Raw genomic sequence first — 922746 nt, 5'->3', positions numbered from 1 at the left:
AGTTGGAGAAAAATATAGCACGTCTTCAAGCTAAAAAGAAGCTAAAGGGCCATTACAAAGATTATTTTCCTGAAAGGACATTTATTTTACAAGAATTTACAGGGGAAAATCCTTTATATCTCGATTTTACTGAGATGACAAATAGAGTTTATGAGAAGGTACGAGCTGAAAAATTTATTACGATGTTCAACAGAGGTGTTTTAAAAGTAAAAACAGTATCTGGAGAAAAAAGATTTGTATTTTTAGAAATTTTACCCAAAGATTTATCTGAAGAACAACAAAAGCAAGTAGTAAAAATCCCTAGAGGTAATTATGACTGTATTATCTATCCTTTTCATAAATTTTACCAAGATTTTAAATCTTTTTGGGGTAAAGAACTAGAAGAAAATCAGCTTATTATTTATTCGAGTCTCTATGATAAGAATTATCAAAAATCTGCTTCCCATATAGAAATACAAAGCCTGTCCTATGATGCAAATATATATGATTTTTAATGTATAAAAAAACTTTCCAGCTAATTTGGAAAGTTTTTTTAGAAAGATAACCGTTGACTTTCGATATTGCTAGCGGTGGATTGATGTACAATATCGTATAAACCATTAAAAATAAGTAAAGTATTTGGAGCTAATTTTTCATTCCAAAGAATATTAATATTAGAATAAAACGTATCGAATTTGTATAGAGTACAGTTATATTTTCCCTCAGGAAAAGAATGAACAAACTGCTTTTGTTTTTCAGTAAATGAAGTTGTTTCAACCTCCAAAAAGCCAAAACGTTTTTCCTCACCGTTAATATTTATCTTAAAAATCCCTCTATTGAAGAGAGAAGTTAGTTCATTTTCAATTGCAATATCATAAAGATTAACAGTCATCTCCGTAAAATCAAAATAAGAAGGATTTTCTAAAGTGAATTCTTTAATAACAACATGTCGCAATAAAAAAAAATCTTGATAACTATGTTTATTGTTAACTGATTTTAGATAATTTAGTCGTTTGATATTTTCTTTTAATGCATCAATTCTCATTTGTTGTGTTTGGTAGTAGGCTAATTTTTCTTGAATTTGTTGTTCAATTTTTTTTATTAGTTCTTCAATGTTGTAATAATTGTCTTTTATCTCTAATTGTTCAATTTCACTTAAAGGTATGTCAAATTCAGAAAACATTTGGAGTATATTAAGTGTACTAAATTGATCACTTGAATAATATCGGTAGTTAGTTTCGGGGTTGATATAGTCAGGTTTTAAGTATCCTTTTTTATCATAATATCTGAGTGCTCTGATAGAAATACCAGAAGCTTTAGCAAGTTCTCCAATACTCATCAAATTCATTATAAAATCCTCCTTGTAAAAAAATATAAATTTTTTTATTGACTCTACACCCGTGTGAGACTATATAGTTTTTTTCGGGGGATGAAAAAACTTTTTTTACTAAAAAGTTGCTATATAAATATTTTATCTTAAGAGAGTGCAATTTGGTAGAAAATAGGACTAATTAACTATCTTAGTTTTTAAAATTTTAAGGGATGTCACTTTAATGTCACTGATGTGTCACATCAATTTTTTAGAATGTGTTGTGTAAGGGATTAAATTTTAAACAAAGGAGGTTATTCTTATTAAAAGAATTTAACAAACGTGACTTAGAAAACTAAGATAGTTAAATTTGAAATAAAAGGGTAGAGGTAGAAAAATCTATCTAAATGAAAGGAGGTTATGCCATGAGAAAAAAAATTGGTCATATTGTAATAGCAATATTAGCTTCAATAAGTTTTTCTACTATTTGTTTTTCTGAGACAGTTGAAGACAATCATAACGTAAAAACCTCATTGGTAGACGAAGATATCGAACAATATCAAGATTTCGATCCTGATAATGAGTGGATTGAAATATCAACAATTGAAAGAGGAGCAGTTGACCTAGGTAATAATCAAAAATTAGCTTATTTATTTGGACCAGAGATGTATTTAAGTCAAAATAAGGACATTCCAGTTAACCTCGGTCTGCCCAATATTTATTTCGAAAATGATGGAGCTAATGTTTTTGCTTACTATCAAGCTCAATATACATTACAAACTTCTAGAGCTTCAATTGTTGGTGATAGACCAGGAAATTTTCGAGCAATTATGCCTAGTATGAGTGGGGAAAATACGCATTATTATAAAAAGACAATGTTAAATGGATTACCTGCGTACTTAGTAATAATTGATGATGATGTAGTAAATATGAGAAGTTCAACAATTGTTTATGGAATGCAAAGTGGTTTTGTTCGTGTTAATACAAGATACACGAATATAGGTGGAAAAACACAAGAAAACATTGTTGTTGGGGCTGCTTATGACACAATGCTTAATGGAAATGATGATGTTCCGATTAAATTTTTGGGAAAAAATAAAGGACTTTATATTGAAGTCGGCGAATATAAATTAGAATATCGATTCAATGTACCAGATGGACCAACTAACTGGATGGGTGGAGAATTTTTAACACCAGCTACTTTCATTAAACAACAAGGAAGTATGGATAAGGGGTTCAATTCAATGGATTCTATCGGAATGGAGAATTCAAACAAAAACTACGGAGAAATTGCAGCTGATAATATCGATACTGGTATTTCAATGAAAAGCCAACCACTAAACTTAAAAGTCGGTCAAAATTTTGATATGGGGTATATCGTCGGTATCCAAAAAGATGATGGAGACCCTGTTATTACGTTAAATGAAAATGATCAAACTTTTGAAGGTGGAGATTTTGAGATATCAGGTGAGTGGTTTGATAATAAGTCTGATCTTGTTAATTTGTACTATTCGGTGGATGATGGTAAACCTATAAGATTTGCAGAGAACCTGTCGAATATAAATCCAGGTGAAGCTTATGAATGGAAAACAACTATTCCAAATCTTTCAAAAAATAACCATAAGGTAAAGGTTTATTTAATTAGTTCCAATCAAGAAAAATCTAAAGAGAGAACAGTTAATCTCTCCTATGTGATTAAGCCGAAATTAAAAGAAACAGTTTTCCGAGAAGATAGTGAGTTAGCTAATCAAGCTTATCCAGGTGAAAAATTAAAATTTAAAATAGAGCTAGCTTCTATTAATGATGTTTCAGCAACTTATAATAGTTTAAAATTTATTTCTCCAATAGATAAATACTTGGAGAATCTATCTGAGTTTAAATTAACTACTGAGGATGGTAGAGAATTAAAAATTAATTCTTCAGAAATAAAAGATAAAAAATTATCTCTAACAACTGATGAAAGGGTTCCATTATCTCAAAAAATAATATTAGAATTCTTTGCAAATATTAAACAAGAAACACCAGTAGGTACTAAAATTAATTCTTTAACCCAATTAGAAGGAACGACAGATGACGGACTCTCTATTTCTAAAGCAAGTTCTAATTCATTTGAGACTGAAATTATTCCTGTAAAAAGTAAGGTTGAAGCGAAAGTTCATCATGAAGATGGGACACTTGCGGAGAGTGGAATTCTTGGAGAAAAGTTAATTTTTTCAGGAGAACTAAAACCTAATGAAATGTTGAGAGAAAAAGAGTATGAAAAAATGTCTGTTGAGACCATTTTAGATGAGAATCTGGAGAAGGTAACAGATGTAAAGTTAACTACTAAAGAGGGGATAGAAGTAGGAACCGGAGTTTATGATAAGGAAACTAAACGAGTAAAAGCAGAATTAACTCAACCAGTCTCTCCTCAAGAAACATTGCATTTTTCATTCAAAGCTAACATAAAAATAGAAGCTAATATAGGAAGTCAATTAAAGTTTACTGTTGTATTCAAAGATGGTGTTGCTGGTGGAATATCCTTAGAGAAATCTAATTCGAATGAAGTGACAGTTAAGATAAAAGAAGGTCATTTGGAATTTGTTACGTCACCAACACATCTTTCTTTTGGAAACAACTTATCAATTAGCAGTCAAAAAGAAACGTATTCTGTCTTTTCAAAAGATGAAGATTTACAAGTTCAAGATAATCGAGCAGGTAAAAAGAATTGGCGAATGACGGCTCGTTTAATAAGTGACTTTAAGACAACTGAAAATGAAAAATTAAAAGAAACATTTCTATTTAAAACAAAAGAAGTAGAAAATCCTATAACAACCTCTGCTGAAACAGTTATCGTTGAAAGAAATAGTGAAATGAGTGAGTTAGTAAACCTTAGTCAGGGATGGAATGCTGAGGAAGGATTAATGATTTCTGTTCCACCAGGTGTGGCTAAAAGTAAAGAATATCAAGCTAAAATGCAGTGGAATTTACAAGATGTTCCAGAAAATAAAAATTAGGAGAAACATATGAAACGAATAAATGTAGTAACAACTTTCTTTCTTTTCGCTTTCTTTCTTCTATTTGGAATAGGGAACACGACCCATGCAGATAATTTAGAAGGTAAAGACATGGTAGAAACAACAGGGCAGGTGGGATTTTATGGTGAGTATGTTAAACCAGTTAAACCAGGCCCAAGTAAACCAGATGGTAGTAAACCAATTGAAATAAAAGAAAGCAGTCGAATAGGTGAGAAGAAACAATTACCTCAAACAAATGAAGTAATAAAGAATACTCAACTCTCTTTAATTGGATTTATGATTATTTTTATCAGTATTTTATATGTAAAAAAAATAAAAAAGAATGGATGATTTATGATGAAAAAAACAATTTTAGGAACAATATTATTAAGTAGTTTATTTGTAATTGGAGTAAATGTATCAGTTTCAGCAGCAGATGTGAAAACTAAAGACACAGATGGCGTTGTAAAATTTCAACCATCAACTGATCCAGAGGGACCATTAAGTTTAAATCATGTGCCAACGTTAGATTTTGGGAATAATGAAATTAGTACAGAAGATCAAGTGTATCATGCATCTGCTCAAAAAGTAGGAGACAAAAATAGTTCACTTTATACACAAGTAACAGATAATCGTGGTTCATTAGAAGGCTGGAGATTATCCGTAAAACAAGATGGTCAATTTAAATCAAGTCAGAAAGCTCATGAATTAAAAGGAGCTTCTATTGAGTTTAAAGAAGGTCAATTGGTGACAGAATCTCTGAGTCAACTAGGAGTAGCAACAGAAACATTCAAATTAGATCCAACTGGCGCGTCTCAAGTAGTTATGTCATTTAAAAAAGATCAAGGAGCTGGAGCTTGGTCTACAGTTTATGGTGATGACAGTAGCTTATTAGAAGAAAATGGACGTACTGTAACTAAAAACGTTCAATTATCAGTACCTGGAATTTCAGAAAAAGTTAATGATGTTTATAAAACAAGCTTAACTTGGGTTCTATCAGATGTACCAGGAAACTAGAAGTACGGATTAAGTATAGATGTGGAGAATAAATGATATTCTCCGCATTTTTTAAAAGAAGGGATACTGAAATGAGTAAAAGATATTTAACTACGATAGGAATTATTTTACTTTTTTTAATAGGGATTAGAACAGAGGCATCAGAACTTAACTTTAGTGTGGCATCTGTTATTCCGGAAAATCAAGTAGACAAAAGTAAAACGTATTTTGATTTAATGGTGAAGCCAAACGAAGAGCAAAAGATAGCCATAGAGATTAATAATACATCAAATAAAGAGATAACAGTTATACCTACTATAAGTAATGCAACAACGAATTTAAATGGTGTGGTTGAATACACACTATCTAAAGATAAATTGAATAAAGGAACTCCTGTTGAAATAGAGGAAATTCTTACTTTACCAGAGAATCAGAAGGAAGTAAAAGTGCCTAAAAATGTTCAAAGTCAGTTAATACTAAATCTGAAGATGCCTAAAGAAAAGTTTGACGGAATTGTAGCAGGAGGTATAACTCTTCAAGAGAAAAAAGAAGAAAAAACAGATGAAGATGAAAATAAAGGAATGACGATAAAAAATTATCATGCTTATACGATAGCAGTTTTAGTTAGGGAAGAAAAAAAAGATTACACACCTGAGTTAGAACTAGAAAATGTAAAAGTCGGGCAGCAGAATTACCGAAATGTAATTTTAACCAAATTAAAAAATCCAGTACCGGATTTCTTAAATGAATTAGAAACTAATTCGACTGTAACTAAAAAAGGAGAGAGCCAAGTATTATATACATCTGAGAAAAAGAATATGCAGATGGCTCCAAATTCTTCTTTTCAATTACCAATTCCGATTGAAGACAAAATGAAACCAGGAACTTATACGTTAAAAATGACTGCTAAAAGTTCTGACAAAAAATGGGAATTTGTAAAAGATTTTTCTATTGGAGAAAAAGAGGCTAGAAAATTTAATGAAGCAGATGTTACATTGCCAAAAGATAATAATAAACTAATCATTATTGGTTTATCTATCGCAATTTTAGTGTTAATTTTAATTATTTTACTATTAACTAAAAATAAGAAGAAACAGAAGAAAATGACAAAGAAGAAAAAAAGAAAGAAAAAATAAAAACATAAAAACATAGGAATAATATTTAAGGAGTGGGGCCCTATGAGAATATTATTAGTAGAAGATAAAGAAGAAATAGAAGGAATTATTAGAAATTATTTGGGTGATGGTACAGAAGCTAAATTAATAGCTTCAAAAAGGGATGAAGCATTACAATGTGTTACTACTCAAAACTTTGATTTAATTATTTTTAATTGGTTAAAATGTCAAAAAGATAGTATGGTACTTTGTCAGGAAATAAAAAAATTAAATTTACCACTCAAAATGCTACTACTAGCACCTAAAAATACAACCGTAAATGAATTAGGAGATTTAGTGGAAACTTTTATAGATACAAAAGAAATGTCAGTAGGAACAGCTTCCTTAGTCATTCAGTTTAATAAACCATTAAAGTCAGACACATATTTGTTTTATCAAGATATCACGCTAAATTCAGAAACGTGTGAAGTGAAAAAAAACGAAGAAATTCTTTCTCTTACAAAAAAAGAATATGATTTACTACATTGTTTTATGAAAAATATTAATATTGTTTTGAGTCGAGACCAATTACTTAATCAAGTTTGGGGAATGAACTACGATGGAGATGTTAGAACAGTTGATACCCACGTCAAGCGTTTAAGAAGGAAAATAGGAAGCCAATATATTGTAACTAAAATTGGAATGGGATATCTAATGGAACAACCCAAAGTCAGTAGTAGTTAAATGAAACCAACATCATCTCATGATAGTTGGTTTTTTTGTTGTATAATGAGGGTGATGAGAAAGGAAAGGGATAGGCATGAATAAGAAGAATCAAGGGAAATCTAGAATAAGTATTGGTATTTTTAGTTCTATTTTTACTATTTTTATCATAGGAATGGGAATGTTTTTCTATAGTGTGTATCAGACTAATCATGTAACTGATGAACAAGTTAAACCTCACCTAAAGAATAATACACTTCGTCTTAATGAAAGCAATCAGTCATTATTATTTGATTCTCAAGAAATAATTGATTTTAAGGTAAAAGCTAACCAAGTCACTGTGACAATGGCTCATTATAAACGAGATAAGTTAGAAGAAGAAAAAGAAATGCTGTCTGTATCGGCTAAAACAGGTACAACTAATCAAATGGACGGAACTATTCAGTGGGGAATTATGGATTATGGTTTACTTGAAAATCAATTAAGAGTGGCTATAGAAAGCGAAGGTATTATAAGTACCAGTGACTACACAATCAAAATTAAAAGTGATGATCCAGATAATCTATTAAGTGGTGTTGGAGTTGGTTTATCAGAAGAAGAGTATCAATTAGAAAAGAACACTGATTATCAATTGGCAATATGGGCTTATGGTGAAGATGGGGTTTCGGTCAAAACAATAAAGAATGGGGAATTTAGTCCTAAAGATTTCAAAAAGAATACCGAAACTTTTGTTTTATATGCTACTTTTAAGTAAAGAGTTTTATAGACGTTAAAACCTTTTAATGAGATTTAAAACGTTATATTTAAAACTTTTAATAAAAAACAGCTTCTATTTTTAAATAAGTGAGGTATAATGAAGAATAATAGGTCATTATAATGCTTAATAAAGGAAGGTGTAATGGATTGATTGAAAATTTTCAAAATATTGAAGTCTTGAACCTTGAAAAACGTTCAAAAATTATTGATAAACCCAATCGTAATGAAGTTATCCTTCTACAGGTTAAAGCAATGAAATTTGAATGGAAACAGTATGCTGATTTTGAAAAAAATCATCGGGCTGAGGGTAGAGAAATTATTGTACTACTACCAGAAGAAATGTTAGGTGACTTAATTCAATTAAAGAAAACTTGTGATGCGTTAGCTAAGCGAGGAATAGGTGAAAGCCGAGATTATGAATACGTCATACGGTGGAACAACAAGCTTGCAACACTTCATTTGTTATTTAGTGAGCGAAAAAAAAATGTTGGTAGAACGCCAAAAATCTATACAAGAGATTTTTGGTATGATAAAAAGACGAATAGACAAACTAAACCTCATGCTAAAAACGCGGAACTTAGATATGAAGAGGGAACTTTCCAAAAAGACCGCAATGGCTCGATCAAATATGAAGGACCTCCTTTTTTAGATAAAGATCCTTATTTTTCTTCTGAAAACTGGCATAGACATTTCGAAAAAACTATTTTATCAGTTTTTAAAGAGTTTGGTTATTATCTGAATGAAGAACAGGAAAGATATTTAAATGATGAAAAAGTATTAGAAATTCCTGAAGAAACCAAAAAAGAAAAAATCGAAGAACCTACTTTAGATATAGTTGTTTATCCAACTAAAAATGAGATAGCACCTACTAATGACCAGCTTGGATTATCAAGCAGTAGACAAGTTCATGGCTCAGACAAAAGAGATAAGCTAGATAAATGGCAAGAAAGCTTATTAACAGGATTAAAAAAAATAGGATGTTTCTTTGTAAAAGCAAAAGACTCAATCATAAAAAAAATCTCGCCTGTTGCAGAATCTATCAAAAAGAGATGCGTCAATGCGACTATTTTTAAAAAATTTATGGAATTTATCAATTGAAAATAAATTAGAAATTAGAACTTATCAGACTTGTTAGTTCTAATTTTTTTGTTTTAACTAAAAAATTTTATGAATTTAATAAGAAACATGGTAAAGTAAAGCTAATCATAAAAAAATTAGAAAAGAGTTATCATTCATGAAGAACAAAAGACCTAATGCAACTAATAAAAATAAGACATTTCGCGAAACAGAATATATTGTCAAAGAAGATATTGAGTTACTCCCTTTTCTTTTACAAACATTGAACAACCAAAGTAGAAATTCAGTTAAATCCATCTTAACAAGAGGACAAGTAAGTGTTGATGGGAAAGTAATAACAAAACATAACCATCCTCTTACATCAGGAACTAAAATAAGTATTCAAGGCAATCAATCTGCTATGAAAGAAAGAGCCTTGATTGGTTTAGAAATTATACACGAAGACGAAGATATCTTAGTTGTTGAAAAAGAAGCAGGGATGCTATCGATGGCGACAGACAACGGTCAAGAAGTGACAGTTTATTCTCAACTAAGACATTACGTTAGACAATCAAATCCTCAAGATCGTGTTTTTATCGTTCATCGATTAGACCGAGATACATCTGGGGTTATGTTGTTTGCTAAAAATGAAAAAACGAAACAGTATTTACAAGAAAATTGGAAGAATGTTGTTATTGAAAGAATGTATACGGCTTTAGTGGAAGGAGAAGTGAAGAAAGAAAAAGGAACGATTACGTCTTGGTTAACAGAAAGTAAAACCTTTAAAATTCATTCTTGTCCATTTGATAATGGTGGAAAAAAAGCCGTTACGCATTATAAAAAAATTCGTTCAAACAGAAACTATAGCTTGTTAGAAGTTAACTTAGAAACAGGAAGAAAAAACCAAATTCGTGTTCATATGGAAGAGATAGGACATCCAATTGTGGGAGATAAAAAATATGGAGCAAGCTCAAATCCCTTGAAACGACTTGGACTTCATGCAACTAGTTTAATTTTTGTTCATCCAACAACTAAGAAAAGAATGAAATTTACTTCTAAAGTACCTAAAAAATTTATTAAAGCAACTAAAGCTCAATAAAGAAGAATTTAATATAAATAGCTAGTAAGAGAAGATAGAATTTCTTTTATTGGCTATTTTTTTGATGTAAAAACTCTAAAAAGTATAATATGTCTCTTTTGTTTGTGTTATGCTAATTAAGAGAAAAAGGAGGTGCCTCTGTTGAAAAGAAAAGGAATCTTTTTAGCAATGATTGTAGGTTTAGTCCTACTGGTTGGTTGTCAAAATAGAAACAATCAATATGAACAATCTATGCATAAAGCCAAAGAAGCAATTATAGAAAAGAAATTTGATCAGGCTGAGGATTTTGTTGCTTTAGCAATTGAAAGTAAAGAAGCTGATACACTAGCTAAGAATTATCAAGTTCAATTGAAAGCTTACCAAGAGGGATTGAAGTTAAAAAAAGCAAAAAAATTAGATGAAGCTAAGGCCAAATTTACAGAAGTGACAAAAGTTAAAGTGGGTTCTGAAAAATTAGTTGAGTATGCAAAAAAAGAACTGGCAGATTTAACGAAGGAAACAGAAAAGGACTCAAAAAATAAGAAAGAAAACAAGAAAAAAGAAGAAACAAAACTATGGACCAAAGAGCAATCAGCTAAATTAGCAGATTTTATGGCTTCATGGGGCCAAACAATGGATCAAGAATATCAAGCTTATAACCCTCAAAAAAATGTTGATTTATATGGGATTCAACTACCACAAGGAGTTCTTGATGGACAAATGGGAATGGGGGTTGACGGAGAAAAAGTTACCATTGAATGGTCAGAGGATGGTTCTGGAAGTGCAGATTATCAGTTAGTTGAGGTCTACTCAGATGCGGACACTCAGCCGTACCTTAAAAAACATGTCTATTTCTTTGCTTTTAAAAATGGAGAAGGCCGTGTCTACGTGACGCAACAAAATCAAGGAAACCCAGAGAATGTTCTTTACTTTAAAGAAACTGAAAATCAAGCATTAAAAACAGGTTTTGCTAATCTTCTTAGCCAGCAAAAAAAGAATAATTCAGAAGCAACAAAAGAATCTTCAACAACCAAAACGTCTCTAAGAGAACGTTTAAACGGAACTTACTACAACGAATCAACAAATGAAGCTGTTTTTTCAATAGATGATTCATTTTATAGAGATATTCAATCAGAAAAAGATTACCCAATCGATCAAGTGACGATTAATGACCAAGTAACTATTACTTGGGATATTGAAAAATTTGAGGAAAAATATGGACCAAGAAGTGCTGGACCTGGTCCACAACCATTCATTTATAAGGTGAAATCTACCTCAGATGAGATTGTTTTAGAAGATATGATGGGTCAAACGTTAATAAAAAAATAAAAAAAAGGAAAATAGGGTGACAGAGATGAAATATTGTCCAAATTGTGGTAATGAGTTAAGTCCAAATTCAAAATTTTGTGGAAAGTGTGGAACACCTGTTAATCAGGAACATGAAGAGGCAACCTTCTCAGAAAAAATGAAAACCTCATTTGATAAATTACAAACAGATGAAGTATTTGAGTTAAAACTAGAATCAGCAGAAGGGCTTGATGCGTCAAGAACTGAATTAAAAAATGAAGCACAAAAGAAATTATCTGGTCGATACGGTGAGTGGTTAAAGAGTATTGTTTGGTATTTTGTAGGCATTTTTATTGTAGCTATTCTGATGGGAATTGCTTCAGGTAAAATGACAGAAATTGATTATTATTACTCATATAATGCAGTATCTGGTTTTTCAAGATTCTTTTGGTTTATTATTTGGTTAATCACGTTTGTAGCGATGTTTGTGATTGCAGTGTTGTTTAATGCGGTTCTTCAATGGATGGCGATTTATTCTTTAAGAGGAAAAGAAGCTAACGGTGTGAAAATTTTTGAGTACTTAGTAAAAGCTCAGAAAAATCGAGTATTAAAAGCTAATATATTGATGAATTTATATGTTTTCTTTTGGAGTTTATTATTCATCATTCCTGGTATCATTAAGCAAGCGTCATATATTATGACGAATATTTTATTGGAAAAAGATCCGGAATTATCTGCTAGTGAAGCTATTAATTTAAGTCGTGTCATTATGAAAGGCTACAAATTAGAGTTTTTAATTTTAAGATTCTCTTTCTTCTTTTGGAATATGTTGAGTGCTTTTACTTTTGGTCTTTCAGGTCTTTATACACTCCCTTACCAAAACACGACAGAAGTGTTATTCTTAGAGCAGTTATATAATAAATATATGGAAAAACAAGAAGTAGTAGAAGAAATCTAAAGGAGAATGAGAGATGAAAATTGGCATTATCTTAGAAACCAAAGAACATGAAAAAGCATGGAATGCTATTCGATTTGGTGTAACAGCTTTAAAATTAAAACATGAAGTAAAATTATTTTTAATGGGTGAAGCAGTTGAGATTGAGAGCATTGTTGATGAAACCTATGATGTCATGGATCAACTGAATCAGTTTAGAGATGCTAATGGCGAATTATTAGCTTGTGGTACTTGTCTGATTTCAAGAAAACTAGATGATACAACCTCATGTCCTATCTCAACAATGGTTGATTGTGTCGAATTAGTTACATGGGCAGATAAAACAGTTACGTTTTAAAAATGAAAAACATCAAACCGAGATTAGAACTGGTTTGATGTTTTTTTTACTCTACTTTTGTATTACTAAGTAAAATATTCTTAATGGATGTAATATTGTTTTTACTTGGAAAATCTTGAATTAAGATATACTTAGTTGATTCAAGTGGAAGTGCTAAATTTGAAATAATTAACTGAAAGTTATCTAAATCATAATGTTTTAAATCACTTTCATGAATACAAATGACACTTTCAAAGTAGGTAGATTCAATATTTAATTGACCTTCAATCATTTTGAGTAAAAAGTAACCATGATCAACAGAATAACTGCTCACAATTAGAATAGGTTGATTCAATTGTGCTTGAATAATCTGAGGAAGTGTCACGACTAAAAGATAAATCAAGTGATCCACATAAATAGAAAAATCCAATTCAGTCTTAAGACTAAGTTCTTTAATCAAATGAGTCATCAGATTAAAGGCTGCTGTGTTATTAAGTTCTACCTGTTTTGAAAAAGATTCGAATCGGTCATAGAAAAAATGATAAGGAATTTTGAAGTATTTAACATTGATACAGAGATCTACGACAAAATCTAAAAGTCGTTTCTTTTCAACGTCCATCTTTTTTATTTGAAAAGTCTGGAAGAGCTTATCTAAAAAAAGTGATACTTCTTTGATAAATTCAGTATCTGTTAAAGAAAATTGAGTATGACGATGAATATAAATAGCGGATTCAATTTTAGTAAAACAACCTAATGAGAGATCAGGTTCATTACAAAATAAGAAATGTTCTTCTTCTTTTGTAAAAGGTGTATCTTGTCCAACAAATGTTTGTATATACGCTAATCGATGATTTTGTTTTTCTCTTTCGATGGAAAGTTGATAAAAAATGGAATAGTAAGAAATTTGTAAATCCGATATTTCTTCTTGGTTAAAAGAGTACATTCGAGTTAAGCGTTCTTTAAAAAAGGACTGCCATTGTTCAGAAATAATAGGTTTTACATTATATCCATGTATTTCAAATAAAAAGGTTGAAAAAAAGCGCCGATAAAGATATTCATTTTTACTAGTGATTGAGTAAAGAGAGCCACTCTTTTTTACTTCTAAATCATATTGTTTAAAGTAATCACTAATTTTAGGCAGATAACGATAAAGAGTTGAACGGCTAATATGTAATATTTCAGCATAGTCATTTAATGTTTGATTGGGATTTTTGGCTAAGGCTAAAATAAACTGAATGGGGATAGAGTTTAATAAAATTTGTGATTGAATATTTAGGAAAACGTTGACTGAAAGTTTTGACGCTCGAATCCCATATGGGGATAGAAACTCAAGGCCCACTTTGTCATTTAAATTATCTTGAATATAGTTTAAATCCTCGTGAATTGTTTTTTCAGAAACATTAAGTAAATCAGCAATTTGTCGAACTGTTAACCAATTTTCGGATTTAAGTAAAAGTTCAAGAGTATCGACTAATCGTTTGGATGTCGTATCTAGAATAGAAAGCATTTTAACCACCATCTTTTCATTAGATTTGGTTAGCTAATAATTGATTTATACTAACTAATGTATAGTATAATGCATGAAAAGTAATGAATAAAGATTCTCTATCAATCAAATTTTAAAAATGTACTTTAATTAAGTGAACTTAGAAAGAGAATTGATTAAAAAATGTTAATTTTTACAAAGATTTATATATATAAGGCTTCTATTTGTTGTTAAAATCATTAATTGCTCATCTATATGAAAAATATGAAGAAACTGATTAATAGATGCTTTACTGTTATTTATTAGGTAAGCATTCAACTAGCCAAAAAAATGAAAGCGTGTTAGACTTCAATTACAACTTAATAGATAGAAACATTTGGGGTGCGTAAAAGCTGAGATAATACCCATTGAATCTGCTCCAGTTAGTACTGGCGAAGAGAAATGTATTCAATGACTGTCAAATAGAAAATTTGACCTATTTAATGAACAACTCGTAATTTATGCCCAACCATTTATTTGGTCGGGCTTTTTTTATGAAAAAAATTAAATAGGGAGAGTCTCGGCGTTTGCCCTTCTTTTGTTTCTTAACTTTAAGGAAATAAGAGGAGGGCTTTTTTTGGAGACAAAATGGACAGTACAAGACATTATATTACTTGCTTTTTTAGCATTTTTATTTGGTGGTGTTTTTATGGGGGCGGGATTTCTCTACGCCATTCTTTCAGCAGCATTAACACCACTAGGATTAGCGCCGTTTGCTAACGAGATTTTATTTGGTATGTGGACAATGGCAGCACCTGTTGCAGGTGTGCTAATTCCCAAAAAGGGAAGTTCTCTACTAGGAGAGTTATTAGCAGCATTAGCAGAAATGCTTTATGGTTCTTACTTTGGACCAGGGGTTTTAGTCTCAGGATTTTTCCAAGGATTTGGGACAGAGCTAGGTTTTATAGCAACCCAATATAAACGATTTGATACGCTACCCCTTATTTATGGAGCAATTGGTACAACGGTTCTGAGTTTTGGGTATGAGTTTTTCAAATTTGGTTATGGCACATTTGGAATTGGAATGATTTTAAGTTTGTTCGTTGTTCGCTTATTGTCAGTTCTATTCTTTGGAGTTGTGATGGTTTCACTCATTATGAAAAGCTATAACCGAGTTCAGCAATTAGCTGGAGCGAAATCATGAGACCAATCGTTTTAGACCAAGTTTCTTTTAAGCGAAATGAAACCATTATTTTTAAACATCTCGATTATGAATTTAGCGAAGGAACGTTTACCTTACTTCGTGGCGATAGTGGTAGTGGCAAATCGACTTTATTAAAACTAATAGCAGGTTTTGCAGAGTTGCCTTATGAAGGTGATGCTTTAGTATTAGGAAAAAATCAAAAAGACCTCCCTGTTTTAGAACGTGCCTCAAAAGTAGGCATGGTTTTTCAAAATCCCAATCAGCAATTTACGATGGGGACCTTAAGAAGAGAAATAACATTTGCTTTAGAGAACCTATTGATAGGGTTTGATGGTATTCAAGAAAGAATACAAGAAGCTGCTCAACTAACTCAAACCAATCATTTACTGGACCGAGAACTTTCTAGCCTTTCAGGTGGAGAAAAGCAACGAGCTTCTTTAGCTGTTTTACTGGCAATGGATACCCCTATTTTGTTACTAGATGAACCTTTCGCAAGTGTTGATCCTAAGTCACGAGATGAGTTAATCCAACTACTAGTAAAACTTAAGAATAAAGGAAAGACCATTTTACTATGTGACCATGACTTGGCAAATTATCAAAACAGAGTAGATAAAGTGGTTACTTTGACACAGGTAGGCTTAGTAGAAGAACCTCTGAGCATCTTAAACAAACTACCAGATCCGATACTCTCTAAACACGTGACAAGTAAGACCAGTTTACTGACCTTAAAAGATGTAGGATATTCTCAAGGTCAAAGAGAATTATTAAGACCAACAGACTTCTCTTTTTTTGAAGGTATTACAACTTTAACTGGAGATAACGGGACAGGTAAATCAACTTTATTAAAAGCGATGGCTCAACAAAAGAAATATCGAGGAAAGATGTATTATCAAAATGAGCGGATACGAAGTCGAAGAAAATGGTATCAAAAAATGACAATGGCCGTTCAAGATGCTTCACAACAGTTTGTTTGTTTGACGCCAGAAGAGGAACTGACATTTAATGTGAAGTTGAATGAGGAGCAACAATTAAAACAAAGAGAAGTACTCGAATCTTTAGGTTTAATAGATAAGTTAAAGGGAAGCTTATTTCATTTAAGTGAAGGTCAGAAAAAAATGATTCAATTAACTGCTATGTTGAGCTTAGAAAAAGAACTTTTACTATTAGACGAACCTTTTACAGGCCTTGATGAAAAAGCTTGTCAGATTTTTATGGATTGGATGAAGGAAAAAGAACAACATTTTGTAATTGTTTCCCACCGATTAGCACCACTTTCTGGAAATAGTGATCATCATGTGATTTTAGCTAATCAAGAACTCCATGATACACAAGAGAGTTTGGAGTGGAAAGGAGCTTTCCGTGAATCTTATCAAAACCAATACGCTTAATTTAACAGCTCTTATTTTTTTATTTACTTTAGAAATTTCATTTACGAAATCTCTTTTGTTAAATGCTTTTATAGTTCTTTTAACGTTGTTTTATTTAATAAAAAGAAAAAAATGGATAGGGCTAATTGGGTTGTTTTTACTACCTTTAATACCTGCTGTCTCCACCTATTGGTCTGTTATGGTACATGGCTCAGGGAGTGCTGATGCGTGGCTTTTGTTTAGTCGAACCTTTGCTTTTGCAGCATTAGGGATGATGTTTGCCTTTGGAATTGAATTAGAAGAACTGCTTTTAATCCTTGAGCAAAAAAAAGTGCCAACTAGTTTTATTTACGGTATTTTAGTTGTTTTAAATGCTGTACCAGAAATCAAAAATGAAATACAGGATTTAAAAAATGCCAGCCTCTTAAGAGGAAAACGTCTCACAGTCTTTTCACCTTTACTTTATTTAAAGACTATTTTTGTTGCTTTTAATTGGCGTAATCACTATACAGAGGCAATCAAATCAAGAGGATACGAGGATAATGTTAAAAGAAAACCTTCAAAAGAATACGTTACACCAAAACGTTACATACTGGCCTCAGCTATGATTTTTATCATTGGAAATACATTAATGTTTATTACTATTTAGGAGGAAATGACATGTTTACAAAACAAGCAAGAGCTTTAACAATACCACATTGGGAAGGAAGTTTTACTCATCCTTTTGTCAAAGGATTACAAGAAGGAACGTTAGGAGAAAAAGAATTTCGTTATTATTTACTTCAAGACCGTTATTACTTAGAACATTTTAGCCAAATCCATCTATTGATTGCTGAAAAAATAGAAGATGAAGAAGTAAAAGAGATGTTGATGCTAGGAGCGAAGCATTTAGCAGAAGGAGAAATCGCTATTCGAGATGGTTTCTTTAAAGAGTTAAATATCACAGAAGAAGAAATCAAGACGACCCCAATTGCCCCAACTGCTTATAACTATGTTTCTCATATGTATCGCCAGCTATCAGATGGTACTTTAAACAGTGCTGTGGCGGGCTTATTACCTTGTGCTTGGTTATATCAAGAAATAGGAACAGAACTGATTAAAACAGGTTCTCCAGATTCTTTATATCAACGTTGGATTGAAACTTATTCAGGAGAAGAGTCAGCTAGCGAAGTTGCTCATCAATGTGATGTATTGAACCGTTTATTTGAAAAAGCTGATGAAATAGAGCAAAAGCAAATGATTCAAGCTTTTGTGATTAGTTCTCGGATGGAATATTTATTCTGGGAGATGGCGTATACTTTACAAACTTGGCCTGAAGGTGATCTAGATGCCACAAGCAAATACTAAATTACAAAAACTAATTATTTTGTCTCTCATGGTTGCGCTTGATGTGGTCTTGTCACCTTTATTTCGAATCGAAGGAATGGCACCAATGTCTAGTGTCATGAATATCATAGGCGTGACGTTGATGGGTCCCTTTTACGGAACCATAATGGCACTGACCTGCGGACTACTAAGAATGCTGTTATTAGGTGTTCCCCCACTTGCGTTAACAGGGGCTGTTTTTGGAGCGTTTTTGGCAGGAATAGGCTATAAGTATTCTAAAAATATTTATGTGGCAATGCTTGGTGAGATTATTGGAACAGGTCTGATAGGCTCTCTCCTTTCTTACCCGGTGATGGTTTGGTTTACGGGAAGTGCTACAAATATGTACTGGTTTATTTATACGCCGCGTTTTTTTGGAGGTGCCATTTCAGGTTCATTGATTGGCTACTTGGGTTTCATGAAATTAGAAAAAATAACAAAATTTAAAAGAATTCAAACTCTTTTTAAAGGAGAGGAACTAGATGGTTACGAGTCAAAAAGACCTATTAATGAATAAACAAGCAAATAATTTTTTTAAAAAGTCACCATTGGTTCACTGCATCACCAATGAGGTAACGTGTGAGAGCATGGCAAATGCTTTACTTTATGTTAATAGTAAGCCGATTATGGCAGTTGACGAAAGAGAATTTAAAGAATTATTCGAACAAACAGATGGCTTACTTTTGAACTTAGGTCACTTATCTATTAATAGACAAGAGCAATTACTGGCTGCTAGCCAAGAGGCACTCCATACAAATAAACCGACTGTGATTGATGTAGTGGGTGTATCTGCTTCAAGTCTTAGAAAAAAACTAGCTTTAACCCTTTTAGAGAATAAGCCAACGGTGGTTAAAGGAAACACGTCAGAGATGAGAAACCTTTGTGGCTTGAAAAGTTCAGGTAGAGGAGTAGATGGAGACTCTTCTGATCAAGAAAAAGCCTCATTACAAGAGTTAAGTGAAACATTAAAAAAATGGACGCAGCAATATCCGGCAACGTCATTTTTAGCAACAGGAGAAACTGATATTATCGTTACACCTCATACCAGTTATTATTTGAAAAATGGTGTAGCTGAATTAGATCAAATGACAGGAACAGGAGATATAGTTGGCGCTTTAATAGCTTCACTATTAGGTCAAGGAATAGAGAGTGAAATGAGTTTGGTTGGGGCTGTTAGCTATTTTAATCTCTGCGGAGAATCAGCTTTAACTCATTGCAAAAAACCATTAGGCATGGCTGATTTTAGACATGAATTATTTAATGAACTATCACGTCTTTATAAAAAAGATGACTGGTGGCAACAAGTAAAAGGAGAAAGGATATGATTGAAGAGGCATTAGCTTTATATTTAGTAACCAATAGAGACAATTTGTCTGATGATAGATTTTTAGACATTGTTTTAGAAGCCTGTGAAGGTGGTATCACGATGCTTCAACTAAGAGAAAAAGAAGCATCGACTAATGAGTTCTATGAATTAGCTTTAAAAGTTAAAAAAATAACGGATTCTTATAGCGTTCCTTTAATCATTAATGATCGTGTGGATATTTGTCTAGCGATTGATGCTGATGGTGTTCATATTGGAGATGACGAGCTTCCTGTTTGGAAAACAAGGGAACTAATTGGCCCTGATAAAATTCTTGGAGTCTCTGCTAAGACCGTAATAAGAGGTATTGAGGCTAAATTTGAAGGAGCTGATTATTTAGGTGTAGGCGCTATTTATCCGACAACTACTAAAGTTCAAACAAAACTAACTTCTATGGAAGAGTTAAAACAAATAGTAGATGAAGTGAAGTCACCAGTAGTAGCCATTGGTGGTATTAAAGAAGAGAACATTTTATCTTTTAGTGGTAGTGGTGTTTCTGGTGTATCGATTGTTAGTGAGATTATGCAAGCAAAAGAAGTACCGACTAAAGTTCTTAAATTAAAAGAATTAGTTGAAAAAATGAAAATGAAGGATGTAGTAAGTTATGACAATTAATCAAACACCCCAAGTTGTGACTATTGCTGGAACTGATTCTGGAGGTGGAGCAGGCGTTCAAGCTGATTTAAAAACCTTTCAAGCAAGAAAAGCCTTTGGAATGAGCATCGTGGTAGCACTAACTGCTCAAAATACACTAGGCGTTCAAAATAGCTTCCCAGTTCCTTGTGATTTTATCAATGACCAGTTTAACTCACTTGCTGAAGATTTTAAGATTAAAGCTGCTAAAACAGGCATGCTAGCAGATAGAGAACATGTTGAATGCGTTGTTGAAAATCTAAAAAAAGTTGATTTCGGACCCTTGGTGGTTGATCCGGTGATGATTGCTAAAGGTGGGCATGCGTTACTAAAAGAAGACGCAATAGAGACCATCAAAACTAAGTTATTACCATTCGCTTTTTTAGTGACTCCTAATCTGCCAGAAGCAGAAGTCTTAGTTGGTTATCCAGTGACAACAGAAGAAGAGATGAAACAAGCAGCAGTTGACTTGCAAAAACTAGGTGTTAATCATGTGATTATTAAAGGAGGACATTTAGAAACAAAAGAAGCTAAAGATTATGTCTTACTTGAGACAGGAGAAGACTATTGGTTAAAAACTAAGCGAATAAAAACCATTAAAACTCATGGAACAGGGGATACCTTCTCGTCTTGTATTGCAGCAGAACTAGCTAAAGGAACATCCATAAAAGAAGCTATCTATATAGGGAAACAGTTCATCCAAGGTGCAATCGAAGAAGGATTGTTTGTTGGGCACGGACATGGACCAACCAATCATTGGGCTGAGTTGTCTGAGAGCGTTGAGGAGATAATAGAATAAGTTACCCATAAAAAAACTAACCACGACTAATCATGAAGAAGATTTGTCGTGGTTAGTTTTTTTAGTAAAGACAATCAATACCATGTTTGTTAAAGAGTTTTGTATATTCTTTTTCTGGTTTCTTATTACTAATGATAGCAGAATAGGTTTTTAAGTTTGATACTTTAAAAAAATGGGGTGAATCAAATTTTGATTCATCTGCTAAGAGAATGGAGTTTTTTGATTTATCAATAACTTGTTGCTTAATTCTAGCCTGACTAAGGCTAGATTCATAAACTCCGTTGATATCTAAACCTCTGCAAGAAAAGACAGCCAAGTCGATATTAAATTGATTGATAAAAGAGGTAGTGAAGTCAGTTCCAACAATCGAACTTGAATTTTTTTTAATTTCTCCCCCAAACATGAACGCTTTAATTGATTCGTCATTCATATCACTAATGTTCAATGCTAATTTAATTCCATTTGTTAAGACAACTAAATTTGAAACAGTTTTTAATAATGGTACGAGTTGTTGAACAGTACTACTTGAATCTAGGAAAACGCACATACCATCTCCAATAAAGTCTTGAGCAATTTCACAGATTTCTTTTTTCTCTTTTATAAAATTAGTTTCTCGATAGTAAAGAGAGGGTTCGTTAGTGGTCGCTAGATTTAAAACAACACCGCCATGAACCCGGCGAATTAATTGCTGAGATTCAAGCTTTATTAAGTCTCGTCTTAATGTAGAAATACTACAGAACAGCATAGCAGCAAGTTCTTCGTTAGATATCTTTTTACGTCTTTTTAGAATAGTTAAAATTTGTGTCAGCCGTTCTTCTTGCATCATATTAAATTTCCCCTTATGAATTATTTTGAATAGTTGTGAACGAATTTGCTATTAAAAATAGTAAAAAATTCATCATATCATTCAAATAAATTTATTCCCTTTTTTTATATTAGAATGAAAGCGGATTTAAATCAATGAGAAAAGAGGATTTTAAAATGGATTTAGAAATAATCAAAAATCAAATATGTGATGTCTGTAATAAAATGTGGCAAAAAGGATGGGTAGCAGCAAATGATGGGAATGTCTCAGTACGCTTAGAAGATGGTACTTTTTTATGTACACCGACAGGAATTAGTAAAAGTTTTATCACGCCTGATAAGTTGGTCAGAATCAATTCTGATTATGAGATTTTAGAAGCAGGTGAAGGTTATCGTCCTTCAAGTGAAGTTAAAATGCATTTACGCGTTTACCAAGATAGGAAAGATGTCAATGGGGTTGTTCATGCACATCCACCAGTAGCAACAGCATTTGCTTTAGCTAAAATACCCTTAGATAGTTATTCTTTAATTGAAAATGCAATTGCTGTCGGCTCAATACCAATTGCTCCATTTGGTATTCCATCAACAGAAGAAGTTCCTGAAAGTATCGCTCCTTTTTTACCAGAGCATGATGTTTTATTATTAGAAAATCACGGAGCGTTATCTGTTGGTTCAGATTTAATAACAGCTTATTATCGTATGGAAACGTTGGAATTAGTAGCTAACACAGTGTTTCACGCTAGAATGTTGCTTGGTGGAAAAGAAGAAGATGAGATTGACCGTGATACATTAGATAAATTATTTGCGATGCGCGAAAATTATAAAGTAACAGGAAAACATCCTGGTTATAAGAAGTATCACTAAAATAAAGGGGTTTTTAAGATGAATTTAAATGTTTTGGCATTTGATTTTGGGGCTTCGTCAGGAAGAGCTATTGTTGGGAAATATAAAAATGGCAACTTAAATCTTGAGGAAGTTCATCGATTTGATAATCAAATCTTAGAAAAAGAAAATACTTTATTTTGGAACATTGACTATTTATTAGAAAATATTTTAATTGGAATAAAAAAAGCGACAGATAAATATCCAATCGAAAGCTTGGGAATTGATACATGGGGAGTTGATTTTGGTTTACTAGATAAATCTGGTGAGTTGTTAGAAAATTCAGTTCACTATCGTGATAGTCGAACTAAAGGAAGTCTCACGTATTTGAAAAAGATAATATCAAAAGAAGAATTGTATCAACAAACAGGGAACCAGTTAATGGAAATTAATACATTATTTCAATTGCTCACTGTAAAAAATGAAAGACCTGATTTGTTTGAGAGAATCGATAAAGTACTTTTAATGCCTGATTTACTAAATTACTTATTAACTGGAAATATGAAAACAGAGCAGAGTATTGCGTCAACAACTCAATTAACGAACCCTTATACAAAAGATTGGAATAAAGAATTGATGGATTTATTTCAATTACCCGCTAGTCTTTTTCCTGACATTGTGACAGAAGGGAATCAACTAGGTAAGTTAAAAAGTAGTTTTGGACTACCAGCAATTGAGGTAATTAATGTTTGTGAACATGATACAGCAAGTGCTGTTTTAAGTGTTCCATCTAATCAAAATTTTCTATTTATTTCTTGTGGTACTTGGTCACTTGTTGGAACTGAGTTAGAAGAGCCAATAGTCACTCAAAAAGCTCAAAACTATAATTTAACGAATGAAAGTGGAAATAATAAAACAACTCGATTTCTAAAAAATTGTACTGGACTTTGGATTATTCAAGAACTAAAACGCAATTTTAGAGAGCAGGGAATGGATTATTCTTATGATGAAATAACGGATATGACTGAAAAGAAAAAAGCATTTCGCTGTCTAATAGATACAGATGATCCTAGATTTACGTCACCTGGAAAGATGAAAGAGAAAATTCAGGCATACGCAAAAGAAACAAATCAAGAGTTACCAGAAGAACCTGGAGAATTATTTAGATGTGTTTACGAAAGTTTAGCCTTTAAGTATAAATACACGACACTAGAAATTATTGATGCTGTAGGAAACGAATTTGATACTTTAAATATTGTTGGTGGAGGCTCTCAATCAGCCTTACTTTGTCAAATGGTTGCTGATGCAACAGGGATGAGAGTTTGTGCAGGACCGGTAGAGGCAACTGCGATAGGAAATATTATACAGCAATTAATGGCACACCAAGTGATTGATAGTGTTTATGAAGCAAGAGAGTGGATAAAAAAAATATCAAATGTGACCTATTATTTTCCAGAAAGAAAAGAAGCATGGGAAAATCAATTTCCAAAATATCAAAAGCTATTAGATAAAGAATAGAGGTGAGTAAATATGTTAAAAAATATTCCGAAAAATTTATCGCCTGAATTAGTGAAGGTTTTAATGGAAATGGGACATGGAGATGAAATAGTTATTGCTGATGGTAATTATCCAGCTGCTTCTAATGCTAAGAAACTTGTTAGATGTGACGGTTTGGGTGTTCCAGAGTTATTAGATAGTATATTGAAACTATTTCCAATGGATACTTATCAGGAGTATTCAATCGGATTGATGCAGGTGGCTGAGGGAGACCCGACGATTCCAGTGATTTGGGATGACTACAAAAAAATAATAAAAGAAGCTGTGGTTGAAAATGACAAAATAGAACTTCTAACACGTCAAGAATTCTATAATCGAGGAAAAGAAGCATATGCAATTGTTGCCACAGGAGAGGAAGCGATCTACGCCAATATCCTTTTGAAAAAAGGTGTTGTTCACTAAAAAGGAGGTATTAACACATGAGTGAAGTTATTTTAGAAATGAATCAAATTTCTAAGAGTTTTGGTGCTGTACAAGCTTTAGATAATGTAAACCTTACGTTAAAAAAAGGTGAAGTTCATGCTCTAATGGGTGAGAATGGCGCTGGAAAATCGACATTGATGAAAATTTTAACAGGAATCTATGAAAAAGATGCTGGAACAATTAACTATAATGGTCGTGAAATTAATTATAAAAATCCCAAAGAAGCAATGGATGATGGAATTGTTATTGTTCATCAAGAATTAAATATGATTAATCATTTATCAGTTGCTCAAAATATTTTTATTGGTAGAGAATCTATGAAAGGCATTTTTACAGATGACTCTGATATTAATCGTAAAACCGAAGAGTTATTTAATCGCTTAAATATGACAGTCAATCCGAAAGAACAAGTAGGACATCTGACAGTTGGTAAGATGCAGATGGTTGAAATTGCTAAGGCTATCTCAATGAATGCTAAAATTATCGTTTTTGATGAACCAACAGCAGCTTTAACAGAATCTGAGATAAATGAATTGTTTAATATTATCGAGGATTTAAAGCAAAAGGATATAGGAATTGTTTATATTTCACATCGAATGGATGAGATTAAAAGAATCACTGATCGTGTCACGGTAATGCGGGATGGTGAATATGTAGGAACTATTGATACAGCTAGTTCAACTAAAGATGAAATCATAGATATGATGGTTGGTCGAGTCATTTACGAGGAACCAAAACAACATTCTGAAGTTTCAGATGATGCAAAAGTTGTGTTATCGGTTAAAAATTTATCTTTGGGAAATAAAGTGAAAAATCTTAGCTTTGATTTGAAACAGGGTGAGATATTAGGTGTTTCTGGATTAATGGGGGCAGGTAGAACAGAGATGGCCCGTTTGATTTTTGGAGCTGACCAGAAAGACTCTGGAGAAATTTATGTTCATGATAAAAAAGTTGAAATCAACCAACCAAAAGATGCTGTTGAGAATGGAATCGGCTATTTGTCTGAAGATAGAAAACAATATGGTGTCGTTGTAGGCATGTCTGTAGAAAATAACATTGTTATGACAAACGTTGGAAATTACGTTAGTGGTGGACTAATTAATGATAAAAAAATCAACGAAACAAGTAATAAATTTATCAAGATGTTAGGTATAAAAACACCATCTGCACACCAATTGATTCGTAATCTTTCAGGTGGTAATCAGCAAAAGGTAGTTATTGCTAAATGGTTGGAACAAGATAGTGACATTTTAATTTTTGATGAGCCGACTAGAGGAATTGATGTTGGTGCAAAAAGTGAAATTTATGAACTAATGACTGAGTTAACTAAGATGGGGAAATCTATCATTATGATTTCATCAGAGTTAACTGAAATTTTAAGAATGAGTGATCGGGTCATGGTAATGTGTGAAGGTAAAAAAACAGGTGAAGTTGATATTTCAGAGGCAACTCAGGAGAAAATATTACACTTTGCAACAATGAGAGAGGCGGTAGTGTAATGGAGAATACTTTGGAGAAAAATAGTTTAGAGCATCAAAATAAAAGTGGCTTAAAAAAGCTAGTTGATAAAATCGGGTTACAACAACTTATCATTTTAATTGTTTTATTTTTAATTTATGGCTTCTTTTCTATGATGAGTCCAGCTTTTAGGAGTACTTCTACTCTGACTAGTATTTTGGATGCCTCTTACTATGTAGGATTTTTAGCATTAGGAGTAACATTTGTCATTATAACAGGAGGCATTGATTTATCTATCGGAACCAATATGATGTGTGCTGCAATTACTGGTGGAGTGATTTATAACCAATTAAGAGCACCACTTTGGGTAGCACTGCTAGCTATATTAGCTGTGGCAACGTTTTTCGGTTTAGTAAATGGTATTTTAGTTGCTAAATTAAGACTTCCCGCATTTATTGCAACACTCGGCACCATGATGATTACAAGGGGACTAAGTTCAATAGTCTCTAATGTTCAAACTGAAACCTTTCCTTTAAGAGGTGGTCCAGATGGTTGGTACAAATCAATTTTTAGAACAGCTGGTAATTTTCCAACAGGAGTTATCTTGTTAATTGTTATGGCAATTCTTGCAACTGTTATCTTAATGAAAACTAAATTAGGTCGTTATATCTTTGCAATCGGTAGTAATAGAGAAGCAACGAGGTTATCAGGAATCAATATTGTTAAGGTAGAGGCTTCAACCTATGTTATAGCAGGTTTCTTTGCAGGTTTAGCAGCTATTGCTTATGCAGCAACTTATACAACAGTTATGCCAGGTGGAGGCTCAGGATTTGAATTAGATGCTATAGCCGCAGTTGTGGTAGGTGGAACATCTCTTGCCGGTGGTGTTGGTTCTATTTTAGGAACTGTTATTGGGGTCTTTATTATGACCGTTTTAAAGGTTGGCTTGCCTTATATTGATTTACAACCACATTATCAAATTTTTATAACTGGATTCGTTGTCATTTTAGCGGTTTATATTGATATTTATCGAAATAAAAAACTTAACAAATAGGAGAGAATAAAATGAAGAAAAAAACGATGGGAATTTTATTAATGTCAACGGTAGCAATTACTCTACTAGCTGCTTGTTCTGGAGAAAAAGGAAAAGAAGAAGGCTCTAAAGAATCCAAAGATGGTGGAGCAAAAGTAGAAGTTGTTGCAAAAGGATTTCAACATGACTTTTGGAAAGCTGTACAATCAGGTGCTAAAAAAGCAGCAGAGGAAGATAATGTCACAATGAACTTTGTTGGGCCAAAAGATGAAACCGCTATTGCTGAACAATTAGAAATGTTGAATAATGCTATCAATAAAAACCCAGATGCTATCGCTCTAGCTGCATTAGATACGGAAGCTGAATTAGATGCGATTGAAACAGCTAAATCTAAAGATATTCCAATTATTGGGTTTGACTCAGGTGTACCAGATGCTCCAGAAGGTGCTGTAAAAGCAACTGCTTCAACAGATAACAATAAGGCTGGAGCAATTGCAGCTGAAAACTTATACAAAGAATTAGAAAAACGAATTGAAGATAAAACTTTCAGAATTGGTGTTGTTTCTCAAGAGGTTAATTCACTTTCAATTTCTCAACGTACAGGCGGTTTTATTGAAAAGATGGTTGAATTGTTAGAATCTAACGAGAAGATTGGTAAAGGAAAAGTTCAAGTAACCGGTCATGATAAATTTAAAAATGATGTTAAGGGAAAAGATGCTAAAGCCATTATCGAACTTCGTGTTCCTGCAGAAGTAACAGATGCTGCTGGAAAAACAGAAGCATCAGCTTTATTAGAAAAGAAAGATTTACTAGCTATTTATGGATCAAATGAATATGGCGCTAAATCAATTATTAATGCTAATGATGGATTAGGTGATCGTATCGGAGTGGAAGATGACAAAATTTTAGCTGTCGGATTTGATTCAGGTGCATTGCAACAAGATGCAATTCGCAATGGTAAATTCTTAGGTTCTGTCACTCAAAATCCAGTTAAGATTGGATATGAATCAGTTAAATTAGCAGTGAAGGCATCAAAGGGAGAGAAAGTAACTGATGTTGATACTGGAGTTGAATGGTATACAAAAGAAAACATTGATAAAGACGATATTCAAGAATTATTATATGAATAAAAATTAGTTTTTTTAAATAATAAGGAGGCAAAAAAATGACGAATTATCCAAAGCTAGGAATTAGACCAATTATTGATGGCAGACAAGGCGGAGTCCGTGAAAGTCTTGAGGAAAAAACAATGGCGATGGCACTGGCTGCAAAAGAGCTGATTGAATCAAGTCTTAGATATGCAGATGGTACTAAGGTTCAATGTGTGGTTGCAGATCGTACAATCGGAGGACGTGGTGACGCAGGAATTGTAGAAGAGCAATTTCTAGGCGAAAATATCATTGGAACATTATCTGTTACACCAAGTTGGTGTTACGGAACAGAAACAATGGATTTAAATAACCAGACAATTAAAGCTGTTTGGGGATTCAACGGAACAGAAAGACCAGGAGCTGTTTATCTAGCTGCGGCTATGGCAGGATACGCACAAAAAGGATACCCTGCTTTTAAGATATATGGAAAAGAAGTTCAAGAATTAGATGATAATAGTATTCCAGAAGATGTTCAGGAAAAAATTCTCTCATTTGCAAAAGGTGTATTTGCAATAGGTCAAATGAAAGGTAAATCTTATGTTAACTTAGGTTCATCTTGTATGGGAATTGCAGGTTCTCAAGCAGATAGTCAATTATTTACTAAATATTTAGGAATGACTTTAGAATATGTTGACATGACAGAAATTCTTCGTCGAATTACATTGGAAATTTACGATAAAGAAGAATATGAAAAAGCTTTACAATGGATTAAAGATTATTGTAAAGAAGGTATTGATATCAATGAAGGGAAAGATTTCCCTGAGATTATTACGAAATCTAAAGTAGTTCCTGCTAATGAAGATTGGGAATTTATTGCTAAACAAGCACTCGTTATTCGTGATATTTTATTTGGTAATGAAAAATTAGCAGATATTGGTTGGCATGAAGAAGCAAGAGGTCGTAATGCAATTTCAGGTGGTTTTCAAGGTCAACGCCAATGGACAGATTGGTTACCAAATGGAGATTTTACAGAAGCTATTATGGCTTCAACATTTGATTGGAATGGCCCTAGACCAGTTACTGCCTTTGCAACGGAAAATGACACACTAAATGCAGTATCTATGTTATTTGGTACCCTATTAACTAACAAATCACCTATTTTCTCTGATGTAAGAACCTATTGGAGCCCGGAATCAGTAGAACGAGTAACTGGGAAAAAATTAACAGGTAAAGCAGAAAATGGAGTTTTACATTTAATCAATTCAGGAGCTTCTGCTCTTGATTGGAGTGTTCCTTTAAGAGATGAGAACGAGGAGCCAGTTATGAAAGAATTTTGGCAGATGACAGAAGATGACATAATGGCTTGTCTAAATAAAACTGATTGGTGTCGGGCAAACTATGAGTATTTCCGTGGAGGAGGATACTCATCCCATTTCTACACTGATGCTGAAATGCCAGTCACAATGATTCGATTAAATATCGTTGACGGCGTTGGCCCAACTTTACAAATAGCAGAAGGACATACATGCGTTTTAGATGAAGACATTCATACGGCATTAGATAAAAGAACAGATAAAACATGGCCAACAACTTGGTTTGCTCCTCGACTAGGGGAACCAGGATTTGAAAATGTTTATAATGTAATGGATCATTGGGGAGCAAATCACGGCGCTACAGTTCATGGTCATGTTGGACATGAAGTGATTACTTTAGCGAGTATGTTAAGAATTCCAGTAGCACTCCATAATGTAGAGTCAGAAAGAATTTTCAGACCACATGCCTTTACAGGATTTGGCACAAAAGATATAGAATATGTAGATTTTAAAGCTTGCGAAACGTTTGGCCCTTTATATAAATAGATGAACGGTGTAAGACATGGCGTAAAATAAAAAAATCTTTCACTTAAATAAGGTTCGTATATAAAGAGGGCGCCGAAAAAATCGGTTCCCTCTTTTATTTTAAACAGTAAAGGAGAATTTAAATGGTAGATTATGCTATTGGTTTAGATTACGGAACCTTATCAGTTAGAGGCATTTTAATTGATAGTAAAAAGGGAAATGTTTTTGGGGTAGAAACTTATGAGTATCCTCATAGTGTTATAACGGATAAATTACCAGAAACGCAGAAATTCTTAGATGATTATTGGTGTCTACAACATACAGATGATTATTTGGAAGGCTTAGAATATGTTGTTAAAAGTTTGATAAGCCAAGGAGAACAGAAGCAAATATCAAGGAAAGATATCAAAAGTTTAGGAATAGATTTTACCTGTTGTACAGTGTTACCAGTAGATGAGAGTGGTGAACCCTTGTTAAAGAAGGAAGCCTTTAAAAAGGAACCACATGCGTGGGTAAAATTATGGAAACATCACGCTGCTCAAAAACAAGCAGATCATATTAATCAAGTTGCTCTGGACAGAAAGGAGCCATGGTTACCTTATTATGGAGGGAAAATTTCTTCAGAATGGCTATTTCCAAAATTATTACAAATTTTAGAAGAAGCTCCAGCAGTGTATCAAGAGATGGACTATTTCATCGAGGCTGGTGACTGGCTTGTTTGGCAACTTACTGGACAACAAAAGAGAAGTAAGTCGTGTGCCGGTTATAAAGCACTCTATCAAGAAGAATTGGGAGGTTATCCTTCAGTAGATTTTTTTGAATCGGTCCATCCAGATTTTAAAGATGTTATTTCAGAAAAAATACATCCTGATGTTTATGATATAGGAACAAAAGCTGGTCACTTGAAAAAAGAGATGGCCAAAACGTTAGGCTTATCCGAAGAGACAGTTATTGCTGTCAATAACATAGATGCTCATGTCTGCGTAGCTTCTACTGGAGTAACAAAAGCCAATGTCATGTTAAACATTATTGGCACTTCAAGTTGTGATATCCTATTAACCAATGAAAAAAAAGTGATTCCAGGTATTGCAGGACTTGTAAAAGATGGAGCGGTTAAAGGGCTTCAAGCGTATGAAACAGGTCAGAATGCAGTAGGTGATATTTTTTCTTGGTTTGTTGAAACACAAGTTCCAAAGAATTACTTTAGCCAGGCAAAAGAAAATAATCAAACAATTTATCAATATTTAGAGAGTTTAGCAGCTAAGTTACAACCAGGCCAATCTGGATTGATAGCTTTAGATTGGTGGAATGGTAATCGATCAACTTTAATGAATGCCCAATTAACAGGTTTAGTGGTTGGAATGACATTAAAGACAAAACCAGAAGAGATATACCGAGCTTTAATTGAAGCGACAGCTTTTGGTAAACGGATGATTGTTGAAAATTTTGAAAGTAATGATATTCCAATTGATAATTTAGTATTTTGTGGAGGATTACCTCATAAAAATAAATTATTAAACCAAATTTATAGCGATGTTATAAAAAAACCAGTTTTAATATCCAATGAACTAGAGACAGGAGCTAAGAGTGCAGCAATTTTCTCTTTATTAGCAAGAGATGAAGAAAAAACGTTAGAAACTATTATTCATAGTATGTCACTGGATGACTATTCAGAAAAGTATGAGGTTAATCAAGAAAATGCCGCTGTCTATGATGAGTTATTTGATGTTTATGAGAAGTTAGTCAATCAATTTGGACGACAGACAGATTTAATGGCAAGGCTACAGACTATAAAACAAAAAAGGAGATAGTAAAAAATGACAGTAAATCGAATGATTTTAAATGAAACATCCTATTTTGGTAAAGGTGCAATCAATGAAGTGACACGAGAAATAAATAAACGTGGCTTTAAAAATATTTTAGTTGTTACAGATAAAGAATTAGTCAAGATTGGTTTAACCAAAAAAGTGACACAACTTTTTGATCAAGAAAAGATTGCATATAATGTTTTTGATGGTATTGTTCCAAATCCTTCTATTGAAGATGTACAGGCAGGAGTGGCTTTTGCAAAAGAATCAAAGGCAGATTGTCTTATCGCAATTGGAGGAGGTTCACCAATTGATACAGCAAAAGCGATTGGAATTATCATCACAAATCCAGAATTTGAAGATGTTATCAGTTTAGAAGGAGTTGCTGATACCAAAAAACCTGCATTACCAATATTGGCTATTCCCACAACATCAGGAACAGCAGCTGAAGTTACTATTAATTATGTGATTACTGATAAAAAAAATAATCGTAAGTTTGTATGTGTAGACCCTCATGATATACCAGTTGTTTCGTTTGTGGATAGTGATATGATGATGGGAATGCCAAAAAGTCTATGTGCTGCGACTGGAATGGATGCAATGACTCATGCTATTGAAGGCTTTGTTACACCAGGAGCTTGGGAAATGAGTGATATGCTTCATCTGAAAGCAATTGAAATAATAGGTTCATCATTAAGAGGTTCAGTGAATGGAAATCAAGATAACCGTGAAAAAATGGCATTAGCTCAATACTTAGCCGGAATGGGCTTTTCGAATGTGGGACTAGGTTTAGTACATGGAATGGCTCATCCATTAAGTGCTTGGTATGATGTTCCTCATGGAGTAGCATGCGCGTCGTTACTTCCGACTGTTATGGCTTTTAATAAAGAATACACTGGTGAAAAATACAGAGAGATAGCAAAAGTCTTGGGAATTAATGGTGCAGAGACCATGTTATTAGACGAGGTTAGAGATAGAGCTGTTGAAGCAATTCAAAAATTAAGTACAGATGTTGGAATACCATCAACCATCTCAGAACTAGGAGTAAGAAAAGAAGATTTACCAGCAATAGCTAAAGATGCTTTAAATGATGTTTGTACACCTGGTAATCCAAGAGAAGTAACAATAGAAGAAATAATCTCTTTATACGAAAGTTTATTATAGGAGAAAAAAATGCAAAAAAAGATATTAAATTGGTATTTAATGAAAGAGCTAACTAGTACGACGACTAATCTGTATCGATTAGGTTGGGATGAACGAAATGGTGGTAACATAAGTATCTTATTAGATGAAGAAGAAATTAGAGACTTTTTGAATGTGGATGAGGTACTCAACGTAATTCCAATTGATTTTGATGCTAGTTTTTTAAAAGGTCATTATTTTTTAGTAACAGGCTCAGGTATTTATTTTAAAAATATAGAGAAATTCCCTGAAGAATCGTTAGGAATAGTTCGAATTCATGAATCAGGAACTAAACTCGAATTAATGTGGGGCTTTTCTAACGATACTTTACCAACAAGTGAATTACCGACCCATTTAATGACTCATATAGCACGACTAAAAGTTGATTCTAAGCATCGAGTAGTTATGCATAATCATGCTACACACTTGTTAGCAATGACGTTTACTCATCCACTATCTGAGAAAGCGTTTACTAAAGCCCTTTGGAAAATGTGTACAGAATGTCTAGTTGTTTTTCCAGAAGGAGTAGGCATTATTCCTTGGCTTGTACCGGGTACTGTTGAAATTGGAAAAGAAACAGCTAAAAAAATGGAAGAATATCGCTTAGTTCTATGGCCGTTTCATGGTATTTATGGTTCGGGAGAAAGTTTAGATGACGTTTTTGGCTTGATTGAAACAGCAGAAAAAGCTGCTAAAGTGTATACACATGTCATGAGTCAGGGAGGAATTAAACAAGAAATATCTGACACACAGTTAAAAGAGTTAGCACAAGCATTTGAAGTAGAACCTAGAAATGGCTATTTAGCTTAATTAGAAAGGAGCAATAAGTCATTTAGATTTATTGCTCCTTAATCTTTCATTAAAGACTTATCACATTTTACTTATCAAAAAATGACTTATGTTATAATCATTTTATTAAAGCCCTTACATAAGAATATAAAGAAAGTAGGATGTAGAATGAAAAAACAAATTGCAACAGACAAAGCACCTCAAGCGATTGGACCATACTCACAAGGTGTCAACGTGACAGGAGATTTCAGTTTTGTTTCAGGACAACTACCGATTAATGCAACAACAGGTGAAATGTCTGAAGATGTAGCAGAACAAACAAAACAAAGCTTAGAAAATATGAAAGCCATCTTAGAAGAAACTGGCTTAACAATGGATAATGTCGTAAAGACGACAATCTTTCTATCAAATATGGAAGATTTTGCTGTTGTGAATGAAGTATATGGAAGCTTTTTTAAAGAACCATTTCCAAGTAGAAGTACAATTGAAGTAGCAAGATTACCAAAAGACGCAAAAGTAGAAATAGAAGCAATTGCAGTAAAGTAAATTATTTATAATATAGAAGAAACAAATTTAATTACTACCGGATATTCTTAATTGAATGTCTGGTTTTTTTGTTAAAATTGATTACTTTCAGGGATAATTAATAATTTTATTGTCAAAAATCATTTTTATGTTAAATTTATATCATAGGAGGTTGAAATGAAAAAAATAATAGTATTTTTACTTCTGATATTATTTCCAGTAAGTGTTTGGGCGGAAGATGATGGACCAGCAGAACTAGATGCATTGAATAGTTATGAAAAAACACCTATTGAACAAGTGGCATTTGAAAAAGAAGGCAGAAAATTAAATGGCTATTCCGCACCAGGAGCTCTTATAACCACTGACTTTGGTGAAAATATGGAAGTACCAGAATCAGGAGAGTTTAGTTTTGAAGTGCCTAAAGATATCCAAATGGTGATTATAAATGCTATAAATCAAGAGGGACTAGAGCCTAATAGTATTATGTTTGACTTAGCAGAGAATCGACTTTTATCAGATGGAGAAGAAACACCACCACCTAATGCCCCTAACATTAAGGAGAAAAAGCAAGAAAAGAAAGAGAATCAGAAACCAAAAGAACAAAAAGAAGATAATAAAGAAAAGAAAAAGGAAACAAGTAATACAGAAAAAAAAGAAGAAGCATCAAGTATAGAAAAAAAAGATCAGACAACTATTTCCAAAAAAAAGACAATACAAATCGAAAGCACAGATTCTTCTATAGAAGAAGTACCAAATAAGACAAAAAGTAATGAAAATTTTTGGCATTGGGTGAAAATTAGCTTATTTTTACTGTTAATTATAGCTATAGTTGCTGTTATTCTAAGTGGAAAATTAATTAAAGTAAAAACCAGTAAGAAAAAGAAAAGAAAAACGTCATCTAAAAAAAAGAAAAAGAGCAAACGAAAGAAAAAAAAGAACGTTCAATAACTAAAATTGAACGTTTTTTCTTTTTTTATTTCCTTTTAATAGTAGTTAGTGACATAAAAGCTGTCATTTATAGGCGTTAGTATATGTATATATATAAATACTTCGAAAAGTTAAGTTTTTGAAGTAATTTAATACAAAAAGTTTATTGACTAAAAGAAAATAAACATATAAAATATAAAGTGTATTTCTTTTTAATCGTAAAACTGCTTATGGTTCTTATTTTTGATAATAGTGAAATTAAAAGATTTTATTAATTGTTAAGGAATATTCAAGTTTTTTTGTATATTTAACACAATATCTAAAACGTTATATGGAACTTCTTGGTTTTGTTTATACAAAAAGTGACGTTGACGGTTCGATTATATACACGTATAATCTGTTATATATATTGTTATTTATATAAAATGCTGTTATTTTGGGGGAATCATGTGGAAGTTGAAAATAAAGAAGAAATCAAAAGAAAGAAAGTAAAGAAAAAGAAGTCTTCTTCAGGAACAAATAGTAAGTCGGGTAGTAAAAGAACTAAAAGTAAATCTAGTAGTTCTTCAGCTAAAGATAGTAGAAATAAGACTAAAACTAAAAAAAGTTCTAGTAGTAAAAAGTCCAAAAAAGGTAGCAATAAAGGCAAAAAACATGTGAATAATCAAACTTTAGAGCAAGTACAAGTTGCTCAAGCAGTGCCAAGAAGTACCAAATCAAAATTAATTGGTACGATAGGCAATCTCATTTTTTATGTGACTTTAATTGCTGTAATTGCTGGAGCTGGACTAGTTTACTTTGGGGATAAGGATGCTAATATTTTTGGTTATAAAATAATGACAGTTTTAACTGAATCGATGAAGCCTAATAAAAAAACGGAATACAAAAATGGTTTTGAAAAAGGTTCTTTAATTTTTGTTAAATCCCAAGATCCTTATGAGTTGAAGAAAGGTGATATTATCACGTTTAATCCGGTTAGAGGTAATAAATCGGTGTACTTAACGCATAGGGTTGTCGGAATAGACAAAGAGAAAAAAGAAAAACGTCAAGCTTTTATAACAACAAAAGGGGATGCCAATACAGGTAATGATGTGCCAATAGGAGCTAGTCAGGTACAAGGAAAGGTTGTTAAATCTATTCCTAATGCTGGATTTATTTTGAGCTTCTTGAAAAAACATATCGTAGTGGTTGCTATTTTATTATCTACGTTGTTTGGTATTATCGTGACTCTTAAATACTTAAGAGTAGCTTATTAAAAAGGGGAGAATCAACTGATAATTGGTTGAGCCACACGTACTAACCTATGTGTGTTCACATATATTTAATTTATTTAGGAGGAAAAAAAAGTGAAAAAAATTCAATTTAGCACTAAAGGCAAAGATGGCCAAAAGAAAAAATTACTTAGTATTTTGGCTGCATTAATCTTGATTTTAGCTCTTTCAGGAACATATGCATGGAAAAGTTATACAGATTGGGTACGTAACCACATGCAATCATTAGGTTTTGACAGTGGTAAAGTAACAATCGTCGAAGAATTTACTCCACCAGTAATTACAGGTGAAGGTGGAACAATTACGAAAAAAGTTGACGTTCTTAACTCAACACCAGTAGCTTCATTTGTTCGTGTATCTATGGAAGAGCAAATCTCTAAATTAGCAGATGGTGCTACAGATTCTGCAGCTTATAAAACACCTGAAGAGGCTGGATTCCCAGTTATTTTTGATGCTAAAGAGTATTATTTAGGTACTGAAGCTTCAAGAGAATGGAAAGACATGTCAGCTAAACTTAGACTTGACGGCGCTGCTGCTCCTGCAGGATTAAAATTATTTGTTAAAGGAACTGGTGCTAACGCTGAATCTGCACTTGTTTTTGAAACAACTGTAAAAAGTGATAGTTTCCCAGCTAATTTTAATTTCAAAGATGAAAAATTCCTTATTCCAGTAAGACCGGAAATGAACTTTACAGGAAATTATAAAAAGTATCAAAATGATGAATTAGATAAATTAAAAGCTAAAGATGGAAAAAGTGAAGTTAAAGTTGCTCAAAAAGTTTCAGGTTTAGTTGAACGTAATACAGCTAACGATACTTATGATGTGAAAACTACTCATGTAGACGGTAGTGCAGCCGATAAAAACCTTGGCTATTGGGGTTACAAAACAAAAGTTAACAACGCTCTAAAAGAAGCTGATTGGGCTGGCCAAAATGTATTTGTTAAAGCAGGTACTCAAGTAACACCTCAAAAAGGAACTGCTTTTGATAATGGAAAAGTTGGTTCATTAGTAAGTGATAAAATTACGATTAATTACTCTACAGCTGGTGTAGTTGCAGGTAGTGGTAAATCATTTGATTTTAAAGCTAACTTAGGTAATGCAAAATGGTTCTACAATGAAGATGATGGTTACTTCTACTACATGACTCCATTAAATTCAGGAACTCAAACTAGTGCTTCAGTGATTAACTCAATTACATTTGCTAAAGACCCTACATTTAACTTAGTAGCTTATGATTTACATGTTGGTTCAGAAGCAATCCCAGCATCACGTATTATGTTAACAACTAAAACACAGGGTGGTAATATTACTCCAGAGAATAAAGCCAAATATGACAAAGATAATAAAGTTACAGAATCAAATGGTGCTGGATTTGGTTTAACTGTAGATAAACATGAAAATTTATTAAACTACTTATCAGGTCAAGCAACTATTGAAGATTCAGAAACACCAGTTACTGAAAAATAATAATCTTTAAAAACGTTTAGAAGGGAAGATTCCAAATGAAATATAAGCTACCTAGGGTGTGCCTAATTTCTATTTTATCATTAGCCGTTGTATGCTTATTTGTGAAACCCGTATATGCTGCTAATGATAATCTTCCTTCTGGAGTTTTGATTGGTGACGATAAAGGGTTTAGAGTTGAAAAAGACGGAAACTATTTGATAGAAGCTAAAAATCTTCGTCCAGGATCAAAATTTACTCGAACAATCTCAGTAGGTAACTATTCTGAAAAGGATACGGGGCCTATGCTGATTGATATGAAGATGAATTATGATAAATACAAACCTATTATTAAAGGGAAAGAGAATTTGCTCAAAGTAACACAGGTAAAATTTAAAGTGAACTCAAAAGAAGTTTATCAAGGTTCACTTGATTTTAGTGGTGTAAAAGAAAAGCGTGATAAAACAAAACCAATTAAGATTAGTTCACTTAAAGCAGGTGAATCTGCCACCCTTACAGCAGATTTTGAAATTCCTGAAGATGTGGATGAATCAAAATGGCTAACACCAAATTCAGTTGAGTTTGTACTAGAATTTAGTGCTAGGCGAGATCCGTCAAAAATCACTGAACCAGAAGAAACTAAGAAACCTGGGTTAGCAGGAATTTTACCTAAAACTGGTGAAGAACTCGCATTTTTATTATTAGGCATTGCAATTGGCTTTCTACTGATAATACTAGCGCTTAGAGTATTTATCCAAAACAGAGAAAAACAAAGGAATTAATCAAGAAATCTTGATTAATTTCATAAGCAAGTGTTAGTAATAATCTTTTTATGAAATTAATCAATATAGAAAATAGGAGGAGAAAAATGAAAAAGAGTAGAAATAGAAATAACCCCTCTAAAAAAATGTCAACATCAAAGGCAATTAAACTGGTATTAAAAGAGAATAAACCGTTGTTTGCTGCGTTTGGTACAGGATTTGTTCTTGTCCTTGTGATTGGTTCGACATTTGCTTGGTCAAGTTACTCAAGCTGGGTAAAAAATCACATGCAATCTGAAGTTGGTACATTGGATGTGAAAATTATTGAAGAGTTCGAACAAGATAGTGTCTTTGAACAGGGTAAAAAGATAACTAAAAAAGTAGATGTGAAGAATATTTCAAAAAATCCAGCGATAGTTAGAGTTCAGTTTGAAGAATCTACTGCAACTTTTAAAGTGGATGACAGTACAGGCATGCTTCAAAAGAAGAAAAAGGAGTCTTCTGATAAAGTTGCCACTACTTCTGATGTGAATAGTTGGGAAAAAGGTAACATTTACCAAGGAAAGCTTGAAAAAGAAAAATTTTATGTGATTGGTGATTCAAAGATTAATTACCAATATAAATTTCAAGAGACAGATACTCGACCAGATTTATTAAAACCCTTCTCTTTAGTATTTTCTAATGGCGTTAAAACAGTACCAGATGTGACGAGTACTGATCCTTATTGGTTATATGATGATGGTTTCTTCTATTATTCAAAAGTATTAGAAGGAGGAACTCAATCAGGTGTTAGCGTATTAGAAGCAGTTAATGTGTTAAAAGAAAATCTAGTTAATCCATCTAAAAATAAACTTTACAAAATTGATGTAAGTGCTTATGGTGTGAGAGCAAATTCAGATTCTCTAGCTAAGTGGACACCTAGCCAATCAGTTGTTCAAATGTACGAAGCAGATGACAAATTTGAAAAATAGGTGAGAGGAGAAAAGAATGAAAAAGAAAATGAAACAACCAGCTAAAATGAGTCGTAAAACCTTTCTCTCTCTTAAAAGAAAAGGGGTCGTCTCATTAGGGATCGTTGCAATTTTTACATTAGGGTTCGTATTAGTAAATGCAGCAAATAACCGCAAATCAGACTTGGTGACAAATGATTTTACTGTGTCTCATCTTGAAGGAAAATTAGATGAAACATTTGAACCAGGAACAGAAACTGCTGTTAATAAAGAAATAAAAAAAGAGGTAAAAGTAGCCAATACAGGAAACACCAATCTGTTTGTTCGTGTCATGGTTCTACCAGAAATGGTTTCAAAAGATGGCATTCAGTTACCAGCTAATATTAAAAAGACGACAGATACAGGAACAACAGCAGGACAAATTGAATTGTTAAATTATAATGCTGCTGAGTGGATTGATGGTGGCGATGATTACTATTACTACACAAAAAAAATAGCTCCTGAAAAAAGTTCTACTAGTTTGTTTACAGGCATTAAATTAGATGAGAGTGTCTTAACTGGACAGGCTAAACCATCTAATCCTAATGAATTTTATTATGAAGTTTATGATGGAGGCTCTTTAAAGATCGCTATTAAAGCTGAAACCATTACAACAGATGGCGATAACTATCAAACTGCGTGGAATATGAAAGATGAAACAGGTGCATTTAAATCAACTAGCTTAGAAAATGTTGCTAAAGCATTAGACAAAGAAAAGGAGTGAGGAAATCGTTATGAAACAAAAGGTGTTAAATAAGAAATTTTATCAAGTAATGATGTCCTTATTTCTTGGACTAATTTCAATTATGACATTGGCGACTGTTACAGCAGTAGCTGCTTCTGAAGAGGGGAATACCTTAATGGGTGAAGGTAATGAGCAAAAGATTATGGATAGCTCAGTCCCTAAAGCCAGAAGAGTCTTTAATTTTACAGGATTATTTTCAAATAATGACACACATATTGTTCCTGCAGCGAAAAATTTCTCTGATTATAACTTATATGACGAAGAAACAATGAAATCAGTCAAAAAAGAATTAGGAATTTCAGGAAATATTGTTGCTGTTCCAAGAAATAGAGCGATTCAACAAGGGGAAACCCTGGAAGGAAGCCATTCAAGTGGACCTTTAAGTAATCAGTGGAGTATTGAAGGGGAATACGGCTTTGTTCCGACTTTTAGCCCAAGAACAGAAGTGACAGTCTATAAAGAAAAATCAAATGGCTCATATGAAAAAATAGAAATCTACAAAAATACAGGAGCTGCTGAAACTGAAAAAGTAAATGATATGGGAAAATACATGGTAAAAAAAGGCGAACATGCCTATGTCAAATTTACTAATTTAGGTTTTTATAAGGGCGAACCAATAAGTGTTGTAATGGATACAAAGGTTTTAAAAAATCAAGTTTCTATTGGTTTGATGAGACCAGCTGAAGGAATAGAGTCTAGCACGAGTTTTATGTCTGTTAGTGGGTCTGGTATTGGAAATCAAAAACAAGAAGAAATTGGGGACGAAAATCATTATGGTGCTAATTACGTTGAAGTATCCTATAAATTTTATAATTCTAAAAAAGATGCTGAATGGAAAGAGAAATTAGCAGATAACAAAAATGCAGAAATGAAAGTTAGAGGTTTCTTTACTTATGCTGACTTTGACTATGAGGAAAGCATTGGGTTTAACAAAGATATTAATATTAGTAATCTATATGTATTACAAGGTGGACAAAAAGGTGATAGTAAACCAATGCAACCACATGTGTCTGATCCTTTTAATCCAGATAAGTTTTTAGAAAATTATTACACTGAAACAGATGCTTCAGGAAATAAAAAAGTGGATGAGGCGTTAGTTAAACAACATGCTAAAGACCCACTTGGTTTAAGAGAAGGAGATTTACATGCTGAAAAAATAAATCCTTTTCATAAGTATTTAAATCAATATTATTTTGAAGATAGTGATTGGATTAGTCAACTAAGTTTTACGACAACAGATGATGGATACCGCTATTTTAATCGAGGAAGTCGTAGTAATGTTAATGAATATCGGATTTCAAATTGGTTATCTTTTACTTATGAAGAAACTAAATCATTTGATTTAAGAATTAATGTTTCGGCTATGGAAAGTTTTTCAATATTTGGTAATCCTGTTACATTTGGAAGAGTAGATTATGATGAAAATTTGGCGAAAAATAATAAGGCAGGTCATGTCTTTAATCCAACTAGTGCTGGTGATTACATAACTTTTGAGAATGAACTGATGTTCTTTAAAATAATTGAGAAGAAATTAGAACAAAAAGGTTATGCTGATACCACTAATAAAAACGAGATTAGAAGTATATTCGAATTTTTTAATTCAAGAGCCACAACAGACCCAAATATTGACCCGAGTAAAGTAACTATTGGATTTAATCCTCGTTATGATTATCCGGTTAAAGAAGCTAAATTGAATACTGATGACAAAATAAAAGAGTACTTAGCTGATTACTATACAGAAATATATTTGAAGTACAAAACGCAAAAAGTTGAAACTAATCGTCAAGAACAACTGTTAGAGTTTTTCTATACGAAGTTGACGACTGTTGATAAGAGTATAGATTCTAAGGCTAAATATTCACCATATGGTTTTAATGAAGATAATATTAGCAATTTTTATTTGAAAGATGATATGAGACCATCCAAACAGAAAGAGATTGCAACAAAGGCCTCAACACAAAATCCAAATATTTCAGCATATTTCTTTTCATCAACTATTTTTGAAAGAAATTTAAAAAATTACCCGGCTGAAAATGGTGATATAGCAGGCTCATTTAATTTGTTAAGAAGAAAATATGGGGAAAATACCAACAATGCAACTTCAAGGGCAGTACAGAATGTAAGAGCTAGAGGATCTAATGTCTATTTCACATCAGATACTCTATTACCTATCTCTTTCCCAGCACCTCTTAAAGTTACTACGAAGGATGATACGGATGCTGAGACAAGTAAAATCGAAAACATTGTTGAATGGGAGATTATTCAATCAGTACCACCAAGAGTGTTGAATAACTCTGAACCTCAATATGATATTGTGGATGAGATTAACCCACTGCTTAAAGTCAGAAAAGAAGATGTATCAGTAATTGATATGACAAGTGGAAAAAATGAGACAGCCAAATGGAATATATCAGTTCAAAATAATACATTAATAGTTTCTGCACCAAGGGAGTTGTTAAATGAAACTAGTTTTAACAACCGACATTTTAAAGTAACTATCAAAGCTACTGTAAATAAGGAATACGCAGAAAAAATTTCTAAAGAGGAATTTGAAAAAATTATTAGTGAAAGTGATCCAAATAAAAAAGGAATGATTAAAGTTCCTAACGTAGGTAAAGTATTGATGGCAGCAAGAGAAGATGAAGTTGGTAAACCGAATCATGAAATGTTTACAAGACCTACTTATGATGATAAAGAAGGCGTTCCAACAAATGCTAATATCAAACTATTTGGAAATGTTAACATCGAAAAAGTAGCTGAAGAAGATAATAATAAACGTCTAAAAGGAGCGGTCTTCGAAGTTCGTGATACAGATAAAAAAACAGTGCTAGCTACTGGAGAAACAGATGGGAATGGCCGATTAAAACTTTCGAATATACCTGTTGGAAAAGTTTGGTTATATGAAACGAAAGCTCCAACCGGCTATCGACCAATTCAAGAAAAAGAAATTACAGTTTTCCCTTATGACCATCAAGAGAATCAATACAAGATTGCAGATACTAGATCTATGTTAGTTGGTGAGTTTGATAAAGTAGAAAAATCAGTAAAAAATCAGGACCGTGAAAATATAGACGGGCAACTAGTTGCGTATGATGAAATTCTAACTTATGAAATAACGGCTAATATAAAAGATAGTAATAAGCCAACGGAAGTAGCTAAAATTGTTTTAAATGATACGTTAGATAAAGGCTTAGAGCTTGTTCCAAATACAACTTTTATTAAAAAGAATGCAGAAGCAGCAACTAATATACCAGATACGCAAGTTTGGAAGACAACACCAGACGGACAGTTTGTATTGAATACAGAGTCTATCCAAAATTTAGCTCTCGTTGAGAAAGAAACATTAACATTTATGTTTAATGTAAAGGTACGAAAAACAGCTGGATTAGAAGTCAAAAATAAAGCGACTCTTACTGGATTTGGATTCAATGATAAGAATGAAGAACAGACTCCAACTGAGACAACTAACGAAGTTAAAAATCATTTATCTGATCCAATTTGGATAAGACAAGTAGTAGTAAATAAGAATGGCAATTTGGCTATACCAAAAGATACAACTAAAGAGAATAGAGGCTATGTAAAAGCAAGTAATATTGATTCTCAAAATGAAGCAAGTATTTATAGTACAGTCAATATAACAGCACCATCAAACGAATTTGATAAATTACCATCATATAAAAAAGTTAATTTATCGCCTAAACTGGCTAATCCAAATTATCGTTTTGAACCAATCGTACCGGAAATGTATAACTACAAAGGATATGTATTATCTGATACAGATAATACGATTGATTTGAATCAATTAAAAACAGGTTTAGCAACAATTGATTTGTCGAAAAAGAATGGAAGGTATCTAACGGTTGTTCTAGAACCAAAAGAAACCAAAATTCCACTATTTTATAATTGGGATTATGTTTTAAATGATTTTAATCAGATAAATGCTAAATCAAAACCTATTAGAATCAAGTTTTATAAAAAGCAAGATGGTTCAGATAGCCATGATGTACCTGCTAAATTAGAAGACTTAAAAACTTTCGGCGATGGTGTTTTGTTAAAAGAATTTACTAATCTAGATAGCTACTATTACAAAATGCCTTACATTGACAAAGATAAAAAGTTAAACCAAGGAACAGTGTTAGAAGATGTAACACTAAAAAATACACTAAACGTCAATCTATTACCAAAGGAAATTCCTATAAATCTGTATTTTACTGATAAAGATGGGAAAGAAGAAGAATCATTAGCTAAAAGTGGGGATAATGGAATTCAAGCGAAAACGGCAATTGAGTATTTAGTTGGTTTTAGCAACTATAGAACGACTCAAAGAGCGATTGATACTCAAACAAATCCAAATGAAATAATTGTTTGGTACAGTATTGAATATATTCCAATCATAGCTGATTTTTAAAATTTATAAGAATATGTGTTTGACAATTCTTTTACTTTAATTGATTTGTCTTAAAATAAAAAAAGGAAGAGGGTATATAATTTGAAATCTAATATAACAAAAAAATTAGTTGTAGCAGGTTTATCAGTTTCTCTATTAGGAGGAATTGGCTTAAATAGTACAGCAATCTTTGGTTTACCACAAACTGCTGGTATTGAGGTGGAAGCTGCAACAAACGCTAAAGAAGTAAAAAATATCGCACAATTTGAAGAGGCTTTACAAAATGCTTCTGTAACAGAAATTAGTGTAAAAGGTAATATCAAATTTACTAAAAATATCACTAATATTCCTGCTAGAGATTTAACTATTAATGGTAATAAAGAAGATGGGTATACAATTGACTCAGGTCGCTTCTCAATTTACGGAAAAAATAGTTCATTAAAAGCTGCTAACGCTGGCGAAAACAATACATTTAGTATTGTTAATGCTGATATCGTTGGTGCACAAACTGACGGCCGTTTCTTTACTGGTGGTTCTGGTAATGGACCATCTAGCTACGGCTGGGATGTTTATGCAAAAGATGTAAAATATGAAGGTGCTCGTTTTGTTCACCTTTCAGAAGGTAAATTAATCTTTGACGGCAAAAATGAAATCAACACGCGTGCTGAAAATGCGTGGGTTCACGATTTAGAGTTTAAAGAAGGTAGTGAGTATAACGGACAAGCAGCTATGAAAGACCATGGTCAATTCTCAGCCTTTTATTTCAATGGTCGTTTAGTAGACGGAGAAGCAACTGGTAAAGTTGATATCGGTAGAGATGCTAAAGTAAATGTAAAAATTTCACCACAAAGTGATGTTAACTATTACTATCCTGTCTTTTATGATAAAGTTTACCAAGTTAATGTTGGTGAAGATGCTAAACTTGACGTAGATGCAGCTGGTGTTGCTTTCCAATTTATTCCACGTGCGGACTATAAAAATATTCCATCATTAAATCTAGCTTATAATTCAAAAGTTAAATTTAATGGTCGTGGTGGTGGTAAATACCAAGCGATGAAATTACAACAATATGGTACTCAAATTAACCAAGATGAGTCTTCTGAATTAGTTATTTATGGTAATAGTGCTAATGGAGTTATCGAAAGTATTTACGAATATGCAGGCTTTAACCTTTACCAAGCCGGTAATTTAGATATTGCCAATAAAAAAGCGAATGCACCATTATTTAGAGGTGACCGTACATTTATCCAAGGATATGGTTTAGATGCAATTTATACTTGGAATAAAGATGGTGGCAACTATCCTAATGAAACTATTAAAGATAAGTTTAGAGATAATGAATATTTCAATACTTATGTTGGATTAGGTGGAGATGCAAAAAATAATGATGTATCTGCGGAAGTATTTGGTCCTATTGAAGAAACACGTGACAATTTCCAAGCAGCTGACTATGGACGTGTTGTCTTCCGAGCAGGTGGAAGCGAACCTGGTAATGGTGGGAGCAATTAGTGTCTAAGTTCAACCTATCCAAACTATTATCAATTTTAGTAATGAGCTTGTTTCTGTTAGGAGCGTGCGCATCTAACGAAAAAAAAGAAACATCTGATTCTTCGTCAAAGGCTACTTCTTCTGAAGTAGTTAAGGCGAAAGACGTTTCTTTTCAGCCTAAAAATCATCAATTAATCACACCAACTTTTGAGTTAACCTTACTAACAACGGAGTTGAAAAAAGATATTGATGGAAAAGATAGTTGGTTTATCTATGCTGAAATGGAAAACAAGTCTAAGGAAACCATCTTACCGGAAACGGAATGGAATACCTATATCAGGTTTTCTGATGAAGAAAAGGGAACAGAAAGTTTATATCCCCACGTACTACCTAAGAAAGATTTAGATGGTTCGGAGTATAAAACGGCGATAGATAACATGAGTAAAGAATTGAAGGCAAATCAACGAGTAAAAATAGGCGGTCTTTATGCTTTGCCAGAAGATAAAGAGGTTTATCTATCAGTTTATGATAAAGAGATGAATGTCTTCCATTCTGAAAAGTTAAAGATTCCTATGAAATAGATCCATTATAGAGAACTGTTCAAACACTATTACAACCCTAAGAGGAGAACCCTTTTAGGGTTTTTTTGGACGAAAAATTAGCTATATCTAGTTTGTATCTTTACAATGTAGATAGGAACTCTTTACTAAGGAGGAAAAGCATTTGAGTGTTGGAATTATTTATTTTTTCATTATTGTTTTTGCGAATACGATAGGGGCTGTCTCAGGAATGGGAGGCGGCGTTTTAATCAAACCGATGCTAGATTTAATTCATGTTCATCCAGTAGCGGCCATTTCATTTTATTCAAGTGTCGCAGTATTAACTATGTCTTTTGTTTCTACTTATAGGCAAGTAAAAAATGGGATTGAGGTTAAATGGCCTTTTGCAATCAGATTGTCACTTGGAGCTGTATTAGGAGGATTATTAGGCAATTATCTGTTTGAATGGATTTTGAAATTGTATCCAGAGGGACGAGAAGTCCAACTGATTCAAATTATACTAACTGTGATAACGTTACTTCTTTCGATTATCCATAGCTATGATCTTATAGAAAATCGAGCCTATCAAGGAAAAGGACTTACCTTGATTTCAGGATTAGTATTAGGCTTTCTAGCAAGTCTTTTAGGAATTGGTGGTGGACCGATTAATGTTGCACTTTTAATGTTTTTATTTGATATTCCGATTAAAAGGGCAACTGTTTACTCGATTATCACCATTTTGTTTTCACAATTAACAAAGGTAACTAGTATATTTATCGTATCAGATATAACAAGGTTTGATTTGGCAATTTTATACTACATTATTCCTGCAGCAATTATAGGTGGTTTATTAGGTGCTTTTATTAGTAAAAAAGCCTCAGATAAAAGTGTTAATGTGTTATATCAAGCAGTAATAATTTTGGTTTTGTTATTAAATATTTACAACGGACTCAAACTAATTTAATGATTAGTTTGAGTTTTTTTATGTGATAAATTGAATTGTTAGTTATTTATACACATTTATTTTTCTGATAAATAATAAAAAATGTCTTTTTAACAGACAATATGTAAAAAAAATAACGTATGAGGAGGGATATTATTATTAGTAACCAAGGAATAATGCTAAAATGGAAATGATAACAACTAAATTGAAAACATTCAGTATTTGGATATAAGAAGCAACTTTTTTTGTTTTAAAACATAAAAAAAATAATATTGTGTTATTTCTAAATACCTAAAATATAATAAATAATTAAAATAAGGAGTGGTTAATATGAAAAAGGTTGTGCTTGGGTTAAATTTATGGTAAGTTTTTTAATGTTTTTTTAATAGAGGTTTAAATAAAAAAGTATGGAAGCGTAAAAGGAGGAAAATATCGTGAAAATGAAAAAATCAGTCTTTATGTTAATTGTTATGCTAATGAGTACCTTTACACAATTAGCAACATCAATCGGAACAATACAAGCATATGCAGAGACAGACAAACAAGAAGTGGCAAAGATAGCATCCTCAGAACCAAATAATGCTATAGAGGAATCTACTAGCCAATCAAGCACAACTGAAATATCAAGTGAAACTAATGAAGCGGAATCTACTACTAGAGAAAATGAAGAACTGACAGATACATTGACAAGTGAAGGTCTAGAAAACGAAGATGCTGAAACAAAAGAACTAGCAAGAGCGGGAGGCCGTGATATTACAAGTCTGGATGAAGCTTACATGCTACCTAAAGATAAAGATGGCAATCCGACTATTCTAACTGATACTGAAATGACCTTAAACGGAAAAACTATAACAGAAGTCAATCCTTTAAGTATTGGTGATGAATTTCAAATAAACTATACATTTAGGATTCCTGATGCTTTTGGTAAAAAAATGCTAGATGAAGATTACTATCAGTTTAAACTGCCAAGCTCAGATGTGATTAGTTTAACAAGAGAGCAATCAGGTGATTTGATTGATCCTGATAATGGTGTCATTTATGGGAAGTATTATGGTTATACAAACGGCGATGTCAGAATGGTTTTTAATGAGGAAGTTAGAAAAAATGATGATGTTGATGGTAAATTAATGTTTTCAATGAAAGTGGATGAACATAAAGTAACGATACCCGGTGGTTACGAAATAGAAATCCCTTTTGTCTCTAATGATAGTAGTGAAATGATTTATGTGACTAGTAATATCAAATCATATATTCAAAAACAATATATGGGATTAAATGGAGATGTGCCAGAATGGAAAGTATTGATTAATCCGAACTCGTTAAAAATGAATCATCTAAAACTAAATGAAGAGACAACTTATCGCTATTATAATTCAGATGTAGAAGCAGCTAAAGAAATTAGAATTACCAAAATGAAAAAAGCCAAAGTTAATTTAAAAGGAGAAATCACAGAAGGTGATGAGGTTTCAATTAGTAATCAGGTGTTTGATCAAAATGGAAATATTGATTTAGGATTTGATTCCATTGAAGAACCTTACGTACTTTATATTGAAACACCTTTGAAATTTGGTGTTGTCGGAAAAATAACGAATAGAATCACATTAACAAGTGATACGGACAATGGAAATTATTTGAAAGAAACAGCTTCAGCTTCTCAACAGTTAGGACAAGAAGTGATAGCTAAAGAAGCAGGAGACTACAATAAAAAAGATGGCATTATTGATTGGAAAATAACTTACAACCCAAAAGGAATTCATATCGACCAAAAGGATGCTAAGTTTACTGATACGATGACAAACGGGACACTTGTTGAAGATTCAATGACGGTATCTCCTAACTTACCACATGAAGTAAAGGTGAGTGATGACAAGAAAAGTTTTGACTTTGAATTTAAAACAGATGTCAATGAACCTGTTACAATTACTTACAAGGCTAAAGTAACGAACAAGGATGAAAAATTTACAGTTAACGATGTGTTGAGTGGTGGTCAAAAGGTTATAGCTAGTAAAGACATTTCTGTCGGTGGTGGTAACGGTGGAGATGGCGACGGTGATGGAGATGGAAAGAGCAGTATTTCAAAAAGTAAACCGATTGACTCTCAAGGAGGCGCATTATGGGAGTTAACGATCAATAAAGAAAAACAAAAGTTAGATAAGTGGTGGGTAGAAGATGAAGTAGACACTGGTATGATTCGTAAAAGTAGTCTTGTATTCAAACGTCTACCTTATGGAGAAATAGTAAAACCCTCAGACTATGATATTGAGTGGAAAGATATCGATAATATGCCAGGTTACGCGACTGGATTTAAAATTACCTATAAAAATCCAACAAGTGACGCTTTTACTATTAAGTATATAACGGATTTTGAGCGCAATACTATTCAAAATAATAAAGCCAATTATCATTATTTTGTAGAAGGTAATGAAAAAGAAGACGATGATAAGGAACAATATATTCCTAAACCAACTGCAGAAATAGGATTATCAAAATCAGGTCGATTTATTCCAGGGGATAATGAAATTGAGTGGTCTGTAGTTCTTAACGAAAAAGGAACAGTTGCTGTTGGTCCTAATAATTTACTGACGGACCCTATTAAAGATGATCAAACGTACGTTGATGGCTCAGCAAAAGTTCAATATAAAAGTTACGGTGTTTGGGTAGATAGTGTAGGTGAAAAAATCGAATTTAATCATTCGAAAAATCAACTTGAAGTAAGTGGCTTTATGGAAAATAAATATGTTCAACAAGTTATTTTCCGCACTAAGTTAAAAAATCCTCTAGATGTAGTTGATCATGAGATTTTTAATACAGCTTATTATGAAGATAAATATACACCTAAAAAAGAAGCAACGGGTTCTCTTAAAGGAAACATAGGAAACGATCTTTTCTTGAAAAAAGAAGGAAAGACAAATCCGGCGAATCCTAATTTGATTGACTGGCATGTTGATGTTAATCCTCATGGCTATAAATTAAGAGATTTAGAAATTTTTGATGATAGTTGGGAAAATCAAATTGTTATCAGAGATACAATTCGATTAACAGATTCTTCAGGTAATACATTAGTTGAGGGATATGACTATATTCTGGATTATACAGAACGTCAATTTCATATTAAAATGCTACATGACATCGAAGAAAAACTAGATTTAACTTATCAAGGTCGGATTGTTTTTCCAAGTGGGACAATTCCAGGGGAAAATAAACCAGTAAAAAATAAAATTAGAATGACCGCAAAAGATGTTCACACAACAGCCAATCCAATTGAAGTTAGTGTACCAGTAAAAGTACCTGATAGTTCTGGAACGATTCAAGGAAGAACAAGAAACTTAAGAGTTAAAAAAGTGTCAGCCGAGAATCAAAATCAAGTGTTAAAAGGTGCAGAGTTTACACTTTATCGAGGAATTATTAAAGATCCAGCTAAGGTGGTAGACCGTGCTGTTTCTGATGGAAGTGGTAATGCTTTATTTACTAAATTAACAAAGGGTGATTATTTACTCGTTGAAAATAAAGCGCCAGCTGGCTATAACATTAGTAATGAAATGAAGACTGGTAGAGTAGTAACAATTAGTGATAATGAAACAACAGAATTAGAAGAAGTAGTTGTCAATTCTCAAGGTGGAGAAGAATTAACTGAGTTTCCAGTTGAGAAAAAATGGAAAAATGTTCCTTCTTCAGTGAAAAAACCAGAAGTAACAGTTCGTTTATTTGCTAATGACAAAGAAAAAGACTCAATGGTTTTAAATGAAGGTAATACTTATAAAGGAACGTTTAAAGATTTACCCTTAAATGAGAACAATAAACCAATTCTTTATACAGTTAAAGAAGATCCTATCATCAATTATGATACTGAAATTAACGACGGAACAATTACAAATACTTATAATAATCAAGAAAAAGTGACTATTTCAGGTGAGAAGATTTGGAAAGATGATGAAAGTGTTAAAGACAATCGTCCAGATAAAGTGCCTATTGAATTGTTACAAAATGGTCATTCTTTTAAAGAAACAGAAGCTTTTAAAAATGATAATTGGAAATATGAGTTTAAAGATTTGCCTAAAGTAGATAATGGGACTGGTGAAGATTATCAGTATACGGTAAAAGAAGTAAACGTTCCAGATGGATATGAATCAACTGTCAATAAATATGATATTACTAACACATACACTAAATCAGAAACAACAAGTGTTAAAGGGAAAAAAATCTGGGAAGATAACAATAACCGTCCAGGAAAACGTCCTAATAATATCACGGTAGAACTACACCAAGATGGTAAATATTATTCAGAAACTAAAGCAGAAGCTAGTGAAGGATGGAATTATGAATTTAATGGCTTACCTAAAAAAGAGGGAAATCATGAATTTGAATATACTGTCAAAGAAAAAAATGTTCCAGATGGTTATGAGTCAACTGTAGAAGGCGACAATATTCGTAATGTTTATTCAGAATTAGAAGTTGTTAGTGTTTCAGGCGAGAAAAAGTGGGAGGGTGACACAACCAACGATCGACCTGGAAAAGTAACAGTAAAATTATTAAAAAATGGTTCTTTCTATCAAAGAAAAGATGTTACATCAGATGATAATTGGAAGTATACGTTTGATAATTTACCAAAATATAAAGATAACTCTAATGATGAAAATGTTTATACAGTAGAGGAAGAAAATGTTCCTAATGGTTATACATCGGTAGTAGATGGTAAAGATATTATCAATCATTTTGAACCTGAAGAAGAAGAGTTAGTTGATATTGATGGAGAAAAAATCTGGGAAGACCAAAATAATAAATTAAATCTTAGACCCAAAGAAATAATTGTCGATCTGTATCAAAAAGGGTTTGATGGACAAAAAGATACTCGTATTGACTATCAAATTGTTAAAGGAAGTATGATGTCTTCAAAATGGTATTATTCATTTGAAAATCTTCCTAAGCATGATAATAAAAAGCGCGAAATCACTTATTATGTAGAAGAACGTGAAGAGTATGATCACTATGAAAGCAGTTCGAGTGATAAGTATAATATTAAGAATACTTTGATTCGCGAAAAAACTGAATTAAGTGGTAAAAAAGAGTGGTATGACGACACAGAAAAAGATCGTCCATCGTCAATTACTGTTAATCTGTACGGAGAATCTAAAGGTAAAAAAGAAAAAGTAGCTAGTCAAAAAGTAACATCTAATAATAATTGGGCATATAAATTTACTAACCTGAATAAACATGATGACGAATTAAATGTTATTAAGTATACGGTAGAAGAAGAGCCTGTAGAAGGATATACGACTAAAATTGACGGTACGACGATTAAAAATTATTTAGAAGAAGGAGAGTTCATCGATTTACAAGGTGAAAAGCATTGGGTAGGTGATAGTCCTTCATATAGACCTGAACGAATTTTAGTTAAACTATATCAAAATGATAGAGAAGTAGATCGTAAATGGGTTGAACCAGGTCCAGATGGTAGATGGCTTTACGAATTTAATGGTATGCCTCGCAAAGATGAAAATGGAAAACCTTATAATTATCATGTTGAAGAATTTTTAGTACCAGTAGCGTATGAAAGTACTTCAAATGGTATGGATATTACGAATACATTTCTTGATAGAGAACTAATTGATATAAAAGGGAAAAAATATTGGAATGATTTTGACGGAACAATTGGAGGGCGACCTTTGACTCTTCAAATTACACTTGAGAGAAAAGATCCTAAAACTGGAAAATGGAAATGGGTAGAACGAAATGTTATTAAAGGTCCAGACTGGGCATATGAATTTAAAGATCAAGAAAAAATGAATCTGGATAATCAATTATATGAGTATCGAGTGGTTGAAAGTGGTGGAGAAGCACTTCAGGCATATGATACAGAAAGTATAGGAGCAGATTTAGTTAACACAGCAAAAAATAAAAAAACATCGATTGACTTTAGAAAAATATGGGAGCATTATCCATTTGATAAGTCTGTTAGACCTGAAAGTATTGTTGTTCACTTACTTCAAAATGGAAAACAAATAGAAACAAAGATATTAACTGAGGACGATGAAGTTTTTAAGAATGCTTGGGGAGTTAAGTTTGAAAATCTAGATGTCTACAATATGAAAACTGGTAAAAAGTATATCTATACTTGTGTGGAAGAAGCCGTTCCCAATTTTGAATCTGAATCAAACAGTAATGGGACAACGATTACTAATTACTATAAACCAACAGGAACAATCAACGTTGAAGGTGAAAAAATCTGGGAAGATAATAATAATAGTTTTGAAAGCCGACCAGAGGAAATTATAGTTGATTTAATTCAAAATGGCAAAGTCTATGATTCTCAAACTGTAACAAGCGCAGCTAAATGGAAGTATTCTTTTATGGATTTACCTAAATATGGAGACGATAAGAAAGAAAATATTTATGAAGTAAAAGAAAGAAATGTCCCAGCAGGGTATGAATCGCAAGTTTTAGGTTTTGATATTACCAATGTTTATAAAAATACAGAAGTAACAAGCCTTTCAGGAAAGAAAATCTGGGATGACTACGATAATAAATTTAATACAAGACCAAATGAAATAACCGTTAACTTGTATCAAAATAATAAGTTTAAAGAAAGACAACAAGTCAAACCTGATAATAACGGAGACTGGAACTATAAATTTGATAATCTTCAAGTATATGATAATTTTGGAAAGAAATATGTTTACCGAGTAGAAGAACAAAATGTACCAGGAGACTATGAATCTAAAGTTGAAGGAACAACTATTACAAATACTTATCGAAATTCAGATAAAACTGAAATTTCTGGTGAAAAAATTTGGAACGATTATAATAATAAATTTAAAAAACGTCCAGATTCAATTACAGTAGAGCTTCTAAAAAATGGTGAAGTTTTCAAAACTCAAAAAGTTACTCCAGATAAAAATGGGCATTGGAAATATAGTTTCACGGATCTAGATATGTATGATGCCGATGGTGAAGAAATTAAGTACACGGTAAATGAAATCAGTGTTCCAGAGTATACGACTGAAGTCAAAGGTGATAATATCTTTAACACTTATGTGAACAAAGAGACAACTAAAATTTCTGTTGAGAAAAAATGGGATGATTTAAATAATAGTGCTAAAATAAGACCTAAAAAAATTGATGCTGTCCTACTTCAAAACGGAAAAGAAAAAGAGCGTGTTGAGTTAAAAGAGGAAAATAACTGGTCTCACACCTTTGATAATCTAGAAAAATACGATAACAATGGAAATGAATTTGAATATACTGTTATTGAATCAGGGATTCCAAATTATCTAACAACCTATGAAGCAACAGATGGTAAAGTAACAATTACCAATAAATTAAATGATGAGACAAAAGTTGATATTAGTGGTCTTAAAATTTGGGATGATTATAATAATGCTTTAGGAACAAGGACTGGAGAGGTTACTATTCTGTTATTCCAAAATGAAAAACCAATGTTAGATGAAAATAATAAACAGGTGAAGACAACTACCAATGAAGAAAAAGGTTGGCACTACTCTTTTACTGATTTACCTAAACGCGATAATGAAACAGCAAAGGATTATGTTTATTCCGTTGAAGAAGAAAAGATTCCCGGCTATGAAACTATTATCGAACCTGGAAGTACTAATATCACTAACAAATACCGTAATCATGAAAAAGTAAAAATAAACGCTGAAAAACATTGGGAAGATTATGGTAATAAGTTTAATACACGTTCTAAGGAAATTACGATACATCTTACAAGAGACAATAAGGTGATTGATAGTGCTAAATTAAATGACAAAAACAAATTTAAGCATGAATTTGAAAACCTAGCTAAGTATGATGATAATGGAGTTCTTTATGCTTATGACATTGTAGAAGATGTACCAGATCCTTATACATTAGAAAAAGAGTCAATGGTTGATGGAGATACGACAACAATTAAATTGACCAACACTTATGTGAATAAGGAAAAAGTTGAAGTATCTGGCGAAAAATTCTGGGATGACTACGGTAATAAGTTTAAGAATAGACCAAATCAAATTACAGTTCAGTTATTTAGAAACGATGAAAAAACACCACATGCTCAGCAGCAAGTAACAGCTGATTCTAATTGGCAATACCGATTTACAGATTTAGAAAAATATGATGCTAAAGGTGACTTGTATACTTATGAAGTCAAAGAAGTAATTATTGATACATCTGTTAATTCTGTTAAGTATGAAACAGAGTATATTGGAAATGATATTGTTAACCATTATGTTAATGATAAAAAAATAAAATTCTCGGGTGAGAAAATCTGGGAAGATTATGGCAATAAATTTGAGACAAGGCCAGAAGAAGTAACTCTTTATTTATTACAAAACAATAAAAAAATTGATGAAGTAATCGCAGATAAAGATAATAAATGGAAGTATGAATTTAATAATGAGGGTAAAGGCTATCCAGTTTATGATGATAAGGGAGATGTCTATAATTATCGTGTGTTGGAAAAAGATGTTCAAGGTTATGTAACAACTATTAAAAATCCAGGTAAAGATATCGAAAAAGAAGAAGAAATATCTGGTTATAACGTTGTCAACAAATACGAAAATACAGAAACAACTCAAATTAAAGGTAGTAAAACATGGGATGATTTTAATAATGCGCATAAGAAAAGACCTCAAGAAATTGAAATAAGGCTTTTCAAAAATGGCATGGATACAGGTAAAACAACAAAAGCTACTGAAAAGAACAATTGGTACTATGAATTTAACGATCTACGAGTTTATGATGATGACGGGATACCTTTTACTTACACTGTTGAAGAAGGAGCAGTTGATGGCTATGAGCAAGTTCAAGGTGGGCCTAATTTTGTTAACAGATCTAAGTTAGTAGATGCAAAAACCTTTATAAGAGGCAAGAAGATTTGGAAAGGCGATAATAACAACCAGCTAGGAACAAGACCTGATAAAGTTACTGTTGTTTTATATCAAAATGATATACCGATGATAGATGAAGATTCAAAAGCAGTAACTCAAGAAGCATCAATTGTCGACAACTGGAGCTATGAATTTGATGATCTACCTAAATACGATGGAGATGGAAAGCTTTATAAATACACTGTCCGAGAATTACCAGTAGACGGTTATAGCGCATCTAGTGATGGAAAAAACATTACTAATACTTATCAAAATTTAGAAACGACAGAAGTTATTGGTCAAAAAACGTGGGATGACTTAGATAATAAAGCTAATACTAGACCAGATTCGATTGTTGTGGAGCTATATCAAAATAATGAAAAAGTAGATGAGCAGACAGTTAAGCCTGATGACTCTGGTGACTGGCACTATGAATTTAAGCCGCTTCCGAAATATGATGATAATCTTACCCCTTATGAATATAAGGTAAAAGAGCAGAGTGTTCCTCATTACGAATCATCTATTGAAGATAATAATATCAAGAATAAGTATTTGAATGACGAAATAACTGAGATTAAAGGTGAAAAAATCTGGCTTGATATGGATGATAAATTAGGTGTTAGACCGTCATCCATAAAAGTTGAGTTGTATCAAAATGGTAAGTTATTAGAAGATAAGACTCAAACAGTCAAACCAGATAAATCAGGTAAATGGTATTATCATTTCGATAATTTACCAAAGAATGATGATAAGTTTGAAGCATATAAATATACGGTCAAAGAAGTTCTACCAGAAGATAGTTCTTATCAAAGTGAAATAGAAGGAACAACTATTTACAATACGTATCTTAATAATGATAAGACGACTGTCAAAGGTGTTAAAAAATGGGAAGACTTCAATAACAAATTAAATAAACGTCCAGAAAGTATTACGGTTTACTTATATCGTAACAATGGTTTGATACCTTATAAAAAACAAACTGTTATTTCTGATACAAATGGTTTTTGGCATTATGAGTTTAATGATTTACCAAAATATGACAAATTATTAAACGAGTACCAATACACCGTCAAAGAAGGTAAGGTAAAAGGATATACAAGTGAAGTTAAACCAGGTGCGTCTTTAAATGAATCGACTATAACTAATACTTATCAAAATAATGATGTAACAAGTATTAATGGCTATAAAGTTTGGAAAGGCGATTTTGATAATAAAATTAAATCTCGACCAGAATCGATTACTATCGAACTTTACCAAACTGACCCTAAAAATATAGCTAATCCTCAAAAAATGAATGAAGCCGAAGTTAAGCCAGATGAGCAAGGTATTTGGTATTACGAGTTTAATGATCTACCGAAATATAATGATGAATTAGGTGAGTATCTTTATACTGTTAAGGAAAAAGATGTTGCGCATTATGAGTCAGAGGTAGACGGAACTAATGTTGTTAATACTTATATCAATGATGATAAAACATCGATTAATATTAAGAAGGATTGGGTTGATTTAAATAATAAATTGGGTACTCGACCAGAGTCAATCACTATCGATTTATATCAAAATGATTATAAGATGAAAGATAAAACACAATTAATGACACCTGATGCAAATGGAAATTGGTCTCACGAATATGTGGATTTACCAAAATACGATAAGAATTTGAATGAATATAAGTATACGGTAAAAGAAACTAAAGTAGCAGGTTATGAACCGGATTATCAAACGGATAATGGTGAGTTAACGATTACGAATTACTATCAAAATCAAGAAAAAACGAAAGTCGTTGGCAAGAAAATCTGGGATGATAAGAGCGATAAACTCAACACTCGTCCAGCTGTTATTCAGGTAGATTTGTATCAACGTAGTAAAAATAGTGTCACAAAGAAACTCTATGCAACACAATTTGTTAAATCAAATGGCACAGATGAATGGACCTATGAATTTGATAACTTACCGAAGTATGACAATAAATTAAATGAATATAATTATACGGTAAAAGAACGTGATGTTGCTGATTATGATAGTCAGGTAAGTGGGTTTGATATTACGAATACCTATAAAAATAATCAAGTAATTGGCATAAAAGGTGAGAAAAATTGGGAAGATTTTGATGACAAATTAGGCGTTCGACCTACAACTATCTATGTTGATTTATATCGAAATGATGGTGAAAAACCATTTGCAACTGAAGTTGTTGAAGCAGATGAAAATGGCAAATGGGAATATGAATTTGTTAATTTACCAAAATATGACGAAGAGTTAACTGAGTACAATTACGAAATTAGAGAAAGAAAGGTACCACATTATGATACAGAATTAGTTGATACAACGATTACTAATACTTACCGAAATGATGAAAAAATATCACTTAATGGTGAGAAGAAATGGAAAGACGTTGATAACAAATTAAAAACTCGACCAAAAACGATTCAAGTCGATTTGTACCGAAATGATGAGAAAAAACCAATTGATTCAAAAACGGTTAAAGCTAATAAAGCAGGTCATTGGCGTTATCAATTTAAGAACTTACCGAAATATGATGAAGAATTAAACGAGATTCATTACACCGTTAAGGAACAAGAAGTAAAAGATTATGATTCGAAGATAGAAGGTACGACAATTACCAACACTTATCAAAACAAAGAAACAACTTCTCTTAAAGGTGAAAAGCGTTGGGAAGATAAGCTGAATAAACTTAATTCTAGACCAGAATCTATTACTGTTAACCTTCACCAAAATGGTTCTAAAGAAGTCTTTGCTTCTCAAAAGGTAACACCTGATGCTGAAGGCTATTGGGATTATGAGTTTAAAGATTTACCGAAATACGATGATAAGCTTAATCTGTATCAATACACCGTATCTGAAGAAGAAGTGCCTCATTACAATTCAATTGTAGAAGGAACAATCATTACGAATCAATACGTGAATAATGAAAAAACTGAAGTTGCTGGTAAAAAGGTATGGGATGATGAGGATAATAAACTAAATCTTAGACCTAAAGCAATTAAAGTTGAGCTTTATCAAAATGAAGGGAAAACACCAATAGCTACTAAAACAGTTCGAGCTGGAAAAGACGGTAATTGGAATTACCAATTTACCAACTTACCTAAATATGATGACAACTTGGAAGAATATCGCTATACAGTCAAAGAACAGGATGTAACTCATTATGAAGGAAAAGTAGAAGGCACTATTATTACAAATACTTACATAAATGACGAGACCACTGAACTTAAAGGCGAGAAAAAATGGGATGATAAAGATAATAAGTTAAATGTCAGACCAAAAGCAATTAAAGTTGATTTATATCAAAATGGTGTGAAGTTACCAGAAAAAACTGAAACTGTTACACCTGATGAATCAGGTAATTGGTTGTATTCATTTAAGAATTTACCGAAGTATGATAAAGAGCTTAATGAGTTTGACTATACCGTTAAAGAGCAAGTTGTCCCTCATTACGAAGGAAAAGTAGAAGGTACGACGATTACCAATACCTATCTAAATGATGAAGAGACAGAGCTAACAGGTCAAAAAACATGGAAAGATGAAGGGAACAAATTAAACACACGTCCAGAATCTATTCAAGTTGAATTGTATCAAAATGATGGAGAGAAACCATTTGAAACACAAACTGTGACACCAGATAAGAAAGGTAATTGGTTCTATCGTTTTGATCATTTACCAAAATATGATGAAGATTATGATGCATATCGTTATACGGTAAAAGAAAAATCAGTTCCTCATTATGAGAGTAAAGTAGAAGGAACTAACATTGTAAACACTTATCAGAACACAGAATTAACAGCTATTAAAGGTGAGAAACAGTGGAACGACTCTAACAATCATCTTAATACAAGACCAGATTCCATCAAGGTTGACTTGTATCAAAATGGCGTCTTAATGATTGGGAAGACGCAAGAAGTCAAAGCTGATGAATCGGGTAAATGGTTCTATGAATTTGCTGATTTACCAAAATATGACAATTCTCTTAATGAATATCAGTACTCAGTTAGAGAACAGTCAGTGACTGATTATCGCTCATTAGTAGAAGGAACAACAATTGTTAATACTTATAAGAATGAAAAAACAATCAATCTTAAAGGTAAAAAAGAATGGCAAGATTTTGGCAATAAGCAGAATACAAGACCAGAATCTATTCATGTTGAGTTGTATCAAAATGATGGAGAAAAACCATTTAGAGTGCTACCAGTGACACCTAATGAAGCAGGCCAGTGGTTCTATGAATTTAAAGACTTACCACAATATGATGAGAACTTAAATGAAATTACGTATACTGTAAAAGAGAAAAATGTTCCTCATTATGAAAGTCATGTGGAGGGTACAACGATTACAAATACTTATCAAAACATTGATAAAACCACTATTAAAGGTGAAAAACAGTGGATAGATGAGGATAATAAATTAAATACCAGACCAGAATTTATTCAAGTTGAGTTATATCAAAATGGTGTGAAAATGGAAGATAAAACACAACAAGTAACACCTGATAAAAAGGGTAAATGGTACTATGAGTTTACTGATTTACCGAAGTATGATGCTAAGTTAAATGAATACAAGTATACAGTGAAAGAACAAAAAGTATCTCATTATGACGGGAAAGTTAATGAGTCAAACACTCTTATTACGAATACTTATCGTAATGATGAATTGACCAAAATATCAGGTCAAAAACTTTGGAAGGATGAAGATAATAAATATCAAACACGTCCGGATTTAATTACTGTTGAATTGTATCAAAATGATAGCAAAGTACCTTTAAAAACTCAGCAAGTGAAACCAAATAAAGCTGGTGAGTGGCAATTTGAATTCGAAGATTTACCGAAGTACGATTCAGAATTAAATGAATTTAAGTATACTTTAAAAGAAGTATCAGTTAAAAATTATACTAGTAAAGTAGAAGGTACAACCATTACTAATACGTTAACTAAGGAAACTGAACCTGGTAAGAAACCAAAACCATTTCTTCCAAACACAGGTAGTTTAGGTAAGAGACCTAATAGATTACCAAAAACAGGTGAAGTTAATGACCAACCTTTCTTAACTGCCTTAATGGGATTATCACTAATTACTTTTGCTGGAGTAGGTATCTTCTTTAGAAGAAAAAACTAAATCAATAAGAAAAGAGAAGCTGGCGAAAAATCGCCAGCTTTTTTATTTTTGTAGTAAATGAAGAAAAATAGTTGACAAATAATGTTTACGATTGTAAACTATGGTTATAAGTTACAAATGTAGACGAAAAAGGAGGGTTACAATGAAACGTATTTTGGAAGTAAAAAATCTGACAAAAGTATTTAAAAAAGCAAATGGTGAATCTCATACAGCGGTAAATGGCATTTCATTTGATTTAAACGAAGGTGAAATTTTTAGTTTCTTAGGACCAAATGGTGCAGGAAAGAGTACCACAATTAATATGGTAACGACCCAACTTTCTCCAACAGCAGGAACGATTAAGGTTGATGGAGAAGATATTCAATCTTCACCAATCAATGCTCGAACTAAAATTGGGATTGTTGCTCAACATAATAATTTAGATAGAGGATTAACAGCTCATGAAAACTTACTATATCATGGACGTTACTTTGGATTAAGTAAACATGAGTCAGAAACACGTGCTGAAATATTATTAAAAGATTTTGGGCTTTATGATTGGAAAGACGACTATGTTAAAAGTTTTTCAGGAGGGATGGCACAACGTTTGAAAATTGCTCGTGCTATCATGCATAAACCAGCTATTTTATTTTTAGATGAACCAACCACAGGACTAGATCCAGCTTATCGCGAAATTTTATGGGAACATGTTTTGCGATTAAATAAAGAAAATAAAACAACAGTATTCTTAACAACCCATTATATGGAAGAGCCAGAAAGATTTTCAGATAGAGTAGCAATTTACAATAAAGGTGAAATTAAAGCAATTGGAACAATCGATGAATTAAGAAAACAGATTCCCTCTGAAAGTTTAATCTATTTGAAAGTAGATCAAACTTCTGAGTTGTTCTCTAAACAACTGTCAAAATTAGGAACAGTTAAAAGTTTAAAAGTTGTTGATGAAAAGAATTATGTTATTTACCCTAATGAGAGTAAAAAAGCGTTAACAGAAATACTTCATTTATTTGAACAATCTAAAACGCAATTAGAAAATATTCAATTGAGTTCAACTACTTTAGATGATATTTTCATTCATTTAACGACTGATGAGGAGGAGAAATAAAAATGGCAAATAAAGTAAGTACATCAACAGTATTTTGGATTATGGTAAAACGTGATTTAATGATTCAATTAAGAAATTGGTCAGAATTTATTTTTAGGGTTGCAATGTTACCTTTTATTTTAATTTTAACTTATGGTTATGTGTTACCTAAAATCGGTATTTTGTCACCTGATTTTCCTAATCAAATGTTTCCAGGTATGGTTGGTATGAGTTTGTTGATTACTGGAATTCATGGGACAGCTGTTCCTTTGTCAATGGATTTTAATAACTCCAGAGAAATTGAAGACAGGTTACAAGCACCTGTTAGTATTAAAGTGACTGCTTGGTCAAAGATGGTGGTAGGAATTATTGAATCTTGGATTGGTGCTTTAATTGTTCTTCCAGTCTCAATTTTATTCATGGGAAGCTATTTAGAGTTTTCAATGTCTGGATTTGATGTATTAATGTTAGTTGTTATTTTATTAGTTAGTTCAATCACTTCTGCAACTTTAGGTTTACTAGTAGGAACCATTGTAAAACCAATGCAAATTGCAGCGATGTTTCCTGGATTTTTAATGCCAATTATTTTTACGGGAGCTATTTTCTTTAGTTGGGATTCACTAAGTGCAATTCCATGGTTAAAAGGAATTGTTTTATTAAATCCACTTGTTTACATTAATGAAGCTTTAAGAAGCACGATGATTGAGACAACAACAGCTATGCCATTATGGTTAAGTGTAGGTGGTATTATCATCTTCACAATCATTATGGGAACAACTGGAATGAAACGATTTAAAAAAATGGCTATTAGATAGTTTGAAAAAAGATTGGCATTTCTTATTCCAATCTTTTTTTTGTTTGACAGTTTCAATAACTCTTGTTAGACTTTATTTTATTATAGACAAGAGGAGAGATAACATGAATTTCTATGCAACAAGAATAGAAATCATGGTCCCACCGTTTCCGCAAGAAGGATGTTTTTTTTCAACCCACTAAGTATCAAGGAGAGATAAAAATGGAAGAAAACATCCTTCATGATCCAAACCAAATTTTTTCTGGAAACATGAGTGAAACCATGATGAATAAACGAAATGTGGCGATTATAGCTCATGTGGATCATGGAAAAACAAGTTTAGTAAATGAACTGATTAAAGAAACAAATGGATTGACCAATAGAACAGTCGAGGAAAGAGCTCTAGACTCTAATGAATTAGAAAAAGAGCGAGGAATTACTATTTTAGCTAAAGCAACATCCATTTATTATAAAGAGACAACTATTAATATTGTAGATACACCAGGACATGCTGACTTTGGTGGAGAAGTTGAGCGAATTATGGGTATGGTAGATGGTGTTGTTATTGTAATCGACGCTTTTGAAGGGCCTATGCCTCAAACTCGATTTGTTTTGGAAAAAGCACTGGCCTATCAATTACCGCTTTTAACAGTGGTTAATAAGGTTGACAGAAAAGGAGCAAATCCGAAGCAAGCAGTTGATCAACTACTCGATTTATTGATTGAGCTTGGTGTAGATGAAGAACAACTTGATTTTCCTGTTGTTTATACGTCAGCTTTAAATGGCACTTCTAGCTATCTACCAGAAGCTACCTCACAAGAAAAATCAATGAAACCTGTCTTAGATTTGATATTAAAAGAAATGCCTAGTCCAGTTGTTCAAACTGGTGATTTTCAATTTCAAATTGCTTTAGTTAGTTATGATAATTATTTAGGTCAAGTAGCAATCGGACGAGTTTTTAGAGGAAGTATTAAATCTGGAGAAACGGTTTCTTTACTTCAATTGGATGGTAAAGTGAGACAGTTTAGAATTAGTAAGTTATTTGTGTTTAAGAATTTAGAAAGAGTTCCTGTTATAGAAGCTTTTGCTGGTGATATTGTTGCTATTTCTGGTTGTGATGAAATGACAGTTGGTGAAACTATTACTAAATTAGGTACGACAGATTGTCTACCAGTAATAGATGTTCAGGAACCAACTATGCAAATGTTGTTTTCAATTAATGACTCACCTTTTGCAGGTCAAGATGGTTCTATGTTGACGATGAGAAAAATAGAAGAACGACTTTTAAGAGAGTTAAAACAAGATGTTTCATTGAAAATGTATAGTACTGATTCTCCTAATAAGTGGTTACTTTATGGAAGAGGCGAATTACATTTTTCTATTTTAATTGAAAAAATGCGTCGAGAAGGATTTGAATTTCAAGTGTCTAGTGCAAGTGTTTTAGAAAAAGAAATAGATGGAAAAAAATACGAGCCATTTGAAAAAGTAATAGCCCGAGCAAAAGAAGATTTTTCAGGGGCAGTCATTGAATCACTTAGTCAAAGAGGCGGCTTACTGCAAGAGATGGAAGTAAAAGAAGGTCAAGCTTATCTGACTTTTTCGATTCCTACAAGAGGGATGATAGGTTATTTAACTGAATTTCTAACCCTGACTAAAGGAACAGGTATTTTTTATCAACAGTTTGATTCGTATCAATTAGCTAAAAATCAAAAATACTTAACAAGAAAAACAGGTTCATTGCTTTCTAAATATACAGGAGTTGTAACGACTTATGGTTTAGAAAATATTGAAGATCGTGGCACTTTATTTGTTAATGCTGGTGATAAAGTTTATGAGGGGATGATTATTGGCGAGCATCATCAATCAAGTGATTTAGAAGTTAATATCACGAGAAAACGTCATCTAAATAATATGCATTCAGCGACCAAAGAGGCAACTTATGTGTTAAGATCAACTAAACAAATGACGTTAGAAGAATCAATGTCATTTATTAAAGAAAATGAGTGTGCTGAAGTAACACCGTTAGAAATTAGACTTAGAAAATATTCATTATAAGATAAAAGAGGAATTGTGAAGTTTTATATCACAATTCCTCTTTTTTAATTGATAGTAATAGGATCACTTACTTTATTATTTCCCAAAACAGCATAGATGAAGAATAAAAAGCTTAAAGCACCAAAGATAAGCCAACTTAGTAGGTCGTTTATTAAATTTGCTGTTCCTAAAAAGATAAGTTGTCCTAATGGAGCTCCTGCCATAGCAAGAACATTAAAAATACCACTTGTTAAACCGAGTTTCTCGGTAGGAACCTCACTAATTAAATAAGCAGAAAGTCTTGGATTAATTTTTCCTAATAGATAGCCAAAACTAAATAATAGAAGAGCCATTAACCATTTTGATTGAATAACAATTAATGAAAAAGGAAGCAAACAAGCATTGATTAAAATAAGGCTGATAATTGTTAATGATTTAATATGCTTAAAGAAGTCCATTGTTAAAAGAGAGCCTAGAAGTAAGCCAACAGATGTACTAATACTCACCAAAGCAATTGTATTTGGTAAGTTACCAAACCACAGAATTTGTCTGTCTAACAAGGAAATATTGAGTAGACCTTCAGCAGATGAAAATAGGAGGTTAATCAAAACCGCAAAGAAAATAATCATTTTCAAGAATGGATTGTTTAAGAAAATAGTCATGGTTTCTTTGAAATCAGAAATAAAAGTAGTTTTTTTCTGTTCTGTTTGAGAGATCATTTGTTGTTCCAATGAGCTGATAAAGTTATAGTGAATAACAATTATTAAAGCAGCAAGTAAAAAAGTAATCGCATTGATCAGGCCAAAAAGTGAAAAGTTGTAGTTTAATTTAACAATAGCAAAAGCGCCAAGGCCTTGGAATATTAATTGAATAAGAGTATTTAAACCACTTTGAAAACCCATTGCTTCAGTTAAATCTTCTTCAGAGATAAGTTGTTTGAAGAAAGGTAATTGAAGTGAACCACTAAAAGTACCTAAACAATCCCCAAGGACATTTATAATAAGCAATAGTAAAAATAATGGTAAGCTTGGTTCAATTAGAATGACTTTTGCTAATAATAAAAATAAAAGAAATTGCCCTATCCGTGCCCCAATAATCCACTTAGTTTTGTTCTTTGTTTTATCAGCGAAGTGACCTATGAAGGGTTGAAAGAAACTAGGAATAAAAATGGTAATAGAAGCAAGAGAAACAGCTAAAGTGTTGAAAGGTAAAGTGCTAGCATAGACAATAAAAACAATGTTATAGAGACTATTTCCAATAGCATTTAGTAAAGAAGCATTTGTTAAAAAGCGATATCCTTTGTTTTTTAAGTAAACATTCATTTTTTTCACCTCATTGATTATTTGTTAAATTAAGTATAGTTGAGGTAAAATGAAGATAATTAAAAATTCTACTATAGTGGAAAAAAGGTGAAGAAATGAATGAAGGTAAATTATTTAGAAAGTTAAGAAAAGACCGTGGATTTAGTTTAGAGCAAGTATCTGATGAGATAAACAGTGTTTCTTTTATAAGTAAGTTTGAAAAAGGGCAATCTAATATTAGCTTTTTAAGGTTTGAGCGTTTAGTTCAAAATGTGAATGTCTCAATGGAAGAGTTTCTTTATTTAAGAGCTTTAGAGGATAATCCTTTTTTAAATGACGACATTAAAGTTTTACGAGGTTATTTAACGAGTGATTTTTATTACTATTTGGCGAGATTGTTAAACATTAATAAATGCTCGGAAAAAAATGAGTTTGAAAAAGGCATCGTAGAGATGAAATTAGTAAAGGAAGAAATGGATCACGCTATTAATTGGCAACGATTTGTAGGGATTTTTTGCGATATTTGTATTGTGATGTATGAGTCAAATATTTTACAAAGAGATGATGCTAATAGTGGAGAAACAGCAGAAGCATTAATGAAAGAGATTAATTATTTATCCAAACCAGTTGTCTCTTATTTGTATAAAGTAGAAGATTGGGGTGTATTTGAAGTTGCTTTATTTAAGTTATTCTTGTTTACATTTAAAGTAGAACAAATTAATCAGCTACTACCAATTGCCATTTCAAGAACCCAAAAAGAAAGTGAATTTCATGTGATGGCAACCTTTAAGATTGAAATCATTTTTTCTAGTTTTTCGTACTTTGCTAATTTTAGACATAAAAAGTGGGCTAAAGAAGCATTGATGATGGCCAGAGATTTATTAAGAGATGAAAAAGATTTAATGAATAGTACGATGCTACTCTTTTATGAAGGATGGTATCATATTATCTTTGAAGAAAAAGATAAAGGAATTGAAAAATGCTATCAAGCTATTTCAATTTTTAATATCTTAGATCAACCAACGTTTCAAAAGCGGTTTAAACTGTTTTTGGAAAATATTTTAAAAAATAAGGAAGAGCCAGATAACTACTTTATGTTTGTCTAATTTCTTAAAAAAATGCTTTTTTCTTCAAATCATGTTAAACTGTTGAAGCTAAAAAAATATAGAGCAAGTTAAATGGTAATGGTATTTTACTTGTTAAATTGAAGGATGTTGATTAAATGAGTCAAAATAGATTTTTGCATTATCCATTGAATGAATCAATTATTAAAGCGTTAGATGTATTAAATTATACAAATCCAACACAAGTTCAAAAAGAAGTTATCCCACTTCTTTTAGAAGGAAAAGATGTGATTGTTAAATCTCAAACAGGTAGTGGTAAAACGGCTGCTTTTGGTATTCCGTTATGTGAGCTTGTTGAATGGGAAGAGCGTGCTCCTCAAGCTTTAGTATTAACACCTACACGAGAACTTGCTACACAAATTAAAGAAGAAATCTTTAATATTGGTCGTTACAAACGAATCAAAGTAGAGGCACTTTTTGGAAAAAGTTCTTATCAATCACAAGTTAAAAATTTAAAACAACGAACACACATTGTCGTAGCAACACCAGGTCGTTTATTCGATCATATTGAGCGAGGTTCAATTGATTTAAGAAAGATTAAAACAGTTATCATAGATGAAGCAGATGAAATGTTTGCAATGGGTTTTATTGAACAAGTTGAACAAATTTTAAAAGAATTACCTAAAAAAAGAACAACTGCTCTATTTTCAGCTACGATGCCTAAAGCTGTTAAAAGTTTATCAGAGAATATCTTAAAAAAACCACAATATGTAGAAATAGAAACAACAGAAGCTACTAAAAGAAGAATTCATCAACAATTTATTCGAGTAGAAGATGGAAATAAATTAAGAACGATGAAGGATATTTTAATTGTAGATAATCCTGATAGTAGTATTATTTTTTGTAACACAAAAATCATGGTAGATAAATTAACAAGTGAATTACAAAAATCTGGTATTAAGATAAATATGCTTCATGGTGGTATGGAACAAAGTGATCGTAGCCAAGTGATAAAAGATTTTAAACGAGGTTATTTCAGACATTTAGTGGCAACAGATGTTGCAGCAAGAGGAATTGATGTAGCAGATATTGGTTTAGTTGTTAACTATGATTTACCTGAAAAACCAGAGACATATGTTCATCGAATTGGTCGAACAGCTCGTTTTGAAAACAGTGGAAAAGCCTTGTCTTTAATCAATCCAAAAGATAAAGCATCTTTTGAGGAAATCTTAAAAATACAAGATAGATTAATTGAAGAAATAGCTTGTCCGTCTAAAGCAACTGTTGAAAAATATAAGATGGCATTTAACGAAAAACAAAGTCAAAAACCGCAACTAAAAAAAGATAAAGGCTTCGATTTCAAAGAAGATATTATGAAAATTCATATTAATGCAGGTAAAAAAACTAAAATGCGACCTGGAGACGTTGTAGGGGCTATTTGTAACATTGAAGGTGTAACAGGAGATGACATTGGTGTTATTGATTTAAAAGACATCTCTACTTTTGTGGAAATTTTAAATGGCAAAGGTCCTCTTGTTTTAAAAACATTACAAAAAACACCTATCAAAGGACGTATGAGAAGAGTCAGTCGTTCGAATGAATCTGATTATGAAAGAGATTTAAAGAGAATGAAGTAGAAATTATTAGCAACTATCCTAAACACCTGTGTTTAGGGTAGTTGCTTTTTATTTATGAAGAAATCTTCATTTTCTTTTTAACTTTTAAAGTGGTGAGAGTTCATTTAATCTAGTAAAATTAAGATAAGAAGCTTTACAAGGAGTGATAAGAATGAGTAATTCACATATTTTATTGGTGGAAGATGAAGCAAGTTTAGCTAGTTTTATTCAAACTGAACTACAATTTGAAGGATATGAAGTGACTTTGGCCAAGGATGGTCAAGAAGCCCTATCTATTTTTGAAAGTAAAAAAGAATCTCTTGATTTAATTTTGCTTGACTGGATGTTACCAATTTATGATGGCATTACTGTAGCAAGAAGAATTAGAAAACAAAGTGATATGCCGATTATTATGATGACGGCAAGAAACCAAACAACAGATATTGTGATTGGATTAGATACAGGACTAGATGATTATTTAACGAAACCTTTTGAAATTGAAGAATTATTTGCTCGTATTAGAGTGATTGAAAGGAGACTAGATAAACGAGAAAAGGAAAGTATTCAGATTGGCTATCAAGGTATTACAATGGATATTGCCAAACACCAAGTTAGTTTAAATCAAGAGGTTATTGATTTAACACCAAAAGAATTTGGACTATTATACGAACTAATCAAGACACCTGAAATTGTCAAAACAAGAGATGAATTACTTAATGAAGTTTGGGATTACGATTACGATGGTCAAACTAACGTAGTAGATGTTTATATTCGAACATTGCGTAATAAATTAGGTGCCAAAACCTTTGGTAAAATGATTCAAACTGTTAGAGGTGTTGGGTATGTTTTGAGGAAAGAAGATGACTAAGAAAAGAACGGCCCAATACCAATTAACAAAACAATTTTTACTTATTTTTCTAGGTGTTTTACTTGTAATGAATCTTCTTTATATTGTGGCTGCTTCTAGATTTGTTTATGAGTTTGTTGAGAATAAAGCTAAAAGTATTGTTAGTACTTTGAAAAGAGAACAAAATCAAGAAACTGATTGGGAAAAAATGATAGATACATTTGTTTCTAAAAAAGATGATGATGCTTTGATTGTTGAAACAAATGAAGGAAAAGTCTTTTTTTCCAATGAGAGCAAGGAAGTCTTTCATGAATTAGAAGAGGGAAAAAGTTTTAAGATATTAAAAAATATTGTATTAAGTGATGACGAATTATATTATGTCGTAGAAGAAAAAGCGAATGATTTTAGTTTTAAACTGGCTGTTAATGCTGAAATGGCAACTGAACTCGTTTCTGGAATGATATTAATTAGCCTTATTCTTAATTTAATGGCAGTTATTTTTGGGAGCATCCTAATTTATTTTAGCATGAGAAGATGGAGCAATAAGTTAAGTGTTATGTCTCAAGAAATTGCACAAGTCGATTTAATGAAGCAAGCAGAATTAACTATTCCAGATAATCCTATTGAAATATCGAATGTTGCTACAGCATTTAATCAATTGATAAAAGAGCAAAAAGAAGCTATTGAAAGAGAAAAACAGTTTATAACCAATGCGTCTCATGATATCAGAACACCTTTAGCAGCGATTAGAGGACATGTTCAACTCATTAAACGAAGAGGAGAAAGTCATCCAGAAGTTATTCCAAACTCCATTGATTTTATTGATAAAGAATCAAAGAGGTTAGAGACGTTGAGTAATCAGCTATTAACGCTTGAGCGAGAAGATTTAACAACACCAAAAGAGATAATTAATTTATCAGAGTTGCTTCTATATGAGATTGAGAAAGTTCAATTATTGACTACCTTTGAATTTATAACAGAAGTAAAAAATGATGTATCTTATTTTGGTAGAAAAGGTGAATTTCAGCAGATTTTTCAAAATTTAATTGAAAATGCTATTAAATATTCGCCAGGTGAAACCGAGATTAAAATAGCTTTAGAAGAAACAACATCAACTATTATTTTTACTGTATCAGATTATGGTTTGGGAATTTCTGATAAGGAAAAGAAACGAGTTTTTGAAAGATTTTATCGTGTCGATAATTCAAGAACTAGCCAAACAGAAGGTTCTGGAGTTGGTTTATCAATCGTTGAGAAAATTGTCTCTTCCTATAGAGGAACGATTGATATTAAAAATAATGAGCCAAAAGGAACCATTTTTAAAGTAAATTTACCTAAAATGTAAAAAAAGGCTATCATCAAAGATGGCCTTTTTTTACGTTTATTTGTGCTAATTTTTACCAAATACTAATTCTTTTTTCAGGTTCCAAGTACATGGCATCTGATTTTGTAATATCATACAAGTGGTAAAATTCGTCTAGATTTTTTACTTGAATATTAGCTCTTAACTTATTTGGTGAGTGTACATCAACAGCTAAAAGTAAATCAATGTATTGTTCTTGAGATTTTTGACGCCAGATACGCGCCCAATTTTCAAATAAATCAGTTCCGCTAAAGTCTTCTTCTAATTGAGCAGCTTCAAGGGCACAACTTAAACCACCAGCATCAGCAATGTTTTCAGATACAGTCAGTGTTCCATTAACTTTACTGTTACCAAAAGGTATGTCATCGAATTGTTCAATCATTTGTTTTGTTAGTTCTTCAAAATGTGCTAAGTCTGTTTCAGTCCACCAATCATTAAGATTGCCTAATTCATCAAATTTAGCGCCATTATTATCAAACGCGTGAGAGATTTCATGAGCAATGACAGCTCCAATACCACCATAATTTGCACTTCTTGATTGTTTAAAATCATAGAACGGAGCTTGAAGAATAGCAGCTGGAAAGACAATAACATTTTTTTGAGGATGATAATAAGCGTTAACGGTATCAGCACTCATTTCCCATTCATTACGATCAACTTTTTGGTTGTAGCGACGGAAGGAATAATCAGAAGTAATCTTGTTAAACTGTTCAACATTTTCGATTAGAGAACCTCCATCAGCTTTGCTTGTTGTAATAAAACGAGAGTAAATCGAAGGTATCTCTTCGGGATAGCCAACATGAATACCTAATCGATTAAGTTTTAAAATAGCTGTTTTTTTAGTTTCTTCCTCTAGCCATTCATTTTTTGATAAACGTTCTTGATAGATTTGAATCATCTGCTGAACCATTTCATGTACATCATCTTTAGCAGCTTGACCAAAATAATTTTTAGCATAGTATTGACCAATTACTTGATTAAACTGTCCAGTTGCTTGATAAAAATAGGTTTTTTCTTTTGAGAAAGCTTCTTTTGCGCCAGAAAGAGCTAAGCTATATTGATTAGCAATTTGTCTAAAATCTTCTGTTAATAAATGACTAAAAGAAAGAACATACGAACAAATCATCCAATGTTTCATTTTTTCAAAGGTTTCATCAGAAACTAGTTTTTCTAACTTTTCAAAATAGTTAGGTTCTGTCACAATAATTTTGTTTGGCGATTGTTTTAGTAGGGCAGTTAAGAACTGATTAAAATTAATAGAAGAATGATAATTAGCTACTTCTTCGAGTGTTTTAGGGTTATACATTTTAGTATAATCCGCACTTTCTTCAGCACTCTTAATAAAAGGTACTAAACTTTCATCGAAAGAAAGACAGTCTACAACAATTAATTCTGCTTCATCTTTTTTGTAACCTACCATTTTAAGTAATTTTATCATCATACCTTTGTAAACCGTAAGAAGCTCTTCTTTATTAGGATGTTTTTCATCATAATAAGTAGTGTCAGGTAAAATTAAATTAGTAGGAGCAAGATAAACGCCATATGTATCTGCTTTTTCCATATCTGAGCTGACATCTAAAACAAAGGGATTAGGATAGCCAGACAATAGCCAATCTTCTAATTGATTACTCCAGTCACTTAAAGCATTTAAATCGTTGATTCGATTTAAACGATTTTTTATAGGTGTCATGCCAAGGTTGTTTCTTGTTTCTTCATCAGAAACCAATTCGTAGAAATCTTTAAATGATTGAAGTTCTTTTGATGTCACTGGAATGTCACCTGTTGCCATTTTCTTAACATCTTCCATTAAGAGAACTTCGATTTCATCAGCAAGACTTGAAAAGCTATTGATACTAGGTTTATCTGAAGGGATTTCTGCTTCCTTCAACCATTTTTCATTAACGTATTCATAAAAATCTGTTTTTGGACTTAATTTCTCTTGGTTCATTGAATTCACTCCTTTAAATATTATTATATCCTTTTCTAAATAAAAGGGTTACTAAAAATAATTAATTCCCATTGCTCGTTTAACTTCATCAAGTGTTTCTGTTGCGCGTTCCTCGGCTTTTAAACTTCCAGCTTTTAGAATTTCCATTAGATAAGCATCATCTTTTTCAAATTCATTGCGTTTTAATCGAATAGATAACAAAGTTTCTTGTAAGATTTCATTTAGATAATTTTTAATCTTAACATCACCAAGTCCACCTTCTCTGTAGTGTTGTTTTAATTGTTCTACTTCATTTTTATCAGTCGCAAAAATATCTAGGTATTCAAAAACCATGTTCCCTTCAACTTGTCCAGGATCTGAAACATGAATATGGTTAGGGTCAGTATACATACTCATAATTTTTTTCTTAATAGTGGCTTCATCATCAGAAAGATAAATACCGTTATTAAGGGATTTACTCATTTTACCTTGTCCATCAATTCCTTTTAGACGTTCTTGATTTTTTTTAGGAAGAACAATTTCAGGCTCAATTAAACAATCGGTGTTATAAATACGATTAAAACTTCGAACAATTTCTTTTGTCTGTTCAATCATAGGTAATTGATCGCCACCAACTGGCACATGAGTTGCCTTGAAGGCTGTAATGTCTGCTGCTTGGCTGACTGGATAAGTCAGAAAACCAGCAGGTAAACTTGTTTCAAAGTTTTTTTCTTTCATCTCTGATTTAACAGTTGGATTTCGGTAGAGACGGGATACTGTTACGAGATTTAAGTAATACATCATTAATTCAGATAGTTGAGGAATTTTTGATTGAATAAAAATAGTTGATTTTGCTGGGTCTAGCCCAATAGCTAAATAGTCTAAAATGACTTCTCTGACACTTTTCTGAATTTTTAACGGATTATCCGCATTATCGGTTAAGGCTTGTTGATCGGCAATCATGATAAACTGCTGCGTATTTTCTAACTCTTGAATAGCTACTCTATTTTTTAATGAACCAACATAATGACCTAAATGTAATTTTCCTGTGGGACGATCCCCTGTTAAGTATATTTTTTCCATTTTTTTCCTCCTTGTAATAAAAAAAGTCACCCTCAAACAAGCAAAACTTGTTTGAGGGTGACTGAAATCACGGTACCACCTCAAAATTAACTCACGTAGTTAACCTACACTAATAACGCTAGTTAGCGGACCTTTCTACTAATGTAAACATATTTGAAAGATCATTCAGAAGGCCATTCACACTATTTTTATGTAAGTTTTCACCAACCACTTACTCTCTAAAAGTAAAAATATTGCTACTAATCTTCTTCAAAAATTTATCATTTAATAATTGTGAAAATTATAGTCCTAAAAATAAAAAAAAGCAAGTTAGATTATTTTAGATAAAAAAATGAAGAAATCTTCATCTGAACTTTAAATGAAATGAGTTTAGAAAAAAAGAATATTTGTTATGATAATAGTATCAAATGAATAAATAATAAGGAGAGAAAAATGATGAAAAAAACTTTATTGGCAGGTATTACTTTCGTGTTACTAGGTGTTATGGTAGGGTGTGGCAATAAAACGGTACAGCAACCAGCAAGTGAATCTAAAAATAAGACAACAAATGTATCAACAACAGACTCTCAAGTAAGTGAAAAAACAAAAGTTGAAAAAGTTAAAACAATCGATGTGTCAGATGCTATTAAAATCTATCAAGAAAAACATCCTAAAACAGATATTACTTCAGTAGAACTTGAATCAGAACGTAGCGGATTAGTTTATAAGATTGAGGGAGTTGATGATGAAACTGAGTATGATTTAACTATCAACGCTTCGTCAAAAGAAATTCTTCGTGACAAATCAGAAAAACTGGATAAAGAAGATAGAGCTGGTGTCAAAAGAAAACAAGATAAATTAGACTTAAAAGATATTATTTCGATTGATGAAGCTACAATAATTGCTGAAAAAGAAACAGGTTTTGGTACTGCACAGGAATGGAGTTTAGATAAAGATTTAAGCACAACTTATTGGGAAGTTAAAGGAGTAGAAGGACGTAAGGAAGCCCAAATTAAAATAGATGCTAAAAGTGGTAAAGTATTGGAGTTTGAATTAGATGACTAAATAAAAGATAAAAAACAGTTTGACTTAAAAGTCAAACTGTTTTTTTATCTTTTCGATCCAACGTCATATCGCCATGGTTTTTTTATAAAACCGAGAGGAGATTTATCTTCAATTGATTTTGTGTAGTTATCAGGTACATTTTCAAAGTAATCAGAGTAAAGTTGGTTTATTTTATTTTCTTCATTGAATTCAATGAAAAGAACTTCCCCTTTTTGATTAGCAAGAACAACAGCATGTGTTTTGACATTTTCGGGTTTTATAACTAAAGGATATGAATAACCAAAAGTATCTAAGTATTCTAAGTCACTTTCAGTTATATTTTCCAAACTATTATACATTGATTCAGTCATGTAGGTATCATAAAGTTGATTTAACTCTTCTTTAAAAGCCTCAACCCCATCGTATCTTCTATTAATATCTTTGAAAAAGTATTCTATTGAATCATAAGTTCCAATATTTTCAAGGTAAGTTAAATTGTCTTCTTCAATTTTTTCTATATCGACAATTTTATTTTGTTTATCTACGGTTAACTTTAAATAAAAGTCATCTAATAGATCAAATGATACGTAAACAACTAGTTGATTGTCATCTGATAAGTATCGGGAGCCTGTTGGTTTAGGTCTAGAAATTTCGGTTGAATAATCTAAAGTATTTTCGTAATCCTTCTTAAGTGTATTTAATTTTTCTAAAGCTTCATCTGAAATATAAACATCTTCATGTAGTTGTTCTTTACTAGAAAAGAGATAACGAAATAATTGATAGTTGATTTTTTCTCTCTCTTCTCTCTCTTCTTTTCTAATTTTTATGTAGTCATTTCTTCTTTCTTTTTCTCCTTTTTCTTTTTGAAATTTAGAGACCTCATCGTTATCTTGTTGAGAATTTTTGTTAGAATCTACTTCATCAAGAGAGCTGATTAATACAAAAAAGATAGGAACTACTACCAATATAATAGCAAAAATTTTTTTAAATTTTTTTTTGGCTTTTTTCTCGACTTGTTTTTTTCCTTGAATCCGATTTGTATTCCTCTTTTGATTTTGTTCTGGAACAATCTTTTTTGTTTTAAAAATTTTCATTTGAGAAATGATTTTTTCTTTCGTATCTTCTGATACCCAGCTCAAGCTAATGATGTCAGCACTAGTAATAACAAAATTTCTTTTTCCTTCTAGAAAATTAAGATAATCACTTAGCACTTTAACATCATGATGATATTTATCAGAAGTAATTTTAGCTAAAAGAAGTTTAATTTCTTTTGTTTTAGGTTCGGCGTCTTCTAACAGCAAGCACAGGCTATTCAAATAAATAAAGTCATCATCTAAATAAGACATGGAAGAAACTTCGTTTAAGTCTGTGACAGGTATTGATGTATGGGAGTTTTCTACTTGAATATAATCATGAAATTTATATCTTAATTTAAAATATTGATTACGACTATTTTTATCAACGTGATTAAATATGTCATAGTTTAAATAGTTTTCTTTAACAACTCGCTTTTTAAAAATAGTTTTATCCTGATCAGTATCATAATTTCTTTCAGTTAACTCACAAAGTTTAATAATTTCTTGTCGTGTTTTATCGTCAAGGAGTGAGTAGTTTTCAATCAAATAGACTTTCATTACTGTCTGAACGTGATTTTTAATATCTTCTGATTGATGTAAGTAAGGGGAGAGTAGATTAGACCAACCATGACCATCATTGTAAAAGTTCTTTTGGGCTAAATAAGTTGTCATGTCCTCTATAAAATGACTTGTTGGTGCTTCCCTTTTTGGAAGAGGATCCTTTTTAGCGTTTCTTTTTTTGACTTCTGTTTTTTTCTTTTCTTCTATTATTTGATTTATTTTGTTTTTCAATGGTTCTATTTCAATTTGTGTAGGCTTTTCATTTCTTTTTGACTCATCTATTTGTGTTGTACTTTCAACGTTTTTAGAAATTTCTTCTTTGATAGTTGTAGGCTTGTTGCTTTCAATAACTGTTTCATTTTTTTGAATATCGACTTTAGATTTAGGGGTACTGTCTTGAAAAGAGTATGTTTCTCTGTTATTGATTGTTTTTAAAATGTCATTGTAGGCTTTTCTTAATTCTTGATAGTCTTTTAAATTCCTTGACATATCGATATTTTTTAGCTTTTTTGCGTAAGCTGCACGAACTTCATCGATTGTTGCCTTTTCATCAATTCCTAGAATTTTATAATGATCCATGTTTACTCCTCCTGTAATCATAAAGAAAAATAGTGTTTTAAATTACCATATAACTCCTCATTATGATTATATCATAGGATATACAGTCTATTTCATGTCTTTAATAAGAAAAATAAGAAAATATAGTATAATAAAATACAAAGAGAGGATGGTAGAACGATGACTGAAGAAAAAAACAAGATTCCCCAACTAATAGATGAAGTGTCAAAAGCAATTTTAGGAAAAAGAGACATCATACAATTAACGTTAACAGCTATTTTAGCTGGCGGACACATTCTATTTGAAGATGTCCCAGGCGTCGGAAAAACTCTTTTGGTTAAAACAATTGCTAGTGCTATTCAAAGTGATTATAAACGAGTTCAGTTTACACCAGACTTATTACCCAGTGATATTTTAGGTGTTTCTATGTTTAACCAGAAAGAAAATAAATTTGAATTTCATAAGGGGCCTATATTTACTACCCTTTTATTAGTAGATGAAATTAATCGAACAACACCGAAAACTCAAGTAGCATTATTAGAAGCAATGGCAGAAAAAAGTGTGACGATAGATAATCAAACTTATTCATTATCAGATGATTTTACAGTTCTTGCGACTCAAAATCCTGTTGAATTTGAAGGAACTTACCTACTTCCAGAAGCTCAATTAGACCGATTTTTATTACGTTTAAAAATAGGCTATCCTAGTTTTGAGGATGAATTGAAATTAATATTAGGTGGTAATAGAGAAGAAATACCAATTGAACCAATCATGTCACTAGAAGAAATAGCTGTTTTAAAGAACCAAGTCAGTCAAATTTTTATTCATGAAAAAGTAGCAAATTACGCATTGAAGTTAGTTCAAGCAACAAGAGAGCATGAGAGTATTTTACTGGGCGTAAGCCCAAGAGGAAGTGAAGCGCTTATCAAAGCCGCTAAAGCCTATGCTTTAACTGAAGGTAGAGAGCACGTTGTCCCTAGTGACCTTCAACTCTTGGTTCCAGCTGTTTTTGGTCATCGTTTACAATTAAAATACCACGGTAAATCAAGAGAAGCTGAACTCGAAAAAATATTAAATCAAATTATCAAACATGTCCCAGTACCAATTGGGAGGTAATAAGGATGAATAAACTAAATAGTTTTTTATTTTTAGTGATTTACTCACTTCTTTGTTTATACGCGGTAACCTTTAATAATAAATTAGGATGGATTTTATTAACTTTTTTTACTTTATTTTTTCTTATTAGTCTCATTTCAATGATTTCTCCTATTAGTAAAATTTATGTTAAAGATTTAGATGAAAGGATTCTTGAAATTGGAGAAAAAAGTCATTTGAAAATTGAAATAGAAAGTAAGGGTAAGATAAAAGTTTTTTATCCTGTTTTAGTTCTTGAAAATGCTGTTGTATCTTTTCAAAAAATACTCCCTCTTTTTTTTAAGAAAAGAGAAGATTTTGTTATTGAATTAATTCCGAATAGAAGAGGTGCTTACAAAACACTTGAAATGACAATAAGATCAAGTGATTTATTTGGCTTGCTATATAAAGAAAAAAAACAATTAATAAAAGCAAATCTCTTTGTTTTACCTCATTTTTTGCCAGAAGTAATGAATCTTTTACCTTTAATTAAGTTAAAAGAAGAAAAATGGAGATTTGGAGAATCTACATTTGATTTAGAAAAATTAAGAACCTATCAAAAAGGTGATTCTGTTAAGCAAATTGATTGGAAAATTTCTAGTAAGAAGCAAACTTTGATTGTTAAGGAGTATGAACAAGTTAAATCAGTTAGGCCTTTGCTAATTTTTTATGGTGTTAGAAGTTTTTATTACGAACAAACATTAGCTGTTTTTTATTCTCTTTACCAAATCATAGACGATGTTGATTTTTTATTAATTGAAAGTGAAACAAAGTACTGGTTTAATCCTAGTATTTATCAATTTTGTGAAATAGAAAGAAGCGATGATCCAGGGGAATTTCCAGAACTAGAAGCAGAGAATCTCATTATTTTTACACCAGAAAGAACTAAACGTTTTGAAAAACAGTTAGATCAATTGGATAAGCGTAAAAAGATTCAAGTAGTAGATTTTACTAGTTTAAAAGAGGAGGTTTTTTTAAATGATGTCTAGAAAAACTACTTTTTTATTTTTACTTATTTCTATTTTGTTATTCATTACTTCTTTTACGCCTATGCTATGGGTGTTTGAAATTCCTTTTATTTCATTTTTACCATTTATCGTTTTTGTTCTATGTTTAGTGGGTTGCTTTGTTCCAAGTGGTCTGTCTAGAACACTATTTTATTTATTCATTTCTTTTTTAGGTGTTTCTCTTCCAAATTTATTAGTTAATAAGATTTCAATAACCTCTTTTATTTTGACAGAATATCAGGGAATAAAAGATCTTATTATAAATAATTCACAGGAGTATTCTTCTAATTTATCTTTTTTCTTATTACTTCTTTTTTTAGTTAGTCTAATTGAGATTCAGATGGTCAATAAACAGGTATTACTTGTTGGATTTATTATTGTTTTTTATTTGTTACTGTTAAATATTTTTAATGACTTATCCATTGTTCCCAATATTTTATTAGTTATTGGATTAACTTTAGTGACAAGAAATTTATTGTTGATGAAAAGTAATAAATTATTTCTTATTTCGTCTGTATTTATCATAGGGGTAAGCTTTATGTCAGTCCTTTTACCAACACAAAAGATTCAAGCAAGTATCCTTAGTTTTAGTGCACCATACCGCTCCAAAATAGAAAATAAGGGTCTGTATGCTTACATCAATAGTCGAAAGTATAAAGAAGCAAGTAGCACGGGCTTTGATGAAGATGACAGCGAGCTAGGTGGAGCTTTATATGATGATGAAACAGAGCAGTTTAAAGTCGTTCAAAAAAATCCACATTATTGGAGAATTGGTAGTAAGGATACATATACTGGTAAGGGCTGGATTGCTTCTAAAGATAGCCAATCCCAAAATAGTGATTTTACGGACCAGTTACTAATAGAAAAGAAAAATTTGGTAGATGAAACAAAAGAAGTAATCGACATGACTTTTTACTATTCGAAAAAATATATACCAATTACGTATGGTGATTTAATTGTAAAAGGAACTGATAATACCAGTTATTTTTCACAAAATTTGGCAACAGACCGTATTGATTCAAAAGAAAGTAATTATAAAAACCAAGTAGAAATGACCATACAAGAATTAGCTATTTCTGATGAACAACTAAAATCTAGTTCTAATAAGTCGCCAAAGAGCGAAATAGATTATTTACAATTACCTAATAATTTTCCAAAAAGAATAGAAAAGTTAACAAAGCAAGTAACCAAAGATAAAACTGATACTATTTCTAAAGTAAGAGCAGTTGAAGCGTATCTAAAGAATAATTCTGAATTGTCATATTCTAAACAAGAAGTATCCTATCCAGAGGAAGATCAAGACTATGTAGATCATTTTCTTTTTGATTCAAAAGTAGGTTATTGTAATAATTATTCTACTGCGATGGTGACGATGCTTAGAACAATAAAAATTCCTTCTAGGTGGGTAAAAGGATTTAACACGGGGAGTGTTATCACGAAAGAAAATGATAGAGATGTGTATATCATTCGAAATAAGGATGCTCATTCGTGGGTGGAGGTTTATTTTGAAGGATTTGGTTGGCTTTCATTTGAACCAACACCAACATTTAATCAACCACAAAATGGAAATAAAAAAGAGAATAAAGTAAAAAAGGAGACAGTTGATTCAAAAGAATTAAAAACAAAAGAAACAAATCAATCTGAAAAAGATGACTCTAAAAAAATAGAGAAGGAAAATGAAATATCTAAAGAAAAAGAAACTACCAAAAATAAAAAACAACTAAACTATTTTTTATTAATATTAATTTTGATTTTACTTTGTACACTCTTGCTTGTCGTTATTAACAATTGGTTTTATGTCTATACTTCAGTTTTATTAACTAGAAAGAATCCTCCGTTTGAAAAAATATACCACTTAATTCTTACTGAGGCACAAAAGAAATATCCTCGAGAAAAATCAATGCCTTTAAAAGAATATGCTCAAATTTTTGAAAATGAGTATGATGAATATAAAGGAGCGTTTATCGAATTGACAGATGAATTTGAAGTTCAATTATATAGTAACTATGATAATGCCATGATATTGAATAAAGAAAAATTATTCATTGTGATAACACAATTAAAGAAGTAACTAGTCAAATAGAAGGTTTTTTCCATTATTTTAATGAGAATTGTAAAAAAATCGGTTACAATGAGAGCAATGATGAAGATGAGGTGTGTCGTGAAATGGCAGAGAAAAAAGTAACTATCAAAGATGTTGCAAAAGCATCTGGTGTATCAATTGCAACAGTCTCCCAAATTGTTAATGGTAATAGTAAAAACTTTAGTCCAAAAACAGTGGAAAAAGTTTTAAAAATAAAAGATGAATTAAATTATGTTCCTGATTATTTTGCTAGAAGAATGGTCATGAAAAAGAGCAAAACAATTGGAGTTCTAGTACCCGATATTTCAAATCCTTTTTTTTCAACTCTTGTACGGGGAATTGAAGACGTTCTTTATAAAGAAAATTTCATTACAATGCTTTGTAATGCAAATGGGGATAATAAAAAGGAAAGCCTTGTTTTAGAAGAGCTTAGTAGAAGAGGGGTAGATGGTTTTATTATTGCAAGTTCTGCAATTTCAGATAAAGACATCCAACAATTGCTAGTTAATAAAAACCACCCATTTATCATATTGGATCAAAAATCTTCCGACGAAAATAGTGATAGTATCCAAACAGATGACTTTTCAGGAGGAAAGCTAGCTGCACTCCATCTAAAACTTCTGGGGCATAAAAAAGTAGCAGTTGTTATCCCAGAGAATGCGACAACTAACATAGCAAGAAGATTAGAAGGATTTAAAGAGGTTATGGATGAAAATATATCTATAATCTATTCTTCATTATCAAAAGAAGGCGGAAGAAAAGCCGCAAAAAAAATTGTTGAAACTGATGTAACTGGTATTTTTGCCATCAATGATGAGATTGCTTTTGGTCTTTATTTAGGCTTAAAAGATTTTGATAAAAGTATTCCTGATGATTATAGCGTTGTTGGTTATGATAATGTTGATATGTGCAAGTATGTCACACCGCCATTAACAACGATTGCTCAACCAATTTATGAGTTAGGACAACAAACAGCAGAGATGTTACTTGAAAGAATTGAGCATCCAAAACAAGAACAAGTAATCAAAAAATTACCAGTTAATTTGATTAATCGATTTTCAACAAGACAAATTTAGGATGAGTAGGATATGAAAATACTTTACATAGAAGATGAAAAAGAAATTAATGAGTGGTTAAGAGCGGAATTAACAAAAGCTCATTATGAAGTCTATGCTTTTAAATCTTATCATGAATTTAAAGAGCATCATTCTGAAGAGATAACATTTGATTTGGCTATTTTAGATGTCATGTTACCAGGACTAGATGGGTTCTCAATTGCACGAAGATTGAAGAAAGAGCAAACCAATTTACCAATTATTATGCTAACAGCTCGTTCTCAACTAGAAGATAAGTTGGAAGGATTAAGTATAGCAGATGACTATATCACCAAGCCTTTTCAAGTAGAAGAAATATTAGCTCGAATGCAAGTATTATTACGACGTTTTGAAAAAGATGAAGAAGTCATTTCTGTTAAACATTTAGAAATTAATCTAAAAAATAAAACCATCATCAACACAAATAATACTCAAGAAATTTTATTAACACAAAAACAGTATGCCTTACTAAATTATTTTATTGTTCATGGTAATCAGATTCTAACAAAGGAACAATTATATGAAGCTGTTTGGAATGAAGATTATATAGATGGGGATAAAACGCTAATGGTTCATATTCGTTATTTGAGAGAAAAAATAGAAGAAGATCCTTCACACCCAGAAATTGTTGAAACAAATAGGGGGATTGGGTATAGGGTTCGTCTATGAAGAAAATAGCTAACTCTTTATTCTTTCGTTTTATTGTACTGATAGTGATAGCTCTAGGTTTTTTACAAACAGTTATGATACTCTATTTGTTTAGTGCTAATTTTGAAAAAATGAAGAACAATCAATTAAATCTAACTCAAATCGAAGAGAAATGGACAAAAGATGTTAAAGAAGCTGCTCCTGATTCAATTGATAAAATAGTTGAAAAATGGCATTCCCAATTTGAAAGGTCCCAATATTTTTATGTAGATGGACAAGGAAAACTTCAAAAAGAATGGTATATCCAAATAGATGAATCTTTACCTAAAATATGGGATACGATGAACACAACTAGGTTTATCCAAGAACATTATGATGCTGAACTTTATACGGTTATCCGTTTTGTTGGTGACAATGAAGAAAATGGCTTTTTAGTTTTACAAATACCAAGAGATGTAGTGACACCAACTAAAGTAGATAATAGTTTTATCTACATTGGTGGAATCTTTTTAATACTTTATTTAATCATTTCTTTTATCTTTTTCTTTAAAATAATCAAACGGCTTGTTAGACTTGAAAAAGCCATGACAGTTCGTGAAAATGGACTTCCAGTTCATACGAAAGTCGCTAAAAAAGATGAAATTGGTAAAGTAGAAGTAGCTTTTAATCAAATGATTGATGAATTAGAAGAAGCAAAAGAAAAACAAGAAGAAGAAGAGCAGTTAAGAAAAGAACTGATTGCTAATCTATCACATGATTTAAAAACACCTTTAACTAAAATTAGAGCAGCTAGTCGAGATATACCTAAAGAAAATCAATACTTAATTGACCAAAATATCGATAAGATGAGTGAATTAATTGATAATTTGATGTCATACACGTTACTAACAGCAGATAAAGTGACATTTGAATTGGAAGAAAATCGAATTGATCGTTTAGTGAACCATTCCATAGCTTTATGGTATCCAGTGTTTGAAGAAAGAGATTTTGAAGTAGAAGTAGAATTAGAGCAAACAACTTGGGTAGTAGATGATAATCAGTTTTCTAGAGTGTTAGATAATGTGTTTCAAAATGTCTTAAGACATGCTGATAGTGGCAAATATCTTGGTATCTTTTTAAAAGATAATTGCTTAGTTATTCAAGATAAAGGACCAGGCATTGAAGCTCATTCTGAAAATAAAGGAGCAGGAATCGGTCTGAATGTGATTGATTTGATGACGAAAAAAATGTCTCTGTCCTTTAAAATAGAAAGTAATCAATTGGGAACAAAAATCATGTTAAAAGAAAAAAATTAAAACCTTATCGTATCTTGAGCGTTATTATGACTCAAAGATACGATAAGGTTTTTAAATATTTTTACGATGGAAGGAGATAATTCCCATTAAGAAAAAGACGAGGAAACTTACTCCAGTAACTAAAATCATTTGTTGAATTGATATTAAAGAGAAACCTAAGCTGTTTTCACTAGGGTACATCATAAAGAAGGGTTGAGCCCAAGGATAGAAGGGACCAAATCTTTCTGAATTGATGGCTAAAATACTTGGGATGGTAAAAAAGATATTCATTGTAAAAGAAACTGCAAAGCTACGCCAATGCATACTAGCAAATAATTGAAGAGCAATCATTGGAAAAGTGGCTAACCATCCAAGTAGAATAAAGCTAAGAATTTGTTCAAATGGAAAAGGTTCATTAAATTGATTGATGACTCCTGTCATAAAAATAACTACACCATAAACAAGTTGCATCACAAGAACCAATAAAACAATCATTAGAAACTTACTTAAATAAATTTGATATCGTTTAACAGGTAAGGCAACCAATTGTTTCCAACCTCCAGCGAGGTGTTCGTATCGACAAATGATACCAGCTAATATTCCTGTTGCTAAGGGTAAAAATAAAAGAGCATAAGGAAGGTTAACAAACATAAGAGTAACTAACCAAGGATTAAACTCATCCATATGTTTAACCATAGGATTGATTAAACCAATAAATAAACTAAGCAGAGGTCCAACTAATAAAATGGTTAAAAGATGTTGATGTTTTAATTTAACGCGTTCGGATTTTAAAAGAGCAATCATTATTTAACATCCTTTCTGTAAAAATCTTGTTGACCGATAAAAAAGATTATTAGACCTACCCCAATACCTAACAAAGAGTTTATAAGTGGATTGGGTAATCTTATCCAGCTCCAAGGGGCCCAGTCTGGTAATGATTGTGAAGAGTAAGTTAACAAAAAGTTTAAGACACCTATAGTAATTGGCGTTGCTTGTGTTTTAGCAATTACAGCTACCCAAAGCTGAAAACTAGCAATAGGTAATACGGCTAAAAAAGGTAAAAAGCTTTGTTTAATAATAGCTAAAACTGGAATGGGTTGATTAAAATCAAGAAACAAGCCAAGAAATAAAGTAAATAAGGTAAGCAGTACGCAAGCTATGATTAAAAAGAAAAGAACAACAAAAAACTTGGCAGCATAAAGGCTTTTCTTAGAAATAGGCAAGGCAACTTGCATTTTCCAAGCATTTGTTTCTTCCTCAATACTTGAAATTTGAGTACTCAATATAATCGTTCCCAATACAATGGCAATAGGAATGTAGCTTGTTATATTTAATAAAAAATACTCCCAATAATCAGGATTTTGTTGGAGTAACCAATCTTTTCTAACACCGTAATTGAGAGCTTGTAAACTAACAACACCAAAAGCTCCCAAGAAAGATAAAAACCAAAAACCTTTTCTTTTAATTTTTTGAAATTCAGATTTAATTAATTGTCCCATTGGTATCCCTCTCAATCATTGATAGAAATGTGTCTTCTAAAGACTGCTCCATGTCTTCAATTCGGTAAATCTTAATAGACATTTCAATCAATTGTTTAACTAGTATTGCCATACTTTCATCTGTTTGTTGCTCAATTATCAAGTCGTCATTAATTATTTCTCCCTCAATAATGGTTAGAGCTAGACTTGGGTTGTTTAATCGAAGTCGAATTTTTGGTTGGAATATTTCTTTTAGTTCAGTCATCTTCCCTTGATACAGCAGATTTCCTTTATTGATGATAGCAACAGTTGTCGCAATGTGCTCGATTTCAGATAATAGATGACTTGATACAATGATAGTTGTCCCGTTTTTAGCCAACTCTTTTAATAAAAGGCGCATCTCAATAATCCCTTCAGGATCTAAACCGTTAGTTGGTTCATCAAGAATTAATAATTTAGGTTGATGTAAAATAGCTTGAGCAATCCCTAATCGTTGCTTCATTCCAAGAGAAAATTCTTTCACTTTTTTATTTGCGACATGTGATAATTTAACTGTTTCTAAAACATCATCAATTCTAGATACGGGTACCTTCAAAATAGTTCGAATGACTTCTAAATTTTCTCTTGCAGTTAAATGTGGATAGTAGGAGGGATTTTCGACTAGCGCTCCTACTTCTTTTAAAATATCAATTCTCTCCTTAGCTAAGTCTTTATTAAAAACAAAGACAGAACCTGAAGAAGGCTTCATTAATCCTAGAATCATGCGAATCGTTGTTGATTTTCCAGCACCATTTGGACCAAGAAAACCGTATATTTCGCCTTCCTTTATTTCTAAATTTAATTGGTTAACTGCTTGATACGTTTTAAATGATTTCGATAAATTTTTTGTTTGAACGATTGTTTTCATATTTCTCACCTCGCTATCTACTATAAAGAGATGAGTTTAAAGAATAGATCAACTTAGTTTAAATTCTGTTTAAAAATTCTTTTTTAACTTTTTGATAGACTTGTCTTGAAATTGCTTTCAACATGTGTTATATTTTTGTTGTCTTATTAAAACGTTTTAATAAAACGTTTTAATTTTTAAAAACTAGATAAAATAATTCGGAGGGATAAAAATGAATACGATTACTGTTATTGGAAGCATAAACTTAGACACAACACTTAGAGTGAACCAAATGCCAAAACCAGGAGAAACATTACACGCTAAAGAACATTTTACAGCTGGCGGTGGAAAAGGGGCTAATCAAGCAGTAGCTGCTAAACGCTCAGGTGCAGACACTTACTTTATCGGGGCAGTCGGAAATGATGGTGCAGGCATGATGATGAATGATTTATTATCTCATGAGGAAATTAATACAGATGGTGTTAGTACATTAGATAATCAATCAACAGGGCAAGCCTTTATCACAGTGGATGATGCAGGAGAAAATAGCATTATGATTTTCTCAGGTGCTAATAATAGCTTTACGCCAGAGCAAGTGAAAGCGTCAACAGGAACTATTTCAAAAAGTGATTTTGTTATTTCTCAATTTGAAAGTGCTATGGACAGTACAGTGGAAGCGTTTAATATTGCACGTAATGAAAAAGTTAAAACAATTTTAAATCCAGCACCAGCTTTAAACGATATTCCAACAGATTTATTGTCAGTAACTGATATGATTATTCCGAATGAAACAGAAACAGAAATTTTAACAGGTATTAAAGTAACTGATGAAAAAAGTTTAAAAGAAGCTGCGGATTACTTACATAACTTAGGTATTGAAGCTGTCATTATTACAATCGGCAGTAAAGGTGCTTTTTATGATGTGAATGGAAAAACTGGAATTGTTCCAGCTTTTAAAGTAAAAGCAGTTGATACAACAGCAGCAGGAGATACTTTCATTGGAGCATTAAGTACAGTTTTAAAACCAGATTTTAGTAATATTGAAGAAGCAATTACTTATGGTAACAAAGCTTCATCTCTAACAGTTCAACGTTTTGGTGCACAACCTTCAATTCCATATAAAAATGAATTGGTTTAAGAAAGGATAATTAAAAATGAAAAAATCAAAAGTTATTAATTCAGATATTTCAAGAGTTATTTCTCAAATGGGCCATTTTGATAAATTAAGTATTGGGGACGCTGGTATGCCAGTTCCAATGACAACAGAAAAAATTGATTTAGCCGTAGACAATGGTATTCCAAGTTTTATGGATGTTTTAAATAATGTTTTAGAAGAATTAGAAGTTCAAAAAGTTTATTTAGCAGAAGAAATTAAAGAGATGAATCCAGTTGTTTTAAAACAAATTCAAGAAAGATTACCTGAAACACCAATTGAATTTATCCCACATAGCGAAATGAAGCAAGATTTAAATGAGTGTCATGCTTTTATTCGTACAGGTGAAATGTCACCATATGCCAATATTTTATTAGAAAGTGGCGTAGTCTTTTAAGATTGAATAAATTGGAGGAATAAAAATGAATACAACAGCATTACTAATTGGTTTAGGTCCATTACTTGGTTGGGGATTATACCCAACAATCGCTTCTAAAATTGGTGGAAAACCAGTTAATCAAATTTTAGGTTCAACGTTAGGAACATTAATTTTTGCCATTGTCTTTTCAATGTCTCAAGGAATTAGTTTAGCTAGTGGTTCTGATTTATTATTAGGTATTTTATCAGGTATTGGTTGGGCATCTGCTCAAATCATCACATTTTATTGTTTTGGTTTAATTGGTTCTTCAAAAGCAATGCCAGTTACAACTGCTTTTCAATTATTAGGAGCTTCACTTTGGGGAGTTATTGCTTTAGGTAACTGGCCTGGTGTTACAGCAAAAGTTTTAGGTGGATTAGCTTTAATCTTGATTATTGTTGGCGCAAGCTTAACTGTATGGTCAGAAGAAAAATCTGCTGAAAATTCAAGTGTTCTTAAAAAAGCAGTAACTATGTTAGCAATTGGTGAAATTGGTTATTGGGGTTACTCTGCAGCTCCACAAGCAACAAACTTAACTGGTCAAGAAGCTTTCTTACCACAAGCAATTGGTATGTTACTTGTAGCTGTTGTTTACAGTATCTTTTTAACAGTTAAAAATAAAGAAAAATCAGCCTTTGTAGAAGTTGTTTCATATAAACATATCTTCTCTGGATTCTTCTTTGCATTTGCTGCTTTAACTTACTTAATATCAGCACAACCAGACATGAATGGTTTAGCAACAGGATTCATTCTTTCTCAAACTTCAGTTATTTTAGCAACATTAACTGGTATTTGGTTCTTAGGACAAAAGAGAACCAAAAAAGAAATGACAATGACAATCATAGGTTTAGTTTTAATTATTGTTGCAGCAACAGTTACAGTAATGCTATAAACATAAAAAAAGAAGCTGGCGAGTTCAAGTCAGTTTCTTTTTTTTACTTATTTGTGAAGCATAACACATTGAGGTTTTTGTTTAAAAATGCTATGATTTAAGAGATTGAGAATGATTATCAACAGGAGGAAATGATGAACGTTTTAAAAAAGAATCAATCTGTATTTGATTTAATTCAAGCCTATCCGGAATTGAAAGATATATTTGTTCAACTTGGACTAGATGGTGTAACTAATCCATTAGTTTTAAAGACAGCTGGGAAAAAAATGACCTTGGAAAAGGGAGCTAAAATGAAAAAAATTCCTTGGGAAAAAGTTGTTATGACTTTTGAACAAGCAGGATTTATATTTGAGGAGGATTAAAAATGACAGAAAACAGAGCGATTGATCGACAAAAAAAGTTAATTGAAATTCTGACTTTACTTCATGAAGGCGGTCAGTTTGAGACGGCAAAACAAATGTTTGATGATTCTTTTAAAGATGTAGATGTGAGTGAAATTACTTCTGCGGAAAGAGAATTGATTGCTGGAGGATTAGATCCTCAAGAAATTCAAAAATTATGTACGGTTCATGCAGCTGTTTTTAAAGGCTCCATTAAAGATATTCACCATTCCAATTATGAGCATGAAACACCAGGTCATCCAATTCATACATTGAAGCTCGAAAATATTGTTATTCGTTCGTTGCTAAGAGACGAGTTGTTGCCTACATTTGAAAAAATAGTAACAGGTCAATTAGAGTTACAAGATAAATTAGTTTCAACTTTGAAAGACTTATATCAAATTGATAAGCATTATACTCGTAAAGAAATGTTGATTTTCTCTTACATGGAGAAATACGGTATCACAGCACCACCTCAAGTTATGTGGGGAGTGGATGATGATATTCGTGATCAAATTAAAACATTAATCAGCGAGTTTTCATCCCCTAAATTCATCATTAATCAATTAAGAGAACCGTTACTAACAATGATAGATGATATTGAAGAGATGATTTTTAAAGAAGAAGAAATTATGATTCCAATGATTTTAGAAGTATTTAGCTTAGAAGATTGGGAAGAGATTGCTAAAAATAGTTATGACATCGGTTTTGCTTTTATTCCTGAACCTATTGCTTATAAAGCAAGTGAATCAGCTAAAATGGCAAGTGAAGCAATGGAAGAAAAGAGACAAAATGCTATTAAGGAATCAATCAAATTTAGTGAGAGCCAAAAGGTTTCTATGGAAAAGGAAGAAAAGACAGTTGAAGATGGCAGTATTAAACTTCCAACTGGAAATTTAAGTGTGAAAGAATTAAAAGCGATGTTTGAAGTATTGCCAGTTGATTTAACGATTGTTGATGCAAACGATAAAGTTCGTTTCTATTCGGAAGGACCTAACAGAGTATTTCCTAGAACGACTTCGGTTATTGGCCGAGAAGTGGTTAATTGTCATCCTCCAAAAAGTATGCATATGGTTGAAAAAATATTGAGAGATTTCAAATCAGGTGAAAGCCAAGAAGCAGAATTTTGGATTGATTTAGGACCTAGAAATGTTTATATCAGATATTTTGCGTTGAGAGATGAAGAAGATAACTACTTAGGATGTCTAGAAGTAACTCAAGATATTACAAGGATTAAGTCTCTTGAGGGGCAAAAAAGATTATTAGATGAATAAATTAAAAAATTGTGACAAAAGAGAAATTCTTCTGTCACAATTTTTTTAGGCATTTTCAGTTGAACTTTCGTAATCATTCCATACTTTATTTGCGTAAATACTATTAAATAAAAGAGCAGCTTGAAGGGCGACTTGGGACAAACAACCACCAAGAGTTCCAATATCAACTGCACCAGTAAAGACACGGTAAGTTAATAATGACCAGTAAATTAAATTAGCAATGTTAACAAATATCCATAAAGACCAATTTTCTTTGTATTTAAAAATATAAAGAGTTTGGGCAATTAGAGAGATAACTAAGTTAATACTATCAAAGTAAGGAAGTTGACCACCAACATTAGCAAGTATTCCCCAGCCGATTAACCAAGCAAAGAAGGCCCCAATAAATAGTTTCTTTTTAACGCTTGCGCTAAAGCTATTAACAGCTTCATCATTTCCCCATAAAAACCAGCCGATTGGTTGAGAAATAACATAAACGATGTTCATAGCAAATGAGCCGTAAGCATGAGTCTTCCAAGCAATATAAGTCATAGCAATGGTTTGAATAAAACCAAAGATAAAGGTTATTTTACGGCCCTTCATTCCATAAACCAAGCAAATAACTCCTGATAATCCACTAATCATTCCGATAATTGAATCAGGAGCGACTAAATAGGCAATTACTTGTAAAGCTAATAAAGCAATAATATAAGTTATCTCAAATTTCTTCCAACCAGTAAATAGTTGTTGGTAAAGCCAAGATTTTTTTTCAGTTGTCATTAGTTTGATTCTCCTTTTAAAAGAGTTAAAGCTAGTTTGATAGATGCTTCTTCGCCATTTGCTACAACTTCAGCCTCATTAACCAGATTATTAACGCCCTCATTTAAATCAGCCTCATATAAAACAACGTTATTCAAAATGGATAAGGTTTTGATACCTTTTAAAGTACCTAATACATATAAAGTACTAGTTTCCATATCACCACCAAGAATACCAAAATTAGACCAAAGTGCTTCTGTTTCAGTGTTAGATGGCATGTAAAAACCATCATGAGAACGGGTAATACCAAAGTGAGAGTCAGGTGATAGTTGTTTAGCTTGATGAACAAGACTTGGATCAGGGATACCGGGGTAATCTTCTGGCACATACTTTTTCGTTAAACCTTCGTCTCTGACAACTCCTGTAGAAATAACTAGTTCACCTAAAGGAATATTTTGCTGCATAGCACCGCAACTTCCGACTCTAATGATTGTTCTAATGCCAATATTGTATAGTTCTTCAATCGCAATGGCTGTTGAAGGAGCTCCAATACCAGTTGATATAACAAGAATATTTTCTCCTTCAAAGGTACCAAGAATAGACTTGTATTCTCGATTAAACATTAAATCTTTTGTATCTGTTAAAAAATGTTTGATTGTATCAACACGTTTAGGATCACCTACAATGATGGCTTTTTTGACATTTTCTAAAGGTGATAGTTGAATATGCGCTTGAGTTTCCATTAAACTTTCTTCCTTTCAATTAATAATTTTTCTTTCTTGATGATAGAGATTGACTTTGGATTGACTCGAATAAGTGAGAGTCGTTCTAATTCATTTAGAATTCGATAAACACTTCTAGGTGTAGCAGAAACAGATTCAACAACAAGTTTTTTATCTATTATTTCATGTGTTTCTTCAAGATCTATGATAGTCGTAATAACTTGTTCTTTAACTGACGAGAGGCTATATTTTGCTGCTCTATTTGTCAACTCATACATCTGTTCACATAATGATTGAATTAATTGTTGATTGAAATGCTTATCTAGATTAATCCATTCTAAAAAGTAATTATTTGGTATTTTAATGAGTAAACAATCAGTTAAACTCTCAACAGAAGCACTATAAGAAGTATTAAGAAAAGCTTCTTGTTCTCCAATTAAATTTCCTTCTTCGTAGATATCTAATAAAATTTGTCTACCATTTTCTTCCGAAACAAATATTTTTAGTTTTCCACTGACAATAATGTAAACAGAAAGGTAGGTGCTCCCTTGAGATAAGTAAAACTTCTTACCTTTCACATGAAGTAATTCCATCTTGGATAAAATATTATAAGGGCAATGTTTTAACATATAATTAATTGTTTTGTTCGATTCAATAATCCATAGTAACTCTTCCATTTTTTGTTCCTCCAATAATATTAGTTTATTATGAATGCGCTTTTATTTAAATGACGAATGTCTCAAGTATTAGACTAAATTAAGTTGTTTACTGAAGAATTGTTTGACATTTGTCTTAATAAATTAATAGTACCATTAATGATATATTTTTTTAAAGCAAAACTATGTGAAAAAAATTCAAAGATTAAATAAGAACAGCAGAAAGTTAATCTTTTTTAAAGTTTTTCAATTCACTATCTTAAGTTTTTATGTTAGTTGTTGTTGATAATAAAGGGAAATATATTGTAAAAATAAACACAAAGTGTTGAAAAAAGAAAAGTTATCGTATATAGTAGTTACCATAGTAGCTACTAAAATTTAGGAGATAAAAAAATGGATACGATTATACAAATAATGAAAAAATATGATTTTTCTGAAATGGAAACACTTGTTTATACAACGCTTTTAGAAAAAGGAGTTATGACTGGTTATGAGGTCAGTAAACAATCCGGCGTTGCTAGATCGAAAGTGTATAACGTTTTAGAAAAGTTAATTAAAAAGAATTTGGTTGTCGTCAATAAATCAGAACCTAAACTATATAATGCCATTTCATCAGATGAGTTTTTAGAACGTTTAGAAAAAAATGTGAAAAATGATTTAAACACTCTAGAATCTCAATTAGGAAAAATCAAAGAACAAGAAGAAGAAGAATTATTATGGAAATTGGAGAACTATGAAAGCGTTTCTAATAAAATGGAACACTTAATCGACAATGCAAAAACAAGTCTTCTGATTCAAATTTGGGAAAATGACTTATCACCTAATCTGTTGAAAAAGTTGCAGGAAGCAGAAAAAACAGTTAAGAATTTTGTACTTATTTTATTTAGTAATGAGCATCATTATGATATTCCAATTAATAATTTTTATATTCATGGATTTGAAGAAGAAAAATTGCAAGATTTTGGTGCGAGATGGGTTAATGTTGTAGCAGATGAAAAAGAAGTTATTTTTGGAACAGTCGAAAATGATAATAGCAGCGTTGATGTTACTTGGACTTATAATAAAGCAATGGTTAATTTAGCTAAAGAATATGTAAAACATGATGCTTATACCTTAAAGATAATAAAAGAAAGTCCAGAAGAGCTTAAAGAAAAATATGGAAATGAATTTGAGAAAATCAGGTTAATTTATAGGGAGGATTAACAATGGTAAAAACAATTTTGTTAAGTTTAATCGTTTTAGTGAATGGGTACTTTTTATTGGTATTTGTGAAAGATTTATTAAAAAATAAAAAAGAATTTAAAGAGGAAAAAGGAAGTAATATATGGCTTCCATTTACATCATTTTTTATGTTTTTCTTATCAACTTTCGGTATTTCTGATTTTGCGATTGGAACTGTTTTGTATCCGAAACTTAATTGGACAAGCATGAAAAAATTACCAGGAACTTTGAATACACAATGTGTTATACCAGTTGCAGCTATGGCATTATCATATATTTCTTCAGTAGAAGTTGGTATTAAAACATTAGCAGTTTGTATTATTTCACAAGTCATAGGAGCTTACATTGGACCGAAATTTGTTGTTAAATTACCTGAAAAAACAATTAAGAACTTTGTTGGTGTTGGTTTAATTGTAGCAGCATTCTTAATTTTCGCTGGACAAATGAATTGGATTCAATCAAACGGAGTTGCAACAGAACTGTACGGTGGTAAACTAGTATTAGCAGGATTTTTACTATTTGTTTATGGCGCATTAAATAATATTGGAATTGGTTCTTATGCTTTAACAATGGTAACTGTTTATCTACTTGGTATGGATCCAATTGCAGCGTTCCCAATCATGATGGGTGCTTGTACATTCTCAGTACCAATCGGAAGCGTTCAATTTATTAAATTAGATCAATATAGTCGTAAAATCACATTCTTTACGTCAACATTTGGTGTGTTAGGTGTTTTAGTAGCAGTATTTTTAGTTAAATCATTAAATACTTATTTATTAAAATGGTTAGTTATTTTTGTATTATTATATAGCGCTTATTCAATGTTAATCGCGCAATTTAAACAAGTTAGACAAGAAGCATAGAGTAGAAAGGAAGATTTTATAAATGTTATTTTTAACGAAAGAAAATATTATCGATAGTTTCACAATGAGAGATGCAATGGATGCTTGTAACGAATCGTTAAGACTGTATTCAGAAGGTAAAGCAAGTGTTCCATTAAGAACTAATATTAATGTAGCTAAACAAGAAGGCCAAAGTTTATATATGCCAGCTTATGTTGAAGCTGATAAAGATGCATTAGGCGTTAAGATTGTATCTGTTTATCCTAAAAATATTGAAAAAAATATTCCAAGTGTTCCAGCGACAATGGTAACGTTAGACGCAGAAACAGGAATGGTTTCAGCTATTTTAGATGGAACTTACTTAACTCAATTAAGAACAGGAGCTGTTCAAGGTGCAGCAACAGAGCTTTTAGCTCGTGAAGATGCAGAAATTGGTGCATTGATTGGTACTGGTGGACAAGCTGAGGGTCAATTATGGGCGATGTTAACAGCTAGACCATTAAAAGTTGTTCGTATTTTCGATATTGATTTTGAAAGAGCGTCCGCTTTTGCAAAAGAAATGGAAGCCAAATACGGTGTTGAAATGATTCCATGTAAAGAAGCTAAAGAATGTGTTGAAGGCGCAGACGTTATTACGAGTGTAACAACATCAAAACGCCCAACTTTTTCAGCTGAATGGGTTAAAGAAGGAGCACATATTAACGGAGTCGGAGCCTATACACCTGAAATGTGTGAGATTCCAAAAGAAATCATTAAGAAGGCATCAACAGTTATTTTTGATACGATGGATGGTGTATTAAAAGAAGCCGGTGATTTTATTCAACCTTTAGAAGAAGGCTATGTGACTGAAGACCATTATAATGGTGAGCTAGGTCAATTAGCATTAGGTCAAATTTCTGGACGACAAAATGACAAAGAAATCACTATTTTTAAAACAGTAGGATCAGCTGTTCTAGATGTGTATGTTGCAAATAAAATTGTTGAAAAAGCAAAAAAAGAAAACTTAGGTCAAGAAATTAACTAGATAAGATAAACTTCTATTCGTAGTCGAATTGCTTAGATGAATTCGATAGGATGGAAGTTTTTTTGTATAAAATTAAGAAAATATAAAATTTAACACAAGGTACCTAGTTTCAAAAATACATAAGTGCTAAAATTGTGTTGAAAGAAGCGGGAGGTTTGTTTTATGAAAAAGAAAAAAATAGTATTGATGAGCATGCTTGTCTTAGGAACTTTAGGTTATGCTAATGCAACGCTTGCAGAAGAGGCTACAGTTGCAACATCAAATAAAGAAGCCACACAAGTATCATCTGAACAAGAAGAAGTACCAACAAGCTCTACAAGTACAGTAGAAACTAGTAAAGAACCTACTAAAGAAGTAGAACAAGTTGTGTCTGAAGTTGAAAAAAATGTTGAAAAACTAGTTGGTGAGAAAAAAGGTGAGGAAGTTCCGGTTGATGAAACACCGGCTCCTTCAAAAATTAGACAAGAGTTATTAAGTACTAATTATGGTATTTCAAAAGAAGACTTGGATAAGTATACAGATGAACAATTAGAACAAACAATGACTTTGTTTACGCGTTATAATTATGATGTTATTGGTATGGATTACGGAGCTTATGCGAGATTGTTAAATACTTTATTTGTAGATAAGACAGTTAATGCCAATGACGCGTTAACACAATTATCATTTAATCCATCTGCATTTAATAGTTATTCTGAGATGATTCCACAAGTAGAGCAGTTACAAGTTTACCTAAAAACTCTTTATCCAGTTAACAGCACGTTTATTCCAGGTGTTAACTTAACTGATGAACAGTTAATTGCCAAATTAAATAAATTACAAAAGTTTGAAGAAGACTTAGCAGCCAAAGGACAAAAGTTACCATTTGGTAGAATTGCTGGGATTATTCAAGATGTAATTAAAGATGAAGGAACAGAAAATACAAGTACAACAGAAAGCTCTAGTATAGCCACTTCAATTAGTCAAAGTGAAAGCAAGGAAAAAGTAGTGGCTAATAAGAAAGATGGTTCGCTACCAAAAACAGGATCAAAAAATGAAGCTGCACTTCTTGGTGTATTAGGTATCTTTACTATTCTTGGCTCAAGTTATTGCTTGTACTTAAAAAAATAGGATAATTATTAAATCAACACTTGTCTTTTGATATGAAATATATTAAACTGAACTCTATTAATTTAGTGAATTAAGGGGAGTCGGACTGTGAAAAAGTTTAAAACTGGAGATATTGTTCAGTTACTAGATCCTAACCTTCCAATTGTTGGATTAGTTATGACAAGAGATAGTAAAAAGAATAAATACTTAATCAAATTTAGTGCAGGACAACAAGATTATTATTCCGAAGAAGAATTAATGTTGTATGTGCATGGTCAAAAATAAAAAGATGTCGTCCATTGATAAGATGGACAACATCTTTTTTTTAGATGATATCGATTGGAGAAGCTGATAAAAATGTGGGAGAGACATCAAATGTTTTAGGATAAAACCATGAAACACCAACACTATCGATACCAGCATCATTTGCTGCTAGAATATCAGCATTAGAATCGCCAAAATAAATAGCTTTTTCTAAAGAAGTATCGAAATGATTAACCGTTTTAATGATACCTTCACCATTTGGTTTAGGATTAACAACATCCTCACTAGCAATGCTGTAGTCAATGAATTTTTCTAGTTCTAGTTCCTTTATAGAAATATCGTAAGAAATTCTTCCTTTACCAGTTACGACGGCTATCTTTTTTCCAGAACTGATTAAAGCCAAGAGTAAAGAGTTAATTTCTTTTTTTGGTTTTACAAAAGAAGAATGATTCTTTTTATACAAGTCATAATATAAATCAACAGCCCTTTTTGAATCTGCTTTATTTTTTAAGTTGTTTTCAATAATACCAATTTCGCTTGGACCAAACCAGCTCTCGATATTGTCATCAGACATTTCTTCATTGTTAAACATTAAAAAAACTTGTCTAAAACTATCAAAACAAAGGGGAAGCGTGTCAGCAATTGTCCCATCAAAATCAAAAATAAAGGTATCATATCTATCTAAATAAAAAACCATGATAAAACTCCCTTCATCTTTCTACTATAATATAAGTTTAACATAGCAAGAAAAAAACAAGGGTTTTATTTCGATTTTAAATTAAATAATGTTAAGATGTATGAAACGAAATGGAAAATCACGTGGCATCAGACTTAGGTCGGATGAAAAGAAGATAGTTTTGATTTATAATTGTCACATAAGTAAATGATTTGTTATTTTTGTCATATAATAAGGAGGAATAAAAAATGAAAAAAGGAAGTAAAATTGGATTAATCATAGGTGCTATTGTTGCTGTTTTTGTGATATATGGTTTTTCAACTTATAATAGTTTAGTTTCAAGAGAGGCAGATGTTGAGAGTCAATGGGCAACGGTTGATTCAAAATTACAACGACGTTATGATTTAATCCCGAACTTAGTAAATTCTGTTAAGGGAAGTATGAAACAAGAAAAAGAAGTATTTGGTGATATTAGTGAAGCAAGAAGTAAAATGGCAGGTGCTAAAACTGTTAAAGAAACATCAGAAGCTTCAGGAGAAATGGAAACAGCTTTATCTCGTTTAATGGTTGTTATGGAAAACTACCCTGAACTAAAATCAAATGATAATGTAAAAACATTAATGACTCAATTAGAAGGAACTGAAAATAGAATCTCAGTTGAACGTGATCGTTATAATAAAGCTGTTAAAGAATATAACGTTTCAATTAAACGTTTCCCTAAATCAATCATTGCTGGTATGACTGGCTTTGATGAAAAAGAATACTTTGAAGCTGAAAAAGGCGCTGAAAAAGCACCTGAAGTTGATTTTAGTAAGTAACTAGAATCAACTACTTATGGAGGTGAGTAGATGAATCAGTTAAGTTATCAAAAAAGGAATAGGTTTATTGGTTTTTTATTGATAGTATTCTTTACGGTACTTATAGGCTTTACAACAAGTGCTTTTGCTGAATCAGACAATATTTTTGTTGAGGATAACGCTAATATTTTATCGAACGAAGATAAGACAGCTATTAAAAATATGAATGAGTATGACTTTGCTAATTTGCCTGGAAAACCTCAATATGTTGTTGTTACTTTAAACAATTTAGATGGTTATGATTCAATTGAAGATTATGCAGAAAAAAAATTCCAACATTTGGGTATTGGTAATAAAGAATTAGATAATGGATTTTTATTCGTTATCTCTGTTGAGGATAGAAAATATCGCTTGGAAACAGGTTACGGAGTTGAAGACGTCATAACAGATAGTATGAAGGATTCTGTTGTGCCAGATGAGGCAACTGATCTTTTGAAAGATGAAAAATATGGCCAAGCGGTTATGTTTATTTCAAGAAATGTTCAAAACTTAGTTAACGAAAAATACGGGGACGTTGAAGCAGCTAAACGATTAATAGAAGAAGAAAAAGCAAGAGATAAAAAAATAGCTATTAGTGTTATGTTTGCTTTCTTAGGTGTTGTCGCAATAGGACTTCTTGCTATTATGTGGTATCGTTTAAGAATTGCTAGAATCCGAAAAATACTAACTAAAGACTACTTAGGAGCTGATTTGAAGGGCTATATTTATATTGATAAAGCCAACCAAATAACAGGGCTAGGTAAAGGTATAAAAAAAGTTGAACTTCCTGAATATCTAGCAAAACAGTTGAATCGTTTAACTAATAATAAAAAAGAAATGCTATTCTCAGATCGAAATGAAATGATTGAGTGGATAGCTCAATATATCTTAGTAGATGGAATTATCCAGTATTGGAGAAAAGCTAAAAAAGAAGCGCCTTATGATGTCTCAGTTTACTTAGAAAGTAAATATTTAAATTCACTTAAAGCAGAATTAATTCCTGAGAGTAAAGAGTTTGCTTATCCAGTGATGAGTAACCCTTACTTAGAAGGAAACTACATTGGCGTAATCAGTGACTACACAGCAGCTACAACAGAGAAACATCAAAGAGCTTTAAAAATTTCAAAAGATAATAAACGTTTTATTGAAAAGATGTGTGAACAATTTTTAAGTGAGAAAGGTGTACGCTTAAGTAGGGTTAACAACGACCTTCAAGTAGCACTAATGGTCTACTATTTCTTAAGAAGTAAAGATTTATCCAATCCAAATCTTCTTCAAGAGATTACTATTAATACACAAGAATTAGCTAAGTCATATCGATTTGCAGAGAAGAAACGTAAAGAAATAGCAAGTGATCAAAAGCAAAAAGCTTTGGATGACTTAACTAATATGACACTAGGTTCTTATTACATGCAGTCGATGATTTGGTCAAGTTACCATAGTGGTGGCGGTTCATCAGGTGGAGGCGGAGGTTCTTCATTTGGCGGAGGCTCATCAGGTGGCGGAGGCTTTTCTGGTGGATGGTAAATCATCATTATAGAATAAGGTAAACTCCAATCTAACTTATCTTGAAAGATAAGTGATGGTTGGAGTTTTTTTTAAAGAAAGGAAATAAAAAATGAAAAGATATATGGGAGCGGAATTCCATCAACAAGAGAGTGTTTGGTTGTCTTGGCCGATTGAGGAATTTGCGACAGAAACACTAGAAACAGATTTAGTCACTTTAGAGATACTTCGACATATACCAAGGGATGTTTCTATTTTTATTATTTGTTATGATGAGGAAGTTAAAAAAAGAGCTGAAGAGAAAATAGCAAAAAATAACTTAAATAGAGATAACTCAGTCTGTATAGAGTATCCCGCAGAAGTTATTTATCCAAGAGATTTTGGAATGGATATTGTACTTGAAAATGGTGAGAAGAAATATGTAAGTCATCTGTTTGATGGATATGGTTATTTTGGCCTAGAGGATGAAAGAAGTAAATCTTTGATAGATTTAACGCCGTTTCAAGCAAAAGAACACGGGATTGAATCAAGCGTATCTTTACCTTTAGTAACAGAAGGTGGGGACCATGAATTTAATGGTAATGGTGTCTTAATGATGATTGAGGAGACAGAAGTGGATAAACGAAATCCGGATTTGTCAAAAGAAGAAGTTGAAGATTTATTTAAAGCAGCTTATGGGGTTGAAAAAATTATCTGGTTACCTCAAGGTTCGTATGAAGATGAGGACTATTTATTAGGACCAATTCCAGATGAGAAAAACGAGATGAAGGCTTTTCGTTCTTCGTCAGCGAATGGTCATATTGATGAAATTTGCCGATTTGTGGCAGAAGATACTATTTTAATGAGTCATGTGACGAATGAGGAAGCAAGTAAATCTTTTTTACATTACTATAATAAAGAGCGTTTTGATCAAGCTAGGAAGGTTTTAAAAGAAGCAACACAAATAAGTGGCAAACCTTTCAAAGTTATTAATATGCCTGTTCCAGAACCAATTTATATAGAATTAACACCAAGTGATATCATGTATGAATATGCCTACCCGTTTACAGGAGAGTATCTAGACGGAACAAAAGCACCAGAAGGTAACTTGACTGTTTTACCAGCGCTTAGTTACTGTAATTTCTTGATTCTCAATGAAGTTGTGTTAGCACAAAGCTACTATCAACCAGGTTTACCTGAAAAAATTAAAGAAAAAGATGAAGAAGCTTTGAAAATATTACAATCAGTTTTTCCAGATAAAAAAATCATTCCAATTAACACACTAGCCTTAAATTTATTTGGCGGTGGTATTCACTGTAATACTAAAAATATTCCATCTTACCATTTTAATCAATAAAAAATTGAGTTTGAACATTAATTTGTTTAGGCTCTTTTTTTACGGTTTTAAGTGCTAAATGGCTTATTTTCGGTTAAACTCTTTCAAAAAAATTGAAAGATAAACTATAGTTTGTTATAAAACACCTTTAGTTTGTTTCTTATAAAAATAAAAAGTAAGCGTTATACTTTTAGTGTGAATGAAGGGAGGAAAGAGAGTGAAAAAAAAGAAAAGAGGGTTTTGGGCAGACGTCTATCGTTTTAGAGCATTAATTCTGATGGCTATTCCTGGATTTATCTGGTTTATCTTTTTCTTTTATATACCAGTATTAGCAAACGTGGTGGCGTTTAAAGATTTTCATATTTCACCAGACGGCTTTCTTGCTAGTTTAAAACAAAGTCCGTGGGTTGGTTTTGATAACTTTAAATTTTTATTTGCTTCTAACGATGCTTGGTTAATCACCCGAAATACATTATTATATAATATTATTTTTCTAGCTTGTAACTTATTCTTTGCAGTTGCATTTGCCATTATTATGAGTGAGTTGAGAAATAAAAGATTGGTAAAAGTCTATAATACGATGTCATTACTACCATATTTCTTATCATGGGTTGTTATTTCATATTTTGTTTATGCTTTTTTAAGCCCAGACAAAGGAATCATCAATCAATGGTTAGCTCAAAATGGTGGAACACCAATTCAGTGGTATCAAGATCCAACGTGGTGGCCATTAATCTTTGTGGTTTTAAATGTTTGGAAAAGCTTGGGTTACAATAGTATTATCTATTATGCTTCTGTCATGGGAATTGATCCAACATATTATGAAGCAGCGATGGTAGATGGAGCTAGTAAATGGCAACAAATTAAGAATGTAACACTTCCTCAGCTATTACCAATGATGAGTATTTTATTAATCTTAAATATTGGTGGGATTTTTAAAGCAGACTTTGGTATGTTCTTCTCAGTGCCAATGAAATCAGATGCTTTATATGAAGTAACTAGTGTATTAGATACTTATATCTATAACGGTTTAACAGCAACAGGAGATATTGGAATGACCGCTGCAGCTGGGCTTTATCAATCAGTGGTAGGTAGCGCACTTTTAATTGGCGCTAATATGGTTGTTCGTAAGCTTGATCCAGATTCATCATTATTCTAGTAGGAGGGTAACAAATGAGTAGAAAAAAAGTAGCTAGAGTAGAGGTTCGAGCATTTAGTCCAAAAGCAGATTTTTTCTTTAATATCTTAATTGCTTTGTTTGCGATATCTTGTTTAATACCATTTATTTTTGTTATCATTATATCTTTAACAAGTGAAACCTCTCTTGCTGAGCATGGGTATAGTTTCTTTCCACAAGAATGGTCTTTTGCAGCTTATGATTATATTTTTGCTGGTCAAATGTCTTCTAAAATATTTCGAGCATTTGGTGTGACTATTTTTGTAACAGTTTTTGGGACACTTGTGAATGCGACAATGACTTCACTTTATGCGTACGTTATATCTCGCTCTAATTTTCCATTTCGTAAATTCTTTACGATGTTTGCTTTAATAACAATGTTATTTGCACCAGGTATGGTAGCTAACTATATTGTTATGACTAACATGCTTTATTTAAAAGATACGATTTGGGCATTAATTTTACCAATGGCATTAGGGCCGTTTAATATTTTAGTTATGCGAACATTTTTCAAGAAGACAGTTCCAGATAGTATCATTGAGTCAGCTCGTATTGATGGTGCCAGTGAGATGACAATCTTTATAAAAATTGTTTTACCACTTGCAGTACCTGGGATTGCAACGATTAGTTTATTCGCAGCATTAGGTTATTGGAATGATTGGTTTAACGCCTTATTATACATTCAAAATGATAACTTAGTTCCGCTGCAATACTTGTTAATGAAAATTCAAAATAATTTGGATTTCTTAGCAAAAAGTACAGGTATGGGGTCACAAATTGCCGGTGGATTAGCAGCTTTACCAAGTGAATCGGCAAGAATGGCCATTGTTGTGATTTCAACACTACCAATTGCTTTAAGCTACCCATTCTTCCAAAAATATTTTGTGGGTGGATTAACAATTGGTGGCGTTAAAGAATAAAAAAATATATAGGGGGAATTGATTGTGAAAGGTTTTAAAAAAGTAGCAACAGTTGCAGGAGCAGCTTTGTTATTAGTTAGTTTAGCAGCATGTGGTGGCTCTAATAAAGACGCTAAAAAAGATAAGTCAGGCGGTAAAGATGGTACAACAACACTTTTAATGTACCAAGTTGGTGATAAACCAGATAACTATGATGAGTTAATGACAATCGCTAATAAGCAAATTAAAGAAAAGATTAACGCTGAACTTGACTTACAATACATTGGTTGGGGCGACTGGAACCAAAAAATGAGTACAATTATCGCTTCAGGCGAAAATTATGATATTTCGTTTGCTTCTAACTATGTAGCTAATGCTCAAAAAGGAGCTTATGCAGATTTAACTGACTTAGCACCTAAATACGCAAAAGAAGCGTATGATCAATTAGATGAAACTTATATTAAAGGGAACTTAGTGGATGATAAATTATATGGTTTCCCGGTAAATGGTAATGTTTATTCTCAACAAATGTTAACATTCAATAAACAATATATTGATAAATATAATTTAAATATTGATGATATTGAGTCTTATGCAGATGCGGAAAAAGTTTTAACTGAGTTCCATGAAAAAGAACCTAAAATAGCAGCATTTGCTATTGGTCAAAACTTTAATATTTCTGGTGATTATGACTATCCATTAGGAAAAGATTTACCTTTTGCTATCAAGTTGGATGATAATAAGAATCCTAAAATCATCAATCAATATGATGACAAAGCAATGATGGATAACTTAAAACTATATCGTAAGTGGCATGAAGCTGGTATTATTCCAGTTGATGCAGCGACTAACACAACTGGTTTCCCATTAGAAGGAAATACTTGGTTCATGCGTGAAGAAACACAAGGACCTATGGATTATGGTGATACTGTTTTAACAAATGCAGCGGGACAAGAAATTGTTTCTAAAGCCATTACAAAACCTTATAGAACAACTGCTCAAGCGCAAATGGCTAACTTTGTTGTAGCAAATGTTTCAAAAAACAAAGAAAAATCTGTTGAGCTTCTAGGTCTTCTAAATAGCGACCCTGAATTATTAAATGGTTTAGTTTGGGGAGTTGAAGGAAAAGCATGGGAAAAAGCTGGCGAAGATAAAATTAAATTGTTAGATGGTTACAAACCTAATACACATATGGCAGCTTGGAACACAGGTAATAACATGATTCTTTATACGCAAGATACTTTATCAGATGATTTAGTTAAAGAACGTGACAAGAAAATTGAAGAATCAATTACTTCACCAACATTAGGTTTTAACTTCAAAACAGATAAAGTGAAAACAGAAATAACAAATATCTCAAACGTTATGAGTCGTTATAAAGACAGCTTGAACACAGGTTCTGTTGACCCAGAAAAAAATGTTCCTAAGTTAATTAATGATTTAGAAAAAGCTGGTTGGGATAAAGTAAGAGAAGAAATGCAAACTCAATTAGATGAATTTTTAAAATAGTCTAAGAAGAATTGCAATCTTTACCACGATGAAAAGGTTGAGACTTTCTTAAGTTTCAACCTTTTTTATTAAAAAAACAATCCATTTAATTTATAATAAATGGAGAATAAATGAAAGAAAGAAATGTAAAGAAATGCTCGGTACGGGAATAGAAAGAGCTTTTAAAGTCAGTTGGTTAGTGATTAAATTGAATTTATTTTTTCATTTGTTCAGCCTTATGGGAGGCTATTGTTTAGGTATAGGTCCATCCATTCAGATGGTAAGTGATTTATTTCAATTATCAGAGTTTGATTATAAAGAGGTTACTTTTAAAAAAGCATTTGAATTATGGAAGAAGCATTGGGTAAGAAGTAATGTTCAGTTTTTATTATTTACAGGTCTGTTTTTATTACTCGCTTATAATTTATATTTATCTGTGCAATTAGTTGGTATAATATGGTTAATCATCGATTTTGTTTTAATGTCTGCTATGCTATTTATCTACGTTGCTTATCAGTATTTAGTTACTTATGAATCAACGTATGAGATGCCTTTTTTAGAAATTTTAAAACTATCAGCAATTAGTGTTTTCTTTGGTTTTGGCACCTTCTGGAAATTACTTTTTGGGGTGTTAACAATAGGATTTGTCACTTGGCAAATGAAGGGACTATTTGTATTTGCTACATTTAGTTTATTAATTATGTGGAGTACGATAGCAACAAAACAAATTCGAGATGTTATTCATGAAAAGTTGGGATTTAATGAAGAAGAAATGGTCTAATTTTTTCAATCGAGGGTTTTTGATTAATCAGTTAATGATGCTCTATAGCTTAATTTTAGTAATGATTGTTTTAATAATCATGCTAGGATTAAGTTTATTTATGGTTAACTCAAACTTTAAGGAAGCGAAAAGTTCGATTGAAAATGTATCAGCAGAATTAGCAACAAGTTTGAGAAATAAAGACAGCAATGTTGTTTCGAATATTTTAGGAGAGGTAGCTATTACACCTACTCACTATAAAAATATGCGAAATTATCTTTTGATGGATCAACAAGAGTATTTTGAAACAGTCATTGATGAGTGGCATGAGGGCGGAACAGGTACTTTTTTTCAAGATGTTATGCGGACAATTTTTTCAAATTATACAGATGTTAAGTCAATTGATATTGTATTTGATGATTATGATTATTATATTCACGGTGATCAGTCTCGTGTAATAGGAAAAAAACAGACAAAATCTTTTGTTAAACCGACAAAAGAATTGACTTTTGTTAGATCAATCAGAGATCCAAGCTCTTTTCAAATTAGTGGCGCTATTTATGTTAGTTTTACTGAAGATAGTCTGACATCTTTTTATAATAGCCATGGAGAAAATAAAAAAGAGATTAATACGTTTATTTTTGATTCTCATGATAAGTTGATTTATGGTCATGAAAAAGGAATTCCAGAAAAAGATTTAAATCAATTAAAAAAAAGCATGAAGGAAAATTCTTGGATAAGCGAGGAGGATCTAGATAAGCAATATTTTGTTAAACTGATTTCAGTCAAAGATTTATCTATGGTAACGCTCCTTGAGAAAAAACAAGTAAGATGGAATTCTTTTATGCAGATTATTCCGATATTTGTTATTGGCTTTTCAGTTATTATTTTACTTCTAGTTATTCTTAATAAGGTGTTTAAACGCTATTCTAGCCAAATGGAGCAGATTGTTCAAGCGACTAATCAAGTTAGTCAGGTAAATTTAAAAGCTCAAGTAGACACAAGTACAATGCAATTAGAGCTAAAGGATTTAGCGGATGCAATTAACCAGATGGTGGTTAATTTAAATAAATATATTGAAGATATTTATTATCTTGAAATAAAACAAAGAGATGCTCATATGAGGGCTTTGCAGTCACAAATCAATCCACACTTCTTATATAACACCTTAGAATATATTAGGATGTACGCTTTAAGTAATCAGCAAAATGAGCTTGCAGATGTGGTTTATGCGTTCTCTGCTCTTCTAAGAAATAATATTACCCAAGAAAAGACAACGACTCTAAAAGAGGAACTAGATTTTTGTGAGAAGTATGTTTATCTCTATCAAATGAGATACCCTGATAGTATTGCTTATCATTTTGTTGTAGATGATGGTTTAGATAAATTTATTATTCCTAAATTTATTATCCAACCATTAATCGAGAATTACTTTGTTCATGGGATTGATTATGAAAGACAAGATAATGCTATTAGTGTGAAAGCACGTCAAATGGGGACAGAGGTAGAAATACAAATAACAGATAATGGTTTAGGTATGACACAAGAACGATTGATAGAAGTTAATGATAAATTGAATGAGAAAAATGTTGTTTTACAAAATTCAATTGGCATTTCTAATGTGTATCAAAGAATAAAAGGTTTCTTTGGTGAGTCAACAGAGATGAGAGTTACTTCTGAAGAAAATAAAGGTGTTTCAATTGTCATAAAAATTGAGCAATAAAGGTGGTAGAAAAATGTATAAAGTGATGCTTGTTGATGATGAGTATATGATTTTAGAAGGATTGAAACAAATTATTCCATGGAAAGTGCTAGGTTTTGAAGTTGTTAAAACAGCCAAGAGAGCTCAAGAAGCATTAGACTATCTAAAGGAAGAGACGATAGATTTACTTATAACAGATGTAACAATGCCAAAAATGTCTGGAATTGATTTAGTCAAAAAAGTAAGAGAGATATCACCTGAGATGCCAATTTTAATATTATCTGGTTATCAAGAATTTGAGTATGTTAAACAAGGAATGGAGTTAGGTGTTAAAGGTTACTTAGTAAAACCAGTTGATAAAAAAGAGTTAGAGGAAAAAGTGAAACAAATTAAAAAGGAGTTACTACAAAAAGAGCGCTTTTTATCACACAAAGAAATGTATTATGAAACGATGGTTCAAAAATGGTTAAATGATGAAATTAATGAAGATGAATTTTTAACTTTTTTAGCAGAGCTCAACTTAACGATAGCCTCCTCTTATTCAGTTATCATTGTTAATCAAGCTGATGACTCTATTGATCTAGAAGATTATGCATTACAGAATAATCAGCCCTTTGTTATCCAGTATGATATTTTATCATCTAATCAAACTGTTATTATTTTTCAAGGAGTTCGCTCAGAACTGAATCAATTTGTTAAAGGAATAGAGTCTCAATTGCAAGGGGCAACATTTAAAATTATTTTAGGAGAAAGTGTTTCTGATTGGGAAAATGTGTATGAAAGCTTTGAAAAAGCTAGAAAATTACTTTTATTTCAAGAGTTTTATGGTGCAAAAGAAGCGTCACAAATGATTGTTAATTTGACTCAAACAGATGAAGAAGAAGCAAAACTTCACTTTTTGTCATTCAATAAAGCTTTAATGATTGGAGATATGCCAACAATCAAGGAAGAATTACAACATATTTATCAACAAATGACAGAATTTAGATACACACCTGAAAATGTTCGTCATGTCACTTTTTTGTTATTTACAGATATTTACAGACAATATCCTTCCCTTGATAAAGAAATCTATGATAAAACATTAAATAAAATACATTCAAGCGAGAGTATGCAGGAGTTAAAACAATGGTTAGATCATATTTTAGATATCATTTGTGACAATCCAGACGTTTCAAAACGTTATTCAGAACTTGTGAAATCAGCCGTTACTATTATTTCAAAAGACTATTCAAAAGATTTATCATTGAAAACAGTAGCTGAAGAATTACATGTTAATTCAGTTTATTTAGGTCAGCTGTTTAAGAAAGAAACTGAGCGAAGTTTTTCTCAATATTTAAACCAAGTACGAATAAAAAAAGCACAATATGCGTTACTTAATACGGACAAACCAATCAATGAGGTAGGGTATGATATTGGTTATAATAACCCGACTTATTTCTTCAAAATGTTTCGTAAACTTAATGGTCTAACACCGAAGGAATTTAGAGAAAAATATATTCAAAACTATCATTCATTTGACGATGAAGAATAAAAAAGTGTTATTTATTTTTCACAAAAACATCTGATTAGAAGAAACAAAAAGACAAATAATTTATAAAAATTCAATTTATGGGTTTGACAAGGAAAAATTTTAGTGATACATTGTTATCAAGTTAATTTTATTTGGGAATGGATGGGTTCTGGTGTTCCCTCTGGTCTTCAAAACCAGTATGAGGAGTTAGGAGCTTCTTGGGTGGGTTCGATTCCCACACTTTCCCGCCAAAAGAGATTTGATAATAAATTAAATATAAATGATGGACTAGTAAAGGAAAACTTACTATAAAAGAGAAGAATCGGTAGCTGAAAAGATTCTAATAGTTAGCCCTTGAACCTACCAAATTAACAATAGGTTGGACACCTTTATCAATCCCATTAAGTCGTAAAGTAACTCTACTTTGAAGCAAGGTGGTACCGCCAGTCAATGGTCCTTGCATTCAAAGTAGATTTTTTTTATTTAAATTTAGGAGGAATTAAGATGGCAAAAAAAGAAGGTTTCGTTAAGCAGATAACAAGTCGTGACGTAGACTTCGCTAAGTGGTATACAGACGTTTGTTTGAAAGCTGAATTATGTGATTACTCAAGTGTTAAAGGATGTATGGTTGTTCGTCCGTTAGGTACAGCTTTGTGGGAAGGTATCCAAAATATTGTTGATACTCACCTTAAGGCAACAGGACATCAAAACGTACTTATGCCAATGTTAATTCCTGAACATTTATTATTAAAAGAAGCAGAACACGTAGAAGGTTTTGCCCCAGAAGTTGCTTGGGTAACAGCTGGTGGAGATTCTCCATTACAAGAAAGACTAGCTGTTAGACCAACATCTGAAGTAATGTTCTGTGAGCATTTTAAAAAGATTATTCACTCTCATAGAGATTTACCTGTTTTATATAATCAATGGGTAAGTGTTATGCGTTGGGAAAAAACAACACGCCCATTCTTAAGAACAACAGAATTCTTCTGGCATGAAGGACATACTTGTCATGTTGATTATGAAGATGCTGATAAAGAAGCTTTAATGATTTTAGATATGTATGTAGATGTTTGTGAGAACGTCTTAGCTATTCCAGTTGTTTCTGGTGTGAAATCTGAAAGCGAAAAATTCGCTGGAGCAGATAAAACTTATACAAATGAAACATTAATGTATGACGGAAAAGCATTACAAATTACAACTTCTCACCATTTAGGTGATAACTTTGGTAAAGCATTTGAAATTACTTATGCTGATAAAAATGGTCAAGAACAGTTTGTTAATACAACTTCTTGGGCAATTACAACAAGAGCAATTGGTGGTTTAATTATGGTTCATAGTGATGACCGTGGTTTAGTTTTACCTCCAAGAATCGCTCCAACTCAAGTAGCAATTATTCCAATTGCTCAACATAAAGAAGGCGTTCTTGATAAAGCGTATGACTTACGTGATCAATTAAAAGAAAAAGTGACTGTAATGGTTGATGCAACTGACAAACAACCAGGATGGAAATTCAGTGAAGCTGAAATGAAAGGTTACCCAGTTAGAATTGAAATTGGGCCTAAAGACATCGAAGCTGGTGAAGTAGTCGTTGTTCGTCGTGATACTTTGGAAAAAATAACAATGGCTTTAGATGAAAATCTAACAGACAACATTGATAACTTATTAAACCAAATTCACGATGACATGTTAAATAAAGCGCGTGAACGTCAAAGTGCTAAAACAAGAGTTGCACATTCAAAAGAAGAATTTGCAGAACTTGTTAAAGACGGTGGATTCGTTATTGCACCTTGGTCAGGCGACACTGAAGTAGAGGATCAAATCAAAGAAGAAACAGGCGCTTCATCTCGTTGTTTAAGCTTTGAGTATATAGATGCAGATTTAACAGGCGTTAAAGATTTATGGAATGGAAAAGACGCTAAATATATGATGCACTGGGCAAGAGCTTATTAAAAGCTCCTGAAGGTTAATAAAAAATAGGTAAAAAAACAGTGTGTTATTTTTAATATTATTAGGCAAAAAGGCAAAATACTTTCGACCGGTATTTTGTCTTTTTGTTTACACTTTTTTTACTTATGTTCATTAAAAGTTCATTATTCAAAAAGTAGGTTAAATAGAATAAATTTGAAAAGAGATTGAAATAAAAATAGAAAACCACTAAGCTTATTGTGAAAACAGACACAAAATGAAAGTGAGGCTTTTATTATGGAGTTGAGAACTGAATTACCAACGATGTTTAATGATTTTGCAGAAGCGAGACAGCAAGGGTTTTTAGCTGTTAAAAAATTAAAAGATGAAGGAAAACCGATTGTTGGTGTGTATTGTACATTCATGCCTGAGGAATTAACAATGGCAGCAGGTGCGCTACAAATTAGTTTGTGTTCAACATCAGATGAAACTATCCCAGATGCTGAAGAAGTTTTACCAAGAAATCTTTGTCCGTTAATTAAATCTAGTTTTGGTTTTGGAAAGACAGACAAATGTCCTTATTTCTATTTTTCAGATTTAATTGTTGGAGAATCAACTTGTGATGGTAAGAAAAAAATGTATGAATATATGACTGATTTTAAAGATTTATATTTGATGCATTTACCAAATATGAGAAATTCACCAGAAGCCTCTGGACTTTGGAAAGCAGAAATGATTCGTTTTAAAGAAAAATTAGAAGATTATTTTGGTGTAGAAGTCACAGAAGAAGCAATCCGTGAAGCAATTGTTCTTAAAAACAAAGAAAGACAAGCAAGAAAAGATTTTTATGGATTAGGAAAATTGAATCCGTTACCAATTAAGGGGTCTGAAATTTTTAAAGTGATGTATGGAGCTAACTATAGTTTTGATAAGCCAAAATTAATTCAAGATCTAAATGATATGACAGAAAGTATTTTAAAAGAATATGAAGAAACACCAAAAGTAAAAAGTAATAAACCTCGTATTTTAATTACAGGTTCACCAATTGGAGGGGTTACAGAAAAAGTAATTCGTGCAATTGAAGAAAATGGTGGAGAAATTGTTGCTTATGAAAACTGTACAGTAGCAAAACCAATTGAACGACTAGTAGATGAAAATAATCCAGATGTTTATGATGCTTTAGCCGAAAAATATTTAGATATTGGTTGTGCGTGTGTTTCTAATAATCAACCTCGTATCGATATGTTAGATAGAATGATTGATGAATATCAAGTGGATGGCGTGTTAGATATGGTCTTACAATTCTGTACACCATTCTCAGTTGAATCATTAAAAATTAAAGAGTTCTGCCAAAATGAAAAAGAAGTTCCTTATCTTTACTTAGAAACAGATTATTCAAATGCTGACGTTGAACAGATCAACACAAGAGTTGAAGCGTTTATCGAAATGATGGGAGGTTAAAACATGCGTGTTATAGGTCTTGATTCTGGTTCGACGACCACAAAAGGGGTGCTTATGGAAGATGATGTTATCATCAATCAAGCCCTAGTTTTAACAGCAGGTAATCCTAAAAAAGCGATGTCTGATATTTTGGAAACTTTAGGCTTTGATGAAGAGACAAAACTTGTGACAACTGGGTATGGTAGAAAACTGGTTGATGCTGATAAATGTATCACAGAGATAACATGTCATGCTAAGGGTGCTAAATTTTTAAATCCAGATATTACAAGTATTATCGATATTGGTGGTCAAGATAGTAAAACAATCAAGTTGGACAGTTTTGGTCAAGTTGAAGAGTTTAATATGAATGACAAATGTGCGGCAGGAACAGGCCGATTTGTTGAAGTTTTGATGAGAATTTTAGGAGAAGACATAGATCATTTAGATGACTTTGTTAAAGATGCAGAACCTATAAAAATTAATAGTATGTGTACAGTTTTTGCTGAAACAGAAGTAATTAGTTTAACGGCTAAAGGAGAAGCTAGAGAAGATATAGCTCTAGGGGTTCTTCACTCTATTTGCCATAGAATTCATGGTCAGTATCTAAAAATTTCGCCAAAACAAGATGAATTAGTTTTCTTCTCAGGAGGATTATCGAGCAGTGTTGCCATGAAAGAAATCCTAGAAGATTTCACAGGTCGTCAATTAAGGACCCATCCATTAGCTCAATATACTGGAGCAATTGGAGCAGCAAAAATGTTGAAAAAAAGTTAGTGACTTTCTCAGTGTTTTCGTGAAAGCGGACACATTATTAAATTGTGAAAAGTGATCAAATTTTTTTAAAATTATTTTTCGTTATTTTATTTAATTTGTGAATTTTATCATTAAAACCATTTAAGTAACTTAAGGAATATAGAGTGTTGTTGATAGCTCTTAAAAGTCTCGTTAAAAAGAAATGTAACATAATTAATGGAAAAGGGGTTTCATATTTTTTTCTGATATGTTATTATGTTCACGAGATTTGTTAACCTTCAAATGCTCATAACATCACAAAAACAGGAGGTGAAAAAAAATGACCGTATTTTATATCCCATTAAAACAACACGTAGGAGCTCCATGTGAAGCGTTAGTGAAAAAAGGAGATGCTGTTAAAAGAGGTGAATTAATTGCTAAGCCAAATGGTTTAGGAGCTAATATTCACGCAAGTATTTCTGGTGAAATTTCAGAAGTAACAAAAGAAACTATTGCTATTATTCCTAATGAAGAACAAGAAGTAGATTATGTTAAGTTGAAAGATGAAGCATCTAACTTGGCTTTGATTGAAGCTGCAGGGATTGTCGGAGCAGGTGGCGCAGGTTTTCCAACACATGTTAAGTTAAACGTTGAGATACCTGAGGGCTGCTTTATTGCTAACGCGGTTGAGTGTGAGGCTTTACTTAGCCATAACATTAAACAAATTAGAGAATACTCTGATCAATTAATTCGCGGCGTTAAATATGTGATGGAAATCACGAAAGCACCGAAAAGTTACATTGCGATAAAAGATAAAAATCGTCAAGCTGTTATCGAGTTGTTAAAAGCAACTAAAGACGAACCGATGATTGAAGTCTTTAGATTACCTGACATATATCCTGCTGGAGATGAACGAATGATTATTCGTGAACTTCTAGGTATTGTTTTAGAACCAGGCCAATTACCAATTGAGGTAAATACAGTGGTTTCTAATAGCGAAACAATTAAACATATTGTTGAAGCAATAGAAGATCGTAAACCATTTATTGATAAAGACTTGACAGTTTCCGGTCGAGTGAAAGATGAATCGCATGTCTTTTTCAATGTTCCTATCGGTTTACCTGTAAAAATTTTAATTGATGAAGCAGGAGGCTATATTGAACCTCATGGTGAGATTGTTCTTGGTGGACCAATGACTGGGCGTAGTGGAGAAGAATCCAGCCCAGTAACTAAAACAACTGGTGGTGTATTGGTAGCAATGCCATTCCCACAAGAAAGCCGTAAAGTTGGTATATTAATCTGTGAATGTGGTGGTTCCGAAGAACGCCTAACAGAAATTGCTAACAATATGGGTGCTGAAGTTGTTGCTAGTGAAATGTGTAAACGAATGGTAGAGGTTAATGGACGATATAGATGTTCGAAACCGGGTGTTTGCCCGGGTCAAGCCGAAAAAGTCATGAAGATGAAAAAAGAAGGCGCCGAAGTAGTATTGACAGGTACTTGTTCCGATTGAACAAACACCGTCTTAGGTGTCGCTCCTAGGTTAGGAGTTCCAGTTTATCATCATACAGATCATGTTCTTCGCGCAGTTGGACATAAGCTATATCGTAGACTACCAAATTAATAATGTTATAAAAGAAATACAATTTATAAATATATTAGGAGGAGTTTTCGAATGTCTATTACTGTAGAAACTGCGAAAGATCATGCAAAAGATCCAGCCGTACTTTGTTGTCGTGCTGAGGGAAATATCATTATTGAACCATCTAACTTGGAAGATCCAGCTATTTTCCCTGATTTAGAGGATTCAGGCTTACTAGAAATCCCAGAAAATTGTTTAACAATTGAAGAAGTATTAGGTGCTAAATTATTAGCAACAACTGATGCTTTAGTTCCATTAACACCAGATTTAGTTGAAGGTGCTAAAGTGATTGAAGAAGAGGTAGCAGTAGAAGAAACTGTTGAAGAAGCAGTAGAAGAAACAGCTGCAGTTGCTCCAACACAAGTAGTACAAACAGCAGCAGTATCAACTAATCAAACAATCAAAATTCATATTGCTGAAGGTAAAGGTATTGATTTAGAATTACCAATCGTTATGGCAGGTGGTACTCAAAGTGCGCTAGTAGCACAAAATGAAGCACCAGCCGCTCAAGCAACTTCATTAGAAGCAACTCAAACGGTTGAAGCTGAAGTTGAAGAAGAAGCAATTAAAATGCGTTCGGTTAAAAGAGAACACATCCAAATTAAAGAAGTTGTCTTTGGTGAAGAAACAAAAATTGAAGGCACTACTTTAACACTTAAAGATCCTAAAGTATTAGGACCAGAAGCTGTTGAATTAGAAGAATTAGTAACTGACATGAAAATTGATATTATTACACCAGATCGTTATGGTGAATATAGTGAAACAATCATGGATGTTCAACCAATCGCAACAAAAACAGAAGGCGACTTAGGTCATGGGGTAACTCGTGTGCTTGATGGCGTTGTTATGGTTGTAACTGGTACTGATGAAAATGGCGTACAAATTGGTGAGTTCGGTTCATCTGAAGGTGAATTAGATCGTAACATTATGTGGGGACGCCCAGGAGCTCCTGAAAAAGGAGAAATCTTTGTTAAAACGCAAGTAACTATTAAAGCTGGCGCAAACATGGAAAGACCTGGACCTCTAGCTGCTCATAAAGCTTCAGATTATATCACTCAACAAATTAGAGAAGCATTGAAAGTTGCTGATAGCTCTTTAGTTTATAAAGAAGACGAATTAGTTCAATATCGTCGTCCAGGTAAGAAAAAAGTTCTTATCATTAAAGAAATCATGGGACAAGGTGCTATGCATGATAACTTAATCATGCCTGTGGAACCAGTTGGAACATTAGGCGCTAAACCTAACGTTGACTTAGGTAACTTACCAGTTATTTTAGCACCAACAGAAGTTATGGATGGTGGTATCCATGCGTTAACATGTATTGGACCAGCTTCAAAAGAAACTTCTCGTCATTATTGGCGTGAACCATTAGTTCTTGAAGCAATGAATGATGAAGAAATTGACTTAGTTGGGGTTATGTTTGTAGGTTCTCCTCAAGCAAACTCTGAAAAATACTATGTCTCAAAACGTTTAGGTATGACAGTTGAAGCAATGGGTATCGATGGTGCTATTGTAACAACTGAAGGATTTGGTAATAACCATATCGACTTTGCTTCACATATTGAAGAAGTTGGTAAACGTGGTATTCATGTTGTTGGTGACACTTATAGTGCTGTTCAAGGTGCTTTAGTTGTTGGTAACAAACAAATGATCGCAATGGTTGATAACAACAAATCTAAACAAGGTATTGAAAATGAAATTCTTTCAAATAATACGTTATGTAAAGAGGACGCAATCCGTGATTTAGCTATGCTTAAAACACTTATGGGTGGCGGAACTATTAAAGAAGCTGAACGTAAATGGAATCCTAATGTGAAAGAAAATAACATTGAAGTCATTGAAAAAACACTTGGCCAAAAGGTTGAACGTGTTGAAAATGAACAAATCTTACCTAAGAGTAAAAAACGTCAAGAGATTTACGAAAAAGAATAATTAAATCGTAGGTGAGAAGATGGATAGAATAGATCAATTAAAATACTTATCGACAGAGAGAATGTTTGAAGGCGTTCTAGTAGATATTACCGATGCAAGTGTTACGATTGATATTAAAGGTCGTTTGGGACAGTTTAAAATTCCTAGAAGAATGTTAATTTCAGAATATGATGTAAAAATTGGCCAAGAGGTTGGTTTTATGATGTCATATCCAGAAGTTTTAGATGAAAATCCTAACGAACATTATGTCAACGCAATAACAGAACATCAAAGAAGACAAGAAAATATGATGAAAACACGAGAGGAGATTTAAACCATGAGTTTAACGGTTTTTGAAGGTTTACAATCAGAAATTTATGTACCTATTACACCAAAATCAATTTTTACTCCTGTGAAAAAAGAGTTAAAAGAAATGCGTGTAGCAATGGCAACAGCAGCCGGAGTACATTTGAAAACAGATGCAAGATTTAATTTAGCAGGGGATACTTCTTATAGAGAAATTCCAGATACTGCAACAACAGACGAATTAATGGTGTCTCACGGTGGTTATGATAATGCAGACGTTAACCGTGACGTGAACGCTATGTTCCCAATCGATCGCTTACATGAACTTGCTAAGGAAGGCTTCATTAAAGAAGTAGCACCTATGCACTTTGGTTTCATGGGTGGTGGGGGAGACCAAGAAGCATTTCACGATGTAACTGGTCCAGAAATTGCTCAAAAATTAGTGGACGAAGGCGTCGACGCAGTTGTTTTAACAGCTGGTTGAGGGACTTGCCACAGAACTGCCGTGATCGTGCAGAGAGCTATTGAGGAAGCAGGAATTCCTACAATTTTAATCGCCGCATTACCTCCAGTAGTGCGTCAAAATGGTTCACCTAGAGCGGTTGCTCCACTTGTACCAATGGGTGCAAATGCTGGGGAACCACATAATATTGAAATGCAAACAGGTATCTTAAAAGATACATTAAAAGAATTAGTAGCAATTGAAACTCCAGGAAAAATTGTTAGTTTACCTTACGAGTACATTGCACACGTTTAAAGGGTAAGGGTTAGTAGTTATTGAAATGAAAGCTGGGTTGAATGATGAGTCAGAAAGAATTAAAAATTAAAGCTTTTCATATGAACACAGTTACATCAGGAGATAAGTTTCAATTAGACCCAAATGCCTTACAAATTAAAACCAATCATTCTTTTGAAGAAGAAGATATTAAGCAAATGACAATCCAGCTTTTAACTCCTAAGCATCACGATGTTCGCACCAACACAATTATGGATATTATTCCAATATCCACAAAAGTGTTGGGGCAACTTGGTGATGGAATCACGCATACCTTAACGGGTGTTTATGTTGTGTTAACAGGAGCGATAGAAGATGGAGAACAAATGCATGAATTTGGTTCTTCAGAAGGAATTTTGTCAGAGAATTTACAACTGAACCGTGTAGGAACGCCTACAGATGATGACTATATTATCCATATAGATATGCTAGCTTACCCTGAGGCAAAATTCACACGCGAGTTATGTTTAAAGATGTTTGAAATTACTGACAATTATATTCAAGAAATAAGAGAAGCACTAAAAATGATGGATGGACGAAATGCTACGGAAGTACATACCTTTGTTGAAACATTTAATGAAGGTAAACCTAGAGTTGCACTTGTGAAACAGGTAGCAGGTCAAGGTGCTATGTATGACACAATGGTATTTCCTGATGAACCAAGTGGTTTTACAGGCGGAACATCAATTATTGATATGAACAATGTGCCAGTTATTATTTCACCAAATGAATATCGTGATGGTGCCATAAGAGCTATGGTCTGATGTTATTGTGAAAAAGAAAGTGGGATATCTATGGGAATAGGACCTTCAACGAAAGAAACTACCCTACACCATTTTAGAGATCCATTAGTTGATTGTTTATCTAATGATCCAGATATTAACTTTTTAGGAGTTGTAGTAGTAGGAACCCCGCAAAGCAATAAAATGAAACATTTTGTGGGAAACAGAGCAGCAACTTGGGTAAAAAGTATGGGTTGTGATGGAGCAATCGTTTCAACGGATGGCTGGGGTAACTCAGATGTTGATTTTGCCAATACATTGGAAGAAATAGGAAAACGTGATGTCAGCGTAATCGGTTTGAAGTTTATCGGAAAACAAGCGAAATTTGTAGTTGAGAATAGTTATACTGATTTTGTCCTTGATTTTAATAAATCCGAACAAGGGATTGAAACGGAAGTCGTAGGAGAAAATACAATTGATTATCGCGACGCAAATAAAGCGCTTGCATCAATTAAATTAAAAATGAGAAAAGATAAAAGGTAATTAACTTTTTGGAAGGGAGTTTTATAAAAAATGAAATTTTCAAAAATGATGACAGCTATTGATACACATACAGCTGGAGAAGCAGCTCGTTTAGTTATTGGGGGAATTCCAAAATTCCCAGGAAAAACAATGGCTGAAAAGAAAGAATATTTAGAAACACAAAAAGACTATTTAAGAACGTCAATTATGCATGAGCCTAGAGGACATAATGAAATGTTTGGGGCATTTATTTGTGAGCCAGTTCACGATGAAGCGGACTACGGTATTATCTTTATGGATGCTGGTGGTTACTTAAATATGTGTGGACATAATACAATTGCAGCAATGACTGCTGCTGTTGAAACTGGTTGGGTAGATGTAGAACCTGGTCAAAGAGAAGTAAAAGTTGTTCAAGATACACCTGCAGGAATTGTTCATGGAGAAGTACATTTAAGTGAAGATTACTATGCAGAATCAGTATCTTTTGAAAACGTTGAATCATTCCTTTATAAAGAAGGCGTGAAAGTTAATGTACCAGAAATTGGTGAATTAACAATTGATATTTCTTTTGGTGGTAGCTTCTTTGCTATTCTTCCAGCAGCTGATTTAGGCTTAGAAATTAAACCTGAAAATGCATCTAAATTCTCAGATTTAGGAATTAAAATCAGAGATGCAGTAAACGAACAAATTGAAATCCAACATCCTACGTTAGAACACATTAAAACAGTTGATTTAGTTGAAATCTATGGACCAGCAACTAGTCCTGATGCAACTTATCAAAACGTTGTTGTTTTTGGTGATGGACAAGTTGACCGTTCACCATGTGGTACTGGAACAAGTGCTAAATTAGCAACTCTTTATGCGAAAGGTGAAATGGGCGTTGGCGATACATTTGTTTACGAAAGTATTTTAGGAACTAAATTTAAAGGGGAAGTTGTACGTACAGCTGACTTAGGTGATTACAAAGCAATCATTCCTCGCGTATCAGGTTCAGCAAATATTAACGGATTTAATACATTTTTAATTGATCCAAAAGATCCTCTTAAAGATGGATTTGTTTTAGGTTAGATAGAAAGGAAGAACACATATGGTAGCAGTATTATTAGGTATTTTAGGTTTATTACTTCTTTACTATACAGTCTTCTTAGTAAAAGATTTAATCGCAAACAAATCTAATTTAGGAAATGAAAGTCTTCCGATAGCTGTCGGAATAGGCTTTGTTACAGACTTTTTGGATACTTTAGGAATTGGTAGTTTCGCACCAACGACAATGTTATTTCAATTAACAAAATACATGGATGATGATAAAAAAATTCCAGGAACGCTTAATATAGCTCATACAATTCCTGTAATGATTGAAGCATTTATCTTCATTAAAGTAGTAGATGTTTCACCAGTTACTTTATTATCCCTTGTATTTGCAGCAATTGTAGGTTCTTGGGTAGGCTCTAAAACTGTAGCTAAATTACCTGAAAAGAAAGTACAACTTTATATTGGGTTAGCTTTAGTTGTAACTGCCTTTTTAATGGCAGCTAGACAATTAGGTTGGCTTGATATGTTAGGTGCTGGTAATACAGCAACAGCTTTAACTGGTATTAAATTAGTTATTGGTGTTGTAGGAAACTTCATTTTTGGTGCTTTAATGACAATTGGTGTTGGACTTTATGCACCATGTATGGCAATGGTTTATATGTTAGGACTTAATCCATTGATTGCATTTCCAATTATGATGGCTTCTTGTGCTGGTTTAATGCCAGTTGCTGGAGTTGAGTTTATTAAAAACGGTAATTATTCAAGAAAAGGAACAATTGGTATCATTATTGGTGGTGTTATTGGGGTAGCAATTGCAGCTAACTTTGTTACTAATATGCCAATGGATGTTTTAACTTGGGTTATTATTGCCGTTATTATTTATACAGGTATTACTTATATCTTAAAGAGCAGAAAAACAGCAGCATAATATATAATAAGTTCGAAAATAAAGCTCTTTTTAACCTTTATTTTCGTTCTTTTTTATTTTATCCCTTAAAATAACAATATAATAGCGTTTTTATGGTATTGTTATTTTAGTAGATAATAGGAGATGACAATATGGAAAATTCAGAACAATTAATTGTATGTGGTGGATGTAATGCAAAAATTGGACCAGGAGATTTAGGTGATTTATTAGCAGATCTACCAAAAGTAACGAGTGATAAATTATTAGTCGGTTTCGAAAATACAGATGATGCAGCTGTTATCAAAATAAGCGATGATCAAGTATTGATTCAAACCCTGGATTTTTTCCCAACTATGGTAACAGATCCTTATCTTTTTGGAAAAATTGCAGCAGCCAACGCTTTAAGCGATATTTACGCTATGGGTGGAACCGTCTTATCAGCCCTGAATATTGTTGCTTTTCCAGAAGAAAAAGATTTTCATATATTAAAAGAAATTTTAAGAGGTGGAGCTGAAAAGGTTCAAGAAGCTGGTGGTATCTTAGCGGGAGGTCATTCAATTCATGATCATTCGGTAAAATACGGTTTATCAGTAACAGGAACAGCACGCCCAGAAGAAGTTTTAATGAATAATGCTGGTCAAATAGGAGATCATTTGATTTTAACTAAACCACTTGGTGTAGGCGTAATTACTACAGGGTATAGTGTAGGAGAAATTAGTCAAGAGGCATTTGAAGAGGCAACTGGTTATATGCAGACCCTTAATAAGTATGCGATGGATATTGCTAAAAAATACCCAGTTAATAGTTGTACAGATGTGACAGGTTTTGGTCTATTAGGCCATCTACATGAGATGCTTCATGGAGAATTTTCAGCAGTGATTGAAAGTAACAATTTACCTTATTTTAAAGAGGCCTATACTGGAGCTAAAGAATTTATTTTAACAGCAGGAGGTCAACGTAATCGAAACTATTTAGCTGATTTCGTGTCTTTTGAAATAGATGATTTTGGTATTGAGGAATTATTATTTGATCCTCAAACGTCAGGTGGTCTTCTTATTAGTATTGCTGAGGATGAAGCAGAAAATTTAGTTAAAGAATTAATAGAAGCAGGAATTCCTGCTAAAGATTTTGGTCAAATTATTGAAAAAACAACTAATGAAATGATTGTTAAATAAGAAAGGTGAGATAATTATGTTTGAAATAGATGCAAGAGGAATGGCTTGTCCATTACCAGTTATTAAAACTAAAAAAGCCTTAAAGGAAAATGAAAGTGTTAAAACAGTTGTAGATAATGACATAGCGACTCAAAATTTAAAAAAATTAGCAGAACAATTAGGATTAAACTATACAAGAGAAGAACTTTCAGCAACTCATTTTGTGGTAATAATTAGTAAAGATGGGGCTGAAATTGAGATTCAAGAGACTCCTGAGGTAGAAAATTTAGTATCAGAAAAAATTGGTTATACCGTAGCAATTGACACGGCAGTTATGGGAAGAGGCTCTGATGAATTAGGAGCTAATTTAATGAAAGCATTTGTTTATTCATTATTAGAGCAAGATGAATTGCCTGAAACCATTATTTTTTATAATGGCGGCGTTAAACTTGCTGTTGAAGGCTCAGATGTTTTAGATGATTTGAAGCAAATGGAAGAACAAGGTGTGACTATTTATGCTTGCGGCGCTTGTTTGAATTTTTATGGATTAACAGAACAACTTGCAATTGGTGAAGTAACTAATATGTATCGTATTGTAGAAATGATGAGTTCAGCCATTAAAGTGGTTAAACCTTAGGAGGATTTGAGATGAAAGAGTACGGTGTTCTATTATTTGAATCAACCCATCATGCAATGGAGGCAGAAAAGCATTTGAAAGAATTAAACTTACCGGCTCGAATCATTTCAACACCAGAAAAGATAAAGGCTAGTTGCGGATTTTCTTTAAAATATGAGATTGATTCAGAAGAAGAAATTTTAAATTTACTTAATCAAGAGAAAGTTTTATATGAGGCGTACTATCATGCAAGTGGTAAAGGTCTTAACATGACGTATAGAAAGGTTGGCTAGGGCTTATGGCAGATATTGTAATTGGAACCGCAGGACACATTGACCACGGTAAAACAACATTAATCAAAGGATTAACAGGTATTGAAACAGATACGACAAAAGAAGAAAAAACTAGAGGCTTATCGATTAATTTAGGCTTTGCTTATTTAGATTTACCGAATAAACAACGTGTGGGTATTGTTGACGTTCCAGGACATGAAAAATTCATCAAAAACATGGTTGCAGGTCTTCCAGGAATTGATTTAATTTTACTGGTAATTGACGCAGCTGAAGGAATTATGCCACAAACCAAAGAACATATTGATATTTTGAGTTTATTAGGAATTCAACATTTCATGATTGTGTTAACGAAGTGCCAAACAGTGGATGAAGATTTAAAAGAATTGGTAAAAGAGGATATTAGAGAGCAGTTGGCTGATACAGCATTAAAAGACGCTCCTTTGATTGAAACAGATGCAGTTGAGAAGATTGGATTAGATGAATTGAAATTAGCTATCCAAGACTTGGCTGAAACCATTCCAGAAAAAACAGTTCAAGAAGTGGGGCGTTTAAATGTGGACCGTGTCTTTTCAGTTAAAGGATTTGGAACGGTTATCACAGGAACATTGATTGATGGTACATTCCGTGTAGGAGATGAATTAACGGTCTTTCCAAGTGGTAAAAAAACAAAAATTAGAACGATTCAAGTTCATGAAACTGATAAAAAAGAAGCTTTTTCTGGTCAAAGAACAGCCCTTAATTTAACTAATATCTCTAAAGATGAAATTTCCCGTGGAGATGTTTTAACTAATGGAGCAGCACTTGAAGCAACATGGATGCTTGATGCTAAAGTAAGTTGTTTGGAAGATGTTAAATTCGGTTTTAGCCTTTGGGATAGAGTACGAGTTTTAATTGGAACGCAAGAAGTCTTTGCTCGCTTGGTTCCAATAGGACAAGAAAGAATTGAAGCAGGGGAAGAAGGTTTTGTCCAATTACGTTTAGAAGAACAATTAGCTGTTAAAACAGGTGATCGTTTTATTATGAGAGCTTATTCTCCAATGGTTACTATCGGTGGAGGGCAGATTTTAGATGCGGTACCTAGTAAACATCGTCGATTCAAACAAGATGTTCTAGATAGCTTGAAGGTTAAAGAAGAAGGTAACCTAGATCATTTGATTTTAGATTTCTTATTAAATCAACAGGCTATTGTTGGTAGTTTGAAAGATATCTGTGATTATATGAATCTTCCAAAAGAAACAGTACAAGGAATGCTTGAGACGTTGTTAGAGGAAAAACTATTAATTCAACTATCTGAAACAGAGTGGATTCATGTAAATAAACTTCAACAAATTGAAAAAATGATTTATCAAGAACTTGAAACGTATCATAAAGCTTTTCGTTTAAGACCTGGTATGCCGTTAGAAGAAATTCGCTCAAAAGTAAAACAATTCTTAACACCAAAGCAGTTAGATAAATTAGTAAAATTATTTGTCGAACAAGGCGTTTTCCAATTAAATAATCATCGGTTATCTCATTCTGATTTTAAAGTTGAACTTAATAAATACCAAGAAAAAGTAAAAAATGACATTGAGAAAAAACTTGAAAAATCTGGTTTTACACCAATCAAGAAAGAAGAACTTGAAGCTCTAGATGCTAAGAATGGTCGCGATGTATTAGAAATGTTGGAAGATCAATCGGTAGTCTCTTTAACGTTTGAATATGTTATTAGTAAAAAATATTATTTGAAATCAGTCGATTTAGTCAAAGATTTTATTCAGAAAAACGGTGCAATGACTTTAGCAGATTTTAGAGATATGACAGATTCTAGTCGGAAATCCTCAATGCTTATTTTAGAGTATTTAGATGAGAAAAAAGTAACTAAACGAGTTGAGAATACAAGAGAACTAATGGAAGGTTAGGTGAAAATGCGATGTCAATTTATTTTGATAATGCAGCAACAACAGCGATTAAACCAAAAGAGGTAGCGCAAGCTGTTTGTGAAACCCTTCTTTCTGGTGAATTTGGCAATCCTGCTCGTGGCAGTCATGATTTTTCCTTAAATAGTTTTAGAGATGTTTCTATGGTTAGACAACAAATTAAAGAGTTATTAGAAGCTAGTAATCAATATGAAGTCGCGTTTACTAATAATGCCACCTTGTCCCTTAATATGATGATTAAAGGTCTCATTGGAGAAGGTGAGCATGTTGTAACAACTTCTTGGGAACATAATGCGGTTCTTAGACCTCTATATCAATTAGCTGAAGAAAAAAAAGTAACTTTTGATGTGGTACCAAGTGACTTAAAAACAGGTATGTTAGATTTTGATTTTTTAGAAAAAACAATAAAAAAAGAAACAACAACTTTACTAGTTACTCATGGCTCGAATGTAACAGGAAATATTATGGATTTAAAGAGAGTTAAAAAAATAGCTCAGAAACATCAACTAAGGCTAATTATTGATGGCTCGCAAACGATGGGACAATATCCTGTTTCTTTAGAAGATGGGATCATTGATGCTTTTTGTTTCACTGGTCATAAATCTTTATATGGTCCAACAGGTACTGGCGGTATTTGCTTAAAAAGAGAACTAGAAAAAGATTTAACACCACTAATTTCAGGTGGTGACGGGATGCAAACTTTTTCTAAAATCCAACCAAGAGAGTTGCCAATTCTTCTTGAAGCTGGCACATTGAATGTAGCAGGTATTAAGGGGTTAGGGGCTGGTATTGATTATGTGAATCAACGTGGGGTGAAAGCAATTCATCAATATGTTAACGATCTTGCTAATGTCTTCATTTCAGGGATTAAAGACAATCCCTTAATTGAAATCTATGGTGATTTTACAGCTGAAAGAGCAGGTGTGGTTTCGATTAATCTAAAAAACATTGATTCGGCAACTGTGAGTGATGTTCTTTGGGAGGATTATGGGATTGCAATAAGACCTGGCTATCATTGTGCTCCACTAATGCATGAAGCTTTAGGAACAAAAGATCAAGGAACATTACGTTTTTCATTTTCTACTTTCAATACTTTAGAGGAAGTTGAAGTAGCGATTAAAGCAATAAATGAATTGAGTAAGGAAGTGACAGCGTAATGGTCGATTTTAAACAATTAGCTAATTTACCTTCTGTAGATTATTTGTTAAAACATCCAGATTTAAAAGAACGAGTTAAAGAATCTCCGAATGTGTGGAAAGAGACAATTAGGCATTTGCTGGAAAATATCAGAAATAGTTTTGTTTCGAATGAACTAGTGAATCTACCCACTGAAGAAGAAATTATTCATATGATACTTAATGAGAAAAAAGATACAGATGACTTTTCTCTAAAACGTGTTATTAATGCAACCGGGACAATCGTTCATACAAATTTAGGGCGTTCTCTTTTAAGTTCAAGAGTTAAGGAACAACTTGAAACCTCAGCTTTTTCTTACTCTAATTTAGAGTATAACTTAGAAAAAGGTGAGCGCGGTTCTAGATATCAACATTTAGAAAAAATTATTCAAAAACTAACAGGTGCTGAGGATGTTGTTGTTGTTAACAACAACGCAGCAGCTGTGATGCTTGCTTTAAGTACATTAATTCCTAACAAAGAGGTTGTTATTTCTAGAGGTGAGTTAGTTGAAATAGGTGGCTCGTTTCGAATTCCAGAAGTAATCGAATTAAGTGGTGGGATGATTAAAGAAGTAGGTACTACTAACAAAACACATTTAAAAGATTATGAAAAAGTGATAACAGAAGAAACAGGAGCTATCATGAAAGTTCACACAAGTAACTACCGCGTAATCGGTTTTACTGAGTCACCAGAAATAACTGAATTGGCTGAACTAGCGCATAGTCACGACATTCCTCTTATTAATGATTTAGGCAGTGGTTTACTAATAGATATGCAACAATTTGGTTTGCCATACGAACCGACGATTAAAGAAAGTCTGGATCAAGGCTGTGATGTGGTTATGTTTAGTGGCGATAAATTGCTTGGTGGCCCTCAAGTTGGTGTGATTGTTGGGAAAAAAGAATTTATTGAACCAATGAAAAAAAATCAGCTGTTAAGAGCGTTAAGAGTAGATAAATTAACATTGAGTGCCCTAGAAGCAACGCTTTCTCTTTATTTAGAACCAGAAGTTGCAGTTCAGGAAATACCAACACTTCAAATGATTAGTAAAAGTTATGAAGAGTGTCTAGAAGAGGCAAAATCTTTTGAAGAAAAACTAAGCTCAACTAAATGGCCAATTCAAATTAAACGTGAAGCTGGAAAGAGTCAAGTTGGCGGAGGTTCTTATCCAGAATACCAGCTTTCAACTGAGTTAGTAGGTATTTCAAGTGACGATTTAAGTACAACACAATTGGAAGAAAAATTAAGAAAAAATGATTTACCAATTATCACTCGTGTAAAAAATAATTGTGTTTGGTTTGATGTACGAACCATTAGAGAAGGCGAAATGGAAGAAATCATGCAGCAGTTAACTCATATTTTTCAATAATTAAATAGAGAAACATGAAACTAGTTATGACTAATCAAATTTTTGATTAGTATAACTAGTTTTTTTAGACTAAAAAAATTGATTTTTCTGATAATTCATGTATGATAGGTTTTAAAAATAAAATTAAGGAGGCACATGATGACATTACGATCAATGACAGCAGAAGATAACGAAGGGGTAAAACAGTTAATTCAATCATCTTTGAAATCTTTAGGGCTTGATAAACCAGGAACGGCATACTTTGACCCAGAGTTAAATAATTTATTTTCATTTTATGATAAGCAACCAAAATCAGCTTATTGGGTGGTAGAAGAAAATGGAGTGATTGTTGGTGGTGTAGGAATTGCTCCTTTTAATGAAACCACATGTGAACTTCAAAAATTATATGTTGATGCTTCTCAACAAGGAAAAGGTTTAGCAAAACTATTGATGGATCAAGCTTTGTCTTTTGCAAAAGATAATTATGAAGCATGTTATTTAGAGACCCATTCTGATTTAGGAGCTGCTTGCCATTTATATGAAAAATATGACTTTGATTTATTAGAAAGCCCGTTAGAAGGATCTGTTCATTCCTTTATGGATAAGTGGTATTTAAAAGGGTTTACTTCTTAAGTTTACTTAGAAATTTAGAGAATAGGTGTTATAATTGTTAGTGTTAGGCGGTGGAAGAATGGCAAAAAAATACACGAAACAATTGATTCACGATACCTTTATTCAAATGCTAAACGATGAACCACTTAAACGAATTACAGTAAAAGATTTAGCTCTTGCCTGTGAAATTAATCGAAATGCTTTTTATTATTACTATGCGGATATTTATGAGTTGTTATCTGAAATTTTTGAAACTCAAATTCAATTGGTAGTAGATGAGTTTAATGATACAAATTCCTGGGAAGAAAGTTTTATTAAGGCAACAGATTTTGCGTTAGCTAATAAAAAAGCTATTTATCACGTTTATGATTCAATGCAACAAGATGAGTTAATTAAATTTATTTATGACGTTTCAGGCAATATGATGACTGACTATATTAAAAGAGAAAATGAATCTATTCAGGCAACAGAAGAAGATCAACGTTTAATTGTGAGCTTTTATCAATGTGCTCTTTCTGGGATGGTTGTTGCGTGGCTAGAAACAGGTATGAGAGGCGAGCCTAAAGAAATCATTGAAAGAATTGGTTATTTATTTGATGGTAATATTGCGCTCTCTTTAAAAAGAAGTATTTCAGATAATTATAAAAACTAGGCATATGAATCTTAGTGCCTAGTTTTTATACAAATTAAACGAGTGTCTTATTTTTAGACATTCGTTTTTTGTGTCTAATGATTATCAATTGATCTAGGATTATACTAATTGTGTTGAAGGAAATTAGATAATTAGAAAGTGGGAATTGATCATGGAACTTAAAACATTTGATCCTAGATTAACATTAACAAACGGAAGCTATCATTCATTGGTTCAAGCCAGAAAACCTGAAGGCATTGAAAATAAGAAAGCTTATTTGATTGGTACTGGTATTGCTTCATTAGCAGCAGGTTGTTTTCTAATTAGAGATGCCCATATGGATGGTAGTAAGATTGTCTTTTTAGAACAATTAGATAAAGCAGGCGGTTCTTTAGATGGAAACGTTAGACAAAATGCTGGTTACGTTGCTCGTGGTGGACGAGAAATGGGACATCATTTTGAAGTACTTTGGAGTTTATTTAGTTCTTTACCGGCAACAGAAGATCCAAGTATGAGTGTTTTAGATTACTTTTATTATACTAATTATGATGATCCTAACTACAGTAATTGCCGTGTGACTGAAAATCGTGGTGAAAGATACGATGATGGCAAGTTTAACCTTGGACAAGACTTGGCTAAAGAGTTAGCTGAATTTGTGATGATGAGAGATGAATTATTAGAAAATAAAACAATAGAAGATATTTTTTCAAAAGAATTATTAGAGAGTGATTTTTGGTTATATTGGAGAACAATGTTTGCCTTTGAAAATTGGCATAGTGCTCTAGAAATGAAACTCTATATGAATCGTTTTATTCATCATGTGGACGGTTTACCAGATTTATCTGCTTTACAGTTTTCAAAACATGATCAATACACATCATTTGTTCTTCCAATGGTGAAATATTTAGAAGAACATGGTGCAAAATTTGAATATGGTGTAACTGTTGATAATGTTATTTTTGATATTAATGATCAACATAAAGTAGCTAAAAAAATAGTAGCAAGTGATGCTAATGGAAAAGATGCTTCTATTAATTTAACAGAAGATGACTTGGTTTTCATTACTAATGGATCTATTACAGAAGCTTCTGGTTATGGGGATGATCAAACACCTGCTCCATTTAATCGTGAATTAACAGGTTGTTGGAATTTATGGCAAAATATCGCTGAGCAATCACCAGAATTTGGTAAACCAGAAAAATTCAACTTTGATTTGGAAAAATCCAATTGGGAATCTTGTACAGTTACGTGTCATAATGACAGGGTACCAAAATACATTGAAAAAATTACTAAACGTTCCCCTTATGGAGGTAAAACAGTCACAGGAGGTATTGTTACAGCGAAAGACTCATCTTGGCTACTTAGCTGGACTATTAATCGTCAAGAACAATATGTTGAACAACCAAAAGAAGATGTTATTGTATGGGTATATGGGTTATTCTCAGATGTTGAAGGAGACTATATCAAAAAAACAATGAGAGATTGTACAGGTAAGGAAATTACTAAAGAATGGTTGTATCATATGGGAGTACCAGTCGGTGAAATTGATGAACTTGCCGAAACTTGTACAGCAGTTCCAGTTATGATGCCTTATATTACTGCACAATTTATGCCAAGAGAACAAGGAGACCGTCCGTTTGTCGTTCCAAGTAAAGCAGTCAATTTTGCCTTTTTAGGTCAGTTTGCTGAAACGTTGGATAATCCAGGAAGAGATACAGTATTCACGATTGAATATTCAGGTAGAACAGCAATGGAAGCAGTTTATGTCTTAACTGGAGTAGAAAAAGGAGTGCCAGAAGTCTTTAATTCAAGATATGATGTTCGTTATTTACTTTATGCGGGACTAAGCTTACTTGATGGAGAAACACCAGATATCAAATTACCACATCTTGTAAAACATGAATTAACTAAAAAAATAAAAGGAACTGATATTGAGGCTCTTTTAGAAGAATATCATATTATTTAAAAGCAATAAAAATCACCAAAGTGCTAAAAAGCATTTTGGTGATTTTTTAAATTATTCTTTATCAATAATAAATCGTGAGTGGGTACCTCGACCCACAATATCTTCATCTGAGGTTGCTGTAACAGAAAATGTTACTTTTTTTCGATCAATATCAATAACAACTGCTTTTACATGGACAACTTGTCCTACTCGTAATGATTTATCATGAGAGACATTGACATGAGTTCCAACAGATGTTTGATTTTCAGGTAATGTTTCTTTTAACAAACGATAACTAGCTGACTCCATTTCCTGGATCATATCTGGTGTTGAAAAGACATCAGGTAAACCTTCTTCAAATCTAGAGGCTATATTTGTTTCATTAACTGTAATTTCTTTTTCAAAAGACAAGCCAATATCAAGTGTCATACTAACAGCTCCTTTAATTTAACAAGATTAATACTATCTTACCTTTTAATGAGGTTCTTTTGGGAGTTTATTAGTGTGTTTTAATAAATATTGTTAACGCTTACTTCTGAGTGTATGATGAAACATAAGGAGTAAGTCGAAAGGATGTTTAGTATGTTAGAAAACACAAAATTAATTCATGGTTATCCTGTTGTGGATAAATATACAGGAGCAGCATCAATACCAAAATATCAAACGTCAACATTTAATCAAAAGGATGTCTTTGAAAAACAAGATTATAGTTATACACGTTTTGGAAATCCAACGGTAGCAGCTTTAGAAGAAGGAATTGCAACACTTGAAGGAGCAAAATACGGTTTTGCATTTTCATCAGGTATGGCAGCTATCTCTACTGTTTTAATGTTAATGGAAACAGGCAATCATATTATTGTCCCAAATGAAGTTTATGGAGGAACCTGTCAGTTTGTTAAAGACATCTTACCAAGCTATCATATTGAATCATCATTTGTTGACTATAGTGATATTGAAACTGTTGAAAAAGCTATTTTACCAAATACGAGAGTTTTATACATTGAAACACCATCAAATCCACTTTTAAAAGTAGCTGATATCAAAAAATTAGTTGCTCTTGCTAAAAAACATGAATTAGTAACAATTATGGATAATACGTTTATGACGCCTTTATACCAAAAACCACTTGAATTAGGGGTTGATATTGTTATTGAAAGTGCGACAAAATTTTTAAATGGCCACAGTGATGTTGTCGCTGGTTTAGTGGCGCTAAATGACGAACGAATTGCTGAGCAGTTAACTGTCTATCAAAAATCATTTGGCTCAATCTTAGGAATAGAAGATGCTTGGCTTATATTAAGAGGAATGAAGACAATGGGAATCCGAATGGAAAAAAGTTGTCAAAATGCAGCAACGATTGCTGAATTTTTAGAAAAACATCCTAAAATTGAGAAGGTATTCTATCCAGGACTAAGTAGTCACCCAGATTCAGACGTTCATCTAAGTCAAGCGAAAAATGGGGGAGCTGTTTTATCCTTTGAATTAGGTAGTGAGGAAAACGTTCATACTTTTACAACGCATTTAAACTTACCGATAATTGCTGTTAGTTTAGGTGGAGTTGAATCTATTGTTTCTTATCCTCGTACGATGTCTCATGCCTGTATATCTGAAGAAGAACGATTAAAACAAGGTGTGACACCTGGTTTACTACGCCTTTCTTGTGGTATTGAAGATACAGAGGATTTACTGACTGATCTTGAACAAGCATTAAGTTACCTTTAAATAACATTAAAATAGAGCAAACGTCCTGTTTGCTCTATTTTTTTTACTTTTAAACCAAGATAAATCTAATTAGTTTTTATTTTATTGGCTTAAATAAGGTATAATAAAGGATAATAAATATTTAAATAGGGAGTTTGTTCAGATGATTGTTTTGGAGAATGTTAAGAAAAGGTATGGAACTAAAGAAGCGTTAAAAGGATTATCGTTAACGATACCAGAAGGAAAGATATTTGGCTTTCTAGGTCATAATGGTGCTGGAAAATCAACGACCATTAAAAGTTTAGTAAGTATTACGATGCCAACATCAGGTGATATTTATTTTGATGGAAAAAATCTAAAGGAACATCGTTTAGAAATAAAAAAGAGAATAGGTTATGTACCTGATACGCCAAATATCTTTTTACAATTGACTGCAATGGAATATTGGAATTTAATTGCTGCTGCTTTTGATTTAGAAGAAACTGAAAAAGATAAGCAGATTCAAGTATTAGCTAATTTATTTGAGATTAATGCTCAAAAGCATAATCAGATTGATAGTTTTTCTCATGGGATGAGGCAGAAAGTCATTGTTATTGGTGCGCTATTATCAAATCCAGATATTTGGATTTTAGATGAGCCTTTACAGGGATTAGATCCTCAGGCTGCTTATGACTTAAAGCATTTGATGAAACAACATGTTGAACAAGGAAAAACAGTTATTTTCTCTACTCATATTTTAGATACGGCTGAGCAGCTATGTGACGAGTTAGCGATTTTAAAACAAGGAGAATTAATTTATAATGGTTCAGTGAGTGAACTTTTAGAAAAACATCCAGGGCAGTCTCTTGAAACCATCTATCTATCAATGATTGGTAGTAAACAGGAAGAAGAGATTGGAGGAAGAGTTGATGAACAATAAAAGACAATTAAAAGAACTCTTTAAAGTGAATTTACTTTATGCCAATCCTCAAGTAACTGATCAGTTAAGAAAAAAAGGTAAGTATGGAAATGATATCTTTAAAAGCATTTTACTTCAACAAGCATTTTTAGGAATTCTTTTTGTTGTTTTGTATGGGGCAAGTATGTTCATTATTGATTTTAGTACTTTACCAGGTGTTTTTACTAATTACATGGCCATGTTTGGTATTTTAAGTTTTTCTCAGGGTGTATCAGTTGTTTTTAATGTCTTTTTTGATAGTAAAGACTTTGAGGATTACTTGCCACTCCCCTTTAGTGAACGAAATATATTTCTTGCGAAGATGTTAATTGTTGGTTTTTTTCTATTGCCATTTTCACTCCCAATAATTGCTCTCTTTATTTTGACGGCCATTAGGAGTAGTGTGACTGCTATTTTGATGGTGCCAATCAGTATAGTCGTTTTTTTACTTTTCTTTGCTATTTTGTTAACTTTAGTTATTTGTCTAGTTTCTCTTTTGGTTCAAACAAAAGTCTTTAACCGTTTTAAAACGTTGTTAACAACTCTTTTAATGTTTATTCCAACAGTCGGAATGCTAGCTGGGATGATGTATTTGAATCACAAACAAAGTGAAGTTTTTGATTCAGGCGTTATTAAAGATCAAACAGTTATTCCTGTTTTAGATGTATTCCACCAACTACTAGTTTATCCTTTTTCATTAAAGAGTGTTATTGGAGTTTTAGGATTACTCGTCCTTTGTTTTGGCTTATCCTTTTTTATTAAAAAACGTGTACTACCAAGTATGCAAAATAATTATCAAACATTACAAGCTGCTCCTAAAACAACAAGTTATAAAGGTTTACGGAGTCAACTGATAAAGTATCACTTTAATCTAATTAAAAATCCAACTCTTCAAATGCAAATGTTGTCATCTTTAATTATTTTTCCGGTTATATTTTTAGTACCAATCTTGATTAATGGACAAGGTAATTTTAGCTTTTTAACGATTGACTACTTTATTGTTCTAGTTGTTGGAGGTATTCTTTTTTCTGCCTTTACGTTAGGAGCAAATTCATTGGCAAGTGTTATTATTTCATTAGATCAATCGAATCTTACTTTTATCAAATCGTTGCCTATTTCATTTAAAGAATATATTAAACTAAAATTCAATTTTGCTTTTATCTTACAGACAGTATTAAGTTCAGTTATCATATTAGCAACTTGTCTATTGGTTAAATTAAATGTTCTTTTAATGATAGGTATGTTAATTGGGAACTTTTTTGGTTGTTATGCTGGTACGTCTTACTACTTAAAGAGAGATTCCAAGTATTTATCGCTAAATTGGACAAATGTGAATCAATTATTTAACCGAGGGATGGGATCTTTTCAAGTTGTTGCTAGTCTTTTTGGTGTTATGTTAGTCGGTGGTATTATTATTCTTGTTTTAGTGACGATAATTAATATAACAACGCAGGTATTACTTGTTAATCTCGTTGGTCTACTTCTTTTAATTATTGTTCTAGTTGCTTATCAAATGTTTATTAATAAAAACTTTTGGAATGATTTAAAAGAATAGGATGAATCTCAATGGAGAAAGATATTTTAAATTTACTCGATACGCAAAATAAAATTATGTTAAATATTTTAGATTTGGTTTCTGAAAGCCACAGATGGTATACAGTTAATGAAATAAGTCATGAGCTAAATGTCGTTGAAAGAACTGTACAGCGTTATATTCATCGGTTGAAAGAAACAATCGACGATTACAATGAGGAACGAAATCATCACATTGCTCTTAGCTATGAAAAATACAAAGGTGTTTTATTAGAGATTGACAGTGGTAGTAATTACATGGAGCTAAAAAGTTATATTTTAGAAAATGACGAGACGATGAAAATTTTCAAATTAATTATTTTTGAAGAGTTTCAGTCAATTCAAAAATATGCTTCAACTTACTTTGTCAGTGAAAATGCGGTTAGAAAATCTTTAAAGAAGATAAAAGATTTTTTAGGTATTTACCATTTATCATTATCAAGAAGTACTTTTATTATTGAGGGTGAAGAAAAGCAAATACGATTAATTATCTATATTAGTGGATGGATTATCTTTAAAGGAGTCACTTGGCCATTTGATTTTATTAGTCAGGAAAAGATTTATTTGTCTGTAGATAGTTTTTCGGAGGAACTTAATCTAGGGTTTTCAATTATTCATAGAAAACAAATGGCCTATATGTTAGCCGTAAATATTTTAAGATTAAGAAAAAAACATGTTATTGAGATGGAAGAGGAATGGAAGGATTATGCTAATTTGCCTAAACTAATGGCTAATTTACCAGTCTTAAAAGAATTTGCTGATGATTATAATATTTATATTGAATCTGAACTCTACTTTTATTTGGTGTTGATTCAATTGAAAACTAAGTTTTATGAGTCAGAAAGATATCGCAAAAGCGTTTTTAAATATCATAAAAAAATGAATTCAACTGTCTATCGAATTACAGAACAATTTATGACTGATTTTCAGTCGGAAATTGCTGAAATTCCAGAAGAGTTAGAGGAACGTTTTTTTGTAACTGCTTTTTGTGCCCATTTATTCTGTCAGTTATTTAAGAGTATTCAGGTAGATATTGATGGCTATTTAATCTTTTCAGATCTAGAAAATGATTATCCTAATTTGTATGAAAAATTATCTTGTTTATTAAGAAAAATGGCTGAAGAAAATGATGCTGAACTTCTTTCAAAGGAAACTTTTTTAATCCAAAAATACATGTTACTTTTTTCATCAATTTCACAACTAACTTATTATGAACCAGAAATTCAAATTTTCCTTGATAGTGATTTACCATATTTTGTAAAGAGTAGTGTAACGGATCAAATTGTTAATCGTTTCAAATATGAATTTAATTTGACGTTTATTGAAGCAAATGACGAGGATTCAGCTGATTTAATATTGACAAATATTCCGAATGTGTTGGAGGAAGAATTAAGATTCTCTCATAAAGTTCATTTGTTCGAATTTCCTTTTAATCAAAGGGATTTCCTTGAAATTGAGAGGAAAGTAAGAGCAATTTCTCAAGAAAAGATATAAGACATTAAATAAGTTGTTTACAAGATTATAACCTATGATAGAATGGGAAATAGACAATAATATTGGCGGATGATTAAGTGTTTAGAAAAAAAGGATCGCATTTTTTATTAGCGACTCTTGTGTTAGGGAGTCTATCTGTTTCGACTACTGTTTTAGCGGAGTCAACTCAGGCAAGTGAAGTTAAAGAAACTAGCTCAACAATCGTTGGAGATGCAGTTGAGAAAGATTTAAATGGTACTACTGATTTAGAAGAAAAAAATCAACCTGTAGTACCGGAAGTTGAAGAAAAAGCTACAGAAGTTTCCATTGATTCAGAAGAAGTAAGTGAATCAGATGAAGCAGTTTTAGATGAAGAAGAGGATGAGTTTTATTATCCTACTAATCGCTCAGATTTAGAACCAAGTTTTAGAGCTTTCGCAGCTCCACGAGCAAAGGCAAAAGATGATAATTTATCTATTACTGATAAGAACAAACCTAGAGCGGACTTTATCGATATTTCTTCTCACAATTATGATATTTCAGTTGAAGAATTTAATATTATTCGTTCATATGGCGTAAAAGGAGTTGCGGTTAAACTAACAGAAGCGACTAGTTATCGAAATCCTTATGCCAAAAATCAAATTGCTAATGCAAAAGCAGCAGGTTTAATTGTTTCTGCTTATCACTATAGTTGGTTTGAAACGACTGCTCAAGCTAAAGCAGAGGCACAGTACTTTGCTAAAATGGCTAACGAGTTAGGTTTGCCAAAATCAACTCTTATGATTAATGATTTAGAAGACAACAAAATTAAATATAAAAATGGACATACTGAAAATGCCAAAGCATTTGAAAATGAGTTAAACAGACAAGGTTTTAGCCGAGTGAATCATTATTTAGGATTACATTGGATTAGAGAAAACCGTATTAACACTGCACAATTAGGAAATGAAAAAGTTTGGGTAGCAGCTTATCCTTTTACACCAACAAGTCAGCAACAACATACGCAATATGGTGCATGGCAATGGTCGTCAAAAATGACTTTCCCAGGTGTTCACGGAGTCTTTGATATTTCAAGTGATTACTATGGTAGTTATTCAGAACAAGCTATTAGTAAGCCGTTACCACCACAAGGAAATTATATTTCAGATGGTAGATACGTTGAAATTACTAAAAAGAACTATAGTAGATGGTCAAGCTTTGACTGGGACTTCAGAGGAAAAACAGATGAAATTTACGGTAAAATATTCCAAGCGAGAGGTCGTTATCAACATTTAAATGGTTCTACATACTTTTCTTTATATGATAACGAAGGCACTTGGTATGGCTATTTGAATGCTGATGCAACTACTGTTTTAAATGGACCACAAGGTAGATACATATCAGATGGCCGTTATGTTTCTATTAGTAAAGATAACTATACGATTTGGTCGAATTTAAACTTTAGTAGTAAAAAAGGGATGACAAAAGACGTTTACCAAAAAACGTATCAAGCTAAAGGACGTTATGAACATTTTAACGGAAGTACTTACTACTCACTTTATGATGGAAATGGTACGTGGATAGGTTACTTGAATGATGGCGGAGCTAAGACTATTCCAAATAGAAGTGGTGTTTATATATCAGACGGACGACATGTTACGGTTACAAAGAAAAATTATAATACTTGGCAAAATTTCTCTTGGAAAGTAAGAGAAAATTCAAGTGAGGTTCATGAGAAATCTTTTGTAGCTAAAGGGCGTTACGAACATTTAAATGGTTCAACTTATCTTTCTTTATATGATGAAAAAGATAGTTGGCATGGGTATATCAACATAAATGCAACTAAAGTGGGAGACGGCGCTCAAGGAGCGTATATATCAGACGGTAGATACGCTACAATTAATCAAAAAGATGAAATTTTATTTAATGATTTTAATTGGAAAGAGCGTAAGTCAACTAACGAGGTTTATGAAAAAACGTTTAATACACGTGGTCGTTACCAACACATGAATGGCAAAACTTATTACTCATTATATGATTCAAATGGTAAATGGCATGGTTATGCTGAATCTAGTCTTCTGAAGTTTGGTAATGGTAGACAAGGAGCATACATATCAGATGGTAGAACAGTCAAAATAACTAAAAAAAATTATAGCGTTTGGTCTAACTTTAGTTTTAAAACGGAGAAACATAATACAAGAAATCTTCTTAATAAAACTTTTGTAGCTAAGGGACGCTATGAACACTTTAATGGTTCAACTTATCTTTCGTTGTATAATAATAAAGATGAGTGGATGGGTTATTTAAACGCTAACGCTGCGGCATTTGAAGAAGTTATAGAAAAATAGTTTAAAAATAGGTAGAAAAACTTAAATTAGTTTTTCTACCTATTTTTTATTTTGTATAACGTTTCATTTTAACGGAAATAAATCGATTGAAGAAAGGTTCTTCTCTTTTTTGAACCCAATCTCTAAGAATCATTAACCAAAATAAACCCCAGGTAAATAGAGTAGCTAAAAAAAGAATTAATTGAGCAGAAACCGTATAGACATTGTCTGATTGTTTACTGTTCATAACTAAAGTAGCTTGGCTTAATAACGAAGGAAAATAAATCATTAAAAAGCGATAAACTAACTTATAGAAATCCTTTAGTGAAGTAACATCAAATTTAATTTTTACGATTTTACCACCAATCGTTTTACCATCTGTTATGATTGGAAAAATAACAATCATTAGAAAAATAAAAGCGGTATTGCACCAAAATAAGTAATTACCATGAAAAACAATCGTAGCAAATAGGCTTCCTAAAAATCTGGCAATAGCCATACTAACAAATATTTCGATTAACTGTGCTCCGTAAGAAGCTAATTGATGTTGGTCGTAATGCTTATCTTTTTGATGAATCTGATCTCGACTAGGGATCAACATAAGTAGTATAGGAGCAAAGAAAAAACCAATCATTCCACCTAATGTATTCATTAATAAATCATCTACATCAAATAAACGATACGGGTACGCATAATAACCGAATAAAGCTGTTAGTTGAGAGACTTCAAAGAATAAAGTAACAGAAAAAATAATTAAAAGAGCGAGATACCATTTGTTTACTTTCTTCAAGAAAAATCTGAGATAGACTCCTAGAGGAAATAATAAAGCTATATTGAAAGCTACCTCTAAAAAGGTGAAGGATTTAAATAAAGTAGGATAGGTTCGAATATTATTAGGAACAAATCCAGGAACTTGTTGGAAATTATGAATCATATTGAAGGGTTTTAATTGCGTAAAAACATGATCTTTAAATTCTAAATCGTTATTTCTGTTTTTAGGTAATGGCAAACTAACTAAGAAAAAGGCTGTCAAACAATAATAAATAAAACTAAAAATAATAACATTACGCCAAAAGTTAAAATAACCATATTTTCGATATTGATAAATAGTCCAAGGCATAGTACCTAAAAAAGCAATGACAAAAAAAGTGAAAAATGCTGTGGACAATGGAATAGCATATGAAGCCATTGGATACTCCTCCTTTAGTACTATCTTATAAAAGAGGCTGTCTGATGTACAGAAAAAATGACTAACATTTTTGTAAGGCGCACAAAGATGTTAGTCTTATTTAATTAATAATTATTCATTCTCATATGACGCCCAGAGTTGCGATGTCTTCCACGACCACTACCATTATCGTCGTGACAACCTCCTCTTCTACGACTAAAATTTTCTTCTTTAGAGCTGTCCTCTTCTTTTAATTCATCATAGTAATCACAATTTTCATTATGATACCCTTTTTTAGGTCCGTCACAACGATAAGAGTCGCCATTCATTTGATGCCCTTCTCGTTGACAATAGCTATTTTCTTCATTCCTAACTGGTTTATTTTCTTTAGGTGCCACAGTAGTCTCTGAACGATTCTGATTGGTAGTGCTTGCTAGAGTCATTGTACCAGCTACTAGAAAAATACCTATTAAACCTAAAATACTTGTTATAATAATTTTCTTTTTCATCTTAAACCTCCTATATATATTTGATATAGTAAGTATATAAGACAAATGTGGCAGAATTATGTCATAGTAAAAAAATAGCGGGAGAAAAACGATGAAAATACTAATTATTGAAGACAATCAGTCGTTAAGACAAATGCTAGGTCGCTTTTTAACAAATGAAGGATATAAAGTTTTTGAAGCAGAAAGTGGAGAAGAGGGACTAAAACTATTTTCTGAGGAAGTAATTGATTTAGTCCTACTAGATATCATGCTTCCAGGAATAGATGGGTTTGAAGTTTGCCAAGAAATAAGAAAACAGTCGATGGTACCAATTATTATGATTACAGCTAAAAGTGAGGATCATGATAAGATACTTGGTTTAGATGTAGGAGCAGATGATTATATCGTTAAACCATTTTCTCATCAAGAAATAGCAGCTAGAATTCGTGCTATTATGAGAAGAATTGAACCAAAAGGAAATCAAAAAAATATTCTTTCGGGACTAACTGTGAACCCAGAAACCTATGAAGTGAAATTATTTGAAGAATCAGTTCATCTAACTAAAAAAGAATTTGAGTTACTGCATCATTTGATTGAGCATCCAAATCAAATTTTTACAAGAGACCATCTTTTAGATAGTGTCTGGGGAATGGATTATTTTGGTGATTTTAGAACAGTGGATAGTCATATCAAACGACTTAGAGAGAAATTAAAACATGAAACTACTGTTAACTGGCAAATAAAAACAGTTTGGGGAAAAGGTTATTTACTTGAGGTATCTAAATAATGACTAAACGAAAAATTGTGACACGATTAATTCGAAACTATACGATTATTTTAGTTTTATTTGCTGGTGTTATGTTAACAATATTTTTTACCCTACTGAATAAACAAGAAAGTGAAATTCACTTAAATCAACTCCAAGAGCAAGGAGATACGATTGCCAAAAACATAGAAGAAAGTCAAATTGAAAATGAGGAAAGAGCAGAAGAATCAACAAGCAGGCATAGTCGAATGAGACATCGAATGGATCGACAATCTAGTACTCAATCCTATCTTGAATTAATTAGTCGCTTATCAAATGATGATATTTTTATCGTGGATGATTTTGGGAATCCTTTGTATAGTAGTAATCATATGAATCAAGAAGAACCAAAAGAGCTAGATGAAGAAGGACGATTTATTTTAGATAAAGTTCAAGGAGTAAAAGAGCCTGTTTTTTTTGAAAAAGGCACACTTAAGGACAATAATAGAATTGGTTACGGTGTTCCATTGAAAAATAAAGAGGGAAATGTGTATGGTAGTGTTATTGTTCTTTCGACTAAAAAAGGAAGCTTTACTCAATCTTTAGCAGATTATCGATTGTTGATTTGGAGCCTATTAATTGCTCTTTTAATTACCGTTCTTATTTCAATTGGTATGGCTAAACGTTTTGTTAAACCGATTCATGAAATGGGAGAATTTACAGATGAATTAATTAAACAAAATTATCAGTCAAGCCTTGATATCAAAACAAAAGATGAATTAGCAGAACTCGGAAGCAAATTGATTGTTCTAAAAAATCGGTTGTTGAATGCTCAAAAAGAACAAGATAATAAAGAAAGAAGTCAAAAATTGTTCTTATCTCAAATCTCTCACGAATTAAGAACTCCTGTTATGGTCATAAAAAATTCTTTAGAGACATTGAATGATGATTTTTTAAATGAATTCGAAAGAAAAGAGTATCTTTCTCATTTAATGGTTGAAATCGAACAATTGAACTTACTTGTTAATGATCTATTGGAATTAAGTAGATTACAATCAACAGAATTTTCTATAGTAGCAGAAGAGGTTAATTTAAACTATGTCGTTGAAGATGGAATCAGATCTTATCGTCCTATCTTGATTCAAAAAAAACAAGTGGTTAATTTTTCGAGTAACTTATCAGAAAGAGATGTCTTTATTGGTGATTACCAAAGACTCCTACAGTTAATCAAGATATTAATAGATAATGCATCGAAATACAGTGAGAAGGACCAAACTATTTTTATTGTAGTAGACAAAAGCTTGGATGAGATACAGCTAATTATTTCAAATAAAACAAATCAGAGATTGAATCAATCAGAATTAAACCATTTATTTGAAGCTTTTAATCGGGGGAATGTTCAAAATGAAAACGGGCATGGACTGGGCTTAACTATTGCTAAACAGATTACTAAAAGGCATGGTGGTGCCATTTCATTTAATGTTTTAGAGAATCAACAAGTAGAAGTGAGAATTAAATTTCCCCTGAAAAAAGAAAAAAAGTTATAAAAAAATGTTAATAATTAAGAAAAGAATGAGTCAAAGTCTTTAATTTATTGTCTTTTTCCAGTATACTTGTAAATTGATACGTTACATGTTTAAATAGCTTGTTATAGCTTTTTTAAATAACTAGATAGATGGAGGATTATAAAATGTGTGGATTTGTAGGATATATTAATCACCCAACAACAGCGTCAGAAACCCTAAAGAAAATGACAGATAGAATTGTCCATAGAGGACCAGATGATGAAGGTTTTTACCAAGATGAGACAATTTCAATGGGATTTAGACGATTATCAATTATTGACTTAGATCATGGTGCTCAACCAATGAGTAATCAAGATGATACGAAAGTATTGACATTTAATGGTGAAATTTATAATTATTTAGAATTAAGAGAAGAATTAATCGGACTGGGTTACAACTTTAAAACAGATGTGGATTCAGAAGTATTAATTCATGGCTACGATGCTTGGGGAGAAGGTTTACTAGACCGAATCCGTGGTATGTATGCTTTTGTTATTTATGACAAAAAAAATCAAGAAGTATTTGGAGCAAGAGACCATTTTGGAATCAAACCATTATACTACTATAAAGATCAAGAAAATTTCATGTGGGGATCAGAAATTAAAAGCTTTTTAGATCACCCAGGATTTATTAAAGAATTAAATGAAGAGTTATTACCTGTTCATTTGAGTTTTGAGTACATTCCAAGTGATGAAACAATGTTTAAAAATGTTTACAAATTAAACCCAGGTCACTTCTTCAGATTTAAAAATAATAAATTATCAGTTCAAGAATATTATCATTTTGAATTCAAGGAAGATAAAACTGTTGATATGGAAACAGCTAAAAAACAAATTGTTGAAACAGTTCAAGAATCAGTGAAAAAACACATGATCGCTGATGTTGAAGTTGGTAGTTTCTTATCAAGTGGGATTGATTCTAGCTACATTTTAAATGAAGCGTCAAGAGATCGTGATATTACATCATTCTCTCTAGGATTTGATGATGAAAAAATTAGTGAGCTTCCTTGGGCAGAACAATTTGCTGAAGAGATCAATCAAAAAAATGTGCCAATCATGATTAATGATGAAGACTTTTTCAATATTATTCCTAAAGCAATGTACCATATGGATGAACCATTATCTAATCCATCTGCTTTACAACTTTATTTCTTGTCAAAAGAAACAAGCAAGCATGTTAAAGTTGCTTTATCAGGTGAAGGTGCTGATGAATTCTTTGGAGGTTATAATACTTACCTAGAAGCAAATACTTTTGAAAAATATGAAAAATTTACTACTTTACCAATGAGAAAACTTTTTGCTCAAACAGCAAAACGTATGCCACATTTCCACGGAAGACGATTCTTAGTTCGTGGGGCACAAGATATAAGTGAAAGATATTACCGAGTAAATTATGTCTTTAATGAATTGGAAAGAGAAGAATTATTAAAAGATCCTAAATACAATAAACCTTCTTCTGGATTTGTTAAAAATATTTTTGCTGAAGCAAAAGATAAAGATTCTATTACACAAATGCAACATTTCGATATCCACGCTTGGTTAGCTTATGATATTTTACATAAAGCAGACCGTATGAGCATGGCGAATTCATTAGAAGTTCGTACACCTTTAGTGGATAAAGAAGTAGCTGCAATTGCTCAAAAAATGCCAACAAACACTCGTGTAAAAGATGGTGTAACTAAAGTAGCTTGGCGTCAAGCCTCTGAGAGTCAATTACCAGAAAGAATTGTTAACAGAGAAAAATTAGGTTTCCCATCACCACTAGCAACATGGTTAAAAGAAGATAAATACCAAGCATTAATCAAAGAAGCGTTTAACTCTGATATTGCTAAGAAATTCTTCAATGTAGACTATTTAAATAGATTGCTTGAAGAACAAAAACAAGGAATTGCAAATATGCAAAAGATATTTACAATTTATACCTTCATTGCGTGGTATCAAGTATTCTTTATAGAAAACTAATTATAGAAGGGGATAGATTGACGTGACGACAATTAAAAAGGACTTTATTCCAGTATTACTAGGTGGAGACTTAAATCTATATGGAATGGCGCGGTCTTTTTATGAGTTAACAAACAAACCCGTTAGAGTAATAGCAAGTGCTCAAATTGCTCCCACTAAATATTCTAGTATTCTAGATATCGAGTATGTTTCTAACTTTGATACGGACCCAACTTTTATTGAAAAAATGCGAAAAGTATCTGAAGAATATGCTGATTCAGATGTTCCTGTTATCTTAATGGGAATGGGAGATTGGTATACAGAATTAATATCTAGACATCGTGAAGAACTATCTAAAACTTTTATTTGTCCATATATTGACAAACAATTAGAAAAAGAATTAGAGAATAAGGAAAGCTTCTATGCAATTTGTGAGAAATATGATTTACCTTATCCAAAAACCAAAGTTCTTACAAAAGAAATGGTAGAAAATAAGGAAGAACTACAACTTTACGATTACCCAGTTGCTTTAAAATCTGCTAATAGTGTGACTTGGAATGATTTTGAGTCTCCTATTAAAGAGAAAGTTTATATTATTGATAATCAAACAGATTTTAACCGTATTATTCATGGTATTTATAAAGATGGCTACGAAGATAATATGATTTTACAAGAGTTCGTTCAAGGGGATGAAAGTCCAATGCGAGTTCTAAATGTATACGTGGATAAAAATCATAAAGTAAAAATGATGTGTCTTGGTAATGCTGTTTTAGCAGACCCAACTCCATTAGGTATCGGTAATTACCTAGCCATTATTCCTGATTATAATGAAGAAATCTTTAATCAAGTTAAGTACTTCTTGGAAGATATTAATTACACAGGATTTGCTAACTTTGATTTGAAGTATGATATCAAAGATAAAAAATATAAATTTTTCGAGATTAACCTAAGACAAGGAAGAAGTAGTTTCTTTGTTTCTCTAAACGGTATTAATTTAGCAGAATGGGTTGTCAGAGATTATGTTTATGACGATTTAAAAGATAAAGAGATGTTTGTTGCAGACATCTCTGATGAAGAAGGTAAACTATGGTTAAATGTTCCGGTTGATGTCTTCAATAAATACACACCAGAATCACCATATAAAGAAAAGGCAAAACGAATGATTGCTGAAAAACGTTATGGTTATACGTTTTATTATGAAGGGGATAAAAGTTTTAAACGCTATTTATTACTCCAACGCATGTTCCGTTATTACCGAAAAGCGTTTAAACAATATGGTGATCGTGTCGGGAGGTAAGTTATATGGATAATTTTTTTACCATCATTGGTGGCATGGGAACTATGGCAACAGAGCTATATATTAAACAAATTAACCAGAAAACACCTGCTAAAAATGACCAAGACTATTTAAATTATGTGTTAGTTAATTATTCAACAATACCAGATAGAAGCACTTATTTAATGAGTAAAGATGAGAGTATCAATCCACTTCCTTATCTTTTAAACATTATTAAAACTCAAGGTGCTTTGAATCCTAAGTTTTTTGTTTTAACTTGTAATACAGCACATTATTTCTTTAATGAATTAGAAGCAGCGACTGAGATACCAATTCTTCATATGCCACGTTTAGCAGCCAAAGCGGCAGCTAAATCATTTCCAAAAGGTACAAGGGTTGGAATTATCGGGACAGAAGGAACTATCAAAAATCAAATATACGACCCATTCATTTTAAATGAAGGATTCAACTTAATTCATCCAACATTAGAAATTCAACAAATGGTTAGCACATTGATTTTTGATAAAATTAAACAACAAAACGTTTTAGATGTTGAGTTGTATAATCAAATATTATCTAAAATGTTTGATGAATTAAATTGTGAAGTCGTTATACTGGGATGTACAGAACTTTCTTTAATGGAAGATATCGAAGGTTATAAAAATCCTTGTGTGATTGACCCGCAAAATGTACTAGCTGATGAAAGTGTTAAATTAGCTCTTTCTTATCGCAATAAGTAGTTAACTAAATAAAATAGTTTTTAAGTATCAGATAAAAGTTAGAATTGCTTTTTTCTGGTACTTTTTTTGATTTGCTTGTCTAGTTTTAGCCGTCGTTACCTTTTTTTATTACCTTTAGTTAGCGATTATCATATGTTAAAATAGTAAATGAATAGATATAACAAAATTAAGTTATATTAGTATTTTTACTGGAGGAAAAGAAATGAAAAAGAATGTTGTTAAACTATCAGCCTTTTTATTGCTTATGTTTCCAAGTTTAGTATCTGCGGAAACGGTTCAAAAAACAATAGACACACACAAAGGCAGTGAAATTGTTCAGAGTAGCATGACAAGTGAATCAACTACTGAAACGTCGAGTACATCTAACTCTGAATCAGAAAGCATTTCAGAAACATCAAGTAGTTCATTAGAAGAAAGTACCTCTTCATCAACTACAGATACATCAACAACAGAGACAACTGATTCTAGTGGAGAACAACCTGATGAGGATGAAATTAGTTTTGAAGCAGTTGAAAATAAATTCATCACAGTTATTAATAAAGAAGAGCATATTTGGAAAGAGATTAATAAAGAAACAATTGGAACAACAGAGTCTTTATTTAATCGAACTTTTTCAGTTAAAGAAATAGCTACAACTAAAAAAGGAAAAATTTATTATTTATTATTTGATAAAGATGATAAAAAAATAGGTTATGTTCTTAAAGAAGCGCTTAAAGAAGCTGAAGGTGCTCAGGGAATTTGGCAAAAAAATGATCAGTTTGTTTCTTTAAATGATAACAATATTCAAATTTATCAAAATTTTGATTGGAAAATAAAGGAAGGTAGACCAGCAAAAGATGAAACACTCCATGCAAAAGGTGTTTACTCTCATTTAAACGGCAATAAATACTTCTCTATCTATAACAAAGATAATAAATGGTTAGGTTATGTGGAAGAGAAAAATGTATCCATCGCTGCAGGCAAACAAGGCTTATGGCGAAAAATGGATGAATATGTTTCAGTGACAAAGAAAAATTATTCGATTTGGCAAAATTTTGGATGGACTGAAAAAAATAATACAACTAACTTATTTAACCAAACGTTACATGTAAAGGGTTATTATAATCATTTTAATGGCTCTATTTACTATTCGTTATATGATGGTAATGGAAATTGGAAAGGTTACGTTAATAAAAATGCTGTTACAAAAACAAGTGGTAGACAGGGTCCGTGGATAAAAACATCTAAGTATGTCACTATTTCTAATAAAAATTACTCGACATATTCAAATTTCAATTGGCAAGTACGTCATAATGGAACAAGTCTTGTTAACCGAACTTTTAAAGTAACAGGTCGTTATGAACATTTAAATGGATCTACTTATTATTCCCTTTATGATAATAATAATAAATGGTATGGCTATATCAATAAAAAAGGGGTAAAAGAAGGTAGTGGCAGACAAGGTGCGTATATTCCTTCGAAAGATTTTGTGACGGTAACTAAAGGAAATTATTCAGTATGGCAAAATTTTAATTGGAAAAAGAAAAAATCAAGTAGTGCCTTGCAAAATAAAACTTACCAAGTTAAAGGGTTCTATAAACATATGAATGGTGATACCTATTATTCATTGTATGACAATAAAGGTACTTGGCAAGGTTACTTGAATGCTACAGGAGCAAAAGTTGCTCCAGGTAAACAAGGTATTTGGTTTGGAATGAATAAACAAGGTACTATTGCTAAGAGTGGTTATACAACTTGGCAAAACTTTAATTGGCAGAAAAAAGGTAGTACTAACTCAATGCTCAATAAAAAATATCGTGTAGGTGGTTATTACAATCACTTTAATGGGGATACTTATTTTTCATTATATGATAATAGTGGCAAGTGGCATGGTTATTTAAATTCAAGTGCTGTTCGTTTTAAAACAACTGTGTCAGATTATATGGGGACAACACCAGATCGTGTACTGAATAACTTGAAACGCCATGAACATGATGGATTTTATGTTGGAACACCGTTTAGAGGTTTAAGTTATGACGCGGCTTACTCTATGAGTCCAAGAGGTAGATCAAATGGTTATGGACCAGGTATGAATTGTACTGGGTTTGTTGCTTATGCATATCAAGATGGAGGAGCTAATCTAAATAAAATCACACAAGTTGCTAATGCTTGGGGTGGTGCAGCAAATGCTTATAATTGGCGTGACGCATTAACAAAAAACACTGATTATGAAACGTTTGGAACAATTGGGCAATTACTCTCTAGTGGAAAAGCTAAAAAAGGTGATATTATTTATTTAGAAGCTGACTTTAGTAAACCAGGACCAGATCCACATATTGGTATTTTCTGGGGAGATTACAGTAGTCATAATCGTTTCTTCCATGCAACTTGGCCAGCAACGAAGATTTCTGAAATTTATAGCTATACACCATACTCTAAAGTTTATCTTTTTTCATTATAAAGTAGAAGAACTCAATCGATGCTTGTTAGACGTCGATTGAGTTCTTTTTAAATTCTCTCTAGTTCAATTATTTTTGTGGAAACAGTATCAATAAAAGCTTTGTCATGTTCAATAAAAAGCATAGTCGGTTTTGTTAGAAGGATAATTTCTTCTAGTTGTTCATAATTAAAGATATCTAGGTAATTTAAAGGCTCATCCCATAAATAAAATGAGGCTTCCATGGTTAAAGATTTGGCAATTTCAACTTTTTTTCTTTGTCCCATACTCATTTGTTCAATTTTATTGTTAAATAATTCTCTTTCTAAACCTAATTTTTTTAAGTTACTTAAAAAAGTTTGGTAATCTAATGAATGAGTCACGCAAAAGTCTTTCAAATAGCCTTCATTAACTTCGTAATTTTGTTTAACTAAACTCCATTCATTTTGATTAGGGTGATTCAATGTTCCTGACATTTCACCATTAAAGTTACCAAGTAATGCTTTAATAAATGAAGTCTTTCCGACACCGTTAGGACCAACAATAGCGACTCTTTCACCTTGTTTGATATCAAAACTGATTGGTTTGAATAAATCAATTCCGTCATAGCTTAAGGAAAAATCTTCTGCTATTAATAGATTTTTTTGGTGAGAAGCTTGATAGTTCATTTTTAAAGGATCAATGTATTCAATGTTTTTTAGCAGTTTTTCTTTTTCTTCAATCTCTTTATCCATTCGGTGGAGTAGATTTTTTGATTTTTTCATTGTACGGGCAGCTCTGGCACCGATAAATCCAGTATCTCCAATAGCACCACTATTTTTAACATTAGCACTACCGTATTTATCGCCTTCTCTAGAATGAGCCCAGTCAGCTTTTTTTACAGCAGTTTGTTTTAATCGATCAACTTCTTTTTTTAGTTTTTCATTTTTATCTTTTTCTGATTCATCTTGGCGTTGTTTTTGAAAATGATAACTGGAATAATTACCTTGAGAAATGGTTATTTGATTTTTATCAATGGCTAAAATGTGATCACAAATTTCATCGATAAATAAACGATCGTGACTAATAACAATAAATCCTGTTTTTTTTGATTTTAGGTAGCTAGCAACTTGTTTTCTTCCAGAAGCATCTAAGTGATTAGTTGGTTCGTCAATCAAAGGGAATAAGTCTTTTTTAGAGAATAAAACGGCTAGTAAAATTTTGGTTTGTTCTCCTCCTGATAAACTTGAAAAAGGTCGCCATAAAATATCTGTATCTGTTCCAAGAAGCGTTAACTCTCGTTCAACTTCCCAAATTTCTCCAGAGTTTAAATCATCTATTATTTCATATGTCATTTTTTCTTTATCCAAGATTGATTGAGGAAAATAAGAAAAAGACATTTGGTGATTAATAGAGCCAGAAAAAGGTAATTCATTTTGAAGAATATTGAAGAATGTTGTTTTCCCTCGGCCGTTTCGTCCAATTAATCCAAGTTTCCAATTGGTATCAATATTTAAATTAACTTGATCAAATAATGTTAATCCAGCGTCATCATAACTAAATGATAGATTTTTAATTTCGATTGTAGACATAATGTCATCATCCTTTCTTTAAAAAACAAAAAACAATCAGTCCTTTTGACAGAACGGATTGTTAAGAAATCGACAGTATTCTACATAAACATGCTAGAAGGAGTATTTATTGTCATCTTACCAATTCTGTCAAATTGCGGACTAATCCCGTTAAAAAAACGGAGTTACATACAATTTGCTTAAAAAATTGGCTTAGATATTCAATATACAAATCCCTCTCTTTCATTTTTTTAAATATATCACACAAAACTAAAAAAAGCAAAAGGTATATTTAAAATAACTTTGGTTTTAGTTGACATTTTTATTAAAAAAGATTTAAAGTGAAGGTATTAAGGCTCTTGAAAAAGAGAAAGGATGATTTTTATGTGTACGAGTATTGTTTACGAAAATAAAGAAAATAACTTCTTTTTAGCAAGAACGATGGATTTTTCATTCCCTCTTGGAGGCTCTCCTATTTTTATTCCAAAAGATTATACATTTTATGTTGATAACGATTCAAAGAACTTTGATGTTCAGTATAGTTTTGTTGGATCTGGTAGACACATAGAAGATTATTTATTTGCAGATGGAGTGAATGAGGAAGGGTTAGGTGTAGCCTCTCTCTATTTTTCAGATGATGCAAATTATACTGCTTTAGATGATGAAGCTGAACATTTTTTAGCTCCGCATGATGTAGTAGCTTGGCTCCTTAGTTCTTTTAAAACGGTAGCGGAGGTAAAAAAAGGAATAGCAAGTCAAACTATTAAAGCTGAAGAATGTTCTGTGATTGGTAATGTTTTACCACTTCATTGGATAGTATCAGATCAAAAAGGAGAAACGATTGTTATTGAACCGACAAAAGCTGGTCTAATAATCTATGATAATCCTGTCAAAGTTATGACAAATAGTCCTGATTTTTCTTGGCATTTAACTAATTTGAATCAATATAATCAACTATCTAATACAACATTGAAAGAGTCCTCTTATCATCATTTTTTAGCCAAAGGAAACGGTGCAGGTAGTGGTGCACTTGGCTTGCCAGGTGATTATACATCTATTTCAAGATTTATTCGCACTGCTTTTATAAGTGAACATATTGAAAAAGTTGGTGGATTTGAAGAAAGTATTAACGTAATAACTCGGCTATTATCATCTGTTTTTATCCCTAAAGGAATAAAGAAGAAAGAAAATGGAAAAGATGATTATACTCAATTCATTAGTTATATGGCTCTTAATGATTGTTCTTACGTTATTAATTATTATGAAACGAATCAATTATTTAAAGTCGACTTAAAAAAAATGAGTAGAACTCAACATGAAATTAAAGAATTTAAATGTTCGAAAGAGTTGCAGATAGAATTATTACAATAAGCTCAGTTACAAAAAAAGACCAAAATTAAATTTGGTCTTTTTATTTTGTTTTCTAAGGAAAAAATAAGTTGTTTATTAGGTGAAAATTGCTTATTCTATGATTATATGAAAAAGGGGGAAAGAAATGAGATTATTATTATTTTTAATTGTTGGGGGTTTACTATTTTTTATCGATAGTTTGTTGTTTAAAAAAACAGACATCAAAAAGAAAATAAAAACCGGTATTGTTTATACTATTGGAGTCAATACATTGTCTTTATTTATAATGAGGTATATTTTAAAAAAAGAGTACGTGTTAAGTATAGAGAATTATAAAACATTATTTGTTTTGAAATATTTTTTATTTACTATGGTGCTTGGCTTCATAATCCTTTTTATTAAAGGTGTTATTTTAAAAGATATTACATTTAAAACCAATGAAAAAAAAGAAAAAAAAGGAGCTATTGTGTGTTCAATTGTTTCTGGAATCTTTGTTTTTTTAGGTAGTTTTTTATTGATTGGAACTATTTGGTTTATTGATTTTTTCGGTAAACTAACTCCAGAACAGTTTTTATTTAATTTTAATTCACCTGTTACAGGTACTGCTTCAGGTGTCACAGAACAAGCGGTAAATGGACCTGTATTACTACTTGTAGCTATCTTAGTTGGATTTTCTCTTTTAATGATGGCAAAATTTGAAATACAATGGCACGGAGAAAAAGTATTCTCTGATCGTTTAGTAAAACGATTTGGATGGATTTTTTCTCTAGGTTTACTTTTATTTGGACTTAATTATAGCGTGAAAGAATTACAACTTGTAAAGGTTTATCATGCATACTTTGATGATTCAAGCTACATCAAGGATAATTATCGTTCGCCTAAAACAACAAAATTAGAGTTTCCAAAACAAAAACGAAATTTAATTCATATTTATTTAGAGTCGTATGAAAATACCTATTTTGATAAAAAATCAGGCGGGTATATGAAGAAGAATTTAATGCCGGATTATGAAAAATTGTATGCTGAAGGTGTTTCATTCTCTGAATCAGAAAAACGTGGTGGGGCCTATCAAACATATGGATCAAGTTGGTCAGTAGCTTCGATGGTGAATATGAGTACTGGCTTACCACTTAAAATACCTATGAATGGTAATTCTTATGGAAAATCAGGCTATTTTTTACCAGGAGCTGTAGGAATTGGTGATATCCTTTATAAAGAAGGTTATAACCAAACAATCATGTTTGGGGCAGATGCAGATTTTGGTGGTTTAACGTCATTCTTTAATAATCATCATGATTTCAATATTTATGATGTTAAGCATGCCAGAAAAATTGGTAAAATACCTAATGATTACAATGTCTGGTGGGGATTTGAAGACAAGAAATTATACGCGTATGCTCAAGAAGAAATTACTCGATTAGCTAATGAAGGGAAACCATTTAACTTTACGATGGAAAATGCGGATACTCATTTTCCAGATGGCTATATTGAAAAGGATACACCAAGACCATTTGATGAGCAGTATGCTAATGTTATTTTCCATTCTCAAAAACAAGTAACAGATTTTGTTAAATGGATTCAGGAACAACCATTTTATGATAATACTACGATTGTTTTAACTGGAGATCATTTAAGTATGGATAAAAAATTCTTTAAAGATTTTGATCCGAGTTATCATCGTACAACAACTAACCTAATCTTGAATGGTGATTTTGATGAAAAATCAATTCAAACAACTAATCGAAAATTTGCACCTTTTGATATGTATCCGACAATTTTATCAGGTATGGGTGTTAAAATAGAAGGAAATCGTTTAGGACTAGGAACAGATTTATCTTCTGGTGAAAAAACATTAATTGAAAGAGATTCATTAGAAAAAGTTAATGATGAATTAGCCAAAAATAGTAAATTTTATAATCATGAGTTTGTGTCTGAAAGACAGAGCAGTCAAAAACAATAATCGATAGAAATGCCTTGAATATAATTATTCAAGGCTTTTTTTATAGAATTTAGATGAGTATTTGATGAAAAAATCACAAACAAATTTCATGATACTTTACAAATTGTTTTAAAAAAAGTTATAATATATTCTTATTATGATAAAAAAATTAACTTTCTAATTATTTTATCATTATTTAATGTTAAGGGGTGAGTATAAATGATTTCATTTAAACATGTGGAAAAATACTATGGTTCATTCCATGCTTTAAAAGATATCAATTTAACAATTGAGAGAGGGGAAGTCGTTGTAGCGATAGGTCCATCTGGATCAGGAAAGAGCACAATGCTTCGTTGTATTAATGCGCTAGAAGAAATCACTACGGGAGAGTTATTAGTGGATGGTGTTGATATTCACGACAAAAAAACAAACTTAAATGAAGTGCGAAAAAATTTAGGAATGGTTTTTCAGCATTTTAATTTATATCCAAATATGACGGTTTTAGAAAATGTGACGATTGCTCCTATTAAGGTGTTAAAAGAAGATAAGGAAACAGCTACTAAAAAAGCTGAAAAATTATTAGAAAAAGTTGGCATGTTACATAAAAAAGATGAATATCCAACACAATTATCAGGTGGTCAACAACAGCGTATTGCTATTGCAAGAAGTTTAGCGATGGAACCAGATGTGATGCTGTTTGATGAGCCAACTTCAGCACTAGACCCTGAAATGGTTGGGGAAGTACTAGATGTTATGAAATCTCTAGCTAAAGACTCTGGTATGACAATGATTGTAGTCACTCATGAAATGGGATTTGCTCGTGAAGTAGCAGATCGAGTTATTTTTATGGCAGATGGGCAAATCTTAGAAGATAGAGAGTCAGAAAGCTTTTTTGATCATCCAAAAGATGAAAGAGCTAAACAATTCTTAAGTAAAATTATTAATCATTAGGAGTGGTAAGGATGAAAGAAAAATTAAATAAAATACCTTTTCTTTTTTTGTTTACTTTTTTAATGGTAATGCTAGCTGGTTGTCAAAGTAAAACAGTAGCAAATCAGGAAATACTTGAAAAAGCAACAGAGAGTAATCAAATAACTTGGGGTGTTAAGTATGATACAAAGTTATTTGGTTCAATCAATATTGAAAAAAGAAAAGTTGAAGGTTTTGATATTGATATCGCAAGTGCTTTGACCAAAGAGATCTTAGGTGAAGACGCTCAAGCTGAATTTGTGGAAGTGACATCAAAAACAAGAATTCCTTTGCTCAAAAATGGGAATATTGATGCAATTATTGCGACTATGACAATCAGTGAAGAAAGAAAAAAACAGGTTGATTTTTCAGATGTTTATTTTGATGCAGGTCAATCATTGCTTGTTAAAAAAGGCAGTGATATTAAGGACATCTCTGATTTAAATAAAAACAAAACAGTTTTAGCTGTTAAAGGATCTACCTCAACTGAAAATATTAGAAAGCATGCTCCAGAAGCTAAAGTATTAGAACTGGAAAATTATGCAGAAGCTTTCACTGCTCTTCAATCAGGGCAAGGAGATGCTTTTACGACTGATAATAGTATTTTATTAGGAATGTCTAGTGAAAATCCTAACTATGTTTTAACGGGTGAGAAGTTTACAGATGAACCTTACGGAATTGCGATTAATAAAGGTCAAGATAAATTTAGAGAAACAATTAATGAAGCTATTGTTAAGATTAAAGAAAATGGTACATATACAAAAATTTATAAAAAATGGTTTAATGAAGAACCTAAGTAGAATGGAGGTAAAATATGGTTAACATTTGGCAAATGTATCAAAGTGATATTTTATCAGGTTTAAAAGTAACACTAATAGCAAGTATTACAGCATTAATATTTAGCCTAATTATTGGAACTCTAATGGCAATTTTTCAAGTATCAAGAAATAAATGGGTTAAAAGAATAGGTAATGGTTATGTTAATCTATTTAGAAACTTGCCATTACTAATTGTAGTGATGTTTTTATTTGTTGTATTACCATTATATGGTATAAAAATGGATGGTATTACTGCTGGAACAGTTGGTTTAACTCTCTATACATCAGCATTTATTGCAGATACTGTTAGAGCAGGAATCGAAGGAATACCTAAAGGTCAAATGGAAGCAGGCATTTCATCTGGCTTAACTCATGTTCAAGTGATGTGGTACATCATTTTACCTCAGGCTTTTAAAATTGTTATTCCACCATTAGGAAATCAATTTATTAATTTGGTTAAAAACTCTTCTATATTAGCAATGGTTACAGGAGCAGACTTAATGTATCAGGGAGATTTAATTGCTAGTACAACTTTTAATACGATTGGTACTTATACATTAATCGGTTTAATTTATTTAGTTTTGACGCTACCATTATCTTATCTAATGAAATATTTAGAAACTAGACTAGCGGTATCGTAGAGAAGGGAGGTTTATTTTATGGCTTTAGAACAAGCATTAACATGGAGTAATTTACGTTTTATTTTGGATGGTCTATGGGTAACATTAGAAGTAGCTATCGTTTCAATTATTTTAAGTTTTGTTATTGGAGGCATTTTTGGTGTTATTCGGTATTTAAAAATACCTGTCATTTCTGTAGGTGTTGGAATCATTATCGATATTATAAGAAATTTACCGTTGCTTTTAATTATATTCTTTACTTATTTTGCTTTACCACAGATTGGTATTCAGTTTAGTATTTTTTGGTCAGCAGTAATAGCACTGACTATTTTTGAATCAGCTATGCTATCTGAAATTATTAGAGGTGGGTTATTAGCTGTTCCAAAAGGACAATTAGAAGCGGGTATTTCTACGGGGTTAACTAAAATTCAGACTATTTACTATATTGTTTTACCTCAAGGATTAAAATTAATGGTTCCACCATTAGTGAGTCAGTTTGTATCACTTATCAGAGATACCTCATTAGCAGTAATTATTTCATTACCAGAATTAACGCATAATACAAAAATAATATATGCTGAGTACCCAAATACGGTATTACCTATGTTCCTAATTATGGCATTATTGTATTTTATTATTTGTTATTCACTTTCTTATTTTTCAAAACGATTTGAAGTAAACTATGCTAAATGATGTGATAAAGACGATGATTTCAAAAGAAATCTCGTCTTTTTTATTTTCTCCATGATATAATGAGAAAAATGAAATCAGAAGTTAGGAGAGAAAATTAAGTGAGTACGAAAGATAAAGTATTAACTTTTTTAGAAGCTAATAGGGGACAGCATATCTCAGGCGCTAAGATGGCCAAAGAATTAGATGTTTCTAGAAATGCAGTTTGGAAAGCCATTAAGCAATTAGAAAAAGAAGGCTTTAAAATAGATGCAGTGACTAATAAAGGATATTCTCTTTTAAAAGAGAATAATCAATTGTCTGAAATAGGGATTAGAGAAAATTTACGAACTAATTTCAAAGATGCCCCAATTCATTATTTTTCGACCATCGATTCAACCAATAAAAAAGCTAAAGAGTTAGCACTTGAAGGAGCTACACATGGAACTCTTGTAGTTGCAAACGAACAGACAAAGGGTAAGGGAAGATATGGCAGACAATTTGAGTCTCCAGAAGATACAGGTATTTATATGAGTGCTGTTCTTAAACCAAAAGAGTTATTTTTTAATGATCCAACTCTTGTTACGGCTTATGCTGCAGTGATTGTTTCAAGAGTAATAGAGACGTTAACAGGCAAACAAATTGGCATCAAATGGGTAAATGATTTATTCTACGAAAATAAAAAAGTTTGCGGTATCTTAACTGAAGCAGTAACGGATTTTGAAAGTGGCCAAATCGAATGGATTGTTTTAGGAATAGGGATTAACTTGTCAACGTCAGAAACAACATTCTCTAAAGAGGTTAGGGAAAAGGCTGGATCAATTTTTAACTCAAGTGATACTAATATAAGTCGAAATCTTTTGGTAGCTAAGATTTATGAAGAAGTAGTGAAACCAAGTGAGGAGTTATCAGTTGATTTAATGATGCAAGAATATAAAAGTAGATCGATTGTTTTGAATAAACAAGTAATTATTCAACAAGGCTCTAAAACTTACGAGGTGCTTATAAAAGATATTGATAAAGCTGGACAATTAGTCATTGAAACAAAAGAAGGAGAGACAAAGACATTTAACTCAGGAGAAATAAGAATCATGCTTAATTAATTGTCACCTTTTTATAAAAAAAGGTTGACGATAATCCTTTCTTTTTTTATAATGAAAAAAGAAAGGGGAGTTTTTATGTTTCGATTATCAACCGCTCAAATAAGTCGAATTGGCTTATTTACAGCTTTAACTATTATTATGTCACAAATTAGTATACCAATGCCTTACGGAGTTCCAATGACCATGCAGACATTCATTATACCTTTAGTTGCCTTTTTACTAGGAAAAAAAGAAGGCACTTATGTCTCAATTATTTATATGATTTTAGGTTTGATAGGTTTACCGGTATTTGCTGGTTTTACCGGCGGACTAAGTATTATTTTAGGACCTACCGGAGGATTTATTTTATCATTTCCTTTGATGGCTTACTGCTCAGGTATTGCTTCTGAAAAAGAATCTAAAATATCTGTGATTAGTTGGTTAGTAATTGGAGCTATTCTTAATTATTTAGTTGGAATGTTTTATTTTTCTTTAATGACATCAAGTACTTTAATGGTTGCATTTACAGCTTGTGTCTTACCGTTTATTCCAACAGCTATCATAAAGATTGTTCTGGTGTATTTTGTAGGTGAAAAACTGAAAAAGTTAAATTTTAAAAAAATAAAAGCTTAGACAAAAAAAGACAGATAGGAAAAAAGATGTAAAATCTTTTTTCCTATCTGTCTTATTTTTTGTAATTAGGCATGAAATATTTTTTTTAAAACTTGGCGATCATTTATTTCTTGTGTCTCACGGTAATTATGGTTATGAATTTCAGTTAATCGATTTAATTGTTTCTTTGATAAAGTCATTGGCTCCATTAAAACATACCATTCAACATTTTCTGTTAAAGGAGGTGTAGTTAAAGATCCAAGGTAATGATAGTAATTTAGATTTTTAGGAACCAATGAAAGTAAATTAAAGCGATTATCAAATTCAGATTCATTAAGATGATCTAAAATAAAATCAATACTATTATTTTCTTCTCCGATTTCAAATAAAACAGCAATAACAGCCATTTTTCCATTTTCAGATTGATGTACTAAGTGTAGTTCCAAAGGAAATTCTTTTTCATCGATAGTGTGCTCTCCTTTGGCATGAAAATGAAATTGTTGAAAATTAAAAAGACGATTATTAATAGAGGCAACCCCTTTTAAGTAACCCTGAACACAATAGCCTGTATTGACTATAGCATCAATTTTTTTTCGGTAACGTAAAATGAGACTACCGTCTTCTTTCATTGGTTTAGCATGATCGTTAACAATATTAATAGGTGATTGAAATTGATGAGATGGACAAGTCCAAGCCTCTTTTTCTTGATAGTTCCAATCAACAGGTTCAAAATTTATTTTTTTCATTTTGTCTTCCCCTTAGTAAAATAAGCTTGAGTAAAGTTTACAAAAAAAGAAAACAAGTCGCAAACAAAACGACCTATATAAAATAAAAAAGAGACTGTGATTAATTAGTCACAATCTCTTTAACGTTGAATTTGATTTTTTAGTTAACAGAGTATATCCATTTCTCTTCAATTTCTAAATAATGAAGATAAAGGGTTAAACGATCATAAAGATAGGTATCAGCTTCTTCAAATTTACTAGAAAGTAGTTTGCCTAACTCTTCAATATCTTTTTTACCATCTATGGCTTGAAAAATGAAGCTACCATAAGGGTCTAAGGTAATGTATGACGTTTCAGGTATTTTAACATATAACTTTCTAAATAATCGTTGAGTCCAATGATTTTGTTTTTTTTCAATAATAACTTGCCCATCTTTAATCGTAAAAATTACTTGTGGATTGATTTGATAAATTTGTTGTAAAAAAGTTTCATCTAAAGCATCACTCTTTTTTACTTTCATTACCAACATCTCCTCCTGAGCCTTTAACCTTCATAATAGGAATTAAACTAGCTATGAGTAATCCAATCAACAGGATATATCCTCCAGAGTTGCCACTGAAAATGCCAGTTGGATTGCCTGGTGTGACTACGCCAGTAATTTGAAGAATGATACCAACTAAACCAATAATTGAACCACCGGCAATTAAGCCTGATGATAAACTGATTCCGTTTGTTAAGCGTTCTTCTTTCACTTTTTCTTCTTTACTAGTTCTTTCAACGAATACTCTAACAAGAGCTCCAATTAGAATAATTGAAGTTGTTGCGATTGGTAGGTAAGCCCCAACAGCAATACTCATAACAGATAAATCCAGAAGGAAGAATACAATTCCTAAAGCAACCCCAACGATAATCATTAACCAAGGTAATTTACCTTGCATGATACCACTTGTTAAGGTAGCCATTAAATTAGCTTGAGGTACAGCAAATGGAGCATCTTCACCAGTGATTGCAATTTGTGGAGCTAATAAAGAGATAACCCCAACAACTGTTATAACCCCAACAACGCCAGAAATTAGGAAGTATTTCATCATTTCAGTACTACTACCACCCATGACAAATGTTGCCTTTTGAGCTTGCATGTAGCTACCAGCAACGGCAATAACAATAACCACGAATGTTGCAAATAAAAGTAAAATAATATTATGTTGCTCTGATTTCCAACCCATCATCACGAAAACAAGTGTCATGATGACAAGAGAAGCAATAGTCATTCCTGAAACAGGTAAATTAGATGTACCAATAGTACCTGTTAAACGGCCAGAAACAATTGCGAAAAGCAAACTTAAAATAAGTGATACTAATGAGCCGACAAGTGTAATAACAATGTCTTTAGAGATAATGAATCCCATAATAAAAGTCATTACAGTTCCAGCAAGAAGGACCATCATACCAGAAGCATCGTTTCCACCTTGAGTTGAAGATTTAGCTTTTAGTGTTTGAGAAATAGAGTTGAAAATAGTAGGAATTAATTTAATAGCACCAATTAAACCACCACTAATCATCATTCCTGCACCAATATATTTTGCGTATGAGCTGGCAATATTATTAACAGTCATTTCTTTAACTAAAAGATTGGAAACATCCCAAACGGCCGCAGATGAGTCTGCTAGGGTAGTAAAGTAACCGATTAATGGAATTAGGACGAAGTTAGTCAAAAGTGATCCTGCAAACATTGTCATGGCTACTTGGAACCCAACGATGAATCCAATACCTGATAACATAGGGTTAGCTTCTATTTCCATTTTAGATTTATAGAATCCTTCACTAACATAACTAATAGTATTGTTAACAAGACCAAAAACAGAAGAAGTAAGAGCAGTTAAAACACCACTTATTCCAAATCCGATTCCCATATTTTTTAAAGAATCTCCACCAGCATCAGAAGCGACAAGCGATTCTGCAATTGCCATAGCTTCTGGATAGACTAAATTACCATGTTCTTCAACAAGTAAATAATTTTGGACCAAACTAGTCGCTCCTAAACTGAAGAGAACACCTGTAATTCCAACTAAAACACCTTCAAGGAAATTAATTTTACCACCAATTAAAATAATAGCAGGTAAGACGAAAATCATTCCACTAGCAATTGATTCCCCACCTGAAGACATACCAGATAAAATATTTTTACTTAAAATATTTTTAGATTTAACAAACATTGAGACTAAACCAGAACCAATAATTGAACCTGGGATACCAGCAGCAACCGTCAGTCCAACTTTCATCCCTGAATAGGCAGTTGATGCAGCAAAGATAACAGAAAGCAAGATACCAAATAAAATAATTAAACCGCCACCGTTTTTACGATTTTTTCCGTCAGCAACATAAGGCTTATAGTCTTGTCCCTTAATGCCACCGTAAGCGTCTTTTGATAATTTTTTCATGTATTTTACCCCAATCTATTTTTATCATACCTTTTTTGAAACACCTTAAAAAGATTACCACTCTTAAAAAAATAGACTAAAGTAGAAGCAGAAAGGGACTTCTACTTTAGTAAGTGTTGAGATTATTTAATTAAACGATAGATAGCGTCAGCATAAATAGCTGCTGATTTGAAGATATCTTCTACATACATATATTCATTTGCTTGATGCATTGTATCTTCTCTACCTGGGAACATAGCACCAAACGCACAACCACGTTCAAATAGACGACCGTAAGTTCCGCCTCCGATAGTTTTTTCAGCGCCTTTTTCACCTGTGTTATCTTCATAAGCACCTAGAAGAGCTACTACAAGTGGATCTGTTGCAGGTACATAGTGAGTTCCTTTAACACCAGGTTCCGCTACAACTTCTACGTTATCTAATTTTCCAGTTAATTGTTTGATAATAGTATCAGCGTCTGTTCCTTTAGGGAAGCGTACGTTAAGAGCTAGTGTTTTTTGTCCTTCAGCTTCATAAACAAAAATATTAGGACTTGAAGTAAGTTCACCCATAACAGCATCAGTATGATCAATACCTGTTAATTTTCCAGAAGGATCTAAATGGAAGAATTCAGCGATTGTAGAAACATATTTCATACCTGAAGCATCAAGAGATAAATCTTTTAAGAAGTTAGCAAGATGAGTTCCAGCATTTACCCCTAAAGAAGGATTTTGTGCGTGACAAGCTTTACCAACTAATGTCAGTTCAAGCTCGTTTCCATTAACAGCTGCTGAACCACCTAAATTATTTTTAGTAATATAAGCTTCAAAAGCTTGCTTAAATGTATCTACTTCACTTGAAACAATTGTAGCAGAAGCGTTTCCTGGTACCATGTTTGAAGCTAAACCTGATTGGAATGCTTTCAATTCAACATCACCTTTTGTATCAAGGTTAGGGAATGTTAGAAGGAAAGTAGCAATTCCTTTTTCTCCATTAATAATAGGGAATTGAGCGTCTGGTGAAAAACCAAAATCAGGCATTTTTTCATTTGCTTGATAACGGTCCATACAATACCAGCCGCTTTCTTCATCAGTACCAATAATGTATCTAACTTTTTTAGATACTGGTAAGCCTAAATCTTTAATAATTTTAAGGGCATAATAAGCAGCGACAGCAGGACCTTTGTCGTCGCTTGAGCCACGAGCATATAATTTTCCATCTTTAATAACTGGTTCAAAAGGATCTGTATCCCAACCATCACCAGTCGGAACTACGTCAACGTGAGCTAAAACGCCAAGAGTTTCATCACCTTCACCGTATTCGATGTGGCCAGCTACGTTTTCTATATTTTTAGTGATAAAGCCATCTCTTTCACCAATTTCTAAGAATTTGTGTAAGGCTTTAGCAGGACCAGGTCCAACAGGCATATCGTCTGTTTTATTTTCTAAGTCTTTCACACTGTTAATACGGATTAGTGAATATAAATCTTCCATAAGTTCATCTTTTCTTGAATTTACTTCTTCTTGCCAATTAATAGACATATTTTATTCCTTCTTTCTCGTTATAAGTGCTACTACAAATATAAATATTAAATAACGTACTATCCTCCTTTTATTATTTTTCCAACTCTAATATCCCACTAAAAGAAAACGGTTTCAAAGGTAAAGTGGAAATTATTAGAAATCTCTTACTTTATGTCCTTGTTTATTAAAATAATCACATCAGGTACTTTTAATAAATTTACTTTATTTTATAAATCTTATATAGACCAATTAATTTTTATTGTTACTTTTTTTGCGGAAATATTACAAAAGTGTTACAAAACATGGTAAAATGAATTTATAAAGGAAAGACAAATAAATGGAGAGGTGAGTAAGATGAAACGATTTAGATTATTAATTGTTGCGATGTATCTAATGTCATTTTCTGCTCCTTTAGTCACCATGGCTCAAGCACCTTCAAATAAGAATGTTACTCCAGTCAATCAACAAGCAACAAAAGAAACTTTAAATGTAAAGAATAGTCAAATAAATCTTAATAGTAACTGGGCACCTGAAAATAACTTTGTTTCAGCAACTGATGTTAACGGGAAAAAAATAGAATGGAAAGATATCAAGAAGGCTGTAGTTGTAACTGGCACTGTGGATACAAAAAAAGTCGGTGTGTATAAAGTAACTTACACATATAATAAACTAGTTCAAACAGCAACAATCGAGGTGATAGAACAACCTAAACCTGTTAAACCTGTAGAACCTCCAAAAGATAAAAAAGTACTAACTCAAATTAAAGCTAAAAATGTAGTTATACCTTTTAAGGGAGCTTTTGATATTTCTCAATCATTTGATTTTGCTATTGATAGTGAAGGAAAAACATTAGCTTTTAAAGAGGTAGCGACCTTATTAAAAGTAGACAATCAAGTGGATACAACCAAATTAGGTACTCATAAAGTGACCTTTACTTATGGTAATCTCGTAGCTATTTCAGAAGTGACTGTTGTAGCTGTACCAACAAAAATCAACTTAAAACCGGTAACTATTGAAGCAGGAAATACTTGGAATATTAGAGACAATTTTATTTCTATTGATATGTCAGACGGAAGTCAGTTAGGTTGGGATGCAGTCCAATCAGATATTATCATTGATCAAAATCCAGATGTTACAAAACCAGGTGTTTATAATATTACTTATAGTTATCAAGGTATTTCTAATGTGACACAAGTAACCGTTCAAGGAAAACAAGTGACACCTGTCGAGGTAAAAGTAGTTAATCGTCAATTTAACGTTGGCGATGTTTGGTCACCTGAGTTAACCTTTGATTCAGTTGTTATGTCAGATGGAACTAAACTTGCGTGGAAAAATGTTGCTAATACAATAGTTGTAAATGGAAAAGTAGACACAAGTCAATCAGGCACCTACTCAGTTATTTATACGTATGGCGATAAAAGTGCAACAGCTGTTGTGACTGTTAAAGCCGTAGAGGTTATTATGGTTCAGGAAGTATCTGTTAAAGATAGTACTTTACCAATTGGTACTTCATTTAAACCTGCTGATAACTTTAATTATGTCATGATGTCAAACGGCGTTAAATTAACATGGAAAGATGTTGAAAAAGATATTGTAATTAAAGGACAAGTGGATACACAAAAAGCAGGAACATATAAGGTTACGTATGAGTATGGAGACAAGAGTGCGGTAGCAACTGTAACTGTTAAAGATATGGAAGTTATTAAGGTTCAAGAAATTTCGTTAAAGGATACAACTTTAACTGTTGGCATGAAATGGCAAGCAGTAGATAATTTTAACTATGTATTAATGTCAGATGGTGTCAAATTATCATGGGATGAAGTTGTAAAAGAGATAGAAATTAGTGGAGAGGTAAATACTAACAAAGTAGGTACCTACAAAGTTACTTACACATTTAGAGATAAATCTAATGTGGCTACTATTCAAGTAAAAGAAGTAGCTAAACCTAAAGTAGATAAAGTATTTGTTAAAGATAGTACCTTAACTGTTGGTGCCAAATGGCAAGCATCAGATAACTTTAATTATGTTTTGATGACAAATGGTAGTAAATTAGCATTTAAAGATGTTGCAAAGGATATTAAAGTAAGAGGAAATGTAGATACTAAAAAAGTAGGCACTTACAAAGTCACTTATGAGTATGGAGGAAAGTCTGCCGTAGCTACTATTGTTGTTAAAGAAAAAGCTATCACTGGTGTTCATAGCTTGTTTGTTAAAAACACAACACTTCAAGTTGGAAATAAATGGCAAGCATCAGATAATTTTGTTGGTGTGAAAATGGCTGATGGAAGAGAATTAGTTTGGAAAGACGTCGTAAAAGATATCAAGGTAAAAGGAAGTGTGAATACTAACAAAGTTGGTAAATACCAAATCACTTACACTTATGGAGACAAAACAGAAACTGCAACAGTTGAAGTTTTCAAAAAAACAGTTGCTCCTGTAAAACCAACTACTCCAAAACCTACTTTACCACAAACTGGTGAGAAGGATAGTTTTGTTTCATTTATTGTAGGGATTGTTATACTAGTTAGTACATTTTTAGTTGTTACCTTTAAAATTAAAAGAGTTGAGAATGAATAAATTAAAAGCATCTAAAATCTGTTTGATTTTAGATGCTTTTTTTTTATGTTAGTTAGAAAACTTCTGCAGTTCCAATTGTTTCAGAATGTTTGACAGAACCTTCTTTTTCTAAAGCTATATGTGGTGCTTTATCCATATTAGTTAAAGCAACAATAATATCAGTTTGTTTTCCAGAATTTTTAATTGCTTCAATATCCATTTTGGCTATTAACGTATCAGGTGTGACAGCATCACCTTCAGAAATAGATAAGTCAAATGGAGTTCCGTTTAGTTCAACAGTGTCTAATCCCATATGAACGAGAACTTCAATTCCGGTAGTTGAAGTGATACCAATGGCATGTTTCGTATTAAAAATATTTGATACAACCCCATTAACAGGTGAATAAACATCTGAATTATCTGGTTGAACGGCAAAACCATCTCCCATCATTTTTTGTGAAAAGACAGGATCAGAAACATTAGCAATACTTAGACAGTTACCATCTGCTGGAGCATAAAAAGCTTCAATTTGTACTTCTGTTTGAGTTGAAGTAGGTTCAACTTGATCAAACTCTGGTGATGGATTTTGAGTATTTGGAACGTTAACAGGATCTAATTTATTCAAGATACCATATTTTCTAAAAAGAATAGTTAGAATAAAAGGTACCACTAAAACAATTGTCATACCAATCATAAAATGCATTTTTGAACCTGATTGGATAGAAATGATACCTGGTAAACCACCAATCCCAATTCCTGTTGCTTTGACATTCATGACAGTAATATAGCAACCAGCAATACCAGATCCTATCATAGCAGCTACAAAAGGATATAAGTATTTCAAGTTAATCCCGAACATAGCCGGTTCAGTAACACCTAGATAAGCTGAAATAGTAGAGGGAATAGATACTTGTTCTTCTTTTTCATTTCCACGATGTAAATAAATAATAGCTAAAACAGCTGAACCTTGAGCAATATTTGATAAAGCAACCATAGGCCACAATGTAGTGAATTTTAAGTCCGCAATCATTTGTAAGTCAATTGTCAACATCAAATGATGAAGACCGGTGATAACGAGTGGCGCATAGAATGTTCCATAGATGATTCCAAATAACCAAGAGAAGCTTGAACCGATTGCTAATGAAACAACGTTGGTAATTTGACTACCGATTGCCCAACCGATTGGTCCTAAAATAACGTGAGCCGCTAAAACGGTTGGAACAAGAGAGAAGAAAGGAACAAAAATCATTGAAATAGACTGAGGTATTATCTTCCTAAAGAATATTTCCATATAAGCCAACATGAATCCAGCAAGCATTGCCGGAATTACTTGTGCTTGATAACCAACCATTTGTACTTGCGCAAAACCAAAATCCCAGAATGGAATTTTATCTGCAGCTATCTCAGCCATACCGTAAGCATTAAGTAATTGAGGTGACACTAAAGTAATACCAAGAACAATCCCAAGTATTTGGGTTGTTCCCATTCTTTTAGCGATACTCCAGGTAATACCAACTGGAAGAAAATGGAATATTGCTTCGCCGATTAACCAAAGAAAACTATGAACACCAGCCCAGAACTGAGAATGTTCAATGATCGTTTGTCCACCATAAGCACTAATAGGGACACCATCTAAAATATTTCTAAAACCGAGGATTAACCCTCCAATAATAATAGCAGGAATAATTGGTGCAAATACTTCAGCTAAAACTGAAACTGCACGTTGAACAACACCTAAATTTTGTTTGGCAGCTTCTTTTCCAGCCTCCTTAGAAACACCAGAAATACCAGAAACAGCAGAAAAATCATTGAAGAAGACAGGGACATCATTTCCTATAATGACTTGAAACTGTCCTGCATTGGTAAACATACCTTTAACACTAGGAATCTCATCGATTTTATCCTCGTCCGCTTTTGTAGGATCATTTAAAACAAATCTCATTCTTGTTGCACAATGAGTTACTGCGGCAATATTATCCTTACCACCAACATAAGCTAAAAGATCTTCAGCATCTTTTTGATACTTTCCCATATTTTACACTCCTTTTTAACTTGTCTAGTCAAGTTGTTTTTGTAAGGCAATCATACCTATTTTTTTGGGGGATTGCAAGCGTTTTACATAAAAAAATAATAAAAAAGAAAAATTAAAAGCTTTTTATAGGCTTTAAATCAACGTTTTATAAAAAAATAAAAATATTGATAAATATTAATTATTGCTTTTAAAAAAATAGTTTGCTATGATAACGGCATAAATGTATATACAAGTTAAAAGGGGTGCGGTTATGAAGTTAATCAAAATTTGTGAAAAAAACTTAAGTATATCTTCAGAAGATTTAAAAAGGGAATTTACTTTAAATGAATTTTTAGATAAAAGAAAAATAAGTGAAATCATAGATGAATTAAGAGATATGGAATATCAAGCAGGTGTATTTTTTGGAGAAACGTTAACAAGTGATGATGTTAAAGAAACTTTATATCGATTAACCGAAGCTTTAAATATTCCTCTTTTTTATTATGATGAGACTAAAACAATGGACGAACAAATTAGTAGAGCACTTGAAGAGTTTCAATGGCAATTATCCTACTTTGACTATCCAAAAGGTAAAGAAGAATATTCAATAGAGTCACTTTTGACTGTTGGGAATGGTTACTTAGGCTTAAGAGGAACTACACCAGAGATGGACTTATCAGATGCTAATTACCCAGGAACGTATTTAGCAGGTGTTTATAATTCTTTAACTTCAAGTATTGAAGGAACTTCAGTTGTTAATGAAGATTTTGTTAACTTACCGAATGCTCAAAAAATTTATTTAGTTGTTGATAATGAGTTAATTAATTTAGAGGATAATCAAGTCAATTATCTGCATAGAAACTTAGATTTGAAAACAGGTGAGTTTAATAGCTGCTCTGAAATAACTTTAAAAAATGGACAAAGACTAAACATTGAAACAAGAAAATTTGCTAGTATGGAAAATCGTTCTTTCTATGGCATTAAATATCGGTTCAGTCTTGATTATTCAACTAAAAACGTTCAGCTGATTTCAGAAATTGATGGGAATATTAAGAATTATAATGTGGAGCGCTATAGAAAGTTAGCTAGTCAGCATTTAAATGTAATAGAAAATTCTGGACTTAGTACTCAAGCGTGTATGCAAGTTGAAACAACTAGCTCAAAGATAAAAATTATGGAAACAAGCCAATTATTCAGTAACCAACTATCATTTGATGAGATCAATATAGAAACAAGTGATAATCAAGTTATTCAATCTATTTCTTTAGATGTTGAGAAAAACGAATGGTATGACATCGAAAAAATCGTTCATGTTTCAAAAGATGTTGAAGAAGAAATTACTTTTTCGAGATATGATGAATTACTTCAAGCATCTAAAAAAGAGTGGGGTCAATTATGGACTGCTGCTAAGATAGATATTTCTGGTGATTTGATGTCTCAAAAAATGTTAAACCTTCACACATATCATATGCTTGTATCTGCCTCTCCTAAAGGAAATGAAATGATTGATGCCTCTATTACTGCAAGAGGACTTCACGGGGAAGCTTACCGAGGACATATTTTTTGGGATGAATTGTTTATGATGCCGTTTTATTTAATTCATTTTCCTGAAACAGCAAAACAATTGTTAATGTATCGTTACTTAAGGTTAGAAAAAGCAAAAGAGCTTGCTAAAGAAGAGGGACACGACGGGGCTATGTTCCCATGGCAGTCAGGCTTAGATGGAAGTGAGCAATCACAAAAATTACATCTAAATCCTTTAAGTGGAGAGTGGAAAGAAGATCATAGTAGAAGACAAAGACATGTATCTTTAGCAATTGCTTATAATTATTGGATGTATTTTCAATATACGAAAGATCAAGCATTTTTAGAAAATTATGGCATTGAAATGCTAACTGAAATTAGTAAGTTCTGGTTATCATTAGCTAAGTATGATTCTAAACTAAATCGTTATGTAATTGAAGGCGTGATGGGACCTGATGAATTTCATGAAGCTTATCCGGGTGCTAATGAAGGTGGATTAAAGAATAATGCTTACACAAATCTAATGGTTGTTTGGTTATTAGATGTGATGGAACAACTATCTCAAAAATATGACAAACAAATTGATTTAGACTTTGAAAAACTGAAAGCAGTCAAAGAAAAATTATATTTAGAAATCAATGAAGATGGTATTATTGCTCAATTTGAAGGGTATTTTGACCTTAAGGAGATAGATTGGGAGTATTACAGAAAAACATATAAAAATATTTACCGCATGGATCGTATTTTAAATGCAGAAGGTAAATCTGCTGATGAATTTAAAGTTGCTAAACAAGCAGATAGTTTGATGATCTTTTATAATTTTCCCGTTAAGAAAATACAAAATTTGTTAGTTAATTTAGGGTATCAATTACCTACTGATTTTGTTGAGAAAAACCTAGATTACTACTTACAAAGAACATCTCATGGTTCGACTCTATCTCGAGTGGTTCATTCTCAACTAGCGGAAGTTGTAGGAAATAGAGAACTCGCATGGAAACTATATCAAGAAGCTCTTTATTCTGATTACAGAGATATACAAGGTGGAACAACTGCAGAAGGAATCCATACAGGAGTTATGGCTTCAACATTAGCTGTAACACTTTCTGATTTTGCTGGATTGGATATTAGAGAAGATGTGATTTCGTTTGAACCACACTTACCTGAAAAATGGAATAGCTTAGCTTTTTCTTTTGAAAAACAAGGTGTTAAATTAGAAGTATCTCTTTCAAAAGAGTCGATTATAATTTTGGTCGATAAAGAAATTGAAATATATGTTAATAAAGAAAAACGGTTACTTTTACCAAATAAAATAAATAAGTTTAGTTATTAAAGTAAGGAGTTCAAAGCATATCAATTATTATGCTTTGAACTTTTTTAGATTGCGAGAATTCTTTCCCCCCTTTATAATGAAGAGACATAAAGGAGAACAGAGATGAATAAATTTAAAGAGATATTTTTGGACTTAGAAGAAAAAATTTTAAATAATGAGTATCCTCCGCATACACTGCTCCCTAGTGAGAATCAGTTAATCAAAATGTATGGTGTTTCAAGAGAAACAATTCGAAAAGCATTGAACCTTTTAACAAATGCGGGTTATATTCATAAAAAACAAGGAAAAGGTTCAATCGTTTTAGATATGAATCGTTTTGATTTTCCTATTTCAGGACTGACAAGCTATAAAGAATTACAAAAAAATCAGCATATACCAAGTGAAACGATAGTTGTTGAGTTAAAAAAAATTGCGACACCAAAAGAATTAAGCAAATTAACTGAGTGGCCAGTTGCTTCTGAAATCTGGAAATTGGTTAGACAAAGAAAAATTGATAATGAAGTTGTTATTTTAGATAAGGATTATTTACTGACTAGTGTCGTTGAAGATTTACCTATAAAAAAAGCGGAAGACTCAATTTATGAATATTTTGAAGAAGAGTTAGGATTAAATATTGCCTATGCTCAAAAAGAAATTTTAGTAGAACCTGTTACAAAAGAAATCAAAGATTTGATGGATTTACATGGTGATGAACATGTCGTAGTAGTTAAGAGTTTGGTGTATCTCGAAGATACGAGATGTTTTGAATATACAGAGTCTATTCACCGTTTAGATAAGTTTCGCTTTGTTGAGTTTGCTAGACGTAGAAAACAAAATTAATGAAGAAACTATTTCACATTGTTGAAATAGTTTTTTATATTGGTGGGTTAAATAAATATTGCACTTCTTAATAGATAGGCTTATCATTAAGCATAATGTTATTTTAGGAGTGAGTAAATGGAAGAAGATAAACTGAAAAAAGAAATTTCCCTACTCGGTGCTTTTTCGACTGTTATGGGAACTGTTATTGGTGCAGGAGTATTTTTTAAGGTCGCAACAGTTACAAAAGAAAGCGGTTCGGCAAGTATCACCTTACTCGCTTGGTTTGTTGGTGGGCTACTAACGTTATGTGCTGGATTAACAAGTGCAGAACTGGCAACGGCAATACCTAAAACAGGTGGAGCTGTAAAATATATAGAATATACTTATGGAAAACTTTGGGGATTTTTATTAGGTTGGGCACAAATGTTAATTTATTTTCCGGCTAATATTGCAGCATTATCAATTATTTTTAGTACGCAACTTATTAACTTGTTCCATTTAAAAATAAGCTGGTTGATCCCAATTGCAATGATAGTAGGTTTTTCTGTTACTGGAATAAATTTACTAGGGACAAAAGTCGCTTCAAGATTTCAATCAGTTTCTCTTGTGTTGAAGTTAATTCCTATTTTTTTAATTATCGTTGTAGGCCTATTTAAAGGTAGTGGAGAAACTGTTTCTTTTATCCCGTCAACATTAAGTAATCATTCCGCATTTTCTAGATTTAGCGGTGCCTTATTTGCGACTCTTTTTGCTTATGATGGTTGGCTGGGAGTTGGTGCAGTGGCAGGTGAAATGAAACGTCCTGAAAAGGATTTACCTAAAGCTATTTTTTCAGGATTACTCTTTATAACAGTAGTCTATGTTGTGATTAATTATGTTTTCTTAAAAACATTACCAATAGAAGCGCTTAGTGGTAATGAAAATGCAGCTTCTGATGTGGCTAATGTCTTATTTGGTGAAGTGGGAGGAAAAATTGTAACATTAGGTATTCTGTTATCTGTTTACGGAGCACTAAATGGTTATACAATGACAGGTATTAGAGTGCCTTATGCCTTAGCTAAAGAAAACTTGATTCCTGGTAGTCAATGGCTTAGTCGATTATCTAAACATACAAAAGTTCCTTATATTGCAGCTTTAGTTCAAATTGGTATCGCATTTATTATGATTAATTTAGGATCATTTGATCTACTAACAGATATGCTAGTTTTTGTTATTTGGCTATTTAGCGTTATGATTTTCTTTGCAGTTTTTATTTTAAGAAAAAGAGAACCTGAATTAAATAGGCCATATAAAGTCCCTCTTTATCCTATTATTCCATTACTTGCAATTTTGGGTGGTGTATTTATTTTAGGAGTTACCTTACTAACGCAAACAATGTTAGCACTAACAGGAATTTTGATTACAGCAACAGGTATTCCTATTTTTTTCATTCAAAAAAAATATCGTGTAGAAACAGAAAATAACTAAAAATTTATTTAATAAATAAAACTAGTTTGGAGTAGTCGGTAAATCCGATTATTCTAAACTAGTTTTTTCTTTTAAAGTTGTACCAAAAATTTTTTCATTATTCTAAGAGCTATTTCAGGAAACTCTTCTGCTAGTAGTCCCATAGCAGATAGAATATAAGTAGCATCTAAATAAAAATCTGGATTAACTGGTTTCAAGAAAAGGTCGTTTTCTTTCTTGAGACAAGCAGACATCATTTCTTTTGCTTGCTGGCTATGAACAAGGATGCCACCTGTCCCAATAACTGTTTTAAAATAACCTAAATCTTTTCCTGATTGATAATAAACAATCCGAGATGGTGTAGGTTCTCTTCGGTAGCTTCCAGCATGTCGATTAAATGCTGTTTCAATGGCTATTTTTCCCATGGTTTCATCAAAAGAGATATCTTTTTTATTAGTTGAAACAAAATTAGGATGGGTTGATCGATACGTACATGATTCAATAATATCTTCTTCCTCAATAGGCAAATAATTAGTAAAAGCCTTCGGTGTAACAGCTTCTAATAAACTTAGTGCGGAATAGCGCATACCAAGATCTCCTTCTACTGTACGTTTAACAAATGGTTCTTGTAAGCCTTCAACACGTATTTCCGGATTTCGAGGTTTTCCATCTCCAACAGAATGAAGGTCTGTTGTTGCACCACCAATATCTATTATTAGCACATCATCTAAACCAGGCTCTTTATTAGTTCCTTTTGCTAATAGTTCAGCAGCTCTTAAGACAGCTGTTGGTGTGGGCATTAAAATTTGACCAATTTCTTTTTCAGCAGTACCCATTCCTTTAGCTTCCACAATTTTTTCCATAAAAATCGTTCTCAAAATTTCTCTAGTTGGTTGAGCATTTAAAATATTGACTTGAGGCATAACATTTTCAGTTAAATAGTAAGGATGGGATGTTTTCTTTAAAATATCTTCAATAGTAGAATAAGTTTCTTCATTTCCAGCAACTACGATGGGAAATGTTTTTTTAAGAGTAGATAGTTGTTTAATATCATTCACAATTCCTACTTGATTGCCACCGTTTGTTCCACCACAAACCAAAATGATATCAGGAGAAAGATCTTCTATTTCTCTAACATCTTTTTCTTTTAAACCATAACTAAATACTTTTAGAATACGAGTCCCTGCTCCTAAGGCAGCTCTTTTTGCAGCTTCTGTTGTAAGAGTTGGAGATAAGCCTATAGCAACCATTCGAAACCCACCTCTAGCAGATGAACAAGCATAATGATGATGAAATATTGTGTTTTCAAGGTTGTAATCTTGAATTAGATTTTTTTTTGCAAGTTCAAAACCTTCCATTATAGATGTATCGATTGTTGTTTTTGCTTTTGCCGTTCCAAGTATTTCTTCTTGTTCTAAATCTACAGCAGTTAGTTTGGTATAAGTACTACCAAAATCAATCAGTAAGCAATTATTCATAATAAAAACTCCTATTCTTTTGTTTGAAGTAGTTAGAGAAATGTATAAAAATTGAAATAAACAAAAAAAATTTTTGTTATTTAATTTTTTTTAAACGCTAAATATTAATCTATTTTTCGTCTAAAACTCATCTAATGAAAAAATAACAGATTTAATTGATAAAAATAAAATAGGTTAATAGGTGAGTTAAATAAAATAAAATTTTCTAATTTAATAGTAACAGAGTGTATCAATGGATACTCAAGACATTTTTTTAAGGAAAAATTGATATCTTTCTATCAGTAAAAATCTACTAAGTCAAAAAAGTGTCAAAAAATTATCGATAAAAAAATAAACTTTGTTAGTTCCCTTTTTTAAAAAAAAATTTTAAAAATTGAATGGTAAAAAAGAGCAATATAGATTTAGGAAGAGGCCTGTAATTTAAGGGTTTTGGTCTGTTGACAGTCCAAAACCTCAATGTTATTCTTTGGATGTTAATGAAAGCGCTGTTAAAAAGAGGGCTTTCTAATTAAATAAGGAGGTTAAAAAAATATTTTTTTGTACCACCGTTCATATATTCAATTTTTTCAATAATAAGGTATAGTTATCTTAATGAGTAATTTAATGACTCATTTTAATAAAACAAAATGGAAAGGATGTTGTTTCAATGGCAAAAATTATCGAATGTGTTCCAAATTTTAGTGAAGGTCAAAATGAAGCTGTTATTAATGGATTAGTTTCTGTTGCTAAAAGTGTAGGAGGCGTAACTCTTTTAGATCATTCATCTGATGCAAGTCATAACCGTAGTGTATTTACTTTAGTTGGGGATGAGGAAGGAATTCAAGAAGCAGCCTTTCAATTAGTAAAATATGCAAGTGAAAATATTGATATGACAAAACACCATGGTGAACATCCTCGTATGGGTGCAACAGACGTTGTTCCATTTATTCCTATAAAAGATTCTTCTGTTGAAGAATGTATTGAGATTTCAAAAAAAGTAGCTAAAAGAATTAATGATGAATTAAATATTCCGATTTTTCTTTATGAAGATTCAGCATCTACACCAAATCGTAAAAACTTAGCAAAAGTTCGTAAAGGTCAATTTGAAGGAATGCCTGAAAAATTACAAGAAGAAGAATGGGCACCTGATTTTGGTGAAAGGAAAATCCATCCAACAGCTGGTATTACAGCAGTAGGAGCTAGAATGCCATTAGTAGCGTTTAATGTTAACTTAGATACTTCTGATATTACAATTGCTAATAAAATTGCTAAAATCATCCGTGCTTCAGGTGGAGGATTCAAATACGCTAAAGGTATTGGCGTTATGTTAGAAGATCGTAATATCGCTCAAGTATCAATGAATATGGTTAACTTTGAAGGAACACCTTTATATAGAACATTTGAGACAATCCGTATGGAAGCAAAACGTTATGGCGTTAATATCATTGGAAGTGAAATCATTGGTTTAACACCAGCAAAAGCAATGATTGATTGTGCGGAATACTACTTACAAGTAGAAGACTTTGATTATGACAAACAAATTTTAGAAAACCATTTATTAGGATAAGGAGAGACTATCTAAATGAAATTAGTTGATTTAACAGTAAAAGATTTTGTTGAAGTATTAGGTTCTGATGCACCAGCTCCAGGTGGAGGCTCAGCGGCTGCATTATCTGCTGCTATGGGTATTTCATTAACTAAAATGGTTTGTGAATTAACTATCGGTAAGAAGAAATATGCTGAGTATGAGGATGAAATTAAACTTGTTTTTGATGAAACAAAAGAGTTACAACAACATTTATTACATGCTATTGATGCAGATACAGAAGCTTTTAATGTAGTATCAGCAGTATTCAGTATGCCAAAAGAGACTGAAGAGGATAAAGCGGCTCGTAGAAAAGCGATGCAATCAGCTTTAGAAGGTGCTGCAGAGTCTCCTTTTAACATGATGAAATTAATGGTCAATGCTTTAGAAGTGACTAAAAAAGCAATTGGTAAATCAAATACAAACGCAGCGAGTGACTTAGGTGTTGCAGCTCTTAATTTAAAAGCTGGACTTCAAGGAGCTTGGTTAAATGTGTTAATTAATTTATCAGGCATTAAAAATGAAGAATTTGTTGCTCAACATCGTTCTGAAGGTGAAAAATTATTAGCTAAAGGAAGTCTTTTAGCTGATGAAATTTATATGGAAACATTAAAAGTAGTTTAGTTAATTTGAATTTTTCTAAAATAGAGAGGATGACATTTTACAAATGGCAATTTTATCAGATATCGAAATCGCAAATCAAGTAGAAATGAAACCAATTAAAGATGTAGTAGCTCCTTTAGGAATCACAGAAGATCAATTGACACTTTATGGTAACTATAAAGCGAAAATAAGCGCTCATGAATTAGAAAATTTAAAAGACAAAGAAGATGGTAAATTAATTTTAGTAACAGCCATTACACCAACTCCTGCTGGGGAAGGTAAAACAACAACTTCTGTTGGTTTGGCTGATGCGTTTACTAAATTAAATAAAAAAGCAATGATTGCTTTAAGAGAACCTTCATTAGGACCAGTATTTGGTGTTAAAGGTGGGGCAGCTGGTGGTGGACACGCTCAAGTTGTTCCGATGGAAGATATTAACTTACATTTTACAGGAGATTTCCACGCGATTGGAGCTGCTAATAACTTGTTAGCTGCTTTGATTGATAACCACATTCATCACGGTAATGCACTTCAAATTGATAGCCGTAACATTACTTGGAAACGTGTAGTGGATATGAATGATCGTCAATTACGTCATATTGTTAATGGTTTACAAGGACGAGTTAATGGTGTGCCTCGTGAAGATGGCTATGATATTACTGTAGCTTCTGAAATTATGGCTGTTCTTTGTTTAGCAAATGATCCAGATGATTTAAAAGTTAAATTAGGCGAAATGATTATTGGTTATAATTTTTCAGGAGATCCTGTAACAGCTAAAGACTTAAAAGCTGAAGGAGCTTTAGCAGCGTTACTTAAAGACGCTATTCATCCAAACTTAGTTCAAACACTTGAACATACACCAGCAATCATCCATGGTGGACCATTTGCCAATATTGCTCATGGTTGTAACAGTGTCATTGCAACAAAATTAGCTTTAAAATATGCTGACTATGCCATTACAGAAGCTGGATTTGGAGCAGATTTAGGTGCTGAAAAATTCATTGATATTAAGTGTCGTTTAGGAAACTTAAAACCAGATGCTGTTGTTTTAGTAGCAACTATCCGTGCTTTAAAAATGCATGGTGGCGTTCCTAAAAAAGAATTAGAACCAGAAAATGTGGAAGCAGTAGTAGCTGGTTTAACTAACTTAGACAAACACATTGCTAACATTCAAGATGTTTATGGTATGCCAGTTGTAGTGGCAATTAATAAATTCCCATTAGATACTGACGCTGAACTTAAAGCAGTTGAAGAAGCATGTAAAGAACGTGGAGTAGAAGTAGTACTTTCAGATGTTTGGGCAAATGGTGGAGCAGGTGGCGTTGAGTTAGCTGAAAAAGTTATCGAATTAGCTGACAAACCAAATAACTTCCAATTTGTTTATGACGAAGAAGATAGTATTGAAGAAAAATTAAATAAAATCGTTCAAAAAGTTTATGGTGGTAAGGGAGTAGAAATCGTTCCTGCTGCTCGTAAACAATTGAAAAAATTAGAAGAATTAGGCTATGGTAATTTACCAATTTGTATGGCTAAAACACAATATTCATTCTCAGATGATCAAACAAAAGTTGGAGCACCAAAAGACTTTACGGTTACTATTAGAAATCTGAAAGTCTCTAAAGGAGCTGGCTTTATCGTTGCTCTTACTGGGGCTGTTATGACAATGCCAGGACTTCCAAAATCACCAGCATCAGAAAGAATTGATATTGATTCTGATGGTAATATTACTGGTTTATTCTAAAAAAGGGTGAGATAAATGAAAAAACAAATTATCTCACAATCATCTTATAAAGTCTCAAAATGGAGTGGTGGAGAAACAACGGAAGTGTTTCTCTACCCACCTGAGGGACGTTATGCATTGAATGAATTTGATTTCAGAGTATCAACGGCTAAAGTTGAATTAGCAGAAAGTACTTTTTCAAGTCTGCCTGGATATAAAAGAATAATTATGTCACTAGATAATCCTTTAGAGCTTCACCATAGAGGAAAAGAAGGCTTACGAAAAGTAAAATTAGCTCCATATCAAACCGATTATTTTTCTGGAGATGATGAGACTAAGAGTTTCGGAAAATGTACGGATTTTAATTTGATTTATTCACCTAAATTCGGTGGGGAGATGAAAACGAAACAATCGGATGAAGTAATAAAGCTAAAAAAACAAGTAACTTATGTTTTATATGCTTTAAAGAATGTTGAAATCACTTTTTATCAAGAGACAGAAACGATCTGTTTAGAAGCAGGAACGAGTTTGGTTCTTGAAGATATAAAAGAAGAAACCCAAGCATTAATTCATTCGACAACTAAAAATAATGCACCAGTCCTTATAGAAATAAGTATTCGTTGACAAATGATGCAGTAAGAGAGTATCGAAAATTGCCAAGGAAAAAGTGACTAAACTTGAAGTAGAACGTGAGTGAACCAACCGTTTCGTCAGAAAACTGATTTGGATAGGAAGTCTTTTTGATAATCTCTTCTTATTAAGTTACCAAAGAGTATGGAAAAAAAGAACCAGAGTTAAGTGATCTGACAGATCAGAAAGGGGATTTACATGAGTTCAGAAGTTGAAAATGTAAATGCAGTTGAAAGTGAGAGCGAAAAAGCAAAGTTTAGTTTAAGTGGCGCGACATTATATGGTATAAATGCAGTAGTCGGTTCTGGGATATTTTTATTGCCAGCTACTATTTATAAAGATTTAGGACCAGCGTCACTACTTGCCATGATTTTCGATGCTGTTTTAGTGTTGTTACTTGCTGTGTGTTTTGCAGAAGTATCTTGTTATTTTGATAAAAATGGTGGAGCGTTCCAATATTCAAAAGCAGCGTTTGGAGATTTTGTAGGTTTTATTGTAGGGTTACTAGGGTGGTTTGTAACGATCATTGCTTGGTCAGCTATGGCAGCTGGGTTTGCTAAGTTGTTAATTATGGCTTTTCCAAGTTTAAAAGGAACAAATACGTTTATCAGTATTGCTCTTGTTATTTTATTATCAGTTATTAATAGTACCGGATTGAAATCATCTAAGATTTTCACCATTACAGTAACAATTGCTAAATTAATACCGATATTTGCTTTTGTGTTCATTGCTATTTTCTTTATCAAGGGTGGATTTGATAAAGGTAACTTCACACCATTCTTACAATTAAAAGAAGGCATGACATTACCTAAAGCGTTGGGTTCTACATCAATGACAATTTTTTATGCATTTATTGGATTTGAAGCTTTACCAGTAGTTGCTGGTGAAATTAAAGATGCTAAGAAAAACATGCCACGTGCTATTTTAGGTTCCATTAGTGTTGTTTCTATTCTTTATTTCATGATTATTGCTGGAACAATTGCTATGCTTGGCGTTGGTATTTTAGAAAGTGGTGCACCTGTTCAAGATGCATTTGGTCAAATGGTTGGACCGTGGGGTAAATGGATTATCTCGGTTGGAGCTTTGATTTCCATCTTAGGGCTTAATGTGGGTGACTCGATGATGATTCCTCGTTACGGAGCTTCTATTGCAGATGAAGGCTTACTGCCTAAAGTTGTTTCAAAGAAAAATTCAAAAGAAGCACCATATATTGCGATTATCATTTCATGTGTGTTAACTAGTTTGTTATTATTAACAGGTAGTTTTGAGCAGTTAGCAGAATTAAGTGTTGTATTTAGATTTATACAATATATCCCAACTGCTTTAGCGGTTATCTTCATGCGTAAGAAAAACCCAAATGCAAAAACAGCTTTCAAATTACCATTTGGACCAGTTATTCCTTCATTAGCGATTATTGTTAGTGTTTGGATGTTGTACATGGGTGCCGATACGAAAAGTTTAATTGCCGGTGGAATCGGGATTCTAATAGCGGCTGGTTTCTATTTCGCATTAAATGGTGGAAAAAAACAGGTAAGCTAGAAAAATTTGACCCTTTTTAGTTAATTTAAAGATATAATAGAAACATAAGTAATAGGTTATTAGGTTAAAATGAAATCAGATGGCTCTAGTTTTACTAGAACCCATAGGAGGAAATAGAGAATGAGCAAAAATATTATTTTGAATGGTAAAGATTTAACATTAGAACAAGTAATTGAAGTATCTCGTGGTGGAGCTAAGATTGAGTTATCTCAAGGCGCTATTGAAGCTGTTAATGCATCACGTAAAATCATAGATGATATTGTTGAAAGTAAACGCACTGTTTATGGCGTTAATACAGGATTTGGTTCTTTAGTTAAAGTAAGTATTCCTCAAGATGAAACTCGTCAATTACAAGAAAATTTAATCCGTACACACTCAAGCGGCTTTGGTGATCCATTAAAAGAAGATGAAGTTCGTGCAACTATGTTAATCCGTGTGAACTCTTTACTTAAAGGTCATTCAGGAATCCGTTTAAGTACAATCGAAACATTAATGGGTATGTTAAATAATGGTGTTGTTCCTCATATTCCTGAAAAAGGATCATTAGGAGCTTCAGGAGATTTAGCCCCATTATCTCATATGGTTTTACCAATGTTAGGTTTAGGACGTGCTTATTACAACGGCGAATTAATGTCAGGTAAAGAAGCAATGGAAAAAGCAGGCGTTCCAGTTATCCACTTAGAAGCTAAAGAAGGTTTAGCTTTAATCAACGGAACAACTGTATTAACAGCAATCGGAGCTTTAGCAACTCATGATTCAATTGAATTATTAAAATTAGCTGATATTGCAGGAGCATTATCTTTAGAAGTCCATAACGGAATCATTAATGCATTTGATGAAGAATTACATATTATTCGTCCTCATAGTGGACAATTGGCAACTGCTAAAAACGTACGTCATTTACTTGAAGGTAGCACATTGACAACACCAGCAACAGCTGAACGCGTTCAAGATGCTTATTCATTACGTTGTATGCCTCAAATTCATGGTGCAAGTAAAGATACAATAGCTTTTGTTAAATCAAAAGTAGAAATTGAAATCAATTCAGTAACAGACAATCCAATTATCACTCGTAATGGAGATGTTATTTCTGGAGGAAACTTCCACGGTGAACCAATGGCTCAACCGTTTGATTACTTAGGAATTGGTGCAGCAGAAATTGGAAATGTTTCTGAAAGACGTGTAGAACGCTTAGTTAATACTAACTTAAGTGGCTTACCATCATTCCTAGTTAAACATCCAGGCGTTAACTCAGGTTTCATGATTACTCAATATGCTTGTGCGTCATTAGCTTCAGAAAATAAAATTTTAGCTCATCCAGCAAGTGTGGATTCAATTACATCTTGTGAAAACCAAGAAGACTTTGTCAGCATGGGAACAACAGCAGCACGTACTGCTCGTGATATTTTAATTAATTCACGTAGAATTGTAGCTACTGAAATTATGGCAGCTTGTCAAGCCATTGAATTTGTTTCTGATCGTGGTGACTTAGGTAAGGGAACTCAAGTAGCTTATGATACGTTTAGAAAATATGTTAATGTGATTGAAAATGATAAAGACGTTGAAATCTATGATGAATTAGAAAAAGCAACAGATGTTTTAATTTCGGGTGAATTATTACGTGCAGTTGAAGAAGTAGTTGATTTAGAAATCGAATTTGATTTTAAATAATTACAAAGTTGAGCTCTGAATAATTAGTATTCAGAGCTTTATTCGGAAAAAACGGGAGTAGCCCTTGTATGCACTCCCTTTTTTTTGTACTATAAATGTAAACTTATTAGAGGAAGTGTTGTATATGGGATATCAAAAACCAAAAGGAACAGTAGATATTTTACCGGGTGAGGTAGAAAAATGGCAATATGTAGAAGCAGTAGCGCGTTCAGTATTTAAAAAATATGATATTCATGAAATGAGAACACCAATGTTTGAACACATTGAAGTGATTACACGAGCTGTAGGCGATACAACTGACATCGTTACAAAAGAAATGTATGATTTTGAAGATAAAGGTGGTCGTCATATCACGCTACGTCCTGAAAATACAGCACCACTCGTTAGATCATATGTAGAAAATAAATTATTTGGTCCAGAGCATCAAAATCCTTTCAAGGCGTTCTATATCGGACCGATGTTTAGATATGAAAGACCGCAAGCAGGTCGTCTACGTCAGTTCCACCAAATTGGTATTGAGATGATTGGGAGTAACAACCCAACAATAGATGTGGAAGGAATCCTTTCAGCTCTTGATTTCTATAAAGAATTAGGTATTGAACACACACAATTGGTAATTAATTCATTAGGAACAAAAGAGTGCCGTATGAAATATCGCCAAGCGTTAATTGATTATTTAGAGCCAAAATATGATGAATTGAGTAAAGATTCTCAACGTCGTTTACATGACAATCCATTGCGTGTGCTTGATAGTAAAGATGAAAAAGATAAAGTAATCGTAGAAAATGCGCCATCTATTTTAGATTACTTAGATGAGTATTCGGATAAATTCTTCAATGACGTAAAAGAATTATTAGATGCAGTAGGTGTGGAATATATTGTTGATCACCGAATGGTTCGTGGTTTAGATTATTATAACCATACTGTTTTTGAAATCATGAGTAATGCCCCAGGATTTAATGGAGCAATTACAACTATTTGTGCTGGTGGGCGATATGATGGATTAGTAAAAGAACTAGGTGGACCAGAAACTCATGATTCAGCATTTGGTTATGCGTTAGGATTAGAAAGAGCTATTATTACGATGGATGCTGAAGGTATTGAAATTCCGACTAAACCCGTGGTTGATGTTTATGTAGTTGGATTAGGAGAAAAAACAAATAAAGAAAGTTTGAAGTTAGTTCAAGCAGCTAGAAATTCTGGATTTGTAGCAGAGAGAGATTATCTCAATAGAAAAGCAAAAGCTCAATTTAAATCAGCAGATAAATTAAACGCAAAAGTCGTATTAACAATTGGTGAAGATGAATTAGAAAATCAAGTAGTTCGTTTAAAAGATATGGTAAACAAAACAGAAGAAACTGTTACTTTAGAAGTTATTTATACTGATTTTAAAGGAATAGTTGAAAAAATAATTAATAAATAAAAAAGGAGTTTTAACAGGTGAAGCCTAAAACAGAAGAAGAAAATTGGATTATTTCGGAGTATACGCATAAATTAACGGTAGTTTTTTTATATGCTTTACTATACGCTGTAGCACTTAATTTCTTCTGGCGACCCGCAAATATTTATACAGGTGGAATTACAGGTTTTTCTCAAATTCTTACAACTATTTTTGAAAAATATACTGGATTTCAACCGTCAATTTCAGTCATTTACTATTTGATTAACTTGCCGTTCTTAATTTATGGCTGGTTTAAAATGAATAAAAAAATTGTTGTGTTTACTGTCATTAGTGTAACTTTTGCAACAGTTGCGATTGAATTAGTTCCGACTATCGTTTTAACTAAGGATCCTATCATTTGTGCTCTTTTTGGAGGGGCTATTGGAGGGGCGTCTCTTGGATTAGCTTTAAAAAATGGAATAGCAACTGGTGGATTAGATATAGGAATTATTGCTATAAGAAAAAAAACTGGTAAGAGTATAGGTTCCATATCAATGATTATTAACGGTATTATTGTTTTAGCTGCTGGATTCTTATTTGGATTTCCATATGCTTTTTATAGCGTTATATCAATTATTGTTAGCGGAAAAGTAACAGACTTTGTCTATACGAAACAACAAAAAATGCAAGTTTTAATTATCACGAGAAACCCTGATAAAATTATTGCTTCTTTAAAAAAACGTCTTTTAAGAGGTATTACAGTTTTAAATGATGAAGCAGAAGGAGCTTACGACCATCGTAAGAAAACAGTATTACTTACTGTTATCACTCGTTATGAATTGCATCAATTAGAAGAAGCAATAGAAGAAGGCGACCCAAATAGCTTTGTGAGTATTTCAGAGAATGTTCATACGCTAGGGAAGTTTGATGACTTTGGTTTATAATCATTTTGGGAGATGAAGTACATAGAAATAAAAAAATATGCATTTAATAAATTATCAAGTGAACAGTTAATAGAGCTGTGTCAGTTGTATAATAATACTTTAGAGAAAGCTTTTGTTTGGCAAAAAGAGTCTAGAATCGATTTAGATTCATTTGTTAAAATGATTGATGTTGAACTGGCTTATCTTGCCTATGAAGAGGAACAGTTAGTTGGATTTTTAACACTCTATGAACCTGACACGTTTATTCATTTTCTTTTTATAGATACAGCTCTGCAAAAAAGTGGTGTTGGTAGTGCGCTATTAGGAAAAATAGAGCTTGATTTTCCTAATGAGGACATATCTTTAAAATGTTTATTACAAAATAAAAATGCATTGAGTTTTTATAAGAAAAAAGGTTTCAAAGTAGTTGAAACTAAAGATGATTTAGGTTTAGAAAGTTATCAATTATTGGTAAAAGAGAGTCAGGCAGACGTTTAGTACGTCTGTCTTTTTTCGTCTTCCTTGAAGTATCAGAAAAGTTGGCGTATCATGTAGGAAAATATAGAGTAGGTGATAGAAATGGAGCTTTATGGTATTTTTTACAATGCCAATGCTGGTGATGGAAAATCGGAAGAAACGGCGAAATATGTCAAAAATATGTTAAAAGACAATCAAATAGACTCAATATTTTTAACAGCTAAAAATGCAAAAGAAGCTGTTACAATGATAAAAGAATCCATGAAAACAATTGATGGACTTATTGCTATTGGAGGAGATGGTACATTAAATATTGTTGGAACAGCTTTTATACAATCCTCAAAAACAGTTCCTCTAGGAATTATCCCCGGTGGAACGATTAATAATTTTGCTAAACGATGGAAAATTCCTCTTGCTAAAGAAGAGGCAATGAAAGTTATTCTAGAGAGAAATACTAAAAAAATTAGTATTGGTGAATGTAATAATGAAGCAATTATTAGTTCATTTACTTTTGGACGTTTGGCGGATCTATCAAATGATGTGAGACAAAGTGAAAAAAGAAAGTATGGTTTAATCGTCTATCCGTATAAGGCTTTGAAACACCTAGGTTCTAAAACATCCTATTTGGTTAAATATAAAACAGAGGACAAAGAGTATTTATTAAAAACTTGGGTAGCCCTTGCGACAACGACATCTTTTGTAGGAGGAATACCTTACACAAGCCATGATAAAAATGCATTTCATGTGAGTATTTTAAATAATATTAGTTTTTCAAAAATTAAAGCCTATCTAACATATGCCTTTACTGGAAATTTGAAAGGGAAAAAAGCAATTACCTACTTAGCGGCTGAAACACTAAAATTAGAAAATGTAGATAAGACAGTTTCTATTCAAACAAGAATTGATGGAGATCCTGGGCCTGACTTGCCATTAACATTAAATTGGAAAAAAGATTTTTTAGATGTAGCGGTCCCAAAATAAAAAAAGCAGGTTTAAGAATCGTTAAAATTCTTTATACCTGCTTTTTTTTATAGAATTTGATGATTTTTAGAAACAAGTTCACCGTGTTTGTAAACATCTTGAACTAAGTTTGTTGCAAAGAAGTATAGAGGATAATCTACATTTGGAGCATCCCAAATAGCGATATCTGCTATTTTACCTTCTTTAAAGCTTCCAATTGAGTTTCCTAAGCCCACTGAGTAAGCAGCATTGATAGTTACGGCATTGAAGACTTGAATAGGTGTTAATTGCATTTTAAAGCAACCTAATTGCATGATAAATTGAATATTTGATGTCGGACAACTACCTGGGTTACTGTCAGTTGATAATGTAATAGCCATTCCAGCATCTAACATTTTTTTAGCAGGTGCATAAGTATTTGCCATCAAACTAAATGTTGTTCCTGGTAATAAGTTACCAATAACGTTACTTTCACTCATTTTTTTAATGCCATCATCTGTAGCAGCCATTAAATGCTCAGCACTAATAGCTCCAACTTCAGCAGCTACGTCTACTCCGCCAATGGAATCAATTTCATCAGCATGAATTCTTAATTTGAATCCCATTTCTTTAGCAGCTGTTAATAAACGACGAGATTGGTCTGCTGTAAAGACGCCAGTCTCACAGAAAATATCACAGAATTCTGCTAAGTTTTCTTCTTTTACTTTTGGAAGCATCTCGTCAATAATCATTTCGATAAATGCATCTCCGTCGCCTTCAAATTCAGGTGGAACAGCATGTGCAGCCATAAAGGTAGAAACTAAATCAATTGGATGGTTATGATTTAATTCTTTTACTACATCTAATTGACGCTTTTCGGTTTGCCAGTTTAAACCATATCCACTTTTAGCTTCAACAGTTGTTACGCCGTGAATAATCATTTGATCTAATAATCTTTTTGATTTGTCATAAAGTGTTTCAAAAGAAGCGGAGCGTGTTGAACGAACTGTACTTAAAATACCGCCACCTTCTTTTAAAATATCTAAATAGCTAACACCATTTAATTTTTTTGAGAATTCATTTTCACGACTGCCACCATAAACTAAGTGAGTATGACAATCAATTAAACCAGGAGAAGCTAATTTACCTGTATAATCAATAATTTTAGTGTGCTCTCCAACTAAGTTTTTTTCTGGTTCTCCAGAATCTACTTTTAAAATCTTGCCATTTTTAATAGCGATGTACCCATTTTCGATAATTGTTGCTTGACTCATTTCTTTCCCTTTAAGTGGGCGATCTTTGTCAATTGGACAAAAAATTTGGCTAAAATTTATTAAAATTTTATCTGCTGTCATTTGCTTTTTTCCTCCTTTGATTTACTATAAGTATAACAAGAATTAATCGTAATTACTGTATTCTTTTACCATCTAATTTTTGTCAAATTTTTGAAAGGGCTTTTTTTGCCGACTTTCTTTAAAAAAAATAAACAATTATTTAAGTGATAGACTTTTAATTGACTGAAAAGTCTTATAGTATGGATATAACCTAAAAGAAATATTACTTATTATGAAGTATCGGATTTATTTTTTTGAAATAATTTTATTTAAATATTTTAAGGAGGAAATAAAATGATTAGTAATCAAAATATTAGTGATGCAATGACAATTAAATTACCTGATGTTTTACCAGATATGCCAGTTTTCCAAGAAGGAATTAGACGTGCTCCAGATAGAGGATTCCGGTTATCAGAAGCTCAAACAAAATTAGCATTAAAAAATGCTTTAAGATATGTTCCAGAAAAATTCCATGACCAAGTGATTCCAGAATTTTTAGAAGAATTAAAAACTCGTGGACGAATTTATGGTTATCGTTGGTACCCAAAAACTCGTGTTTATGGAAAACCAATTGATGAGTATAAAGGTAAATGTACTGCTGCTAAAGCAATGCAAGTAATGATTGATAACAACTTAGACTTTGATATTGCTCTATATCCTTATGAACTTGTAACTTATGGCGAAACAGGACAAGTTTGTTCAAACTGGATGCAATATCAATTAATCATGCGCTATTTAGAAGAAATGACAGATGAACAAACACTTGTCGTTGAATCTGGACATCCAATGGGATTATTCTCTTCTAAAAAAGACGCACCACGCGTTATCATTACGAATGGTTTACTTGTTGGTGAATATGATAATATTCATGACTGGGAAATCGGAGAACAAATGGGTGTTACTAACTACGGACAAATGACAGCTGGTGGTTGGATGTACATTGGACCACAAGGTATTGTTCACGGAACATTCAATACTTTATTAAATGCTGGTCGTTTGAAATTAGGAATTGCTGATGATGGCGATTTAAGAGGAAAACTATTCATTACATCTGGTTTAGGTGGTATGAGTGGAGCTCAAGGTAAAGCTGGAGAAATTGCTAAAGCTGTAGCAATTGTCGCTGAAGTTGACCGTTCTCGTATCGATACTCGTTTAGAACAAGGTTGGATTTCTCACGTAACTGAAACACCAGAAGAAACAATGACGTTAGCTAAAGAATATATGGATAAAGAAGAAACTACTTCTATTGCTTATCATGGTAATATCGTAGATTTATTAGAATATGTCAACGAAAATAATATTCATGTTCACTTACTATCAGACCAAACTTCTTGTCATAATGTTTACGAAGGTGGCTATTGTCCTGCAGGTATGACTTTTGAAGAAAGAACTCGTTTACTTGCTGAGGATCAAGAAAAATTCCATGTTGAAATTGATAAAACGTTAAAACGTCATTTTGAAGTAATTAAATCGTTAACTGCTAAAGGGACTTATTTCTTCGATTATGGCAACTCATTTATGAAAGCTATTTATGATACTGGTATTAAAGAAATTTCTAAAAATGGTATTGATGACAAAGACGGATTTATCTGGCCATCATACGTAGAAGATATCATGGGACCTATGTTATTTGACTATGGTTATGGACCATTCCGTTGGGCTTGTTTAAGCCGTAAACATGAAGACTTAATGGCAACTGACAAAGCTGCTATGGAAGTTATTGATCCTAACCGTCGTTATCAAGATCGTGATAACTACAACTGGATTCGTGATGCTGAAGAAAATAAATTAGTTGTTGGTACAGAAGCTCGTATTCTTTATCAAGATGCTATGGGACGTGTTAACATTGCCCTTAAATTTAATGAAATGGTTAGAGAAGGAAAAATTGGACCTGTTATGATTGGTCGTGACCACCATGACGTGTCTGGTACTGACTCTCCATTCCGTGAAACATCAAATATCAAAGACGGAAGTAATATTACAGCTGATATGGCAACACAATGTTATGCAGGTAATGCAGCTCGTGGTATGAGTTTAATTGCTCTACATAACGGTGGTGGTGTTGGTATTGGTAAATCTATCAATGGTGGATTTGGTTTAGTTTTAGACGGAAGTGAAACAACTGATGAAATTATTAAATCAGCTGTTGCATGGGACACTATGGGTGGAGTAGCACGTCGTAGTTGGGCTCGTAACCCTCATGCTATTGAAACTTCTATGGAATATAATGAAATGCGAAAAGGTTTAGACCATATTACTATTCCTTACATTGCGGATGACGATAAAGTAAATTCAGCAATTAGTGAGTTATTTAAATAATTGATTTTGCGAACTTCCTATCCAAATCAAATTAATCATAGTAACATTTCACGAAACTGTAAGAAGTTAGAGAAGTCTCTTTCTTCTTACAGTTTTTTTATAAAAAATAGATTAATGTTTTTTGTCGTTTAGTAGTTTGTTTATTTTAGTTGAAAAACAGGGTATAATATTAGGTATAGAAAAATTTGTGAAAACATTATATAAATAACTTAGTTACCATTTTCATAGCTAGTGAGGAGGAAACTTTTTTGTCTAATAGCTTAAGATGTAAATTGTTTGGAAATCCTGAAATCCTATTAAATAACCAACTTATTTTATTTTCTTTTTCAAAAATAGATGCATTGATTTACTATCTAGCAGTAACCAAATCAGCAAGTCGAGATGAAGTTGCTGGGCTACTTTGGCCTGAAAAGAATGATCAAAATGCTAAGAAAAATTTGAGAAATGCAATTTATCAAGCCAATAAAATGTTAGGAATTGAAATAATCAGTTCTCCTAATAAGGCTATTCTTGTTTTAAATGAAGAGCTTAATCTTGAGATTGATGTAGTTGATTTTTTAGAATTACCGCAAAGTCATTTAGATTTATACACAGATGAATTTTTAAAAGGATTTTATTTGAAAGATTGTGAATCTTATGAGTTTTGGATGGTGAAGATGCGTAATTTTTACGAGAAGAAATTCTTACAAGAATGCTTCAAGAAAATCGAATCTGACATTAATAATAATGAACTAGATGAAGTTGAAAAGAATATTCAGCGTTTAATTTATATTGATGAGTTTGATGAATCCAATTATCAATTATTGATGAGATTTTATCAAACAAACCGTCGTCATGGTAAAGTAGTAGAAACCTATTATAATCTATCCAATTTATTAAAAATTGAATTAGGAATAACCCCAAATAAAGATACTAGACTTCTTTATGAAACCTCTTTAGAAAAATTAAATGAACAAAGCAACAAAGAAAAACAACGCTTTAATTCATTATTTCATGGAAGAACCGAAGAATTACAAGAAATCGAAGTTAATTTTAATTGTTTTAAAAATAACCAAAATTTTTATTCAATTGTTATTAGCGGTGAGGCTGGAATTGGCAAAAGTGCATTAGCAAATGTCGCTTTAGATCATATTCAAAATGACTTTTTAATACTAGAGAGTCAGTGCTATCAAGTTGAAGAGAACTATGCTTTTAGACCATGGAAGAAAATAATAGATGGTTTATCAGAAATTATAAAAGAAACAGATCAAATTGAACCAAAACTTTGGGATGAAGTTATTTTAAAAATTTTTCCTCGTTTTGAAGACCATTTATCAGAAATAAAGCCCATTGAAAATGATGATAGATTCAATCTATCAGTATTATCTGAAGTATTAATTGACGCTATAAATCGTATTTCCATTACTAAAAAAATGGTTGTTTTATTTGATGATATTCAATGGATGGATCGGAATAGTTTAGATTTATTGACAAGTATTATGCTACATACGAATGAAAATGTTCTTTTTGTGATGACGTCGAGAAACGTAAAAAAGGAAAATTTAGATTTCTTTTTAAATAACTTAACCAAATGCGGTTTAATTAAAGAAGTTCGTTTAAACCCTTTTTCTTTTGATGAAACTCAAGAATTTATTTGTAAAAAGATATCTAGCGATGCAATAACACCAGAATTAATTCAGAATGTTTATCGTCATACAGAAGGAAATCTATTTTTTTTAATTGAATACATCACGTTGCTTCAAAGTAATTCAAATTTGAATACAATGACTGTTAAGATGAAGGATGCTTTAAAGAATCGTTTCTTGTATTTAACAGAAGAGGAACAAATTTTAGTGAATTTTGTTTCTTATTTTTATGATTATACTTTATTAGATGATCTAGTGTATTTACTTGAAAAAGATAGTTTGGACATTATTAATTTAATGGAATCATTAATTGAGAAAAATATTTTGAAAGAATTGAATATTAATGGTGAAATTGGGATGACTTTTACTCATATCAAGCTTCGAGAATTTATTTATTTAAACCAATCAATTGGTAAAAAGAGAATTATTCATAATAAAATTGCTGGATATTTAGAGAGTAAATTAGCAAGTGATTCAATAGATAGTTTGCTATATGACAATATTTCCTATCATTATAGAAAAGGAAATAATCCATTAAAAGAATTAGAATATAAACTCAAATATTTAGAAAAATATTTGAGCTTTTATCACGAATTGTTTCCTGTTGATATTCAGGGTGATGATAGTGGAACAGATAATTTACGTTTTAATCAGGAACAAGTTTTTAAACAATTTGATAAAATAAAAAATAGTTTAAAAACTTTGGATGCTAAATCTGAAAATCATGAAACTTTAGCAATTTTAGAACATCAGTATCTTTATTTAGAGGGGCGTTACTTGATTCGGTATGGTGAGTATTCTGAAGGAGTTTCTGATATAAAAAAAGTTATAGCTCAATCAAAAGACTTGAAAGACTCAACTTATCTTTTAGATGGTTATAAACAAATGATTTATTATTATATTCAAATAGATGCTCCTGAAAAAATGATTGAATATATTGAGTTAGCTCTAGATTTATCTATTAAAGAGAATAACCATCAGTCAATTGGTGTGTTACTTCGATTAAAAGGCTTATATTACATTATGAGTGGTAATAACATAGTGGCAGAAAAACTATTGAAAGAGTCAATTAATACTTTCATGTTAACGAAAGAAATAGCTGATAAGTATGCTGTTAACATTGCAGCAGCCTATAATTACTTGGGAGAAATTAGATTTAATGAGAACCATTTTTCTGAAAGTTATGACATGTTTTTAAAAGCAATTGAACTTTGCTCGGACAAAAACTCGCTATCAAGTTTGTCTGTTTTTTACACTAATGCAGGAGCTGCACTTTTTGCTCAAGGAAAATTAAGCGAGTCGAAAGAGTATCTATTAAAGTCCAGAGAGATTTATCAAGAATTAAAAACCTTTTGGAAACGCCCTCGTTTAGATGCTTATTTAGCAATGATCTATTTAGAAGAAAAAAATGAGAAAGAAATAAAATATTACCTTGAAAAAGGAAAAGAGTTTGCTGAAAGAATGGGGAATAATAGAGATATTGGCATTGTTGAGTTTGCTAAAGCAGTCGTTTCAAAAGGATTAGTGGCTAATGGTGAGAGGTTAGAAGATTGGTCTGATTGGCTAAAACGTTCACCTGAAGAATATGCTAAAAATGCAATTGATCATTTGAATCGATATCAAGATACTTATGAAATCAATTTGTTAAAAGAGAAATTTGATTTTTAATATGAGAGACTAGAGAATTTTTTTTAGAATTCGACTAGTCTCTTTTTCCAATTATTAAAGCTATTTCCCTTATTTAATGTTAAAATAAATATACTAACTTAAAAAATAAGTCTGATAAGGAATGATGAAATGTTAGGATGGATTATTGTTATTATTTTATTTTTATTAATAGGTGCTTGCGCTTATGCGGGTCATTTTTTTATCAATGCAGCGCTCTTCAAAAATTCTCCATGGTATGTCAACAAAGGCCATAAAATGTTAAATCCAGATAATTTTAATCGGGAAAAAACAGTTTATACAGAGATTGAAGATCGACAAAATGAAGGCGCTCATCACTTTTGGGAAAGAGAAGCAACGAGTGAGGTTCATATGGAGTTTTCAGGTGAAATGCTTTGTGCTAGAGAATTCAAAGTGTTTCCAGAAACAAATAAGTGGGTTCTTGCTGTACATGGCTACCGCTCATCAGGAAAACGAGATATGTCATTTCCAGCCCAACAATTTGCTGAGGCAGGGTATAATGTCTTAGTTCCAGATTTACGTGCTCATGGAAAAAGTACAGGAGAAAAAATTGGGATGGGATGGTTAGAAAAAGAAGATGTAAAAGCATGGATTCAAAAAATACTATCTCATAACGATCAAGCTGAAATCATATTATTTGGAGGTTCAATGGGAGCAGCGACTATTATGATGGCAAGTGGAGATAAGTTACCTAAACAAGTAAAAATGTTAATTGCTGATTGTGGTTATTCATCTGTCTATGATGAATTTAATGATATGTTACGTTCAGCTCTCCATTTACCAGGTTTTCCAATTTTATTTTTTGCTAATTTATTTTGCCAATCAAAAATGGGATTTAGTTTGAAACAAGCTTCTAGTGTGAAACAACTTCAAAAAAATCATTTACCGGCATTATTTATTCATGGGACAAAAGATAAATTTGTTCCTCATGAAGCCATTTATAAAAATATGGAAGCGACTCAAGGAATTAAAGAAAGTTTGCTAATTGAAGAGGCACCTCACTTATCATCGTGGATTTATGATGAAAAGAGATATTTTGAAACAGTTTTCCAATTTATTGAAAACAATTTAGAAAAAGGGGTTTAAAATGGAAACGAAAAAGAATATGAAGCTTGCGATGATTATTATTTTAGTCGCAGCAACAATGAGCAGTTTAGGGCAATTAGCTTGGAAATTTGGGGCAGATGCAACGACGACAAATTTAAAGTATGGCTTATTTATTTTGGGTTTTGTCTTAGCTGGTTTAGGTATGGTTTTCTTAATGATTGCTTTTAGGTTTGGAGAAGTGTCGATTTTACAACCAATGATGAGTATTGGTTTTGCTTTATCAATTGTCTTTGGTTTTTTATTTTTGGATGAACCTATTACAACGACTAAAATTATTGGAACCTTTTTTATTATTGCAGGTTCTGCTCTTTTAGGATATGAAGGAGGCCGTGGTGATGAGTGATTTAGGTATTATTATTTCTATTCTGGCTATCACTACTTTTTCTGGAAGTGCAGGAGCTCTAGCCCTGAAGCAGGGAATGAACGAGTTAGTTGATTTAACATTTGTTAAAGCTATTACAAATAAATGGTTACTCTTAGGAAGTTTTCTCTATATAGTGAGTGCGGCGACTAATATTGTCTTGTTTAAATATCTAGCTTATTCAATTGCCTTTCCGATGACTTCTCTAACTTATGTTTGGACTGTCTTTATTTCTTATTTTACGTTTAAAGAAAAAATTACACCTTTAAAATTAATTTCAATTGGCTTAATTGCTATTGGGGTTATTATCATTAGTCAATAAAAATTGTATAAAGGACTTTGAGATAAGAAGTTATAACTTATCTTAAAGTCCTATTTTTTATTTAGAGAATGTTAGAATAAGTGTTAAAATAGAAACATATTACGTGAGAGATAAAGGATGAGTATGATGTATCGTTTAGCAATAGATGTAGGAACAACTAATATCAAATTTAATATATTCGAAAATTATAAAATAAAAGAATCTTTAGAAATGCGTGTGGATACGTATTATGGTGATTTAGGAAAAGTTTATCAAAGTCCTGAGCGTATTTTACAGCAAATAAAAAGAGGTATTAAAAACTTAACTCAAAAAGGATATGAGATAGAAGAAGTTATTTTTAGCACAGCTATGCATAGTATTATGCCAATTTTTGAAGAACCTCGAGAAGAAGAGTTACTTATTTGGTCAGATAGACAAGCAAAAGATTTTGTCAAAACATTCAAACAAGAGGAGAAGGCGTTAGAGTTTTATAAAAAAACAGGGACACCGATTCATGAGATGTCTCCATTGATGAAAATAGCTCATTTTAAGAACAAGGGATGGTTTTCAGATGTCAAAGAGTGGATTGGATTAAAAGAGTATTTAGTTGAGGCCTTTACGGGTAAAAAAGTAGTTGATTATTCGACAGCTTCTGCAACAGGACTTTTTAATATTCACACAAAAAAATGGGATGAAGAGATTTTAGATTTTGCTGGAATTACTCAAAATCAACTAGCAAAACTTGTTGATACAGATGTTTATTATCCAATTACTAAAAAACAAGCAGAAGCTGTTTTTCTTTCTGAAGAAGTTAAAGTTTATGTAGGTGCAAGTGATGGCTGTTTAGCTAGTTATGCTTGTTATTTAGCTAATGGAACAGTCAATACGTTGACAGTGGGAACTAGTGGCGCTGTCAGAAAATTAACGAAAGAAATTGAATTAGATGACGAAGGCCAAACGTTTTGTTACTACTTAACGAAAGATTATTGGGTTGTAGGTGGAGCTAGCAATAACGGCGGACAAGTGTTGGAATGGGCTAATAAAATGTTCTACTCAGATAAAACAATTTATAAAGAATTAGACCATATTATTAAGGAAGCTCCAATTGGAAGTAATGGTATTCAGTTTTTACCTTACATTACAGGAGAACGAGCTCCTTTATGGGACGGGGATATTGAAGGGAGTTTTTCAGGTTTAACGTTAGCTAATAAGAAAGAAGATCTACTTAGAAGTATCATCGAAGGAGTCTTCTTTAATTTAAGGCTAATTGGAGACTTAGTGTCACTTGAACCAAGAGATGTTTCAGTTAGTGGTGGATTGTTTGAAGAACCGATTTTAACCACTTTAGCTGCCGATATTTTTGGTAAAAACTGTATTCAATCTCATTATTCAGAACCCAACTTTGGTTCTATTTGTTTAATTGAAAAGCCAACCAGCTATATACTGTCAGAACACAAAAGAGTTTTCTTTAACGAAGAAAATCATAAATTGTATAATAAAAGTTATGCTAGATTCGCTAAAACGGTTAAAACCGAACTATAAACAAAAAAATAATATTAAAATTCGTTTATTAATTGAAGTTATATTCTTGACTTGTTAGAATGAAGACAAGAAAGGGGTTCTTTAATTATGAATGAAGTGGCAGTAATTATGGGAAGTATTTCAGATTGGACAACAATGAAAGAAACCTGTCGTATTTTGGATGAATTTCAGATATCTTATGAGAAAAAAATTATTTCAGCACATCGAACACCAGACTTAATGTTCGACTTTTCGGAAAAAGCAAGAGAAAAAGGATTTAAACTTATTATTGCAGGTGCTGGAGGAGCAGCTCACTTACCTGGAATGGTAGCCTCTAAAACGACTTTACCAGTTATCGGTGTTCCAATTGACTCAAAAGCTCTCAACGGAATGGATTCCTTATTATCGATTGTACAGATGCCAGGTGGCATACCTGTAGCTACGACTGCTATTGGAATTCCTGGTGCTAAAAATGCAGCTCTTTTAGCAACTCAAATTCTTTCTGTTACGGATAATTCATTAATAAAGAAACTAAATGTTTATCGAAATAACATGGCTAATCAAGTGCTAGAAAGTGAGGCCAATTTTGACTAAGTTATTATTACCAGGTTCAACGATTGGTATCATTGGTGGTGGTCAATTGGGACAGATGATGGCAATGAGTGCTAAAGAGCTTGGCTTCAAAGTTGGTGTATTAGATCCTACTGAAGATTGTCCAGCCTCCCAAGTAAGTGATTGGTCAATAAAGGCATCATATGATGATGATAAAGCTCTGGAAAAATTAGCTCAACAATCAGATGTGATTACTTATGAATTTGAAAATGTCAATGCGGCTTCTCTAGAAAAAATTCAAGAAATAGTACCGCTACCTCAAGGATTAGAGCTTTTAAAAATGAGTCAAAATAGGAAAAATGAAAAATTATTTTTAAGTCAATTAGGGTTACCAGTTTCTCCTTTTAAAATAGTTAATCATTTGTCAGAAGTAAGCAAAGCTATTGAAGAAATTAATTATCCTGCCGTTTTAAAAACATGTACAGGTGGCTATGATGGTAAAGGACAAGTTGTTCTTAAATCACAAGATGATTTGGAACATATATCTGAATTGTTAGAAAGCGGCGAATGTGTTCTAGAATCATGGGTAAACTTTAAGAAGGAAATATCAGTTATTGTTTCAGGGAGTCAAGAAAATGACTATCAGGTATTTCCTATTGCTGAAAATAAGCATTATAATAACATCTTACAGCTTTCAACTATTCCAGCTGTCATTTCAGAGTCATGTCAAAAAGAAGCTGAAAAATTAACATTAATGATAGCAAGAGAGCTTGCTTTTTGTGGAACAATGACAGTTGAAATGTTTGTTACACCAAGTGATGAGTTAATCATTAATGAAATAGCACCTAGACCCCATAATTCTGGGCACTATTCAATTGAAGCTTGTAATTTAAGCCAGTTCGACACACATATTAGAGGGATTTTATCTTGGCCAATCCCAGAAATTTATTTGCATAAACCAGCAGCTATGCTTAATTTACTAGGTAATGAGATGAAGATTGCTGAGACATTAATCTTTGAAAAACCAGATTGGTATTTTCATTTCTACGGAAAAAAAGAAATAAAAAAAGATAGAAAAATGGGTCATATTACGATATTATCAAATAGTCTTAAAAGTACAATTGAAGAAATCAAGCAAACTAAAATTTGGAAATAGAGAGGATAATACAATGTTAGAACGTTATACACGAGAAGAAATGGGTCATGTTTGGACAGATGAAAATCGTTACCAAGCTTGGTTAGAAGTTGAAATCCTAGCAGATGAAGCTTGGGCTGAAATGGGAGAAATTCCTAAAGAAGATGTTGCCAAAATTCGTGAGAATGCCAGTTTTGATATTGAACGTATTCTAGAAATTGAAGCTGAAACAAGACATGATGTTGTAGCCTTTACGAGAGCTGTTTCAGAAAGTTTAGGAGAAGAGCGTAAGTGGGTTCATTATGGTTTAACAAGTACTGATGTGGTGGATACTGCTTATGGCTATTTATTGAAACAAGCTAATGATATCCTAAGAAAAGATTTGAAAAATTTTACTGAGATTATAGCAGAAAAAGCTAGAGAACATAAATATACGGTTATGATGGGAAGAACTCATGGTGTTCATGCTGAACCAACAACATTTGGTTTAAAATTAGCTTTGTGGTACTCAGAAATGACTCGCCATATTGAACGATTTGAACATGCGGCTAAAATGGTAGAAGCTGGAAAAGTAAGTGGAGCAGTAGGTACATTTGCCAATACTCCTCCTTTTGTTGAAGAATATGTTTGTGAGCATTTAGGCATTAGAGCACAAGACATTTCGACTCAAGTTTTACCAAGAGACTTGCATGCAGAGTATTTGTCTTCTATGGCTTTAATAGCAACAAGTATCGAAAAATTCGCAACAGAAATTCGAGGTCTTCAAAAATCAGAAACAAGAGAAGTAGAAGAATTTTTTGCAAAAGGTCAAAAAGGATCTTCTGCAATGCCTCATAAGAGAAATCCGATTGGGTCAGAAAATATGACAGGGTTAGCTCGTGTCATTCGTGGTCATATGGTAACAGCTTATGAAAATGTCGCTTTATGGCACGAAAGAGATATATCACATTCATCAGCAGAAAGAATTATTATTCCAGATACAACAATTCTTTTAAACTATATGCTAAATCGTTTTGGAAATATTGTAAAAAATCTAACTGTTTTCCCTGAGAATATGAAGAGAAATATGGATGCAACATTTGGTTTGATCTATAGCCAACGTGTTTTATTAAAATTGATTGATAAAGGAATGTCACGAGAAGAAGCGTATGATTTAGTTCAACCTAAAACAGCTTATGCTTGGGACAATCAAGTACAATTCAAACCTTTATTAGAAGCAGATGAAAAGATTACCTCTGTTTTAAATCAAGAAGAAATCGATGACGTATTCGATTATAACTATCATTTAAAAAATGTAGATGTTATTTTTGAAAGAGTTGGTTTATAAGAATTAGATAAAAGAGATGGAACAAGAGTGGCAAGACTCTTGTTCTATTTTTTTTGCTCACAAAAATAGAAAACGTTTACAAAATGTGCTGTTTCAAGATATAATTAATAATAAAGACTTCTTTATCCACTTTAAATATTAAACCTCTTCAATAACATCTTTATCCATACTTACTAGTTAATTTTCTGTAATATTCTCTTTGTTGAATTGTCTCTTTTAGTTAGAAAGGATGATTGTAATGAAAAAGAAAAACATCTTAGCAGTATTAATTTTATTAACTTTTTTTGCAGTCGTTGTGTCTTTTTTAGTTGATAAACCTCAAAAAAAGGTTGAGAAAAAAGAAACGACATTGTCTCTAATAAAACCACGAGATCCTGAGACTGAGAAGTATATTGAAAAAACGATAGACAATAAGGACTATGAATTAAATGTTGTCGATCTTGGCGATAAGGTTAAACGTGGAGAAGGGCTTTTATTTAAAGACGGTAGTCTTTATGTGCTTGATAGTAAAAATAATCAATTGGTTATTTTAGATGAAAATTATGAATTAAAAGAAAAAATTGGGAAAACTGGAAACGCTCCTTTAGAATTTCAACATCCAACAGGTATTACGTCTGATGAAGATGGAAATTTTTACATTTTAGATTCTGGCAATAAGCGTGTTCAAGTATTAGATTCAGAATTGAAATTTGTAAAGGAGATGGCGTTTAAAATAAGAGATTCTAGTCCAGAGGCTATGTTTTATCATATCGCAGTAGATAGTTCTAAAACTATTCATTTAGCAGGAAATACGATTGAATATCCTGGTATCTATACATTGGATAATTCAGGGAAACAAACGTATAAGTTTGATTATTTTGTTGGAAGTGTCTTTAATAAAGATGGAAAAGTTTATGCGATTAATTTTGGGGATGTAACGGGAGAGAACGAAAAAGAACATGATTATGGTTACCAAACTGGTAAAAATTTCTTTATGACGATTGAAAATAATAAACTAAAAATTCTAAGTGAGTTATCTTATGGACTCTATACACATTCATTTTTAGTTACAGAAGATAAGCTTATTTTAGATAGTGGTTTGTTTCAAGCAGTTTCATTTTTTAATCTAAAAGGAAAGTATGAATCTACCTTAAAAAAATATCCTGAAAATAAAAAACAAAGTGATAGTCATATTACTTTAGTTAACGAAAAAATAATTCTTTCTAATAGTCTTGATGGAAAATTAATCGAATATTCTCCCAAAAAGTAGTAAAAGGAGGTAATGACAAATGATTGAACTAAAGCATGTTACTCGAAAATTTACTAATGGAGATATAGAAAATATTGTTTTGAAAGATATTAATTTGACGATTTTAGAAGGTGAATTCGTTTGTATCTTAGGAACTTCTGGCTCTGGAAAAAGCACGTTACTTAATATTATTGGTTTAATTGATAACCCAAGTAGTGGTGATTATTTACTAGAAAATAAAGAAATAACTCAGGAAAATTCTAGTTCATTTGCTTTGATTAGAGGTGAAAAATTTGGTTTTGTCTTTCAATCGTTTCATTTAGCTAATGAACTGACAGTTATAGAAAATGTTGCGATGCCTTTAGGGTATCAGGGTATTTCTAAAAAGAATCGTCTAAAGAGAAGTAGAGATGTTTTAAAAATGGTTGGATTGATCTCTAAAGAAGAACTTTATCCTAATCTTTTATCTGGTGGTGAAAAGCAAAGAGTAGCTATAGCAAGGGCTTTAGTTAATCATCCTAAAATAATTATTGCAGATGAACCAACAGGAAATTTGGATTTAAAAAATACTCAAATAATTATGAAACTTTTTGAAGAACTAAATCAAAAGGGTGTAACAATTATTTTAGTAACGCATGATGAATCACTGGTAAAAAAAGCACATCGAGTCTATCACATAGAAGATGGGGTGATTAAAGATGAAGCCCACTCGCAAAATTAGTTACTTATTCCATATTATTTTGTTGCAGTTAAAAGCACACAAACGATTAAATCTTTTATTAGTTTTCTCTCTAGTACTAGGCATGATTATTCCTATCTTTATTTTCGGAAATATGAATCAGTTAAAAAATAGTATTGAACCAATTGATATAAAGAACCCTGAAATAACTTATGTTTTAGATACACAAACAAGTGGTATTCTAAAAAAAAGTGATATTGAAAAAATCATGAGAAAATCTCAAATAGATAGTTATACTTATAGTTTGATGGGGGTTTTTAACATAGCTGAAATCCAAGAAGAGAGTCTAATGGTTTCAGGTAAGGCCAAAAATAGCAATCAATTTTTTAAACCTGTCAAGACAAATGAAAATATAGGTTCAAATCTCGGTAGAAATGAATGCTTTATCGATCAAAAATTAGCGAGTAAAAACCAGTTAGAAGTAGGAGATACAATTAGTATCTTGGGTGATAAGTACCAAATTAAAGAATTAACTAAAATGAAGTATAATCAAGTTTTACTGCCGGCAGATAGCTTTCTTGAAACCTTAGAAAATCATCATGCACAGGCACAACTTTTTCTTTATTTTGAAGCACCTAATTTTAATCAAGAAGAGTTTGAACAACAAATAAAAAAAGTTAATCCTAGGTTAACTTACAGTCTACAAAGTATTTCTGATACCACTAAAACAGCGAAAGCTAGTTTAGAACCGATTTTAAAAGCAGAAGAACTTATCATAGTTGTTTGCTTCATTTTTATCATCATTAACCTACTAAGTATTATGAGTGAGAAAGCAATGTTACAAGCGAAATTTTTAAGTTTATCAAGAGCTTTAGGACTAAGTAAGTGGGGATTTAATTTTATTATTTTTGGTGAATTGTTATTAATTATGCTTGTTGCCTATTTGTCTCTCATGATGATTTATTCTTTGATAGTTTTTTCTGATCTTTTTAAGAGACAGTTATTAGTTACAGCAAAAGAATTTTTATTTACTTTTATAACTCTATCATTAATTGTTTTAATAGGGGGCTTATTTTCAATTATTAAGTTAACTCGGCAACCTATTTATTCAGCTATCAATAAAAAGGAGGTCATTTAGATGTTATATCCTTTTTATAAAATATGGTTAAAATGGCGGGCCAATTTATTACTATATACTTTATTCATTATTCAAGTGTCAGTAGGAGTAGGAATCTTATTTGCTTCAACCAATTATTATTTTTCGTATCAAGACGAATTAAAAAAAGTAGCACATTTAACATCAATCTATGAAAGTAGATTAGAAATCTATAATTTAGATGTAGAGGTAGAGACACTTGATACTAAAAATGCTTTAACAAAAACGGATTTAAATTATTTTGATGAGTTGTTTCATAATGACTTCGACCTTTTCTTTTCAGATATTAATGCTCTAATGACGAATAAAAATAACACACCTGTTATAGGAACAATAGTCTTTACTAACACTGTGGAAAAAGACGCCATTATTCGACCAAAAGATAAAAAAATGTTAGCTGAAGTGTCGAATGACCTCTATCAGATAACAGATAAATTTTTAAGAATTGATGGAAAAAAGGTAAATCTGAAAGCGGCGAATAATGACTCAATTGATTTGTTAGAAGAGATAAATCAGATGGAATCTTATGATACTGCGAATGAAGAAGCTATTCCTAGCTATACAATTTTTGTTCCGATTGATTATTTATCAGATCAAGTAAATTTTTATCCACCTCAAATGAAATTGTATCTAAAAGAAGGAAGTAAGGAAAAAAACTGGCCGCGAAAAAAAGAAAAAATAGTTAATTATTTAAATAAGGAACATCCAGAACATAGTTATTTTTTTTCAAATAACTTGAATCAATTCCAACTTCAAATGTCTATTCCTAAAGAGTACATGCTTTTTTTCGTTGTTTTATCCTTACTACTTTTAGTGATGTTTTTGATTTCTTTTAAAGAAATCATGAAAATTATTATTAATCGTAGAGTAAAAGAAATCGCATTAGCTAATGCTGTTGGGGCAAGTCACAAACAATTGTTGATAGAATTATTCTTTGAAGCCTATTCAATTTGTTTTGTAGGAACCTTAATGGGATTAATGATTGGTGTATTAATAAGTAAAAAAATGACGAGTACTATTTTTGTCAATACAATTCATATAAGTGTCATGTTACTAATGTTGTTACTCACATTATTAATTTGTATTTGGTCAAGCTTAGGATCAATTTTAAAAATATTCAGAAAAACAACATCAGAATTACTAATAGAATAAAATTAATGAGTAAAAAAACCGGATATTTCAATCAATTCAACTGATTGGAATGTTCGGTTTATTTTTTTAGTATTTTATTATTTATTACAAATAAGTTTTAATATATTTAAAACACGAACGATTAATAAAAATTATTTATTAAAGTTAATAAATAGTTTGACTATCTCATGGAGCGTTGTTACACTCAAAGTGAATTAACGAACGTATTTATTTATTTTTTGTTTAACGATAACTAATAGGAGATGAATTAAGATTGAAATCAACTGTTTTATACAAAGGGAAAGCAAAAAACGTACATTCAACAAGTGATGAAAATATACTTCGCTTAGAGTATCTAAATCAGGCAACAGCTTTAAATGGAAAAAAGAAGGATGAAATTGAAGGAAAAGCTCCTCTTAATAATCAAATTACCTCCTTAATTTTTTCAGACTTAAAAAAAAGAGGTATTGAAAATCATTGGCTTGAAATGATTTCAGATACAGAACAATTAGTTGAAAAAGTAACTATTATTCCATTAGAAGTAGTTCTCAGGAATGTTGCTACAGGTAGTTTCACTAAGAGATTAGGAATTGAGGAAGGCACTATTCTTCCAAAGCCAATTATTGAATTTTATTTTAAAGATGATGCTTTAGATGATCCTTTTATTAATGACGATCATATTGCTTTTCTAGCTATTGCAACAGATGAAGAACTAGCTTTTATAAGAAATCAAACGTTAAAAATAAATACTGCTTTAATAGATATTTTTTCTCAACTAGATGTTACCTTAGTTGATTTTAAATTAGAGTTTGGAAAAAACGTTGCGGGAAAAATTATTTTATCTGATGAGATTACACCAGACACTTGTCGATTATGGGATAAACAAACTGGACAGTCTCTAGACAAAGATATTTACCGAAAAGATTTGGGTGAAATTGTTCCAGTATATCAAGAAATATTAACCAGATTAAAAGAAAGAGGAGAGTAAAAAATGTTTAAAGTGAGAGTATTTGTTAGCTATAAGGAATCAGTTTTAAACCCTCAGGCAGAAGTGATTGAGGGAGCTATTCATCGTTTAGGTTATCAGACAATTTCAAATGTAAAAATGGGAAAATATTTTGATTTTGATGTTGAAGCAATCTCTGAGGAAGAAGCAGTAGAAGTAGCTAGTAAAGTTAGTGATCAACTTTTAGCAAATATCAATATGGAAAGTTATCATATCGAATTAATGGAGGCAAAATAAGATGAAATTTGGTGTTCTTGTATTTCCAGGTTCCAATTGTGATATTGATTTATATTCAGCAATTAAAGATATCTTAGGTAAAGAAGCTACTTATGTGTCTCATTTAACAACAGATTTAAGTGGTTTTGATGCCATTTTAATTCCTGGAGGTTTTTCTTATGGGGATTATTTAAGATGTGGTGCTGTTGCTCGTTTTTCTGATGTTATGTCATCAGTAATTAATTTTGCTAAAGAAGGAAAACCTGTTTTTGGTACGTGTAATGGATTTCAAATTTTAACAGAAGCTGGTCTGTTGCCAGGTGTTTTATTAAAAAATGATTCTTTAAAGTTTGTATGCCGTACACAAAAAGTAAAAGTTAACACAACGAAGTCTTTGTTCACATCTTGTTATGAAGAAAATGAGATTTTAGAATTACCGATTGCTCATGGAGAAGGTAATTACTATTGTGATGAACAAACATTAGATGAACTGAAGAAGAATAACCAAATTATTTTTACTTATGAAGACGATAACCCAAATGGGAGCTTAGAAAATATTGCAGGTATTAGTAATAAAGAGGGAAACGTTTTAGGAATGATGCCTCATCCGGAACGGGCGATGGAATCGCTACTTGGAAGTGACTCAGGAAAGAGATTATTTGAATCGATGATTGATTATCTAAGAAAGGTAGCGAATTAAAAATGACTTTGACTAAAGAGATAACACCTGAAGAAATCAAAGATAATAAAATTTATAAAGAGTGGGGACTTACTGAAGAAGAGTATCAATTGATAAGTGAAAAAATTTTAGGACGTTTACCCAACTATACTGAAACAGGGCTATTTTCAGTTATGTGGAGTGAACATTGTTCTTACAAAAATAGTAAACCCGTACTTAGAAAATTTCCGACAACTGGTAAACAAGTGTTACAAGGTCCAGGAGAAGGAGCAGGGATTGTCGATATTGGAGATAATTTAGCCGTTGTATTTAAGGCAGAAAGTCATAATCATCCCTCAGCAGTTGAACCTTATGAAGGAGCGGCAACAGGAGTTGGTGGTATTATTCGAGATATTTTTAGTATGGGAGCAAGACCTATTGCAATGCTTAACTCACTTCGATTTGGTGAACTAGACAATGAGCGAACTAAATATTTAGTAGAACAAGTTGTTGCTGGAATTGGTGGTTATGGTAATTGTATCGGCATACCAACTGTCGGTGGAGAAATTGGATTTGATTCTTGTTACGAAGGAAATCCCTTAGTTAATGCGATGTGTGTCGGCTTAATTGAACATAAAGACATCCAAAAAGGACAAGCAAAAGGTGAAGGAAACAGTATCATGTATGTCGGTGCTAAAACTGGTAGAGATGGAATTCATGGGGCTACGTTTGCTTCTGAGGAATTCGTTGAAGGTGAAGAGCAACAACGTTCAGCGGTTCAAGTGGGCGACCCATTCATGGAAAAACTATTAATGGAAGCTTGTTTAGATTTGATTTTAAATCATTCAGACATATTAGTTGGAATTCAAGACATGGGAGCTGCAGGGCTCGTTTCATCAAGTTCTGAAATGGCTTCAAAGGCGGGCTCGGGTTTAGAATTATATCTTGATGACGTTCCTCAAAGAGAAACCCATATGACACCTTACGAAATGATGTTGTCAGAATCTCAAGAAAGAATGTTACTTTGTATTAAAAAAGGTTCAGAAGATCAAGTTATTCAACTATTTGAGTCATATGGCTTGGAAGCAGTAAACATCGGAAAAGTAACGATGGATAAACATTATCGACTATACCATCAGGGAAAGGAAGTTGCTAATCTCCCAGTGGATGCTCTAGCTGAAGAAGCTCCAGAGTATCAAAAGCCTCAAAAAGAAGCAGAGCGTATGGCAACTTTTAAAAAAATAAATCAGTATCAGCCAAAGATTAATGATGCTGGAGAAATACTACTTCAGTTACTACAGCAACCAACAATAGCCTCTAAGAAATCTGTTTATCAAACATTTGACTCTCAAGTCAGAACAAATACTGTTGTTGGACCTGGAAGTGATGCTGCTGTGTTAAGAGTAAGAGGAACAAATAAAGCTATTGCAATGACAATGGATTGCAATAGCCGTTATCTCTACTTAAATCCAGAAATTGGAGGGCAGTTAGCAGTAGCAGAAGCTGCTAGAAATATTGTCGCAAGTGGAGGTCAACCGTTAGCGATTACAGATTGCTTAAACTACGGTTCTCCAGATAAACCAGAAGGATTTTGGGAATTAAGCACTTCAGCAGACGGAATTGCAAAAGCATGTTGTGTATTGGAAACTCCTGTCATATCAGGAAATGTCTCTTTATACAATGAAACAGATAAAAGTTCTGTCTACCCTACACCTGTCATTGGAATGGTAGGGTTAATAGAAAATTTAACTCATATAACAACTCAGAATTTTAAAACCCCAGGAGATTTAGTTTACATACTAGGTGAAACAAAAGCAGATTTTAATGGGTCTGAAATTCAAAAAATGTTAGCGGGAAATATTGAAGGCATTCTAAATAATTTTGATTTAGAAACAGAAAAAATAAATCAAGAACTTGTTTTAAAAGCTATTCAGCAAGGAATAGTAAAGAGTGCTCATGATTGTTCAGAAGGTGGATTAGCTACGGCTCTTCTAGAATCTTGTTTTGAAAAAGAAGTAGGGCTAGATGGAAAATGGTCAAAAGATATTGCTTTTCTCTTCTCAGAAAGTCCTTCTCGTTTTGTCTTATCAATTGATGAGAAGGATAGAGAGGATTTCGAGTTATTAATGGGAAGCAAAGTAGAATTACTAGGTGAAGTGACTAAAGAGTCAAATGTTAAATTGGTTTGTCAAAATGATGTTTTAAATGTTGATGTTACTTATGCTAGAAGTAAATGGGAGGATGCCATTCCATGTCTTATGAAGTAAAGAGTTTAAATGAAGAGTGTGGTGTTTTTGGCATTTGGGGTCACACAGAGGCTTCCAAAGTGACTTACTTTGGGCTCCATGCTCTGCAGCATAGAGGACAAGAAGGTGCTGGGATTGTGTCGAATGATGAGGGAATTTTGAAAGGTTATCGTAATTTAGGTTTGTTAACAGATGTTTTTTCTTCTTCTGAAACATTAACTAATTTATCTGGTCGAGCGGCTATTGGACACGTGAGATATGCGACAAGTGGCACAGGAGAAGTTAATAATATTCAACCTTTTCTTTTTAAATTTTTCGATGGGGATTTTGCATTAGCACATAATGGCAATTTAATTAATGCTAAGACACTTCGTCATGAGGTTGAATCAGAAGGAGGCATATTTCACTCAAATTCTGATACAGAGATTTTAATGCATTTAATTAGAAGAAGTGAAAAAGAAACCTTTAAAGAGAAATTAAAAGAGGCTTTGACTCAAGTAAAAGGTGGTTTTGCTTATCTTTTGCTGACAGCTGACGGAATGTATGCAGCCCTTGATCCAAATGCATTTCGACCTTTAGCGATTGGTCAAATGAAAAGTGGTGCTTACGTCGTTGCTAGTGAAACCTGTGCCCTTGATACAGTAGGAGCACATTTTTTAAGAGACGTGTTACCAGGAGAATTGATTGTTATTAATGATGACGGTATGAAGATAGAGACGTATACAGAAGAAACTCAGTATTCAATTTGTGCAATGGAATATATTTATTTTGCAAGACCAGATTCAAATATCAAAGGAGTTAACGTTCACTCTGCTAGAAAAAATATGGGCAAAAAACTTGCTGAAGAACATCCAGTAGTTGCTGATATGGTAATTGGTGTCCCTAATTCTTCTCTTTCAGCTGCTAGTGGCTTTGCCGAAGAAAGTGGCATTCCATATGAAATGGGATTAGTTAAAAATCAATATGTTGCAAGAACTTTTATTCAACCGACTCAAGAGTTGAGAGAAGAAGGGGTTCGGATGAAACTTTCAGCTGTTAGAGGTGTTGTAAAGGATAAGCGAATTATTCTAGTGGATGATTCAATTGTTAGAGGGACAACTTGCAGGCGGATTGTCAAACTATTAAAGGATGCTGGCGCTAAAGAAGTTCATGTTCGTATTTCAGCTCCTCCCCTAAAATATCCCTGTTTTTATGGTATTGATATTCAAACCAAAAAGGAGTTAATTGCAGCAACTCTTAGTAATGAAGAAATTAGAGAACAAATTGAGGCAACTTCTTTGGAGTTTTTAAGCGAAGAAGGGTTAATTCAATCAATTGGTTTAAATTTAGATGCCCCTTATTCAGGGCTTTGTATGGCCTATTTTAATGGTGATTATCCAACGGAGCTTTATGATTATCAACAAAATTTATCTAATTAAAGGAGCTTAATCATGAAAAATGCTTATCAAAAAGCAGGAGTGGACGTAACTTCTGGTTATGAAGTGGTTGAACGAATAAAAAAACATGCTAAGCAAACAGAACGAAAAGGAGTTATGGGAAGTTTAGGAGGATTTGGCGGAGCTTTTGATATTAGTCAATTCAATCTTAAAGAACCAGTCCTTGTTTCAGGAACGGATGGTGTCGGTACCAAATTAATGCTTGCCATTGAAGCTGATAAACATGACACAATTGGGATTGATTGTGTGGCAATGTGTGTGAATGATATTTTAGCGCAAGGAGCAGAACCTCTATATTTTTTAGATTATCTTGCAACAGGAAAAACAAATCCAGAAAAAATTGAATCAATTGTCTCTGGAATAGCTGAAGGTTGCTTTAAATCAAATATGGCTTTAATTGGTGGAGAAACAGCAGAAATGCCTGATATGTATGCTAATGAAGATTATGATTTGGCAGGTTTCTCTGTGGGGATAGTAGAAAAACAGGAACTACTTACGCCAGAGAAAATTCATGAAGGTGATATTCTAATTGGTTTAGCTTCCAGTGGTATTCATTCAAATGGTTTTTCCTTAGTTAGAAAAATATTTTTTAAAGACCATTCTTTTCAATTAGAAGATAAGCTAGAGGTATTAGAAGGAGACTGTCTAGGAGATGTATTGTTAACACCTACTCGAATTTATGTGAAACCTGTATTACCTCTGATAAAAAAAGGATTAATCAATGGTATTTCTCATGTTACAGGAGGAGGATTTATTGAAAATCTACCTAGAATGTTACCAGAAGATTTAGCAGTTGAGATAAGTAAAGGAACTTGGGAAATTCCAGTTATTTTTAATTTAATGAAAGAGTATGGGCAACTAAAAGAAGCAGAAATGTATGAGATTTTTAATATGGGAATTGGTATGGTTTTAGCTGTTGATAAAGAAAATGTTGATGAAGTTATGTTGTCTTTAAAAGAATCTGGAGAAAAGGCATATCAAATTGGTCAAGTGGTGACTAAAGAAAAAGAAACCATTCTATTCATTGAGGAAAGCAAATGAGGTTTGCTGTTTTTGCATCAGGAAATGGCTCAAACTTTGAAGCTATTTTAAAAGCTGTTAAAAGAAATGAAATCTCTGCTGAGCTTGTCTGTTTATTTTCTGATAAATCGACTTCTTATGCAGTTCAAAGGGCAAAAGATAATGGCGTACCTTATTTCATTCTGGAGAAAGAAAGTAAACAAACAAAAGAAGAGTATGAAACTAAACTTGTTTATTTAATGAAAAAGGAAAAAGTTGACTGTGTTGTTTTAGCAGGCTATATGAGAATATTAGGAAAAACTTTTTTAACGGCCTATCCCAATAGAGTTATTAATATTCATCCGTCTTTATTACCAAATTTTCCTGGAAAATATGGAATAAAAGATGCTTTTGACAGAGGAGTAAAGAAAACAGGAATTACGATTCATCAAGTGGATGACGGGATTGATACAGGGCCTATTATCTTTCAAAAAGAAATTGAAACAAAAGATTTTAAAACACTAGAAGAATTAGAAGAAAAAATTCATGAATTAGAACATAAGTATTACCCAATAGTTATCGAAGAGTTTGTAAGGGAGCTAATGACAGAATGACAATTAAAAGAGCATTAATTAGTGTATCAGAGAAAAACGGCGTGATTGATTTTGCTAAAAAGCTACAAGCGTTAAACATAGAAATTATTTCAACTGGTGGCACACAAAAAGTTCTTACCGAAGCTGGTATTAAAACATTATCAATTGACTCAGTGACTGGATTTCCAGAAATACTAGACGGGCGTGTAAAAACACTTCACCCTAAAATTCATGGTGGGTTGTTAGGTAAAACAGAATTAACTAGTCATTTGGAAATGATGGATGAACATAAGATTAAACCTATTGATTTGATTTGTGTTAATTTATACCCTTTTAAAGAGACCTTAATGAAAGAAAATGTGACTTCCTCTGAAATTATTGAAAATATTGATATTGGTGGTCCTAGTATGCTTAGAAGTGGTAGTAAAAATTTTGAGCGGGTAACAGTAGTCGTGGACTCAACAGATTATGATTCTGTGATTGATGAAATAAAAAAAAATGGCAATACAACGTTAAAGTTGAGAAAAAAACTCGCTGCTAAAGCGTTTCGACATACAGCAAGTTATGACGCGACTATTGCAGATTATTTAACTAAAGAAGCACAAGAAGAAACGATTGAAACACTAACATTAAGTTATGAATTAAAGCAAACTTTAAGATATGGTGAAAATAATCATCAAAAAGCACAATTTTATAGAAGCAACTTTCTAACTAACTATTCATTAGTTAATTCTGACCAAAGACATGGAAAAGAACTCTCTTTTAATAATATTCGAGATGCAGACGCTTGTTTAAAAATTCTTCGAGAATATCAAGAACCTACAGCAGTTGCGGTTAAACACATGAATCCGTGCGGAATAGGATCAGGAAAAGATATAAATGAAGCTTTTCAAAAAGCGTATGAAGGAGATCCAATCTCAATTTTTGGTGGTATTCTCGCTTTAAATCAAGAAGTTGATTTAGAACTAGCTGAGAAACTATCAAAACTTTTTTTAGAAATCATCATTGCCCCTAAATTTTCAAAGGATGCTTTTTCTTTACTAAGTCAGAAGAAAAACCTTAGATTACTTGAACTTCAGATGACTGATAACAGCATTGAAACAGAACTAGAATATCAGTCTGTATTAGGTGGAATCTTAGTTCAAGAAATAGATAGCATTAAAGAAGATGAGACTAGCTGGAAAGTTGTGACGAAACGTCAACCATCAGAAGAGGAACTACATGCATTACGCTTTGCTTATAGAGCAGTAAAACATGTCAAAAGTAATGGAATTGTCATAGCCAATAGCCAACAAACGGTAGGTATTGGGGCAGGTCAAATGAACCGAGTTGGATCAGTTCAAATTGCGTTAAATCAAGCAAAAGATAAATTAGAAGGAGCCGTTCTTGCTAGTGATGCCTTTTTCCCAATGGCAGATAGTTTAGAAATACTAGGAGAAAATGGTATTCGAGCTGTTATCCAACCAGGAGGTAGTATTAAAGACCAAGAATCAATTGACATGGCAAATAAATATGGAATGACGATGATTTTTACAGGCGTTAGACATTTTAAACATTAAAAGGAGTTTAGAAATGAAACGACAAATACTAGTAATCGGCAGTGGTGGACGTGAACATGCGATATGTAAAAAATTGACAGAAAGTAAATACCAACCACATGTCTATTGTGCAAAAGGTAATGCTGGAATGGTCCTTGACGGTATTGAATTAGTTGATATCTCAGAAGATAACCATCAAGGATTAATTGATTTTTGTCAAAAAAAATTAATTGATTGGGTTATTATTGGTCCTGAATTACCTCTTTTAAATGGTTTGGTAGATGAGATGAAAAAGAATCATATTAAAGTTTTTGGTCCAACGAAACAAGCGGCTATGATAGAAGGTTCTAAGGACTTTGCTAAACAATTAATGTCTAAATATCATATTCCTACTGCTATCTATGAAAGTTTTACTCATTACGACGAGGCGCTGAATTATATCAAAAAACAGTCTCTACCAATTGTGATAAAAGCAGATGGATTAGCTGCAGGTAAAGGTGTAGTAATTGCTCAAAGTTTAGAGGAAGCAGATAAAGCATTAAAGGAATTTTTGCTAGTTAATCCATTTAATAGTAAGAAACCAAAAGTTGTTATAGAAGAATTTTTAATAGGAAAAGAATTTTCATTACTTTCTTTTGTTAATCAAACAGGGATTTATCCTATGGAAGCAGCCAAGGATCATAAGGCAATTTATGACGGAGATAAAGGTCCTAATACAGGAGGAATGGGGGCTTATAGTCCAGTTTCTTATGTTACAAAAGAAATAAAAGAACAGGTAGTAGAAGAAATCATTAAACCAACAGTAGAAGGAATGAAACAAGAGAACCTTCCGTTTGAAGGAGTCCTTTATACTGGTTTGATTTTAACGACAGATGGTCCAAAAGTAATTGAGTATAACGCAAGATTTGGAGATCCTGAAACACAAGTTTTATTGGAACGATTAGAATCAGATTTTGTAGATGTGATAGAATCTTTATTGGCTCAAGAAGTTCCATCGATTAAATGGAAAATTGAGGGAGTTACTTTAGGGGTTGTTGTTTCAGCCAAAGGGTACCCTGAAACTTATGAAACAGGAATTCCTCTTCCGAATATGGAAAAGGGGTTAAATATATTATGTTCAGGTGTGAAATCTAAAGAGAAAGAACTGGTTTCTAATGGAGGTCGGATTTTTCTTGCTTGCGGAGAAGGTGATACGTTGTCTTTAGCAAGCCAGAAAGTTTACGAATACCTAGAAAAACATGAGTTGAATCATTTTTACTACCGAAAAGATATAGGAAGAAAAATATAAAAAAGGTCTGGGAATAAAATCCCAGACCTTTTTAAACTTAGGTAGTAGTTGACTTAAAAGAGGGAACGAGGTATATGACCTAAGTTTATCTATATAAATACAAGAACAACAATTTTAATTATAGACCTTTTTTTATGTAAAATTCGAGTTGATCTACTAATCTCGAAGCAAACCCAATTTCATTATCATACCAAGCCATTATTCGGACATGATTTTTACCTACCACTTGAGTAAAACTAGTATCAACGATTGATGAGTGAGTGTTTCCAATATAATCACTGGAAACTAAAGGTCGGTTTTCACAAGCTAATATACCTTTTAATTCTCCATTAGCATATTTTTTAAAGGTATTATTAAGTTCTTCGACAGTCGTTTCTTTTTTTAGAACAGCAACAACGTCAACGATTGAAATATCTGCGACAGGTACTCGTAAAGCAATACCATCAATAACACCTTCAACATTTGGTATAGCTTTGTAGATAGCTTTAGCAGCCCCTGTTGTTGTCGGAATAATATTAGTAGCAGCACTTCTAGCTCTTCTTAAATCGGTATGAGGAGCATCTAATAAACGTTGATCATTTGTATAGCCATGTACTGTATTCATAAAAGAACTTTCCACGCCGAAATTTTCTTCTAAAACTTTTAAAACAGGTGCTAAACCATTAGTTGTACAAGAACCATTGGAAATTAAATCATGTTCTTTAGGATTATACATTTCTTCGTTTACTCCCATTACAAGAGTTAGGTCCTCATTGGTAGCAGGAGCTGTTATCAAGACTTTTTTAGCTCCGCCATAGTCAATATGAGCGATAGTTTTTGCACCATTAGTGAATCTACCAGTTGATTCTATGACGACATCAATGTTAAGTGCGGACCAAGGAATTTTTGTAATATCTTTCTCAGAAAAAACTTTAACTTCTTTGTCATTTACTAAAATACTATCGCTACTTGCTTTGAGTGTTGCATTTAGTTTTCCGTGTACACTATCAAATTCAAGAAGATGAGCTAAAGTTGTTGGATCAGTTAAATCATTGATAGCAACGACCTCGATAGTCGGATGATTCATTAATAAGCGATAGGTTAACCGTCCAATTCTACCAAATCCGTTAATAGCTACTTTTAATCCCATAAAGATTCCTCCTAATAAAATATTAACTACTTGATAGTTTTAGTTTACATACGTAAATGAATGTTGTCAACAGAATTCGCTAAAATAATTTACAAATGTAAATATTAGTTGTACGATAAGATAAAAGTATACAAGTGAGGTAGTTTAAAATGGAATACTCAAGTTTGAAGTTAGAAAAAATGTTAGCTAGAAATAAAAACGAATCTTGTTTGTCTGCAATAAATATTTATAAAGATTTGGCGCTAGAATATGAATCTGTTTTAGATGAGGTTGTCACAAAATTGACTATTATAAATAGAGATATTGCGCATAATCATTCAGGAATTAGACGTGATATTATTCAACAAATTAAATCTCGCATTAAAACCATGGAGAGTTTGGTCAATAAATTAAATCGTTTAGAACTAAATTTCTCTTCTAATATTGTAAAAAAAGAAATTTTTGATTTTGCTGGTATCAGAGTAATTTGTTCCTATGTAGATGATATATACTGGTTATTTGAGACTCTAACAAGGCAAGAGGACATAACCATTGTTGAAGTAAAGGACTATATAAAAAATCCAAAAAAGAATGGTTATAAAAGTTTGCATGTTATTCTTGAAGTTCCTGTTTATTTTGCAGAAAAAACTAACTATTTAAAAATTGAAGTTCAATTTAGAACACTTGCAATGGATTTTTGGGCAAGTTTAGAACATGGAATCAAGTATAAGCGACATACAAATGATTCTAAGTTAAGCCAACGTTTACTTAAAGTTTCTGAAACGATTTCTGAAATGGAAGAAGAAATGTTATTAATCAGAAAGGAAATAGAAGAGGAGACAGAATAAATTCTTTTTTTGATAGTATGATAAAAAATAACCAAAAGACTATGTTTTTAGTGAATTATTCAAGTAAATAGCGTATAATGGTGAAAAGTGTAGGAGGCGATAGTCTCCTATTTTTTATGAAAGGAAGTCACTATGTTTCAGAAATACAAACCAACATGGATGATTGAAGCAATTTATGATATTACACCTGATCAACTGAAAGCTCATGGAATTGAAGCCGTCTTGACTGATTTGGATAATACATTAATTGCATGGAATAATCCAGATGGCACACCTGAGTTGCTTCGATGGATAGAAACAATGAAGGAAGCTAATATTCCAGTTATTGTTGTTTCCAATAATAAGGCAAGTCGTATTGATAGAGCTGTTAAACATTTAGGTTTAGAATATGTATCTCGTGCGATGAAACCATTTCAAAAAGGTTTCAAAGAAGTAGAACGTCGTTATAATTTACCAAAAGAAAAGCTATTGATGGTTGGTGATCAGCTAATGACAGATATTAAAGGGGCAAACAATGCAGGAATTAAAAATGTATTGGTTAAACCTATTGTTGAAACTGATGCTTGGAATACAAAATTTAATCGAGCAATGGAAAAACGGATAAAAAAATATTTAATTAAGAATCACTCAGATATGAATTGGAGGAAATCACTGAATGACTGAGGAAATACGTTGTATTGGATGCGGAACGGTAATTCAAACAGAAGAAAAAGAAAAAATTGGCTTTACGCCTAAATCAGCATTAGAAAAAGGGCTTGAAAGTGGCGAAGTATATTGTCAAAGATGCTTTAGATTAAGACACTACAATGATATTCAAGATGTTTCAATTACAGATAATGAATTTTTAGCTTTACTTAATAGCATTGGAGATTCTGATGCATTGATTGTTAACGTTGTGGATATTTTTGATTTTAATGGTAGCTTAATTCCTGGTTTACATCGTTTTGCTGGTGATAATCCTGTTCTTCTAGTAGGAAATAAAGTGGATATTTTACCAAAATCATTAAAACGTGGCAAAATGACCCAATGGATGAAAGAAAGAGCTTTTGAAGTTGGTTTACGTCCGCTTGATGTGACGTTAACAAGTGCTAAAAGTCAGTCTGATATCGAAGCTTTACTTGATTTAATTGAGGAGTATCGTGAAGGTCGAGACGTTTATGTTGTTGGGGTGACTAATGTTGGTAAGTCCACATTAATTAATGCTATAATTAATCACTCTGCGGGCGTTAAAGACTTGATTACAACGTCTCAATTTCCAGGTACTACGTTAGATAAGATTGAGATTCCTTTGGAGGATGGTCACTTCTTAATTGATACACCAGGAATTATTCATAGACATCAAATGGCTCATTATTTAGGAAAAAAAGATTTAACTTTAGTGTCTCCTAAAAAAGAGATTAAACCAAAAGTTTATCAATTAAATGAAGGCCAAACATTATTCTTAGGTGGCTTAGCGCGTTTTGACTTTTTACAAGGACAAAAGCAAGGGTTTATTACCTATGTATCAAATGACTTAAACATTCATCGAACTAAATTGGAAACAGCAACAGAGTTTTATGCCAAACATGCAGGAGGGTTATTACAACCACCTAGAGAAAATGAATTGGGCGAGTTTCCAGAATTAGTTAGATTCGAATTTTCAATTAAAGAAAAAACAGACTTAGTTTTTGCTGGACTAGGTTGGATTACTATCCCAGAAGCAGGAGTTGTAGCGGGATGGGCACCAAAAGGCGTAGATGTTATTCAAAGAAAATCATTAATATAAAAAGAGGTAGAATAGATGGAATTAACAGGTAAACAAAAACGTTTCTTAAGAAGTGAAGCACATCATATGAACCCGTTAGTACAAATTGGTAAGAACGGTATTAGTGAAACGTTACTTGATCAAGTAGATGAATTACTTGAAAGAAGAGAACTAATTAAAGTTACTTTATTACAAAATACAGATGAAGAAGCAAAAGAAGTTGCTGAAATTTTTGAAACAACTCTACATTGTGATGTGGTACAAATTATTGGACGCATCTTAGTTTGTTTCAGACCGTCATCTAAAGAAAAATATCAAACATTTTCAACAAAAGTACGATCAATTTAATTTGTGGTGAGAAAAATGAAACATCAAAATACTAGAGTAAATGACATTCAAATTGAATCTTTAACATTAAGAAAAGAGACGAATCGAAAAAGAGTTGGTATTTTAGGTGGTGGATTTAATCCGGTGCATATGGGACATTTGATAATAGCAGACCAAGTATCTGATCAGTTGTGTCTAGATGAGTTTTATTTAATGCCTTCTTATGAATCTCCTCACATCGATAAAAAAGAAACAATTTCTTCAATTAATCGTGTTGAGATGTTAAAATTAGCAACTGAAAGTAATTCAAAACTTAGTTTAGAGTTATCTGAAATCCACCGAAAAGGAAAAAGTTATACGTTTGATACGATGAAGGAATTAATTGAATTAAATCCTGAAACGGATTATTATTTTGTCATTGGTGGAGATATGGTAGACTATTTACCGAAATGGTATCGGATTGAGGAACTAAGTAAAATGGTACAATTTGTTGGAGTTCATCGGGTTGGTTCAAAACCAGAGAGTCCCTATCCAATCATTTGGGTAGATGTACCTTTAATAGATATAAGTTCAAGTGATATCAGGCGGAAAATAGCAACAAATTGTTCTGTCAAATACTTTTTACCAGATAATGTGTTAGAATATATTCATAAAAATAATTTATATCAAGGTGATAATAATTATGATTTATAGTAATCAGATAACAACAATGACACGAGAAGAATTAATGGAAAAAGTTTCTGAGAAAATGTCAGATAAAAGATTTCAACATGTTTTGAGAGTTGAAAAAAAAGCAATTGAGTTAGCTCATAAATATGGTGTGGATGTTGAAAAAGCAAGTATTGCTGCATTGACTCATGACTATGCAAAAGAAAGACCTGATGAAGAGATGATTTCTCTCATTAAGTCGAAAGGGTTTAATGTTGAACTTATTGAATATGGTAATGCTATCTGGCATGGCATATTGGGAGCTTACCTTGTTAAGGAAGAATTAGATATTTCTGATTCAACTATTTTAAAAGCAATTGAACTACATACAACGGGCTCCAAAGATATGAGTGAACTAGATAAAGTAATTTATGTGGCTGATTATATTGAAGATGGTCGTCGTTTTCCAGTAGTTGAAGAAGCAAGACAAGTAGCAGATGTAAGTTTAGACTTAGCTGTAGGCTTTGAAACAAAGCATACACTTTTATATTTAATTAATAATCAAAATAAAATCTATCCTAAAACGTTAGAAACGTACAATGAATGGGTAGTGAAATAAATGGAGGGAATTGTTATTAATAGTGATAATATTTTAGAATTAGTAGTGAAAGCTGCTGATTCAAAACGTGCAGAAGATATGGTGGCATTAAACGTTAAAGAAGTTTCTTTATTAGCAGATTATTTTGTTGTGTGCCATGGTAACAGTGATAAACAAGTTTTAGCTATCGCCAATGAAGTTATAAGTGAAGCTCAAAAAAATCAAGTGGAAGTTAAACGTGTTGAAGGAAAAGAATCAGCTCGCTGGATTTTAATTGATTTAGGAGATGTAGTAGTTCATGTGTTCCATAGTGATGAACGTGAATTCTACAATCTAGAAAAATTATGGTCAGATGCACCCCTTGTTAATTTAACAAGCATGGTAGATTAAGAATGGCAAGTTATGAAACATTTGCTAAAATCTACGATGAGGTCATGGATGAAAATCTTTATTTAGATTGGTTAGATTTTACTTGTCGCCATGTAAGGAAAGATCAGCAACAAGTATTAGAACTGGCTTGTGGGACAGGTATTTTATCTGTCGAGCTTGCAAACTTAGGTTTTAATGTTTGTGGTTTAGATTTATCAGAAGATATGATTGAACTTGCTAAAAAACGAGTTGATGAAGCGGATGAAAAACTAGCTTTTAAAACAGGAGACATGCTTCAATTAGAAGATAAAAACAGTTTTGATGTAGTAACTTGTTATTCGGATTCAATCTGTTATATGCCAGATGAACAAGCTGTAGGTCAAGTTTTTAAAGGTGTGTATGACGCATTGAAAGAAAAGGGAACATTTATCTTTGATGTTCATTCAATTCATCAAATTGAAGAAGAATTTTCGGAATATAGCTATCATTATCAGACGGATGATTTTGCTTTTTTATGGGAAAGTTACCCGGGAGAGCATGAGTTTAGTGTTGAACATTTTCTAACTTTCTTTGTTTCTGATAAACAGGGTAAGTTTGAACGGTTTGATGAGCTTCATGAGGAAAGAACCTACGAAATTAGTCAGTATGAAGCTTTGCTTAAGCAAGCTGGTTTTAACTCAGTAAAAGTTTATGCTGATTTTGAAGATGTTGAACCAAATGATGCGTCTAAGAGATGGTTCTTTGTTTGTCACAAATAAGTAATTAAATATAAAACGGGAGGGACCATTTTTGGGACTCTCGTTTTTTTTCTAAGGAAGTGAGAAGATGCGTAGTTGTGGTGTTATCGTTGAGTATAATCCATTTCACAATGGACATAAATATCATTTAGAACAGGCAAAGAAGGTTTCTAATGCAGAGTGTCTTGTAGCAGTCATGAGTGGAAATTTTTTGCAACGTGGCGAACCAGCTGTTTTAGATAAATGGACAAGGGCTAATGAAGCACTTCAAAATGGTGCTGATTTAGTTATTGAGCTACCTTTCTCGTTTGCTGTACAGGCATCGGATTATTTCACTCGAGGTGGTGTAAAATTACTACAAAGTCTAGGCGTAGATAGTCTTTGTTTTGGAACAGATATTCAGTCAAAACTAGATTACGAAGCTTTTGGTAAATTTCATCATGATAATAAAGAGAGAATAGATGAGTTATTTCAAACTAAAAAAAATAATGGTCAAAGCTATCCGCAACAAATGACTGAGGTTTATCGTGAAATTTATCCTGAAATGACATTGGATTTTTCCTCACCTAATCACATTTTAGGGATGGGGTATGCTAAAGAAAATGCTTGTTATAAAAATCCAATGACACTGTTTCCAATTAAAAGAGTAGGAAGCCAGTATCATGATGAGAATGTAACAGATATTTCCTTTGCAAGTGCTACAGCTGTTCGAAAAAAAGTGTTCCTTAATGATTTTTCAGAGCTAAGTAGTGTTCTTCCAGATGAAACTTTAATGGATTTAAAGAGTTTAGAGTTAGTCAATTGGGAGAAGTTATGGCCATTTTTAAAATATCAATTGATAACACAGTCAATTGAAGAATTGAAATTAATTTATCAAATGGTAGAGGGGCTTGAGTATCGTTTAAAAGATGCTGCAAAAAGTTCTTCTCGTTTTGATGACTTTATGATGAAAGTAAAAAGCAAACGCTATACGTGGACGAGAATTCAAAGATTGTGTCTTTATGTGTTACTTCAAATAAAAGAAAAAGAAATAACAAGTGTCTGGAATGAGTCATTTATACGCGTGTTAGGTTTTAATTCAAAAGGTCGTCAGTTTTTAAAGGAAAAAAAAGATAAATCGACTCTTCCTATCATAACAAATATTAATAAAAAGAATGAAAAATTATTATCTCTTGATATTAAAGCAGGAATGATTTATTCTTTAGTTCAAAACAATAAAAAAGAACAAGATTACTATCAATCACCAATTTATTTAAAGGAGGAAAAAGAATGAAAGTTGTATTTCATATCAATGAGTTAGAAAAGTGGGAGACTGTGCTAGGTAATGTTAATAATCTTTTAATTTCAGGAAAAGGTGAAATTAAAAGTATTGAGGTTGTTGCAAACGGTAATGCTATTAAAGCATTTGTTGAGACAAAGTATCTCATTCCAATGCATGAACTAGTTGAAAAAGGTGTTCTATTTAGTAGTTGTCAAAATGCGATGAATGCTCAAAAAATTGAGAAAGAAGCATTGCACCCTTTTATTCAAGTTGTTCCAGCTGGTGTCTTACGTTTAGTTGAGTTGCAGACAGCAGATTATGCTTATATTAAACCATAAAAATATATAATTCGCTTTTTTAATAGAAATTTAAAACAATATAATTTTATCGTAAAACAATAAAAAAATATTGTTTTACGTGTTTTTTGATGTTATATTAAGTTTATTAAAAAAGAAAGTAGTGATTGAAATGATAAAAACAAGAAAAATATCAAAAATACAAATAACTGGATTAATTTTATTTGTAATAGGCGTTAATTGTTTTATTCTGAAAGGATTTACTCCTAGTGAATTGAGTGAGACAGGCATGCTAATTGAACCATATTTTTTCTTAATACCAGTGGGATATTTCTTTATTTTTTTGTCCTTAGTAACTGGTGTATTATCTTTTTTTATTCATTTGATAAAAAAATAAGGAGTTTGAATCATGTCAGTAACAAAATTAAATAATTTATTTAAAGTTATTTTAATTATTTTAGGTTTTTCAGGTATAACGTTATTAATAGTAGTTGCACCTTTGATAGTAGATAATTTGCCAGATAATGTCTCTTCAAGATTAATTCAACTATTACTTTGGTTAACAGCAATTCCAGTTTTTGCGATACTAATTAATTTATGGCAAATTAGTTCAGACTTCTTTAAAAATAATGTTTTTAAAGAAAAAAATCATCTTAGACTAATTAGAGTAGCTTATTCAGGTATGATTGAGTCTCTATTGTATGGTATTGCAATTATCTTTGGATTTTTTAAATTTCAAGATAACTATCCTTATTTTTTCATTTGTCTTTTTTTCTTCTTTTTAGGAATCATGCTAGCTGTAATTTCAACTCTACTAGCATATGTCTTTAAATTAGGTAATCAATTAAAAGATGAAAATGATTTAACCATTTAAGGAGGGTAAATAAGATGCCAATTAGGGTCAATCTAGACGTTATGTTAGCTAAAAGAAAAATGTCTGTAACTGAATTATCAGAACATGTAGGAATAACTATGGCTAATTTATCCATTTTGAAAAATGAAAAAGCTAAAGCTATTAAGTTTTCGACATTAGAAAAAATTTGTGAAGCATTAGATTGTCAACCAGGAGATATTTTAGAATATCAAAAAGAGTGATAGAATCAGACTCGAATTGAGTCAGTTCTATCACTCTTTTTTTAACGATGTTTAAAGTCAATGTGCCTTTGATGACACCAATTAGTTAGTTCTGAAGATAAAATAATAGGCTTATTTTCAATATCTGAGATAGAAGAAGAGCCAATCATAGTCATTAATGCTCTAAGTTCATTTTTCCAACGTTCTATTTTTTTGATAGAGGCTTCATTACCTTCTGTCAAAATCATATGAAGAAATTCCCCAGAAATACCGACTGCTTTAGCTCCTAGTCCAAAGGCAGCTAACATGTGTAGTGGGTTTTTAATTCCTCCAGAAGCCACAAAATCAGCTTGTTTTCGGTAAAAATGAGCTTCAAGTAAAGATTCTGCCGTTGTTTGTCCCCAATTAAGAAGGTAATCGAATTCTTTTTCTTCTCTGCGTTCATTTTCAATATGAATAAAGTTTGTACCGCCACGACCAGCAACATCAATTACATTAACACCTAAATCAAGTAACCGGCGAATGGTTTCTTTTGACATACCAAAACCAACTTCTTTAACGAAAACAGGTACGTCTAATTCATTCACAATTATTTCAATATTTTTTAACCAGTTAGTAAAATCCCGGTCTCCTTCAGGCATGACTAATTCTTGAGGGGTATTCACATGAATTTGAAGAGCATTGGCCTCTAGTAAATCAACAGCCCTTTTAGCATTCTCAAGAGAATGATGGGCGCCAAGGTTTGAAAAAATTAAACCATTGGGATTCATTTTTCTAACTATTTTAAAACTATCATTTAGTTCAGGGGATTGAAGTGCGGTACTTACAGACCCAACAGCCATAGCTAGATTAGTTTCTCTTGCTACAATGGCTAAATTTTCATTAATGATACGAGCTTTATCACTCCCACCAGTCATGGCATTGATGAAGAAAGGATAGTCTAATTTTAGACTATCCAATCGTGTGTTTAATTTAACATCTTCTGTTTTTATTTCAGCAAATGATTGATGAATAAAACGAATACCATCTAGACCGTTGGATGAATTTGACTGATATTGCATCTCAGCAAAATGGATATGCTGATCTTTACGATTCCAGTTGTTTGTCATCTTTAATCCTCCCAAATAATCGGTTTATAATCTGTTTCTTTTTCTTTATAGACTTGTAGTGGTAAATCAACAATTCCTTTGTTTCGCCAAGCAGTAATCATAGGTAAAATTTCTGCTTGTTGATTGAATAGGACAATCCCACAATCACCACCACCAGCTCCAGATGACTTAGCTGCACCACTGTATTCTTCAGCGATTGTACAAAGATCTGTTAGAGCGTCAGTCTCAATATCGACACCACTCTTACTAGCAAGAGATTTTAAAAGATGACGATTAATGCGGATACCTTGTTGAATTTTATTAATATCTTTTTCATTAAAAGCATCGATAATCCACATTACACAATTATAGCTATCTTCTAAAAATTGTTTGTAAAAACCATTCATTTCATTTTGTTCATCATTTATTTGATCTACTAAAAGAGTTGTTGATGCAGGAGAGCCAGTCCAACCAATTAAAAGTCTTAAATCTTGAGGAGCTTTTAAAGGTTGAATTCTTAATTTAGGCCAGTCTTTTGAAATTAGGTCATTTATTTTATTTTTTTTATTATCTAGTTCTTCAAGCACCCATTCTTTTTCAAAACAAGAATAAGCAATCCAACCACCATAAGAGCTGGCAGCTAGATCTCCAAAAGAGCCATTACTATTTAATGATAGGTGAGTAATAGCTGCTAATTTGTATAAAAGTTCCGAAGTATAATCAATTTTATATAAAGTTAAAATAGCTTTAATGGTTGCAATAGTAACAGCGCCACTTGAACCTAAACCGTATTTTCTACCGTCTTTATTATCAAGTTCACTTTCAATTGTTAAATCAAAATATTTTAAATTAAACCCTAATTCTTGTAAATATTGTTCAACAAGGGTAACTGATTTTGTGATGTAAGAAAAAGGATTTTCTCTTTCATCAATAAAAAATTTCCCGTTTTTTCTTGTCCAAGGAATCGAAATTCCATTTGAGTAACTTGAACAAATACTACCTTGTTTGTCAGCTTCTTTTAAGGTGACGGTAATAAACTGGTCTAGTGCAACGATTAAAGCAGGATGGCCAGGCTCTAATACAGCATATTCACCCGCAATATATAGTTTTCCTGGTGCACTTGCTTTTATCAAAAAAATCTCTCCTTTAATAGTTCCATTCATCTTGTGATAATAATTTGATTCCTTCACCAACACTGGAAGGAATTATTTGGTCTCTAGTGAAATCTTCAAGTAATTTATTTTCAATTTCAATCATATCTGACCTTTTACATAATACTTTAACATTTGGTCCAGCGTCCATTGTAACATAGCATGGCAGACCCATGTCACGAATTTCTTTAACTTTTTGTATTGCTTTAACACTATCAGGTTCCCAGTATGAAATAGGAGGAAAAGCACCTAACATGGTGGCATGCATTTTCATCCCATTTGATTCAGTGATTTCGCCTAAAGTGATAAAATCTTTTTCACTAATTGCTTTTTTTATTTTTTCTATATCTTTTGTAGCTGTTTCAACCCAAGAAGAGTAAAAAGGTGAGGTATCAATGGTTTGTTTCATACCGACACGGCTAGATAATTTTTTTCGACCGGTATTAACTGCGATAACAATCATTCCAATATCCCAAGTAGCATCATCTACTGGAATAGCAAAACTTGATTCGGATAAATCACTTTCTCCCATGAACCATTCAACAAAACCACCATAAATACTTCTTGTAGCACTGCCACTACCTTGTCTAGCTAAGGTAGATAAGGTTTTTAAATCTAAATTTAAGCCAGTCGCTTGGTTAGTTGCTCCTGCTAATGCTGAAAAAGCAGAGGCAGAAGAAGCAAGTCCTGCAGCAGTCGGCACATGATTATAACTCTTTATACAAGCTTTTGTCTCGATATTAGCCCTATTTCTAAATAAATTTAAGAAATTTGTAATCTTTGCTGTTTCTTTATCGCCTTGTTTAACGTTATCTAAGAAAAAAACATCAGAGTCTAGAGTAGAATCTAGTGTTACTTCAGTATCTGTATAAAAAGCATCTAAAGTTAAAGACAAGCTGCTATTCATAGGTAGAAAGAGTTCTTCATTTCTTTTTCCCCAGTATTTGATTAAAGCAATATTAGTATGGGCGCGGCAACGACCGATTGATTTCATTAGTTTGTCCTCATTTCATATAACCAAGTTTTTCTTGCGCCCGCCTTTTCTAAAGCAGTGGCAATTGTTTCAGCAGTTTTTTTGTCACTAGCTAATGCTATCATACATCCACCACGACCACCACCAGTTAATTTTGCGCCAAGAGCTTGGTGTTTTAAGGCTACATCAACAAGTGTATTGAGTTCCTTACTAGAAACACCTAAATTATCTAGAATTTGATGAACTTTTGACATGGTGACACCTAATTTTAAAGGTTGATTAGATTCTAGGAATATACGGCCATTTTCTGCTAGAATTCCTAATTCATTGATCAAATTTTCAATTTGTTCTTTATCTGTAGAAGAAAGCTTTGAAGCAATACTTGAGACAGCTTCTTTTGTTTGTCCTGTTTTACCTGTATCACCAACAATTAAGTAAGCATCAAGATTGAGATTAAGAGCCTCAAAAGGTTTTCCTTTTATATAGTAATAAGGAGAAGAGCTGCTAGTCATTAAAGCATCAAGGCCACTAGGATTACCATGGGCGATTTTTTCAGAAATATCCACAATTTCAAGTAGATTTTCTTGTGATAACGGGACATTAAAATAGTCAAATAATCCTCTTGTTGTTGCTACAGAAACAGCAGCACTGGATCCCATACCTCTTTCAGCAGGAATTTGGCTATCTATTATGATATGTAAAGGAATATCTTCCTTATTTAAATGTTGTAGGGATACGCGAATTGTTTCTTTTAAACTTTCTAAAAGTTCAGGCATGTCTTCTAGTAAGCCATGATAAAAATCACAGTCAATCATTGTTTTTTCTTTACTTGGTTTAATTGTTGCTTTTATTTTTGCAGCAGGAAATGGGATGGCAATAGATGGCTTTTGGTAAACAACAGAATGTTCACCTAAAAGAATGATCTTTCCATTAGCTTCCCCAAGACCAATATTTTTTTCATTCATAAGGTTGACTCCTTTTAAAAATTATTTTAACTAATCATTTGAATAATAAATGGCGCAGCATAAAGGGACATGAATTGTACACCATAGCTAACGCCCAACCGATTTAGTGTACCACAAACAAGGCTGATTAATAAAACCCCAAATAAATTAATAAAACCAGCGTCTATGTATGCAAGAAGTAGTACTAAACCAATAAATAATGCGAGCAAGCTCTCATGCGGAATTCTCTTTAATACAAATAAGGTTAATTTTTCTGAGAATCTGGTTGCTAAAAAATAGACTAAAATAAGAGCAATGCAGCTACCCACAATAAATGCCATGATTAATTGTGATTGAGAATAAGCTTGAGTAATGGAATGTCCGATTTTAAAAACTGGCGGAGACTCAAAAAAGGCAGCTCCAGGCCCAATTGCTGAAGGTGCTAAAGGAATGCCCAACGCAACAATTGAGATAAGTAAACCAGAAAGATAAGTTCCTTGAGCCAAAGCATTCATGGTAGTAACTGTTAACTCTGCTCGTTTTAATTCATCTGGTTCTTTTTTACCAACAATTTCACCAAATAAGAGAATTAAACCGACAGGACTTAGAACAAATAAAAAATTTGCAAGGGCAGTTGAAATAAAAGCAGCAAAACCTTCATTTTTTTTCAATTGAATTCTTTTTTTATAATTTTTCGGTGCTTTTTCTAATAATAAAGTAGGTTGTTTATTTGTATCTATCAAAGTGACCTTATCTAATTCTTTTTTATTGAGTAACGAAAGTAAAGATAGGATAAGTGGTGCTACTGTAATTCCAAGAAAGAAAGAGGTTGTAATATTTTTGTCAGGCGAGACAGCACCAACTTCCCAATAAAGAAAACGAATACCTTGAAATAAAAGAGCTAAAGGAACAATACTAATTAGTGAAATAGCTTTTGCATTTCCGATTAAAGATAAAAAGATAGCTCCTCCAATAAATAGCCAACTAGCATATGAACCAATCGTTTCAGCATATGGTGCAATTAAATTAGCAATACCTATACTAATCACTAAGGAAGTGACAACACCAATAATGCTTGCAATAGCAACTTTTTTTATGGCAATGCTTGTCCGACCATGCTTTTTAATAATTAATGCGGGCTCGATCATTGGTGCAGACAAAACACCGCCTGGTAAACCAGCAATGAGGGTTGGCATGGTATTCATTAAGTTTAGGGTAACACATGCGGCAATAAAGAATGTTAATACAACAAGAGGTGTGATGCCACCTAAAATAAGTGCTAAAGATATAGGCATTAAAACACTGGTTTCATCTGTTCCAGGAATTAAGCCAATAAATGAATATAAAATAACAGCTGCAAAACTAGCAATAACCATTTGAACTAATAAGTGACTATCCATTTGTTTCCTCCACCTGTTCTTCATTTTTTATAGAAAACTTTCTTTTGGGTTTAATGATATAAGAATTAATAATAAAAGCTAAAACAGCTCCCATTAAACCTAAAAAAAGTTGTTGTGTTGGGTTTTGACTGTCAGCTATAAAAAAACCACCTAAAGTTAAGCAGGCAGAAATAAGTAATGATTTCATTAAATCAAACAAGCCAACAACATCTCCCCAAATAGTAATCAAACGTTGATTTTTCATCTCTAAGCTCCTTTATATTGGATTCTTTATTATAATAACGAATTAAGGGAATAGAAGATAGATTAAAAGACATGTTTTATAAAATCTTATAGAGTTTCATGAAAAAATAAAAAAAACAGCATAATTTGTGATAAACTAGAGGAAAATAGAAAAGGTGGTTATTTTTATGGTAGATATTAATTGGGATGAATTAGGATTTTCATATATGAAAACGCCGTTTAGATACCGTTCTCATTGGAAAGATGGTAAATGGGACGAAGGTGAACTAACAGAGGATAATCAACTTCATATTAGCGAAAGCTCTCCAGCAATTCACTACGGACAACAATGCTTTGAAGGATTAAAAGCTTATCGTTGTAAAGATGGTTCCATCAATCTTTTTAGAGTTGATCAAAACGCCAAACGATTCAATCAAAGCGGTGGTCGTTTATTAATGCCTCACGTACCTGAGGAAAAATTTATTGAGGCTGTTAAACAAGTTGTTTTAGCTAACCATGAGTATGTTCCTCCGTATGGAACAGGTGGTACGCTTTATATTAGACCTTTATTAATTGGTACAGGCGATTCAATGGGAATTGGGCCTGCACCTGAATATATTTTCACAGTCTTTTGTATGCCAGTTGGTTTTATCTTTAAAGGAGATTTAGAACCAAGTAACTTTATTGTTTCTGATTACGATAGAGCAGCCCCAGTAGGAACAGGAGCTGTTAAGGTTGGTGGGAATTATGCGTCAAGCTTACTTCCAGGAGAAAAAGCAAAAGAACAATCATTTTCAGATTGTATTTATCTTGATCCTCAAACACATACAAAAATAGAAGAAGTTGGCTCAGCAAACTTTTTTGCTATTACTAAAAATAATGAGTTTGTCACACCAATTTCGCCATCTATTTTACCAAGTATTACAAAATATTCATTGCTCTACTTAGCTCAAGATCGATTGGGTATGAAAGCTTATGAGGGTGATGTTTTTATTGATGAACTAGATCAATTCAGTGAAGCAGGCGCTTGTGGAACAGCTGCGGTTATTTCGCCAATTGGTGGGATAAAATACGGAGATGATTTCCATGTCTTCTACTCAGAAAGCGAAGTAGGACCAGTTACTAAACGCTTGTATGATGAATTAACAGGTATTCAATTTGGTGACGTCGAAGCACCGAAAGATTGGATTATTAATTTAAAAGTAGATAAATAAAAAAAGAGTTAGGGAATTTTCCCTAGCTCTTATTTTTTAGCTTCTTGAAGTACTTCAATTTTTTCAATTTTTATTTCTTTTTTAGGAACAGACATTTCGCCGTTAGGACTTGCTTCAACTTCTGTTTTAGCGATTTTGTCTACAATATCCATACCATCAATAACTTGTCCAAAGACAGTATGTTTACCATCTAAAGTTGAAGCCCCGCCATTTTTGTAAGCTTCAATGATTTTTTCTGGATTATCTTCTAGTAATAACCCATCAGAAATATCTTGAGTGTTTTGAACGATGAAAAATTGGCTACCATTAGTTCCAGGACCAGCATTTGCCATAGATAAAGCACCGCGGATGTTGTAAAGTTGATTTGAAATCTCGTCTTCAAATGGTTTACCCCAGATACTTTCGCCACCAGTTCCGTCACCTTTAGGGTCACCTGATTGAATCATAAAATCATCAATAACACGGTGGAATTTAATGCCATCATAATAACCATCTTTAGAGTGTTTGATAAAGTTTTCAACTGTTTTAGGTGCTTGTTCTGGAAATAATTTAATTTTAATATTACCTTCTGTTGTCACCATCTCAACAAGAGCTTCATTATCAGCTACTTCTTTATTCAATTGAGGTAATTCTAATTTGTTTAAATCTACTTTATCTTTTTTTGCTGTTGTTGATTGTTTTGTTTCGTTTGAATCTTTTGTTTTTGAATCACTTGATGAACCACAAGCCCCTAATAAAAATAGTGATAAGAGAAGACCTGTTGAAGCAAGTAGTAATTTACTTTTTTTCATAAAACGTTTCCTTTCCTATTTGAAATTGTTATATCCTATCTAATAGTAACAAAAATACTAAGTGATGCCAACAGTGTTTCTTTTTAAAGTGGTCTAGACAATTTCAAATTTAAAGGTTATAATGAATGCGTATTTTAACAATATAGGGGGTTCAATCAATGGGAAAATTAGGTATTTCGATTTATCCAGAACGTTCAACATTTGAAAAAGATAAGGCTTATTTAGATTTGGCTCATAAGTATGGGTTTAAGCGTGTTTTTACAAGTTTACTTCAAGTAAATGATGACAAAGAGAAAGTTCTTTCAGATTTTAAAGCGGTTGTTGATTATGCTAATAAACTAGGTTTTGAAGTGATGGTAGATATTAATCCAGAATTATTTGATCAATTGAATATTTCTTACGATGATTTATCTTTCTTTAATGATCTTGGGGCTGATGGCATTCGTTTAGATATTGGTTTTACAGGAGCAGAAGAGGCGAAAATGACTCGTAACCCTTATGGTATTAAAATTGAAATTAATATGAGTTCAGGGACTCGTTATGTAGACAACATTATGAGCTATTCACCTAATGTTAATAATTTACTAGGCTCCCATAATTTTTATCCTCATAGATATTCTGCATTAGGTTATAATCATTTTGTAGAATGTTCAAAACAATTTAGACAATATAATATTAATACAATGGCCTTTGTTAATTCGCATGATGCTACATTTGGACCTTGGCCAACACAAGATGGACTATGTACATTAGAAGAACATAGAGATTTAGAAATTGCTACACAAGTGAAACACTTTGTTTTAACAGGTCTAATTGATGATATTACAATTGGGAATGCTTACGCTTCTGAAGAAGAATTAAAAACAATGTCAGAAAGTTTCTTTGCTGAAAATCCTAAAATAAAAGTAGATTGTCTAGACAGTATAACTGAAGATGAACGTGTTGTTCTTTTTGATAATTTACATCGTTACCGCGGTGATCGCTCTGAGTATATGATGAGATCAACCATGACTCGTATTAAATATAAAGACCTACCATTTCCAAAAACTAACACACCAGATATGGTAAGAGGTGATGTCTTAGTGGATAATGTAGGGTACGGTCAATACAAAGGTGAAATGCAAATTGCTTTAAAGGAAATGAAAAATGACGGACGAGTGAACGTCGTTGGAAAAATTTCCGAAGATGAATTATTCTTATTAGATTTTCTTAAACCATGGTCTAATTTTGAATTAATTGAAAATAACTAATTAAGAAGGTAGGTTAGATGCTGAATCTGACCTACCTTTTTGTTTATCTTTTTGTGAATTTAAGCTATCATAGGAGTTGAGATCAAAAAAATTTCTTATTTACTTATTTTTTTGTCAAATGAAGAGAATGTTGTTGGACAAATACGAGTGTAGAAGATACAATGATGAAGAGATTTTTTTAGAAGTAAGGAGGACAAAAAATGTCCATGTTTTTAGATCAAGTAACAATAAGCGTTAAAGCCGGAAAAGGTGGAGACGGAATGGTTGCATTTAGACGTGAAAAATACGTTCCAGATGGTGGACCAGCAGGTGGCGATGGAGGTCGTGGTGGTAGTCTTATTTTAGTTGTTGATGAGGGACTACGTACGTTGATGGACTTTAGGTTTAATCGTCATTTTGCAGCTGAACCTGGAGAAAATGGCATGAGTAAAAGTATGCACGGTAGAGGTTCTGAAGATCGCTATGTAAAAGTTCCAGCAGGGACAACAGTTCGAGATAAAGAAACAGGTGCTTTATTAGGTGATTTGTTAACTCATGGTCAAGAGTTAAAAGTTGCTCAAGGAGGTCGTGGAGGTCGTGGGAATATTCGATTTGCGACACCAAGAAATCCAGCACCAGAAATCGCTGAAAAGGGCGAACCTGGTCAAGAAAGACAAATTGAATTAGAATTAAAAGTTTTAGCAGATGTTGGTTTGGTAGGTTTCCCTTCAGTAGGAAAATCAACTTTACTTTCAATTGTTTCACAAGCAAGACCTAAAATTGGTGCTTATCATTTTACCACTTTAGTACCTAATTTAGGAATGGTTTCAACACAAGATGGGGATAGTTTTGTTATGGCCGATTTACCAGGTCTTATTGAAGGAGCTTCTGAAGGTGTTGGATTAGGAACTCAATTTTTACGTCATATTGAGCGTACAAGAGTTATCTTGCATGTGATTGATATGAGTGGAATGGAAGGTAGAGATCCGTTTGAAGACTACTTATTAATTAATAAGGAGTTAGAATCTCATAATATGCGTCTTTTAGAAAGACCACAAATTATTGTAGCTAATAAAATGGATATGCCCGATGCTGAAGAAAATCTTGAAATATTCAAGCAAAAAATTGCTGATTTAAAAGAAGATGAATTTAGTGATGACATCCCTATTTTTGCTATTTCAGGGATTTCAAGACAAGGAATTGATCCTTTATTAAATGCAACAGCTAAATTAGTAGATATCACTCCAGAGTTTCCAATGTACCAAGATGAAGAAGTCGAAGAAGTTGTTCAATACAGCTTTACTGAAGAAGAACCAGACTTTACTGTTTCTCGTGATGATGATGCAACTTGGGTTTTATTGGGAGAAAAACTTGAAAAATTATTCGTTATGACTAATTTTGATCGTGAAGAAAGTGTTATGAAGTTTGCTCGCCAATTAAGAGGTATGGGTGTGGACGATACACTTAGAAAAATGGGAGCCAAAGATGGCGACCTAGTAAGAATTAAAGAATTTGTTTTTGAATTTGTAGACTAATAGTAAAATACTAGGAGGCTGACCCAAAAGTCTCTTAAAACAAAGCAAGAATTCTAAAATGAGGTTTATCATTTTGGAATTCTTGTTTTTTCTTATTTTTCTGTCTATATCCTTCCTAAATTTACTTAGTTTTCTCAAATTTAGAGCCATAAACGCAAAACCTAACTCCTGTGTTACTTTCTCTTGACCTCTAACCGAGAATCGATTGAACGACAAATTAGCCTTTAGATTTCCAAAGGCTGGTTCTACGTCAATTTTTCTTCGACGGTAAATCGCTCCTGTTACATCATCGCTCAAAAGCTCTCTTGCGTGAGCTTTAAAATATTCCCAGTTACCATTTTTTTGAATGACTCTACTTTTATTACTTTTTGCTCGGGTACACAAAGATCTGACAGGGCAATCTATACATGTTTCACATTCATACATTTTTAACTGTTTTGTAAATCCCTGTTTATCATTGCGAGTAGAGTAATTTCTAAAACTCAGTTCTCTATTGTTAGGACAAGTATAGCTATCTGTTAATTCATTGTATTTCCAATTATTAGTAATGAATGGGTTTTGTTTATATTTTTTGGTCTGTTCTTTTTGATACATAGTGTAGGTGATTAATGGTGTTCTCTCAAAATCATCCAAGATGGCTTGGTAGTTTTCTTCACTTCCATAACCGGCGTCAGCTACAATATAATTAGGTAACTCAAAATAAGATTCTTTGATAGTGGTCAAAAAAGGAATCATCGTTTTAAAATCTGTTGGATTTGAAAAAGTATCATAAGCTAGAACGTATTGATTGTTGGTTGCGATTTGGACATTGTATGCCGGTTTCAGTTGACCATTCATCATATGATCTTCTTTCATTTTCATAAAAGTAGCGTCTATATCTATTTTTGAAAAACTATTTCTCTCTTTAAAAATCTGATATTGTTGCTTATATTTTTTCTTCCTATCACTGAATTCTCGAAAAGCCTTTAAGGCTTTTTTAGGTTCCTTTCTTTGACGACGGAGTTCTTTTCTAAGTGTAACGTCTTCTGTATCATCTATTTGTTCAGTCAACTCAGATACTTTAGTTTCAATAGAATCGGCAATGAGATTCAACTGTTTATCATCCCATTCCTCATCTTCATTATGAATCGACGGAATGATTTTTTCTTTGACTAATTGTTTATAATATATTTTTGATTTTTCTGTTAGAGAATCGTCAAATCTGGTCGTACTCTTTCTCCAAACAAAACTATATTTATTGGCATTAGCTTCCAATTTGGTCCCATCAATAAAAATAGAATCTTCTTCAATCAATTTCTGCGAAACTAATTGATTTCTAAATTGAATAAAACACTCTTGAAGAATTGGCTGAACCAAAGGATTCACTCGAAAACGATTAATGGTTCTGAAGTTAGGAAATTGTGATTGAGTCAACCACCTAGTACGAATACTATCTTTAGTCATCGCTTCAATTTTTCTACCAGAAAAATTAGACTGTGTATATCCACATAAAATAAGTTTCAACATCATTCTTGGATCATAAGACGAGGTTCCCATTTGATGATCAAAAACAGAAAAAACGTAACTTGGAATACTCTCTACTAATTCATTAATCGCGAAAGCGATGTCGTTTTTTTCTAAATAAATTTCTAAATCTAGTGATAATGTAACTTGTTTCATGTTATAATTTTTATACATAAATAGCACTCCCTTTTGATTTGGTTTCGACGCTTTAATTATAAAGGATAGTGCTATTTTTTTCGTCAAAAAAAGGAACAAAATCTAAAAAAAAGATTTTGTTCCTTTTATTTTATTTAAGAGACTTTTGGGTCAGCCTCTTTTTTGTTGTATAAATTAATAAAATAAATAATATTATTTTATTTTAGCTTTTTTACTTGTGATAATTATTATCATTTGATATACTAAATTCAGAAAGTTTTAGGGGAGCCTAAAAATATTATTAAATATACCAAAATGAAAGGGGCTTGATTACTATGATGAATGCAACAACTTTATCAGGAGTCGTACAAGATACTTTAACAAATAAGCCCATTGATGTGACAAACATAACAGTGGCTTATCAACATAAAAAAGCAATAGAAAATGTGAGTGCTTCTATTGAACCAGGAAAAATAACAGGAATTATTGGACCCAATGGTGCAGGAAAATCAACTTTGTTAAAAGCCATTATAGGCTTAATTAAAACTGAGACTGGTCAAGTTAGTGTAAATGGGCAGTCTATAGATGCTATTAGAAAAAATATTGCTTATGTTGAACAACGCAGTGCGATTGATTTGACATTTCCAATAAAGGTAGATGAAACTGTGTTATTAGGAACATTTCCTAATTTAGGTCTATTTAGAAGACCTAAAAAAGAGCAAAAAGAAAAAGTAATTGAAAGTCTTAAAAAAGTAAAAATGGAAGATTTTGCTAAAAGACAAATTGGAAATTTATCAGGAGGTCAATTACAAAGAGTCTTTATTGCACGAGCTTTAGCACAGGAAGCTGATATTATTTTTTTAGATGAACCATTTGTGGGAATTGATATGGTTAGTGAGAAAGTGATTGTGGACTTACTTAAACAATTAAGAGATGAAGGTAAAACAATTGTTATTGTCCATCATGATCTACATAAAACAAGAGAATACTTTGATAATTTAATTATTTTAAATAAAAAGTTAGTTGCTGAAGGCAGTGTTGAAACAACCTTTGTGACAAAAAATATTCAAGCAGCCTATGGTGATTCAATGGGAGAAATCGTCATCAAAGGAGTGAATGACTAATGATTCAAAATTTTATTAATGGATTAATACAATATGAATTTTTACAAAATGCGTTGTTAACATCGATTATTGTTGGTGTTGTATCAGGTGTAATTGGGAGCTTTATTATTTTGAGAGGAATGTCACTAATGGGAGATGCGATTTCTCATGCTGTTCTTCCAGGAGTTGCAATGAGTTACATTTTAGGAGCTAATTACATGATCGGTGCTTCTATTTTTGGAATTGCTGCTGCTGGTTTAATAGGATTTGTTACTCAAAAAAGTAAATTGAAAAGTGATACAGCTATTGGGATTGTTTTCAGTTCGTTCTTTGCTTTAGGAATTATCTTAATTTCTTTTGCCCAAAGTTCAACAGATTTGTATCATATTCTTTTTGGTAATGTTTTGGCAGTTAGACCAAGTGATCTTTACACTACTTTAGGTGTTGCTATTGCAGTTATTTTATTTGTTGCTATTTTTTATAAAGAACTGCTAGTAAGTTCTTTCGACCCTGTTATGGCACAAGCTTATGGCTTGAAAGTGCAAGCTATCCATTACGCATTAATGTTTTTCTTAACGCTTGTAGCGGTATCTTCACTTCAAACAGTAGGGACTGTTTTAGTAGTAGCAATGTTAGTGACGCCAGCTGCTACAGCTTATTTACTGACAGATAAGTTGTCAGTGATGATTTTTATATCAAGCTTAATTGGAGGAATAAGTGCTGTTGTAGGTTTATTCTTTAGTTATTCATATAACTTAGCCTCTGGAGCAACTATCGTCTTAACAACAGCAGTATTCTTTATTATTGCATTTATTTTTTCACCAAAACAAGGAATCGTATTTAAAAAGAAAGAGGTTATGGCAATTGAAGAAATTTAAAATAGTATTAGTTAGTTTAGTATCAGTATTAGGAATTTTTGCATTAGCAGCTTGTGGAAAAGGAGAAGAAGCTAAAAAAGAAGATAAGAATGAGAAATTACAGGTTGTTGCAACCAACTCAATTTTAGCAGATATGACAGAACAAGTCGGAAAAGACAAAGTAGATATCCACAGTATTGTTCCTAGAGGGACAGATCCACATGAATTTGAACCGTTACCAGAAGATATTGCCAAAGCAACAGATGCAGATGTTATCTTTTATAACGGATTGAATTTAGAAACTGGTGGAGACGGTTGGTTTATGAAACTAATGAAAACATCTAAAAAAGAGGAAAATAAAGATTATTTTGTGACAAGTAAAGATGTTAAACCAATGTACTTAACTAGTAAAGGTCAAGAAAGTGAGCAAGACCCGCATGCTTGGTTGTCTTTAGAAAATGGAATAAAATATGTGGAAAATATTAAAGATGTTTTAGTTGAAAAAGATGAGAAAAATAAAGATTTCTATGAAAAAAATGCTGAGTCTTATATTAGTGAACTAGAAAAACTTCATAAAGATAATGTAGAACGTTATAAAGAAATTCCTAAAGATAAAAACTTACTTGTAACAAGTGAAGGAGCATTTAAGTATTTTTCTGACGCATATGGTATTCAAGCAGCTTACATCTGGGAAATTAACACTGAAAGTCAAGGAACACCAGAACAAATGAGTCAAATTATCGACAAGATTAAAAAATCAAATGTTTCTTCTTTATTCGTAGAACAAAGTGTTGATCCAAGAAGTATGGAGTCTGTTTCAAGAGAAACTAAGTTACCGATTTATGATACTATCTTTACGGATTCCTTAGCTAAGGAAGGTGAAAAAGGAGATACGTATCTTACTATGATGACTTGGAATTTAGATAAAATACATGATGGTTTGATGAAATAAAAACATAAAAAAGTTGAGAAATTAAAAAAATCTCAACTTTTTTTATGTTTTATTTTAAAAGAAGACAAAAGCTTGATACAATAGGTGGGAGTCTTGATGATAAAAAGATAACTTTAGTAATATATATAGTAAAATTTGATAGAAAAGTAGGAACAATATGGAAATCCAATTTTTAGGAACTGGTGCGGGTGTACCATCCAAACAACGTAATGTGACAAGTATTGCATTAAAATTATTAGATGAAAGAAATGCCGTTTGGCTATTTGACTGCGGTGAAGGAACTCAGCAGCAAATATTGAATACAAATCTTCGTCCAAGAAAAATAGAAAAAATTTTTATCACTCATTTACATGGAGATCATATTTTTGGTTTACCTGGTTTATTGAGCAGTCGCTCATTTCAAGGAGGAGAGTCACCTCTTGAAATTTATGGACCTAAGGGAATTAAAAGTTTTGTTTTAACAAGTTTAAAAGTATCAGAATCTCATGTAAAGTATCCACTTAAATTTATTGAAATTGAAGAATCTGGACTTATTTTTGAAGACCATGGTTTTAAAGTTTACTGTGATGAATTAGATCATAGAATTCAGTGTTATGGTTATCGAGTGGTCGAAGCCGACTTTCAAGGTGAACTGCAAGTTGAAAAGCTAAAAGAGTTAAATATTCCAGCAGGACCTATTTATAAACGAATAAAAAATGGTGAAACAGTTGAATTGGCCGATGGGCGTATAATTAATGGTAAAGAATTTATTGGAGAATCAAGACAAGGTCGAATTGTGACTATTTTAGGAGATACACGTGTCCATCCTAACAGTTTGAAATTAGCCCAACATGCAGATGTTTTAGTACATGAGAGCACCTTCAATCATGAAGAAAGTAAGATGGCAAAAAATTACTATCACTCAACTTCAACACAAGCTGCCGAGATTGCAAAAGAAGCAAATGTTAAGCAGTTACTATTAACTCACATTAGTGCAAGATATTTAGGAAAAGCTGTTTTTGATTTAGAAAAAGAGGCTCAAAAAGTATTTCCTAATTCAAAAATTGTGCGAGATTTTGATATTATCGATATTCCTTTAAAGAAAGATTAAGGAGGAATCAAATGAAAAAAGTGTTTAGTGATTTAAAAGGTAAAACAGTTCTTATAACAGGTGCTTCTAGTGGCTTAGGTGAACAGATAGCTTATGAATCTGCAAGAGGCGGAGCACAAGTTATACTTTGTGCTAGAAGAGAAGAGAAATTAATAGAGATTACTAAAGAATGTTCAAACCTTTCTCAATTACCTTGTGACTATTTTTCTTTAGATATTTCAAATTTTGAGGATGTAGAAAGAAAGTTAAACTTAATAGAAACCAGATATCCTGAAATTGATGTTTTAGTTAATTGTGCAGGATATGGACATTTTGAGTTATTTTTAGATTCTGATTTCAACGAAACGATAGATATGTTTCAAGTTAATGTTTTAGGCTTAATTTACGTTACTCAAAAAATAGGTTTAATGATGGCTAAAAAAAATAAAGGACACATTATTAATATTGCGTCACAAGCCGGTAAAATGGCGACACCTAAATCAAGTATTTATGCAGCAACAAAGTTTGCTGTGATTGGCTTTTCTAATAGTTTAAGATTAGAGATGAAACCATTAGGAATTTCGGTGACAACAGTCAATCCAGGACCGATAAAAACATCCTTTTTTGATATTGCAGACCCAGATGGTACATATCTAGATTCTGTAGGTCGTTGGGTTTTAAATTCCGAATCTTTGGCAAAAAAGATTGTTTCATCCATGGGAACATATAGAAGAGAAATAAATGCTCCGTTTGTGATGGAGATTGGAAGTAAAGCTTACCAGCTATTCCCACACATAGGAGATTTTTTAGCAACAAATTTTTTTGATAAGAAATAGGAGATGATTAACAGTGAAAAAGACAACAAAATTATTTTTTGTTCTGATTCTTTCTTTTATTGTTGTACTGTTTTCAGTTATTAACGCGCAACAAATAGAAGTGAACTTTTTAGTAACACAAATCTCACTTCCTTTGGTTGTTATTATCATAGGAGCTGTTTTAATAGGAGCCCTTATTGTTTTAATAGTTATGATGAGTAGTATTTGGCAAAAAAATAAAATGATAAAACAGCAAAAACAAGAAGTTTATGAGCTTAAAAATAAGTCGAATGAGGAAATGGACTCTGAAACAGACGAAATGATTCAACAGTTAAAATCAGACTTAAAAGAAAAAGAATTAGAGTTGTCTGATTTAAGACATCAACTAGTCAATCAGATGATGTCAGATTCATCGCAAGAAGAATTTAATAATGAAAGTTCAGACTAGCATAATGATGAAAAGATAGTATAATGTTAGTTATATTTTGCTAACGTCATAAGAAAAGAGAGGAAATATGCAAAGAATAAATAAAAGACAAATTAAATCAGTTGACTATGGGATATTACTTCCGGTCTTTTTATTGTCAATTGTTGGAATGATATCTTTATATGTAGCACTAGATAAAGATGGAGGAACTAACATTGTTTCCCAAATGCTACAACAAGGTTTATGGTATGTAATTGGTGTCATTTTCATTTTTATTGTTATGCAATTTAGTCCAAAAGTTGTATGGAAACTAACACCAATCGGTTACGTGTTTGGTTTAGGAGTTATGACTGCACTTTTGTTCTATTATGATGCTAACCTTGCTACACGTACAGGTTCAAAAAACTGGTTTAGAATTGGAAGTTTGACTTTCCAGCCAGCAGAATTGATGAAAATTGCATACATATTGATTTTAGCTTACATTGTAACAGCGCATAATATTAAAAATAGGCAACGAACTTTAAAGACAGACGGTATGTTAATTTTAAAATTAGTTATTGCCACCATTCCAGTTGGTATTTTATTAAAACTTCAAAATGATTTTGGAACAATGTTAGTATTTATTGCCATTTTAGGTGGAATTTTTATTATGTCAGGTATCTCTTGGAAAATTATCATCCCAGTTGTTGTGACATTCACGCTTCTTGGAGCAGGTATTCTCTATTTGGTAACGACAGATGCAGGACGAGAAGTTTTATATAGCCTAGGTTTTAAAAGTTATCAATTCGCTCGTATTGATTCTTGGATTGATCCTTTCCATGATGCTACGGGAAATTCTTATCAACAAGCTCAAGCACTTAAGGCAATTGGTTCTGGTGGTGTTGGAGGCAAAGGCTTTAATGTTTCTGATGTTTATGTTCCAGTTAGAGAATCAGATATGATTTTTTCAGTAATTGCTGAAAACTTTGGTTTTATTGGAAGTTGTTTCGTTATTTTCTTATACTTTATTTTAATTTACCGCATGATTCGTGTTTGTTTTGATACGAACAATGAGTTTTTCTCATATATCGCTACAGGAGTTATCATGATGATTTTATTCCACGTATTTGAAAATATAGGAGCTAATATTGGTTTACTTCCATTAACAGGGATTCCACTTCCTTTTATTAGTCAGGGAGGATCTTCCTTAATTAGTAATATGATTGGTGTTGGCTTGGTTATGTCAATGAGGTATCAATATCAACCAGAAGAATATGGAACTCTTGATTTTAAATATGAAGGTTAAAAATAAAAAGTTCGTAGAAAGACAATTGTCTTTTTACGAACTTTTTTAATATGAAAAAATAATATGAGCTTGTTTAAAGCTGATGTGGTGAACGGAATCGTTTTCGTTAATAGTAAATAAAATTAATTCGTTAAATGAATCTACTTCAGTTATATGAATAACGTCATTAACGTTTAAATTGATAGAGCTCATGTAATTCAAAATGTTTGAATCATCCATAACACGACGAATTTTAGGAGATTCGCCTTCATTAAAATCAGCAATTGGTTTAACTGCTTTTTCAATAAAAGCATCTTCTGTTGGTATAATGCCGCCATGAGGGCAAGTTTCTGGCTTTCCTAGGAATTCATAAAGTCTAGTGAAGAAGATTGAATCTTTAACATGTTCAAGTTCTTCTGAGAGGTTATGTAAGTCATGAAGAGAGTAACCTAACTTTTCGTATAAAAAAGTTTCAATGATTCGGTGATTACGTATGATTGTTGCTGTTTGATCTAATCCCTCTTGCGTAAGTTTTACGCCAGTATAAGGTTTATATTCGATTAAGCCGTCATTTTGTAATTTTTCAACCATCTCGGTAACGGAAGCAGGAGAGACGCCAAGGTGATTTGATAATGTTTTATTTGAGACAAATTCATCAATGCCATTGTTTTCGTAAATAGCCTTTAGATAGTCTTCTTTATTACTTGATGATTTTTTCATTGTTTTCCTCCTACAAATGTACAATCCATTAAATATCCTTTAACTTATCTAGTTTAACATATTTTTGAAAAGGATAAAAATAAAAATGGTTAATACATTTATTTTAGATTATGATATACTAAGACAAGGAAAATTTGAAAGCGAGGCAAAATGATTATGGCAATTTTTTATTGGTATCCTAAATGCTCAACTTGTAAAAAAGCAAAAATTTGGTTAGATGAGAATAATGTTGACTATGATATTATCGATATGATTGAAACACCACCTTCAAAAGAACTACTGGTAAAATGGATGAACGCCAATGATTATCCGATTCGTCGTTTCTTTAATACAAGTGGTATTAAATACCGAGAACAAGGCTTGAAAAATATTGTAAATGATTTCTCAGAAGAAGAAGCTGCAGGAAGACTTTGTGTTGATGGCATGCTGATTAAACGCCCGATTATGGTTTTGGGTGATAAAGTATTATTAGGCTTTAAAGAAGCTGAATATGAAAAAGTATTTTTATAGAAAGTAGGCATCAGTATGGCAGAAGAGAATTTATGGATGAAAGAAGATTCTGAAGGAGTAACAGTAGGCTTAACAGCTGTTGCCCAAGATGATTTAGGCAATATTAGTTTTGCTATGTTACCAAAAGTTGGAAGTGAAATTACTTTAGGTGAAGGTGTTGTTGAATTAGAAGCTGAAAAAGCAGTAGTTGAGTACGAATCTCCAGTTTCAGGAACTGTTATCTCTATAAATGAGGCAGCGCTTAAAGATACATCACTATTAGATAAACCAGATGCTTGGTTGTATAAAGTGAAAAAATAGAAATTAAAAGAGAATGCCGATGATTAGGCATTCTTTTTTTGTTTAAATGAATTAATAATTTCATTAAATATGGTTCATAATCTCACAAGTTTATGTTAAAATTTGGGTAAGTAGATTTGTGAAAAAATTGATAAAGATATTATCAATTCAATAATAGGAGGACAAAAGATGGCTTTAGCAAAAATTGTTTATGCAAGTATGACTGGAAATACAGAAGAAATGTCTGAAATTATAGAAGAAAAATTAGAAGATGAAGGTTTAGAAGTCGAAAGAGAAGAATGTTCAGACGTTGATCCGGACTTCTTTGAAGATGCAGATATTTGTATTGTTGCAACTTACACATATGGAGATGGCGATTTACCATTTGAGTTTGAAGACTTCTTTGAAGATTTAAAAGGAGAAGATTTAAGTGGGAAGGTCTTTGGTGTTGCTGGAACTGGTGATAAAGAATATGGTGAGTTCTATTGCCAGTCTGCAAGAGACTTTGTGGAACAATTTAATCAAACAGGCGCTAAACAAGGTGCTCAATTAGTTTGTATTGAAAATAATCCAGAAGACGAAGATATTGATTTACTTCAAACATTTGTTGAAGAACTAGCAAAAAGTGTTGAGTAGTTTTAAACATATAAAGTATGAAAAAGTTGGCTGACATAATTGGGTCAGCCTCTTTCATTTTAAAATATTATTGGAAAAAGAGGATGTAGAATGAGTAAGCAAAGTGTCACAATGGATGGTAATACAGCGGCAGCTTATGTTTCATATGCGTTTAGTGAAGTAGCTGCAGTTTATCCAATCACTCCCAGTTCTACCATGGCAGAAGTTGTGGAGGAATGGTCAGTTAAGTCTAGAAAAAATGTTTTCGGAGAACCAATAAAAGTTATTAATATGCAATCTGAAGCAGGAGCAGCAGGAGCAGTTCACGGCTCCTTAAAATCAGGAGCGTTGACGACGACGTACACGGCTTCCCAAGGCCTGTTATTAATGATTCCTAATATGTATAAAATAGCCGGTGAATTACTACCAACTGTTTTTCATATTGCTTCTCGTGCTGTTACGACAAATGCGTTAAGCATTTTTGGTGACCATGGAGATGTTATGGCAGCAAGACAAACTGGTTTTTGTATGCTCGCTGAAAGTTCTGTCCAGGAAGTAATGGATTTATCCTCAGTTGCTCATTTAGCTAGTTTAAAAGCTAGTTTACCTTTTATGAACTTTTTTGACGGTTTTAGAACTAGTCACGAACTTCAAAAAATTGAAGTAATACCTTATGAAACATTAGGAAATTTAGTGGATCAAGAGGCAATTGAAAAATTTAGAAAAAGAGGAATGAATCCAAATCATCCAACCGTTTCAGGGACAGCTCAAAATCCAGATATCCATTTTCAGCAAAGAGAGACTGTTAATGAATATTACGAAAGAGTTCCAGAAATTGTTCAATCTTATATGAAAGAAATCAATGAGATTCGTGGAACTGAATATGATTTAACTAACTATTATGGACATCAAGAAGCAACAGAAGTCATTATTTCAATGGGATCTGTGTCGCCTACAATTCAACAAACAGTTGCTTATTTAAATAAGCAGGGACGAAAAGTAGGGCACATTAATATTCATTTATATCGTCCATTCCCTGTTGAAAATTTATTAGCTAAGTTACCTAAATCAGTTGAAAAAGTTGCTGTTTTAGACCGAACAAAAGAACCTGGTGCTAATGGTGAGCCTTTGTTATTAGATGTTCAAGGTGCTTTATATCGTCACCCTAATCGTCCGGTTGTTGTAGGAGGAAGATATGGCTTAGGTTCGAAAGATGTGCCACCTAATCAAATTAAGGCTATTTTTGATCATTTATTATTACCAAGTGATGAGTTGAAATATCGATTTACCGTCGGAATTACAGATGATGTCACTCATTTATCGTTACCAGTAGAAGAAGTGTTAGACTTAACACCAGATAATACGTTCCAAGCAAAATTCTGGGGATTTGGATCTGACGGAACAGTTGGAGCAAACAAGCAAGCGATAAAAATTATTGGTAATCACACTGATATGTATGCTCAAGCCTATTTTTCATATGATTCTAAAAAATCAGGTGGTTTGACTAATTCTCATTTAAGATTTGGGAAAGAACCAATTCAGTCGACTTATTTAATTGAGCAAGCTGATTTTATTGGTTGTCATAACGCTTCATATATCCATCAATATGATTTGTTAAAAGGGTTAAAAGAAAATGGAACCTTTTTACTGAATACAACTTGGACAAAAGAAAAAGTTCTTCGATTATTGCCAAAACATCTCAAAAAAGAAATCGCTCAAAAACAGATTAATTTTTATGTGATTAATGCAATGAATATAGCACAAGAAGTAGGCCTTGGCCGTCGAATTAATACGGTTATGTCTGCAGCATTTTTTGAATTAACTCATTTGATGAAAAGAGAAGATTTTGTCTTTTATATGAAAGAAGAAGCTGAAAAAGCTTATGGAAAAAAATCACAAGAAATTGTGAAACGAAACCATTTAGCTATTGATGCGACTTTTGATCACTTAATTAAAATAGATGTTCCAAGTGAATGGTTAGAGATTGAAGTTCCTAAGAGGCAAGTAGATCCAGCGAAACCAAAATATGTTCAAGAAATTTTGGAACCAGTCAATCGCCAAGAGGGAGATTCGTTAACAGTTAAAAATTTAATGGATAACCAAATGGCAGATGGTAGTGTTCCGTTAGGCACAACAGCATATGAAAAACGTGGTATCGCCCTTGAAGTTCCTGAGTGGCAAATGGATGCTTGTACGATGTGTAATGAATGTGCCTTTGTTTGCCCTCACGCAGCAATTAGACCATTTTTAGCTGATGAAGAAGAGATGGAAGAAGCACCAGAAGGATTCTTAGTTCGAGAGATGAAGGGTGCAGATGGTAACATGTACCGAATTCAAGTGTCTCTAGAAGATTGTACTGGATGTGGTCTTTGTGTAGACGTATGTCCTGCTAAAGGAAAAGCTTTGGTGATGAAACCATATGAAGAGCAGAAAGAGCAAGCAATGAATTGGGCATTTGCGATGACGTTAAAACAAAAAGCAAATCCAATTAAGAAAAAAGAAAGTATTAAAGGATCTCAGTTTGAGAAACCGTTACTTGAATTTTCAGGAGCTTGTTCAGGATGTGGAGAGACTCCATACATTAAATTATTAACTCAATTATATGGTGATAGAATGCTTATAGCCAATGCAACAGGTTGTGCCTCAATTTGGGGTGGCTCAGCTCCATCAACACCTTATACAACAAATGAAGCAGGACAAGGACCGGCTTGGAGTAATTCCCTATTTGAAGATAATGCTGAATTTGGTTTAGGAATGTACTTAGCCAATAAAACTAAGCGAGATCATTTAGCGAATCAAATGAAAAATATTCTTACAGAAGAGATTGGCTCATCAGAGTTACAAGAATTGATGAAAGACTGGTTAGCCACACAAGATGAAGGAGAGGGCTCAAGACAACGTTCAACTAAATTAGAAGCTGCCTTACTTGATGAAATGAAAACTAATAGTAAGTTAGAAGCACTCTATAATCAACGTGATTTATTTATCAAACCAAGTCAATGGATTATTGGTGGAGATGGTTGGGCTTATGATATCGGATTTGGTGGTATCGACCATGTTCTATCTAGTGGTGAAGATGTGAATATCTTCGTTATGGATAATGAGATTTATTCTAATACAGGTGGACAAACTTCAAAAGCGACTCCAACGGCAGCAATTGCAAAATTCTCTTCTCATGGTAAACGTACAGCTAAAAAAGATTTAGGGTTAATTGCTATGACTTATGGTAATGTTTATGTTGCGCAAGTAGCATTAAATGCTAATCCAACACAAACGATTAAGGCGTTGGATGAAGCAGAAAAATACCCTGGACCATCTCTTGTAATTGGTTATGTTCCGTGTATCAATCATGGTATTAAAGGTGGTATGAGTCAGGCAGTTCAAATTACTAAAGAAGCTGTTGAGTCGGGTTATTGGCCACTTTATCGTTTTGATCCACGTTTAGCAGAAAAAGGTAAAGAACCAATGCGAGTAGATTATAAAAAATCTGATTTTGAGAGATTACCAGATTTCTTTAAACAACAAACAAGATTCTCTGCTCTTGAAAATGTATTAAATAGCTCTGAGGAAGTCTCTAGCTTACTAGAAAGATCAGCAGATGAAGCAATTGAAAAAGCACAAACTTATAAAGAATTATCTGGAAAATAAAACAAGAAGAAGGATTAGGCACACTTGATTGTGAGTCTGATCCTTCTTCTCATATAGTTATATTTTTTTCGATGACTTGATTCTTACCAGCTTTTTTTGCTTCATAAAGAGCTTCATCAGCTAGACGAAAGATTTGTTTTACATTAATTGTTTTTTCTGATTTTTGTTGAGGCGAAAGGTGAACGAGACCAATTGATAAACTAAGTAAGTCATTATCAAAGTCTTTCTCAATTTCTAATTTTTTTAATTTAGTATTGATTATTTTAAAATAGTTGCTTGGAATTTCTTCTTGTTTCCAAATAATAGCTAATTCATCTCCACCTATTCGAAAAAATTGTAGTGAAGAAAACTTTTTTGAGCAACTTTGAAAGGAAGAAGCTACCTCTGAGAGTACTTTATCCCCTACCAAATGGCCGTAGGTATCGTTGATTTCTTTAAAATTATCAAAATCAATAAGGGCAAGTGAAAAGGCTTTGTTTTCATGAATAGCCTGATTGTATGCAATATCTAAAAAAAAGTAAAAAGATTCTTTATTGTAAGCTCCTGTTAAACTATCAAAAACAGAAGAGGTTCGGTAAACGTGAATTCTTTCTGAGATGATAATAGCATTATTTAATAACCAACCTGTTATTAGAAAAAGGCTTGAAAATACTAAAGAGTGTAAACAAAAGTGAATCATTAACTCTAAATTAAGATCTTTAAATAAAACAAGTGTGGCAAGAAAAAAACGAATGATAATAGTATAGATTAAGCAAGTAAGGATAGCTTTTTTTGGCTTCATTTGTTTTTTGTCAATTAAAATACTGATAATTAAAATGGCTATAGTTATAGCAACGTTATTAATTATCTCAGAAGGAAGAGCTTCGAAGAAATAGTATTCAATTGATTTTGTTCCAATTAAAGTGAGTGCAGTAACAATACCAGTCATAGGAGAGCCATAGTAAACTGAGAAATAGACAGGTAAGTAACGAACGTCTACAGAACGCATGTTGTCAACAGGGATACGATTCATCGAAATAAAAAAGCACATGAGTCCGATAAAAAGTCCAAGTATTATTTCTGTAGAAAATGATATTTTCAGTTTAGCCGAAGGTTCAATAAACTCTACTTCTACCTCATCATTAGTAAGATAGTGTTTAAGAGAAGAAAAATAAAGGCCAAAGATAGTAGCAACAATGATGGCCAGATTAATAATATAAGAATTTAAAAAATTAATTATCATTTTTTTTCCTCTAATCAGTCTTTAAATGATTTAAAATATTTGGATTAATTTTATGAATATTATCAATACTACGTCTGATTGTTCCCCAATCAACATTAGAAGGAATGTTGTCTACAACAACTAATTTCTCTTTAGGTAATAAATCAGTATTAAAATTTGTAATAATTAAATCATAATTTTTGAATGAGTTAGCTGATTCCATATCTAAAAACAAAATACGACCCTCATAAGCAGAAATTTCAATTTTGGTTTCAAAATTAGTTTTGATTTGTTTTGTTAAAAAATCAGAATGTTCTGTTCCCAAATTACTCATAACAAGTATTCTAGCTTTCTTTTTTTTGTTTTCTAGAATAGAAGGTAAGTCACTCCATTTCATCATGAGCCAATACAAAATAACATAATGGAAAGAGGATTTCCATGGGAAATTAGTATTTTTTTCCATCTCACCTAAAGCATGTTCTACAACTTTATCTAGAGTCGGAAAATGTTCTTTGATGACCAAACCGTCATAGAGATATTGATCAAAAATGATAAAATTTCGAAAAGGATAGAGTTGATGATACAAATAAAGATGTTTCATTTTATTTTCCATATTTTCTGAAACAGAATTACTTAGTTTAAGATCAAAAACATTTCGGAGTGTTTTAGTAAAGTTGTTAATTTCTTTTGTAACTGATAATTTCTCTTCATCAGATTTCCAATTATTCTTGTGAAGAAAAATAGTTAAAACTAAATCGTGAATCATTTTATCAGTAACTTTTAATTTGTATTGTTGAGCAATAGGTTCTAATAGATGAGAATGTTCAGAAAAAGTTTTAAATATTTTTGAATCTAATGTTTGAAAAATATTAGATTCTTCTAAAAAGAAGCCTTGGCTTTGTCTTATTAAAGTAACGTTAAACATCATATTAATTTGACTTATTTGATGATCATCTAATTTAAAGCCTAATAAATTTAACATTTTTTCTATGAAAGCAATTGATTCGCGTTTATTAGTTGGAAATGGCCACTCTGTCATATCATATGCTTCTCTAAAAAAACTAGTATAAAAAAAACGGGCGTAAAATTCACTTTTTCCAACAATTCTACAAGGTTTTTTTTCAAGGATTAATCCATAGCTTTTTAAAGATTTTGACATTGAACCTGTAATACGATATAAAGATGATTCGCTGATATAGAGTCTTTCTCCCCATTTTTCGATACTTAGTGTAGTATCAAAAAACATAGATTCTAATAGTCTAAAAGCTTCAGATGTTTTTAAAACATATCGATAAACCATTTGGACGTGACTACTTGGTTGTGTTCTAAGTCTGACGCCATTTTTTTTGGATGTTTCAATAATAAGATGAGGATACCAATTTTCTTTGAGGTAGCTGACATCATTATTAATTGTTCTAAGAGAAGCGTTATTTTCTTTTGCTAATTCATTTGAACTAATCCAGTCTGAAACTTCATTAAGGTGTTCTAATATTTTTAAACGTCGTTGTGTCGGTGTATCTAGTAATTTTCGCAATCCACTTTCCCCCTTTAAATGGCATGCAGAATATTATTTTTAATATAGTGTAAAAAAACATTTGAGTTGATTTGTTCAAATATCCCTTCATATAAGATACAACATTTTTAAGGATAAATCTACTTGAATGAAACAACTGTCATTATTTTTTATAATAAAAAATGATAAAAAAAGGCAAAAATTCACAGAAGGTTCAAAAGAAAAACCAAACTTTTTCTGAAAAATCTGCTAAAATATCTTTATAAATAAATAAGGAGGAGTTAGTTATGTTTATGCCATACATGTTTTTTGACAAAACATACATATTAGTTATCATTGGTGTCGCAATATCTGCTTGGGCATCAAGTTATGTTAATAGCACTTATCGTAAATTTGAAAAAGTTGCCAATAAAAAAGGATTAAAAGCATCTGATGTTGCAAGAATGATTTTAAGAGATGCAGGTATTAGAGAAGTTCCTGTCCAAGAAATATCAGGAGATTTAACAGATAATTATAATTCTCATACTAAAATATTGAGTTTATCGGAAAGAGTGTCAGAATCAAGATCAGTCTCAGCTATTGGAGTAGCAGCTCATGAGTGTGGCCACGCTATTCAAGATCAAGTAGGATATATACCACTAAAATTAAGATCTGGTTTGGTACCAGTCGTTAATTTTGGTTCTGCTATTTCGATTCCATTAATTTTAATTGGGGCTATATTCTTTAGTAGTACCCCACTTTTAGTAACAATTGGGATTTGGTGTTTTGCTTTAACTTTCTTATTTCAAGTAGTAACGTTACCAGTAGAATTTAATGCATCAAGAAGAGCTTTAGCTATCTTAGAGGAAAATCAAGCATTGGATGATGAAGAGCTTGTGATGGCAAGAAAAGTGCTAACTGCCGCAGCTTTAACCTATGTTGCCGCAGCAATTGCCTCTTTACTACAAGTTTTAAGATTAGTTATTTTATTTGGTAATCGAAGAGACTAATGAATTAATAAATAACAAAGAGTCAAATCACTCATATCCTTTAAAGAAAAACCAGTTCGCTCGTAAAATTTCTCTAAACGATATTGTAGAGTATTTCGATGAATATATAGCTCTTTTGAAGTTGAGGTGATATTTCCTTGTTTTAACCAAAGGGTTTTAATGATTCTTTTTAATTCATCGTCAATATTTAAAACGTCTTTAAGAGTTTGCATGATTTGACTGTCAGTTATTTTATCTTTTGTTAAGTAATCGATAGCAACATCTTGAAAAGAAAAGATATTTTTTTTCCTTGAAACATAATCGATGAAAATTTGTTGTTCTTCAAAAAAATAAGGAACAAATTGTTGATTAGCTTCATTAAAGGCACCAATAAATGCTTTGGCTTGAATTAAAAATTCAGATTCTAAAGTTAGAAGCATTCCTTCTAAATCTGATTTTTGATAAATGATAGTTGAACGTTCTTCGATGATGAGAGCAGTCGTTGCGTCAATAAAGAAAAAATCTTCAACTTGATTAAATAGTTTAGATAAATGAGTCAACCATTCCATAGCGTTTGGTGACTCTTTTTTTATTTTTAATTGAATGACTCGATAAGTTGTTTCTGTTATTGGAAATGGTTTTTGTAAGAAAAGATATTGATACCAAGGATGATCATTTAAGTCACTTGTCATACTAGGTTCTGGTAGTATAGTGGTTAAAAGTTTCACCTCATTTTCAGTTAGTTTTTCTGTAGGTAATAAAAACCACTGATTTTTAATAGGTAGAGATAAAAGGGTATCATCTTCTGAAGGAGTGTGACTAATCGTTCCTTGAGGATAGATAGCTTGTAGTTCTTTTAATTGCATGAGAAGAGTCCGTCCTTTCGCTGAATGTATCATTATTTTAACATAAAGAGAGGGAAAACTTAGCTCTTTATGATAAGATAGATAAAACTAATTAAATTAGAGGGATAATATGATAATACGTTCTGTCAAATTGACACAGGAAGAAAAAGAAGGATTTATGAGAGAAGCTCTATTAGAAGCAAAAAAAGCAGAAATTATGGGAGAAGTGCCTATTGGTGCTGTAGTTGTTCTAGATGGAGAAATCATAGGAAGAGGACATAATGTAAGGGAAACATCTCAAGATGCGACGACTCATGCTGAAATGATTGCTATTCGAGATGCTAATCGGCATGTTAAGAGTTGGCGATTAGAAAAAGCTCAGTTGTTTGTCACGCTAGAACCATGTCCTATGTGTAGTGGTGGTATTCTTTTATCACGAATTGATCAAGTTTTTTATGGGGCGAAAGATCCTAAAGGCGGAGCAGCAGGAAGTTTAATGAATTTATTACAAGATATGAGATTTAACCATTCTTGCTATGTTGAAACTGGCATTTTAGAAGAAGAATGTGGAAGTATTTTAACTAATTTTTTTAAAAAAATTAGACAAGAAAAAAAAGCTAAAAAAGGCTAGCATTTTTTTTGTTTATGAAGTATAATGATATTTGCCGCAAGGCTAGGACAATGGTGGGCTTACGAAGCGTGTCAGATCTGGAAGGAAGCAGCACTAAGTAGGTGCCGCCATGTGTCTGAATAAATATAATTATATCAAGGCCTAGTGCCTATTTTTTTTACCCTAAAATAGAAAAGGAAGTAATTTAAATCAATAATCGTTTTAAGGAGATGAAGTTTATGGATATTCAAAGAATAAAACAGTTAGAGATACTGTTTGGTAACGAGAAACAATTTTTTGTAGATGGTTATTATCGTATTCGTTCTCTTGATGACAAACAAAAAGAAATAGCTTATTTATTACCTGATGCGTGTGGGGCTTCGGTAGTCCATCCTCGGATAACAATTGAGGAGGTAGACGGTTCGTTTATTCCAGTTAAATTGATTGATATGGCAACCTCACCAACGCAGCTCGTTTATCGAAAAGAAGATAATGTAGTCTTTTTAGAAGACAAGCTAGAAGAACTCGTTATTAGATTCGAACAAATTAATCAATAACATAAAAACCCATCATTTACCTTGAAAAGTAGCTGACGAGTTTTTTTATTTTTAATCTCTAATTTTATTCAATTCTTTTAAAACATCTTGAATTACTTGCTCAGCAGCGTTTTCATCTTCTACAAAATTGTATTGATCTCCGTCAACTTGAATTTTTGGACTTTCATCATAATCTGCAAACCATTGATCATATCGACTATTTAACTCTTTATAATAGTCATAAAGTCCAGGATCAAAAGTCAATTGTTCAAAGGGACGATTTCTTTTTTCAATTCTTTCTAGCATTGTTTCAAAAGAAACTTTGATGTGAACTAATAAATCTGGCTGTTTTTTATGAGAAGCGTATGGTAGTTCTTCCATCATATTTTTTAATAGTTCGTCATAAACTTCCACTTCTTGCTTTGAAGCCCGACCTAAATCAGCATTCAAATGAAATAAAAGGGAGTCTTCATAAATCGATCTATCTAATACATTATTATCATGTGCAAGTGCTTCTTTGATACTTTTGAATCGTTTATTTAAAAAATAGATTTGTAGTAGAAAAGAGTATTTTTCTGGATCCTCATAAAATAGTGGCAAAATATCATTATTCTCCACACTCTCATAAAATACATCACTACCTAATTCTTTGGCAATCATTTTTGATAGACTGGTTTTACCTGCTCCAATCGTGCCTGCTAATACAATCACACTCATTTCCTCCTTAAACCCCTTAACTATATATAGTGTTAATAAGTACATAAAGTATAATAATATACATCATATAGTATTTCAAGAGAAAGACAAAAAGTTGTTTGAATTCTCATTATTCTTTTGTATACTTAAGAAAAGAAGGAGAGGGTTAAATGAAATCACAACAAGAATGGATTGATACGTTACAATTAGAAAAACATCCTGAAGGTGGCTATTACCTAAGAACAGAAGAATCAGAAGAAACAGTTGTTAGAAATAATCAGGAAAGAAAATTATATACGAGTATTTATTTTCTATTAACAACAGAAAGTCCTTCTCACTTTCATCAATTGACCGTGGATGAGATCTGGTACTATCATGATGGTGAACCGTTAACTGTTCATTGCATTTTTGAAGATGGGCACTATGAACAAATTAAAATAGGTAAAGATATTTCTAAAGGAGAAAGACTTCATTATACTGTCCCAAAAGGAACTATTTTTGGTTCAACAGTTGATAAAGATTATGCCTTAGTTAGTTGTGCTGTTATACCGGGATTTGATTTCACTGATTTTAAATTATTTACTAAAAAAGAACTTTTAGAGAAATTCCCAGAACATGAAATGATTATTGATAAATTAACATTGGAAAAAATATAAAAAACGAGATTGTGATTTTTGATATCACAATCTCGTTTTTAGTATTAATTGTTTTGTTTAACTTCTTCAAATGATTTAAGACCAGCGTAAACTTCGTCTTTAAGAACATTTTTCTTTTGAGTTTTGATGCGGTAGATGTGGTAAACAAATACTGCCACGTTAATAGCTAACGCAAGGAAACTTAAAACGAATAATGCTGTACTACTATGAGAGCTTTGAACAGCAAATTTAGATTCTCCAACGAATGCTGGGAATGTCATTGTAAACATCATCCAAAATGCTAATGTTTGAGCACGATGTTGTAACCAAGCTCCTTTTTTGATAAAGAATGCTGGGATAGTACATGACATTAATAAACCAAGACCTGCATAGAATGAGTGGTCAGATACACAGTTGTAAACATAAGCAAAGTTCCAAACATCATAAGCAATAATCCAGAACCACATTTGATCGGCCCAAACCATATCTTTTTGTTTGTCTTTACTAATTTGAATACCGAACCAACCAGAAATAGTTAAGATATTTAAAATACCAGCAACACCGTTCATGATGTTCCATACGCCACCGTTCATGAATACGCCGTCTACCATTCCGTGTAAAGAATAAACTTGGAAATCACGGATAACAGCTTCCATGATGTTAAGAGCTAAAATAAATGCTGGAAAAGCCATCATCCATTTTTTGTCTTGAGCACCTTTGATAAATCTTAATGCTAAGAATCCTAAACAACCGGCAAGAGCTGAGTAAACTTTAACCCAGTGGAACCAAGTTCCTGTACTACTACCTGCACCTGCTGTTGTTGGCCAAACAAAAATAGTTAAAAATAGTGGTAATGCAGTAAATAAAATAAGTGCAACCCATTTGTTTGATCTAGCAAGTTCGTTCATCAACATTAAACCACCGACAACGACAAACCACATGGCAACTGAATACCAAGGCATGCTTTCAAAGAAAAACATAATTAATTCCCCCTAAAATTTATATAAATGTTACATGTTCATCATACGAATTTTAGAAAGAATTAAAATAAACAAAATAAAATATTTGTCCAAATTTTGGGCAGAAGATCCCAATTGTCCAAAATTTAGTCCTGATTTTGGACAATTAACTCAATAGTTCCTTTAGTAACAGCTTCGATACGAGTAATTAAATCATCTTTTGGTTCTTTTAAACGAGTAGTTAGCCAGTGAATAACTTGAGCCACAATCCCACGACCATAAAAATCGGCAATTTGCAATTTCAGTTCTTTTTTTAAAATCTTTTCATCATAAGATTGATCCATAATAGAAATTAACATGCCATAAGTGATGTCATATAGAAAGATTTCTAGTTGATCACGATTAATAGAATGAAACGTATTTAAACAAAATTTTCGATTTTCTTCGGTATAGTTAAGTACACTTAGAAGACCATCTTTCCATGTTTCTAGGTCTTCGTATGATTCAAGTCCGTTAACAATTTCGTTATCAAAAGTCCAGCTGAGTAGATCGTTAATATCAGAAAAATGATAGTAAAAAGTATTTCTAGAAACACCTGCTTCATTTGTTACGTCATTAATAGTTATCTTTTCAAAAGGGATTTGTCCCATTAATGTTTTTAAAGCTTGGGATAATGCTTTTTTTGTTAGGTTCATACAAACTCTCCTTGTTAATTCTCTACTCCATTATAAAGTGTTAAAGACTAGATAACAAAGGTATTTATCAAAAATTGTAATCCAGTATTAAAACTGCTAAACTACGATTAAAAGTTAAGACAAAGGAGGGGAGAAAATGGCAACAATCAAAGACATTGCAAAGCATACAGGAGTGAGTCCAACTACTGTATCTAATGTGATTCATGGTCGAGATAATAAAGTATCACCTGAAACCAAATTAAAAGTAAAAAACGCTCTAGAAGAATTAAATTACGCTGCTAATATGGGAGCAAGGCTTTTAGCGAATCACGGTTCTCGTATTATTGGTATGATTATTCAGGATACTGAGGCTGTTACTGAAGACTTTTTTGATAATCCGTATCACGGTGAATTGATCCAAGCTCTAGAATCCAAAATAAAAAAAGCAGGTTATTTTATGATGTTTCATCGCGTGTCAAATTTTGATGAAGGTGCTAAATTAGTTGATATGTGGAACTTAGAAGGATTAATTGTTTCGGGTACTTCTTCAAATGATATTTTAAAATGGCAAGAAAGGATTTCTGTTCCAATTGTTTTCTTAGATTCATATGCAACTGACAAGCAAACACCATTTTTGAATGTAGGTATTGATGATAGAAATGGTGCTTACCAAATGACTAAATATTTACTTCAAAAAGGACATGAAAGAATTGCCTTTACAGCAAAAGGAACGTCATCTGATACATGGAGAGGGGTAGATTTTGAGCGTTCTGAAGGTGTGAGACAGGCAATGAAGGAAGTAGGATTAAAGGCTAATTTTATTGCTATTTCGCCAACCTACAAGAATTACAAAAATTTTGTTTCTGAAATATTAGAACCCTCTATTAAAGAATTTACAGCCTTGTTTTGTTCTTCAGACTTATTAGCTGTCCAGATTGTTTCTGAATTTTATAAAAAAGGCATACTTGTTCCTAGAGATATTTCGATTGTTAGTTTTGATGGGACACCGTACTCTAAATATGCAACTCCTCAGATTACGAGTATGCATCAAGATGTCTCTGAAAAAGCAGAACAAATTATTTACCTTCTTTTAAAAGGAATTGACTCTAAAAACAATATCATTGAAAAAGTGGAAGTAAAGACTAATTTAGTTGAGGGAGAGTCAGTTAAGACGTTAAGATAAAAGTGAAAACGTTTCACTTTTATCTTGACTCTCAAAAAAAAGGATGCTATATTTTATGCAGGTGTTGCGGAACACTTATATTTTTTATCTTTAGGTGTTGCGAAACACCTGAAAGGGGAAAACAAATGAAAACGAGAAAAAAGTTACTTAAAGTAGTTTTAGGTATTGGTTTATTTTCATTGATGGGATGTAGCTCAAAAGAAAATACTTCAAAGGTTACTCTTGAAGTATTTAATAATAAGTCAGAAAATCAACAAATTATGCAAACTTTTATTGATGAGTACGAAGAAAAAAATCCCGATATTGATATTGTTCTTAGTTCACCACCAGATGCTGGAACGGTTCTTAGAACAAGGCTAGTCAAAAATGATATTCCTAATATTATTTCCTATGGGGGAGATATCACATATACAGAGCTGGCTAATGTGGGAATGCTTGAAGATTTATCTAAGGAAAAATTTGTTGATAATATCGTTCCTGCCTACAAAGAAATTACTCAAGATTTACAAAAAGATAAAACTAAATTATATGGCGTACCCTATGCAACTAATGCTTCAGGTGTCATTTATAACAAAGAACTATTTGAAAAATACCAAATAGAAACACCTAAAACATGGGATGAGTTTATTAAAATATGTCAATTTTTCGAGTCTAAAGATATAACACCTATTGAAGCAACTTATAAAGATGCTTGGACATTGTCGTCAGTCTTTAATCCATTATCAGGTATTTTAGCTGATGAAAGTTTAATGGAAAAAAGAAAAGAGAATAAAGCAACTCTAAGTAAGGGCTGGGTTGAGCCTTTAGAGAAATTATCTGAAGTGATGACCTATACTCAAAAGGATGCGATGGGAACTGGGTATGCAGATGGAACTCAGGCGTTTGCTAAAGGCAAAGCTGCTATGTTAATTAATGGAACATGGGCAATTCCTGAAGTTCAAAAAGCTAATCCAGAAATGAAAGTTAATATTTTTGCGTTACCAGCTAGTAACGATGTTGCTAAAAACAAGGTAACTAGTGGTGTGGATGTGATGTTAATGATTGGTAAAGATACCAAAAATCAAAAAGAAGCTAAAGATTTTATTGAGTTTTTACTAGAAAAAGAACAGGCTCAACGTTATGTTGATCAACAATTTGCTTTTTCAGCACAAAAGGGAATCAAACAAACTGATCCTACTTTAAGTGGCATTAGTCCAATGATTGAAGCGGGTAAAGTTAACGATTTTATCGATCACTTTTTACCTAATGGATATGATTTACCGCCTTTACTATCAGAGTTTGCTTTAGAAGAAGCTAAAGGCAAAAATCAAACAGATAAAAATATTAAAAACACACTAAAGAAAATGGATGAAGCATATGATGCTGCAAACATCGATTAGGGGGAGTCGCGATGAGAAAATCTAAAAAGATCCATCCAGCCTTTTACTGCATGGTAATACCAGTTGCTATTTTGTTCTTTATTTTCCATACAATTCCTTTTTTACAAGGTATTTTTTATAGTTTTACCAATTGGAGAGGTTATGGAGACTGGGAGTTTGTTGGATTAAGAAATTATTTACATATGTTTCAAGATAAGGATATTTTAAATAGTTATTTATTTACATTTAAATTCGCTATTATTTCTACGGTACTTGTTAATATAATTGGTTTGTTTCTAGCAATTGGTCTTAATGCAAAAATTAAGTTTCAAAAGTTTCTAAAGGCCGTTTATTTCTTGCCTTATATGTTAGGAACATTGATTATTGGTTTTATTTTTAACTTTGTATTTGCTCATTTAGTTCCAGAATTTGGAATAGGTGCAGGCATTGAAGCATTAAGTGTTAATATTTTAGGGACAGAAAACGCTTGGATGGGAATTGTTTTTGTAACGGTCTGGCAATCTTTAGCATTTACAACATTGATTTATTTATCTGGTTTGCAGACAGTGGATCAAGATATTTACGAGGCAGCTGATTTAGATGGAGCTAGTGGTTTTACTTTATTCAGAAAGATAACTTTCCCTCTTTTAGCTCCATTTTTCACGATTAATATGGTGTTATCAGCAAAAGGTTTTTTAATGGCATTTGATCAAATTGTTGCTATGACAGGTGGAGGACCAGGTACATCAACGACATCTATTTCTCTTTTAATTTATAAAAAAGGATTTACGGGAGGACAATTTGCTTATCAATCAGCTAACTCAGTCGTCTTATTCTTAGTAGTAGTGATTATTTCTATTGTTCAACTTAGAATTTTAGAGAAAAGAGAGGCGAATATGGGATGATAGGTAAAAAGAATATTTTAAAAAAAGCAAACGGGTCAACTAACTGGTCGCTAACTATTTTATTAATGGCTTTAGCTATCTTTACTATTTTTGGTCCGCTTTATATGACTTTGATGATAGCTCTAAAAGATCCAAGTCAGATGGATAATATTTTAAAATGGCCAACAACATTTAATTGGAGTAATTTCTCAGAAGCTTGGAAGTTAACTAACTATCCTGAAAAATTTAAAAACACATTAATTATTACAAGTATTAATCTTGTTTTTACAATCCTAACAAATAGTTTAGCGGCTTACGCTATTACTAGAAAACGTTCGACTTCTAAGTTTTTTAATGCGCTATATTATTATTTTATTAGTGCGATGTTTATTCCTTTTAACGTAATTATGTTACCTTTAGTAAAACAAGCTTCTATGTTTAATTTAGATAATTTAGCAGGTATTACCTTTTTATATATTATTTTTGGTTTGCCAATGAATACTTTCTTGTATACTGGTTTCATTAAGAAAATCCCTGTAGCAATGGATGAAGCAGCAGAGATGGACGGAGCTTCTCCGTTTCAAGTTTTTTATTACGTTATTTTTCCAATGTTAAAACCAGTTCATGCGACGGTTGCTATTTTAAGTTTTATGTGGACATGGAACGACTTTCTAATGCCATTAATCTTTTTAAGTAAACCGGAACAACAAACCCTTCAATTATCTCAGTATATTTTTCAAGGGCAATTTTCAACTCAATATAATTTAGCATTTGCATCATACTTATTAGTTATTTTACCAGTATTATTAATTTATATCTTTTTCCAAAAATGGATTATCGCTGGTGTAACAGATGGTGCGGTTAAATAAAATCAATCGGAGGAATCAAAATGACAGTTAAACAAAATAAATGGTGGCAATCAGCCGTTTTATATCAAATTTATCCAAGAAGTTTTCAAGATACAACAGGAAATGGAGTGGGAGATTTAAGAGGTATTATTAATCGATTAGATTATTTAGAAAAATTGGGAATTACGGCAATTTGGCTAAGCCCGGTCTACAAATCGCCTAATGATGATAATGGCTATGATATTAGTGATTACGAAGATATCATGGATGAGTTTGGCACAATGGATGACATGGATGAATTAATAGAAGAAGCTAAAAGTAGAAATATTCGTATTATTATGGACTTAGTAGTTAATCATACATCTGATGAGCATGCTTGGTTTGTTGAAGCTAAAAAAGGAAAAGACAATCCTTATCGTGATTTTTATGTATGGCGTGATCCAGTTAATGGAGAAGCACCGAATGATTTGACTTCAACTTTTAGTGGGAGTGCTTGGGAATTTGATGAAGCAAGTGGGCAATACTATCTTCATTTATTTAGTAAAAAGCAGCCTGATTTAAATTGGGAAAATGAAACAGTTCGTCAAAAAGTTAATGATATGATGAATTTTTGGCTAGAAAAAGGAGTTGGCGGTTTCCGTATGGATGTTATCGATCTAATTGGTAAGATTCCAGATGAAAAAATTACAGGAAATGGCCCTAAACTACATGAATACTTAAAAGAAATGAATGAAGCTACTTTTGGAAATTATGATGTTATGACAGTTGGTGAGACATGGGGAGCAACACCTGAAATTGCCAAAATGTATTCAGATCCTGATCGTCACGAATTATCAATGGTTTTCCAATTTGAACATGTTGGTTTAGATCAAGAACGTGGCGAAGGTAAGCATAAATGGGATTTAAAACCTTTAGAAATGAAAGATTTAAAAGAGGTTCTTTCTAAATGGCAAACATCATTAGGCGATCAAGGTTGGAATAGTTTATTCTGGAATAACCATGATTTACCTCGTGTGGTTTCTCGTTGGGGAAATGACAAGGAATACCGTGTTGAAAGCGCCAAAGCGTTTGCTATTTTACTTCATATGATGAAAGGAACACCTTATATCTATCAAGGCGAAGAAATTGGTATGACGAATTATCCTGTTTCAAGTATTGATGAAGTAGAAGATATTGAAAGTGTTAATATGTACCACGAACGATTAAGCTTAGGTTTCACTAAAGAAGAAATTATTACGTCAATTAATGGAAAAGGTCGTGATAATGCGAGAACACCAATGCAGTGGGATAAAACTGAAAATGCTGGTTTCACAACAGGAACACCTTGGCTACATGTAAATCCAAATCATAAAGAAATTAATGTAGAAAGTGCATTAGAAGATAAAAATTCTATTTTTTATACATATCAAAAATTAATCCAGTTAAGAAAAGATAACCCAATTGTTGTTTGGGGAGAATATGAATTACAAGAAACAGCTGATAAAGTCTTTTCTTATGTCAGAACATATGAGAATAAGACATGGTTAGTGGTAACAAATCTATCTAATGAAGAACAAGCATTTAAAACAGATGCTAAAATAAAAGAAGTTCTTATTGAAAATATGGCAACACCAAAAGACATTTCTAACCTTACATTAAAACCTTGGCAAGCATTTGCTGTTGAAATTTAGTAAAAAAACCAATTATCGTGAAACTAACCTTTTATGATAATTGGTTTTTTTCTAGTATTTAAAAATTGATTAAGAATGAGTCGTTTAGCTTTGAAATTTGTTTTTTATTAACAGTTAAATAAGAGGAATGTGGTAAGATGTATTTTGTTAATAAAGTAATTAATGAAAAACAAAGATAGAAAACATGATGGAGGTTTTTTTGTGAGAGAAGTAGTGGTTGTTTCGGCTAGAAGAAGCCCAATTGGAAATTTTGGTGGAAGTTTGAAAGATTTATCTGCTGTTGAGTTAGGAACTCAAGTAGTATCAGAAGCGTTACAATCTATTCATTTAGAACCTAGTTTAGTAGACGAAGTAATTATGGGAAACGTATTGTCAGCTGGTTTAGGTCAAAACATATCAAGACAAATCGCTATTAAAGCAGGACTTCCTAATGAAACAACTTCTTATACAGTTAATAAAGTCTGTGGTTCGGGATTAAAGGCTGTTATTTTAGGAGCGCAATCAATTATGCTAGAAGATAACGAGATAGTTGTTGTAGGTGGAACAGAAAGTATGAGTCAATCACCTTATGTTTTACCAAATCATCGTTTTGGAAGTAAGATGGGAGACGGTTCTTTAGTAGATACTATGATGAAAGATGGACTAACTGACGCTTTTAACGAATTACCGATGGGGTTAACTGCTGAGAATGTAGTAGATTTATATAAATTAACAAGAAAAGAGCAAGATGAGTTTGCCACACTCAGTCAACAAAAAGCAGAAAAAGCTATTCAGTTAGGAAAATTTAATGATGAGATTATTCCGATAAAAGTACCAGCTAGAAAGGGTGAAACTTTATTAGTAGAGGAAGATGAGTATCCAAGATTTGGTACAACAAGTGACTCTCTAGCTAGACTACGCCCTGCCTTTAAAAAAGAAGGTTCAGTGACAGCTGGTAATGCGTCTGGTATAAACGACGGAGCGGCAGCTCTTATTTTGATGTCCAGAGAAAAAGCAGAAGAATTGGGATTAGAAGTTTTAGGAAGTATTGTATCTTTTGGGACAAGTGGTGTTGATCCTAAAATCATGGGAACTGCTCCGATTGAGGCAACAAAAAAAGCATTAGGAAAAGCTGGGTTAACAATAGAAGATTTAGATTTAGTCGAAGCTAACGAAGCATTTGCTGCTCAATCAATAAGTGTTTTGAAAGAATTAGAATTAAACCCAGAAATCGTTAATGTTAATGGAGGGGCTATTGCTTTAGGTCATCCAATCGGAGCAAGTGGTGCTCGTATTCTAGTAACGTTACTTCATGAAATGAAAAGACGTGGTGCTAAAAATGGTTTAGCTACTCTTTGTATAGGTGGTGGACAAGGAATTTCATTAGTTGTTAAACGATAGAAAACTAATGAGATAAGTTTGTTTCTGATGAACTCTTTAAATTAAAGTGTGTTATAATTTAGTTATAAATAAACTTTAGAAAGAAGAGGTGTTTGAAATGGAAGAAACTGTATTTTTTAATCTAGGTAATGCTTTAGCATCTAACTTTGATACAAAAGAACTTGAGAGAACTGCTCAAATAGAGCATTTGAAAAGGAATAAAAAGAGTCGACTTGTTATTGTAAATGATCCAGATAGTCCTGAAAAAGAACATATTTTATTTGATTTATCTGATCAAGAGGAACCTTCATCTTCTACGACTTCTTTTAAAGTAACTAAAATTATTGAATAAAAATAGGACTGAAGCATAAAAAAATTATGTTTCAGTCCTTTGTTTTTTTATTATTGAAGTAAAAAATCAATTGAGCTTAAATTAGCTGTTATCATAGCAGATAGATTTTCAAACTTTCTTTTGGTTTCAAAGAAAGTTTGCTCTTTTTTTATTAAATAAGAGTTGTTAGAAGGAGAACTGTTTTCTAGAATAATAACTCCTTCAGTAGAAATTTTAGTCATAGCTACTTTTAAATCATCAAATGTATTAAAGTATTTTTGATCAGTTATTATAGTTAGGTCTTGTGCTGTTAAAATAAAGACAGAAATGAAAGGAAATAACTCTTTGATTATTTCTTTTCTTAGATGTAACTCTATGTTTTTAAAACGGATATTTAATGTAATATTTTTTAAGTCATAAGTTTTAATAAACTTTATCATAATATGTAAATCTTCTATTGTATTAATCGCCCCGATTTTAGTGGCATCCATTGTTCCGTCTGAAAAAACAGAATCTAGTTGTTGCTCTAAAATACCAGGATTAATGAATTCTGAATAAACTTTAGAACCTTCTTTAGGTGTTGTTAAATGAGTCATTACAGAGAAACCAAAGACATCATTTTGTTGAAAAATTTTTAAATCATTTTGAATACCTGCTTTACAAGTTGAATCAGAGTAATTGATTGTTAAAACTTTTTGAACCATTGCTACCTCCAGAAAAATGTCATGTGTTCATTATACTATAGGAATAATTTAAAAGCTCCCCAAAATCTAGAGCCATTTGACTTTAAGATTTAAAAGAGTTAAAGTCGAAGAGAAATGAATACTGTCTCTGTTAGGTGAGGCTCCTATATAGAAATACGCTGCTGCCCGTCAGATATCCAGAGATATCTGTTTTGGGTCAACAGGAACTGTCGATTAAGGCTTTTCTTAATGTAGCTGATAATTTTGTCTACGCTGTATAGTGCTAAAACTCAACGAAGAGAAACAGGATACAAGTTTTTAACTTCTTTTTGCGTTCTGGCACTCTCTTAGTTGAGGGGGCCTTTTTCTATTTTTATAGAGAATAGTAAATAAAGTTAAAGGAGAGGTTTCGATGAAAAAGAATGTAACCAATGATAGCAAAAACACTGAGTTGATGAAACTATCAAAATTGTCTGATCGAGAGTTAATGATGGAGTTTAGAACTTCTCCCAATGGTTTAACAACCGATGATGCTAGTAACCGTATGGAGGAGTACGGTGAAAACAAAGTAGATATTCAAAAACCTGATGCATGGTATGTAGTTCTGGTTAAATCTTTCATGGACCCATTCATTTATGTTTTAGCAGGTCTGTTGGTAGTTTCTGCTTTAACGAAAGATTATGAGGCAGTTGTTGTGATGTCTCTAATGATTCTTGTTAGTGCTTTGATTCGCTTTACGCAAGATTTTAAAGCCCAAAAAGAATCTCTAGCCCTTCAGGATTTAGTCAAACATACTTGTGCTGTTAAAAGAGACGGAGAAACAAAAGAAAGGCCAATGGAGGAAGTCGTTCCTGGAGATATTGTTTATCTATCAGCAGGGGATATGATTCCAGCAGATAGTGTCCTTATCTGGACGAAAGACTTATTCGTTAATCAATCTTCTTTAACTGGGGAATCGATGCCAGTTGAAAAGTATGAAGCTGAAAAAATGGATAAAGAAATAAAAGAAGATTCTTCAGCTATTGATTTAACTAACCTTATCTTTATGGGAACTGATGTGTTAAGTGGGCAAGGTGAAGCAATTATCCTAAAAACTGGTCAGCAAACATTTTTTGGAGATATTGCCAAACAAGCAAGCACTAAAAGAGAATTAACCAATTTCGATCGTGATTTGAATCATATTAGTAAATTATTATTAAGAATGGTTTCCATATTATTTCCAATTGTCTTTTTAATTAATGGTGTGATGAAGGGAGATTGGACACAAGCTTTCTTCTTCTCAATTGCAGTGGCAGTTGGTTTGACGCCAGAGATGTTACCGATGATTGTAACAAGTAATCTAGCAAAAGGCTCTCAAACATTAGCCAAAAAGAAAGTTATTGTGAAAGAATTAAATGCGATTCAAAACTTAGGTGCAATGAACGTCTTGTGTACAGATAAAACAGGAACTATCACAGAAGATCGTGTTGTTCTAGTAGAGCATGTGAGCCCACTAGGAGATGATGATCCTAAAGTATTAGATATGGCCTTTTTAAATTCGAATTATCAAACGGGATGGAAAAATTTAATGGATCATGCCATTATTAATTTTTATGAAACACATCCAGATAGACAAATTCATGAAAAAATAGAAAAAATTGATGAGATTCCTTTTGATTTTTCAAGACGACGCTTAACTGTTGTACTAAAACAAGATGGGCATCAATTGATGATTACTAAAGGGGCAGTTGAAGAAATGTCGCTTGTTTGTTCTCATGTTGAGATTGATGGGGAAATTCTACCATTAACTGATGAGTTACTTGCTCAAATGAGCGAAGTTAACCGTAAAATGAATGAACAAGGTATGCGAGTTATTACGGTTGCTTATAAGCGAGATGTGCATAGCGATGCGACTTATACAGTTGCGGATGAAAAAGACATGATCCTCGTTGGATTTGTTGGATTCTTAGACCCGGCTAAACAATCAGCTATCACAGCAATTTCTTCCTTACAACAACATGGTGTAACTGTTAAAGTTTTGACAGGAGATAATGAAATTGTTTCAAGAAAAGTTTGTGGCGATGTTGGAATTGCAGTTGACAAAGCCTATATCGGAGCAGATTTAGATAAAATGAGTGATGATGAGTTTAATGAGGCAGTTAACGAAACTAATCTATTTGCTAAATTAAATCCAATGCAAAAAGCTAGAATTATTAAAACCTTACAAGCTCAAGGAAATACAGTAGGTTTCATGGGAGACGGTATTAATGATGCACCAGCTCTTAGAACTGCTGATGTCGGAATCTCAGTTGATACTGCAGCCGATATCACTAAAGAAGCTAGTTCAATTATCCTTTTAGAAAAGAGTTTAACTGTTTTAGAAGATGGTGTGATTGAAGGTCGTAAAGTCTTTAAGAATATGATGAAGTATATTATGATTACAATTAGTTCAAACTTTGGGAATGTTTTTTCAGTTCTGGTTGCAAGTGCTTTTCTACCGTTTTTACCAATGCTGTCATTCCAGCTTCTTGTTCAGAATTTGATTTATGATATTTCCCAATTAGCAATGCCTTGGGATAATGTAGATGAAAGTCAAATTATCCATCCAGTTAAATTTGATACCAAAAATTTATTTAAATTTACTGTTTCTATAGGGCCAATTAGTAGTATTTTCGATATTATTACTTTTGGTGTGATGTGGTATGTTATTGGAGCCAATACAGTAGCTGATCAAAGTTTATTCCAAACAGGTTGGTTCTTAGTAGGATTAATTAGTCAAACGTTAGTTGTTTATATGGTAAGAACAGAAAAAATACCGTTTATTCAAAGTAAAGCAAGTGCGCCAATGGTGTTAATGAGTCTGATTGCTGTTCTAGTGGGAATTACGATTGTATTAGTAGAACCGTTAAGAGATGCATTTGATTTCACAGCTTTACCTTCTAATTATTGGATTTGGTTAATTGGAATTATCACAATTTATATGGTGCTAGTTCAATTTGTTAAAGTGAGGTACATTAAAAAATATAATGAATGGATTTAATTCGAAAGTTATTTTATTCACTATCTAATTAAGAAACGACCTAAAAAGAAATAATTTAATAAAAACGATTCTGTATTTTTTTGAAATAGAGAATCGTTTTTTATTTTGAGTACATTTAATGAAACAGATAGGAAGAGTTAAAAAACAAGGTGAATAGGCATAGAGTACCTTATTTTAATTGCTTTCAGAAAAGTGATGTATAACAGAATGAAGAAACCTCTATTACAGAATGGTACAGAAGGTGTAAAATAAAAAAGGAACTTTTTAGTGAAAAGTAATACAGAAGTGAATTAAATCACTAACGAGGTAAACGCTGATAATAAAAGAATTTAATCTTATTTTTTCAGAGTTTATTACTTGCAATAAAAAAAATGACGTGGTAACTTAAGAGTGTCGAAGCGAAAGAAATTGATACAGTTTTTCTTTCTGTTTGAAAACAAAATGAAATTGTAATAAGAGAGGATTGTGCAACAGCATGGCTAAGAAAAAAGTAAACCCACTTGATTTTGCAGCATTTCTGGAAAGTATCGATGATAACTTCCAAACAGTTCAAGTATTAGACGTGAACGGAAAAGTAGTAAACGAAGATTTGTTACCTGATTTATCAGATGATGAATTAGTAGAATTAATGACTAGAATGGTATGGTCTCGAGTACTTGATCAACGTTCAACAGCATTAAATCGTCAAGGACGTTTAGGTTTCTACGCTCCAACAGCTGGACAAGAAGCAAGTCAATTAGCAAGTCATTTTGCAATGGAAAAAGAAGATGTCTTATTACCAGGTTACCGTGATGTACCTCAATTGATTCAACACGGCTTACCTTTAAAAGAAGCTTTCCTATGGTCTAAAGGACACGCAGCAGGAAACGAATACCCAGAAGATTTAAAAGCATTACCACCACAAATTATTATTGGAGCACAATACGTGCAAGCAGCTGGTGTGGCTTTAGGTCTTAAAAAACGTAACAAACCAAATGTAGCATTTACATATACAGGTGATGGCGGTTCATCACAAGGTGACTTCTATGAAGGAATCAACTTCGCTGGAGCAATGAAAGCAAATGCCGTATTCTTTATTCAAAATAATGGTTATGCTATTTCAACTCCACGTGAATTACAAACAGCAGCTAAAACTCTAGCTCAAAAAGGACTTGCAGCAGGTATTCCAAGTGTTCAAGTTGACGGAATGGATGCTTTAGCAGTTTATAAAGTAACAAAAGCAGCACGTGATTGGGCAATTGCCGGAAATGGTCCAGTATTAATTGAAACATTAACTTATCGTTATGGTCCACATACTTTATCAGGTGATGATCCAACAAGATATCGTTCACAAGAAACAGAAGACGAGTGGGCAGGTAAAGATCCATTAAATCGTTTCCGTATCTACTTAACTGAAAAAGGTTTATGGTCAGAAGAAAAAGAAGAAGCAGTCATTGAACAAACAAAAGAAGAAATTAAAGAAGCAATCAAAGCAACAGATGCAACACCAAAACAAAAAGTATCAGATTTCTTGAAAAATATGTTTGACGTAGCACCACAAAGTATTCAAGAACAAATTGATATCTATGAAGCAAAGGAGTCGAAATAAATCATGGCACAAAAAACAATGATTCAAGCAATTACAGATGCTCTAGCTTTAGAACTTGAAGCAAATAAAGATGTATTAGTATTCGGTGAAGACGTAGGTAATAACGGTGGAGTTTTCCGTGCTACTGAAGGCTTACAAGCAAAATTTGGTGAAGATCGTGTATTCGATGCACCTTTAGCAGAATCAGGTATTGGTGGTTTGGCTTTTGGTTTAGCTTTAGAAGGTTTCCGTCCAGTTCCAGAAATTCAATTCTTTGGATTTGTATTTGAAGTAATGGATGAAATCGTAGCTCAAATGGCTCGTACTCGTTACCGTATGAGTGGAACAAGAACAATGCCAATCACAATTCGCGCACCATTTGGTGGTGGTGTTCATACACCAGAATTACATGCTGATAACTTAGAGGGATTGATCGCTCAATCACCAGGTATTCGTGTAGTTATTCCAAGTAACCCATATGATGCAAAAGGTTTATTAATCTCAGCTATTCGTGATAACGACCCAGTTGTTTTCTTAGAGCATATGAAATTATACCGTTCATTCCGTGAGGAAGTTCCAGATGAAGCTTATACTGTTCCTTTAGATAAAGCAGCAGTAACAAGAGAAGGAACTGACGTATCGGTTATTACATATGGTGCTATGGTTCGTGAAGCAATCAAAGCAGCTGATAACTTAGAAAAAGAAGGTATCTCAGTAGAAATTATTGATTTACGTACAGTAGCTCCATTAGATGTTGCAACTATTATTGCATCTGTTGAAAAAACAGGTCGCGTAGTTGTAGTTCAAGAAGCTCAAAAACAAGCTGGTGTTGCAGCACAAGTTGTTTCAGAAATTTCTGAAAGAGCCGTACTTTCATTAGAAGCTCCTATTGGACGCGTGTCAGCTCCAGATACTATTTTCCCATTTGGTATGGCAGAAAACGCATGGTTACCAAACGCATCTGACATCGAAGCGAAAGTAAAAGAAATTCACGCATTTTAATTAACAGCTCGAGACTAGATATAATAGAAGGAGAGAATACTAAATGGCTTTTAAATTCAAATTACCAGATATTGGTGAAGGTATTGCAGAAGGCGAAATCGTAAAATGGTTTGTCAAAGAAGGCGATACAATTAACGAAGACGATACAATGTTAGAAGTACAAAACGATAAATCAGTAGAAGAAATTCCTTCTCCTGTAACAGGTAAAGTTCTTAAAGTAGTTGTCCCAGAAGGAACAGTAGCAAACGTAGGCGATATCTTAGTAGAAATCGATGCTCTAGGGCATGAAGATGATGCTGAAGAAGCAGCTCCAGTTGCAGAAGCGACACCAGTAGTAGCTACAGAAGCTCCTTCAGGCGGTGTTTTCCAATTCAAATTACCAGATATTGGTGAAGGTATTGCAGAAGGCGAAATCGTAAAATGGTTCGTTAAAGCAGGAGACACTATCAACGAAGATGACACAATGTTAGAAGTACAAAATGATAAATCAGTAGAAGAAATTCCTTCTCCTGTAACAGGTAAAGTTTTAAATGTTGTTGTCCCAGAAGGAACAGTAGCAAACGTAGGAGACGTATTAGTAGAGATTGATGCACCTGGACACAATGATGCAGCACCATCTACACCAGCAGCAGCGCCAGTTGCAGCAGCTCCTGCAGCAAAACCTGTTTCTACTGAACCAACTGGTAAACCAGGCACACGCGTTTTAGCTATGCCGTCAGTTCGTCAATATGCACGTGAAAAAGGTGTTGATATTACTTTAGTAACACCAACTGGAAAAGGCGGACGTGTTATCAAGTCTGATATCGATAACTTCGGTGGTGCCCCAGTTTCAGATCCAGCTGTAGAAACAGTAGCATCTACACCAGTTGAAGCAACAACTACAGCAGCACAACCTAAAGTTGAAGCTAAACCATTTGTTGGTGCTCCAGAAGCGGAAGTTCGTGAAAAATTAACACCAACTCGTAAAGCAATTGCTAAAGCAATGGTTAACAGCAAACATACAGCTCCACACGTAACATTACATGATGATGTAGAAGTTTCTAAATTATGGGATCACCGTAAGAAATTTAAAGATGTTGCAGCTTCAAGAGATACAAAATTAACATTCTTACCATATGTAGTTAAAGCTTTAACAGCTACAATGAAAGAATACCCAATTTTAAATGCATCAATTGATGATACAACTGATGAAGTTGTATACAAAAATTACTATAATATTGGTATTGCAACAGATACTGATCATGGTTTATATGTACCAAATGTTAAAGATGCTAATACTAAGAGCATGTTTGATATTGCTGATGAAATCAATGAAAAAGCAGCTCTTGCAATTGAAGGTAAATTAACTGCAGCAGATATGCGTGGTGGTACTGTAACAATTAGTAACATCGGTTCTGTCGGTGGTGGTTGGTTTACACCAGTTATTAACTACCCAGAAGTAGCTATCTTAGGTGTAGGAACAATTACACAACAACCAGTTGTTAATTCAGATGGTGAATTAGCTGTTGGCCGTATGATGAAATTATCATTAAGTTTTGATCACCGTATTGTCGATGGAGCAACTGCTCAAAAAGCGATGAACAACATTAAACGTTTATTAGCTGATCCAGAATTATTATTAATGGAAGGATAAGGTGACAGAAATATGGTAGTAGGAGATTTCGCAGTAGAATTAGATACAGTTGTAATTGGAGCTGGACCTGGTGGATATGTTGCCGCTATTCGTGCAGCACAAATGGGACAAAAAGTTGCAATCATTGAACGTGAATACATTGGTGGTGTTTGTTTAAACGTTGGTTGTATTCCTTCAAAAGCTTTGATTAGTGCTGGACACAGATATCACGAAGCCAAACATTCTGAAATCTTTGGTGTAACCACTGAAAATGTTAAACTTGACTTCACTAAAACACAACAATGGAAAGACGAAAAAGTTGTGAAAACATTGACTTCTGGTATCAGAATGTTACTTAAAAAGAATAAAGTTGAAATCATTGAAGGAGAAGCTTTCTTTGTTGATGAAAATACATTACGTGTTATGACAGAAGAAAGTGCTCAAACTTACTCATTCAACAATGCTATTGTCGCAACAGGATCTCGTCCAATTGAAATTGGTGGATTCAAGTTTGGTAAGAGAGTTATTGATTCAACAGGTGGATTGAATTTAACAGAAGTTCCTAAAAAATTAGTCATCGTTGGTGGTGGCGTAATCGGTGCTGAGTTAGGTAGTGCATACGCTAACTTAGGTTCTGAAGTAACTATTTTAGAAGGTTCTCCTCAAATTTTACCAACATTTGAAAAAGATATGGTTAAATTCGTTGAAAAAGATTTCAAATCAAAAGGTATTACAGTTGTTACTAAAGCAATGGCTAAAGAAGCCGTTGACAATGGTAACAGTGTAACTGTTAAATACGAAGCAAATGGAAAAGAAGAAGCGATTGAAGCTGATTATGTAATGGTAACAGTTGGTCGTCGTCCAAATACTGATGATTTAGGTTTAGAAATCGCTGGTGTTGAAATGACTGAACGTGGTTTAGTTAAAGTTGACAACCAAGGACGTACAAACGTTAAAAGTATCTGGGCAATTGGAGATATTGTTGCTGGGGCTGCTTTAGCTCATAAAGCAAGTTATGAAGCTAAAATTGCTGCAGAAGCTATTTCTGGAAAAGCAGTTGCTGTTGATTATGTAGCAATGCCTGCTGTAGCCTTTACAGACCCAGAATTGGCAACTGTTGGTATGACTGAAAAAGAAGCTAAAGAAGCTGGATTAGATGTAAAAGCATCTAAATTCCCATTAGGTGGTAACGGTCGTGCGATTTCTTTAGATAAAAAAGAAGGATTCGTTCGTCTTGTAACAACTAAAGAAGACAATGTTATTGTTGGGGCACAAGTTGCGGGAGTAAATGCAAGTGATATTATTGCAGAATTAGGATTAGCAGTAGAATCAGGCATGAATGCTGAAGATGTTGCTTTAACTATCCACTCTCATCCATCATTAGCAGAAGTAACAATGGATGCTGCAGAGTTAGCTCTAGGTTTACCAATTCATATGTAAAATCAAAGAAACTGTCGATTTTTAAACCGACAGTTTCTTTTTTTTACCATTCTCTATTTAAAATGCCATAAATATAACTATCAGTCCATTCTCCTTTTAACCAGTAGTCTTCCATATAGTGAGCTTCTTGTCTCATACCTAATTTTTCGCATAGTTTCATTGAAGCAATGTTACGTGTATCTAGATTCGCGAATACTCGGTGAGCCTTAATAATTTGGAATAAGTAATCAAATGTAGCAGAAACAGCTTCAAAAGCAAAACCTTGCTTGGAAAAAGTAGGATTAAATACGTAACCAATTTCAAAAGTATCAATCATTTCATCGGGCATGATGAAAATAACACCGATTGCTTTTTCTTGATAAATAACGGAAAGTAAAAGTTTAGAACCATTTTCTAAGTTTGTACTAGATAAAGTTGATTCAAAATTTTCTGTTTTATTTTCAGGTGTCCATGGTTCATTTGGAAGGTATTGACAAACGCTATCTAGTTGATAAAATTCAAAATAATCATTTAAATCTTTTGCTTCAATAGGTCTAAGCTGTAGCCTTTTAGTTTGTAAATTCATTATTTATTCTCCTTTATTTAGTTTAAAATAAGTATAACTCATTAAATGGTAAATAAAAAAACTAATGTTTTATTTGTGTTATTGTTTGACATTTATTTTCAGGTTTTGTAAAATTCTTAATGGGCACCCTTGAAAAAGGGACAGAAATGGATAGTTTATCAGCTCCCTTATTCTAAATGGAATAGGGGAGCTTTTTCTTATTTCGAGAGCCTTTCCCAAACAATAGAAAGAGGGAATGACTTATGACAAAATACATTTTTGTAACAGGTGGCGTAGTATCATCGATTGGTAAGGGGATTGTTGCAGCATCATTAGGAAGACTTTTAAAAAATCGTGGACTTAAAGTAACGATTCAAAAGTTTGATCCGTATATTAATGTTGATCCTGGGACAATGAGCCCGTATCAGCATGGAGAAGTATTCGTAACGGATGATGGCGCAGAGACAGATTTAGATTTAGGTCATTATGAACGTTTTATTGATATTAACTTAAATCAATATTCTAATGTAACCACAGGAAAAATTTATTCTGAAGTCATTCAAAAAGAAAGAAAAGGGGAGTATCTTGGTGCAACTGTTCAAGTTATTCCGCATGTGACAAATGAAATCAAAGAAAAGATCATGCGCGCAGCTAGTACAACGGATTCAGATATCATTATTACTGAAGTTGGTGGAACCGTTGGAGATATTGAATCATTACCATTTTTAGAAGCTTTAAGGCAGATGAAAGCAGATGTCGGTCAAGAGAATGTTTTATATATTCATACAACATTAATTCCTTATTTAAAAGCAGCGGGCGAAATGAAGACGAAACCTACACAACATAGTGTGAAGGAATTAAGAAGCCTAGGAATTCAACCCAATATTTTAGTGGTTAGAACTGAAGAGGAAGTTTCAGAAGGCATTAAAGAAAAATTAGCACAATTTTGTGATGTTCCAAAAAGGGCCGTTATAGAATCTCGAGATGTTGACACACTCTATTCAATACCTCTAAATTTAGAAGCTCAACAAATGGATCAAATAGTATGTGATTATTTAAATATAGACGCTCCAGTAGCTGATATGACTGAGTGGAAAAAATTGGAACAACAAGTTTTAACTTTAAGTAAAATAGTCAAAATTGGATTAGTTGGTAAGTATGTTGAACTTCCTGATGCTTATATTTCAGTTGTTGAAGCACTGAAGCATGCTGGGTATCCTTTTCAAACGGATATTGAAATTAAGTGGATTCAATCAGAAGAAGTGACTAAAGAAACAATTAAAGATTATTTAGAAGATGTAGATGGAATTTTAGTGCCAGGAGGTTTCGGAGATCGCGGATTAGAAGGTAAAATTGAAGCAATCAAATACGCAAGAGAAAATGATATTCCGTTTTTAGGAATATGTCTAGGGATGCAACTAGCTTGTGTTGAATTTGCTAGAAATGTGGTTGGCTTAAAAGAGGCGACTTCTGGTGAAACTTCACCTGAAGCAACTCATAAAATAATTGATTTAATGAAAGAACAAGAAAATGTGGAGAATATGGGAGGAACATTAAGATTAGGTTTGTATCCTTGCCATTTAAAAAAAGGAACTAAAGCAGCTGAATCATATGAAAATCAAGTAGTTGTAGAAGAAAGACATCGCCATCGTTATGAATTTAATAACGCTTATCGTGACATTTTTGAGAAAAAAGGTTTAACGTTCTCAGGCCTTTCACCAGATGGAAACCTTGTTGAAATTATTGAATTGACAGATAAAAAATTCTTTGTTGCTTCTCAATTTCATCCGGAATTAATTTCGAGACCTAATCGCCCGCAACAGTTATTTACAGGATTTATTAAAGCGAGTCTTATGAAATAAAGATAATAAATAACCCTTTTAATTTAGGTGAAATTGAGAGGGTTTTAATATTGTGATTAAAAAAACGAAGCAATCATGAGAGTTCTACTAGAAATGTCTTTTTTTTGAAATCGTTTCCGAAAAAAACTGATATAATAGATTTATAAAATATCAGGAGGTATTTGTATATGAGTTATATGAGTCCAAGTTTGGAAAAATTTTTAGATGAAGGATTAGAAGACCTAAAATCGAAAGGATTATATTCGACTATCGATGTTTTAGATGGCGCTAATGGTCCTTTAATTGAGATTAATGGGGAAGAAAAAATTAACTTAGCATCAAATAATTACCTAGGTTTTGCTACACACCCTGAGTTAATTAAAGCAGCTAATGAAGCAACAGAAAAATATGGTGTAGGAGCAGGGGCTGTTAGAACAATTAACGGAACTTTATCTATTCACCGTGAGTTAGAAGAAAAATTAGCTAAATTTAAAGGAACTGAAGCAGCAATTGCTTTCCAATCAGGATTCAACTGTAACATGGGAGCTATTTCTGCTGTAATGAATAAGGATGACGCTATTCTTTCAGATAGTTTAAACCATGCATCTATTATTGATGGTTGTCGTTTGTCTCGTGCAAAAATTATTCGTGTGAACCATTCTGATATGAAAGATTTAGAAGAAAAAGCTAAAGAGGCTGTTGAAAGCGGTCTTTATAAAAAAGTTATGTATATTACAGATGGAGTCTTTTCTATGGACGGAGACGTTGCTAAAATGACTGAAATCATGGAAATTGCTGAAAAATATAACTTAATCGTCTATGTTGATGATGCTCATGGTTCTGGCGTTTTAGGTGGCGGAGCAGGTACTGTAAAAGAGTTTGGATTATCCCATAAAGTAGATTTCCAAATGGGTACTTTATCTAAAGCTTTAGGAGTTGTTGGAGGATATGTTGCCGGCTCTCAAAAATTAATTGATTGGTTGAAATCACAAGCAAGACCATTCCTTTTCTCTACATCATTAACACCAGGAGCTTCAGCAGCAGTTATCAAAGCAATTGATTTAATGGAAACTGACTCAAGCTACGTAGATCGTTTATGGGAAAATGCTAACTATTTCAAAGAAGAATTACAAAAAATTGGTTATGATATAGGTCATTCTGAAACACCAATTACACCAGTTATTTTAGGAGACGAAAAAGTTGCTCAAGAGTTCTCTAGAAAATTAATTGAAAATGGTGTTTACGTTAAACCAATCGTGTTCCCAACAGTGCCACTTGGAACAGGTCGTGTTAGAAATATGCCAACAGCAGCTCATACAAAAGAGATGTTAGATAAAGCAATTAAGGTATATGAAAAAGTTGGTAAGGAAATGAATATTATTTAAAAATTTTAATAACTAATATTTTGTAAAGGTGGATTATAATGAATCGAATTGTTGTAACGGGCTGTTTAGGTCAAATTGGTTCAGAGTTAGTGAACCGTTTAAGAAAAGACAAAGGTATTGATAATGTTTTAGCAACAGATATTAGAAAGCCAGAAGATCATCCAGTTGTTAATACTGGCTTGTTTGAAGTTTTAGATGTTCTTGATGAAGATAGAATGTTTGAACTAGCAAGCGAGTTTAAAGCAGATACAATTATTCATTTAGCTTCTCTATTGTCTTCTGTTGCAGAAGATAAACCGCAAGTAGCTTGGCATATTAACATGACAGGTTTAACAAATGCATTAGAAGTAGCTAGAAAATTAGATTTACAATTCTTTACACCAAGCTCAATTGGGGCATTTGGTCCTGAAACACCTAAAAAAGATACACCTCAAGATACATTACAACGTCCAAAAACAATGTATGGTATCACAAAAGTAGCTGGAGAATTACTTTGTGATTACTATCATGATAAATTTGGCGTTGACACAAGAGGTGTGCGTTTCCCTGGTTTAATTTCTTACGACACACTACCAGGTGGCGGAACAACTGACTACGCTGTTGAAATTTATTATGAAGCACTTAAAAAAGGTTCTTATGTTAGTCCAATTGGAGAAGGTACTTACATGGATATGATGTATATGCCAGATGCGATTAATGCAATTGTTCAATTGATGGAAGTGCCAGAAAGTCAATTGAAACACCGTAACGCATTTAATATTTCTGCTATGTCATTTGAGCCAGAAGAAATTAAAGCTAGTATCCAAAAAATTATGCCTGAATTTACAATGACTTATGATGTGAATCCTAAATTACAAGCTATTGCAGATTCTTGGCCAGATTCTTTAGATTGCCAATCAGCTAGGGAAGAATGGACATTTAAGCCTGAATATACACTGGATAAAATGACTGAAGATATGTTAGAAAAATTAAAAATTAAATTAGCTAATGAACTTTAATCAATAAAAAAATCTCGGTTCCTTCTTTCAAGAAGGAGCCGAGATTTTTAATTTATTATTTTTAAATTGGTTTTGTAATTTCTTTCAACCAAGCTTGTTCTTCAGTTGTTAAATGAGGAGCAATTAATTTGTTAACTAAAGCATGATAGTCATTTAACCATTCTTTTTCTTCTTCTAACAACATGTCAACATTGATAGCATCGATATCAAATGGAACATATGACATTGTTTCAAATTTTAAGAATTGACCATATTCATTTTTAACATCTTTTATAACAAGTAATTCATTCTCAAGACGAACACCATGAGAATCTTGAATGTAAACACCTGGTTCATTTGTAAGAACCATTCCTTCTACTAATTCATGAGATTCACCTGGGCGATATTGCCAACGGAAGCCACTTGGTCCTTCATGGATGTTTAGTAAGTAACCAACACCATGACCTGTACCATGATTGTAGTTTAAGTTCTCACGCCAGAATGGCATACGAGCTAAGACATCTAGGTTTGTTCCATTAACTCCTTGTAAGAATACAGCTTTATCTAATTGGATATTACTTCTTAAAGTGATTGTATAATGTCTTTTCAGCTCGTCAGAAACCTCACCTAAAGCGAAAGTTCTTGTGATATCAGTTGAACCTTCATAGAAGCCTGCACCGGTATCACTTAACAAGAATGAACCTTTTTTGACTTCAATATCTGTTTCTTCAGATGCTGAGTAATGAACGATAGCTCCATGTTCACCGTAAGCTGTAATTGGTGCGAAACTTTGACGAATATATCCTTCTTGTTCTTTTCTTAGAGCAACTAATTTATCTGTTGCACTCAATTCAGTAATTTTTGTTTTGCCAACTTCATGTTTTAACCAATACATGTATTTAGTATGAGCAACACCGTCTTTAATTTGAGCTTGCTTCATATTTTTGATTTCAGTTTCATTTTTTACTGCTTTGAAGATAACAGTAGGGTTAACTTCTTTAGTAATAGCAGTTTTTTCTGAAATGTTTTTAATTAAAGCGTAGTTCATTCTTACTGGGTCAGCAAGTAATGAAGTAGAAGCGTCAAATGATTTAACAAATTCATAAACATCGTTATATGGATGGATATTTACATTGTTCTTTTCAAAATCAGCGTTAATTTCATCATTCAATTTAGTTTCATCGATGAATAGCTCAACTTGATCCATAGTAACGACTGCATAAGTTAATACCATTGGGAAGAAATCAATATCATTTCCACGGATATTTAATAGCCAGCAAATATCATCTAGTGAAGTTAAAACATGAGTATCAGTATTTAGGTTGCTCATTTTTTCACGTAGACGTTTTAATTTAGAGGCTGTATCTTCACCTGAATACTTAGATTCTAAATGAAAAGCAGGTTCTTTTGATAATTCGGGACGATCAGTCCATAATTCATCAATTAAATCAACGTCATATTTGATTGCGCCTTCATGACTTTTAGCGATATCTTCATAAACCAAGCCGTCTCCCATAGATACTGTACGTCCGTCATAACCAATTGTTTGTCCTTTTTGAACTTTGTCATTTAAAAATTCGACAATTGTTGGAACACCAGGTTCACCCATTTTGAATAAATCAACACCAGAACCTTCTAATTGTTGTGCGGCAGCGATAAAATATCTACCATCTGTCCAAAGTCCTGCTTCATTCATGGCAATTATTGCTGTTCCTGCTGAACCAGTGAAACCAGTGATCCATTCTCTTGCTTTGAAATGCTCGCCAACATATTCACTTTGATGATAGTCAGCTGTCGGAACAACGTAGTAATCGATACCATTTTGCTCCATTAATTTTCGTAATGCTGCAATGCGTTCTGATACTTCCATTCTTAAAACACTCCTTTAACTATTTTAAATCTAATACTATTGTAACACTAATCAATAACAAAGGTTTTAAAATTTTAACATTTCTCATTATAATTTTCTGGTTTTAACAAGTAAAAATAAATGAATTCATGATTTTTTTATGATAAGCTAGTGGGTAGAGTGTAAATATTGAAAGTTTCATATTGGCACCGTAACTATTTTAATTTATAATAACTTGTCAGATAATTTAATGGAGGGATCATCATGAAAAAAATAGGATTTGATTCTCAAAAGTATATTGAAGAGCAATCGAAGTATATTCTAGAAAGAGTAAATGATTACGACAAATTGTACCTGGAATTTGGTGGTAAATTAATCGGCGATAAACATGCTAAACGTGTTTTACCTGGTTTTGATGAAGACTCCAAAATTAAAATTCTACAAAAATTAAAAGATAAAGCAGAAGTTATTATTTGTGCCTATGCTGGTGATATTGAAAGAAATAAAATCCGTGGAGACTACGGTATTACCTACGACATGGATATTTTAAAATCAATTGATGAATTTACTGAGTACGGTTTAAAAGTAAACAGTGTCCTGATTACGCGCTACAGTGGTCAACCAGCTACAAAAGTTTTTATTAATAAGCTAGAAAAAAGAAATATCAAAGTTTATACCCATGAAGCCATTGAAGGATATCCTTATAATATTGATCAAATAGTAAGTGATGAAGGTTTTGGAAAAAACCCTTATATTCCAACAACTAAACCAATTGTTGTAGTAACAGCTCCTGGTGCTGGTAGTGGAAAATTGGCAACGAGTTTAAGTCAAATTTATCATGAAAGTAAGCTTGGAAGAGTTGCAGGTTACTCAAAATTTGAAACGTTCCCTGTATGGAATATTCCCTTAAAACATCCTTTAAACATTGCCTATGAAGCAGCGACAGTTGATTTAAAAGATGTTAATATGATTGATTCTTATCATTATGAGGCTTATGGTGTTGTTTCTGTTAACTATAATAGAGACATTGAAACGTTCCCGGTAATTAAAAGAATTATCGAAAGAATTACGAATAAAGAATCTGTTTTTAAATCGCCTACTGATATGGGGGTTAACCGAGTTGGTTTTGGTATCACAGATGATGAAGTTATTAAAGAAGCTTCTAAAGAAGAAATTATCAGACGTTGTTTTGATACAGAGTGTTTCTTCAAGCGTGGTATGGTAGATGAAGAAGTAGTTAACCGAATCCAAATGATTATGGAAGAGATGGAGTTGAAGAAAGAAGACCGTCGTCCAGTTGTCCCTGCTAGAGAATATGCAGGTCGTTTGAAGAAAAAAGAAACAGGTTTGGATATTAATATCACTCCTGCTTCTGTTATGGCATTTGAGTTACCGGATGGTAAAATCATCACAGGTCGTTCGACAGACTTAATGGATTCATCAGCGGCAGCTATACTAAATTCTATTAAGTATTTAGCTAATATTTCAGATGAGATATTATTGTTATCACCAGTTATTTTAGAAACAATTCGTAAGATGAAAGATGTGGATTTACATAGTAAAATTACTGCTTTAAATGCGAATGAGGTTTTAATTGCCCTATCAATTAGCGCAGTAACTAACCCAACAGCTCAGATAGCTTATGAGAAACTTTCTGATTTAGAAGGAACGCAAGCACATTCAACAGTTATGTTGAATAAAGATGATGAACAAATTTTGAAACGTTTAGGAATGGATATTACAAGTGATCCAATCTTTTCATCAGAAAACTTATTTTATATTTAATTATTGATAGAAAGAGAGATGCTAATAACATTTCTCTTTTTTTATTTCAGAAATTTTCAAGAAAACTGAGCATTTTTTTTTACTTTCTATAAAAAGTATAATATATTAGTTACCTGAGTTGCTTGTTAATTCATAAAAAATGACTATTAGCCGATAGATTTAATGAATTAAACTCGGTATAGGGGAACATTTAAGCAGCAAGGAAATAGGGGAGGGGAACTCTATGTCATATTTTTTAATGGGCTATTTTGCCCTTGTAGCGATTCTTCTATTAAATTTAGTTGTGATGATTAAATTAAAGCCTAAACAGGTAGAAAAAGATTAGCTATAAATTCTAAACTGAATATTAGAAAGTTTTAGAACAACAAAAAAGGAAAACATTTTGAAGATGTTTTCCTTTTTCTTTGTCTATTATTGATAAATAGCTTTAATTGGATCCATTTTAGCGGCATTAATCGCAGGAATAACACCAAATATAAGTCCGATACCAGCAGATATGCTAGCAGATAACAGAGCCATCTGTGGACTAACAATCGCCTTGACGTTTGGAATGAGACTAGAAATTAGATTCGCAATACCAGCGCCCAGTAAGACACCAATAACACCACCGATTAAAGTGATGAAGGCAGCTTCAAGTAAAAATTGAATCAAGATATTAGAGGGTTTAGCACCAATAGCTCGTCTAATACCAATTTCTCGTTTTCTTTCAGAAACAGAAACGTACATAATATTCATAACGCCAATACCACCAACTAAAAGAGAAATAGCTGTGATGAAAATTAATCCAGTCACAACAGCTTGAATCATTTGCTCCATTTGTTGTCTGATTTTTTCGTTAGAACGGTCTTCTTCAAAATTTCCAACTAACTCAGGATGATAATCCTTTAATAAAGTATTTGCCTGACTAATTGCTTGTTCACGAGAAGCACCTTTAGCAACTTTGAGTTTAATAGCATTGATAGGTTTATCTTTTGTCAATTCATTAAAAGCTCTCTTAGGAACGACACTATTATAAATAGAACCATCAGTAATCATTTCATCTATATTAATTTTCTTTTTAACACCAATTACTTGGAATTTTTGGCCATCAATATCAATGGCTTTTCCAATAATATTTTTTGGTTTCTTAATGTTTAAACCAAGCATCGTATCATACGCTAAGATAACTTTATTTCTATCCATATCTTCTGGTTTAAAATCTGAGCCGAATGTTACGTTTTCATCAGGTTTTTGATACGATTGAACTTGAGCTTGGCTACCGGATTCAAAAAAGGAGACATTTGAAGTGACACCATCTTGATAACCAAAGCCAAAACCATAATCGGCAGAAATGTTATCAACGCCATCAAGTTTTCGAAGCATTTTCAAATCGGACATATTGAAGGCAAACTCATCAAAAGAACTCTCAGCTGCAACAGAGTCGTCTTCCATATCAACTTTATAGATTAATCGAACCGTATCAGCATCAGCAGATTCTAGTACTTCCATACTACTTTGTTTCATACCTTCACCAATAGCAGAAACGATGACAACAGCAGTAATACCGATGATAATCCCAACCATTGTTAGAAAAACTCTTAATTTATGTGCTTTTAAACTAAGGAAAGTACTTAGTAATAGATTTTTAAGCATTGTTGTATTCCTCCTCAGTAAGGAATAAACCGTCTTTCATGTAAACAACACGAGAGGCATATTTTTTCATATCATTATCATGAGTAACCATGACAATTGTTTTTCCTTCTTTATTTAAATCAGATAAAATGCCCATGATATCTGCACTTGTTTCACTATCTAAAGCGCCTGTAGGCTCATCGGCCATAATTAAAAGAGGCTCATTTACTAAAGCTCTAGCGATAGCTACCCGTTGCTGTTGACCACCAGATAATTCAGTTGTTTTAGAATTTTCTTTTCCTTCAAGACCAACTAAACCAAGGTAGTGCTCGGCAATCTTTCTACGTTTGTTTTCTTTCTTTGTTCCTTCATAAACCATAGGTAATTCAACATTTTGAGAAACGTTGAGAGACTGAATTAAGAAAAATTGTTGGAAAATAAAACCAATGTATTTGTTTCTTAAATCAGATTTTTGATTTTCAGTTAATTTTGAAACATCTTGACCATCAAAAATGTATGTTCCATCTGAGGACTGGTCAAGGAAGCCAATAATATTCATAAGAGTTGTTTTACCACTACCAGATTTTCCCATAATCATTAAAAATTCACCTTGTTCGATCGTTAAGTGAAGATTTTTTAAGACATGAAGCTGTTCTTTCCCAACAGGGTAATACTTATTAATATCTGTTAACTCAATTAATGAAGATGAAGGAGAAGAAGAAGGTAGTAACTCTTCATTTGTTATTTCTTCGTTATGTAATTCTTCCGTCATCTTATTTCAACTCCTCTGAATTTTCAGTACCTAACTCATTGATTAATTCGCCACTTTTTAATTCTTTTTCAGATTTAACAATCACTTTATCTAAACCTTCTAAACCACTTTTAACAACCACATTTCCTTTTTTAGCACCCTTAGTATCGATTTCAATATCTTTACGTAAAACAGTACCAAAATCATCTACGAAAACGTATTTCTTATTATCTTTTTTGTCTGTGTGAATAGCCTTTTCAGGGATTTCAATTTTTTTGTCTTCTAATTTAATTGAAGCTTGTACATGGAATCCTTTGCGAACTGCTTTAGCATCTTTTAATGATAACTTAACGGTATAAGTAGATAAGGCACCATTACCAGAGCTTGCTCCGCCACCTTGTGCATTAGCGCCTGCTCCAGCAGCAGCTGCTGTACTTGGTGAGTTTGCGATATAAATGATTTCACCTTTATAAACTTTATTATCAGCAATTGTTCTAACCTCTGCTGGTTGTTTTTCTTTAATTTTTTCAAGGTCACGCTCGTTAACTTCACCTTCTACATAAAAATCATTTGAAGTTAGGGTCATAATAGCACTGTCACGATTTTGATCTTGAGGAACAGTAACTTGACCATTAAATGGAGCGGTTACTTGGTTAACTTGTTTAGCGTATAATTCATCAATTTGACTTTGTAATTGGTTCATTTTAACATCAAAACTATTTAAATCATATTTTAAACGAATACTTTCTTCTGAATTTGCAGGTATTTGTGCTGTAGGGTCTTCTTTTCCATTAGAAGATCCTCTAGAATTAGCTAATTCATTTAATTCTAATTGCATTTGTCTAGCTGCTTTTTCTTTCTCAGCTTGGCTAGTTTCAATTTGGAATTTTAATTCAGTGATTTGATTGCTGCTTGTTTCATCCACATATTGATATAAAACAGCACCTTTTTCTACATTATCACCATTTTTAACATTTAAATCGCCTAATTTACCTAATGTAGCATCTTTAATAAATTCTTTCGATTCTGTAGGTGTTACAACCCCATTGATAAACACTTGATCTACATCTTCTACTGAAAAATACTCAATAGCAGGTTCTTCTGTTGCTGCATCTTTATTGCCGCTACCGCCTAATAATAGTTTAGCACCGATACCTAGTACAACAACGCCTGCAACAACGCCGATAATAATCTTCTTTTTCTTTGACATTATAAAAAAACTCCTTTTATTTTTATTATAATTATTATTCTACCTGAATTAAAAAAAGATTAATATAGGCCCTAAGTCGTATAAAGTCGTATATAAACGAAAGAGACTGACATTTGAGTCAGTCTCTAATCAAATTTATTTATTTCGAATGTTGTTAAGAATCTCTTTAGCAATAGCAGAATTCATTTTATCTGCTTTTCTTAATTGAGTTGCAACTTCTTCAATTTCTTCATTTTTTGCTCCTACTTGAATAGCAAGAGAACTTGCGTGTAAACTCATATGTCCTTTTTGAATGCCGTCACTTACAAGTGCTTTTAAAGCTGCGAAGTTTTGTGCGAGTCCTACACACAAAATAATTCGAGCTAATTCTTCTGAAGAATTAACTTCAAGCATGTCAAGATTAGCTTGAGCCATAGGGAGAACAGAAATTGCTCCACCAACTGTTCCAATAGCCATTGGTAAAGTTAATTCACCAACTAGCATGCCTTTATTGATAGTCCAATTTGTCATACCTTCATATCGACCGTTGCGACTGGCATAAGCATGTGCACCAGCTTCGACAGCGCGAGGGTCATTTCCAGTTGCAATAACAACCGAATCTATTCCATTCATTATACCTTTATTATGGGTTGCAGCTCGGTATGGATCAAGTTTAGCATAAGTGCTAGCTTCAACAATTTTTTCGGCTATTTCATCTCCATCATGAAGTTTAGTAGTCAATTGGTTGCAAGGTACCTGACACTTGGCTGTCACAAGAGCTTCAGTATTATAGTTACTTAAAATAGACATTAAAGAGGCACCATTTGTCAGTTCCAAAATAAATGGTGTAACACCTTCTAAAATAGTATTGATAATATTAGCTCCCATAGCATCTTTAACATCAACCATCAGATGAATGGTTAAAAAAGCAGGGGAGTTGTCAGTGGCGTCTATTGCACGAATACTTATCCGTTTGAGGCCGCCTCCACGAAGATGAATAGACGGATGAACTTCTTTAGCTAATTTAAAAATCTCAGCTTCGTGAACCTGTATATTGGTTTTAGCTTTTTCAATATCAGGTATTTTTTTTAGAATGATTTGTCCAATCATTTCCCTTGTTGCTATCGAAGTCGTGAAACCTGAATCAGCCATTATTTTAGCAGCATTACTGCAAGCTGCTATCACAGAAGGTTCTTCAACCACCATCGGAATTACTTTTTCCTTATCGTCAATTTTAAAGTTTAAAGCAACTCCCATAGGTAAATGGAATTGAGTTAGCTGATTTTCAATAAGAGAATCAGCAATATCGTCATTTAGTAAACTATTATTCATAAAAAGATCTGCATTTTGTTGAGATAAGTGATTGTTAGCAACTAATGTATCGAGTCTCTCAAGCCGAGTCTGTTTGTAAAATTTTTTCCCCGTTTGATTCAATTTGGCAACTCCTTATTGACGTTTTTTATAGTGTCTTTCATGATTAGAAATACTTGATAAATAAAAGAGGGCGTTATCAAATTCTGATTCATCTAATGGGTGAATACCATCAGTTTTAGGTAATTCTTTATTAAAAATAGTTTCGTAAGCTTCAATAGATAAACTTTGACGTTCATTTATTAATTCTTGTCGAGTTGAATTTACTAGATGGTTTTCAAACCCTTCAACGAGTCTACCAGAAAAAATCTCAGCTACAGCTCCTGAACCATAGCTAAATAATCCGATTAAATCATTAGCTTTAAGTGAATGTTCAGAACTATCTAGAAGAGACATCAAACTTAAGTAAAGAGAACCTGTGTAGATATTACCGATGTTACGTGTGTATTCTGTCGATAATTCGTAATGTTTTAATAAAATTTCCTTTGTTTCTTCCGATTCATTTTCTAGAAGGGGAAGTAGAGCTTTTTTACCCATTTTTGTATAAGGTAGGTGGAAACAAAATGCTTTAAAATCAGATAGTGAGTAGTTTGTTTGTTTTGAAAACTCCTCCCAAAGTTGATTAAAGAATTTAACGTAAGCTTCATTTGAAAACTTACCATCTACAATAGCTGTATCAGAATAGTTTGGACGCCAAAAGTCAAAAATATTTTCGGTCATAGAAACAGAAGTATCTTCGATTGCTAAAATTTTAGGTTTTTCACTGATTACCATAGCGATAGCACCAGCACCTTGTGTCACCTCACCAGATGTGTTTAAACCATAACGTGAAATATCAGAACCAATAACAAGAGCCTTTTTACCTGGATGAGTTTTGATATAATCACGAGCCATCATTAATCCAGCAGTTGCCCCGTAGCAAGCTTGTTTAATTTCAAATGATTTAGCAAAAGGTTGAATTTCTAATAGTTGATGAATAAAAGCGGCAGATGATTTAGATTCATCAATTCCAGATTCGGTTCCGACAACTACTAGTTCAATCTTTTCTAAATCTTCTTTATCTAAAATAGGAAAGGCAGCATTTGCTCCCATAGAAACGGTGTCCTGCGTAATTGTGGGGACAGCCATTTTTGATTGACCAATACCGACTGTAAATTTATCTGGGTCAATACCTCGATGTTTTGCAAGTTTAACCAAATCAATATATGTGTTTGGTGTGAAAAAATTTATTTTATCTATCCCGATCACTTATAACACTCCTAATCATATTATTAAACCTCCGTCATTTTATCATAGATTAGTATAGGGTGGGCGATATAACAGATGAATTTAAAAATACTTTAATCTTTAAAAAAGGAGAGAGTCATTTAAGGACAATAAAAAAAGAGGGGACTAGAATCAGTCGCCCTCACTTTTAAATGTTATTTTTATTCAGCTGGTTTTTCGTTAATAACTTCTGGTTCAGCTGCAACACCAGTTTCTTCGTCTTCAACTTTAGCAACCATTTCAGTTACAGCACATACTTGTTCTTCAGCATCTGTTACAATTGCGAAATCTGCTTGTTTTGGAATGTCCCCAATTACAAGAGAATCACCAATTTCTAACCCTTCAATGTCAACTTCAACACGTTCAGGTAATTTATCAGGTGTTGCAGAAACGATAACAGAATATAAGTTTTGTTCTAACACGCCACCAGCTTTAACGCCTTTAGGTGTACCAACTAATGTTAATTCTGCTTCTACTTCAGTTTCTTGAGTCATATCAACTGCTAAGAATTCAGCGTGAATCCATTCTTTTGTGAATGTATCAAGTTGATAATCATGAAGTAAAGTACTGATTTTTTTACCACCAAGATCAAGAGTGTAAACAGCGTTTAAGCCGTTTTCACGAATTGCCTTTTCTAATTCAAGGGCATCTACTGAAAAAGGAATATTTTCAACGTTGTGACCATGAACAGCACTAGGAACTCTTCCTTCTGCTCTTAGTTTTTTACGGATAGAACGAGGTCTAACCGCTCTTTCTTCTACTTTTAATACTACTGACATAAATAATCTTCCTCCTTTAGAATAAAATCTTAATTCGGTTCGTTATTTAGTTTTAGCAGTTTTAATCGAGAATTAAGCCTGTCGATTAGCTTGCGCTTAAAAAATGAATGTCAGCATTTTTTAAGTGACGAACCATAAACTATAAATAGTGATTTTAGTCGATTTTAATCGAATAGAAAGAAGCTATTCAAAATTAAAACAACAGAAAATCGAACTTAGGTAATCTGTAATTTACCTGCTCATCGTGGTTTTGACACCACACTATATTATAAGCTTATGAACTAACCATACGTCTTATCGGAAGAAAGGTCAAGTAAAGAGTTTATTTTTTGAATTTAATTACACGTGTCTTTTTTATTTTTATGAAAATTCACTAAATAAATATTTTGTTACTAATTGTTCAGTAGCTACAATTGAGTCATTATGAGTACGCTCAAAAGCATGACTAGCTTCAATTCCTGCCCCAATGAGACCATGTTTCACGTCAGCTCCAGCTCGCATAGCAGCAGAAGCATCACTACCATAAAATGGGTAGATATCTAATTGATAAGGAATATTATCTTTTTTGCAAAGTTCTACAAAGTGGTTTCTTAAGCCAAGATGATAAGGACCGCTTGCGTCTTTTACACAAATGGAAACTGTATATTCATCAGTTTGTTGATCGTCACCCATTGCGCCCATATCAACAGCTAGGTATTCAACTACGCGTTCATCAATATTAGAGTTTCCACCATAACCAATTTCTTCATTATTTGAAAAGAAAAAGTGAGTTGTGTATGGTAATTCTTGTTGTTCTTTTTTTAGATTCACTAAAAATTGAATTAGAATAGCTGCACTTACTTTATCATCTAAATGGCGTGATTTAATAAATCCGCTTGGAGTGATTTCGGTTCTTGGGTCAAAACTAATAAAGTCGCCCACTTGAATACCAAGTTTTTCTGTATCTTTGTCAGAGAAAGTTTTTTCATCAATTCTAACTTCCATATTATCCTGGTTTCTCTCAGCAGTACCAGCATCTTTATAAACATGTACACTTGTTTGATGCATTAAAATTGTACCAGTATAATTTTTGCCAGATTGAGTATGAATCGTACAATATTCACCTTCAATTGAGTTGTATTTAAAGCCACCGATTAAATCAAGTTTAAGACGGCCATCTGGTTTAATTGCTCTTACCATAGCACCAAGAGTATCGATATGAGCCGTAATAAAACGGTGGTTATTATCATCTTTACCAGGTACTGTAACAATTAAACTTCCTTTACGATTGATTTTACCTTGATAACCATATTCTTTTAAAAGTGAATCAATGAAACTAATAATTTCTGTTGTGCTTCCAGTAGGGGATGGCATGTTTGTCAATGTTTCCGTTAATTCGATTGTTGATTGATTCATAAAAAAGCGCCTTCTTTCTTGTTTGATATACTTAGCTTATTCCAGATATCTCAACTAATCAATAGAAAAAAGCATCTTTACCAAAGTTCCCCTAATAATAAGTAGAATTTTAGTAGAAATGCTTTTATTTAGGCAGTTACTTCATCATTATCGTTTTGTTCTAAACCAATACTAAATTTAAGTAAGAGTGGAGAAATTAAGGTTGTAATAATAATGGCTGCAATAACAACAGTAAAGAATTCATTTGTAATAAAACCTGATTCTTGACCGATTTTAGCAACAATTAAAGCCATTTCCCCTCTAGAAACCATACCAGAGCCAATGACAAAGGATGATTTTCGGTTGACTTTCATTAAACGTGCAGCAAAATAGCCACCCATTAATTTAGTTAAAATAGCACCTAGTGAAAGAAGGAAGATTAATCCAAATTGAGAGTATAATGCCTCAATATTAATACCAAGACCAATTGACACAAAGAAAACAGGAATAAATAAACTATTTCCAATCGTATCAATATCAGTTTCAATTTCATGAGAATGCTCATGGCTAGATAACATTAGACCGATAAAGAACGATCCAATAATATCACTTAGGCCCATTTCTTCAGCAAAGATGGTGAAGGCAAAACATAAAACTAAAGCCATAGCTGTTTTTGCTTTAATAGCGTTCATTTTGGAAGATAAATTCATTGCAGGGGTGATAAAATATTTTGCAACAAGATACATAATGAAGAAGAATAAAACTTTCTTTCCAATTAAATCCCACGCCATTGTAGCAGTGAATCCAACACTTGCATCAAAGGTAACAACAGCTGTGAAAATACTAATGAGAATAACTACGAGGGTATCATCAAGAATAGCGGCCCCTAAAGTAATAGAACCTGCTTCATTATCTAAATAATCGTATTCTTTCAGAACTTGTACGGTAATACTAAGAGATGTGGCACTAAAAATGATGCCTAAAAAGAATGATTCTGGAGTTCCCATGCCAATTAGATGACCGAGAATTGCGATGAAAATAAATGGTACGAAGACACCAAACGTGGCGACTATAATGGCAGGTTTTAAATACCGCCTGAGTAAGTTTAAGTCACTTTCTAATCCAACTAAAAACATTAGTAAGATAATTCCTATTTCAGAAAACATGGCAATACCATCTGTTTCTTGTACCATGTTTAAAATGGCGGGTCCAAGTAATAGACCTAGTGTTAATTCACCAAATACGACAGGCAAGTTGAATCGATTACAAAGATGACCTGCCACCTTGGTGCCTAGTAGAATAAAAATAATCATTTTTATTAACTCTAGCGTCAATAATATCCTCTCCTTAAAATTATTTAATTACATCCTTTATACTAAAATATTTATAAAAATAAAGCAAACGATATGATTTTTTTAAATTCAAAAAAACTTAATTATAGGCTTTTTATAATAATAATCATTATAGATTACGTTTTTTTATAAAAAAATATTTAAAAATATGAATAAAAATTCATTAATTATGTATTTCGAGTGGATAAAGTGTATAAATAAAAAACAACCGATATCTTTATCGGCTGTTTCTATAAGCATATTGCTGTTTTTCTTCTGTATAACGTTTATATTGTTTTCTCTTATAACTTTTTTCATCCCAAAGCATTAACCAAATCATAAACAGGGGAGTTAAAACGACCAAAGCGGCTTGCCAACCAAAAGTACCTAAGACAATTCCCAACATTAAAACAATTAACAACAATCCGTATCTTCTTATAGCTTCCATTATTGATCACTCCTAATTAATTTAGAACATCTGTTCGTATTTATATTATACAAACAAACGTTCTTTTTGTAAAGAAAAAAATAAAGCAAATTTTGCTTTATTTTTTAAATATGATTACGATATAGTCCAACAACTTTTCCGAGGATAGAAACATCATCTAAAATAATAGGTTCTAATGTATCATTTTCAGGTTGTAATCGGATATGATTAGTTTCTTTAAAAAATCTCTTACAAGTTGCTTCATTTTCATCAGTCATAGCAATAACAACGTCACCATTATTAGCAACTGATTGTTTTCTTACAATAACATGATCACCATCAAAAATTCCGGCATTAATCATGCTCTCGCCACGAATTGTTAACATGAATAAAGAATTTTCTTCATATTTTAAATCAGGTGGTAGAGGGAAAAAATCAGAAGCTTCTTCAACTGCTAAGATAGGCTCACCAGCTGTTACCACACCAAGCATTGGAATCGTTGTCGGTTTTACACCAATAACGTCTAATCCTTCGGAGGTCAATTCAATAGCTCTTGGTTTAGTTGGATCTCTTAAAATAAGTCCTTTTTTCTCTAGACGTGATAGATGACCATGAACAGTTGATGTTGAAGATAAATTAACGGCTTCACCGATTTCTCTAACGGTAGGTGGATAGCCACGTTCTTCAACTTGTTCATAGATATATCGTAAGACGTCAACCTGTCTCGAAGATTGTTTCTTTGTCATAAGTCGGCCTCTTTTCTTTTTTTTGAGTGTATCATATTTTTAAAATAAAATCAAACGGGTGTTCGCTTTTTTAAGGGGAGAATTAATTGTAATTTTTTCGGAATTAAGCTAAAATTATAGGTACGTATTAATGTTTAAGGAGAGAATAAATGTTATCAAAAGAAAAATTAGCCCGTATTAATGAGCTAGCTAAAAAATCAAAAACTACAACTGGCTTAACCGATACAGAAAAAAAAGAACAAGCTTTATTACGTGAAGAGTACTTAGCTCGCTTTAGAGGTGGGATGCGTAATCATATAGAAGGAATGAAGGTTGTTGATACTGAAGGTAACGATGTGACACCTGATAAATTAAAAGAAATTCAAAAAGATAAGGGACTTCATGGAAGATAAGTAGTCCCTTCTTTTTTGATTTATATATGAAAAGCCTTGCAAAAAAGTCTCATTAGCGTTAGAATATAATAAAGGTAAATTAAACCTAAATAGGAGGATGTATTTTATGAAGTTCGATTCAATAGATCAATTAGGTGTTAACACCATTCGTACACTAAGTTTAGACATGATTCAAAAAGCCAATTCAGGACACCCAGGTTTACCAATGGGAGCTGCTCCAATGGCTTATACGTTATGGACAAAACATTTAAAAGTAAACCCAAACACATCAAGAAATTGGGCAGACCGTGACCGTTTTATTCTTTCTGCTGGACATGGTTCATCTATGTTATATAGTTTACTTCATTTATCTGGTTATAACTTACCAATGTCAGAATTAAAAAATTTCCGTCAATGGGATAGTTTAACACCAGGACATCCAGAAGTATGGCATACAGACGGAATTGAAGCAACAACAGGTCCTCTTGGACAAGGGATTGCAATGAGTGTTGGTTTTGCTATGGCAGAAGCTCACTTAGCTGCTACTTACAACAAAGATAACTTTAAAGTGGTTGATCATTATACTTATGCTTTATGTGGAGATGGCGATTTAATGGAAGGTATCTCTCAAGAAGCTGCTAGTTTAGCTGGTCACTTAAAATTAGATAAATTAATCGTTCTTTACGATTCAAATGATATTTCATTAGATGGTCCATTAGATAAATCATTTAGCGAAAGTGTTAAAAATCGTTTTGAAGCAACAGGTTGGCAACATCTTTTAGTAAAAGATGGCAATGATTTAGAAGCTATTTCAAATGCGATCGAAGAAGCTAAAAAAGAAACAGGTAAACCAACTATTATTGAAGTAAAAACAATTATTGGTTTTGGAGCAGAAAATCAAGGAACAAACAAAGTTCACGGAGCTCCTCTTGGAGCTGAAGGTTTGGCTCATGCTAAAAAATCTTACGGTTGGGATTACCCTGAATTCACTGTTCCAGAAGAAGTAGCTACTCGCTTTAACGAAGATATGATTGTTAAAGGTGAAAAAGCTGAACAAGAATGGAATGAGATGTTTGCATCATATAAAGCAGCTTATCCTGAATTGGCAGCTCAATTTGAAGCAGCCTTTAAAGATGAAGTAACAGTTGATTTAGAAAAAGCTTTACCAGTTTATGAAGTAGGAGATTCTTCTGCTAGTCGTATTACAAGTAAAGAAGCTATCCAAGAATTAGCTAAAGCAATGCCTAATCTTTGGGGTGGTTCAGCAGATTTATCTTCATCAAACAATACAATGATTGCTGGAGAAAAAGACTTCGAACCAGGTTCTTATGAAGGCCGTAACATCTGGTTTGGTGTTCGTGAATTTGGAATGGCAGCAGCGATGAACGGAATTGCTCTTCATGGTGGAACACGTGTTTATGGTGCAACATTCTTCGTGTTTGTTGACTACTTACGCCCAGCTGTGAGATTATCAGCTATTCAAAAAGCACCAGTTACTTATGTCTTAACACATGATTCAATTGCCGTTGGGGAAGATGGCCCAACACATGAACCAATTGAACAATTATCAAGCTTACGTAGTATGCCTAATGTAAACTTAATTCGTCCAGCAGATGGTAACGAAGTAGCAGCCGCTTGGAAGATAGCAGCAACTTCAACAGAAACACCAACTGTTTTAGCTCTTTCTCGTCAAAACCTACCAGTTCTTGAGGGAACAAAAGAGAAAGCTTACGAAGGGGTAGCTCGTGGTGGTTATGTCTTATCAGCATCAAAAGCAGACACACCAGCAGGTATCTTAATTGCAACAGGTTCAGAAGTGAACTTAGCAATGGAAGCTCAAAAAGAATTAGCAAAAGACGGAATTGATGTATCAGTTGTATCAATGCCATCAACAGCAGTCTTTGATGGACAAGAAGCTTCTTATAAAGAATCTGTTTTACCTAAATCAGTCACAAAACGCGTTTCAATTGAAATGGGAGCAACATTTGGTTGGGAACGTTATGTTGGATTAGATGGAAAAGTGATGGGAATTGACCGTTTTGGAGCAAGTGCTCCAGGTAATACAGTGATTGAAAAGTACGGCTTTACTGTTGAAAATGTGGTTAAAACATTTAAATCTTTATAATTAAAATTAGATAATCAATTAAAAGAGTTACCTTTAAGGTGACTCTTTTTTTGTATTCTTACACTAAAATTCCTGTTTTTATTTTTATACTATAGCTAATATGTTACACTTTTCGTAAGAGTCTAAATAAAAGGGAGAGTTTCAAATGTACCATAAATGGATAAAAGAATATGGGAAAACTGACGGATTTTTAAAGGCTTATAAAGGAGTTACAGGCGCTCCTTTTGGTTTAGAAAACGAAGAAGGTGTCCTAACGCAAGAAGATTTTTTACAAATTTTAGAAGATTTTAGAATGGTTATTTTAAAAGAGTTAAAAGTCGATATTGATAATTGGAACGCAGGAGTATTTGTCATGGGATTAGTTGATTTTATTCCTAAATATATAGAAATTGATAATACAGTCATTCTAGAATTTCAAATTATTCTTAGTAACTTTTTATTATATTTAGAAGAAAAAGATTATTTAGAGAATACAAATGAGTTAATAATCGCTATGGTAGAATTTATGCCTGTTTGTTTGAACCGGAATCTGGATACTAAATATTGGTCATCACTCAAGCGAAAAAACATTGAATCGTATATGGAATACATGGATGATCAAATGGAGATGTTAAGTGATTTGTTGGATGATTTAGAAGAAGCTGAGATATCCAATAATTTTTTTCCTCTAACTAATAAACAACAAAATCAAGATAAGATTATTCCTATGAAACCGTCACAGATTATTCCTTTTGAGGGAGCTAATAAAAAAACGTCTAATAAAATATATCAATTAAGAATCGATATAGTAGGAGCAAAACCGCCAATTTGGCGCCGAATTTTAGTACCAGCGGAAATGACATTTGAGGACTTGCATGAGATTATTCAAACGGTTTTTGGTTGGAATACAGCCCATTTGTATCAATTTAATGTGGGAAGTGTTATATTGAGTGACTTCGAAGCAGAAGAGCTATTAGGGGAACCTACTCAATTTTATTTTGAACCTCAAGTGAAAAAAGATATGGCGAAAACTAAATTAAGTCAATTAGTTAATTTAGGTGATAAATTTGAATATATCTATGATTTTGGTGATTCTTGGGAGCATAAAATTGTTGTTGAAGAATGCCTAGATAAAGATCCATCGATTCCATTTTATCCTTATTGTACAAAGGGAAAGAGAACAGCTCCATTTGAGGACTTTGGTGGTATTGAAAGATTTGATGATTTTGTAGCTAGTTTTAAGAAAAATGCTAATAAAAAATCAGTTCAAGATGTTTTAGAGTGGGCAGTGGGTGAAGACATTGAAAGATACCATCCTGATCATGTTGATATAGAAGAGATTAATGAGATTTTAGGTATGTCATTTTTGGAGTAGTTTCTTTTTGAGATTCAGTAAAAAACTTCTTAATCAGTAAGAACTTTGATTAAGAAGTTTTTTGTCTTTTTTATTTAACCCAACGTAAAGTTTGAATCTTGGCTGGTTTGATTGTTGTTTCAAGAGTTTTGTTCTCTTTAAATTCTTCAATCATATTAGCCTCATGAGCGTTGTAGTCATTAATAGCTACTTTCACATCACAATTTTCAGTGTTTGATAAGTTGAATCCACGTGTGATGATATCTTCACCATGTTCAACACGTTTAATAGCTGTTAAAGCATATTGTTTACTATCAATAGCCAAAAATTGATGAGTTGGGTTTAATTTTCCAATGTGTTGGTCTGTCTTAGTAACGATCATCGGAACTTGGAATTGTTTAGCTTCGATAAAAGTTTGATACATGTCATTAGTTCCGTGGAACCCGATGGCAAATTTAACAGATTGTTGTCCTAAACATTGGGCTTCAGGTGTTGGGAAGTAGCCCCAGTCACCAAGTTCTCCAACTGCTCTGAGAATCGTTAAGGCAATAGTACAATCTTGTGGTAGAACTTCATATTCATTTAATCCAAAGTTGGCTACCGTCATTCCTAAACTCTCATCATGAACGTTAACAAACGCTTGCTGATGTTGAGGATTTGTTGGATTTTCCCAAGTAGCTTCGTTAACATGATTTGGTCTTTCAACGACTTCGAAGATACTTTCAGCAAAATGAGTTGATGTCTCAAGTCCAGAAGGGAAAAGGACACGTAAACGATGGTCTTTCATTTGATTGTCAAAACTTGTATTGAATTTAATTTGCCCGCTATTTTTTTCAAGACGAACAATTGTCTTGATTTCAAATGGAACTAATTTATCACTTCGATTGGCTTTTCTTTGACGCATCTCATAAACGGCACGCATTTCCAAGTCAAGTAACTCTTCAGCCGATTCTGGAATCATCATTGTTTGAGTAATTAAGATTTCAGCAACAAAAGGACTATTTGTTATAACTTCTCTGGTTGTTGGAAAATCATGAGCGTAAAGTGCTTTGTCTTCCCATGGTTGTTTGAAGATATATTCATTTCCAATATCTCCAACGTTTTCATAAATCAATCCACTCGGGTAAGTATGATTTCTTAATTTATCAGTAAAGTTAATTAAACCATTTTCTAAAATTTCAGCTTTTACCAAGTCATTTTCTAAAGTCATTGTTGAATCATCAACTAAAGAAGTTGTTATTTGTTCTTTTTTTCCTTCAATAAGAGCATAGGTTGTCCAAGACATTCCAGGCATAGCTACTAAGTTTAATCGAACAGTTACATAAATTGCCATATATGGAATGCGGAAACGATCAGTTGGTAAGTCATAATCAAAAGCAACATCTGTTTTGACTACTTCAGCAGGAATCACGTGACCATTTTCATCTACTACATGGAAGTCAGTTAATTCTTTTACTTCTTCTTCTAGTTGATGGAACAATTCAAGAGGGACACCTTCAGCAAAAGTCTGACATTTCCATTCAATCGTTGTCTCAACCACTTGATTTTTAGTGTGGCCAGATGTGTTGAAAACAACAAATGGTTTAGAGTCACTTGAAAAACTAGACGTATTGATTTCACTTGTTAAAGCAGTTAGAGCTTCGTCTGCTAGAAACTTACCAACTTCTTCAGATTTTTGGTAACGTGTCATCATTTCTTGGTGAACTTCATCGACACTACAACCACAAATACTATCATGAGGATGATTTTGCATTAAGGTTTTCCAAGCATAACGTAGTTCATCATGAGGATAAGTACCAGTCACTTCATATGCCATTGTTGCTAAAGGCTCAGTAATATTTTCTAATTGACGTTCAACGGTTGTATTTTTTTGTTTTAAGTAAATACGAGCAGAAGAAGTATTAGCTAAAGTATACCAACCATCTGTTTCCTGAGACGTTAATTCGCCTTCTACAGTACTTAAGTTTTCAGGTAAGTCGTTCATAACGGCCTCTAAATAATCATCAAAATTACTATGGATAAATTCGTAATCTGGGTATAATTCATTAGCTAATTTAATAGCTTCAGTCACATCTTTTTGAACTGGCTGATGATCAACACCATTCATCATTAATAAGTGGTTTGTTGAAGCGTATTGTTCAGCATCAGGTAATTTTTGATTCCAAAAAGCTAAAGCTTCTTCCTTTGTTGTAGGAATTTCATTTCCATTACTATACCAGTTAGCAAATAATAAACCGAATATTTTTGATTGGTCAGGGCCTTCCCATAACATTTCAGAAAATTGAGAAGCATATTTTTCATCATTTATTACAGCATTATTGAATCCTGTTGGTTTAACACCTCGTCCAAAGGCAGCGGCTTTTATTCCAGCTTCTTCCATCATTTGAGGTGTTTGCCCCATGTTACCAAAAGTATCTGGAAAATAACCTAACATAGTTGGATTACCCCACTGACGAGCTTCCTCTAGTCCGATGAGTGTGTTTCGTGCATTTGCTTCACTACTAATTAGAAAATCATCTTGTAATATATAGAAAGGACCAATTTTTAGTTTACCCTTATCAATTGCTTCTTGAACTTCTTGTCTTTTTTCAGGTCGAACTTGAAGATAGTCATCTAGGATGATAGTTTGCCCGTCTAAATGAAAACTATCGAAGTCTGGATTTGTTTTAAATAATTCAAGTAAGTCATCCATCAAGCGGATTAAGCGCATATGATGTTGTTCATAGGGCATGTACCATTCTCTATCCCAATGACTATGAGAAATAATATAAACTTTTTTCTTTGACATATTGATTAGCTCCTTAAGATTTAATTATAGTGTGCGTCAATGCGAATATCGTAGTAATCCATAACTAGCTCACAAAACATCATATTGGCCCATGAGAACCATTCTCGTGTGAATTGGTTTGGATCATTAACATCAAAACCTTCATGCATTAAATTAGTACCGCCATCACAGTTAACTAATAAGTCAAGAATACGTTCTTTTTCTGATTTATCATTTGTTGTTAAACCTTCAATGGCTAGGGCGATTGGCCAAACATAATTTTCAGGTGTATGAGAACTACCGATTCCTTTGGCAAATTTTCCTTCGTAGAAATATGGATTTTCTTTACTTAAAAGAGTTTCTCTTGTTGCTAGATAAGTCGGGTCTTCTTTGTCACAAAAGCCTAAATAAGGAGCAGCCATTAAACTAGGGACATTAGAATCATCCATAATAGAAAAACCACCTAGACCATCTACCTCATAAGCATAAACATCTTTTCCGGCTTTATTTTGAACAACAGCGTATTGCTTAATGCCATCAGTAATTTGTACTTTAAGTTCACGAGCAGAAGCAACAATCTCTTTATTATCAAAGAGAGTAGAATAAAGTTCTTCTAAATAGCCTAAAACAACCACAGCAAACATATTAGATGGAACTAAATAACCATAAATACAGGCATCATCACTTGGTCTAAATCCAGACCATGTCATACCAGTTTTAGCAACGGGAGTTCCTTTTCCGTTATGACTCAATGTGTCTTCTGTTCTAGTCGTATCTCTTTCAAACGTATAAGGTGAGTCAGCATGATTTTGTTCAACTTGCCATAGATGAAGGATTTTTTTAACTCCTTCGTGGAAATCTTCGTTGAATTGAGAGGTATCTCCTGTTTGTTTATATAATAAGTATGAAAGTTGGACAGGGTAACATAAAGAATCAATTTCATATTTTCTTTCCCAAGTCCAAGGTGTCATCATTGTGTCATCTGTTTGATGGCCGTTACCATTAGCTTCTTCATTGAAAGCATTTGCATAAGGATCCATGTTGATATATCTAAATTGACGTTGAACCAAACCACTAATCATAGCTTTAATATCATCGTCTTCTTTAGCGATAACTAAGTAAGGACGGAATTGTGCAGTTGAATCTCTTAACCACATAGCGGGAATGTCTCCCGTTAATAGAAATGTTGAACCGTCATCATATCTACGAACAGTTGTTAAAAGTGTATTAGCAAAACCCGCTTTGAAGTTCTCTGCCCATCTAGGGTGGTCCTTTTGACATAGGTCACTCATTTTATCCATGAATGTTTGAACTGATGTAGGTACTTCTGTATAAGCCATAATATTATTCCTCCGTTTAAATGATATATCATATATTTACAATTCAGATTATATGATATATCATTATAGTTGTCCAGTAGGAAATAAAGTTTTTTAAACAAAATTAAATATGATATGATATATCATGAAAACAGCATAGAAATGGATGAAATGAAAATGGCAAATCAACCCTTATATAAAAAAATTTATCAGGAATTAAAAAAACAGATTTTTACTGGTGAACTGAAAGAAGATGAACAATTACCTACAGAATTAGAGTTATCAGAAATGTATAATGTTAGTCGTATTACATCTAAAAGAGCCGTTGTAGAACTTGAAAATGAAGGCCTAATTTACAGAGTTCGTGGAAAAGGTAGTTTTGTTAAGAGAAGAGAAACAGAACAAGTGTCCACTAATCAGGAGACAATTCTTTTTATTATGCCATTTGCTCAAAATGAGGGCTTTGGAAACTATGCAGAAGGAATCCTTGAAAGTTTTAAAGAAACACCTTTCAGATTACAAATGCAACCTCATGAATGGCTCACTTCAGGAAATGATTATACGTTAAAACAAGATTATGCTGGTATTATTTATTATCCAATTAATACTCAAATTAGTTTAGATTTTCTTTATAAATGCCAAGTTCAAGAAATACCTGTTGTGATATTAGATAAGTCAATTGAGAAAATTGAATATGATTCAGTGGTTGCAGATAATCATGAAGGCGGAAAAATGTCAGCAGAATACTTTTTAGACCAGGAAATTGAGAATGTTTTATTTATTAGCGTGAATCGTTTTTCAGATGTTTCTTCGGTAAGAGACCGTTATTTAGGATACTTAACTGCCATGTATGAAAACGAGAAAAACCCAATTCAATTAATGCCTAAGGAAGGCGAGGAGTTGGAAAGCTTCTTCAAAACAGTTTTTGAAGAGGTGAATCAATTAACTCAGGAAAACAAAAATGTAGGATTAGTTGTTGAAAATGATGTCATTGCTATTCGTTTAATGACTTATTTGAAACAACAGGGAATGGAAGTACCTAAACAGGTAGGAATTATTGGATTTGATAATATTCAAGCAGCTAATCTAATGGATCCACCATTAACAACTGTTGCTCAAAATTTTTATGAGATGGGTCATCTTGCAGGAGAGTTATTAAAAAATCAAATAGTAAATACAAAAAATAATTACTCAGAGCATGTTGTTCCAATTGAATTGATTGAAAGACAAAGTGCTAAATACCAATAAAAAGAGTGAGATAACCGATCATGGTTAATCTCACTCTTTGTTTTTAACTAATTTTTTTATTGGCGCCAGCTTTTAGACCTACAAATAATAGAACGATTGTGATTCCTAATAAAAGAATTAATGAAGATTGCCAACCGTTTGTTAAATCATGTAGTAAACCAAATAAAAATGGTCCAACAGCTGCTAAGAGATAACCAATCGATTGAGCCATACCAGACAACTCTGCAGCTTCTTTTGGAGAGGTTGTCCTCAAATTGAAAAACATCATAGATAGACTAAAGGCAATCCCACCGGCCACGCCAATCGCCATAATAGCTAGTGTGATAACGAACATTTGACTAAACATTAGGCCAACAATACCTAAAGAAAATAAAGCAAAAGAGGTAAATACTAATGATTTTTGATTTTCTCTTTTTTCAGCTACGATAGGAATAATAAATGTAATAGGAAGTAAGGTCAGTTGTAATAGTGATAACATACCACCAGCTTTACTGCTATTGACACCTTGAGAAATTAACATCTCTGGTAGCCAAGCAACTAGAACATAAAAAATGAATGATTGGATACCCATAAAGAGTGTTACTGACCAAGCAAGTGAAGAGTGCCAAATAGATGATTCAATTGCAGCTTCTTCATTTTTATTAGGTTCATGCTCCTGTTTTAGTTGAGGTAACCAACCAATTAGGGCTAAAATAGCAAGAATTGTCCAAAGGCCTAGTGCTTTGTTCCAATCAAATCCAATAGTTTGAACTAAGGGAATACTAACGCCTGAAGCTATAGCTCCTGTTAAGTTCATACTAACAGAGTAAATTCCGGTAACTAAACCACTTTGCTCACTAAATTCTTTTTTGACAAGACTAGGAATTAGAACGTTACAAACTGCAATGGCACATCCTAAAATCATTGTTCCTAAGAAAAGAGTCGCTAAAGTTGGAATAAAACGAACACCAAGACCTATAATTAATAAAATAAGACTCATTAAAATAGTTTTTTCAATCCCATATTTTTTAGCTAATTTTGGAGCGATAGGAGAAATAATAGCAAAGGATAGCAATGGAATTGTCGTTATTAATCCAGCTTGTGCTCCTGTTAGGTTTAGATGCTCGGTAATAACACCGACTAAAGGCCCTACTGATGTAATAGGAGCTCGTAAGTTAGTTGCAACTAGGACAATACCTAGTAATAGTAGGTAATTCATTTTCTTTTTCATAAAAGATCCTTTCTAAAAAACATATAATATAATATATACGAAATATATTATATTATATGTTTTGGTATTTAACAACTATATTTAGGAAAAGATCTTCATTTGTTTCGTTAATGTATTCATGCTGTGTTCCAGAATCAAAGTTAATACTGTCGTATGTAGAAAGAAAGTAGAGTTGCTCTTTTACTTTTAATTTTAGTTCACCTTTCATAACAGTAATAATTTCAATGGAACCTTTTGTTTGATTCATAACTGGATTTGAAGAGTTAGCTTTAAGACAAACTCTAAAAACTTCAATATTTTCATCTTGGAAAATAGGTTGAACGACCCAACCATTTTCCAAGTCATTGATAAAGTAACTTTCAGAAAACTTAGAAATAGTTGTGTTGGGCGTTGAAAAGCCTAACACTTTTGTTAAAGGAACATTTAAAGCTTCTGAAAGTTTCCATAGACTATTAAGCGTTGGGTTTGATTTTCCATTTTCAATATTACTAATTGTAATGCCACTTACTTGAGATAATGAAGCAAGTTGGTCGATGGTTAAATTATTTTCTTTTCTTAATTGCCTTAAATCTTTACCTACATTATTAATTAGTGAATTATTTTCATTTATTGTCATTAGTCACTTAAATCTCCTGTGTTGATTACTGGTTGAGTTCCTTTATCAGTAATAATTGAAACGAGAAGGTTATTGATTAATTGTACTTTTTTGTCATCAGTAAAAGTCATTTTTTGTCCTTCTTCAATTTGCTCTAATGCCATTTGTGTCATAGAGACAGCACCCTCAACAATTGTTTGTCTAGCTGAAAGGATGGCTCTGGCTTGTTGCCTTTGAAGCATAGCACTCGCAATTTCAGTTGCATAAGCTAAGTGGTTTAATCGTGTTTCAATTACTTCAACTCCAGCAATAGAAAGGCGTTCCTCTAGTTCAATTTTCAGTTTTTCAGAGACTTCGGTTGTATTGCCACGAAGAGTAATGTCTTGGTCTTCAAAAGTATCATATGGATACTGAGAGGCGATATGTCTTAAGGCAGTTTCACTTTGAATAGCAACAAAGTCTTTGTAATTATCAACTGAAAACAGAGCTTTGGCAGAATCTACCACTTTAAAAACAACAACTGCTGAAATTTCAATGGGATTACCATCAGAATCATTCACCTTTAAAAGAGCTGTATTAAAGTTTCTTACTTTTAGTGAAAGAGGAATTTTTTGAGTTAATGGAGTTGTGATAAACAGTCCATTATCTGTAATTGTTCCTAAATACTTACCAAAGAAAAGTATGGCTTTTGCTTGATTGGGACTAACAATCGTTAGAGAGCTGATAAAGAGTCCTGATATAATCCAGATAAGTGCTCCTAAAATTGCAGTTCCAATGGTTTCGTTAATGATTGTTAGATAGAATAAGTAGCCACCACCAGCAATCATTATAATTAAAATAAATAAACCTAAGTAACCGTTAATATGAAATGTATTTTTTTCTTCCATTTTTAATCACTTCCTTTATGATGATAGTATAATACAATTAAGCATAAAAAAATACGAAAAGAGGCAAAAGCTTGTGTCTAAAATTTATCTGATTAAACCAAACAAGTTAAAAGAGAATCAAATTTTGGTTGATATATCATATTTTACAGAAGGTTGTTATGGCCTTTATTTTACTGATGCTGAGGTAGTTGAAACAGGGGATATTAACGAGTTAGAAAATTTAAAAGCTTTTTTAAGACAAGCTGACTATATCTTTCTTTGGGGTGAAATGGATAATAGAAGTTATTTTGAATTAGGTCTTTGTTATGGGCTAAAGGTCCCAATTTACGTTTTAGATGATAATCCAAATTTTGATACTTCCCATTTAGGTTTAGAGTTAGATTTAGAGATTAGATCCATTAGAGCTTTAGATTTTATAGAAAAAGAAATAGCTGATTAAAATTTAATAGAGCTACTCACAATTAATTGAAAAAAAATTTTTGTGAGTAGCTCTTTATATTATTTTGTTAATGAGTAAGGTAGTTGACTATCAGTATATGTTGTAGTTGGTGGAACTAAACATAAATCAAATTCAATATGGGCTCCACCCATTAAATCCTTATGTGTAAAGAAAAGGTCTTGATGAACCTCTTCATTCAATCGAATTTCTTTTGAGTAATGATATTGAGGAACATTATTATTTGTTTCAATTGTTAAATCTTTTCCGTTGGCTAAATGAACAGTCACTTTATCAAATAAAGGAATACCAATTGAATACTCACCGCTACCTAGCGTGATAGGGTAAATTCCCATGCTATTTAAGACAAACCAAGCACTCATACTACCGTTGTCTTCATCTCCTGGATATCCTCTATATCCAAGTTCGAAAGCACGAGTCATTAATTCTTTTAGAATATGTTGAGTGGTACTTAATTGACCAACATAATTAAAGAGATGTGGGAGATGGAAACTTGGCTGATTTGAAATAGCAATTTGCCCAAAATCAATAGCTGCCATTTCACTCATTTCATGAATTTCAAAACCATAACCATCTACATCAAAAATCGGATAAGTATTACATAAATTAGTGATAATCTCTGTAAATTTCTCTTTACCACCATGAACTTTGATAAGCCCTTGATAATCATGGAAGGTAGCAAAACTATTTTGATAAGCACTGCCTTCTGCATAATCACGCCCCCATGCATAAGGATTGAAAGGTGTTTTTGGAGTACCATCTGCATCTTTAGCACGTAAAACTCCAAATTCAGTATCTACTAAGTTTCGATAATTTAATGATTGTTTTTCATATTCTTCTTGTGTTTTTTTGTCATTTAAAACATCAGCCACACGAGAAATACAGAAATCACTATAAGCGTAATCTTGTGTGTGATTCACACTTTCATGATAGTTGCTAGGAACATAACCGTATTTTAAGTAATCTTCGGTTCCTTGACGACCATAGTTATCTTTACCGCTATTAGTTGTTGCCGCTTTTATCATTGCCTCTAAAAATTGAGGCATTTTTTCTGATTTAATTCCTTTAACAGCAGCATCTGCAATAACGGCATCAATCAGAGTACCAGGCATTAACCCACGTTCATCAGGAGATAACCACTTCGGTAAATAACCACTATTTTGATAAGCATTATAGAAACCTTCTAACATGTCTTCATACTCTTTAGTAGCAATTAAAGAATAGAGTGGATAGATTGTGCGGCATGTATCCCAAAAGCCGTTATTTGTATAATAAGGGCCAGGTTTAACAGACTTACTTAGTGTATCGTAATGAACTTTCTCTTCCTGTTCATTGATTTCATGCCATGTTTGGGGAAATAGGAAGCTTCGATACATCATTTGATAAAATAGAGCAACTTGTTCTTTATTTTTACTTTCAACTTCAATTCTATTTAAATAAGAAACCCATTTATTTGCTGCTTTTTCTTTATGTTCTTCAAAGCTTATTCCTTGTTCTCTTTTTAAGTTCAGTAATGCTTGTTCAGGACTAATAAATGATGTAGCCAGAGTAAGTTCAACTACTTTTTTCTGAGAACTTGTTTCAAATGAGAAGTAAATATCAGGATCTGTTAGTTGAATTGTTTCCTTATCTAAAGAAATCATACGTTCATTTTTTTCAATTTGGCAAGAAGTAATTGATTCAGATAATGAGATAGCTAGGTACATTTTTAAATCTTTATCTTCTGAACCTGCATAATTAGAGATAAACCCTGTAATTAAATCGCCTTCATTTTTAAATTCAGCAGGTCCTTTTGAACGAACAAAGAAACCAGGAACTTCATTTTTTCTTTCATAAGTAAATTTAAGATGACCTCCATAAGTAAAGCCAGTTAACTCGCTTAAAATACGATGTCTCTCTGAATAAATATTGAGGTAGTGAGGTTGAAAAGTTGCTTCTTCTGGTCGAAAAGATCCTTGATTAAAGTAACTTTCTGTTTTGGAAACCGCACCTGAAACAGGAGCAATGACAAGATGACTAAAATCTCCCATCCACGGACTAGGTTGATGAGTTAATCTGAATCCTTGAAAAACTCTATCTTCTGGATGAAACCACCAACTCCCATTATCTCCATTAGTTTGAACACAAAAATAATTCATACCAAATGGAACACCAGTGTAAGGAAGAGTGTTTCCATTTGAATAGCTATGCTGATTAGCTGTTCCGTGACGTGTATCAATTGTAGTTAACATATTAAGTCTCATTATGATATATCTTTTTATTTTATTTTTGATATGATATATCATATCATCAAAACCAAAAGAAATAAATGAAAAAGTAATTTTTTTTAAGAAATAAAAAAGATCATGATATAAGATAGAAGACTTATATCACAATCTTTTCATTAATGTTTATTTTTATAAAAAAGATACCCAGTTACGCAAAATGATAAGCAAATGATAAAAAAGACAGACATAGATGCAGGGTTAGATGAAAAGCCTCCCACAATAATAATTAAACCGCCAATCATTGCTAATGTAGGTGATACAACACCAGTGAAAAAATTAGTAATCACTTTTTCTTTATAAAGCATCATTACTTTAACATACAAAATACTATAAAAAAGATAGCCAAAGACGATAGCAATTTCACTAATATCTCCAGTTGCCATTAAATGAAATTTTTGGGTTAAATAATGAACGCCAAACCAAAAAATAGCACAGGTTAAACTAATCATTGCAGAATAGTTTCCTAAAAAACCTTTTTTATGAGTAACTATTTTTTTGGCTGAGGGTACCATTTCTTTTGAAGCTAAGGCATAAGGCATACGAATGTGTCCTAGTGCAACCCCATTTACAACTCCTAACATAGAAATTAATATAAATATCAAAATAACTATTTCACCACTTCGTCCTAGAAGTAGTTGTCCAATTGCCATTACAGCCCCGTCTCCTGTGGAAAGAATGTACTCAGGTCCTAAAATTTTATTCATTCCTAAGAAATAAGATAGGTAAACGAAAAGGACAATGATTGGAGCAATCGTTAAAGCAAGGGGCATTGTTTTTTTAGAATCTTTCACTTCGTTTGAAATACTTAAAGAAATCGCCCAGCCATCATATGAAAAGGCGGTTGGTGCAAGAGCAGCTAACCAGCCGATCCCAACATTAGTTAGTTGAACTGGCTCAACATTTGCCGGAATTTCTGGTTGTGCTTGTTTAAAGAATATTGCGACAACTCCAACGCCAATTAAAGGAATCAACTTAATGACTGATGAGATGACTTGAAATTTCCCACCAATTGAACTTGAAATAATATTAATAAGATAAAAAAATAGCAAATATAAAAAACCAATTCCCATTTGTAAATCAAGTTGATTAGGTAAGTTAAATAATAAACAAGTATAGATACCAGAAGCCCAAGCAACAACAACAGCAATCGTCGGGTAGTAGAGGAAAGTTTGGAACCAACCAACTGCACTAGCCAATTTATTTGAATAAAAATCTTCAAAGTAGCCGACAATTCCTCCTGTTTTAGTTGAAATAGAAGCAAGATTTGAAAGAGAAATACTTCCAAAAATAATGCTAAAGGCTCCGATAATAAAGACAAGTGCTCCTAAAAAGACGTTACCACCTGTAAAAGTTAAGATGTCATCTACTTTGAAAAAGATACCAGAACCAACGCAGATTCCAACAATCATAGCAGTGGCAGTCCAAAGGCCGTATGATTTGTTTTGATTAATAAAAATCCCTCCCATTTTATAATTTTATATATGGAAATATACCATAATTTGTTATAATAAGGAATAATAAATGTGAGTACAAGTGATTAATTTATCTATTTCTAGTCAGAAAATTAATAAATGTCCTAATCTATTCACAAAAACTTCTATATGGTAAACTATAATAGAAAAGAATCAATTATGAGAGAAGTGACTATATGAGTAAAAAAGAAATAATAAGTAATGTGGTTTGGTTTGGTGGGTTAGTTGTTATCTTATTCTTACTTCGAGCATTTGTATTCTCGCCAACTAATGTATCAGGAAATTCAATGAATCCAACAATGGTGGATAGAGAGCGGGTTATTGCTTTAAAACAATCTGATGTGGAGAGATTTGATATTGTGACATTCCCTGCACCAGATAATCCTAGTCGAAATTATATTAAACGAGTTATTGGTTTACCAGGAGACACGATTGAATTTAAAGACGACCAATTGTACATTAATGGTAAAAAATATGATGAACCGTACTTAGACCAATATAAAGATAATCCAAATGAAATCGAAGCGCCATACGGATTACCTTTAACACAAGATTTTAAAATGGATGATTTGCTTGGTGAGAAAAAAGTACCAAAAGGTGAATTTTTCGTAATGGGTGATAATCGTCAAAATTCAAAAGATAGCCGTATGATTGGTTTTATTAAAGAAGATAATATTTTAGGAAATGTAAAATTTTCTTATTGGCCACCTTCAAAATGGGGTACGGTTAAATAAAAACTTGCTTTAAGAAATTAAAGGAAAACAAAAAACTTATCGAAGTTTATGTTTTCAATTGATTTCTTGAAGCTTTTTTTGTTAAACTTTACACACCGAACATGTTTTCGTATAATGACGATAAGAAATAACTATTTTAGAGAAATTTTATTTTAGTTTATAATAGAGAATAGTAAGAGTGAATGAGAAAGAGAGGAGTCAGAGTGTGAGTATTCAATTTATTATAGGACCAGCAAGTGCTGATCATACAAAAGAATTAGTTAGACAAGCAGATGACTGGCTAAAGCAAAGTGATGAGAATGAAGTTTTTTACTTAGTTCCTAACCACGTTAAGTTTGAAACAGAGATTAACGTACTACAAGAATTATCAAACCTTCCTCCTTATAAAGATTGGGAACACATGGTGAGTATGAGGTTACAAGTTTTCAGTTTTTCACGGTTAGCATGGTACTTCTTACAAAATACTGAAAAATACCAAAAACAAAAATTATCAGAATCAGGAAAATATATGGTTTTAAGGCAGGTATTATTAGAAATTGAGCCCGAACTAATTTTATTTCGTCAAGAAATTAATAAACCTGGCTTTATTGAGCAACTTATTGAGATTTTTGATGAGCTTCAAGAAGGATATATCTCACCAAAGGATTTAGAAGAGACTTATTTGTCAATGGGACAAGAAACTCATGAAGCAGATATCAAAGTGAAACTTAAGGATATTCAATTAATTTTCGATTGTTACACGAATCGATTAATTGAGTTAGACTGCGATGGTCATGATTTATTGTTATCTTTATCAGAATTTTTAATGGAGAATCAGCAAAAAAACATCATGTTTATTGTATCTGGATTCACTAATTTTACAGCAATAGAAAAACAGTTGATTGAACAATTAATGCGTGTTTCAGGTGAATTCCGAATTGCTCTTGTATTAAATCAAAAATACACCCAACAGGCGCCTCAAAGTATTGATCTTTTTTATAATACAGGTGTTTTATATCAAGAGCTATTTCAACTGGCTCAAATGAATCAATTACCTGTCTTAATTGACAAAAAATTAACAGGAGCAGTTGATTCTAAACTAAATGTCATAGATGAAGCTTGGCAAGCTAGTCAAAAATTAGCTAAATCTAATCCACAGAATAAACAAGAAGGACAAGATGTACTAGAAATTTGGAAGTGCAATGATTCTTATGCAGAAGTTATGTCTGTTGCTAAAAAAATTAGAGAATTAGTTGCAAGTGGGCATTATCGATACCAAGACATGGTTGTTTTAACAAGAGATATCGAATCGTATCAACGAATTATTGAACCGGTTTTTTCATCGAACGATATTCCTTTTTATATGAATCAAGAGCAAGAAATGAAACATCATCCACTAGTGGATTTTTTACAATCTCTTTTTAATATGAATCAACATTACTATCAGTACCGAGATGTGCTACGATTTTTGAGAACAGAGCTATTTTGTCCAGATAATCAAGAACTTGAAGCAAACTTGCAATGGGAAGACTTTATGTTGTCTTTTAGAGAACAGATTGATTACACAGAAAATGTCGTATTAGCCTATGGTTATAGTGGTAATGATTGGATAAAAAAACAAGATTGGAAATATATTAATTACCATTATGGTTCAGAAGAAGACACACTAGACAAGGATCAAATCATTCAAGAAAAATCAAACGATATACGTCACTTGATTAGAGATTATGTAGCTCCTTTTTTTAAAAAATTAGAAAAAGTCAGTCTAGGAAAAGAAGCGAGTCTTGTTTTTTATGATTTTTTAATTGAAGCAGGTATTGAAAAACAAATTTTGTTTATGAGAGATCAAGAACTTCTGCGAGGTAATCTGATTAAAGCTAGAAATCATGAACAAGCTTGGCAATCATTGATGACTTTATTAGATGAATACACCGAACTAATGGGCGACTATCCGTTTGAATTGAAAGAGTTTATACAAATATTCCAAACAGGATTAGAAGGGTTGTCTTTTAGCAAAGTCCCAACAACTTTAGATCAGTTAGTTGTTACTTCGATGGATTTGGTTCGAGCTAAAAAAAGCAAAGTCACTTTTATTATTGGGGCAACAGATCAACAGTTACCAAGAAAAATTGAAAATAAAACATTGCTGACAGATGAAGAGCGAGGCCTGATAAAAGAACAATTACCTGTTGAAAAACATTTAAAAAAAGATCGGACAGGTGACTCTGCTAAAGAACCGTTCGTTTTTTATCTCTCTTTATTATCCGCAACAGAAAAAATCATATTGTCTTATCCAAGAATAAGTGAAACAAGTAAAGAGATAAAAATATCCCCTTACTTAGAAGTACTAAAAAAATCTCTTGGTGTTGAAGAACAAAGTAAGTCACATGGTTTTGAAGTGAATCAAGACATAAATGTATCTGATTTTTCAACAGATGATGTGTTACTTAGTCAGTGGATTGGTTTTAAACGCTTATTACAAGATGAAAATTATCCAGCACCTTGGTTATTTAATCAATTAGAAAAACGTTTATTAAAAGAGAAAGAATTTAAAACAAAACGATTATTATCGAGTTTAGAACATCAAAATATACCTGAAAACCTATCGCCTGTTTCAGTAGAGGAACTATATGGAGATACGGTTTATGCATCTGTTTCGAAAATTGAGAATTTCTACAAATGCCAATACAAGTATTTTTTAATGTATGGTTTAGGCTTAAAAGAGCGTGATAAATTCGAACTGTCTCCAGCAGCTACGGGAGATTTTTATCATGAAACTTTGGATCAATTTTTTAAAGAATTGATAAAAAGAGAATTAGTATTGAGTCAAATGACTCAAGGTGATATCTATGATTTAACTCAAGCGGTTTTGATGAATGTTCTTGGAGAAGATAAATTTGCTATTTTGAACACAACAAACCGAATGAACTATATCAAATATCAATTAGAAAAAACAATTCACCGAGTTGGTTGGTCTTTAAAACGACAAAGTGAACGAAGTAATATGGATGTGATTCAAACAGAAGTCTTATTTGGACAAGCTTTGCAGGAAATTAGTTTAGATAGTCTAGATTTTGAATTGAGTCAACAGAAAAAATTAAAAGTTCGAGGAAAAATTGACCGAATTGATAAGATGAAAATAGAAGAAGACGTATACTTATCAGTGATTGATTACAAATCAAGTAAGCATAATTTTGATTTTGTTGATGCTTATTATGGATTAGCACTTCAGATGGTCACTTATTTAAATGTGGCTTTAGAAAATGCCGTTACGTTAGTTGGAGAAAAAGCCAAGGCAGCAGGCGCTTTTTATATGCATGTTCAAAACCCAGTTTTAACAGGATCTGAAAAAATTACGGATGAAACATTAGAAGAAGAGATGCTGAAAGCTTTTAAATATGAAGGCATATTAGTCAAAGAAGAACGATTACTGGAAAGCCTAGATAAAACAATCGATTTAGGGATTAAATCTAGTGTTTATCCGTATGAACAATTAAAAAAAGGAACGATGAAATCTTCCCGCTTTGTATCAGAAGAAGAGTTAGATTGGTTAATTGACAATAACCAAACGAAGTTTAAAGAGGCAGGAGAAGCTATTTTTAAAGGATCAACTAAGTTAAATCCAGCTTATAAAGGTCAAACAAGAGTTGCCTGCGAATTTTGTCCCTTTAGAAGTGTTTGTCAATTTGACGTCATGCTAAAGGAAAATAATTATCATCGAATTGAACCCTTAGATAAGGAAGAGATAATGAAGTGCCAAATGGAGGAACAAAAAAATGACGAATGAAGTAGTAATTCCTTTGAAACCTGAAAATAGCCATTTCACTGATAAGCAGTGGCAAGCTGTTTATGATGGTGGTAGTAATTTATTAATTTCTGCTTCAGCAGGTTCTGGTAAAACCACTGTTTTAGTAGAGCGAGTTATTCAAAAAATAAAAAGTGGTGTAAATGTAGATGAATTGCTGATTGTAACGTATACAGAAGCAGCGGCAAAAGAGATGAAGCAAAGAATACAAGTAGCTGTGCAAACAGCTATTAATGAAGAAACAGATATTGATAGCAGACAACATTTGATTCGACAATTGAGTTTACTTCCGACAGCTTCAATTAGTACCTTACATGCTTTTTGTTTAACGGTTATTAGAAAATATTATTATTTGATTCATATTGATCCAGTTTTTAGATTGTTGACAGATGAAACAGAAATAGCCTTACTGAAAGAAGACGTGTGGGAAGAGGTACGAGAAGAATTATATGGTGAGAACAAAGAAAAATTCTATCAATTAACAGAAAATTTTTCAAATGATCGAAATGATAATGGATTAACTAATCTAATCTTTTCTTTATGTAATTTTGCTAAATCAAATACGGACCCAGATAAATGGTTAGATAGCTTACCGGCTATTTACGAAGTTGAAAATAGCATTGGCGAAAGCCCACTATATCAAAATTTAATGAAACCTAATTTAGTAAAAGAGTTTCTTCAAATCAAAGAGCAATGTGAATCTTTAATTCGGCAAATCAAAGGAGAGCCTGATTTTGAAAAAACCGTTGGGGTTCTAGAATCAGATTTATTGTTTATCCAGACGTTAAGTAATCAAGTAAATTCAGATGATTTAACAGGATGCTATGAGTCTTTACTATCTACTAAATTTGCTGTTATTAAAGGACCAAGTAAAAAAACAAGCCCAGAAGAAGTGATGGCTTTCTATGAAGAGATAAAAAATGAACGAGATATGATTAAGAAAAGGGTAGCGACTATTAAAAAGAACTATTTCAGCTTGTCACCTGAGAAAATGTTAGAGTTGATGAAGCAAACGAAACCACTTGTCGAAGAGATGGTTTCTGTTTGTAAAATTTACTTAGAAAGCTTTCGTAAGGAAAAAGAAAAGAAGAATTTAGTCGATTTTAACGATTTAGAACATTTTACTTTAGCTATTTTAAGACAGCTAGAATCAGATGAGTGGGTAGCTTCAGAAGCATCTATCTATTATCGTAATAAATTTAAGGAAGTTTTGGTTGATGAATACCAAGATGTTAATAGGTTGCAAGAAGGTATTCTTTACTGGTTAAGAAAAGTTGACCAAGAGAATGGTAATTTATTTATGGTTGGTGATGTGAAACAATCTATTTATGCGTTTCGTTTGGCAGATCCTACTCTTTTTATTGAAAAGTATGAACAATACGCAACTAATGATGATGGACGTAGAATTATTTTAGCAGAAAACTTTCGCTCTAGAGGTAGTGTTTTAGATTTTACTAATCTTATCTTCACTCAATTAATGGATAGAGAATTAGGCCAAATTGAATACGATAAAAGTGCTGAGTTAATTACAGGATTTAAGGGATATCCAGAAACTAAGTCTCATGATACAGAAATTTTAATTTTTGAGAGTGAATCTGAAGAAGAGGAAATTGAAAACTTAGATTTAACGTTTACAATTGATGATAAAACAGAAGGTGAATTATTAATTGTTGGAAAAAAAATCAAAGAAATGATTGATAATAAGTTTCCTATTTTTGATAAAAAGAAAAAAGAGACTCGACCTATTAAATATCAAGATATTGTTTTATTAAGCCCAACGAAAAAAAATAATTTAGTTATTCTAGATGTTTTTAAAGAATTAGATATTCCTCTTTATATTAATGATACTCAAAATTATTTTCAAGCAACTGAAGTAAAGATAATGGTTGCTTTGCTTCAAATTATTGACAATCCTTATCAAGATATTCCACTTGCAGCAGTTCTTCGCTCGCCGATTGTTGGAATTAAAGAAAATGATATGGTAAAGATCAGACAATTTTCTCAAACGGGTTACTATTATGATGCATTAAGACAATATTTAAGAGAAGAAACGAATCGCTCAGAATTATATCAAAAAATTGAAGAGTTTAACCAATTACTAACTGGTTGGCGAGAACTAGCTAGACGAGAAAAATTAGTTACTTTAATTTGGCGAATATACCAAGAGACAGGTTTACTGGATTATGTAGGCGGCATGCCTTCTGGAAAACAGAGACAAGCTAATCTTCATGCCTTATATGAACGAGCAACTGCTTATGAAGAGATGAACTTTAAAGGGTTGTTTCAGTTCATTCGTTTTATTGAAAAAATGCAAGCTAAAGATAAAGATTTAGCAGAACCAAATGACTTGAGTGACTCTGAAGATGCAGTACGAGTGATGACTATTCATGCGAGTAAAGGGCTTGAATTTCCAGTAGTCTTTGTTCTGGATATGAGCAAACAGTTTAATATGACAGATATCAATCAACAATCGTTTATTTTTGATGAAAGTTTAGGTGCAGGAATTAAATATTTTGATTCGGAAAACAGGATTAAATATGAGACATTACCTTATGTGGTGATTAGGGAACAAAAAAGGCGTAAATTACTTGCAGAAGAAATGAGAAAGTTATATGTAGCATTAACAAGAGCGGAAGAAAAACTCTTTTTAGTTGGCTCTTATAAAAATCAAGAAGATGCTTTGAAAAAATGGCAACAAAATCTGACATCGGATCACTTGATTCTTTCAACAAGTGGTAGACTGGCTCAGAGAAGTTTAATGGGATGGGTTGGTATGAGTTTAGTCAGACACCCTGAAACACTCAAGGCTTTTCCTAGTATTACTCTAGATCCTGTGAAAGGCTTAGGGAGTTTGCCGGGAGATTTTAGTATTCAATTTTTTACGAAAGACGATGTTATTTTAAAACAAGGAGCGACAGAACTTGAAAAAATAACTAATCATCTTGAAAATGATGGACCTGATCCTCAGTTTCTCAAACAAGTAGTTGACCGATTAAATTATCAATATTCAGACCTTTCAGCAACAGTTACAACTAGTTATCAGTCTGTATCAGAAATTAAACGTGTATTTGAAGATCCGGATAATAAAGAACTTCAAGTTTTAGATTTTTCAAAACCAATGACACTATCTGGCAATCGAATAGTGGGAGAGGAGTTAGCTAAACCAGCATTTTTAAGTAAAATGAAGGGGGCAACTCCTGCTGAGATTGGAACAGCTACCCATTTAGTCATGCAAATGTTGGATTTATCTAAACAACCAACTTCGGGAAATTTAGATGAATTGATAAACACATTGATCCAGACAAAAGTATTAGAGGAGAATATTGCTCAAAAAATCGATCAAGAACTTATTCTAAAATTCTTTAACACGTCGTTTGGGCAACAATTATTAAAAGAAAATAACCACATAAAAAGAGAGCAACCATTTTCTTTACTTCTTGAGGCAAAACAAATTTTTTCTAATTTTGAAGGAAAAGAAACAGATAAATTATTAGTTCATGGGATCATTGATGGATTTATTGAAACGGAAGATGAGTTAATACTTTATGACTTTAAAACTGATTATGTTCCAAAAAAAGCAACAGAAGCAGATATTGAATCGATTAAGAAAAAATATGTCGGACAGTTAAATCTTTATCGTCAAGCATTAGAACAGATAAAACAAAGAAAAGTCACTTCTGTAAAGTTAGTCCTTTTAAAAGGGGATAAACAAATTGAAATGTTAGATAATTAAATAAACATGTGGAGTTAAAGAACAAAAAATGGTAAAATTCTTTTCATAAAGGAGGAGGAGAAACGTGTATAAAACTTCAGCGCAATTAAAAAGAGAAGCAAAAGATAGCTTAAGTGGTCGTTGGAAGGAAGCTGTCTTATTGAATTTAATTCCTTCGATTATGCAAATTATCATGATGTTTTTTATTGGACTTGTTATAGCAGCTATGCTTGTCTTTGTTTCGTTCATGGTAACATCCGACACAGATAGTGGTACTTCGGATTTTGCTGAGACGGTTAGGTATCAATTAAGTGATGAATTGACAGATGAATTTGATTCAGAAGATGTGGATTTTAGTTCACCCTTTGATGGTTTAAATGTTGATTTTTCATCATACGGTATTGCACCTTTGATTGATATTGGGATTTATTTTATAACAATTGGTATTAGCTTTACATTTTTAGATGTTATTAGGAGACGGAAAGAACAATCGATGGAGATAAAAGATGCTTTTCGGATTTTTAATGGTAATGACTTTGTTCCCATTTTATTAATTAATTTATTAATGTATATTTTTAAAGTCTTATGGTCGTTTGCTCTTGTTATCCCAGCATTTGTTAAGCATTATTCGTATTCACAATCAAACTTTATCTATAAAGATATGGCTATGAATCAAGATGTAAAAAGTATGGGAGCGACAAGTTTTATTACGGAAAGTCGCAATTTAATGAGAGGCCACAAAGGAAGATTGTTTTGGATTGACTTAAGCTTTATTGGTTGGTATTTATTAGGAATGATAACTGGTGGTATTGCGATGTTATGGATTAATCCTTATATCAACGCAACAAAAGCAGCTTTTTATAATGATTTAGCTAAAGACCAATTTTTATCAACGACAGTAGATGTTCCTATTGAAGATGAAGAAGAATGGACAAGTTTCTAAAAGAATGAGATAACTCTCATTCTTTTTTTACTGTATTAATAGGGTTTAATCAAATTTCTTTAATCGTTTTATAGTAGTATGCACTCATACCAATTATCCCGAATTGGTTTTTCATACTTAACTCCTACCGAGAGTGAGAGTAAATAACAACCTTCATTTCCACTAGAGCGACGGCTTTAGTGGTTTTTTTTTATGTTTTCATTTATAATAAAAATAGAAACATATGTTCTGGGAGGTGGAGAAAGTGTCCAATCAATTGAGGTTTCCTTTAAAAGTTGATACATCAAGAAAAATAATTCATATTGATATGGATGCTTTTTATGCATCTGTCGAAGAAAGAGATAATCCAGAGTTAGTGGGGCATCCTTTAGTTATTGCTAAACATCCTCGTGATACAGGAGGAAAAGGAGTAGTAACAACAGCTAATTATGAAGCCAGAAAGTATGGCATCCATTCAGCTATGAGTGCTCAAAAAGCTTATGAACTTTGTCCAAAAGCTAATTTTGTTCAAGGTAATAGAAGTCATTATGCAGAAATTTCAAAAGAGATACATAAAATTTTTCATGAGTATACAGATATGATTGAACCACTTTCATTGGATGAAGCCTATCTAGATGTTACTGAGAATAAGAAAAATATAAAGAGTGCTATAAAAATCGCTCGAATGATTCAATTGGAAATTTGGCAAAAACTTCATTTAACGTGTTCTGCTGGTGTAAGCTATAATAAATTTTTAGCTAAATTAGCTTCTGATTTTGAAAAGCCAAAAGGGATGACGCTTATCATGCCGGAGCAGGCTGTAGATTTTTTAAAAAAACTGCCTATTGAAGACTTTCATGGAGTAGGCAAAAAAACAGTTCCTAAAATGCACGAGTTAGGTATTTTTGTTGGGGCTGACCTATATGAAAAATCAGAGATGGAACTTATTCAGAATTTTGGGAAAATGGGTTATTCCTTATATCGTAAAGTTAGAGGAATTCATGATTCGCCCGTTGAACCTCATAGAGATAGGAAATCAGTTGGGCGAGAGAGCACTTATGGTAAACCTTTAGTGACAGAAGAAGCGGTCATTATGCAGTTAAGAGAATTAGCAGCTGATGTTGAAAAGGCCCTAAGTCGGGTACAACTTCATGGGAAAACCGTTGTTTTAAAAGTTAGAGACAGGGATTACGAAACATTTACCAGACGAGTCACTTTACCTGATTATGTGGATGATCAAGAAACTCTTTTTTTTCATGCTAAACAAATTTGGGATTCCTTTGACTTATTGGAAAGAGGGATTCGTTTGTTAGGAATTACAGTAACTAATTTAGATTCCAAAAGTTATGAATTAATTAAATTACCTTTATGGGAAAAAGAAAAGGAATTGTAACAAAAGTAAGTAACACTTTTGCGACAATTCCTTATTTATTAGTTATGTTGGTTAGACATTTCAAGTAATTTATTTTTTAAATCTTCTTCCATGACAGTTAGTTCAATTTCAGCATTACGTCGTTTCTCTTTTCCTTCTTTTTGAATACGTAATGTTTCTTGAATCGTTTCAATTAAGTCATTTTGTGTTTTTTGCAATGTTTCAACATCAACAATACCACGTTCATTTTCTTCTGCTGTCTCAATTGCTGAAATTTTCAACATTTCAGAGTTTTTAGTTAGCAAATCATTTGTGGTTTGAGAGACTTGACGTTGTGCAGTAACGGCATCTTTTTGACGTAAAAGAGTTAAAGCTATTGCAACTTGATTTTTCCATAACGGGATAGCTGTATTAATTGATGCTTGAATTTTTTCAGCCAAAGCTTGATTGGTATTTTGAATCAAACGAATCTGAGGTGCTTGTTGAATCGTAATTTGTCTAGCTAATTTTAAATCATGAGTTCTTTTTTCCAGTCGATCAACAAACTGGTTTAAATCACTAACAATCTGAGCATCCATTTGATCGCCACTAGCCTCAGCTGTTTTGATTGCTTCAGGAATAGTAACCATTTCTAATTCTTCAATTTTCACTTCTCCTGCAGCAATATAAATGTTTAAAGCGTCAAAATAATCTTTGTTTTTATGGTAGAGTTGCTCAAGCATTAAATTGTCTTGTAGTAAGCCGTTTTTTTCTTTATCAAGTTTAACAGCAATTTTATCAATTTGCGCACCAATTTGTTGGTATTTAGCGGTAATTTCATAAACGGATTGTTTTACTTTACCAAACATGCGTTTAAAGATATTTTTATCCTGTGCTTCAAGTTCACTTGGGCTTGCTTCATTTAAGCGGTACATTAACTCAGTTAAAGAGTCTCCCATAGGACCAATATCTTGAGCTTGAACGTGATTTAACATTGTATGAGAGAATTCACCTAGTTTTTGTTGAGCAGCAACTCCGTAACTTAGTACTGCTTGGCTATCACTTGTGTCAATTTGAGCTGCTAACTCTCGGGCTTGTTTTTGACGATCTTCTGGCAGTTTATCAATTACTTTAGTTGCTTGAGTTGTATTTGTTTGTAATTTTTTTTCATCCTGCATAGCTAATTTCGAAGCATCAGGTGCTTCAAAGGGATTAGTTAATAAATCATCTAATGTATTATTAACGGGTGTAACATCTTTTAATAAATCATCTGTTTTTAATTCATCAGTCATTTAAATTTGCTCCTTTTGTTGTTTATATTCTTCAAGTTCTTTTTCACGGTTAATATTTTGTTTTGCAATAGAGATTTCTACATCTAAATCTTCTAAATCATCTTTAACAAAATCAGAGTAATCATTAACGATAAGTTGAGAAACTTCTTCAATCGCTACCGCACTTTGATTAAGAACTTCAAAAGTATTTTTATTTTTTAGTTCATGATTGTTAATTTCAACGTATTTATTAGTTAACTCTACTAAGTTCGGCAAATGATTGTATAAGAATTGATCAGATTGATGTAATTTATTTGGCTCTTTAACGATTTCTTTAAACATAGCTTTTGTTGCTTTTAGTGTATCATATCTTAGATTAATTGCTTTTAATTTAGCTACTTGATTCATATTTTCTTCAAGAGTAGCGATATTCTTTTTAGCTTGTGCCATTGTATCTCTGAAAAAAGCAATTTCTTGGTCATTCATTCCAAAATCAGCATAATGCTCTTCTTTTTCTTTAGTTAAGTAAGGAATATTATTATCTGATTTTTTATTTTTGGAAGCAATTGCCTTAATAAACCAGTACACAGCAATAACTAGAGATAAGGATAAGGCACCAGCAATTAGTTTGCCAAGAAGATAGTGATTACTACCGACAAAGATGTTTAATGGGATTAGTATGATAATCACCAAAAGAACTTTGTAAAGTTTCGAATTATTTTGTTTCATACGGGTTCACTCCTAAATGTTTTGTAATTGATCTTAAAAACATTTTATCACAGAGAAGAAAAATAGATATCAGTCTATGGATTGATTTATTTTTTCTTAAACAGTTTACAATGAGATTAATAAATTAAGCAGATGTTTATTGAAAACAATCATCTTTAACGGTATCATATGCTTAATAAACAAAGAGATACAAGGAGAAAAATATGACAGATCAATTTGAAGAAAAAACAATTCATAGAGAAACTATCTATAATGGTAAAATAATAGACGTTGTTGTTGACGATGTTCTCGTTCCAAATGGGAAAATCGCTAAACGCGAACTAGTCTTTCATCATGGTGGGGTAGGAATTTTAGCCATCACTAAAGAGGAAAAAATGATTTTAGTGAAACAATTTAGAAAACCACTTGAAAAAAGTATTTTAGAAATACCTGCTGGAAAAATTGAAAAAGATGAAACGGATCCTCTAGGAACAGCTAAAAGAGAACTAGAGGAAGAAACGACTTATCAAGCAGGATCAATTGAAGAAATTGCTAAGTTTGTTCCATCACCTGGATTTAGTAATGAGCTTCTTTATTTATATGAAGCAAGAGATTTAGTTAAAGTAGAAAATCCATTACCTCAGGATGAAGATGAATTCTTAGAATTAATGGAAGTAAGTTTAGAGGAAGCAAAAGCAAAAGTAGCTTCAGGCGAAATTTGTGATGCAAAAACAATGTATGCTATTCTTTATTGGGAAATGAAAAGCAAGTAAGGAGTTAAATATGTTTAGAAAGAAGAAAGAAACTCAGTTTGATGATGAGCCGAGCAAAAAAGACGAAGATCAGATTTTAACAAGAAGTCGTGTTAGAGAGTTTAATAATAATAAAAAGAGAAATACTTGGCTAAATAAGGCAATTATTATTGTAGCTATTCTACTAGCTATATTAATTTATGCCATTTTTAATTTATAATATTTTAAGGGAGTGTCTTGGGTGAAAATAGGAATTATCGGAGCGATGGAACAAGAGGTTGTTATTCTATCAGAAAAGTTAGAAAATATGAAAACATGGGAAGAAGCAGGTGCTAATTTCTATTCAGGAACAATCGGAGAACATGAAGTTGTTTTAACAAGATCAGGGATAGGTAAGACATTAGCAGCATTAACTACAACTCTTTTGATCAGCCATTATCATGTGGATGCCGTCATTAATACTGGTTCAGCTGGTGGGATTGGAGATGGCTTGTCAATTGGTGATATCGTGATTTCTAATAAAGTTGCGTATTCAGATGTAGATGTGACAGCTTTTGGTTATGAGTATGGTCAAATGGCTCAAATGCCACTTTATTACGAAGCAAATGAATCATTAATTGAGGCAGCAATGGAAGCAGCAAGTAATAATATGTTAAATACTCGTGTTGGTTTGATCGTTTCGGGAGACACTTTTGTAAGTAGTCAAAAACAGATTAGTGATATAAAATCTCACTTTCCAGATTGTTTAGCCAATGAAATGGAAGGAGCTGCCATTGCACATGTTGCGTATCAGTATAGTAAACCATTTGTGGTTATTCGCGCGATGAGTGACGTGGGAGATGAAAACGCAAGTGTTAATTTTGATGAATTTATTATCGAAGCCGGAGAAAAATCAGCCAAGATGGTGTTAGCTTTATTATCAGAAATTTAATGAAAGAGGTTTTTAATAATGGAAGCATTACTTTCGATTGATTATACATATGATTTTGTTGCAACAGATGGTAATTTGACAACAGGTGAAATCGGGCAAAATATTGAATCTGACTTAGTTGCTTTGACGAAAGATTTTATTGAAAGAGAGCAGTTTGTTGTTTTTGCTATTGATGGACATGATCCAAACGATAGTTATCACCCAGAAAACAAGTTGTTCCCAGCCCATAATGTTTTAGGGACTAAAGGAAGAGAGCTGTACGGAAAATTGGCTCCACTGTATGAAGAGAATAAAGAAAAAGAGAATCTTTATTGGATAGACAAACGTCATTATTCTGCCTTTAGTGGAACAGATTTAGATATTAGATTGAGAGAAAGAGGTATTACAACTGTTCATTTGACAGGTGTTTGTACAGATATTTGTGTGTTGCATACGGCAGTAGATGCCTATAATTTAGGCTTCAAAATTATTGTTCATGAAAAATGTGTGCAAAGTTTTGATGAAGAAGGACATCGTTGGGCCTTGAGACATTTTAAAAATACACTAGGTGCAGAAGTTATCTAAAAATAAAGTTGGTCACAATAATCGGATTTCTTGATTACTTGTGACCAACTTTATTTTTTTGATGTAACTTTTTAGATTTGGAAGACATAGATTAGTGAAAGAGCTAAGATAATTTGAAGAATTCCAACAAGTAGTGCGTAGATTAAGAAGCGAACGCCTTCTTTAAAGAATTTAGCAAAATCAAGTCGTAATCCAATAGCAGCAAGGGCTGTTATTTCAAACCATCCGCTGATAAAATGAGCTCCTTGGCTGATTTCTTCAGGTAGGTGAACAAAGCTATTAACAGTACAAAAGAAAAGAAAACCAATAATGTACCAAGGTAAAGGTAATTTTTTCTTTGTTTTAGCATCAGTTACTTCGTTGATTGTTTGAACACGGTCTTTTTCTGTAAATTTTGAAAAGCAGAAGACAACAACAACTAGCATGATAATTCTCATGATTTTAAAAAGAGTTGAAAACTCAACAACTTCTTTACTAACCATGCTTGCACTAGCAACAACTTGTCCAACAGATTGGAGAGTTCCACCAATTAAAGCACTTTGAGTTAAAACGTCCGAAAAGACGCTTGTCGCAATAAAGGGAAGAGTTAACATTAATACAGTTCCTAGTAAATTAACTAAGGTAATAATTTGTCCTTTTTCTTCATCACTTGCTTCAATTTCTGGTGCAATTGCTCCAATAGCAGAAGAACCACAGACTGCGTTTCCTCCAGCCATTAAAAGAGACATTTTTTTGGAGAAATTCATTTTTTTTCCAATTAAGTAAACTCCCACGATAGTTCCCGCCATTTGAAAGATAATAAAACCAATCCCATTAAATCCCATATGAGCAATAGTTTGAAAGGTAACTGTTGTTCCTAGTAGAACAATGGATAATTCTAAAAGTAAACTTTCAGCTAACTTAGTTCCTTTACTTAAAAATGGTTGTTTAAAAAAAGTATTTCCAAGTAGAATTCCAAGTAGGATAGCAATTGTTGCCGCTCCGATACTGGGAATCCAGATAGCAATGATTTTACTGATACCTGCGACAATAAATGATAGGCCAAGCCCAGGTAAGATATCTTTTGTTTTTTGATTCATTTGTTTTTCACAATCCTTTTTAGTTGATAAAAAAAGTATATACTTTCTTTTTACATTTGAGAAATATATAGTTAATATATTAATTATAAGAAAAACTAATAGTAGGTGAAAATATGTTTAAATTACTAACAACTTTTAGAATAGCATACGAAACGAGAAATTTTTCAAAAGCTGCAGAAATTCTGTTTATCTCTCAACCTGCAGTTTCCAATCAAATTAAACAATTGGAAGAAGAACTAGCGTGTACACTTTTTAAACGAAAAGGAAAGCAAGAGATGCATCCAACTAAATCAGCTGATATGTTATATGTTAGACTTCTTAATTTAGCGGATGACTGGAAAGAAACTACTCGATTAGTAAAAGAAAGCAATCGAGAGAAATTAACTTGTCGGATCAGTGCGTCAAATACATTTTCTGTTTATTATTTACCAGAATTAATGAAACATTTAGTAACTATTTTTCCAGATGTTATCTTTGAACTTGATATGAAAAATTCTGAGGAAGTTCTTGAAACTATTAAAAAGCATTCAGTAGACTTTGGATTTATTGAAAAACCTTTAATGACAGATGGGGTCAAACGAGTTGAAATAAAAAAAGATGAACTAGTTATTGCTGGGAACTTAACAAGTGATTTATGGTTAAGCCGTGAGGAAACATCAGGTGTTTTTCATTATATGGAACGTTATTTTTTAAGAGAAAACATTAATCCCAATCGATTGTATGTCAAAAATAATGAGATGATTGTCAAAATGTTAGAAGAAGGAATTGGAAAAAGTTTGATTTCTAAAAGAGCGGTCACAGAACAAATGGAGGTTAAGCCTTTGGAAACTTCATTTTTACGATCCTTTTATTTCTTGAAAAAAAATCATTTAGTAACTGGTGAACTATTGGAAATAGCAAAAGAAATTGAATTATTTTATCTTAAATAGACAGTGTATTTGGTAAAAAAATAAAAAGGAGTTGATTAATGAGATGATTATTCAATTTGGAGGAACTCACGAAGAGCAAACCGAGTTAGCTAATTTAGTCAAAATAGGAGAGAAAACAGCAACATCTTCCTTAGTTGAAATTCAGCAAGAAGAAGATTTAACTCAAATAGGTGACATATGGGAAATTCATGATGGGAAGAATCATTTTATTTGCTTTGTTGAAGTAGAAAATGTTGTGTTTAAGAAATTTTCAGAAGTAGATGAAGAATTTGCTTTGTTGGAAGGTGACGGCTCACTGAAAAATTGGACACAAATCCACCATAGTTATTATTCTTTCTTGCTTGAAAAGATAGGCAAACAATTGAGTTCTGAAACATTTTTAGAGTGTGTTTATTTTAAAAAGACAGATAAAAAAGGTTAATGCTTATTATTTTTGCATTAACCTTTTGACTTTTATTGATATTCAGCTCTAGCTCCGCCGATTAGTTTTGGTCGATGACCAAGTGCTGTTACATGAGCACTTCCAAGGGATTTGATTGCTGGCCGAATTGGTACTTGTACGTGTCGAATATGCATGCCAATAGAGGTATCACCAATATCAATACCAGCATCAGCGGTAATAAACTCAACAACTACAGGGTTTTCCATCATTTTATATGCTGCTGTTGATGTAGCTCCTCCAGCATGGAATTTAGGAACTACTGAAACGATATCTAATCCTCGTTCTTTAGCAACTGCTTTTTCAATTGTTAAGGCACGGTTAATATGTTCACATCCTTGAAAAGCAAGATGAATTTCTTTTTCATTGAAATAGTTGATGAGCGTCTCAGCAATTAATTCTCCAATTTCCTCACTCGAATTTTTACCAATCACGCCGCCATTGATTTCACTAGAACTACAACCAACAACAAACATATCTCCTTTTTCAAGTTTAGTTTGAAAAAGAACATCCTCTACGATTGAAATTAAATCTTTTTTTACTTTTTCTAAGTCTAACATATGACCATAAACCTCCTTCTAAATGATGCCATCATTATATCATATGTTTTTTAAAAGTGAAAAAAACTCTTTTAAATGTTAGAATTGAATATAAGTAAGATGAATACAGAAGGAGGAGAAAGCAGTTGCAAAAGAAAAAAATCTTAACATTAGTTCCAATGAAAGAGGATCAATTAGCGTTATTAAAAGAAATAGCTCCAAATTACGATGTGATTAGTAAAGTAGATGTTGATAAGAAAGATACAACAATTGAAATTATGTATGGATGGGATGAAGAGATTAGTCCGCAAATACTTAGCTTCTCTCAAAATCAAATAAAGTGGGTACAAGCACAATCAGCAGGTGTTGATCACATTGATATGGCTCCATTTGAAAGTCAATCTATTCTATTGTCGAATGCAAGTGGTGTGCATGGTAATCAAATGAGTGAGTCAATTCTTGGAATGATTTTTGCTTATACTAGGGGACTTCAATCGGCTATATTGAATCAATCTGAGAAGCGTTGGGATAAACCAAAAATGCAGACAGATTTAGAGGGAAAAAATATAATGATTCTTGGAACAGGGCACATTGGAGAAAGATTAGCTGAAATTTTAAACGTTTTTCAAGTCCATTTAGTAGGTGTTAATCGAAGTAAGAAACAAGTACCTCATTTTGATGAAATTATTGTTCAAGATAAAATAGAAGAAAGAATATCAGACATGGATATTATTATTAATTTACTTCCTGACACTAAGGAGACTCATTACTTTTTTACAAAAAAATTGTTTTCTCAAATGAAACAAGGAGTTATGTTTATTAACGCAGGAAGAGGTGGGACGGTTAAAACGACTGACTTGATTGAAGCTTGCCAAACCGGACAAATTGGTTTTGCCGGATTAGATGTATTTGAAGAAGAACCGTTGCCTAAGGAAAATCCTTTGTGGAAATTAGAAAATGTTCTAATCACACCACATTCATCAGGAATGACAGACAAGTATTTTGATCGTTTATTCCCAATATTTTTGGATAACCTAAAAGAGTTTATTCAAACAGAAAGACTTGTTAAAAATGAAGTAAAAATAAGATAAAAAGGAAGAAGTATTGGTTAATACCAATAGCTTCTTCCTTTTTTATGCAAATGTGACACAGACAATTTCTGGTGCGTAAACATCTTTTTGGATTAAAGCTAGTTTACCATTAGTTGTATCGCGCTCAAATAAAGTTAAATTATTTGAATTTTGGTTGGCTACAATAATAAATTTTTGATCTGGTGTAATATCAAAGTCACGAGGAAAGTCTCCTTCAACAGAAATATGTTGAATTAAATCGATACTCAAACTGTCTTCAGAAATATGATAGACGGCTAGCGAATTATGTCCTCGGTTTGAAACATATAAAAATTTGCCATCTTTTGAAATTCGAATCGCAGCGCCACCATTAAAATCATCAAAATCTTCAGGTAATGTTGAAATGATTTGTTGTTGAGAAAATTCACCGGTTTCTTTTTGATAGCTTAAAACAACTACTTCGCTTGATAATTCACCGAATAAGTAAGCTGTTTTTTCATTAGGGTGAAATACAATATGACGAGGTCCAGTACCAGGCTTAGCTTTAAAATTGGCCACTTCTGTTAGTTTTCCTTCAGAAGAAACGTCATATGTATAAACTGTATCATTTCCTAAATCACATGCAACTAAGCGCTCGTCAGGTGTTAAATCAGCGAAATGAGCGTGAGGGACAGTCTGATTTTCATGAGGACCATTACCGATATGTTCAATACGATCTGCTAAAGTAATTGAATCATCCTCATTAATACGGTAAGAAACAACAAGGCCTTTATGGTAATTAGCCCCATAGACTAACTGTCTTGTTTCATCTATTGCAACGTAGCAAGGAGGTGCTCCTTCTTCTGTTATACGGTTAACGAAAGAATAAGTATTGTCTGCCTCTTTTTTATATGCAGCAACCCCACCCAACGTACCATCTTGAGAAACGGTATAAATCGTTTCTTTTTTTGATTTAGCTAAATAAGTAGGATTTCCTTCTTCAATCATTGTAACCAAATGGTTTAGTTCTTTCTTTTCAGTGTCTAGTTCAATGCTATAAATACCTTTACTCTCTTTTCTTGTATATGAACCAAGAATTAGTTTTTGTATCATGTGAACACCCTTTCCTTAATAATCATTTAGATTATAGCATATTAAAAATGTTTAGAAAAAGTTTCTATTTCAAGGTATGAAAGTTTTAATGAAAGTCTTTTGATAAATTATGATATACTTGATTATATTGTTAAAAAAATAAATGAGGTGTAATAGATAATGGAATCAGTTGTTATGTCAATCGGAAAAGAAGCAATCAGTCAAAAGGAGCCTTTGATCATTCTTTTTGATGAATCAGCAACAGAAGAATTGAGAAAATTCTCTGTTATTCAACAATTTAAAACAAAAGATATTAAAAAAATCGCAGTTGGAGATTGTCTGTTTTTTGACGATCAAAAGTATACCATCAAGTCAGTTGGCCCAGTTGCTAATCAGCACTTAGAAGAAATGGGACACATCTCTATTGTCTTTAAAGAAGCAGGAAGTGAAGATCAATTGGCAAATGCATTATATGTAGAGCCTTTTGAGTTACCTAATATTAAAGAAGGAACTGTTATTAGATATGCTTAGGGAGGTTTAGTCATGAAAAGTGATAGCTATAAAGGTGATAAGAAAACTTGGTTTAATCGTTGGTTTTTAAATAATCAATTTGTTACAACCTTATTAATTATTTTATTATGTTTGTTAATTATTCTGTTGTTTACAAAAGTGTCTCACTTATTTGAACCTGTAGCACAATTTATTGGAATTGTAGGCTTACCTATTATTATTTCAGGATTACTTTATTATATTTTGAATCCACTTGTTAACTTTATGGAAAGAAAAGGTATAAAAAGGAATCTAGGAATTACGATTCTTTTTGTTGTTATATTTGGTTTAATCACTTGGGGAATAGTGATATTAATCCCTAAAATTGAACATCAGACAAGAAGTTTTGCTAATGAGTGGCCAACCTACTGGCGTATAATTGAAAGCAAAACATCTGAATTTTTTAATGCTCCAATTTTTGATAAATTTAGTGCACCAATAGAAGATACGTTGAACGAGTTCTTTAATTCGATTAATACAATTGCTAAAACCGTTTCTAAAAATGCATTTAAAGGAATCGGGAGTGTGGTTGGAGCGGTGGCTAATATTGTTGTAACAGTCGTAACAGTCCCTTTTATTCTATTTTATTTGTTAAAAGATGGGAAAAAATTGGCGCCTTATATGACTCAGTTTTTACCAACTAAAATCAGAAAAACGACTCTAAATGTTTTAGTTGATATAAACAAACAATTGTCTTCATACGTTAGGGGACAAGTAACTGTGGCGGTAGCTGTTGCAATCATGTTTATCATTGGATTTTCTGCAGTAGGTCTAAATTATAGTGTTACTTTAGGGATACTTGCAGGATTCTTAAACTTGATACCTTATGTAGGTTCAGCTTTGGCAACAATTCCAGCTATTCTTTTAGCTTTAGTAGATGGACCTAAGATGTTAATTGCAGTTATCGTTGTTTTTATAATTGAACAGACGATTGAAGGTAAATTTGTTTCTCCTTTAGTTTTAGGCAGTCAATTAGAAATTCATCCAATTACCATTATTTTTGTCTTACTTTCTGCAGGTAAAATATTTGGGGTAATGGGAGTTATTTTAGGGATTCCATTCTATGCAACAATGAAAGTTATTGCTACTCACTTATTCACTTGGTATAAGGAAGTTTCAGGTCTTTATGAAGAAGAATTAGCTATAGAAGAAAATAAAGAAGAGATTAAATCTTAATGATTTATCTCTTCTTCTTTATTTTTATTAAAAAGTTTTAGCAAGAGTAACTGCTTTTTCTTTTGCATCGTTGATAATTTGTTCGCCCATTTCTGGATGGTGATCGATACCTTCAACAAAAATTTGTTCAACATCTTGAACACCCATAAAGTTAAAGATTGTTTTGATGTATACAGATGAAGGGTCACTTCCACCGTATTGTCCACCATTAGATTGAATGTGTAGTAATTTTTTCCCTGAAGTTAAACCGATTGGCCCAGTTTCAGAGTATCTGAAAGTTTTACCGTTAACGACAACTGTATCAATCCAAGCTTTCAAGCGAGATGGAATCCCTAAATTCCAAAGAGCGTTAGCGATAATAACTTTATCAGCATTTAAAAACTGTTCAGTTAATTCGTTGTAGCGAATCAATCTAGCAATTTGATCTGCTGTTAATTCTTTTTCTTGTGCTGCGTCTTTCCATGCTGTGAAAAGAGCTTTATCAATTTCAGGAACTTCTTCTTCATAGATATCAACGATTGTTACCGCATCTTCAGAATGATTTTCCTTATAAGCATTAATAAATGCATCTAAAACAGTTAACGAACGAGATTCATTTGCTGTTAAAGGATGAGCTTTTATAACTAAAACATTGTTCATGTTGTTCCTCCTACTTATAATAAATTAGTACAAAGTCACTATACAGATTTCCCTTATAAAAGTAAAGTGAAAACTGAGATGTTGATAAATTAACAGGAATTTTAATCTTTTTAGAGTAAGATAATGCTTTTTTTTTAAAATTAAAGTATACTATCATAGGATAAACAAGGGGGAATAAGAGACATGGCACAACTATTTTTTAAACACGGCGCAATGAATAGTGGAAAAACAATTGAAATATTAAAAGTCGCTCATAACTATGAAGAACAGAACAAACCTGTTGTTTTAATGACGAGTGGATTAGATACTCGAGATGAAGTTGGAACAGTATCTAGTCGTATTGGTTTAAAACGTGAAGCGATTCCTATTTTTCATGATACCGATATTTATGCTAAAATAGAGTCAATGTCTTTTAAACCGTATTGTATTTTGGTAGATGAGTCACAATTTTTAGAAAAACATCATGTGATAGCTTTCGCTAAAATTGTAGACGAGCTGGATATTCCAGTTATGGCCTTTGGTTTGAAAAATGATTTTAAAAATGAACTATTTGAAGGCTCTAAATACTTGCTTCTTTATGCCGATAAAATTGAGGAATTAAAAACAATTTGTTGGTTCTGTCATAAGAAAGCAACCATGAATCTTAGAATGAATGACAATGAACCGGTTTATACTGGGGAGCAAATCCAAATTGGTGGGAATGAATCTTATTTCCCAGTATGTCGTAAACATTACGTAAATCCACCAAAATTAAGAAATAATGAATAAGCTTTATTACTAGGAAGTAAAGAAAGGAAGAAATAAATGTTTGATCAATTACAATCTCTAGAAGATCGTTATGAAGAACTTGGAGAATTACTAAGTGACCCAGAAGTAGTAAGTGACACGAAACGCTTCATGGAATTATCAAAAGAAGAAGCAAATACAAGAGAGACAGTTGAAGTTTACCGCCGTTATAAAGAGGTTGTTCAAGGTATTGCTGACTCTGAAGAATTACTTGGAGAAAAATTAGATGATGAATTACAAGAATTAGCTAAGGAAGAATTAGCTGAATTTAAAAATGAAAAAGAAGAATTAGAAGAAAAAATTAAAATTCTTTTATTACCAAAAGATCCAAATGATGATAAAAATATTATCATGGAAATCCGCGGTGCTGCTGGTGGAGATGAAGCAGCTTTATTTGCTGGTGATTTATTTGAAATGTACCAAAGTTACGCAGCTGCTCAAGGATGGAAATTTGAAGTAATGGATGCTAATATCACAGGCATCGGTGGGTATAAAGAAGTAACAATTATGATTACAGGTGATAGTGTCTTCTCTAAATTAAAATATGAAAGTGGCGCACACCGTGTTCAACGTGTTCCTTCAACAGAATCTCAAGGTCGTGTTCATACATCAACTGCAACAGTTGTTGTATTACCAGAAGCAGAAGAAGTAGAGTTAGACTTAGCTGATAAAGATATCCGTATTGACATTTATCATGCAAGTGGCGCTGGTGGTCAGCACGTTAATAAGACGGCATCTGCAGTTCGTCTAACACATATCCCAACAGGCATTGTTGTTGCGATGCAAGATGAACGTTCTCAGTTAAAAAACAGAGAAAAAGCAATGAAAGTTTTGCGTGCTCGTGTTTATGATCAATTAGAGCAAGAAAGTCGTAGTGAGTACGATGCTAACCGTAAATCTGCTGTTGGAACGGGAGATCGTTCAGAACGTATTAGAACATATAACTTCCCTCAAAACCGTGTAACAGACCATCGTATTGGCTTGACGATTCAAAAATTAGACCAAATTTTAGCTGGTAAAGTTGATGAAATTATTGATGCTTTAATTATCTATGATCAAACAGAACAGTTGGCTAAATTAAATGACTAGTTTAAATACTTATTTTGAAGTCCTTAAATGGGCTTCTTCTTTTTTAGAGGAAAGAAATTTAGAGCCAACACTTGCTGAGTACTTAATATTGGAAAGAAAAGAGTGGACTAAAACGGATCTACTCTTAAATTTAAAAAAAGAAGTACCTCAAGAAGAGTTAACCTCATTTGAATCCGATTTAAATCAAATTGCTAGGCATGTTCCGGTACAATATTTAATCGGCTCATGTGAGTTTTATGGTCGTCGTTTTTTAGTGAATGAACATACTTTAATCCCAAGACCAGAAACAGAAGAATTAGTTGAACTTATTCTAAAAGAAAATCTGAATGAGTCGAAACAAATTGTTGATATAGGTGTAGGAACTGGTGCTATAAGTTTATCTTTAAAAAGAGAGCGACCTAATTGGCATGTAATGGGATTCGATATTTCTAAAGAAGCACTGGAAGTTGCTAGAGAAAATGCTAAAAAATTAAAGCAAGAGGTTACTTTTTTAGAAAGTGATGTTCTTTCCGGCTATCATTTATCAAAAAAAATAGATATTCTTGTTTCGAATCCACCATATATCAGTATAGATGAGTGGGAAGAAATGGATATTTCGGTTAGAGAAAATGAACCTAAAGAAGCATTGTTTGCTGAGGATAATGGCCTAGCAATCTATAAAAAAATTGCTAAAGAAGCTAGAGATTATCTAGCAGTAGATGGGAAAATTTATTTAGAAATAGGTTATTTACAAGGAAAAGCAGTAGCTGCTATTTTTCAAGCTAGTTTTCCAGAAAAAGAAGTACAAGTTATCAAAGACATGAACGGACAAGATAGAATAATAAAAGTGATATAAAAGGAAGTGCTGATTATGGAGACGAAAATAATCCATCCACAAGAAATAGAAGAAGCAGTTAAGGCTATAAAAGAAGGAGAGTTAGTTTCTTTTCCGACTGAAACAGTTTATGGTCTTGGCGCTGATGCAACTAATGAAGAAGCTGTCAAAAATGTTTATTTAGCAAAAGGAAGACCTAGTGATAATCCTTTGATTGTCCATGTTGCCAGTTGTAAGCAAGTCACACCTTTTGTTTCTAATATTCCAGAAAAAGCACAACGTTTGATGGATACTTTTTGGCCGGGACCATTAACACTTATTTTCAAATTAAAAAGTGCTGAGTCTCTACCTTCTGTTGTAACTGGTGGCTTAGAAACAGCAGCATTTAGAATGCCTAATAACGAGTTAACTCTTCAATTAATAAAAGAGTCAGAAACAGTTTTAGTAGGACCAAGTGCTAATACATCGGGGTTACCAAGCCCTACAACTGCTAATCATGTCTATCAAGATCTAGCTGGTAAAATATTTGGTGTGCTTGATGGAGGAGCGTCTTTTGTTGGTATTGAGTCTACTGTATTAGATATGTCTCAAGAAAATGGCGTGCCGGTCATTTTAAGGCCTGGAGCTATAACAAAAGAGCAATTAGAAGAAGTGATTGGTGAAGTTGAAATGGATCAGCATATTTTGACTGAAAAAGAAGCACCCAAAGCACCAGGAATGAAATATAAACATTACTCACCAAAGACTCCCGTTATCATGATTGATTATCAAAAGAATAATTGGCAAGAAGCAATTAATGAATTTAAAAATGAGCATAAAAAGATTGGTATTATGACTCATCCAGAGAAAAAAAGCTTACTAAACGGCTATGATGCTTATTACAAACTCTCTCAAAAATATGATGTAGTCGAAGCAATGCGTTATTTATTTGCTGGATTACGATATTTAGACGAAGATAAATTAGACTTGGATATTATCTTAGTTGAGACTTATCCAGAAGTAGGGGTTGGGATGGCATATATGAACCGTTTAAAGAAAGCCGCAAATCAAAAAACATATAAAAAATAACATTTAAGTGTGTTACAATATGAGGTATAAAATAGAATGTGAGGTGCTTTTATGGATTACCAAAAATCTGATGCTGTGTTGTGGGATGCAATTGCAAATGAAAAGAATCGTCAAGAAAAAACTATTGAATTGATTGCTTCAGAGAATTTCGTTTCAGAGGCTGTTATGGCAGCGCAAGGTAGTGTATTAACCAATAAGTATGCTGAAGGCTATCCAGGTAGACGTTATTATGGCGGCTGCGAATTCGTGGATGTTGTCGAGAATTTAGCGATTGATCGTGTATGTGATTTATTTGATGCCAAATTTGCCAATGTTCAACCTCACTCTGGTTCGCAAGCTAATACTGCAGCTTATTTATCTCTTGTTGAACCTGGAGACACAATTATGGGAATGGATTTAACTGCTGGGGGACACTTAACTCACGGTTCACCTGTAAACTTTAGTGGTAAAACTTATAACTTTGTTTCGTATGGTGTTGATCCAGTAACAGAAGTAATTGATTACGAAGTAGTTAAAATTTTAGCTAGAAAACATCAACCTAAATTAATTGTTGCAGGAGCAAGTGCTTATTCAAGAGAAATTGATTTCAAACGTTTCAGAGAAATTGCTGATAGTGTGGGTGCTAAATTAATGGTAGACATGGCACATATTGCTGGCTTAGTTGCAACAGGCCTACATCAAAATCCAGTTTTATATGCAGATATCGTAACATCTACTACTCATAAAACATTAAGAGGCCCTCGCGGGGGAATCATCTTAACCAATGATCCAGATTTAGCTAAAAAAATAAATAGTAATATTTTCCCTGGTATCCAAGGAGGTCCTTTAGAGCATGTGATTGCAGCCAAAGCTGCTGCCTTTAGAGAAGCTTTATTACCAGAGTTTAAAGATTATATGGAACAAGTAGTTAGCAATGCTAAAGTCATGGCACGAGTGTTTAATCAAACAACTGGTCCAAGATTGATTAGTGGAGATACAGACAATCATTTGTTATTAATCGATGTAAGTGGTTTTGGCTTAACAGGAAAAGAAGCAGAAGCTATTTTAGATAGCGTTCATATGACTGTTAATAAAAATACAATTCCGTTTGAAAGTCGTAGTCCATTTGAAACAAGTGGTATTAGAATTGGAACACCAGCGATCACATCAAGAGGATTTAAAGAAGAAGATGCTCAAAAAGTTGCTGAATTAATAACAGAAGCCCTAACTCATCATGAAAATAACGAACAGTTAGATAAGATTAGAGCAGAAGTTGCTGCTTTAATTGAAAAACATCCACTTTATAAATAAATTTTTAGGTAATTGACTAGTCAATTACCTTTTTTTCCGTTACAATAGATTGGAATAAAATTTAAAGGAGAATCACGATATGGGAAAATTTCAAGTTATTGATCATCCACTAATTCAACACAAGTTGACAATCATCAGAGACAAAAACTGTGGGACAAAGGTTTTTCGTGAAGTAGTTGATGAAATTGCTATGTTAATGGCTTATGAGGTGTCTCGCGATATGCCTCTAGAGGACATCGAAATTGAAACACCGATTGGTAAATCAATTCAAAAAACATTAACAGGAAAAAAAGTAGCAATTGTACCAATCTTACGTGCAGGTATTGGCATGGTAGATGGAATGTTGGAATTGATTCCTGCAGCAAAAGTAGGACATGTTGGTTTGTATCGTGATGAAGAAACGTTTGAACCAGTTGAATATTTTGTTAAATTACCAGCTGATATTGCTGAACGTCAATTATTTGTTGTTGATCCAATGCTAGCAACTGGAGGATCAGCCATTATGGCAATCGATCTTCTGAAAAAACGTGGAGCAACTAACATTAAATTTGTTTGTTTAGTGGCAGCTCCAGAAGGTATTAAAGCCCTTCAAGAAGCTCATCCAGACATTGATATTATTACCGCTGGATTAGATGAAAAATTAAATGAACAAGGTTATATTGTACCTGGTTTAGGTGATGCTGGTGACCGTTTATTTGGAACTAAGTAATCATTAATTAAAAAATAGAAACCTCTTAAAAATTAATTTTAAGAGGTTTTTTTGTTGTAAAATAACTGAGCTTTCTTTTCTTTAAAATTTTGATATACTTAACAAGAAAGTGAGTGACGAAGATGTTAACATTAAAAGAATTTTTAAAAGCTGATACAACAACTGTATCCAACTTGTTACTTCAGTATTATCAAAAAATAGGGATGTCTAATGACGAATTTATCCTTTTTTTGCATCTTCTACGTTTTGAACAGGAGGGAAATTCATTTCCTGAGTTAGGTGTTTTAGAAGAAACAACAGGGATGTCAATAGATCACATCATTCAAGTGCTTCAATCTTCAGTAGATAAAGGATTTATCTCGATTGAGACTCAGATAAACTCCTCAGGACAATCAGAAGACAGATATGATTTAACTCTTTTTTACGACCGATTGGGTCATTATTTAGAGCAACTTGAAAAGAAACAGTTGGAAGTATCAAGTGAGAAGAAAGTAACTAATCTATATCAAACTTTTGAAGTAGAATTTGGAAGACCTTTATCACCTATTGAATTTGAAACGATTCAAAGTTGGTTAACTGTTGACCATTATGGAACTGAATTAATTGAACTTGCTTTAAGAGAAGCCGTGTTAAATCAAGCCTATAGCTTAAAATATATTGACCGAATATTACTTGCATGGGAAAGAAAAAATTTAAGAACAAAACAAGATGTTCAAGTCGATCAGAAAAAAAGAACAAATCAAATTGAATCAAAAGCCAAAAATGAGGAAGAAGAAAAACTGCCATTTATCCCTCTTCATAATTGGCTAAATCCAAATGAAAAATAAGAAGGTGAGAGTTTGTTATCAGGAAAAAAAACAGTAGAAGCACTTGATAGAATGGAAGTTATGTACCCGGATGCTAGAGGTGAGCTTGATTATGAAACGCCTTTTCAATATTTAATTGCAGTCATATTGAGTGCGCAAGCAACCGATGTTTCTGTTAATAAGGCAACACCTGTATTATTTAAAGCATACCCAACAGCTGAGAAATTAGCAGCAGCCCCTCTTGAAAGTGTTATGGAAAAAATAAAAACAATTGGTTTGTACCGTACAAAAGCTAAAAACATAATAAAAGCTTCTCAAATGCTTATTGATGATTTTGAAGGTGAAGTACCTAAAACAATTAAAGAAATGATGAAGCTACCAGGTGTTGGTCAAAAAACAGCAAACGTTGTTGCTGGAGACCTTTTTGGTGTACCTGCTATTGCCGTAGATACTCATTTAGATAGAGTTTCAAAACGCTTGAGAATATGTAAGCAATCTGCAACAGTAACAGAAGTAGAAGCTGCTCTTATGAAGAAAATACCTAAAGAGAGATGGATTCAGGCGCATCATACGATGATTCTTTTTGGAAGGTACCACTGTACAGCAAGAAAACCTAAATGTCCTGACTGTCCATTACTTGATTTATGTGCTGAGGGACAACAAATAATGAAAAAAAAAATAGATTTGACCAAATAGGTCAAATCTATTTTTTTTATTTAGATGAAGGAGTGGAGCCACCATCATTACCACCGTTATTGCCGTCTGGTTTGTCTCCACCACCGTTATTGCCACCACTATCGCCACCATTATTACCGCCATTATCGCCACCGTCATTACCACCGTTGTTACCACCATTATCCGAACTACTTGTTGGAGGTGGAGGAGGAGGTGTTGATGATGAAGGTGTAGGCGTTGGATCTGGTTTAGTTTCTGAAGGTTTTGAAGGTTCAGGAGCAGCAGAACTAACAGGTGGAGCAACATTACTTTGAGACGTTTGTGAACTGTAACTGTTATAGGTTTGCCCACCTTGGTTACCTACATGATCTTTAACATAGACTTGATTGCCTATACGGACAACGTCATCTGGTTGTTTCCAATCTGTAATTTCAAGGTTTTGATATAAAAAGGTCATATAATTACGGTAAATATCCATCGCAATTTGTTGATCTTGAACAGGGATGGCATTGTAATACTTGTCATATCCTGTCCAAACAGCAAATGAATATTTCGGAGTATATCCAACAAATGAGATATCAGGACTTCCATCACCAATCACATTAGGTAAGGCATCATCTGAATAGTTAGACGTACCTGTTTTACCAGCTTGAATTAATTGAGGAACTTGAGCATTGACACCTGTACCACGTGAAATGACATCTTTAAGCATATCAGTAACGATATAGGCAGTAGACTCTTTCATTGCACGACTACCTTTAGATTCAATTTTTTCTTCAGTACCATCTTCATAAACAATTTTGCTAACGTAAGATGGTTCATAATAAACACCGCCATTAGCAAAAGCTGCATAAGCAGAAGCTAATTTTTCAGTAGAACCTTGCATTGAAATCGCAGTTGATTCATAAACATCATTTTTAAATCCAAGTTTATGGATAAAATCTTTTGCTTTATCATCTCCAACTTCTTTTTGAGCTTTTAAAGCAGGTATGTTTCTTGAATCAACTAGAGATTCTCTCATCGTCAAACCACCACGATAAGCACGGTCATAATTGTAAACAGATGTGCCATCTGCATATTTATATGGCTCATCCACAAATATTTCTCCAGAACCATAGTTTAAGTCTTCGATGGCAGGTCCATATGCTACTAAAGGTTTAGATGTTGAACCGATATCACGTTCGTTTTCAACAGCTCTATTTAAGCCAAGTTGTGATTTCTCTTTTGATTTTCTTCCTCCAACTTGAGCCTTAACTGAACCAGATTTAACATCAACTAAGGTTCCAGCTGCTTGGAATTCATCATCAGGGAAGTTAATGGAAGAATTTTCATTATTCATTAAGTTATATAAATAAGTTTGAGCTTCTAAATCAATATTTGTGTGAACTTCTAATCCGTCCGTATAAATATTCTTTTTGGTTTTCTTTTGAACCTCTTTAATAACTTCTTTAACATAGTTATCAGTGACAACTTGCATAGTTGAATCTTCTTTTAATGGAATAAGCCCTTCGTCAACAGGTTCGGCAACGGCAGCTTTGTAATCTTTTTCAGATATTTTTTTATCTTTATACATTTCGTTTAGAACTAAGTCTCGTCTTTTTTTAGCATTGTCTTTATTTGTATACGGATCGTAGTTATTAGGTGCTTGAGGAATTCCTGCAAGAAGGGCATACTGAGCAAGTGAAAGATCTTTAAAATCTTTACCATAATAAGTTTCAGCAGCCGTCTTCATCCCGTAAACACCGTTTGACATATAAACGCGATTAATATAATAAGTTAAGATTTCATCTTTTGATTTTTTCTTTTCTAATTCTACTGAAAGCCAAGCTTCTTGAGCTTTTCTTTTTAAAGTTTGGTCTTCTTTTTTGTGAGAATAGTAAGAAAGTTTAATCAGCTGTTGGGTTAGTGTACTTCCCCCTTGAGTGCTATTTCCTTTAAAGTTTGAAATAGCAGCACCAGCGATACGAATTGGATCAACACCAACGTGTTTTTCAAAACGTTTATCTTCAATAGAAATAACCGCATTTTTTAAGGTTGGTGGAATTTCATTGGGCTGAATAATTTCTCTGTTCTTTTCACCTAAGGTTAAGAACACAGCTCCTTTTGAATCAAGTAAAGTAGAAGAACGTGTATCTTCTAGCTTAGTAAAATCTAACTTTGGTGCATCTTTTACATAATAGAAAAAGGTCGCACTTCCGATAATTAAGGGAATACAAATTAAAGAAAGTAAAACAATACAAGTAATTAAAATCGCTTTTCCTTTACTCCGTTTCCTTTTTGGGGGTTGCCCATTGGTTTCTCTTCTCATTTAAAATTGTCTCCTTCTCCAAAATATCGATCTAATGTTTCAAGATATGGAATTCTGGGTGAAAATCCTGGGATAATTTCAGATCCTCTTTCTTCAATAACAGTTAGAGGAATTGATTTTCTTCCATTATTATTTTGTTTACTCCAAAATTCGATAACTAAACTAGCAGGAACTAGAAAGTATCGTCTAATGGATGAAAAGCTCATCAAAACAAAAACAATGCCCTCTTGAACTAAACATTTTTCCATGTGAACAATTTGGTGTTCGTGGAAGTTTGTCAAGGGAAAAGAAGTCTTATTTTTTGTTTCCTTTGCTTCAAAATCAATATATTTACCTTTATAGACACCATTGTAGTCTGTTGTGGAAGCCTCTTTAAAATAAGCTTCTTTAATAACTGCGGCACTTCTCTTAGGATAATCAACGTTAACAATTTGTACAGGTGTCGGTTTTTTATGAATGACTGCAATGCCTCTATCTAGGTAGTATTGATTTGTTTGGTTAATCTCTGCTTCAAATGACATCCCTCTATTTGCAAAATTGATAGGTTTTTTAGTGCTAACTTTTTTTGAATGGGATGTTAGAAGGTGAGAGCTCCCTTTAGGATATTTTATAGTCAGATATATCACACTCCTAGTCCGTATTATATCAAATCTTTAATTACATTGAAAAGGAAATAAACGAAAACTTGGTCTTATATTGCATTTATTTAAAGAATTTTATTTTTTTTTAATAAAATAGTTGTGTTATAATGCAAAAATCTTTATAGTATATGTGGATGGGACAACTTTCAGTTTGATTTATGGTGAATAATTAGATACAATTAGAACATTATGAAATGTGGGTTTCACTGTATAGAGTAATTAAAAATGAGGTGTATTAATTGGCTAAATTAGTGTATTCGGCTAGAGATATTTTACAAAAAGAGTTTAAAACTAAAGTTAGAGGCTACGATCCAATTGAAGTAGATGAATTTTTAGACAATGTTATTAAGGACTACGAAGCGTATAATCAAGAATTATTAGCATTGAAAGAAGAAAATCATCGTTTAGTCAATAAAGTAGATCAATTAACGCAAAATCAAGCAACATTATCAAGAATGAAACAAGACGCACCAAAAACAACTGCTGTGACAAATTTTGATATTTTAAAACGTCTATCAAATTTAGAAAAACATGTATTTGGCAGTAAATTAGAAGAGTCACCAGCATCAGCTAATATTTCTGAAAATGCCAAAAACACATTAAATAATGCAGCTCAAAAAGTGTTAGAGGATAATGAAGATTTAGATGCAACAAGAAGATTTTAATAATTGTTAACAATTTGTCTGTAGTTTTCGGATAATCGCAGTCACTTTTTAGTGGTTGAGGAAAGTCCATGCTCGCACAAACTGAGATGTTTGTAGTGTTCGTGCTTAATGAAACAATAAGTTAAGGTACTTTTCTAACGAAGAGTAACGGCAGAAAAAACAGCTAAGGTGTAAACTATGCTGGAGTATTCTTGAAAGTGCCACAGTGACGAAGTAATTTTAGAAATAAAATTAGTGGAACGGGTAAACCCCTCGAGCGAGCAACCCAAACTTATGGTAGGGGCACCTTTCTCAGGTAAATGAACTTAGAGAAGGGACAGAGTATTCTGTAGACAGATGATTATCGTTACTATTTTGTCCTGACAAATAGTAATACAGAACATGGCTTACAGAAAACTACAGCTTCAGGATTGCCTTCCCTTTTTTGTGGAAGGCTTTTTTTATAGATAAATACAATATAAAGGACGATATAATATGAAGGAATTTAAATTAGTTGCTACAGCAGCTAGTGGAATAGAAGCCTTAGTCGGAAAAGAATTAAGAAATCTAGGAATTGATTGTGATGTTGAAAATGGTAAGGCTATTTTTCACGGGGATATTGAAACAATCGCCAAAACAAATCTTTGGCTAAGAACAGCAGATAGAGTAAAAATTGTTGTAGCGGAATTTGAAGCTAAAACATTTGAAGAGCTATTTGAAAAAACTAAAGCTATTAAATGGGAAGATCTACTTCCAATGGATGCTGAATTTCCAGTATCTGGTAAATCGATTAAATCAACACTTTTTAGTGTGTCAGATTGCCAAGCAATTACTAAAAAAGCAATTGTAAATCGTTTGAGTGAGTATTATTCACGTTATGGACGTTTACCTGAGTCAGGAGCAAAATTCCCGATAGAGGTTGCTTTACTTAAAGACAAAGTAACTATTACTCTTGATACAACAGGACCAAGTTTGTTTAAACGAGGCTATCGTTTAGAAAAAGGTGGGGCTCCATTAAAAGAAAATATGGCTGCTGCTATCATTGAATTGACAACTTGGAGAAAAGACCGCCCATTCTATGATCCTGTTTGTGGTTCTGGAACATTTTGTATCGAAGCGGCACTAATTGGAAGAAACATGGCTCCTGGATTTAACCGAGACTTTATGTTTGAAGCGTGGCCTTGGGTGGATAAATCAATTGTCGATAAAGTTCGAAATGAGGCTGAAGAACAAGTTGATTACGAAACTGAACTGGATATTTTAGGGACGGATATTGATCCTAGAATGATTGAAATTGCTAAAAGAAATGCTGAAGAAATTGGCTTAGGTGATGACATTACGTTTAAACAAATGAACCTAAGTGATTTTACGACGGATAAAGAATATGGTGTGATTGTGGCTAACCCTCCTTACGGTGAACGTTTAGGGGAAGAGGATAAGGTTCAAGCACTTTATAAGATTATGGGTAAAGTGTACAAGCCATTAGATACTTGGAGTAAATATATTTTAACAAGTGATTTAACTTTTGAAAATCACTACGGTAGTAAAGCGACTAAAAAAAGAAAATTATATAATGGAGCGCTACGTACTGACTTATTCCAATATTGGGGTAAACGTCCTCCAAGAAAACCAAGAGAAGAAAGTGTGAACTAATATGACAAAAGAACAAGAGTTTTTAGCTTATCTAAAAGAAATTGCTTTATTAAATGAGGCTGTTGGTTTATCTGAATGGGATAGTCAAACTGGAATGCCAGAATTGGGAGCTAATTACCGAGCTGAAATGTCTAGTTATTTATCAGGTATGGCTTTTGATAAATCAACAAACGAAACAATGGCTGGCTTCATGACTTATTTTGAGAATCACCCAGAAGAATTATCTGATTTTGGCAAACAAGTTTATGAAAAAGCAAAAGAAGAGTATGATTTAAATAATAAAATTCCAGTGGATCGTTTTCAAGAATATATGAAGTTAACATCAAACGCTCATAGTATTTGGGTGAAGGCTAGAGAAGCAAAAGATTATCAGTTATTTAAAGAAACATTAGAATCAATTATTAAAATGAATAAAGAGTTTATTCCGTTGTGGAAAAAGAATGAGGCAACTAACTACGATGTCTTACTTAATCAATATGAACCAGGTATGACAACTGAAATACTTGATAAAGTATTTGATCAAGTAAAAGAAGGTATCATGTCAATTCGTAAAGAAATTGCAGAAAAAGGTCAAGAACCTAGAACTGATTTCATTCATGCTGCTATTCCAACGAGTGTTCAAAAAAAATTTGTTACGACGGTTATTAAAAAATTGGGATATGATTTTTCTAAAGGCAGATTAGATGACACGGTTCATCCGTTCATGCTTAATTTAAATCGTCATGATGCAAGAATTACAACTCGTTGGGTTGAGAATGATTTTACAGTAGCAACATTTGGAACAATACATGAAGCAGGGCATGGTATGTATGAACAAAATGTTGATGTAAAATATGACTATACACCTTTAGCAGGTGGAACATCTATGGGAATTCATGAATCTCAATCATTATTTAATGAAATTATTGTGGGTGGAAGTCAAGCTTTCTGGAATAAACAATTCCCATTATTGAAATCTTTAACTGGTGATACGTTTGAAGGAATCGATAACCAAACATTTTACAATGGGTTAAAAGAAACTAAATCAAGTTTAATTCGTATTGAAGCTGATTCTTTAACATACCCGTTACATATTATTATCCGTTATGAAATTGAAAAAATGATCTTTAATCAAGAAATTGAATTAGAAGATCTTCCTACTATTTGGAATGATAAATATGAAGAGTATCTTGGAATAAGACCTGAAAATGATTTAGAAGGAATTTTACAAGATGTTCATTGGGCAGGTGGAAGCTTTGGCTATTTCCCTTCATATGCTTTAGGTTACATGTATGCAGCACAACTACATCATGCGATGAATCAAGAAATTAATGTGGAAGAAATTTTAGGATCTGATGATTATTCACCAATTAGAGAATGGTTAACTAAAAATATTCATCAATATGGTAGCTCAAGAAAGCCAAATCAATTGATTATGGATGCTACAGGCGAAGCATTGAATCCAGTTTATTTACTTGATTATATGAAAAAACTTTATTTTAATGTATATGGAATTAACGAATAAATTAAAAAAGAGAGATAAGGTAAAATATTTTATGTTTTGCCTTATTTTTTTGTCTATTTTTTTAACTAGTTTGTGTCAATTTTAAAGATGAATCTAGTTTAGATAGGATATTTATGCTAAACTGTGCCTGAAAAAAGAACGAATAGGAGAGAATAAAATGATATTAGGTGCAATTGAAGCAGGAGGTACAAAATTTGTTTGTGCCATTAGTGATGAAGCGTTAAAAATAAAAGAACGAATCAGTATACCAACTACTACTCCAGAAGAAACGTTGGCCGCTGTGTTTAATTTTTTTGACACTTATCAAGTTGATGCTATTGGGATTGGTTCTTTTGGACCGATAGATGTCAATCCACTATCTAGTACATATGGTTATATCACTTCTACACCCAAACCAGGATGGAAAAATTTCCCGTTTTTAGAAAAAATGAAGGAACGCTATGATATTCCTTTTGCTTGGACAACGGACGTAAATGCTGCGGCATATGGGGAAATAAAAAAAGGAGCAGCTGTTGGAAAAAACAGTTGTATTTATATTACTGTAGGAACAGGTATCGGTGCAGGAATTGTGGTAGACTCTAAAGTAATTCACGGATTTGGCCATCCTGAAGCAGGTCACATTTTAGTGAAAAGAGATGAAAGAGACTCTTATGAAGGTACTTGTCCTTACCATAAAGATTGTTTAGAAGGGGTTGCAGCAGGCCCAGCAATTGGAAATCGATTTGGGATAAAAGCTCAAGAATTACCAAAAGATCATGTGGCATGGGAAATTGAGGCTTACTATTTAGCTCAGGCATTGGTTAATTACACTTTAGTGTTGTCTCCAGAAAAAATAATTTTTGGAGGAGGAGTTATGAAGCAAACTCAACTGTTCCCTCTTATTTATAAAGAGTTTACAAAACTAATGAATGGTTATGTGTCAACACCTGAATTAGAAGAATACATTGTTCCGTGCGCCTTAGGAGATAATGCAGGAATTACAGGATGCTTATTATTAGCAAAGGAATCTCTTGTTTAGGTTCTATTTAACTTAGAATATATCAAGTTCATCTATACCAATTTCACTATTATTTGTAAAATGTTTGTAAAAAACAACAGTGCTTTTTAAATACATGTTATGATTGAACTGTAGAAAAACAAATAATGAAAGGGTGAATCAAGATGAAAAAGTTTAAAACGTTCATTGTTGTCGCATTACTATTTTTTGTTATTTCACCGGTGATTTCATTTGCAGGATCACCTAACAAACAAGCTACTCACGGTGGAAAAGAGGTAAAGACTTCCAGTTTAAATGTGAAAAGTGAAAAAGTAGTTGCAAGTAAAGAGACTAAGGATTCAGAAGCTGATGTAATCCCCGCTGAGTTAAATGTAGTAGATAGTTCTTTATCGATAGGTGATAAATGGGACGCAAAGAATAACTTTGTTTCAGTTGTAATGTCAAATGGAGCGAATTATTCATGGGATGATGCAGCAAAATGTCATGGGAAGATGTGTCAAAAGAAACTATAGTAACAGGAGAAGTAAACACAAAAAAAGTTGGCACATATAAAGTAACATATAGTTATAGAAGTTTTGAAAAAGTAGCGACTATCACAGTTGCAGAGGATGTAATACCAAAAGATATGATTATTAATAATTCAACAATAGTTGTTGGATCTAAATGGGAAGCAAAAAATAACTTTGATTCAGTTATTATGTCTGATGGAACAAAATATTCATGGGAAGATGTATCAAAAGAGATGATTGTGACAGGAGAAGTTAATACAAATAAAGTTGGTGTATATGAAGTAACTTACGACTATAGAAGCTTTTCAAAAGTTGCAAAAGTAACTGTTGAAGATGTTAAAGCAAAAGAAATTGTTACAAAAGATTCCACTATTTCTTTAGGTTCTAAATGGAGTGCTACAGATAACTTTGTTCATATTTTATTGAATAATAACAATAAATTATCATGGACAGATGTTGAAAAGGAAATTGTAGTGACAGGAGAAGTTGATACAAATAAAGCAGGAGTTTATAAAGTAACATATGACTGTCGTGGTTTAACAAAAGTAGCTACAATAACTGTAAAAGACTCAGGAAAACCAACACAAACTCAGTCAAATATCAACAAACCAACTGTTAATAAACCAGTGAAACCTCTTCCTCAAACTGGTGAATCAACTAATCCGTTTATATATATTGCAGGAATCTTACTTATTATGGGAACATTTTTAGCTATATCCTTTAAATTAAAAAAAGAAAATTATTAAGGGGAGTTATCTGTAGAAAATAACGTTAAGCCAGGAGATAAAATCTCCTGGCTTTTGTTCTAAGAACTTAATATATTTATGATTAAGTAAGCAAAAAAATATAAAATTTTTTAGATTTTATTTCTTTATAAATCTATACCAATTTAATATTTAATAAACTTATTTCACAGATTGGTTAGTTATTTATTAAAATACATGTTATTATATAATTGTATATAAAAATAGAATTGAAAGGGTGAATAGAATGAAAAAGATTAGAATGTTTATTGTTGCGACGTTATTATGTTCTTTGAGTACCCCACTTATTTCATTAGCTGAGACAACACAGGCTAAACCAAAACAAGAAATAGGACAAAATTCGAAAGCAACATTGAAAGTAAAGAATAGTAAGATTAGTTTAAATAGTAAATGGGTTCCTGAAAATAATTTTGAAGCTGCTACAGATGAAAGTGGAAAGAAACTTAGTTGGAATGATGTAAATAAATCGATTGTTGTTAGTGGTAAAGTCGATACAACTAAAATTGGTACATATAAAATAACATATAAACTTAATAAAATGAATAAAACAGCAACTGTTGAGGTATTTGATGACAATAAACCTATTAAAAAAGCTGAGACCAAAAAAAATAGAGATCAATCATCAGAAGTTTTACCAACTGCCTTAAATTTAAAAAATACAGTGTTAAAAACAGGTCAAACGTGGAACCCTGAATCTAATTTTGATTCAGTAGTTATGTCTGATGGAAGTAAACTATTGTGGTCTGATATTTCCAAAGAAGTAATCGTAACAGGCTCAGTGGATACAACCAAAGCAGGCACTTACAAAGTAACCTATAACTTTAGAGATTTTACCAAAGTGGCAACAGTGACGGTTGAAGCAGATGTTACAGCTAAAGATGTAGTAGTAAAAGATTCAAAAATAGATGTAGGTTCTAAGTGGGATGCCAAAGATAATTTTGAATATGTTTTAATGAGTGATGGAAGTAAACTATTGTGGTCTGATATTTCCAAAGAAGTAATTGTAACAGGATCAGTGGATACAGCCAAAGCAGGCACCTACAAAGTAACCTATAACTTTAGAGATTTTACCAAAGTAGCAACAGTGACGGTTGAAGCAAATGTTACAGCTAAAGATGTAGTAGTAAAAGATTCAAAAATAGATGTAGGCTCTAAGTGGGATGCCAAAGATAATTTTGAATATGTTTTAATGAGTGATGGAAGTAAGTTATCCTGGTCTGATGTTTCAAAAGAGATAGAGGTAACAGGTTCAGTCGATACGAAAAAAGCAGGTACCTATAAAGTGACTTATAATTATAGAGATATAAAAAAAGTAGCAACAATAATAGTTGAAGCAAATGTTACAGCTAAAGATATAGTAGTAAAAGATTCAAAAATAGATGTAGGCTCTAAGTGGGATGCCAAAGATAATTTTGAATATGTTTTAATGAGTGATGGAAGTAAGTTATCCTGGTCTGATGTTTCAAAAGAGATAGAGGTAACAGGTTCAGTCGATACGAAAAAAGCAGGTACCTATAAAGTGACTTATAATTATAGAGATATAAAAAAAGTAGCAACAATAATAGTTGAAGCAAATGTTACAGCTAAAGATGTAGTAGTAAAAGATTCAAAAATAGATGTAGGCTCTAAGTGGGATGCTAAAGATAATTTCGAATATGTTTTGATGAGTAATGGAAGTAAATTATCCTGGTCTGATGTTTCAAAAGAGATAGAGGTAACAGGTTCAGTCGATACGAAAAAAGCAGGTACCTATAAAGTAACTTATACTTACAGAGACATTAAAAAAGTAGCAACTGTTACGGTTAAAAAACAAAATGAAGTGACAGCAAAAAAATTAGTTGTTAGAGATACTAAGATATTTGTAGATTCAAAATGGAATGTTAAAGATAATTTTAATTATGTTTTAATGAGTGATGGAAGTAAATTATTGTGGAAAGATGTTGAAAGAGAAATAACTGTTGATGGTAAGGTTAATACGCAAAAGGCGGGTACTTATAAGATAACATACAAATTTAGAGGATTAACTAATGTAGCAAAAATTACGGTAGAAGAAGTTAAAGCTAAATCTCTTATTCTTAAAGATACCACGCTGGTTGTAGGTTCAAAATGGAATGCTAAAGATAATTTTGAGTATGTATTAATGAACAATGGAACTAAATTATCTTGGACTGATGTAGAAAAAGAAATACTTATTTTTGGTGAAGTTAATACTCAAAAAGCAGGTACATACAAAGTAACCTATGAATGTAGAGATTTAAAAAAAGTAGCAACTATTACAGTAAAACAATCTGGAAAACCAGTTTCAGGAACATCTGTTGGTAATAAACCAACTGCTAGTAAGCCAGTAACAACGAAACCAGTTAAACCTTTACCACAAACTAGCGAAACTAATAATTCTGAGTTACTGATTATTGGAATTTTAATGATTTCAGGAGTTTTCATATTAGTTTCTTTTAAGTTGAGAAAAGAAACTAACTAAGAAATTTAATAATTAAAATGAAAATCACAAAAATTGAAATATTTTTGTGATTTTTATTTTTTTGTTCAGATCATCAATAATGAAGAGAATGTATCAAACTTTTGTATCATTATACGAACAAATACTTCTCTTTAATTATAGTTGAACTAATCTCTAAGGAAGGGTAAAATGAATCAGATACTAAAATATTTGAGGGAAAAAAATGATTAAAAAAAATTTTAAAATGAGTAATGTACAATTCATTGCGTTTATGTTTTTGTTCATAATTTTTATAGGTTCTTTTTTACTATGGCTACCTATTATGCATCAACCAGGACAAAGTCTGGCATATATTGATTCGCTTTTTGTAGCTACATCAGCAGTTTGTGTGACAGGGTTAACACCGATAAATATTTCAGAAGTATTTAATCCGTTAGGGCAATCAGTTATGCTAATTCTAATTGAATTAGGTGGTCTTGGTTTTATGTCTGTTGCTTTGATTTTAGCTTTAATGTTTAAAAAAAGACTATCTTTTCAGTCACGCTTATTGATGAAAGATATGTTGAATTTAGATAGCCATGGCGGAGTTGTTAAGTTATTGAAATTCGTTGTCCGTTTTTCTTTTATTATTCAGTTTATTGGTATGGTATTATTGAGCACTCAATTTATTCCTGAATATGGTGTTAAGCGTGGAGTATTCTTCAGTATTTTTCATTCTGTCTCAGCTTTTTGTAATGCTGGTTTTGACTTGTTTGGAGATAGTTTGATTGGTTACAGAGGAAATAATTTCGTTTTAGTTGTAATAGCACTTTTGATTTTATCTGGTGGATTTGGTTTTATTGTTTGGTATGACTTAATTCATTTTAAAAAGAATAGAAAGATATCATTGCACACAAAAATTGCTTTATCTGTTTCAACTTTTTTAGTCTTTTTTGGAACAATAATCTTCTTCTTTACAGACACAGGTGGAGCTACTGACTTGAGCAATAAATTATCTAATAGCTTCTTTTTAAGCGTCACACCAAGAACAGCAGGATTTGCTTCGTTAGACTATGGTTCAATGAGCTATGCAGGAATTCTATTAACAATTGTTTTAATGTTTATAGGTGGAACTTCAGGCTCAACAGCTGGTGGTGTTAAGACAACAACTATCGGGGTTTTAATTGTTCAACTAATTAGTTTATTAAAGGGAAGAGAATCTGCTGAAGGATTTGGACGAACCATCCCTTTAAAAACAGTTTTAAAAGGATTTATGTTTGTCTTCTTTTCAAGTTTAATTTGCTTTGTCAGTTCATTAGTTTTAGCAATGACAGAGGCTATACCGTATCAATCAGGTATTGAATATGTTTTATTTGAAGTTGTTTCAGCATTTGCCACTGTTGGATTAACAATGGGCTTAACACCTAATCTAACTGTATTTGGTAAATTACTGATTATGTCATTAATGTTTATTGGAAGAGTTGGACTTTATACTGTTATTTTTGCTTTAATCAGAAAAGAAATAAGTTCACAAGGTCATAAATTTAATTATCCGAAAGAAAATGTTTTAGTAGGATAACGATCCAAGTATTTAAGAGGATATCTATTTTAGATGCCCTCTTTTTATTACAGAAAAATAAGTTAAAAATTAAGAAAATTTCATGAAAAAGTTGTTTTCTTAAAATAAAGAATGTTTTATAATATAATGAAACTATCAAGATATGAGGGAGAGAAAAAATATGATAGATGAAAAAAGATTAAAAATCATGTCAGATAAACCAGGGTTCATTGCTGCGTTAGATCAAAGTGGCGGAAGTACTCCAACTGTGTTAAGAGATTACGGCATACCAGATGACACTTATCATACGGATGAAGAGATGTTTAATTTAGCTCATGATATGAGATACCGAATTATAGCAAGTCCAGATTTTTCTTCTGATTACATCTTAGCGGCCATTTTGTTTGAAGACACAATGAAAAGAACGATTGAAGGAATCAATACGTGTGAATACTTATGGGATAAAAAAGGAATCATTCCATTTTTAAAAATTGATCAAGGGCTTGATGTTCTTAAAAGTGGCGCTCAAATGATGAAACCAATTGAAAATTTAAATGAGTTATTAGAAGAAGCTAAGAAATATAATGTTTTCGGAACTAAAATGCGTTCTCTTATTCTAAGTGCGAATCCAGTTGGTATTAAAGATGTTGTGGAGCAACAATTTGAATTAGCTACTACTATTTTTAATCAAGGATTTATTCCTATTATTGAACCTGAGATTGATATTAATAGTCCTGAAAAAGGTAAAGCAGAAATTATTTTGAAAGAAGAATTGTTAACTAGTTTAAATAATTTAGATTCTAACGTTAAAGTTATTTTGAAATTAAGCTTGCCTAAAATACCTAATTTTTACGAAGAATTGATCGACCATCCAAATGTTGTTCGATTAGCAGCACTTTCAGGTGGCTTCAATAAAGCAGAAGCAGACAAAAAATTAAGCGAGAATAAAGGAATGATTGCTAGTTTCTCAAGAGCGCTTGAAGAAGGTTTAGCTTATCAAGAAACGGACATGGAATTTGATTTTGCTTTGAAAGAAAGTATAAATTCTATTTATAAAGCATCTATTAAATAAATGATTAAAAAGACTAAGAAGTTAATTCTTAGTCTTTTTTTATTGAAACATAAGTAAAGTAGCTAATTTTATGGTAAAATAAAAAAACAATAATGTGTTATTTTTAAGTAAATAATGCAAAAAAGAATTAACCATGATAAACTAAACTAAATAGTTTGAAAAGTGGTTAACGAAGGGGTGAATTACTTGTATGAAAAATAAAAAGATTTTATACCAAGAAGTTTCGGATTCAATCAAAAAAGATGTTATAGAAGGAAAATACCCGATAAACTCTTATATACCGACTGAAAATGAATTAGAAGAAATGTACAATGTGAGTAAGATAACTGTTAGAAAAGCAATTCAAATACTTTGTAATGAAGGATATTTAGTTAAACAAAGTGGAAAAGGAACAGAGGTCATTAGTAATAGACCATTTAATATCTTATCTAAAGCTAGTTCATTCACAACTATTTTAGAAAAAAGTGGTAAACAAGTTGAAAAAAAAGTTCTAGCTGCAGTTGAAACGGATCTTTACTCGGAAGAAAATTTTAAACATGACCGAATAGTTGAAATATCTAGAATGTTTAATATTAGTCATGAACCGGCTATTTTGTTTAGACATTACATTTCAGTTCCAAAACATACAGATCTAACGATTGTTGAGCAAAAGAATTTTTCGTTGTATACGTTTATGGCATCTGTAGGAACGCAAATTTCGTATATTGATGATGAGTTTTCTGCTGAAGTCGTTTCAGAGGAAATTAAACAAATGTTAAAACTCACTAAAGACTTTGCTTTAAAGAGAATCAGAAAATCCTATGATAAAAACAATTTTTTAGTTGAATACACAATTGCTTACTACGATACGGTAAAACAAGCATATGTAATCGATTACGAAGTTTAAGAAGAAATTAACAAATTCTTCTTTACTTATAAAAGTTATAACGTTATAATCTTTTATGAAAGGGGATTTATAAATGAATAATTTAGTTAATTTTTTAGAAGAAAAAGTTTCACCTGTAGCCGGTAAAATTGGTTCACAAAGGCATATGGTTGCAATTCGAAAAGGGATTATTGCTACATTACCATTAACAATTGTGGGTTCGTTTTTTACGATTCTATTAAACATTCCGATTGATTCAGTTGCTGAAAAGATGGCACCGTTTTTACCAGTCTTAGATATTCCATTTAGATTTACTGTAGGAATTTTGGCGCTATATGCAACGTTTGGTATAGCCTATTCTTTAGCTCAGAGTTATAAATTAGACGCATTGACGAGTGGGATGTTGGCAACTATGGCCTTTATTATCACGTCCGTTAGTCCTGTTAGAGTAATGGACGATGTTGATGGCGTTATCACAGCAGGGCGTTGGTTGAATATTGCTCAATTAAGCTCTTCATCTTTATTTGGTTCAATTGTAACAGCCATTATTTCAGTTGAGATTTACCGCTTTATGAAGGAAAAAGATTTCACCGTTAAAATGCCTGAAGGTGTTCCTCCTGAAGTAGCAAATTCATTCATCGCACTTTTTCCAGCTGCTGTGATTATTCTATTTTTCTGGGGAGTTAAATATTTACTTCATTTTGATATTAATAATTTTTTAAGTAATTTATTAATGCCAATGAAAGATGTTTTAGCAGGAAATAGTTTGTTTGGTGGTTTACTAACAGTGTTTCTGATTACATTCTTCTGGGTTTTAGGAATTCATGGGCCAGCAATTATGGGACCAGTTATTCGTCCGTTCTGGGATATTTCAATTGCTGAAAATGCTGATGCATTTGCTAATGGAGTAGCTGCTAGTAATTTACCAAATATCTTTACAGAACAATTTTTACAATGGTTTGTTTGGATTGGTGGAGCTGGTGGAACCTTAGCTTTAGTTGTTCTATTCCTAACGTCAAAATCAGCTTACCTGAAAAGTTTAGGTAAGTTATCCTTTTTACCAGGACTTTTTAATATTAATGAACCAATTATTTTTGGGGCTCCAATTGTTATGAACCCAATTTTAGGTATCCCATTTATTCTAGCACCTTTAGTCACAACAACTCTCTCGTATTTTCTAACCATTACAGATGTTGTTCCAATGATGGCGCTTCGTCTACCATTTTCAATGATTTCACCAATCGCTGCATGGATGAGTACTGACTGGAGTTTAATGGCAGGGGCATTAGTTATTGTTAATTTCTTTATTACCTTAGCTATTTACTATCCATTCTTTAAAGTGTTTGAAAAACAACAACTTGAAAGAGAGATGAATCAATAAAATTTAGGAGGTGAAGGAGGTAAGTATCCATTACTTACCTTTTAAATAATGACATATTTAGTTGCTTTGATAGCTTTTGGTACATTTTTTATAACTCATTTATTTTTAGAAAAAAAGAAAGTTCCTAAATGGATAATGGCTTATTCCTTGTTAAAAATTATTATGATTAGTATCTTAGCTATCGGAGTAAGCTTGATAGGTGCCATTTTAACAAAAGTTTTATTGCTTCCTGTTATTGTAACAATCTTTTTTTCATCCATTATTTCTTTTAAATACCGTCAAAAATTTGAACAATTAGAAAGAGGGCAAGAACATGTTTAGACGTTTAGGTGTTTCCATTTACCCAGACCATAGTGACTTTCAAGAAGATGTTAATTATTTAGAGAAGTGTGAAAAATTGGGTTTTGAAAGAATATTTATGTCGATGCTTGAAGTTTCTGAAGGAAAAGAAGTAGTTTTTAAAAAGTTTCATCGTATTATTACTGAAGCTAAAAAACGACATTTTGAAGTGATTTTAGATATCGCACCAGCTATTTTTGATCAGCTAGACATTTCTTATGATGATTTGAGTTTCTTTCATGAGTTAGGTGCTGATGGGTTACGTTTAGATTTAGGGTTTGATGGAAATAAAGAAGCTCTTCTATCTTATAATCCGTTTGGGTTAATTATCGAATTAAATATGAGTAATGATGTAGCCTATTTGAATAATATTTTAACTTATGAGGCAAACAAACCATTCATCTACGGCTGTCATAATTTTTATCCTCAAGATGGGAGTGCGTTACCTCTTGAATTCTTTAATAGTTGCTCTAACCGTTTTAAGAAAGAGGGAATTCGGACAGCTGCGTTTATAACTTCTCAGTCTGCAGATTATGGCCCTTGGGATATTAATGATGGCTTACCAACTTTAGAAATGCATCGTTATCTTCCGGTAGATGTTCAAGCTAAGCATCTCTTTGCAACAGGGCTTATAGATGATGTGATTATTGGAAATGCTTATGCAACAGATGAAGAACTTGTTGCACTTTCTCAAGTGAATCGTTATCAAGTTTCATTTAATATTTCATTGGTTGATTCAATTAATGAAGTAGAAAAAAGAAATGTATTAGATAACCAACATGTAAGAAGAGGGGATATTACCTCTCGAATGATTCGCTCAACGGAAGTTAGAAAAAAATATAAAGAAACAAATACTAAACATGACCATACACAAACCTTTTATAGAGGTGATGTTGTTATTGGGAATGAATTATTTGGAAAATATCAAAATGAATTACAAATTGTTTTAGAAGAGCATGCTGACGAACGTAAAAACTTAGTTGGAAAAATTAATCCAGATGAATTGGTTTTACTAGATTATATAAAACCATGGAGTAAATTTACGTTTCATGATTTATAAGGAGGTAACCAATTGTGCTTGATTTAAAGATAATAAATGGAATGAGCGTTAAAGGAGAACCTATTGAAATAGGCATCAAAGATCAAAAAATTGTAGAAGTTGCCCCTTTAGTTGATGGTGAGGCTTTAAACGTAATTGATGCCCTCAATCAATATGTTTCATATGGGTGGATAGATTCTCATGTTCATTGTTATGAAAAAATGAATTTGTATTATGATTTTCCTGATGAAATAGGTGTAAAAAAAGGTGTGACAACAGTTATTGATGCTGGTTCAACTGGAGAAGATAACATAAAAGATTTCTACTTGCTAGCTAAGGAAGCAAAAACCAATGTTTTAGCTTTAATGAATATTTCAAAGTACGGAATTATTGAACAAGATGAATTAGCTGACTTGAGTAAAATAAATGAAGTAAAAAACAAAGAACGTATTGAAGAGTTGTCAGATTTTATTATTGGTATTAAGGCTAGAATGAGTAAAACAGTTGTTGGTAACAATAATGTTATTCCACTTGAAATGGCTAAAACATTACAAAGTCAGTTTGATAGATTGCCTTTAATGGTTCATATAGGATCTGCTCCGCCTAAATTAGAGGATGTTCTATCATTATTAGAATCAGGAGATATTGTCACTCATTGTTACAACGGAAAGTTAAATGGTATTTTAAACGAAGAAGGTAATGTTAAAGAATTTGTTCGAGAAGCTTATCAAAGAGGCATTGTTTTTGATGTAGGGCATGGAACGGATAGTTTTAATTTTAATGTTGCCAAAGAAGCCATTAAAGAAGGTCTGTTGTGTCATACGATTAGTACAGATATTTATCATAGAAACCGTGAAAATGGCCCAGTTTTCGATTTTACGACGACGTTAGAAAAAATGCTAGCAATGGGATTTAGTTTAGAAGCAACTATTGAAATGGTAACTAAAAATCCAGCGAATACTTTTCACTTATCTTCAAAAGGTGAGTTAGCTGTAGGCATGGATGCTGATATTACTATTTTTACTCTTAATGAACAAGAAAAAAAACTAACGGATTCAAATGGTAATGAGCTATTGATACAAAAATGTATTACTCCTACTAAGTGTGTTGTCAGTGGGAATGTTTACGAGATAGGAGATTCTTATGTCGATTTATAAAAAATTTAATCTAAAAAAAGTTATCAATGCCAGTGGTAAGATGACAATTTTAGGTGTTTCTAAAGTTAGAAAATCTGTTTTTGAAGCTCAAAAATCCGGAGGAGAAACCTTCTTTGAGATGAGTGATTTACTAGAAAAGTCTGGTGATTATCTTGGTAAGTTATTAGAAACAGAATCGGGAACGATTACTTCTTCAGCCAGTGCAGGAATTGCTTTATCAATTGCTGCGTTGATTGGTGAGGGTGATGACTATCATCTTTATCATCCTTATACAACTCGAATTAGTAAACGAGAAGTTATTATTCCTAAAGGCCATAATGTTAATTACGGAACTGGTGTCGAGGTGATGATCGAACAAGGTGGAGGTAAAGTAGTAGAAGCTGGGTTTGCTAATGAATGTAGTCAAAAACAAATCGAAATGGAAATAACAGATAATACAGCTGCTCTTCTTTACATAAAGAGTCATCACACGGTTCAAAAAAGTATGTTGAGTATTGAAGAGATGGTTCAAATTTCTAAAAAACATCAGATACCTTTGATTATTGATGCTGCAGCCGAAGAAGATTTATTTACCTATACAAAACAAGGAGCAGATTTAGTTATTTACAGTGGTGCTAAGGCAATTGAAGGTCCTTCATCTGGTTTTGTCATAGGAAAGAAAAAGTATATTCGATGGATTCAATTGCAAAATAAAGGATTAGGACGTTCCATGAAAATTGGAAAGGATAATATTCTTGGTTTAATGGCAGCAATTGAAAGTTTTTTAGAAGAAGGTTCAGAGTCTGGCGAAGCAATGAAAGAAAGATTAATGCCTTTTATTGATTCTTTGAACCAAATTGACGGTATTTCAGCTGAAATAGTTCAGGACCCTGCTGGTAGAGATATTTACCGAGCTCAAGTGAAAATTCAACACCCTGATAAGACAACTATGGATATAACTCAGGAATTAAAACAAGGAAATGTTGCGATTTATACCCGGGATTATCAAGCCAATAATGGAAAATTAGAATTTGATATTCGACAAGTATCGACAACAGAAATGAATGAAATAGTCAACCAATTAAAAATATTATTAACGGAGGAAGATTAACCATGAAAAAAACACCCAATTTTTATCAAGATAGAATTTGTTTAAATGTCCTTGCTAACTCAGTAGAAAATGCAGTGGCATGTTATGAAGCAGCTGAAAAGCATATTGTTTTAGGTGTCTTATCTAAAAATTATGATAGTGATGAAGCAGCAATTGAGGATATGAAAAAGTATCAACAAGCAACAGATAATGCACTTTCTGTAGGATTAGGAGCAGGAGACCCTAATCAAAGTGATATGGTCATTCGTTTATCTGAGGTATTACAACCACAACATGTGAATCAAGTTTTTACGGGTGTAGGTGGAAGCCGATCAACATTAAAACAAGATGAAACGTTTGTTAATGGTTTGATTTCTCCAACTGGGAAAGTCGGAGTTGTTAATATTGCAACGGGTCCCTTAAGTTCTCAAGGTGAATCAGGAGAAGTTTCGATTGATACTGCAATCAATATGTTAAAAGATATGGGAGGTTCTTCTATTAAATTCTTTTCAATGAATGGATTAGAGCATATTGAAGAGTACCGTGAAGTAGCTAAAAAATGTGCTGAGCATGATTTTGCACTAGAACCAACTGGGGGAATTGATTTAGAGAACTTTGAAGAAATCGTCCAAATTGCAGTTGACGCTGGAGTTAAGAAAATCATACCTCATATTTATAGTTCAATTATTGATTCAGAATCAGGAGATACAAGAGCTGATGATGTTAAAGTATTGTATAATACAGTTAAGAAAATTTTAGATAAGTAGGGATTAGAATGAAGGTACTAGCTATTGGAGAAGTTATGATGCGCTTGACACCACCATCTCATAAAATGATTGAACAAACAGATACACTAGATTTATCCTTTTCAGGAACAGGATTAAACATTTTGAGTGGTTTGTCTCGAAATAATGTTAAAACAAGTCTTTTAACAGGACTGCCAGACAATTCAGTTGGAAAAGCAGCGACTGTTTTCACTCGAAAATTAGGAGTGGATACAGAATGGGTTTGTCATCAAGGTAATCACATTGGCACTTATTTTTTGGAGTTAGGCTTTGGTAATAGACCATCCCAAGTAACATATTTAAACCGAGAAGCTAGTTCGTTTTGTTCTGAAGTTATTCCTGATAATAAAATAGAAGCTGCTGTTGAGAGTCATGATATCATTCACATTTGTGGAATTGCTTTAAGTACCTCTCTGGTTTCTCGTCAACTTATTTTAAGAGCTGTTGAACTTGCTTTTGAAAAAGGAAAGAAAATTATTTTTGATTTTAATTACCGTCCAAGTTTAAATACACGTGTTGACCATGAACAATTATTTTCTGATTATCTTTATATTTTGGAACGTTCTCACCTTGTTTTTGGTAGTCCTAGAGATTTAGCACATTTTTATCAAACTGATTCCATGACAGAAGAAGCATTGATTGAAAAATTATTAACTGATTTTAAAGAGATTGAATGGTTCACAGGGACAACACGTACAGAAAATCAAGGTTTATCAGGTTGGTTGGTAACTAATAATGGCGAACGTGTTGTAAGTCCAATCCATTCGATTACAGTTTTTGATCGTATTGGAACAGGAGATGCGTATGCTTCTGGTATTATATTAGGATACTTAAGAGGTTGGTCGCTTCAAGAGACTGTTGATTTTGCTACTTGTGCAGCTGATCTAGCACATACAACCTTTGGAGATAGTCCTATTTTAGATGAATCTTTTATTAAACGTTTTATGACTAATCCAGAAGCCCAAGTTTTTAGATAAAGCATAAGCAATCATTTTCTAGAAAGAAGAGAATGATTGCTTTTTTTAGTGCTTAACTTTGTAATTTTTTTAAAAATATTGTTATGATGTATCAGAATGGAGTGAATAATGTGAAAAAAACTTTGGTCATAATTGCCCATCCAGAAGTTGCAGATTCTCAATTACAACAATTTCTTTTGGAAAGCAGTCAATCTTTAGAAGAGGTGGAGATACATTATTTAATAGAGGGTCAGTTCGACATAAAAGAGGAACAAAATAAATTAAAGAAATTTGACCGAATTATCTTTCAATTTCCAATGTATTGGTATAGTGCTCCTTTTATTTTAAAAAAGTGGATTGATGAAGTGATAGATTATACTTTTTCTAAAACAGAACTGAGACATAAAGAATTAGGGTTAGTTGTAAGTTTAGGTGTTGATGAAGCAAACTTTGCTTCTGGTAAACCAGAAAATTTTACATTATCAGAAATATTCAGACCATTTGAAGCTCTAGCGAATAAATGTCAAATGATATTTCTACCAATCTTTTCAATTTCACTGTTTTCATATATGACTGAAATAGAAAAAAAGAGATTACTTATAGAATATCAACAATATTTGACTAAAAAAAACAATGTTAATTTTGAGACAAAAGAAAATTGGTTTGTTAGTAGAGGTAAATCTATTTCAAAAACTTATGAGGATACTAAGCAAGAGAATTTAGAACAAATTATATCAATAATAGAAAATAATAGAGAAGAAATAGAAGATCTGCGCCTTTTGATAGATGAGATGAGGAGTGATGAGCCATAGAAAAAGATTGGTTAATAGAAAAAATTGATAAATTAGAAGAGACAGCTAATTCCTACCAAGAAAAAGCTTTTTTTCAAGAGTTAAAAAAAGTAGTCACTGAACAATATAAACGAATACATCAAGCAAAAGAAGAATTGGATGGTAGTCTTTGGAGTCCTAAAAAATGGTGAAAACACTTTATTAAAGATAATTTTATAGTATACTAGGTGAAAAGACATTGAAATATTAGGTGATAGAATGAAGAAAAAATGGGTTCTGCTATTATTAATACCTCTTTTGGTTTTAGTAGGATGTGGGAAGAAAGAAAAAAAACAAGAAGTAACTAATAGTTCTGAAAAAGGTATGGTTATTAAGGATGAAGGGAAAAAAAGAAGCGATATTATCAATAATATTTTAGTTGGAAAATCTAAAATAAGTTTTAATAATGCACCTTACGACAAGATGTCTGATGGGAAGTTTACTCAAAGTGAGTTATGGGGAACTTTTCAAAATAAATCAGATAACAAGACAAGTATTCAAATTAATGCTGCTGATAGTCTACAGAAGATTTATGGGGATATTAATGGGTATGAATTAAAAGGCGTTAAATGGGATGTAGAAGACCCTGTGCAGTATCTTGGTGTTATGGAAGAAGCTCTTCAATATTCCAAAGACAAAAAAGCTCTTATGTATAAAGCAAGAACTGGTGATATTATTTTTTCTGTTACGATGTTCTCTAAAAATAAATTAACAGATAAAAATGAATTAGAGCTAAAACGATTGGCAAAAGGAATCAAGGTTGAGTATGTTGAAGGCCAAATCGGAGCAAATTAGTATATATTTTTTTAGAGATTGATCGCTAGAGTGGTTGATCTCTTTTTTTATAAAAAATATTTTATAAAAAAGAAAATGAAATAATCATTATAACCACTTATTTTTCATTTAACCTTATTTTGTTTCTGTTTTGTTGCCAAATGTTAAAGGTTTGATATGTGGTCGTAACATTTGTATAATATCATAGGTTAGTAGTTTGCTATCATTGGGAATGATAGGTAAGAAAGGAAAATAAAATTATGGCAATAGAAATTAGGGGAATGTCAAAAACGGCAGATAATCTTCTAGTGTTAAATGATATTGATTTAGCATTTAAAGAAAAAACGATATATGGTTTACTAGGACAAAATGATTCTGGTAAAACAACGTTGATGCGTTTAATCGCACACTTAAGGTTTCCAACCGAAGGATATATTGAAGTGGATGAATTAGATATTGAGGAACATTCTGATGTTTTAAAAAATGTTTATTTTCAAACTCACGATAATATTTACCCAAAGAGAGCAAAATTAAAACAAATTGTTAAATGGATGGGGTTATTTTACCCTAATTTCCAAATGGATATTTGTTCTTCTCTATTAGAAAAATATCATTTAAATGAAAATGAATTTTTTAATAAGTTACCACTAAAGAAAAAAACACTTTTTAGAAGTTGTTTAGCCTTTAGTAATGACGTGGATTACTTGCTACTAGATGAGCCAGCATTTTCATTAGATGCTTATCATAGAAATGCTTTATATCATGACATGTTAGCAAGTTATGAACGTTATCCTAAAACGATTATACTGTCAACTCATGCAATTGATGAAATTGAAGAGTTAATTGAAAGAGTTGTTATTTTAGAAGACGGTCAGGTTTTAATTGATGATGAAGTTGAAGCTCTTGTTAACCGAGCATACTCCGTTAAAGGGGATGAACGTGATGTCAGAGAGTTTCTTCAACAAAAGACTATTCTAGGTCAAGAATACCGTAAAGGTAAGATTAAAGCTTACGTACAACTTGATGAAACAGAGATGGAACTTAATGAAAATCTAGAATTAAAACCATTAAACTTACAGGAATTATTTATTCAACTGACACGTGATGTTTATGGTGAAAGAGAGGGAGAATAGAAATGAATAAGAGTGCAATTATTCGAACTCAATTAATTCAACAACTGAAGTACATAGGATTATTTATGATTTTTTATGTGTTTTTCTTAGGAGCAGCTGTTGGTATTGAAAACTATACTACTTTAGAAAGATCTTTTGACGGAATAAGTTATTTGTTTATGATATTTCTAATTGTTATAGCTTGGGTGAGTTTTCTAACTAATATAACTTTATATAGTTACCATTCATTTAATAGAAAAACAATTTTTAATCGAACAGTTATCGTTCAATTAATTGTTAGCTTACTTTCAAGTCTTTTAATAGAAGCTCATAATTTTTTAGTAACTAAAATACCATTCTTCTCATTTATCGAACCAGACGATAGTGTTCGAGTAGTCTATGCGAATCAGCTGACTTCAAATGTGGGATTACAGTATGTTATTTCAATTTTATTTATGACATTAGTCATTTTTGGAGTTCTTTTATTAGCAGATTTAGTTCTAGTGCTAACTTACGCGATAAAACGTAGAAATTTATTGATTATTCTATTCGTTTTATTTGCCTTAGTTGTAGGAGTGCTATTAAGTATTCCATATTGGTCTAAAGGGATGTTGAGTTTAATGATTAAGGTTCTTGGCTTCTTAACAGGAACAGGTCAATCATTGGTACCAAGTATTGTTGTACCGAGTGTGTTAGTATTATTAGTAGGCCTTTTATCTTATTTCTTAGGATTAAGAAAGGTTAAAAAATTAGAAGTTCATAAAAATGTGTTTATCTAATTTTTAATAAAGCATTAAACAATTTTAGAGGTTGACTGTCCACTAGTCATCCTCTATTTTTATAGGAGTAAAATAATGAATACTAAAAGTAATTTAAGAAAGTATGTAGGGATGGCTGCATTAATTTTATTGGTTATGGGTTTACTTTTAATTATCGTACTTCATTTTTCTGTAGACATTAAACTATTTTTTAATCCTAATACATCGACAGAATTGTTAAAAAATCAAGTTAGATCACATGGGTTTTTAACAGCCTGTTTATTATTTGTTTTAACAGCTGTTCTATGTGCTATACCTGGTCTGCCGACTTCTATTATAGGGGTATTAACAGGAGTTGTTTTTGGTCCACTTGTGGGAGCTATTTTAAATATCACGGCTAATGTGTTTGGGAATATGCTTTCTATTTCTTTTTTAAAGCGTTTTTCTTTTGAAAAAGGACAAGAGCTTTCAGAAAAATTGAAAAAACAAATTTTAAAACAAAAGCATCCTGACGTTATGTTGTCATTTTGTTATATGATACCTGTTATACCGTCGTTTGTTGTTAATTATGTCATTGGAGTTCTTAAGTTTAATCGTGCTAAACAAATTCAAATTATTTCTTTAGGTATCATACCAACTTCCATTTTGTACGCTTTTGGAGGAAATTCATTATTTAAAGGAGATATGAAGACAATTATTATATTGGTTAGTTTAATTTTTGTTGTTGGTACTATTATCAGCTTATTTAAGAAAGAGTTTATTTCTTAAAGATGTTCTTAAGAATAGCCTTTAAAAAGCTAAGTGTAAATTTTTGTGGTATAATGAAAAAAATTTGTATTTTTACATGAATGTTTAAAATAGATTTATTGAGAGGGGATACGCTGATGAAATTATTAGTCAATTTTAGAGATATTGGAAATATACCTACAGCCGAAGGAAAGAAGGTAAAGTCTGGTTTCTTTTTAAGAAGTGGAGAAGTAGTTAATGTTGAAAATAGCGTTGTAGAACGTTTATTAAATGAATATCGTTTACAAACAATTGTTGATTTACGAGGAAAAAAAGAAACAACTGAACGTCCAGATGATACTATTTCAGGTGTTGATTATGTCAATATTGATATATTAAGAGATGTTAAAGGCCAAGGAGCGAGCTTTGAAGAACTTTTAGCTGGATCGGCCTCTGCAGACAATGGAATGTTAGAATTATATGAAAATTTAATTTTGACTGAAGGAGCTAAAAAAGGCTACCAACAATTTTTAGAGATGATTGTCTCACAACCTGACAAACCGATTCTATTTCATTGCTTTGCTGGAAAAGACAGAACAGGATTAGCAGCAGCTTTGATTTTAGGTAGTCTAGGTGTTTCAAAAGAGTTTATTTATGAAGATTATTTAAGAACTAACGAAATGAGAAGAGATGCTAATCAACAAATTGTTGACCAATTAAAAAAACAAGGTTTAACAGATGCGCAATTAAAAGAAGTTTTAATTATGATGAATGTTGACCAACGTTATTTAGAGCGCTCATTTAGTTTGATGGATCAAGAATATGGTGGCTTTGAAAATTATATTTTAAACGGCTTAAATATGCCAAAAAGCTTCTTTAAAGATATGAAAACAGCTTATACAGCATAAAAAAAGATTGATGATTAAACCAACTTGTTTAATCACCAATCTTTTTTAGTTGTTCTAAATTTAATAAAAATTTCTTGATGACTAAACCTTCTTCCCCACTACCTGAATATCCGGTTAAAGCGCCATTTTTTCCAATAACTCGGTGGCAAGGTACGATAATAGGAATTGGATTTCTTCGATTTGCTTGTCCAACGGCACGTTGCGCTTTAGGAGAATTAACGGCAATTGCAACATCTTGATAATTTCTGAATTGGCCATAAGGAATTTTTTGAAGTTCCTGCCAAACATTTTGTTGAAAGTCCGTCCCACAAGTAAAATGTAAAGGAACATTAAAAGAAATTAAATTTCCACTAAAATAAGCCATCAGTTCTTTTTTGGCTAAGTTTAAATGCTGTTCCATCAAAGGTGTTAATGGGATGTTTTTTGGTTTTTCTTTTACAAAAGTAATATTGGTTATACCAATCTCGTCAGCCTCTAACCATATTTTGATAGGACCATATTCTAAATACATTTATCTCACTTCCTTTTATAACACTATAATATCCGATTTATCAAAATTGTGGTAGTATTAAACAATAAAGTTATAGCGAAAGGTAAGTTTTATTAATGAAGGAAGTTATCCATTTATTACACACCAATGATTTGCATTCTCATTTTGAGAATTGGCCCAAAATTAGACGTTTTGTGACTGAAAAAATGAGCCGATATGAAAAGAAAAAAGAAGACTATCTGCTAGTTGATTTAGGAGATTTTATGGACCGATATCATCCGTTAACAGATGCAACCAACGGACTAGCTAATGTCGAAATCATGAATCAACTTCCTTATGATTATGTCACTATTGGTAATAATGAAGGCATTACTAATAGTAAATTTCAATTAAATAGGTTATATGATGATGGAAATTTTCAAGTTGTTCTTTCTAACTTGTTAGATAAAGAAACGATGGCTATTCCTTCATGGGCTAAACCCTATCAAATAACACAAACAAAACAAGGGACAAAAATTGCAGTAATCGGATTAACAGCACCGATTGAATTATCCTATCATTCGTTTGGATGGGAAGTATTGGATAGTGTTACGGCGCTAAATGAGTGGTTACCTGAAATAAAAAAAGAAGCAGATGTTATTGTGTTACTTTCACATTTGGGATTACCAGATGATAAATTTTTGGCCAAAACATATCCTGAAATTGATGTGATTGTTGAATCACACACGCATCACTTATTTAGTGAAGGAAAGGTATGTAATGATGTGCTTCTTTCAGCAGCGGGAAGATTTGGCCTGTATGTTGGAGAAGTAGAATTAATTATTGAAAATCATCATGTTGTTTCTAAAAAATCAACAGTTTATGAAACAGCTTCATTTAAAGAAAAAACAATAGATATGATTGAAATAACCAATTACCAGATGAAAGGTGAAAATTTATTAAAGGATCAAACACTTGGCTATTTGCCGGAGACGTTAACTAAAAAACATACTTTAATGGATTTAACTCTAGAAGCAATGAAGGATTATGGCGGCAAGGAAGTCTCTTTATTAAATACAGGAATTATTTTAACCGATTTAAAAGAAGGGGTAGTGACAAAGAAAGACTTACACGAATGTTTGCCCCATCCTATGAACTTAATTAAAGTTAAATTAAAGGGTAGAGATGTGAAACGATTAGTTTTTGAAATTGAACGTTCAAGAGATTTTTTATTTAAATTTGAAATAGTTGGTATGAAATTTAGAGGGAAATATTTTGGTCAAATGTGTTATGATGGTCTTACTTATTGTAAAAAAACACAAGAAGTAAAATGGCTGAATCAAGAGATTTTAGATGAAAAGGTTTATGAGTTGATTACAGTCGACCATTTATCTTTCTTACCTTTTTTCCCAACAATCGAAATAGCTGGAGAAATTGAAATATTGAGTTCTGACTTTTTAAGAACGATTCTAGGAGACTACATTAAACAAAAGTTCAGTGAAAAAATAGAGGTGTAAACATGACTGAAGAAATAAAAGAGACATCTACAACAGAAGAAGTCATCGAAATTGAAGAAGAAGTAGATGAGGTCCTACAAGAGATGCTTGCTAATTATAATCCTGAAAGCTTTCCTTTAGCTAATGGTACTTATAAATTAGTAAAAAATTATCGAGATGGATTTGATTATGAAACATTAATTAAAAGATATAACAGTGTTCTTGAAAAATATGATTATATTGTAGGAGATTGGGGATATGATCAACTTCGTTTGAAGGGCTTTTTTATGGATGATTTTAAAGGAGCACCATTAGATGCTAAAATCAGCACTTTAGAAGATTATTTATATGAATATTGTAATTTCGGCTGTGCTTATTTTGTCATTCAACAAACTGGTGAATTTAAACGTCGTGGACGAACAAGTCAAGGTCCAAATAAGAAAAATAACAAACCTAAAAATAAAGCTTATACGGATGAAAAAAAATTCAATCCTAATAAGAAAAATAAAAAACCGAAATTTAAAGGGAAAAATAATAATCAACAACAAGCTCCGAAAAAAGCGAAGGAAGCAACACCTTCTAAGCATCAATTTACGATAAGAAAAAAAGAAGCAGAATAAGAGGTTAATTATGACGTATAAAGGTTATTTAATAGATTTAGATGGTACTATTTACTTAGGTGATACACCTATAGAAGCAGGTAAAAGATTTGTAGAATCATTGCAAGAGAGGAAAACCCCCTTTTTATTTGTAACAAATAACACAACGAAAACACCTGCAGCAGTCCAAGAAAAATTAGCCAATCATTTCGATATTCATGTATCAAAAGAAACCGTATATACTGCGACATTAGCTACAATAGATTACATGAAGGATAAGGCCTTAGGGGATAAAGTATATGTTGTGGGAGAGTCAGGTCTAAAAGATGGCATTAAAGATGCTGGTTTCAAGTTAGATGAAGAAAAACCTGACTATGTTGTTGTAGGATTAGACTCTGAAATTACTTATGAAAAATTAATTGTAGCAACATTGGCTATTCAGAATGGAGCTCATTTTATTGGAACTAATCCAGATAAAAATATCCCTACTCATAGAGGCTTATTACCAGGCGCAGGTAGCTTAATTGCTCTACTAGAAACTTCGACTCAATCAAAAGCAGTTATTATTGGCAAACCTGAAGGCATCATTATGGATAAAGCGTTAGATAAACTTAATCTAACTAAAAAAGATGTTGTGATGGTAGGCGATAACTATGAAACTGATATTAAAGCAGGGATTAATAATGGCATTGATACATTACTTGTTTTAACAGGATTCACTAAAAAAGAAGATGTAGCTGAATTACCTGTTGCTCCAACGTATGTTGTCGATTCTTTAGATGATTGGTCATTTTAGTCATGATACGCTTAAAAGGGTACGGAGAAGTATTATTACTTATTTTATTTTTTCTTACATTAGCGATTACCTTAACGATAAATGCTAAGTGGTTATATTTAGTTGATATTAAAATGCTAGATATTCTTGATTATGTTGATTTATCAAAACATGAATTAGTCAAAAATTACGATCAATTAATGAGATATTTAAACTTTTTTTGGGTTAATCCTTTAAAGATGACTGATTTTCCAGTTTCAGAAAGTGGTGCACTTCATTTTTTTGAAGTCAAACGTTTATTTCAAATTAACTATCTCGTTTTTGGGTTGACTATAGTACCAAGTTTTATTTTATTAAAAAATAAAATAAAACATTCAACTTTATGGTTATTAGTTCGACCATTTTCATATTTATTAGTAGCTCTAGTAGCGTTAATCATTTTTATGGCATTAGCTTTTGATACTTTTTTTGTTAAATTTCATGAGATATTTTTTAATAATGATGCATGGGTATTCAATCCAATGACTGACCCGGTTATCTTAGTTTTACCACAAGATTATTTTATGCATTGTTTCATTTTGTTTTTTATCCTTTTTGTTTTATTTATTAGTTTACTTATTTACTTTGGTAAAAGACAATTGAAGACAACAAAAAAAAGAGAGAATCCTTAAAGGGTTCTCTCTTTTAGTTTGGTTTAGAGTGAGCTAATCGGCTTGCAGCAGCTGCAGCGATAGCTCCAACGATGTCATCTAAAAATGTATGAACTTTTCCTTCTTCATGGGAATTTAGTTTAGCTAAAATTCCAGGTTTTACTTTATCAATGTAGCCATAGTTTGTAAAACCAATAGAGCCATAAACATTAACAATCGATAAAGCCATAATTTCATCAATTCCGTATAGACTCTCATCTGTTTCAAGAATTTCTTGAAGAGGTTGAAGAAGTTTTCCTTCTTCAGCTAAAATATCTAATTGAATTCCTGTAACAATAGCATTTTGAACTTCTCTTTTTTCTAAAACAGCTTCGATATTTTCACGGCATGTATCTAGAGTTAAATCTTCTACATAACTACTTTGTAGAAAATAGACTAAATCAGCCATATCATCAAGTGTTATTCCTCGTTGATTTAATAAGTTCTTAGCACTTTCTCTAAGTGTTTCTTTTTTTACTATCATATTTTCACCTTCTTAATGTTAATAATTATACAAAATTTAATCGGTTAGTACAAGTTGTGTTCATTTATTCGTAAAGGCTAGTGCTATGCATTGGTTGAAGTCTCTCATTAGGGTTGATAAAGTGGATAGCATTATTCACTGCCGTAGGAGCTTCACCAAATCCAGTTGCAATTAATTTAACTTTGCCTTCATAGGTACTAATATCTCCAACAGCAAAAACACCAGGAATTGAAGTCTCGGTATTAGATTTAGCCAAAATAGAAGATCCTTTAAAGTCAAGAGGCCATTTTTTGATGGGACCTAAAGATGATGAAAAACCATAATTAACAATTAAATTATCAGTAGGGATAATTTCTTCAATATCCTCCTTTGGATTTCGAATAGTTAGTGATTTTAATTGATTATTCTCTTGATTCAGAGCGTCTAAAACAAATGGTGTTTTTACTATGACAGAAGAAGCCATTAGTTTTTCAACACTATGTTCATGAGCTCTAAATTGTGGTCTACGGTGGATAAGAGTCACAGAAGAAGCGATATCTTCTAACATCAATGCCCAGTCTACCGCGGAATCTCCTCCTCCTAAAAGGGTAACATCTTTATTTGAAAAAAGATTCATATCTTTTATGTAATAATGTAGTTGTTTATTTTCAAGTTCCTCATGCCCCTCTAAATTCAGTCGTCGAGGTTGGAAAGAGCCATTCCCAGCTGCAATAATAATTGATTTGGAATAATGAGTTTCTTTATTTGTGGTTAAAACAAAATAGTCTTCTTTCTTTTCAAATGATAAAACTTCTTCTTCTAAACAAACAGAATGTTTGAAAGGTTCAATCTGCTTGATTAAAGAATCAACTAAATCTTGAGCTTTAACAGATGGAAAACCTGCTACATCATAGATGAGTTTTTCAGGATAGAGTAGTGCTAATTGTCCGCCTAAATCTGGTAAAACATCAATTATCTTCGTTTTAGCATTTCTCATGCCTGCATAAAAACCAGCAAATAATCCAGCTGGTCCTCCACCAATGATGGTAATATCATATATATTTTGGTTCATTAAATCAGCTCCCTTAGCTTATCAATATCACTTGTCAGTATAAATGACTTACTTTAAAATAGATACTTTTTTGATTATTAAATTTTTTTAATTGACGTATGACACGATGTCATTTACAATGACACCATGTCATAAAGTAGGAGAGAGTTTATGCCAACAGCTACATTTTTTAGATTAGAGGAAGAGAAGCAAGAAAAAATTATAAGAGCAGCCAAAAAAGAATTTTCTGAAGTTCCAATTCATGAAGCTTCTATTGCGAATATCATTAAAAATGCTGAAATTCCAAGAGGGAGCTTTTACCAGTATTTTACTGGTAAAGAGGATTTATTTTATTACCTGTTTGATTTTGTAAGAAAAAATCCAGAGGAACACTTTTTGAATTGTTTAAAGGAAGAAGAAGGTGATATTTTTAAAACATTTCATCGTTTCTTCCCATTGTTTGCTAAGGAAGTTTTTGAAGGAGAAGATTCTTTATTTTTAAGAAATATTTTCTTACATATGAATCATAAAAGTTCAGTTAAATTTATGTCAAATGAGATGAACGAGGAAGAAAAGGAAGCTCACTTAACTCATATGAGAAATCATCGAAAAGATTCTATTATTACGTTCAAAAAGATCATGTCAACTATTGATAAAGAAAAATTGAAAATCGAAACGGAAAAAGAAATTAGTATTCTTTTTCGACAACTTTGGTTCATGGTTTTAAATACAATCAATGAAGGTTACCGAATGAAATGTAGTAAGGAGGATTTTATTTTAGATGATTTAGTCAGTGAGTTTAATATGAAGATAAACTGGTTAGAACATGGTGTTTCAAAGCAGTAAGGATGGAGTGAAAATATGTTAAAAATGATTAAACGACTGTCACCTTTAGCTGTTATAGGGGCAGTTTTATTTATGGTTATTCAAATTGTTAGTGATCTTTTTTTACCAACATTAACCTCAAATATTATTGATAAAGGAGTCACACAAGGGGACACTAATTATATTATTCGCATTGGGATGATAATGGTCGGTGTTTCCTTAATAGGAATTACTGCATCTGTCTTTAATACGTTGATTGCTACAAGAGAAGCTCAAAAATTAGGAAGAAAGGTTCGTTCAGAAATATATTCTAAAGTTGAGTATTCTTCCAATTCCGAATTTGAAAAAATTGGAACGGCTTCTTTGATTACAAGAACAACAAATGATGTTAATCAAGTTCAGATGGTGACGCAAATGTTTTTAAGATTAATGATTAATGCTCCTATCACACTAATTGGAGCTAGTATACTTGCTTACACAAGAGATCCTAACTTAACAAAAATATTTATTTATATTATTCCAGCATTATTAGTAGTAGTTGGAACAATTATGTATTTTGCGACACCTCTATTTAAAAGTTTACAAGAAAAAACAGATAAATTAAATCTTGTTTTTCGTGAAGGGTTGACAGGTGTTCGAGTTATTAGAGCATTTAATCAAACTGGTTTTGAAGAAAAACGGTTTGACACGGCCAATAGAGATTACACTCAAACTGCCATTAAAGTAAATCTGTTAATGAGTTTTTTACTACCGACAATTACGTTTATCATTAGTATTACCAATGTTTCAATTGTTTGGTTTGGAGGACATAACATAGCAGAAGGAACTCTTGAAGTTGGGAATATGATGGCTTTTATGACATATGCTATGCAAATTTTGATGAGTTTTATTATGATGACAATGATTTTTATTTTTGTTCCAAGAGCACAAGCTTCAGCAGTTAGAATTAATGAAGTATTAGATATGGAAAATAGTATTAAAGATGTAAAAGAAACTGAAAACTTCAAAGAAGAAAAATCATTAGCGTTTGAAGATGTCTCATTTAGGTATATGGGGGCTGAAAAATCAGCTATATCTGAAGTTGATTTTCAGGCTAAGTCAGGAGAAACCATTGCAATTATTGGTGGAACGGGCTCAGGAAAATCAACTCTAATTAATATGATTCCAAGGTTTTACGATGTGGAGGCTGGAAAAATTTTAGTGAACGGAATAGATATAAAGAAAGTTAATCAGGTTTCATTAAGAGATCATATCGGTTTTGTTCCACAAAAAGCTTTATTGTTTACTGGAACTATTAGATCGAATATGCAATATGGCAATGAATCAGTGACTGATGAGGAGATTTGGAAAGCATTAGAGATTTCTCAAGCTAAAGAATTTGTTGAAAAACTACCTGATGGCTTAGAGACAAAGGTAGAACAAGGTGGTTCTAACTTTTCTGGTGGTCAACGTCAGAGATTAAGTATTGCTAGGGCATTAGCCAAACAAGCTGATATTTACATTTTTGATGATTCTTTTTCAGCCTTAGATTTTAAAACAGATGCAGCGTTAAGAAGAGCATTAAAGGAATCTATTACAGAAGCTATTATTATTATTGTGGCCCAAAGAATTAGTACGGTTGTTGATGCTGATACAATTTTAGTTTTAGATGATGGAGTTATGGTAGGAAATGGAACTCATAACGAACTCAAGAAAACGAATCAAACGTATCAAGAAATTATTCAGTCACAATTAAGAGAGGAGGAAATCGCATGAGTGGACCAATGAATCGTGGAGGACATAGTACAAAAGGCAAGGTAGATAAACCTAAAAACTTTTTGAAGACAACTAAACGGTTAATGCGTTATATATCGAAAAAAGTTTACTTGATTATTTTGGTTTTTATCTTAGCGATTATCTCAACTGTTTTTCAAATTAGAACACCTAAAATATTAGGTGAGGCAACAACTGAAATTTTTAAAGGATTGATGGTTGCTAAGGAACAGGTTTTAGCTGGAAGTAAAGTAGACAAAATTCCAATTAATTTTGATAAAATTTGGAGCATTATTTTAGTTGTTTTAGGGATGTATTTGGCATCTGCTTTGTTTAGTTTAATTCAGCAGTTTATAATGACACGAATTTCTCAAAATACTGTTTATCAACTAAGAAAAGAGTTAAAAGAAAAAATGAGTCGAGTGCCTATTTCGTATTATGATACTCATACAAATGGAGATATCATGTCTAGAGCTATTAATGATATGGATAATATTTCGAGTACTCTTCAACAAAGTTTGACACAATTGGTTACCAGTATAGTGATGTTTTTTGGGGTTTTAATCATGATGTTAAGTATTAGTTGGAAATTGACATTAGTGGCATTTATTACTGTTCCACTTAGTCTAGTAGTGACAATGATTATAGCGCCAAAATCACAACGTTTTTTTGCGAATCAACAAAAAACATTAGGTCTTTTAAACAATCAGATTGAAGAAACTTACGGGGCTCATACAATTGTTAAAAGTTTTAATCATGAAGATGAGAACATCAGAATGTTTGAAGAACAAAATGAAAAATTATATCAATCTGGCTGGAAAGCGCAATTTATTTCAGCAATGATTATGCCAATGATGAATTTTATTAAAAATATCAGTTATGTATTTGTTGCTGTAATTGGAGGAATTCAAGTAGCGAATGGTCAAATTACAATTGGTAATGTACAAGCCTTTATGCAGTATACAAATCAATTTGCACAACCATTAGGGCAAATGGCTAATTTGATAAATACAATACAAGCGACAATTGCTTCTGCAGAAAGAGTGTTTGAAGTAATTGATGAAAATGAAATGACGGATGAACAGGTCATAGTTTCAGCAGATATTTCCTCTGATTCAGAAGTTTCTTTTCAAGGTGTTCAATTTGGCTATTCACCAGACTCAATTTTGATGAATAATTTTAATTTAGAAGTTGAGAAAGGTCAAAAAGTTGCAATTGTTGGACCGACGGGAGCAGGAAAGACAACGTTAATCAATTTATTAGAACGTTTCTATGATGTAACTGGTGGGCATATTCTTTACCGAAATAAAGACATTAGAAACTTAGAAAGAGAAGAGCTTCGAGCTGATTTTTCAATGGTTCTTCAAGAAACTTGGCTTTTTACTGGAACCATTTTTGATAACATTAAATATGGAAGTGAAAAAGCAACAGAAGAAGATGTTTACAAAGCAGCAAGAGCCGCTCATGCGGATGAATTTATTAGGCGACTACCTAAAGGATATGAAACTATTTTAAATGAAGAAGCATCTAATATTTCACAAGGTCAACGACAATTAGTAACGATTGCTAGAGCCTTTTTAGCTAATCCACAAGTCTTGATTTTAGATGAAGCGACTTCAAGTGTAGATACAAGAACGGAAGTTTTAATCCAACAAGCAATGGATGAATTACTAAAAAATAGAACAAGTTTTGTTGTAGCACATCGTTTATCAACTATAAGAGATGCAGATAATATTATCGTGATGGACCAAGGATCAATTATTGAGACAGGTAATCACAATGACTTAATGAAACAAAATGGTTTTTATGCAGATTTATATAATAGTCAATTCAGTGGTGAAATTGCTATTTAGTCTTGATTTATGAGAAATTCTCTTTTTATTTTATAATTCTAGCTATATCATTAGTAAGTTTTTGTAGAAAGATGTTACAATATAGAACGAACGATTTATTAATGAAAAAGATCGGATAATATATTAGGAGGAATTAACTGTATGGGAAGCTTTTCGTTAGACCCAAAAACTAAACTGGCATCTGTCGCGCTGAAAGTAAGAGATTTTGATAGAATGGTGGAATTTTATCGACACGTTGTAGGGTTGAATTTAATCAACGAAGAAAACGACATGGCTATTATGGGGATTGGAAGCAAGCGAAAAAAATTGGTTGGTTTGATTGCAACACCGGAAGGAATAGAGGATTCAAATACGCGTACAGGATTGTACCATATGACATTTGTCCTTCCAACAAGAGAAAATTTAGCATTATTTTTAAAACATCTTATTATACTTAATTATCCGATTGAGGGAAAAAGTGATCATGGTTATTCAGAGTCAGTTTACATCAATGATCCAGAAGGAAACAGATTGGAATTTAGTTGGGATAAACCAAAGGAAGAATGGCCACTTCTTGAAGGAAAAATAAATGGTGTTACTAAAGATTTAGATATTCAAAAAATGTTGTGTCGTGTAAAAGGAACTTATTCAACGATTCCAGAGGATACAAAAGTAGGGCACGTACATTTATCTGTCCTTGATTTAAATGAAAGCTTTAAGTTTTATGTGGATGGATTAGGATTTTCGATAAAGGATGATGACTTTGCGAAAACTCATTTCTTAACAGTTAATGATTATCATCATCAAATTGCTTTAAATGAATGGACACCAGCTTCTCAAAAATCGTTTGCTAGAGAAACTGATTTGGGAGTTGACCATATTACATTTGATGTAGCAGCATTTGAAGCTTTATTAGAGTTAAAAGAACAATTAGAATCGTTGGAGATTGAATTTTACTTTAATAAAGGGAAAAAAATTATTGGTGTTAATGATCCAAATGGAATCCAGCTTTGGTTTATGGTTTTAAAAAAATAATGAAATGAAAAAAGTAGAGGTAATTGTGTTCAAATTAAAGCACATTGCTTCTATTTTTTTCAATATTATAAGAATATGTTAGAATAAAAATGTGATAAATAATAGGAGATATAGAAGATGTTTGAACAGACGATTTGTTATATGGAACAATTAGTTAACCAAAAAAAAATACCTGGAATCTCTTATGCTTTCTTAACATCTAAAGAAATTGTAAAAGGAAAAATTGGTGTGAAACAGCAGATACCTAAAGTAGAAGAGATAGATGAATCAACTCTTTATGATATGGCATCTTTGACTAAAATGATTTGTACAAATACTATTATGTTAAAACTGATTGAATCAAATAAACTTTCCATTGATCAACCACTTAATTATTACTTACCTGAATTTAAAGATAAACAAGTAACGATAAGACATTTGTTAACTCATACATCAGGAATTAATCCTTATATTAAAAATCGAAATGACTTGAATAAAAAAGACCTAAAACAAGCTATCTTAAAATTACACTCAGATGAAACTAGAGGAAGTAGTGTGAAGTATACAGATACGGGAACGATTTTATTAGGATTTTTAATTGAAAAGATATATGAAAAAAATCTTCATGACGTATTTCAAAAGGAAGTTTTAACGCCTTTAAAAATGACAGATAGTTTTTTTACTGGCTTTGACAAAGAAAGAGCAGCACCAACAGAATTGACTACTACAAGAGGTCTTATCAAAGGAGAGGTACATGATCCGAAAGCTTTTGTTTTAAAAGAACACTGTGGGAGTGCGGGGTTATTTAGTACATTGGATGATACGATTAAGTTTACTCAAATGATGTTAAACAAAGGAAAAGTAGCTCATGATGTTTTTTTAAATGAAAAAACCATTTTAAGTTTAGAGCAAGACTACACGAATGGAAATTCAAAAGCTAGATCACTTGGTTGGGATCTTATTGAAACAAATCAAAATAATTTACTATATCATACCGGTTATACAGGCACATTTATTATGATTGATTTAAAAAAACAAGAAGCATTTATTTTTTTATCAAATCGAGTTCATCCAACCGATAATAGAGAAGAATATATTGAATTAAGAAATCATTTAATTGAAATCTACTTGAATGAAACGACGAAGCGATAAAAGAATGTTATAATGATACAAACAACAAATAGGGGTGGATTTTTTTATGTTAGAACCATTATTTTTACAGCCAGTATTTCAAGAAAAAATTTGGGGTGGCTCAAAATTAAAAACAGAGTTTGGATATCCATTAGAAAAAGATAACATTGGTGAGTGTTGGGCAATTAGTGCGCATCCTCATGGTGTATGTACTATTGAAAATGGCCCTTATAAAGGTGAAAAATTAGATGAATTATGGAAAAAACATCCTGAACTTTTTGGACATCCTAAAGAAGAAGTTTTTCCATTATTAACTAAAATTTTAGATGCTGCAGATGATTTATCTGTTCAAGTTCATCCAGATGATTTGTATGGCAAAGAACATGAAGGTGAACTAGGCAAAACAGAATGTTGGTATGTAATTAGTGCTGAACCTGGTGCTGAAATAATTTATGGACACCATGCAAAAACCAAAGAAGAATTAGAAAAAATGATAAATAAAGGTGACTGGAAACATTTATTAAGAAGAGTTCCTGTTAAAAAAGGCGATTTCTTCTTTGTTCCAAGCGGTACAATTCATGCTATTGGTAAAGGAATTATGATTTTAGAAACACAACAAAGTAGTGATACTACTTATCGTGTTTATGATTATGATCGAAAAGATGATTCAGGTAATTTGAGAGAATTACACATTAAACAATCACTTGATGTGACAACTGTTCCTCATATTGATCCTATTTTAAATGTGAAGCAAATTAATGAAGGCGAATCTAGTATGACAACTTTTGTTGAATCTGATTATTTTAATGTTTATGACTGGGAAATTTCAGGCATTATTACAACGAAAAGAACAGCTCCTTATACTCTAATTAGTGTATTAGATGGTTTTGGATATATTTATTTGAATGATGACAAAGAAGCGACTGAAATTAAAAAAGGACAGCATTTTATTTTGACATCAGATGTTAAAAAATGTCGTTTAGAAGGACAGTTAAGAATTATTGCTTCAGAACCTGGAACTAAAAACAGATAATAATAAAAAGGCTAATCCAATCATTTTTGATTGGATTAGCCTTTTTTTGTTTAACTAGATTAAATCGAATAATGGTGTGAATGTTTTATCTTGATCAACAGCAACTTCTTTAATAGTCAAGTGACCATTTACTGTATTAACACCATGAGACAGTGCTTCATTTTCTTTAACAGCTTCAATAAAACCTTTATTAGCTAATTCAAGAATATAAGGCAAAGTATTGTTCGTTAATGCTAATGTAGATGTTCTAGAAACAGCACCAGGCATGTTTGGTACGGCATAATGAACTACTCCATGTTTAGTATAAGTAGGGTCATCATGGCTGGTTGTTTTATCAGTGGTTTCAAAAATACCACCTTGATCAATTGCAATATCAACAATAACAGATCCAGGTTTCATCGTTTTTACCATTTCTTCAGTAACAAGCGTTGGTGCTTTTCTACCTGGAATAAGAACAGCACCTACAAGTAAATCGGCCATTCTAACTGATTCTTCAATGTTATATGTATTTGAAACTAGTGTTTCAATTGAATTACCAAAAATATCTTCTAATTGTCTTAAGCGTTGTTGATTAACATCTAAAATTCTGACATTTGCCCCTAAACCAACGGCTATTTTAGCAGCATTGTATCCAGCTACCCCACCACCAATAATAGTGATCTTTCCTTTAGCAACACCTGGAACAGCAGATAAAAGAGTACCTGAACCACCTTTAGTGCTTTGAAGGAAGTAAGAACCAATTTGAGCGGCCATACGTCCAGCAATTTCTGACATAGGTGTAAGAAGTGGAAGACTTCCATCTTTTAAGCGAACTGATTCATAGGCGATAGATGCCACTTTTTTTTCTAATAAAGCATTTGTAAGATTAACAGCAGGAGCTAGGTGTAAGTACGTGAATAGTATTAAATCCTCTTTGAAGAATTGATACTCAGATTCTAAAGGTTCTTTCACTTTTAGAACCATATCCACATCCCAAGCTTCTTTGGCGCTTTGAACGATAGTAGCACCATTTTCTAAATATTCTTCATCGGGATAACCTGAGCCAAAACCAGCGTTTGTTTCAACGATGACTTGGTGTTTGTTATCGATTAAACTTTTAACGAATGGTGGAGTAAGCGCCACACGATTTTCATTGTTTTTTATTTCTTTTGGTATTCCTATTTTCATTGAGCATCCTCCTATTCATTTATAATGAGATATTTCTCATTAATCTCATTATACACTTAAATAACATGATGTTCTAATTTTTTTTGGAAAATGATCAAAATCAACCAAAAAAAAGGCACACAAAGCTATTTTTTGTGTGCCAACTTTTTTATTAATTTAAATCAGATAAATCAAATTGTTTATTGTATTTTTTTTCTGTAATCATGTTGATGATTCTTAAGGCCAAATTTTTATTTTTAGAAAGTAATGGGCCATGGAAATAAGAGCCAATGACATTTTTGTATAGAACACCTTCACCTTTGTCTTTGCCATTATTACCAAATCCGTTTTTTACAATACCTAAAGGTTTTTCATTTTCACCTAAAAAGGTGATACCATTGTGATTTTCAAACCCATAATAGGTTTCGCCAAACTCTTCATTGACAATTTCAACATCTCCGATAAAACGATTATTATCTTGGCTTAAGGTATAATGAGGAAGAGCATGAATACCTTGGATTTTTTCGCCATTTGCTCCAATATAATATTCACCAAGAAGTTGAAAACCGCCACAAATCGCTAACATAACACCGTCTGATTCAATATAGTCAGTTAATTGTTGTTTCTTTGTTTGAATGTCTTTTGAAACGATAACTTGTTCATAATCTTGTCCACCACCAATAAAGATAAGGTCATAATTATCAGCCTCTAATTCTTCGTGGATACTAACGATTTCAGTTATAAAGTTAATACCCAATTGTTTAGCGTAATATTCTAAGATTAATAAATTTCCGTTATCACCATACGTATTTAATAAATTTCCATAAAGATGGCAAACTTTTAAGTTGTAAGTTGTCATGATTAATTTGCCTCCTTAATAAAACCTTGTTGCGTTAATTCTTTTCTTAAATTTAAAACGGCTGTGTAAGTTGCTAAAATGTAAACATGCTCAGTTGGAGCAGATTTGATTTCTTCGATTACTTGTTTCAGCTCATTTACTTCAGTTAAAATATCCTCATTAATTCCAGCTACTTTTAAACGTAAAGTCATATCATCTTTACGTTCACCGCCGGAAATAACTTTTGGAATATCCATCTCAGCTAATTCTTCTAATTGACTGTCCCAAATCCAGCTAACGTCGATTCCATCTGCGTAATTAGCGTTTAAAAGGGCAACTAAAGAAAAGTTAAATGGAGACATCTTCATTGTATCGATAACCTGGTTTAAACCAACTGGGTTTTTAACGAGCATTAAAGTACATTTCTTTCCGTTAATATCAATGATTTCTTGACGACCAAACACTTTTTCGTCATAAGCTAAACCTTTTCTGATTTTTTCAGGAGAGATGTTGTAATACTCAGCAACTGATGTAGCAGCAAGAGCGTTATAAACGTTATAAAGTCCTCCAACTTCAATAGAATAGTCATCTTCATCGATTTTAAATTTAGCAGAAGTGTTAGTTGTTTCTTTAATTTCAGTTAACTGATAATCTAAATCTGGTCTTTTAAAATTACAATGAGGACAATAATACTTTCCTAAATTGCTATAAGTAATCATTTTGTATTTCAATATATGATGACAATGAGGGCATAAAACACCATCAGTGTTGTAATGGGCAGATATTTCCTCATCTAGCTGATGATTGAAACCATAATATTTTCTAGGATTAACTGTTTCAACAGAATTAAAGATAGGGAGATCACCGTTCATTAAAATAGTTGCTTGAGGTGCTTTTTTTGCACCGTCCACAATTAATTTATAAGTCGTATATATTTCACCATAACGGTCCATTTGGTCTCTAAAAATATTAGTAAAGACAAATAATTCTGGTGTTAAAAACTCGGTTACTTTACTTAGACTTGCTTCATCAATTTCTAAAACAGCAAAGTTTTTTCCATTTTTATTCTTTTTACCAGAAAGAAAAGTAGAAACAATTCCTTGAAGCATGTTAGCTCCTGTTGTATTAGTTAATACTTCTCCAAACTCTTGTTTTAAAACATTAACAGTTAGAGCAGTGGTTAGTGTTTTTCCATTAGTTCCTGTTATGACAATAATATGGTAGTCCTTTGCGAGTTGATCTAAGACATTCGGATCAATTGCTAGGGCAATTTTTCCTGGCAAACTACTGCCACCTTTAAAAAATGTTTGTAAAAACCAACGGCTCGTTTTTCCAACAGTTGTTGCAAAACTACTGCGTAAACTCATGCTATTTCCTCCTTGTAAAAACATCGACTCATTTATAATACCATATTATATTTAATTTGATTCAAAAAAGTAAAGCGAGTTGTTTAAATCTAAATAGATATTTAAACAAATAGTTACTAACTTCCAATAAGAACAAATGATTGACGTATTTTCTTCCTTTAGATATACTTAAAACCGTTACAAATAAAGTGGTTAAAAGATCCTTTAAATCAATTAATCATTAAATAAGGAGAGATTTGATGGACAAAAAATGGCTTTTCGGATTGACAGCTGTCGTTGGGGTAACATTAACAGCTTGTGGGTCTAATAAGACAGAAGCACCAAAGGAAAAAAAAGATAAGGACACGTTTACTTATGCGATTAATGGGGATCCAACATCCCTTAATCCGATTAATGTAAGCGACAGATGGGGGTTAACAACAACCAACATGATTTATTCACCTCTTGTTCGAATTGAGGGGGATGGCACACAGAAAATGGAATTAGCAAAAGAAGTAACACCTGCTGATGACGGAAAATCTGTGACTGTTAAGTTAAAAGATAACATAACATGGTCAGATGGAGAAAAGTTAACTGCTGATGATGTGGTCTTTACTTACGAACAAAAAGTTAAAAAAGAAAATGGTAATGCTGATAGTTTATGGATTGGTGATAAACCAGTAGAAGTTGAAAAAGTAGATGAAACAACGGTTAAATTCAACTTACCATCAGTTAGTGCTGCAGCTCTAAATAATATTGCAACAGAAACTTATATTATTCCAGAGCATGTTTTTAAAGATGAAAAAGATTTTTCAGCGAATGAATTAAAAGCAAAAGCAGTCGGTACAGGACCATATAAATTAAAAGAATATAAACGTGGTGAATATTTACAGTTTGAAGCAAATGACACCTATTACGGTGGAAAACCTAATATTGATAAAGTTACTTTACGTATTATTGCTAATGCTGATACAACAAAAGTAGCTCTTCAAAAAGGTGAAGTAGATGCTTCTTACATTTTACCTAATAATATAGAAGATATTAAAAAAGCAGATATTACAACTTACGAATACTCTGAAAATAGAGTAGGTTATATGGGTGTTAATAATAACTCTGAAAAATTAAAAGATCAAAAAGTACGCCAAGCTGTTTTTTATGCTTTAAATAAAGATGAATTGAATAAAGCTGGCTATTTATCAGATAAATACTACGAAAATGTTTATTCAATTTTACCTCCGAATAATCCATTTTCAACTGATAAAGTAGAAAAATATGACACAGACGTTGAAAAATCAAAATCATTATTAAAAGAAGCTGGCGCAGATAAATTGAAATTAAATATTGCCTTTTCTTCTGATGATCCAGTGCAAACTGTTCAAGCGACTCTAATGCAACAACAATTGCAAAAAGCAGGTATCACACTTGAATTAGCTGGTGGAGATGGAACAGCAATTTTTGCTGAAATGCAAAAACCAGAAACAACCAAGTATGATTTGTTTATGGGTGGATATATCATGGGAAATGACCCTGATTTATATTCTTCATTATTTAAATCAGCAGGCTCTTCTAATTACTTCCACTACCAAAGTGAAGCAACAGACAAATTATTTAATGACGGTGCTGTTGAGTTAGATGAAGCTAAACGTAAAGATATTTATGCTGATCTTCAAAAACAAATTTCAGAAGATGCTGTCTTTTATCCAATTGTTGATAGTAAGAAAGTACTTGCTGCTAATAAACACGTAGAAAATGTAGACAAAGCAGGGTTAATTCCAATCTATACATTTGAAGATTTATCTAAATTATCGATCAAATAACTGGAAAAACTTCGCGATCAAATTAAATTTTGCGCGAAGTTTTTTTGTAAATGATGAAAAATAGATAAAACAAAGGATGGATAGAGATGCTTAAATATATTATTAAAAGAGTTTTACAAGTTATTCCACTACTTTTAATCGTCTCATTTATTGTCTTTTCGTTAATACAAATTGCACCTTATGATGCGATTGACTCGATTACGACACCTAATATGTCAAAAGAAGCTGTGGAAATATTAAGACAAAAACATGGACTAGATCAACCATTTTTAGTTCAGTACATGATGTGGTTAAAACAAATACTATCAGGAGATTTTGGCAATTCTTTAGTTAACCAACAAAGCATAGGCCAAGAATTATTGATACGTATACCTAATACAATAAAATTAGTTCTACCAGCCTATGTGACAGCTTTAGTAATTGCTATTATTTTAGGTTTAGTCGCTGGTGCTAATAAAGGTAAATTTGTTGATAAATTAATTGATAGTATCTGTTCAATTGGTATTTCGATGCCAACATTCTGGTTTGCTATGTTATTAATTTACTTCTTAGGCTATAAACTAGATTTATTACCGATTATAGGAATGCATACAGTTGGAAAAGAGGATTCATTTGTAGATTTCTTACAACACTTTATTATGCCTTACCTTGTTTTAACCGTTGCTTTTTTCCCAGATTTAACAAGATATGTTCGTTCGTCAACTTTTCTTCAATTATCCGAAGATTATGTGATGGTGCAACAGTCTTTTGGGGCAACTAAAAGAGAAATATTCTTTAAACACGTAAGTAAAAATGTGTTACTACCAATTGTTACTCAAATTGGTCTTGCTCTACCAATGTTAGTAACAGGAGCTATTATCACTGAGAGTGTCTTTGGATGGCCAGGAATTGGACCTTATTTAATGACTGCAACAAAAGCCTTAGATTTTCCAGTTATTATGGCAGTGATGCTTTTATCTGCTACTCTAGTGATTCTAGGTAACTTGTTATCAGATATCCTTTATACAGTTGTTGATCCTCGAATTAGTCAGGGGGATAACTAATGAATGAAAAAAAATGGCTTCACTTATTAAAAACAAATAAACAATATTGGTTTCCTATTATCTTTTTAAGTGTACTTTCATTACTAGCTTTATTAGCACCTATTTTACCAATTGATCCAAATAGTACGGATGTCACACAGATGTCTTCACCACCAAGTATGTCTCATATTTTTGGAACAGATGAAGTTGGTAGAGATTATTTTATACGTGTCATTTATGGAGGTAGAATTTCTCTTTTAGTAGGTATCTTAGCGATGCTTGCATCTACTCTAATTGGGACAATTGTGGGAATTGTTTCTGGTTACTTTGGTGGATGGATCGATAGCTTATTTATGAGATTGGTTGATATTTTATCTTCTATTCCTTGGCTTGTTTTAGTTATTGTATTAAGTGTTCTTTTAAAACCAGGCCTAGTAACGATTATTTTAGTTATTGGTTGTTTTTCTTGGATGAATATAGCAAGGCTTATTCGAGCTGAAACATTATCAGTAAGACAAAGAGAATATGTTGTTTATGCTAAATTTATCGGTGAAAAACATGAAAAGATTATTATGAAACACATTTTCCCAGCAGTTTTACCAACTTTAATAGTAGCAGCAACAGGAAGTATCTCTTCTGCTATTATGACAGAATCTGCTTTAAGTTTTCTGGGAGTAGGGATTCAACCTCCAACAGCATCATGGGGAAGTTTGCTTCAAAATGCGCAAGCAAGTCTTCAAAATGCTCCTTACATGGCTATTTTACCAGGGCTATTTATCATTATTACGGTCTATTCTTTCAATGGTTTAGGAAACTATTTAAGAGAATTAACCAGTGTGGAGGGATAGAAAATGGTAGATAATATTTTAGAAATTAATAATTTAACTGTTTCAATGAAACAAAAAAATAAACCTAACACACCAATTATCAGAAATATTGATTTGAAAATTCCAAAAGGTGAGATTGTCGGTATTGTTGGTGAATCTGGTAGTGGAAAAAGTATGACAATGAAGAGTGTAATGAATATCTTACCACCTAACGCTGAAGTTGATTACACGTCATTTATGTTTGATGGCAATAAAAAAGATGGCAAAGAAAGAATTTCTGCAGCCATGATTTTTCAAGATCCAATGACATCTCTTAATCCACTCAGAACAATTGGCTATCATTTGATTGAGGTTGTTCAACGCTTTCAAAAAAAATCAAAACAAGAAGCTCAAAAACTAGCAATAGATGAACTAGAAAAAGTCGGTATTACTTTACCAGAAAAAAGAATGAAACAATATCCCCATGAGCTTTCGGGAGGTATGAGACAAAGAGTAATGATCGCAATGGCATTATTAGCTAAACCGCAATTATTAATTGCTGATGAGCCAACTACAGCTCTTGATGTAACGATACAAGCTCAAATTTTAGATTTGATTCGTGAACTTCAGAAAGAAGAAGAGCTATCTGTTATTTTGGTTACCCATGATTTTGGGATTGTCGCTGGTATGTGTCAAAGTATTCGTGTTATGTATGATGGTAAGATTGTAGAAGAAGGATTGATTGATGAAGTGTTTTATCATCCTGCTCATCCTTATACAAAGGAATTACTTAAAGCCATTCCTACTGGTGACAAGAAAAAAGAATTGTATTCTCTGACGGGATATAACGAAACAAGTGAAGAAAGAGAAAAAGCAGAAATGGTTTCTCTAACTGAAACTCATCGTCTGTTGAAACAAAGAGGTGAGAAAAATGACTAGAGAATTAGTAAAAGTAGAAAATATTAAACGTTATTTTCCTGTTAAAAATAATTTTGGTCAAGTAAAGACTGTGGTTAAGGCAATTGATAATGTCTCTTTAACAATTAATGAAGGAGAAACATTAGGGTTAGTTGGTGAATCCGGTAGTGGTAAAACAACGCTTGGGCGTAGTATTTTACAACTTGAAACAATTGATGAGGGAAATATTATTTTTGATGGTCAATCTTTTTCAGATGTATCAAAAGATGAAAAAAGAAAAATGCTTCAAAGAATGCAAATTATTTTTCAAGATCCTTATTCCTCATTAAATCCGAGAATGACAGCATTAGAGCAAGTATTAGAACCATTATTATTACAATTTGAGAAGAAAGAAGCGCTTTTAAAAGCTGAGGCAATCCTAAAAAAAGTTGGATTCACAGAAGAAATGTTTCAAAAATATCCTAAAGAATTTAGTGGTGGTCAAAGACAAAGAATAGGAATTGCAAGAGCAGTTGTTGTTAATCCTTCTTTTATTCTATGTGATGAACCTATTTCAGCTTTAGATGTTTCCATTCAGGCTCAGGTAATTAATTTATTAATTGAGTTACAAAAAGAATTAAAACTTACTTATTTATTTATTTCTCATGATCTATCAATGGTTCGTTATATTTCTGACCGAATTGCTGTTATGTATTTAGGTAGAATTGTTGAGATGGGACCATCAGAAACTATTTTTGAAAATCCTCAACATGAATACACCAAAAGATTGCTCCAAGCAATTCCAATTGCAGATCCTAAACTTGCTAGAAAAGCTCAAGCAGAAAAGGAAGTTAACTTAATTAAAGAAATTGATACATCAAATCAAACAGAATGGGTTGAAGTTACTGCTGGTCATTTTGTTTTAAAGGAGAAAGTGTGATGACAATGGATAAAATTAAATTAGTACAAGGGACTAAGGGAATGGAGTTACCTTTAGATACAGGAAACTGGGTAATGCTTCGTGAGGAGGGGTATTCTCCAGTGCAAAGTCTAGTTGCAGCAGTTGGCGCGTGTGGTGCTTATGTATTCCAAAGTATTTTAGATAGTTCTCGCATTGATTATACTTTTAAAGATGTTGAAATTAATTATGAAAGAGACGAGGCTATTAAAAGTGAGCCTGTTAAGTCGATTGAAATTAATTTTTACTTATCAGTTTTAGAAAAAGATCAAGGAAGAGCTGAACGTGGGTTAAAACTAATTGGTAAACATTGCCCCGTAATGCAGTCACTAGATCCTAAAATAGAAGTAATAGAAAAAGTTCATTTTATTTAAACAAAAAAGCATGAAGGAAAATTTTCCTCATGCTTTTTAATTTAACCAATAATAATTTTTTCACTTGGAAATAAGTAGCCGTGATCTTGTCGTTCTTTTGGAACAAAGACCATTAATGTATAAAGCATACCAATTCGACCGATAAACATTAAAATAGCAATAATAACTTTTCCAATTGCTGTTAAATCATCAGTGATGCCTAAAGATAGACCGGTAGTCCCAAAAGCTGATGCAACTTCAAGAATGATTGCAATCATGGGTTGATCCTCTGTAATGGATAGAAGTAAAACGGCTAAGAAGCACATGGCAATAGATAAGTTAAAAACAACAACAGCTTTTTTTATGTCTCTATCTTGGATTCTACGGCTGAAAATAGTAACATTTTCTTCCCCTTTAACAAAAGAAAGCATATAAAGACCTAGAATAGCGATGGTAGTTGTTCGAACCCCACCACCAACTGAGCTTGGGCTACAACCAATGAACATAAGCATTGAAAAGAGAAGTAGCGTAGGTGTTTGAAAAGAGCTTAAGTCATGCATTTGAAGACCAGCATTTCTTGTTGTTGTTGAGTAAAACATGGAAGTCATCCATTTTTGACTTTCAGGCATACTCGAGAATAAATGGTTTCTTTCTAAAAGATAAATTGAAAGTGTCCCAAAAACAAATAGAATTAAATAAATACTAATAGCTAATTTACTAAATAATGAAAAGCGAAAGGGTAAATCATTTTTTCCTCTTCGGTAAAGTAGCCATTCTTTGATTTCCATAATAACTGGAAAACCAATTCCTCCTATCATAATTAAGATTATTAAAATAGAAATAAATAAGTAATCTGTTGCATAGGGAGTAGCAGAGGAGCCTGTGACATCAAAACCTGAGTTAGTTACAGCAGAAATTGATTGATAGAATCCTTGGAAAGTTGCTTCTCCGATTGTTGGATGATGGCCTGAAAAATAAAATCTTAGAGAAAAAATAATCCCAAAAATAAATTGAATGATTAATAGAGTATAAACCGTATTTTTGATTAATTTAACACTACCGCTTAATCTAGGTTGGTTCATATCTGTCATAATAAGTTGACGTCTTTTGAGTGAGATTCTTTTTCTGGAGAGGATAAAGAAAAAGGTTGAAAACATCATAATTCCTAAACCACCTATTTGAAAAAGAATTTCAAGTAAAATAACGCCTCGTTCATTAAATACCTCGTTGATATTAAAAGTACTCAAACCAGTTACACTAACTGTACTAATAGCCATAAAAAGCATATCAAACATCGAAACAGTCACATTATCTCGGTGAAAAAAAGGAAGGCTCAATAAAACGAAAGATACCAAAGTCATTAGAACATAATAAGAGAATATAATTTGAATGGTTGATAAATGAGTATTAACAAATTTATTACCACTTCTTCTAAGATAAAATAAAGACCATTTCTTTTTAGACATAGTTACCTCCTTTTTTATTCATTGAAATCAGTATATCAAGACTAAAATGAAAAGACAAAAAAATATCAGACTTCTGACGGATGTCGTTAAAATTAGAATAGTTTATAATGATAATTAGAGTAAGAAGGGGTGGTAAAATGCTAGAAAGTATTTTATTAACACAGTTTATTGCGTTAATTATTATGGGATTATTTTTACTTCAAACAAATGGAAAATTAGAAAAACATGAATTTTTAGATGTGATTGGTTGGTTAGGTTTTTTATTCATTTTAAGTTATAGCTTAATTTGTTCAACACTATTTGAAATATCTTCATTTAGTTTATTGATGATGGCAAGTTTAAACGGTATTATGACTGTCTTTTTTATCTTTAGTAAAAAAATTTTAAAAATTAAATAGATGACAACAAAATAGGCCTCTGATTAAAGTGATTACACTTTATCAGAGGTCTATTTTTATTAGGCTAATTTAATTAAAGTATATTTTTTCTTACCTTTTCTAACAATAATAAATTTATCATCAATAGATAGATCAGAAGTAATATCAACAGATGTATCAGTGATTTTATCACCATTGATAGAGATAGCCCCATTTGTTACATCTTCACGAGCTTGACGTTTTGATGGTTCAATTTTTGTATCAACTAACCAATCAACAATGTTTTTAGTTTCTTTACCAATTGTTTCTGTCGGCATATTTTTAAAGCCATCTTCAATTTGGTGAGCTGTTAATTGTTTAACGTCACCAGAGAAAAGTGCGTCTGTAATAGTTAACGCATCTTTTAATGCTTCTTCACTGTGAACGAAGATTGTCATTTCACGTGCTAGTGTTTTTTGAGCTTCTCTTTTATGTGGTTCAGTAGCAACTTTTTCTTCTAACGCTTGAATTTCTTCTTGGGTTAAGAAAGTAAAGAATTTTAAGTATTTGATAACATCACGATCATCTTGGTTTAACCAGAATTGGTAGAATTCGTATGGTGATGTTTTTTCTGGATCTAACCAGATAGCTCCACCGGCTGTTTTACCAAACTTAGTTCCATCAGATTTTAACATTAGTGGAATAGTAAGACCAAATGCTTGTGCTTCAGCGCCTTCTTTTTTACGAATTAAATCAAGTCCAGCTGTAATATTTCCCCATTGATCTGCTCCACCAATTTGTAAACGAACATCATGGTGACGGAAAAGATGTAGGTAATCCATTGATTGTAGTATTTGGTAAGTGAATTCAGTAAATGAAATACCTGTTTCAAGACGACTAGAAACAATATCTTTAGCAAGCATTGTATTAATATTGAAGTTTTTACCGTAATCACGTAAAAAATCAAGTAAAGAAAGATCTTTTGTCCAGTCGTAGTTATTGACCATACTTAATTGTTGTTCATTTTTTTCATCAAAAAATAAATGTTTCATTTGATTAGTTAAGCAATCCACATTGTGTTGTACTTGCTCCATTGTTTGTAGTTGACGTTCACTTGTACGTCCACTAGGGTCTCCAATTGTACCAGTAGCTCCACCGATTACTATGTATGGATGATGTCCGAATGCTTGGAATCTTTTTAGCATCATAAAAGGAATTAAATGTCCAATATGCATACTATCACCTGTAGGATCTACCCCACAGTATAATGAGATTTTATTTTTTTCTACATATTCACGTAAACCTTCTGCATCTGTTTGTTGATTTACTGCATCACGCCACATTAATTCATCAATAATATTTGTTGTCATCGTTAAAACACCCTTTCTTTTTATATAAAAAAAGTCCCTATAGAGACGTATGCTCTATAGGGACGAAATAATCATTTCCGTGGTACCACCCAAATTGTGTCATTAAATAAGACACCTCTTAAAGTTCTGTATCGGTAACTAACCGCTTGAAAAAAAGGCTAATTGAATGTAATTCGCTTGATTATTTGTGTCAAATTCCAGCAACCTTTGACTCTCTATAAACAGGGATAATCAACTACTTCGTTCAATGTTATCAAGTGTTTCTCTTTTGATACTTTTCATGCTAAAACAAAAACAATTTTTTGTCAAATTATTTTTAAAAGAAATTAATAAAAAATGATGAGTAAAAAATGAAAGTTCTCTAATATAGCTTAATGTTTAAAACAAGTTATTTGTGAAAAATTATGAAAAAATGTTGAAAAATCAATCAAAATCATCTATTTAACAGGGTATCGATTTCAAGCTTTAACGCGAAAAAGCGTGTATCAATCTATTCTTTTTTCTCATTTTCTTCTCATAGAAATCTTATTTTTTTAATGAAAGTAATCTTCATGACTCCTATACTTATCAGCGTTAAATCTTTTCGCGATGAATTTTTTTGTTATTAATTAGGCCTAATGATAATGACAAGATTTAGTGAAAGTATGTGCATTAAAGGGAAGAAGGGAAAACAAGTGAGTCAAGGAAGTAAGAAATTATCTTTAGTCGGATTAATAGGAATTACCATGGCTTTTTTTGGAACAGTAAGAAGTGTTCCAACATTAGCTTCAACAGGTTGGACACAAATATTTTATATGTTGATTGCAGCTTGTGCGTTTGCGTTACCGATTGCATTAATGTCTGCTGAGTTATCTACAGCATGGCCTGAAGAAGGCGGTCCGCAAGTTTGGGTAAAAAATGCTTTAGGTGAAAAATGGGGGTTTGTTACCTCATGGTTACTATGGGTTCAAATGTTTTTTGGCATGGTAATGGTTGCTTCAACTGTGGGCGTGCTTTTAGGTTATGTGATTAATAAACCAGAACTTGGTGAAAATAGTTTATTTATACTAGCTATGATTTTAATATCTTACTGGGTAATTACTATTTTAAATTTAAAATTTGACATGGTAAAAATCGCAGGAGATTGGGGTGCTGTAATTGGTGTTTATATACCTTTTATTGCATTAGTTGTTTTAGGAATTGCTTATACAGTAAAAAATGGCATTAATCCAGCTGGTTACTTAGCAGATTTTTCAGTGGATAAATTGTTGCCAGATTTAAGTGATTTAGGTAGTTTACCAACTTTAACAGGTATTATTTTTATTTTTGCAGGTGTCGAAATTTCATCTGTTCACGCAAACAACATTGATAATCCTAAAAAGAATTATCCGATTGCTGTTATTGTATCAGTTTTGATTTTAGTTGTTTTTAATTTAGTAGCTGGTTTAACAGTTGCTAACTCGGTTCCAGCAGGAGAAATGAATTTAGCTAATATCACTCAACCCTTTGTCATAATGACAGAAGATTTAGGTGTTCCAGCTATTTTTAATAATATCATTTCTTTAATGATTTTAATTGGTGTTTTGGTTCAATTAAGTGCATGGGTTTTAGGACCAAGTAAATCTATGGTAAAAGTTGCTGATGAAGGAAATCTCCCACCGTTTTTCCAAAAACGTAACAAACAAGGTATTCCAATTAATATTGTTTTAACACAAGCAGTTGTTATTTCAATTGTGTCATTGTTATACGCTGTTATTCCAGATGTCAGTGCGGCTTTTCTAATTATAACTATTACAACAACTATTCTTTATTGTGTTGTCTACTTATTAATTTCAATTTCAGCTATTAAATTACGTTACAAAATGCCTGATATTACAAGACCATTTAGATTAGGTGCAAAAGGAAATGGATTAATGTGGTTTGTTTCAGGAATTGCCATCCTTAGTGTGGTATTAACAATTGCAGTAAGTCTAATCCCACCAGCTTCAGTTGGAGAAAGTCAACGAGTTATTTATGTGATTTACCAAACAGTAGCAACTCTAATTATGGTAGGAGTAGCTTTACTGATATATAAAAATAAAAAAGATTCATGGAAGAAGAAATAAGAATTAAAAGGGGAAAACAAGCATGATAGATAAAAAAATAATCGATCCAACAGATACAAATTTAAAAGCTTTATTTTTAGGAGACAAGGGCGAAAACGTAGATATCTATAAACGAATTATGAACCGTATGGTAGATGAGCATGTAGGTTGGAGACAAAACTACATGGCTCAAGATTTACCAGTTATCACGCCTCACGACAGATCAGAAGAATCTTTCCAACACACTGTTAATAATATGGAGCAAGTTTTTAATGTGTTAAGTTCTCGTTTAAGAACTGACTCACTTCCTTGGCATTCAGCAGGTCGTTTCTGGGGACATATGAATTCAGAAACATTAATGCCTTCTATTATTGCATACAACGCAGCAATGCTTTGGAATGGTAACAATGTAGCCTATGAATCATCTCCAGCAACATCAAAAATGGAAGAAGAAGTTGGCTTAGATTTTGCTACTTTAATGAGTTATAAAAATGGTTGGGGACATATTGCTTGTGATGGCTCTATTGCTAACTTAGAAGGTATTTGGTATGCACGTAACTTTAAATCAGCTCCACTTGCGATTAAAGAAATCGTACCAGAGGAAGTAGCTGGTAAAACTGATTGGGAATTACTAAATATGTCAGTGGAAGAAGTTTTAGATATCCTAGATCAACATCAAGATAAATATGATGAAATCAAAGAAAGAACTGCTAGAAGTGGTAAAAACCTTGAAAAATTAGGAAAATGGATTGTTCCACAAACGAAACATTATTCTTGGTTAAAATCTGCCGATATTATTGGTGTTGGTTTAGATCAAGTAGTAGCTGCTGATGTAGACAATGAATACCGTATGGATGTTGAAAAATTAGAAGAAACAATTCGCGGTTTAGCTAAAGAAGGAATTCCAACATTAGGGGTAGTAGCAGTGGTAGGTTCTACCGAAGAAGGTCAAATCGACCGTGTTGATGAAATTGTTGCTTTACGTGAAAAATTAGCTAAAGAAGGCATTTATTTCTATATCCACGTTGATGCGGCTTACGGAGGATATGGTCGTTCTATTTTCTTAGATGAAAATGATGAATTTATTCCATTTGAAAAAATTAATGACGTTTATGCTGAATACAATATCTTCCAAGGCGAAAATCATTGGTTAACAAAAGAAGTTTATAACTCTTTTAAAGCAATTGAAGATTGTGAGTCTGTCACAATTGATCCACATAAAATGGGTTATGTTCCTTATTCTGCAGGTGGCGTTGTTATTAAAGATGTTAGAATGCGCGATATGATTTCTTATTTTGCCACTTATGTTTTCAAAAAAGGAGCAGACATTCCAGCATTACTAGGTGCTTATATCTTAGAAGGATCTAAAGCAGGAGCAACTGCTGCAGCTGTATGGGCAGCACATCGTACTTTACCTCTTAATGTGACTGGATTTGGGAAATTAATTGGTGCAAGTATTGAGGGAGCATTTAGATTCTACAATTTTATTGATGGTTTAGAGTTTAAAGTTGAAGATAAAATTATTGAAATGCATGCGTTAACTCGTCCTGATTTCAACATGGTAGATTACGTATTCAATGAAAAAGGAAATACTGATTTAGCTAAAATGAACGAATTGAATGAAGAGTTCTATAGTTACGCTTCATATGCTAAAGGTGGTACTTATCATAACGAATTTATCACATCACATACTGATTTTGCTGTGCCAGATTATGGTAATAGTCCTTTAGCATTTGTTCAAAGTTTAGGTTTTTCGATTGAAGAATGGGAAAAAGAAGAAAAAGTGACTATTTTAAGAGCTTCAGCTATGTCACCATACGCTTACGATGAAAAAGTATTTGCTGAGTATTCTGAAAAAATTAAAACAGCTATTCAAAGCAAGCTAGAATCAATCTATAAAGCATAATTAAATAATGGGTGAAAACCAATGTATGAACTATCTGCATTGGTTTTTACCGGTTTTTGAAAAAAATGGATTAAAAGGGGTAATCTATGAAAAAAGCAGTCACGTTTAAAGAAGCAGTGTTCTTGATAGTAAGTATTTTGTTACTTATAGGGATAAGTATTATTGGTTACAAGTTACCAGCACATGTAGGCATTTTAGGTGCTATTTTTGTATTAATTCTTTTTATGATTTATAAAAAAATGTCCTGGAGTGATTTAAATGAAGGGATTATTTCTGGTATTACTCCTGGATTAATACCGATTATTCTTTTTATTTTAATTGGGTCTTTAATAAGTATTTGGATAGCTTCAGGAACGATTCCAACGATTATGGTTTATGGATTCTCATTTTTATCACCTAAGTTTTTTTTAGTAGCTATCTTTTTCATTTGCGGAATTGTTGGAGCGGCAGTAGGGAGTTCGTTTACAACTATTTCCACAATTGGTGTTGCCTTTATCGGAATGGGGCAAATGATGGGATTTGATTTAGCAATCACAACAGGAGCTATTGTATCTGGCGCTTTTTTAGGAAATGTTATCTCACCTTTATCAGATACTGCCAATTTATCAGCAGCGACTGCTAACATTGATATTTTTACTCACTTGAAAATGGAGTTAAAAACAGTTTTACCAGCAGCTGTTATTTCTTTTATCTATTTTACTTTCGCGAGTCGAAGCGGAAGTGGAGGTTCGAAACTCTCAGAAATGGAGATTCTTACGACTGGTTTGAAGGAAAATTTTATGATTTCACCCATAATGCTTCTTCCAATCGGACTTTTGTTTTTTTGTGCATGGAAGAAAGTGCCGGCAATACCAACTATTTTCTTTAATCTTATTTTTTCAATTATGTTACAAAATTGTTTTGGAAAGAGTGCCTCAATAGCTGAAATAGGTAGTTGGATTCAAGATGGTTATGTTTCTAATACGGGAAACGAATTAATTGACAAGCTACTATCAAGAGGAGGTATTCAGAGTATGATGTGGTCTATTTCATTAATCTTACTTGCTTTAACTTTAGGAGGATTATTGATAAAGACAGGTGTTATTGATATAATACTCAAGAAAATGGAAGAGCTGCTAAATACACCATCTAAATTAATAGGTATTACGTCATTAGTTGCAATTGTGGTAAACGTATTAATTGGAGAACAGTATTTATCAATCATACTCCCTGGAGAAGCTTTTAAAAATAGTTTTACAAAACAATCTATTTCACCTGCTTACTTATCACGTACTTTATGTGATGCCGGAAGTACAACAAATCCGCTGATACCGTGGGGAGTAAGTGCTGTATTTATTTCTAGTGCATTAGGAGTACCAACAATTCAGTATCTACCTTATGCTATATTTTGCTACACACTTCCATTAGTAACAATAATTTTTAGTTTTTTCATTAAGCCGAATGAAAAACAAGGGGGAAAAAATTATGAGAATTGATCGTTTATCAAAAGGGGACACAAAAGAGTTTTTTGATTCTATTTTAGCGTTAGAGGATATAGATGAGTGTTACGCCTTTTTTGATGATTTGATGACATTAAAAGAAATGAAGGTTTTTGTGACAAGGCACGTTGTTGCTAATATGTTACTAGAGGGAAGTACATATCAAGAGATCGAAGCAAAAACTCAAGCGAGTACCGCAATCATTTCAAGAGTAAAACGTTCTATTGAAGAGGGAAATGGCTCTTATGAAAGAGTCAAAGAACGACTAATTAATTATTAATAAGAAGAGAAGCTGTTGGCAAAAAGGTCAATATCTTCTCTTCTTTTGATTTATTAATGAAAGAGAGTAGGAGGATTAAATGAATAGTGTTAAAATAGACAACGTGACAAAAGGAGGATTTTTTTATGAGTAAAAAAGGAATTTTATTAGCTAATATTGGAACACCAGATAAACCTGAAGCAAAGGAGGTTAGAGAATATTTAAAACATTTTTTAGGGGATAAACGAGTGATAGATAAACCAAGGTGGCAATGGTTGCCGATTCTTCACGGTATTATTTTGAACACACGACCTAAAAAATCAGCAGCACTATATAAAAGTATTTGGGAAGAAGAAGGTTCCCCCTTTTAATACACACCAAATCTCAGACAAACCAATTACAAGAAAAATTACCAGATGTATCAGTTAAATTTGGTATGGCGTATAGCCATCCAACAATTTCTGAATCGCTACACGAGTTTGAAAAAGAAGGTATTACAGATGTAACAGTCATTCCGTTATATCCTCAATATTCAACAACGACAACGGCTTCAATTCATGATGCCGTCTTTAAACATTATTTGAAACAAGAAAATATACCTAACCTACACTTGGTAAGAGAATTCACAAGTCATCCTTTATATATAGAATTGTTAAGGCGACAAATAATGGAAGGAATAAAAAAATACAATCCTGAGTTATTAGTATTCTCTTATCACGGAATTCCTGTGTCATACGTGGAAAAGGGAGATCCATATAAAGAACAATGTGCTGAAACTACTACTGCTGTTTTTGATGGGTTTTCTATTGATATACCTTATCAAGTAACTTACCAATCAAAGTTTGGACCTGATGAATGGTTAACACCAGCACTTGATAATACTCTAAAGGAACTTCCAAAGAAGGGCGTAAAAAAAGTTCTCATCATCACCCCTGGTTTTGTCTCTGATTGTATTGAAACATTAGAAGAAATTGAAGACGAGAATCGAACTTATTTTATGGACAATGGTGGGACTGAGTTTAATTATATTCATCCATTTAATGGAGATCCAGAATTCATTGATTTATTATTAGCGATTTTTGATTCAAATAACTAGTTTCGAAGTGTTTTTTGTAAAGCTTGTTTAGCTATTCTATCTGCACCTTTATTACCTGATTCATCTAACCATTCAATAAAAATTAATTGGAAGTTAGTTAATAAATCTAATATTTTTTCGAGATAGACACTAAACCGCTTATCTTTAGCATATTGTTTTTCGATAGATTCAACAACAATTCTACTATCAGTGTAGATAAAGATTGTCTCTGTCGTCCAATTCATAGTGATTAAATAATTTAAACTAAGGTAAAGCATTTCGAATTCAGCTTCATTGTTTGTTTTAGAAGTTAAAGGTTGATGACGTTGAATCTGTTCTTGATCTTTTAAAAGCACCATGCCACCAGCACTAATTTCTTTTTTTTGATTTGTCGCTGCATCAATATATATTTTTATCATAGGTTTCTCCATTTGTATTTTTTATTTATTTATCTTATGGTAAGATAAGTAACTGTAAGGTTATTGTAAATAGGAGGCTAATATGAGTACAAGTAAAATACATGTTTTCCGATATCAGCCTGAGTTATCAGGTACTGTAATCTATTGGTCGATGACATTCGCCTTGTTTTTTACCAGTATGATAGGACTATTAGAGCAACAAGGTCGAATAAGCATTTTTAGTGTAGTAATCTTTTTATTATTTTTGGTGTTTGCTTTTATAGGCTTTAGACGAAAAATGATATTAACTAATGAACAGTTAAAAGTATCAGCAATTTTAAAGAAAAATAGTTATCAGATTGATTTAGAGAACATCCAAAGGGTTTCAGTAGGTAGTCATGGGATAACTATTCAAACGAATCAAAAAGAGTTTGCTTATGTCATGTTTCCAAAATCTAAAAATTCGTTTGTATATCATTTGAGACAAGAAGTTTCATTTACTGGAATAATTTATGGAATAGAAAAAAGTGTTGACGATTAATCAGTCAACACTTTTTATTTCATCAATTACAGTTACTTGCGATGCTTGAAGACCACGCGCACCTTCTTTAATGAGGAATTCAACTTGTTGTCCTTCAAAAAGAACCTTGAAACCATCTTGAATGATGCCAGTAAAATGTACAAAAATCTCTTCATCCTCGTCATAGACTAGGAAACCGTATCCTTTTCTAACGTCAAACCATTTTACAACGCCGATTTTCATTTTACATACCCCCTAGTGGTCATTTGCATGCCTACTATCATTATACGGTTTATAGATAACCACGTCAAACACATGTCTTTTTTATTTGATTTTTTTGTTATATACTTATAAATGTATAAAGAATGTTGAAGGAGAACAAAATGAACCGTTCAGAAATTTTTTTAAATTCTTTTAATCGAATCGAAAAATGGCTGAGAAAACAACTAGATTTTCCGAGCAATATGGGAGTCAGCGAAATGATTCGTCGGATTAAAAAGAAAACAGATTTTCCAATTAGTGAAGTGGAATATGATTTAATAGAATTTTCCCAATTAAGAAATGCAATTGTTCATAATAAGATTAAACCTGATTTTATTATTGCAGAACCCAATCAATGGGCTGTCGATCGTATAAAAGAAATTGAAAGAAAACTACTTCACCCAAAAACAATTGAAGGGTACACCAAGAATAATGTTAAAACATTTGAAGCAGGAATTCCACTAAGACAAATTCTGTATATAATAGTAGAAAAAGGATATTCTCAGTTTCCGATTTATCAAAAAGGTAAATTTAAAGGTTTAATAACAACAAGAGGAATAGGTATGTGGTTTGCAAAAAACTCTATGGAAGGTATTAAAGACTTAGATCACTATACGGCTCTTGATATTTTGGATGCAGATTCAAAAAGAGATGCAGTTCATTTTTTAAAACCTAAAGATTATGAGTTTAAAGCAAATAATTTATTTAAAGCCAATCCAAGGTTAGAGGCTATCTTAATTACAGAAGATGGGCAAAGAAATAGTAAATTAATAGGAATAATAAGTCCAAAAGACTTGTTTGGAGAGTAGGAAAAAATAATGTTGTATATAATAGTAGCTTTTTTGTCAGTTTTAGCAGATCAAATAATTAAATGGTGGACGGTTAGTCATATTGAATTATACGAAACGACTTTTAATAATCCGGTTTTATCGTTAACCCATATTAGAAATAATGGTGCTGCTTGGAGTATACTAGAAGGAAAAATGTGGTTTTTTATCATTGTTACCCTAATTGCTTTGACGATACTACCTTATATTTTATATAAAAATAAAGATCAAACTAAATGGTTAACAATTGGACTTAGTTTAATTATTGGAGGAACGATAGGTAATTTTATTGATCGTGTTAGATTAGGATATGTGGTGGATATGTTTCAAGTTGAATTTTTTAATTTTCCAATTTTTAATTTTGCTGATGTTTCTTTAGTTATTGGTGTAGTATGTATTTTTATTTATATTTTATTTTTTGAAGATAAAAAGAAAGAGGAGATATAAGATGGCTAAGATAGTAAATAGTATAGAAGAGCTTATTGGAGAAACACCTATTGTAAAATTAAAAGAAAGAAGTGGCGAATCTGAAGTGTTCGTTAAACTAGAATCTTTTAACCCAGGTGGAAGTGTTAAAGATAGAATTGCTTTATCGATGATAGAAAGAGCTGAAAAAGAAGGTAAATTATCGAAAGGCTATACAATTGTTGAGCCGACAAGCGGAAATACTGGTATAGGATTAGCTATGGTTGGTGCTTCAAAAGGTTATTCTGTTACTTTGGTTATGCCGGATACAATGAGTGTTGAGAGACAAAAGCTTATGAAAGCATATGGAGCAGAAATTATTTTGACACCAGGTAAAGAAGGGATGAAAGGCTCTATAAAAGTAGCAGAAGATTTAGCCAATCAAGAAGGCTATTTTATGCCACTTCAATTTGAAAATCTTGCTAACCCGAAAATTCATGAAGAAACAACAGCAAAAGAAATATTAGAGGCTTTTGATGGAAAGGTGATTGATGCATTTGTTGCAGGAGTTGGAACAGGTGGAACAGTTACTGGTATTGGTCGAGAATTAAAAAAAATGTATCCTAATATAAAAATATATGCTGTTGAACCAGAAGAAAGCCATGTTCTAAGAGGAGGAAGTCATTCTCCTCATAAAATTCAAGGTATTGGAGCTGGGTTCATTCCAACTGTGTTAGATCAATCAATTTTTGATGAGATAATAGCTGTTTCAAGTGATGAAGCCATTCAGGAGGCAAGGTATGTTGCTCAAAATGATGGCTTGTTGGTAGGTGTGTCTTCAGGGGCTGCTATTCATGCAGCAAAACAAGTAGGGAAATTGTTACCAAAAGATGGAGTAGTTCTGACGATAGCGCCTGACAATGGAGAACGATACTTATCTACTAATTTATATGAATTCTAATTTAATAATTTTATTATTTAATAAAACAGAAGATCTTTCTTGATAATTACTATTATTGGTAGTAGAATAAAGTTATAAAAAAATTCACAAGGATGATGTATATGTCTAGTCACGTTGTTGAAGATGCTATTAATAAAATGAAAGATTCTAATATCAGGATTACTCCACAGAGATATGCTATCTTAGAATACCTAGTTGAAAGTAAGAGCCATCCGACTGCAGACGAAATTTATAAACATTTAGAGCATCGCTTTCCTAATATGAGTGTTGCGACTGTTTATAATAACTTGCGACTATTTACTGAGATTGGTTTTGTAATTGAAATGGCATATGGTGATTCTTCAAGTCGATTTGATTTTACTTCTACAAAGCATTATCATGCAATTTGCGATAAGTGTGGCAAAGTAGTTGATGTGTTCTATCCAGGTTTAGAGGATGTTGAATCAGCGACAGAGCAGTTAACAGGATTTAAAATTAGAGATCATCGATTAGAAATGTATGGCTTATGCCCAGATTGTCAAGCTTTGGAAGAAAAGTGAAACAAAAGAAGTGAATAGACAATAGAAGAAAAGCACTTTAAAAAGTAATTAAATTACTTTTTAAAGTGTTTTTTTCATTCTAAAAGTGTAAAAGAAGTGGATTTTAGATCAATGAACATTTAGTTTAAAAAAATTTAAAAATATACTTGCTTTTTTCCAGTTCAATTGATATATTAGTAAATGTCGTTACGAGATAAGTAACTTTTAAATAACGAAAAATTATTTAAAAAACACTTGCAAAGCTAAAAAGAATATGTTAATATCTTTAAGTCGGCAAGTTAAACGTTCCGATTAAATAACAAATAAACAAAAAACTTTTTTTAAAAAATAACTTTTAGTTGTTGACAACCTTTTAAAAATGTTGTATGATATAAAAGTTGTTAAGAGAGTTAATTAGATCTTTGAAAACTGAACAAAGTAAGACAAACCAAATGTGTAGGGCGTTTTTACTTCTAGTAAAAACAAACCATATTTAGTGAATAACATTCGCTAGCAAGTTTTAAAATTAATGAGCTAAACATCGCAAGATGTTAATCAACTTTTATTGAGAGTTTGATCCTGGCTCAGGACGAACGCTGGCGGCGTGCCTAATACATGCAAGTCGAACGCTTTGATTTTCACCGGAGCTTGCTCCACCGAAAATCAAAGAGTGGCGGACGGGTGAGTAACACGTGGGCAACCTGCCCAACAGAGGGGGATAACACTTGGAAACAGGTGCTAATACCGCATAATTTGTTTTTCCGCATGGAAGAATAATAAAAGACGCTTCGGTGTCACTGTTGGATGGGCCCGCGCTGCATTAGTTAGTTGGTGGGGTAACGGCCTACCAAGACCATGATGCATAGCCGACCTGAGAGGGTGATCGGCCACACTGGGACTGAGACACGGCCCAGACTCCTACGGGAGGCAGCAGTAGGGAATCTTCGGCAATGGACGAAAGTCTGACCGAGCAACGCCGCGTGAGTGAAGAAGGTTTTCGGATCGTAAAACTCTGTTGTTAGAGAAGAACAAGTGAGAGAGTTACTGTTCTCACCTTGACGGTATCTAACCAGAAAGCCACGGCTAACTACGTGCCAGCAGCCGCGGTAATACGTAGGTGGCAAGCGTTGTCCGGATTTATTGGGCGTAAAGCGAGCGCAGGCGGTTTCTTAAGTCTGATGTGAAAGCCCTCGGCTCAACCGAGGAAGGTCATTGGAAACTGGGGAACTTGAGTGCAGAAGAGGAGAGTGGAATTCCATGTGTAGCGGTGAAATGCGTAGATATATGGAGGAACACCAGTGGCGAAGGCGACTCTCTGGTCTGTAACTGACGCTGAGGCTCGAAAGCGTGGGGAGCAAACAGGATTAGATACCCTGGTAGTCCACGCCGTAAACGATGAGTGCTAAGTGTTGGAGGCTTTCCGCCCTTCAGTGCTGCAGTTAACGCATTAAGCACTCCGCCTGGGGAGTACGGCCGCAAGGCTGAAACTCAAAGGAATTGACGGGGGCCCGCACAAGCGGTGGAGCATGTGGTTTAATTCGAAGCAACGCGAAGAACCTTACCAGGTCTTGACATCCTTTGACCACTCTAGAGATAGAGCTTTCCCTTCGGGGACAAAGTGACAGGTGGTGCATGGTTGTCGTCAGCTCGTGTCGTGAGATGTTGGGTTAAGTCCCGCAACGAGCGCAACCCTTATTGTTAGTTGCCATCATTCAGTTGGGCACTCTAGCGAGACTGCCGGTGACAAACCGGAGGAAGGTGGGGATGACGTCAAATCATCATGCCCCTTATGACCTGGGCTACACACGTGCTACAATGGACGGTACAATGAGTCGCAAGACCGCGAGGTTTAGCTAATCTCTTAAAGCCGTTCTCAGTTCGGATTGTAGGCTGCAACTCGCCTACATGAAGCCGGAATCGCTAGTAATCGTGGATCAGCACGCCACGGTGAATACGTTCCCGGGCCTTGTACACACCGCCCGTCACACCACGAGAGTTTGTAACACCCAAAGTCGGTGAGGTAACCTTTTGGAGCCAGCCGCCTAAGGTGGGATAGATGATTGGGGTGAAGTCGTAACAAGGTAGCCGTATCGGAAGGTGCGGCTGGATCACCTCCTTTCTAAGGAATATTACGGAAAACACATTGGTACTTACTTTGTTCAGTTTTGAGAGATTTATTCTCTTGCTTTTATAATTCTAAATAGGGGCCTTAGCTCAGCTGGGAGAGCGCCTGCCTTGCACGCAGGAGGTCAGCGGTTCGATCCCGCTAGGCTCCATTGGTGTCTTTGACACCAATTGTATTGTTCATTGAAAACTGGATAGTTGAAGTTAGACATCAACATTAATTTTTAACACACCGAGTTGATCAGTTTTATTAGTAAAATTGTGATACATAAATAGTTTTACTTGAATATCGCTATTTAAGTAAAATCAGAAACATCTAACTCATATATAGTTAGAAAAGGTTAAGTGAATAAGGGCGCACGGTGGATGCCTTGGCACTAGAAGCCGATGAAGGACGGGACTAACTCCGATATGCTTTGGGGAGCTGTAAGTAAGCTATGATCCAGAGATTTCCGAATGGGGGAACCCAGCATCTTTTATAGGATGTTACTTTCAAGTGAATACATAGCTTGTTAGAGGTAGACGCAGAGAACTGAAACATCTAAGTACCTGCAGGAAGAGAAAGAAAATTCGATTTCCTTAGTAGCGGCGAGCGAAACGGAAACAGCCCAAACCAAGAAGCTTGCTTCTTGGGGTTGTAGGACTCAGCTGTGGTAGCTGTTGTGGATAGTTGAATCGATCTGGAAAGATCAGCCGGAGCGGGTAAAAGCCCCGTAGACGAAATCAACAACACACCTATGAGTATCCTGAGTACGGCGGAACACGAGAAATTCCGTCGGAATCCGGGAGGACCATCTCCCAAGGCTAAATACTCTCTAGTGACCGATAGTGAACCAGTACCGTGAGGGAAAGGTGAAAAGCACCCCGGAAGGGGAGTGAAATAGAACCTGAAACCGTGTGCCTACAACAAGTCAGAGCCCGTTAATGGGTGATGGCGTGCCTTTTGCAGAATGAACCGGCGAGTTACGATTGCATGCGAGGTTAAGCTGAAGAAGCGGAGCCGTAGCGAAAGCGAGTCTGAATAGGGCGAGTGAGTATGTAGTCGTAGACCCGAAACCATGTGACCTACCCATGTCCAGGTTGAAGGTGCGGTAAAACGCACTGGAGGACCGAACCCACGTACGTTGAAAAGTGCGGGGATGAGGTGTGGGTAGCGGAGAAATTCCAAACGAACTTGGAGATAGCTGGTTCTCTCCGAAATAGCTTTAGGGCTAGCCTCGGAATTAAGAATGATGGAGGTAGAGCACTGTTTGGACTAGGGGCCCGTCTTGGGTTACCGAATTCAGATAAACTCCGAATGCCATTCATTTATGTCCGGGAGTCAGACAGTGAGTGATAAGATCCATTGTCGAAAGGGAAACAGCCCAGACCACCAGCTAAGGTCCCCAAATATATGTTAAGTGGAAAAGGATGTGAGGGTGCACAAACAACTAGGATGTTGGCTCAGAAGCAGCCATCATTTAAAGAGTGCGTAATAGCTCACTAGTCGAGTGCCCTTGCGCCGAAAATGTACCGGGGCTAAACATATTACCGAAGCTGTGGATAGAACCTTTTGGTTCTATGGTAGGAGAGCGTTCTAAGGGCGTCGAAGCTAGATCGTAAGGACTGGTGGAGCGCTTAGAAGTGAGAATGCCGGTATGAGTAGCGAAAGACAGGTGAGAATCCTGTCCACCGAATGACTAAGGTTTCCTGGGGAAGGCTCGTCCTCCCAGGGTTAGTCGGGACCTAAGCCGAGGCCGATAGGCGTAGGCGATGGATAACAGGTTGAGATTCCTGTACCCGTTTGTTTTGTTTGAACAATGGAGGGACGCAGTAGGTTACAAGTTCGCACTGTTGGATATGTGCGTTCAAGCAATAAGTCTTGATAAGAGTCAAATGCTTTTATCTCTAAGGACAAGTTGTGATGAGGAGGGAAATTTAGTACCGAAGTCTTAATATCACACTGCCAAGAAAAGCTTCTAGTTAGAAACAAACGGCCCGTACCGCAAACCGACACAGGTAGTCGAGGAGAGAATCCTAAGGTGAGCGAGAGAACTCTCGTTAAGGAACTCGGCAAAATGACCCCGTAACTTAGGGAGAAGGGGTGCTGAACGCAAGTTCAGCCGCAGTGAATAGGCCCAAGCGACTGTTTATCAAAAACACAGGTCTCTGCAAAATCGAAAGATGACGTATAGGGGCTGACGCCTGCCCGGTGCTGGAAGGTTAAGAGGATGGGTTAGCAATAGCGAAGCTCAGAATTGAAGCCCCAGTAAACGGCGGCCGTAACTATAACGGTCCTAAGGTAGCGAAATTCCTTGTCGGGTAAGTTCCGACCCGCACGAAAGGCGTAACGATTTGGGCACTGTCTCAACGAGAGACTCGGTGAAATTTTAGTACCTGTGAAGATGCAGGTTACCCGCGACAGGACGGAAAGACCCCATGGAGCTTTACTGTAGTTTGATATTGAATGTTTGTGACACATGTACAGGATAGGTAGGAGCCGTAGAGCTCGGGACGCTAGTCTCGAGGGAGGCATTGGTGGGATACTACCCTTGTGTTATGACCATTCTAACCCGCGCCACTTATCGTGGCGGGAGACAGTGTCAGATGGACAGTTTGACTGGGGCGGTCGCCTCCTAAAATGTAACGGAGGCGCCCAAAGGTTCCCTCAGAATGGTTGGAAATCATTCGTAGAGTGCAAAGGCAGAAGGGAGCTTGACTGCGAGAGCTACAACTCGAGCAGGGACGAAAGTCGGGCTTAGTGATCCGGTGGTTCCGCATGGAAGGGCCATCGCTCAACGGATAAAAGCTACCCTGGGGATAACAGGCTTATCTCCCCCAAGAGTTCACATCGACGGGGAGGTTTGGCACCTCGATGTCGGCTCGTCGCATCCTGGGGCTGTAGTCGGTCCCAAGGGTTGGGCTGTTCGCCCATTAAAGCGGCACGCGAGCTGGGTTCAGAACGTCGTGAGACAGTTCGGTCCCTATCCGTCGCGGGCGTTGGAAATTTGAGAGGAGCTGTCCTTAGTACGAGAGGACCGGGATGGACATACCTCTGGTGTACCAGTTGTTCTGCCAAGGGCATTGCTGGGTAGCTATGTATGGACGGGATAAACGCTGAAAGCATCTAAGCGTGAAGCCCCCTCAAGATGAGATTTCCCATTTCTTTAAGAAAGTAAGACCCCTGAAAGATGATCAGGTAGATAGGCTAGGAGTGGAAGTGCAGCGATGTACGGAGCGGACTAGTACTAATCGGTCGAGGACTTAACCAAAATATCGGTAACAATGTTGAATATAACTAAAACATCCAGTTTTGAGTGAACAATCACTCAAAAAAATAAGTGTGGCGATGATGGCAAGAAGGATACACCTGTTCCCATGCCGAACACAGAAGTTAAGCTTTTTAGCGCCGAGGGTAGTGAAGGGTTTCCCTTTGTGAGAGTAGGACGTTGCCATGCTTATTATAATTATCCGGCATAGCTCAGTTGGTAGTAGCGCATGACTGTTAATCATGATGTCGTAGGTTCGAGTCCTACTGCCGGAGTTTAAATGGCCCGTTGGTCAAGCGGTTAAGACACCGCCCTTTCACGGCGGTAACACGGGTTCGAGTCCCGTACGGGTCATAAGTTTTATATAACCAAATGGAGGTTTAGCTCAGCTGGGAGAGCACCTGCCTTACAAGCAGGGGGTCAGCGGTTCGATCCCGTTAACCTCCATTACCTAAATAATTGGTTCCGTGGTGTAGGGGTTAACATGCCTGCCTGTCACGCAGGAGATCGCGGGTTCAAATCCCGTCGGGACCGTTTGTTTTAGGCGCAGTAGCTCAGTTGGTAGAGCAACGGATTGAAGCTCCGTGTGTCGGCAGTTCGATTCTGTCTTGCGCCATTTTAAATATGGAGGGGTAGCGAAGTGGCTAAACGCGGCGGACTGTAAATCCGCTCCTTCGGGTTCGGCAGTTCGAATCTGCCCCCTCCATTTTAATTATTATATATAAACTATAGGGGTATAGTTTAGCGGTAGAACTACGGTCTCCAAAACCGTCAGCGTGGGTTCGATTCCTACTACCCCTGTTTTTATTATGGCGGTTGTGGCGAAGTGGTTAACGCACCGGATTGTGGCTCCGGCATTCGTGGGTTCGATTCCCATCAGTCGCCCCTTTAATGGGCTATAGCCAAGTGGTAAGGCAACGGACTTTGACTCCGTCACTCGTTGGTTCGAATCCAGCTAGCCCAGTATTTCGGCGGTATAGCCAAGTGGTAAGGCAGAGGTCTGCAACACCTTTATCATCGGTTCAAATCCGGTTACCGCCTTTTATATATTATGTTTTATGCCGGCGTGGCGGAATTGGCAGACGCGCTGGACTCAAAATCCTGTGCCCGCAAGGGCGTGCCGGTTCGACCCCGGCCGCCGGTATTGTATAGTGCTTAAACATAATAATATAATTAAAAATTATCCGGCATAGCTCAGTTGGTAGTAGCGCATGACTGTTAATCATGATGTCGTAGGTTCGAGTCCTACTGCCGGAGTATTATTGAGAATTAAGGTAAATAATGAATCTGGAGAGTTGTCCGAGCTGGCCGAAGGAGCATGATTGGAAATCATGTAGGCGGTAATAACTGTCTCAAGGGTTCGAATCCCTTACTCTCCGTAATTAAATTAAACAGGCCCGTTGGTCAAGCGGTTAAGACACCGCCCTTTCACGGCGGTAACACGGGTTCGAGTCCCGTACGGGTCATAAAAAAATAAATTTAATCTATTTTAGATTGGTTTAGGCGCAGTAGCTCAGTTGGTAGAGCAACGGATTGAAGCTCCGTGTGTCGGCAGTTCGATTCTGTCTTGCGCCATTAAAATATGGAGGGGTAGCGAAGTGGCTAAACGCGGCGGACTGTAAATCCGCTCCTTCGGGTTCGGCAGTTCGAATCTGCCCCCCTCCATTTTTAAAATTATATGGCGGTTGTGGCGAAGTGGTTAACGCACCGGATTGTGGCTCCGGCATTCGTGGGTTCGATTCCCATCAGTCGCCCCTTTAATGGGCTATAGCCAAGTGGTAAGGCAACGGACTTTGACTCCGTCACTCGTTGGTTCGAATCCAGCTAGCCCAGTAAAAGACTCGATTATTCGAGTCTTTTTTTTTGAGAAATATAATGCATTGTTACTTATATATTACAAATGTTTCTATTGTGACGTTAATCTAGGACTAAAGTCGTAGTTAAATTTGGTACAAATGCTTGATAGAAAAGAGCAAGTTTTGAGTTAAAATTTAACTAAGAAAACATCAAGAGAGGATGACTAAAATGGAAATGAAGAATATAGTTAAAAGTGAGCAATCTAAATATTGGTTAAGTTTTATTGGAAAAACAGCTTTATATGCAATTATTCTATTAGGATTAGTTTACTTATATCATTACAGTTCAGTAGGTGGAGGATCCTTTATCTATAATCAATTTTAGAAGGGGATGTTAGAAGATGGAGAATAAAATTGTTGAAACTATTAGGACTTGGTCTGAAAAAAAACCAAATAATATATTTTTTGATGAGGGAGAAAATAGTTTAACATATTTAGAGTTAGAAAATATGTCTAACTCTTTGGCTTCTTATTTAGAAGAAAATGAAGAGACTGGTAAAAATATTATTGTATATGGCGGTCAAAACAGCCGTATGGTTGTTAGCTTTTTAGGATGTACAAAGGCTGGATATGGTTACATACCAGTTGATGGACATACTCCAGTTGATCGAGTGAAAATGATTTATGAAGAGTCACAAGCGATTTGTGTCATAGCTATAGATGATTGGCCGTTAGAGATAGGAAATGTTATTAATTTAAATTTATTTGAAGAGATTGTATCTAAGAGAACAGTTCCTTCATTTAGTAACGTCGTTTCAGGAAATGATGTTTATTATACTATTTTTACTTCTGGTACAACCGGTAAACCTAAGGGTGTACAAATTACTTATTCCAACTTAGAAAGCTTTTGTAACTGGATGTTAGAGGATTTTGAATTGAAAATGGAACAAAGGTTTCTGTGCCAAGCACCATTTTCATTTGACTTGTCAGTAATGGATTTATTTCCATCTCTTTTAACTTGTGGTACTTTGGTACCAATGGAAAAGAAAATGGTTGAGAGTTTCCCGTTACTTTTTGGTAGTATTCCCAAAATGAATTTAAACGTTTGGGTTTCAACACCATCATTAATTGAGATTTGTTTGTTGAACCCTGAGTTTACTAGTGAAAAATTACCTTCATTGGAAAATTTTCAGTTTTGTGGTGAAGAGTTACCTCATAATGTTGCTCAAAAATTAATAGATCGTTTTCCTAATGCGTCTATTTTTAATACTTATGGACCCACTGAAGCAACGGTAGCTATTACTATTGTTAAAATAACACAAGATGTTCTAAATAATAACGATCGATTACCTTTAGGTAAGGTAAAAGGTGACACTGAATTAATTATATTGGACGACAATGGACATGCTCTTTCTTCAGGAGAAATTGGTGAAATTATTATTGTTGGTCCTGGAGTTTCTATTGGATACTTTAATAATCCTGAAAAAACAAAAGAGGCTTTCTTTATGTATGAGGGAAAACCAGCATATAGAACTGGTGATGCTGGACTGATTAAGAATGATATGTTGTACTATAAAGGAAGATTAGATTTTCAAATTAAATGGCATGGGTATCGAATTGAATTAGGTGATATCGATCATCATTTAACAATGCTTAATGGTGTTAAAAATGCTTGTGTTGTACCGAAATATAATAAGAGTCATAAAGTACAGCAATTAGTTGCTTATATTGTCTATGATGCGACAGCTTCTTTCGATGAAAAAGAAGTGACGAAACTTTTGAAAGAAGACCTTTCTAATAAAGTAATGGATTACATGATTCCACAACGTTTTATCTTTGTTGAATCGTTACCACTAACTGCTAATGGTAAGGTGGATAGAAAAGGGTTGATAAATGAGGTGAACAAATAATGGCAAGTATTACTCAATTTGTACCATTTTTGACACCATATGAAAAGCCCTTTTACTTCATTATTTTGGCTATCTTGTTTATTCCATCAATCATTTCCTCTTTAAGAGGAAAGAGATTGTATTGGTACCAAAACTTGCTGACTGTATTCTTTCTATGGATTAGTTTTGCTGGACCAAATATAAAACAAGGTATTGCATTAATTGCTTATGTTGTTTGGCAGTGTCTTTTAACAGGTATTTACTTTAGATATAGACAAAAAGCAAATAAAAGTAGTTGGTTTTATCTATCTGTCTTTTTGAGTATTATACCTATGATAATTATGAAGTTAGGTCCTTTTACAGGAAGTAAGTCTTATCTTCTCTTTTACTTTTTAGGATATTCTTATTTAACGTTCAAATCGGTTCAAGTTATTATGGAAATTAGAGATGGAATGATAAAAGATTATAAAATGAGCCATTATATTCAATTTTTACTCTTTTTCCCGACTATTTCTTCTGGTCCTATTGATCGTTATAAACGATTTGTAAAAGATTTAAAAGAACCACCAAGTAAAGATAAGTATATTGAATTATTAGGAAAAGGAATCCATTATATCTTTTTAGGATTCTTATATAAGTTTTTAATAGGCTATGCGTTGGGAAGTCATTTGCTTCCTATTGTTCAATCCTTTGCACTTTCAAGAAGTGGTGTTTTAGTTGGAACCATAGGATATATGTATGTCTATAGTATGTATTTATTTTTTGATTTTGCAGGATACAGTCTCTTTGCTGTAGGTACCAGTTATTTACTTGGATATGAGACACCAATTAACTTTAATAAACCATTTTTAAGTCCAAATATAAAAGAATTTTGGAATAGATGGCATATGTCTTTATCATTTTGGTTCAGAGATTATGTTTATATGAGATTGATGTTTACTTTAATGAAGAAGAAAGTTTTCAAAAGTAGAATAGTTGCATCAAATGTTGGCTATTTTGCATTATTTTTAATTATGGGTGTCTGGCACGGTTTAACGTGGTATTATATTGTGTATGGTTTATACCATGCGATTTTAATTTGTATAAATGATGCTTGGCTAAGGTATAAAAAGAAACATAAAGATCAATTACCAAGTAATCGTTGGACACATGGACTTTCAGTTTTTATCACGTTCAACGCAGTTTGTTTTAGTTTCTTAATCTTCTCAGGATTTTTGGATACTTTAGCAAAACAAATATTTAATATTTAGGGAGATGACAATGATGGATGTAAAAGAAACAGTTTTAGCAATTTTAGAAGATTTAACAGGTCAAGATGTGAGTGAACAATTAGATATGGATCTATATGAAGATGGTTTATTAGATTCGATGGCAACAGTTCAAATGTTAGTTGAAATTGATGGTCAACTAGGCATTACAGTGCCTGTTTCAGAATATGAAAGAAGTGAGTGGGGAACACCTCAACAAATTATTAATCAAATTACTGCATTACAATCATGATATCTAAAAAGAAACTATTTTCTGCTGTTGGTCCTTTTTTTGCGGCAATTATCATCATTGGCGCGATTATCTTTTCCCCAATTCATTGGTTTTCAGGACCATCAGCAAAATCAATTCATGAAGCAGCTTCATCAATGTCAGTTAATGTTCTAAAAGGAAATGATTTAAAGAATGAGGCGATGGCAAGTGATAAATATTTACCTTTCTTTGGTTCATCTGAACTAAGTCGTGTTAATGCTTATCATCCTTCTGTATTAGCTCAAAAATATAATCGTTCTTATGAACCCTTTCTATTGGGGGCACCAGGAACTCAATCTTTAACCCACTTCTTTATGTTGAATTCGATGGGTGATGAATTGAATAACAAAAAAATAGTTTTCATTATTTCACCCCAATGGTTTGTTAAAGAAGGGGTAGGAGATCCTATGTTTTCTCTTTTCTTTTCACCTTTACAAACTAATGACTGGGTAATGAATCTTGGATCAAATGACATAAATGATCAGTATTTAGCTAAAAGATTATTACATTTTTCTAGTGTAAGAGCTGATACTGAATTAAAAGCCATGATGAAAAAAATAAAAAGTGGTGAAGAACTGTCTCCTTTAGATAAAAAAAGAGCAGCATATAATTATGAAATTTTAACAAAAGAAGATAAATTATTTAGTAAGATAGGTATTACATCAAAAAGTGAAAAAATAGATAAAAAAACAAAAGAATTACCTGATGTTTATTCTTTTAAAGAATTGGATAGACAGGCCTTTAATGATGGTGAATCTTCTACAAGTAATAACGAATTTGATATAGCAAATTCATTTTATTCTAAGAGAATTGCACCAATGAAAGGGAAACTTGAAAATTCTCAAGTTGATTTTGATTATACTAAATCACCTGAGTTTTCAGATTTCCAATTAGTTTTAAATCAAATTGCAGAAAAGAATATTGACGCTATGTTTGTTATTCCGCCTGTTAATAAATTATGGTCAGATTATACAGGCCTTTCAACTGATATGTTAGATTTATTTAGTAAAAAAATTAATTATCAGTTAAAATCACAAGGATTTAAGCACGTTGTAGACTATACTGATAAACGCTCTCAAGCTTACTTTATGGAAGATACAATTCATTTAGGTTGGAGAGGTTGGATGCAAATGGATCGAGACCTACAAAAATTCTTAAGAGATAAAAACAAGCCATCTTATAATATGAATTCTGAAGAATTTTTATCAAAAGAATGGCAAAATTATACAGATTTTGATTAACAATACTTTAAAAATTGAGATAAACCGATATTTTAGGTTATCTCTTTTTTTATATCCTTAAAATAAACTTAACTTATGGTATTTTACTTGATTAATCATCAAATATATGACAAAATTATCCATGCTTATCAATTACAAAGGGGAGCAATGCAGTAAAAAATGTTGAAAAAACGAAATAAACTAAAAAAGTTTTTCTTTATCTTATTGTTACTGATTGTCATTGTTTTCATGATAATTGGTTTTAAGATAAATAAACAAGTAAAAAATGTATTAGTTTGGGAACCTGAAGTTAGAAAAGCTGCAAAGCATTATGATATTGAAGAATATACCGATGTGATTCTAGCGATTATCTATACGGAAAGTAAAGGAAATCACGTTGATTTAATGCAGAGTAGTGAAAGCAAGTATGGCTCTAGAAATCAAATTTTTACGAGTGAAGAAAGCATTGATTCCGGCGTTGAGCATTTGTCAGAAGTTATTGAAGAAGCTAATAAAAATAATTGCGATATTTGGACAGCTGTTCAAGCGTATAATTTTGGTTCTAGGTATATTAATTATGTAGCTGAAAATGGCAAAAAAAATACACTAGAACTGGCTGAAACTTATTCAAGAGACACATTAGCTCCGTTGTTAGGTAATGAGGAGAAGACGACTTATTTTTATAAGCATCCATTAGCGTTAATTTATAATGGTGGCAAGCTCTATAAAAATGGTGGTAATTTCTTTTATGCTGAGAGTGTTAAATGGAATTTGAAATCTGTCAAATTCTTTTCATCAAATTAATAAATAAGCACCTAGAATGAAACAAGGACATGTTCATTCTAGGTGCTTTTAGTTTTTATTGATTGGAACTAGTTAAATATTGTCCAAATGCTTCTCCAGAGTAGCCTGGTGATACCCTGACGCGTTTTAAAGCAAATAAACCATCTGATTTTTTAGCATATCCAGGTTCTGTTGTGATGGCCATTTTATAACCCGTTTCTTCTGCGATTTGCTTCACTCTTTCATCGTATCTTCCTGCTGGGTAGCACAGAAGTGATGTGTTTTGTTTTAAGTTATTATCTAACCATTCTTTAGAGTCTTTCAACTCACGTCTAATGTGATCATCTTCTAAAGTGTTTAAATCTAAATGTGAAACAGTATGACTTTCAATAGAGATAAATTCATTTTGACTCATTTCTTTCATTTGATTTAAGTTAAAATAACTAGAATTTTCAATTTTTGAAGTAATGTAATTAATTGTTCCATTCATTTTAAGTTCTTTGAAAATAGGGAAACCATCAGTATAGTTATTTAAGTAACCATCATCTAATGTTATCCAAACAATTTTTTCAGCTGGTTTCTTGTTTTCAGTTAAAACAGTATAGGTTTCTTCAGGAGTCAGTGTGTAGTAGTCATTTTCTTTTAACCACTTTAAATGCTCTTTAAACTCAGTAGGAGGAACTTTAAGAGAATTACCTTCACTTTCAGCTAAACTGTGATACATAAGAATAGGAAAGGAAATTTCAGTATCACTTTTTATCCATTCGTTTTCCTTTTCTTCACTAGTTGATGTACTTGTTTTTTCTACAACTGTACTAGATATTTCTTGAGTCTGTTTTGGTTCATCTTTCTTTGATTTTGTTTGTCCAAAAGGATTAATAAAAATAAAAGCTGCTAATGCGACTTCAATCAATAGTAATGAAAAGAGAACCCATATCCATTTTTTCTTCATTTGTTTTACCTCATTATCTTTTTTTAAAGTTTATCAAATCAAGAGATTGCTTTCAAGTCGTTAAGCGACTATCTGTTTCCTCTTTAGTTCAAGATGTGCTAAAATGAAGGGTGGACAAATAGTCTTTTTTTATTTGAAAAACTCTTTAGATCAGGAGTGTTAATTTGAAAGAATCACAATATAATTGGAACATAAAAGATGTAACGGAAGAATCCAGTGTTTTAATTCCAACACTGGAACAATTAAACATTAACTCTGAATTGGCTCCCTTATTATGGAGAAGAGGTATTCAAGATACTGAAAAAATAACTGCTTTTTTTAAGCCAACAGTTGCAGATTTTTATGATCCTTTTTTACTTCATGACATGGAAAAAAGTATTTTAAGAATTCAAGAGGCAGTTGAAAAAGGAGAAAAAATCCTTATTTATGGTGATTATGATGCTGATGGTATTACAAGTACTACAGTCATGAAAGAAGCCATTGAATTAATTGGTGGTTACGTTGTTTACTATTTGCCAAATCGTTTTTCAGATGGATATGGTCCCAATAAAGAGGTCTATCAAAGAATGATTGAAGAAGAAGGTATTCAGTTAATTGTGACAGTTGATAATGGTGTTAGTGGTCATGATGCTATCGAATATGCGATGAACCAAAACGTGGATGTCATTGTAACAGATCACCATGAACTTCCTGAAACATTACCGAATGCTTTTTCAATTGTGCATCCTAGACATCCTGAGGGAAGTTATCCTTTTAATGATTTAGCGGGGGTAGGAGTTGCTTTTAAAGTGGCCTGTGCTCTTTTAGGAGAGATTCCAATGGAGAGTTTAGATTTAGTCGCAATTGGAACGATTGCCGATTTGGTCTCTTTAACGGATGAAAATAGAAGCCTTGTTAAAATTGGTTTGGAAATAATGAAACAAAATGAACGAATTGGCTTACAAGCTTTAGCAGATGTCGCCAAAATTGACTTAACAGCCGTTACAGAAGAAACTATCGGCTTTACAATAGGTCCTAGATTAAATGCAATTGGACGTTTAGGAGACGCAGGTCCTGGTGTAGAGTTACTTTCAACTTTTGATGATGTTGAGGCTGGAAATTTAGCTACTTTTATCCAACAAAAAAATACTGAAAGACAAACTATCGTTAAACAAATTACAACAGAAGCTCTTGAAATGGCTGATAAGTTATCAGATGAACCTATTTTATTTTTAATGTCTAAAGACTGGCATCAAGGTGTTTTAGGAATCGTAGCTAGCAGAATTGTCCAAGAGACAAATAAACCAACGATTGTTTTATTTAATGATGAAGAAACTGGACTTTTAAAGGGTTCAGGTAGAAGTATTGAAGGCATTGATTTGTTTCAAACATTGAGTGTTGTAAAAGATGATTTGACTAGCTTTGGTGGTCATCATATGGCAGCAGGTCTAACTTTTGAAATATCTAAATTAGATAAAATTAAAGAAATGCTGTCAGAGTTTATGAAAACTCAAGGATATGATATCTCAATTAAGGAAGAGCTTCAGATTGATAGTCAGTTAGAGTTGGAAAAAGTGACAGTCGAATTTATTGAAACCTTAAGACTTCTTGCGCCATTTGGAACAGATAATCCGGCACCGCACTTTTTATTTCAAGTAAATAAGGCAATCAATCTCAAGCAAATTGGTGTAGATAACTCACATTTAAAATGTCAATTAACTAATGGAAATGGCAGTTTAGATTGTATTGCATTCAATCGTGGGGCTGATTTATTTGAATTTGAATATGCAGATCAACTTAAATTAGTTGGTCAGTTATCAGTAAATGAATGGAATGGCTTTAGAAAACCACAATTGATGTTGCAAGACTATTTGATTGATGATTTACAATTGTTTGATGCTAGAGGAAAAAAAGGCGAAGAGATTAAACCGTTAACTGATAAGGTTGCTTATCTTATTTTTGATAAAAAAAATCCTCATTTAGGACAAAAAGCTAATTCATTTTTAATCGATTCTAAGTGGCAAAATAAACTTGAAGCTATTAATACATTTGAAGAAGCCGTCATTGTAGATTGTCCTTATGATATGGAAATTGCTAAAGGGATATTTAGTTCTTTAAAAGTACCAAGAATTTATTTTTTAGTTCGGGTTAATCAAGAACATTATTTAACAGGTCTTCCAACAAGAGAACAATTTGGCCGTCTTTTTAAATTAATTGCCAAACAAGAATCAATAGATGTACGTTATAAGCTGGATGATATTTCAAAATTTTTAAAAATTGAAAAAAATCTATTAATTTTTATGATAAGAGTGTTTTTTGACTTAGGATTTGTTACAATAGATGATGGTCTGATGACTAAAGTCCAAAATCCAACCAATAAACCGTTACAAGAGAGTGAAACCTATCAATCTTATCAGAATAAAATTGAGATGGAAAAATTATTTTTATACAGTGATATTAAAGAAATCAAGCATTGGATTTTGCAACAGGAGGAACCCAAATGAATTTGAAAGATTACATTGCTAGCATCCCAGATTACCCTAAAGAAGGAGTTATCTTTAGAGATATCTCACCTTTAATGGGAGATGGAGCAGCTTACCAAGAAGCAACTAGACAAATCGTTGCGTATGCTAAAGAAAGAGGAGCAGAAATGGTTGTAGGACCTGAAGCTCGTGGCTTTATTATTGGATGTCCAGTAGCTTATGAGTTAGGAATTGGCTTTGCACCAGCTCGTAAAAAAGGTAAATTACCTCGTGAAACAATTGAAGTGGATTACGGTTTAGAATACGGTAGTGCGACTTTAACTCTTCATAAAGATGCTATTAAACCAGGTCAAAAAGTTATCATCTGTGATGACCTTTTAGCAACAGGTGGAACAATTGCGGCTACAATCGAACTAGTTGAACAATTAGGTGGAGAAGTTGTAGGTTGTGCCTTCTTAGTAGAATTAAACGAATTAAATGGCCGTGAAAAAATTGAAGGTTATGATATTCTAACATTAATGGAATTTTAAATAAAAGAATCTAGAGATGACTAAAACATCATTTTCTAGATTCTTTTTTTGTGTTATTTCTGACTTGTTGTTTACGATCAAGTCGATGTTTTTTTAATCGATTTTGTTTTTTGATGTATTGATGAAGTCTGTTCTCATCTTTTGGTGATTCAAGAATCATGACAGCCATAGGTTGCTTATTCAAATTTGCTTTAATCGCAGGAAGTCTTTTTCTAAAGCGACTATTCCATTTAAATAGCTTAAACATTCGTTTCATGGCTTTTTTCTTCTGATTCATGTTTCTTTTTGGGTCAAATACCTGAGTCATAGCTCTTTTAAAGACTCGATATTGTGTCACATAAATTGGATAATCTAAAATAACAACCAAATCTGCGTCAGTAAAGGTTTTTCTAGTCCACGGACTAACTTGAACGCCTTCAACTATCCAGGAATCTAACATAGACAGACGAGATTCTAGTGTATTTGCTCGTTGCGTTTTATCTTTTATTTTTAGATAATCGTCTAAAGAAATACCTTGAATAATGTATTTTTCTTGAAGTTTAATGGTTAAGGAGGTCTTACCGCTGCCAGCGTAACCAATAATTCTTATTTTCATTTAAATTCTGTCTCCCGTCAAATGTATACATACTAAGACTACATTAAATAAACAAGAATTACAATAACCGTATAAATAATTCTTATTTATTATTTTTCATTCTCAAAACCATTTGATATTGTGTTAAAGGTAATTGAAGTGATAAAGAAGCTAATTGTTGATACTCAGTAGAAGACATATCAAAATTACTTAATTTAATTTTTTTATTGTAATCTTTCTGAAGCGTTCCAATAATATCAAAAATATATTCCGTTGTAGATGGATCTTTCAATTGTAATTGTTGAATTGAAATCGCATCAGGTATTTCATTATAAGTAATAAACCCGATAGATGTTCCATCTTGACTAATATTGTAGCTATTATTTGTGAACATTAATCTGTTTTGCCAAGGAACTAGATTACTTTCTATGTCTAGGATTTCTTTCTTATCTATCTTTTCAAAAGTTAAGTCTTTATTAGTTGGTTCAGGAATAGTCAATATTTCACCAACAGCTAATTCATTTAATTCAGTAAAGTCTAAGGATTCATATAGTTTTTTTGCTTTTGTATTTGTAGCAATTACTTCAAGTCTAATTTCATCGCAATTTTCTTTCTTTGCTAGTTCTTTTGCATAATTCATCAACTCTTTGGCGATTTGTTGTCGTCTAAAATCTGGCGCAACTGACATACCACCAATCCACATTGTTTTAACATGTTGAATTACTTGGATACCAATTAAAATAATGCCAGCATATTGTTGTTCTTTTTCAAAAACAGCTGAGTAGGATTTTGAAAGTCCTAGTGAAGAAATTCGATAATTTAATGCGTCTTCACTCATATTGATTGGGACGATGTAATCACTAAAACCTTCATTCCAAACTTCTGTTACTAATGTAAAATTTGCTTTTTCGATTGAAATAATCATAAAATAAACTTCCTTTCTTTTTCCTATAGGGGTATTTTTAAAGTGTTGACATATTTTGATATAACAGTTATTCTATATACTGTTGAAGAAATTACTAGCCGCCTTAGCTCAGTAGGTAGAGCGTTTGCATGGTAAGCAAAAGGTCACCAGTTCGATTCTGGTAGGTGGCTCTTTTATAACGTCTAAACCATTATTATGATTGGTTTAGGCGTTTTTCCTTTATATTTAGGTGTTTTGTAGAGTTAGATTTGTAATCTGTTCTTTTATTTTACACTAAAAGTAACATAATGAAAAAGAATATAAAAAAACTTAATTTAAATATGATTATTACAGGGAGGATATATGTATGAAAGAATTGTTAGCAAGTTTAAATAACGATTTCTTATTAGTTGATGGAGCAATGGGAACCATGTTTTATCAAAAAGGACTGCCGATGGATATACAACCAGAACTGTTTAATTTAACTCATCCAGAAATTGTTGCAGCGATTCATCAAGAATACGTTGATGCTGGAGCTGATATTGTGACAACTAATACTTTTCAAGCAAATGGCCGACATTTTAAGCATGAAAAATTATCTCAAATCATTCGACAAGCTATTCAGTTAGCTAAATCAGCTAACCCTCGTTTTGTTGCTTTTGATATGGGACCGATTGGTGAGATGATGGAGCCAGTTGGTAAATTAACATTTGAGGAAGCCTATCGTTTATTTAAAGAACAAGCCGTTTTAGCTGAGAAATTTGGATGTGATTTAATCATTATTGAAACAATGTCCGATTTGTTGGAGATAAAGGCAGCTATTTTAGCAGTTAAAGAAAATACAGAGTTACCAATCTTTGCAACAATGACTTTTCAACAAAATGGGCGTACTTTTATTGGAGTAGATGCTTTGACAGCTGTATTAACACTTCAAGGGTTAGGAGTAGAGGCAGTTGGAGTTAATTGTTCGTGTACTCCTAAAGAACTTTTACCAACAGTTAAAACAATTACTGACTATGCAAAAATTCCAGTAATTGTTCAAGCAAATGCTGGACTTCCTAAAATAGAAAGAGATAAAAGTGTTTATACGATTAAAGTAGCTGATTATGTTGAATCGGTAATTGAGATGGTTGAAATGGGCGTTCGAGTTGTAGGCGGGTGTTGTGGGACAACACCGAAATTCATTAAAGCAATCCGTCAATCTTTAGCTGAAGCTCAACCTATTATTAAAAAATCAAAACGAGTTACAGCTGTATCGTCTTCCCAGAAAACAATCATTTTAAATAATCGATTAACGTTAATTAGTCGAGGAATTAGCCCTGTAGGAAAGCTTAATTTAGAGAATGCTATCAGAAATGAACATTATTCGTATGTTTTGAAAGAAGCTTTAAGAGAAGTTGATGCAGGGGGAGAAATTTTAGATATTAATGTTAGTTTAGTCGATATAGATGAGTCAGAAGTAATGGCTAAAACCGTATCTTTCTTGCAGAAATCTATAGTTGAACCTTTACAACTAGATAGTATTGAAGCATCTGTTTTAGAGGCAGGAGCAAGACAATATGCAGGTCGACCACTCTTTAATTCTGTTAATGGAACTAAAGAATCAATGAAAGATATCTTTCCTATTGTAAAAAAATATGGAGGTGTGGTAATAGGGATGACTTTTGATGAAGATGGAATCCCTGAAACAGCTGAAGGTAGGGTATTGATAGCTAAAAAAATAATTCAACAGGCTTCTGAGTATGGCATTGATAAGGAAGATATATTGATTGATCCTCTTGTTTTGCCAGTTTCTACCCAACCTAGTCAAGTTCAAGTAGTGATTGATACACTGAAATTATTAAAAACTGAGTTAAATGTATTAACAGTTGCCGGCATTAGTAATATTTCTTATGGATTACCGAATCGATCCCTATTAGATAGAACATTTTTAACTAGTTGTGTGATAGCTGGTTTGGATGCACCAATCATTAATCCGCTATCAGAGTCACTGATGGAAACAGTTAGTACGATTAAATTATTTTCTAATCAAGATAAAAATGCTCAGCAATATGTTAAGCGTCATCAAGGAAGTAAGATAAGTAATAACAGATTAAAGGAAGAACGTATACTCTTAAAAGAATTAATTGTTCAAGGAAGAGAAGAAGAGTCTGTAATTGAAGTAAATAACTTGTTAAGAAAAGGTGTGCCTCCTTTACTTATTATTAAAGATGAATTAATTCCAGCAATGGATGATGCTGGAGCTCTTTTTGAAAAAGAACAAATATTTTTACCCCAGTTAATGCAAGCTACTGAAGCTTTTAAAAAAGTACAAGATGTCATAAAAGCATATATGGTTGAGCAAGGTGAAATTAGAGAAAGTAGGGGGAAGGTAATACTTGCTAGTGTTAAAGGAGATCATCATGATCTTGGGAAAAATATTGTGAAAATACTGATTGAAAACTATGGATATCAAGTAATTGATTTAGGAGAAGATGTTTCAACGGAAAAAATAATTGAGACCGCTCAAAAGGAAGACATTAAAATAGTCGGTTTATCTGCTTTGATGAGCGCAAGTGTCAAAAATATGAAACAGACAATTTTGGATATAAAAAAAGCGAAAATTGAGTGTCAGTTTATTGTAGGCGGCGCAGTGATGAATGAAGAAAACCGAAAATTTGTAGGAGCGGATTATTACGCTAAGGATGCAATGGATTGGTTAAAAATAGTTGAAGGGTTAAATTTTTAGTCTTTTGGTTTAATAGTTAGAAAAAGTAATCATGATTGACGTATCTAATTGGATAAGCTATATTAGTCTCTAGCTAGTTTTTCAAAAAAAATACTAGATTTATCATGATTTTATTACCTATTATAAGTTAAAAATTTACTTTGTTAGAAATAAAAAAAGCAATGTGATTAACACATCGCTTACAGTTTTTTTACAAATTCTGATTTTAATTTCATAGGGCCAAAACCATCAATTTTACAATCAATATTGTGGTCGCTGTCAACTAAACGAATATTTTTAACTTTTGTACCCTGTTTAATTGGACCGCTAGCGCCTTTGACTTTCAAGTCTTTAATCACTGAAACACTATCGCCGTCTTGAAGAATATTCCCATTCGAATCTTTAACGATAAATTCGTTTGTTTCTTCATTTGCTTCATTTTGAGACCATTCATTGCCACATTCGGGACAAACGTATAAGCCTCGGTCTTCATAGGTATAAACTGACTGACAGTTTGGACAACTTGGTAATGAGTTCATTTCTTGTCTCCTTTATTCTTATTCAAAAATCATTGTACCGTATTGAAATGAAAAAAGGAAGGTTATCTTTAAAAGTAGTGTTTTTTGAAAATGGAGTGTAACGTTTATTTCAATAGGAAAACATGTTTTTTAATATTGTGATAAAAGTTCGTAAAACATGTTTGGATTTTTTTAAGAATCATGTATAATGGTGTAAGCAAATTTAAAATTAAAAAACTAAGGAGGACGCCTTTTTGACTGATAGAGATGATGAGTTAAAACAAAAAGATGAAAGTCCTGAATCAGGTAAAGAGTTTAAAGAATATGTATTGAATTCCCTACACGGGGATCATGAGAGTGATGAAAAAATGACTAATGAGAATGAATATAGAGAAACACCTAGAACAGAAGAGCCCGTTAGACGTCGTAATAGACGCCAAACAGAAGATAAATTTAATAACCGTAAAAAAGAAAACAATATGGTGAAAAAGATTGTTATCATTATATCTTTAGCCTTAATTGTCACAGTTACAGTAGCGGGATTTTCGTTTTATAGTTTCTTCAAATCAAGCTTGAAACCACTAGATCCATCAGATAAAAAAATGGTGCAAGTAGAAGTACCAATTGGTAGCTCTAGTAAAGACATTGGTCAAATATTAGAAAAAAGCAAAGTTATTAAAAGTGGATTAGTATTTTCATACTTTGTTAAAACGAACAATCTTTCTGATTTTCAGGCTGGTTATTACCAAATGGCACCAAATATGACTCTAGATGAAATCACTAAGAATCTTCAATCTGGTGGAACGGATGAACCAGAAGCTTTAGCTGATGCTAAAATTACAATTCCTGAAGGTTCTTCAATTGATCAAATAGCTGATTTATTTGATAAGAAAACAGATGTGAAAAAAGATGAATTCCTAGCCCTTATGAAAGATGAAAAATTCTTTAACAAAATGGCAGGTAAGTATCCAGAATTATTAACAAGTGCTAAACAAGCAAAAGATGTTCGCTTCCGTTTAGAAGGTTACTTGTATCCAGCTACTTATAATTATTATAAAGATAATTCTTTAGAAGAATTAGTTGAACAAATGATTATCAAAACGAATCAAGTGATGACACCACTTTATCAAAGTATTGAGCAGAAAAAACTTTCTGTCCAAGAAGTTTTAACATTAGCTTCTTTAGTTGAAAAAGAAGGTGTTTCTGAAGAGGATCGTAAAAAAATTGCTCAAGTATTCTTTAATAGAATAGAAACTGATATGCCACTTCAATCAGATATCTCTATTCTTTATGCAATGGAAGAACATAAAGTTCATCTATCTAATAAAGATACTCAAATTGATTCTCCTTATAATCTATATATTAATAAGGGAACAGGCCCAGGACCGTTTAACAGTCCAAGTGAGCAATCAATTTTAGCTGTAATGAATCCAGAAGCAAATGACTATATTTATTTCTTAGCAGATGTTTCAACAGGTAAGGTTTATTACGCTAAAACATATGAAGAACATTTGAAATTAAAAAAAGAGTATATTGATGATAAAAAATAGAATTCCTGTTATGAAAAAAGTGAAAATTAAAAAATTATTTTTGATGTTTACTTTTTGTTCCTAACGTGGTAATCTGTTTGTTATATTGAGAGTGAAAAGCTTTTCCGATACATTTCGGGGAAGCTATTCATTTGTCAAATAGCTTAAAATCGTTTTAAGGAGACGTGAGTCGATTATGGAAAAAGTTTATCCGATGACTTTAGAAGGTAAAGAAAAATTAGAAGTAGAATTAGAAGAGTTAAAAACAATTAAACGTAAAGAAATAGTTGAGCGTATAAAAATAGCTCGTAGTTTTGGAGATTTATCAGAGAACTCTGAGTACGAGTCAGCTAAAGATGAGCAAGCTTTTGTTGAAGGTAGAATTACAACATTAGAAAACATGATTCGTTTTGCTCAAATTATTGATAATAATAATGTATCTAAAGATGAAGTATCAATTGGACGTACTGTGAAATTTGTTGAATTACCAGATGGTGATGAAGAAGAGTACACAATTGTTGGGAGTGCAGAAGCAGATCCGTTTTCAGGAAAAATCTCAAATGACTCTCCGATTGCTAAAGCTTTAATTGGAAAAAAATTAAATGATGTTGTAACAATTAGTACCCCAGGTGGGACATGGACGTAAGAATAGAAAAAATTTCGTAAGAAAACATTTTTTTAGGCTGAGACTTATGTCTCAACCTCTTTTTTTGTTCTCAATTGAATAGAGTGACGAACAATTTTAGTGAAAGATTGTTCGTTTTTCATTTTTAATTAAGATGAAATCTAGGTCTAAAGTCGTAGTACGTTTTCCTTCTTTTGTGGTTTTTACAATGCACAAAAGATAGTTATAATAAACTTAAATATTCTATAGAAAAGGAGTAAGGACTATGCAAAGCTCATGGCGTTTTTTTATTGTAACCGAGTTATTGTTATTTGTATGGGCTATTTATCAATTATTGGGAAATATTCCAATATTAATTTTTATAGTATTTGCCATTATTAACTTTGTTTATTCGGTTAAAAAAGTCCACAAAACTTCGTTTAATCATTTTCAAAAAGTATCGAGTTTAGTAGTGATGCTACTTTGTTTTTTAAGTAGTCCAGCAGTCTGGCTGATGATTGTTTTAGCTATTTTATTTGTTGGTCTTAAGGGTGTAGAGGTTTCTGGTATTGATTTATTTTCAAATGCACCATGGCGAAAGAAACAAATTAAGATGATTAAAACGGTCACAAGTGATTCAAAATCAGGTAGACGATTCAAACGACCATGGATTGGAAACCAACGCTTTGGAAATGATACATATGAGTGGGATGATATCAATATGTCTATCGTTTATGGAGATACAATTATCGATTTGGGAAATACCTTGTTACCAAAAGAAGATAATGTAGTTATTGTAAGAAAAGGATTTGGAAAGACAAGAATACTTGTTCCAACAGGAATTGGTGTCATGTTAGAACATTCTGCAATGATAGGTGAAGCTCAATTTGAAAATGAGCATTACCGTTTAAAAAATGAATCAATTAAAGTGTTTAGTAATGAATATGATGAAGCTACAAGAAAGTTAAAAATTGTCACCAATACACTTTTAGGTGATATAGAGGTGATTAGAATATGATATCTAAAATGGGGCGTCCGTTGGTATTCTTTTACACCTTTTTATTAACTTTTATGGTTTTAATCTTAACGTTGTATAGTTATTTTTATGCAAAGAATCAAAAAAAATGGATGCTAGAATTAATCCATACGAGAATGTTCAAATTGCCAATTATTATTTATATTATCATTATTGCATTAGCAGTTAGTGGTATAGTGATTGTTATTCTATACATATCTAACCGAAAAGCTTATGGAAAAATTGAAGAACGTTTGCAATTATTAGCAAGTGGTAATTATGAACATCAAATGTTATCTGAATCGCTAATGGTAGATGTAGATGATGTATTTGTGACAGAATTAGATAAAGATATTTTAGCTATTAGAAATAAATTAGTTTCTATGTCGAAAGAATTACAAGATTTGAACAGTCACCCTCAGTTAGTTGAAGGTGAGTCTAAAGAAGAATTAATTAAAGAAGAAAGACACCGAATTGCTCGTGAACTTCATGATTCAGTGAGTCAACAATTGTTTGCAGCAACGATGATGTTATCAGCATTGAATGAGGGTATTTCTGAACTCGATGTACCAGAAGTTGTTGAAAAACAAGTTCAAATGATTGCGGGCATTATTAATACGTCACAGTCTGAGATGAGAGCATTGTTACTTCATTTAAGACCAATTAATTTAGAGGCAAAGACCTTGAAACAAGGAATTGAGATGCTCTTAAATGAGTTACAAACTAAAATTAATATTGAACTTTTATGGAATGTAGAAGATGTCAAACTAGCTAGTTCAATAGAAGATAATTTATTTAGAATTGTTCAAGAGCTACTATCCAATACACTACGACATGCAAAAGCAAAATCTTTAGAAGTTTATTTGAAAAAAATGGATAAAACTGTTTTACTTAGAGTAGTAGATGATGGACAAGGATTTGATATGTCTAGTTCAAAAGTTGGTAGTTATGGGTTAAATAACATAAAAGAACGAGTGACTGGAATGGGTGGTACTTGCCGAATAGTGAGTTTTATTGGACAAGGTACAAGTATTGAAATTAAAGTTCCTGTGCTAGAGGAGAGTGAAACAATTGATTAAAGTACTTTTAGTGGATGATCATGAGATGGTTCGAATGGGAGTTTCTTCATACTTGATGATTCAACCGGATATTGAAGTTATTGGAGAAGCTGAAAATGGTCTTGTAGGGCATGAAAAAGCATTAGAGTTAAGGCCAGATGTTATTTTAATGGACTTAGTAATGGATGTAATGGATGGAATTGAATCGACAAAAAAAATCTTGTCAGATTGGCCAGAAGCACGAATTATTATTGTAACTAGTTTTATTGATGATGAAAAGGTTTATCCTGCTATTGAAGCAGGCGCAGCAGGCTACCTATTAAAAACTTCTTCAGCAAAAGATATTGCTAATGCGATTCGTTCTGCTCATCAAGGAGAAAAGGTTTTAGAATCAGAAGTAACAAGTAAGATGATGGAACGTTTATCAAAACCAAAAGAACATATATTGCATGAAGATTTAACAAATAGAGAAAAAGAAATTCTACTTCTAATCTCTGAAGGAAAAAGCAATCAAGAAATTGCAGATGAATTGTTTATCACACTTAAGACGGTTAAAACACATGTCTCTAATATATTATCTAAATTAGACGTAGAGGACCGCACACAAGCGGCTATTTATGCGTTTAAACACGGAATAGTTAAATAGTTTTAGTATATTGCATTAGTTAGGAGAGAAATAAAAATGAGAAAATCATTTGCAATCATAGGTTTAGGTCGATTTGGGGGCAGTGTTTGTCGCGAATTGATTAAGTCAGATCAAGAGGTATTAGCGATTGATAGTTGTGAGGATCGTGTGAATGAATATATGAACGTTGCAACTCATGCAGTTGTTGCTAATGCTCAAGATGAAGCAACATTACGTTCTCTAGGTTTAAGAAATTTTGATCATGTGATTGTTGCTATTGGTGAGGATATACAAGCTAGTATCTTAGTTACATTGATGGCTAAAGAGATGGGTGTTCCAAGAATTACGGCTAAAGCTCAAAATGAGTATCATGCAAGAGTTTTAGACAAAGTTGGAGCAGATACTGTTGTCCATCCAGAAAGAGATATGGGGATACGTTTAGGACATAAATTGACTTCTAATAATATGCTAGATTTTATTGAACTATCTGAGGATTATTCTTTAGCAGAAGTTATTGTAACTAACAAAAAATTCTACAATCGAACGATTGAAGAAATTAATTTCAGACAACACTTTAATTTAACAATTGTGGCTATTAGACGTGGAAAGAATGAGTTAATTGTTTCTCCACCAGCTAATCAGATGATTCTTGAAAATGATATTTTATTGGTTGTCGGTCACAATGATAATGTTGATTATTTAGATGATAAAATGAATCGCTAGCAATGAGCATAAAACTCATTGCTTTTTTTTGTATATGTTACAATATCTGTGAAAAGAAGTGGAGGAAAGCAAATGGAATTAAAAATAACACCTCAAGCAACACAATGGTTTAAAGATGAATTATTATTAACTGAGGGTGATAGTCTACGTATTTATGGGAAATATGGTGGAGCAACTAATGTTCATGTTGGATTTTCGACAGGAATAGAAGCGACATCTGCCAATAACCCAATGCTAGAAACAAAAATTGATGGTATTCACTTTTTTACAGAAGAAGCGGATGAATGGTTTTTTGCAGACTATAGCTTAGAAATTGACTTGGATGAGAAAACAAAAGAGCCAAGTTATACTTATAAATAAAAAAATAGAGGTGCCGTAATGGCCCTCTATTTTTTATTTTTACGATTAGGTCTTGTTGGTTTTGGAAAGATATTAAAGTAAATTAATAAAGTTAGTGCTAAAGCAATTGATCCAATTGGAAAACTAGGCCAAATAAATTGAAGAGCCATCGTTAATAGAGTTGGAATAGTTGCACAATAAACTAAGATTTTAAAAACTTCACTAAATTTCAGACGAATCATTCGAGTTCTGACAAAAATGTTTGCAAAGAATGTCATCATGATTAAATCAACTAAGAAACTAACAAAAATCATAAAAGCTGATATTAATAAAACAAAAACAAAAAGGAGCATCCCTTGGGAATTACCAGTTAGCATTTTATTAAGGAACTCTTTATTGATAATACGCATCTGTGTTGCGGTGTAAGGTAATGAAAACGAATTACTGTCTAACATATCCGCAGTTGATCCGGTTGTTGGCATCACTATAACTGCCTCATTTTTTAAGAGAGCAATTGTCATGACTCCACCTACAGAATCAGCTTCAACTTCATTTTTACTTCTTTTTCCTTCAGGGTCAAATGTAAAAATCATTGAATTGGTTTGATAGATAAAGCCGGAATCTTTTTTATCTGTTAAAATTTTTCCGTCTTCAATTGAAAATTCTGGAAGCTTTTGAACAATCTTATCCCCGTCTTCTTTAATAGAGCTTAAAATGTCCATACTCTGAAAGACGACAGGTAAACTTAAGATGATTGACAAGAGTATCATGTATAAAAAAACATGGAAACCCTTTTTCTTCCGTCCTTCTATTAACAAGGTCGGTTGTGTAAAAGCTGCTTTGATTAAATTAAATGTACTCATAAAGGTCTCCTTTTGCAATATTCAATACCCCTTATTGTAACGTTTTTAAGGATTAGAGACAAGTTTTAAAAATAATTGTTTTTCCAGTTCAATTTTTTGTTTTTCTCTTAGCTTAATGGTATATTGAAAATGTTAGAAGAACCAACCATTGAATAATGGTTATAAATATTAGGAGGCTATTATAATGGCATACACATTACCAGATTTACCATATGCATACGATGCATTAGAACCACATATTGACGAGTTAACGATGAAGTTACATCATGATAAACATCATAATACTTATGTAACTAACTTAAACGCTGCAATTGAAAAACATCCTGAACTAGGTAATAAATCAATTGAAGAATTAATCGCAAACTTAAACGATGTTCCTGAAGACATCCGTATGGCAGTAAGAAACAATGGTGGTGGACATGCTAACCATGCTTTCTTCTGGGAAATTATGGGACCAAATGCAGGTGGCGAACCAACTGGAGCAATTAAAGGTGCTATTGAGAGCGCATTTGGAAGTTATGATGCTTTTAAAGAAGCATTTGCTGCAGCAGGAGTAGGTCGTTTCGGTTCTGGCTGGGCTTGGTTAGTTGATAATAATGGAAAATTAGAAATTATGTCTACTCCAAATCAAGATTCTCCATTAACAGAAGGAAAAACACCTTTATTAGGACTTGATGTTTGGGAACATGCTTACTATAAAAAATATAGTAATGTTCGTCCAGACTATATTAAAGCTTTCTTTAATGTTATTAACTGGGATGAAGTTAATAAACGTTACGCAGCAATTAAATAGTGAATTAACAAAGCAAAAGAATTTATTTCTTTTGCTTTTTTTTATTGCTAGTTTTCTTTACAATGATAGCGCAAATAGACTATTATAGATGAAAGCAACTAAATATCTTTTTTTAAAGAAAAAAACGCTAAATCACATGTATACCATGTGCTATAATATATCAATAATAAGGAGGGCTATCATGTTTTTAGAAATAGCAAAAGAAAAGGCCTTAGAGGCACTAGACCAAGAAGCCTCAAAAATAAGACAATTAATTTCAAATCAAAGAAACTATCAATGTATTACACAATGTAAAGCTTTTGAAGAGGTTGTAGATACACAAATGTATGGTTTTTCAAAGCAAGTAGATTATGCTCAAAAACTTGGAATTTTAACTAAAGAAGAAGGTAGTAAGCTGATTGTTGAATTAGAAAAAGAATTAAATCAGGTGTACGTTAATGTCTATGATGAGCAAAAAAAGAAAGATTTTAGCAACGAGAGGAAGTGATTTTTTTGCCCAAACATGTAGATAAACGCCTGTATTTAGACTATAGTATTTTGGTTCCATACCTAATTTTGTCAATTATGGGTATCATTATGGTTTATAGTGCTAGCTCTGCTAAATTAGCTCAACTAGGAAAAAATCCTGGAACTGATGCAATTAAGCAAGCTGCTTTTTTTGTGATTGGTATTATAGGAATTGTTTTTATTTATAAGATGAAAACAAAAGTGTTTCAAAATAAAAACTTTATTATGATTGCCATTGCTGTTATTAGCTTGATGTTAATTTTGACTAAATTCACTCATTTAGGTCAATCAGGTGGTGGGGCTGATGGATGGCTAAGTATTGGTGGCATCACAATTCAGCCTGCAGAGTTTTTAAAAATTGTGATTATTTGGTATTTAGCATATATACTTTCAAGAAGACAAAATATGATTAATCAAAATTTTAAGGAAGCAGCCTTAAAGCCACTTGTCTTAATTGGTGGACTCATCTTTTTAGTAGTCATTCAACCAGATAATGGTGGAGCGGTTATTTTAGCAATGATTGCGTCTATTATGGTTCTAGCCAGTGGCGTTAATTACTTTTATACTTTATTAGCTATGGGTGTTGGTGTCGTAGGTTCATTTGTGGCTATCCAAGGGATTTTAATGACTGGTGGACTTTTATTCCCTGGTCGTTTCAAATACGTATATAACCGTTTTAGAACATTCTCTAATCCGTTTATTGACCCACTTGGTGACGGACATCAAATGGTCAATTCATACTACGCGATGAGTAATGGGGGCTGGTTTGGTTTAGGGATTGGAAATAGTATTCAGAAAAAAGGATTTCTACCTGAAGCACAAACCGACTTTATGTTTTCAATTGTTATCGAAGAATTAGGATTAATTGTAGCAATTGTTATTTTAGGAATGTTACTATTTTTAATTCTTAGAATTTTAGTTATTGGAATAAAATCAAAAAACACATTTAATTCAATGATGTGTATTGGTATTGGTGGAATGATTTTAATTCAGACATTTATTAATATTGGTGGAATTACGGGAATTATTCCATTAACAGGTGTAACATTTCCATTTTTAAGCCAAGGAGGATCTAGCTTGATTACCTTATCGATTGGTGTTGGGTTTGCATTAAATATTAGTGCGGATGAGAAAAAACAACGATTTGATCAACGAAATGAACAAATTGCAATTGAATACAGAGAACAAACTAGATTATTAGAACATCATAAATAAGGTTGGAGGGAATTAATGATGAAAAAGGTATTAGTAGCTAACAGAGGGGAAATTGCTATTCGTGTCTTCCGTGCATGTACGGAACTAGATATTGATACAGTAGCAATCTATGCAACAGAAGATGAGCGTTCTATGCATCGTTTTAAAGCAGATGAAGCTTATTTAGTAGGTAAGGGAAAAAAAGCAACTGATGCCTATTTAGATATTGAAGATATTATTCGAATTGCTAAAGAGTCGGGAGCTGATTCAATTCATCCCGGATACGGATTTTTATCTGAAAACTTAGAGTTTGCTAAAAGATGTGCTGAGGAGGGAATTACTTTTGTGGGCCCAACTCTCCATCATTTAGATATTTTTGGGGATAAAATCAAAGCTAAAGAAGCGGCTATTTCAGCTGGTGTAGCTTCTATTCCTGGAACAGATGGACCAGTAGATAGTGTGGAAGAAGTTTTAGCTTTTGCTAATGAATTTGGTTTTCCTATTATGATTAAAGCTTCTCTTGGAGGCGGCGGTCGAGGAATGCGTGTAGCAAGAGATGAAAAAGAAGCGATTGAAGGTTATGATCGCGCTAAAAGTGAAGCAAAAGCTGCTTTTGGCAATGATGAAGTATATGTCGAAAAATATATTTCAAATCCTAAACATATTGAAGTTCAAATTTTAGGAGATACTCATGGGAATGTCATTCATTTATTTGAAAGAGATTGCTCTGTTCAAAGACGTCATCAAAAAGTAGTAGAAGTAGCACCTTGTGTTTCAATGTCAGAGGAACAACGAGAAGAGATTTGTCAGGCAGCTGTCAAATTAATGAAACATGTTGGTTATGTTAATGCTGGAACAGTTGAATTTTTGGTAGAAGGCGATAATTTTTACTTCATTGAGGTAAACCCTCGAGTTCAAGTAGAACATACCATTACTGAATTAATAACAGATGTTGATATTGTTATGTCTCAACTTCAAATTGCTATGGGAAAAAATTTACATGGGGAAATTGGATTGCCAACTCAAGATAAATTAAGTATCCATGGATACGCCATTCAATGTCGTATTACAACTGAAGATCCTTTAAATAATTTTATGCCAGATATTGGAAAAATTGATACATATCGTTCACCAGGTGGTTATGGTATTCGTTTAGATATTGGAAATGCTTTTGCTGGAGCCGTTGTAACGCCGTTCTTTGATTCTTTACTTGTAAAGGTTTGTACGCATGCGATTACGTTTGATCAAACCATTGAGAAAATGAGAAGAGCTTTAAAAGAGTTTAGAATTAGAGGAGTTAAAACTAATATTCCATTCTTAGCTAATGTTATTAATCATCAGACATTCAAATCAGGTCAAGCTATTACAACTTTTATTGATGAATCACCTGAGTTGTTTGAGTTTCCAAGAGTTAGAGATCGTGGCAATAAAACAATGAAGTATATTGGTGAAGTGACAGTCAACGGTTTTCCTGGTGTAGAAACTTCAAAGAAAAAATATCAAAAAGAAGCAAGAATTCCTCAAAAAATAGTGGAAAGACCTCAAATTTTAACGGCTAAGAATATTTTAGACCAATCAGGTCAAGAAGCTGTTGTTGACTGGATTAAAAATAAAGAAGAAGTTCTTTTAACGGATACAACTTTTAGAGATGCTCATCAAAGTTTATTGGCTACTCGTGTAAGAACCACAGATTTGAAACGAATTGCTAAGCAAACAGATGAAGGAATTCCAGAATTATTCTCAAGTGAGATGTGGGGAGGAGCTACATTTGATGTAGCGTATCGATTTTTAAATGAAGACCCATGGATTCGTTTAAGAAAATTAAGAAAATTAATGCCAAATACATTGTTCCAAATGTTATTTAGAGGATCTAATGCAGTAGGCTATCAAAATTATCCAGATAATGTTTTAAAAGAATTTATCGAACTGGCTGCAAGTGAGGGAATTGATGTTTTTAGAATTTTTGATAGTTTGAACTGGTTACCTCAAATGGAAAAAAGCATTCAATATGTTCGTGATACTGGTAAATTAGCAGAGGCTGCTATTTGTTACACAGGAGATGTGTTAGATCCAAACCGTTCTAAATACAATCTAGCTTACTATAAGAACATGGCTAAAGATTTAGAAAAAATGGGAGCTCATATTATTGCGATTAAGGATATGGCAGGTTTATTGAAACCAGAAGCTGCTTATCAGTTAGTAACTGAATTAAAATCAACAGTTGATGTTCCGATTCATTTACACACTCATGACACAGCTGGAAATGGCATCATGACCTATGCAGCAGCAACAAAAGCTGGTGTGGATATTGTAGATGTTGCTATGAGTGCTATGAGTAGTGCAACAAGTCAACCTAGCATGAGTAGTTTATATTATGCACTTAATGATAGTAGTAGAACACCTAATGTTGATATTGAAAATGTACAGCAAATAAATCATTATTGGGAAGATGTCCGTTCTTACTACCGTCCTTTTGAAAATGGTATTAGTGCCCCTCAAACAGAAGTTTATTCTCATGAGATGCCTGGTGGTCAATATTCCAATTTACAACAACAAGCAAAAGCAGTTGGTTTAGAAGAACGCTGGGAAGAAATTAAAGATATGTATGCAACAGTTAATTTATTATTTGGGGATATTATTAAAGTGACACCTTCTTCTAAAGTAGTAGGTGATATGGCTCTCTTTATGGTTCAAAATAATTTAACCTCAGATGATATCTATCAAAAGGGAAGAGAATTAAACTATCCTGAATCTGTTATTAGTTTCTTTAAGGGCGACTTAGGTCAACCGACAGGAGGATTTCCTAAAGAATTGAAAGATATTATTTTAAATGGTCGACCGTCAATTGAAGTTCGTCCAGGTAGCTTGGCTGAATCTGTTGATTTTGAAGAAATTAAGAAAGAATTAAAAGAGCTCATTGGTTTTGAACCAAGTTCAAAAGATGTGATAAGCTATATTATGTATCCTCAAGTCTTCTTAGATTATTGTAAGACGCATGATAGCTTTGGAGATGTAGAATTGTTAGATACAATGACGTTCTTCCAAGGAATGCGTGTTGGTGAAACAATCGAAGTTAGAATTGAAAAAGGAAAAACATTGATTATTACACTAGACGAGATTGGTGAACCTGATTTGGAAGGTAACCGAGTGTTATTCTTCAATTTAAACGGTCAACGTCGTGAAATTATTATTAAAGATCAAAATATAAAATCTCAAGTTATTATGAAAGAAAAATGTGAACCAACAAACCAAGGTCATATAGGTGCTACAATGCCAGGATCTGTTCTTGATGTCTTAGTTGAAGTTGGTGAGCAAGTTCATAAAGGAGATGCGCTTTTAATTACAGAAGCAATGAAGATGGAAACAACTATTTATTCTAAACGAGATGGTGTTGTTAAACGTGTTCTTGCTAAAAGTGGTGAAGCTATTCAATCTGGAGATTTATTAATTGAATTAACGATTTAACAATAAATGATTTAAAAGGGGAGAGAAGATTTGAAAAGAAGCATTGAATTTATTGTTTGTTTATTTTTAGTGCTGAGTGTTGTTTATATGAAACCAGTCATATCTTCTCGTAACCAACCCAAACCTAAAAATGATTTATCCGTTGAAAAAGTAAAAATTTCTCATAAATCGGTTCCTTATTATGAGTTAAATACAACTGGTATGGCAAATTATGTTGGCAAAACAAAAGATGAATTCTTAAAAGAATTTCCTAAACCTAAAAAAACATTTTCTTCTTATTATCAGACGGAATGGCTTGTTTATGGAGACTCATTAAATGATTATTACCAAGTAGAAATCAAAAATTCAGTCGTTTCAAGCGTCTTTGTTCTAGGGAAGAATTTGGAAACAACTCCTTTTGCAATGGATATGAATTTAGTAGATTTAGCTGAAATTACAACTATTTTTTCTAACTTTAACTTTAGTTATGGTGATGAAAAATACGAAGTTGAATTGACTGAAGATGATATGAATTATCGACCATTAGTAGCGTTTAATAATGGCACATTTGCAATGCTACATATAAATCAAGGAACTGGAAAGTTAATGGCAATTCGTTATTTGGATAAGCATACGCTATTAAGTATCATGCCTTATCAAATGGATCAAGATAACAAGGTTCAGGAAAAACTACCTTTAGAAGCTAAAGACTGGCATCAGGTTAATCAAGATAACCAAGAACAACTAGTAACTATTTTGAATTTATTACGAGAAAAAGAAGATAAGAAAAAATACCAAATGGATTCGACTTTACAAGTGGGGTCAAAAAAAGGTATAGAACTTCTTTCCGAAAAACCTGATGTGATAATTGATGAAGAAAGTCATTTGAAGAATTGGAAGAAAGTTTCCGAAACTAACATCAGTACGCCTCCTTTTGTATTAAATAAAAAAGAGACGACTCGATTAATCAAAAAACTAGATTTATCACCAAAGGAAACACATGGTATTTTTTATGCACCAGTTGTCGATGTCCCTTTTATGGTAACTAATTGGTATGGCAGTCGTTTTTATCATGAAGAGTTAGCTCATAAAAATGATTCAAGGATAGGATTAACTTTTGACAAACAAGGTGTAATGACTTTCTTTGGGAAAGAAAAAGAAAAAATTAAGACAGTTGAAAGTAGTGATAATGGTGATTTATAATGAAGAAGTTATTGAAATAGAGGATCTTGTTGAAGAGCTTGCAAAAGAGCTTATTAGTAGTGAATTAGTTTCAGGTTATGTTACTTCTTATGTTGAAATGGACCGAAATCAAGAAGTCTCATCAATTGTAAATGAATTTTTAGAAAAGAAAGAAGCTTTTGAAAAAATAGAATCATATGGAAAATACGCTCCTGATTTTAAAGAAAAAAGAAGAGATGTCAGAAAAGCTAAAAGATTAGTTGATACAAATGAATTAGTCGCTGGCTTTAAGTATAGTGAAACATCCCTTCAAAATATGCTAGACTATGTAACTTTTGATCTAGCGAATACTATTTCAAAAGATATTAAAGTCGATGCAGGCAATCCGTTTTTTGAGTTTGCTAAAAGAGGATGTGGAGGTAGTTGTCATGTTAGTTAATGAAATAGATAATTCCCTTGAATTAGTTCCTAGAAGAGGTCTAATTGTCTGGGTTTATAGTTTAAAACAGTTAAAAAATTTACGTCGTTTTGGTTATGTTCATTATGTTTCTAAAAAAATGAAATATGTTGTTCTATACGTAGATGATGTAGAGATTGATACCGTAATTGAAAAGTTAGAAAAGCAATTTTTTGTCAGAAGTGTTGATATGTCAATGCGCCCTGATATTAATATGAATTTTAATAATCGATTAGGTAATGAGAAAATGGAAGAAGAACCACTAGAATTTGAAGAGCAAAAAACAGAAATTCGTTTAGCAGATTTTGAAGAAGACGAGTCTTAAAAAGAAATCATCAGTTGATACTGGTGATTTCTTTTTTTTAGACCAATTAGATAAAGTAAAAAATACCTTATCTATACCAATTATTTTAAAAACTTGGTAATTCAATAGAAAACATTGACTATAGACTAAAATAAAAGTAGAATAATCTTGTTTCTGTTAAAAAAATACTTAGGAGGATAGTGTACCAATTATATAGGATAGCGCCAGACCTGAATTAGACAGGTGACGAGGATAGAACTTATCGAAAATTTCGGCGGATGGTTCTAGGAACTGCATTCTAAAAATTTATTTAAAAATAAAACAGTGATGTTTTTGACAGAGGATAAATTAAGCAGAACAGAAATGAAAAAATTAGAACGAAAGTTGGAAATGTGTATGTGTGGAATTGTAGGAGTAGTGGGAAGTCAAAATACAAAAAATATATTATTAAATGGTTTACATAAATTAGAATACCGTGGATATGACTCAGCAGGTATTATGATTAGTCATAATGAAGAAATGTTTGTTACTAAAACGCCGGGTCGTGTGGCTGAGTTAGAAGCTCTAGTTGCAAATAAAGAATCTGCTGGTACTGGAATCGGTCATACAAGATGGGCAACTCATGGAGAACCAACTGAGAACAACGCTCACCCTCACCTTTCAAAAAGTGGTCGTTTCGGTTTAGTCCATAACGGTGTTATTGAAAACTTTGAATGGTTAAAAGAAACTTATTTATCTGATATTACTTTATCAGGAGATACAGATAGTGAAATTGTCGTTGAGGTTGTTGATTATTTTTCTAAACAAGGCTTATCAACAATTGATGCTTTTAGTAAAATGTTAGAAGAAGTTAAGGGTTCATATGCTTTAGCTTTAATTGATACTGAAGATGATAGTCAAATTTTTCTAGCTAAAAACAAAAGTCCACTTTTAGTTGGATTAGCTGATGGTTACAATTTAGTTGGTAGTGATGCAATGGCTATGATTAATGAAACAGATCGTTTTGTTGAAATTATGGATGGAGAAAAAATCATCCTTTCAGCAACAAATATGCTTATTTTAAATAAAGATAATGAAGAAGTAACTCGCGATTTTTATGTGGCTGAAATTGATGCGAATGACACTGAAAAAGGTTTATATCCTCATTACATGTTAAAAGAAATCGATGAACAACCTGCCGTAATGAGAACTTTAATTCAAGAGTATGTGACACCAACAGGAGAAAGTACTATTCCAGTTGAGATTGTCTCTGAAATGGCGGAGAGCGACCGTATTTATGTAGTTGGCTGTGGTACTAGCTGGCATGCAGGTTTAGTGGGTAAGAAAATGTTAGAAGAACTAACTCAAATTCCTGTTGAAGTTCATTTAGCAAGTGAGATGGGTTATGATATGCCAATTCTATCTAAGAAACCGTTCTTTATTTTCCTAACACAAAGTGGTGAGACAGCAGACAGTCGCCAAGTTCTTGTAAAAATTAACGAAATGAAATTACCGTCTTTAACAATTACAAATGTGAAAGGCTCAACTCTTTCACGTGAAGCAACTCATACGTTATTGTTGCATGCAGGTCCTGAAATTGCAGTAGCTTCAACTAAAGCCTACACATCTCAAATTTCAGTAATGCTCTTTTTAGCAAAAGCGTTGGGAGAAAAATTAGGACAAGAAAAAGCTAAGGGATTAGATATTGTTCATGAATTAGGGATTGTAGCTGCTGCTATGGAATCTTTAGTAGATGATAAAGATCATTACTCTGAATTAAGTCAAAGTTTCTTAAATGAAACAAGAAATGCTTTTTATATTGGTCGTGGTTTAGACTATGCAGTTTCTCTAGAGGGAGCTTTAAAATTAAAAGAAATTTCTTATATTCAAGCTGAAGGTTTTGCTGCTGGAGAATTGAAACATGGAACTATCGCTTTAATTGAAAAAGGCACACCAGTTGTTGCATTAATTTCAAATAAAGAGATGGGAAGTCACACCAGAGGTAATATTAAAGAAGTAGAGTCTCGTGGAGCTAAGTCATTGGTTATTGCTTTAGAAGGATTAGAAAAAGAAACTGATGCCATAGTACTTCCTCATGTTCACGAGTTGGTAACTCCACTTGTGACAGTTATTCCACTTCAATTACTAGCGTATTATGCTAGTTTACAACGCGATTTGGATGTAGATAAACCAAGAAACTTGGCTAAAAGCGTAACAGTTGAATAAAAAAACTCTTTCTAGGGCTTATTTTTCAAATCTATGCTATAATATAAAAAAATAAGTAAAGGGGTGAACACTCAATGGTCAGCACAGACAATTTAAATAACAAAACAGAATTAAAATTCTTGTACCTTTGTCGTGCAATTATTTCCGTATTTTTTAAAAATTGGATTAGTGTGTCTAAATTTAATGAAAAAAATATGAAAACGACCATTCAGTGATAAACTCGAGAGAATTTTAAATAACAAGGTCGTAGAATTTCTGCGACCTTTTTTGTTTATCCTCGAATGGAGAAAAGAGGATATTATGTTACAACTAAATCAAATTAATAAAACAATGTTTGGCAATCAATTATTTAATGAGGTTAATGCGCAATTAAATGACGGAGATAAAGTCGCCTTAGTGGGAAATAATGGAACTGGAAAATCAACTCTACTTAAAATAATTGCTGGGGTTGAAGGAGTGGACGCTGGACATGTTTCTATTTCAAAAAATCAACAAATCAGCTACTTAGAGCAAAATAGTCTAGTTGATAGCCAAGAAAAAGTTTATGATTACATTTTTAATGGACAAAAAGAAATCAAATCTATTCAAAGTCAATTAGTTCAAATGGAGTCCCAAATGACTGAAGCAAGTGAACAGGAACTTGAACGCTTAATGATTAGATACGGTAACTTGCAAGAAACTTTTATAGAAAAAGATGGTTATACAATTGAGGAATCAATTAAAAGTATTGCAACAGGTTTAAAGATTGACCACTTACTAGATGAGTCCATTTGCTCCTTAAGTGGAGGGGAACAAACACTAGCTAAGCTAGCAAGATGTTTACTTGAAAATAATGATATTTTACTTTTAGATGAGCCGACTAACCATTTAGATGTATCAGGCCTTACTTGGTTGGAGAACCATTTGAAGCATAGTAAGCAGTTAGTCGTTATTGTTTCTCATGATAGATATTTCTTAGACCAAGTTGCAACTTCTGTTTTACTTATTGATGAAGGTAGTCTGAAGAGCTATAAAGGAAATTATACAGTTTTTAAAGAGCAACGAAAAAAAGAGTTAGACGAGTTGAAAAAGAATTATTTACTCCAACAAAAAGAAATTAAACAAGTTGAAGATGCGATTAGACGTTTCAGACATTGGGGAGCTATTAGTGACAATGAAAAGCATTTTAAAAAAGCAAAACGTTTAGAGAAACAATTAGATACAATGGATAAAATTTCACATCCTAGTAAAGAAAGGAAAGTTTCTAAGGAGCAAGGCTTTATCACTCAAGAAAAATCTGGAAAAGAGGTTATTCAATTAAGTAGTGTTTCTAAGTCTTACGGAGAACAAATCATTTTTTCTGATATTTCTTTTAATGTTTTTAGAGGCGATCATTTAGCGATTATTGGAGACAATGGAGCAGGCAAATCAACTTTAATAAAATGTTTGTTAGGAAATGAAGCAATCAATTCAGGTGACATTAAAATTGGACCAAGTGTTCAGATTGGTTATTTATCTCAAGTCATCACTTATGAAAATGCCAATCAAACTGTACTTGATTACTTTAAAGGGCAAGTACCTCTGATTGAAGAAGATGCTCGAAGAATTCTATCGTATTTTTACTTTACTCAAGAAGACGTGTTTAAACAGGTAGGTAATCTTAGTGGTGGAGAAAAAGTAAGATTAGAGCTAGCTTGTTTAATGAATAAATCGGTTAATTGCTTGGTTTTAGATGAACCAACCAACCATTTAGATATCTTAACAAGAGAATGGCTAGAAAGTCAGTTAGAAACCTTTAAAGGAACAATTGTTATGGTTAGCCATGATCGTTATTTCGTTGAGAAACTAAGTACGAAACAGTTTAAAATGAAAAATAATCGAATAAATTAATTCGTAAGTCTTGTCTTTAAATAAATCAGGCGTTATAATTGGACTATACCAAATTACGGAGGCGTACTTATGAAAATTATAAAAGTAAAAGATAGTGTTGAAGGTGGAAAAAAGGCATTTGAAATTATTAAAGAAGAAATGGCTACTGGAAATGTCAAAACATTGGGATTAGCAACAGGTAGTACGCCTGAAACTTTATATAAAGAGTTAGTTGCAAGTGATTTAGATTTCACTAATATGAATTCTGTTAACTTAGATGAGTATGTGGGATTAGAATCAACGAATGACCAAAGCTATCATTATTTTATGAAGAAACATTTATTTAATGAAAAGCCATTTAATCATAACTATTTACCTGATGGAACAGTAACTGATGGTAAAAAGGAATGTGAACGATACGATCAAATTATTGCTGAGAACCCTATCGACATTCAAATTTTGGGTATTGGTGAAAATGGGCATATTGGATTCAATGAACCAGGAGCTTCTTTTGAAGGAACAACAAGTGAAGTTGAATTAACAGAATCAACAATTGAAGCGAATAGTCGTAACTTTGCTAAAAAAGAAGATGTGCCTACTCACGCTTATTCAATGGGAATTAAATCAATTCTTCAAGCTAAAAAAATTATTTTATTAGCCTATGGACCTAAAAAAGCTGAAGCTATTTTAAACACAATTGAAGGACCTATGACAGAAGCCGTACCAGCAAGTGCACTTCAAAGTCATTCAGATGTCATCGTAATTGTAGATGAAGCTGCGGCAAAAGATTTAAAATAAATAAAAAATAGAAAACTGAGGTTAACAATCGAGTTAACTTCAGTTTTTTTGTCTATTTTTACAATAGAAGTCTTTTTTTTACTGTATTCATAAGTCTATTTTTAGTGTAAAATAGTAAGGAGTGGCACTTATTGTGCGAAAGATCAGAGGAGGATTCATGTTATGGCAATTGCAGTACTAGGGGGAGCAGGTTATATCGGCTCTCATACAGTCCAAGCACTAATTAATAAAGGAGAAGAAGTTATCGTTATTGATAACCTTTTAACAGGGCATAAAGAAGCAATTCATGAAAAAGCAACTTTTTACGAAGGTGATATCAGAGATAAAGAGTTTATGTTATCTGTGTTTAAAAAAGAGTCTATTTCTGGAGTGGTTCATTTTGCTGCCAGTTCATTAGTAGGAGAGTCTGTCGAAAATCCTTTGAAATATTTTAATAATAATGTTTATGGAACACAAATTACCCTTGAAGTAATGAAAGAAACTGGTGTTAAAAAAATAGTTTTCTCTTCAACTGCTGCGACTTATGGAGAACCAAAAGAAGTTCCTATTTTAGAAACAACACCGACTAATCCTAAAAACCCCTATGGTGAAAGTAAATTAATGATGGAAAAGATGATGCGTTGGTGTGATGAAGCGTACGGTATTAAGTTTGTTGCCTTACGTTACTTCAATGTGGCAGGAGCTAGTTTAGATACGTCAATTGGAGAAGATCATAATCCTGAAACTCATCTAGTTCCAATTATTTTGCAGACAGCTTTGGGTCAACGAGAAAAAATTTCTATTTTTGGAGATGATTACCCAACTGAAGATGGAACTTGTGTAAGAGATTATGTTCATGTCGTCGATTTAGGGGCAGCACATGTTTTAGCTTTAGACTACTTATCAAAAGGAAATGAAAGCAATATTTTTAATTTAGGAAGTAGTGAAGGATTCTCTGTAAAACAAATGATTGATGAAGCTCGTCTTGTGACTGGAAAAGAAATTCCTTCAGCCGTTTCTGAAAAAAGAGCTGGTGATCCAGCTGTGTTAGTAGCTTCTCCTGAAAAAGCAAAAGAAATTTTAGGATGGCAACCGCAATATACAGATATAAAAACAATCTTTGAAACAGCTTGGGCTTGGCATGTTAGCCGACCAAATGGCTATTAATTTTGAGGAGCATGGTTAATGATTAAGAATAAAGTAGTTCATGATTTTATTAGTATCGCCCTTCAATCAGGTGGTTGGATGGAACTAGATCGTTTGTATCTAGAAAATCAAGTAATAGCATTAGTAGGGCCAGTAAACGAAGAGGAAGAAATTGAAGAAGAGACGCAAATTAAATCTTCAAAAGAACTTGTTCAGGAATTGTTATTGGTAGCTGAAAAAAATGAATTGATTGATTTAAAAAACTTCGAAGAAAAAGCAGAATTAAATGCTAAATTAATGAGTTTCTTAACGCCACCACCCTCAGTTGTGAATGCGTTATTTTCACAGCATTACGACACTTCCGAGAAAGAGGCGACTGATTATTTTTATTTGATGAATCTAACAAATGGTTACGTCAATGAGGAAAATAACCAATATAAAAGTGAAACGTTAGATGATTATTCATTTATTATCCAATCAAAAAAATGGCAGTCAACTAGTGAGTTTACAATGTGTCCTTATTGTTTTGAAAGTGAGGGGCATGGTAAGGTAGAAAATACGAATAAGCGACTAATACGTATGAATTTAAAAGGTGAAAGTTGGGGATTTTATTATCATCCCAAACCTTTATTACGTGAACATAGCATTTTCACCCCTGAGAATCATCAGCCTTTAGTTATGAATCGTCAATTACAAGAAACGATGCTTCAATTGGTAGATGTTTATCCTCATTATTTTGTGAGTTTAGATCCAGAAGTGATTAAGCTATCTCCACATGGCTTCTTATATGGCGGTGATAATCAAATGCCATTAGCTTTAGCAGATAATAATTTTATGTTTGATATTCCAGGGTTTGTGACAGTTGAGGCATCTTTAGTAAATTGGCCAACTTCTGTTATTCGATTAAAAACAACTTCCAAGAAAAACTTGATGAATGCGTTAGAATATGTGACTTTAAAATGGCAACAATATTCTTATCCGTCTTTAGATATTATTGCAAAAGACGAGGATGGGAAAGATTTACATTCGGTCTTACCAGTCTTTAGAAAAGAAGAAGATGCTTATATTGTTGAGATGATTTTACAAGATGCTTCATCAGAGTTTAGTAGGAGTAAAGCATATGAGGCAATTATTCATGAAGACGCCTATCCAGTTGACCAGCTTGGTGTTATTAATTTAAAACAAGATGTCGAAATAAACGAAACTAACCTTGCTGTTATAACAGAAAATATGGCGAAACAGTCAATTTTTAGACGTCCTCAAGATGGACAAAAAGCCTTTTTAAGATTTATTGATACACTTTAAAGAAGGACGTGTCGGGTGAAATATGAAAGAAACAAACAAAGTTTCTAAATGGATTAAATTTGTACTTGTTAATGGGTTGATTTGTCTAGGTTTCTTTTTATTAAGTCAAGTGCCCAGTTTTCTATCAGCTGTATTTTTAGTATTGTATGGGAAAAAAATTGTATTTTTAGATGTGTTTATTACAGTCGTTTGGCTAGTTATTAGTTTTTTTATTACTCGTTATATTTGGAAATATTACAAAGAGAAAAATCAAGAAGATAAGATTCAGCTAACATTAAAAGATGTTGGAATTTCCTTTGGGTATTTTTTAACGGGTAGTTTAATTACCTTTATTGGTGGTTTGAGTATGGAGTTTATTTATGGTAATTCTGAATCACAAAATGATGAGATGATTCGGATGCTTATTAATAAAAGTCCATCCAATTGGTTTATCTTATTGATGGTTATCCAGTTGACTCTTTTAGCTCCAATTTTAGAGGAGTTAGTGATTCGTGGTATCCCCAAAGTAACTCTATTTAAGGATAGTCCAAACTGGTTTATGTTAATTATGACATCACTATTTTTCTCAAGTCTCCATCAGTCAACCAATATTATTTCGTTTTTGATTTATGCGGCTTTAGGTGGTGTGATGTGTCATGCTTACTTGAGAAGAGGACGTATAATTGATAGTATGATGGTCCATTTTTTCAATAATTTATTAGCAACAATTGCTTTTTTATTCCTAATATAGGAAAATAAATCAAAATAAGAGGCCAGTAAATAGGAATAATTTTGAGGAATTTTTTCTCTAAATAGACTTCCTAAAATTTGGCTTCTTTTTGATTAGAATAAACGTAAAAAACGTTGAGGTGTTTAAATGATAGGTGTTAAATTAATACTCATTGCTGTTATGATTTATATTACAGCTCTTTTTGTTGCAGCAGAATTCTCATTAGTAAAGGTGAGGTCTTCTAAATTGGAGCAACTAGAAGCAAATGGGGAAAAAAATGCCAAATTGGCTCTTCATTTAGTTCATCATTTGGATGATTATTTGAGTGCATGCCAACTTGGTATTACATTGACTACTTTAATTATTGGTGGTGTTGGTGAGGAAACAGTTCGGTCACTACTAGCCCCATTAATTGGACAATTACCATTAAGTAAAAGTGTCTCACTAACTGTTTCTTTGATTCTTTCTTACTTTTTGGTCACATTTGTAGAAGTAGTGGTAGGGGAATTACTACCTAAGTCTTATAGTATTGCTAATTCTGAGAAAGTAGTTTTAGCAATAGCTAAGCCATTACATATTTTTTATAAAATGACTTATTTATTTATCAAACTATTAAATCATTCGGCTAATTTAATCGGAAAAGCTTTTGGTATTCATATGATAGGTGAGGCAGAAGAAACCCTTTCTGAAGAGGAAATATTATTAGTCGCAGCTGATAGTTTAGATAAAGGTGAAATTAATAAAGAAGAATTTGAGTATCTATCTAATATTTTTGAATTTGATGAAAGACAAGTTAAGGAGATTATGACGAATCGACTTGATATGAAAGTATTAGATTATGACATGACTGTTAAAGAGGCGATTCCTAAAATTTTAGATGTTGGTTATAGTCGCTTCCCTGTTATCAAGGAATCAAAAGATGAAATTATGGGTTATGTGACGTTGCAGCAATTAGTTAGAACTTCATATATAGACGATCATCGTCTAATTGCTGAAGAAGTTGCAAAACCTATTGTGGTTATGGAAACAATGGTCGTTAAAGATGTCTTAAAAAAAATGCAGGAAGATCATAAACACATCGCAATGGTAGTCGATGAATATGGAGGAACTGTTGGAATTGTCACTATTGAAGATATTGTTGAAGAAATTGTTGGAGATATTCAAGATGAGCTAGATACTGAAAAAGAAAAGATTCAGTCTATTGGAATAAATGAATATTTAGTTGAAGGCAAAATTGAATTAGATGAAATTAGACATTTTTTCAATTTAGATGATATGGAAGACCCCAATGGGAATGTTACTTTAGGTGGTTATTGTACAAGTGTTTATCCAAGTGAAGTCGAAAAAGGATTTTCTTTTGAAGTAGAAGGGGTCATTTTTACGATATTATTAGTTAGACAAACAGTCGTCGAGAAGATTAAAATTAAAGATACAAGAAAATAACAAAAAAGGATGAGGCATTTGGTTGAGAAATGGGATGCGTATACTGTAGATAGAGTAAAATTATCCAAAACAGTTATTAGTGATGAAGAGCTAAAAACAGATGAATATCGAATTGTTATTGGAGGATGTATTTTTAATAAAAAGAATCAAATGTTAATTCAAAAAAGACAATCCACTAAAAAAACTTGGGCTAATATGTGGGATATTTCTGTAAGTGGTAGTGCGATTAGTGGTGAAACAAGCGCGGAGGCAGCTCAAAGAGAAATTAAAGAAGAGCTAGGTTTAGATTTTTCCCTTAAAGGACAATTGCCACAGCTATCGGTTAGTTTTACCAAGGGATTCGAGGACTATTACTTGATTGAAGAAGATGTTGATATCAATGAAGTTGTTCTTCAAGTAGAAGAAGTTCAAGATGTCAGATGGGCAACACTTGAAGAGATTAGAAAAATGATGGAAATTGGAGACTTTATCCCTTATCATGAGCATTTAATTTCACTTTTATTTGAAATGAAAACAACTTATGGTTCATATAAATATGAATAGTGATGGGCAAAAGCAATTAAGTAAAAGTTGCTTTTGCCTTTTATTGTCTAGTTTTAGAGATAACACAAATATGGGCGAATGACCTAAAATATGCTACAATATACCAGAATACAAAGAAAAAAGGGTCGATGTAAATGACAGTATTAGGAATAGATACTTCCAATCAAAGTATGTCACTTTGTTTAGGAGAAAATAACAAATTAATAGGTAGTTATTTTACTGCCACTCAAAAAAATCATAGCACTACGTTAATGCCTGCAATTGATTTCTTGTTTGAGTCTAACAACAAACAACCAAAAGATTTAGAAAAAATTATTGTTGCAGAAGGCCCAGGGTCATATACAGGATTAAGGATTGGTGTTACAACAGCTAAAACATTGGCTTGGACATTAAATTTAAAACTTTATAGTGTATCGAGTTTAGCTTTAATTGCAGCGTCTAAGAAAAAATTTGATGGTTTAATTGTTCCAATCATTAACGCTAGAAGACAAAATGTTTATACTGGTGCTTATCAATGGCAGGATAATCAACTTATTTCAGTTATTGGGGATCAACATATCTTTTTTGAATCATGGCTAGATCAACTAGCTGAAGTAAATCAACCAATCTTTTTTGTTGGAGCAGATTTACCTGAATTCATCTCTTTAATTAATCAAAGAGAAAATAAAGAAATGCAATACGATGAGTCACCTTTAAATAATGAAATTAATCCAGCGTCATTCTTAGTATTAGAAAATTTATACAGTGAAATAGAGAGTGTTGAAAAATTTACCCCTCGTTATTTGAAAAAAGTTGAAGCAGAAGAAAAATGGTTAGAAAAGCATGTGTCAAATGAGGATTCTAACTATGTGGAAAGAGTTTAGGACGTTTAAAAATAAAAGAGAAGTGAGTTATAAGCAAGTGGAAATTGGAGAAGAAATCATTACATTCGAAGTTGCTAAAATCACGGATATTTATGTGCTGCAATACTTATTAAAACAAGTCTACGGTAAATCACCTTGGAGTTATACCGTTTTTTGGATAGAGCTAAATAAGAAACAGAATGGCTTATATTTAAAAGCACTTAATCACGGAGAATTAGTAGGGTTTATTGGTATCCGAATAGAAGGATCTGATGCTCATATCACTAATATTGCAGTTCTACCAAATTTTCAACAAAAAGGATTAGGGAAAGAATTGTTAAAACAAGCTGAACTTTTTGCCATCAGAAAAGACTGTTTAACTTTAAGTTTAGAGGTAAAAGCATCTAATCGTGTTGCTATATCATTTTATGAAAAGTATGGTTTTTTTACGAATGGTATTAAACCTAACTATTATAAAGACAATCAAGAAGATGCTTTAGACATGCTTTATGTGATAGAGGAGAATGAATGAAAAAAGAGTCAGTAGCACTAAGTCATGAAGAATTAGCTAAAGCTTGTTTTTTACTGAGTGAACAAAGTTTTAATGAAAAATCACCATGGAGTGAAAAACAGTTTTTAGAGTCGCTTGAGTCAGAAAATAAAGCTATTTTCTTATCCTTTGAGAAAAAGTGTTTAGTAGGTTTTATTATTATTTCAGTTGTTCTAGATGAAGCTGAAATTGAGTTGGTTAGTGTATCAAAAGACTTTAAGCGAAAAAAAATAGGAACTCAGTTATTGAAAGAAGCTATTGAGAACTTAAAGCAAATGAAAGTTAGCTCGCTTTTTTTAGAAGTGAGACAAAGTAATACAAGTGCTTTAGGGTTTTATCGTTCTTTTAAGTTTGAAGAAATTGGACTTAGAAAGAATTACTATAAAGCTCCTAAAGAAGATGGCTTGATTTTAAAGCTAACATTATAGGAAGTGAAGAATTTGGATATATTTAAAGATAAAGAACGAAGATTAATATTAGCTATTGAAAGTAGTTGTGATGAAACAAGTGTGGCTGTTATTGAAGACGGTAATAAAATATTATCTAATATCATTGCCTCACAAATAAATAGTCATAAACGTTTTGGTGGAGTTGTTCCTGAGGTGGCTAGTAGACACCATGTAGAGCAGATTATTGGCTGTATGGAAGAAGCTCTTGAGGAAGCTGATATTAAAGTTGATGAGCTAGGCGGAGTTGCAGTAACGTATGGACCAGGTTTAGTTGGAGCTCTTTTAATTGGTTTAACAGCAGCAAAAAGTTTTGCATGGGCAAACGGGTTACCGCTTATTCCGGTTAACCACATGAGTGGCCACATTTATGCATCAAGATTTGTATCAGAAATGAGTTTTCCTATGATGGCTCTGTTAGTCAGTGGTGGACATACAGAACTTGTTTATATGAAAGAACATGGTAGTTATGAAATTATTGGTGAAACACGAGATGATGCTTGTGGTGAAGCCTATGACAAAGTTGGACGGGTCCTAGGATTAAGCTACCCAAGTGGAAAAGAAATTGATGAGATGGCTCATCTAGGAGAAGATACTTATCATTTTCCAAGAGCTATGATGAAAGAAGATAATTTTGATTTTAGTTTTAGTGGACTAAAAAGTGCGTTTATCAATTTAGTTCATAATGCAGAACAACGTAATGAGACCTTGGATAATAATAATTTAGCTGCAAGTTTTCAAAGCAGTGTTATAGATGTTCTTGTCTCAAAAACAATTCGTGCTTGTCAGGAATATGATGTTAAACAATTAGTTATGGCTGGTGGAGTTGCAGCTAATAAAGGATTAAGGGAACGTTTAACACAAGCTGTTGAGTCAGAACTAGTTGATGTTGACTTTGTTGTTCCTCCGTTTAAGTTGTGTGGAGATAACGCAGCAATGATTGGAGCGGCAGGTTTTATTGAAGCTAAAAAAGGTCATTTTGCTGATTGGTCATTAAATGCTAAGCCAAGTATAACTTTATAGAAAAAAGAGGTTGTAGGATAAGTGATTTTCACTTTGACTACAACCTCTCATAGTGGTTAGTTTCTTTTTTAGTTTTGACAATTGAAAACATAATAAGAATCATTGTCAGAAAAAGAACGCTGAGTAGGGCTAGAGATAAATTAGCATTAATAATGTAATGGGCTAGCATGCTAGGAATAAGAGATTGGGTATATTTAACTAAAAAATATAATAGTGCACCTAGAATAAACGAAATAATAATTCCTTGAAACCCTTGTTTTATATGTAGCGTTGCAAATAAAGTGTTTGATACAAGGAATTTAGTACTGGTTTTATAAAAAAAACTAGGAATTAAACCACGAAATAATAGTTCTTCAACTAGAGGTGGTTGCATATAAATGAACCAATTAAAACCACCAAAACTTGCTAGAATAAGTTCTGTTTGACCTAGTTTAGAATGAACGCCAATTCCTAAAAAGAGTATTAGTAGAAGCAAAATAGATACTACCCAACTCTGAAAAGTCATTTGCAATTTAATTGATTTGATATAGTGATTAAATCTTAAGCGATTCAATTTAATAAATGGAATGACTAAGTAAATAATATACGTGACTAAAATGACACCACCATAGAAAAATAGCATGTAATATTTAGGACTAATTAATAGCTTTACTATAGCTGAAGTTCCAAATAAGATGAACCACCAAGATAAATAGATAAGCATTGTTTTTCCATAGTTATTCTTAAAAAAATTTAGCATTTTTTTCACTCCTCATGTTTTATTATGAAGAAAATAGCTAAAATTCGACATAGAATGAACTTACAAGCATCTAACAGAAGTGTAAGAATAGTAATCTTTTATTTAAATATTGGAAAAAAACTTGAAATTCTTTTTTAATCAAGGGAAAATAGAGAGAGAAAATAGATAAAGAGGTCGATCAAATGAGTAATAATAATCCAATTGGTTTTCTAGACTCTGGAGTGGGTGGTTTAACCGTTGTCAAAGAAGCTATGAAACAATTACCCAATGAAACAGTTTATTACGTTGGTGATACATTGAGATGCCCATATGGTCCACGACCTGTTGAACAAATTAAAGAATTTACATGGGAAATGACCCAATTTTTACTAAAGAAAAATGTGAAGATGATAGTCATCGCTTGTAATACCGCAACGGCAGTTGCCTTGGAAGATATAAAAAAAACCATTCGCATTCCAGTTGTGGGAGTAATTAATCCAGGGGCAAGAGCAGCTTTGAAACTAACGAATAATAAAAAAATAGGCGTTATCGGAACAGCAGCTACGATTAATAGTGGAGAATACGTGTCATCTATTCATAAAAAATCTCCTAAAACAGATGTTTATGGTTTAGCATGTCCCAAGTTTGTTCCGATTGTTGAAAGTAAAGAATATGAGTCAAAAGTGGCAGAACAAGTTGTTCATGAAACTTTATCTGCTTTTGAAGGAAAAGATATAGATACGTTAGTCATGGGTTGCACCCATTACCCTTTACTTCGACCTTTAATTCGAAAAGAAATGGGTGACAAGGTTGAATTAATCGACTCAGGAGCAGAAGCTGTCAGCGAAGTTAGTATGCTTCTTGACTATTATGATATCGCAGCAGATGCAACAGAAAAAGAAAAGAGCCACGAATTTTTTATGACAGGTTCTAAAAAAATATTTGAAGACATAAGTCATGATTGGTTAAAAATGACAGATGTTTCAGTTAATAGAATAACTTTACCTTAAAGGATGGATAGAATAGATGAGACATGATCAAAGAGCAAATCAAGAAATTAGACCTGTAAAAATTGAAACCAATTATTTAATTCATCCAGAAGGCTCTGTATTAATTAGTTTTGGCCAAACAAAAGTAATTGTTAATGCAACAATTGAAGAAAGTGTACCTCCTTTTTTAAGAGGATCTGAAACGGGTTGGGTGACAGCAGAGTACAGTATGTTACCACGTGCAACTAACACAAGAAACCGCCGTGAAAGCAGTAAAGGAAAATTAAGTGGTCGGACGATGGAGATTCAACGTTTGATAGGACGTTCTTTGCGTTCTGTTGTTGACTTGAAAAAATTAGGAGAGCGCTCAATTGTTGTTGATTGCGATGTTATTCAAGCTGATGGAGGGACAAGAACAGCTAGTATTACTGGAGCTTTTGTTGCTCTTCAACTAGCAGTAAACACATTGCTTGAAAATGGGGAATTAAAAGAAAATCCTATTAAAGAAAATCTTGCAGCTATTAGTGTAGGAATTTTACCAACTGGAGAATGTGTAGCAGATTTGGATTATGTAGAAGATTCATCTGCTTTAGTAGATATGAATTTAGTGATGACAGAATCAGGAAAAATGGTTGAAGTTCAAGGAACGGGAGAAGAATCAACATTTTCAAGAGAAGAGTTGAATACTTTACTTGATTTGGGTGAAGCAGCTATCAATGAGTTGATCGAGTTACAAAAAGAGAGTTTATCCAATGCTTCTGTTAAACTTGAAAAAAAAGAGACGAATGCAAAAGAAATTTTAATTGCAACTAGAAATAGTGGAAAAGCCAAAGAGTTTGAAGAAATGTTTAATCAAAAGGGGTATACAATTAAAACTCTCTTAGATTATCCTGAGATTCCTGATGTGGAAGAAACAGGTTCTACTTTTGAAGAAAATGCAAGATTAAAAGCTGAAACAATTTCTAAAATGTTTAATTCAATTGTTTTAGCTGACGATTCTGGTTTAAAAGTTGATGCTCTTAATGGTCAACCAGGCGTTTATTCAGCAAGATATGCTGGAGAAGCAAAAAGTGATGCGTCTAATAATGCAAAATTACTTCACGAAATGTACGATGTGCCAGATGATAAAAGAACAGCTCAATTTCATTGTACACTTGTTTTAGCTGCACCCAATAAAGAAAGTTTAGTTGTAGTAGGAGAACTAGAAGGTAAAATCGGAACGATTCCAAGAGGTGAAAACGGCTTTGGTTATGATCCGCTATTTTATGTTCCCGAATTTGATAAAACCGTTGCTGAGTTATCCTCTGAAGAAAAAAATAAAATAAGCCACCGAGGACAAGCAATTGAGAAATTAACAGTTGATTTTGATACGTGGATGAAAGGGGTAGTTGAGTGAAATATTTAGTTGTTAGTGATAATCATGGTGATCGAAATATTTTAGTAGATATTGCTGACTTTTGGCGTCATAAAGTGGATGGCATGTTTCATTGTGGTGATTCTGAACTTGAAGTGACAGATGAGTTGTGGCACCAGTTTGTTGTTGTAAAAGGTAATTGTGATTACAATCCTAAATATGAAACAGAATGTGTTATTAATAGCGGAGATAATCGTATCTATATGACTCATGGACATTTGTTTAACGTTAATATGGGACTAACATCACTTTCTTATTCTGCACATGAAAAAAATGCAACAATTGTTTTATACGGTCATACCCATAAATTGTTGGCAGCTATGGCAGATAATATTTTATATGTTAATCCCGGTAGTATTTCTCAACCTCGTGGGACTTACAGTCACTTAAAAACTTATGCGATTATTGAAACAAATGATGGAGAGATAAAAGTTGATTATTATGATCGAAGTCATCATTTGATTGAAGAATTATCCGTTGTTTTTCCAAGATAAGTTAATTTTGTTTAAATAGTTTATGAATAAACTGTGAAAAGGCTTTACCTTATTTTTATTTATTGTAAAATTAATTTTATTAAGAGGAATGGAGGCACCCCCAATGATCGGGAATGCTGTAAAAAGTATTTTTTTAGAAAATGAAGAAAATCTTTTAATCAATGGAGATAATGTTGCAACTTTAACAGATACAAATAACTTAGAACATGCGTTACTTGTTCTAACTAATATTGGTTATAGTAAGATACCTGTTTTAAATAAAGAACAACAATTAGTTGGTTTAATTTCTTTATCAAATGTTGTGAGTGAAATGTTTGATACAGAATCAATTAATCCAGAACGTTTAGCAGAAATTAAAGTATCAGATGTGATGGATAAAAATGTTAAAGCGACGATGTTACCATTTAATATCGAAAAGATACTAAACCTACTTGTAGATGGCAATTTTATTCCAGTAGTGGATGACAAAGAGAAATTCTTAGGGATTATTACAAGAAAAGAAATTCTAAAGTCAGTAAATCATTTGGCGCATGAATTAGAATTAAAATATGATGTATATGAAAAAGAAATTCAAGAGGGAGAAACTTTAAATAAAGCATTTAATATTTATCCCAAAAGATAAAGAAAAAGAAAAACTGTGAGAAAAGTCATTTTACATGCTTTTCTCACAGTTTTTTTAAACAGTTAGATTAATCGGAGTCGTAGGAATTGAAATACCAGCATTAGTCAATGCTTCAACATAGGCAGTAGTCATTTTACTCTTAACAATAACTTGAGAACCTGCTAGAGCATAAACAATACTTCTAACCGCGTATGTACCATTAGGTAGTGGAATCAGCCCGATAATAGTAGGTTCAGTTTTTATTTCCGGGATATCTTCAACTAGTTTCTCGTTGATTTCATGCATAATTTGTTTTACTTTTTCGATATCTTCATCGGGATTTACCCGAATGTCAATTAAGACTTGTTGATTTTCTCTAGATAAGTTACTGACGATTAAAATTTGACGATTAGGAATGTAGTTGAGAGTACCATCGAAACTTTTCACTTGGGTTGTTCGTAATCCCACTTGATCAACGATTCCTTCAACGGTATCTAAAATAACATGGTCGCCTACATCTAACTGACGTTCATAAATTATAAAGAATCCTGTTATGACGTCATTAATGAAGCCTTGCGCTCCCAAACCAAGAGCTACACCAAAAATACCAGCTCCTGCGATAAGTGAGCCAACAGGAATACCAATAATTGTTAATACTGAATAAACAATAACGAAGAATAAAAAGTATTGGAAAAAGTTTTTGGAGAGGGTCTCTAGGGTTTTAATTCTGCTCTCACTATAAACTTCTTTTTTCCGATAATTGTTAAAAGATTTTTCAATTAAACGAATCACAATTTTTCTTATAATCAAAAGAATGACTAAAAATAATAGAATTAACATCGTTTTATAAATGACTGTCGAAATAATTTTTTCCCAGTCAAGTCCGTCCCAAAATTTTTGAAAGACATGAATTCCTTTTTTTGTCTGTTTAGCTATTTCTAGTTGTGTACTAGTTGTTGTTTCTTGCATTAAAAAAAGCCTCCTAAAAAAGTAACATAAATATATCATCAATCCCTATCTTACCATTTATTTAGTTGTTGAGAAAAGGATAAGATAATGGTATCCTAAAATTAGTATTTTAGATGAAGGGTAGGAGGTAGTAGAGATGTCAGGTGTTGAAATCGCAGCAATTATTGCAGCCCTTGCTTTTGTAGTATTAGTGGTTGTTATTGTATTTTTCTTATTACAATTAAACAAAAATATTAACGAATCTGTTGAAAAAGTTAATCGAATTTTAGATAAAACGAATAAATCGGTTTCGGTTCTAACAAAAGATGTGGATGTTCTTCTTCATCAAAGTGAAGAATTATTGACAACAAGTAATGAATTGTTAGTAGATGTGGCTGAAAAAGTTGAAACTATTGACCCGTTATTCCAAGCAGTCGCTGATTTAAGCGAAAGTGTTTCTGAATTAAACGCTTCAAGTAAAACATTATTAGTAAAAGCTGGAGATGCAAGTAAAAATATTGCAACAGCAACAATCGTCGGAAAAGCAGCTCAAGGCGCTGCAAACTTATTTAAAAAGAAATAATTAACAGGAGGCAATTTTTATGTCAAAAAAATCAAGTGGTTTTTTAGTAGGAGCAGTTATCGGTGGAGCAGCTGCAGCAGCTGCAGCACTTTTATTAACTCCTAAAAGTGGAAGAAAAATGAGAGAAGATCTTATGGATCAATTAGATGAAGTCTCAGAAGGTAAAGCAAGTGAGTTGGCGGGAATTGCTCAAAGCAAAAGCAGCGATTTAAATGACCTTGCCAAACAAAAGAGAGAAGAATATGGTTGGTTGGAAGATAGAGTAGCAGGACATGTGGATCATGCTAAAATGACTTCTAATGAATTTTTAGAAGGATTAAAAGGAAGAACTGCAAATGTTCAAGAAGATTTTAAAAGAACTTCCCATGAAGTAAGAGGAAAAGTTAATGATTTAACGCAAGAAGATATTGTGTTAAATGAAGATGATATTACTGATGATTTATATACAGCAATTGAAAATACTGATAAATAACAAAATGTTCTAAAAAAGCTAAATCTTTTGATTTAGCTTTTTCTGTTGAAATTTTCTTTTTATTTTCATGAAAAACATACTAAAACGCTTGCAAAATCATTAGTTATCTGATAATCTAAAATCAATAAAACAAGCTTATTATCGTTAAGAAATAGTTTTTATAGATGATATTAAAGGAGAATATAAAAATGGAAAAACAAACAATTACAATTTATGATGTTGCTCGTGAAGCTGCTGTTTCAATGGCAACTGTTTCACGCGTTGTTAATGGTAATCCCAATGTTAAACCAGCAACACGAAAAAAAGTTTTAGAAGTTATTGAGCGCTTAGATTATCGTCCAAACGCTGTTGCTCGTGGTCTAGCAAGTAAACGAACAACAACAGTCGGAGTTATCATACCAGATGTGAGTAATGCTTATTTTGCTTCTCTTGCAAGAGGTATTGATGACGTAGCTACAATGTACAAATATAACATTATTTTAGCTAACTCTGATGGAGACGACAAAAAGGAAATTAATGTGCTTAATACATTATTAGCTAAACAAGTAGATGGAGTTATTTTTATGGGACATCATTTAACGGAAGAAATCCGTGGTGAATTTTCTCGTTCTAAAACACCAGTTGTTTTAGCAGGTTCAATTGATCCAGATAATCAAGTTGGTTCTGTTAATATTGATTACAAAGAGGCAACAAAAGATGCAACAAACCAATTAATCAAGTCTGGTAATAAAAAAGTTGCTTTTGTTTCAGGTTCTTTATTAGATCCAATTAATGGCGTTCATCGTTTAAACGGCTATAAAGAAGCCTTAAAAGAAAATGGTATCTCATTTAATGAAGGTCTAGTTTTTGAATCAGAGTACAGTTATAAAGCTGGTTTGAATTTACATGAAAGAATGATTAATAGTGGTGCAACGGCAGCTGTTGTTGCTGATGATGAGTTAGCTGTTGGTTTATCAAATAGTTTAACTGATAATGGTATAAGTGTACCAAGTGAATTCGAAATTATCACAAGCAATAATTCACTCTTTAGTGATATTGCTAGACCAAGTATTACTAGTATTTCTCAACCTTTATATGATATCGGTGCTGTTTCAATGAGACTTTTAACTAAATTGATGAATAAAGAAGATGTTGAAGAAAAAACAATCGTTCTTCCTTATGGTTTAATTCAAAAAGGTTCAACAAAATAATAATAAAAAATGAGTGATAACTTTTAAACAGTTATCACTCATTTTTTTATCTTCGCTTATTGTATTTTTGCGGTGTTTTGTTAGCTGGACGGATGTAAGAGTTCCACGCACTCTTATAATTATCATCTGTCCCTCCAATACCAAAACGGAAGCTACTGTCAGGTGCATTGTTACCAGCAGAATAAAGACTTGTTTCTGTTTTAGAGCCACGTAAATTCATGCTATAGCCTTCTGTATTGAAACTACTTTCTTTTTCTCCAGTAAATTCTACAACTTTTTGTTTGTTGACGCCTGAATCGAGTGAGAATTTCTCATTAACACCAAAAATATCAGGATTTCTTTGGTAAACGTAATTTGTAACGTTTGCCCAAAAAATCATATTTTGTTTATTCCATGTGTCATACATTAAGGTATTATCATCATAGCCAATCCAGTTACTCATGGTAACTGAAGGGGTTGAAGCAATAAACCAGTAATCTTTTTGAAGTTCTGAAGTCCCCGTTTTACCAACCCAATCAGCATTAGCCAAAGTAGCGCTTTGGCTGTATAAAGCATCTTTGGCAGGTTGTCCGGTACCAGATTTAAGGACATCTCGCATCATATCATTCATAATAGAAGCAGTAGAAGGTTTGAAGACTTCAACGGGATGAGCTTCATGTTCATAAATAACTTTTCCGTTATTGTCAGTTATTTTTTCAATAGCAAAACCTTCGTTATAAACCCCTTTGTTAGCAAGGGTTGCATAAGCGGCAGTGCCTTCATTAACAGTCATCCCATTATGAGTTCCCCCTAAAGGAATTGATTCAAAAGAATATTCATCATTATCTAAACCAATATTCATTTTATCAAAATACTCTTTTACATTAGTTTGTTTTCCTAATTCTCCGTAAAGGTTAACAACAGGAATATTAAGTGACCATTTTAAAGCCTCTCTTGCGGACTTGAAAGTGCTACTTCCTTTATCAGAATAGTTATTAATGACAGTACCATCAGAATATTTTTTAGGAAAATCTGATAGTTTTGATTCGGAACCAATAAGTCCAGTATCAATTGCAGGAGCATAAGCAATCAATGGTTTGATGGTAGAACCAGGTGAGCGTCTCATAGTAAAAGCGTGATTATACTGACTTTGAGCATAATTACGACCACCAATAAAACCGTAAATTCTCCCAGTTTTATTATCCATTAATACGCCACCAGTTTCTAAAAGTTTGTCTCGACCGTCGTCTAGAATATAGCCATACTGTTGTGTTGCTTCTTGCATCGCATTATGGATGTCTTTATCAATGGAAGATTTGATTGTATAGCCATTTTGACGCAACTCTCTTTTAGCAATTTCTTGATATTTTTTTTCAAGTTCATTAGATTCAGCAATATCTTTATCTGTTAGACCGTCTCTTTCGTAATAGATGGGCATGGTTACTCGAGCTGCTTCATCGTATAAATAATTATATAAGAAACCACTGTCGTCACTTTTAGGTGGTTCAGGTTGTTTAAAGTCTTTAGTTAAATCATATTTTTTGGCTTCTTCATATTCTTTTTCGTTAATCATCTTTTCACGATACATATTAAATAGAACGTCATTCTTACGATTTAATCCCAGTTTAAAGTCCTTCTTAAATTCGCCAGTGTTAGTATAAGGACTGTATTCAATAGGGGACTGAGGCAAGCCAGCTAAAAAGGCTGCTTGTGGTAAAGAAACATCTTTTGCATGAACATTAAAAATGCCTAATGCTGCTTCCTCAATACCAGCAATATTTTCTCCTTGATTATTACGCCCAAAAGGAGAGACGTTCAAGTAGGCATTTAAAATTTCTTCTTTTGAAAAGAATTTCTCAGTTCTAGCAGCTAGTACTATTTCAGAAGCTTTTCTTTTATAAGAGGTTTCGCTTGTCAGTACTTGCTGTTTAATTAGCTGTTGCGTGATGGTTGACCCACCTGAGCTACCTCCAAGACCTGTTACATCCGATAAAGTAGCTCTAGCAATTGCTTTTGGAACGATTCCTTTATGATCGTAAAAATTTTCATCTTCTGTAGAAACCAAGGCTTTTTTTACAAGAGGTGAAATATTATCTGATTTAACAGATGTCCTGATTAAGTCTGATTTAATAACTGAAACTAAATCATCGTTGGAATAAAGAATTTTTGATTGTTGCTCTACATCGTTTATTTTTTGAGAAAGTTCTTCTTTTCCAGGTACTTCTACATCAGAAACCAATGAAGCAAAATAGCCAATACCGACTCCTAGACCAAGAAAACCAATAGCTGCAGCTATTAAAACCCCTAAGAAAAGGAGAGATCTAAAAACGCGATAAACAACATTAAAAGAAAATGAAATGTTTAATTTCTTTTTTTCTTTCTCAGGTTCGATTGGTTTATTTTCATTGTTGTTATTTTCTAATGGTTCATAATTATTAGGTTGTGTCAATTTATCACCTCTAAGCTTATAATGTTAAATTATATCATTTAATCTTTCTGATTCCTAGTTTTCAGTGAAGATGGTTTCTTCCAAATCATGTAATGCCATTTTTCTTCTGAAATAAGTTTTTTTCGAATGAAACTATTCCCAGTCTCGACAATAGTGAAACCTTTTCTTTGATAAAGTCTAAGAGCACGCGTATTACTCGCTGCTACGTATAATGAGAGAAACTCATTAGGTAGGATGTCTTGTTGAGCTGTGTCTAAAAGAGCAGTTCCTACACCACCGTGACGATTATTTTTATTAGCTACAATATGATCGATATAGACTTCGTTTTCCTTTAAATCGTGCTCTAGAATAGCGAAAATAGTTAGTAATTTTAAGATTTTCTTTTTTGGAAATTGTTTAAAAAGAGTTAAATAGTCTTTAAGTGAACTTGTCTCATCATTTTCTCTTTTTAAAAGCATGGTACCAAGTAGTTTTCCTGATTCATCAGTCATAATCCATTGTTTATTTCGACTCGATTTTTTAGGAAAAGACCAAAAATGATTTGTTATTTGGAGTAATTCTTCTGTTGAAAAGCCACTTTTTCCGAGTTTTCCAAGAAAACCTTCGATAACTAAATTTTTTGTCTCTTTTTGTTTTTTTGATTGATTGGTAACAATTTCAAGTTGCATTAAAATCCCTCCTTATATCAAAATTAATTATATACTGAAAACCTGTTAAATACCTAGAAATAACTTTCTAAATAAGCGTGAAACTTGTTTGTCGTTCTTTTAAACTGTACAATGATTATGATATTGCAAAGAAAGAGGTAAGAGAATGTTATTAGGATCTCATGTAAGTATGAATGGAAAAAAAATGCTGTTAGGTTCTGCTGAAACAGCAAAAAGTTATAATGCGAATACGTTTATGATTTATACAGGAGCACCGCAAAATACAAGAAGAAAACCGATTGAAGAATTAAATATAGAAGCTGGTCTAGCTTTTATGGAAGAAAATGATATGAATATTAATGATATTGTTGTTCATGCGCCTTATATCATTAATTTAGGAAATACCATAAAACCACAAAATTTTGGTTTTGCCGTTGATTTTTTAAGACAAGAAATTGAGAGAGTTGAAGCAATTGGTGCAACTCAGATTACTCTTCATCCCGGAGCTCATGTAGGTGAAGGCGCAGACAAAGGGATTAATCAAATCATTAAAGGTCTTAACGAAGTTTTAAGAGCAGATCAAACACCACAAATTGCCTTAGAAACAATGGCAGGTAAAGGAACAGAAATTGGACGTAGTTTTGAAGAGTTAGCGCAAATTATTGAGGGAGTGACTCACAACGAGAAATTATCTGTCACACTTGATACTTGTCATATTAATGATGCTGGTTACAATGTTCGAGAAGATTTTGATGGTGTGCTAGAAGAATTTGATAAAATTATTGGTCTGGACCGTTTAAAAGTAATTCATGTTAATGATTCTAAAAATCCACAAGGTTCTCATAAGGATCGTCATGCAAATATTGGCTTTGGAACGATTGGTTTTGATGCATTAAATTATGTGGTACATCATCCGAAACTAAAAGATTTACCAAAAATTTTGGAAACACCTTTTGTAGGTGAAGATAAAAAAACGGCTAAACCGCCTTATGAATTTGAAATTGCTATGTTGAAAGAACAAAAATTTAACCCCAATTTATTGGATTTAATTACAAATAGTTAATTTTTTATTAGAAAAGTGCTTTCTTTTTAGGTGATTTTCTAGTAAAATATTAAAATGTGAGATTAATTAACCGGAGGAAGGAGTGTCAAAGATATGAATACAGGATTAGTTGTATTATTCATTATTATTGCATTGTTATTAGGTGCAGTAGGTGGATTCTTTTTCGCTAAAAAAACATTTGAAGATCAATTAGAGAAAAATCCTCCCGTTAACGAGGATATGTTACGTATGATGATGGCGCAGATGGGTCAAAAACCTTCTGAGAAAAAAGTTCGCCAAATGATGCAAAATATGAAATCACAAAATACTAAGAAGAAAAAATAGCTTCGTATTAGGTACTTTCATGTTTTCAAAAATACTGTAATAAAACGGGTGCATTTTTTGCACGCGTTTTTTTGTTTTATTTTTAATAAAAAGGAGTTGAAAGACATGTCGATTTTTAGAAAACTCGCTTGGTTTTTTAAGGAAGAAAAAAAGAGTTATTTCATTGGAGTTTTTACGTTGGTTATTTTAGCACTTATTCAATTATTTCCTCCAAAAATTATTGGGATAATAGTTGATAGTGTTGCTGATAAAACGTTAACAGCTAAAAGTTTAGCTAGTTGGTTGAGTATTTTAATTCTTTCTGCAGTTCTTGTTTATTGCTTACGTTATGTTTGGCGTAAACATATCTGGGGAGGAGCTGCAAGACTTGAAAAGTTAATGAGGAAAAAATTATTCCATCATTTTACGCAAATGGATCAAAATTTCTATCAAAAATATCGTACAGGGGATTTAATGGCCCATGCAACAAATGATATCAATGCAATTCAAAATGTTGCAGGAGCAGGCGTTTTAACATTTGCTGATGCGTTTATTTCAGGTGTTACAACAGTTATTGCTATGATTATTTTTGTTGATCCGAGATTAACACTTATTGCTTTATTACCTTTTCCATTACTAGCTTATTTTTCAAGCAAGTTAGGAGATAAAATGCATGAAGCCTTTAAAGATTCTCAAGCGGCTTTTTCAAAAATAAATGATAAGACGCAAGAGAGTATTACTGGTATTAAAGTGATTAAAACATTTGGTCAAGAAAAAGAAGATATTGAAGATTTCCAAAAAAATATAGATTATTCCATTCGAATGAATAATAAAGTTAATAATTTAGATGCAATGTTTGATCCATTAATTACTTTAGTTATCGGAATGTCTTATGTTATTTCTATTATTCTAGGTGGCTATTTAATTGTTCAGGGAGAAATCTCTATTGGTCAATTAGTTACATTCTTTAATTATATTGGAATGCTTGTTTGGCCGATGTTTGCTATTGGTCGTTTCTTTAATGTTATTCAGCGAGGAAATGCTAGTTATGACCGAGTTTATGGGTTAATGCAAGAAAAATCTCATATTAAAGAGATGAAGACAGGAATCAAAACACCTGCTAAAGGTGATATTGATTACCAAATCTCAACCTTTAAATATCCAGGTAGTGAAGAACAGGTATTGAAAGATGTTCATTTCTCATTAAAAGAGGGAAATACGCTAGGTATTGTTGGAAAAACGGGTGCTGGAAAAACAACTATTTTGAAATTATTAATGCGTGAATATGATGATTATGAAGGGAACATCTCGATTAATAGTCAACGTATACAAGAATATACGTTAGATGGTTTGCTTCATTCAATTGGTTACGTTCCACAAGATCATTTCCTTTTCTCAATGACAGTAAGAGATAATATTCGGTTTGGGATGCCAGAAGCTAGTGAAGAAAAAGTTGAACAAATTGCAGAAGAGGCTGTGGTTCACCAAGATATTCTAGGTTTTTCAGAAGGGTATGACACGATGGTAGGAGAGCGTGGTGTTTCTCTATCAGGTGGTCAAAAGCAGCGAATATCTATTGCACGAGCACTCTTAGTTCAACCAGAATTGTTGATTTTAGATGATGCTTTATCTGCTGTTGATGCTAAAACAGAAGAAGCTATTTTAAATAATTTACGTGAAGAAAGAGATAACAAAACAACCATCATAAGTACTCATCGATTGAGCAGTGTGAAACATGCTAATGAGATTATTGTTGTTGATGAAGGAAATATTATTGAAAGAGGTAATCACGATGAGTTGATTGCTCTTAATGGTTGGTATAAGAAAATGTTTGATTACCAACAGCTAGAACAAAAGATAGAAGGAGGTGCTAGATAATGGAAGAATCAAAATCGGTTTGGTTAAAATCCTTTACGATGAAAGAACAAAAAACAATTATTAAAAGATTACTCAGCTTTGCTAAGCCATTTAGAAAAGATTTTATATTCGCTTTAACTTTTGCTGTAGCATTAGCGGTTGTTAATATCACTTTACCTAAAATTTTACAAATTTTTATGGATGATTATTTAACAGCGCAAGATGCCACCATGAATATTATTCTTTATTTTGCAGGCCTCTATGCTTTAGGTATTTTATTTAAAGCAGCAGTTTGGTTTGGACAATGGGTGTTATACTTTAGGGGCTCTTTAAAAACCTATCAATCCATTCGGGTTGAATTATTTGTAAAATTACAAACACTTGGGATGCGTTATTTTGACCAGACACCAGCAGGGTCAATCGTTTCCCGTGTAACAAATGATACGGAAACTCTTTTTGAGTTTTGGTTAGTCTTTTTAATGGTTTTATCTACTTTATTTGGAGTCATTGCATCATTTATCGCAATGTCATTTATTAACTTACAACTAACGATTATTTGTATGATTTTCTTTCCAATTTTAGGTGTGATTATTTGGTATTATCAAAAATTTAGTTCAAGAATTTACCGAGGCATGAGAGAGAAACTCAGTCATTTGAATACAAAATTGAATGAGTCTATCTCTGGAATGGCAGTTATTCAGTATTTTCGTCAAGAAGAACGTTTGGAAGAAGAGTTTGAAAAAAACAATGATGATTATTTACAGTCAAAATATGCGATGATTAAAACAAATTCAATCCTTCTAGCACCCGTTATCAACTTGCTGTATGCTTTAGCTACAGCATTAGTTTTAGGTTTCTTTGGATTTGATGCATTAAATTCACCTGTTGAAGTTGGTTTAATTTATGCGTTCATTTCATATGTACAGCAATTTTTTAATCCAATGATTAATATGATGGATTTTCTAAGTGTTTTCCAAGATGGTGTAGTTGCCGGTAGTAGAATTATTACGATTTTAGACCATGAAGAATTAGCACCGCAACAAAATCCAGGAGCAAATGCTAAAGTAAGAGATGCAAAAATTGAATTTAGAAATGTTAGCTTTTCTTATGATGGTAAACATAATGTTTTAAACAACATTAGCTTTATCGCAAATCCCGGTGAAACGGTTGCCTTAGTTGGACATACTGGAAGTGGTAAGAGTTCTATTATTAATGTGTTAATGCGTTTTTATGAGTTTTATGATGGTCAAATATTGATTGATGATGTGGATATTAGAGATTATTCTATCGAAGAGTTAAGAGACAAGATGGGTCTAGTTCTACAAGATGCGTTTATGTTTTACGGAGATATTTCTAGTAACATTCGCTTGTTAAATCAAAATATAACAGATGAAGAAATTGTTCAAGCTGCTAAATTTGTTCAAGCTGACCAATATATTAATACCTTACCTGATAAATATCATGCTAAAGTGATAGAAGGTGGTGCCAGCTTTTCAAGTGGACAACGTCAATTGATCTCTTTTGCTAGAACGATCGTGACAGATCCTAAAATATTAGTACTTGATGAAGCAACAGCTAATATTGATACAGAAACAGAAAATCTCATTCAAGAAGGTCTGAAAAAAATGAGGACAGGACGAACAACCATTGCGATTGCTCATAGACTTTCGACTATTAAAGATGCAGAATTGATTTTAGTTTTAGAAAAAGGAAATATCGTTGAACGAGGCAATCATGATACTTTAATCGAACAAGAAGGCTTGTATTATGATATGTATCGTCTACAAAATAGTCAAATTTAATCTAATAGAAGATAACACTCTTTATTTTTAAGGTGTTATCTTCTTTTTGTTATGTTAAAATTTTTAGGAGGAGGGTATATATGAAAAAAAATAAAACAAATAAAACGAATAAAACGAATAGATTGGAAACGCTTATTCCGTTGCTCTTGGTCATGTTTATCGGAGGCATTTTAGGAACTGGAATTGGTTATTTTTCAGTCAAAGAAGAAATTAGTACACCAGCAATGCTTTTTTCTTATGCATTTTTAGCAGTTGCTTTTGTACTCCATTTAATGATTCATGAAGCCGGACATTTAATTTTTGGAAAAATGACGGGACATCAATTTTTAAGTTATCGAATTTTTTCATTTAACTTGATAAAAAGAGACAATCAATTCAAACTGGTTCGTTTAAAAGTTCCTGGAACAATGGGGCAGTGCTTACTTATTCCACCAGCTATGAAAGAGAATCATTTTCCGTATAAACTCTATATTCTAGGTGGTGTTATAGCAAACATATTAACAAGTTTACTTAGCTTTGCTTTTTATCCAATGAATAAAATTTTAGTCTTGGAGTTTGTATTAGTCGGATTTTTATTTGCTTTACTTAATGGCTTTCCTAATGGATTTAATGACGGAAGTACATTAAAAATTGCAAAATCTTCTCTACAAAAAGAACGTCTATTGTATATCCAATTAGCAAGTAATGCTGCTATGAGTCTAGGAAGCACTTTTTCTGAATTACCAAAAGAGTATTTTGAAAGTTTTGAAGCAAATGAAAAACGAACTTATTTTGAAGATTATCAAGATTTCTTAAGACTAGGTTTGCTTTTAGAAAAACAAGAAATGGAAGAAGCAGACGAATTTATTGAAGCTTTGTGGGAAAGAAGAGAAAGTTTTATTGTTCCTTATCAAATTGAATTAAAAAAGGAAATGTTATATCATCTATTAGTGAATAAGAAAAAAGACCCACAAAAAGTCGACAGTAGAATTCAACCTTTAATGGAAGATCGAGGACTTGTTAAGTATTTACAGACTAAAACAGTGAGTAATTTACGAGTACTAGCGGGAATTCAATTTGGCTATGAAAAAAATGACGAAAAATCACTAAATACCATCAAAGAAGGATTAAAAATGAAAGAAAAATCTGGTAATTTAGGTGAGTTTTACGTTGAAGAAAAACTTCTTTTATCTTTAGAAGAAAAAATAAAATTAAAACAAGCACGACAAGAACAAAAAAAGAAAAAATCAAATTAATCAAGAAAGAAACCGATTACTTTGATTTTAAAATAATCAGTTAGAGTTATGTGAAAAAATTTATTAGTAGCTTATTATTTAAATTACAGTATAATAACAGTAATTAATCGAAGTAAGTGGGGGATAACATGACAACTTTATCTGATGTTGCCAAAAAAGCCAATGTGTCGAAAATGACTGTTTCAAGAGTGATTAATCACCCGGAGAAAGTAACAGATGAATTAAAAGAACTTGTGTTTCAAGCAATGAAAGATTTAGATTATAAACCAAATGTTGCGGCTAAGGCTTTAGCAAACAATCGCACACAAGTGATCAAATTTTTTATTTTAGAAGAAATCGATACAACTGAACCTTACTACATGACTCTTTTAATGGGAATGTCAAAAGAACTAGATAAACATCAATATTCATTACAACTAGTAACAGAAAATAGTTTTGATGTTGGCCAAAGTGATGGGTATGTCATAACAGGTATGCGAGAAGAGGACTATCCTTGGATTGAACGCCTCGAAAAGCCTTTTGTTTTGTTTGGCGAGAATCGTTATGGCTATGACTTTGTAGATACGGATAACGCTAAAGGGACTGAAATATCGACTGAACACGCCATAAAATCTGGTTTTGAAAAAATTGTTTATGTGGGAATTGATGTGAAAGAACCTTTTGAGTTTTCAAGAGAGTCTGGCTATATCAATACCATGCAACGTTATCAAAAAGTGCCAGAAATTGTTAGATTTTCAAATAGGTCCCGCTATTCAGAAAGATTCATTGAGGAACAATTTGCTAGATATCCTAAAAAAACAGCTTTTGTTTGTAGTAGTGATCGTTTAGCAATTGGCATTGAGCGAGGTCTTCAAAAATGTAAAGCCTCTATTCCAGATGATTATGGAGTGGTTGGTTTTGATGGTGTTTTCTTAGACCAAATTGCTTCACCGAGACTAACGACAGTTAAACAACCTGTATTTGAAATGGGAGCTGCATGTGCTACAATGCTCCTTAATAAAATTAAACAAAAAGGTGCTCCTCAGGGAAATCAATTATTTGAAGCTTCTCTTGTTGTCCGAGGCAGTACTCAAAAAGATTAATAGATAAGAGGTTCTTCCAATGAAAGGAAGACCTCTTTTTTTGTTACCTAAAGATAAGTTTCCTAGGGGAGTGTCAATTTACATGTGATTTGTGAAAAATATTAAAAGAATAGCTATATGATAAGCTTTTGAATCAATGTTACATTTTGTTAACGTTAACACGATATTAATAGTTGAGTTATTTTGTAACATTTCATAGACTATGAATGAGCTTACAAAGGAGGGAAAACAATGAATCAAAATTGGTGGGAAAAAGCAATTGTCTATCAAATTTATCCGAAAAGTTTCAAAGACTCAAATAATGATGGAATTGGTGATTTAAAGGGAATTATCGAATCATTGGATTATATCAAAGAACTTGGAGTCGATACACTTTGGTTAAATCCAATATTCATTTCACCACAAGTTGATAACGGTTACGATATTTCGAACTATTATGCCATTGATGAGATATTTGGTGATTTAGACGATGTAGAAGTTTTAATTGAAGAGGCACATAAACGTGATTTAAAAATTATTTTTGATTTAGTTCTTAATCACACGTCCAGTGAACATCCTTGGTTCCAAGAAGCCATAAAAGGACCTCAAAATATTTACCGAGATTATTATCTTTGGGCAGATGAACCATTAGATGGCTCACTTCCAAATAATTGGGAATCATTTTTTGGTGGTTCTGTTTGGGAAAAAGATTATAAAAGTGAACAGTATTATTTCCACTTGTTTGATAAACAAATGCCAGACTTAAACTGGGCAAATCCTGAAGTAAAAAAATCAATGATTGATATTGCTAAATTTTGGTTAGCTAAAGGAATTAATGGGTTTAGACTCGATGCATTCATTCATATGGTCAAAGATGATTTTACCTTGAATGTTTCTGACGTGCCTGCTGGAGAAATAGCAATAGCCGAAGAATATTATGCTAATTTACCAGAAGTTAAACATTATCTATCTGAATTTATTTCAGAAATCAAAAAAATAAAACCAGATGCCTTTATTTTAGGTGAAGCAGCATCGGCTACTCCTCAGTTAGCTGATAGTTACATCAGAGAAGATTTATGTAGTGCAGTTATTTCTTTTGATCATTTTGATGAAAAGACAATTAGTACTAATCCTAAGATACCAAAAGAATTAGCAACTAAAACCATTGATGCTAAGAAGATGAAAGAAAACCTTAAGAATTGGCAAGAAGCATTAGGAAATGAGAAATATCCAACTCTTTATTGGAATAATCACGATATGCCTCGTATGGCTTCAAGATTTGGAAATGATAAAGAATACCGAGATAAAAGTATCAAATCACTTGCAACAGCTATGTACTTATTACGGGGAATTCCAGTAATCTTATATGGTGAAGAGATTGGTATGAAAAATTTGGAAATTAATGATGTTCATACTTTCCAAAGTCCAAAAGCCATTAATCAACATATTCATCTTTTGGAGAATGGCTTTAAAAAAGAGGAATCCCTCTCAATTATTGCAGCAGCAAATAAAGAAGCAAGTCGTGGTGTCATGCAGTGGGATCAAACTGACTATGCCGGCTTTTCTTCTACAAAAAGTTGGATTGGTGAAAATGTAGAGAAAAAATACAACGTTTCGTCTGAAAAAGAGGATAAACAAAGTATTCTACATTTTTATCAAGAACTATTAAAACTAAAAAAAGAAGATTTATTTTCATATGGTGAGGTAGAGTTTTTAGAATCTGCTGATAATATTATTGCGTATAAACGTCAATATGAGGACAAAGAAGCAGTTGTTATTTGTAACTTAACAGAAGAAAAAGCAGTAACACCAACTTGGTTAAAAGAGTTGGAATCATGGCAACTAGTTATCGATTCAGGGGATAGTCTTGATAATGAAGAACTTGAGCCATATGTTTATAAAGTATATATAAGATAAGGATGATTATTGAATGGAAAGAGCAGCATTATTACATAGACCAGATAGCGAGTACGCATACCTTTTTGAAAAAGAGGTAATGCACGTTCGTTTAAGAACAAAAAAAGATGATGTAAAAGAAGTGAAAGTGATTAAGGGAGATCCATACTTAATCCATGAAGATAAATGGTACGAAGAATCAGAAGCTATGGTAATTGTTGCTTCAACTGAAGATTATGATTATTGGCAATTAGCAGTAACTGCTGAATTTAGACGTATTCAATATGCGTTTCATGTAATTGGTGTTGATGGAGAAGAAGTGTTTTACGGGGATCGTGGTATTTTTGAGATGTCTAATGAGACAATCGAAAAAGCTGAAAATTATTTCAGAATGCCTTTCTTCCAAGAAATTGATCGTTTCAAATCACCAGAATGGGTAAAAGAAACCGTTTGGTATCAAATTTTCCCAGAAAGATTTGCTAATGGAGATAAATCAAATGACCCAGAAGGAACTCTACCATGGGGTAGTCAATTACCAGGTCGTGAAGATTTCTTTGGTGGTGACTTACAAGGTGTGATTGATCACTTAGATTATTTAGTTGATTTAGGAATCAACGGTTTGTACTTCTGTCCGATTTTTAAGGCTTCTTCAAATCATAAATACGATACAATTGATTATTTTGATGTTGATCCTGATTTTGGTGATAAAGCTTTATTTAAAAAATTAGTAGAAGAAGCTCATAAACGTGGTATTAAAGTGATGCTTGATGCGGTGTTCAATCACATGGGTTACTACTCACCACAATTCCAAGATGTTGTCAAAAATGAAGAAAAATCAAAATATAAAGATTGGTTCCACATCCATAGCTTCCCAGTAGAGTTAGGGAAAAATGGAAATGAAGAAGGAGCTAAAACTCTGTCATACGATACATTTGCTTTTACACCAATGATGCCTAAATTAAATACAGCCAATAAAGAAGTTCAAGATTATTTATTAGATATTGCTACTTATTGGATTAAAGAATTTAACATTGATGCATGGCGTTTAGATGTGGCAAATGAAGTAGATCATCATTTCTGGAAACGATTCTATGAAGAAACAACTGCACTTGATGAAGATTTCTATATTTTAGGTGAAATTTGGCATTCTTCTCAAAGTTGGTTAAATGGAGATGAGTTCCATGCAGTTATGAACTACGCCTTTACAGAAACAGTTACTAACTTCTTTGTTAAAGAAGCTATTTCATCAACTAAAATGGCAAGTGGTTTGTACGAACAATTAATGTTATACCGTGATCAAACCAATCAAGTAATGTTTAACTGTTTAGACTCTCATGACACAGCTAGATTACTCCATATGGCAGGAGAAAACAAAGATGTTGCCAAGATGACATTAGCCTTCACATTCATGCAACACGGCTCACCATGTATCTACTACGGAACTGAAATTGGCATGACCGGAGCCAATGACCCTGATTGCCGTCGCTGCATGGTTTGGGAGAAAGAAAACCAAGATTTAGACTTCTTAGAATTCACTAAGCAACTGGTTGCGTTAAGACGTGCGGAACAACCTATTTTATCTTATGGAACTCTAACTTTTGAGACCTTAAACAATGAAGATAGTTATGTAGAATTTACAAGAGAAACAACCGATGGTAGCCTCAAAGGGTACTTTAACAAAGGGACTAAAAACCAAGTTGTCTCAGGTGATACAAACATTTTATTGAGTCAAAATATTGAAAAGACAGAAGCTGGCTATTTAATTAAAGAGAATGGTTTCATTATTTCTAAGTAGAAAAAAGGTGTTATCGGTAACATTGTAAAAACGGTTGCATTGTAAGCCGTAACAGAATAATCTAAGAGGGTAAAGAAAATACATAGGAGGCTTTTTCAATGAAAAAAGGATGGAAGCGCTTTGGTCTAGGTTTAGTTGCAGCAACTGCTGTCTTAGCATTAACAGCATGTGGAGGCGACAAGAAAAAAGATGAAGGCAAAAAGGATAACACTTTAGAAGTATCTGTAGCAAAAGGATATGTAAAATACGTAAACGATGTTAAAGGTGACTTCGAAAAAGAAAATGGTGTTAAAATTAAAGTAATCGAAAAAGATATGTTTGATCAATTAGATGCATTATCATTAGATGGACCTGCAGGCAAAGCACCTGACGTAATGATGTCAGCTTACGACCGCTTAGGACCTTTAGGACAACAAGGACACTTAGCTGAAGTTAAATTAAGTGATGATTCTCATTATAATGATACAGATAAAAAACAAGTAACTGTTGATGGAAAATATTACGGAGCTCCATCTGTAATTGAAACATTAATCATGTACTATAACAAAGACTTAATTAATGAAGCTCCAAAAACATTTAAAGATGTAGAAGAATTAGCTAAAGATGATAAATATGCCTTTAAAGGTGAAGATGGTAAAAATACAGCTTTCTTAGCTAAATGGACTGACTTTTACTTTGCATATGGCTTAATTTCTGGATACGGTGGTTATACATTTGGTAAAGATGGTACTGATCCTAAAGATGTTGGTTTAAACAGCAAAGGTGCAGTTGAAGGAATTCAATATGCAACTGACTGGTTCCAAAAAACTTGGCCAAAAGGTATGATGGATATTAAAGGTGCTGGAGACTTCGTAACAAATCAATTTGTTGAAGGTCATGCAGCAGCAATTATTGACGGACCTTGGGCAGCAGCTAACTACAAAGATTCAGGAATGAACTTTGGTGCAGCTAAAATCCCTACATTAAACAACGGTAAAGAATACGAAGCATTTGGTGGCGGTAAGGCTTGGGTTATCAGTAACTACTCTAAAGACAAAGACGTTGCTCAAAAATTCGTTGACTATGTAACTAATGATAAAAACCAAGAAACATTCTATAAAATGACTCAAGAAGTACCTGCTAACAACACAGCTCGTGAAGCAGCTACAAAAGAAAACAATGAATTAACAAACGCTGTAATCGAACAATATAAAAATGCTAAACCAATGCCTAACATTCCAGAAATGGCTGAAGTATGGGCTGGTGGCGAAAACTTAATGTTTGATGCTGCATCTGGTAAGAAAACTCCTAAAGAAGCTGCAGACGCTGCAGTTAAAGTAATTAACGAAAACATCGAACAAAAATACGGCGAATAAGGGGATTTATCGGCAGAGGCAAAGAAATACTCTGCCGATTTCTTGTTTTTAGATAAGGAGAAACGGATATGAATACCACTCAAAACAAAAAGGATGTCAAAAAAGCGACGTTGCTTTCATTGATTCCTGGGTTAGGTCAAATTTATAATGAACAAAAGTTTAAAGGTTTTATCTTTTTAGGCATTTTTGCCTTATTTTTAGTTGAGTTATTTACTTTTGGTATTTCTGCCATGAACGGATTTATTACACTTGGATCTATTCCAGTAGAAGATCATTCTTTATTCCTTTTAATCGAAGGAACACTACAAATTATTATTACAGTTATTTTTCTTATTTTTTATGGTCTAAATATAAGAGATGCTCGTATCGTTGCTAGAAGATGGAACGAAGGTCAAAAAATTAATACAACAGCAAAAGGCATTATTAATAATGTTTTAGATGATGGGTTTCCTTATCTATTAACATTACCTGCTTATGTTGTTATGACAATTGCTATTATTTTTCCTGTTTTAGTTACATTATTTATGGCATTTACAAACTATGATTTCAAACATATACCACCAGCTGGCTTAATTGATTGGGTAGGGGTTAAGAACTTCTTTAGTATTTTCTTCTTAAGTTCTTACCGAGCTACATTTGGTGCAGTATTTAGTTGGACAGTTATCTGGACAGTTTGTGCTTCTACCTTGCAAATTGTTTTAGGTGTATTAACAGCCGTTGTTGCTAATCAACAATTTATTAAAGGAAAACGATTATTTGGTGTTATTTTCCTATTACCTTGGGCAGTACCAGCTTTCATTACAATCATGAGTTTTTCAAATATTTTTAATGATAGTATCGGTGCCATTAATACACAAGTTATTCCTATGTTAAATCACTTACCGTTTGTAGATATTAGTTCTGTTGCTTGGAAAACAGATCCATTCTGGACTAAAGTGGCTATTATTATGATTCAAGGTTGGTTAGGTTTCCCATATATTTATGTTATGACAACCGGAATTTTACAATCAATTCCTGAAGAGTTATACGAAGCAGCAAAAATTGATGGAGCAAATGCTATCCAACGATTTAATACTATTACTTTACCAATGATTTTATTTGTTGCAGCACCAATCTTTGTGACACAATATACTGGTAACTTTAATAACTTCTCAATGATTTATCTGTTTAATAACGGTGGTCCAGGTAGTGTTGGTGGGGGCGCAGGCTCAACTGATATCTTGATTTCTTGGATTTACAAATTAACAACTGGTAACGCACCTCAATACTCTGTTGCAGCGGCAGTTACCTTGATTATTTCATTTATCGTTATTAGTATTTCAATGATTGTCTTTAAGAAAACAAATGCTTTTGATATGGAGGGCAAATAAAATGAAAACAACACACTCCGTAAAACGTACAAGATTTTTATCTCATTTCTTTACGTATCTCTTTTTAATTGTACTTTCAATAATTGTTATTTACCCAATTCTGATTACAGTTAGTACAGCTTTTAAAGCTGGAAATGTATCAGCGTTTAGTTTAGATTTCAAGAGTGCATGGACATTAAATAATTTTAGTCGCTTATTCAATGAAACGTTGTATGGTAGCTGGTATGTTAATACATTAATTATTGCGATTTTTACAATGATTTGCCAAGTAACTATTATCACGTTAGCCGGTTATACCTATAGCCGTTACCGTTTTGTTGGTCGTAATAGTAGTTTGAAACTGTTCCTTATTGTTCAAATGGTACCAACAATGGCTGCTTTAACTGCCTTTTATGTTATGGCACTTTTATTAAATGCTTTAGATCAACCTTGGTTCTTAACACTGATTTATATTGGTGGAGGTATTCCGATGAATACTTGGCTAATGAAAGGTTACTTCGACACAGTGCCGATTGATTTAGACGAATCAGCTAAATTAGATGGTGCAGGTCACTTTAGAATTTTCGCGCAAATTGTGTTACCATTAGTCAAACCAATGATTGCTGTACAAGCACTGTGGGCGTTCATGGGACCGTTTGGTGATTATATGTTAGCTAAATTCTTATTACGTTCACCAGAAAAAATTACTGTAGCTGTCGGCTTACAAACATTTGTAAGTAATTCAAAAGATCAACAAGTAGCTCTTTTTGCAGCAGGGGCTATCTTAATTGCTTTACCAATTTCAGTGTTATTCTTCTTCCTACAAAAGAACTTTGTTTCAGGGTTACTTTCAGGAGGAACAAAAGGATAGGAGTTTATTTTAATGAAGTCAAGTCAATTTCCAACAAACTATTTTGCTAATTGTTTTTCAGCTAAAAAAATGTTTTTAAATCGAAATGAATTAAAAATATGGCAAATGATTCTAGTGACTATTTTTCTTATTTTTGTCATGTTAAATCCGGTTGCCATTAATGCGAACAAATCACCAGAATTACAGTTAGATTCGATTATGCCTAACTTGATGAAAGCATTAAAAGAATCTGAAAATGTTGATTTTTCAGCTATTCAAATTAAAAACGACAAATTAGTTGAAACAGAAGCAAAACAAGTGACTGATTCAATTTATTTAAATGAATCAAAAAAGGATTTTGAAAAAGTAAAAACAGGGTTAAATTTTAAAGAAAAAACATTAGAGATGAAAGATAAAAATGGTTTAGTTTTTGAGCTTAACTATACGGATGCATGGGATTTTTCAACAATTGATACGACAAAAGCTTTTACAGCATGGTTGACGAAGGAGTGGAATAAACAAAATGCTCCTTATCGCATTTTGAGTATGACGTTTCTTGTTGGTGTATTAGTTTTAAGCAGTACATTGTTCTTGATTTTTGGAACTTCTTTATTCATTTGGTTAACTAAAAAAAATCATTTATCTAACATTAAGTCATATAAAGAAGCGATGAACGTGACACTAAATGCGATGTTATTAAGTACATTAGTTGCAACAATCATCGGGCTTATACACTATGACATTAGTCTAATGCTAATGATTCAAGCGTTTGGATTAGCTATTCAAATCTTAATTATTTTCACTAAAACAAAATTTAATGATACGTTGGCTGTTGGTGGCAAATTAAAATAAACAAAAAGGATTGTGAGGTAATCACAATCCTTTTTTGTCGTTTAATCATAAACTTTCATTTCAAATATTAAACCAAGAGCAATTAATGTTGCCACTAAGGAAGTTCCACCTTGACTTAAAAATGGAAGAGGTATCCCTGTTAATGGAAGTAACCCAATAGAAGCTCCTATGTTTTCAAATGTTTGGAAGACTAACATAAAGACAATACCGACACAAATATAGATGTTAAATTTAGAGTTACTTTTTAATCCAGCATAAAAGATTTGGAAGAATAAGTAAAAGTATAAAATAATAACAAGAGATGCACCGACAAAACCATATGCTTCACCGATAAATGTAAAAATCATATCTGATTCTCTAACAGGAACGTAAACTTCAATTCCACTAGAGCCTTTTCCAAAAACACCACCTGAACCCATTGAAACTAGTCCTTGCACCTGTTGATAGGCAATCGTATCGGAGTACTCATAAGGATTTCGCCATGATTTGATTCGGTTTAGCTGATATTGTTTAAAATGAAGGGATGCTAAAATATCGTTACCAAATTCGGTAAAAACAAGTAGGATTAAAACAATCCCTAAAATCATTAAAATTCCGAAAATGGTTGCTAGAATTCGCCAATCAAGTCCAACAGCGATCAATAAGGCACCTAAAACACAAACAAATACAAGAGAAGTTCCGAAATCTTTTTGCATAAACATTAAAGCAAATAGAGGAACACTGTATAAAATGAGTTGTCCGAGTAACTTCAAATCAGTATGAAAATCTTTTTCTTTATTTGTCATGTCATATTTGATTAGTTCTTTTGAGATAAATAAAATATAGGCTATTTTAGCCAACTCTGAAGGTTGAAATTTGACGCCGGCAATATCAAGCCATCTTTTAGTGCCTGTGATGTTGTACATATTAGCGTCGTAGAAAAAATAGAGAGAAAGCATTAAAAGAAGAGAGAAAACATAAATCCAAGGAACTAGTTTCCAAATTAATTTTTTATCAATAAATTTAATCGCCACCATACAACCTACGCCAATGACAACAAAGATAATTTGTTTAATTCCTTGATTGATAGCTGAAACATCTTCGTAAGTCGCTACCCAGTATTGTAACCAAATACTTAGTAGAAGCATTAAGAAAATGGGGAGTAGTAGTCCGTAATTAACAGTATTTTTCATATTTCTATATTGTCTTCGTGACACATGCATCATCCTTTGTAGGTAAATATAAGAAGTTCGTTTATTAATCTACCATTAAATGAATTGAATATCTTACAAAAAATGTTATTTTAAAAAAAACTTAAAAAAATAAAAAGAGTTTTTACTAATCTAAAAATTAGTAAAAAACTCTTTTTTTCTATCATAAATCAAGATGTTAAGTAATATGGCCTTTAGACTTCCATACACCTGATTTCCAACGTTTAATCATCAAAATGGCACGTAGACCTTCATCAATTGTATAAGCCAACCAGACGCCGACTAACCCTAGATTAAGAGGAATGGCTAAAACGTATGAAAACGGAAGGCTAATAATCCATAAAACTATTAAACTACAAATTAATGGGAATTTCACATCACCAGTTGCATTTAATGAGCCAACCATTGTCATATTAATGGTCCGGCCAGCTTCTAAGAATATATCTACTAGAAAGACAATTTTGGCTATCGCAATAACTTCTGGATTATAAGTGAAAATGTGCATAATCGGTTCAATACAAAGCCACGTTACTATGGAAATTGAACTAGTGCAGAGTAACCCTAAAATAACGGTATTTTTACCACGTAGATAGGCTCTGTCGTATTCTTTAGCTCCAATGTTTCTTCCAATCATAATTTGATTTCCTTGGCTAAGAGAAGCTGCTATCAGGTAAATAAATTGTGTAATAGCTGTTACATATGATTTAGCAATCAACATATTTTGACCAAGTGACGCTACAATCATTGTTACGACAACTTGAGAAGCCGTATAAGATAAGTTCTCGCCAGAAGAAGGTAGACCAAGTGTTAAAATAAGTTTTAATTTCTCTTTTGAAAAGTCTTTAAATGAAAGTTTTAAAATATTAAAACCAACTTCTCGTTTTAAAATGATAAAAGCAATAAATAAAGCAACGGTGTTACTAACAACAGCTGAAATACCAAGTCCAGCTACTCCTAAATGAGGTAGACCAAAAGGACCGTATAAAGCAATATAATTTCCAATAAGAGCAAAAATTAAAGAGATAGTTGGTATGATAAGTGCTGCTTTTGTTTTTCCGTGGCTTCTTAAAGATGCAATAATCGCTGCGGAAATAGATGTTACAAACAAACTTGCTCCAAAGATACGAATATACGGAATACCAATTTCAACAATGTTATCAGGTAAATTCATGAAATAGAGTAGTTGCTCTGGAAATAAAACAAATATACTACTCAATATAAGACCAATTAAAAAAGAACCAATTAATCCAGTTGTTATAACTTCTTTAATTTGATCTTCCTTTTTGGCTCCAATTAATTGAGCAATGATGATTTGTACCCCAACGGTGATAAAACCATAAATAAAAACAGATAAGTTCAATAATTGATTGGCAGCCCCAACAGCAGCTACAGCTGGTTCTGAATGTTGCGAAATCATCCAAACGTTGATATTACCAATAAAAACCCTTAAAAACATTTCAATAAAAATTGGCCAACTTAGAAAGAATAATTCTTTGTTGGATATTTTATTTTTAGTAAAAAAATGACTGATATTTGTAACAAGTGAAATAGTTTTCTCCCCCTTTTTTCATTTATTCTTTAACAGTTTAGCGGTATTCTCAAATAAGTCAATTGTTTTTTACCTAATATCTTTTTTCAAGCAAAAGGATAGACAATAAATAGGGAAACAGTTAAAGTTATGTATGAACGAATCGTAATGGAGGTATGGATATATGTATGATGTAATAGTAATTGGAGCAGGACCTGGTGGGATGACAGCAGCCCTTTATGCCTCACGCTCAGATTTATCGGTTTTAGTTATTGAAAGAGGAGCTCCTGGCGGACAGTTAATGAATACTGCTGAAGTGGAGAATTATCCAGGATTTAACACGATTTTAGGGCCAGATTTAGCTATGAAAATGTATGAAAATTCATCTAACTTTGGTGCAACGCACACTTATGGAAATGTGACGCGTATTGAAAATGAAGGAACAATCAAAAAAGTTTACTGTGATGAGGAAGTTTATGAAGCAAAAGCCGTGGTTATTGCTTCAGGAAGCGATCATCGAAAAATTGGTATCAAAGGTGAAGAAGAATATGCCGGACGTGGTGTGTCTTATTGTGCAGTCTGTGATGGAGCGTTCTTTAAAGACCGTCATCTTTATGTAATCGGTGGTGGTGACTCAGCAGTTGAAGAAGGGATGTACTTAACACAATTTGCTAGCAAAGTAACCATTGTCCATAGAAGAGATGAATTAAGAGCACAAAAGATTTTACAAGATCGTGCGTTTAAAAATGAAAAAGTTGACTTTTTATGGAATAAAGTTCCTGTTGAATTTACAGGGGACGACAAAAAAATTACTGGAATCACATTAAAAGATACGAAAACAGATGAAGTTTCTCAAGTAGAAGCTGATGGCGTCTTCGTTTATGTTGGGTTAGATCCTTTAACTGAACCATTTAAAGACTTAGGCATTACAACTGAGGAAGGGTGGATTACAACAAATAATCGTATGGAAACAGCTATTCCTGGAATCTATGCTATTGGGGATGTTAGAGACACTGTGTTACGCCAAATCGCTACAGCTGTAGGTGATGGAAGTATTGCAGGGCAAGAAGTCTATAAATACATAACTGCTTTACAAGATTAATTAAAAAGCTATTTACGTGAAAATTGTTTTCACAGTAAATAGCTTTTTTTGCTGTAATTTTCAGAAGAAAGCTTAAGCTATTTTTATATTCATTAATTCAAAATATGTTTATTTGTTGATCCTTAAATTTTGTTTAGTCAACGCTTAGTAGAAGTGGTATAATTAAAGAGAATTAAAAAACAGAGGTGAAGAAGATGAGTTGGAAAGAAATTTATCAAGAATGGAAAAAATATGAAGCAATGGATGAATTAGTTGCTGAAAGTTTATTGAAAATGGAAAAAAATGAAAACGAATTAAAGGACGCTTTTTATGCTCCGTTAGAATTTGGAACGGCGGGTATGAGAGGTGTTATTGGTGCAGGAATTAACCGAATGAATATATACACAGTAAGGCAAGCAACAGAAGGTCTTGCTATGTTTATTGAAAATCTAGGGATGGAAGAGAAAAGACGTGGTGTAGCAATTGCATATGACTCTAGACATCAATCACCAGAATTTGCTATGGGAGCAGCAGAAACACTTGCTTCACATGGTATTACATCATATGTTTTTGAAAGTCTAAGACCAACGCCAGAACTATCATTTGCTGTTAGACACTTTAACTGTATTGCGGGAATTATGATTACAGCTAGTCATAACCCAGCTGAGTATAACGGCTTTAAAGTTTACGGAGAAGATGGAGGACAAATGCCGCCACAAGATGCTGATGCAGTGACAAAATTTGTACGCTCAATCAAGAATCCTCTAGCAATTGATTTTAAAGTTCAAGAAGAAGCTGGAGATTTAATCAATATTATTGGCGAAGAAGTTGATAGTGCTTATCTTGAAGAAATTAAATCAGTTTCAGTTGACCATGAGTTAATTAAACGTAGTGGAAAAGATTTAAAAATGATTTTTACTCCTCTTCATGGAACTGGAAAAATGTTAGGCGAAAGAGCTTTGAAACAAGCTGGTTTTGAAAGTTTTAAATTAGTTCCAGAACAAGCTATTGCTGATCCTAATTTTTCAACCGTTAAATCTCCTAACCCAGAAGAACATTCAGCGTTTGAATATGCGATTAAATTGGGCGAAAAAGAAAATGCTGATTTATTAGTGGCAACAGACCCAGATGCTGACCGTTTAGGGGCTGCTGTTAGAATGCCTGATGGAAGTTACCAAGTATTGACTGGAAATCAATTAGGTAGTATCATGGTGTACTATTTATTGAAAGCTCAAAAAGATCATGGGACTTTGTCAGATGATGCAGTTGTGCTAAAATCAATAGTATCTAGTGAATTACCAACAGCAATTTGTGAAAAATTTGATACTAAAATGGTTAATGTTCTAACAGGATTTAAATTTATCGCAGAAAAAATTAAAGAATATGAACAAGATCATTCTCAAAGTTTTGTTTTTGGCTTCGAGGAAAGTTATGGTTATTTAGTTCAACCATTTGTTAGAGATAAAGATGCTATTCAAGCTCTATTATTATTAGCTGAAATTGCAGCTTTCTATAAAGAAAAAGATCAAACACTTTATGATGCCATTGAAGCAATCTATGAAGAATTTGGTTATTTTGCTGAAAAAACAATTTCTGTTACGATGAGTGGTGTAGAAGGTGTAGAAAAAATTCAACAACTGATGAAAGATGTTAGAAGTAATATTCCAACTTCGTTTGCAGATGTTAAGGTTGATTTTTATGAAGATTATCAAACACAAACAAGAACTTACCTTTCTGGGAAAGAAGAAACAATCGAATTACCAACAGCTAATGTTTTAAAATTCTTCTTAGAAGATGGCAGTTGGATTGCGATCAGACCTTCAGGAACTGAGCCTAAGATTAAATTCTATCTAGGTGTTAAAGGTAGTAGCCATGCTGAAACAGCTAAAAAAGTTTCAGATTTCGAGCAAGCTGTCAGTCAATTTACTAAATAACAACTATTTATTTAATATAATGAAGTGGGGATGGCAATGACTATCGAAGGCGTGACAGAAGAGAATATCCAAAAAGTTAGTAAGTTTTTTAAAAGCATAAGTGATCCAACAAGACTTCGAATACTACTTGCTCTTTCTGAAGAAGAAATGAATGTGACAATGATTACTCAAAAATTAGGTATGGAGCAATCTGCTATATCACATCAGTTAAAGCTATTGAGAGAAAATTATTTAGTCAAATCAAGAAAAGAAGGTAAAACGGTTGTTTATTCTTTAGATGACCAACACGTTACTGATATTTTAATAGAGACGTTCCTTCATATGAGACACGTAGAATGCTAGCTATTTCAGTTTTCTCTGAAATAGCTTTTTTTTATGAACAAATTTCTGTATAATTAAAAATAGTATGAGATTAAAATGAGTTTTTTTTAATCAGAGAGGATGTTCTAAATGAGAGAATACTTAACTATTGGGATTTTAGGCTTAGGAACAGTTGGAGCAGGAATCCCCTTAATATTAGAAGAAAATAAAAAGAAAATGGAAACCATCTTAGGTATGCCAATAAAAATAAAGAAAGTTTTTGTTAGAAATATTGAAGCAAAGCAAAATCTAGCTCAAATATATGGAATTGAATTAACGACTTCTCTTGAAGAGATTGTTAATGACGAGTCAATTGATGTGGTTGTAGAAGTCATGGGAGGAACTACTTTTGCAAAAGAAGCCATAGAACAGGCTTTAAGAAATAAAAAACATGTTGTGACAGCAAATAAAGATTTAATAGCTCAATATGGGGAAGAACTTGTGTTACTGGCTAAAGAAAATCAGGTTTATTTGTATTATGAAGCAGCTGTTGCTGGAGGAATACCAATCTTAAGAACATTAGCAACAAGTTTAGCAAGTGATGATATTACAGGCCTATACGGCATCATTAATGGCACAACTAATTTTATGCTAAGTCAAATGGCTGAACAAGAATTGAGCTATGAAAAAGCTTTGGGCAAAGCTCAAAAACTTGGGTTTGCTGAAAGTGATCCAACGAATGATGTTGAAGGAATTGATGCAGCTTATAAAATGATTATCTTGACCAAATTTGCATTAGGCATGTCTCTTTCTTTAGAGGATATATCAATTCAGGGTATTTCTGATGTGACTTTAGAAGAGATTAAATTAGCTGATAAACTAGGCTATAAAATAAAATTATTAGGCGCTTTAAAAAGAGATGAAGTGGGAGTAGATGTTGAAGTTTGCCCGATTGGTGTTTCCAATAATCATCCTTTAAGTACAGTAGAAAATGAAATGAATGCTATATTCGTCGAAAGCACAGGAATTGGAGAATCAATGTTTTATGGGCCAGGAGCTGGAGCTAAACCAACCGCAACAAGTGTTGTAAGTGACTTAGTGACTATTGGAAAAAATTTAAAAAATCAAGCAAAAGTAAGTCAATTTAATGAATTGAGTGTAGAAAAAAAGTTGGTAGATAAATCACAAGTTGTTTCAAAAAGAATGCTTTTCTTACAAAGTAAATCCGAAGAATCTCAATTGAAAAGCATTCAATTATTTTTTGAAAAAGAAGGGATTGAGATTCGAAAAGTGACGGGGCAAGTGGAAAATTCTACGACGATTTATTCGATTATAACGGATGAAATGACAGATTTTTCTATCAAAAATTGTCAAGATAAGATATCAGAAGAATTATCAATTAATGTTTTATCGCATTATAAAGTATTGTAAAAAGGAGTAAACAAAATGAAAATACGCGTACCAGCTACTACGGCTAATTTGGGACCGGGGTTTGATTCATTTGGATTAGCGCTGACAATGTATTTGGAATTAGAGGTATTAGAAGAAACGAAAGAATGGGAGATTGAGCATGAGCTTGATAATATCCCACGAGATGAAACCAATTTAATTATTAAAACCGCTACACATGTTTGTCCTAATTTATCACCCCATCACTTAAAGATGACAACAGATATACCAACAGCAAGAGGTTTAGGAAGTAGTTCATCTGCGATTGTGGCAGGAATCGAGTTAGCTAATCAATTAGGTCATCTTAATTTATCAAAGGAAAAGATAGTTGAAATAGCAACAGAAGTAGAAGGCCATCCTGATAATGTAGCACCGGCTATTTTAGGAGGATTTGTGGTAGCCAATAAAATTGAAGAGCATATTTATTATACGCAACACAATTTTCCAGAGTGCGAACTCATTATAGCCATTCCTAACTACGAATTACTAACATCAGCAAGTCGTCAAGTTTTACCTGAAAGACTAACCTATGAATATGCTGTAGAAGCAAGTAGCATAGCTAATGTTGCATTAAGCTCTTTGCTATCTGGTAACTTAGAGCAAGCATGCTTCCTAATGGAACAAGATAAATGGCATGAACCTTTTCGAGCAGCACTAGTGCCGGAGTTAAAGAGAATAAGAGAAGAAAAGAATCAGTTAGGTTTTTATACGGCTCTCTTAAGTGGTGCTGGTCCAACGATTTTAATTTTATGTCCGAAAGAATCTTTAGTTAAAACAAAAAACTTTATAAAAGAAAAATTTAAAACTTTCGATATCCAACACGTCAGAGTTCAATCAACAGGGGTTGAGATAGTTGCCTAATGTTGGCGAAAATTTTCTAACAAACAAAAACGAGACTGACAATTAAGTCAGCCTCGTTTGTTTTATTTACGTTGTTGTTTCCCAGCATTTCGACCTGTACCATTATTTTTTGGTTTAGCAGGAGTTGCTTTTGCCTTAGGGGTAACATCTTTCACAGTTGGTTTAACTGCTTTAATTGGTTTTTTCGCTAATTGTTCAGCGATTTGTGCTTTAACTTTAGGTTTGTGGTAAAGGTTTGTAATCAATGATTGAATACAACTGAAAATACCACCGACTACCCAGTAAAGTGTTACACCAGCTGGCGCGTTGATTGAGAACATAACAATCATGATAGGTGACATATAACTCATCATCTTCATTTGTTTTTTCTGCTCAGGCGACATACCAATCATGCTGATATAACTTTGTAGGAAGTAACTAATACCTGCCAAAGCAACAAAGACAAGACTACGACTTCCTAAATCAATTCCTAAAAAGACAGATTCATTGATTCCAGGTGTAAATTTAGCAGCGTAGAAAAGGGCTGTAAAGATAGGCATTTGAATTAATAAAGGAAGACATCCCATGCCACCCATGATATTAATATCATTATCTTTATAAACTTGTTGTAAATCTTTTTGAGCTTCCATGCGCTCTTCGTTTGTAGCAGCAGATTTCATTCTTGCATTGATGTCATCAGTGTAAGGTTTGACAGCTGCCATTTTTTCTTGTTGAATCATTGATTTTTTCATTTGACTCAGGCCAAGTGGCATAATAATCAAACGAACGATGATTGTTAAGAGAATGATGGCTAAACCAAAACCAAGTCCCCAATCATCAGCTAAAAATTTAATCATACTACTCATTGGTTTAACTAAGAAGTTATAAACAAATCCTTCTCCAGTGGGATTACCAGACTTATCAGCTTTAACACAACCTGATAAGAAGATTAATAATCCGAATAAGCCAGATGTTAATATCCATCGTTTTAATCGTTTCATTTAATTCGTTCCTTTACTTTAATCTACACAAAGATTACTATATCTAAAATCATCTTATATTTCAATCTAAATATGAAATATATTTTTTAATAAGTGACAGCAAAATCATGATAATCTTCAAAATTAGCTGTTTCTTTTAAGTCTAAATGGTCAACATATCCAAATGGCGCCGGAGATTTTTTGATTTCTTCGATGAATTGTTTAACGACTGCTTCACTACCCATAGCTTCAATGTAAACATCACCATTTGCTTCATTTTTAACGATTCCTAAAACACCTAATTGATCAGCTACTATTTTAGTCATATATCTGAAACCAACACCTTGCACTCTTCCTGAAACCGTCATTGTTACTTTCATTAGCTTAACCTCCCAATTTATTTCATAAGTTATTATACCTTGAAAAATTAGGAATGAACAATCTGTCAATTTGGAAAAAATTTGTTATAATAAACGAGATTGCGAGGGATAACCGTGAAAATAATAGAATCAGCTAAAAATGATTGGATTAAACAAATAAAAAAATTAGAAAAAAAGAAATTTAGAGATTTAGAAAATAGATATTTAATTGAGGGAGAACATTTAGTAGAAGAAGCCCTAAATTATGGTGGAGATATTCAGTTTGTTTTAGTAACTGAAGAAAGTTTGCCTTCTTATGCGTATATTTTAGAAAAGATCGAAGAGGATAAAAAAGTTCAAGTGACTTATGAGGTTATCAAACACTTATCGACATTACCTAGCCCGCAACCTATTATGGCAATTGTTGGGAAGGAAAATAAAATAGCTACTACTAGGGTAACAAGTCACGTTCTTCTCTTAGATAACGTTCAAGATCCTGGAAATGTAGGAACAATGATTCGAACAGCAGATGCTGCTGGTTTTTCTAAAGTTGTCTTAGGAAAAGGGACTGCAGATGTTTACAGTCCAAAAGTCGTCAGATCAATGCAAGGTAGTCAGTTTCATATTAAATTAGAAGAAACTGAATTAATTGAAACAATTGCTGGACTGAGAGAAGAAGCTTACCAAATTTATGGAACTGAATTAAATGAAGAGGCTATTTCATTTAAAGATATTGAAAAGTCAGAAAAAATAGCGATTCTCATGGGAAATGAAGGCCAAGGTGTGTCAGCTGATTTACTAAAAGAAACGGATCAAAATATTTTTATTCCAATGAAGGGACATGCAGAATCACTAAATGTTGCAGTAGCCGCTGGAATTGTCATGTTTTCTCTTTAAAATATTACGAAATTATTAAGTCCGTCTATTAAGGTAGAAATCAAGAGAATTTCATGCTAAAATACATTAAAATGATTTATGAAATAGACATTTTATCGAAGGAAAGTGAAAGAGACCTATGACATTAGACTGGAAAAATGATATTGAATATTTAGAGTTAGTAGAAGATTTAATGTATACAGAAGACGTTCAAAGCTTATCAGCCTTTAAACAACATCGTTATTCAAACAGATTGGAACATTCAATTAATGTTTCTTATAGAAGTTTTTTATTAGCAAAAAAATGGAATGGTAACTTGAGAGCTACTGCTAGAGCAGGCCTTTTACATGACTTATTTCATTATGATTGGCGAACTGAAAAACAAGCAGAAGGTTCTCATGCTTACGCACATCCACGTGTTGCTTTAAGCAATGCCAAAAAATTAACTGAAATTTCAAAACTAGAAGAAGATATTATTGTGAAGCATATGTTTGGTGCAACAGTTGCACCACCTAAATACAAGGAAAGTTATATTGTAACTTTAGTTGATAAATATTGTGCTTGTGAAGAGGTTATTGTTCCTTTTTATCAAAGAGCCAAATTTAAAGCATCAACTTACTTTGGATTAGCAAATGTATAATGTTTGAGCCGACTTACTATGAATAGTCGGCTTTTTGATTTATAATTACGATGATACTTCAAATATTAACAATAAATGAGGTGAGATAATGGAAACATGTGAAAGTCGAAAATTTACCCTATGTCCAAAGTTTGAAAAAACTTTTGAAATTTTAGGAAAAAAATGGAATGGATTAATATTAGATGTTTTGATAGAAGATGGCCCGCAACGATTTGTAGAATTAGCAGGTAAAGTGCCAGAAGTTAGTGATCGTGTCTTAGTTGAAAGATTAAAAGAACTAGAAGAAAAAGGACTCGTAGATCGAACGGTATCAAACGAAGAAAAAAATCGTGTTGAATATAGCTTAACTACTAAAGGAACAGATTTAAAACCTGTCATGGACGAAATTAAGTCATGGGGTGAGAAGTGGGTCGATGTACAAGAATAATCTTGACCTGCGACTTAATATCTTGTAGTATTGAATGCAAGTAAATAATAAAAAACGTAAAGAGAAAAGAGTAACTTAGTTATTTTTCAAAAGGGAGACTTGTCACAGACTGAAAGCAAGTTGTTAAAGACCTAGGCGAAGTTCACTTCTCAAGTTGTTTATAGAACAGTAATAAACCGGTGAATTCATCGTTAACAAAAAGAGTGTACACTTTTTAAGTGTAAATGAGGATGGTACCGCGAGACATCGTTCCTTTTTATAAGGAATGATGTCTTTTTTTGTTGCTAAAAAAGAAAGGATGGAACAAAAAATGTCTTTAAAAGAAACATTGGAACAATTAAAAGAAGAAACATTGGCAAAAATTGGTTCGACACAAAACCTAGATCATTTGAATGAAATTCGTGTCCAAATTTTAGGTAAAAAAGGATCAATTACTGAAGTTTTACGTGGAATGAAGGATTTAGAACCAGAAATGCGTCCTGTTGTGGGAAGTTTTGCAAATGAGATTAGAGACCATTTAACAGAAGAATTGGAAGAGAAAAAAGCTGAATTAGAACAATTAGCTATTAACGAAGCGCTTGAAAAAGAAACGTTAGACGTAACACTTCCAGGAGATGAATTAAACACAGGAACACCTCATATTTTAACGCAAGTTATGGAAGAAATTGAAGATGTATTCTTAGGTTTAGGTTATGAAGTGATTGAAGGTTATGAAGTAGAGCAAGATCATTACAACTTTGAGCGAATGAACATTCCTCAAGACCATCCAGCTCGTGACATGCATGATTCATTTTATATTAATGATGATGTCTTGTTAAGAACACATACATCACCAATTCAAGCAAGAACAATGGAAAAACATGATTTTTCAAAAGGTTCATTGCGTATGATTAGTCCAGGGAAAGTTTTCCGTCGTGATAGTGATGATGCTACTCATAGTCATCAGTTCCACCAAATTGAAGGATTAGTTGTAGATGAAAATATTACTATGGGAGACTTAAAAGGGACTCTTGAAGTATTACTTAAAAAATTATTTGGTGAAGACCGTGAAATTCGTTTACGTCCAAGTTACTTCCCATTTACAGAACCTTCAGTAGAAGTTGATATTAGCTGTTTCAAATGTGGTGGCAAAGGCTGTAACGTTTGTAAGCAAACAGGCTGGATTGAAATTTTAGGTGCAGGTGTGATTCATCCACGCGTTCTTGAAATGTCTGGTATTGATTCAAATAAATATAGTGGATTTGCCTTTGGTTTAGGACCAGATAGAGTTGCTATGTTGAAATACGGTGTGAATGATATTCGTTATTTCTACCAAAATGATTTACGATTCTTAGAACAATTCAAAGTAAAGGGGTAAGAAAATGTTAGTTTCATATAAATGGTTAAAAAAATTAGTTGATCTTGAAAATATTACACCAGACGAATTAGCAGATAAAATGTCTCGTTCTGGAATTGAAGTAGAAGATGTTGTTATTCCTGAAGAAGGATTGAAAAAAATTGTCGTAGGTGACGTGAAAGAATGTGTCCCTCATCCTGACAGTGACCACTTATCAATCACTCAAGTGGATGTAGGTGAAGAAGAGTTATACCAAATCGTATGTGGCGCACCAAACATCCAAGCAGGTAAAAAAGTAATTGTGGCATTACCAAATTCTCGTATTACAGGTAATGTGAAAATCAAAAAAGGTAAAATGCGTGGTGAAGTATCATTAGGAATGATTTGTTCTTTAGAGGAATTAGGCTATTCAAATAGCGTTGTTCCTAAAGAATATGCAGATGGTATTTACTTCTTACCTGAAGAGGCGATTCCTGGTGAGCTAGTTTTCTCTTATCTTGAAATGGATGATGCAATTATTGAATTGTCAATTACTCCAAACAGAGCAGATGCACTAAGCTTACGTGGTGTAGCTCATGAAGTAGCAGCAATTTATGATCGTAAAACTAATTTCCCAACGAAAGAATTAGTTGAAGCAACAGACGACTCAATTAATGATTATGTGAGTGTCTCAGTTGCAGATGAAAAAGAAGTTCCAACTTACCGCATGCGTGTGATTAAAGATGTTACAATTCAAGAAAGTCCAATGTGGTTACAAACACTTTTAATGAATGAAGGAATTCGACCAATCAATAACGTAGTGGACGTTACAAACTATGTTCTTTTATTATTTGGTCAACCACAACATGCCTTTGATTATGATAAATTAGGTAGCAAAGAAATTAAGGTTCGTCGTGCAACTAACGAAGAAAAATTAGTAACATTAGATGAAGTTGAAAGAGAATTATCAACTGAAAACCTAGTGATTACAAATGGTTCAACACCAATTGCTTTAGCAGGTGTTATGGGTGGATTTGATTCAGAAATTACTGAAACAACTACAACAGTAGCACTGGAAACAGCTTTATTTGATCCAACCTTAACACGTAGAACAGCAAGAAACTTTGGGTTAGCTAGTGAATCAAGTAAGCGATTTGAACGTGGTATTAATACAGCAACAGTAGAAGAAGCAAGTAACTTTGCTGCTCAAATGATTGCTGAATTAAGTGGCGGGATTGTTGTAAAAGGTGAAGCTATTAGTAGTGATTACCAAAAAGAAGACGTTATTGTTTCTATTACTTTAAATAAAATCAATCGTTCATTAGGAACAGATTTATCTTTAGAAGAGGTTTCAACTATTTTTAATAGTTTAGGATTTGAGCATACGAAAGAGAATGAGACTTTTGTTGTTTCAATTCCTCCAAGAAGATGGGATATCTCAATTGAAGCTGATTTAGTTGAAGAAGTGGCTCGTATTTATGGCTATGATAACTTACCTTCAACTTTACCAAAAGGCTCATCAGTAGCTGGAAAATTATCAAAAAATCAACGTATCATCCGTCAAATTCGTCGTAGTTTAGAAGGTAAAGGATTAAATGAAGCAATTAGCTACATGCTAATGACACCAGAACTTGCAACAAAATTTGTTTTAGACAAACAAGACGTCGTAGCTCTTGATTTACCAATGAGTGAAGAACGTTCAACAGCAAGACAAAGTTTAGTACCAGGATTGTTAAAAAATGTTGCTTATAATCAAGCAAGAAAACAATCTAGAGTAGCCTTTTATGAAGTTGGAAATATCTTTGAATCTTTTGAAGGGCAAAGTTTACCAACAGAAACAAATCATTTAGCAATGGCAGTCTCAGGCGTATGGAATGCTAAAACATGGGATAGCCCAGCTAAAAATGTTGATTTCTATACATTAAAAGGAATTGTTGAAAATCTATTTAATATTTTAGGTCTTGAAGATGTTCTTTTTGTTCCATCAAAGGCTTATGCAGAAATGCACCCAGGAAGAACAGCGCAAGTTAAAGTTGGAGAAACAGTTATTGGATTTATCGGACAAGTTCATCCTCAATTTGCTAAAGAAATGGAAATTCAAGAAACTTACGTTTGTGAGTTTGATTTAGAAGCTATTTGTGATTTGACTAAAGAAGAACCAACTTATAAAGAAGTTGGAAAATATCCTTCTATTAAGAGAGATATTGCTTTATTATCTGATGCAGCTATTTCTAGCCAAGAAATAGTAGATGTGATTCAAGATAAAGGTGGCAAACATTTAGTTGATATTCATTTATTTGATGTGTTCCAAGGTGAAAAACTAGGGCACAACAAGAAATCTTTAGCTTATTCATTAACATTTAGAAATGATGAAGCAACTTTAGTGGATGAAGATGTGACTTCAGTTGTTGAAAAAATCAGTGCAGCTCTTGCTGAAGAATTAAATATTGAAGTGAGATAAAGTTAAATTAAAGCAGTAATCTTAAAAGATTAGGACAAAAATATTATATATTTTGTCTTAGTCTTTTTTTATGCTTAAAAAAAATCGTGGGAGGTATAATTGATTATTAAAAGGTTTAAAAATAATATAATAACGGATATTTTCAGTAGAGTGTTTGAAAGTTAAATGAATTGACGTATAATAAGATAGAAGGAAGTGATTGGATGAAGCGAAAAGGCAAATGGAAGGAAAAAATACTTTTTTTTATGCGAGATCGTTACGGACAAAATGACGTTTTGAATAAACATATTCTTTTTTTCGGGTTTCTTTCATTAGTCATTTATCCCTTTACTAATCATCTATTTTGGTTAGTTCTATCTTTGATATTATTATCCTATTCTTATTTTAGAATGTTATCTAAAAACAAATCAGCTAGAAAAAAAGAAAATGAGGCTTATCAAAAATGGTTAAGTCCTATTAGATTTCAATTTGTTAAATACAAGAATAGAGAGAACTACCGTTACTTGAAATGCCCTAATTGTAAACAAAAGATTCGTGTTCCTAGAAATCAGGGAGAAATTAGAGTGACTTGTCCTAAATGCAGTCATACTAAGGATATAAAGACATAAATGTTGATTTTAGTATTAAAGATTTATTTGATACATTAAACAGTGTTAAGAAATGAAGAAAAACGAGAGGTTTTTCTTTATTTTTTTGACTTTAGTTGTTACATTATTCAAGGAAGCAAAAAGAAGGAGGAAATAGAATGGGAAAAGTGAGAAGTGTATATGAACAAAATGAGATGATAAAGAAAATAATTATTGTCATTTTTTCAGGTGTTATTATGGGGATTGCCCTAAATATGTTTTTAATCCCAGCAAATGTTTTTTCAGCTGGTGTTAACGGGATTGCCCAATTAGTTTCAGGCATTTTAGAAATGTCATTTAATATGAATTTAGATACAGGGATTTTAATTTTTATTATGAATATTCCCATTGCTATTTTAGGCTGGGTGAAGCTAGGAAAGTCTGCAACAATTTATAGTTTACTAACTGTTGTCTCTGTAACAATCATGACATTGATTGTTCCTGTGATCGAAGTAACTGATAATCAATTGCTTAGCGGTATCGTCGGTGGTGTTTTAACAGGTGTAGCGGTCGGAATGACGATGAAGTATGGTTTTAGTACGGGAGGAATGGATATTGTTTCTCTTGTCTTAGCTAAAACGACAGGCAGAACAGTAGGCTCACTAATGTTAATTATTAATGCCTTTATCGTTGCATCAGCAGGATTTCTTTTTGATTGGGAGTCTGCTTTATATACGATTATTTCTATTTTCTGTACAACACAGGTAGTGGATACTATCCATACAAGCCATCAAAAAGTTACAGCATTTATTACAACTGCTAAACCAGATGAAGTGGTTCACTCTATTCAACAAGAATTGATTAGAGGAATGACTTTACTACCAGGTAAAGGTGCTTATTCAAAAAATAATGTATCAGTTATTATGATTGTAGTAACTAAATACGAATTGTACGAATTAGAACAAGCTACTTATATAGTCGATGAAAATGCCTTTATCAATATCGTTCCAACTCAAACCGTTTTGGGTAGTTTCTGGAATGAAGATCAACAAAAAGAAGCAAAACAAGTAATAAAAGGGAGTTAATCTCCTTTTTTACTTGTTTTTTTTATTGCTCAAAATACTTATTTGAAGCTGTTTTAATAAAAAATAAAGTTTTTTTATAAAAAAAGGTTGCAATTTTTTTAAGTTACCCATATACTTTGATTATCAAATCATTTGATTATCAAACTATTTTTCGTTGCTTTTTATTTTTTTTACCCATATACTTTGATTATCAAACTAAATAGTGAAAGAGGCATTTGTATGGATGAGAAAATAAATATCGTCAATGCCCAGCTAGTAAGAGTCTTTAATGACATTTTGACAATTGAAGAATCAGAACTTAAAAAGAGTCAGTTTTCTGATTTATCAATCAAAGAGATGCATACGATTGAGGCCATCGGTATGGGTGATAACAAAACAACAGGAGAAGTAGCAAAAACATTATCAGTAACAGTTGGGACACTAACAGTTGCTGTTAACAATTTGGTAAAAAAAGGATATGTGGATCGTGTTAGAAGCGATAGTGATAGACGAATTGTTCGTTTGAAACTAACGAATCGAGGTAGATTATTTTACCGCTCACATCAACACTTCCACAAACAAATGGTTGAGGCTGCTTTAGAAGATATGGCAGTTGAAGAAAAAGAAGCTCTTGTTCGAGGTCTTCAAAGTCTTCACAATTTTCTAAAGAAGTATTATTAGTCGAGTGAGGAGTTGTAAAACATGCATTTGTATCCTCAAATTACGAGGGTGGCAAAATACTTACCATCTAATATAGTAACAAATGATGATTTATCAAAAATTATGGATACAAGTGATGAGTGGATTACATCAAGAACAGGTATTAAAGAACGTCGAATATCTCAGCAAGAATCAACTGCTGATTTAGCGACTCAAGTTGGTTTAAAGTTAATTGAAGGAATAGAGATTGAAACGATTGATTTTATCATTGTTGCCACAATGACAGGTGATTACGGCACACCATCAACGGCTTGTCTTGTTCAAAGTAACTTAGGAGCTGATCAAGCCTTTAGTTTAGATGTTAATGCAGCCTGTTCAGGTTTTGTATTCGCCCTTTCCACCGCTGAAAAATTTTTATCAAGTGGAAAATATCAAAGAGGTTTAGTGATTGGTGCAGAAACAATGTCGACGATGCTTAATTGGGAAGATCGGAGCACAGCTGTCTTATTTGGAGACGGAGCTGCAGGTGTTTTACTTGAGAACACATCAAAGGAACCTAGGTTTATTGATGAGTTACTACGTTCTGATGGGACTAGAGGAATGGCTCTTTTTGCCAAGAAAAATCTAAATAACAATCCATTTAAATTACCTGATAAAGAAACATCAGAAGGAATGAAAATGGATGGGAAAAAGATTTTTGATTTTGCTTTAAGAGACGTCTCAAAAAACATCATAGAACTACTCGAGAAAAATCCAGATTTTTCAAAAGAACTTGATTATTGTTTAGCTCATCAAGCTAATAGTCGTATTTTAGAGGCTATCTCTAAAAAAACAAAAATTGCTAATGAGAAATTTTTGAGTAACGTTCATTTTTATGGCAACACTTCAGCAGCATCTGTTCCACTTTTATTAGTCGATGAGATTGAAAAGGGAACCTTAGTTCTAGGAAGTCATCAAAAGGTGATAATGACCGGTTATGGAGCCGGCTTAACTTGGGGCAGTATTTTACTAAAATTATAATTAAAACATTATCGGAGGAAAATTTATTATGACAACATTTGAAAAAATTCAAGAAATTATTGTGGATCAATTAGGTAAAGAAGAAGAGGAAGTACAATTAACAACAAACTTCCGTGAAGAATTAGAAGCAGATAGCTTAGATTTATTCCAAATCATGAATGATATTGAAGATGCATTCGAAGATTCAGATGTAAAAATTGAAACTGACGAAGGTCTAAACACAGTTGAAGATCTAGTTAAGTTCGTTGACAAACAAATAGAAGCAAACAAATAAGAAAAGAAAGAATCAAAAGAAAATAGCTATAAAGTCACTGACTTTATAAGCTATTTTTTTAAGACACTAAAGAGGGTGAATAAATGAAGAAATCAAGAATCTGTGACATGTTAGATATCGATTATCCCATTTTTCAAGGAGCAATGGCTTGGGTAGCAGAAGAAAAATTAGCAAGTGCGGTGGCCAATGCAGGAGGATTAGGATTAATTGCCTCAGGACACGCGCCAAAAGAAATTATTAAAGAAAAGATAGATATTGCGAAACAATCAACGGATAAAACATTTGGCGTTAATATTATGTTAATGTCTCCATTTGTGGAAGATATTGTTGATTTGGTAATTGAAGAAAAAGTTAAAGTGATTACAACAGGAGCAGGTTCTCCTGGAAAATACATGAAACGCTTTAAAGACGCAGGAATTATTGTTATTCCAGTTGTTGCTTCAGTTGCTCAAGCAAAACGAATGGAAAAAGAAGGGGCAGACGCGGTAGTTGTGGAAGGTATGGAAGGTGGCGGACATATTGGTAAGTCGACAACGATGACCTTGGTTCCACAAGTAGTTGATGCCGTTTCAATCCCAGTTATTGCAGCTGGTGGTATTGGAGATGGTCGTGGTGTTGCAGCAGCTTTAATGTTAGGTGCTGAAGCCGTTCAATTAGGAACTAGATTCTTAGTGTCTACTGAATCAATTGCTCATGATAACTTTAAAGAAAAAGTTGTTAAAGCAAAAGATATCGATACAGTTATTACTGGCCTTTTAACAGGGCATCCTGTTCGTGGTTTAAGAAATAAATTAACAAAAGAATTTGAAAAAGCAGAACGTTTTGAAGGTGGCCAAGAAAAACCTGACTTTGAACGTTTAGAAGATTTAGGTAAAGGCGCGTTAAAACGAGCTGTAATTGATGGAGATACAAAAAACAGTTCAATGATGGCCGGTCAAATTGCCGGTTTAATTAAAACAGATACCCAAAGTTGTTCAGACATTATCCAAGAGTTAATGACAGAAACAAAAACAGTTCTAAACGAACGTTCTCAAATTTGGGGTGCTTAAGGAGTAACTTATGAAAATAGGATTTGTATTTAGCGGTCAAGGAGCACAATATCTTGGCATGGGCAAAGAATTTTACGAAAATTCAGACACTTTTAAAAATAGAATAGATCAAGCAAGTGATATTTTAGGTGTAGATTTAGCTCATATTATGTTTGAGGAAGAAGAAAAATTAAATCTAACAGAATATACGCAACCGATTATCTTAGCGATTAGTGTCGCTATTTCAGAAATGGTAAAAAGTAAACTAGCTTTTAAGCCATCCGTTTGTGCGGGACTTAGTTTAGGCGAGTATACAGCTCTTGTGGAAAGTGGCTCTTTAAGTTTCGAGAAAGCAGTGGCACTCGTAAATAAGAGAGGCAAGTTGATGCAAGAAGCAGTACCTGCTGGAGTTGGGGCTATGACTGCAGTGATGGGGGCAGAACGAGACGTAGTTGAAAAGGCTTGTCTTGAAGCTTCTAAAGTTTCAGGTGTTTACCCAGCTAATTACAATATGCCTGGTCAAATAGTTATTGGTGGTTTTAAAGAAGGCGTTGAAGAAGCGACAAAACTTTTAAAAGAGGCTGGCGTGAAACGTTTAATTCCACTTAAAGTTAGTGGACCATTTCATACACCTTTATTAGAGGAAGCTTCTATTAAACTTAATTTGCTCTTAAAAGAAGTGTCGTTTGAAGAGATGTCGATTCCTGTTATAACAAATGTAACTGGTAAAGAGATTTCTTCTCAAGCAGATATTATTGATACATTAACGAAACAAGTCATGTCACCTGTTTATTTTGAAGATTGTATCAAAACGATGATTGACTCAGGAGTCGAGCTTATTATTGAAATCGGACCTGGAAAAACATTATCTAGTTTTATTAAAAAAATTGATAAAACTATGACAACTAAACATGTGGAAGATACGAAAACAATGGAAAAATTAATCGCTTTTTTCCAAAAAGATGAGGGAGGACTTTAATTTTGTTAAAAGAAAAAACAGTAGTCATTACTGGAAGTTCTCGTGGAATTGGTCGCGAGTTAGCTCTTCAATTTGCTAAAGAAGGAGCTAATATTGTTTTAAATGCAAGAAAAGAAATTGATCCGGAACTAATTGAAACAATCGAATCATATGGAGTGAAAACACATGTGATTTTAGGAGATATTCAGTATTTAGAAGAAGCAAAAAAATTAATCAGCGGAGCAAAAGAAGCATTTGGTTCAGTTGATGTTTTAATCAATAATGCGGGAATTACCCGTGATATGTTACTTATGCGAATGAAAGAAGAAGAGTTTGATTCAGTTATTAACGTGAACTTAAAGGGAACGTTTAATACAATTCAACAAGCTTCAAGTCTAATGTTAAAACAAAAATCAGGTACGATTATTAATCTATCTAGTGTGGTTGGTTTAACAGGAAATGCAGGACAAGCAAATTACGCAGCTAGTAAGGCTGGAGTTATTGGTTTGACTAAATCAGTGGCTCGCGAGTTAGCGTCAAGAGGTATTACATGTAATGCGATTGCTCCTGGATTTATTGAAACGGAAATGACAGATGTTTTAAGTGAGAAAGTTAAAGAAGCAACGATTGCTCAGATTCCTTTGAAAAAATTAGGAAGCGTTGAAGATATAGCAAGAACTGCTGTCTTTTTAGCAACAAATAAATATATTACAGGTCAAGTCATCAATGTTGATGGTGGCATGGTGATGAATGGCTAGGAGGCAAAACATGAGAAGAGTCGTTGTAACAGGAATGGGAGCAGTCACTCCATTAGGAAATACAGCAGAAGAATTTAAGCAAAATATCATGGCTGGGAAAAATGGTATTGCCAAAATTTCACATTTTGATGCAACTGAAACAGGCATTACCGTTGCCGCAGAAGTAAAAGATTTTGACCCAACTCTTTATATGGAGAAAAAAGAAGCAAAACGAATGGATATGTTTTCTGTTTACGGCATTGCAGCAGCTACTCAAGCTATGGCAGATAGTAAACTTTCAGCAGAAACAATCGATGTCGATCGTTTAGGTGTTATCGTCAGCTCAGGCATCGGCGGCATGAAAACAATCCAAGACCAAGTGATTAGAATGGATAAAAAAGGTCCAAAACGTGTGGCACCTTTCTTTGTTCCAATGGCAATTGGTAATATGGCAGCTGGTAACATTGCGATAAAAGTTGGAGCAAAAGGAATCTGTACGTCAATTGTAACAGCTTGTGCTTCAGCGACAAACGCAATTGGAGAAGCTTTCCGTAATATCAAACATGGCTATTCTGATGCGATTTTAGCAGGTGGAGCAGAAGCGACTATTTGTGAGATTGGTATTTCTGGTTTCGCTGCGTTAACGGCATTAACACCAGCAACCGATCCAAATCGCGCATCAATTCCTTTTGATAATGAACGTAGCGGATTTGTTATGGGAGAAGGAAGTGCTGTTTTAGTTTTAGAAGAATTAGAACATGCTTTAAACCGTGGTGCTAAAATCTACGGAGAAGTGGTTGGCTATGGTTCAAACTGTGATGCTTTCCATATTACAAGTCCAAATCCAGACGGCTCAGGAGCAGGTAAGTGTATGCTTCAAGCAATGGATGAAGCGGGTATTTCAGCTAAAGATGTTAGCTACGTTAATGCCCATGGAACAAGCACGCCAACAAATGACGGTGCTGAAACAACGGCAATTAAATATGCTTTAGGTGAAGAAGCTTCTAATATTCCTATTTCTAGTACGAAAAGTATGGTAGGGCACTTACTTGGAGCAGCTGGTGCAGTTGAAGCGATTGCTTGTTTAGCTGCTTTAGAAGAAGATTTTGTTCCACCAACAATTGGCTTAGAAAAACAAGATGAAGCCTGTGATTTAGATTATGTTCCTAAAACAGGAAGAAAGCATGAAGTTGAGTATACCTTAAGTAATTCATTAGGCTTTGGGGGACATAATGCAGTCATTTGTCTGAAGAAATGGCGAGGTGAGTAACAGTGAACTTTTCAGAAATTAAAGAGTTACTTGAATTGTTTGAATCAAGTTCTATCAGAGAAATGGATTTGAAAAAAGAAGATCTTTCTCTTTACCTCAATAAAAACGAGATGAGTCGTCAAGTAGTAACTGAGACTCAAGCTACACCTAAAATAGAAAAAACTCAACCGAGTGAGGCTGAAGCACCTGTTAAAGAAACAGTGGCTGTAACAGAACAACCAACTGAGGCTCAAGGTGAGACAGTTAATGCTCCGATTGTAGGAGTTATCTATACAGCAAGTGATCCTTCTGCGCCTGCTTTTGTTCAAGTGGGAGATAAGGTGAGTGTTGGAGATACACTTTGTATTATTGAAGCAATGAAAATTATGAATGAAGTAAAAAGTGATGTAGCAGGAACTGTTACAGAAATATTAATCGAGAATGAAGATGTCGTTGAATTTGGCCAAGCCTTATTCCGCATTTCTTAGGAGGATAACTATGCAATTAAATGTACAAGAAATTATGGAAATTATTCCAAACCGTTACCCAATTATGATGGTTGATAAAGTAACTGAATTAGAACCAGGTAAATACGTTAAAGCCATTAAAAACGTAACTTATAACGAAAGTTTCTTCCCGGGTCATTTCCCAGGAGAACCTGTTATGCCAGGCGTTTTAATTTTAGAAGCACTAGCTCAAACTGGCTCAATTCCTTTACTAAAAAGTGAAGAATTCCAAGGTCAAACAGGTTATTTAGGTGGTATTGATAAAGTAAAATTCCGTCAAAAAGTAGTGCCTGGTGATGTGTTAGTAATGGAAATGGAAATCATCAAACAAAAAGGTAATATCGGTGTGGGTAAAGCAACTGCTTCAGTTGAAGGTAAAAAAGTTTGTACAGCGTTGATGACATTTATTATCGGAGCGAAGTAGACCATGTTTAATAAAGTTTTAATTGCCAACCGAGGAGAAATTGCCGTAAGAATTATCAGAGGCTGTCGTGAGTTAGGAATTAAAACAGTGGCGATCTTTTCAGAAGCAGATAGAGAAGCCCTTCATGTGGAAATGGCAGATGAAGCTATCTGTATTGGACCTGCCAAAGCAACTGATTCTTATCTCAACATGCACTCTGTTTTAAGTGCTGCAATAGTGAGTGGAGCTGAAGCAATCCATCCAGGATTTGGATTTTTAGCAGAAAACAGTTTATTTGCTGAAATGTGTGAAGAATGCCAAATCAAATTTATTGGACCGATGCCTGAAACCATTGATTCAATGGGAAATAAAATTAACGCTAGAAAACTAATGATAGCAGCCAACGTTCCAGTCATTCCTGGAAGTGAAGGCGAAATATCAACTCTTCAAGAAGCAAAAGAAATTGCTAAAGAAGTTGGTTTTCCGATTATGTTAAAAGCCGCAGCTGGTGGAGGCGGAAAAGGAATTCGAAAAGTCCTAGAAGAATCTGAACTTGAAAAACAATTCCAATCAGCTCAACAAGAAGCTTTAGCAGCGTTTGGTAATGGCCAAATGTATATTGAAAAAGTAATCTATCCAGCTAGACACATTGAAATGCAAATTTTAGGTGATCATCATGGAAACATCATTCATTTAGGTGAAAGAGATTGTTCTCTTCAACGAAGTAATCAAAAAGTATTAGAGGAAGCACCAGCTTTTGGTCTTCCAGCTGATTTAAGAGAGAAAATGGGAGAAGCCGCTTTAAAAGCTGCTCAAGCAGTTCAGTATGAAAATGCTGGAACCATTGAATTTCTAGTTGATTTAGATAATAATTTCTATTTCATGGAGATGAACACAAGAATCCAAGTTGAGCATCCAGTTACTGAAATGATAACCGGTGTTGATATTGTTAAGTGGCAGTTAAAAATAGCTTCTGGTGAAGAATTAACATTGAAACAAGAAAATATTACCTTAACAGGTCACGCCATAGAATGTCGAATCAACGCAGAAAATCCTGCTTTTAATTTTGCCCCATCACCTGGAACTGTTCAAAATTTACTTTTACCAAGTGGCGGGATAGGATTAAGAGTGGATAGTGCGATGTATAACGGTTATACGATTCCACCTTTCTATGATTCAATGATTGCTAAAGTGATTGTTCACGGAGAAGATCGAATGGAAGCTTTAGCTAAAATGCAAAGAGCTTTATCAGAACTGGTTACAGATGGTTTAGTGACTAATCAAGAATTTCAACTAGATTTGATTACTCATCCAGATATTATAGAAGGAAAGTATGACACTAGTTTTTTACAAGAAACATTTTTACCAACATGGAAGAAATAAAATAGGTGAGGAGGAGAGATATGGGCTTATTTAAAAAAAGGGAATATATTCGTATCACTCCGTCCCAACAAGAAAAACAAGACAGTACTCAACAAAAACCTTTCGTTCCAGATGGTACTTGGGAAAAATGCCCAAGTTGCCACAAACCACTTCATAAAAAAGAATTGGGTGAAGAAAGAACGTGTCATCATTGCGGATATGGTTTTCGGATTGGTGCCAAACAAAGATTAGATTTAATTGTTGACGAAAACAGTTTTGAAGCATGGGATACAGATATTGCATTTAAAAATCCAATTAACTTTCCAAATTATGAAGAAAAGCTTAATAAAGCAAAAGAACTAACTGGACTTGATGAAGCTGTTCTAACGGGAAAAGCATCAATCAACGGACTAGAAGTTGTGATTGGCATTATGGATAGTCGTTTTATTATGGGAAGCATGAGCAGTGTTGTCGGGGAAAAAATCACACGAGCTTTTGAAAAAGCAACGGATTTAGGCTTACCAGTGATTATGTTTACCGCTTCAGGTGGCGCTAGAATGCAAGAAGGAATTATGTCCTTAATGCAGATGGCTAAAATCTCAGCAAGTGTGAAACGTCATAGTGAAGTAGGACTACTATATATAACAGTCTTAACTGATCCAACAACAGGTGGAGTGACCGCTAGTTTTGGTATGCAAGGTGATATTATTCTAGCAGAACCTCAAACCATGATTGGTTTTGCTGGAAGACGAGTGATTGAGCAGACTATCAGACAAAAATTACCAGATGATTTCCAAAAAGCTGAGTTCTTACTAGAGCATGGTTTTGTTGATAAGATTGTCCCAAGAAACGAATTAAAAGAAACATTAGGCTTTTTATTAATGTTTCACACAAAAGGAGTGACAATCGATGAGTCGTAAGAAAACAGCCAATGACATTGTTAAATTAGCAAGAGATGCCAAAAGGCCGACTTCTTTAGCTTATATTCATCAGATTTTTGATTCTTTTATGTCGTTTCATGGTGATCGTTATTATGGAGATGATGAGGCCGTTATTGGTGGGATTGCTTTACTAAATAACCAACCAGTAACTGTCATTGGTATTCAAAAAGGAACCACGTTAGAAGAAAATATTGCGACTAATTTTGGTTCTCCCAGTCCTGAAGGGTACCGGAAAGCTCTACGTCTGATGAAACAAGCTGAAAAATTCAATCGCCCCGTCATTAATTTTGTTAATACACCAGGTGCTTTTTGTGGTATTGAAGCAGAAGAAAGAGGCGAAGGAGAAGCAATTGCTAATAATCTTTATGAGATGAGTCAGTTAAAAGTACCAATTATTTCAATTTTTACCGGTGAAGGCGGAAGCGGTGGTGCCCTTGCTCTAGGTTTAGCAGATGAAGTCTGGATGTTAGAAAACAGTATCTACTCAATTCTTTCTCCAGAAGGATTCGCTTCAATCCTATGGAAAGACAGCTCAAGAGCCGAAGAAGCAGCTGAAATCATGAAATTAACATCCTATGACTTAAAGGAATTAGGCGTGATTGAAAAAGTGATTGAAGAAACATCAGATGATGAAGATCTGTCACTAGAAGACATTAGCCGAAAAGTTAAAATTGAATTAATAGATAAGCTGAAAGAATTAGAAAAATTAGATGTAGAAACCTTATTAAATCAACGATACGAAAGATTTAGAAAGTTTTAAAAGTCAAAAAAGAGTGAGATAGCTCTTTTTTGACTTTTTTTGGTAAATTTGAGGTATAATACAATCAATGATAAAAAATAAACTGAAATAAAGTTTGTTTACAAATGAACTTAACTCAGTTATTATGAAGATGATTTGAGAGGAGTGCTGATAAATGAGCGAAAAATGGACCGATGCACAATTAGAAGAAATTAAAGACGATATTTTATCAACTTTGGAAACGGTGATTGACCCTGAGTTAGGGATTGATATCGTAAATCTTGGACTTATATATGAAGTAAACTTAGATGATACTGGCTATTGTGAGGTTAAAATGACCTTAACAACAATGGGATGCCCATTAGCAGACGTGATCACAGAACAAATCCACGAAGCAATTAAAGAAGTGGATGAAGTAAAAGAAGTTGAAGTGAAACTTGTGTGGTATCCTGCATGGACGACTGATAGAATGAGTCGATATGCTAGGATTTCGTTGGGAATTAAGTAGTTCCATAAAATAATTAAATAAGAGCTCTCTAAATATTCTGTTTAGTTCAGATTATTTAGAGAGTTTTTTTTACAAAATCATAATTCTCATTAGATATTAGTTCCTTATCATTTGCATGAATTGATTCTTACTGTTATAAAGAACATATGAGCAATCTGTTAAAAATTTGTAAAGGAAGATGAACATGGCTATTTATTTGGAGATGCCTAAATTAAATAAGTATTTTCCTTTTCGTGTCATAGTAAATGACGGAAGTATTTTAACGACACCCCATTGGCATAGAGAATTAGAAATTATTTATGTGACAAAGGAATCCATTCATTTAGGGATCAATGATCAACCGATGATAGTTTCAGAAGGAGAATGTGTTTTTATTAATGGGGGAGATTTACATTATGTGCTGGCTTCACCAGGAAGTGAGCGAGTAGTGTATCAATTTGATATAACTTTATTTTCTAATCTGGAAAATAAAGATTTAGATTTGAAATCTATCTTAAAAACAGTTCCTCCCCTTAGTAAGAATTGGGGAAGTAAATCATCTGCTATTGTAGAATTACTTGATAAAATTTATGAAGAAGAACAAAAGAAAGAGATAGGCTCTGAGTTACAGATTAAGTCAGCGATTTATCAAATAATGGTTTACTTTATTAGAGAAGTTACTAGAGAGAAAAAAATAGAATCAACTAGCTATCATTTGAAAAGTGAGGAAATACTAGAGAAACTTGATGTTGTTTTTAAGTTTGTGGAAGAACATTATACTGAAAATATTACACTGCAAGAAGCTTCTAATAGTGTGGGATATAGTCAATTTTATTTTACGAAGTTCTTTAAGAAAAATACTGGGAAAACATTTATCTCTTTTTTAAATGATTATCGAATAGATAAAGCAAAATGGTTATTGATTAATACTTCTGACACAGTTTCAGAAATTATTAGTCAGGTTGGTTTTGAGAGCGATAAAACTTTTTATCGTTTATTTAAACAATCCTTAGCAATCTCACCCTTAGCTTATCGTGAAAAAATGCAAAAATAAAGTATGTTGTGTCTAAATAAAGGGCAACATACTTTTTTATTTTCATAAAAATGACAATATATGAGAATTATAGAACAAAAAAATGGGAATGAAAGTGCTTCATTATTTTATATAATCTATTTGTAAGTAATATTTAAATTTAATCGATTATTTTTATCAGTATTTACAATTAATAAATAGCCATTTTTGAGATAGTGAAGGAGTATTCTTATGTCATTGAGAGAAGATTTTTTATGGGGCGGAGCAATTTCTGCTTCTCAAACAGAAGGAAATTACTTGTCAGATGGAAGAAAACCCAGTAATTTTGATTTTTTACCCTTAACGAAGGACAGATTGAAACCGGTTTATAAAGATAAAGAAATCAATTTATTAACGGATATGTCTGATTTAGTTTATCCAAGTCGTACAGGAATTGATTTTTATCATACCTACAAAGAAGATATTAAATTGTTAAGTGAATTAGGCATAAATAGTTTTCGTTTTTCGATTTCTTGGTCAAGGATTTTTCCAACAGGAGAAGAAAATGAACCAAATGAAAAAGGCTTAGCTTTTTATGATAAGATTCTTGATGAATTAGATAAGTACAACATTGAACCCATTGTAACAATAAGCCATTTTGAGATTCCAATTTATTTAGTTGAAAATTATAATGGTTGGGAAAGTCGTAAGGTGCTAGATCTTTATTTAAAATTTTCCGAGACGATGATGAAACGATTTAGCCAAAGAGTTAAGTATTGGATTCCTTTTAATGAGATGAATATGGTTCTACATATTCCATTTATCGGAGGAGGCATTCAATTTTCCGAGACCAAAAATAATTTAGAAATCCAATATCAAGCAGGACACCATCAATTATTAGCGAATGCTTTAACGATAAAAAAAGGAAGAGAAATCAATCCTAATTTTCAATTTGGTACGATGTTAGCTGCTGGTAAAACCTATGCCTATACTTCTAAACCAGAAGATGTTTTTGCTGCTCTTCAGAGTGATAAAGATAATTTATTTTTTTCAGATGTTCAAGTGTTTGGTGAGTATCCAATTGGTAGCAAGCATTTCTTTGAGAAAAATAATATCCATTTAGTGATGGAAAAGGATGATTTAAAGAATTTAAAGGAAAATACTGTGGATTTTGTGTCGTTTAGTTACTATTCAAGTGCCTGTACATCTTCTGATGTGGAAGGGCTTGAGACGGTTGCTACGAATGGATTTACAACGATTAGAAATCCTTATTTACCAAAATCTCATAGTGTTTGGCAGAATGATCCATTGGGGTTGAGAATAACGTTAAATCAGTTATATGATCGTTATCGTTTACCACTTTTCATTGTGGAAAATGGTTTAGGAACACAAGATGAACTAACTAATAAACAAGTAGTTGATTATTATCGAATCGATTATTTGAATGAACACCTTAAACAAATGTATTTAGCTGTTTCTGAGGATGGGATACCACTAATGGGTTATCTTATGTGGGGAATTATTGATTTAACAAGCGTTAGTGAAGGTAAAATTAGTAAACGCTATGGTGTTATTTATGTTGATCAAGATGATGAAGGTAAGGGTTCTAAGGAACGAATAAAAAAAGATAGTTTTAATTTTTATAAACAGGTGATTGAAACTAAGGGAAGATATGTTTTTAAGGAGGAAAAAAATAATGAAAGAATATCAAGTTTTAGCAGAAAAAATTGTTAGTCTATTAGGTGGTAAAGAAAATATTGAGCAAGTAGTTCATTGTGCAACTCGTTTAAGATTTGTATTGAAAAATGAGTCGAATATTAAAGAAGAAGAACTTAAAAATGTCAGTGGTGTCGTTGGCGTTAATTCAACTGCTACACAATATCAAGTAATAATCGGCAGTCATGTTAATCAAGTGTTTGCTGAGATAATAAATTTAGGCGTTAAAAATGGGGATACTGCAAGTGAGAATACCGTTAATCAGCCTCAAAAAGAAGCGAGTATTTTAAGTCGAATTGTTGATACAATTACAGGGTGTATGACACCAATGATTCCAGCTTTAACAGCTGCTGGGATGATTAAAGTAATTCTGTCTCTTTCAACAACCTTTAACTGGTTGTCAAATGAGTCAGAAACATATCGTATTTTGGATATTATTGGAGATGGTGCATTTTACTTTATGCCAATTCTTTTGGCTATTTTTGCCTCTAGAAAATTTAAAGTAAACACCTCAATTGCGGTAATTGTTATAGGGGTTTTACTTCATCCAAACTTTACAAGTTGGGTGGCTACAGGAGAATCCATTTCTTTTATTGGCTTACCTATTCAAGGTGTGGGTTATGCGGCGTCTGTAATTCCAGCGTTATTAACCGTTTGGATGATGTCTTATATTGAAACCTTTGTTGATAAAATAACTCCTAAAGCTTTAAAAATTATTTTGAATCCAACATTAGTCTTATTAATTAGTGCTCCATTAGCGTTAATTGTCATTGGTCCTTTAGGAAATTATGCTGGAATGGGATTAGCTTGGTTTATTAATTTATTAGAAGGTCAACTCGGATTTGTTATGGTTGCTGTTTTAGCAGCAGCTATGCCATTTATTGTCATGACAGGAATGCATCATGCATTAACACCGATTTTTGTCGCATCATTTGCAGCAACAGGAACAGAATCCCTCATTTTAGTCGCTCAAGTTTGTGCGAATTTAGCTCAAGGTGGGGCAACTTTTGCAGTTGCTTTAAAATCTAAAAACAAATCAGTTAAGTCATTAGCTTCGGCAGCTGGTATTTCTGCAATTATGGGAATTACTGAACCGGCTTTATATGGTGTAACAATGAAATATAAAAAACCTTTAATAGCTGCGGCAATTAGTGCTGGAGTAGCAGGTTGTTTTGCTGGTCTTGTCCACGTAACTCTTTATGTTCCTCAAAATAGTATAATGGCTCTATTAGGTTTTTCAGGAGATAAAGGAACAACCAATATTATTTTTGGAGTAATTATGATGTTAATTTCAGTTGTCGCATCTTTTATTTTATCCTATCTATTAACAAGTGATGCTGATTTAGAACAATAATTTTTAGAAAGTGGGAAAGAGATGTCTCAAGAATTTATGTTAGGTTTAGCTGATGTTGGTAATCAAAATGCGGCTTATTTAGAAACCATCTTTGCCTTAAGTAATGGTCATATTGGAGTGAGAACATCCGAATTGATTAAACAGAAAAAAACTTCAGGAAATCCAGGTGCGTTTGTTAATGGTTTCTATGATACTCATCCAATTACGTATGGCGAGTGGGCTTATGGCTATGCAAGAAAACATCAAACTATTGTTAAACTGCCAAATATTAGACAAATTAGGCTTATTGTTGATGGTGAAAGTTCAGATAATGCTGATTGGTCAGTTAAAACTATTCGTTTTGATTTAGACATGAAATCAGGAGTTTTAAATGAAAGTTATTATGTTGTTATTAATAGAGAAAAAGAGTTTGAGCTACATCAAACATCTTTTGTTTCTTTTGCTCAACAAGAAATTTATGCTACACACTTTGAAATAACTAACATGAATTTTACTGGTGAAATTAGTATTGAAAAGAAAATTGAATTTGATCAGGGAAAAAAAGATTTACTGGAAGAGATTGATCCAAGAGTCGCTTCATCAAGTAGTGAGTTGAATGTAACACGTGAAAAAGAAAATGATTATGTAGTAACAACTGAAAATAGTCAGCAGAAAATTAGAATCACCCATTTATTTTTAGATGAAGAAGATAGATTAATTAATAATGAATTTATTTCATTTGATGTAACTCCTGATAAAAAAATTGTATTTGATAGTTTTAGTCTGATTTCTGAAATAAACCAACTTGTAGTGAATACTGCGGGACTTGATTTTATAGAACTACTTAACCAACAAAAACAGGACCTAGCTAACTTTTGGCAGACTAGTGATATTGAATTGACAGGAGATAGTATTCTTCAAAAAGGGATTAGATTTAATCTGTTTCATTTGTTTCAGAATGCAGGTCGTAATGAAAAAACTAATTTTGCTGCAAAAGGTCTAACAGGTGAAGGATACGAAGGCCATTATTTCTGGGATACTGAGTTATATATGCTACCATTCTTTATATATACACAACCAGAAATTGCTAAAAGTTTGCTTAGTTATCGTCATTATATTTTACCTCAAGCTAAAGAAAGAGCGAGTATAATGGGGCAAAAGGGTGCGTTATTTGCTTGGCGAACAATAAATGGTGAAGAAGCGAGTGCGTATTACCCAGCAGGAACTGCTCAATTGCATATTAATGCTGATATAAGTTATGCTTTTCAGCTGTATGAAAGAGTCACTGGAGATGAGAATTTTATTCAAGAAAAAGGTTTGTCCGTAGTTTTAGAAACAGCTAAGTTTTGGTTATCTTACGGAAACTGGTGCATAAAAGAGGGAAAAGAAGTTTTTTGCATTAATGGTGTTACTGGGCCAGATGAATATACTGCGTTAGTAAATAATAATTATTATACGAATAAGATGGCCCAAAACAATATGAAGTATGCTGCTGAATTAGCTAGGCGATACGCTGCTTTAACAACGCAAGAAATTGAAGCTTTAGAAAAAGCAGTTAGTGATATGTATTTACCCTATGATAAGCAGCAAGGATTAATTAAGCAAGATGATAGTTTCTTAGAAAAAGCACTGTGGCCTTTTGAAAAAACACCGAAAGAGAATTATCCACTATTGCTAAATTATCATCCAATGATTATTTATAAGTATCAAGTGAGTAAACAAGCGGATGGACTTCTTGCAGAAATGCTATTTCCTAGTGATTATACCAGAGAACAAATCCTTCGTGACTACGAATATTATGAGAAAGTGACGACCCATGATTCATCATTATCACGTTCAATTTTTAGTGTTTTAGCGAGCCGAACAGAACAAAAAGCTAAAGCTTACCAATATTTTATGGATACCGCTTTAATGGATTTAACTGATTTACAAGGTAATGCTAAAGACGGAATTCATGCAGCCAATATGGGTGGCTCGTGGCTAAGTATGATTTACGGATTTGCAGGGCTAACTTGTGAAAAAGATCAATTTATTTTGAGAAATCATCTTCCAAAAGAAATAAAGGAATTAAAGTTTAAACTAACTTTATTTGGAAATATCATAACTATTGAGTTAAAAGATAATAATATTTCTGGCTATTTACTAGAAAAAAACACAAATATAAAAGTAAGTCATGTAGATAATCAACTTGTTATTTCTAGACTAAAATAATTCAGGAAACTAAAAGTGGTGAAAGAGACGTTTAACTCCAAGTGATTTGAAGACTTTTGAATCCACTCTATTAAAAAAATTTATTTAAATAAAATAGAGCTTGATATTTTGGTTAGCCTCTACTTTCTTGCTCTTTTATCGTACTTACTTTGTTTATAAATAAACTGACGAATAATTAGAAACAGTCAGGGAAGATATTGCAGCCTCTTAGAATTAGTAAATGAACCCGAGCTAGGAATTGATATTGTCAACCTAGGGCTTATATATGGAGTAAATTTAGATGATGACGGTTATTGTGAAGTTAAAGTGACTTTAACAACAATGGGCTGCCTATTAGCAGATATGTAAGGATTTCTTTAGAAATTAAGTATAAATAAGCGTTGTTAAATCAATGTTTAATGACAATAGTCTACACCTAGTTTTTTGAAGTTTGGATACTAGACTAAAAAAATAAAATGAAGAGAACTCTTTTGTCAATTTTCGAAATTGATGAAGGAGTTTTTTTGTATGATCTTAAATATCCTATTGGTATGAAACTACACTTATCCTGGCTCAGGAAGTGACCCAACAACTAATAATTCGTATGCAAGGAAGATAGTGAAGAAAATTAGTAATTCAAGTACCCACTGAAATAAGTATTAGGTTTTTGAATTGTAAAAGTTGGAATAGATGCAAGTTAAACAGATTTAACCTGTCATTTCAAGTAATTAAAACTAAATAAAAAAAGAGTTAGAGAGAATGTCGCACCTCCCAGTAAGTTTAATTTTTAGGAAATACAACATTCTCCATTAAAAGAACTCTTTTTTTCAACAATTTGATAACCTCTTCTTTTTAAGACAGTTTTACTTTCTTTATGGTAGTTTCTCAAAAATTTACTCAGATGATAAGAATTTAAAACTTCTTTTATTGCCATCTCCTAAATATAATACTGGATTTAGTAAGTTGTTATCTAAGTGATTATCTTTTATTAATTTAGAATTTACTAGTCTTCTTTCAATCGTTGAAAAAATATGAACGATTGAATCTTCTTCAATGATTTGACTAACTTTACACTCTAAAGTAATGACACATTCTTTGATAATAGGAACATCCATTTTATCAGATAAGTCATATTGAAATGAATTTGAAAAATTAAATTTATCAGCCCCACTGTTAAATCCTCCTATTTTTATCTGTTCCAAGTAATCCTTTGTTGGAATATTTAAAGTAAAGTATCCATGCTTCTTTATCTGTTTAGAAGCATTACCTTGATTAGAAAGACCAACATTTAAAAAATTATCTAAAGTATATGAAGAACTTGAAGTTGTAAAATTGTATCCCCATCGATCATCTTTATATCCCAAGATAAATATTGGAAATCCATAGTATAGTTTTTCTGTATCTAAAATTGTTTTATTCAAATAATCTCCTCCTAATGAATTAAAACAAGTGTATAATGAGAATAACTCTATGTGTATCGATATATGGAATTTCTAAAAAGGAGACAGTTATGGATCAATCAAAAACCCAAAAATTTGCTAATATCATTAATGACGAGTCTAGAGTTGCGATGATTAATTTATTAATGAGTAATCAGTTTTATACCGTTACTGAATTAGCTAAAGTAGCTAAAATAAAAACACATACAGCAAGTTACCATTTAAAGAAGATGATGGAATTAGATTTAGTTATAATGGAAAAGCATGGGAGATTTCATTATTATCAATTATCTAATCAAGAATTTGCTGAATTTTTTGAAGGAATAGGAGCTGTCGCTCCAACTCCCAAAGTTCGTTATTTGAGTCAACAAATCGAGTCGCAAAAATTGACTCAAGCAAGAACCTGTTACGACCATTTAGCAGGTAATCTTGGTGTAGTAATAACAGAATTTTTATTAGAGAAAGAATATGTTGTACGTATAGAAAAGGGCCTTTTAGTGACTGAAGCGGGAGAAGATTTTTTAGAGAAAAATAATATAAATGTATCTGAACTTAAAAATAAGAAGCGGAATTTTTGTGGTCTATGTTTAGATTGGAGCGAAAGAAAACATCATATTTCAGGAAGCGTAGGAAATGCTATTTATGAATTATTTTTAAGAAATCAGTGGATTATTAAATCTGAGAAAAGTAGAGCAGTAATATTAACTGATAAGGGTAAGGAAGAAATAAAAAAAGATTGGGGTATTAGTTTTGATTCTATAAAAAACTATTGTTAAAATAACGAGATAATTAAATTATGCTATACTTGTTAAGAGAAAATAAACGGGAGGTACAAAGATGAAACTGTTTAAATCGGATAAAGTATTTGTTTGGTCATTGTTTATCGCAGGTATGGTCCAGTTAATACTGACAATACTTTTTAAAGATATTACTGTTGCGTTAGTACCAACAGTGATAAGCTATTTTATAGCTAAATCAATATTGAATAGTAAAATAGCAGAAGACGTTACCCAATAGAGGAAAAAAGCCAATGCTTGTTAAAACAAGTATTGGCTTTTTTTGATGGGGTTATTCACATTATTTTTTTATCAAATTCTAACTTATGAGAAAATTTTATTTTTGATACACTGAGTTCTGTTATCAAATTATAAGGAGGAAAAAAATGCCTAAAAATAAAGTGGAGAGTATTATTTTTACAGCAATAATGTGTTCTTTGATGGTGGTAGGAATGAGTTGTTACAACCTCTTATTACACCAAGATTTTTCATTTATGAATCTATTGAAAGGATTCATTCCTGGTTTTATTGTTGCATATTTATTAGATACTTTTGTGGTAGGGATTATTGCCAAAAAAGTAGCCTTCAAGTTACCATTTATTGATAAATCAGAACCAATTCAATTAATTTTGTCAATTTCTTGTTGTATGATAATTGGTATGGTTTCTTTGATGTCAGTCTTTGGCATTGTGGTTGAACAAGGCGTATCTGGATTATCAGTATCGAGCTATTCGAGAACGTGGATAATGAATCTTATTGTTGCTTTACCCTATCAATTATTAATCGTCGGACCATTATCAAGAAAAGTATTAAGTAATATTCAAAGTAAATCAAATGTGGTTGTGTAATTACAATTTAACTAAAATTTACATAATAATTTATCACCCTTACAATAAATTTGTGAGGTTTTTTTTATTTTGAATTTTTATTTTAGTAATATACCATGATTATACGATTCAAAAGTTAGGGAGTATAACAATTAGGACTATTCATGAAGGAAGTGAAGTGTCAATTGTTAAACCAGTTCTTAAAGAAATAGCAAAAGAAATAGGTGTGGATATTCATAATGGAACTGGTAATTTAAAAACGACTAGAGCTCTAGGAAACGACATTATTGGTCAGTTGACGCGTTAAAGTAATTAAAACTTGTTTAAATAATATATATTAAATTAATAAATTGTATTGCTGATTTTAAAATTGATTATTTTTAAAACAAATTATATCTTATGTGTTAAACTTGTAATTGATTAAGTTTAGAAGGAGTTTGAAAAATGAAAAAGAGTTTTGTTAAAAAAATAATCGTGACGAGTATCTTGTTAGCTGGAATTGTATTTGGAACAAAAGTAGAAGCTTCGAATCAGGGACCTTATATTAAAGATGGAAGTATGGTTCAAGTTACGAAGAAAAACTATGATATGTGGCAAAATTTTGGTTGGAAGAAAAAGAATAATACAAATAATGTCTACCAAAAGACTTTTCAAGCCAGAGGACGATATCAACATAAGAATGGGCAAACCTATTATTCTTTATTTGATTCAAAGGGTACATGGTATGGGTATTTAAATAGTAATGCAACTAAAAAAACAAGTAGACAAGGGAACTATATTTCTGACGGTAGTTACATCAAGATTACTAAGCAAAACTATGAAATGTGGCAAAGTTTTGGTTGGAAGCTAAAAAATAATACCAATAATGTTTATGATCAAATGTTTCAAGCAAAAGGACGTTATCAACATTTTAACGGTTCAACGTACTATTCTCTATATGACAATAAAGGTACATGGTATGGTTATTTAAATGCCAGTGCCACTAAAAAAACAAATCCTCAAGGAGCATATATCTCCGATGGACGTTATGTTCAAATCACTAAAAATTATGAGTTGTGGCAAAACTTTAATTGGAAGAAAAAAGGAAATGGCTCGACTTACTATAATCAAGGCTTGCAGGCTCGAGGAAGATATCAACATTTTAATGGAAATACCTATTATTCATTATTTAATGATAAAGGAGCATGGTTAGGTTATATTAACGCCAATGCAACAACTCAATATAAACCTAAACAAACCAAATCGACTAAAACAGTTAACAAAAATACTGAAGGTAGAATTTTATCATCAACTAAAGGATATAAATATGTTTCAGAGTCAACAGATGGCGGGCAAACTACAAAACGTCCAAACGGTGATATGCATACAGTATTTACTAAAACTGTGACTTGGAAAAAAGACGCACCAGTGAATCCTAGTAATCCTTATGTCGGGCAACAAAAAGAAGTAATTCGAGGCGAATATAAAGGTACTTTCTATGAAGAAATTGGTAATAGCGGAATGGTTTGGGACGATCAAATGACTGCAAGTCTTTGGGCAATTCATGAAATGGCAAATTTAAATCAAGGTGGAACATACCTAACATGGCAAGTACGAATTAAAGGAACAAATGAAATCATGTGGACATCACACATTAACTAAAATAATATCAAAGAACTCTTTCCTAGCAGAGAGAGTTTTTTGTTTTTTGAAGCGAATAAAAAAATGAAAATAAAGAAGAGGTGGTAAAGATAAGTGCTAGTTCAATATTTAAATTACCGGATTTGAATTATAGGTGGAAATGTTTTGAAAAGAATCGCTTAAAAAAAAGATGGATGTATCAAACAGAAATGTTTATTGAAAAACTAAATCAATGTAGAATCATTGGTAAGAAAGATTATGTTATTAAAGTAGGATATGAAACTGAAAAGGATTCGAAAATTCCGTTAAATAATAAAAAAATATTAATGTTAGATATAGCAACAAAAACAATGGGAGCCGAAAAACATCCTGATAATCATCAATATTTTGTATTAATTGGAGAAGAAGAAAAATACCTTATGAAGAAAGCTTGGGGAAAATTGAAGTTAATACCTATTGACGAGTTACCCAAAATAGATAAAAAGATAAGTAAGTTGATTGAAAAGATAATGAATTAATATCTGAGTAGGAAATTATTTTCTTAAATGACATTATACTAAAGTAGAATAATTAGAACTGTGATATTAGCTGCTTTAAAGACAGCGAATTCTTGTGAGAAAGACGTAATCAGTTTATACCTCAATATTATTTTTATTTATCCAACTTAGGAGAAGAAACTTATGAAAGTCAAAATGTTAGCAGTATTACTATTTATATCTCTATTTTTAATCTCTTGTTCAAATAAAAATGAACTAGAAGAGGCTACTAATAAAAGAAATGTATCCTCTGAAATTGATGCAAAATTAGTAGAAAATGTAGTTGGTGAATGGGTTGGAGATACAGCAGGTAATTATCCAACTTACGGTAAGTTTACAATAACTGAAAAAAATCGATCCCTTTTTTTCGATGACAAAAAACTCCAAATTACAAAAACAATAGATGACATTGTTTTTACGCAAACGGAGGAAGAAAAAACATTCTATTATGATTTCAAGGTGATAGATAAAAAATTAACAGTCTATCCATCCTATTCAACTAGAAAAGGCTTTACTGGTGGATCGTTGGCACCTATGGAATTGATTAAAGATGGAAAATGAAATTATTGATGATATTTATGATGTGTGTTTAATGGATAAAAAAACAAATGTTGAATATATTTGCTCCTTATTTATTTATTTTTAGAACGAATTCGTTCTTATGTGTTAAACTTATAATTGATTAAGTTTAAAAAGGAGTTTGAAAAATGAAAAAGAGTTTTGTTAAAAAAATGATCGTGACAAGTATCTTGTTAGCTGGAATTGTATTTGGAACAAAAGTAGAAGCTTCAAATCAGGGACCTTATATTAAAGATGGAAGTATGGTTCAAGTTACGAAGAAAAACTATGATATGTGGCAAAATTTTGGTTGGAAGAAAAAGAACAATACAAATAATGTTTACCAAAAAACATTTCAAGCACGTGGACGTTATCAACATGAAAATGGTCAAACTTATTATTCTTTATTTGATTCAAAGGGTATGTGGTATGGCTATTTAAATAGTAATGCAACTAAAAAAACAAGTAGACAAGGGAACTATATTTCTGACGGTAGTTATGTAGTGATTTCTAAAGCAAACTACGAGCTATGGCAAAATTTTGGTTGGAAATATAAGAAAAATACAAATAACATTTTAAATCAGGTATTTAGTGCACAAGGTAGGTATCAACATTTCAATGGTTCTACTTACTACTCATTATATGATAATAAAGGAACTTGGTACGGTTATTTAAATGCTAGTGCTACTAAAAAAACAAATCCTCAAGGAGCATATATCTCTGATGGACGTTATGTTCAAATTACTAAAAATTATGAGCTATGGCAAAACTTTAATTGGAAGAAAAAAGGAAATGGCGCTAGTTACTATAATCAAGGCTTACAAGCAAGGGGAAGATATCAACATTTTAATGGAAATACCTATTACTCATTATTTAATGATAAAGGAGCATGGTTAGGTTATATTAACGCCAATGCAACAACTCAATATAGACCTAAACAAACCAAATCAACTAAAACAGTTAACAAAGATACTGATGGTAGAGTTTTGTCATCAACTAAAGGATACAAATACGTTTCAGAGTCAACAGATGGTGGGCAAACTACAAAACGTCCAAATGGTGACATGCATACAACATATACTAAAATAGTAATTTGGGAAGTAGACCCGACAATGCTAAATCCTGGTGATTATGGCGGAAAATACACTTCAAATTCAGAATTAATCTTAGGTACAAGTGAAGGTGTTCACTATAGTGGAGTGGGTAACATAGGAGCAACATTTACAACGCAAAGAAATGCTTCATTGTTCGCATTAGACACAATCGCAGATAGTGGGCGTGGAGGAACTTATACAACGTGGGAAGTTAAATTCAAAGATGGAATAATCGCGTATACAACAAGCGTGTTTCTAAAATAATTCTTCGGAGTAGAGAAATCTACTCCTTTTTTTTAATTATCTACTCTAGCATCTAATTTCTTCTCAAATAAATTTTCTGTAAATCCATGAATAGTCACGCAATCCTTTATTTTTTTGTAACCGTACTTTTCATACAAACCAATTTCTCCGCTAACAATATAGAGTGATTGAAATCCTAGCTCTTTAAGATATGCTTCAGCGTATGATAATAATTGTTCAGATACTCGTTTTCCTCGATATGTCTCTCCGACGAAAACATAACCAATAAATGGAGTGAGAGTGTTGTCGGTTAAACCATCTTCTTTGCTAACCGTACAAAAACAAGACAGTTCATCATCAGATATTCCGACAATTACTTTTTCCAAATCAGAGAAAAAGCGATTATTCATTTTTTCAGCTAATGAGGCTCCTGCTCTCCAAGAAACTTGAGATATTTGTTTTGCGTATTTATTCCAATCTTCACTTGTTTTATCTAATGTTTTAAAAGTAATGGTCATAAAAAATCTCCTTTTTATTTTAATGGTAACATGATAGAAGGCTTTTATTAATCATAAATGTTACAATTTCGATATAGAATGATTGTGGGGTTAAACTTCCTCAATCTCTTAAACTATCAAAAACGACATACGACAAATTTATAAATTTGCGCCATCAAGTTAACTGAATTTGTTTTTTAGTAAGTTGTTTTTATGTAAAAAAGTAAGCGTTAGATATTAGAAATAATTTTTTAGACAAATTAATATTGAATGCTATGGCACAAATTTAAAAATTTATCGTATCGTAAAATAGATAGATGATATATTTTTAGTTTATTTATTTCAGGTAAAAAGAAGAGGAGTTTACAAATGATAAAATTGAATAAAATGATTGCATCAGATTACGATAAATATATTAAGATTGCTATTCCAGATTATGCTGAGGATAAGATTAAGTCAGGTGCATGGAAGAAAGAGGAAGCTCTGAAGTTGTCAGAGCAAACTTTTTTAGAAGGATTGCCAGAAAGACAAGAGACTGAAAATGAGTTTTTATTCTGTATTTCCTTAGAGAATGAAACAATTGGCTATGTTTGGTTTCATTTTAATGATAAAGAAAGTACAACGGCTTTTATTTATGATTTCTTAATTTTAGAAGAATATCAAAATCAAGGATATGGCTCTAAAGCGATGAGTTGTATTGAAGAGGCTGCTCATGAAGCTGGTGCTAAAAAATTAGGACTACATGTATTTGCTCACAACAAACGAGCTGTTCATGTTTATGAGAAAAGTGGATTTGAATTTACTGATTTTAGTATGGCAAAAGATTTATAAGATAGACTTTATTAAGAAAGGAGCAAAATCATGAAAGATCAATTATCACTTAAGCTGAATAATAAAGAATTTTCGTTCTCTAATGAGGAAACACATTGGTTGCTGACTAATATTGGAAATGAAAACCCTGAGATACGTGATTATTTGGTATTTAGTTTGTTTGCTCAAGGGATAAGAACAGGTGGATTTACTGAAGAACAGTTTCGTTTGATAAGTGAAACAACCATTTCTAAAAACCTAATTTTTTATCAATTAAACAATCATTTGCCAGAAACTCTTACGAGAAGCTTTTCAGCTCTTTTAAATGGGTTGATTATTGAGGCTGATGGCAAGACAGATTCTCCTTACTACCATTTGCTAAATGAAAAGAATCGTGAATATTTTTTTGAATCAGCCATTGCTTATTTCTATAAAGAGACTGATACATGCGGATTTTCAGAAGAGTATGGTTGGGTTCACGGATTTGCTCACGGAGCGGATTTTTTAAGTCAAGTAGTTGCTCATGATTTATTCCCTAAAGAAAGATTAGTGGAAGTCCTTGAAGCCGTTCAGTTTGTTATGTTCAATCTCGAATCACCATTTATTGAGGGTGAGGATAGAAGGATTGCTCATATTCTTTATTCAAGTCTTAGTAAGGTAGAAAATTCTCAAGAGGTCATCTATGAATGGATAAGCGGGCTAGATTTTCCGTTAATCGAAAACAAAGATTTTTACCGTCTAGCGATGTTTGAAAATATGTTAGCCTCTCTTTATTTTCACTCATTAGAAACTGACATTTTGGAAAAAGATTTAAAAGAATTGATGCTTTCTTATTTAAAAAACTACTAACTTAAAAACTTCTTTAACTTTTCAACGTTAAGGAAGTTTTTATTAAATAGAAATGATAACCGTTATCATTCGTATATTTCTTATGATATACTGATAAAAGTTTAATCATTTTATTCGAATCGATGGGAGGACAAGAATGAATAAATTGAAAAAAAGCCTATTTATTATTTTAGGTGGTATATCGTTTGGTCTTGGGACCCTAGGTTTAAGCTTACCGTTTATTCCGACAGTGCCTTTTTATATGCTAACAAGTTTCTTGTGGCTAAGAAGTTCTGAGAAGTTATATGGAAAGTTTGTGCAGTCTAAATATTATCAAAAATATGTGCAAGAAATGATTATCAATAAGGAAATGACAACTAAGGGGCTAGTTCGCTTATTTGGTATGATTTTGGTTGTCTTTTTGATACCAGGTATTCTAGTTGATAATTTGGTCATGCGTGTCTCTTTAGTGATTGTGTATGTCCTACACGTTATCTTTTTGACTTATTATTTTAAGAGTAAGAAAAGAAAAAGTAATAAAGTGAAAGTCGAGGAGAGCTATGATAGATAAGCGTTTATTTAAACTTGTCGATAGTCGTTCTTTAGTCTGGCTTGTACTGTCTAAAGTCATGATGCTTCTATTTTCGATTTGGTTATGGCTTACAATTGCCGCAGAACTGACTTTTTTACTTGAAAATCAAACATTGAAAAGCCCAGTTTATTTAATGAGTGTGGTCGTTGTTGCCTTTATCTGTAAAAGTTTTTTTATTAAGCGTATTGAAACGTTTACTTATAAATCATCTGCTGAATTACGTCTATCTTTTAGAGAGTCAGTGATGAAAAAAGCATTTAAATTAGGAAGTGACAATCGAAATCAATTGCCACTAACTAAGTTATCTCAATTAATGGTTGATGGGGTAGAGCAATTAGAAATTTACTATGCTCGTTTTTTACCTCAACTTTTTTATTGTGGTATATCTTCTGTTATTATTTTTATTGTTTTAGCTAATTATTCAATAAAACCGGCGATTGCGTTACTTATTTGTATGCCAATGATTCCGATTGTGATTATGGTTATTATGAAAATTGCCAAAAGAATTTTAAAGCGTTATTGGGATGATTACACTGATTTAGGTGTTAGATTTCATGAAAATTTGATGGGATTAAGTGTGTTGAAAGCCTTTGATCAAGATAAGGAAAAACAAAAAATAGTTGAAAAAGATGCTGAAGTTTTTAGAAAATCAACGATGGCGTTACTTTCGATGCAATTAAATTCTATTACAGTGATGGATATTATTTCATATGGCGGTGCTGGGCTAAGTATTGGTTTAGCACTTTTAAATTTCTCGAATGGAACTATCTCAATCATGGGATTATTGATGTTTATTTTGCTGAGTGCTGAATTTTTTATTCCGATGCGTCAGCTAGGTTCGCTGTTCCATGTCGCAATGAATGGTATTAGTGCTAGTGATGAATTGTTTAGCTACCTTGAGTTAGAGGAGCCTGAGTACGGAGAGCAAAATCAATTGAAACTTCAAGAGATAAAAGAAATTATTTGCGAAGAGGTAGGGTTCATTTATGACACATCAAGTTCATTTTCAGCTAACGATATTAATGTAACTTTAAAGCAAGGGACTTTTACAGCAGTAATCGGGAAATCTGGCTCTGGGAAAAGTACACTTGTGAAGCTGTTGTCGGGAGAATTAAAAAATACAGCTGGTCACATCTATTGGAATGAAGAGAAGATGTCTATTTTTAGTCGTTCGTTAATTGAAGAGCATATGATGGTTATTAATAATCATAGTTATTTATATGGAACGACAATTAGGGAGAATCTTCTGTTAGGTAATCCGTCTGCAACGGGAGAAATGCTGTGGGGTGTATTAAAACAAGTAAGATTAGAAGAATTTGTTAAGAGCCAAGCAAAAGAACTAGATACGCCGTTAACTGAAAATGGACAGAATCTTTCGGGCGGACAAAGACAACGATTAATTTTAGCAAGAGCTTTGCTGAAAAAATGTGATTTTTATATATTTGATGAAATTACATCAGGTATTGATATTGAAAGTGAAAACTATATTTTAGAAGTTATCAAAGACTTAGCTAAACATTCGATTGTTTTGTTTATCTCACATCGTCTTTACAATGTGGTTGATGCAGATCATCTACTAGTCATGGAAGCAGGTCACGTGGTTGAGCAAGGTTCTCCAAACGACTTAGTTACTTCGTCTACTTACTTTAAAACTTATTTTGAAGAAGAGAAAATGCTTCAGGAGGTGTTGGACAATGAATAACGTTAAAAATACACAAGTCATTGGCTGGTTACTTTCTTTTGTTAAACCTCTAAAATTAAAAGTTACTGGAGCTATTTTGTTAGGAATGATTAGTAATTTATCTGTTGTGATGATTACATTCCTTGGTACAAGAGAAATGTTACGATTAATTGATGGAAACACTTCAACTGTATATCGGACTTTCTGGTTGTTAATCCTCTGTGGTGTTATTCGCGGTGTAGCAAGATATATGGAACAATATTTAAATCATGATATTGCTTTTTCATTACTTGCAGATGTCCGTTCGACGATCTTTAAAGTATTGCGAAAATTAGGGCCAGCTAGATTATCTGGTAAGAATAGTGGAGATATGATTACGGCTATTACAACAGATGTTGAAGCGTTAGAAGTCTTTTTTGCTCACACGGTTTCACCTGTTTTTATTGCGTTAGGCACTTCGCTTATTTTGATAAGTTATTTTGCTCATATTTCAATATTTATAGGTCTTATCTTACTGTTAGGTCATCTCTTTATCGGAATTTTTGTACCAGTGATTAGCTATAAACAACATGAAAAAACAGCCTCAGATTATCAAGAAACTTTTGTTAACTTAAATCAAGCTGTGATGGAAAATGTTGAGAGTATTCGAGATGTTAATCAATTTTCATTGGAAAATGAGCGGTTAGCCGATTTAGCCAATGTTGGTAAAAACTTAAATCAAGAGTATCAACGTAAATTAGGTCAAAGTAGCTCCATTCAAATACTAAGTGAATTAGGGGTTTTAGGAACGACTCTAGTAATGATTTTAGTAGGAAATTTCTTAAGTTTACCTGCTAGTGAAATTGTATTAGCAAGTGTCTTAACATTAAGTTCTTTTGGTGGTGTATTAGCCTTAAGTGGCTTAGGAAATGCGTTGCTGTCAACTTTTGCTAGTGGTAAGCGTCTCTTTAGTCTAGTTAATGAAGAACAAGTGGTAACCTTTGTTGAGACGACAACTCCAAAGATAGAATTAGAAAACCTGAGTGTTCAAGATTTGTCTTTTGCTTATGAAGAAACGCCGATTTTTGATTCATTTAATTTATCTCTTCCAAAAGGAAAAACCTTAGGCATTGGGGGAGAAAGTGGTAAAGGAAAAAGTACTTTATTGAAGTTAATGATGAGATATTGGGATCCTGAAAAAGGACAAATCAAACTGAATGATGTTGATTTAAAAGAATTTAGTGAAACGGAGCTTCATGAAATAGAAAGTGTTATGGAACAAAGAACATTTATTTTTGCTGATACAATTGCACAAAATATGACTCTGGGTAAACCTGGTGTTCCAATGACTGAGATAAAAGAAGCTGCTAAACAGGCTCAGTTGTCTGATTGGATAGAAAGTTTACCGGAGCAATATGAAACTAAAATTGGTGGTACTTTCAGAAGTATTTCAGATGGCGAAAGACAACGAATTGGTTTAGCTCGCGTCTTTTTACATGATGGTGATTTATTACTTTTTGACGAACCAACTAGTAGTTTAGACTACATCAATGAGCAAAATATTTTAAAAACAATTGAAAAAGCGAGTGAAGGAAAAACAACTATTATTGTTTCTCATAGAGCGTCAACTTTGAAAATTGCAGATGAAATATTAATGATTGAATAACGTTAGATGGGTCAGCTTGATGAGCTGATCCTTTTTTGTGCGCAAATTTCTAATAAACTTTCATCCACTTTAGGAATAACTAAATCAGCAACTGAAATCAATTTTTGATTGTTAAAACCAACAGCAATTCCAAGACCTGATTCATTAATCATCTCGATATCATTACTGCCGTCACCAATGGCGATACAATCACTTATAGTTAAATTGTAATAGGACAATGCTTTTAGAATACCGGTCATTTTTGTGATATCTTTTTCGAGGAGACTAACAATAGTTGGATGCCATCTTGAAACTTTTAAGGTTGAGAAATGGTTGTTTAGTTCTATATCTGTTTCAGTTAAACAAAATAGGCAGATAAGATGCACTTGAGTTACAACAGAGTGATTGTATCTCTCTAACTGATTTATTTTAAAATCCATAGATTCTTTTAAACCAAGTTCTAAATTCGAATTTTGGACACCATTATAAAGCAATTCATTTGTATAAAAAGTACATGGAATTTGTTTATCTTTACAGAAATCCTCAATCATTTTAATATTGTTAGTAGAGTAATTATACGAGTCGATTATTGTTGAATCATTAGCAACTAATGCGCCATTAGCACTAATAATGCAATCAACTAGACCTTCATCAAGTAAGTAATCACAGTGATTATGAGGACGTCCAGTAGCTAAAAAAATAATAAAATCTTGTTTTTTTAATTGAGTAAGAATAGAACGGATTGAGTTGGTAATTCTTTTTTGATTGGCTAATTTAAGCGTACCATCATAATCAAAGATAATTGCTTTATATTTAGTCATGATTTAGCCTCCTTTTTAGATTAGTTTATTTTAACATATCAAGGGTTTATTTATTTCCTTCAAGTAGTATATACTGAGTAATAGAATAACAATTTGTAAGTGAAGGGGAGTTCCCAAAAATGACAACGTATACTTTTAAGCCAGATTTAGCTTTAGAAACAGATTTATTTATTAAAGAATACATCGAATCTATTGAGTCCGTTGATAAAAGTTACAAAGAAGAAGCAAGAGATTATTGTGATAAACTCGCTGTCCCACCTGGAGCGCTAGGTCAAGTAGCGGAAGTTTATCAGAGACTGTATGAAATTGGTAAAGGAAGCGTTCAGGTAGATAAACCTGGAGTATTGGTTTATGTTTCAGATAATGGAGTCGTTCAGGCTGGTGTGAGTAACAATCCAGTCATAACAACTTATCAAGTGGCAGAGAATATGTTAGAAGGTAAAGCAACAATTAGTTTGCTAACAAAACATTCAAATAGTGACCTAGAGATAGTGGATTTAGGTTGTTTGACTGACTTATCATCTGGAACAACATATAAGATTAGTCATGGCACTAAAAATTTCAATGAAGAACCAGCCATGACGAGAGAACAAGCAGGTCAAGCCATAATAGCAGGTATTAAGATTACTGAAAAACAAATAGAAAAAGGTTGGAACATTGTTGGAACTGGAGAAATGGGCGTAGGAAATACAACAACTTCTGCAGCTGTTATCTCAACTATTTTAGGAACCGATATAAAAGAGACAATTGGTTTAGGAGCAGGACTAGACAAAGCAGGAAGAATGAGAAAAGAGCAAGTGATTACAGAAGGAGCACTGAAACACCAACCTTTTAGAGATGGTTTGGATATTGCTAGTAAAATTGGTGGCTACGATATTTTAGGGATAGCAGGTACTTTCTTAGCTTGTGCTAAACATAAAATACCTTGTGTCATTGACGGTGTTATTTCAATGGCAGGAATGTTAGTTGCTCAAACCATTGAACCTAAAATTATTGACATTGCATTTGCTTCTCATATTTCAATGGAACCTGGTTATCAAAAAGCATTGACACATACTAAATTGCAACCACTTTTTTATTTGGATATGCGTTTAGGTGAAGGTTCAGGGTGTCCTTTTCTATTCCAATTTATGGAGACAGCTAAATTTACAATTGAAAACATGGTGGATTTTGATAAGGCTGGGCTAACAGTTGATGATTACGTAGATATAAGAGTTGAGAATTAGATATTAAGAGAATCCGTTGAATATTCAATGGATTTTTTTGTTTCTATTTGTTAACTTTTTATAGCACACCTTTTAATTATATTTGTTTATAGTAATATGGAATTAGAAGTTAAACATTAAAAAGGAGAAATTGTGTTATGAAAAGGATTAAGTTATTTAGTTTAGCATTAATAGCAGTCACTACTCTAGGAGGATGTGCAACTAAAAAGGAAGAAAATAGCAGTCAATCTAGTGTGAGCACTGAAGAGCAAATAAGTAGTTCAACTAAAGAAACAACAAGTAAATCTGCACCTAAAAGTAGCGAGTCATCATCTAAAAACTCATCTGTAAGTAGTACTTCGGATAGTTCTTCAAGAAATAATGCTAGTTCAGAAAATGTTGATAAGTTAGAAGCAACAGATAATATGTCAGAAGTTAGCTATGATGAAGATACAAAAACTTTAACGACACCGATTTCTAAAGTTCAAATAGTGGGGCAAGAGTTTAATACTTGGAAAAGAGGAACAAAAACAGAAAAAATCTTTATTTTAAGATATTCTGTTGAAAATACGAGTGATGAAATCTTTAATTCAGCTAATCACGGATCATTAAGATATCTAGATGTGGTTACTGAAGAACCAGGAAAGAAATTTAGTGGATTACCAACAAGAGTTTTATCACAAGAGACAGATCCTTATCATGAGGAATATAAAAATACGCAGAAACGCTTAGAACAAAATGATAAAACAACAATTGCTACAGCATACGCGTTCCGAGAAGATGTGAAATCTATTTATGTTGAATTTTATGATGATCAAAATAATTCTGTTAAAAGGTTACAAGTAGATGTACCTGAAAATTAATGATTAAAAGAGGACGATTAATTAATGAAAAAGAAATATATTTATTTAGGGTGTAGTTTAATTATTTTTTCAGCTTGCTCAGCATCAAAACAAGTTGAAACAACTGAAAGTCAAATAGCGAGTAAGCAAACAGAGGTAAGCTCAAGTGAAATTAAAGAAAAGAGTACACCCGTTAAAGAGAAAAATTTTGAAGGAACTATGGGAAAACACCATTTTGAATTTTCATTTCTTGATAATGAAAAGTATGTTGAAAAACTAGTTACAGCAGGAATAAAAAGTAACTTTGTTAATTATACTGAGGGAACTTATGAAATGAATCAAGATGAGATTGAGTTAAAACCACTAAAAAATGTTTATTATGAAGTTTTTTTAGATGACCCTTTTAAGTTTATCCAATCTGATGAGAAAGAAAAAAATTCTTTTGAAAAATTGTTTTATGAGAAAGATGGAAGTATTACAATTACGTATATTTTAGGAAAAGATAAAATTCAAGATGCTCCAGATGATGCTGTTAATAAGCTTGTTGAAACATCCGAAAAAGCTGAAACTTATAATGATATTAAAGAAGCGATGGTACAAGGTAACCCAACTGATGTATTATTTACAGATGAATCTTCATTCTCCAATTGGGTTTTGGCACACATGGCATCACTAGATTTAAAAGTAAGAAATTTAGATAGTGGAGGGACTTTAGATAATGGAGCTAAAATGCGCTATACATTAAATCTACACTATGAAGGATTTGAACAGGCACCTGGAACGACGATTGGAATCGATGAAAATAATGATATGTATGAGGATACACCAAGAGATGGTCAACCAAGAAATCTTTCAATATCTACGAAATGGAATGAGATGTTGAGAAAAGATCTTGAAGCTGGAAAAATTGTAAAAAGCCCTGATAGAATTGCTTTAGAAAAATTAGCAGACTTAAAAGGTGTTTGGGGTATTCCACATAGTGATCTTGGGTTTGAAATTATGTCCAATGGAAATTTTGCCAATTTAGAATTTGGCAAATCAGAGCCTAGAATAAGTATGGTAAATCTTAAAAATTATGATGAATCTTCAAATAGTTTCTTACTTGAAATAGAAGGAAAAGAGGAAACTTTGACTATAATTGATGAAGACCATTTTAAATTAGGTGATTCAGTATATGAAAAGCAAAAAAATGTTAGTACATTATTTAGAAAGTAGCTAGATTAAAAAGGAGCAAACATATTTTTTGTTTGCTCCTTTATTTATTTTTACTTAACACATCTCTCTAGTGTTTCTTTAATACTTTCAACAACATCATGTTCTTGGATATTTAAAACATGGCGTGTTTCTTCTGGGTCAATGAATAAATCAATGGATTGTAATTTTCCACTCACTACCATATGAATACCGTGTTCAACCCCGTTAGCATCTGCTTCTTGATCAATTGCTTCGTAAGCGGGTTTCATTTGGTCATAAGTTAGAACTGGTACTTGAGTTGTTTCTGATTGTCCAAGGGCTTCGACAATCATTGTGTAAAAATCTTTGTAGCTCATATTTAGAGCACAAATAGGATAAGTTCCTCTATGTTTACCATTTTCTAAAGCGCCAAGTGCTGCTTCTGCAACTTGTTCAACAGTTACCATAGCAGTGCCTCCAGCTGGTGCAGGGAAAAGGTCTTTACCTCTTGCTTGATCAACAAACATGGTCCAAAGAGGTTCTCTTCCTGGCATTGTACCGAATATGTAAGGTAAACGAATCGAACAAACAGTCATTTCACCTTCTCCTTCAGCAAAGGCTACTTGTTCTTGAAGTAATCGGTTATTCGGATAACCTTGTTTTCGAAGCTCAAATTCAGGTAATCTCTCTGTAAATTCAGCAAAATAAGAATTGAAAATGACGAATTTTTTCAAACCAGCTAAGCGGGAAAGTCTCGCTAAACGTTGTGTAGGTACCACATTCATTTCATAGAAAAATTTCATTGCAGGCTTTTTAGGTACTGTTCTTTCATCTGCGCCAGCTGCGTAAATAAAGCCGTCGCAATCACTTAATAGAGCAATAATTTCTTCATCTGAGAGTTCGTTAATATTTCCTAGGGAACACTCAACACCATCTGGTAGTAAATCTTTTGTTGGCATTGGTGGAAGTGACATGGTTTTAACTTCGTACCCATTCTTTAGTAATTCTTTTGTTGTATAGTAGCCAAGAAAACCAGTTCCACCAAGAATAAAAATTTTAGACATATGAAAACCTCCGATTTGTATTTTAGTTCACATGTAGTATAGAATAGGAATTAAGAAAATAAGTATCAAAAAAAGACAAATCACTAATTTTTTATCGAGAGGACTTAGACTTATGACAGATAATTTTCCTTATATAAGTGGTGATTATTTTTCAGAAAAATATCAACCATTTGAGTTAACATTGACGAATGAAACTCTTTTCAAAACGGAAAAGGAGCATTTTAGAAATGAAATTGAATATATTTTTGTAAGTGATGGATTAGGTTCGATTGAAATTAATGGGGCAGTTGTCTCTATTAAAAAAGGTGATTTTATTCAGTTAATGCCGTATCATGTTCACCGATTTATATTTGAAAAGGAAGAATCCATTCAAATTGTTAAAATCCGCTTTTCAATTGGCTTGTTATTATATACGAGCACTAATAAGAAAAACTACTTAAAATTTATTCAATCCCTTGAAAATAGTATTCCCGTGGTTCATTTAAACGAGAGGTTTCAAAGAAGGTTAGCTTTTATTTTTGAAGAGACAATCTTTGATATAAATGAAGGTAAAAAAGGATTAGAAACTCTTTATATTTCACTCATTTCTTTTATTTCTTATGCTTATTATTACCATTATAATCAATTAATTGAAGAAAAAGAAAAGCAGCACTTAGGTGGAAGGATGTTACAGTATATTCAATTTCATCATCAAGAACAGCTAACAATTAATCAAGTAGCTGATGTTTTTTCTTTAGGGCCAGAGGAAGTCAAAGAAATCTTGTATGATTTAACGGGATTTAGTTTTACTCAACTCCTAAATCAAGTTCGAATTAGAAATGCAGTTGCTTTGACACAATTCAACGAGCTTTCAATTAACCAAATAGGAAAAATTTGTGGCTACCAAACAGATAGTGCCTTTTACAAACAGTTTAAGTTGCTCGAGAATAAGACTCCTGAGTGTTATCGTCAAGAAATAAAGGGACAAGAAGATATTCAATCGGATGCATTCGAAATTTTTCTGTTTTTGATGGAATACTTATGTGAGCCGATAACCATTAATGAATTAGCTAAAAAACTCAACTTTTCTGAGAAGAAAATTAATAATCGACTAAAAGAAGCATTTAATCTGAACTTTCATGATTTTTATACTAAACTGAGGATAGTCGCAGCCAGAAATTTATTAATAAGTATGCCACTTAAAGTAGAAGAGGTCGCATTAAAAATGGGATTTCAAGATCGATTGACGTTTTCGAGAAATTTCAAGAAAGTATTTGGTGTAACCCCTTCACAATATAAAAAAACAAAAGAAGAGGATAAAATATTAATATTTTACTAAGATTTATTGATATTTTATAAAACCCTACTTAAGTTGGATGCTCAAATTAAAAAACACTGTTACAATGTCACTGTGACGATTTAGATTTTAACGGAGGTTATCAATATGAAAAAAATAAAATTATTATCATTAAGCGCATTACTTTTTGCAGCGCTAGGAGCGGGAACTATTTCTTATGCAGATGAGAAGACCAAGGATGAAGGCTGGGATGTTCCAAATATTGCTTTAGGAAACGGCTTGAATGAATCGGAGAAAGCAAAAACAAATGAAATCTTAACGAAAGATTTAGATAAAGTGCCTGAATTAAAAGGAACAGATGTTACTAAAAACAATCAATTTATTGTAGATGGAAATGATTTGGTGAAATATGTAACTGATGTTCCAGAATTCACTGCTAATTCAAAAGCTTATTCAAGTGCTTTAATTGCTAGAACCAAAAGTGGAACAGGCGTTAACGTTGAAATTGTTACACCTGAAAATATTACTGCAAGAACAGAAGCAATGTATCGTTCAGCAGCTATTACCAGTGGTGTCTATGATGCTTACATTCGTATAGCGAGTGTTAGAACAATGGATGGAAGTGGTGCTTTAGCGGGAATTTACAAAATTTATGACGAAGTAGACCCAGCAGCAGATGGTAACGATCAAAAAAGTCGTGATGAAAAACGTGAAGTTGCCCAAGAGCAAATGAAAGTTGTTTCTTCTATCGATGAAGCAAATCAGGATAAAAAAGATTATTCTTCTGAAAACGTACTAGTTATGCTTGCTGATATTCAGCTAGAGTTACAAAAGATGAATAAAAAATTAGATGAGATGTCTCAAGAAAATAAACAACAAGAAGTTGGAAAAGTAGTAGATAAACAAATTGAAAAAAATGGTTTAACCGATGTTATTACACCAGAACAAAAAACAGAAATTGTTAATAATATGGTTTCCTTTACTGGAACAGATGCCATGACTGACTCTGAGATGACTAAACAATTATCTGGTTTTAAAGATGATATTATGAAGAATGGTAAAGAGTTTAAAGATAATTTATTATCAGATGAAAATGTAGAAAAAGCTAAAACAGGTATTTCTGGCGTATGGCAAAGTGTTAAAGATTTCTTTTCAAATTTATTTAACTAATTATTAGGAAAAGAGCGAAATATAGGATAAAACTTATATTTCAGCTCTTTTCTTTTGTCTAATATTAGGGCTAAGTGCTATATTTAATCTATCAAAATTAAAGGAAACTGATAATGGATAAAATAGAGAATTATTTAGAGGCCATTGATGAAAAACGCAAAGAGCCATTTAGAAAATTGTATGAAATTGTTAAAGAAAATATGCCAGATGGATTTGAAGAGGAATTTCTATACGGTATGATTTCCTTCGTTGTACCTTTGAAAACTTATCCAAATGGTTATTTGAATCGAAAAGATGAACCAATTCCGTTTATTTCTCTTGCTGCTCAAAAAAATCATATTGCTTTATATCATATGGGAATTATGGGACAAGACTCTTTACTTAAGTGGTTTCAAGAAGAATATGCCAAACAAGTTCCAACCAAACTCAATATGGGAAAAAGCTGTATTCGTATGACGAACGTCAAGCATATTCCCTATGAGTTAATTGGTGAATTAGTTACAAAGATGTCATTAGAAGAATCGCTAGAAAATTATGAAAAGTATACCAATCAAAAAGAGGCTGACCCAAAAGTCTCTTAAATAAAATAAAAGGAACAAAATCTTTTTTTTAGATTTTGTTCCTTTTTTTGACGAAAAAAATAGCACTATCCTTTATAATTAAAGCGTCGAAACCAAATCAAAAGGGAGTGCTATTTATGTATAAAAATTATAACATGAAACAAGTTACATTATCACTAGATTTAGAAATTTATTTAGAAAAAAACGACATCGCTTTCGCGATTAATGAATTAGTAGAGAGTATTCCAAGTTACGTTTTTTCTGTTTTTGATCATCAAATGGGAACCTCGTCTTATGATCCAAGAATGATGTTGAAACTTATTTTATGTGGATATACACAGTCTAATTTTTCTGGTAGAAAAATTGAAGCGATGACTAAAGATAGTATTCGTACTAGGTGGTTGACTCAATCACAATTTCCTAACTTCAGAACCATTAATCGTTTTCGAGTGAATCCTTTGGTTCAGCCAATTCTTCAAGAGTGTTTTATTCAATTTAGAAATCAATTAGTTTCGCAGAAATTGATTGAAGAAGATTCTATTTTTATTGATGGGACCAAATTGGAAGCTAATGCCAATAAATATAGTTTTGTTTGGAGAAAGAGTACGACCAGATTTGACGATTCTCTAACAGAAAAATCAAAAATATATTATAAACAATTAGTCAAAGAAAAAATCATTCCGTCGATTCATAATGAAGATGAGGAATGGGATGATAAACAGTTGAATCTCATTGCCGATTCTATTGAAACTAAAGTATCTGAGTTGACTGAACAAATAGATGATACAGAAGACGTTACACTTAGAAAAGAACTCCGTCGTCAAAGAAAGGAACCTAAAAAAGCCTTAAAGGCTTTTCGAGAATTCAGTGATAGGAAGAAAAAATATAAGCAACAATATCAGATTTTTAAAGAGAGAAATAGTTTTTCAAAAATAGATATAGACGCTACTTTTATGAAAATGAAAGAAGATCATATGATGAATGGTCAACTGAAACCGGCATACAATGTCCAAATCGCAACCAACAATCAATACGTTCTAGCTTATGATACTTTTTCAAATCCAACAGATTTTAAAACGATGATTCCTTTTTTGACCACTATCAAAGAATCTTATTTTGAGTTACCTAATTATATTGTAGCTGACGCCGGTTATGGAAGTGAAGAAAACTACCAAGCCATCTTGGATGATTTTGAGAGAACACCATTAATCACCTACACTATGTATCAAAAAGAACAGACCAAAAAATATAAACAAAACCCATTCATTACTAATAATTGGAAATACAATGAATTAACAGATAGCTATACTTGTCCTAACAATAGAGAACTGAGTTTTAGAAATTACTCTACTCGCAATGATAAACAGGGATTTACAAAACAGTTAAAAATGTATGAATGTGAAACATGTATAGATTGCCCTGTCAGATCTTTGTGTACCCGAGCAAAAAGTAATAAAAGTAGAGTCATTCAAAAAAATGGTAACTGGGAATATTTTAAAGCTCACGCAAGAGAGCTTTTGAGCGATGATGTAACAGGAGCGATTTACCGTCGAAGAAAAATTGACGTAGAACCAGCCTTTGGAAATCTAAAGGCTAATTTGTCGTTCAATCGATTCTCGGTTAGAGGTCAAGAGAAAGTAACACAGGAGTTAGGTTTTGCGTTTATGGCTCTAAATTTGAGAAAACTAAGTAAATTTAGGAAGGATATAGACAGAAAAATAAGAAAAAACAAGAATTCCAAAATGATAAACCTCATTTTAGAATTCTTGCTTTGTTTTAAGAGACTTTTGGGTCAGCCTCTTTTATTAATAACATTTACTACAAGGCTCTAAACCTCTAGCAAGGGCCGTATCAAGTGTCGCTTCAGTGTAATTTCCTCGTCCACACACACGATTATGGTATTTCGAACCAGTTGGTGTGACTAAAACCATCTCTGTGTTCTCTACTTGTTGCACAGCTTCTTGTTCTTTTGCCGCTCTTTCTTCAGCTTCAGCTTGCTGTATTTTTTGATTAACAGTTTCTAGTCTTTGATTAAAGCTGTTATTATCATGAGATAACTTTTGTTTTTCTCGTACAGCAGTATCGTAGTCGTTTCGAGTTAATGAGTTTTCCGCTGTTACAATTGAATTTTCAATTGATTTAATAAGCTCTTTTTCTTTAACTTTTCCTTCTATTTCTTTAAGCTGATCCTCATCTTCTTGTTGAGATTGTTTCGACTCACTTACTATTTTTTGAGCTTTTTGAAAGTTTTCTCTCGTTGGCTCTTTTTGAGCTAATGCTAAAGCAGTTTGAATTTCTTTTAGTTCGCGAGCCTTCTTTTCAGTAGCTAATTTCTTTTGCCTCTTTTGTTTTGCTTTTTTTTCTTGTTTAGCTAATACTTTTTTATACTTTTTGGAAGCTTCAACCTTTACTTGCTTTTTAAGTTTCTTATTCCCATGTTTTGAAGTGACAGGAACAGATTTTTTCTTTTCTTTTTTTAGTTGATACGTGAAAGTAAATTTACCATTTTTTTTAGTTGTTACTTTTTCACCATCAATTTTAAGTTTTGCTTTAGGATTTGTTTTACCTTTAATCGTGACGTATCCTTTTTTATCTGTTGTCATCTGATCATCACTAATTTTTAGGTAATTTTTCTGAGGTTTAGCAGCTCCACAAAAAACGAGTAAAACAAGCAATAGACAGGCAGTTCGAAGCCCTTTTTTCTTTTTAGTGCTTAAAAATATACCAAGAAATACTATACCAACCATTAAACCAATAAGACTAAACACAACTTCTCCTCCTTTTTCTCTTATGAATCAATTATAGGTGTTATTAAATAGAATTGAAACACTCATAGGCAATTTTGGCTTAGAAAACTAACGTCATATGATATATTAAATATAAAAGAGAAGGTGAATATATGTCAGAAAAAATATATCAGTTTAATTCGCTAATCTATTCTTCAGAAGTTGGCAAGGGAGGGACGTACATTATTTTTCCCTATGATATCCGCGAAGAGTTTGGTAAAGGTCGTGTAAAAGTTCAAGTCGATTTTGAAGGAATTCCCTATGAAGGAAGTATTGTGAATATGGGAGTAAAAGACAGAGATGGCAATATTTGCTATATTATTGGTATTAAAAAAGATATTCGAAATCAACTGAATAAAGAAATAGGAGATACAATCAACGTTAAGGTTCAAGAAAGGAAGGATGATTAAGATGGCCAATCATAAAATATTTGATATGTCTGTAGCAAGTGTCTATCCATTGTATTTGAAAAAAATTGAGAAAAAAGAGCGAACTAAATCAGAGTTAGATGAAGTCATTAGATGGTTAACAGGGTATTCTCAAGAAGGATTAGAGAAACAATTATTAGATGAAGTTTCTTTTAAAGATTTTTTTGAGGACGTACCTCAGTTAAATCCCAATGTAAACTTAATTAAGGGTGTTATTTGCGGATATCGAGTAGAAGAAATTGAAGATCCTTTGATGCAAAAAATAAGATACCTAGATAAATTAGTTGATGAGTTAGCTAAAGGAAAATCGATGGAAAAAATCTTGAGAAAATAAGAGTCGATTTGCATTTTTGCGCTAAAGAGCTTAAAATGAAAGAAGTTGTGAAAAGTTTTCTTGAAAAAGGAAGCTTTTTTTCATGTCATTTGATAAAAGGAAAGAGGAATGAAATAAGTTGAAAATTGGTATGCGTACAATAAAAACGGGTTTAAGTGTTTTTATTTGTATATTAATCAGTTTTATCTTTAATCGTGAAACCTATGTTGTTTCTTCGATTACAGCAGTTTTTACGTTAAGGGAAGATATGTATAACACGTTGAAGTTTGGTAGGCATCGTGTCGTGGGAAATATCACAGGTGCTTTGTTTTCTGTGGTAGCTATTTTTATTTTTAATCAGTTAGGTGACGGGAGACTTGTTCAGTTATTTTCAATCCCCTTATTAATCACCCTAATGATTTGGTTACTCTCTGTTGCGAATTGCTATGAAGGAACAGTAGGAGCTTGTGCAACATTTTTAACGATTCTTTTCATGATTCCAGATAATCAATCATATAGTTATGCTCTAGCAAGAGTGTTAGACAGCTTTATAGGGATGTTTGTTGCATTTGGAATGAATACAGCTATTCCTTGTCGTATCAAAAAGTTAATGCCAATCAAAAAAGACAGTATTGAGTGACACTCAATATTGTTTTTTTGCATAACAAAAAGGTATCCATACATTAAATGTTTGAATACCTTCGTCAATAGCTGGAATCTTCCACAGTTGATTACTCCTTAACTAGTTGATTTAAATTGTTTTTTGCTTCTTCAATAGTAGAACCTTGTGCTGAAATATTTTCATTGTTTGCATCAAAGACAATAAAGATATTTGCCTCAGTGTCTAAAGTAATACGATATTGAATAGCTTGATTGTTAAATACCATAATAAATTCTCCTCTCGATTGTTTCTTGTAATAAGAAAGGCATAAACTTTCATGGTAACAAAATTCCTACGCTTAATTTAACATATGGTTTTTCATTAATCAAGTAATAACACATCAAATTTCATGGAAATTTCATAAATTTTTATTAAGATGTAAAATATCAAAGAGAGGATAAACTTTTTAAGCGAAAGATTGTTCCGAATTGAATCAAAAAATAGTATACTAGATATATTAAATGAGATTGGTGTAGATAATATGATTTTTTATTTTGTAGGTATCGTTTTAACTGTTGTAGGTTTTTTATATTTGGTGTTTCCATCAAAGAATAGAGTCAACAAGTACGGATATAGAACCCAGCGTGCTAAAATGAGTGAAGCAAGTTACGATTATGCGCAGAAAGTTGCCAGTCGTACTTTTTTAATGATTGGTATACCAACCTTTATTATAGGGTTTTTATTAAAACAATTTGGTTTAATTCACTTTTTTATTTTGGAAGTCTTATTAATTGGCATTCCAATTATTAGAATTTTTTATTTGATTGAAAGAAAATTAGAAACGTTTAACGATAATGAAGAAGGAGTTGCAGTAGATGAAATTACTAATGATCGAGGATAATGAATCAGTATCAGAGATGATGAAAATGTTTTTCTTAAATGAAGAATGGGATGTGACATTTGAATACGATGGTAAAGATGGATTAGATCAGTTTTTAGCTAGCCCAGATAGTTGGGATATGGTGACGCTAGATCTTAACTTACCAACGATGGACGGAGTAACTGTTTGTCGTGAAATCAGAAAAGTTTCAACAACCGTTCCTATTATTATGCTAACAGCAAGAGATTCAGAAAGTGATCAAGTAATTGGCCTTGAAATGGGGGCAGATGACTATGTCACTAAACCATTTAGCCCAATAACATTGATTGCAAGAATTAAAGCTTTACATCGTCGTGCTGTTTTAACAGATGATACGGACAAAGTGTCAAATGAAATTGATGAAGCATTTGATGTGATTACAGATCATTTCAAGATGAATACTAAAACAAGAGAAGCTTATTTAGATGACCAATTAGTTGAAGGTCTAACGCCAAAAGAATTTGATTTACTTTTAACGTTGGCTAAAAAACCTAGACAAGTATTCTCAAGAGAGAAATTATTAGAATTAGTATGGGACTATCAATATTTTGGAGACGAACGAACAGTTGATGCTCATATTAAAAAATTAAGACAAAAAATTGAAAAAGTTGGTCCTCAAGTGATTCAGACAGTTTGGGGCGTTGGTTATAAATTTGATGACTCTGGAGTCGGTGAGTAATGCGTTATTTACTTCAACAAATGATTGCGTTCTTCGCTATTATTTTGACTGTACTTTTCATTTTCGGTGTAGCCTTCACGCAAATTACTAAAACAACTGTTAAGGAAACAACTTATAAGCAGTTAAAGGGATACTCGACAACCGTCATTGATAATATGACTGAGCAGAATTGGTCGATTAAAGAATCCCTTGATACAGCTCATGCGATTGTTAAAAATCAAAATGTTGGTTTCTATTTATTGGATGAAAGACGGATTGTTACGTATCCACCGTCAAAAGAAGTTCAAAGTGCAGAGAACATCATTTCTAACGAAGAGTTAAAAGAATTAAAAAAAGGAAACTCCATTCAAAAAACGGTTGTGAATACACTTGACCATAAAAAAACGACTATTGCTATGTTTGTTCAACCTTTATTTTCTGCTCCTATGCTAGAGTATGAAGGGGCATTAATTGTGTGGCAACCAAGTAGTAATATAGAGAAAAGCGTTAGTTCTTTAACGCAGAATTTATTCAAAGGATTTGTTATTTCGACCATTATAGCGTTAATTATTAGCTATATTTTAGCGAAATTCCAAGTAAACCGAATTAGTCGCATGCGTAAAGCAACCACTCAAATTGCTGAAGGTAATTTTGATGTCCATTTGGAAGTCAAAAATAATGACGAGCTTGATGATTTGGCTCAAGATTTTAATCAGATGGCTGGAGCACTTAAAGAATCTCACATAGAAATTGAACGACAAGAAGAAAGACGTCGTAACTTTATGGCAGATGTGGCTCATGAGATGAGAACACCGTTGACTACGATCAATGGCTTACTTGAAGGTCTTGCTTATAATGCGATACCTGAAAATCAAAAAGATAAATGTATTAACTTAATGCAAAATGAAACGAGACGCTTAATTCGTTTAGTCAATGAAAATCTAGATTATGAGAAAATCTTGACCAATCAAATTAGCATTGCTGTCCAAAAGTTAAATGCGACAGAAATTTTAGAAACATTAGTTGATCAACTTGGTGGTAAAGCAGCTGATAAAAATAATGAACTGATTTTGGAAACAACAGAAGAAGTTGAAATTTATGCTGATTATGACCGTTTTGTTCAGGTAATGGTTAATATCATCACCAATGCTATTCAATTTACTGAAGATGGACAAATTAGATTGAATGTGACAAGAGGTTATATGGAAACAATTGTGAGTGTTTCAGACACTGGAATTGGAATGACTGAAGACCAAGTGAAAAATGTTTGGGACCGATACTACAAGGCAGATCCATCAAGAAAAAATACAAAATATGGTGAATCTGGTTTAGGTTTATCCATTGTGGATCAATTGGTTAGACTACACGGCGGCTCGATTAAAGTTGAAAGTGAAGTAAACGTAGGGACAACTTTTACAATCAGTTTCCCAGATCAATTGCCAGAAGAATAACAACAATTTAGAAGGCAAAGATAGAGTGATTTCCTTTATCTTTGTCTTTTTTCACGTCTTAATAGTTGTTAGACTATACCAAACTGTTTTTTTTTGATACACTTTAGAAGATAGAAAAATTGAGGATGATAACATGACAGAAAATTATAGTTACCCACTGAATCCAGAATGGACAACAGAAGAGTTAATTATTGTGGTTAATATGTGGAGTAAACTGGAAGAAGTTTATGAGAAAAAAGTTGATGCAGAAAGCTTTTTAGCTGTTTATCAAGAATTTAAACAAGTAGTAAAAAGCATTGGCGAAGAAAGACAATTAGGTAATGAGTTTGAAGAGTTGTCTGGTTTTTCATTGTACCGTGTGGTGAAACAAGCCAAGCTTCAAAAAACTGGCTGGTTAAACAGAAAGGATTTTGTTAAATGACAAGATTGGAATTAATGGATCAAGTTGTTTCTTGGGTAAATGAGGCTGCTGAGGACGTTAAAGAGAAACTGAAATCACCTGTTTTAGTAGAAGAAAAAAGCAATCGACATGACTTAGTGACTAATGTGGATAAAGAAACAGAGCTCTTTTTAGTTGAAAAAATTCGTAAAGCTTATCCTGATGATTTAATTCTAGGAGAAGAAGGTTTAGGAGATTCTTTAACTAGTACATCAGGTCGTATTTGGATTATTGATCCAATTGATGGCACGTTGAATTTTGTTAAGCAACAAGAGAATTTTTGTATCATGATTGGCATTTTTGAGGATAATGAACCTGTCTTAGGTTTTATCTATGATGTCATTAAAGATGAGTTTGCTTATGGTGGAAAAGAAACTGGTGTCTTCCTAAATGGTGAATTACTTGCACCTGTTGAAAATATTGGCTTGCGTGATGGTTTAATTGGCGTTAACGGTGGTATGTTTGCTAGAAATACGTTAAACGCTCAAGACATTGCATTAAAAGCAGTTGGTATTAGAATGTTAGGATGTGCCGGACTAGATTTCTTAAACGTGATTCGAGGCAAACAAAATGCTTATATTTCTAATTTAGCTCCTTGGGATTTTGCTGCAGGAATCGCATTAAGTGAGCCATTAGGTTTAATAAGTTCTAAGTTTGATGGAAGTCCGTATAGTATTTTGGATGGTAGGCAGTATTTTGTTATCGCAACAGAGAAAACATACGCTGACATTTTTAAAAAGTAAGTTTTTTTATAAAAAAGTGTTAATTTGAAAACTTTTCACTTTTTTTCAGTCGTTTTTTTTGTTATAATAAACAGTCGGAAAAATTAGGCGAACAGGGTTCGTCTTTTGTTTTAATAGAGTGAGGAGAGTCTATAATAGTGAAATTAAGAGAAGATATTCGTAATGTGGCAATTATTGCCCACGTTGACCACGGTAAAACAACCCTAGTTGACGAGTTGTTAAAACAATCAAATACATTTGATAGCCATACACAGGTTCAAGAAAGAGCCATGGATTCAGGTGATATTGAAAAAGAACGTGGTATTACAATTTTAGCTAAAAATACAGCTATCAACTATAAAGATAAGCACATCAACATCTTGGATACACCAGGACATGCGGACTTTGGTGGAGAAGTTGAGCGTATCATGAAAATGGTTGATGGGGTTATCTTGGTAGTTGATGCCTATGAAGGTACAATGCCTCAAACACGTTTCGTGTTGAAGAAAGCCTTAGAACAAAAATTAACACCAATCGTAGTTGTTAACAAAATCGATAAAGCAACTGCTCGTCCAGCTGAAGTAGTGGATGAAGTATTAGAATTATTGATTGAATTAGGTGCAGATGATGACCAATTGGAATTCCCAGTTGTCTATGCTTCAGCAGTTAATGGAACAACTAGTTTATCAGATGATCCAAGTGATCAAGAAAACACAATGGATTATGTGTATGATGCTATCTTAGAACACATCCCAGCTCCTGTAGATAATAGTGAAGAACCATTACAATTCCAAGTATCCCTATTAGATTATAGTGATTACGTTGGACGTATCGGAATTGGTCGTGTCTTCCGTGGAACAATTAAAGTAGGGGATCAAGTTGCTTTAATGAAACTTGATGGAGAAGTGAAGAAATTTAGAGTCACTAAATTATTAGGTTTCTTCGGTTTAGACCGAGTTGAAATCCAAGAAGCTAAAGCCGGAGATTTAATTGCTGTTTCTGGTATGGAAGATATCTTCGTTGGGGAAACAGTTACACCTGTTGATCATCAAGATGCTTTACCAATCTTACATATTGATGAGCCAACTCTTCAAATGACTTTCTTAGTTAACAACTCACCATTTGCAGGTCGCGAAGGTAAGTTTGTAACAGCTAGAAAAATTGAAGAACGTTTATTAAACCAATTACAAACAGATGTATCTCTTAAAGTTGAAGAAGCTGGCTCTCCTGATAGATGGACAGTTTCAGGACGTGGGGAATTACATTTATCTATTTTAATTGAAAACATGCGTCGTGAAGGTTTTGAACTTCAAGTATCACGTCCAACAGTTATCTACCGTGAAGTAGATGGCGTTTTATGTGAGCCATTTGAAAAAGTTCAAATCGACACTCCTGAAGAATATATGGGTGGCGTTATTGAATCATTAGGTCAACGTAAAGCTGAAATGCAAGATATGATCAACTCAGGTAACGGCCAAGTTCGTTTGATTTTCTTAGCACCTGCTAGAGGATTAATTGGTTACTCAACTGAATTCATGTCATTAACACGTGGCTATGGTATTATGAACCATACATTCGATTCTTACTTACCAGTTATTTCTGGTTTAGTTAGTGGTCGTCGTAATGGAGCTCTTGTGTCAATTGACCAAGGTAAAGCAACAACATACAGTATCATGAGTATTGAAGAACGTGGAACTGTTTATGTTGAACCAGGTACTGAAGTTTATGAAGGAATGATTGTTGGACAAAATAGTCGTGAAAATGACTTAGGTGTTAACATCACTAAAGCAAAACAAATGACTAACGTTCGTTCTGCTAATAAAGACCAAACTTCAGTTATCAAAAAACCAAAAATTCTTTCATTAGAAGAATCATTACAATTCTTAAATGATGACGAGTATTGTGAAGTAACACCAGAAAGTATCCGTTTAAGAAAACAAATTTTAAATAAAGCTGAACGTGAAAAAGCAGCTAAACGTAAAAAAACAGCAGATAACTAAAAATCAATGTTAGAGGTTGGAGTGAAAATTCCAATCTCTTTTTTGATGTTTTGAATCTACTTTAAATAATACAAAAGGATTCCATCAAATCTCGAATTTCTTCTCATTTTAAAAGAAATTTATCAGAAATTTTGCTATAATGGAAAAGATTTGATAAGAAAGGGTGTTCGTACATAATGAGTAATAGAGATAGTCTAATCCAAGGCTTAAATGAAAAACAAAAAGAAGCGGTAATGCATACCCAGGGACCGCTTTTACTTATGGCTGGAGCAGGTAGTGGAAAAACACGTGTTTTGACCCATCGTATTGCTTATATCATCAATGAAAAAGATGTAAATCCGTGGAACATTCTTGCCATTACTTTTACAAATAAAGCAGCTCGTGAGATGAAGGACCGTGTGGTAAATATCTTAGGTCCTAGTGGAGAAGATGTTTGGGTATCAACCTTTCACTCGATGTGTGTTAGAATGCTACGCCGTGATGTTGATGTTATTGGTTATAATAGAAACTTTACGATTTTAGATAGTAGCGACCAACTAACTTTAATGAAACGTATTTTAAAAGAAGAAAATATTGATTCAAAAAAATATGATCCAAGAAGTATGATTAGTGCTATTAGTAATGCAAAAAATGAGTTGTTAACACCAGAACTTTACGAAGAAAGATATACAGGCTTCTTTGAAAAGGTAGTAGCAACTTGTTATAAACGCTATCAAAAAGAGTTAAGACAAAATCAATCAATGGATTTTGACGACTTAATTATGCTAACGATTCGTTTACTAAAAACAAGTCCAGATATTTTAAGCTATTATCAAAATAAATTTCAATATATTCATGTTGATGAGTATCAAGATACAAACCATGCTCAATACACTTTAGTTAATATGTTAGCTAAACGCTTTGAAAATCTATGTGTCGTTGGGGATGCTGATCAAAGTATTTATGGTTGGCGTGGAGCTGACATGCAAAATATTTTAGATTTTGAAAAGGATTATCCAAGTGCTAAAACGATTTTGTTAGAGCAAAACTATCGTTCTACTAAAAATATTTTACAAGCAGCTAACAGTGTGATTGAACAAAACGATAATCGTAAGAAAAAAAATCTTTGGACGGATAATCATGAAGGGGACAAAATTGTTTATTTCCGTGGTGAAAACGAGCGAGATGAAACCCAATTTATTGTTTCTAATATCCAAAAAATAGTCGCTGAAGAAGGAAAAAAATACGGTGATTTTTGTGTCTTATATCGTACTAACGCGATGAGTCGTGTGATTGAAGAGACCTTCTTGAAGTCTAATATTCCTTATAAAATGGTCGGTGGACATAAATTCTACGACCGTAAAGAAATTCGTGATATTTTAGCTTATTTAAATGTGATTTCAAATGAAATGGATTCTTTAAGTTTTGAACGAATTGTGAACGTTCCAAAACGCGGTATCGGACCTGGTACTGTTCAGAAATTACGTGATTTCGCTGATATTCATGTGTGGTCATTGCTTCAAGCAGCAGTTGATGTTGATTTAACTAATATTACTGGAAAAGCACGTAATGAGTTAGCTGGTTTTGGTGCCATGATGCAAGACTTCAAGCAAATGATTCCGTTCTTAAGTGTCACTGAATTGGTTGAGCAAGTATTAGAAAAAAGTGATTATCGCGATGACCTTAAACGCCAGAACACGCTAGAAGCTCATTCAAGACTAGAAAACTTAGAAGAGTTTTTATCTGTAACTCAAGAGTTCGACAAACGTTTTGAAGCTGGAGAATATGACAATGATGAATCAGAATCAGAAGAAGAAGGTCCAAATAAATTAACCTTATTCTTAAATGATTTAGCTTTAGTATCTGATATTGACGGCTTAGAAGAAGAACAAACACAAGTAACTTTTATGACACTTCATGCGGCTAAAGGATTGGAATTTCCTTATGTGTTCTTAATGGGAATGGAAGAAGGTGTATTTCCATTATCAAGAGCACTTCTTGAAAATGATGAGTTAGAAGAAGAACGTCGATTAGCTTACGTGGGAATTACACGTGCAGAACAAAAACTATTTTTAACCAATGCTTTTAGTCGAACACTATATGGTCGTACTCAATACAATCGACCTTCTCGTTTCTTAGGGGAGATTGATGATAATGTCATTGAAAGTTTTGGTCAGGAGAATAAAGTAGTTCGACAAACACCAATTGGAGAAAGACCTAATCGAAGATCAAGTTATATTCAACCTGAAACAAAAGTCGTTTCAAGTAAAGTTCAAACAGGTGGCGAAACAAGTGCTTGGAAAGCTGGAGATAAAGCCTCTCATAAAAAATGGGGTGTTGGAACAGTTGTTAAAGTTTCAGGAAACAACAAAGATTTAGAATTAGATATTGCTTTTGAAGGCCAAGGCATTAAAAGGCTTTTAGCAGCATTTGCTCCAATTACAAAAGTTGATTAAGGAAGTGATAGGAATTGGATAAAAATCAAGCAAAGATAGAAATAGCAGCTTTGAATGAAACGTTGACTCAGTGGGCACATAGTTATTATGTAAAAGATATGCCAAGTGTAGAAGATTCAGAATATGATAAAGTGTACCATCAATTAGTTGAGTTAGAATCAGCTTTTCCAGAGTTAGTAACGTCTGATTCTATTACACAACGAATTGGTGGAGAAATCTTAAAAGGATTTAATAAAGTTGAACATGCTATTCCAATGATGAGTTTAAATAACGCTTTTAATAAAGGCGATTTGTTAGAGTTTGATAAACGAATTAAAAAATTAACAAGTATTCCAATTGAATACATGGTTGAATTAAAAATTGACGGATTAGCCATTAATTTGCGATATGAAGATGGGTTATTTGTTCAGGGAGCAACTAGAGGAGATGGGACAATTGGCGAGGATATTACTAAAAATTTAAAAACTGTTCAATCAATTCCATTGAAATTATCAGAACCTTTAACAATAGATGTTCGTGGTGAATGTTACATGCCTAAAAAATCATTCATTCAACTAAATGAATCTCGTGAAGCAAGTGGTGAAAATATTTTTGCTAACCCAAGAAATGCAGCCGCAGGAAGCTTACGCCAGTTAGACTCAAAAATTACGGCAAAGAGAAACTTAAGTACGTTTATTTATACAATTGCTGACACGGATAATTTTGCTGCTAACACGCAAAGCGATTCTCTTAATGTATTAGATGAATTAGGACTTAAAACTAACACTGAACGCAAATTATGCGATTCTATTGAAGAAGTTTGGGAATACATTGAAACATTCCTAGATAAAAGAACTGAGTTAGATTATGAAATTGATGGTATTGTGATTAAAGTAAACGACTTTTCAGCACAACAAGAGATTGGTTTCACTGTAAAAGCTCCTAGATGGGCAATTGCTTATAAGTTTCCGGCAGAAGAAGCTGAAACGATTATTCGAGATATTGAATGGACAGTTGGTAGAACAGGTGTTGTTACACCAACTGCAGTGATGGATCCAGTTAGATTGGCTGGGACAACTGTTTCAAGAGCAAGTCTTCATAATGTAGATTTAATTGAAGAAAAAGATATTCGTTTACTAGATTCTGTGATGATTCATAAAGCAGGAGATATCATTCCAGAGGTAACCAGAGTTTTAGTGGATAAAAGAGGCGCAGATAGTGTTCCTTACGTCTTTCCAACTCATTGTCCAACATGTGGCTCTGAGCTTGAGAGAATTGAATCTGAAGTTGCTTTAAGATGTATGAATCCGATGTGCCCTGCCTTAATTAAAGAAGGTCTTAATCACTTTGTTTCCAGAAATGCGATGAATATTGATGGATTAGGCCCTCGCGTGCTAGAGCAGATGTATGACAAAGGAATTATTAAAAACGTTGCTGACTTGTATTTTGTTACAGAGGAAGAATTACTGACTCTTGATAAAATTAAAGAAAAATCAGCTAATAATATCTTAACGGCTATTCAAAATAGCAAAGATAATTCATTGGAAAAATTATTATTTGGTTTAGGCATTCATCACGTTGGTGCTAAGGCAGCTAAATTGATTGCGGAAAAATTCAAAGAGTTAGATCACATCATAACAGCTGAAAAAGAAGAAATTAGTAGTATTGATACGATTGGCCCTGTTATTGCTGATAGTATTGAGAAGTATTTTGCTAATGATGAAGTTCATGAATTAATCGCAGAATTAAAACGTGCCAATTTAAACTTAACTTATCTAGGTAAAACGTCAGAAGACTTATCAGCAATTGATTCGCCATTTAAAGATAAGACAGTGGTTTTAACTGGAAAACTAACTCACTTTAACCGAAATGAAGCAAAAGAAAGAATTGAAGCTTTAGGTGGAAAAGTGACAGGAAGTGTTTCTAAAAAAACAGACATTGTTGTAGCAGGTGAAGAGGCTGGAAGTAAGTTAGAAAAAGCGTTAAAATTAGAAGTTGCTGTATGGAATGAAGAACAAATGGTATCAGCCATTGAAAATAGTACAAAAGTTGAATAGAATAGTATAATGTAAGAGATATGATTATTGGAAATTAAGGAGCGAAATATAATATGGCGATATCTAAAGAAGAAGTAAACCGCGTTGCAAACCTTTCAAAATTGTCATTTGATGATAGTGAATTAGAAATGTTCACTAAACAAATGGGAAATATTATTGAGATGGTAGAAGAATTGGAAAATGTTGATACAACAGGTGTTGCTTTTACATCTAGCGTAGCAGCTGAAATCACTGTTTTACGTGAAGACGTTGTAATTCAAGGTGAAACAAGAGATGAATTAATGAAAAATGTTCCAGAATCTAAAGATGGCTTTATTAAAGTTCCTGCGATTATGGATAATGGGGAGGCAGGAGCATAATGACTGAATTATATGAATTAAGCCTGAAAGAATTATCAACAAAAATTCAAGGGAAAGAAGTTTCTGTAGAAGAAGTTGTTAAAGACTCATTCAATAGAATTAAAGATACTGAAAGCCAAATTGATGCTTTCATTACATTAAATGAAGAAAAATCTTTAGAAATTGCTAAAGAATTAGATGAAAAAGGTCCAAATAGTGATAAACCATTAGCTGGTGTGCCAATTGGTATTAAAGATAATATCGTAACGAAAGATTTACTAACAACAGCTGCTAGTAAAATGTTATACAACTTTAACCCACCATATGATGCAACAGTTATGACAAAGGTTTATGATGCTGGCATGATTCCAGTTGGTAAATTAAACATGGATGAATTTGCAATGGGTTCATCAACTGAAACATCTTATTTCAAGAAAACTAAAAATGCATGGAGTGACAAAAAAGTTCCTGGAGGTTCTTCAGGTGGTTCAGCAGCCAGTGTTGCAGCTGGTCAAATTCCAGTCTCTTTAGGTAGTGATACAGGTGGAAGTATTCGCCAACCAGCATCATACAACGGGATTGTTGGACTAAAACCAACTTATGGCCGTATTTCTCGTTATGGTTTAATTGCTTTTGCTTCAAGTCTTGATCAAATTGGTCCAATGACTCGAACAGTAGAAGATAATGCAATGGTTTTAGGTGCTCTTAGTGGTCATGATGTTCATGATAGTACAAGTGCTAAAAGAGACGTACCTGACTTTACTTCTTTAATTGGAAAAGATATTAAAGGCATGAAAATTGGTGTACCAAAAGAATTTATGGGTGAAGGAGTAGACCCAGCAGTTCGCGCTTCTATTGAAGAATCTATTGAGACATTCCGTAAGTTAGGCGCTACTGTAGAAGAAGTTAGTTTGCCTCATTCAAAATATGGCGTACAAGTTTACTATATTATTGCCTCATCAGAAGCATCATCAAACTTACAACGTTTTGATGGTATTCGTTATGGCTATCGTTCAGAAGATATTACAAACTTAGAAGATGTTTATGTTAAATCTCGTTCAGAAGGATTTGGTGACGAAGTTAAACGTCGTATCATGTTAGGAACATTCTCATTAAGTTCAGGTTTCTATGATGCCCACTTTAAAAAAGCTGGACAAGTTAGGACGTTGATTATTGAAGATTTCAAAAAAGTATTCTCTGAATATGATTTAATCTTAGGACCTGTTTCTCCAACAATCGCTCATGATTTTGGAACAGACCAAGACAACCCAGTTACAGCATACATGAGAGATGTTTTAACAATTCCTGTTAACTTAGCTGGTCTTCCAGGAATGAGTTTACCATGTGGTTTTTCAGAAGGAATGCCAATTGGGCTACAATTAATTGGTAACTATTTTGAAGAAGAAAAAATGTATCAAGCAGCACATGCTTTTGAGAGTGCAACAGAGTTTCATAAAATGAAACCAGTTATTTTAGGAGGTAATGCTTAATGAATTTTGAAACAGTTATCGGATTAGAGGTTCACGTAGAGTTAAAAACTGACTCTAAGATCTTCTCATCTTCTGCAGCTCACTTTGGTGCAGATCCTAATACGAATACAAACGTTGTCGATTTTAGTATGCCAGGTGTTTTACCTGTTATGAATAAAAGAGCTTTAGAATATGGGATGAGAGCAGCGTTAGCTTTAAATTGTACTATTTCTCAATCAACTCATTTTGATCGTAAGAACTATTTCTATCCTGATAATCCAAAAGCTTATCAAATCTCTCAAGGAGATGAGCCAATTGGACATGATGGTTGGATTGAAATAGAAGTTGAAGGTAAAAAGAAAAAAATCGGTATTGAACGTGTCCATTTAGAAGAGGATGCAGGTAAAAATATCCATGGAACAGATGGCTATTCTTATGTGGATTTAAACCGTCAAGGAACACCTTTAATCGAAATTGTATCAGAAGCTGATATGCGCTCACCTGAAGAAGCTTATGCTTATTTAGAGGCGATTCGTTCAATTATTCAATTCTCAGGTGTTAGTGATGTGAAAATGGAAGAAGGTTCAATGCGTTGTGACGCTAACATTTCACTTCGCCCATATGGCCAAGAAGAATTTGGGACAAAAGCAGAACTTAAAAACTTAAACTCATTAAGTAACGTAAAAATGGGTCTAATCCATGAAGAAAAACGTCAAGCTAAAGTTTTACTTTCAGGTGGCGAAATCTTACAAGAAACAAGAAGATATGATGAAACAACAAAATCAACTATTCTAATGCGTGTTAAAGAAGGCATGAGTGATTACCGTTACTTCCCAGAACCAGATGTGCCTCATTTAGAAATTTCAGATGAGTGGGTAGAAGAGGTACGTCAAAGTATTCCTGAATTACCAGCAGCTCGTCGTGTGCGTTACGTTGAAGAGTTAGGTTTACCTGAATATGATGCGATGGTACTTACTTTATCAAGAGATATGTCAGACTTCTTCAATGCAACCCTAGAAGAAGGCGCTGATGCTAAACAAGCTTCAAACTGGTTAATGGGTGAAGTTTCAGCTTATTTAAACAGTGAAAAAATGGAGTTATTAGAAACTAAATTAACACCAAACAACTTAGCAGGTATGATTAATTTAATTGCAGATGGAACAATCAGTTCTAAGATTGCTAAAAAAGTGTTTAAAGAGTTAATTGAAAACGGTGGAGATGCAAAAGAAGTGGTTGAAGCAAAAGGTTTGGTTCAATTATCAGATCCAGCACAACTATTACCAGTTATTAACGAAATTCTTGATAACAATGAGCAATCTATTGAAGACTTTAAAAATGGTAAAGGAAGAGCCGTTGGTTTCTTAGTTGGTCAAATTATGAAAGCGACAAAAGGTAAGGCAAACCCAGGGGTTGTTAATAAACTATTGAACGAAGAATTATCAAAACGATAATCCTTCTAGATAAGGAGAAGGCCATGAAGGCACGACTAATTTATAATCCAACATCGGGTAAAGAATTACTTAAAAAAAATTTGGCAGACATTTTGAATGTGATGGAGCAAGCTGGCTATGAGTCCAGTGCTTATGCAACAACACCAGAACCTTTTTCAGCAAAAAAAGAAGCAGAACGCTGTGGTTTAGCTGATTTTGATTTAATTGTGGCAGCAGGAGGAGACGGTACCATTAATGAGGTTATTAATGGTATCGCTCCACTTGAAAACCGTCCAAAATTAGCTATCATTCCTGGAGGAACAACCAATGATTTTGCAAGAGCACTCCATATCCCAAGAGATAATGTAGTGAGTGCAGCAGAAGTAATCCTTAAAAATCAAACGATTAAATCAGATATTGGAAAAGCAAACGATACTTATTTTATGAATATTGGAGCAGGAGGATACTTAACAGAATTAACTTACGAAGTCCCTTCTCAGTTAAAAAGTGTGTTTGGTTACTTAGCTTATTTAGTTAAGGGCGCTGAAATGTTGCCACGAGTAAAACCAATTGATATGAAATTAGAGTATGATGACGGGGTTTATGAAGGAAAAGCATCTATGTTTTTCTTAGGTTTAACTAATTCGATTGGTGGATTCGAACAAATTGCACCTGATGCTCAATTAGATGATGGTAAGTTTTCATTAATAATTGTTAAAACAGCGAATGTAATTGAAATTATGCATTTAGTTGCTATGATGATTAATGGTGGAAAACATATCAATGATAACCGTTTAATCTATACAAAAACATCAAAACTTTATGCGGAACCAAAAGATAAAGATTTTAGAATGATGATCAATTTAGATGGTGAATACGGCGGAGATGCTCCAATGACATTCGAAAATCTAAAACAACATATTGAAATTTTTGCTAATCTAGATGATATTCCTGATTCAGCTGTTTCAGGGGACATGGAAGAAGCAACAGATCAATTTGTGAAAGAAGTAGAGCAATTAACAAACGAAGACATTGATGGTGACGGTCAAGTATCTGGGAACGATTAATAATAAAGGACGGACTATATGACAAAGAATAAAAGAGATTTACCAGTAGTAAAGAATGATAAAGTATGGGTAGTTATTGAAGACTTAACTCATGATGGACGTGGTGTTGGGAAAGTAGATTATTATCCAATTTTTATTGAAAATGCTATTCCAGGTGAAGAGGTTGAAGTGAGAGTTTTAAAAACAACGAAAAAATTTGCTTACGGTAAAGTACTACAATGGAAAACTAAAAGTGAAAATCGAGTGGATGATGTTGAATCAGATTGGATAAGAACAGGTATTGCACCTTTACATCACATGACTTATGAAGCTCAATTAGCTTTTAAACATGATCAAGTGGCAAAAGTTGTTAATCGTATTGGTGGATTTGAAGCCTTAGAAGTTAAAGAAACTAAAGGAATGGAGAATCCATCTAAGTATCGTAATAAAGCCCAAATCCCAGTTAGAAAAATCAATGATCGCCTTGAATTTGGTTTCTTTAGAAGAAATAGTCATGACTTAGTTCCAATAGAAGATTTTTACATTCAAGAACCTGAAATTGACGAAGCATTAATTGCGATTAAACCAATTTTAGAACGTTTCAATGTTAAACCTTATGATGAAGCTAATCAATCTGGTAACTTAAAAAATGTCGTGATCAGAAAAGGACATTATTCAAATCAGTTAATGATTGTACTTGTGACTAAAAAGAAAAAAGTCTTTAAGATTGGTGAAATCTGTAAAGCGATTGTTGAAGTTCTGCCTAACGTCACATCAATTATTCAAAGTATTCATACAGAAAATAATAATGTTATTTTAGGAAAAGAATTTGTAAGACTTTATGGAAATGAATTTATTGAAGATGACTTATTAGGTAATACTTATCAAATTTCGGCTAAATCTTTCTATCAAGTTAATACTGTACAAGCTGAAAAGTTATATCAAGAAGCAATTGATCGTGCTGATTTGAAAGCAACAGATATCGTAATTGATGCTTACTGTGGTATCGGAACAATTGGTTTATCTTTAGCGAAACAAGTGAAAAAGGTTTACGGCGTTGAAGTTGTCGAAGATGCTATCAATGATGCGAAGAAAAATGCTGAAATCAACAATATTGAAAATGTCGATTTTGAGGTAGGAAAAGCTGAAGTTATTTTTAACAAATGGTTAGACGAAGAAATTAAACCAAATGTTATTATTGTTGATCCACCGAGAAAAGGTTTATCTGAGAGCTTTATTGAAGCAAGTGTCAAGATGGAAGCTGAAAAAATTATTTATATTTCATGTGATCCTGCTACTTTTGCAAGAGATTTGAAATTATACAGTGATTTAGGCTATCAACCAGATTACGTTCAACCAGTTGATATGTTCCCACAAACATCTCACATCGAGTGTGTGACTGTTTTAAGTCGTTAATAAAGAGAAAAAAGGATTAGGAGCACTCATTGCTCTTAATCCTTTTTAGTATCTAACGTTTCAATATATTTTTCTCCCCATATCTCGATGCTATCTAGCACAGGTTTAAAAGATTCCCCTAGCTCACTTAAAGAATATTCAACTTTTGGAGGTACTTGATTATATACTTTTCGATTAATTAGATTATTCTCTTCAAGACTTCTTAATTGCTTTGTAAGTGTGGCTTGTGTAATTGGAGAAAGTCTTCTTTCTAATTCTTTAAAACGAAGAGTTTGTCCATCTAAGTGGTGTAAAATTAGAATAGCCCATTTACCTGCAAGAATTTTTTGTGTGGTGAAATAGGGACAAACACCAAATAAATCAGTTGTTTCTACTGTCATTTTCCTTATCATCCTCAATACTATCTTTTTAGATAGTTACTATTAAAAAAGAACGTACTTGTTTTTTTGTGTGTAGCTAATATAATTATACCAAGAAACAAAATAAATTCAATTAAAGAAAAGAATAGTGGAGGAAACACGTCATGAAAATAGCGGTTATTGGAGCAAATGGTAAATCAGGTCAATTAATTGTGGATGAATTAATCAACAGAAAAATTGACACAACAGCGGTTGTAAGACAAACGAATAAAACAAAGGCTGAAAAAGTTATTCAAAAAGATATTTTTGATTTAACGAAAGAAGACTTAAACGGTTTTGATGTTGTTATTGATGCTTTTGGTGTCTGGGAAGAAGATAAACTATCTCAACATGTAACAACATTACAACATTTAGCGGATAAACTATCAGGTGAAAAAACTCGTTTGTTAGTAGTAGGTGGAGCAGGAAGTTTATATATGGACTCTGATCATGATAAACAGTTAATGGATACGGAAGGATTCCCAGACATGTTTAAACCATTAGCTTCAAACATGAAACAAGGACTAGATGACATTAGAAAAAGAAAGGATGTATTATGGACTTACGTTAGCCCAGCTGCTGATTTTCAAGCTGAGGGAGTTAGAACTGGAGAATATTTGTTAGGCGGAGAAGAGTTCACGTTGAATCAGTCAGGTGTCAGTCAAATTAGTTATGCTGACTATGCCATTGCGATGGTTGATGAAGCTTTAAATGGTAATCATATTCAAAAACGAATTTCAGTTAATTCAAAATAAAGAAAAAAAGATGTGATAAAAGTTAAAAACTTTAAATCACATCTTTTTAATTTAAATGATATAAATGATCTAATAAAACACATTGATCATAGTAATTAGATTTTGCTAAATCAACATTAGGTGTCACTATAAGAGCGGTTGCTTGATTTAATTTAGTATATGATTTCAAAATAGGCATTAAATTTAGCAAGAAAACGCTTGTGTCATTTTTACTATTATAAGTATCAAAAATAATGATATTTTGCTTAAGAATTAAAGCCCGTATGATTTGAAAAATCATTTGATCATAATCGGATAGACTGCTTGATATTTGTTTTAAACACTTTGGATCTAGTCTAAATGTCAGAATAGCATCATCTAATTCAAGTAAAAATTCTTTTTGTTGTTTTTTTGACATACCCAGTAAGATATTATCTTCAACTGTTAAGAAAGGGAGCATACTATTTTTACGTCCCATAATAGCATAAAAATTAGCTGTATCAACACTATCAAAAAAAGATAAAATATCTTTTCTTTTATCTTTTACATCTTGTTCTAAAACAATTGTCAGTTTGTCAGTAATTAAATCTGAAATAGCAGAGTTTTTATTTTTTTTAAAGTGCATCATGCCGGTAAATTCCTCCTATAAGATAATAGCGTTACATGACTATAAAATCCTATTAAAGCTCCGATAATAGCACTCAGGCTAAGTATGAGCATGTTGAGTAGAAAATCTGAAAATGTTTGTCTAAAAGAAGTTTCAGCAGAGTTAACTTCAAATAAAGAAATTCTATTATAAGGTAAAATTGCATTATTTGGTTTTGATTCTGATAACGCTTTGCCTTTTTTATGATTAGTTAAATCAGATAATTCTTCTGTTTGAGTAAAAACAAGAGTTGGTTGGTCAAAATATTTATCAACAAATTTACGATTTATAGTAATACTCTCTGATACAAATTGACTGTGAAATAGTACTAAAAGTAATAAAATTGAAGAAAAACCTACAACAACTGGTATCAATAATTCAAGTAGTAAGTGTTTTAGTATTTGTCCTTTTGTAATGCCAATATAGTACATTGAGTTAATTTCTTCTTTTCTAACATGGGCTGCATAAGTACTTAATAAAAAGAATATCATAATAGAGCCGATAATAAGTAAAACAAATAACTTTTGATAAAGAGTCATAACAAAGTCATTACTATCAACCAATTGTTCATTTAGAGTGCTTTCTACTTGAGGTAGCGCATTTTTAATTTGGTCCCATTTACCAAGTATATACCTTAAAGCAATACTTTGGGTTAAAACAAGTTGGGATAAGAGTGTAAAAGCAAAGAGAAGTAGAGCAAAAAAAAGTGTATAAATGATTGTTAATTTTTTATGATATTTTGCTGCTACAATAGATTGTCTTATAGTCGTCATCATCTCAACCTCCAATATATAAAAATTATACCTATTAGTTGTGAAAAAAATATGAATAATACAAAATAAAAAAAAGACTTTAGTCCGAAAACTAAAGTCTTTTATCATTATTTTTTGTCAGCTTCAGAAGAAGAAGAGTTGGTACTGTTTTTACTATCTTCAGTTCCGTAATATTCTTGATAGGTTTTAGTTTCATACATGTCTTGTGTCGATTTGTTGCCATGTTTTGAATAAACACTAGTTGATTTATTACCTTTTTCTTTTTCGATAGCTTCTAATTTTTCAAGACCATTCTTATAATCATAATCTTCTGGTTTAACAGGTTCTAAGCCACTTTCAGTGTAGAATCTTAGTAAATCACCGTTAGTTAAAGCGTCAGACATATTTAACTGTGTACTTGCTTTATCTCTTGCAATTTCTACTTCACTTGCTTGATCATCTGTTAGAGTTTCTAACAACTCACCAGTTTCATTTAAGTAAACTGATTGTCCAATGACAGTATATTTAGGAGTAACAAAAGTTCCATTTCTAAAGGCTACAACTTGATCGTTTCCTTTAGAGAATAAATCTTGACCTAATTGAATATATTTAGATGAGTCTACTCCGAGTAAATGTAGAAGAGTAGGTAAGATATCAATTTGTCCACCATAAGTATCTGAAATTTTACCTTTATTTTGACCAGGTACATGGAACATTACAGGTACACGTTGCATTTGAGCATCATCGAAGTCGTTCCAATCATCTTTTGATTTTCCTACTAATTCAGCTAAATATTTATTTCTTGAATTTGAGATACCATAATGGTCTCCGTACATAACAATGATTGAATTTTCATAAAGACCACTTTTCTTCAGATAATTGAAGAATTCTTCAACAGCTTTATCTAAGTAGTTGGCTGTTGCAAAATAACCATTAATAGTTGGATCTGGTGTTTTCGCTAATGGGAAACCAGCATCGCCATCTTTAAATTGAGAATAAGGATAGTGGTTTGTTACAGCGATAAATTTAGAATAGAACGGCTGTTGCATATGTTCTAAATACTTAACTGATTGTTCCATAAATGGTTTATCATGTAATCCATATTGGAAAGAGTTATTTTCGTTTACATCATAATAGCTTGCATCAAAGAAATAGTTGTATCCTAAATGTTTATAAGTTTCATTTCTATTCCAGAAGGCACCACCATTACCATGGAAGACCGCACTTGTGTATCCAGCTTCTTGTTCTAAAATAGCAGGAGCTGCTTGAAAAGTATTTTTATCACCTAATTGAGTGAATAATGGTCCTTGTCCTAAACCAAAGAATGAATTTTCTAACATTGTTTCAGCATCACTTGTTTTACCAGAGCCAACTTGATGGAAGGCATTACTGAAACTAAATGTTTCATTTGAATGATATAAGCTGTTAATGAAAGGCGTTACTTCATGTTCGACACCATTTTCATCTTTTAATTTATAGTCCACTAAGAATTGTTGGAAACTTTCTAAATGGATATAGATAACATTTTTTCCTTTAGCAACACCAAACATATCTTTATTTGGTTCTGTTTGATGATCTTTAACATAATTTTGAACATCAACTAAATCATTTTCACTTGCTTGAGCGCGACGTTGATTAGCGTTATAAGTTTGAACACCATCATAAACGGTAAATACGTTCATCCCTAAGTACTTAACAATATGGTCACGAGAAAAAGTTCTCTTTAATAATTCTGGTCTATCCATTTCAGCTAAAGTTAAGTTAGCTGAGAAAAGAAAAACAGAGAAACAAGTAATAGCAAGAGCTGTTCTTGCTTTTATTGGTCGTTCGTCAAGTTTGATTTTCTTAAAAATAAGTAATAAAGATAGGATAATCAAATCAATCCAGTATAAAACATCATATGGACGGAACATGCGTAGGGCACTTTCTCCAAGCCCTGATGATACTTTACCAGCACCTAACATTGTATTTACTGTAATAAAATCAGTAAATTCTCGGTAGTAAATAACATTTGAGAATAGTAGTAATGTTGTTAATGCCGAAATAATGATTAATGCTGTATAAGCTCTTTTTGGATTCTTAACATATAAAGCTGCTGAGAATAAAAAGACTGTTGTAGCAATTGGACTCAAGAAGAGAATGAAGTACTGAAAAGGACTTTCAATTCCTAAGTTAAAATCTACTAAGTAAGCCATAATGTTTTTTATCCAAAAAAGAACAGCTAGTAAGGTAAAGAACCCGAGCCTCGTATTTAGTAAATTTTTATAGTAATTATGTTTCACAATTAAACTTCCTTTCTTACATCCCAACCCGTGTAAAGTAAACTTACTTTTTTTATTAAACACTCCCTAATATTTTACCTTTATGAAATGAGTGTGTCAAATAGATTCCTATGGATTAATTAAAAATTAAGACTTAAGTCCGATATAAAAAAATGTGGAAGCTCTACCTTTAAACTGATATAGTATAAATAGTATAGAATAAAAAGAAAAGGGTATTTTAATGAGACAGATAATAATTGATAATAAAGCAGTAAAAAGAATAAATAAAAAGTACCCCCTAATTCATAAAGAAGACATTGTTTCTGATTATGAACTAGAAACTGGAGAATGGGTGTCGTTTTTTAGCCAAGGAAAACAATTTTTAGGCTATGGTTACTTAGGCGTTCAAAATAAAGGCTACGGTTGGATTTTAAGTTTTAAAAAAGAACAACCAATTACTTCAGATTTTTTAAAAGATTGTTTGGCTGAAGCCATCACAAAAAGAAGTGCTTATTTTAATGATCCTCAAACAACAGCCTTTAGGATATTAAATGGCGAGGGCGACAACTTTGGTGGATTAACGATTGATTGGTATGATAATTATTTAGTTTTATCTTGGTATAATTTAAGTATTTATCAGCATCAAAAAGAGATTGTAGCACTTCTTAGTGAGATTATTCCAGATATTAAAGGAATTTATGAAAAAATTAGATTTAAATCAGAAAGCTTACCTGAATCTAGCTTTGTTTGGGGAAGTGAATCACCAGAGCCTCTCATCGTTAAGGAAAATGGTGTGAATTATGCTACCTATTTAAATGAAGGATTAATGACAGGTATTTTCCTTGATCAAAAGGAAGTAAGAAATTATTTAGTGGATGGTTTTTCTAGTGGGCAGACACTACTTAATACGTTTAGTTATACAGGTGCCTTTTCTGTTGCAGCAGCAGTGGGAGGCGCTAGTCATACGACGAGTGTTGACTTAGCTAAAAGAAGTATTGAAAAAACAGAAGAGCAATTTAGAGTGAATGGGATTGATCCAGAATCACAAACTATTTTTGTCATGGATGTCTTTAATTATTTCAAGTATGCTGAAAAGAAAGGTTTTTCTTTTGATGTGGTGGTACTTGATCCACCAAGTTTTGCTAGAAATAAAAAGAAAACATTCTCTGTTGCAAAAGATTACGGTAAATTGACTACAGAAGCAGTTCGACTTATTAATAAGAATGGTAAGTTAATTGCTTCTACCAATGCAGCTAATGTCAATTTTGATAAATTTGAAAAAATGGTAGAAAAAGGAATTAAAGAAGCTGGAAAAGGATTTAAACAACAGCGGGTTTTCAGACTACCAAGTGATTTTGCCGTTTCTAATACTTTTTCAGAAGGAAATTATTTAAAAGTGTTAGTGTATGAAATTATTTAAATAACAAAGAAAAGATGGGATAGATGTATTATGTCTAAATTGAAGGTTAGAAATCTTACACTTGGTTCAGGTCAACCAAAAGTTTGTGTTTCTTTAGTGGCAAGTAATTTTGAAGAGCTATTTGCAGAAGCTATGCGTATTAGTCAAATGGATTGTGATTTGATTGAATGGCGTGCAGATTATTTTATGTATGTTAATGACATTTCTTTTATGAGAAAAGCGGCTTATTTTATTCGTTATGCAATAGAAGACAAGCCTTTGATTTTTACCTTTAGAACATTGGATGAAGGTGGAGGACAATACATCGAACCTGATTACTATTTTGAATTAAATCGTTACATGGTACATACAGGGTTAGTAGATATTATTGATTTAGAGTTATCTAAACTAGCGGATTCAGATACTGATGTGGTTCGATTTGCTAAACAAAATAATGTAAAAGTTTTATTATCAGCCCATGATTTTATTACAACACCGACTGAGGCTGAAATGACAGAAGCAATCTATGATATGAGGTATTTAGGAGCGGATATTTGTAAAATGGCTGTGACACCTAATGATATGGAAGATGTGTTAACTATTTTACAAAGTTCTAATAAAATCCAAAGCGAACGAGAAAATATTCCTTTTGTCTTAATCGGTATGGGAGAAATTGGAAGATTAACCAGAATGACAGGTGAGTTGTTTGGTTCTGTTTTAACGTTTGCTTCTTCAGGTAAATATCAAAGTGCTCCAGGTCAAATGAGCATTCATCAGTTAAGAAAAGGGCTAGATGTGATAGGAAATAGAAATGAAGGTGTCAAATTTGGCAAAGAAAAAAACAGTTAAAACAAATGCTGTTCGAATGTTAGAAAAAAAGAAAGTTCCTTTTGATGTGTATGAGTATGCTTGGTCAGAAGAACATATGGGAGCTAAAGATGCAGCTGAAGATTTAGGCGTCGATGAGTCTGAAATCTATAAAACGTTAGTTGCTGTTGGCAATAAAACAGGTCCGATTGTTGCGGTTGTTCCTGGAAATAAAGAATTAGACTTAAAAAAAATAGCAAAAGCAAGTCATAATAAAAAAGTAGATATGTTACCAATGAAGGAGTTAGAACCATTAACTGGCTATGTCCACGGTGGATGTTCTCCCGTTGGTATGAAAAAACAATTCCCAACTTACTTCGCGATTGAAGCAAAAGAAATGCCTGATTTTAGATGTTCTGCAGGAATGAGAGGCTTACAAATGAAAGTCAACCCTCAATTATTAGCAGATCTTTTAAGAGGTGAGTTTGCAGATATCACAACAGAATAAAATAAAAAAGCTAGCTACAAATAATCGGATTTCTCGATTGTTTGTAGCTATCCTTTTATCTATTTATTAGTATTTAAAGTAACTTGAAATTTCAGCAGCATTTTTTCCTGCAACATGACCAGTTACAAAAGCAGCTGTAATATTATAACCACCTGTATAACCATTAACATCAATGAGTTCTCCAGCAAAAAATAGACCATTCACTAGTTTACTTTCCATTGTTTTAGGATTAATTTCTTTCAGTTCAATTCCGCCACCAGTTACAAATGATTTATCAAGAGGATAAGTTTCATATCCTGTGAATTTAAACTCTTTAATTAGAGAAACGAAATCACTTTTTTCAATATCAGTTAATTGTTTTAAATGTTTAGAGGCGTCAATATCAAGTGTATCTAATAAAAATTCTAGGTATCTCTCAGGTAAAAGATTTTTTAGACCGTTTTTAACTGATTTATTGCCAAATTCAGCAACTCGTTCATTAATTTGTTTTAGAATTTCTTGTTCACTGAACATAGGTAAGGCATCAAGAGATAAAGTGACAGACTCTCTACCTTTTTCAAGCTCTTTATTAACAAACATACTACATCTAAGAGCTGCAGGGCCAGAAACGCCAAAATGAGTAAATAGAAGGTCCATTTCATGAGAGACAATTACTTTTTCCTTTTCATTTAGAACGGATAATTTGATATCTCGTAATGATAAACCTTGTAACGTTTTATTTTGAACAAATTTATCTTTTGAGCGAATAGGAGATTCTGTTGGAAAAAGAGGAGTCACGGTGTGCCCTAATTTTTTCGCTAGTTTGTAACCATCTCCTGTGGAACCTGTATATTGAAATGTTTTTCCACCAGTCGAAAGAACTACACAAGGAGCTGTATAAGTTAAATTTTCATTTGTCACCACACCACTTATTTGTCCATCAGTGGTTAATAATTTTTTAACGGTTGATTTCATAATCAAAGTAACCTGATATTCCTTCAATTTCTCAGCAAGTCCTTCTACAATCGCTTTAGAGGTATTGGCAACAGGGAATAATCGTCCGTGATCCTCTTCTTTTAAAGCTACACCATTTGATTCAAAAAATTCCATAATATCGTAATTATTAAATTGAGAAAAAGCACTATACAAAAATTTTCCATTTCCAGGGATGAATTGAATGATTTCTTCTGGTGGACGATTATTGGTCACATTACATCGACCTCCACCAGTTAACCTTAATTTTTTGCCTAACATTCTATTTTTATCTATAATGGCAACTTTAGCGCCATTTTCAGCAGCTGAGATGGCAGCCATCATACCACTAGTTCCGCCACCAACAACGATTACGTCAAAATCAGTCATTTGCTTCCTCCTTCATTTATGCGATTCTCATTCTAACATAAAAGCTTCATGATATCGAAATAGAAAAATTTTTTGTAAAATTTCAGTTTTGATATATAATATGACTAATTAAAAAAAGGTGTGTGATGATATGACAGAAATTAAACAATATTTAGACAATTTAGAAAATGCATTGAAAGAAAAGTATCCTGATCAAAAAGAATACTTACAAGCTGTCGCTGAATTTATGGGAACTATCGAACCTTTTTTGATGAAAAATCCAATCTACGTTGAAAAAAATATTTTAGAACTATTACTTATTCCAGAACGATTAATTGAATTTCGTATTCCGTGGATGAATGATCGAGGAGAATGGAAAGTAAATACTGGTTACCGCGTGCAATATAATTCAGCATTAGGACCTTATAAAGGCGGTATGAGATTCCACCCAACAGTTAATCAGAGTATTATGAAATTTTTAGCCTTTGAACAAATTTTTAAAAACAGTTTAACCTCTTTACCAATTGGTGGAGGTAAAGGCGGAAGTGACTTTGATCCAAAAGGAAAATCTGATGGAGAAATTATGCGTTTTTGTCAAAGTCTAATGCAAGAGTTGCAAAAATATATTGGACCTAATACAGATGTACCAGCTGGTGATATTGGAGTAGGTGGTCGTGAAATTGGTTACTTATTTGGGGAATATAAGCGCCTAAATGGTTACCAATCAGGTGTTTTAACTGGAAAACCACTAGCTTACTGGGGAAGCTTAGCGAGAACAGAAGCTACAGGCTATGGTCTTGTTTACTTTGTCCAACATTTATTAAATGATCAAAAAGAAACACTTAAAGATAAAAAAGTTCTTGTTTCAGGAAGTGGAAACGTGGCTATTTATGCCATTCAAAAGGCACAAGAACTTGGAGCAAAAGTTTATGGTTGTTCTGATTCTTCTGGCTATGTGATTGACCCTGATGGTATTGATTTAGAACTTGTTAGAGACATTAAAGAAGTCAATCGAGAAAGAATCAATGTTTATTTAACCCAACGCCCTAAAGCTAAATTTTATGAAGGAAAAAATATCTGGGAAGCAACAATAGCTTATGATATTGCTTTACCATGTGCGACTCAAAATGAAATCACACCAGAATTAGCTAAAATTATGGTGAAAAATGGCGTGAAAGTAGTTGCAGAAGGAGCTAATATGCCAACAACGTTAGAAGCGTTAGAGGTGTTAAACGACAATCAAATTATTTATTGCCCAGGAAAAGCTTCTAATGCAGGTGGAGTTGCCGTTTCTGCTTTAGAAATGGCTCAAAATGCGCAACGATTACCTTGGACTTTTGAAAAAGTGGACCAAGAATTAAACCAAATTATGAAGAATATTTATGAAACTTGTCGTGATACTTCATTAGCTTATTTAAGTAAAGAAGATTTAGTGGCAGGAGCAAATATGGCTGGTTTTGAAAAAGTTGCTAAAGCTATGTTGTCTCAAGGATTAGTTTAACAGTTGTTACTAGTAACAAGATTTATTTTTTTCTGAAAATATGATGTGAAAAATCTGAAAGAATGATAGAATATAGCTGTAGTAATGAAAAAAACACGTAAAATATAGGAGGATAATTATGTCTCATATTAGTTTTGATCACTCTAAAGTTGAAAAATTTATTGGTGAACACGAATTAGGGTACATGCAAGCAGAAGTTAGTGCAGCACACAAAGCACTTAGAGAAGGAACTGGTGCTGGTAGCGATTATTTAGGATGGATTGATTTACCTGTTGCTTATGATAAAGATGAATTTGCACGAATCAAAGAATCAGCTAAAAAAATTCAATCAGATTCTGAAGTATTAGTTGTTATTGGAATTGGTGGATCTTACTTAGGAGCTAAGGCAGCTATTGATTTCTTAAATCACTCTTTCTATAACTTACTTGATAATAAAGAAAGAAAAGCACCTCAAGTATTCTTTGCAGGAAACAGCATCAGCTCATCTTACTTAGCTGATTTAATTCATATTATTGGAGACCGTGACTTCTCAGTTAACGTTATCTCTAAATCAGGTACAACTACTGAACCTGCCATTGCTTTTAGAGTGTTTAAAGAATTATTAATTAAAAAATATGGTAAAGAAGAAGCAAACAAACGTATTTATGCAACAACAGATAAAGCACGTGGAGCAGTAAAAGTTGAAGCTGACGTTGAAGGTTGGGAAACATTTGTTATTCCTGATGACATTGGTGGACGTTTCTCTGTTTTAACAGCTGTAGGATTACTTCCAATTGCTGTAACAGGAGCAAGCATTGATGATTTAATGAAAGGTGCCGCAGACGCTCGTCTTGCTTATAGTTCAGAAGACTTAGCAGAAAACGAAGCTTACCAATATGCAGCATTAAGAAATGTTTTATACCGCAAAGGTAAAGTAACTGAATTATTAATTAATTACGAACCAAGCTTACAATATTTCTCAGAATGGTGGAAACAATTATTTGGCGAGTCAGAAGGAAAAGACCAAAAAGGAATTTATCCTTCAAGTGCTAACTTCTCAACTGACTTACATTCTTTAGGTCAATATATCCAAGAAGGACGCCGTAATATCTTTGAAACAGTTATCAAAGTAGATAAAGCTCGTCACGAATTAACTATTCCTGAAATGGATCAAGATTTAGATGGTTTAGGCTATATCCAAGGAAAAGAAATTGATTTTGTTAATACAAAAGCTTTCCAAGGAACATTATTAGCTCATACTGATGGAGACGTTCCAAACTTTGTTATCACAATTCCTGAAACAGATGCATACACATTAGGTTACTTAATGTATTTCTTTGAAATTGCAGTAGGTATCTCAGGCTACTTAAATAGCGTGAATCCATTTGACCAACCAGGTGTGGAGGCGTATAAGAAAAATATGTTCGCACTTTTAGGTAAACCAGGCTTTGAAGACTTAGCTAAAGAGTTAAACGAACGCCTTTAAATCAACGTTTGTAGACTAAAAGAATAAAACGCAAGGTAATATGTATGCTCCGTTTTTGATCCAGTAGGGGACTTATGGGGGACTTTTATCTTAAAAAAATTGTGGTACTACATGAGATTAAAACACCCAAACTTTTAAAAAGTTTGGGTGTTTTTTTGTAGAAATATACTACTATTTCCTAATTAATGTATGATAAAATTGTTATTATTGTATGATTGGAGATAATGTATGGAAAAAAGAGAAAATAACATAGATGTTTTTAAAGGAATGGCTATCTTTTTTGTTGTACTGGGTCATATTTCTAATGTACCAAAAGATGTCTTTATTTATGTGTACTCATTTCATGTGCCTTTATTCTTTTTTTGTTCTGGTTATTTGATGTATTTTACGAGAGAAAGAATAATGTCTTTTCAGTACACTAAAAATTTATTCAAAAAAGTGATGATACCTTTTTATCTCGCTTATCTTATTTCTTATTTTGTGACACTTATTTTTGAACCAGAAAAAAGAAGTTATTCTTTTTTAGTCTCCTTTTTTAAAGGTGGGCTACTAGGTTCTCATTGGATGGATGTCAATAATTTTCCGTTCTGGTTTTTACCGTTGTTTTTTATTAGTGTTCTTACATTTAAATATCTTTCTACCTTTTCATTAAAAACTATCATGGTAATAGGAGGAATTTGTTTTATTGTATCTCCCTATGCTTACTTATTATTAAAGAACCCTGAAGAAAATATTGTTTGGAGTATCAACGTTTTATTTCCAGCTATCTTTTTTATGATATTTGGTTTTTTTATGAATCATTTTAAAGCAATGGAGTGGTTTAATCATCAAATGAGTTTTTTTATCTCAATGATATGTGGTGCTGCAGGTTTGGTAATTGCTTTTCATTTTCCTTCTGAAATATTGTACGTTGAAAATCACTGGTATTTGATAGGTGCTGTCTTAGCTATCATTTTCTTTATCTGGTTGAATAAAGATAATCAAAATAGTATTATTCGTTTTTTGGGTAAAAACTCAATGATTATTTTAGTCATCCATAAAATTATTAACTTTATTCTAGTTGAGTTAGGATTTGATAAATTTTTAACGAGTTTAAAATTATCTGGGATTATTTTTGCAGCAACTTTTTCAATTGTTATTATTTTTCTCTCTCTTTTACCAGTTCTTATTCGAACTCTAATTACAAGAAGAAGAGCCTTATGATGAGTGTTATTTTTAAGAATAAAAATGCTTTTCTTAAAGGCTTTTAAGAAGATTATTAGAACTCATGGAAAACGTTTACTATAATACCTATATTAATTGTAAAAAACATCACAAACAGGTAGATTCACAAACTTCTTTGTGCTAATTTGAGCATGTAGTTGAAATTAAGGAGGATGTTTAACAATGGCAATTGAAAAATTTGAAGCAGTTGTAGAAAACGTAGCAGGATTAAAAGTATCATGTAAATCAAGAGATTTTGAATTTATTTTAGATGAACCAAAAAATTTAGGTGGAACTGATACTGGAATGAATCCAGTTGAAGCTTTATTAAACTCTTTAGGTGCTTGTAAAGTGATTGTAGCTAAAAGCTTTGCTAGATTGCATAAAATTAAACTAAAAAATATTCGAATTGAGCTTGAAGGAGAACTTGATCCAGATGGCTTTATGGGAAAAAATCCAAATGCTAAAATTGGTTTCTCAAAAATTACAACTAATTTCTTTATAGAAGCAGATAACACAGATGAAGAAATAGCAAACTTTGTTGATTTTATTAACAGAACTTGTCCAGTAGCAGATACGATTGAAAATGGACCAGAAATGATTTCTAACATTATTAAATAAAACTAAATAAAAGCAGAGATTGTCTCAACGAAGAGACAATCTCTTTTTTATTGACGTGCTTTAAAAAATATGATATTTTATTTACATTCAAATGAATGTTAAGGTGATGAGAATGAAACATAGAAATTTTGATGAAACAAGAGAGAAGATAATTAATGCGGCTGCTAGATTGTTTGTTCAAAAAGGATGGGAGAAAATTTCCATTCAAAATATAGTGGATGAAGTGGGAGATATTTCAAGAGGCGCATTTTATCATCATTTTAAAACTAAGAATGACGTTATTGAAGCTGTCACAATTGAGTTATTTGATAATCGCCCTGATCAAGCGATGCTCATTTTTCATGAGACAGAAAATGCTCTAGAACGATTCAGAGAGGTTTTAAGATATAGTTTAACAACACCTTCAAAGTATGGTGTCATGGCTTCTTTAAATCATTTAGTAAAAACACCAGAATTTTTGTTTAAACTTTATACTGATGGAAAAGAGTATTCTTCCCCTCAAATTGAACAGTTGATTGAAGCTGGGAATAAAGACGGCTCAATGAACGTTCCTTATCCAAAAGCTACTGCAGAAGCATTAGCTTTGCTTTTTAATTTTTGGTTAACAATAGACATTAGTGAACTCTCAAGAATAGAATATCAAGAAAGAGTGAATGTCTTAAAAACTATTTCAAATAGTCTTGGTTTAAACGTTGTTGATAGTGGTCTTGAATCAGATTTGGTGACTGTTTATGATTCGGTGAATAAAAACAAGTAAATCTCTTGTTTTTATTTTTTTAAAGCGTTACATTCATTTGAATGTAAAAACAAGGGGGAAATATTATGCAAATTGTATCAATTATTTTAATTTTAAGTATTTTAAGCTTAATAGGAGTAACTTTTTTTAATAAAAATAAAACCATTAAAAAAAGAGCTATTTATCTGACTCTTCCGTTGTCAGTGATTTTACTTATTTTAATCGGTTTTAGATGGCAACTTATTCCAATTTTACTAAGTGTTCTTTTAGGGTTATGTTTTTATTTCTTTAATCGAAAGAATGAAAAAAGCAATAATAACTTATTCTTCAGAATTCTAAAGGTCAGTTTTTATGCAGTTGTGTGCTTAATTAGTATTTTACCGGCTATTGTATTTCCTTATTTTCAATTTGATAAACCGAGTGGTGAAAATGAAGTTGGAGCTAAAGAAGAATATTTTGTTGATTCAAGTAGACAAATAAAACTTAACAATAATAATAAAACTAATAGAGTGATAAAAGTAACTCTTTTTTATCCAGCTGAAGTAAAAAGTGAGTCCATGTTACAAGTCAGTCAAGATATGAATCAATTATCAGATTCACTAAGTAAAGCACAAGGTATATCAAGTATTTTTACCAAGCATTTTAATTCAATCAAAACAAATGCCTATGTTGACGCCAAGGTAAAAGGTAAAAAAGAGTCTTATCCATTAATTTTATTTTCTCATGGTATGGGCAGTTACAATACTCAAAGTACCTTTCAAATGGCTGAGCTGGCAAGTCATGGCTATGTCATTGCATCTATTGAGCACCCAGGAGATGCCGCTGTTAGTTACACAAGTAGTAGAGAATTGATTCCATATGCCAATGAGAAAATTCTTGGAGCTAATAAAGAAGATTTGTCTTATTTAGATGAATATAACGTTGAATGGGTTAAAGATGCTAAGGTTGTTATGAATCAGTTACAGAAAAGTAACGATACTATTTCTTCGACCATTAATTTTGATAAAATCGGTTATTTAGGATTTTCGTATGGTGGAGCAACAGCATTACAGAGTTTGATGACGGATTCTAAAATAAAAGCAGCAGTTGACTTGGATGGTGCTCTGTTTGGTCCTGATGTTCCAGATAAAGGAATTGAGAAGCCCTTTTTATTAATAAATTCTTCAGCTTCTATCGCAAGTATGATACCTAAGAAGGAACAAACGAGTGAAGAAAAAGAATATTTCAAAGAATTAATGAGAAAAAATAGTTTAGTTAAAGGAAATGAAGTAGTTCATGAAATTATTCCACATTCGAATCATGTTAGCTTTACTGATTTATCAGCTTCTACAAAGATATTGAATGAAAAAGAAGGAAATGCTTTTAAAAATTATCATATTATTAACCAATTGACATTAAAATTCTTTAATCAACACTTGAAGTAAATAACTAGAATCATTAAGAAAAAACTCATAAATTGTTTGAATTTTTATTTAACAAATTCTTAAAATTTTGTTATAATGGCTTGCGTGTATTTACAAAAGGAAAGGTGGATCTTTATGGTTAAGAAAAATGGACAAGGAAAGTCAAAACTTGTTTTACGAGTTGTTCTAGCTATTTACGTCGTTGAGTTACTGTGGTTCCTTTATTCTCAAGTCATTAAAAAAATGATGAATGGACAAGTTATTGACATTCAAACTAAAGAATTAGCAATCATGTTAACCATTGGACTTTTAGTTATTTTAATTTTATTTGTTTTGAAAAAATCAAGAAAAATTGGTGGAATATTAATGGCAGTATTGGTAGCTAGTGTCATATTATTCTGTGTGCTTGCTCCGTTGTTAGACGTATATATTCCAATTGTTTGGCAAATTTTAAAAAGTTTTAGTTAAGATGTTGATTCTATCAACATCTTTTTTTAATTTATTGGGGGATATCTATTTTTTTCTGAAAGCGAGTATGATAGACTGTATACAGTGAAATAAAAGGAATGATAGTGATGTTAAATCTTTCAGATAAAAGAAAACATTTTCGTTTTCCTGTTTACGATGATGAAACAGGAGTTAAATTACAGAGAAAAAGAAATCGTGAATTTTTAAAAGATATATTAGATGATGGTTTTGTGTATAAAAATGAAGATCCTTATTCTGTGCAGTCAAAATCTATTAATAATGCTGACATTGATCCTGTTGAAATGATCGATGCACCAGATTACTTTGGTCAAGACGGATTAGTTGACACTGAAGAGATTAAGGCAGTTCCTAAAGTTCAGAAGACGGCTTTTCATGAGAAAAGAATTAAATTAGATCAAAAAGTTGTCCCAGTTAAGGATAATAATTATGTAGTACCAGAAAAAAAAGAATACCGATCACCACAATCATCTTTTTCTAATGAATTTTTAGAAACAGATACATATGGTAATGTAAAGCATCATAAATCTGATAAAAGACGTTCTAAATTTGAATCTTCATATGATTTACCAGGTGAAAAAGGAAAAAATATTTTTCAACCTAAACATATACCGGCTTCTATTATTGAAGATGAACAAAAAGAAGATAGACCAAAACATGGAAGAGAACTTCTAGTTGATGAACTTAGAAAAGCCTCTTCGAACAATCTTCTATTAATGGAAGAAGAAGTTATTTTAGATCCGATTATTGATGAAGTTGATGTGAATGATGATCATTTAAAAGAAGTCCCTTCAACAGAGAAAAAGAAAAATCAAAGACTTGAAAAAACATTGTCAGGTATTATTGCTGAAGAAGGAAGTACTAAGTTAGATAGTTATTATTTTGATTAGTGAATACTTACATCGGTATTGTCCGTGTAAGTATTTTTTGTTGATTATTTAACTTAATTATACGATAATGACATAGATATTTAATACAAATCACAAATAGTGTATTTAGAAGAGAAAAGGGGATTTTTATGGAAATTCATAAAAATAAAACATATCATTTTGTAGGAATCAAAGGTTCAGGCATGAGCTCATTAGCTTTATTATTACATCAAAAAGGCTTTAAAGTTCAAGGATCTGACGTTGAAAAATACTTTTTCACACAAAGAGAACTAGAAAAAGAAGGCATTAAGATTCTTCCATTTAGTGAAGCAAACATTACAGATGATTTAATAGTCATTGCAGGTAATGCTTTTCCTGATACACATGAAGAAATTCAAGCGGCATTAAAAAAAGGTCTAAATGTTATTAGATATCACCGTTTTTTAGGTGAATTTATTAAAATGTATACAAGTATTGCTGTAACAGGTTCTCATGGTAAAACAAGTACGACAGGTTTATTAGCTCATGTTTTATCTGGTATTAAACCAACGAGCTTTTTAATTGGAGATGGAACTGGGCATGGAGAAAGAGAAGCGGAATTCTTTGCTTTTGAAGCTTGTGAGTATCGTCGTCACTTCTTGTCTTACCAACCAGATTATGCAATTATCACTAATGTTGACTTTGACCATCCGGATTATTATGAGAGCATTGATGATGTTTTTAGTGCCTTTCAAGTATTTGGTGAAGGCGTTAAAAAAGGAATCATTGCATTTGGTGATGATGAGTATTTAAGAAAAATTAAAACAGATGTACCTGTTTACTATTATGGTGCAACAGAAGAAGATGATTTCCAAGCTCGAAATATTGAACGCACAACAACTGGTTCAAGTTTTGATGTCTTTTATGAAGATAAATTAATTGGACAATTTATTGTACCGGCATTTGGTTTCCATAATGTGATGAACGCTCTAAGTGTTATTTCAATTAGTTACTTAGAAGGTCTTGATATGGAACTTGTTGCAAAAGAATTAGCAACATTTAGCGGTGTTAAGCGTCGCTTTAGCGAGAAAAAAGTTGCAGATACTATTTTAGTTGATGATTATGCTCATCATCCAGCTGAAATTAAAGCAACAATTGATGCAGCGCGTCAAAAATATCCGAATAAAGAAATTGTGGCTGTTTTCCAACCACATACATTCACTAGAACTATTGCCTTGATGGATGATTTTGCAGCTTCTTTAGATTTAGCTGATAGTGTTTATTTATGTGAAATCTTTGCTTCAGCAAGAGAAGATGCAGGAGAAGTTAAAATTGAAGATTTAGGTAACAAAATCTCTAAAGGTGGAACAGTCTTAAGTTTAGACGACATGTCACCACTTTTAAACCATGAGGAAGCAGTTGTGATTTTCATGGGTGCTGGAGATGTTCAGAAATTTCAAGTTGCATATGAACAACTTTTAGGTAATACTATAAGGAACAATATGTAATTTTTTAGCAGATAGGAGATAGTGATGGTGCTAAAATTTCAAAAAAAAGATGGTAAAACCATCGATGAATTATCTGAAGGCGAATCGTTAAGTATCACAGAAACAATTGAAGATAGTCAGTTATTGTTATACTTAGGACTAACAAATGACGCCAATCCTTTGTTTATTCAGCATAAATTTGCCGAAAGAACTGAATATGAAAAACCAATTGTTCCAAGTATTATGTTGATGGGAATTATTTCGAGTGTCATCTCAAAACATTTACCTGGGCCAGGATCTAATATTGTTAATTTATCTTTTAACTTAGTTAATCCGGTTTATCATTATGAGACGCTTACTTTTCATTTTGAAATCATAAAAATTGATTTGCTGAAAGAAGTTGTAACGGTTTCTGTCAAAGCTCAAAATTATGAAGAAGTCAGAGTGTTAGACGCGGTCGTAATGGTAAAACCAACTAAGATTAAACAAATAACTGAAAAGGACGTGATTGATGATGATGGACAATAATCATAACGTTGAAAAAGCAACAGGTATTTCTAAATTTTATAGTAAGGTGTATGGATATCTTGGTTTAGGTATTTTACTAAGTGCTATAACATCTTTCTTGGTAATTAATGTTTTCCCAAATGAAGTTTTAGGCTTTGTTTATGGTGGTCGATTGAATTTCTTCTTAATGTGGGGAGTTCAAATTGGTTTAGTGATTTATTTAGGTAAAAATGCTTTTAGTAATTCTGGTAAATCACTTTTAGGTTACATTGCTTATACAATTTTAACAGGTGTAACTATCTCAGCAACAGTTTTTATGTATGATGCGACAGATGTAACATTAGCCTTTGTGACGGCAGCAGGAATGTTTATCGGCATGTCACTAGTTGGTGTATTTATTAAAAAAGATTTAAGCGCAATGGGACACGCAATGTATAGCTTTTTAATTGGAGCTTTGATTGCAATTGTGTTAAACCTATTTGTTCTTAAAAGTTCAGCAGTAGATTTTGCGATTTCTCTTGCTATGGTTGTTGTTTTTGCAGGATTAACTGCTTGGGACAATCAAAAAATCAAATTATACTACCAAGAAATGGGCGATCAAGCAGGTTCAAACTTAGCCATTTATTGTGCGATGACATTATATCTTGATTTAGTGAACTTGTTCTTATCACTATTAAGAATTTTTGGTAGAGACTAATAAGTATTTAAGAAGGTTCTTCTAGGAAATCTAGGAGAATCTTTTTTGTTTGAGTGATTTCTTTTCGCAAAGTGGTATGATTTTTGATAGAATGGTTGAGAATAGTACGGGAATGGAGTGTCAGTATGGCAAAAAATAAATTATTATTAATTGATGGAAATAGTATTGCTTTTAGAGGTTTCTTTGCATTGTATCAATCTTTGGAGCGTTTTAAAAATCAAAGTGGTTTACATACGAATGCCTTATATGCAGTACATAATATGTTGGAAAATGTTTTAGAAAGAGAAAAGCCAACTCATGTGTTAGTTGCTTTTGATGCAGGAAAAACAACTTTTAGACATTCTTTTTACGAAGATTATAAAGCAGGAAGAGCAAAAACACCAAGTGAATTTAAAGAGCAAATGCCTTATTTAAGAGATTTAATTGAAGGTTTAGGAATGAAGCATTATGAACTAGAAAATTATGAAGCAGATGATATTATTGGCACATTAGCAACTCAAGCTGATAAAGAAAAATTTGATGTAGTTGTTTTATCTGGAGATAAAGATTTAACTCAATTAGCTTCTGACAATATCCGTGTTGATGTTACCGTTAAAGGTGTTAGTGAAATTGAATCTTATACACCAGAGCATATTATGGAAAAATATGGATTAGTTCCAAATCAGATAATTGATATGAAGGGACTAGCAGGAGACCAGTCTGACAATATTCCTGGAGTGACTAAGATTGGTGAAAAAACAGCTATTAAATTATTAAAAGAGTATGATACGGTAGAAGGCGTCTATGAAAATATAGATTCAATGAAAAAAAGTAAAATGAAAGAAAATCTTATTAATGAAAAAGAAATAGCGTTAATGAGTAAAAAATTAGCAACTATTAATATTGATGCACCAATTGATATTAAGGTGGATGAATTAGGTTTTGATGGAAAAAATCTTGATGTCTTAGTTCCTTTTTATAAGGAAATGGATTTTAATTCATTTTTAAATAAATTGGATTCAAGTTTAGTGACTGCTGATAATGAAGACAAAAAAGAAATTCATTATGAAGTCATTGATTCTTTAACAAAAGAGATGTTCCAAACTGATTTATCACTTTATGTAGAGATGCTAGATGAGAACTATCACACGTCTGAGGTTGTTGGTTTTGCATTTGGAAATGCTGAAAATTGCTATGTATCAACTAATCTTGATTTATTTGAAGAACCATTATTTATTGAGTGGCTTAAAAATGAAGATATGACTAAAAAAGTATTTGATACAAAACGTACTGAAGTTGCTTTAAATCGCTTTGGTTTAAGCTTAAAAGGTGTAAAATTTGATACACTGTTAGCTTCTTATCTAATTGATTCAACTAATAATAGCGAAGATATTGCTGAAATTGCGCAAAAATTTAATTATTATGATGTTGACCGAGATGAGGCTGTTTATGGTAAGGGAGCTAAAAAAGGGTTACCTGAAAATGAATCAGAGATGTTTGAGCATTTAGCAAGGAAGATTCATGCTATTGATTTCTTATACGAACCATTAATGGAAGAGTTGGAAAGTAAAAATCAACTTGATTTATTTAATGAGATAGAATTGCCATTAGCCCATATTTTAGGCGAGATGGAGATTGAAGGAATTACAGTTAACGCAAGTCGCTTACAAGAGATGAAAGGTGAATTTGCTAAAAGATTAAACGAAATAGAGCAAAAAGTATACGAAGCTGCAGGAGAAGAATTTAACTTAAATTCACCAAAACAATTAGGTGTTATCCTTTTTGAAAAAATGGGCTTACCTGTTATCAAGAAAACTAAAACAGGTTATTCTACTGCTGTTGATGTTTTAGAAAAACTACAAGGTGAAAATCCTATTATTGATGATATTTTAACTTATCGTCAAATTGCTAAAATACAATCAACGTATGTTGAAGGCTTACTAAAAGTTATTTTTGAAGATAATAAAATTCATACAAGATACGTTCAAACATTGACGCAGACAGGACGATTAAGTTCAGTTGATCCTAATCTGCAAAATATTCCAATTAGATTAGAAGAAGGTCGAAAAATAAGAGAAGCCTTTGTTCCTAGAAATGCAGATTGGCAATTATTCTCTTCTGACTATTCGCAAATTGAGTTAAGAGTCTTAGCTCACATTTCAGATGACGAACATTTAAAAGCAGCCTTTATTGAAGGTCAAGATATTCATGCCAGTACAGCAATGAGGGTATTTGGTGTTGAAAAGGAAGAAGATGTAGATGGTAATTTAAGACGCCAAGCAAAAGCGGTGAACTTTGGAATTGTTTATGGTATAAGTGATTATGGTTTATCTCAGAACCTAGGTATTTCTCGTCAAGACGCTCAAACATTTATTGATACTTACTTTGAAAAATATCCAGGCGTTAAAGATTATATGGAACAAGTAGTTAGAGAAGCTAAAGATAAAGGTTATGTAGAGACTCTTTATCATAGAAGAAGATACTTACCTGATATTAATGCTAGAAACTTTAACATCAGAAGCTTTGCAGAAAGAACAGCTATTAATACACCTATCCAAGGTAGTGCGGCTGATATTCTAAAAATTGCTATGATTCAAATTGATCAAAAACTAAAAGATGAAAAAATGGAAGCAACAATGCTTCTTCAAGTGCATGATGAGTTAGTTTTTGAAGCTCCTAAATCAGAAATTCCACGTTTACAACAAATTGTAGAAGAAACAATGGAAAACGCTGTTCAATTAAGTGTACCTTTAAAAGCAGATAGCAGTGTTGGAAATACTTGGTATGAAGCCAAATAATAATGAATTTACTAATCAAATTCGTTTAGTATAAGGAGTTTTGTTATGCCAGAATTACCAGAAGTAGAAACAGTAAGAAAAGGGTTAGAAAATCTTGTTCGAAAGAAAAAAATAGTTAAAGTAGAAGTCTTTTGGCCTCGAATTATTGACCATTCAAACATAGATGAGTTTAAACTTAATCTAATGGGAGAAACCATAGAAGAAATAGAACGACGTGGCAAGTACCTAATTTTTAAACTAACTCACTTTGATATGATTAGTCATTTGAGAATGGAAGGTAAGTTTGAATACCATCAGCAAAGTGATCCAATCATGAAACATACCCATGTAATTTTTAAATTTAATGATGGCACTGAACTTCGTTATTTAGATGTGAGGAAATTTGGGAGATTTGTCTTGTTGGAAAAAGATACAGCTCATGAGTATAAAGGTTTAAAAAAACTTGGACCTGAACCTGTAAAAGAACTATTTTTATTAGATGATTTTGAAGAACAATTAAAAAAACGAAAAAAAGCAATTAAACCTTTGTTACTAGATCAAACTCTAGTAACAGGTCTTGGAAATATTTATGTGGACGAGGCATTATTTAGAGCTGAGATTCACCCTGAACAAGAAGGTAATACGTTAACTAAGGAAGAGGTCAAACGACTTCATCAAGCAATTATTAATGTGTTAGGAGAAGCAGTAGAAGCTGGTGGGACGACGATTAGATCATATAAGAATGCATTAGGGGATGCTGGTAATTTTCAAGTATCACTTCTTGTTTATGGTCAAAATGGAGAAAGTTGTCCTAGGTGTGGTCATGAGATATTGAAAAAGAAAGTAGCTCAGCGAGGAACTCATTATTGTCCAATGTGTCAAATTTATAGAGTTAGGAAAGGATAAGTATTATGTGTTTTATTTTGGGTTTAACAGGTGGCATTTCATCTGGAAAAAGTGCAGTGAGTCAATGTTTTAAAGAAAAAGGTATTCCAGTAGTTGATGCAGACGCTATTGCTAGGGAAGTGGTAAAACCTCGAACTCCAGGTTTGTCTAAGATTATCGCTCACTTTGGTTCATCAATTTTGACAGAAGAACGAGAGTTGGATCGGAAAAAATTAGGAGAAATTATCTTTAATGATGATAAGGAAAGAGAAATTTTAGATAATATTCTACGACAAGAAATTGAATTGAAAATGGATGAAGAACTTGAAAGACTAAAAAGAGAACATCATGAGCTGATCATAATGGATATTCCTCTTTTATTTGAGGCAAGTTATGAATCAAAATGTGATGAAATAATGACTGTTTTCGTTAGTCAAAAAACACAATTATCAAGGCTTACGCTAAGAGATAATATTTCTGAAGAGCAAGCGTTAGCAAGAATTAATAGTCAAATGCCAATCGTTGATAAAGCTCTTTTATCAGATGTTATCATTGATAATGAAGGAACAATCGAAAATACTAAGTTACAAGTTGATAGATGGTTAGATATTTTTAAAGAAACTAGATTTTCAAATTAAACTAGATTTTACTATTTTGATTATGGACCATTTTCTGTTTGTTTACACTAAACAGATGAAGTGGCCGATTTAAAAATTTAAGCTGATTAAAAAGAGACAAGGATTTGTACGCCTGGTCTCTTTGTTTTTGGCTAAACAGTAATCAGACTATACCTTTCTCCTTATTACATGTTATAATATCTCTATTAATGAAATGATTTTCAGTAAATACTGTAAAAATAGATGAGGTGAAGCAGATGCAATGTCCAAAATGTCATTTTAATGGTTCCAGAGTAGTGGATAGTCGACCTGCTGATGATGGAAGAGCTATCAGAAGAAGAAGAGAATGTGAAGACTGTGGATTTAGATTTACAACATTTGAAAGAGTAGAAGTAACCCCTCTTTTAGTCGTTAAGAAAAATGGAGCAAGAGAAGAATTTAATCGAGATAAGGTATTAAGAGGTCTTGTTCGTTCTGCAGAAAAACGACCAGTTCCAATGGAAAAGATGGAACAAATTGTTGACAATGTAGAAAATAGAATCAGAGCATTAGGAGAAAATGAAGTATCTACGACAATGATTGGTGAATTTGTTATGGAAGATTTAGTTAACCTAGATGAAATTGCTTATATCCGGTTTGCCAGTGTTTATCGTCAATTTAAAGATATGAGTGTTTTCTTGGAAGAATTACAAGAAGTTATTGATAAAGAAAACAGAGAATAAGAAAGTGAGCGGTACCTTTGAGTGAAGCATGGGAGCATTTAAAACCGAAAGATAAATTTTCAGTCATTAAAACACAATATATTTCAGAAATGGATTATATGGTGCTAAATATGTTGTATCAACCGATTGTCGGTACCGATGCTATAGGGCTTTTAAATACATTACTTATTATGGAAAAAATTAGCTCTAAAAAAGAGACTCAAATGCATAGTGTCTTGCTTAATCAGCTAAATATTGGGATACCAAGTTTTTATGCTGCAAGAGAAAAATTAGAAGCAGTAGGTTTGTTAAAGTCATTTGTCAAAAAGTTAGATCAAGAAAATCACTTTATTTATGAAATACAACAACCACTTGAACCAAGTGTTTTTCTGCATGATGATATTTTATCTTTATTATTAATTGAAAAATTAGGATTCAAAGAAGTAGAATCATTAAGTGAATACTTTAACTTTAAAAGAAGAGATATGGAAGATTATCTCGAGGTGACAAAAACTTTTGTAGATGTGTTTAATTTCAATTCAACACACTTAGCAAGTCATGAAAATGAATTAGAAGAGATTAAACAAAATGTAACGTTAAAAAAAGAAAACGAAAAGATTCCATTAGTAACTAAGAGCTTTGATTGGATTTTCTTTAATAGCTTAATCGAAAATTTACACATCGATGAAGAACAAATAGAAAAAGAACTAAAACGTACTATTGAGCTATTTCATCAATTATATGGAATCAATGAACTTGAGATGTTTGATTACGTGAAACAATCAGTAGATTATGTGACTAATCGAGTTATTGAAAAAGACTTCAAGCAATTAATTTATAAGGGTTATCATAGTCGAAAGAAACAAGAACAATCAACAGCAGCCATTCAAAATAAGTCAGAACTTAGATTAACAGAGACAGAAAAAGACCAATTAAGAAAAAATACTTTACGTTTAACAGGTTTTTCTGATGCTGAGATTGAGGTAATCATAGCTTGTGATACTACACCTCCTTTAATCTTTTTAAAGGCGATAAAGACGCAAAAAGGTGGCTTTGTCAGTGATAATGAGAGATGGACGATTGAAAAGCTAAAAACACAATCTAATTTACCGGATTCTGTTTTAAATGTGTTGATCCATTACACACTAGTTGTTCAAAATAAAGCTTCAATCAACCAAAATATGATGATGACAATTGCTAACGATTGGGCTCAAAAAAAGATTTTTTCGCCAGAAGATGCTTTAACGCAAGTAAAAGAACTTCAAAAAGAGCGTGAAAAGCCTAAGAATAAAACAAAAAATAATACTTATAGTAATAGAAGCAATAATAGAAAAGAAACACTTCCTGAATGGGCAAAGGATGAATCAAACAGAAAAGAAACAAGACTTTCAAAAGAAGAAGAAGCTTTCTTTGCTGAACAGCTTAATAAGCTAACAAACAAACCTAAAGAAGGTGAGAAGTAATGGAAAATATTGGCAAGGGCTTAGATAGAACATTAAAGTCAAAGAACTTAACAAGTAAATTAGATAAGCTTATGGAAGAAGTGATGCAAGATAAAGATGTACAAGAATTTATCACTGAACATCGTGAGCAATTAACTGATGATGATATTGTGAAAAGTTATGCGAAACTTTATGAATTTGTCCAAGAAAAGAAAAAATATGAGTTAAAAGATGCTTCCATGATTGCACCAGGATATGAACCTCGTTTGTTTATGAACTTTCACTACATTGACGTCACTTATGTTCCAACTGAGAACTTAATTCAAAAGCAAGAACAAGCTATTATCAGAAACCGAGTTAAAGCAATGGACATGCCTAAAGATATTAGAGAGGCAAGACTAGATAAATTAGAACTAACAACAGAACGAATTGAAGCTTTTCAAGAAGCTGTCAAATTTATTGATGAGTTTGAAGATAATCCTAAGGGGTTCCATCAAGGTCTTTATCTTCAAGGCACATTTGGAGTTGGGAAAACTTACTTACTTGGAGCGATTGCCAATACGTTAGCTGAAAAAGGATTTCAAACAACTTTAGTTCATTTCCCAACATTTGCTGTTGAGATGAAACAATCCATTCAAAAAGATACAGTTGGAGAGAAGTTAGAGGCTGTAAAACGAGCTCCAATCTTAATGATTGATGATATTGGGGCTGATTCCATGAGTAGCTGGGTCAGAGATGATATTTTAGGTGTTATTTTACAATATCGTATGCAAGAGCAGTTACCTACTTTCTTTTCTTCTAATTTTGATATGAAACAGTTAGAAAGAGAGCATTTAAGTGTGACTCAGCGTGGTGAGGAAGAACCGTTAAAAGCGAAAAGAATCATGGAAAGAGTCCGATATCTAACAAAAGAAATCAATATGATTGGTGAAAACAGAAGACTGTCTAATTAATTATTTCTTTCTTGAAAACAAATGAAAAACTGATTGACAAAGGAAAACGAGACTAGTATAATTATTTTTGTTGCTTAAGGGGTGGTAAAATGAAGTGGGCTTTGGCTGAGTTAAACAAATACAGAAATAGTCAAATAACATTTGAAGAAACAATTGATTTAGAAGAATCTTTAAAATCAAGAGAACCTTCTATTTTGAGTTTGAAAAAAGTTGACGTTAACGGATTTATTCAAGTTGATTCAACTGGTTATCTTGCTCATATGGTTGTTAATACGGTGATCACATTACCGTCATCTCGTTCGTTAGAACCTGTTGATTTACCTTTATCGTTAACAATAGATGAAGAGTACATGACAGAGGCACAAATTAACGCATTAGTAGATGTTAGTGAAGAGGATAAACAATTGATTATGCCTTTAGAAAAGGATTTAATTGATTTAACAGAAGCAGTAGAAGATTATATTCTACTCAACCTACCACTACAAGTGCTAACTAAGGAAGAACAAAATTCAACCGAACTTCCAAAAGGTGATTTTTGGCAAGTCCTTTCTGAAGATGATATGGAAACTTCTCCAATTCAAGATTCAGAACAAACGATTGATCCTCGTCTTGCGAAATTGTCTGAGTTACTTGTAACAGACGACGAAGAGTAAGATTGGAATATATGTGTTCTTGCAACACGCACTTATTGTTTAGGGAGGTGTAACAATATGGCAGTACCAGCTAGAAAAACGTCAAAAGCTAAAAAAAATAGACGTCGTACTCATTACAAATTATCAGCTCCAGGCTTAACAGCTTGTTCAAACTGTGGTGAAATGAGAAAAAGTCATCACGTGTGTCCTTCTTGTGGCCACTACGATGGTAAAGATGTTATGACAAAAGAAGCATAAAACATTTTTTGAAAATGTTAAAACTTGTAGACTAACCATGGAGTCTACAAGTTTTTTTATTACGCTTAATACAAAAAAAGAAGGGAAAGCGTTGAGCTTTCTCTTCTTTTTAATCTTTTCTTTTATTTAAACCAAAAGGCACATGACTTTCAGTTCCATCTTTAATTCGTTTGATATTATCACGATGTCTATAAATAATAAATATAGAAATAGCTACTGCTAAACTAGTTAAAAGCCAATCTTGATAAGCTAATATACTTGGAAAGATAAGCGGAATAACAACTGTCGAAATGGTAATAATAACAGCACTAACCATACTAGCTAGACTGACCATACTAGATAAAAATAACATAATAACAAAAATACTAGCAGAATAGATGAAGAACGGAGGACTATAGGCTAGTAGCATACCAGCACTTGTTGCTACAGCTTTTCCACCTTTAAAATGACCAAAGATTGGGAAGGTATGACCGAGAATAGCTGCAACACCAAACCAAAGTGGATTTAAACCAAGGTGAAATAATAATGGTAAAGAAGTAGCAAGAGTTCCTTTTAAAATATCCATGAATAAAACAATAATACCAGCTTTTTTTCCTAGAACCCTAAATGTATTTGTTGTACCAGTGTTACCACTACCAAAATCTCTAATATCTTTTTTATAAAATAATTGACCAATCCAAACGCCTGATTGTAGCGAACCTAATAAATAAGCTACAAATAGTAAAAGTACCTCTTTCAATTAAAAAACCTCCTTAGGCTAAAAGTAATTTTAACATGAAATGAAACAGGTCACAATACGAATAGAGTAAGAGTTAATTGAAAATTAGTGTTATTTTGAAAACATTAAAAAAGCATAAAAAAAGAACGCTTAAAAAGCGCTTTTCTTTTATCTTGGTACTGAAAGAACCTGATACCATCTTTTATGATCAGTACTATATTTAGTATAGTCAAAACCTGACATTGAGTAACCTAAAGTAGCCACACCCAAACCGATAACCATCATTGCAACACTAATAATCATAATTTTTTTAGTTAATTCTTTAGATTGGTTCATTAGAAAATTCGTCCTTTCTGAGAGAAAACTGTTGTTAATAAACGTCCTAATTTTTTTGACAGATCTACGACTATTTTAATAGAGTAGACTGTTCCAATTAATAGGAAAATACCAAAGCCAGAGGCAAAAATTCCAACACCTAATTGAGTAATAATATAATAAAAACCTGTATTTAACGAAGCTCCAGCTAAGCTAACAACACCGGTTATCAAACCAGCAAAACTAAGAGAGCCAAATACTAATGGAACACACCATAAAATAATAATACCAGAACAAAGGAGTAAAATAAGTGATAATAAAATAGCGCCCCAAAGTGGTGCTCCAAGAATCAATAGGAAAATAGTCATTGGTCCTTTTTTAGTGTTACCTCCAGTTTGACTAGATGCTTCTAATTTGATTGTTTCTATAATCTCGTTAATTGTTCCAATTTTTTGAATGGCTTCTTTTTCTGAAAAACCATCCTCGAGATAATCAGCAATTATTTCTCTATAATAGGTCATATAGGTATGTGCCTCTTCAATTTGTTGTTCGTGTAATTCCTTTTCTAATAGCATAAAAAACTCAGATTGATTCATTTTTTGACAACTCCTTTAATGTAGTTAATGACAGCTTCAACGTCTTCCCATTCTTTTGTGAAGTCAAGTAAACGTATGGTCCCTTTTTCTGTTACTTTATAATACTTTCTTAGTCTTCCGTTATGTTCTACTGAGTAAGATGAAACAAATTCATTACTCTCTAAACGTTTTAAAATAGGATATAGAGTAGATTCTGATATCTCAAGTATAGGTGCCATTTTTTTTATAATCATATATCCGTAAGAATCTTCTTCTTTTAAAACTGCTAAAACACAGTAATCCAGTAATCCCCTTCGTAACTGAACATCCATCGTATCCCTCCTGACACCTCATACTATACGTGACAGAGTATAATGCGTCAACTAGTAATTACTAAAATCAGTCGCAAGTCCTATAATTTTTTTAATGAAAAATCTTCCTTCTTTTTATGGCATTTAAATGAGAAAAATGAAAGCGAAATTAACAGAAGAAAGCGTATTATTCTTTTTTTAATGGAAAACGTAAATAATAGGTATTATATTTGTAAAATATACTTATTAAAGCTTTTCTTCATAGAAATCTAGTAAGGCAGATGATATACTTTAACAAGTACAAATCGTACTAAGATACACCAAATTAAGGGGGAAGTTTAATTGTTTAAAAAGGTATTCAAATATGCTGGAGTATTAGCTTTGGCAGCAACACTTACTGCTTGTGGAGGTAAATCTGAAGGAGATAAAAATGCAGACGGTTCTAAATCGATTGATAAACTATCAGTTGGATTTGTACCATCTCGTGACCCAGAAGAAATTGTTTCTGCAACAGATCCATTAAAAGACTTAATGAAAAAAGAGTTGAAAAAAGAAGGTTATGATGTTAAAAACATCGATATAACTGTGGGTACTAATTTTGAAGCAGTTGGGGAATCTCTATCATCAGGAACACTTGATGTTGGTTTTATTCCTGGTGGAACTTATGTTTTATATGATGATGGAGCAGACGTTTTGTTAACGGCAACACGTGCTGGATTATCAATTGATTCAGATGAAGCAAAAAACTGGAATGATAACAAACCAACAAAACCAACAGATAAACAAACAGAATCTTATCGTGCTTTAATGATTGCTGGACCTTCTTCAAAAGGTAAAGAATTATCAGAAAAAGTTAATTCTGGAAAAAAATTATCATGGGATGATTTGAATGGCGCTTCATGGAGTGTTATGAGTTCTTCTTCACCAGCAGGCTATATCTATCCAAGCCTTTGGTTAAAAGAAAATTATGATAAAAACTTATCAGAACTAAAAAATATTGTTCAATCTGATTCTTACGGTAGCGCATTTGCCCGTTTAGCTTCAGGTCAAGTGGATGTTGTATTAGCTTATGCTGACGCTCGTCGTGATTTTGAAGAAAACTGGACAAAAGAGTATAACCGCGAAACAGGTATTTGGGATGAAACTAATGTAATTGGTGTAACTCCAGCAATTTATAATGATACAATTTCAGTAAGTAAAAATTCTAAAGTTATGGATGATGATTTGAAAAAAGCTTTACAAAATGCCTTTATCAATATTGGTAAAACTGAAGAAGGTAAAAAAGTAATTAGCATTTATAGCCATGAAGGATATAAAACTGCTGATTCTAAAGATTATGATAACGAACGTAAAGCTCAAAAACTAATTCAAGAATCAAAATAATAACGAAACTATTTAATAGAGAAGAATGAACTGTTACTGTCTTAGGATGGTAGCAGTTTATTTTTAAGAAAGGGATATTATGATTAAATTTGAAAACGTCCAAAAAACATACCCTAATGGTTATGTGGGACTAAAAGATATTAACTTAGAGATTGAGCAAGGGGAGTTTGTAGCAATAATTGGTTTGTCAGGAGCTGGTAAATCTACATTAATTCGTTGTATCAATCGAATGCATGACATCACTGATGGAACTCTTACTGTTAATGGAACGGATGTAAAGAACATTAAAGGAAAAGAAGTTCGAGATTTCAGAAAAACAATCGGAATGATTTTTCAGTCATTTAATTTAATCACTCGTGCAACAGTTCTGAAAAATGTAATGATTTCTTCTGTACCTGAATTATCTTGGTGGAGACGAATATTAGGTATATTTCCAGAAGAAGCCAAAGTTACTGGTTTAGAAAGCCTAGACAATGTTGGTATCTTAGATAAAGCCTATACACGTGTTGATCAACTATCAGGTGGCCAGCAACAACGTGTTGCTCTTGCTAGAACATTAGCTCGTAAACCAGAAGTTATTCTTGCAGATGAACCAGTTGCAGCTCTTGATCCTGTAACAGCAAAAATTGTTATGGACGATTTTAAACGTATTAACAAAGATCTCAATATTTCCGTTTTGATTAACATTCATCATGTGGATTTAGCGTTGGAGTATGCAGATCGTGTGATTGGTATTAGAAAAGGCGAAATTGTTTATGATGGACCATCTGAAAATGTTACTCAAGATGTTTTAGATGAAATATACTTGAAAGATAGTGAGGAAGGAAAATAAAATGAATTCAATTTGGAAAGGAAAGAAGATTACTTTATCTAACGGTAAAACAGTTGTTGAAAAACCATCTCTTGTTCCTTTAATCACTTTGATTATTCTTATTTTCACTGTGATTTCTATGAAGGTGACAAAGTTTGACTTCTATGCTCTGGCTACACGTGGAGATCAATTTTTCGTTATTTTAAAAGGAATGTTTCCACCTGATTTATCTTTTTTAGATCGTGTCTGGGCACCTCTTTTTGATACGATAAAAATGTCCTTATTGGGCTCACTAGTAGGTGCGATTGTTTCGGTTCCTTTAGCTTTGCTTGCTTCAGCTAATATTGTCCATAGTAAATTAATTACTGGTTTTTTTAAGCTATTATTTAGTATTTTAAGAACATTACCAACAATTGTTACAGCATTAATTGCGACTTTTATTTTTGGCTTAGGAACAATGGCAGGAACGTTAGCAATTTTTATTTTTACAGTAGCTTACGTTGGAAAATTAACTTATGAACAAATTGAATCTCTTGATATGTCTACATTTGAGGCACTAGAGTCAATGGGATTAACTCGCTTTCAAGCATTTCGTTATGCGATTGTACCAGAAATTTTACCAACATTTCTTTCAACCACTTTATTTAATTTTGAAGGTAATTTAAGATATGCATCTATTTTAGGGTATGTAGGTGCTGGTGGGTTAGGAATTATTTTAAATGAGCAGTTAGGTTGGCGTGAATATGGAAACGTGGGAACTATTTTGGTTGTTCTGATTATTTCGGTTGCCATTATTGAGTCGATCAGTGAGTACGCTCGTAAGAAGTTACAGTAGATGAAGGAGAGTATAATGAATCAATCAATAGAAGAAAAATTAAGACAAGAACCTTCTAAAAAAGCACAATATATGATATTAACTCTTATAATTGTTGGCTCTTTTATCTGGTCACTTTCTGCAATAGAATTTAATGCAGTAGATGATGGAGGTTGGAAAATTGCTAGTAAAATTATTCAGGGGATTTTAACACCTGATATGAATTTACTTTGGAATTTTACGAATCAAGGTGTCTTTTATTTGTTATTTGAAACAATCTGTATTGCTTTTATAGGAACTATTTTTGGAGCAATTTTATCTATACCAGTTGCTTTCTTAATGGCGCCTAGTGTTGTACCTAAACCGGTTTACCTTGTTATGAGATTTCTTGTTATTGTTATTAGAACAGTTCCCGCATTAGTTTATGGTTTAATGTTTGTACGTGTGACAGGACCTGGACCATTTGCAGGAGCGATGACAATGTCTTTGACTTCAATAGGGATGGTTTCAAAATTATATGTGGATGTTATTGAAGATATAGACCGTGGTATTTTAGAAGCGATGGATTCAATGGGATGTACAACTTTTGAGAAAATTAGATTTGGTATTATACCTCAATTGATTGCTAATTTTTCTTCCATTACAATTTATCGTTTTGACATGAATTTAAGGGACGCAACTATTTTAGGTTTAGTAGGTGCCGGTGGTATTGGTTCTCCATTAATTTTTGCCATGAACTCTTATAGATGGAATCAAGTAGGGTCAATTTTAATTGGCTTAATCATTCTAATTTTAATTGTAGAAGTCGTTTCAAATAAATTAAGAAATAAATTAGTGAATGGATAGGATGTTTTAAAAATGAAATTAACTGTATTATCAACCAGTGATACACATGGCTATCTCTACCCGACTGATTTTAGAAAAAGAAATCAATCTTTAAATTTTGGACTGACTAAAGTAGTTAGTGAAATTCGGGCTATTGAGGATAAAAAAGAAGGTAACATTTTAAAAATTGATAATGGTGATTTTTTACAAGGTTCACCGTTAAGTTTTTATTTAGCTAAGAATCCTGATGAAGGATCAATGGCAGATATTATGAATGAAGTAGGTTATGATTGCGGGGTTTTAGGTAATCATGAATTTAATTATGGCATTGAATTTTTGGAAAGAACGATTAATCGTTTAAATTACCCAATCGTATGCGCTAATATCTTAAAAGAAAATGGCGATTATTTAACAGGAACACCTTATGTTGTTTTTGAAAGAGAGGGTGTAAAGATTGCTGTTTTAGGATTGACGACGCCTTATATTCCTCATTGGGAACAACCTCAAACAGTTAAGGGTTTAGTCTTTAAATCTGCTGTTGAAACAGCTAAAGAATTTGTTCCTAAGCTTCGAGATTTAGCAGATATCGTGATTGTTAGTTATCATGGTGGTTTTGAAAAAGATTTAGAGACAGGTGAACCAACTGAAGTATTAACAGGTGAAAATGAAGGGTATGATTTACTTCATGAAGTTAGTGGAATTGATGTTTTGTTAACAGGACATCAACATCGCTATATTGCCTCTAATGATGGTCCGGCACCAACAACTCAACCTGGTGATAAAGGTAAGTTTTTAGCTAGAGTAGATGTAGATTATAAAAAATCAACTCAAACAATTGAGAAAACACATGCTGAATTAATTGAAATAACTGATCAAATAGAAAACCAAGAATTAAAAGAAAAATTCCTTCCGTTATTGGAAAAAGTTGAAACTTGGTTAGATCAAAAATTAGGAACTGTTTCAGGAGATATGACGATTAAGGATCCAATGGAAGTTAGAATGCATAGTCATCCTTATATCGAATTTATTCAAGCCGTTCAAAAAGAGGCAACAGGTGTTGATGTTTCTGGAACTGCTCTATTCGACGATTATGCAAAAGGCTTCAAAGAAACAATTAGCATGCGAGATATCGTGACGAACTATATTTATCCTAATACATTAGCTGTACTTTCTATCACTGGATCAGAACTAAAAGCTGCTCTAGAAAGAAGTGCTTCTTATTTTGAGTATAATGAAGAAGATGGGGTTCATGTTAGTCTTGACTTCCTTGAACCTAAAGTAGCCCATTTTAATTATGATATCTATAGTGGTATCGATTATACGATTGATGTGAAACAACCTAAAGGTAGTCGTATTACAGAACTTAGTTATCATGGAAAACCTTTGTTAAATGATCAAAAAATTGAAGTAGTTATGAATCAATACCGTGCAGTTGGTGGTGGGGATTATGACATGTTTGGCGCAGAAAAAATTGTTAAGGAAGTTACAGTAGATATGACTGAATTAATATCTACGTATCTACAAAAAAATCCTGTCATTGAAGCTATTCAACCAACTAATTTTACTTTAAAACAATAAAATAAAAATCAAGAAAACAGGTTAAATAGTTTTCTTGATTTTTTGTTTTACTTTTTTAGAGAAATTCGTTAAACTATTTTTGAAAGAGAGGGGAGTAATCAATGAAAAAGAAGATATTAATGTTTTTATCAATGGGAATTGGTTATTCGACAGCTGTTTTCTTCTAAAATAGTCTAACTTTTAAAAATTAATAATAAATAAGGGTTAGACTAATAAAGAATAGAGGAAAATATATGAAGAATATTATTAAAAGAAATCCAAATACAATGCCAAAACCAGTTGGTGAGTATAGCCATGTGACAGTCATTCCTAGAAATAGCGAATTGTATACTTTTTCAGGTCAAATTGGAAATGACTTAGAAGGAAATATTCCGGTTAGTCATAAGGAGCAAGTGGAAAATACGTTTAAAAATATTGAACGAGCTCTTTTATCTGAAAACTTAAGAGCTGAACACATTGTAAAAGTAAACATTTGGTCAGTTGAAGAAATTAACTGGGATCATTTTGATAATGTTTGGCACTCTTTTTTTGAAACAAATCCCTCAATGACAATTGCTTATATCTCTGCTTTAGGATTACCTGAAATTGGAATTGAGATAGAAATTTTAGCCGCAAAACCAAGTGAATAAAAACATATCAATGCAACAAAAGTATTTTACTTTTGTTGCTTTTTTTACATGTAACCAATTGCTTCTTCCCAGGTCATATAAAAATGAATTCCGTGAGTCGAATCTACCCATCGGTCTTCATTGTAGTCGTCAGCTATTGCCATTTCACCAACGCGGTAGATAAAATTTTCATCAACAAGAGAAACAGCTTCTTTATAAGAGGTTTTCAAATCAATGCTTTTGATGGTTAAAACTTTTGCTTTGCTACAACGACAAGTGTTATTTGTGGCTGAAGAGCGTTTTGCGTCTTTTGGAATTAATAATTGAACGATTCTAAAATTATGACATTGTTTGTAAGCAAGAAATGGACCTGCTTCAGGACAACTCATTTTTAGAAATAAAGCGCTTTGTACATTTTTTAGGTTATCTAATTTACATGTATCTAAAATAGCATGTCTAAAATTTGCTTGATCCACGTTTGCTCTGCTAAAGAAGCAATTAGAAAGTGTTGCACCTGAAAAATTACTGTGAGTTAAGTCGCAATTTGAGAAGTCGCAGGAATGTAAGATACTATTAGAAAAATCTGAAAAAGACAGGTTTTGGTTGTTAAAAGATTTATTCTTTAATGTCACATTTTGATAACTAATCATGAGTTGTGTTCCTTTCAAAGGTCTTTTTTTCAGCATACCACTATCAAAAATAAAATCAAGCGAATCAAAACACTTGAAAAAATATCATTTAACATGTAAAGTGATATTAAGAAAGGGTGGTTGAGATGAAAAAGAATACATTAGGTTCTTTAACTTTTTTAAGAATCTCTAGATTTGCTAATCAAAGTAATCAGTTAAGTAATCAATATTTGAAACAATTTGATTTATCAGCTGCTAAATTCGATACGATGGTTCAAATTGAGCAATTTCAACCTATTCCTCAACAAGAACTAGCAAAGAAAGTGACGGTCTCTCAAGGTGGTATGTCCAAAATGCTAGATAGGCTTGAAAAAGAGGGATATATTTATCGAAGTATTGACTGGAAAGTTAAGCATGTTTCTCTCACTACAAAAGGGCAAGAGAAACTAGATGGAGTCTACGAAAAACAATTAAATTTCCAAACGCAACTTTTTGATGATTGTTTATCAAAAAAAGAGCAAAAGGAATTGTATAAACTAATGACTCGACTGCAAAATCATACAAATAAACAACTAAAATAAAAAATTTTAATACATCACTTAACTAGTTAATTGATATGAGGAGGAAATAAAATGACAACATTTAATATTGATACAACAAAAGGAATGGAATTTGGTTTATATTCATTGGGAGATCATGTGATGAATCCTGTAGACGGAAAAAGGATTTCTGCAAAACAACGAATTGATGAAATTATTGAAGCTGCTAAGCTAGCGGAACAAGCAGGAATTGACGTATTTGGTGTTGGAGAGAGTCATCAAACTCACTTTACAACTCAAGCACATACAGTTGTATTAGGTGCTATTGCTCAAGCAACAGAAAAAATAAAAGTGACAAGTTCGGCGACAGTATTAAGTGTGTCAGACCCAGTTCGTGTCTACGAAGATTTTGCAACGATTGATTTAATTTCAGGAGGAAGAGCAGAAATTGTTGGAGGAATGTATCCGCATATTGATACTGGTTTTAAATTAATTAGAGGAGCAGGATATCCTAAACAACAATTTGCAGAAGCCGTTGATCCTCAAGATGCCTTAATGGTAGGAGACAAACATCAAATTATTGAAAAACTTTTATATCAACATGAATTATTTGGAATGGACCGCTTTATGGCGCAAATTGATTTTGGTGGAGTTCCATTTGATAAAATTATGAAAAATATCGAAATCATTGGTAACGATATTCTTCCAGTTATAAAAAAATACACAGCGAAAGGATAAATTAAAATGAAAATTGTTTTATTAGTTGGCTCAATAGTTGGAACAAAAACAAGAATTGCTGTGAGAACGATGGAAGCTTTGATGAAAGAAGATAATTCAGATACAGAAATTGTCGTGCTTGATTTAGGCAAATTAGATGTGATATTTAGTGATGGTCGTCAATATTTTGAATATGAAGGAGACACTAATTATGTTGCGACACAATTAATGGAAGCTGACGGAATTATCATCGGAACACCGACTTTTCAATCCTCAATTCCTGGAACATTAAAAAATGTCTTTGATTTACTTCCAATTTACGCTTTTAGAGATAAACAAATTGGAATTATTGCGACAGCAGGTTCTTCAAAACACTTTTTAATGGTTGAACATCATTTGAAACCAATTCTTTCTTACATGAAAGGTGAAGTGATTCCAAGTTATGTATTTATAGAAGAAAAAGATTATGATAAAAAAGTAATTGTTAATCATGATACAATTGTGAGATTGAAACGGCTGAGAGATCAACTACTTCTAAACTTAGAAACTCTGGAAAAAAGAAAAAAAGAAATTGATTCAATGTATGACTTCTAAAAAAACATGAGATAAAGGAAATTTTTCCTCTTGTCTCATGCTTTTTTAGTTGAGTCTAACTTGACGAAAACTAAACTTAGACTAGTTAGTAAACCTAAAATAAAAAAATAGATAAAGGCTGTCAAAAATGTACCACTACGTTCTACTAGAAAACCAATGACAAGTTGAGCTACAGCTCCACCAATAATCCCTCCAGAAGCAATAGTTGAGTAACTTGGTGCAAAAGATTGACCATCAAATAATTTCATCGGGATAGCCATTAAAGTAACAAATGCTAAAGTCAAAAATAAAGTAGAGCTTCCTAAAACGATAATAAAAATAAATGGTTTATGAACGAAATAAGAAGTGAAAACTAATAAGGAACCAATAATAGAAGTGATAATAATAACTAGCTTGTCCCTTCCCTGAAAGAATCTTCCTACTAAATAGCTACCGCCAATTGCACCAATTAAAGAAAAAGCTCCAACAGCTGAACTTATCATACCTGACTGAGTTAAAGAAACACCTCGGTAAGAAGTCAGGAAAGTCGGTAACCAATTATTTAACCCATAAAGCAGATTGTTAATAAAAAAAGCACCAGCAAACAAAATCCAAATGGTTGAATTTTTCCATACAGTTAAGATAGATATACCTTTGTTTGCTTCTTTTTTGAAAGTTTCTTTTCTTTTTGGAATAGCAAAAGAGATAATAATAGCAATAGTAATAGCTAAAATAGTTAATAGTGTATATGCAAAGCGCCAACCTTTAATTTCTATAATAGGTGATAAAAGGATTGGTCCAATAATTCCAGCAACTCCAGACGATGAGATCAAAATTCCTTTAGCAAAAGTCCTTCTTTCAATTGGAAAGTTCTCAATAACTTCCTTACTTGAAGCAGAGGCGTATCCTGAATGAGCAAGCATTCCTGTTAGAAGTCTAACACTTAACAACATTTGAACACTGGGACTCATCCCGAACAAAAAATCAAAAAAGCCAATTAAAAGAACAGAACCAATTACAACTTTTCTAGCGCCGAAACGGTTAATAGCAAAACTCATAGGGACTTGCATTAAAGCGTATCCTAAAAAGAAAGCACTTAGTATAAGACCTTTTGTACTTTCCGACATAGGTAAATCTTTACTGATTGAAACGATGGAAATTCCAACAGATAGTTTATCAATATAGACCATGACATAACCTAAAAAGAGTGAGCCTAAAAGGACATTTAGGTTGATTGTTTTATTTTCCTGTTTCATATGATTCCTCCTTTTATTTCTTAGAATCGAGAGTGTTTAACTCCAACCTGTTTAAATATACACTGAATTAGAATAACTGAGAAGTTTTTTCCTTATGTAAACCTTAAAATTTAAAGTAAATTTATGATAAACTTTGCAAGTTTTCTTATTTTATTATAGAATGAGGTGAGCAAGAAATGAATGAGATGGGGCCAACTTGTCAGCAAGTTGTTTTTTTTTGTTCTAAAAATGGCTTTAATTTCCATTCGTTTTGAAGTACTATAAACAAAGAAATTAGATGCAAATTAATGCATTGAAGTGATGTAAAGGGGTTTTTTCATGTCAAAAAAAATTGAAGGACAATATGATGATACTTCGATCCAAGTATTAGAAGGGCTAGAAGCAGTAAGAAAAAGACCAGGTATGTATATCGGGTCAACAGATTCTAAAGGATTACATCATTTAGTATTTGAAATATTTGATAATGCAGTTGATGAGGCATTATCAGGTCACGGAGAAGAAATCGATGTGACGATTCATAAAGATAACAGTATCAGTGTGAGAGACTATGGTCGTGGGATGCCTACTGGAATTCATGCTTCCGGAAAACCGACAATTGAAGTTATTTTTACTGTACTTCATGCGGGTGGTAAATTCGGTCAAGGTGGTTATAAAACTTCTGGGGGATTACACGGTGTAGGTGCTAGTGTTGTTAACGCTTTATCAAGCTATTTGAAAGTAGAAACTGTTAAAGACGGTGAAGAAGTTCATCTTGTTTTTAAAGATGGTGGGCATACAGATGGTAAAGTAGAACGTAAAAAATCACCGAAAAAGAAAAATGGCTCATTGATTACATTTAAACCAGATACCTCTATTTTTTCAACCACCGTTTTCTCTTATGATATTTTAGCTGAGCGTTTAAGAGAGTCTGCTTTCTTATTAAAGGGAATCAAGATTACTTTAAAAGACGAACGTGATGATAAAGAAGAGGTCTTCTTATATGAAGAAGGTATTAAAGAGTTTATTGAATATTTGAATGAAGACAAAGATACACTTACACCAGTTATTTATTTTGCTGGTGAAAAAGAAGGAATTGAAACTGAATTTGCTTGTCAATATAATGACGGCTATTCAGAAAATACATTATCTTTTGTTAATAATGTTAGAACAAGAGATGGTGGAACTCATGAAGCGGGAATGAAGAGTGCTTTAACGAAGTCTTTTAATGAGTATGCTAGAAAAGTAGGATTACTGAAAGAAAAAGATAAAAACCTTGAAGGTAGTGATTTTAGAGAAGGCTTATCTGCTATTGTTTCTGTTAGAATTCCTGAAAACCTTCTTCAGTTTGAAGGGCAAACAAAAGGGAAACTTGGTACACCTATTGCTAGAACAGTAGTAGAAAGTGTTATTAGTGATCAGATGGTTTACTATCTACAAGAAAATAGCGAGATGTCTCAAATGCTGATTAGAAAAGCTATTAAAGCAAGAGAAGCAAGAGAGGCAGCAAGAAAAGCAAGAGAAGATAGTAGGAATGGCAAAAAACGCCGTAAAGGTGAATCTTTACTTTCTGGAAAATTAACACCAGCTCAATCAAGAAATCCTAAGAAAAATGAATTGTATTTAGTCGAAGGGGACTCTGCGGGAGGCTCTGCTAAACAAGGGCGTGACCGTAAATTCCAAGCCATCTTGCCATTACGTGGTAAAGTTATTAATACTGAAAAAGCTAAATTACAAGATATTTTAAAAAATGAAGAAATTAATACGATGATTTATACAATTGGCGCTGGTGTTGGTGCTGATTTTGAAATTGATGATTGTAACTATGATAAAGTTATTATTATGACCGATGCGGATACCGATGGTGCTCACATCCAGGTATTATTACTAACTTTCTTCTATCGTTATATGAAGCCTTTGGTAGAAGCTGGAAAAGTTTACATAGCTTTACCACCCCTTTACAAGGTTCAAAAAGGTAATGGTAAAAAAGCTTCTGTTGAATATGCTTGGACAGATGAAGAGCTTAAAGAAGTAACGAGTAAAATGGGTAAAGGCTATATGTTACAACGATACAAAGGTTTAGGTGAAATGAATGCTGACCAGTTGTGGGAAACAACAATGGATCCTGAGACAAGAACGTTGATTCAAGTAACTATTGAAGACGGTGCTAAGGCCGAGCGTCGTGTGACTACTTTGATGGGTGATAAAGTTGAACCTAGAAGACGTTGGATTGAAAAGAATGTCCAATTTTCATTAGATGAGGACGGCAGTATTCTAGAGAATACAGAACCAACAGAAGTTGCAAAAGAAACAGGAGAAAACTTTCAAGACATTACTCTGTTTGATTAATGGGAATGAAGGAGAGATAAAAGAATGAGTGAACGTCAAGGTATTCAAAAGTTAACCTTAGAAGAAATTATGGGAGATCGTTTTGGACGATATTCTAAATATATTATTCAGGACCGTGCTTTACCTGATATTAGAGATGGTTTAAAACCAGTACAACGTCGTATTCTATTTTCGATGAATAAAGACGGAAATACGTTTGAAAAAGCATTTAGAAAATCAGCAAAATCTGTGGGGAATATTATGGGTAACTATCATCCCCATGGTGATAGTAGTATTTATGAAGCTATGGTTCGTATGAGTCAGGATTGGAAATTGCGAAATCCATTAATCGAGATGCACGGAAACAATGGTAGTATGGACGGGGACCCTCCTGCTGCTATGCGTTATACGGAAGCTCGTCTTTCTGAGTTGAGTGGCGAATTGCTAACTGACATTGAGAAAGAGACTGTTGACTTTGTTTGGAACTTTGATGATACAGAAAAAGAACCCACTGTATTGCCAGCTAAATTTCCCAACCTGTTAGTTAATGGTTCTACTGGTATCTCAGCAGGGTATGCAACAGAAATTCCAACTCATAATTTAGCTGAAGTTATCGATGGAACTATCTATTTAATTGATAATCCTAATGCATCTTTAGACAAATTAATGCAGTTTATCCCAGGACCTGATTTTCCAACAGGTGCTATTCTTCAAGGAAAAAAAGAATTGAAAAAAGCTTACGAAACTGGAAAAGGAAAAGTGATTTTACGTTCTAAAACGTCAATTGAACCTTTAAAAGCAGGTCGTGAGCAAATTGTTATCACAGAAATTCCTTACGAAGTAAATAAAGCTGTTTTAGTTAAAAAAATGGATGAGTTACGTTTGAGTAGAAAATTAGAAGGTATTTCAGAAGTTAGAGATGAAAGTGACCGAACTGGATTACGTATTGTTGTTGAACTAAAAAAAGAAGTGGATGCAACAGGAATTCTTAATTACTTGTTTAAAAATACTGATTTACAGATTAATTATAACTTTAATATGGTAGCTATTCATAATCTAAGACCAGAGCAAGTAGGCCTTAAGGCTATTTTAGGAGCTTATGTAGAACATCGTCGTGATGTGATTAAAAAGCGTAGTGAATTTGAGCTTAAAAAAGCTAAAAATCGTCAACACATCGTCGGCGGATTGATTAAAGCTTTATCCATTCTAGACCAAGTGATTGCAACTATCCGAGGTAGTAAAGACAAAAAAGATGCTAAAATGAATTTAGTGAAAGAATATGCCTTTACAGAAGAACAAGCAGAAGCAATTGTTTCTCTTCAATTATACCGTTTAACTAATACTGATATTACAGCTCTTGAAAAAGAGAATAAGGAATTATCTGAGTTAATTGAAAAATTAACCCTTATTTTAAGTAATGAAAAAGAATTGTTAAATGTTTTAAAAACTGAGTTAAGAGAAGTGAAAAAGCAATATAAATCACCTCGATTAACAAAATTGGAAGAAGAAATCGAAGAAATTACCATAGAAACTGCTGTGTTAATCCCTCAAGAAGAAGTCATGGTTAGTATTACAAAAGAAGGATACATTAAACGTAGTAGTTTAAGATCATACAGTGCTTCAAAAGATGATGCTATTGAGATGAAAGAAACAGATAGTTTACTATTCAGCGGTCAGTTGAATACTCATGATCACCTGTTGATTGTAACAAATAAAGGAAATATGATTTACCGACCTGTTCATGAATTAACAGATAAAAAATGGAAAGATGTTGGTGAGCATTTCTCATTAAGTATTACAACTTTAGAAGCTAATGAAAAAATGATTGGTGTTTTCCCGTACAGTGAAATAGATGAGAACAAACAGTTTGTTTTTGTTACAAAAGAGGGCATGATTAAACGCACGTTAATAAGTGATTTTAATGTTTGGCGTACTTATAAGAGTAGACCAACTGCTTGTATTAAATTAAAAACAGACACAGATGAAATTGTCTCTGCAGAATTGATTGATGGAACACAAAATAAAGATATCTTACTTGTAACTAATATGGCATTTGGACTCTTTTATGATTTAGAAGAAGTACCTGTTGTAGGAGCTAAAGCTTCAGGCGTGAAAGCTATTAACTTGAAAAATACTGATTATGTTGTTAGTGCCGTTTTATTAAATAGAAATGAAGATGCATCAATTACAATTATTACTCAACGCGGATCTGTTAAAAAGATGAGAGTAAATGAGTTAAGCAAATTAGGTAGAGCTAAACGTGGTTTGATGGTTTTAAGGGAACTTAAGAGTAACCCACATCGTGTTGCAGCTGCTATTAAAAATTGTGAAAATCAAATGATTGATATTGAAACAACATCCAATAATGTATATAGAGTCGATTTTAATGAGTTACCAACAAATGATAGACAATCTAACGGCTCATTTGTCATAGATGAGAAGGTAGATGGAGCAGTTGAATCTGTTTCAGTTGAAATAATTGAATAACTAATGTATGTGAAAAGGAGTATCTTTTATGAGATATTCCTTTTTTTCTGTTATATATCACATGATGAGAAATACTCCTGTTATAGTACAGAATAAAAACCTTATGATACAGAATGAACAATAAAAAAACACTTTAAAAAGCCCGTATTAAAGGCGTTTTTGAAACTTTTATGAAGTTTAAGGTAAAATTAACTCTTTTTTTCACTATAACACTTGCGCAGTTTTGTTTATGTGTTATAATGAGCATGTTAAACAAATTAAAACTTAAAAATTAAAAACAAACAAATTTAGAGGAGGCTTCTCAATATGGGACATTGGGATGGATTTAAAGGCGACAAATGGCGTACAAGTGTGGATGTTAGAGATTTTATTCAACATAACTACACTGAATACAAAGGTGACGATAGTTTCTTAGAACCAGCTGCTGAAAGTACTGAAAAACTTTGGACTAAATTACAAGAATTATTCGAAGTACAACATGAAAAAAATGGCGTGTACGATATGGATAATAACATTCCAGCAACTGTTACATCACATGAACCTGGTTACTTAATCAAAGAAGAAGAAAAAATTGTTGGTTTACAAACTGACGTGCCATTGAAACAAGCGTTCATGCCATTTGGTGGTATTAACATGGCGAATAACGCTTTAGTATCTAATGGTTACGAAACAGATGAAGAAATGACAAAAATCTTCACTGATTGGAGAAAAACTCATAACCAAGGTGTCTTTGATGCTTACACTCCTGAAATGAGAGCCGCTCGTAAAAATAAAATTATCACAGGCCTTCCAGATGCTTATGGTCGTGGACGTATTATTGGTGATTACCGTCGTTTAGCTTTATACGGAATTGACTTCTTAATTGCTGAAAAGAAAAAAGATTTATCTAATGTTGGTAATAAAGTAATGACTGAAGAAGTTATTCGCTTAAGAGAAGAAGTTTCAGCTCAAATCAGAGCTTTGGGTTCTATCAAAGAAATGGCTACTTATTATGGCTTTGATATTTCAGCTCCTGCTAAAAACGCTCAAGAAGCAATCCAATGGACTTACTTCGGTTACTTAGCAGCAATCAAATCACAAAATGGTGCTGCTATGTCTATCGGACGTATCTCAGCATTCTTAGATATTTATATCCAACGTGATTTAGATAATGGTGCTATCACTGAATTAGAAGCTCAAGAAATGATTGACCATTTAATCATGAAATTACGTATGGTTAAATTTGCTCGTACACCAGAATACAATCAATTATTCTCTGGTTACCCAATTTGGGCTACATTATCAATTGCTGGTATGGGAATTGATGGACGTTCATTAGTTACTAAAAATGATTTCCGTATTTTACATACATTAGTAAACATGGGACCATCTCCAGAACCAAACTTAACAGTTCTTTATTCATCTCATTTACCAGAAGGATTCAGAACATTTGCTTCTCATATTGCTAAAGAAAGTTCATCTATCCAATTTGAAAATGATGACTTATTAAGAGCTAATTGGGGATCAGACGATTGTGCTATTGCTTGTTGTGTGTCTGCAACTGTAATGGGTAAAGATATGCAATTCTTTGGTGCTCGTGCTAACTTAGCTAAAGCTGTTCTTTATGCTATTAACGGTGGAGTTGACGAAAAAACTAAAGCTCAAGTTGGACCTAAATTCCGTCCAATGACTGGTGATACTTTAGATTACAACGAATTTGTTGAACGCTACAAAGATATCATGGACTGGTTAGCTGAATTATATGTTAATACATTAAATGTTATTCACTTCATGCATGACAAATATGCTTATGAAGCTGAACAATTAGCATTCATGGAAACTGACTTAAAACGTACTTTCGCTACAGGTATTGCTGGTATCTCTCATGCTGCTGATAGTATGATGGCTATTAAACATGGTAATGTTAAAGTAATCCGTGACGAAGATGGTTTAGCAGTTGATTATGTACCACAAAATGAATTCCCAACTTATGGTAACGATAATGAAGAAGCAGATGCATGTGCAAACTGGATCTTAGATTACTTCATGACTCAAATTAAACGTCAACATACTTACCGTAACTCAACACCAACAACATCATTATTAACAATTACTTCAAATGTTGTTTATGGTAAAGCTACAGGTAATACACCTGATGGACGTCGTGCAGGTAAACCATTAGCACCAGGTGCTAACCCAAGTTACCAAGATGGTAAATTCTTAGGTGAGAAAAATGGCTTATTAGCTTCATTAAACTCTACTGCTAAATTAGAATATACTAACGCTCGTGATGGTATTTCAAATACTCAAACTATTAACCCTAATGGTTTAGGTAAAGACGATGCAACACGTGTTAACAACTTACGTAACGTAATGGATGGTTACTTTGATAATGGTGGTTACCACTTAAACGTTAACGTATTTACAACAGATTTATTATTGGATGCTCAAGCTCATCCTGAAAAATATCCAAACTTAACAATTCGTGTGTCTGGTTACGCAGTTAAATTCCGTGACTTAACTCCTGAACAACAAGCAGACGTTATTTCAAGAACTTCACACGATAGAATGTAATTAAAAAATAAATAACTAGAGGTGGCTGATGACTTCGGTCGCCTCTTTTTAGATAAGGAATGGGAAGTTATGACAGAAAAAGTTACTGGAAGAATTCACTCAACTGAAAATTTTGGGACTGTAGATGGACCTGGCGTTCGTTTTATTGTCTTTATGCAGGGATGTCGCATGAGATGTGAGTTTTGTCATAATCCGGACACATGGAAAATCAATGCTGGTCGTGAAGTGACAACGGATGAAATCTTAGAAGAAGCCTTACGTTATAAAAGTTATTGGGGAGATAAAGGTGGTATTACCATCAGTGGTGGAGAGCCTTTACTTCAACCTGAATTTATTACGGATTTATTTAAAAAAGCGAAAGCTAAAGGAATTCATACGACAATTGATACATGTGGACGTCCATTCACTTATGAAGAACCTTTCATTAGTCAATTTAATGAATTGATGAAATACACAGATTTACTTTTATTTGATATCAAACATATTGATAATGAAGCTCATAAAAAATTAACTAAAAATCCAAATGACAGTATTTTGGAAATGGCTAAACATCTTTCTGATATTGGTAAGCCAGTTTGGATTCGCCACGTTTTAGTTCCATTTAGAAGTGATTATGATGAGTATTTGATCAGACTTGATGCTTTCATCAAAACGTTAAACAACGTAGATAAGGTTGAAATTTTACCATATCATACAATGGGCCGCTATAAATGGGAAGAATTGGGTCTTACTTATCCACTAGAAGGTATTGACCCACCTACTCAAGAAAGAGTTAAAAATGCTCAAGATATATTACACGTGCAAGATTATACTAAATATCAAACAAGATAGTTTGTCTTGTGATTAAAGAAAGCCTCCAGTGTGAATTGGAGGTTTTCTCATTTTAAAAAATAAATGTAAAAATTTAATGAGCAAAAAACCTTTTAAATTGAAATCAATTATAAATTTGCTATAATCTATTGATACGAATAAAAAGTACTTACTAGGGTTCCGTGATATGAGCAATATCAGTCTGGTCCGAGAGTAAGTCCATGGGGTAAACCTATGTACACGGAAGGATAAAAGCCTGGGAGAATTATTTTCCCAGGCTTTTTTGTGTAAAAATATTGAAGGAGATGAAGTAAATGAATCGTAGTTGGCTATCTATCGTAATTGCCGCTGTATTTGAAGTTATGTGGGTGATTGGACTTAAACATGCTGCTAGTCCAATTGAATGGACTGGTACAGTCATCGCTATCTTTATTAGTTTTTATTTAATGATTAAAGCAGGAGAGAAGTTACCAGTCGGAACGGTTTATGCTGTATTTGTTGGACTAGGAACGACAGGAACAATTCTCGTGGATGCTTTTATTTTTAAGCAACCTGTGAGTGTTATGACGATTGTCTTTTTAGGAATTTTACTTATCGGTGTAATGGGGCTTAAATTATCATCAGATGGTAAAAAAGAAAGTGAGGTTAAATAAATGGCTTGGATTAGTTTAGTTTTTGCTGGTATTTTTGAAATGTTAGGTGTTAATAGTATTAATAAATATGTGAATGATAAGTCAAAGAAAAATCTATTAACATTAATTGTTATGTTTGCATTAAGCTTTATCTTACTTTCTTATTCCATTGAAAGCTTACCAATGAGTACTGCTTATGCGGTGTGGACAGGTATAGGTGCTTCTGGTGGAGCGATTTTAGGGATTGTTTTTTATAAGGAGCCTAAAGATGCAAAAAGAATCTTCTTTATTGGTTTAATTCTTTTTGCGGCAGTTGGACTAAAATTAATTTCGTAAACTACTTATGAAAACTATTATTTATGATATAATACGAAGAGTAAGATATAGATATTGGAGGAATTTTAATTATGTCAAAAGTTTTAGTTTTTGGTCATCAAAACCCTGACACAGATGCCATTACATCAGCTATTTCATATGCGTATTTACAAAATAAACTAGGTGTTGAAGCTGAAGCAGTTGCTTTGGGTGAGCCTAATGAAGAAACAGCATATGCACTAAATTATTTTAAAATGGCTGCCCCTCGCGTGATTGATTCTGTAAAACCTGAAACCAATCAAGTTATGTTAGTAGATCATAATGAAGCACAACAAAGTGCATCAGATATTAAAGAAGTAGAAGTTTTAGCAGTTGTGGATCACCACCGTATTGCTAACTTTGAAACAGCTAATCCATTATATTATAGAGCTGAACCAGTTGGTTGTACTAATACAATTATCTTAAAATTATACAAAGAAAAAGGAATTGAAATTCCAAAAGAGATTGCTGGTTTAATGCTTTCTGCTATTATTTCAGATTCATTATTATTCAAATCACCAACTTGTACAGAAGAAGATGTGGCAGCAGCTAAAGAGTTAGCTGAAATTGCTGGTGTTGATATGAATGCTTATGGATTAGATATGTTAAAAGCAGGAACTAATCTTTCTGATAAAACGGCTTTGCAATTAATCGATGCAGATGCTAAATCATTCCCGATGGGTGGAAAAAACTTAAGAATTGGTCAAGTTAATACTGTTGATGTGAATGATGTCTTAAGTCGTCAAGCAGAATTAGAAAATGAAATGAAAAACCAAAATGAAATCAATGGTTTTGATATGTTCGTATTAGTTATTACTAATATTTTAGATAGTGATTCTGTGTGTTTAGTTGTAGGAGAACCAAAAGAAAAAGTTGAAGAAGCCTTCAATGTGAAGTTAGAAAATAATCAAGCATTATTAAAAGGTGTGGTTTCACGTAAAAAACAAGTGGTTCCACCACTAACAAATGCTTTTAATTAGAGAAAAATAAGATTAAGAGGCTGGTTCAGAACTGTTTTTAGCTCTGTTTCGGTCTCTTTTTTTGAGGATGAGTATATGTTAAAAATTGTCAATCAACCATTTGACTCAAAAAAAATGGCGATTGTTTTAGATGAAACAACAGAACCTATTTTAAATTACTTGAAGGATCACAAAACAGAAAAAGTAACATTAAGACAAATCAAACGTGCTTTTCCTGAAAAGGATGAAATGGATCGATTTATTGATGATTTGGTAACGTTTAATTTAGTTGAAAGATATCATGGATCTTATTCTTTTAAAGGAAATATTATAACTGAAGACATGCAAGAAAAGATGATTACACTATTGACTGATTATCTAGATAATAAAAAAGATACAATCATTTCAATGTTTGAAGAAACAGTTCAACAGATTCCTGATGAAAATAAAACAGTCGTATTCTTGTATAGTTTATTTGGTGAGTTAGTACATGGGGCTAGTTCAATTTATCCTGATAACTATATCTCAAAAGAATGGTTAAGTATTCCATCACGCTACACTGAAATAAAAGGTAAAAAAGAAACATTTATTTCTATGAGTCAACCGTATCCAACATATGGCTATCAATTAAGTGACTTTTTTAATTTTCTTGCGTTAAACCGAGATGATTTACCAAAAGAGTTCCTAGAAGTTCGCTCTAAAGTGGGAGATGTTAACCAAAATTACTTCATGACTTACATAGAGCGAAAGTTGAGAAGACTAGAAAAAGGTAAATCTATTTCTTGTGATAAATCAGATATTTTCATGGAAACTCTATATAAGATGAACTATGTTGGAATGATTGAAGACCTATACACTTTTAAAATAGCAAGAATGACTATTCAAAATTTTGACAAGTGGACTGAAAGTTTGAATTTTTTAGTTGAGCTACTGGAATCTATTGATTTAGCGACAGAAGAAAAAGAATTTATCGTGGGCGTAGTTGTCTATCAATGGTTTGTTTCAGAAAATTTAATAGACACAACTCAAACTCTTCATGGTATGTTATAATAAAAAGCATAAACATTGGTTTTCTTTCTATTCTTTTATACAATAGATTAGAAAAGAGGGATCGTTATGTTTGAAAAAGTAACAGATATAAATATATTAAAAAAGAACATTGAAACATCGGAGTTAGCACTTGTTTATTTTGGACAACCTAATTGTAGCGTTTGTCATGGATTAAAACCTCAAATTGATACAAAATTAGCAGAGTACAAAGAAGAAATTCGCTTTTTTGAAGTGAATACATTAGAAGTTCCAGAAGTTGCAGGAGAGTTTTCAGTGATGACTGTTCCAGTTGTTTTACTGTTTGTTGATGGAAGGGAGTATTTACGACAAGCTCGTTTTGTTCCTGTTCAAAATTTATATGACCAAGTAAAAAAAACCGTAGAAGGTTTAAAAGAAAGTAAAACTGTTTAAGAGGTGAAGTGAATGAAGAAGTTCTTCTCAATTCTTGTGTTTCTTGTGATTGCTGCTGGTGGTGGCTATTTTGTTTATAATGAATACATGAAAAGCAAAACGCCTGATGTAGTAGCAACCAATACCGGAAAAATGGATGTTAATGAACTTGATACAGCAGAATATGAAAAAATTGATAAAGAAACAAAGAAATTAGCAGAGAAATATAAATATATCGAAACCTTTGAGTCTTTTGAAATACTAGAGGGATTAGAAAAAGAAGATACGTATCAGCTTGATAAGTATCCTGATCAAAAACTCTATCTAATTACGGCATCGAAACAAAAAGATGGTAGTGTTGTCGCTGTTTTTGCTGATAAAAAGTAGAACCTAGCATAAAAGTTAGGTTCTTTTTTCTATTTGGAGGAAAATGTGATAAAATGGGAAAGAATTCTTATGAAGGAGCGTTTTAATGGAGCTATTAAATTATACAATACAAGATGAAAAAGGAAGATTGGATAAAGTTTTAACAGAAGTTTTTAGCCAATTTTCAAGATCTCAAATTCAAGGATGGTTAAAAGATGGACGAGTAACTGTCAATGAAGAGGTAACAAGAGCGAATTACAAAGTTAAACATGGTGATAAAATAGAAATCAATCGACCTGAGCCACGAGTAATTGAGGCAGTTGCTCAAGATATCCCTCTAGAGGTTATCTATGAAGATGATGAAGTGATGGTAATTAATAAACCTCAAGGAATGGTAGTACATCCTTCTGCAGGACATCCTGATGGTACTTTAGTAAACGCTTTGATGAACCATAGTGACAAATTATCAACTATTAATGATGTAATTAGACCAGGGATTGTTCACCGAATTGATAAAGATACATCAGGACTTTTAATGGTAGCTAAAAATGATGAGGCGCATTTATTTTTAGCAGATCAATTAAAAGAAAGAAAAGCATTGAGAAAATATGTTGCTTTAGTTCATGGCGTTATTCCTCATGATAAAGGAACTATTACAGCACCAATTGGTAGAAGTAAAGATAACAGACAGAAACAAGCCGTCGTGAAAGATGGTAAGCCCGCTGTTACTCATTTTGAAGTATTAGAACGTTTTTCAGAATTTACTCTTGTTGAGTGTCAATTAGAAACAGGAAGAACACATCAGATTCGGGTACATATGAATTATATCGAATTTCCAATTGCAGGGGACCCACTATATGGTCCAAGAAAAACACTTCAAGGAAATGGCCAATTTTTACATGCCAAAACACTAGGGTTTGAGCACCCTAAAACGCATGAAGTGATGACTTTTAGTAGCGATTTACCAGAAGTTTTTAATAAAACTTTAGAAGATTTAAGAAATAATGTTGCTTTTTCTTAGCCACTAATGTATCATTGCTTTAACAAATAAATAGAAGTCCTTTAAGAATAGTCCAGAGAGGCTAAGAAGGAAAACTTACTTGCACTGTAGGGGAGAAGTATACCCACATAGTGAGTTGGTTAATTTTGATAAAATCAAATTCCCTCTTATTCTTTATGGATGAGAGGTTTTTTTATTGGATTTTTTAGGAGGAAGTTAAATGTCTGAAAAAGAAATTATTGATAAAATGACGATGAGTAGAGCATTGACACGAATTACTTATGAAATTATTGAACGTCATAAAGGAATTGATGATATCGTTCTTGTAGGAATCAAAACAAGAGGCATTTACTTAGCTAAGAGAATTGCTGAAAGATTGAAACAACTTGAAGGAAAAGATATTCCTGTGGGAGAACTTGATATTACTCTTTACCGAGATGATAATCATGAAATAAAAAAAGAAGAACCAACGATTAATGACACGAATGTCCCATTTCCATTAGAAAATAAGGAAGTCATTTTAATTGATGATGTTATTTTCACTGGTCGTACTATTCGAGCAGCTTTGGACGCGATTATGGATTTAGGAAGACCAGATAAAATTTCATTAGCGGTTTTGGTCGATAGAGGACATAGAGAGCTACCTATTCGAGCTGATTACGTTGGAAAAAACATTCCAACTTCAAAATCAGAACAAATTATTGTAGCTGTTGAAGAGGTCGATGGACATGATGGGATTACAATAAAAAAAGACAATTAAATAAGCTTTTTAATCAAGTACAGAGAGACTAGGAAAAGCGACTTAGACAAATGAGTAGGGAGAAAAACTATCCTAAACTCAGTCTATTTTCGTACGCCTCGTTTCTAATTGATAGATACGAGGTTTTTTTATTACAAAGGAGAAGAAAATGAATAAAGAATTTAGAAATCCAGATGTTGTATTAGATATTAAAGATAAGCCAAATGGTATTAAGTGGTTAGGATTAAGTTTACAGCATTTGTTCACGATGTTTGGGGCGACAGTCCTTGTTCCAATATTAGTTGGTATTAACCCAGGCATTGCCTTATTCAGTTCCGGACTTGGGACATTAGTTTATCTATTTGTCACAAAGGGAAAAATTCCAGCTTATTTAGGAAGTAGCTTTGCTTTTATTGCAGCGATGCAGATGTTAATGAAAGACGCAGGTTATCCAGCTATTGCGCTAGGAGCCGTGACAACTGGTATGGTTTACCTGATTGTTTCACTCATTGTTAAAAAAGCTGGCTCAGCATGGCTGGATCGATTGTTACCACCGATTGTAGTGGGGCCAGTTGTTATGGTAATTGGTTTAGGGCTTGCAGCAAATGCAGCTAATCAAGCCATGTATCAAAATTTACCAAATGGCGAGCAACTTTATAACGTTAAATACATTGCAGTAGCACTCTTAACCTTACTTTTGACGATTGTTTTTAACATGTATCTTAAAGGATTTTTAGGACTGATTCCCATACTACTAGGAATTGTCTGTGGCTATGTGATAGCTCTACTGTTTGGCATTGTTGATATTGAACCGATTAAAGAAGCAGCCTGGTTTGCAGTACCGAATTTTCAAGTACCATTTGTTACTTACTCACCTAAGCTTTACATTACAGCGATTGTGACAATGGCTCCGATTGCATTTGTAACAATGACAGAGCATATTGGTCATTTGATGGTACTAAATAAATTAACAAAACGTAATTTTTATGAAAACCCTGGATTAAATCGTACTCTCATGGGAGATGGGTTAGCACAAATTGTAGCAGGATTAGTTGGTGGTCCTCCTGTAACTAGTTATGGAGAAAACATTGGAGTTCTTGCGATTACAAGAGTTCATAGTGTGTTTGTAATAGGAGGAGCAGCGGTTTTAGCAATGGTATTAGGATTTGTCGGTAAACTAACGGCTATCATTCAAAGTATACCTGGACCAGTCATTGCAGGAATTAGTTTCATTCTTTTCGGAGTTATTGCTTCAAGTGGTCTGAAAATATTAATTGATAATAAAATTGATTTTAACAAAAAAAGAAATCTACTAATTGCCTCAGTTATTTTGGTAGTTGGGATTGGGGGATTAACATTTCAAGTAGGACCAGTGGCTCTTTCAGGAATGGCATTAGCAACTTTGTTTGGAATCTTGTTAAATGTCTTCTTACCAGAAAACGCAAAAAGTGAAACGGAATAAATAAATCGTACTATTTTAGGAGGAAAAAAATGATTATCACATCGGAAAGAATCAGTTTAAAGCATTTATTAACAGCTGAATCCTTAAGCGATCAAGAAGTGATGGGATTAATAAAACGAGCGCAGCAGTTTAAACAAGGAGCTATACCTCAGTTAGCAGATGAACAATATTTTGTTGCCAATTTATTTTTCGAAAATAGTACACGGACACATAAAAGTTTTGAAGTAGCAGAAAAAAAATTGGGCATTGATGTGATTGAATTTGATGCAAAAACAAGTTCTGTATCAAAGGGAGAATCTCTTTATGACACTGTTCTAACGATGTCAGCCATCGGTGTTCAAGCTTGTGTGATTAGACATACGGAAGAGGAGTATTACAATCAACTAATTCAAAGTAAAACGATTAGAACTTCCATTATTAATGGGGGAGACGGTAGTGGAAACCATCCAACGCAGTGCCTACTTGATTTACTAACGATATACGAAGAATTTGGAACGTTTGAAAATTTAAAGATAGCTATTTGTGGTGATTTAACCCATTCAAGAGTGGCTAATTCTAATATGAAGATGCTGAGAAGATTAGGTGCTACTCTTTATTTCTGCGGACCGAAAGACTGGTACCATCAGAAATACGAAGCATATGGTGAATTCTTACCAATTGATGAAGTCATCTCAACAGTTGACGTCATGATGATGTTACGGGTTCAACATGAACGACATAGTGGAGAAGAAGTCTTTTCTAAAGAAATGTATCATCAAGAATTTGGATTAACGAATGAACGGGCAAAAAGAATGAAAAAAGGAGCTATTATCATGCATCCAGCACCAGTTAACCGAGATGTAGAGTTGGCAGATGAACTGGTGGAATCTTACCAATCAAGAATTATTGAACAAATGAGTAATGGCGTTTTTATGAGAATGGCTATTTTAGAAGCAATATTACACGGAAAGGCTTAGGAGGATTAGATGAATACACTAATAAAAAATGGTTATATTGTAACGGAAGATAATGAACTAAACCAAGTTGATGTTTGGATAGAAGATAACGTAATTAAAGCAGTCGGGAAATTAAAAGAGTCAACAATTTCTTTCGAAAAAATAATCGATGCTAAAGGCGGGCTAATAACACCCGGACTAGTGGATGTCCACGTTCATTTTAGAGAACCTGGCTTTGAATATAAAGAAACGATCGCCACTGGAAGTGCTTCAGCAGCAAAAGGAGGCTTCACGACTGTTTGTGCTATGCCTAACTTAAATCCAGTACCAGATACAAAGGAAAAGTTAGCTCATGTGAATCAACTAATTGAAAAAGATAGTGTAGTTAAAATCAAACAATATGCGCCAATAACTAAGCAATTAAAGAGTGAAGAATTAGTTGACTTTGAAGCGTTAAAAAATGAAAAAGCATTTGCATTTACGAATGATGGTGTCGGGGTTCAGACAGCTGGAACGATGTATTTGGCTATGAAAGAAGCAGCCAAACTAAATATGGCAATTGTCGCTCATACAGAAGATGAGTCGCTCTTATTTGGTGGAGTGATGCATCAAGGAGAAATTTCTAAAAAGCTTGGTTTACCAGGTATTATGAGTGCAACAGAATCCTCCCAAATTGCTAGAGATGTTTTATTAGCTAAAGAAACAGGAGTTCATTATCATGTCTGTCATGTTTCAACTAAAGAAAGTGTTGAGGTTATCAGACAAGCTAAAAAGCAAGGGATTCATGTAACGTGTGAGGTGTGTCCTCATCATTTAATACTAAAGGATGAAGATATTACTAAAGATCACGGTTCATTTAAAATGAATCCTCCTCTTAGAGCAAGTGATGACCAAAAAGCTTTAATAGAAGGATTACTTGATGGAACGATTGATTGTATTGCAACCGATCACGCTCCTCATAGTCATGAGGAAAAAAATCAAAGTATGTTGAAATCTCCTTTTGGCATTATTGGTAGTGAGTCGGCCTTCCAATTAATGTACACCCATTTTGTTAAAACAAATCGATTTACATTGGAACAAGTTGTCTATTGGATGACACAAGCACCTTCTAAACTATTTGGTTTAAAAACAGGAACGCTAAATATTGGAAGTGCAGCAGATATAGCCATTTTTGATTTATCAAAAGAAATGACTATTTCAGATGACTTTGTTTCAAAATCAAATAACACACCATTTATTGGTGAACAAGTTTACGGTGAAACTATCTACACACTAGTGGATGGTCAAGTCGTTTGGCATAAAGGAGAGTAAAAAATGAAGCGATTGTTGATATTAGAAGATGGTACCTACTTTGAAGGTGAAGGGTTTGGTTCACTTGGTGTAGGAACAGGAGAAGTAGTTTTCACAACAGGTATGAGTGGTTATCAAGAAGTTCTAACAGATCCAAGTTTTAAAGGGCAGATGATTTTATTTACGTCACCTACTATTGGAAATTATGGGATTAATCGAGATGACTTTGAATCAATGGAGCCTGCTTGTAATGGTGTTATTGTCAAAGATCATGCCAGAGTTGCATCTAATTGGCGTTCTCAAATGACATTAGATGATTTTTTAAAGAAAAAGAAAATTCCTGGTATTTCAGGTATCGACACGCGAGCATTAACGAGAAAAATAAGAGAAACAGGAACAATTAAAGGTAGCATCATTAACGTGGTAGAAGACATTGACCATGAATACGACCAGTTAAGAGCAACTGTGTTACCAAGGAATCAAGTGCATGAAGTTTCAACAACAAAACCATATAGTATTCCAGGTACTGGTAAAAATGTTGTTGTTGTTGATTTTGGGATGAAGCAAAGTATTTTAAGAGAACTAGTTCTTAGAAACGTACGTGTTACAGTTGTTCCTTATCATTATACAGCAGAACAAATACTAGCTTTTTCACCAGATGGTGTCATGCTATCAAATGGACCAGGAGATCCTAAAGATGTAAAAGATGTGACTCAAATGATTTTAGAAATTCAAAAGAAAGTACCAGTTTTTGGTATTTGTTTAGGACATCAATTATTAAGCTTGGCCAACGGTGCCGATACGTATAAATTAACGTATGGTCATAGAGGAAGTAATCATCCTGTTAGAGTGGTTGCTTCAAATGAGATTTACTTTACTTCTCAAAATCATGGTTATGCCGTGTCAAAAGAAAGTGTAGAAAAAACAGATTTGATGATCACTCATATTGAATTGAATGATGAAACGGTTGAAGGAGTAAAACATAAGAATTACCCATCATTTTCTGTACAATTTCATCCAGACGCAGCACCTGGACCACATGATGCCGTTTCACTTTTTGATGAGTTTTTAGAATTAATGGATAACTGGGGGAGAAAAAATGCCTAAACGAAAAGATATTAAGAAAATACTAGTTATTGGTTCTGGGCCAATTATTATCGGGCAAGCAGCTGAATTTGATTATGCCGGAACACAAGCTTGTCTTGCTTTGAAAGAAGAAGGTTACGAAGTTATTTTGATTAATTCTAACCCAGCTACAATTATGACCGATAAAGAAGTTGCTGATAAAGTTTACATCGAACCTATTACGCTAGAGTTTGTTTCGAAAATTTTAAGAAAAGAACGACCAGATGCCATTCTACCTACTTTAGGTGGACAGACAGGACTTAACATGGCAATGTCTTTATCAAAAAGTGGCATTTTAGAAGAATTGTCCATTGAGCTACTTGGAACTAAGCTAAGTGCAATTGATCAGGCAGAAGATCGTGATTTATTCAAACAACTGATGGAAGAGTTAGGTGAGCCTATTCCTGAGAGTGTGATTGTAAATAATGTATCTGAAGCCATTGAGTTTGCTAATCAAATTGGCTATCCCTTAATTGTTCGTCCAGCATTTACTTTAGGAGGAACGGGTGGAGGAATGTGCGAAGATGAAGCAAGTCTAATTGAAATTACAAAAAAAGGACTTCATCTTTCTCCAGCAACCCAATGTCTTATTGAAAAGAGTATCGCAGGTTATAAGGAAATTGAGTTTGAAGTAATGCGAGATTCAACAGACAACGCAATTGTGGTTTGTCACATGGAGAACTTCGATCCAGTAGGAATTCATACAGGAGATTCTATTGTATTTGCTCCTTGTCAAACCTTATCTGATGTTGAAATTCAACTTCTAAGAGATGCTTCACTGAAAATTATTAAAGCATTAAAAATTGAAGGTGGTTGTAACGTTCAACTAGCTCTTGATCCGATGAGTTATAAATACTATGTTATTGAGGTTAACCCAAGAGTCAGTCGTTCATCTGCTTTAGCAAGTAAAGCAACAGGATTTCCAATTGCTAAACTGGCTGCCAAAATTGCAGTGGGTCTAACACTTGATGAGGTGAAGAATCCGGTCACAGAAACAACCTATTCTATGTTTGAACCTACCTTGGATTACATCGTTACCAAAATACCTAGATGGGCTTTTGATAAATTTGAAAAGGGAAACCGCATCTTAAGTACTCAGATGAAGGCAACTGGAGAAGTCATGTCTTTAGGAAGAACGATTGAAGAGTCGTTATTAAAAGCGGTTCGTTCACTTGAAATTGGAGCACATCATATTGAGCTAGAAGAATTATATACATTAACCGATGATGAAATTACGTTTGGAATGATTCACGCACAAGATGATCGTTTATTCTATGTAGCAGAAGCAATTAGAAGGAACTTCTCGATTAAAGAAATTGCTGATTTTACAAAGATTGATTTGTTCTTCTTAGATAAAATTCTCCATATTATTGAAATCGAAAAAGAACTTGAAAATGATCAAAGTAGAGAAATGTTAAAACGTGCTAAAGAGTATGGCTTATCAGATAAGGCCATTGCAAGTAAATGGCAACAAACGGAGCGTGCGATTTACGAAAGACGAAAAGAATTAAATCTTTTACCAGTTTACAAAATGGTCGACACTTGTGCAGCAGAATTTGAATCTAAAACACCTTATTTTTATGGAACATACGAACAAGAAAACGAAAGCATTCGTTCGGATAAAGAATCCATCTTAGTTCTTGGATCAGGGCCGATTAGGATTGGACAAGGAGTAGAATTTGACTACGCCACAGTTCATTCAGTAAGAGCGATACAAGAAGCAGGTTATGAAGCGATTATTATGAATAGTAATCCTGAAACAGTTTCAACTGATTTCTCAATTTCAGATAAACTGTACTTTGAACCTCTTACACTAGAGGATGTCATGCATGTCGTTGAACTTGAAAAACCAAAAGGCGTAATTGTTCAGTTTGGTGGTCAAACGGCCATTAATTTAGCTGAAGTTTTATCCAGTCATGGCGTTCATATCATTGGAACAAGTATCGAAGATTTAGATCGAGCTGAAAATCGAGATAAATTTGAACAAGCTTTAAAAGAGATGAATATCCCACAACCAAAAGGCGCAACAGCAACAAATACAGATGACGCAATAAAGATTGCTGAGTCAATTGGTTATCCAGTTTTAGTTAGACCAAGTTATGTTTTAGGTGGTCGAGCAATGGAGATTGTTTGGAGTACAGAGGATTTAAAACGATATATGAAAGAAGCAGTGAAGGCCTCCCCAGAGCATCCTGTCTTAATTGATCGTTACTTAGTTGGTGTTGAGTGTGAAGTAGATGCAATATGCGATGGTCAACATGTTTTATTACCGGGTATTATGGAGCATATTGAAAAAGCTGGTGTTCATTCTGGAGACTCAATGGCTGTATATCCACCTCAAAACTTATCTGAAACAGTGATACAAAAAATTATTGATTACACTAAAAAATTAGCTCTAGGCTTAAATTGTAAGGGTATGATGAACGTTCAGTTTATTGCTCAAAATGAAGAAGTGTATGTGATTGAAGTAAATCCTAGAGCAAGTCGTACAGCACCATTTTTAAGCAAAGTAACAGGTATTCCAATGGCACAAATAGCAACAAAATGTATTTTGGGTCAAAGTCTGGAAGTCTTAGGTTTTGAAGATGGCCTTTATAAAGAGTCAGAGATGGTTCATATTAAAGCACCTGTCTTCTCATTTGCAAAATTACATGATGTTGATACTCAACTTGGACCTGAAATGAAATCAACAGGAGAAGTAATGGGAACGGATAAAACATTAGAAAAAGCCTTGTATAAAGCATTTGAAGCTAGTGGCATGCATTTGCCAGATTATGGTTCAGTTCTATTCACAGTTGCAGATGAAACAAAAGAAGAGGCTCTTTCATTAGCAAAACGATTTAGTGAAATTGGTTACGGCTTAATTGCAACAGAAGGAACAGGAGAGTTTTTAAGAAATAATGGATTAGAAGTTAAAGTGGTTTCAAAAATCAATGCTGAAGATAAATTAGATGTCGTGGATGTTATTCGATTAGGACATACTCAGTTGGTTATTAATACAACAGGAAGTAATAGCCAACATAAATCTGATGGCTTTCAAATTAGAAGAGTCACTGTAGAAAATGGAGTTCCATTGATGACATCTCTAGATACAGCTGATGCTATTTTAAAAGTACTAGAAGATAGAAGTTTTTCAGCAATTGCTTTATAAAAGAAAAGGAGAGGGAACATGAAACAAGAAATGATGGTAATGACAAAGCAAGTAGAGATTGCAGAAAATATATTTGAATTAACATTACAGGGAAAATTGGTACAAGAGATGAATCAACCAGGCCAATTTATTCATATTCGTGTCCCTCGCTCTGATTTACTACTAAGAAGACCTATAAGTCTAGCTAATATTTCTAAAGAAAATGAAACTTGTCAAATTATCTACCGTGCAGAAGGTGAAGGGACAAAAGTTTTAAGTCAATTAGAAGAAGGAACTAAGATAGATTGTTTAGGACCTTTAGGCAATGGCTTTAATATAGAAGAAGTTGTAGAAAATGATGTCGTATTTTTAGTAGGTGGAGGAATTGGCGTTCCTCCCTTGTACGAATTAGGAAAAAAATTAGCTGAAAAAAAAGCTAAAATTATTTTTATGCATGGATTTGCTAATAAGAATGCGATTTTTTACGAAAAAGAATTCTCTGACTTAGGTGTCTTGATGTTAGCAACTGATGATGGTTCTTATGGATATAAAGGTCACACAGGAGATTTGATGAATAAAGCTTTAAAAGTTCACCCTAATCCTAAAGCTATCTATGCTTGTGGACCTAGTGGTTTGTTGAAATCTGTAGAGATGACTTTTCCAAATCATCCTCATGTCTATTTATCGATGGAAGAACGCATGGCTTGCGGGATAGGTGCTTGTTACGCATGTGTGTGTCCATCCAAAAAGGATCCGACTGTTAATAAAAAAGTGTGCGACGAAGGACCAGTATTTAAGTCAGGAGAAGTGATAATATGAGTCGATTAAGTGTCAAACTACCAGGTTTAGATTTGAAAAATCCAATTATGCCTGCTAGTGGGTGTTTTGGATTTGGAGATGAGTACAGCAAATACTATGATTTAAGTATACTTGGTTCAATTATGGTAAAAGCTACTACTTTAGAAAAGCGATTAGGTAATCCGGCTCCTCGGGTAGCTGAAACACCAAGCGGTATGTTAAATGCGATTGGCCTTCAAAATCCAGGTTTGGAAACAGTGATGACAAATCAACTTCCATCTCTTGAAAAGTATGATTTACCAATTATTGCGAACGTAGCAGGTTCATCAGAAGAAGAGTATGTGGCTGTTTGTAAAAAAATTGGTGATGCACCTAACGTTAAAGCGATTGAGTTAAATATTTCTTGTCCAAATGTTAAAGAAGGTGGTATTGCCTTTGGAACAAGTGCTGAAGTTGCCGCAAGCTTAACTAGAGCTGTTAAAAAAGTTGCCAAAGTACCAGTCTATATCAAACTATCTCCTAATGTGACCAATATTGTTCCAATTGCAAAAGCAGTTGAAGAAGCAGGCGCAGACGGCATAACGATGATCAATACATTACTAGGAATGAGAATAGATTTGAAAACAAGAAAACCAATTCTTGCAAATGGAACAGGCGGCCTTTCAGGTCCTGGTATCAAACCAGTTGCTATTCGAATGATTAATGAAGTAACGAGAGCAGTTGGTATTCCAGTTATAGGTATGGGTGGTGTTAGTACAGTAGATGATGTCATTGAAATGTTTTTAGCAGGAGCCAGTGCAGTCGCAGTAGGAACAATGAACTTTACTGATCCTTTTATTTGCCCTAAATTAATTGAAGAACTCCCAAATCGAATGGATGAATTAGGCATTAAAAGTATTGAAGAATTAATAAAAGAAGTAAAGGAGAGCCGTTAATGAATAGACCAATTATTGCTTTAGACTTTCCTAGTAAAAATGAGGTAAATTCATTTTTAGCTAATTTCCCAAAAGAAGAAACGTTATTTTTAAAAGTAGGTATGGAACTTTTTTATAGAGAAGGTCCTACTATAGTAAAGGAATTAATTGCTGAAGGTCATGATATTTTTCTTGATTTAAAATTACATGATATTCCGAACACTGTTCAATCAGCAATGCGAAACATAGCTAGCCTTGGTGTTAAGATAACTAATGTTCATGCAGCCGGTGGAAAAGAAATGATGACAGCAGCTTTAAATGGTTTAAAAGAAGGAACACCTGAAGGAAGAGAAGTACCTAAACTAATTGCAGTTACTCAGTTAACTTCAACAAGTGAAACACAAATGCATGAAGATCAGCTAATCCCTGTAAGTTTAAGAGAAAGTGTCACTCATTATGCAAAAATAACTGAAGATGCTGGATTAGATGGTGTTGTTTGTTCAGCTCATGAAGTGACGTTTATTAAGGAAGAGACAAGTAGTTCTTTTATCTGTTTAACACCGGGAATTAGACCAATGAATTCAGACAAAGGTGATCAAAAACGAGTGATGTCACCGAGTGAAGCTAAAACAATCGGCTCAACTTATATTGTGGTGGGACGACCGATAACAAAGTCATCTACGCCTTATGAAACGTATTTAGAAATAAAAAAAGAATGGATTGGTGAGTAGAAATTGAAAAAAATTGCAGAACAATTACTTGAAATAAAGGCAGTTGCTTTAAATCCTAGTCAACCATTCACTTGGGCAAGTGGACTTAAAAGCCCGATTTATTGCGATAATCGATTAACAATGAGTTATCCAAAAGTTAGAAAGGAAATAGCAAATGGATTAGCTCAGATTATTAAAGAACACTATCCAGATGTAGAAGTAATTGCAGGAACAGCTACTGCAGGGATTCCTCATGCTGCTTGGGTAGCAGAAGTTCTCGATTTACCAATGGTCTATATTCGTGGCAAAGCAAAAGATCATGGAAAAAAGAATCAAATAGAAGGATTTATCTCATCCAATCAAAAAATGGTTGTTATCGAAGACTTGATTTCAACAGGAGGTAGTGTTCTTGAAGCATGTGTGGCAGCTGAACAAGAGGGTGCTGATGTTTTAGGAGTAGCAGCTATTTTTACTTATGGTTTACCAAAAGGAATTGAAAATTTTGAAAAAGCGCAAGTTCCATTTACTACACTAACAAATTATAATGAATTAATTGAAGTGGCTGTTTCAAAAGGTTATATTAATAATTCTGAAGTAGCACTTTTAAAAAAATGGAAAGAGAATCCAAAAGACTGGCAAAAATAATAGTTTTAAAAAGTAGAATTGAAAGAAGGAGAACTACTCTTTTCTTTTAATTCTATTTTTGGTTTTGTGTTATTTTTTTTAAAAAAAGGATGGTAAAATAAAGCGGTTGTTCTATAATAGAGTAGAGTGATAAAAAGAAAGGATACTTAAAATGAAAAAGACAAAGTGGTTAGTAGCGTTAGGTAGTTTAGGGTTAATGATGGGTAGCTTTTTAGTAGTTCCATTTGATGCATTAGGGACTGAGGGAAGCTCTTCAACTGTTGAAATCACAGAATCAAGTACTACTGAATCAACTAAAGAATCAGAGACAACATCTATTTTGGAATCTCAGACTGAAACAAAAACATCCGAAACAACAAGTTCAACAGAGGAGGTTACTACTCCAAGTGAGTCTAAGGAAAAAATCCCTCTTGATAAGAAACAATATGTTGTTATAAAAAATGAGAAAGCAGTTATTTATAAAGAGTTAGATTTTAGTGAAACAATTAATTTAGAAGCAATCAAATTTGAAGTATTAATGACGGAAGAAAAAGTATTATTCGAAGAAAAAACTTATTTTGTTCTAAAAAATACACAAGATAAAATAATTGGATTTGCTGATGGGGCAGATATTGAACTTCATGAAAATGCGTACCTTGAAAAAATTGCTTTAAATAAATATGTAAGTTTAGCAAGTTCAACCCCAGTTTTATATAAAGATTTAGAATTAAATAAATCAGAAGCTCTTAAGTTAGAAAAAGGTCAAACTTTTTTAGCAAAAGAACAATTCAAACATTTAAATGGTCAAACTTATTACTCTTTATTTGATTCAAAAGAAGCTTTTATCGGATTTATTTCAGAGAAAGAAGTTACTTTAGCTGAATCAAAAGGTGGAGTTTATCAAAGTTTCGGTAAATATGCAACAATTAGCTCAAACAATGGCGTTGTATGGGGAGATTTTGATGGGAAAGTTAGAAATCAACTAAAGAATATTTATGAAAATACTTATTCTGCTAAAGGAAAGTATCATCACTTTGATGGCACTATTTATTATTCTTTATATGATAATAAGAATAAATGGATTGGTTATGTTAACGAAAAAGAAGTTGGTATTGCTGATGGTAGACAAGGAAGTTACCAAGGTTTTGATAAATATGCAGTGATTAAGAGTAAAAATTATTCAATCTGGCAAAATTTCAGCTGGAAGAAGAAATATACAAGTAATCAATTTTTAAATCGTACTTTTGTAGCTAAAGGAAAATATCATCATTTTAATGGAGATGTTTATTATTCTCTTTATGATTTAAATGATAAATGGTACGGCTACATTAATAAGAATGGTACAACTTTAACAGCAGATAGCCAGGGTTCATATGTTTCTTATGGGAAATATGTATCTGTTAAAAATAGTAACGGTAGTGCGTGGAGTAGTTTTAATTGGAATAAACGTCACAATTTAAAAGATTTAGCTAATCAAACTTTCTTAGCTAAAGGAATTTACTATCATGCAAATGGTAACGATTATGTTTCAATTTATGATAGAAATAATAAGTGGTATGGCTATGTAAATAAAGATTTTGTCAAAATAGCTGATGGTAGACAAGGAGCTTACCAAGGCTTTGGTAAGTATGTAACAGTTACCAAGAATAATTATAGTTTATGGCGCAATTTTAATTGGAAATCATTAGGTTCTAGTAATCAAGCTTACCATCAAACGTTATTAGCAAGAGGAAAATATCAACATTTTAATGGAGATACTTATTATTCTTTATTTGATAGAAATAATAAATGGTACGGATACATTAATGCTAATGGCACATCAGTTGCTGATGGACCTCAAGGAATTTATCAAAGTTATGGCAAAAAGGTAACGATCAGTAAGAAAAATTATTCAATGTGGTCAAACTTCTCTTGGAAAAAGCGACACAATACGTCTTCATTTATGAATCAAACAATGCTAGCAAGAGGAAAGTACCAACATTTTAATGGGTCTACGTATTTAAGCTTATATGGAGGTAATAATAAATGGTATGGCTATCTAAATGAAGAAGCAACATCAATGGATGCCGAAAAATTAGCTAGAGTTCAAAAAATGCTTAATTCAAAATATAGCTCACCTAATTTTGGAATTTATGTGAGTAGCTTAGCTGATAATTCTAACGCTTCTGTCAATGGAAATAAAATTTTTACAGCAGCAAGTACTGGAAAACTACCAGCTATGTATTATACACAAAAAATGATTAATCAGAAAAAATTAGATCCTAATAGAAAGTATCTTTATACAGATGCGATTAACCAAATGCCGGTTTACTCATATATGAGAGGCGGAGCTGGAATTCTTCAAGGAAAACCTCTTGGTAGTTATTACTCTTTAGATACGATGTTAAACTGGACAGCTAAATATTCGGATAATCAAGGAGCTAATTTCTTAGGTTATTATGGAGCTAATCAGTATGACGCAAGAATGAGAAATGAAATTTCAAGTATCATTGGCAGAACTTGGTATTCACCATTCCAAATTTCTGCTAGAGAAAATGCAATGCTGATTAGTGCTATGTATCGTCAAGGCGGTCAAGTGATGCGTTATATGCAAAACACTGTTTTTGATAATCAACGCATTGCAAGAGATTTACCAGTACCAGTTGCACATAAAATTGGTGACGTAGGTAGCTACCGACATGATGTGGCAGTAGTTTACGCTGGAAGCCCATATGTTTTATCTGTTATGACACAAAACGGCACGTCATATGATACAATCTCAAGAATTTCAAACGATGTTTACAGTATTATGAAATAGAAAATAAAAAGAAGAGGCTGACCCAAAAGTCTCTTAAAACAAAGCAAGAATTCTAAAATGAGGTTTATCATTTTGGAATTCTTGTTTTTTCTTATTTTTCTGTCTATATCCTTCCTAAATTTACTTAGTTTTCTCAAATTTAGAGCCATAAACGCAAAACCTAACTCCTGTGTTACTTTCTCTTGACCTCTAACCGAGAATCGATTGAACGACAAATTAGCCTTTAGATTTCCAAAGGCTGGTTCTACGTCAATTTTTCTTCGACGGTAAATCGCTCCTGTTACATCATCGCTCAAAAGCTCTCTTGCGTGAGCTTTAAAATATTCCCAGTTACCATTTTTTTGAATGACTCTACTTTTATTACTTTTTGCTCGGGTACACAAAGATCTGACAGGGCAATCTATACATGTTTCACATTCATACATTTTTAACTGTTTTGTAAATCCCTGTTTATCATTGCGAGTAGAGTAATTTCTAAAACTCAGTTCTCTATTGTTAGGACAAGTATAGCTATCTGTTAATTCATTGTATTTCCAATTATTAGTAATGAATGGGTTTTGTTTATATTTTTTGGTCTGTTCTTTTTGATACATAGTGTAGGTGATTAATGGTGTTCTCTCAAAATCATCCAAGATGGCTTGGTAGTTTTCTTCACTTCCATAACCGGCGTCAGCTACAATATAATTAGGTAACTCAAAATAAGATTCTTTGATAGTGGTCAAAAAAGGAATCATCGTTTTAAAATCTGTTGGATTTGAAAAAGTATCATAAGCTAGAACGTATTGATTGTTGGTTGCGATTTGGACATTGTATGCCGGTTTCAGTTGACCATTCATCATATGATCTTCTTTCATTTTCATAAAAGTAGCGTCTATATCTATTTTTGAAAAACTATTTCTCTCTTTAAAAATCTGATATTGTTGCTTATATTTTTTCTTCCTATCACTGAATTCTCGAAAAGCCTTTAAGGCTTTTTTAGGTTCCTTTCTTTGACGACGGAGTTCTTTTCTAAGTGTAACGTCTTCTGTATCATCTATTTGTTCAGTCAACTCAGATACTTTAGTTTCAATAGAATCGGCAATGAGATTCAACTGTTTATCATCCCATTCCTCATCTTCATTATGAATCGACGGAATGATTTTTTCTTTGACTAATTGTTTATAATATATTTTTGATTTTTCTGTTAGAGAATCGTCAAATCTGGTCGTACTCTTTCTCCAAACAAAACTATATTTATTGGCATTAGCTTCCAATTTGGTCCCATCAATAAAAATAGAATCTTCTTCAATCAATTTCTGCGAAACTAATTGATTTCTAAATTGAATAAAACACTCTTGAAGAATTGGCTGAACCAAAGGATTCACTCGAAAACGATTAATGGTTCTGAAGTTAGGAAATTGTGATTGAGTCAACCACCTAGTACGAATACTATCTTTAGTCATCGCTTCAATTTTTCTACCAGAAAAATTAGACTGTGTATATCCACATAAAATAAGTTTCAACATCATTCTTGGATCATAAGACGAGGTTCCCATTTGATGATCAAAAACAGAAAAAACGTAACTTGGAATACTCTCTACTAATTCATTAATCGCGAAAGCGATGTCGTTTTTTTCTAAATAAATTTCTAAATCTAGTGATAATGTAACTTGTTTCATGTTATAATTTTTATACATAAATAGCACTCCCTTTTGATTTGGTTTCGACGCTTTAATTATAAAGGATAGTGCTATTTTTTTCGTCAAAAAAAGGAACAAAATCTAAAAAAAAGATTTTGTTCCTTTTATTTTATTTAAGAGACTTTTGGGTCAGCCTCTCTTTTTTTACGAAAGTTTAATCTTCAACTTTTTTAATTCTTAGTAATGAAATAGCTAAAATCAGCACACCAAAGATTACACCGCTTGTTAAGCTCCGATTAATATGATGCCAAGATATAAGATAAGTTAAAAAAGAACCATCATCCATCATCATTGAAATAAGAGAATTAAGAAAATGAATGACTACTGAAAAATAAATAGCAACACCTAAGCATTTAGTTATCGTTTGATATCTTATTTTTTTAATATCGCTTTTTTCCACTTCAATATCCATTAATTTTAGTTTGCTCGTTTTTATACCTATATAACCGGTAATAAGGAAGTAGATCATTAAGTTGCTACCAATTAAACCAAATAATGATTCCCTTGGGGCTTTCTCTATAAATAGTAAAGCTAAAAACGCTGATAAAGGCATATAAGTATAAAGAATCATAAAAGCTTTATTTCCAATTTTATCTATTTCTCCTCTACGATATTCATCTAAAACCCCAGATACACCGTACATACGTTTAATCATTTTTACGGTTAAACTTTCTTTATTTTTCATCTTTTTTCTCCTCCCAAAACAAACTATTTAAATCTGTTTCCAATACTTTTGCTAGACGTATACATAAATCAAGCGATGGATTATATTTGTTATTTTCAATTAAGTTTATTGTTTGCCTAGCAACATTTATTTCCTTAGCTAAAGTACTTTGAGACATCTTTTTTTCGACACGATATTCTTTTACCCGATTCATAATTTTCTCCTTGTCATATATATGTGACATTAATAGAATACTTCTATTTTTTTAATATGTCAAATATATATGACAAAAAATAACTTTTAATTTTCTTAATAACTAAGTAATGATTGTTATAACGGGTGAATAAAGTGGGCTTGATTTGGATTTGTAATTAGAAAATTTAATAATAAAAAAAGAATGGAAATCCCTAAATTAAGAGATGTCCATTCTTTTATTTGATAAATTTAGCTTCTCGTACTTTTTACTTTACCTAATAACTACTGCTCTTTTTTCATTAGCGAAATAAGAAGCTTGTAATTTATTTTTAGTTACCCAGTAGCCACCTTTAGCGTTCGGATCAGATACATGGTAAGTGTTTGTCTGACTATTGTAACCATCCAAAGTAACCACATGAGCATTGTTAAGTCCATATCCCCAATGATATCTATATAGAGGTTTAGCTGGCTCGAAATTAATAGTTACATAGATAACAATTGGGTTGCCATTTGTCAATTCTTTATTAATTTGGTTTAGTGAAGAGCCAGAAATATTTTTAGCATTTCCTTTAGCATAATTATTAGCCCATTCAGTTAATGGTTTTGGGAAAATAGAGTGGTAAACGCCATATGTGTTTCCGTACGGGTTTCCAGAAAAACCATTATTTGGATTATTATCATTAGATCTTGGCATTTTATCAATAAAAGGGTGAAGTGAATAATTTTTAGCGTATCCTTTTAAATGCAAAGCTTGTAATAAGCTCGCAGCTTCACAACCCATATGTGCTTTTCGGCCATTAATTTCCTCCATTTGATTATAGTATGGAGCGTTCAACATAACATAGGTGGAGTTATTTCCTTTAGCTTCAGCAACACCACTTCGATTAATATAACCTTGCCAATTATTTTTTTGGTCATATAAAGAGTAATATGTAGACCCGTTAAAATGTTCATATTTTACTTTGGCTAGATAAGGTTTATTTAGCATGTTTTTGGTTGTTCCTTTTGAAGCAGAGAAGTTTAAATTACGCCATAAATCATAGTTTCTACTTCTAACAGAGACATACTTATTAATGGAAATAGCATGTCCAGTTCGATTTGTTTCTTGAGTAGCATTTTGATTGAGGTAACCATACCAAGTTCCTTTACTATCGAATAATGAAAGGTAAGTGTCACCATTAAAGTGGTGGTAGATGCCTTTTGCTAATAAAGTTTTCTCGTGAATATTTTTAGTGGTATCTCTTTTTTTCCAATTAAAATTTTGCCATGTCGAATAATTAGGGTTCTTAATTGAAACATACTTATTGTGAGCCTGATAAGCACCTTGCTTACCCTCAGCAGCTTTTACAGCATTTTGATTAACGTAACCGTGCCATTTATTTTGATTGTCGTAAAGTGAGACATAATCATTTCCATTCGCATGATGATAGATACCTTTTGCTAGATAGGTTTGATTAACTAAATCATGTCCGCTGTTTCTTTTATTCCATTGGAAAGAAGACCAAGTATCATAATTCTTATTGCTGAAAGTCACATATTTACCATAAGAATGATAGCTACCTTGTGCTCCATCAGCTAATTTAGTTGCTTTTTGATTCACATAACCATACCAAGTTCCGTTTTGATCATAAAGCGATAAATAAGATTCTCCACTAAAGTGATAGTAGATGCCTCTTGCTTGTAAAGTTTTGTTAACCAATTTATCTCCACTTAGTCGATATTTCCAACCAAAGTTAGACCAAGTATTGTAATTTTTGTTGCTGTAAGTAATATATTTGTCAAAACTAACATAACTACCTTGACGTTCTGAACTAAGAGTCACTTGATTTTGATCAATGTAACCATACCAAACTCCTTTTGTATCAAATATAGAAAGGTAGGTTTGGCCATTAAAGTGATGATACTGTCCTCTTGCAAAAAAAGTCTTATTTATTAGTTTGTCTTGAGAGAATTTTTTTGAACCTTTAAAATTTGCTAAAGTTGAACTATTCGGGTCAGTAATCGTAGCATATTCTCCAAGTGAGTAGTGACTTCCTTCAGGTCCAGCAACTTTAGTTAAAGACTCTTCAAAAACGTAACCAATTTCCTTATCTGATTGGTTAAATAATTGATATAAAATTTTACCATTTGAATGTTTTACAGAAGCTTTAGCTAAAAATGTTTGATTAAGATAATCATTAGTTGACCCTAAAATATCATTTCCAGTTTTATCAAAAATAGCTTGATTCTTTTGATTTAAACTAACGTATTGTGAGAGTTCGCTAAAGGAAAGGTTTTTATTTGCTTCGATATTTTCTTCTTTTAGTTTTTCAGGTTGAGACTCACTAGATTGAGATGTTATCTCTTCAATGCTAGAAGTTAGTGTTGTTTCAGACGTAGAGATTTCTTTTGACTCAGTTAATTGTTCAGTTGTTTGAGTTGAAGAAATAGAAACATCATTATATTTAGATTCTTCGATAGCTAATCCGTCTACTGGGTTTAGTAAAATGGAACTAGACAAAGCCAACAAAAATAAATTATACTTTTTCATTTGATTCCCTCCAATTTAATATTATACAGAGTAAATTATATCATTTTCAGTTCTATTTTTGGTAAAATGTCGTTCTTTTTATTGTTTTTTGAAAATAAAAAGAAAAAAGGATGAAACTTTGGTTTTTTATTAGAAAATAACAAACATTTAATTGTTATTATTAACAAATGATACGTCATTCGACTTATTTTGATGGTTTGTTACCCTTATAAAGGGAATAAAACAGTAAAAATCGATAATAAAATATTACTAAGAAAAAACATGCATATTTATCCTGTTTTTTGAAAAATAAATCAACTAACAAACGTTTAGTGTGGTATTATATATGTATAAACAAGATAATGAAACGAAAAAAACTTGTTTGTAGTTATGTGTTGGAAAGGGTGATGATAAACTTTATGAAAAGGCAAGATTCAGAAATTTTTCACGACGAAGCTTTATGTAAAAAGAGTTTTGTAACAGGTGAAAACTTTAAGAGTCAAAACTGTTTAGGGGTTCATCTAATAAACGATGAACAAGGTGAGTTTTATGTATTCCGTGTTTGGGCACCTAACGCTCAAGAAGTCTTTTTAGTTGGTGATTTTAATGATTGGAAAGATACAGAACCAATGACATATGATAAAGAAACTGGTATTTGGGAAATTATAACTGATTTACCAAATGAGATGGATTTATATAAGTTTCATGTGACACAACAAAATGGACGTAAAATAATGAAAATCGACCCGTTTTCTAAAATGTTTGAAAAAAGACCTGGAAATGCTAGTGTTGTCTATATTGAAAAAGAAAAGAAATGGAAAGATGGGCTATTTAAAGGAAGGCACAAAAGAAGCAATCATTTCAAACGCCCGCTTAATATCTATGAAGTTCACGCTAGTTCTTTTAAACAACACACAAATGGAAACCCTTACACTTTCAAAGACCTAACAGAAGAACTCGTTCCTTATTTAGTACAAATGAATTATACCCACGTTGAGTTTATGCCATTAATGGAACATCCACTTGACCAATCATGGGGGTATCAATTGATTGGTTATTTTGCGTTATGTTCGACATATGGAACACCAGAAGAATTCCAAGAATTTGTAGAAGCATGTCATCTCAATAATATTGGTGTTCTAGTTGATTGGGTACCAGGACATTTTTGTGTGAATGATGACGCTCTAGCTTATTATGATGGGACACCACAATTTGAATATGTTGATCCTGAACGCGCTGAAAATCGCCGTTGGGGTTCAATCAATTTTGATTTAGGAAGACCAGAAGTTCAGAGCTTTTTAATTTCAAGCATTTTATATTGGGTTGAAACGTTTCACATTGATGGGATTAGGGTAGATGCGGTATCAAGTATGATTTATCGAAACTATGATGATGGTCCATTTACGCTAAATCATGAAGGTGGATATACTAACCTAGAAGGGTATTATTTCTTACAAAAATTGAATGCTGTCATGAAAAATGAACATCCAGAAGTTCTAATGATAGCTGAGGAAAGCTCATCTGAAACGAAAATAACTGGTAGCATTGAAAACTCACTTGGATTTGATTACAAGTGGAATATGGGATGGATGAATGATATTTTACGGTTCTATGAAATGGATCCTCTTTTTAGAGGTGATAATTTTAATTTGATGACTTTTTCATTCATGTACATGATGGAGGAACGATTTATTTTACCTCTATCCCATGATGAAGTTGTTCATGGTAAGAAGAGTTTAATGCATAAAATGTGGGGAGACCGTTACAAACAGTTTGCTCAACTTCGAAATCTCTACACTTATTTAATCACTCACCCTGGAAAAAAACTTCTGTTTATGGGAAGCGAGTGGGGACAGTTTTTAGAGTGGAAATTTAATGAAGAGTTAGAGTGGGTTGATTTAGAAGATGAGTTAAACCAACAAATGCAGTTCTTTACGTCTGAATTAAATGAGTTTTATCGTCAATCATCTTGTCTTTGGGAATTAGAGGATACAAGAGAGACGATTGAAATAATTGATGCAGATAACAAGAGTGATACCGTCTTATCTTTTATTCGTCAAGGTAAGAAAAAGAAAGATTTTTATATAGTCATTTTAAACATGACACCTGTTGAAAGAAAAAACTTTCAAATAGGAGTTCCTTATGAAGGGACTTATGAAGAAGTTTGGAACACTGAGATGAAAGAATTTGGGGGAACATGGGAGAAACATAATAAATCATGTGAAACAAGTAACAATGAATTTAAACAGTTTGATTACTCAATTGAAACAACGGTACCAGCTTTAGGTGCACTTATATTAAAACCAGCTGACGTTCGGATCAATCGTAAAAAATAGTGAGAATTTGAGAGGAGGATGATGAGGTTTTATTACTCATCAAGTCAATATGAAAACAGAAGTTTTAGCAATGATTTTAGCAGGCGGTAAAGGTTCTAGGTTAGGAAAATTAACTCAAAACATTGCCAAACCTGCCGTTCCTTTTGGCGGAAGATATCGCATTATTGATTTCACATTAAGCAATTGTATTAATTCAAATATTTCAAATGTTGGTGTTGTTACCCAGTACGAACCCTTAATTTTAAATTCTCATCTTGGCAATGGCGATAGTTGGGGATTGGATGGTCTAAATTCTGATTTAACCGTTTTACAACCTTTTTCAGCAAATGATGGTAGTAAATGGTTTGAAGGAACAGCTCATGCTATTTTCCAGAACATGGACTATATTGACCGAATGGACCCTGAATATGTTCTTGTTTTATCTGGAGATCATATTTACACCATGGATTATGAAAAAATGTTAGAAGCGCATAAACAAAATAATGCCTCTTTGACTGTATCTGTTATTGAAGTACCTATAAAAGAAGCATCTCGTTTCGGTATTATGAATACAGATAAAAATAACCGAGTCATTGAATTTGAAGAAAAACCAGAAGAGCCAAAAAATAATTTAGCTTCAATGGGAATTTACATTTTCAATTGGGCATATTTGCGTGAGTTTTTATTAACAACACATCAAAAAGATGGTGAAATGCTTGATTTTGGGAAGCATATTATTCCTTCTTATATCAATAGCGGTGAAAGAGTTTATGCTTATAATTTTAATGGCTATTGGAAAGATGTTGGAACAGTTGAATCGCTTTGGGAAGCTAATATGGAATTTATTAGTCCTGAGAATGAATTAAATATTCGAGATCGTAATTGGCGTATTACAACTAAACACCGTGTTTCTCCACCTCAATTCTTAAGTGACAGTGCATCTGTCAATGAATCACTTATTGCAAGTGGTTGCTACGTTTCTGGTGATGTGACTCACAGTATAATATCAACAGATACTCAAATTGGAGAAGGAGCAAAAATTGAAAATAGTGTGATTATGCCTGGTGCTAGGGTTGGGAAAAATGCATTGATTTCAAGAGCCATCGTTGGTGAAAATGCTGTTGTTGGTGATAACGCCGTAATTGTCGGTGAAGAAGAGGTAGCTGTCGTTGGTAATGCTGAAGTAATAGGAGTGTGTAATGATGAAGACTAATAAAACATGTGCCATTCTTGGCGATATTAATACATACGAAGGCTTATTGCCTTTAACTGCAAGAAGACCTGTTTCGTTACTGCCATTTGATGGTATTTATCGAATGATTGATTTTAATCTATCGAATGTTATAGATGCTGATATTCATTCAATCTATATGATTTTTAATCAAGGAATGACTCAATCAGTTATTGACCATGTTAGTAGCGGGAAAGAGTGGAATTTAAGCAGCTTACCAAATCGTTACTTCATGCATTTCTTCCAAGGATTTGAGGGAGAAAAAACAGTTGACGAACATTATTACGATGCTATCATCGAATACATTCAAAAATCTGATTCTGAATTCACTGTTTTTATTGGTAATAAAATGTTATGTAATTTAGATTTAGGTGAAGTTCGTAATATTCATAATTTACACCGAGATGATTTAACAGTTGTCTATAAAAAAATGCCAACAGAGCAAATCGCTAAAAATGACATTTTACTAGACATCGAAAGTAACGGAAAAGTGAAAGATTTATCAGTTTATGATGGAAACACTACTTCAGAAGAAACAGAAAATCTATTTATGAATATCTTTATTGTTAAATCTGATTGGTTAATTGAAGAGCTTAAAAAAGGCAAAGCAGTTGATGATACCCTTAAAATTGAAGATATTTTTAGAGATGCAATGAAAACTAAAACAACTTGGGCATTTGAATACACTGGTTATTTAAGTAATATCTATGATATCAAATCTTATTATGACGCTAATATGGATATGCTTGATTCAAGTAAGTTCTTATCATTACTGCATTCAAGTAAAAGGATTTACATGAAGAATCTAAACGGTGTACCAACTTACTATTCAAAAGATAGTGAGGTTATCAATAGTCAATTAGCTACTGGTTGTTTAGTCTATGGTAAAGTAAAACAATCTATTTTTTCTAGGGGTGCTGTTGTGAGAGAGAATGCAGTCGTTTCAGACTCTATCATCATGGCGAAAACTGAAATTAAAAAAGATGCACGAGTAGAATATGCCATTATTGATAAAAATGTGATTATTGAAGAAGGCGTTCGAGTAATTGGAACGAAAGATAAACCAATTGTTGTTGAAAAAAATGCTCATATTATGGAAGATTTAATTCAAACGGAGGGATAATTGGATGAAAGTTTTATTTTGTACATCTGAAGCGAGTCCATTCTTCAAAACAGGAGGATTAGGAGACGTTGCTGGTGCGTTACCAAAAGAATTAAAGCGTCAGGGAATCGATGTCCGAGTTGTCTTACCTTATTTCTCAAAAATATCAGAAGAGTTTAAAAATCAATGTGAAGATATCTACCAATTTACAGTAAACGTGGGCTGGCGAAAACAGTATTGCGGTATCAAGTATCTACATCATGATTCGATTGATTATTATTTTATAGATAATGAGTACTATTTTAACCGAGCTAATATTTACGGGGATTATGATGATGGAGAAAAATTCGCTTTCTTCCAACAAGCTATCATTGAAATGATGGAGAAAATTGATTTTATTCCAGATGTGATGCATTTAAACGATCATCATACAGCAATGATTCCCTATTTATTGACTGAAAAATATAATTGGATTGAAGCTTACTCATCTATTAAAACGATTTTAACGATTCATAATTTAGAGTTTCAAGGTCAATACGGACGAGATATTTTACCGGAAGTCTTTGGTATGACACCTGAGCGTTTTGATGATGGAACAATTCGTTTTAATGATGCAGTTAACTTTATGAAAGCTGGTATTTTATATGCTGATAAAGTAACGACAGTTAGTCCTAATTATGCTAATGAAATTCAAACACCAGCCTTTGGTTTTGGGTTAGACCCTATTTTAAGGATGATTTCTTACAAGTTAACAGGTATTTTAAATGGGATTGATTACGATGTCTATAACCCAGAGACAGATCAACGATTGAGTCATCAATACAACGTGGATACCCTAGAACTTAAAAAGTTAAATAAAGCGGAACTTCAAGAACGACTTGGTTTACCAGTTAGAGAAGATGTTCCTCTGATAGGTATGGTTAGTCGGTTAACTTATCAAAAAGGATTTCATATTTTGTTAGCAGAGTTAGATAATTTACTGCAATTTGATGTTCAAGTTGTCCTTCTTGGAACCGGAGACCCGATGTTTGAACATCAGTTTAGTCATTTTGGTTACTTATACCCTGAAAAAACAAGTATGAATATCAGTTTTGATGAAACATTAGCGCAACAGATTTACGCTGGTTCAGACCTGTTCTTAATGCCATCAGCAAGTGAACCTTGTGGGCTGTCACAAATGATGTCAATGAGATACGGTACATTACCAATTGTTCATGAAGTTGGTGGATTAAAGGATAGCGTTATTCCGTTTAATCCAATTACAGGAGAAGGGACTGGATTTGGTTTTAGTAATTTCCAACCTTATTTCTTAATGGAAGTAATCAAAAAAGGAATATTCTTATTTAAAGATGACAAGGTAGCATTTGAGAGTTTAATGAAACAAGCCATGAGAAAAGATTTTAGTTGGGGTCATTCTTGTGAGCAATATATCGCACTTTACAATGACATTATTTAAAAGATTTGTTTGTGTATCGAAAGGTAGAAAATAATTAATATGACATTTACAAAGAAGAATTTTAAAGAAGAATTTGAAGAAAGACTACAAGAAAGGTTTGCTCTTTCAATTGAAGATGCTTCTAATAAAGAACTTTATGAAACATTAGGAAAACTAGTTACCTCACATTATAGTCGTAACTGGAAACACACAAGACAAGATTATTTAGAAGAAAAGCAAAAACAAGTTTACTACTTCTCAATTGAGTTTTTACCTGGGAGAATGCTTAAGAGTAATTTACTAAATCTAGGTATTTACGATACAGTAGAGGAAGGCTTGAAAGATTTAGGTATTAGTTTAGATGATTTAGCTAAAAAAGAACCTGATATGGCATTAGGTAACGGCGGTTTAGGCCGTTTAGCTTCATGCTTTATGGATTCTTTAGCTTCGATTGGAATGCCAGGAAACGGAAACGGTATTCGATATGAATATGGTTTATTCAAACAAAAATTTGTCGATGGCTATCAAGTAGAGCTTCCAGACGAGTGGCTAAACAGCCGCAACATGTGGGAAGTTCGTCGTGAAAGTAAGGCAGTTGATGTTCATTTTGGTGGGAAAGTTTACTTAATCGAAACACCTACTGGCCAGTTAAAACCAATGTATAAAGGTGGTTATTCAATTAAAGCTATTCCTTACGATACAGGAATGACAGGGTTTGAAAATGATACTGTTAATACAATGCGCCTTTGGAGTGCTGAGGTCACTGAAGAGGAAAAAGCAAATTTCCAACATTTTGAAAACAGACAAGAATTACAAAACTTAACATCGGTTTTATATCCAGATGATTCTAATGAGCATGGGAGACGTTTTAGATTATCTCAAGAATACTTCTTTGTTTCGGCAGGGATGCAAAGTATCTTTAATTATTATAAAACCCTAGATTTACCGATGACTGAGATGAATAAAGCAATAGCGATTCATATTAACGATACTCATCCAGCAATGTGTGTGGCTGAATTGATGCGTCTGTTTGTTGATGAAGAAGGAATGGCTTGGGAAAAAGCATGGGATGTTACGACGAAAGTTATGAGTTACACCAATCATACAATCATGTCAGAGGCCTTAGAAAAATGGCAAACATCTCTTATTAAAGAAGTTTGTCCACGTATTTTCCAAATCATCGAAGAAATAGATCGTCGTTATGTTGAAGAGTGGCAAGGTGTGTTTGATGATGAGTTAATTAAGAGAACTCGTATTATTCGCCATGACCAAGTTCATATGGCTCATTTAGCTATTATTGGTTCTCATTCAGTTAATGGTGTAGCAAAACTTCACTCAGATTTACTTAAATCAGTAGTCTTAAAAGATTTTTATGCTATTTATCCAGAACGTTTTAATAATAAAACAAATGGAATTGCTCAAAGACGCTGGTCGCAGTTAAGTAATCCTTTATTATCAAAAACTTTAGATAAATACATTGGTAAAACTTGGCGAAAGGATACTGGCGATTTACGCTTATTACTTAATCATGAGAATAATGATAAATTGTTAAATGATCTTGCTAATGCTAAATATGAGAATAAAAAAAGATTGGCAGCTTATATCAAAGAGCATAATCAAGTAGAGGTTTCCCCAGATGCTATATTTGACATCCAAATTAAACGTCTACATGCTTACAAACGTCAATTAATGAATCTGATGCATATTATTAAATTATATTTAGATTTAAAAGAAAACCCTGATCTGGATATAACACCTAGAGTGTTCATTTTTGGTGCAAAAGCAGCGCCAAGTTATCATTTTGCTAAATCTGTCATTAAGCTAATTAATGAAACGGCAAACTTAGTTAATAATGATGACAGTATTCAAGGTAAGCTAAAAGTAGTCTTTTTAGAAAACTACAATGTCAGCTTAGCTGAAATCATTATTCCCGCTGCTGATGTGAGTGAACAAATTTCTCTTGCTTCAAAAGAAGCATCAGGTACTTCTAACATGAAATTTATGTTGAATGGTGCAATTACTTTAGCAACTCTTGATGGAGCTAATATTGAAATTAAAGATGCTGTTGGAGATGACAATATAGCTATTTTTGGTTTAACAGAAGCAGAAGTTTATCGTTATTATAATGAGCAAAATTATAACGCCTCTGATATTTATCAAAACAACCCAATTATTCACCGAGTTGTTAATGCGTTTGTTGATGGCACTATTCCAAATTGTAGTATGGAAGGCCAACAGATATTCGATTCATTAATTAAATATAACGATGAGTTCTTTGTTTTAAGAGATTTCATTTCTTATTGTGAAGCGCAAGAATGGATTGACGAAAGTTATAAAGATAAGAAAAAATGGGGTAAAATGAGTTTAACTAATATTGCTCATGCAGGTCATTTCTCTTCAGATGATACCGTTAGAAAATATTCTGAAGATATTTGGAGAATTGCCCCCATTCGCAAACATTAAAGAGGTGAAATAGTTATTGGATATTCAATATAATTCGTGGTTAGAAAAATTTAAACAGCCCTTTGGAGCAGTTGAAATGAATTCAACCGTAAATTTTAATATTAAAGTTGATTCAGAGGAATACATTAAGTCTGTAGCGTTAATTGTGAAAAAACAAGGGGAAAAAGTTGAAATTGAAGAATGCTCCATGAAGCCATATGAAACCAATAAATATAAATACCACTACCAAGTATCAAAAGGTAGTGGTTTGTATTTGTATTGTTTTAAAATTACGGCAATTAATCATGAAGGACAAGAGTTTTGTTTGTATTACGGAAAAAGTAAAGACAGTGGTGAAGGATATCAATATGTCAATGAAGCTAGCATTAGGTGGTATCAATTAACTTGCTATGAAGAAAATGACCAAGCACCTGATTGGTATCAACAAGGCATTTTTTATCAAATATTTCCAGATCGATTTTTTAATGGGAATGAAAATAAAACAATCAACTCACCTAAACCGAATACGTTTATTTATGGAACTGAAAATGATTTACCTATGTATATCAAAGATGAATCAGGTGATATAAAGAGATGGGATTTCTATGGTGGTAATTTAAAAGGGATTAAGAATAAGATTCCTTATTTCAATCAATTAGGAGTAACAGGTCTTTACTTAAACCCTATTTTTGAAGCTAACAGTAATCATCGTTACGACACAAATGACTATTTTAATATTGATCCAGTTCTTGGAACGAATGAAGAATTCAAAGAATTAGTTGATGCACTTCATGAAAACGGTATTCGTATTATTTTAGATGGTGTTTTTTCTCATGTCGGTCGAAATAGTCAGTATTTCAATTATTCAGGGCTTTTTGGTGATCATGAAGGAGCTTATCGCAATCCGCACTCTAAATATCGAGATTGGTTCACTTTTTTACATTACCCTGATGAGTACGAGTCTTGGTGGGGAATAGCAGATTTACCAGAAATAAATAAGCATAATAAGAGCTATCAAGATTTTATATATGGTAAATCAGGCAGTGTTTTAAGCTTCTGGCAAAGATATAACATTGATGGTTGGCGTTTAGATGTAGCCGATGAATTGCCTAATTTCTTTTTGGAAGGCATTAGAAAAAATATTAATCAAACAGACGGGAAAGTGTTAATTGGTGAAGTCTGGGAAGATGCTTCTAACAAAGTTGCGTATGGAGAGAGTAAAGAGTATGCCTCTCATCCAGTTCTACATGGGGTGATGAATTATCCGTTGCGAGAACAGATCTTGGATTTAGTTAACGAAAGAAAAACAATCCAACATGTCGCTAGAGAGATGTTAGAGATGAAAGAGAATTATCCGGATTATTTCTATTATAATCTTTTTAACAATATCGGAACTCATGATACAAAGAGAATATTAAGCGAGTGTGATGGTTCGTTTCAAAAAGTAGCATTAGCATTTGCTTTACTTTTCATGACTCCTGGAGTGCCCTGTATTTATTACGGGGATGAAGTTGGGTTATACGGTGAGAAAGATCCAGATAATCGCCGATTTTACCCTTGGGAAACTCCTAACAAAGAATTAATGAAAGTTTGTCAAAATTGGGCAACTATTAGAAGAAGTCATGATTCGTTACTAACAGGTGAGTGTCACTTTTTATATCATACCAAAGATAATCTTTTTGCTATTTATCGTTTTACCCAAGGAGAAGAAAGTATTTGCTTCTTTAATTTTAGTAACTTTGAAAAAGATTTAAGTATTGATAATTGGTTGTGCGATGAGTTAGATCCAGTAGTTGTAACAGAGATTATTAAACGATTTGATGTCCCTCGTTTAACTATTTCAAAGCGCCACCATTTGTTTTTAGTAAAACAACTTTTAAAATAAATACCAAAGCTAGATGGATAAACCTCTTAAGTGAGATTTGTCTATCTAGCCTTTTTTATTGACTAGAAAAAAAGAGAAAGATATGATAATTCTAACAAATAAAAAAAGATTAAAGGGAGGTCATTTATGGTAGAAAAGTATAAAAATTGGTTGAATCGTATTATAAAATTATTTTTATTCGCTCTAGCTACATTGATTATTGTTTATATGGCACGGGATTTAGTTGAGATTTTTAATGTGATCATTATGCCAAATAGTGAAAGGTCATTAGGAATTATTTCAGATTATATCTTAGCGTTTTTTATGTTATTTGAGTTTATAGTCATGATAGTGAAATATATTGAAGACACACATAATATTCCAATTAAATATTTGGTAATTATTAGTATAACAGCTATTTTACGACAGTTATTAGTTATTCATAATGATGCTGTGCAAACGATTATTTTGACTTTGGCAATATTGATTCTAACAATTGTATTGTATGTTATTGAATTAATAAAAAAGAAAGAAATCGAACGTAAGAAAAACAAATAATTTTTTCTTTTTCCTTGCAACTTTTATCAAAAATGATATTATAGTTAAAAGTTTAGGGGTGATAACATGGGTTTAAATGAATTTATATTAGGTTTAAATAACTTAGAAAAAATTTCTAGAGCACCAGGTTTCTTTAAGTATACGGAACACACTGTAGCAGCTCACTCTTATCGTGTTGCATCTATTGCACAAGTTTTAGGAGATATTGAAGAGTTGAAAGGTGTAGAGATTAATTGGAAATCTCTATATGAAAAAGCCTTAAATCATGATTATACAGAGCGATTTATTGGAGACATTAAAACTCCAGTGAAGTATGCAAACACTGAACTACGTGGCATGCTAAGTATTGTTGAAGAAAAAATGACAGAAGAGTTTATCTTACAAGAAATCCCAACAGAATTTCAAGAAATCTATCGTCGACGTTTATTTGAAGGAAAAGATGAGACAGTAGAAGGTGAGATTTTGGCCATAGCTGATAAAATTGATTTACTTTATGAGTCATTTGAAGAGATTGTTAAAAGTAATCCAGAAGAAGTTTATATGGATATGTTTATTGAATCAGTTCAAACTATTCAGAGCTTTTCTCATCGACCGTCTGTTATTTATTTTTTTGATGAGATCTTTCCAGAGCTTTTAAATAAAGATTTTTATGGAAAAGAATCTTTTATAAAAAAAATCAATCAAATTCGCTAAAAATCATTTATTTTGTTTAAATATATAGGATAAAAGGATTGTAGTCTCTATATTGTTATGTTAGAATAATTAGTGTAGTAATTTGATTCGTATTAGGAAAATATTTATTTATATATATAATTCTCCTATTAAGCGTCACATTTATTGCAATAATACGCGTACAAAGATGCGCAATAGGAGGAAAAGCACATGGCTAACGGTACAGTAAAATGGTTTAACGCAGAAAAAGGATTTGGATTTATCACTCAAGAAGACGGAACTGACGTATTCGCTCACTTCTCAGCTATCCAAGGTGAAGGATTCAAAACTTTAGAAGAAGGTCAAGCAGTTACTTTCGACGTAGAAGAAGGACAACGTGGACTTCAAGCAACAAACATTGAAAAAAACTAATTAGTTAACTTTTTCGAACACTAGAGATTGCCTCTAGTGTTTTTTTACGTTTTAAAAAATAAATAAGAAGAGCCTGACCCAAAAGTCTCTTAAAACAAAACAAGAATTCTAAAATGAGGTTTATCATTTTGGAATTCTTGTTTTTTCTTATTTTTCTGTCTATATCCTTCCTAAATTTACTTAATTTTCTCAAATTTAGAGCCATAAAGGCAAATCCTAACTCCTGTGTTACTTTATCTTGACCTCTAACCGAGAATCGATTGAACGACAAATTAGCCTTTAGGTTTCCAAAGGCTGGTTCTACGTCAATTTTTCTTCGACGGTAAATCGCTCCTGTTACATCATCGCTCAAAAGCTCTCTTGCGTGAGCTTTAAAATATTCCCAGTTACCATTTTTTTTAATGACTCTACTTTTATTACTTTTTGCTCGGGTACACAAAGATCTGACAGGGCAATCTATACATGTTTCACATTCATACATTTTTAACTGTTTTGTAAATCCCTGTTTATCATTGCGAGTAGAGTAATTTCTAAAATGCAGTTCTCTATTGTTAGGACAAGTATAGCTATCTGTTAATTCATTGTATTTCCAATTATTAGTAATGAATGGGTTTTGTTTATATTTTTTGGTCTGTTCTTTTTGATACATAGTGTAGGTGATTAATGGTGTTCTCTCAAAATCATCCAAGATGGCTTGATAGTTTTCTTCACTTCCATAACCGGCGTCAGCTACAATATAATTAGGTAACTCAAAATAAGATTCTTTGATAGTGGTCAAAAAGGGAATCATCGTTTTAAAATCTGTTGGATTTGAAAAAGTATCATAAGCTAGAACATATTGATTGTTGGTTGCGATTTGGATATTGTATGCCGGTTTCAGTTGACCATTCATCATATGATCTTCCTTCATTCTCATAAAAGTAGCGTCCATATCTATTTTTGAAAAACTATTTCTCTCTTTAAAAATCTGATATTGTTGCTTATATTTTTTCTTCCTATCACTGAATTCTCGAAAAGCCTTTAAGGCTTTTTTAGGTTCCTTTCTTTGACGACGGAGTTCTTTTCTAAGTGTAACGTCTTCTGTATCATCTATTTGTTCAGTCAACTCAGATACTTTAGTTTCAATAGAATCGGCAATGAGATTCAACTGTTTATCATCCCATTCCTCATCTTCATTATGAATCGACGGAATGATTTTTTCTTTGACTAATTGTTTATAATATATTTTTGATTTTTCTGTTAGAGAATCGTCAAATCTGGTCGTACTCTTTCTCCAAACAAAACTATATTTATTGGCATTAGCTTCTAATTTGGTCCCATCAATAAAAATAGCATCTTCTTCAATCAATTTCTGCGAAACTAATTGATTTCTAAATTGAATAAAACACTCTTGAAGAATCGGCTGAACCAAAGGATTCACTCGAAAACGATTAATGGTTCTGAAGTTAGGAAATTGTGATTGAGTCAACCATCTAGTACGAATACTATCTTTAGTCATCGCTTCAATTTTTCTACCAGAAAAATTTGACTGTGTGTAGCCACATAAAATAAGTTTCAACATCATTCTTGGGTCGTAAGATGAGGTTCCCATTTGATGATCAAAAACAGAAAAAACGTGACTTGGAATACTCTCTACTAATTCATTAATCGCGAAAGCGATGTCGTTTTTTTCTAAATAAATTTCTAAATCTAGTGATAATGTAACTTGTTTCATGTTATAATTTTTATACATAAATAGCACTCCCTTTTGATTTGGTTTAGACGCTTTAATTATAAAGGATAGTGCTATTTTTTTCGTCAAAAAAAGGAACAAAATCGTAAAAAGATTCTGTTCCTTTTATTTTATTTAAGAGACTTTTGGGTCAGCCTCTTCTTATTTTTACTTATTTTGTGCTTTTCTTGCAAGAATAGGGAAGATAACGCCTAAACCAATTAAGACAATAGGTGTTAAAATATTCATGATTAATTGGAAGATGAATGCTTTTGGATTATCAGCATAAGGAATTTTAGGTACAGCACCTAAAATACAAGCAAAAGCTGTAAACAAGAAGCACCAAAGTCCAACAACATAACCAACCTTAGGATTCTTAATAAATTTATAATCTGAATCAAAATCTTTATGCATTTTATTTATCATCATATAAGCAAAGAATACCCATAAATAACGAAGTGGCATAACGATTGAGTTAAGGTTTAATAGCCACTTGTAGTTTTCATTCATATTCTCAATACCAAGCCCTGGAACAATAATTAAAATACTTACTAATACACCAGTTAAGATATAGCCTTTAACAGGTGTTCCTTTGCTGTTTGTTTTTGAGAAGCTTTCTGGAATAAACTCTTTATCAGAATCAGCTAATAAAATTTTAAGAGGTGCATCGATTGAAAAAGCAAGGGCTGAAATTTGTGCTAACATTTGAGCGATTGCGTAGACAATAACAAAGAAGTTACCAACTTTATAGTAAGCTCCTAGTTTTCCAAATGCTTCATAAGCACCATTGGCCATTAAATCATTTGGAACATTATTGCTATCAAAGAGCATACCCATTGAAAATGAGCCTAGAATCGCGCAAACCGCAATCATGATAGCTAAGACTAGCATTCCCTTAGGAAACTCCTTAGAAGCGTTTTTAGTGTCATTTACGTAAGGTGAGATCTTTTCAGCTCCACCAACAGCAAATACCAACATTGAAATGGTTGTAAAATAAGCAAAATCAAATTTTGGCAAATATGATTTAATATTTCCCATGTCTGGAGTTGCAAAAGTTGCTCCAGTAATCGCAGGGGCTGAAACAGCTAATACAATAAATAATAATGACATGATAAACATGGCAGTCCCAGCTAATCCACCAATCGTCTTTAAGGTTGTTAAACCTTTAGAAGAAATCCATAGGAAGAATAAGAAAATAACAAGACCAATTAAAGCAATAACAGTTGCATTTCCTGTGTTAATGAAATCACCATTTTGTTTTAAAATCCAATTGATGGAAATGATAATTCCTTGTGGTTTTTGCGCTAGGTAGGGAATATGTACTACCCAATAAGTCCATGCTGCAAAATAACCGATACGTTTAGTTGTTGTATTTTTTACCCAACTACTTACACCGCCAGTACTATCTTTAAAAACAGAACCTAATTGTCCAACGATTAATACGTATGGAACAAAGTAGAGAGCCATTATTAATATCCATGATACGATAACGGATAAACCTTGTGTTGCATAGTTGTTAACAACGTTTCCAAGCCCCCATACTGAAACAAAGGCAATGATGGCAACATTATACCATCGTAGTTGTTTAGAACTACTCATAAATAAATCACTCCTTATTTTTTAATACCTGACTAATAATAAAGATTAATTCACCAGAAAACAATCTAAAACTTATCAAATACTCATAAAATGATAATCAAGTTAGAATTAAATAAATATTCGGTAATAATGAATAGTTTGAATAAAGAATAAAAAAATACTCAACTAATCTTATTTTGTCGATTAGTTGAGTATTCATTTATTTTGATGAATCTGTTTTTTCTTTTTTGTCTTTTAACAAGTCAGATGTATCTGAATAGTTCAAACCTTTTAAATTATGGATGTCTTTTCCATATGAAAGGCCAATACCACGAGTTTCATCAAAACCAATACCACTATAAAATACATAGTATTTACCATTTTCTTTTAACAAAGCACTCTTATACAAGCCTTTACCATCAAATTGATGTTTGTCTTTTGAAGGGAAGATAATTGGTTCTAAATCATCCCAAGTTTTACCATCTTTTGATTTAGAGTAGTAAAGGTTCATAACGTGACGTAGAGATAGGTTATTTGTTCCATCATCTTCATAGCCAGAAACCACTGTTTCAAAGCCTAAATCAGTTTTTTGGACATCTAGATGCCAATGTTTCATGTTATCAGCATTCGAATATTTCATTTTAGTTTCAGTTGGAGCACTCCATTTGAAACCATCTTTACTTGTTCTATGCCAAATTCTATAACCATTTGCAACATACCAAACTTGATAGCCATTTTCATCTTTGTAGAAGGCAGGAGATAACCAGTCTCCTTTATCACGTTTTGCTTTATAAGCAACTTCTTTATCAGTCCAAGTAACTCCATCTTTAGTAGTCATACGATAAACAATTACGTCACCTTTAATATCATCAACGTAGCGCCAAAACATCTCAAGACGATTTTCTTCTTTGTTGTAAATGATATTGGTATCAGAGTCATATTGTAAGGGGACTTCTCCATTAAATTTCTCTGATTTTGGCTCATCTAATGGATTTTGCTCGTCTGGAATCCATTCAAGTAAATCATTTGATTTAAAAATATGTGGATTTTCGTATACAGCTTTTCCTTGAGGATAGGCAGTGATTGCCATCCAGTATTTATAACCATTCCATTTTTCTGGGAAACTAATGACAGACGGGTGAGTATTTTCAATTGTGTCATAAGCAGTTGGTAAAACAAGTCTTTCGCGTGCATTTGCATGACTAACAACTTTTTTCCCACTTACATACTCAACATTTTCATTTTTTATAATTCCTTTTTTCTCCATCACATAATTAATGGTTTGAGGAAGGAAAAGACCTGTTCCTGAAAGGGTAACGACAATCATGAATACGTTAAGTTTCCAATTTTTCAAATCTTTCTTGAAAATGTAACGGTAAATGAAATAACTAATTCCAAAAACCATTAAACTGATACCGACAAAAATAATTAGTGCTTCTCTAAATCTCATAGCTGACCTCCGTTTAATAATCCTTTTTCAACAAAACTTTTACGAGGAGTAACATAAAGTGTTCTCTGATTTTCGTAAATAACATAACCTGGTTTAGCTCCATTTGGTTTTTTGATATGTTTAATTAAAACATAATCAACTGGAACTTGGGCTGATAAACGATACTTGGAGTAGTAAGCTGCTAAATTTGCTGCTTCAAGTAGGGTTGTTTCATCTGGTTCCTTATCTTTAATAACAACGTGAGAACCAGGAATATCTTTTGCGTGCAACCAAGTATCGGTTTTGTTGGCGGTTTTAAGAGTTAATTGATCGTTTTGAAGATTGTTTTTTCCAACTAAGATTTTAACTCCAGTAGATGAATAAAACGTTTCTGGTTCACTTTTCTTAGGTTTCATTTTCTTCTTCTTTTGTTTGTCCTTAACATAACCCTCAGAAATCAATTCTTCACGTATTAAATCAATGTCTTTAGGTGAGGCAAGTTCTAGTTGAGATTCAATCGATTCAAGATAAATCAACTCATAATTTGCTTTTTCAAGCTGTTCCTTCACAATTTTAACACTATTTTTCAATTTTTGGTATCTTTGAAAATATTTTTGTGCATTTTGATTAGGGGTTAGAGCTTCATTTAGAGAAATGTCTAATAATTCATTATTATCATAATAATTTTCTAAACTTACCTTTGTTTTTCCGCGTGGTACTTGGTGAAGAAAAGTCGTTAGAAGTTCACCTTTAATCCTAAAAATTTCTGCATTATCAGCATCAATTAATGATTGTTCAAATTTTTTCATCTTTTTCTTAATTTTAACCTGATCATTTTTTACTTTTCTAAATAACTCACCAGCTTGTTGTTTAACACGATCTCTTTCAGCTTTACCTTCGTAAAATCCATCAAGAACCTTACTTAAAGTATCAAAGTGTGTTACATCATCTCCAAGTGTGTCAAAGGGAATAGGTGTAAAATATTCTTTGTCTTCAAAGTTGTAAAAGCAAGGTGAAAGATTCTCGGTTAACGCTTTAAAGAAAGACTCCCAACAATTAAATTTATTATTAACATCTTGATTAATTCTAAATGCTAATTCTTTAGCAGTGTCTTTTCCAAACCCTTGAAAGTGTTGTTGAATAAATGGTGCATCGATAGTTTCAGCCGTATTTAATAATTCAAAAAGCTGAGTAGAGTCAACGTTAAAAGGATCTATTTTTTCTTGAGAAGGAGGGAAGACGTATTCTACTCCAGGAAGAATTGATCGATAAGAATTGACACTTGGTCCAATATGTTTGATCGAGTCAATAATCTTATTAGTACTTTGATTATATAAAATAATATTACTATGACGTCCCATTAACTCAATTGTCAAAATGATATTTTCTAAATCACCTAATTCATTTCGACTGCTGAAAGAAAATTGTAAAATCCGGTCATTTTTAACTTGTTCAATTTTTTGTAAGATGCTTCCTTCTAAAAATTTGCGCATAACCATACAAAAATTAGGAGGAGTTTGTGGATTAGTATAATTTATTTCTGTAATTTGAACCCTAGAATAAGAAGGGTGAGCAGAAAGAAGTAGTGTATGGTTCTTTCCTTTATTTCTAATAATTAACATAATCTCGTTTTCATAGGGTTGATGTATCTTTGAAATTCGACCTCCAGAAATGGTTTCGTTTAATTCTTTGGTCATTAGTTGAGTAAAAATGCCATCAAATGACATAATAAAACCTCCTTAAAAATAAGAATATAAAATAAAAAGATGAGGCAAACAAATAATTGTCGCCTCATCTAGTAGTGTAAACATGTTAGTTTGGCCCATTTCCTTTAAACCAACCAGTTTTTGCATTGATTGTTACCACATAAAGAGGGAACTCTTCTGGTTTACTTTTTGGGAAGATTTTTGAATTGGTAGTGGCATATAAATCATAATAGCCTTCACCGTTTTCAACATATTTCGGTACAAGAGAATAACCACCATCAACAACGTAACCACGATTTATGACTTCAGATATTACTTTTTCTTGCACACCAGGGTTCCATCCCCAAGCAGCATCCCCATAATCAATGTAGTCATCTTTACGATTTCCCCATTTTTGAGAAGAATCAGTATTTTTATAGTTACCGTTATTATTATTCTGAGTTGTTTGGTTATTTTGTTGTTGCTGCTGTTGAGCTAAGCGAGCTTGTTCTTCTTCGGCTGCTTGTGCTTGCTCTTTTTCAGCTTTATCCAGATATGATTTTACTTTATCTAGTTTTTCTTGTAGTTTCTTTTTAGCTTCTGGGTCTTTAACCGCTTTAATTGCTTTTTCAGCAGATGAAACTTGATCACGAGTTGCTGATTTTACAACGTCATCACCTTTGATAACTGTTTCAAGAGCTTCATTAGCTTCAGTTAATAATTTTTTTTGACTTTCAGCTTCAGCAAAAGCTTTGTTATAAAGGATATCAAAACCATCTTTTTCAGTTGCAATTTTATTAATACTGATATGATCTTCATTTTTTACAAACGTTTTTGTATCAAGTTTGTCTCCCTCGATAATAGGGGACTTGAATAAGTCATTTATTGCAGTTTGTTTATTGTATTTTTCTTCAACTTGGTCGAACTCTTTTTTCATCTCATTGTAATCATCTTTACCTTTTAGTTTATCTAAAGATTTTTTAGCTTTATCGATATCTTTACTAGAAATATCTTTTTTTAAGAATACATGTTCAGAAGTGCTGTAAAGTGAGTTTAAATCTAACTCAGCAGTTGAGACAAGTTCTGTTGTTGCTTTTTCTTCAGCTTTTTTCTGTTGAGCAGAGTAAAATACAATACCTCCGCCAATTAAAACGACAGCTGCTGACATACCAACAATTGCTCGAGCTTTTTTCTTTTTGTTATTACCATTTTCAGTCGAACGATTTGATTCAGTAGATGCCTCAATTTCTGGGCTACTGGTTCAGGTAAAGTTTCTGCTTCTAACTCTTCATTTTTATTATCAAGTTCTTCAGCGATTTCTTTATCCAAATTATCTTGAGGTACTTCTGTTGGTATTATTTCTTCTTTTTCTTCAACAGATTCCGAAATTTCAGAAGTTGATTTTACTTCCTCATTGTTGGTTGTTTCGGTGGTTTCTTTTAAGATTTCTGATTCTTTAGATGGTTCACTAACTTTTTCTGAATTAGAATTTTGAGTAACAGTTTCTTCTACTGGTTTATTCCGATGTTTGAAAGTTGGTTCTTCAAAATCATCTTCTACTTTCTTTTCTATGTCTTTTTCATTGAATGCCTTAAATTTTTTAGTTGCGTGTGGGTCAAATGTATTCTCTGATATATTTTGTTCATTGACAGGAACGAACAAATCACAGTTAGGGCAGTATTCTTCGCCTTTTTTAAACTCATGACCACAATTAGGACATTTTTTATTTTCTTTAGTCACAATTAATTCTCTCCTAATCATTTAGAATAGCTGTACAATTAAATTATTATAAACCATTTTGACCAAAAAATATAGGATAAACTCAATTTCTCTTTTAAGGAATCACTAATTTAACTGTCTTAGTATTCTCAATTAAAACAATATGAGTTATAATAGTGCTATTAATGTTAAGGTGGTTTTTCAATGAAAGGACATAAGGAAGGTTTTAGTGAGGCACTAGAACTAATCTTAAAGGGATTAAAAAAGAAAAAAACAATTGCGATCTTAGCTATAATTGTTATAGGCTATTTGTTTTCAAGTCTTCTTATTTCAATGAATAGAGATAAAATAAGAGAGCAACAAATAGATTCAGTTGCTAAAACTACTTTTAAGAATAAACAATTTAAGAGTGTTAAGGATAGTGAGCTGGATAAGCTTCTAAAAAGTAACGATCAAAAAATTGTTGCTATTATTGATGCAAAAGATAACAAAGGCTATAAAGAGCTAAAGAAAATGTTTAATCAAAATAAACAAATGGAAGAATTACCAAATACGGTATACGTTTATCAACCTATTTATGAGAATTCTAAAACAGTAAAAAATTTGAATCTAAAAAATAAAAATAATTTTTTACTCATTGAAAATGGAAAAGAGAAAAATAGATATAGTTTTGATGAATTAACTAATGGAGAACATGAATTAGCTGAACAAGTTGATTTGATGATTGATCCCAAAATTCCTCAGAAAAAACCGGTTCGTGTAGAGAAAAAAGATGAATTGTCTTTTGATCAAAATCCAAATAACGGCACTCGTACATCAGAAGTTGAATTTGAATAAAAAAGAATTGACTTTTTATATCACAACAGGTAGGATTATTTTAACAAATTAAGAGAGAAGGTATTGTCATGAGTCTATATAAACTAATTTCAGTTGAAAAATTTAATATTTCTTCATGGCAAGCTTGGCGTAGATAGTTGTATTTAGGCTAACATTTTGGCGTGGATACAACATTTTAGATTAAATCTAAAACGATGTATCTATGTCTGGTAATAAGTAAGAGACCGCATAGATTTTATGCGGTTTTTGTTTTATCTTTTTTAGATGAGCAATAACCAATTTACTGGTTATTGCTCTTTTTTTATATTATTTGAGGAGGAGTTAACATGAAAAATAAGAAATTAATAGGCTTTTTAGCTGTACTTGTTGTATTTATTATCGTGAGTTTTATTAAGGACAATCACGTACAAAAGAAGAGGATTACTGAAAATGAGATACCTACAATTGGTGTTTTACAATTTGTCTCACATCCGGCTTTAGATGACATTTATAAAGGTCTAGTGGATGAGCTAGAAAAACAAGGTTTTAAAGACGGTAAAACAGCAAAAATTGTTTTTCAAAATGGACAGGCAGATCAATCTAAATTAACAAGTATGAGTCAACATTTATTAAATGAAAAATCAGATGTATTGGTTGGTATTGCAACTCCAGCTGCACAAGCCTTAGCAAATCAAACGACAGAGGTTCCTATCGTGTTAGGAGCAATCAGTGACCCAAAAAGTGCTGGACTTGTTAGAGATAATCAAAAGCCAGGTGGTAACATTACTGGTGTAAGTGATCAGTCTCCAGTAAAAGCACAACTTGATTTGGTAAAAGAGATTTTACCAGGAAAGAAAAAAATGGGCATTCTTTATTCCTCAGCAGAAGATAATTCAGCTTACCAAGTTGAAAAAATAACAAAAGAAGCTAAAAAAATTCAATTTGAGGTTAAATCTTATGCTGTTCCTTCAACAAATGAAATAGCTCAAATGATGCAAGTCATGGCAAAAGAAGTGGACTTTGTCTATCTACCAACTGATAACACAATGGCTAATGCGATGCAAACTATTGTAGACATTGCTAATACAAATAAATTACCAATCATTCCTTCAGTTGATTCCATGGTGGAACAAGGTGGTTTAGCGACTGTGGGAATCAATCAATATGACTTAGGAACTCAGACTGGGAAAATGGTTGCTTCTATTCTAAAAAAAGAATCAGAACCTAAAGATACACCAATTTATATATTTGAAACAGGAGATACAATAATTAATCAAAAACAAGCAGACTTTTTAGGAATAAATATTCCAAAGTCAATTTTAGAAAAAGCAACTATCAAAGGAGTGAGTAAAAAATGATTATTTCAACTATTGGACAAGGTTTTTTATGGGCCATTTTAGGGTTAGGAATCTTCTTAACTTTTCGTGTATTGAATTTTCCTGATTTGACGACAGAAGGAAGTTTTCCTTTAGGAGGAGCAGTTTGTGTAACAGCTATAACAAATGGTGTGTCGCCCATTCTAGCCACTCTTATAGGTGTTTTAGCAGGTATGCTTGCAGGATTAGCAACGGGGCTACTATTTACAAAGGGAAAAATACCAATTATCCTGTCAGGCATTTTAGTTATGAGTGGTTTGAATTCAGTCATGTTGTTTGTTATGAAATCGCCTAACCTATCACTGTTAAATCAATCAAAAATATTTGATCTATTAAACTTTTTAAATTTACCACCTGATTACGACAAAATTATTGTTGGATTAATTATTTTAATCTTAGTCGTTGGAGGTATCATTATTTTTTTAAATACTGACTTAGGTCAAGCATATATAGCAACAGGTGACAATGAAAAAATGGCTAAATCCCTAGGTATTCAAACAGATCGTATGAAAATTTTAGGCTTAATGATATCTAATGGCATTATTGCTTTGTCTGGTGCTTTGATTGCTCAGAGTGAGGGCTATGCAGATATAAATAAAGGGATTGGTGTAATTGTTATAGGATTAGCTTCAATTATTTTAGGTGAGTTACTTTTTGGAGAATTAACACTATTTGAAAGGTTAATCGCAATTGTATTAGGTAGTGTCATTTACCAGTTACTCATTTTAGTTGTGATTCAACTAAAACTAGATACAACTTACTTGAAAATCTACTCATCTGTTATCTTAGCCGTTTGTTTAATTGCACCACAATTCAAGTTAAAAAAAGGAGGTAGGTAAAATGAGTGAAAAAGTATTGAGTATTCGAGATGGTTTAAAGGAAACTGAAGCAGGTATGACGATTATGAATCATCTTAATCTAGAAGTAGATTCAGGGGATTTTATTACGATACTAGGAGGTAATGGTGCCGGAAAATCAACTCTTTTTAATAGTATTAGCGGGAACCTCACGTTGACTTCAGGGGAAGTTAGTTTAAATGGAACAACTGTAACTCATTTGAAAGAGGAAGAACGTGCCAAGTTTATTGGTCGGGTGTTTCAAGATCCAAAACAAGGAACAGCTCCTAGAATGACTGTTGCTGAGAATCTTTTATTAGCTAGTAAAAGAAATAAGAAAAGAAAGTTTGCTATAAGAAGATTAAAAGAAAATAAAGAAAAATATACAGAACTTTGTAAAACAATTGGCAACGGGCTAGAAAAACATTTAGATACACCAGCTGGACATTTATCAGGGGGCCAAAGACAAGTGCTTAGCTTACTTATGGCAACTCTTGAAAAGCCAGATTTATTACTTTTAGATGAGCATACAGCAGCTCTAGACCCTAAAACAGCCCATCAATTAATGGAGTTAACGAATGATTTAATACAAGAGAATCAGCTGACTTGTTTAATGATTACTCACAGAATGGAGGACGCGTTGAAATATGGCAATCGACTAATCGTCTTAGAAAATGGTCAGATAAAAAAAGATATTCCGGAAAATGAAAAATATAAATTAACAATGGAGGATCTTTTGTCTTTTTTCAGTTAGCTTATTCGGAATTAACTAGCGATTTTAGTAGAATTCTTATATAATTAAAGCTAACTAGTAAATGAAGGAGTCCTGATATTATGGTAAAAAGATTATTAAGTGCTACCTCAAGTGAGATAAAAAAAATGACCCCAATGGATTTAAAACAAGCAATCAAATCATCTGAAGGACGTATTATCTGTTCTGAAAATGTTGCTCTTTCTCAATCAGTTGCTGGAGAGATAACAAATGCTGAATTAGCGAGCGCTTATGGAGCGGATTTGATTTTACTAAATGGTTTTGATGTATTTAATCCAATTGTTATGGGACTTCCTGGAAGTGCTAATTTACAAGAGATGATTGATTTAATGAATGATCCTAGAGGTCTAAAGAAAAATCCCGTTGATCAATTGAAACATCTAACTGGTAGACCTATAGGAGTAAATTTAGAGCCTGTTGATCCAATGTCGAATTTAAATCAACAACAAACTAAAATTTCTGAAGGCAGACAATGTACAAAAGAAACGTTACAGGAGGCACAAAAATTAGGATTTGACTTCATTTGCCTAACAGGAAATCCTGGCACAGGTGTAACTAATAAAAAAATTGCAGAAGCTATTCAACTTGCTAAAGAACATTTTTTCGGTTTAATTATTGCTGGAAAAATGCATGGAGCTGGTGTTGATGAAGAAGTCGTTAACATGGAAGCTATTCAGTCATTTGTCCAGGCAGGAGCAGATATCGTGTTATTACCAGCTGTCGGAACTGTCCCGGGTGTTACAGACGAAGATGTAAGAGATGCTGTTAAGTATATTCGCTCAAGAGGAGCTTTATCAATGTCTGCTATTGGTACAAGTCAGGAAAGTGCTGATCAAGAGACTATTAAGCAAATTGCGATTCGAAATAAGATATGCGGTGTTGATATTCAACATATTGGAGATGCTGGTTACAGCGGCTTAGCACCGGTTGAGAATATTTATGCCATGTCAATTGCTATACGAGGGTTGAGACACACGATGAATCGAATGGGTTCATCCATCAATAGATAAACTATATAAATTTTATGTAAACCAAAAGATGATACCAGAGACCTATGAAATACATTTCCTTCTTAGATATAATAATATGTCTAAGGAGGTTTTTTTATGCTTAGTTTGGCGTTAGCCCTTATATTAATATCAATTTACAACTATAAGCAGCAAAAACTATTTGAAAGAGTTTTAAATTATAAAGAAATAAAACATTACGTGATAGGGTATGGGTATCTATTATATCTTCTGATTATGTTAAAAGAAGTTATAGGATTCCCTCGAATTACTTATTGGATACGCGCGTTAAACGTTCAAGGGGATATTTTTGATCCTAATATCAGTCTAGTACCATTTGGAAATGGTGTACTTTATTCGGATTATCTCAATATCATTATGTTTATCCCCTTAGGTATTATCTTACCTTTAATGTGGAAAAAATTTCACCATTTTAAATATACTGTTAAGTATGCTTTTTTCTTGTCCTTATTTATTGAGGTGAGCCAATTGTTTACACGTTTTAGAGCAACTGATGTTAATGATTTAATTATGAATACTTTAGGAGCAATAATAGGCTGGCTTATTTATTTTATTTTTTCAAGATTGTTACTAAAATTTATTCAACCGATACCTCTGTTTACATCTAGTCGATTTTTATCGCAGGAACCTAAAATATATGTATTGATTGCTGCTGTGTGTACTTTTTTAAGTTAGGATAGAGTTTAAATGAAAATTAGTTTAGTTAAGATTAATCAAGTAGAAAAAGAAGAAATTAAAAGCTTCAGACTAGAATTTTTAAAAAATAAAGAAGTTATTCATGGGTCTAATGGTTTAACTACAGAAAAAGATATTGAGAAATGGAAACGTCACATTAATCAACTTGAAATCAATCCAGGTATTAATGAAGTCAAAACGTTGCAGTATATGGTTTTGGATGGAAGTAATAATTTAGTTGGCGTTATTGATTTACGTTTTCAGTTAAACTCTTATCTTCAGCAAGAGGGCGGACATATCGGCTACTCTGTTAGAAAAAGTGAGAGAGGTAAAGGATATGCTAAAATGGCTTTGAAAGAAGTACTGACTATTGCCAAAAAGGAGATTCATTTGTCAAAAGTTTTATTAACTTGTAAGAGCCAAAATGAAGCTTCAAAGAGAGTAATCTTATTAAATGGTGGTCATTTTGATAAGAAAATAGAGGTAAATAAAAATCAAGTAGAACATTATTATATTTCACTTGTATAAATTATAAAAATCTTTCTAAAAGTTGATTTAGAGAGGTTTTTTATTTTACAAACTTTCTTATTAACCATAAATATAAAAATAAAAGGTTAGTATTATAACTACTAAATTAGAAATAACAGGTTAAATTGTGGTATAATTTAATAAAGAGGTGGTAAAGATGCAATCTAGTTTTCCAAACGTGACAACTAATTTAGCTTTAAATTTTCTAAATTCAAAATTGGTTAGCCATGGTAAAATTATAGATTTAATCGATAGCAAAGACAGTTTAAGGCATTGGGCTGAGACGCCCCATCAAAAAGACATTGAATACAACTTGCAACTATCAATTTTTAATTCTTGTTTAGATCAAATTGAAGACGTTTCACCTATCATTGCTTTTAGAAATGATGTCCAAGAGTTATTGTTTGAGTTAATTAATGAAGAGAAATCAGTTTTTTATTTAAAAAATATGATTGAAGAGAATCTAATAAATAATCCACTGTCAGTTATTTTTGTTGAAAGTCATGCTATGTATGTTCCAGTGAAGGATGGATTAGAGGGAATTAAATCAATTATTCTATTATCATTGATTGATTTAATTGAAACTGGCCAAGTTGATACCTTAAAACGTTGTGATAATCCGGAATGCTTCTCCGTGTTTTCCAATAAATCAGGAAGAAGAAAATGGTGTTCGATGAAAATCTGTGGTAATCGAAATAAAGTCGAGCAATTTGAGAAAAGGCGAGGTGAGAGATATAGATAAGTTAATTAATCAGTATAAAGAAATTTTAAATGAAATTAAACAGTTACCTGAAGCAAAAGTAACTGAAAAAAATTTCAGAATGGCAGGTATTATTTCTGATTTAATTACTAGATTCTCTACTGACTCTAAAAAAACCGTTATCGTTGGAGGACTTAGTGTCAATTACTATACAGAGGGTGAATATGCAACACAGGATATTGATATAATCGCAAGAATAAATCAAAAAATTGAAGATATTTTAAAAGAATTAGGTTTTGTTAAAACTAGTGGTCGTCATTTTTCTAATGATGACTTAAAAATATATATAGAATTTCCAAGTGAGCCTTTAGAGGCTGACCCCTCAAGACTAGTTCATATAGAAACACAAGATGGTTTTCAAGTTAGTGTGATTGGTCTTGATGATATTTTAATTGATCGAATTCGTGCAAGAGTAAATTGGAAAGAAGGTATTCAAACAAAATGGATCCGGCAATTATGGACAAAACATAAAAATAGATTTGATGTGGAATATATTGAAGAAAAACTAAAAAATGAAGAACTCAAATTTTTTAAACAATTAAAAAGTGCTTATGAAGATATACATCAAACAGCCGTTGGTAGAAATGAAAAATTTAAAATGGAGTTAGATATACTTTATGAAGAACAAGAAAATAGAGTGTTTTATGATATTTCTCCTTTAGATAATAATTTAATATTGATTTTAGCTCCAGAATCTTATGGAGAAGAGACTGGTGAGTTTGGGCGGTACTTTGCTATGAGTTTTTATCCTGTTCTTAATGTTTTTATGTGTGATGAATTTGTAGATGAGTTTGTAGAAATTGCCGATAACCCAATTGTTGGTGTAACTTTAGAAGAAGCAATAGATTTTATTAAGACAATTCAACAAAAAGATTTAAAACAAAATATTAAAGCAACAAATAACTATGAGGCTTTAATTAAGTTATTAAGGAATGTCTAATTATAGTTACAAATCTTGCAATTTATCACTGTTTCTTATAAAATGATGATAAGTATAAAGAGTAGAAGGAGGATGAATTTTATGATGTTTAGTTTTGGAAATAGTCTAGATGATTTAGCAAAGATAAAAATGGAACAAGCTATGGACAAAAATGTGAGCAGTAAACCTGGACGTCAAAGACCACGTAATCCTCAAAAAAAACAGACATTAGAGCGTTGGCAAAAGGAACGCGGCGGTACTAAAATAGGAACTATTTAAAATTAGAAAAAAACAGACCTCAAACACTTTAGATTTGAGGTCTGTTTTTTTAGTGAACTAATGTCATCCTTGTGTATTTAGCTTTTTTACTTGTATGTTCATCAATTAAAGGAACCAAGTGTTTAAAATGTTCTGTTTCAGTATGTATCTGTAAAGCAGCTTCATCAATCCATCTTTCCAAAAACAGAAAATGACCAGGATTCTTTATATCATGAGTTAATTCATAAGAAATACAGCCGGGTTCTTTACGTGTTTTATTTACTAATTCTTCATATAAAGGCAAAACAATTGGAATTGAATCAATTTTGATAAAGTCTTCAGCAATTAATAGCAACATATGATATCTCCTAAAATTTATTTGTTCTATTCATATTTGATTTTACAGATAACATCTGTAAAACACCAGACAATTATCTTGCTATATGAGCAGCAGAAGAGGAGTTGGTTAACTACTTTATCCATAAATAAAAAATATTTCTTATTGGTTTACATAATATATATTAAACCAAGTTGATTTTAAGAGTTAAATGTAGATATAGTTTAGTAATAAATACTCAAATAAGTTTTAATAACTAATTTGAAGCTTTAATGATCTGATTTAAATACTAACTTCAAAGTTATATCGAGTTGTATTTATTAACTTTTTCGATTTAAGTTTAATTTCTGACGATTGTATGATTATCAAATCATTACTAAAACGTTTTAAATTAATTGTTACTAGTTTGTTAATTTTTATTCATAATAACTAGTAACTGATAATTATTTTCAAATGAACAGCGATTTAATTGATTTTTACAATTGTGTGAAATGAATCAATCTTGAAATGATTATCATGGATAAGTTTTGTTGAAGAATTTACATTTTGAATACGCTAGCTTCAATTGCTGCTAACTTAAAAACTTAAAATCATAAATTATACCTTTCTTGAAAGTTATCTCTTTCCGTAAAGGTAGACATAATATAATTATGTAAACTTCTATTGCAAAAAAAGAGAATGAATATTTTTATTCACTCTCTTTTTTCATTATTTAACTTGTTGAACTAGTTGTTCAGATTTATCTGCTAATCCTTGTACATCTTTATTTGCTTGTCGAAGCTTGCCTTCAGCATCTTTTTGACTATCATTTAGTCTAGCTTCTAATTTAACGTGTTCTTCTTGTAATTTATCATAATCGGCTTGTGCTAAATCTAGTTCTTTTGTTAAATCGTCTACTGTATTTCTTAACTCGTTGTTTGTTTGAATCAATTGATTAACTTGATCAACAGCTGAATTTAATTCATTAACAATTCGGCTAACCTCGTTTTTAGCATTTTGAATTTCTCTGTCTTTAGCAGAAATAATTTGATCTTTATTAGCTAATTCTTTATTTTTTTGATCTTGAAGTATAGTTAATTGACTTTGGAAAGCACGGCTATTGTTCTCGATTTCTCGATTTTTTGCCGCTATTTCATCATTTTTAGCTGTAATTTCAGTTTTCTTTTCTTGATTTAATTGTTTAACGACACCATCATAATAAGTTTTTAATATTTGAACTTCTTGGCTATATATTGTGTCTCTATTGTTTAATTCTTTTTGTTTATCTGATAAGTTTTTTTCTAATTCCTTAATCTTTTTTAATTGTTCAGAAGCAGTTGCATTGTTTTTAATAGCTTCTTCTTGAGATTTTGTTAATTCAGTTTGAATTTCAATGATTTTGTTGTTCTTATTGGTAACAGCACCACTTAATGTATTCAAATTCTTCTCAATTTTTTTAATATTGCCTTCTCCGCCCCACGTGAAAAGACTGTCTGCTAAGGTTTTTAACCCTAAACTTCCGACTAAAAGTATCATCCCAAAACCTAAAAATATTTTTTTCTTATTAATAAATAAGCTCCCCTTTATTTTTGATAACATGTTAATCTATTTGGCCCTGACATAGAATAGCCTTTATATTCGGTAAAAACAAACTTTTTTTAAGTGAAAAACGAATCTATTTTTACCTATCTATACGTAAAAAAACAGTAAAAAATAAATATGCAATAGTATATAAAGCTTACATTACTTTGTTATAGAAGGTTAAATACGTTTTATCTATTTATAAAATAACGTAATTAGGTAGTAAAATGTTTATCTATATAACAAATGACAAGTAAGCTGTTCTAATATTTATTTAATAGAACAATTTTTATTGTTATTAAAATAACTAATAACTTGATTTTTGACAAATTGGTATAGATGAAATATAATTATAAAGAACATAAGTTCCCTATCAATCAAGAAAGGATTGTATGAAGAGAATGAGGAATGAAAAAGTAAATAAATTATTAGAATTGGAACAAGCAACCTTACCCTGGTACGTCCAGGAATATATCCATACTAAAAGTATTATCCCCTACTCTTCTGTTACTTTATATGAATACGCTAAAGAGTATCGTCGTTTTTTTGAATGGATGCAAAGTGAAGGCCTTGTTAAAACCTCTATTGATAAGATAGAACTCTCAGAATTAGAGGTTTTAAGAAAAGAAGATATTGATTTATATAAGTCTTTCTTAATGTTTTCTCCAAAAACCGGAACTTCAACAGATAATCGATCTAGATCATTTGTGACAGTTCAACGTTCTATTACTGCATTACGCTCTTTATTTAAATTTTTAAGTAGTCAGACTGAAGACAAACATAATGAGCCTTATCTTAAGCAAAATGTTATGCTGAAGATTGAGAATGTCAAAACAACTAAAACGCTTCAAGAGAGATCAAGAACCATTGAGAAAAAACTTCTTTTGGATGATGAAGCGATTCTTTTTCTATACTATATTGATCAGGATTATGAAAGTACTTTAAAAAGTCATCAAGCTAAAGCAGCATTTAAGAAGAATAAAATAAGAGATTTAGCTATCATTGCTCTGTTTCTTGGTACAGGGATTCGTTTATCAGAGTTAGTTAATATGCAGGTCACTGACTTAGATACCGTTAATCTTGAAGCAACGGTTATTCGAAAAGGTGGTTTTAAAGATGTTGCATTGATTTCATCTTTATTCATTGATTATATTATCGATTATGAGGAAGCAAGAAATTCTCTCTATTCTCCTATACCTCAAGAAAAAGCTTTATTTCTAACCTTTTATAAAGGACAAGCTAAACGCATTGAGCCTTCAACGGTTGAAAAACTAGTTGCTAAGTATTCGACTGCATTTAAAGTTCGTATCACACCTCATAAATTGAGACATACGGTTGGAACACAACTCTATAAAAAAACTAATAGCTTACTAACTGTTTCCCATCAATTAGGACATACAGGCACAAGCGCGACAGCATTATATACTCATATTGTTGATAAAGAACAAAGAAATGCTATGAATGACTTATGGAGTGAATAACAAAAAGGTGTACCTGATAAAAAAACATCAGATACACCTTTTTTTATTTTAAATGTTGAGGATTATTAGCTAGTTGCTGTAATTCTTCAATAAAAAGACTTGCATGGTAACCATCACAAACAGCATGATGAACTTGAATAGAAACTGGTAACCACCTTGTATCTTCTCTCATATAGTATTTTCCAAAAGTAGTGATAGGTAGTAAATAATTTGTATTGTTATTGATATTTAAATTAAACCCTGTAAAAGATTGCCAGGGAATCATAGAAATAGCAAAACAATTTTCAGGCATATCTTCCTCACTAAAGCTATTTTTCTCGTACGGTATCTTTTGTTTTTCTAAATAACATTTATGAAATTCTTTAAAAGAATCACATTCGTCAAGCCATCTCACATAAAACTCTTTACTAGCTGAATCAAAAATGGTGTAAGATGGTTCCATTTTTGACCAATACCCAAGTTTGTTATCACTATTAAAAGTTGTTCTAAACTCAATGTGGTTGTTAACCACTTTGGTTGTCATAAAAATTAATGCTGGATAGAGTTTATAATGATGCTCTTTTAAAAATTCATATAAATCCGTGATATCAATATCAACAGTCATACTAAAAGATGTTTGACTTGCCATATAATTTTCAAAATATTTATTTCTTTTCCAAGTTTGTCTGTTTATTTGATTAAATGTCATTTTTTCTGCCTCCTAAATATGTAGATAAATTAATTTAGAAGGCGAATTTAACTGTTTTTATCATCTCTAAAACACCTCTTTCTTATTTATTAGCTACAAGTATACACTAAGTGTTCTCTAATCTCGCCATTAAAGTCCCGGTTATATGAAAAATAAGAAGTCATGTCTAATTTTTCAGCTACTTTTTGTGAGGCAGTATTTTCAGGAACAAATTGGGCAATGATGGGGGTACTCTCTTCTCTTTTGTCTAAAAAGTCCAGTATCCCCTTCATTCCCTCTACAGCAAATCCATGACCTTGAAAATCTTTTTTGACGATATAAGCTATTTCAACATACTCTTTTTCTTGAACAGTTGTAGGCAAAGCTCCCATAATTCCAACAGTTTGATGGGTACTCTTTGTTTTAACTAACCAGTAACTGTATCCATAAAAACGGTATTGCTCATTTATTTTATTTATCCATTGTGTTACTTCTTCATCTGAATAAGTTTTCCCCCACCCTAACAACATAAGAGATTTATTTTGAAGAATACGTTTCATCTCGTCAAAATCATCTAAAGTTATTTTCTGAAAAATAAGTCGATTAGTTTCTATCATTTTTATCTTCCTTTCTTTGGTAGTTATATGTTGAAATTTATAATAGATCATTCAAAAGTATTTGGTAATGATCTATTATTTCATTGGTTAATTTTTCTGAATAATGATCTTGTACATGTTTTAACTGTTTGATAAACCAACAGGAGACATTTTGAAAATCTAATACAGACATTTTATATTTTAATGAATTAACTAAAACAAATGATTCATCAAATTTTCCTTTAGCTAAGTATTCTAAAATTAAGTCCATACGAGAAACAAATTCACCATTCTCTTTCTGAATTTCTCCTAGTGTTTCACTGGATACTTTCTTTTTTAGGACCATCCCAATGCCTTCCCCAGCTAGTTTTATTTGTCTCATAATATAATCATTTTCCATATTGTCTGCCTCCTTTTGTAACTATTGTACTTAAGAACAGTAAAAGAACACTATAGTTTGAAATATGTTAATGATATTATACCTGTTTATGGATAAATGTGCTAAGCTTATTTTATATAAAAAGTAAATGGAGTGATTCAGATGAGTAGTATCAATCGTTTTGCTGTTGATGAAATAAGAAAGAGTAATCCAATTTTTTCGGACTTTAGATCAATCATAGAAACAGCATTTTATGGAAATAATGTTTCGAAAGTAACCGAATTAAAGAAAGCTTACGAGCTAGCTTCTGACTCACCAGGAACAATCAAAACAGATTTACCCCTTTTTAAAGCTGAGGAAATGGGGTTACCAAGTAATGCAAAAATTCTTGTATTTAATGATGGTAAAGTATTTGGAAGAACTGCTGCTGCTAGAAGGATTATTGGCCAACCTGGTATTGATGCCACTTATCTTAGTGGTATTTTAAGAGAAGCTATTTATCAAGGTCGTCAGAAAGAGTTTTATCACGGAACTGCTCTAGTTGGTTTATCAGAATCCTTTATGCTAAAAACGCATTTAATGATTCCAACAGGATTCGAGAATAACCTTTACTCTTATTTGTTGAACTTTCAAATGATAACTGAAGAATATAAGGATTTGTATCATTCATCAAAGAAATATGACGAAGGAGATATTTATATTTATGCTGATCCTGATTGGAATCATCCGGATTTTCCACATGGCTTAGCCCTATTTGATCCTATTCATAATGTTGCTGCTATTCTTGGTTTACGTTACTTTGGGGAGTTGAAAAAGGCTACTTTGACTCTTGCTTGGGCTGCGGCACATCGTAATGATTTTATTGCCTGTCATGGTGGAGTAAAACAATATGATTTAGATGAAGAGAAATATACGATGGCAGTTTTTGGTTTATCGGGATCTGGCAAATCTACTATTACTCTTTCAGATCATGGCAATAAATTTAATATGAAAGTTCTACATGATGATGCTTTTATTATTGAAAAAGGAACAGGAGCAACAACAGCCCTTGAACCTAGCTATTTTGATAAAACTCAAGATTATCCAATGGGAGATAAAAATATTAAGTATTTTTTAACTTGCCAGAATGTTGGTGTTACACTAGATAAAGATGATAAAAAAGTCCTGGTGACTGAGGATATTAGAAATGGTAACGGTCGAACGATTAAATCTCAATTTGTCATTCCTAACCGAGAAAATCACTTAACTGAAAAAATAGATAGTATCTTCTGGATTATGAAAGATGATAGTCTTCCTCCTATTTTAAAAATTAACAACCCAATCTTAGCTTCTATTTTTGGTTTAACCTTAGCAACTAAACGCTCAACGGCCGAAAATGTTGTACCTGGTGTTGATATTAATAAATTAGTTATTGAACCTTTTGCTAATCCATTTAGATGTTATGCTTTGAATGAAGATTATCAGAACTTTAAACATTTGTTTGAGGAAAAAGCAACAGACTGCTATATCTTAAATACAGGCTTTTTTAGAGGAGAAAAAGTAACTCCTGCTCAAACATTAGGTAGTATTGAAAAAATTATCGCTAATGAGGCAAACTTTAAAGTATTTGGTCCATTAGAAGATATTTCATACTTACCGGTTGATAACCATGACCCTGATTTTAAGAATAAAGATTATGTAGAAAGCCTCATTAAAGGAATGGAAAATCGTTTAGACTTTTTAAATGATATGAAGATCGAAATGGATGGATATAATGCTTTACCCGAAGAAACAAATGAAGTAATCAAAAGAATAATTAATGAACTGAAATAATGTTAAAAATTAAAACGACTTTACCTAGAAATCACTCTCTTGGTAAGGTCGTTTTAATTGTTTATTTGCTGTAAATACTTCTAACGACGTCTTGTACACTTGTCCTAGCTACAGTCATCTTGTTAATGCTAAAGTTAAGATACAATTGACTTAAAATTTCTTTTTCGTCCTGAACGTCTTGCTGGATAGATAAAGTCATTGTTTTATTTTCTACAGAATAGTCGATTTTTTTATTTTTTATAAATATTTCTAATTCCTTTAATTCAGTATAATCATAATCAAATTGGATGACCGAATCAGTAGAAAATGTTTCTAACATCTTATCTTTTGTATCATCGTAAATAATTTTTCCTTCTTCAATAATAATAATACGTTCACACAGTAATTCAATTTCACTTAAGTCATGAGTGGTTAAAATAATGGTGACATTTTCTTTTTGGTTAATTAATTTTAACGTTTTTAAAATCTTATCTTTAATCATAATGTCAAGACCAATAGTCGGCTCGTCTAAGTAAATGACTTTAGGAGAGTGTATGAGTGAAATAGCTATATCTGTTAATACTCTTTGACCTAAAGATAAGGATCTAACTTGCTGTTCCCAGAATTTCTTAATCCCCATATGTTGATCAAGTAAATTAACTTGTCTCTTAAACTGTTCATCACTGACATCATAGATTTCTTTTAAGAGATTAAAATTATCTTCAACAGTCAGATCCCAGTTCATTTGTGTACGTTGACCAAACACAACGCTGATATTTTTAGCATTAGCAATTCGTGACTCATAGGGAATGATGCCACCTACTTCACAAATACCTGTTGTTGGTGTTAAAATACCCGTCATCATCTTGATAGTAGTTGATTTACCAGCTCCATTTGTTCCAATGAAACCAACAATTTCACCTGGATATATATCGAAATTAACTTCTTGAACAGCATGTTTTGGTATTTTGATAGATTTAAAAATGCCAGTTTTCTTTCTTAAATAAAAAGTTTTTGAAATATTTTCTAAATGAATAATAGGTTTAGTTACCTGCACTTTCATAGCTTCTCACTCCTTTCTTCCAAATAATTGATGCTAAGTAGGCAAATGTTGAAGACACTCCAATGATTGTTAATGCTGTTGGATTAACTAATTGAGACGTAAAAATCATTTCTGAAGGTAAAAATGAAACGATACCAAAAGGAATGATATAGGTTAGAGAAACTCTTACTGCAGGAGGATAAATGGATAATGGGTACTTGGTCAAATCACTTAAACCATAAATTGACTGTAATACGTGAAAGCTCTTTTTAATCCAAAAAGCTAGTGAGGCACAAATTGTTTTGATTGATGTATAGACGACACAACCTGTTAAAGTATAAATAATTGAAAGAAAAACTGAAATTAAAGGATTAGGAAAATTAATTCCAGAAATAGCATAAGCGGTAATAACTATTCCAACAAAAATTTCGCCGACTGCATCGAATTGGATTCTCTCACAAATCACTTGAAAATATGGGCTAACTGGTCGCACTAAATATCTATCCATTTCTCCTCTAACAACACTTCTTTTAGCGAACAACCATAAATAATCACTGTATAGATGATCTAAACCTCGAGGGATTTGAGAAAATCCATAGATAAAGAGAACTTGATGATAGTTATAACCATTTACTTCAGGTATTCTCCCAAACGTCACTTGTAAAAATAAAAGAGATGATACTTGGATAGCTAAAAAAGCGATAAATCCAACAACAAAATTTGCTGTTGACATTTTTAAAATTTTAAACGAGTTTTTCAGATAAATTAAATATAAGTGTATGTATCGTTTCATCTTTATCACCCTCCATTAATGGTAATTGTTTTAATAGAGTGACGCCATAAGACAAGACATAACACAATAAAAACAGCTAACCAAATAAATTGTATAACTAAATTTGAAATAATGTCACCAGTTGTTAGTTTACCTAGAAAAACCATTGTTGGAAAATAGGTTAAGTAACTAAAAGGGGATTTCAAAAAAATAGTTCTAATTGATTCAGGAAGCATAATTAATGGAAAAAGAGCTCCTGATAATAACCTAATAAAGGTTCCTTTGAAAAGCAAAAATCCCCAAGAATAATTAAGATAAAAAGCTGAGTAACCAAATAATAAATTGGTGCAAAACATTAATCCCATACTAATCGTAACAATTAATAGAAAAAGTAGCGCTCTCACAATAGCAATTTGAAAAGATGTATGAATGCTTAGATAAGTGATAACACCAATCATAGTTGGGACACTAATTAACAGAATACTGACAGTTGAACTGGCTAGACCTTGAAAGAATAACTTATAAATATATGAGACAGGTCGTATCAACTCATATGATAGATTTCCATCTTGAATGTCTCCAGCAATTTGGTAGTCATTATTTAATTCCATAAATTGAGTCGCAATGGTAGATATAATTGTATAAAGAATAATTTCTTGATAATTCAACCCTTCTATCACACCGTTTCCTGTGGATGAATAGACAAGACGCCAAATAAAGAGAATAGCTATTAGTTGAATAACACCTGACAATAAATAAGATATAAAATTAATTTTATATTTCGCTTCTTCTTTTAAGAAAAATCGATAGTAAGCTATTCCTTTTTTCATCATTAGTCGCCCCTTTTGTTCGTAACTTTCTAAGTTTAAATAAAAAACGCTTTCAGCACAAGATGTTACCGTTAACAAAAAAAGCCCTTCTTGTATTTTTTATACGAGAAGAACTCTTATTGTTACTTTAAAAAGTTATTTTTTTATACTTTAAATAGAAGAAAATTCCACAATTTCCTATAAATATTAGAATAAATAATAATTCATAATCAATCGAGGTGCATGAGGTTGTTTGTTCCACTTTATTTCTAGACGAAATTCGTTGATGCCAAAATAGAGGATTAGAATGATAAAAAATGTCTTCTGAACATTACTATCATTTGGCAGTCTAAAGAAAAATGATAGTAAGAAAAAGATTAAACTAATACATCCGAGAAAGAAGCAATATTTTCCTTGAAAACGATTACTAAAGTTAAGATAATCTGTTTTATTTTTTTCTAAAAAAGACCGAAATATCATTCCAAAGAACATTTGGAAAAACATATTGTAAACTACCAAAAAAACCAAAAATAGCTAGTGCTAATAGAAACATACTCATCATTCCCCCTCCTCTTCCTATTTCTTACTTAACATTAATAAAAAAATAAAAATAAGCCAACTAATAAGAGCAAGAGGTAAAATATATCGATAAGCCATCTGTTGCATTTTTTTACCTGCTTGCCGCTCTTTTTCAAATTTTGGATCATCACGATCTATTAAAAACTGCTGTGGTAATCTTGCCAAAAATAAACCGTTTGTTTTCTTTAAAACAACACCAAAAATAAGAAATAAAGTCGTAAGAAAAAGACAGATGATTAACCATCCCAAAGTTTCATTCCATCCATAACTACTAACTTGCATAAAAATTACCTCCTTTTAGTCAGGTAAAATTATTTCAAGACATGGCCATTTTTTATGCCACCCTTTTGTTGTTACTCGCTCAACATAGAGCTTCATTCTTTCAGTATCTTCTAAGAAAAAAGGAGTTGGTTGGACAATGAAATGGGTTAAATCATGTGTCCCATACGGTATAAAGAGTTCAACTTTTTTAGAGGCGTTTAATCTTGCGCCTATTGCGGTACATTGCTCTGGAAATTTAGATATAGCATCTCTTGAACCTAAGTACTCTTTGGCATTCGGGTTATGATAATGCATGTAAACTTGATTTTTTAATTCCCAATCATAGTCAGGATATGTCTCAATTAGTTTTTGTTCCATCAAACAAGTTTCTTCATAAGAAATCAAAGGGTCATAGAAAACGACATCAATATCTGTTATTAATTTAACCTCTTGATTAGAAAATAAATCCCATAAAAAATTTCGAATAGCCCCAGCACAAAGCCAACAATCAGCTAAATCTAAAGAATCGATAATGGTTAAAATTCTCATTAAGTCTTTGTTGCTTGAAATAAGTTTTTCTATATCTGTATTCATTTATTTATCCCTTTTTTCTTGAATGTTAATGCTATCTTGATGTCATTTAAACTTTTTAGCTAATGTTACTTCATCTTTACTCATTAAGTAAGTATAAGGAATATGTTGATAAGCTAATAATTTCTTTAAATCTATATCATATGATGGAGCAATTCTTTTTAGATACTCCTCTTGTAAACTCATCATTGTTTGAATCCCTTTATATAGAGAGTCTGTTGTACCAACTTGAAAAAGAGACATGATTTGTTGACGTTCTTTGTCTGTTACTTTATCTAAAATAGCTGAAAATTCTTTACCATAATTTTCATTCCAAGTTGTTTCGTTAGCTATACTCCAAGCAATTAGTTGAAATAGCTCTTTTCTAGTTAAATTGAAGTAAAATTGCGCGAGTATTTCTTGCTTTCTAAGAGAACTTTTTAAAATATTTGGAATTAACCACCAAAACTCAGCTATTGAAAATTCGATTTGTTCTTTTGATGGTTTTTTTAGCCAATAATCAGAATCATTTGGCATTATTTCTGATGTTACTAACTTTTCTTTATCTTCAATAATTTGTGTTAAAGAATCTTCCTTTAAATAATTATCTAGTGTATCAATATCACGGAACTGGAAATCGATCCTAAGACCTGATACATACTGAACAAGATAAACGTATCCTTTTCCCTCTAAGAGCTCATTAGGACAAATTGGGTCGCTCTCAGGCTCGGTTTTAATTAAAGTTTCTCCAAATAAATCTAAAAAAGATGAATCTTCGATATACTGTTTGAAATTAGTTGAAAAAAAGACCACATCATAATCTTTGAATATATCATCTGGGATATTTTTATTAACTTTTGAGCCGTTCATCGCAAAAACTTTTAAATCATCTCTGTTTCTAAAAAAGGCTCTTAATTGATTCATCGTCTGAGACATGTACTATTTCATCCTTTGTCATGTAATAATTTAAAAAAGCTTCTCCTCTTAATTTAGCGATATTTTCTTTAACTAATTTATAGCCATTTCTTTCAAAAAAAGGTTTTGCTGTAATTGAGGCATACGTACTATACTGCTCAGCTGGGGTTTTTAATTCCAAGTACTGTAACATTTGACTTGCTATCCCTTGATTTTGATAGTCATGGTGAACAAATAATCGGTCTAAAAAGCCCGTTGTTGTCATATCAGAAAAACCTACAATCACCTTATTTTTTTCTGAAACAATAGCTAGATGATTTTTTAGACTATTATCCCAATAATCCCAATCTATTTCTGACCAAGATTTGATTTGATTAGGTGTATAGTCTTTTTGATTAATGAGCTGAATCGTTTGTTTAATTAACGTAATAACTTCGGATTTGTCTTTTTCTTCATAATGTCTAATTGTCATATGCTTACTCCTAAGCTTCTAGTCTAGTAAAATAATACTTGAGTTAAAATATTGCTCAAGAAAATTTGTTTTCTTTTTAATGTCTTCTTTAGAATAGGTTGTTTGAGTAGTTGTTGCCACCCATTTGTCCTCTACATCATCATCTCTAACAATGATGGCAATAATGTTTGCTGAAACTACTTGAGATGAAATGATGTCATCTGTTAGTAGATAAACGTCTTGCCATTCATTATCCTGAGCTATAATTCCTTCTACATAGCCATAATTAATTGGATACTCGTTTTGATAGGAATCAACATAACCAATCGGTCGATCAATAGTAACATTCACTTTAAATTGTTTCATGATTCTTTACTCCTCATTTAATCGACAATTGTAATACTTCCAGTGGGAATAAAAATACTTTCATTTTTGTTTGAATAATATTTTTGATTGACGTGGTGGAGAATGATATTTATAACACCGCCGTGAGTAACAATGGCAATATTTTGATCAGAGAGTTTTGATAATTCTTCCCATATAGTAGAAATGCGCTCATAAAACATCTCAGGACTCTCTCCTTTTGGATACTTTTGCTGCCAGGCAAGTTGTTTAAAATGAAGAGTTGGGTATTCTTTTTCAGCTTGACTATTTGGCATACCAGCAAGAAGTCCATTGTTTATTTCTCTTAACCTTTCGTCATAGTAAATCGGAATTTTAGGTTTAAAATGACTTAAAATTTCAGTTGTCTCCATTGCTCTTGTTAAATCACTAGAATAAACAGCAGAAATATCTAGCGACTTAAAATAATTCTCTAATCCTTCAATTTGTTGTCTTCCTTCTTTAGTTAAAGGAGTTTCTGACCACCCCCCTCTGATTGTTTCATCATCTTGTCCATGTCGAATTAAATAAATTGCCATTTTGCCTCTCTCCTACTCTTCAATTAAAATATCTGTAAGAATTTCTCCCTCTTCCTTAGTTAAAGGATGGTAAATGCCTTCAATTCCTAATAAAATTTTATTTTGTTTTTCTTTTTTTATTTGATAAGTTACTTGTTTTACATCGGCGTTTTTAGTTTTTAGATTGAAATAAAACTGATAATCAGATGTTTCTTCTGTTGTTGTTTGCGTGCTGTTTTCAAGTGTCACTTGTTCTATGACTTGTTTTACTTTTTCAACTTTGTCTTTTTTACTAACTTGCTGATAAGTTTCATATTTTTTAGTTTGGCTATTATATTTTTCAATAGTAATTCCCATAATTCTGATAGATGGCTCATTAGAAGTACATCCTAAAAGAATAAACATAGTTGAGATAGTTAATATAATAGAAATGAAAGTCTTTTTTAACATGTTATTTACCTCCATCTTAGTACTTATTATAATTATACCTCAATTATTTTATAATATAAAAAATAAACCCAAAAAAAGAGACTGACAATTAAGTCAATCTCTTTTACTTAATCAGCTCTTAAAGCAATCGCGGCATCTTTTTTAGCAGCGATTTTAGCTGGTATATGTCCACCAATCATTGTTAATACAGTAGAGACTAAAATAAGTACAATACTGTGAACAGGATTTAATTGTGCTACATTTTTTAAATCTGTCATGTTATATAAAACATGGTTGATCGGGAAAGTAGCTAACCAAGCAATAACAACACCTAGTGAACCAGAAGCAATACCTAAAATACATGTTTCGGCATCAAAGACACGAGTGATATCTTTTTTTCGAGCTCCTAAAGCTTTTAATACACCAATTTCTTTAGTTCTCTCAAGTACTGATGTATACGTAATAATTCCAATCATAATCATACTTGTAACAAGTGAAATACCTGCAAAGGCGATTAAGACATACGTAATAGCATCCATCAATCCACCTGTTAAATCAGTCATAGTCCCTGCCAAGTCAGAATAAATAATTTTATCTTTTTTAGATTTACCTTCGTTATATTTATCTAGATAATTCAAGACTTCTTCTTTGTCACTGTAATTGTTAGGATAAATCATGATACTTGAAGGGATACTACTTCCGCCAAGATAAGCTAGAGTATTTTCTTTTGTTGTATGATCCATTGGTTCACCTGTCATAACATTGTCATTACTATCTTTTTGAGCTTTAACAATTTCTGATTGTTCGTTATCTTTAACAATGTCAGAAGTTAATTCATTACTATAAGCAAAACCAGGAGCTAATAGATTCATAGTGGAAGAAGATTTCACTCTTAAAATACCACTTACTTTTAGTGTTTTTGATTTTTCGTTATCATACATTTTTTGATAGTCAGTTGTAGGAATAAAATTGCCAGTTGGCAGTTTTTGATAATAGTCATCGTTAGAAATTAGTTTAAATTCTGTTCCAACAATAGAATCAAATGCTAATTTTTCGTTTTCTTTCACATCAAAATCAATATTTTTGAGAGCTTGAATATTGGTACTATTATTTCGATCGACAACTAAAACAATATCAGTTGCATTTTTAGGATAATCTCCAGCTAAAACAGAATAATTCTCTTCCAAGAAGCCTTTTGATTGTTTATCTAAAGTAGTTGGAAAAGAAGAAACACCAATTCCTGTCATACTAGACATGGAGCTAGCCATTGATACACCTGATTCTGCGTTAACGTTTGAAAAAGAAACAGGTTTGAATTCTTTATCATCAACTTTTCGAATTAGATTCATATTGACAACACGTGAGAATCCAATACTATTACTTAATTTAGGGTCGATTTTTTTTATGTAGTCTACGTAAGCTTGATCGATTTTATTTGTATGTTGTCTTTTGTCCTCATCACTTGTTTTAACAGTTATCTTTTTATCCTTAGAAAAAGAACCTTTATCACTTCCTAAAGCATCTTTTGGATTAGCAGTTTGATCTGCAGTAATTTTTGAGATGGTTATTGGAAATTTAGACATGGTTTCAGATTGTGTTTGATCAATTTGTTTTTGAAACCCACTCGATAATGCTAGGACAATTCCGATACTTATAATACCTATACTAGAAGCAAATGCGGTTAGAAAAGTTCTTCCTTTTTTGGTCCTAAGATTATTAAATGATAGTTTCAGCGCTGTTAAAAAGCCCATTTTAGTTCTTTTTAATAGGAATTGATCTGTTTTTTTCTTTTCAATATGTGGCTTAGAATCCTTTTTAATTTGGCCGTCTGAAAACTCGATGATTCTATCAGCGTATTCATAAGCCAGCTCAGGATTGTGTGTCACCATAACAACTAGTTTTTCTTTTGATAATTCTTTAATAAGGTTCATAATCTGAATACTTGTTTCAGTATCTAAAGCTCCTGTAGGTTCATCACAAAGTAAAATGTCTGGATCATTGGCTAAAGCTCTTGCGATAGCAACTCTCTGCATTTGTCCACCAGAAAGTTGGTTTGGTTTTTTATTCATATGATCAGATAACCCAACTCTTTCAAGAGCTTTTCTAGCATGCTCTCTTTTTTCATCTTTTGAAACACCACTTAACGTCATGCCAAGTTCGACATTTTCGATAATACCTAAATGACTAATTAAGTTATAACTTTGGAAAACAAATCCGATTGAATTATTTCGATACGCATCCCAATCATTATCTTTAAATGTTTGTGTGGATTTTCCATCAATTATCATGTCACCAGAATCATAATTATCTAATCCGCCAATCACATTTAGCATCGTTGTTTTTCCAGAGCCACTAGCTCCGAGAATTGCAACAAATTCTTGTCTTCTAAAAGAGACAGATACCCCATCTAAGGCTTTAGTAACTGTGTCTCCTACTTTATAATATTTTTTGATATCTTTTAATTCAAGCATCTTCCCATCTCATTTCTATCTGTTATAAGGAGGAGCTTAACATAGTTTTATTAACTCAAAATGAACAAAATTCATAATTGATTCATATGGATTTGTTACACTAAACACAGCTAAAGGAGGTTGTACCAATGAACCAAATACTTATTGTAGAAGATGATGCTAATTTAGCACTACTTTACCAATCAACTTTAAAAAAAGGACAATTTGATGTCATTACTGCAAGAAATGGGATTGAAGCGTTAGATTTATTTGATAAACATACCATTGATTTAGTTATTAGTGATATTATGATGCCAGATTTAGATGGCTATGAATTAGCTGAAGCTATACGCACGTCTAGTAAAGCAATTCCTATTTTATTTATTACCGCTAAAGATACATTTGAAGATAAAAAGAAAGGTTTTGATTTAGGTGTAGATGATTATATGGTCAAACCAATTGACGTAAATGAGATGATTCTTCGCGTGGAAGCACTACTTAGACGTGCTCAAATTGTCTCGACTCAAAAGCTTCAATTAGGTGAAACAACTCTAGATAAACCAACACTTACAGTTTCCTTTGGAGCTAAAACAGAGATGTTACCTCAAAAGGAGTTTCTATTATTGTATAAATTACTATCTTATCCTAATAAAATTTTCACCAGACAACAATTGATGGATGACATATGGGGAATGGAGTCTGATTCAGATGAACGAACGATTGATGTTCATATTAAGCGGTTGAGAAATCGGCTAATAGATAATTGTGATTTTTCGATTGAAACGATTCGAGGCCTTGGTTATAAGGCGGTTATTCGGTCATGAGAAAAAAATTATATTCCCAACTTTGGATTTATTTTAGTTTTTTTATTTTTTTTAGTATCTTTTTAGTTCTAGGTTTATCTTTATTTTTTCTATTTTTACTAGAACGATTTGGCCCCTTGGGAGCAGAACAAGGCAATCATATTTTTCCAATTATATTTACTCTCATGTTAAGTTTATTGATTGGTTTAGGAGTCTCTATTTTTGTTGGTCGAAAGATTCTACAGCCTATCGGAACTTTAGGTGAGGCAATGAAACTTGTAGCAAAAGGTGATTTTTCGATTCAATTAACAGAGAAACAAAAAATTGAAGATGTTAGCCATTTATATGATGATTTCAATGTAATGGTGAGAGAACTTAGAAGTATTGAAAGTCTAAGATATGATTTTGTTTCAACTGTTTCTCATGAATTTAAAACGCCAATCGCAACTATTAAGGGATACGTCCAGTTACTTCAAGATGAAACACTCTCGATTTCCGAAAGACAAATGTATTTAGAAAGAATGTTAGAAGGCACACAACAACTTTCTTATTTAACGGATAATATATTAAGATTAACAAAATTGGAATCTCAAGAAATTGGTTTAGAGCAGAAACAATTTCGTTTGGACGAGCAAATTCGGGAAGTCATTCTTTTTCTGCAACCTAAATGGGAAAAACAGCAGGTTGAGCTAGATATTGATTTACCACGAACTTACTTTGTTGGAAATGAAGAACTTTTATATCAAGTTTGGTTAAATTTACTAGATAATGCAATAAAATATAGTTCCATAGGCAGTACTATTCAGGTTAAACTTCAAGAAGTAGAAAATAATCTCTCAATCCTTGTTTCAGATAATGGGATTGGCATGTCTGAAGAAGATATGAAGCGAGCTTTTGATAAATTTTATCAAAGTGATAGCAGTCGAAAATCAATTGGTAATGGATTAGGCTTGTCCCTTGTTAAACAAATTGTGACACTTCATCAAGGTAAAATTGAGATAGCAAGTGAATTAAATTTAGGCAGTAGTTTTAATGTACTCTTACCTATTCTTTATGAGGTAAAAAAGGAAAAGATCTAGTCAGTTGATGATTAGATCTTTTCCTTTTATGATTGAATGAGTTTTTCAAGTGAATCAGTTTGTATATAATAACGGTTCTCTTTTTTATAAATATACCCTTCTTCTTTTAGCTGCTTAAAGGTATGCATGTAATGTCTGTAGCTAACACCTAAATACTCAGCTATTTCTGTGTGCTTTTCATGGTATTCTCCATCAACCGTGATCTCTAATAGGAGTTTAGCTAATCTCATTTTAGCTTCCAATGTTTGTTGTTCTTTAAAATGATCCATCCGAAGTAATAATTTTATCCCAATATATTGAGATAAAAAGCGTAAAAATTCATTATTGGTCATCAACTGCATTTCAATTGTTTGAATAGGAACAGCTAGACAGGTTGTTTCTCCCATAGCAATAACATCTTTGATTTCTTCTTCAGCCTTAATAACAGTTAAATCACCAATCATGTCATCTGTTGATAGAAATTGTAAAATCAACTTCTTTCCATTTGATTGTGTTGTAACAACTTTCGCTCGGCCTTCCATAATAAAGTAAAGATAACGTAGTTCTGTGAGTTCTTTTGTGATAAATTCGCCATTTTTAAAAGTCATTACAAGAGATTTGGCTAAAAGATCTGCATCAATTCCAGGTATTTCTTGGGTAAATTGAGTTGATGATAAAGGATACATTATTTTTTTCATCTTTATTCTCCTAACTATGCTATATCTCATACTAACATCTTTGAGAAAAGTTTACTATAAAGATACGAAAGGGAGATGACATATGAAAAAATTAATCCAATCATTATTTTATTACTTTATTAGTGCAGTAGGTATCTCATTAACAATTAAAGCAAATGTTGGTGTCAGTAGTTTTAACTCATTAAATGTTTCGATAGCCAACTTATCGACTCTTCAAATAGGAACCGTAACGACTTTATTAAATATTAGCTTTTTAATAGGATGTGTTTTACTAGATAAAGAACGATCATTTCCAAAATATTTGTTAATGCTTCTTGCTGTGATGAGTTTTGGAGAAGCAATCAATCTAGTTTACTATCATTTATTTAGTCAATTTACTATTGACTCTTATCTACTTAATTTAATTTTATTTTTACTTGGTGTTGTTATTGCTGGATTTGGGACAGGACAAGTTTTACGTTTAAGCTTATTGAAATTTCCCATCGAATCATTTTGCCAGTTATTGGCCGAAAAAACATCTCATTCATTTTCAACTTATCGCTACAGTGTAGATATTGTGTGTGTTAGCTTATCTCTGATATTATCTTTTGCTTTTTCTCTACCAGTTGTTGTTAGAGAAGGAACTATTATCAGTTTATTTTTACTATCAGGCGTTATTAACTGGTCCAAAGAATTATTTACAAGAAAAGGTCTTGTTGAAGGTTAAACTTGTTTCAATCAGAACAATATGAGAATATTATGGAGAGACAAGTTTATTTGATTGGAGTTATATCAATGAAGCAAACCGAGTATAAAATTTGTTTACCCGATGAAGTGATTGAAGAGTTAGAACTGTCTGAAAAAGAAATGATTTGTTTAAAAAAAGAGAATAACCGCTTTGTAATTGAGAAAAAGCTAAACAGCTCTGAATTTCAACAAGTCTCTTTAAGATGGTTCCTTCTTCCTGTTTTAATTAGTAGTATTCTTTTTTTTGGTGTTTTTTATTTTGATAATCATTGGCAAATCCCAATGACAGGAGATTATTCAATTGGTAGTGCTGTGACAGCATTAGGCTTATTAAGTGGAAGCATCTCATTTATTACCTTCTTTATTGGTGCCAAAAAACATGATAAAAATGGCCATCTACAGGATATCCATTGGCGAAACGTACCGACAATTATTTTTTCATATATTGTCACACTTATGTTAGGTATTCTGAGTTTCTTTTGGGTATTAGGTGTTATTTTTGAAGGAGCTAGTTTTGATTTATATACAGCAACAGCTATTTTCTTTATTTTTACAGCTATTATTAATTATTTTATGATTTATGCAGCCCTTAGTTTTACCTCTCCGATGATTGTTAACTTACTTATCTTTGTTATTATTGGAGGCGTCTTTTTCGCTATGTTGACTAATAGTGAGAGTCGTTGGTGGCAATATAACTTTAGTTTTTTGGGAACAAATGAAGCGATTGATAGTTGGCAGTTTAATTTAACTTTGATGCTCTCTTCCCTTCTGATGGTTGCCCTCATTGATTATTTATTTGTTAATTTAAAAAAGAATAACTATTCAGGTTACCGTCTGTTAACTCTGCGAATTTTATTAACATTAGTTGCTATATCTTTAGGTGGTGTTGGTTTTTTCCCTAATAACGGTAAAGGTCAGCTTCATGTGTTGCATACAAAGTCAGCTAATTTATTAGTTCTTTTAATTGTAATATTGATTATTGGAATCAAATGGTTGCTTCCAAAAGTGACGAAAGAGTTTCTCTTTATTTCTTATGGAATTGCAGCTACATTAATTGTTGCCAACTTTTTATTTCAACGTGTTGGCTACCTATCCTTAACCGTATTTGAATTAATTGCTTTTGGCTTAGCGTTTAGTTGGATCTTGCTCTTACTACAGCACATTCAAAAATTAACTAACCTCTCCAAAGTTGAATATGAAATAGAAATCAAAAAATCCTCTTAAACAAATAAGAGGATTTTTTGATTAAAATCATTTTGGTTTACATAAAATAATTATTTTTTTAATTGTTTGATAAACTCTTTGTTTTGTTCAACAGCTGAAGTCCCTTTTGCGTCTTCAATTAAACTAACAACTAAATAGTTACTTTCATTAGCATCAAAAGCTAGAATAAAACTATTTTCTTGTCCTTTTGTATCTTGTTTCTCTTTAATTTCAGCCGTTCCCGTTTTAGCAGCTATTTGGTTGTCTCCATTAGATAAAGGATGTGCCGTTCCATTTTCATTTTCAACGGTTTCGATTAAAGCTTTTTTAACCGCTTCAGCAGCTTCTTTAGAGACTGCTCGTTCTTTTTTAGTGTTTTCTTTTCCTTTTATTATCTGAGGAAAAACAACTTCTCCTTCATTAGCAAAAGCGGAATACATAACTGCCTGTTGAATTGGATTAACAAGTAGCTGTCCTTGTCCATAAGCTGTGTCGCTTAATAGAATATCTGATTTGATTTCATCATTGCTAATTTGAGCGGGTGTCATAGGAATATGAATGTTCATTTTTTCACCAAACGGGAATTTTTTAAGTCCGTCTAAGTATTTTTTGCTACCCATCTCTAAAGCTTCTTGGGCAAAGTAAATGTTATCCGAATAAACAAGTGCTGTATTCATATTAACGCTTGGAACATCAGAAACACGAGTCACTTGATATCCTCCCCATGAGCTATCTTTTTGCCATTTAAGCCCTGATATTTCTCTTGTTTTATCTGGTGTTGTCACTTTTTCATCAATTCCAATAGCAGCTGTGATTGCCTTAAAAGTTGATCCTGGAGCGTATCCAGCACTAAATCTTGCTAAAAAAGGATTAGCTTTGTCTTTTGCTAACTGGTCATATTCTTTTTGTGAGACACCTAGAACAAATTGATTAGGGTCATACGAAGGCGAGCTGACAGCAGCTTTTAATTGACCTGTGTTCGGAGCAGTCACAACAGTTGAACCTGGTAGATTATTCAAAGCAGTGAAAGCATCTCTTTGAATTTGGCTATCAATCGTTAGTTGAACGTCTTTTCCATCTTGTTTTTTCTCTTCAATAACAGCTAGTTGAGACTCCCCATCTTTATTGACAATTTCAATTTTACCACCTGTTTTACCACGCAGTTCTTTATCAAATTGAGCTTCTAATCCCGTTTTTCCGGTTTCTTCAAAACCCGATAAAGCCTTATCTTTTTCAATTTCTTCAGCAGTTACTTTTCCTGTATAACCAATTAGTTGAGCAGCAGCTTCTTTTAGTGGATAGTAACGGTTATTAACTGACGCAAGAGTAATACCAGTTGATTGATATTTGTCAGTTGATTCTTCAAAAGGAATTGTTTTAATTGGAACAAAAGAATCTTCTTTAACCCATGGTTGTTCAAGTAATTGATTGATTTCATCAACCGATTTATCAAAATTTTTACTTATTGTTTCAATATTTTTTTCCTTCTCTTCTTTTTCTCCTAACTTATTAGGTATTATTCCTAATTGAGGATAATCATGACTTGTTGCTAAAGGTTGTTTATTAACATCTAAAATATCTCCTCTTTTAGGTGTTTCCGTTGACATAAAAACTTTATCGCCTTTTTTCATTTCTGGAAAAATAAAGGAATAATTCCAATCTACTTTATATTCGCTACCTTCTTTGACTAATTTTCCTGAATAGGTTTCATTTTTTAATTTTCCAAGAGGTGTTTGCATTTGAAAGGTTAGTTCAAATTGGTCATTTTTAAATGACGCTACATTTCCTTTGATATCAGAAATATTTAAACCATTAAATACAGCTTCATATTTTTCGATTAGCTCTTTTTCAGTTAGACCTTGTTCTTTTAAAGAGGTTTTAGAGAGAGTTTTAGGCATCTCTTTGAATTTTTTTGCTTCAAAAGAATCCATAAAACTGATTAAAGCATCTTTTCTCAAATTTTCATCGTATTTTTGATAAGCAAAATAACCACCTACCCCTACTAAAAGTAGTCCTGCAACACTAGAACCTAAAATGATTCCTTTTCTATTTTTTGAAGCTTGTTTCTTATTTGTTCGTTTTTGATTATTGTCTGACATAGGATTCTCCTTTAATTATAAACTAAAGAGGCTACCAAAATAGGGATCGCCTCTCTAGGAATTTATTTATTATTTAAATAGTTTTCAGCAGCATTAAAATCACCTATATAAGGGGTATCAACACCACCAATTTTTTGATATTTATCTTGTCCTTTGCCAGCTAAAATAACAGAATCTTTTGAACTAGCTATATCAATTGCATGTTGAATAGCTGATTCACGATCGACAATGATAATTTGCTCAACAGCTGAGTTAGTAATGGCTGCTCCAATTTCTTTAGCAATTTTTTCTGGATCCTCAGTAGCTGGGTCATCTGCAGTTAAAATAGCAACATCTGCCAATTCTGAAAGAACTTGACCAAAATCAGCTCTTCTTGAAATAGCTTTTTCACCTGTGCTACCAATAACTGTGATAATTCTACCTTCTGGATGAGCTTCTTTAGCAAAACTTAGAAGATTTTTTAAACTCAAATAGTTATGCGCGTAATCAACAAAAATATTAGCGCCGTTTGGATGTTTCAAATGCTCCATTCGACCAGGAACTAATGCCTCTAAGAGTCCTCTTTTACCATTTTCTTTTGAGGCACCAGCTAATTTACTTGTTATTAAACTAGCAACTGCATTGTCTTTGTTAAAGTCTCCCATTAAGCGAATATGATAATCACTTACAAGATCTAATGGATCATTCGTTGATTCAACACAGAAATCTAGCAAGTCTCCTGCTTCTTTTTCCCAGTAATAATCAGCTTCTTTATTTTCACTACTATAAGAATAGTAAGGAATTTGTCTAGCTTCTGTCATTTCTTTTAGTAACGGATAATCTTTTGTATCAGCATTTAAAACCATTTGCTTAGAATTTTCAATGAGTTGTCTCTTGCAATAATAGTAATCATCAAACGTTGGATGTTCAATTGGACTAATATGATCAGGTGAGATATTTAAAAAGATCCCGACATCAAATGTTAGTCCATAAACTCGTTGTAACTTGTAAGCTTGAGATGATACCTCCATGATTAAATGTGTCATTTTATTATCAACCGCTTCTCTCATCATACGGTATAAATCTAATGATTCAGGTGTTGTTAATGCTGATTTGAAATAATTAACGCCATCTAGAGTTGTATTCATTGTAGAAAACATTGCTGTTTTATGATTAGTATAATCATCTAAAATAAACTTAGTAAAGTAAGCAGCAGTTGTTTTTCCTTTTGTTCCAGTAAAACCAATAACTGTTAATTCTTCTTGAGGTAAATCATAAAAATGCATACTAATAAGTGCCATCGCTTTACGAATATCTGTTACAATAATACCTAGCTTGCTTGCTACCTCATATGGATTTTCAGACATATAGATTTCTAATTGGTTATCAATCGCTGTTTCTAAATATTCTTCTTTAAAGTTAAGACCTTTACAAAAAAATAAAGTTTCTTGATTAACATTTCTTGAGTCGTAAGAAAGAGCTGTTAGAGATTGATCTTCAATTGGTAAGTTATAAAACCAATTATTTTGATAAATAAATTCTTTTAACAGATTTTCTTTTTTTAATAAATTTTCTATTTCTTTAAGGGTTATAGTCATTGTCAACATCCTAATTAGTTAGTGATTATTTAAAAAAACAAATAATCCTGTTTTCATATAGAGCTATCATATCATTTTTCATCTATTTTTCGTACCAATTAGGACATTAAATCTTCATTTTTTTCAATTAATATGGGAATATCATAAAGGGGATGATAACATGAAACGTTTACTATTATTATTATTTAAAATTGGTTTAGTTTTTTTAATATGCTATGCTATTTTAACCCCTGAAGGTTCTGTTCGCTTTGCTGCACTTAGAAATGGGGATTTTAAGTCAGCTACAACATCAAGCGTTTCGGAAATTTCAGACAATGGGAAAATTGCCGTTTATCAATTAAATAAAACAATTGAAAATAAAACTGGAACGACCGCATGTTTTCAAACAAAGAATAAATTAGCATTTTATTGGAGTACTCATCTAAGCGCATTTTAATGTTTTGTTCTCTTTACAAAAAGAACGTACGTTTGTATAATTTTTGTAAGGAGAAGAGGAAATGATAAAATTAAATGCTATTTTAACAAATGATTCAGTTGAATTGATTACGCAACGATCTAATTACATCGCCTTTTATTGGACGTGTGAAGAAGAGATTTTTTTAGTTCGAATTTTATTTGATACAGATGCCCAATTGTCACTATCTAGAAAAAGTACCAAAGAGCAAATTTATCAAATAAGTGAAAAGAAACTAAAACAACTGAAACAGCTTTGTTTTGGAAACTATCAATATTTCAAGCAGTTTAAAGGAGAAAATGGGATTTATTTACAAACAATGCCCTCTCCGCTTAAACGGAATAATATCTTAGAATTCAGATAATCTAAATAGTTAGATTATCTTTTTTTATCAGAATGTTAGGAGGAATAAAATGATTCGTATTATTAATGAAAATGATTATTCAGCAGTAGAAGCATTAACCATCTCTTCGTTTTCAGAAACAGAGTTTGGGTATCAACAAGAAGCTGACTTAATCAAGAAAATTAGAAAAGCCCCATCTTACAAAGCTGAACTAGAGTTAGTTGATGAAATTGATGGAAAAATAGTAGGTCACGGCTTATTAAGCGAGTGTTTAATCAAAAATGAAAATGATTCGTGGAAAGGACTAGCGTTAGCACCGTTATCAGTCTTACCTAGTTATCAAAATAAAAAAATTGGGACTAATCTTATGCTAGCTCTGGAAAAACGAAGTCTGATAGCAGATTATCCTTTCATTGTTATTTTAGGTCATCCCACTTTTTATAAAAGGTTTGGTTATTTACCAGCAAGTAAATGGGGAATATTCCCACCTTTTGAAGTACCAGAAGAATTTTTTATGATTAAAGAATTAAGAAAAAATATCCTTCAAGAAATATCAGGAGAAGTTGCCTATCTTAAAGCTTTTGAATAACTAAAAACGTGTGACTAGTTTACTCATTATGAATAGACTAGTCACACGTTTTTTTATTAGATATGAAGAATAAAATCTTGTATAACTTGTTTAAGAAGTTCGATATTTTGGTAATCAAATCGAGTATCTTTTCTTGTATGAATTCGGTTCAAGTAATAACCAAAAACAGGCAATTTTTTAGCAGCAGCTACCCCAACACTATTTTTGAAAATGATTTGGTCAGAAGTGTAAATATTTTTAAAAGCTGTTCCAAATTTATACTGTTTTTCAGTTTTATCGACTATCTTTTTAGTTGATTCAGCTAATTGATTGTTATAGTTTGATTCTCTAAACGCTTTTTTCGTTACAAAAAATAAGGTATCTCCATCGCTCACGCAATCAAAATTAATTAATGGTTTGTCTTTAATCAGAGATTCATGTTGCTTTTTAAAATTTTGTGAACCAACTAAGCCTATCTCCTCTTGATCAAAGAAAACAAAGCAGACCTCTTCTCTTTTATTTTCTGGTAAATCTTCTAAAATGGCTAACAAGGTTGCAACCCCAGAAGTATTATCATTAGCTGTATGTTTATTAGCAATCCCTTTGGTTATTTGAAAACAATATAATAACATTAAGGAAATAAGAAGAATCCCTATGATAATTTCTTTAAAAGATAAAGTAAGGATGCCAGAAGTAAGGATTGTTCCACCAAAGAAACTTAGTGGCACAATAGGAAGCATTGCCCACAATTGGCTTATAAAAAAAGAAATCCAATTACTGAATCCCATAAATATCGGAAAAATCGAAATGGCTTGTGTATCATAATGAGCAGTTAAAATAATTTTGGCTTTTTCTAAATCACCTATAATTAAATTAACGCCATCTTTTTCATAGTGTTCTTTTTTCAATAGATAATTTTGATTCCCTAATTGTTGTTCTAGCCAATTAATAAATACTGTTTTTTCTGTTTTTGATTTTCTAAGTTGGTAGTTATCTAATAATTCTTGACTACTTTTTCTCACGTTCTCACCTCTTTATTCAGTATAGCAAATGTGTTAAATGAATTGGATAAATTTTGTTATCTTTTCATGTTCCCCTTTACAATAAGAACAAACGTTCGTATAATTTAGCTATAAATGAAATGGAGTGATAATGATGAGTAAGAAGAATTTAGTTGGTATTGTTGATAAGATTAAGCTTCTCACCTTGTATCCTGATAAACTGCTTCGTTTTACTTTAGTAACAGAAGAAGAAAATATTAATTGCCTAGTAGCGAATAAAGACATTATTCATCAATTATTATTTTTAAATAATGGCAAGGTTGAAGTTGCTTTATTTGGCCACTACAATACCAGAAAACAAATGGTTGTTGAGAAATTAATGATTAGGCACTCGATTGATTTAAAAAAGGAGCAAAGCTTATGATGAAATTAAATCAGTACTACGATGATCGAGGTGTCAAAAAATATATGGGCTTTTATTTATCCGAGCACACAAGAGAATTAGAATTAGAAAAAAAAGAAGCTAACCGAATTAATTTTGGTCTAGAGACAATGACTTTAACTGAAGTAGCTGAGGTGATTGAAATAGCCTTAACAAAAGATTTACCTGTTTTAATTCAACCTAATATAAAGACAATAGATGGACGAGGATTCAACGACAATATTGTGGGGAAAATATTAGGATTTAGTGGTGATTTAATTTATGTTAATGAGCTATGCATTAGTATCAATTTGATTCGTCATATTGCTATTTCAGAGAATGTTAAGTGGTATGTTAGAAGCGAGGGATAAGTATGTATGGTAGTGGTTATCAACAATATTTTGATTACAGCGATGAAAAAGTTGATGATATTCTTTGTATTGATATGAAGTCGTTTTATGCTTCTGTTGAGTGTATTGAGAGAGGATTAGATCCACTCAAGGCGTTATTAGTCGTCATGAGTGGTAGCGATTCTCCAGGAGGTTTAGCATTAGCGACTTCCCCTAAAGCTAAAGAATTATTAGGAATTGACAATGTAACGAGAAATTTTCAAATCCCGTATCATAAAGACTTGCATATTGTACCTCCACGAATGAATTTATATATTAAAAAAAATGTTGAAATTAATAATATTTTTAGGCGTTATGTAGCAGATGAAGATATTTTAATCTATTCCATTGATGAAACCTTTGTACGTGTAAAAGCATCAAAGAAATTATTTAACCTCTCCCCTTATCAATTTGCCGAAAGGTTTAAACACGATATACAGAAAGAAACACGTTTGCCATGTACAATTGGAATTGGAGATAACATGCTTTTAAGTAAGTTAGCACTAGATAATGCCGCTAAACATGCCCCTAGTATGATTGCAACATGGCATTATCAAGATGTTCCTAATACAGTTTGGCAGATAAAAAATATGACTGATTTTTGGGGAATTAACCGACGAACAGAAAAAAGACTAAACAATAAAGGGATTTATTCGATTTATGATTTAGCTCACCATGACTTTTTTGAAATGAAAGAATCAATGGGAGTTATGGGACAACAATTAATTGCCCATGCTTGGGGAATTGATCGAAGTAATATCTCAGAGGTTTATCAACCAAAGTCTAAAAGTATAGGCAACAGCCAAGTTTTAATGAAAGATTATGTAAAAGTAAATGAAACAAAAATTGTCCTTAGAGAAATAGCAGAGCAAGTAGCAACAAGACTTAGAAAAAAAGGATACCAAACAAATTGCGTACACTTATCTGTCGGTTATTCTAGGAGTGAACCAACACCAGGATTTAGTCGCCAGATGTCTATTCCAAAAACAAATTCTTCTAAAAAACTTGCTAGTTATTGCTTACTTTTATTTGACAAATTCTATGACGGCAGTGCTGTACGGAATCTGTCTGTTAATTACTCCAAACTATCAGATGGAGATATCCTTCAATTAAATTTATTTGAACAACCTGAAGAATTAGTCAGCCAAAAAATATTGGATGAAACAATAGATGGCATTAGAGAAAAATATGGTTTTGATGCTATTTATCATGCAAGTAGCCGATTAGAAGGCGCAACAGCTATTAATCGAAGTCATTTAGTTGGAGGACATGCTGGTGGTATGGATGGTTTAACTTAGTAAAAATAGAAAAGAACCTTTTTAGGCTCTTCTCTATTTTTTACTTTTAATAACAATTTCAGAAGGAATTAATTTTTGAGTGGTACTAGCAATAATAGTCTTAGCTACATCATCAGGTGTCATAAATGTGTTCGTTTTACTTTCATCAAAAATACCATCCCAGAACTCAGTTTGCATGCCACCCATGTAGACACCACAGACAAAAACATTGGTTGCTTTTGTTTCAACAATCAAACTTTCCGTGAAGCCTCGCACGCCAAACTTACTCGCACAATACACAGATTCTGTCGCTTTCCCTTCAAGGCCTGCTGTAGAGATGATATTGACAATAGCTCCTTGATTGTTATTTTTCATTTGAGGCAATACTTCTTGAGTAGAAAAAATAGTTCCTTTAAGATTAGTATCGATCATTGCATGAACAGCAGACTCATTAAGTGATTCAGCTAAATCAAATACACCTAAACCGGCACTGTTGATTAAGATATCAACCTCCCCTACTTCTTTTTTTATTTGATTGAAAGTCCGGCTCACTTCTTCTTTAATACTAACATCAACAAGATAGTAACTAGATTTATTTTTTAAGGATTTACTTACTTGGATTAGCTTGTCTTCTGTTCTACCAAGAAGACAAACATAATAACCCATCGCATCATATTGTTTAGCTAAAGAAGCTCCTAGACCACTTCCAGCACCTGTAATGGCTACTATTTTTTTCAATTAAAGGACCTCATTTCTTAGGTTAGATAAACTAATTTGCTTACCACTCTATTTTAACATATGGCAATGGGGCTTCTTCTTTTAATGTGTTAAAATAGTTATATAATTTGAAAGGAGCATGACAATGGGATTATTTGATGGCTTATTGGGAAACGCAAGTGAGGTTAAACATAGTAATGTTGAAAAAGAATTGGCAAGTATTTTAATTCCTGATGAACAAATTGATTTAGCTTTTAAATTAGTTCGTGATTTAATTGTATTTACCAATTTAAGATTGATTATCGTTGATAAACAAGGAATGTCAGGCAAAAAAACGGAATACAAATCAATTCCTTATGGGAGCATTTCAAGATTTAGTGTAGAAACATCAGGGCATTTTGATTTAGAATCAGAATTAAAAATATGGATTTCTAGTGGTATTGAACCAGCTGAAGTTCTTCAATTTAGAAAAGATAGCAATGTGACAACCATTCAGCAAGCTCTAGCTATGGCCGTATTAAATAATTAAAAAGCAAAAGACGACTAGGATAATTTTCCTAATCGTCTTTTTTTGATCTATTTTACAGCATTTTGGTTAACGTATCCGTGCCAGTTTCCTTTATTGTCATATAAAGAATAGTAGATTTCACCATTGAAATGACGATATTTTCCTCTAGCAGTAAATGTTTTTCCGAATAAATTACTTGTTGATTGGCGTTTTTTCCAATTAAAGTTAGACCAAGTATTATAACCTTTTTTATTGATAGTTACTTTACGACCATCTCTAATATAAGTGCCTTGTTTGCCATCAGCTACTTTAGCTGCGTTAGCATTAATATAACCTTGCCACTCGCCTTTATTGTTGTAAAGAGAGTAATAAGTTGCTCCATTCATATGTTCATATCTTCCACGAACTTGGAATGTTTCATTTAACACATTTTTACTTGAGTTACGTTTTTTCCAGTTAAAATTAGACCAAATGTCATAGTTACCTTTAGAAATTGTTACATAACGGCCGTCGCTAATATAAGCACCTTGTTTGCCGTCTGCTACTTTAGTTGCGTTAGCATTGATATAACCTTGCCATTCACCTTTATCATTATAAAGAGAGTAGTAAGTTGCTCCATTCATGTGTTTGTAGCGACCACGTGCTTGGAATGTTTGGTTTAATAAATCTCCACTAAAGTTACGTTTTTTCCAGCCGAAGTTAGACCAGATATCATAATTACCTTTAGTAATAGTCACATAGCGACCATCTTTAATATAAGCACCTTGTTTACCATCACCAACATTAACAGCTTTTTCATTAATATAACCATGCCATTTACCATTGTTATCATATAATGATAAGTAAGTTGAACCATTTTCATGTTTATATTTACCTCTTGCTTGGTAAGTTTCACCTACTAATTTATCTGAGCTGTTACGTTTTTTCCAATTAAAGTTAGACCAAGTATTGTAACCTTTTTTGTTAATAGTTACATAACGACCATCTTTAATGTAGTCTCCTTGAGGTGATTTTTCACCTGGAGTTAATTCTTTATCAGTTTTAACTTTATCAAGTTTAGTATTTGTTTCTTTAACGATACCATCAACTGATACTTTATCAGTAGCTTTTTCAATGTTATCTGTTGCTTCTTTTAAAATATTATTGATTTCGTCTTGTTCTGCTTTACGATAATCTTTAAGGTTTTTGTATTCGTTTAAAGCTTTAATCGCTACTTCTTTATGAGCTTTTAATTCTTTTTCAGAACTTTCGTTACCTTTAAGTTCTTTTAATTTATCTTCTGCTTTAGTTAATGTTTCTAAATTTAAAACATTAGCTTGTGCCTCTGTTGATAATTTATCAAAGGCTTGACGAGCATTTTTAATTGCAGATTCGCTTGCTAACGTTACTTCGCCAATATTATTAATTAAATCAACAACTGGTTGAGCTTCTTCTAATAATTTAACTTGTTTATTTGCATTTTCTAAAAATTCTAAATTAGATACAAAGACTCTAGATGCTTCAGGTAAGGCATTATATAATGCTAGAGCTTTTGCAACTGCTTCCTTATCGTTTAAAGAAATAGTTTCAGACAAGTTTTCGATAGCTTCATTTACAGCATCAATAGTTGAAACTAATTCTTCAACTGTTTTTTCAGCTGCAGCCAATGTTTCTAAGTTAGTTACCAACACTTTTTGTTCTTCAGTCAAAGCATCGAATAATTGACGGGCTAATTCTACTTGAGCTTTATTAGCCATCGTAGGTGTTCCTAATTGGTCAATTGTATCAATAACAGTTTTAGTTGCTTTTTTATTTTCTTGCTCTTTTACTAAATTACTGTAAGTTTCTTTAGCTGTTTCCAATGCATCATGATTTGATACAAGTTTTTGAGCTGCTTCTGTTAATTCATCATATGCTTGAGCTGCTTTAGAAATAGCTGGTTCACTTGCAAGTGTTACTTCACCAATTGAAGAAATTAATTCTTCAACTTTTTTAGCAGCATCTTTGTTTTGAGCGTCTAATTTAAGAGCTTTTAATTGATTTTCTTTTTCTTCAAGTTGTACATGAAGAATAATAAATAATTGACCTTTGTCTTTTACTTGATCAAGAGCTCCTCGAGCTTCTTTGATAGCTTCTTCTTTTTCAAGAGTCACATCACCAATAGCTCTAATTAAGCGTTGAGCTTTAGCTAAATCACTTTCTTTTCCAGCTTCAGGATCAAATTTTCCATCTATGATTCGAGGGTCAGTTTGATAGTCTTCAACATAGAACCATGTGATTTGGTCTCCATCTTCAATCATTTGATCCGCAGGCATTAAATCGACAATAACACCGTTGACAGCATACATCCAGCCACTGCTTGGGCCATGTTCTTTATGTGTTAATGTAACCCCCGATGGATTAGTAATACTTGAGATATAATTTGATCCGACAAAAGTATATCCATTGTCATCCATTGCCTTTTTGAATACATCAAATACAGAAGTATATTCATCTCCTTCACCAGTTGTAGTTAACCAGTTAGTATAAGAAGCATTCTCTTTTTCTCCAATCATTGAGAAGCTTACTTTTCTTTTTTCTTCAGGTTTAGGATTTTCTCCATTTTTACCTTTAACAACTAAATCAACAGAAACAGGTTGACGGTATAATTTTTGTAAGTCTTTATTATCAGGATATTGTTTAGCGTATTTTCCTAATACAGAACTTGATAAAACACTTTTGACTGTTACTTTAACATCATGTTCTGGTTTAGTTAAAAATAAGCTCTCATGTTGAAGAACAGCATTATTACTTGAATGGAATTTATCCCATTGTTCAGAAGGTCTTGTTTCATCGATGCTTACTGGAACAATTCCTCTATTTTTTAAATCTTTAGAATCATATACCCAATTAAGAGTTTTACCATCTTCGTTGAATGACACTTGTTGGAACGTGTTTAATCGTTCAGTAATGTTAGTTGCATCACTATTACCAGCTTTATTTAAACCATTGAAATAGTTAGCTTTAGCAGCATCCATCAATTTAACTTCATCATCAATTTCTTTTTGTGTTAAAGGTTGAATCATTATATCAAATGTTTTGCTAGCTGAAAGAGTCGAATTACGATCATTCATTGTAACAGTAAATGAAGCTTTTTTAGCAGGTTCACCTGGTAATGGTCGTAAGACATTTAGACGATAACCCGTTACGGTTAATACATCTGGTGTATCACTTACAGCTTTAAATTGATATAAATGACTTAAGGGAACACCTGTACCTTTTGGATTTGGTAAACCAATATCATTTACAACTTGTTCAGGATTTATTTTTTCTTTTGTAACACTGTCAGTCATTTTATCAAACGTATAATGTTCATCCATTAAAGATTGGATTTCATCTTTGCTACCAGCACCAAGCCCTTTGATTGTCACTTCGATTTCTTTTGAAATAATTAAGTCTGGTTGTCCACCGGGAACTTGATTATTTTTGACAGAAGCAGTTAATAATACTTTTTGGTCTTTTTCATCACGTTTTATTTTACCAATAAATGGGTTGTACATATTGTTGGAATTACCAGTTTGTAAGCTGTTATCAATTTTTAATAACTCGGAATTTGAAGATCCCCAGCTAACTTCTCCCCATCTCTTATTATCAATATATTTTGGTAATAAGAGATTTTTATCAAATTTTTCAGTAGATTCATTATCTCCTTTGATACTTTCAAGAGATAGTTGATCAAGAATCTCTTCTTGAGTAATTTTTTCTAGTTTATCTCTATTCCAATGAATAACAGCATTTGATTTTGGGGCAAATTCAACAACTGCTCCATCTTTAGTTAATTCATATACAACAGCAACACTTCTAAATCTCATTCCATCAGATTCATTAGGATTTTTGTAGTAATAGTGAACTGTTCCATCTTTGGCAATATATTCTTCATTTGATGTACTTTTTACACTAACTTTTATGTCTGGAAAACCTTTATCTAAAAAACCTTTTTCAACCATAGCGTTTATGTTAGTATCTTGTCCAAAAACAGGAGTATATTTAAAGTAGCTGGTATTTAAAGCTAAAATTGCTTTATTCAGATATTCTTCAGCTTTTTTTACTTTCTCCTCATCAATAGGTTCTTCTTTTGAACGATTTAATTGTGAAGTTAATTTAACAGAACCATCTTTAGCTAAGTTAAATTTAGCAGACTCAGGAATAGAAACTTGGAAATCAGAACCATCAAATTCATTGATTTGAGTAGTTGCTTCTTCAGTATCGAAATTCTCTTTTAACCCATCAAAATTATTATTAGAATTAAAATACTTATCCTTTTCTAAAGGATCTTTTGAATTAATTAAGCTATCAATTGCTGTAGGTTGTTCTGCGGAAACTGTCCCAAAATTTATTGAATTGATAAATACATCTTTAATGTCAGCATTACTAGCTGCGGTATTATTATAAAATCCAATAAGCCCAGCGATTCTAGCAAACTTACTATTTGACGTCACTTTACCATAATTGATGTTATTAGCAATAGTTGAAGAACTTTTTGAATCCCAAGTACCAACAAGTCCACCTACTCTTGTTTGTTTAGAGAGATTTGTTCCTAAAACATTACCATAGTTTATATTCCCAATAATATCTCCCGAATTATTTGTTCCGGTAATTCCACCAATATGTTGAGTAGTTGACGTATTAGATTGACCATTTACTTCTCCTGAAAACTCAGTGTTTTTGATAATGCCACCAAGTGTATTTTGTCCAGCAATTCCTCCCATACTTTTTGTATTAGTAGAAGAAACGTTTACTGAACTAGAAACGTTGTCAATAACTCCATTTTCAGCATTCCACGGGGTCACAGAACCAGTTCCGTTACCACTTATTGTGCTAATACTTCCATCAATAGAAAAATTAGCGATTGTGCCTTCATTCTTTCCAAAAAAACCTTGCCAGCCAGTAGCGTCTTCTATTTTAAAACCTTTAATTTCAAAGTTATTTCCATTGAAATTACCTTTAAAACTACTTGATCCAATAGGACTCCAATCTTTATTTTCTAAATCTATATCTTTCGTTAATACAGCATCTAGCGTTTTGCCTGAATTAACCTCTTTAGCAAACCATGCTAATTCTTCAGCACTACCAATTTGATAGACGTCACCAACTTGTATAGGTTCTTTAACGTCATCTACTCCATCCCAAGCAAATGCTCCTGTTCCCCCTAATAATAAAGCTGATGAACATACCAATAAACTTAATGATAATTTTGTTTTTTTCTTAAAATTAATTTTCAATTATATTCCTCCCTTATTCTGATAAAACAACTACTTTTTATTCCCTCCCCAATAAAAAAACACCTCAAAAAAGGTGTTTTGTCGTTAATTGAAAATTTACACCCATAGATAATTTTCACGTTCTATTAAAAAACAGATATCCTGACTCAATTTCATCCTTGATCAAGCCTTCCCAATTTCTCAGTGGCATATATGATCTCGTCAATTTTACAGTAGCTAGGGGCTGTAAAGGATTTTCACCTTTTTCTCTGTTTATGTTAAAAAATAAAAAAAGCACCCTAAAAAAGGGTGCTTTGGTACACAGAAATAAAAAAAGACTTCTCACCCTCAGATATCTTTTTGTTAAAAAATAAAGCAGATATTCTGGCTCAACTTCATCCTCATTCAAACCTTCCCAAACATAAAAATGTTCAGTGGTATCCATGAATTCGTCCGTCTCACAGTAGCTAGGGGCTGCAAAGGGGTTACACCTTTTTCCCTGTCTTTATTTTCAGTAAATTAACATTATTATATAGTAAACGTTTCCTCAAAACAATAAAATTGCTCCATTTAATACCTTATACAGTGGTTTTTTGAACCTATTTTGAATTGGATCAATATCTAATACAGCAAAAAAATGTTTCGAACTAATTAAAATATCCTCTGATTTTATGCCATGACAAAAAATGCAACTATTCATTGGAAAATCCCTCATTTCTATTTATAAAAAAAGACTGAGACCTAAGCCTCAATCTTTATAATTAATTATTTTACAGCATTTTTATTAACATAACCATGCCACTTGCCATTATTGTCATACAATGAATAGTAAGTATCTCCATTGTAATGACTGTATCTACCTTTAGCTGTAAATTTTTTGCCCATCATATTAGTTGTTGAGCTACGTTTTTTCCAGTTAAAGTTAGACCAAGTGTTATAACCTTTTTTATTAATTGTTACCTTACGGCCATCTTTAATGTAGGCACCTTGTTTACCGTCTGCTATTTTAGTAGCGTTAGCATTGATATACCCTTGCCACTTGCCTTTACTGTCATATAAAGATAAGTAAGTAGAACCGTTAAAGTGTTTATATCTTCCACGAGCTTGGAATGTTTGGTTTAAAATATTTTTACTCATTCCACGTTTTTTCCAATTAAAGTTAGACCAAGTTTCATAGTTGCTCTTTGAAATTGTTACAAAACGGCCGTCGCTGATATAAGCGCCTTGCTTACCATCTCCAACTTTTACGGCATCCGTATTGATATAACCGAACCATTTACCTTTGTTGTCATATAATGATAGATATGTACCACCATTAAAGTGTTTATATTTTCCGCGAGCTTGGAATGTTTCATTTAACAAGTTAGAACTTGTGTCGCGTTTCTTCCAACCAAAGTTAGACCAAGTACTGTAACCTTTTTTATTAATTGTTACAAAACGGCCATCACTGATATAAGCACCTTGTTTACCATCTCCAGCTTTTACAGCTGATTCATTAATATACCCATGCCAGTTACCTTTACTATCAAATAAAGATAAGTATGTAGCACCATTTTTATGGTTGTACTTACCTCTTGCTTCGTAAGTTTCACCTACAAGTTTGTCTGTGTTATTACGTTTTTTCCAATTAAAATTAGACCAAGTATTATAACCTTTTTTAGTGATTGTTACATAGCGACCATCTTTAATATAAGCGCCCTGTGGATTCTTTTCACCATCTGTTAATTCTTTTTCAGTTTTAACAGTATCTAATTTAGCTTTAGTGTCTTTAACGATAGCATCAACACCAGCTTTGTCAGCTGCTTTATCAACGTTACCATTAGCGTCTTTAAGAATAGCGTTAATTTCATCTTGTTGTGCTTTACGGTAATCTTTAAGATCTTTGTACTCAGCTAAAGATTTTTTAGAAGTGTCTTTATGTGCTTGTAATTCTTTAGCAGCAGCTTCTTTTTCAGCGTCTGTTAATTCTTTATCCGTTTTAACAGCATCTAATTTAGTTTTAGTCTCTTTAACGATAACATTAACACCAGCTTTGTCAGTTGCTTTATCGATTTTACCATTAGCATCTTTAAGAATAGCATTAATTTCATCTTGTTGTGCTTTACGGTAACCTTTAAGATCTTTGTACTCAGCTAAAGATTTTTTAGAAGCGTCTTTATGTGCTTGTAGTTCTTTAGAAGCAGCTTCTTTTTCAGCGTCTGTTAATTCTTTATCAGTTTTAACTGCATCTAATTTAGCTTTAGTATCTTTAACGATAACATCAACACCAGCTTTGTCAGTTGCTTTATCGATTTTACCATTAGCATCTTTAAGAATAGCATTAATTTCATCTTGTTGTGCTTTACGGTAATCTTTAATATTTTTGTACTCAGCTAAAGATTTTTTAGAAGCGTCTTTATGTGCTTGTAATTCTTTAGCAATTTTTTCTTCTTCTAAAGATTTGTTAAAATCAGTTACTGCTTGATTAATCTCTAGTTGAGGAATGATTGTATTTTGAACTTTAGTGTGTAAGGCGTCATATGATCTCTTGATTGTATCATTTTTCAATAAATCAGCTTTATCATCACGAGCATTAAAGTTAGCTAGAGTTGTTAAAGCTTCATCTTTATTAGAAACTGTAATTTTATTTCCATTGCCGTCAAAATTTGTTCCAGTTAAATCTTCTCCATAAACAAGAGTAAATTGAACACGAATAACTTCATTTGGTTTAACTTTCCAATTAGACATTCCTACATTGGCTGCAGTATTATTTACTTGGTAGTACCAACCAGCACCGGTATGGTAATCAAATTCACCTAAGTCAGAATCATCTTTACCCGTTGCTAAAGCTTCTTCTGTTGTTGGACCATTTAATTTTTCAGAAATATAAGATGGAATGTTCACTTTACCATTATCTGCTTTTTCAATACCTTGTAGGTAGAAGTCTTTTTTGAGAGAACCAGCATTCCAGTAACCTAATTTTTGTTGTTTGCTGATACGATCAAATAGTTCAGCAGCATTTTCATCTTTCTTGAATGAAACATTAATTGGTTCAACAATAAATCCTTGACCAATTGTAAATTTCTCTAATGAGAAAGTAACTGTTTTTCCATTTGTTTCATTTTCAGTTAGAATTTTATCTGTTTTTACAGCATCTAATTTTGCTTTTGTTTCTTTTTCAATGGCATCAACAGCTTCTTTATCTCCTGCTTTGTTAATTAAAGCTTCAGTATTTTTTAAGATTGCTTTGATTTCATCTTGTTGTGTTTCACGGTAGTCTTTTAAATTTTTATATGAATTTAAAGATTTAATAGTTGCTTCTCTATGAGCAACTAATTCTTTGTATCCTTTTTCAACAACTGTAACTGTTAATTCCGATTTTACCTTATTAATGCTAGCAGTAATAACTGCTTTACCAGGTTTAACCGCTGTAATTTTACCAGTTTTATCAACAGTTGCTACTTCTTTATCAGAACTTGACCAAACTAATCTTTTTGCTTTATTTTCTGGTTTAACAACAGCTTCAACTAATTCGCTATCCCCTGTCGTTAACTCTAATTCACTTTTAGCAAGTTTAATCTCTGTTTGAACCACTATTTCGTCAACAGAAATAGTAAAATCAGGCATTTTAGAGAAGTAGCCTTCTAGCATATCAGCATTTAAATTAGGTTCTCCAGGTCCTGAAGCCGCTAAATCACTACCTAATTTAGATCCCCACCAACTAGTAAAAATACCATTTGGACTAGTAAAAGTATGATCTCCAGCCTCTTTGAGTTCAACGTCAAAAGAATTTTTTGTCGCTAAATCGTATTGACCAGAACGTCCTTTAAATTCTTCTGATTTATTATTTTTATATTCTACAAATGAGCCTTTTCCGCCCCAAGCATTTGGAGCTGGATTATAGATAGTTGCTAATTTGAAAACTGGTAGATTGATACCTTTAAAACTAACTTTGGCAGTATCACCAACAACAAAATCTTCGTCAGGATTTGTTTTATTTTCAACATTCACTTCAATAAAACGTGCGTCAACTACTCTATGTAATGAAGAAATACGACCTTCTTTATCAGTAGCTTCTACACTAATGATATTGCTTCTATTTTCTAAATCAGCAGTAAATTCTCCATCATTACCTTCAATTTCATTACCGTTTACTAAAACACGAGTCGATTCAGCATCTGTCGCATTTACTGTAAATGAATACGGTGTTGTTTCTCCTTCTGAGTAATAAATAGTGTCATAATGGCGCCAATTCATTAATTCATCACTTAATGTTATTTTAGATTGTCCATCTTGACCAACAACAAAGACAGCGTATCCTGTATTAACAGGTGAGATTGCTCCCCATGTTTTATCTTTATAAGTTAGAGCGTCATAAGTCACTTGAACCACACTTGTACCAGGCTTAACGGCTTTAACTTGTGTTTTTTCAGTGCTTTCAGTATCACTTAAAGTAACACTATCACCAGAAATAATTTCAAAATGGAAATTTGGTCTAGCCACATCGTTTGCAACATTATTTGAAACAATTTGTTCAACACGCCAAGGTCTTAAATCAACTGTTTCATCAACATTCAACGTTTTTTGTTGGTATTGTAACCAAATATCATTTGTAAAATCATCATAAACAGCTGCTTCTGTTTGTACACCTAGGTAACCAGACCCTAGACTTAAATCATCTTCACTACTTTTTTCTTCAACACTAACAGCAGTGTTCTCTGTTGCCAAAGCTTGGAATGGAATACCAACAAAAGTAGATAAAACCATCGAAACCACTAACAATAAATTAAAAAACTTTGAATTCATTTTTTTATTCATTTTCTCTTTCCTTCCCTAAAAACAATAATAATCGCACATCATGCGACATAACAAAAAAACTCTAACTTTATCCTCCTCCTACAAATCAAAATAAAAAAACTACCTCTTTGTAAAAGGTAGTTTTAAGGATTCAACAAAAAAGTTGCTCTTATCACTTTTCTCCTACAAAAAGTTAGAAAAACGAAAAATGGTCGGTCTCCTGACTTAGCTTCTTCTTACTCCCAAACCTTCCAGAAGAATCTCTTCCGTGGTTTCATTGGTTTCATCTGCTTCACAGTAGGTAGGTCTGTAGAGGAATTACACCTCTTTCCCGTTACCAATACGTTTTATTCATTGTGCTTAAAAATAAAAAAAGCACCGTTATTGTATTGTACTCTATTTTGAGGGGGTTCGTCACCCATTTAAGATTGTGAAAAAAGTTATTTTACAAATAAACTCTCTTTTTTTATAAAAATAGACTTATTGAAAATAGTTTTGAAAAAAGTTGCTTCTATAGATAATAAAAATAAAAAAAGTTGATGAATAAGCGCTATCACTAAGCGAATGATTAAAAACAGATTAAAAGTTATGAAAACTCGAGTGCTTATTCTTGTTTATTTCTTGGTAAATGATGTATAAGTATAGTGGAAGTATTCGTAAAAAGAATAGTTGATATTCATTTTACGAAGGTGGACAAACTAGTACCGTGAAATTTACAAAATAAGCATCTCTTTTAGACTTTTAAGAGTACAACGTAATTTCTAAAAATAGTTTAATAAAAATAAAGGACGTGGAATATGAAAAAGCGTACAGTAAGTTTAGTTGCTTTACTCATTTTTACGGTATCTTTAAGTGGATGCAGTTTTAAAAATGAAGCTAAAGCTAGTTCGGCATATGAAGATAAGGAGTCAATTTATTTCTTTAATGAAAAAGAAATAAAAGATAGTAATCTAGAATCAAAATATGCTAAAAAAGATGTCTCACCTAAAAACGTGATAGACAATACAAAAGAATATTCTGGTATCTACTCTCTTCAATGGGAAAGCAAAAAAGATGTAGCACTGGATAAAAATCTTTTAAAAGTTAATGAGGATGGAACTTTTATTGAATTGAGAGTACTTAAGGACAATTCAGAAAAAACAACTACTCATTATTATGTTGATAAAAAAAATAAAGTACATACTAAAAATGCGATTAATTATGAGTTACTAAGTGGTTATGTCGTTAAAGAGAATAATCAAGTGTCTTTAAGCTATGCTGACTCAATCAGTTTTTACAAAGCAATTGATCAAAAAGGTGAAGAGAAAATTTCACCTCTATCTCAAAACTATCATTACCAATTACTAGATGACAACGAAGCTCAAACATCTTTTTTTGTTAAAGATGGTTTTGAAATAAATGCTAATGGAGATTCTGTTCGATTAGTAAAAGTTGTCCCTAAAGAAACACCAAAAGAGTTAACTGTAACTCCTCTTGAAATAAATAATTTTTTAAAGAAATCTCAAGAAAATTTAGCATCAAAACATTATGAGTTTAACAATATCAATGATTTTATTCAATTTATGAGCCCTCAAACTGCTCCAAGCGATGAAGTAAAATTACTTGATATTACGAGTTATCAAAATGTAGAAACTGAAAAAGAAAATCATATAAAAGCAAAATATGCTTTTTCAACAACTTCTTCAAATAATGGAAACAAAGTAACTAATGTTTACTTATTTGATGGTCAAAATATCTATTTTTCAAATGATGAAACGTCAACTACATTTCAACTATTTTAATTAAAAAGTCAGCTCCCTTTAAGTAGAAAGTTTATCTTCTATTTAAAGGGAGTTTTTTATGCTTTCTTCTTTAATTTAGTTATAAAAATCACAACTAGTATTGAAAACAAGCTATTCTATCCCCTATAATAAAAAAGATGGTATAAAAATCAAGAAGAAAGATGTGGGTAAATGAAGAAAAAGTTATTTGTTTTGTTGAGTTTGTTTTGTATCCTAATAGTAGTCTCCTTCCTCACGATTAAAAAGGTAAAGAGTGTTGCAGGACCAGTACCTGAAAAGGTAGAAAAAAGAAAAGAAATATCAGCATCTAAAGAAGTTCTTGCTGAAAAAAAAGAAACTACACCTGAGAAAAAAACAGTTTTTGATGAGGCTCAAGTTGTTACTAAAGAAGTACATCCTAAAGTTACTCTAACTGGTACAGAATTGAGCGAGGACGCATTACCTATTGGAACGGTTGTCAAAGTCAAACCTGTACAAGGACAAGATCAGTGGGTAGAAATTATTAGCGATCCTAAAAAAGGATTTATTGAAAAAGATATTCTTGAACCTAGAGAAATTCATATAGAACAAAGAGAAGAAAAAAGAAAGCCTACTTTAACACAAGAAGCTTTTAAGGAGAATTTAGATAAAGATTTACAGGAATTTGTTAAAGAAAAAGGCGGAGATATTAGCATCTACGCAGAAGCTGTCGATCAATCATTTTCATATAGTTACAATGGCGATAAAATCAATCGAACAGCAAGTAGTATTAAATTACCATTCATTACTTATTTAATGACATTGATAGATGAGAAAAAAATTGATTTGAATACTCAATTAACTTATACAGCTAACTTTAAACTTGATGGGACAGGAATTATTCAGTTTGAACCTGTTGGCGGTCAGTACTCTGTTGGTAAATTAGCAGAATTAGTAATTAGATACAGTGATAATATTGCGTATGTTATGCTATTAAACTACGTTGGTGAGCAAGAATTTATTAATTATTTAGGACGTTTAGATAGTGCTTCACCGAATAATAGAGCCTTTTCTAGCCCACGAATTCTAACTAAAGCAATGAATTATGTATACACTCACCAAGATAAGAGTAAAAATATTAACACGCTATATAATTGGTTGCAACAAAGTATTTTTGATGATGGTGTAGCAGTTGGGTTACCTGGGGTTGATGTCGCCCACAAAACTGGCTGGATGCCAATGTATGCTGTAAGTAATGATATTGCTCTTGTTAAAGATACTAAAAAACCCTATTTTGTGACAATTATGACTGGTGGTTATGATGAATCTTATAGTGAAAAATCAATTGGTGATATCGCTAAAATTGTTGACAATCAAGTGCTTCAATTAAAATAGAAAAGGAAGTAATGCATGCAAACTAAAAAAATTATTCTATTTTTAACCTCTATAAGCTTGATTGCTTTGACTGGTTGTCAGGTAAAAAAAGATGTTAGTAACGCATCACAAGAACCTCAGAAAAAAATAAGTTACTTTTACAATGAGTCTGATATAACTTTAAATAAAATGGGATTAAAAGTACCAAAAATGGATGTCTCCCCTGCTAAAATTATTGAAGACACAAATAAGTATGTAGCTACTTATCTACTTGAAGGTGACATTTTAAAAGAGACTGGTTTAAGTAAGAATATCATTACAATAAATAGTGATGGAACGTTTATTGAGCTAAGAGTATTGGATACCGGTCCATCTTTTCATTATTATGTAGATAGCTCGAATCAATTACAAAAGAAGAAAGCTAAAAATTATGCACTTTTAAGTGGTTATGTTGTAGAAGAAAATGAGTCAATTTTTCTAAGCTACAAAAATGCAGTTCAAAATTATAATGCGCTAAATCAAGAAGGAAAAGAGAACCTCTCTCCCCTTCCACTGGAATATAATTATCAAACGTTTGATTATACTGGTTATAAAAGTGCGGTCTTTCAAAATGATGCTTTCGAATTCAATTTAGGGAATAGTGACTTTCTAAAGGCTGAAAAGATAGATGAAGTTCCAAAAGAATTGAATGTTACACCCCTTGAGGTGAATGAAACTCTTAAAAAAAAGAAGAAACAATTAGCTAATGGCGACTATGAATTAAATCATTCAAATGACTTAATTCAACTATTTAATCGTAAATTTTCTGATTCTGAACAAATTGAATTAGTCGATATTAAGAAGTTTAACTCATTTAAAACAACTGATAATGAATCTAAAAAAGCTGTCTATGGCTTTTCCACTACACATAAAGATGCCGAAACTGATATAAAAGAAAAAACAATTTATCTCTATGATGGTGAAAAAATCTATTCTAGCGATAATCAAGAAAAATTGGTTTTTGAAGAAGTTGAGTTTTAAGGAGGCTTGTAAAATGAATGTAACAGATATACTGGAAAGCTTTCTTTTTAATAAAGATTTAATACGCATATTCCTTTTAATATTAGCTATAAGTTTTTTAAAATTAATAATCCAACTAATACAAGCTAAAAAAATAAACTCTAAAATTAATGATTTAGCAAATAATTCAATTGAATTAACCCCTGAAGAATTCATGTTAATAAGAAATAAACGATTGTACGATGAAAAAGCAAGACACGCAAATATTAAAAATTTTCCAGGAGTATACATATTACATAATAAAACAAAAGATTTATATTATGTTGGACAAAGTATTAAGGTCTTAGATAGAATTGGTAATCATTTTAAAGGACGAGGAAATGGCGACGTATACGCTGATTTTAAATATGGTGATCAATTTACAATTCAGACAATAGCTCTTGAAAATTCAGAATTTAGTAACTTAAATGATTTAGAACGTTATGCTATTCGATTTTTTGGTGCATATGAAAAAGGATATAATAGAAATAAGGGAAACAAAAGTAAATGATTCCACAGTAAGATAAATTTATTTTTGAAGAAGTCGACTTAAAAAAAGTTTTAGTTATTACATGCTGATGTGGTGACTAAAACTTTTTATATTTTGGTGTTATCATTAGTTTAATGACTTTATTGAAAAAGTTAGTTAGGAGGAAAAATAATGAGTGATAAAAAAAGTGGTATTATTGTTGTTTTATTGATTATTATTGCCTTTGGAGGAGGCTATTTTTTAGGTGTCTCAAATAAAAAAGAACAACAAATTCTTGAAGAAATTAAGACGTTAAATAATAATAACAAAGATGAGAAAAAAGATAAAAAAACAGTAGCCACAACAAAAGAAGAAACAATTAAAGGTAATTCTACTGAAGAAACAAAAGAGATTGACAATAAGCAAGTAGCTTATGACAAAATGCTTTCATTAAAAGGAACTTGGGCTGTTTGGCAAACGGATAATAATTTTACAATTCATGAAGATGGAACATGGACTACTCGCCCAGTTGGCCCTGGTGGAGACCGCAACATTCCTGTTGAAGTTCATTCTTATGATGAAGAAACAAATACTATTTATTTGGATACAGATGGCAGACCTACTGAATTAACCATTATTAGTAACACAGAGATAATCATTGACTCAGGGAAAGGACAATCATCGACGTTTGTGTTTATAGAGTAAAATTTAATTTAGTATATGTATAAACACTTTACAAACAGAATGTACGTTCGTATAATAGGTATGTAGAAATGCTTATTATTTAATTTTTATAAATTTTTAAAATAAACTAGTTGCAAAAATAAAAGACAACATATAGAATGAGGATAAGAGAAAGTGCTAGTATCTCTACGGGGACTAGTGCGGAAAACCTTCATTCTTTGGAATGGGTTTTTTTTTGTTTGAAAAAATTTGAAGATTTAGACGGTCAGTTGGGTATTCTTTATAAACGCGGATTACAATTTGAAGACTATAAAAAGGCTAAACAATATTTGCTGACAAATAATTATTATAATTTAATTAATGGTTACAGTAAATACTTTATGGATTTAGAAATAAATAAGTATTTACCAAACGCCTCATTTGATGAAATTACTCATTTACATTATTTTGATAAAGAATTGAAAACAGCTTTTTTTACAGCAATTACTGAGGCTGAAAAACATTTAAAAAGTATCTTAGCTTATCGTTTCTCAGAAGCTTATCCAAATTGTCAATATGCTTACTTAAATACTAGTAATTATGATACTTCTAAAATTTTAGAGTTAGGATGGCTTATTTCAAAATTAAGCAGTTTAATAAATCAAAATAAAAAAAGGAATAACGGAAACTCTATTCGACATTATTGTAGAACGCATAATGATGTTCCAATTTGGGTATTGATAGATTATTTAGATTTCGGGCAAACAAACTCAATGTTAAAAAGCTTACCTACCGATTTACAAAATAAAATAGCCAAAAATATTTGCAGTTTTATATCTGAAAAAACAGTTATTAATTCCCCTTTTACACCTGAAATAATGTTATCATTTACAGAAAATATAAGAGAAGTTAGAAATATTTGTGCTCATAATAATCGATTGTTAGATTTTAAATGCAAAGCAGATCTGAAACATTATCCTGATATTCATTTAAAATACGATGTTCAACCTTCCGATAATAGAAAGGATGTATATAGTGTTTTCATTATTCTTCAATGTTTTCTAAGTAATGTTCAGTACGCAACTCTTCATAATACTATTAAAAAAGAGTAAAAACTTTAGATAATCAGTTAACATCAATTAGTATAAACAATATTCTTGAATCATTGGGGTTTCCTAATGACTGGCACCTTAATGTCGAAACGTTGAGATATTAAAAATACCCACTATTTACTATGAATTAATGATAGTAGTAAATAGTGGGTATTTTTTTATTCAGTTATTTCTTCTTACCTTCATCCTCGTCCATCTTAAGAACAGCCATAAATGCTTCCTGAGGGACTTCTACTGAGCCGATTTGTTTCATACGTTTCTTACCTTCTTTTTGTTTTTCAAGAAGTTTACGTTTACGAGAAACATCTCCACCGTAACATTTTGCCAATACGTTTTTACGTAAAGCTTTAATGTCAGTACGGGCCACAATTTTAGTTCCAATGGCTGCTTGGATAGGCACTTCGAATTGTTGTCTTGGAATTAATTTTCTTAATTTGTCGACGATGGCTTTACCGCGCTCATATGCAAATTCTTTATGAACGATGAAGCTTAACGCATCAACTGTTTCTGTATTAAGAAGAATATCCATTTTAACTAGCTTACTTGGTCGGTAACCAATTAATTCATAGTCTAAGGACGCATATCCTTTTGTACCTGATTTTAATCTATCAAAGAAGTCGAAAACAATTTCTGATAATGGAATATTGTAGACAACATTTACTCGGTAATCATCTAAATAATCCATTGTTACGAATTCACCACGTTTACGTTGTGAAATCTCCATAACAGCTCCAACGTATTCGTTAGGTACCATAATTTGTGCTTTTACGTAAGGCTCATCAACAGAATCAATTGAACTTGGTTCTGGGAATTCAGCCGGGTTATCAACGACAACTGTTGTACCATCAGTTTTATTCACATGATAAATTACAGATGGTGCTGTTGTAATTAAATCTAAGTTAAATTCACGTTCTAAACGTTCTTGAATAACGTCCATATGTAATAAACCTAAGAACCCACAACGGAAACCAAAACCTAGTGCTTGAGAAGTTTCAGCTTCAAACTCTAAAGCAGAGTCATTTAATTGTAATTTTTCTAAAGCTTCACGAAGATCGTTATATTTAGAAGTATCGATTGGATAAAGTCCACAATAAACCATTGGATTCATTTTACGATAACCTTCTAAGGCTTCAGTTGCTGGGTTATTTGCTAAAGTGATTGTATCCCCAACTTGAGTGTCTTGAATATTTTTAATGCTGGCAGTAACGTAACCTACGTCCCCTACCATTAAGAAATCACGAGAAACAGCTTTTGGAGAGAAAATCCCTACTTCTGTTACTTCGTATTCTTTTCCATTTTGCATTAACTGGATAACATCTCCCGGTTTTACCACGCCGTCCATTACACGAACGTTTAAGACAACTCCACGATAAGCATCATAAACTGAGTCAAAAATTAACGCTTTTAGAGGTGCTTCAACGTCTCCAGTTGGTGCTGGTACGTATTCTACGATTTGCTCTAAAATATCTTCAATCCCAATTCCAGCTTTGGCACTAGCAAGAACTGCTTCACTTGCGTCAATTCCAATAACTTCTTCAATTTCGCCACGTACTCTCTCAGGATCAGCGGCAGGTAAATCAATTTTATTAATAACTGGTAAAATTTCTAAATCATTATCAACGGCTAAATAAACGTTTGCTAAAGTTTGCGCTTCAATTCCTTGGGCAGCATCTACAACTAAAATTGCTCCCTCACAAGCAGCTAAACTTCGGGACACTTCGTATGTGAAGTCTACGTGCCCTGGCGTGTCAATTAGGTGAAAAATATATTCTTTTCCATCTTTCGCATTATACGTTAGTTCGACTGCATTCAATTTAATTGTAATGCCTCGTTCTCTTTCCAAGTCCATTGAGTCCAACAATTGAGCTTGCATCTCACGATCAGAAACAGTTTCTGTCTGTTGTAAAATGCGGTCTGCTAATGTCGACTTTCCATGGTCAATATGTGCAATGATGGAGAAATTACGAATAGATTCTTGTCTTTTTTTCATTTCCTCAAAATTCATATAAAATCTCCTACTTTCTTTTCAATCAGCATTTTTAATTATACCAAGCTTTAAGCAGTTTTTAAAGTATTTTAAGTAGGTCTTTGTTATAATAAGGATGAAAATAATTTGAGGTGTGAAATAATGGATAAAAAAGAACTAAAAAATTCTCTGTATTTGAAGAAAGTTGAACTGAAACACTTAAAGCAATTTAATGAATTACTTCGTTATGTGTTCCAAGTAACAGATTCTGATATTGAGGAAGGTGGTTATGAAGATGAATCTGAAATCATCCGAGCTAAACGACCTGTCCTTCGTGAAGCTGATGTCTACGGCTTCTTTACCCATGAAGATCGTCTGATTTCTCAACTGGCTATCTACCCTTGTGAGGTAAACATTCACGATACGGTTTACAAGATGGCTGGGGTAACGGGTGTTGGAACTTACCCTGAATATACAAACTTTGGTCTAATGAGTGATTTAATTTCTCTTGGGCTTGAAAAAATGCGTGATAATGAACAGTGGATTTCTTATCTATACCCTTATAGTATTCCCTACTATCGTCGTAAAGGCTGGGAAATCATGTCTGATAAAATTGCCTTTGAGATTAAAGATTCTCAATTACCTAAACGTGTTGATGTTCCTGGTTACGTTGAACGAGAAGATATTAATCATGAAGATGTTTTTGTGGTGTATGATCAGTTTGCTGAACAAAACCACGGGGCAATGATTCGCCAAGACTTAAACTGGGAAGAATATTGGCGTTGGGAAAACGAAGAAGAAAGAACAGCAGCTATCTATTACAATCGTGAGGGCGAACCTCAAGGCGTTTGTTTTTACTGGATTGCTGAAGAAGTTTTCCATATCAAAGAAATGTTTTATTTGAATCAAGAAGCAAGACACGGCCTATGGAACTTTGTCTCTGCTCATTTTTCAATGGTTGATTTAGTTCAAGGTGAAACGTTTAAAAATGAACCTATTGCCTTTTTATTTGAAGATAGTGAAATCAAAGAAACGATTGAGCCTTATTTTATGGCAAGAATTGTTGATGTTGAAAAATTTATCGAGTCATACCCATTTATTACAACTGGAAAACCATTCCATTTTGTTGTTGAAGACCCAATTGCTAATTGGAATAATCGTATATTTGGACTGATTTGGGATGAAAATGATGATTTAACTATTACTGAAGAAGCAATCGGTAATCCTGTATACATTGATATCCAGACACTAGCAGCTCTCTTTTTAAGTTATAAACGACCTGCTTACCTATCTCGAATTGAGCGGTTAAAAACCGATAAAGAAACCCTAAGAACACTAGAAAGAATTATTCCTGATCAAGCCGCTTATTTTAGCGATTACTTTTAAAAAAAGAACCCCTTGTCACTGGCAGTTAAACGCCTTGACGAGGGTTTCTTTTATGAATAATAAAGTATTTGTTTCATTTTAACTTTTTGTTTGAAAGATTTATTTTCAAATACATGGTAAGTGGTTGAAGCAAGTAATTTATCCATTCGACCAATTTCTTTATCGGTTAGAGTTGAATTATTACTATAAGCACTTTTCTGAATGTCTCTAATAACTTTTTCGTATAATTGAGTGTACTTGGCATCTTTATATTGAGCATCAATTAACGGTACATAATCGTATAAGGAGCCACCAGGTAAACTTACTTGATCAGCTTCAAGTAAACGGAATACTTCATTTAGTTTGGCTTTAGCAGCTATTAAGCTATTAGTATCTTCCATAGCCAATTTAGCTTGTTTACGTCGATTGTAGGCTTTTAAGGTTTTAAGTAAGATAAAACCTAATCCTACGATTAAAGCAAGAACAAGCAGTGACACAAGGATAATGATAAATGTTTTCTTAAACTCTTTCTTTTGTTTATCTTCTACTTGCTTAGTATCTGATTTTTCATTATCTTGTAATTCTTGTCTTCCTTTAGCTGTTGCATTTCCCTTAGCGTCTTCATTATTATCTTTATCACCACTATAAGATAGACCTTCAAACTCAGGCTGAGGCATAATATTAAGATAAGTCGCCATAGTTTCTTTTGGCACCCAGCCAATTCCATCTTGGTAAATTTCTGTCCACGCGTGGGCTTCTTTACCTGTGATATTTACTTGATTATCTTTTGATCTTAAAATAGATTCAGGTGTAACGACATATCCTTCTACATATCTTGCGGGAATTCCCATATGACGATATAAAAGAGTAGAAAGAGTCGCAATTTCAGTATCAAATTTTAAATGATAGTCATTTGATAAAGCTAAATCAATGAAATCTTTAGGTGTTTTATCCTTTTTAGTAGGTTTTTGATAATTTTTTTTAACATAATCAATGATAATTTTATCAGCCTTTTCATAGTAAACATGTTCTTTCAAATGAGGATTCACACCAGAAATGGTTGTCAGCTTTCCAGTTAATTCATCAGGCACGGACAAATAATTTTTATAAACAAATTCATTGTAATTTGATTCATTCAATAGGTAATCATTGGATGCTTTATCTTTTTTCATGACAGAGAAATCTTTAACGAGTCTTGGGTAACTAGTTAAAACATTTGAAACTATATCATATGTATAGCTTGTTTCCTCTTTCTTTTTATTTCCAGGAATGAAAGCATCGTTGGTAATTTCATTTTCCCAATTCTTACTTTTTATCATCCCATATGGAAGAAACTGCTCTTTAGTTGACCCATTGCTATTTTGAACTCTAATTTCATTTGTCTTAGATTTTTTATTTTTAACAGCTAAAGAGATATCAGATAACTGAGAAAAACTTGAAAACTTAGCTTGATTTAACCAATAATTTAAAGAGTAATCTTCGTATAAAGAGTCTTTAGACAAACTTTCCCAGTTATTTCCAGCTACTTCTTTTCCGATAAATTGTTTTAAATATAAGGGTTCAATCGAACTCATTTCAACTTCTAAAACTTTTTTATCTGTTCTTTTTTCTTGATAGTTTTTTAATTGTCCCATAGGTAAGAATTCATCTTTCCCATAGTTATACACTTCTTTTTTATCTTTAATCTCTTCATGTAAGTTCGCAACTTGACCAGAAGTTAAAATCATTTGATCAACTTTTAATAAGTAAATAGGAGTAATCATTAAGATAATAAATCCTAGTGTTAAAGCTAAAAGTCGAACGTTCAATTTAACTGATTGATTGTTTAGGTTCATTTTTTTGAATATTAACAAAATAAGTGTTGCTAACAGTAAACAAATTAAACTATAAACATTAAAAGATTTTAACCAAAAACCTCCAATAATCAGATAGCTCAGCCAAACAATTAAACTACCTGAATAAAAGAACTGCGCAACTGTTAAAGAAAGCAAAACTAAGAATTGCGTTAAGACTAGAAAGAATAAAGTAAAGTTTAATTTATTTCCTCCTTCAAGGCCGAAATAATAAGCACCATTAAAGCGTCCTAAGTAAGCTAGAAACTCGTTAAAAATTTGAATCCCAGCATCTTTGGTCCAGTAAAAACTTAGTAAAAAAAGAAAGAAAAATAGGATTAAAAAGCCAATTAGAGTTATTTTTTGATTCTTTTTAAGGAACCATTTACTTAAAGAAATTAAGAAAACCCATAGAAAAATCATTAGTAATCCTATTTTTAAATTTGCTTTAATCGTTGTTGAAAACTGACTTAACATCAAATAAAAACTACACGCCATTAACAATATTCCAATAGAGGATACGATAATTTTTAGTGGAGAAACTTTATTTTGAGTTGTCTCTTCAATGGATAAAGACACTTGTTGTTCTTTTAATTTTTGACTCATTGTAAGTCCCTCCCTTTTAAATAATTAAATTGACGATATCAGCTTCATAATGTTCAGCGTGAATATGCGTTGTATTTGGTAATGCGTTAGAATTTTCTCCAATCGCAATTGGAAAGGTTTGTGGAAACTCATTGAAATTTCCTCTAGTTAAGTCTGGATGAAGATAAATTATTCGTGAATAATTGACTTGAGTTATATAGTCCTTAAAGTAATGCCAAACTAGTCCATCTGCTTGTTGGTAACTAATATCAGCCAAACATTTTTCAATCAGCTGTAAGTTTTCTTTTGAAGAAATAGTTTCAACTTGAATCGTTTGAGACGTTTGGCTTAACCAGCCGATAGTAATAGTTTGGTTATTTTTAACCATCGTTTCAATTGTTGAAACAAAAGTAGCTACCAAAGCATGAATTGATCGATTGGAAACTTTACTGTCAGTTGTTAGATAATTAGTTTCTAATAGGATCAATTGTTTATGAGAGGCTTCTTCACTCAGTTCTCTTACAATTAGTTCTTGTTCTTTCATGGACATTTTCCAATGAATATTTTTGACAGGATCCCCTACTTCATATGTTTTAAAATCAAACATATCTCCTTGTTTGGCTCTATTTTGATTGATGACAAGTGACGTTTGGTTAGCATCTCCTAAAAAGTTTGGGGGAGTTATTTCAAAGTGATAAGAATCAGGATAAATAACTAATTCTTCTTCACTTATTTCTCCAATGCCACTTATTTCAAAGAGATGGAAAAAATCTGAAAATCGGATTGATTCAACCTCTAATCGCAATTTACCACTATACTCAGATTCAAGTTGAAAGTTTAATGTTTCATCATTGTTTTTCAAATTGAAAAAAGAAACCTGTTTTTTGATTGTTTCATTGGTTAATTGATTAACTAACATATAGTTGACAATCACTTGATTGAATAAAAAGCGATTAGTTGTTTTTAGTGTTAGTTGACCACTTATTTTTTTATTATCTAAAAATTCACTTTTTAAATGAGTGGATACTTCATATTTTTTAGCAGAAAATATGAATAATAAGATATCAATGATTAAGATAATAGAAAAGAAAGATAAGACAATTATGGGTTTGTATGAATTTTGTAAGAAAAATAGAACTAGTAAGAAAAACCAAATCAAGACAACCAAGATTCGATTTTTACGCATTCTTTTCACCCTCGTTTACTAGGCCTGTTTTAACTTCTTTAGTAATTGCTTCAATCACTAAACGAGCATGTTGATTGGCTAAACGAGCTGTATTCTTAAGAACTAATCTATGGTGAGTTGCATCTGAAAAGATAGCTAAAACATCTTCTGGTGTCACATAATCTCTTCCTGAAACATAAGCTTTACTTTTAGCAAGAAGACTAATAGCTAATGCACCACGAGGACTAACACCTAGCTCAACCATTTCATGTTGACGTGTTGCCTCACATAAATTAGCAATATACATTAAAATATCGTCATGAATCGTTACTTTCATTACCTCTTCTTGCATTTTTAGCAATTCTTCTTTAGTGACAAGAGTTTGCAATTTTTCAAGTGGTTTACTTGACTGACGATCTCTTAAGATGTCGACTAAAGCATCATTTGATGGATAACCAACTTCTAAACAAACCATAAAACGGTCTAATTGAGAGTTTGGTAACATTTGAGTTCCAGCTGAACCGATTGGATTTTGAGTTCCGATAACAAAAAATGGTTCTGGTACCGAATAAGTTTGTCCATCAACTGTTACTTGGTGTTCTTCCATGACTTCAAGAAGCGCTGATTGTGTTTTACTTGAAGTTCGGTTAATTTCATCTGCTAATACTAGATTGGACATAACAGCACCTTGTTTGAAAACAAAATCTTGTTTCTTTGAATCATACATTGTAAAACCAACTACGTCTGAGGGTGTTACATCAGGTGTAAACTGGATTCGTTTAAAGTCTAAATCCATTACACGGCTAAAACTAAGGGCAAGAGTTGTTTTACCAACACCAGGGACATCTTCTAGTAACACATGACCTTTAGCTAAAATAGTCATCAGAATTTTTTCAATAACCTCATCTTTACCTTTTACGTTTTTCTTAACTTCTAATAGTATTTCATTCACTTTATTATTCATTTATTTTCCCATTTCCTTAATTCCGTATTTTTGATCAATTCTTTCTAACATTTTTCCTATTGGCTCTTGTAAAACAAGCAAGAAAATAATATTAGATACAATGTAGATTAACGTGATTGGAGCAGCTTTTATCAGTAAAAGTCCGTATCTTTCAAGAGAGACGTCTTGAAAGTTTAATGTTGACCATAAGTCCATAATCATTGTAAAAATAATACCCGAAAAGGCTCCTAATAAGCTTAAATAAAATTTATTTTCTTTACATTTTTTACTAATCCAAGGTAGACCTGAAATAAAACCAATCATTCCCCATGTAAACATTTGAAAAGGCGTCCATGGTCCTTGACCGAAAAAGATATTTGAACCAATAGCTGATAAAGCTCCAATTAGAAATCCTTCTTCTTTTCCTAAATAAATACCTGACAAAATAACAACAGCACTAACTGGTTTAAAGAAAGGAATCAAACCAAAAGCAACTCTTCCGATAATAGATATAGCAGAAAGAACGGCTATCACAACAATTAGTAGCATATTTGAATCTCTTTTTTCATACTTGTAAAACCCAGGTATACAAGCAACAATAGCAACTAATATTGAAATAATATTATATTTACGATCATTGAATAAATAAATACCTAAAAGAATTAAGAGCGGTACCCCCACAACTAAAAGTAAATTCATCGCTATTTTTTTATTTTTAGTCATGAGCTTTCATCCTCTCTTTTGTTTTAGCTTCTTCAACAACATTTTCGACTGTAATCGCTTTGGGATAAAAGTCTCTAGCAATTCGATTAGAAGCTGTTGTATAGAATGTATTGCTAGCAAAAAATTCAACTGTTTTATCAATTGATATAATATTTCGGTCAAAGAACAACCCACATCTATCTGAATTTTCAGCAGCAAATTCTACATCATGAGTCACCATTAATACAGTAATATCCTCTTTTTTCATATCAGATAGAATTTTTGAAAAGCTTTTTTTCGAAAAAGCATCCATTCCTTTTGTTGGTTCATCCAATAAAATAATTGAAGGTTTTAATAATAAAATTTTTCCAAGAGCGGCTTTTTGTTGTTCTCCACCACTTAAATCATAAGGATGTTTGTCAGCTAAATGACTAATTCCTAATTTTTCAAGAGTTTCTTTTATTAATTCCGTCATTTCTTCATTTGAGTACCCGATAACTTTACTAATTTCTCGGTAGTCTTCTTCAACAGTGCTTTTAAGAAAAACAGTTTGAGGATTTTGAGGTAAGAAAGCTAGATTATGCTTGTACAACTCATTATTTTTGTATTTTTTAATCGATTTATCTCGAATGATGACTTTACCCTTATAAGCTCTTCTTTGTCCAGATAGGACACTAAGTAAGGTGGACTTTCCTACACCATTTCCGCCTAATACACTGAATACCTCTCCTTTACGAAGTGTTAGATTCAATTTGTATAAGACATCAGGTAAATCTCTTTCATACTTGAAACAAACATCCTTAATCTTAATAATAGCTGATTCTTTTTCAACAGACTCAGAGTCCATTTCAAATTCTTCTGTGCTAGATTCTTCGTTTGGCAGATAAAACTTATTAAGAAAATCTTTACCTTCTCTAACAGTTAATGGACAAGTTCCTTGTTGATTTAAACCGCTAAAAATCCTCACAGCACTTGGTAACCCATGAATCATCGAAATCGCTTTTGGATAATCTTGAATCGTTTCACCAACAACTCGTGGGCTATCATCCATGATAATTTCTCCATCATTCATAATAATAACTTTATCAGCAAGTGGGAAAACATCTTCTAAACGGTGCTCAACAATAACAATAGTGATTCCTAACTCAGTATTTAATTTATGTAAAGTTTGAATGAACTCAGTTGCTGCAATTGGATCAAGTTGAGAGGTAGGCTCATCTAAAACAAGTAATTTAGGTTGCATGACAAGAACGCTAGCAAGGTTCACTAATTGTTTTTGTCCTCCTGAAAGTTCGCTTGTTTTTTTTCTAAATAAATGTTGGATACCAAAAAAGCTAGCCATTTCCCCTACTCGACGCTTCATGATATTAGTAGGAATACCCATATTTTCTAAGCCAAACACTAATTCATGCCACACTTTATCTGTTACAATTTGGCTATCTGGATTTTGCATAACAAAACCGATATCACTTGCAATAGAGCGTTCGTCATGTTCTTTTAATTCTTTGTCTAAAAATAAGATTTCTCCTTCTCTACTTCCATTTGGTGCAAGAGAAGGTTTTAAAAGATTTAGAAGGGTTGTTTTACCGCAACCAGAAGCGCCGCATAAAACGACAAATTCACCTTGATTAACAGTAAGAGAAACATCTTTTAATGTTTTCTCCTCATTACCTGCGTATTTAAAATTTAAATTTTTGATATCAATAAGCGCCATAGCAACTGCTCCTTCATTTCTATAAGAGTTGGAAGTAAAACAAATAGTCCGGTTCCGATATATAGCAAGACTGTTTGCGTTGTAAAATAAAATGGATCTACTAAAGGATAGTAATTGATGCTAACGATACCACTTTTTACCATTAAAAAGATTATCATTAAGAAGATCAGATTCATACCAAGTAATAACGCATCTTCAAAATAGAATTTAAATAAAGAGAAATGAGTTCTTCCTTTTAACCCATAACCTCTTGATTTCATTGAACGAGCGACATCAACACTATTTTCTAACGACCAACCAATTAAGCTTCTAAAAACTCTTAAACCACTCAATAGTTTGTCTGAATAGCTATCACTAGCGTAAAGTCCAAGTGTTTTCTGTGTCATATTAATTTTTTTGATTTGTTCTTTAAATAAAGGAACATAGCGTAAAATCATCGATAACGTAATAGAAATTTTAGGTGCAATATTACCAAATAAATAGATAAATTTATCAGATGTCATAACCTCGTTATAACTTTTAAACCAAAAGATAATGGAAACAATCATTAAACCTACCATTCCACCATATAAAAAGGCTTCTAATGTAACCGGTTTGTCATTCATGAAAAATAAAATGGTTTCACCATTATGAACAAATAAAGGATTTGTTAACATAATAATCATAAAAATCACAGAATAATAAAGAATAACTTTCCAAACGCTTTTGGCTATTATTAATAAATAAGCTAAACTTCCGATGAGTGAAATTCCTAATAAAATAGGATTTGTTGTGAACATACTAAAAAAGATAATCGTCATATAGTAAAGGAACAGTACGAAGGGGTGAAACCGTTCAAAAGCTAGTTCGTTACTTCTCAGATTCATTGTTAAACCCTCCCCCAATATCTCTTCCTAAATCACAGGTATAAATAATTTCTATCTTATCTTTATCTTTAGCGAAATATTTACTCACACCGTAATCAGGAAACTTCCCGTTCACTTTATACATCCAGCCACTTAAGGGCCCTGCTGAGAACTCATAAAGATAATTAATTCCTTTAATATAGTTACTACCAAATGAATTATTATCAGATCCTTGATAATCAAATTGGATTTTGTTGTAACGCGTTGTTCGGTTCAATAAATCGAAAACCGTATCTTTATTTCTAAGAACAACTTCTGTCTCTTTTAAGATGACGCCATTCTTTGGAACATACTTTTCAGAACGTAAATTCTCATCTAATTTATCCATATTATCTAAAAGAGTTTTTGCCTCAATACTCAGGGTAACTGTTTCAGACTCAGGCGTAATGTCATCAATGTGCGTTAGATAATAGTCGTCAACACTTTGAATTTTAGTTCCTTTAAAAAGAAAAGCTCCAAAGAATAATAAAACTACGACAATTAAAAAATCCTTTTTCATTCGTCTTCATACTCCTCATCGTCGTCATCAGACATCATCATTTTGTCATATCTTTCTTTCTTACGTTTCTTTCTATTTTTAGCTAAAACAAGTAAACCAATTATGATAACAAGCAAAACAATGACAGATATCACAGCGCTTCTAATGAGAGAAGTAGTATGAGCAACTGTTTTCTCTAAATCTTCATAACCAAAAACAAGTCGACGATTTTCTTCTGATAATTCATCTAATGATTTCATTGTTTTCTTGATTCTGAAATAATCCTTAGCTCCTAATTTGTCCATAGGATAGTATTCTTTTTTGATTTGCTCACTAATTTTATCAATTGTTCCTTGTCTTTCTTCAAGTTGTTTCATCAAATCTTTTAGTAATTTCAAATCACTTTCTGATGCATCTTCTTTTTGAGCTAAATAATAAGTTGAATAGACTAAAGGTAAATCTGAAAGACTTAAATTTTTTCTTTCAATTTTTTTTACTTGTTTCATTTTTTCAGAAACATCTTCATTTAAAGAAACTTCTTTTTTGCTAGAAACGCTTGTGATTGTTCCAGATTGATTTAAACTTTTACCAATATTAGATGAGGTAAAATCATTCTGTTCAACAGGAATATCAAAATTTTTAATTTTTTCACTCAACAAACGATAGTTTTTGACATAACGCTTTTCTTCAATTGGTAATTGACTGTAATCTTTATAGACCTCGATTACATCATCTTTATCACTCAAATCAGTGATTTTTTCATTAACTTGAGTTACTTGACTAGCTATTTCTTTAGTCATTTCAGGTCTAAAATCGTAAAAATGTCTCATCATATTTTGCTCACGAATCAAAGCACCTAACGCAGTTAAAACTTGTTCACTTGCCATGGCATTAGATTCATCTGGTTTAGCTGATGGATTCTCTTCATCGTATTCAAAAGAATGAACGAATCCGCCATCTTTCATTTGAAAGGTTAAAAGAAAATCAATTAAGTTATGATTATTTTTTATAAAACGCTCATCTTTTTGAGGATCAATATTTAAAGCGGTTAATGCTAAGATTACTTGAGTAGCACTTTCTGGATTAGGAGTTCCCCAGCTTTCAAATCCACCCTCTTTATTTTGAGATTCTGAAAGATAAGTTAAACCACGTTCAATCGCTTCTTTTGCTTGGATTGTTTTATTATTTTTTAATTTAAATAGTTCTTCTGAATTATAATAAGGTGCTAAAGAAGTAAGTGCCATCGCTGTAATATCAACATCTGAATCTGTTTCTTTGGCAAGAGGAAAACCACCATCTTCATTTTGAGCATTTAATAATTCAGTGATTATATCTTTTCTTGTATCTTTTGCTTTTTCTGGCACTTCATAATTCATACTATCTAATAAGATTAAGCCGAAAATTAAACCATTAGTTCCTTGAGCAGCTAATGGTTTAGTTTCTCCACGATTATATGTTCCATCATTAATTAGATTAATCTTTTTCTTTCCATCAAAACTTAAATCAGTTGGATTTCCACCAGATGCAAGATAAGCAAGACCTATGCGGTGCCACTCCGTTGCTTTACCTACACTTAATAAATGACTTGTTTGATATCTTTTTTCCACATTTTCACTAAGCATAGCTTGATAGTCTAAATAATTAGCTTCCTTGCCAAGACGACTAACACCAATTGCAAACCAATCAGATGAATTTGAACCAGCTTCTAATAATAGACCTGAGTCAAAAATTGTTGTTTCATCACTTTTTTTAGTTTGCCAATCAATGATTTTGCCAGCCACTTGTTCTAATTCTTTGCTTGAGTATTCTTTAGCTAGAGTCGTTGTTGTAAATCCTAAACTTAAGAAAAATAATACAATACAGCCTAGAATATATTTCTTCATTTTACCAATTTCCATAATTACCATCAAAACCTCCACCGATATCTGCTCCTAACATTAAAGTGAATCTTAGGCGAACAGAATCACCATCTCTTAAGAAATAGTCAGCAAAACCAACATTAGGATAAACACCATTTACGCTATACATCCAACCAGACGCATTAGTAAAATCAAATTCTCCTAATTTACCATGATCTTTTGGAAGGTAGATGCCATCATAATTATCCTCCTGAATTTCTTTAGAATCATCTAACAATCTTTTTTCAATAAGTAACTCTTTTAAATTACCCGGAATTAATGGAGATCCGCCATTAAAGAAATCACCACTTCTTGAATCAATTGAAGCAAGATAGAAGTTCTTCTGAGTACGTCCCGTGTGTTGATAGGCATAACCATATTCTTCTAACAATTTAATTAAATATTCTGAGGCTGGCACGCCTTCTTCTAAGTCAATATCAGTTGGTGGAATTACTTCAGGAAAACCAACCGTACTTGCCTCTACTGAAAAAGTGGCTTTGCCGATAGATTTTGTTTTATAGTTAATTCTATAAGTTGCTTTACTTTTTTCTTCTTTATCTACAGCAATAATTTTAATCGTGTTAATACTTTCAACTAAATGTGTAGTATATTGTGCTTCACCAGATTTTTTCCATTCTTCACCAATTTCTTCATCATTTAAATAAACTTGGAACGAATCTAATGAATCACCAGAATGTGTTTTTGCTGTTACTTTAAAAGTTAACTTCTCATTTTCGACAGTCATATCATTTTGTAATGTATCCACTGATATTGTAGGTGGACCTGACTCTTTTTCATGATTAGAATCTTCTTGTTTTTTATAATTAATAACGTAAGATTCTTCTAATACCTCTTTTTCAGAACCAGCTTTTAGTTCAATCAGGTTTTCTCCAGCTTCTAAAGTTACTTCATAAGCAAATACTTTAGAAGCCTCAACTTCTTTTCCATTTAAATAAACAGAGATAGGCTCTTCTTTTTTATTTCGAATAGAATAAGCCTCAAACTTAAAGAGCTCTTTTTCAACTGTTTCGTTATCTTTCAAAGAAGTTTTTATTTCAATTTTACTATTAAAATAAACAGTATAGTTTTTAGCTACCTTAAAGGTCTGACCTTTTTTATTACTATAGGTCATAACTATTTCAATTTTATTTTCACCACTTGATAAGATAACTGTTCCTGAAAAATCAACTTCTTGTTCATTCACTAAAACTTGTTGTTTTTCAATTTTTAAATCGGATTCTTTCTGAAGAATTTTAAATTTATACGCTTCAGTTGTTACTTGCTCTCCATCTTTTATTGTTGTTGTAAAGTAAGTTCGATCACTTTTATTTTCTTTTTTCTTTAACTTGCTGGGTGTGATATTTTTATCGATTCCTGGATCTAATTTACTATTATCAATATGTTTTTGACTAACTTCTTTTGCCTTATTTTCAGCTAATTCTTGTTCATCTTTTTTTTCAGCGTCTTGTTTTTTATTAAACTTAACACCACTATCTTTTAAAGCTTTTGAAACATCTTTATCACTACCAGCTAATAGAACAGTAGATGATACAGCCTCTTTACTAATAGGGTTTTCTGGAAGTTTTGCCTCTTGTTTTTGAGCAAATAAGGTGACTGTCCCTAAAAGTGTTGAAGCCATCAACAAAACAATTAGTAAAAATCTATATTTCTTAATAAAACTTAGAAATTTATTCCCCATGTTATTACCCCTCCTTAAATTTCTCCATAATGAGAATAAAGAATTAGCCTAAAAAGACTAATTCTTTATTTGTTTATAGCAGAGAATCTTTCTCTTCTTTCTTTTTCCAAAAGAATAGGCTACCTAGCATAGCTACACCAAGAGAAGTAATATAATTTTGAGTTGTTTCTCCTGTTTTAGGTAAAGGTTTTCTTTTGCTAACAGCTTTTGTTGACACACGCTTATTACTTGCAGGTTTTCTAGAACTTGGAGCATTAGATGATTTATTAGAACCATAGCGACTTCCAGCTTTACTTAGTTGAGACTTAGCATCTGCTAAAACTTGTCTGTTAGTCACTTCATTTTGTTCTACTTTAGCTAATTGATTAAACAAATTGTTAATCTCATTAACTAATCTTGAGTCTTTGGGTTTTAATTGACTAATCTCTGGTAAGTTATCAATCTTAGTAATTACCTCTTCTATAGCTTTTACTCTTCCTTCAGCTTCAATTAATCTCATCTCTGACTGGTGATAGTCTGGAAGTGATTTTCCATAAGAGCTAGTAACTTTAGCTAACTCTAAGCGAGCCTTTTTAGTTGCACCAACATGATTTGCCCCATTAGTTACTTGATTTTCTTTTGATTTATCACCTAACACTAATGAATTGATTAGGTTTGTTGCTAATTTTAATTGAGCTTCTTCATTTTTACGAGCTAATTCCAATTTAGAATTAATTGTTTTTAATTTGTTAGTTTCATCTTTACTTAAATGCTTACTTAAGACACTAGCTCTCTTATTCAGATTATCAATTGAACTTTTTGAATCTGCGTTAATATGAGAAACATCAAATTTTTTGATATCATCTGCTAATTTCAAACTATTTTTATTCATTTCTAGTGCTTTTTTATGAGTAGATGAAACTCGTTCTTTATGCTGACCTAAATCATTAAAGGCTTTATCAGCTTTCACTATCTTTTCTCTATTTTCACTTGCAACAGTTCCAATTGAATCAATTAAAATCTCAACTTGTTTTACTTTTTTTACAATTTCAAGTTCTTTTTCAGCTTTTATTAAATCAGCACTATTTTTAACTAATGGTTTTTCTTGATCTGATAAAGCATCATAAAGTTTTCTGGCATTTTCAATTTTAGATACACTGTCTGCTGTAACAGTTTCAATGGCAGTGATAGATGTTTCAACTGCTTGTACTCGTTCATTTCTATCTGTAAGTAGTCGTTTATATTCTTTTTCACTATTTTCTAAAGTATCTATTTCCTCTTTAGGAACAAGTGCTTTTACTTTCATTTCTAGATTATCTAACTTATGACGCGCAAATTGAATTCTTGTTTCACTATCATCATAAAGATTGACTGTTCCGATTGCTTGAATGGCATCTGAAACTGATTTTAGTAGTGCATTAACACGTGCTTCTTCAGCTGCTTCTTCTTCTAATTTTTTCAATTGAATTTCAGCTGCTTCTAATTCCTTATAATTTTTAACAAGAGGTTTTTGAATATCTGAAAGTTTATTATAATAATTTCTTGCAGATTCAATTTTATATTTAGAATCTAAAGTTACTTCTTTTCCAATTGCTTGAATATTTTGTTCAACTGAACTAATTTGTAGATTAGATAATGTCACTTCTGCATCATTTAATTTCTGAACAAGTGATGGATTTACCCGATTTTGATTAGCTCCCAGATCATTAAATTCTTTTCTTGCTTTTTCAATGCTGTTTTGGCTTGCTAAAGTTACTTCCCCAATTTCATTAATACTAGTTTCTACAGCTTTTACAGCAGCATTTATTTTTTCCTCTTCAGTTGCTGCCTCAAAAAGTTCTTTTAATTTTGCTTCAGCTGCAACTAGAGTGTTCAAATTGGTTACTCGATTTTGTTGTTCTTTATCTAAATTATCAAAATCAGTTCTAGCTTCTTTAATTTTATTCTCTTTTTCTAAAGTAACTTCTCCAATGTTATTGATTGAATTAATAACTTTTAGATAATCAGTTCCAATCCATTTCGCATAAAGGGTAATATTTTCAGTTGTCCCTTTATTAATTTGCTTAATTGGATTTCCTTTGAAATCACTTGTTGTGTACCAACCATCAAAAGCAAATCCATCTTTTTGAATAGTCTCTTCAGTAGGTAATAAAATGGTATCATCCACAGTAAACGTTGTCGGAATAGTAGCTGTTATTTTTCCGTCGTTTGAGTTAAGTGACAAGCCATATTTTTGGTAATCATACTGCCCATATAAAGTGATATTTTCTTTTGGCATTGACAAAATATCTCCAGCTTTGTACGAAACGCCAGAACCATCTTGTTTTGAATTCCAATTTTTGAAAATTTTTCCTTTTGGTGGGTTAGTATCTGTTTTAATTTTAGATGATGCTAAATAAGAAGAAGATTTAACATCAGTCATACCATTGATATCATAAGTTAAGTTAACTGGTTTTGCCTTAAATGATTTATAAGGAGTTGTTTTTTGATCCATCAAGTTTTGAAGTCTTGCTTGACCAGTCATAAAACGATCATAGGCAATAAGCGCATAAGTAGCTTGGTCTGACGCCATTCCATTAGTTCCAGTTCCAGCGCCACCTCCGCCATCATTTCCTTCTGTTACATGCCTAAATCCAGCATATCCAGTCTCTGGATTTAGTTTAGTATTATCCCAAAAACTTAATAAGGCATCTACCATGTTATTAGTTTTAACTCCGTCACGCACTGCGCCTTCTGTAACAAAACTAACCGTTTGATTGATTGTCGTTAAAGGCACATTCACTGATTTTGGATTGATTCCCATTTCTGTTAATGCAACAATAACTTGAGCTGTACTCTCAGAATTAGATGCTTTAAAACTACTGAAACCACCATGAGCCTGTTGCAAGTTGCTTAATTTAGCAATACCTCTTTCAACAGCTACCTTCAAATCTTTATAAGTAATATGATGGCTATCTTCAATTCCTGTTTGATTAAATTTTTCTTCTGATAAATAGTAAGGTGCTAAACTCTGAATGGTCATAGCAGTGATATCGGCATCAGGTTTACTATCCATAAGCGCCCATCCGCCACCATTAACGATTCCTTTTTCTATTTCACGATCTAATATATAATGAATCATCTTCGCTTCAGTGTTCCAGTTTGTGTCACCATTAGAATTTGGATGTAATTTGTATTCTCCTGAATTTATTGCTAGTAACGTCCAAATTGGGCTGTTAATTCCTTGTTTTCTTACTAACGGAAATGATTCAGAAATTTTTAAAGTTAAGTCTGTTTGATTAGGTGAAACACTATGTATATTATAATTTAGAGGTGTAAGAGAATAGATAATTCTATCGATATCCGTCAGCTTAGGATCTCCTAATTTTTTATTAGTCATAACTTCATGCTCGACTTCAGCAATGTAATTTGAAAAATAATCAGCTGGAATATCATTTAAATAATCGGCTCCTAAATACATTCCTCTTGATAAACTGAATACTGACCAATCGCCAGATGTTGAACCAAATGTTGGATTAGGAACTTCTTTTAAAAGATATTTACTTGTTGCATTGATATAGAAATCAACACCTGGTTTCTCATCTTCCCAAAAGCGAACACCTAAATTCTTATAATCTTCTTCTGAGTTATAAGCCACAGCATATACTTTTTGACCAGTTGCTAGTGTAAATGTAAATACTAGTGCCCCAGCTAGTATTTTTTTAGAAATACTTACTTTTTCATTTTTTTTCAATTCTATTCCCCTTTTCAAAACTTTCTCTTAATCTAAATCAACAAATTCTTTTGGATGATAATAATTACTCCAAACTTTATCACTGATAGCAAAATGTAAATGTGGACCAGTTGAATTACCTGTAGAACCAACTAAACCTATTTTTTGACTCATATCAATTTTTTGACCTTTTTTCACATTAATTTCTTTCAAATGGAAATAACTTGAATAAAGTCCATAATTATGTTTGATAATAATATAATTTCCAGCACTTGGATCATAACCTGTTGCTTCGACAACACCTTTACCTGTTGCGTAAACAGATGTACCAGATGAAATCGCTAAGTCAATCCCATTGTGATGTTCTTTACCTCTTGAACCAAAGTCACTGCTTACCGTGTATTTTTTGTTAAGCGGTTTTACAAATTCAATGTCTTTTTCTACTAAAATCGTAGTCCCTTCTTCCAATGGTTTATCTCGATCAATTGATTTATTTAGTTCTAAAATAGAGTCTTTTTCTACCTTATATTTTTTAGCAATTGAGCGTAAAGTGTCATCCTTACCAACCCTGTGCTTCACTGTTTCAGTAAATGATTTATCAAAACGAGTTAAATCATATGTTTTGATAATTTCATTTAACTTAGCATCATAGTGACGATCGGTAGCGTAGACGCCAGTTAATTTTTTAGTAGCGTCCTTATAAGTTTTACTTTTTTTCTTAGTTGAACCGTGATAAATACTTGGGTTACCATTAATCCCTTTTGTCATTAATTTGGCATAATCATTTAAAGAATCTTCATAAGAATCATACTTTCTAAATCGATCAACGATATTAATGTAGCCAGATTTAGTATCTTCTGCTGTTAACATGCTAGTTGATTTTCCTTGAAATGAACCCTTAATACCAAAAAGATTATAGTTAGGTTCATTAGCTAGCTGACTCTTACCAAAACCTGATTCAAGAGCTGCTTGAGCAATCATAACTGAAGCATACAAGTCATTTTTATGAGCTATTTTTCGAGCTTTATTTCCAATTTTCATTACAAATTGCTCATTAGTTTCATTTCGAGTCGTTTTAAAATTCCCACCATCAAGAGTTACATTATAGTTAACTTTTTCTGAAACCTGTGTTGTTTCTTTTTTGATTCTTTTTTCTTTTTTAGGTTGTACTTTTTTAATCGGTTTCTTTTTTTCTTTTACCTTAACAGTCGTAGTCGTTTCTGTTGTTTCTGAATCTTTTGTTGATGAACTCTTTGAACTACTTGTAGTTGTACTAGTTGACTCTGATTCTGATGAACTCGTTTCTGTGGAAATATCTTCAGAACTCGTTGTATCTGTTGTTTCAGTCGATTCAGATGTTGTTGAGTCTGTTGAAGAGCTCTCTGTTGAATCACTTTCTTCCTCAGTTGTTGCAGATGTAGTTGTATCTGTTTCCTCAGTTGTAGATGAGTCTGTTTCAGATGTTTCAGTAGAGATGGCATAATTTAAACTTGGAAAAGTAGCAGAGAAGAATAAACTAACTGCTAAAAGCCCATAAATCTTTTTCAAAATTGATTTCCTCCTAAAAAAAAGACTACCCCACAAACGTAGGGTAGTCTTTTAGATTAATTAATATCTGACTTAGATCGAAAAAAAAAGCCCAAAAAGGGTATTTTTTATTGAAAACTTAACACCCTGAGATAAGCTTCAATCTTTATAAAAGCAAGATCTGACTCGGTAATAATAATTACCATACAGTAGCTAGGGGCTGCGATGTTCTAAACACTCTTCCAGACTTTTATAAATTCTATTTAATTTTCATAACTATCGTTGTCATTATATATCAGACCTTCTAAACATGTCAACGGTACCATCTTAAGATAGTTTTTTCACATAAATGATGAATAATCATTATTCGAAATTAGAATAATAAATAACAAAAGACTAACTAATTATTTCAAACTAGTTAGTCTTAAAATAGATTTTTTTCTTACTCAAAAACTAATTCATTATCGACAAGTTCAATTGTAACAGTTGATTTTGGCATAACTTTGCCTGAAATGATCGCTTTAGCAAGAGGTGTTTCAACTTCTTTAGTTAAGAACCGTTTTATAGGTCTTGCACCATAAACAGGATCATAGGCTTGCTCTGCAATCCAACTCTTCGCGTCATCTGTCATGATTAATTTTATTTCTTGTTGCTCTAATCTACTTGTTAATTGCTCAGTCATTTTTACGATAATTTCTTTCACATTATCAAGGCTTAATGGTGTGAATAAAATAGTATCGTCAATCCTGTTTAAAAATTCAGGTTTAAAGTGAGCTTTCAACATTGTCATAACAGCTTCAGATGTTTCAGATGAAATAACACCATCTTCAGAAACTCCTTCTAGAAGTAACTGTGAGCCAATATTACTTGTCATAATTAAAACAGTATTTTTAAAGTCAACCACACGTCCCTTAGAGTCTGTTAAACGACCATCATCAAGTACTTGAAGTAAAATATTGAAAACATCCGGATGTGCTTTCTCAATTTCATCAAGTAAGACAATTGTATAAGGGCTTCTTCGAACAGCTTCTGTTAATTGACCACCTTCTTCATAACCAATGTATCCTGGAGGAGCTCCTACTAGACGAGAGACGCTGTGTTTTTCCATATACTCACTCATGTCGATTCTAACCATATGTTCTTCGGAATCAAATAAGTTTTCAGCTAAAGATTTAGCAAGCTCAGTTTTACCAACACCAGTAGGTCCTAAGAACAGGAAAGAACCAAGTGGTCGATTTGGATCTTGAAGACCTGCCCTAGAACGAATAACAGCATCTGATACAGCGTCAACCGCCTCATCTTGGCCGATAACTCGTTCATGGAGAGTTTCGTTTAAGCGTAGAATCTTTTCACGTTCTCCCTCTTCTAGTTTCGAAACAGGAATACCTGTCAATCGTCCAACTACTGTTGCAATTTCACGGTCCGTTACAACTTCTTGAACTAATTTTCCATTATTAGTATCTTCTTTTGCTTCAAGTTCAGCTAATTCTTGTTTTAATTTTGGAATCGTGCCATGTCTTAAAACAGCAGCTTCTTCTAAATCATAATTATTTTCTGCATTTTCTAATTGTGTTTTAGCAGCATCAATTTCAGCACGTTTTTTATTAACACGGTCGACTTCTTCTTTTTCAGTTTCCCATTGCATTTTTAATGAATTAGTTTCTTCTCTAAGTTCAGACAATTCTTTTTGAAGAATTTCAAGTCGCTTTTTACTTGCATCATCATCTTCTTTTTTGAGCGCAGCTTCTTCAATCTCTAATTGCATTAATCTTCTAGTTACCTGATCTAATTCAGTTGGCATAGAGTTCATTTCTACTCGAATTGTCGCACACGCCTCATCCACTAAATCAATCGCTTTGTCTGGCAAATAGCGGTCTGTGATATAACGATTGGAAAGAGTAGTTGCTGCAACTAAAGCATTGTCATGAATATTAACACCGTGGTGAATTTCAAAACGTTCTTTCAATCCTCTTAAAATGCTGATAGTATCTTCAACAGTTGGTTCTTTAACGAGAACTTTTTGGAAACGTCTTTCTAATGCTTTGTCTTTTTCCATATATTCTCTGTACTCATCAAGCGTAGTTGCTCCAATACAATGTAGTTCGCCACGAGCTAACATTGGTTTTAGTAGATTACCGGCATCCATACTACCTTCAGTTTTTCCTGCTCCAACAATCGTATGGATTTCATCAATAAATAGAATGATTTGCCCTTCACTCTTTTTAACTTCTTTTAAAACTGCTTTTAAGCGCTCTTCAAACTCTCCTCTAAATTTCGCTCCAGCAATTAGAGCACCCATATCTAAAGAGAAGATAGTTTTATTTTTTAAATTCTCAGGAACATCCTTTTTAACTATTCTTTGAGCTAAACCTTCGATGATAGCTGTTTTACCTACCCCAGGTTCCCCAATTAAAACAGGATTATTTTTTGTTTTACGTGATAAAATACGGATAACATCACGAATTTCTTCATCACGACCAATAATAGGATCTTGTTTACCACTTTTAACAGCTTCTATCATATCAGTTGCATATTTTGATAAAGCTTCATATTGCTCTTCTTGGTTTTGAGAAGTCACACGATCCCCTCCTCTTATTTCTAATATTTTTTCATTAATCATTTTATCTGTTATTTGTTGTTGTTCCAAAAATTTAGTTAATGGGTGATTTTTTAATTTCATCAAAGCAGAAATAACTACTTCTGTTGCTAAAAAATCATCTCCTAGTTTCTCACGAATCTTGTCAGCTTCTTGTAATAAGTTGAACAAGTTCTGACTGAGATTTTGTCCATACTGAACATTTCCTCCACTTACTTGAGGAAGACGATCTATTTCTTTATCTACTTCTAATTCGAATAAATCTACATTTAATCCTAAACCACTGTATAGGTTTCTAGCGAAATGATTTGGTTGTAAGAAAATCTTCCATAAATGGACAATGTCAATATTTTGTTGTTGCCTTGTTATGGCTATTTGTTGAGCTTCAGCTATTGCTTGTTGTAAAGTTGTTGTCATTTTTTCAATGTTCATTGTCATTCCTCCTCTTACTTATATAGTTATTTTATACCAATGGTCAAAATTGGTCAAATGATAAGGTATAAAAAAAGAAGAAATCTTGTTTTTAAGATTTCTTCTTTTTAGTAATAAAAATAATTATTTAGTTTCGTTTAAACGAGCGATTTCGATGATTAAATCAGTTGCTTTTTCCATACTTTCAACTGCTACATATTCAAATCTTCCGTGCATATTTTCTCCACCAGCGAAGATGTTTGGTGTAGGAAGACCCATGTAAGAAATCTTAGAACCATCAGTACCACCGCGGATTGGTTCTTTATTTGGTTTGATTCCTAAATTAATCATTGCTTCTTCAGCTAAATCAATAATACTCATGTCTTTTTGGATAACTTCAGCCATGTTGTAATAAGAATCTGACATTTCTAAAGTAATACGATCTTGACCAAAATCTTTGTTGAATTTATCAACGATTGATTGCATCAAAGCTTTTCTTTCTTTGAATTTATCCATGTCATGGTCACGAATAATATATTCCATTGTTGCTTCATCAGGCACACCAGAAATTCCTAATAAATGGAAGAAACCTTGACGTCCATCAGTTTTTTCAGGAACTTCATCTTGTGGAAGAGTATTTTGTAAATCAATAGCTACTTGGATAGCATTGATCATTGTATTTTTAGCAGTACCTGGATGGACATTTTTACCTTCGATTTTTAAAACAGCGCCAGCTGCATTAAATGTTTCAAATTGTAATTCGCCAACAGGTCCACCGTCCATAGTGTAAGCAAAGTCAACGTCAAAATCTTTCACGTCAAACTTATCTGCACCAATTCCGATTTCTTCGTCTGGTCCAAAAGCAACCATAATTTTACCATGTTTGATTTCTGGATGTTCAATTAAGTATTCCATTGCTGTCATAATTTCAGCAATACCTGATTTATCATCAGCACCTAAAAGTGTAGTTCCATCTGTTGTAATTAAAGTTTGGCCTTTATAATTTTTAAGATTAGGGAAATCAGTTGTTGTTAATTTGAATTTTCCATCTTTATCTAAAGTGATATCTGATTCACCATCATAGTTTTCAACAAATTGAGGGTTAACACCTACTGCATTAAAATCAGCAGTATCCACGTGAGCAATAAAGCCCATGCTTCTTACATCTTTATCAGTATTACTTGGTAGAGTTGCGATTAAAAAACTATTTTTTTCATGGTAAACAACATCAGACATACCAATTTTTTCTAGTTCTTTTTTCAACTCCATTTGGAACGCAACTTGTGTTGGCGTTGATGGTGTTGCTGTGCTTGTTGCGTCAGAACGAGTTTCCGTTTTGACATAATCGATAAAACGAGGTACTAAATTTTTATACATGTGTCTCTCTCCTTTATTTAAATAAATTCAAATGGGTTTGTATTTGTTTCGCTTACAAAAAACGAAACGTCCCATTGATACTCTTGTTTCCAGTTGTTAAACATTTCGACAAATTTAAGCTTACAGGCTTCTTCTATGTAATGACCTGGATCAATTACGCTTAACTTATCTTCTATCATATCGTGTGCGGTGTGGTAATAAACGTCACCTGTAATATAAACATCTGCTTTTTTCTTAAGTGCGTCTTTATAAAATTTCTCACCACTACCGCCACAAATAGCAATTCTTTTAATTTCTTTATCTTTAGTATCAGTAATTAATCTCAAACCATCAAGATTAAACGTTTTCTTAACTTTAGAAGTAAAGTCCATTAATGACATCGATTCTTTCAAGTCACCAATTCGGCCGATACCATAGTCATCTGTCAAGTTGTCTAAAGTAAAAATGTCATAGGCAGGTTCTTCATAAGGATGAACCTTTTTAATAGCCTCTATAACTTCTTTTTCAATTAATTCTGAAAAAACAAATTCAATTTTATCTTCTTCAACTTGTTCTAATTCGTTTACTTCACCAAGGTAAGGATTGGCCTCATTAACTGGTTTAAAACGACCTGTTCCACTTGTTGTAAAGCTACAAGCTTCATAGTTATCACCAATTTTGCCAACACCTAACTTTTCAAGAGCATTTCTTAATAGTTGGCTATGACTTCTAGGTGTATAAATCACTAATTTTTTATAATTAAAGGAGTGGGTTTTGGTAATAAATTCTTCTCCCTTAACATCTAACATTTCTAAGAACCAATCATTTAGGCCAGGACTAACGATATCCATATTCGTATGAGCTGCGTAAACAGCAATGTCATGTTTTAATAAATCCGCATACATTTTTGTTTGAAAATCATCAGTCACTAAACGTTTAATTGGTCTAAAGATAGGCGGATGTTTTGCGACAATTAAGTCAATATTTTTTTCAATAGCTTCTTTGACAACTTCAGGTCGAACATCTAATGTCATCATCACTCGTTTGATTGGGCGATTTAAACTACCAATATGTAAACCGACTGGATCACCCTTTTCTGCTAAATAGAGTGGGCAATACATTTCAAGCCGATCGATAAATTCACGACCAGTTAAATTCATCCTATCACCTCTTTAATTAATGCTATTTTTTTATTAATCTCAGTTTGGTTTTTTGAAACATCTTGACTTGATTTTTCCAATTGCTTTGAGATATTTTCTAATTGTTTTAATTCATGACACCATTTATTTTTAAAAATATCATTAGGTTCATTTAATAATTTTGGTCCAAACATTAATTCTTTTTCAGACAAAATCTCGATTTCTTCTGCTTTTTTAGCAATAATGATTTCATATGTCTTCTCATTTTCTCTGACAATATCTTCTTCAATAATGATATAAGAATGATCCATTAACCAAGTTCGTAATGTTTTTTCACCTACATTTGGTTGAAGTAATAGTACTTCATTTCCAGATAAGCGATTGTTTTTGTATCCCCTATCAAGAATGTCTTTAATTAACGTCCCACCCATACCACAAATGCTAATGGCATCAACTTCATCCGCTAAGTTTAAAACATCTAATCCGTCGCCTTTTCGTACTTGGATTGATGAGGTAAGGTTTAATTCAGCAACTAAATTCTTAGCCGATTGGAAAGGTCCTTCGACAACTTCGCCAGCAATAGCTGACTTAATTCTTTTATTTAATACTAGATAAGCTGGTAAATAAGCATGGTCTGAACCAATATCTGCTAGAATAGATCCTTCTGGCACAAATTCTCCAACTCGGTGTAATCTTTTTGATAAGTGTGTGTAATCCATATATCTACCTTCCCATTGTTAATCTCACAAAACAATTATAACACTAAAAAAATCTTTTTAAATAACTTATTAAGAATAAAAAAGAGTTATCATAAAATGATAACCCTTTTCTCATCTACTTTTATTCTAAAAAGTCTTTTAATTGTTTTGAACGAGATGGATGTCTTAATTTTCTTAAAGCTTTTGCTTCAATTTGACGGATACGTTCTCTTGTAACACCAAACACTTTACCAACTTCTTCAAGTGTTCTTGTGCGTCCATCATCTAAACCAAAGCGTAGACGTAAAACATTTTCCTCACGATCTGTTAATGTATCTAAAACACTTTCTAATTGTTCTTTAAGTAATTCATAGGCAGCATGTTCAGCTGGGCTTGTTGCTTCTTGATCTTCAATGAAATCTCCTAAATGAGAATCATCTTCTTCACCAATTGGTGTTTCTAAAGACACAGGCTCTTGAGCAATCTTTAAGATTTCACGAACTTTCTCAGCTGGCAACTCCATTTCAGCACCAATTTCTTCTGGTGTCGGTTCTCTTCCTAAATCTTGAAGTAATTGACGTTGAATACGGATTAATTTGTTGATTGTTTCAACCATATGCACTGGAATACGAATCGTTCTAGCTTGATCGGCAATTGCACGAGTAATCGCTTGTCTGATCCACCATGTAGCGTAAGTTGAAAATTTAAATCCTTTTTCATGGTCAAATTTCTCTACAGCTTTCATTAATCCCATATTTCCTTCTTGGATTAAATCTAAGAACTGCATACCACGACCAACATAACGCTTAGCAATACTTACCACAAGTCTAAGGTTAGCTTCTGCTAATTCTTGTTTTGCTTCTGGATCTCCTTCTTTAATACGTAGAGCTAGAGCAACTTCTTCATCAGCAGTTAAAAGAGATACACGACCAATTTCTTTTAAATACATACGAACAGGGTCATTAATTTTAACACCTGCTGGTGCGATTAAATCTTCTTCTTCTGGTTTTTCTTTTTCTTGTTTTTTATTCGTTACCTTTAAACTTCTAGCACTAGGTTCACCATTTTCATCAACCACACTGATACCAGCGTCTTCGACTTTTTGGATTAAGTCATCCATATCGTCTGAATTAAGTTCAAATGGTGTTGCTAATTTATTGGTTAAATCGTCATAAAATACTGACCCTTTTAATTTATTTTCTTTTATAAACTTACTTAATTCTTTTTTGTACTCTGCTTGACTCTTCACTTGATTCTCTGACATAAAAGAAATCCCCCTTTTAAATTAAATAGCTTTTAACTCTCTTTGAAGTTGAATGATTTTAAGCGTTGCTTCTGCTTCCAACTCTTTGTTACCAATTTTGCCGGCTTCCCTTTGTTCAGCTACAAGAAGTTCAATTTGTTTTTTTAAACCAGCCTTTGAGATGACTAGTAAACAATCTTCTAGCTCTTGCTTACTGCTTTCTGAACTAAAGTTTTGCATTGTCACATTAATTAATGTGCTTTTTAAATGGTCTTCCTTGAGATAGTCTAAAAAGTCGGCTACTAAAATCTCTCCATTTGTAGCAATATAATTGGTCAAGTGCAAATATAATTCCTGGTACACATCATGAACAAAGAAAATCTCTTCTTTTAAAGATAAAAATTGATAAGCACTTCTTTCATTTAACACTCTGTATATAAGAGTCATTTCTGCTTTTTCAATTTGGTCGATTTTTTTTGTTTCATAGTGTTTTGGAATAACTAATTCTTTTTGATAAAAAGAATCAGATGTTACCTGTTGTTTGTAATGTTGCTTTTTAGTTCTTAATTCATTCTGTAAGGTGCTCTTTGATAAATTAAATTCCTCTGCTAATTGCGTGAGTGCTAAATCAGCCTCCACAATAGATGAAATATTAGAAACTTCCTGCAACAATTCATCTATGTACTCTAATTTATCAGCCTCTACTTGAATGTTTTTCCCACGTTTTAAGTATTCTTTTTTAAACTGAAAAACAGTGTCACGATTATTTTTTATTAGTTCTTTTAGAGAATCGTTTCCATATTTTTTTCGGTAATCATCAGGATCCATCTTGTCTGGTATAGAGACAATTTGTATGGACATGGTACTTTCTGAAGCGATTAAGTCAATTGCTCGATTAGTTGCCTCAATACCAGCATTGTCACCATCATAACTAATCAAACAATCTTCACTGACTTTTTCAAGTGCTCGAATTTGGTCAACAGTCAAACTAGTTCCCATCGAAGCAACACCATTTTTAACGCCAGACATCCAAGCTGATATCACATCCATAAAGCCTTCAAATAGAATAACTTCATTCTTTTTTCTGATTTCTGATCTGGCTTGATTAAAATTAAATAGTATAAAACGTTTATTGAATAATTCTGTTTCTGGACTGTTCAAATATTTAGGTTGATCAGTACTATCAAATGTTTCATCTTCAAGTATTCGTCCTGAAAAACCAATGATTTTCCCTTGATAATTGGTAATTGGAAACATGATTCGTTGATAAAAACGGTCTAACCAATCTCCATTATCCATCTGAAATAGTAGACCCGATTTTCGTAGTAGCTCTTCAGAGAAATTTTCTTTTTCTAATACTTTGGACAACAAGCTACGATCTCTTGGCGCAAAACCAATTTGGAAAGTTCGAATAACTTCTTCAGTTAACCCGCGATCCAATAAATACTGTAAAGCTTTTTCTCCAATTTGAGTATTCATCAAAATATGATGATACAATTCAGAGGTTTTTTCATGAATTTGAATCAATTGGTTTTCTTCTAAAACTTTTGGAGAAAGTGTCTGTGGTTTTGAATTTATTTCAAAAGATAAATTCAAATCAGACAACTCTGCAACCCGCTCTACAGACTCTGGGAATGAAAGACCTTCGATTTCTTGGACAAACGAAAAGACATTACCACCTTTGCCACATCCAAAGCAGTGAAAGATTTGTTTATCTTCCGCTACAGAAAAAGAAGGTGTCTTCTCATTATGAAACGGACACAAGCCTAAATAATTTTTTCCGGACTTTTTCAGTTGAACGTATTGACCTATCACGTCGACAATGTTGGTTTGTCTTCTAATGTTCTCTATTGTTTCTTGAGGGATTAATTGTGCCATTTCAGCTATACCTCCCCTCACTATTTTAAGTGACAAAAGTCGCACTGAACTCAGCGCGACTATATGACACAAATCTACAATTTATAGTATATCATAACTAAGAAAATATGCCAGTTTTTCAGCTTATTTTCATAAAATATTATCTAGCATGGTCTCTGACAATTAATTTGTCTAAAATAATTTTTCCAATTAAAGAAACAACTACTAAAACAATAAATACTGGTAGTGTCTCACTTGTCAGCATAGAAATCTCCAAAATGCCTTTGAAAAGCATTGCTGCTACATAAGTTCCAACTGTTGTCGTAACTGCTAGGAAAATTCTTAGTGGATTAAATGGCATACAAGCTTTTATAACAGCCATCGCACTAACTGCAATTAGCATATAGTACATTAAAGTAGTTATATCAATTGGTTGCCATCCATTAACTTGACCGTATATATAGATAAACGTGACATTCATAACAACAAGCATCGAATTAGGTAATGCCCTCTTTAATGCAGTAGGTAAAAATTTAGTTGTGACTTTTCGTTTATCGTTTTCAAATTGAAGGAAGAAAGTTGGATAACCTTCAATTGCCAAATCTAGTAAAGTAATTTGGATTGGAATAAATGGAAAGGCAACAGCTGTTAATGCACAGATTAGAGACAAGATCAGAGAATAGATCGTTTTGATAAAGAAGATACTAGCAACCTTTGTTACATTATTAACGACTCTTCGTCCTTCAAATAAAACATCTGGCAATGTTGTAAAATCTGAATTTAATAAAACAAGGTTTGCAATCTGTCTCGTTGCATTATCTCCTTCAGCCATAGCAATACTACAATCCGCTTCTTTTAATGCTAAAACATCGTTAACTCCATCACCTGTCATAGCAACAACATGACCTTGTTCTTTTAATTCTCTAACCAATATTTTTTTCTGTTGAGGCGACACACGACCAAATACATGATAATCATTTACAACGCCTCTAACTTCATCCTCAGTGGTTAATTCAGATAAGTCAATGTACTTTTCATATTGAGCTAATCCTGCTCTTCTTGCAACATTTGAAACTGTCACTGGATTATCTCCTGAAATTACTTTGATAGCAACTCCCTCATTTTTTAAATAAGCTAGAGTTTCATTGGCATTCTCTCGAATAGGGTCATCTATTTTTAGAATAGCTAGCGGTTTAAGAGTTGGTAAAATTTTATCATCAATCATCGGTTCGTTTGAAACACCAATCATTAAAACACGGTAACCTTCTTTTTGAGCAGACTCAATTTCAGTTGGTAAATCAGACTCTTTAAATAACCTTTCAGGAGCACCAAGAGCTATAGTTCCAATAGTTTCAAGAAACATGGCTCCCCATTTTCTTTCAGACGAAAAACTAATCACATGACTAGCTTCATAAGTTGTCTTTTCTGGGTAATGTTCTCTGATTGCTTGCATCGTAATATTATTGTCAGAAGAGGCTGCTAAATAGCTTCCCATCACATCTTCCATCATTTCTTCAAATGTATCATCTAACAAATCAACTTCTTGAACTTTCATTTTACCTTCAGTGATCGTTCCAGTTTTATCTAAACAAATAACATCCACATGGGCTAATGTTTCAACCGAATACATGTCTTGTACTAAAACTTCTTTTTTAGCTAACTTAGCGACTGCAGTTGCTAAAGCTATCATAATTAAGAGAACCATTCCTTTTGGTAGCATACCTAAAAGTGCAGCAGCTGAAGCGACAACGGAAGATTTTAATTCCCCACTTCCCCAAAAATAAGCTTCGAAAAACAAAATTAAACCTAGAGGAACAATGACATAACTAGTAAATTTAGCCACTAGTCTAATAGAAGACACTAGTTCTGAAGTAAAAGGCTTATGGACTTTAGCTTCATCAGCAATTTTAGTGGCGTAGTTATCTTTTCCAACATGTATAACTTGAGCTAAACATTGACCACTTGAAATAAAACTCCCAGATAAAAGAGTACTATCTTTATTTTTTACAATTAAATCAGATTCCCCAGTTAAAAGTGCCTCGTTTGCTTCAACCTGGCCAGATAAAACAATCATATCTGATGGGACTTGATCTCCTGCAACCAATTTTACGATGTCATCTAAAACAATCTCTTCAGAAGCAATGCTAATTTCTGAACTATTTCTAACGACTATTGATTTATCTTCATTGATAATTGATAATTTAGCCACTAAATTTCTTGCCCGAATTTCTTGAATAATCCCAATAGTGATATTAATTAAAATAATCACCATAAAAAACAAATTACTAAAAGCTCCTACTAAAGCAAGACAAATCCCAATAATTAAATTGAGCAAATTGAATAAAGTAAAAATGTTATCTTTAAAAATATCTTTTGTTGACTTTGATACATCTTCGTCGTAATTATTCTGTTTGTTTTGACTTATTCGCAGATTAACTTCTTCTGTTGTTAATCCTGTTATATTTTCTTTCATAAAACTAAAATCATTCCTTTATTATCAAAATACTGACTATCCAAACTATTATACTCGTTATCTTTATTTTTTAAAATAAGATATTTAAAATTTATTAATTTTTTAAAATAAAAAGAGGTTAGGCTTTTAACCTAAACCTCTTTTATTAGGATGGATTAATCTTCACTTTTTCCTCGTTCAACTTTACCTGGCTGATCAGCGTTTGCTCCGTTACTAATACCAAATGTTAAGTAAGTGTTAGATGGAATATATTGATTATACACACTCATCTTAACAATAGTTCCCTTTTCTTGATCAGAATCAATATAGTAAATATCATATGTGATATTAGCTCCCTTAGAGTTAAAATCTTCATAAATTAACTTAGGAAGATCTCCTTCTAATTGACCAAAGTAAGATTTAATATATGGTTGACCTGCAGAATAAACTAACTTAACTGCTTTACTATCTTTTCCAGTTAGTTTAGTTCCTGCTGGGACAGATTGAGAAATTATTTTTCCAAACGGAACAGAATCAGAGAACAGTTGTTGTACACTGGCTTCCATCCCTTCAACTGCAGCACCTGCTGTTTCAACAGAATAATCACCATAGTTAGGAACTATTATTGCTTTACCAACAGAAATTTTGACACTCATTTTGTCGTGTTTAGCTAGCTTTTTATTTTTCTCAATGCTTTGAGAAATAACTTTTCCTTCTTCAATCTTTTCAGAATCTTCATCCTCATATTTTACAGAGATACTATTTTTATCTGCCCATTCTTGGACATCACTCTTTGTTTTTCCAGAAAAGTTTGGAACAGAGATATTCTTCTCAAAAACTTCTTTTCCTTTTGAGTAATAAACATTTGCAAGATCACGACGACGATAGATATCTGCCGTTACTTCTTTGTCATTGAATTCGATTCGAATAAACTTACCTTTTTCAACTTTGTCACTATACTCAGTAATTAAATTTAAATTTTCGGCTTTATTTTTCTCAATAAACTGCTCGGACTCTCCTTGAGAAAGTTTTTTAAAATCAGGTAATTTGATAACTTCTTCTGGGTCTGGTCCCTCACTAACAGTAAATTTCAGTGTGCTTCCTTTTTTTACGTTTTTACCAGAAGCTACCTCTTGTTTCATAATGTTATTTGTTGCCTCTTTCAATGAAAAACTTGGTTTAGCGTCTACTTCCATACGATTCTCATTAGCCCATTTTCTAACATCAACAATTGTTTTGCCATCAAAATTAGGCATCTTAACGTGAGTACTATTATAATAAATAAAGTAACCAACTAGTAAGACAATAGCGCTTGTAACACCTATAACAATCTTTTTAGTTCTTTGCTTCTTCTGATACTCAGGATCAATTTCGATTTCATGAAGTTCATCAGAAGGACTATTTTCTGTATTCAATCTAGTTTCCGTAATTGGTGTGCTAGTTAAAATATCTTCTAAACTTTGATCAATGTGAGTTTCTACAAGTTGAGGATTATCAAACCTTTCTTCCTCTCTTGCTTCAAACTGTTCCTGACTAACATACTTTCTTTTTCGTTTTCTTTTTTTTAGTGTCGGTTCAACCTCACTAAGTTCTGTTTTTTCAACCTGAGGCTCTTTTTTTACTTCAGGTTCTTTTTTATTTTCTGTTACTTTTTTCTTTTTCGACATTGTATCTTTATAATTGTCGTTTGAGAAATTGGATAAAAAATCACTCATATTCCTTCAAAACTCCTTTTTTAAGCAAAAATGCTTTGTCGGATTGTTGGGCGATTTCTTGAGAGTGAGTGACAACAATAACACATTTATTATGCTCATGAGCTAATAGTTTAAAAATCTCAACGATTTCTTGTTCCATCTCTTCATCAAGGTTACCTGTCGGCTCATCTGCTAAAATAATATCAACGTTTGTTGCAAGAGCTCTTGCAATTGCGACACGTTGTTGTTCTCCACCAGATAGACGATTAACAACTCGACTTGCTTTATCTTTACCAATACCAATATAGTCTAACAGATTATAAGCAACTTTTGTATAGTCTTCTGGTAATTCGTTATCAGTAATTGACATTGGAACTAAAACATTTTCAACACCTGTTAAATAAGGAATCAAATTATAGTGTTGAAAAATGATACTAATATCATTTCTACGATAATTTTCAAATCCAATTTGACTTATATTTTTATTATTATAATAAATACTCCCTTTTTTAGGCGTATCTAACCCTCCTAATAATGATAAAAGAGTCGTTTTTCCAGAACCTGACTGGCCTACAATAGTATAAAAAGTTCCTGTATCAAAATCAACATTCGTATTTTTTAAGATATAGCGCAACTTATCGCCGTCTTGATAAAAATAATCTAGTTTTCTTGCTTTTAATATTGCCATGAATGTTCTCCTCCTTACATCATTATTTTTTTCGGATTAAGCCGCATTATATAAACTAATGGAGCGACTGTTGAAACTAAAATAACTCCAAGCCCTACTACATAAAATAATAAAATATATTTAACGTTAAGAGATATCTGATAAGCTTCAATAACATCTTCTTCTGAGACATTATTATTCGTCAACTGAGATAGTTCATAATCAAGTTGAAAATCCGCGCTATTATTATTAGTTTGTTCCACTTTTTGAGTTTGGATAAGTGAATTAGAAAAGCCTTTAGCTAACATATTACCAGTGAAAACTGAAATTGTAATAGCAATGATAGCTACTGTCACAACTTCTAAAACAATTTGACCTACCACACGAGTTCTTTTTTCTCCAAGAGCAAGATAAATACCCAATTCATGTTTTCTATCACGTAAAAATAGGATAGTCACTAGAGTGATAATCAAAATAGAAGCCAAAATTGAAATAATTAAAACAAGTTTTGAAATTTTAGCCATTCCTTTAACTGGTCCTGCTACTTGTTCGTATTGATCGGTAGAAAGAATAACTCGACTATATTTTAATTTCTCTTGCTCTAAAATTTGAGTAGCTTTTACTTTAAAATCTTCTGCCATTTCAGGTTTCTTTAAAATATACTTAGCACTACTAAAGTCAGTTTCAATTGATTTTAGTAGTTTTTCTTTAGTCATATTTTCTCCAAAATTCGCTGGAAACTCTTCGAATGTTTTTAGTTGGATTGTTTTATTAAATTCTTGTACAAATTTATTAGGAGTATAAATAACATTTGCTCGCTCAGTGTAAGTCATTTGAGCCATCATTTGATCATCTTTACTTTTTTGCTTAGATCCTTTATCAGCCTGTAAAACTTTGAACGTACCAATTACTTCTACTTGAAAGTCTTTTTTCACTTTCTTAGTATCCTTCGACTCATCCGAATCAGAATTATCTGGGTTCATCATATTACTTTGGTCCTCAATAACTGCATCAATCGTCATTTTATCGCCAACACGCAAATTATTTTCTTTAGCAAATTCATCCGAAATTAGTGCAACTGATTTACCTTTATTAACTTCATCTTTTTCAAAAACACGTCCATCTGTTAATGAAATAATATTATTTTTTATATCAAATACTTCATTATAATTAACACCTTTTATGTTAACCCAATTCATTCCTGGACCATATTGAAAATTCTCATCTTTCATTTCGATCATTTTAAGTTTCTCAGTACTCGTTCCACTACTTAATGAATAATCATAATATTTTACTTCTGGTAACTCCCCAATTTCTTTTAACGTTTTTGTGGTTGGTGAGTTATCTTTGAATACATCAAAGTTATCATCCCCACTTTGCTCTTGATCTTGGCTCATTTTTTCATAATCCTCAGAAATAGTTGCAACTGCTCCAAGCTTTGTTTTTATTGTATCTTCCACACTCTTAGTTCCTTGATCAATGGCAATTGCTCCAGCCATTACATTTCCAAGAATAAAAATAACTGCAAATAAAATTAATGATTTCCCTTTTCTTCTTGTAACGCTAGCCATAGCCCTTTTAAAAAAGTTCATTTTGTTCACTCCTTTTTTTCTTATTCTTTTCTTAATAATATTTTAACATTCTTTTAAAATATGTGCATCATTAATCAAAAAAAGGATAACAGAATGTTCAAATATCCTGTTATCCTTTTTCTTTAATTAGCTTTATTTTTACTTAACAATTAGTTTATCAAGACTTGCAAAAGATAACGCCATTTGCGCTATTTCTCTTAATTGAACCAAACGATTATTTCTAACTTTTTCATCATCTACCATAACCATTGTATTTTCAAAGTAGGCTTCAATCAGAGGGTTAAGGCTTTTCAGCGCATCAAAGTTTTCAGTTAATGTCAACGTTGAAGCTTTGTCTTTTATTTCATTAAAAGCCTCGTATAAGTTTTTCTCTGATTCATTTTCAAATAATGCCTCATCAACTACTAAACTACCAGTAGCATCTGCTTTACTTGCTAAATTGATAACACGAGTTAATGATTCCACACTTGGTTTAAAATCATTTTTTGTCGCATTAGCTTTTAAAATTTCAGCTACTTCAAACATTTGACTTAAATCATCTTGACGACTTTCAATAACCGCTTCAATAATATCGTGACGGATATTTTTGCCGTTAAACCATTGTTTCATTCTACCCATTAAGAAAGTATGGATGGATTGATTTGTTTCTTCTAAATGTAAACCAAATTTTTCTTCATTTTTATTAATCATTGTTTCAATTTCATGATGTAAGTTTTCAACTGGGAATGTCCAGCCTTTAGATTCAATGATTCGAATAATACCATAAGCTTGTCTTCTTAATGCATACGGATCATTTGAGCCTTTTGGCGTTAAGCCTACAGAGAAGAAAGTAATTAATGTATCAATTTTCTCCGAAATAGCTAAAACAGCACCGATATTACTTTCAGGTAAATCACTATCACTTGACTTAGGTAAATAATGTTCTCTAATGGCTTGAGCAACTTCTTTCTTTTCACCATGAAGTAACGCATATTTTTCGCCAATGATTCCTTGTAATTCAGGGAATTCATCTACCATTAGTGTTACTAAGTCAAATTTATAAATTTGACTTGCTCGATCTAAATCAGCTAATTCAGCATCTGTAAGTCCAACATGTTTTCCAATAACTTTTGAAATAGCATTTACTCGTTGCATTTTCTCGAACATTGAGCCTATTTTTTCATGGAAAGTAACATTTTTTAATTTTTCAACATACGAATCGATTGATCCTTTAACATCTTCTTGATAGAAAAATTCAGCATCTTCTAATCTTGCTTTTAACACCTTAGCGTTTCCTTTAGCAACATTTTCGATAAACTCTTCATTACCATTTCTTACACCTATAAAATGGTTCAACAAATCGTTATTTTGACTTAATACTTCAAAATAACGTTGATGTTCTTTCATTGAAGTAATTAAAATTTCTGATGGAACATTCAAATACTGCTCTTCGAAATCACCAATAAATGCTGTCGGATACTCAACAAGATTGTTAACTTCTTCTAAAAGATTGTCATCAATCGGAATAATCCAACTGTTTGCTCTTTCGATTTCTTTGATCTGGTTAATAATTGTTTCTTTACGTTTTTCTGCATCAACCATAACAAATTCTTTTTCTAAAGCCATTTCGTAGTCTTTAGCATGAGCAATCTCTGTTTCTTTTCCTAAGAAGCGATGACCTCTTGATATTCTACCACTTGCGACATTAAATAAAGTCATTGGAATAACAGCATCATCTAACAAACTAACTAACCAATGAACAGGTCTAATAAATTTATAGTCATAATTAGCCCAATGCATTGATACAGGGAATGTCATTTGTTTAACTACCTCAGGTAAGGTACTTAAAACTTCTTCAGCTAACTTACCTTCAATGAATTTATTAACAAAAACATATTCTTCTCCATTGAAATCCTCAAAGAACAAATCATCTGAAGAAGCTTTTTGACCGCGAGCAAATCCAAGAGCGGCTTTACTCCACTCACCTTCTTTATCAAGAGCAATTCTTTTAGCAGGTCCTTTAGCTTTTTCTTCAATGTTTGTTTGCTTATCAGCTAATTCATTTACTCGAATAGCTAATCTTCTTGGTGTTGAAAAAGATTCAATCGAAGTAAATTCTAAACGATTTTCATTTAAGAACGTAGTTACCTTTTCAACAAGCTGATTAATGCTTGGTGTAACAATATGTGCTGGTATTTCTTCTAAACCAATCTCCATTAAAAATTGTTTTGTCATCTTATTGTTCCTCCTTTAAATCTTTCAATAGAGGGAAGCCAAGTTTTTCTCTTTCTTCTACAAAAGTTTTAGCTAACTCACGAGCCATATTTCTAATACGAGCTAAATAGCCAGCTCTTTCGGTTACTGAAACAGCTCCTCTTGCATCAAGCAAGTTAAATGTGTGACTACATTTTAAAACAAAATCATACGCAGGATGAACCAATTGTTTTTCGATACAACGTTTAGCTTCTGCTTCATAAGTATTAAATAAATTAAGTAACATATCTTGATCACTTGTTTCAAATGAATAAACTGAATGTTCAAATTCTGGTTGAACAAAAATTTCACCATATTTAACTCCATTAGTCCATTCCAAGTCATAAACACTATCAACTTCTTGAATGTATGAAGCCAAACGTTCAATTCCATATGTAATTTCAGAGGTTACAGGTTTACACTCTAAACCACCAACTTGTTGGAAATAAGTAAACTGAGTTATTTCCATACCATCTAACCAAACTTCCCAGCCTAATCCGGCACAACCCATAGAAGGATTTTCCCAGTTATCTTCTACAAAACGAATATCATGTTGTAGTGGATCAATCCCTAGCAATTTCAAGCTTTCTAAATACAATTCTTGGATATTTTGTGGTGAAGGTTTCATCACAACTTGAAATTGATGATGTTGATACAAACGATTTGGGTTATCACCATAACGACCATCTGCTGGTCTTCTTGAAGGTTCAACGTAAGCAGCATTCCAAGGTTCTGGCCCAATTGCTCTTAAAAAAGTATACGGACTCATTGTTCCGGCTCCCTTTTCAGTATCATAAGATTGCATTAACATACAGCCTTGATCAGACCAATACTTTTGCAGCGTCAAAATCATTTCTTGAACGGTTAATTTGTGACTCATTTTTCTTCCTCCTTTAAAATACAAAAAGTCCCTATGTTTGACTTTTATCAAACATAGGGACGATAATTTATCGCGGTTCCACCCTACTTCCAATAGTACCTATTGGCAGCTTCTTTAATTACTCCAGAGTGCCTTCAAAAATAATCCTCTTTATATTTGGCTCTCACTAACCCAAATTCGCTAAACAGATTCTTTATTTTTTACTTAGTTCTTTCAACGTAATGATTATATTATTAAGTACATATTAATCCTTGTCTTATTATTTGTCAATAAGGGAACGACTAATTTTCCTTCTTTAGTAAGTTTTCCCAATTTTTCATTTCATCTATAAATTTTTTACTTTTCAAATGAATCCCTACATATTCGCTATATAAATCATCTAAAACAAGTCGAATAGCTTGTTTTGTTTCCGGTTTTAAATTAATTTGATTGATTTGAGAATAGCGAATATTAGAAAAAATTCGTAAAAAATGAATCGCTGTTGGATTGAAATGAGACCGTCTCTCATCCATATGAAAATGCTGCTCACACAGTAACCCATGATATTGATAAGAAAAATCAAACTTCCCTTTTTGATTAGCGCATATAGAGCAACTTTGCCAATTTAGCTTTATCCCAAAACGCTCTAACAATTGGATTTCAAAAATATTGGTAATAATCTCAGGATCATAAGATTTATTTAATAGATCTAAAGCTTGATTTGTAAAGCCATAAAGTTGTGGATCATATATATTATCTTCAATCGCTGCATCCACTAAATTTAATATATAAGTTCCATAAGCTGAAATAAAAATATCTTTTTGAATTTCTTCCAGTGGTTCAATTTCTTTTACGTTATTTAAAAAAGAGAGACCTTCATCTTTCATATCTGCTATGTAAGTTGCCTTGGTAAAAGGTTGAATAGCTGCTGTTAAAGGATTATTTTTTCGATTAGCTCCTTTAACAAAAAACATTTTCTTTCCCCTTGACTCTGTAAATAATTTAACTAATCGATCTTTTTCTCGGTAATTTTTTGAAAATAAAACCAAGCCTTTTATTTCTTCTTGATGTTTCACTGAGTAATTCCCCCTTTCAAAAGAAAAAGGAAGATGCCACCACTTGAGTTATACTCTCAAAAAGTAGACATCTTGCTTGTTATGATTCGACTTAATAATCCATTTCTCGGTAGCCAAAGTTTTGTAAATCTTTTTGTTTATCGCGCCAATTTTTTTGTACTTTTACCCAAAGCTCTAAATAAACTTTATTCCCTAAAAGATTTTCAATATCTTTACGGCTCTTAACACCAATGTTTTTCAACATTTTCCCGCCCTTACCGATAATAATTCCTTTTTGACTATCACGCTCTACAATAATCGTTGCTTGAATATGAATCTTGTCAAACTCATCTCGTTTCATACTTTCTGTAATAACCGCAATTGAATGAGGTACTTCTTGTTCTGTTAAATGAAGTACTTTCTCTCTAATTAATTCAGAAACGATAAAATACTCAGGATGATCTGTTACTTGGTCTTCAGGATAAAATTGAGGACCTTCAGGTAGATCATCTACTAAAGTTGATAATAACGTTTCAACATTGTTACCTTCTGTAGCTGAGATTGGAATAATTTCTGTAAAATCAAACTCGTTACGATAGTCTTCGATAATTGGTAACAATTGATCTGGATGTACCGTATCAATTTTATTAATGATTAAGTAGACAGGCGCTTTCGCATTTTTTAAACGTTCAATAATAAAATCATCGCCACGACCTCTGGGCTGATCAGCACTAACCATAAATAATACAGCATCAACTTCTCGAATAGCACTGTAGGCTGTTTCAACCATAAAATCACCTAATTTAGTTTTAGGTTTATGGATACCAGGCGTATCAATGAATACAATTTGTTCATTTTTAGTGGTGTAAACACCTTGAATTTTATTACGTGTTGTTTGTGCTTTATCACTCATGATAGCAATCTTCTGAGCAACAATTCTATTTAATAATGTTGATTTCCCAACATTCGGACGTCCTATGATAGCAACAAATCCTGATTTAAATCCTTCTTTATACATTCTATTCCTCCGTTTAAAAAATTAACTGCCATATTCTCGGCAAAAAGATGATAGCTCCAATAATACAAGCAGATAACGCTGTTAATAAAACGGCTCCTGCGGCCATATCCTTTACCTTTTTCGCTAACTCATGGTACTTGTAATCAGTCACTAAGTCAACTAAATTTTCAAAGCAAGTATTCATTATTTCTGTGATTAATACTAAAAAAATAGAAAAGATAATAAAGCCCCATTCTATTATTGAAATCTTGAATAAAAAACTCATTAATACAGCTAATACACTAAAAGAAACATGATATTTCATGTTTCTTTCTTCTTGCATAACTGTCTTTATTCCAAATAAAGCATGACTAAATGATTCTAAAAATGTTTTATTTTTAGTAATTTTATTCTTATCTTTTAAGTCCATAATCATCTAATATCTTTCTTTGTAAATCAAACATCTCTTTTTCATCTGCCTCATTCATATGGTCAAAACCATTTAAATGTAAAAATCCATGGACTACTAAAAAGCCAAGCTCTCTTTCAAATGAGTGATTAAATTCTTCTGCCTGTTCAGTTATTTTTTCAACAGAAACGATAATGTCACCAATATTTCTTGGAATATCAAATCCTTCCATAATAACTGGCATTTCATCGTCTCCTTCATCTTCTAAAGCGAAACTGATGACATCTGTTGGTGCATTTTTATCTCGATATCTTCGGTTAATTTCATGAATTTCTTCGTTATTTACAAAAGTAACTGACATTTCAGTATCATCAGTCATCTCTAAAATAGGCTCTTTAGAAGCAAATTCAATAATATCACTTGTTAATTCAAGTTGTTCTGTTGTTAATTCTTTTGTTTTATCAACAATTGTAATATCCATGGTTAAACTTTTCTTCCTTCCTGCTCTTGCTTCATCTTTTCTGCTTCTGATTTCATCTTAGGATACTTAATACGAGAATGGAATGTACTACATAAACCATCCACGATTGATTTTTCCACTAAAGCAATTTCATCTAAGGTTAACCCCGATTCATTTAATTGTCCATCTTCAAGTCTTGAACGAATTAAATTATGGACAAATTCAGCAATTTTTGCATTGGTTGGATGATCCATAGCCCTAACCGCTGCTTCTGCACTATCTGCAATATTAATGACACCAGCTTCTCTTGATTGAGGTTTAGGACCAGGGTATCTAAATGTTTCTTCTTGTGTCTCTTCATTTCTTTCTTTTTCTTTAATATAGAAATATTTCATAAGTGTTGTTCCATGATGCTGCTGGCAGACATCAATAACAAATTGTGGCATGTTAGCCTCTTCTAAAATTTTGACACCTTCTGTTACGTGTGAAAAGATAATTTCTTTACTATCAGACGGTAGCAAGAAATTGTGTGGGTTTTCCGCTCCATCAGGTAAATTCTCAACAAAGAAGTTAGCATGTTTAATCTTACCAATATCATGGTAATAGCAAGCAACACGTGTTAATAAGGAACGACCACCAATTTCAGCAACAGCGTTAGCACTGAGACTAGCCACCATCATACTATGATGATAAGTTCCTGGTGCTTCTTGTAACAGGCGTTTAAGTAGTGGTTGATTTGGATTACTTAACTCATTCAAAACAATCACACTATCATCATTCAACATTAATTCAATATATGGATGTAGTCCAATTGAAAGGATGAATGAGAAAATACCACTGGCTGAAGCAATAAACAAACTGGTTAACGTTTTACTATCACCAAAATCAAGACCTTGGTAAGCTGTTAAGATAGCAATAAACAGAACAGGCACAATAATCAGCAAGAAGAAAGCTGATTTGATTTGAGACTCAATTCGTCTTTTTACTAAAAACGTAGCAATACAACCAGTAAATGCATAATAAAGGGTAATAACGAGTAAACTCGTTGTTCCTGCTAAATTATAAAAAATAAAGATTGAAAAAATCGACTGGAACATGGCAACTAAAAGCCCCCATTTTCGGTTCATAAACATTGTCAAAATAACCGGAACAAATGCTGCTGGGAACAGAAGTGCCACATTACTAAACGTATCTTTTTGGAAAAGATACAGCAACTTCATAAAGAAAATTGCCACTAAAATACTGCAAGCATAAAATAGAATATTCTTAATTTTATCCTTAGAATTATCTTGTGTTTTAGTTATATAAATAATTAAACTGATTTGTAAAATTAACGTCAGTATAAGAGCTAGCATTGGAAAAACAGATGTTGATTGATTCGTTAAACCAAGCACTTTAATTTTTTCCATTGCTTTGGCGTCTATTTGTTCACCTTCTCTAACGATGATTTCACCTTGATAAATCATCACAGGTTGAACATTATTTTTCGCATTTTCTTTTAATTGTTCAGTTACTTTTTCATTAGCAATTTCATTAACAACAATTGACTTGTCAATAATTGTATTGATTGCTTGTCTCATCGATGTTGTAATATCAACGTATTGTAATCTTTCTTTAGCTGTTTGTTTTTCAACTTGTAAAGTCGAATTTCTTATTTTTTTATTCATCACTTCATCAACAACAGTTAAACTTTGTTCTCTAACGCGTTTTAACTCGTCAGCAGAGAATGAAAATAGTTGCTCGTAAAATGAATCTGGATAAGATTGAAAATAAGTTAAATCATTTGGGTTTAGTTTCTCGAATTGAGATTTTAACATCGGGATTCTTTCTTCCACACTTATTTCATTGACTGTTTTCTTATCTTTCGCCTTATCAAGTTCATCATTGTATTTCTTTTCTGCCTCAGCATTTGTTTTTTGTATCATATCAAATAATGAAGTAACTAAATTAACTTGATTTTTAGCTTTATTCGCATCATAAGTATATTCTGGTGGAACACTCTCTTTGGCTAATTGTTGCTTATCTTCAGTTTCTTTTTTATTTTCGATTGTTTTGTTAGCACGTATTGTTTCCTCAGCTAACTGGCCTTCTTTAAAAACTTGTTGCTTTTGGTGAATGCTTCCACTCATTAAAAAGAATAATAATAAAGATAAAACAACTAATACAAGAGGAAGAAATTTCTTCCCTAGCTTTTCTTGTATCTCCTTAAAATTAACTTTCATGTTTATCCTCCTTTACTAAGGAATCATTAACTAATCGTTTGAATAAGCTTTAATAATGTCAGCAACAACAGGGTGACGAACAACATCTGTTGTTGAGAATTCAACAAACTTAATTTTTTTAATATCTTGTAAAATGGTCTGAGCATGCACTAATCCACTAGTGACTCCCTTTGGTAAATCGATCTGGGTTTGGTCACCATTAATAATCATTTTTGATTGATTACCTAACCTAGTTAAGAACATCTTCATTTGAGATTTTGTCGTATTTTGAGCCTCATCAAGAATAACAAACGCTTCTTCAAGTGTTCGACCTCTCATATAGGCCAGAGGAGCAATTTCAATGACGCCACGTTCCATCAAACGATTTGTATGCTCCATTCCTAAAATTTGATACAACGCATCATAAATAGGTCTTAGATAAGGATTAACCTTTTCTTGTAAGTCTCCAGGTAAAAAACCTAAACTTTCTCCTGCTTCTACTGCCGGCCTCGTTAAAATAATTTTTTCAACCTCACCATTTTTAAGTGCAGATACTGCTAAGCAGACAGCTAAAAAAGTCTTTCCCGTTCCTGCCGGTCCAATTCCAAAAACAACATCATTTCTTTTAACAGCTTCGACATAATTTTTTTGACCTGTGTTTTTAACACGAATTGGATTTCCTTTTGAGTCTTTAATAATGGTTTTTTCATACAGTGATAAAAAACTATCTAATTCACCTTTTTTAGCCATTTGAATAGCTGTAACAACATCTGTTGAATTAATTTTATGACTGCGCAAAACTAATTTTTGTAAATTTTTTAATATTTCGTGAGCATAAGTAGCGTTTGGTTCTTCACCAGAAATACGTACAATCTCACCACGACTTGATATTGTGACATTTAAATAATCTTCTAAAATAGTTAGATGTTTATCATGAGCCCCAAAGATCTCATTTGCATCTACCTGATCATTTAAAACAATATCAATTGATTTTTCATCTATATTTGTCAAATAACGTACAGCTCCTTTAATAATCTATCACTAGTAAATAATACCACAAATATTGAATATGAAAAAGAGATGTCAAAAAATACAAAAAAATAAGCAGCAAGTTTTCACCTGCTACTTATTATGGATTTAAGATATTAACTCTTTAACAAGGGCATTAATTTTTTGTCCATCGGCTTTTCCTTTTGTTTTTGGCATAACCACACCCATTACTTTCCCAAAATCTTTCATTGACGTTGCATCAACAGAAGCAATGGCTTCTGTAATGATACTTTTTAACTCTTCATCTGAAAGTTGTTCGGGTAAATAACGAGCAACAATAGAAATTCCGAAGCTTGCTTGCTCAACCAAGTCACTACGACCTGCTTTTTCAAATTCACTCAGAGATTCCTTGCGTTGTTTCATCTCACGAGAAACTAACGTCAATTCTTCGTCAGGAGACAAATCCTCTCCCTTATTAATTTGTTCGTTCTGGATTGAAGTCTTAATCATTCTTAAAATAGCTAAGGCTTCTTTGTCCTTACTTTTCATCGCTACTTTGATATCATCATTTAACGTTTCTAAAAGTGACATAATATCATCAGATCCATTCGTTGAAGATTAGTATTTTTTACGTTTTCTTGCAGCTTCAGACTTTTTCTTACGCTTAACACTTGGTTTTTCGTAAAATTCACGTTTACGATACTCTTGTAAAGTACCAGTTTTTGAAACGGAACGTTTGAAGCGACGAAGAGCGTCATCTAATGATTCGTTTTTACGAACAACAGTTTTTGACATATGAATCCCTCCCTCCAAACTTTTTGGTAACCGTTTTTCATATATTGTAATAAACAAAAAACCGTTCGTTATATATTATAACCAAAGTCGTTTTTTCAGTCAACTACGAGTTTCACTTTTTTAAACATTTTTGGCATTTTCCTAAAATTTCAAAGCGATGACTCTCGATTTTACAATCTGGAAGTTGTTCACTGAAAAAATCCATTGGGCACAAATTAATTTCTTTAGTCCAACCACAGCTCGTACATATAAAATGATGATGATGGTGGCTATGATCATGATTACTGGATACATCACAGTGAAATCTGAATTTTTTTTCACCCATTAATTCTGTTTCTTCCAATAAATCCATTTTTGTGAAATCTCGTAAGTTTCGATAGATTGTGTCATAACTAATACCTTGATATTGTTTATTCATAAAGTCAAAAACTTCAATTGCACCAACGTATCTATTTTCTTCAATTAAGAAAAGAAGAATTTCTTCTCTTTTTTTCGTATATTTGTATCCATTTTCTTTAATAATCTTTATGGCATTATCTAATTGGTGTTTCACTGCTATCACCTCACTTAATTAATTACGGTAATACTATTATATGATATAATGTTTCATATGTAAAAAGATAGAAAGGAAGTTATTAATGGCAAATAAAAACATTTATATGTATATCATCTCTGACTCTGCTGGAGAGACTGCCTCAAAACTAGCACAAGCTTCAATCGCTCAGTATGAACAACTAGACATCGAATGTCATCTAATGAAACGAACTTTTATATATGAAAAGAGTGATCTAATGATCGCTCTTGAAGAAGCAAAGCTAGTCAACGCCATCGTGATTCAAACGTTAATTTCAGAAGAACTTGTTAAAATTTCAAATGAATTCTGCCAAGAAAACAATCTCTTTTACTTTGATGCCCTATCCCCAGTGGTAGACGAGATTTCACAAAGAACAGGGGTTGAACCAACTCGCGTTCCTGGAGCCCTTCATTTTTTAAATGAAAATTACTTTGAGAGAATTAATGCAATGGAGTTTGCTGTTAAATATGATGATGGAAAAGACCCACGAGGTTTCTTAGAAGCCGATATCCTATTACTCGGTGTTTCAAGAACGTCTAAAACGCCTCTTAGTTTATTTTTAGCCAATAAGAATTTAAAAGTCGCCAATCTGCCATTAATTCCTGAAGCCCATATTCCTTCTCAAATATGGGAAGTTGACCCTAAAAAAATTGTTGGGTTAACAAATGATCCTAAAATCCTTAATGCGATTAGAGAAGAAAGAATGCGTTCGTATGGTTTGAGTCCAAATACAGCTTATTCAGACATCAGTAAAATCAAAGAAGAATTGAAATTTGCTGACGATTTATATAAAAAAATCGGTTGCTTAATTATTAATGTAGCTCAACGCTCAATTGAAGAAACAGCTTCTATTATCCTAAGTGAACTTGGTTTAGAAGACCATAGCTATTTTAGTTAATTTATCTTCTCAAAAAGAAGAGCTTTAGAATTTTTTCTAAGGCTCTTTTTTTATTATTTAATTGTTATCATATATTGTCCAGTGAATACTTCACCTTTTAATAAATGATTCATTCCCATTTTTTCTTCAATATTTCCGGTTGCATCAGTTGTATCAGCAATACCTGCCCAAGGCTCGATACAAACAAATGGAGCCTCTTTTTCGTAAGGTGACCAAATGCCAACAAAAGGTAAATTTTCATAGAATAAAGTTATTCCATGTTTAGTTTTGTCAGAAAGAATTGAAAAAGCATTTTCACCTTTTGTTTCTAAAATCATTGCGTCATTTTTAAAAAGCTCTCTATTAAGTTGAATGGATGTATTGGTCTGAGCCAATGTTTTTTCTTCTAAATTAACATATGGACCTTTTAAAGGCAGTAAAAACCTTGATTTAGATGGTGCAAAGTGAACGTAGTAAGAGCCAAATTTAGTATCTTCCACGAGTGGCACATTAAATGCTGGGTGTCCACCAATCCCAAAATACATTTCATCTGATTGCGTCGTCACTTCATAGCCAACAGTTAAACTTTTCTCGTTTAAGTCGTAACGAATTCGTAACTCAAATTCAAATGGGTAAACCTCTAATGTTTCCGCATCACTTGTTAGTAAGAATACGGCTGTTGAATCAGTTGTTTCTTCTAAAATAAACGTTTTATCTCTAGCAAAGCCATGCTGGCTCATAGGATAAGACTTACCTTGATAGGAATAGGTATCATTTTTTAATCTACCAACAAATGGAAACAAAACAGGTGCCTGTCTTCCCCAAAATTCAGGATCACCTTTCCAAATATACTCTAAATTTTCTTCTTTTAAAATAAAGCTGGATACTTCTGCTCCTTCTTCATTTATGACAACGCGAGTCATTTCATTTTCCAAAACAGCTGCCATAATGGACCTCCTTTAAATTAACGTCTCTTTTTTTAATTCTTCTTTAAAAAGTTGATTAATTATTTTGATGTATGTCCCCTTCATCCCAAGTGATCTTGTTTCAATAATTCCTGCTGACTCTAATTTTCTTAGAGCATTAACAATTACTGATCTTGTTATACCAATTTTATCGGCAATTGTTGAAGCAGTCAATCGGCCTTCATTTCCATCAAGCTCATTAAAAATAGCTTTCACTGCTTTTAGTTCACTATACGAAAGTGTCCCAATTGCCATTTTTACATTAGTCGAATCTCTAACTTCTTTTTCAATTTCTCTTGATTGTTGATAAAGAATTTGCATCCCCACAACAGTTGCTCCGTACTCCGCTAAGACTAGATCATTTGAATTAAAGCTTTTTCCTATTCGCCCTAAAATAATCGTACCTAGACGCTCTCCTGCCCCAAAAATAGGGACAACAGTTGTATACCCTTCTAAAACATCAGATTCTTCTCTTAATTCGATAGGAAAAATAGTCATTTCGTCTTCAATACTAATATTCTCTTTCGTTTTTTCAAGATATGAAATACTTTGAATGTATTTTTTTGGAAATTGTTGTTCTAACAACATATTTTTTAGTCGTTCATTATTAAAATCATGAATGACCATATACCCCAAAACAATTCCTTCTTTATTAATAATGTAGGCATTAGAATCTAAAATATCTCCTAAAATATCTGCCATTTGATTATAAGGTAATTCTGAAGATAAACTTAATGTATTTTCTCTTTGTAACAACTCATTAATCATTCTAGTTTTTGTTAATAAAGTATCCATTAAAACTCCTCCTCAAATAAATCAATTCAATTTTAGAGAATATAACGACTCAAATCTTCATCCTTAGCAATATGCCCTAGTTTGTCGTTAACATAGCTTTCAGTAATCATTATTTCTCCCATTTGCATATCCGGAGATTCAAATAATAAATCTTCTAGTAATTTTTCTAAAATTGTATGTAAACGTCTTGCTCCAATGTTGTCTGTTTCACTATTCACATCAAAAGCAATCGTTGCAATCCTTTCAATCGCTTCTTTAGTAAATGTGACTGAAATATTTTCAGTTCCAAGAAGAGCAATATATTGTTTAACTAGCGCATTGTCAGGTTCTGTTAAGATACGAACAAAATCTTCTGAAGTTAAATCATCTAATTCAACACGGATTGGGAATCTACCTTGTAGTTCAGGTATTAAATCACTTGGTTTACTTAAATGAAACGCTCCTGAAGCAATAAATAAAATGTGTTCAGTTGCAACTGTTCCATATTTCGTATTAACTAATGACCCTTCGACGATTGGTAAGATATCTCTTTGAACACCTTCTCTTGATACTTGACCAGAACTTTCTGACTTAGATGTTATTTTATCAAATTCATCAATAAAAATAATACCGTTATTTTGAGCAAGTTTAATTGCCTCACTATGAATATCTGCATCGTTAACTAATTTTTCAGATTCTTCATGAATCAAGATTTCACGGGCTTCCGCCACAGTTAATGTACGTTTCACTTTTTTCTTAGGTGTTAGAGCGTTCAGCGTATCGTTTAAATCAATACCCATTTGTTCTAAACCATTATTCATTGGTGTTGCATTTTTCTTTTCTTCAACTTCAATTGTTATTTCTCGGTTTTCTAATAAACCTTTTTCAAGTTGAGATTGCACAGTTTCGCGGCTTACACGAATTGAATCATTAACTTCTTCTTTTTCTTCTTCTTGATTATTTTGTAAACCATTCATCATTTGCATCATCATATCAAATTGGTTCGTATTTTGTTTTTTCTCTTTTTTAATGCCAGGAACTAACAATTTAACCAGACGCTCTTCAGCTTTTTTATGCGCTTGACTATACACTCGACTATATTGCTCTTTTCTCACGATTGTAATACTTGCTTCAACTAGGTCACGAACCATTGATTCTACGTCACGGCCTACATAACCAACTTCTGTAAATTTAGTAGCTTCTACTTTTACAAAAGGAGCGTTTACAATTTTTGCCAATCGACGAGCAATTTCAGTTTTACCAACACCAGTAGGTCCTATCATTAAAAGGTTTTTAGGTGTGATTTCTTGTTGCATATCTTCATCTAGCTGCATACGACGATATCTGTTTCTTAAGGCAACAGATACTGATTTTTTTGCTGTATGTTGACCAATAATATATTTATCTAATTCTGCTACAATTTCTCTTGGTGTTTTTTGATTTGTTGTCATAAGTCTCATCCTTTATAATTCTTCTACAATTACGTTATGGTTAGTATAAACACAGATGTCCCCTGCCACATGTAAAGCAGCTTGAGCGATATCTCCAGCGGTTAACTCTTCTTTACCGTTTTCTTTAAGGGCTCTTGCCGCAGCTAATGCATAATTTCCACCTGAACCAATTGCCAAAATACCGTCATCAGGGGCAATAACTTCACCAGTTCCTGATACAACAAGCATTTCTTTATCGTTCATAACGATAAGCATAGCTTCAAGTTTTTGCATCATTTTATCACTTCGCCATTCCATAGCAAGCTCAACTGCTGCACGCATTAAATTGCCTTTATATTCATTTAGTTTACCTTCAAATTTTTCTTCTAAGTTAAAGGCATCTGCTACACTTCCTGCAAATCCAACGACTACTTGATCGTTATAAATTCTACGAACTTTTCTAGCAGTTCCTTTCATCACAACGGATTCTCCCATTGTTACTTGACCATCTCCAGCCATAGCGAATTTACCATTTTTTTCTACTGCACAGATAGTTGTTGAATGAAATGTTGTATATCCCATTAATAATCGTCCTTCCCTAAGCTCTCGGATGAAAATTTCGATAGCTTTTTTGTAATGTATCTGTTGTTACGTGAGTATAAATTTGAGTTGAGGATAAACTAGAATGTCCTAGTAATTCTTGGACGGTTCTTAAATCAGCACCGTTATTTAATAAATGAGTCGCAAAAGTATGTCTAAACATATGCGGATGAATATCTGCTGTTAAACTACTTTTTTCAATCATTTTTTTTAAAATATATTGGATGCCTGAATCAGTCAATTTTTCTCCTCTGTGATTAACAAATAAAAAATCATGAGTGGTTTTTCCTTTAGTCATCAGTTCATCTCGACCATGCTTCATATAATCTAAGATGGCATCATGAGCAAACGAACCAAAAGGAACATAACGTTCTTTATTTCCTTTTCCATAAATTAGTACAACCGAAGTATCAAAGTCTATATCTTTTATTTTGATATTAGTACATTCCGTCACCCGAATACCGGTGCCGTATAGAACCTCAAGTAAGGCTCTATTTCGATTGTCTAAAGCATCATCTCCTTGAGTTTGTTGAAATAACGCATCGATTTCTTTTTCATAAAAAAATCTAGGTAATTTAGCTTGTTGACGTTTCATTTGTATATATGAAAAAGGATTTTCACTTAAAATATCATTTTTTACAAGAAACTGATAAAAAGAACGAAGGCTAGATAGCTTTCGACTAATTGTATTACGACTATAGCTTTGATCATGTAAAAAAGATAGATAAATTCGAATATCTTGCACAGTAACACTTAAATAATCTTCATTGCCTGTTTCTTTTAAAAATGAAAAAAAGTCTAGTACGTCATCTTGATAAGCTTCCTTTGTCTTTTCAGAATAGTGTCGTTCAATAATGATATATCTTAAAAAATCAGTTAAGTGATTCATCTCTTTGACGTCCTCTCAAATAAATTACAAGACAAATGTAACACAATCAATAATCTAAAACAAATCAATTGTCAGAATTTAATAAATTTTACAGAAAAATGACACAATTTGTTCATAGAAGAATCAAAACTTAATTCATTGTTATATCAAAAAAGATAGAAAGCATCCAAAATCAGATGTTCTCTACCTTAGCTTTACTTTTATTTTAAAGTTCTACTTTTTTTATGTCTTTTAAAGCACGATTTGAAATAGCTTCATAACGTTCTTTTTTATCTCTAATCTTTTCTGGTAATTCTGGGAAAATACCAAAGTTAACATTCATTGGTTGGAAATGTTTACCAGATGTATGAGTTATATAATGAGCCATACTTCCCATTGCAGTTGTTTGTGGGAAAGTAATCGGTTCTAATCCTTTTGCTAAACGCGCTGCATTCACTCCAGCAACTAAACCACTAGCAGCACTTTCAATATAACCTTCAACACCTGTCATTTGTCCTGCAAAGAATAAGTTAGGACGTTTTCTTGATTGGTAAGTAGGTTCAAGTAACTCTGGTGAATTCATAAATGTATTACGATGCATCACACCATATCTAACAATTTCCGCATTTTCCAATCCTGGAATCATTTGAATGATACGTTTTTGTTCGCCCCATTTTAAATGTGTTTGGAAGCCAACGATATTATAAAGTGAAGCTGCTGCATCATCTTGTCGTAATTGAACGACAGCATATGGACGTTTACCTGTTTTAGGATCTTCTAATCCAACTGGTTTTAACGGACCAAAAGTCATTGTTTTTTCCCCACGTCCTGCCATAACTTCAATTGGCATACATCCTTCAAAATATTTTTCCTTTTCAAAAGATTTAAGTGGTGCTACTTCTGCAGTAATAAGTGCTTCCCTAAAAGCATAGAACTCTTCTTTTGTCATCGGACAATTTAGGTAAGCAGCCTCGCCCTTATCGTATCTTGACTTTAAGTATACCTTATCCATATCAATTGTATTTTTATCTAGAATAGGAGCAGCTGCATCATAAAAGTATAAGCCTTCTGACTCTGTAAATTCTTTGATACTTTCTGCTAAAGGTTCTGAAGTTAAAGGACCTGTTGCGACAATTGTGATGCCGTCTTCTGGGATAGTAGTAATTTCTTCATGATGAACTTCAATATTAGGATGATTCGTTACTTTTTCAGTAATATAAGCTGAAAAATCCTCACGGTCAACGGCTAATGCTCCGCCCGCTGGTACTTGATTAATATCCGCAGAGTCTATAATAACAGAATTTAATGTTCTCATTTCCTCTTTTAAAAGACCTGCTGCATTTGTTAGATTGTTCGCTCTTAGTGAGTTAGTACAAACTAATTCAGCAAATTTATCTGTGTGATGAGCTGGTGTTTTTTTCACTGCTCTCATTTCATACAAATCAACTTTAACGCCTGATTCAGCGACTTGAAAAGCTGCTTCACTTCCAGCTAAACCTGCTCCAATTACGGTAACTTTTATATCTGTCATTAATAAACCTCTTTCCTATTATGAAAAATAACGAAGGGACTTAAAACATTTGTTTTAGTCCCTCGACGTTTGTATTATACACAACTATTAAAGATTTAAGCAACCTTTTATTTTTGTACATCTTCCTTATAGTCACATTCACTACAAAGAATTTGCTGACCGCCTCTTACTTTCTTCTGAACTAAGTAATTAGAACATTTCGGACAGTCTCTTCCAATTGGTCTATCCCAAGATGTAAATTCACATTCTGGATAACGATCACAACCAAAGAAAATTCTATTTTTCTTCGTTTTCTTCTCGATAACGTCCCCTTTTTTACAAGTTGGACAAGTCACACCGATTTTTTTAACAATTGCCTTTGTATTACGACATTCAGGGAAATTACTACACGCGTAGAATTTTCCGTATTTTCCAAGTTTGATTAACATTGGATTGCCGCAAAGCTCACAGTCAAACCCTGCTGGCTCATCTTTAAGTTGAACTTTCTCAATTTCTTTTTCTGCCACTTCAAGCTCTTTTGCAAATGGTTTATAAAAACGATCAACTACATCTACCCATTTTTCTTGAGAAATAGCAATCTTATCTAAATCTTTCTCCATCTCTGCTGTAAAGTTTACATCGATAATTTGAGGGAAGAATTCAGAAACAAGTGTATTAACGATTTCCCCTAATTCAGTTGGTTCAAATCTTCGAGCGTTTAGTTTTACATAATAGCGACGTTGAATGGTTTCTAAAGTCGGCGCATAAGTAGACGGGCGACCAACACCATTTTCTTCTAACGTTTTAATTAATGTTGCTTCACTAAATCGCGCAGGAGGTTGAGTAAAATGTTGTTTTGGCTCAATATCTGCTGATTTAACATTTTCTCCTTCTTTTAAATCAGGAAGAATATTTTCTTTTTCTTCTTTCCCATCATCTTTTCCTTCGATATATACCTTAGTAAAACCTGGGAACTTAATTTTAGAGCCGTTAGCAACGAATTTCACACCATTTTGCTCAATATCTACTCGCATTGTATCTAAAATTGCTGGTGCCATTTGACTAGCAACCATTCTCGACCAGATAAGAGAGTATAGTTTAAATTGATCTTTATCTAAAAACTCTTTGATTGATTCTGGCGTTCTTAAAACACTCGATGGACGAATCGCCTCATGGGCATCTTGAGCACCTTGAGGATTTTTTTGTTTCTTAACTTCCCCAGCAGTATACTCTTTTCCATATGTTTCAACAATAAAGTTATATGCATCTTCTTTAGCTGTATCAGATAAACGAGTTGAGTCAGTACGCATATATGTAATTAATCCGACTGTTCCTTGACCTTTACCTAATTTGATACCTTCATACAACTGTTGAGCAACCATCATTGTTTTTCTTGTTCTAAAATTCAATTTTCTTGCTGCTTCTTGTTGCATACTACTTGTTGTAAATGGAACTGCCGGGTTTCTCTTACGTTCTTTTTTGGTTACTTTTGTAATATCATAATCACGAGAAGTAAGTTTTTCTGTTACAGCTTTAACGTCCTCAGCATTATTAAGTTTTAATTTTTTTCCATCAATCCCATAAAAATTACCTTTGAATTTCGTTTTTCCTTTAACGAAGTTTCCAGTAATACTCCAGTATTCTTCTGGTTCAAATTTTCTAATTTCTTCCTCACGGTCAATAATCATCTTTAAAGCAATTGATTGAACACGACCTGCACTCAATCCTTTTTTAACTTTCTTCCATAATAGCGGGCTGATTGAATAACCAACAAGTCTATCTAAAATTCTTCTGGCTTGTTGCGCATCTACTAGATCCACATTTATTTTTCTAGGTTCTTTAAAGGCCTGTTTAACGGCATCTTTTGTAATCTCATTAAAGACAACTCGATTATTGTCTTCTAAATCTAACTCTAAAATGTGGGCAAGGTGCCAAGCAATGGCTTCCCCTTCCCTGTCCGGATCGGCTGCGAGGTAAACTTTTTCCGCCTTTTTCGCATATTTTTTTAATTCTTTAATAACTGGGCCTTTTCCACGAATATTAATATATTGTGGGTCATAATTATTTTCAATATCAATTCCCATCTTACTTTTTGGTAAGTCACGAATATGACCGACACTGGCTACTACTTTATAATTTCTACCTAAGTACTTTTCGATAGTTTTCGCTTTGGCTGGGGATTCGACGATTACTAAATATTTATAACTCATACTTTAATCCCTTTCTTTCTGCTTTTTTTATGTTTATTAATTTTATGTTCAACAATCGATAACCATCTTAGTCTATAAAATAGGCCTTTGTCAAGATGAGAATGTTATTTTCATTTCTTAAAACACCAATCTTCTAAAATATCTTCAGGGCGCCAAACACACTTAGCACCTTCTTGAATCAAATGTAAACAGCCTTCTGATTGATCTGATAAAGGGTTACCAGGGATTGCATAAACTTCTCTTCCTTCTTCAAGAGCAAGTTGTGCTGTAATATATGTTCCACTTTTCTTTTTAGCTTCCACGACACAAATACCTTGACTGATTCCAGCAATAATCCGATTTCTACTTGGAAAATGATAAGCTAGTGGTTTTGTGTTCGGTAAATACTCAGAAATAATTAAGTGCTGTTTCGCAATAAATTCTTGTAATCTCTGATTTTCTTTTGGATAATAGCAATTTAAGCCGCATCCAATGACAGCGATTGTTTTTCCGTGGTTTCTAATAGAAGCTTGATGAGCTGAGGTATCATTTCCTTTTGCTAAACCACTAACAATTGTTATTCCTTTTTCACAAAGTTCTGGCATCAAATAGTTAATCATTTCTTTTCCATAAGTAGTCGATTTTCTTGAACCAATCATGCCTAAAGTAGGTGTATCTAAAAAGGAGATATTACCTTGATAAAATAGAGCTATTGGTGGATTATAAATCTCTCGGAGATACTCAGGATACGCATCATCTAATATAGTCAAAAAAGAAAATCTTTCCAAAAATTCAAAATAATAATCATCTGTAAAAGTCATCGCTTGTTCAAAAGAATCTAAAAAAGTAGAATGATAATTCTTCTTAACCCTACCAATTTTCAAACAACATTCCGCTGTTACTTCTTTTTCTGGATTATCCATAAAATATTGAAGAATTCTCAACAAACCTTTATTGCCAATTCCTCTTAAATGCTTCAATTGGAAGATTAACTGATTTAAATCTAACATAAAAAAACCTCCTATTTACATACTATTTTTAAAGTACGTAAAAAGAAGGAAATTAAATCATATTTTTAATGGGTGCAAATGTTTTTCGGTGGATAGGGCAAATCCCTTGAGTCTCAAGTCCTAATAAATGCTCTTTTGTTCCATAACCAGCATTTTTAGAAAAACCATAACCTGGATGTATCAAATCATAGTCTTCCATCATTCTATCTCTTATCACTTTAGCGATAATACTTGCGCAAGCAATTGAAATACTTCTAGCATCTCCTTTTATAATCTTTTCTTGAGGAATATTTGTTTCAAGTGTCATTGCATCAATCAATAACAAATCTGGTTGAATAGATAAATTGGCTACCGCTTCATTCATTGCAAGTTTAGTTGCTTGATAAATATTCACATCATCAATTACATCGTGACTTTTTATACCTATGCCTATCGCAATAGCTTGCTCTTCAATTTTTTCGAATAGTTCATTGCGTTTTTTTAAAGAAAGCTGTTTTGAATCATTTACTTCATATAAATTAAAATCCTTCGGTAGGATGACAGCAGCTGTTACAACAGGTCCAGCTAACGGTCCACGACCTACTTCATCAATACCTGCTATATACTCATGGCCAGCCAAATAACCCTGATTTTCAAATTCTTTCATTTCTTCAAAATGTGCTTTTAATTGTTCAGCTTTCGTCAACCGATTTTTAGTTGACTTAATTGCTTGCTGAACACTTTTTCTTGAGTCTTCTTGTAAGCTATCAAAAAGAGGATCATCTAATCGTATTATCTTATCTAAAAGAGCTTTGATTTCATTTGTTGTCAACTTACTCATGATAATCCTCAACTCTATCTAACGTATATCTACCTAAACGGCCATCACGTAATTCTTGAACCAACATGATACTACCTCTTTCATAGTCATCTTGGAATCCTCTTTTTTTAGTGATAAGAAGTAGAATATCAACTGCAGAAAGTTCTAAATCATCTTCTGTAAGCTTATAGCGCTCTGCTAATTGTTGAGGATAATGATCTTTAAAATAACTCAATCCAAATAAAGCTAAATCGTCCATATGAAGTAACGTATCCTTAATTGCCCCTGTTAGAGCCAATTTTTTACCTATTTCTTCATCTTCAAATTTTGGCCATAAAATACCTGGTGTATCAAGTAATTCTAATTCTTTACTTGTTTTTAACCATTGCTGACCTTTAGTTACTCCTGGCATATTACCAGTTTTAGCCATATTTTTCTTAGCTAAGCGATTTAAAAGTGTTGATTTCCCAACGTTTGGGATACCAATGCACATTGCTCGAATAGCTCTTGGCTTAATCCCTTTTGCTTGTTCTCTTTCGAGTTTCTCAGCTAAAATTTCTTTTGCCGTTGGGACAATTTTTTTGATTCCTTTACCTTCATTAGCATTAATTTTTAAACAAGCATGTCCTTGATTTTCAAAATATTGTTGCCACTTACTAATTTCAATTGGATCTGCTAAATCAGATTTATTAAGTAAAATGATTCTTGGTTTTTGCTGGATTAACTGATCGAGCATTGGATTTCGGCTAGACATTGGCAATCTAGCATCTACTATTTCAAATACAATATCAACTAATTTTAATTTTTCTGAAACTTCTCTTCTTGCTTTAGCCATATGGCCTGGAAACCATTGAATTGTCATAATATGTATTACTCCTTTTATATATAGGCTTTGAAAGCCACTTCTAACTTAACTTTTTATTTTTGGGCAGTTTTGGGGCAAAAAAGCAATTTTACACCTTACTTTCGCTCACGCCCATTTTTTCAATGAAGCGACTAATTGCTTCTACTGATTTTTCTTGAGAATCATTCATCAAATGAGTGTATCCATTCGTTGTTTCTACTTGAACATGCCCAACGCGTGCTTGAACTTCTTTAAGTGGTATATTCGGATCGTTACGTAGAACTGTAATATGAATATGACGAAAACTATGGGGAACAGCATTTTTTATCCATTCAAAGCCATACTTTTCTTGGCACTCTATTTGTAACACCTTATTTACACGTCCTAAGATTTCCCTGAAACTATGAGAAGTAATCGGTGCTCCATATTCTGTTTTGAAAAGAAAGTCCGATTTTCTAAAAACTTCTGAGGGAAAATTCTCCATATGCTTATCAAATTGCTTATTACGTTTAATCACTCTTTTTAGAGCTTCTATCACAAATTCAGGAAGTTGTTCCACTCGTTCGCTTGTTTCAGTTTTCGTAGTATCTAGATAAAAGTCATCCACTTTTAAATCATGCGCCTGTAAAGATTTATCAATCGTAACTAAATGATTTTTAAAGTCAATATCAGATTCAGTCAAAGCCGAAGCCTCTCCAATTCGACAACCAGTCCCAATTAAAAACAGTGCTAAGTCGTAATAATTTTGATTTCTACGTCCTTTAAGTTCAGAAAGTAAGGCTTTAACTTCTCGTTCATCTAAGAACTTCTTTTCGAGCCTAATTTTCTTTGCTCGCTTTTCTTCAACAGTAGCACTAAGTTTTACTACTCTTGATGGAGAAAATGCAATTACATTATGGAGAACACCGTAATCAAATATTTTATTCAAAGTGCATTTAATATGTTGCATAGTAGAATGCGTTGAATGATATTTTTCTCGATATTCATTTAAGCAATTCTGAATTAATAGTGGCGTTATTTTCTCAAGTAGAATATCATCAGCTATCAACTCTGAAAGTCTATCAATCACAAGTTCTTCACGTTTTACAGTCTGAGGTTTTACAGTTGTTCTCCAAGTATCAAACCAGCTATTCTTTAAGTCGTAAAAAGTTAACATTGATTTTCCTTGAAAATAGCCTTGTTTCTTTGAAATCAAGTCATCAATCTTATCAACTAACTCTCTCTCTACTTGCCTTCTCGCTCGAACCGTATTAGTCCGATAGACGATTGAGGCACGTTTTTTCTTACCTGTTAGAGGATCAATATAGCGCTCTACAGCTACATAAAAACTCTCTCCATTTTTGTTTTTTCTTTCTTCAAAATACATATTTTATCCTTCCCAAGCTATAATAAGAAAAAAGATAAAATAGAATTATGATTAGCCAATCCTATTTTATCATTTTATCAGTTATTTTGCATTAACTTTTGAATAGCCATATTGTTTCCAATATAAAAATTCCTCAAAAATTTCAAAACTAATAAATACTATTTTATGTGTTGGATTAATAACACCAGATCTAAACTTTTTATTATTACGCATTTCTGAAATCCAACGATTAAGCGTATAGATATTTAATCCCTCGTAGCGTTGCAAAATTGCACTTTTATTTCCCCATTCTGCTCGACTATTAGCAACTGGTACAAACTTTACTTTCATATCACACCTCGATCTGTCACTTATACCGCAATATGATATAATGACATTGCAAAATTATTTTTTGAAGTCCTGATTGCCGTCAGGGCTTTTTGTTTGTTTTAACTTCCATACTGTTTCTGTATGACTACTTTGAATTAGCTCCCCATCTTCTGAAATATCCATCCGATAGATAGAAATATCTGCTTTAAATTCTTTATTTGGAGAATTTCTTTCACCTACAACAAATGATGGTTTAAATTCTTGGAAATAACTATCAGTAAGCTCGACATAAGAAATTTCAGGTTGTTTTAATCCTCGACTTACAAAGTATCTAGGTTGATGAAATGCACTGGGCATTTCGAGTAACTCTTTTGTAATATATTTTGTGATATAATTAGCGGATTTTTCTTTATGCTGAATTTTAGAAACGGTACTAAATCCATTCTGCCAATTTTCAGCATTGTAAATCTGAATCCCTTTCTTTTTGATGAGCCTCTTATTTTTAGGATAACGAGCCTCTACAAGTGGTGGCGATAAACCACCCGTTACACCATGAAAATGTATTCTCCCCGACTTATGCACTTCTGGTATGAAAAGATAAGCAAATTTCCCATACCTTTCACGCTGATACTTTAACCATGCTTGCAATCGTTGTCTTGAATAAACATAATTTTTTGCGTTAACTTTATTATCATTAAGTGTAAGCGTCCAAAATAAATCAAAATCATTGGCTTGACAATAATATTTAATTTTTCTTTTGATTCGATATGCTTGCTCTAAAACTCGTTGTTTTTTTGCTTCTTCACTGTCAACGCATTTCAACCCTCGACTAGATTTATCTTTTCCACCTAACGTTCTTATTCGATTCTCACCATATTTTATTATTTCTATATGGTGATCGAACCTAATAATTTTTGAATTATATTCAACCATTTTAATCTCTTTTCTTGTTCTAATAAGCTTATCTTGCGTGTATGTCAAGTAGTACACGCAAGTCCTAGCTGAGGCATTCGGCTTGTGGCAAGCCACCGCCCTCAGCCTCAGCTAATTTTGACAATGTTTCTTTAAACGGAAGTTTTTCATCATCATAGTAAGGACTAAAAAAAGGTTTTGGTGCTTCCCAATCAAGTCCATCTAACCAGATCAATCCACCATAATTAGATGTGTCCGCTCGTGGTAAATCTTTTAAACTTCTTCCAAAAAGCTCTTGAGCTTGAATTTGTGTTAAGCTTCCAAGATTTATCAACATTCCTAGGTTGCTACGGGCTATTGAATCCCCTAGTAAACTAGCAGGAAAAGCTTGCCCTGAAAGTAATACTGTCATTGAAGACTGTCTTGATTTCAAAATTAAAGTAAGTATCCTGTCAGCTATTTGGGGCATAAGCCTTTCAGCAGGTTTCTTCAATTTATCCATTGCTTGTGTAGCTGAGGCAAGAGCTAATAGTTCATCACAAGCTATTAAAATACTTCCTTTTCCCGAAAATTTTTCTACATAGGTTAAGTCATTTTCATCTGAGCAATCTACATTCATCTCAGAATAACGTTGATTCATAATAGAAATAGCATCATCTAATAATTGTAAGCACTCCTCTGCTGTTGTAGCAGTAGGAATACCAGCATACCGCCCCGATTGAGCCATAAAAGAATTTTTTCCGTCAATAATCATGCACTCATTTTTTTCATTATTCATCAGAAACGAAAGAATAAAAACTTTTATTATTGTGGTTTTTCCACTTCCTGTTTTCCCGAAAATCCCTATTTGTGGTTGTTTATGAACATCCCAATTAAGATTTTTTGTTATTGGAAAATTAACAGTATTTGATTTTTTCATTTTTCCTAAATCATCAATTACTAACCGTTCGTCTGTATTATGAGAAAATATCATTATGACTAAACCATCTTGGATTCTTCTATCCTCAAGAACCCATAATACTCTAGTTTCTTTGACAAAATATCCATGTAACCTACGAGCAATATCCCTCTCAATCTCTACATTAACGTGTCCACCCGTCATAAGCTTAATGGTGATCAAATCATCAGTAACTGAATAAATCCATTTAACAGATTTTGTCTGATTAAATGAATTATCATGTTGTCGGAGTAAGTCACTTTCTTCCGTAAATCCTCTTAGCAACTTTTCGAGTTTCCACTTTTCAATAGGTGAGTATCTAGAATGTAGAAATTCCCAGAGTGAAATTACAATGATGATCACGAGTGCCACGAGAAGCATGCGATTTAATGATTGATTATCAAAAATGATTCTTCCACTTGAAAAGCCAGAGATTACATTTTTAAAGTTATACACAATCAATAATAAGAAAGTAATCATTGCCCATATCTTGATAAGCAAAATATAAAGTTTACGTTTTTTATAAGCAACCTGTACCTGATTTTCATCAACGGTCAATTTACTCAGCCCCCTCCAAGTGGGGGGAGGCGTGAGAACCACTCAATAAATTTTTCAATCATTTCCCACAATCCTCAAAATCGCCTTTTACCTTACCTTTCAAAATATCACGAGCAATATCTATAAGTTCCAAAGCACGCTTTCTATTTAATGTTTCATCTTGGAAGCAGTATTCGATTTCGTTAAGATATGCCCAAATGCTAAGTTCTTTTTTATCCATTATTTTTTCTCGCTTTCATTTGTTGCTTCTGAAACATTTAAGACTAGCTTTAAACCTCGCCAGCCTCCACCATTTCTACCTTGTTCCCATTTCAACATAACTTTTGCACCTTCGAGCTTTATTTCTGATCCCAGCAACTCATCAACCGATATACCAAGTAAGTCTTGTTCATTTCCGATTAATTCCAAAGGATAGGTTTTTAATTCAGAAGAATCCGCACCTGATTTCTGAATTAGCTTTGCTAATTCAGCATCTATGAATTGGCAAGAGATTTTTGCAACCGAACCTTGAATAGCCTCACCTGATTCTGAATATCGTGGAGATTTATTCACAGATTGAATAACCGCTACTTTTGGTACTTCAACATTTGAAACAACTACTTCAGCAACTTTTGCTTTTCCTAATAACATAATTATTATTCCTCCTCATTATTCATCTCTGATTAATATTAGAGATTTTTGTCAAAGAGTTCATGACCTCCTTGATAAACTGATTATGCCATTTCAAAGTCTTTCTCATGCCAGGGTCATTTTTATAGCCAAAAATAAAAACCCTTGCAATTTGCAAAGGTTTTTGTGATATAATTATAGATTTCTCTATTAATCTCGCATATTATTTTGATCTAGTAAGCATTCTAGACTAATACTATCTATTAATGGAATAACAATTTTTTCAGCTAAAATCTTAATTTTCTGCGGAAGGTAGGTAAAGCTAAGAAATTCTGTTTTATTTTTTAAACTTATACACTGATCTTGTTCAGTAATCTTACAAACTCCATCTATTTCAACAATTCGAAAATCATTATAAGTGTTATAGGTAAAATCAACAAAATCATCTAAAAACTTTTCGAAATTATCTGGTTTGGCAACAATATATTCTTGATAAAAATCTCTAATCTTTAAATCATTATCTAGTTGAAAATCACTCCAATGTTTTGAATACTCACGATAATTTTTCATATCTAGTACCAAACAAGTAAATAAATCTTCTAAATAAATTTTAACATCCTCGCCCCAAAATATTTCGTTTTCATCGTTAAAATCAAGCTCATTCAATAACACAGGTAAAATTTTGGGTGTAATTAGATAAGGGTTATCATCTAAATTTTCGCCTTTTAAAATATTCCCAAACAAATTGCGATTATCTGGATAAAAATCTCTGTGAGTGGCTTTTATATTGTTTCTTTTTTCTGTCCACTGTTTATATTTATACGAAATTCTCTTTGCCGCCAAAGAATATATTAAATCACAAGTTCTATCGAATTTAGGTTCTCTAAGTGTGAATTTTATTTTTCCCATATCACATATCTAGTTCTCTGACATTCTATTTTCATCTTCTATAGATTTAAAAAGTTTAATAATAGGTTGCCACTTATCAGCTACCATCTCATCTACCCAATCGCCACTATTAAGATAATAAAGCTCCTCATTCATATCACGTACAAACGCCCACTTGATATTGTATTCCTTAGCGTATTTCTTCAATGCTTCATATTTGGCTGGTGCATAAGAATCAATGTTTTTATCACGACCTTTAACATCTTCACCGCCCTTAGTTTCAATGATATAAATGTCACCATTCCTCATCTGGATAATAAAATCAGGGTAAAAGTGTGAAACGCCTCCGTTAGTGCTATAAACAAGTGAAAAATATTGAGGACCCTTATCTCCGTTTTTATAAACAAAATCGACAATGTCTGCATGTTCTTCAAGCCAGCGTTCCATCAAACGTTCAACAATACTTGGTCGAACTGCAATAGATGCTGTCGTGTACCCTTGATAAGCATTTGTTTGAACCATTTTTATATCTTTTAATTTTGGATTATACGTATATCGTTCTGTCAAAGGAATGGTAAAATCGTTCTTTTGGATATTATCTAAGTCAAGACTCCCTTGAATGGCTTGTGCTATGTCTATTTTCCTGAATTCTTCACGTAAAGCACGCCAGTTATTCAAAATGAATGCCGTCCACTCATTTGCATCTAATTTTAAAATGGAGGTTACAAGAGCATAACCTCTCCATAGGAAGAATCGCTTAAGTATTGCTTCAACTTTAGATACTGGTAAATGAATTACACGATCAAGTTCGTGGAAAGCATGAAGTAAATCAATACGATTATCTTGGTAATTCGCTTTAACACAACGTTCACGATCTTGTAATCTATCTGCGTTAGCTAAAACATCAAATCTACCTTGTTTGAAAGTAGTTTTAATTTCGTTCCCTAAAGTGTATCCTTGATTTTTTAAAATTAAGTAATTTTCTTCTAAATCATCTGTAAAATTGAAACGTTTTTTTAAGCCCTCATATATATTATTTAGAATCATTTTTTCGTTTAGAACTTCATCATAGTTAATTACTCGCTCAGAAGTTAGCTTTAAACTTTTAGCTCTATCTATAAGGTTTAATAATGGTGTTGGTGCAACTGCTGCACCTTGTGCAAATACCCCATTTAAGAAATCTGTATCAAAAGTATAAAGGTACGCATTATCAAGAATATCAACATTATAATGACCTATCCAAGGTTGTGGCATTCGGCGGATTCGTCCAAGTGTTTGAACTGTGAACTGTTCTCCCATGTTTTCACGAATTTTGATTAAGATCTTAGCACGTGGTGCATCCCAACCTGTTGCAATAGCTTGCTTGATAATAAGATATTCTACTTTATTATCAAGTTTGTTCACATCAATGACGTTGCGTTTTTGTTCAGAAAGCCAGATACCAAGTTTGCCATCTTCATACGTTTTATGCATCGTTTCTTGAAGATGCTTTTCAATACGTAAAGATAAATCGGGTGTGGATTCATCAGGAAGTTGGACTAGGACGAGTGGGTTAATACCCGTTACTCCATTTTCAATATAGCTAGCCACAATTTGTTGGCGTTTCTTTTCGGCTGCATCAAATAAAATTACGAACTCATCTGTTCCATCAAGACTTGTATCGATTTCTTCGTTGACCACTACCGCTTTTGTAATCAAACCAGATGCGATTACTGCTTCTTCTAATACTTCATAGAACTCAATTATATCTGGTGTATTTGGATCGTCAATTGTTGCTGACACACGAACCGTTTTAGATGCCTTAAATCGTGAGATTATCTCACGTGCTTTGTTAGTATCATTGCGATGTGCTTCATCAATAATCACGATAAAGTGACGGTCCTCTTGAAAAGCTTTTTCAATTTTATCAACCAGATTATCTCGTTCACTATCTGTAAGCATTGCTTTTGATTTTTTACCGACTACACGTTCATAATTGATAAAAGTTGCTGAACCTCGTTCAAAACCATTAAGTAACGCATCATCTACAGATTGCGCTTTGATACTTGAAAAGCTGTTTGCTTTGTCTTGTGATTGTTCTTCAAGTTCTCCTGCACCTGGTGTAAACCAAACAAAAGCGACATTATCACCAGTTGAACGGATATATTCATCAATCCATGATAAAAGCATGATGGTTTTACCTGCTCCAGTTGGCGCTTTAATCGTCAAGTTATTAACACCATATTCAGGTGCAATAAAAGCCAAGAGTTTATCGACTACATCTTGTTGAAAATTTTTTAATTCTATCATTTTGCCCACAACTCCGTTCCAAAGAAATAATTTGGGATTTCTTGTACTCTAATTTGTAGATCTTGTAAGATTTGATTTTGTTTATCATCTCTAAAAACATCAGGATGCATGAAAATTGTTGAATTACTAATAAGTTGTTTATTATCAATTAATGATTCAAGCTGTTCTTCATTTAAAACAATTTGAACTTTAGGATTCGTAATGTCAACTGCAAATTCCAATTCTACAAGTGGTGTCACATATTTCAACAATTCATATTCAAGAGAAACATCAGGAAATTCTTTTTTAACAACAAAATCCGTTTTAAAATATTTTAAATTCGCTGGAATTCCATGAACATCTGAATCTTTATTGTACTCTCCGAATACTTGAAGAACATTATCTTTCATTGACTTACTAATAGAATCATATTTTTCTTTATTTTCAGCAATAACATTTTCCATGTACTCCAACACATTGCCTGCATTTTTTAACTTTGAAATCGTAAATTTATATTCATATAAAAGATTTTTTGTCTTAGAAGAGGCTTTATATCCGTTTATTATTTTGCTTAATCTCGTATAAGTAATTTCTTCAGCAATATTGTTTTCATTATTGGTAGCTAAAATGAAAGTTCTTTTCCCATCATCTTCTTGATTTAATTTTAATACCGCTTGACCTGTCGTTCCACTTCCAGCAAAAAAATCAAACACTTTTGCATCTTTTTTATTCGAAAGCGAAATTAGATACTTAATTAATTCTGACGGTTTAGGATTAGAGAACGGAGATTTATTGTTGAACATCGATTTTAGTTCATTTGTTCCCGCTTGATTTATCACGAATTGTATTAAATTCTTATAAGGTGCTGACCGTTCAATCGGTGTTCCTTCATTATCAACATAAAGGTAGTTTTTGTACTTCAAAGCCCAACCACTAGCTTTATTTTCAGACTCTTGAAATTCTAAAAAACCATTCTTAAAGCCCCATTCAATTTTATTTTTCCCCCATTTCCAAATCCAACCATCATTTTCGAATTTTTGACGTCCATTTGGATAAATCATCTTCCCATCAGGGGCTTCAACTCCAAAATTCATTGAATCACTGTATGTTAATCCACCACGATCAAGATTATCAAAGTAAAAAGGACCACGCACATTATAATATTCATCAGTGTGGCGATAGCGATTTTTATCGAATGAGCCAAAATTTTGTGAAAAGATATTATTCCATTTAGATCTATCTTTATTATTGCAATAACACAGAATATATTCTGTAATTGTCGCGATACCTTTGGCGTCAGACGCACCTGTTTTCTTTTGCCAAATAAAACTTGTAACAAAACAATTTCCACCAAAAATTTCATCTGTTAATAATTTGATATTTTGATATTCATTATCATCAATGCTTATAAATAAAATTCCATTTTTAGATAATAAAGAACTTGCAATTGTTAATCTCTTTTCCATAAAAGAAAGCCACTTTGAATGACGATATGCATCATTTGAATCCACTTTTTTATCATTATAAGTAAAGCCTTCATTTGTCGTATTATAAGGTGGATCAATATAAATGACATCAATCTTACCGAGATGCGTTTTCTCCAATAGATGCAGACTGTGAAGATTGTCTCCCTCCAAAAGGAAATTATAATCTTCTGAATCAGGATTACCAATGATTTTCTTGCTTGCATCTTCTATAAATACAGGAATTTTGGTTTTCATTTCTTCATCAACTTCTTCAGCGTGTTCTTCCCAGACCAGACCATACTTCTTGGTGTTGAGCATTTGAATCAGTTTTTCAAGCTTTGGAATATCAGCTTCACGAGCTTCATCTTGTGCTTTCTCAATTAGAGTTTTAACGTAAGCAATCGAATCAGCTTTCTCATTTTTATGAGGACGGTCATTAAAATTATTTCCAGACATTTAAAAAACCTCCAACTCTATTGGAGTTGCCTTTTAAGAATGCTGAAAAAAAGTAAGTTTCCACTATTATTTTACATTGTATCATTTTATGCTTAACCCCTTATTAATTATTTTTTAGATAGTACGATTATACCAAATATGTTGTTATATAACTATTTAAGTTTTTTGTACCAGGGTACTATTCAATAATTCATTAAATTTTCATTGGGCAAATTTTTGGGCAAATTTCGAAGCTCATTGCTTATTATTGCTCAATACATAAATAAGTATAAATTTCTTTAATTTTTCCAGATATATTTACTCCACTTCAAAAAAAAGAAAAAGCCCTTAATTTATAAGGACTTTTCGCTAACCATAATTCAGTTTTCATCGATTTTCAGCTTCATGTTTTTTAAGGAGTTAACATTCAGGTCATTCAACCATTGTATTGCCACTAAATACTCACTCCTATTATTTTACAATCTTACTATGGAATAATGGATAGTAAACAATTCTTGCTTGACCAAGAATGGCAGAACTATTAATCGTTCCAAACGATCGACTGTCTTTACTTAAACGACGATTATCTCCTAATACAAAATATTGATCTTTAGGAATTTTTTTAGTTCCTATCAAATCTGCCGAATCTAAATCTGTCGTAAACACATACTCATTTTTATGTTTCTTCACACCATCTAAAAATGGTTCTTCTACTTTTTTACCATTGATATAAAGCTGATCCTTTTCATATTTCACATGATCTCCTGGTAAACCAATCACGCGTTTTACATAAGTGTTACCATCACTTGAAGTAAAAACAATAACATCAAATCGCTTAATCTCACTAAAATTCTCCATAACAACAAAATCATTTTCTTTGATAGTTGGAGACATTGATTTTCCAGTAACTTCAACTGGTACAAAAATAAAAGCTCTTAAGACAATGGCAAAAAGGGCACAAACGACGATCATTTTTATCCAATGCCAGATTATATCCATGATTTTCTTTTCCATTTTTTGCCACCTCTCTTCCATACTATATAATATAGAAAAATGGGTAAAATAGCTAGTATTATGAAAAGATTAAAAGAAAAAAGAATGGTATTATTTACCATTCTTTTGCACAACTTCTAAAGCTTTATTATATTGAATGTCATTTGCTTTCCAATGCTTCATGATTGCTTCTTCTAATGTTTGAATTGTTTCTTTATCTGCTTCGCCAGTTTCTTTCAATCCTTGGTCTTTTTGGAATGATTTTACTGCCTCTACTGTTTCTTCCGAATATAAATCACTAGCTTCATCAATTTTATAACCAAGTTCTTTCAGGTAAGTGTTTAGAGTTACTACATTTGAACTTATGACTCCCTCTTTATAATGTAAAGATTGATCAATTATTCTATTTTTTAGATATTTTGGATAATCAACTTTAATCGTTGGTGTAACACCTTTTTCATGAATCCACTTTCCTTCAGGTGTTAACCATTTACTAAATGTTAACTTCAATTTACCATTACCTTCAATCGGAATTAACGTTTGAACAGTTCCTTTACCAAAACTTTTAACTCCAATAACATCATAACCATTAGCTTTAAGTGCTGCTGCTAAAATCTCTGAAGCACTCGCGCTATTTTCATCCATTAAAAGAACTGAAGGTTCTGTTATTTTTTCACCATTATCTAATTTTTTCCCGGCTACTTCTTCATAACTACTTTTAGCACGATCTTCAAACTTAACAATAACTTTTCCATCTTTTAAGAAACGGCTTGCCATCTTCTCAACATTTTGAAGAACACCGCCAGGATTTCCTCTAACATCAAAAATAAATTTAGTGGCTCCTTCTTTTCTCATCTTTGTCACAGCCTCATTAAATTCATCTGACGTCGTTTCATTAAAGCTTTTAATTTTAATATAACCGACTGATTTATCTGTTTTATCAATGTTAGCGACTACTGATTCAACAGGAATTTTATCTCTGACAATATCAACTACAAAAGTTTCATCGCCTCTTAAAATATCTAGCTTCACACTTGTTCCTTTTTTACCTCTAACCTTAGAAACAACTTTTTGAAGCCCCTCTCCCTTAACGTCTTTACCATTAACTTTGATAATCACATCATCTTGTTTGAGTTTAGCTTTAGCAGCAGGAGAACCTTCAATTGGCGGTTCAGCAATTTTAGGATAGTCATTTTCAATCGTCATAGTAGCTCCAATCCCTTCAAAACTACCAGATACACTATCATCAAATTCTTTGGCATCTTCTTCAGGTAAAAACGTAGAATGTGGATCTCCAATAGCATCAGTCATCCCTTGAAGTGCACCATTTACTAATTTTTTATGATCTACTTTTTCGATATATTGGCTATCTATTAGTTGATATAATAATTCAACTGTTTCTAAGTCAGTTCCATCTGATTCTTCTCTTGAAAGTTTTCTTATTGGATCTTTTAGTTCATACACAAATAGAGTCGCCCCTGAAGCTACAATCGCTACAATGGCAATTGTTAAGACATACTGAAATATAGATATTTTTTTGGTTTGTTTTGGTTCCACATAAACACGTCCTTATTTAATTGTTTTCAATGTAAAGCTCCCATAAGGTATCAAAAATATCCATATTAGGAATATAGTAAGCATTAGTTTCTAAATAATGAGAAATTTCATCATAATTTTCCGATTGTTTTGGAAATTGCATGTCATTAAAAATATTTTCAGCCAAAATAGACTCATCTGTTTGTTTAAGTTTTCCTCGAAATGTCTGGATGTAATGATAAAAACTACGCTTCATCTGAATCTTCTCCCCACACTTCTTCTAACCAATTTTTTCTTAGCTGACTACTCGCTTTATATCTGGCTGGATCCTTTTTATAAAAATCTTGATGGTAATCTTCTGCCATAAAGAAAGGTTTGGCTGCTTCTATAGTCGTTACAATTGGTTTATCGTACTTACCAGATAAATCCAGTTGTTTTTTGCTAATTTCAGCTTGCTTTTTTTGTTCTTCAGTCGTGTAAAAAATGACAGGACGATAACTATCTCCTCTATCTTGAAATTGTCCGAATGCATCAGTTGGATCGGTTTGTTGCCAATAAATAGTCAATAATTCTTCATACGATAAAATATTAGGATCAAATTCTATTTTAACTGCTTCTGTATGTCCTGTGTCTCCTTGGCAGACTTGTTGATAAGTTGGATATTCCGTGTGACCTCCTGTATAACCAGAAACGATAGAATATACACCAGGATACGTATCAAAGGGTTTTACCATACACCAAAAACACCCACCTGCAAAAATTGCTGTTTCTTTCAAATGAATCACATCACTTTCCTTTTTTCTTATCTTTCGACGCATAAACGCTAAAACTAATCTCATCATCAATTAAATTAATTTTTTTGGCTTTAATTGACATGCCATTTTCCATTTTAAACTTGTCTAAATGTAAATTGATTAATTGTTTATCTGCATTAATCTCTATCCAATTAGGTAAATCTGTTGTTGAAGAAATGTAATTAATCATCGCAGGAATCGGAACATTTAAAGAACCTACTGATAAGCTTTTAGCTTTTAGTTGAACATTACCGTCATTTAAAACATAAGGATCAAAATACAGATAAAAATGAGTTTCATGTCCGAGTAAATTAAAGGTACCATCAATTAAAGCATCATTTTCCAAATTAAATGAGTAATCAACACCTGACTCCTCCATCATGTCATCTAAAAAGAAGTTCAGAACTTCATTAACTTGTTTCTTTTTCATATTGATATCAAAAATAGCACTTTCTTTTGTTGCTACTTTTGGAACTGAATCACTATAACTCATTCTTGGAGTTGAGATTCGATAACCAATCAGTAAACTAAATCCAATTAAAATTGCAACTAATATTAGAAAAGCTGATTTCCAAGGATTATTAAAAATAGCAATTGCTTTTGGTTGGTTTTGACCTTCTTTTCTATTTTCTTTCTTTTCTTTTTTTATCATAAATTACACCTCGACTAATTACTTAAGCCACTCTTTCTTAGTTGCTTCCATCTTCGATTTAAACGCGTTAGAAATAATTTGATAACCTAAATTATTAGGATGAAAACTATCATCTTCTGAAATCAAGTCATTAATAACATCTGCTTTAGATGGTGTTTTTTTCTTATTATTACCAGAATCAACTTTAATCTCATGATCTGGTAATCCATTATAAATCTCATCATTAATCGGTACAAAATAAGCATTTTCCTGCCCATCTACAAAATCCTTACTTCCTTTATCCCAAAAATCAACAATTTCTTGCATCTCTTTAATCTCTGAAAAATTCTTATAAAAAGGATTGTAAATACCCAGTTGATAAATAGGAGCACTAGGATTTAATGATCTAATTTCTTCATACAATTGTTCCAACTGTTTTTGATATTTTTTTTGAGGTCTAGCAAATGATTTTAGAGAAAGTTTGTTAAACATTTTAGATTGAATAGCTTTCATCAAATCATTTCCGCCAACTGTCATTGTAATTACATCTGCTTTTTTAACAGATTCTTGCATGGCCTCGTCTTTTTTTAATCTCTTTAATATCTGGTCACTTCTGTCACCAGATTTACCAAAATTTTCAGCTTGGACAACTTCAATTGGAAATTGTTCACCTAAATCTGTTTGAAGTAAAGGTACATAACCACCTGTATTAGTAGTATCTCCAACTCCTTCTGTTAAAGAATCTCCAATAGCACTTAATCTAAGGATTTCCATTTTAGTTTCTTTATTACTAGACGTTTCAGTTTGTTGTCTAATCTTATCTGCTTTTGGCAATGCCATCGAACTAAGGGTAAACGTCGCGATTAGGGCAACCAAAAAGAGTACAAAGAAAGGTATATTTTTTTTTATAATTTTCATAAAATCCCTCTATCCAAAAAAGCAGACCTTTTTGATCTGCTCTATCTGGTATTTTAGTTTGTGTAAAACATGACAGCAAATGCGCCTTTTCCAGCATGTGTTGCTACAAGTGGCGTCGTATGAATGATAGGAATATCAATTGATGGGATCATTTTAGAAAGAGAAGCTTTTAATTCTTCTGCAATGTCTTTTCCATCTGCTTCTGAAATACCTAAACAGTTAACAGAATAAGTTGTTAATTTTTCTTCTAATGTTTTAACCCATTTAGTAAATGTCTTATTCCCTCGACCTTTTGTCACTACTTCAAGTTCTCCGTTATTCAGTTCACATAAAACTTTCATATTTAAAAAACCTGAAACAGCACCGACCATTTTACCAATACGTCCACCTTTAACAAGATTTTCTAATGTGGCAACGCCAATGTAAAGTTCAGTCTTGTCCTTAACATCCTCAATATGAGCTAAAATTTGTTCAACTGTTGCACCTTTTTGCGCCATTTGTGCTGCTTCATAAACTTGGAAACCTAGTGCTTGGTCAATATAATCGCTATCAACCACTGTGACATTAGATTTCGACATTTGTGCAGCTTGTCTAGCTGTATTAACTGTTCCACTTAATTTTTCCGTTAAATGAATAGAAATAATTTCACTTCCGTCTTTTCCTAATTCATCGTATAAATCAATAAACTCACCAATTGGTGGCTGACTTGTTTTAGGTAATGAAGGAGATTTTTCCATCATTGACATAAATTCTTGACTATCTAGTTCATTTTGATTTGCATAGATTACGCCATCAATCATTATTGATAAGCTGATTGTATGAATATCTATACTTTTCATTCGCTCAGAATCGATAATACATGACGAATCTGTTACAATTTTTATATTTGTCATTCTCAAACCTCTTTCAAAAAATAGCATATTCGTGTAGAATTAAAATAATCTATCTGTTGAACAGTATAACAGATAAAAGATTCTTTTTCACTTAAAATATGAAAGGATGGGTGGAATGGAGCATACTACATTTACCAAAAAATATTTAATTGTCAATGAGGTTTTTAATGCGATTACGCATGGCATAGGAACAGGTCTAAGTATTGCAGGACTTGTTTTACTAATTATAAAAGGAGCACAGATGGGTTCACCAATTAGAGTCGTTTCTTATACGATTTTTGGTGCTTCAATGATTTTACTTTTCTTATTTTCAACATTATTTCATAGTTTAATTTTTACCAAGGCAAGAAAAGTATTTCAAGTATTTGACCACAGCTCTATTTATTTATTAATTGCTGGAAGTTATACTCCTTACTGTTTAGTTACCATTCAAGGTTGGTTAGGTTGGACACTCTTTGCGATTATCTGGACTATAGCAATTGCTGGTATCGTATTTAAATCCATTTGGTTAAACAAACGAGGTAAAACTGATGTTGTTCTATATATCATTATGGGTTGGTTGTGTCTTATCGCAATTAAACCACTTTATATTGGTTTAGGTTCAACTGGTTTTCTTTTATTGTTCCTAGGTGGTGTGTCTTACACAATTGGTGCTATCTTCTACAGCTTAAAAAACGTAAAATTTATGCATGTTGTTTGGCATTTATTCGTTCTTTTAGGTGCAATTTTTATTTTCTTTTCAGTTTATCTGTATACATAATTAGAAAATACCTGAAGGCTGCTTTTTAGCAGTCTTTTTTTATGAAAAAGCTTTATAAGTTGTTACGTTAATAAAAACTTATGTTAAATCTTACCAAATGTCTCTTTTTGGAATTTTATGGTTTCTAAAAGGAGTGACTTTTTCACTTTTATCGATATAATAGAGGTTGGAAATAACAATCAAAAAAAGGAAATGTAATAATGGAAGTTTTTTTAATTTATTCAGCTAATCAAAGTTTTTTATCAAAAGCCATTAAGTGTTACACAAAAGAAACCTATAATCACGTTTCAATCGCACTTGATAAAGAGTTAAATCAAACTTATAGTTTTGGAAGAAAAAAAATAACAAATCCATTAATCGGTGGTTTTGTACAAGAAGATTTTTGGGATCCCTTCTTTTTAACAAGTGAGTGTGCTATCTATTCACTCAAAATTACTCAAGAGCAATATCAGTCTATGATCAAAGAAATTGACTACTTCGAAGTAAACAAACAGTTATTTCAATACAATTTCTTAGGACTTCTTGCTTTATCTTTAAAACTTAATTTTGAAAGAGAACATGCTTTTTTCTGTTCTGAATTCATCGCTACTCTACTTTCTAAAAGTAAAGTTACAAACTTTCAAAAAAAACATCATTTTGTTACACCAAAAGATATTTTGGAGTTACGGGAACTTGAGAAAATCTATGAAGGGCAAGTTATTAATTACTTGGTCGCAAATGAAAGTTCTAATTTTATTAATGTTTTAACAACATAAAAAAAACGCAATTGCTATTTAAGCAATTTGCGTTTTTTATTTGCTATTTCTTTGGTATGTTTCAAAATCATGTGGATAGCTATTCTTGTCATCAACAGTCCCTTCACTAGTGCTGACAATATTCCACTCTTCCCAATCTAGATAAGGAAAATAAGTATCTCCTTCAAACTCATGTTTAATTAATGTTCGATAGAGCACATCAATGTGAGGCAAGAAAGATTTATAAATTTCTCCTCCACCAGTAATAAATGTAATTCCTTCGAAGCTTTCAGCAAATTCAATAACCTCATCAACAGAGTTCATCACTTTTGCTCCGTTTCCATCATAGTTTTTATCTGACGTTAAGACAATTGTTTGACGATTAGGCAATAGATTTTTACCCATTCCTTCAAATGTTTTACGTCCCATGACAATGACATTATTTTCTGTCATTTGTTTAAAAAACTGTAAATCATCTGGCAAATGCCAAGGCAAAACGTCGTTCTTCCCAATCAAACCGTTCTCATCCTGCGCCCATATAGCTGCTATCATTTATTAATATCCTCCCCAAATATATATCCCTTACACTGCAATTGGTGCTTTAATTGTTGGATGTGGCTTATAATCCAACAATTTAATATCTTCCATTTCAAATTCAAAAATTGATTGCTTTTCTTTATTGATTTCCAAAGTTGGAAATTCACGAACGTCTCGAGATAACTGTTCATTCATTTGATCAATATGATTAGAGTATAAGTGAGCATCACCTAATGTATGAACAAAATCTCCCACTTCTAATCCAGTCTCATGAGCAATTAAATGTGTTAAAAGAGCGTAACTAGCAATATTAAAAGGAACTCCCAAAAATACGTCTGCGCTTCTTTGATAAAGTTGGCAACTTAGTTTCCCATCAGCAACATAAAACTGAAATAACGTATGACATGGCGGTAAAGCCATATTAGGAATATCTTCTGGATTCCAAGCCGAAACAATTAATCGTCTTGAATCTGGATTACCTTTAATCATATCTATAACGTCTTGCAATTGATCAATCGTTTCACCTTGTGACGTTTTCCAATGACGCCACTGGGACCCGTAAATATTACCAAGTTCACCGTATTTAGAAGCAAATACATCATCTGATAGTATCTTATCACAAAACTCTTTCAATTCCTTTTGATAAACTTCATTAAATTCCTCGTCTTTAACAGCTCTTCTTCCAAAATCAGTCATGTCCGGTCCTGTGTAATCAGAACTTTTGATGTATCTTTCAAAAGCCCACTCGTCCCAGATATGATTATTGTGTTGTAAAAGAAACTTAATATTAGTATCTCCTTTTAAAAACCACAATAATTCACTTTTAATTAAAGAAAATGGAACCCTTTTAGTCGTTAACAAAGGAAAGCCTTCACCTAAATCAAATCTCATTTGGTGACCAAAAACACTTTTAGTTCCTGTACCAGTTCGGTCATGTTTAGTGACACCTTCATCCAGAATTCTTTTTGCTAAGTTTAAATATTCTTGTTCCACTTAGGTTCCTCCTTATTCATTTACAAACTGACTCAAATATTCCCAACGTTCCATCTTTTCTTCCAGTTGACTCTCAGATAAAGTAACTTCTTTTTGAATATCTTGCAACTTTAAAGCATCACTTGCATGATTGAACATGTCACTTTGTAACTTTTCTATTAACGTTTCTAATTGTTCAATATCATCTTCAATAGTTTCCCATTCTTTTTGTTCCATGTAAGTTAATTTTTGTTTTTCTACCTTAATTTTATCAGAATCAGTATTTTCTTTTTTTACTTTTTTGTCACTTAAAAGTACTTCTTTTGATAACTCAAGAGAGTCAAGATAGGAACTCATTGTACCAAAATAGGTTTCAATAATTCCTTCTCCTTTAAACACAAGTAATTTATCCATTGTTTTATCTAAAAAATACCGGTCATGACTTACCGTAATAACAGCTCCTTGGAACTGATTAAGGTAATCTTCTAAAATAGTTAATGTTTCAATATCTAGATCATTTGTCGGTTCATCTAAAAGTAATACATTAGGTTGTTGAATTAATATTTTCAATAAATAAAGTCTTCTTTTTTCTCCACCAGATAATTTTTCTATCACTGTTCCATGTGTTTCACGAGGGAATAAAAATCGTTCTAACATCTCTGTTGTTGAGATAGATGTTCCATCTTTTTGTTCCACCTGCTCAGCTTGTTCTTGAAGGTATTGAATCATTCTTTTAGACTCGTCCAAGCCTTCATTTTCTTGTGTATAATAACCAATCCTAACTGTTTCACCCAAGTCAATTGTTCCTGAGTCAAGTTGAAATTTCCCTGTGATTAGATTGAGTAGCGTTGATTTTCCAGCACCGTTTTCTCCAGTTATCCCAAGTCTTTCATTAGATTGAATTAATAAATTAAAATCTTTTAAAATTGTTTTGTCTGCTATATCAAAGTTAGCTTCTTTAATCTCAAGAACTTTTTTTCCTAAACGTTTTGTGTTAATTGAAATATCTAAATTATCTGTGTTATCACTTGTTGAAACAGATTCTTTTAAGTCATTGAAACGAGAAATACGGGCTTGCTGTTTTGTTCCACGTGCCTTAACACCTGCTCTCATCCAAGCAAGTTCTTGTTTGAATAGTTGTTTTTGTTTGTGGCTTTGTCTAGCCTCTTCTTCTTCTCTTTCAGCTCTCATCATAAGGTATGCTTCATAGTTCCCTTGATATTCATGAAGGTTTCCTTTTGAAAGTTCCATTATTCTATTAGTTACACGGTCTAAAAAATAACGGTCATGTGTTGTTACAACTAAAGAACCCTTATAATCTTTCAAATAATTTTCTAACCAACGAATACTTTTATAATCTAAGTGGTTAGTTGGCTCATCTAATAATAATAAATCGGGTGCTTGAATTAATACTTGAGCTAACCCTAGACGTTTTTTTTGTCCACCTGATAGTTCCTTAACTTTTTTATCCAAAAATAAGATACCTAACTTACTTAAAATTGTTTTAGCATTTGTATCTGCTAACCAAGCATCTTCTTGATTCATTAATTCTTCAGCTTGTTGATATTTTTTCTGGAAAGTCTCATCTGCTCCATCAATCGACAAATTAGCTAGAGCTAATTCATATTCGCGAACAGCTTTAATAATAGGCGTATTTCCTTGAAAAACGGTATCTAATACGGTTAGATTTTCATCAAAATTAATCGTTTGAGAAAGATAACCAATTTGGTAATCATGCGGAAAGTCTAATTCCCCTTTTTCAGCACTGTCGATCCCTGCTAAAATATTCATTAAAGTTGATTTTCCAGTTCCATTAATTCCAATTAACCCAATTCGATCTCCTTCACGAATTAAAAAAGAAACATCATTTAGTAAATCTTTAATACCATATGATTTTTTTAAATTATCTGCACGCAGCATTTTCATTAAATTTACCTACTCTCAAAATAGTCTTGTTTATTCTACCAAAATTAGGTACTCAAAACAAGCTAGTGCCTCGTTAAGCACAAAAAAACACTGAAAAATTTCAGTGTTTTTATTAATTTAATTAGAATTTGTCTGCATATACTTCTGTTACTGTTTTTTCTGCATCTATTACGATGTAAAGTTTATTTTCTGAAGAAACTTTTGTTGTTTGATAGACATTATCTAATCCCTCTTGACCTGGAGTTGCTTTGTCTTTATATGGGAAGTAGATTAAATCACTTGAATTATCATCAAAAATGATAGACATTTTTTCAATATCTTGATATTTAACTGCACGAGCAAACATACCTGATTCTAATCCACCTGTGTTAATATCATCTGTTTGAACATGATCAGCTTCCTGGTTGATTTCAATTTTTAGACCTTCACATGGACGTATTTTTTGAAAATCACTTCCATTGATTCTGCCATAGCTTGTTGTTACTTTACTAATCCATAAATCACCAATATCTTCGCGGTTTATAGACCATGTTTCACCGTTTCTAAAATAGAATTTGAAGCTACTCATTTCTTTTGACATCTATGATCTCCTCTTTCCTATCAAGTTACATTTCTTTGCTACACCAATAGTATAGCACGTATTTTTTGAAAAATAAACAAGTTTATTAAATTTTTCACAAATTAAATTTATTATCCTATGTGAGAAAGAAAAGAAGATACATTGACAATTGCTCGTTCATGTTCTCCGTATCCAATTTTCTTTTCTCCTTCAAACATTTCAAATGAAAAAATAATTCTTTTTCCTTTTTGTTCTTTTATTTCAGAAGAAACTTTAATATTGGCCCCTACTAGAGAAGCTTTAATATGTTTAAAATCAATATGAATGCCGACAGTTGTTTCTTCCTCACTCACTAAATCTTTAGATTGATTCATACATGTGTTTTCAGCCATTGCAATAGCACTTGGTGTTGCTAAAACATCCAGCGTCCCAGATCCCATCACTTTTGCTGTTTCATTTTCTGATACGACAAATTCTTTTTGATACATGTCTTCAGCTCACTTTCTTAAAATTTTCGCTTGTTCTAATAGTTTTTCTTTATTGTTAGGTAGTTCTCCGTTTAACACTTTTTCCTCAAGAGTACTCAATATTTCACCTAACCAAGGTCCTGGCTGAGCATCTAGATAAGCTAATACTTCTTTTCCATTAACTTCTAATTCTTTCATTGATTTAATCGGGAGTTTCTCATAACTTATCATTACTTGTTCTAATGTTGATTCTTCGCCTAAAATAATTCTTACTTCTTCAACTAGAATAACAACTTCTTCTCCCGAGCGGTAGAGATCATCATTGCTCCACTCTTCTAATTTTCTTTTCTTTAATTGTTTCATTCCTTGATTGACATTTTGTAAAATTTTATTTGAACATTTCCAATCTCTTAAAAAATGGTTTGTATTCTCAATATCTAAAACGTAACATAAAAGTAACCAAGCTATCTCTTCACTTTTAATGACTAAGCTTTCATTTAAAAGCAGTAAATTCGTTAACTCTTTTTGTTTATTTTTTAAACCTGGACAATACTGATAACATCCTGTTTCTATAAAAGTAAGTAGGCCTTTATTTCTATAGTTTCCTAATAAAAGTTTTATCCACTCAATATTTATTCTTTCAACAGATATTTTATCTAATAGAGCATGATGCTCTTTAATAGCTTCTTTAGTTTTTTCTTCAATAGTAAAGTTCAGTTGACTTGAAAATCGTAAGCCTCTCATCATTCTTAAAGCATCCTCATTGAATCTCTCAGAAGGATTTCCGACTGCTACAATTTCTTTTTTATTAATTGCCTCAATCCCATTAAATAAATCAATTATTTTACCATCTAAATTCATTGCTAAAGCATTCATAGTAAAGTCTCGACGTTTTAAATCCTCTTCTAAAGATCTAACAAAAGTAACTTCATCTGGTCTACGGTAGTCCTGGTAAGTTGATTCAGTTCTAAAAGTTGTCACTTCATATTGCTCATGCTCAAATAAAACCAAAACAGTACCATGTTCAATTCCAACATCAACTGTCTTTTTAAAAATCTGTTTTACTTCTTCTGGAAAGGCACTTGTTGCAATATCCACATCGTGAAGAGGATGATTTAAAAAAATATCTCGAACACTTCCCCCAACGAAATAAGCTTCAAATCCAGCTTGTTCGATTTTTTCAATAATAGGTATAGCCTGCTTAAATTCTAGTGGCATCTTTTCAATAGTCATTTGTCATTTTCCATTCTTTTTTTATTTATCTAATTTGTTAGTCTTTGATTCGTTCATCTACCCTTTCAAAACGAAATTTATCCCGTTTATTGAATTTAGTCATATTATCTTGAAATACTTGCGTTAAATCTATTTCTAAAGAATTAGCCATAATAATCGTCGCAATTAAAACATCTCCAATTTCTTCTGCCACACTTTTTGGAAGCTCTGATTCTTTCTTTTGTTTTTCTCCATAATGATGATTAATTTCTCGAGCTAATTCCCCAGTTTCTTCTGTCAATCTAGCTAATTGAGATAACGGTGAAAAATACCCCGTTTTAAACTGATTAATATAACTATCTAATTCTTCTTGCATCTCTTTTAAATTTTGGCTTTTTGAGGTCATTTTTCAATCAATCCTTCTTTTTTACTTCTAGCTCATATCTTATAAAAGATACTTCAATTTTTCAACCATCCGCCTCTTGTTGCGCCTTATAGATAATGATAAGATAACAATTGAGGATGTGATAAAATGAAATTTAATAAACAAGCTTTGTTGGATATTTTTTTAATTTTTATCGGTACAAGTATTTACAGCTTTGGGCTAGTTGTCTTCAACATACCTAACAATTTAGCCGAAGGTGGGGTAACAGGGATTACTTTAATCATTTACAATATGATTGGCTTTAACCCAGCCTACAGTACTCTCTTATTAAATATACCACTTATTTTAATTGGGTTGAAAATTTTTGGGTTTAGATCTTTGATTTACACACTTGTGGGAACGTTTTCTCTATCTCTAAATATTTTATTGTGGCAAAAAGCTAATATTGCTATTTCCGTTGACAACGATCTTCTTATTGCGGCTCTACTTGCCGGTCTTTTCGGTGGTGTTGGGAGCGGGATTGTTTACAAAGTTGGTGGAACGACTGGCGGAACAGATATCGTTGCTAGGATCATCGAAAAAAATATTGGTTTAACAATGGGGCGTTCGATGCTTATTTTAGACGTCATTGTTTTAATTCTTTCACTTAGCTATCTTTCCTTAAAAGAAATGATGTACACATTAATTGCTGTTTTTGTTTTTAGTATTGTCGTTGATTTTGTCCAAGAAGGAAGCTACAGTGCTAGAGGAATTCTTATTATTTCTGATAAAAACGACTTAATTTCTAGCCAAATTTTAGAAGAACTCGAACGTGGTTCCACTTTTCTCAAATCAGAAGGTGCTTATTCGAATGTAGAGCGCGATATTATCTACTGTGTGGCCTCTCCACCTGAGATTAATACTATTAAAGACATCTGTCATGAAATTGATCCTAAGGCCTTTATATCGGTTCTAACAATCAATGAAGTTATAGGAGAAGGTTTCTCCTATGAAAAGATGAAAGCTATTAAAAGAAAACGCTAAAAAGACTCCATTTCCAAATTTAGTTGGAAATGAAGTCTTTTTTTAATTGTTTGAATCTATTTGATAATTCGATGAACTCAGCTTCGTTACCTTTTTCTAAAGCTAAATCAATTCTTTCTTCTAAGTCATTCAGTTGAAACTTCCTATCTTCTGTGGTGAAGAAAGTTTCTAACTCTTCCAGGATCTCAAGTTGAAGATCTTCATCAATCGGTTCATACTCATTTTTTTCTAAAATAGAAAGATATTCTGTTTTTTTAAAACGATCTTTAAATTTAATTTCAATATACAACAATTCTTTTCTATTCATACGAATTTCATGAAATATCGCATTAGCATCTAAAATGCTAAGACCTTGTTTTGTCATCTCAATTCCAGGACCTTCTTCGAATTCGTCTACAATCACAAGTCCCCTGGGTGTATGGAGAGCCTGTTCAACAAAAACAACCTTATTTAACATTATTTCATGATTAATTAAATAATTTAAAATCCAATAAGATTCCCTTGCTTTTAAAGTAACTGATTGAATAATAAAGTTTAGAAATCTCTTTTTTTCAGCTAGTTCGATCATTCAAATTACCACCGTTCATCTTCAATTAATGAGGCAATCTCGATATCTCCAGGAACAATTGATATATACTGCTTCAGCAATTCATTTGCAACGTCTATTTGACCTTCTTCTCTTAAGAACAAAGCATAATCTTTCAAAAATTCAGGGTCATCTAAAAGTGTCTCTTTGGCTTTTTCATAAAATTCTTTAGCTTTATCAAATTCCTCTAAACCATTATAAGCTTGAGCTAATATCCATTCAGAGAAGTTTTGCTCTTTGTTTTCTAACGTATCCATCAATTGAATTACTTCTTCGTATTCTTCTTCTTTTAATAAAAGCTCTGCTAAACGCATTTTAGAAAGGTCTGCATCTATTTCTAATGAAATAACTTCTTCTAAATATTGTTTTGCTTGATCTTTATCACCTAAATGATAAGCCGTGTCTGAAGCCAAATGATAAAGTGATGTTTCATAAGGATTTTGAGAAATTCCTTCTTCAATAATTTCTATGACTTCATCATGTAATCCTTCATCAAAAAGGATTTGAGCAAGAGGATAGTAAACTTGATTAAACGATTCATCCATCAATTTAACTTGTTTTAATAACTCAATAGCACGCTCATTTTCTTCCAATTGGTAAAAAGTTAACGCTAATTGGAATAGTCTCTCTACAGTTTCATCTTCTTCAATGGCTTTTTCTAAATGGATAATGGCGTGTTCAAAGTCACCAATTCTAGATAAAGCAACACCGATTCTTTCATCTAAACTAATAGGAGATTCTCCTTCTTTAAAGCTGCCTCTTAATTTTTCATACATGTCTACTGCTTTTAAATAGTCTTCATTTGAAAAATAGAGTTCTGCCAGAGATAAATCAAGTAATGGTTCGTCAGGTAAGTATTCTTTAGCTTGTTTTAATTTTCTCTCACTTACTTCAGGTATATTTAAAACTTGATAAATATCTGCTTGAGTAATTAAACTTTGAGCATATAAATCACTTGTCTCTTCAATTGATTCTAGGAAAGTAAAAGCTTTTTCCAAGTCATCATTTTCAATCGCAATTTCAGCTAAAGCAATTTTCAATGTTTCTTCTTCTGGAAATTCCTCGAATAATTTTTCATAAAGTGTTTCTGATTCTTCAATAAAGCCTAATTGGAATAAATTATCTGCTAACTGAAGTCTTTCCTCTGCCAAATCTTCCATTTGAGCTTTTTCAAAAGCTAATTGTGCTTCTACTAAATCTCCATCAGATAATGCTTGTAACATTTTTTTACTATATGACATATTTTTCCCTCAACTATTCTTATTTAAATTTCGATATTCTTCAATAACTGAATACAATGATTCAATTGAAGGGCTATTCATTTTTTCTAATTGGCCAATAGAAACCAAGCACTCTAAATTCTTATGGCGGTTTACTTCTAATGAAATACTTTTAGCTAAATCATAAGTTATCATTTGATTTGGTAATAGTAACTTTCGACCAACAATTTGTTCAAACCATAAATAAAATTTTCTAAACTCAAAATCAATTTGATTTTCTTTGATTCCCCACAACGTATGAAGTAAAAAACCGATATCATTCTTTTGATTTTGAGATAAATAATGAGATTCATTCAACTGATAAAAACTTTTTGAAAAAAGTAAACCATATGTCAGTGAAGAAAAATGAGTTGTTTCTAAAATTTCAATAACTATTTCAACAAACGGTGCAAAAAAAGCATGCTTTTTAGATTTAGACGCTTGATACAAATTAGTTAGCAACTCCTTTTTACAGGTAAGCCCTAATTTAACAAGCGTTATAAAATCTTCTGTCCAAGATTCTATTGGTTCCAATTCATTCAACATTGTATCGTAAACAACTCTTTCTGGCAAAACAAATTGTTTTGTATAGATGGCTAAGCTTGAACTAAGTAAAACAGCCTCTCCTGTTAACGAATGGGTGAACCCTGTCATTGTTGTTGGAACATAAAAAAAGTTAGAAATATAAAAAGATGTTACTTTTAACGTCCCGCATAAATGATAAATGAAACTATCTCCTGCACCCAGCAATAAAGTGCCTTCAGGTAATTTCATCTCTTCCATATAAGTTAAAATACGGTGATATAATTCAAACTGATTAATTGATTCAGGCGTTGGACAAATAAACCAATGATACTGAGTCTGATCCTCAAAAAGGGTTGTCATTTTTTCATAATACATTTCATAAAAAGGTTGAGAGGTTACAAATAACACACAAGGAAAATGAGTTAGCTCTGAAAAATTTTGTTGGAATAACAAACGATTAAACGATTCCGCATAAATAATTTGAGTTGTTTCATTATTTTTATTAAAAGTAGTCCTCATTTTAACACCCTCTTTCATCTCTAGTTTACCATAATTGGCTTCAATACAGAAAAAGAGACTGACTTATTCGTCAATCTCACTTTCTAGTAAACATAGAAACGACAGCCACAACAATAACTGCGCCTAAAATGGAAGGTACAAGTGCCATTCCAGCTAAATGACCACCCCAATCTGAACCGAACAATTTATGCCCTACTGTTGATCCAATGAGTCCTGCGATGATATTAAAGACACAACCTTTTGGATTTCCTTTATCTACAAGCCCACCTGCAATTGCACCAATAACGGCACCTACAACTAAAACCCAAATCCAATACATAAAAAAACCTCCACTTCCTAAATCTCTATCTACTTATCATTGTAAAATAAAGACAAAAAAATAGTCAAGACTTATGCTAGTCCATGACTATCTAATGCGTTATTTAAGATATAAACTTTGTTTTCCCATGTTTTGATAAATTTGATTGAATTTACTTTTTTCAATTTTAACTTCCTTGCCATAAGCGTCATTTAGATACACGTTTTCTTGATCAAACCCAATAATAACAGCAGCGTGATGCTTGAAGCTGACTTGTTTGATTCCATTTTTAGTACGCCAATCTAAAAAATCAGATGACTTTGGCACAGAGTAATCAATCGTGACAACAACCCAGATTGGATGACCCTCTTTAACTAGTCCTAACAAGTGATCTAACTCTTCACCTGTACTATTAATGACTGTATAGTTCTCATTAACTACACTTCTAGCTAATTTTTCAATAGGTCCTACGTTGACACCAGTTCCCAGATTTTTACCTGTGGCATCTCCAACAAAGCCCTCATCTGGATCACCAAGATAACCTACTTCATCTTGATAAGGAACCTTTTCAATTCTATCTTGTAAGTCATTCTTGCTGTAATCAAAGTGATAATACCCAAGCAACATACTAAGAGCAGTTACTTCACAGCCATATTTTAAAGCTGGCTCACTCATTTGATTGATAAGAGGTACAGGTAGTTTGTACGATTCAACATTACTTGTGTTCTCTTGAGTTGTTCTCATACCTATAAGCAAGTTATTTTTTGTTTTTGCTGGTTGTTCTTTATATGAAATTTGATCATCTGTTTCCATTTTAGATGAAGCAAATGCAATTATTTTTTTCAAACTAAAAAAAAGACTCAAAATTGTAAACCAAATAAAAATTTTCTTTGCGACTTTTTTTTTCTTTGTCATGTTCTACATCCTCACAGTGCTTGCCAAGTTTGCAATAATTCTTCCAACATTCCCTGTACTAATTCAACTTTTTCTTTATCTTTATTTAGATTAGCTTGTATTAGCTGATTAAACATAAAATCATATAGATCATTTAATTGATCAGACACATCACTACCTGGAATTTGATGGATAGACATTTTCAATTCCATGATGATATCTTGAACTTTAATTAATTGAGCATTTGATTCTTGTAAATTGTTTTTATCAATATGATAACTTGCTACTTTTAAATGTTTAATACCTGCTTCAAAAAGCATTTCAATCAAACGTTTTGGTGATGCTGTTAAAACTTGATTGTTAAGATAAGCTGTATTTCCTTTTTTGTAAGTCATGGTTCACCTCTAATTTTAAACTTAAAAGTCTTTATCAATAAAATACGAATCTGAAAAGTCATAAACGTATTGATTTCTTATTTTGTGTGCTTGATTCAACTGATTAATTTTATTAAAAAATTCATTTTTTTCTTTAGAAAGATAATCAGTCATTCGTCTTGTTTTAACAAGTAATTGTTCTAATCGACAATTTTCCATTTCAGATAAATTTTTTTCTGATAAACTTTGATATTTTTTCATTAAATCATCGTTCTCATTTAAGATTTTAAAGGCTTCATCAGTTGTACCGTCCCAACTTAACACATTCCGTAACATTTCTTGTACTAAGTACTCTGAAAATTTTGTTGTTTCTAACAAAAGCCATCCACTCCTTCATTATCTAGCCGCAAAAGAATCGATTTGACTTTGTAGATAAGCCATCTGTGCTTCTGCATTCATCATTACTTGATCCAACTTCGTAAACGTTCTAACGTAGTAATCCTTTTTCTTTTCAATTTTGACATTGAATCGTTTGATTCTTTCATCAATATCTTTCATGTTACTCTCTAAAGTCTCTGTTTTTGATTTAAAGACACTTTTCTTACCCTTCGTATCATCTAAATACTCATTCATTAACTCTTTTAATTTAACAGTATAACCAAACTCTGATTTCTCAAATTCCATTGTCGGCTTACCATCTGGACCAGTCACTTCTTTTATTTCTTTCTTTTCATTGTAAAAGAAATTTTGGACTGCTTCAGGATCTTTTTTTAGAGCTGCTTTGAATTTTTCTTCATCAAAAGTAATCGTTGCTGTTTTATCTTTACTTTCAATCCCAAGCTCCATCGGTGTAACGATATTCGTTTTATCATTATTTCCTGGCGCTCCAGTCATTAAGAATCTTAAACTTGATTGTAATCTCATCATTGAGCCATCACCGTTTAAAGTTCCTGCTTTGTTATCTTTTTTACTTGGATCTCCAACAGAGGTTTTTTCTGAAATGAATCCCATTACGTTATTGTATTGTTCAACAAAATCTTTAACAGCTGTTGTCAATTTTTCTGTGTCTGTTTTTAAACTAAGGTTCACATTTTCTTTTGTTTCACCAAGTAAATGAATCGTCACGTTTTCAATAACATCACTTACTTCATTCGAAGAACGTGTAACTTTCATTCCGTCAATTGTAAATATAGCATCTTCACCAGGAACTTTTTCAGCTTTATCTAAACCTAAACCATTTAGAACATCACCTTTGACTTCAAAATCTTTTTCTCCTGTTTCAACACTAGTTAAAATTAATCGATTATTAATCACAGATGCTTTGATACCTGTTTGTTTTGATTCTTGATTAATCTTGTTTGTAATTTCTTTCAAACTATCTTTTTCATCAATTGTGATATCAAGAGTTTTTGGCGGTTTCGTTTCAGTTTTTCCATCTAGTGTATCTACTTTAATTTCTTTTTCTGATTTTAGCGGTAACGTTAGTTTCCCCGAAACGCTTAACTCATCATAGATGGTTTTATCTTTTAATTTAGCTATTTCACCAGAAGTAATTTTTGTTGAAGTAGCTAATTTCTCAACCGTCACCTTATAATCTTCCACATCAGCTAAATCAGTTGCTGTTATTTTAACTTTTTCTGGGTGAGAACTTAACGTAATTTTAGTATTGAATGTTTCATTTTTTTGTAATTTTTCAAGATTAGTAAATAAGCTATTTAAACGAAGGCGTACATCTTTCCAAGCGTTTTGTTGCTCTGTCATTTTACTTTTTCTTAAATTCATTTTTGTTAACGGAACTGATTCCGCTTCAATTAACTTATCAATTTCCTTAGAGGTAATTCCTGAGTAAGTTCCTAATGTAGAACTAATTCCTGAAGCACTTCCGACACTTGCCATTTAAATCATCCTTCCTTGTTAACAATAATTCCAACCATTTCCCAAATGTTTGCAATAGAATCTAACATTTTTTCAGATGGAATCTCTCGAATCACTTCTTCTGTATTTGTGTCAACTAAGGTAATAATTGTTTTCTTAGTTGATTCATGTACTTTATAAGTTAATTTAGCATCCTTGCCCAGTAAATGTTTATTCGACTGATCAATCATTTTTTGCAATTGTTCTTGGCTATAGTTAGATAACGTTCCTGGTGTGTATTCATTTCCCTCAGGATCAATTATCTTTTTCTCTTTCACCGTTACATCTGCTACTTTTTCTACCTTTTTTACTGGCTCAGTCTCATTAATTATTCGATGAAGAACACTATGATTGTTGATATCCAACCCCAACACTCCTTAATCTAAATAAAGAATTTATTATATTACCAAATAAAAGCCGACCAAGAAAGTCGGCTTTTAATGAAGTTATTAACCTTGTAATAATGAAAGAACGCTTTGTGGCATTGCGTTTGCTTGAGCTAACATTGAAGTAGCTGCTTGAGCTAAGATGTTGCTCTTAGTGAATGACATCATTTCTTCAGCCATGTCTACGTCTCTAATACGAGAGTTAGCTTCAGTTAAGTTTTCTTGAGTTGTAGATAAGTTATTGATTGTGTGAGTTAGGCGGTTTTGTACAGCACCTAAGTCAGAACGAGCGCTAGAAACTGTTGCTTTAGCTTCGTCTAATTTGTTGATTGCTTCATCAGCACTTTTAGCATCTGATAAGTTTAATGCATCTAGACCTAATGTTGCAGAATCCATTTTTCCAATGCTCACACTGATTTTTTCACCAGAGTTTGCTCCAACGTGGAAGCTTAATTTAGAATCTTCTTTTGCAGCTACAGTAGTTGCTGTTGCAACTTTAGCATCAACTTCTGTTGCAGCAACTAAAGCTTTATCTTTAACTGTGATTGTACCAACTACTTTATCATCTTTTTTGATGTTAAAAGTTTTAGCATCAGCACCTGCTTCAACAGTATGTCCATCTACTGTAAAGGCAATATCTCCATCAGCTTCTTTTTTAGCTTTAATATCTAAATTACCAGCTGAAAGATCTTTGTTATCTGAAAATTTAACTGAAGAAATCAAGTCTTCTCCATCTGTTTCAACTTTAGTTGTTGTTTTAGCTGCTGAATCAAATGATCCATCTAGTAGAGTTTTTTGGTTAAAGTTAGTTGTATTTGCAATACGAGTAACTTCTTCTTTTAACGCTGAGAACTCTTTGTTGATTTCTGCACGGTCTTGGTTACCTAAAGTACCAGTAGCTCCTTGAGAAGCTAAGTCACGCATACGGTTGATAATTTCGTGAGTTTCGTTTAAAGCACCTTCAGCTGTTTGGATTAAAGAAATTCCATCTTGAGCGTTACGTACAGCTTGTTTTAATCCACTGATTTGGCCTTTCATTTTTTCAGAGATAGCAAGACCTGCAGCGTCATCACCTGCACGGTTGATACGGAATCCTGAAGATAATTTTGCTAATGAATTGCTTTTTGAAGCATTAGCTGATGTTAAACGTGAATATGTGTTTAACGCAGATACGTTTGTGTTAATTCTCATTTTTTGTTTCCTCCTGAAATAAATATGTTTTGTTGAGGTCGCCCTCTGTTATATATATCGGTCCGATTCCCATCTTGTTAAATCCTTTTTTAAACTTTTTTATAATTATTTTTAATTAATAGTTTTACTTCTCAAAATATGATAAAATCAACTAGAAAACATCTTAAAAAAGGAGAAATGACCTATTAATTTTTTTGAAAAAATGACGAGATATTTTAAAAATAATCCTAAAAAAGCTGCTGGTTTATTTTTTATTGTATGTTTTTTAATTTTTTTTAAAGTAATGACTCATGAAAAAGATAAATCGAAACAGTTAGAAATTGGAGGACCCAAAATAACACTTGAGTCTTCACAAAAAAAAGAACAAAAAAAGGTGTCGAAACCTAATTTAAAAGAAGAAAGTTCTAAAAAAATAGAGATTGAAACAAAAGAACCTAACGCAATTAATTCTTTTAAAATGAATGATTGGAAGCCTACGTCAACAAAACAGAAAGAGCCTCATCATACCAATTTTGGTGAAGACAGCATCGATCGTCAGGAAATGCAAACAGCTTTTTCTACAGCCCTTAATCTAGACACTAAACAAATTGAAGAGTGGTGGCTAGATAGTTATGACACAACAAGTATTTACGGTTACTTATCTAATAAAGAAACAAATCAGTTTTATAAAGTTAGTTTAAAATGGATAAAAAATGAAGGTTGGTTACCTGAATCTGTTATCGAACTATCCAAATTACCTGAGCATATATAAAAAAACTTCACGAGAATATCGTGAAGTTTTTTTATACAAAATCTAGAATGCTTGTTTGCATAATTTTAGTTCCCATTGAAAGAGACGCTTGATAAGCAACCATTTGATTAGCAAATTCCATATACTTCTGAACCACATCAACATCTTGCTTTTCAGAAAGAACTTCTTTCAAATTAATTGTTTCATTTTCGTTTCTGTCTTTAGCTGCTTCAAATCGGTTTGTAACTGTTCCAATTCTTGAACGGACATTAACAAAGTTTTCTGTATGAACATCAACTTTGGATAATAATTCTCCAGATAATTTTTCTTTATCATCACTATTCATAGCTTGAATGATGTCAGTAAAGAATGTGCTCAAATTTTCTGGGTCAGCTTCTGTTCCTTCTTCTTTCATAAATAATCTACCATCACTGATTAAATCAACTGTTACGCCTTTAGCGATTACTCTTGGCAAATTACCGTCTTTAGGAGTAACTGTGCCATCTCCATTTTTAACATCTTTTGTTCCGTTGTACTTAACTTCGATAATATCTCCCTTATCATCTTTTACAATTTCAAAAGGAGGTGTCTTTGTATTTTTTCCACCAAAGATATAACGGCCATCAAAGTTAGTATTTAAAGAATCCACAATTCCTTCTACTTCAGAAATGACTTCTTTTTTATTGGCTTGCAATTCTGCTTGGCCTTGAGTTCCTGTTGCACTTGATTCTATAAGCTGACGAATTCGATGTAGTGAATCAGTTGCACTCTCAAGAGCAGAATCTTGTGTTTTACCCCAAGCCATTGAATCTGAAATAGTTGAGTTAAAATACTCATTTTGTTGAATAGAGTCATTCATATTGATAATTTTAGCGAAAACTAAAGGATTATCTGATGACTTACTATATTCAGCAAAAGAATTTAATTGATCTTGATATTTTCTCAAACGATCTAAGTTAGTAGCCATATTACGGTTAAACTCAGTATAGATTGTCGAATTTGATACGCGCATTTAGTTACACTCCCGTTCGATTTATTAAAGTATCTAACATTTCTGAAACCACAGAAATAACTTTTGAATTTGCTTGGAAAGCTCTCTGGAATCTAATAACATCTGTTACTTCCTCGTTAACGTTCACACCAGAGATTGAATCTCTTCTTTGTTGTAATTGACTGAGTAAGTATTCTTGAGAAGTTACTTTATTATCAGCTTGTTGTTTTGAAATACCATTTTTAGTCACAATATCAACAAATGAACCTAGGAAAGTTAATCCGCCTTCTTCATCTGCAAAAGACATACTCTTTTTATCATACGTACTAAAATCAGTTGGGTATTTCAATCTTGTATCTTTTAGTTTTGAAATAGCAGTAGCTCTTGAGCCATCCCCCACTTCATGTCCTTTTAAATCTTCCCCTGTATTAATCAAGGAAGGATCTTTTTTTATAGCTTCGTTAACTTTGATATTAAGAGCATGATTTCCATCTGTCCCAATTGTAAAGAAATCAATACTATCACCTGCATCTGAGTGGATTTTATTAACAGCTGATGCCAGATTAAACACAAAATTATTTAACTCTGTCATACGACTATCGATTTCAACTAAAGATTCTTGTAATCCTTTTGAAACACCGCTAGCCATTTCAAGTGGTTTGAATTCAGGAGTTGCTGCTTTGGAATCTGAAATTAAGATCTGTCCAATTTCATATTTGTCAGTAGTTGTAGCACGAGGTTTTAGTGAGTCCCCACCTTCTGAAACTAAAGAATTTCCTTTATCATCTTTACCAACAACGACACTAATTTTCTTCAACTCATTGTGTGTTAACACATCTTGTTTATCGACTTTAATCGAAACACGTCCGTACTGGTCAAAAGACGTTTCTAATTTAGTAAATGTGGCAAGCTCTTCTAAAATAATATCTCGTTGATCGAGCAAATCATTTGGTATGCTTCCATCATTGGACACTTTATAGATTTGTCGGTTAATTACATCTAATTGCTCTAATTTCCCGTTAAAATCAAGTGCACTTTTTTCTAAAATAGAAAGTGTGTTTTGTGAAAGTTCATCAATTTGTTTTGCCATATGATTAATTGCATCTGTCAAAATATTTCCGTTTTCTAACACAATTGTTTTAGCGTTATCCATCTCTGGATTTGAACCTAATTTTGACCAAGAATCAAAGTAAGTCGATAAATTATTCGATAAACCTTTATGTAGAGGTGTTTCATTAAAAATAACTTCTAATTGACCTAAGATATCAGACTTTTGCTCATATTGATGATAAGAAGATGTTTCTTGTCTCATATTTCCAATCACGAAATCGTCTACTACTCTTGTAATAGAAGAAATCTTTACCCCTGTACCAACTTGACCAACTCCAATTAAATTATATGGATTATCAGCTGCCATGTTAACTCTCTGACGTGAGTAACCCGCTGTATTGGCATTTGCGATATTGTGACCAGATGTTTCAAGTGCTTTTTGCTGAACGTTTAGACCTTTATTAGCAGTACCTAAAGTACCAAATAATCCTACCATAAGTTAGTGCCTCCTCTCTTTATTTCAAATGTATGTTTTCGATGACGGGCCTCTTAAGAAGAAATTATTTACATCGAATGATTAATAAAGCCAAGATCTTCCTGAGAAGCTAATCTACCACTACTTGAATACGTTGAGTTGGCTTTCTTCATACCCGTACCAACTGCTGAAAGAAAACGATCATTAAAAGCAATCGCCTGTTTCGTTAGTAATAAATTATCATTTTGAACTTGTTTTATTTCTGCAATCAGCTTTTTCTCTTCAGCTGATGGTACACCTTTAAATGAATTTAGTGGTTCTACCAATTGTTCTTTTTGCTTTACTATTTTTTCGATTTGAACGCCATCATTTTTTACTAAAGCTTTTTTTTCTTTTTTAAGCAATCTTAATAACTGCTTTAAATAACTTGTTAAATGTTTATTTGTCTCCATACGACTCTTTTTGTCCTTTTAGTGTATCTGACATTTTATCAGCAATTTCTTCAGCAGATACTTTATATGTTCCATCTTTAATCGCTTGCTTAATTTCTGCGATTCTGTTTGTTTTTTCAGTATCTTCTAATTGATTATTAAATCGTAATTTTTTGCTTGTTTTAGATAAGTCAACTTCAACTGTTTCTTTTTTCATTGTTGGACTTGTCTCTTTTTCAACATTATCATGCCCTATTTGAGAATGATAAGAGTCGAAATACGATGTATATTGATTATTTATCTTCATAAAAATACTCTCCTTGTATAGATATTAGCGACCAGTCATCTACTTATACATAATAATTATCGGCAAAAAATTAAATCGATTAATAGCAAAAAGGCTTAATGTCAGCTTACTTTTGATTTTTTTGTAATTTGTTTTATTTTATAATGAAAATAATCTAATAATCAATAAAAACTACTTGAATAAGTCTAAATTGACTTATTCAACTAGTTTAATGTAAATTATTTAGTCTTTGTTTTTGAGATAAGATATTTGTAATTCTAATACCAAAGTTTTCATTAATTACGACTACTTCGCCTTTTGCGATTAGCTTACTATTAACATAAACTTCAAGAGGCTCGTCTGTTAATTTATCTAGTTCTACAACAGAACCAACACCTAATGATAAAATATCTTTAATTGATTTTCTACTGTTACCTAGTACCACACTAAAATCAAGCGGGACATCCATCAACAAATCTAAATTATCAATATTTGATTCTACTTTTCTGTTTTCTAAATTCGCAAATTCAGGTTGTTGAACCGTTACTTTTTTAGTGGCTTCTTGAGTTGGTACAGATTGTTGTCTTGTCTCTTCTCCCATCATTTCACGTCCTTCCAAAACTTCTGCTGTATCTTGAAGCATTGTATCAGAAATTTCACGAACCATTTCTTGCGTGTAAATTTGCATAATTTCACTTTCGATAACACCTTCAACAGATAAATCAAATGAAATTTTACAAACCACTGTCTCGCTATCAATTCCTTTATACTGAACTGCAGCTTCATCTTTCCATAAGTTAACTTCAGGTGGTAAAATATCTACTTTTTTACCCATCATCGTCGCCATTGAGGTAGATGCTGATCCAATCATTTGGTTCATCGCTTCTCCTACAGCGCTTAATTCTAACTCTGTGAATTCTGTATTAGTTGTGTTACCATCGCCACCAATCATTAAATCAGCGATAATAATAGCGTCTTCAACATTTAGAAGTAATAAATTACTTCCTTCTAAGCTTTCTTTAAATTCAACAACAGTTGATACTTTTGGCGTAACCAATTCATCAAGTATTTGTTGAAACTTAACGTAGCTAACTCTTGGTGTTGTAATCATGACACGACGATTTAAAATAGAAGATAAAGTTGTTGCCGCTTGTGACATAGAAATATTCCCAACTTCACCAATAATGTCGCTAATTGTTTGATCAAATGGTGCTGGAATTTCTGAGCCATTCATCAATGTATCTATTTCTTTTTGAGATAGTGCTTCACTCATTCTACGATTCTCCTTCTGAAAACTCTAAAATTTCAACTGCCATGACATCATCTTTTTTACCTGGTTTTACGAGGCTAAAGAGTTGATTTTCAATGTACATTTTTAGAGGCTCTGTAATCTTTTGATCTAAACTGATTGTATCGCCAACCTCTAATTGTGAAAAATCAGAAAGAGTCATTGTTGTTTTACCTAAGAAGGCTTCTAATTCTAAATCAACAGACTCAATATTTTTTTGTAAATGTTCATTGTCGATTGTACTAAAGTTCTTATCTGAGTCAAACCAGTTTCTAAAGCTTAATTTATCGATAATTCCTTCGAAAAAGACATATGGAACACATAAGTTTATAAATGTATTTCGTTTAAATATTGTTGCTGTAAATGTCACTAACACGACTGGTTCATTAGGTGACATATTTTGAAGTAATTGAGGATTAGTATCTAAACTATCCAATTTACTTTCAATATCTGTTATTTCTTTCCAAGCATTTTCAAAAGCTGACACAAAAGTTTTAAAGATTTCTTCTAAAATAGCAATCTCTATGTCTGTAAAGCTTTTTTTCTCAATTTCTTCATTTTTAAGAACTTGTGCTTCACTTCCACCACATAATAACTCAACAATCAGCATACAAAGTTGAGGATTAATCTCAATCATTTGAATACCATTTAAGGGTGTCGAATGAAACAAACCAAGTAATGTAAACTTAGGTATCGAATGAATAAATTCATCGTAACTAATTTGTTCAATAGAAGCTAACTTCAACGAAACGTTGGTTCTAATCTGAGTGCTCAAATGATTGCCTGCATATTTTGAAAAATCTTCAAAGATCATAAATAGCGTATTAATGTATTCTTTTGAAAGTTTAGTTGGCCTTCTAAAATCATACGCTTTAACTTGACCAACCTCTTTTTCTTCAGACATCAATGTATCCTCATCAATTTCACCATTACTCATCGCATTTAAAAGTGCATCTATTTCTTGTTGTGTTAATACTTGTTTCAAATAGATCCCTCATTTTCAGTAAATATTGTCATCACATCAATAATATTCGTTAACTTATCATGGATAGAAATGATACCTTCTATATTATCGTTTGTTTTCTTATCTAGTGCTTGTATTTCATCTGAATCAACGCTAAAAACACCAATAATTTGTTCAACTAAAATTCCGATTTTTTGGTTGTCATTCATAATGACAATGATGTTTTCGTGTAAGCCATTATCATCTTCTTTTAAAAATTTGGAAAAGTTAACAAGAGTAACAATGGTTCCTCGCAAATTGATTAATCCTTCTATCCAAGGTTGAGCTTGAGGAACATGAAAAATTTTTGTTGATTTGATGATTTCACCAACGTTTTCAGTGCGAATACCATAATATTTGCTATCTTTAGTAAAGACAATTAACTGCATCGTTTTCTCTCCTCAATATTAACTTTTTAAAAGACTATATCATTACTTTATCAAGTGCTTTAATAACGCGGTCACTATCAAATGGCTTCACAATAAAATCAACAGCACCAGCACGAATAGCATCCATTACCATTGATTGTTGACCCATAGCACTACACATTAATACTTTAGCACCAGCATCAAACGCTTTAATTTCTTTTAAAGCTTCAACTCCGTCCATCTCTGGCATTGTGATATCCATTGTTACTAAATCTGGCTGAGTTGCTTTGTATTTTTCAATAGCTTCTAATCCATTTTGCGCTTCATCTACAACTTCATAACCATTTTTTTCTAAAATATCCTTTAATTTCATTCTCATAAATACCGCGTCATCCACGATTAATACTTTTTTTGCCATTTATAATCCCTCTTTCTATACACCTATTGCTTTAAATAATTTTTCTAATACGCCTACTTCTGGTATGAAATATAAATAAGCATCCATTTGATTACCAGAGTAGAAAAACTCATTTTTGATAATTAAAACTTCATCATCATACTGATCGACTGCCATGTATAAACTACTAATAATTGAGCCAAACATATCAATCATTAAATTCGGAACAGAAGACAGTAATCTAACGTCTAAAAGCTGACTAATTGCATTCAAGAAAGAATTCACTAAAATATTGGCTAATTCTTTGATAGATGAAACCATTAAGTCTTCTGTTTGTTCGATACCATTTGGTAACATCATGCTAGAAATTTCTTGTGCCGATTTTTCAGGAAGTGCGAACAGAAAAATACCACTTCCATTCCCAATGACTTGGGTAGTCACAGCATAGACAACTTTGTCTTCTGACATGATTTGTTGATATAATTCTTCATACTCCATAATTTCAATCAAAGGGACTGTCATATCAACAGGTTCTTTGATAAGAGCTGAAATACTCGTTGCAGCGTGTCCTCCACCTATATTAACCATTTCTTTTATAGCATCAATTTGTAGAGGCTGAAATTTATTCATCATATTGAACTCACACTTTCTTCACTACAAATGACATTTGTATCTAAAATCAATGTGATATCTCCGTTTCCAAGAATTGTTGCACCAAGGTATTTTTTTAAATGTCTTAATTCTTGTCCCAATTTTTTAATCACAATTTCTTGTTGTCCAATTAATTCATCCACCATTAGAGCGTAGTATTTTTTACCAAGTAAGACGATAATCAAATGAGGATTTGAATTAAATTCTTTTGCTGGTTCAAGTCCAAGCACTTCTTGTAATCGAATAACTGGAATAGCCATTCCTTGGTATTTATAAACTTCTTGTAAGTGAACCTGAATAATTTCTTGATTAGTGACTTCAACAACTTTTTCAATGGCTCCCTGTGGTAAAGCAAATACTTCACCTGAAACTTTAACCATTAAAGATTGAATAATCGATAGTGTTAAAGGTAAATTAATAGTGAATGTTGAACCAACATCAACCTTGCTATGTAAATCAATGGTTCCTCCAAGATTTGTAATTTTAGAATGAACGACATCCATTCCAACTCCGCGTCCAGAAACGTTAGTTATTTCTTTTGCTGTAGAAAAACCAGGATGGAAGATTAAGTGTAAAATTTCTTTGTCAGATAAACCTTCAGTGTCTATCCCTTTTCTTTCAGCACTTTCTTTTATAACTTCAGGATTCAATCCTTTTCCGTCATCAGATACGGTAATAATGACTCGATTACCTTGTTGAAAGGCTGTTAATTTGATTTCACCTTCAACTGGTTTCCCAAGTTCTTTACGTCTCTCAGGGGCTTCAATACCATGATCAGCAGAGTTTCTAATCAAATGGACTAATGGTTCACTTAATTCTGAAACAACTGTTCGATCAAGTTCAGTGTCTTCACCTTCAATGATTAATGTCATTTCTTTGTTTAAATCTTTTGCTAAATCACGAACAACTCGAGGGAATCGATTCATAACAACACTAACTTGTTGCATTCTTATTTTTAAAACTAAGTCTTGCAACTCAGACGTGATTCTTGCTACTTCTGTTAATGGTTCTTTGATATCGTTTTTGCTATCATTTTGCGAAATGTTTTCTAACCTTGTTCGGTAAACAACTAATTCTGAAACCAAATTCATAAAAGTATCTAATTTAGCTAAATCCACTTTAATCGTTTGTTGTTCATGCTTGGTTACTTTTTTCTTTTTTTCTTTTGTATCTGTTTCTTGTTGTTCCACTTTTGTTTCAACAATAATTGTTTCTTCTTCCTCAAAAATAGCTTCACCACTAATGACATTTACCATTTCGATATCACTATTTGTCAGAATATTTTCCTTAATCTCATCAGCAGTATTTTCACTAACTAATAACACATGAAAATCTTGCTCGAATTCGCCTTGTTCTAACGTCTCAGTATCTGGAAAACTAAAAGTAACTTCTCCTACTTCACTTAATTTTTCCATAATCAGAAAAACACGTGGGCCTTTTAGCGTACAGTCTTTATCAAGCCTGATACTAATACCATAAGAAGTATATTCAGTATTATCTAGTTCATCCATTAAATGAATATCTTCTTCAGACAATAAGGTGCTTGGAAAAGCTAACTCATCACTAGTTGCTTCCTCTACTTGGTTAAGAGGCTCTTCAGAAACACTTCCTCCAACGGCTTCTAGTCTAGTAATTAACTCAGTCACCTTGCTACTGTCAAAATCAGTTTCATCTCTTAGACTTTCAACAATTTCAGACAATTCATCTAAACAATCAAAAATGAGTGAAATACTATCAGTATCTACTTTCACTGTCTGATTTTTAAAAAATTCAAAGATATTCTCCATTTTATGTGTTAACTTAGCCATCGTTTCATAACCCATGGTTGCAGCCATTCCTTTTAAAGTATGTGCTGATCTGAAAATACTATCAATTGTATTCATGTTTTCAGGGTCATTTTCTAATTCTAAGACACCGTCGTTTAGATTTTCTAAATGTTCGTCTGTTTCTTCAAAAAAAAGCTCTCGGTATTTCTCGTTTTCGTCCAACTTAAACACCTCTTTCTTTCCTTATTTTTGATAAATAAATGAATCAATTTTCTTAAAACCAAATTTTTCTGGTTGATTGATTGTTTCTGTTGCACCTGTAAAAAAAATGCCACCTGGTACAAGAGAATCATAAAATTTTTGATAGAGTTTATCTCTTGCATCTGGCTTAAAGTAAATCGTGACATTACGACAAATTATTAAATGAAAGTCTGAATCAAATTTATCTAATAATAAATCATGCGCTTTAAATCTAACTTTATTCTTGATATGATCGTTCACACGATAACCATTTTCTTCATTATCAAAAAAAGTAGTTAGTTGATGTTTGGACACATTTTTTAATTCACTATTAAAATAAAATCCTTCTTTAGCCCGTTTTAAAATATCTTGATCAATATCTGTCGCTAGTATTTTTTGTTTAAGAGAAACATTTTTTTCTTCGAACATCATAGCTAAACTATAAGGTTCAGAGCCATTAGAACAAGCTGCGCTCCAACATTTTAATGGTCCAAACAGAGGAGATAAATTCTTTTGAACTTGTTGATTCAATGCCTCAAAAAGTTCAGGATTTCTAAAAAATTCTGTCACATTTATCGTCAGGTACTTTTTAAGCTCATCTCTAACCTCTTTGTTTCTCTCCATTAATTTCATATAACTTGCTAAATCTTCAACAGGATGATTTGACATCATATTTAAAATTCGTCTTTGTAATTGTTTTTCTTTATAAGCTTCTAAATCCATTGATAGATTTTTAACTGCCCACTTATTAAATATTTCAAATGACTCGCTCATTGTTTCACCCTTATCATCCAATCTATTTTAGTCCCTATCATATCTAATGAAAGAACCTCATCAACAACACCTAATTCAGCCGCTCTTCTTGGCATTCCATAAACAACAGAAGTTTCTCGATTTTGAGCAATATTGAAGCCACCATTTTCCGAAATCACTTTCATACCGTCAGCGCCATCACTTCCCATACCTGTTAAAATGACACCAACTAAATGTTTACCATAAACTTTTGAAGCAGAATGGAACAAAGGGTCAACAGCAGGTCTAACACTATGAATTTTTTCTTCTTCCGATAACTGAATCGTTCTGCCATCAATTCGCATATGATAATCGCCTGGTGCGACATAAACAACACCTGGTCTGATCATTTCCCCATGAGTTGCTTCTACAACTTCCACACTAGCTTCTTGATTTAAACGGTTAGAAAAAGATTTCGTAAAACCTTTAGGCATATGCTGAACAATAAAGATAGGAATTTTCAAGCTTTCAGGAATACATTTTATTAACTGCATTAGCGCTTTTGGTCCTCCAGTAGACGCTCCAATAACGATTGCCTTAATTTGAGTTGGAAAAGCTTTCCCTTTGTTATCACTAACTTGTTTCATCACAGGTTTTACTTCAACACTTGGAACAATCGACTTGATTTTACTTCCCAGTTCCAATGTGAACGATTCTTCGATATCAGATAAATTTGCCGGTTTTTCAACAAAATCCATAGCACCTTTTTCTAAACAAGTAATCGTCATTTCCTCACCAGAGTGGGAGCTTAACATGATAACAGGAATATCAAACTCAGTCTTAATTTTCTCAAGTGTTTCCAAACCATTCATACCAGTCATTTCGATATCTAACGTAATTAAATCTGGTTTTACTTTATTTAGTTTATGTAACGCATCTTCTCCACTTCTTGCTGTCACACAGACTGACAAGTTAGGAATCTTATTAATTTGATCAGAAATAACTTTCCTCATAAAAGCTGAATCATCAACAACCATAATTTGTATTGTCACTTTTTTTCCTCACTTCTTATAATTCGTATATGTCTCGGTTGACCATTTTTACTGAAACACTTAGCGTTTCTAAATCAACAAAAAGTGAGCGCCCCATATTTCCACCCACATGCTTAGCAACAATCGGTATTTTCAACTCTTTTAATACTTGTTCAACAGCTTGAATATTACGTTCACCAATATTTTGATTATGTTTAACATTTTCTAATTTAAACATACTTGCTCCCCCAGCAATTTTTGCCACAAGTCGGTTGACTCCTTCTTTTTCTTTTAGTTCCGTGACCATTTGAGGAATAGCAAGATCAGCAAATTTTTCAATTTTTATTTGGTTTCTACCACTAAACATTTGGCTGTCGGGTAGCATTATATGACTCAAACCACCAATTTTACTTTTTTTATCATACAGGACAACCCCAACACAGGAACCTAACCCAAGAGTCAATAACTGATTTGGTGCATGAGTAATCTTATAATCTGAAATGCCAACTTTTATTTGCTCTGACATGTTTCATCTACCGGCTCACTGTTTATTGTAAAATCTTCTTCTATTTGTTCTTCGTCAGATTGTGATGTTTCTAAAGCTCTAAGTAATTTATCCAACATAATATTTCCTTCAAATAAGGAATCTATGTTTAGTTGAATAACAATACCTGATTCAGTCTTTATAAATTTTTCAATATAATTCTTTTCAACTGTTACTTCGTTATCCATCCACTCAAACTGTGTAGATCCAAAATCTACTATTCCTTTAATCGATTCAACTGAAAGGCCTAAAAATTCATCGTTCCATTGAACAACAATAATCTTCATTTCTTTATGTTGAACTGTTTCTGTTCCGTACAGTCTCGCATTTAAATCAATGACAGGAAGAACATGTTTGTTGTGTTCAATCACACCTAAAACAAAAGATGACGTCTCTGGAATTGGAATAGGTTGTTGCCATTGGATTATCTTTTCAATTTTTTCAATTGGCAAACTTAACTGTTGTTCTTTACTAAAAAAAACGATTTGTTTTTCCATTTGTTTCCTCCATTGATTAACACAAAAGGTTTCAACAGAAAATTTCCGTTGAAACTTTTTGGTTATCTATCATTAAATATCAAAACTATTTGCTTGTTTTTTAAGACTTTCAGCAATTTGTTCAAGACTATGAATATTTGCTGTAAACTCTTCCATTGTCGCCAAGATTTCTTCAGCATTTGCAGATACTTCTTCAGTTCCAGCTGCATTTTCTTGTGTCGAAGCCGAAATATTTTCAACTGCAAACATAACTGAATCTTTTTGATTTTTCACTTCTTGACTCAACATATCAATAGCTTGAATTTCTTGAATGATATTCTCAAATTGACCGGTTACTTTGTTGGTTGAATCAATCGCATTATTAATTGCTTCTGTTTGTTTCATACCACCTTCATAAGAATCAGTCACTTGATTTACCATTTGATTAGATTTCAATTGAATTTCAGCAATGATAGCTTCAATATCCTTAGTTGACTCTGAACTTTGCTCAGCAAGTTTTCTAACTTCTTCAGCTACAACAGCAAAACCTTTACCAGCTTCACCTGCTCTAGCTGCCTCAATTGAAGCGTTTAATGCTAAAAGATTCGTTTGTGTTGAGATATCTGTGATAACTTGAATGATTTTATTGATATTTTGGATATCCCCATTCATCACTCCCATATCATCAACTAAAGCTTTCAATTTATTTCTTTCTAATTCCCAATTTTCATGAACATGATGCATTAACGATGAATTATTTCGGTTATCATCATTTGCCTCTAATGCTTTTTCATTCATATTAACAGCAGATTGATTAATCACTTCGATCGTTGAACCTAACTCGTTCATTTGAGTCACTGTTTTTTCTGCATCAATGGCTTGAGAACTTGTTGCTTGAGCAATACCAGTGATTGTTTCTGATACTTCTTCTGTTGCAGAATTTGTTTGTTTTGAAATATCCGATAATGAAATACTCATATCAGCAATTTGATTACTCTCACCTTGAATATTTTTAACGAGTTTAGCAAAGCCATCTAACATGTTATTAAAGGCAACCACAATTTGATTAATCTCTGTTCCATGCTCTTTTACTTCACCAGTTCCAAATAGGTTATGAAGTTTCGATTGGCTCTTCTCAGCGCCCTCAGCATATTCAACACCTCTAAGGTTAGTAACTTTGGCTCTCAAATCACCTTTACTTGCTTTTTCAAAAGAATTTACTAAAACTTTTGCTACTTTAATAATTTGTTTTGTAATAAATAGTGCAATTACAATAGCAAGAAGTCCCCATGTCACAGTTACAATAGCTGAAATTTTCATCATTGCTTCTTTTTCGACTTGGAACTCTTTATTAATGATACCAGCAACAATAATCAAACCATCTTCTGTTTGAATGTAATGAGAATGGCCTGTCTTAGTTTTAATATCTCCTTTTTTCTTCGTAATTTGTTGGAAAAAAGGTTGATCTTTAGCATTTGTATTTCTTTCTTTTGGATCACCTGAACCTAAAATATCACCATCTTGAGTTAACAAGATCATTCTTCCAGAACGACCAATTTTAGTATTGTTAATTATTTTTGAGATTTCTTCCATATTAATATCGATCGCAAGAACACCCATAAATTCGTTGTTTGATAAAACTGCTTTAGAAAGGGTCATAATAATTTCCCCTGTATTAATATCAGCAGTCGGTTTTGACAAATGAACGACTTTAGGATCTTCCAAAGCTTTTGTATACCAATCACGGTTACTATATTTAGCAACTTCAGTATTAACTCCAATACTTGAAACAATTGCATGCCCTTTTGGAGCAAAGTAAATATCACCAAATGTCGCATCTGTATTACGAATCATTTTTAATAATCCTTCAACAGCAAGGCGTTCTTCTGGTGTATCAACGGGCTGTCTTAATAATTCATTCTTACTAATTTCATCTGTTGCTTTTTCAGCTGTGTCTTGAATACCTTCAATACGATTTTGCACACGACTAATACTATTTTTTGACTCCACGCTAATGCGGTTATCAATGGTATTAATCATCAACCTCATATTTAAAAATAAGACAACTAAAACAGGTAAAAGCCCAATTGCCACTATAAATCCAATGATATAAGGGCCGATAGACTTGTTTCTTTCCTTCTTCATCCAAACATCTCCTTTAAAATAATAATTCCAATAGATTATCGTCAGTTTTGGATGAAGAGTTAATAGTCTAATTGAATTATTTTTTTAAGTTATGGAAATATAGCATACGATTAAGGAAAGAATTGTTTCAAATTCAATTCCTTATCGTCTGCTTAATTGAATGATTCTAGTACTTATTTTTTAATAATAAATCCGTTCGCCTGAATCTCTAAAATTTCTGCAATTTGTTCTAACGACCCGATATTATTTGTGAATTCTTCCATTGTTGCTAGTATCTCTTCTGCATTTGCAGATACCTCTTCTGTCCCTGCAGAATTTTCTTCAGTCGAAGCAGAGATATTTTCAACGGACAATAGAACTGAATCTTTTTGGCCTTTAACACGTTTACTTAGGGCATCAATTGATCTGATACGTCCAGCTAAGATTTCAAACTGATTCGTTACTTCCTCAGCAGAAGTAATTGCTAGGTTAATAACTTCCGTTTGTTTAACGCCGCCATCATAAGAATTCTTCACTTGTGAAACCATGTCATCTGATTTTTGTTGAATTTCTAAGACAATCTTTTCAATATCTTTAGTTGATTTAGAACTCTGTTCAGCTAATTTTCTAACTTCTTCAGCTACAACAGCAAATCCTTTTCCAGCTTCACCTGCACGAGCTGCTTCAATTGAAGCGTTAAGTGCTAACAAATTAGTCTGAGAAGAAATATCTGTAATTACTTGGATTATTTTATTAATATTTTGAATATCATTATTCATACTACCCATACTAATAACTAACTCACCTAATTTGGTTCGCTCAATTTCCCAGTTATCTGATACCTTGACCATTAATTCAGAATTTTCTTTATTAACAACTGCTGCTTGATCCGTATTATCATTCATGTCTAGAGCTGATTTATGGATTGAATCAATAACAGAAGCTAATTGATTCATTTCATCTACTGTTTTTTCAGCATCAACCGCTTGTGAACTTGTTGCTTGAGCAATTCCTGTAATCGTTTCTGATACTTCTTCTGTGGAAGAGGTTGTTTGTTTTGAAATATCAGATAATGAAGCTGCCATTTCAGAAATTTCATTACTCTCTAGCTGAATTCCTTCAACTAAATTAGCAAAACCAGTTAACATATCATTAAATGCTGTGGCAATTTGATCGACTTCATTGCCATCTTCTTTAATGGTTCCGTCACCAAGAACCTTATCAAGAACAACAAATTTTCTGGTTTTCTTATCATCAATATTTCTAATGTTAGTGATTTTGGAAGTTAAATCACCTTCAGAAGCTTTTTTAAAGGATTTAACTAACAGTTTAGCTGCATTGATAATTGTTTTGGTAATCACAAGAGCTAATACTAAAGCTAATACTCCCCAAATCAAAATAACTAAACCAGATACTTTAAATAAACTGTTACGCTCTTTAGCAAGTTCATTTTTTTCAACACCTGAAAATAATACTAAACCATTTTTAGTCGTCATAGAATAGGCTGTTTCATCAATGTTTTTTATAACACCTTCTGTTGAAGCTTTGTTTTTAAAGAAATCTGTATCTGAAATATCTTTACCTTCATTAGCTTTAATACCAGATCCTAAAACAACACCATCTTTTGTTGTTAACATCATGTAGCCAGTATCACCAATTTTGCTATCCCTAACTACTTGAGCTATTTGAGATAAATTGATATCAACAGCTAGAACACCTGCTGGACGATTCTCACTCGTAATGACAGTTGAAACAGTCATTGTTACTTTACCTGTTTTAATATCTGGATCTGGATCAGACCAAACAAGTTTATTTGGATTTTCTAATGCATTAACATACCATGGTCTTTTTTCATATTCATTAAATTTAGCGTCTCTTCCTTTAGAAGAAACAATAGTCTTTCCAATTGGTGCATAATAAATCTGTTCAAAACTTTCATCTGAATCATTAACAAGTCGCAAAGAACGTCTTGCTATCTCTCTACTATCATATGCATCTTTCATCAGTTTAATTTCTGGTTCATCTGCTAAAGCTTTGAGAGCACTTTCAACACCCAAACGAGTTGCTTCGATTCGATCAGCAATTCGCCTAGTGCCATTTTTTTCCTCTAAAGCAATACGATTGTCAATCAAAGTTGTCATAACATTAATATTTAGAAATAACACAATGATGACTGGAATCAAACCAATTCCAATAATAAAGCTGATAATCAAAGGTCCAAGAGATTTCTTTTTATTTGCACCTTTCTTTTTCATTAAAAACACCCTTTCTTAAATTATTCTTCCAATAGTTCTATCGGAAAAAAATCATTTTATTTAAGAGGGTATTTTAAAATAAAATAACAAATACTATAAAATTAAATAACAAACACATCTCTGTAATCAGTTGCTAATCCATAAGATCCTTCAGCCTGATCACGGATGATTCTACCATGGTTTATTTCTAAAACTCGGTATCGTAATGTATTAACAATTGTCGAATTATGTGTTGCCATTAAGATTGTCGTACCACTCTGGTTTAATTTGTATAAAATCTTCATGATTTCTATAGCAGACTTGTTATCCATATTTCCTGTTGGTTCATCTGCTAGTATAATTTTAGGATCATTGACAATCGCTCTTGCAATAACAATTTTTTGTTGTTGGCCAATCGATAGTTGATTTGGATAAGCATTTTTAAATTGGAGCATGCCAACTTTTTCTAAAGCTGCTAATACTTTTTCTTTAATTTTTTTTCTTTCAACTTCAATCGCTTGAAGCGTATAAGCTAAATTTTTATAAACTGTTAGATGGTCTAATAAAAATATATCTTGAGGTACAACTCCCAGTTGCCTCCTAAGTTCAGGAACATGTTGATCAGGTAGCTTCAGTAAATCAACGTTACCTATCTTTAAAAAACCTCTTGTCAAGCGTTCCTCACAGGTCAAAAGTTTTATGAGCGTTGATTTACCTGCTCCACTTGGACCTACTAAATAAAGAAATTCACCTTGATCAACTTTTAATGAAATATTTTCCAAAGCAGTATTATCTTCAGTATATTTCTTATAAACATTAGCTAACCTGATCATTTTATTCGCATCCTTCTATTGTTTGTATTCGTTAATTCGTTGCATCATTTCATCTGTTGCTTGTAAAACTTTAGCATTCATAGAATAAGCTCTTTGAGTGACAATCATATCTGACATTGATTCTGCTAATTCTACATTAGAACCTTCTAAAAAATGTTGTTTAATCACAGGGTTAGCTAGTTTAGCAGCTGCTTGACCTTGAGGCAAGACCCATTGATTTTCTCCTACTTCAATTAATTGAGAACTATTGGCATCATCAAAAACAGGAATCTCTCCAACTAAAACATTACCAATCCTTACTTGACCATCTTCACGCACATAAGGCTCTCCCTTTGGCCAATTATTCTTTGGAACATTCAGAGTCATTTCCACACGATTGCCAGATGCATTTCTTAAAACACCATTTTGATCAAATGCAAAACTGCCATCTCTTGTATAAGCTAATTGATTATCTGGCAATCTAATACCAAACATTCCTTCTCCAGAAATTGCTAAATCAAATGGATTACTACCTGCAATAAAGCTTCCTTGAGTCATATTAAATTGACCTTGAGTTGCTTTCATTCCTCGTGATACACCATTTGGTAATGGACCATTTTGTCCAGCTACATCATTTCTTAGTAACTCATAAAAATTAGTATTTTTTTGCTTAAAACCGATTGTATTTACATTAGCAATATTATTTGAAGTGATATCTAAATGTGTTTGCAATCCTTTTAAACCACTTCTGCTGATAGATAGAGAACTATTCATGGTTTACTTCCCTTCTTAAAGGTCGAGCTTAGTTAAGCTCGACCTATCTCATTAGTTAATTTTCTTAATGTTTCATCTGATGCGTGTAGTGCTTTTTGATTGATTTCAAACTCTCTAGCGGTTTGCATTAAAGTAGTCATTTCATCCACCATATCGACATTTGAAGCTTCTAACATTCTTTGTTCCACTCGACTTTGTGTATCATTCACTCCACCATTTCCAGCTGTGAATAAAGACTCTCCTCTTGCTGTTAAATCAGCAGGATCATTAAACCGGGTTAATCTAAATTTAGGATAAGCTTCATTTGTATTTACCGGCCCTCCATTTTCAGAAACTACTACGTAACCTTCTTGAGTGACCAGTTGATTCTGTGCGTTAACTTCAAAATGACCGTTCTTGGTATAACCAATAGTTCCATCTGGTAATTGGACATTAAAAAATCCTTCTCCAAGAACAGCAAAATCAGACATCTTATTGGTTGGCTTAATATTGCCAGTGCTCATATCTTTATTGATTTCGTCAATTCGATTACCAAAAATAAAAGAACCTATATCATTTCTTTTATTCAACTTAGGGCCGTTCAAATGATTGAACATTTCTTTTTCCGGTTCTGTTTTTTGAATTAACTGTTGTTTTTTAAAACCATATGTATTGATATTTGAGACATTCGAACTAATATTTTCTTGCTTTTTTTGCAAGATATTTAAGTTTTTTTGAAGTGTATTCATACTTCTTATCATGCCAGTTCCTCCTCAATCATATTTTTTAGTTTAATTAATATTTTACCGTGTAATTGAGAAACTCGAGGGATTGACACCTCTAGTACTTCAGCGATTTCTTTTAACGTCAGCTCTTCTACATAGTATAAATTTAAAATGATTTGTTCTCTTTCTGAGAGCTTATCAACACATGTTCTCAGTGCTTTTTTCTTTTCATCATCTAATAAGAGTTCATCAAAAGGTATCATTTGGGTATCTTCTACAACATCTTTAAGCTCTAATGATTCTCCTTGAGAAGTAAAAATCGTATCTTCTAAAGAAATATTTGCTAAGTAGTGAACTGTTTCATGAATCTTAGAAAGTTGTTTCCCATCTATTCCAAGCTCTTCACATATCTCTTTATCAGTTGCTGATGTCATTTTTTCTCTTTCAATTTTTTCTTTTGCTTTATAAAATTGATCCAAATGCCCCATTCTTGTTCTTGAAACTCTTGACGTTTTTCTTATTTCATCAATAATAGCTCCTCGAATTCGAATATAAGCATAACTTTCAAATGATACTTTTTTGGTGACATCGAATTTTTTTAAGGCATCCATTAAACCTATGACACCAATATTAAACAAGTCATCTTTATCATAATCAGTCGATTTAATTTCAATCCGATTAACGACTCTTCTTACAAAAGGTAAATATTTAACAATTTCTTGTTCGTAATCAACTTCATACACAACAATTACCCCTTCCCTTATAAAACTTAATAATGTTCTATATTATATTGATTGAATGATGTTTCCTTATAGCGATAACATCCCCACTGTTTCAATTTCAACTTCATTTGGCACTTCATTTAAAGAAATAACTGCTAGAGCAGGAAAATTATATGAGATTAATTTCCTAAATGTTAAACGCGTTGTGGGTGAAGCTAAAATAACGTGTTGAACATTTTGTGTCGTTAATTCTTGATGAACGCCATTAATTGAATCGAATAATTGAGTAATTGTTTCTGGTTTTAAAACTGGAATTGATCCTGAAGTCGTTTTTTGTGTACTTTTTGAAACCAATTCCTCCACTTCTGGATGAAGCGTAATTACTCGTAAAACACCATCTTCCCCTAGATACTGCTTTACAATTGTTCTTTTTAGAGATTGTCTAACATGTTCTGTTAGAATTTCGACATCTTTTGTTGTCGTTCCGTAATCGGCTAATGTTTCCAGTATAGTCACCAAGTCATTAATTGGAATCTGCTCTTTTAATAAATTTTGTAATACTTTTTGAACTTCTCCTAAACGCATAATTTCAGGAATCAACTCATCGATTACCACATTATATTTATCTTTAATTCCTTCAAGCAGATGTTTTACTTCTTGACGACCTAAAAGCTCAGCTGTATTACTATAAATAACTTCTTTTAAATGGGTTGCAATAACTGTTACTGGTTCTACAATTGTCGCACCATGGATATCTGCAACATCTTTATCATGCTCATCAATCCATAAAGCATCTAAACCAAATGCTGGCTCTTTTGCTGGAATTCCATCCAGGTTCAATTGATCATTTTCTGGATTAATTACCATGAATTTACTTGGATAAATTTCACCTCTAGCAACTTCATTTCCTTTAATCTTGATACAATAATCATTTGGACCAAGTTGTAGATTATCTCGAATCCGAATGGGTGTTAGTAAAACACCTAATTCATGAGCACACTGTTTTCGAATATTAATAATTTGTTTCATTAACGAATTATCTATACTGTCATCAGTCATCGGAATTAAGGTATAGCCAATCTCAATTGAAATAGGTTCTACTTGGAAAGAAGATACACTGTCATCTTCTTCAAGTTCTTTTTCTTTTTGAAGAAGTAAAAGTTCCTGTCTTCTTTCGACCATTCGTTGTTCTTCCAAATCTTCTTTTTCATATTTCTTGTAGGCAATGAAACCAAACACACCTGACATAATGAAGAAAGGGATTTTAGGAAATCCTGGAACAAGAGCAATAATGAATAGAACACATGCTACAATTCCTGCAATTAATGGATTAGGGAAGAAATCTTTTTTGATAGCTGATCCAAACGTTGAATCATCATCTGATCTCGTTACAATAATCCCAGAAGAAACTGAAATAAGTAATGATGGAATTTGACTAACCAATCCATCTCCAATTGCTAGTTTTCCGAATGTATCCAGAGCTTCTCCAACACCCATTCCTTGAGAAATTGAGAAAATTAAGATACCACCTAGAAGGTTAATCAAAGTAATAATAATACCCGCAATAGCATCTCCCTTAACAAACTTACTAGCACCATCCATTGCTCCGTAAAAACTTGCTTCACGTTGCAAATCTTTTCTTCGTTTTTTAGCTTCATCTTCAGAAATTAAACCAGCATTTAAATCCGCATCAATTGCCATTTGTTTCCCTGGCATCGCGTCTAATGTAAACCTTGCTGAAACTTCAGACACACGACTTGCACCATTAGTGACAACAACCATTTGAATGATTGTAATAATGATAAAGATAACTGCTCCGACAATATAGTTATTTCCAGCTACCACATTAGCAAATGCGTCAATGACATGACCGGCATTTCCTTGGGTTAATACCAAACGAGTAGAAGATATATTCAGACCTAAACGGAACATTGTCGTTATCAAAAGTAATGTTGGAAAGGTAGCAAATTCTAAAACACTTTTTGTAAAAAGCGTAATCAGTAAAATGTTGATTCCGATTGTCATATTAATAATAATCAGAAAATCTAAGATAGTACTAGGTAACGGAATAATAATTAAACCAATAACTGCTACAACCATAAAGGAGATAATCACATCAGAATAGTTCATATTCTTTAAATTAATTTTTGAGAACACTTTTTTCCTCCTTTATCAAGTTATTTATTTTTTCCTATTAACTTATCAAGTTTTTAGTACGACTAATACATTGATAAGATTTTAAATTTTATGTTTATTTTCTTCGTTCATTCGGTAAACGAAGGCAAGAATTTCTGCCATCGTCTCGTACATTTCAACAGGGATTGCTTCCCCTATGTCTGTTGATTTATAAAGTGAACGAGCAACGGGTTTATTTTCTAGGATAGGGACTTTATTAAGTTTAGCTTCTTCTCGAATCCGTTTTGCCATTAAATCAGCACCCTTAGCGACAACAATTGGCGCCCCATCATTTTCTTTATCATAGGCAATCGCAATTGCTAAATGAGTAGGGTTGGTCAAAATAACAGTCGCATCTTTAACTTGACTCATCATTTCAGACATCATTTGCTGGTACATTCCCTTACGTTGCGCTTTAACTTGTTGATCTCCTTCTTGTTGCTTGAATTCTTCTTTGACTTCTTGTTTGGTCATTTTTAGTTTTTTTCTAAATTCTAACCACTGAACACCGTAATCAAGAATACCTAACACAAAAAGAATTAAAGCAATCTTTAAACTCAGTGACTTTAAAAACGTTAAAATAAAAGTTGGTAAAACTTCAATCCCAACTGAAGCACTATTGAAAAAATCAACCAATACAACTTTAATTTCCTTTAAGGTTAAGAAGAAAATGAGTGCTAATTTGCCCATGTTTTTTACTAATGTAAAAAGAGCTTTTTTATTAAAAAGATTTTTAAAACCACTAACTGGATTCAATTTTTTAAAATCAGGTTTAAACGGTTTCGATGTAAATAAAAAACCAACTTGAACTAAATTACTTAGCCAAGCACTAAAAAAACCAATAACTAAAAAAGGAGCTATAATTAAGAACAATTTGATAATATTTTGAATACCAATTGCACTTAGATTATTTTCTAAATATTGAGGGTCATATTGGATTGAAAAATAACTTTTTAGTATCCCTTCACATTCTCGTATCACATATTCCCACAAAGGAATAAAAAAGATTGAGAAAATCAAAAAAGAAACAGCTGATATTAGTTCCGGACTTTTAACAACGTCCCCTTTTTTCCTAGCATCTTTTAGCTTCTTTGCGGTTGGTTTTTCTGTCTTACCATCTTTTTCAAACATTTCCTCACCTCACTAAGGCATCAATAAATTCTTTCATATACCGGTCAATAGTTGGGAAGACATTACTAATGGATTGAATCAGATTAGGTAAGAATAAAAGCATAAATAAAAAACTTATTAATATTTTCATTGGCATACCAAGCATCAACACATTAATTTGTGGCACACTTCTTGAAATTATTCCCAATACACAATCTGTTACTAAGGCAACTAAAACAACGGGTGCTGCTAAAAGAACGGCTATTTTAAATACCTCTACAAATAAAAGGATCATACCATCCACTGTTGTCCCTTTTAAAACGGCTTCAGTGATTGGAACAACCTCAAATGAGTTTAATAAATTTTCAATGACAAGATGATGCATATCAGAGAAAAAAAACAAACTTAAAGCTAACCAATAATATAATCTTCCATAGTTAGATCCTTGTATTCCTACACCTGGATCAAAAACAGACCCCATTGAAAATCCAACCTGAAAATCGACAATTTGTCCGGCCATTTCAATACCAGAAAAAATAAGTTGAACAATAAAACCAATAGCCAGTCCAACCAGTATTTCTTTAACAACATAAAATAATAATAAGTAAACACTTTCAATTACTACTTTCTCTGAAATAACACTAAAAACACTTAAACTAAAAGCGATACTTAGGAGCGCCTTCATCAACTTAGGTGCTTGTTTTAACGAAAAACCAGGTGAAATCACCATAAAACTTGTTATTCGACAAAATATTAATAAAAATGTTACAAGCGTATCATTCATATTCCACCTAACCTATAATGAAGACATAATTTTGAATAAACTCTTTGTAAATTCAACTAAAATATTAATCATAAAGTTACCTAAGACAATTAAACTAATAAAAACGGTTAATAGTTTAGGAACAAAACTTAGTGTTTGCTCTTGAATTTGAGTTGTCGCTTGAAGAATACTAATAACTAATCCTACAACCATTGCTAGTATCAAAATAGGGCCTGCAATCAATATCACTTTTATAAAAGCTTGATGCATGACATCTAAAACCATTTGTATAGTCATTTAAAAAACCCCTTCTACTGAAATCCTCTAACAAGTGTTTCCACTACCAAATACCAACCATCTACTAATACAAATAATAGTAATTTAAAGGGTAGAGAAATCATCACAGGTGAAAGCATAAACATTCCCATGGACATTAAAATACTCGAGACTGCCATATCAATAATTAAAAATGGAATAAAAATTAAAAAACCAATACTAAAAGCTGTTCTTAATTCACTGATTAAAAACGCGGGTGTTACAACATGAATTGGTAAGTCTTCTGGATTTTTAACTTTCTTTTGATTAGAATGTTTAACAAAAAGACTCAAATCTTTTTCTCTTGTTTCTTTTAGCATGAATTTCTTAATCGGTTTTTCAGCTAATCCAATTGCTTCAGCTTGTGTAATTTCATCTTTAATTAATGGTTGGATAGCCGTTTTGTTAACTTCGTTGTAAACAGGTTGCATAATAAAAAACGTTAAAAACAAAGCAATTCCCATTAACACTTGATTTGGAGGTGTTTGCTGAGTTCCAAGTGAACTTCTAACAAAAGACAACACCATAATAATTCTAGTAAATGAAGTCGTTAATACTAATAAAGCTGGTATTAACGTTAATACAGTCATTAAAACAAACAATTTAACAGAGTCTGGTGACCCTGTATTGCCTGATAATTTATTGACTGTATCAGTTAATTCATTAACGTCTACAGCAACTACTTTTGAAGGTAGACAAAAGAGACCAAGAACTAATAAAGAAATTATCTTTTTAATCTGCTTTTCCATTCTTGATCCCCTTTTTTTTAAACTTTTTAAACCAATTCTGACATTGCATCAAGAATTGCTCTTGTCTTTTTTGTTGGAACTCAGTGTCAACCATTTGTTGAATCTGGATTTCTCTGACTTCTATCTCATTCAATTTTTTGATCATTTGATTACTACTTGGAGTTAAACTCATCAAATAATAACTTCCGCAAACAAGAACAATTGCCATTGAGGAATCTTTACTTACCGACAATTTTTCAATAATCTCTATGTTTTTACTTTGAGTTTGGTTAAACTTATTAACATAAGTTAATGTAATTTGGATAAGCAAGATAATTACCACTAAAAAAACAATACTTTTAAATAATAAAAAAAAACTTGTCATCTTTTCTCCTTCTTTTTTACTGAATAACTAAATTAGTAATAAATACTTCTCTCACTAAAGCTGAACCGTAATCTTTATTAATCTGATCTTTCAATTCATTTTTTAGTTTATTCACACCATTTTTATCAGCCAAAATACTTTCAGCATTCTTTTGTCTTAATTTGTTAACGACGCTATCACGAATTAAATCTTTACTTGTATTAATAACTTCAGCATTTTTTTCGCTTGTCGTTAATAAAGATAACTCAATTCGAATATAGCTCATCTCTTCATCTTTACCTTCAGCCAAGTTAATCAAAAATTCATCTAACGCAACAGTTACTTCACTATCACTAAATTTTTGTTCAACTGCAGGTGGCGTTTCTTTTCCATGTACCTTGTTTGAAATCGTATTGCCGAAAAAAGTTCCTGCTGTTCCAGCAATAATTCCTACGACTGCTACAACCACAATCAGAATAATATTTTTCTTATCTTTTTTAGGTTGGTTTACTTCTTCCTCCAAAATTTCCTCTTGCATCTCTTGCACCTCTGCTCTAATTATCAAGCGTTGGTATGTGTCCAAACGCTTGTTTTTGATAGTCTAAAAATAACGCCACTACTTCTTCTGGTTTTTCTTTAACCATTAATGTTTTTCCATCTGTTAAAGTAATGACTGTATCGGGTGCTTGGTCAATACGGTAAATCAGAGAACAATTAATAAAAAATGTTTGATGATTCATACTAGTTAGTTTAATCATGGAACTACCTACCTTTCACCAAGCACCAGACTTGGTTCATTATTTTATCGTTTTAAGTTAATCAATTCTTGTAACATTTCATCTGAAGTTGTGATACTTCTTGAGTTAGCTTGGTAAGCACGACTTGCGATAATCATTTCAGTAAACTCGTTAGCCAAGTCAACGTTTGAACCTTCTAATGTTCCTTGAACTAAACGACCACTTCCATCTTCACCAGCTCTTACCATGGTTGGATCTCCTGAGTTACCTGATTGAACAAAGTTATTACCACCAACTTTTTCTAAACCATCTGGGTTTGAGAAAGTTGCAATTGAAATTTGTCCTAAAATATAAGTGTTGTCATCGCTATATTTACCAGTAACAAGACCTGTTGAATCAATTGAATAATTTACAAGGTTAATATCATTTCCATCCTTGTCTTTAATTGTATTCTCAATTTTTATTTCACTAACACCATTTTTTTTCAGTTTTTCATCAGGGTTAAAATCTTTATCATTTAAAATAGGCTTTTTATCATCTGTTTGATATCCCATTACTTTATAACCATCAGCATTTGTTAACGTTCCTGTACTATCTAAAGTAAAACCACCATCACGCGTATAGTATTTTGTTTCATCTTTACCGTCTTTTTGTAAAACAAAGTAACCACCAGCATCAATCGCAAAATCAAGAGGACGTCCAGTTGGTTGTGGTGTACCGTTTCCAGTAAACGTATCAATTGCTCCAACTTTAACACCTAAACCAACTTGTCTAGCATTCACTCCACCAGCACCAGTTACAGTTGGCCCTTGAGCACTTGCTTCTGTTTGACTCATTAAATCTTGAAATCTAACTCTTCCTGCTTTAAAGCCAAACGTATTTACGTTAGCGATATTATTTGATACAACGTCCATCTTTGTTTGTAAGCTCTTCATCCCGCTTACACCTGAATATAATGATTTAAGCATTTTGTTCTCCCCTTACTAGCACACATGTGCTTCCCTTATTAAAATTATTCGCCAACTTCAATCATTTGACTCATCAAATAATCTTTTCCATCAACGACTAATGTGGCAAATCCACTTGAAAATTTTACTTTTTCAATCGTACCGGTAATATTCTTACCATTATCAAACATTGTTGCTTTTTTCCCAACCATACTGATAGCTTGTTGCTGCTGAGTCATCATCATGGTGTATTCTAAATTACTACCAAGTTCTTGTAGCTGCTCCAGTGTTGTAAATTGGACTAACTGTGAAATGTAATCCGTTCCACTGTTTCCTCCACCTTCTGAACCTGATAGCGAAGGATTACTCATAGAAGCTGCAAGAATTTTTAAAAAGTCATCCATTTTGATTCCATTTTTTTTATCTTGTCTTTCTGTTGAAAAACCAGCTGTATTCCCCATTTGTCTTGTACCAACTGGTAATTGTTGCTTAATATCAGTCATCTACGTTCTCCTCCTTAAACTAAAATATCTACAGAATCTAACTCACCAGCTCGACTTGTCTCTTCGTAATTATCAGTTGTTTGATATTGTTGAGATAATTTAGTCGATTTTGGTAATTTACCTTGATGTTGTTGTCTCCCACTTAAATCTCCACCAAACTGAAACGAACTGTTTTCAGAAAAATTTAACGAGACATCAGCTTTTTCTACAACAATGTTTTGTTTCGTCAAAGCTTCTTGTAGGATAGGCAGACTTGTTTTTACCAAGTCTTTAATTTTTTCTGTTTCAACTAAAAATTTAGCTGATACTTTCCCATCTTTAACATCTAATAAAATATCTAAATCACCTAATTTATCCGGTTTTAAAGAAAGTTTAAATTGATGTGTTTTTCCCTCTACTAAAAATTCTGATTCATTTTTTATTGATGAAACGATATCAGTGACATTCTCTTGTTGAAAAGTGACTTTTTCAGTGTTAGTTGGAGCTAGTTTTGCAGACTCATTTGTTGCTATTTGATTTTTAGAAACTTGATTCAAAACTTCAACAGGTTGTGCTAACTCTGAAACTTCTCTACCACTTACCTGACTAAGTTTAGTAGTCTCTTCAAATGAAGTTTCTGACACTTTTAATTTGTCATTAATAGCTTCTATAAATGGTTTCAGTTCAACATTTTCTTCCACATTAGGTTCGCTAATTGAATTTTGCTGATTACCTGCCTTTAGTTGTATAGATGCTAATTTTATCTCACTGTCACCTTGTGGCAGTTTCTCATTTACCATTAATTTAGAACTTGTTAATTCAAGATTCTGATTGAACTCTTTTAAAGGTAATTTAGAATCTAAATCAACTTTTTTTGCATCTTCTTGAGTATTTACAAGTTCTGGTTTTACCATGTCATTTTTAGAAATAACTTCTTTAATCTCAGTATCAATTGGTTTTAATTCAACCTCTTCAATAGCTTCAGTCACAGGAACTACTTCTAAATTCTCAGTAGGCAAACTTACTTCTTCTTTAATATGCGGATCAGAAAGAAATGGTAAGTGAGCCAAATTCGTTAAAACACTTGGCTCTTGTTTGTCTTCAGGAAGTTTTGTAGGTTCTTCAACAGGTTGATCTGCTGTTTCTTTTTCCATTACTAAAACTTTTTCCAACGAGTCAACTGGTACTTCATTTAGAGTGACTTCAGACTGTGGTAATAAATCTTCTGCTTGTGCTTCATTTTTATTTGATTGATTTTCTGTACTCGTTTCAACCGCATTCATCTGTTCTATTTCCTGATTTAAAAGTGCTGAAAAATCAATTGTTGGCATTTCAACAGATACACTTGTTCCAGGTAAACTATTCTGATTAATCAGTGGGGTTGTTAGAGCAACTAGTTCATCCAAAAGCTATTCCTCCTTTTGATTCTATAAAAATGAGTAACTAAATCTTAACGTTCCCATTTCATCTAATTCTTTTTGCTCTTCACTTTTTTCTTGTAGTAAGTAATTGTCATAATGTTTTTCTTTTAAACGTTCCATTATTTTGCGCTCTTTTTGAGCATCAACAAAAACCGACATTTTTTTACTTGTTTCATTACTATATTGATCGACAGTTGCTTGTTGCTTAACAATTTGATTATCCAAAAAGTTTTTGTAAACAAACTGCTGTCTCAATTTATTAATATTCGTCAAGCTTTCGGTTGATTCATTCATCGCTTGACTTGCTTCTTTGTATTCATTTAAAATTTCTTCTTGTTCTTTTTGAGCTTGTTGATAGATTAAAAAAGTTTTTTTAGCTTCTTCTTCTTGTAATTCACGCCAATTTAAAACGTTATCTAAAGAAAACTTGTATTTCTTCAATCATCTCACCCTTCCCTTACAATGCTTTAGTTACATAAACACCCGGTTCAATGATTCTACGGTTTCTGTATATGTTGACGGCTCATCAACATTTTGTTTCAAGAAACTTTTGATTTCTTCATTCAATTGGATAGCTTGGTCAACTTTGGGATTGGTACCTATTTTATAAGCACCAATATCAATTAAATCTTTCGCTTCGGCATAAGCAGCTAGATTTTCTTTAAGTAAACCAGCTTTTTTGTATTGCTCATTTGGAACGATACTTTTCATTAAACGACTTAAACTTTGTTGAATATCAATAGCAGGATAATGATTCTCTCCAGCTATTTTTCTAGATAAAATGACATGACCGTCTAAAATACCACGCACAGCATCAGCTATCGGTTCATTCATATCGTCCCCTTCGACTAGAACCGTGTAAAATGCAGTGATGGATCCTGTTTCAGACATCCCACTTCTTTCTAATAATTTTGGTAACATCGTAAATACTGATGGTGTATACCCTTTTGAAGTTGGTGGTTCTCCAGTTGCTAGACCAATTTCACGTTGTGCCATAGCAAACCTAGTGACTGAATCCATCATCAAGATAACTTTCTTCCCTTGATCTCTGTAATATTCAGCAATGGCTGTTGCTACAAAGGCACCTTTTAACCTAACTAATGGTGGTTGATCAGAAGTAGCACAGACAATAATTGATTTCTTATAACCTTCTGGCCCTAAATCATTTTCAATAAATTCAGTAACTTCTCGACCACGTTCTCCAATTAGACCAATAACAATAACATCAGCTTCACAATACCTTGCAATCATGCCAAGAAGCGTACTTTTACCTACACCACTACCGGCAAAAATTCCTAATCTTTGACCTTCACCAACTGTTAAAATACCATCAATGGCTTTAACACCAGTACTCATAACAGTTTCTATTCTTCTGCGTTTAAAAGGATCTGGTGATTCTCTATTAACAGAATATTTTTCACCACTAATTTCTTCATTGTTGGTTAAAACGCGACCTAATCCATCTAATGTTTGACCTAACAAATTATCGTTTATCTCAATTTCTAAAGCTGAACCTGTTGGCTTAACTAAGCAACCTGGCCCAATGCCATCTAATTCATCCAGAGGCATTAGAAGAACTGTTTTATTAACAAAACCAACAACTTCTGCCATTACCTGTCTATTAGATTTTAGTATTTCAATTTGACAAACTTCCCCTATAAAAACGTTTAAACCTTCAACTTTGATAATCAAACCAACGACTTGAGTTACTTTTCCATATTTCAGAAAGTAATTTTGGTTCGTTAATTTCTTTTTGATTTTTTCTAAAGGAATTAAATCAGTCATCGTCATTCTCCTTCATCAAATCTTTAACCATTGCATCCAGTTGTTTTTTTATTTGTAAGTCAATCACTTCATAGTTTGTTTCAATCACGCAACCGTTTGTTTCTAGAGCTTCATCTACTAGTACAGCAAATTTTAATCCAGCAAATTGCTCTTTCATTTTTTCCATGTAAAGATTTGTATTCTCCAAATTATCTTTGGTCACAAAAATGGTGATAAAATTATCTGCTTTTTCTACCTTATTTAAAACTGGTTGTAGTAAAAGTTTTAATTTATCTTCTGAAAGAGATAATTCCTGATTAATAATATTTTCTGCCATCAAAGCTGAGGCTTTAATAAAATCTTCTTGCTTTTCTTTTTGGTAGGCATTCATCGCTTCGTTTGTTTGTTCAATAATAGAAAGAGCATTTTGTTTCAATGACTCTGCCTCTTTAAGACCTGCATCAAATCCTGATTCTTTTCCAGATTCAAAACCGTCTAATTGACCTTCCTTTACACCAGCGAGATAGGCTTCTTGTTTAATTTGTTCGCCCTCTTCCAAGGATTTTTGTAGCACCTCTTCTTTTAAGCGTAACAACTCATGAAAAAATTTTTGCTTTTCTTTTTTTATCATTAATAAATAATCATCACGAGTTTTTTGAAGTGATTGATCAAACATCTCTTGTTTTCTCTTTTGAGATTGATAAAAATCGTGTTCTATCTGTTTCAAATCAGAAACAGATAGATCTTGATTCTCATGAGGTATCTCTTGTTTTTTCTTTTTCGGAATATGTGTTGTCTCGATTTTTTTTATATTTTTCTCTTCAACAACTTCTGCATTCTTGAAAAATTTACGAGATGACAGCATCTTGGTCACCTCTTCCGATGTAAATTTCTCCCTCCTCATCCAGTCTACGTATAACAGCTACAATATTTTGTTGTGCTTCTTCGACTGCTGATAAACGTGCAGGTCCTAAGAACTGTAGGTCCTCTTTCAGCATTTCAACAGAACGAGAACTTTGGTTACTGTAAATAAATTCTTTAATTCCTTCAGATGCACCTTTAAGCGCCAATACCAACACATCGTGATTGACATCTCGTAATACTTTTTGAACGTCTGATTTTTCCAAACCAACAATATCTTCGAAAGTAAATAAATTAGCTTTAATTTCTTCAGATAACTCAGGTTGACGTTTTTCTAAATCAGAAATAATATTCTTCTCAGTACTTCTACCAACTGAATTTAGAATCTCAACTAATGTATTAACACCACCGACATTCTCAGTATCATTTTCCACAAAATTAGAGAATTTATTCTCAATAACTTTTTCGATTTTTTCAATAATAATAGGAGATGTACTTGAAATAGTTCCAATTTTCTCTGCAATTTCTGCTTGTCTATTATCAGGAAAATGAGCTAAAACTTCTGCTGCTTTATCAGGTTGCATATAACATAAAATCAATGCAACTGTTTGCGGGTGTTCTCCTAGTAAAAGGTTAGTTAATTGTTGTGTATCTGCTTTTCGCGCGATATTAAAAGGTCTTTCTCTTAATTGAATTTGATTTAAAACACTAACAACTTCTTTTGCTTTTTGAGCACCCAGTGCTTTATTTAATAAATCAACAGCGTAGTCAATCCCACCATCAATAACATGTCTTCTAGCTGTCGACATTTGAACAAACTCTTCAATAACTAACTCTCGATCTTCTGGCTTAACATAATCAATGTTAGCAATTTCATAACTGACCTTTTGTATGTATTTTTCAGGTAGTAATTTCATAATTTGAGCAGACGTTTCAGATCCCAGTGAAATCAATAAAAGTGCTGCTTTTGTTGTTCCATCTACATTTTCCATTGATTCACCTACTTATCTTTCATCCAAACTTTAATTAATTCTGCTGCAAGATCAGGATTTTCTTTTGCATATCGTTTCGCTTGCACTTCACGCTCTAATATTTCTTGCGCTTTTTGTTTTTCTCTTTGTTCTAACTCATTAGCCAAATCATCTTGAATGATACGTTGATGATTTTCTTCAATATTTTTCACTACCTGATCAATCTCCTTGCTCACGGCTTTTTCTTTTGGCTCTGGCTTAATTGGAATGATTGGTTGTTGTTCTAATATTGGTTGAGCTTCTTCTTCAAAATCTTCTGTCACATCAAGATCCATTTCAAAATAGTCATCTGAGTTTTTATCTTTACTTCTTCTCTTAACGACTAGAATAATTAATGTTATAACTAATAATAAAATTCCTGCTAAAACGCCCCAAACAATTGGGCTAGTTAAGTATCGTTTAAAGAATGATTCATCTGATAACTCTTCAACTGGGTTAACTTGTTCGTCCTCAGCAAATTTAATAGCTTGAACGGAAACCTTATCGCCTCGTTCTCTTTCGTATCCGATTGCTGATTGTACAAGCTCTTCAATTTGTCTTGTTTCTTGATTAGAGATATTTTCTTTAATTAAAACTGAAGCAGTGACACGTTTAACAACTCCTGGTGCATTTAATATTTTGGTTGTTTCAGTGTCTAACTCATTATTTATCGTATGATTGTACGATTTAGTACCGTTTTCATTATTGCCAATAACATTAGCTACATTATCCTTAACCGTTCCATCATCAACTTGTTGTTGATTAATGGTATCTCCACCAGCCTGAATGACTTCACTTCTAACTTTTGGCTTATCATACTTAACGGTTGTCTTTTCAATTGAATCAAAATCTAAATCCACATTAACTGCTAAATTTAAAGCATCTTTTTCAAAAAGAGAACCAAGTAATGATTTTGTTTTTCCTTCAAGTTTTTCTTCTAAATCATCTTTTAATTTTTGGTATTTAGTTGTTAAATCACTAACACCTGACATTTTTTTATCGTCCAGAATATCAGATAATACATTTCCTTGCTCATCAACAATTTTAATATTTTTCTGAGGTAAATTTTCTACTGCGCCACTTGTTAAAGAGGCAATTCCTTTAACTGTTTCTTCACTAAGCGCTTGATCTTTTTGAAGTTTAAGAACGATAGAAGCTGTAGATTCTTTATTTTTTTCTTCAAAAATACTCTTATCAGGAGTCACAAGCATCACTTTAGCTTGCTTAACTGCTGATAATGATTCAATAGATCTTTGCAGCTCACCAACTACTGCTCTTTGATACATAATCTTTCTATCTTCATCTGTTGCCATCATATTTTTCTCATCAAAAATTTCAAAACCAGTTGATTTGTTAGGAAGCTTATTTTCAACAGCTAAATCAATTCTAACTTTATCGATTTGACTTGATTCAACTAAAACTTTACTTCCCTTTTCTTCAAGCTTGTACTTAATTTCATTCTCTTCTAAAACTTTCGTTATATTGCCAGACTCTTCATCAGTCAAATCTGAAAATAAAGTCGAGTAATCTGTTTTATTTAACATGTAAGTAGAGATAAGAATAACGATTATCACGCTCAGCAAAGCTAATGTAAAACTAATTTGTTTTAATCTGCTTAATTCTTTCCATTTGTCAGTAAGTTTATTTTTTAGCTCCTGAATTCTTTCCATGTTCTATAACCAATTCCCTTCACCATTTCCGTTAAAATTGCATGTTTTTAATATCGTTATAAGCTTCAATACACTTATTGCGAACTTGAACGGCACTTTGTAAAACAATTTGGGAAGTTGACATATCAATCATTGCGGAATGAATATTATCCAAGTCACCAGTAATTAGTTTGGGAACATTCTCATTGCTTTTAGATACAACTGTATCGACATTATCAATGGCTTCCGTCAACAAACTTGAAAACTCTTTACTATTATCGGAATTTTCTGAATTCTCTGTGTCTTTTGATGTTATTAATTCAGCCTTTAACTGTTTTTGATAATCTTTTATCAAATTGATATTTTCCGTAGAAACATTCATTACAAGTCCCTCCTTTTTCGACCTAATTAATCTTTAGATATTTCTAATGCTTTTTTCATCATATTTTTGCTAGATTCAAACGCTGATGCATTTGCTTCATAGGTTCTTACTGTATTCATCATATTTATCATTTCATCACTTAAGTTAACATTCGGGAGTTCCAAATAGCCATTTTCATCTGCGTCTGGATGCTCCGGTTGATAGATAATTCTAGTATCTTGATCTTCACGAATTTGTGTCGGCTTTACACCTGCACTTTTTGTTGGATCTGTCGCACTAGCTTTTTTTAAGCTCTCTTGAAACATTACTTCTTTTCGTTTGTACGGACCACCTTCTTCAGTCCGTGTTGTATTAACATTTGCTATATTAGTGGATATTGTATCTAGTTTGAGTCTCTCTAAAGAAAGACCACTTGTGTTAATGTTAAAAGAATCAAAAATACTCATGTGTCTCCTCCTTATTAATGATTAATAACATAATTTAACTGAGACAATTCATGATTAACTTGTCTAGTTAGAGCATTATAGTACAGCTCATTAACTGATTTTTCCGACATTTCTACATCTAAATCAACGTTATTCCCATTTTCTTTGACAGATGTATTCGTTTTACGATAAACCTCTGGTGTCAAATTTTCCTTTTGACCACTAATAGACAAATGATTGTCATTTGTTCTTGTTAGCTCTATTCCATCTGCAGATAAAGCATTCTTTAATTTTTCTTCAAATGAAACACGTTCTACTTTAAAACCTGGCGTATTAACATTAGCAACATTGTTAGATATTGCCTTTTGTCTCAAATCAGCAGCATTCATTGCCGTATTTAACAAATTCAAGTTATTAAACGTCATTACAATTTTCCCCTCCCTTGACAAATTGCGCTTGACTGTCTATTTACCAGTGTCGCATTTTAATAAAATAACTGAAAGATGATTCACTAACCTCGACACGGGATGAATTATATCTTAGAAAAAAATGTAATTCGAGTCAATTTTTGCGCATCGAAACGCAATTTTGAATATTTTTATTTTTTTTAATTGACATATTCTAAAAAAAACAAAAAAAACAAATTTTTGATCAAGTTAAGCAAACAAAATTAACCGAAAACTAAAACAAAAAAGTTTTCTCTCATCTAATTTTAATTTTGATAAGTATTAATTCCATGTTAACTTTATCCGATATATCTTATTGTGGTGTTTTTAATATTGTTTAAATATTTAAATGTAATCAAAACAACCTAAAAAATAAAGGGATTAGGGGAATCGGATATGGACATATTTTTAATTTTAGGAATTATTATGGGGTTTATTTCAGTTATCGTTGGGATGATTGTAAAGGGTGCTGATGCCATGGTTCTTTTAAACCCCGCTGCGGCAATTATTATTGGAGTCGGTACATTAGCTGCACTTGTTAATGCTTATCCAAAAAATGATATTAAACGATTGCCTAAAATTATCGGGGTTTTATTTAAGAGTAAGGAAAACACTAAGCCTGAAGATTTGGTTGAAACAATCATGTCCTTAGCTCAAAAAGCTAGACAAGAAGGAATTTTAGCTCTTGAATCAACAGTTGACAGCTTAGAAGACCCGTTTTTAAAAAATGGAATGGAAATGGTTGTTGATGGGGTTAATGCTGATCAAATTGAAGAAGTTTTATCAAACGAAATCGCTGCTCTTGAAGAAAGACATCGTGTTGGTTCAGCAATGTTTAAGACCGCTGGATCATCAGCTCCTACTCTGGGTGTTTTAGGTGCCGTAATTGGTTTGATTGGCGCGCTTGGTAATCTAAATGATGTTAATGCCTTAGGTCATATGATTTCTGCTGCCTTTGTGGCAACTCTTTATGGTATTTTCTTTGGTTATGTATTATTCATACCTTTTGGATCTAGATTAACTAGAAAGTCAGAAACTGAAGTTAAAAACATGATGATTACAGTTGAAGGCGTTTTAGCTATTCAAGCAGGTCACAATCCAAATACCATCGAACGTAAGCTTTTAGGAATGCTAGACCCTAACGAAAAATCTGGCAAAGAATAAATAAGGAAGTTGAGTTGATTGGGATTGAAGCGTAAAAAGAAACCTGAAGAACACGCAGACGAGGGTTGGCTACTTCCGTACTCTGATATGATGACATTACTTTTGGCTCTATTCATTGTTATGTTTGCTATGGCAAGTGCAAATGAAGGGAAAATTGATGAATTAAGTAACGAATTTAATGTCATTTTATCAGGACAAAGTGGTGGAGGTAATGGTGGTATCTTACCTGCACACCCTAAGCAATCTGTTCGTCATTCTAAATCTAAAAAAGATAAGGAAGACGAAAAAGAAGATGAAAACCTATCAAATGATGAACAGAAAATAAAAGCGGCTGGTGATTCAATTAAAGATGAACTAACAAAAGCCGGTCACAGCGAAGATATTGACGTAGATTTAGAACAAGATGGTTTAAGAATTGCCATTAAAAGTGGCCTTCTCTTTTCACCAGGAAGTTCAGACATCCCTTCTTCAGTTGAAGATATCGTTAAAAAAATAGCTGACTCATTAAAGGATTTGGATAACGATTTAATCATTGCTGGTTATACAGATAATATTCCAAATCAAACTGCACAATATGATTCAAACTGGGAGTTAAGTGCTGCTAGAGCAATATCTGTCATGGAATTCTTAGTGAAACATCATGGCATCAGTGAGAATCGTGTTTCTATTCAAGCATATGGTGAATTTAAACCTAAAGTTCCAAATAACAACGATGAGAACCGGGCAAAAAATAGACGTGTTGAAATTTTTATTATTAAAAAAGATGTTAAATAAAAAAAACAGTTCTGAAAATCAGAACTGTTTTTTTTATTTACTCATTATTTTACTGCATCTTTTAATGCTTTACCTGGTTTGAACGCAGGTACTTTGCTTGCAGCGATTTGGATTTCTTCTCCAGTTTGTGGGTTGCGTCCTTTACGGGCAGCTCTTTCACGTACTTCGAAGTTACCAAAACCGATTAATTGAACTTTTTCGCCTTCAGCTAAAAATTCTTGGATTGAAGCAAATACAGCGTCAACTGATGAAGTTGCGTCTTTTTTTGTTAATCCTGTTGCTTCTGCAACTTTTTCGATTAATTCTGCTTTGTTAGCCATGTTATAATTTCACCTCCTCGAAAAGGAAATTGATGTTTATCTTTGACATCATATTTTAGGCGATCATTTTTGAGTGGTCCAAAAATGATGTTTGGAAATATTTCAATTAATATTTCTTAAACAAAGATAACACAAGAAACAAGTGATAGCAATGTTTTTAAGCTTTTTTAATAACTTTTTTTCAATTAAATAGATAGATATTGAAATTGAAAACCAACTATGCTAAAATGCACTTTTTTATTTTCTACGTCTAGGAATCACTCGAATTGGAGTTCCTTCAAAGCCAAATGCCTTACGAATTTGATTTTCTAAAAATCTGGCATAAGAAAAATGCATTAACTCTTCTTCATTAACAAAAATGACAAATGCTGGTGGTTTCACTGCTACTTGAGTTGCATAGAATATTTTTAATCGTTTACCTTTATCAGTTGGTGTTGGATTAATTGCTACTGCATCCATAATGACATCATTTAAAACAGATGATGAAATTCTAAGGTTTTGATTTTGACTAACTGTTTCGATCATTTCAGGTAATGTATGTAGACGTTGTTTCGTTTTAGCAGAAACATAAGCAATTGGTGCATAATCTAGATACCTAAACTCTTTTCTAATATCCTCTTCAAAGTTCTTCATTGTATGGTTATCTTTTTCTAGAGTATCCCATTTATTAACAACAATGATAACCCCTTTACCAGCTTCGTGAGCAAATCCGGCAATTCGTTTGTCATATTCACGAATACCTTCTTCTGCATTCAAGACAACTAATACAACGTCAGAACGGTCAATGGCACGCATAGAACGCATAACACTGTATTTCTCTGTATTTTCATAGACCTTGCCTTTTTTTCTCATTCCGGCAGTATCTATCATCTCAAATTTTTGGCCTTCTGGAGAAACAAATGAAGTATCAATCGCATCTCTCGTTGTTCCAGCAATATCAGACACAATCACACGCTCTTCACCTAAAATAGCGTTTATCAATGAAGATTTTCCAACGTTTGGTCTTCCGATTAAACTAAAACGGATTGTATCATCTTCTTCTTGCTCAGGAACCATTTCAAAGTGCTCACACACCTTATCTAAAACGTCACCTAAGCCAATCCCATGACTTCCTGATACTGGAATGGGATCACCTAAACCTAATGAGTAAAATTCATAGATATCATTTCTCATTTCTGGATTATCTACCTTATTAACCGCTAGAATAACCGGTTTTTCACTCTTATAAAGAATACGGGCAACATAATCATCTGCATCTGTAATTCCTTCACGACCGCTAACAATAAGCAAAATAACGTCTGCTTCTTCAATCGCTATTTCTGCTTGATGTTTAATTTGATCCATGAATGGTTCGTCACTCATTTCGATACCACCTGTATCAATTACATTAAACTCTCTTCCTAGCCATTCTCCGTGGGCATAGATTCGATCTCTTGTTACTCCTGGTATATCTTCTACAATGGAAATTCTTTCTCCAGCAATTCGATTAAATAATGTGGATTTTCCAACGTTTGGTCTTCCAACTATTGCTAGTGTCGGGTTCGCCATCATGGCCACCTCCTATTTATTAACATAATACATTCTTATAAAGTTTAGCCGATAGTTCCTCACCATGCAAGTAAAAGCTGACAAAAAAAAGAAAAGTCAGAAAAAAATCTGACTTTTTCTTTCTAATCTTCTTTTAAGTCGTTTCCAATTACGTCGCCTAATGTAAATCCTGTTGATTCTTCTGGCATTTCATATGTTTCTTCAACGACTACTTCATCTTCTTCTTTTTCTTCTAACGCTTTGATACTTAAACCAATACGTTTGTTTTCTTCGCTAACATCTAAAACTTTCACTGTTACAACTTGACCTTCTTGTAAAGCTTCATGTGGTGTAGCGATATGTTTATGAGAAATTTGAGAAATATGAACTAATCCTTCTACTCCAGGTAATACTTCAACAAAAGCTCCAAATGAAGTTAAGCGATTAACAGTTCCTTCTAATATTGAATCGACTGCTGCTCTTTCTTCAATATTATCCCAAGGTCCAGGTAGTGTTTCTTTAATAGATAATGAGATTCTATCTTTTTCAGGATCAATGCTTAATACCTTAACTGTTACTTTATCTCCAACTGTTAAAGCATCTTCTGGCTTGTCTACATGACTGTATGAAATCTCAGACACATGAACTAATCCGTCCACACCACCTAAGTCAATAAAAGCTCCAAAGTTAGTTAAGCGAGCTACAGTTCCCTCAACAACATCACCAGCACCAATTTTTTCCATCAATTCTTTTTTAGCAGCTTCTTTTTCAACTTCAACAACTGCTCTGTGAGATAGAATTAAACGGTTTTCTGATGGTTCAATTTCAATAATTTTGTATGCTAAAGTTTTTCCCTTGTAATCTTCAAAGTCTGAAACAAAATGATCTTCAACCATTGATGCAGGAACAAATCCACGTACACCAGCATCAATAACTAGACCACCTTTGACAACATCTGTAACAGGTGCTTCGATAATTTCTCCTGCTTCAAAAGCTTTTTCGATATCTTCCCAAACTTTTTTAGCATCCACACGTCTTTTAGAAAGTAAATAACTTCCGTTTTCTTTATCTTTTCCGATTTCAGAAATAACTACTAGGTCAATTACATCACCAATATTAACAATATCAGTCACATTATCAACAGGAATAGTTGAAAGTTCTTTTAAAGGAATAACGCCTTCAACTCCTGCTCCGATAATTCCTACGATTGCTTGTTTATTATCGTCAACAGTAAGAACTTCACCTTTCACTAAATCTCCAACTTTTACTTCTTGTACACTAGCCATTGCATTTAACATTTCTTCGTTATTTTGCTCTGCCATTTTCCCATCCTCCTCGACAACAATTCTTCAACACATATTTATATATCTATTCTACCTAAAATAAAAACACTTTACTAGAGTAAAATGTTCTTTTTATACATTATATCGCGGTTTCCATTAACTTTTCTATTTTTAAGACAACCTCTTCAATATTTAATCCTGAAGTGTCCACTAAAATAGCATCTTCAGCTTGAACTAAAGGTGAATTTTTTCTTGTAGAATCATAATGATCTCTATCAGAAATTTCTTTTTTTAGGGCTTCAAAGTCAGTGTCGATTCCTTTTGAAATATTTTCCTTAAATCGACGTTCAGCTCTTTCTGTTACACTAGCTACAAGGAAGATTTTTAAGCTCGCATTTGGTAACACAACAGTTCCAATATCTCTACCATCCATTACGATACTATTTGACTCAGCGATTTTCTGTTGTCTCAAAACCATCTCTTCTCTAATACTTTTATAAGCAGAAACTTTTGATACAGAATTTGTTACATTATTATCTCTAATCAATAAGGTTACATCTCTATCATTTAAGAAAACATGTTGTCCATCAACTTGTTGATTAAATGAAATTACTAGTTGATTTAATAATGTTAATAAGTCTTTTTCTGAATCCATATTAGTATTATTTTCAATAGCTGCAAGAGTTAACGCTCTATACATTGCACCTGTATCGCAATAGATAAATCCATTTTTCTTAGCTAAAATTTTTGCTACTGTACTTTTCCCTGCTGAAGCAGGTCCATCAATTGCTACTTGAATATTTTTTTTCATTGTCTAACAAACACCTTTACCTTTATAAAATAAAAAGTCGCCAAAAGACGACTTTTTTATTTGATTCTAATTGGTTGCCCTGGTTGAACATTTTGTGAATCAATACCTGGATTCAATTGATATAATTCATCAACTGTCATTCCATTATCAGTAGCGATTTTCCAAAGACTTCTTGTTGAATCTCCTTCACCGTAGTTCACAGTTGTACCTGGTGCAGCTTGTTGTTGATTTTGATTAACATCGCCTGCTCCGTTATTTTGGTTTGCTTGATTATTTTGAGCTTCGTTTGGCGATACCTCAACATCTGCAAATGAACTACTTGATGATGTTGAAGAACTGCTTGATGTAGTACTACTTGTACTTGATGATGTTGAAGAACTACTTGTTTTTGTTTCAGATGTTTTTTTCTTTTCTTTTGAGCTACTTTCCACTACAACAGTAGTCGGTTTTGTTTCGCCCTTATTCATCTTATTATTCATATTTAAATATAAAATAGCAGATACAGGAACTAAAACAATTAAGAATAACAAGACAACTAATACAATAACATACCAGTTTTTGCCTTCTTCTTTTACTCTTCTGTCAGCTCTAGAGTCACCTTCGTCTTCAGTTTCAACTTGATCTTCATAGATTGGTTGATTCCACGGTTCTTGTTCGTTCAATTCATCTTTATCTTTATCTTTATTACTCACTTGTTGACCTCCTCAAAACTTCTGAATCTATTCTATCATATTACAACATAGAAATCTTTAAAATTTATATTAAAAAAAGTTTTTTTAATAACTCTTTAGAATTAAACGGTTCTTTTTTTAAAATTGTTCCATCTTTTTCTTCAAAATTTATTATTTTGTCTGGTGTACAATTGTCACAACAGATTTCCTGAGACACTTTTTCATAATGGTTGTTAAAGTAATTGATAATACTTTGTCTTCTACAACTTTTATTTTCAATGTAAAATCCCATTTTTTGAGTCTTCGTCCGCTTTTCAAACTGTTTACTATTCAAATTCTGTTCAAACTTTTCCCAATTCCAATTATTTTTTTCTAACATATTCAACCACTTTTTTTGAATATCTGTCAATGAATTATCATATTTTTTTAAATCTTCTTTTGTCTTTCCTTTTAAAAACAATAAATCTTTCTTTTGATGATAGCTTTCATCTTGTAAGTAATAATGAATTCGTTCATCGCCTTTTTGATACAAAATGATAGAAATACTCTGCTTACCATCTCTTCCTGCTCGGCCCGATTCTTGAACATAATTTTCCAAACTATCTGGAAGATGATAATGAATCACAAAACGAATATTTTCTTTATTAACTCCCATGCCAAAAGCACTCGTTGCACATAAAATTCTTATTTCATCATGGATAAACTGCTGTTGAATTTTTATTCTATCTGCTCCTGATAAATCGCCATGATAAAAAGCAACAGAGTAAGGTAGGATCTCATTCAAGAGCATTGCCACTCTCTCAGCTTCTTTTTTACTTGAAAAATAAATAATACCTGGACTATTTTTGGTTAGTAAAAATTGTTTCAAATATTCTACTTTATCTTCACATTCTTCTACTTGATAGTAAATATTTTCACGATTAACAGAATAAATAAACTCATTAAAATCTCGAGTGGCAAATAACTCTTGCTCGATATCTTTTTTGACCGTTTCAGTTGCAGTGGCGGTCAAAGCTAGTGTTAACGGTTGGTTTAATTGGTTTAAATTCTCTTTAAGCTGTAAATAACTTGGTCTAAAGTCATGCCCCCATTCAGAGATACAGTGCGCTTCATCAATAACAAACAAACTAATATTTAATCTCTTAAAAACGTTAAATACTTCTTCTTGATTAAGAGCTTCGGGACTAATAAAAATAAATTTAAATTCTTTCAAGTGAGCCAACACATATTTTTTTGTCGAAAAATCTAGTGTACTGTTGATAGCAATTACAGATTTTTCACCCATTTGCCTAAGTTGTGATACTTGATCTTCCATTAAAGAGATCAATGGAGACACAATCACTGTTTGACCTGACATTAGATAGCTCGGTAACTGATAACACAGTGATTTTCCCGTTCCTGTTGGAAGAACTGTAAATGTATCTGCACCTCTTAAAATTGAATCAATTGTTTCTTTTTGACCAATTTTAAATGAATCAAAGCCAAAATATTTTTTTAGCGCTTCTTTGGTATCAATCATTTAATTTCTCCTTTTCTACTAAATAGAATTGATAACACTTAAAGTCGTAGAAAGATAACTCAGCTTCGTACATACAAGCATCTTTAAATAACCACCGCCTGAAATCAGGTTGGCTTAATTTTAACTTTTCTAAAGCTGCTATAGTATTCTCATTAAATTTTGGTAGATTTGAAAGGCTTGGTTGCCTTAAGAAGCTTTCTATCAAATGATCTGTTACTGTGCTTTCTTTTAATCTCCTATATTGGCTAACCTGGCTGACTGATCCATATTGACGGTATAATTGATTTGATACCTGACTACTATCTGTTTTGACCAAAGATTTCTCAAGAGCTAACAATTCATGAAATATGGGATATTCTGTTAAATGTTCTTCTATCATTTGAATAAAATAATGAAGACAATTTTTGAATTCTAAATATGTATAAAAATAATCTTGTTCTTTCTCAATAGCAATTTGGTTAAGAGTGAGTCCAATATGATTATGACCTACCAATTGTCTCAAAAGAAGCACTTGTTTGTCTTCTGGAATAAAATCTAATATTTTTTCCCATTCTTTATAAAATTGACTAGGTAATGTTTCATTCTGGCTTTTTAGCCACTTTTTTAATTGCTGTTGTTTGAAAAGATTATTTTCAATAGGAATATACTTTCCTTCATGATAAGATTTTTCAGAAATTACTTGAGTCGCAAACATGATTTTTTCCCAGAAGGTCATGTCATATTTATAATATTCCATTTGATTTAATTGAGATAAAGTTGGAAAACTCTTCTCACCTAAAATTCTTACTCCTGTTTCAGATAATCCTAGAATACCTTTTTCCACTTCGATTAAACACTCTTTTTGAATTAACTTTTCTATTAAATTATAGTATGATTTTTCTTTTAATTTGGGTAATAAGTTAAAATAATTTAAATTGTCATAAAAATAGCCATATGTCAAAACAGAAGATGTTTTTTTTCCTTTTAACAAATGATATAATGTGGACATCCTCATAGGATAACCACTTTTGTAACAACTTAAAATAAATATTTCATAAAATGTCATATTGCACCTCAGTAAGGAGTTTTTTTATGCTATGTAAAATTATACCAAATAAATGTATTGCCTGTGGACTATGCCAAATAAAAGCCCCTAATATTTTTGATTATCATGATAACGGAATTGTTTTATTTGCTAAAACAGCCGAAGAAGCAATAACAATTCCTGATGATGTTCCAGAAGATATTTTAGAAGCTTACAAAGCTTGTCCAACACGAGCTATTATACTAGAAAAGTAAAAAATAAGGTACTCAAGGTTAATTAACCATCTCCAAAAATTAGATTTTTAGCCTAATTTTTGAAGATGACCTCATTGAGTTACCTTATTTTTTATTCATTACTTCATAAACATTTTTTCCGACTAAATTAGAAAATGCTGTTGCACCCTCAGGTGTTAAATGAAGCCCATCCACTTCAAACCACGTTGTTTTTCCTTCAGAATAAGATTTCCAATCAATTACATGAGCATTTTTATATCTTTTAGCTGTTTTATCTAGCTCATCATTCACAGCTTTTTGCCAAGACCTTTGAACCATTGTATTAACAAAAAAGACTGGCTTGCCTTCCAAGTTATTCATAATATTATCGATATCTTTCGAATCAAAACTACCATTAGTTCCTAAGACGACTAAAATAGCATCGCCTATTTTTTTGTCAGAAGCTGCTTTTTTAAAGACATCTTCACTATCAACTAATTGTCGACCGACTTCTGCATCAATAAAATTATCTGGGAAAACATCTTGAACTTCTGGTGCTGCACTTAATAATAAAGAATCACCTATAGCCGTTAATTTAATTTTCTTCAAGTATGTTGATTCATCATTTGTTAATGTATCGATTGCTACCTGATTACTAGTTTCTGTTGTTTCTTTTTCCTTTGATTCCGTTGTTGAAGAACTAGTTGTTTTCTCATTTTTATTTTCAATTATTTTTTTGTTTTGTTCCAATTTTTTTTGTAAAGCAACACTGGCTTCCGTTCTACCAGATGGTGCAATAATTAGTGAATAAGAAAATAACAGTAATAAAATAACCGTTCCAACAGCAGCAGTTTTCCCTTGTATGGTTTCAATTATTTTCAAAAAGTTCTCTTTACTAAATTTAATATCAAATACTAAAAATTGAACAACCCGATAAGTTATTTCTGATAGTAATAAAATAAGCGTTAATTGAATGATAAAATGAACCCAACTATGATCTCCATTAAACTTGATCATTTTTTCGTAAGAAATCATTACCGGAAATTGCCATAAATATATTTCATAGCTTCTTGTACCTATCCATTTAAAAAGAGGATTTGTTAAAAATTGGTTTGGTTTATCATAGGAAATGACTAAACCTAATAAAACCATACAAATCAAACTAAATAAAAACATACCACCACGATAAACAAATACAGAGCTATCTTTTAAATAAACAAAAGATAGGATAATCATTAAAAGGCTTATTCCCCAAGCTACTATCTGTATCTTCTCATCTATTTTCATTAACACTTCATCTTTTTCTCTTAAGAAAATCGCTAGATAAGCACCCATTAAAATAGAGAAAAGACGTGTATCTGTTCCATAATAAATTCGATTCACGTTATCTGGATGATAAAAGGCAAACATTAATACACCAGACAGGATCGTTAAACTTAAAATAACTTGACCTAATAATTTGAAATCATCTCTTTTAAAGACTAACAATGCTACTACAATGGGCCAAAGAATGTAAAATTGCCCCTCAATTGATAGTGACCAAAGATGAGTAAAGGCAGACTCATTTCCAAATCGGTCAAAATAAGAAGAACCGCTTAAAATCTGCCAAAAATTATTTACATTGAGTAAACTACTAACTACAATTTGCTTAAAATTTAACAATAAATCTTTTGAAACAAAAACAAAAGTACTTCCTGTTATAATTAACATCATAATTAATGAAGGGTAAATCCGCCTGGCTCTTTTATAGTAGAAATTTTTTAATCCAATTTTTTTTCGATTTTCCCATTGATTTAATAATATATCTGTCATTAAGTAACCAGAAATCACAAAAAACAAGGTTACTCCTAAATATCCTCCCGGCATATATCGGGGAATTAAATGATACAATATCACACCAACCACAGCAATTGAACGCAAACCATCGATTCCTGTGATATATTTTCTTTTTTGACTTGCCATTTTTCAAACCTCATTTGCTATACTCTATATGACATATATTAATTTATTTTTACAAACATTTCAAGGTTTGTAACAAAATTAATTATACTACCTTCTATTTAATCTCAAATTTATGAATTTTTTGTGATAATTTGCCATATTTTATGATAAATCGATTTTTATTATGACTTTTTTTTAAACAAAATGTTTTTTTTTTAACATAATAGAAACAATAGACATTCTCATTCCACAAAAAAAGAGGTTGACCATTTTGATCAACCTCTTTATTTATTTAAACAAAACTTTTCTTTTTTTGAATACTTGGTAATAATTTTTTATAAGTTACAAAGAAAACGGTGCTAACAGCTATTCCTTTAATGATATTAAAAGGTACAATACCAAAAAGAACCATCTCTGAAAGAGGAATACCAAAATCCATTCCTAAAACAGTCATATAAAGCGGTGTGATAACATAATAGTTAGCAACAGCCATAAAAGCTATTAAAAGAAAAGAACTAATTCCCATTCCGATAAATAAATTACGATTGGTATCACCTTTTTTAGCCATTCTATAAATCGGAAGCATAAAAATGACAGAGGCTAAAAAGCCAGTAATATTACCAATCAAACTTAGAATATCTCCACCTCGAAGCAAGAAATTTAACATCGATCTAATGAAAGCTATTAAAACACCTCCTACTGGACCAACAATGAAGCTACCTATTAATATAGGTAGATCACTAAAATCTAGTTTCAACCACGGTGATGTTGGTAAAATTGGAAATTCAAGTAAAATTAATAGATACGAGAATGACGCGAGTAATGCTGTGACCACCATTTTTTCTGTTTTGCTTTTTTTCATAAAAAAATCCTCCTATTAAGGATCATCTTCAGACATATCAAGAACAAATAAAAAAACTGCCTTCTTGTCTCATCACTCACGTGAGCGTACGACAAAAAAACAGTGCATTATCTGATCACATTCTCAAATAAGCCCTATCTTCTTTACTCCAGACTCTAACTGTCGGTACTGGAATTACACCAGTTCGGCTAAACGAAAAAATCCATTTAGTTCGTGGACTATTACCACCGGTCGGGAATTACACCCTGCCCGTGAAGACGACCTTTTTTTATTTTTATACTTACATTATATACAAAAAACATAAGATTTCAAATCTTTTTGTTTTTTTATTTTCCTTTAGCTTCAACCAATAACTGGCTAACTTCTTTTTTGCTTAGTTCTCGATATTGACCTGACATTAAACCTAGCAAATTCAAGCTACCAACTTTTTCACGTTTTAATTTTAATACAGGTAAGCCAACTGCTTCAAACATTTTTTTAACTTGATGATTACGTCCTTCATGGATAATTAATTCTACAATGCTAGTTCCTTTAGCTCTATCAGAAGATAAAATCTTATATTTAGCTGGAGCTGTTTTTCGTCCATCTATTACAACACCTCTTCTAAAAACTCTCAAATCTTCAGGAGTTGGATTGCCTTTTATTTTAGCAACATATGTTTTTTCAATTTCATGCTTAGGATGAGCTAAGACATTAGCAAAATCACCATCGTTTGTCATTATTAATAAACCAGAAGTATCATAATCTAAACGCCCTACTGGGAAAATACGTTCACTGATACCTGTAAAATAGTCATTAACTACTTTACGATTCTTATCATCACTTACTGCTGATATAACACCTCTTGGTTTATAAAAAGCGAAATAAACAGGTTGTTCTTGATAAATAGGAATACCATCTACTTCAATTCTGTCTCCGCTAACTACTTTGACGCCTAGTTCAGTTACTTTTTTACCATTAACTGATACTCTTCCTTGAAGTATCATCTCTTCTGACTTTCTTCTTGAGGCTACACCTGAATGTGCCATTACTTTTTGTAATCTTTCCATTAATTCTCATCCTGTTCTTCTATTTTTTCAAACTGATCTTTAAAACGATCAAAAAACAAATCATTTGGTATTTCTTTTTCAGACATTTCTTCGAGCTGTGTCACAGCAGGTAACTCATCAATTGATTTCAATCCAAAATAATCAAAAAAGTAAGGTGTTGTTCCATAAAGAATAGCACGTCCTGGACCTTCAACACGGCCTTTTTCTTCAATTAAACGTCTTGCTACAAGCTTTTGAACTGATCCTGACGATTGAACTCCTCTTAACTCTTCTATCTCCGCTCTTGTAATAGGTTGTTTATAAGCAACTATTGATAAAGTTTCTAAAGCTGCTTGCGATAAATTTTGATTAATAGATGATTGCGCGTAATATTTAAGTAAAGATGCAAATTCTTTTTTAGTACTTAATATAAAACTTTCTCCAACTTCTAAAATAGTAAAGGCACGCCTGTTATCATCTTGGTATTCTTGTTTCATTTGAATGAGACAATCATAAGTTGTTGCTGTCGGTAAATTAACCATATGCCCCAATTCATTCAGCGTTAACCCTTCATCACCAGCAACAAAAAGAAGTGCCTCTATTTTACTAAATACTTCCATTTCTAACCCTCTTTAAACTTCTTTTTTTCGATATAGCACAATTGGTTCTTCTGCTCTTGCTTGTTTAGCAATAATTTCTCCTGATTTAATTAATTCAAGAAGTGCCATAAACGTTGTAACAATTTCATTTCTAGTGTACAAGTAAAATAATGACTCAAAGGCCATGCCATCTTTTTTATCAGCATAAAACATCTTAGTCATAATTTCTTTTACCTTATCTTCTATCGTGAATTCCTCTGAAATAATACTTGCTGAATCAGGCCCTAACTCTCTTTGACGATTCATTATGTCACTAAATGCTAAAAATAAATCGATTGTTGTAATTTCGTTTGGTTCTAGTGGTATAACCTCTTCTTTATAATTTGAAAGATCCGTCGCCTCTTTAGTGTAGTATTTTCCTCGTTCAGTTTCTTTTTCCTTTAGAACTCCTGCTGCATATTTATATTTACGATACTCTAATAACTGAGCAACTAATTGTTCCCTTGGATCGATTTCATCTGCAAACTCACTATCATCATTATATTCAAGTTCAACTTTAGGTAATAACGTTTTACTCTTAATTGCCATAAGAGTAGCTGCCATAACAATATACTCACCAGCAAGCTCTAGGTCAAGTTCCTTCATTGAGCGAATATAAATCATGTATTGTTCAGTTATCTCAGAAATTGGAATATCATAAATATCTATTTCTAATGTTTTAATCAAATGAAGGAGCAAATCTAATGGTCCTTCAAATATTTCTAATTTTACATTCAATTCTTTCATCTTTATATCCTTTTCTATTGCTAAGCTCTTGGAAAATAAGTTTTATAAACATCAGCCATTCTTTTTTTGCTAATGTGCGTATAAATTTGAGTGGTTGAAATATCAGCATGACCCAACAACTCTTGAACGACTCTTAAATCAGCACCATTTTCTAACAAATGGGTTGCGAAACTATGACGCAGCGTATGTGGTGTTACTTCTTTTTCAATTCCAGCTTCTACTACATAAACTTTTAAGTTTTTCCATATTCCCTGTCTTGAAAAGCCTTCTCCCTTATAATTGAGAAATAAAAAAGGAGGATTTTCTTTAGTATTCTTTGCATTTAATTCAGGGCGAGATTTTTCTAAGTAAATTTCAATCCATTTAATAGCAACGTCTCCAAGTGGAATAATTCTTTCCTTATCCCCCTTACCTAATGTTTGAAGCAATCCTAATGACAAATGCAAATCATCTAATTTTAATGTGATCAACTCAGTTACTCTGAGTCCTGTTGCATACATCACTTCAAGAATAGCTCTATCTCTAATACCTAAAACAGTTGATGTGTCAGGAGATTCAATAATTTTTTCTACCTCTTTAATGGATAGTGTTTTAGGTAATGTTTGAACTTTTTTAGGTGTGTCTATATGTTGCATTGGATCATTATCGGTAAATCTTTCTTGTCTCAAAAATTGATGGTACTTTCTTAATGTTGAAACCATTCGAATAATGGTAGCAGATGATTTATTTTCATTTCTTAATTTTTCTAGAAAATCCAAAACGATATAACGATCGATTTCTTCTAAGGTTGATATATTTCTTTCCTTTAAAAAAAGATCATATTGTTTTAAGTCTCTTCTATAGCTTTGAATGGTATTTTCAGATAATCCCCGTTCTATTTTTAAAAAATGTAAATATTCTTCTATTTCATTCATTTCACTAAGCACCTCTCTTGCCGAACTCTATTTTAGCAGTTTTTAGTTTTGAATACTATTATTATGTTAACTATTTTTCATTTTAACTAAATTCACATAGACTTTTTTTTCCGAAGATTATACAATAGGTATATTGCAAAAGAAGGGGTGTGATAATACTTGTTACCAAAACAAAGTGATTACGAAAATCTTCACTTGTTTCCAATTATTAAAGTTAATAATGAAAACTATTTCAAACAATTAAATCAATATTTTGAAGAAAAAAAAATCTTTTTTAAGATTTCTATTATTCTAGATTTTCCGATTATATTAGTATTATCCGTTTTCGGTACTCTACACTTTAAAACCCCTTGGTGGACATTCTTTATTTTCTTTATCATTATTTTTATTATTAGTTTTTTTATCATCTGTCTACCGGTTTATGCCTCTTTAACTAAATCAATCAAAGAAAAAGAAAAAAAACTTTTTAATGATGTCGATGAGCATTTAACTGAACTGGCAGGTCAAAACTACTTTTCAAAAGAATCTAAAGCAAAAAGATTATTAAATCAAGAGTTTGAACTGGTTAAAATTCAACCTTTATCTTCAAATAGAATTAATCAGATATTAAGTAATCAAAAATTAGCCACTCAAAAAATCACTTTTTCTGATAAAAAAACGAAACAGGTTGTAAAAGAAACTACGATATTTTTTGAAGACAGGCCTCTGAAACCTGTCGCTCTTGCTACCATTAATTTTTTAGGTAAGGATAAAACTCTATCTATCCAAGCTCAAGTTCCTATTGAGTATGAGTTGGTTCACGGATTAGTTAGTGAACAACTTGTTTATTTTGATAAAGATGATTATTTAGTTAATCCTATTGTTTACATTGACACACAACATTTTAATGAACTATATCAAGCTTAATAAAGGAGAGTTTTTATGACAGAAGAAATATGTCCGTGGGCACTACGTAGTGAATTAGAACTAGAGTATCATGATAAGGCATGGGGATTTCCTTTACATGATGACGCTATGCTTTTTGAAATGCTTGTTCTTGAAACGATGCAAGCTGGGTTAAGTTGGACTACCATTTTAAAAAAACGTGAAGGTATGAAACAAGCCTTTGATCAATTTAATCCAACGATTATTCAATCTTATCAAGCAGATAAAATAGCGGAATTATTGCAAGATGAATCGATTATTCGTAATAAACTGAAAGTTAACGCAACTATTAGTAATGCTGCTGCTTTTTTAGCAGTTCAGAAACAACATGGTAGTTTTGATTCTTTCATTTGGTCTTACGTAGATAATCAACCCATTCAAAACAAATTCAAAGCAATCGAAGAAGTACCCGCTCATACACCACTGGCTGAAAAAATATCAAAAGATTTAAAAAAATTAGGATTTAAATTTATCGGACCAACAACTGTTTATGCTTTTATGCAAAGCATCGGTATGGTAAATGATCATTTAATAACTTGTCCGATACATCAAAAAGCAGCAACTCATGTTTAAATGAATTGCTGCTTTCTTATTTTGCTTCAGATTGACATTTGCTACAAACACCGTGAAAAGTTAATCGATGATCTGTCACTTTAAACTTAAAACGATTCTCAACGATTTGTTCAACCTCTCCTAGCAAATCTTCTTCAATTTCTTCGATATCACCACATTCTAAACATAACAAATGATGATGGAAGTGCTTAGCTCCTTCTTTTCTCATATCATAACGAGCTAAACCATCCGTAAAACTGATTTTATCTAAAACTTTTAATTCCGTTAGCATTTCTAATGTTCGGTAAACAGTCGCTAAACCGATATCTGGGGCCTTTAACTTAGCTAGCATATAAATTTCTTCTGCTGATAAATGATCCTTTTCATTTTCAAGTAATACCAAGACAGTCGTTTCTCTTTGTGGTGTTAGTTTATAACTAGCATCATGAAGTCTTTTTTTTATTCGAGTTAATGACTCTGTTGTATTTTCCATGAATGCTTTACACTCCTTTTTATAATCATTATAATTTACTATTTCAATTGTAAAAAAACATATTATATAAATTATAATTTATATAAATCGGAATTGCAACGATTCTCAATTAGATTTCTTCTTTTTTAATTAAGACTGTCCATCCATCTTCTTGTTTAATCATTTTTTCTTTCATTAAAGAACCTAAAGCACGTTTAAATTGGCCTTTGCTGATTGCAAATGTTTCTTGAATTGACTCTGGTGTTGATTTATCAGAAAATGGAATTTTACCTTCTTCTGATCTTTCAAGAAAAGTTAAAATCATTTGAGCGTCAGAAGATATAACTTCATAACCTCTTGGTTTTAAAGAAACATTTAACATACCGTCTGGTCTAACCCCAATAACACGGCCTGAAACTTTCTCACCTAAACGAGGTTCTTCAAATCTCTCAGAAGGATGAATAAAACCAATATAACGTTCATCTGTTATAAAAAATGTTCCGACTAGTTTCAAACGATAAACAATCCCTGAAACATTTTTGTTATGCATCTCTTCTTTTGTTCCAGCTTTAGACATAGCTAAAAAATCAACATCTTCTGCTAAAGAAGCCCATACACGATCTTTCTCATCCGTTTTTAGACTCACTAATAATTGATCTCCCTTTTTAGGCCATAACTGACGCATCTCAGGTAGTTCATCTAAAGAAACAACTATTTCCTTATCCTTCAAACCAATATCAACAAACACACCTAAATCTTTTCGTGACGCTATTACTTCTGCAAAATCTTGATGGTCTTTTCTTACTGATGGAATTTTTGTTGTAAAGATATTTTGTTGCTTTTGATTTTGGTAGCCAAAACCTTCAAGCATAGCTCCAATCTCTTTTTCACCTTCTGATTTATCTAGTAAAAAAGTTATACCATTTTTTTGAACAAAATAACTTTTATCATTCTCATCAAAAATCATGCCATGCCAGACACTTCCTAGTAATTCATTCATTCTTTCTACACCCTTTCAAATTCAATTTAGTATACCATAATCTAGAAAATTAATATGGAATTACCTGTAAATTTGGTGAAGTTTGCTGATAAATCATCAACATTTCCTTTAATAATTCTTTTTCAGATAAAGTACTATCATCAAATGTAAAAATATTAAATTCCACATCACCTAAAACAACACTAGTCTCTCTTTTTTTCATTCCATTTTTTTGATAAAACGAAAGTCTTCTTGTTCTTATTTCTTTTTCGATTTTATCCTTTGAAAAATCAGGATCTTCTGATTCAAGAATAATTTCTTTTACTTTTGGATTTTCTTTCAACCAATCTAGTAATTGACTCCCATAACCTTTACCTCTAATATCACTAACAACTGCTAAATAATCTAATATTTGAACTTCTGGATGTACCCAACTGAAACAAGCGTAAGCTCTAATCTCACCATCTTCTTCCATCACCACACAAGCATATGTCCCTCTTTGAAAAGACTTCTGAATTGTCTCAATATCTTTTAATTCATTTTCTGGAAAATCATTTACCATATACTGATAATAAATTGATTCAAACTCTGTTTCTGATAAATTTCTAAAAGTCATCATCGTATCAACTCCTTCTTAAAACAATCCTATGTACCGTATAAGTCCCATTGTAACAACCCCAACTATAACCGTCCACATTAAACTTTTTGTGATAAAACCAACGATAATTGTTGGTAAACTCGCTAGTAGATTTTCAATATTAATTGTTGTCATTTTATTTTCATTTACAACTAGCAAGCTTTGAATAAAAAGGGCTGTTAAAATACACATCGGAATGTATGACATAAACTGTTTTGCTTTATCAGAAAAAGTTACTTTTTTACTAAAAATAAACGGTAGGATTCTAGGTAGCCATGTCACAATCCCACAACCAATAATTGCTAATAAAATACTAAAATTAATGTTTGTCATCTGTCATCGCTCCTATCATACAACCTATCAATGTTGCTGCTAATACACTTAATTCAATCGACAATACGTGAGATAAAAGATACAGACTAATAGCAACACTTAACATGACCATTAAAGTTGCTTTAGTTCTAACTTTTAATGGATATTCTATCTGTAAAATAATTAACCCGATAAACATAGCAACAAGGGCATAGTCTAATCCTAAACTTTGAGGATCCGGAATAACGTTGCCCAAAATAGCACCTAATAAAGTTGATAGAATCCAAACAAGATAAGCTGTTATATTTAAACCGTTTACCCAACTAAAGGAGACTTGCTTTTCTTTTAAAACTGCTGTCATCAAAACACCATATGACTCGTCTGTTAACAATGTTCCTATGCCGATTGATTTTAAAAGAGAGGTTTCTTTAAAATACTCAGCAACTGACATACTCATTAAAAAATGACGTAAATTCACTAAAAAAGTTGTAAAAACAATAGCAGATATAGGTGCTCCACTAACAAGCATACCTGTAATAATAAATTGTGAACTTCCTCCGTATACAATAACTGACATTAATACAACTGACAAAATTGATAGTCCTGAGCTTTTACCGACAATACCACAAGCTATCCCAATTCCCACATAACCAAGTATAGTTGGTACACAAGCTATAAAACCATCTTTAAATGTGACGTACCCCTTTGAATAAGATGATTCCATCTAAATTCCCCCTTAATTAACAGATAGAAAAAAAGAAGGTATTAACCTTCTTTTAACTCTTCTGGTGATGGCTCTTTCTTCCACATTAAGGCTAAAAAGCTGGTAATTAACAAAACAGCTGAAGAGACATAATAAGGTAAAAAGTGATTCATATCAAATAAAAATCCTGAAGCCATCGGTCCTAAAATATTTCCAAAACTAGTAAAAGTTGAATTCAAACCATTTACAGTTCCTTGTTTATCACCAGCATGTCTTGATAGATATGTTGTAATTGCTGGCCGAACTAAATCAAATGCTAAAAAGACAATAAACGTTGAAATAATAACAACCCAATTATTATTGGTAAATGCGATTACACCAACAAATATTGCACTTGCAAAAAAGGCAATTCGAATTAATCCAACTTCTCCAACCATTCGAATAATTGAATCAAAAAATACGATTTGGCAAACAAGAGCTAAACTACCACTCACTGTAATAATCATCGCAATTTCAGTAGTCGAAAAGCCAAAATTGATAACTGCCATAATGCTATAAATAGACTCAAACGCTTGTAATCCAAATGATGAAATTAAAATAACAACAAATGGGAATGTGAAGACAGGATTTTTAATAATTTCTTTAAAAGATCCCTTCGAACTCACTTGACCGTGCATTAATTTCTTATTTGGCTCTTTCAAAATAAACACAGCCAAAAGACAACCAAAAAAGCCCAATGCAGAAGCAACAAAAAAAGGAACCCGCATACCAAAGTGGGCAATAAATCCTCCTAAACCAGGACCTATTATAAAGCCTCCACTGATAGCTGCTGACACCAATCCCATCGCTTTAGGTCTTTCTTCAATTGTTGTTACATCAGCTACATACGCTGTTACAGATGGCATAATCAGTGCTGCAGCAATACCACCAATCGCTCTTGAAAAATAAAGCCAACCTACTGTATGCCCTAATCCAAATATAAGTTCAGAAATAGAGAAAATCAACATTCCGACTGATATTAATTTTTTTCTTCCAACTCTATCTGAAATATGCCCAGCTATTGGAGATGCTATCAATTGAGCTATAGCAAAAACTGATACCAACATTCCCATTGTTGAACCTGATAGATGCATGGTTTTTTGAAGTAGCGGCATAACAGGAATAACTAAACCAACACCCACAAAAACAATAAACAAATTCATAATAGCTAAATAAAGCATGCTATTCTTATTTTTCATATTCTCCCTCCTTAAAACTTCAGTCCAGATTATTCTACACTATTCCCTCTCATAAAAGCTATTATTTTTGACTAAAAAAAAAGAAAAAGGGAAATATTTCCCTTTTTCTCTTAAATAATCGAGACTAATTAGAAAGCTGTTTCGCCTTCGTAAATAGTACCTTGGCGAGGATCAACCGTAATTGTTACACCATTGTTAATAACTTCAACAGCGTCTTTTGCACCAACAATTACAGGAATTCCTTCAGCAATCGCAACAACTGCTGCATGAGAGGTTAATCCACCTTCTTCAACAACTAAAGCTGATGCTTTTTCAATAGCTGGCATGTAATCTTTGTCCGTTGTTTTAACAACTAAGATTGCACCGTTTTCCATTGTATTAACAGCATCTTTTGCACAATTAGCAACAACTGATTTACCCGAAACAGATACATCACCAATACCTTGGCCACTTGTTAATTTAGAACCAATTAATTGGATCTTCATTAAGTTAGTTGTACCTTTTTCACCGATAGGAGCTCCAGCTGTAATAACGATTAAATCGCCATCTTTAGCAAATCCAGCATCTTTAGATACTTCAGTTGCTAAAACAAACATATCGTCTGTATTAGTTGGTTTTTCAGCAACTTCTGGGAATACTCCCCAGTTTAATGCTAAGCTTCTTGCTGCTCTATCTGTAAATGTTACAGCAACAATGTGTGCTTTTGGACGATATTTAGAAATCATACGAGCTGTATGACCTGAATCTGTCGCTGCTACAATTGTTTGGATACCTAAGTTTTTAGCTGTATGTCCCACTGCTTGACCAATTGATTCAGTCATATCAGCTTTTTTATATAATTTAAGAGCGTATGCATCTCTGTCAGTTAACACGCCTTCAGTACGAACAGCAATGTTATGCATTGTTTTAACAGCTTCTACTGGATAATCACCGGCAGCTGTTTCACCTGATAACATAATAGCGTCTGTACCATCATAGATTGCGTTAGCCACGTCACTTGCTTCTGCACGTGTTGGACGTGGGTTATGTTGCATTGAATCTAACATTTGAGTTGCAGTAATAACTGGTTTACCTAATGCATTACATTTTTTAATCATTTCTTTTTGAACAACCGGTACATCTTCAGTTGGAATTTCAACACCCATGTCACCACGAGCAACCATTAAACCATCAGAAACTTTTAAGATATCATCTAAGTTATCAATACCTTCTTGGTTTTCAATTTTAGAAATAATTTGAATATGAGTCGCGTTTTCGTCTTCTAAAATTTTAGTGATTTCTAAAACATCGCTTGGACGACGAACAAAACTTGCTGCGATAAAGTCAACATCATTTTCAATACCAAAACGAATGTCGGCTGCATCTTTATCAGTGATACCTGGTAAGTTAATGCTTACGTTAGGAACGTTAACACCTTTTTTATTTTTTAGAACACCTTCATTTAATACTTTTGTAACTAATTCATTGTTAGCTTTATCAATTTCAATAACTTCTAAATCAATTAAACCATCATCTAAAAGAATATGACTACCAACTTCAACGTCATTAATTAATTCCGCATAAGTTACTGAGAATTTTTCTTTTGTTCCTTCTACTTCTTCCATTGCAATACGTACAACGTCTCCAGTAGAGAATTCAACTAAACCATCTTTCATGTTGTTAGTTCTGATTTCTGGTCCTTTTGTATCTAATAAAAGAGCGACAGTTTTACCTGTAATTTTAGCAGCTTCACGAATATTTTTAATTCTAGCGCCATGTTCTTCAAAATCACCATGTGAGAAGTTTAAACGAGCAACGTTCATGCCGTTATTCATTAACTCAACTAAAGTTTCAACCGTTTCACTTGCTGGTCCTATCGTACAAACAATTTTTGTTTTTTTCATTAAAAAACGCTCCCTATATTTATATTTATTTTAAATAATTTAAACTAAATTAGTTTAGAAAGAAATTTGATGATTTAAGTCATATAGACTTAAGTCTGGTCGGTGTTTTTTCGTTTCTAATGTTTCAACAATGTCATTAGCAACCAATTCATTGTTAAGAAGGCCAACACATAGACCGCCTCTACCTTCTTTAAGTAAATCAACAGCGTATCCACCGAATTTACTTGCTAAAACTCTATCTCTAGCTGTTGGAGATCCACCACGAACAATATGTCCTAAAACTGAAACTCTTGCATGGAAGTCACCATACTCAGCTAATTTATTAGCAAATTCATGACCTGGCATAACACCTTCAGCCAAAATAATTAAACAGTGTTTTTTCCCGCGGTCACGTCCGTCACGGATTCTATTTGCTACTTGCTCCATGTCAAATTTGTGCTCTGGGATAATAATATCATCAGCTCCACCGGCAACTCCAGCCCATAAAGCAATATCTCCCGCGTCACGTCCCATTACTTCAATGATAAATGTACGAACATGAGAAGTCGCGGTATCTCTAATTCTATCAATCGCATCTAAAACAGTATTGATAGCTGTGTCAAAACCAATTGTAAAGTCAGTTGCTGGAATATCATTATCGATAGTTCCTGGGATACCAATTGCAGGAAATCCACGTTTTGTTAATGCTAAAGCTCCATGATAAGAACCGTCCCCACCAATAACAACTAGGCCTTCAATACCAAATTTTTTCAATTGTTCGATACCTTTTAATTGACCTTCTTCAGTTGCAAACTCAGGATAACGAGCAGAGTATAAACGTGTTCCACCTCGTTGAATAATATCCCCAACATCGGGTACATCTAATTTACGAATGTCTCCGGCAACTAAACCTGCGTATCCGTAGTTGATTCCATAGACTTCCATACCTTCAAAGATTGCCTTACGTGTGACTGCTCTTACTGCAGCATTCATACCTGGTGCATCTCCACCACTTGTTAAAATAGCGATGCGTTTCATAAGCTATTCCCTCACTTCAACTAATTTGTTTTTTTCGTATTTTAAATTATGTACAAAATACTTAAATCCAAAAACATTTTACCATTCTTTGGTAAAAAAGTCTTTCATTATCCGAAAAATTCATTGAAAAATTTATGAAAATTATTAATTCGTTCACTTTGACAAAATTTCATCTTTTATATTGAGCTATTTGCCGAATCTTATTACTGAAATATAATAGTCTTATTTCCGAGTAAATTGAGAATTAAGACCTTTAATTCCTCCGAATCATCCACCCAATAAGTTTCTTCAAGCAGTATTTTTCTATGATCAAAAATTAAAATAACAGGAATAAGACCAGTATGTTTGAGCAGAATTTGTTTCACTTTATTCAATGTAAGTGTTGTTTCATTTTCAGAACCAATTCGTATATAACATTTTTTTGATTGTTCAAAAGGAAGTATATTATCTGCTAATTCTAACTTATCAGCAAGCAATTGAGGCATCTGATTGTATTTACTCTCTTCTATTTTTCCGGATATCATGTAAACAACATTTTCATCAACTTGTAAATTAAGTTTCCTAAAAAGTTGAGGAAAAACTGTTACATCAATCTCCTTAGCCCCATCATTTGCTGTAAGAAAAGCCATAGCTTCCCCTTTTTTAGTACGTATTTTTTTTACCTGTGTAACATAAAGTAGAAATTGACCACTTTTTCCTACCTCTACTTCTGACAGTTCTGAAATTTGTCTGCCTTTTTTAAGTGACTCATAAGCATCAACTGGATGTCCTGAAATATAAGTTCCAAGATATTCTGCCTCTTGATTTAATTTTTCTGTTAAGGAAAAATCTGGTGTCTTTTCTTTTTTTAAACTTAGAACATCTAGTAAATCCATACTGCCACCACTATACTCAATATTTCGAATTGTGCTATCTAAGTCGACAATCAACTGCTTTCTGTTGCCGTGAAGTGAATCAAAAGCACCTATATAAATAAGAGGCAGAATATTAGCCGATTTGAGCCATTTTCCATTTATTCGAATTAAAAAGTTTTCTAAGGATGTAAACGGACCGTCCTCTTTACGAACATTGATTAGATGTTGAATAAAATCTTTTCTGATTCCTTTTAAACTTGAAAAACCAAATAAAATTTTTCCTTTACTTAAAGTAAAACTATATTCGCTTTTATTAATATCAGGTGGTAATACTTTTACTTGATATTTTTTCGCTTCATTAATGTATTCTTTTATTTTTGTTCCGTTATTTTTAACCGAATGCAATAAAGATGAAAAGAAACTTTCCGGATAATGAACTTTTAAATAAGCCATTTGATAAGCTAAAACAGAATACACAACCGCGTGTGACCTGTTAAATCCATAATTAGCAAAGTGTTCGATATAATCGTAAACTTCACTTGCTACTTGTTCGGTATACCCTTGCTTTAATGACCCTTCAATAAAATGTTTTCTCTCTGTATCTAAAACATCTTTTTTCTTTTTACTAATAGCACGTCTTAATATGTCAGCCTGTCCTAAACTAAAACCGGCCATTAAAGAAGCAACTTGCATAATTTGTTCTTGGTAAACAATGATGCCATAAGTATAATCCAGTATCCCCTTCAAATTAGCATGGGGATAAGAAATTGGCACTTTACCTTTTTTTCGATCAACAAATAAATCAATATTCTGCATAGGTCCTGGTCGATAAAGAGCATTAACAGAAGCTATATCTTCAATAGAAGATGGTCCCAATTTTCTAAGAACTTTTTTAATACCTTCTGATTCAAATTGGAAAATCCCAACTGTTGCACCCCTTTTAAAAAGATCCAAAGTCTCTGGATCATCTAAGGGTATCTTTTCTAAATCAATTTTTTCTTTGTAAACATACTCAATGGAATCTATTGTATTTCCAATAATGGACAAATTTCTAAGTCCAAGAAAATCCATTTTAAGTAACCCAATAGCTTCTACATCTCCCATTGCAAATTGAGTCAACGGAATTCCATTTGATCCCGTTTGAAGTGGAACAAAATTAGTTAACTCTTGGTCACTAATTACCACACCTGCCGCATGAGTTGAAACATGCCTTGGTAATCCTTCAATTCTTCTCGCTGTATCAAATAGCAAACGATTCTTTTCGGAATGCTCTACTAACTCTCTTAATTTTCTAGAGTCTTTATAGGCTTGATCCAATGTTATTTTTAATACGTTTGGAATAGCATTCGCCCAACTGTTAGCTTCACTTTGTCTTAATCCAAAAACACGACTAACATCTCTTAAAGCCATTTTAGCAGCTAATGTTCCAAATGTCGCAATTTGAGCTACTCTATGATGACCATACTTTTGATTAACATACTGAAGTAGTTCATCACGTCGATTGTCCGGCAAGTCCATATCAATATCTGGCATTGTGTAGCGTTCTTTATTTAAAAAACGTTCAAACAAAAGTCCATACTCAATTGGATCCACATTAGTTATTCTTAATGTGTAAGATACCAATGAACCAGCTGCTGAACCACGACATGCAGTAACAATATCTTTATCTCGAGCGTATTTCATCACATCCCAAACTATTAAAAAATAGTCATCATAGCCCATCTCATGAATAACCGATAGCTCCATCTCTAATCGATCAATATAGTTAGCTTTCTGTTCTAAACCACGTTCTAATAATCCTTCATAACAAAGCTGCTTCAAATAATCAGTTGCATTTATTTGTGATTCTATTGGGAAAGCTGGAAGTAATTTTTGATTTAATTCTATCTCTGATTGGCAACGGTCAACAATTTTCCCATTGTTTTTTAAAGCTTCTGAAAGCCCAGCTTCATTAAACTGATTCTCAAAGTTATCTTTTTCTGGTAAATAGTAGGGTCCAGATATTTGTTCAAAATCGATATTAATTTGTTCTCCATTATCAATGTGACGTAAGACATCCACTGAAAAATGATCACTCGGAGTTAAATATCTAACATCTTGAAGTGCTACTAACGGTAAAGTATTTTGTTGATAATGCTCTAAGTAACTACTTCTTTTTTCTGGTTCACCTGTATTTAGTGTAACTCCTTGGTATATTGAGTTACTTGAAAAAAGATTGGTAATTTTTGTTAGTATGCTATCTGCTAACTCATCCTGCTTCTCTTTCATAAATAACCATTCATTCTTTTCCCATGGCAGAATACCAACTAGATCCTTTGTGAACTTTTCAATCGCCGAAAGATAAAAATCTTCTTTGTCGTCATATTCCATTTTTATAGTAGAAATTTTAATTAAATTTTCGTAACCTTCTTTATTTTCTGCTAATAAAATTATATTAAACTCCTCATCAGAAAATTTTTCATTTTGATAACTTAACGTCATTCCGATAATTGGTTGAATTCCTTCTTTGTGACAAGCACGATAAAACTCAACAGCTCCATGCATAGCATTTATATCTGTAATGGCTAATGCTTCATAGCCTAATTTTTTACTTTGCGAGACCAAACTGTCGATTTGATTGGTACTTTTTAACAGTGAGTAAGAAGTTAATACTTGTAATTGACCTAGACTCATTTGACCCCTCCGTTAATGTTGTTAAAGGTATTATAACACAAAAATTTTTATCCAATAAAACTCCTATCTTTGCTTTACATTTCACATTAAGATTGGTAAACTATTTCTGAAAAGAGGTGCGCAGACAGTATGAAAAACTTAATAGTTCTTCTTTGGTCATTAATTTTAGGTCAAGTTGTTGGGTACATTGGTGGAGCTTTAACTGGCGGAACTTATGACTTTGTACAAGTAACAACTATTTCCCTAATTTGTGGCGTGATCATTATGCTAATTGGTGAAGCAGCTTTACCTAAAAAACAAAAAAAATCAGCAGCTAAATAAAAAGAGGCTGACCCATAAGTCTCAAATATAAAAATAAGGATGCAAAAATCAGTTTTGTGATTTATGCGTCCTTATTTTTTTGCCTATTTTTATTAAAACACTGTCTTGTGACAGTCATCTTCCTTAAATTGATGGCCATTAAGGCAAACCCTAACTCGTTCTTCACCTTCTCTTTTCCTCTAACTGAAAAGCGAGTGAAACCCAAATTAGCCTTCAGGTTCCCGAAGGCTGGTTCTACATCTATTTTCCGACGACGGTAAATATCGCCTGTTTCTTTTGACGCTAATAGCTCTCTCACATGGGCTTTGAAATAGTCCCAATTGCCATTCTTTTGTATGACACGGTTACAGTCACTTTTAGCTGTCGTACATTGAGAACGAAGCGGACAATTTGAACAGTCTTCGCACTCATACAGTTTAAGGTGGCGCTTAAAGCCGTATTTATCTGTCCGTGTACTGTGATTTCTAAATCTTACTTCCCGATCATTTGGGCAGATATAATGATCCGTTAATTCGTCATACGACCAATTCTGTGGGTTAAATGGATGTTGTTTAAACTTCTTTTTTTGCTCTTTTCGATACATCGTATAAGTAATTAAAGGCGTCCGTTCGAAGTCATCCATGATTGCTTGATAATTTTCTTCACTCCCATAACCGGCATCTGCCACAATGTACTGAGGTAAGTCAAAGTAACGTTCTTTAATAGTGTTTAAGAAAGGGAGAAGTGTTTTAAAATCCGTTGGATTTGGAAAAATGTCGTAAGCTAAGACATACTGAGTGTTTGTCGCTATCTGTAAATTATAGCCAGGTTTTAATTGTCCATTCCTCATGTGATCATCTTTCATTCGCATAAACGTGGCATCAACGTCTGTTTTTGAATAGCTGTTTCGCGTACCAAACTTTTTTCGATGCTCTTTGTATGTTTGTTTTCTTGCCTTAAAATCTTTGAACTGCTTCAATCGTTTTCTAGGTTCTTTTCTTTCGGAGCGAATGGTCTTACGTTCTTCCGTTACTTCTGATGCCTCTATTTGAACGGTTAATTCATCGACTTTTTGCTCTAGAGATTGAACAATCGTCGAAAAATCCTCTTCTGTCAGTTGCTCATCTTCCTTTTGTAAAGCAGGTATAATCTCTTCTGCCACCATCTTCTGATAGAGTTCCTTTGATTTCCTTGTCAAACTCGTTTCGTAGTTGTCAATACTTTTCTTCCAAACAAAGGTGTACTTGTTGGCATTAGCTTCTAGTTTAGTTCCATCAATAAAAATCGCATCGGTGTCGATTAAATCTTGTGAAACCAGTTGGTTTCGGAATTGAATAAAACATTCCTCTAGAAGTGGCTGTACAAGGGGATTCACGCGAAAGCGATTAATGGTTCTGAAATTAGGGTATTGGGATTGAGTCAACCAACGCGCCCGGATACTATCTTTTGCGAGACCTTCTATTTTTCGACCAGAGAAAATGGATTGAGTGTAACCACATAAAATGAGTTTCAACATCATTCGTGGATGGTATGATGAGGCACCCATGTTATGTTGAAATAAGTCAAAAGAAGGTTCTGGTATACTTTCAACCAATTGGTTGATGGCAAAGGCAATATCATGTTCTTCCAATTCATTTTCTAAATCTAGTGATAAAACAACTTGTTTCATGTTATAATTTTTGTACATAGATAGCACCCCTTCTAGTTATTGATTAGGTACTTTAATTATACAAGGAAGTGCTATTTATTTCGTCAAAAAAGGCCAAAAATCTTAAAAAAGATTTTTGGCCTTTTGACTTATGTTGAGGACTTATGGGTCAGCCTCTTTTTTTTGTTATTTTAATGGATTTTTCAAAGCAAGTTCTCCTTTAAAATTAAAGAAAGTTAAAACAATATTAGCAGTTATCAAAAGACTCGTTGCCACAAATACTGAACGATAGCCATAACCATTGGCTACAGTCGAACCTACAAGTGGTCCCATAACCTGTCCCAAATTAGTAAACATATTGTTAAAACTAAAAATACGACTAACGCCTTCTACAGGAGTTAATTTACTAATTAATGTATTAATAGAAGGCATTAACGCCCCTGTTGAAAATCCCATAAAGAATCTAAGTAATCCTAGTTGGAATGGTGTTTGAACCATAGACATTGGGAAAATACAGATTAGCGAAAAAATAAGTCCACAGAATAGAACACGTTGGTTTCCCACCTTATCACCAATTTTACCTAAAATAGGTGAAGATACAAATGTAGAAACCCCAGCAACTGAAACAATCAAACCACTAATGAATAATATATTATCCATCTCACCACCAAGATCTCTAATATAAAGTGTTAGAATTGGACTTATACTCGTAATTCCAATTTGTAAAATCAATGTTGTTATAAATAACCCTATTAAAACAGATGGTTTTTTAACAGATTTAAAGACTTCTTTTGTTGAAACCATATTTTTCTTAGCAATTGGCTGAAAATCTTCTTTAACAAAGAGTAAGGTCATAAGCGTATTAGCTAAAAGAATTGCACCTGTTACCAAGAATACATTCTGAATACCTACCGTTTCTGCTAAAAACCCTCCCATCGAAGGTCCTATCAAATTTCCTGCCACGGCTCCCGTTGCTAAAGTACCTAACGCCCAACCATTTTTTTCTCTTGGGGCTTGTGAGGCAATCATTGCTGTAGCATTCGGTATATAACCGGCTAAAACGCCATTAAAAAAACGCATCACTAATAACCAAAAAACATTTGGAACAAATGCTAAAGATCCCATTGTAATAGTCATTCCAGCTGCCGCTCTTAGCATCATTAATTTTCTTCCTCTTCGATCGGCTAAATTTCCCCAAATAGGTGAAAAAATAGCTCCTGACAGTGCCGTCACACTAATCGACAATCCAGAGTAAAACTCAATCTTATTTTGTGGAGCACCTAATTGCTCAATGTAAATAGGTATAAAAGGCATCACCAAACTAAAACTGGCTCCCGTAAAGAAACATCCAACCCACGCGATGTATAAATTCTTTTTCCAGTCAATCTCCATTAATTTATCAATCATCCTTCCGTAATGTCCTCAAGTATACACTAGTTAAAATAAAGAATCACGATTTTAAGTTCGATTAGTTTGCTGTTTTCATTTCTTCTATTATTTTTACTACTTCTTCTTTTTCATTTGTCAAACGTTCTTGAAATCTTGAAAAACGATATTCCCAATCATAATCTTCCATTCTATTCTTAATACTGTCTAATTCTGCTAAAAGCTCTTCTTTGGTTAACTCAGGTTTATTTTTCATACAATCACTCCTAAATTTGTTCCTCATTATTAATTTTACTTCATTTATCCCTTAATTTCTATGTTGTTTCTAAAAAAGAAAGATAAAAAATAGTTCTATTTCTAGTTCTAACTCTAGAAATAAAACTATTTTTTTCTTCAATTGGTTATCTTTTTACAATACACCAATAACTATAAAGTTAATTAAGAATAAAAGAGTCACAATCCATAATACCGGAGATATTTCTTTCTTCTTACCTGTCACAACTTTAACAATAACATAAAATATAAAACCTGCGGCAATTCCGTAAGAAATACTATAGCACAATCCCATGAAAATAGAGGTAAAAAATGCTGGAATTGCATCCTCTAAGTCTGTCCAATTAATTTCTTTGAAGGAAGCCATCATCATAATACCAACAATAATTAGTGCAGGTGCCGTAGCTTGAGCTGGCACTACACCAACAATTGGAGATAAGAAACTACTTAATAGAAAAAGAATCGCTACAACTACGGAAGTTAGACCTGTTCTTCCTCCTGCTGCAATTCCAGCAGCACTTTCAACAAAAGTTGTAACATTAGAAGTCCCTAAAATCGCTCCAGCTGATGTTGCAATAGCATCTGAAAATAAAGCTCTATCCATTTTAGACTTGATACCGCTGCTTTTTTCAACAGCTTCTTCATCTTCTTTCGTAAAAATACCTGTTCTTCTTCCTGTTCCAATAAATGTGCCAATTGTATCAAAAATATCAGAAAGACTAAAAGCTAAAACAGTTAACAATACTTGAGGAATTTTTGAAGTATCTGCAAATAATGAACTCATTCCATTTGGACCAAATGCGGCACCAAAAGTTGTTCCTAATTCTTTAAAAGAATTACCCAAAGAATTTTCTTGAAAGTTAACTTGAGATAAATCAACAATTCCCATTGGAATAGCAATTATAGAAGTTGTAATGATTCCAATAAGTATAGCACCTCTTACTTGCTTGATAACTAAAATACTTGTAATAACTAAGCCAATAACACCTAACAAGATAGCAGGATTATTAAAATTAGCTAATGCTGGAACAATACCACCGTTTGACACAACATTTGTTGCTTGATTATTTTCAACCGTTGATGAAACGATACTATTTGAATCAGAAGTAAATTGTAAAAAACCTGCATTCTTAATACCAACATAAGCCACAAAAATACCAATTCCCCACCAATAGCATGTTGTAAACTTTCAGGAATTGATTTAATAATCAACTTTCTAAATTTAGTTACAGTTATTATAATATTTATCATGCCACATAAGAAGACCATAGCTAATGCTTGTTCCCATCTATACCCTAACCCAAATACAACTGTAAAAGTAAAGAAAGCGTTAAGTCCCATTCCTGGTGCCTGTGCATAAGGAACATTGGCGAACAGCCCCATTACTAATGTACCAATAGCAGAACTGATGATAGTTGCTAAGAATACTGCTTGAAATGGCATACCTGAGATTGCTAAAATTGATGGATTAACAAATAAAATGTAGCTCATTGCAAAGAAAGTTGTTAACCCTGCCATAATTTCTGTTGAAATCGATGTTCCATTCTCTTTTAATTTAAAAAACTTATCCATTTCCTAATATTCCACCCTTTTTATTTCTTTTTTGTTCGTTTATTACGAATAACAAATTTGATTATAGCTATCATTTTTTTAATATGCAAGAATAAGATGGAATTTATTAGAACTTTTAACAAGAATGTTCGGTTTTTAGTTGACAAAAAAAAGTGTCCTAATTAAAATAAGACACATAAAGACAAAATTGGGAGGAAAAAAATGATTTTACTAAACGAACTCAGTCATGCCCCTTTATATGAACAAATTGTCATTTATATCAAAAAACAAATTAAAGATGGTGTTCTAGCTCCTGGTGATCGACTACTTTCAGTAAGAGAGATGGCAAATACATTAAACATTAATCCTAATACAGTCAATCGAGCTTATAAGATATTAGAAAAAGAAGAATTTATTATCGTTATACATGGGAAAGGAACTTTTATTAAAAATAAAAGCACTACAGAAGCAACTGATTTTAAAAAAAGTGAGCTCAAACTAGCTTTGGAATTGCTACTTCTTGATATTCATTATCAGAATATTCCTAAAGAAAAAACTTTAGAATGGATTAATTCCTTTTATCAACGAGTTGGTGAAGACTCATGAAAATTAAACATTTAAGTAAAAATATTGGTACACAACCTGTCCTTAAAGATATTTCTTTTTCATTAAACAAAGGAGAAATCATCGGTATTGTGGGTAGAAACGGAACAGGAAAAACCACTCTATTTAGAACGATTACTGGTTTTTATCAAAAAGATTCAGGTGATGTTTTAATTAATGAAGTATCACTTTATCAAAAAGTAGAATTAAAAGAAACTATATTCTATTTGGATGATCAATTTAATTTTTTGAATAACCATTCACCTATCTCAATCGAACCATATTATTCAGAATTGTATCAGCAGTTTGATCACGAAAAATATATTAGTTTACTAAGAAAATATGATTTTAACATGGACTTACCCATTGATAGAAACTCAAAAGGAGCACAAGCTTTATTCAAAGTTATTTTAGCTTTTTCTTGTCATGCCAAATACTATATTCTAGATGAGCCTTTTGATGGATTAGACTTAATTATTCGTAAAAAAGTAATCTCATTGATACTCAATGAAGTTAGTATCAATCAATCATCTATCCTAATCTCATCTCATAATCTATTAGAACTTGAAAATATTGTAGATCATATTTTATTTCTACAAAATGGCGTGATAAATAAAACGTATAACCTTCAAGAAATAAAAGAGCAAACCAGAAAAGTACAAATGGTTTTTAAAAAGAAAGAAATTCCTGCAATCGTTAAAAAGAATTGTCAAGTGATCCAAGTTCAAGGTCGAGTGATTATTGGTATTTTTGAAAATTTGGATGATGATTTATATGAAGCAATTCTTGCTAAAGACCCAGTTCTTTTTGAAGAAGTTCCTTTAACATTAGAAGATCTATTCTCTTCTCACTTTACATCTGAAGTAGACTATCAACTGTTTCATTAAAAAGGAGGCGTACTATGGATCAGTCACTTAAGCGATTACTTTTTCACCATTATAAAAAAATTATTACTATTTTAATAATTACTATAGCTGGTATTTACTTGATTCAAACCATAACAGATATTGTTTCTTGGAAGAATGATTACAAATACTTTTCAAGTGAAAAAGCGCATTTAAATTTTGAAAAACAGCTTAAAGATTCTTATGAATTTGAGGATCAAGAAAAAGGAAAAATTTTCCTTTTTTATGATTTAAAAAAAGAACATGCTATTTATACTGACGATTTCAATACCTTTAGGAATTATAGTTTAACTATTTTTAACCCTAACGAAGATGCCAATCAACAAAGATACAATTCTTATCCTTACTACAATGAACATTTTATACAGCTTTTAATGATTTTTATTATAGTTGGCACTCTTCTCTTTTTAATTGATTTAAAATCCAATTTTAATACTTTATTATTTACTAGTAAATACAAACGATCTTCTATTTATTGGTATAAATATTATTATATTGGAGGCACGATGGCACTTACTTTATTTATTTCAAAAGCTGTTTCAATTTTAGCTTATCGTTTTTTTATTCCTCATGATTATTTAAACATATCGCTTAGCCAACAACTATTTTCTTCTTTTTCTGGTTGGTTAACTCTTGTTAGTTTTTTTATATTAAGTAGTTTTTTAGGATTAATTATCGGAAATTGGCTATTTGGAATTAGCGCAATTCTTGTTATGTTCTTTACTTTTAATCGCTTTTTATCAAACATTGATTACATAAGTCAAACTTTTTTCAATAGTCATATAGAAGAAACTTCCACAGTGTCTTCCAACGTCTTGAATAATGTATTACCACTTCAACAAGTTTCAATTCAGCCTATTAATTATTTACCTTTATTCATACTTGTATTTTCAGCTAGCATAGTATTATTTTTTGGTCAACGGTTATTTGAACATATAAGCCTTGAAAATCGTGGAAGTTTTATTATTATTCCTACATTAAAAAGAACAATCCAACTTTTAGTAATTATTTACGGAATGATAACTTTTGCAGCTAGTACTTTTTTAATAACTGCTTTTCCAAATGAAAAGTTATCTTTGAGTAGTCAAATAATTAGCTATACTAAAATTATTTTTATTTTTGTTATCATTTACTATGTGACTGAGTACATTTTATTCGATAAAAAACCTACATTCTTAAAAAAAATAAATTTATAACGTTTTTTTAGACATATTATCTTGAATATATCTTATAAAATGTGTACACTTGAGTTAGAGTTAAGATTTCAAACTATTAGGTTCAATGTTTAAATGAATTTAAGGGATCATTTCGTCAATGAATCATTTAGGGGATTTCACTATCAGATTTTTTTAAAGTAGCAAAAAGAAAGGGAATGATTTATGTATAATCGTTCCTTTTTTGTTTTCTTAGTGTAAGTAATAAAGTTTATTTAAGAACAACTTTTGTTTGAAATTTTTAATTAATGTGATATACTGTTATTTGTTAAAAATAAGGGGGCGTTACGGATTCGACAGGCATAGTTGAGCTTGAATGGCACTTCGTAGGTTACGTCTACGTAAAAACGTTACAGTTAAATATAACTGCTAAAAACGAAAACAATACTTTTGCTTTAGCTGCCTAAAAACAGCGAGCAAAGATCCTCTCGGCATCGCCCATGTGCTCGAGTAAGGGTCTCAAACTAAGTGGGATACATTAAACTTTTCCGTCTGTAAAGTTTAAAAGAGATTATCAGACTAGCGATGTTTAGGGCCTGTTATGCGGCATGAAACAAAGCGAATCTCTAAATAGTATGACTATGAGTGTAGAAATTTAAGTGACAATATGTTTGGACGCGGGTTCGACTCCCGCCGCTTCCATTTATATGTTTTAACCCATTTCAAAAAATGACAAATCCTTTTAAATCAAGGTTTTGTCATTTTTTTGTTTTCGCTATTTTTTGCTTATTTCACGGTGACGGTAGTCAATCATATAATTTTAAACTAATTATCTTCCTCTTTCTTATTAAAGAAATCAAATTCTTAGAATTAAAATAACATCTATGATATTATAAGTTTGTTCAAAAAAATATCTAGGAGGTTATTTTATGACAGACAAAGGTTTTACGGATAAAATCAAAGGCAAAGTAAAAGAGACAACCGGTGATATTACAAATGACAAAGAGCTAAAGACTGAAGGTTTAGTAGACCAGGCAAAAGGGAAGGTAAAGAAAGCTTCTTCTGATATTAAAGAGGCTTCTGAAGAAGTTAAGGAAAAAGTCGAAAAGAAACTAGATAAACATAAATAAAATAAAAAGCATGAAAGAGTCCTCTACCTAGAGGTAACTCTTCCATGCTTTTTTCTAATTTCTATAAATCAGAAAGCTCACCCATAATAAATGATAAACTGTAATCTAAAGATAAATACGAAACAACTTTAGAAAATAAACCTTTTTTAAATGATACCGTACTTGTTGTCACTGCTTCCATTAAATTCTTCCCCCTTAGAATTTATTTTTCTAGTTTTTATTTAAACTACTAGATTCGATTCTAAACATTTAAGCTCAGAAAAATTGCCAACCAGATTATAATAATACGTTTAATCATTAGTGTCAAATAAAGAAACCAAAAAAAGAAACAGACCTTTGATGGCTGTTTCTCTATTGACTTTGATTATTTTCTTTTTTTATTTCTTCTAGTTCTTTGTTGATAGCATCATATTTACTAGATAAATCATCAATCTTTTTATCTGCCTTATTATTAGCATCTAGTAATTTTTTGTTTTGCTCATTTAATTTCACATTTAATTCATGTGTTCGTTTAACCTCATCATCCATCGTTTTTGTTTTTCCGATTGCCAAAATGCTTGTTAATGCAAGTAAACCGATCACGATAGTTAAAATGATATTCTTTTTATTTGTCATCTAAAAACCCCTTTCTATTAGAGACAACTCTATTATAACTATAAACATCCCTCTAATACAAAGGATATGCAGAGAAATACTCGAAAAAACGAACTAGTTGGGATTCAACGTGAATTAAGGGAAGGGGAATCACTATTGAGATCTAGTTCGATAACTAATTATACCACATTTAAAAAAAATAAAGAACTAATCTTATAACAGAAAAAAACTTGGTAAATAACTATTCAGCTATCTACCAAGTTAATAGTTTTATTTAGATTCCACCCATTTTAATGTTTCTTCTAAAGCGTCTTTCATACCTGCTGGTTTTTTACCACCGGCTTGTGCCATATCTGGGCGACCACCTCCGCCTCCACCAACTTTTGGTGCAATAGCTTTGATCAAGTCTCCTGCTTTAAATCCTTTATCATTCATTTCTTTAGTCATTGCTGCAAGAAGATTAACTTTTTCTCCTTGAGCTGTTCCTAAAACCAAAATATCTGAGTAATTATTTTGTTTCCACTGATCTGCTAATTGGCGTAATTGATTCATATCTTTAACATTTACAGCCTCTGCAATAACTTTTACACCAGCGACTTCTTGAATATTTTTAAAGATTTGATCACCTTCTGCATTAGCTAATTTTGAAGAAAGTGCTTCATTTTCTTTTTGTAATTCTCTCAATTGTTCTTGTAATGTTGTTACTTTTGAAACAACTTCTTTTAATTGAGGTGCTTTAACTAACTGAGCAACTTCTTTTAAGGCCTTTTCTTCTTCATGGAACACTTCAAAGGCTTCTTTACTTGTAACAGCCTCAATACGTCTAACTCCAGCTCCTATACCCGATTCAGAGGTAATTTTAAAGATACCAATATCAGAAGTATTTCTAACATGTACCCCGCCACAAAGTTCAATTGAATAGCCACCAATATTAACCACTCGAACTTCAGAGCCGTATTTTTCACCAAACAATGCCATAGCTCCCATTTCTTTAGCAGTTGCAATATCTGTTTCAACTGTTTCTACAGGTAAACTAGCCCAAATTTTCTCATTAACAATTTGTTCCATTTGACTTAATTGTTCTGGTGTCACTTGCTCAAAATGAGTAAAATCAAAACGTAAGTAACCTGGTGCTACTAATGAACCAGCTTGATTAGCATGCTCACCTAAAACATCTTTTAAAGCACGATGTAATAAATGTGTCACTGTATGATTTTTTATAATTTTATCTCTCATCACTTGGTCAACTTCAAGCTTATAAGTTTCACCTGAAACAAGATTACCTTCCACTTCTACAAAATGAAGAGGTTGACCATTTGGTGCTTTTTTAACTTCAACAACTCTAGCTACAACTTGGTTATTTAAGTCTTTAATCACGCCTTTATCTGCAACTTGACCACCCATTTCAGCGTAAAAAGGAGTTTGATCAAAAACTAACTGTGCTTCTTTATGTGATGTTGATTCTTTTAATTCATCCTCTTCAACAATCACTAATAATTTAGCTTCAGCTTCAGTTGCATCATAACCAATAAATTCACTGTCAACTTTAATTTCTCCTAAAACTGCTGATTGAACATTCATTGAGTTTTCAGTAGAACGAGCTGCTCTAGCACGATCTCTTTGAGCTGTCATTTCAACTTCAAAACCATCATGATCAACTTTTAATCCTTCTTCTTCAGCCATTTCCTCAGTTAATTCAACAGGGAAACCATAAGTATCATAAAGTTTAAAGATATCTTTTCCTTCTAAAGTGTCTTTTCCTTCTTGTTTAAGAGAAGCAATTAAATCTGTGATGATTTGTAAGCCATCATTGATTGTTTCGTGGAATCGTTCTTCTTCAGTCTTGATAATTTTTTGAATAAAGTCTTGTTTTTCTAAAACTTCTGGATAGTAACTTTCCATAATTTTACCTACAACAGGAACTAATTTATAAAGAAATGCTTCATCAATTCCAAGTTTTTTACCATGCATAACAGCACGACGTAGTAAACGACGTAATACATAGCCACGACCTTCATTTGAAGGTAAAGCACCATCTCCAATTGCAAATGAAACAGCACGGACATGGTCAGCAATTACTTTAAATGATGTTTTAGTTGCTAAGTCATCATCGTATTTTTTATCGCGAGACATTTCTTCTGTTGCATGGATAATTGGTAAAAATAAATCCGTTTCAAAATTGGTTGGAGCATCTTGGAAAATAGAAACCATACGTTCTAATCCCATTCCCGTATCAATATTCTTTTGAGGTAATGGTTCATATTCATGATTTTCAGTATGATTGAATTCTGAAAATACTAAGTTCCAGATTTCTAAATAACGCTCATTCTCTCCACCTGGGTAATTCTCTGGATCATCTTCTGCTACATCATTAAAAGATTGACCACGGTCGTAGAAAATTTCTGAGTCAGGACCACATGGACCAGCTCCAATATCCCAAAAGTTATCTTCAATATCAATAATTGATTCTTGAGGTAATCCGATTTCTTCATGCCAAATACGACGTGCTTCTTTATCTTCTGGATAAACAGTTACATAAAGTTTCGACTTATCTAAAGCAAACCATTCTTCACTTGTCAGTAATTCCCAAGCCCAATGAATTGCTTCTTTCTTGAAATAGTCACCAATTGAAAAGTTTCCTAGCATTTCAAACATGGTATGATGACGTGCTGTTTTCCCTACATTTTCAATATCATTTGTACGGATACTTTTTTGGGCATTAGTAATTCTTGGATTTTCAGGTACAACAGTTCCATCAAAATATTTCTTTAGAGTAGCTACTCCTGAATTGATCCATAGAAGTGTTGGATCTTCCACCGGAACAAGTGACGCACTAGGCTCAATTCTATGTCCTCTCGATTTAAAAAAGTCTAAATACATTTGTCTTACTTCAACACTTGTTAATTGCTTCATTCCTATTCCTCCTAAAAATATAAAAAAGCACCCTGCAGTCAAGGACGATTTTTCGCGGTACCACCTTGATTGCAACGATGCTTTAACATTCATTACCTCTTAAGCACTTTTTAACGCAAAGTGAGTCGTGATAATTTCTTATCATTTTACATAAGGGTAGCTGCTCTTTTGTCATACTCTTTCTTTTCACCAAGCAGAAAGTTCTCTAAACTATAAACAAAATGCATTCCTTACTAGCAAGTAAAAGTATAATGAAATTCCATTGGTCTGTCAACTTATAAAATTAGCTCTCTTTTTCATGAGCAAACAGAAATTTTTTCACTATTTCCTTGTACTTTTTAGAATCAGAGTTATAACTCGTTGCATGTTTGGCCCCTTCAAAAATTTCTAATTCTTTTGGTCCTTTAGTCGCTTTATATAAAGGATAAACTGATTCAAGTGGAACGAAATCATCATTATCACCATGAATTAGTAACAAAGGAAGATTATTTTTTTTCAATTGATTTACTGCATTCGCTTCATAGAATGAATAACCAGCTTTAACTTTTGTATAAGTAGAAGTTAAAGGAATTAGTGGGAAAGCAGGTAGCTGAAACATATTTTTTAATTGGTAAGTTAACTCATTAGCGACTGAATCAAAACCGCAATCTGCGATTAACCATTTTACTTGAGGTGGAAGATTTTCACCACTTGTCATCATAATAGTTGACGCTCCCATACTAACGCCAAATAAACCAATTTCAGTTGATTTTCCTTTTAACTTTAAAACTTCGTCTATCCATTTAACATAATCAAGCCTATCCAACCAACCAAAACCTACATACTTTCCTTCACTATCTCCATGGCCTCGATTATCTGGAACAAGGACATCATATCCTAACTCATTAAACATTTTAGCGTAATTTCCCATTGCAAGTCCTTCACTCATATAACCATGAGCAACAATGGCTACTTTGTTAGTCTCTTTTTTATTTTTAATGTAACGACCCTTTAGTTTTAAGCCATCATTACTTGTTATAAAAATATCTTCTGAATAACCATCACTAAAATCCCACTGTTTCTTTAACTTTTCAGGATTTTCAGCTTTAATAAAATCTTTTTTTCCTGAAACAATCGCATAATTAAACAAGTAGTTAACACCAAAACCTAGCGCTACTAAAATAGTTACAAATAAACTTAAAAAAATGATAATTAACTTCTTTTTCATAAACACTCTCCTTTAAAATAATGTTATGATTATATATATTGATGGATAGGAGGAGAACATTACCATGATTACTGTTGTATTTGATAACGAACAATGGATAAAAGCTGCCTCATATTTTTTAAGAACTTTAGTTTTTGTTCAAGAACAAAAAATATCACCAAAAGCTGAATTTGATGCTTATGATTCAGACCAAACTAATTATCTTGTTATTTTCCATTACCAAACACCTATCGCAACTGGTCGTTATCAACAAGATGATTTAACGACTGTTCGCCCAGATCGAGTTTGTGTAAGACGTGAATGGCGAAAAAAAGGATTAGGTAGACGTGTTCTTCTTGAATTAGAACAACAAGGAAGAAGAAACAAGTGTACATTATCTCGTGTTCACGGTGAAAAGCAAGCTATTCCTTTTTATGAAAAAATGGGATACGAAGTCGTTTCAGATGAATTTATTGAAGATGGCATCATTTGTGTCAAACTTGAAAAAAAACTTTTTTAAAAGACAACATAGACATTTTTCAAATAAACAAAAACGAGACTGACATCAGGGTCAGCCTCTTTTTTTATTATAACTAGTTATTTTCAATCTAATAATCTTGTTTTCTTGACTTACGTTTCGCGCGATCTGTCTGACGACGTTCAATCTTACGTTCTTTTTTAGCTTTATCGTCAATAGCACGATTGATTTTTTTCTTATATCCTGGTTTAATATTTTTTTTCTTTTTCTTCACTAAACCAATCATCTCAGTATCAAGTTGACGTTGACTCTTATCTCGTTTAGCACGACGATTTCGGTCATAAGAATTAACAATTTCACCACCACGGATTGCTTTAGGATGGAATTCAATCCCTAATTTTTCAAGTTCAGCTAACTGTGACTCATCTTGAGGTTGATATAACGTAATAGCTGTTCCGTCTAATCCATTACGACCAGTTCTTCCGACACGGTGAATGAAGAACTCTAAATCAGCTGGAATTTCAGCATTAATAACATGCGAAACCCCCTCAATATCAATACCACGAGCAGCTAAATCAGTTGCTACAACATATTGGTAATCTAAATTTTGGATATTTTTCATGACACGTTTTCTTTCACGTGGTGGAATATCCCCATGAACAGTAGCAACTTTCAATCCTTGCTCTTTTAGATAAGTTGAAATTTCATCCACTCTTTGTTTAGTATTCGCAAATACCATTACAAGGTAAGGATGACCAACTGTTAGTAATTGATAAATAATCGCATTCACATTTTGACCTTTAGTTGAAATCACCCAGTTATCAATTGTATCTGAGATAACTGATGTTGGTTTGATATGTTCAACAACAGGATTATCCATGTATTTTTTTAAAAATGGTTTTAATTTAACTGGAATTGTTGCCGAGAAAACTAACATTTGTAATTCTTTAGGAAGAGTCGCTGCAATTTTGTCAACATCTTCTAAAAATCCCATATCTAACGTCATATCAGCTTCATCAACAACAAAATATTTAGCGGTAAAAGTTTTCAATGATTGACTATTAACTAAATCTAGAATTCTACCTGGTGTTCCAATAACAATATGTGGTTGGCTGGATTTTAGTTTTTCCATTTGTCTTTTCTTATCAGTTCCTCCAACAAATTGAGAAACTCTAATTTCATTTGGAGAGTGTTTTGCTAATTGAATGGCTGCTTGATAAATTTGCTCAGCTAATTCACGACTTGGTGTTGTGATAATACCTTGTACTTCATCTTTGTCTGTTTCAACAGCATTCATCATTGGTAGTAAAAATGTATGTGTTTTTCCTGATCCAGTTTGTGACTGTCCTACAACATTCTTGCCACCCATAATAACTGGTATTAATCTTTCTTGTACTTCTGTTGGTTTAAGGAAATGTTTTTCTTCTAAAGCTTCCATTAAAAATGGTTCAAAATTAAATTGCTTGAATAAATTCATTTTCTCACCTTCCTTCTCTTTTTTTACCCTTTGGCATTATAGCATATTTTAAACAATAAGTTTTAAAATGATGATGATAAATAGAAAATAACTTAAAATCGAATAAGTTAAACTGCTTGTAGCAAACTCTTCATCTGCTCCGTAACCTCTTGCTAAAATCGGCATTGCATTTTGTACGGGCATCGCTGACTGTAAGATAAATACTTGTAACATTAATTTGGGAACAGGAATAATAAAAGATAGAGAGTAGACAACTAAAGGAGAAATGATATATCTTCCTAAAAGAACTCCCGCAACATCTTTATTCATTTTTAAATTTTTAATACCTGTTTGATAAATGATAATTCCGATAACAAATAATGACAAAGCTGTTGTCATTCCACCTACATAAGTCGAAAAATCAAACAAAGGTTTTGGGACTTTCAAACCTGACAATAACCAAAGAATTCCCACTACAAATCCCATTAACGCTGGAGACAATAGTTGTTTACCTAATTTCTTAAAACTAAATCTAGCTTGCTTTATCTCAATTTCAGGATTATCACTTGCTATCAACATGATACCAACAGTGAAGAAGAATGTTGTATTACAAATGTAGTATAGCAGTGCATAAGGAATTGCCTTTTCACCAAAAATAGCCATGTTAACTGGGAGTCCCATGAAAATGGTATTCGCAGCCGTAAACATCGTCATGAAAGTTCCTCTTCTAGTAATAGGTACTTTAGTTAATTTAGCATAAATGAAACTAATCGAAAAGGTAATTAGTATAGAAACAAAGGGAAGTAAAATTCCCTTAAATAACTCTAAAAACTCTGCTCGTGTAAATTTTTGTGTCATATTTAAAAACATGTTTAAGGGTAACGTGATGTTTAAGATTAATTTTGAAAAAACATCTGCTGTCTGATTATCAAACCATTTTTTCCACGTTAAAATATAACTCAACAAAATAATGGCAAAAACAACTAAAATATTTAAATAAGATGCCAACATGAAATAACATTCAACTCCTTTTATTCAATGTAAACACGAGGTAGTCTATCTGTCAAACCACATGTCACCTCATAATTAATCGTATCCACATACTCTGCTCCTTTTTGAACAGAATTAAACAAGTCTCCGTCACGTCCAAAAATAGTAACTTTAGTTCCAATTGGCAAATAACCATCTACCCTAATCATACACTGATCCATACAAATACGACCAACAATAGGTGCTTGTTTACTGTTAACTAAACAGTTAAACCCTTGAAATTTTCGAATTAAGCCATCTGCATAACCGATTGGTAACGTTGCTATCCACTCTTTAGAACTCGTCTCATAAGTTGCTCCGTATCCTATTTTTTCGCCTTTTTCTACTTCTTTTATATGAATAATTTCAGTTTCCAAGGTTAGGGCTTGTTTTAATTTAAATGGTTCGTCTAGTTCGTTTCCTGAAGGATTCATTCCATACATTGCATCACCATAACGAACTAAATTACTCTTCCAAGCATCATGCCATAGCGCTGTAGCTGAATTTGATGTATGAATATAAGGAATATCTTCACCGAAAATGGCTAATGCATTTAAAAAACGTCGTTGCTGTAATTCAAAGTGCTGATTATCCTTACTATCTGCTTTTGAAAAATGCGTAAACAACCCTTCAAAATTAATTAAGGGATTACTTTTTAAAAGTTCATTAGCTAGTTTCATTTCTTCAGAATCATTTAAGCCAATACGCCCCATTCCAGTATCAATTTTTAAATGGATTTTAATTTCTTTTGTTACTCTCTTATCCAACTCTTTCAGCCACTCTAAATTAGTTGCTGTTAATGTTATGTCATTCTCTAAAACTATATCAAGATATTTTAACGACACATAGCCCATTACAAGTATAGGTTCTGTCATTTCATTTTTTCTTAACTCAATCGCTTCATTTAAATTAGAAACACAAAGTCCGGTAGCTCCTGCTTCAATTGCCGCTTTAGCAACTTCTATTGCTCCGTGACCGTAACCATTTGCTTTGACAACAGCGTAAAGGCTTGTTCCATGGTCTAACCTTTTAAGTTCTTCTTTTACGTTATGTCTAATATGATTCAAGTTAACTACAACTTGACTCGGTCCATAAATATTTGGTTCCATCAATTTTCCCTCTTCCCTTTTACTACAAATGATAGAAAAAAGAGGATCAACCACTTTTCAGGGTTACCCTCTTAACATTATCTTTTTGGTGCCACTCCAATAGCAACTGATTTTTCACCTAAATGTGTTCCTATAACAGGACCGAAATCACAGATAATTACTTCTAAGCTAGAGTATAGCTTTAAAAGTTCTCCTTCTACTTGCTTAGCGACATCTAGATTATTACAGTGAATAACATAAAATGTACTATCCTCGGGTTTACTTTTAATCTCATTTAAAACAATTTCTTCTACCCGATGAAGTGCTTTTTTCTGATAAAACAATATTGCCTTCTTGAAAACTTAAGATAGGTTTTATTTTTAGTAATGTTCCAATAATGGCAGCACCATTTTTTAATCTACCACCACGAACTAAGTGATTTAAATCATCTACTACAATATACCCCTCTAGTTTCTCTCTCATTTCTGATAGTTTATCTAGAATAATTTCTGGTGTTGCATCTGGCTGTTCAACCATATCAAGAGCAACCTCAACTAATTTACCCATCGGACCACTTGTTAATAGTGAGTCAAATGGATGAACATCAATCATATCTATTTCTTTTGAAATACTTGTTAAAGAACTGATAAATCCAGAAATACCAGAAGACATGTGGATACTTATAACTGCGTCGTATCCTTTATTTGCGATGTTTTCATATAACTCGAATAATTCGCCAATCGAAGGTTGTGATGTTTTAGGAAAGTTTTTAGCACTATCTAATAAATCATAAAAACCATCTACATGAATATCTACACCCTCATAATAAATTTTATCGTCTATTATTAATGGGACGGGTACGATATATAGATCTTCACGATGTTGATAGTCCCCTCTTAAAAAAACAGTACTATCCGTGACAATTGCAATTTTCATTGTAATTCCTCTATTCTTTTCTCTTTCCGGCAATTAACACCTATCTTTACATTATAGTGTTCTATCATATTAATGTAAAGATAATTAATTAGTGAAAAAAGTCTTAATCGCTTGTCCATTTATAGCTTCATCAATTTCTAAAACACTACCTGAATGTTCATAATAACCATCATTCCAAGATCCTTCAACTGGGATAGTTAAGATATCTAATGGTTTGTGTTGACTGAATAAATAACTTGTACCGACTCCTGGATAAAAACTAAAAGGAATATTTGTTTGCGTGTAACCACGTACTGTTCCAATAGTTTCTGGTAATCTCCAAGCATTTAATGGATTCAATCCTTGTTTAAGTAAAGCAGTCATCACTTGTTGTTGGCGTCTAACTCGTCCAAAATCACTTTCTTCATCTTTTCTAAAACGAGCATACTGCAAGGCTTCTTTTCCACTCATCTTTTGTTCACCTTTTTTAATGACTGTCCCTTCAACTTCTAACTCTTTTTCAGCGTCTATTTTTAAGCCTCCAGGAGCCAAAGTTCCAACTATTTTAGGAAAAGATTCAAAATTCACAATAGCGTAATACTGTATTGGAACGCCAAATGTTTCTTTGATTGTTTTTCTTACAAGTTCTGGTCCACCATAAGAATACGCTGCATTTATCTTATTGTATTCAATTCCACCATTTTGAGGAATTGCAACATATGTGTCTCGCATAATAGAAACCAATTTAGGTTGTTTATTTTTTTTATCATAATGGGCAATCATAATAGAATCTGAGCGACCTTGGTCTTCTCCTCTTGAATCACTTCCCAAAAGAAGCACGTTAGTAGAGCCATCCTGACTTTTTTCACCTAAAAAATTTCCCACATCTGCTTGTTTATTATTTTTATCTAGTTTGGCACTTCCCACACCTTTAAAGTAGCCTACAACACTTAAAACTATCAAAGCAATTAAAATCAAGAAAAAGATTTTAGATTTCTTTTTTTTCTTCTTTATTTTTTTAGGCTTTTTTTGATTAGGTTGACTGCCATTCGGTAATTCTGGTTCCTCATTTAATTTATTATTTTTTCTTTTATTCTGTTCTTTTTCTAATTCGGCTTGACGATGTCGATCCATCCTTGTCATATTCGCCATATTTACACCTCTTATTAACTTTAATCTTTAATAAGGATAGCCTATTTTGAATATTTTTGAAACTATCAAATGAGATTCTTATGATTTTTTTACACTAACAATTGATGGTTTGATGTGCATAGTAAGTACCAAAAACTTTTATTTCTCCACCTAATTCGGTTATTTCTTTCAGAGCCATTTCAACTAAGATTAGATTTTCTACTTTAATATCAATTAAGAAAAAATAATCTCCTAACCTTGTTTTCAATGGTCTCGATTCAATTTTAGTTAAATCAATTCCTCGCCAACTAAAAGCTGATAGTATTTTGTGTAAATTACCCGCTTGATTTTGTTCCATTTTAACACCAATAGTCTGTCTAAATATTGGTGATTTTTCTTTATACCAATTTATCTTTTTTCTTCCAATCACCCAAAATCTCGTTTGGTTAGTTTTCATGTCTTGGATATCTGATTGTATAATTTCTAATTGGTATTCTTTAGCCGCTTCCTTTGAAGCAATCGCCATAACAGGCTCGTCTTTATTATCTGAAATCCATTTGGCTGCTTGAGTCGTCGAATCTGTAATCTCTTGTTTTAAACTAGAATAATTTTCTTCTAAAAATTGTTGCGTTTGAGCTAAAGCTTGTGGATGTGATTTTACTGCTTTTAACTGATTTATCTTTCCTATCCAGTTGGGATGAATCATCAAATTTTGTGATATCGGAAGAATCACTTCTGCCTGTACAGGTACATTTGCTTGATGGTATAAAAAATCAAGGGCCGGATGAACCGTACCCTCGACAGAATTTTCTATAGGTATCACACAATAATCAAATTGATTCATTTCAATTGCTTTTAAAGTTGAAACAATTGTTGGTAATGGAGACAGTTCTGCTTCTTTAAAAAAACTCCTTGTTGCTTTGTAGGTGAATGAACTTTTTGGACCTAAATAACCAACTCTCATTCTTTCATCTCCTCTAATTGATTCATAATTTCTAAAGTTATTTCTGAAATACTCTTATTTTCAATTTCTATGATTATATCTGCTACTTCTTCATATTGGTTAACTCTATTCTCTAATCTTTTTGTAATTTCAAGTTCTGTGCTAGTATCAGCTAGTGGTCTTTTATTGACAGAATCGTTCTTAATTCTTTCTATCAATGTACTGTCTTTTCCTTTTAAATAGATAACATTACGAGTGGATTTTAACTGTTCAACATTTTTGCTATTGGTTAATATTCCTCCACCTGTTGCAATAACACCTCTTGAATTTAAAGACTTAATTAAAACGATATGTTCTAATTCTCTAAAATAAGCTTCACCTTTTAAATCAAAAATATCAGGTATACTCATTTTGGTTTCTTCTTCAATCATTTGATCTAACTCTAATAAAGGTATTCCCAATTCTTTTGATAGCATTTGACCTGTTGTTGATTTACCTGATCCCATAAAACCAATTAAAGTTAACTGTTTCATATCGTTTGCTCCATCAGTTCATTTAAATCATCAAAAAATGTAGGGTATGAAACGGAAACAGCCTCACTTTTATCAAGAACTACTTCTCCTTCTTTCACAATAAGAGCTGCAATTTGGAGCATCATTCCAATTCGATGATCTCCGTAACTCGTTACTGTCCCACCAGTCAATTTAGTTTCACCTTGAATGACTAAACCATCAGCAGTTGGCGTAATTGATGCACCTAATCGATTCAATTCATCAGAAACAGCTTGGATTCTATCCGTCTCTTTTACTCTCAACTCTTCAGCATCTTTAATAAGAGTCTCACCTTTTGCTTGAGTAGCAAGTAAAGCAATAATTGGAATTTCATCAATTAACCTAGGAATCAATTCACCACTAATTTCAGTTGCTACAAGCTGACTTGAACTAACAATGATATTTCCAGATTCATTTAATTCGTCTATTTCGGTTATCTCAATATTACCGCCCATAGCTTTAACCACATCAATCATACCAGTTCTGGTTTCACTTAATCCGACATTTTTTAACGTAATTTGACTACCTGGAACTAATAATCCCGCTGCAATAAAAAATGCAGCAGAAGAGATGTCTCCCGGTATTGAGATAGATTGACCTGTAAAAGTTTGATTTCCTTTAACCCGAATTGTTTTTTCTTCTACTTCAATGTTCCCGCCAAACTGTTTAATCATAACTTCTGTGTGATTTCTAGTTTTCTCTTTTTCAATTAATGTTGTTTCACCACACGCTTGAAGAGCTGCAAAAATTAATGCAGATTTAACTTGGGCACTTGCAACAGGAATATGATAATTAATGGGTTGTAAATCATTTACACCAGTTACTTGTATTGGAGGAAACTCTGACTGCTGATTTCCTTCTACTTTTGCTCCCATTTCTTTTAAAGGTAGCATAACACGATTCATTGGGCGTTTTTGTATGGAACTATCCCCTGTTAATGTTGCAGAAAAAGATTGTCCAGCTAGAATTCCCATAAGCAAACGAATCGTTGTGCCAGAATTACCAACATCTAAAGTCTTTCCTGGATTTTTTAATCCTCTTAACCCGACACCTTCAATGGTAATTTTTTTCCCATCATCTGTTATAGGAACTCCCATTTGTTTAAAAAGTTTCAACGTATCTAAACAATCATCTGCCCTTAAAAAATGAGAGATTTCAGTTGTTCCTGTTGCTAATGACCCAAACATAATACTACGGTGTGAAATTGATTTATCTCCAGGAACTGTGATTGTCCCTCTAAGTGAATGAGCATTTGTTTTTAATTTCATAACATCCTCCTAATTAATAACACTCTCATACGGTGTATGTTTTGCTACAGCTTCTTTAGCCAGAAATAAATCCTTCTCATTTTTAAACGAGATTCGTAAAATTCCGAATATATCATCTCTTGTTTCCATAATTTTTATATTAATTAAGCTAATATTAACTTTGGCCAATATTGCTGTTACTTCAGCAATCGCACCTGGATAATCAGGCACATTTATATAGAGATCATGAAATCCCGGTATCGTTCCTTCTTTATGAACTGGAATCTCATCTCTTACTTTCTTCGATCGTTCAAAAAAATTAAAAATTTCTACTTCCTTATCTGATTTCAATATATCTTTAAAATCAGATAATTTAACTAACCAGTTATCAATCTCTTTTTCTAAAATGACTGCGTTACTTTTAGAAATATCTGTCCACATTTTAGGATCTGATGAAGCAATCCTTGTAATATCTCTAAATCCTCCTGCAGCCAGTTTTTTAGATATCGGATTTTGAACCATCAAATCATCAGCTTGTTGGACTAGTTGAGCTGCTATAATATGAGGCATATGACTCAAAATCCCTGTTATTTGATCATGCTCGTAGGCATCAAGAATCACTATTTTAGCCCTTGTTCCAGTCAATAAATCAGTTAAACAGGTCATTTGTTCGTTCATTTCGTTACCTGTTGGAACAAGTATATAATAAGCATTTTCAAATAAATCTTTATTACCTGCCAAAAAGCCAGACTTATGTGACCCTGCCATTGGATGCCCACCAATAAATGTGTATCCTTTATCTAACAAAACTTGTGCCTGATTCATTATTTCTACTTTCGTACTCCCCACATCAGTAATAATCACTGATTCTTTCAATGAAAAAGTAGAGAGTTCTTGTATTAACTTCAATGTAACAGAGACTGGAGTACAAAGAAAAATGACATCTGCTTCTTGAGCTGCTTTTTCTAAATTCAAGTTAATTTTATCGATAATTTGATGTGATTTTGCTCCAAACAATTCCTTTTCATTATGACTAAAACCAACGATTATAGCATTTTTCGTCGTTTCTTTAATCGACAACGCTATCGAGGAACCAATCAGACCGATTCCAATCATTAATATATTTTTTTTCATAGTAGGACCTCTTCTCATTTTTTTCTAAAAATTCAAAGTATCCTGACGATAACGTTCTACATCACGTTTCATTCTTTCAAACGAATCACTTTCAAATTTATCTAACATTGCTTTTGCTATTTCAATAGTTACCATTGCTTCTGCTACAACACAAGCAGCTGGAACGGCAGAACTATCAGAACGTTCAACACTTGCTTTATATGGTTCTTTAGTATCAATATTAACAGATTGTAATGGCTTATATAGAGTTGGAATAGGTTTCATCACACCTCGAACAACAACGGGCATTCCGTTAGTCATACCACCTTCAAAACCACCTAAATTATTACTGGTTCTTGTATATCCAGTCTCCTTACTCCAGACAATTTCATCCATTACTTCACTGCCATAAAGTCTAGCAGCTTCAAAGCCAACACCAAACTCTACGCCTTTAAATGCGTTAATAGATACAACCGCTTGAGCAATTTTACCGTCTAATTTTTGATCCCATTGAGTGTAACTTCCCAAACCAACTGGAACTCCCCCAACGACTACTTCTACAACACCACCAATTGTATTACCTTCTTTTTTAGTAGCATCTATTTTTTCTTTCATTGCCTCTTCAATTAAAGGATCTACACATCTAACTGCTGAGTTTTCTGCTTTTTCTCTAATTTCTGAAACAGTCATACTTTGAGGAATTTCACCTCTAACGCCACCAATTTCAAGTACATGTCCAGCAACATCAATTGATAATTCTTTTAGCATTTTTTTACAAATAGCACCTATTGCTACTCGCATGGTTGTTTCTCTTGCTGAAGATCTCTCAAGAACATTTCTTAAATCATCATGTTCATACTTAATGCCTCCAACCAAATCAGCATGACCTGGTCTTGGTTTAGCTAATCTTCTAATTTTTTTAGCTCTATCATCAACTGGTTCGATTCCCATAACCGTTTCCCAATTCTTAAAATCATCATTTTTAACGACTAGTGTTACTGGTGAACCTAATGTCTTACCATGTCTAACTCCAGAAGTAATTTCCACTGTATCTGTTTCAATTAACATCCGACCTCCACGACCATAACCTCCTTGTCGCCTTTTTAACTCATGGTTAATATCTCCTGTTGACAAAGGTATCCCTGCTGGTAAGCCATCTATAATAGCCGTCAATTCTGGACCGTGGGATTCTCCTGCTGTAAAAAATCTCATAAAATAACTCCCTTCTTATCGTTTTAAATAACTCTTCATTTCATCTAGTTGAATTCTTTCAATTTTAGCTTCACCTATTTCTTTTAATAGGATAATTCGAATTGATTGACCACTAGTTTTTTTATCATGACTTAAAGCTTTAAACAAAGATTCTTCTTGCCAGTCATCTAAAGTTGTTGGTAAATGGAATTTACTTAACATTTCTTCAAGTTCTTTCAAAGTTCCTTTTGGCATCTCACCCATTTTTTCAGCCTGTTTAGTTATTTGACACATGCCAATGGCAACAGCTTCTCCGTGAGTTATAACACCATAACCATATGTTTGTTCAATCGCATGACCTATCGTATGTCCGAAATTCAAAATCAAGCGAATGCCTGTATCTCTTTCATCTTCTTCTACAACTTTTCTTTTAACCTTACAACAGGCATAGATGATTTCCTCTGAAACATTTAAAGCAGATTGTTCATTTTCAAGATCCTTCAATAAGTGCCACAATTCTAAATCAGCGATAGCTGCTGATTTAACCACTTCTGCCAAGCCTTCTCTAATTCTTCTGTCTTCTAAAGTTAATAATGTATTAGGATCAATCAAGACACCATCAGGTTGAGCAAACGTGCCGACTAAATTTTTAGCCCACTTCGTATTCACTGCTGTTTTTCCACCAATACTACTATCGACTTGAGCTAAAAGGGTTGTTGGTATTTGAAGAAAATCAAGTCCTCTCATATAAGTTGAAGCAACAAAACCACCTAAATCTCCAACAACTCCTCCACCCAAGATAACAATGCCGTCTTTTCTAGTCATATTTTTGGAAGCTAAAAACTCATATAATTTCTCAGCCATTTCAAGACTTTTACTTGTTTCGCCTGGTGGGATAGTGTACACTGACACATCAAATCCCTGATCTTGAATTTTTTGTTGAACTAAGTCCCCGTAGATTGAGGCAACATTTTCATCTGAGACAAGCACAATTTGTCGCTTGTCCCAAATAGTTGATACCCATTTTCCAACATCATTTAGAGAACCTTTTTTGATTAATAAATCATATGATTTTGTTGGTAGATTAACTGTTAGTTTCATTGACGATCTCCTTAAATTTTTTCTCTGATTAACTTAACTTCCTTCATTGCTTTTTCCATGACATGGATTTGTTCCATCATATTCATGTAGCGTTTTTCATTTAAACTTTGTTGCCCGTCAGACCAGGCTTGACTTGGGTTTGGATGAATTTCAACAATCATTCCTGAAGCCCCTGAAGCAATTCCCGCAACAGCCATTGGTGTTACATAATCCCATACACCAACACCATGGCTTGGGTCAACAATAATCGGAAAATGACTTAATTTTTGAATCACAGGAACAGCACTTAAATCAAGCGTATTTCTGGTTGCTGTTTCGTAAGTACGGATTCCTCTTTCAACAAATATTACTTTTTGATTTCCTTGAGCTGCGATGTATTCAGCAGCATTTAACCACTCGTCAATCGTACCTGAGATACCTCTTTTTAAAGCAACCGGTAGGCCAGTTTTTCCAACAGCCGTTAATAATTTGAAGTTTTGCATATTTCTTGCACCGATTTGTAAAATATCTGTATACTTAGCAACTAATTCTAGATTAGCTTCATCCATCACTTCAGTAATAACTTTCATATCAAACTTATCTGCTGCTTGACGAATGTATTTTAACCCTTCTTCTTCTAATCCTTGGAAAGCGTAAGGTGACGTTCTTGGCTTAAAAGCACCACCACGTAAAACAGTTGCTCCACCAGCTTTAGCAATCCTTGCACATTCCATAATTTGATCTAAACCTTCGATTGAACAAGGACCTGCCATTGTCACAAAGTTTTCTTCTCCGCCTATTTTTAAACCGTCTACATCAACAACAGTATCAGTTGGATGGAATTCTCGACTTGTTAATTTGTAACTACTTGTAATTCTCACTGTATCACTCACTCCGTCAAATCCTCTAAAAGGAACATCTATCATTTTTTCTGTATCACCAACTAAGCCAATAATAGTTTGTTCTTTACCTTCGCTTAGATGAACTTCTAATCCTTCTTCTTTTACTCTTTTAATAACTGCATTAACTTGTTCCTTAGTTGCATTTTGTTTCATTATTACGATCATCATAGTTCCTTCTCTCTTACTAATTCTATTTTTAATTTTTCTATTACTTTATCTACTGGCATTGTTTCTCCAGTCATCAAGTTAAAGGCATACGCAGCTTGATGGACTAACATGCCTAATCCATTAATTGTTAGTGCCTTATTTTTTTTAGCTTGTTTTAAAAAAGGTGTCTCTAAAGGATGATAAATTAAATCCACTACAACATGACTCTCTTTAATTAAGTTCATCTCATCAAAAGGTAAATCATTGTTATTTCCCATACCTAATTGTGTACTATTCACGATTAGTGTACTTTCTTTAAGAGCACATTCTATTGCTTTTTTATCATGATACTCATGAACCATAATTTTAACATGGGTTTTAACAGCAATTTTTTCTAAATCTCTTTTAACTGATTCAAAGGTTTCATTTTTGCGTTTAAAAACGTGAATTTCTTTTGCTCCTTCCAAAGCACTTTGGCAAATAACAGCTTTGGCTGCTCCTCCTGCTCCAAGAATCGTTATAATCTTTTCTTTAACAGAAACCCCATAATCTTTTAAACTACCAATAAAACCTAATCCATCGGTATTGTCTCCTAAAAGTTTATTATTTCTATTTACAACAGTGTTTACTACACCTATTAGTTTCGCTCTTTCAGTTAGCTCATCACATAATTCATAAGCCTCTTTCTTATACGGCATCGAAATATTGACACCCATCATATTCAATGTTTTCACTGATTTTATGGCTTGTATAAACTCTTTTTGTTCTACCTCAAATGCCAAATAAACTGCATCAAAATTTAAAGCATTATAAGCTGTATTATGAATCATTGGTGATAAGCTATGTTTAATTGGATTAGCTATAACACCAGCTAATCTTGTTTTCCCCGAAATTAAGTCTCCCATTATTTCTCCCTCCTAATTACAAAATAAAAGACGATAACCTTGCATAGATTGATTAATCAAATCTACAGGTATCGTCTCTTTCGAATAAAATATTACTATTCAGTATAAAAAGAAAAGCCACTATAGATTTTAATCATCTATGCGGCCTTTAAAGTCAAATTAAAGTTCTCTAGCCTTCATAGATACAAACTTGGTTGTGTTTGTATCCATTTTGTTATGGTTACAAACTAAATCTATAATAGCTAAAGTAAAAGTTATTCAGTTGTGAGATTTGACGCATATTTAGTTTATTCATGTCGTTCACTCCAACGTTTTATTTAATAATTGTACATATTATACCCATATTTAAAATCCTTGTCAATTTATTTTTTCTAGATTTTTGTTATACTATTTTTAAAGGATGGTGCTCGAATTGAATTCAAAACTTATTGTCATCTCAATTGATGCCCTCGGTGCAGTTGATATCGACTTACATAAAAATGATTTACCTACACTTTCGTACCTGATTGACCATGGTACGCATGTTAAAAAAATAGAAGGTATTTATCCAACTTTAACTTACCCGTCACATGTGACACTGGTAACTGGTAAATATCCTAATAAACATGGAATTGTTAACAACACAAAAACGCAAGCGACCCGATTATCACCTGATTGGTTTTGGTACAGTAAAGAAATTCAAGTTCCTACACTTTACGATATTGCAAAACAAGAAGGCAAAAAAACTGCTGCTTTTTTATGGCCTGTTACTGCTAGTAGTTCAATTGATTACAATATAGCTGAAATTTTTCCAAACAGAATTTGGACAAACCAAGTCATGATTTCCCTTAAAGCAAGTTCTCCTTTATTTTTACTTCAAATGAATCAAAAGTATGGGCATCTTAGAAAGGGAATTATGCAGCCTTACCTAGATGACTTTGTAACAGCTTGTGCCATTGATACAATTCAAAATAAACAACCTGATTTAACCTTAATTCATCTCGTTGATATGGATAGTATGCGACATGCTTACGGAGTTCAATCCTCTGAAGCTATTGCGGCACTTAAAAGACAAGATGCTCGAGTAAAAAAAATAATCGACGCCACAAAAAAGAACGGAACATTTAGTACAACTAATTTTGTTATTTTAGGAGATCATTATCAAATTGATGTCGAAAAAATGATTAAACTCAACACATTGTTTGTCAAAAAAGGATGGGCAGAGCTTAAACCAAATGGATCTATTAAAGATAATTGGCAAGTCTACGCCAAAAGTTGTGATGGCTCAACTTATATTTATTGTAAACAGAATAGTTCTATTGATCCTCGTGAGATTTATCAAGAAGTTTCAGCAATTGAAGGAATTGAAACTATCTATTCTTCTAAAGAAGCTGCTTCCATGGGGGCTGATCCTAACGCAACTTTAATGGCAGAAGCAAAACCTGGCTATTATTTTAACGATGAAGCTGATGGAAAACTAATAGAAACAATTTCTAAAGAGGATATTGGAAAGCCAAATCGTTACTTTGGTGTCCATGGATTCCATCCTCAAAAACCTAATTATGAAACAACAGCTTGTTTCTTTGGTCCTGACATCAAAGAAAACCAAAAAGTTGATAGAGCCAAGTTAGTTGATGAAGCTCCTACTTTTGCCAAACTACTTCATTTAAAGACATTCCCTAAAGACACAGATGGGCAATGCATTGAAGAAATTTTCATTTAAAAAAGTAATAAGAAGTGGCAATCACCATTTCTTATTACTTTTTTTATAACTGATTTTCATAATGAGAAATATCACTAAACAATTCTAAATTAGCTCTATTTTTTTCTTTTTTTATGATTGTTAAGCTATTTGGTAAAACATCTTCCAACTCTTCCAAGGGTTCATTCAAAATGGTTGATACCATTGATTTAATTGTAATTCGGTGTGAAACAATAGCAATTTTCTTTCCTTCATTCATTTGGATTAATTCATCTAGACTAGAACCACAACGATTTGATAAAGTATCAAAGGTTTCTCCACCGTTTAATGCCTGAAATGAAGCAGGATTAAACCAAAAATTGTGCCATTCAAGAGGTGCTTCTTTTTTAATCTCTTCGTAGGTCTTACCTTCCCAATTTCCCATATTAATTTCTTGAAAACCATTGTTCACTTCAATCGGTAGATTCATTTTTTGATTAATATAATGTGTCGTTTTTTGTGCACGGATACTTGGACTAGTGACGATTAAATCGATTGGCACCTGTTTCTTTAGTTTCTCCCCCAATAATTTGGCTTGGGTAATTCCTTTTTCTGTTAACTCCGAATTTTTTAAACCTTGCATTCTTTTTTCTTGATTCCAAAGAGTTTGTCCATGTCTAATTAAATATAAAGTCGTTTGCATCTGATTCATCTCCTCATAAATTATTTTAAAACAATTTCAAAATGATTTATAATACTTTTAAGTACTTAATTGATAACCTAATGTTATAGGAGGATTTCTATGAATCTCACAGCGCTAAGGTATTTCTATGAAGCGTCTCAATATAGAACGCTCACTCAAGCAAGTCAACACCTACATATTAGCCAACCTGCTCTCACAAAGCATATAAAAAATTTAGAAAAAGAATACCAAATAACTCTTTTTGAAAGAAAAGGTCGATACATTCAACTGACTGAATTAGGACTCCTACTTACCGAGGAATGCCATGAACTTTTCCAACAAGAAAAAAAGATTGAACAATTTTTATCAACGAAGAGCAATCAAAAGACTATAAGAATTGGGACCACCCAACTAAATAACCAAGAATTAATCAAACACATTTTGTCTGACCCACTATTAGGTAAAAATAACCTTGAATTAACAACAGAAAACACCACCAGCATTATTAATAAATTATCAAAAGAAACTCTCGATGTATCCATTCTTCCTGAACAAGAAGTATTAAACTCTTTTGTTAAAACATACCTATACACAGATCATTTAATTTTTGTTGCAAGTCCAACTTACTGCCCTGATTTTTTAAATCAAGAGCAGCTTAGAAACTATCAATTCATCAAAAGAGAAAAAGGAAGTTACCTTCAAGAAAAATTGGAGAGTTGGGCTCCTAAAACAACTCAATTTTCCAATCAGATGACAAGTCATTCTGATGCACTTTTAGCTTGCATCTATCAAAATGGCATCTATTTATGTTCCAATTTAAGTGCTGAAACCTTAATTAAGGAAGGTAAACTAAAAAAAGTTACAATTGACAGTTTTCCACTAATTGAAAGAAAATTTTATCTCTATTACTCTAAAAGAGAATTAGATAAATCGACAAAAGAACTTCTAACACAACTGATTACTATTTTTCAAAGCAAAAGAGCCTGATTTTTAGGGGTCACAACATTTTTCAGACTCTTTTACTTTTTAATTTACTTGTTTCACTTCAAGAACAGCAAACTCAATATTACCATGTTGGTTAAATCCTTCTAAAACCTCTTCATGCAACCTTGTTTTAACACTTGCTACTTTCGAATAATCAACTAAGAATTGGCAGAATAACGTAATGCCATTCTCATCTAAAGACATATTAAAAGTCGGTAACATCTCTTCTTTCCATTTATCAGACAACTGAGAATCCATACTAGGCAATAATTCTTCTTGATAATAGTTATCTATTGCCTTTGAGATAATCTCTTTTGCTCCTTGCCAGTCATTGTCATGACGAATTAAATAGCTTACTTCTTGACGAACAAAAGGTTCCCGGTAATTGTAAATAAAGAGTTCAGCATCAAAAATATCTTTATTTGGAATTTTTATTGTTCTTCCTGTGTAAGATTCAGAAGATAACCAATTTTTTATCTCTGCTAATTCAAAGTGAAATAACCCCATTGTCACTACTCTACCAATTTTATCATTTACTTCAATTCGTTGATTAATTCTAAAATAATGTCTTTTTCTGATAATAAACCAAGCTAAAATATTATCTAAAATACCACGAATTAAAACAATCCCAAAAAGACCTAGTAAAAATAATAAAATAGCTAATGAATTTAGAGCGTTAATCCAGATAATTGAAACGCCAATCACGAGCAAAATAAAAAAACTATTTTTTACTTTCTTTTTAATTCTAATCTTTTTCAGTGGTTCTATATGGCTTTTTGATAAGCCTCTTCTAATTAGCCAATAAAAACAAAATAAAATTAGTAATAACATCATCGTTTTAGTTAAATTATTATAATAGGATGTCGGATTATTCACCGCTTTTTTTAACGTATCAAAAATAGATGTTTGAAAATCTGATAAGTATTCTGTCATAAGGACACTCCTCACTAAAGTTATTTCTAATATAGCATATTTTTTAAGAAACAAAAAACTGACTCCATTATTAGAGTCAGTTTTTCACTTTTAATGCGTTTGTCCGCCAATTACTTTTAAATCTTCTTTACCATCAAAAGCAACAATAGCTTCAATAGAAGCCACAATTCCTTTAGTAATATCTTCTAAACTCATAGCTGGCATACCTGGTCTCTCAAGTACTTGCTCAGGTAAAAATGGTACATGCATAAAACCAGCTTTTGCTTTTGGAAACTCTTTATGAGTTAAGTATAATCCTTGATACATAATATGGTTACAAACAAAAGTTCCAGCAGTGTTTGACACTGAAGCTGGGATTCCTGCTTCTTTCATTGCTGTTACCATTGCTTTAACTGGTAATTGAGTGAAATAAGCTGGCTCACCATCTTCTTTTATAGCTACATCGATAGGTTGATTTTTTTCATTATCAGGAATACGAGCATCATCTAAATTAATTGCAACTCTTTCTGGTGTCATATCAAAACGTCCACCAGCTTGTCCAATATTTAAAACATAATCTACATCATGTTTTTTCATTGCTTCACGGACAACTTCAGCACTTTTATTAAAAACTGTTGGAATTTCTAATTTGATAATCTCTGCTCCAGAAATCGTATCTGGTAAACGTTTCACCGCTTCAATAGCTGGATTCATTGTATCTGTTCCAAATGGATCAAAACCTGTTACTAAAATTTTCATTGTATATCATTTCCTCTCTTAATTAAAATGCCCAGAAATACATCAAAGCAATATGAGCAATAATCATAATAATTGTGATTGGTACCTGTTCCTTAATAACACCATAAGTGTTTTTCATCTCTAATAAAGAGGCTGGTAAAATGTTAAAGTTCGCAGCCATTGGTGTTAATAACGTGCCACAATAACCTGCTGTTAACGCTAAAGCACCCGCAATCGCAGGATCTGCTCCTTGCATGATAACAAAAGGAATACCGATTCCTGCTGTAATAACGGTAAAAGCAGCAAAGCCATTACCCATAATAGCTGTGAAAATAACCATACCAAGAACATAGGCGATAACACCAATTAAACGATTGCCTTCTGGAACAAATCCACCAATCATTTTGGAGATAACCTCTCCAACACCAGCTGCAGCAAAAATAGCACCTAAAGCAGCTAATAATTGAGGTAAAACACCTGAAGTTCCCATAGCTTGAACCATGCGGTCACTTTCTTGAACCATTTCTTTTGGTGAAGATTTAAAAATAAGCATGGCTAAAATAATACCACAAATAGCTGCAACACCAATAGCAGATTTACTTGACTCTGGAATTTTCATAGCCAAAGCAACAGACACAACGGCTAAAGATAAAACTGGTACAAAAATCCAGTTACCAAATTTCTTAGCTCGCGCTTCTAATTTCTCTTGTTTGACAGGAGTAAATTTTCCAACTTCAAATTGTTTGAATAAAGTAATCACACCTAATAGAGCAACTAAAATACCGCTAACCAAACTCGGTAAAATCTTACCAAACATGAAAAGCAATCCTAAATCTAACCAAAAAAGAGCTGAGCCGATTCGCTTAGAGTTATTGCTATCCTTAAATGTCTTAAAAGCAGTATACATCAATTGTAACCCAATCAAAACGAAGAAGAATTCTAATAATTGATTAAAAAAAGTTTCCATTATTTTTTCTCTCCTTTGTTTTTATATTTTCTTGCTAGTTTTCTATCAAATAAAACATTTGATAACACACCAATTACAATCATAATAAAAGCAATTGGCATAGAAGCTTTAGCAACATCCATTCCTGATACTTTGTATCCTAGAGAATCTAATGTACCGACAATTAATAGCACACCAGCTGCACCTAAGAAAGTATTTTGACCAAAGAAATTACCATAGTTTTCCATTGCTGCTGATTTAGCTTTAACTGTTTCTTTATCTTTTTCGTCTAGTTTACCGTATTTTGCTTCAGCTGCTGCTTCTGCCATGGGTTGAACTAACGGACGAACAAATTGAGGATGTCCTCCTAAACGAATAGAAAATAAACCAGCAAGCTCTCTAATCACTAAATAAATTGACAAGAAAGTTCCCGAGGTCATTCCTTTTACTTTCTTAATTAAATTAACAGCTTGTTCTTTCAAACCTTTTTTTTCTGCTAAACCAATTAAAGGTAACGTTAAAAAGAAAATCGTTACAATTCGTTGGTCAACAAAAGCTTGTCCTAAACCTTCTAAAAAGGCAACAGGTGTCATACCTGAAACAAGTGCTGTTGCAAGTCCGGCAATAACGACTACTGCAATCGTATCAAACTTGAATATAAATCCTAAAACAATAATGACAATACCAATAAGTTTTATCCACTCCACTTATTTTACTCCCCTTTACTTTCATTTTTTTGAAACCCATTTCTAATAAAATAAGTAACGTTTCTCATTTTACTATACTTTTTCACAAAAATAAAAGAGAATGCAGTAAAAAAATAAAATTCAAAGATAATTTACTCAGCATTTTAAACTGAACCGTTTTAAATATAATGAAAATATGATAATTTTTTACAAAACAAACAGCAAAAAATCTGAAAAAATTAATTAAAATTAATTTATAAAAAACTCCTAGCAAATTAGAATTTTCTCTAATTCACTAGGAGTATATTATAATTTATTTGTGAAACTCATGTCAGTTATTAAAATTCATATCTTAAAATTGGGTTTCTCGCTGCTGCTGTTTCATCAACTCGACCAATTAAGGTATTAATTGGCGCTTCTTTGATAACTTCAGCGTCCTGATAAGCTTGTTCTTTAATTTGTTTAAAGACTTCAATCACTTTATCAAGAGTTTCCTTACTTTCTGTTTCCGTTGGTTCAATCATTAATGCTTCTTTAACCACGTCTGGGAAGTACATGGTAGGTGGATGCATGCCATTATCTAACAGAGCTTTTGACACATCAAGAGCAGTAATACCAGTCTCTTTTTTCAAGCGTTCTAATGTCATAACAAACTCATGCATACAAGGTCCCTCATAAGCCATATCATATGTATCTTTAAGTTCATGTCTCATGTAATTAGCGTTTAAAACAGCCGTGCGAGACGCTTGTGGAATACCTTCTTTACCTAACGTTAAAATATAAGTTAACGCTCGGACAACTACGGCAAAATGACCATAGAATGTTTTCACTTGTCCAATTGATTTTTCAGGCGTTTCAAATTCGTATTTATCGCCTACTTTTACTACATGGTAATTTGGTAAGAAAGGTTTCAAGAACTCCTTACAACCTATCGGACCAGCTCCTGGCCCTCCACCTCCATGAGGTGTCGAAAATGTTTTATGGATATTCAAGTGAACTACGTCAAATCCCATATCTCCAGGTCTAACGGTTCCCATAATTGCATTTAAATTAGCTCCATCATAGTAACATAAGCCACCTGCTTGATGAATGATTTCTGTAATTTCAATAATATCATGTTCAAAAAGACCGACTGTGCTTGGATTTGTCAACATTAAACCAGCAGTATCATCTCCGACCACTTCTTTTAATCTTTCTAAATCGACTCTACCGTCTTCTTTTGACGGAATATTAATCGTTTCATAGTTTACCATTGAAGCTGTTGCTGGGTTAGTTCCATGAGCCGAATCGGGAACAATGATCTTATTTCGCTTAAAGTCATTATTATTTTCGTGATACGCTTTAATTAGCATAACCCCAGTCAGCTCTCCTTGAGCGCCAGCAGCTGGTTGGAATGTCATCGCATCCATTCCTGTAATTTCACCTAATAATTTTTCAGCTGTGTAATACACTTCTAAAGAGCCTTGCACTGTATCAATTGGTTGAAATGGATGAATTTGACCAAAGTTTGGTAAAGCACTCATTTCATCATTAATTTTAGGGTTATACTTCATCGTACATGAACCTAAAGGATAGAAGCCATTATTAACACCAAAACTATTGTCAGCTAAATCTGTATAGTGACGGCTCATATCTACTTGAGAAATCTCTGGTAATCTCAATGCTTGTTGTCTGTTAAATTTATCTGGTATTGTTGCTACTTCAACATCAAGTGCGGGAATAAAATCATTTTTTCTACCTGGTTTGCTTCGTTCAAAAACTAATTTCATCCTAAACTAACCTCCTTCAATGCATTAAGTAATTCATCCATTTCTTCTCTTGTATTCAATTCAGTTACACACCAAAGAAGATTTTCTCCAACTGGCATGCCACCAAGAATGCCCTTTTCTTGCAGACGTTCATTCAATTCAACGGGATTAATTGGTGATTTTGTCATAAATTCATGGAAGAATTCTGTTTCATATAGAGGTTCAAAACCATTGATTTTTGCTAATTCATTTTGTAAATAGTGAGCTTTACTATAACACTGAGTTGCAACATCTCTTAGTCCATCTGGTCCCATAGCTGATAAATAAACACTAGCAGTTAGAGCACAGTGTGCTTGGTTTGAACAAATATTCGATGAAGCTTTTTCACGACGAATATGTTGCTCTCTTGCTTGGAGTGTTAAAACAAAAGCTCTTTCTCCCTTATTATCAGTTGTTTCACCAACGATACGACCTGGTAATTTACGTGTTAATTTTTGAGTTGTAGCCATAAATCCTAAGTAAGGTCCGCCAAAATTCATTGGAAGTCCTAACGGTTGACCTTCCCCAGTTGCAATATCTGCTCCGCATTCAAATGGTGTTTTTAAAAGAGCACTCGCTATAGGGTTAACAGCCATGATCAACTTTGTTTTATTTTGATGAACCATTTCTGCTAATTTTTCGCAATCTTCAATGTTACCAAAATAATTTGTCTGCTCAACATATAAACAAGCTACTTCCTCGTCTAGTAATCCTTCTAAAGCAGAATCATTAACTAGTCCATCTTTACTTGGTACAATTATCACGTCTGTTCCCATCGCGTGAGCATATGTTTTAATTGTATCAATTGTCATAGGATGAGAAGTATCTGCAACTAATACTTTCTTTCTTTTTCGATCAATACACATATTTACTGCTTCTGCTGCTGCATTTGAGCCATCATAAACAGATGCATTAGCAACTGGCATTCCAGTAATTTCAGAAACCATTGTTTGAAATTCAAAAATTGATTGTAAAATTCCTTGGCTAATTTCTGCTTGATAAGGTGTATAGGCAGTTAAAAATTCTTCTTTTAACGTTATTTGTTTGACGATAGACGGAATGTAATGATTGTACGATCCCGCTCCTCTAAAAATCGAGTGAAACACTTGATTTTTATTAGCCATCTTCTCTACTTCTCGGCGAACCTCAACTTCTGATTTCCCATTAGGAATATTTAACTCTGATATTTTTAAATCTTCTGGAATATCTTTGAATAAATCATCTAACGTTTTTAGTCCTAAAATATCAAGTAGCTCTTGCTGTTCTTCAGGACTAGAAGGAATATAGTTATAGTTCCCCATAGAAATTATGCCTCCTCTTCAACTACTTTATTGTAAGCCTCTAAATCAATTAATTCTTCTTTTTCTGTAATTCCTTTTACTTCAAACAACCAGTTTTCAAATGGCGCTTCGTTAACACTCTCAGGAGCATCATCTAAGTCTTCATTAATTTTTGAAATAACGCCAGTAAAAGGTGTATAAATATCTGAAACCGTTTTAACAGATTCTACTTCTGCAACTTGGTCTCCCTTATTAACTTCCGTACCCACTTCTGGTAATTCAACAAAAACAATATCACCTAGTTGTTCTTGAGCAAAATCAGTAATACCAACTAATGCTGTTTCATCATCCACAAATTTCACCCATTCATGAGATGCTAAGTAACTAATTTCTTTTGGTCTAGACATAATAAATTCCTCCTAATGATTATTATTTTTTATAAAATGGCATCGGTATAACCTCTGCCTGAACTCTTCTACCTCTTACTTCAGCTTCAACAACTTGCCCTACTTCAGCATAGTCTTTATCAATTAAAGCCATCGCAATCGCATATCCTAAAAATGGAGCATGAGTACCCGATGTGCTCATTCCAATTTGATTATCTTCAACAAAAATTGGTACTTCTTCTCTGACAATACCTTTACCAGTAATTTTTAATCCTACTCGAACTTGATCAATAGATGCTTTTTCAAGAGCTTCTTTACCAATGAATCCATCTTTTTTCATTTTAACAGCAAATTGTAATCCTACTTGAAGGGGATTAATGGTTTCTGACATTTCATGTCCATAAAGCGGCATTCCAGCCTCTAATCGAAGCGTATCCCTTGCACCTAGTCCACAAGGTTGAATATTAAACTCTTCACCTGCTTCTATTAATAGATGCCATATTTTTTCAACATCTTCTGCTTTTGTATAAACCTCAAATCCTTCTTCTCCAGTATATCCAGTTTCTGATAAATCAACCTTCATTCCTTTAAAATCAACTTGTTCTTTAAAAGTATAGTATTTTTCCGGAAAATCAGCTTTTTCAACTAGTTTTTCTAATGTCGCTCTTGCATTTGGACCTTGAATAGCGATTAATCCAATATCATCTGAAGAATCCACTGCTTCTACATCACCTGTCAAATGATTTTTAATCCATTCAAAATCTTTTTCTTTATTAGAAGCATTCACTACTCCCATGAATTTTTCATCATTGTATTTATATAAAATCAAGTCATCAATGATACCACCTGACTCATTACACATCACTGTATATCTTATCTGGCCTGCTTTCATTTTCTCAAAATCGTTTGTAAATATATTTTGTACATTTTTTAAAGCATCTGAACCTTGAATAAAAATTTCGCCCATATGAGAAACATCAAATAATCCGACTGATTCTCTTACAGCCATATGTTCTTTTACTAAACCAGCATCAGCATATTGAACTGGTAATGAATAACCTCCAAAAGGAACCATCTTTCCTTTCAATGCAACATGTGTTTCATAAAGTGGTGTTTTTTTATCCATTATATCCGCCCTCTCCAATTATAAAAATACAATTAATTAGTAAACGCTTTCTATATTGATGATAACATATTTTCACAAAAAATAGAGCATGTAACGGATGTAATTTAATTGCCTTTTAACTTTTCACTCATTTGTGAAAATTAACAAAAAATAGGGAAAACTATTGAAAAGTTTTCCCTATTTCATTTAATATTTATTGTTGAATTTCTTTTTTTGTGAAAGTTTTAAAAACTGATAAACCACTTATGACTAATAAAACAAATAAACAAATCAAAGCTACTTTTGAACCTGTACTTGTTCCTTGTTGATAGTCACTACTTGATTTTTGGAATAAGCCTACGATAATTGCAACAAACGAGGTAGAAACAGCTCCCATAAATTGTTGTAGTGTACTGAAGACCGCATTACCATCATCTTGTAATGATTTATCAATTGCTGATAAACCAACTGTCATGACGTTACTATAAGACAATCCTACACCTATCATAAAAATAACGTGTGACATTGTGATAAGAGTCATGTTTCCTGTTTGGATAACAAAAATTAAACTCAACCATCCTGCAACTGCAAATAAAATCCCAATACCGATTGGTTTTTTAAATCCAAGTTTATCTAGTATTTTCCCTGATATCGGTGCAAATAGTGCTCCAGTTAAAGCACCAGGGAACATCATAACACCTGCTCTTGATGCAGGTACGTCACTTACGATTTGAATAAAATTAGGTAACACAAATGAAACACCTAGTAAAAGAATTTGATAAACTAAAAATGAAATTAAGTAAACTGTGAACATTTTATTTGAGAACACACTTAAATTTAATAATTCTTTTTGTTTATTTGATCCGTAGAATAAGAAACCGCCTACTAACCCAATAGCTAGTGAAATCCAACCAATTGGAGACTCTAAATGACTGAAGAAGAATAATAAGCCAGTAAACATAACTGATAGATAGAGAGCTGCTTTCATGTTAATAGTATCTGTTTTTTGTTGTTCTTCTTTTGGAATAGCATATAAACCAATAACAGTTGAAACAATTAAAACAGGTATTAACAATTTATAGATATAAGTCCAATCATAAGTAGTTGTTAAAATACCGCCATAAGTAGGACCCATCGCCGGAGCGATAGATGTTGTTAAGTTTCCAATACCAATCATCATACCTCTTTTTTTAATCGGTACTTTAGTTAGAATAATGTTAAACATTAACGGTAAAGCAATCCCTGTCGCAACCCCTTGAAGAAGTCTTCCTACTAATAAAACGGTGAATGAAAAAGCAAAAGCATCTACTAAAACACCTGCAACAAAGAATAGACTTGAAGCAATAAATAATTGTCTCTTACTATAGTTTTTCATTAAATAAGATGAAAGAGGCACAACAATTGAAATCATCAATAGGTAAATAGTTGTCACCCATTGAACTTGACTTGTTGTAATTCCAAATTGTTCAATTAATGTTGGAAAAGTGACGTTCATGGCTGTTTCAATCAAAACACCTGCAAACGCCATCATTCCTGTCGCCAAGACAGCTAAATTTACATGAAATTTTTTCGTTTCCATTTTTTCTCTCCTTTACGTCAGAAAAAGAGACAAAATTTATCTAGTGATAAATTTCGCCTCTCTCTCGACACAAACTTAAAAAGTGTTTGTGTTATCTGTACGATTTATTCTCATTTATTTTATGAAATAATGAAAAGAAAGTCAAGCAAATAAAAGTATTTTTTACTTTAAACTCTTATTTTAGATATGCTAAACGATAAGATACTGTTCTTCCAAAAGGAAAAACTTGGATTTTCTCTAAGTTTTCTGAAGTTAAATAGCCGACAGAACCTTGATAAAGTGGTAAAACACCAGCATCTTCTTCTACTAATGTTTTTTCTAAAGCCAATAATTTTTCCCAACGCTTCTCAGGTTCATTAGCTAAATCAAATCTTACTTCATTTAATCCTTTATCATAATTCGGATTGTCATATTTAGCTGTATTTAGTCCACCTTTAGAATCATAAAATTCAAGAAAATTAATTGGATCTGCATAATCTGGAGTCCATGTACCAAAGACTAAATCAAACTCCCCTTGATTTTGTAAATCTAAACGATTTTGAAGTGGTAAAGATTTTAATTTAATTGTTAAACCAGGTAAATTTTGTTGTAATTGTCCTTGAACAAATTCAATTGTTTTTTTAGCAGTTCCTGTATCTGCTGAAATTAACTCAAGTTCTATTTTTTCTTTACCTAACTCTTTTTTAGCAGTTTCCCAGCTTTTTTGCGCTGCCTTAACATCAAAGGCAAGTAAATCACCATTTTCTTTTCTAAAATCCTCTTTCGTTTTTGGATTGAACGCAAAATTAGAGGGAATAAATCCATTTAACTCAGTCGAACCATCACCTAGAATTTCAGAAGCAAATTGTTTTTTGTCAATTGCTTGTAGGATTGCTTTCCTAACATTTTTATTACTAGTTACTTCTCGTTTTTGATTAGGACTTAAATAACCAACCATTGCTTTTGGTACAAAAGTAGCTTGCTCGGAGTCTTTATATTGTTGTGCATACGTGTCAGCTAGAGTTGTATAATCAATCTCACCTGCTTCAAACATTTGAACGCTTGTAGCGACTTCTTTAACAACATTGACATTTATTTTTTCTAACTTCACATTTTTTTCATCCCAGTAGTTTTCACTTTTTTCTAACTGCCATGAGTCATTTGTTCCAGTCCACCCCTTTATAACAAAAGGACCATTTCCAATAAAATCTTCTGCAGTTGTTCCATAAGATTTTGCTTTTTCTTTTGCCATTTTAACATTTTTGGGCATAAATGGTGTTCCTACTAACACTTGAGAGAGATAAGAAATAGGATATTCTAGAGTTAGCTCTAATGTTTTATCATCTTTTGCTACAACGCCAAACTCTTCTAAGTTTGCTTGTTTCTCACGAATTTTACGACCATTTTTAAAGATATCCATTTGATTACTACTTGTTGAACCATAATCTGGATCAATCACATTTTTAAAAGAATAAACAAAATCTTCGGCTTTTACTGGATCGCCATTTGACCATTTCGCTTCATCTTTAATTTTATACGTGTAAATCAAACCATCTTCACTTACCGTTGGCTCTTCTTTTATCATACCGAATTCTGGTTGACCTTTAGCGTCCAAACGATATAATCCTTCCATTGTTTGACCAATCATATCTGAGCTGTTGACATCTGAGTAAAGAGCACTATCTAAAGTAGATAATTCACCATTTGAAACAACACTAATTTCTTGTTTCCGATGTTCTTTCTTCGATTCAACTTTTGAATTTTGACCACATGCTGATAAAATAAGTGCTACTCCAATTAAGACAATCCCTAAATTTTTCTTCATATCCATTCCTCCTCTATAACTCATTAACAACAAATTTAAAAATTTCACGTTCTTGCTCCATTGCTTCATAGGCAAAGTCTGGATGCCACTGAACACCTAAAATTGGAGAAATAGTTGAAGTACTTTCAATTCCCTCAATTATATTATCCTCACTAATTGCAGCGACTTTTAAAGACGGAGCTAACTCTTTAATACTTTGAAAATGGAAAGAATTGACAGAAGTATTTTCTCCGTAAATTTGACGTAAAGAACTTCCTTCTTCTGTTCTAATTTTATGAGTAGGTTCTTCTCTTGGTATGGGGTCTTGCATATGAATCACAGGCTCTGGTGTTCTTTGACTTAAATCCTGATGAAGTGTGCCTCCAAGTGCTACATTAATAAGTTGAAGTCCACGACACACGGCAAAAATTGGTTTTTTTTGTCTCATCGTTTCATTTATTAGAGCTAACTCAAACTCATCTCTTTTGGTTGACATCAAACTAGCATCAAATGATAACTCTTCTTGATACCATTTTGGATTAACATTTTGTCCACCTGTTAAAACTAATTTATCAATTTGAGTGACATATTCTATAGCGTCTTCTTTTGTTCCAATTGGCAAAAGAATGGGTAAGCCACCTGCTAATTGAACTCCCCTAACATATCCTGCTGGTAAATAATTGATTGGTAAATTGTGAAGCTTTTCTCCTGAGTCTTCAACTTCATTTGCTGAAATACCGATTATTGGTTTTTTTGTCATATTATTAATTCCTCATCTTTTTTTAATCTGAAAGTCGTTAATAACAACAACACTGGTGGTCCTCCAATTCTTGTGAAGAATCATTATTAAATTTTAGATACAGACGACTTAATAAAAATGAGATAAATAATAAACCAGCCATCTTTTTCATATCAACCACCCCTTTTTGTTGTTATCACTAAAAAAGCATGAGAAACATTTCATGTGTTTTTAATGTATTGAGAGAATACTAACAAAATGCTTACAATAAGTCAATGAAGTTATCTCCTCAAAAAAAAGAAGCTGATACATTTCAGCTTCTTTCGTTATTTTATAATAGAAATAAATAGAACTATCGACTCTTACTTCATTAAAAAAATCATTTTTGTTTTTTCATCTGTTTACTTCTTAATTGGCCACAAGCAGCATCAATGTCAGTTCCAAATTCTTGTCTGACAACACAATTGATATTATTCTTTTTAAGAATATCATAAAAAGCAAGTATATCTTCTTTAGAACTACGTTGATAATTATCATGCTCACTTACTGGATTATATGGAATAAGGTTAACATAAGTTAATTTTTTCTTATCCTTTAACAAATCCGCTAATTGTTGGGCATGTTCTGGTCGATCATTAACATGAGATAACATAATATACTCAAAAGTCACACGACGGTTTGTTTCCTCAATATAAAAATCAACAGCATCCATTAATTTTTCTAGAGGATAAGCTTTATTAATTACCATCATAGATGTTCTAACATCATTGTTAGGCGCATGAAGAGATATTGCTAAATTTACCTGCATACCATTTGTGGCAAATTTTTTAATTTTTGGAACCAAACCACTTGTTGAAACAGTCATATGTCTTGCCCCAATTGCTAATCCCTTTGGATCATTCATAATATGAAGGAAATTCATGACATTATCATAATTGTCAAAGGGCTCTCCAATTCCCATGACAACGATGTGACTTACGCGTTCCTCTTCGTTTCTTTCATCGAAGTAATGTTGAACTTGCATAATTTGAGCTACAATTTCCCCTGCTGTTAAGTTTCTTTGTTTTTTTAATAAACCACTAGCACAGAATGAACAACCGATGTTACAACCAATTTGAGTTGTTACACAAACAGACAATCCGTACTTCTGACGCATTAAAACTGTTTCGATCATATGTTTGTCTTCTAATTCAAATAAATATTTGACTGTGCCATCATTTGACTCTTGAACAACCATTTCTTTTAGAGGATTGATAATAAATTCACTTGAAAGTTTTTCTAGTAAACTTTTTGGTAAGTTTTTCATTTCACTAAATTCTCTAACCCGTTTAATGTATAACCAATCCCAAATTTGACTTGTTCTAAATTTTTTTTCACCGTTATCTACTAACCACTCGTTTAATTCATCTTGAGTTAACCCATAAATTGATGGTTTCATTATTTCTCCTACTTTCTCAAGTTTGTACACTCAATCACTATAGAACATTCATAAAAGCTTTGCAACGATTATTCTAAAAAACTTATTGATTTCAAAAAAAAGTGTTAAGATTGAACAATAATATAAGAGAGGTGAGCATATGAAATTTGAAAAAACGTTCCAACCTAAAGAAGAGGACATCAAACAGTTAAGACAACTTTTATCTACTTATAATCAAGCCAATTTTGAAACAGATGAATTTGAAGAGTTTGCTATTTATGCAAAAGAAGATGAAGAGATAATCGGTGGTATTAATGGTGAAATATTTGGTCAATGGATGGATATTGAATACTTAGTGATTGAGGAACAATTTCGTGACCAGCATTTAGGTTCCTCTTTACTAGAACAAGCTGAAGCTTTAGCAAAAGAAAAAAATTGTCGATATATTTTCCTGACAACATTTGGTTTTCAAGGCAAAGACTATTATCCTAAATTTGGTTTTAATGAAGTTTACTTTAGAAAAAACTTTCCTATGACTGGAACAGAGCATTATTTTATTAAAGAGCTTTAAAAAAATAACGAAGAGTTTGATGATATCTCAAACTTCTTCGTTTATCTATTTATTAATTTGTTTTAATGCTTCTTTTTTTGCAAATGGTAGTAAATCTTTTTCGGATGTAAATGCCACCACCCAATTAGGATTTACTTTACTATATTGTCTAAGAGACCAACCAATCGCTTTTTGAATGAAAAATTCATCAGTATATCTATCATACATAATAGCTTTTTCTAAAAGTTCTACGTTTGTTTTTTCTTTTTCCATCAATTGTAAGGTTATCGATACACGCCTCATCCACATGTTTTCATGTTGATAAAAATAATAAAACATTTTTTCCTTCTCTTCAGGAACTCGTTTGATGTACAAGCCATAAATTTTGCGCCAAGCATCTACTGTATCCCACCAAGATTTTAATTGAATAAATTGACTATAATTTTGAAGTTCCTCAAAAGATAGCCTATTTACGTTAGCCTCACACATATCAATTGCTACATTTTGATATTCTCGTTCTTCTTTTTGATATAAATAATTAATTGTTTGAAAAAGCTGATCTAAAGAATAAAGTTTACTCTCAGTAATTAATTCATTACTTTGTTTTTTTCTATCTGGAGATTTAACTCCTACAAAAGGATAACGATTTTTCATGTAGTTTTCCATCGGTTTCTTATTTTCTTCTACACCAACTAATTGAAATTTTTTTATATCTATCATTTTTATCACCTCACTTAATCATCTTGAGTATTTTCTGGCACTTCTTCTAAATCATTTTTAACAGGAATAAATTGCCCGGCAAAACCATATTTATGTCTATTTTTAAGATAAAGTAACCCTAGTATAGAGAACACAACAGCACCTACAAAATTGACTATCAAATCTTTCATCGTATCAATAATTCCAATATCTAAATAGCCATCCTCAATTGTTGTTATTATCGTTTTCCCCTCGTTATCTAAAGAGTAAATCTCTGTCTTTTGGATATTATCAACTATGACCGGTATGTTTTTACCTTCTGGCTCTAGCTCCACTGTTGAAATTTTTCTAACAATACGATCTTTTTGCATATCTAAATTTAGCCATCGATCACCAGCAAACTCAAAAAATTCCCAAAGAACACCAATCGTCATCGAAAAACAAAAGGCAACCATCACAACAAAAAAAGGAGATAATTTAAAACTGAAACGCTCATGTTCATTTAAAGTATCAATTAAAGAAAAACCAATTGCAGCTGCTAGAAAACCATTAATTGTGTGTAACATCGTATCCCATTGAGGAACAGTACCATAAAAATTATGAATTTCCCCTAAGATTTCTGCTGCGAAAATAAATAATAATATAACCGCTTCTAGCGTTTTAGGTAATGTAATTCCCATTTGTTTTTCGATAATACTTGGTATAAAAAAGAGAATTAACGTTAAAATACAAATGAAGACACTTCCCCAATTATCTAGCATAATCTGCCTAATTAAAGTCAATAAAACAAACAATCTTAAAACAAAATAAATACTCAGGTGAAACTTCTTATTTAACCACATCAAACTAAACTCCTAATCTAAAATTTAAACTAATCCCTCTATTAAGTTTCTTCCTCCAAGTATTAAGAAATTAATACCAATTAAGGTTGCTACTGATAAAGTTGAAATAAATGGGCTTACTAATAACACAACACCTAAAATCACTCCCATTAAAATCAACATGAAAAATGATATTAATAACCATTTTTGTTTAATTCTTGGTTTAATTATTTTTAACTGCATAATGGAAGTTAACATCTCTAATATAAACCAAATTCCAAATAAAAATCCGATATCAGATACCACTATTACTGTAAATAATTTATTCAAGAATAAAGTTAAGAAAAAGAGAAGACTCATCACACTTTTAACTTGAATCCATACAGAGTTTTCTTCGTTTGACTCCTTTTTAGCACTAATAATATTTATAAAGATATTAATAAACAATGTCATTAAAATAATGTTCATCCAACCATTTAATAGATTGGTAGGTTTTAAAAAAATCATTATTCCTGACAACAAAAGTAAAAAACTGACAGCTAATTTCATCCAATTAAAAGACATACTCTTTTCCATAAAATACCACTGCTTTCTTTTTTCTACTTAGATAAAAACTAACACACATTTTTTTGGTAGGCAACTTATTTTACCCATAAAAAAACCACAACTAGTATGCTTACTAGTCATGGTTTACTCTCTATTTAATCTTTCATAAAGATAGAATGAACTTCTTCAATTTTATTTGTTGCTTCTATTTGTATTTCATCTAATTCTGATTTGACTTGAGCTATCTCATGAGCTGGTATTAAGAATCGCATCGAAAAAATGATTCCCGTCATTCCAAGTATTACAAGAAAGATATTTAATCCTTTCTTCTTTTTCATAAAATCACCTGATTTCTTTTTCTTATAACCATTATGCATCAAGTTACAAGAAATGAACAGGAACTACAGCTACATTTTTTTCTCAGTCCTAAGACTAACCTAAAGCAACTAGACCATATTTTCAGGTACGACCCATTCTTTAAATTCATCTTTTGTCGCATAATTCAACTGTAAGACTGCTTCTTCCAATGAAAGGCTTTCTTTATGTGCAAGTTTTGCCACTTCTGCACATTTTTCGTAACCAATATGGGGGCTAAGTGCGGTTACTAACATTAAAGATCGTTCCACACCTAAAGTCATAGCAGATTCATTAGCTTCTATTCCTTCTAAGCAGTGAATTCTAAATGAATTCATCCCATCTCTCAAAAGAATGACACTTTCTAAAAAATTAGAGATAATGACAGGCTTATAAACGTTCAATTCAAAGTTTCCTTGACTACTTCCAATTTGAATCGTTGTGTCATTTCCCATCACTTGGCAACTTACCATCGTTAGTGCTTCTGCTTGTGTTGGATTAACTTTTCCAGGCATGATTGAGCTTCCCGGTTCATTTTCAGGTATATCAATTTCACCTAATCCTGCGCGTGGTCCACTTGCTAACCAACGTATATCGTTCGCGATTTTCATTAAATCACCTGCAAGAGCTCTCAAAGCACCATGTGTGAAAGACAATGCTGAATGGCTTGTTAAACCATAAAACTTATTAGGCTCTGTCTCAAATCCTAAACCAGTATGAGTAGCAATTTCTTTTGCCATAGCAACGTCAAAACCTTCTGGTGCATTTAAGCCTGTTCCAACCGCTGTTCCTCCAATGGTTAAATAATCCAGTGATTTAGCACTTGATTCAATAAATTCTTTGGCTTTTTCCATCATACTAGTCCAACCGCTTATCTCTTGACCGAAAGTTAAGGGTGTTGCATCTTGTAAATGAGTACGTCCTATTTTAATAATCCCTTGATTTTTCTCTTCCAACTCTTTTAAAACTATAATCCATTCCTTTATTTCTTCAATTAATGGATTAAGTTCTTTTCTAGCAGCAATATGCATTGCTGTTGGAAACGTGTCGTTTGAGCTTTGTGACATGTTAACATCATCGTTTGGATGAATGTCAACTCCTTTGTCAGCACATAAATGAGCGATAACTTCATTACTATTCATGTTACTTTGCGTTCCACTACCTGTTTGATAAATGTTTAACGGAAATTCTTGATCCCATTTTCCTGATAATATCTCATCTGATACTTCAACTATAACCTCTTTTTTTTCCTTCGAAAGCTTTCCTAAATCGTAATTAACAACAGCTGCTGCTCTTTTAATTTCTACTAAACCGTACATAACCGAAAGAGGCATAACAGAACGTCCTATTTTAAAGTTCTGAAGACTTCTTTGAGTTTGTGCCCCCCATTTATGATTTGAAGGAACTCTTACTTCTCCCAAAGAATCCTTTTCGATACGATAATCCATTTAATGACCTCCAGTTGTTCTAGCAACACCTGTCTTTATAGCAGCTTCCGCCACTGCTTGACTAACTGCTTCTACGACTCTCTTGTCAAAAGGATCAGGTATTACATATTCCACGTTCAACTCATCTTCTGTAATTAAATTAGCAATAGCAAATGCTGCTGCCTTTTTCATCTCATCATTTATTTGACTTGCTCTAACACTTAAAGCGCCTTTAAAAATTCCTGGAAAGGCTAAAACATTGTTAATTTGATTTGGAAAATCTGATCGTCCTGTTCCCATCACTTTAACACCTGATTCGATTGCTTCATCATACATTATTTCGGGTACTGGATTTGCCATTGCAAAGACAATCGGATCTTTTGCCATTGTTTTAACCATTTCTTTTGTTAAAGCTCCTGCAACAGAAACACCAATAAAGACATCTGCCTCTTTAATAGCATCCTCTAAGTTACCTGTTTCTTGTTTTGGATTAGTTGTTTTAGCCAAATCAATCTTATGAGGATCTGTTAAATTAGGTCTTTCCGTATATAAAATTCCCTGTCTGTCACAAGCAATGATATTTGTAACGCCTAACTCTTGAAGTAACTTGATAATAGCTGTTCCGGCAGCACCTGGGCCATTAAGGACAACTTTTATGTCTGACATTGATTTTTTAACAATCTTTAAGCTATTGATAATCCCTGATGCCACAACAATTGCTGTTCCATGTTGATCATCATGAAAAACAGGTATATCTAATGTTGCTTTTAATTTTTCCTCTATTTCAAAACATCTTGGTGCTGAAATATCTTCCAAATTAATACCACCAAAACTGTATTGTAATGAAGAGATGATTTCGATTAACTTATCTGTATCTGTTTCATTAATGACTAAAGGATAAGAATCGATATCAGCAAATTCTTTGAATAAGACTGATTTACCTTCCATTACTGGCATAGCAGCTTGTGGTCCAATATCACCTAACCCCAATACAGCTGTTCCATCAGAAATAACTCCTACTAAATTCCCACGTGAAGTATATTTATAACTATCATCTGGATTTTCAGCAATTTTTTTACAAGGCTCAGCAACTCCTGGTGTATAAGCAAGTGCTAATTCTTCTCTTGTTTTGACTGATAATTTACTATTAACTTCAAGTTTTCCATGATTTTCTTCATGAACTTGTAACGCTTTTTCACTTACGTTCACTTTATTAGCCTCTTTTCCATTCATCGGATTATTTTTATCTAATTGATGCTCTAACACTTTCTTGACTTTTTACTTCAATACCTTCAGATTCAGCAATTTCTCGAATTGTACGTCCTGTCTCTAAGCTTATTTTGGCAATTTCAGCCGCTTTTGTATAGCCAACTGTTTCAGAAAGAACAGTTGCTAAATAAGTACTTCTTTCAAGATTATCAAAACATTTTTCTTCATTTGCTTCGATTCCTGCAATACAGTGGTCAATAAAAGTTCCAATTCCATTAGTTAACACTTGGAAAGATTCAATTAGTTTATAGAATACAACTGGTTCAAAGGCATTTAATTCTAATTGGCCGGCTTCAGCAGCTGCGCCAATAATAGCATTATTTCCCATTACAACAAATGAACATTGTGTCATCACTTCTGGAATAACCGGATTAATTTTTCCTGGCATAATAGAAGATCCATTTTGTCTAGCTGGAATTCTAATTTCTCCAATTCCTGAATTTGGTCCTGATGATAATAAACGAATATCATTTGAAATTTTTGATAATGATATAGCAATAGATTTTAGAACATCTGATAGCACAACATATTGCTCAATGTTTTGTGTGCCATCTACTAAATCATCTGTAATATCTAAGTTTTCATCTGTAATCATATTTAAGAAAGGTAAAACGGTAGCTGATAAATCTGGGTGGGCTGTAATTCCCGTTCCAATTGCTGTTCCCCCTAGATTAATAGCTTCCATTTCTTTACGAACATCTTTTAGACGACGTAAGTTCCGTTTAGTCACTGAATAGTAAGCATGGAATTCTTGACCTAGAGTAATTGGTACAGCATCACTCAATTGCGTTCTTCCTAATTTTAAAATATCTTTAAATTCTTCTGCTTTAACTTCAAAAATATCCATTAAGCGTTCTAACTCATCTTCTAAAAGAGGTATTTTTTTAAGCATCGTTAATTTTCCCGCAGTTGGGTACACATCATTTGTTGATTGGCCTTTATTAACATCGTCATTGGGATGAATAACTGAAAAGTCTCCTTTTACGCCACCCAAAATTTCAATTGCTCGGTTTGTAATAACTTCATTTACGTTCATGTTACTACTTGTTCCAGCACCACCTTGGATTGGATCAACTATAAAAGAATCATGGAATTGACCAGCTATAATTTCATCAGAAGCTTGGACAATTGCTTTTGTTTTCTCTTCAGGTAATAAACCTAATTTATGATTAGCTAAAGCTGTTGCTTTTTTCACTTGTGCTAAACTTACAATAAAATCAGGATCCAATTGTTGCGTTGTAATTGGAAAGTTAATTTTTGCTCTCAAAGAGTGAACTCCGTAATAACTATCCACTGGTATTTCTAATTCTCCAACACTGTCTTTTTCCATCCGATACATCATGTTAATAATTCCCTTCTATATTTGGTTTTTATTCTGTCATAAATTGACGAAACTCATGATGTGATAAACGTGCATTTAAACCTACTAGCATGCGCAAACGTGCTTTGGAACCTGTCAAACCTTGAACAAACATAACACCCATCTTACGAAGCGGAATTCCGCCTCCTTCGTAATCGTAAATATCTTGAGCAATCCCGTTTGAACATCTTGAAACTAAAGAAACAGGAATACCTGAATCAATCAATTCTTGTAAACTAGGAATAACCTTTGGTGGTAAATTTCCAGCACCTAAAGCTTCGATAACAACACCATCTACCTGAGCATCTTTTAACACATCAAATAGCATAGCGTCCATTCCCGCGTAAGCTTTTACTAAAATCACTTTTCCCTCTACTGATTGAATTGGCATAGCATGGTGTTCAACAACTTCCTTCAAATAAATTACTTGGCGTTTTGATAAAATGCCAATCGGGCCAAAGGTTGGTGTTCTAAAGGTATCCACACTTGTTGTATGTGTTTTAGTTACAAACCTTGCTGCATGAATTTCATCATTCATTACAACAAGCACCCCTTGATTTTTTGATTTATCATCAGAAGCCGTAATAATCGCTTGCACATAGTTATATAAACCATCTGCTCCGATTTCATTACTTGAACGCATTGCACCTGTTAGAACAACTGATATCTTTTTCTTAAATGAAATATCTAAGAAATAAGCTGTTTCTTCAAGCGTATCAGTCCCATGAGTTATGACTACTCCATCAAATCCTTCTGTTTGGGCTTTTTCAATACGGTTTTTAATAACGAGCATTTCTTTTGGTGTGATATGAGGAGAAGGTAGGTTAAAGATTTCTTCTACTGTCACATCAATGTCTTTTGGGACAACATTTCTTGTTTGATTCAGTGGATGTTGAGTGGATAATCCGACTGCTCCATCTTCTTCTTGAGTCATTGAAATTGTTCCACCGGTATGTAACACTAATACTTTTTTCATTTGCGCACCTCGTTAACGTTTCCACACTTTTATTTTAGAATTTTATCTAAATCTTGTCGTGCAGTTATTTTATTTTTTTATGGTTAATATTTGCTTCTTTTTTTCTGTTTTATATCGCATATCAAAAATAAGAGGTCTTTTATTGACATCTTATTCATTTTCCGTAATTCTATTCAAAATTAATAAATAACAAGCATTTATTTCAAAAAAAGCACGTTCTTCTAATTTGCCATTTACTATTTCTAATTGTTTCATTTGAAAATCTGGAACAACTGATTGCAACAGAAATTCTTGAATATCAGTATCCATTTCAATCGTACCTCCAGCTTTTAACCACTGATTATAAATACCTCCATGATTGCTATCTAATAAGAAGCGTTTAATCAAATAAGTGCCCTTTTTAAGTCCATCAAAATTAAAAACGGCTTCTCTTTTGGATGTTTTCCATAGATTCTCATATGCTGTGTCTTCTGGATTTAGATAATAATAATTATAAAATAATAGGTAATAAGAATTAAAACGTTTAGTCAAAATAAAGTTATCAGATTCTTCAATAATTTCGTCACCGACTCGTTCAAACAGAGTCAACACAAAAAATAAAGGTCTTCTCAATGGCCCGTGCAAAAATATTGATAAACTAGAATCTTGATTTTCTTCTTTTAAATTTCCTTCACTTTCTAAGTTAAGCCAGAAACCTAATCCTTCAACACGGGACGATAATTGGACTAAGCTTTTCATTACTATTCCTGACCTAAAAAAAGTCCCACTTAATATATGCTGATCTGTGGCAACGACATTCCATTCTGATACAAAACAAGTAGGCAAATCATCAATTTTTCTTTTCTTGAGCCAATTAAGAAGACTATCTAATTGCTCAATTAATTCAAAATGCTCTGACTCATGACGACTCTTTTGAAAAGCCTGATCATAATGATTATAAGAAATAAAATTAGGTAATAATGATTTTTCCTCCATTGTCGAAAACAATTCTTTAAATGCTCTCTCTTCTTTATAAGATAAGGTAATTCCTATTTGGCCGGTTGTAAAATGACTAAATAAAAATTGATACGCATATTCATAATACTCGCCATGTGAAATCAAACTATAGTGTTTCGGAAGTTTAATTTCTAAAAACCAACCTGATTTAAAACTAGCTTCAAAATGGACATATCCTTGAATTACTTTCTTTAAATAACTCAATTCTTTTTTCCACTGCTCAAATGTCATTTCAGGGGTTATTTCAAGGACAATGATTGGTTTCAATCTCATTTCATTGATAAAACTAAACAAACGATGATTATTTACGTGTTTATCAGTAATCACATAATGTTGCTGATCAACTTCTTCACATAATCCAAAAAATCTAATATATTCAAAGGAAATTTTTTCTTGTAATAACCTAATTTGATATCTAACATCTTCTGAGATCCCATTCTCAGCACTTCCAATATTAATGATTTTATCCGGTTTTTGAAGAAGCTTTGTCTGACTATCATTAATTTTTAAACTATAGTGAGTAGGTAACTCCTTCGTTTTTTTCTTAATGTTTTCATTTAGCATAAATTGAGCTATAATTTGAATCATTTCATCTTCAGAAAAAATAGTATAGTCTTCCTTTAAATTATCTAATTTTTTAATATTTTTTTGAATAGATAGATTTTGTTTCCGATATTCATTTGGGGTCATTTGATATTTTTCTTTAAATAGTTTAGAAAAACGTTTACCCGTTGAAAAACCATTATTTAAAGCAATTGTCAAAATTGGTAAGTTGGAACTTCGTAATTCCTTAACCCCATGCTTCAATCGGATAGTATCTACATAATCTGAAAAATTAATACCTGTCTCTTCCTTAAATAAGCGGGATAAATACGCTTCTGACAGATATTCTTTCTTGGCAATTTCTTTTAATGAAATTCTTCTATTATATGATTGCTCCACATATTCGATAACTGCAGCAACTTTTGGATGCTCACTAACTAGAAGGAGCTTTTCTTTTTCTGATTGCTCTTCCATTAAAACAAGCTTATTTAATTGTTCAAAAAAAGAAAACAAATAATTTAAACTAGAAAAACGTTGTCCAGTAGAACCAAACTTAGATGTATCAAGAACTAAACGAAATATTTTTTCAGTTAAAATTTGTTTTTCTTCTTCGCTGATATAAATTAAGCGATCATCATTGAAAAACGGACGCCAATCTTCTCCAATTATTTTTTCAATTTCAGAAAAATAAAATTCTAAATGTAATAACGCATTTTGCTGATTTTTTTGTTTGAATGTAATTGTTTCATCTTGATTGTTAATGATGAACTCTCTTTCTGCTAAACTAAAGGCCTCTGATTTTTTTTGGCATAAAAATTGGCCTTTAACCACATAAAAAATACTAAAAGAATGCCGACTATTTCTTTTAGTAAAGGAAGAATTCACTTTTAACAATTTCACTGATAATGGTGACAAAGACCCCATCTGCATCCCTCTTTTATTTATTTTAATAAACTTAGTATAACGCTTTAATAGAATTACTTCACTGTTATTTTTTGTTTCTAATTCCTTAGTCACGAATGTCTTAATTATACTTAATATTTGTCTTTACTGAAGGTTCTTACTTTCTTGAAAATATATATATTTTCAGGTATAGTCAAACAATAAAGTGACTTAAGGAGTTGTATATATGACTGTTGTTTTCGACTTAGATGGAACAACTATTTTTAACGGGAATAAAATGACATCTGAAATGGAGGAGGCAATCAAACAATTAAGCTTCCACAGAAGAATTGTTTTTGCTTCAGCAAGACCTATCAGAGATATGCTACCTGTTCTACCAACTGATTTTCATAACTATGACTTGATTGGCGGAAACGGAGCATTTGTCAAACAAAATAACGTATTGACAACTTCTGCTTTTTCAAAAGAAGAAAGTCAAACTATTTTTAATGTAATCAGAAAATATAAACTAAATTACTTAGTAGATAGTAGTTGGAATTATTCTTTCTATGGTGATAAAGAACATCCACTTTATCAAGGTCTAGATCCTGATAAAACAGCTAAAAACATTCCAATTGAAACCATTAATCCAATCGTAAAATCTGTTTTATTTACAACAAATCCGGATATAATTAATGAATTAAAAAAAGTTGGTATCAATGTTCACTTTCATGGGAATGAACAATTAATTGATATTTCTCCAAATGGTATTTCAAAATGGACAGGCTTTAAGCAATTAGAAACAGCTAATGATTTTATTATGTTTGGTAATGATGCCAACGACATTCCAATGTTTAAGAAGGCTTCAAAAAGCTTTATTGTTGGAAATTTAGTAAAAAATATACCTAATACAACTAATATTCCAAAAGAAAAAGTGATTGAAACCATCCTTTCTTTAACTAATCCAATTAAAGAAGAGGTTGAGACAAATTAAAAGTCTCAACCTCTTTTCATTACTTATCTCTTACAAATAGAAGACTTTTCAGTTTGTAAAAATGTACGTCTAACATTTAACATTTGATTAATTCTTGATTCAGCTAAATGATCTGCTGCTTCTACAGTTGTAATATTTTGTTCTTTCGCAATCGCAAAAATTTGTCCCATTTGATTATAAACAGTTTTCACTTGCGTAATTGTTCTTTCTTCATCGTAACCAGTTAATTCATCTGCTACAGCAATAACACCACCACTGTTAGCGATAAAGTCTGGGGCATAAAGAATGCCTTTTTCTTCTAGCATTTTAGCATGTTTCTTACCTTCAGCTAATTGGTTATTAGATGAACCACAAATAGCTTTTACTTTTAATTGAGGAATTGTATCATCATTTAAAATAGCACCTAAAGCACATGGTGAGAAGATATCAGCTTCTACACCGTAAATTTCATCGATGCCTACACTTGTTGCACCTAAATTATCAACCACACGTTGAACTGCCTCTTCATTGATGTCAGTAACGATTAGCTCGCCACCTTCTTCTCTAATTAAGCGACATAATTCGTAAGCAACATTTCCTACACCTTGAACCGAAACAACTCTTCCTTCTAATGAATCAGTACCAAAAACTTCTTTAGCTGTACGCTTCATTGAATAATAAACACCTAATGCTGTTTTTGGACTTGGATTTCCTGAAGAACCAGCTCTAGCAGTACTTCCTGTAACAAAATCAGTTTCTAAATACATGTTATTCATGTCTTGTTCTGTTGTACCTACATCTTCTGCGATAATGTAGCGGCCATTTAAGCTTTCAACATATCTTCCCATCGCTCTAAATAAAGCTTCACTCTTATCAGTTTTAGGATTTCCAATAATAACTGATTTACCACCACCAATATTTAAACCGGCAGCAGCATTTTTATAAGTCATTCCTTTTGAAAGTCTTAAAACGTCTCTTAAAGCTTCTTCTTCTGTTTCGTAAGGCCACATTCTACATCCACCTAAAGCTGGTCCTAATGTAGTGTCGTGAATAGCAATAATTGCTTTCAGACCAGAAGCCTTATCTTGACAAAAGACAACTTGTTCATAATCATGGAGCTTCATTTCTTCAAATAAATACATGGGAATTCCTCCTTAATTTTGTTCGTACAAAAAGAAAGCGTTTTCTTTATATTTTTATTCTAGCATTAAAAAATTAAGGACTCAATCTATCTTTGTGAAAGTAAGGAATCTCTCATTTTACTTTAATAGAAATGAATTATAAAACTAAGAAATCTAACAAAGTTAAGGGTTTCACAGTCTTTTTTCGTCAAAAAAAAAAGAGAAGTTACTAGGGTCACCTCTTAACTTCTCTCCATTCACAAAATTTAATTTTTCTCATTTTTATTATTTATTTTATTATGCACAAAAACTAAAATAATCAGTAATAATAAAAACATACACGTAAAAACATAAAAAGGAAAATACAAATCAGAAGTTCCACCCATCATTTCAAATAATCTCATCAGAACAGGAGCGATTAAAACTCCGAAATTACATCCTAAAAATATCAATGATGTTAAGAATCGAGGATTCATTCCACCCGATATCTTTTCAATATGGTTAAAAAGATAAGGTAGGACCCACGCTACTGGAATACTTGATATGAGTAGTCCTAAAACAAGTAAGAGAAAAGAATTAGCTGAAACAGCTATTAAAAGATTTGCTAATAGATTTACAATAACTGCCACATACAAAATACGATGCTTAATCAAGGAAGTTAGTTTTTGGAATAAAAAGCCTGAAATAATTCCTAAAACTGGCATCAAAGCTAGATAAAGACTCGTGTTGTAAGTTGCTCCTTTTAACGCTACTGCAAGTGCTGGAAATCTGACTGCAATAGCAATACTATTCATTACCATGATTGAAGCAAATATGACTGATAAAATTGGTAATAAAGCAATTCTTTTCTTTTCTTTAGTAGTTGATTCTTCTTTTTTGACATCAGGAACAAAGAAATAAAATAAAATGGCTATTGGAATAGCCCCTAAATAAATTAAATAGGAATATTGCCAACCAAAACTAATCAAGAGACCCGCAATAAATGTTAAAAACATTTGACCAATACTCTCCATCGAGTTTCTCATACCCAGTAAGTTCATTCTCTGTTTTCCAACAAATAATTCATTGATATAATTTACTGCTGATGAATTATAGCAACCTAATCCAGCACCTAATATCAAACGTGACAATAAAATTGCTGGGTAACTATTTGGCGTAAGAATAGGTAACGTTCCACCAATAGCAACTAACAATAATCCTATTAAAACCGTTTTTTTCATTCCAATTTTCTTAACAATAAGGGTAGATAATAAAACTACTAAAAAAACTGTTAAACTTGGAATTGTTCCAAGCAATTCACTTTGAGTTTGACTTAAAGATAACTGTTCTTTAATTAACGGCAAAGTTCCATTTATAGCCATTCCACTTGTCAAAATGAGTGAGACAGATAAAACTGCCCAGGGTGTTACTTTGTTAACCTTCTGATTCATAACATCAACCTTTTCAAATCTAATTTTTCATTTGTAATCTAAATGATTCTAACACGTGACTAGCCAATACATAGGTCGTCACTGTACCAACACCTCCTGGAACAGGTGTAATACTACTGGCTTTATCCTTAACATCTTCAAAATTAACATCGCCAACAAGACGACCTTTTTTATCAACATTAATACCAACGTCTATCACGGTTGCGCCTTCTTTAACAAAATCTTCTTCAATTAAATGAATAACACCAGTCGCAACAATTAAAACGTCCGCTCGAGATGTTTCTGTTTTTAAATCCTTAGTAAACTCATTACAAACTGTTACAGTACTTCCTGATTCTAACAATAATAATGTCAAAGGTCGACCGATAACCATTCCAAATCCAACCATCGTTACAGCCGTTCCTTTTAATTCAATTTTTTGATACTCAAGAATTTTGGTCACAGCTTCTGCTGTACAAGGAATAAACCCTTTTTGTCCTTCTTGATAAATTTTTGCCATATTAACTAACCCTATGGCATCAACATCTTTCAATGGATCGATTGTTTGAATTACATGATCTAAAGAAATATGCTTTGGTACAGGTTTTAATAACAAAATACTGTGAATTTGAGGATTTTGATTAATTTCATCAAAAGAACGATTAAATTCTGCTTCCTCAATTTCTTTCTCAAATACATAAGAAACACATTCAATGCCAAGAGGATTCAGCCTTTTTATAACAGATTTCTCATAGGCGATCTCACTCGGGTGGTTACCAATACGAACAATTGCTAAAGTCGGTTTTACTTCATTTTCTTTTGGAAGTTTTGATGTTGCATCAATTAAAAAGAATTCAGCTACATCTTTTCCTTTAATAACATGTCCCATTTTTTCACATCCTTATGATTGATAACTTAATCATAGAGAAAACGCCTTCTCTTTTCAATTAAGTTTTGATGAGGATTTAAAAAAAGAGCCTCATTTCTTAATTTTTTTTAAAATATCCTTTTTTTGAAAGAAACTTTCTTAGTATACCTACACTCAAATAAGGGAATATGTTACACTAAATTTTGACCGAGAGGAGTGTTTCTTAATACATGTTAAGTAAATTCAAATTTTTAGATTTTAAAATATTGATTCCCTATATCATTTTAAATATTACTGGTATTATTATGATTTTTAGTGCCAGTTCATATAATTTAGATCAAAAAGGTTTAAGTTCAATTTCAATTGCCTCAAAACAATTGTTATTTTTAGTAGTCTCTATCCTAATGATTATTCTAATTTATCGAACCAAAATCGGTATCTATCAAAAAGCAACTTTTCATAAATTTACTATTGTAGGCTCAGCTCTTTTACTTATTTCCACATCTGTTTTAGGCTTAGGAAATACCATTGGTGGAGCTCAGAGATGGATTAACATTGGCCCTATCAGTATTCAACCATCAGAATTTATTATGATAACAATTATTCTATATGCTTCATTTATTTTTTCTAGGCGGCAAAATAGGATTAATTCTCATTTTAAAGAAACTGTATTGGCTCCTTCTATTATTATTGGTATTTTAATCTTACTCGTCTTTACACAACCAAACGTTGGTGGAGCAGCTATCTTAACCTTAATTTATTTAATACTCCTACTAGCAAGTGGAATTCCTTATCTATATATGGTTGGGGGATTCAGTATTACTTTAGTTTTTAGCTTTATTATGTCTCGTTTAGTTCTTTTTAAAGATGGCTGGTTGATTCCCAATCGTTACCATCATGTTTACGAACGTTTCTCTGTCGTTAAAAATCCTTTTGAAGACCAATTAAATAATGGCTTTCAGTTAGTTAATTCTTATTATGCTATTTATAATGGCGGTTGGTTGGGACTAGGTCTTGGCCAAAGTATTCAGAAAAAGGGCTTCTTACCTGTAGCTGAAACTGACTTTATTTTCTCTATTACGATGGAAGAATTAGGATTACTTCGCTCTTTACTTATTCTAGCAGTGCTTTTATTCTTAATTCTAAGAATATTTGCTATTGGAATTCAAGCTCGCTCTTCCTTTAACTCACTTGTTTGTATTGGTGTGGGGTCAGCAATTCTTATTCAAGTTTTTGTAAACTTAGGTGGAATACTTGGTATTATCCCAATGACTGGTGTTCCTTTTCCATTTATGAGTTATGGTGGTTCCAATCTTTTAACTCTTTCCATTTTAATTGGTTTTGTTTTAAATATTAGTGCAGATGAAAAGAGAAGAAAATTCTATTCTCTAGCTCTTCAACTTGCTTAAGTTAAAAGTTTTATTTCCTTATTTCAAACAGGAAATAAAACTTTTTTTGTTATTTAAAAAAATATTTGAACATAACGCTTGCTATGGTACGCGTTTCATAGTTTATTCTTCAGATACCAAATAACAAAAAGACAAGGAGACGTTTAAAATGATGGATATTTATGGATTAGTAGAGGTAAGTAGTGGAATTGATTTAACATTTTATTTTGTAACAATTGATGTGACAGAATCAAATCTTATTCTTAGTGACAGAAGCCAAGGTAAAAAGCCATTGAATATTACTATTCCTTTAAAAGATTTAAAAGAATTTAATACTCAAACTGTTTATGGTACTGATCAAATCTCTTTTTGGTATAATGATGTTAATTACAAATTCGTGGAGTACGGTAATCGAACTATCAGTTTCTTAGGAGAGTATTTAGATAATCGTTTAGCAGTACTTGCTTAATAAAGGAGATTCTTTGATGAGTATCAGAAAGATTGCTCAATTAGCCGGTGTTTCAACAACAACAGTTTCAAGAGTTCTTAATAATCATCCATACGTTACAGACGATAAAAGAGAGAAAGTTCTTTCTGTAATGGCTGAAATTGATTATGTACCTAATAAAAATGCAATCAATCTTAGCAACGGACAAAGCGGTGTGATTGGTGTTGTTGTTCCTTACACCAGAAATTCTTGTTACGACCAATTAATTGAAAGTATTTTAGAAGAAGCGACAAAAAATCATAAGAAAGTTATGTTGCTTCCAACTTATTTTGATAAAAAATTAGAAAAAGAATACTATACCTTACTAAGAGATAAAACAGTTGACGGTATAATTGTTTCTTCCAAAACTCATGATGACCAATTTTTAAAAGAATTAAATCAATTTGGTTCAATCATCACAACCGAAAAAACAAAAGTTGAGGATATTATTTCTGTTTATCCAGATAGAGTAAAAATTTATCATATTATTTTTAAATACATCACAACCCTTATCTCTTTTGACTCACTTTTTATTACAGTTACTCGACCAAAAGAGCAGAGTTTCAGTACTGAAATTAAAATGAATCTTTTTCAAGAATACTTCCCTTTTAAAAAGGTTGAGAAAAGTTTTATTTCTGGTATTTCAACTTACAATGATGCTTATCTATTAGGCAAACAATTATTTAAATCTAATAAATCACCTATCATTTACTCAAATGGAGATGAAGTAGCTGCCGGATTCTATCAAGCTGCTACTGAATTAGGTTTAAAAAACAGAAAAGATTATTACTTAATTGGTGAAGACAATCAACTATTTAGCCAAATGTTATCGATTGATACTGTTGACTTTCAATTAAAAACCGTTGGTAAAACAGCCGTTAAAAAATTACTAAGTAGTTCAAATGAAAATTCTATCATTGATGCTGAATTCATTAAAAGAGGGATAAACTATTAATTAGTTTATCCCTCTTTTATCTAAACTTTTAGTAACATCTTACCATTAGATGGTTTGTTAACTAAATCATCTTGTGCTTCTCTAACATTTTCCATCGAATAAATACTACCAATCTCTGGATGAAGTTCTCCTTTTTCCAACATGATTTGAATTTCATTTAAACTTTCTTCATTTTCATCTTTTGTAGCATTCCAAACTGCAATTCCTCTAATATCTGCTTCTTTTTCCATTGTTAATCTTGGATTAAATGTTAACTCTCCTCGATTGCCCACAATAATAATACGTCCTCGTTGATTTAAAACCAATAAATCTTTTTCTAGATTAACATTAGCAAGCATCTCAATAACTAAATCAACAGATTTTATCTCTTCTAAATAATTATCACTGCGATGATTTAAGACTATATCTGCTCCGTTTTCTTTAACTTTTCTCATACCTTCTTTAGTGCCAGCTGTTCCAATCACATAAGCACCATGAGCTTTCGCCATTTGAACAGCTAAAGTTCCCACTCCACCTGAAGCACCATGAATTAAAACACGCTCATTTGATTTTAAGAATCCTCGTTGAAAAAGTGCACGATAAGCTGCAGTTGCAGGAATTCCTAATGCAGCTCCCTCTTCAAATGAATTGTTATCTGGTAATTTTCTAACTCCATCAGCACTTACAACTATTTCCTCAGCGTATGTTCCTGTTGCATTTTTAGAAAGAGCAGAAGCAATAAAAACTCTATCTCCCACCTTCAAATCAGTAACTTCACGACCAACTTCCTCTATTACACCTGCTCCATCAAATCCTGGTGTATAGGGTAATTCGGGTTTAAAAAAAGCATATCCTCCCTGTCTAATATAAGTTTCAGCCGCATTAACTCCCGCGAAATGTAATTTTACTCTTACATCGTGATTACCAACTGTAGGAACTTTTCTATCAACAATTTCTAAAACATCTATATCTCCAAAAGCTTTCATCTCAACTGATTTCATTCAATCACTCCTTGTTTAAATCTATAGATTAACCATACTCAACCAATATTAGTTTTGCAACTATTTAAGATTTTTCAATAAAAAAAAGTCCTTAGCATTTTGCTAAGGACTTAAAAGGAGTTGTTTTATTTACTTTGGAGGAGTAAATAAAATGAAAAAGTTTGTTAGGGTTGTTTTGTTGGTATATTTATATAATAGCCTCTAAATGTGAAGAAAATGAGTCATTCTTTTTTTGTTTTTATGAAGAAAAGTTAAAGATGAGATTAAGTTAAATAAAAAAGAACCCTACAAATGTAGAGTCCTTTATTCATTAATAACGACTTATTAACGACGGATTTCTTTAATTCTTGCTGCTTTACCATGTAATGCACGTAAATAATAAAGTTTAGCACGACGTACTTTACCGTAACGTACTACTTCGATTTGTGCAACACGTGGTGTGTGGATTGGGAATGTACGTTCAACACCAACACCATTTGAGATTTTACGAACTGTATAAGTTTCGCTAACTCCAGCTCCACGGCGTTTGATAACAACACCTTCAAATAACTGGATACGTTCACGAGTACCCTCTACAACTTTAGCGTGTACACGCACAGTGTCTCCAGGTCTGAACGCTGGGATGTCAGAACGTAATTGTTCGTTTGTAATTGCTTCGATTAATGGATTCATTTCCACATTCTCCTTATTTCCAAAACATTCATACGATTTCTACATAGCGGAATGTCGTAATAGTTGAGTGATTCTCACTCACTGAAATAGTTTAACACATTAAAAAGACCCTGTAAAGCTCTTTTTCTTTACATATCTTCTTCTTTTTTTACTTCATCTAATAGGCGAATCATTTCGTCTGTTAACTCTACTTTTTCTAACATATCTGGTCTTCTTAAAAGAGTTCTTCTTAGAGACTCTTTTAATTGCCACTCTTCGATTAACTTGTGGTTACCATTTGTCAAAACATGCGGAACTTCCATGCCTTCATAATTTGCTGGACGAGTATATTGTGGATGCTCTAATAGTCCTGTCGAATGTGAATCACCCTTGGCTGACTCATCATTTCCAAGAACTTCAGGTAAAAGGCGAACAGTTGCATCAATCATAGTCATTGCGCCAAGTTCTCCACCTGTCAAAACGTAATCTCCTAATGAGACTTCATCTGTCACTAAATCCCTAATACGCTCGTCATAGCCTTCGTAGTGTCCACAGACAAAAACAAGATGCTCTTCTTTGGAAAATTCCTCTGCCATCTTTTGATTAAACGGTTTTCCTGCTGGATCAAGTAAAATAATTCGTTGGTTAGTCCTTCCTGAATCAGCTTGAAGAGATTTTATAGCATCGTGGATTGGCTGTACTTTGAGGAGCATCCCAGCTCCTCCACCGTAAGGATAGTCATCAACTTGTTGATGCTTGTTAGTTGAGAAATCTCTAAAATTACTTACATGAACATCTAATAAGTTTTTATCAATTGCTTTTCCTAAAATAGATTCTGTTAAAGGTCCCTCAAACATTCTAGGGAATAGAGTCAATACATCAATTCTCATCGTCAATCAGTCCTTCAGGTATTTCTACAGTTACTTTTTTACTTTCAACATCTACTGATTTTACAACTGATTCAATGTATGGAATCAAAATATCTTTCTTCCCTTTTTGATTTTGTCCAATTACCCATACATCATTTGCTCCTGGTGAAAGGATTTCTTTAATCGTTCCCAGACTCTTATCTTCTTCATCAAATACTTCTAATCCAATTATTTCATGATAGTAAAAGGCGTTTTCTTCTAATTTACCGACATCTTCTTTTGATATTTTTAAAATACCATCTCGGTACTTCTCAACATCATTGATATTTGGATGTCCCTCAAAACTTAGAATATCAAAATTTTTATGTTTTCTGTGGCTTTTTATTGTTAGTGTTATAGGTTTTTTATCTTCTTGGAATAAGAATAATTCTTTACCCTTTTTATAGCGTTCTTCTGAAAAATCTGTTTTAGAGATAACTCTTACTTCACCTTTAATTCCTTGGGTGTTTACAATTTTTCCTACGTTTAAAAATTCAGTCACTCAATAACCCTCTCTTCTTCTAAAATATCTTTTACATTGTATCATTGAAACCTAGTATGTGTCATTTTTATTTTCATAGGATTTCAAATCAAAAATAAAAATAACAAAAAAACCTGTTTGAATGAATATTCAAACAAGTTTTTTTGACTATTTGGCTAAACTGATTTTTATAACAGAATCACCTGAAATTTGAGGTGGGATTGATTTAGTCATTGCAGGAGTTGAACTTAGAATAAAATCAAGCTCATCACCTTCAGCTAAATCTTCAACTTTCACTGATTCATCGAATACCTTCTTGTCTGCTATTAAAACGACTCCGTCTGGAGAAAAACTAGCATTAATTCCTTCCGAATCTTTGATAGCTTCAACTTTATTAATAGTTACCGTAACTGTCTCATCCTCAATAACTGGTTTTTCTGCAATCTTACCTTTAAATTCTGAATTTGTTTGAGTTTCTTTTTTACTACTACTTGTTTCAGGTTCTTTTTGTTGACTGATAGAGCTAGAAGCACTGGATTCGTTTGATGCATTATCTTTTGAATTTGAACAGGCACTCAGCATACCTATACTCAATAAAACACTTAAAGCCAAAAAGCTTTTCTTCATATTAATCACCGTTCTTTCTATTTATTTGTCAACTACACCTAAATTATATAATTAAATGTTATTTTTGTAAATTAATATCCTTTTAATGATAATTAAAAAACACTTAGTCAAAAGACTAAGTGTCAGAATTACCATCTAAAATATTTAAACGAACTTTTTTTGGTTCATTTGTACGTACACTATAAACAATAGTTCGAATAGCTTTAGCCACACGTCCTTGTTTTCCAATAATACGACCAATATCTTCAGGGGCAACTGTTAGGTTGTATTCCATATATTGATCACCTTCAGTAATCTCCAAATGGACATTTTCAGGTTGACTAACTAACGGACGGACAATGGTTAATACCAAATCTTTAACATCAGTCATTCAAAGTCCCACCTTATTTTTTAGTGTATTTAGCTTCGTGATGTTTTTTCATGATTCCTTCACGAGATAAAATGTTGCGCACTGTGTCAGAAGGTTGAGCACCTTTTGATAACCAGTCTAAGATTTCTTCTTCTTTAACTGTTACTTGTGCTGGGTTTACTAATGGGTTGTAAGTTCCCACAACTTCGATATAACGTCCATCACGAGGTGAACGAGAATCTGCTACTACCATACGATAAAAAGGTTTCTTTTTAGAACCCATACGTTTTAAACGAATTTTAACTGCCATTTATAGGCACCTCCAGATATATTTCTTAATCACAAGAAATATCATAACAGTTTTTAAAAGAGATGTAAAGTGTTTTTTCTTTACAGCTTCATTTTTTTATTTTTTATGCTTATTTATAAATTCATTTTTATCTCTTAATAGAATAATTCATTCCCACTGTGAACTCTTTAAAACCAATTGATTCGTAAAATGATATCAATGATTTATCACACATTAATTGCGGAAAGATGCGATTTTTCTCGCATTCATTAACTAATTTTTCGATTATTTTCTTTCCTACTCCTTGCCCTTGATATAAAGGTAATACCCCTACACCACAAATTAGTCCTGTAATTATACCATCTGAAATAATTCGACCAGTCCCTATAAGATTAGCTTCCTTATAAACAAAAATACTATACCAACTCCCTGCCACCATCTGATTCAATTCATCTCTTGTCAAACCAATTTGATTCCAGTTTAACGCTGTATATAGCTTTTCTAACTCTTCAATGGAAGATAGCGTTGTTTTATATTGATGCATTTCTTTCTCCTTTAAAATTTCAATTGATAAGCATCTGGTAAACTAAGATGGCCTACTGAAAATTGATTATATTCGTGAGAAATAAGTGTTGCTAAAGTTTCTGATAGGTGCTCGTCATCTTGAACTCTAATAATCATCTCGTGATGATTTAGCTCAACTTGATACAGAGATGGAAACAACTCTTGAATCGTTTCAAAATTAACATGGCTTAACTTTATATAAGTAGAATCATCTGCATACCCTTGCGACTTATCTAAAAATAATTCTAAATTTCCTCCTGATATAAAGAAAATCCGATCCGAATACTTTTCCAAATTTTCTAGCAAATGTGAAGCGATAATAATTGTCTTTCCTTCTTCTTTTTTTTCAATAATCACATTTGAAATAAGTTCTACATTATTAGGATCCAATCCGTTCATCACTTCATCCATCAACATAATTTTGGTGTCACTCATTATTTGCATTGCAAAACAAAGACGTTGTTTCATCCCCAATGAATAGCTACCTACTTTTTTCTTTACATAGTGACTCATTTCTAATCGTTTAACTAGCTCATCAATTTTCAGGTGTTTTGTTTTCCACATGCTTTGATATAATTTCAAATGTTCATAACCTGATAAATGATCATACAAATCATTTTGATCTGGCATCATAGAAATCACTTGATAAATTTTACTATTTTCCTTTGGACTTTTATATTTTTTTCTCTCTTCTATGATAACTTCACCTTGTTTTGGCTTTAAATAATTCATCATCACATTTAACAAGGTGCTTTTTCCAGTTCCGTTTGGCGCAACTAGCCCAACTACTTCACCTGTTTCAAACACCATATTGATATTTCTTAATACTTGATGTTTGCCAAAGCTAACCGATATATTTTTTAGTTCAATCATTTTTTCACTCCTCCACTAAACAGTTCTTTTAAACCGATTCACTCCAAATAAAAGAATACTCAACACTAAAAGAGTTATCCCAACAACTATTAAACCAAAACCAAAAGTTATTTGTGCTCCTGACCAAAAAAGGCTTCGTTGTCCTGAAATAACATCACCTACATGAAGATAGCTTGTAGGTAGAAAATGAACTGGATGAATATCTGCATAGCCTGGTCTATTATAGAATAATTCAATAAATGGCAAACCTAGCGTCACAATAAATAAGAAGTAAGCATTTTTAATCCACATACCTAGTAGTAAATTAATAAGAATCGCCACTAATATTAATAGGCTTATCAATAAAAGAAACCTTAAAATATAAGTGCTTGCAGGTATATTTTCAAAGTGCATTTCACTTAATAAAGGTATTTTCCCTTTGAAATAACTAATTCCGATTGGTAAATTGAGATATCCAAATCCATTGGTTAAACCAATACCAATAAATCCAATACTAAGTGGTATGAGGTCAAGCATCGTTCCTATAAAAGCAACAAGAATTTTAACCACTATTTTTTTACCATCTGTTAAGGGCATCCCTTTTACTAAACTCTTATGTTTTCGATCACGTGAAAGTAAATCCATTGAAAAAATAAAAGAAGTCACAACTAAAATGATTGGAAGTAAATAATCCATTGCTCTAACAAGTGACTGAATAGCTGTTTTTTCGTCGATAACGGCTAAATCAATTGGTTCATCCATCTCACTATAACGAGATAATTTATTAAACATTGTTGAATAATTATAAAAAATCGTTAAGTTAGCAGTCGGTGAGCCATCCTTAAAGTACATTGGACTAGGTTTAAATTTGTAACTTTCGTACCACTGGCTTCTAACTTTAGAAAATTGTTTATAATCCTTTTTATCTAGTAATCTAACTTGTTGCTCTTCATTTTCAACAATAGCTGGAAAAGCTTCAATCGCTGCTTGAGTATCTGGATGAATTTCTCCTTCACGATTAACTTTCTTTAAAAAGTCACTCTTAGTGTCGATACTTGCTTGGAGTTCTTCTCTAGAAACCCGCTCAATTATTTCGAAATTATTCTCAATTTGTAACCAATAAAATAAAGATAAAAAAATCAAAAGCAAATAAATAGCAATGTTCTTTCTATTAGTTAAAAATTCTTTTAATTCATGTTTGAAAAAAGCCCACATTACGCCTTCACTCCTTTCAATCCTCTTTTACTCATAAGTGAGATTAAAAGAAGCAATAGAAACGTGATCATCAATAGATACCCCATGCCAACAATTGGGTTTAAAAAAATAGAGGATGTATTTGTTAAATATTTTCCTTCTAAAAGGTAAGTTGGTATTAAATAAGCTCCTAGGTACCATGGGGACTCACTGATAAATTCAGGTAATAAAATTGTTAGTGCATAAAAAATCATTTCTAGAATTAATGTTAAGTAAAAATTTCTAAGTAACACATTTAAAAAAATCGATAAAGTAAAAACAAATGTAAACAAAACGATTAAATAAAAAATATAAAGAAGCATCACTTGCCAATTCTTTAAAATGCTAAAAGATATTAATTGAACAACTTGTGAATTACCAAGATCGTTGATACCATTTCCAAATAATTGTGTAAAGCCAAATGCAAGAAGCAACGCCCCTAACAAGCCTATGATGAAAAACTTAAATAATGTACCATATCTTCTTAAACATCTCCTAAGAAATGATTCTGGCAAGCCTTTTAGTAAGGATTCATGTTCATACTCATCTTCCAACATATTAGCCGTCAAAAAAGCACAAACTGGAAACCATACAATACCAAGTATTGAAAAAAAGAATAAACTAAGGGTACTAAAAGTTTCAGGTTTTAAATAAATTGTTTCATTCGTTTTTAGTACATGAGTAAAATAAGTACTATCCATTTTTGTTTTAGCTAAAGGCGGTTGCAATATTTCAATCTCATGATTAAAATCTTTTTCCTTTCGTAACTCTTCTCTTAATTTAGCTAGTTCATTTCCAGACTCTATGTATTTATCTGGTTTTTCAAATAACACACTGTTTAACTGTTTAGCTATCTCTCTTTTTTGTAAAGCTAAATTTTGATAAACAGGACTTCCTTCAGCTGTATCTACCATCTCAAAAGCTAACAATGCGCCATCAATTTGATAATCAGCTCTCCTATTTTGATTTTCAAATGTATCATACTGGTCTGTGTAAACATAAATAAAAGAAACACTCATTAAAATCATGCTTAGAAAAAGAAAAATAATATTTATTGGTTTTTTTAACATATTTCTAAAGCTACCAATCATTTAAACACCTCCAAAAACAACTCGTTTTCTCTTTATTATATCACCAAATTCTCATTAATATTTAAATTTCTTGTTATTTTTAAAATAAAAAACTAGAAAAAGCACTATCTGTCTTTTTTTAGTTATATCTCTATTTGTAAATACTAGGAATGATTAGCTGATTTAACTCTTCAAACCATTTTCCAACTTCAAGTAACAAACGGTCATTTCCTTTGCTTGCCATTAGCTGAATTCCTATCGGTAGATTTTCCTTTTTAGTCATATGAGTTGGTAAGCTAATCGCTGGTTGACCTGTCAAATTAGCTAATTGAGTATACGGAGTTAACCAAAGACTTTTTTCAAACATCTCATAAACCATATCTGCTAATTCATTTTTCGAAGCATCTTCAGCATGTAACATTTTTTCTCTAATAGTGTTGCTCTGTAAATCATCAGATATTTTAGGAGCAACAGTTGTAGCTGTTGGTGATAAAAACAAATCATACGACTGAAATAATGTTTCCATGATGACAGCTGACTGATCCCAAGCATCAAAAGAAGCCACATAATCTGATGCTGAAAGCTTTCTACCATATTGATAAATCGTCCACGTCATTAATTCCATGTCATCAATCGTCAACTCTCTGTTTAATGCAGAAGAGATACCAGCCATCATATGCGCTGTTTCTCCACCATTCATTTGATAATAACTTCTAATCAAGTTATCTCCATTAACAGGGTAATCTATTTCTTCAACGAAATGACCTAAACCTTCTAAGAATTTAGCTGCATTCTTAACCGCTTGAATTGCTTCATTTGTTACAGAACTTTCTACAGGTGAAGTTGTACACATGGCAATTTTTAATGGTCTATTGACAACTGGTAACATTGCTTTTGGTTGAACAAAAGGTGAAAACTGGTTGTCTGGTTTTAATAAGCTCAACATTTTTTGTGTGTCACGTATAGATACATTTAATGTGAAATTAACTGACGCTCCTTGCCAATCTCTATAACTATCTGGTCCTGTTATGATATTACCACGACTTGGTTTTAAACCTATTAATCCTGAAAAACTCGCCGGAATCCGAATAGATCCTCCTCCGTCACTTGCTCCTGCTATTGGTGAAATACCACTAGCAACAACGGATGCAGCACCCCCACTACTACCTCCAGAAAAACGATCTAAGTCATAGGGATTTCTCGTAGGACCATAAATCGTCGCATCTGTTACATTTTTAAATCCGTATTCAGGAGCAGTTGTGATGCCAAAAGGGATAAAACCTGCTTCTTCAATTTTTCTTGTATAATGATTAGTTTGAGTGGCAATATTTTGTTTAAACAGTTTAGAACCAAAAGTCTGGCTCATTCCCTCTTTACTTTGTCCTAAATCTTTTAATGGGAATGGAACACCAAAAAAGGGCTGAGATTCAATATCCTTTTT

842 protein-coding genes, 21 tRNA genes, 3 rRNA genes, 3 other RNA genes, 5 pseudogenes, 7 riboswitches and 3 other annotated features (2 of these 884 cut by a window edge) are annotated in these 922746 nt (G+C 32.5%); of the genes and pseudogenes, 538 read left to right on the top strand and 336 right to left on the bottom strand.

Going from position 1 to position 922746, the window contains the following annotated elements:
- On the top strand, positions 1 to 494 hold the 3' portion of the coding sequence (locus H9L18_RS11455) for a MerR family transcriptional regulator (protein ID WP_126792131.1). 316 nt of this gene lie to the left of the window's left edge; 494 of the gene's 810 nt are visible here — the last part of the coding sequence; its start codon lies off the left edge, out of view; it ends in the stop codon at positions 492 to 494.
- 38 nt (positions 495 to 532) lie between these two features.
- On the opposite strand, the gene H9L18_RS11450 is transcribed toward H9L18_RS11455, so the two are convergent.
- The gene (locus tag H9L18_RS11450; protein WP_126792133.1) at positions 533 to 1327 is read right to left on the bottom strand and encodes a MerR family DNA-binding transcriptional regulator; all 795 of its coding nucleotides are present in this window, start codon (positions 1325 to 1327) and stop codon (positions 533 to 535) included.
- A gap of 386 nt (positions 1328 to 1713) precedes the next feature.
- Between H9L18_RS11450 and H9L18_RS11445 the strand changes: the two genes are divergently transcribed.
- From H9L18_RS11445 to H9L18_RS11395, 11 genes are all read left to right on the top strand, one after another.
- Positions 1714 to 4284 (top strand): WxL domain-containing protein, encoded by a 2571-nt coding sequence (locus H9L18_RS11445; RefSeq protein ID WP_185847414.1) that lies wholly within the window; start codon positions 1714 to 1716, stop codon positions 4282 to 4284.
- A gap of 9 nt (positions 4285 to 4293) precedes the next feature.
- Positions 4294 to 4635, top strand: coding sequence for an LPXTG cell wall anchor domain-containing protein (locus H9L18_RS11440; RefSeq protein ID WP_126792137.1), 342 nt, complete (start codon positions 4294 to 4296; stop codon positions 4633 to 4635).
- A gap of 6 nt (positions 4636 to 4641) precedes the next feature.
- Positions 4642 to 5301 carry a WxL domain-containing protein gene (locus tag H9L18_RS11435; protein WP_185847415.1) on the top strand — a complete coding sequence of 220 codons (660 nt, stop codon included), beginning with the start codon at positions 4642 to 4644 and terminating at the stop codon, positions 5299 to 5301.
- Positions 5302 to 5372: 71 nt separating this feature from the next.
- Positions 5373 to 6416, top strand: coding sequence for a WxLIP family cell surface protein (locus tag H9L18_RS11430; RefSeq protein ID WP_185847416.1), 1044 nt, complete (start codon positions 5373 to 5375; stop codon positions 6414 to 6416).
- Positions 6417 to 6458: 42 nt separating this feature from the next.
- Positions 6459 to 7118 (top strand): winged helix-turn-helix transcriptional regulator, encoded by a 660-nt coding sequence (locus H9L18_RS11425; protein ID WP_126792143.1) that lies wholly within the window; start codon positions 6459 to 6461, stop codon positions 7116 to 7118.
- 76 nt (positions 7119 to 7194) lie between these two features.
- Positions 7195 to 7851 carry a hypothetical protein gene (locus tag H9L18_RS11420; RefSeq protein WP_126792145.1) on the top strand — a complete coding sequence of 219 codons (657 nt, stop codon included), beginning with the start codon at positions 7195 to 7197 and terminating at the stop codon, positions 7849 to 7851.
- Positions 7852 to 8000: 149 nt separating this feature from the next.
- Positions 8001 to 8951, top strand: coding sequence for a hypothetical protein (locus tag H9L18_RS11415; RefSeq protein ID WP_187559342.1), 951 nt, complete (start codon positions 8001 to 8003; stop codon positions 8949 to 8951).
- A 136-nt stretch (positions 8952 to 9087) separates the two neighbouring features.
- On the top strand, positions 9088 to 10008 hold the full coding sequence (locus H9L18_RS11410) for an RluA family pseudouridine synthase (protein ID WP_126792149.1): 921 nt from the start codon (positions 9088 to 9090) through the stop codon (positions 10006 to 10008).
- A gap of 141 nt (positions 10009 to 10149) precedes the next feature.
- Positions 10150 to 11316, top strand: coding sequence for a DUF4767 domain-containing protein (locus H9L18_RS11405; RefSeq protein WP_126792151.1), 1167 nt, complete (start codon positions 10150 to 10152; stop codon positions 11314 to 11316).
- Positions 11317 to 11341: 25 nt separating this feature from the next.
- Complete coding sequence (locus H9L18_RS11400) at positions 11342 to 12232, top strand: DUF975 family protein (RefSeq protein WP_126792153.1); 891 nt, start codon at positions 11342 to 11344, stop codon at positions 12230 to 12232.
- 13 nt (positions 12233 to 12245) lie between these two features.
- The gene (locus H9L18_RS11395) at positions 12246 to 12566 is read left to right on the top strand and encodes a DsrE family protein (protein WP_126792155.1); all 321 of its coding nucleotides are present in this window, start codon (positions 12246 to 12248) and stop codon (positions 12564 to 12566) included.
- A 46-nt stretch (positions 12567 to 12612) separates the two neighbouring features.
- Here the strand turns inward: H9L18_RS11395 and H9L18_RS11390 are convergent, their stop codons facing one another.
- Entirely contained in the window at positions 12613 to 14052 is a 1440-nt protein-coding gene (locus H9L18_RS11390) for a helix-turn-helix domain-containing protein (protein WP_185847417.1), read from the bottom strand.
- Between the two features lie 346 nt (positions 14053 to 14398).
- A riboswitch (TPP riboswitch) is annotated at positions 14399 to 14488 on the top strand.
- A gap of 159 nt (positions 14489 to 14647) precedes the next feature.
- Here H9L18_RS11390 and H9L18_RS11385 point away from each other — a divergent pair.
- The 8 genes from H9L18_RS11385 to thiD are packed head-to-tail and all read left to right on the top strand — an operon-like array spanning position 14648 to position 20741.
- Positions 14648 to 15214: an ECF transporter S component gene (locus H9L18_RS11385; RefSeq protein WP_126792159.1), complete on the top strand. Its 567-nt coding sequence runs from the start codon at positions 14648 to 14650 to the stop codon at positions 15212 to 15214.
- Positions 15211 to 16602, top strand: a complete 1392-nt coding sequence (locus H9L18_RS11380) for an ABC transporter ATP-binding protein (RefSeq protein ID WP_126792161.1) — start codon at positions 15211 to 15213, stop codon at positions 16600 to 16602. The genes H9L18_RS11385 and H9L18_RS11380 overlap by 4 nt, the downstream gene beginning before the upstream one ends.
- Complete coding sequence (locus H9L18_RS11375; RefSeq protein ID WP_185847418.1) at positions 16574 to 17230, top strand: CbiQ family ECF transporter T component; 657 nt, start codon at positions 16574 to 16576, stop codon at positions 17228 to 17230. The genes H9L18_RS11380 and H9L18_RS11375 overlap by 29 nt, the downstream gene beginning before the upstream one ends.
- 11 nt (positions 17231 to 17241) lie before the next feature.
- Positions 17242 to 17928 carry a thiaminase II gene (gene tenA / locus H9L18_RS11370; protein ID WP_126792165.1) on the top strand — a complete coding sequence of 229 codons (687 nt, stop codon included), beginning with the start codon at positions 17242 to 17244 and terminating at the stop codon, positions 17926 to 17928.
- Complete coding sequence (gene thiW / locus H9L18_RS11365) at positions 17909 to 18463, top strand: energy coupling factor transporter S component ThiW (protein WP_126792168.1); 555 nt, start codon at positions 17909 to 17911, stop codon at positions 18461 to 18463. Before tenA ends, thiW begins: the two co-directional genes overlap by 20 nt.
- Complete coding sequence (thiM, locus tag H9L18_RS11360) at positions 18456 to 19271, top strand: hydroxyethylthiazole kinase (protein WP_126792543.1); 816 nt, start codon at positions 18456 to 18458, stop codon at positions 19269 to 19271. Before thiW ends, thiM begins: the two co-directional genes overlap by 8 nt.
- On the top strand, positions 19271 to 19924 hold the full coding sequence (gene thiE, locus H9L18_RS11355; protein ID WP_185847431.1) for a thiamine phosphate synthase: 654 nt from the start codon (positions 19271 to 19273) through the stop codon (positions 19922 to 19924). The genes thiM and thiE overlap by 1 nt, the downstream gene beginning before the upstream one ends.
- Positions 19914 to 20741 (top strand): bifunctional hydroxymethylpyrimidine kinase/phosphomethylpyrimidine kinase, encoded by an 828-nt coding sequence (thiD, locus tag H9L18_RS11350; RefSeq protein WP_126792173.1) that lies wholly within the window; start codon positions 19914 to 19916, stop codon positions 20739 to 20741. Before thiE ends, thiD begins: the two co-directional genes overlap by 11 nt.
- A gap of 61 nt (positions 20742 to 20802) precedes the next feature.
- Here thiD and H9L18_RS11345 read toward each other — a convergent pair whose 3' ends face one another.
- On the bottom strand, positions 20803 to 21567 hold the full coding sequence (locus tag H9L18_RS11345) for a DeoR/GlpR family DNA-binding transcription regulator (protein ID WP_126792175.1): 765 nt from the start codon (positions 21565 to 21567) through the stop codon (positions 20803 to 20805).
- A 155-nt stretch (positions 21568 to 21722) separates the two neighbouring features.
- On the opposite strand from H9L18_RS11345, the gene H9L18_RS11340 reads away from it, so the two are divergent.
- The 25 genes from H9L18_RS11340 (at position 21723) to typA (H9L18_RS11220) (ending at position 65487) form a co-directional block, all read left to right on the top strand.
- On the top strand, positions 21723 to 22409 hold the full coding sequence (locus H9L18_RS11340; RefSeq protein WP_126792177.1) for a class II aldolase/adducin family protein: 687 nt from the start codon (positions 21723 to 21725) through the stop codon (positions 22407 to 22409).
- A gap of 18 nt (positions 22410 to 22427) precedes the next feature.
- Positions 22428 to 23885 (top strand): rhamnulokinase, encoded by a 1458-nt coding sequence (locus H9L18_RS11335; protein WP_126792179.1) that lies wholly within the window; start codon positions 22428 to 22430, stop codon positions 23883 to 23885.
- A 12-nt stretch (positions 23886 to 23897) separates the two neighbouring features.
- Positions 23898 to 24326 carry an RbsD/FucU family protein gene (locus tag H9L18_RS11330; protein WP_126792181.1) on the top strand — a complete coding sequence of 143 codons (429 nt, stop codon included), beginning with the start codon at positions 23898 to 23900 and terminating at the stop codon, positions 24324 to 24326.
- Between the two features lie 17 nt (positions 24327 to 24343).
- Positions 24344 to 25846: a sugar ABC transporter ATP-binding protein gene (locus tag H9L18_RS11325; protein ID WP_126792184.1), complete on the top strand. Its 1503-nt coding sequence runs from the start codon at positions 24344 to 24346 to the stop codon at positions 25844 to 25846.
- On the top strand, positions 25846 to 26859 hold the full coding sequence (locus H9L18_RS11320) for an ABC transporter permease (RefSeq protein ID WP_126792186.1): 1014 nt from the start codon (positions 25846 to 25848) through the stop codon (positions 26857 to 26859). The genes H9L18_RS11325 and H9L18_RS11320 overlap by 1 nt, the downstream gene beginning before the upstream one ends.
- An 11-nt stretch (positions 26860 to 26870) precedes the next feature.
- Positions 26871 to 27968, top strand: a complete 1098-nt coding sequence (locus H9L18_RS11315; RefSeq protein ID WP_126792188.1) for an ABC transporter substrate-binding protein — start codon at positions 26871 to 26873, stop codon at positions 27966 to 27968.
- 35 nt (positions 27969 to 28003) lie between these two features.
- On the top strand, positions 28004 to 29788 hold the full coding sequence (locus H9L18_RS11310; RefSeq protein WP_126792190.1) for an L-fucose isomerase: 1785 nt from the start codon (positions 28004 to 28006) through the stop codon (positions 29786 to 29788).
- A 122-nt stretch (positions 29789 to 29910) separates the two neighbouring features.
- Positions 29911 to 31578 (top strand): ribulokinase, encoded by a 1668-nt coding sequence (locus H9L18_RS11305; protein WP_126792192.1) that lies wholly within the window; start codon positions 29911 to 29913, stop codon positions 31576 to 31578.
- Positions 31579 to 31584: 6 nt separating this feature from the next.
- Positions 31585 to 32739, top strand: a complete 1155-nt coding sequence (gene fucO, locus H9L18_RS11300) for a lactaldehyde reductase (protein WP_246433279.1) — start codon at positions 31585 to 31587, stop codon at positions 32737 to 32739.
- A 9-nt stretch (positions 32740 to 32748) separates the two neighbouring features.
- The gene (gene rhaD, locus H9L18_RS11295) at positions 32749 to 33567 is read left to right on the top strand and encodes a rhamnulose-1-phosphate aldolase (RefSeq protein WP_126792195.1); all 819 of its coding nucleotides are present in this window, start codon (positions 32749 to 32751) and stop codon (positions 33565 to 33567) included.
- A 147-nt stretch (positions 33568 to 33714) separates the two neighbouring features.
- Complete coding sequence (locus H9L18_RS11290; protein WP_126792197.1) at positions 33715 to 34092, top strand: RidA family protein; 378 nt, start codon at positions 33715 to 33717, stop codon at positions 34090 to 34092.
- A gap of 156 nt (positions 34093 to 34248) precedes the next feature.
- Positions 34249 to 35019 (top strand): hypothetical protein, encoded by a 771-nt coding sequence (locus tag H9L18_RS11285; protein ID WP_185847419.1) that lies wholly within the window; start codon positions 34249 to 34251, stop codon positions 35017 to 35019.
- Positions 35020 to 35447: 428 nt separating this feature from the next.
- Positions 35448 to 36254, top strand: a complete 807-nt coding sequence (locus H9L18_RS11280) for a signal peptidase I (RefSeq protein ID WP_185847420.1) — start codon at positions 35448 to 35450, stop codon at positions 36252 to 36254.
- A gap of 90 nt (positions 36255 to 36344) precedes the next feature.
- Positions 36345 to 37736, top strand: coding sequence for a hypothetical protein (locus H9L18_RS11275; protein ID WP_126792201.1), 1392 nt, complete (start codon positions 36345 to 36347; stop codon positions 37734 to 37736).
- 35 nt (positions 37737 to 37771) lie between these two features.
- A complete protein-coding gene (locus tag H9L18_RS11270; RefSeq protein WP_126792203.1) occupies positions 37772 to 38494 on the top strand; it encodes a hypothetical protein in 723 nt (240 codons plus the stop codon).
- A gap of 86 nt (positions 38495 to 38580) precedes the next feature.
- Positions 38581 to 39444, top strand: coding sequence for a hypothetical protein (locus H9L18_RS11265; RefSeq protein ID WP_126792205.1), 864 nt, complete (start codon positions 38581 to 38583; stop codon positions 39442 to 39444).
- A 16-nt stretch (positions 39445 to 39460) separates the two neighbouring features.
- On the top strand, positions 39461 to 40186 hold the full coding sequence (locus H9L18_RS11260; RefSeq protein ID WP_126792207.1) for a hypothetical protein: 726 nt from the start codon (positions 39461 to 39463) through the stop codon (positions 40184 to 40186).
- Positions 40187 to 40196: 10 nt separating this feature from the next.
- The gene (locus H9L18_RS11255) at positions 40197 to 44615 is read left to right on the top strand and encodes a SpaA isopeptide-forming pilin-related protein (protein ID WP_126792209.1); all 4419 of its coding nucleotides are present in this window, start codon (positions 40197 to 40199) and stop codon (positions 44613 to 44615) included.
- An 81-nt stretch (positions 44616 to 44696) separates the two neighbouring features.
- Complete coding sequence (locus tag H9L18_RS11250; protein ID WP_126792211.1) at positions 44697 to 46103, top strand: pectate lyase-like adhesive domain-containing protein; 1407 nt, start codon at positions 44697 to 44699, stop codon at positions 46101 to 46103.
- Positions 46103 to 46663 carry a DUF5067 domain-containing protein gene (locus H9L18_RS11245; protein ID WP_126792214.1) on the top strand — a complete coding sequence of 187 codons (561 nt, stop codon included), beginning with the start codon at positions 46103 to 46105 and terminating at the stop codon, positions 46661 to 46663. The genes H9L18_RS11250 and H9L18_RS11245 overlap by 1 nt, the downstream gene beginning before the upstream one ends.
- A 142-nt stretch (positions 46664 to 46805) precedes the next feature.
- On the top strand, positions 46806 to 47585 hold the full coding sequence (locus H9L18_RS11240) for a sulfite exporter TauE/SafE family protein (protein ID WP_126792216.1): 780 nt from the start codon (positions 46806 to 46808) through the stop codon (positions 47583 to 47585).
- Between the two features lie 419 nt (positions 47586 to 48004).
- Positions 48005 to 61558 carry a Cna B-type domain-containing protein gene (locus tag H9L18_RS11235; RefSeq protein ID WP_246433339.1) on the top strand — a complete coding sequence of 4518 codons (13554 nt, stop codon included), beginning with the start codon at positions 48005 to 48007 and terminating at the stop codon, positions 61556 to 61558.
- Between the two features lie 142 nt (positions 61559 to 61700).
- On the top strand, positions 61701 to 62660 hold the full coding sequence (locus tag H9L18_RS11230) for an ABC transporter ATP-binding protein (protein WP_126792220.1): 960 nt from the start codon (positions 61701 to 61703) through the stop codon (positions 62658 to 62660).
- Positions 62661 to 62662: 2 nt separating this feature from the next.
- Positions 62663 to 63454, top strand: a complete 792-nt coding sequence (locus H9L18_RS11225) for an ABC transporter permease (protein ID WP_126792222.1) — start codon at positions 62663 to 62665, stop codon at positions 63452 to 63454.
- Positions 63455 to 63702: 248 nt separating this feature from the next.
- On the top strand, positions 63703 to 65487 hold the full coding sequence (gene typA / locus H9L18_RS11220; protein ID WP_185847432.1) for a translational GTPase TypA: 1785 nt from the start codon (positions 63703 to 63705) through the stop codon (positions 65485 to 65487).
- A gap of 44 nt (positions 65488 to 65531) precedes the next feature.
- Here the strand turns inward: typA (H9L18_RS11220) and H9L18_RS11215 are convergent, their stop codons facing one another.
- Positions 65532 to 66788 (bottom strand): MFS transporter, encoded by a 1257-nt coding sequence (locus H9L18_RS11215; protein ID WP_126792224.1) that lies wholly within the window; start codon positions 66786 to 66788, stop codon positions 65532 to 65534.
- A gap of 95 nt (positions 66789 to 66883) precedes the next feature.
- Between H9L18_RS11215 and H9L18_RS11210 the strand changes: the two genes are divergently transcribed.
- The 4 genes from H9L18_RS11210 (at position 66884) to H9L18_RS11195 (ending at position 71639) form a co-directional block, all read left to right on the top strand.
- On the top strand, positions 66884 to 67873 hold the full coding sequence (locus H9L18_RS11210; protein WP_126792226.1) for a helix-turn-helix domain-containing protein: 990 nt from the start codon (positions 66884 to 66886) through the stop codon (positions 67871 to 67873).
- A gap of 116 nt (positions 67874 to 67989) precedes the next feature.
- Positions 67990 to 69468, top strand: coding sequence for a DEAD/DEAH box helicase (locus H9L18_RS11205; RefSeq protein ID WP_126792228.1), 1479 nt, complete (start codon positions 67990 to 67992; stop codon positions 69466 to 69468).
- Between the two features lie 151 nt (positions 69469 to 69619).
- Positions 69620 to 70315 (top strand): response regulator transcription factor, encoded by a 696-nt coding sequence (locus tag H9L18_RS11200; RefSeq protein WP_126792230.1) that lies wholly within the window; start codon positions 69620 to 69622, stop codon positions 70313 to 70315.
- Positions 70308 to 71639, top strand: a complete 1332-nt coding sequence (locus tag H9L18_RS11195; protein WP_126792232.1) for a sensor histidine kinase — start codon at positions 70308 to 70310, stop codon at positions 71637 to 71639. Before H9L18_RS11200 ends, H9L18_RS11195 begins: the two co-directional genes overlap by 8 nt.
- A gap of 52 nt (positions 71640 to 71691) precedes the next feature.
- Here the strand turns inward: H9L18_RS11195 and H9L18_RS11190 are convergent, their stop codons facing one another.
- Together H9L18_RS11190 and trpS are read right to left on the bottom strand one after the other, a co-directional pair.
- Entirely contained in the window at positions 71692 to 73605 is a 1914-nt protein-coding gene (locus tag H9L18_RS11190; protein ID WP_126792234.1) for a M13 family metallopeptidase, read from the bottom strand.
- A 51-nt stretch (positions 73606 to 73656) separates the two neighbouring features.
- Positions 73657 to 74667 carry a tryptophan--tRNA ligase gene (gene trpS, locus H9L18_RS11185; RefSeq protein ID WP_126792236.1) on the bottom strand — a complete coding sequence of 337 codons (1011 nt, stop codon included), beginning with the start codon at positions 74665 to 74667 and terminating at the stop codon, positions 73657 to 73659.
- A 50-nt stretch (positions 74668 to 74717) separates the two neighbouring features.
- Positions 74718 to 74929 (bottom strand) — a binding site (T-box leader).
- A 173-nt stretch (positions 74930 to 75102) separates the two neighbouring features.
- Here trpS and H9L18_RS11180 point away from each other — a divergent pair.
- A complete protein-coding gene (locus H9L18_RS11180; protein WP_185847421.1) occupies positions 75103 to 75711 on the top strand; it encodes a PepSY domain-containing protein in 609 nt (202 codons plus the stop codon).
- A gap of 44 nt (positions 75712 to 75755) precedes the next feature.
- On the opposite strand, the gene H9L18_RS11175 is transcribed toward H9L18_RS11180, so the two are convergent.
- A complete protein-coding gene (locus H9L18_RS11175) occupies positions 75756 to 77906 on the bottom strand; it encodes a J domain-containing protein (RefSeq protein WP_126792240.1) in 2151 nt (716 codons plus the stop codon).
- 159 nt (positions 77907 to 78065) lie between these two features.
- Here H9L18_RS11175 and H9L18_RS11170 point away from each other — a divergent pair, with 159 nt between their 5' ends.
- The 6 genes from H9L18_RS11170 to H9L18_RS11145 all read left to right on the top strand — a co-directional run bounded on the left by H9L18_RS11170 (position 78066) and on the right by H9L18_RS11145 (position 85146).
- Complete coding sequence (locus H9L18_RS11170) at positions 78066 to 79001, top strand: AAA family ATPase (RefSeq protein WP_126792242.1); 936 nt, start codon at positions 78066 to 78068, stop codon at positions 78999 to 79001.
- A 5-nt stretch (positions 79002 to 79006) separates the two neighbouring features.
- Complete coding sequence (locus H9L18_RS11165; RefSeq protein ID WP_126792244.1) at positions 79007 to 80008, top strand: DUF58 domain-containing protein; 1002 nt, start codon at positions 79007 to 79009, stop codon at positions 80006 to 80008.
- Entirely contained in the window at positions 79998 to 82097 is a 2100-nt protein-coding gene (locus H9L18_RS11160) for a transglutaminase-like domain-containing protein (RefSeq protein ID WP_126792246.1), read from the top strand. Before H9L18_RS11165 ends, H9L18_RS11160 begins: the two co-directional genes overlap by 11 nt.
- A 95-nt stretch (positions 82098 to 82192) precedes the next feature.
- Complete coding sequence (gene rbsR, locus H9L18_RS11155) at positions 82193 to 83185, top strand: ribose utilization transcriptional repressor RbsR (RefSeq protein WP_126792248.1); 993 nt, start codon at positions 82193 to 82195, stop codon at positions 83183 to 83185.
- Between the two features lie 12 nt (positions 83186 to 83197).
- Entirely contained in the window at positions 83198 to 83872 is a 675-nt protein-coding gene (locus H9L18_RS11150; RefSeq protein WP_126792250.1) for a response regulator transcription factor, read from the top strand.
- Entirely contained in the window at positions 83869 to 85146 is a 1278-nt protein-coding gene (locus H9L18_RS11145) for a HAMP domain-containing sensor histidine kinase (protein ID WP_126792253.1), read from the top strand. The genes H9L18_RS11150 and H9L18_RS11145 overlap by 4 nt, the downstream gene beginning before the upstream one ends.
- A 51-nt stretch (positions 85147 to 85197) precedes the next feature.
- Here the strand turns inward: H9L18_RS11145 and H9L18_RS11140 are convergent, their stop codons facing one another.
- The 3 genes from H9L18_RS11140 to H9L18_RS11130 are packed head-to-tail and all read right to left on the bottom strand — an operon-like array spanning position 85198 to position 87510.
- The gene (locus H9L18_RS11140; RefSeq protein ID WP_126792255.1) at positions 85198 to 85929 is read right to left on the bottom strand and encodes an ABC transporter permease; all 732 of its coding nucleotides are present in this window, start codon (positions 85927 to 85929) and stop codon (positions 85198 to 85200) included.
- A complete protein-coding gene (locus H9L18_RS11135) occupies positions 85929 to 86624 on the bottom strand; it encodes an ABC transporter permease (protein ID WP_126792257.1) in 696 nt (231 codons plus the stop codon). Before H9L18_RS11135 ends, H9L18_RS11140 begins: the two co-directional genes overlap by 1 nt.
- The gene (locus H9L18_RS11130) at positions 86608 to 87510 is read right to left on the bottom strand and encodes an ABC transporter ATP-binding protein (RefSeq protein ID WP_126792259.1); all 903 of its coding nucleotides are present in this window, start codon (positions 87508 to 87510) and stop codon (positions 86608 to 86610) included. The genes H9L18_RS11135 and H9L18_RS11130 overlap by 17 nt, the downstream gene beginning before the upstream one ends.
- A 211-nt stretch (positions 87511 to 87721) precedes the next feature.
- On the opposite strand from H9L18_RS11130, the gene rbsK reads away from it, so the two are divergent.
- The 5 genes from rbsK (at position 87722) to H9L18_RS11105 (ending at position 91606) form a co-directional block, all read left to right on the top strand.
- Positions 87722 to 88627 (top strand): ribokinase, encoded by a 906-nt coding sequence (gene rbsK, locus H9L18_RS11125; RefSeq protein ID WP_126792261.1) that lies wholly within the window; start codon positions 87722 to 87724, stop codon positions 88625 to 88627.
- Between the two features lie 16 nt (positions 88628 to 88643).
- On the top strand, positions 88644 to 89039 hold the full coding sequence (gene rbsD / locus H9L18_RS11120; RefSeq protein WP_126792263.1) for a D-ribose pyranase: 396 nt from the start codon (positions 88644 to 88646) through the stop codon (positions 89037 to 89039).
- A gap of 25 nt (positions 89040 to 89064) precedes the next feature.
- Positions 89065 to 89952, top strand: coding sequence for a ribose/proton symporter RbsU (gene rbsU, locus H9L18_RS11115; RefSeq protein WP_126792265.1), 888 nt, complete (start codon positions 89065 to 89067; stop codon positions 89950 to 89952).
- Between the two features lie 134 nt (positions 89953 to 90086).
- Positions 90087 to 90314 carry a DUF1858 domain-containing protein gene (locus tag H9L18_RS11110; RefSeq protein WP_246433278.1) on the top strand — a complete coding sequence of 76 codons (228 nt, stop codon included), beginning with the start codon at positions 90087 to 90089 and terminating at the stop codon, positions 90312 to 90314.
- Between the two features lie 2 nt (positions 90315 to 90316).
- Positions 90317 to 91606, top strand: coding sequence for a DUF438 domain-containing protein (locus tag H9L18_RS11105; protein WP_126792269.1), 1290 nt, complete (start codon positions 90317 to 90319; stop codon positions 91604 to 91606).
- A gap of 45 nt (positions 91607 to 91651) precedes the next feature.
- Here the strand turns inward: H9L18_RS11105 and pnuC are convergent, their stop codons facing one another.
- The 3 genes from pnuC to H9L18_RS11090 are packed head-to-tail and all read right to left on the bottom strand — an operon-like array spanning position 91652 to position 93743.
- A complete protein-coding gene (gene pnuC, locus H9L18_RS11100; RefSeq protein WP_126792271.1) occupies positions 91652 to 92365 on the bottom strand; it encodes a nicotinamide riboside transporter PnuC in 714 nt (237 codons plus the stop codon).
- Entirely contained in the window at positions 92365 to 93087 is a 723-nt protein-coding gene (locus H9L18_RS11095) for a nucleoside phosphorylase (protein ID WP_126792273.1), read from the bottom strand. The genes pnuC and H9L18_RS11095 overlap by 1 nt, the downstream gene beginning before the upstream one ends.
- Positions 93087 to 93743: a Crp/Fnr family transcriptional regulator gene (locus H9L18_RS11090; protein ID WP_126792275.1), complete on the bottom strand. Its 657-nt coding sequence runs from the start codon at positions 93741 to 93743 to the stop codon at positions 93087 to 93089. Before H9L18_RS11090 ends, H9L18_RS11095 begins: the two co-directional genes overlap by 1 nt.
- A 372-nt stretch (positions 93744 to 94115) precedes the next feature.
- Between H9L18_RS11090 and H9L18_RS11085 the strand changes: the two genes are divergently transcribed.
- The 5 genes from H9L18_RS11085 to H9L18_RS11065 all read left to right on the top strand — a co-directional run bounded on the left by H9L18_RS11085 (position 94116) and on the right by H9L18_RS11065 (position 98183).
- Positions 94116 to 94925, top strand: a complete 810-nt coding sequence (locus tag H9L18_RS11085; RefSeq protein WP_126792277.1) for a TrmB family transcriptional regulator — start codon at positions 94116 to 94118, stop codon at positions 94923 to 94925.
- A gap of 2 nt (positions 94926 to 94927) precedes the next feature.
- On the top strand, positions 94928 to 95806 hold the full coding sequence (locus H9L18_RS11080; RefSeq protein ID WP_126792279.1) for a sulfite exporter TauE/SafE family protein: 879 nt from the start codon (positions 94928 to 94930) through the stop codon (positions 95804 to 95806).
- A gap of 22 nt (positions 95807 to 95828) precedes the next feature.
- Positions 95829 to 96809 (top strand): ornithine cyclodeaminase family protein, encoded by a 981-nt coding sequence (locus tag H9L18_RS11075; RefSeq protein ID WP_126792281.1) that lies wholly within the window; start codon positions 95829 to 95831, stop codon positions 96807 to 96809.
- Positions 96810 to 96971: 162 nt separating this feature from the next.
- Positions 96972 to 97919, top strand: coding sequence for a hypothetical protein (locus H9L18_RS11070; protein WP_126792283.1), 948 nt, complete (start codon positions 96972 to 96974; stop codon positions 97917 to 97919).
- An 87-nt stretch (positions 97920 to 98006) separates the two neighbouring features.
- Positions 98007 to 98183 (top strand): hypothetical protein, encoded by a 177-nt coding sequence (locus H9L18_RS11065; RefSeq protein WP_185847422.1) that lies wholly within the window; start codon positions 98007 to 98009, stop codon positions 98181 to 98183.
- A 40-nt stretch (positions 98184 to 98223) separates the two neighbouring features.
- Here H9L18_RS11065 and H9L18_RS11060 read toward each other — a convergent pair whose 3' ends face one another.
- The gene (locus H9L18_RS11060; protein WP_126792285.1) at positions 98224 to 98859 is read right to left on the bottom strand and encodes an HAD family hydrolase; all 636 of its coding nucleotides are present in this window, start codon (positions 98857 to 98859) and stop codon (positions 98224 to 98226) included.
- A gap of 227 nt (positions 98860 to 99086) precedes the next feature.
- Here H9L18_RS11060 and H9L18_RS11055 point away from each other — a divergent pair, with 227 nt between their 5' ends.
- From H9L18_RS11055 to H9L18_RS10910, 30 genes and pseudogenes are all read left to right on the top strand, one after another.
- Complete coding sequence (locus H9L18_RS11055; protein ID WP_126792287.1) at positions 99087 to 99656, top strand: LemA family protein; 570 nt, start codon at positions 99087 to 99089, stop codon at positions 99654 to 99656.
- A gap of 30 nt (positions 99657 to 99686) precedes the next feature.
- Positions 99687 to 101201, top strand: coding sequence for a TPM domain-containing protein (locus tag H9L18_RS11050; RefSeq protein WP_126792289.1), 1515 nt, complete (start codon positions 99687 to 99689; stop codon positions 101199 to 101201).
- Positions 101202 to 101292: 91 nt separating this feature from the next.
- Complete coding sequence (locus tag H9L18_RS11045; RefSeq protein WP_126792291.1) at positions 101293 to 102516, top strand: agmatine deiminase family protein; 1224 nt, start codon at positions 101293 to 101295, stop codon at positions 102514 to 102516.
- 178 nt (positions 102517 to 102694) lie between these two features.
- Positions 102695 to 103654, top strand: coding sequence for an ABC transporter permease (locus H9L18_RS11040; RefSeq protein ID WP_126792293.1), 960 nt, complete (start codon positions 102695 to 102697; stop codon positions 103652 to 103654).
- Between the two features lie 14 nt (positions 103655 to 103668).
- Positions 103669 to 104592, top strand: a complete 924-nt coding sequence (locus H9L18_RS11035) for a carbohydrate ABC transporter permease (protein ID WP_126792295.1) — start codon at positions 103669 to 103671, stop codon at positions 104590 to 104592.
- Positions 104593 to 104616: 24 nt separating this feature from the next.
- On the top strand, positions 104617 to 106080 hold the full coding sequence (locus H9L18_RS11030; protein WP_185847423.1) for an ABC transporter substrate-binding protein: 1464 nt from the start codon (positions 104617 to 104619) through the stop codon (positions 106078 to 106080).
- A 133-nt stretch (positions 106081 to 106213) separates the two neighbouring features.
- Positions 106214 to 106840, top strand: coding sequence for a YesL family protein (locus H9L18_RS11025; protein ID WP_126792297.1), 627 nt, complete (start codon positions 106214 to 106216; stop codon positions 106838 to 106840).
- Positions 106803 to 108542, top strand: coding sequence for a sensor histidine kinase (locus H9L18_RS11020; protein WP_187559340.1), 1740 nt, complete (start codon positions 106803 to 106805; stop codon positions 108540 to 108542). The genes H9L18_RS11025 and H9L18_RS11020 overlap by 38 nt, the downstream gene beginning before the upstream one ends.
- Before the next feature lie 13 nt (positions 108543 to 108555).
- Entirely contained in the window at positions 108556 to 110055 is a 1500-nt protein-coding gene (locus H9L18_RS11015; RefSeq protein ID WP_126792302.1) for a response regulator transcription factor, read from the top strand.
- A gap of 133 nt (positions 110056 to 110188) precedes the next feature.
- Positions 110189 to 110285: transfer RNA gene (locus H9L18_RS11010), tRNA-Sec, on the top strand.
- Between the two features lie 253 nt (positions 110286 to 110538).
- Positions 110539 to 111984, top strand: a complete 1446-nt coding sequence (proS, locus tag H9L18_RS11005) for a proline--tRNA ligase (RefSeq protein WP_126792306.1) — start codon at positions 110539 to 110541, stop codon at positions 111982 to 111984.
- A gap of 252 nt (positions 111985 to 112236) precedes the next feature.
- Positions 112237 to 113400 carry a double-cubane-cluster-containing anaerobic reductase gene (locus H9L18_RS11000; protein ID WP_126792308.1) on the top strand — a complete coding sequence of 388 codons (1164 nt, stop codon included), beginning with the start codon at positions 112237 to 112239 and terminating at the stop codon, positions 113398 to 113400.
- A gap of 3 nt (positions 113401 to 113403) precedes the next feature.
- Complete coding sequence (locus H9L18_RS10995) at positions 113404 to 114153, top strand: acyl-CoA dehydratase activase (RefSeq protein ID WP_126792310.1); 750 nt, start codon at positions 113404 to 113406, stop codon at positions 114151 to 114153.
- A 298-nt stretch (positions 114154 to 114451) separates the two neighbouring features.
- The gene (gene prdC, locus H9L18_RS10990; RefSeq protein ID WP_185847425.1) at positions 114452 to 115735 is read left to right on the top strand and encodes a proline reductase-associated electron transfer protein PrdC; all 1284 of its coding nucleotides are present in this window, start codon (positions 114452 to 114454) and stop codon (positions 115733 to 115735) included.
- A 51-nt stretch (positions 115736 to 115786) separates the two neighbouring features.
- Positions 115787 to 117685, top strand: a complete 1899-nt coding sequence (gene prdA, locus H9L18_RS10985; RefSeq protein ID WP_126792314.1) for a D-proline reductase (dithiol) proprotein PrdA — start codon at positions 115787 to 115789, stop codon at positions 117683 to 117685.
- Between the two features lie 19 nt (positions 117686 to 117704).
- On the top strand, positions 117705 to 117998 hold the full coding sequence (locus H9L18_RS10980) for a CBO2463/CBO2479 domain-containing protein (RefSeq protein ID WP_126792316.1): 294 nt from the start codon (positions 117705 to 117707) through the stop codon (positions 117996 to 117998).
- A 3-nt stretch (positions 117999 to 118001) separates the two neighbouring features.
- The gene (locus H9L18_RS15595) at positions 118002 to 118454 is read left to right on the top strand and encodes a glycine/sarcosine/betaine reductase selenoprotein B family protein (protein ID WP_221884885.1); all 453 of its coding nucleotides are present in this window, start codon (positions 118002 to 118004) and stop codon (positions 118452 to 118454) included.
- A gap of 21 nt (positions 118455 to 118475) precedes the next feature.
- The gene (locus H9L18_RS15590) at positions 118476 to 118727 is read left to right on the top strand and encodes a hypothetical protein (protein WP_223157960.1); all 252 of its coding nucleotides are present in this window, start codon (positions 118476 to 118478) and stop codon (positions 118725 to 118727) included.
- 41 nt (positions 118728 to 118768) lie between these two features.
- A pseudogene (prdD, locus tag H9L18_RS15430) lies at positions 118769 to 120010 on the top strand (proline reductase cluster protein PrdD).
- Between the two features lie 30 nt (positions 120011 to 120040).
- Entirely contained in the window at positions 120041 to 121057 is a 1017-nt protein-coding gene (locus H9L18_RS10960) for a proline racemase family protein (RefSeq protein ID WP_126792324.1), read from the top strand.
- 19 nt (positions 121058 to 121076) lie between these two features.
- Positions 121077 to 121949: a TSUP family transporter gene (locus H9L18_RS10955; RefSeq protein ID WP_126792326.1), complete on the top strand. Its 873-nt coding sequence runs from the start codon at positions 121077 to 121079 to the stop codon at positions 121947 to 121949.
- A 131-nt stretch (positions 121950 to 122080) separates the two neighbouring features.
- Entirely contained in the window at positions 122081 to 123103 is a 1023-nt protein-coding gene (selD, locus tag H9L18_RS10950; protein WP_126792328.1) for a selenide, water dikinase SelD, read from the top strand.
- 16 nt (positions 123104 to 123119) lie between these two features.
- Positions 123120 to 123719 carry a sulfurtransferase-like selenium metabolism protein YedF gene (gene yedF / locus H9L18_RS10945; RefSeq protein WP_126792330.1) on the top strand — a complete coding sequence of 200 codons (600 nt, stop codon included), beginning with the start codon at positions 123120 to 123122 and terminating at the stop codon, positions 123717 to 123719.
- Between the two features lie 11 nt (positions 123720 to 123730).
- On the top strand, positions 123731 to 123991 hold the full coding sequence (locus H9L18_RS10940; protein ID WP_126792332.1) for a putative Se/S carrier protein: 261 nt from the start codon (positions 123731 to 123733) through the stop codon (positions 123989 to 123991).
- A gap of 5 nt (positions 123992 to 123996) precedes the next feature.
- Positions 123997 to 125889, top strand: a complete 1893-nt coding sequence (gene selB / locus H9L18_RS10935; RefSeq protein ID WP_126792334.1) for a selenocysteine-specific translation elongation factor — start codon at positions 123997 to 123999, stop codon at positions 125887 to 125889.
- An 11-nt stretch (positions 125890 to 125900) separates the two neighbouring features.
- Positions 125901 to 127064, top strand: a complete 1164-nt coding sequence (locus H9L18_RS10930; RefSeq protein ID WP_126792336.1) for an aminotransferase class V-fold PLP-dependent enzyme — start codon at positions 125901 to 125903, stop codon at positions 127062 to 127064.
- Positions 127064 to 128452, top strand: a complete 1389-nt coding sequence (gene selA, locus H9L18_RS10925; protein ID WP_126792338.1) for an L-seryl-tRNA(Sec) selenium transferase — start codon at positions 127064 to 127066, stop codon at positions 128450 to 128452. The genes H9L18_RS10930 and selA overlap by 1 nt, the downstream gene beginning before the upstream one ends.
- A 138-nt stretch (positions 128453 to 128590) precedes the next feature.
- Positions 128591 to 129064, top strand: a complete 474-nt coding sequence (locus H9L18_RS10920; protein ID WP_126792340.1) for a GNAT family N-acetyltransferase — start codon at positions 128591 to 128593, stop codon at positions 129062 to 129064.
- A 58-nt stretch (positions 129065 to 129122) separates the two neighbouring features.
- Positions 129123 to 129695, top strand: coding sequence for a TetR/AcrR family transcriptional regulator (locus tag H9L18_RS10915; protein WP_126792342.1), 573 nt, complete (start codon positions 129123 to 129125; stop codon positions 129693 to 129695).
- 151 nt (positions 129696 to 129846) lie between these two features.
- A complete protein-coding gene (locus H9L18_RS10910; protein WP_126792344.1) occupies positions 129847 to 131640 on the top strand; it encodes an oleate hydratase in 1794 nt (597 codons plus the stop codon).
- Between the two features lie 51 nt (positions 131641 to 131691).
- On the opposite strand, the gene H9L18_RS10905 is transcribed toward H9L18_RS10910, so the two are convergent.
- Entirely contained in the window at positions 131692 to 132048 is a 357-nt protein-coding gene (locus H9L18_RS10905; RefSeq protein WP_126792346.1) for a thioesterase family protein, read from the bottom strand.
- Between the two features lie 153 nt (positions 132049 to 132201).
- Here H9L18_RS10905 and H9L18_RS10900 point away from each other — a divergent pair, with 153 nt between their 5' ends.
- From H9L18_RS10900 to H9L18_RS10880, 5 genes are all read left to right on the top strand, one after another.
- Complete coding sequence (locus tag H9L18_RS10900) at positions 132202 to 133341, top strand: trans-sulfuration enzyme family protein (protein WP_126792348.1); 1140 nt, start codon at positions 132202 to 132204, stop codon at positions 133339 to 133341.
- Positions 133342 to 133483: 142 nt separating this feature from the next.
- On the top strand, positions 133484 to 134239 hold the full coding sequence (locus H9L18_RS10895) for an ABC transporter ATP-binding protein (RefSeq protein WP_126792350.1): 756 nt from the start codon (positions 133484 to 133486) through the stop codon (positions 134237 to 134239).
- Complete coding sequence (locus tag H9L18_RS10890; protein WP_126792352.1) at positions 134229 to 135812, top strand: hypothetical protein; 1584 nt, start codon at positions 134229 to 134231, stop codon at positions 135810 to 135812. The genes H9L18_RS10895 and H9L18_RS10890 overlap by 11 nt, the downstream gene beginning before the upstream one ends.
- Positions 135813 to 135823: 11 nt before the next feature.
- A complete protein-coding gene (locus H9L18_RS10885; protein ID WP_126792355.1) occupies positions 135824 to 137323 on the top strand; it encodes an AcpB/EbpR/MafR family transcriptional regulator in 1500 nt (499 codons plus the stop codon).
- 77 nt (positions 137324 to 137400) lie between these two features.
- Positions 137401 to 139629 carry a GH25 family lysozyme gene (locus tag H9L18_RS10880; protein ID WP_126792357.1) on the top strand — a complete coding sequence of 743 codons (2229 nt, stop codon included), beginning with the start codon at positions 137401 to 137403 and terminating at the stop codon, positions 139627 to 139629.
- A 46-nt stretch (positions 139630 to 139675) separates the two neighbouring features.
- On the opposite strand, the gene H9L18_RS10875 is transcribed toward H9L18_RS10880, so the two are convergent.
- Together H9L18_RS10875 and H9L18_RS10870 are read right to left on the bottom strand one after the other, a co-directional pair.
- A complete protein-coding gene (locus H9L18_RS10875) occupies positions 139676 to 140797 on the bottom strand; it encodes a VanZ family protein (protein ID WP_126792359.1) in 1122 nt (373 codons plus the stop codon).
- A 104-nt stretch (positions 140798 to 140901) separates the two neighbouring features.
- A complete protein-coding gene (locus H9L18_RS10870) occupies positions 140902 to 141285 on the bottom strand; it encodes a hypothetical protein (RefSeq protein WP_126792361.1) in 384 nt (127 codons plus the stop codon).
- A gap of 91 nt (positions 141286 to 141376) precedes the next feature.
- Between H9L18_RS10870 and H9L18_RS10865 the strand changes: the two genes are divergently transcribed.
- The 6 genes from H9L18_RS10865 to H9L18_RS10840 all read left to right on the top strand — a co-directional run bounded on the left by H9L18_RS10865 (position 141377) and on the right by H9L18_RS10840 (position 149970).
- Positions 141377 to 142051, top strand: a complete 675-nt coding sequence (locus H9L18_RS10865; protein ID WP_126792364.1) for a response regulator transcription factor — start codon at positions 141377 to 141379, stop codon at positions 142049 to 142051.
- The gene (locus H9L18_RS10860; RefSeq protein WP_126792366.1) at positions 142051 to 143556 is read left to right on the top strand and encodes a sensor histidine kinase; all 1506 of its coding nucleotides are present in this window, start codon (positions 142051 to 142053) and stop codon (positions 143554 to 143556) included. The genes H9L18_RS10865 and H9L18_RS10860 overlap by 1 nt, the downstream gene beginning before the upstream one ends.
- 143 nt (positions 143557 to 143699) lie before the next feature.
- Positions 143700 to 145535, top strand: a complete 1836-nt coding sequence (gene asnB / locus H9L18_RS10855) for an asparagine synthase (glutamine-hydrolyzing) (protein ID WP_126792368.1) — start codon at positions 143700 to 143702, stop codon at positions 145533 to 145535.
- A 22-nt stretch (positions 145536 to 145557) separates the two neighbouring features.
- Positions 145558 to 146811 (top strand): carboxylate--amine ligase, encoded by a 1254-nt coding sequence (locus tag H9L18_RS10850; RefSeq protein ID WP_126792370.1) that lies wholly within the window; start codon positions 145558 to 145560, stop codon positions 146809 to 146811.
- 5 nt (positions 146812 to 146816) lie between these two features.
- A complete protein-coding gene (locus H9L18_RS10845) occupies positions 146817 to 147530 on the top strand; it encodes an amino acid racemase (protein ID WP_126792372.1) in 714 nt (237 codons plus the stop codon).
- Between the two features lie 202 nt (positions 147531 to 147732).
- Positions 147733 to 149970, top strand: a complete 2238-nt coding sequence (locus tag H9L18_RS10840; RefSeq protein ID WP_126792374.1) for a hypothetical protein — start codon at positions 147733 to 147735, stop codon at positions 149968 to 149970.
- Between the two features lie 47 nt (positions 149971 to 150017).
- Here the strand turns inward: H9L18_RS10840 and abc-f (H9L18_RS10835) are convergent, their stop codons facing one another.
- On the bottom strand, positions 150018 to 151517 hold the full coding sequence (gene abc-f / locus H9L18_RS10835) for a ribosomal protection-like ABC-F family protein (protein WP_126792376.1): 1500 nt from the start codon (positions 151515 to 151517) through the stop codon (positions 150018 to 150020).
- Between the two features lie 363 nt (positions 151518 to 151880).
- Here abc-f (H9L18_RS10835) and H9L18_RS10830 point away from each other — a divergent pair, with 363 nt between their 5' ends.
- The 8 genes from H9L18_RS10830 to H9L18_RS10795 all read left to right on the top strand — a co-directional run bounded on the left by H9L18_RS10830 (position 151881) and on the right by H9L18_RS10795 (position 159576).
- Positions 151881 to 152867, top strand: a complete 987-nt coding sequence (locus tag H9L18_RS10830; RefSeq protein WP_185847426.1) for a choloylglycine hydrolase family protein — start codon at positions 151881 to 151883, stop codon at positions 152865 to 152867.
- A gap of 124 nt (positions 152868 to 152991) precedes the next feature.
- Positions 152992 to 154806 carry an LTA synthase family protein gene (locus tag H9L18_RS10825; RefSeq protein WP_126792380.1) on the top strand — a complete coding sequence of 605 codons (1815 nt, stop codon included), beginning with the start codon at positions 152992 to 152994 and terminating at the stop codon, positions 154804 to 154806.
- 198 nt (positions 154807 to 155004) lie between these two features.
- Positions 155005 to 155736 carry an amino acid ABC transporter ATP-binding protein gene (locus H9L18_RS10820; RefSeq protein WP_126792382.1) on the top strand — a complete coding sequence of 244 codons (732 nt, stop codon included), beginning with the start codon at positions 155005 to 155007 and terminating at the stop codon, positions 155734 to 155736.
- 11 nt (positions 155737 to 155747) lie between these two features.
- The gene (locus H9L18_RS10815) at positions 155748 to 156554 is read left to right on the top strand and encodes a transporter substrate-binding domain-containing protein (protein ID WP_126792384.1); all 807 of its coding nucleotides are present in this window, start codon (positions 155748 to 155750) and stop codon (positions 156552 to 156554) included.
- A 14-nt stretch (positions 156555 to 156568) separates the two neighbouring features.
- Positions 156569 to 157213, top strand: coding sequence for an amino acid ABC transporter permease (locus H9L18_RS10810; RefSeq protein ID WP_126792386.1), 645 nt, complete (start codon positions 156569 to 156571; stop codon positions 157211 to 157213).
- A gap of 18 nt (positions 157214 to 157231) precedes the next feature.
- Positions 157232 to 157885, top strand: coding sequence for an amino acid ABC transporter permease (locus H9L18_RS10805; RefSeq protein ID WP_126792388.1), 654 nt, complete (start codon positions 157232 to 157234; stop codon positions 157883 to 157885).
- A gap of 98 nt (positions 157886 to 157983) precedes the next feature.
- Positions 157984 to 158964 (top strand): biotin--[acetyl-CoA-carboxylase] ligase, encoded by a 981-nt coding sequence (locus H9L18_RS10800; protein WP_126792390.1) that lies wholly within the window; start codon positions 157984 to 157986, stop codon positions 158962 to 158964.
- A gap of 75 nt (positions 158965 to 159039) precedes the next feature.
- The gene (locus tag H9L18_RS10795; protein WP_126792392.1) at positions 159040 to 159576 is read left to right on the top strand and encodes a biotin transporter BioY; all 537 of its coding nucleotides are present in this window, start codon (positions 159040 to 159042) and stop codon (positions 159574 to 159576) included.
- 65 nt (positions 159577 to 159641) lie between these two features.
- Here H9L18_RS10795 and H9L18_RS10790 read toward each other — a convergent pair whose 3' ends face one another.
- The 4 genes from H9L18_RS10790 to pepV form a co-directional block, all read right to left on the bottom strand.
- A complete protein-coding gene (locus H9L18_RS10790) occupies positions 159642 to 160301 on the bottom strand; it encodes a carbonic anhydrase family protein (protein WP_126792394.1) in 660 nt (219 codons plus the stop codon).
- Positions 160302 to 160440: 139 nt separating this feature from the next.
- Positions 160441 to 160800, bottom strand: a complete 360-nt coding sequence (locus tag H9L18_RS10785; RefSeq protein WP_185847427.1) for a PqqD family protein — start codon at positions 160798 to 160800, stop codon at positions 160441 to 160443.
- Positions 160781 to 162721, bottom strand: a complete 1941-nt coding sequence (locus H9L18_RS10780; RefSeq protein WP_126792398.1) for an OPT family oligopeptide transporter — start codon at positions 162719 to 162721, stop codon at positions 160781 to 160783. The genes H9L18_RS10785 and H9L18_RS10780 overlap by 20 nt, the downstream gene beginning before the upstream one ends.
- Positions 162722 to 162843: 122 nt before the next feature.
- Positions 162844 to 164241, bottom strand: coding sequence for a dipeptidase PepV (gene pepV, locus H9L18_RS10775; protein ID WP_126792400.1), 1398 nt, complete (start codon positions 164239 to 164241; stop codon positions 162844 to 162846).
- A gap of 336 nt (positions 164242 to 164577) precedes the next feature.
- Here pepV and H9L18_RS10770 point away from each other — a divergent pair, with 336 nt between their 5' ends.
- On the top strand, positions 164578 to 166800 hold the full coding sequence (locus H9L18_RS10770) for a bacterial Ig-like domain-containing protein (protein ID WP_126792402.1): 2223 nt from the start codon (positions 164578 to 164580) through the stop codon (positions 166798 to 166800).
- 52 nt (positions 166801 to 166852) lie between these two features.
- Here the strand turns inward: H9L18_RS10770 and treP are convergent, their stop codons facing one another.
- The gene (treP, locus tag H9L18_RS10765) at positions 166853 to 168811 is read right to left on the bottom strand and encodes a PTS system trehalose-specific EIIBC component (RefSeq protein ID WP_126792404.1); all 1959 of its coding nucleotides are present in this window, start codon (positions 168809 to 168811) and stop codon (positions 166853 to 166855) included.
- 250 nt (positions 168812 to 169061) lie between these two features.
- Here treP and H9L18_RS10760 point away from each other — a divergent pair, with 250 nt between their 5' ends.
- The 3 genes from H9L18_RS10760 to H9L18_RS10750 all read left to right on the top strand — a co-directional run bounded on the left by H9L18_RS10760 (position 169062) and on the right by H9L18_RS10750 (position 173912).
- Positions 169062 to 171644, top strand: coding sequence for a glycoside hydrolase family 65 protein (locus H9L18_RS10760; protein ID WP_185847428.1), 2583 nt, complete (start codon positions 169062 to 169064; stop codon positions 171642 to 171644).
- Between the two features lie 102 nt (positions 171645 to 171746).
- Entirely contained in the window at positions 171747 to 172463 is a 717-nt protein-coding gene (gene treR, locus H9L18_RS10755; RefSeq protein WP_126792408.1) for a trehalose operon repressor, read from the top strand.
- 117 nt (positions 172464 to 172580) lie between these two features.
- Positions 172581 to 173912 carry an APC family permease gene (locus H9L18_RS10750; protein ID WP_126792410.1) on the top strand — a complete coding sequence of 444 codons (1332 nt, stop codon included), beginning with the start codon at positions 172581 to 172583 and terminating at the stop codon, positions 173910 to 173912.
- A 71-nt stretch (positions 173913 to 173983) separates the two neighbouring features.
- Here the strand turns inward: H9L18_RS10750 and glmL are convergent, their stop codons facing one another.
- Positions 173984 to 175369, bottom strand: coding sequence for a methylaspartate mutase accessory protein GlmL (glmL, locus tag H9L18_RS10745; RefSeq protein ID WP_126792412.1), 1386 nt, complete (start codon positions 175367 to 175369; stop codon positions 173984 to 173986).
- Between the two features lie 646 nt (positions 175370 to 176015).
- Here glmL and ftcD point away from each other — a divergent pair.
- The 10 genes from ftcD (at position 176016) to H9L18_RS10695 (ending at position 186858) form a co-directional block, all read left to right on the top strand.
- Positions 176016 to 176915: a glutamate formimidoyltransferase gene (ftcD, locus tag H9L18_RS10740; RefSeq protein WP_126792414.1), complete on the top strand. Its 900-nt coding sequence runs from the start codon at positions 176016 to 176018 to the stop codon at positions 176913 to 176915.
- A gap of 15 nt (positions 176916 to 176930) precedes the next feature.
- Positions 176931 to 177557 (top strand): cyclodeaminase/cyclohydrolase family protein, encoded by a 627-nt coding sequence (locus tag H9L18_RS10735; RefSeq protein WP_126792416.1) that lies wholly within the window; start codon positions 176931 to 176933, stop codon positions 177555 to 177557.
- 43 nt (positions 177558 to 177600) lie between these two features.
- On the top strand, positions 177601 to 179277 hold the full coding sequence (locus H9L18_RS10730; protein ID WP_126792418.1) for a formate--tetrahydrofolate ligase: 1677 nt from the start codon (positions 177601 to 177603) through the stop codon (positions 179275 to 179277).
- Between the two features lie 15 nt (positions 179278 to 179292).
- On the top strand, positions 179293 to 179880 hold the full coding sequence (locus H9L18_RS10725; RefSeq protein ID WP_126792421.1) for a HutD/Ves family protein: 588 nt from the start codon (positions 179293 to 179295) through the stop codon (positions 179878 to 179880).
- 204 nt (positions 179881 to 180084) lie between these two features.
- Entirely contained in the window at positions 180085 to 181425 is a 1341-nt protein-coding gene (locus H9L18_RS10720) for an APC family permease (protein WP_126792423.1), read from the top strand.
- 120 nt (positions 181426 to 181545) lie between these two features.
- Positions 181546 to 183096: a histidine ammonia-lyase gene (hutH, locus tag H9L18_RS10715; RefSeq protein WP_126792425.1), complete on the top strand. Its 1551-nt coding sequence runs from the start codon at positions 181546 to 181548 to the stop codon at positions 183094 to 183096.
- 124 nt (positions 183097 to 183220) lie between these two features.
- Entirely contained in the window at positions 183221 to 184519 is a 1299-nt protein-coding gene (gene hisS / locus H9L18_RS10710) for a histidine--tRNA ligase (protein WP_126792427.1), read from the top strand.
- A gap of 17 nt (positions 184520 to 184536) precedes the next feature.
- On the top strand, positions 184537 to 185421 hold the full coding sequence (locus tag H9L18_RS10705) for a YitT family protein (RefSeq protein ID WP_126792429.1): 885 nt from the start codon (positions 184537 to 184539) through the stop codon (positions 185419 to 185421).
- 12 nt (positions 185422 to 185433) lie between these two features.
- Positions 185434 to 185898: a GNAT family N-acetyltransferase gene (locus H9L18_RS10700; RefSeq protein WP_126792431.1), complete on the top strand. Its 465-nt coding sequence runs from the start codon at positions 185434 to 185436 to the stop codon at positions 185896 to 185898.
- A gap of 81 nt (positions 185899 to 185979) precedes the next feature.
- Positions 185980 to 186858 (top strand): diacylglycerol/lipid kinase family protein, encoded by an 879-nt coding sequence (locus H9L18_RS10695; RefSeq protein WP_126792433.1) that lies wholly within the window; start codon positions 185980 to 185982, stop codon positions 186856 to 186858.
- Positions 186859 to 186905: 47 nt separating this feature from the next.
- On the opposite strand, the gene hutI is transcribed toward H9L18_RS10695, so the two are convergent.
- A complete protein-coding gene (hutI, locus tag H9L18_RS10690) occupies positions 186906 to 188171 on the bottom strand; it encodes an imidazolonepropionase (protein WP_126792435.1) in 1266 nt (421 codons plus the stop codon).
- Between the two features lie 273 nt (positions 188172 to 188444).
- Here hutI and H9L18_RS10685 point away from each other — a divergent pair, with 273 nt between their 5' ends.
- From H9L18_RS10685 to purD, 22 genes are all read left to right on the top strand, one after another.
- Complete coding sequence (locus H9L18_RS10685) at positions 188445 to 190469, top strand: urocanate hydratase (protein ID WP_126792437.1); 2025 nt, start codon at positions 188445 to 188447, stop codon at positions 190467 to 190469.
- Between the two features lie 248 nt (positions 190470 to 190717).
- Positions 190718 to 193762 (top strand): ATP-binding protein, encoded by a 3045-nt coding sequence (locus H9L18_RS10680; RefSeq protein ID WP_126792440.1) that lies wholly within the window; start codon positions 190718 to 190720, stop codon positions 193760 to 193762.
- Between the two features lie 129 nt (positions 193763 to 193891).
- On the top strand, positions 193892 to 194866 hold the full coding sequence (locus tag H9L18_RS10675) for an alpha/beta hydrolase (RefSeq protein ID WP_126792442.1): 975 nt from the start codon (positions 193892 to 193894) through the stop codon (positions 194864 to 194866).
- 1 nt (position 194867) lies between these two features.
- A complete protein-coding gene (locus H9L18_RS10670) occupies positions 194868 to 195230 on the top strand; it encodes an EamA family transporter (RefSeq protein WP_126792444.1) in 363 nt (120 codons plus the stop codon).
- Positions 195223 to 195570 carry a DMT family transporter gene (locus H9L18_RS10665; protein ID WP_126792446.1) on the top strand — a complete coding sequence of 116 codons (348 nt, stop codon included), beginning with the start codon at positions 195223 to 195225 and terminating at the stop codon, positions 195568 to 195570. The genes H9L18_RS10670 and H9L18_RS10665 overlap by 8 nt, the downstream gene beginning before the upstream one ends.
- Before the next feature lie 117 nt (positions 195571 to 195687).
- Positions 195688 to 197091: a gluconokinase gene (locus H9L18_RS10660; RefSeq protein ID WP_126792448.1), complete on the top strand. Its 1404-nt coding sequence runs from the start codon at positions 195688 to 195690 to the stop codon at positions 197089 to 197091.
- An 87-nt stretch (positions 197092 to 197178) separates the two neighbouring features.
- Positions 197179 to 197664 carry a 5-(carboxyamino)imidazole ribonucleotide mutase gene (gene purE, locus H9L18_RS10655; protein WP_221884887.1) on the top strand — a complete coding sequence of 162 codons (486 nt, stop codon included), beginning with the start codon at positions 197179 to 197181 and terminating at the stop codon, positions 197662 to 197664.
- Complete coding sequence (purK, locus tag H9L18_RS10650) at positions 197657 to 198778, top strand: 5-(carboxyamino)imidazole ribonucleotide synthase (protein ID WP_126792452.1); 1122 nt, start codon at positions 197657 to 197659, stop codon at positions 198776 to 198778. Before purE ends, purK begins: the two co-directional genes overlap by 8 nt.
- A gap of 13 nt (positions 198779 to 198791) precedes the next feature.
- Positions 198792 to 200084 (top strand): adenylosuccinate lyase, encoded by a 1293-nt coding sequence (purB, locus tag H9L18_RS10645; protein WP_126792455.1) that lies wholly within the window; start codon positions 198792 to 198794, stop codon positions 200082 to 200084.
- A 238-nt stretch (positions 200085 to 200322) separates the two neighbouring features.
- The gene (locus H9L18_RS10640; RefSeq protein WP_185847430.1) at positions 200323 to 201333 is read left to right on the top strand and encodes a 6-bladed beta-propeller; all 1011 of its coding nucleotides are present in this window, start codon (positions 200323 to 200325) and stop codon (positions 201331 to 201333) included.
- Between the two features lie 19 nt (positions 201334 to 201352).
- Positions 201353 to 202033, top strand: coding sequence for an ABC transporter ATP-binding protein (locus tag H9L18_RS10635; RefSeq protein ID WP_126792460.1), 681 nt, complete (start codon positions 201353 to 201355; stop codon positions 202031 to 202033).
- Positions 202011 to 203129, top strand: coding sequence for an ABC transporter permease family protein (locus tag H9L18_RS10630; RefSeq protein ID WP_126792462.1), 1119 nt, complete (start codon positions 202011 to 202013; stop codon positions 203127 to 203129). Before H9L18_RS10635 ends, H9L18_RS10630 begins: the two co-directional genes overlap by 23 nt.
- Positions 203130 to 204299, top strand: coding sequence for an FtsX-like permease family protein (locus H9L18_RS10625; protein ID WP_126792464.1), 1170 nt, complete (start codon positions 203130 to 203132; stop codon positions 204297 to 204299). It begins immediately after the preceding gene.
- A 253-nt stretch (positions 204300 to 204552) separates the two neighbouring features.
- Positions 204553 to 205266 (top strand): phosphoribosylaminoimidazolesuccinocarboxamide synthase, encoded by a 714-nt coding sequence (purC, locus tag H9L18_RS10620; protein WP_126792466.1) that lies wholly within the window; start codon positions 204553 to 204555, stop codon positions 205264 to 205266.
- Between the two features lie 3 nt (positions 205267 to 205269).
- Positions 205270 to 205521 (top strand): phosphoribosylformylglycinamidine synthase subunit PurS, encoded by a 252-nt coding sequence (purS, locus tag H9L18_RS10615; RefSeq protein ID WP_126792468.1) that lies wholly within the window; start codon positions 205270 to 205272, stop codon positions 205519 to 205521.
- Position 205522: 1 nt separating this feature from the next.
- Positions 205523 to 206200, top strand: a complete 678-nt coding sequence (purQ, locus tag H9L18_RS10610) for a phosphoribosylformylglycinamidine synthase subunit PurQ (protein ID WP_126792470.1) — start codon at positions 205523 to 205525, stop codon at positions 206198 to 206200.
- Between the two features lie 2 nt (positions 206201 to 206202).
- Complete coding sequence (gene purL / locus H9L18_RS10605; protein WP_126792472.1) at positions 206203 to 208425, top strand: phosphoribosylformylglycinamidine synthase subunit PurL; 2223 nt, start codon at positions 206203 to 206205, stop codon at positions 208423 to 208425.
- Complete coding sequence (gene purF, locus H9L18_RS10600; RefSeq protein ID WP_126792474.1) at positions 208410 to 209822, top strand: amidophosphoribosyltransferase; 1413 nt, start codon at positions 208410 to 208412, stop codon at positions 209820 to 209822. Before purL ends, purF begins: the two co-directional genes overlap by 16 nt.
- A gap of 12 nt (positions 209823 to 209834) precedes the next feature.
- Complete coding sequence (gene purM, locus H9L18_RS10595; protein ID WP_126792476.1) at positions 209835 to 210881, top strand: phosphoribosylformylglycinamidine cyclo-ligase; 1047 nt, start codon at positions 209835 to 209837, stop codon at positions 210879 to 210881.
- Positions 210878 to 211453 (top strand): phosphoribosylglycinamide formyltransferase, encoded by a 576-nt coding sequence (gene purN, locus H9L18_RS10590; protein ID WP_126792478.1) that lies wholly within the window; start codon positions 210878 to 210880, stop codon positions 211451 to 211453. The genes purM and purN overlap by 4 nt, the downstream gene beginning before the upstream one ends.
- Before the next feature lie 2 nt (positions 211454 to 211455).
- Complete coding sequence (gene purH / locus H9L18_RS10585; RefSeq protein WP_185847433.1) at positions 211456 to 212991, top strand: bifunctional phosphoribosylaminoimidazolecarboxamide formyltransferase/IMP cyclohydrolase; 1536 nt, start codon at positions 211456 to 211458, stop codon at positions 212989 to 212991.
- 13 nt (positions 212992 to 213004) lie between these two features.
- Complete coding sequence (gene purD, locus H9L18_RS10580) at positions 213005 to 214258, top strand: phosphoribosylamine--glycine ligase (RefSeq protein WP_126792482.1); 1254 nt, start codon at positions 213005 to 213007, stop codon at positions 214256 to 214258.
- 118 nt (positions 214259 to 214376) lie between these two features.
- Here purD and gap read toward each other — a convergent pair whose 3' ends face one another.
- Entirely contained in the window at positions 214377 to 215387 is a 1011-nt protein-coding gene (gene gap / locus H9L18_RS10575) for a type I glyceraldehyde-3-phosphate dehydrogenase (protein WP_126792484.1), read from the bottom strand.
- 149 nt (positions 215388 to 215536) lie between these two features.
- Between gap and H9L18_RS10570 the strand changes: the two genes are divergently transcribed.
- The 13 genes from H9L18_RS10570 (at position 215537) to H9L18_RS10510 (ending at position 223289) form a co-directional block, all read left to right on the top strand.
- A complete protein-coding gene (locus H9L18_RS10570) occupies positions 215537 to 216214 on the top strand; it encodes a GTP pyrophosphokinase (RefSeq protein ID WP_126792486.1) in 678 nt (225 codons plus the stop codon).
- Between the two features lie 132 nt (positions 216215 to 216346).
- Positions 216347 to 216877 carry a YqeG family HAD IIIA-type phosphatase gene (locus H9L18_RS10565; RefSeq protein ID WP_126792488.1) on the top strand — a complete coding sequence of 177 codons (531 nt, stop codon included), beginning with the start codon at positions 216347 to 216349 and terminating at the stop codon, positions 216875 to 216877.
- Positions 216870 to 217979, top strand: coding sequence for a ribosome biogenesis GTPase YqeH (gene yqeH, locus H9L18_RS10560; RefSeq protein WP_126792490.1), 1110 nt, complete (start codon positions 216870 to 216872; stop codon positions 217977 to 217979). Before H9L18_RS10565 ends, yqeH begins: the two co-directional genes overlap by 8 nt.
- 15 nt (positions 217980 to 217994) lie before the next feature.
- Complete coding sequence (yhbY, locus tag H9L18_RS10555; RefSeq protein ID WP_126792492.1) at positions 217995 to 218306, top strand: ribosome assembly RNA-binding protein YhbY; 312 nt, start codon at positions 217995 to 217997, stop codon at positions 218304 to 218306.
- Positions 218307 to 218321: 15 nt separating this feature from the next.
- On the top strand, positions 218322 to 218978 hold the full coding sequence (locus H9L18_RS10550; protein WP_126792494.1) for a nicotinate-nucleotide adenylyltransferase: 657 nt from the start codon (positions 218322 to 218324) through the stop codon (positions 218976 to 218978).
- Positions 218968 to 219552, top strand: coding sequence for a bis(5'-nucleosyl)-tetraphosphatase (symmetrical) YqeK (yqeK, locus tag H9L18_RS10545; protein ID WP_126792496.1), 585 nt, complete (start codon positions 218968 to 218970; stop codon positions 219550 to 219552). Before H9L18_RS10550 ends, yqeK begins: the two co-directional genes overlap by 11 nt.
- Positions 219553 to 219921: a ribosome silencing factor gene (gene rsfS / locus H9L18_RS10540; protein WP_126792498.1), complete on the top strand. Its 369-nt coding sequence runs from the start codon at positions 219553 to 219555 to the stop codon at positions 219919 to 219921. It abuts the gene before it with no gap.
- 2 nt (positions 219922 to 219923) lie between these two features.
- The gene (locus H9L18_RS10535) at positions 219924 to 220658 is read left to right on the top strand and encodes a class I SAM-dependent DNA methyltransferase (protein ID WP_126792501.1); all 735 of its coding nucleotides are present in this window, start codon (positions 219924 to 219926) and stop codon (positions 220656 to 220658) included.
- Positions 220659 to 220725: 67 nt separating this feature from the next.
- On the top strand, positions 220726 to 221910 hold the full coding sequence (locus tag H9L18_RS10530) for a nucleotidyltransferase (protein WP_126792502.1): 1185 nt from the start codon (positions 220726 to 220728) through the stop codon (positions 221908 to 221910).
- The gene (locus tag H9L18_RS10525; protein WP_126792504.1) at positions 221907 to 222236 is read left to right on the top strand and encodes a DsrE family protein; all 330 of its coding nucleotides are present in this window, start codon (positions 221907 to 221909) and stop codon (positions 222234 to 222236) included. Before H9L18_RS10530 ends, H9L18_RS10525 begins: the two co-directional genes overlap by 4 nt.
- Positions 222237 to 222366: 130 nt before the next feature.
- Positions 222367 to 222591: a DUF3955 domain-containing protein gene (locus H9L18_RS15570; RefSeq protein WP_126792506.1), complete on the top strand. Its 225-nt coding sequence runs from the start codon at positions 222367 to 222369 to the stop codon at positions 222589 to 222591.
- Between the two features lie 12 nt (positions 222592 to 222603).
- Positions 222604 to 223068 (top strand): DUF2975 domain-containing protein, encoded by a 465-nt coding sequence (locus tag H9L18_RS10515; protein ID WP_126792508.1) that lies wholly within the window; start codon positions 222604 to 222606, stop codon positions 223066 to 223068.
- A 14-nt stretch (positions 223069 to 223082) separates the two neighbouring features.
- Entirely contained in the window at positions 223083 to 223289 is a 207-nt protein-coding gene (locus H9L18_RS10510) for a helix-turn-helix domain-containing protein (RefSeq protein ID WP_126792510.1), read from the top strand.
- A gap of 41 nt (positions 223290 to 223330) precedes the next feature.
- Here the strand turns inward: H9L18_RS10510 and fni are convergent, their stop codons facing one another.
- Genes fni through H9L18_RS10480 form a run of 6 tightly spaced genes read right to left on the bottom strand, consistent with a single transcriptional unit; the run spans position 223331 to position 229068 of the window.
- Entirely contained in the window at positions 223331 to 224377 is a 1047-nt protein-coding gene (gene fni, locus H9L18_RS10505) for a type 2 isopentenyl-diphosphate Delta-isomerase (protein WP_126792512.1), read from the bottom strand.
- A 2-nt stretch (positions 224378 to 224379) separates the two neighbouring features.
- On the bottom strand, positions 224380 to 225489 hold the full coding sequence (locus H9L18_RS10500) for a phosphomevalonate kinase (protein ID WP_126792514.1): 1110 nt from the start codon (positions 225487 to 225489) through the stop codon (positions 224380 to 224382).
- A gap of 13 nt (positions 225490 to 225502) precedes the next feature.
- Positions 225503 to 226501 (bottom strand): diphosphomevalonate decarboxylase, encoded by a 999-nt coding sequence (mvaD, locus tag H9L18_RS10495; RefSeq protein WP_126792516.1) that lies wholly within the window; start codon positions 226499 to 226501, stop codon positions 225503 to 225505.
- Positions 226501 to 227445, bottom strand: a complete 945-nt coding sequence (gene mvk, locus H9L18_RS10490; protein ID WP_126792518.1) for a mevalonate kinase — start codon at positions 227443 to 227445, stop codon at positions 226501 to 226503. The genes mvaD and mvk overlap by 1 nt, the downstream gene beginning before the upstream one ends.
- A 26-nt stretch (positions 227446 to 227471) precedes the next feature.
- Positions 227472 to 228824 carry a tripartite tricarboxylate transporter permease gene (locus H9L18_RS10485; protein WP_126792520.1) on the bottom strand — a complete coding sequence of 451 codons (1353 nt, stop codon included), beginning with the start codon at positions 228822 to 228824 and terminating at the stop codon, positions 227472 to 227474.
- Positions 228817 to 229068: a hypothetical protein gene (locus tag H9L18_RS10480; RefSeq protein WP_126792522.1), complete on the bottom strand. Its 252-nt coding sequence runs from the start codon at positions 229066 to 229068 to the stop codon at positions 228817 to 228819. Before H9L18_RS10480 ends, H9L18_RS10485 begins: the two co-directional genes overlap by 8 nt.
- Positions 229069 to 229234: 166 nt before the next feature.
- Between H9L18_RS10480 and H9L18_RS10475 the strand changes: the two genes are divergently transcribed.
- Positions 229235 to 230260: a branched-chain amino acid aminotransferase gene (locus H9L18_RS10475; RefSeq protein WP_126792524.1), complete on the top strand. Its 1026-nt coding sequence runs from the start codon at positions 229235 to 229237 to the stop codon at positions 230258 to 230260.
- Between the two features lie 29 nt (positions 230261 to 230289).
- Here the strand turns inward: H9L18_RS10475 and H9L18_RS10470 are convergent, their stop codons facing one another.
- Positions 230290 to 231051 carry a peptidylprolyl isomerase gene (locus H9L18_RS10470; protein ID WP_126792526.1) on the bottom strand — a complete coding sequence of 254 codons (762 nt, stop codon included), beginning with the start codon at positions 231049 to 231051 and terminating at the stop codon, positions 230290 to 230292.
- 158 nt (positions 231052 to 231209) lie between these two features.
- Between H9L18_RS10470 and H9L18_RS10465 the strand changes: the two genes are divergently transcribed.
- Entirely contained in the window at positions 231210 to 232301 is a 1092-nt protein-coding gene (locus H9L18_RS10465) for a DUF871 domain-containing protein (RefSeq protein ID WP_126792528.1), read from the top strand.
- Between the two features lie 200 nt (positions 232302 to 232501).
- Positions 232502 to 233815 carry a GTPase ObgE gene (obgE, locus tag H9L18_RS10460; protein ID WP_126792530.1) on the top strand — a complete coding sequence of 438 codons (1314 nt, stop codon included), beginning with the start codon at positions 232502 to 232504 and terminating at the stop codon, positions 233813 to 233815.
- Here the strand turns inward: obgE and H9L18_RS10455 are convergent.
- Positions 233774 to 235492: an IS1182 family transposase gene (locus H9L18_RS10455; protein ID WP_187559339.1), complete on the bottom strand. Its 1719-nt coding sequence runs from the start codon at positions 235490 to 235492 to the stop codon at positions 233774 to 233776. The two genes, obgE and H9L18_RS10455, sit on opposite strands and share 42 nt — an antisense overlap.
- Positions 235493 to 235791: 299 nt before the next feature.
- Here H9L18_RS10455 and H9L18_RS10450 point away from each other — a divergent pair, with 299 nt between their 5' ends.
- The 7 genes from H9L18_RS10450 (at position 235792) to H9L18_RS10420 (ending at position 241961) form a co-directional block, all read left to right on the top strand.
- Complete coding sequence (locus H9L18_RS10450; protein ID WP_126796146.1) at positions 235792 to 236577, top strand: metal ABC transporter ATP-binding protein; 786 nt, start codon at positions 235792 to 235794, stop codon at positions 236575 to 236577.
- Positions 236577 to 237434 carry a metal ABC transporter permease gene (locus tag H9L18_RS10445; RefSeq protein WP_126796138.1) on the top strand — a complete coding sequence of 286 codons (858 nt, stop codon included), beginning with the start codon at positions 236577 to 236579 and terminating at the stop codon, positions 237432 to 237434. The genes H9L18_RS10450 and H9L18_RS10445 overlap by 1 nt, the downstream gene beginning before the upstream one ends.
- Positions 237421 to 238365, top strand: a complete 945-nt coding sequence (efaA, locus tag H9L18_RS10440) for an Mn/Fe ABC transporter substrate-binding lipoprotein EfaA (protein ID WP_126796136.1) — start codon at positions 237421 to 237423, stop codon at positions 238363 to 238365. Before H9L18_RS10445 ends, efaA begins: the two co-directional genes overlap by 14 nt.
- Positions 238366 to 238522: 157 nt before the next feature.
- Positions 238523 to 239455 (top strand): ribonuclease Z, encoded by a 933-nt coding sequence (gene rnz, locus H9L18_RS10435; RefSeq protein WP_126796134.1) that lies wholly within the window; start codon positions 238523 to 238525, stop codon positions 239453 to 239455.
- Between the two features lie 11 nt (positions 239456 to 239466).
- Complete coding sequence (locus tag H9L18_RS10430; protein WP_126796132.1) at positions 239467 to 240270, top strand: SDR family NAD(P)-dependent oxidoreductase; 804 nt, start codon at positions 239467 to 239469, stop codon at positions 240268 to 240270.
- A 13-nt stretch (positions 240271 to 240283) separates the two neighbouring features.
- On the top strand, positions 240284 to 240697 hold the full coding sequence (locus H9L18_RS10425; protein WP_126796130.1) for a LapA family protein: 414 nt from the start codon (positions 240284 to 240286) through the stop codon (positions 240695 to 240697).
- A 67-nt stretch (positions 240698 to 240764) separates the two neighbouring features.
- A complete protein-coding gene (locus H9L18_RS10420) occupies positions 240765 to 241961 on the top strand; it encodes an FtsW/RodA/SpoVE family cell cycle protein (protein ID WP_126796128.1) in 1197 nt (398 codons plus the stop codon).
- Positions 241962 to 242006: 45 nt separating this feature from the next.
- Here the strand turns inward: H9L18_RS10420 and H9L18_RS10415 are convergent, their stop codons facing one another.
- Entirely contained in the window at positions 242007 to 242660 is a 654-nt protein-coding gene (locus H9L18_RS10415) for a metal-dependent transcriptional regulator (RefSeq protein WP_126796126.1), read from the bottom strand.
- Between the two features lie 156 nt (positions 242661 to 242816).
- On the opposite strand from H9L18_RS10415, the gene H9L18_RS10410 reads away from it, so the two are divergent.
- The 4 genes from H9L18_RS10410 to nifJ all read left to right on the top strand — a co-directional run bounded on the left by H9L18_RS10410 (position 242817) and on the right by nifJ (position 247712).
- The gene (locus H9L18_RS10410; protein WP_126796124.1) at positions 242817 to 243170 is read left to right on the top strand and encodes an arsenate reductase family protein; all 354 of its coding nucleotides are present in this window, start codon (positions 242817 to 242819) and stop codon (positions 243168 to 243170) included.
- A 15-nt stretch (positions 243171 to 243185) separates the two neighbouring features.
- Positions 243186 to 243470 (top strand): glycine cleavage system H family protein, encoded by a 285-nt coding sequence (locus H9L18_RS10405; RefSeq protein ID WP_126796122.1) that lies wholly within the window; start codon positions 243186 to 243188, stop codon positions 243468 to 243470.
- A 168-nt stretch (positions 243471 to 243638) separates the two neighbouring features.
- Complete coding sequence (locus H9L18_RS10400; RefSeq protein ID WP_126796120.1) at positions 243639 to 244085, top strand: flavodoxin; 447 nt, start codon at positions 243639 to 243641, stop codon at positions 244083 to 244085.
- A gap of 90 nt (positions 244086 to 244175) precedes the next feature.
- Positions 244176 to 247712, top strand: a complete 3537-nt coding sequence (gene nifJ / locus H9L18_RS10395; RefSeq protein ID WP_246433276.1) for a pyruvate:ferredoxin (flavodoxin) oxidoreductase — start codon at positions 244176 to 244178, stop codon at positions 247710 to 247712.
- A gap of 49 nt (positions 247713 to 247761) precedes the next feature.
- On the opposite strand, the gene H9L18_RS10390 is transcribed toward nifJ, so the two are convergent.
- Both H9L18_RS10390 and H9L18_RS10385 read right to left on the bottom strand, forming a co-directional pair.
- On the bottom strand, positions 247762 to 248934 hold the full coding sequence (locus H9L18_RS10390; RefSeq protein WP_126796118.1) for a GGDEF domain-containing protein: 1173 nt from the start codon (positions 248932 to 248934) through the stop codon (positions 247762 to 247764).
- 10 nt (positions 248935 to 248944) lie between these two features.
- Positions 248945 to 250447: an AcpB/EbpR/MafR family transcriptional regulator gene (locus H9L18_RS10385; RefSeq protein ID WP_126796116.1), complete on the bottom strand. Its 1503-nt coding sequence runs from the start codon at positions 250445 to 250447 to the stop codon at positions 248945 to 248947.
- A gap of 272 nt (positions 250448 to 250719) precedes the next feature.
- Between H9L18_RS10385 and H9L18_RS10380 the strand changes: the two genes are divergently transcribed.
- Entirely contained in the window at positions 250720 to 251415 is a 696-nt protein-coding gene (locus H9L18_RS10380; RefSeq protein ID WP_126796142.1) for a zinc metallopeptidase, read from the top strand.
- On the opposite strand, the gene H9L18_RS15510 is transcribed toward H9L18_RS10380, so the two are convergent.
- Positions 251412 to 252260 (bottom strand): helix-turn-helix domain-containing protein, encoded by an 849-nt coding sequence (locus H9L18_RS15510; protein ID WP_281391383.1) that lies wholly within the window; start codon positions 252258 to 252260, stop codon positions 251412 to 251414. The two genes, H9L18_RS10380 and H9L18_RS15510, sit on opposite strands and share 4 nt — an antisense overlap.
- A gap of 109 nt (positions 252261 to 252369) precedes the next feature.
- On the opposite strand from H9L18_RS15510, the gene tadA reads away from it, so the two are divergent.
- The 3 genes from tadA (at position 252370) to H9L18_RS10360 (ending at position 253406) form a co-directional block, all read left to right on the top strand.
- Entirely contained in the window at positions 252370 to 252870 is a 501-nt protein-coding gene (gene tadA, locus H9L18_RS10370; RefSeq protein WP_126796112.1) for a tRNA adenosine(34) deaminase TadA, read from the top strand.
- 40 nt (positions 252871 to 252910) lie between these two features.
- An RNA gene (ffs, locus tag H9L18_RS10365) (signal recognition particle sRNA small type) lies at positions 252911 to 252995 on the top strand.
- Between the two features lie 93 nt (positions 252996 to 253088).
- The gene (locus H9L18_RS10360) at positions 253089 to 253406 is read left to right on the top strand and encodes a hypothetical protein (protein WP_126796110.1); all 318 of its coding nucleotides are present in this window, start codon (positions 253089 to 253091) and stop codon (positions 253404 to 253406) included.
- 51 nt (positions 253407 to 253457) lie between these two features.
- On the opposite strand, the gene H9L18_RS10355 is transcribed toward H9L18_RS10360, so the two are convergent.
- Entirely contained in the window at positions 253458 to 254102 is a 645-nt protein-coding gene (locus H9L18_RS10355) for a deoxynucleoside kinase (RefSeq protein ID WP_126796108.1), read from the bottom strand.
- 149 nt (positions 254103 to 254251) lie between these two features.
- On the opposite strand from H9L18_RS10355, the gene H9L18_RS10350 reads away from it, so the two are divergent.
- Positions 254252 to 254737, top strand: a complete 486-nt coding sequence (locus H9L18_RS10350; RefSeq protein WP_126796106.1) for a cupin domain-containing protein — start codon at positions 254252 to 254254, stop codon at positions 254735 to 254737.
- Positions 254738 to 254781: 44 nt separating this feature from the next.
- On the opposite strand, the gene H9L18_RS10345 is transcribed toward H9L18_RS10350, so the two are convergent.
- On the bottom strand, positions 254782 to 255696 hold the full coding sequence (locus H9L18_RS10345) for a DUF5692 family protein (protein ID WP_126796104.1): 915 nt from the start codon (positions 255694 to 255696) through the stop codon (positions 254782 to 254784).
- A gap of 125 nt (positions 255697 to 255821) precedes the next feature.
- Positions 255822 to 256370 (bottom strand): TetR/AcrR family transcriptional regulator C-terminal domain-containing protein, encoded by a 549-nt coding sequence (locus H9L18_RS10340; RefSeq protein ID WP_126796102.1) that lies wholly within the window; start codon positions 256368 to 256370, stop codon positions 255822 to 255824.
- Positions 256371 to 256506: 136 nt separating this feature from the next.
- Here H9L18_RS10340 and H9L18_RS10335 point away from each other — a divergent pair, with 136 nt between their 5' ends.
- From H9L18_RS10335 to H9L18_RS10305, 7 genes are all read left to right on the top strand, one after another.
- Positions 256507 to 257532 carry a LacI family DNA-binding transcriptional regulator gene (locus H9L18_RS10335; RefSeq protein ID WP_126796100.1) on the top strand — a complete coding sequence of 342 codons (1026 nt, stop codon included), beginning with the start codon at positions 256507 to 256509 and terminating at the stop codon, positions 257530 to 257532.
- A gap of 125 nt (positions 257533 to 257657) precedes the next feature.
- On the top strand, positions 257658 to 258911 hold the full coding sequence (locus H9L18_RS10330) for an ABC transporter substrate-binding protein (RefSeq protein WP_246433275.1): 1254 nt from the start codon (positions 257658 to 257660) through the stop codon (positions 258909 to 258911).
- Positions 258912 to 258922: 11 nt separating this feature from the next.
- A complete protein-coding gene (locus H9L18_RS10325) occupies positions 258923 to 259795 on the top strand; it encodes a carbohydrate ABC transporter permease (RefSeq protein ID WP_126796098.1) in 873 nt (290 codons plus the stop codon).
- Positions 259792 to 260643, top strand: a complete 852-nt coding sequence (locus H9L18_RS10320) for a carbohydrate ABC transporter permease (protein WP_126796096.1) — start codon at positions 259792 to 259794, stop codon at positions 260641 to 260643. Before H9L18_RS10325 ends, H9L18_RS10320 begins: the two co-directional genes overlap by 4 nt.
- A 20-nt stretch (positions 260644 to 260663) precedes the next feature.
- Positions 260664 to 262292, top strand: a complete 1629-nt coding sequence (locus H9L18_RS10315) for a glycoside hydrolase family 13 protein (protein ID WP_126796094.1) — start codon at positions 260664 to 260666, stop codon at positions 262290 to 262292.
- A gap of 201 nt (positions 262293 to 262493) precedes the next feature.
- Positions 262494 to 263672 (top strand): acetyl-CoA C-acetyltransferase, encoded by a 1179-nt coding sequence (locus H9L18_RS10310; protein WP_126796092.1) that lies wholly within the window; start codon positions 262494 to 262496, stop codon positions 263670 to 263672.
- A gap of 97 nt (positions 263673 to 263769) precedes the next feature.
- On the top strand, positions 263770 to 264003 hold the full coding sequence (locus tag H9L18_RS10305) for a hypothetical protein (protein ID WP_126796090.1): 234 nt from the start codon (positions 263770 to 263772) through the stop codon (positions 264001 to 264003).
- A 50-nt stretch (positions 264004 to 264053) separates the two neighbouring features.
- Here the strand turns inward: H9L18_RS10305 and H9L18_RS10300 are convergent, their stop codons facing one another.
- Positions 264054 to 264686 carry a bifunctional hydroxymethylpyrimidine kinase/phosphomethylpyrimidine kinase gene (locus tag H9L18_RS10300; RefSeq protein ID WP_126796088.1) on the bottom strand — a complete coding sequence of 211 codons (633 nt, stop codon included), beginning with the start codon at positions 264684 to 264686 and terminating at the stop codon, positions 264054 to 264056.
- A gap of 119 nt (positions 264687 to 264805) precedes the next feature.
- A riboswitch (M-box (ykoK) riboswitch) is annotated at positions 264806 to 264974 on the top strand.
- Between the two features lie 73 nt (positions 264975 to 265047).
- Here H9L18_RS10300 and mgtA point away from each other — a divergent pair.
- The 5 genes from mgtA to lpdA all read left to right on the top strand — a co-directional run bounded on the left by mgtA (position 265048) and on the right by lpdA (position 273305).
- Positions 265048 to 267684, top strand: coding sequence for a magnesium-translocating P-type ATPase (gene mgtA / locus H9L18_RS10295; RefSeq protein ID WP_312844797.1), 2637 nt, complete (start codon positions 265048 to 265050; stop codon positions 267682 to 267684).
- A gap of 475 nt (positions 267685 to 268159) precedes the next feature.
- Positions 268160 to 269272, top strand: a complete 1113-nt coding sequence (gene pdhA / locus H9L18_RS10290; RefSeq protein ID WP_126796084.1) for a pyruvate dehydrogenase (acetyl-transferring) E1 component subunit alpha — start codon at positions 268160 to 268162, stop codon at positions 269270 to 269272.
- A 3-nt stretch (positions 269273 to 269275) separates the two neighbouring features.
- Positions 269276 to 270253, top strand: coding sequence for an alpha-ketoacid dehydrogenase subunit beta (locus tag H9L18_RS10285; protein WP_126796082.1), 978 nt, complete (start codon positions 269276 to 269278; stop codon positions 270251 to 270253).
- 43 nt (positions 270254 to 270296) lie between these two features.
- On the top strand, positions 270297 to 271886 hold the full coding sequence (locus H9L18_RS10280; protein WP_126796080.1) for a dihydrolipoyllysine-residue acetyltransferase: 1590 nt from the start codon (positions 270297 to 270299) through the stop codon (positions 271884 to 271886).
- 12 nt (positions 271887 to 271898) lie between these two features.
- The gene (gene lpdA, locus H9L18_RS10275; protein WP_126796078.1) at positions 271899 to 273305 is read left to right on the top strand and encodes a dihydrolipoyl dehydrogenase; all 1407 of its coding nucleotides are present in this window, start codon (positions 271899 to 271901) and stop codon (positions 273303 to 273305) included.
- A 43-nt stretch (positions 273306 to 273348) separates the two neighbouring features.
- On the opposite strand, the gene H9L18_RS10270 is transcribed toward lpdA, so the two are convergent.
- A complete protein-coding gene (locus H9L18_RS10270) occupies positions 273349 to 273870 on the bottom strand; it encodes a GNAT family N-acetyltransferase (RefSeq protein ID WP_126796076.1) in 522 nt (173 codons plus the stop codon).
- Positions 273871 to 274112: 242 nt separating this feature from the next.
- On the opposite strand from H9L18_RS10270, the gene pyrG reads away from it, so the two are divergent.
- The 3 genes from pyrG (at position 274113) to H9L18_RS10255 (ending at position 278073) form a co-directional block, all read left to right on the top strand.
- Positions 274113 to 275711 carry a CTP synthase gene (gene pyrG / locus H9L18_RS10265; protein ID WP_126796074.1) on the top strand — a complete coding sequence of 533 codons (1599 nt, stop codon included), beginning with the start codon at positions 274113 to 274115 and terminating at the stop codon, positions 275709 to 275711.
- Positions 275712 to 275887: 176 nt separating this feature from the next.
- Positions 275888 to 277075: a glycine C-acetyltransferase gene (locus H9L18_RS10260; RefSeq protein WP_221884906.1), complete on the top strand. Its 1188-nt coding sequence runs from the start codon at positions 275888 to 275890 to the stop codon at positions 277073 to 277075.
- 38 nt (positions 277076 to 277113) lie between these two features.
- The gene (locus H9L18_RS10255; RefSeq protein ID WP_126796070.1) at positions 277114 to 278073 is read left to right on the top strand and encodes an L-threonine 3-dehydrogenase; all 960 of its coding nucleotides are present in this window, start codon (positions 277114 to 277116) and stop codon (positions 278071 to 278073) included.
- A 61-nt stretch (positions 278074 to 278134) separates the two neighbouring features.
- Here the strand turns inward: H9L18_RS10255 and H9L18_RS10250 are convergent, their stop codons facing one another.
- Positions 278135 to 279922 carry an aminopeptidase P family protein gene (locus H9L18_RS10250; protein ID WP_126796068.1) on the bottom strand — a complete coding sequence of 596 codons (1788 nt, stop codon included), beginning with the start codon at positions 279920 to 279922 and terminating at the stop codon, positions 278135 to 278137.
- Positions 279923 to 280165: 243 nt separating this feature from the next.
- On the opposite strand from H9L18_RS10250, the gene H9L18_RS10245 reads away from it, so the two are divergent.
- Positions 280166 to 281686: a DUF1846 domain-containing protein gene (locus H9L18_RS10245; RefSeq protein WP_126796066.1), complete on the top strand. Its 1521-nt coding sequence runs from the start codon at positions 280166 to 280168 to the stop codon at positions 281684 to 281686.
- A gap of 411 nt (positions 281687 to 282097) precedes the next feature.
- On the opposite strand, the gene H9L18_RS10240 is transcribed toward H9L18_RS10245, so the two are convergent.
- The 10 genes from H9L18_RS10240 to lexA form a co-directional block, all read right to left on the bottom strand.
- Positions 282098 to 283318 carry an ABC transporter permease gene (locus H9L18_RS10240; protein WP_126796064.1) on the bottom strand — a complete coding sequence of 407 codons (1221 nt, stop codon included), beginning with the start codon at positions 283316 to 283318 and terminating at the stop codon, positions 282098 to 282100.
- Complete coding sequence (locus H9L18_RS10235) at positions 283311 to 284069, bottom strand: ABC transporter ATP-binding protein (protein WP_126796062.1); 759 nt, start codon at positions 284067 to 284069, stop codon at positions 283311 to 283313. Before H9L18_RS10235 ends, H9L18_RS10240 begins: the two co-directional genes overlap by 8 nt.
- A 1-nt stretch (position 284070) precedes the next feature.
- A complete protein-coding gene (locus tag H9L18_RS10230; protein ID WP_126796060.1) occupies positions 284071 to 285258 on the bottom strand; it encodes an efflux RND transporter periplasmic adaptor subunit in 1188 nt (395 codons plus the stop codon).
- A 135-nt stretch (positions 285259 to 285393) separates the two neighbouring features.
- Positions 285394 to 286671 (bottom strand): hydroxymethylglutaryl-CoA reductase, degradative, encoded by a 1278-nt coding sequence (locus H9L18_RS10225; protein WP_126796058.1) that lies wholly within the window; start codon positions 286669 to 286671, stop codon positions 285394 to 285396.
- 12 nt (positions 286672 to 286683) lie between these two features.
- Positions 286684 to 287856 carry a hydroxymethylglutaryl-CoA synthase gene (locus H9L18_RS10220; protein ID WP_126796056.1) on the bottom strand — a complete coding sequence of 391 codons (1173 nt, stop codon included), beginning with the start codon at positions 287854 to 287856 and terminating at the stop codon, positions 286684 to 286686.
- 179 nt (positions 287857 to 288035) lie between these two features.
- Positions 288036 to 288653, bottom strand: coding sequence for a 50S ribosomal protein L25/general stress protein Ctc (locus tag H9L18_RS10215; RefSeq protein ID WP_126796054.1), 618 nt, complete (start codon positions 288651 to 288653; stop codon positions 288036 to 288038).
- Positions 288654 to 289013: 360 nt separating this feature from the next.
- Positions 289014 to 290048: a M42 family metallopeptidase gene (locus H9L18_RS10210; protein WP_126796052.1), complete on the bottom strand. Its 1035-nt coding sequence runs from the start codon at positions 290046 to 290048 to the stop codon at positions 289014 to 289016.
- 128 nt (positions 290049 to 290176) lie between these two features.
- Positions 290177 to 291361: a cation:proton antiporter gene (locus tag H9L18_RS10205; RefSeq protein WP_126796050.1), complete on the bottom strand. Its 1185-nt coding sequence runs from the start codon at positions 291359 to 291361 to the stop codon at positions 290177 to 290179.
- A 235-nt stretch (positions 291362 to 291596) separates the two neighbouring features.
- Positions 291597 to 291806: a hypothetical protein gene (locus tag H9L18_RS10200; protein WP_126796048.1), complete on the bottom strand. Its 210-nt coding sequence runs from the start codon at positions 291804 to 291806 to the stop codon at positions 291597 to 291599.
- A 104-nt stretch (positions 291807 to 291910) separates the two neighbouring features.
- On the bottom strand, positions 291911 to 292531 hold the full coding sequence (gene lexA / locus H9L18_RS10195) for a transcriptional repressor LexA (RefSeq protein ID WP_126796046.1): 621 nt from the start codon (positions 292529 to 292531) through the stop codon (positions 291911 to 291913).
- 149 nt (positions 292532 to 292680) lie between these two features.
- On the opposite strand from lexA, the gene H9L18_RS10190 reads away from it, so the two are divergent.
- The 3 genes from H9L18_RS10190 to H9L18_RS10180 all read left to right on the top strand — a co-directional run bounded on the left by H9L18_RS10190 (position 292681) and on the right by H9L18_RS10180 (position 296381).
- The gene (locus H9L18_RS10190) at positions 292681 to 292923 is read left to right on the top strand and encodes a DUF896 family protein (RefSeq protein WP_126796044.1); all 243 of its coding nucleotides are present in this window, start codon (positions 292681 to 292683) and stop codon (positions 292921 to 292923) included.
- 106 nt (positions 292924 to 293029) lie between these two features.
- Positions 293030 to 295027: a transketolase gene (tkt, locus tag H9L18_RS10185; RefSeq protein ID WP_425510252.1), complete on the top strand. Its 1998-nt coding sequence runs from the start codon at positions 293030 to 293032 to the stop codon at positions 295025 to 295027.
- A gap of 145 nt (positions 295028 to 295172) precedes the next feature.
- Complete coding sequence (locus tag H9L18_RS10180) at positions 295173 to 296381, top strand: plasmid pRiA4b ORF-3 family protein (RefSeq protein WP_126795159.1); 1209 nt, start codon at positions 295173 to 295175, stop codon at positions 296379 to 296381.
- 70 nt (positions 296382 to 296451) lie between these two features.
- Here H9L18_RS10180 and H9L18_RS10175 read toward each other — a convergent pair whose 3' ends face one another.
- The gene (locus H9L18_RS10175; RefSeq protein WP_126795161.1) at positions 296452 to 299148 is read right to left on the bottom strand and encodes an alpha-mannosidase; all 2697 of its coding nucleotides are present in this window, start codon (positions 299146 to 299148) and stop codon (positions 296452 to 296454) included.
- A gap of 20 nt (positions 299149 to 299168) precedes the next feature.
- Positions 299169 to 300467 carry a glycoside hydrolase family 125 protein gene (locus tag H9L18_RS10170; protein WP_126795163.1) on the bottom strand — a complete coding sequence of 433 codons (1299 nt, stop codon included), beginning with the start codon at positions 300465 to 300467 and terminating at the stop codon, positions 299169 to 299171.
- A 156-nt stretch (positions 300468 to 300623) separates the two neighbouring features.
- Here H9L18_RS10170 and H9L18_RS10165 point away from each other — a divergent pair, with 156 nt between their 5' ends.
- Complete coding sequence (locus H9L18_RS10165) at positions 300624 to 301694, top strand: GntR family transcriptional regulator (RefSeq protein WP_185847506.1); 1071 nt, start codon at positions 300624 to 300626, stop codon at positions 301692 to 301694.
- 43 nt (positions 301695 to 301737) lie between these two features.
- On the opposite strand, the gene H9L18_RS10160 is transcribed toward H9L18_RS10165, so the two are convergent.
- Genes H9L18_RS10160 through H9L18_RS10150 form a run of 3 tightly spaced genes read right to left on the bottom strand, consistent with a single transcriptional unit; the run spans position 301738 to position 304386 of the window.
- Positions 301738 to 302904: a CynX/NimT family MFS transporter gene (locus H9L18_RS10160; RefSeq protein WP_126795167.1), complete on the bottom strand. Its 1167-nt coding sequence runs from the start codon at positions 302902 to 302904 to the stop codon at positions 301738 to 301740.
- Positions 302905 to 302956: 52 nt separating this feature from the next.
- A complete protein-coding gene (locus H9L18_RS10155; protein WP_126795169.1) occupies positions 302957 to 303520 on the bottom strand; it encodes a helix-turn-helix domain-containing protein in 564 nt (187 codons plus the stop codon).
- Positions 303520 to 304386, bottom strand: a complete 867-nt coding sequence (locus H9L18_RS10150; RefSeq protein ID WP_126795171.1) for an SPFH domain-containing protein — start codon at positions 304384 to 304386, stop codon at positions 303520 to 303522. Before H9L18_RS10150 ends, H9L18_RS10155 begins: the two co-directional genes overlap by 1 nt.
- 73 nt (positions 304387 to 304459) lie before the next feature.
- On the opposite strand from H9L18_RS10150, the gene H9L18_RS10145 reads away from it, so the two are divergent.
- Positions 304460 to 304825 carry a hypothetical protein gene (locus H9L18_RS10145; RefSeq protein WP_126795173.1) on the top strand — a complete coding sequence of 122 codons (366 nt, stop codon included), beginning with the start codon at positions 304460 to 304462 and terminating at the stop codon, positions 304823 to 304825.
- Positions 304826 to 304884: 59 nt separating this feature from the next.
- Here H9L18_RS10145 and H9L18_RS10140 read toward each other — a convergent pair whose 3' ends face one another.
- Positions 304885 to 307074, bottom strand: coding sequence for a GH92 family glycosyl hydrolase (locus H9L18_RS10140; RefSeq protein ID WP_126795175.1), 2190 nt, complete (start codon positions 307072 to 307074; stop codon positions 304885 to 304887).
- Between the two features lie 152 nt (positions 307075 to 307226).
- Positions 307227 to 308576, bottom strand: a complete 1350-nt coding sequence (locus H9L18_RS10135) for an APC family permease (protein WP_126795177.1) — start codon at positions 308574 to 308576, stop codon at positions 307227 to 307229.
- A 182-nt stretch (positions 308577 to 308758) separates the two neighbouring features.
- On the opposite strand from H9L18_RS10135, the gene lepB (H9L18_RS10130) reads away from it, so the two are divergent.
- From lepB (H9L18_RS10130) to dinB, 5 genes are all read left to right on the top strand, one after another.
- Positions 308759 to 309316 (top strand): signal peptidase I, encoded by a 558-nt coding sequence (gene lepB / locus H9L18_RS10130; RefSeq protein ID WP_126795179.1) that lies wholly within the window; start codon positions 308759 to 308761, stop codon positions 309314 to 309316.
- 205 nt (positions 309317 to 309521) lie between these two features.
- Complete coding sequence (locus H9L18_RS10125) at positions 309522 to 313082, top strand: PD-(D/E)XK nuclease family protein (protein ID WP_126795181.1); 3561 nt, start codon at positions 309522 to 309524, stop codon at positions 313080 to 313082.
- Positions 313072 to 316833, top strand: a complete 3762-nt coding sequence (gene addA, locus H9L18_RS10120) for a helicase-exonuclease AddAB subunit AddA (protein WP_126795183.1) — start codon at positions 313072 to 313074, stop codon at positions 316831 to 316833. Before H9L18_RS10125 ends, addA begins: the two co-directional genes overlap by 11 nt.
- Before the next feature lie 64 nt (positions 316834 to 316897).
- The gene (locus H9L18_RS10115) at positions 316898 to 317755 is read left to right on the top strand and encodes a DUF975 family protein (protein WP_126795185.1); all 858 of its coding nucleotides are present in this window, start codon (positions 316898 to 316900) and stop codon (positions 317753 to 317755) included.
- A gap of 244 nt (positions 317756 to 317999) precedes the next feature.
- Positions 318000 to 319127, top strand: coding sequence for a DNA polymerase IV (dinB, locus tag H9L18_RS10110; protein WP_185847508.1), 1128 nt, complete (start codon positions 318000 to 318002; stop codon positions 319125 to 319127).
- Positions 319128 to 319165: 38 nt separating this feature from the next.
- On the opposite strand, the gene H9L18_RS10105 is transcribed toward dinB, so the two are convergent.
- A complete protein-coding gene (locus H9L18_RS10105) occupies positions 319166 to 320377 on the bottom strand; it encodes a toxic anion resistance protein (protein WP_126795189.1) in 1212 nt (403 codons plus the stop codon).
- Positions 320378 to 321085, bottom strand: a complete 708-nt coding sequence (locus tag H9L18_RS10100) for a 5-bromo-4-chloroindolyl phosphate hydrolysis family protein (protein WP_126795191.1) — start codon at positions 321083 to 321085, stop codon at positions 320378 to 320380. It lies immediately after the preceding gene.
- A 203-nt stretch (positions 321086 to 321288) separates the two neighbouring features.
- On the opposite strand from H9L18_RS10100, the gene H9L18_RS10095 reads away from it, so the two are divergent.
- Genes H9L18_RS10095 through H9L18_RS10080 form a run of 4 tightly spaced genes read left to right on the top strand, consistent with a single transcriptional unit; the run spans position 321289 to position 323311 of the window.
- On the top strand, positions 321289 to 321837 hold the full coding sequence (locus H9L18_RS10095) for an NUDIX hydrolase (protein WP_126795193.1): 549 nt from the start codon (positions 321289 to 321291) through the stop codon (positions 321835 to 321837).
- 10 nt (positions 321838 to 321847) lie between these two features.
- On the top strand, positions 321848 to 322036 hold the full coding sequence (gene macP / locus H9L18_RS10090) for a cell wall synthase accessory phosphoprotein MacP (protein ID WP_126795195.1): 189 nt from the start codon (positions 321848 to 321850) through the stop codon (positions 322034 to 322036).
- A gap of 21 nt (positions 322037 to 322057) precedes the next feature.
- On the top strand, positions 322058 to 322747 hold the full coding sequence (locus H9L18_RS10085) for a 5'-methylthioadenosine/adenosylhomocysteine nucleosidase (RefSeq protein ID WP_126795197.1): 690 nt from the start codon (positions 322058 to 322060) through the stop codon (positions 322745 to 322747).
- An 18-nt stretch (positions 322748 to 322765) separates the two neighbouring features.
- On the top strand, positions 322766 to 323311 hold the full coding sequence (locus H9L18_RS10080; RefSeq protein WP_126795199.1) for a cysteine hydrolase family protein: 546 nt from the start codon (positions 322766 to 322768) through the stop codon (positions 323309 to 323311).
- Positions 323312 to 323382: 71 nt separating this feature from the next.
- Here the strand turns inward: H9L18_RS10080 and H9L18_RS10075 are convergent, their stop codons facing one another.
- Positions 323383 to 324390 carry a YeiH family protein gene (locus H9L18_RS10075; RefSeq protein ID WP_126795201.1) on the bottom strand — a complete coding sequence of 336 codons (1008 nt, stop codon included), beginning with the start codon at positions 324388 to 324390 and terminating at the stop codon, positions 323383 to 323385.
- Between the two features lie 113 nt (positions 324391 to 324503).
- Here H9L18_RS10075 and H9L18_RS10070 point away from each other — a divergent pair, with 113 nt between their 5' ends.
- Complete coding sequence (locus H9L18_RS10070) at positions 324504 to 325319, top strand: LysR family transcriptional regulator (protein WP_126795203.1); 816 nt, start codon at positions 324504 to 324506, stop codon at positions 325317 to 325319.
- Between the two features lie 43 nt (positions 325320 to 325362).
- On the top strand, positions 325363 to 325740 hold the full coding sequence (locus tag H9L18_RS10065) for an ASCH domain-containing protein (protein WP_126795205.1): 378 nt from the start codon (positions 325363 to 325365) through the stop codon (positions 325738 to 325740).
- Between the two features lie 32 nt (positions 325741 to 325772).
- On the opposite strand, the gene H9L18_RS10060 is transcribed toward H9L18_RS10065, so the two are convergent.
- Positions 325773 to 326318: a TIGR01440 family protein gene (locus H9L18_RS10060; protein ID WP_126795207.1), complete on the bottom strand. Its 546-nt coding sequence runs from the start codon at positions 326316 to 326318 to the stop codon at positions 325773 to 325775.
- A gap of 125 nt (positions 326319 to 326443) precedes the next feature.
- On the opposite strand from H9L18_RS10060, the gene H9L18_RS10055 reads away from it, so the two are divergent.
- Positions 326444 to 327388, top strand: a complete 945-nt coding sequence (locus tag H9L18_RS10055) for an NAD(P)-dependent oxidoreductase (protein ID WP_126795209.1) — start codon at positions 326444 to 326446, stop codon at positions 327386 to 327388.
- Between the two features lie 42 nt (positions 327389 to 327430).
- On the opposite strand, the gene H9L18_RS10050 is transcribed toward H9L18_RS10055, so the two are convergent.
- Positions 327431 to 328459, bottom strand: a complete 1029-nt coding sequence (locus tag H9L18_RS10050) for a lactonase family protein (protein ID WP_126795211.1) — start codon at positions 328457 to 328459, stop codon at positions 327431 to 327433.
- 159 nt (positions 328460 to 328618) lie between these two features.
- On the opposite strand from H9L18_RS10050, the gene H9L18_RS10045 reads away from it, so the two are divergent.
- A complete protein-coding gene (locus tag H9L18_RS10045) occupies positions 328619 to 328969 on the top strand; it encodes a PTS glucitol/sorbitol transporter subunit IIA (RefSeq protein ID WP_126795213.1) in 351 nt (116 codons plus the stop codon).
- Between the two features lie 12 nt (positions 328970 to 328981).
- Positions 328982 to 330163 carry an AI-2E family transporter gene (locus tag H9L18_RS10040; RefSeq protein WP_126795215.1) on the top strand — a complete coding sequence of 394 codons (1182 nt, stop codon included), beginning with the start codon at positions 328982 to 328984 and terminating at the stop codon, positions 330161 to 330163.
- Positions 330164 to 330190: 27 nt separating this feature from the next.
- On the opposite strand, the gene H9L18_RS10035 is transcribed toward H9L18_RS10040, so the two are convergent.
- Positions 330191 to 330802 carry an FMN-dependent NADH-azoreductase gene (locus H9L18_RS10035; protein ID WP_126795217.1) on the bottom strand — a complete coding sequence of 204 codons (612 nt, stop codon included), beginning with the start codon at positions 330800 to 330802 and terminating at the stop codon, positions 330191 to 330193.
- A gap of 183 nt (positions 330803 to 330985) precedes the next feature.
- On the opposite strand from H9L18_RS10035, the gene H9L18_RS10030 reads away from it, so the two are divergent.
- The 8 genes from H9L18_RS10030 to nth all read left to right on the top strand — a co-directional run bounded on the left by H9L18_RS10030 (position 330986) and on the right by nth (position 338060).
- The gene (locus H9L18_RS10030; RefSeq protein WP_126795219.1) at positions 330986 to 331570 is read left to right on the top strand and encodes a thymidine kinase; all 585 of its coding nucleotides are present in this window, start codon (positions 330986 to 330988) and stop codon (positions 331568 to 331570) included.
- 36 nt (positions 331571 to 331606) lie between these two features.
- Positions 331607 to 332677, top strand: coding sequence for a peptide chain release factor 1 (prfA, locus tag H9L18_RS10025; RefSeq protein WP_126795221.1), 1071 nt, complete (start codon positions 331607 to 331609; stop codon positions 332675 to 332677).
- Positions 332670 to 333512 carry a peptide chain release factor N(5)-glutamine methyltransferase gene (prmC, locus tag H9L18_RS10020; protein WP_126795223.1) on the top strand — a complete coding sequence of 281 codons (843 nt, stop codon included), beginning with the start codon at positions 332670 to 332672 and terminating at the stop codon, positions 333510 to 333512. The genes prfA and prmC overlap by 8 nt, the downstream gene beginning before the upstream one ends.
- Positions 333513 to 333527: 15 nt before the next feature.
- The gene (locus H9L18_RS10015; RefSeq protein ID WP_126795225.1) at positions 333528 to 334559 is read left to right on the top strand and encodes an L-threonylcarbamoyladenylate synthase; all 1032 of its coding nucleotides are present in this window, start codon (positions 333528 to 333530) and stop codon (positions 334557 to 334559) included.
- A gap of 51 nt (positions 334560 to 334610) precedes the next feature.
- Positions 334611 to 335849: a serine hydroxymethyltransferase gene (gene glyA, locus H9L18_RS10010; RefSeq protein ID WP_126795227.1), complete on the top strand. Its 1239-nt coding sequence runs from the start codon at positions 334611 to 334613 to the stop codon at positions 335847 to 335849.
- Positions 335850 to 335928: 79 nt separating this feature from the next.
- Positions 335929 to 336558, top strand: coding sequence for a uracil phosphoribosyltransferase (gene upp / locus H9L18_RS10005; protein WP_126795229.1), 630 nt, complete (start codon positions 335929 to 335931; stop codon positions 336556 to 336558).
- Between the two features lie 122 nt (positions 336559 to 336680).
- A complete protein-coding gene (locus H9L18_RS10000; RefSeq protein WP_126795231.1) occupies positions 336681 to 337385 on the top strand; it encodes a DnaD domain protein in 705 nt (234 codons plus the stop codon).
- Between the two features lie 12 nt (positions 337386 to 337397).
- Complete coding sequence (gene nth / locus H9L18_RS09995) at positions 337398 to 338060, top strand: endonuclease III (RefSeq protein ID WP_126795233.1); 663 nt, start codon at positions 337398 to 337400, stop codon at positions 338058 to 338060.
- Positions 338061 to 338076: 16 nt separating this feature from the next.
- Here nth and H9L18_RS09990 read toward each other — a convergent pair whose 3' ends face one another.
- Complete coding sequence (locus H9L18_RS09990) at positions 338077 to 340347, bottom strand: PBP1A family penicillin-binding protein (protein ID WP_126795235.1); 2271 nt, start codon at positions 340345 to 340347, stop codon at positions 338077 to 338079.
- The gene (gene recU / locus H9L18_RS09985) at positions 340344 to 340964 is read right to left on the bottom strand and encodes a Holliday junction resolvase RecU (protein ID WP_126795348.1); all 621 of its coding nucleotides are present in this window, start codon (positions 340962 to 340964) and stop codon (positions 340344 to 340346) included. The genes H9L18_RS09990 and recU overlap by 4 nt, the downstream gene beginning before the upstream one ends.
- Positions 340965 to 341227: 263 nt before the next feature.
- Between recU and gpsB the strand changes: the two genes are divergently transcribed.
- The 24 genes from gpsB to H9L18_RS09865 all read left to right on the top strand — a co-directional run bounded on the left by gpsB (position 341228) and on the right by H9L18_RS09865 (position 364825).
- Positions 341228 to 341653: a cell division regulator GpsB gene (gene gpsB, locus H9L18_RS09980; protein ID WP_126795237.1), complete on the top strand. Its 426-nt coding sequence runs from the start codon at positions 341228 to 341230 to the stop codon at positions 341651 to 341653.
- Positions 341654 to 341676: 23 nt separating this feature from the next.
- An RNA gene (gene rnpB, locus H9L18_RS09975) (RNase P RNA component class B) lies at positions 341677 to 342047 on the top strand.
- Positions 342048 to 342127: 80 nt separating this feature from the next.
- The gene (locus tag H9L18_RS09970) at positions 342128 to 343285 is read left to right on the top strand and encodes a THUMP domain-containing class I SAM-dependent RNA methyltransferase (protein WP_126795239.1); all 1158 of its coding nucleotides are present in this window, start codon (positions 342128 to 342130) and stop codon (positions 343283 to 343285) included.
- 1 nt (position 343286) lies between these two features.
- Positions 343287 to 344789, top strand: a complete 1503-nt coding sequence (locus tag H9L18_RS09965) for a carboxypeptidase M32 (protein ID WP_126795241.1) — start codon at positions 343287 to 343289, stop codon at positions 344787 to 344789.
- A gap of 157 nt (positions 344790 to 344946) precedes the next feature.
- Positions 344947 to 345807, top strand: coding sequence for an ROK family protein (locus H9L18_RS09960; protein WP_126795243.1), 861 nt, complete (start codon positions 344947 to 344949; stop codon positions 345805 to 345807).
- Between the two features lie 143 nt (positions 345808 to 345950).
- Positions 345951 to 346298 carry a bacterial Ig-like domain-containing protein gene (locus H9L18_RS09955; protein ID WP_126795245.1) on the top strand — a complete coding sequence of 116 codons (348 nt, stop codon included), beginning with the start codon at positions 345951 to 345953 and terminating at the stop codon, positions 346296 to 346298.
- Positions 346265 to 347041: a bacterial Ig-like domain-containing protein gene (locus H9L18_RS09950; protein ID WP_126795247.1), complete on the top strand. Its 777-nt coding sequence runs from the start codon at positions 346265 to 346267 to the stop codon at positions 347039 to 347041. Before H9L18_RS09955 ends, H9L18_RS09950 begins: the two co-directional genes overlap by 34 nt.
- Before the next feature lie 244 nt (positions 347042 to 347285).
- Entirely contained in the window at positions 347286 to 349538 is a 2253-nt protein-coding gene (locus H9L18_RS09945) for a bacterial Ig-like domain-containing protein (RefSeq protein ID WP_126795249.1), read from the top strand.
- A gap of 202 nt (positions 349539 to 349740) precedes the next feature.
- Entirely contained in the window at positions 349741 to 351075 is a 1335-nt protein-coding gene (locus tag H9L18_RS09940; protein ID WP_126795251.1) for a TrkH family potassium uptake protein, read from the top strand.
- Between the two features lie 160 nt (positions 351076 to 351235).
- A complete protein-coding gene (locus tag H9L18_RS09935; protein WP_260590292.1) occupies positions 351236 to 352126 on the top strand; it encodes a fructose bisphosphate aldolase in 891 nt (296 codons plus the stop codon).
- A gap of 190 nt (positions 352127 to 352316) precedes the next feature.
- A complete protein-coding gene (locus tag H9L18_RS09930; protein ID WP_126795253.1) occupies positions 352317 to 353012 on the top strand; it encodes a GntR family transcriptional regulator in 696 nt (231 codons plus the stop codon).
- Between the two features lie 73 nt (positions 353013 to 353085).
- Positions 353086 to 354372, top strand: coding sequence for a PTS sugar transporter subunit IIC (locus H9L18_RS09925; RefSeq protein WP_126795255.1), 1287 nt, complete (start codon positions 353086 to 353088; stop codon positions 354370 to 354372).
- A gap of 147 nt (positions 354373 to 354519) precedes the next feature.
- Positions 354520 to 354693, top strand: a complete 174-nt coding sequence (locus H9L18_RS09920; RefSeq protein ID WP_185847509.1) for a hypothetical protein — start codon at positions 354520 to 354522, stop codon at positions 354691 to 354693.
- Positions 354686 to 355771: a DUF871 domain-containing protein gene (locus tag H9L18_RS09915; RefSeq protein ID WP_126795257.1), complete on the top strand. Its 1086-nt coding sequence runs from the start codon at positions 354686 to 354688 to the stop codon at positions 355769 to 355771. Before H9L18_RS09920 ends, H9L18_RS09915 begins: the two co-directional genes overlap by 8 nt.
- 14 nt (positions 355772 to 355785) lie before the next feature.
- Entirely contained in the window at positions 355786 to 356907 is a 1122-nt protein-coding gene (locus H9L18_RS09910) for an amidohydrolase/deacetylase family metallohydrolase (RefSeq protein WP_126795259.1), read from the top strand.
- Positions 356894 to 357997 (top strand): DgaE family pyridoxal phosphate-dependent ammonia lyase, encoded by a 1104-nt coding sequence (locus H9L18_RS09905; RefSeq protein WP_126795261.1) that lies wholly within the window; start codon positions 356894 to 356896, stop codon positions 357995 to 357997. The genes H9L18_RS09910 and H9L18_RS09905 overlap by 14 nt, the downstream gene beginning before the upstream one ends.
- A 2-nt stretch (positions 357998 to 357999) precedes the next feature.
- A complete protein-coding gene (gene dagF, locus H9L18_RS09900; protein ID WP_126795262.1) occupies positions 358000 to 358743 on the top strand; it encodes a 2-dehydro-3-deoxy-phosphogluconate aldolase in 744 nt (247 codons plus the stop codon).
- A gap of 8 nt (positions 358744 to 358751) precedes the next feature.
- Positions 358752 to 359738 carry a sugar kinase gene (locus tag H9L18_RS09895; RefSeq protein WP_126795263.1) on the top strand — a complete coding sequence of 329 codons (987 nt, stop codon included), beginning with the start codon at positions 358752 to 358754 and terminating at the stop codon, positions 359736 to 359738.
- Positions 359739 to 359848: 110 nt separating this feature from the next.
- Positions 359849 to 360529, top strand: coding sequence for an NAD(P)H-dependent oxidoreductase (locus H9L18_RS09890; protein WP_185847510.1), 681 nt, complete (start codon positions 359849 to 359851; stop codon positions 360527 to 360529).
- A 237-nt stretch (positions 360530 to 360766) separates the two neighbouring features.
- Positions 360767 to 361342 (top strand): hypothetical protein, encoded by a 576-nt coding sequence (locus H9L18_RS09885; RefSeq protein WP_126795266.1) that lies wholly within the window; start codon positions 360767 to 360769, stop codon positions 361340 to 361342.
- A gap of 239 nt (positions 361343 to 361581) precedes the next feature.
- Complete coding sequence (locus H9L18_RS09880) at positions 361582 to 362454, top strand: ATP-binding cassette domain-containing protein (RefSeq protein WP_126795269.1); 873 nt, start codon at positions 361582 to 361584, stop codon at positions 362452 to 362454.
- 2 nt (positions 362455 to 362456) lie between these two features.
- Positions 362457 to 363212 carry a hypothetical protein gene (locus tag H9L18_RS09875; protein WP_126795271.1) on the top strand — a complete coding sequence of 252 codons (756 nt, stop codon included), beginning with the start codon at positions 362457 to 362459 and terminating at the stop codon, positions 363210 to 363212.
- A 75-nt stretch (positions 363213 to 363287) separates the two neighbouring features.
- Complete coding sequence (locus H9L18_RS09870) at positions 363288 to 363959, top strand: TVP38/TMEM64 family protein (protein WP_126795273.1); 672 nt, start codon at positions 363288 to 363290, stop codon at positions 363957 to 363959.
- A gap of 116 nt (positions 363960 to 364075) precedes the next feature.
- Complete coding sequence (locus tag H9L18_RS09865; RefSeq protein WP_185847511.1) at positions 364076 to 364825, top strand: tyrosine-protein phosphatase; 750 nt, start codon at positions 364076 to 364078, stop codon at positions 364823 to 364825.
- 28 nt (positions 364826 to 364853) lie between these two features.
- Here H9L18_RS09865 and H9L18_RS09860 read toward each other — a convergent pair whose 3' ends face one another.
- Positions 364854 to 365336, bottom strand: coding sequence for a methylated-DNA--[protein]-cysteine S-methyltransferase (locus tag H9L18_RS09860; protein ID WP_126795277.1), 483 nt, complete (start codon positions 365334 to 365336; stop codon positions 364854 to 364856).
- Positions 365337 to 365431: 95 nt separating this feature from the next.
- Here H9L18_RS09860 and H9L18_RS09855 point away from each other — a divergent pair, with 95 nt between their 5' ends.
- Genes H9L18_RS09855 through H9L18_RS09840 form a run of 4 tightly spaced genes read left to right on the top strand, consistent with a single transcriptional unit; the run spans position 365432 to position 368835 of the window.
- Positions 365432 to 366811, top strand: coding sequence for a bifunctional metallophosphatase/5'-nucleotidase (locus H9L18_RS09855; protein ID WP_126795279.1), 1380 nt, complete (start codon positions 365432 to 365434; stop codon positions 366809 to 366811).
- 2 nt (positions 366812 to 366813) lie between these two features.
- On the top strand, positions 366814 to 367410 hold the full coding sequence (locus tag H9L18_RS09850; RefSeq protein WP_126795281.1) for a YutD family protein: 597 nt from the start codon (positions 366814 to 366816) through the stop codon (positions 367408 to 367410).
- 10 nt (positions 367411 to 367420) lie between these two features.
- The gene (locus H9L18_RS09845) at positions 367421 to 368185 is read left to right on the top strand and encodes a TIGR01457 family HAD-type hydrolase (protein ID WP_126795283.1); all 765 of its coding nucleotides are present in this window, start codon (positions 367421 to 367423) and stop codon (positions 368183 to 368185) included.
- Between the two features lie 2 nt (positions 368186 to 368187).
- Positions 368188 to 368835 carry a TIGR01906 family membrane protein gene (locus H9L18_RS09840; protein WP_126795285.1) on the top strand — a complete coding sequence of 216 codons (648 nt, stop codon included), beginning with the start codon at positions 368188 to 368190 and terminating at the stop codon, positions 368833 to 368835.
- 13 nt (positions 368836 to 368848) lie between these two features.
- Here H9L18_RS09840 and H9L18_RS09835 read toward each other — a convergent pair whose 3' ends face one another.
- Both H9L18_RS09835 and H9L18_RS09830 read right to left on the bottom strand, forming a co-directional pair.
- Positions 368849 to 369337, bottom strand: a complete 489-nt coding sequence (locus H9L18_RS09835) for a phosphatidylglycerophosphatase A family protein (RefSeq protein ID WP_126795287.1) — start codon at positions 369335 to 369337, stop codon at positions 368849 to 368851.
- A 64-nt stretch (positions 369338 to 369401) separates the two neighbouring features.
- Positions 369402 to 370388 carry an NAD(P)/FAD-dependent oxidoreductase gene (locus H9L18_RS09830; RefSeq protein ID WP_126795289.1) on the bottom strand — a complete coding sequence of 329 codons (987 nt, stop codon included), beginning with the start codon at positions 370386 to 370388 and terminating at the stop codon, positions 369402 to 369404.
- A gap of 150 nt (positions 370389 to 370538) precedes the next feature.
- Here H9L18_RS09830 and H9L18_RS09825 point away from each other — a divergent pair, with 150 nt between their 5' ends.
- The 6 genes from H9L18_RS09825 to manA all read left to right on the top strand — a co-directional run bounded on the left by H9L18_RS09825 (position 370539) and on the right by manA (position 377954).
- On the top strand, positions 370539 to 371213 hold the full coding sequence (locus H9L18_RS09825; protein WP_126795291.1) for a TetR/AcrR family transcriptional regulator: 675 nt from the start codon (positions 370539 to 370541) through the stop codon (positions 371211 to 371213).
- Positions 371214 to 371228: 15 nt separating this feature from the next.
- Positions 371229 to 372947: an ABC transporter ATP-binding protein gene (locus H9L18_RS09820; RefSeq protein WP_126795293.1), complete on the top strand. Its 1719-nt coding sequence runs from the start codon at positions 371229 to 371231 to the stop codon at positions 372945 to 372947.
- Positions 372944 to 374797, top strand: a complete 1854-nt coding sequence (locus tag H9L18_RS09815; RefSeq protein ID WP_126795295.1) for an ABC transporter ATP-binding protein — start codon at positions 372944 to 372946, stop codon at positions 374795 to 374797. The genes H9L18_RS09820 and H9L18_RS09815 overlap by 4 nt, the downstream gene beginning before the upstream one ends.
- Positions 374798 to 374938: 141 nt before the next feature.
- Positions 374939 to 375811 (top strand): VOC family protein, encoded by an 873-nt coding sequence (locus H9L18_RS09810; RefSeq protein ID WP_126795297.1) that lies wholly within the window; start codon positions 374939 to 374941, stop codon positions 375809 to 375811.
- A gap of 117 nt (positions 375812 to 375928) precedes the next feature.
- Positions 375929 to 376942, top strand: coding sequence for a serine hydrolase domain-containing protein (locus H9L18_RS09805; RefSeq protein WP_126795299.1), 1014 nt, complete (start codon positions 375929 to 375931; stop codon positions 376940 to 376942).
- Between the two features lie 46 nt (positions 376943 to 376988).
- A complete protein-coding gene (gene manA, locus H9L18_RS09800; RefSeq protein ID WP_126795301.1) occupies positions 376989 to 377954 on the top strand; it encodes a mannose-6-phosphate isomerase, class I in 966 nt (321 codons plus the stop codon).
- 54 nt (positions 377955 to 378008) lie between these two features.
- On the opposite strand, the gene ald is transcribed toward manA, so the two are convergent.
- The 3 genes from ald to H9L18_RS09785 form a co-directional block, all read right to left on the bottom strand.
- Positions 378009 to 379121 (bottom strand): alanine dehydrogenase, encoded by a 1113-nt coding sequence (gene ald / locus H9L18_RS09795; RefSeq protein ID WP_126795303.1) that lies wholly within the window; start codon positions 379119 to 379121, stop codon positions 378009 to 378011.
- A gap of 151 nt (positions 379122 to 379272) precedes the next feature.
- Positions 379273 to 379959 (bottom strand): type 1 glutamine amidotransferase, encoded by a 687-nt coding sequence (locus H9L18_RS09790; protein WP_126795305.1) that lies wholly within the window; start codon positions 379957 to 379959, stop codon positions 379273 to 379275.
- 2 nt (positions 379960 to 379961) lie between these two features.
- Entirely contained in the window at positions 379962 to 381305 is a 1344-nt protein-coding gene (locus H9L18_RS09785) for a Mur ligase family protein (RefSeq protein ID WP_126795307.1), read from the bottom strand.
- Between the two features lie 239 nt (positions 381306 to 381544).
- On the opposite strand from H9L18_RS09785, the gene H9L18_RS09780 reads away from it, so the two are divergent.
- The 6 genes from H9L18_RS09780 (at position 381545) to H9L18_RS09755 (ending at position 387158) form a co-directional block, all read left to right on the top strand.
- Positions 381545 to 383101, top strand: a complete 1557-nt coding sequence (locus tag H9L18_RS09780; RefSeq protein WP_126795309.1) for an ABC transporter substrate-binding protein — start codon at positions 381545 to 381547, stop codon at positions 383099 to 383101.
- 86 nt (positions 383102 to 383187) lie between these two features.
- On the top strand, positions 383188 to 384144 hold the full coding sequence (locus tag H9L18_RS09775; RefSeq protein WP_126795311.1) for an ABC transporter permease: 957 nt from the start codon (positions 383188 to 383190) through the stop codon (positions 384142 to 384144).
- On the top strand, positions 384144 to 384971 hold the full coding sequence (locus H9L18_RS09770; RefSeq protein ID WP_126795313.1) for an ABC transporter permease: 828 nt from the start codon (positions 384144 to 384146) through the stop codon (positions 384969 to 384971). Before H9L18_RS09775 ends, H9L18_RS09770 begins: the two co-directional genes overlap by 1 nt.
- A gap of 3 nt (positions 384972 to 384974) precedes the next feature.
- Positions 384975 to 385868 carry an ABC transporter ATP-binding protein gene (locus H9L18_RS09765; protein ID WP_126795315.1) on the top strand — a complete coding sequence of 298 codons (894 nt, stop codon included), beginning with the start codon at positions 384975 to 384977 and terminating at the stop codon, positions 385866 to 385868.
- Positions 385861 to 386766 (top strand): ABC transporter ATP-binding protein, encoded by a 906-nt coding sequence (locus H9L18_RS09760; RefSeq protein ID WP_126795317.1) that lies wholly within the window; start codon positions 385861 to 385863, stop codon positions 386764 to 386766. The genes H9L18_RS09765 and H9L18_RS09760 overlap by 8 nt, the downstream gene beginning before the upstream one ends.
- Positions 386766 to 387158 (top strand): OsmC family protein, encoded by a 393-nt coding sequence (locus tag H9L18_RS09755; protein WP_126795319.1) that lies wholly within the window; start codon positions 386766 to 386768, stop codon positions 387156 to 387158. The genes H9L18_RS09760 and H9L18_RS09755 overlap by 1 nt, the downstream gene beginning before the upstream one ends.
- A 41-nt stretch (positions 387159 to 387199) precedes the next feature.
- Here the strand turns inward: H9L18_RS09755 and H9L18_RS09750 are convergent, their stop codons facing one another.
- Positions 387200 to 388603 carry a TrkH family potassium uptake protein gene (locus H9L18_RS09750; RefSeq protein WP_126795321.1) on the bottom strand — a complete coding sequence of 468 codons (1404 nt, stop codon included), beginning with the start codon at positions 388601 to 388603 and terminating at the stop codon, positions 387200 to 387202.
- A 137-nt stretch (positions 388604 to 388740) separates the two neighbouring features.
- Here H9L18_RS09750 and H9L18_RS09745 point away from each other — a divergent pair, with 137 nt between their 5' ends.
- Entirely contained in the window at positions 388741 to 389001 is a 261-nt protein-coding gene (locus H9L18_RS09745; RefSeq protein ID WP_126795323.1) for a hypothetical protein, read from the top strand.
- A gap of 59 nt (positions 389002 to 389060) precedes the next feature.
- Here the strand turns inward: H9L18_RS09745 and tyrS are convergent, their stop codons facing one another.
- The gene (gene tyrS / locus H9L18_RS09740; RefSeq protein ID WP_126795325.1) at positions 389061 to 390329 is read right to left on the bottom strand and encodes a tyrosine--tRNA ligase; all 1269 of its coding nucleotides are present in this window, start codon (positions 390327 to 390329) and stop codon (positions 389061 to 389063) included.
- Between the two features lie 55 nt (positions 390330 to 390384).
- Positions 390385 to 390584, bottom strand: a binding site (T-box leader).
- A 389-nt stretch (positions 390585 to 390973) separates the two neighbouring features.
- On the opposite strand from tyrS, the gene tyrP reads away from it, so the two are divergent.
- The 5 genes and pseudogenes from tyrP (at position 390974) to hemH (ending at position 397131) form a co-directional block, all read left to right on the top strand.
- Positions 390974 to 392413, top strand: a complete 1440-nt coding sequence (tyrP, locus tag H9L18_RS09735) for a tyrosine-tyramine antiporter (protein ID WP_126795352.1) — start codon at positions 390974 to 390976, stop codon at positions 392411 to 392413.
- 22 nt (positions 392414 to 392435) lie between these two features.
- Positions 392436 to 394298, top strand: coding sequence for a tyrosine decarboxylase (gene tdc, locus H9L18_RS09730; protein WP_126795327.1), 1863 nt, complete (start codon positions 392436 to 392438; stop codon positions 394296 to 394298).
- Between the two features lie 86 nt (positions 394299 to 394384).
- Positions 394385 to 395773, top strand: coding sequence for a Na+/H+ antiporter NhaC (gene nhaC / locus H9L18_RS09725; RefSeq protein WP_126795329.1), 1389 nt, complete (start codon positions 394385 to 394387; stop codon positions 395771 to 395773).
- Positions 395763 to 396056, top strand: coding sequence for a YerC/YecD family TrpR-related protein (locus H9L18_RS09720; RefSeq protein ID WP_126795331.1), 294 nt, complete (start codon positions 395763 to 395765; stop codon positions 396054 to 396056). The genes nhaC and H9L18_RS09720 overlap by 11 nt, the downstream gene beginning before the upstream one ends.
- A 125-nt stretch (positions 396057 to 396181) precedes the next feature.
- A pseudogene (gene hemH, locus H9L18_RS09715) lies at positions 396182 to 397131 on the top strand (ferrochelatase).
- Here the strand turns inward: hemH and H9L18_RS09710 are convergent.
- A complete protein-coding gene (locus tag H9L18_RS09710) occupies positions 397128 to 397529 on the bottom strand; it encodes a ribonuclease HI family protein (RefSeq protein WP_185847512.1) in 402 nt (133 codons plus the stop codon). The pseudogene hemH and the gene H9L18_RS09710 sit on opposite strands and share 4 nt — an antisense overlap.
- An 82-nt stretch (positions 397530 to 397611) precedes the next feature.
- Between H9L18_RS09710 and H9L18_RS09705 the strand changes: the two genes are divergently transcribed.
- Positions 397612 to 398049 (top strand): EbsA family protein, encoded by a 438-nt coding sequence (locus tag H9L18_RS09705; RefSeq protein WP_126795336.1) that lies wholly within the window; start codon positions 397612 to 397614, stop codon positions 398047 to 398049.
- Here H9L18_RS09705 and H9L18_RS09700 read toward each other — a convergent pair whose 3' ends face one another.
- The gene (locus tag H9L18_RS09700; RefSeq protein WP_126795338.1) at positions 398050 to 398271 is read right to left on the bottom strand and encodes a cold-shock protein; all 222 of its coding nucleotides are present in this window, start codon (positions 398269 to 398271) and stop codon (positions 398050 to 398052) included.
- A 140-nt stretch (positions 398272 to 398411) separates the two neighbouring features.
- Between H9L18_RS09700 and H9L18_RS09695 the strand changes: the two genes are divergently transcribed.
- The 32 genes from H9L18_RS09695 (at position 398412) to H9L18_RS09540 (ending at position 413599) form a co-directional block, all read left to right on the top strand.
- Positions 398412 to 399098 (top strand): CBS domain-containing protein, encoded by a 687-nt coding sequence (locus tag H9L18_RS09695; protein ID WP_126795340.1) that lies wholly within the window; start codon positions 398412 to 398414, stop codon positions 399096 to 399098.
- A 9-nt stretch (positions 399099 to 399107) separates the two neighbouring features.
- The gene (lspA, locus tag H9L18_RS09690; protein ID WP_126795342.1) at positions 399108 to 399563 is read left to right on the top strand and encodes a signal peptidase II; all 456 of its coding nucleotides are present in this window, start codon (positions 399108 to 399110) and stop codon (positions 399561 to 399563) included.
- Position 399564: 1 nt separating this feature from the next.
- Positions 399565 to 400482 carry a cysteine synthase A gene (cysK, locus tag H9L18_RS09685; RefSeq protein ID WP_126795344.1) on the top strand — a complete coding sequence of 306 codons (918 nt, stop codon included), beginning with the start codon at positions 399565 to 399567 and terminating at the stop codon, positions 400480 to 400482.
- A 101-nt stretch (positions 400483 to 400583) separates the two neighbouring features.
- On the top strand, positions 400584 to 401021 hold the full coding sequence (locus tag H9L18_RS09680; protein WP_126795346.1) for a Fur family transcriptional regulator: 438 nt from the start codon (positions 400584 to 400586) through the stop codon (positions 401019 to 401021).
- Between the two features lie 540 nt (positions 401022 to 401561).
- Positions 401562 to 403119: ribosomal RNA gene (locus tag H9L18_RS09675) — 16S ribosomal RNA — on the top strand.
- An 84-nt stretch (positions 403120 to 403203) separates the two neighbouring features.
- Positions 403204 to 403276, top strand: a tRNA-Ala gene (locus H9L18_RS09670).
- 187 nt (positions 403277 to 403463) lie between these two features.
- Positions 403464 to 406375 (top strand): 23S ribosomal RNA (locus tag H9L18_RS09665).
- A 70-nt stretch (positions 406376 to 406445) separates the two neighbouring features.
- A 5S ribosomal RNA gene (rrf, locus tag H9L18_RS09660) occupies positions 406446 to 406561 on the top strand.
- Together the 16S, 23S and 5S rRNA genes with 19 tRNA genes alongside form the textbook arrangement of a ribosomal RNA operon.
- Positions 406562 to 406573: 12 nt before the next feature.
- A tRNA-Asn gene (locus H9L18_RS09655) sits at positions 406574 to 406647 on the top strand.
- A 7-nt stretch (positions 406648 to 406654) separates the two neighbouring features.
- Positions 406655 to 406726, top strand: a tRNA-Glu gene (locus H9L18_RS09650).
- Positions 406727 to 406746: 20 nt separating this feature from the next.
- Positions 406747 to 406819 (top strand) — tRNA-Val (locus H9L18_RS09645).
- 14 nt (positions 406820 to 406833) lie between these two features.
- A tRNA-Asp gene (locus H9L18_RS09640) sits at positions 406834 to 406906 on the top strand.
- A gap of 9 nt (positions 406907 to 406915) precedes the next feature.
- Positions 406916 to 406988, top strand: a tRNA-Phe gene (locus H9L18_RS09635).
- 10 nt (positions 406989 to 406998) lie between these two features.
- Positions 406999 to 407078: transfer RNA gene (locus H9L18_RS09630), tRNA-Tyr, on the top strand.
- Positions 407079 to 407102: 24 nt separating this feature from the next.
- Positions 407103 to 407173: transfer RNA gene (locus H9L18_RS09625), tRNA-Trp, on the top strand.
- Between the two features lie 11 nt (positions 407174 to 407184).
- Positions 407185 to 407257 (top strand) — tRNA-His (locus tag H9L18_RS09620).
- Positions 407258 to 407264: 7 nt separating this feature from the next.
- A tRNA-Gln gene (locus H9L18_RS09615) sits at positions 407265 to 407336 on the top strand.
- A gap of 6 nt (positions 407337 to 407342) precedes the next feature.
- Positions 407343 to 407413, top strand: a tRNA-Cys gene (locus H9L18_RS09610).
- Between the two features lie 19 nt (positions 407414 to 407432).
- Positions 407433 to 407516 (top strand) — tRNA-Leu (locus H9L18_RS09605).
- Between the two features lie 39 nt (positions 407517 to 407555).
- Positions 407556 to 407629: transfer RNA gene (locus H9L18_RS09600), tRNA-Asn, on the top strand.
- A gap of 32 nt (positions 407630 to 407661) precedes the next feature.
- A tRNA-Ser gene (locus tag H9L18_RS09595) sits at positions 407662 to 407751 on the top strand.
- A gap of 15 nt (positions 407752 to 407766) precedes the next feature.
- Positions 407767 to 407838: transfer RNA gene (locus H9L18_RS09590), tRNA-Glu, on the top strand.
- A gap of 36 nt (positions 407839 to 407874) precedes the next feature.
- Positions 407875 to 407947: transfer RNA gene (locus H9L18_RS09585), tRNA-Phe, on the top strand.
- 9 nt (positions 407948 to 407956) lie between these two features.
- Positions 407957 to 408037: transfer RNA gene (locus H9L18_RS09580), tRNA-Tyr, on the top strand.
- A 16-nt stretch (positions 408038 to 408053) separates the two neighbouring features.
- A tRNA-His gene (locus H9L18_RS09575) sits at positions 408054 to 408126 on the top strand.
- Positions 408127 to 408133: 7 nt separating this feature from the next.
- Positions 408134 to 408205, top strand: a tRNA-Gln gene (locus H9L18_RS09570).
- A 198-nt stretch (positions 408206 to 408403) separates the two neighbouring features.
- Positions 408404 to 408553 (top strand): teichoic acid D-Ala incorporation-associated protein DltX, encoded by a 150-nt coding sequence (locus tag H9L18_RS09565; protein ID WP_126794936.1) that lies wholly within the window; start codon positions 408404 to 408406, stop codon positions 408551 to 408553.
- A gap of 16 nt (positions 408554 to 408569) precedes the next feature.
- Positions 408570 to 410078, top strand: coding sequence for a D-alanine--poly(phosphoribitol) ligase subunit DltA (gene dltA / locus H9L18_RS09560; protein ID WP_126794686.1), 1509 nt, complete (start codon positions 408570 to 408572; stop codon positions 410076 to 410078).
- Complete coding sequence (gene dltB / locus H9L18_RS09555; RefSeq protein WP_126794689.1) at positions 410078 to 411307, top strand: D-alanyl-lipoteichoic acid biosynthesis protein DltB; 1230 nt, start codon at positions 410078 to 410080, stop codon at positions 411305 to 411307. Before dltA ends, dltB begins: the two co-directional genes overlap by 1 nt.
- A gap of 13 nt (positions 411308 to 411320) precedes the next feature.
- Positions 411321 to 411557 carry a D-alanine--poly(phosphoribitol) ligase subunit DltC gene (gene dltC, locus H9L18_RS09550; protein ID WP_126794692.1) on the top strand — a complete coding sequence of 79 codons (237 nt, stop codon included), beginning with the start codon at positions 411321 to 411323 and terminating at the stop codon, positions 411555 to 411557.
- Entirely contained in the window at positions 411554 to 412816 is a 1263-nt protein-coding gene (gene dltD, locus H9L18_RS09545; protein WP_126794696.1) for a D-alanyl-lipoteichoic acid biosynthesis protein DltD, read from the top strand. Before dltC ends, dltD begins: the two co-directional genes overlap by 4 nt.
- A gap of 159 nt (positions 412817 to 412975) precedes the next feature.
- The gene (locus H9L18_RS09540; protein WP_126794699.1) at positions 412976 to 413599 is read left to right on the top strand and encodes a lysozyme family protein; all 624 of its coding nucleotides are present in this window, start codon (positions 412976 to 412978) and stop codon (positions 413597 to 413599) included.
- Positions 413600 to 413654: 55 nt separating this feature from the next.
- On the opposite strand, the gene H9L18_RS09535 is transcribed toward H9L18_RS09540, so the two are convergent.
- On the bottom strand, positions 413655 to 414530 hold the full coding sequence (locus tag H9L18_RS09535) for a polysaccharide deacetylase family protein (protein WP_126794702.1): 876 nt from the start codon (positions 414528 to 414530) through the stop codon (positions 413655 to 413657).
- 164 nt (positions 414531 to 414694) lie between these two features.
- Here H9L18_RS09535 and recJ point away from each other — a divergent pair, with 164 nt between their 5' ends.
- Both recJ and H9L18_RS09525 read left to right on the top strand, forming a co-directional pair.
- On the top strand, positions 414695 to 417013 hold the full coding sequence (recJ, locus tag H9L18_RS09530; RefSeq protein WP_126794715.1) for a single-stranded-DNA-specific exonuclease RecJ: 2319 nt from the start codon (positions 414695 to 414697) through the stop codon (positions 417011 to 417013).
- The gene (locus tag H9L18_RS09525) at positions 417010 to 417522 is read left to right on the top strand and encodes an adenine phosphoribosyltransferase (RefSeq protein WP_126794717.1); all 513 of its coding nucleotides are present in this window, start codon (positions 417010 to 417012) and stop codon (positions 417520 to 417522) included. The genes recJ and H9L18_RS09525 overlap by 4 nt, the downstream gene beginning before the upstream one ends.
- Before the next feature lie 28 nt (positions 417523 to 417550).
- Here the strand turns inward: H9L18_RS09525 and H9L18_RS09520 are convergent, their stop codons facing one another.
- Both H9L18_RS09520 and H9L18_RS09515 read right to left on the bottom strand, forming a co-directional pair.
- The gene (locus H9L18_RS09520) at positions 417551 to 418117 is read right to left on the bottom strand and encodes a P-loop NTPase family protein (protein WP_126794719.1); all 567 of its coding nucleotides are present in this window, start codon (positions 418115 to 418117) and stop codon (positions 417551 to 417553) included.
- Between the two features lie 82 nt (positions 418118 to 418199).
- On the bottom strand, positions 418200 to 419021 hold the full coding sequence (locus H9L18_RS09515; protein WP_126794721.1) for a GNAT family N-acetyltransferase: 822 nt from the start codon (positions 419019 to 419021) through the stop codon (positions 418200 to 418202).
- Positions 419022 to 419118: 97 nt separating this feature from the next.
- Here H9L18_RS09515 and H9L18_RS09510 point away from each other — a divergent pair.
- A tRNA-Thr gene (locus tag H9L18_RS09510) sits at positions 419119 to 419191 on the top strand.
- A gap of 176 nt (positions 419192 to 419367) precedes the next feature.
- Complete coding sequence (locus H9L18_RS09505; protein ID WP_126794724.1) at positions 419368 to 421728, top strand: homocysteine S-methyltransferase family protein; 2361 nt, start codon at positions 419368 to 419370, stop codon at positions 421726 to 421728.
- Between the two features lie 179 nt (positions 421729 to 421907).
- Here H9L18_RS09505 and H9L18_RS09500 read toward each other — a convergent pair whose 3' ends face one another.
- The gene (locus H9L18_RS09500) at positions 421908 to 422246 is read right to left on the bottom strand and encodes a zinc ribbon domain-containing protein YjdM (RefSeq protein WP_126794727.1); all 339 of its coding nucleotides are present in this window, start codon (positions 422244 to 422246) and stop codon (positions 421908 to 421910) included.
- A 233-nt stretch (positions 422247 to 422479) separates the two neighbouring features.
- Between H9L18_RS09500 and mltG the strand changes: the two genes are divergently transcribed.
- From mltG to H9L18_RS09465, 7 genes are all read left to right on the top strand, one after another.
- Positions 422480 to 423775 (top strand): endolytic transglycosylase MltG, encoded by a 1296-nt coding sequence (gene mltG / locus H9L18_RS09495; RefSeq protein ID WP_246433274.1) that lies wholly within the window; start codon positions 422480 to 422482, stop codon positions 423773 to 423775.
- 172 nt (positions 423776 to 423947) lie between these two features.
- Positions 423948 to 424400 (top strand): transcription elongation factor GreA, encoded by a 453-nt coding sequence (gene greA / locus H9L18_RS09490; RefSeq protein ID WP_281391410.1) that lies wholly within the window; start codon positions 423948 to 423950, stop codon positions 424398 to 424400.
- 244 nt (positions 424401 to 424644) lie between these two features.
- A complete protein-coding gene (gene liaF, locus H9L18_RS09485) occupies positions 424645 to 425376 on the top strand; it encodes a cell wall-active antibiotics response protein LiaF (protein WP_126794733.1) in 732 nt (243 codons plus the stop codon).
- Positions 425373 to 426452, top strand: a complete 1080-nt coding sequence (locus H9L18_RS09480) for a sensor histidine kinase (protein WP_126794736.1) — start codon at positions 425373 to 425375, stop codon at positions 426450 to 426452. The genes liaF and H9L18_RS09480 overlap by 4 nt, the downstream gene beginning before the upstream one ends.
- Positions 426445 to 427077, top strand: coding sequence for a response regulator (locus H9L18_RS09475; RefSeq protein WP_126794739.1), 633 nt, complete (start codon positions 426445 to 426447; stop codon positions 427075 to 427077). Before H9L18_RS09480 ends, H9L18_RS09475 begins: the two co-directional genes overlap by 8 nt.
- A 36-nt stretch (positions 427078 to 427113) precedes the next feature.
- Positions 427114 to 427779 carry a potassium channel family protein gene (locus tag H9L18_RS09470; RefSeq protein ID WP_126794742.1) on the top strand — a complete coding sequence of 222 codons (666 nt, stop codon included), beginning with the start codon at positions 427114 to 427116 and terminating at the stop codon, positions 427777 to 427779.
- Positions 427780 to 427851: 72 nt separating this feature from the next.
- Positions 427852 to 428139, top strand: a complete 288-nt coding sequence (locus H9L18_RS09465; RefSeq protein ID WP_126794746.1) for a HesB/YadR/YfhF family protein — start codon at positions 427852 to 427854, stop codon at positions 428137 to 428139.
- Positions 428140 to 428165: 26 nt separating this feature from the next.
- Here the strand turns inward: H9L18_RS09465 and H9L18_RS09460 are convergent, their stop codons facing one another.
- Positions 428166 to 428981 (bottom strand): DUF1189 domain-containing protein, encoded by an 816-nt coding sequence (locus H9L18_RS09460; RefSeq protein ID WP_126794749.1) that lies wholly within the window; start codon positions 428979 to 428981, stop codon positions 428166 to 428168.
- A 184-nt stretch (positions 428982 to 429165) separates the two neighbouring features.
- Between H9L18_RS09460 and H9L18_RS09455 the strand changes: the two genes are divergently transcribed.
- The 20 genes from H9L18_RS09455 (at position 429166) to tsaD (ending at position 449699) form a co-directional block, all read left to right on the top strand.
- Positions 429166 to 429774, top strand: a complete 609-nt coding sequence (locus tag H9L18_RS09455) for a superoxide dismutase (RefSeq protein WP_126794752.1) — start codon at positions 429166 to 429168, stop codon at positions 429772 to 429774.
- Positions 429775 to 429955: 181 nt separating this feature from the next.
- Complete coding sequence (locus H9L18_RS09450; protein WP_126794755.1) at positions 429956 to 430261, top strand: DUF1507 family protein; 306 nt, start codon at positions 429956 to 429958, stop codon at positions 430259 to 430261.
- 5 nt (positions 430262 to 430266) lie between these two features.
- The gene (locus H9L18_RS09445; protein WP_126794759.1) at positions 430267 to 431496 is read left to right on the top strand and encodes an FtsW/RodA/SpoVE family cell cycle protein; all 1230 of its coding nucleotides are present in this window, start codon (positions 430267 to 430269) and stop codon (positions 431494 to 431496) included.
- Between the two features lie 18 nt (positions 431497 to 431514).
- Entirely contained in the window at positions 431515 to 434940 is a 3426-nt protein-coding gene (locus H9L18_RS09440) for a pyruvate carboxylase (protein ID WP_126794940.1), read from the top strand.
- Between the two features lie 30 nt (positions 434941 to 434970).
- Positions 434971 to 436122 carry a CAP-associated domain-containing protein gene (locus tag H9L18_RS09435; protein WP_126794762.1) on the top strand — a complete coding sequence of 384 codons (1152 nt, stop codon included), beginning with the start codon at positions 434971 to 434973 and terminating at the stop codon, positions 436120 to 436122.
- Entirely contained in the window at positions 436109 to 436540 is a 432-nt protein-coding gene (locus H9L18_RS09430; protein ID WP_246433273.1) for a YlbF/YmcA family competence regulator, read from the top strand. Before H9L18_RS09435 ends, H9L18_RS09430 begins: the two co-directional genes overlap by 14 nt.
- Positions 436530 to 436883, top strand: a complete 354-nt coding sequence (locus H9L18_RS09425; protein ID WP_126794768.1) for a YlbG family protein — start codon at positions 436530 to 436532, stop codon at positions 436881 to 436883. Before H9L18_RS09430 ends, H9L18_RS09425 begins: the two co-directional genes overlap by 11 nt.
- Before the next feature lie 375 nt (positions 436884 to 437258).
- Positions 437259 to 439067 (top strand): glutamine--fructose-6-phosphate transaminase (isomerizing), encoded by a 1809-nt coding sequence (gene glmS / locus H9L18_RS09420; protein ID WP_126794942.1) that lies wholly within the window; start codon positions 437259 to 437261, stop codon positions 439065 to 439067.
- Between the two features lie 74 nt (positions 439068 to 439141).
- Positions 439142 to 439282 (top strand): RAxF-45 family protein, encoded by a 141-nt coding sequence (locus H9L18_RS15565; protein WP_376716215.1) that lies wholly within the window; start codon positions 439142 to 439144, stop codon positions 439280 to 439282.
- Positions 439283 to 439367: 85 nt separating this feature from the next.
- Positions 439368 to 440936: a ribosomal protection-like ABC-F family protein gene (gene abc-f, locus H9L18_RS09415; protein WP_126794772.1), complete on the top strand. Its 1569-nt coding sequence runs from the start codon at positions 439368 to 439370 to the stop codon at positions 440934 to 440936.
- Between the two features lie 69 nt (positions 440937 to 441005).
- Positions 441006 to 441713: a glucosamine-6-phosphate deaminase gene (locus H9L18_RS09410; protein ID WP_126794774.1), complete on the top strand. Its 708-nt coding sequence runs from the start codon at positions 441006 to 441008 to the stop codon at positions 441711 to 441713.
- Positions 441714 to 441875: 162 nt separating this feature from the next.
- Positions 441876 to 442859: a UDP-glucose 4-epimerase GalE gene (gene galE, locus H9L18_RS09405; RefSeq protein WP_126794776.1), complete on the top strand. Its 984-nt coding sequence runs from the start codon at positions 441876 to 441878 to the stop codon at positions 442857 to 442859.
- Positions 442860 to 442877: 18 nt separating this feature from the next.
- The gene (locus H9L18_RS09400) at positions 442878 to 444143 is read left to right on the top strand and encodes a hypothetical protein (protein ID WP_126794778.1); all 1266 of its coding nucleotides are present in this window, start codon (positions 442878 to 442880) and stop codon (positions 444141 to 444143) included.
- A 22-nt stretch (positions 444144 to 444165) separates the two neighbouring features.
- Positions 444166 to 444873 carry a CPBP family intramembrane glutamic endopeptidase gene (locus tag H9L18_RS09395; RefSeq protein WP_126794780.1) on the top strand — a complete coding sequence of 236 codons (708 nt, stop codon included), beginning with the start codon at positions 444166 to 444168 and terminating at the stop codon, positions 444871 to 444873.
- Positions 444874 to 444999: 126 nt separating this feature from the next.
- Entirely contained in the window at positions 445000 to 446295 is a 1296-nt protein-coding gene (locus tag H9L18_RS09390) for a hemolysin family protein (protein WP_126794782.1), read from the top strand.
- Between the two features lie 18 nt (positions 446296 to 446313).
- Entirely contained in the window at positions 446314 to 446838 is a 525-nt protein-coding gene (locus H9L18_RS09385; protein ID WP_221884899.1) for an NUDIX hydrolase, read from the top strand.
- Positions 446839 to 446972: 134 nt separating this feature from the next.
- Positions 446973 to 447701: a tRNA (adenosine(37)-N6)-threonylcarbamoyltransferase complex dimerization subunit type 1 TsaB gene (tsaB, locus tag H9L18_RS09380; protein ID WP_126794786.1), complete on the top strand. Its 729-nt coding sequence runs from the start codon at positions 446973 to 446975 to the stop codon at positions 447699 to 447701.
- A complete protein-coding gene (gene rimI, locus H9L18_RS09375; RefSeq protein ID WP_185847499.1) occupies positions 447685 to 448212 on the top strand; it encodes a ribosomal protein S18-alanine N-acetyltransferase in 528 nt (175 codons plus the stop codon). The genes tsaB and rimI (H9L18_RS09375) overlap by 17 nt, the downstream gene beginning before the upstream one ends.
- Complete coding sequence (gene rimI, locus H9L18_RS09370) at positions 448209 to 448658, top strand: ribosomal protein S18-alanine N-acetyltransferase (protein WP_126794790.1); 450 nt, start codon at positions 448209 to 448211, stop codon at positions 448656 to 448658. Before rimI (H9L18_RS09375) ends, rimI (H9L18_RS09370) begins: the two co-directional genes overlap by 4 nt.
- Before the next feature lie 12 nt (positions 448659 to 448670).
- The gene (tsaD, locus tag H9L18_RS09365) at positions 448671 to 449699 is read left to right on the top strand and encodes a tRNA (adenosine(37)-N6)-threonylcarbamoyltransferase complex transferase subunit TsaD (RefSeq protein ID WP_126794792.1); all 1029 of its coding nucleotides are present in this window, start codon (positions 448671 to 448673) and stop codon (positions 449697 to 449699) included.
- 37 nt (positions 449700 to 449736) lie between these two features.
- On the opposite strand, the gene H9L18_RS09360 is transcribed toward tsaD, so the two are convergent.
- On the bottom strand, positions 449737 to 450438 hold the full coding sequence (locus tag H9L18_RS09360; protein WP_126794794.1) for a CPBP family intramembrane glutamic endopeptidase: 702 nt from the start codon (positions 450436 to 450438) through the stop codon (positions 449737 to 449739).
- Between the two features lie 182 nt (positions 450439 to 450620).
- Here H9L18_RS09360 and racE point away from each other — a divergent pair, with 182 nt between their 5' ends.
- The 4 genes from racE (at position 450621) to cbpB (ending at position 453936) form a co-directional block, all read left to right on the top strand.
- Positions 450621 to 451427, top strand: coding sequence for a glutamate racemase (gene racE, locus H9L18_RS09355; protein ID WP_126794796.1), 807 nt, complete (start codon positions 450621 to 450623; stop codon positions 451425 to 451427).
- Positions 451428 to 451443: 16 nt separating this feature from the next.
- Positions 451444 to 452802 carry a ribonuclease PH gene (gene rph / locus H9L18_RS09350; RefSeq protein ID WP_126794798.1) on the top strand — a complete coding sequence of 453 codons (1359 nt, stop codon included), beginning with the start codon at positions 451444 to 451446 and terminating at the stop codon, positions 452800 to 452802.
- Entirely contained in the window at positions 452799 to 453314 is a 516-nt protein-coding gene (locus H9L18_RS09345) for a metallophosphoesterase (RefSeq protein WP_126794800.1), read from the top strand. Before rph ends, H9L18_RS09345 begins: the two co-directional genes overlap by 4 nt.
- A gap of 103 nt (positions 453315 to 453417) precedes the next feature.
- A complete protein-coding gene (gene cbpB / locus H9L18_RS09340) occupies positions 453418 to 453936 on the top strand; it encodes a cyclic-di-AMP-binding protein CbpB (RefSeq protein ID WP_126794802.1) in 519 nt (172 codons plus the stop codon).
- A 54-nt stretch (positions 453937 to 453990) separates the two neighbouring features.
- Here cbpB and H9L18_RS09335 read toward each other — a convergent pair whose 3' ends face one another.
- The gene (locus tag H9L18_RS09335; protein ID WP_126794804.1) at positions 453991 to 454884 is read right to left on the bottom strand and encodes a mechanosensitive ion channel family protein; all 894 of its coding nucleotides are present in this window, start codon (positions 454882 to 454884) and stop codon (positions 453991 to 453993) included.
- A 136-nt stretch (positions 454885 to 455020) separates the two neighbouring features.
- On the opposite strand from H9L18_RS09335, the gene H9L18_RS09330 reads away from it, so the two are divergent.
- From H9L18_RS09330 to ccpA, 3 genes are all read left to right on the top strand, one after another.
- A complete protein-coding gene (locus tag H9L18_RS09330) occupies positions 455021 to 455446 on the top strand; it encodes a DUF948 domain-containing protein (RefSeq protein ID WP_126794806.1) in 426 nt (141 codons plus the stop codon).
- A 19-nt stretch (positions 455447 to 455465) separates the two neighbouring features.
- Positions 455466 to 455918: a YtxH domain-containing protein gene (locus H9L18_RS09325; RefSeq protein WP_126794808.1), complete on the top strand. Its 453-nt coding sequence runs from the start codon at positions 455466 to 455468 to the stop codon at positions 455916 to 455918.
- Positions 455919 to 456106: 188 nt separating this feature from the next.
- Positions 456107 to 457108: a catabolite control protein A gene (gene ccpA / locus H9L18_RS09320; RefSeq protein WP_126794810.1), complete on the top strand. Its 1002-nt coding sequence runs from the start codon at positions 456107 to 456109 to the stop codon at positions 457106 to 457108.
- Between the two features lie 46 nt (positions 457109 to 457154).
- Here the strand turns inward: ccpA and H9L18_RS09315 are convergent, their stop codons facing one another.
- Both H9L18_RS09315 and H9L18_RS09310 read right to left on the bottom strand, forming a co-directional pair.
- Positions 457155 to 459536: a transglycosylase domain-containing protein gene (locus H9L18_RS09315; RefSeq protein WP_126794812.1), complete on the bottom strand. Its 2382-nt coding sequence runs from the start codon at positions 459534 to 459536 to the stop codon at positions 457155 to 457157.
- A 38-nt stretch (positions 459537 to 459574) separates the two neighbouring features.
- Positions 459575 to 460204 carry a GNAT family N-acetyltransferase gene (locus H9L18_RS09310; protein ID WP_126794814.1) on the bottom strand — a complete coding sequence of 210 codons (630 nt, stop codon included), beginning with the start codon at positions 460202 to 460204 and terminating at the stop codon, positions 459575 to 459577.
- A gap of 145 nt (positions 460205 to 460349) precedes the next feature.
- Here H9L18_RS09310 and H9L18_RS09305 point away from each other — a divergent pair, with 145 nt between their 5' ends.
- The 12 genes from H9L18_RS09305 (at position 460350) to H9L18_RS09250 (ending at position 475601) form a co-directional block, all read left to right on the top strand.
- Complete coding sequence (locus H9L18_RS09305; protein ID WP_126794816.1) at positions 460350 to 461246, top strand: deoxyribonuclease IV; 897 nt, start codon at positions 460350 to 460352, stop codon at positions 461244 to 461246.
- Between the two features lie 93 nt (positions 461247 to 461339).
- Positions 461340 to 461570, top strand: coding sequence for a YneF family protein (locus tag H9L18_RS09300; protein WP_126794818.1), 231 nt, complete (start codon positions 461340 to 461342; stop codon positions 461568 to 461570).
- A gap of 105 nt (positions 461571 to 461675) precedes the next feature.
- The gene (locus H9L18_RS09295; protein ID WP_126794820.1) at positions 461676 to 463427 is read left to right on the top strand and encodes an ABC transporter ATP-binding protein; all 1752 of its coding nucleotides are present in this window, start codon (positions 461676 to 461678) and stop codon (positions 463425 to 463427) included.
- Positions 463427 to 465208: an ABC transporter ATP-binding protein gene (locus H9L18_RS09290; protein ID WP_126794822.1), complete on the top strand. Its 1782-nt coding sequence runs from the start codon at positions 463427 to 463429 to the stop codon at positions 465206 to 465208. The genes H9L18_RS09295 and H9L18_RS09290 overlap by 1 nt, the downstream gene beginning before the upstream one ends.
- Before the next feature lie 80 nt (positions 465209 to 465288).
- Complete coding sequence (locus H9L18_RS09285) at positions 465289 to 466443, top strand: hypothetical protein (RefSeq protein ID WP_126794824.1); 1155 nt, start codon at positions 465289 to 465291, stop codon at positions 466441 to 466443.
- Positions 466444 to 466571: 128 nt separating this feature from the next.
- On the top strand, positions 466572 to 467525 hold the full coding sequence (locus H9L18_RS09280; protein ID WP_126794826.1) for a LacI family DNA-binding transcriptional regulator: 954 nt from the start codon (positions 466572 to 466574) through the stop codon (positions 467523 to 467525).
- Positions 467526 to 467756: 231 nt separating this feature from the next.
- Entirely contained in the window at positions 467757 to 469421 is a 1665-nt protein-coding gene (locus H9L18_RS09275; RefSeq protein ID WP_126794828.1) for a glycoside hydrolase family 13 protein, read from the top strand.
- A gap of 13 nt (positions 469422 to 469434) precedes the next feature.
- Complete coding sequence (locus tag H9L18_RS09270) at positions 469435 to 471195, top strand: glycoside hydrolase family 13 protein (RefSeq protein WP_126794829.1); 1761 nt, start codon at positions 469435 to 469437, stop codon at positions 471193 to 471195.
- A gap of 98 nt (positions 471196 to 471293) precedes the next feature.
- Entirely contained in the window at positions 471294 to 472550 is a 1257-nt protein-coding gene (locus H9L18_RS09265; protein ID WP_126794831.1) for an extracellular solute-binding protein, read from the top strand.
- 68 nt (positions 472551 to 472618) lie between these two features.
- A complete protein-coding gene (locus H9L18_RS09260) occupies positions 472619 to 473920 on the top strand; it encodes a sugar ABC transporter permease (RefSeq protein ID WP_126794833.1) in 1302 nt (433 codons plus the stop codon).
- A 1-nt stretch (position 473921) separates the two neighbouring features.
- A complete protein-coding gene (locus H9L18_RS09255; protein ID WP_126794835.1) occupies positions 473922 to 474770 on the top strand; it encodes a sugar ABC transporter permease in 849 nt (282 codons plus the stop codon).
- Positions 474771 to 474782: 12 nt separating this feature from the next.
- Complete coding sequence (locus H9L18_RS09250) at positions 474783 to 475601, top strand: hypothetical protein (RefSeq protein WP_126794837.1); 819 nt, start codon at positions 474783 to 474785, stop codon at positions 475599 to 475601.
- 41 nt (positions 475602 to 475642) lie between these two features.
- Here H9L18_RS09250 and H9L18_RS09245 read toward each other — a convergent pair whose 3' ends face one another.
- Together H9L18_RS09245 and H9L18_RS09240 are read right to left on the bottom strand one after the other, a co-directional pair.
- Positions 475643 to 476773: an FtsW/RodA/SpoVE family cell cycle protein gene (locus tag H9L18_RS09245; protein ID WP_126794944.1), complete on the bottom strand. Its 1131-nt coding sequence runs from the start codon at positions 476771 to 476773 to the stop codon at positions 475643 to 475645.
- A 196-nt stretch (positions 476774 to 476969) separates the two neighbouring features.
- Positions 476970 to 478322: an MATE family efflux transporter gene (locus H9L18_RS09240; RefSeq protein ID WP_260590291.1), complete on the bottom strand. Its 1353-nt coding sequence runs from the start codon at positions 478320 to 478322 to the stop codon at positions 476970 to 476972.
- A 181-nt stretch (positions 478323 to 478503) separates the two neighbouring features.
- On the opposite strand from H9L18_RS09240, the gene trxB reads away from it, so the two are divergent.
- The 5 genes from trxB (at position 478504) to thrB (ending at position 483944) form a co-directional block, all read left to right on the top strand.
- Positions 478504 to 479421, top strand: coding sequence for a thioredoxin-disulfide reductase (gene trxB, locus H9L18_RS09235; RefSeq protein ID WP_126794841.1), 918 nt, complete (start codon positions 478504 to 478506; stop codon positions 479419 to 479421).
- 194 nt (positions 479422 to 479615) lie between these two features.
- Entirely contained in the window at positions 479616 to 481334 is a 1719-nt protein-coding gene (locus H9L18_RS09230) for a phospho-sugar mutase (RefSeq protein ID WP_126794843.1), read from the top strand.
- A gap of 36 nt (positions 481335 to 481370) precedes the next feature.
- The gene (locus tag H9L18_RS09225) at positions 481371 to 481676 is read left to right on the top strand and encodes an ArsR/SmtB family transcription factor (RefSeq protein WP_126794845.1); all 306 of its coding nucleotides are present in this window, start codon (positions 481371 to 481373) and stop codon (positions 481674 to 481676) included.
- A 108-nt stretch (positions 481677 to 481784) separates the two neighbouring features.
- Positions 481785 to 483065, top strand: a complete 1281-nt coding sequence (locus H9L18_RS09220; protein ID WP_126794847.1) for a homoserine dehydrogenase — start codon at positions 481785 to 481787, stop codon at positions 483063 to 483065.
- Positions 483066 to 483080: 15 nt separating this feature from the next.
- The gene (thrB, locus tag H9L18_RS09215; RefSeq protein ID WP_126794848.1) at positions 483081 to 483944 is read left to right on the top strand and encodes a homoserine kinase; all 864 of its coding nucleotides are present in this window, start codon (positions 483081 to 483083) and stop codon (positions 483942 to 483944) included.
- Between the two features lie 62 nt (positions 483945 to 484006).
- Here thrB and yidC read toward each other — a convergent pair whose 3' ends face one another.
- On the bottom strand, positions 484007 to 484924 hold the full coding sequence (gene yidC / locus H9L18_RS09210) for a membrane protein insertase YidC (RefSeq protein ID WP_126794850.1): 918 nt from the start codon (positions 484922 to 484924) through the stop codon (positions 484007 to 484009).
- An 86-nt stretch (positions 484925 to 485010) separates the two neighbouring features.
- Positions 485011 to 485283: an acylphosphatase gene (locus H9L18_RS09205; protein ID WP_126794852.1), complete on the bottom strand. Its 273-nt coding sequence runs from the start codon at positions 485281 to 485283 to the stop codon at positions 485011 to 485013.
- A 114-nt stretch (positions 485284 to 485397) separates the two neighbouring features.
- Between H9L18_RS09205 and H9L18_RS09200 the strand changes: the two genes are divergently transcribed.
- The 25 genes and pseudogenes from H9L18_RS09200 to H9L18_RS09080 form a co-directional block, all read left to right on the top strand.
- Positions 485398 to 486159: a TrmH family RNA methyltransferase gene (locus H9L18_RS09200; RefSeq protein ID WP_126794854.1), complete on the top strand. Its 762-nt coding sequence runs from the start codon at positions 485398 to 485400 to the stop codon at positions 486157 to 486159.
- A gap of 118 nt (positions 486160 to 486277) precedes the next feature.
- The gene (locus tag H9L18_RS09195; RefSeq protein WP_126794856.1) at positions 486278 to 486778 is read left to right on the top strand and encodes an HD domain-containing protein; all 501 of its coding nucleotides are present in this window, start codon (positions 486278 to 486280) and stop codon (positions 486776 to 486778) included.
- 88 nt (positions 486779 to 486866) lie between these two features.
- A complete protein-coding gene (locus H9L18_RS09190) occupies positions 486867 to 487205 on the top strand; it encodes a winged helix-turn-helix transcriptional regulator (protein WP_126794858.1) in 339 nt (112 codons plus the stop codon).
- 48 nt (positions 487206 to 487253) lie between these two features.
- Positions 487254 to 487462: a binding site (T-box leader), on the top strand.
- 53 nt (positions 487463 to 487515) lie between these two features.
- A complete protein-coding gene (pheS, locus tag H9L18_RS09185) occupies positions 487516 to 488562 on the top strand; it encodes a phenylalanine--tRNA ligase subunit alpha (RefSeq protein ID WP_126794859.1) in 1047 nt (348 codons plus the stop codon).
- Positions 488563 to 488566: 4 nt separating this feature from the next.
- Positions 488567 to 490981, top strand: coding sequence for a phenylalanine--tRNA ligase subunit beta (pheT, locus tag H9L18_RS09180; protein WP_126794861.1), 2415 nt, complete (start codon positions 488567 to 488569; stop codon positions 490979 to 490981).
- 203 nt (positions 490982 to 491184) lie between these two features.
- Positions 491185 to 491589, top strand: coding sequence for a zinc ribbon domain-containing protein (locus H9L18_RS09175; RefSeq protein WP_126794863.1), 405 nt, complete (start codon positions 491185 to 491187; stop codon positions 491587 to 491589).
- A gap of 137 nt (positions 491590 to 491726) precedes the next feature.
- Positions 491727 to 492632 carry a YitT family protein gene (locus H9L18_RS09170; protein ID WP_126794864.1) on the top strand — a complete coding sequence of 302 codons (906 nt, stop codon included), beginning with the start codon at positions 491727 to 491729 and terminating at the stop codon, positions 492630 to 492632.
- A gap of 219 nt (positions 492633 to 492851) precedes the next feature.
- A complete protein-coding gene (locus H9L18_RS09165; RefSeq protein WP_126794866.1) occupies positions 492852 to 493292 on the top strand; it encodes a MarR family winged helix-turn-helix transcriptional regulator in 441 nt (146 codons plus the stop codon).
- Between the two features lie 21 nt (positions 493293 to 493313).
- Positions 493314 to 494291, top strand: a complete 978-nt coding sequence (locus H9L18_RS09160) for a beta-ketoacyl-ACP synthase III (protein WP_126794868.1) — start codon at positions 493314 to 493316, stop codon at positions 494289 to 494291.
- Positions 494292 to 494319: 28 nt separating this feature from the next.
- Complete coding sequence (locus H9L18_RS09155) at positions 494320 to 494565, top strand: acyl carrier protein (RefSeq protein WP_126794870.1); 246 nt, start codon at positions 494320 to 494322, stop codon at positions 494563 to 494565.
- A gap of 83 nt (positions 494566 to 494648) precedes the next feature.
- On the top strand, positions 494649 to 495614 hold the full coding sequence (gene fabK / locus H9L18_RS09150) for an enoyl-[acyl-carrier-protein] reductase FabK (RefSeq protein WP_126794871.1): 966 nt from the start codon (positions 494649 to 494651) through the stop codon (positions 495612 to 495614).
- A 10-nt stretch (positions 495615 to 495624) separates the two neighbouring features.
- A complete protein-coding gene (gene fabD, locus H9L18_RS09145) occupies positions 495625 to 496572 on the top strand; it encodes an ACP S-malonyltransferase (RefSeq protein ID WP_126794873.1) in 948 nt (315 codons plus the stop codon).
- Positions 496572 to 497309 (top strand): 3-oxoacyl-[acyl-carrier-protein] reductase, encoded by a 738-nt coding sequence (gene fabG, locus H9L18_RS09140; RefSeq protein WP_126794875.1) that lies wholly within the window; start codon positions 496572 to 496574, stop codon positions 497307 to 497309. The genes fabD and fabG overlap by 1 nt, the downstream gene beginning before the upstream one ends.
- Positions 497310 to 497319: 10 nt before the next feature.
- Positions 497320 to 498558, top strand: a complete 1239-nt coding sequence (gene fabF / locus H9L18_RS09135; RefSeq protein ID WP_126794877.1) for a beta-ketoacyl-ACP synthase II — start codon at positions 497320 to 497322, stop codon at positions 498556 to 498558.
- A gap of 2 nt (positions 498559 to 498560) precedes the next feature.
- A complete protein-coding gene (gene accB / locus H9L18_RS09130; protein ID WP_126794879.1) occupies positions 498561 to 499025 on the top strand; it encodes an acetyl-CoA carboxylase biotin carboxyl carrier protein in 465 nt (154 codons plus the stop codon).
- A gap of 10 nt (positions 499026 to 499035) precedes the next feature.
- Positions 499036 to 499467 carry a 3-hydroxyacyl-ACP dehydratase FabZ gene (fabZ, locus tag H9L18_RS09125; protein WP_086342666.1) on the top strand — a complete coding sequence of 144 codons (432 nt, stop codon included), beginning with the start codon at positions 499036 to 499038 and terminating at the stop codon, positions 499465 to 499467.
- A 3-nt stretch (positions 499468 to 499470) separates the two neighbouring features.
- Positions 499471 to 500829, top strand: coding sequence for an acetyl-CoA carboxylase biotin carboxylase subunit (locus H9L18_RS09120; protein WP_126794881.1), 1359 nt, complete (start codon positions 499471 to 499473; stop codon positions 500827 to 500829).
- Between the two features lie 20 nt (positions 500830 to 500849).
- Complete coding sequence (accD, locus tag H9L18_RS09115) at positions 500850 to 501728, top strand: acetyl-CoA carboxylase, carboxyltransferase subunit beta (RefSeq protein ID WP_126794883.1); 879 nt, start codon at positions 500850 to 500852, stop codon at positions 501726 to 501728.
- A complete protein-coding gene (locus tag H9L18_RS09110) occupies positions 501718 to 502509 on the top strand; it encodes an acetyl-CoA carboxylase carboxyltransferase subunit alpha (protein ID WP_126794885.1) in 792 nt (263 codons plus the stop codon). Before accD ends, H9L18_RS09110 begins: the two co-directional genes overlap by 11 nt.
- Positions 502510 to 502663: 154 nt before the next feature.
- On the top strand, positions 502664 to 502996 hold the full coding sequence (locus H9L18_RS09105; RefSeq protein ID WP_126794887.1) for a metal-sulfur cluster assembly factor: 333 nt from the start codon (positions 502664 to 502666) through the stop codon (positions 502994 to 502996).
- 184 nt (positions 502997 to 503180) lie between these two features.
- Positions 503181 to 504029 (top strand): AraC family transcriptional regulator, encoded by an 849-nt coding sequence (locus tag H9L18_RS09100; RefSeq protein ID WP_126794889.1) that lies wholly within the window; start codon positions 503181 to 503183, stop codon positions 504027 to 504029.
- 210 nt (positions 504030 to 504239) lie between these two features.
- Complete coding sequence (locus H9L18_RS09095) at positions 504240 to 505721, top strand: glycoside hydrolase family 1 protein (RefSeq protein ID WP_126794891.1); 1482 nt, start codon at positions 504240 to 504242, stop codon at positions 505719 to 505721.
- Positions 505684 to 507057 carry a PTS transporter subunit EIIC gene (locus tag H9L18_RS09090; protein WP_221884900.1) on the top strand — a complete coding sequence of 458 codons (1374 nt, stop codon included), beginning with the start codon at positions 505684 to 505686 and terminating at the stop codon, positions 507055 to 507057. Before H9L18_RS09095 ends, H9L18_RS09090 begins: the two co-directional genes overlap by 38 nt.
- 21 nt (positions 507058 to 507078) lie before the next feature.
- A complete protein-coding gene (locus tag H9L18_RS09085; protein WP_126794893.1) occupies positions 507079 to 509247 on the top strand; it encodes a glycoside hydrolase family 65 protein in 2169 nt (722 codons plus the stop codon).
- A gap of 171 nt (positions 509248 to 509418) precedes the next feature.
- Positions 509419 to 509592, top strand: a pseudogene (locus H9L18_RS09080) (metal-sulfur cluster assembly factor); the annotation flags it as partial.
- Positions 509593 to 510119: 527 nt separating this feature from the next.
- Here H9L18_RS09080 and H9L18_RS09075 read toward each other — a convergent pair.
- Positions 510120 to 510647: a flavin reductase family protein gene (locus H9L18_RS09075; protein ID WP_185847500.1), complete on the bottom strand. Its 528-nt coding sequence runs from the start codon at positions 510645 to 510647 to the stop codon at positions 510120 to 510122.
- Between the two features lie 89 nt (positions 510648 to 510736).
- Here H9L18_RS09075 and H9L18_RS09070 point away from each other — a divergent pair, with 89 nt between their 5' ends.
- The 8 genes from H9L18_RS09070 to H9L18_RS09040 all read left to right on the top strand — a co-directional run bounded on the left by H9L18_RS09070 (position 510737) and on the right by H9L18_RS09040 (position 516340).
- Positions 510737 to 511441, top strand: a complete 705-nt coding sequence (locus tag H9L18_RS09070) for an ArsR/SmtB family transcription factor (RefSeq protein WP_126794897.1) — start codon at positions 510737 to 510739, stop codon at positions 511439 to 511441.
- Between the two features lie 61 nt (positions 511442 to 511502).
- Positions 511503 to 511682 carry a hypothetical protein gene (locus H9L18_RS09065; protein WP_126794899.1) on the top strand — a complete coding sequence of 60 codons (180 nt, stop codon included), beginning with the start codon at positions 511503 to 511505 and terminating at the stop codon, positions 511680 to 511682.
- Positions 511683 to 511827: 145 nt separating this feature from the next.
- The gene (locus H9L18_RS09060) at positions 511828 to 512289 is read left to right on the top strand and encodes a DUF2798 domain-containing protein (protein ID WP_126794901.1); all 462 of its coding nucleotides are present in this window, start codon (positions 511828 to 511830) and stop codon (positions 512287 to 512289) included.
- A 157-nt stretch (positions 512290 to 512446) separates the two neighbouring features.
- Positions 512447 to 512575, top strand: a complete 129-nt coding sequence (locus H9L18_RS15505) for a hypothetical protein (RefSeq protein WP_260590290.1) — start codon at positions 512447 to 512449, stop codon at positions 512573 to 512575.
- Between the two features lie 137 nt (positions 512576 to 512712).
- Positions 512713 to 513909, top strand: coding sequence for a hypothetical protein (locus H9L18_RS09055; RefSeq protein WP_126794903.1), 1197 nt, complete (start codon positions 512713 to 512715; stop codon positions 513907 to 513909).
- Between the two features lie 173 nt (positions 513910 to 514082).
- On the top strand, positions 514083 to 514406 hold the full coding sequence (locus tag H9L18_RS09050) for a hypothetical protein (RefSeq protein ID WP_126794905.1): 324 nt from the start codon (positions 514083 to 514085) through the stop codon (positions 514404 to 514406).
- 162 nt (positions 514407 to 514568) lie between these two features.
- Positions 514569 to 514985: a hypothetical protein gene (locus H9L18_RS09045; protein ID WP_126794907.1), complete on the top strand. Its 417-nt coding sequence runs from the start codon at positions 514569 to 514571 to the stop codon at positions 514983 to 514985.
- Positions 514986 to 515131: 146 nt separating this feature from the next.
- A complete protein-coding gene (locus tag H9L18_RS09040) occupies positions 515132 to 516340 on the top strand; it encodes a hypothetical protein (protein ID WP_126794909.1) in 1209 nt (402 codons plus the stop codon).
- Between the two features lie 32 nt (positions 516341 to 516372).
- Here the strand turns inward: H9L18_RS09040 and H9L18_RS09035 are convergent, their stop codons facing one another.
- On the bottom strand, positions 516373 to 516837 hold the full coding sequence (locus tag H9L18_RS09035) for a GNAT family N-acetyltransferase (RefSeq protein WP_126794911.1): 465 nt from the start codon (positions 516835 to 516837) through the stop codon (positions 516373 to 516375).
- Between the two features lie 348 nt (positions 516838 to 517185).
- Here H9L18_RS09035 and H9L18_RS09030 point away from each other — a divergent pair, with 348 nt between their 5' ends.
- From H9L18_RS09030 to H9L18_RS09010, 5 genes are all read left to right on the top strand, one after another.
- Positions 517186 to 517647 carry a GNAT family N-acetyltransferase gene (locus H9L18_RS09030; protein ID WP_126794913.1) on the top strand — a complete coding sequence of 154 codons (462 nt, stop codon included), beginning with the start codon at positions 517186 to 517188 and terminating at the stop codon, positions 517645 to 517647.
- Positions 517648 to 517677: 30 nt separating this feature from the next.
- Positions 517678 to 518475 carry a DUF2785 domain-containing protein gene (locus H9L18_RS09025; RefSeq protein ID WP_126794916.1) on the top strand — a complete coding sequence of 266 codons (798 nt, stop codon included), beginning with the start codon at positions 517678 to 517680 and terminating at the stop codon, positions 518473 to 518475.
- 136 nt (positions 518476 to 518611) lie between these two features.
- A complete protein-coding gene (locus H9L18_RS09020; RefSeq protein WP_376765021.1) occupies positions 518612 to 519025 on the top strand; it encodes a YbaN family protein in 414 nt (137 codons plus the stop codon).
- A complete protein-coding gene (locus H9L18_RS09015) occupies positions 519015 to 520748 on the top strand; it encodes an ABC transporter ATP-binding protein/permease (RefSeq protein ID WP_126794917.1) in 1734 nt (577 codons plus the stop codon). The genes H9L18_RS09020 and H9L18_RS09015 overlap by 11 nt, the downstream gene beginning before the upstream one ends.
- Positions 520741 to 522372 (top strand): amino acid ABC transporter ATP-binding/permease protein, encoded by a 1632-nt coding sequence (locus tag H9L18_RS09010; RefSeq protein ID WP_126794919.1) that lies wholly within the window; start codon positions 520741 to 520743, stop codon positions 522370 to 522372. The genes H9L18_RS09015 and H9L18_RS09010 overlap by 8 nt, the downstream gene beginning before the upstream one ends.
- 11 nt (positions 522373 to 522383) lie before the next feature.
- Here the strand turns inward: H9L18_RS09010 and H9L18_RS09005 are convergent, their stop codons facing one another.
- Positions 522384 to 523172, bottom strand: coding sequence for an HAD-IIB family hydrolase (locus H9L18_RS09005; protein ID WP_126794921.1), 789 nt, complete (start codon positions 523170 to 523172; stop codon positions 522384 to 522386).
- Positions 523173 to 523291: 119 nt separating this feature from the next.
- Between H9L18_RS09005 and cobT the strand changes: the two genes are divergently transcribed.
- The 3 genes from cobT to H9L18_RS08990 all read left to right on the top strand — a co-directional run bounded on the left by cobT (position 523292) and on the right by H9L18_RS08990 (position 526434).
- On the top strand, positions 523292 to 524398 hold the full coding sequence (gene cobT / locus H9L18_RS09000; protein ID WP_126794922.1) for a nicotinate-nucleotide--dimethylbenzimidazole phosphoribosyltransferase: 1107 nt from the start codon (positions 523292 to 523294) through the stop codon (positions 524396 to 524398).
- Positions 524399 to 524535: 137 nt separating this feature from the next.
- On the top strand, positions 524536 to 525240 hold the full coding sequence (locus H9L18_RS08995) for a DUF5067 domain-containing protein (RefSeq protein ID WP_126794924.1): 705 nt from the start codon (positions 524536 to 524538) through the stop codon (positions 525238 to 525240).
- Positions 525241 to 525264: 24 nt separating this feature from the next.
- Entirely contained in the window at positions 525265 to 526434 is a 1170-nt protein-coding gene (locus H9L18_RS08990) for a hypothetical protein (protein ID WP_126794926.1), read from the top strand.
- Positions 526435 to 526484: 50 nt separating this feature from the next.
- Here H9L18_RS08990 and H9L18_RS08985 read toward each other — a convergent pair whose 3' ends face one another.
- Positions 526485 to 527456, bottom strand: coding sequence for an NAD-dependent epimerase/dehydratase family protein (locus H9L18_RS08985; RefSeq protein WP_126794928.1), 972 nt, complete (start codon positions 527454 to 527456; stop codon positions 526485 to 526487).
- A gap of 112 nt (positions 527457 to 527568) precedes the next feature.
- Between H9L18_RS08985 and H9L18_RS08980 the strand changes: the two genes are divergently transcribed.
- From H9L18_RS08980 to H9L18_RS08965, 4 genes are all read left to right on the top strand, one after another.
- Positions 527569 to 528774 (top strand): helix-turn-helix domain-containing protein, encoded by a 1206-nt coding sequence (locus H9L18_RS08980; protein WP_126794930.1) that lies wholly within the window; start codon positions 527569 to 527571, stop codon positions 528772 to 528774.
- A gap of 105 nt (positions 528775 to 528879) precedes the next feature.
- Positions 528880 to 529902 carry a DUF1002 domain-containing protein gene (locus H9L18_RS08975; protein ID WP_126794932.1) on the top strand — a complete coding sequence of 341 codons (1023 nt, stop codon included), beginning with the start codon at positions 528880 to 528882 and terminating at the stop codon, positions 529900 to 529902.
- Positions 529903 to 530015: 113 nt separating this feature from the next.
- On the top strand, positions 530016 to 530483 hold the full coding sequence (locus tag H9L18_RS08970; RefSeq protein ID WP_126794934.1) for a DUF1801 domain-containing protein: 468 nt from the start codon (positions 530016 to 530018) through the stop codon (positions 530481 to 530483).
- Between the two features lie 116 nt (positions 530484 to 530599).
- The gene (locus H9L18_RS08965; RefSeq protein WP_187559336.1) at positions 530600 to 532294 is read left to right on the top strand and encodes an IS1182 family transposase; all 1695 of its coding nucleotides are present in this window, start codon (positions 530600 to 530602) and stop codon (positions 532292 to 532294) included.
- Here H9L18_RS08965 and H9L18_RS08960 read toward each other — a convergent pair.
- Positions 532268 to 533230, bottom strand: coding sequence for a hypothetical protein (locus H9L18_RS08960; RefSeq protein ID WP_126795496.1), 963 nt, complete (start codon positions 533228 to 533230; stop codon positions 532268 to 532270). The genes H9L18_RS08965 and H9L18_RS08960 overlap by 27 nt on opposite strands.
- Before the next feature lie 131 nt (positions 533231 to 533361).
- Between H9L18_RS08960 and H9L18_RS08955 the strand changes: the two genes are divergently transcribed.
- The 3 genes from H9L18_RS08955 to H9L18_RS08945 all read left to right on the top strand — a co-directional run bounded on the left by H9L18_RS08955 (position 533362) and on the right by H9L18_RS08945 (position 534629).
- Positions 533362 to 533658 (top strand): DUF1905 domain-containing protein, encoded by a 297-nt coding sequence (locus H9L18_RS08955; RefSeq protein WP_126795498.1) that lies wholly within the window; start codon positions 533362 to 533364, stop codon positions 533656 to 533658.
- 1 nt (position 533659) lies between these two features.
- A complete protein-coding gene (locus H9L18_RS08950) occupies positions 533660 to 534010 on the top strand; it encodes a DUF2200 domain-containing protein (protein WP_126795500.1) in 351 nt (116 codons plus the stop codon).
- Positions 534011 to 534140: 130 nt separating this feature from the next.
- Complete coding sequence (locus H9L18_RS08945; RefSeq protein ID WP_185847524.1) at positions 534141 to 534629, top strand: FUSC family protein; 489 nt, start codon at positions 534141 to 534143, stop codon at positions 534627 to 534629.
- A gap of 91 nt (positions 534630 to 534720) precedes the next feature.
- Here the strand turns inward: H9L18_RS08945 and H9L18_RS08940 are convergent, their stop codons facing one another.
- The gene (locus H9L18_RS08940; protein WP_185847518.1) at positions 534721 to 534876 is read right to left on the bottom strand and encodes a hypothetical protein; all 156 of its coding nucleotides are present in this window, start codon (positions 534874 to 534876) and stop codon (positions 534721 to 534723) included.
- A 255-nt stretch (positions 534877 to 535131) separates the two neighbouring features.
- Between H9L18_RS08940 and H9L18_RS08935 the strand changes: the two genes are divergently transcribed.
- The 13 genes from H9L18_RS08935 (at position 535132) to rlmD (ending at position 550949) form a co-directional block, all read left to right on the top strand.
- On the top strand, positions 535132 to 535491 hold the full coding sequence (locus H9L18_RS08935; RefSeq protein WP_126795503.1) for an SdpI family protein: 360 nt from the start codon (positions 535132 to 535134) through the stop codon (positions 535489 to 535491).
- The gene (locus tag H9L18_RS08930; protein WP_126795505.1) at positions 535466 to 536188 is read left to right on the top strand and encodes a response regulator transcription factor; all 723 of its coding nucleotides are present in this window, start codon (positions 535466 to 535468) and stop codon (positions 536186 to 536188) included. Before H9L18_RS08935 ends, H9L18_RS08930 begins: the two co-directional genes overlap by 26 nt.
- Positions 536188 to 537618 (top strand): sensor histidine kinase, encoded by a 1431-nt coding sequence (locus tag H9L18_RS08925; protein ID WP_126795507.1) that lies wholly within the window; start codon positions 536188 to 536190, stop codon positions 537616 to 537618. Before H9L18_RS08930 ends, H9L18_RS08925 begins: the two co-directional genes overlap by 1 nt.
- Before the next feature lie 133 nt (positions 537619 to 537751).
- Entirely contained in the window at positions 537752 to 538039 is a 288-nt protein-coding gene (locus tag H9L18_RS08920; RefSeq protein ID WP_126795509.1) for a UPF0223 family protein, read from the top strand.
- Complete coding sequence (locus H9L18_RS08915; RefSeq protein ID WP_126795511.1) at positions 538036 to 538800, top strand: inositol monophosphatase family protein; 765 nt, start codon at positions 538036 to 538038, stop codon at positions 538798 to 538800. Before H9L18_RS08920 ends, H9L18_RS08915 begins: the two co-directional genes overlap by 4 nt.
- A gap of 137 nt (positions 538801 to 538937) precedes the next feature.
- Complete coding sequence (typA, locus tag H9L18_RS08910) at positions 538938 to 540779, top strand: translational GTPase TypA (RefSeq protein WP_126795513.1); 1842 nt, start codon at positions 538938 to 538940, stop codon at positions 540777 to 540779.
- A 176-nt stretch (positions 540780 to 540955) separates the two neighbouring features.
- Positions 540956 to 543214, top strand: a complete 2259-nt coding sequence (gene pcrA, locus H9L18_RS08905; protein WP_126795515.1) for a DNA helicase PcrA — start codon at positions 540956 to 540958, stop codon at positions 543212 to 543214.
- A 14-nt stretch (positions 543215 to 543228) separates the two neighbouring features.
- Positions 543229 to 545250 (top strand): NAD-dependent DNA ligase LigA, encoded by a 2022-nt coding sequence (ligA, locus tag H9L18_RS08900; RefSeq protein WP_126795517.1) that lies wholly within the window; start codon positions 543229 to 543231, stop codon positions 545248 to 545250.
- Between the two features lie 53 nt (positions 545251 to 545303).
- A complete protein-coding gene (gene gatC / locus H9L18_RS08895; RefSeq protein WP_126795519.1) occupies positions 545304 to 545609 on the top strand; it encodes an Asp-tRNA(Asn)/Glu-tRNA(Gln) amidotransferase subunit GatC in 306 nt (101 codons plus the stop codon).
- Positions 545609 to 547078: an Asp-tRNA(Asn)/Glu-tRNA(Gln) amidotransferase subunit GatA gene (gatA, locus tag H9L18_RS08890; protein ID WP_126795521.1), complete on the top strand. Its 1470-nt coding sequence runs from the start codon at positions 545609 to 545611 to the stop codon at positions 547076 to 547078. Before gatC ends, gatA begins: the two co-directional genes overlap by 1 nt.
- The gene (gene gatB / locus H9L18_RS08885) at positions 547078 to 548508 is read left to right on the top strand and encodes an Asp-tRNA(Asn)/Glu-tRNA(Gln) amidotransferase subunit GatB (protein WP_126795523.1); all 1431 of its coding nucleotides are present in this window, start codon (positions 547078 to 547080) and stop codon (positions 548506 to 548508) included. Before gatA ends, gatB begins: the two co-directional genes overlap by 1 nt.
- 23 nt (positions 548509 to 548531) lie before the next feature.
- On the top strand, positions 548532 to 549554 hold the full coding sequence (locus H9L18_RS08880; RefSeq protein ID WP_126795525.1) for a diacylglycerol kinase: 1023 nt from the start codon (positions 548532 to 548534) through the stop codon (positions 549552 to 549554).
- Positions 549555 to 549572: 18 nt separating this feature from the next.
- Complete coding sequence (gene rlmD, locus H9L18_RS08875) at positions 549573 to 550949, top strand: 23S rRNA (uracil(1939)-C(5))-methyltransferase RlmD (protein WP_126795527.1); 1377 nt, start codon at positions 549573 to 549575, stop codon at positions 550947 to 550949.
- 35 nt (positions 550950 to 550984) lie between these two features.
- Here rlmD and H9L18_RS08870 read toward each other — a convergent pair whose 3' ends face one another.
- Positions 550985 to 551329 (bottom strand): winged helix-turn-helix transcriptional regulator, encoded by a 345-nt coding sequence (locus H9L18_RS08870; RefSeq protein ID WP_126795529.1) that lies wholly within the window; start codon positions 551327 to 551329, stop codon positions 550985 to 550987.
- A 143-nt stretch (positions 551330 to 551472) separates the two neighbouring features.
- On the opposite strand from H9L18_RS08870, the gene H9L18_RS08865 reads away from it, so the two are divergent.
- Positions 551473 to 552102, top strand: a complete 630-nt coding sequence (locus H9L18_RS08865) for an NAD(P)-dependent oxidoreductase (protein ID WP_126795531.1) — start codon at positions 551473 to 551475, stop codon at positions 552100 to 552102.
- A gap of 46 nt (positions 552103 to 552148) precedes the next feature.
- Here H9L18_RS08865 and H9L18_RS08860 read toward each other — a convergent pair whose 3' ends face one another.
- From H9L18_RS08860 to H9L18_RS08850, 3 genes are all read right to left on the bottom strand, one after another.
- Positions 552149 to 552709, bottom strand: coding sequence for a hypothetical protein (locus H9L18_RS08860; RefSeq protein ID WP_126795533.1), 561 nt, complete (start codon positions 552707 to 552709; stop codon positions 552149 to 552151).
- A complete protein-coding gene (locus H9L18_RS08855; protein WP_185847519.1) occupies positions 552706 to 553500 on the bottom strand; it encodes an FtsX-like permease family protein in 795 nt (264 codons plus the stop codon). The genes H9L18_RS08860 and H9L18_RS08855 overlap by 4 nt, the downstream gene beginning before the upstream one ends.
- A 107-nt stretch (positions 553501 to 553607) precedes the next feature.
- On the bottom strand, positions 553608 to 555761 hold the full coding sequence (locus H9L18_RS08850; RefSeq protein ID WP_246433272.1) for an LTA synthase family protein: 2154 nt from the start codon (positions 555759 to 555761) through the stop codon (positions 553608 to 553610).
- Between the two features lie 220 nt (positions 555762 to 555981).
- On the opposite strand from H9L18_RS08850, the gene H9L18_RS08845 reads away from it, so the two are divergent.
- From H9L18_RS08845 to ybaK, 3 genes are read left to right on the top strand one after another with little or no spacing between them, the layout of a single operon-like run.
- Positions 555982 to 557160, top strand: a complete 1179-nt coding sequence (locus H9L18_RS08845; protein WP_126795537.1) for a class I SAM-dependent rRNA methyltransferase — start codon at positions 555982 to 555984, stop codon at positions 557158 to 557160.
- A 30-nt stretch (positions 557161 to 557190) separates the two neighbouring features.
- Positions 557191 to 557988 carry a type I 3-dehydroquinate dehydratase gene (gene aroD / locus H9L18_RS08840; protein WP_126795539.1) on the top strand — a complete coding sequence of 266 codons (798 nt, stop codon included), beginning with the start codon at positions 557191 to 557193 and terminating at the stop codon, positions 557986 to 557988.
- Complete coding sequence (ybaK, locus tag H9L18_RS08835; protein ID WP_126795541.1) at positions 557966 to 558454, top strand: Cys-tRNA(Pro) deacylase; 489 nt, start codon at positions 557966 to 557968, stop codon at positions 558452 to 558454. Before aroD ends, ybaK begins: the two co-directional genes overlap by 23 nt.
- Before the next feature lie 66 nt (positions 558455 to 558520).
- On the opposite strand, the gene H9L18_RS08830 is transcribed toward ybaK, so the two are convergent.
- Positions 558521 to 559795, bottom strand: a complete 1275-nt coding sequence (locus H9L18_RS08830) for a BaiN/RdsA family NAD(P)/FAD-dependent oxidoreductase (RefSeq protein WP_126795542.1) — start codon at positions 559793 to 559795, stop codon at positions 558521 to 558523.
- 130 nt (positions 559796 to 559925) lie between these two features.
- On the opposite strand from H9L18_RS08830, the gene gdhA reads away from it, so the two are divergent.
- From gdhA to rpmF, 19 genes are all read left to right on the top strand, one after another.
- Positions 559926 to 561275, top strand: coding sequence for an NADP-specific glutamate dehydrogenase (gene gdhA, locus H9L18_RS08825; RefSeq protein WP_126795544.1), 1350 nt, complete (start codon positions 559926 to 559928; stop codon positions 561273 to 561275).
- A gap of 118 nt (positions 561276 to 561393) precedes the next feature.
- Complete coding sequence (locus tag H9L18_RS08820; protein ID WP_126795546.1) at positions 561394 to 562740, top strand: glucose-6-phosphate isomerase; 1347 nt, start codon at positions 561394 to 561396, stop codon at positions 562738 to 562740.
- Between the two features lie 228 nt (positions 562741 to 562968).
- Entirely contained in the window at positions 562969 to 563943 is a 975-nt protein-coding gene (locus H9L18_RS08815) for an acyltransferase family protein (RefSeq protein WP_126795548.1), read from the top strand.
- Positions 563944 to 564126: 183 nt separating this feature from the next.
- Positions 564127 to 564564 carry an OsmC family protein gene (locus tag H9L18_RS08810; protein ID WP_126795550.1) on the top strand — a complete coding sequence of 146 codons (438 nt, stop codon included), beginning with the start codon at positions 564127 to 564129 and terminating at the stop codon, positions 564562 to 564564.
- A gap of 112 nt (positions 564565 to 564676) precedes the next feature.
- Entirely contained in the window at positions 564677 to 565321 is a 645-nt protein-coding gene (locus tag H9L18_RS08805) for a TetR/AcrR family transcriptional regulator (protein WP_185847521.1), read from the top strand.
- Positions 565322 to 565386: 65 nt separating this feature from the next.
- Complete coding sequence (locus tag H9L18_RS08800; protein ID WP_126795554.1) at positions 565387 to 566724, top strand: alpha/beta hydrolase family protein; 1338 nt, start codon at positions 565387 to 565389, stop codon at positions 566722 to 566724.
- Positions 566725 to 566838: 114 nt separating this feature from the next.
- Entirely contained in the window at positions 566839 to 567171 is a 333-nt protein-coding gene (locus tag H9L18_RS08795; protein WP_126795556.1) for a hypothetical protein, read from the top strand.
- A 107-nt stretch (positions 567172 to 567278) separates the two neighbouring features.
- Complete coding sequence (locus H9L18_RS08790; protein ID WP_126795558.1) at positions 567279 to 568079, top strand: hypothetical protein; 801 nt, start codon at positions 567279 to 567281, stop codon at positions 568077 to 568079.
- A 128-nt stretch (positions 568080 to 568207) separates the two neighbouring features.
- Entirely contained in the window at positions 568208 to 569545 is a 1338-nt protein-coding gene (gene murC / locus H9L18_RS08785; RefSeq protein ID WP_126795560.1) for a UDP-N-acetylmuramate--L-alanine ligase, read from the top strand.
- 27 nt (positions 569546 to 569572) lie between these two features.
- Complete coding sequence (locus tag H9L18_RS08780; RefSeq protein ID WP_246433271.1) at positions 569573 to 570052, top strand: MaoC family dehydratase; 480 nt, start codon at positions 569573 to 569575, stop codon at positions 570050 to 570052.
- A complete protein-coding gene (locus H9L18_RS08775) occupies positions 570036 to 570728 on the top strand; it encodes a Bax inhibitor-1/YccA family protein (protein ID WP_246433270.1) in 693 nt (230 codons plus the stop codon). Before H9L18_RS08780 ends, H9L18_RS08775 begins: the two co-directional genes overlap by 17 nt.
- 125 nt (positions 570729 to 570853) lie before the next feature.
- Positions 570854 to 573505 carry a DNA polymerase I gene (gene polA / locus H9L18_RS08770; protein ID WP_126795564.1) on the top strand — a complete coding sequence of 884 codons (2652 nt, stop codon included), beginning with the start codon at positions 570854 to 570856 and terminating at the stop codon, positions 573503 to 573505.
- Between the two features lie 45 nt (positions 573506 to 573550).
- A complete protein-coding gene (gene mutM, locus H9L18_RS08765; protein ID WP_126795566.1) occupies positions 573551 to 574390 on the top strand; it encodes a DNA-formamidopyrimidine glycosylase in 840 nt (279 codons plus the stop codon).
- Between the two features lie 5 nt (positions 574391 to 574395).
- The gene (coaE, locus tag H9L18_RS08760) at positions 574396 to 575007 is read left to right on the top strand and encodes a dephospho-CoA kinase (protein ID WP_126795568.1); all 612 of its coding nucleotides are present in this window, start codon (positions 574396 to 574398) and stop codon (positions 575005 to 575007) included.
- Between the two features lie 236 nt (positions 575008 to 575243).
- Positions 575244 to 575708 carry a transcriptional regulator NrdR gene (gene nrdR / locus H9L18_RS08755; protein ID WP_126795570.1) on the top strand — a complete coding sequence of 155 codons (465 nt, stop codon included), beginning with the start codon at positions 575244 to 575246 and terminating at the stop codon, positions 575706 to 575708.
- 17 nt (positions 575709 to 575725) lie between these two features.
- On the top strand, positions 575726 to 577150 hold the full coding sequence (locus H9L18_RS08750) for a replication initiation and membrane attachment family protein (RefSeq protein WP_126795572.1): 1425 nt from the start codon (positions 575726 to 575728) through the stop codon (positions 577148 to 577150).
- A complete protein-coding gene (gene dnaI, locus H9L18_RS08745) occupies positions 577150 to 578082 on the top strand; it encodes a primosomal protein DnaI (RefSeq protein ID WP_126795575.1) in 933 nt (310 codons plus the stop codon). The genes H9L18_RS08750 and dnaI overlap by 1 nt, the downstream gene beginning before the upstream one ends.
- Positions 578083 to 578171: 89 nt before the next feature.
- Positions 578172 to 578735 carry a YceD family protein gene (locus H9L18_RS08740; RefSeq protein WP_126795577.1) on the top strand — a complete coding sequence of 188 codons (564 nt, stop codon included), beginning with the start codon at positions 578172 to 578174 and terminating at the stop codon, positions 578733 to 578735.
- A gap of 57 nt (positions 578736 to 578792) precedes the next feature.
- Positions 578793 to 578972 (top strand): 50S ribosomal protein L32, encoded by a 180-nt coding sequence (rpmF, locus tag H9L18_RS08735; RefSeq protein ID WP_126795579.1) that lies wholly within the window; start codon positions 578793 to 578795, stop codon positions 578970 to 578972.
- 109 nt (positions 578973 to 579081) lie between these two features.
- Here rpmF and plsY read toward each other — a convergent pair whose 3' ends face one another.
- The 4 genes from plsY to H9L18_RS08715 form a co-directional block, all read right to left on the bottom strand.
- Entirely contained in the window at positions 579082 to 579711 is a 630-nt protein-coding gene (plsY, locus tag H9L18_RS08730) for a glycerol-3-phosphate 1-O-acyltransferase PlsY (RefSeq protein WP_126795581.1), read from the bottom strand.
- A gap of 147 nt (positions 579712 to 579858) precedes the next feature.
- Positions 579859 to 580026: a hypothetical protein gene (locus H9L18_RS08725; RefSeq protein WP_185847522.1), complete on the bottom strand. Its 168-nt coding sequence runs from the start codon at positions 580024 to 580026 to the stop codon at positions 579859 to 579861.
- Positions 580026 to 580601: a DUF1700 domain-containing protein gene (locus tag H9L18_RS08720; protein WP_126795583.1), complete on the bottom strand. Its 576-nt coding sequence runs from the start codon at positions 580599 to 580601 to the stop codon at positions 580026 to 580028. Before H9L18_RS08720 ends, H9L18_RS08725 begins: the two co-directional genes overlap by 1 nt.
- Positions 580598 to 580912 (bottom strand): PadR family transcriptional regulator, encoded by a 315-nt coding sequence (locus H9L18_RS08715; RefSeq protein WP_126795585.1) that lies wholly within the window; start codon positions 580910 to 580912, stop codon positions 580598 to 580600. The genes H9L18_RS08720 and H9L18_RS08715 overlap by 4 nt, the downstream gene beginning before the upstream one ends.
- Positions 580913 to 581233: 321 nt before the next feature.
- Between H9L18_RS08715 and H9L18_RS08710 the strand changes: the two genes are divergently transcribed.
- The 6 genes from H9L18_RS08710 to H9L18_RS08685 all read left to right on the top strand — a co-directional run bounded on the left by H9L18_RS08710 (position 581234) and on the right by H9L18_RS08685 (position 586931).
- The gene (locus H9L18_RS08710) at positions 581234 to 582274 is read left to right on the top strand and encodes a phosphate/phosphite/phosphonate ABC transporter substrate-binding protein (protein ID WP_126795587.1); all 1041 of its coding nucleotides are present in this window, start codon (positions 581234 to 581236) and stop codon (positions 582272 to 582274) included.
- Positions 582275 to 582353: 79 nt separating this feature from the next.
- Positions 582354 to 583106: a phosphonate ABC transporter ATP-binding protein gene (gene phnC, locus H9L18_RS08705; protein ID WP_126795589.1), complete on the top strand. Its 753-nt coding sequence runs from the start codon at positions 582354 to 582356 to the stop codon at positions 583104 to 583106.
- Between the two features lies 1 nt (position 583107).
- Positions 583108 to 583920, top strand: a complete 813-nt coding sequence (gene phnE / locus H9L18_RS08700; RefSeq protein WP_185847523.1) for a phosphonate ABC transporter, permease protein PhnE — start codon at positions 583108 to 583110, stop codon at positions 583918 to 583920.
- 15 nt (positions 583921 to 583935) lie between these two features.
- Positions 583936 to 584745 carry a phosphonate ABC transporter, permease protein PhnE gene (phnE, locus tag H9L18_RS08695; protein ID WP_126795591.1) on the top strand — a complete coding sequence of 270 codons (810 nt, stop codon included), beginning with the start codon at positions 583936 to 583938 and terminating at the stop codon, positions 584743 to 584745.
- A gap of 12 nt (positions 584746 to 584757) precedes the next feature.
- Positions 584758 to 586302 carry a bifunctional metallophosphatase/5'-nucleotidase gene (locus H9L18_RS08690; RefSeq protein ID WP_126795593.1) on the top strand — a complete coding sequence of 515 codons (1545 nt, stop codon included), beginning with the start codon at positions 584758 to 584760 and terminating at the stop codon, positions 586300 to 586302.
- Positions 586303 to 586535: 233 nt separating this feature from the next.
- On the top strand, positions 586536 to 586931 hold the full coding sequence (locus H9L18_RS08685) for a RidA family protein (protein ID WP_126795594.1): 396 nt from the start codon (positions 586536 to 586538) through the stop codon (positions 586929 to 586931).
- A 44-nt stretch (positions 586932 to 586975) separates the two neighbouring features.
- Here H9L18_RS08685 and H9L18_RS08680 read toward each other — a convergent pair whose 3' ends face one another.
- Positions 586976 to 587560, bottom strand: a complete 585-nt coding sequence (locus H9L18_RS08680; protein ID WP_221884903.1) for a pentapeptide repeat-containing protein — start codon at positions 587558 to 587560, stop codon at positions 586976 to 586978.
- A 125-nt stretch (positions 587561 to 587685) separates the two neighbouring features.
- Between H9L18_RS08680 and H9L18_RS08675 the strand changes: the two genes are divergently transcribed.
- The 3 genes from H9L18_RS08675 to H9L18_RS08665 are packed head-to-tail and all read left to right on the top strand — an operon-like array spanning position 587686 to position 589389.
- Entirely contained in the window at positions 587686 to 588120 is a 435-nt protein-coding gene (locus H9L18_RS08675; protein WP_126795598.1) for a MarR family winged helix-turn-helix transcriptional regulator, read from the top strand.
- A 51-nt stretch (positions 588121 to 588171) separates the two neighbouring features.
- Positions 588172 to 588816, top strand: a complete 645-nt coding sequence (locus tag H9L18_RS08670) for an LLM class flavin-dependent oxidoreductase (protein ID WP_126795600.1) — start codon at positions 588172 to 588174, stop codon at positions 588814 to 588816.
- Positions 588817 to 588822: 6 nt separating this feature from the next.
- Positions 588823 to 589389, top strand: coding sequence for an NADPH-dependent FMN reductase (locus tag H9L18_RS08665; RefSeq protein WP_126795602.1), 567 nt, complete (start codon positions 588823 to 588825; stop codon positions 589387 to 589389).
- Positions 589390 to 589424: 35 nt separating this feature from the next.
- Here the strand turns inward: H9L18_RS08665 and H9L18_RS08660 are convergent, their stop codons facing one another.
- Entirely contained in the window at positions 589425 to 590624 is a 1200-nt protein-coding gene (locus tag H9L18_RS08660) for an MFS transporter (protein ID WP_126795604.1), read from the bottom strand.
- A 318-nt stretch (positions 590625 to 590942) separates the two neighbouring features.
- Here H9L18_RS08660 and parE point away from each other — a divergent pair, with 318 nt between their 5' ends.
- From parE to H9L18_RS08555, 22 genes are all read left to right on the top strand, one after another.
- On the top strand, positions 590943 to 592949 hold the full coding sequence (gene parE / locus H9L18_RS08655; RefSeq protein WP_126795606.1) for a DNA topoisomerase IV subunit B: 2007 nt from the start codon (positions 590943 to 590945) through the stop codon (positions 592947 to 592949).
- A 24-nt stretch (positions 592950 to 592973) separates the two neighbouring features.
- Positions 592974 to 595415: a DNA topoisomerase IV subunit A gene (parC, locus tag H9L18_RS08650; RefSeq protein WP_126795608.1), complete on the top strand. Its 2442-nt coding sequence runs from the start codon at positions 592974 to 592976 to the stop codon at positions 595413 to 595415.
- Positions 595416 to 595721: 306 nt separating this feature from the next.
- Positions 595722 to 597968, top strand: coding sequence for a formate C-acetyltransferase (gene pflB / locus H9L18_RS08645; RefSeq protein ID WP_126795610.1), 2247 nt, complete (start codon positions 595722 to 595724; stop codon positions 597966 to 597968).
- 69 nt (positions 597969 to 598037) lie between these two features.
- Positions 598038 to 598799 (top strand): pyruvate formate-lyase-activating protein, encoded by a 762-nt coding sequence (pflA, locus tag H9L18_RS08640; protein WP_126795612.1) that lies wholly within the window; start codon positions 598038 to 598040, stop codon positions 598797 to 598799.
- Positions 598800 to 598939: 140 nt separating this feature from the next.
- Positions 598940 to 599043, top strand: a riboswitch (guanidine-I (ykkC/yxkD leader).
- 49 nt (positions 599044 to 599092) lie between these two features.
- On the top strand, positions 599093 to 599431 hold the full coding sequence (locus tag H9L18_RS08635) for a DMT family transporter (RefSeq protein ID WP_126795614.1): 339 nt from the start codon (positions 599093 to 599095) through the stop codon (positions 599429 to 599431).
- Positions 599432 to 599746, top strand: coding sequence for a DMT family transporter (locus tag H9L18_RS08630; protein WP_126795616.1), 315 nt, complete (start codon positions 599432 to 599434; stop codon positions 599744 to 599746).
- A 71-nt stretch (positions 599747 to 599817) separates the two neighbouring features.
- Positions 599818 to 600744 carry a manganese-dependent inorganic pyrophosphatase gene (locus tag H9L18_RS08625; protein WP_126795618.1) on the top strand — a complete coding sequence of 309 codons (927 nt, stop codon included), beginning with the start codon at positions 599818 to 599820 and terminating at the stop codon, positions 600742 to 600744.
- A gap of 75 nt (positions 600745 to 600819) precedes the next feature.
- The gene (locus H9L18_RS08620; protein WP_126795620.1) at positions 600820 to 601773 is read left to right on the top strand and encodes a DUF1803 domain-containing protein; all 954 of its coding nucleotides are present in this window, start codon (positions 600820 to 600822) and stop codon (positions 601771 to 601773) included.
- A 66-nt stretch (positions 601774 to 601839) separates the two neighbouring features.
- Complete coding sequence (locus H9L18_RS08615) at positions 601840 to 602184, top strand: thioredoxin family protein (protein ID WP_126795622.1); 345 nt, start codon at positions 601840 to 601842, stop codon at positions 602182 to 602184.
- 12 nt (positions 602185 to 602196) lie between these two features.
- Positions 602197 to 602550 carry a hypothetical protein gene (locus tag H9L18_RS08610; RefSeq protein ID WP_126795624.1) on the top strand — a complete coding sequence of 118 codons (354 nt, stop codon included), beginning with the start codon at positions 602197 to 602199 and terminating at the stop codon, positions 602548 to 602550.
- Between the two features lie 85 nt (positions 602551 to 602635).
- Complete coding sequence (locus H9L18_RS08605; protein ID WP_126795626.1) at positions 602636 to 603550, top strand: RluA family pseudouridine synthase; 915 nt, start codon at positions 602636 to 602638, stop codon at positions 603548 to 603550.
- Between the two features lie 199 nt (positions 603551 to 603749).
- On the top strand, positions 603750 to 604289 hold the full coding sequence (pyrR, locus tag H9L18_RS08600; protein WP_126795628.1) for a bifunctional pyr operon transcriptional regulator/uracil phosphoribosyltransferase PyrR: 540 nt from the start codon (positions 603750 to 603752) through the stop codon (positions 604287 to 604289).
- 148 nt (positions 604290 to 604437) lie between these two features.
- Positions 604438 to 605730 carry a solute carrier family 23 protein gene (locus H9L18_RS08595; protein WP_126795630.1) on the top strand — a complete coding sequence of 431 codons (1293 nt, stop codon included), beginning with the start codon at positions 604438 to 604440 and terminating at the stop codon, positions 605728 to 605730.
- Between the two features lie 29 nt (positions 605731 to 605759).
- On the top strand, positions 605760 to 606686 hold the full coding sequence (locus H9L18_RS08590; RefSeq protein WP_126795632.1) for an aspartate carbamoyltransferase catalytic subunit: 927 nt from the start codon (positions 605760 to 605762) through the stop codon (positions 606684 to 606686).
- Positions 606687 to 606695: 9 nt separating this feature from the next.
- Entirely contained in the window at positions 606696 to 607976 is a 1281-nt protein-coding gene (locus H9L18_RS08585; RefSeq protein WP_126795634.1) for a dihydroorotase, read from the top strand.
- A 3-nt stretch (positions 607977 to 607979) separates the two neighbouring features.
- Positions 607980 to 609062 carry a carbamoyl phosphate synthase small subunit gene (locus H9L18_RS08580; RefSeq protein ID WP_126795636.1) on the top strand — a complete coding sequence of 361 codons (1083 nt, stop codon included), beginning with the start codon at positions 607980 to 607982 and terminating at the stop codon, positions 609060 to 609062.
- Positions 609055 to 612231: a carbamoyl-phosphate synthase large subunit gene (gene carB, locus H9L18_RS08575; protein ID WP_126795638.1), complete on the top strand. Its 3177-nt coding sequence runs from the start codon at positions 609055 to 609057 to the stop codon at positions 612229 to 612231. Before H9L18_RS08580 ends, carB begins: the two co-directional genes overlap by 8 nt.
- An 18-nt stretch (positions 612232 to 612249) precedes the next feature.
- Positions 612250 to 613029 (top strand): dihydroorotate dehydrogenase electron transfer subunit, encoded by a 780-nt coding sequence (locus H9L18_RS08570; protein ID WP_126795640.1) that lies wholly within the window; start codon positions 612250 to 612252, stop codon positions 613027 to 613029.
- Positions 613026 to 613943 (top strand): dihydroorotate dehydrogenase, encoded by a 918-nt coding sequence (locus H9L18_RS08565; protein ID WP_126795642.1) that lies wholly within the window; start codon positions 613026 to 613028, stop codon positions 613941 to 613943. The genes H9L18_RS08570 and H9L18_RS08565 overlap by 4 nt, the downstream gene beginning before the upstream one ends.
- Positions 613943 to 614653: an orotidine-5'-phosphate decarboxylase gene (gene pyrF / locus H9L18_RS15420; protein WP_126795644.1), complete on the top strand. Its 711-nt coding sequence runs from the start codon at positions 613943 to 613945 to the stop codon at positions 614651 to 614653. Before H9L18_RS08565 ends, pyrF begins: the two co-directional genes overlap by 1 nt.
- A gap of 3 nt (positions 614654 to 614656) precedes the next feature.
- The gene (gene pyrE, locus H9L18_RS15415) at positions 614657 to 615277 is read left to right on the top strand and encodes an orotate phosphoribosyltransferase (RefSeq protein ID WP_126795646.1); all 621 of its coding nucleotides are present in this window, start codon (positions 614657 to 614659) and stop codon (positions 615275 to 615277) included.
- 151 nt (positions 615278 to 615428) lie between these two features.
- Positions 615429 to 618053, top strand: a complete 2625-nt coding sequence (locus H9L18_RS08555; RefSeq protein ID WP_126795648.1) for a serine hydrolase — start codon at positions 615429 to 615431, stop codon at positions 618051 to 618053.
- On the opposite strand, the gene H9L18_RS08550 is transcribed toward H9L18_RS08555, so the two are convergent.
- From H9L18_RS08550 to H9L18_RS15410, 4 genes are all read right to left on the bottom strand, one after another.
- On the bottom strand, positions 618035 to 619729 hold the full coding sequence (locus H9L18_RS08550; RefSeq protein WP_187559335.1) for an IS1182 family transposase: 1695 nt from the start codon (positions 619727 to 619729) through the stop codon (positions 618035 to 618037). The genes H9L18_RS08555 and H9L18_RS08550 overlap by 19 nt on opposite strands.
- Before the next feature lie 157 nt (positions 619730 to 619886).
- The gene (locus tag H9L18_RS08545) at positions 619887 to 620417 is read right to left on the bottom strand and encodes a DUF3278 domain-containing protein (RefSeq protein ID WP_126796551.1); all 531 of its coding nucleotides are present in this window, start codon (positions 620415 to 620417) and stop codon (positions 619887 to 619889) included.
- On the bottom strand, positions 620407 to 620610 hold the full coding sequence (locus H9L18_RS08540; protein WP_126796553.1) for a helix-turn-helix transcriptional regulator: 204 nt from the start codon (positions 620608 to 620610) through the stop codon (positions 620407 to 620409). Before H9L18_RS08540 ends, H9L18_RS08545 begins: the two co-directional genes overlap by 11 nt.
- Positions 620611 to 620862: 252 nt before the next feature.
- Positions 620863 to 623121, bottom strand: a complete 2259-nt coding sequence (locus H9L18_RS15410; RefSeq protein ID WP_246433269.1) for a C39 family peptidase — start codon at positions 623119 to 623121, stop codon at positions 620863 to 620865.
- Between the two features lie 398 nt (positions 623122 to 623519).
- Here H9L18_RS15410 and glgB point away from each other — a divergent pair, with 398 nt between their 5' ends.
- The 9 genes from glgB (at position 623520) to H9L18_RS08490 (ending at position 635130) form a co-directional block, all read left to right on the top strand.
- A complete protein-coding gene (gene glgB / locus H9L18_RS08530) occupies positions 623520 to 625436 on the top strand; it encodes a 1,4-alpha-glucan branching protein GlgB (RefSeq protein WP_246433268.1) in 1917 nt (638 codons plus the stop codon).
- Positions 625437 to 625485: 49 nt separating this feature from the next.
- The gene (locus H9L18_RS08525; protein ID WP_126796557.1) at positions 625486 to 626628 is read left to right on the top strand and encodes a glucose-1-phosphate adenylyltransferase; all 1143 of its coding nucleotides are present in this window, start codon (positions 625486 to 625488) and stop codon (positions 626626 to 626628) included.
- On the top strand, positions 626618 to 627769 hold the full coding sequence (glgD, locus tag H9L18_RS08520) for a glucose-1-phosphate adenylyltransferase subunit GlgD (RefSeq protein ID WP_126796559.1): 1152 nt from the start codon (positions 626618 to 626620) through the stop codon (positions 627767 to 627769). The genes H9L18_RS08525 and glgD overlap by 11 nt, the downstream gene beginning before the upstream one ends.
- 4 nt (positions 627770 to 627773) lie before the next feature.
- On the top strand, positions 627774 to 629204 hold the full coding sequence (gene glgA, locus H9L18_RS08515; protein ID WP_126796561.1) for a glycogen synthase GlgA: 1431 nt from the start codon (positions 627774 to 627776) through the stop codon (positions 629202 to 629204).
- A 39-nt stretch (positions 629205 to 629243) separates the two neighbouring features.
- Positions 629244 to 631646, top strand: a complete 2403-nt coding sequence (locus H9L18_RS08510) for a glycogen/starch/alpha-glucan phosphorylase (protein ID WP_126796563.1) — start codon at positions 629244 to 629246, stop codon at positions 631644 to 631646.
- 76 nt (positions 631647 to 631722) lie between these two features.
- Positions 631723 to 633510 carry a glycoside hydrolase family 13 protein gene (locus H9L18_RS08505; RefSeq protein WP_187559334.1) on the top strand — a complete coding sequence of 596 codons (1788 nt, stop codon included), beginning with the start codon at positions 631723 to 631725 and terminating at the stop codon, positions 633508 to 633510.
- Between the two features lie 126 nt (positions 633511 to 633636).
- The gene (locus H9L18_RS08500) at positions 633637 to 634047 is read left to right on the top strand and encodes a phosphate-starvation-inducible PsiE family protein (protein WP_126796567.1); all 411 of its coding nucleotides are present in this window, start codon (positions 633637 to 633639) and stop codon (positions 634045 to 634047) included.
- Between the two features lie 66 nt (positions 634048 to 634113).
- Complete coding sequence (locus H9L18_RS08495) at positions 634114 to 634740, top strand: YfbR-like 5'-deoxynucleotidase (RefSeq protein WP_126796569.1); 627 nt, start codon at positions 634114 to 634116, stop codon at positions 634738 to 634740.
- Positions 634741 to 634929: 189 nt separating this feature from the next.
- Entirely contained in the window at positions 634930 to 635130 is a 201-nt protein-coding gene (locus H9L18_RS08490; protein WP_126796571.1) for a cold-shock protein, read from the top strand.
- Between the two features lie 4 nt (positions 635131 to 635134).
- Here the strand turns inward: H9L18_RS08490 and H9L18_RS08485 are convergent, their stop codons facing one another.
- From H9L18_RS08485 to H9L18_RS08460, 6 genes are all read right to left on the bottom strand, one after another.
- Entirely contained in the window at positions 635135 to 636862 is a 1728-nt protein-coding gene (locus tag H9L18_RS08485) for an IS1182 family transposase (RefSeq protein ID WP_187559333.1), read from the bottom strand.
- A 147-nt stretch (positions 636863 to 637009) separates the two neighbouring features.
- The gene (locus H9L18_RS08480; RefSeq protein ID WP_126793431.1) at positions 637010 to 638440 is read right to left on the bottom strand and encodes an APC family permease; all 1431 of its coding nucleotides are present in this window, start codon (positions 638438 to 638440) and stop codon (positions 637010 to 637012) included.
- Between the two features lie 199 nt (positions 638441 to 638639).
- On the bottom strand, positions 638640 to 639869 hold the full coding sequence (locus H9L18_RS08475; RefSeq protein WP_126793429.1) for a glycoside hydrolase family protein: 1230 nt from the start codon (positions 639867 to 639869) through the stop codon (positions 638640 to 638642).
- On the bottom strand, positions 639866 to 641575 hold the full coding sequence (locus H9L18_RS08470) for an NFACT RNA binding domain-containing protein (RefSeq protein WP_126793427.1): 1710 nt from the start codon (positions 641573 to 641575) through the stop codon (positions 639866 to 639868). The genes H9L18_RS08475 and H9L18_RS08470 overlap by 4 nt, the downstream gene beginning before the upstream one ends.
- An 85-nt stretch (positions 641576 to 641660) precedes the next feature.
- Positions 641661 to 642701: a cell division site-positioning protein MapZ family protein gene (locus H9L18_RS08465; RefSeq protein ID WP_187559332.1), complete on the bottom strand. Its 1041-nt coding sequence runs from the start codon at positions 642699 to 642701 to the stop codon at positions 641661 to 641663.
- Positions 642680 to 643273, bottom strand: a complete 594-nt coding sequence (locus H9L18_RS08460) for a zinc ribbon domain-containing protein (protein ID WP_187559331.1) — start codon at positions 643271 to 643273, stop codon at positions 642680 to 642682. The genes H9L18_RS08465 and H9L18_RS08460 overlap by 22 nt, the downstream gene beginning before the upstream one ends.
- A gap of 183 nt (positions 643274 to 643456) precedes the next feature.
- Here H9L18_RS08460 and H9L18_RS08455 point away from each other — a divergent pair, with 183 nt between their 5' ends.
- From H9L18_RS08455 to H9L18_RS08410, 10 genes are all read left to right on the top strand, one after another.
- Positions 643457 to 644089: a hypothetical protein gene (locus H9L18_RS08455; protein ID WP_126793423.1), complete on the top strand. Its 633-nt coding sequence runs from the start codon at positions 643457 to 643459 to the stop codon at positions 644087 to 644089.
- 326 nt (positions 644090 to 644415) lie between these two features.
- Positions 644416 to 645426: a tryptophan ABC transporter substrate-binding protein gene (gene trpX / locus H9L18_RS08450; protein ID WP_126793421.1), complete on the top strand. Its 1011-nt coding sequence runs from the start codon at positions 644416 to 644418 to the stop codon at positions 645424 to 645426.
- A complete protein-coding gene (locus H9L18_RS08445; protein WP_126793418.1) occupies positions 645423 to 646283 on the top strand; it encodes an ABC transporter permease in 861 nt (286 codons plus the stop codon). The genes trpX and H9L18_RS08445 overlap by 4 nt, the downstream gene beginning before the upstream one ends.
- A 1-nt stretch (position 646284) precedes the next feature.
- Entirely contained in the window at positions 646285 to 647034 is a 750-nt protein-coding gene (locus tag H9L18_RS08440; RefSeq protein ID WP_126793416.1) for an ABC transporter ATP-binding protein, read from the top strand.
- Positions 647035 to 647114: 80 nt separating this feature from the next.
- A complete protein-coding gene (locus tag H9L18_RS08435; protein WP_126793414.1) occupies positions 647115 to 648062 on the top strand; it encodes a DUF7916 family protein in 948 nt (315 codons plus the stop codon).
- 96 nt (positions 648063 to 648158) lie between these two features.
- Positions 648159 to 648755, top strand: coding sequence for a VanZ family protein (locus H9L18_RS08430; RefSeq protein WP_126793412.1), 597 nt, complete (start codon positions 648159 to 648161; stop codon positions 648753 to 648755).
- A gap of 12 nt (positions 648756 to 648767) precedes the next feature.
- The gene (locus tag H9L18_RS08425) at positions 648768 to 649283 is read left to right on the top strand and encodes a GNAT family N-acetyltransferase (protein ID WP_126793410.1); all 516 of its coding nucleotides are present in this window, start codon (positions 648768 to 648770) and stop codon (positions 649281 to 649283) included.
- A 157-nt stretch (positions 649284 to 649440) separates the two neighbouring features.
- A complete protein-coding gene (locus tag H9L18_RS08420; RefSeq protein ID WP_126793407.1) occupies positions 649441 to 650025 on the top strand; it encodes a CGNR zinc finger domain-containing protein in 585 nt (194 codons plus the stop codon).
- Positions 650009 to 650983: a hypothetical protein gene (locus tag H9L18_RS08415; protein ID WP_126793405.1), complete on the top strand. Its 975-nt coding sequence runs from the start codon at positions 650009 to 650011 to the stop codon at positions 650981 to 650983. The genes H9L18_RS08420 and H9L18_RS08415 overlap by 17 nt, the downstream gene beginning before the upstream one ends.
- Before the next feature lie 81 nt (positions 650984 to 651064).
- On the top strand, positions 651065 to 651241 hold the full coding sequence (locus tag H9L18_RS08410; RefSeq protein WP_185847463.1) for a hypothetical protein: 177 nt from the start codon (positions 651065 to 651067) through the stop codon (positions 651239 to 651241).
- Positions 651242 to 651290: 49 nt separating this feature from the next.
- Here H9L18_RS08410 and H9L18_RS08405 read toward each other — a convergent pair whose 3' ends face one another.
- Both H9L18_RS08405 and H9L18_RS08400 read right to left on the bottom strand, forming a co-directional pair.
- A complete protein-coding gene (locus H9L18_RS08405; protein WP_126793403.1) occupies positions 651291 to 651578 on the bottom strand; it encodes a putative quinol monooxygenase in 288 nt (95 codons plus the stop codon).
- 687 nt (positions 651579 to 652265) lie between these two features.
- A complete protein-coding gene (locus H9L18_RS08400) occupies positions 652266 to 653072 on the bottom strand; it encodes a coiled-coil domain-containing protein (protein ID WP_187559330.1) in 807 nt (268 codons plus the stop codon).
- Between the two features lie 437 nt (positions 653073 to 653509).
- Here H9L18_RS08400 and xerS point away from each other — a divergent pair, with 437 nt between their 5' ends.
- The gene (xerS, locus tag H9L18_RS08395) at positions 653510 to 654598 is read left to right on the top strand and encodes a tyrosine recombinase XerS (protein WP_246433267.1); all 1089 of its coding nucleotides are present in this window, start codon (positions 653510 to 653512) and stop codon (positions 654596 to 654598) included.
- 43 nt (positions 654599 to 654641) lie between these two features.
- Here the strand turns inward: xerS and H9L18_RS08390 are convergent, their stop codons facing one another.
- The 3 genes from H9L18_RS08390 to H9L18_RS08380 form a co-directional block, all read right to left on the bottom strand.
- The gene (locus H9L18_RS08390) at positions 654642 to 655286 is read right to left on the bottom strand and encodes a CatA-like O-acetyltransferase (RefSeq protein ID WP_126793399.1); all 645 of its coding nucleotides are present in this window, start codon (positions 655284 to 655286) and stop codon (positions 654642 to 654644) included.
- Positions 655287 to 655375: 89 nt separating this feature from the next.
- Positions 655376 to 655882 carry a GNAT family N-acetyltransferase gene (locus H9L18_RS08385; RefSeq protein ID WP_185847462.1) on the bottom strand — a complete coding sequence of 169 codons (507 nt, stop codon included), beginning with the start codon at positions 655880 to 655882 and terminating at the stop codon, positions 655376 to 655378.
- 37 nt (positions 655883 to 655919) lie between these two features.
- Positions 655920 to 656261 (bottom strand): hypothetical protein, encoded by a 342-nt coding sequence (locus H9L18_RS08380; protein ID WP_126793394.1) that lies wholly within the window; start codon positions 656259 to 656261, stop codon positions 655920 to 655922.
- A 141-nt stretch (positions 656262 to 656402) separates the two neighbouring features.
- Here H9L18_RS08380 and H9L18_RS08375 point away from each other — a divergent pair, with 141 nt between their 5' ends.
- A complete protein-coding gene (locus H9L18_RS08375; protein ID WP_126793392.1) occupies positions 656403 to 658052 on the top strand; it encodes a phosphoenolpyruvate carboxykinase (ATP) in 1650 nt (549 codons plus the stop codon).
- 61 nt (positions 658053 to 658113) lie between these two features.
- Here the strand turns inward: H9L18_RS08375 and H9L18_RS08370 are convergent, their stop codons facing one another.
- The 11 genes from H9L18_RS08370 to H9L18_RS08320 all read right to left on the bottom strand — a co-directional run bounded on the left by H9L18_RS08370 (position 658114) and on the right by H9L18_RS08320 (position 667229).
- The gene (locus tag H9L18_RS08370; RefSeq protein WP_126793390.1) at positions 658114 to 659094 is read right to left on the bottom strand and encodes an ABC transporter ATP-binding protein; all 981 of its coding nucleotides are present in this window, start codon (positions 659092 to 659094) and stop codon (positions 658114 to 658116) included.
- Positions 659075 to 659866, bottom strand: coding sequence for an ABC transporter permease (locus H9L18_RS08365; protein WP_126793388.1), 792 nt, complete (start codon positions 659864 to 659866; stop codon positions 659075 to 659077). Before H9L18_RS08365 ends, H9L18_RS08370 begins: the two co-directional genes overlap by 20 nt.
- Before the next feature lie 5 nt (positions 659867 to 659871).
- The gene (locus H9L18_RS08360) at positions 659872 to 660675 is read right to left on the bottom strand and encodes an ABC transporter permease (protein WP_187559329.1); all 804 of its coding nucleotides are present in this window, start codon (positions 660673 to 660675) and stop codon (positions 659872 to 659874) included.
- Positions 660676 to 661230: 555 nt separating this feature from the next.
- Positions 661231 to 661515 carry a hypothetical protein gene (locus tag H9L18_RS08355; protein ID WP_126793384.1) on the bottom strand — a complete coding sequence of 95 codons (285 nt, stop codon included), beginning with the start codon at positions 661513 to 661515 and terminating at the stop codon, positions 661231 to 661233.
- A 15-nt stretch (positions 661516 to 661530) separates the two neighbouring features.
- A complete protein-coding gene (locus H9L18_RS08350) occupies positions 661531 to 662088 on the bottom strand; it encodes a nucleotidyltransferase family protein (RefSeq protein ID WP_126793382.1) in 558 nt (185 codons plus the stop codon).
- Between the two features lie 42 nt (positions 662089 to 662130).
- Positions 662131 to 663000, bottom strand: coding sequence for an aminoglycoside 6-adenylyltransferase (locus tag H9L18_RS08345; RefSeq protein WP_126793380.1), 870 nt, complete (start codon positions 662998 to 663000; stop codon positions 662131 to 662133).
- Positions 662963 to 663451, bottom strand: a complete 489-nt coding sequence (locus H9L18_RS08340) for a GNAT family N-acetyltransferase (protein WP_126793378.1) — start codon at positions 663449 to 663451, stop codon at positions 662963 to 662965. Before H9L18_RS08340 ends, H9L18_RS08345 begins: the two co-directional genes overlap by 38 nt.
- Positions 663452 to 663469: 18 nt before the next feature.
- Positions 663470 to 663796 (bottom strand): inorganic diphosphatase, encoded by a 327-nt coding sequence (locus H9L18_RS08335; RefSeq protein ID WP_126793376.1) that lies wholly within the window; start codon positions 663794 to 663796, stop codon positions 663470 to 663472.
- Positions 663797 to 663813: 17 nt separating this feature from the next.
- Positions 663814 to 664350: a histidine phosphatase family protein gene (locus tag H9L18_RS08330; protein WP_126793374.1), complete on the bottom strand. Its 537-nt coding sequence runs from the start codon at positions 664348 to 664350 to the stop codon at positions 663814 to 663816.
- A gap of 12 nt (positions 664351 to 664362) precedes the next feature.
- Positions 664363 to 664779, bottom strand: a complete 417-nt coding sequence (locus tag H9L18_RS08325; protein ID WP_126793372.1) for a hypothetical protein — start codon at positions 664777 to 664779, stop codon at positions 664363 to 664365.
- A gap of 107 nt (positions 664780 to 664886) precedes the next feature.
- Complete coding sequence (locus H9L18_RS08320; protein WP_126793370.1) at positions 664887 to 667229, bottom strand: ABC transporter ATP-binding protein/permease; 2343 nt, start codon at positions 667227 to 667229, stop codon at positions 664887 to 664889.
- Between the two features lie 128 nt (positions 667230 to 667357).
- On the opposite strand from H9L18_RS08320, the gene H9L18_RS08315 reads away from it, so the two are divergent.
- Positions 667358 to 668032 carry a response regulator transcription factor gene (locus H9L18_RS08315; RefSeq protein WP_126793368.1) on the top strand — a complete coding sequence of 225 codons (675 nt, stop codon included), beginning with the start codon at positions 667358 to 667360 and terminating at the stop codon, positions 668030 to 668032.
- Entirely contained in the window at positions 668029 to 669090 is a 1062-nt protein-coding gene (locus H9L18_RS08310; protein ID WP_126793366.1) for a sensor histidine kinase, read from the top strand. Before H9L18_RS08315 ends, H9L18_RS08310 begins: the two co-directional genes overlap by 4 nt.
- Positions 669091 to 669116: 26 nt before the next feature.
- Here the strand turns inward: H9L18_RS08310 and H9L18_RS08305 are convergent, their stop codons facing one another.
- A complete protein-coding gene (locus tag H9L18_RS08305; RefSeq protein WP_185847461.1) occupies positions 669117 to 669767 on the bottom strand; it encodes a cyclic nucleotide-binding domain-containing protein in 651 nt (216 codons plus the stop codon).
- Positions 669768 to 669849: 82 nt separating this feature from the next.
- On the opposite strand from H9L18_RS08305, the gene H9L18_RS08300 reads away from it, so the two are divergent.
- A complete protein-coding gene (locus H9L18_RS08300) occupies positions 669850 to 670473 on the top strand; it encodes a YczE/YyaS/YitT family protein (protein ID WP_126793362.1) in 624 nt (207 codons plus the stop codon).
- Between the two features lie 68 nt (positions 670474 to 670541).
- Positions 670542 to 671717, top strand: coding sequence for a DUF998 domain-containing protein (locus H9L18_RS08295; RefSeq protein WP_126793360.1), 1176 nt, complete (start codon positions 670542 to 670544; stop codon positions 671715 to 671717).
- A 50-nt stretch (positions 671718 to 671767) separates the two neighbouring features.
- On the opposite strand, the gene pbp4 is transcribed toward H9L18_RS08295, so the two are convergent.
- Together pbp4 and H9L18_RS08285 are read right to left on the bottom strand one after the other, a co-directional pair.
- Positions 671768 to 673795, bottom strand: a complete 2028-nt coding sequence (gene pbp4 / locus H9L18_RS08290) for a penicillin-binding protein PBP4(5) (protein ID WP_126793358.1) — start codon at positions 673793 to 673795, stop codon at positions 671768 to 671770.
- Positions 673796 to 673857: 62 nt separating this feature from the next.
- On the bottom strand, positions 673858 to 675372 hold the full coding sequence (locus H9L18_RS08285) for a UDP-N-acetylmuramoyl-L-alanyl-D-glutamate--L-lysine ligase (protein ID WP_126793356.1): 1515 nt from the start codon (positions 675370 to 675372) through the stop codon (positions 673858 to 673860).
- 160 nt (positions 675373 to 675532) lie between these two features.
- Between H9L18_RS08285 and H9L18_RS08280 the strand changes: the two genes are divergently transcribed.
- From H9L18_RS08280 to H9L18_RS08270, 3 genes are all read left to right on the top strand, one after another.
- Positions 675533 to 675808 carry a hypothetical protein gene (locus H9L18_RS08280; RefSeq protein ID WP_126793354.1) on the top strand — a complete coding sequence of 92 codons (276 nt, stop codon included), beginning with the start codon at positions 675533 to 675535 and terminating at the stop codon, positions 675806 to 675808.
- A 61-nt stretch (positions 675809 to 675869) separates the two neighbouring features.
- Positions 675870 to 676190, top strand: a complete 321-nt coding sequence (locus tag H9L18_RS08275) for a hypothetical protein (RefSeq protein ID WP_126793351.1) — start codon at positions 675870 to 675872, stop codon at positions 676188 to 676190.
- A 49-nt stretch (positions 676191 to 676239) separates the two neighbouring features.
- Positions 676240 to 676758: a GNAT family N-acetyltransferase gene (locus H9L18_RS08270; RefSeq protein ID WP_126793349.1), complete on the top strand. Its 519-nt coding sequence runs from the start codon at positions 676240 to 676242 to the stop codon at positions 676756 to 676758.
- A 56-nt stretch (positions 676759 to 676814) separates the two neighbouring features.
- Here H9L18_RS08270 and H9L18_RS08265 read toward each other — a convergent pair whose 3' ends face one another.
- The gene (locus tag H9L18_RS08265; RefSeq protein ID WP_126793347.1) at positions 676815 to 677759 is read right to left on the bottom strand and encodes a M28 family peptidase; all 945 of its coding nucleotides are present in this window, start codon (positions 677757 to 677759) and stop codon (positions 676815 to 676817) included.
- A 133-nt stretch (positions 677760 to 677892) separates the two neighbouring features.
- On the opposite strand from H9L18_RS08265, the gene H9L18_RS08260 reads away from it, so the two are divergent.
- Genes H9L18_RS08260 through H9L18_RS08250 form a run of 3 tightly spaced genes read left to right on the top strand, consistent with a single transcriptional unit; the run spans position 677893 to position 679846 of the window.
- The gene (locus tag H9L18_RS08260; protein WP_126793345.1) at positions 677893 to 678162 is read left to right on the top strand and encodes a hypothetical protein; all 270 of its coding nucleotides are present in this window, start codon (positions 677893 to 677895) and stop codon (positions 678160 to 678162) included.
- Positions 678159 to 678530, top strand: a complete 372-nt coding sequence (locus tag H9L18_RS08255) for a hypothetical protein (RefSeq protein ID WP_126793343.1) — start codon at positions 678159 to 678161, stop codon at positions 678528 to 678530. The genes H9L18_RS08260 and H9L18_RS08255 overlap by 4 nt, the downstream gene beginning before the upstream one ends.
- A gap of 2 nt (positions 678531 to 678532) precedes the next feature.
- Positions 678533 to 679846 (top strand): Y-family DNA polymerase, encoded by a 1314-nt coding sequence (locus tag H9L18_RS08250; RefSeq protein ID WP_126793341.1) that lies wholly within the window; start codon positions 678533 to 678535, stop codon positions 679844 to 679846.
- Positions 679847 to 679879: 33 nt separating this feature from the next.
- Here H9L18_RS08250 and H9L18_RS08245 read toward each other — a convergent pair whose 3' ends face one another.
- Positions 679880 to 680563, bottom strand: a complete 684-nt coding sequence (locus H9L18_RS08245; RefSeq protein WP_126793339.1) for an SDR family oxidoreductase — start codon at positions 680561 to 680563, stop codon at positions 679880 to 679882.
- A 124-nt stretch (positions 680564 to 680687) separates the two neighbouring features.
- On the opposite strand from H9L18_RS08245, the gene H9L18_RS08240 reads away from it, so the two are divergent.
- Complete coding sequence (locus H9L18_RS08240) at positions 680688 to 681071, top strand: PH domain-containing protein (RefSeq protein ID WP_126793337.1); 384 nt, start codon at positions 680688 to 680690, stop codon at positions 681069 to 681071.
- A 47-nt stretch (positions 681072 to 681118) separates the two neighbouring features.
- Here the strand turns inward: H9L18_RS08240 and H9L18_RS08235 are convergent, their stop codons facing one another.
- Entirely contained in the window at positions 681119 to 686290 is a 5172-nt protein-coding gene (locus tag H9L18_RS08235) for a DUF4430 domain-containing protein (RefSeq protein ID WP_126793335.1), read from the bottom strand.
- A gap of 114 nt (positions 686291 to 686404) precedes the next feature.
- Positions 686405 to 686586: riboswitch (cobalamin riboswitch) on the bottom strand.
- Between the two features lie 40 nt (positions 686587 to 686626).
- A riboswitch (cobalamin riboswitch) is annotated at positions 686627 to 686812 on the bottom strand.
- A gap of 222 nt (positions 686813 to 687034) precedes the next feature.
- Positions 687035 to 691066, bottom strand: a complete 4032-nt coding sequence (locus H9L18_RS08230) for an Ig-like domain-containing protein (protein WP_126793333.1) — start codon at positions 691064 to 691066, stop codon at positions 687035 to 687037.
- A gap of 172 nt (positions 691067 to 691238) precedes the next feature.
- Positions 691239 to 691443: riboswitch (cobalamin riboswitch) on the bottom strand.
- A gap of 399 nt (positions 691444 to 691842) precedes the next feature.
- Here H9L18_RS08230 and H9L18_RS08225 point away from each other — a divergent pair.
- The 6 genes from H9L18_RS08225 (at position 691843) to H9L18_RS08200 (ending at position 697440) form a co-directional block, all read left to right on the top strand.
- Positions 691843 to 692826 carry a hypothetical protein gene (locus tag H9L18_RS08225; RefSeq protein WP_126793331.1) on the top strand — a complete coding sequence of 328 codons (984 nt, stop codon included), beginning with the start codon at positions 691843 to 691845 and terminating at the stop codon, positions 692824 to 692826.
- 171 nt (positions 692827 to 692997) lie between these two features.
- Positions 692998 to 694179 (top strand): serine hydrolase, encoded by a 1182-nt coding sequence (locus H9L18_RS08220; protein ID WP_126793329.1) that lies wholly within the window; start codon positions 692998 to 693000, stop codon positions 694177 to 694179.
- Positions 694180 to 694194: 15 nt separating this feature from the next.
- Positions 694195 to 695178 carry a hypothetical protein gene (locus tag H9L18_RS08215; RefSeq protein ID WP_126793327.1) on the top strand — a complete coding sequence of 328 codons (984 nt, stop codon included), beginning with the start codon at positions 694195 to 694197 and terminating at the stop codon, positions 695176 to 695178.
- A gap of 13 nt (positions 695179 to 695191) precedes the next feature.
- The gene (locus H9L18_RS08210; RefSeq protein WP_185847460.1) at positions 695192 to 695707 is read left to right on the top strand and encodes a GIY-YIG nuclease family protein; all 516 of its coding nucleotides are present in this window, start codon (positions 695192 to 695194) and stop codon (positions 695705 to 695707) included.
- Positions 695708 to 695857: 150 nt separating this feature from the next.
- Complete coding sequence (locus H9L18_RS08205; RefSeq protein WP_126793323.1) at positions 695858 to 696370, top strand: hypothetical protein; 513 nt, start codon at positions 695858 to 695860, stop codon at positions 696368 to 696370.
- 218 nt (positions 696371 to 696588) lie between these two features.
- On the top strand, positions 696589 to 697440 hold the full coding sequence (locus H9L18_RS08200) for an Abi family protein (RefSeq protein ID WP_246433266.1): 852 nt from the start codon (positions 696589 to 696591) through the stop codon (positions 697438 to 697440).
- A 166-nt stretch (positions 697441 to 697606) separates the two neighbouring features.
- On the opposite strand, the gene lepA is transcribed toward H9L18_RS08200, so the two are convergent.
- Positions 697607 to 699445, bottom strand: a complete 1839-nt coding sequence (gene lepA, locus H9L18_RS08195) for a translation elongation factor 4 (protein ID WP_126793321.1) — start codon at positions 699443 to 699445, stop codon at positions 697607 to 697609.
- 123 nt (positions 699446 to 699568) lie between these two features.
- Between lepA and H9L18_RS08190 the strand changes: the two genes are divergently transcribed.
- Positions 699569 to 700792: a GNAT family N-acetyltransferase gene (locus H9L18_RS08190; protein WP_126793319.1), complete on the top strand. Its 1224-nt coding sequence runs from the start codon at positions 699569 to 699571 to the stop codon at positions 700790 to 700792.
- Positions 700793 to 700842: 50 nt separating this feature from the next.
- On the opposite strand, the gene H9L18_RS08185 is transcribed toward H9L18_RS08190, so the two are convergent.
- From H9L18_RS08185 to H9L18_RS08030, 32 genes are all read right to left on the bottom strand, one after another.
- On the bottom strand, positions 700843 to 703209 hold the full coding sequence (locus H9L18_RS08185; protein WP_126793317.1) for a transglutaminase-like domain-containing protein: 2367 nt from the start codon (positions 703207 to 703209) through the stop codon (positions 700843 to 700845).
- 16 nt (positions 703210 to 703225) lie between these two features.
- Positions 703226 to 704374, bottom strand: a complete 1149-nt coding sequence (locus tag H9L18_RS08180) for a DUF58 domain-containing protein (protein ID WP_126793315.1) — start codon at positions 704372 to 704374, stop codon at positions 703226 to 703228.
- Positions 704367 to 705317: an AAA family ATPase gene (locus tag H9L18_RS08175; RefSeq protein ID WP_126793313.1), complete on the bottom strand. Its 951-nt coding sequence runs from the start codon at positions 705315 to 705317 to the stop codon at positions 704367 to 704369. The genes H9L18_RS08180 and H9L18_RS08175 overlap by 8 nt, the downstream gene beginning before the upstream one ends.
- Entirely contained in the window at positions 705318 to 706019 is a 702-nt protein-coding gene (locus H9L18_RS08170; RefSeq protein WP_126793311.1) for an ECF transporter S component, read from the bottom strand.
- Positions 706012 to 707712: an ABC transporter ATP-binding protein gene (locus H9L18_RS08165; RefSeq protein WP_126793309.1), complete on the bottom strand. Its 1701-nt coding sequence runs from the start codon at positions 707710 to 707712 to the stop codon at positions 706012 to 706014. The genes H9L18_RS08170 and H9L18_RS08165 overlap by 8 nt, the downstream gene beginning before the upstream one ends.
- Positions 707685 to 708578, bottom strand: a complete 894-nt coding sequence (locus tag H9L18_RS08160) for an energy-coupling factor transporter transmembrane component T (protein WP_126793307.1) — start codon at positions 708576 to 708578, stop codon at positions 707685 to 707687. Before H9L18_RS08160 ends, H9L18_RS08165 begins: the two co-directional genes overlap by 28 nt.
- Positions 708562 to 709116, bottom strand: a complete 555-nt coding sequence (locus H9L18_RS08155; protein WP_126793305.1) for a DUF4430 domain-containing protein — start codon at positions 709114 to 709116, stop codon at positions 708562 to 708564. The genes H9L18_RS08160 and H9L18_RS08155 overlap by 17 nt, the downstream gene beginning before the upstream one ends.
- A complete protein-coding gene (locus H9L18_RS08150; RefSeq protein ID WP_126793303.1) occupies positions 709113 to 711002 on the bottom strand; it encodes a prenyltransferase/squalene oxidase repeat-containing protein in 1890 nt (629 codons plus the stop codon). Before H9L18_RS08150 ends, H9L18_RS08155 begins: the two co-directional genes overlap by 4 nt.
- Positions 710980 to 712692 (bottom strand): DUF4430 domain-containing protein, encoded by a 1713-nt coding sequence (locus H9L18_RS08145; protein WP_126793301.1) that lies wholly within the window; start codon positions 712690 to 712692, stop codon positions 710980 to 710982. Before H9L18_RS08145 ends, H9L18_RS08150 begins: the two co-directional genes overlap by 23 nt.
- Before the next feature lie 73 nt (positions 712693 to 712765).
- Complete coding sequence (locus tag H9L18_RS08140) at positions 712766 to 716404, bottom strand: InlB B-repeat-containing protein (protein ID WP_126793299.1); 3639 nt, start codon at positions 716402 to 716404, stop codon at positions 712766 to 712768.
- Between the two features lie 27 nt (positions 716405 to 716431).
- A complete protein-coding gene (locus tag H9L18_RS08135) occupies positions 716432 to 717931 on the bottom strand; it encodes a glucosaminidase domain-containing protein (protein WP_126793297.1) in 1500 nt (499 codons plus the stop codon).
- Positions 717932 to 718352: 421 nt separating this feature from the next.
- Positions 718353 to 720938: an ATP-dependent chaperone ClpB gene (gene clpB, locus H9L18_RS08130; protein WP_126793295.1), complete on the bottom strand. Its 2586-nt coding sequence runs from the start codon at positions 720936 to 720938 to the stop codon at positions 718353 to 718355.
- 123 nt (positions 720939 to 721061) lie between these two features.
- Positions 721062 to 722294: a peptidase T gene (pepT, locus tag H9L18_RS08125; protein WP_126793293.1), complete on the bottom strand. Its 1233-nt coding sequence runs from the start codon at positions 722292 to 722294 to the stop codon at positions 721062 to 721064.
- A gap of 17 nt (positions 722295 to 722311) precedes the next feature.
- Positions 722312 to 723433 carry a Nif3-like dinuclear metal center hexameric protein gene (locus H9L18_RS08120; protein WP_126793291.1) on the bottom strand — a complete coding sequence of 374 codons (1122 nt, stop codon included), beginning with the start codon at positions 723431 to 723433 and terminating at the stop codon, positions 722312 to 722314.
- Complete coding sequence (locus H9L18_RS08115) at positions 723430 to 724131, bottom strand: tRNA (adenine(22)-N(1))-methyltransferase (RefSeq protein WP_126793289.1); 702 nt, start codon at positions 724129 to 724131, stop codon at positions 723430 to 723432. The genes H9L18_RS08120 and H9L18_RS08115 overlap by 4 nt, the downstream gene beginning before the upstream one ends.
- A gap of 121 nt (positions 724132 to 724252) precedes the next feature.
- The gene (gene rpoD, locus H9L18_RS08110; protein ID WP_126793287.1) at positions 724253 to 725374 is read right to left on the bottom strand and encodes an RNA polymerase sigma factor RpoD; all 1122 of its coding nucleotides are present in this window, start codon (positions 725372 to 725374) and stop codon (positions 724253 to 724255) included.
- A 21-nt stretch (positions 725375 to 725395) separates the two neighbouring features.
- Positions 725396 to 727231 carry a DNA primase gene (gene dnaG, locus H9L18_RS08105; RefSeq protein WP_126793285.1) on the bottom strand — a complete coding sequence of 612 codons (1836 nt, stop codon included), beginning with the start codon at positions 727229 to 727231 and terminating at the stop codon, positions 725396 to 725398.
- A gap of 139 nt (positions 727232 to 727370) precedes the next feature.
- Entirely contained in the window at positions 727371 to 729683 is a 2313-nt protein-coding gene (locus H9L18_RS08100) for a cation-translocating P-type ATPase (protein ID WP_126793283.1), read from the bottom strand.
- Positions 729684 to 729838: 155 nt separating this feature from the next.
- Positions 729839 to 731377, bottom strand: a complete 1539-nt coding sequence (locus H9L18_RS08095) for a PASTA domain-containing protein (RefSeq protein ID WP_126793280.1) — start codon at positions 731375 to 731377, stop codon at positions 729839 to 729841.
- Positions 731370 to 732044: an ABC transporter ATP-binding protein gene (locus H9L18_RS08090; RefSeq protein ID WP_126793278.1), complete on the bottom strand. Its 675-nt coding sequence runs from the start codon at positions 732042 to 732044 to the stop codon at positions 731370 to 731372. The genes H9L18_RS08095 and H9L18_RS08090 overlap by 8 nt, the downstream gene beginning before the upstream one ends.
- 14 nt (positions 732045 to 732058) lie before the next feature.
- Positions 732059 to 733615 (bottom strand): ABC transporter permease, encoded by a 1557-nt coding sequence (locus H9L18_RS08085; protein WP_126793276.1) that lies wholly within the window; start codon positions 733613 to 733615, stop codon positions 732059 to 732061.
- 138 nt (positions 733616 to 733753) lie between these two features.
- Entirely contained in the window at positions 733754 to 735829 is a 2076-nt protein-coding gene (gene glyS, locus H9L18_RS08080; protein WP_126793274.1) for a glycine--tRNA ligase subunit beta, read from the bottom strand.
- 1 nt (position 735830) lies between these two features.
- A complete protein-coding gene (glyQ, locus tag H9L18_RS08075; protein WP_126793272.1) occupies positions 735831 to 736727 on the bottom strand; it encodes a glycine--tRNA ligase subunit alpha in 897 nt (298 codons plus the stop codon).
- A gap of 281 nt (positions 736728 to 737008) precedes the next feature.
- The gene (gene recO / locus H9L18_RS08070) at positions 737009 to 737782 is read right to left on the bottom strand and encodes a DNA repair protein RecO (protein ID WP_126793270.1); all 774 of its coding nucleotides are present in this window, start codon (positions 737780 to 737782) and stop codon (positions 737009 to 737011) included.
- 91 nt (positions 737783 to 737873) lie between these two features.
- Positions 737874 to 738779: a GTPase Era gene (gene era / locus H9L18_RS08065; protein ID WP_126793268.1), complete on the bottom strand. Its 906-nt coding sequence runs from the start codon at positions 738777 to 738779 to the stop codon at positions 737874 to 737876.
- Positions 738780 to 738792: 13 nt separating this feature from the next.
- Positions 738793 to 739194: a diacylglycerol kinase family protein gene (locus tag H9L18_RS08060; protein ID WP_126793266.1), complete on the bottom strand. Its 402-nt coding sequence runs from the start codon at positions 739192 to 739194 to the stop codon at positions 738793 to 738795.
- Positions 739172 to 739648: an rRNA maturation RNase YbeY gene (gene ybeY, locus H9L18_RS08055; protein ID WP_126793264.1), complete on the bottom strand. Its 477-nt coding sequence runs from the start codon at positions 739646 to 739648 to the stop codon at positions 739172 to 739174. The genes H9L18_RS08060 and ybeY overlap by 23 nt, the downstream gene beginning before the upstream one ends.
- Positions 739649 to 739650: 2 nt before the next feature.
- Positions 739651 to 741849 (bottom strand): HD family phosphohydrolase, encoded by a 2199-nt coding sequence (locus H9L18_RS08050; RefSeq protein WP_126793261.1) that lies wholly within the window; start codon positions 741847 to 741849, stop codon positions 739651 to 739653.
- Positions 741850 to 741879: 30 nt separating this feature from the next.
- Positions 741880 to 742839, bottom strand: coding sequence for a PhoH family protein (locus H9L18_RS08045; RefSeq protein ID WP_126793259.1), 960 nt, complete (start codon positions 742837 to 742839; stop codon positions 741880 to 741882).
- A 126-nt stretch (positions 742840 to 742965) separates the two neighbouring features.
- Positions 742966 to 743409 carry a GatB/YqeY domain-containing protein gene (locus H9L18_RS08040; RefSeq protein ID WP_126793257.1) on the bottom strand — a complete coding sequence of 148 codons (444 nt, stop codon included), beginning with the start codon at positions 743407 to 743409 and terminating at the stop codon, positions 742966 to 742968.
- Between the two features lie 27 nt (positions 743410 to 743436).
- Positions 743437 to 743613: a 30S ribosomal protein S21 gene (rpsU, locus tag H9L18_RS08035; RefSeq protein ID WP_009490206.1), complete on the bottom strand. Its 177-nt coding sequence runs from the start codon at positions 743611 to 743613 to the stop codon at positions 743437 to 743439.
- Between the two features lie 112 nt (positions 743614 to 743725).
- On the bottom strand, positions 743726 to 744166 hold the full coding sequence (locus H9L18_RS08030) for a Fur family transcriptional regulator (protein ID WP_126793255.1): 441 nt from the start codon (positions 744164 to 744166) through the stop codon (positions 743726 to 743728).
- 85 nt (positions 744167 to 744251) lie between these two features.
- Between H9L18_RS08030 and H9L18_RS08025 the strand changes: the two genes are divergently transcribed.
- Positions 744252 to 745085, top strand: a complete 834-nt coding sequence (locus H9L18_RS08025; protein ID WP_126793253.1) for a pyruvate, water dikinase regulatory protein — start codon at positions 744252 to 744254, stop codon at positions 745083 to 745085.
- Positions 745086 to 745138: 53 nt separating this feature from the next.
- Here H9L18_RS08025 and H9L18_RS08020 read toward each other — a convergent pair whose 3' ends face one another.
- The 26 genes from H9L18_RS08020 to H9L18_RS07895 form a co-directional block, all read right to left on the bottom strand.
- Positions 745139 to 746011 (bottom strand): aldose 1-epimerase family protein, encoded by an 873-nt coding sequence (locus H9L18_RS08020; RefSeq protein WP_126793251.1) that lies wholly within the window; start codon positions 746009 to 746011, stop codon positions 745139 to 745141.
- A gap of 12 nt (positions 746012 to 746023) precedes the next feature.
- Positions 746024 to 746824, bottom strand: a complete 801-nt coding sequence (gene codY, locus H9L18_RS08015) for a GTP-sensing pleiotropic transcriptional regulator CodY (RefSeq protein WP_126793249.1) — start codon at positions 746822 to 746824, stop codon at positions 746024 to 746026.
- 32 nt (positions 746825 to 746856) lie between these two features.
- Positions 746857 to 748254, bottom strand: a complete 1398-nt coding sequence (gene hslU / locus H9L18_RS08010; protein WP_126793247.1) for an ATP-dependent protease ATPase subunit HslU — start codon at positions 748252 to 748254, stop codon at positions 746857 to 746859.
- A 12-nt stretch (positions 748255 to 748266) separates the two neighbouring features.
- A complete protein-coding gene (gene hslV / locus H9L18_RS08005; RefSeq protein WP_126793245.1) occupies positions 748267 to 748815 on the bottom strand; it encodes an ATP-dependent protease subunit HslV in 549 nt (182 codons plus the stop codon).
- 16 nt (positions 748816 to 748831) lie between these two features.
- Entirely contained in the window at positions 748832 to 749722 is an 891-nt protein-coding gene (gene xerC / locus H9L18_RS08000; RefSeq protein WP_126793243.1) for a tyrosine recombinase XerC, read from the bottom strand.
- Between the two features lie 205 nt (positions 749723 to 749927).
- Entirely contained in the window at positions 749928 to 751232 is a 1305-nt protein-coding gene (gene trmFO / locus H9L18_RS07995; protein WP_126793241.1) for an FADH(2)-oxidizing methylenetetrahydrofolate--tRNA-(uracil(54)-C(5))-methyltransferase TrmFO, read from the bottom strand.
- A gap of 107 nt (positions 751233 to 751339) precedes the next feature.
- Entirely contained in the window at positions 751340 to 753421 is a 2082-nt protein-coding gene (gene topA, locus H9L18_RS07990) for a type I DNA topoisomerase (RefSeq protein WP_126793239.1), read from the bottom strand.
- Positions 753422 to 753531: 110 nt separating this feature from the next.
- The gene (gene dprA, locus H9L18_RS07985) at positions 753532 to 754410 is read right to left on the bottom strand and encodes a DNA-processing protein DprA (protein ID WP_126793237.1); all 879 of its coding nucleotides are present in this window, start codon (positions 754408 to 754410) and stop codon (positions 753532 to 753534) included.
- Positions 754411 to 754462: 52 nt separating this feature from the next.
- The gene (locus H9L18_RS07980) at positions 754463 to 755230 is read right to left on the bottom strand and encodes a ribonuclease HII (RefSeq protein WP_126793235.1); all 768 of its coding nucleotides are present in this window, start codon (positions 755228 to 755230) and stop codon (positions 754463 to 754465) included.
- Positions 755223 to 756071 (bottom strand): ribosome biogenesis GTPase YlqF, encoded by an 849-nt coding sequence (gene ylqF / locus H9L18_RS07975; RefSeq protein ID WP_126793233.1) that lies wholly within the window; start codon positions 756069 to 756071, stop codon positions 755223 to 755225. Before ylqF ends, H9L18_RS07980 begins: the two co-directional genes overlap by 8 nt.
- A 91-nt stretch (positions 756072 to 756162) precedes the next feature.
- Complete coding sequence (locus tag H9L18_RS07970; protein ID WP_126793231.1) at positions 756163 to 757419, bottom strand: tyrosine-type recombinase/integrase; 1257 nt, start codon at positions 757417 to 757419, stop codon at positions 756163 to 756165.
- An 81-nt stretch (positions 757420 to 757500) separates the two neighbouring features.
- Entirely contained in the window at positions 757501 to 757749 is a 249-nt protein-coding gene (locus H9L18_RS07965; RefSeq protein ID WP_126793229.1) for a DNA-binding protein, read from the bottom strand.
- A gap of 54 nt (positions 757750 to 757803) precedes the next feature.
- Complete coding sequence (locus tag H9L18_RS07960; RefSeq protein ID WP_126793227.1) at positions 757804 to 758661, bottom strand: rolling circle replication-associated protein; 858 nt, start codon at positions 758659 to 758661, stop codon at positions 757804 to 757806.
- 64 nt (positions 758662 to 758725) lie between these two features.
- A complete protein-coding gene (locus H9L18_RS07955; protein ID WP_246433265.1) occupies positions 758726 to 760135 on the bottom strand; it encodes an FtsK/SpoIIIE domain-containing protein in 1410 nt (469 codons plus the stop codon).
- Positions 760136 to 760193: 58 nt separating this feature from the next.
- Positions 760194 to 760355: a hypothetical protein gene (locus H9L18_RS07950; protein WP_185847459.1), complete on the bottom strand. Its 162-nt coding sequence runs from the start codon at positions 760353 to 760355 to the stop codon at positions 760194 to 760196.
- Positions 760355 to 760765: a hypothetical protein gene (locus tag H9L18_RS07945; RefSeq protein ID WP_126793223.1), complete on the bottom strand. Its 411-nt coding sequence runs from the start codon at positions 760763 to 760765 to the stop codon at positions 760355 to 760357. The genes H9L18_RS07950 and H9L18_RS07945 overlap by 1 nt, the downstream gene beginning before the upstream one ends.
- A gap of 189 nt (positions 760766 to 760954) precedes the next feature.
- Positions 760955 to 761653, bottom strand: coding sequence for a hypothetical protein (locus H9L18_RS07940; RefSeq protein WP_126793221.1), 699 nt, complete (start codon positions 761651 to 761653; stop codon positions 760955 to 760957).
- Between the two features lie 9 nt (positions 761654 to 761662).
- Entirely contained in the window at positions 761663 to 763921 is a 2259-nt protein-coding gene (locus H9L18_RS07935; RefSeq protein WP_126793219.1) for a DEAD/DEAH box helicase, read from the bottom strand.
- Complete coding sequence (locus tag H9L18_RS15405) at positions 763918 to 765822, bottom strand: site-specific DNA-methyltransferase (RefSeq protein WP_246433264.1); 1905 nt, start codon at positions 765820 to 765822, stop codon at positions 763918 to 763920. The genes H9L18_RS07935 and H9L18_RS15405 overlap by 4 nt, the downstream gene beginning before the upstream one ends.
- A gap of 450 nt (positions 765823 to 766272) precedes the next feature.
- Complete coding sequence (lepB, locus tag H9L18_RS07925) at positions 766273 to 766815, bottom strand: signal peptidase I (protein WP_126793217.1); 543 nt, start codon at positions 766813 to 766815, stop codon at positions 766273 to 766275.
- 90 nt (positions 766816 to 766905) lie between these two features.
- Complete coding sequence (locus H9L18_RS07920) at positions 766906 to 768351, bottom strand: S41 family peptidase (RefSeq protein WP_126793215.1); 1446 nt, start codon at positions 768349 to 768351, stop codon at positions 766906 to 766908.
- A 16-nt stretch (positions 768352 to 768367) separates the two neighbouring features.
- Complete coding sequence (locus tag H9L18_RS07915) at positions 768368 to 768586, bottom strand: YozE family protein (RefSeq protein WP_126793213.1); 219 nt, start codon at positions 768584 to 768586, stop codon at positions 768368 to 768370.
- Entirely contained in the window at positions 768576 to 769106 is a 531-nt protein-coding gene (gene msrA / locus H9L18_RS07910; RefSeq protein ID WP_126793439.1) for a peptide-methionine (S)-S-oxide reductase MsrA, read from the bottom strand. Before msrA ends, H9L18_RS07915 begins: the two co-directional genes overlap by 11 nt.
- A gap of 10 nt (positions 769107 to 769116) precedes the next feature.
- Complete coding sequence (locus H9L18_RS07905; protein WP_126793211.1) at positions 769117 to 769776, bottom strand: YpmS family protein; 660 nt, start codon at positions 769774 to 769776, stop codon at positions 769117 to 769119.
- 18 nt (positions 769777 to 769794) lie between these two features.
- Positions 769795 to 770673: an SGNH/GDSL hydrolase family protein gene (locus tag H9L18_RS07900; protein WP_126793209.1), complete on the bottom strand. Its 879-nt coding sequence runs from the start codon at positions 770671 to 770673 to the stop codon at positions 769795 to 769797.
- Positions 770674 to 770726: 53 nt separating this feature from the next.
- Positions 770727 to 771566: a DegV family protein gene (locus H9L18_RS07895; RefSeq protein WP_126793207.1), complete on the bottom strand. Its 840-nt coding sequence runs from the start codon at positions 771564 to 771566 to the stop codon at positions 770727 to 770729.
- Between the two features lie 115 nt (positions 771567 to 771681).
- Between H9L18_RS07895 and trhA the strand changes: the two genes are divergently transcribed.
- Together trhA and H9L18_RS07885 are read left to right on the top strand one after the other, a co-directional pair.
- Positions 771682 to 772326 carry a PAQR family membrane homeostasis protein TrhA gene (gene trhA, locus H9L18_RS07890; RefSeq protein ID WP_126793205.1) on the top strand — a complete coding sequence of 215 codons (645 nt, stop codon included), beginning with the start codon at positions 771682 to 771684 and terminating at the stop codon, positions 772324 to 772326.
- Positions 772327 to 772526: 200 nt separating this feature from the next.
- The gene (locus H9L18_RS07885; RefSeq protein ID WP_126793203.1) at positions 772527 to 773081 is read left to right on the top strand and encodes a hypothetical protein; all 555 of its coding nucleotides are present in this window, start codon (positions 772527 to 772529) and stop codon (positions 773079 to 773081) included.
- A gap of 36 nt (positions 773082 to 773117) precedes the next feature.
- On the opposite strand, the gene H9L18_RS07880 is transcribed toward H9L18_RS07885, so the two are convergent.
- From H9L18_RS07880 to H9L18_RS07850, 7 genes are all read right to left on the bottom strand, one after another.
- On the bottom strand, positions 773118 to 773612 hold the full coding sequence (locus H9L18_RS07880) for a dihydrofolate reductase (protein ID WP_126793201.1): 495 nt from the start codon (positions 773610 to 773612) through the stop codon (positions 773118 to 773120).
- A gap of 30 nt (positions 773613 to 773642) precedes the next feature.
- On the bottom strand, positions 773643 to 774590 hold the full coding sequence (locus H9L18_RS07875) for a thymidylate synthase (protein WP_126793199.1): 948 nt from the start codon (positions 774588 to 774590) through the stop codon (positions 773643 to 773645).
- Between the two features lie 12 nt (positions 774591 to 774602).
- The gene (locus tag H9L18_RS07870) at positions 774603 to 776495 is read right to left on the bottom strand and encodes an ABC-F family ATP-binding cassette domain-containing protein (protein WP_126793197.1); all 1893 of its coding nucleotides are present in this window, start codon (positions 776493 to 776495) and stop codon (positions 774603 to 774605) included.
- A 121-nt stretch (positions 776496 to 776616) separates the two neighbouring features.
- Positions 776617 to 777075: a hypothetical protein gene (locus H9L18_RS07865; RefSeq protein ID WP_126793195.1), complete on the bottom strand. Its 459-nt coding sequence runs from the start codon at positions 777073 to 777075 to the stop codon at positions 776617 to 776619.
- A gap of 110 nt (positions 777076 to 777185) precedes the next feature.
- Complete coding sequence (locus tag H9L18_RS07860) at positions 777186 to 777542, bottom strand: thioesterase family protein (protein WP_126793193.1); 357 nt, start codon at positions 777540 to 777542, stop codon at positions 777186 to 777188.
- Between the two features lie 9 nt (positions 777543 to 777551).
- A complete protein-coding gene (locus H9L18_RS07855; protein ID WP_126793191.1) occupies positions 777552 to 778754 on the bottom strand; it encodes a CCA tRNA nucleotidyltransferase in 1203 nt (400 codons plus the stop codon).
- 37 nt (positions 778755 to 778791) lie between these two features.
- On the bottom strand, positions 778792 to 779139 hold the full coding sequence (locus tag H9L18_RS07850; protein WP_126793189.1) for a nucleotide pyrophosphohydrolase: 348 nt from the start codon (positions 779137 to 779139) through the stop codon (positions 778792 to 778794).
- Positions 779140 to 779265: 126 nt separating this feature from the next.
- Between H9L18_RS07850 and H9L18_RS07845 the strand changes: the two genes are divergently transcribed.
- Entirely contained in the window at positions 779266 to 780141 is an 876-nt protein-coding gene (locus H9L18_RS07845) for a YitT family protein (protein WP_126793187.1), read from the top strand.
- Positions 780142 to 780160: 19 nt separating this feature from the next.
- Here H9L18_RS07845 and H9L18_RS07840 read toward each other — a convergent pair whose 3' ends face one another.
- The 10 genes from H9L18_RS07840 to H9L18_RS07795 all read right to left on the bottom strand — a co-directional run bounded on the left by H9L18_RS07840 (position 780161) and on the right by H9L18_RS07795 (position 788087).
- Positions 780161 to 780709 carry a YpiB family protein gene (locus H9L18_RS07840; RefSeq protein ID WP_126793185.1) on the bottom strand — a complete coding sequence of 183 codons (549 nt, stop codon included), beginning with the start codon at positions 780707 to 780709 and terminating at the stop codon, positions 780161 to 780163.
- A 5-nt stretch (positions 780710 to 780714) separates the two neighbouring features.
- Entirely contained in the window at positions 780715 to 781968 is a 1254-nt protein-coding gene (locus H9L18_RS07835) for a tetratricopeptide repeat protein (protein ID WP_126793183.1), read from the bottom strand.
- Positions 781969 to 781977: 9 nt separating this feature from the next.
- Complete coding sequence (locus tag H9L18_RS07830; protein WP_126793181.1) at positions 781978 to 783030, bottom strand: hypothetical protein; 1053 nt, start codon at positions 783028 to 783030, stop codon at positions 781978 to 781980.
- A gap of 76 nt (positions 783031 to 783106) precedes the next feature.
- Positions 783107 to 783349, bottom strand: coding sequence for a GlsB/YeaQ/YmgE family stress response membrane protein (locus H9L18_RS07825; RefSeq protein ID WP_126793179.1), 243 nt, complete (start codon positions 783347 to 783349; stop codon positions 783107 to 783109).
- A 99-nt stretch (positions 783350 to 783448) separates the two neighbouring features.
- Positions 783449 to 784243 carry a C39 family peptidase gene (locus tag H9L18_RS07820; RefSeq protein ID WP_126793177.1) on the bottom strand — a complete coding sequence of 265 codons (795 nt, stop codon included), beginning with the start codon at positions 784241 to 784243 and terminating at the stop codon, positions 783449 to 783451.
- An 11-nt stretch (positions 784244 to 784254) separates the two neighbouring features.
- Complete coding sequence (gene fliS, locus H9L18_RS07815; RefSeq protein WP_126793175.1) at positions 784255 to 784617, bottom strand: flagellar export chaperone FliS; 363 nt, start codon at positions 784615 to 784617, stop codon at positions 784255 to 784257.
- Between the two features lie 21 nt (positions 784618 to 784638).
- Entirely contained in the window at positions 784639 to 784974 is a 336-nt protein-coding gene (locus H9L18_RS07810; protein ID WP_126793173.1) for a hypothetical protein, read from the bottom strand.
- Between the two features lie 18 nt (positions 784975 to 784992).
- The gene (gene fliD, locus H9L18_RS07805; protein WP_126793171.1) at positions 784993 to 786492 is read right to left on the bottom strand and encodes a flagellar filament capping protein FliD; all 1500 of its coding nucleotides are present in this window, start codon (positions 786490 to 786492) and stop codon (positions 784993 to 784995) included.
- 5 nt (positions 786493 to 786497) lie between these two features.
- Positions 786498 to 786875 carry a flagellar protein FlaG gene (locus H9L18_RS07800; protein WP_126793169.1) on the bottom strand — a complete coding sequence of 126 codons (378 nt, stop codon included), beginning with the start codon at positions 786873 to 786875 and terminating at the stop codon, positions 786498 to 786500.
- Positions 786876 to 786959: 84 nt separating this feature from the next.
- Positions 786960 to 788087: a flagellin N-terminal helical domain-containing protein gene (locus H9L18_RS07795; RefSeq protein WP_126793167.1), complete on the bottom strand. Its 1128-nt coding sequence runs from the start codon at positions 788085 to 788087 to the stop codon at positions 786960 to 786962.
- A gap of 202 nt (positions 788088 to 788289) precedes the next feature.
- Between H9L18_RS07795 and H9L18_RS07790 the strand changes: the two genes are divergently transcribed.
- The gene (locus H9L18_RS07790; RefSeq protein ID WP_126793165.1) at positions 788290 to 788838 is read left to right on the top strand and encodes a YrrS family protein; all 549 of its coding nucleotides are present in this window, start codon (positions 788290 to 788292) and stop codon (positions 788836 to 788838) included.
- Positions 788839 to 788869: 31 nt separating this feature from the next.
- On the opposite strand, the gene H9L18_RS07785 is transcribed toward H9L18_RS07790, so the two are convergent.
- The 39 genes from H9L18_RS07785 to flgB form a co-directional block, all read right to left on the bottom strand.
- On the bottom strand, positions 788870 to 789829 hold the full coding sequence (locus tag H9L18_RS07785) for a flagellin N-terminal helical domain-containing protein (protein WP_126793164.1): 960 nt from the start codon (positions 789827 to 789829) through the stop codon (positions 788870 to 788872).
- Positions 789830 to 789833: 4 nt separating this feature from the next.
- Positions 789834 to 791354 carry a flagellar hook-associated protein FlgK gene (gene flgK, locus H9L18_RS07780; RefSeq protein WP_126793162.1) on the bottom strand — a complete coding sequence of 507 codons (1521 nt, stop codon included), beginning with the start codon at positions 791352 to 791354 and terminating at the stop codon, positions 789834 to 789836.
- Positions 791355 to 791422: 68 nt separating this feature from the next.
- Entirely contained in the window at positions 791423 to 791785 is a 363-nt protein-coding gene (locus H9L18_RS07775; protein ID WP_126793160.1) for a flagellar protein FlgN, read from the bottom strand.
- Positions 791772 to 792071, bottom strand: a complete 300-nt coding sequence (flgM, locus tag H9L18_RS07770; RefSeq protein ID WP_126793158.1) for a flagellar biosynthesis anti-sigma factor FlgM — start codon at positions 792069 to 792071, stop codon at positions 791772 to 791774. Before flgM ends, H9L18_RS07775 begins: the two co-directional genes overlap by 14 nt.
- A 208-nt stretch (positions 792072 to 792279) precedes the next feature.
- Positions 792280 to 793323: a flagellar motor switch phosphatase FliY gene (gene fliY, locus H9L18_RS07765; protein WP_126793156.1), complete on the bottom strand. Its 1044-nt coding sequence runs from the start codon at positions 793321 to 793323 to the stop codon at positions 792280 to 792282.
- A gap of 1 nt (position 793324) precedes the next feature.
- Positions 793325 to 794323: a flagellar motor switch protein FliM gene (fliM, locus tag H9L18_RS07760; RefSeq protein ID WP_126793154.1), complete on the bottom strand. Its 999-nt coding sequence runs from the start codon at positions 794321 to 794323 to the stop codon at positions 793325 to 793327.
- Positions 794320 to 794730, bottom strand: a complete 411-nt coding sequence (locus tag H9L18_RS07755) for a chemotaxis protein CheW (protein WP_126793152.1) — start codon at positions 794728 to 794730, stop codon at positions 794320 to 794322. The genes fliM and H9L18_RS07755 overlap by 4 nt, the downstream gene beginning before the upstream one ends.
- A gap of 34 nt (positions 794731 to 794764) precedes the next feature.
- The gene (locus H9L18_RS07750) at positions 794765 to 795127 is read right to left on the bottom strand and encodes a response regulator (RefSeq protein WP_126793150.1); all 363 of its coding nucleotides are present in this window, start codon (positions 795125 to 795127) and stop codon (positions 794765 to 794767) included.
- 15 nt (positions 795128 to 795142) lie between these two features.
- The gene (locus H9L18_RS07745; RefSeq protein WP_126793148.1) at positions 795143 to 795736 is read right to left on the bottom strand and encodes a chemotaxis protein CheC; all 594 of its coding nucleotides are present in this window, start codon (positions 795734 to 795736) and stop codon (positions 795143 to 795145) included.
- Positions 795736 to 797745, bottom strand: a complete 2010-nt coding sequence (locus tag H9L18_RS07740) for a chemotaxis protein CheA (RefSeq protein WP_126793146.1) — start codon at positions 797743 to 797745, stop codon at positions 795736 to 795738. Before H9L18_RS07740 ends, H9L18_RS07745 begins: the two co-directional genes overlap by 1 nt.
- A 21-nt stretch (positions 797746 to 797766) precedes the next feature.
- Positions 797767 to 798537 carry a CheR family methyltransferase gene (locus tag H9L18_RS07735; RefSeq protein ID WP_126793144.1) on the bottom strand — a complete coding sequence of 257 codons (771 nt, stop codon included), beginning with the start codon at positions 798535 to 798537 and terminating at the stop codon, positions 797767 to 797769.
- A complete protein-coding gene (locus H9L18_RS07730) occupies positions 798534 to 799547 on the bottom strand; it encodes a protein-glutamate methylesterase/protein-glutamine glutaminase (RefSeq protein ID WP_246433263.1) in 1014 nt (337 codons plus the stop codon). Before H9L18_RS07730 ends, H9L18_RS07735 begins: the two co-directional genes overlap by 4 nt.
- 16 nt (positions 799548 to 799563) lie before the next feature.
- A complete protein-coding gene (locus H9L18_RS07725) occupies positions 799564 to 800052 on the bottom strand; it encodes a chemotaxis protein CheD (protein ID WP_126793142.1) in 489 nt (162 codons plus the stop codon).
- Positions 800037 to 800567, bottom strand: coding sequence for a chemotaxis protein CheW (locus tag H9L18_RS07720; protein WP_126793140.1), 531 nt, complete (start codon positions 800565 to 800567; stop codon positions 800037 to 800039). The genes H9L18_RS07725 and H9L18_RS07720 overlap by 16 nt, the downstream gene beginning before the upstream one ends.
- A 72-nt stretch (positions 800568 to 800639) precedes the next feature.
- Positions 800640 to 802691, bottom strand: coding sequence for a methyl-accepting chemotaxis protein (locus tag H9L18_RS07715; protein ID WP_126793138.1), 2052 nt, complete (start codon positions 802689 to 802691; stop codon positions 800640 to 800642).
- A gap of 173 nt (positions 802692 to 802864) precedes the next feature.
- Positions 802865 to 804925 (bottom strand): methyl-accepting chemotaxis protein, encoded by a 2061-nt coding sequence (locus tag H9L18_RS07710; protein ID WP_126793135.1) that lies wholly within the window; start codon positions 804923 to 804925, stop codon positions 802865 to 802867.
- A 101-nt stretch (positions 804926 to 805026) separates the two neighbouring features.
- On the bottom strand, positions 805027 to 805737 hold the full coding sequence (locus H9L18_RS07705; protein WP_126793133.1) for a cell division ATP-binding protein FtsE: 711 nt from the start codon (positions 805735 to 805737) through the stop codon (positions 805027 to 805029).
- Between the two features lie 15 nt (positions 805738 to 805752).
- Positions 805753 to 806490 carry a flagellar hook-basal body protein gene (locus H9L18_RS07700; protein ID WP_126793131.1) on the bottom strand — a complete coding sequence of 246 codons (738 nt, stop codon included), beginning with the start codon at positions 806488 to 806490 and terminating at the stop codon, positions 805753 to 805755.
- A 32-nt stretch (positions 806491 to 806522) separates the two neighbouring features.
- On the bottom strand, positions 806523 to 807230 hold the full coding sequence (locus H9L18_RS07695; protein WP_126793129.1) for a flagellar hook-basal body protein: 708 nt from the start codon (positions 807228 to 807230) through the stop codon (positions 806523 to 806525).
- On the bottom strand, positions 807227 to 807937 hold the full coding sequence (locus H9L18_RS07690) for a sigma-70 family RNA polymerase sigma factor (protein ID WP_126793127.1): 711 nt from the start codon (positions 807935 to 807937) through the stop codon (positions 807227 to 807229). The genes H9L18_RS07695 and H9L18_RS07690 overlap by 4 nt, the downstream gene beginning before the upstream one ends.
- A 66-nt stretch (positions 807938 to 808003) precedes the next feature.
- Positions 808004 to 810046, bottom strand: a complete 2043-nt coding sequence (gene flhA / locus H9L18_RS07685; RefSeq protein ID WP_126793435.1) for a flagellar biosynthesis protein FlhA — start codon at positions 810044 to 810046, stop codon at positions 808004 to 808006.
- Between the two features lie 108 nt (positions 810047 to 810154).
- On the bottom strand, positions 810155 to 811222 hold the full coding sequence (locus H9L18_RS07680) for an EscU/YscU/HrcU family type III secretion system export apparatus switch protein (RefSeq protein WP_126793121.1): 1068 nt from the start codon (positions 811220 to 811222) through the stop codon (positions 810155 to 810157).
- 4 nt (positions 811223 to 811226) lie between these two features.
- Positions 811227 to 811985: a flagellar biosynthetic protein FliR gene (gene fliR, locus H9L18_RS07675; RefSeq protein WP_126793119.1), complete on the bottom strand. Its 759-nt coding sequence runs from the start codon at positions 811983 to 811985 to the stop codon at positions 811227 to 811229.
- Positions 811986 to 811997: 12 nt separating this feature from the next.
- The gene (gene fliQ / locus H9L18_RS07670) at positions 811998 to 812261 is read right to left on the bottom strand and encodes a flagellar biosynthesis protein FliQ (protein ID WP_126793117.1); all 264 of its coding nucleotides are present in this window, start codon (positions 812259 to 812261) and stop codon (positions 811998 to 812000) included.
- A 14-nt stretch (positions 812262 to 812275) separates the two neighbouring features.
- Positions 812276 to 813028, bottom strand: coding sequence for a flagellar type III secretion system pore protein FliP (gene fliP, locus H9L18_RS07665; RefSeq protein ID WP_126793115.1), 753 nt, complete (start codon positions 813026 to 813028; stop codon positions 812276 to 812278).
- Positions 813012 to 813392 (bottom strand): flagellar biosynthetic protein FliO, encoded by a 381-nt coding sequence (locus H9L18_RS07660; protein ID WP_126793113.1) that lies wholly within the window; start codon positions 813390 to 813392, stop codon positions 813012 to 813014. Before H9L18_RS07660 ends, fliP begins: the two co-directional genes overlap by 17 nt.
- Before the next feature lie 16 nt (positions 813393 to 813408).
- Complete coding sequence (locus H9L18_RS07655) at positions 813409 to 813909, bottom strand: flagellar basal body-associated FliL family protein (RefSeq protein WP_126793111.1); 501 nt, start codon at positions 813907 to 813909, stop codon at positions 813409 to 813411.
- Positions 813910 to 813925: 16 nt separating this feature from the next.
- Positions 813926 to 814129: a flagellar FlbD family protein gene (locus H9L18_RS07650; RefSeq protein ID WP_126793108.1), complete on the bottom strand. Its 204-nt coding sequence runs from the start codon at positions 814127 to 814129 to the stop codon at positions 813926 to 813928.
- A gap of 44 nt (positions 814130 to 814173) precedes the next feature.
- On the bottom strand, positions 814174 to 815076 hold the full coding sequence (locus H9L18_RS07645) for a flagellar hook-basal body complex protein (protein WP_126793106.1): 903 nt from the start codon (positions 815074 to 815076) through the stop codon (positions 814174 to 814176).
- Between the two features lie 44 nt (positions 815077 to 815120).
- On the bottom strand, positions 815121 to 815558 hold the full coding sequence (locus H9L18_RS07640) for a flagellar hook capping FlgD N-terminal domain-containing protein (RefSeq protein WP_126793104.1): 438 nt from the start codon (positions 815556 to 815558) through the stop codon (positions 815121 to 815123).
- A gap of 14 nt (positions 815559 to 815572) precedes the next feature.
- Positions 815573 to 816943 carry a flagellar hook-length control protein FliK gene (locus tag H9L18_RS07635; protein WP_126793102.1) on the bottom strand — a complete coding sequence of 457 codons (1371 nt, stop codon included), beginning with the start codon at positions 816941 to 816943 and terminating at the stop codon, positions 815573 to 815575.
- A gap of 21 nt (positions 816944 to 816964) precedes the next feature.
- Positions 816965 to 817399, bottom strand: coding sequence for a flagellar export protein FliJ (gene fliJ / locus H9L18_RS07630; RefSeq protein ID WP_126793100.1), 435 nt, complete (start codon positions 817397 to 817399; stop codon positions 816965 to 816967).
- A 30-nt stretch (positions 817400 to 817429) separates the two neighbouring features.
- A complete protein-coding gene (gene fliI / locus H9L18_RS07625) occupies positions 817430 to 818743 on the bottom strand; it encodes a flagellar protein export ATPase FliI (protein WP_126793097.1) in 1314 nt (437 codons plus the stop codon).
- Positions 818736 to 819587, bottom strand: coding sequence for a FliH/SctL family protein (locus tag H9L18_RS07620; RefSeq protein WP_185847456.1), 852 nt, complete (start codon positions 819585 to 819587; stop codon positions 818736 to 818738). Before H9L18_RS07620 ends, fliI begins: the two co-directional genes overlap by 8 nt.
- Positions 819571 to 820575, bottom strand: coding sequence for a flagellar motor switch protein FliG (gene fliG, locus H9L18_RS07615; protein ID WP_126793093.1), 1005 nt, complete (start codon positions 820573 to 820575; stop codon positions 819571 to 819573). The genes H9L18_RS07620 and fliG overlap by 17 nt, the downstream gene beginning before the upstream one ends.
- 8 nt (positions 820576 to 820583) lie before the next feature.
- The gene (gene fliF / locus H9L18_RS07610) at positions 820584 to 822263 is read right to left on the bottom strand and encodes a flagellar basal-body MS-ring/collar protein FliF (RefSeq protein WP_126793091.1); all 1680 of its coding nucleotides are present in this window, start codon (positions 822261 to 822263) and stop codon (positions 820584 to 820586) included.
- A 31-nt stretch (positions 822264 to 822294) separates the two neighbouring features.
- Positions 822295 to 822624: a flagellar hook-basal body complex protein FliE gene (gene fliE, locus H9L18_RS07605; RefSeq protein ID WP_126793089.1), complete on the bottom strand. Its 330-nt coding sequence runs from the start codon at positions 822622 to 822624 to the stop codon at positions 822295 to 822297.
- 26 nt (positions 822625 to 822650) lie between these two features.
- On the bottom strand, positions 822651 to 823070 hold the full coding sequence (flgC, locus tag H9L18_RS07600) for a flagellar basal body rod protein FlgC (RefSeq protein ID WP_126793087.1): 420 nt from the start codon (positions 823068 to 823070) through the stop codon (positions 822651 to 822653).
- A gap of 14 nt (positions 823071 to 823084) precedes the next feature.
- Complete coding sequence (gene flgB / locus H9L18_RS07595; protein ID WP_126793085.1) at positions 823085 to 823474, bottom strand: flagellar basal body rod protein FlgB; 390 nt, start codon at positions 823472 to 823474, stop codon at positions 823085 to 823087.
- 417 nt (positions 823475 to 823891) lie between these two features.
- Here flgB and motA point away from each other — a divergent pair, with 417 nt between their 5' ends.
- Together motA and H9L18_RS07585 are read left to right on the top strand one after the other, a co-directional pair.
- Positions 823892 to 824659, top strand: coding sequence for a flagellar motor stator protein MotA (gene motA / locus H9L18_RS07590; RefSeq protein ID WP_126793083.1), 768 nt, complete (start codon positions 823892 to 823894; stop codon positions 824657 to 824659).
- A gap of 18 nt (positions 824660 to 824677) precedes the next feature.
- A complete protein-coding gene (locus tag H9L18_RS07585; protein ID WP_126793081.1) occupies positions 824678 to 825433 on the top strand; it encodes an OmpA/MotB family protein in 756 nt (251 codons plus the stop codon).
- A 44-nt stretch (positions 825434 to 825477) separates the two neighbouring features.
- Here the strand turns inward: H9L18_RS07585 and H9L18_RS07580 are convergent, their stop codons facing one another.
- The 7 genes from H9L18_RS07580 to H9L18_RS07550 form a co-directional block, all read right to left on the bottom strand.
- Positions 825478 to 825753, bottom strand: coding sequence for an HU family DNA-binding protein (locus H9L18_RS07580; protein ID WP_086343077.1), 276 nt, complete (start codon positions 825751 to 825753; stop codon positions 825478 to 825480).
- Positions 825754 to 825990: 237 nt separating this feature from the next.
- Entirely contained in the window at positions 825991 to 827301 is a 1311-nt protein-coding gene (der, locus tag H9L18_RS07575) for a ribosome biogenesis GTPase Der (protein WP_126793079.1), read from the bottom strand.
- Between the two features lie 122 nt (positions 827302 to 827423).
- Positions 827424 to 828602 (bottom strand): 30S ribosomal protein S1, encoded by a 1179-nt coding sequence (gene rpsA / locus H9L18_RS07570; RefSeq protein WP_126793076.1) that lies wholly within the window; start codon positions 828600 to 828602, stop codon positions 827424 to 827426.
- A 100-nt stretch (positions 828603 to 828702) separates the two neighbouring features.
- Positions 828703 to 829374 (bottom strand): (d)CMP kinase, encoded by a 672-nt coding sequence (gene cmk / locus H9L18_RS07565; protein WP_126793074.1) that lies wholly within the window; start codon positions 829372 to 829374, stop codon positions 828703 to 828705.
- Positions 829375 to 829430: 56 nt separating this feature from the next.
- Positions 829431 to 830066 (bottom strand): LysM peptidoglycan-binding domain-containing protein, encoded by a 636-nt coding sequence (locus tag H9L18_RS07560; RefSeq protein ID WP_126793071.1) that lies wholly within the window; start codon positions 830064 to 830066, stop codon positions 829431 to 829433.
- 64 nt (positions 830067 to 830130) lie between these two features.
- Positions 830131 to 831564, bottom strand: a complete 1434-nt coding sequence (locus H9L18_RS07555) for a RecQ family ATP-dependent DNA helicase (protein WP_126793069.1) — start codon at positions 831562 to 831564, stop codon at positions 830131 to 830133.
- A complete protein-coding gene (locus H9L18_RS07550) occupies positions 831557 to 832558 on the bottom strand; it encodes a YpbB family protein (RefSeq protein ID WP_185847455.1) in 1002 nt (333 codons plus the stop codon). The genes H9L18_RS07555 and H9L18_RS07550 overlap by 8 nt, the downstream gene beginning before the upstream one ends.
- A gap of 77 nt (positions 832559 to 832635) precedes the next feature.
- Between H9L18_RS07550 and H9L18_RS07545 the strand changes: the two genes are divergently transcribed.
- On the top strand, positions 832636 to 832842 hold the full coding sequence (locus H9L18_RS07545) for a ferredoxin (RefSeq protein WP_126793065.1): 207 nt from the start codon (positions 832636 to 832638) through the stop codon (positions 832840 to 832842).
- An 84-nt stretch (positions 832843 to 832926) separates the two neighbouring features.
- Here H9L18_RS07545 and H9L18_RS07540 read toward each other — a convergent pair whose 3' ends face one another.
- The 6 genes from H9L18_RS07540 to xerD form a co-directional block, all read right to left on the bottom strand.
- Positions 832927 to 834762 carry an acyltransferase family protein gene (locus tag H9L18_RS07540; protein WP_126793063.1) on the bottom strand — a complete coding sequence of 612 codons (1836 nt, stop codon included), beginning with the start codon at positions 834760 to 834762 and terminating at the stop codon, positions 832927 to 832929.
- Between the two features lie 271 nt (positions 834763 to 835033).
- Complete coding sequence (locus tag H9L18_RS07535) at positions 835034 to 835603, bottom strand: ECF transporter S component (protein ID WP_126793061.1); 570 nt, start codon at positions 835601 to 835603, stop codon at positions 835034 to 835036.
- Between the two features lie 132 nt (positions 835604 to 835735).
- A riboswitch (FMN riboswitch) is annotated at positions 835736 to 835866 on the bottom strand.
- Positions 835867 to 835929: 63 nt separating this feature from the next.
- The gene (locus H9L18_RS07530) at positions 835930 to 836652 is read right to left on the bottom strand and encodes a pseudouridine synthase (protein WP_126793059.1); all 723 of its coding nucleotides are present in this window, start codon (positions 836650 to 836652) and stop codon (positions 835930 to 835932) included.
- Positions 836652 to 837251, bottom strand: a complete 600-nt coding sequence (gene scpB, locus H9L18_RS07525; RefSeq protein WP_126793057.1) for an SMC-Scp complex subunit ScpB — start codon at positions 837249 to 837251, stop codon at positions 836652 to 836654. Before scpB ends, H9L18_RS07530 begins: the two co-directional genes overlap by 1 nt.
- Before the next feature lie 12 nt (positions 837252 to 837263).
- Positions 837264 to 838016: a segregation/condensation protein A gene (locus H9L18_RS07520; protein ID WP_126793055.1), complete on the bottom strand. Its 753-nt coding sequence runs from the start codon at positions 838014 to 838016 to the stop codon at positions 837264 to 837266.
- Positions 838017 to 838036: 20 nt separating this feature from the next.
- Positions 838037 to 838930: a site-specific tyrosine recombinase XerD gene (xerD, locus tag H9L18_RS07515; RefSeq protein WP_126793052.1), complete on the bottom strand. Its 894-nt coding sequence runs from the start codon at positions 838928 to 838930 to the stop codon at positions 838037 to 838039.
- A 159-nt stretch (positions 838931 to 839089) separates the two neighbouring features.
- On the opposite strand from xerD, the gene H9L18_RS07510 reads away from it, so the two are divergent.
- Positions 839090 to 839836: a hypothetical protein gene (locus H9L18_RS07510; protein ID WP_126793050.1), complete on the top strand. Its 747-nt coding sequence runs from the start codon at positions 839090 to 839092 to the stop codon at positions 839834 to 839836.
- 15 nt (positions 839837 to 839851) lie between these two features.
- Complete coding sequence (locus H9L18_RS07505) at positions 839852 to 840427, top strand: DNA-3-methyladenine glycosylase I (RefSeq protein ID WP_126793048.1); 576 nt, start codon at positions 839852 to 839854, stop codon at positions 840425 to 840427.
- A gap of 16 nt (positions 840428 to 840443) precedes the next feature.
- On the opposite strand, the gene fur is transcribed toward H9L18_RS07505, so the two are convergent.
- The 9 genes from fur to dnaE all read right to left on the bottom strand — a co-directional run bounded on the left by fur (position 840444) and on the right by dnaE (position 851174).
- Entirely contained in the window at positions 840444 to 840899 is a 456-nt protein-coding gene (gene fur, locus H9L18_RS07500) for a ferric iron uptake transcriptional regulator (protein ID WP_126793046.1), read from the bottom strand.
- Between the two features lie 109 nt (positions 840900 to 841008).
- A complete protein-coding gene (locus H9L18_RS07495; protein ID WP_126793044.1) occupies positions 841009 to 841878 on the bottom strand; it encodes a CvfB family protein in 870 nt (289 codons plus the stop codon).
- Between the two features lie 49 nt (positions 841879 to 841927).
- Positions 841928 to 842476, bottom strand: a complete 549-nt coding sequence (locus H9L18_RS07490) for a GNAT family N-acetyltransferase (protein WP_126793041.1) — start codon at positions 842474 to 842476, stop codon at positions 841928 to 841930.
- A 15-nt stretch (positions 842477 to 842491) separates the two neighbouring features.
- Positions 842492 to 842827 (bottom strand): AzlD domain-containing protein, encoded by a 336-nt coding sequence (locus tag H9L18_RS07485; protein ID WP_185847454.1) that lies wholly within the window; start codon positions 842825 to 842827, stop codon positions 842492 to 842494.
- Positions 842814 to 843530 (bottom strand): AzlC family ABC transporter permease, encoded by a 717-nt coding sequence (locus H9L18_RS07480; protein WP_126793039.1) that lies wholly within the window; start codon positions 843528 to 843530, stop codon positions 842814 to 842816. The genes H9L18_RS07485 and H9L18_RS07480 overlap by 14 nt, the downstream gene beginning before the upstream one ends.
- 41 nt (positions 843531 to 843571) lie before the next feature.
- Positions 843572 to 844777 carry an MFS transporter gene (locus H9L18_RS07475; RefSeq protein WP_126793037.1) on the bottom strand — a complete coding sequence of 402 codons (1206 nt, stop codon included), beginning with the start codon at positions 844775 to 844777 and terminating at the stop codon, positions 843572 to 843574.
- Between the two features lie 98 nt (positions 844778 to 844875).
- Complete coding sequence (gene pyk, locus H9L18_RS07470; RefSeq protein ID WP_126793035.1) at positions 844876 to 846630, bottom strand: pyruvate kinase; 1755 nt, start codon at positions 846628 to 846630, stop codon at positions 844876 to 844878.
- Between the two features lie 54 nt (positions 846631 to 846684).
- A complete protein-coding gene (gene pfkA / locus H9L18_RS07465) occupies positions 846685 to 847647 on the bottom strand; it encodes a 6-phosphofructokinase (protein WP_126793033.1) in 963 nt (320 codons plus the stop codon).
- A 203-nt stretch (positions 847648 to 847850) separates the two neighbouring features.
- Positions 847851 to 851174, bottom strand: a complete 3324-nt coding sequence (gene dnaE / locus H9L18_RS07460) for a DNA polymerase III subunit alpha (protein ID WP_126793030.1) — start codon at positions 851172 to 851174, stop codon at positions 847851 to 847853.
- Positions 851175 to 851303: 129 nt separating this feature from the next.
- Between dnaE and H9L18_RS07455 the strand changes: the two genes are divergently transcribed.
- Positions 851304 to 851495, top strand: a complete 192-nt coding sequence (locus H9L18_RS07455) for a YjzD family protein (protein WP_126793028.1) — start codon at positions 851304 to 851306, stop codon at positions 851493 to 851495.
- Positions 851496 to 851556: 61 nt separating this feature from the next.
- On the opposite strand, the gene H9L18_RS07450 is transcribed toward H9L18_RS07455, so the two are convergent.
- The 4 genes and pseudogenes from H9L18_RS07450 to H9L18_RS07435 form a co-directional block, all read right to left on the bottom strand.
- On the bottom strand, positions 851557 to 853161 hold the full coding sequence (locus H9L18_RS07450; RefSeq protein WP_126796650.1) for an IS1182 family transposase: 1605 nt from the start codon (positions 853159 to 853161) through the stop codon (positions 851557 to 851559).
- Between the two features lie 147 nt (positions 853162 to 853308).
- Positions 853309 to 854514, bottom strand: a complete 1206-nt coding sequence (locus tag H9L18_RS07445; protein WP_126791941.1) for a multidrug efflux MFS transporter — start codon at positions 854512 to 854514, stop codon at positions 853309 to 853311.
- 76 nt (positions 854515 to 854590) lie between these two features.
- The gene (locus H9L18_RS07440) at positions 854591 to 854764 is read right to left on the bottom strand and encodes a hypothetical protein (protein WP_185847390.1); all 174 of its coding nucleotides are present in this window, start codon (positions 854762 to 854764) and stop codon (positions 854591 to 854593) included.
- Between the two features lie 153 nt (positions 854765 to 854917).
- Positions 854918 to 856353 (bottom strand): annotated as a pseudogene (locus H9L18_RS07435) (NCS2 family permease).
- A gap of 201 nt (positions 856354 to 856554) precedes the next feature.
- Here H9L18_RS07435 and H9L18_RS07430 point away from each other — a divergent pair.
- The 5 genes from H9L18_RS07430 (at position 856555) to H9L18_RS07410 (ending at position 860124) form a co-directional block, all read left to right on the top strand.
- A complete protein-coding gene (locus H9L18_RS07430; RefSeq protein WP_126791335.1) occupies positions 856555 to 856938 on the top strand; it encodes a GntR family transcriptional regulator in 384 nt (127 codons plus the stop codon).
- Positions 856935 to 857822 carry an ATP-binding cassette domain-containing protein gene (locus H9L18_RS07425; protein WP_126791337.1) on the top strand — a complete coding sequence of 296 codons (888 nt, stop codon included), beginning with the start codon at positions 856935 to 856937 and terminating at the stop codon, positions 857820 to 857822. Before H9L18_RS07430 ends, H9L18_RS07425 begins: the two co-directional genes overlap by 4 nt.
- A gap of 14 nt (positions 857823 to 857836) precedes the next feature.
- Positions 857837 to 859036, top strand: a complete 1200-nt coding sequence (locus H9L18_RS07420) for a hypothetical protein (protein WP_126791339.1) — start codon at positions 857837 to 857839, stop codon at positions 859034 to 859036.
- Positions 859037 to 859332: 296 nt separating this feature from the next.
- Positions 859333 to 859699: a transfer-messenger RNA gene (gene ssrA / locus H9L18_RS07415) on the top strand.
- A gap of 224 nt (positions 859700 to 859923) precedes the next feature.
- Positions 859924 to 860124 (top strand): CsbD family protein, encoded by a 201-nt coding sequence (locus H9L18_RS07410; protein WP_126791341.1) that lies wholly within the window; start codon positions 859924 to 859926, stop codon positions 860122 to 860124.
- A gap of 351 nt (positions 860125 to 860475) precedes the next feature.
- Here H9L18_RS07410 and H9L18_RS07405 read toward each other — a convergent pair whose 3' ends face one another.
- From H9L18_RS07405 to H9L18_RS07395, 3 genes are all read right to left on the bottom strand, one after another.
- Complete coding sequence (locus H9L18_RS07405) at positions 860476 to 860739, bottom strand: hypothetical protein (RefSeq protein WP_126791343.1); 264 nt, start codon at positions 860737 to 860739, stop codon at positions 860476 to 860478.
- A 249-nt stretch (positions 860740 to 860988) separates the two neighbouring features.
- The gene (alaS, locus tag H9L18_RS07400; RefSeq protein ID WP_126791345.1) at positions 860989 to 863631 is read right to left on the bottom strand and encodes an alanine--tRNA ligase; all 2643 of its coding nucleotides are present in this window, start codon (positions 863629 to 863631) and stop codon (positions 860989 to 860991) included.
- A gap of 283 nt (positions 863632 to 863914) precedes the next feature.
- Entirely contained in the window at positions 863915 to 864838 is a 924-nt protein-coding gene (locus H9L18_RS07395; RefSeq protein WP_126791347.1) for an alpha/beta hydrolase, read from the bottom strand.
- A 64-nt stretch (positions 864839 to 864902) separates the two neighbouring features.
- On the opposite strand from H9L18_RS07395, the gene H9L18_RS07390 reads away from it, so the two are divergent.
- Positions 864903 to 865337, top strand: a complete 435-nt coding sequence (locus H9L18_RS07390) for a GNAT family N-acetyltransferase (protein WP_126791349.1) — start codon at positions 864903 to 864905, stop codon at positions 865335 to 865337.
- An 88-nt stretch (positions 865338 to 865425) separates the two neighbouring features.
- Here the strand turns inward: H9L18_RS07390 and H9L18_RS07385 are convergent, their stop codons facing one another.
- The 13 genes and pseudogenes from H9L18_RS07385 to aroE all read right to left on the bottom strand — a co-directional run bounded on the left by H9L18_RS07385 (position 865426) and on the right by aroE (position 878993).
- Positions 865426 to 866772 carry a DEAD/DEAH box helicase gene (locus tag H9L18_RS07385; protein WP_126791351.1) on the bottom strand — a complete coding sequence of 449 codons (1347 nt, stop codon included), beginning with the start codon at positions 866770 to 866772 and terminating at the stop codon, positions 865426 to 865428.
- 48 nt (positions 866773 to 866820) lie between these two features.
- Entirely contained in the window at positions 866821 to 867762 is a 942-nt protein-coding gene (locus tag H9L18_RS07380; protein WP_126791353.1) for an AEC family transporter, read from the bottom strand.
- Between the two features lie 20 nt (positions 867763 to 867782).
- Positions 867783 to 868889, bottom strand: a complete 1107-nt coding sequence (alr, locus tag H9L18_RS07375) for an alanine racemase (protein WP_126791355.1) — start codon at positions 868887 to 868889, stop codon at positions 867783 to 867785.
- A gap of 77 nt (positions 868890 to 868966) precedes the next feature.
- Positions 868967 to 869804: pseudogene (locus H9L18_RS07370) on the bottom strand (DegV family protein).
- Positions 869805 to 869888: 84 nt separating this feature from the next.
- The gene (locus H9L18_RS07365; protein ID WP_185847391.1) at positions 869889 to 870935 is read right to left on the bottom strand and encodes an LCP family protein; all 1047 of its coding nucleotides are present in this window, start codon (positions 870933 to 870935) and stop codon (positions 869889 to 869891) included.
- A 94-nt stretch (positions 870936 to 871029) separates the two neighbouring features.
- Positions 871030 to 871878 (bottom strand): prephenate dehydratase, encoded by an 849-nt coding sequence (pheA, locus tag H9L18_RS07360; RefSeq protein ID WP_126791357.1) that lies wholly within the window; start codon positions 871876 to 871878, stop codon positions 871030 to 871032.
- Complete coding sequence (locus tag H9L18_RS07355; RefSeq protein ID WP_126791359.1) at positions 871875 to 872390, bottom strand: shikimate kinase; 516 nt, start codon at positions 872388 to 872390, stop codon at positions 871875 to 871877. Before H9L18_RS07355 ends, pheA begins: the two co-directional genes overlap by 4 nt.
- On the bottom strand, positions 872387 to 873676 hold the full coding sequence (gene aroA, locus H9L18_RS07350; RefSeq protein ID WP_126791361.1) for a 3-phosphoshikimate 1-carboxyvinyltransferase: 1290 nt from the start codon (positions 873674 to 873676) through the stop codon (positions 872387 to 872389). The genes H9L18_RS07355 and aroA overlap by 4 nt, the downstream gene beginning before the upstream one ends.
- A 9-nt stretch (positions 873677 to 873685) precedes the next feature.
- Entirely contained in the window at positions 873686 to 874789 is a 1104-nt protein-coding gene (locus H9L18_RS07345; RefSeq protein WP_126791364.1) for a prephenate dehydrogenase, read from the bottom strand.
- Positions 874790 to 874813: 24 nt separating this feature from the next.
- Entirely contained in the window at positions 874814 to 875980 is a 1167-nt protein-coding gene (aroC, locus tag H9L18_RS07340) for a chorismate synthase (protein ID WP_126791366.1), read from the bottom strand.
- Between the two features lie 15 nt (positions 875981 to 875995).
- Positions 875996 to 877060 (bottom strand): 3-dehydroquinate synthase, encoded by a 1065-nt coding sequence (aroB, locus tag H9L18_RS07335; protein WP_126791368.1) that lies wholly within the window; start codon positions 877058 to 877060, stop codon positions 875996 to 875998.
- A gap of 11 nt (positions 877061 to 877071) precedes the next feature.
- Positions 877072 to 878106, bottom strand: a complete 1035-nt coding sequence (aroF, locus tag H9L18_RS07330; protein ID WP_126791370.1) for a 3-deoxy-7-phosphoheptulonate synthase — start codon at positions 878104 to 878106, stop codon at positions 877072 to 877074.
- The gene (gene aroE, locus H9L18_RS07325; RefSeq protein WP_126791372.1) at positions 878106 to 878993 is read right to left on the bottom strand and encodes a shikimate dehydrogenase; all 888 of its coding nucleotides are present in this window, start codon (positions 878991 to 878993) and stop codon (positions 878106 to 878108) included. Before aroE ends, aroF begins: the two co-directional genes overlap by 1 nt.
- 400 nt (positions 878994 to 879393) lie before the next feature.
- Between aroE and H9L18_RS07320 the strand changes: the two genes are divergently transcribed.
- Complete coding sequence (locus H9L18_RS07320; RefSeq protein ID WP_126791374.1) at positions 879394 to 880695, top strand: alkaline phosphatase family protein; 1302 nt, start codon at positions 879394 to 879396, stop codon at positions 880693 to 880695.
- A 43-nt stretch (positions 880696 to 880738) separates the two neighbouring features.
- Here H9L18_RS07320 and H9L18_RS07315 read toward each other — a convergent pair whose 3' ends face one another.
- Positions 880739 to 881356: a histidine phosphatase family protein gene (locus H9L18_RS07315; RefSeq protein ID WP_185847392.1), complete on the bottom strand. Its 618-nt coding sequence runs from the start codon at positions 881354 to 881356 to the stop codon at positions 880739 to 880741.
- Between the two features lie 99 nt (positions 881357 to 881455).
- Here H9L18_RS07315 and H9L18_RS07310 point away from each other — a divergent pair, with 99 nt between their 5' ends.
- Positions 881456 to 882322: a LysR family transcriptional regulator gene (locus tag H9L18_RS07310; RefSeq protein WP_126791378.1), complete on the top strand. Its 867-nt coding sequence runs from the start codon at positions 881456 to 881458 to the stop codon at positions 882320 to 882322.
- 39 nt (positions 882323 to 882361) lie between these two features.
- On the opposite strand, the gene H9L18_RS07305 is transcribed toward H9L18_RS07310, so the two are convergent.
- The 12 genes from H9L18_RS07305 to rlmN form a co-directional block, all read right to left on the bottom strand.
- A complete protein-coding gene (locus H9L18_RS07305; RefSeq protein WP_126791380.1) occupies positions 882362 to 883252 on the bottom strand; it encodes a mechanosensitive ion channel family protein in 891 nt (296 codons plus the stop codon).
- A 90-nt stretch (positions 883253 to 883342) separates the two neighbouring features.
- Entirely contained in the window at positions 883343 to 883990 is a 648-nt protein-coding gene (pcp, locus tag H9L18_RS07300) for a pyroglutamyl-peptidase I (RefSeq protein ID WP_126791382.1), read from the bottom strand.
- Between the two features lie 22 nt (positions 883991 to 884012).
- On the bottom strand, positions 884013 to 884936 hold the full coding sequence (locus H9L18_RS07295) for a DUF979 domain-containing protein (protein WP_126791384.1): 924 nt from the start codon (positions 884934 to 884936) through the stop codon (positions 884013 to 884015).
- Positions 884936 to 885622, bottom strand: a complete 687-nt coding sequence (locus H9L18_RS07290) for a DUF969 domain-containing protein (RefSeq protein WP_126791386.1) — start codon at positions 885620 to 885622, stop codon at positions 884936 to 884938. The genes H9L18_RS07295 and H9L18_RS07290 overlap by 1 nt, the downstream gene beginning before the upstream one ends.
- 317 nt (positions 885623 to 885939) lie before the next feature.
- On the bottom strand, positions 885940 to 887370 hold the full coding sequence (gcvPB, locus tag H9L18_RS07285) for an aminomethyl-transferring glycine dehydrogenase subunit GcvPB (protein WP_126791388.1): 1431 nt from the start codon (positions 887368 to 887370) through the stop codon (positions 885940 to 885942).
- A complete protein-coding gene (gcvPA, locus tag H9L18_RS07280) occupies positions 887367 to 888689 on the bottom strand; it encodes an aminomethyl-transferring glycine dehydrogenase subunit GcvPA (protein WP_126791390.1) in 1323 nt (440 codons plus the stop codon). Before gcvPA ends, gcvPB begins: the two co-directional genes overlap by 4 nt.
- A 5-nt stretch (positions 888690 to 888694) precedes the next feature.
- Positions 888695 to 889075, bottom strand: a complete 381-nt coding sequence (gene gcvH / locus H9L18_RS07275; protein WP_126791392.1) for a glycine cleavage system protein GcvH — start codon at positions 889073 to 889075, stop codon at positions 888695 to 888697.
- A 22-nt stretch (positions 889076 to 889097) separates the two neighbouring features.
- Complete coding sequence (gene gcvT / locus H9L18_RS07270) at positions 889098 to 890180, bottom strand: glycine cleavage system aminomethyltransferase GcvT (protein WP_126791394.1); 1083 nt, start codon at positions 890178 to 890180, stop codon at positions 889098 to 889100.
- A 193-nt stretch (positions 890181 to 890373) separates the two neighbouring features.
- Entirely contained in the window at positions 890374 to 891738 is a 1365-nt protein-coding gene (locus H9L18_RS07265) for an MFS transporter (RefSeq protein WP_126791396.1), read from the bottom strand.
- Between the two features lie 175 nt (positions 891739 to 891913).
- Positions 891914 to 893548 carry a peptide ABC transporter substrate-binding protein gene (locus H9L18_RS07260; RefSeq protein WP_126791398.1) on the bottom strand — a complete coding sequence of 545 codons (1635 nt, stop codon included), beginning with the start codon at positions 893546 to 893548 and terminating at the stop codon, positions 891914 to 891916.
- A 7-nt stretch (positions 893549 to 893555) separates the two neighbouring features.
- Positions 893556 to 894281: a gamma-glutamyl-gamma-aminobutyrate hydrolase family protein gene (locus tag H9L18_RS07255; RefSeq protein ID WP_126791400.1), complete on the bottom strand. Its 726-nt coding sequence runs from the start codon at positions 894279 to 894281 to the stop codon at positions 893556 to 893558.
- Between the two features lie 358 nt (positions 894282 to 894639).
- Positions 894640 to 895701, bottom strand: coding sequence for a dual-specificity RNA methyltransferase RlmN (rlmN, locus tag H9L18_RS07250; protein WP_126791945.1), 1062 nt, complete (start codon positions 895699 to 895701; stop codon positions 894640 to 894642).
- A gap of 136 nt (positions 895702 to 895837) precedes the next feature.
- On the opposite strand from rlmN, the gene H9L18_RS07245 reads away from it, so the two are divergent.
- On the top strand, positions 895838 to 896248 hold the full coding sequence (locus H9L18_RS07245; RefSeq protein WP_126791402.1) for a GNAT family N-acetyltransferase: 411 nt from the start codon (positions 895838 to 895840) through the stop codon (positions 896246 to 896248).
- A gap of 45 nt (positions 896249 to 896293) precedes the next feature.
- On the opposite strand, the gene H9L18_RS07240 is transcribed toward H9L18_RS07245, so the two are convergent.
- From H9L18_RS07240 to H9L18_RS07200, 9 genes are all read right to left on the bottom strand, one after another.
- On the bottom strand, positions 896294 to 896947 hold the full coding sequence (locus tag H9L18_RS07240) for a DNA alkylation repair protein (RefSeq protein ID WP_126791404.1): 654 nt from the start codon (positions 896945 to 896947) through the stop codon (positions 896294 to 896296).
- 14 nt (positions 896948 to 896961) lie between these two features.
- The gene (locus H9L18_RS07235) at positions 896962 to 897768 is read right to left on the bottom strand and encodes a DUF2238 domain-containing protein (RefSeq protein ID WP_126791406.1); all 807 of its coding nucleotides are present in this window, start codon (positions 897766 to 897768) and stop codon (positions 896962 to 896964) included.
- Positions 897769 to 897792: 24 nt separating this feature from the next.
- Positions 897793 to 898323: a hypothetical protein gene (locus H9L18_RS07230; RefSeq protein ID WP_126791408.1), complete on the bottom strand. Its 531-nt coding sequence runs from the start codon at positions 898321 to 898323 to the stop codon at positions 897793 to 897795.
- A 125-nt stretch (positions 898324 to 898448) separates the two neighbouring features.
- Positions 898449 to 898631 (bottom strand): hypothetical protein, encoded by a 183-nt coding sequence (locus H9L18_RS07225; RefSeq protein ID WP_126791410.1) that lies wholly within the window; start codon positions 898629 to 898631, stop codon positions 898449 to 898451.
- 108 nt (positions 898632 to 898739) lie between these two features.
- Entirely contained in the window at positions 898740 to 900095 is a 1356-nt protein-coding gene (gene fumC, locus H9L18_RS07220) for a class II fumarate hydratase (protein WP_126791412.1), read from the bottom strand.
- Positions 900096 to 901283, bottom strand: a complete 1188-nt coding sequence (locus H9L18_RS07215; RefSeq protein WP_126791947.1) for an NAD(P)-dependent malic enzyme — start codon at positions 901281 to 901283, stop codon at positions 900096 to 900098.
- Positions 901284 to 901317: 34 nt separating this feature from the next.
- Positions 901318 to 902685 carry an aspartate ammonia-lyase gene (locus tag H9L18_RS07210; protein ID WP_126791414.1) on the bottom strand — a complete coding sequence of 456 codons (1368 nt, stop codon included), beginning with the start codon at positions 902683 to 902685 and terminating at the stop codon, positions 901318 to 901320.
- Between the two features lie 28 nt (positions 902686 to 902713).
- Positions 902714 to 903679, bottom strand: coding sequence for an asparaginase (locus H9L18_RS07205; RefSeq protein WP_126791416.1), 966 nt, complete (start codon positions 903677 to 903679; stop codon positions 902714 to 902716).
- 150 nt (positions 903680 to 903829) lie between these two features.
- Complete coding sequence (locus tag H9L18_RS07200) at positions 903830 to 906142, bottom strand: helix-turn-helix domain-containing protein (RefSeq protein ID WP_185847393.1); 2313 nt, start codon at positions 906140 to 906142, stop codon at positions 903830 to 903832.
- Positions 906143 to 906347: 205 nt separating this feature from the next.
- Here H9L18_RS07200 and H9L18_RS07195 point away from each other — a divergent pair, with 205 nt between their 5' ends.
- Positions 906348 to 907094 carry an HAD-IIB family hydrolase gene (locus H9L18_RS07195; protein WP_126791420.1) on the top strand — a complete coding sequence of 249 codons (747 nt, stop codon included), beginning with the start codon at positions 906348 to 906350 and terminating at the stop codon, positions 907092 to 907094.
- 23 nt (positions 907095 to 907117) lie between these two features.
- Here the strand turns inward: H9L18_RS07195 and H9L18_RS07190 are convergent, their stop codons facing one another.
- The 3 genes from H9L18_RS07190 to H9L18_RS07180 all read right to left on the bottom strand — a co-directional run bounded on the left by H9L18_RS07190 (position 907118) and on the right by H9L18_RS07180 (position 910492).
- Entirely contained in the window at positions 907118 to 908215 is a 1098-nt protein-coding gene (locus H9L18_RS07190) for a Glu/Leu/Phe/Val dehydrogenase dimerization domain-containing protein (protein ID WP_126791422.1), read from the bottom strand.
- Positions 908216 to 908460: 245 nt separating this feature from the next.
- Positions 908461 to 909624, bottom strand: a complete 1164-nt coding sequence (locus tag H9L18_RS07185) for an MFS transporter (RefSeq protein ID WP_126791424.1) — start codon at positions 909622 to 909624, stop codon at positions 908461 to 908463.
- Between the two features lie 19 nt (positions 909625 to 909643).
- A complete protein-coding gene (locus tag H9L18_RS07180) occupies positions 909644 to 910492 on the bottom strand; it encodes a bifunctional 5,10-methylenetetrahydrofolate dehydrogenase/5,10-methenyltetrahydrofolate cyclohydrolase (RefSeq protein WP_126791426.1) in 849 nt (282 codons plus the stop codon).
- A gap of 209 nt (positions 910493 to 910701) precedes the next feature.
- On the opposite strand from H9L18_RS07180, the gene H9L18_RS07175 reads away from it, so the two are divergent.
- From H9L18_RS07175 to H9L18_RS07165, 3 genes are all read left to right on the top strand, one after another.
- On the top strand, positions 910702 to 911880 hold the full coding sequence (locus tag H9L18_RS07175; protein ID WP_126791428.1) for an FtsW/RodA/SpoVE family cell cycle protein: 1179 nt from the start codon (positions 910702 to 910704) through the stop codon (positions 911878 to 911880).
- A 148-nt stretch (positions 911881 to 912028) separates the two neighbouring features.
- The gene (locus H9L18_RS07170; protein ID WP_126791430.1) at positions 912029 to 912328 is read left to right on the top strand and encodes a hypothetical protein; all 300 of its coding nucleotides are present in this window, start codon (positions 912029 to 912031) and stop codon (positions 912326 to 912328) included.
- A gap of 16 nt (positions 912329 to 912344) precedes the next feature.
- Positions 912345 to 913301 (top strand): LacI family DNA-binding transcriptional regulator, encoded by a 957-nt coding sequence (locus H9L18_RS07165; RefSeq protein WP_126791432.1) that lies wholly within the window; start codon positions 912345 to 912347, stop codon positions 913299 to 913301.
- A 20-nt stretch (positions 913302 to 913321) separates the two neighbouring features.
- Here H9L18_RS07165 and H9L18_RS07160 read toward each other — a convergent pair whose 3' ends face one another.
- From H9L18_RS07160 to H9L18_RS07105, 12 genes are all read right to left on the bottom strand, one after another.
- Positions 913322 to 914281, bottom strand: coding sequence for an NADPH:quinone reductase (locus H9L18_RS07160; protein ID WP_126791434.1), 960 nt, complete (start codon positions 914279 to 914281; stop codon positions 913322 to 913324).
- A 324-nt stretch (positions 914282 to 914605) separates the two neighbouring features.
- Positions 914606 to 914953, bottom strand: a complete 348-nt coding sequence (gene rplS / locus H9L18_RS07155) for a 50S ribosomal protein L19 (RefSeq protein ID WP_126791436.1) — start codon at positions 914951 to 914953, stop codon at positions 914606 to 914608.
- 128 nt (positions 914954 to 915081) lie between these two features.
- Positions 915082 to 915822: a tRNA (guanosine(37)-N1)-methyltransferase TrmD gene (trmD, locus tag H9L18_RS07150; protein ID WP_126791438.1), complete on the bottom strand. Its 741-nt coding sequence runs from the start codon at positions 915820 to 915822 to the stop codon at positions 915082 to 915084.
- Positions 915812 to 916342, bottom strand: coding sequence for a ribosome maturation factor RimM (gene rimM, locus H9L18_RS07145; RefSeq protein WP_126791440.1), 531 nt, complete (start codon positions 916340 to 916342; stop codon positions 915812 to 915814). Before rimM ends, trmD begins: the two co-directional genes overlap by 11 nt.
- 147 nt (positions 916343 to 916489) lie before the next feature.
- Positions 916490 to 916948 (bottom strand): hypothetical protein, encoded by a 459-nt coding sequence (locus tag H9L18_RS07140; RefSeq protein WP_126791442.1) that lies wholly within the window; start codon positions 916946 to 916948, stop codon positions 916490 to 916492.
- Between the two features lie 115 nt (positions 916949 to 917063).
- Positions 917064 to 917318 carry a KH domain-containing protein gene (locus tag H9L18_RS07135; RefSeq protein WP_126791444.1) on the bottom strand — a complete coding sequence of 85 codons (255 nt, stop codon included), beginning with the start codon at positions 917316 to 917318 and terminating at the stop codon, positions 917064 to 917066.
- Positions 917319 to 917331: 13 nt separating this feature from the next.
- Positions 917332 to 917607, bottom strand: coding sequence for a 30S ribosomal protein S16 (gene rpsP, locus H9L18_RS07130; protein ID WP_126791446.1), 276 nt, complete (start codon positions 917605 to 917607; stop codon positions 917332 to 917334).
- Positions 917608 to 917734: 127 nt separating this feature from the next.
- A complete protein-coding gene (locus H9L18_RS07125) occupies positions 917735 to 918130 on the bottom strand; it encodes a GNAT family N-acetyltransferase (protein WP_126791448.1) in 396 nt (131 codons plus the stop codon).
- Positions 918131 to 918141: 11 nt separating this feature from the next.
- The gene (locus H9L18_RS07120) at positions 918142 to 919023 is read right to left on the bottom strand and encodes an ABC transporter ATP-binding protein (protein ID WP_126791450.1); all 882 of its coding nucleotides are present in this window, start codon (positions 919021 to 919023) and stop codon (positions 918142 to 918144) included.
- A 15-nt stretch (positions 919024 to 919038) separates the two neighbouring features.
- Positions 919039 to 920217 carry a hypothetical protein gene (locus tag H9L18_RS07115; RefSeq protein ID WP_126791452.1) on the bottom strand — a complete coding sequence of 393 codons (1179 nt, stop codon included), beginning with the start codon at positions 920215 to 920217 and terminating at the stop codon, positions 919039 to 919041.
- Positions 920217 to 921326, bottom strand: a complete 1110-nt coding sequence (locus tag H9L18_RS07110; protein WP_126791454.1) for a hypothetical protein — start codon at positions 921324 to 921326, stop codon at positions 920217 to 920219. Before H9L18_RS07110 ends, H9L18_RS07115 begins: the two co-directional genes overlap by 1 nt.
- 130 nt (positions 921327 to 921456) lie before the next feature.
- Positions 921457 to 922746, bottom strand: the 3' portion of a protein-coding gene (locus H9L18_RS07105) for an amidase (protein ID WP_185847409.1). The gene runs 159 nt beyond the window's last position; the window shows 1290 of its 1449 coding nt (coding positions 160-1449); its start codon lies off the right edge, out of view; the stop codon is at positions 921457 to 921459.

Source organism: Vagococcus carniphilus (assembly GCF_014397115.1).
Lineage (GTDB): Bacteria > Bacillota > Bacilli > Lactobacillales > Vagococcaceae > Vagococcus > Vagococcus carniphilus.
This window is presented reverse-complemented; position numbering and strand designations above follow the sequence as displayed.

Excerpts from the sequence above, each read along its gene's own strand:
- flgM (WP_126793158.1), bottom strand. The coding sequence starts at position 792,071 with ATGAAGATAAATAATCAATATACATCGTATTTCGACTCTTATCATTCT.
- H9L18_RS11395 (WP_126792155.1), top strand. The coding sequence starts at position 12,246 with ATGAAAATTGGCATTATCTTAGAAACCAAAGAACATGAAAAAGCATGG.
- H9L18_RS10410 (WP_126796124.1), top strand. The coding sequence starts at position 242,817 with ATGGCAATTTTTTATTGGTATCCTAAATGCTCAACTTGTAAAAAAGCA.
- ftcD (WP_126792414.1), top strand. The coding sequence starts at position 176,016 with ATGGCAAAAATTATCGAATGTGTTCCAAATTTTAGTGAAGGTCAAAAT.
- H9L18_RS11270 (WP_126792203.1), top strand. The coding sequence starts at position 37,772 with ATGAAATATAAGCTACCTAGGGTGTGCCTAATTTCTATTTTATCATTA.
- H9L18_RS10095 (WP_126795193.1), top strand. The coding sequence starts at position 321,289 with ATGACAGATCAATTTGAAGAAAAAACAATTCATAGAGAAACTATCTAT.
- H9L18_RS09335 (WP_126794804.1), bottom strand. The coding sequence starts at position 454,884 with ATGCAAGAAACAACAACTAGTACACAACTAGAAATAGCTAAACAGACA.
- H9L18_RS08660 (WP_126795604.1), bottom strand. The coding sequence starts at position 590,624 with ATGAAACAGGAAAATAAAACAATCAACCTAAATGTCCTTTTAGGCTCA.
- H9L18_RS10045 (WP_126795213.1), top strand. The coding sequence starts at position 328,619 with ATGGAATCAGTTGTTATGTCAATCGGAAAAGAAGCAATCAGTCAAAAG.
- pepV (WP_126792400.1), bottom strand. The coding sequence starts at position 164,241 with ATGTCTATTAATTGGCAAGAAGAAGTAAATTCAAGAAAAGATGAACTT.
- H9L18_RS10255 (WP_126796070.1), top strand. The coding sequence starts at position 277,114 with ATGAATCGAATTGTTGTAACGGGCTGTTTAGGTCAAATTGGTTCAGAG.
- H9L18_RS09305 (WP_126794816.1), top strand. The coding sequence starts at position 460,350 with ATGTTATTAGGATCTCATGTAAGTATGAATGGAAAAAAAATGCTGTTA.
- H9L18_RS08565 (WP_126795642.1), top strand. The coding sequence starts at position 613,026 with ATGAGTCGATTAAGTGTCAAACTACCAGGTTTAGATTTGAAAAATCCA.
- hslV (WP_126793245.1), bottom strand. The coding sequence starts at position 748,815 with ATGGGATATACAACATTTCATTCAACAACTATCTGTGCAGTAGAAAAA.
- H9L18_RS07140 (WP_126791442.1), bottom strand. The coding sequence starts at position 916,948 with ATGAAGAAAAGCTTTTTGGCTTTAAGTGTTTTATTGAGTATAGGTATG.
- H9L18_RS08050 (WP_126793261.1), bottom strand. The coding sequence starts at position 741,849 with ATGAAAGTTAATTTTAAGGAGATACAAGAAAAGCTAGGGAAGAAATTT.
- H9L18_RS09850 (WP_126795281.1), top strand. The coding sequence starts at position 366,814 with ATGACTGAAGAAATAAAAGAGACATCTACAACAGAAGAAGTCATCGAA.
- H9L18_RS09970 (WP_126795239.1), top strand. The coding sequence starts at position 342,128 with ATGAAGGAATTTAAATTAGTTGCTACAGCAGCTAGTGGAATAGAAGCC.
- H9L18_RS08795 (WP_126795556.1), top strand. The coding sequence starts at position 566,839 with ATGGTTAAGAAAAATGGACAAGGAAAGTCAAAACTTGTTTTACGAGTT.
- clpB (WP_126793295.1), bottom strand. The coding sequence starts at position 720,938 with ATGAACATTGAAAAAATGACAACAACTTTACAACAAGCAATAGCTGAA.
- H9L18_RS08475 (WP_126793429.1), bottom strand. The coding sequence starts at position 639,869 with ATGAGATTTAGAGAAGCACTAATTATTTTTGTCGGTATCAGTTTAATG.
- thiW (WP_126792168.1), top strand. The coding sequence starts at position 17,909 with ATGCCACAAGCAAATACTAAATTACAAAAACTAATTATTTTGTCTCTC.
- H9L18_RS07705 (WP_126793133.1), bottom strand. The coding sequence starts at position 805,737 with ATGATCAGGTTAGCTAATGTTTATAAGAAATATACTGAAGATAATACT.
- asnB (WP_126792368.1), top strand. The coding sequence starts at position 143,700 with ATGTGTGGATTTGTAGGATATATTAATCACCCAACAACAGCGTCAGAA.
- xerD (WP_126793052.1), bottom strand. The coding sequence starts at position 838,930 with ATGAATGAAATAGAAGAATATTTACATTTTTTAAAAATAGAACGGGGA.
- typA (WP_185847432.1), top strand. The coding sequence starts at position 63,703 with ATGAGTGAAACCATGATGAATAAACGAAATGTGGCGATTATAGCTCAT.
- dltD (WP_126794696.1), top strand. The coding sequence starts at position 411,554 with ATGATATCTAAAAAGAAACTATTTTCTGCTGTTGGTCCTTTTTTTGCG.
- H9L18_RS10910 (WP_126792344.1), top strand. The coding sequence starts at position 129,847 with ATGGAACTTAAAACATTTGATCCTAGATTAACATTAACAAACGGAAGC.
- aroE (WP_126791372.1), bottom strand. The coding sequence starts at position 878,993 with ATGGGAGACTTAATTTCGGGGAAAACAAGATTAGCTGGTGTTATAGCT.
- tyrP (WP_126795352.1), top strand. The coding sequence starts at position 390,974 with ATGTGCATTAAAGGGAAGAAGGGAAAACAAGTGAGTCAAGGAAGTAAG.
- H9L18_RS10475 (WP_126792524.1), top strand. The coding sequence starts at position 229,235 with ATGGTAGATATTAATTGGGATGAATTAGGATTTTCATATATGAAAACG.
- topA (WP_126793239.1), bottom strand. The coding sequence starts at position 753,421 with ATGAGTTATAAATATTTAGTAATCGTCGAATCCCCAGCCAAAGCGAAA.
- H9L18_RS07965 (WP_126793229.1), bottom strand. The coding sequence starts at position 757,749 with ATGAAAGTAAAGTTTGTACCAGTTGCTAATAGTCGAGCAGAATGGGGA.
- gatA (WP_126795521.1), top strand. The coding sequence starts at position 545,609 with ATGACTGAATTATATGAATTAAGCCTGAAAGAATTATCAACAAAAATT.
- H9L18_RS10630 (WP_126792462.1), top strand. The coding sequence starts at position 202,011 with ATGAAGCCCACTCGCAAAATTAGTTACTTATTCCATATTATTTTGTTG.
- phnE (WP_126795591.1), top strand. The coding sequence starts at position 583,936 with ATGAATCAATCAATAGAAGAAAAATTAAGACAAGAACCTTCTAAAAAA.
- H9L18_RS10135 (WP_126795177.1), bottom strand. The coding sequence starts at position 308,576 with ATGGGAGGGATTTTTATTAATCAAAACAAATCATACGGCCTTTGGACT.
- H9L18_RS08870 (WP_126795529.1), bottom strand. The coding sequence starts at position 551,329 with ATGACAGTAGAAACAACTGATTTATTTGGTGTTTGTCCCTATTTCACC.
- H9L18_RS07895 (WP_126793207.1), bottom strand. The coding sequence starts at position 771,566 with ATGACAAATATAAAAATTGTAACAGATTCGTCATGTATTATCGATTCT.
- H9L18_RS08180 (WP_126793315.1), bottom strand. The coding sequence starts at position 704,374 with ATGCGTAAAAATCGAATCTTGGTTGTCTTGATTTGGTTTTTCTTACTA.
- ccpA (WP_126794810.1), top strand. The coding sequence starts at position 456,107 with ATGGAAAAACAAACAATTACAATTTATGATGTTGCTCGTGAAGCTGCT.
- H9L18_RS08350 (WP_126793382.1), bottom strand. The coding sequence starts at position 662,088 with ATGAATACAGATATAGAAAAACTTATTTCAAGCAACAAAGACTTAATG.
- H9L18_RS07260 (WP_126791398.1), bottom strand. The coding sequence starts at position 893,548 with ATGGATATGAAGAAAAATTTAGGGATTGTCTTAATTGGAGTAGCACTT.
- H9L18_RS11045 (WP_126792291.1), top strand. The coding sequence starts at position 101,293 with ATGAAAAGATATATGGGAGCGGAATTCCATCAACAAGAGAGTGTTTGG.
- rnz (WP_126796134.1), top strand. The coding sequence starts at position 238,523 with ATGGAAATCCAATTTTTAGGAACTGGTGCGGGTGTACCATCCAAACAA.
- H9L18_RS08255 (WP_126793343.1), top strand. The coding sequence starts at position 678,159 with ATGATGAAATTAAATCAGTACTACGATGATCGAGGTGTCAAAAAATAT.
- H9L18_RS09465 (WP_126794746.1), top strand. The coding sequence starts at position 427,852 with ATGGAATTAAAAATAACACCTCAAGCAACACAATGGTTTAAAGATGAA.
- H9L18_RS08085 (WP_126793276.1), bottom strand. The coding sequence starts at position 733,615 with ATGAACTTTTTTAAAAGGGCTATGGCTAGCGTTACAAGAAGAAAAGGG.
- H9L18_RS11165 (WP_126792244.1), top strand. The coding sequence starts at position 79,007 with ATGAATAAACTAAATAGTTTTTTATTTTTAGTGATTTACTCACTTCTT.
- H9L18_RS10720 (WP_126792423.1), top strand. The coding sequence starts at position 180,085 with ATGAGTTCAGAAGTTGAAAATGTAAATGCAGTTGAAAGTGAGAGCGAA.
- lspA (WP_126795342.1), top strand. The coding sequence starts at position 399,108 with ATGTTGTATATAATAGTAGCTTTTTTGTCAGTTTTAGCAGATCAAATA.
- H9L18_RS10455 (WP_187559339.1), bottom strand. The coding sequence starts at position 235,492 with ATGTATAAAAATTATAACATGAAACAAGTTACATTATCACTAGATTTA.
- H9L18_RS09775 (WP_126795311.1), top strand. The coding sequence starts at position 383,188 with ATGCTTAAATATATTATTAAAAGAGTTTTACAAGTTATTCCACTACTT.
- glgD (WP_126796559.1), top strand. The coding sequence starts at position 626,618 with ATGAAGACTAATAAAACATGTGCCATTCTTGGCGATATTAATACATAC.
- H9L18_RS10270 (WP_126796076.1), bottom strand. The coding sequence starts at position 273,870 with ATGAATTTACAAACTAAAAGGCTACAGCTTAGACCTATTGAAGCAAAA.
- H9L18_RS10980 (WP_126792316.1), top strand. The coding sequence starts at position 117,705 with ATGGATAGAATAGATCAATTAAAATACTTATCGACAGAGAGAATGTTT.
- H9L18_RS08400 (WP_187559330.1), bottom strand. The coding sequence starts at position 653,072 with ATGATACTTTTAGTCGGAAGTTTAGGGTTAAAAACCTTAGCAGACAGT.
- H9L18_RS07850 (WP_126793189.1), bottom strand. The coding sequence starts at position 779,139 with ATGACCTCAAAAAGCCAAAATTTAAAAGAGATGCAAGAAGAATTAGAT.
- yqeH (WP_126792490.1), top strand. The coding sequence starts at position 216,870 with ATGACTGAGGAAATACGTTGTATTGGATGCGGAACGGTAATTCAAACA.
- polA (WP_126795564.1), top strand. The coding sequence starts at position 570,854 with ATGGCAAAAAATAAATTATTATTAATTGATGGAAATAGTATTGCTTTT.
- H9L18_RS08740 (WP_126795577.1), top strand. The coding sequence starts at position 578,172 with ATGAAGTGGGCTTTGGCTGAGTTAAACAAATACAGAAATAGTCAAATA.
- H9L18_RS07440 (WP_185847390.1), bottom strand. The coding sequence starts at position 854,764 with ATGAAAAATAAACCTGAGTTAACCAAAGAAGAGCTTTTAGCAGAATTA.
- rlmD (WP_126795527.1), top strand. The coding sequence starts at position 549,573 with ATGACAAAGAATAAAAGAGATTTACCAGTAGTAAAGAATGATAAAGTA.
- H9L18_RS07795 (WP_126793167.1), bottom strand. The coding sequence starts at position 788,087 with ATGAGAATTAACACAAACGTATCTGCGTTAAACACATATTCACGTTTA.
- accD (WP_126794883.1), top strand. The coding sequence starts at position 500,850 with ATGGGCTTATTTAAAAAAAGGGAATATATTCGTATCACTCCGTCCCAA.
- H9L18_RS09050 (WP_126794905.1), top strand. The coding sequence starts at position 514,083 with ATGTATCAAACAGAAATGTTTATTGAAAAACTAAATCAATGTAGAATC.
- H9L18_RS10900 (WP_126792348.1), top strand. The coding sequence starts at position 132,202 with ATGTTAGAAAACACAAAATTAATTCATGGTTATCCTGTTGTGGATAAA.
- H9L18_RS09470 (WP_126794742.1), top strand. The coding sequence starts at position 427,114 with ATGAGAAAATCATTTGCAATCATAGGTTTAGGTCGATTTGGGGGCAGT.
- H9L18_RS09805 (WP_126795299.1), top strand. The coding sequence starts at position 375,929 with ATGTTTGAACAGACGATTTGTTATATGGAACAATTAGTTAACCAAAAA.
- H9L18_RS11095 (WP_126792273.1), bottom strand. The coding sequence starts at position 93,087 with ATGGAAACTCAAGCGCATATTCAACTATCACCTTTAGAAAATGTCAAA.
- H9L18_RS10760 (WP_185847428.1), top strand. The coding sequence starts at position 169,062 with ATGAAGTTAATCAAAATTTGTGAAAAAAACTTAAGTATATCTTCAGAA.
- xerC (WP_126793243.1), bottom strand. The coding sequence starts at position 749,722 with ATGAATCACTTAACTGATTTTTTAAGATATATCATTATTGAACGACAC.
- H9L18_RS07245 (WP_126791402.1), top strand. The coding sequence starts at position 895,838 with ATGAAATTTGAAAAAACGTTCCAACCTAAAGAAGAGGACATCAAACAG.
- H9L18_RS10805 (WP_126792388.1), top strand. The coding sequence starts at position 157,232 with ATGGCTTTAGAACAAGCATTAACATGGAGTAATTTACGTTTTATTTTG.
- H9L18_RS07410 (WP_126791341.1), top strand. The coding sequence starts at position 859,924 with ATGACAGACAAAGGTTTTACGGATAAAATCAAAGGCAAAGTAAAAGAG.
- gcvPB (WP_126791388.1), bottom strand. The coding sequence starts at position 887,370 with ATGAAATTAGTTTTTGAACGAAGCAAACCAGGTAGAAAAAATGATTTT.
- H9L18_RS10695 (WP_126792433.1), top strand. The coding sequence starts at position 185,980 with ATGGAGCTTTATGGTATTTTTTACAATGCCAATGCTGGTGATGGAAAA.
- addA (WP_126795183.1), top strand. The coding sequence starts at position 313,072 with ATGACGAATGAAGTAGTAATTCCTTTGAAACCTGAAAATAGCCATTTC.
- H9L18_RS10515 (WP_126792508.1), top strand. The coding sequence starts at position 222,604 with ATGTCAGTAACAAAATTAAATAATTTATTTAAAGTTATTTTAATTATT.
- H9L18_RS10700 (WP_126792431.1), top strand. The coding sequence starts at position 185,434 with ATGAAGTACATAGAAATAAAAAAATATGCATTTAATAAATTATCAAGT.
- H9L18_RS10660 (WP_126792448.1), top strand. The coding sequence starts at position 195,688 with ATGAGTATGATGTATCGTTTAGCAATAGATGTAGGAACAACTAATATC.
- H9L18_RS08995 (WP_126794924.1), top strand. The coding sequence starts at position 524,536 with ATGAAAAGGATTAAGTTATTTAGTTTAGCATTAATAGCAGTCACTACT.
- motA (WP_126793083.1), top strand. The coding sequence starts at position 823,892 with ATGGACATATTTTTAATTTTAGGAATTATTATGGGGTTTATTTCAGTT.
- H9L18_RS10960 (WP_126792324.1), top strand. The coding sequence starts at position 120,041 with ATGAAATTTTCAAAAATGATGACAGCTATTGATACACATACAGCTGGA.
- H9L18_RS15510 (WP_281391383.1), bottom strand. The coding sequence starts at position 252,260 with ATGCAATTAAAAGAACTACAAGCTATCTATCCTCAAGGAACGATTAGT.
- gdhA (WP_126795544.1), top strand. The coding sequence starts at position 559,926 with ATGACAGAAATTAAACAATATTTAGACAATTTAGAAAATGCATTGAAA.
- H9L18_RS09160 (WP_126794868.1), top strand. The coding sequence starts at position 493,314 with ATGCATTTGTATCCTCAAATTACGAGGGTGGCAAAATACTTACCATCT.
- H9L18_RS09295 (WP_126794820.1), top strand. The coding sequence starts at position 461,676 with ATGTCGATTTTTAGAAAACTCGCTTGGTTTTTTAAGGAAGAAAAAAAG.
- H9L18_RS10465 (WP_126792528.1), top strand. The coding sequence starts at position 231,210 with ATGGGAAAATTAGGTATTTCGATTTATCCAGAACGTTCAACATTTGAA.
- H9L18_RS11420 (WP_126792145.1), top strand. The coding sequence starts at position 7,195 with ATGAATAAGAAGAATCAAGGGAAATCTAGAATAAGTATTGGTATTTTT.
- H9L18_RS08670 (WP_126795600.1), top strand. The coding sequence starts at position 588,172 with ATGACAACATTTAATATTGATACAACAAAAGGAATGGAATTTGGTTTA.
- H9L18_RS09820 (WP_126795293.1), top strand. The coding sequence starts at position 371,229 with ATGTTAAAAATGATTAAACGACTGTCACCTTTAGCTGTTATAGGGGCA.
- nhaC (WP_126795329.1), top strand. The coding sequence starts at position 394,385 with ATGAAAAAAGCAGTCACGTTTAAAGAAGCAGTGTTCTTGATAGTAAGT.
- H9L18_RS10100 (WP_126795191.1), bottom strand. The coding sequence starts at position 321,085 with ATGAAACAAAATAATTCGAAACTTTACAAAGTTCTTTTGGTGATTATC.
- H9L18_RS11400 (WP_126792153.1), top strand. The coding sequence starts at position 11,342 with ATGAAATATTGTCCAAATTGTGGTAATGAGTTAAGTCCAAATTCAAAA.
- H9L18_RS08975 (WP_126794932.1), top strand. The coding sequence starts at position 528,880 with ATGAAAAAAATAAAATTATTATCATTAAGCGCATTACTTTTTGCAGCG.
- H9L18_RS07550 (WP_185847455.1), bottom strand. The coding sequence starts at position 832,558 with ATGAGGATGTCCACATTATATCATTTGTTAAAAGGAAAAAAAACATCT.
- selD (WP_126792328.1), top strand. The coding sequence starts at position 122,081 with ATGGAAAATTCAGAACAATTAATTGTATGTGGTGGATGTAATGCAAAA.
- H9L18_RS07745 (WP_126793148.1), bottom strand. The coding sequence starts at position 795,736 with ATGAATAAATTTCAGCCTCTACAAATTGATGCTATAAAAGAAATGGTT.
- H9L18_RS07395 (WP_126791347.1), bottom strand. The coding sequence starts at position 864,838 with ATGAAAAAGAAGTTAATTATCATTTTTTTAAGTTTATTTGTAACTATT.
- H9L18_RS09765 (WP_126795315.1), top strand. The coding sequence starts at position 384,975 with ATGGTAGATAATATTTTAGAAATTAATAATTTAACTGTTTCAATGAAA.
- H9L18_RS10955 (WP_126792326.1), top strand. The coding sequence starts at position 121,077 with ATGGTAGCAGTATTATTAGGTATTTTAGGTTTATTACTTCTTTACTAT.
- rpsU (WP_009490206.1), bottom strand. The coding sequence starts at position 743,613 with ATGTCAAAAACTGTTGTTCGTAAAAACGAATCATTAGATGACGCTCTT.
- H9L18_RS10870 (WP_126792361.1), bottom strand. The coding sequence starts at position 141,285 with ATGAAAAAGAAAATTATTATAACAAGTATTTTAGGTTTAATAGGTATT.
- H9L18_RS08225 (WP_126793331.1), top strand. The coding sequence starts at position 691,843 with ATGAAAAAGCGTACAGTAAGTTTAGTTGCTTTACTCATTTTTACGGTA.
- H9L18_RS07365 (WP_185847391.1), bottom strand. The coding sequence starts at position 870,935 with ATGGCGAATATGACAAGGATGGATCGACATCGTCAAGCCGAATTAGAA.
- H9L18_RS11060 (WP_126792285.1), bottom strand. The coding sequence starts at position 98,859 with ATGGTTTTTTATTTAGATAGATATGATACCTTTATTTTTGATTTTGAT.
- H9L18_RS10625 (WP_126792464.1), top strand. The coding sequence starts at position 203,130 with ATGTTATATCCTTTTTATAAAATATGGTTAAAATGGCGGGCCAATTTA.
- H9L18_RS07310 (WP_126791378.1), top strand. The coding sequence starts at position 881,456 with ATGAATCTCACAGCGCTAAGGTATTTCTATGAAGCGTCTCAATATAGA.
- dagF (WP_126795262.1), top strand. The coding sequence starts at position 358,000 with ATGAAAAAAACACCCAATTTTTATCAAGATAGAATTTGTTTAAATGTC.
- H9L18_RS08920 (WP_126795509.1), top strand. The coding sequence starts at position 537,752 with ATGACAGAAAATTATAGTTACCCACTGAATCCAGAATGGACAACAGAA.
- H9L18_RS08610 (WP_126795624.1), top strand. The coding sequence starts at position 602,197 with ATGAAGAAGTTCTTCTCAATTCTTGTGTTTCTTGTGATTGCTGCTGGT.
- H9L18_RS08775 (WP_246433270.1), top strand. The coding sequence starts at position 570,036 with ATGATGATGGACAATAATCATAACGTTGAAAAAGCAACAGGTATTTCT.
- H9L18_RS11320 (WP_126792186.1), top strand. The coding sequence starts at position 25,846 with ATGGAGAATACTTTGGAGAAAAATAGTTTAGAGCATCAAAATAAAAGT.
- rbsU (WP_126792265.1), top strand. The coding sequence starts at position 89,065 with ATGAATACAACAGCATTACTAATTGGTTTAGGTCCATTACTTGGTTGG.
- H9L18_RS11335 (WP_126792179.1), top strand. The coding sequence starts at position 22,428 with ATGAATTTAAATGTTTTGGCATTTGATTTTGGGGCTTCGTCAGGAAGA.
- tyrS (WP_126795325.1), bottom strand. The coding sequence starts at position 390,329 with ATGACAACAAATATTATTGATGAATTAATGTGGCGTGATGCAGTAAAT.
- H9L18_RS10635 (WP_126792460.1), top strand. The coding sequence starts at position 201,353 with ATGATTGAACTAAAGCATGTTACTCGAAAATTTACTAATGGAGATATA.
- H9L18_RS09225 (WP_126794845.1), top strand. The coding sequence starts at position 481,371 with ATGACTATCGAAGGCGTGACAGAAGAGAATATCCAAAAAGTTAGTAAG.
- dltC (WP_126794692.1), top strand. The coding sequence starts at position 411,321 with ATGGATGTAAAAGAAACAGTTTTAGCAATTTTAGAAGATTTAACAGGT.
- H9L18_RS09865 (WP_185847511.1), top strand. The coding sequence starts at position 364,076 with ATGAAATTATTAGTCAATTTTAGAGATATTGGAAATATACCTACAGCC.
- H9L18_RS08505 (WP_187559334.1), top strand. The coding sequence starts at position 631,723 with ATGAATTCAACCGTAAATTTTAATATTAAAGTTGATTCAGAGGAATAC.
- glmS (WP_126794942.1), top strand. The coding sequence starts at position 437,259 with ATGTGTGGAATTGTAGGAGTAGTGGGAAGTCAAAATACAAAAAATATA.
- H9L18_RS08620 (WP_126795620.1), top strand. The coding sequence starts at position 600,820 with ATGTTAAAAATTGTCAATCAACCATTTGACTCAAAAAAAATGGCGATT.
- H9L18_RS08570 (WP_126795640.1), top strand. The coding sequence starts at position 612,250 with ATGAAACAAGAAATGATGGTAATGACAAAGCAAGTAGAGATTGCAGAA.
- glmL (WP_126792412.1), bottom strand. The coding sequence starts at position 175,369 with ATGAATAATTGCTTACTGATTGATTTTGGTAGTACTTATACCAAACTA.
- purF (WP_126792474.1), top strand. The coding sequence starts at position 208,410 with ATGTCTTATGAAGTAAAGAGTTTAAATGAAGAGTGTGGTGTTTTTGGC.
- H9L18_RS11160 (WP_126792246.1), top strand. The coding sequence starts at position 79,998 with ATGATGTCTAGAAAAACTACTTTTTTATTTTTACTTATTTCTATTTTG.
- H9L18_RS10995 (WP_126792310.1), top strand. The coding sequence starts at position 113,404 with ATGCGTGTTATAGGTCTTGATTCTGGTTCGACGACCACAAAAGGGGTG.
- H9L18_RS10315 (WP_126796094.1), top strand. The coding sequence starts at position 260,664 with ATGACAGTTAAACAAAATAAATGGTGGCAATCAGCCGTTTTATATCAA.
- H9L18_RS07915 (WP_126793213.1), bottom strand. The coding sequence starts at position 768,586 with ATGAAGCGTAGTTTTTATCATTACATCCAGACATTTCGAGGAAAACTT.
- H9L18_RS09035 (WP_126794911.1), bottom strand. The coding sequence starts at position 516,837 with ATGACCATTACTTTTAAAACATTAGATAAAACAAGTGAAGATTGGAAT.
- prmC (WP_126795223.1), top strand. The coding sequence starts at position 332,670 with ATGACTAGTTTAAATACTTATTTTGAAGTCCTTAAATGGGCTTCTTCT.
- H9L18_RS09455 (WP_126794752.1), top strand. The coding sequence starts at position 429,166 with ATGGCATACACATTACCAGATTTACCATATGCATACGATGCATTAGAA.
- H9L18_RS07235 (WP_126791406.1), bottom strand. The coding sequence starts at position 897,768 with ATGTGGTTAAATAAGAAGTTTCACCTGAGTATTTATTTTGTTTTAAGA.
- H9L18_RS10550 (WP_126792494.1), top strand. The coding sequence starts at position 218,322 with ATGAAACATCAAAATACTAGAGTAAATGACATTCAAATTGAATCTTTA.
- yhbY (WP_126792492.1), top strand. The coding sequence starts at position 217,995 with ATGGAATTAACAGGTAAACAAAAACGTTTCTTAAGAAGTGAAGCACAT.
- H9L18_RS07445 (WP_126791941.1), bottom strand. The coding sequence starts at position 854,514 with ATGGAGATTGACTGGAAAAAGAATTTATACATCGCGTGGGTTGGATGT.
- H9L18_RS08985 (WP_126794928.1), bottom strand. The coding sequence starts at position 527,456 with ATGTCTAAAATTTTTATTCTTGGTGGAACTGGTTTTCTTGGCTACTAT.
- glgB (WP_246433268.1), top strand. The coding sequence starts at position 623,520 with ATGAAAAGGCAAGATTCAGAAATTTTTCACGACGAAGCTTTATGTAAA.
- H9L18_RS10155 (WP_126795169.1), bottom strand. The coding sequence starts at position 303,520 with ATGACAATAAATGAAAATAATTCACTAATTAATAATGTAGGTAAAGAT.
- H9L18_RS10390 (WP_126796118.1), bottom strand. The coding sequence starts at position 248,934 with ATGATAATTAATTTTTTAAATTCTTATATTATTAATCTGGCCATCATT.
- H9L18_RS09965 (WP_126795241.1), top strand. The coding sequence starts at position 343,287 with ATGACAAAAGAACAAGAGTTTTTAGCTTATCTAAAAGAAATTGCTTTA.
- H9L18_RS08120 (WP_126793291.1), bottom strand. The coding sequence starts at position 723,433 with ATGAATTTAACTGGTCGTGAATTTATCGATCGGCTTGAAATGTATTGC.
- H9L18_RS08585 (WP_126795634.1), top strand. The coding sequence starts at position 606,696 with ATGAATACACTAATAAAAAATGGTTATATTGTAACGGAAGATAATGAA.
- gap (WP_126792484.1), bottom strand. The coding sequence starts at position 215,387 with ATGGGATTAAAAGTAGCTATTAACGGATTTGGTAGAATTGGACGGTTA.
- H9L18_RS08550 (WP_187559335.1), bottom strand. The coding sequence starts at position 619,729 with ATGTATAAAAATTATAACATGAAACAAGTTACATTATCACTAGATTTA.
- H9L18_RS07530 (WP_126793059.1), bottom strand. The coding sequence starts at position 836,652 with ATGGAAAGATTACAAAAAGTAATGGCACATTCAGGTGTAGCCTCAAGA.
- rhaD (WP_126792195.1), top strand. The coding sequence starts at position 32,749 with ATGCAAAAAAAGATATTAAATTGGTATTTAATGAAAGAGCTAACTAGT.
- alr (WP_126791355.1), bottom strand. The coding sequence starts at position 868,889 with ATGGAACCAAATATTTATGGACCGAGTCAAGTTGTAGTTAACTTGAAT.
- H9L18_RS07905 (WP_126793211.1), bottom strand. The coding sequence starts at position 769,776 with ATGATAAAAAAAGAAAAGAAAGAAAATAGAAAAGAAGGTCAAAACCAA.
- H9L18_RS09205 (WP_126794852.1), bottom strand. The coding sequence starts at position 485,283 with ATGAAAGTAACAATGACGGTTTCAGGAAGAGTGCAAGGTGTTGGTTTC.
- H9L18_RS10485 (WP_126792520.1), bottom strand. The coding sequence starts at position 228,824 with ATGGATAGTCACTTATTAGTTCAAATGGTTATTGCTAGTTTTGCAGCT.
- prdA (WP_126792314.1), top strand. The coding sequence starts at position 115,787 with ATGTCTATTACTGTAGAAACTGCGAAAGATCATGCAAAAGATCCAGCC.
- H9L18_RS10380 (WP_126796142.1), top strand. The coding sequence starts at position 250,720 with ATGCCATACATGTTTTTTGACAAAACATACATATTAGTTATCATTGGT.
- flhA (WP_126793435.1), bottom strand. The coding sequence starts at position 810,046 with ATGAACTATTCTGATGTGATTATCTCCTTTATGGTTGTAGCAGTTATT.
- H9L18_RS08845 (WP_126795537.1), top strand. The coding sequence starts at position 555,982 with ATGAGACAGATAATAATTGATAATAAAGCAGTAAAAAGAATAAATAAA.
- H9L18_RS08040 (WP_126793257.1), bottom strand. The coding sequence starts at position 743,409 with ATGTCACTTTTAGAAACGTTAAATGATGATATCAAAGTAGCGATGAAA.
- H9L18_RS10795 (WP_126792392.1), top strand. The coding sequence starts at position 159,040 with ATGTTTCGATTATCAACCGCTCAAATAAGTCGAATTGGCTTATTTACA.
- H9L18_RS07580 (WP_086343077.1), bottom strand. The coding sequence starts at position 825,753 with ATGGCTAACAAAGCAGAATTAATCGAAAAAGTTGCAGAAGCAACAGGA.
- H9L18_RS08305 (WP_185847461.1), bottom strand. The coding sequence starts at position 669,767 with ATGAAAAAAATAATGTATCCTTTATCATCAACTCAATTTACCCAAGAA.
- rimI (WP_185847499.1), top strand. The coding sequence starts at position 447,685 with ATGTGGAAAGAGTTTAGGACGTTTAAAAATAAAAGAGAAGTGAGTTAT.
- H9L18_RS08300 (WP_126793362.1), top strand. The coding sequence starts at position 669,850 with ATGAAAAAATTAATCCAATCATTATTTTATTACTTTATTAGTGCAGTA.
- H9L18_RS08690 (WP_126795593.1), top strand. The coding sequence starts at position 584,758 with ATGAAATTAACTGTATTATCAACCAGTGATACACATGGCTATCTCTAC.
- H9L18_RS10180 (WP_126795159.1), top strand. The coding sequence starts at position 295,173 with ATGTACCATAAATGGATAAAAGAATATGGGAAAACTGACGGATTTTTA.
- pflB (WP_126795610.1), top strand. The coding sequence starts at position 595,722 with ATGGGACATTGGGATGGATTTAAAGGCGACAAATGGCGTACAAGTGTG.
- H9L18_RS07880 (WP_126793201.1), bottom strand. The coding sequence starts at position 773,612 with ATGATAGCAGCTATATGGGCGCAGGATGAGAACGGTTTGATTGGGAAG.
- H9L18_RS11040 (WP_126792293.1), top strand. The coding sequence starts at position 102,695 with ATGAAGGGAGGAAAGAGAGTGAAAAAAAAGAAAAGAGGGTTTTGGGCA.
- nifJ (WP_246433276.1), top strand. The coding sequence starts at position 244,176 with ATGAGTAAGCAAAGTGTCACAATGGATGGTAATACAGCGGCAGCTTAT.
- rimI (WP_126794790.1), top strand. The coding sequence starts at position 448,209 with ATGAAAAAAGAGTCAGTAGCACTAAGTCATGAAGAATTAGCTAAAGCT.
- pheT (WP_126794861.1), top strand. The coding sequence starts at position 488,567 with ATGTTAGTTTCATATAAATGGTTAAAAAAATTAGTTGATCTTGAAAAT.
- dltA (WP_126794686.1), top strand. The coding sequence starts at position 408,570 with ATGGAGAATAAAATTGTTGAAACTATTAGGACTTGGTCTGAAAAAAAA.
- H9L18_RS10165 (WP_185847506.1), top strand. The coding sequence starts at position 300,624 with ATGGCAAATCAACCCTTATATAAAAAAATTTATCAGGAATTAAAAAAA.
- H9L18_RS09020 (WP_376765021.1), top strand. The coding sequence starts at position 518,612 with ATGAATAAATTGAAAAAAAGCCTATTTATTATTTTAGGTGGTATATCG.
- carB (WP_126795638.1), top strand. The coding sequence starts at position 609,055 with ATGCCTAAACGAAAAGATATTAAGAAAATACTAGTTATTGGTTCTGGG.
- H9L18_RS07885 (WP_126793203.1), top strand. The coding sequence starts at position 772,527 with ATGGAAGTTTTTTTAATTTATTCAGCTAATCAAAGTTTTTTATCAAAA.
- H9L18_RS08935 (WP_126795503.1), top strand. The coding sequence starts at position 535,132 with ATGATTTTTTATTTTGTAGGTATCGTTTTAACTGTTGTAGGTTTTTTA.
- H9L18_RS10915 (WP_126792342.1), top strand. The coding sequence starts at position 129,123 with ATGGCAAAAAAATACACGAAACAATTGATTCACGATACCTTTATTCAA.
- H9L18_RS10860 (WP_126792366.1), top strand. The coding sequence starts at position 142,051 with ATGACTAAACGAAAAATTGTGACACGATTAATTCGAAACTATACGATT.
- H9L18_RS08590 (WP_126795632.1), top strand. The coding sequence starts at position 605,760 with ATGATTATCACATCGGAAAGAATCAGTTTAAAGCATTTATTAACAGCT.
- H9L18_RS09905 (WP_126795261.1), top strand. The coding sequence starts at position 356,894 with ATGTCGATTTATAAAAAATTTAATCTAAAAAAAGTTATCAATGCCAGT.
- H9L18_RS09760 (WP_126795317.1), top strand. The coding sequence starts at position 385,861 with ATGACTAGAGAATTAGTAAAAGTAGAAAATATTAAACGTTATTTTCCT.
- fabK (WP_126794871.1), top strand. The coding sequence starts at position 494,649 with ATGAAGAAATCAAGAATCTGTGACATGTTAGATATCGATTATCCCATT.
- H9L18_RS09705 (WP_126795336.1), top strand. The coding sequence starts at position 397,612 with ATGAGTACAAGTAAAATACATGTTTTCCGATATCAGCCTGAGTTATCA.
- H9L18_RS10075 (WP_126795201.1), bottom strand. The coding sequence starts at position 324,390 with ATGAATCAAAAAACAAAAGATATCTTACCTGGGCTTGGCCTATCATTT.
- H9L18_RS09395 (WP_126794780.1), top strand. The coding sequence starts at position 444,166 with ATGAAAGAAACAAACAAAGTTTCTAAATGGATTAAATTTGTACTTGTT.
- fliY (WP_126793156.1), bottom strand. The coding sequence starts at position 793,323 with ATGAGTGAAGCACTATCTCAAAAAGAAATAGATACATTGATGAATGGC.
- H9L18_RS08990 (WP_126794926.1), top strand. The coding sequence starts at position 525,265 with ATGAAAAAGAAATATATTTATTTAGGGTGTAGTTTAATTATTTTTTCA.
- H9L18_RS15565 (WP_376716215.1), top strand. The coding sequence starts at position 439,142 with ATGGTCAGCACAGACAATTTAAATAACAAAACAGAATTAAAATTCTTG.
- H9L18_RS11445 (WP_185847414.1), top strand. The coding sequence starts at position 1,714 with ATGAGAAAAAAAATTGGTCATATTGTAATAGCAATATTAGCTTCAATA.
- H9L18_RS08805 (WP_185847521.1), top strand. The coding sequence starts at position 564,677 with ATGAAACATAGAAATTTTGATGAAACAAGAGAGAAGATAATTAATGCG.
- purD (WP_126792482.1), top strand. The coding sequence starts at position 213,005 with ATGAAACGACAAATACTAGTAATCGGCAGTGGTGGACGTGAACATGCG.
- H9L18_RS07225 (WP_126791410.1), bottom strand. The coding sequence starts at position 898,631 with ATGAAAAAGAAGAAAGGATTAAATATCTTTCTTGTAATACTTGGAATG.
- H9L18_RS10245 (WP_126796066.1), top strand. The coding sequence starts at position 280,166 with ATGAAAAAAATAGGATTTGATTCTCAAAAGTATATTGAAGAGCAATCG.
- H9L18_RS10160 (WP_126795167.1), bottom strand. The coding sequence starts at position 302,904 with ATGAAAAAGAAAATGAATTACCTACTATTACTAGGTATTGTCCTAGTT.
- H9L18_RS10405 (WP_126796122.1), top strand. The coding sequence starts at position 243,186 with ATGGCAGAAGAGAATTTATGGATGAAAGAAGATTCTGAAGGAGTAACA.
- fabZ (WP_086342666.1), top strand. The coding sequence starts at position 499,036 with ATGCAATTAAATGTACAAGAAATTATGGAAATTATTCCAAACCGTTAC.
- H9L18_RS10875 (WP_126792359.1), bottom strand. The coding sequence starts at position 140,797 with ATGGCTTCATATGCTATTCCATTGTCCACAGCATTTTTCACTTTTTTT.
- H9L18_RS11230 (WP_126792220.1), top strand. The coding sequence starts at position 61,701 with ATGAAACGTATTTTGGAAGTAAAAAATCTGACAAAAGTATTTAAAAAA.
- H9L18_RS10815 (WP_126792384.1), top strand. The coding sequence starts at position 155,748 with ATGAAAGAAAAATTAAATAAAATACCTTTTCTTTTTTTGTTTACTTTT.
- H9L18_RS08220 (WP_126793329.1), top strand. The coding sequence starts at position 692,998 with ATGAAGAAAAAGTTATTTGTTTTGTTGAGTTTGTTTTGTATCCTAATA.
- H9L18_RS09310 (WP_126794814.1), bottom strand. The coding sequence starts at position 460,204 with ATGCAACTTGAAATTGTTACCAATCAATCAAAAAAACAAAAAGAGACA.
- H9L18_RS08280 (WP_126793354.1), top strand. The coding sequence starts at position 675,533 with ATGAAACGTTTACTATTATTATTATTTAAAATTGGTTTAGTTTTTTTA.
- H9L18_RS07265 (WP_126791396.1), bottom strand. The coding sequence starts at position 891,738 with ATGGAAACGAAAAAATTTCATGTAAATTTAGCTGTCTTGGCGACAGGA.
- H9L18_RS09195 (WP_126794856.1), top strand. The coding sequence starts at position 486,278 with ATGACATTAGACTGGAAAAATGATATTGAATATTTAGAGTTAGTAGAA.
- H9L18_RS10665 (WP_126792446.1), top strand. The coding sequence starts at position 195,223 with ATGAGTGATTTAGGTATTATTATTTCTATTCTGGCTATCACTACTTTT.
- gcvT (WP_126791394.1), bottom strand. The coding sequence starts at position 890,180 with ATGGATAAAAAAACACCACTTTATGAAACACATGTTGCATTGAAAGGA.
- H9L18_RS07490 (WP_126793041.1), bottom strand. The coding sequence starts at position 842,476 with ATGATGACTTTTAGAAATTTATCAGAAACAGAGTTTGAATCAATTTAT.
- aroD (WP_126795539.1), top strand. The coding sequence starts at position 557,191 with ATGTCTAAATTGAAGGTTAGAAATCTTACACTTGGTTCAGGTCAACCA.
- H9L18_RS11435 (WP_185847415.1), top strand. The coding sequence starts at position 4,642 with ATGAAAAAAACAATTTTAGGAACAATATTATTAAGTAGTTTATTTGTA.
- aroC (WP_126791366.1), bottom strand. The coding sequence starts at position 875,980 with ATGAGATTTTTTACAGCAGGAGAATCCCACGGTCCAGAATTGACGGCT.
- ald (WP_126795303.1), bottom strand. The coding sequence starts at position 379,121 with ATGAAAATAGGAATACCAAAAGAAATAAAAAACAATGAAAATCGTGTG.
- H9L18_RS10035 (WP_126795217.1), bottom strand. The coding sequence starts at position 330,802 with ATGAACAATGTTTTAGTTATAAAAGCTCATCCTTTAACAGCAAATGAA.
- H9L18_RS07660 (WP_126793113.1), bottom strand. The coding sequence starts at position 813,392 with ATGACAAGTTTTTTTTTATTATTTAAAAGTATTGTTTTTTTAGTGGTA.
- H9L18_RS11285 (WP_185847419.1), top strand. The coding sequence starts at position 34,249 with ATGAAAAAAATAATAGTATTTTTACTTCTGATATTATTTCCAGTAAGT.
- H9L18_RS08830 (WP_126795542.1), bottom strand. The coding sequence starts at position 559,795 with ATGACTGATTTTGACGTAATCGTTGTTGGTGGCGGAACTAGTGGTATG.
- trhA (WP_126793205.1), top strand. The coding sequence starts at position 771,682 with ATGGAGCATACTACATTTACCAAAAAATATTTAATTGTCAATGAGGTT.
- H9L18_RS10430 (WP_126796132.1), top strand. The coding sequence starts at position 239,467 with ATGAAAAAAGTGTTTAGTGATTTAAAAGGTAAAACAGTTCTTATAACA.
- rpmF (WP_126795579.1), top strand. The coding sequence starts at position 578,793 with ATGGCAGTACCAGCTAGAAAAACGTCAAAAGCTAAAAAAAATAGACGT.
- H9L18_RS07320 (WP_126791374.1), top strand. The coding sequence starts at position 879,394 with ATGGTGCTCGAATTGAATTCAAAACTTATTGTCATCTCAATTGATGCC.
- H9L18_RS11255 (WP_126792209.1), top strand. The coding sequence starts at position 40,197 with ATGAAACAAAAGGTGTTAAATAAGAAATTTTATCAAGTAATGATGTCC.
- purM (WP_126792476.1), top strand. The coding sequence starts at position 209,835 with ATGAAAAATGCTTATCAAAAAGCAGGAGTGGACGTAACTTCTGGTTAT.
- pepT (WP_126793293.1), bottom strand. The coding sequence starts at position 722,294 with ATGTATAAAAATTTAGTACCTCGTTTTATCGATTATGTCAAAACGGAA.
- H9L18_RS11135 (WP_126792257.1), bottom strand. The coding sequence starts at position 86,624 with ATGGGACAATTAATTAAATCTGAATTTCAAAAAATTAAAAGAAAAGGT.
- gcvH (WP_126791392.1), bottom strand. The coding sequence starts at position 889,075 with ATGTCTAGACCAAAAGAAATTAGTTACTTAGCATCTCATGAATGGGTG.
- gatC (WP_126795519.1), top strand. The coding sequence starts at position 545,304 with ATGGCGATATCTAAAGAAGAAGTAAACCGCGTTGCAAACCTTTCAAAA.
- H9L18_RS08210 (WP_185847460.1), top strand. The coding sequence starts at position 695,192 with ATGAATGTAACAGATATACTGGAAAGCTTTCTTTTTAATAAAGATTTA.
- H9L18_RS07790 (WP_126793165.1), top strand. The coding sequence starts at position 788,290 with ATGACGAGATATTTTAAAAATAATCCTAAAAAAGCTGCTGGTTTATTT.
- pheS (WP_126794859.1), top strand. The coding sequence starts at position 487,516 with ATGTCTTTAAAAGAAACATTGGAACAATTAAAAGAAGAAACATTGGCA.
- H9L18_RS09710 (WP_185847512.1), bottom strand. The coding sequence starts at position 397,529 with ATGATAAAAATATATATTGATGCAGCGACAAATCAAAAAAAAGAAATT.
- H9L18_RS07345 (WP_126791364.1), bottom strand. The coding sequence starts at position 874,789 with ATGAAAAAAAATATATTAATGATTGGAATCGGTCTGATTGGTTCCTCG.
- H9L18_RS09300 (WP_126794818.1), top strand. The coding sequence starts at position 461,340 with ATGAATACAGGATTAGTTGTATTATTCATTATTATTGCATTGTTATTA.
- H9L18_RS10930 (WP_126792336.1), top strand. The coding sequence starts at position 125,901 with ATGTCAATTTATTTTGATAATGCAGCAACAACAGCGATTAAACCAAAA.
- H9L18_RS10420 (WP_126796128.1), top strand. The coding sequence starts at position 240,765 with ATGCAAAGAATAAATAAAAGACAAATTAAATCAGTTGACTATGGGATA.
- ylqF (WP_126793233.1), bottom strand. The coding sequence starts at position 756,071 with ATGACAATTCAATGGTTTCCAGGCCATATGGCTAAAGCAAGAAGAGAA.
- cmk (WP_126793074.1), bottom strand. The coding sequence starts at position 829,374 with ATGAAAAAAAATATTCAAGTAGCAATTGATGGACCTGCTTCAGCAGGG.
- H9L18_RS09835 (WP_126795287.1), bottom strand. The coding sequence starts at position 369,337 with ATGATAGTAAAAAAAGAAACACTTAGAGAAAGTGCTAAGAACTTATTA.
- H9L18_RS07945 (WP_126793223.1), bottom strand. The coding sequence starts at position 760,765 with ATGTTATTAGGAAAAGCAAAAGTTGCTGAAGTAGTTGTTTCAAATGTT.
- H9L18_RS07185 (WP_126791424.1), bottom strand. The coding sequence starts at position 909,624 with ATGAATCAGAAGGTTAACAAAGTAACACCCTGGGCAGTTTTATCTGTC.
- H9L18_RS09950 (WP_126795247.1), top strand. The coding sequence starts at position 346,265 with ATGTCATGGGAAGATGTGTCAAAAGAAACTATAGTAACAGGAGAAGTA.
- H9L18_RS11025 (WP_126792297.1), top strand. The coding sequence starts at position 106,214 with ATGCTCGGTACGGGAATAGAAAGAGCTTTTAAAGTCAGTTGGTTAGTG.
- H9L18_RS11020 (WP_187559340.1), top strand. The coding sequence starts at position 106,803 with ATGAAAAGTTGGGATTTAATGAAGAAGAAATGGTCTAATTTTTTCAAT.
- H9L18_RS07650 (WP_126793108.1), bottom strand. The coding sequence starts at position 814,129 with ATGATTAAACTAACTAGTATGAATCATCAAACATTTTTTATTAATTGT.
- upp (WP_126795229.1), top strand. The coding sequence starts at position 335,929 with ATGGGAAAATTTCAAGTTATTGATCATCCACTAATTCAACACAAGTTG.
- H9L18_RS10670 (WP_126792444.1), top strand. The coding sequence starts at position 194,868 with ATGGAAACGAAAAAGAATATGAAGCTTGCGATGATTATTATTTTAGTC.
- H9L18_RS08980 (WP_126794930.1), top strand. The coding sequence starts at position 527,569 with ATGACAGATAATTTTCCTTATATAAGTGGTGATTATTTTTCAGAAAAA.
- H9L18_RS07640 (WP_126793104.1), bottom strand. The coding sequence starts at position 815,558 with ATGACTGATATTAAGCAACAATTACCAGTTGGTACAAGACAAATGGGG.
- H9L18_RS10350 (WP_126796106.1), top strand. The coding sequence starts at position 254,252 with ATGAAATCACAACAAGAATGGATTGATACGTTACAATTAGAAAAACAT.
- trmFO (WP_126793241.1), bottom strand. The coding sequence starts at position 751,232 with ATGACAGATATAAAAGTTACCGTAATTGGAGCAGGTTTAGCTGGAAGT.
- H9L18_RS11080 (WP_126792279.1), top strand. The coding sequence starts at position 94,928 with ATGGTAAAAACAATTTTGTTAAGTTTAATCGTTTTAGTGAATGGGTAC.
- pbp4 (WP_126793358.1), bottom strand. The coding sequence starts at position 673,795 with ATGTCAGACAATAATCAAAAACGAACAAATAAGAAACAAGCTTCAAAA.
- thrB (WP_126794848.1), top strand. The coding sequence starts at position 483,081 with ATGAAAATACGCGTACCAGCTACTACGGCTAATTTGGGACCGGGGTTT.
- H9L18_RS08115 (WP_126793289.1), bottom strand. The coding sequence starts at position 724,131 with ATGGATTACACACACTTATCAAAAAGATTACACCGAGTTGGAGAATTT.
- proS (WP_126792306.1), top strand. The coding sequence starts at position 110,539 with ATGGCAAAAAAAGAAGGTTTCGTTAAGCAGATAACAAGTCGTGACGTA.
- H9L18_RS11190 (WP_126792234.1), bottom strand. The coding sequence starts at position 73,605 with ATGAACCAAGAGAAATTAAGTCCAAAAACAGATTTTTATGAATACGTT.
- H9L18_RS10445 (WP_126796138.1), top strand. The coding sequence starts at position 236,577 with ATGATTCAAAATTTTATTAATGGATTAATACAATATGAATTTTTACAA.
- H9L18_RS07495 (WP_126793044.1), bottom strand. The coding sequence starts at position 841,878 with ATGAATGAATTACTAGGAAGTGTCTGGCATGGCATGATTTTTGATGAG.
- H9L18_RS08365 (WP_126793388.1), bottom strand. The coding sequence starts at position 659,866 with ATGAAACGATACATACACTTATATTTAATTTATCTGAAAAACTCGTTT.
- H9L18_RS07380 (WP_126791353.1), bottom strand. The coding sequence starts at position 867,762 with ATGTTGGCATCTTATTTAAATATTTTAGTTGTTTTTGCCATTATTTTG.
- H9L18_RS11265 (WP_126792205.1), top strand. The coding sequence starts at position 38,581 with ATGAAAAAGAGTAGAAATAGAAATAACCCCTCTAAAAAAATGTCAACA.
- H9L18_RS08420 (WP_126793407.1), top strand. The coding sequence starts at position 649,441 with ATGCAATCTAGTTTTCCAAACGTGACAACTAATTTAGCTTTAAATTTT.
- H9L18_RS07970 (WP_126793231.1), bottom strand. The coding sequence starts at position 757,419 with ATGTATTTTGAAGAAAGAAAAAACAAAAATGGAGAGAGTTTTTATGTA.
- H9L18_RS08480 (WP_126793431.1), bottom strand. The coding sequence starts at position 638,440 with ATGAGTAGTTCTAAACAACTACGATGGTATAATGTTGCCATCATTGCC.
- purB (WP_126792455.1), top strand. The coding sequence starts at position 198,792 with ATGTTAGAACGTTATACACGAGAAGAAATGGGTCATGTTTGGACAGAT.
- H9L18_RS09255 (WP_126794835.1), top strand. The coding sequence starts at position 473,922 with ATGAAAACAACACACTCCGTAAAACGTACAAGATTTTTATCTCATTTC.
- H9L18_RS09885 (WP_126795266.1), top strand. The coding sequence starts at position 360,767 with ATGAAGAAAAAATGGGTTCTGCTATTATTAATACCTCTTTTGGTTTTA.
- H9L18_RS11210 (WP_126792226.1), top strand. The coding sequence starts at position 66,884 with ATGAATGAAGGTAAATTATTTAGAAAGTTAAGAAAAGACCGTGGATTT.
- H9L18_RS11110 (WP_246433278.1), top strand. The coding sequence starts at position 90,087 with ATGAACGTTTTAAAAAAGAATCAATCTGTATTTGATTTAATTCAAGCC.
- H9L18_RS08310 (WP_126793366.1), top strand. The coding sequence starts at position 668,029 with ATGAGAAAAAAATTATATTCCCAACTTTGGATTTATTTTAGTTTTTTT.
- rbsR (WP_126792248.1), top strand. The coding sequence starts at position 82,193 with ATGGCAGAGAAAAAAGTAACTATCAAAGATGTTGCAAAAGCATCTGGT.
- H9L18_RS07785 (WP_126793164.1), bottom strand. The coding sequence starts at position 789,829 with ATGCGCGTATCAAATTCGACAATCTATACTGAGTTTAACCGTAATATG.
- H9L18_RS08820 (WP_126795546.1), top strand. The coding sequence starts at position 561,394 with ATGTCTCATATTAGTTTTGATCACTCTAAAGTTGAAAAATTTATTGGT.
- H9L18_RS07830 (WP_126793181.1), bottom strand. The coding sequence starts at position 783,030 with ATGAGGACTACTTTTAATAAAAATAATGAAACAACTCAAATTATTTAT.
- H9L18_RS07295 (WP_126791384.1), bottom strand. The coding sequence starts at position 884,936 with ATGGAAACTTTTTTTAATCAATTATTAGAATTCTTCTTCGTTTTGATT.
- prfA (WP_126795221.1), top strand. The coding sequence starts at position 331,607 with ATGTTTGATCAATTACAATCTCTAGAAGATCGTTATGAAGAACTTGGA.
- thiM (WP_126792543.1), top strand. The coding sequence starts at position 18,456 with ATGAATAAACAAGCAAATAATTTTTTTAAAAAGTCACCATTGGTTCAC.
- H9L18_RS08615 (WP_126795622.1), top strand. The coding sequence starts at position 601,840 with ATGTTTGAAAAAGTAACAGATATAAATATATTAAAAAAGAACATTGAA.
- purQ (WP_126792470.1), top strand. The coding sequence starts at position 205,523 with ATGAAATTTGGTGTTCTTGTATTTCCAGGTTCCAATTGTGATATTGAT.
- fucO (WP_246433279.1), top strand. The coding sequence starts at position 31,585 with ATGACAGTAAATCGAATGATTTTAAATGAAACATCCTATTTTGGTAAA.
- H9L18_RS10320 (WP_126796096.1), top strand. The coding sequence starts at position 259,792 with ATGATAGGTAAAAAGAATATTTTAAAAAAAGCAAACGGGTCAACTAAC.
- H9L18_RS07520 (WP_126793055.1), bottom strand. The coding sequence starts at position 838,016 with ATGAAAGAATTGAATGTAAAATTAGAAATATTTGAAGGACCATTAGAT.
- fliF (WP_126793091.1), bottom strand. The coding sequence starts at position 822,263 with ATGGAAAGAATTCAGGAGCTAAAAAATAAACTTACTGACAAATGGAAA.
- der (WP_126793079.1), bottom strand. The coding sequence starts at position 827,301 with ATGGCGAACCCGACACTAGCAATAGTTGGAAGACCAAACGTTGGAAAA.
- H9L18_RS11150 (WP_126792250.1), top strand. The coding sequence starts at position 83,198 with ATGAAAATACTTTACATAGAAGATGAAAAAGAAATTAATGAGTGGTTA.
- H9L18_RS08095 (WP_126793280.1), bottom strand. The coding sequence starts at position 731,377 with ATGAGTGATTTTTTATCCAATTTCTCAAACGACAATTATAAAGATACA.
- H9L18_RS08930 (WP_126795505.1), top strand. The coding sequence starts at position 535,466 with ATGAAATTACTAATGATCGAGGATAATGAATCAGTATCAGAGATGATG.
- H9L18_RS07860 (WP_126793193.1), bottom strand. The coding sequence starts at position 777,542 with ATGTATCAAAAAGAATTTGTCGTATCAGAAAATGAAACAGCAAAAGTG.
- H9L18_RS10940 (WP_126792332.1), top strand. The coding sequence starts at position 123,731 with ATGAAAGAGTACGGTGTTCTATTATTTGAATCAACCCATCATGCAATG.
- H9L18_RS09830 (WP_126795289.1), bottom strand. The coding sequence starts at position 370,388 with ATGAACCAAAATATATATGATATTACCATCATTGGTGGAGGACCAGCT.
- H9L18_RS08390 (WP_126793399.1), bottom strand. The coding sequence starts at position 655,286 with ATGACATTTAATCAAATAAACAGACAAACTTGGAAAAGAAATAAATAT.
- H9L18_RS08320 (WP_126793370.1), bottom strand. The coding sequence starts at position 667,229 with ATGCTTGAATTAAAAGATATCAAAAAATATTATAAAGTAGGAGACACA.
- H9L18_RS08945 (WP_185847524.1), top strand. The coding sequence starts at position 534,141 with ATGCGTACAATAAAAACGGGTTTAAGTGTTTTTATTTGTATATTAATC.
- ybeY (WP_126793264.1), bottom strand. The coding sequence starts at position 739,648 with ATGGATATTACAATTGTTGATAAAACAAAAGAATTAACAACAGAACAA.
- H9L18_RS09330 (WP_126794806.1), top strand. The coding sequence starts at position 455,021 with ATGTCAGGTGTTGAAATCGCAGCAATTATTGCAGCCCTTGCTTTTGTA.
- H9L18_RS08525 (WP_126796557.1), top strand. The coding sequence starts at position 625,486 with ATGAAAACAGAAGTTTTAGCAATGATTTTAGCAGGCGGTAAAGGTTCT.
- rbsD (WP_126792263.1), top strand. The coding sequence starts at position 88,644 with ATGAAAAAATCAAAAGTTATTAATTCAGATATTTCAAGAGTTATTTCT.
- H9L18_RS07545 (WP_126793065.1), top strand. The coding sequence starts at position 832,636 with ATGCTATGTAAAATTATACCAAATAAATGTATTGCCTGTGGACTATGC.
- H9L18_RS07865 (WP_126793195.1), bottom strand. The coding sequence starts at position 777,075 with ATGTCAAAAGAAATGAGTAGCTTCAAATTCTATTTTAGAAACGGTGAA.
- H9L18_RS07720 (WP_126793140.1), bottom strand. The coding sequence starts at position 800,567 with ATGGAAAAACAAATCGTTTTTTTTAGTAAAGAACAACAGTTAAGTTTG.
- hutH (WP_126792425.1), top strand. The coding sequence starts at position 181,546 with ATGAGCAAAAATATTATTTTGAATGGTAAAGATTTAACATTAGAACAA.
- H9L18_RS07210 (WP_126791414.1), bottom strand. The coding sequence starts at position 902,685 with ATGATGTATCGGATGGAAAAAGACAGTGTTGGAGAATTAGAAATACCA.
- H9L18_RS10235 (WP_126796062.1), bottom strand. The coding sequence starts at position 284,069 with ATGACGGAAGAATTACATAACGAAGAAATAACAAATGAAGAGTTACTA.
- H9L18_RS07405 (WP_126791343.1), bottom strand. The coding sequence starts at position 860,739 with ATGACAAATAAAAAGAATATCATTTTAACTATCGTGATCGGTTTACTT.
- H9L18_RS10450 (WP_126796146.1), top strand. The coding sequence starts at position 235,792 with ATGAATGCAACAACTTTATCAGGAGTCGTACAAGATACTTTAACAAAT.
- aroA (WP_126791361.1), bottom strand. The coding sequence starts at position 873,676 with ATGAAATTAAAAACAAATGCTCATTCACTTAGAGGGACAATCACAGTT.
- alaS (WP_126791345.1), bottom strand. The coding sequence starts at position 863,631 with ATGAAGCAATTAACAAGTGTTGAAGTAAGACAAATGTATTTAGACTTT.
- H9L18_RS09785 (WP_126795307.1), bottom strand. The coding sequence starts at position 381,305 with ATGAGTTTACGCAGTAGTTTTGCAACAACTGTTGGAAAAACGAGCCGT.
- H9L18_RS15595 (WP_221884885.1), top strand. The coding sequence starts at position 118,002 with ATGAGTTTAACGGTTTTTGAAGGTTTACAATCAGAAATTTATGTACCT.
- H9L18_RS08465 (WP_187559332.1), bottom strand. The coding sequence starts at position 642,701 with ATGTCAGCAGCTGTCGTTTTAATTGGCGGAGGTATTGTATTTTACTCT.
- H9L18_RS10040 (WP_126795215.1), top strand. The coding sequence starts at position 328,982 with ATGAAAAGTGATAGCTATAAAGGTGATAAGAAAACTTGGTTTAATCGT.
- H9L18_RS08185 (WP_126793317.1), bottom strand. The coding sequence starts at position 703,209 with ATGAGTCAAAAATTAAAAGAACAACAAGTGTCTTTATCCATTGAAGAG.
- rph (WP_126794798.1), top strand. The coding sequence starts at position 451,444 with ATGAGACATGATCAAAGAGCAAATCAAGAAATTAGACCTGTAAAAATT.
- H9L18_RS08680 (WP_221884903.1), bottom strand. The coding sequence starts at position 587,560 with ATGATTAGTTATCAAAATGTGACATTAAAGAATAAATCTTTTAACAAC.
- H9L18_RS07900 (WP_126793209.1), bottom strand. The coding sequence starts at position 770,673 with ATGAAAATTATAAAAAAAAATATACCTTTCTTTGTACTCTTTTTGGTT.
- H9L18_RS11425 (WP_126792143.1), top strand. The coding sequence starts at position 6,459 with ATGAGAATATTATTAGTAGAAGATAAAGAAGAAATAGAAGGAATTATT.
- selB (WP_126792334.1), top strand. The coding sequence starts at position 123,997 with ATGGCAGATATTGTAATTGGAACCGCAGGACACATTGACCACGGTAAA.
- tkt (WP_425510252.1), top strand. The coding sequence starts at position 293,030 with ATGAAGTTCGATTCAATAGATCAATTAGGTGTTAACACCATTCGTACA.
- pnuC (WP_126792271.1), bottom strand. The coding sequence starts at position 92,365 with ATGACAACTGAAAAAAAATCTTGGCTTTACCAACAACTATTTACTGGT.
- H9L18_RS09400 (WP_126794778.1), top strand. The coding sequence starts at position 442,878 with ATGATTAAGAATAAAGTAGTTCATGATTTTATTAGTATCGCCCTTCAA.
- H9L18_RS09030 (WP_126794913.1), top strand. The coding sequence starts at position 517,186 with ATGATAAAATTGAATAAAATGATTGCATCAGATTACGATAAATATATT.
- pyk (WP_126793035.1), bottom strand. The coding sequence starts at position 846,630 with ATGAAAAAAACAAAAATTGTTTGTACGATAGGACCAGCAAGTGAAACG.
- H9L18_RS08170 (WP_126793311.1), bottom strand. The coding sequence starts at position 706,019 with ATGACTAAAAATAAAAAAATAGCGATGAATTTACTTTTAGTTGTGGGG.
- H9L18_RS09935 (WP_260590292.1), top strand. The coding sequence starts at position 351,236 with ATGATAGATGAAAAAAGATTAAAAATCATGTCAGATAAACCAGGGTTC.
- H9L18_RS11050 (WP_126792289.1), top strand. The coding sequence starts at position 99,687 with ATGAATCAGTTAAGTTATCAAAAAAGGAATAGGTTTATTGGTTTTTTA.
- H9L18_RS07825 (WP_126793179.1), bottom strand. The coding sequence starts at position 783,349 with ATGTATTGGATTTGGGTTTTAGTTGTAGGTGCCGTTATTGGTGCAATT.
- H9L18_RS08880 (WP_126795525.1), top strand. The coding sequence starts at position 548,532 with ATGAAGGCACGACTAATTTATAATCCAACATCGGGTAAAGAATTACTT.
- H9L18_RS11145 (WP_126792253.1), top strand. The coding sequence starts at position 83,869 with ATGAAGAAAATAGCTAACTCTTTATTCTTTCGTTTTATTGTACTGATA.
- phnC (WP_126795589.1), top strand. The coding sequence starts at position 582,354 with ATGATTAAATTTGAAAACGTCCAAAAAACATACCCTAATGGTTATGTG.
- H9L18_RS09450 (WP_126794755.1), top strand. The coding sequence starts at position 429,956 with ATGTTTTTAGAAATAGCAAAAGAAAAGGCCTTAGAGGCACTAGACCAA.
- purS (WP_126792468.1), top strand. The coding sequence starts at position 205,270 with ATGTTTAAAGTGAGAGTATTTGTTAGCTATAAGGAATCAGTTTTAAAC.
- fur (WP_126793046.1), bottom strand. The coding sequence starts at position 840,899 with ATGGAAAATACAACAGAGTCATTAACTCGAATAAAAAAAAGACTTCAT.
- H9L18_RS07425 (WP_126791337.1), top strand. The coding sequence starts at position 856,935 with ATGAAAATTAAACATTTAAGTAAAAATATTGGTACACAACCTGTCCTT.
- H9L18_RS07450 (WP_126796650.1), bottom strand. The coding sequence starts at position 853,161 with ATGTACAAAAATTATAACATGAAACAAGTTGTTTTATCACTAGATTTA.
- H9L18_RS07645 (WP_126793106.1), bottom strand. The coding sequence starts at position 815,076 with ATGCTTAAATCATTATATTCAGGTGTAAGCGGGATGAAGAGCTTACAA.
- racE (WP_126794796.1), top strand. The coding sequence starts at position 450,621 with ATGAGTAATAATAATCCAATTGGTTTTCTAGACTCTGGAGTGGGTGGT.
- H9L18_RS10260 (WP_221884906.1), top strand. The coding sequence starts at position 275,888 with ATGAGTCCAAGTTTGGAAAAATTTTTAGATGAAGGATTAGAAGACCTA.
- H9L18_RS11315 (WP_126792188.1), top strand. The coding sequence starts at position 26,871 with ATGAAGAAAAAAACGATGGGAATTTTATTAATGTCAACGGTAGCAATT.
- H9L18_RS08325 (WP_126793372.1), bottom strand. The coding sequence starts at position 664,779 with ATGTTAAAAAAGACTTTCATTTCTATTATATTAACTATCTCAACTATG.
- H9L18_RS07855 (WP_126793191.1), bottom strand. The coding sequence starts at position 778,754 with ATGACTATTGAAAAGATGCCACTAGAATTTAAGCAGGCTATACCTATT.
- treR (WP_126792408.1), top strand. The coding sequence starts at position 171,747 with ATGAATAAATTTAAAGAGATATTTTTGGACTTAGAAGAAAAAATTTTA.
- fumC (WP_126791412.1), bottom strand. The coding sequence starts at position 900,095 with ATGGATTATCGTATCGAAAAGGATTCTTTGGGAGAAGTAAGAGTTCCT.
- H9L18_RS11180 (WP_185847421.1), top strand. The coding sequence starts at position 75,103 with ATGAAAAAAACTTTATTGGCAGGTATTACTTTCGTGTTACTAGGTGTT.
- H9L18_RS07950 (WP_185847459.1), bottom strand. The coding sequence starts at position 760,355 with ATGGATAAAAAAGAACTTAGCATTTGGGCATATCTTAACGAAATCGAA.
- H9L18_RS09930 (WP_126795253.1), top strand. The coding sequence starts at position 352,317 with ATGAAAAATAAAAAGATTTTATACCAAGAAGTTTCGGATTCAATCAAA.
- H9L18_RS08865 (WP_126795531.1), top strand. The coding sequence starts at position 551,473 with ATGAAAATAGCGGTTATTGGAGCAAATGGTAAATCAGGTCAATTAATT.
- abc-f (WP_126792376.1), bottom strand. The coding sequence starts at position 151,517 with ATGTCTACAATCGAAATTAAAAATCTATCATTTAGTTATGATGACGCT.
- H9L18_RS09750 (WP_126795321.1), bottom strand. The coding sequence starts at position 388,603 with ATGTCTAAAAAGAAATGGTCTTTATTTTATCTTAGAAGAAGTGGTAAT.
- H9L18_RS07125 (WP_126791448.1), bottom strand. The coding sequence starts at position 918,130 with ATGCATCAATATAAAACAACGCTATCTTCCATTGAAGAGTTAGAAAAG.
- yidC (WP_126794850.1), bottom strand. The coding sequence starts at position 484,924 with ATGAAACGATTAAAACGATGGATATTAACATCTGGCTTATTCGGATTA.
- tsaB (WP_126794786.1), top strand. The coding sequence starts at position 446,973 with ATGACAGTATTAGGAATAGATACTTCCAATCAAAGTATGTCACTTTGT.
- H9L18_RS08215 (WP_126793327.1), top strand. The coding sequence starts at position 694,195 with ATGCAAACTAAAAAAATTATTCTATTTTTAACCTCTATAAGCTTGATT.
- lepB (WP_126795179.1), top strand. The coding sequence starts at position 308,759 with ATGAGTAAAAAAGAAATAATAAGTAATGTGGTTTGGTTTGGTGGGTTA.
- H9L18_RS10050 (WP_126795211.1), bottom strand. The coding sequence starts at position 328,459 with ATGATACAAAAACTAATTCTTGGTTCATATACAAGAAAAGAGAGTAAA.
- H9L18_RS07680 (WP_126793121.1), bottom strand. The coding sequence starts at position 811,222 with ATGTTTGAAAAAGATGGTAAGACAGAAAAACCAACCGCAAAGAAGCTA.
- H9L18_RS09895 (WP_126795263.1), top strand. The coding sequence starts at position 358,752 with ATGAAGGTACTAGCTATTGGAGAAGTTATGATGCGCTTGACACCACCA.
- H9L18_RS11215 (WP_126792224.1), bottom strand. The coding sequence starts at position 66,788 with ATGAATGTTTACTTAAAAAACAAAGGATATCGCTTTTTAACAAATGCT.
- H9L18_RS11290 (WP_126792197.1), top strand. The coding sequence starts at position 33,715 with ATGAAAAAACAAATTGCAACAGACAAAGCACCTCAAGCGATTGGACCA.
- H9L18_RS11130 (WP_126792259.1), bottom strand. The coding sequence starts at position 87,510 with ATGAAAACAATCGTTCAAACAAAAAATTTATCGAAATCATTTAAAACG.
- H9L18_RS08260 (WP_126793345.1), top strand. The coding sequence starts at position 677,893 with ATGAGTAAGAAGAATTTAGTTGGTATTGTTGATAAGATTAAGCTTCTC.
- H9L18_RS08490 (WP_126796571.1), top strand. The coding sequence starts at position 634,930 with ATGGCTAACGGTACAGTAAAATGGTTTAACGCAGAAAAAGGATTTGGA.
- H9L18_RS10920 (WP_126792340.1), top strand. The coding sequence starts at position 128,591 with ATGACATTACGATCAATGACAGCAGAAGATAACGAAGGGGTAAAACAG.
- cobT (WP_126794922.1), top strand. The coding sequence starts at position 523,292 with ATGACAACGTATACTTTTAAGCCAGATTTAGCTTTAGAAACAGATTTA.
- H9L18_RS10535 (WP_126792501.1), top strand. The coding sequence starts at position 219,924 with ATGGCAAGTTATGAAACATTTGCTAAAATCTACGATGAGGTCATGGAT.
- H9L18_RS07200 (WP_185847393.1), bottom strand. The coding sequence starts at position 906,142 with ATGGGGTCTTTGTCACCATTATCAGTGAAATTGTTAAAAGTGAATTCT.
- H9L18_RS08295 (WP_126793360.1), top strand. The coding sequence starts at position 670,542 with ATGAAGCAAACCGAGTATAAAATTTGTTTACCCGATGAAGTGATTGAA.
- H9L18_RS08725 (WP_185847522.1), bottom strand. The coding sequence starts at position 580,026 with ATGAACCAATCTAAAGAATTAACTAAAAAAATTATGATTATTAGTGTT.
- H9L18_RS10525 (WP_126792504.1), top strand. The coding sequence starts at position 221,907 with ATGAAAGTTGTATTTCATATCAATGAGTTAGAAAAGTGGGAGACTGTG.
- H9L18_RS08485 (WP_187559333.1), bottom strand. The coding sequence starts at position 636,862 with ATGTATAAAAATTATAACATGAAACAAGTTACATTATCACTAGATTTA.
- dnaG (WP_126793285.1), bottom strand. The coding sequence starts at position 727,231 with ATGGCACAATTAATCCCTCAAGAAACAATAGAGAACATTAGAAGACAA.
- H9L18_RS08190 (WP_126793319.1), top strand. The coding sequence starts at position 699,569 with ATGGATAAAAAAGAACTAAAAAATTCTCTGTATTTGAAGAAAGTTGAA.
- H9L18_RS08100 (WP_126793283.1), bottom strand. The coding sequence starts at position 729,683 with ATGAAAGAAAATATAACAGGATTAACAACAGAAGAAGTTAATCTGCGA.
- H9L18_RS10810 (WP_126792386.1), top strand. The coding sequence starts at position 156,569 with ATGGTTAACATTTGGCAAATGTATCAAAGTGATATTTTATCAGGTTTA.
- H9L18_RS08285 (WP_126793356.1), bottom strand. The coding sequence starts at position 675,372 with ATGACTATAACCCTTAAAGAAATAGAAAATTTATTAAAAAAAGAAAAT.
- aroB (WP_126791368.1), bottom strand. The coding sequence starts at position 877,060 with ATGAAACTAACAGTTAATCTACCAACAAAATCATATGATTTATTAATC.
- H9L18_RS10355 (WP_126796108.1), bottom strand. The coding sequence starts at position 254,102 with ATGAGTGTGATTGTATTAGCAGGCACGATTGGAGCAGGTAAAACCAGT.
- phnE (WP_185847523.1), top strand. The coding sequence starts at position 583,108 with ATGAATTCAATTTGGAAAGGAAAGAAGATTACTTTATCTAACGGTAAA.
- H9L18_RS09275 (WP_126794828.1), top strand. The coding sequence starts at position 467,757 with ATGAATCAAAATTGGTGGGAAAAAGCAATTGTCTATCAAATTTATCCG.
- fliD (WP_126793171.1), bottom strand. The coding sequence starts at position 786,492 with ATGGCAAGTGTCGGAAGTGCTTCAGGAATTAGTTCTACATTAGGAACT.
- H9L18_RS08275 (WP_126793351.1), top strand. The coding sequence starts at position 675,870 with ATGATAAAATTAAATGCTATTTTAACAAATGATTCAGTTGAATTGATT.
- pyrG (WP_126796074.1), top strand. The coding sequence starts at position 274,113 with ATGACAAAATACATTTTTGTAACAGGTGGCGTAGTATCATCGATTGGT.
- H9L18_RS09070 (WP_126794897.1), top strand. The coding sequence starts at position 510,737 with ATGGATCAATCAAAAACCCAAAAATTTGCTAATATCATTAATGACGAG.
- H9L18_RS10345 (WP_126796104.1), bottom strand. The coding sequence starts at position 255,696 with ATGTTTTTCTTTGAAAGCATGCCTTGGTATTCAGTTGCCATGTGGTTT.
- H9L18_RS07505 (WP_126793048.1), top strand. The coding sequence starts at position 839,852 with ATGACAGAAGAAATATGTCCGTGGGCACTACGTAGTGAATTAGAACTA.
- H9L18_RS10335 (WP_126796100.1), top strand. The coding sequence starts at position 256,507 with ATGGCAACAATCAAAGACATTGCAAAGCATACAGGAGTGAGTCCAACT.
- mvaD (WP_126792516.1), bottom strand. The coding sequence starts at position 226,501 with ATGAAATCAATCGGTCGTTGCCGCGCCCATACTAATATTGCTTTAATC.
- H9L18_RS09085 (WP_126794893.1), top strand. The coding sequence starts at position 507,079 with ATGTCTCAAGAATTTATGTTAGGTTTAGCTGATGTTGGTAATCAAAAT.
- H9L18_RS09480 (WP_126794736.1), top strand. The coding sequence starts at position 425,373 with ATGATATCTAAAATGGGGCGTCCGTTGGTATTCTTTTACACCTTTTTA.
- flgB (WP_126793085.1), bottom strand. The coding sequence starts at position 823,474 with ATGACGTTTAATAACTTGAATTTGTTAAATACGGCAATGAATGCTGCT.
- H9L18_RS07195 (WP_126791420.1), top strand. The coding sequence starts at position 906,348 with ATGACTGTTGTTTTCGACTTAGATGGAACAACTATTTTTAACGGGAAT.
- H9L18_RS10905 (WP_126792346.1), bottom strand. The coding sequence starts at position 132,048 with ATGACACTTGATATTGGCTTGTCTTTTGAAAAAGAAATTACAGTTAAT.
- H9L18_RS11035 (WP_126792295.1), top strand. The coding sequence starts at position 103,669 with ATGAGTAGAAAAAAAGTAGCTAGAGTAGAGGTTCGAGCATTTAGTCCA.
- pdhA (WP_126796084.1), top strand. The coding sequence starts at position 268,160 with ATGGCTAAGAAAAAAGTAAACCCACTTGATTTTGCAGCATTTCTGGAA.
- H9L18_RS07170 (WP_126791430.1), top strand. The coding sequence starts at position 912,029 with ATGATGGATATTTATGGATTAGTAGAGGTAAGTAGTGGAATTGATTTA.
- H9L18_RS08150 (WP_126793303.1), bottom strand. The coding sequence starts at position 711,002 with ATGGTAATTATGGAAATTGGTAAAATGAAGAAATATATTCTAGGCTGT.
- H9L18_RS11380 (WP_126792161.1), top strand. The coding sequence starts at position 15,211 with ATGAGACCAATCGTTTTAGACCAAGTTTCTTTTAAGCGAAATGAAACC.
- purL (WP_126792472.1), top strand. The coding sequence starts at position 206,203 with ATGACTTTGACTAAAGAGATAACACCTGAAGAAATCAAAGATAATAAA.
- fabF (WP_126794877.1), top strand. The coding sequence starts at position 497,320 with ATGAGAAGAGTCGTTGTAACAGGAATGGGAGCAGTCACTCCATTAGGA.
- H9L18_RS10735 (WP_126792416.1), top strand. The coding sequence starts at position 176,931 with ATGAAATTAGTTGATTTAACAGTAAAAGATTTTGTTGAAGTATTAGGT.
- treP (WP_126792404.1), bottom strand. The coding sequence starts at position 168,811 with ATGGGAAAGTATCAAAAAGATGCTGAAGATCTTTTAGCTTATGTTGGT.
- H9L18_RS10000 (WP_126795231.1), top strand. The coding sequence starts at position 336,681 with ATGTTAACATTAAAAGAATTTTTAAAAGCTGATACAACAACTGTATCC.
- H9L18_RS08790 (WP_126795558.1), top strand. The coding sequence starts at position 567,279 with ATGTTAAATCTTTCAGATAAAAGAAAACATTTTCGTTTTCCTGTTTAC.
- H9L18_RS07205 (WP_126791416.1), bottom strand. The coding sequence starts at position 903,679 with ATGAAAAAAGTATTAGTGTTACATACCGGTGGAACAATTTCAATGACT.
- H9L18_RS09945 (WP_126795249.1), top strand. The coding sequence starts at position 347,286 with ATGAAAAAGATTAGAATGTTTATTGTTGCGACGTTATTATGTTCTTTG.
- pcrA (WP_126795515.1), top strand. The coding sequence starts at position 540,956 with ATGAGTAATAGAGATAGTCTAATCCAAGGCTTAAATGAAAAACAAAAA.
- H9L18_RS09915 (WP_126795257.1), top strand. The coding sequence starts at position 354,686 with ATGTTTAGACGTTTAGGTGTTTCCATTTACCCAGACCATAGTGACTTT.
- rbsK (WP_126792261.1), top strand. The coding sequence starts at position 87,722 with ATGAATACGATTACTGTTATTGGAAGCATAAACTTAGACACAACACTT.
- H9L18_RS10890 (WP_126792352.1), top strand. The coding sequence starts at position 134,229 with ATGAACAATAAAAGACAATTAAAAGAACTCTTTAAAGTGAATTTACTT.
- H9L18_RS07725 (WP_126793142.1), bottom strand. The coding sequence starts at position 800,052 with ATGTCAGAGCAAATAAAAGTTGGCATTTCAGATTATAAGATTACTCAT.
- H9L18_RS09960 (WP_126795243.1), top strand. The coding sequence starts at position 344,947 with ATGATATTAGGTGCAATTGAAGCAGGAGGTACAAAATTTGTTTGTGCC.
- H9L18_RS08925 (WP_126795507.1), top strand. The coding sequence starts at position 536,188 with ATGCGTTATTTACTTCAACAAATGATTGCGTTCTTCGCTATTATTTTG.
- H9L18_RS09090 (WP_221884900.1), top strand. The coding sequence starts at position 505,684 with ATGAAAGAATATCAAGTTTTAGCAGAAAAAATTGTTAGTCTATTAGGT.
- hutI (WP_126792435.1), bottom strand. The coding sequence starts at position 188,171 with ATGACAGCAGATAAAATTTTAATAAATTTTAGCCAAATTTTTTGTCCA.
- H9L18_RS07940 (WP_126793221.1), bottom strand. The coding sequence starts at position 761,653 with ATGGGAAAAATAAAATTCACACTTAGAGAACCTAAATTCGATAGAACT.
- H9L18_RS10570 (WP_126792486.1), top strand. The coding sequence starts at position 215,537 with ATGGAATACTCAAGTTTGAAGTTAGAAAAAATGTTAGCTAGAAATAAA.
- H9L18_RS10015 (WP_126795225.1), top strand. The coding sequence starts at position 333,528 with ATGGAGACGAAAATAATCCATCCACAAGAAATAGAAGAAGCAGTTAAG.
- H9L18_RS09260 (WP_126794833.1), top strand. The coding sequence starts at position 472,619 with ATGAATACCACTCAAAACAAAAAGGATGTCAAAAAAGCGACGTTGCTT.
- H9L18_RS09460 (WP_126794749.1), bottom strand. The coding sequence starts at position 428,981 with ATGAGTACATTTAATTTAATCAAAGCAGCTTTTACACAACCGACCTTG.
- H9L18_RS09175 (WP_126794863.1), top strand. The coding sequence starts at position 491,185 with ATGAAGCGAAAAGGCAAATGGAAGGAAAAAATACTTTTTTTTATGCGA.
- H9L18_RS08410 (WP_185847463.1), top strand. The coding sequence starts at position 651,065 with ATGATGTTTAGTTTTGGAAATAGTCTAGATGATTTAGCAAAGATAAAA.
- H9L18_RS07655 (WP_126793111.1), bottom strand. The coding sequence starts at position 813,909 with ATGCAAGAGGAAATTTTGGAGGAAGAAGTAAACCAACCTAAAAAAGAT.
- H9L18_RS09720 (WP_126795331.1), top strand. The coding sequence starts at position 395,763 with ATGAGAATTGATCGTTTATCAAAAGGGGACACAAAAGAGTTTTTTGAT.
- H9L18_RS08635 (WP_126795614.1), top strand. The coding sequence starts at position 599,093 with ATGAATCGTAGTTGGCTATCTATCGTAATTGCCGCTGTATTTGAAGTT.
- flgC (WP_126793087.1), bottom strand. The coding sequence starts at position 823,070 with ATGAGTATTTTTGATTCTTTTAACATTAACACAAGTGGTCTTTCTTTA.
- H9L18_RS10400 (WP_126796120.1), top strand. The coding sequence starts at position 243,639 with ATGGCTTTAGCAAAAATTGTTTATGCAAGTATGACTGGAAATACAGAA.
- H9L18_RS07485 (WP_185847454.1), bottom strand. The coding sequence starts at position 842,827 with ATGACAAACATTAATTTTAGTATTTTATTAGCAATTATTGGTTGTGGG.
- H9L18_RS10170 (WP_126795163.1), bottom strand. The coding sequence starts at position 300,467 with ATGGCTTATACAGAAGTACCTACATCAGTTCAAACATTCATGGATAAA.
- nrdR (WP_126795570.1), top strand. The coding sequence starts at position 575,244 with ATGCAATGTCCAAAATGTCATTTTAATGGTTCCAGAGTAGTGGATAGT.
- H9L18_RS09875 (WP_126795271.1), top strand. The coding sequence starts at position 362,457 with ATGAATAAGAGTGCAATTATTCGAACTCAATTAATTCAACAACTGAAG.
- H9L18_RS08665 (WP_126795602.1), top strand. The coding sequence starts at position 588,823 with ATGAAAATTGTTTTATTAGTTGGCTCAATAGTTGGAACAAAAACAAGA.
- H9L18_RS07845 (WP_126793187.1), top strand. The coding sequence starts at position 779,266 with ATGAAATTTAATAAACAAGCTTTGTTGGATATTTTTTTAATTTTTATC.
- cysK (WP_126795344.1), top strand. The coding sequence starts at position 399,565 with ATGGCTAAGATAGTAAATAGTATAGAAGAGCTTATTGGAGAAACACCT.
- glyQ (WP_126793272.1), bottom strand. The coding sequence starts at position 736,727 with ATGAGTCACAAATTAACCGTTCAAGAAATGATTTTGACGCTGCAAAAG.
- H9L18_RS09025 (WP_126794916.1), top strand. The coding sequence starts at position 517,678 with ATGAAAGATCAATTATCACTTAAGCTGAATAATAAAGAATTTTCGTTC.
- H9L18_RS09095 (WP_126794891.1), top strand. The coding sequence starts at position 504,240 with ATGTCATTGAGAGAAGATTTTTTATGGGGCGGAGCAATTTCTGCTTCT.
- galE (WP_126794776.1), top strand. The coding sequence starts at position 441,876 with ATGGCAATTGCAGTACTAGGGGGAGCAGGTTATATCGGCTCTCATACA.
- tadA (WP_126796112.1), top strand. The coding sequence starts at position 252,370 with ATGATAATACGTTCTGTCAAATTGACACAGGAAGAAAAAGAAGGATTT.
- H9L18_RS08155 (WP_126793305.1), bottom strand. The coding sequence starts at position 709,116 with ATGAAAAAGGATTTTTTAATTGTCGTAGTTTTATTATTCTTTGGAGCT.
- H9L18_RS10750 (WP_126792410.1), top strand. The coding sequence starts at position 172,581 with ATGGAAGAAGATAAACTGAAAAAAGAAATTTCCCTACTCGGTGCTTTT.
- H9L18_RS09015 (WP_126794917.1), top strand. The coding sequence starts at position 519,015 with ATGATAGATAAGCGTTTATTTAAACTTGTCGATAGTCGTTCTTTAGTC.
- H9L18_RS07620 (WP_185847456.1), bottom strand. The coding sequence starts at position 819,587 with ATGCTGTCATCTCGTAAATTTTTCAAGAATGCAGAAGTTGTTGAAGAG.
- H9L18_RS08060 (WP_126793266.1), bottom strand. The coding sequence starts at position 739,194 with ATGATTATGGACTTAAAAGATAAGAATAAAATTACTAAAAATAAAACA.
- glyS (WP_126793274.1), bottom strand. The coding sequence starts at position 735,829 with ATGACAAAACAATTTTTAATGGAGATTGGTTTAGAAGAAATACCAGCA.
- H9L18_RS08545 (WP_126796551.1), bottom strand. The coding sequence starts at position 620,417 with ATGAAAAATAAAGAAAGTTTAACCGTAAAAATGATTAAACGTATGTAC.
- H9L18_RS07755 (WP_126793152.1), bottom strand. The coding sequence starts at position 794,730 with ATGCAGTTAATTGTCTTTACTAAAGATAGCAAATATTATGGTATTCGC.
- rpoD (WP_126793287.1), bottom strand. The coding sequence starts at position 725,374 with ATGTCAGAGAATCAAGTGAAGAGTCAAGCAGAGTACAAAAAAGAATTA.
- rsfS (WP_126792498.1), top strand. The coding sequence starts at position 219,553 with ATGGAGGGAATTGTTATTAATAGTGATAATATTTTAGAATTAGTAGTG.
- H9L18_RS08205 (WP_126793323.1), top strand. The coding sequence starts at position 695,858 with ATGAGTGATAAAAAAAGTGGTATTATTGTTGTTTTATTGATTATTATT.
- murC (WP_126795560.1), top strand. The coding sequence starts at position 568,208 with ATGGAAATTCATAAAAATAAAACATATCATTTTGTAGGAATCAAAGGT.
- H9L18_RS08370 (WP_126793390.1), bottom strand. The coding sequence starts at position 659,094 with ATGAAAGTGCAGGTAACTAAACCTATTATTCATTTAGAAAATATTTCA.
- H9L18_RS07710 (WP_126793135.1), bottom strand. The coding sequence starts at position 804,925 with ATGAAAAAGAAAGGTGCAAATAAAAAGAAATCTCTTGGACCTTTGATT.
- H9L18_RS07305 (WP_126791380.1), bottom strand. The coding sequence starts at position 883,252 with ATGACAGAATACTTATCAGATTTTCAAACATCTATTTTTGATACGTTA.
- lpdA (WP_126796078.1), top strand. The coding sequence starts at position 271,899 with ATGGTAGTAGGAGATTTCGCAGTAGAATTAGATACAGTTGTAATTGGA.
- H9L18_RS07160 (WP_126791434.1), bottom strand. The coding sequence starts at position 914,281 with ATGAAATCAGTTGAGATGAAAGCTTTTGGAGATATAGATGTTTTAGAA.
- hslU (WP_126793247.1), bottom strand. The coding sequence starts at position 748,254 with ATGACAACAAATCAAAAAACACCAAGAGAAATTGTAGCAGAATTAGAT.
- rpsP (WP_126791446.1), bottom strand. The coding sequence starts at position 917,607 with ATGGCAGTTAAAATTCGTTTAAAACGTATGGGTTCTAAAAAGAAACCT.
- lepA (WP_126793321.1), bottom strand. The coding sequence starts at position 699,445 with ATGAATTTTGAGGAAATGAAAAAAAGACAAGAATCTATTCGTAATTTC.
- H9L18_RS11170 (WP_126792242.1), top strand. The coding sequence starts at position 78,066 with ATGACTGAAGAAAAAAACAAGATTCCCCAACTAATAGATGAAGTGTCA.
- H9L18_RS11105 (WP_126792269.1), top strand. The coding sequence starts at position 90,317 with ATGACAGAAAACAGAGCGATTGATCGACAAAAAAAGTTAATTGAAATT.
- H9L18_RS08240 (WP_126793337.1), top strand. The coding sequence starts at position 680,688 with ATGGGATTATTTGATGGCTTATTGGGAAACGCAAGTGAGGTTAAACAT.
- H9L18_RS08315 (WP_126793368.1), top strand. The coding sequence starts at position 667,358 with ATGAACCAAATACTTATTGTAGAAGATGATGCTAATTTAGCACTACTT.
- H9L18_RS09065 (WP_126794899.1), top strand. The coding sequence starts at position 511,503 with ATGAAACTGTTTAAATCGGATAAAGTATTTGTTTGGTCATTGTTTATC.
- H9L18_RS10280 (WP_126796080.1), top strand. The coding sequence starts at position 270,297 with ATGGCTTTTAAATTCAAATTACCAGATATTGGTGAAGGTATTGCAGAA.
- H9L18_RS07840 (WP_126793185.1), bottom strand. The coding sequence starts at position 780,709 with ATGATCGAACTAGCTGAAAAAAAGAGATTTCTAAACTTTATTATTCAA.
- H9L18_RS09270 (WP_126794829.1), top strand. The coding sequence starts at position 469,435 with ATGGAAAGAGCAGCATTATTACATAGACCAGATAGCGAGTACGCATAC.
- pfkA (WP_126793033.1), bottom strand. The coding sequence starts at position 847,647 with ATGAAACGCATCGCTATTTTAACAAGTGGTGGAGATGCACCAGGTATG.
- H9L18_RS10470 (WP_126792526.1), bottom strand. The coding sequence starts at position 231,051 with ATGAAAAAAAGTAAATTACTACTTGCTTCAACAGGTCTTCTCTTATCA.
- pyrF (WP_126795644.1), top strand. The coding sequence starts at position 613,943 with ATGAATAGACCAATTATTGCTTTAGACTTTCCTAGTAAAAATGAGGTA.
- H9L18_RS10675 (WP_126792442.1), top strand. The coding sequence starts at position 193,892 with ATGTTAGGATGGATTATTGTTATTATTTTATTTTTATTAATAGGTGCT.
- H9L18_RS10770 (WP_126792402.1), top strand. The coding sequence starts at position 164,578 with ATGAAACGATTTAGATTATTAATTGTTGCGATGTATCTAATGTCATTT.
- H9L18_RS09290 (WP_126794822.1), top strand. The coding sequence starts at position 463,427 with ATGGAAGAATCAAAATCGGTTTGGTTAAAATCCTTTACGATGAAAGAA.
- H9L18_RS08455 (WP_126793423.1), top strand. The coding sequence starts at position 643,457 with ATGAAAGGACATAAGGAAGGTTTTAGTGAGGCACTAGAACTAATCTTA.
- H9L18_RS11325 (WP_126792184.1), top strand. The coding sequence starts at position 24,344 with ATGAGTGAAGTTATTTTAGAAATGAATCAAATTTCTAAGAGTTTTGGT.
- H9L18_RS11235 (WP_246433339.1), top strand. The coding sequence starts at position 48,005 with ATGAAAAAATCAGTCTTTATGTTAATTGTTATGCTAATGAGTACCTTT.
- H9L18_RS09855 (WP_126795279.1), top strand. The coding sequence starts at position 365,432 with ATGAAGGAAGTTATCCATTTATTACACACCAATGATTTGCATTCTCAT.
- H9L18_RS09955 (WP_126795245.1), top strand. The coding sequence starts at position 345,951 with ATGAAAAAGTTTAAAACGTTCATTGTTGTCGCATTACTATTTTTTGTT.
- selA (WP_126792338.1), top strand. The coding sequence starts at position 127,064 with ATGGTCGATTTTAAACAATTAGCTAATTTACCTTCTGTAGATTATTTG.
- H9L18_RS10565 (WP_126792488.1), top strand. The coding sequence starts at position 216,347 with ATGTTTCAGAAATACAAACCAACATGGATGATTGAAGCAATTTATGAT.
- H9L18_RS10285 (WP_126796082.1), top strand. The coding sequence starts at position 269,276 with ATGGCACAAAAAACAATGATTCAAGCAATTACAGATGCTCTAGCTTTA.
- H9L18_RS07120 (WP_126791450.1), bottom strand. The coding sequence starts at position 919,023 with ATGATTGAACTAAAAAATATATCGGTTAGCTTTGGCAAACATCAAGTA.
- dnaE (WP_126793030.1), bottom strand. The coding sequence starts at position 851,174 with ATGAGTCTAGGTCAATTACAAGTATTAACTTCTTACTCACTGTTAAAA.
- H9L18_RS10640 (WP_185847430.1), top strand. The coding sequence starts at position 200,323 with ATGAAAAAGAAAAACATCTTAGCAGTATTAATTTTATTAACTTTTTTT.
- mutM (WP_126795566.1), top strand. The coding sequence starts at position 573,551 with ATGCCAGAATTACCAGAAGTAGAAACAGTAAGAAAAGGGTTAGAAAAT.
- H9L18_RS07775 (WP_126793160.1), bottom strand. The coding sequence starts at position 791,785 with ATGGAGACAAATAAACATTTAACAAGTTATTTAAAGCAGTTATTAAGA.
- H9L18_RS09860 (WP_126795277.1), bottom strand. The coding sequence starts at position 365,336 with ATGTATTTAGAATATGGTCCTATCAAAATATGGTTAGAGGCTGACGAG.
- H9L18_RS09425 (WP_126794768.1), top strand. The coding sequence starts at position 436,530 with ATGTTAGTTAATGAAATAGATAATTCCCTTGAATTAGTTCCTAGAAGA.
- H9L18_RS09780 (WP_126795309.1), top strand. The coding sequence starts at position 381,545 with ATGGACAAAAAATGGCTTTTCGGATTGACAGCTGTCGTTGGGGTAACA.
- pyrR (WP_126795628.1), top strand. The coding sequence starts at position 603,750 with ATGTCTGAAAAAGAAATTATTGATAAAATGACGATGAGTAGAGCATTG.
- dnaI (WP_126795575.1), top strand. The coding sequence starts at position 577,150 with ATGGAAAATATTGGCAAGGGCTTAGATAGAACATTAAAGTCAAAGAAC.
- coaE (WP_126795568.1), top strand. The coding sequence starts at position 574,396 with ATGTGTTTTATTTTGGGTTTAACAGGTGGCATTTCATCTGGAAAAAGT.
- H9L18_RS08860 (WP_126795533.1), bottom strand. The coding sequence starts at position 552,709 with ATGATGCACTTTAAAAAAAATAAAAACTCTGCTATTTCAGATTTAATT.
- H9L18_RS10140 (WP_126795175.1), bottom strand. The coding sequence starts at position 307,074 with ATGTTAACTACAATTGATACACGTCACGGAACAGCTAATCAGCATAGC.
- rplS (WP_126791436.1), bottom strand. The coding sequence starts at position 914,953 with ATGAATCCATTAATCGAAGCAATTACAAACGAACAATTACGTTCTGAC.
- H9L18_RS08510 (WP_126796563.1), top strand. The coding sequence starts at position 629,244 with ATGACATTTACAAAGAAGAATTTTAAAGAAGAATTTGAAGAAAGACTA.
- trpS (WP_126792236.1), bottom strand. The coding sequence starts at position 74,667 with ATGGAAAAAATATACTTAACAGGGGATCGTCCCACAGGAAAATTACAT.
- H9L18_RS07980 (WP_126793235.1), bottom strand. The coding sequence starts at position 755,230 with ATGAGTAAGTTGACAACAAATGAAATCAAAGCTCTTTTAGATAAGATA.
- H9L18_RS07430 (WP_126791335.1), top strand. The coding sequence starts at position 856,555 with ATGATTTTACTAAACGAACTCAGTCATGCCCCTTTATATGAACAAATT.
- H9L18_RS08580 (WP_126795636.1), top strand. The coding sequence starts at position 607,980 with ATGAAGCGATTGTTGATATTAGAAGATGGTACCTACTTTGAAGGTGAA.
- H9L18_RS08270 (WP_126793349.1), top strand. The coding sequence starts at position 676,240 with ATGATTCGTATTATTAATGAAAATGATTATTCAGCAGTAGAAGCATTA.
- H9L18_RS10530 (WP_126792502.1), top strand. The coding sequence starts at position 220,726 with ATGCGTAGTTGTGGTGTTATCGTTGAGTATAATCCATTTCACAATGGA.
- purN (WP_126792478.1), top strand. The coding sequence starts at position 210,878 with ATGAGGTTTGCTGTTTTTGCATCAGGAAATGGCTCAAACTTTGAAGCT.
- H9L18_RS09045 (WP_126794907.1), top strand. The coding sequence starts at position 514,569 with ATGAAAGTCAAAATGTTAGCAGTATTACTATTTATATCTCTATTTTTA.
- H9L18_RS10340 (WP_126796102.1), bottom strand. The coding sequence starts at position 256,370 with ATGAACCTAACAAAAAAAGCATTATCCCAAGCTTTAAAAACATTAATG.
- H9L18_RS08440 (WP_126793416.1), top strand. The coding sequence starts at position 646,285 with ATGAGTGAAAAAGTATTGAGTATTCGAGATGGTTTAAAGGAAACTGAA.
- H9L18_RS08965 (WP_187559336.1), top strand. The coding sequence starts at position 530,600 with ATGTATAAAAATTATAACATGAAACAAGTTACATTATCACTAGATTTA.
- tdc (WP_126795327.1), top strand. The coding sequence starts at position 392,436 with ATGATAGATAAAAAAATAATCGATCCAACAGATACAAATTTAAAAGCT.
- H9L18_RS07315 (WP_185847392.1), bottom strand. The coding sequence starts at position 881,356 with ATGCAAACGACTTTATATTTAATTAGACATGGACAAACTCTTTGGAAT.
- era (WP_126793268.1), bottom strand. The coding sequence starts at position 738,779 with ATGTATAAAGAAGGATTTAAATCAGGATTTGTTGCTATCATAGGACGT.
- H9L18_RS11430 (WP_185847416.1), top strand. The coding sequence starts at position 5,373 with ATGAGTAAAAGATATTTAACTACGATAGGAATTATTTTACTTTTTTTA.
- scpB (WP_126793057.1), bottom strand. The coding sequence starts at position 837,251 with ATGGAAGTATTTAGTAAAATAGAGGCACTTCTTTTTGTTGCTGGTGAT.
- H9L18_RS11390 (WP_185847417.1), bottom strand. The coding sequence starts at position 14,052 with ATGCTTTCTATTCTAGATACGACATCCAAACGATTAGTCGATACTCTT.
- H9L18_RS09250 (WP_126794837.1), top strand. The coding sequence starts at position 474,783 with ATGAAGTCAAGTCAATTTCCAACAAACTATTTTGCTAATTGTTTTTCA.
- H9L18_RS10845 (WP_126792372.1), top strand. The coding sequence starts at position 146,817 with ATGGATAATTTTTTTACCATCATTGGTGGCATGGGAACTATGGCAACA.
- H9L18_RS10150 (WP_126795171.1), bottom strand. The coding sequence starts at position 304,386 with ATGGAAGAAAAAAATACATTTCATATTAACGGTTACTTAGGTTTATTT.
- dltB (WP_126794689.1), top strand. The coding sequence starts at position 410,078 with ATGGCAAGTATTACTCAATTTGTACCATTTTTGACACCATATGAAAAG.
- H9L18_RS07175 (WP_126791428.1), top strand. The coding sequence starts at position 910,702 with ATGTTAAGTAAATTCAAATTTTTAGATTTTAAAATATTGATTCCCTAT.
- H9L18_RS11195 (WP_126792232.1), top strand. The coding sequence starts at position 70,308 with ATGACTAAGAAAAGAACGGCCCAATACCAATTAACAAAACAATTTTTA.
- H9L18_RS09060 (WP_126794901.1), top strand. The coding sequence starts at position 511,828 with ATGCCTAAAAATAAAGTGGAGAGTATTATTTTTACAGCAATAATGTGT.
- H9L18_RS07750 (WP_126793150.1), bottom strand. The coding sequence starts at position 795,127 with ATGGCAAAAAAAGTATTAATCGTGGATGACGCGGTATTTATGAGAATG.
- codY (WP_126793249.1), bottom strand. The coding sequence starts at position 746,824 with ATGGATACTTTATTAACAAAAACTAGAATGATTAATGAGTTGTTACAA.
- H9L18_RS07535 (WP_126793061.1), bottom strand. The coding sequence starts at position 835,603 with ATGAAAAAAAGCAAAACAGAAAAAATGGTGGTCACAGCATTACTCGCG.
- H9L18_RS10240 (WP_126796064.1), bottom strand. The coding sequence starts at position 283,318 with ATGCTTAAAAATCTATTACTAAGTACTTTCCTTAGTTTAAAAGCACAT.
- H9L18_RS10885 (WP_126792355.1), top strand. The coding sequence starts at position 135,824 with ATGGAGAAAGATATTTTAAATTTACTCGATACGCAAAATAAAATTATG.
- H9L18_RS08340 (WP_126793378.1), bottom strand. The coding sequence starts at position 663,451 with ATGACAATTAGACATTATGAAGAAAAAGACAAATCCGAAGTTATTACG.
- parC (WP_126795608.1), top strand. The coding sequence starts at position 592,974 with ATGAGTGAACGTCAAGGTATTCAAAAGTTAACCTTAGAAGAAATTATG.
- H9L18_RS09170 (WP_126794864.1), top strand. The coding sequence starts at position 491,727 with ATGGGAAAAGTGAGAAGTGTATATGAACAAAATGAGATGATAAAGAAA.
- rpsA (WP_126793076.1), bottom strand. The coding sequence starts at position 828,602 with ATGGCAGAGCAAAATAACGAAGAAATGTTAAATGCAATGGCTAGTGTA.
- H9L18_RS08685 (WP_126795594.1), top strand. The coding sequence starts at position 586,536 with ATGAAGAATATTATTAAAAGAAATCCAAATACAATGCCAAAACCAGTT.
- fni (WP_126792512.1), bottom strand. The coding sequence starts at position 224,377 with ATGACAAACAACTGGAATCGTAAAGATCAGCATATCCATTTTGCTGAG.
- H9L18_RS09110 (WP_126794885.1), top strand. The coding sequence starts at position 501,718 with ATGAGTCGTAAGAAAACAGCCAATGACATTGTTAAATTAGCAAGAGAT.
- H9L18_RS10785 (WP_185847427.1), bottom strand. The coding sequence starts at position 160,800 with ATGAAAGTAAAAAAGAGTGATGCTTTAGATGAAACTTTTTTACAACAA.
- H9L18_RS11330 (WP_126792181.1), top strand. The coding sequence starts at position 23,898 with ATGTTAAAAAATATTCCGAAAAATTTATCGCCTGAATTAGTGAAGGTT.
- trmD (WP_126791438.1), bottom strand. The coding sequence starts at position 915,822 with ATGAGAATTGATGTATTGACTCTATTCCCTAGAATGTTTGAGGGACCT.
- H9L18_RS11440 (WP_126792137.1), top strand. The coding sequence starts at position 4,294 with ATGAAACGAATAAATGTAGTAACAACTTTCTTTCTTTTCGCTTTCTTT.
- H9L18_RS07480 (WP_126793039.1), bottom strand. The coding sequence starts at position 843,530 with ATGGAATCATCTTATTCAAAGGGGTACGTCACATTTAAAGATGGTTTT.
- macP (WP_126795195.1), top strand. The coding sequence starts at position 321,848 with ATGTTTAGAAAGAAGAAAGAAACTCAGTTTGATGATGAGCCGAGCAAA.
- H9L18_RS11310 (WP_126792190.1), top strand. The coding sequence starts at position 28,004 with ATGACGAATTATCCAAAGCTAGGAATTAGACCAATTATTGATGGCAGA.
- H9L18_RS09680 (WP_126795346.1), top strand. The coding sequence starts at position 400,584 with ATGTCTAGTCACGTTGTTGAAGATGCTATTAATAAAATGAAAGATTCT.
- H9L18_RS09285 (WP_126794824.1), top strand. The coding sequence starts at position 465,289 with ATGAAAAAAAATAAAACAAATAAAACGAATAAAACGAATAGATTGGAA.
- H9L18_RS08345 (WP_126793380.1), bottom strand. The coding sequence starts at position 663,000 with ATGTCTCAGACGATGAATCAATTAAGAGCCTTTTTTAGAAACAGAGAT.
- H9L18_RS10210 (WP_126796052.1), bottom strand. The coding sequence starts at position 290,048 with ATGAATCAATCAACAATCGAATTAACGGAAACATTGACAAACATGCCA.
- H9L18_RS10105 (WP_126795189.1), bottom strand. The coding sequence starts at position 320,377 with ATGACTGATGAATTAAAAACAGATGATTTATTAAAAGATGTTACACCC.
- H9L18_RS10825 (WP_126792380.1), top strand. The coding sequence starts at position 152,992 with ATGAGATTATTATTATTTTTAATTGTTGGGGGTTTACTATTTTTTATC.
- H9L18_RS07255 (WP_126791400.1), bottom strand. The coding sequence starts at position 894,281 with ATGACAAAAAAACCAATAATCGGTATTTCAGCAAATGAAGTTGAAGAC.
- flgK (WP_126793162.1), bottom strand. The coding sequence starts at position 791,354 with ATGGTAGGATTATTTGGTACTTTAGGTACTGCTAATAAAGGTCTAAAC.
- H9L18_RS08675 (WP_126795598.1), top strand. The coding sequence starts at position 587,686 with ATGAAAAAGAATACATTAGGTTCTTTAACTTTTTTAAGAATCTCTAGA.
- H9L18_RS08435 (WP_126793414.1), top strand. The coding sequence starts at position 647,115 with ATGGTAAAAAGATTATTAAGTGCTACCTCAAGTGAGATAAAAAAAATG.
- H9L18_RS10685 (WP_126792437.1), top strand. The coding sequence starts at position 188,445 with ATGATTAGTAATCAAAATATTAGTGATGCAATGACAATTAAATTACCT.
- H9L18_RS07870 (WP_126793197.1), bottom strand. The coding sequence starts at position 776,495 with ATGAAAATGCTGCGTGCAGATAATTTAAAAAAATCATATGGTATTAAA.
- H9L18_RS08915 (WP_126795511.1), top strand. The coding sequence starts at position 538,036 with ATGACAAGATTGGAATTAATGGATCAAGTTGTTTCTTGGGTAAATGAG.
- lexA (WP_126796046.1), bottom strand. The coding sequence starts at position 292,531 with ATGACAAAGAAACAATCTTCGAGACAGGTTGACGTCTTACGATATATC.
- H9L18_RS09745 (WP_126795323.1), top strand. The coding sequence starts at position 388,741 with ATGCTAGAAAGTATTTTATTAACACAGTTTATTGCGTTAATTATTATG.
- H9L18_RS11085 (WP_126792277.1), top strand. The coding sequence starts at position 94,116 with ATGGATACGATTATACAAATAATGAAAAAATATGATTTTTCTGAAATG.
- H9L18_RS09190 (WP_126794858.1), top strand. The coding sequence starts at position 486,867 with ATGGAAACATGTGAAAGTCGAAAATTTACCCTATGTCCAAAGTTTGAA.
- yqeK (WP_126792496.1), top strand. The coding sequence starts at position 218,968 with ATGATTTATAGTAATCAGATAACAACAATGACACGAGAAGAATTAATG.
- H9L18_RS08555 (WP_126795648.1), top strand. The coding sequence starts at position 615,429 with ATGAAAAAGACAAAGTGGTTAGTAGCGTTAGGTAGTTTAGGGTTAATG.
- H9L18_RS08595 (WP_126795630.1), top strand. The coding sequence starts at position 604,438 with ATGAATAAAGAATTTAGAAATCCAGATGTTGTATTAGATATTAAAGAT.
- fliP (WP_126793115.1), bottom strand. The coding sequence starts at position 813,028 with ATGGAAAAGCAGATTAAAAAGATAATTTCTTTATTAGTTCTTGGTCTC.
- H9L18_RS10820 (WP_126792382.1), top strand. The coding sequence starts at position 155,005 with ATGATTTCATTTAAACATGTGGAAAAATACTATGGTTCATTCCATGCT.
- parE (WP_126795606.1), top strand. The coding sequence starts at position 590,943 with ATGTCAAAAAAAATTGAAGGACAATATGATGATACTTCGATCCAAGTA.
- yedF (WP_126792330.1), top strand. The coding sequence starts at position 123,120 with ATGTTTGAAATAGATGCAAGAGGAATGGCTTGTCCATTACCAGTTATT.
- H9L18_RS08355 (WP_126793384.1), bottom strand. The coding sequence starts at position 661,515 with ATGCAAGTTAGTAGTTATGGATGGAATGAAACTTTGGGATGGTTAATC.
- H9L18_RS07230 (WP_126791408.1), bottom strand. The coding sequence starts at position 898,323 with ATGGAAAAGAGTATGTCTTTTAATTGGATGAAATTAGCTGTCAGTTTT.
- pcp (WP_126791382.1), bottom strand. The coding sequence starts at position 883,990 with ATGAAAATTTTAGTAACAGGTTTTGATCCATTTGGAACAGATACAATG.
- H9L18_RS07700 (WP_126793131.1), bottom strand. The coding sequence starts at position 806,490 with ATGAATAGTTCTCTATCTATCAGCAGAAGTGGTTTAAAAGGATTGCAA.
- H9L18_RS11450 (WP_126792133.1), bottom strand. The coding sequence starts at position 1,327 with ATGAATTTGATGAGTATTGGAGAACTTGCTAAAGCTTCTGGTATTTCT.
- H9L18_RS11205 (WP_126792228.1), top strand. The coding sequence starts at position 67,990 with ATGAGTCAAAATAGATTTTTGCATTATCCATTGAATGAATCAATTATT.
- H9L18_RS11410 (WP_126792149.1), top strand. The coding sequence starts at position 9,088 with ATGAAGAACAAAAGACCTAATGCAACTAATAAAAATAAGACATTTCGC.
- H9L18_RS09100 (WP_126794889.1), top strand. The coding sequence starts at position 503,181 with ATGGCTATTTATTTGGAGATGCCTAAATTAAATAAGTATTTTCCTTTT.
- H9L18_RS09390 (WP_126794782.1), top strand. The coding sequence starts at position 445,000 with ATGATAGGTGTTAAATTAATACTCATTGCTGTTATGATTTATATTACA.
- H9L18_RS11140 (WP_126792255.1), bottom strand. The coding sequence starts at position 85,929 with ATGATTGCTCTTTTAAAATCCGAACGCGTTAAATTAAAACATCAACAT.
- H9L18_RS10895 (WP_126792350.1), top strand. The coding sequence starts at position 133,484 with ATGATTGTTTTGGAGAATGTTAAGAAAAGGTATGGAACTAAAGAAGCG.
- H9L18_RS08230 (WP_126793333.1), bottom strand. The coding sequence starts at position 691,066 with ATGAATAAAAAAATGAATTCAAAGTTTTTTAATTTATTGTTAGTGGTT.
- H9L18_RS10840 (WP_126792374.1), top strand. The coding sequence starts at position 147,733 with ATGAAAAAGAATGTTGTTAAACTATCAGCCTTTTTATTGCTTATGTTT.
- H9L18_RS09825 (WP_126795291.1), top strand. The coding sequence starts at position 370,539 with ATGCCAACAGCTACATTTTTTAGATTAGAGGAAGAGAAGCAAGAAAAA.
- H9L18_RS08500 (WP_126796567.1), top strand. The coding sequence starts at position 633,637 with ATGGTAGAAAAGTATAAAAATTGGTTGAATCGTATTATAAAATTATTT.
- H9L18_RS08425 (WP_126793410.1), top strand. The coding sequence starts at position 648,768 with ATGAAAATTAGTTTAGTTAAGATTAATCAAGTAGAAAAAGAAGAAATT.
- H9L18_RS09815 (WP_126795295.1), top strand. The coding sequence starts at position 372,944 with ATGAGTGGACCAATGAATCGTGGAGGACATAGTACAAAAGGCAAGGTA.
- H9L18_RS10215 (WP_126796054.1), bottom strand. The coding sequence starts at position 288,653 with ATGTCAGTAGTATTAAAAGTAGAAGAAAGAGCGGTTAGACCTCGTTCT.
- H9L18_RS10790 (WP_126792394.1), bottom strand. The coding sequence starts at position 160,301 with ATGAAAAAAATAAATTTTGAACCTGTTGATTGGAACTATCAAGAAAAA.
- H9L18_RS08145 (WP_126793301.1), bottom strand. The coding sequence starts at position 712,692 with ATGGGGAATAAATTTCTAAGTTTTATTAAGAAATATAGATTTTTACTA.
- H9L18_RS10725 (WP_126792421.1), top strand. The coding sequence starts at position 179,293 with ATGAAAAAACAAATTATCTCACAATCATCTTATAAAGTCTCAAAATGG.
- H9L18_RS09120 (WP_126794881.1), top strand. The coding sequence starts at position 499,471 with ATGTTTAATAAAGTTTTAATTGCCAACCGAGGAGAAATTGCCGTAAGA.
- H9L18_RS10865 (WP_126792364.1), top strand. The coding sequence starts at position 141,377 with ATGAAAATACTAATTATTGAAGACAATCAGTCGTTAAGACAAATGCTA.
- H9L18_RS07540 (WP_126793063.1), bottom strand. The coding sequence starts at position 834,762 with ATGGCAAGTCAAAAAAGAAAATATATCACAGGAATCGATGGTTTGCGT.
- H9L18_RS09845 (WP_126795283.1), top strand. The coding sequence starts at position 367,421 with ATGACGTATAAAGGTTATTTAATAGATTTAGATGGTACTATTTACTTA.
- H9L18_RS10300 (WP_126796088.1), bottom strand. The coding sequence starts at position 264,686 with ATGGTTCAAAAAGTTTTAACAATCAATTACTCTGATTCAACTTGTAAA.
- H9L18_RS08470 (WP_126793427.1), bottom strand. The coding sequence starts at position 641,575 with ATGTCATTTGATGGCATTTTTACTCAACTAATGACCAAAGAATTAAAC.
- H9L18_RS09880 (WP_126795269.1), top strand. The coding sequence starts at position 361,582 with ATGGCAATAGAAATTAGGGGAATGTCAAAAACGGCAGATAATCTTCTA.
- H9L18_RS11345 (WP_126792175.1), bottom strand. The coding sequence starts at position 21,567 with ATGATGCAAGAAGAACGGCTGACACAAATTTTAACTATTCTAAAAAGA.
- H9L18_RS10250 (WP_126796068.1), bottom strand. The coding sequence starts at position 279,922 with ATGGAAGTATCAGAACGCATTGCAGCATTACGAAAATTAATGGAGCAA.
- H9L18_RS09990 (WP_126795235.1), bottom strand. The coding sequence starts at position 340,347 with ATGAGAAGAGAAACCAATGGGCAACCCCCAAAAAGGAAACGGAGTAAA.
- H9L18_RS11055 (WP_126792287.1), top strand. The coding sequence starts at position 99,087 with ATGAAAAAAGGAAGTAAAATTGGATTAATCATAGGTGCTATTGTTGCT.
- lepB (WP_126793217.1), bottom strand. The coding sequence starts at position 766,815 with ATGGAAAAGAAAATCATGGATATAATCTGGCATTGGATAAAAATGATC.
- H9L18_RS09755 (WP_126795319.1), top strand. The coding sequence starts at position 386,766 with ATGACAATGGATAAAATTAAATTAGTACAAGGGACTAAGGGAATGGAG.
- gcvPA (WP_126791390.1), bottom strand. The coding sequence starts at position 888,689 with ATGGGGAACTATAACTATATTCCTTCTAGTCCTGAAGAACAGCAAGAG.
- mvk (WP_126792518.1), bottom strand. The coding sequence starts at position 227,445 with ATGAATGAAAAAAATATTGGTCTTGGGGAAGCTAATGGAAAGATCATT.
- H9L18_RS08970 (WP_126794934.1), top strand. The coding sequence starts at position 530,016 with ATGGATAAAATAGAGAATTATTTAGAGGCCATTGATGAAAAACGCAAA.
- H9L18_RS08090 (WP_126793278.1), bottom strand. The coding sequence starts at position 732,044 with ATGGCAATATTAAAAGCAAGAAAACTAGATTATTTTTATCAAGACGGC.
- H9L18_RS09790 (WP_126795305.1), bottom strand. The coding sequence starts at position 379,959 with ATGACAACTTACAACTTAAAAGTTTGCCATCTTTATGGAAATTTATTA.
- H9L18_RS08625 (WP_126795618.1), top strand. The coding sequence starts at position 599,818 with ATGTCAAAAGTTTTAGTTTTTGGTCATCAAAACCCTGACACAGATGCC.
- dprA (WP_126793237.1), bottom strand. The coding sequence starts at position 754,410 with ATGTTAGATTTAAATCAGTTAATCTTCCAATTGAAGCATTTAAGAGGA.
- H9L18_RS09695 (WP_126795340.1), top strand. The coding sequence starts at position 398,412 with ATGAACCGTTCAGAAATTTTTTTAAATTCTTTTAATCGAATCGAAAAA.
- H9L18_RS10730 (WP_126792418.1), top strand. The coding sequence starts at position 177,601 with ATGGCAATTTTATCAGATATCGAAATCGCAAATCAAGTAGAAATGAAA.
- H9L18_RS08025 (WP_126793253.1), top strand. The coding sequence starts at position 744,252 with ATGGCAAATAAAAACATTTATATGTATATCATCTCTGACTCTGCTGGA.
- fliI (WP_126793097.1), bottom strand. The coding sequence starts at position 818,743 with ATGACTGATTTAATTCCTTTAGAAAAAATCAAAAAGAAATTAACGAAC.
- abc-f (WP_126794772.1), top strand. The coding sequence starts at position 439,368 with ATGTTACAACTAAATCAAATTAATAAAACAATGTTTGGCAATCAATTA.
- H9L18_RS09410 (WP_126794774.1), top strand. The coding sequence starts at position 441,006 with ATGAAAATTATAAAAGTAAAAGATAGTGTTGAAGGTGGAAAAAAGGCA.
- H9L18_RS15405 (WP_246433264.1), bottom strand. The coding sequence starts at position 765,822 with ATGTCTGGAAATAATTTTAATGACCGTCCTCATAAAAATGAGAAAGCT.
- H9L18_RS09360 (WP_126794794.1), bottom strand. The coding sequence starts at position 450,438 with ATGCTAAATTTTTTTAAGAATAACTATGGAAAAACAATGCTTATCTAT.
- H9L18_RS11090 (WP_126792275.1), bottom strand. The coding sequence starts at position 93,743 with ATGGAAGAGTTACTATGGATTATTGAATCGAACAAAACAATTAATTAT.
- H9L18_RS09540 (WP_126794699.1), top strand. The coding sequence starts at position 412,976 with ATGTTGAAAAAACGAAATAAACTAAAAAAGTTTTTCTTTATCTTATTG.
- H9L18_RS08360 (WP_187559329.1), bottom strand. The coding sequence starts at position 660,675 with ATGAAAAAAGGAATAGCTTACTATCGATTTTTCTTAAAAGAAGAAGCG.
- H9L18_RS10200 (WP_126796048.1), bottom strand. The coding sequence starts at position 291,806 with ATGGAAGCTATAAGAAGATACGGATTGTTGTTAATTGTTTTAATGTTG.
- H9L18_RS11200 (WP_126792230.1), top strand. The coding sequence starts at position 69,620 with ATGAGTAATTCACATATTTTATTGGTGGAAGATGAAGCAAGTTTAGCT.
- H9L18_RS08375 (WP_126793392.1), top strand. The coding sequence starts at position 656,403 with ATGAGTAGTATCAATCGTTTTGCTGTTGATGAAATAAGAAAGAGTAAT.
- H9L18_RS15410 (WP_246433269.1), bottom strand. The coding sequence starts at position 623,121 with ATGAAAAAGTATAATTTATTTTTGTTGGCTTTGTCTAGTTCCATTTTA.
- H9L18_RS08800 (WP_126795554.1), top strand. The coding sequence starts at position 565,387 with ATGCAAATTGTATCAATTATTTTAATTTTAAGTATTTTAAGCTTAATA.
- H9L18_RS09525 (WP_126794717.1), top strand. The coding sequence starts at position 417,010 with ATGAATTTGAAAGATTACATTGCTAGCATCCCAGATTACCCTAAAGAA.
- H9L18_RS07390 (WP_126791349.1), top strand. The coding sequence starts at position 864,903 with ATGATTACTGTTGTATTTGATAACGAACAATGGATAAAAGCTGCCTCA.
- H9L18_RS07420 (WP_126791339.1), top strand. The coding sequence starts at position 857,837 with ATGGATCAGTCACTTAAGCGATTACTTTTTCACCATTATAAAAAAATT.
- purE (WP_221884887.1), top strand. The coding sequence starts at position 197,179 with ATGAATGAAGTGGCAGTAATTATGGGAAGTATTTCAGATTGGACAACA.
- H9L18_RS15570 (WP_126792506.1), top strand. The coding sequence starts at position 222,367 with ATGATAAAAACAAGAAAAATATCAAAAATACAAATAACTGGATTAATT.
- H9L18_RS07190 (WP_126791422.1), bottom strand. The coding sequence starts at position 908,215 with ATGTATTTATTTGAAGAAATGAAGCTCCATGATTATGAACAAGTTGTC.
- fabD (WP_126794873.1), top strand. The coding sequence starts at position 495,625 with ATGAAAATAGGATTTGTATTTAGCGGTCAAGGAGCACAATATCTTGGC.
- H9L18_RS09870 (WP_126795273.1), top strand. The coding sequence starts at position 363,288 with ATGAATACTAAAAGTAATTTAAGAAAGTATGTAGGGATGGCTGCATTA.
- aroF (WP_126791370.1), bottom strand. The coding sequence starts at position 878,106 with ATGATCGTAATAATGAAACAAAATGCAACTAAGGAACAAGTTAATGCA.
- tenA (WP_126792165.1), top strand. The coding sequence starts at position 17,242 with ATGTTTACAAAACAAGCAAGAGCTTTAACAATACCACATTGGGAAGGA.
- H9L18_RS07180 (WP_126791426.1), bottom strand. The coding sequence starts at position 910,492 with ATGGGACATGTTATTAAAGGAAAAGATGTAGCTGAATTCTTTTTAATT.
- H9L18_RS10190 (WP_126796044.1), top strand. The coding sequence starts at position 292,681 with ATGTTATCAAAAGAAAAATTAGCCCGTATTAATGAGCTAGCTAAAAAA.
- H9L18_RS08335 (WP_126793376.1), bottom strand. The coding sequence starts at position 663,796 with ATGAAACAATTTAAAGTGAATGTTACTATTGATCGACCGATTGGTTAT.
- fliG (WP_126793093.1), bottom strand. The coding sequence starts at position 820,575 with ATGGAAAATGTAGATGGAACAACAAAAGCAGCACTTTTATTGATTTCA.
- H9L18_RS11305 (WP_126792192.1), top strand. The coding sequence starts at position 29,911 with ATGGTAGATTATGCTATTGGTTTAGATTACGGAACCTTATCAGTTAGA.
- fliS (WP_126793175.1), bottom strand. The coding sequence starts at position 784,617 with ATGACTTACAAAAAAGGAAATACAGCTTATCTTAACAATCAAGTTTTA.
- H9L18_RS09105 (WP_126794887.1), top strand. The coding sequence starts at position 502,664 with ATGAGCGAAAAATGGACCGATGCACAATTAGAAGAAATTAAAGACGAT.
- H9L18_RS11225 (WP_126792222.1), top strand. The coding sequence starts at position 62,663 with ATGGCAAATAAAGTAAGTACATCAACAGTATTTTGGATTATGGTAAAA.
- H9L18_RS07820 (WP_126793177.1), bottom strand. The coding sequence starts at position 784,243 with ATGACAAAGAAAAAAAAAGTCGCAAAGAAAATTTTTATTTGGTTTACA.
- trxB (WP_126794841.1), top strand. The coding sequence starts at position 478,504 with ATGTATGATGTAATAGTAATTGGAGCAGGACCTGGTGGGATGACAGCA.
- H9L18_RS11015 (WP_126792302.1), top strand. The coding sequence starts at position 108,556 with ATGTATAAAGTGATGCTTGTTGATGATGAGTATATGATTTTAGAAGGA.
- H9L18_RS08810 (WP_126795550.1), top strand. The coding sequence starts at position 564,127 with ATGGCAATTGAAAAATTTGAAGCAGTTGTAGAAAACGTAGCAGGATTA.
- H9L18_RS09840 (WP_126795285.1), top strand. The coding sequence starts at position 368,188 with ATGATACGCTTAAAAGGGTACGGAGAAGTATTATTACTTATTTTATTT.
- H9L18_RS08250 (WP_126793341.1), top strand. The coding sequence starts at position 678,533 with ATGTATGGTAGTGGTTATCAACAATATTTTGATTACAGCGATGAAAAA.
- H9L18_RS11175 (WP_126792240.1), bottom strand. The coding sequence starts at position 77,906 with ATGGATCATTATAAAATTCTAGGAATTGATGAAAAGGCAACAATCGAT.
- H9L18_RS08380 (WP_126793394.1), bottom strand. The coding sequence starts at position 656,261 with ATGGAAAATGATTATATTATGAGACAAATAAAACTAGCTGGGGAAGGC.
- H9L18_RS07695 (WP_126793129.1), bottom strand. The coding sequence starts at position 807,230 with ATGATAAGAAGTATGAATACACTTCAAAAAAACTTAAATATCTTGCAA.
- H9L18_RS08630 (WP_126795616.1), top strand. The coding sequence starts at position 599,432 with ATGGCTTGGATTAGTTTAGTTTTTGCTGGTATTTTTGAAATGTTAGGT.
- H9L18_RS08165 (WP_126793309.1), bottom strand. The coding sequence starts at position 707,712 with ATGGCGCTTATTGATATCAAAAATTTAAATTTTAAATACGCAGGTAAT.
- glgA (WP_126796561.1), top strand. The coding sequence starts at position 627,774 with ATGAAAGTTTTATTTTGTACATCTGAAGCGAGTCCATTCTTCAAAACA.
- H9L18_RS10830 (WP_185847426.1), top strand. The coding sequence starts at position 151,881 with ATGTGTACGAGTATTGTTTACGAAAATAAAGAAAATAACTTCTTTTTA.
- H9L18_RS10175 (WP_126795161.1), bottom strand. The coding sequence starts at position 299,148 with ATGTCAAAGAAAAAAGTTTATATTATTTCTCATAGTCATTGGGATAGA.
- H9L18_RS07135 (WP_126791444.1), bottom strand. The coding sequence starts at position 917,318 with ATGACTGATGTTAAAGATTTGGTATTAACCATTGTCCGTCCGTTAGTT.
- H9L18_RS09940 (WP_126795251.1), top strand. The coding sequence starts at position 349,741 with ATGATTAAAAAAAATTTTAAAATGAGTAATGTACAATTCATTGCGTTT.
- xerS (WP_246433267.1), top strand. The coding sequence starts at position 653,510 with ATGAAGAGAATGAGGAATGAAAAAGTAAATAAATTATTAGAATTGGAA.
- H9L18_RS09515 (WP_126794721.1), bottom strand. The coding sequence starts at position 419,021 with ATGATTATTTCAATCGAAAAAGCAAATTTTACATTAGTAACAGAAGTT.
- H9L18_RS08605 (WP_126795626.1), top strand. The coding sequence starts at position 602,636 with ATGGAGCTATTAAATTATACAATACAAGATGAAAAAGGAAGATTGGAT.
- glyA (WP_126795227.1), top strand. The coding sequence starts at position 334,611 with ATGGATTACCAAAAATCTGATGCTGTGTTGTGGGATGCAATTGCAAAT.
- H9L18_RS08385 (WP_185847462.1), bottom strand. The coding sequence starts at position 655,882 with ATGATAGAAACTAATCGACTTATTTTTCAGAAAATAACTTTAGATGAT.
- H9L18_RS08020 (WP_126793251.1), bottom strand. The coding sequence starts at position 746,011 with ATGGCAGCTGTTTTGGAAAATGAAATGACTCGCGTTGTCATAAATGAA.
- H9L18_RS08405 (WP_126793403.1), bottom strand. The coding sequence starts at position 651,578 with ATGTTGCTATTAATTGCTGAAGACTTTATCAAAATTGATTCAATTCCA.
- H9L18_RS10060 (WP_126795207.1), bottom strand. The coding sequence starts at position 326,318 with ATGTTAGACTTAGAAAAAGTAAAAAAAGATTTAATTTCAATCGTAGAG.
- H9L18_RS09005 (WP_126794921.1), bottom strand. The coding sequence starts at position 523,172 with ATGACTAAATATAAAGCAATTATCTTTGATTATGATGGTACGCTTAAA.
- H9L18_RS09055 (WP_126794903.1), top strand. The coding sequence starts at position 512,713 with ATGAAAAAGAGTTTTGTTAAAAAAATAATCGTGACGAGTATCTTGTTA.
- trpX (WP_126793421.1), top strand. The coding sequence starts at position 644,416 with ATGAAAAATAAGAAATTAATAGGCTTTTTAGCTGTACTTGTTGTATTT.
- H9L18_RS09265 (WP_126794831.1), top strand. The coding sequence starts at position 471,294 with ATGAAAAAAGGATGGAAGCGCTTTGGTCTAGGTTTAGTTGCAGCAACT.
- H9L18_RS09040 (WP_126794909.1), top strand. The coding sequence starts at position 515,132 with ATGAAAAAGAGTTTTGTTAAAAAAATGATCGTGACAAGTATCTTGTTA.
- H9L18_RS10510 (WP_126792510.1), top strand. The coding sequence starts at position 223,083 with ATGCCAATTAGGGTCAATCTAGACGTTATGTTAGCTAAAAGAAAAATG.
- H9L18_RS09810 (WP_126795297.1), top strand. The coding sequence starts at position 374,939 with ATGGGAAGCTTTTCGTTAGACCCAAAAACTAAACTGGCATCTGTCGCG.
- H9L18_RS07555 (WP_126793069.1), bottom strand. The coding sequence starts at position 831,564 with ATGATTGATACCAAAGAAGCGCTAAAAAAATATTTTGGCTTTGATTCA.
- H9L18_RS09770 (WP_126795313.1), top strand. The coding sequence starts at position 384,144 with ATGAATGAAAAAAAATGGCTTCACTTATTAAAAACAAATAAACAATAT.
- H9L18_RS08540 (WP_126796553.1), bottom strand. The coding sequence starts at position 620,610 with ATGAATCGGGTAAAAGAATATCGTGTCGAAAAAAAGATGTCTCAAAGT.
- H9L18_RS11070 (WP_126792283.1), top strand. The coding sequence starts at position 96,972 with ATGAAAAAGAAAAAAATAGTATTGATGAGCATGCTTGTCTTAGGAACT.
- H9L18_RS09165 (WP_126794866.1), top strand. The coding sequence starts at position 492,852 with ATGGATGAGAAAATAAATATCGTCAATGCCCAGCTAGTAAGAGTCTTT.
- H9L18_RS10080 (WP_126795199.1), top strand. The coding sequence starts at position 322,766 with ATGGAAGCATTACTTTCGATTGATTATACATATGATTTTGTTGCAACA.
- H9L18_RS07715 (WP_126793138.1), bottom strand. The coding sequence starts at position 802,691 with ATGAAGAAGGAAAGAAACAAGTCTATCGGCCCTTATATCATTGGATTT.
- H9L18_RS09325 (WP_126794808.1), top strand. The coding sequence starts at position 455,466 with ATGTCAAAAAAATCAAGTGGTTTTTTAGTAGGAGCAGTTATCGGTGGA.
- H9L18_RS07835 (WP_126793183.1), bottom strand. The coding sequence starts at position 781,968 with ATGTCATATAGTAAAAAAATGTTACAAGCATTATCTGATGGAGATTTA.
- H9L18_RS08815 (WP_126795548.1), top strand. The coding sequence starts at position 562,969 with ATGGAAAAAAGAGAAAATAACATAGATGTTTTTAAAGGAATGGCTATC.
- H9L18_RS10780 (WP_126792398.1), bottom strand. The coding sequence starts at position 162,721 with ATGAAAAAATTATCAAAAGACGCTTACGGTGGCATTAAGGGACAAGAC.
- H9L18_RS07735 (WP_126793144.1), bottom strand. The coding sequence starts at position 798,537 with ATGAGCGAGTCATTTGAAATATTTAATAAGTGGGCAGTTAAAAATCTA.
- H9L18_RS07110 (WP_126791454.1), bottom strand. The coding sequence starts at position 921,326 with ATGATTGGTAGCTTTAGAAATATGTTAAAAAAACCAATAAATATTATT.
- fliQ (WP_126793117.1), bottom strand. The coding sequence starts at position 812,261 with ATGACTATACAAATGGTTTTAGATGTCATGCATCAAGCTTTTATAAAA.
- H9L18_RS09535 (WP_126794702.1), bottom strand. The coding sequence starts at position 414,530 with ATGAAGAAAAAATGGATATGGGTTCTCTTTTCATTACTATTGATTGAA.
- obgE (WP_126792530.1), top strand. The coding sequence starts at position 232,502 with ATGTCCATGTTTTTAGATCAAGTAACAATAAGCGTTAAAGCCGGAAAA.
- H9L18_RS08445 (WP_126793418.1), top strand. The coding sequence starts at position 645,423 with ATGATTATTTCAACTATTGGACAAGGTTTTTTATGGGCCATTTTAGGG.
- H9L18_RS10330 (WP_246433275.1), top strand. The coding sequence starts at position 257,658 with ATGAAAACGAGAAAAAAGTTACTTAAAGTAGTTTTAGGTATTGGTTTA.
- H9L18_RS07935 (WP_126793219.1), bottom strand. The coding sequence starts at position 763,921 with ATGATAGAATTAAAAAATTTTCAACAAGATGTAGTCGATAAACTCTTG.
- H9L18_RS10030 (WP_126795219.1), top strand. The coding sequence starts at position 330,986 with ATGGCACAACTATTTTTTAAACACGGCGCAATGAATAGTGGAAAAACA.
- H9L18_RS09230 (WP_126794843.1), top strand. The coding sequence starts at position 479,616 with ATGAGTTGGAAAGAAATTTATCAAGAATGGAAAAAATATGAAGCAATG.
- H9L18_RS07960 (WP_126793227.1), bottom strand. The coding sequence starts at position 758,661 with ATGGTTGAATATAATTCAAAAATTATTAGGTTCGATCACCATATAGAA.
- H9L18_RS08950 (WP_126795500.1), top strand. The coding sequence starts at position 533,660 with ATGGCCAATCATAAAATATTTGATATGTCTGTAGCAAGTGTCTATCCA.
- pflA (WP_126795612.1), top strand. The coding sequence starts at position 598,038 with ATGACAGAAAAAGTTACTGGAAGAATTCACTCAACTGAAAATTTTGGG.
- H9L18_RS11075 (WP_126792281.1), top strand. The coding sequence starts at position 95,829 with ATGTTATTTTTAACGAAAGAAAATATTATCGATAGTTTCACAATGAGA.
- H9L18_RS09440 (WP_126794940.1), top strand. The coding sequence starts at position 431,515 with ATGAAAAAGGTATTAGTAGCTAACAGAGGGGAAATTGCTATTCGTGTC.
- H9L18_RS09245 (WP_126794944.1), bottom strand. The coding sequence starts at position 476,773 with ATGAAAAATACTGTTAATTACGGACTACTACTCCCCATTTTCTTAATG.
- fliE (WP_126793089.1), bottom strand. The coding sequence starts at position 822,624 with ATGAATGTTTCTACGGAAAATATCAATTTGATAAAAGATTATCAAAAA.
- H9L18_RS10065 (WP_126795205.1), top strand. The coding sequence starts at position 325,363 with ATGATTATTCAATTTGGAGGAACTCACGAAGAGCAAACCGAGTTAGCT.
- fliR (WP_126793119.1), bottom strand. The coding sequence starts at position 811,985 with ATGAATGATACGCTTGTAACATTTTTATTAATATTTTGTCGAATAACA.
- H9L18_RS10325 (WP_126796098.1), top strand. The coding sequence starts at position 258,923 with ATGAGAAAATCTAAAAAGATCCATCCAGCCTTTTACTGCATGGTAATA.
- H9L18_RS09500 (WP_126794727.1), bottom strand. The coding sequence starts at position 422,246 with ATGAACTCATTACCAAGTTGTCCAAACTGTCAGTCAGTTTATACCTAT.
- H9L18_RS09700 (WP_126795338.1), bottom strand. The coding sequence starts at position 398,271 with ATGAAAATCGGCGTTGTAAAATGGTTTGACGTTAGAAAAGGATACGGT.
- H9L18_RS10305 (WP_126796090.1), top strand. The coding sequence starts at position 263,770 with ATGGAAGAAACTGTATTTTTTAATCTAGGTAATGCTTTAGCATCTAAC.
- H9L18_RS07355 (WP_126791359.1), bottom strand. The coding sequence starts at position 872,390 with ATGAAACAGTTAACTTTAATTGGTTTTATGGGATCAGGTAAATCAACA.
- H9L18_RS10480 (WP_126792522.1), bottom strand. The coding sequence starts at position 229,068 with ATGAAAAATCAACGTTTGATTACTATTTGGGGAGATGTTGTTGGCTTG.
- H9L18_RS10230 (WP_126796060.1), bottom strand. The coding sequence starts at position 285,258 with ATGTCAAAGAAAAAGAAGATTATTATCGGCGTTGTTGCAGGCGTTGTT.
- cbpB (WP_126794802.1), top strand. The coding sequence starts at position 453,418 with ATGATCGGGAATGCTGTAAAAAGTATTTTTTTAGAAAATGAAGAAAAT.
- H9L18_RS08720 (WP_126795583.1), bottom strand. The coding sequence starts at position 580,601 with ATGAATCAATCTGAGTTTTTTATGCTATTAGAAAAGGAATTACACGAA.
- H9L18_RS07455 (WP_126793028.1), top strand. The coding sequence starts at position 851,304 with ATGAAAAACTTAATAGTTCTTCTTTGGTCATTAATTTTAGGTCAAGTT.
- H9L18_RS09430 (WP_246433273.1), top strand. The coding sequence starts at position 436,109 with ATGGTGATTTATAATGAAGAAGTTATTGAAATAGAGGATCTTGTTGAA.
- H9L18_RS09280 (WP_126794826.1), top strand. The coding sequence starts at position 466,572 with ATGACAACTTTATCTGATGTTGCCAAAAAAGCCAATGTGTCGAAAATG.
- H9L18_RS10415 (WP_126796126.1), bottom strand. The coding sequence starts at position 242,660 with ATGAAAAAATCATCAAGTAATAAAGAAGACTATCTAAAGGCTATTTAC.
- pheA (WP_126791357.1), bottom strand. The coding sequence starts at position 871,878 with ATGAGAGTTGGTTATTTAGGTCCAAAAAGTTCATTCACCTACAAAGCA.
- H9L18_RS08940 (WP_185847518.1), bottom strand. The coding sequence starts at position 534,876 with ATGGTATTTAACAATCAAGCTATTCAATATCGTATTACTTTAGACACT.
- H9L18_RS07115 (WP_126791452.1), bottom strand. The coding sequence starts at position 920,217 with ATGTGGGCTTTTTTCAAACATGAATTAAAAGAATTTTTAACTAATAGA.
- H9L18_RS09220 (WP_126794847.1), top strand. The coding sequence starts at position 481,785 with ATGAGAGAATACTTAACTATTGGGATTTTAGGCTTAGGAACAGTTGGA.
- gatB (WP_126795523.1), top strand. The coding sequence starts at position 547,078 with ATGAATTTTGAAACAGTTATCGGATTAGAGGTTCACGTAGAGTTAAAA.
- H9L18_RS08175 (WP_126793313.1), bottom strand. The coding sequence starts at position 705,317 with ATGAATAATAAAGTGAATGAAATACTATTAGAAGTTAAGAAAAACGTA.
- H9L18_RS08715 (WP_126795585.1), bottom strand. The coding sequence starts at position 580,912 with ATGGATGTTCAGTTACGAAGGGGATTACTGGATTACTGTGTTTTAGCA.
- H9L18_RS09520 (WP_126794719.1), bottom strand. The coding sequence starts at position 418,117 with ATGAAAATAAGAATTATTGGTTACGCTGGCAGCGGTAAGACCTCCTTA.
- H9L18_RS09565 (WP_126794936.1), top strand. The coding sequence starts at position 408,404 with ATGAAGAATATAGTTAAAAGTGAGCAATCTAAATATTGGTTAAGTTTT.
- H9L18_RS11260 (WP_126792207.1), top strand. The coding sequence starts at position 39,461 with ATGAAAAAGAAAATGAAACAACCAGCTAAAATGAGTCGTAAAACCTTT.
- H9L18_RS10070 (WP_126795203.1), top strand. The coding sequence starts at position 324,504 with ATGTTTAAATTACTAACAACTTTTAGAATAGCATACGAAACGAGAAAT.
- H9L18_RS08330 (WP_126793374.1), bottom strand. The coding sequence starts at position 664,350 with ATGGCAATTTATTTAATTCGACATGGACAAGATGATGAAACAATCAGA.
- H9L18_RS08430 (WP_126793412.1), top strand. The coding sequence starts at position 648,159 with ATGCTTAGTTTGGCGTTAGCCCTTATATTAATATCAATTTACAACTAT.
- thiD (WP_126792173.1), top strand. The coding sequence starts at position 19,914 with ATGACAATTAATCAAACACCCCAAGTTGTGACTATTGCTGGAACTGAT.
- H9L18_RS08495 (WP_126796569.1), top strand. The coding sequence starts at position 634,114 with ATGGGTTTAAATGAATTTATATTAGGTTTAAATAACTTAGAAAAAATT.
- H9L18_RS08855 (WP_185847519.1), bottom strand. The coding sequence starts at position 553,500 with ATGACGACTATAAGACAATCTATTGTAGCAGCAAAATATCATAAAAAA.
- manA (WP_126795301.1), top strand. The coding sequence starts at position 376,989 with ATGTTAGAACCATTATTTTTACAGCCAGTATTTCAAGAAAAAATTTGG.
- H9L18_RS07385 (WP_126791351.1), bottom strand. The coding sequence starts at position 866,772 with ATGAATTTATTCAAGCAATTTAATTTTGAACCATTTTTAATGGAAGCT.
- H9L18_RS09155 (WP_126794870.1), top strand. The coding sequence starts at position 494,320 with ATGACAACATTTGAAAAAATTCAAGAAATTATTGTGGATCAATTAGGT.
- H9L18_RS11340 (WP_126792177.1), top strand. The coding sequence starts at position 21,723 with ATGGATTTAGAAATAATCAAAAATCAAATATGTGATGTCTGTAATAAA.
- hisS (WP_126792427.1), top strand. The coding sequence starts at position 183,221 with ATGGGATATCAAAAACCAAAAGGAACAGTAGATATTTTACCGGGTGAG.
- H9L18_RS10360 (WP_126796110.1), top strand. The coding sequence starts at position 253,089 with ATGGATATTCAAAGAATAAAACAGTTAGAGATACTGTTTGGTAACGAG.
- H9L18_RS07165 (WP_126791432.1), top strand. The coding sequence starts at position 912,345 with ATGAGTATCAGAAAGATTGCTCAATTAGCCGGTGTTTCAACAACAACA.
- H9L18_RS09925 (WP_126795255.1), top strand. The coding sequence starts at position 353,086 with ATGAATAATTTAGTTAATTTTTTAGAAGAAAAAGTTTCACCTGTAGCC.
- H9L18_RS09505 (WP_126794724.1), top strand. The coding sequence starts at position 419,368 with ATGAAAGAATTGTTAGCAAGTTTAAATAACGATTTCTTATTAGTTGAT.
- H9L18_RS08955 (WP_126795498.1), top strand. The coding sequence starts at position 533,362 with ATGTCAGAAAAAATATATCAGTTTAATTCGCTAATCTATTCTTCAGAA.
- H9L18_RS09010 (WP_126794919.1), top strand. The coding sequence starts at position 520,741 with ATGAATAACGTTAAAAATACACAAGTCATTGGCTGGTTACTTTCTTTT.
- H9L18_RS07240 (WP_126791404.1), bottom strand. The coding sequence starts at position 896,947 with ATGATAGATATAAAAAAATTTCAATTAGTTGGTGTAGAAGAAAATAAG.
- H9L18_RS11000 (WP_126792308.1), top strand. The coding sequence starts at position 112,237 with ATGGAGTTGAGAACTGAATTACCAACGATGTTTAATGATTTTGCAGAA.
- liaF (WP_126794733.1), top strand. The coding sequence starts at position 424,645 with ATGCAAAGCTCATGGCGTTTTTTTATTGTAACCGAGTTATTGTTATTT.
- H9L18_RS08160 (WP_126793307.1), bottom strand. The coding sequence starts at position 708,578 with ATGAATCTGAGAAGTAACGAACTAGCTTTTGAACGGTTTCACCCCTTC.